At 55.1% G+C, this 922746-nt stretch carries 842 protein-coding genes, 17 tRNA genes, 3 rRNA genes, 1 other RNA gene, 24 pseudogenes, 1 riboswitch and 3 other annotated features (2 of these 891 cut by a window edge); of the genes and pseudogenes, 363 read left to right on the top strand and 524 right to left on the bottom strand.

The window, feature by feature from the left end; all coding sequences use genetic code 11:
- On the bottom strand, positions 1-824 hold the 5' portion of the coding sequence (locus ACSOSI_RS06005) for a LysR family transcriptional regulator (RefSeq protein WP_261408368.1). The gene continues 88 nt to the left of window position 1, outside the view; only the first 824 of its 912 coding nucleotides appear in the window; the start codon lies at positions 822-824; its stop codon lies off the left edge, out of view.
- Between the two features lie 97 nt (positions 825-921).
- On the opposite strand from ACSOSI_RS06005, the pseudogene ACSOSI_RS06000 reads away from it, so the two are divergent.
- A pseudogene (locus ACSOSI_RS06000) lies at positions 922-1982 on the top strand (aldo/keto reductase).
- A gap of 314 nt (positions 1983-2296) precedes the next feature.
- Complete coding sequence (locus ACSOSI_RS05995) at positions 2297-2458, top strand: YnfU family zinc-binding protein (RefSeq protein ID WP_216594072.1); 162 nt, start codon at positions 2297-2299, stop codon at positions 2456-2458.
- Positions 2459-2555: 97 nt separating this feature from the next.
- Here ACSOSI_RS05995 and ACSOSI_RS05990 read toward each other — a convergent pair whose 3' ends face one another.
- The 3 genes from ACSOSI_RS05990 to ACSOSI_RS05980 all read right to left on the bottom strand — a co-directional run bounded on the left by ACSOSI_RS05990 (position 2556) and on the right by ACSOSI_RS05980 (position 5766).
- Positions 2556-4511 carry an acyltransferase family protein gene (locus ACSOSI_RS05990; protein ID WP_476706704.1) on the bottom strand — a complete coding sequence of 652 codons (1956 nt, stop codon included), beginning with the start codon at positions 4509-4511 and terminating at the stop codon, positions 2556-2558.
- Positions 4512-5018: 507 nt separating this feature from the next.
- Positions 5019-5270 carry a hypothetical protein gene (locus ACSOSI_RS05985; RefSeq protein WP_261413220.1) on the bottom strand — a complete coding sequence of 84 codons (252 nt, stop codon included), beginning with the start codon at positions 5268-5270 and terminating at the stop codon, positions 5019-5021.
- Positions 5245-5766, bottom strand: coding sequence for a hypothetical protein (locus tag ACSOSI_RS05980; protein WP_476706703.1), 522 nt, complete (start codon positions 5764-5766; stop codon positions 5245-5247). Before ACSOSI_RS05980 ends, ACSOSI_RS05985 begins: the two co-directional genes overlap by 26 nt.
- 244 nt (positions 5767-6010) lie before the next feature.
- Between ACSOSI_RS05980 and ACSOSI_RS05975 the strand changes: the two genes are divergently transcribed.
- A complete protein-coding gene (locus ACSOSI_RS05975) occupies positions 6011-6700 on the top strand; it encodes a VIT1/CCC1 transporter family protein (protein WP_476706702.1) in 690 nt (229 codons plus the stop codon).
- Positions 6701-6747: 47 nt separating this feature from the next.
- On the opposite strand, the gene ACSOSI_RS05970 is transcribed toward ACSOSI_RS05975, so the two are convergent.
- Together ACSOSI_RS05970 and ACSOSI_RS05965 are read right to left on the bottom strand one after the other, a co-directional pair.
- A complete protein-coding gene (locus ACSOSI_RS05970; protein ID WP_476706701.1) occupies positions 6748-7074 on the bottom strand; it encodes a gamma-glutamylcyclotransferase family protein in 327 nt (108 codons plus the stop codon).
- Between the two features lie 279 nt (positions 7075-7353).
- Positions 7354-7749, bottom strand: a pseudogene (locus ACSOSI_RS05965) (putative metallopeptidase); the annotation flags it as partial.
- A 150-nt stretch (positions 7750-7899) separates the two neighbouring features.
- Between ACSOSI_RS05965 and ACSOSI_RS05960 the strand changes: the two are divergent.
- A complete protein-coding gene (locus tag ACSOSI_RS05960) occupies positions 7900-8097 on the top strand; it encodes a hypothetical protein (protein ID WP_476706700.1) in 198 nt (65 codons plus the stop codon).
- Between the two features lie 346 nt (positions 8098-8443).
- Positions 8444-8752: pseudogene (locus ACSOSI_RS05955) on the top strand (site-specific integrase); the annotation flags it as partial.
- Between the two features lie 142 nt (positions 8753-8894).
- Here ACSOSI_RS05955 and ACSOSI_RS05950 read toward each other — a convergent pair.
- A pseudogene (locus tag ACSOSI_RS05950) lies at positions 8895-9038 on the bottom strand (DUF4942 domain-containing protein); the annotation flags it as partial.
- A 192-nt stretch (positions 9039-9230) separates the two neighbouring features.
- Between ACSOSI_RS05950 and ACSOSI_RS05945 the strand changes: the two are divergent.
- The 3 genes from ACSOSI_RS05945 (at position 9231) to ACSOSI_RS05935 (ending at position 14018) form a co-directional block, all read left to right on the top strand.
- Entirely contained in the window at positions 9231-10592 is a 1362-nt protein-coding gene (locus ACSOSI_RS05945; protein WP_476706699.1) for an MFS transporter, read from the top strand.
- A 15-nt stretch (positions 10593-10607) separates the two neighbouring features.
- On the top strand, positions 10608-12959 hold the full coding sequence (locus ACSOSI_RS05940) for a beta-glucosidase (protein WP_476706698.1): 2352 nt from the start codon (positions 10608-10610) through the stop codon (positions 12957-12959).
- Between the two features lie 81 nt (positions 12960-13040).
- Complete coding sequence (locus ACSOSI_RS05935; RefSeq protein WP_476706697.1) at positions 13041-14018, top strand: helix-turn-helix transcriptional regulator; 978 nt, start codon at positions 13041-13043, stop codon at positions 14016-14018.
- Positions 14019-14388: 370 nt separating this feature from the next.
- On the opposite strand, the pseudogene ACSOSI_RS05930 reads toward ACSOSI_RS05935, so the two are convergent.
- Positions 14389-14499, bottom strand: a pseudogene (locus ACSOSI_RS05930) (DUF4942 domain-containing protein); the annotation flags it as partial.
- A gap of 274 nt (positions 14500-14773) precedes the next feature.
- Here ACSOSI_RS05930 and ACSOSI_RS05925 point away from each other — a divergent pair.
- Complete coding sequence (locus ACSOSI_RS05925; protein ID WP_476707251.1) at positions 14774-15415, top strand: hypothetical protein; 642 nt, start codon at positions 14774-14776, stop codon at positions 15413-15415.
- A gap of 37 nt (positions 15416-15452) precedes the next feature.
- Here ACSOSI_RS05925 and ACSOSI_RS05920 read toward each other — a convergent pair whose 3' ends face one another.
- Positions 15453-16256, bottom strand: a complete 804-nt coding sequence (locus ACSOSI_RS05920; protein WP_476706696.1) for a hypothetical protein — start codon at positions 16254-16256, stop codon at positions 15453-15455.
- A 174-nt stretch (positions 16257-16430) separates the two neighbouring features.
- Between ACSOSI_RS05920 and ACSOSI_RS05915 the strand changes: the two are divergent.
- Positions 16431-17123 (top strand): annotated as a pseudogene (locus ACSOSI_RS05915) (Tn3 family transposase); the annotation flags it as partial.
- Between the two features lie 31 nt (positions 17124-17154).
- Here the strand turns inward: ACSOSI_RS05915 and ACSOSI_RS05910 are convergent.
- Positions 17155-17736 (bottom strand): annotated as a pseudogene (locus ACSOSI_RS05910) (DUF4942 domain-containing protein); the annotation flags it as partial.
- 142 nt (positions 17737-17878) lie between these two features.
- A pseudogene (locus ACSOSI_RS05905) lies at positions 17879-18115 on the bottom strand (TA system toxin CbtA family protein); the annotation flags it as partial.
- A 123-nt stretch (positions 18116-18238) separates the two neighbouring features.
- Between ACSOSI_RS05905 and ACSOSI_RS05900 the strand changes: the two are divergent.
- From ACSOSI_RS05900 to ACSOSI_RS05890, 3 genes are read left to right on the top strand one after another with little or no spacing between them, the layout of a single operon-like run.
- The gene (locus tag ACSOSI_RS05900; protein WP_476706695.1) at positions 18239-19126 is read left to right on the top strand and encodes an FAD binding domain-containing protein; all 888 of its coding nucleotides are present in this window, start codon (positions 18239-18241) and stop codon (positions 19124-19126) included.
- Positions 19123-19635, top strand: coding sequence for a (2Fe-2S)-binding protein (locus tag ACSOSI_RS05895; RefSeq protein ID WP_476706694.1), 513 nt, complete (start codon positions 19123-19125; stop codon positions 19633-19635). The genes ACSOSI_RS05900 and ACSOSI_RS05895 overlap by 4 nt, the downstream gene beginning before the upstream one ends.
- Positions 19632-22007: a molybdopterin cofactor-binding domain-containing protein gene (locus ACSOSI_RS05890; protein ID WP_476706693.1), complete on the top strand. Its 2376-nt coding sequence runs from the start codon at positions 19632-19634 to the stop codon at positions 22005-22007. Before ACSOSI_RS05895 ends, ACSOSI_RS05890 begins: the two co-directional genes overlap by 4 nt.
- Before the next feature lie 268 nt (positions 22008-22275).
- On the opposite strand, the gene ACSOSI_RS05885 is transcribed toward ACSOSI_RS05890, so the two are convergent.
- From ACSOSI_RS05885 to ACSOSI_RS05875, 3 genes are read right to left on the bottom strand one after another with little or no spacing between them, the layout of a single operon-like run.
- Positions 22276-23658 (bottom strand): FAD-dependent oxidoreductase, encoded by a 1383-nt coding sequence (locus tag ACSOSI_RS05885; protein WP_476706692.1) that lies wholly within the window; start codon positions 23656-23658, stop codon positions 22276-22278.
- Positions 23659-23680: 22 nt separating this feature from the next.
- Positions 23681-23860, bottom strand: a complete 180-nt coding sequence (locus ACSOSI_RS05880) for a tryptophan 2,3-dioxygenase family protein (protein WP_476706691.1) — start codon at positions 23858-23860, stop codon at positions 23681-23683.
- Between the two features lie 17 nt (positions 23861-23877).
- Positions 23878-24078 carry a tryptophan 2,3-dioxygenase family protein gene (locus ACSOSI_RS05875; protein ID WP_476706690.1) on the bottom strand — a complete coding sequence of 67 codons (201 nt, stop codon included), beginning with the start codon at positions 24076-24078 and terminating at the stop codon, positions 23878-23880.
- Between the two features lie 844 nt (positions 24079-24922).
- On the opposite strand from ACSOSI_RS05875, the pseudogene ACSOSI_RS05870 reads away from it, so the two are divergent.
- A pseudogene (locus tag ACSOSI_RS05870) lies at positions 24923-25173 on the top strand (IS3 family transposase); the annotation flags it as partial.
- 407 nt (positions 25174-25580) lie between these two features.
- Here ACSOSI_RS05870 and ACSOSI_RS05865 read toward each other — a convergent pair.
- The 7 genes and pseudogenes from ACSOSI_RS05865 to ACSOSI_RS05835 form a co-directional block, all read right to left on the bottom strand.
- On the bottom strand, positions 25581-26429 hold the full coding sequence (locus ACSOSI_RS05865; RefSeq protein WP_476706689.1) for a DUF4942 domain-containing protein: 849 nt from the start codon (positions 26427-26429) through the stop codon (positions 25581-25583).
- A gap of 106 nt (positions 26430-26535) precedes the next feature.
- Positions 26536-26865 carry a DUF5983 family protein gene (locus tag ACSOSI_RS05860; protein WP_476706688.1) on the bottom strand — a complete coding sequence of 110 codons (330 nt, stop codon included), beginning with the start codon at positions 26863-26865 and terminating at the stop codon, positions 26536-26538.
- Complete coding sequence (locus ACSOSI_RS05855) at positions 26862-27230, bottom strand: TA system toxin CbtA family protein (protein WP_476706687.1); 369 nt, start codon at positions 27228-27230, stop codon at positions 26862-26864. The genes ACSOSI_RS05860 and ACSOSI_RS05855 overlap by 4 nt, the downstream gene beginning before the upstream one ends.
- Positions 27231-27284: 54 nt before the next feature.
- Positions 27285-27626 (bottom strand): type IV toxin-antitoxin system YeeU family antitoxin, encoded by a 342-nt coding sequence (locus ACSOSI_RS05850; protein WP_198642590.1) that lies wholly within the window; start codon positions 27624-27626, stop codon positions 27285-27287.
- A gap of 10 nt (positions 27627-27636) precedes the next feature.
- On the bottom strand, positions 27637-28119 hold the full coding sequence (radC, locus tag ACSOSI_RS05845) for a RadC family protein (protein ID WP_410003283.1): 483 nt from the start codon (positions 28117-28119) through the stop codon (positions 27637-27639).
- Positions 28120-28151: 32 nt separating this feature from the next.
- Positions 28152-28591 (bottom strand): annotated as a pseudogene (locus ACSOSI_RS05840) (antirestriction protein).
- 370 nt (positions 28592-28961) lie between these two features.
- Entirely contained in the window at positions 28962-30188 is a 1227-nt protein-coding gene (locus ACSOSI_RS05835; protein ID WP_208904705.1) for an NAD(P)/FAD-dependent oxidoreductase, read from the bottom strand.
- Positions 30189-30448: 260 nt separating this feature from the next.
- Between ACSOSI_RS05835 and ACSOSI_RS05830 the strand changes: the two genes are divergently transcribed.
- Both ACSOSI_RS05830 and blh read left to right on the top strand, forming a co-directional pair.
- The gene (locus tag ACSOSI_RS05830) at positions 30449-31168 is read left to right on the top strand and encodes a sulfite exporter TauE/SafE family protein (protein WP_476706686.1); all 720 of its coding nucleotides are present in this window, start codon (positions 30449-30451) and stop codon (positions 31166-31168) included.
- A gap of 18 nt (positions 31169-31186) precedes the next feature.
- A complete protein-coding gene (gene blh / locus ACSOSI_RS05825) occupies positions 31187-32470 on the top strand; it encodes a bifunctional sulfur transferase/dioxygenase Blh (protein WP_476706685.1) in 1284 nt (427 codons plus the stop codon).
- 109 nt (positions 32471-32579) lie between these two features.
- Here blh and ACSOSI_RS05820 read toward each other — a convergent pair whose 3' ends face one another.
- From ACSOSI_RS05820 to ACSOSI_RS05810, 3 genes are all read right to left on the bottom strand, one after another.
- The gene (locus tag ACSOSI_RS05820) at positions 32580-33200 is read right to left on the bottom strand and encodes a hypothetical protein (RefSeq protein ID WP_476706684.1); all 621 of its coding nucleotides are present in this window, start codon (positions 33198-33200) and stop codon (positions 32580-32582) included.
- Positions 33201-33227: 27 nt separating this feature from the next.
- A complete protein-coding gene (locus tag ACSOSI_RS05815) occupies positions 33228-33782 on the bottom strand; it encodes a hypothetical protein (RefSeq protein ID WP_476706683.1) in 555 nt (184 codons plus the stop codon).
- A 247-nt stretch (positions 33783-34029) separates the two neighbouring features.
- Positions 34030-34455, bottom strand: coding sequence for a hypothetical protein (locus tag ACSOSI_RS05810; RefSeq protein WP_476706682.1), 426 nt, complete (start codon positions 34453-34455; stop codon positions 34030-34032).
- 130 nt (positions 34456-34585) lie between these two features.
- On the opposite strand from ACSOSI_RS05810, the gene ACSOSI_RS05805 reads away from it, so the two are divergent.
- A protein-coding gene (locus ACSOSI_RS05805; RefSeq protein WP_112150724.1) for an IS3 family transposase occupies positions 34586-35706 on the top strand; the annotation gives its coding sequence in 2 pieces (ribosomal slippage) (positions 34586-34844 and positions 34844-35706; 1122 coding nt in all).
- Positions 35707-35736: 30 nt separating this feature from the next.
- A pseudogene (locus ACSOSI_RS05800) lies at positions 35737-35865 on the top strand (integrase core domain-containing protein); the annotation flags it as partial.
- Positions 35866-36841: 976 nt separating this feature from the next.
- Here the strand turns inward: ACSOSI_RS05800 and ACSOSI_RS05795 are convergent.
- The 24 genes and pseudogenes from ACSOSI_RS05795 to ACSOSI_RS05680 all read right to left on the bottom strand — a co-directional run bounded on the left by ACSOSI_RS05795 (position 36842) and on the right by ACSOSI_RS05680 (position 65067).
- Positions 36842-37195, bottom strand: a complete 354-nt coding sequence (locus ACSOSI_RS05795; protein WP_112347629.1) for a DUF6277 family protein — start codon at positions 37193-37195, stop codon at positions 36842-36844.
- Between the two features lie 25 nt (positions 37196-37220).
- Complete coding sequence (gene tssM, locus ACSOSI_RS05790; RefSeq protein WP_476706681.1) at positions 37221-40700, bottom strand: type VI secretion system membrane subunit TssM; 3480 nt, start codon at positions 40698-40700, stop codon at positions 37221-37223.
- A 33-nt stretch (positions 40701-40733) separates the two neighbouring features.
- On the bottom strand, positions 40734-42251 hold the full coding sequence (locus ACSOSI_RS05785) for a DotU/TssL family secretion system protein (protein WP_112347631.1): 1518 nt from the start codon (positions 42249-42251) through the stop codon (positions 40734-40736).
- Positions 42248-43606, bottom strand: a complete 1359-nt coding sequence (tssK, locus tag ACSOSI_RS05780; protein ID WP_112347632.1) for a type VI secretion system baseplate subunit TssK — start codon at positions 43604-43606, stop codon at positions 42248-42250. The genes ACSOSI_RS05785 and tssK overlap by 4 nt, the downstream gene beginning before the upstream one ends.
- Position 43607: 1 nt before the next feature.
- Positions 43608-44114, bottom strand: coding sequence for a type VI secretion system lipoprotein TssJ (tssJ, locus tag ACSOSI_RS05775; RefSeq protein WP_112347633.1), 507 nt, complete (start codon positions 44112-44114; stop codon positions 43608-43610).
- 8 nt (positions 44115-44122) lie between these two features.
- The gene (locus tag ACSOSI_RS05770; RefSeq protein WP_112347634.1) at positions 44123-44488 is read right to left on the bottom strand and encodes a PAAR-like domain-containing protein; all 366 of its coding nucleotides are present in this window, start codon (positions 44486-44488) and stop codon (positions 44123-44125) included.
- A 5-nt stretch (positions 44489-44493) separates the two neighbouring features.
- The gene (locus tag ACSOSI_RS05765) at positions 44494-45111 is read right to left on the bottom strand and encodes a DUF3540 domain-containing protein (protein WP_112347635.1); all 618 of its coding nucleotides are present in this window, start codon (positions 45109-45111) and stop codon (positions 44494-44496) included.
- Complete coding sequence (locus tag ACSOSI_RS05760; protein ID WP_261168335.1) at positions 45104-46258, bottom strand: pentapeptide repeat-containing protein; 1155 nt, start codon at positions 46256-46258, stop codon at positions 45104-45106. Before ACSOSI_RS05760 ends, ACSOSI_RS05765 begins: the two co-directional genes overlap by 8 nt.
- Entirely contained in the window at positions 46248-48467 is a 2220-nt protein-coding gene (locus ACSOSI_RS05755) for a DUF2169 family type VI secretion system accessory protein (RefSeq protein ID WP_112347636.1), read from the bottom strand. Before ACSOSI_RS05755 ends, ACSOSI_RS05760 begins: the two co-directional genes overlap by 11 nt.
- Before the next feature lie 12 nt (positions 48468-48479).
- A complete protein-coding gene (gene vgrG, locus ACSOSI_RS05750) occupies positions 48480-50699 on the bottom strand; it encodes a type VI secretion system tip protein VgrG (RefSeq protein WP_261142155.1) in 2220 nt (739 codons plus the stop codon).
- Positions 50700-50763: 64 nt separating this feature from the next.
- Positions 50764-53352, bottom strand: a complete 2589-nt coding sequence (gene tssH / locus ACSOSI_RS05745) for a type VI secretion system ATPase TssH (protein ID WP_112347856.1) — start codon at positions 53350-53352, stop codon at positions 50764-50766.
- 16 nt (positions 53353-53368) lie between these two features.
- The gene (gene tssG, locus ACSOSI_RS05740) at positions 53369-54397 is read right to left on the bottom strand and encodes a type VI secretion system baseplate subunit TssG (protein WP_112347638.1); all 1029 of its coding nucleotides are present in this window, start codon (positions 54395-54397) and stop codon (positions 53369-53371) included.
- Positions 54390-56231, bottom strand: coding sequence for a type VI secretion system baseplate subunit TssF (gene tssF / locus ACSOSI_RS05735; RefSeq protein WP_112347639.1), 1842 nt, complete (start codon positions 56229-56231; stop codon positions 54390-54392). Before tssF ends, tssG begins: the two co-directional genes overlap by 8 nt.
- Positions 56232-56242: 11 nt before the next feature.
- Entirely contained in the window at positions 56243-56689 is a 447-nt protein-coding gene (locus ACSOSI_RS05730) for a type VI secretion system baseplate subunit TssE (protein ID WP_262209115.1), read from the bottom strand.
- Between the two features lie 81 nt (positions 56690-56770).
- A complete protein-coding gene (locus ACSOSI_RS05725) occupies positions 56771-57295 on the bottom strand; it encodes an Hcp family type VI secretion system effector (RefSeq protein WP_112347641.1) in 525 nt (174 codons plus the stop codon).
- 236 nt (positions 57296-57531) lie between these two features.
- Complete coding sequence (gene tssC, locus ACSOSI_RS05720; RefSeq protein WP_262209118.1) at positions 57532-59058, bottom strand: type VI secretion system contractile sheath large subunit; 1527 nt, start codon at positions 59056-59058, stop codon at positions 57532-57534.
- Positions 59058-59612, bottom strand: coding sequence for a type VI secretion system contractile sheath small subunit (tssB, locus tag ACSOSI_RS05715; RefSeq protein WP_112347642.1), 555 nt, complete (start codon positions 59610-59612; stop codon positions 59058-59060). The genes tssC and tssB overlap by 1 nt, the downstream gene beginning before the upstream one ends.
- Positions 59613-59634: 22 nt before the next feature.
- Entirely contained in the window at positions 59635-60600 is a 966-nt protein-coding gene (locus ACSOSI_RS05710) for a type VI secretion system protein TssA (RefSeq protein WP_261142147.1), read from the bottom strand.
- 1459 nt (positions 60601-62059) lie between these two features.
- The gene (locus tag ACSOSI_RS05705) at positions 62060-62410 is read right to left on the bottom strand and encodes a hypothetical protein (RefSeq protein WP_146751344.1); all 351 of its coding nucleotides are present in this window, start codon (positions 62408-62410) and stop codon (positions 62060-62062) included.
- A 47-nt stretch (positions 62411-62457) separates the two neighbouring features.
- A pseudogene (locus ACSOSI_RS05700) lies at positions 62458-62789 on the bottom strand (hypothetical protein); the annotation flags it as partial.
- Between the two features lie 143 nt (positions 62790-62932).
- On the bottom strand, positions 62933-64147 hold the full coding sequence (locus ACSOSI_RS05695; RefSeq protein ID WP_476706680.1) for a tyrosine-type recombinase/integrase: 1215 nt from the start codon (positions 64145-64147) through the stop codon (positions 62933-62935).
- Between the two features lie 195 nt (positions 64148-64342).
- Positions 64343-64419: transfer RNA gene (locus ACSOSI_RS05690), tRNA-Arg, on the bottom strand.
- Between the two features lie 145 nt (positions 64420-64564).
- Positions 64565-64861, bottom strand: coding sequence for a hypothetical protein (locus ACSOSI_RS05685; RefSeq protein ID WP_017891884.1), 297 nt, complete (start codon positions 64859-64861; stop codon positions 64565-64567).
- The gene (locus ACSOSI_RS05680; protein ID WP_476706679.1) at positions 64858-65067 is read right to left on the bottom strand and encodes a hypothetical protein; all 210 of its coding nucleotides are present in this window, start codon (positions 65065-65067) and stop codon (positions 64858-64860) included. Before ACSOSI_RS05680 ends, ACSOSI_RS05685 begins: the two co-directional genes overlap by 4 nt.
- A 230-nt stretch (positions 65068-65297) precedes the next feature.
- On the opposite strand from ACSOSI_RS05680, the gene folD reads away from it, so the two are divergent.
- Both folD and ybcJ read left to right on the top strand, forming a co-directional pair.
- On the top strand, positions 65298-66164 hold the full coding sequence (gene folD / locus ACSOSI_RS05675; RefSeq protein WP_012005607.1) for a bifunctional methylenetetrahydrofolate dehydrogenase/methenyltetrahydrofolate cyclohydrolase FolD: 867 nt from the start codon (positions 65298-65300) through the stop codon (positions 66162-66164).
- A gap of 10 nt (positions 66165-66174) precedes the next feature.
- On the top strand, positions 66175-66387 hold the full coding sequence (gene ybcJ, locus ACSOSI_RS05670; protein WP_012005606.1) for a ribosome-associated protein YbcJ: 213 nt from the start codon (positions 66175-66177) through the stop codon (positions 66385-66387).
- A gap of 69 nt (positions 66388-66456) precedes the next feature.
- On the opposite strand, the gene cysS is transcribed toward ybcJ, so the two are convergent.
- Complete coding sequence (gene cysS / locus ACSOSI_RS05665; RefSeq protein ID WP_017891882.1) at positions 66457-67842, bottom strand: cysteine--tRNA ligase; 1386 nt, start codon at positions 67840-67842, stop codon at positions 66457-66459.
- A gap of 302 nt (positions 67843-68144) precedes the next feature.
- Between cysS and ppiB the strand changes: the two genes are divergently transcribed.
- The 4 genes from ppiB (at position 68145) to purK (ending at position 71126) form a co-directional block, all read left to right on the top strand.
- On the top strand, positions 68145-68639 hold the full coding sequence (ppiB, locus tag ACSOSI_RS05660; RefSeq protein WP_012005604.1) for a peptidylprolyl isomerase B: 495 nt from the start codon (positions 68145-68147) through the stop codon (positions 68637-68639).
- 10 nt (positions 68640-68649) lie between these two features.
- On the top strand, positions 68650-69372 hold the full coding sequence (locus tag ACSOSI_RS05655; RefSeq protein WP_476706678.1) for a UDP-2,3-diacylglucosamine diphosphatase: 723 nt from the start codon (positions 68650-68652) through the stop codon (positions 69370-69372).
- A 165-nt stretch (positions 69373-69537) separates the two neighbouring features.
- Positions 69538-70062 carry a 5-(carboxyamino)imidazole ribonucleotide mutase gene (gene purE / locus ACSOSI_RS05650; protein ID WP_368460193.1) on the top strand — a complete coding sequence of 175 codons (525 nt, stop codon included), beginning with the start codon at positions 69538-69540 and terminating at the stop codon, positions 70060-70062.
- Positions 70059-71126 carry a 5-(carboxyamino)imidazole ribonucleotide synthase gene (gene purK / locus ACSOSI_RS05645; RefSeq protein ID WP_476706677.1) on the top strand — a complete coding sequence of 356 codons (1068 nt, stop codon included), beginning with the start codon at positions 70059-70061 and terminating at the stop codon, positions 71124-71126. The genes purE and purK overlap by 4 nt, the downstream gene beginning before the upstream one ends.
- A gap of 126 nt (positions 71127-71252) precedes the next feature.
- Here the strand turns inward: purK and galE are convergent, their stop codons facing one another.
- The 4 genes from galE to ybbA form a co-directional block, all read right to left on the bottom strand.
- Positions 71253-72269, bottom strand: a complete 1017-nt coding sequence (gene galE / locus ACSOSI_RS05640; RefSeq protein WP_476706676.1) for a UDP-glucose 4-epimerase GalE — start codon at positions 72267-72269, stop codon at positions 71253-71255.
- 71 nt (positions 72270-72340) lie between these two features.
- Complete coding sequence (locus ACSOSI_RS05635) at positions 72341-73747, bottom strand: sugar porter family MFS transporter (RefSeq protein WP_012005599.1); 1407 nt, start codon at positions 73745-73747, stop codon at positions 72341-72343.
- A gap of 397 nt (positions 73748-74144) precedes the next feature.
- On the bottom strand, positions 74145-76577 hold the full coding sequence (gene ybbP, locus ACSOSI_RS05630; protein WP_476706675.1) for a putative ABC transporter permease subunit YbbP: 2433 nt from the start codon (positions 76575-76577) through the stop codon (positions 74145-74147).
- Entirely contained in the window at positions 76574-77260 is a 687-nt protein-coding gene (gene ybbA, locus ACSOSI_RS05625) for a putative ABC transporter ATP-binding protein YbbA (protein WP_017891875.1), read from the bottom strand. Before ybbA ends, ybbP begins: the two co-directional genes overlap by 4 nt.
- Between ybbA and tesA the strand changes: the two genes are divergently transcribed.
- The 3 genes from tesA to ACSOSI_RS05610 all read left to right on the top strand — a co-directional run bounded on the left by tesA (position 77231) and on the right by ACSOSI_RS05610 (position 79606).
- Positions 77231-77869, top strand: a complete 639-nt coding sequence (gene tesA, locus ACSOSI_RS05620; protein ID WP_167470805.1) for a multifunctional acyl-CoA thioesterase I/protease I/lysophospholipase L1 — start codon at positions 77231-77233, stop codon at positions 77867-77869. The two genes, ybbA and tesA, sit on opposite strands and share 30 nt — an antisense overlap.
- Before the next feature lie 25 nt (positions 77870-77894).
- Positions 77895-78671 (top strand): SDR family oxidoreductase, encoded by a 777-nt coding sequence (locus tag ACSOSI_RS05615; RefSeq protein ID WP_476706674.1) that lies wholly within the window; start codon positions 77895-77897, stop codon positions 78669-78671.
- Positions 78672-78751: 80 nt separating this feature from the next.
- On the top strand, positions 78752-79606 hold the full coding sequence (locus ACSOSI_RS05610; protein WP_041418485.1) for a co-chaperone YbbN: 855 nt from the start codon (positions 78752-78754) through the stop codon (positions 79604-79606).
- A 35-nt stretch (positions 79607-79641) separates the two neighbouring features.
- Here the strand turns inward: ACSOSI_RS05610 and cfa are convergent, their stop codons facing one another.
- Complete coding sequence (cfa, locus tag ACSOSI_RS05605; RefSeq protein ID WP_476706673.1) at positions 79642-80793, bottom strand: cyclopropane fatty acyl phospholipid synthase; 1152 nt, start codon at positions 80791-80793, stop codon at positions 79642-79644.
- 265 nt (positions 80794-81058) lie between these two features.
- On the opposite strand from cfa, the gene ACSOSI_RS05600 reads away from it, so the two are divergent.
- Both ACSOSI_RS05600 and ACSOSI_RS05595 read left to right on the top strand, forming a co-directional pair.
- The gene (locus ACSOSI_RS05600) at positions 81059-81964 is read left to right on the top strand and encodes an SPFH domain-containing protein (RefSeq protein ID WP_017891872.1); all 906 of its coding nucleotides are present in this window, start codon (positions 81059-81061) and stop codon (positions 81962-81964) included.
- A gap of 2 nt (positions 81965-81966) precedes the next feature.
- On the top strand, positions 81967-82428 hold the full coding sequence (locus ACSOSI_RS05595; protein WP_012005591.1) for an NfeD family protein: 462 nt from the start codon (positions 81967-81969) through the stop codon (positions 82426-82428).
- Here the strand turns inward: ACSOSI_RS05595 and cueR are convergent.
- Positions 82425-82826, bottom strand: coding sequence for a Cu(I)-responsive transcriptional regulator (gene cueR / locus ACSOSI_RS05590; protein WP_012005590.1), 402 nt, complete (start codon positions 82824-82826; stop codon positions 82425-82427). The genes ACSOSI_RS05595 and cueR overlap by 4 nt on opposite strands.
- Positions 82827-82931: 105 nt before the next feature.
- Between cueR and ACSOSI_RS05585 the strand changes: the two are divergent.
- From ACSOSI_RS05585 to ybaK, 3 genes and pseudogenes are all read left to right on the top strand, one after another.
- A pseudogene (locus ACSOSI_RS05585) lies at positions 82932-83129 on the top strand (cation transporter); the annotation flags it as partial.
- 182 nt (positions 83130-83311) lie between these two features.
- Positions 83312-84115 carry a TraB/GumN family protein gene (locus ACSOSI_RS05580; protein ID WP_012005588.1) on the top strand — a complete coding sequence of 268 codons (804 nt, stop codon included), beginning with the start codon at positions 83312-83314 and terminating at the stop codon, positions 84113-84115.
- 225 nt (positions 84116-84340) lie between these two features.
- Positions 84341-84820 (top strand): Cys-tRNA(Pro)/Cys-tRNA(Cys) deacylase YbaK, encoded by a 480-nt coding sequence (gene ybaK, locus ACSOSI_RS05575; RefSeq protein ID WP_476706672.1) that lies wholly within the window; start codon positions 84341-84343, stop codon positions 84818-84820.
- 38 nt (positions 84821-84858) lie between these two features.
- Here ybaK and ushA read toward each other — a convergent pair whose 3' ends face one another.
- Entirely contained in the window at positions 84859-86514 is a 1656-nt protein-coding gene (ushA, locus tag ACSOSI_RS05570) for a bifunctional UDP-sugar hydrolase/5'-nucleotidase UshA (protein ID WP_115183121.1), read from the bottom strand.
- A gap of 181 nt (positions 86515-86695) precedes the next feature.
- On the opposite strand from ushA, the gene ACSOSI_RS05565 reads away from it, so the two are divergent.
- From ACSOSI_RS05565 to ACSOSI_RS05550, 4 genes are all read left to right on the top strand, one after another.
- Entirely contained in the window at positions 86696-87916 is a 1221-nt protein-coding gene (locus tag ACSOSI_RS05565; protein ID WP_476706671.1) for an MFS transporter, read from the top strand.
- 245 nt (positions 87917-88161) lie between these two features.
- Positions 88162-89853 (top strand): YbaL family putative K(+) efflux transporter, encoded by a 1692-nt coding sequence (ybaL, locus tag ACSOSI_RS05560; protein WP_012005584.1) that lies wholly within the window; start codon positions 88162-88164, stop codon positions 89851-89853.
- A gap of 194 nt (positions 89854-90047) precedes the next feature.
- Positions 90048-91232 carry an AAA family ATPase gene (locus tag ACSOSI_RS05555; RefSeq protein WP_476706670.1) on the top strand — a complete coding sequence of 395 codons (1185 nt, stop codon included), beginning with the start codon at positions 90048-90050 and terminating at the stop codon, positions 91230-91232.
- 110 nt (positions 91233-91342) lie between these two features.
- The gene (locus ACSOSI_RS05550; protein WP_476706669.1) at positions 91343-91993 is read left to right on the top strand and encodes a hypothetical protein; all 651 of its coding nucleotides are present in this window, start codon (positions 91343-91345) and stop codon (positions 91991-91993) included.
- Between the two features lie 137 nt (positions 91994-92130).
- On the opposite strand, the gene ACSOSI_RS05545 is transcribed toward ACSOSI_RS05550, so the two are convergent.
- The 12 genes from ACSOSI_RS05545 to ACSOSI_RS05490 form a co-directional block, all read right to left on the bottom strand.
- A complete protein-coding gene (locus ACSOSI_RS05545) occupies positions 92131-93435 on the bottom strand; it encodes an inosine/guanosine kinase (RefSeq protein ID WP_012005583.1) in 1305 nt (434 codons plus the stop codon).
- Between the two features lie 91 nt (positions 93436-93526).
- Positions 93527-94489 (bottom strand): ferrochelatase, encoded by a 963-nt coding sequence (hemH, locus tag ACSOSI_RS05540; protein WP_012005582.1) that lies wholly within the window; start codon positions 94487-94489, stop codon positions 93527-93529.
- A gap of 134 nt (positions 94490-94623) precedes the next feature.
- Complete coding sequence (locus ACSOSI_RS05535; protein ID WP_411227633.1) at positions 94624-95772, bottom strand: glycerate kinase; 1149 nt, start codon at positions 95770-95772, stop codon at positions 94624-94626.
- Between the two features lie 9 nt (positions 95773-95781).
- On the bottom strand, positions 95782-97047 hold the full coding sequence (locus ACSOSI_RS05530; protein ID WP_012005580.1) for a GntP family permease: 1266 nt from the start codon (positions 97045-97047) through the stop codon (positions 95782-95784).
- Between the two features lie 118 nt (positions 97048-97165).
- Positions 97166-98299, bottom strand: a complete 1134-nt coding sequence (locus ACSOSI_RS05525; protein ID WP_476706668.1) for a sugar diacid recognition domain-containing protein — start codon at positions 98297-98299, stop codon at positions 97166-97168.
- Between the two features lie 168 nt (positions 98300-98467).
- Positions 98468-99112: an adenylate kinase gene (adk, locus tag ACSOSI_RS05520; RefSeq protein WP_012005578.1), complete on the bottom strand. Its 645-nt coding sequence runs from the start codon at positions 99110-99112 to the stop codon at positions 98468-98470.
- 203 nt (positions 99113-99315) lie between these two features.
- Positions 99316-101181 (bottom strand): molecular chaperone HtpG, encoded by a 1866-nt coding sequence (gene htpG, locus ACSOSI_RS05515; RefSeq protein WP_165366722.1) that lies wholly within the window; start codon positions 101179-101181, stop codon positions 99316-99318.
- 135 nt (positions 101182-101316) lie between these two features.
- Positions 101317-101922: a recombination mediator RecR gene (gene recR / locus ACSOSI_RS05510; RefSeq protein ID WP_012005576.1), complete on the bottom strand. Its 606-nt coding sequence runs from the start codon at positions 101920-101922 to the stop codon at positions 101317-101319.
- Positions 101922-102251 (bottom strand): YbaB/EbfC family nucleoid-associated protein, encoded by a 330-nt coding sequence (locus tag ACSOSI_RS05505; protein WP_012005575.1) that lies wholly within the window; start codon positions 102249-102251, stop codon positions 101922-101924. The genes recR and ACSOSI_RS05505 overlap by 1 nt, the downstream gene beginning before the upstream one ends.
- 41 nt (positions 102252-102292) lie before the next feature.
- Positions 102293-104245, bottom strand: a complete 1953-nt coding sequence (gene dnaX / locus ACSOSI_RS05500; protein ID WP_012005574.1) for a DNA polymerase III subunit gamma/tau — start codon at positions 104243-104245, stop codon at positions 102293-102295.
- Positions 102896-102960: a sequence feature (DnaX frameshifting element), on the bottom strand. Its footprint overlaps the gene before it by 65 nt.
- 83 nt (positions 104246-104328) lie before the next feature.
- Complete coding sequence (apt, locus tag ACSOSI_RS05495; protein WP_017891861.1) at positions 104329-104880, bottom strand: adenine phosphoribosyltransferase; 552 nt, start codon at positions 104878-104880, stop codon at positions 104329-104331.
- 113 nt (positions 104881-104993) lie between these two features.
- Positions 104994-105374, bottom strand: coding sequence for a DUF454 family protein (locus ACSOSI_RS05490; RefSeq protein ID WP_112362764.1), 381 nt, complete (start codon positions 105372-105374; stop codon positions 104994-104996).
- A 150-nt stretch (positions 105375-105524) separates the two neighbouring features.
- On the opposite strand from ACSOSI_RS05490, the gene priC reads away from it, so the two are divergent.
- Positions 105525-106061 carry a primosomal replication protein PriC gene (priC, locus tag ACSOSI_RS05485; protein WP_012005571.1) on the top strand — a complete coding sequence of 179 codons (537 nt, stop codon included), beginning with the start codon at positions 105525-105527 and terminating at the stop codon, positions 106059-106061.
- 106 nt (positions 106062-106167) lie between these two features.
- Complete coding sequence (gene rsmS / locus ACSOSI_RS05480; protein ID WP_012005570.1) at positions 106168-106347, top strand: pleiotropic regulatory protein RsmS; 180 nt, start codon at positions 106168-106170, stop codon at positions 106345-106347.
- Positions 106348-106540: 193 nt separating this feature from the next.
- Here rsmS and mscK read toward each other — a convergent pair whose 3' ends face one another.
- From mscK to acrR, 3 genes are all read right to left on the bottom strand, one after another.
- The gene (gene mscK / locus ACSOSI_RS05475; protein WP_476706667.1) at positions 106541-109933 is read right to left on the bottom strand and encodes a mechanosensitive channel MscK; all 3393 of its coding nucleotides are present in this window, start codon (positions 109931-109933) and stop codon (positions 106541-106543) included.
- A gap of 103 nt (positions 109934-110036) precedes the next feature.
- A complete protein-coding gene (locus ACSOSI_RS05470) occupies positions 110037-110390 on the bottom strand; it encodes a DsrE/DsrF/TusD sulfur relay family protein (protein WP_012005568.1) in 354 nt (117 codons plus the stop codon).
- 10 nt (positions 110391-110400) lie between these two features.
- On the bottom strand, positions 110401-111084 hold the full coding sequence (gene acrR, locus ACSOSI_RS05465; RefSeq protein WP_017891858.1) for a multidrug efflux transporter transcriptional repressor AcrR: 684 nt from the start codon (positions 111082-111084) through the stop codon (positions 110401-110403).
- A gap of 142 nt (positions 111085-111226) precedes the next feature.
- On the opposite strand from acrR, the gene sdeX reads away from it, so the two are divergent.
- From sdeX to ykgO, 4 genes are all read left to right on the top strand, one after another.
- Positions 111227-112414, top strand: coding sequence for a multidrug efflux RND transporter periplasmic adaptor subunit SdeX (gene sdeX, locus ACSOSI_RS05460; protein WP_261432678.1), 1188 nt, complete (start codon positions 111227-111229; stop codon positions 112412-112414).
- 17 nt (positions 112415-112431) lie between these two features.
- Entirely contained in the window at positions 112432-115578 is a 3147-nt protein-coding gene (sdeY, locus tag ACSOSI_RS05455; RefSeq protein ID WP_476706666.1) for a multidrug efflux RND transporter permease subunit SdeY, read from the top strand.
- Positions 115579-115758: 180 nt separating this feature from the next.
- Positions 115759-116016 (top strand): type B 50S ribosomal protein L31, encoded by a 258-nt coding sequence (locus tag ACSOSI_RS05450; protein WP_012005564.1) that lies wholly within the window; start codon positions 115759-115761, stop codon positions 116014-116016.
- 12 nt (positions 116017-116028) lie between these two features.
- Positions 116029-116169 carry a type B 50S ribosomal protein L36 gene (gene ykgO / locus ACSOSI_RS05445; RefSeq protein WP_012005563.1) on the top strand — a complete coding sequence of 47 codons (141 nt, stop codon included), beginning with the start codon at positions 116029-116031 and terminating at the stop codon, positions 116167-116169.
- A 113-nt stretch (positions 116170-116282) separates the two neighbouring features.
- Here the strand turns inward: ykgO and ACSOSI_RS05440 are convergent, their stop codons facing one another.
- From ACSOSI_RS05440 to ACSOSI_RS05430, 3 genes are read right to left on the bottom strand one after another with little or no spacing between them, the layout of a single operon-like run.
- Complete coding sequence (locus tag ACSOSI_RS05440) at positions 116283-117161, bottom strand: metal ABC transporter substrate-binding protein (RefSeq protein ID WP_476706665.1); 879 nt, start codon at positions 117159-117161, stop codon at positions 116283-116285.
- Between the two features lie 25 nt (positions 117162-117186).
- The gene (locus tag ACSOSI_RS05435) at positions 117187-118044 is read right to left on the bottom strand and encodes a metal ABC transporter permease (RefSeq protein ID WP_012005561.1); all 858 of its coding nucleotides are present in this window, start codon (positions 118042-118044) and stop codon (positions 117187-117189) included.
- Positions 118041-118754, bottom strand: a complete 714-nt coding sequence (locus tag ACSOSI_RS05430; protein WP_476706664.1) for a metal ABC transporter ATP-binding protein — start codon at positions 118752-118754, stop codon at positions 118041-118043. Before ACSOSI_RS05430 ends, ACSOSI_RS05435 begins: the two co-directional genes overlap by 4 nt.
- Positions 118755-119202: 448 nt before the next feature.
- Here ACSOSI_RS05430 and ACSOSI_RS05425 point away from each other — a divergent pair, with 448 nt between their 5' ends.
- From ACSOSI_RS05425 to ACSOSI_RS05415, 3 genes are all read left to right on the top strand, one after another.
- Positions 119203-119556, top strand: a complete 354-nt coding sequence (locus ACSOSI_RS05425; protein WP_476706663.1) for a hypothetical protein — start codon at positions 119203-119205, stop codon at positions 119554-119556.
- Between the two features lie 162 nt (positions 119557-119718).
- Positions 119719-120087 (top strand): Hha toxicity modulator TomB, encoded by a 369-nt coding sequence (tomB, locus tag ACSOSI_RS05420; RefSeq protein ID WP_004940312.1) that lies wholly within the window; start codon positions 119719-119721, stop codon positions 120085-120087.
- Positions 120088-120142: 55 nt separating this feature from the next.
- The gene (locus ACSOSI_RS05415) at positions 120143-120346 is read left to right on the top strand and encodes an HHA domain-containing protein (protein WP_012005558.1); all 204 of its coding nucleotides are present in this window, start codon (positions 120143-120145) and stop codon (positions 120344-120346) included.
- Positions 120347-120423: 77 nt separating this feature from the next.
- On the opposite strand, the gene ACSOSI_RS05410 is transcribed toward ACSOSI_RS05415, so the two are convergent.
- Complete coding sequence (locus ACSOSI_RS05410) at positions 120424-121356, bottom strand: LysR family transcriptional regulator (RefSeq protein ID WP_012005557.1); 933 nt, start codon at positions 121354-121356, stop codon at positions 120424-120426.
- 137 nt (positions 121357-121493) lie between these two features.
- On the opposite strand from ACSOSI_RS05410, the gene ACSOSI_RS05405 reads away from it, so the two are divergent.
- The 3 genes and pseudogenes from ACSOSI_RS05405 (at position 121494) to ACSOSI_RS05395 (ending at position 127108) form a co-directional block, all read left to right on the top strand.
- A complete protein-coding gene (locus tag ACSOSI_RS05405; RefSeq protein WP_476706662.1) occupies positions 121494-123281 on the top strand; it encodes an adenine deaminase in 1788 nt (595 codons plus the stop codon).
- Positions 123282-123363: 82 nt separating this feature from the next.
- Positions 123364-124707, top strand: coding sequence for an NCS2 family permease (locus ACSOSI_RS05400; protein ID WP_112362757.1), 1344 nt, complete (start codon positions 123364-123366; stop codon positions 124705-124707).
- A 424-nt stretch (positions 124708-125131) separates the two neighbouring features.
- Positions 125132-127108, top strand: a pseudogene (locus ACSOSI_RS05395) (alkyl/aryl-sulfatase).
- A gap of 230 nt (positions 127109-127338) precedes the next feature.
- Here ACSOSI_RS05395 and ffs read toward each other — a convergent pair.
- Positions 127339-127435, bottom strand: an RNA gene (gene ffs / locus ACSOSI_RS05390) — signal recognition particle sRNA small type.
- A gap of 156 nt (positions 127436-127591) precedes the next feature.
- Between ffs and ACSOSI_RS05385 the strand changes: the two genes are divergently transcribed.
- A complete protein-coding gene (locus ACSOSI_RS05385; RefSeq protein WP_017891845.1) occupies positions 127592-127906 on the top strand; it encodes an MGMT family protein in 315 nt (104 codons plus the stop codon).
- 66 nt (positions 127907-127972) lie between these two features.
- On the opposite strand, the gene ACSOSI_RS05380 is transcribed toward ACSOSI_RS05385, so the two are convergent.
- The gene (locus ACSOSI_RS05380) at positions 127973-128464 is read right to left on the bottom strand and encodes a YbaY family lipoprotein (protein WP_012005552.1); all 492 of its coding nucleotides are present in this window, start codon (positions 128462-128464) and stop codon (positions 127973-127975) included.
- A gap of 230 nt (positions 128465-128694) precedes the next feature.
- Here ACSOSI_RS05380 and tesB point away from each other — a divergent pair, with 230 nt between their 5' ends.
- Complete coding sequence (tesB, locus tag ACSOSI_RS05375) at positions 128695-129558, top strand: acyl-CoA thioesterase II (protein WP_261130995.1); 864 nt, start codon at positions 128695-128697, stop codon at positions 129556-129558.
- A 96-nt stretch (positions 129559-129654) separates the two neighbouring features.
- On the opposite strand, the gene amtB is transcribed toward tesB, so the two are convergent.
- From amtB to ACSOSI_RS05350, 5 genes are all read right to left on the bottom strand, one after another.
- Positions 129655-130941 carry an ammonium transporter AmtB gene (gene amtB / locus ACSOSI_RS05370; protein ID WP_012005550.1) on the bottom strand — a complete coding sequence of 429 codons (1287 nt, stop codon included), beginning with the start codon at positions 130939-130941 and terminating at the stop codon, positions 129655-129657.
- 36 nt (positions 130942-130977) lie between these two features.
- Positions 130978-131316, bottom strand: coding sequence for a P-II family nitrogen regulator (glnK, locus tag ACSOSI_RS05365; RefSeq protein WP_012005549.1), 339 nt, complete (start codon positions 131314-131316; stop codon positions 130978-130980).
- A 294-nt stretch (positions 131317-131610) separates the two neighbouring features.
- Positions 131611-133389 carry a SmdB family multidrug efflux ABC transporter permease/ATP-binding protein gene (locus tag ACSOSI_RS05360; RefSeq protein ID WP_012005548.1) on the bottom strand — a complete coding sequence of 593 codons (1779 nt, stop codon included), beginning with the start codon at positions 133387-133389 and terminating at the stop codon, positions 131611-131613.
- The gene (locus ACSOSI_RS05355; RefSeq protein WP_012005547.1) at positions 133382-135157 is read right to left on the bottom strand and encodes a SmdA family multidrug ABC transporter permease/ATP-binding protein; all 1776 of its coding nucleotides are present in this window, start codon (positions 135155-135157) and stop codon (positions 133382-133384) included. The genes ACSOSI_RS05360 and ACSOSI_RS05355 overlap by 8 nt, the downstream gene beginning before the upstream one ends.
- Positions 135158-135248: 91 nt before the next feature.
- The gene (locus ACSOSI_RS05350; RefSeq protein WP_012005546.1) at positions 135249-135710 is read right to left on the bottom strand and encodes an Lrp/AsnC family transcriptional regulator; all 462 of its coding nucleotides are present in this window, start codon (positions 135708-135710) and stop codon (positions 135249-135251) included.
- 122 nt (positions 135711-135832) lie between these two features.
- Here ACSOSI_RS05350 and ACSOSI_RS05345 point away from each other — a divergent pair, with 122 nt between their 5' ends.
- Positions 135833-136873, top strand: a complete 1041-nt coding sequence (locus tag ACSOSI_RS05345; RefSeq protein ID WP_115183133.1) for a PLP-dependent cysteine synthase family protein — start codon at positions 135833-135835, stop codon at positions 136871-136873.
- A gap of 60 nt (positions 136874-136933) precedes the next feature.
- Here ACSOSI_RS05345 and cof read toward each other — a convergent pair whose 3' ends face one another.
- Positions 136934-137758: an HMP-PP phosphatase gene (gene cof / locus ACSOSI_RS05340; RefSeq protein ID WP_476706661.1), complete on the bottom strand. Its 825-nt coding sequence runs from the start codon at positions 137756-137758 to the stop codon at positions 136934-136936.
- Positions 137759-137862: 104 nt separating this feature from the next.
- On the opposite strand from cof, the gene ACSOSI_RS05335 reads away from it, so the two are divergent.
- Both ACSOSI_RS05335 and queC read left to right on the top strand, forming a co-directional pair.
- Complete coding sequence (locus ACSOSI_RS05335) at positions 137863-139590, top strand: SgrR family transcriptional regulator (RefSeq protein WP_476706660.1); 1728 nt, start codon at positions 137863-137865, stop codon at positions 139588-139590.
- A 118-nt stretch (positions 139591-139708) separates the two neighbouring features.
- The gene (queC, locus tag ACSOSI_RS05330; protein ID WP_012005542.1) at positions 139709-140407 is read left to right on the top strand and encodes a 7-cyano-7-deazaguanine synthase QueC; all 699 of its coding nucleotides are present in this window, start codon (positions 139709-139711) and stop codon (positions 140405-140407) included.
- A gap of 35 nt (positions 140408-140442) precedes the next feature.
- On the opposite strand, the gene ACSOSI_RS05325 is transcribed toward queC, so the two are convergent.
- From ACSOSI_RS05325 to bolA, 9 genes are all read right to left on the bottom strand, one after another.
- Entirely contained in the window at positions 140443-140856 is a 414-nt protein-coding gene (locus tag ACSOSI_RS05325) for an acyl-CoA thioesterase (protein WP_476706659.1), read from the bottom strand.
- A 155-nt stretch (positions 140857-141011) separates the two neighbouring features.
- Positions 141012-141401, bottom strand: a complete 390-nt coding sequence (locus ACSOSI_RS05320) for a ComEA family DNA-binding protein (RefSeq protein ID WP_419246589.1) — start codon at positions 141399-141401, stop codon at positions 141012-141014.
- A 139-nt stretch (positions 141402-141540) separates the two neighbouring features.
- Positions 141541-143424: a peptidylprolyl isomerase gene (ppiD, locus tag ACSOSI_RS05315; protein WP_012005539.1), complete on the bottom strand. Its 1884-nt coding sequence runs from the start codon at positions 143422-143424 to the stop codon at positions 141541-141543.
- Between the two features lie 182 nt (positions 143425-143606).
- On the bottom strand, positions 143607-143879 hold the full coding sequence (gene hupB, locus ACSOSI_RS05310) for a nucleoid-associated protein HU-beta (protein WP_017891836.1): 273 nt from the start codon (positions 143877-143879) through the stop codon (positions 143607-143609).
- 216 nt (positions 143880-144095) lie between these two features.
- Positions 144096-146450, bottom strand: a complete 2355-nt coding sequence (gene lon / locus ACSOSI_RS05305; RefSeq protein ID WP_012005537.1) for an endopeptidase La — start codon at positions 146448-146450, stop codon at positions 144096-144098.
- 195 nt (positions 146451-146645) lie between these two features.
- Positions 146646-147917, bottom strand: coding sequence for an ATP-dependent protease ATP-binding subunit ClpX (clpX, locus tag ACSOSI_RS05300; RefSeq protein WP_012005536.1), 1272 nt, complete (start codon positions 147915-147917; stop codon positions 146646-146648).
- 162 nt (positions 147918-148079) lie between these two features.
- On the bottom strand, positions 148080-148703 hold the full coding sequence (clpP, locus tag ACSOSI_RS05295) for an ATP-dependent Clp endopeptidase proteolytic subunit ClpP (RefSeq protein WP_012005535.1): 624 nt from the start codon (positions 148701-148703) through the stop codon (positions 148080-148082).
- A 560-nt stretch (positions 148704-149263) separates the two neighbouring features.
- Complete coding sequence (tig, locus tag ACSOSI_RS05290; protein WP_476706658.1) at positions 149264-150568, bottom strand: trigger factor; 1305 nt, start codon at positions 150566-150568, stop codon at positions 149264-149266.
- Between the two features lie 366 nt (positions 150569-150934).
- Positions 150935-151249: a transcriptional regulator BolA gene (gene bolA, locus ACSOSI_RS05285; protein ID WP_012005533.1), complete on the bottom strand. Its 315-nt coding sequence runs from the start codon at positions 151247-151249 to the stop codon at positions 150935-150937.
- Positions 151250-151610: 361 nt separating this feature from the next.
- Between bolA and ACSOSI_RS05280 the strand changes: the two genes are divergently transcribed.
- From ACSOSI_RS05280 to ACSOSI_RS05245, 8 genes are all read left to right on the top strand, one after another.
- Positions 151611-152189, top strand: coding sequence for a lipoprotein (locus tag ACSOSI_RS05280; protein WP_012005532.1), 579 nt, complete (start codon positions 151611-151613; stop codon positions 152187-152189).
- Between the two features lie 53 nt (positions 152190-152242).
- Positions 152243-153721, top strand: coding sequence for a muropeptide MFS transporter AmpG (gene ampG, locus ACSOSI_RS05275; RefSeq protein ID WP_012005531.1), 1479 nt, complete (start codon positions 152243-152245; stop codon positions 153719-153721).
- Positions 153722-154161: 440 nt separating this feature from the next.
- Positions 154162-155112, top strand: coding sequence for a cytochrome o ubiquinol oxidase subunit II (gene cyoA / locus ACSOSI_RS05270; protein WP_026142235.1), 951 nt, complete (start codon positions 154162-154164; stop codon positions 155110-155112).
- Positions 155113-155115: 3 nt separating this feature from the next.
- On the top strand, positions 155116-157107 hold the full coding sequence (gene cyoB / locus ACSOSI_RS05265; protein ID WP_012005529.1) for a cytochrome o ubiquinol oxidase subunit I: 1992 nt from the start codon (positions 155116-155118) through the stop codon (positions 157105-157107).
- Positions 157097-157714 carry a cytochrome o ubiquinol oxidase subunit III gene (locus ACSOSI_RS05260; protein WP_012005528.1) on the top strand — a complete coding sequence of 206 codons (618 nt, stop codon included), beginning with the start codon at positions 157097-157099 and terminating at the stop codon, positions 157712-157714. The genes cyoB and ACSOSI_RS05260 overlap by 11 nt, the downstream gene beginning before the upstream one ends.
- On the top strand, positions 157711-158049 hold the full coding sequence (locus tag ACSOSI_RS05255) for a cytochrome o ubiquinol oxidase subunit IV (RefSeq protein ID WP_012005527.1): 339 nt from the start codon (positions 157711-157713) through the stop codon (positions 158047-158049). Before ACSOSI_RS05260 ends, ACSOSI_RS05255 begins: the two co-directional genes overlap by 4 nt.
- A 17-nt stretch (positions 158050-158066) precedes the next feature.
- A complete protein-coding gene (cyoE, locus tag ACSOSI_RS05250; protein ID WP_012005526.1) occupies positions 158067-158957 on the top strand; it encodes a heme o synthase in 891 nt (296 codons plus the stop codon).
- Positions 158958-159157: 200 nt separating this feature from the next.
- Positions 159158-160522, top strand: a complete 1365-nt coding sequence (locus ACSOSI_RS05245; RefSeq protein ID WP_261138388.1) for an MFS transporter — start codon at positions 159158-159160, stop codon at positions 160520-160522.
- Between the two features lie 203 nt (positions 160523-160725).
- Here ACSOSI_RS05245 and ACSOSI_RS05240 read toward each other — a convergent pair whose 3' ends face one another.
- A complete protein-coding gene (locus ACSOSI_RS05240; protein ID WP_012005524.1) occupies positions 160726-161217 on the bottom strand; it encodes a YajQ family cyclic di-GMP-binding protein in 492 nt (163 codons plus the stop codon).
- Between the two features lie 182 nt (positions 161218-161399).
- Between ACSOSI_RS05240 and panE the strand changes: the two genes are divergently transcribed.
- Positions 161400-162311: a 2-dehydropantoate 2-reductase gene (panE, locus tag ACSOSI_RS05235; RefSeq protein ID WP_261138390.1), complete on the top strand. Its 912-nt coding sequence runs from the start codon at positions 161400-161402 to the stop codon at positions 162309-162311.
- Positions 162274-162864 carry a protein deglycase YajL gene (gene yajL, locus ACSOSI_RS05230; RefSeq protein WP_012005522.1) on the top strand — a complete coding sequence of 197 codons (591 nt, stop codon included), beginning with the start codon at positions 162274-162276 and terminating at the stop codon, positions 162862-162864. The genes panE and yajL overlap by 38 nt, the downstream gene beginning before the upstream one ends.
- Positions 162865-162897: 33 nt before the next feature.
- On the opposite strand, the gene thiI is transcribed toward yajL, so the two are convergent.
- The gene (thiI, locus tag ACSOSI_RS05225; protein WP_012005521.1) at positions 162898-164346 is read right to left on the bottom strand and encodes a tRNA uracil 4-sulfurtransferase ThiI; all 1449 of its coding nucleotides are present in this window, start codon (positions 164344-164346) and stop codon (positions 162898-162900) included.
- Between the two features lie 232 nt (positions 164347-164578).
- On the opposite strand from thiI, the gene xseB reads away from it, so the two are divergent.
- From xseB to ACSOSI_RS05205, 4 genes are all read left to right on the top strand, one after another.
- Positions 164579-164842, top strand: a complete 264-nt coding sequence (gene xseB / locus ACSOSI_RS05220; protein WP_012005520.1) for an exodeoxyribonuclease VII small subunit — start codon at positions 164579-164581, stop codon at positions 164840-164842.
- A 5-nt stretch (positions 164843-164847) separates the two neighbouring features.
- Positions 164848-165768, top strand: coding sequence for a (2E,6E)-farnesyl diphosphate synthase (ispA, locus tag ACSOSI_RS05215; protein WP_017891828.1), 921 nt, complete (start codon positions 164848-164850; stop codon positions 165766-165768).
- 34 nt (positions 165769-165802) lie between these two features.
- On the top strand, positions 165803-167668 hold the full coding sequence (gene dxs / locus ACSOSI_RS05210) for a 1-deoxy-D-xylulose-5-phosphate synthase (RefSeq protein ID WP_261422866.1): 1866 nt from the start codon (positions 165803-165805) through the stop codon (positions 167666-167668).
- A gap of 111 nt (positions 167669-167779) precedes the next feature.
- Positions 167780-168754: an aldo/keto reductase gene (locus tag ACSOSI_RS05205; protein ID WP_012005517.1), complete on the top strand. Its 975-nt coding sequence runs from the start codon at positions 167780-167782 to the stop codon at positions 168752-168754.
- A 43-nt stretch (positions 168755-168797) separates the two neighbouring features.
- Here ACSOSI_RS05205 and pgpA read toward each other — a convergent pair whose 3' ends face one another.
- The 6 genes from pgpA to nrdR form a co-directional block, all read right to left on the bottom strand.
- Positions 168798-169292 carry a phosphatidylglycerophosphatase A gene (pgpA, locus tag ACSOSI_RS05200; RefSeq protein ID WP_012005516.1) on the bottom strand — a complete coding sequence of 165 codons (495 nt, stop codon included), beginning with the start codon at positions 169290-169292 and terminating at the stop codon, positions 168798-168800.
- A gap of 1 nt (position 169293) precedes the next feature.
- Positions 169294-170277 (bottom strand): thiamine-phosphate kinase, encoded by a 984-nt coding sequence (thiL, locus tag ACSOSI_RS05195; protein ID WP_012005515.1) that lies wholly within the window; start codon positions 170275-170277, stop codon positions 169294-169296.
- Positions 170278-170329: 52 nt separating this feature from the next.
- Entirely contained in the window at positions 170330-170746 is a 417-nt protein-coding gene (gene nusB, locus ACSOSI_RS05190) for a transcription antitermination factor NusB (RefSeq protein ID WP_012005514.1), read from the bottom strand.
- A gap of 20 nt (positions 170747-170766) precedes the next feature.
- Entirely contained in the window at positions 170767-171237 is a 471-nt protein-coding gene (ribH, locus tag ACSOSI_RS05185; RefSeq protein WP_012005513.1) for a 6,7-dimethyl-8-ribityllumazine synthase, read from the bottom strand.
- A gap of 118 nt (positions 171238-171355) precedes the next feature.
- A complete protein-coding gene (gene ribD, locus ACSOSI_RS05180) occupies positions 171356-172465 on the bottom strand; it encodes a bifunctional diaminohydroxyphosphoribosylaminopyrimidine deaminase/5-amino-6-(5-phosphoribosylamino)uracil reductase RibD (RefSeq protein WP_476706657.1) in 1110 nt (369 codons plus the stop codon).
- Between the two features lie 10 nt (positions 172466-172475).
- Positions 172476-172925, bottom strand: a complete 450-nt coding sequence (nrdR, locus tag ACSOSI_RS05175) for a transcriptional regulator NrdR (RefSeq protein WP_004949256.1) — start codon at positions 172923-172925, stop codon at positions 172476-172478.
- Between the two features lie 187 nt (positions 172926-173112).
- Here nrdR and ACSOSI_RS05170 point away from each other — a divergent pair, with 187 nt between their 5' ends.
- Positions 173113-173667: a SadB/YajI family lipoprotein gene (locus ACSOSI_RS05170; RefSeq protein WP_329910267.1), complete on the top strand. Its 555-nt coding sequence runs from the start codon at positions 173113-173115 to the stop codon at positions 173665-173667.
- Positions 173668-173712: 45 nt separating this feature from the next.
- Here the strand turns inward: ACSOSI_RS05170 and ttrA are convergent, their stop codons facing one another.
- The 3 genes from ttrA to ttrB are packed head-to-tail and all read right to left on the bottom strand — an operon-like array spanning position 173713 to position 178578.
- Positions 173713-176796 carry a tetrathionate reductase subunit TtrA gene (gene ttrA / locus ACSOSI_RS05165; RefSeq protein WP_476706656.1) on the bottom strand — a complete coding sequence of 1028 codons (3084 nt, stop codon included), beginning with the start codon at positions 176794-176796 and terminating at the stop codon, positions 173713-173715.
- Entirely contained in the window at positions 176789-177847 is a 1059-nt protein-coding gene (gene ttrC / locus ACSOSI_RS05160; protein WP_476706655.1) for a tetrathionate reductase subunit TtrC, read from the bottom strand. The genes ttrA and ttrC overlap by 8 nt, the downstream gene beginning before the upstream one ends.
- Complete coding sequence (ttrB, locus tag ACSOSI_RS05155) at positions 177844-178578, bottom strand: tetrathionate reductase subunit TtrB (RefSeq protein ID WP_476706654.1); 735 nt, start codon at positions 178576-178578, stop codon at positions 177844-177846. The genes ttrC and ttrB overlap by 4 nt, the downstream gene beginning before the upstream one ends.
- A 153-nt stretch (positions 178579-178731) precedes the next feature.
- Here ttrB and ttrS point away from each other — a divergent pair, with 153 nt between their 5' ends.
- Positions 178732-180489, top strand: coding sequence for a tetrathionate respiration histidine kinase TtrS (gene ttrS / locus ACSOSI_RS05150; protein ID WP_476706653.1), 1758 nt, complete (start codon positions 178732-178734; stop codon positions 180487-180489).
- Complete coding sequence (ttrR, locus tag ACSOSI_RS05145) at positions 180464-181084, top strand: tetrathionate respiration response regulator TtrR (protein ID WP_476706652.1); 621 nt, start codon at positions 180464-180466, stop codon at positions 181082-181084. Before ttrS ends, ttrR begins: the two co-directional genes overlap by 26 nt.
- A gap of 60 nt (positions 181085-181144) precedes the next feature.
- On the opposite strand, the gene secF is transcribed toward ttrR, so the two are convergent.
- The 5 genes from secF to queA all read right to left on the bottom strand — a co-directional run bounded on the left by secF (position 181145) and on the right by queA (position 186630).
- Positions 181145-182113, bottom strand: coding sequence for a protein translocase subunit SecF (gene secF / locus ACSOSI_RS05140; RefSeq protein ID WP_012005505.1), 969 nt, complete (start codon positions 182111-182113; stop codon positions 181145-181147).
- A 10-nt stretch (positions 182114-182123) separates the two neighbouring features.
- Positions 182124-183971, bottom strand: coding sequence for a protein translocase subunit SecD (secD, locus tag ACSOSI_RS05135; RefSeq protein ID WP_026142232.1), 1848 nt, complete (start codon positions 183969-183971; stop codon positions 182124-182126).
- A gap of 25 nt (positions 183972-183996) precedes the next feature.
- Entirely contained in the window at positions 183997-184329 is a 333-nt protein-coding gene (gene yajC / locus ACSOSI_RS05130; protein ID WP_012005503.1) for a preprotein translocase subunit YajC, read from the bottom strand.
- Between the two features lie 33 nt (positions 184330-184362).
- A complete protein-coding gene (tgt, locus tag ACSOSI_RS05125; protein ID WP_012005502.1) occupies positions 184363-185487 on the bottom strand; it encodes a tRNA guanosine(34) transglycosylase Tgt in 1125 nt (374 codons plus the stop codon).
- A gap of 72 nt (positions 185488-185559) precedes the next feature.
- Entirely contained in the window at positions 185560-186630 is a 1071-nt protein-coding gene (gene queA / locus ACSOSI_RS05120; RefSeq protein ID WP_012005501.1) for a tRNA preQ1(34) S-adenosylmethionine ribosyltransferase-isomerase QueA, read from the bottom strand.
- Positions 186631-186750: 120 nt separating this feature from the next.
- Here queA and ACSOSI_RS05115 point away from each other — a divergent pair, with 120 nt between their 5' ends.
- The 10 genes from ACSOSI_RS05115 (at position 186751) to ACSOSI_RS05070 (ending at position 197227) form a co-directional block, all read left to right on the top strand.
- On the top strand, positions 186751-187332 hold the full coding sequence (locus ACSOSI_RS05115) for an ACP phosphodiesterase (protein ID WP_476706651.1): 582 nt from the start codon (positions 186751-186753) through the stop codon (positions 187330-187332).
- A 229-nt stretch (positions 187333-187561) separates the two neighbouring features.
- Positions 187562-188164 (top strand): peroxiredoxin C, encoded by a 603-nt coding sequence (locus ACSOSI_RS05110; protein WP_020825459.1) that lies wholly within the window; start codon positions 187562-187564, stop codon positions 188162-188164.
- A gap of 230 nt (positions 188165-188394) precedes the next feature.
- On the top strand, positions 188395-190158 hold the full coding sequence (gene ggt / locus ACSOSI_RS05105; RefSeq protein ID WP_476706650.1) for a gamma-glutamyltransferase: 1764 nt from the start codon (positions 188395-188397) through the stop codon (positions 190156-190158).
- Positions 190159-190272: 114 nt separating this feature from the next.
- Entirely contained in the window at positions 190273-190866 is a 594-nt protein-coding gene (locus ACSOSI_RS05100; RefSeq protein ID WP_476706410.1) for a tyrosine-type DNA invertase, read from the top strand.
- Between the two features lie 418 nt (positions 190867-191284).
- On the top strand, positions 191285-191833 hold the full coding sequence (locus ACSOSI_RS05095) for a fimbrial protein (RefSeq protein ID WP_476706409.1): 549 nt from the start codon (positions 191285-191287) through the stop codon (positions 191831-191833).
- Between the two features lie 54 nt (positions 191834-191887).
- A complete protein-coding gene (locus ACSOSI_RS05090; RefSeq protein ID WP_476706408.1) occupies positions 191888-192592 on the top strand; it encodes a fimbrial biogenesis chaperone in 705 nt (234 codons plus the stop codon).
- A gap of 32 nt (positions 192593-192624) precedes the next feature.
- A complete protein-coding gene (locus tag ACSOSI_RS05085) occupies positions 192625-195138 on the top strand; it encodes a fimbria/pilus outer membrane usher protein (protein WP_476707250.1) in 2514 nt (837 codons plus the stop codon).
- The gene (locus ACSOSI_RS05080) at positions 195129-196169 is read left to right on the top strand and encodes a fimbrial protein (protein WP_476706649.1); all 1041 of its coding nucleotides are present in this window, start codon (positions 195129-195131) and stop codon (positions 196167-196169) included. The genes ACSOSI_RS05085 and ACSOSI_RS05080 overlap by 10 nt, the downstream gene beginning before the upstream one ends.
- A gap of 14 nt (positions 196170-196183) precedes the next feature.
- Positions 196184-196708, top strand: a complete 525-nt coding sequence (locus ACSOSI_RS05075; RefSeq protein ID WP_476706648.1) for a fimbrial protein — start codon at positions 196184-196186, stop codon at positions 196706-196708.
- A 27-nt stretch (positions 196709-196735) separates the two neighbouring features.
- Entirely contained in the window at positions 196736-197227 is a 492-nt protein-coding gene (locus ACSOSI_RS05070) for a helix-turn-helix domain-containing protein (RefSeq protein WP_476706647.1), read from the top strand.
- A gap of 16 nt (positions 197228-197243) precedes the next feature.
- Here the strand turns inward: ACSOSI_RS05070 and malZ are convergent, their stop codons facing one another.
- A complete protein-coding gene (gene malZ, locus ACSOSI_RS05065; RefSeq protein WP_476706646.1) occupies positions 197244-199067 on the bottom strand; it encodes a maltodextrin glucosidase in 1824 nt (607 codons plus the stop codon).
- 249 nt (positions 199068-199316) lie between these two features.
- Here malZ and ACSOSI_RS05060 point away from each other — a divergent pair, with 249 nt between their 5' ends.
- A complete protein-coding gene (locus ACSOSI_RS05060; RefSeq protein WP_012005489.1) occupies positions 199317-200582 on the top strand; it encodes a mechanosensitive ion channel family protein in 1266 nt (421 codons plus the stop codon).
- A 131-nt stretch (positions 200583-200713) separates the two neighbouring features.
- Positions 200714-200977: a hypothetical protein gene (locus tag ACSOSI_RS05055; protein WP_261131041.1), complete on the top strand. Its 264-nt coding sequence runs from the start codon at positions 200714-200716 to the stop codon at positions 200975-200977.
- Positions 200978-201199: 222 nt separating this feature from the next.
- On the opposite strand, the gene proY is transcribed toward ACSOSI_RS05055, so the two are convergent.
- The 6 genes from proY to phoB form a co-directional block, all read right to left on the bottom strand.
- On the bottom strand, positions 201200-202606 hold the full coding sequence (proY, locus tag ACSOSI_RS05050; protein WP_135344598.1) for a proline-specific permease ProY: 1407 nt from the start codon (positions 202604-202606) through the stop codon (positions 201200-201202).
- Between the two features lie 71 nt (positions 202607-202677).
- The gene (gene brnQ / locus ACSOSI_RS05045) at positions 202678-203997 is read right to left on the bottom strand and encodes a branched-chain amino acid transport system II carrier protein (RefSeq protein WP_012005486.1); all 1320 of its coding nucleotides are present in this window, start codon (positions 203995-203997) and stop codon (positions 202678-202680) included.
- 447 nt (positions 203998-204444) lie between these two features.
- Complete coding sequence (locus tag ACSOSI_RS05040) at positions 204445-205551, bottom strand: cobalamin-independent methionine synthase II family protein (RefSeq protein ID WP_476706645.1); 1107 nt, start codon at positions 205549-205551, stop codon at positions 204445-204447.
- 207 nt (positions 205552-205758) lie between these two features.
- On the bottom strand, positions 205759-206697 hold the full coding sequence (locus ACSOSI_RS05035) for a PstS family phosphate ABC transporter substrate-binding protein (RefSeq protein WP_476706644.1): 939 nt from the start codon (positions 206695-206697) through the stop codon (positions 205759-205761).
- A 16-nt stretch (positions 206698-206713) separates the two neighbouring features.
- Entirely contained in the window at positions 206714-208030 is a 1317-nt protein-coding gene (gene phoR, locus ACSOSI_RS05030) for a phosphate regulon sensor histidine kinase PhoR (RefSeq protein WP_012005483.1), read from the bottom strand.
- A 24-nt stretch (positions 208031-208054) separates the two neighbouring features.
- Positions 208055-208744: a phosphate response regulator transcription factor PhoB gene (gene phoB / locus ACSOSI_RS05025; RefSeq protein ID WP_012005482.1), complete on the bottom strand. Its 690-nt coding sequence runs from the start codon at positions 208742-208744 to the stop codon at positions 208055-208057.
- Positions 208745-208945: 201 nt separating this feature from the next.
- Between phoB and sbcD the strand changes: the two genes are divergently transcribed.
- Positions 208946-210178, top strand: a complete 1233-nt coding sequence (gene sbcD, locus ACSOSI_RS05020) for an exonuclease subunit SbcD (protein ID WP_261131044.1) — start codon at positions 208946-208948, stop codon at positions 210176-210178.
- Positions 210175-213426: an exonuclease subunit SbcC gene (gene sbcC, locus ACSOSI_RS05015; protein WP_476706643.1), complete on the top strand. Its 3252-nt coding sequence runs from the start codon at positions 210175-210177 to the stop codon at positions 213424-213426. The genes sbcD and sbcC overlap by 4 nt, the downstream gene beginning before the upstream one ends.
- 80 nt (positions 213427-213506) lie before the next feature.
- Here the strand turns inward: sbcC and ACSOSI_RS05010 are convergent, their stop codons facing one another.
- The 3 genes from ACSOSI_RS05010 to mak form a co-directional block, all read right to left on the bottom strand.
- Positions 213507-213893: a type II toxin-antitoxin system VapC family toxin gene (locus ACSOSI_RS05010; protein ID WP_112363955.1), complete on the bottom strand. Its 387-nt coding sequence runs from the start codon at positions 213891-213893 to the stop codon at positions 213507-213509.
- On the bottom strand, positions 213890-214123 hold the full coding sequence (locus ACSOSI_RS05005; protein WP_012005478.1) for a type II toxin-antitoxin system Phd/YefM family antitoxin: 234 nt from the start codon (positions 214121-214123) through the stop codon (positions 213890-213892). Before ACSOSI_RS05005 ends, ACSOSI_RS05010 begins: the two co-directional genes overlap by 4 nt.
- A 106-nt stretch (positions 214124-214229) precedes the next feature.
- Positions 214230-215138: a fructokinase gene (mak, locus tag ACSOSI_RS05000; RefSeq protein ID WP_261422888.1), complete on the bottom strand. Its 909-nt coding sequence runs from the start codon at positions 215136-215138 to the stop codon at positions 214230-214232.
- A gap of 210 nt (positions 215139-215348) precedes the next feature.
- Here mak and ACSOSI_RS04995 point away from each other — a divergent pair, with 210 nt between their 5' ends.
- Positions 215349-216089, top strand: a complete 741-nt coding sequence (locus tag ACSOSI_RS04995; protein WP_135344604.1) for a response regulator — start codon at positions 215349-215351, stop codon at positions 216087-216089.
- Here the strand turns inward: ACSOSI_RS04995 and ACSOSI_RS04990 are convergent.
- The 6 genes from ACSOSI_RS04990 to ACSOSI_RS04965 form a co-directional block, all read right to left on the bottom strand.
- Complete coding sequence (locus tag ACSOSI_RS04990) at positions 216064-217080, bottom strand: carbohydrate kinase family protein (protein WP_261099016.1); 1017 nt, start codon at positions 217078-217080, stop codon at positions 216064-216066. The genes ACSOSI_RS04995 and ACSOSI_RS04990 overlap by 26 nt on opposite strands.
- Entirely contained in the window at positions 217077-217937 is an 861-nt protein-coding gene (locus tag ACSOSI_RS04985) for a ketose 1,6-bisphosphate aldolase (protein ID WP_012005474.1), read from the bottom strand. Before ACSOSI_RS04985 ends, ACSOSI_RS04990 begins: the two co-directional genes overlap by 4 nt.
- A gap of 11 nt (positions 217938-217948) precedes the next feature.
- On the bottom strand, positions 217949-218635 hold the full coding sequence (locus ACSOSI_RS04980) for a D-lyxose/D-mannose isomerase (protein WP_017891795.1): 687 nt from the start codon (positions 218633-218635) through the stop codon (positions 217949-217951).
- 63 nt (positions 218636-218698) lie between these two features.
- On the bottom strand, positions 218699-219643 hold the full coding sequence (locus tag ACSOSI_RS04975; RefSeq protein ID WP_012005472.1) for an ABC transporter substrate-binding protein: 945 nt from the start codon (positions 219641-219643) through the stop codon (positions 218699-218701).
- Positions 219644-219844: 201 nt separating this feature from the next.
- Positions 219845-220834 carry an ABC transporter permease subunit gene (locus ACSOSI_RS04970; protein WP_017891794.1) on the bottom strand — a complete coding sequence of 330 codons (990 nt, stop codon included), beginning with the start codon at positions 220832-220834 and terminating at the stop codon, positions 219845-219847.
- Positions 220835-220862: 28 nt separating this feature from the next.
- Positions 220863-222383, bottom strand: a complete 1521-nt coding sequence (locus ACSOSI_RS04965; protein WP_112363959.1) for a sugar ABC transporter ATP-binding protein — start codon at positions 222381-222383, stop codon at positions 220863-220865.
- A gap of 141 nt (positions 222384-222524) precedes the next feature.
- Between ACSOSI_RS04965 and ACSOSI_RS04960 the strand changes: the two genes are divergently transcribed.
- The 3 genes from ACSOSI_RS04960 to ACSOSI_RS04950 all read left to right on the top strand — a co-directional run bounded on the left by ACSOSI_RS04960 (position 222525) and on the right by ACSOSI_RS04950 (position 226752).
- Positions 222525-225137, top strand: coding sequence for an ATP-binding protein (locus tag ACSOSI_RS04960; RefSeq protein WP_476706642.1), 2613 nt, complete (start codon positions 222525-222527; stop codon positions 225135-225137).
- Positions 225138-225225: 88 nt separating this feature from the next.
- Positions 225226-226137: a recombination-associated protein RdgC gene (rdgC, locus tag ACSOSI_RS04955; RefSeq protein ID WP_012005468.1), complete on the top strand. Its 912-nt coding sequence runs from the start codon at positions 225226-225228 to the stop codon at positions 226135-226137.
- Positions 226138-226548: 411 nt separating this feature from the next.
- A complete protein-coding gene (locus tag ACSOSI_RS04950; RefSeq protein ID WP_476706641.1) occupies positions 226549-226752 on the top strand; it encodes a hypothetical protein in 204 nt (67 codons plus the stop codon).
- A gap of 96 nt (positions 226753-226848) precedes the next feature.
- Here ACSOSI_RS04950 and ppnP read toward each other — a convergent pair whose 3' ends face one another.
- From ppnP to ACSOSI_RS04915, 7 genes are all read right to left on the bottom strand, one after another.
- On the bottom strand, positions 226849-227139 hold the full coding sequence (ppnP, locus tag ACSOSI_RS04945; protein ID WP_012005467.1) for a pyrimidine/purine nucleoside phosphorylase: 291 nt from the start codon (positions 227137-227139) through the stop codon (positions 226849-226851).
- A gap of 211 nt (positions 227140-227350) precedes the next feature.
- Positions 227351-228028 (bottom strand): AroM family protein, encoded by a 678-nt coding sequence (locus tag ACSOSI_RS04940; RefSeq protein WP_012005466.1) that lies wholly within the window; start codon positions 228026-228028, stop codon positions 227351-227353.
- A gap of 4 nt (positions 228029-228032) precedes the next feature.
- Positions 228033-228962 (bottom strand): DUF1177 domain-containing protein, encoded by a 930-nt coding sequence (locus tag ACSOSI_RS04935; RefSeq protein ID WP_476706640.1) that lies wholly within the window; start codon positions 228960-228962, stop codon positions 228033-228035.
- A gap of 32 nt (positions 228963-228994) precedes the next feature.
- Positions 228995-230560: an OPT/YSL family transporter gene (locus tag ACSOSI_RS04930; RefSeq protein ID WP_476706639.1), complete on the bottom strand. Its 1566-nt coding sequence runs from the start codon at positions 230558-230560 to the stop codon at positions 228995-228997.
- Between the two features lie 195 nt (positions 230561-230755).
- Positions 230756-231529 (bottom strand): IclR family transcriptional regulator, encoded by a 774-nt coding sequence (locus ACSOSI_RS04925; RefSeq protein WP_261408410.1) that lies wholly within the window; start codon positions 231527-231529, stop codon positions 230756-230758.
- Between the two features lie 303 nt (positions 231530-231832).
- A complete protein-coding gene (locus tag ACSOSI_RS04920; protein WP_026142228.1) occupies positions 231833-232033 on the bottom strand; it encodes a YaiA family protein in 201 nt (66 codons plus the stop codon).
- A gap of 46 nt (positions 232034-232079) precedes the next feature.
- Complete coding sequence (locus ACSOSI_RS04915) at positions 232080-232484, bottom strand: nuclear transport factor 2 family protein (protein WP_476706638.1); 405 nt, start codon at positions 232482-232484, stop codon at positions 232080-232082.
- Positions 232485-232584: 100 nt separating this feature from the next.
- Here ACSOSI_RS04915 and ACSOSI_RS04910 point away from each other — a divergent pair, with 100 nt between their 5' ends.
- Positions 232585-233358, top strand: a complete 774-nt coding sequence (locus tag ACSOSI_RS04910; protein WP_476706637.1) for an AraC family transcriptional regulator — start codon at positions 232585-232587, stop codon at positions 233356-233358.
- A gap of 19 nt (positions 233359-233377) precedes the next feature.
- Here the strand turns inward: ACSOSI_RS04910 and aroL are convergent, their stop codons facing one another.
- The 4 genes and pseudogenes from aroL to ACSOSI_RS04890 form a co-directional block, all read right to left on the bottom strand.
- Entirely contained in the window at positions 233378-233902 is a 525-nt protein-coding gene (gene aroL / locus ACSOSI_RS04905; RefSeq protein ID WP_218217479.1) for a shikimate kinase AroL, read from the bottom strand.
- A gap of 116 nt (positions 233903-234018) precedes the next feature.
- Positions 234019-234537 carry a GNAT family N-acetyltransferase gene (locus tag ACSOSI_RS04900; RefSeq protein WP_476706636.1) on the bottom strand — a complete coding sequence of 173 codons (519 nt, stop codon included), beginning with the start codon at positions 234535-234537 and terminating at the stop codon, positions 234019-234021.
- 89 nt (positions 234538-234626) lie between these two features.
- Positions 234627-236750: pseudogene (locus ACSOSI_RS04895) on the bottom strand (TonB-dependent siderophore receptor).
- Positions 236743-237858 carry an ABC transporter substrate-binding protein gene (locus ACSOSI_RS04890; protein ID WP_476706635.1) on the bottom strand — a complete coding sequence of 372 codons (1116 nt, stop codon included), beginning with the start codon at positions 237856-237858 and terminating at the stop codon, positions 236743-236745. Before ACSOSI_RS04890 ends, ACSOSI_RS04895 begins: the two are co-directional and overlap by 8 nt.
- A 189-nt stretch (positions 237859-238047) precedes the next feature.
- Here ACSOSI_RS04890 and ACSOSI_RS04885 point away from each other — a divergent pair.
- A pseudogene (locus ACSOSI_RS04885) lies at positions 238048-238308 on the top strand (GNAT family N-acetyltransferase); the annotation flags it as partial.
- On the opposite strand, the gene ACSOSI_RS04880 reads toward ACSOSI_RS04885, so the two are convergent.
- Both ACSOSI_RS04880 and ACSOSI_RS04875 read right to left on the bottom strand, forming a co-directional pair.
- Positions 238309-238866 carry a class I SAM-dependent methyltransferase gene (locus tag ACSOSI_RS04880; RefSeq protein ID WP_012005454.1) on the bottom strand — a complete coding sequence of 186 codons (558 nt, stop codon included), beginning with the start codon at positions 238864-238866 and terminating at the stop codon, positions 238309-238311.
- A 242-nt stretch (positions 238867-239108) separates the two neighbouring features.
- On the bottom strand, positions 239109-239393 hold the full coding sequence (locus ACSOSI_RS04875; RefSeq protein ID WP_012005453.1) for a YdgH/BhsA/McbA family protein: 285 nt from the start codon (positions 239391-239393) through the stop codon (positions 239109-239111).
- Between the two features lie 309 nt (positions 239394-239702).
- On the opposite strand from ACSOSI_RS04875, the gene ACSOSI_RS04870 reads away from it, so the two are divergent.
- On the top strand, positions 239703-240884 hold the full coding sequence (locus ACSOSI_RS04870; protein WP_261099023.1) for a low temperature requirement protein A: 1182 nt from the start codon (positions 239703-239705) through the stop codon (positions 240882-240884).
- 260 nt (positions 240885-241144) lie between these two features.
- Here the strand turns inward: ACSOSI_RS04870 and ACSOSI_RS04865 are convergent, their stop codons facing one another.
- A complete protein-coding gene (locus tag ACSOSI_RS04865; RefSeq protein WP_476706634.1) occupies positions 241145-242509 on the bottom strand; it encodes an esterase-like activity of phytase family protein in 1365 nt (454 codons plus the stop codon).
- 449 nt (positions 242510-242958) lie between these two features.
- On the opposite strand from ACSOSI_RS04865, the gene aqpZ reads away from it, so the two are divergent.
- Positions 242959-243654, top strand: a complete 696-nt coding sequence (gene aqpZ / locus ACSOSI_RS04860) for an aquaporin Z (RefSeq protein WP_012005450.1) — start codon at positions 242959-242961, stop codon at positions 243652-243654.
- A 99-nt stretch (positions 243655-243753) separates the two neighbouring features.
- Here aqpZ and ACSOSI_RS04855 read toward each other — a convergent pair whose 3' ends face one another.
- Positions 243754-244524, bottom strand: coding sequence for a class I SAM-dependent methyltransferase (locus ACSOSI_RS04855; RefSeq protein ID WP_476706633.1), 771 nt, complete (start codon positions 244522-244524; stop codon positions 243754-243756).
- A gap of 117 nt (positions 244525-244641) precedes the next feature.
- On the opposite strand from ACSOSI_RS04855, the gene ACSOSI_RS04850 reads away from it, so the two are divergent.
- The 3 genes from ACSOSI_RS04850 to ACSOSI_RS04840 all read left to right on the top strand — a co-directional run bounded on the left by ACSOSI_RS04850 (position 244642) and on the right by ACSOSI_RS04840 (position 246958).
- On the top strand, positions 244642-245427 hold the full coding sequence (locus ACSOSI_RS04850; RefSeq protein ID WP_041418477.1) for a helix-turn-helix transcriptional regulator: 786 nt from the start codon (positions 244642-244644) through the stop codon (positions 245425-245427).
- Between the two features lie 126 nt (positions 245428-245553).
- A complete protein-coding gene (locus ACSOSI_RS04845; RefSeq protein ID WP_012005447.1) occupies positions 245554-246306 on the top strand; it encodes a DUF2076 domain-containing protein in 753 nt (250 codons plus the stop codon).
- Between the two features lie 100 nt (positions 246307-246406).
- On the top strand, positions 246407-246958 hold the full coding sequence (locus tag ACSOSI_RS04840; protein ID WP_112835778.1) for a GNAT family N-acetyltransferase: 552 nt from the start codon (positions 246407-246409) through the stop codon (positions 246956-246958).
- On the opposite strand, the gene ACSOSI_RS04835 is transcribed toward ACSOSI_RS04840, so the two are convergent.
- From ACSOSI_RS04835 to ACSOSI_RS04815, 5 genes are all read right to left on the bottom strand, one after another.
- Entirely contained in the window at positions 246952-247209 is a 258-nt protein-coding gene (locus ACSOSI_RS04835; protein WP_012005445.1) for a hypothetical protein, read from the bottom strand. The two genes, ACSOSI_RS04840 and ACSOSI_RS04835, sit on opposite strands and share 7 nt — an antisense overlap.
- Positions 247210-247304: 95 nt before the next feature.
- Positions 247305-247748: a thiol-disulfide oxidoreductase DCC family protein gene (locus ACSOSI_RS04830; RefSeq protein ID WP_261131066.1), complete on the bottom strand. Its 444-nt coding sequence runs from the start codon at positions 247746-247748 to the stop codon at positions 247305-247307.
- Between the two features lie 63 nt (positions 247749-247811).
- Positions 247812-248147: a hypothetical protein gene (locus ACSOSI_RS04825; RefSeq protein WP_218217490.1), complete on the bottom strand. Its 336-nt coding sequence runs from the start codon at positions 248145-248147 to the stop codon at positions 247812-247814.
- Positions 248148-248321: 174 nt separating this feature from the next.
- A complete protein-coding gene (gene ycaC / locus ACSOSI_RS04820; protein WP_012005442.1) occupies positions 248322-248948 on the bottom strand; it encodes an isochorismate family cysteine hydrolase YcaC in 627 nt (208 codons plus the stop codon).
- Between the two features lie 139 nt (positions 248949-249087).
- Positions 249088-249969 carry a pirin family protein gene (locus ACSOSI_RS04815; protein WP_012005441.1) on the bottom strand — a complete coding sequence of 294 codons (882 nt, stop codon included), beginning with the start codon at positions 249967-249969 and terminating at the stop codon, positions 249088-249090.
- Positions 249970-250095: 126 nt separating this feature from the next.
- On the opposite strand from ACSOSI_RS04815, the gene ACSOSI_RS04810 reads away from it, so the two are divergent.
- On the top strand, positions 250096-251004 hold the full coding sequence (locus ACSOSI_RS04810) for a LysR family transcriptional regulator (protein WP_112363359.1): 909 nt from the start codon (positions 250096-250098) through the stop codon (positions 251002-251004).
- Here ACSOSI_RS04810 and ACSOSI_RS04805 read toward each other — a convergent pair whose 3' ends face one another.
- Both ACSOSI_RS04805 and ACSOSI_RS04800 read right to left on the bottom strand, forming a co-directional pair.
- Positions 251005-251388 (bottom strand): VOC family protein, encoded by a 384-nt coding sequence (locus tag ACSOSI_RS04805; RefSeq protein WP_476706632.1) that lies wholly within the window; start codon positions 251386-251388, stop codon positions 251005-251007.
- A gap of 1 nt (position 251389) precedes the next feature.
- Positions 251390-252172 (bottom strand): DeoR/GlpR family DNA-binding transcription regulator, encoded by a 783-nt coding sequence (locus ACSOSI_RS04800; RefSeq protein ID WP_375189306.1) that lies wholly within the window; start codon positions 252170-252172, stop codon positions 251390-251392.
- Between the two features lie 253 nt (positions 252173-252425).
- On the opposite strand from ACSOSI_RS04800, the gene ACSOSI_RS04795 reads away from it, so the two are divergent.
- Positions 252426-253043 (top strand): hypothetical protein, encoded by a 618-nt coding sequence (locus tag ACSOSI_RS04795; protein WP_012005437.1) that lies wholly within the window; start codon positions 252426-252428, stop codon positions 253041-253043.
- Between the two features lie 9 nt (positions 253044-253052).
- Here the strand turns inward: ACSOSI_RS04795 and ACSOSI_RS04790 are convergent, their stop codons facing one another.
- The 3 genes from ACSOSI_RS04790 to pagP form a co-directional block, all read right to left on the bottom strand.
- Positions 253053-253316, bottom strand: coding sequence for a putative hemolysin (locus ACSOSI_RS04790; protein WP_012005436.1), 264 nt, complete (start codon positions 253314-253316; stop codon positions 253053-253055).
- A 59-nt stretch (positions 253317-253375) separates the two neighbouring features.
- Complete coding sequence (locus ACSOSI_RS04785) at positions 253376-253861, bottom strand: YjjA family protein (RefSeq protein WP_476706631.1); 486 nt, start codon at positions 253859-253861, stop codon at positions 253376-253378.
- A gap of 236 nt (positions 253862-254097) precedes the next feature.
- Positions 254098-254691 (bottom strand): lipid IV(A) palmitoyltransferase PagP, encoded by a 594-nt coding sequence (pagP, locus tag ACSOSI_RS04780; RefSeq protein WP_476707249.1) that lies wholly within the window; start codon positions 254689-254691, stop codon positions 254098-254100.
- Positions 254692-255494: 803 nt separating this feature from the next.
- Between pagP and ACSOSI_RS04775 the strand changes: the two genes are divergently transcribed.
- Positions 255495-257171 (top strand): alpha-keto acid decarboxylase family protein, encoded by a 1677-nt coding sequence (locus ACSOSI_RS04775; protein WP_476706630.1) that lies wholly within the window; start codon positions 255495-255497, stop codon positions 257169-257171.
- A gap of 16 nt (positions 257172-257187) precedes the next feature.
- On the opposite strand, the gene ACSOSI_RS04770 is transcribed toward ACSOSI_RS04775, so the two are convergent.
- Entirely contained in the window at positions 257188-258096 is a 909-nt protein-coding gene (locus ACSOSI_RS04770) for a LysR family transcriptional regulator (protein WP_476706629.1), read from the bottom strand.
- Positions 258097-258166: 70 nt separating this feature from the next.
- Between ACSOSI_RS04770 and ACSOSI_RS04765 the strand changes: the two genes are divergently transcribed.
- Positions 258167-259021, top strand: a complete 855-nt coding sequence (locus ACSOSI_RS04765) for an alpha/beta fold hydrolase (protein WP_476706628.1) — start codon at positions 258167-258169, stop codon at positions 259019-259021.
- 15 nt (positions 259022-259036) lie between these two features.
- Positions 259037-259645 (top strand): glutathione S-transferase, encoded by a 609-nt coding sequence (locus tag ACSOSI_RS04760; protein WP_476706627.1) that lies wholly within the window; start codon positions 259037-259039, stop codon positions 259643-259645.
- On the opposite strand, the gene ACSOSI_RS04755 is transcribed toward ACSOSI_RS04760, so the two are convergent.
- Positions 259642-260745 (bottom strand): DUF1615 domain-containing protein, encoded by a 1104-nt coding sequence (locus ACSOSI_RS04755; RefSeq protein ID WP_476706626.1) that lies wholly within the window; start codon positions 260743-260745, stop codon positions 259642-259644. The two genes, ACSOSI_RS04760 and ACSOSI_RS04755, sit on opposite strands and share 4 nt — an antisense overlap.
- 206 nt (positions 260746-260951) lie before the next feature.
- Between ACSOSI_RS04755 and tehB the strand changes: the two genes are divergently transcribed.
- The 3 genes from tehB (at position 260952) to ACSOSI_RS04740 (ending at position 264248) form a co-directional block, all read left to right on the top strand.
- Positions 260952-261812, top strand: a complete 861-nt coding sequence (tehB, locus tag ACSOSI_RS04750) for an SAM-dependent methyltransferase TehB (RefSeq protein WP_017891757.1) — start codon at positions 260952-260954, stop codon at positions 261810-261812.
- 153 nt (positions 261813-261965) lie between these two features.
- Positions 261966-262604: a leucine efflux protein LeuE gene (gene leuE, locus ACSOSI_RS04745; RefSeq protein WP_017891756.1), complete on the top strand. Its 639-nt coding sequence runs from the start codon at positions 261966-261968 to the stop codon at positions 262602-262604.
- 144 nt (positions 262605-262748) lie between these two features.
- The gene (locus tag ACSOSI_RS04740) at positions 262749-264248 is read left to right on the top strand and encodes an aldehyde dehydrogenase family protein (protein WP_115183188.1); all 1500 of its coding nucleotides are present in this window, start codon (positions 262749-262751) and stop codon (positions 264246-264248) included.
- Between the two features lie 36 nt (positions 264249-264284).
- Here the strand turns inward: ACSOSI_RS04740 and feaR are convergent, their stop codons facing one another.
- Both feaR and ACSOSI_RS04730 read right to left on the bottom strand, forming a co-directional pair.
- Positions 264285-265193, bottom strand: coding sequence for a transcriptional regulator FeaR (gene feaR / locus ACSOSI_RS04735; RefSeq protein WP_476706625.1), 909 nt, complete (start codon positions 265191-265193; stop codon positions 264285-264287).
- A 191-nt stretch (positions 265194-265384) separates the two neighbouring features.
- Entirely contained in the window at positions 265385-266026 is a 642-nt protein-coding gene (locus tag ACSOSI_RS04730; RefSeq protein ID WP_017891752.1) for a protein disulfide oxidoreductase DsbA, read from the bottom strand.
- A gap of 221 nt (positions 266027-266247) precedes the next feature.
- Between ACSOSI_RS04730 and ACSOSI_RS04725 the strand changes: the two genes are divergently transcribed.
- The 3 genes from ACSOSI_RS04725 (at position 266248) to ACSOSI_RS04715 (ending at position 267067) form a co-directional block, all read left to right on the top strand.
- A complete protein-coding gene (locus ACSOSI_RS04725; RefSeq protein ID WP_476707248.1) occupies positions 266248-266496 on the top strand; it encodes a hypothetical protein in 249 nt (82 codons plus the stop codon).
- Positions 266497-266643: 147 nt separating this feature from the next.
- Complete coding sequence (locus ACSOSI_RS04720) at positions 266644-266769, top strand: hypothetical protein (RefSeq protein WP_256138198.1); 126 nt, start codon at positions 266644-266646, stop codon at positions 266767-266769.
- 61 nt (positions 266770-266830) lie between these two features.
- Positions 266831-267067 (top strand): hypothetical protein, encoded by a 237-nt coding sequence (locus ACSOSI_RS04715; RefSeq protein WP_476706624.1) that lies wholly within the window; start codon positions 266831-266833, stop codon positions 267065-267067.
- A gap of 84 nt (positions 267068-267151) precedes the next feature.
- Here the strand turns inward: ACSOSI_RS04715 and ACSOSI_RS04710 are convergent, their stop codons facing one another.
- The 4 genes from ACSOSI_RS04710 to ACSOSI_RS04695 all read right to left on the bottom strand — a co-directional run bounded on the left by ACSOSI_RS04710 (position 267152) and on the right by ACSOSI_RS04695 (position 274369).
- Entirely contained in the window at positions 267152-267736 is a 585-nt protein-coding gene (locus ACSOSI_RS04710; protein WP_368452993.1) for a flavin reductase family protein, read from the bottom strand.
- Positions 267737-267941: 205 nt separating this feature from the next.
- Entirely contained in the window at positions 267942-269174 is a 1233-nt protein-coding gene (locus ACSOSI_RS04705; protein WP_112363343.1) for a YncE family protein, read from the bottom strand.
- Between the two features lie 46 nt (positions 269175-269220).
- A complete protein-coding gene (locus ACSOSI_RS04700) occupies positions 269221-272145 on the bottom strand; it encodes a condensation domain-containing protein (protein ID WP_476706623.1) in 2925 nt (974 codons plus the stop codon).
- Between the two features lie 100 nt (positions 272146-272245).
- Entirely contained in the window at positions 272246-274369 is a 2124-nt protein-coding gene (locus tag ACSOSI_RS04695; RefSeq protein ID WP_476706622.1) for a TonB-dependent receptor, read from the bottom strand.
- 504 nt (positions 274370-274873) lie between these two features.
- On the opposite strand from ACSOSI_RS04695, the gene ACSOSI_RS04690 reads away from it, so the two are divergent.
- Complete coding sequence (locus ACSOSI_RS04690) at positions 274874-276475, top strand: condensation domain-containing protein (RefSeq protein WP_476706621.1); 1602 nt, start codon at positions 274874-274876, stop codon at positions 276473-276475.
- 71 nt (positions 276476-276546) lie between these two features.
- Positions 276547-279642, top strand: coding sequence for an amino acid adenylation domain-containing protein (locus tag ACSOSI_RS04685; RefSeq protein ID WP_476706620.1), 3096 nt, complete (start codon positions 276547-276549; stop codon positions 279640-279642).
- 94 nt (positions 279643-279736) lie between these two features.
- Here the strand turns inward: ACSOSI_RS04685 and ACSOSI_RS04680 are convergent, their stop codons facing one another.
- Positions 279737-281083: a condensation domain-containing protein gene (locus tag ACSOSI_RS04680; protein ID WP_476706619.1), complete on the bottom strand. Its 1347-nt coding sequence runs from the start codon at positions 281081-281083 to the stop codon at positions 279737-279739.
- A 486-nt stretch (positions 281084-281569) separates the two neighbouring features.
- Here ACSOSI_RS04680 and ACSOSI_RS04675 point away from each other — a divergent pair, with 486 nt between their 5' ends.
- From ACSOSI_RS04675 to ACSOSI_RS04660, 4 genes and pseudogenes are all read left to right on the top strand, one after another.
- Positions 281570-283168 (top strand): ABC transporter substrate-binding protein, encoded by a 1599-nt coding sequence (locus ACSOSI_RS04675; RefSeq protein ID WP_261131101.1) that lies wholly within the window; start codon positions 281570-281572, stop codon positions 283166-283168.
- 117 nt (positions 283169-283285) lie between these two features.
- A complete protein-coding gene (gene cybB, locus ACSOSI_RS04670; protein ID WP_012005415.1) occupies positions 283286-283810 on the top strand; it encodes a cytochrome b561 in 525 nt (174 codons plus the stop codon).
- Between the two features lie 382 nt (positions 283811-284192).
- The gene (locus ACSOSI_RS04665) at positions 284193-284732 is read left to right on the top strand and encodes a hypothetical protein (protein WP_476706618.1); all 540 of its coding nucleotides are present in this window, start codon (positions 284193-284195) and stop codon (positions 284730-284732) included.
- A gap of 204 nt (positions 284733-284936) precedes the next feature.
- Positions 284937-285133: pseudogene (locus ACSOSI_RS04660) on the top strand (helix-turn-helix domain-containing protein).
- Positions 285134-285363: 230 nt separating this feature from the next.
- On the opposite strand, the gene ACSOSI_RS04655 reads toward ACSOSI_RS04660, so the two are convergent.
- Positions 285364-285942, bottom strand: a complete 579-nt coding sequence (locus ACSOSI_RS04655) for a hypothetical protein (protein ID WP_375189322.1) — start codon at positions 285940-285942, stop codon at positions 285364-285366.
- A gap of 302 nt (positions 285943-286244) precedes the next feature.
- Positions 286245-286736 (bottom strand): DUF2938 domain-containing protein, encoded by a 492-nt coding sequence (locus tag ACSOSI_RS04650; RefSeq protein WP_261128402.1) that lies wholly within the window; start codon positions 286734-286736, stop codon positions 286245-286247.
- Between the two features lie 66 nt (positions 286737-286802).
- Between ACSOSI_RS04650 and ACSOSI_RS04645 the strand changes: the two genes are divergently transcribed.
- Positions 286803-287201 carry a MerR family transcriptional regulator gene (locus ACSOSI_RS04645; protein ID WP_261128401.1) on the top strand — a complete coding sequence of 133 codons (399 nt, stop codon included), beginning with the start codon at positions 286803-286805 and terminating at the stop codon, positions 287199-287201.
- 65 nt (positions 287202-287266) lie between these two features.
- On the opposite strand, the gene ACSOSI_RS04640 is transcribed toward ACSOSI_RS04645, so the two are convergent.
- The 6 genes from ACSOSI_RS04640 to gpt all read right to left on the bottom strand — a co-directional run bounded on the left by ACSOSI_RS04640 (position 287267) and on the right by gpt (position 293721).
- Positions 287267-288505: an IS110 family RNA-guided transposase gene (locus ACSOSI_RS04640; protein ID WP_476705855.1), complete on the bottom strand. Its 1239-nt coding sequence runs from the start codon at positions 288503-288505 to the stop codon at positions 287267-287269.
- A gap of 389 nt (positions 288506-288894) precedes the next feature.
- Positions 288895-290148, bottom strand: a complete 1254-nt coding sequence (proA, locus tag ACSOSI_RS04635) for a glutamate-5-semialdehyde dehydrogenase (RefSeq protein WP_476706617.1) — start codon at positions 290146-290148, stop codon at positions 288895-288897.
- A gap of 9 nt (positions 290149-290157) precedes the next feature.
- Positions 290158-291261 (bottom strand): glutamate 5-kinase, encoded by a 1104-nt coding sequence (proB, locus tag ACSOSI_RS04630; RefSeq protein ID WP_012005410.1) that lies wholly within the window; start codon positions 291259-291261, stop codon positions 290158-290160.
- Between the two features lie 115 nt (positions 291262-291376).
- A complete protein-coding gene (crl, locus tag ACSOSI_RS04625) occupies positions 291377-291778 on the bottom strand; it encodes a sigma factor-binding protein Crl (RefSeq protein ID WP_012005409.1) in 402 nt (133 codons plus the stop codon).
- Positions 291779-291837: 59 nt separating this feature from the next.
- The gene (gene frsA / locus ACSOSI_RS04620) at positions 291838-293085 is read right to left on the bottom strand and encodes an esterase FrsA (RefSeq protein WP_017891739.1); all 1248 of its coding nucleotides are present in this window, start codon (positions 293083-293085) and stop codon (positions 291838-291840) included.
- Positions 293086-293262: 177 nt separating this feature from the next.
- Positions 293263-293721, bottom strand: a complete 459-nt coding sequence (gene gpt / locus ACSOSI_RS04615) for a xanthine phosphoribosyltransferase (RefSeq protein WP_012005407.1) — start codon at positions 293719-293721, stop codon at positions 293263-293265.
- A 324-nt stretch (positions 293722-294045) separates the two neighbouring features.
- On the opposite strand from gpt, the gene pepD reads away from it, so the two are divergent.
- Entirely contained in the window at positions 294046-295506 is a 1461-nt protein-coding gene (pepD, locus tag ACSOSI_RS04610; protein WP_375189323.1) for a beta-Ala-His dipeptidase, read from the top strand.
- A gap of 55 nt (positions 295507-295561) precedes the next feature.
- Here the strand turns inward: pepD and dinB are convergent, their stop codons facing one another.
- A complete protein-coding gene (gene dinB / locus ACSOSI_RS04605; RefSeq protein WP_476706616.1) occupies positions 295562-296623 on the bottom strand; it encodes a DNA polymerase IV in 1062 nt (353 codons plus the stop codon).
- A gap of 197 nt (positions 296624-296820) precedes the next feature.
- Here dinB and ACSOSI_RS04600 point away from each other — a divergent pair, with 197 nt between their 5' ends.
- The gene (locus ACSOSI_RS04600; RefSeq protein ID WP_261099055.1) at positions 296821-297705 is read left to right on the top strand and encodes a glycerophosphodiester phosphodiesterase family protein; all 885 of its coding nucleotides are present in this window, start codon (positions 296821-296823) and stop codon (positions 297703-297705) included.
- Between the two features lie 47 nt (positions 297706-297752).
- Here ACSOSI_RS04600 and nqrM read toward each other — a convergent pair whose 3' ends face one another.
- Genes nqrM through ACSOSI_RS04560 form a run of 8 tightly spaced genes read right to left on the bottom strand, consistent with a single transcriptional unit; the run spans position 297753 to position 304862 of the window.
- The gene (nqrM, locus tag ACSOSI_RS04595; RefSeq protein WP_476706615.1) at positions 297753-297980 is read right to left on the bottom strand and encodes a (Na+)-NQR maturation NqrM; all 228 of its coding nucleotides are present in this window, start codon (positions 297978-297980) and stop codon (positions 297753-297755) included.
- 10 nt (positions 297981-297990) lie between these two features.
- A complete protein-coding gene (locus ACSOSI_RS04590) occupies positions 297991-299019 on the bottom strand; it encodes an FAD:protein FMN transferase (protein ID WP_476706614.1) in 1029 nt (342 codons plus the stop codon).
- A complete protein-coding gene (gene nqrF, locus ACSOSI_RS04585; protein ID WP_012005401.1) occupies positions 299020-300243 on the bottom strand; it encodes an NADH:ubiquinone reductase (Na(+)-transporting) subunit F in 1224 nt (407 codons plus the stop codon).
- Positions 300244-300258: 15 nt separating this feature from the next.
- Positions 300259-300855, bottom strand: coding sequence for an NADH:ubiquinone reductase (Na(+)-transporting) subunit E (nqrE, locus tag ACSOSI_RS04580; protein WP_012005400.1), 597 nt, complete (start codon positions 300853-300855; stop codon positions 300259-300261).
- Between the two features lie 6 nt (positions 300856-300861).
- Positions 300862-301491, bottom strand: a complete 630-nt coding sequence (locus tag ACSOSI_RS04575; RefSeq protein ID WP_012005399.1) for an NADH:ubiquinone reductase (Na(+)-transporting) subunit D — start codon at positions 301489-301491, stop codon at positions 300862-300864.
- On the bottom strand, positions 301484-302278 hold the full coding sequence (locus ACSOSI_RS04570; RefSeq protein WP_017891735.1) for a Na(+)-translocating NADH-quinone reductase subunit C: 795 nt from the start codon (positions 302276-302278) through the stop codon (positions 301484-301486). Before ACSOSI_RS04570 ends, ACSOSI_RS04575 begins: the two co-directional genes overlap by 8 nt.
- Positions 302268-303509: an NADH:ubiquinone reductase (Na(+)-transporting) subunit B gene (locus ACSOSI_RS04565; RefSeq protein ID WP_012005397.1), complete on the bottom strand. Its 1242-nt coding sequence runs from the start codon at positions 303507-303509 to the stop codon at positions 302268-302270. Before ACSOSI_RS04565 ends, ACSOSI_RS04570 begins: the two co-directional genes overlap by 11 nt.
- 3 nt (positions 303510-303512) lie before the next feature.
- Complete coding sequence (locus tag ACSOSI_RS04560; RefSeq protein WP_476706613.1) at positions 303513-304862, bottom strand: Na(+)-translocating NADH-quinone reductase subunit A; 1350 nt, start codon at positions 304860-304862, stop codon at positions 303513-303515.
- A gap of 484 nt (positions 304863-305346) precedes the next feature.
- Between ACSOSI_RS04560 and dpaA the strand changes: the two genes are divergently transcribed.
- Complete coding sequence (gene dpaA, locus ACSOSI_RS04555; protein ID WP_012005395.1) at positions 305347-306117, top strand: peptidoglycan meso-diaminopimelic acid protein amidase; 771 nt, start codon at positions 305347-305349, stop codon at positions 306115-306117.
- Here dpaA and ACSOSI_RS04550 read toward each other — a convergent pair.
- Together ACSOSI_RS04550 and lpcA are read right to left on the bottom strand one after the other, a co-directional pair.
- Positions 306049-306855, bottom strand: a complete 807-nt coding sequence (locus ACSOSI_RS04550; protein ID WP_012005394.1) for a class II glutamine amidotransferase — start codon at positions 306853-306855, stop codon at positions 306049-306051. The genes dpaA and ACSOSI_RS04550 overlap by 69 nt on opposite strands.
- A 97-nt stretch (positions 306856-306952) precedes the next feature.
- Positions 306953-307534 carry a D-sedoheptulose 7-phosphate isomerase gene (gene lpcA, locus ACSOSI_RS04545; protein ID WP_004949058.1) on the bottom strand — a complete coding sequence of 194 codons (582 nt, stop codon included), beginning with the start codon at positions 307532-307534 and terminating at the stop codon, positions 306953-306955.
- A 245-nt stretch (positions 307535-307779) separates the two neighbouring features.
- On the opposite strand from lpcA, the gene fadE reads away from it, so the two are divergent.
- The 4 genes from fadE to ACSOSI_RS04525 all read left to right on the top strand — a co-directional run bounded on the left by fadE (position 307780) and on the right by ACSOSI_RS04525 (position 311685).
- Positions 307780-310236 (top strand): acyl-CoA dehydrogenase FadE, encoded by a 2457-nt coding sequence (gene fadE, locus ACSOSI_RS04540; protein WP_261408437.1) that lies wholly within the window; start codon positions 307780-307782, stop codon positions 310234-310236.
- A gap of 288 nt (positions 310237-310524) precedes the next feature.
- Positions 310525-310677: a Hok/Gef family protein gene (locus tag ACSOSI_RS04535; RefSeq protein ID WP_012005392.1), complete on the top strand. Its 153-nt coding sequence runs from the start codon at positions 310525-310527 to the stop codon at positions 310675-310677.
- A gap of 351 nt (positions 310678-311028) precedes the next feature.
- Positions 311029-311181: a Hok/Gef family protein gene (locus tag ACSOSI_RS04530; protein WP_476706612.1), complete on the top strand. Its 153-nt coding sequence runs from the start codon at positions 311029-311031 to the stop codon at positions 311179-311181.
- 351 nt (positions 311182-311532) lie between these two features.
- Complete coding sequence (locus tag ACSOSI_RS04525; protein ID WP_012005392.1) at positions 311533-311685, top strand: Hok/Gef family protein; 153 nt, start codon at positions 311533-311535, stop codon at positions 311683-311685.
- An 85-nt stretch (positions 311686-311770) separates the two neighbouring features.
- Here the strand turns inward: ACSOSI_RS04525 and mtnK are convergent, their stop codons facing one another.
- On the bottom strand, positions 311771-312970 hold the full coding sequence (gene mtnK, locus ACSOSI_RS04520) for an S-methyl-5-thioribose kinase (RefSeq protein ID WP_012005391.1): 1200 nt from the start codon (positions 312968-312970) through the stop codon (positions 311771-311773).
- Positions 312971-313113: 143 nt separating this feature from the next.
- On the opposite strand from mtnK, the gene mtnA reads away from it, so the two are divergent.
- Positions 313114-314142 carry an S-methyl-5-thioribose-1-phosphate isomerase gene (gene mtnA, locus ACSOSI_RS04515; protein WP_476706611.1) on the top strand — a complete coding sequence of 343 codons (1029 nt, stop codon included), beginning with the start codon at positions 313114-313116 and terminating at the stop codon, positions 314140-314142.
- 17 nt (positions 314143-314159) lie between these two features.
- Here the strand turns inward: mtnA and ACSOSI_RS04510 are convergent, their stop codons facing one another.
- The 3 genes from ACSOSI_RS04510 to ACSOSI_RS04500 are packed head-to-tail and all read right to left on the bottom strand — an operon-like array spanning position 314160 to position 315999.
- Positions 314160-314702: a 1,2-dihydroxy-3-keto-5-methylthiopentene dioxygenase gene (locus ACSOSI_RS04510; RefSeq protein WP_012005389.1), complete on the bottom strand. Its 543-nt coding sequence runs from the start codon at positions 314700-314702 to the stop codon at positions 314160-314162.
- Positions 314699-315388, bottom strand: a complete 690-nt coding sequence (gene mtnC / locus ACSOSI_RS04505; RefSeq protein ID WP_476706610.1) for an acireductone synthase — start codon at positions 315386-315388, stop codon at positions 314699-314701. The genes ACSOSI_RS04510 and mtnC overlap by 4 nt, the downstream gene beginning before the upstream one ends.
- Entirely contained in the window at positions 315385-315999 is a 615-nt protein-coding gene (locus tag ACSOSI_RS04500) for a methylthioribulose 1-phosphate dehydratase (RefSeq protein WP_476707247.1), read from the bottom strand. The genes mtnC and ACSOSI_RS04500 overlap by 4 nt, the downstream gene beginning before the upstream one ends.
- Before the next feature lie 160 nt (positions 316000-316159).
- On the opposite strand from ACSOSI_RS04500, the gene ACSOSI_RS04495 reads away from it, so the two are divergent.
- A complete protein-coding gene (locus ACSOSI_RS04495) occupies positions 316160-317320 on the top strand; it encodes a pyridoxal phosphate-dependent aminotransferase (protein WP_112363316.1) in 1161 nt (386 codons plus the stop codon).
- Positions 317308-318081, top strand: coding sequence for an amidohydrolase (locus ACSOSI_RS04490; protein ID WP_112363315.1), 774 nt, complete (start codon positions 317308-317310; stop codon positions 318079-318081). The genes ACSOSI_RS04495 and ACSOSI_RS04490 overlap by 13 nt, the downstream gene beginning before the upstream one ends.
- A 45-nt stretch (positions 318082-318126) precedes the next feature.
- On the opposite strand, the gene uraH (ACSOSI_RS04485) is transcribed toward ACSOSI_RS04490, so the two are convergent.
- From uraH (ACSOSI_RS04485) to ACSOSI_RS04445, 9 genes and pseudogenes are all read right to left on the bottom strand, one after another.
- On the bottom strand, positions 318127-318462 hold the full coding sequence (uraH, locus tag ACSOSI_RS04485) for a hydroxyisourate hydrolase (RefSeq protein WP_261138591.1): 336 nt from the start codon (positions 318460-318462) through the stop codon (positions 318127-318129).
- On the bottom strand, positions 318455-318955 hold the full coding sequence (uraD, locus tag ACSOSI_RS04480) for a 2-oxo-4-hydroxy-4-carboxy-5-ureidoimidazoline decarboxylase (RefSeq protein WP_476706609.1): 501 nt from the start codon (positions 318953-318955) through the stop codon (positions 318455-318457). Before uraD ends, uraH (ACSOSI_RS04485) begins: the two co-directional genes overlap by 8 nt.
- Complete coding sequence (gene hpxK, locus ACSOSI_RS04475) at positions 318955-320211, bottom strand: allantoate amidohydrolase (protein WP_476707246.1); 1257 nt, start codon at positions 320209-320211, stop codon at positions 318955-318957. The genes uraD and hpxK overlap by 1 nt, the downstream gene beginning before the upstream one ends.
- Positions 320211-321452, bottom strand: a complete 1242-nt coding sequence (locus tag ACSOSI_RS04470; RefSeq protein WP_476706608.1) for a pyridoxal-phosphate-dependent aminotransferase family protein — start codon at positions 321450-321452, stop codon at positions 320211-320213. Before ACSOSI_RS04470 ends, hpxK begins: the two co-directional genes overlap by 1 nt.
- Positions 321453-321495: 43 nt before the next feature.
- A complete protein-coding gene (locus ACSOSI_RS04465; protein ID WP_012005380.1) occupies positions 321496-322239 on the bottom strand; it encodes an amino acid ABC transporter ATP-binding protein in 744 nt (247 codons plus the stop codon).
- Positions 322220-322876 (bottom strand): amino acid ABC transporter permease, encoded by a 657-nt coding sequence (locus ACSOSI_RS04460; RefSeq protein ID WP_115183215.1) that lies wholly within the window; start codon positions 322874-322876, stop codon positions 322220-322222. The genes ACSOSI_RS04465 and ACSOSI_RS04460 overlap by 20 nt, the downstream gene beginning before the upstream one ends.
- Positions 322876-323541, bottom strand: coding sequence for an amino acid ABC transporter permease (locus ACSOSI_RS04455; RefSeq protein ID WP_012005378.1), 666 nt, complete (start codon positions 323539-323541; stop codon positions 322876-322878). The genes ACSOSI_RS04460 and ACSOSI_RS04455 overlap by 1 nt, the downstream gene beginning before the upstream one ends.
- A 12-nt stretch (positions 323542-323553) precedes the next feature.
- A pseudogene (locus ACSOSI_RS04450) lies at positions 323554-324345 on the bottom strand (transporter substrate-binding domain-containing protein).
- Positions 324346-324563: 218 nt separating this feature from the next.
- Positions 324564-325403 carry a MurR/RpiR family transcriptional regulator gene (locus ACSOSI_RS04445; RefSeq protein ID WP_476706607.1) on the bottom strand — a complete coding sequence of 280 codons (840 nt, stop codon included), beginning with the start codon at positions 325401-325403 and terminating at the stop codon, positions 324564-324566.
- Positions 325404-325548: 145 nt separating this feature from the next.
- Between ACSOSI_RS04445 and ACSOSI_RS04440 the strand changes: the two genes are divergently transcribed.
- The 6 genes from ACSOSI_RS04440 (at position 325549) to ACSOSI_RS04415 (ending at position 329781) form a co-directional block, all read left to right on the top strand.
- Positions 325549-327135, top strand: coding sequence for a gamma-glutamyltransferase family protein (locus ACSOSI_RS04440; protein ID WP_259190539.1), 1587 nt, complete (start codon positions 325549-325551; stop codon positions 327133-327135).
- Positions 327136-327160: 25 nt separating this feature from the next.
- A complete protein-coding gene (gene hpxX / locus ACSOSI_RS04435; protein ID WP_261099062.1) occupies positions 327161-327352 on the top strand; it encodes an oxalurate catabolism protein HpxX in 192 nt (63 codons plus the stop codon).
- A complete protein-coding gene (locus ACSOSI_RS04430) occupies positions 327349-328749 on the top strand; it encodes an AtzE family amidohydrolase (protein WP_476706606.1) in 1401 nt (466 codons plus the stop codon). Before hpxX ends, ACSOSI_RS04430 begins: the two co-directional genes overlap by 4 nt.
- Before the next feature lie 3 nt (positions 328750-328752).
- The gene (hpxZ, locus tag ACSOSI_RS04425) at positions 328753-329139 is read left to right on the top strand and encodes an oxalurate catabolism protein HpxZ (protein ID WP_261099064.1); all 387 of its coding nucleotides are present in this window, start codon (positions 328753-328755) and stop codon (positions 329137-329139) included.
- Between the two features lie 85 nt (positions 329140-329224).
- The gene (locus ACSOSI_RS04420; RefSeq protein ID WP_012005371.1) at positions 329225-329503 is read left to right on the top strand and encodes a CopG family ribbon-helix-helix protein; all 279 of its coding nucleotides are present in this window, start codon (positions 329225-329227) and stop codon (positions 329501-329503) included.
- On the top strand, positions 329491-329781 hold the full coding sequence (locus tag ACSOSI_RS04415) for a type II toxin-antitoxin system RelE/ParE family toxin (protein WP_012005370.1): 291 nt from the start codon (positions 329491-329493) through the stop codon (positions 329779-329781). The genes ACSOSI_RS04420 and ACSOSI_RS04415 overlap by 13 nt, the downstream gene beginning before the upstream one ends.
- A 9-nt stretch (positions 329782-329790) precedes the next feature.
- Here ACSOSI_RS04415 and ACSOSI_RS04410 read toward each other — a convergent pair whose 3' ends face one another.
- On the bottom strand, positions 329791-330675 hold the full coding sequence (locus ACSOSI_RS04410) for a siderophore-interacting protein (RefSeq protein ID WP_476706605.1): 885 nt from the start codon (positions 330673-330675) through the stop codon (positions 329791-329793).
- Between the two features lie 5 nt (positions 330676-330680).
- The gene (locus ACSOSI_RS04405) at positions 330681-331904 is read right to left on the bottom strand and encodes an MFS transporter (protein WP_476706604.1); all 1224 of its coding nucleotides are present in this window, start codon (positions 331902-331904) and stop codon (positions 330681-330683) included.
- A gap of 137 nt (positions 331905-332041) precedes the next feature.
- On the opposite strand from ACSOSI_RS04405, the gene ACSOSI_RS04400 reads away from it, so the two are divergent.
- From ACSOSI_RS04400 to ACSOSI_RS04380, 5 genes are read left to right on the top strand one after another with little or no spacing between them, the layout of a single operon-like run.
- Positions 332042-333787 carry an IucA/IucC family protein gene (locus ACSOSI_RS04400; RefSeq protein WP_476706603.1) on the top strand — a complete coding sequence of 582 codons (1746 nt, stop codon included), beginning with the start codon at positions 332042-332044 and terminating at the stop codon, positions 333785-333787.
- Positions 333784-334734, top strand: coding sequence for a GNAT family N-acetyltransferase (locus tag ACSOSI_RS04395; protein WP_115183223.1), 951 nt, complete (start codon positions 333784-333786; stop codon positions 334732-334734). The genes ACSOSI_RS04400 and ACSOSI_RS04395 overlap by 4 nt, the downstream gene beginning before the upstream one ends.
- Positions 334731-336479 (top strand): aerobactin synthase IucC, encoded by a 1749-nt coding sequence (gene iucC / locus ACSOSI_RS04390; RefSeq protein WP_476706602.1) that lies wholly within the window; start codon positions 334731-334733, stop codon positions 336477-336479. Before ACSOSI_RS04395 ends, iucC begins: the two co-directional genes overlap by 4 nt.
- Positions 336476-337804 carry a lysine N(6)-hydroxylase/L-ornithine N(5)-oxygenase family protein gene (locus ACSOSI_RS04385; protein ID WP_012005364.1) on the top strand — a complete coding sequence of 443 codons (1329 nt, stop codon included), beginning with the start codon at positions 336476-336478 and terminating at the stop codon, positions 337802-337804. Before iucC ends, ACSOSI_RS04385 begins: the two co-directional genes overlap by 4 nt.
- A 36-nt stretch (positions 337805-337840) precedes the next feature.
- Positions 337841-340078 carry a TonB-dependent siderophore receptor gene (locus tag ACSOSI_RS04380; protein ID WP_261408481.1) on the top strand — a complete coding sequence of 746 codons (2238 nt, stop codon included), beginning with the start codon at positions 337841-337843 and terminating at the stop codon, positions 340076-340078.
- Between the two features lie 63 nt (positions 340079-340141).
- On the opposite strand, the gene puuE is transcribed toward ACSOSI_RS04380, so the two are convergent.
- The 3 genes from puuE to ACSOSI_RS04365 are packed head-to-tail and all read right to left on the bottom strand — an operon-like array spanning position 340142 to position 342589.
- Complete coding sequence (puuE, locus tag ACSOSI_RS04375; RefSeq protein WP_454889195.1) at positions 340142-341080, bottom strand: allantoinase PuuE; 939 nt, start codon at positions 341078-341080, stop codon at positions 340142-340144.
- Between the two features lie 19 nt (positions 341081-341099).
- Positions 341100-341843, bottom strand: coding sequence for an allantoin racemase (gene hpxA / locus ACSOSI_RS04370; RefSeq protein WP_476706601.1), 744 nt, complete (start codon positions 341841-341843; stop codon positions 341100-341102).
- The gene (locus tag ACSOSI_RS04365) at positions 341840-342589 is read right to left on the bottom strand and encodes a GntR family transcriptional regulator (protein WP_126501327.1); all 750 of its coding nucleotides are present in this window, start codon (positions 342587-342589) and stop codon (positions 341840-341842) included. The genes hpxA and ACSOSI_RS04365 overlap by 4 nt, the downstream gene beginning before the upstream one ends.
- A 166-nt stretch (positions 342590-342755) precedes the next feature.
- Here ACSOSI_RS04365 and ACSOSI_RS04360 point away from each other — a divergent pair, with 166 nt between their 5' ends.
- The gene (locus ACSOSI_RS04360) at positions 342756-344216 is read left to right on the top strand and encodes an NCS1 family nucleobase:cation symporter-1 (protein WP_476706600.1); all 1461 of its coding nucleotides are present in this window, start codon (positions 342756-342758) and stop codon (positions 344214-344216) included.
- A gap of 46 nt (positions 344217-344262) precedes the next feature.
- Here the strand turns inward: ACSOSI_RS04360 and ACSOSI_RS04355 are convergent.
- Positions 344263-344339, bottom strand: a tRNA-Asp gene (locus tag ACSOSI_RS04355).
- A gap of 146 nt (positions 344340-344485) precedes the next feature.
- Positions 344486-345226 carry a DNA polymerase III subunit epsilon gene (gene dnaQ / locus ACSOSI_RS04350; protein ID WP_411227695.1) on the bottom strand — a complete coding sequence of 247 codons (741 nt, stop codon included), beginning with the start codon at positions 345224-345226 and terminating at the stop codon, positions 344486-344488.
- A 72-nt stretch (positions 345227-345298) separates the two neighbouring features.
- Here dnaQ and rnhA point away from each other — a divergent pair, with 72 nt between their 5' ends.
- Positions 345299-345766 carry a ribonuclease HI gene (gene rnhA / locus ACSOSI_RS04345; RefSeq protein ID WP_017891706.1) on the top strand — a complete coding sequence of 156 codons (468 nt, stop codon included), beginning with the start codon at positions 345299-345301 and terminating at the stop codon, positions 345764-345766.
- Here the strand turns inward: rnhA and ACSOSI_RS04340 are convergent.
- The gene (locus tag ACSOSI_RS04340) at positions 345763-346482 is read right to left on the bottom strand and encodes a class I SAM-dependent methyltransferase (RefSeq protein WP_012005355.1); all 720 of its coding nucleotides are present in this window, start codon (positions 346480-346482) and stop codon (positions 345763-345765) included. The two genes, rnhA and ACSOSI_RS04340, sit on opposite strands and share 4 nt — an antisense overlap.
- 44 nt (positions 346483-346526) lie before the next feature.
- On the opposite strand from ACSOSI_RS04340, the gene gloB reads away from it, so the two are divergent.
- The gene (gene gloB, locus ACSOSI_RS04335; protein ID WP_012005354.1) at positions 346527-347282 is read left to right on the top strand and encodes a hydroxyacylglutathione hydrolase; all 756 of its coding nucleotides are present in this window, start codon (positions 346527-346529) and stop codon (positions 347280-347282) included.
- A gap of 71 nt (positions 347283-347353) precedes the next feature.
- Positions 347354-348741, top strand: a pseudogene (mltD, locus tag ACSOSI_RS04330) (murein transglycosylase D).
- Positions 348742-348804: 63 nt separating this feature from the next.
- Here the strand turns inward: mltD and ACSOSI_RS04325 are convergent.
- Positions 348805-349578, bottom strand: coding sequence for an endonuclease/exonuclease/phosphatase family protein (locus ACSOSI_RS04325; RefSeq protein WP_012005352.1), 774 nt, complete (start codon positions 349576-349578; stop codon positions 348805-348807).
- 263 nt (positions 349579-349841) lie between these two features.
- A complete protein-coding gene (locus tag ACSOSI_RS04320; RefSeq protein ID WP_115183230.1) occupies positions 349842-351017 on the bottom strand; it encodes an MFS transporter in 1176 nt (391 codons plus the stop codon).
- Positions 351018-351122: 105 nt separating this feature from the next.
- On the opposite strand from ACSOSI_RS04320, the gene yafC reads away from it, so the two are divergent.
- Positions 351123-352010 carry a DNA-binding transcriptional regulator YafC gene (gene yafC / locus ACSOSI_RS04315; protein ID WP_017891699.1) on the top strand — a complete coding sequence of 296 codons (888 nt, stop codon included), beginning with the start codon at positions 351123-351125 and terminating at the stop codon, positions 352008-352010.
- 44 nt (positions 352011-352054) lie between these two features.
- On the opposite strand, the gene dkgB is transcribed toward yafC, so the two are convergent.
- From dkgB to ACSOSI_RS04230, 17 genes are all read right to left on the bottom strand, one after another.
- A complete protein-coding gene (gene dkgB / locus ACSOSI_RS04310; protein WP_476706599.1) occupies positions 352055-352858 on the bottom strand; it encodes a 2,5-didehydrogluconate reductase DkgB in 804 nt (267 codons plus the stop codon).
- Between the two features lie 141 nt (positions 352859-352999).
- Positions 353000-354229 (bottom strand): beta-ketoacyl-ACP synthase, encoded by a 1230-nt coding sequence (locus ACSOSI_RS04305; RefSeq protein ID WP_476706598.1) that lies wholly within the window; start codon positions 354227-354229, stop codon positions 353000-353002.
- Positions 354226-354957: a 3-ketoacyl-ACP reductase FabG2 gene (locus ACSOSI_RS04300; protein ID WP_012005347.1), complete on the bottom strand. Its 732-nt coding sequence runs from the start codon at positions 354955-354957 to the stop codon at positions 354226-354228. Before ACSOSI_RS04300 ends, ACSOSI_RS04305 begins: the two co-directional genes overlap by 4 nt.
- Entirely contained in the window at positions 354954-355427 is a 474-nt protein-coding gene (locus tag ACSOSI_RS04295) for a hotdog family protein (protein ID WP_115183233.1), read from the bottom strand. Before ACSOSI_RS04295 ends, ACSOSI_RS04300 begins: the two co-directional genes overlap by 4 nt.
- Positions 355424-356593: a beta-ketoacyl-[acyl-carrier-protein] synthase family protein gene (locus ACSOSI_RS04290; RefSeq protein WP_476706597.1), complete on the bottom strand. Its 1170-nt coding sequence runs from the start codon at positions 356591-356593 to the stop codon at positions 355424-355426. The genes ACSOSI_RS04295 and ACSOSI_RS04290 overlap by 4 nt, the downstream gene beginning before the upstream one ends.
- Positions 356593-357165 (bottom strand): DUF3261 domain-containing protein, encoded by a 573-nt coding sequence (locus tag ACSOSI_RS04285; RefSeq protein ID WP_476706596.1) that lies wholly within the window; start codon positions 357163-357165, stop codon positions 356593-356595. The genes ACSOSI_RS04290 and ACSOSI_RS04285 overlap by 1 nt, the downstream gene beginning before the upstream one ends.
- Entirely contained in the window at positions 357165-359471 is a 2307-nt protein-coding gene (locus ACSOSI_RS04280; protein WP_476706595.1) for an MMPL family transporter, read from the bottom strand. The genes ACSOSI_RS04285 and ACSOSI_RS04280 overlap by 1 nt, the downstream gene beginning before the upstream one ends.
- Positions 359461-360066, bottom strand: a complete 606-nt coding sequence (locus ACSOSI_RS04275) for a LolA family protein (RefSeq protein WP_476706594.1) — start codon at positions 360064-360066, stop codon at positions 359461-359463. Before ACSOSI_RS04275 ends, ACSOSI_RS04280 begins: the two co-directional genes overlap by 11 nt.
- Positions 360063-360491 (bottom strand): acyl-CoA thioesterase, encoded by a 429-nt coding sequence (locus ACSOSI_RS04270; protein ID WP_476706593.1) that lies wholly within the window; start codon positions 360489-360491, stop codon positions 360063-360065. The genes ACSOSI_RS04275 and ACSOSI_RS04270 overlap by 4 nt, the downstream gene beginning before the upstream one ends.
- Complete coding sequence (locus ACSOSI_RS04265; RefSeq protein WP_135344642.1) at positions 360488-362206, bottom strand: glycosyltransferase family 2 protein; 1719 nt, start codon at positions 362204-362206, stop codon at positions 360488-360490. The genes ACSOSI_RS04270 and ACSOSI_RS04265 overlap by 4 nt, the downstream gene beginning before the upstream one ends.
- Entirely contained in the window at positions 362197-362541 is a 345-nt protein-coding gene (locus ACSOSI_RS04260; RefSeq protein WP_012005339.1) for a 3-hydroxyacyl-ACP dehydratase FabZ family protein, read from the bottom strand. Before ACSOSI_RS04260 ends, ACSOSI_RS04265 begins: the two co-directional genes overlap by 10 nt.
- Complete coding sequence (locus ACSOSI_RS04255; protein WP_476706592.1) at positions 362538-363911, bottom strand: AMP-binding protein; 1374 nt, start codon at positions 363909-363911, stop codon at positions 362538-362540. Before ACSOSI_RS04255 ends, ACSOSI_RS04260 begins: the two co-directional genes overlap by 4 nt.
- Positions 363878-364435 carry a COG4648 family protein gene (locus ACSOSI_RS04250; protein ID WP_476707245.1) on the bottom strand — a complete coding sequence of 186 codons (558 nt, stop codon included), beginning with the start codon at positions 364433-364435 and terminating at the stop codon, positions 363878-363880. Before ACSOSI_RS04250 ends, ACSOSI_RS04255 begins: the two co-directional genes overlap by 34 nt.
- 42 nt (positions 364436-364477) lie before the next feature.
- On the bottom strand, positions 364478-364729 hold the full coding sequence (locus ACSOSI_RS04245; protein WP_012005336.1) for an acyl carrier protein: 252 nt from the start codon (positions 364727-364729) through the stop codon (positions 364478-364480).
- 9 nt (positions 364730-364738) lie between these two features.
- A complete protein-coding gene (locus ACSOSI_RS04240; protein WP_017891685.1) occupies positions 364739-364999 on the bottom strand; it encodes a phosphopantetheine-binding protein in 261 nt (86 codons plus the stop codon).
- Between the two features lie 4 nt (positions 365000-365003).
- Positions 365004-365822, bottom strand: a complete 819-nt coding sequence (locus ACSOSI_RS04235; protein ID WP_126501300.1) for a lysophospholipid acyltransferase family protein — start codon at positions 365820-365822, stop codon at positions 365004-365006.
- Positions 365822-366538 (bottom strand): beta-ketoacyl synthase chain length factor, encoded by a 717-nt coding sequence (locus tag ACSOSI_RS04230; protein ID WP_476706591.1) that lies wholly within the window; start codon positions 366536-366538, stop codon positions 365822-365824. The genes ACSOSI_RS04235 and ACSOSI_RS04230 overlap by 1 nt, the downstream gene beginning before the upstream one ends.
- A gap of 285 nt (positions 366539-366823) precedes the next feature.
- Between ACSOSI_RS04230 and ACSOSI_RS04225 the strand changes: the two genes are divergently transcribed.
- Positions 366824-367213 carry a hypothetical protein gene (locus ACSOSI_RS04225; RefSeq protein WP_041418467.1) on the top strand — a complete coding sequence of 130 codons (390 nt, stop codon included), beginning with the start codon at positions 366824-366826 and terminating at the stop codon, positions 367211-367213.
- A 187-nt stretch (positions 367214-367400) separates the two neighbouring features.
- On the opposite strand, the gene ACSOSI_RS04220 is transcribed toward ACSOSI_RS04225, so the two are convergent.
- The 8 genes from ACSOSI_RS04220 to rluD all read right to left on the bottom strand — a co-directional run bounded on the left by ACSOSI_RS04220 (position 367401) and on the right by rluD (position 377698).
- Positions 367401-367477, bottom strand: a tRNA-Asp gene (locus tag ACSOSI_RS04220).
- 94 nt (positions 367478-367571) lie between these two features.
- Positions 367572-367687, bottom strand: a 5S ribosomal RNA gene (rrf, locus tag ACSOSI_RS04215).
- Positions 367688-367784: 97 nt separating this feature from the next.
- Positions 367785-370693 (bottom strand): 23S ribosomal RNA (locus ACSOSI_RS04210).
- A 250-nt stretch (positions 370694-370943) separates the two neighbouring features.
- Positions 370944-371019 (bottom strand) — tRNA-Glu (locus ACSOSI_RS04205).
- A 143-nt stretch (positions 371020-371162) separates the two neighbouring features.
- A 16S ribosomal RNA gene (locus ACSOSI_RS04200) occupies positions 371163-372705 on the bottom strand.
- Together the 16S, 23S and 5S rRNA genes with 2 tRNA genes alongside form the textbook arrangement of a ribosomal RNA operon.
- 580 nt (positions 372706-373285) lie before the next feature.
- A complete protein-coding gene (clpB, locus tag ACSOSI_RS04195) occupies positions 373286-375859 on the bottom strand; it encodes an ATP-dependent chaperone ClpB (RefSeq protein WP_017891681.1) in 2574 nt (857 codons plus the stop codon).
- A gap of 130 nt (positions 375860-375989) precedes the next feature.
- Complete coding sequence (yfiH, locus tag ACSOSI_RS04190; protein ID WP_261099240.1) at positions 375990-376721, bottom strand: purine nucleoside phosphorylase YfiH; 732 nt, start codon at positions 376719-376721, stop codon at positions 375990-375992.
- Positions 376721-377698, bottom strand: coding sequence for a 23S rRNA pseudouridine(1911/1915/1917) synthase RluD (rluD, locus tag ACSOSI_RS04185; protein ID WP_012005329.1), 978 nt, complete (start codon positions 377696-377698; stop codon positions 376721-376723). Before rluD ends, yfiH begins: the two co-directional genes overlap by 1 nt.
- Before the next feature lie 131 nt (positions 377699-377829).
- Between rluD and bamD the strand changes: the two genes are divergently transcribed.
- The 4 genes from bamD (at position 377830) to pheA (ending at position 380664) form a co-directional block, all read left to right on the top strand.
- Positions 377830-378561 carry an outer membrane protein assembly factor BamD gene (gene bamD, locus ACSOSI_RS04180; protein WP_012005328.1) on the top strand — a complete coding sequence of 244 codons (732 nt, stop codon included), beginning with the start codon at positions 377830-377832 and terminating at the stop codon, positions 378559-378561.
- Positions 378562-378873: 312 nt separating this feature from the next.
- The gene (raiA, locus tag ACSOSI_RS04175) at positions 378874-379215 is read left to right on the top strand and encodes a ribosome-associated translation inhibitor RaiA (protein ID WP_012005327.1); all 342 of its coding nucleotides are present in this window, start codon (positions 378874-378876) and stop codon (positions 379213-379215) included.
- A 122-nt stretch (positions 379216-379337) separates the two neighbouring features.
- Positions 379338-379464, top strand: a sequence feature (Phe leader region).
- On the top strand, positions 379339-379386 hold the full coding sequence (pheL, locus tag ACSOSI_RS04170; protein ID WP_198010413.1) for a pheA operon leader peptide PheL: 48 nt from the start codon (positions 379339-379341) through the stop codon (positions 379384-379386). (Overlaps the previous feature by 48 nt.)
- Positions 379465-379506: 42 nt before the next feature.
- Positions 379507-380664: a bifunctional chorismate mutase/prephenate dehydratase gene (pheA, locus tag ACSOSI_RS04165; protein WP_012005326.1), complete on the top strand. Its 1158-nt coding sequence runs from the start codon at positions 379507-379509 to the stop codon at positions 380662-380664.
- A 41-nt stretch (positions 380665-380705) separates the two neighbouring features.
- Here pheA and tyrA read toward each other — a convergent pair whose 3' ends face one another.
- Together tyrA and ACSOSI_RS04155 are read right to left on the bottom strand one after the other, a co-directional pair.
- Entirely contained in the window at positions 380706-381827 is a 1122-nt protein-coding gene (gene tyrA, locus ACSOSI_RS04160; RefSeq protein ID WP_012005325.1) for a bifunctional chorismate mutase/prephenate dehydrogenase, read from the bottom strand.
- A gap of 6 nt (positions 381828-381833) precedes the next feature.
- Entirely contained in the window at positions 381834-382907 is a 1074-nt protein-coding gene (locus ACSOSI_RS04155; protein WP_012005324.1) for a 3-deoxy-7-phosphoheptulonate synthase, read from the bottom strand.
- 584 nt (positions 382908-383491) lie between these two features.
- On the opposite strand from ACSOSI_RS04155, the gene ACSOSI_RS04150 reads away from it, so the two are divergent.
- A complete protein-coding gene (locus tag ACSOSI_RS04150) occupies positions 383492-384256 on the top strand; it encodes a DUF481 domain-containing protein (protein WP_012005323.1) in 765 nt (254 codons plus the stop codon).
- A 54-nt stretch (positions 384257-384310) separates the two neighbouring features.
- Here ACSOSI_RS04150 and ACSOSI_RS04145 read toward each other — a convergent pair whose 3' ends face one another.
- Positions 384311-385207 carry a helix-turn-helix domain-containing protein gene (locus tag ACSOSI_RS04145; protein ID WP_476706590.1) on the bottom strand — a complete coding sequence of 299 codons (897 nt, stop codon included), beginning with the start codon at positions 385205-385207 and terminating at the stop codon, positions 384311-384313.
- A 235-nt stretch (positions 385208-385442) separates the two neighbouring features.
- Between ACSOSI_RS04145 and ACSOSI_RS04140 the strand changes: the two genes are divergently transcribed.
- The 22 genes and pseudogenes from ACSOSI_RS04140 to ACSOSI_RS04035 all read left to right on the top strand — a co-directional run bounded on the left by ACSOSI_RS04140 (position 385443) and on the right by ACSOSI_RS04035 (position 403745).
- Positions 385443-385748 (top strand): hypothetical protein, encoded by a 306-nt coding sequence (locus ACSOSI_RS04140; protein WP_012005321.1) that lies wholly within the window; start codon positions 385443-385445, stop codon positions 385746-385748.
- 74 nt (positions 385749-385822) lie between these two features.
- On the top strand, positions 385823-386044 hold the full coding sequence (locus ACSOSI_RS04135) for a TraR/DksA C4-type zinc finger protein (RefSeq protein ID WP_261409027.1): 222 nt from the start codon (positions 385823-385825) through the stop codon (positions 386042-386044).
- A gap of 4 nt (positions 386045-386048) precedes the next feature.
- Positions 386049-388112 carry a replication endonuclease gene (locus tag ACSOSI_RS04130; RefSeq protein WP_476706589.1) on the top strand — a complete coding sequence of 688 codons (2064 nt, stop codon included), beginning with the start codon at positions 386049-386051 and terminating at the stop codon, positions 388110-388112.
- Positions 388113-388175: 63 nt separating this feature from the next.
- Positions 388176-388370, top strand: coding sequence for a hypothetical protein (locus ACSOSI_RS04125; RefSeq protein ID WP_026142210.1), 195 nt, complete (start codon positions 388176-388178; stop codon positions 388368-388370).
- 205 nt (positions 388371-388575) lie between these two features.
- A complete protein-coding gene (locus ACSOSI_RS04120) occupies positions 388576-388779 on the top strand; it encodes a tail protein X (RefSeq protein WP_012005318.1) in 204 nt (67 codons plus the stop codon).
- A 3-nt stretch (positions 388780-388782) separates the two neighbouring features.
- Positions 388783-389001 (top strand): HP1 family phage holin, encoded by a 219-nt coding sequence (locus tag ACSOSI_RS04115; RefSeq protein WP_012005317.1) that lies wholly within the window; start codon positions 388783-388785, stop codon positions 388999-389001.
- Complete coding sequence (locus ACSOSI_RS04110) at positions 388985-389497, top strand: lysozyme (protein ID WP_017891673.1); 513 nt, start codon at positions 388985-388987, stop codon at positions 389495-389497. Before ACSOSI_RS04115 ends, ACSOSI_RS04110 begins: the two co-directional genes overlap by 17 nt.
- 39 nt (positions 389498-389536) lie before the next feature.
- The gene (locus tag ACSOSI_RS04105; RefSeq protein WP_476706588.1) at positions 389537-390001 is read left to right on the top strand and encodes a phage tail protein; all 465 of its coding nucleotides are present in this window, start codon (positions 389537-389539) and stop codon (positions 389999-390001) included.
- A gap of 88 nt (positions 390002-390089) precedes the next feature.
- Entirely contained in the window at positions 390090-390725 is a 636-nt protein-coding gene (locus ACSOSI_RS04100) for a phage baseplate assembly protein V (protein WP_476706587.1), read from the top strand.
- Positions 390722-391072: a GPW/gp25 family protein gene (locus tag ACSOSI_RS04095; RefSeq protein WP_012005313.1), complete on the top strand. Its 351-nt coding sequence runs from the start codon at positions 390722-390724 to the stop codon at positions 391070-391072. Before ACSOSI_RS04100 ends, ACSOSI_RS04095 begins: the two co-directional genes overlap by 4 nt.
- A 4-nt stretch (positions 391073-391076) precedes the next feature.
- Entirely contained in the window at positions 391077-391985 is a 909-nt protein-coding gene (locus ACSOSI_RS04090) for a baseplate assembly protein (RefSeq protein ID WP_135344650.1), read from the top strand.
- A pseudogene (locus tag ACSOSI_RS04085) lies at positions 391978-392499 on the top strand (phage tail protein I); the annotation flags it as partial. The gene ACSOSI_RS04090 and the pseudogene ACSOSI_RS04085, both read left to right, overlap by 8 nt.
- A 2768-nt stretch (positions 392500-395267) precedes the next feature.
- On the top strand, positions 395268-396872 hold the full coding sequence (locus ACSOSI_RS04080; RefSeq protein WP_476706586.1) for a phage tail protein: 1605 nt from the start codon (positions 395268-395270) through the stop codon (positions 396870-396872).
- Positions 396873-396874: 2 nt separating this feature from the next.
- The gene (locus tag ACSOSI_RS04075; protein ID WP_261278302.1) at positions 396875-397399 is read left to right on the top strand and encodes a tail fiber assembly protein; all 525 of its coding nucleotides are present in this window, start codon (positions 396875-396877) and stop codon (positions 397397-397399) included.
- 162 nt (positions 397400-397561) lie between these two features.
- The gene (locus ACSOSI_RS04070; protein ID WP_476706585.1) at positions 397562-398731 is read left to right on the top strand and encodes a phage tail sheath protein; all 1170 of its coding nucleotides are present in this window, start codon (positions 397562-397564) and stop codon (positions 398729-398731) included.
- A 13-nt stretch (positions 398732-398744) separates the two neighbouring features.
- Entirely contained in the window at positions 398745-399254 is a 510-nt protein-coding gene (locus ACSOSI_RS04065; protein WP_006323695.1) for a phage major tail tube protein, read from the top strand.
- Between the two features lie 64 nt (positions 399255-399318).
- Positions 399319-399606, top strand: coding sequence for a phage tail assembly protein (locus tag ACSOSI_RS04060; RefSeq protein ID WP_476706584.1), 288 nt, complete (start codon positions 399319-399321; stop codon positions 399604-399606).
- A gap of 32 nt (positions 399607-399638) precedes the next feature.
- Positions 399639-399761: a GpE family phage tail protein gene (locus tag ACSOSI_RS04055; protein WP_207213182.1), complete on the top strand. Its 123-nt coding sequence runs from the start codon at positions 399639-399641 to the stop codon at positions 399759-399761.
- Positions 399754-401811, top strand: a complete 2058-nt coding sequence (locus ACSOSI_RS04050) for a phage tail tape measure protein (protein WP_476706583.1) — start codon at positions 399754-399756, stop codon at positions 401809-401811. The genes ACSOSI_RS04055 and ACSOSI_RS04050 overlap by 8 nt, the downstream gene beginning before the upstream one ends.
- Before the next feature lie 12 nt (positions 401812-401823).
- Entirely contained in the window at positions 401824-402285 is a 462-nt protein-coding gene (locus tag ACSOSI_RS04045; protein WP_017891663.1) for a phage tail protein, read from the top strand.
- On the top strand, positions 402282-403436 hold the full coding sequence (locus tag ACSOSI_RS04040; protein ID WP_476706582.1) for a contractile injection system protein, VgrG/Pvc8 family: 1155 nt from the start codon (positions 402282-402284) through the stop codon (positions 403434-403436). Before ACSOSI_RS04045 ends, ACSOSI_RS04040 begins: the two co-directional genes overlap by 4 nt.
- A 90-nt stretch (positions 403437-403526) precedes the next feature.
- Positions 403527-403745, top strand: coding sequence for a DNA-binding transcriptional regulator (locus ACSOSI_RS04035; protein WP_012005301.1), 219 nt, complete (start codon positions 403527-403529; stop codon positions 403743-403745).
- A gap of 154 nt (positions 403746-403899) precedes the next feature.
- On the opposite strand, the gene rplS is transcribed toward ACSOSI_RS04035, so the two are convergent.
- The 5 genes from rplS to ffh all read right to left on the bottom strand — a co-directional run bounded on the left by rplS (position 403900) and on the right by ffh (position 407524).
- Positions 403900-404256: a 50S ribosomal protein L19 gene (gene rplS, locus ACSOSI_RS04030; protein ID WP_012005300.1), complete on the bottom strand. Its 357-nt coding sequence runs from the start codon at positions 404254-404256 to the stop codon at positions 403900-403902.
- Between the two features lie 54 nt (positions 404257-404310).
- Positions 404311-405078, bottom strand: coding sequence for a tRNA (guanosine(37)-N1)-methyltransferase TrmD (trmD, locus tag ACSOSI_RS04025; RefSeq protein ID WP_012005299.1), 768 nt, complete (start codon positions 405076-405078; stop codon positions 404311-404313).
- Between the two features lie 52 nt (positions 405079-405130).
- Positions 405131-405679 (bottom strand): ribosome maturation factor RimM, encoded by a 549-nt coding sequence (gene rimM, locus ACSOSI_RS04020; protein WP_012005298.1) that lies wholly within the window; start codon positions 405677-405679, stop codon positions 405131-405133.
- Positions 405680-405697: 18 nt separating this feature from the next.
- Positions 405698-405946, bottom strand: coding sequence for a 30S ribosomal protein S16 (rpsP, locus tag ACSOSI_RS04015; protein ID WP_004932501.1), 249 nt, complete (start codon positions 405944-405946; stop codon positions 405698-405700).
- 216 nt (positions 405947-406162) lie between these two features.
- Positions 406163-407524: a signal recognition particle protein gene (gene ffh, locus ACSOSI_RS04010; RefSeq protein WP_476706581.1), complete on the bottom strand. Its 1362-nt coding sequence runs from the start codon at positions 407522-407524 to the stop codon at positions 406163-406165.
- A gap of 169 nt (positions 407525-407693) precedes the next feature.
- On the opposite strand from ffh, the gene ACSOSI_RS04005 reads away from it, so the two are divergent.
- Both ACSOSI_RS04005 and ACSOSI_RS04000 read left to right on the top strand, forming a co-directional pair.
- Positions 407694-408485, top strand: a complete 792-nt coding sequence (locus ACSOSI_RS04005; RefSeq protein ID WP_017891659.1) for a cytochrome C assembly family protein — start codon at positions 407694-407696, stop codon at positions 408483-408485.
- A 40-nt stretch (positions 408486-408525) separates the two neighbouring features.
- Positions 408526-409815, top strand: a complete 1290-nt coding sequence (locus tag ACSOSI_RS04000) for an HlyC/CorC family transporter (RefSeq protein WP_012005295.1) — start codon at positions 408526-408528, stop codon at positions 409813-409815.
- A 68-nt stretch (positions 409816-409883) separates the two neighbouring features.
- Here the strand turns inward: ACSOSI_RS04000 and luxS are convergent, their stop codons facing one another.
- The 13 genes from luxS to pncC all read right to left on the bottom strand — a co-directional run bounded on the left by luxS (position 409884) and on the right by pncC (position 419557).
- Positions 409884-410399, bottom strand: a complete 516-nt coding sequence (gene luxS, locus ACSOSI_RS03995; RefSeq protein ID WP_004950350.1) for an S-ribosylhomocysteine lyase — start codon at positions 410397-410399, stop codon at positions 409884-409886.
- A gap of 166 nt (positions 410400-410565) precedes the next feature.
- Positions 410566-412128, bottom strand: coding sequence for a glutamate--cysteine ligase (gene gshA / locus ACSOSI_RS03990; RefSeq protein ID WP_135344654.1), 1563 nt, complete (start codon positions 412126-412128; stop codon positions 410566-410568).
- An 82-nt stretch (positions 412129-412210) separates the two neighbouring features.
- Entirely contained in the window at positions 412211-412639 is a 429-nt protein-coding gene (locus ACSOSI_RS03985) for a YqaA family protein (protein ID WP_026142207.1), read from the bottom strand.
- Positions 412636-413202, bottom strand: a complete 567-nt coding sequence (yqaB, locus tag ACSOSI_RS03980; protein WP_012005292.1) for a fructose-1-phosphate/6-phosphogluconate phosphatase — start codon at positions 413200-413202, stop codon at positions 412636-412638. Before yqaB ends, ACSOSI_RS03985 begins: the two co-directional genes overlap by 4 nt.
- A gap of 174 nt (positions 413203-413376) precedes the next feature.
- Positions 413377-413453, bottom strand: a tRNA-Arg gene (locus ACSOSI_RS03975).
- Between the two features lie 50 nt (positions 413454-413503).
- Positions 413504-413580 (bottom strand) — tRNA-Arg (locus ACSOSI_RS03970).
- Between the two features lie 61 nt (positions 413581-413641).
- Positions 413642-413718: transfer RNA gene (locus ACSOSI_RS03965), tRNA-Arg, on the bottom strand.
- Between the two features lie 3 nt (positions 413719-413721).
- Positions 413722-413814, bottom strand: a tRNA-Ser gene (locus tag ACSOSI_RS03960).
- Between the two features lie 310 nt (positions 413815-414124).
- Positions 414125-414310: a carbon storage regulator CsrA gene (gene csrA, locus ACSOSI_RS03955; RefSeq protein WP_002209449.1), complete on the bottom strand. Its 186-nt coding sequence runs from the start codon at positions 414308-414310 to the stop codon at positions 414125-414127.
- 252 nt (positions 414311-414562) lie between these two features.
- A complete protein-coding gene (gene alaS / locus ACSOSI_RS03950; protein ID WP_476706580.1) occupies positions 414563-417190 on the bottom strand; it encodes an alanine--tRNA ligase in 2628 nt (875 codons plus the stop codon).
- A gap of 133 nt (positions 417191-417323) precedes the next feature.
- Positions 417324-417830, bottom strand: a complete 507-nt coding sequence (gene recX / locus ACSOSI_RS03945; RefSeq protein WP_112362943.1) for a recombination regulator RecX — start codon at positions 417828-417830, stop codon at positions 417324-417326.
- Between the two features lie 64 nt (positions 417831-417894).
- Positions 417895-418956, bottom strand: coding sequence for a recombinase RecA (recA, locus tag ACSOSI_RS03940; protein ID WP_012005289.1), 1062 nt, complete (start codon positions 418954-418956; stop codon positions 417895-417897).
- A 112-nt stretch (positions 418957-419068) separates the two neighbouring features.
- Entirely contained in the window at positions 419069-419557 is a 489-nt protein-coding gene (gene pncC / locus ACSOSI_RS03935) for a nicotinamide-nucleotide amidase (RefSeq protein ID WP_476706579.1), read from the bottom strand.
- Between the two features lie 250 nt (positions 419558-419807).
- Here pncC and ACSOSI_RS03930 point away from each other — a divergent pair, with 250 nt between their 5' ends.
- On the top strand, positions 419808-421202 hold the full coding sequence (locus ACSOSI_RS03930; RefSeq protein WP_476706578.1) for an MFS transporter: 1395 nt from the start codon (positions 419808-419810) through the stop codon (positions 421200-421202).
- A 30-nt stretch (positions 421203-421232) separates the two neighbouring features.
- On the opposite strand, the gene chbG is transcribed toward ACSOSI_RS03930, so the two are convergent.
- The 5 genes from chbG to ACSOSI_RS03905 all read right to left on the bottom strand — a co-directional run bounded on the left by chbG (position 421233) and on the right by ACSOSI_RS03905 (position 426136).
- The gene (gene chbG, locus ACSOSI_RS03925) at positions 421233-421994 is read right to left on the bottom strand and encodes a chitin disaccharide deacetylase (protein WP_476706577.1); all 762 of its coding nucleotides are present in this window, start codon (positions 421992-421994) and stop codon (positions 421233-421235) included.
- Positions 421995-422147: 153 nt separating this feature from the next.
- Positions 422148-423011, bottom strand: coding sequence for a transcriptional regulator ChbR (gene chbR / locus ACSOSI_RS03920; protein ID WP_012005285.1), 864 nt, complete (start codon positions 423009-423011; stop codon positions 422148-422150).
- Positions 423011-424396, bottom strand: a complete 1386-nt coding sequence (locus tag ACSOSI_RS03915) for a glycoside hydrolase family 1 protein (RefSeq protein WP_476706576.1) — start codon at positions 424394-424396, stop codon at positions 423011-423013. The genes chbR and ACSOSI_RS03915 overlap by 1 nt, the downstream gene beginning before the upstream one ends.
- Positions 424397-424445: 49 nt before the next feature.
- A complete protein-coding gene (gene chbC / locus ACSOSI_RS03910) occupies positions 424446-425807 on the bottom strand; it encodes a PTS N,N'-diacetylchitobiose transporter subunit IIC (protein ID WP_012005283.1) in 1362 nt (453 codons plus the stop codon).
- 11 nt (positions 425808-425818) lie between these two features.
- Complete coding sequence (locus ACSOSI_RS03905) at positions 425819-426136, bottom strand: PTS sugar transporter subunit IIB (protein WP_020825274.1); 318 nt, start codon at positions 426134-426136, stop codon at positions 425819-425821.
- Positions 426137-426963: 827 nt separating this feature from the next.
- Between ACSOSI_RS03905 and mutS the strand changes: the two genes are divergently transcribed.
- Positions 426964-429519 carry a DNA mismatch repair protein MutS gene (mutS, locus tag ACSOSI_RS03900; protein ID WP_476706575.1) on the top strand — a complete coding sequence of 852 codons (2556 nt, stop codon included), beginning with the start codon at positions 426964-426966 and terminating at the stop codon, positions 429517-429519.
- Between the two features lie 80 nt (positions 429520-429599).
- Here the strand turns inward: mutS and rpoS are convergent, their stop codons facing one another.
- The 4 genes from rpoS to surE form a co-directional block, all read right to left on the bottom strand.
- The gene (rpoS, locus tag ACSOSI_RS03895) at positions 429600-430598 is read right to left on the bottom strand and encodes an RNA polymerase sigma factor RpoS (RefSeq protein ID WP_012005280.1); all 999 of its coding nucleotides are present in this window, start codon (positions 430596-430598) and stop codon (positions 429600-429602) included.
- A 53-nt stretch (positions 430599-430651) separates the two neighbouring features.
- Positions 430652-431638, bottom strand: coding sequence for a murein hydrolase activator NlpD (gene nlpD / locus ACSOSI_RS03890; protein WP_012005279.1), 987 nt, complete (start codon positions 431636-431638; stop codon positions 430652-430654).
- A 324-nt stretch (positions 431639-431962) separates the two neighbouring features.
- Positions 431963-432589 (bottom strand): protein-L-isoaspartate(D-aspartate) O-methyltransferase, encoded by a 627-nt coding sequence (locus ACSOSI_RS03885; RefSeq protein WP_012005278.1) that lies wholly within the window; start codon positions 432587-432589, stop codon positions 431963-431965.
- Complete coding sequence (surE, locus tag ACSOSI_RS03880; protein ID WP_012005277.1) at positions 432583-433344, bottom strand: 5'/3'-nucleotidase SurE; 762 nt, start codon at positions 433342-433344, stop codon at positions 432583-432585. The genes ACSOSI_RS03885 and surE overlap by 7 nt, the downstream gene beginning before the upstream one ends.
- A 279-nt stretch (positions 433345-433623) precedes the next feature.
- On the opposite strand from surE, the gene ACSOSI_RS03875 reads away from it, so the two are divergent.
- Both ACSOSI_RS03875 and ACSOSI_RS03870 read left to right on the top strand, forming a co-directional pair.
- A complete protein-coding gene (locus ACSOSI_RS03875; RefSeq protein WP_329907336.1) occupies positions 433624-434730 on the top strand; it encodes an acyltransferase family protein in 1107 nt (368 codons plus the stop codon).
- Between the two features lie 117 nt (positions 434731-434847).
- Positions 434848-436004: pseudogene (locus tag ACSOSI_RS03870) on the top strand (IS4 family transposase).
- A 190-nt stretch (positions 436005-436194) separates the two neighbouring features.
- Here ACSOSI_RS03870 and truD read toward each other — a convergent pair.
- The 4 genes from truD to ftsB are packed head-to-tail and all read right to left on the bottom strand — an operon-like array spanning position 436195 to position 438761.
- Positions 436195-437241, bottom strand: coding sequence for a tRNA pseudouridine(13) synthase TruD (gene truD / locus ACSOSI_RS03865; RefSeq protein WP_476706574.1), 1047 nt, complete (start codon positions 437239-437241; stop codon positions 436195-436197).
- Positions 437242-437245: 4 nt separating this feature from the next.
- Positions 437246-437719 (bottom strand): 2-C-methyl-D-erythritol 2,4-cyclodiphosphate synthase, encoded by a 474-nt coding sequence (gene ispF / locus ACSOSI_RS03860; RefSeq protein ID WP_012005275.1) that lies wholly within the window; start codon positions 437717-437719, stop codon positions 437246-437248.
- Positions 437720-437729: 10 nt separating this feature from the next.
- Complete coding sequence (gene ispD / locus ACSOSI_RS03855; RefSeq protein ID WP_012005274.1) at positions 437730-438437, bottom strand: 2-C-methyl-D-erythritol 4-phosphate cytidylyltransferase; 708 nt, start codon at positions 438435-438437, stop codon at positions 437730-437732.
- A 3-nt stretch (positions 438438-438440) separates the two neighbouring features.
- Complete coding sequence (gene ftsB, locus ACSOSI_RS03850; RefSeq protein WP_012005273.1) at positions 438441-438761, bottom strand: cell division protein FtsB; 321 nt, start codon at positions 438759-438761, stop codon at positions 438441-438443.
- 406 nt (positions 438762-439167) lie between these two features.
- On the opposite strand from ftsB, the gene ACSOSI_RS03845 reads away from it, so the two are divergent.
- From ACSOSI_RS03845 to ACSOSI_RS03835, 3 genes are all read left to right on the top strand, one after another.
- A complete protein-coding gene (locus ACSOSI_RS03845; RefSeq protein WP_012005272.1) occupies positions 439168-439938 on the top strand; it encodes a basic amino acid ABC transporter substrate-binding protein in 771 nt (256 codons plus the stop codon).
- Between the two features lie 116 nt (positions 439939-440054).
- Positions 440055-440774, top strand: coding sequence for an amino acid ABC transporter permease (locus ACSOSI_RS03840; RefSeq protein ID WP_049767937.1), 720 nt, complete (start codon positions 440055-440057; stop codon positions 440772-440774).
- Entirely contained in the window at positions 440758-441480 is a 723-nt protein-coding gene (locus tag ACSOSI_RS03835; protein WP_476706573.1) for an amino acid ABC transporter ATP-binding protein, read from the top strand. The genes ACSOSI_RS03840 and ACSOSI_RS03835 overlap by 17 nt, the downstream gene beginning before the upstream one ends.
- Positions 441481-441532: 52 nt before the next feature.
- Here the strand turns inward: ACSOSI_RS03835 and ACSOSI_RS03830 are convergent, their stop codons facing one another.
- The 6 genes from ACSOSI_RS03830 to ACSOSI_RS03805 all read right to left on the bottom strand — a co-directional run bounded on the left by ACSOSI_RS03830 (position 441533) and on the right by ACSOSI_RS03805 (position 446822).
- Complete coding sequence (locus ACSOSI_RS03830) at positions 441533-441850, bottom strand: DUF3561 family protein (RefSeq protein ID WP_012005269.1); 318 nt, start codon at positions 441848-441850, stop codon at positions 441533-441535.
- 85 nt (positions 441851-441935) lie between these two features.
- Positions 441936-442565, bottom strand: a complete 630-nt coding sequence (gene cysC, locus ACSOSI_RS03825) for an adenylyl-sulfate kinase (RefSeq protein WP_476706572.1) — start codon at positions 442563-442565, stop codon at positions 441936-441938.
- A 1-nt stretch (position 442566) separates the two neighbouring features.
- Positions 442567-444012 carry a sulfate adenylyltransferase subunit CysN gene (cysN, locus tag ACSOSI_RS03820; RefSeq protein WP_261409062.1) on the bottom strand — a complete coding sequence of 482 codons (1446 nt, stop codon included), beginning with the start codon at positions 444010-444012 and terminating at the stop codon, positions 442567-442569.
- Between the two features lie 11 nt (positions 444013-444023).
- The gene (cysD, locus tag ACSOSI_RS03815) at positions 444024-444932 is read right to left on the bottom strand and encodes a sulfate adenylyltransferase subunit CysD (protein WP_012005266.1); all 909 of its coding nucleotides are present in this window, start codon (positions 444930-444932) and stop codon (positions 444024-444026) included.
- Positions 444933-444941: 9 nt separating this feature from the next.
- A complete protein-coding gene (gene cysG / locus ACSOSI_RS03810) occupies positions 444942-446372 on the bottom strand; it encodes a siroheme synthase CysG (protein WP_476706571.1) in 1431 nt (476 codons plus the stop codon).
- 177 nt (positions 446373-446549) lie between these two features.
- Positions 446550-446822: a hypothetical protein gene (locus tag ACSOSI_RS03805; RefSeq protein WP_261131931.1), complete on the bottom strand. Its 273-nt coding sequence runs from the start codon at positions 446820-446822 to the stop codon at positions 446550-446552.
- Between the two features lie 276 nt (positions 446823-447098).
- Here ACSOSI_RS03805 and ACSOSI_RS03800 point away from each other — a divergent pair, with 276 nt between their 5' ends.
- The 3 genes from ACSOSI_RS03800 to ACSOSI_RS03790 all read left to right on the top strand — a co-directional run bounded on the left by ACSOSI_RS03800 (position 447099) and on the right by ACSOSI_RS03790 (position 448877).
- A complete protein-coding gene (locus tag ACSOSI_RS03800; RefSeq protein WP_476706570.1) occupies positions 447099-448172 on the top strand; it encodes an aminopeptidase in 1074 nt (357 codons plus the stop codon).
- Positions 448173-448263: 91 nt separating this feature from the next.
- Entirely contained in the window at positions 448264-448539 is a 276-nt protein-coding gene (locus ACSOSI_RS03795; RefSeq protein ID WP_012005262.1) for a hypothetical protein, read from the top strand.
- Positions 448540-448550: 11 nt separating this feature from the next.
- The gene (locus ACSOSI_RS03790) at positions 448551-448877 is read left to right on the top strand and encodes a type II toxin-antitoxin system RelE/ParE family toxin (RefSeq protein ID WP_476706569.1); all 327 of its coding nucleotides are present in this window, start codon (positions 448551-448553) and stop codon (positions 448875-448877) included.
- Positions 448878-448923: 46 nt separating this feature from the next.
- Here ACSOSI_RS03790 and ACSOSI_RS03785 read toward each other — a convergent pair whose 3' ends face one another.
- From ACSOSI_RS03785 to cysJ, 3 genes are all read right to left on the bottom strand, one after another.
- A complete protein-coding gene (locus tag ACSOSI_RS03785; RefSeq protein WP_012005260.1) occupies positions 448924-449658 on the bottom strand; it encodes a phosphoadenylyl-sulfate reductase in 735 nt (244 codons plus the stop codon).
- 71 nt (positions 449659-449729) lie between these two features.
- Positions 449730-451445 carry an assimilatory sulfite reductase (NADPH) hemoprotein subunit gene (gene cysI / locus ACSOSI_RS03780; protein ID WP_012005259.1) on the bottom strand — a complete coding sequence of 572 codons (1716 nt, stop codon included), beginning with the start codon at positions 451443-451445 and terminating at the stop codon, positions 449730-449732.
- Positions 451445-453244 carry an NADPH-dependent assimilatory sulfite reductase flavoprotein subunit gene (gene cysJ / locus ACSOSI_RS03775; protein ID WP_476706568.1) on the bottom strand — a complete coding sequence of 600 codons (1800 nt, stop codon included), beginning with the start codon at positions 453242-453244 and terminating at the stop codon, positions 451445-451447. The genes cysI and cysJ overlap by 1 nt, the downstream gene beginning before the upstream one ends.
- 437 nt (positions 453245-453681) lie before the next feature.
- Between cysJ and queD the strand changes: the two genes are divergently transcribed.
- On the top strand, positions 453682-454041 hold the full coding sequence (gene queD / locus ACSOSI_RS03770; protein ID WP_012005257.1) for a 6-carboxytetrahydropterin synthase QueD: 360 nt from the start codon (positions 453682-453684) through the stop codon (positions 454039-454041).
- A gap of 42 nt (positions 454042-454083) precedes the next feature.
- On the opposite strand, the gene ACSOSI_RS03765 is transcribed toward queD, so the two are convergent.
- Genes ACSOSI_RS03765 through queE form a run of 3 tightly spaced genes read right to left on the bottom strand, consistent with a single transcriptional unit; the run spans position 454084 to position 455474 of the window.
- A complete protein-coding gene (locus tag ACSOSI_RS03765) occupies positions 454084-454275 on the bottom strand; it encodes a hypothetical protein (protein WP_476706567.1) in 192 nt (63 codons plus the stop codon).
- Positions 454250-454777 carry a hypothetical protein gene (locus ACSOSI_RS03760; RefSeq protein ID WP_476706566.1) on the bottom strand — a complete coding sequence of 176 codons (528 nt, stop codon included), beginning with the start codon at positions 454775-454777 and terminating at the stop codon, positions 454250-454252. Before ACSOSI_RS03760 ends, ACSOSI_RS03765 begins: the two co-directional genes overlap by 26 nt.
- Before the next feature lie 25 nt (positions 454778-454802).
- On the bottom strand, positions 454803-455474 hold the full coding sequence (queE, locus tag ACSOSI_RS03755; RefSeq protein ID WP_129934282.1) for a 7-carboxy-7-deazaguanine synthase QueE: 672 nt from the start codon (positions 455472-455474) through the stop codon (positions 454803-454805).
- 323 nt (positions 455475-455797) lie between these two features.
- Between queE and ACSOSI_RS03750 the strand changes: the two genes are divergently transcribed.
- From ACSOSI_RS03750 to ACSOSI_RS03715, 8 genes are all read left to right on the top strand, one after another.
- The gene (locus ACSOSI_RS03750; RefSeq protein WP_017891638.1) at positions 455798-457135 is read left to right on the top strand and encodes an MFS transporter; all 1338 of its coding nucleotides are present in this window, start codon (positions 455798-455800) and stop codon (positions 457133-457135) included.
- Positions 457136-457510: 375 nt separating this feature from the next.
- On the top strand, positions 457511-459202 hold the full coding sequence (gene hutU, locus ACSOSI_RS03745) for a urocanate hydratase (protein WP_017891637.1): 1692 nt from the start codon (positions 457511-457513) through the stop codon (positions 459200-459202).
- Entirely contained in the window at positions 459199-460734 is a 1536-nt protein-coding gene (hutH, locus tag ACSOSI_RS03740; RefSeq protein WP_012005252.1) for a histidine ammonia-lyase, read from the top strand. The genes hutU and hutH overlap by 4 nt, the downstream gene beginning before the upstream one ends.
- Before the next feature lie 100 nt (positions 460735-460834).
- Positions 460835-462226, top strand: coding sequence for an amino acid permease (locus ACSOSI_RS03735; RefSeq protein WP_012005251.1), 1392 nt, complete (start codon positions 460835-460837; stop codon positions 462224-462226).
- A 52-nt stretch (positions 462227-462278) separates the two neighbouring features.
- A complete protein-coding gene (locus ACSOSI_RS03730; RefSeq protein ID WP_112362963.1) occupies positions 462279-463244 on the top strand; it encodes an ABC transporter substrate-binding protein in 966 nt (321 codons plus the stop codon).
- Between the two features lie 68 nt (positions 463245-463312).
- A complete protein-coding gene (locus ACSOSI_RS03725) occupies positions 463313-464158 on the top strand; it encodes an ABC transporter permease (protein WP_017891633.1) in 846 nt (281 codons plus the stop codon).
- Between the two features lie 5 nt (positions 464159-464163).
- Positions 464164-465021 carry a quaternary amine ABC transporter ATP-binding protein gene (locus ACSOSI_RS03720; protein WP_012005248.1) on the top strand — a complete coding sequence of 286 codons (858 nt, stop codon included), beginning with the start codon at positions 464164-464166 and terminating at the stop codon, positions 465019-465021.
- A 10-nt stretch (positions 465022-465031) separates the two neighbouring features.
- Entirely contained in the window at positions 465032-466555 is a 1524-nt protein-coding gene (locus ACSOSI_RS03715; RefSeq protein ID WP_419246514.1) for an HAL/PAL/TAL family ammonia-lyase, read from the top strand.
- Between the two features lie 50 nt (positions 466556-466605).
- Here ACSOSI_RS03715 and ACSOSI_RS03710 read toward each other — a convergent pair whose 3' ends face one another.
- The 8 genes from ACSOSI_RS03710 to ACSOSI_RS03675 all read right to left on the bottom strand — a co-directional run bounded on the left by ACSOSI_RS03710 (position 466606) and on the right by ACSOSI_RS03675 (position 474980).
- Positions 466606-467796, bottom strand: a complete 1191-nt coding sequence (locus ACSOSI_RS03710) for a methionine gamma-lyase (protein ID WP_476706565.1) — start codon at positions 467794-467796, stop codon at positions 466606-466608.
- 46 nt (positions 467797-467842) lie between these two features.
- Entirely contained in the window at positions 467843-468214 is a 372-nt protein-coding gene (locus ACSOSI_RS03705) for a hypothetical protein (RefSeq protein ID WP_476706564.1), read from the bottom strand.
- Positions 468215-468224: 10 nt separating this feature from the next.
- Entirely contained in the window at positions 468225-469415 is a 1191-nt protein-coding gene (locus ACSOSI_RS03700) for an NAD(P)/FAD-dependent oxidoreductase (RefSeq protein WP_218218190.1), read from the bottom strand.
- A gap of 536 nt (positions 469416-469951) precedes the next feature.
- Entirely contained in the window at positions 469952-470248 is a 297-nt protein-coding gene (locus tag ACSOSI_RS03695) for a phage holin family protein (RefSeq protein ID WP_218218192.1), read from the bottom strand.
- Positions 470249-470729: 481 nt separating this feature from the next.
- Positions 470730-471116, bottom strand: coding sequence for a M15 family metallopeptidase (locus ACSOSI_RS03690; RefSeq protein ID WP_112362968.1), 387 nt, complete (start codon positions 471114-471116; stop codon positions 470730-470732).
- A gap of 811 nt (positions 471117-471927) precedes the next feature.
- Positions 471928-473175, bottom strand: a complete 1248-nt coding sequence (locus tag ACSOSI_RS03685) for an insecticidal delta-endotoxin Cry8Ea1 family protein (protein WP_476706563.1) — start codon at positions 473173-473175, stop codon at positions 471928-471930.
- Between the two features lie 50 nt (positions 473176-473225).
- Positions 473226-473630 carry a hypothetical protein gene (locus tag ACSOSI_RS03680; protein ID WP_218218198.1) on the bottom strand — a complete coding sequence of 135 codons (405 nt, stop codon included), beginning with the start codon at positions 473628-473630 and terminating at the stop codon, positions 473226-473228.
- A 468-nt stretch (positions 473631-474098) separates the two neighbouring features.
- Positions 474099-474980, bottom strand: coding sequence for a LysR family transcriptional regulator (locus ACSOSI_RS03675; RefSeq protein WP_112362971.1), 882 nt, complete (start codon positions 474978-474980; stop codon positions 474099-474101).
- Positions 474981-475325: 345 nt separating this feature from the next.
- Here ACSOSI_RS03675 and ACSOSI_RS03670 point away from each other — a divergent pair, with 345 nt between their 5' ends.
- Both ACSOSI_RS03670 and lysC read left to right on the top strand, forming a co-directional pair.
- Positions 475326-475718, top strand: coding sequence for a hypothetical protein (locus tag ACSOSI_RS03670; RefSeq protein ID WP_112362972.1), 393 nt, complete (start codon positions 475326-475328; stop codon positions 475716-475718).
- Positions 475648-475863, top strand: coding sequence for an Rz1-like lysis system protein LysC (lysC, locus tag ACSOSI_RS03665; protein ID WP_369523087.1), 216 nt, complete (start codon positions 475648-475650; stop codon positions 475861-475863). The genes ACSOSI_RS03670 and lysC overlap by 71 nt, the downstream gene beginning before the upstream one ends.
- 179 nt (positions 475864-476042) lie before the next feature.
- Here the strand turns inward: lysC and eno are convergent, their stop codons facing one another.
- The 4 genes from eno to relA all read right to left on the bottom strand — a co-directional run bounded on the left by eno (position 476043) and on the right by relA (position 482511).
- Positions 476043-477338, bottom strand: coding sequence for a phosphopyruvate hydratase (gene eno, locus ACSOSI_RS03660; RefSeq protein WP_012005243.1), 1296 nt, complete (start codon positions 477336-477338; stop codon positions 476043-476045).
- 81 nt (positions 477339-477419) lie between these two features.
- The gene (gene pyrG / locus ACSOSI_RS03655; RefSeq protein ID WP_012005242.1) at positions 477420-479057 is read right to left on the bottom strand and encodes a glutamine hydrolyzing CTP synthase; all 1638 of its coding nucleotides are present in this window, start codon (positions 479055-479057) and stop codon (positions 477420-477422) included.
- Positions 479058-479424: 367 nt separating this feature from the next.
- Positions 479425-480219, bottom strand: coding sequence for a nucleoside triphosphate pyrophosphohydrolase (gene mazG, locus ACSOSI_RS03650; protein ID WP_012005241.1), 795 nt, complete (start codon positions 480217-480219; stop codon positions 479425-479427).
- Positions 480220-480279: 60 nt separating this feature from the next.
- Positions 480280-482511: a GTP diphosphokinase gene (gene relA, locus ACSOSI_RS03645; RefSeq protein WP_012005240.1), complete on the bottom strand. Its 2232-nt coding sequence runs from the start codon at positions 482509-482511 to the stop codon at positions 480280-480282.
- Between the two features lie 515 nt (positions 482512-483026).
- Between relA and barA the strand changes: the two genes are divergently transcribed.
- Positions 483027-485747: a two-component sensor histidine kinase BarA gene (gene barA / locus ACSOSI_RS03640; RefSeq protein WP_476706562.1), complete on the top strand. Its 2721-nt coding sequence runs from the start codon at positions 483027-483029 to the stop codon at positions 485745-485747.
- Between the two features lie 66 nt (positions 485748-485813).
- On the opposite strand, the gene degP is transcribed toward barA, so the two are convergent.
- The gene (gene degP / locus ACSOSI_RS03635; protein WP_012005237.1) at positions 485814-487244 is read right to left on the bottom strand and encodes a serine endoprotease DegP; all 1431 of its coding nucleotides are present in this window, start codon (positions 487242-487244) and stop codon (positions 485814-485816) included.
- Positions 487245-487434: 190 nt separating this feature from the next.
- Positions 487435-488952, bottom strand: a complete 1518-nt coding sequence (dgt, locus tag ACSOSI_RS03630; RefSeq protein WP_476706561.1) for a dGTPase — start codon at positions 488950-488952, stop codon at positions 487435-487437.
- A 129-nt stretch (positions 488953-489081) separates the two neighbouring features.
- Between dgt and mtnN the strand changes: the two genes are divergently transcribed.
- The 4 genes from mtnN to ACSOSI_RS03610 all read left to right on the top strand — a co-directional run bounded on the left by mtnN (position 489082) and on the right by ACSOSI_RS03610 (position 491680).
- A complete protein-coding gene (gene mtnN / locus ACSOSI_RS03625; RefSeq protein ID WP_017891620.1) occupies positions 489082-489783 on the top strand; it encodes a 5'-methylthioadenosine/S-adenosylhomocysteine nucleosidase in 702 nt (233 codons plus the stop codon).
- A 46-nt stretch (positions 489784-489829) separates the two neighbouring features.
- Positions 489830-490591 carry a vitamin B12 ABC transporter substrate-binding protein BtuF gene (btuF, locus tag ACSOSI_RS03620; protein WP_017891619.1) on the top strand — a complete coding sequence of 254 codons (762 nt, stop codon included), beginning with the start codon at positions 489830-489832 and terminating at the stop codon, positions 490589-490591.
- A complete protein-coding gene (locus ACSOSI_RS03615) occupies positions 490591-491205 on the top strand; it encodes a TRIC cation channel family protein (protein WP_012005233.1) in 615 nt (204 codons plus the stop codon). Before btuF ends, ACSOSI_RS03615 begins: the two co-directional genes overlap by 1 nt.
- 226 nt (positions 491206-491431) lie before the next feature.
- Entirely contained in the window at positions 491432-491680 is a 249-nt protein-coding gene (locus ACSOSI_RS03610) for a Csu type fimbrial protein (RefSeq protein ID WP_135345175.1), read from the top strand.
- A gap of 58 nt (positions 491681-491738) precedes the next feature.
- On the opposite strand, the gene erpA is transcribed toward ACSOSI_RS03610, so the two are convergent.
- Positions 491739-492083, bottom strand: a complete 345-nt coding sequence (gene erpA, locus ACSOSI_RS03605) for an iron-sulfur cluster insertion protein ErpA (RefSeq protein WP_012005231.1) — start codon at positions 492081-492083, stop codon at positions 491739-491741.
- An 89-nt stretch (positions 492084-492172) separates the two neighbouring features.
- A complete protein-coding gene (clcA, locus tag ACSOSI_RS03600; RefSeq protein WP_476706560.1) occupies positions 492173-493612 on the bottom strand; it encodes a H(+)/Cl(-) exchange transporter ClcA in 1440 nt (479 codons plus the stop codon).
- A gap of 178 nt (positions 493613-493790) precedes the next feature.
- On the opposite strand from clcA, the gene hemL reads away from it, so the two are divergent.
- Positions 493791-495080 (top strand): glutamate-1-semialdehyde 2,1-aminomutase, encoded by a 1290-nt coding sequence (gene hemL, locus ACSOSI_RS03595; RefSeq protein ID WP_017891616.1) that lies wholly within the window; start codon positions 493791-493793, stop codon positions 495078-495080.
- Between the two features lie 60 nt (positions 495081-495140).
- On the opposite strand, the gene ampE is transcribed toward hemL, so the two are convergent.
- Positions 495141-495995, bottom strand: a complete 855-nt coding sequence (ampE, locus tag ACSOSI_RS03590) for a beta-lactamase regulator AmpE (protein WP_454889177.1) — start codon at positions 495993-495995, stop codon at positions 495141-495143.
- 215 nt (positions 495996-496210) lie between these two features.
- Here ampE and nadC point away from each other — a divergent pair, with 215 nt between their 5' ends.
- The 4 genes from nadC to hofC all read left to right on the top strand — a co-directional run bounded on the left by nadC (position 496211) and on the right by hofC (position 500387).
- Positions 496211-497101, top strand: coding sequence for a carboxylating nicotinate-nucleotide diphosphorylase (gene nadC / locus ACSOSI_RS03585; RefSeq protein WP_476706559.1), 891 nt, complete (start codon positions 496211-496213; stop codon positions 497099-497101).
- 198 nt (positions 497102-497299) lie between these two features.
- Entirely contained in the window at positions 497300-497749 is a 450-nt protein-coding gene (gene ppdD, locus ACSOSI_RS03580; protein ID WP_476706558.1) for a prepilin peptidase-dependent pilin, read from the top strand.
- Positions 497746-499191 (top strand): type II secretion system protein GspE, encoded by a 1446-nt coding sequence (gspE, locus tag ACSOSI_RS03575; protein WP_476706557.1) that lies wholly within the window; start codon positions 497746-497748, stop codon positions 499189-499191. Before ppdD ends, gspE begins: the two co-directional genes overlap by 4 nt.
- Positions 499188-500387, top strand: a complete 1200-nt coding sequence (gene hofC, locus ACSOSI_RS03570) for a protein transport protein HofC (RefSeq protein WP_476706556.1) — start codon at positions 499188-499190, stop codon at positions 500385-500387. The genes gspE and hofC overlap by 4 nt, the downstream gene beginning before the upstream one ends.
- A 67-nt stretch (positions 500388-500454) precedes the next feature.
- Here the strand turns inward: hofC and ACSOSI_RS03565 are convergent, their stop codons facing one another.
- The gene (locus ACSOSI_RS03565) at positions 500455-501498 is read right to left on the bottom strand and encodes a GMP reductase (RefSeq protein ID WP_476706555.1); all 1044 of its coding nucleotides are present in this window, start codon (positions 501496-501498) and stop codon (positions 500455-500457) included.
- A 331-nt stretch (positions 501499-501829) separates the two neighbouring features.
- Between ACSOSI_RS03565 and coaE the strand changes: the two genes are divergently transcribed.
- The 3 genes from coaE to yacG are packed head-to-tail and all read left to right on the top strand — an operon-like array spanning position 501830 to position 503456.
- Positions 501830-502444 carry a dephospho-CoA kinase gene (coaE, locus tag ACSOSI_RS03560; protein WP_261414077.1) on the top strand — a complete coding sequence of 205 codons (615 nt, stop codon included), beginning with the start codon at positions 501830-501832 and terminating at the stop codon, positions 502442-502444.
- A gap of 5 nt (positions 502445-502449) precedes the next feature.
- A complete protein-coding gene (gene zapD / locus ACSOSI_RS03555) occupies positions 502450-503202 on the top strand; it encodes a cell division protein ZapD (protein ID WP_135315112.1) in 753 nt (250 codons plus the stop codon).
- Between the two features lie 50 nt (positions 503203-503252).
- The gene (gene yacG, locus ACSOSI_RS03550) at positions 503253-503456 is read left to right on the top strand and encodes a DNA gyrase inhibitor YacG (protein ID WP_012005220.1); all 204 of its coding nucleotides are present in this window, start codon (positions 503253-503255) and stop codon (positions 503454-503456) included.
- A 107-nt stretch (positions 503457-503563) separates the two neighbouring features.
- On the opposite strand, the gene mutT is transcribed toward yacG, so the two are convergent.
- From mutT to secM, 3 genes are all read right to left on the bottom strand, one after another.
- On the bottom strand, positions 503564-503968 hold the full coding sequence (gene mutT, locus ACSOSI_RS03545; protein WP_017891610.1) for an 8-oxo-dGTP diphosphatase MutT: 405 nt from the start codon (positions 503966-503968) through the stop codon (positions 503564-503566).
- Positions 503969-504069: 101 nt separating this feature from the next.
- A complete protein-coding gene (gene secA, locus ACSOSI_RS03540) occupies positions 504070-506781 on the bottom strand; it encodes a preprotein translocase subunit SecA (RefSeq protein ID WP_017891609.1) in 2712 nt (903 codons plus the stop codon).
- Positions 506782-506868: 87 nt separating this feature from the next.
- Positions 506869-507402 (bottom strand): secA translation cis-regulator SecM, encoded by a 534-nt coding sequence (gene secM, locus ACSOSI_RS03535; protein WP_041418462.1) that lies wholly within the window; start codon positions 507400-507402, stop codon positions 506869-506871.
- A gap of 26 nt (positions 507403-507428) precedes the next feature.
- On the opposite strand from secM, the gene ACSOSI_RS03530 reads away from it, so the two are divergent.
- Complete coding sequence (locus ACSOSI_RS03530) at positions 507429-507953, top strand: DUF721 domain-containing protein (RefSeq protein WP_476706554.1); 525 nt, start codon at positions 507429-507431, stop codon at positions 507951-507953.
- Between the two features lie 14 nt (positions 507954-507967).
- Here the strand turns inward: ACSOSI_RS03530 and lpxC are convergent, their stop codons facing one another.
- From lpxC to mraZ, 16 genes are all read right to left on the bottom strand, one after another.
- Complete coding sequence (lpxC, locus tag ACSOSI_RS03525) at positions 507968-508885, bottom strand: UDP-3-O-acyl-N-acetylglucosamine deacetylase (RefSeq protein WP_017891607.1); 918 nt, start codon at positions 508883-508885, stop codon at positions 507968-507970.
- A 103-nt stretch (positions 508886-508988) separates the two neighbouring features.
- Entirely contained in the window at positions 508989-510143 is a 1155-nt protein-coding gene (ftsZ, locus tag ACSOSI_RS03520) for a cell division protein FtsZ (protein WP_004950150.1), read from the bottom strand.
- A gap of 74 nt (positions 510144-510217) precedes the next feature.
- The gene (gene ftsA, locus ACSOSI_RS03515) at positions 510218-511474 is read right to left on the bottom strand and encodes a cell division protein FtsA (protein ID WP_004950148.1); all 1257 of its coding nucleotides are present in this window, start codon (positions 511472-511474) and stop codon (positions 510218-510220) included.
- On the bottom strand, positions 511471-512322 hold the full coding sequence (ftsQ, locus tag ACSOSI_RS03510) for a cell division protein FtsQ (protein ID WP_259190223.1): 852 nt from the start codon (positions 512320-512322) through the stop codon (positions 511471-511473). Before ftsQ ends, ftsA begins: the two co-directional genes overlap by 4 nt.
- Position 512323: 1 nt before the next feature.
- Positions 512324-513244: a D-alanine--D-alanine ligase gene (locus ACSOSI_RS03505; RefSeq protein WP_012005213.1), complete on the bottom strand. Its 921-nt coding sequence runs from the start codon at positions 513242-513244 to the stop codon at positions 512324-512326.
- Positions 513234-514712 (bottom strand): UDP-N-acetylmuramate--L-alanine ligase, encoded by a 1479-nt coding sequence (gene murC, locus ACSOSI_RS03500; RefSeq protein WP_012005212.1) that lies wholly within the window; start codon positions 514710-514712, stop codon positions 513234-513236. Before murC ends, ACSOSI_RS03505 begins: the two co-directional genes overlap by 11 nt.
- Before the next feature lie 83 nt (positions 514713-514795).
- Complete coding sequence (gene murG, locus ACSOSI_RS03495) at positions 514796-515860, bottom strand: undecaprenyldiphospho-muramoylpentapeptide beta-N-acetylglucosaminyltransferase (RefSeq protein ID WP_012005211.1); 1065 nt, start codon at positions 515858-515860, stop codon at positions 514796-514798.
- Positions 515861-515863: 3 nt separating this feature from the next.
- Positions 515864-517066: a cell division protein FtsW gene (ftsW, locus tag ACSOSI_RS03490; protein WP_012005210.1), complete on the bottom strand. Its 1203-nt coding sequence runs from the start codon at positions 517064-517066 to the stop codon at positions 515864-515866.
- Positions 517063-518382, bottom strand: a complete 1320-nt coding sequence (gene murD / locus ACSOSI_RS03485; RefSeq protein ID WP_112364385.1) for a UDP-N-acetylmuramoyl-L-alanine--D-glutamate ligase — start codon at positions 518380-518382, stop codon at positions 517063-517065. Before murD ends, ftsW begins: the two co-directional genes overlap by 4 nt.
- 2 nt (positions 518383-518384) lie before the next feature.
- Entirely contained in the window at positions 518385-519467 is a 1083-nt protein-coding gene (mraY, locus tag ACSOSI_RS03480) for a phospho-N-acetylmuramoyl-pentapeptide-transferase (protein ID WP_012005208.1), read from the bottom strand.
- Positions 519461-520822 (bottom strand): UDP-N-acetylmuramoyl-tripeptide--D-alanyl-D-alanine ligase, encoded by a 1362-nt coding sequence (gene murF / locus ACSOSI_RS03475; protein WP_476706553.1) that lies wholly within the window; start codon positions 520820-520822, stop codon positions 519461-519463. Before murF ends, mraY begins: the two co-directional genes overlap by 7 nt.
- The gene (gene murE / locus ACSOSI_RS03470; RefSeq protein WP_012005206.1) at positions 520819-522306 is read right to left on the bottom strand and encodes a UDP-N-acetylmuramoyl-L-alanyl-D-glutamate--2,6-diaminopimelate ligase; all 1488 of its coding nucleotides are present in this window, start codon (positions 522304-522306) and stop codon (positions 520819-520821) included. The genes murF and murE overlap by 4 nt, the downstream gene beginning before the upstream one ends.
- Positions 522293-524056, bottom strand: a complete 1764-nt coding sequence (locus tag ACSOSI_RS03465) for a peptidoglycan glycosyltransferase FtsI (RefSeq protein ID WP_012005205.1) — start codon at positions 524054-524056, stop codon at positions 522293-522295. The genes murE and ACSOSI_RS03465 overlap by 14 nt, the downstream gene beginning before the upstream one ends.
- 42 nt (positions 524057-524098) lie before the next feature.
- Positions 524099-524419 carry a cell division protein FtsL gene (ftsL, locus tag ACSOSI_RS03460; protein ID WP_012005204.1) on the bottom strand — a complete coding sequence of 107 codons (321 nt, stop codon included), beginning with the start codon at positions 524417-524419 and terminating at the stop codon, positions 524099-524101.
- Complete coding sequence (gene rsmH / locus ACSOSI_RS03455; RefSeq protein ID WP_476706552.1) at positions 524416-525357, bottom strand: 16S rRNA (cytosine(1402)-N(4))-methyltransferase RsmH; 942 nt, start codon at positions 525355-525357, stop codon at positions 524416-524418. The genes ftsL and rsmH overlap by 4 nt, the downstream gene beginning before the upstream one ends.
- Before the next feature lie 2 nt (positions 525358-525359).
- A complete protein-coding gene (mraZ, locus tag ACSOSI_RS03450; protein WP_012005202.1) occupies positions 525360-525818 on the bottom strand; it encodes a division/cell wall cluster transcriptional repressor MraZ in 459 nt (152 codons plus the stop codon).
- A gap of 871 nt (positions 525819-526689) precedes the next feature.
- On the opposite strand from mraZ, the gene ACSOSI_RS03445 reads away from it, so the two are divergent.
- Positions 526690-527130: an L-alanine exporter AlaE gene (locus ACSOSI_RS03445; RefSeq protein WP_012005201.1), complete on the top strand. Its 441-nt coding sequence runs from the start codon at positions 526690-526692 to the stop codon at positions 527128-527130.
- A 33-nt stretch (positions 527131-527163) separates the two neighbouring features.
- Here the strand turns inward: ACSOSI_RS03445 and cra are convergent, their stop codons facing one another.
- The 5 genes from cra to leuO form a co-directional block, all read right to left on the bottom strand.
- Positions 527164-528168, bottom strand: a complete 1005-nt coding sequence (gene cra / locus ACSOSI_RS03440; RefSeq protein ID WP_012005200.1) for a catabolite repressor/activator — start codon at positions 528166-528168, stop codon at positions 527164-527166.
- Positions 528169-528384: 216 nt separating this feature from the next.
- On the bottom strand, positions 528385-528876 hold the full coding sequence (gene ilvN / locus ACSOSI_RS03435) for an acetolactate synthase small subunit (RefSeq protein WP_004932806.1): 492 nt from the start codon (positions 528874-528876) through the stop codon (positions 528385-528387).
- Between the two features lie 2 nt (positions 528877-528878).
- Positions 528879-530597, bottom strand: coding sequence for an acetolactate synthase 3 large subunit (gene ilvI, locus ACSOSI_RS03430; protein ID WP_153858048.1), 1719 nt, complete (start codon positions 530595-530597; stop codon positions 528879-528881).
- Positions 530598-530914: 317 nt separating this feature from the next.
- Positions 530915-532723 carry an AMP-dependent synthetase/ligase gene (locus tag ACSOSI_RS03425; protein ID WP_476706551.1) on the bottom strand — a complete coding sequence of 603 codons (1809 nt, stop codon included), beginning with the start codon at positions 532721-532723 and terminating at the stop codon, positions 530915-530917.
- A gap of 463 nt (positions 532724-533186) precedes the next feature.
- On the bottom strand, positions 533187-534134 hold the full coding sequence (gene leuO, locus ACSOSI_RS03420; RefSeq protein WP_112364389.1) for a transcriptional regulator LeuO: 948 nt from the start codon (positions 534132-534134) through the stop codon (positions 533187-533189).
- Positions 534135-535012: 878 nt separating this feature from the next.
- On the opposite strand from leuO, the gene leuA reads away from it, so the two are divergent.
- The 4 genes from leuA to leuD are packed head-to-tail and all read left to right on the top strand — an operon-like array spanning position 535013 to position 539697.
- The gene (leuA, locus tag ACSOSI_RS03415; RefSeq protein ID WP_017891594.1) at positions 535013-536587 is read left to right on the top strand and encodes a 2-isopropylmalate synthase; all 1575 of its coding nucleotides are present in this window, start codon (positions 535013-535015) and stop codon (positions 536585-536587) included.
- Between the two features lie 2 nt (positions 536588-536589).
- Positions 536590-537681: a 3-isopropylmalate dehydrogenase gene (leuB, locus tag ACSOSI_RS03410; protein ID WP_012005195.1), complete on the top strand. Its 1092-nt coding sequence runs from the start codon at positions 536590-536592 to the stop codon at positions 537679-537681.
- A gap of 1 nt (position 537682) precedes the next feature.
- Positions 537683-539083, top strand: coding sequence for a 3-isopropylmalate dehydratase large subunit (gene leuC, locus ACSOSI_RS03405; RefSeq protein WP_012005194.1), 1401 nt, complete (start codon positions 537683-537685; stop codon positions 539081-539083).
- 11 nt (positions 539084-539094) lie between these two features.
- Entirely contained in the window at positions 539095-539697 is a 603-nt protein-coding gene (leuD, locus tag ACSOSI_RS03400) for a 3-isopropylmalate dehydratase small subunit (protein WP_017891592.1), read from the top strand.
- A gap of 49 nt (positions 539698-539746) precedes the next feature.
- On the opposite strand, the gene ACSOSI_RS03395 is transcribed toward leuD, so the two are convergent.
- The 3 genes from ACSOSI_RS03395 to sgrT all read right to left on the bottom strand — a co-directional run bounded on the left by ACSOSI_RS03395 (position 539747) and on the right by sgrT (position 542890).
- Positions 539747-541219, bottom strand: coding sequence for a DASS family sodium-coupled anion symporter (locus ACSOSI_RS03395; RefSeq protein WP_476706550.1), 1473 nt, complete (start codon positions 541217-541219; stop codon positions 539747-539749).
- A 141-nt stretch (positions 541220-541360) separates the two neighbouring features.
- On the bottom strand, positions 541361-542560 hold the full coding sequence (locus tag ACSOSI_RS03390; protein WP_476706549.1) for a sugar efflux transporter: 1200 nt from the start codon (positions 542558-542560) through the stop codon (positions 541361-541363).
- A gap of 156 nt (positions 542561-542716) precedes the next feature.
- Entirely contained in the window at positions 542717-542890 is a 174-nt protein-coding gene (sgrT, locus tag ACSOSI_RS03385) for a glucose uptake inhibitor SgrT (protein WP_012005190.1), read from the bottom strand.
- 90 nt (positions 542891-542980) lie between these two features.
- Here sgrT and sgrR point away from each other — a divergent pair, with 90 nt between their 5' ends.
- From sgrR to ilvN (ACSOSI_RS03350), 7 genes are all read left to right on the top strand, one after another.
- A complete protein-coding gene (gene sgrR / locus ACSOSI_RS03380; RefSeq protein WP_115183299.1) occupies positions 542981-544642 on the top strand; it encodes an HTH-type transcriptional regulator SgrR in 1662 nt (553 codons plus the stop codon).
- 37 nt (positions 544643-544679) lie between these two features.
- A riboswitch (TPP riboswitch) is annotated at positions 544680-544785 on the top strand.
- Positions 544786-544843: 58 nt separating this feature from the next.
- Positions 544844-545830 carry a thiamine ABC transporter substrate binding subunit gene (gene thiB, locus ACSOSI_RS03375; protein WP_476706548.1) on the top strand — a complete coding sequence of 329 codons (987 nt, stop codon included), beginning with the start codon at positions 544844-544846 and terminating at the stop codon, positions 545828-545830.
- Entirely contained in the window at positions 545806-547413 is a 1608-nt protein-coding gene (gene thiP, locus ACSOSI_RS03370; RefSeq protein WP_476706547.1) for a thiamine/thiamine pyrophosphate ABC transporter permease ThiP, read from the top strand. Before thiB ends, thiP begins: the two co-directional genes overlap by 25 nt.
- On the top strand, positions 547400-548104 hold the full coding sequence (gene thiQ, locus ACSOSI_RS03365; RefSeq protein ID WP_261099212.1) for a thiamine ABC transporter ATP-binding protein ThiQ: 705 nt from the start codon (positions 547400-547402) through the stop codon (positions 548102-548104). Before thiP ends, thiQ begins: the two co-directional genes overlap by 14 nt.
- A gap of 88 nt (positions 548105-548192) precedes the next feature.
- Complete coding sequence (gene ivbL, locus ACSOSI_RS03360; RefSeq protein ID WP_208295193.1) at positions 548193-548309, top strand: ilvB operon leader peptide IvbL; 117 nt, start codon at positions 548193-548195, stop codon at positions 548307-548309.
- Positions 548310-548420: 111 nt separating this feature from the next.
- Positions 548421-550115, top strand: coding sequence for an acetolactate synthase large subunit (ilvB, locus tag ACSOSI_RS03355; RefSeq protein ID WP_476706546.1), 1695 nt, complete (start codon positions 548421-548423; stop codon positions 550113-550115).
- Positions 550116-550118: 3 nt separating this feature from the next.
- Entirely contained in the window at positions 550119-550412 is a 294-nt protein-coding gene (gene ilvN / locus ACSOSI_RS03350) for an acetolactate synthase small subunit (RefSeq protein ID WP_012005184.1), read from the top strand.
- Between the two features lie 30 nt (positions 550413-550442).
- On the opposite strand, the gene ACSOSI_RS03345 is transcribed toward ilvN (ACSOSI_RS03350), so the two are convergent.
- Positions 550443-551210, bottom strand: a complete 768-nt coding sequence (locus ACSOSI_RS03345) for a DedA family protein (protein WP_476706545.1) — start codon at positions 551208-551210, stop codon at positions 550443-550445.
- A 183-nt stretch (positions 551211-551393) separates the two neighbouring features.
- Here ACSOSI_RS03345 and ACSOSI_RS03340 point away from each other — a divergent pair, with 183 nt between their 5' ends.
- The 3 genes from ACSOSI_RS03340 to rluA all read left to right on the top strand — a co-directional run bounded on the left by ACSOSI_RS03340 (position 551394) and on the right by rluA (position 557756).
- A complete protein-coding gene (locus tag ACSOSI_RS03340) occupies positions 551394-553757 on the top strand; it encodes a DNA polymerase II (RefSeq protein WP_135344683.1) in 2364 nt (787 codons plus the stop codon).
- A gap of 385 nt (positions 553758-554142) precedes the next feature.
- Positions 554143-557049 carry an RNA polymerase-associated protein RapA gene (rapA, locus tag ACSOSI_RS03335; RefSeq protein ID WP_261435007.1) on the top strand — a complete coding sequence of 969 codons (2907 nt, stop codon included), beginning with the start codon at positions 554143-554145 and terminating at the stop codon, positions 557047-557049.
- Positions 557050-557105: 56 nt separating this feature from the next.
- Positions 557106-557756: a bifunctional tRNA pseudouridine(32) synthase/23S rRNA pseudouridine(746) synthase RluA gene (gene rluA / locus ACSOSI_RS03330; protein ID WP_012005180.1), complete on the top strand. Its 651-nt coding sequence runs from the start codon at positions 557106-557108 to the stop codon at positions 557754-557756.
- A 57-nt stretch (positions 557757-557813) separates the two neighbouring features.
- Here the strand turns inward: rluA and djlA are convergent, their stop codons facing one another.
- A complete protein-coding gene (gene djlA / locus ACSOSI_RS03325) occupies positions 557814-558635 on the bottom strand; it encodes a co-chaperone DjlA (protein ID WP_017891582.1) in 822 nt (273 codons plus the stop codon).
- Positions 558636-558863: 228 nt separating this feature from the next.
- On the opposite strand from djlA, the gene lptD reads away from it, so the two are divergent.
- From lptD to apaH, 6 genes and pseudogenes are all read left to right on the top strand, one after another.
- Positions 558864-561227, top strand: coding sequence for an LPS assembly protein LptD (gene lptD, locus ACSOSI_RS03320; protein ID WP_261277666.1), 2364 nt, complete (start codon positions 558864-558866; stop codon positions 561225-561227).
- A gap of 65 nt (positions 561228-561292) precedes the next feature.
- Complete coding sequence (surA, locus tag ACSOSI_RS03315) at positions 561293-562591, top strand: peptidylprolyl isomerase SurA (protein WP_012005177.1); 1299 nt, start codon at positions 561293-561295, stop codon at positions 562589-562591.
- Positions 562578-563570 carry a 4-hydroxythreonine-4-phosphate dehydrogenase PdxA gene (gene pdxA, locus ACSOSI_RS03310; protein WP_017891579.1) on the top strand — a complete coding sequence of 331 codons (993 nt, stop codon included), beginning with the start codon at positions 562578-562580 and terminating at the stop codon, positions 563568-563570. Before surA ends, pdxA begins: the two co-directional genes overlap by 14 nt.
- Positions 563563-564381 carry a 16S rRNA (adenine(1518)-N(6)/adenine(1519)-N(6))-dimethyltransferase RsmA gene (gene rsmA / locus ACSOSI_RS03305; protein WP_012005175.1) on the top strand — a complete coding sequence of 273 codons (819 nt, stop codon included), beginning with the start codon at positions 563563-563565 and terminating at the stop codon, positions 564379-564381. The genes pdxA and rsmA overlap by 8 nt, the downstream gene beginning before the upstream one ends.
- 12 nt (positions 564382-564393) lie before the next feature.
- Positions 564394-564771, top strand: a complete 378-nt coding sequence (gene apaG, locus ACSOSI_RS03300; RefSeq protein WP_012005174.1) for a Co2+/Mg2+ efflux protein ApaG — start codon at positions 564394-564396, stop codon at positions 564769-564771.
- A gap of 2 nt (positions 564772-564773) precedes the next feature.
- Positions 564774-565577, top strand: a pseudogene (gene apaH, locus ACSOSI_RS03295) (bis(5'-nucleosyl)-tetraphosphatase (symmetrical) ApaH); the annotation flags it as partial.
- Positions 565578-565664: 87 nt separating this feature from the next.
- Here the strand turns inward: apaH and ACSOSI_RS03290 are convergent.
- From ACSOSI_RS03290 to ACSOSI_RS03275, 4 genes are all read right to left on the bottom strand, one after another.
- Positions 565665-567554, bottom strand: a complete 1890-nt coding sequence (locus ACSOSI_RS03290) for a PhoX family protein (protein ID WP_012005172.1) — start codon at positions 567552-567554, stop codon at positions 565665-565667.
- Between the two features lie 193 nt (positions 567555-567747).
- Positions 567748-568230, bottom strand: coding sequence for a type 3 dihydrofolate reductase (gene folA, locus ACSOSI_RS03285; protein ID WP_012005171.1), 483 nt, complete (start codon positions 568228-568230; stop codon positions 567748-567750).
- Between the two features lie 143 nt (positions 568231-568373).
- The gene (locus ACSOSI_RS03280; RefSeq protein WP_017891577.1) at positions 568374-568838 is read right to left on the bottom strand and encodes a threonine/serine exporter; all 465 of its coding nucleotides are present in this window, start codon (positions 568836-568838) and stop codon (positions 568374-568376) included.
- On the bottom strand, positions 568835-569635 hold the full coding sequence (locus ACSOSI_RS03275) for a threonine/serine exporter family protein (RefSeq protein ID WP_012005169.1): 801 nt from the start codon (positions 569633-569635) through the stop codon (positions 568835-568837). Before ACSOSI_RS03275 ends, ACSOSI_RS03280 begins: the two co-directional genes overlap by 4 nt.
- Before the next feature lie 128 nt (positions 569636-569763).
- On the opposite strand from ACSOSI_RS03275, the gene ACSOSI_RS03270 reads away from it, so the two are divergent.
- Positions 569764-570378, top strand: a complete 615-nt coding sequence (locus ACSOSI_RS03270) for a LysE family translocator (RefSeq protein WP_017891576.1) — start codon at positions 569764-569766, stop codon at positions 570376-570378.
- Positions 570379-570421: 43 nt separating this feature from the next.
- On the opposite strand, the gene kefC is transcribed toward ACSOSI_RS03270, so the two are convergent.
- The 5 genes from kefC to dapB all read right to left on the bottom strand — a co-directional run bounded on the left by kefC (position 570422) and on the right by dapB (position 578686).
- On the bottom strand, positions 570422-572275 hold the full coding sequence (gene kefC, locus ACSOSI_RS03265) for a glutathione-regulated potassium-efflux system protein KefC (protein WP_012005167.1): 1854 nt from the start codon (positions 572273-572275) through the stop codon (positions 570422-570424).
- Positions 572268-572825, bottom strand: a complete 558-nt coding sequence (gene kefF, locus ACSOSI_RS03260) for a glutathione-regulated potassium-efflux system oxidoreductase KefF (protein WP_261422240.1) — start codon at positions 572823-572825, stop codon at positions 572268-572270. Before kefF ends, kefC begins: the two co-directional genes overlap by 8 nt.
- 180 nt (positions 572826-573005) lie before the next feature.
- Positions 573006-576230 carry a carbamoyl-phosphate synthase large subunit gene (gene carB / locus ACSOSI_RS03255; RefSeq protein ID WP_012005165.1) on the bottom strand — a complete coding sequence of 1075 codons (3225 nt, stop codon included), beginning with the start codon at positions 576228-576230 and terminating at the stop codon, positions 573006-573008.
- Between the two features lie 15 nt (positions 576231-576245).
- Positions 576246-577394, bottom strand: coding sequence for a glutamine-hydrolyzing carbamoyl-phosphate synthase small subunit (gene carA, locus ACSOSI_RS03250; protein WP_261138868.1), 1149 nt, complete (start codon positions 577392-577394; stop codon positions 576246-576248).
- A gap of 470 nt (positions 577395-577864) precedes the next feature.
- Positions 577865-578686, bottom strand: a complete 822-nt coding sequence (gene dapB, locus ACSOSI_RS03245; protein WP_476706544.1) for a 4-hydroxy-tetrahydrodipicolinate reductase — start codon at positions 578684-578686, stop codon at positions 577865-577867.
- A gap of 320 nt (positions 578687-579006) precedes the next feature.
- Between dapB and ACSOSI_RS03240 the strand changes: the two genes are divergently transcribed.
- The 6 genes from ACSOSI_RS03240 to ACSOSI_RS03215 all read left to right on the top strand — a co-directional run bounded on the left by ACSOSI_RS03240 (position 579007) and on the right by ACSOSI_RS03215 (position 586216).
- Positions 579007-579738 carry a FadR/GntR family transcriptional regulator gene (locus ACSOSI_RS03240; RefSeq protein WP_012005162.1) on the top strand — a complete coding sequence of 244 codons (732 nt, stop codon included), beginning with the start codon at positions 579007-579009 and terminating at the stop codon, positions 579736-579738.
- 205 nt (positions 579739-579943) lie between these two features.
- Positions 579944-581374, top strand: a complete 1431-nt coding sequence (locus ACSOSI_RS03235; RefSeq protein ID WP_476706543.1) for a sugar porter family MFS transporter — start codon at positions 579944-579946, stop codon at positions 581372-581374.
- Positions 581375-581402: 28 nt separating this feature from the next.
- Positions 581403-582791 carry an MFS transporter gene (locus ACSOSI_RS03230; protein WP_126501273.1) on the top strand — a complete coding sequence of 463 codons (1389 nt, stop codon included), beginning with the start codon at positions 581403-581405 and terminating at the stop codon, positions 582789-582791.
- Positions 582792-582793: 2 nt separating this feature from the next.
- Complete coding sequence (gene ilvD / locus ACSOSI_RS03225; RefSeq protein WP_476706542.1) at positions 582794-584506, top strand: dihydroxy-acid dehydratase; 1713 nt, start codon at positions 582794-582796, stop codon at positions 584504-584506.
- Positions 584506-585408: a dihydrodipicolinate synthase family protein gene (locus ACSOSI_RS03220; RefSeq protein ID WP_476706541.1), complete on the top strand. Its 903-nt coding sequence runs from the start codon at positions 584506-584508 to the stop codon at positions 585406-585408. The genes ilvD and ACSOSI_RS03220 overlap by 1 nt, the downstream gene beginning before the upstream one ends.
- A 25-nt stretch (positions 585409-585433) precedes the next feature.
- Positions 585434-586216, top strand: coding sequence for an SDR family NAD(P)-dependent oxidoreductase (locus ACSOSI_RS03215; protein ID WP_261427621.1), 783 nt, complete (start codon positions 585434-585436; stop codon positions 586214-586216).
- A gap of 53 nt (positions 586217-586269) precedes the next feature.
- On the opposite strand, the gene ACSOSI_RS03210 is transcribed toward ACSOSI_RS03215, so the two are convergent.
- The 3 genes from ACSOSI_RS03210 to pvcA form a co-directional block, all read right to left on the bottom strand.
- Positions 586270-587526: a glycosyltransferase gene (locus tag ACSOSI_RS03210; protein WP_476707244.1), complete on the bottom strand. Its 1257-nt coding sequence runs from the start codon at positions 587524-587526 to the stop codon at positions 586270-586272.
- Positions 587527-587546: 20 nt separating this feature from the next.
- On the bottom strand, positions 587547-588410 hold the full coding sequence (locus tag ACSOSI_RS03205) for a TauD/TfdA dioxygenase family protein (protein WP_012005155.1): 864 nt from the start codon (positions 588408-588410) through the stop codon (positions 587547-587549).
- Between the two features lie 90 nt (positions 588411-588500).
- Complete coding sequence (pvcA, locus tag ACSOSI_RS03200; RefSeq protein WP_476706540.1) at positions 588501-589466, bottom strand: L-tyrosine isonitrile synthase; 966 nt, start codon at positions 589464-589466, stop codon at positions 588501-588503.
- Positions 589467-589657: 191 nt separating this feature from the next.
- Here pvcA and ACSOSI_RS03195 point away from each other — a divergent pair, with 191 nt between their 5' ends.
- On the top strand, positions 589658-590581 hold the full coding sequence (locus ACSOSI_RS03195; protein WP_476706539.1) for a LysR family transcriptional regulator: 924 nt from the start codon (positions 589658-589660) through the stop codon (positions 590579-590581).
- A 305-nt stretch (positions 590582-590886) separates the two neighbouring features.
- Here ACSOSI_RS03195 and ispH read toward each other — a convergent pair whose 3' ends face one another.
- The 5 genes from ispH to ribF are packed head-to-tail and all read right to left on the bottom strand — an operon-like array spanning position 590887 to position 596589.
- Positions 590887-591840 carry a 4-hydroxy-3-methylbut-2-enyl diphosphate reductase gene (gene ispH / locus ACSOSI_RS03190; protein ID WP_012005152.1) on the bottom strand — a complete coding sequence of 318 codons (954 nt, stop codon included), beginning with the start codon at positions 591838-591840 and terminating at the stop codon, positions 590887-590889.
- Positions 591821-592291 carry an FKBP-type peptidyl-prolyl cis-trans isomerase gene (gene fkpB / locus ACSOSI_RS03185; RefSeq protein WP_012005151.1) on the bottom strand — a complete coding sequence of 157 codons (471 nt, stop codon included), beginning with the start codon at positions 592289-592291 and terminating at the stop codon, positions 591821-591823. Before fkpB ends, ispH begins: the two co-directional genes overlap by 20 nt.
- Before the next feature lies 1 nt (position 592292).
- Positions 592293-592802, bottom strand: coding sequence for a signal peptidase II (gene lspA / locus ACSOSI_RS03180; RefSeq protein WP_012005150.1), 510 nt, complete (start codon positions 592800-592802; stop codon positions 592293-592295).
- On the bottom strand, positions 592802-595618 hold the full coding sequence (gene ileS, locus ACSOSI_RS03175; protein WP_476706538.1) for an isoleucine--tRNA ligase: 2817 nt from the start codon (positions 595616-595618) through the stop codon (positions 592802-592804). The genes lspA and ileS overlap by 1 nt, the downstream gene beginning before the upstream one ends.
- A 32-nt stretch (positions 595619-595650) precedes the next feature.
- Positions 595651-596589, bottom strand: coding sequence for a bifunctional riboflavin kinase/FAD synthetase (gene ribF, locus ACSOSI_RS03170; RefSeq protein WP_012005148.1), 939 nt, complete (start codon positions 596587-596589; stop codon positions 595651-595653).
- 390 nt (positions 596590-596979) lie between these two features.
- Between ribF and rpsT the strand changes: the two genes are divergently transcribed.
- A complete protein-coding gene (gene rpsT, locus ACSOSI_RS03165; RefSeq protein WP_012005147.1) occupies positions 596980-597240 on the top strand; it encodes a 30S ribosomal protein S20 in 261 nt (86 codons plus the stop codon).
- A 69-nt stretch (positions 597241-597309) separates the two neighbouring features.
- On the opposite strand, the gene nhaR is transcribed toward rpsT, so the two are convergent.
- From nhaR to dnaK, 4 genes are all read right to left on the bottom strand, one after another.
- The gene (gene nhaR, locus ACSOSI_RS03160) at positions 597310-598209 is read right to left on the bottom strand and encodes a transcriptional activator NhaR (protein ID WP_004950031.1); all 900 of its coding nucleotides are present in this window, start codon (positions 598207-598209) and stop codon (positions 597310-597312) included.
- Between the two features lie 199 nt (positions 598210-598408).
- Positions 598409-599575, bottom strand: a complete 1167-nt coding sequence (gene nhaA, locus ACSOSI_RS03155; RefSeq protein WP_041418458.1) for a Na+/H+ antiporter NhaA — start codon at positions 599573-599575, stop codon at positions 598409-598411.
- 236 nt (positions 599576-599811) lie between these two features.
- On the bottom strand, positions 599812-600939 hold the full coding sequence (dnaJ, locus tag ACSOSI_RS03150) for a molecular chaperone DnaJ (RefSeq protein WP_012005145.1): 1128 nt from the start codon (positions 600937-600939) through the stop codon (positions 599812-599814).
- A gap of 106 nt (positions 600940-601045) precedes the next feature.
- Positions 601046-602959 carry a molecular chaperone DnaK gene (gene dnaK, locus ACSOSI_RS03145; protein ID WP_012005144.1) on the bottom strand — a complete coding sequence of 638 codons (1914 nt, stop codon included), beginning with the start codon at positions 602957-602959 and terminating at the stop codon, positions 601046-601048.
- 324 nt (positions 602960-603283) lie between these two features.
- Here dnaK and satP point away from each other — a divergent pair, with 324 nt between their 5' ends.
- Positions 603284-603883, top strand: a complete 600-nt coding sequence (gene satP / locus ACSOSI_RS03140) for an acetate uptake transporter (protein ID WP_012005143.1) — start codon at positions 603284-603286, stop codon at positions 603881-603883.
- 52 nt (positions 603884-603935) lie between these two features.
- Here satP and ACSOSI_RS03135 read toward each other — a convergent pair whose 3' ends face one another.
- The 3 genes from ACSOSI_RS03135 to tal all read right to left on the bottom strand — a co-directional run bounded on the left by ACSOSI_RS03135 (position 603936) and on the right by tal (position 607059).
- Positions 603936-605243 (bottom strand): MFS transporter, encoded by a 1308-nt coding sequence (locus tag ACSOSI_RS03135; protein ID WP_476706537.1) that lies wholly within the window; start codon positions 605241-605243, stop codon positions 603936-603938.
- A gap of 124 nt (positions 605244-605367) precedes the next feature.
- Positions 605368-605955 (bottom strand): molybdopterin adenylyltransferase, encoded by a 588-nt coding sequence (mog, locus tag ACSOSI_RS03130; RefSeq protein ID WP_017891557.1) that lies wholly within the window; start codon positions 605953-605955, stop codon positions 605368-605370.
- A 150-nt stretch (positions 605956-606105) separates the two neighbouring features.
- Positions 606106-607059 (bottom strand): transaldolase, encoded by a 954-nt coding sequence (gene tal / locus ACSOSI_RS03125; protein ID WP_012005140.1) that lies wholly within the window; start codon positions 607057-607059, stop codon positions 606106-606108.
- Between the two features lie 381 nt (positions 607060-607440).
- Between tal and ACSOSI_RS03120 the strand changes: the two genes are divergently transcribed.
- Together ACSOSI_RS03120 and yaaA are read left to right on the top strand one after the other, a co-directional pair.
- Positions 607441-608865, top strand: a complete 1425-nt coding sequence (locus tag ACSOSI_RS03120) for an alanine/glycine:cation symporter family protein (RefSeq protein WP_454889166.1) — start codon at positions 607441-607443, stop codon at positions 608863-608865.
- Positions 608866-608969: 104 nt separating this feature from the next.
- The gene (yaaA, locus tag ACSOSI_RS03115) at positions 608970-609743 is read left to right on the top strand and encodes a peroxide stress protein YaaA (RefSeq protein WP_017891555.1); all 774 of its coding nucleotides are present in this window, start codon (positions 608970-608972) and stop codon (positions 609741-609743) included.
- 61 nt (positions 609744-609804) lie between these two features.
- Here the strand turns inward: yaaA and thrC are convergent, their stop codons facing one another.
- The 5 genes from thrC to ACSOSI_RS03090 form a co-directional block, all read right to left on the bottom strand.
- Positions 609805-611094, bottom strand: a complete 1290-nt coding sequence (gene thrC / locus ACSOSI_RS03110; protein ID WP_012005137.1) for a threonine synthase — start codon at positions 611092-611094, stop codon at positions 609805-609807.
- Between the two features lie 3 nt (positions 611095-611097).
- A complete protein-coding gene (gene thrB, locus ACSOSI_RS03105) occupies positions 611098-612027 on the bottom strand; it encodes a homoserine kinase (protein ID WP_012005136.1) in 930 nt (309 codons plus the stop codon).
- A 1-nt stretch (position 612028) separates the two neighbouring features.
- Positions 612029-614488 carry a bifunctional aspartate kinase/homoserine dehydrogenase I gene (gene thrA / locus ACSOSI_RS03100; protein ID WP_026142189.1) on the bottom strand — a complete coding sequence of 820 codons (2460 nt, stop codon included), beginning with the start codon at positions 614486-614488 and terminating at the stop codon, positions 612029-612031.
- Positions 614489-614513: 25 nt separating this feature from the next.
- Positions 614514-614632: a sequence feature (Thr leader region), on the bottom strand.
- Positions 614571-614639 (bottom strand): thr operon leader peptide, encoded by a 69-nt coding sequence (gene thrL / locus ACSOSI_RS03095; RefSeq protein ID WP_071998276.1) that lies wholly within the window; start codon positions 614637-614639, stop codon positions 614571-614573. (Overlaps the previous feature by 62 nt.)
- A 212-nt stretch (positions 614640-614851) precedes the next feature.
- On the bottom strand, positions 614852-615538 hold the full coding sequence (locus ACSOSI_RS03090) for a tRNA/rRNA methyltransferase (RefSeq protein WP_012005134.1): 687 nt from the start codon (positions 615536-615538) through the stop codon (positions 614852-614854).
- A gap of 633 nt (positions 615539-616171) precedes the next feature.
- On the opposite strand from ACSOSI_RS03090, the gene arcA (ACSOSI_RS03085) reads away from it, so the two are divergent.
- Positions 616172-616888 carry a two-component system response regulator ArcA gene (arcA, locus tag ACSOSI_RS03085; protein ID WP_004949989.1) on the top strand — a complete coding sequence of 239 codons (717 nt, stop codon included), beginning with the start codon at positions 616172-616174 and terminating at the stop codon, positions 616886-616888.
- Between the two features lie 48 nt (positions 616889-616936).
- Here arcA (ACSOSI_RS03085) and creA read toward each other — a convergent pair whose 3' ends face one another.
- The gene (gene creA, locus ACSOSI_RS03080; protein WP_012005133.1) at positions 616937-617416 is read right to left on the bottom strand and encodes a protein CreA; all 480 of its coding nucleotides are present in this window, start codon (positions 617414-617416) and stop codon (positions 616937-616939) included.
- A gap of 340 nt (positions 617417-617756) precedes the next feature.
- On the opposite strand from creA, the gene robA reads away from it, so the two are divergent.
- Positions 617757-618626, top strand: a complete 870-nt coding sequence (robA, locus tag ACSOSI_RS03075; RefSeq protein ID WP_261138836.1) for an MDR efflux pump AcrAB transcriptional activator RobA — start codon at positions 617757-617759, stop codon at positions 618624-618626.
- Here the strand turns inward: robA and gpmB are convergent.
- Positions 618623-619270, bottom strand: a complete 648-nt coding sequence (gene gpmB, locus ACSOSI_RS03070; RefSeq protein WP_012005131.1) for a 2,3-diphosphoglycerate-dependent phosphoglycerate mutase GpmB — start codon at positions 619268-619270, stop codon at positions 618623-618625. The genes robA and gpmB overlap by 4 nt on opposite strands.
- 111 nt (positions 619271-619381) lie before the next feature.
- On the opposite strand from gpmB, the gene yjjX reads away from it, so the two are divergent.
- The gene (gene yjjX / locus ACSOSI_RS03065; RefSeq protein ID WP_012005130.1) at positions 619382-619921 is read left to right on the top strand and encodes an inosine/xanthosine triphosphatase; all 540 of its coding nucleotides are present in this window, start codon (positions 619382-619384) and stop codon (positions 619919-619921) included.
- 18 nt (positions 619922-619939) lie between these two features.
- Here yjjX and trpR read toward each other — a convergent pair whose 3' ends face one another.
- Complete coding sequence (trpR, locus tag ACSOSI_RS03060) at positions 619940-620269, bottom strand: trp operon repressor (protein WP_153858096.1); 330 nt, start codon at positions 620267-620269, stop codon at positions 619940-619942.
- 55 nt (positions 620270-620324) lie between these two features.
- Complete coding sequence (gene sltY, locus ACSOSI_RS03055; protein WP_012005128.1) at positions 620325-622253, bottom strand: murein transglycosylase; 1929 nt, start codon at positions 622251-622253, stop codon at positions 620325-620327.
- Between the two features lie 745 nt (positions 622254-622998).
- Here sltY and yfiR point away from each other — a divergent pair.
- From yfiR to ettA, 4 genes are all read left to right on the top strand, one after another.
- Positions 622999-623613: a regulatory sequestration protein YfiR gene (gene yfiR, locus ACSOSI_RS03050; RefSeq protein WP_476706536.1), complete on the top strand. Its 615-nt coding sequence runs from the start codon at positions 622999-623001 to the stop codon at positions 623611-623613.
- Positions 623610-624857: a diguanylate cyclase DgcN/YfiN gene (gene dgcN / locus ACSOSI_RS03045; RefSeq protein ID WP_012005126.1), complete on the top strand. Its 1248-nt coding sequence runs from the start codon at positions 623610-623612 to the stop codon at positions 624855-624857. The genes yfiR and dgcN overlap by 4 nt, the downstream gene beginning before the upstream one ends.
- Positions 624858-624893: 36 nt before the next feature.
- The gene (yfiB, locus tag ACSOSI_RS03040) at positions 624894-625391 is read left to right on the top strand and encodes an outer membrane lipoprotein YfiB (protein ID WP_017891551.1); all 498 of its coding nucleotides are present in this window, start codon (positions 624894-624896) and stop codon (positions 625389-625391) included.
- A gap of 146 nt (positions 625392-625537) precedes the next feature.
- Entirely contained in the window at positions 625538-627205 is a 1668-nt protein-coding gene (ettA, locus tag ACSOSI_RS03035; RefSeq protein WP_012005124.1) for an energy-dependent translational throttle protein EttA, read from the top strand.
- Positions 627206-627241: 36 nt separating this feature from the next.
- Here the strand turns inward: ettA and ACSOSI_RS03030 are convergent, their stop codons facing one another.
- Positions 627242-628147, bottom strand: coding sequence for a LysR family transcriptional regulator (locus ACSOSI_RS03030; RefSeq protein WP_476706535.1), 906 nt, complete (start codon positions 628145-628147; stop codon positions 627242-627244).
- 98 nt (positions 628148-628245) lie between these two features.
- On the opposite strand from ACSOSI_RS03030, the gene ACSOSI_RS03025 reads away from it, so the two are divergent.
- Positions 628246-629247: a zinc-binding alcohol dehydrogenase family protein gene (locus ACSOSI_RS03025; RefSeq protein ID WP_012005122.1), complete on the top strand. Its 1002-nt coding sequence runs from the start codon at positions 628246-628248 to the stop codon at positions 629245-629247.
- Between the two features lie 36 nt (positions 629248-629283).
- On the opposite strand, the gene nadR is transcribed toward ACSOSI_RS03025, so the two are convergent.
- The 3 genes from nadR to serB all read right to left on the bottom strand — a co-directional run bounded on the left by nadR (position 629284) and on the right by serB (position 633025).
- On the bottom strand, positions 629284-630543 hold the full coding sequence (nadR, locus tag ACSOSI_RS03020) for a multifunctional transcriptional regulator/nicotinamide-nucleotide adenylyltransferase/ribosylnicotinamide kinase NadR (protein ID WP_012005121.1): 1260 nt from the start codon (positions 630541-630543) through the stop codon (positions 629284-629286).
- A 56-nt stretch (positions 630544-630599) separates the two neighbouring features.
- On the bottom strand, positions 630600-631985 hold the full coding sequence (gene radA, locus ACSOSI_RS03015) for a DNA repair protein RadA (protein WP_012005120.1): 1386 nt from the start codon (positions 631983-631985) through the stop codon (positions 630600-630602).
- A 62-nt stretch (positions 631986-632047) separates the two neighbouring features.
- A complete protein-coding gene (gene serB, locus ACSOSI_RS03010; protein WP_012005119.1) occupies positions 632048-633025 on the bottom strand; it encodes a phosphoserine phosphatase in 978 nt (325 codons plus the stop codon).
- A 104-nt stretch (positions 633026-633129) separates the two neighbouring features.
- On the opposite strand from serB, the gene ACSOSI_RS03005 reads away from it, so the two are divergent.
- Positions 633130-633834 (top strand): YtjB family periplasmic protein, encoded by a 705-nt coding sequence (locus ACSOSI_RS03005; RefSeq protein ID WP_476706534.1) that lies wholly within the window; start codon positions 633130-633132, stop codon positions 633832-633834.
- Here ACSOSI_RS03005 and yjjJ read toward each other — a convergent pair.
- The 15 genes from yjjJ to ACSOSI_RS02930 form a co-directional block, all read right to left on the bottom strand.
- A complete protein-coding gene (yjjJ, locus tag ACSOSI_RS03000) occupies positions 633831-635174 on the bottom strand; it encodes a type II toxin-antitoxin system HipA family toxin YjjJ (RefSeq protein WP_476706533.1) in 1344 nt (447 codons plus the stop codon). The two genes, ACSOSI_RS03005 and yjjJ, sit on opposite strands and share 4 nt — an antisense overlap.
- 140 nt (positions 635175-635314) lie before the next feature.
- Positions 635315-636046 (bottom strand): purine-nucleoside phosphorylase, encoded by a 732-nt coding sequence (gene deoD, locus ACSOSI_RS02995; RefSeq protein WP_476706532.1) that lies wholly within the window; start codon positions 636044-636046, stop codon positions 635315-635317.
- 71 nt (positions 636047-636117) lie between these two features.
- Complete coding sequence (gene deoB / locus ACSOSI_RS02990) at positions 636118-637341, bottom strand: phosphopentomutase (protein ID WP_012005115.1); 1224 nt, start codon at positions 637339-637341, stop codon at positions 636118-636120.
- A 69-nt stretch (positions 637342-637410) separates the two neighbouring features.
- Positions 637411-638733, bottom strand: a complete 1323-nt coding sequence (gene deoA, locus ACSOSI_RS02985) for a thymidine phosphorylase (protein ID WP_012005114.1) — start codon at positions 638731-638733, stop codon at positions 637411-637413.
- 69 nt (positions 638734-638802) lie between these two features.
- Complete coding sequence (deoC, locus tag ACSOSI_RS02980; protein WP_012005113.1) at positions 638803-639582, bottom strand: deoxyribose-phosphate aldolase; 780 nt, start codon at positions 639580-639582, stop codon at positions 638803-638805.
- Between the two features lie 373 nt (positions 639583-639955).
- Complete coding sequence (locus ACSOSI_RS02975) at positions 639956-641233, bottom strand: NupC/NupG family nucleoside CNT transporter (protein ID WP_476706531.1); 1278 nt, start codon at positions 641231-641233, stop codon at positions 639956-639958.
- A gap of 221 nt (positions 641234-641454) precedes the next feature.
- Positions 641455-643002, bottom strand: coding sequence for a bifunctional metallophosphatase/5'-nucleotidase (locus ACSOSI_RS02970; RefSeq protein ID WP_476707243.1), 1548 nt, complete (start codon positions 643000-643002; stop codon positions 641455-641457).
- A gap of 368 nt (positions 643003-643370) precedes the next feature.
- On the bottom strand, positions 643371-644144 hold the full coding sequence (locus ACSOSI_RS02965; RefSeq protein WP_476707242.1) for a TatD family hydrolase: 774 nt from the start codon (positions 644142-644144) through the stop codon (positions 643371-643373).
- The gene (locus ACSOSI_RS02960) at positions 644144-645265 is read right to left on the bottom strand and encodes a patatin-like phospholipase family protein (RefSeq protein ID WP_012005109.1); all 1122 of its coding nucleotides are present in this window, start codon (positions 645263-645265) and stop codon (positions 644144-644146) included. Before ACSOSI_RS02960 ends, ACSOSI_RS02965 begins: the two co-directional genes overlap by 1 nt.
- Positions 645266-645275: 10 nt before the next feature.
- Positions 645276-645461, bottom strand: coding sequence for a CsbD family protein (locus tag ACSOSI_RS02955; protein ID WP_012005108.1), 186 nt, complete (start codon positions 645459-645461; stop codon positions 645276-645278).
- Positions 645462-645519: 58 nt separating this feature from the next.
- Positions 645520-645681, bottom strand: a complete 162-nt coding sequence (locus ACSOSI_RS02950; protein ID WP_004857650.1) for a DUF1328 domain-containing protein — start codon at positions 645679-645681, stop codon at positions 645520-645522.
- Between the two features lie 157 nt (positions 645682-645838).
- Entirely contained in the window at positions 645839-646453 is a 615-nt protein-coding gene (gene osmY, locus ACSOSI_RS02945) for a molecular chaperone OsmY (protein ID WP_012005106.1), read from the bottom strand.
- A 676-nt stretch (positions 646454-647129) separates the two neighbouring features.
- Positions 647130-648719: a peptide chain release factor 3 gene (prfC, locus tag ACSOSI_RS02940; RefSeq protein ID WP_012005105.1), complete on the bottom strand. Its 1590-nt coding sequence runs from the start codon at positions 648717-648719 to the stop codon at positions 647130-647132.
- Between the two features lie 168 nt (positions 648720-648887).
- On the bottom strand, positions 648888-649331 hold the full coding sequence (rimI, locus tag ACSOSI_RS02935; RefSeq protein WP_012005104.1) for a ribosomal protein S18-alanine N-acetyltransferase: 444 nt from the start codon (positions 649329-649331) through the stop codon (positions 648888-648890).
- Complete coding sequence (locus ACSOSI_RS02930; protein ID WP_017891542.1) at positions 649276-649713, bottom strand: DNA polymerase III subunit psi; 438 nt, start codon at positions 649711-649713, stop codon at positions 649276-649278. Before ACSOSI_RS02930 ends, rimI begins: the two co-directional genes overlap by 56 nt.
- Before the next feature lie 156 nt (positions 649714-649869).
- Between ACSOSI_RS02930 and rsmC the strand changes: the two genes are divergently transcribed.
- Entirely contained in the window at positions 649870-650913 is a 1044-nt protein-coding gene (rsmC, locus tag ACSOSI_RS02925) for a 16S rRNA (guanine(1207)-N(2))-methyltransferase RsmC (RefSeq protein WP_012005102.1), read from the top strand.
- A gap of 60 nt (positions 650914-650973) precedes the next feature.
- On the opposite strand, the gene ACSOSI_RS02920 is transcribed toward rsmC, so the two are convergent.
- Positions 650974-651966 (bottom strand): aldo/keto reductase, encoded by a 993-nt coding sequence (locus tag ACSOSI_RS02920; RefSeq protein WP_476706530.1) that lies wholly within the window; start codon positions 651964-651966, stop codon positions 650974-650976.
- A gap of 130 nt (positions 651967-652096) precedes the next feature.
- Here ACSOSI_RS02920 and ACSOSI_RS02915 point away from each other — a divergent pair, with 130 nt between their 5' ends.
- The 4 genes from ACSOSI_RS02915 to ACSOSI_RS02900 all read left to right on the top strand — a co-directional run bounded on the left by ACSOSI_RS02915 (position 652097) and on the right by ACSOSI_RS02900 (position 653451).
- On the top strand, positions 652097-653041 hold the full coding sequence (locus ACSOSI_RS02915) for a LysR family transcriptional regulator (RefSeq protein WP_012005100.1): 945 nt from the start codon (positions 652097-652099) through the stop codon (positions 653039-653041).
- Between the two features lie 72 nt (positions 653042-653113).
- A tRNA-Leu gene (locus ACSOSI_RS02910) sits at positions 653114-653200 on the top strand.
- Positions 653201-653234: 34 nt separating this feature from the next.
- Positions 653235-653321: transfer RNA gene (locus tag ACSOSI_RS02905), tRNA-Leu, on the top strand.
- Between the two features lie 43 nt (positions 653322-653364).
- A tRNA-Leu gene (locus ACSOSI_RS02900) sits at positions 653365-653451 on the top strand.
- Positions 653452-653536: 85 nt separating this feature from the next.
- Here the strand turns inward: ACSOSI_RS02900 and ACSOSI_RS02895 are convergent.
- Complete coding sequence (locus tag ACSOSI_RS02895) at positions 653537-653821, bottom strand: DUF1435 family protein (RefSeq protein WP_012005099.1); 285 nt, start codon at positions 653819-653821, stop codon at positions 653537-653539.
- 263 nt (positions 653822-654084) lie between these two features.
- Between ACSOSI_RS02895 and ACSOSI_RS02890 the strand changes: the two genes are divergently transcribed.
- On the top strand, positions 654085-655158 hold the full coding sequence (locus ACSOSI_RS02890; RefSeq protein ID WP_476706529.1) for a GGDEF domain-containing protein: 1074 nt from the start codon (positions 654085-654087) through the stop codon (positions 655156-655158).
- A 17-nt stretch (positions 655159-655175) separates the two neighbouring features.
- Here ACSOSI_RS02890 and fucP read toward each other — a convergent pair whose 3' ends face one another.
- The 7 genes from fucP to ACSOSI_RS02855 are packed head-to-tail and all read right to left on the bottom strand — an operon-like array spanning position 655176 to position 661321.
- The gene (gene fucP, locus ACSOSI_RS02885) at positions 655176-656405 is read right to left on the bottom strand and encodes an L-fucose:H+ symporter permease (protein WP_112363126.1); all 1230 of its coding nucleotides are present in this window, start codon (positions 656403-656405) and stop codon (positions 655176-655178) included.
- A gap of 23 nt (positions 656406-656428) precedes the next feature.
- Positions 656429-656782: an L-rhamnose mutarotase gene (locus tag ACSOSI_RS02880; protein ID WP_261138805.1), complete on the bottom strand. Its 354-nt coding sequence runs from the start codon at positions 656780-656782 to the stop codon at positions 656429-656431.
- Positions 656779-657555, bottom strand: a complete 777-nt coding sequence (locus ACSOSI_RS02875; RefSeq protein ID WP_259190161.1) for an L-fucose dehydrogenase — start codon at positions 657553-657555, stop codon at positions 656779-656781. The genes ACSOSI_RS02880 and ACSOSI_RS02875 overlap by 4 nt, the downstream gene beginning before the upstream one ends.
- Positions 657533-658396 carry an amidohydrolase family protein gene (locus ACSOSI_RS02870; RefSeq protein WP_476706528.1) on the bottom strand — a complete coding sequence of 288 codons (864 nt, stop codon included), beginning with the start codon at positions 658394-658396 and terminating at the stop codon, positions 657533-657535. The genes ACSOSI_RS02875 and ACSOSI_RS02870 overlap by 23 nt, the downstream gene beginning before the upstream one ends.
- Positions 658397-658410: 14 nt before the next feature.
- Positions 658411-659688, bottom strand: a complete 1278-nt coding sequence (locus ACSOSI_RS02865) for an L-fuconate dehydratase (RefSeq protein WP_261138800.1) — start codon at positions 659686-659688, stop codon at positions 658411-658413.
- 13 nt (positions 659689-659701) lie between these two features.
- Positions 659702-660547, bottom strand: coding sequence for a fumarylacetoacetate hydrolase family protein (locus tag ACSOSI_RS02860; RefSeq protein WP_476706527.1), 846 nt, complete (start codon positions 660545-660547; stop codon positions 659702-659704).
- A gap of 33 nt (positions 660548-660580) precedes the next feature.
- The gene (locus ACSOSI_RS02855; protein WP_368461053.1) at positions 660581-661321 is read right to left on the bottom strand and encodes an SDR family oxidoreductase; all 741 of its coding nucleotides are present in this window, start codon (positions 661319-661321) and stop codon (positions 660581-660583) included.
- 235 nt (positions 661322-661556) lie between these two features.
- Here ACSOSI_RS02855 and ACSOSI_RS02850 point away from each other — a divergent pair, with 235 nt between their 5' ends.
- Complete coding sequence (locus ACSOSI_RS02850) at positions 661557-662315, top strand: FadR/GntR family transcriptional regulator (protein ID WP_368461052.1); 759 nt, start codon at positions 661557-661559, stop codon at positions 662313-662315.
- On the opposite strand, the gene ACSOSI_RS02845 is transcribed toward ACSOSI_RS02850, so the two are convergent.
- Positions 662299-663705 (bottom strand): heavy metal sensor histidine kinase, encoded by a 1407-nt coding sequence (locus ACSOSI_RS02845; RefSeq protein WP_218217263.1) that lies wholly within the window; start codon positions 663703-663705, stop codon positions 662299-662301. The genes ACSOSI_RS02850 and ACSOSI_RS02845 overlap by 17 nt on opposite strands.
- A complete protein-coding gene (locus ACSOSI_RS02840) occupies positions 663702-664376 on the bottom strand; it encodes a heavy metal response regulator transcription factor (protein WP_218217262.1) in 675 nt (224 codons plus the stop codon). Before ACSOSI_RS02840 ends, ACSOSI_RS02845 begins: the two co-directional genes overlap by 4 nt.
- A gap of 156 nt (positions 664377-664532) precedes the next feature.
- Here ACSOSI_RS02840 and ACSOSI_RS02835 point away from each other — a divergent pair, with 156 nt between their 5' ends.
- The 3 genes from ACSOSI_RS02835 (at position 664533) to ampH (ending at position 666903) form a co-directional block, all read left to right on the top strand.
- The gene (locus ACSOSI_RS02835; RefSeq protein ID WP_476706526.1) at positions 664533-665030 is read left to right on the top strand and encodes a GlcG/HbpS family heme-binding protein; all 498 of its coding nucleotides are present in this window, start codon (positions 664533-664535) and stop codon (positions 665028-665030) included.
- Between the two features lie 38 nt (positions 665031-665068).
- Positions 665069-665482 carry a hydroxyisourate hydrolase gene (uraH, locus tag ACSOSI_RS02830; RefSeq protein ID WP_218217261.1) on the top strand — a complete coding sequence of 138 codons (414 nt, stop codon included), beginning with the start codon at positions 665069-665071 and terminating at the stop codon, positions 665480-665482.
- 278 nt (positions 665483-665760) lie between these two features.
- Entirely contained in the window at positions 665761-666903 is a 1143-nt protein-coding gene (gene ampH / locus ACSOSI_RS02825; RefSeq protein WP_012005089.1) for a D-alanyl-D-alanine-carboxypeptidase/endopeptidase AmpH, read from the top strand.
- Between the two features lie 37 nt (positions 666904-666940).
- Here ampH and hpaC read toward each other — a convergent pair whose 3' ends face one another.
- The 11 genes from hpaC to ACSOSI_RS02770 all read right to left on the bottom strand — a co-directional run bounded on the left by hpaC (position 666941) and on the right by ACSOSI_RS02770 (position 677546).
- Positions 666941-667456 (bottom strand): 4-hydroxyphenylacetate 3-monooxygenase, reductase component, encoded by a 516-nt coding sequence (gene hpaC, locus ACSOSI_RS02820; protein WP_085119599.1) that lies wholly within the window; start codon positions 667454-667456, stop codon positions 666941-666943.
- 17 nt (positions 667457-667473) lie between these two features.
- Entirely contained in the window at positions 667474-669036 is a 1563-nt protein-coding gene (hpaB, locus tag ACSOSI_RS02815) for a 4-hydroxyphenylacetate 3-monooxygenase, oxygenase component (RefSeq protein WP_012005087.1), read from the bottom strand.
- Between the two features lie 179 nt (positions 669037-669215).
- Complete coding sequence (gene hpaA / locus ACSOSI_RS02810; RefSeq protein WP_017891531.1) at positions 669216-670112, bottom strand: 4-hydroxyphenylacetate catabolism regulatory protein HpaA; 897 nt, start codon at positions 670110-670112, stop codon at positions 669216-669218.
- A gap of 59 nt (positions 670113-670171) precedes the next feature.
- Entirely contained in the window at positions 670172-671542 is a 1371-nt protein-coding gene (gene hpaX, locus ACSOSI_RS02805) for a 4-hydroxyphenylacetate permease (protein ID WP_017891530.1), read from the bottom strand.
- 30 nt (positions 671543-671572) lie between these two features.
- Positions 671573-672367, bottom strand: coding sequence for a 4-hydroxy-2-oxoheptanedioate aldolase (gene hpaI, locus ACSOSI_RS02800; RefSeq protein WP_476706525.1), 795 nt, complete (start codon positions 672365-672367; stop codon positions 671573-671575).
- Between the two features lie 257 nt (positions 672368-672624).
- Positions 672625-673428, bottom strand: a complete 804-nt coding sequence (hpaH, locus tag ACSOSI_RS02795; protein WP_476706524.1) for a 2-oxo-hept-4-ene-1,7-dioate hydratase — start codon at positions 673426-673428, stop codon at positions 672625-672627.
- 10 nt (positions 673429-673438) lie between these two features.
- The gene (locus ACSOSI_RS02790) at positions 673439-673825 is read right to left on the bottom strand and encodes a 5-carboxymethyl-2-hydroxymuconate Delta-isomerase (RefSeq protein ID WP_218217257.1); all 387 of its coding nucleotides are present in this window, start codon (positions 673823-673825) and stop codon (positions 673439-673441) included.
- A gap of 9 nt (positions 673826-673834) precedes the next feature.
- Positions 673835-674692: a 3,4-dihydroxyphenylacetate 2,3-dioxygenase gene (gene hpaD, locus ACSOSI_RS02785; RefSeq protein WP_112363117.1), complete on the bottom strand. Its 858-nt coding sequence runs from the start codon at positions 674690-674692 to the stop codon at positions 673835-673837.
- Between the two features lie 9 nt (positions 674693-674701).
- Positions 674702-676156 carry a 5-carboxymethyl-2-hydroxymuconate semialdehyde dehydrogenase gene (gene hpaE, locus ACSOSI_RS02780; protein ID WP_012005080.1) on the bottom strand — a complete coding sequence of 485 codons (1455 nt, stop codon included), beginning with the start codon at positions 676154-676156 and terminating at the stop codon, positions 674702-674704.
- Positions 676153-676917, bottom strand: a complete 765-nt coding sequence (locus tag ACSOSI_RS02775) for a fumarylacetoacetate hydrolase family protein (RefSeq protein ID WP_012005079.1) — start codon at positions 676915-676917, stop codon at positions 676153-676155. Before ACSOSI_RS02775 ends, hpaE begins: the two co-directional genes overlap by 4 nt.
- Positions 676914-677546, bottom strand: coding sequence for a fumarylacetoacetate hydrolase family protein (locus ACSOSI_RS02770; RefSeq protein ID WP_012005078.1), 633 nt, complete (start codon positions 677544-677546; stop codon positions 676914-676916). Before ACSOSI_RS02770 ends, ACSOSI_RS02775 begins: the two co-directional genes overlap by 4 nt.
- 325 nt (positions 677547-677871) lie before the next feature.
- Between ACSOSI_RS02770 and hpaR the strand changes: the two genes are divergently transcribed.
- The gene (hpaR, locus tag ACSOSI_RS02765) at positions 677872-678327 is read left to right on the top strand and encodes a homoprotocatechuate degradation operon regulator HpaR (RefSeq protein WP_012005077.1); all 456 of its coding nucleotides are present in this window, start codon (positions 677872-677874) and stop codon (positions 678325-678327) included.
- A 49-nt stretch (positions 678328-678376) separates the two neighbouring features.
- On the opposite strand, the gene ACSOSI_RS02760 is transcribed toward hpaR, so the two are convergent.
- From ACSOSI_RS02760 to ACSOSI_RS02740, 5 genes are read right to left on the bottom strand one after another with little or no spacing between them, the layout of a single operon-like run.
- Positions 678377-679159 (bottom strand): SDR family oxidoreductase, encoded by a 783-nt coding sequence (locus ACSOSI_RS02760; RefSeq protein ID WP_476706523.1) that lies wholly within the window; start codon positions 679157-679159, stop codon positions 678377-678379.
- Between the two features lie 4 nt (positions 679160-679163).
- Positions 679164-679961 carry a MoaF C-terminal domain-containing protein gene (locus tag ACSOSI_RS02755; RefSeq protein WP_218217254.1) on the bottom strand — a complete coding sequence of 266 codons (798 nt, stop codon included), beginning with the start codon at positions 679959-679961 and terminating at the stop codon, positions 679164-679166.
- A gap of 10 nt (positions 679962-679971) precedes the next feature.
- On the bottom strand, positions 679972-680754 hold the full coding sequence (locus tag ACSOSI_RS02750) for an SDR family NAD(P)-dependent oxidoreductase (protein ID WP_259190142.1): 783 nt from the start codon (positions 680752-680754) through the stop codon (positions 679972-679974).
- Entirely contained in the window at positions 680747-681334 is a 588-nt protein-coding gene (locus tag ACSOSI_RS02745) for a DUF3156 family protein (RefSeq protein ID WP_129939654.1), read from the bottom strand. The genes ACSOSI_RS02750 and ACSOSI_RS02745 overlap by 8 nt, the downstream gene beginning before the upstream one ends.
- Positions 681309-682802, bottom strand: coding sequence for an APC family permease (locus ACSOSI_RS02740; protein WP_017891520.1), 1494 nt, complete (start codon positions 682800-682802; stop codon positions 681309-681311). The genes ACSOSI_RS02745 and ACSOSI_RS02740 overlap by 26 nt, the downstream gene beginning before the upstream one ends.
- A 766-nt stretch (positions 682803-683568) precedes the next feature.
- Here ACSOSI_RS02740 and ACSOSI_RS02735 point away from each other — a divergent pair.
- The 4 genes from ACSOSI_RS02735 (at position 683569) to ACSOSI_RS02720 (ending at position 687551) form a co-directional block, all read left to right on the top strand.
- The gene (locus tag ACSOSI_RS02735) at positions 683569-684216 is read left to right on the top strand and encodes a LuxR C-terminal-related transcriptional regulator (RefSeq protein ID WP_012005071.1); all 648 of its coding nucleotides are present in this window, start codon (positions 683569-683571) and stop codon (positions 684214-684216) included.
- Between the two features lie 140 nt (positions 684217-684356).
- Positions 684357-685529, top strand: coding sequence for an MFS transporter (locus tag ACSOSI_RS02730; protein WP_476706522.1), 1173 nt, complete (start codon positions 684357-684359; stop codon positions 685527-685529).
- Positions 685530-685542: 13 nt separating this feature from the next.
- Positions 685543-686655 (top strand): class II histone deacetylase, encoded by a 1113-nt coding sequence (locus tag ACSOSI_RS02725; protein ID WP_476706521.1) that lies wholly within the window; start codon positions 685543-685545, stop codon positions 686653-686655.
- An 89-nt stretch (positions 686656-686744) separates the two neighbouring features.
- Complete coding sequence (locus ACSOSI_RS02720; RefSeq protein ID WP_476706520.1) at positions 686745-687551, top strand: lysophospholipase; 807 nt, start codon at positions 686745-686747, stop codon at positions 687549-687551.
- A 37-nt stretch (positions 687552-687588) separates the two neighbouring features.
- Here ACSOSI_RS02720 and ACSOSI_RS02715 read toward each other — a convergent pair whose 3' ends face one another.
- The 3 genes from ACSOSI_RS02715 to ACSOSI_RS02705 all read right to left on the bottom strand — a co-directional run bounded on the left by ACSOSI_RS02715 (position 687589) and on the right by ACSOSI_RS02705 (position 690135).
- Positions 687589-687954, bottom strand: a complete 366-nt coding sequence (locus tag ACSOSI_RS02715) for a cupin domain-containing protein (RefSeq protein WP_012005067.1) — start codon at positions 687952-687954, stop codon at positions 687589-687591.
- Between the two features lie 21 nt (positions 687955-687975).
- Positions 687976-689277 (bottom strand): NAD(P)/FAD-dependent oxidoreductase, encoded by a 1302-nt coding sequence (locus tag ACSOSI_RS02710; RefSeq protein WP_476706519.1) that lies wholly within the window; start codon positions 689275-689277, stop codon positions 687976-687978.
- Positions 689278-689376: 99 nt separating this feature from the next.
- A complete protein-coding gene (locus ACSOSI_RS02705) occupies positions 689377-690135 on the bottom strand; it encodes a helix-turn-helix transcriptional regulator (protein ID WP_476706518.1) in 759 nt (252 codons plus the stop codon).
- Positions 690136-690401: 266 nt separating this feature from the next.
- Here ACSOSI_RS02705 and ACSOSI_RS02700 point away from each other — a divergent pair, with 266 nt between their 5' ends.
- Positions 690402-691529, top strand: coding sequence for an iron-containing alcohol dehydrogenase (locus ACSOSI_RS02700; protein ID WP_476706517.1), 1128 nt, complete (start codon positions 690402-690404; stop codon positions 691527-691529).
- A gap of 284 nt (positions 691530-691813) precedes the next feature.
- Here the strand turns inward: ACSOSI_RS02700 and ACSOSI_RS02695 are convergent, their stop codons facing one another.
- A complete protein-coding gene (locus tag ACSOSI_RS02695; RefSeq protein ID WP_112363103.1) occupies positions 691814-692383 on the bottom strand; it encodes a GNAT family N-acetyltransferase in 570 nt (189 codons plus the stop codon).
- A gap of 113 nt (positions 692384-692496) precedes the next feature.
- The gene (locus ACSOSI_RS02690; protein ID WP_115183340.1) at positions 692497-693426 is read right to left on the bottom strand and encodes a LysR family transcriptional regulator; all 930 of its coding nucleotides are present in this window, start codon (positions 693424-693426) and stop codon (positions 692497-692499) included.
- 130 nt (positions 693427-693556) lie between these two features.
- Between ACSOSI_RS02690 and aptA the strand changes: the two genes are divergently transcribed.
- The 3 genes from aptA (at position 693557) to ACSOSI_RS02675 (ending at position 697647) form a co-directional block, all read left to right on the top strand.
- Positions 693557-694897, top strand: a complete 1341-nt coding sequence (gene aptA, locus ACSOSI_RS02685) for an omega-aminotransferase AptA (protein ID WP_218217245.1) — start codon at positions 693557-693559, stop codon at positions 694895-694897.
- Between the two features lie 15 nt (positions 694898-694912).
- Complete coding sequence (locus ACSOSI_RS02680) at positions 694913-696421, top strand: CoA-acylating methylmalonate-semialdehyde dehydrogenase (protein ID WP_476706516.1); 1509 nt, start codon at positions 694913-694915, stop codon at positions 696419-696421.
- Positions 696422-696537: 116 nt separating this feature from the next.
- The gene (locus ACSOSI_RS02675) at positions 696538-697647 is read left to right on the top strand and encodes a DmpA family aminopeptidase (RefSeq protein ID WP_476706515.1); all 1110 of its coding nucleotides are present in this window, start codon (positions 696538-696540) and stop codon (positions 697645-697647) included.
- Between the two features lie 34 nt (positions 697648-697681).
- Here the strand turns inward: ACSOSI_RS02675 and ACSOSI_RS02670 are convergent, their stop codons facing one another.
- From ACSOSI_RS02670 to ACSOSI_RS02635, 8 genes are all read right to left on the bottom strand, one after another.
- On the bottom strand, positions 697682-698932 hold the full coding sequence (locus ACSOSI_RS02670) for a phospholipase D-like domain-containing protein (RefSeq protein ID WP_476706514.1): 1251 nt from the start codon (positions 698930-698932) through the stop codon (positions 697682-697684).
- Positions 698925-699575, bottom strand: coding sequence for a MotA/TolQ/ExbB proton channel family protein (locus ACSOSI_RS02665; protein WP_017891505.1), 651 nt, complete (start codon positions 699573-699575; stop codon positions 698925-698927). Before ACSOSI_RS02665 ends, ACSOSI_RS02670 begins: the two co-directional genes overlap by 8 nt.
- A gap of 19 nt (positions 699576-699594) precedes the next feature.
- On the bottom strand, positions 699595-701838 hold the full coding sequence (locus tag ACSOSI_RS02660) for a TonB-dependent receptor family protein (protein WP_476706513.1): 2244 nt from the start codon (positions 701836-701838) through the stop codon (positions 699595-699597).
- 39 nt (positions 701839-701877) lie between these two features.
- On the bottom strand, positions 701878-702624 hold the full coding sequence (locus tag ACSOSI_RS02655) for an energy transducer TonB family protein (protein WP_259190121.1): 747 nt from the start codon (positions 702622-702624) through the stop codon (positions 701878-701880).
- Between the two features lies 1 nt (position 702625).
- Positions 702626-703033, bottom strand: coding sequence for an ExbD/TolR family protein (locus ACSOSI_RS02650; protein WP_476706512.1), 408 nt, complete (start codon positions 703031-703033; stop codon positions 702626-702628).
- Between the two features lie 296 nt (positions 703034-703329).
- Positions 703330-704310, bottom strand: a complete 981-nt coding sequence (locus ACSOSI_RS02645; RefSeq protein ID WP_476706511.1) for an Rpn family recombination-promoting nuclease/putative transposase — start codon at positions 704308-704310, stop codon at positions 703330-703332.
- A gap of 419 nt (positions 704311-704729) precedes the next feature.
- Positions 704730-705650, bottom strand: a complete 921-nt coding sequence (locus ACSOSI_RS02640) for a L,D-transpeptidase family protein (protein WP_261433497.1) — start codon at positions 705648-705650, stop codon at positions 704730-704732.
- A 166-nt stretch (positions 705651-705816) separates the two neighbouring features.
- The gene (locus tag ACSOSI_RS02635; protein WP_476706510.1) at positions 705817-706695 is read right to left on the bottom strand and encodes a helix-turn-helix domain-containing protein; all 879 of its coding nucleotides are present in this window, start codon (positions 706693-706695) and stop codon (positions 705817-705819) included.
- A 122-nt stretch (positions 706696-706817) separates the two neighbouring features.
- Between ACSOSI_RS02635 and ACSOSI_RS02630 the strand changes: the two genes are divergently transcribed.
- Positions 706818-707636 carry an AraC family transcriptional regulator gene (locus ACSOSI_RS02630; protein ID WP_198010404.1) on the top strand — a complete coding sequence of 273 codons (819 nt, stop codon included), beginning with the start codon at positions 706818-706820 and terminating at the stop codon, positions 707634-707636.
- A gap of 20 nt (positions 707637-707656) precedes the next feature.
- Here ACSOSI_RS02630 and ACSOSI_RS02625 read toward each other — a convergent pair whose 3' ends face one another.
- The 6 genes from ACSOSI_RS02625 to ACSOSI_RS02600 form a co-directional block, all read right to left on the bottom strand.
- Positions 707657-708427 (bottom strand): 3-hydroxybutyrate dehydrogenase, encoded by a 771-nt coding sequence (locus tag ACSOSI_RS02625; RefSeq protein ID WP_476706509.1) that lies wholly within the window; start codon positions 708425-708427, stop codon positions 707657-707659.
- 12 nt (positions 708428-708439) lie between these two features.
- The gene (locus ACSOSI_RS02620) at positions 708440-709834 is read right to left on the bottom strand and encodes a GntP family permease (protein ID WP_476706508.1); all 1395 of its coding nucleotides are present in this window, start codon (positions 709832-709834) and stop codon (positions 708440-708442) included.
- Between the two features lie 72 nt (positions 709835-709906).
- The gene (locus tag ACSOSI_RS02615) at positions 709907-710830 is read right to left on the bottom strand and encodes a 3-hydroxyacyl-CoA dehydrogenase family protein (protein ID WP_476706507.1); all 924 of its coding nucleotides are present in this window, start codon (positions 710828-710830) and stop codon (positions 709907-709909) included.
- A gap of 17 nt (positions 710831-710847) precedes the next feature.
- A complete protein-coding gene (locus tag ACSOSI_RS02610) occupies positions 710848-712029 on the bottom strand; it encodes an acetyl-CoA C-acetyltransferase (RefSeq protein ID WP_476707241.1) in 1182 nt (393 codons plus the stop codon).
- A 23-nt stretch (positions 712030-712052) separates the two neighbouring features.
- A complete protein-coding gene (locus ACSOSI_RS02605) occupies positions 712053-712706 on the bottom strand; it encodes a CoA transferase subunit B (protein WP_012005046.1) in 654 nt (217 codons plus the stop codon).
- 10 nt (positions 712707-712716) lie between these two features.
- Positions 712717-713415 (bottom strand): CoA transferase subunit A, encoded by a 699-nt coding sequence (locus ACSOSI_RS02600; protein WP_476706506.1) that lies wholly within the window; start codon positions 713413-713415, stop codon positions 712717-712719.
- 169 nt (positions 713416-713584) lie between these two features.
- Here ACSOSI_RS02600 and ACSOSI_RS02595 point away from each other — a divergent pair, with 169 nt between their 5' ends.
- The gene (locus ACSOSI_RS02595; RefSeq protein ID WP_261277705.1) at positions 713585-714493 is read left to right on the top strand and encodes a LysR family transcriptional regulator; all 909 of its coding nucleotides are present in this window, start codon (positions 713585-713587) and stop codon (positions 714491-714493) included.
- A gap of 185 nt (positions 714494-714678) precedes the next feature.
- Positions 714679-715755 (top strand): 7-bladed beta-propeller protein YncE, encoded by a 1077-nt coding sequence (gene yncE, locus ACSOSI_RS02590; RefSeq protein WP_012005041.1) that lies wholly within the window; start codon positions 714679-714681, stop codon positions 715753-715755.
- A 37-nt stretch (positions 715756-715792) separates the two neighbouring features.
- Here yncE and ACSOSI_RS02585 read toward each other — a convergent pair whose 3' ends face one another.
- From ACSOSI_RS02585 to ACSOSI_RS02575, 3 genes are all read right to left on the bottom strand, one after another.
- A complete protein-coding gene (locus ACSOSI_RS02585; RefSeq protein ID WP_085119571.1) occupies positions 715793-716092 on the bottom strand; it encodes a helix-turn-helix domain-containing protein in 300 nt (99 codons plus the stop codon).
- A gap of 3 nt (positions 716093-716095) precedes the next feature.
- Complete coding sequence (locus ACSOSI_RS02580) at positions 716096-716446, bottom strand: type II toxin-antitoxin system RelE/ParE family toxin (RefSeq protein ID WP_476706505.1); 351 nt, start codon at positions 716444-716446, stop codon at positions 716096-716098.
- 101 nt (positions 716447-716547) lie between these two features.
- Positions 716548-716862, bottom strand: coding sequence for a hypothetical protein (locus ACSOSI_RS02575; RefSeq protein WP_115183349.1), 315 nt, complete (start codon positions 716860-716862; stop codon positions 716548-716550).
- A gap of 194 nt (positions 716863-717056) precedes the next feature.
- On the opposite strand from ACSOSI_RS02575, the gene ACSOSI_RS02570 reads away from it, so the two are divergent.
- From ACSOSI_RS02570 to yjiA, 5 genes are all read left to right on the top strand, one after another.
- The gene (locus ACSOSI_RS02570; RefSeq protein WP_476706504.1) at positions 717057-718430 is read left to right on the top strand and encodes a glutamine synthetase family protein; all 1374 of its coding nucleotides are present in this window, start codon (positions 717057-717059) and stop codon (positions 718428-718430) included.
- A 63-nt stretch (positions 718431-718493) separates the two neighbouring features.
- On the top strand, positions 718494-719204 hold the full coding sequence (locus tag ACSOSI_RS02565; RefSeq protein WP_476706503.1) for a trehalose-6-phosphate synthase: 711 nt from the start codon (positions 718494-718496) through the stop codon (positions 719202-719204).
- Positions 719205-719437: 233 nt separating this feature from the next.
- The gene (locus ACSOSI_RS02560; RefSeq protein ID WP_112363083.1) at positions 719438-721618 is read left to right on the top strand and encodes a carbon starvation CstA family protein; all 2181 of its coding nucleotides are present in this window, start codon (positions 719438-719440) and stop codon (positions 721616-721618) included.
- Between the two features lie 66 nt (positions 721619-721684).
- A complete protein-coding gene (locus ACSOSI_RS02555) occupies positions 721685-721888 on the top strand; it encodes a YbdD/YjiX family protein (protein WP_004953088.1) in 204 nt (67 codons plus the stop codon).
- Positions 721889-721900: 12 nt separating this feature from the next.
- A complete protein-coding gene (gene yjiA / locus ACSOSI_RS02550; protein WP_261414030.1) occupies positions 721901-722863 on the top strand; it encodes a GTPase in 963 nt (320 codons plus the stop codon).
- On the opposite strand, the gene ACSOSI_RS02545 is transcribed toward yjiA, so the two are convergent.
- Complete coding sequence (locus ACSOSI_RS02545) at positions 722819-724006, bottom strand: MFS transporter (RefSeq protein ID WP_115183353.1); 1188 nt, start codon at positions 724004-724006, stop codon at positions 722819-722821. The genes yjiA and ACSOSI_RS02545 overlap by 45 nt on opposite strands.
- 104 nt (positions 724007-724110) lie before the next feature.
- Here ACSOSI_RS02545 and ACSOSI_RS02540 point away from each other — a divergent pair, with 104 nt between their 5' ends.
- Positions 724111-724878 carry an AraC family transcriptional regulator gene (locus ACSOSI_RS02540; protein WP_012005034.1) on the top strand — a complete coding sequence of 256 codons (768 nt, stop codon included), beginning with the start codon at positions 724111-724113 and terminating at the stop codon, positions 724876-724878.
- Here the strand turns inward: ACSOSI_RS02540 and ACSOSI_RS02535 are convergent.
- Complete coding sequence (locus tag ACSOSI_RS02535) at positions 724875-725909, bottom strand: LacI family DNA-binding transcriptional regulator (protein ID WP_126501257.1); 1035 nt, start codon at positions 725907-725909, stop codon at positions 724875-724877. The two genes, ACSOSI_RS02540 and ACSOSI_RS02535, sit on opposite strands and share 4 nt — an antisense overlap.
- A 286-nt stretch (positions 725910-726195) precedes the next feature.
- Between ACSOSI_RS02535 and ascF the strand changes: the two genes are divergently transcribed.
- The 4 genes from ascF to ACSOSI_RS02515 all read left to right on the top strand — a co-directional run bounded on the left by ascF (position 726196) and on the right by ACSOSI_RS02515 (position 731156).
- Positions 726196-727647 (top strand): PTS cellobiose/arbutin/salicin transporter subunit IIBC, encoded by a 1452-nt coding sequence (gene ascF, locus ACSOSI_RS02530; protein WP_476706502.1) that lies wholly within the window; start codon positions 726196-726198, stop codon positions 727645-727647.
- A 27-nt stretch (positions 727648-727674) separates the two neighbouring features.
- Positions 727675-729105: a 6-phospho-beta-glucosidase gene (locus tag ACSOSI_RS02525; protein ID WP_261138673.1), complete on the top strand. Its 1431-nt coding sequence runs from the start codon at positions 727675-727677 to the stop codon at positions 729103-729105.
- 345 nt (positions 729106-729450) lie between these two features.
- Positions 729451-729783 carry a hypothetical protein gene (locus ACSOSI_RS02520; protein ID WP_476706501.1) on the top strand — a complete coding sequence of 111 codons (333 nt, stop codon included), beginning with the start codon at positions 729451-729453 and terminating at the stop codon, positions 729781-729783.
- Positions 729784-730037: 254 nt separating this feature from the next.
- Complete coding sequence (locus ACSOSI_RS02515; RefSeq protein WP_476706500.1) at positions 730038-731156, top strand: HNH endonuclease; 1119 nt, start codon at positions 730038-730040, stop codon at positions 731154-731156.
- A gap of 147 nt (positions 731157-731303) precedes the next feature.
- Here the strand turns inward: ACSOSI_RS02515 and ACSOSI_RS02510 are convergent, their stop codons facing one another.
- The 3 genes from ACSOSI_RS02510 to fic form a co-directional block, all read right to left on the bottom strand.
- Positions 731304-731600 (bottom strand): helix-turn-helix transcriptional regulator, encoded by a 297-nt coding sequence (locus tag ACSOSI_RS02510; protein ID WP_112363070.1) that lies wholly within the window; start codon positions 731598-731600, stop codon positions 731304-731306.
- A gap of 207 nt (positions 731601-731807) precedes the next feature.
- Positions 731808-732443, bottom strand: coding sequence for a carbonic anhydrase (locus tag ACSOSI_RS02505; RefSeq protein ID WP_012005022.1), 636 nt, complete (start codon positions 732441-732443; stop codon positions 731808-731810).
- Between the two features lie 255 nt (positions 732444-732698).
- Positions 732699-733775 (bottom strand): protein adenylyltransferase Fic, encoded by a 1077-nt coding sequence (fic, locus tag ACSOSI_RS02500; protein ID WP_476706499.1) that lies wholly within the window; start codon positions 733773-733775, stop codon positions 732699-732701.
- A gap of 317 nt (positions 733776-734092) precedes the next feature.
- Between fic and ACSOSI_RS02495 the strand changes: the two are divergent.
- Positions 734093-734215: pseudogene (locus ACSOSI_RS02495) on the top strand (IS3 family transposase); the annotation flags it as partial.
- A 304-nt stretch (positions 734216-734519) separates the two neighbouring features.
- Here the strand turns inward: ACSOSI_RS02495 and ACSOSI_RS02490 are convergent.
- The 10 genes from ACSOSI_RS02490 to ACSOSI_RS02445 form a co-directional block, all read right to left on the bottom strand.
- Positions 734520-735356 carry a DUF4942 domain-containing protein gene (locus ACSOSI_RS02490; RefSeq protein WP_476707240.1) on the bottom strand — a complete coding sequence of 279 codons (837 nt, stop codon included), beginning with the start codon at positions 735354-735356 and terminating at the stop codon, positions 734520-734522.
- An 82-nt stretch (positions 735357-735438) separates the two neighbouring features.
- Positions 735439-735927, bottom strand: a complete 489-nt coding sequence (locus tag ACSOSI_RS02485; protein WP_476706498.1) for a hypothetical protein — start codon at positions 735925-735927, stop codon at positions 735439-735441.
- On the bottom strand, positions 735924-736232 hold the full coding sequence (locus tag ACSOSI_RS02480) for a TA system toxin CbtA family protein (RefSeq protein WP_476706497.1): 309 nt from the start codon (positions 736230-736232) through the stop codon (positions 735924-735926). The genes ACSOSI_RS02485 and ACSOSI_RS02480 overlap by 4 nt, the downstream gene beginning before the upstream one ends.
- Positions 736233-736244: 12 nt before the next feature.
- A complete protein-coding gene (gene radC / locus ACSOSI_RS02475; RefSeq protein ID WP_476706496.1) occupies positions 736245-736634 on the bottom strand; it encodes a RadC family protein in 390 nt (129 codons plus the stop codon).
- A gap of 156 nt (positions 736635-736790) precedes the next feature.
- Positions 736791-737612: a DUF932 domain-containing protein gene (locus ACSOSI_RS02470; protein WP_476707239.1), complete on the bottom strand. Its 822-nt coding sequence runs from the start codon at positions 737610-737612 to the stop codon at positions 736791-736793.
- Between the two features lie 140 nt (positions 737613-737752).
- Entirely contained in the window at positions 737753-738109 is a 357-nt protein-coding gene (locus ACSOSI_RS02465) for a hypothetical protein (protein ID WP_476706495.1), read from the bottom strand.
- A gap of 54 nt (positions 738110-738163) precedes the next feature.
- Positions 738164-738655: a hypothetical protein gene (locus ACSOSI_RS02460; RefSeq protein WP_476706494.1), complete on the bottom strand. Its 492-nt coding sequence runs from the start codon at positions 738653-738655 to the stop codon at positions 738164-738166.
- A 2-nt stretch (positions 738656-738657) separates the two neighbouring features.
- Complete coding sequence (locus tag ACSOSI_RS02455) at positions 738658-739212, bottom strand: hypothetical protein (protein ID WP_476706493.1); 555 nt, start codon at positions 739210-739212, stop codon at positions 738658-738660.
- Between the two features lie 247 nt (positions 739213-739459).
- The gene (locus ACSOSI_RS02450) at positions 739460-740344 is read right to left on the bottom strand and encodes a GTPase family protein (protein ID WP_476706492.1); all 885 of its coding nucleotides are present in this window, start codon (positions 740342-740344) and stop codon (positions 739460-739462) included.
- Between the two features lie 95 nt (positions 740345-740439).
- Entirely contained in the window at positions 740440-741321 is an 882-nt protein-coding gene (locus ACSOSI_RS02445; RefSeq protein WP_476706491.1) for a hypothetical protein, read from the bottom strand.
- Positions 741322-742026: 705 nt separating this feature from the next.
- On the opposite strand from ACSOSI_RS02445, the gene ACSOSI_RS02440 reads away from it, so the two are divergent.
- The 4 genes from ACSOSI_RS02440 (at position 742027) to ACSOSI_RS02425 (ending at position 743756) form a co-directional block, all read left to right on the top strand.
- Positions 742027-742668 (top strand): inovirus Gp2 family protein, encoded by a 642-nt coding sequence (locus ACSOSI_RS02440; protein ID WP_476706490.1) that lies wholly within the window; start codon positions 742027-742029, stop codon positions 742666-742668.
- A gap of 121 nt (positions 742669-742789) precedes the next feature.
- Entirely contained in the window at positions 742790-743005 is a 216-nt protein-coding gene (locus ACSOSI_RS02435; RefSeq protein ID WP_414062454.1) for a helix-turn-helix transcriptional regulator, read from the top strand.
- Positions 743006-743383: 378 nt separating this feature from the next.
- Entirely contained in the window at positions 743384-743653 is a 270-nt protein-coding gene (locus ACSOSI_RS02430) for a DUF7828 domain-containing protein (RefSeq protein ID WP_476706489.1), read from the top strand.
- Between the two features lie 10 nt (positions 743654-743663).
- A complete protein-coding gene (locus ACSOSI_RS02425; RefSeq protein WP_476706488.1) occupies positions 743664-743756 on the top strand; it encodes a putative zinc ribbon protein in 93 nt (30 codons plus the stop codon).
- Positions 743757-743967: 211 nt separating this feature from the next.
- On the opposite strand, the gene ACSOSI_RS02420 is transcribed toward ACSOSI_RS02425, so the two are convergent.
- From ACSOSI_RS02420 to ACSOSI_RS02410, 3 genes are all read right to left on the bottom strand, one after another.
- On the bottom strand, positions 743968-746178 hold the full coding sequence (locus ACSOSI_RS02420) for a DUF262 domain-containing protein (protein ID WP_476706487.1): 2211 nt from the start codon (positions 746176-746178) through the stop codon (positions 743968-743970).
- A complete protein-coding gene (locus ACSOSI_RS02415) occupies positions 746165-747991 on the bottom strand; it encodes a DUF262 domain-containing protein (RefSeq protein ID WP_476706486.1) in 1827 nt (608 codons plus the stop codon). The genes ACSOSI_RS02420 and ACSOSI_RS02415 overlap by 14 nt, the downstream gene beginning before the upstream one ends.
- Positions 747992-748222: 231 nt before the next feature.
- A protein-coding gene (locus ACSOSI_RS02410) for an IS3 family transposase (RefSeq protein ID WP_476706485.1) occupies positions 748223-749343 on the bottom strand; the annotation gives its coding sequence in 2 pieces (ribosomal slippage) (positions 748223-749085 and positions 749085-749343; 1122 coding nt in all).
- Between the two features lie 168 nt (positions 749344-749511).
- On the opposite strand from ACSOSI_RS02410, the pseudogene ACSOSI_RS02405 reads away from it, so the two are divergent.
- Positions 749512-749619 (top strand): annotated as a pseudogene (locus ACSOSI_RS02405) (IS1 family transposase); the annotation flags it as partial.
- 6 nt (positions 749620-749625) lie between these two features.
- Here ACSOSI_RS02405 and ACSOSI_RS02400 read toward each other — a convergent pair.
- Positions 749626-750117, bottom strand: coding sequence for an SIR2 family protein (locus ACSOSI_RS02400; protein WP_476706484.1), 492 nt, complete (start codon positions 750115-750117; stop codon positions 749626-749628).
- Positions 750118-750313: 196 nt separating this feature from the next.
- Between ACSOSI_RS02400 and ACSOSI_RS02395 the strand changes: the two genes are divergently transcribed.
- From ACSOSI_RS02395 to ACSOSI_RS02375, 5 genes are all read left to right on the top strand, one after another.
- Complete coding sequence (locus ACSOSI_RS02395; RefSeq protein ID WP_476706483.1) at positions 750314-753742, top strand: DEAD/DEAH box helicase family protein; 3429 nt, start codon at positions 750314-750316, stop codon at positions 753740-753742.
- 86 nt (positions 753743-753828) lie between these two features.
- The gene (locus ACSOSI_RS02390) at positions 753829-755451 is read left to right on the top strand and encodes a type I restriction-modification system subunit M (protein WP_476706482.1); all 1623 of its coding nucleotides are present in this window, start codon (positions 753829-753831) and stop codon (positions 755449-755451) included.
- Positions 755448-756629 carry a restriction endonuclease subunit S gene (locus ACSOSI_RS02385; protein WP_476706481.1) on the top strand — a complete coding sequence of 394 codons (1182 nt, stop codon included), beginning with the start codon at positions 755448-755450 and terminating at the stop codon, positions 756627-756629. Before ACSOSI_RS02390 ends, ACSOSI_RS02385 begins: the two co-directional genes overlap by 4 nt.
- Before the next feature lie 16 nt (positions 756630-756645).
- Positions 756646-758328 carry an AAA family ATPase gene (locus tag ACSOSI_RS02380; RefSeq protein WP_476706480.1) on the top strand — a complete coding sequence of 561 codons (1683 nt, stop codon included), beginning with the start codon at positions 756646-756648 and terminating at the stop codon, positions 758326-758328.
- The gene (locus ACSOSI_RS02375; protein WP_476706479.1) at positions 758329-759216 is read left to right on the top strand and encodes a hypothetical protein; all 888 of its coding nucleotides are present in this window, start codon (positions 758329-758331) and stop codon (positions 759214-759216) included. It abuts the gene before it with no gap.
- Between the two features lie 90 nt (positions 759217-759306).
- Here ACSOSI_RS02375 and ACSOSI_RS02370 read toward each other — a convergent pair whose 3' ends face one another.
- From ACSOSI_RS02370 to lptF, 4 genes are all read right to left on the bottom strand, one after another.
- Entirely contained in the window at positions 759307-760557 is a 1251-nt protein-coding gene (locus ACSOSI_RS02370) for a tyrosine-type recombinase/integrase (RefSeq protein ID WP_476706478.1), read from the bottom strand.
- A gap of 199 nt (positions 760558-760756) precedes the next feature.
- Positions 760757-760841 (bottom strand) — tRNA-Leu (locus ACSOSI_RS02365).
- Between the two features lie 245 nt (positions 760842-761086).
- On the bottom strand, positions 761087-762157 hold the full coding sequence (gene lptG / locus ACSOSI_RS02360; protein ID WP_012005020.1) for an LPS export ABC transporter permease LptG: 1071 nt from the start codon (positions 762155-762157) through the stop codon (positions 761087-761089).
- A complete protein-coding gene (lptF, locus tag ACSOSI_RS02355; RefSeq protein ID WP_012005019.1) occupies positions 762157-763251 on the bottom strand; it encodes an LPS export ABC transporter permease LptF in 1095 nt (364 codons plus the stop codon). The genes lptG and lptF overlap by 1 nt, the downstream gene beginning before the upstream one ends.
- A gap of 280 nt (positions 763252-763531) precedes the next feature.
- Here lptF and pepA point away from each other — a divergent pair, with 280 nt between their 5' ends.
- From pepA to ACSOSI_RS02335, 4 genes are all read left to right on the top strand, one after another.
- Entirely contained in the window at positions 763532-765043 is a 1512-nt protein-coding gene (pepA, locus tag ACSOSI_RS02350; RefSeq protein ID WP_012005018.1) for a leucyl aminopeptidase, read from the top strand.
- Between the two features lie 84 nt (positions 765044-765127).
- Entirely contained in the window at positions 765128-765577 is a 450-nt protein-coding gene (locus ACSOSI_RS02345; protein WP_012005017.1) for a DNA polymerase III subunit chi, read from the top strand.
- 13 nt (positions 765578-765590) lie between these two features.
- Positions 765591-768467 (top strand): valine--tRNA ligase, encoded by a 2877-nt coding sequence (locus ACSOSI_RS02340; protein WP_012005016.1) that lies wholly within the window; start codon positions 765591-765593, stop codon positions 768465-768467.
- Positions 768468-768663: 196 nt separating this feature from the next.
- Positions 768664-769167, top strand: a complete 504-nt coding sequence (locus tag ACSOSI_RS02335) for a GNAT family N-acetyltransferase (RefSeq protein ID WP_261132217.1) — start codon at positions 768664-768666, stop codon at positions 769165-769167.
- A gap of 157 nt (positions 769168-769324) precedes the next feature.
- On the opposite strand, the gene ACSOSI_RS02330 is transcribed toward ACSOSI_RS02335, so the two are convergent.
- Positions 769325-770278 carry an acyltransferase family protein gene (locus tag ACSOSI_RS02330; protein WP_476706477.1) on the bottom strand — a complete coding sequence of 318 codons (954 nt, stop codon included), beginning with the start codon at positions 770276-770278 and terminating at the stop codon, positions 769325-769327.
- Positions 770279-770684: 406 nt separating this feature from the next.
- On the opposite strand from ACSOSI_RS02330, the gene ACSOSI_RS02325 reads away from it, so the two are divergent.
- Positions 770685-772292 carry a GMC family oxidoreductase gene (locus ACSOSI_RS02325; protein ID WP_476706476.1) on the top strand — a complete coding sequence of 536 codons (1608 nt, stop codon included), beginning with the start codon at positions 770685-770687 and terminating at the stop codon, positions 772290-772292.
- Positions 772293-772313: 21 nt separating this feature from the next.
- Here the strand turns inward: ACSOSI_RS02325 and miaE are convergent, their stop codons facing one another.
- Complete coding sequence (miaE, locus tag ACSOSI_RS02320) at positions 772314-773078, bottom strand: tRNA isopentenyl-2-thiomethyl-A-37 hydroxylase MiaE (RefSeq protein WP_476706475.1); 765 nt, start codon at positions 773076-773078, stop codon at positions 772314-772316.
- Positions 773079-773133: 55 nt separating this feature from the next.
- On the bottom strand, positions 773134-773562 hold the full coding sequence (gene rraB, locus ACSOSI_RS02315; protein ID WP_012005011.1) for a ribonuclease E inhibitor RraB: 429 nt from the start codon (positions 773560-773562) through the stop codon (positions 773134-773136).
- Positions 773563-773725: 163 nt separating this feature from the next.
- Between rraB and argF (ACSOSI_RS02310) the strand changes: the two genes are divergently transcribed.
- From argF (ACSOSI_RS02310) to ACSOSI_RS02280, 7 genes are all read left to right on the top strand, one after another.
- The gene (gene argF / locus ACSOSI_RS02310) at positions 773726-774745 is read left to right on the top strand and encodes an ornithine carbamoyltransferase (RefSeq protein ID WP_476706474.1); all 1020 of its coding nucleotides are present in this window, start codon (positions 773726-773728) and stop codon (positions 774743-774745) included.
- A 618-nt stretch (positions 774746-775363) separates the two neighbouring features.
- Positions 775364-776584: an arginine deiminase gene (arcA, locus tag ACSOSI_RS02305; protein ID WP_261099158.1), complete on the top strand. Its 1221-nt coding sequence runs from the start codon at positions 775364-775366 to the stop codon at positions 776582-776584.
- Positions 776585-776605: 21 nt separating this feature from the next.
- Positions 776606-777523 carry a carbamate kinase gene (arcC, locus tag ACSOSI_RS02300; RefSeq protein WP_476707238.1) on the top strand — a complete coding sequence of 306 codons (918 nt, stop codon included), beginning with the start codon at positions 776606-776608 and terminating at the stop codon, positions 777521-777523.
- An 18-nt stretch (positions 777524-777541) separates the two neighbouring features.
- Positions 777542-778546 (top strand): ornithine carbamoyltransferase, encoded by a 1005-nt coding sequence (gene argF, locus ACSOSI_RS02295; protein ID WP_476706473.1) that lies wholly within the window; start codon positions 777542-777544, stop codon positions 778544-778546.
- 90 nt (positions 778547-778636) lie between these two features.
- Positions 778637-780067 (top strand): basic amino acid/polyamine antiporter, encoded by a 1431-nt coding sequence (locus tag ACSOSI_RS02290; RefSeq protein ID WP_476706472.1) that lies wholly within the window; start codon positions 778637-778639, stop codon positions 780065-780067.
- A 64-nt stretch (positions 780068-780131) separates the two neighbouring features.
- Positions 780132-780623: an arginine repressor gene (locus tag ACSOSI_RS02285; RefSeq protein ID WP_017891431.1), complete on the top strand. Its 492-nt coding sequence runs from the start codon at positions 780132-780134 to the stop codon at positions 780621-780623.
- Between the two features lie 371 nt (positions 780624-780994).
- Complete coding sequence (locus ACSOSI_RS02280; protein WP_476706471.1) at positions 780995-782563, top strand: ABC transporter substrate-binding protein; 1569 nt, start codon at positions 780995-780997, stop codon at positions 782561-782563.
- Positions 782564-782667: 104 nt separating this feature from the next.
- On the opposite strand, the gene ACSOSI_RS02275 is transcribed toward ACSOSI_RS02280, so the two are convergent.
- The 4 genes from ACSOSI_RS02275 to ACSOSI_RS02260 all read right to left on the bottom strand — a co-directional run bounded on the left by ACSOSI_RS02275 (position 782668) and on the right by ACSOSI_RS02260 (position 785806).
- Positions 782668-782928, bottom strand: a complete 261-nt coding sequence (locus ACSOSI_RS02275; RefSeq protein ID WP_017891429.1) for a Rho-binding antiterminator — start codon at positions 782926-782928, stop codon at positions 782668-782670.
- A 120-nt stretch (positions 782929-783048) separates the two neighbouring features.
- A complete protein-coding gene (locus ACSOSI_RS02270) occupies positions 783049-783447 on the bottom strand; it encodes a RidA family protein (RefSeq protein ID WP_476706470.1) in 399 nt (132 codons plus the stop codon).
- A 17-nt stretch (positions 783448-783464) separates the two neighbouring features.
- On the bottom strand, positions 783465-784904 hold the full coding sequence (locus ACSOSI_RS02265; protein WP_329906901.1) for an N-acyl-D-amino-acid deacylase family protein: 1440 nt from the start codon (positions 784902-784904) through the stop codon (positions 783465-783467).
- A gap of 38 nt (positions 784905-784942) precedes the next feature.
- Positions 784943-785806: a MurR/RpiR family transcriptional regulator gene (locus ACSOSI_RS02260; RefSeq protein ID WP_017891424.1), complete on the bottom strand. Its 864-nt coding sequence runs from the start codon at positions 785804-785806 to the stop codon at positions 784943-784945.
- 193 nt (positions 785807-785999) lie between these two features.
- Between ACSOSI_RS02260 and ACSOSI_RS02255 the strand changes: the two genes are divergently transcribed.
- The 12 genes from ACSOSI_RS02255 (at position 786000) to ACSOSI_RS02200 (ending at position 799747) form a co-directional block, all read left to right on the top strand.
- A complete protein-coding gene (locus ACSOSI_RS02255) occupies positions 786000-787241 on the top strand; it encodes an amino acid deaminase (protein WP_476706469.1) in 1242 nt (413 codons plus the stop codon).
- 19 nt (positions 787242-787260) lie between these two features.
- Positions 787261-788058, top strand: a complete 798-nt coding sequence (locus tag ACSOSI_RS02250; protein ID WP_476706468.1) for an ABC transporter ATP-binding protein — start codon at positions 787261-787263, stop codon at positions 788056-788058.
- A gap of 121 nt (positions 788059-788179) precedes the next feature.
- A complete protein-coding gene (locus ACSOSI_RS02245; RefSeq protein WP_476706467.1) occupies positions 788180-789136 on the top strand; it encodes an ABC transporter substrate-binding protein in 957 nt (318 codons plus the stop codon).
- Positions 789136-790140 carry a FecCD family ABC transporter permease gene (locus ACSOSI_RS02240; RefSeq protein ID WP_115183371.1) on the top strand — a complete coding sequence of 335 codons (1005 nt, stop codon included), beginning with the start codon at positions 789136-789138 and terminating at the stop codon, positions 790138-790140. Before ACSOSI_RS02245 ends, ACSOSI_RS02240 begins: the two co-directional genes overlap by 1 nt.
- A 303-nt stretch (positions 790141-790443) precedes the next feature.
- On the top strand, positions 790444-791379 hold the full coding sequence (gene pyrB, locus ACSOSI_RS02235; protein ID WP_012005001.1) for an aspartate carbamoyltransferase: 936 nt from the start codon (positions 790444-790446) through the stop codon (positions 791377-791379).
- 12 nt (positions 791380-791391) lie between these two features.
- Positions 791392-791856, top strand: coding sequence for an aspartate carbamoyltransferase regulatory subunit (pyrI, locus tag ACSOSI_RS02230; RefSeq protein WP_012005000.1), 465 nt, complete (start codon positions 791392-791394; stop codon positions 791854-791856).
- Between the two features lie 98 nt (positions 791857-791954).
- The gene (ridA, locus tag ACSOSI_RS02225; RefSeq protein WP_012004999.1) at positions 791955-792341 is read left to right on the top strand and encodes a 2-iminobutanoate/2-iminopropanoate deaminase; all 387 of its coding nucleotides are present in this window, start codon (positions 791955-791957) and stop codon (positions 792339-792341) included.
- A 213-nt stretch (positions 792342-792554) separates the two neighbouring features.
- On the top strand, positions 792555-795536 hold the full coding sequence (locus tag ACSOSI_RS02220) for an amino acid adenylation domain-containing protein (protein ID WP_476706466.1): 2982 nt from the start codon (positions 792555-792557) through the stop codon (positions 795534-795536).
- 256 nt (positions 795537-795792) lie between these two features.
- Entirely contained in the window at positions 795793-797229 is a 1437-nt protein-coding gene (locus ACSOSI_RS02215; RefSeq protein ID WP_041418868.1) for a circularly permuted type 2 ATP-grasp protein, read from the top strand.
- Positions 797223-798152: an alpha-E domain-containing protein gene (locus ACSOSI_RS02210; protein ID WP_012004997.1), complete on the top strand. Its 930-nt coding sequence runs from the start codon at positions 797223-797225 to the stop codon at positions 798150-798152. The genes ACSOSI_RS02215 and ACSOSI_RS02210 overlap by 7 nt, the downstream gene beginning before the upstream one ends.
- On the top strand, positions 798149-798943 hold the full coding sequence (locus ACSOSI_RS02205) for a transglutaminase family protein (protein ID WP_476706465.1): 795 nt from the start codon (positions 798149-798151) through the stop codon (positions 798941-798943). Before ACSOSI_RS02210 ends, ACSOSI_RS02205 begins: the two co-directional genes overlap by 4 nt.
- A 75-nt stretch (positions 798944-799018) precedes the next feature.
- On the top strand, positions 799019-799747 hold the full coding sequence (locus tag ACSOSI_RS02200; protein WP_012004995.1) for a proteasome-type protease: 729 nt from the start codon (positions 799019-799021) through the stop codon (positions 799745-799747).
- Between the two features lie 60 nt (positions 799748-799807).
- On the opposite strand, the gene ACSOSI_RS02195 is transcribed toward ACSOSI_RS02200, so the two are convergent.
- A complete protein-coding gene (locus ACSOSI_RS02195) occupies positions 799808-802201 on the bottom strand; it encodes a beta-N-acetylhexosaminidase (RefSeq protein ID WP_476706464.1) in 2394 nt (797 codons plus the stop codon).
- Between the two features lie 145 nt (positions 802202-802346).
- Positions 802347-805055 (bottom strand): magnesium-translocating P-type ATPase, encoded by a 2709-nt coding sequence (gene mgtA, locus ACSOSI_RS02190; RefSeq protein ID WP_476706463.1) that lies wholly within the window; start codon positions 805053-805055, stop codon positions 802347-802349.
- A gap of 546 nt (positions 805056-805601) precedes the next feature.
- Here mgtA and treR point away from each other — a divergent pair.
- From treR to ACSOSI_RS02170, 4 genes are all read left to right on the top strand, one after another.
- Positions 805602-806549 carry a trehalose operon repressor TreR gene (gene treR, locus ACSOSI_RS02185; RefSeq protein ID WP_476706462.1) on the top strand — a complete coding sequence of 316 codons (948 nt, stop codon included), beginning with the start codon at positions 805602-805604 and terminating at the stop codon, positions 806547-806549.
- A 297-nt stretch (positions 806550-806846) separates the two neighbouring features.
- Positions 806847-807959 (top strand): tail fiber domain-containing protein, encoded by a 1113-nt coding sequence (locus ACSOSI_RS02180; protein WP_476706461.1) that lies wholly within the window; start codon positions 806847-806849, stop codon positions 807957-807959.
- A 71-nt stretch (positions 807960-808030) separates the two neighbouring features.
- Positions 808031-809617 carry an S-type pyocin domain-containing protein gene (locus tag ACSOSI_RS02175; protein ID WP_476706460.1) on the top strand — a complete coding sequence of 529 codons (1587 nt, stop codon included), beginning with the start codon at positions 808031-808033 and terminating at the stop codon, positions 809615-809617.
- Complete coding sequence (locus ACSOSI_RS02170) at positions 809614-809877, top strand: colicin immunity domain-containing protein (RefSeq protein WP_476706459.1); 264 nt, start codon at positions 809614-809616, stop codon at positions 809875-809877. Before ACSOSI_RS02175 ends, ACSOSI_RS02170 begins: the two co-directional genes overlap by 4 nt.
- A 96-nt stretch (positions 809878-809973) precedes the next feature.
- On the opposite strand, the gene ACSOSI_RS02165 is transcribed toward ACSOSI_RS02170, so the two are convergent.
- Positions 809974-810390: an Exc2 family lipoprotein gene (locus tag ACSOSI_RS02165; RefSeq protein WP_261413992.1), complete on the bottom strand. Its 417-nt coding sequence runs from the start codon at positions 810388-810390 to the stop codon at positions 809974-809976.
- A 317-nt stretch (positions 810391-810707) separates the two neighbouring features.
- Between ACSOSI_RS02165 and treB the strand changes: the two genes are divergently transcribed.
- Complete coding sequence (gene treB, locus ACSOSI_RS02160) at positions 810708-812123, top strand: PTS trehalose transporter subunit IIBC (RefSeq protein WP_012004987.1); 1416 nt, start codon at positions 810708-810710, stop codon at positions 812121-812123.
- Positions 812124-812168: 45 nt separating this feature from the next.
- Positions 812169-813833 carry an alpha,alpha-phosphotrehalase gene (treC, locus tag ACSOSI_RS02155; RefSeq protein ID WP_476706458.1) on the top strand — a complete coding sequence of 555 codons (1665 nt, stop codon included), beginning with the start codon at positions 812169-812171 and terminating at the stop codon, positions 813831-813833.
- Positions 813834-813860: 27 nt separating this feature from the next.
- On the opposite strand, the gene ACSOSI_RS02150 is transcribed toward treC, so the two are convergent.
- The gene (locus ACSOSI_RS02150; protein WP_476706457.1) at positions 813861-814385 is read right to left on the bottom strand and encodes an NAD(P)H-dependent oxidoreductase; all 525 of its coding nucleotides are present in this window, start codon (positions 814383-814385) and stop codon (positions 813861-813863) included.
- Between the two features lie 104 nt (positions 814386-814489).
- Between ACSOSI_RS02150 and ACSOSI_RS02145 the strand changes: the two genes are divergently transcribed.
- From ACSOSI_RS02145 to nrdG, 3 genes are all read left to right on the top strand, one after another.
- Positions 814490-815398, top strand: a complete 909-nt coding sequence (locus tag ACSOSI_RS02145) for a LysR family transcriptional regulator (protein WP_261132247.1) — start codon at positions 814490-814492, stop codon at positions 815396-815398.
- A 272-nt stretch (positions 815399-815670) separates the two neighbouring features.
- Complete coding sequence (gene nrdD / locus ACSOSI_RS02140) at positions 815671-817809, top strand: anaerobic ribonucleoside-triphosphate reductase (RefSeq protein WP_115183378.1); 2139 nt, start codon at positions 815671-815673, stop codon at positions 817807-817809.
- Positions 817810-817869: 60 nt separating this feature from the next.
- The gene (nrdG, locus tag ACSOSI_RS02135; protein ID WP_012004982.1) at positions 817870-818334 is read left to right on the top strand and encodes an anaerobic ribonucleoside-triphosphate reductase-activating protein; all 465 of its coding nucleotides are present in this window, start codon (positions 817870-817872) and stop codon (positions 818332-818334) included.
- Between the two features lie 2 nt (positions 818335-818336).
- Here nrdG and ACSOSI_RS02130 read toward each other — a convergent pair whose 3' ends face one another.
- Positions 818337-818615, bottom strand: a complete 279-nt coding sequence (locus ACSOSI_RS02130; RefSeq protein ID WP_115183380.1) for a type II toxin-antitoxin system RelE/ParE family toxin — start codon at positions 818613-818615, stop codon at positions 818337-818339.
- Between the two features lie 8 nt (positions 818616-818623).
- The gene (locus tag ACSOSI_RS02125) at positions 818624-818911 is read right to left on the bottom strand and encodes a type II toxin-antitoxin system RelB/DinJ family antitoxin (protein ID WP_115183381.1); all 288 of its coding nucleotides are present in this window, start codon (positions 818909-818911) and stop codon (positions 818624-818626) included.
- A gap of 344 nt (positions 818912-819255) precedes the next feature.
- Between ACSOSI_RS02125 and phnF the strand changes: the two genes are divergently transcribed.
- From phnF to phnP, 11 genes are read left to right on the top strand one after another with little or no spacing between them, the layout of a single operon-like run.
- Entirely contained in the window at positions 819256-819981 is a 726-nt protein-coding gene (gene phnF / locus ACSOSI_RS02120; RefSeq protein WP_026142168.1) for a phosphonate metabolism transcriptional regulator PhnF, read from the top strand.
- A complete protein-coding gene (gene phnG / locus ACSOSI_RS02115; protein WP_012004979.1) occupies positions 819982-820425 on the top strand; it encodes a phosphonate C-P lyase system protein PhnG in 444 nt (147 codons plus the stop codon).
- A gap of 3 nt (positions 820426-820428) precedes the next feature.
- On the top strand, positions 820429-821010 hold the full coding sequence (gene phnH / locus ACSOSI_RS02110; protein ID WP_012004978.1) for a phosphonate C-P lyase system protein PhnH: 582 nt from the start codon (positions 820429-820431) through the stop codon (positions 821008-821010).
- The gene (locus ACSOSI_RS02105) at positions 821010-822095 is read left to right on the top strand and encodes a carbon-phosphorus lyase complex subunit (protein WP_476706456.1); all 1086 of its coding nucleotides are present in this window, start codon (positions 821010-821012) and stop codon (positions 822093-822095) included. Before phnH ends, ACSOSI_RS02105 begins: the two co-directional genes overlap by 1 nt.
- Complete coding sequence (locus ACSOSI_RS02100; RefSeq protein ID WP_476706455.1) at positions 822088-822948, top strand: alpha-D-ribose 1-methylphosphonate 5-phosphate C-P-lyase PhnJ; 861 nt, start codon at positions 822088-822090, stop codon at positions 822946-822948. Before ACSOSI_RS02105 ends, ACSOSI_RS02100 begins: the two co-directional genes overlap by 8 nt.
- On the top strand, positions 822948-823736 hold the full coding sequence (gene phnK, locus ACSOSI_RS02095; RefSeq protein ID WP_085119509.1) for a phosphonate C-P lyase system protein PhnK: 789 nt from the start codon (positions 822948-822950) through the stop codon (positions 823734-823736). The genes ACSOSI_RS02100 and phnK overlap by 1 nt, the downstream gene beginning before the upstream one ends.
- Positions 823737-823752: 16 nt before the next feature.
- Positions 823753-824457 carry a phosphonate C-P lyase system protein PhnL gene (gene phnL / locus ACSOSI_RS02090; RefSeq protein WP_012004974.1) on the top strand — a complete coding sequence of 235 codons (705 nt, stop codon included), beginning with the start codon at positions 823753-823755 and terminating at the stop codon, positions 824455-824457.
- Positions 824457-825593 carry an alpha-D-ribose 1-methylphosphonate 5-triphosphate diphosphatase gene (gene phnM / locus ACSOSI_RS02085; RefSeq protein ID WP_012004973.1) on the top strand — a complete coding sequence of 379 codons (1137 nt, stop codon included), beginning with the start codon at positions 824457-824459 and terminating at the stop codon, positions 825591-825593. Before phnL ends, phnM begins: the two co-directional genes overlap by 1 nt.
- Positions 825593-826162: a ribose 1,5-bisphosphokinase gene (phnN, locus tag ACSOSI_RS02080; protein ID WP_012004972.1), complete on the top strand. Its 570-nt coding sequence runs from the start codon at positions 825593-825595 to the stop codon at positions 826160-826162. Before phnM ends, phnN begins: the two co-directional genes overlap by 1 nt.
- On the top strand, positions 826159-826761 hold the full coding sequence (locus tag ACSOSI_RS02075; protein ID WP_012004971.1) for a DapH/DapD/GlmU-related protein: 603 nt from the start codon (positions 826159-826161) through the stop codon (positions 826759-826761). Before phnN ends, ACSOSI_RS02075 begins: the two co-directional genes overlap by 4 nt.
- A 14-nt stretch (positions 826762-826775) precedes the next feature.
- Positions 826776-827558 carry a phosphonate metabolism protein PhnP gene (phnP, locus tag ACSOSI_RS02070; protein WP_476706454.1) on the top strand — a complete coding sequence of 261 codons (783 nt, stop codon included), beginning with the start codon at positions 826776-826778 and terminating at the stop codon, positions 827556-827558.
- On the opposite strand, the gene ACSOSI_RS02065 is transcribed toward phnP, so the two are convergent.
- Both ACSOSI_RS02065 and ACSOSI_RS02060 read right to left on the bottom strand, forming a co-directional pair.
- Complete coding sequence (locus tag ACSOSI_RS02065) at positions 827509-828147, bottom strand: NAD(P)H-binding protein (RefSeq protein WP_476706453.1); 639 nt, start codon at positions 828145-828147, stop codon at positions 827509-827511. The genes phnP and ACSOSI_RS02065 overlap by 50 nt on opposite strands.
- A 46-nt stretch (positions 828148-828193) precedes the next feature.
- The gene (locus tag ACSOSI_RS02060; protein WP_476706452.1) at positions 828194-828628 is read right to left on the bottom strand and encodes a YhbP family protein; all 435 of its coding nucleotides are present in this window, start codon (positions 828626-828628) and stop codon (positions 828194-828196) included.
- A 431-nt stretch (positions 828629-829059) separates the two neighbouring features.
- Here ACSOSI_RS02060 and speFL point away from each other — a divergent pair, with 431 nt between their 5' ends.
- From speFL to ACSOSI_RS02040, 4 genes are all read left to right on the top strand, one after another.
- A complete protein-coding gene (gene speFL / locus ACSOSI_RS02055) occupies positions 829060-829164 on the top strand; it encodes a leader peptide SpeFL (RefSeq protein WP_112363015.1) in 105 nt (34 codons plus the stop codon).
- Between the two features lie 277 nt (positions 829165-829441).
- On the top strand, positions 829442-831604 hold the full coding sequence (speF, locus tag ACSOSI_RS02050) for an ornithine decarboxylase SpeF (protein WP_017891392.1): 2163 nt from the start codon (positions 829442-829444) through the stop codon (positions 831602-831604).
- A gap of 63 nt (positions 831605-831667) precedes the next feature.
- On the top strand, positions 831668-832984 hold the full coding sequence (gene potE / locus ACSOSI_RS02045; protein WP_017891391.1) for a putrescine-ornithine antiporter: 1317 nt from the start codon (positions 831668-831670) through the stop codon (positions 832982-832984).
- A 91-nt stretch (positions 832985-833075) separates the two neighbouring features.
- Complete coding sequence (locus ACSOSI_RS02040; RefSeq protein WP_026142167.1) at positions 833076-833384, top strand: GIY-YIG nuclease family protein; 309 nt, start codon at positions 833076-833078, stop codon at positions 833382-833384.
- Here ACSOSI_RS02040 and ACSOSI_RS02035 read toward each other — a convergent pair.
- Positions 833371-833874: a GNAT family N-acetyltransferase gene (locus ACSOSI_RS02035; protein WP_112363013.1), complete on the bottom strand. Its 504-nt coding sequence runs from the start codon at positions 833872-833874 to the stop codon at positions 833371-833373. The two genes, ACSOSI_RS02040 and ACSOSI_RS02035, sit on opposite strands and share 14 nt — an antisense overlap.
- Positions 833868-834389, bottom strand: coding sequence for a ubiquinone anaerobic biosynthesis accessory factor UbiT (ubiT, locus tag ACSOSI_RS02030; protein WP_012004963.1), 522 nt, complete (start codon positions 834387-834389; stop codon positions 833868-833870). The genes ACSOSI_RS02035 and ubiT overlap by 7 nt, the downstream gene beginning before the upstream one ends.
- A gap of 221 nt (positions 834390-834610) precedes the next feature.
- Here ubiT and ubiU point away from each other — a divergent pair, with 221 nt between their 5' ends.
- Positions 834611-835606, top strand: coding sequence for a ubiquinone anaerobic biosynthesis protein UbiU (ubiU, locus tag ACSOSI_RS02025; protein ID WP_261092220.1), 996 nt, complete (start codon positions 834611-834613; stop codon positions 835604-835606).
- 11 nt (positions 835607-835617) lie between these two features.
- Complete coding sequence (locus tag ACSOSI_RS02020) at positions 835618-836496, top strand: U32 family peptidase (protein ID WP_476706451.1); 879 nt, start codon at positions 835618-835620, stop codon at positions 836494-836496.
- Positions 836497-836582: 86 nt separating this feature from the next.
- Here ACSOSI_RS02020 and ACSOSI_RS02015 read toward each other — a convergent pair whose 3' ends face one another.
- From ACSOSI_RS02015 to ACSOSI_RS02000, 4 genes are all read right to left on the bottom strand, one after another.
- Positions 836583-837704, bottom strand: coding sequence for a ribosomal protein uL16 3-hydroxylase (locus tag ACSOSI_RS02015; protein WP_476706450.1), 1122 nt, complete (start codon positions 837702-837704; stop codon positions 836583-836585).
- A gap of 101 nt (positions 837705-837805) precedes the next feature.
- Complete coding sequence (locus ACSOSI_RS02010; RefSeq protein WP_012004959.1) at positions 837806-838945, bottom strand: ABC transporter permease; 1140 nt, start codon at positions 838943-838945, stop codon at positions 837806-837808.
- Positions 838942-840096, bottom strand: coding sequence for an ABC transporter permease (locus tag ACSOSI_RS02005; protein ID WP_476706449.1), 1155 nt, complete (start codon positions 840094-840096; stop codon positions 838942-838944). The genes ACSOSI_RS02010 and ACSOSI_RS02005 overlap by 4 nt, the downstream gene beginning before the upstream one ends.
- Positions 840078-841049 carry an HlyD family secretion protein gene (locus tag ACSOSI_RS02000; RefSeq protein WP_017891385.1) on the bottom strand — a complete coding sequence of 324 codons (972 nt, stop codon included), beginning with the start codon at positions 841047-841049 and terminating at the stop codon, positions 840078-840080. The genes ACSOSI_RS02005 and ACSOSI_RS02000 overlap by 19 nt, the downstream gene beginning before the upstream one ends.
- A gap of 224 nt (positions 841050-841273) precedes the next feature.
- Here ACSOSI_RS02000 and ACSOSI_RS01995 point away from each other — a divergent pair, with 224 nt between their 5' ends.
- Complete coding sequence (locus ACSOSI_RS01995; RefSeq protein WP_026142166.1) at positions 841274-842287, top strand: luciferase-like monooxygenase; 1014 nt, start codon at positions 841274-841276, stop codon at positions 842285-842287.
- Between the two features lie 34 nt (positions 842288-842321).
- Here ACSOSI_RS01995 and yedF read toward each other — a convergent pair whose 3' ends face one another.
- The 19 genes from yedF to rlmE all read right to left on the bottom strand — a co-directional run bounded on the left by yedF (position 842322) and on the right by rlmE (position 861958).
- On the bottom strand, positions 842322-842561 hold the full coding sequence (gene yedF / locus ACSOSI_RS01990) for a sulfurtransferase-like selenium metabolism protein YedF (protein ID WP_012004955.1): 240 nt from the start codon (positions 842559-842561) through the stop codon (positions 842322-842324).
- Positions 842558-843772: a selenium metabolism membrane protein YedE/FdhT gene (gene yedE / locus ACSOSI_RS01985; RefSeq protein WP_476706448.1), complete on the bottom strand. Its 1215-nt coding sequence runs from the start codon at positions 843770-843772 to the stop codon at positions 842558-842560. The genes yedF and yedE overlap by 4 nt, the downstream gene beginning before the upstream one ends.
- A 146-nt stretch (positions 843773-843918) precedes the next feature.
- Positions 843919-845880: a DEAD/DEAH family ATP-dependent RNA helicase gene (locus tag ACSOSI_RS01980; RefSeq protein WP_012004953.1), complete on the bottom strand. Its 1962-nt coding sequence runs from the start codon at positions 845878-845880 to the stop codon at positions 843919-843921.
- Positions 845870-845944 (bottom strand): protein YrbN, encoded by a 75-nt coding sequence (gene yrbN / locus ACSOSI_RS01975; protein ID WP_223499600.1) that lies wholly within the window; start codon positions 845942-845944, stop codon positions 845870-845872. Before yrbN ends, ACSOSI_RS01980 begins: the two co-directional genes overlap by 11 nt.
- A 122-nt stretch (positions 845945-846066) precedes the next feature.
- The gene (gene nlpI, locus ACSOSI_RS01970; RefSeq protein ID WP_012004952.1) at positions 846067-846951 is read right to left on the bottom strand and encodes a lipoprotein NlpI; all 885 of its coding nucleotides are present in this window, start codon (positions 846949-846951) and stop codon (positions 846067-846069) included.
- Positions 846952-847079: 128 nt separating this feature from the next.
- Positions 847080-849197 (bottom strand): polyribonucleotide nucleotidyltransferase, encoded by a 2118-nt coding sequence (gene pnp / locus ACSOSI_RS01965; RefSeq protein ID WP_012004951.1) that lies wholly within the window; start codon positions 849195-849197, stop codon positions 847080-847082.
- Between the two features lie 255 nt (positions 849198-849452).
- Positions 849453-849722, bottom strand: a complete 270-nt coding sequence (gene rpsO, locus ACSOSI_RS01960; RefSeq protein ID WP_012004950.1) for a 30S ribosomal protein S15 — start codon at positions 849720-849722, stop codon at positions 849453-849455.
- Positions 849723-849845: 123 nt separating this feature from the next.
- On the bottom strand, positions 849846-850790 hold the full coding sequence (gene truB, locus ACSOSI_RS01955; RefSeq protein WP_012004949.1) for a tRNA pseudouridine(55) synthase TruB: 945 nt from the start codon (positions 850788-850790) through the stop codon (positions 849846-849848).
- Complete coding sequence (gene rbfA, locus ACSOSI_RS01950) at positions 850790-851200, bottom strand: 30S ribosome-binding factor RbfA (protein ID WP_012004948.1); 411 nt, start codon at positions 851198-851200, stop codon at positions 850790-850792. The genes truB and rbfA overlap by 1 nt, the downstream gene beginning before the upstream one ends.
- A gap of 68 nt (positions 851201-851268) precedes the next feature.
- Complete coding sequence (gene infB / locus ACSOSI_RS01945; RefSeq protein WP_012004947.1) at positions 851269-853956, bottom strand: translation initiation factor IF-2; 2688 nt, start codon at positions 853954-853956, stop codon at positions 851269-851271.
- A 24-nt stretch (positions 853957-853980) separates the two neighbouring features.
- Complete coding sequence (gene nusA, locus ACSOSI_RS01940; protein ID WP_012004946.1) at positions 853981-855489, bottom strand: transcription termination factor NusA; 1509 nt, start codon at positions 855487-855489, stop codon at positions 853981-853983.
- Positions 855490-855510: 21 nt separating this feature from the next.
- Positions 855511-855963 (bottom strand): ribosome maturation factor RimP, encoded by a 453-nt coding sequence (gene rimP / locus ACSOSI_RS01935; protein WP_012004945.1) that lies wholly within the window; start codon positions 855961-855963, stop codon positions 855511-855513.
- Between the two features lie 217 nt (positions 855964-856180).
- Positions 856181-856257, bottom strand: a tRNA-Met gene (locus tag ACSOSI_RS01930).
- A 60-nt stretch (positions 856258-856317) separates the two neighbouring features.
- A tRNA-Leu gene (locus ACSOSI_RS01925) sits at positions 856318-856404 on the bottom strand.
- Between the two features lie 78 nt (positions 856405-856482).
- The gene (gene secG / locus ACSOSI_RS01920; RefSeq protein ID WP_012004944.1) at positions 856483-856818 is read right to left on the bottom strand and encodes a preprotein translocase subunit SecG; all 336 of its coding nucleotides are present in this window, start codon (positions 856816-856818) and stop codon (positions 856483-856485) included.
- 251 nt (positions 856819-857069) lie between these two features.
- Positions 857070-858407 (bottom strand): phosphoglucosamine mutase, encoded by a 1338-nt coding sequence (glmM, locus tag ACSOSI_RS01915; RefSeq protein WP_012004943.1) that lies wholly within the window; start codon positions 858405-858407, stop codon positions 857070-857072.
- A gap of 7 nt (positions 858408-858414) precedes the next feature.
- Entirely contained in the window at positions 858415-859248 is an 834-nt protein-coding gene (gene folP / locus ACSOSI_RS01910; protein WP_017891382.1) for a dihydropteroate synthase, read from the bottom strand.
- Positions 859249-859340: 92 nt separating this feature from the next.
- A complete protein-coding gene (gene ftsH, locus ACSOSI_RS01905; RefSeq protein WP_012004941.1) occupies positions 859341-861272 on the bottom strand; it encodes an ATP-dependent zinc metalloprotease FtsH in 1932 nt (643 codons plus the stop codon).
- 56 nt (positions 861273-861328) lie between these two features.
- Positions 861329-861958 carry a 23S rRNA (uridine(2552)-2'-O)-methyltransferase RlmE gene (gene rlmE, locus ACSOSI_RS01900; protein ID WP_012004940.1) on the bottom strand — a complete coding sequence of 210 codons (630 nt, stop codon included), beginning with the start codon at positions 861956-861958 and terminating at the stop codon, positions 861329-861331.
- A 144-nt stretch (positions 861959-862102) separates the two neighbouring features.
- Between rlmE and yhbY the strand changes: the two genes are divergently transcribed.
- Positions 862103-862396 (top strand): ribosome assembly RNA-binding protein YhbY, encoded by a 294-nt coding sequence (gene yhbY / locus ACSOSI_RS01895; RefSeq protein WP_004933536.1) that lies wholly within the window; start codon positions 862103-862105, stop codon positions 862394-862396.
- Positions 862397-862510: 114 nt separating this feature from the next.
- On the opposite strand, the gene greA is transcribed toward yhbY, so the two are convergent.
- Complete coding sequence (gene greA, locus ACSOSI_RS01890; RefSeq protein ID WP_012004939.1) at positions 862511-862987, bottom strand: transcription elongation factor GreA; 477 nt, start codon at positions 862985-862987, stop codon at positions 862511-862513.
- A gap of 256 nt (positions 862988-863243) precedes the next feature.
- Between greA and dacB the strand changes: the two genes are divergently transcribed.
- The 3 genes from dacB to pmrB are packed head-to-tail and all read left to right on the top strand — an operon-like array spanning position 863244 to position 866406.
- Complete coding sequence (dacB, locus tag ACSOSI_RS01885; protein ID WP_012004938.1) at positions 863244-864677, top strand: serine-type D-Ala-D-Ala carboxypeptidase; 1434 nt, start codon at positions 863244-863246, stop codon at positions 864675-864677.
- 8 nt (positions 864678-864685) lie between these two features.
- Positions 864686-865348 carry a two-component system response regulator PmrA gene (pmrA, locus tag ACSOSI_RS01880; protein WP_012004937.1) on the top strand — a complete coding sequence of 221 codons (663 nt, stop codon included), beginning with the start codon at positions 864686-864688 and terminating at the stop codon, positions 865346-865348.
- Positions 865345-866406, top strand: a complete 1062-nt coding sequence (gene pmrB / locus ACSOSI_RS01875) for a two-component system sensor histidine kinase PmrB (protein WP_476706447.1) — start codon at positions 865345-865347, stop codon at positions 866404-866406. The genes pmrA and pmrB overlap by 4 nt, the downstream gene beginning before the upstream one ends.
- A gap of 41 nt (positions 866407-866447) precedes the next feature.
- Here pmrB and cgtA read toward each other — a convergent pair whose 3' ends face one another.
- The 4 genes from cgtA to rplU form a co-directional block, all read right to left on the bottom strand.
- Positions 866448-867620 (bottom strand): Obg family GTPase CgtA, encoded by a 1173-nt coding sequence (gene cgtA, locus ACSOSI_RS01870; protein WP_012004935.1) that lies wholly within the window; start codon positions 867618-867620, stop codon positions 866448-866450.
- A 16-nt stretch (positions 867621-867636) separates the two neighbouring features.
- Complete coding sequence (locus ACSOSI_RS01865) at positions 867637-868608, bottom strand: DMT family transporter (RefSeq protein ID WP_017891378.1); 972 nt, start codon at positions 868606-868608, stop codon at positions 867637-867639.
- A gap of 105 nt (positions 868609-868713) precedes the next feature.
- Positions 868714-868971: a 50S ribosomal protein L27 gene (rpmA, locus tag ACSOSI_RS01860; RefSeq protein WP_004933559.1), complete on the bottom strand. Its 258-nt coding sequence runs from the start codon at positions 868969-868971 to the stop codon at positions 868714-868716.
- Positions 868972-868988: 17 nt separating this feature from the next.
- A complete protein-coding gene (gene rplU, locus ACSOSI_RS01855; RefSeq protein ID WP_012004933.1) occupies positions 868989-869300 on the bottom strand; it encodes a 50S ribosomal protein L21 in 312 nt (103 codons plus the stop codon).
- Positions 869301-869569: 269 nt separating this feature from the next.
- Here rplU and ispB point away from each other — a divergent pair, with 269 nt between their 5' ends.
- Entirely contained in the window at positions 869570-870541 is a 972-nt protein-coding gene (gene ispB / locus ACSOSI_RS01850; RefSeq protein WP_012004932.1) for an octaprenyl diphosphate synthase, read from the top strand.
- Between the two features lie 49 nt (positions 870542-870590).
- Here ispB and ACSOSI_RS01845 read toward each other — a convergent pair whose 3' ends face one another.
- The gene (locus ACSOSI_RS01845) at positions 870591-870941 is read right to left on the bottom strand and encodes a DNA-binding protein (protein ID WP_026142164.1); all 351 of its coding nucleotides are present in this window, start codon (positions 870939-870941) and stop codon (positions 870591-870593) included.
- A 182-nt stretch (positions 870942-871123) separates the two neighbouring features.
- On the opposite strand from ACSOSI_RS01845, the gene ACSOSI_RS01840 reads away from it, so the two are divergent.
- Positions 871124-871384, top strand: a complete 261-nt coding sequence (locus ACSOSI_RS01840) for a helix-turn-helix domain-containing protein (RefSeq protein WP_012004930.1) — start codon at positions 871124-871126, stop codon at positions 871382-871384.
- Between the two features lie 68 nt (positions 871385-871452).
- Here the strand turns inward: ACSOSI_RS01840 and mdh are convergent, their stop codons facing one another.
- Positions 871453-872391: a malate dehydrogenase gene (mdh, locus tag ACSOSI_RS01835; protein ID WP_012004929.1), complete on the bottom strand. Its 939-nt coding sequence runs from the start codon at positions 872389-872391 to the stop codon at positions 871453-871455.
- Between the two features lie 251 nt (positions 872392-872642).
- Positions 872643-872768: a hypothetical protein gene (locus ACSOSI_RS01830; RefSeq protein WP_259191791.1), complete on the bottom strand. Its 126-nt coding sequence runs from the start codon at positions 872766-872768 to the stop codon at positions 872643-872645.
- Positions 872769-872857: 89 nt separating this feature from the next.
- On the opposite strand from ACSOSI_RS01830, the gene argR reads away from it, so the two are divergent.
- From argR to yhcN (ACSOSI_RS01815), 3 genes are all read left to right on the top strand, one after another.
- The gene (gene argR, locus ACSOSI_RS01825; protein WP_004952803.1) at positions 872858-873328 is read left to right on the top strand and encodes a transcriptional regulator ArgR; all 471 of its coding nucleotides are present in this window, start codon (positions 872858-872860) and stop codon (positions 873326-873328) included.
- 405 nt (positions 873329-873733) lie between these two features.
- Positions 873734-873997 (top strand): peroxide/acid stress response protein YhcN, encoded by a 264-nt coding sequence (yhcN, locus tag ACSOSI_RS01820; RefSeq protein WP_012004928.1) that lies wholly within the window; start codon positions 873734-873736, stop codon positions 873995-873997.
- Between the two features lie 123 nt (positions 873998-874120).
- Positions 874121-874384 (top strand): peroxide/acid stress response protein YhcN, encoded by a 264-nt coding sequence (gene yhcN / locus ACSOSI_RS01815; protein ID WP_012004927.1) that lies wholly within the window; start codon positions 874121-874123, stop codon positions 874382-874384.
- A 199-nt stretch (positions 874385-874583) separates the two neighbouring features.
- On the opposite strand, the gene mpl is transcribed toward yhcN (ACSOSI_RS01815), so the two are convergent.
- Positions 874584-875963 carry a UDP-N-acetylmuramate:L-alanyl-gamma-D-glutamyl-meso-diaminopimelate ligase gene (gene mpl, locus ACSOSI_RS01810; RefSeq protein WP_112364408.1) on the bottom strand — a complete coding sequence of 460 codons (1380 nt, stop codon included), beginning with the start codon at positions 875961-875963 and terminating at the stop codon, positions 874584-874586.
- 168 nt (positions 875964-876131) lie between these two features.
- Here mpl and fbp point away from each other — a divergent pair, with 168 nt between their 5' ends.
- On the top strand, positions 876132-877136 hold the full coding sequence (gene fbp / locus ACSOSI_RS01805) for a class 1 fructose-bisphosphatase (protein WP_012004925.1): 1005 nt from the start codon (positions 876132-876134) through the stop codon (positions 877134-877136).
- Positions 877137-877173: 37 nt separating this feature from the next.
- Here fbp and ACSOSI_RS01800 read toward each other — a convergent pair whose 3' ends face one another.
- Entirely contained in the window at positions 877174-878727 is a 1554-nt protein-coding gene (locus tag ACSOSI_RS01800) for a methyl-accepting chemotaxis protein (RefSeq protein ID WP_012004924.1), read from the bottom strand.
- A gap of 256 nt (positions 878728-878983) precedes the next feature.
- Here ACSOSI_RS01800 and ppa point away from each other — a divergent pair, with 256 nt between their 5' ends.
- Positions 878984-879514: an inorganic diphosphatase gene (gene ppa, locus ACSOSI_RS01795; RefSeq protein WP_012004923.1), complete on the top strand. Its 531-nt coding sequence runs from the start codon at positions 878984-878986 to the stop codon at positions 879512-879514.
- A 51-nt stretch (positions 879515-879565) separates the two neighbouring features.
- Here ppa and ACSOSI_RS01790 read toward each other — a convergent pair whose 3' ends face one another.
- Genes ACSOSI_RS01790 through tamA form a run of 3 tightly spaced genes read right to left on the bottom strand, consistent with a single transcriptional unit; the run spans position 879566 to position 885467 of the window.
- Positions 879566-879913, bottom strand: coding sequence for a gamma-glutamylcyclotransferase family protein (locus ACSOSI_RS01790; RefSeq protein WP_006317485.1), 348 nt, complete (start codon positions 879911-879913; stop codon positions 879566-879568).
- A gap of 2 nt (positions 879914-879915) precedes the next feature.
- A complete protein-coding gene (gene tamB, locus ACSOSI_RS01785; protein WP_476706446.1) occupies positions 879916-883734 on the bottom strand; it encodes an autotransporter assembly complex protein TamB in 3819 nt (1272 codons plus the stop codon).
- Positions 883731-885467 (bottom strand): autotransporter assembly complex protein TamA, encoded by a 1737-nt coding sequence (tamA, locus tag ACSOSI_RS01780; protein WP_218218436.1) that lies wholly within the window; start codon positions 885465-885467, stop codon positions 883731-883733. The genes tamB and tamA overlap by 4 nt, the downstream gene beginning before the upstream one ends.
- Before the next feature lie 287 nt (positions 885468-885754).
- Here tamA and msrA point away from each other — a divergent pair, with 287 nt between their 5' ends.
- Together msrA and paeA are read left to right on the top strand one after the other, a co-directional pair.
- A complete protein-coding gene (gene msrA / locus ACSOSI_RS01775; RefSeq protein WP_012004919.1) occupies positions 885755-886396 on the top strand; it encodes a peptide-methionine (S)-S-oxide reductase MsrA in 642 nt (213 codons plus the stop codon).
- A 177-nt stretch (positions 886397-886573) separates the two neighbouring features.
- Positions 886574-887905 carry a polyamine export protein PaeA gene (gene paeA, locus ACSOSI_RS01770; RefSeq protein WP_112364410.1) on the top strand — a complete coding sequence of 444 codons (1332 nt, stop codon included), beginning with the start codon at positions 886574-886576 and terminating at the stop codon, positions 887903-887905.
- A 279-nt stretch (positions 887906-888184) separates the two neighbouring features.
- Here paeA and ACSOSI_RS01765 read toward each other — a convergent pair whose 3' ends face one another.
- Positions 888185-888391: a DUF1107 domain-containing protein gene (locus tag ACSOSI_RS01765; RefSeq protein ID WP_012004917.1), complete on the bottom strand. Its 207-nt coding sequence runs from the start codon at positions 888389-888391 to the stop codon at positions 888185-888187.
- A 326-nt stretch (positions 888392-888717) separates the two neighbouring features.
- Here ACSOSI_RS01765 and ACSOSI_RS01760 point away from each other — a divergent pair, with 326 nt between their 5' ends.
- A complete protein-coding gene (locus ACSOSI_RS01760; protein ID WP_012004916.1) occupies positions 888718-889275 on the top strand; it encodes a YtfJ family protein in 558 nt (185 codons plus the stop codon).
- 1 nt (position 889276) lies between these two features.
- On the opposite strand, the gene cysQ is transcribed toward ACSOSI_RS01760, so the two are convergent.
- Positions 889277-890017 carry a 3'(2'),5'-bisphosphate nucleotidase CysQ gene (gene cysQ, locus ACSOSI_RS01755; protein WP_476707237.1) on the bottom strand — a complete coding sequence of 247 codons (741 nt, stop codon included), beginning with the start codon at positions 890015-890017 and terminating at the stop codon, positions 889277-889279.
- A gap of 256 nt (positions 890018-890273) precedes the next feature.
- Here cysQ and ACSOSI_RS01750 point away from each other — a divergent pair, with 256 nt between their 5' ends.
- Entirely contained in the window at positions 890274-892226 is a 1953-nt protein-coding gene (locus ACSOSI_RS01750; protein ID WP_476706445.1) for a bifunctional 2',3'-cyclic-nucleotide 2'-phosphodiesterase/3'-nucleotidase, read from the top strand.
- Positions 892227-892272: 46 nt separating this feature from the next.
- On the opposite strand, the gene fklB is transcribed toward ACSOSI_RS01750, so the two are convergent.
- Positions 892273-892893, bottom strand: coding sequence for an FKBP-type peptidyl-prolyl cis-trans isomerase (fklB, locus tag ACSOSI_RS01745; RefSeq protein ID WP_012004913.1), 621 nt, complete (start codon positions 892891-892893; stop codon positions 892273-892275).
- A gap of 286 nt (positions 892894-893179) precedes the next feature.
- On the opposite strand from fklB, the gene ACSOSI_RS01740 reads away from it, so the two are divergent.
- Positions 893180-893854: an OapA family protein gene (locus ACSOSI_RS01740; protein WP_026142162.1), complete on the top strand. Its 675-nt coding sequence runs from the start codon at positions 893180-893182 to the stop codon at positions 893852-893854.
- On the opposite strand, the gene ACSOSI_RS01735 is transcribed toward ACSOSI_RS01740, so the two are convergent.
- The 5 genes from ACSOSI_RS01735 to rpsF all read right to left on the bottom strand — a co-directional run bounded on the left by ACSOSI_RS01735 (position 893851) and on the right by rpsF (position 895767).
- Positions 893851-894210, bottom strand: coding sequence for a DUF488 domain-containing protein (locus ACSOSI_RS01735; protein WP_115183398.1), 360 nt, complete (start codon positions 894208-894210; stop codon positions 893851-893853). The genes ACSOSI_RS01740 and ACSOSI_RS01735 overlap by 4 nt on opposite strands.
- A gap of 110 nt (positions 894211-894320) precedes the next feature.
- A complete protein-coding gene (gene rplI / locus ACSOSI_RS01730; protein WP_012004910.1) occupies positions 894321-894773 on the bottom strand; it encodes a 50S ribosomal protein L9 in 453 nt (150 codons plus the stop codon).
- 39 nt (positions 894774-894812) lie between these two features.
- Complete coding sequence (rpsR, locus tag ACSOSI_RS01725; protein ID WP_002210155.1) at positions 894813-895040, bottom strand: 30S ribosomal protein S18; 228 nt, start codon at positions 895038-895040, stop codon at positions 894813-894815.
- A gap of 4 nt (positions 895041-895044) precedes the next feature.
- Positions 895045-895362 carry a primosomal replication protein N gene (gene priB / locus ACSOSI_RS01720; RefSeq protein ID WP_012004909.1) on the bottom strand — a complete coding sequence of 106 codons (318 nt, stop codon included), beginning with the start codon at positions 895360-895362 and terminating at the stop codon, positions 895045-895047.
- Positions 895363-895368: 6 nt separating this feature from the next.
- Complete coding sequence (gene rpsF / locus ACSOSI_RS01715) at positions 895369-895767, bottom strand: 30S ribosomal protein S6 (protein WP_006317459.1); 399 nt, start codon at positions 895765-895767, stop codon at positions 895369-895371.
- Positions 895768-896224: 457 nt separating this feature from the next.
- On the opposite strand from rpsF, the gene ACSOSI_RS01710 reads away from it, so the two are divergent.
- Complete coding sequence (locus ACSOSI_RS01710; RefSeq protein WP_012004908.1) at positions 896225-896491, top strand: YdgH/BhsA/McbA family protein; 267 nt, start codon at positions 896225-896227, stop codon at positions 896489-896491.
- A gap of 93 nt (positions 896492-896584) precedes the next feature.
- On the opposite strand, the gene yjfP is transcribed toward ACSOSI_RS01710, so the two are convergent.
- Positions 896585-897337, bottom strand: a complete 753-nt coding sequence (gene yjfP / locus ACSOSI_RS01705; protein ID WP_476706444.1) for an esterase — start codon at positions 897335-897337, stop codon at positions 896585-896587.
- Positions 897338-897463: 126 nt separating this feature from the next.
- Between yjfP and bsmA the strand changes: the two genes are divergently transcribed.
- Positions 897464-897772: a biofilm peroxide resistance protein BsmA gene (gene bsmA, locus ACSOSI_RS01700; protein WP_218218423.1), complete on the top strand. Its 309-nt coding sequence runs from the start codon at positions 897464-897466 to the stop codon at positions 897770-897772.
- Positions 897773-897894: 122 nt separating this feature from the next.
- Positions 897895-898170, top strand: a complete 276-nt coding sequence (locus ACSOSI_RS01695; protein WP_012004905.1) for a YdgH/BhsA/McbA family protein — start codon at positions 897895-897897, stop codon at positions 898168-898170.
- Here ACSOSI_RS01695 and ACSOSI_RS01690 read toward each other — a convergent pair.
- The 16 genes from ACSOSI_RS01690 to nnr all read right to left on the bottom strand — a co-directional run bounded on the left by ACSOSI_RS01690 (position 898167) and on the right by nnr (position 916839).
- Positions 898167-898565, bottom strand: a complete 399-nt coding sequence (locus ACSOSI_RS01690; protein WP_012004904.1) for a DUF350 domain-containing protein — start codon at positions 898563-898565, stop codon at positions 898167-898169. The two genes, ACSOSI_RS01695 and ACSOSI_RS01690, sit on opposite strands and share 4 nt — an antisense overlap.
- Positions 898566-898652: 87 nt before the next feature.
- Positions 898653-900287 carry an isovaleryl-CoA dehydrogenase gene (locus ACSOSI_RS01685; RefSeq protein ID WP_476706443.1) on the bottom strand — a complete coding sequence of 545 codons (1635 nt, stop codon included), beginning with the start codon at positions 900285-900287 and terminating at the stop codon, positions 898653-898655.
- 129 nt (positions 900288-900416) lie between these two features.
- Positions 900417-901148 carry a 23S rRNA (guanosine(2251)-2'-O)-methyltransferase RlmB gene (gene rlmB / locus ACSOSI_RS01680; RefSeq protein ID WP_012004902.1) on the bottom strand — a complete coding sequence of 244 codons (732 nt, stop codon included), beginning with the start codon at positions 901146-901148 and terminating at the stop codon, positions 900417-900419.
- Positions 901149-901207: 59 nt separating this feature from the next.
- On the bottom strand, positions 901208-903694 hold the full coding sequence (gene rnr / locus ACSOSI_RS01675; RefSeq protein ID WP_017891362.1) for a ribonuclease R: 2487 nt from the start codon (positions 903692-903694) through the stop codon (positions 901208-901210).
- A gap of 59 nt (positions 903695-903753) precedes the next feature.
- Positions 903754-904179, bottom strand: coding sequence for a nitric oxide-sensing transcriptional repressor NsrR (nsrR, locus tag ACSOSI_RS01670; RefSeq protein ID WP_012004900.1), 426 nt, complete (start codon positions 904177-904179; stop codon positions 903754-903756).
- Between the two features lie 233 nt (positions 904180-904412).
- Entirely contained in the window at positions 904413-905711 is a 1299-nt protein-coding gene (locus tag ACSOSI_RS01665) for an adenylosuccinate synthase (RefSeq protein ID WP_012004899.1), read from the bottom strand.
- A gap of 97 nt (positions 905712-905808) precedes the next feature.
- The gene (locus ACSOSI_RS01660; RefSeq protein WP_017891360.1) at positions 905809-906009 is read right to left on the bottom strand and encodes a DUF2065 domain-containing protein; all 201 of its coding nucleotides are present in this window, start codon (positions 906007-906009) and stop codon (positions 905809-905811) included.
- A gap of 63 nt (positions 906010-906072) precedes the next feature.
- Positions 906073-907080 (bottom strand): protease modulator HflC, encoded by a 1008-nt coding sequence (gene hflC, locus ACSOSI_RS01655; protein WP_012004897.1) that lies wholly within the window; start codon positions 907078-907080, stop codon positions 906073-906075.
- A 3-nt stretch (positions 907081-907083) separates the two neighbouring features.
- Positions 907084-908343, bottom strand: coding sequence for an FtsH protease activity modulator HflK (gene hflK, locus ACSOSI_RS01650; protein ID WP_012004896.1), 1260 nt, complete (start codon positions 908341-908343; stop codon positions 907084-907086).
- 68 nt (positions 908344-908411) lie between these two features.
- Positions 908412-909692 (bottom strand): ribosome rescue GTPase HflX, encoded by a 1281-nt coding sequence (gene hflX / locus ACSOSI_RS01645; RefSeq protein WP_012004895.1) that lies wholly within the window; start codon positions 909690-909692, stop codon positions 908412-908414.
- Between the two features lie 95 nt (positions 909693-909787).
- Positions 909788-910096, bottom strand: a complete 309-nt coding sequence (gene hfq, locus ACSOSI_RS01640; protein WP_012004894.1) for an RNA chaperone Hfq — start codon at positions 910094-910096, stop codon at positions 909788-909790.
- Between the two features lie 114 nt (positions 910097-910210).
- Complete coding sequence (gene miaA / locus ACSOSI_RS01635; RefSeq protein WP_476706442.1) at positions 910211-911152, bottom strand: tRNA (adenosine(37)-N6)-dimethylallyltransferase MiaA; 942 nt, start codon at positions 911150-911152, stop codon at positions 910211-910213.
- Positions 911145-913019, bottom strand: coding sequence for a DNA mismatch repair endonuclease MutL (gene mutL / locus ACSOSI_RS01630; protein ID WP_115183403.1), 1875 nt, complete (start codon positions 913017-913019; stop codon positions 911145-911147). The genes miaA and mutL overlap by 8 nt, the downstream gene beginning before the upstream one ends.
- A gap of 22 nt (positions 913020-913041) precedes the next feature.
- A complete protein-coding gene (gene amiB / locus ACSOSI_RS01625) occupies positions 913042-914835 on the bottom strand; it encodes an N-acetylmuramoyl-L-alanine amidase AmiB (RefSeq protein ID WP_012004891.1) in 1794 nt (597 codons plus the stop codon).
- A gap of 7 nt (positions 914836-914842) precedes the next feature.
- On the bottom strand, positions 914843-915313 hold the full coding sequence (gene tsaE, locus ACSOSI_RS01620) for a tRNA (adenosine(37)-N6)-threonylcarbamoyltransferase complex ATPase subunit type 1 TsaE (protein ID WP_012004890.1): 471 nt from the start codon (positions 915311-915313) through the stop codon (positions 914843-914845).
- A 14-nt stretch (positions 915314-915327) separates the two neighbouring features.
- Positions 915328-916839, bottom strand: coding sequence for a bifunctional ADP-dependent NAD(P)H-hydrate dehydratase/NAD(P)H-hydrate epimerase (gene nnr, locus ACSOSI_RS01615; protein WP_476706441.1), 1512 nt, complete (start codon positions 916837-916839; stop codon positions 915328-915330).
- Between nnr and queG the strand changes: the two genes are divergently transcribed.
- Positions 916838-917977, top strand: coding sequence for a tRNA epoxyqueuosine(34) reductase QueG (gene queG, locus ACSOSI_RS01610; RefSeq protein ID WP_012004888.1), 1140 nt, complete (start codon positions 916838-916840; stop codon positions 917975-917977). The two genes, nnr and queG, sit on opposite strands and share 2 nt — an antisense overlap.
- Positions 917978-918275: 298 nt before the next feature.
- On the opposite strand, the gene ACSOSI_RS01605 is transcribed toward queG, so the two are convergent.
- The 4 genes from ACSOSI_RS01605 to orn all read right to left on the bottom strand — a co-directional run bounded on the left by ACSOSI_RS01605 (position 918276) and on the right by orn (position 919373).
- Positions 918276-918351, bottom strand: a tRNA-Gly gene (locus tag ACSOSI_RS01605).
- A 55-nt stretch (positions 918352-918406) separates the two neighbouring features.
- A tRNA-Gly gene (locus tag ACSOSI_RS01600) sits at positions 918407-918482 on the bottom strand.
- A gap of 64 nt (positions 918483-918546) precedes the next feature.
- Positions 918547-918622: transfer RNA gene (locus ACSOSI_RS01595), tRNA-Gly, on the bottom strand.
- 205 nt (positions 918623-918827) lie between these two features.
- Entirely contained in the window at positions 918828-919373 is a 546-nt protein-coding gene (gene orn, locus ACSOSI_RS01590) for an oligoribonuclease (RefSeq protein WP_012004887.1), read from the bottom strand.
- A gap of 183 nt (positions 919374-919556) precedes the next feature.
- Here orn and rsgA point away from each other — a divergent pair, with 183 nt between their 5' ends.
- The 3 genes from rsgA to mscM form a co-directional block, all read left to right on the top strand.
- Entirely contained in the window at positions 919557-920606 is a 1050-nt protein-coding gene (rsgA, locus tag ACSOSI_RS01585; RefSeq protein ID WP_012004886.1) for a small ribosomal subunit biogenesis GTPase RsgA, read from the top strand.
- A 75-nt stretch (positions 920607-920681) separates the two neighbouring features.
- The gene (gene asd / locus ACSOSI_RS01580; RefSeq protein WP_115183406.1) at positions 920682-921578 is read left to right on the top strand and encodes an archaetidylserine decarboxylase; all 897 of its coding nucleotides are present in this window, start codon (positions 920682-920684) and stop codon (positions 921576-921578) included.
- Between the two features lie 13 nt (positions 921579-921591).
- On the top strand, positions 921592-922746 hold the 5' end (the start) of the coding sequence (mscM, locus tag ACSOSI_RS01575; protein WP_476706440.1) for a miniconductance mechanosensitive channel MscM. It continues 2193 nt past the right edge of the window; 1155 of the gene's 3348 nt are visible here — the first part of the coding sequence; it begins with the start codon at positions 921592-921594; the stop codon falls past the right edge of the window.

The following is a 922746-nucleotide window of genomic DNA, read 5'->3' as shown; positions in this document are numbered from 1 at the left end:
TAAAGATAGAAACCGGGAAACGGTGGCGTCCAGGCCGCCAGCAACGGCAGCAATCGGCCGTCGTTCAATGCCTCTGCCACCTGACTCTCAAACAGATAGGCAATCCCCAATCCATCCGCAGCGGCACGCACCAGCACCTGCGGTTCATCCACAATCAACGGCCCCTCCACCGCGATTTCCAGCTTTTCGCCACCGCGCTCGAATTCCCAACGATAAATACTGCCATTGGTTGGCCAGCGAGTATTCAGGCAGCGGTGCTGACGTAGCGCATCGGGGGTTTGCGGCGTGCCATAACGCGCCAAATAGGCTGGCGAGGCTACCACGCACATTCGTTGCTCGCCCCCCAGCGCGACGGCCACCATATCCTTCTCCAGTCGCTCATGCAGCCGCACACCCGCGTCAAAACCCGCGGCTACCATATCCACCAGCCGATCCTCCACGCTCAGATCCACAACAATATCGGGATAATGCGCATTGAACGGAGCCAACAGCGGAGCCAAATAATGGATCGCCGCCAGGCCGGATGCATTAAGCCGTAGGGTGCCCGCCGGCTGCAAACGCAACGCGGCGGTCTGCGTCACGGCGGACTCAATCTCGGCCATTGCCGGTGACAAACGCGCCAACAGCAATTCCCCCGCTTGGGTCAGCGCGACACTTCGCGTGGTGCGATTCAGCAGACGTACACCCAGCCGGGTTTCCAGATTGCGCTGCGTCTGACTAAGCGCTGAGGCGGAGATGCCCAATTGCGCTGCGGCACGGGTAAAGCTGCCATGCTCAACAATGACGGCAAAAGCGCGTAATTCCGCGAAATCACTTCCTCTCATTATGCCCCCTGCACTTAATAATTCATGAAGATTATAGCGTATTCATTACACTCCCGGTGGGGCCTATGCTTGAACAAAACCACAGAGGAAATACCCCATGCTGACATCACTGGCCCTGAACCATTACCGCCTGCTTGGCCGCTCTGGCCTGCGCGTTTCGCCGCTGGCGCTCGGCACCATGACCTTTGGCACCGATTGGGGCTGGGGCGCAGAACAAGCGGAAGCTCGTCGGCTGTTTGACGTTTATGTAGAACGTGGCGGCAATTTTATTGATACCGCCAACCGCTATACCGAAGGCAGTTCCGAACGATTTATTGGAGAATTCGCCACCGGACGCCGCGACCGTCTGGTGATCGCCACCAAATACACGCTCCCCATGCAGCCCGATAACCCAAACTCTGGCGGTAACCACCGTAAAAGCATGGTGCGTTCGGTGGAAGAAAGCCTGCGACGCCTGAACACCGATTATATCGACCTGCTGTATCTGCACGCCTGGGACGCCACCACCCCGACGGAAGAGATCATGCGCGCCATGGACGATCTGGTGCGTGCCGGCAAAGTCTTATATCTGGCCGTTTCGGATCTGCCCGCCTGGCAGGCCGCCAGAATGCAGACACTGGCGGATTTACGCGGTTGGTCACCGTTGATTGGCCTGCAGATTGAATACAGCCTGTTGGAACGTACCGTGGAGCGAGAACTGATACCGATGGCGCAAGAGCTGGGCCTTGGCGTCATTCCATGGTCACCGCTTTCCGGTGGCATATTGAGCGGAAAATACAGTCGCCAGGATTTACAAGCGCAGGGGGAAGAGAACGGTACCCGACGAGCCATGGTTCGCGACAAGGGTATGCTGACCGAGCGCAATATTACTATTGCCGAAACGGTATTGACGCTGGCCAGGGAGACGGATTTTAGCCCTTCTCAGGTAGCCCTGGCCTGGACGCTGCGCAACCCGGCAGTGACGGCCCCAATCATGGTGCGCGCACGCTGGCACAACTGGAAGATAATCTGGGAGCGCTGGAGGTCAGGTTGACAGAAGAGCAGTGGCGGCGTCTGGATACGGCAAGCGCCATTGAACTGGGTTTCCCCCATGATTTTCTGGCGCTACAAGTTACGCGCGATATCATGTTTGGCGGTTTGACGATTGAGCGCAGATAAAAAAAATCCCGCTCAAGGCGGGATAAACTTAACAGGGATGGGGTAATACACTACAGGGAATGGATAACACACAACATCATCGGGTAGGACTACACTACCAATCTCAATGTATAGAACTGTCATCCCTGAGTAAGTTTGCTCCGGCAGATGTAACGCCGGATGGAAATGTGACATTTTTACCGCGTACTTCCTTACTCCAGGCCACCATAATCCCCGCGCCGCGCTCACAAAAATGATTAATAAACAATCAATAAAGGGCTATTACCGGTGCCGAATGGTAGAATGAGGTTCCCTACATCTATCCGGTGAAAGATATGTCTATCTTTGATGCCCTTAAGATGTTCAGCAGCACAACGGTTAAAGTGAAGTGTCCAGAATGCGCTCACATGTTTGAACAAAATAGCCGCAAAGTGCGTAAAAACATCACCCTGATTTGCCCTAAATGCGGCCACTATTTCCTTCCTGACGAAAAGTAGTGCCTGCAACGCCTCACCGCCTTTAGTGCGAAAGTGCATCAGCGCTGATTTTGAACACAAACTTCAGCGCCAACGCAAAATCAACTTCGAATTAACGTTAAAACATCTTCTGGAACATCGGCACTAATAATTTATTACCGTACTCACTGACATGATTATCATCATAATAGATAGGACGACCATCATGAGTGCTTTCGCACTTGCCATTTTTACAAAGTAGCGGCAATGGATTCAGGATCTTCACACCGCATTTTGCTGCTGCTTCGTCCTGAGCCTCCCACACAAATGAGTGACGCTTCATATAATCACTTTCAGAAAGGTAGATGTGTGGAGCCTCTTTACCAAGCATCATAGCTCTGGATATGGTTTTTGACACATTAGATGTCATTTCAGGCATCGGCCTGACCATAAAGACAGGGTGCTCAGCCGCCAGTTCACAGGCGCTATCTATCAGAGATGCCTTAAATTCAGCCAAAAACTCAGGCGTTGGTGTCTGGTGTACGGTGGAAAAATAAACTATCGGAGTATTCATTCTTTCTGCGACAATCTGGCGCCCAAATGCATAGACCGAAGTCCTGTTAACGATGACAATGGGGATCGATTTATCAAGACCAGCCAGTTTTTTCCGCTGCCATTGATTGAACCCATAGCAGTCTTGATTATCTGTTGCTTCACTAGGGACAGTTTTTGCCCGATAAATTGTTGGGCAACCAGCATAAGTCAGATTTAAGACCCCATCGTTTTTACTCGGTAATGCAGCTTCCACTGCAGTAGTCATGGCATTTGCATGGCTGTCGCCAACCAGTATTGCCTTAATCTTGCTACCACCAAAAACGCACCCGGGAGAGGTTGTACCCGATATGGCAAAACAGCCCACCCGGCTTGGATTGGAATTGAGGCTCTCGTTAGCGATAAGGTCAATCTTTGCCGGAACTCTATCAGGATAATTAAATTTAAACATCGCGACGGATGCAACACCAATAATCATCATGCAGGCAGCGATAGTGAACACATTACCCCATGCAGTTTGTCTGGATAATCCTTTACGCGTAGGGTTTTCAATCAACCTCAACGACAACTCACCCAAAATGACGCTTAAAATGAGCCCGCCAATCATCCATGTCCATAATCCGGCAGTATTGTTGTACGCCAGAAAGACCACAATCGGCCAATGCCAAAGGTAGATAGAGTAAGAAGAAACCCCAACACGCTCTGCAACATAATTTGACGTAAAGATAGAGCCTTGCCTGCCGGCAGCAAGCACCAGCATTGCTCCCCCAACCGGAACCAATGCATAAATACCCGGCCAGGCAAGCTTAGGTGTGAAAAAGACAATCGCAAGAGTAATCATGATGAAACCCACTAGTTCCATCAGCTTTTCTTGGTTCTTGGAAAATTTCGCGTTGCGGGTCAGCCACCATACAGCACCACCGCCCAGCATCTCCCAGGCCCGCGTTGGCAATAAGAAAAACGCGGCAGAAGGCAATTTGATTGATAAATAACAGGCAAGGGAAAACGAGAGAATAAACCCAGCGAAGATCGTGAATTTTATCCCGCCAGATTTCAAAAACCTCCACATAATCAGTAAGATAATGGGGAGAATGATATAGAACTGCCATTCAACAGATAGGGACCAGGTATGAAGCAACCACTTTTCATGAGATGCAGCATCGAAATAACCCGATTCTTTCCAGAACTTTACGTTTGAAATAAATAAAATCGCGACTAAAACATGCTTTGAAAGCGTACTGTAATCTACCGTAGTGAGGAAAAACCAACCAAGAACAAGCAGAGTCAAACACAAAGCCAGCAGTGCAGGGATAATTCTACGGGCGCGGGCCAGATAGAACCGCCAAATTGAGAATTTACCGGTTTCCAACCCAGTGACGATAATCTGCGTCATCAGAAAACCAGAAATAGCAAAGAAGACATCCACCCCGACAAAACCGCCAGCGAAACCAGGTATGCCAAAGTGGAAGAGAACAACAGCGATTACAGCCCAGGCGCGAAGCCCGTTGATGTCATGCCGAAAAGTCCTTGCAGTAGAAGACATATATAATACTCATCTTTCAAAATTATGAGGATAGCTAACAGCTTGTAATGTTTCTTGACGGTGCATTTTGCATCATGTGCAGAATTTTACCTATAGGAGGAATGACTAATCAGATTTTTACGGTGGATTCTTATAGAAGTGATATCAATCAGAAACTGACTGCCCTGAGCTACAGGGCCGGTTCTTTATACCACGCCACACATCACTAGCGTTGAGCAACGACTGGAGTCTGAGAGCGGATACGTGCACTGGCGGCATCCACTTATCTGGCGGGGTGAACCACAAACAGGCGCGATTCAAACCCACCACTTTTAAAGGTACGGGTATTAACCCACCCCAAGGGTGAGCGACCAAAATTCTGATTGAAATCTCCTCCGCTGACCAACCATACCCGGCGATGGTTCACGGACAGAACTTTGAGATTATCGACGTAGGTTTGCGCCGCCCGATCGTGGAAGAACGTCCCAAATCCATAGGCATTGGGTTTACCGGAAATACCATTAGGTTTTATCTGGGTATATAACAACGCGCGGTAGTTTTTTTGTTGTAATAGACATAGCTCAGATAATTGAACATGTTGCTGACAACAACGGCATCGCCAGGCTGATAGCCACTGTTGATATGGTGCACCATCCCCTTAAACTGATCTTTATCCGATAAATAATCATCACGTAACCCACTGTTGAACAGCAGACTAAAAAACACCAGCAGCGAAACCCCACGCAGCTTACTTTTACTTTCTGCAATCAGGATCGCCAAAATGATTGGGATACCTTACGCAGCAAAAAAAATAGCGATCAACAAACAGAGGCATTCGCCAGGAAACCGCAAACAGCAGTAAGACCGGGACAAATACACCACTGAGCTGCAATAGCTTGAATTTGTTTTCTACCCCACGAGAAACCAACAGCAAAGCAGATAACCCAAAGAAGAATGCCGGCAGCAACAGGAAAATACCCCAGTAATAATTCCGGCCGTCATCTCCGGTTAAAAAACGCCAGAACATGGCGGGCAGATCGCACAATACCACTTGTGGGATCCAGCCAACGTCCCCATCAGCGCATACATGCGCGCTTCCTGACTGTAGCGCACCGCCATCGGCATCATTGCCATCAGGCCACCGGCCGCCGGCCAGCAACGCGGCCCTTTCATTGGCCAACCAACGGGTTAGTTTGATTACCAGCGCCACCGTAACGACGCCAAACAGCATGCTGAGGGATTGCACCGCCAGAATGCTATCGCCAAACAACAGCATCCACCCATGCAGTAGCAGATAATAAAAATGTGGAGACGCCGCGTCATCATTGCCGAGATCAAGTAAATGGTGACTCAATCAACAGGTAAAAGTCAGTGAAACCTCCCGGCAAAGCATCCACTTTACGGGCATCGGCCGGATGCAGGCTAAACTAAAATTTCTGAACTTTGCTCGCTGATAACCCAGCCTGAGTTCCGCAAAGCAGACCGGTTGAATCGACAGAATGAAATATGGGAGCGGCGTGATGCACAGAGAACGACACAGCATAGAGAAAATAGGCTGGCTCAGAGCGGCGGTCCTTGGCGCTAACGATGGCATCGTTTCTACCGCAAGCCTGCTGTTGGGGGTAGCATCCGCCAATGTCACTCACCAAAGTATTCTGTTGACCGGCATTGCCGGTTTGGTCGCTGGCGCGATGTCGATGGCAACCGGTGAATATGTTTCCGTCTCTTCTCAGGCAGACACCGAAAAAGCCGCCCTGGCGGAAGAACAGGCCGAGCTGGATGCCGATTTCCAGGGGGAATTTCGCGAGTTAACCTCAATTTATGTCCATCGTGGCCTGGACGCAGCGCTGGCGAAACAAGTGGCAGAAAAACTGATGAGCCATGATGCTTTGGCAGCACATGCGCGCGAGGAATTGGGCATTTCAGAAATCACCACTGCCCGCCCCTTGCAGGCTGCCCTGACTTCTGCAGCAAGTTTCTCGACGGGAGCAATATTGCCTTTATTGGTGGCCGCGATTGTCCCGGCCCAGTGGGCGATCCCCGCCATTGCCCTTTCCGCATTAATTTCTCTGGCCATTCTGGGCGGGATTGCCGCCAGGGCCGGTGGGGCACCGATACTTCCCGGTATTATTCGCATTACTTTCTGGAGCGCCCTGGCGATGGGTGTTTCATCAGGCGTCGGTGCGCTTTTTGGTTCGATAGCCGGCTGAATACTGACATAAAACCGGCGCGGGTCCGGTTTTAAGAAATTGTCGTTCTATTTTTTCAGCATATAGATAAATGAATCAACGATATCGCCACTAGCAGTGGTGACTTCCACCGGCACCCGCTCATAGCCCTCACCTTCGAACTCGTCGAGAGTGTTCCAGTGGTCAGCGAGGTTGTCAGAGTGGAACAAGAAGCCATCCACCCTATTGCCACTATTATCCACAACGATGCCGGGGAACCCCATGTCAGCACCCCAGCCCTCATTTAGCAGCGTTCCACCGACACTGCCCTCTTCCCAACTACCGCCAATACTTTCCATGATATAAACATTTGGCCGCCCTGGGCCCAAGGTGCCGTACACAAACAAACTCAACATTTGATGCCCTGTCGTCTTAGATGGTTTGGGACTCAAAATAGCATGAGGTTCGGCGGCGACCAATGGGTTCGTGGGGGAAAGGAGAAGCCAAAATCAGCAGATATCCAGTGAATGATGGATTGAAATTTATTAACTCTGTGATGATTGCAGCCGTTTTAAAAGGTCGCTTCTTTCATTCTGTGACAACTGCAAAAACAACAGCATCAATTCCGCTAGCTCATTGTCTGCGGTATATAAATACGCTAAAGGTACTTCTAAAACATTGGCCAGAAGCTGGGCCGTTTCGATGTTTACCTCATGGACACCTTTCTCATAGCGATTGATCCGCGTGCTGGCTACAACCTCGCCGAACCATTCATGCATCTGTTGTTCCATTCTGGCCTTCTGCCAGCCGCCTGCACGCATAGCCACTTCTTCGGCTTGGCCGAGTACATGACGCCCTTTTTTCTCACAGGCTGACGATGCCCACATGAAACGCACATCGGCATCCACCAGGTGGAAATGGTCAGGGTTATACAGGCTCCCTGTGTTGCTCAGAATTTGACTGAGTGCCCACTCATGGACTTCATTTGCTGGAATAAGGCCGATGTATGGCATCAGTTGATGGGATTCTATGAATTGTAGAGGTGGACATGGTCTCCTTTCATGGGCAACTCGGTTTTCTGGTATTGCCATGAATTACTCCCATTAAAAAACCCGCCGTAGCGGGTCGTTATCGATGTTCTGTTACTTCTTACCGTTGGCCTCAGCCATTTGCTGATTAATTTATTGGTAACAAATATCTGCTAAGCTGGCATTCATTGCAAGAGTCAAAGGAGCGTGCCAATGAAGATGTTTTTACTCACCGCAGTTTTACCACTCGTAGCTATTGCTGGATGTTCTGACAAGCAACAAGAAAGTTTTAATCCATATCAAAATGAGACACCTGAATGCAGTAACTACCGCGCTATGACTGGCGCACCGATGTTGCCTGATGCATACGCAAGACTCAGAGATAAGTGTGAAGCATCCAAAAAGAAATAGTGATCCCTCACTGCATTATCGATGGCCCTAGCAAAGGCCACCAGTAATGCTCATACTCTAGAAATTCATGCGTCTATAGACGGTGGTGTCACTCTCAGCCTCTCGATCATCTGGGCCTATTTCTATTTCTTACCGTTTGCCTCTGCCATTTGCAGATAGACAGCCGCAGAACCGGTAGGGAGTGTTTTACTCAGCTGACCGCACGAAGATAGAGTTTTTCCTTCAGCATTTTTCCGGAAAGAACCTTTCGTCGATCACGGAGGATAGAATTATGGCAGCGGTCGCCAAGATGCCCAACAGGAAGCACCGGCAACGTTGGGAATTGAAAAAGAAAGCAGGCGGAGGTATGACACCCGTAGTCAGAAAAATGCGCGTTGACGATAACTCAGCATGGAATACAGGTAAGCGGCGGGCAGGAATAACCGACTTTCGATTTCATGACCTTCGCCATACTTGGGCAAGCTGGTTAGTTCAGGCAGGGGTGCCACTTTCAGCGCTACAAGAAATGGGAGGTTGGGAGAGCATAGGGATGGTTCAACGATATGCTCACTTATCCCCTTCTCATTTAACCGAACATGCGAGAAAAATTGACGAAGTCTTGGCGGGCAATGTCACTAATCTGGCACTTTTGGAAAATGTGGCTGTTGGGGAATAAGCATAAGTCGTTGATTCTAAATGGTCCCTACAGGATTCAAACCAGACATACAACACACTGTTATTAAATGACAATATCGTATTCGATAAAATTTATACCAACATTTATACCAACAGATAAATTTGTCAGAAAGTAGGACCCATTATCGACGAGCCAACATGCCAGGATAATGTTTAGCAATGATATCATTCATTCGCTCAACCAGCTCTGGTCTCTTGAATGTGATATGCGCGGTCCCCTCCTGAAAGTAACGAATGTAGAAGAACTCATCTTCGTACGACTGCCTACCCGAAGCAGCATATACACTTTATAAGTGCACCAAACGCCTGATATGAATTATGCGCCTGTGAGCTTTCTCACAACTCCGTGACAAAGCCAGAGGCGAGCAAAAAATAGGAACTGTATAAACAACGGCTGGCAAGTCATCCGTAGCGCTCTCGGTATACTCAAGGCGAATCAATCTGAATGAGTCAGCACAATGAAAACAACAGAAATCACCTCAGACAGCTATGTGTTGGTCAGCGTACGGGAAAAGATCGGCTATGGCTTCGGCGATCTGGCCTCTAACCTGTCGTTTGGCTTTGTCTCCCTGTTCTTACTGTTTTTTTATACCAATATTTATGGCATCAGCGCGGTGCAGGCGAGTTTGATCTTCGTTATTGCCCGCGTAGTGGATGCGATTTTCAATATCTTTGTCGGCTATTTTATTGATAAGACCCAAACCCGGCACGGTAAGCTGCGCCCTTATCTGCTTTACGGCGCCGTGCCCTTGGGGATCTTGACGATCCTGTGTTTCAGCACCTTCGACAGTGACTATAAATTTTATTACGCGCTGATCACTTACACCATTTACTGCCTGGCCTACACGGCGGTCAATACACCTTATTCCGCGATGACCAATATGCTGACCCAGCACGAAGGTTCACGGGCTTCGTTGTCGGTCTACCGCTTTGTGTTGGCTATCGTCGGTTATCTGATTGTTTCGACCAGTGCCGACCTGCTGATCTCACAGTTCACCGACCAGAAGATGGGTTATGTGTTTGCCGTCAGCTGTTTTAGCCTGTTGGCCACCTTCTTTTTCCTGGCCTGCTTTGGCATGACCAAAGAGCGGGTCAAAAGCCTGCCAGATCAAAAAGCGCCAACGCTAAAAGAGATGATCACCGCTGTTTCCGGCAACCTGCCGCTAATCCACCTTTCGCTATTCACAGTGTTTTTCTATATCGCCTACACGGTCTGGATGGCGATTGCGATTTACTTCATCAAGTACACTCTGGGTGATGAAGCTTTTACCGCCAAGTTCTTCGCCATTCAATCTGCGGCCTATGTGGTGGGTACGGTGATTTCCGAAAAGCTCATCAGCCTGATGGGCAAAAAGAAGATGGTTCAACTGGGGCTGCTGATCGGCATTGTCGGCGTGCTGTTCCAGTATTTCCTGGCGGGAGATAACGCTTACCTGATCATGACCGGCGTTTGCCTGTACAGCATCACCCTGGGGATGGGTTTTGTAGCGATGTGGTCGATGATTGCCGATACCGTCGAGTATGCCGAATGGAAACACGGCGTGCGCACCGAAGGGGCCATTTACGGCTTCTTTAATTTCATCACCAAAATTGCCATGGCGATTGGCGGCGGTTGCGCCGGGTTGATGCTCGATTACTTTGACTACTCGTCCGAACATCTCAGCGCCAACGCGCTCAACGGCATCAATATGATGATGACGTTGTTCCCCGGCCTGATGTTCGCCCTCGGGATGCTGTTTATCTTCTTCTACAAGCTCGATGAGCACACCTATCGAAATATCATCAAAGACATTGAATTGCGCAAAGTCAGCGCGCTGTAACCAGCAGGTATAGATATGAAACAACAATTCCACGCCATCATTGCCGCCATGACTGCCGAAGAAAAGGTGGCGTTGCTCAGCGGCAGCGGTTTGTGGCGCACGGCCAGCTTTCCGCAGCATGATATCCGCGACATTGTGATGACGGATGGCACCTACGGTGTCCGTTACAGTACCAGCCAGATCGAACAGGGGGAAAACTGGCACATTAGCGATTTTCTGGCCGTGATTGGTCAAAGCGCGGGCGAAGTGGAGCAGGAGGAACACAAAGGCGGCTCTGAGGCGCTGTTCAGCAAGTCCAAACCGGCCACCTGCTTCCCGAACGGTTCCACCCTGGCCTGTAGCTGGGACGTGGAACTGGTGTACCAAATGGGCGAAGCGTTGGCTAAAGAGTGTCAGGAGATGGGCGTTGGCATTCTGCTCGGTCCGGGTATCAATATTCGTCGTACGCCTTTGGCTGGCCGTGGTTACGAATATTACTCGGAGGATCCGGTGGTCAGTGGTGACATTGCCGCTGCGCTAATCAACGGTCTGCAAGACGGTGGCGTAGGTGCCAGCCTGAAGCACTTTGCCGCCAATAACTCGGAATACCGCCGTACCGAGATGGACTCGGTGGTGGAAGAACGGGCACTGCGCGAGATTTACCTTTCCGGTTTCAAACGGGCAATCGACAAATCCACGCCCTGGACGGTAATGTCGTCGTATAACCGGCTCAACGGGGTACAAACGTCGCAACACCACTGGCTCTTGACCGAGGTGCTACGTAATGAGTGGGGCTATGACGGGCTGGTAATGTCCGACTGGTACGGCATCAAGGATCGCCCCGCTTCCTTGTTGGCGGGTAACGACCTGGCGATGCCGGAAACCCAGCGCGACAAACTGGAACTGTTGCAGGCGATTGAGCGGGGAGAGATCCCGGCAGAGATCCTCGATACCGCGTGCCTGCGGATGTTAACCCTGATCGACAAGGTGCAGCGCCACCGTAAGTCGGGCATCAAGGCCGATTACCCGCAGCATCATCGGCTGGCACAGCAACTGGCTGCCGAATCGATGGTGTTATTGAAAAATGAAGAGAATATTCTGCCGCTGCTAGCCGGGCAGAAGGCCACCATCGCCGTATTGGGTAAACCGGCACAGGAGCCGGTAATCCAGGGATCCGGATGTGCCACAACCGTACCTTATATGCTCGATCGTCCGCTCGATGAAATTTTCGAGGTCGCCGGTAACGACTTCCACATTGACTACGCCATCGGCACCCCGGACGATAATTGCGTCGACCCGCAAGCCCTGGCCGATGCGGTTGAGTTAGCCAGTAAGGCCGACGTTGCCGTGGTGTTTGTCAGTACCGCCATTGGTGAGGACGGCGAAAACGGCGATCGCAAGGATCTGAACATCTTGCCTAGCCATGAGGCGCTGATCCGCGCAGTGGCCAAGGTGCAGCCCAATCTGGTCGTGGTACTGGCCAACAGCGATGCCGTGGTAATGCCTTGGCTTACGGATTGCAAAGCCCTGTTGGAGACCTTCTTTGCGGGCCAGGGCATGGGTCGCGCGGTGGCAGATATTCTGTTTGGCCGGGCCAATCCCTGTGGCAAGCTGACGGTCACGGTGCCCAATACGCTGGAGGAAACCCCGGCCTGGCTCGGCTATCCAGGTGAAAACCTGCGCCATCACTACAGCGAAGGGATCTACGTGGGCTATCGCTACTACGACCGGCGTAAACTGACGCCGCAGTTCCCGTTCGGTTTTGGTCTGAGCTATAGCCAGTTTAGCTATGCCAAGCTGGCAACGTCGGCCAAGGAACTTGCAGAGGGGCAGCCGCTAACCGTCAGCGTGGAGGTGACCAATTGCAGCGATCGGGCGGGCAAAGAGATTGTGCAGCTTTACCTTACTGCGCCGCAGGGCGATCTGGCGCGAGAGGTACTGGCGCTGAAAGCCTTTGCCAAGGTGCATCTCGAGGCTGGCGAAAGCAAACGGGTTACCATGACGCTGCAGTGGCAGGATTTTGCCTGCTTCCATCCGGGTATGGCTGATTGGGTGGTCGATCCGGGCCTGTATCAGTTGCACGTGGCACGCTCATCGCGGGGTATCGCGCTGAGCACGGTGGTCAAGCTGTGCGCCAAGCCCTATTATTTACCGCTCAAGGTTGATAACTCGTTGCAACAGCTACTGGCCACACCGCCAGCGTTTGACCGCGTTGTTAAGCTGCTGGTCAGTAAAAACGCCTTGCCGGAGGCGCTGATGCGCGAAAAGCTTGCCGCGATTGCCCCGGATCTGTTCTGTGGCCTGTTTATCGCTCTGACGGAGTTCCTGGCTATTGATATTACCCAGCAAGAATTGGCCGCTGCTTTAGCTGAACCTGCTGGGAGCTAGTTCCTCACTCTTGCCCTCTCCCTGGGGAGAGGGCGAGGGGCAAATCGCCACACCTATTTTTATAAATGAGGGAGTTAGCCGATGTTTCCTTTCTCTGTCACTCGACAGCCCAAGCCGCAGTCCCATCGGCAAGCAGCGGCGGCGATCCACGACGGCAGCGGCTATGAACTTATCTCGTTTGACGCTGAAAAGCTGAACGTCTTCGCCGCGGAGGTTTACTACTGCGAGCCACATTGGCACTCGGCCCCGGAGCTGATCTGCATCTTATCCGGGGAGTTTTCCGTTACCCTCGGCCATGCCACCTCGGTGGTCAGGGCTGGCAGCCTGCTGTATATCAACCCGGACGAGATCCATTCGCTTGAGGCCCGTATACCCAATAGCCAACTGTTGACCATCCAGTTTTCACCCCATCTGTTTGATGAGACCCATCCGGCACCGCTGATGTTCAATCATGGCCATCGGGCAGCAGGGCAACAGATTAGCCGCGACGTGATCGCCCTGCTCGATAACCTGGTGGTGTCACAACCCTCCTTTACCCGTATTGCCCTGGTTTATCATCTGCTGGGATCGCTGGCCGCAGCAGCGTCAAACCAGACAGACCAGCAACAGGTGAACGTCAGGAAAAAAGACCAGCAGTTGGTCAAGTTCGGCATTGAGTTTATCAACCAACATTTTGACGATGAGCTCAACCTGGCAACCATTGCCGATCGCGCTGGCGTCAGTTATCACCACTTTTCCCGCATTTTCAAGAAGATCAGTGGTTACAATTTTAAAGAATATCTGACCATGATCCGCATTAACAAGGCCAAGTTGCTGCTGAAAGACACCAATATCCCCATAACCGATATCAGCTATACCTGCGGTTTCAGCGGCCACAAACAGCTGATTTTCGCCTTTAACAAATACTGCCGCATGACACCAACCGAGTTTCGCAAAAGCTATGTTACTGCAATGAATTCGCCGGTAGAGCTGCAAATCATGACCGATTTCCGCTGTCTGCCACTGGATCGGCAAATCGTCGCACGCTTACGGAGCCTCAACGCCGATCCGCAATACTGAAAATAATCATTACCCTATGCCAGCGATGGCTATACTTATCGCAGTAGCTACCATAGATATCGCAGTTTCCTGAACTTTCCTGTCCTAACTGTCTGTGGAGTCATCCCATGACCAAATCCGTTAAAGCTCCCCGCCCTGTCAAAGCCCCGAGTTTTCTGGATGCTTTGCTGCCGATTGTCGCATTGATTCTGCTGGTCGGTGCCTCGGTTGCCCTGTTTGGTCTTGAAGCCGTCAACGGCCCATTGCAGGTGGCCATTATCCTCAGCACCATGCTCACGGCGATCATTATTCTGAAGAACGGCCATAGCTGGGAGGCGATCTCCGAGTCTGGCCAGTGGGTCACTTTGTTGCGTTTCGAGTGGGAATGGGGCGGATTATCACGAATATGTTCCATTAACTGGGTCGTAACATCACCGCGATTGTCAGGAATGGGTTTGCCATCCAGTAGGAAGAGCATCCGTTCCAGATCTGCCAGTTGATCAGGGCTCCGTTTGGGAAACGGAAAACATTGTACGTTAAGGCTATTTTTTAACCATGCCAGCCTTTGAAAAAGCTACTTTGCAATCGTAGATTCGTTAAGACTGTTTCTTGTACTTTTCAACTTGGCCCAATGGGAGCCAAGCTGAAAAATACGACATATCTAACCAACATTTTCCCCCGTGTCATCAACAGCCCCTTCAGCAATGTGATATTCTTAGCTCGTTGAATGTTGTCCTATCTTACCAGTCATGTTAGGGAGCGTTATCGTGAACAAAATGAAAGTATTGGGCGCAAGCTGTGCCCTGCTGGTTTCTGCGTCGGTTCTGGCTGACGAGCAGGACATCTCTATTCAGGGAAAGCCACTGCAGGTGGTGACGGCTGATGGAAAAAACCATTCGCTGGCTACGTGTGGAGACTACCTTTCTTTGCAACAGAATAAGCAGCAAATCACTTCTATTACCGGACTGTCCGATCGCGATTATGTCGAAGCACAAGACTCGCTGATCCAGTGCAACATTCAAAATTATGTAAAACAGCATCAGTATGCGCCAATCACTAGCCCTGCAGTGCCGAGTATTCAACAAGTGGTGGCTCATTTTCCGGCCAGCACTGCGCTGGTAGTCTCGGATGATGAGGCTACGGCGCTCAAGGCCAAAGGACGGGGTAAAACGCTGCAGGAATGGACTCCCAGTCTGAAGTTGAAGGATGACCGGATGGTCTCGGACAAGGAGCAGGTTGCCTATACCGTCAGCCAATATCAGACATTCAAAAATTCGCAGGGGCAGTCACTGACGTTCATCACCTTGGGCTCTGGGGTGACCGGTGGTACTTTAAGGGCATTGTCCACCTACCGTATCAACGACATGAAAGGTAAAGTTTGGACGGTAATTCCCGTCACTGAAAACACGCCACTGTAATGATGAAGCCCCCGCTTCCGGGGGCGATAGCTTTCAGTTAACGGGTGTTTAGCAGCTGATCCCGCGTGGCATTGTTTCGATTATCACCGATGCCGGTTCTGTGAGACTCTGCGGCAGCAGCAGCCCAGTCACGGCGGTTAATGGCATCGTTAAATCGCGGGAAGTTGTTTCGCAATCTTGAGATACCCATGTTATAAGCCATGTCATGCAAGGCCACTTTGGCGTTTTCAGGAAAACTGTCAAAGCCAGCATAAAGTCCCCGCAAACTAGTCCGGTCACTGTTAATGTGTTTAACCGCCAGCGAGCCGATTTCGGCGTCAGACAGTACCATTGCACTCCCGGACCATTGTGCTGTCTTCTGGCGTTGGGTTAGTGATTTGTTATTAAATACATCCTTTACGCCCTGGTAAGCAGAACGAATGTCAGAGTCAGAGGCATTCACATAACCTACCATTTCGTCACCGTGGCCACGCGTGACGCGACGGTTTTTAAACCCCAACCGAGTTGCTGATTCTGGTGTCGACAACAGCGAACCGATCCCGACGGTCACGTTCCCCAACGTATCAGCATACATATTGTGGGATAATCCTTCCCAACGCACCGTATTATTAAAAATCGCTGTTAGCTCTGAGGTGCTAAGACTGGGAGCATCAGAGGATAGAGAGCCCATATTAAAGCGACCGGAATAAGCCCCTGTACCGGATTGATTCCCACCATTACTGCCACCATTGCCCCCGCCTGAACCGCCGTTGCCGCCAAATTCATTGGGATTATAATTACGCACATCGCCATAGGGCGTATGGCTCACACCCCAGCCTGAACCGCTGTTTGGATCACTCATGATAGTTCCTTATTAAATAGGTTAACGAGGTTATGTTTTAATCCGGAACGCCAAATTCAAAACAAGGTGGTAACCGGATAGAAATGAGTGTATTCCTGTGATTTATATAAAGCACCGCAGAGAGGATGTGGAGAACACCACACAACAACGGGACTTTCTTTGGATCCTTTTTAGCATCTGCTGGGGTTCGCTTTTGCCCCAAGGATCCGGGATCTTCACGACAAGCGGTTGTTTATTCAGGGGAGAGATGATAAATATCCGGCTCTACAGTCAATTATTTCCACAACACCACTGAATATCAAAGAGATAGAAGCACACTGGAATGAAACTCTGAGGCTGGCTACCTCAATCAAACAGGGAATGGTTACCGCTTCTCTGATGCTGAAAAAACTGGCCAGTTATCCGAAACAGAATGGGCTTGCTTAGGCGCTGAGGGAAATCGGTCGCATTGAGCGAACATTGTTTATGCTGGACTGGTTCCGCGATCCTGCGTTGCGTCGTAGGGTTCAGGTAGGTCTGAACAAAGGGGAAGCCCGGAATGCCCTTGCCAGAGCTGTCTTCATGCATCGTCTGGGCGAAATAAGGGATCGTGGTCTGGAAAACAAAAGTTACCGCGCCAGCGGACTTACGCTGCTCACCGCTGCGATCACATTGTGGAATACGGTATATATAGAAAACGCCATTAACCTGCTGAAAAAGAAGGGACTACATATCAATGATCAGTTGCTGTCACACTTGCCTCCGCTGGGCTGGGAGCACATTAATCTGACGGGTGACTATATCTGGCGAAACAATAAAAAACTGTCTGAAGGAAAGTATCGTCCTTTGCGACCAGTTGATATGAGTCAGTACAAAAAATCATCTTAACGTACAATATTTTCCGTTTCCCAAACGGAGCCCGATCACGACGCCAGCCCCAGTTCAGGCCAAAACCCCAACGGTTGTGAGTGACCAAGTTGTTAATGATGATCTTTTTGCCAAAACTGCACGGGCTGTTTGTTTTGTAATTCCAGGAGAGTCCTTTGAATACGTTGATAACTCCCCGCTAGAATACTTCCCCCTTGCTGTGGTGCAAATGCTCAAAGGTGGCCAGAATGTTTTCCTCACTGATTTCTGGCAAATCGCCCTCCTCCAGATTTTTGTTCCATTCGTCACGTGCCTGCGCATCCATCAAAGAGAGCACCCCAGATTTCAACATCAGGTCACGCCAGACGCTGCGATCGATGTTTCGGGTGATAGCTTTCATGGCGGTTTCCGCCCTCTCCGTAAACCAGCAGTCATAGCGATGCCCCGGTCGCATGCCCCAGTCTTTTGCCGTTCCGCCGCCGATGCTGTTGGTCAGCGTCGATATTTCATCGAGCTGGTGGATAAGGGCCTCAATTTGCATTAGCACAGCGTTTCGTCCAGATACGATACGCTCAATGCTGGTGGAGCAAATGATCTCGGTAGGGCCAGTGAGCACTTCAGGTTCGGTCTGCATGTTTTTCTCCATAAATAAAACGCCCGCCGGTTAAATAGCGGGCGTTATACGGTGATGTGGGTGAATGTTGTTTGGGAGAATGGCGGAGGCGATGCTGCAAGGGTTCCGGTGAGCCGCATATCGGTAAGGAGTGTGTGCCGACTCATGTTTGTTTCATTCCCTGGATGGTCTGCGTGATGGTTCGGTAACCACGTCGGGTCATCAGGCCACAAGCCCGTCGGGCGCGAAGAATATCGATAGCGGTGACGAAAGGGGATTGTTTGCGGCAGGAGAAACCCCGACGGTCGATGCGTACCAGGTCAAACTTTTCCACGATAAAATTCAGCGCATCGGCTAGCGAGATGCTGGCATCGATGTGTTTTCGAATCACGGTTTCATCGCAACTTTTTCACCTTCTCACCTCGCTCTGAATGAAAATAAAGTATCGGCAAATGGTAAAATAATGAGGGTAATCTAAAATTATGATTATTTGGTAAACTGCTCAACAGGCTGGTGCACACTAATGAAAATTGCGCCGTTAAAGTATATAGCCCCTGATACCCTTGAAGAAGCGCTGACAACGTTATCCCAAAGTGAAGCGGGAAAAGTCCTCGCCGGGGGACAAAGTTTATTACCACAGCTTATTTCTCGATATTTACATTGTGACTGGTTAGTGGACATCCAAAACATTCCAGATTGCAATGTGATGCAAGAAAAAGAAGGGCAGGTTGTTATTTGCTCCATGGCCCGGCAGCGTGACGTGGAACTGAATACGATGGTGAAAAAACAGCTTCCACTGATGAATCATCTGATGAGCTACATTGGCTCGATAGCTATCAGAAACAGGGGAACGGTTGTTGGCAGTTTATGTCAGGGTGGGGCCTGGGCCGAAATACCTCTGCTCTTCGTATTATTGGGGGGAACGCTTGTAACGCAGTCTCTCCAGGGAAAACGATATATCCCTGCCCACCAACTGTTTGTCAGCAATAATAAAACCTCTCTTTCCTCAAATGAGATTGCTACTGCAGCCTGCTTTCCGGTTCCTTCCTCCGATTATAGCTGGGGATATTGCGAATACTCACAGCGCACCAATGACCGTGCACTGTGTCTTGCCATAGTGATCGTGCTTATTGATAGCCTGGGGCGGGTGGCTGACATCAAAATTGCCATCGGGGGGGTAACGGAGACCCCTAGACGCTGCCATGACCTGGAAAGCGTACTGATCGGTGGATCCCCGGAAGATTCACTGGCCGTGCAGGCCGGGCAACATGCGGCCAGGCACGTTCAACTGACTGACGATACAACACTCGCCACGGATTATCGGCGTCAGCTTGTAAGCACACTCGTCTGTCGAGCTTTACTGCAGGCATTTGCCGCATCAAAAAGTCGAAAGGCAGGGGGGAAATCATGACAGAGAGAACGGATCCTCACCATGAGATCACGGCAAATATTGCCGTTACTGTTAATGATAAACACGTCATTCGTGTGATACCGGTTCGGTTAACCTTGTCTGATTTTCTGCGCCAGGATTTGATGCTGACGGGCACCCATGTTGGCTGTGAGCAGGGCGATTGTGGTGCTTGTACGGTACATGTCGATGGGCGCGCCACACGGTCTTGCCTGATGCTCGCGGTACAGTCCACGGGTTGCTCCGTTCAAACAATTGAATCTGTTGCAGGACTTCAACTGCATCCCCTTCAACAGGCCTTCATCACTCACAGGGCCTTCCAGTGTGGATTCTGTACACCGGGTATTATTATGACCTTACTCGAGCAGTATCAACACCCGCCAACGCCAGCTCTGGGTGAGGACGCTATCCGGCACGTATTGGCGGGACACTTGTGCCGCTGTACGGGATACCAACAAATGCGGGAGGCGATAAGCGACGTCTTTTCTGCCTTGCACTGGTCAGCATCATGACTTCAACGTCCGAACGTCGGCAACTGAACGAGGAGGAGCGGTTTGTCAGGGGGCAAGGCAGGTTCGTTGACGACCTCACTTTTACAGGGGCTCTGCATGTGGCTTTTGTGCGCAGTACGCACGCTCGCGCCACGATTGTAAAGGTAGATATCAGCCAGGCGCAGTGTTCTCCGGGGGTGGTGGCCATTTACCAGGCAAAAGACATTGGCGTGTTGAATTCACCCTTACCGCTCCTGATCCCCCATCCGGCCATTATCTCGGGCAAAACACAGTCTCCACTGGCAGAGTATGAGGTTCACTACGTGGGGCAGCCCATTGCCATGATCGTGGCTGAAAGCCGTTATGACGCAGAGGATGCTGCGGCATGGGTAGACGTTGAATATTCTCCCTTGCCTTTTGTGATTGACCTCGCGAAGGCGGCACAAAAAGAAGCCCCCCGGGTACATGCTGATATGTCTGACAATATCGGCGCACGCTTTACGCAGAAAAGTGGCATGTTGTCGACAGCCCAGCGTCTTGCTGACCATGTCACTACAGTGACTGTACACATGGATCGTGCGACTGCAGCCCCCATCGAAACGCGGGCGGTTGCTGCGGAGTTCGATGACAGAACAGGGGAGTTGACGGTATGGGATACGGCACAGGCCCCTATAGCGGTGAGAAACGGATTGGCGGCACTGCTGGAACTGGATGAACATCGGGTACGCGTTATCGCGCCGGATGTCGGCGGGGGGTTTGGGCAAAAACTGCTGTTCTTTTATCCTGACGAACTGCTGGTTCCTTTCGCTGCGATGCAATTAAAGAGACCGGTTAAATACACGGAAGATCGGAGAGAAAACTTTCTGGCCTCCTCACAGGAGCGAACGCAGATCCATTCGCTTACCCTGTACGCCCGCAAGAATGGAGAAATACTCGGATTGCACGACAGTATCCAACACGATAGCGGGGCCTTTATGCCCTACGGTATTATTGTTGCTCACGTCAGTGCTACTTCTATTGCGGGTCCCTATCGCATACCTCACCTGCACATTGACTGCGATGTGGTGTATACCCCAACAATGCCCGTCACCCCTTACCGAGGATGCGGCCGCCCCCATGCCTGTTTTGCCATTGAGAGGGCGCTGGACCAGCTCGCCCTTGAACTGTCAATCGACCCAGTTGAAATCCGTAAACGTAACCTGATCCGGGATGATGAATTTCCCTACCGGCGTGAGGGACTGGTGTTCCAGGATGGCGCCTCCGTTGAACTGGACAGCGGGCAATATTTACGGGCCTTAGACATGCTGAGTAACGCCGTTAATTTTGAAAAATTTCGTGCCGAGCAAGCTTGTTACCGCTCCCAGGGGCGCTACCTTGGTGTAGGGCTGGCCTGTTGTGTCGAGGGAACGGGGATCGGCCCCTACGAAGGGGCGATAGTCAGAGTGCATCCGATTAGCGGTAACGTGTTTGTTTCCTCCGGAGTCACCTGCCAGGGACAAGACCATAAAGCCCTGTTTACCCGCATCGTGGCGGAACAGCTCAGTGTCTCTCCCAAACAAATCATCGTGTTGGGCGGAGATACCCATGCCTTTGATCTAGGCGGGGGGACTTACGCCAGTCGCAGCACGGTTGTGGCGGGAAATGCCGTCTATCTGGCCGCGTGCCAGGTACGCCAGGAAATACGACAAAAAGCTGCGGCGGTGTTTGGGGTTTCTGTTGAAGAGGTCATCCTGGAAAATGGCCAGGTTCGTCATCGCAACGGTTCGCTAACTATGCCTTTGGCCGCGGTGGCGACCCTCGCCAATCCGTTACGGTACGCTTTTAATGATACCGCCAGGATAGCCACGCAGTTTGTGGGACAACATCATGATGGGCCGGCATTGGCTCGAGATAAAATACCAGGGATTGAAAGCCGCACTTTTTTCAGCCCCCCTCGAGCCTGTTGGGGGTTTGGGGCGCATGCCGTTATTGTCGAGGTAGATCCAGGCACGGGCCACGTGACGCTTCTTCGTTATCTCTGTATCCACGACTGTGGTCATATTATCAATCACGATATCGTGCGTGGCCAGATAATTGGGGGGATTGCGCAAGGCATCGGTGGAGCGCTTTATGAATCATTAGGAATCAATAAACACGGAGAGGTTCAAAACAGCACCTTTTCGCAGTTTTTAATGCCCCGGGCAGCTGATATCCCCGATATCGAACTGATGCATTTGGAAACGCCGACACCGTTAAATCCGCTTGGTGTTAAAGGCGTGGGAGAGGCGGGTTGTATCGCCGTCAGTGCGGTTATCGCCAGCGCCATCGATGATGCCCTGACACCGTTGAACGCTGCACCGGTTCGTCATTCCCCCATGACGGCACCGTACATTTACCAACGGCTAAAAAAGTAGTGAAAATAGTAGGTTAATATGCTGGATGTGTGAGGGGGAGAGTGTCGGCATTGCCAGCTACGCTGGAACGCGAAGGGCAGCAGATGCCGGCATTCGAGCAGTATGCCTGAAAAACAAGTTGTAGACTAAAACGCCACCGAAACAGTCATTTTTACACATAAATCTGCATAACTCCGCGTTATCAAAGGATGTTAAACCCTACCGTTCATGGTCAGTCGCCCTCAAAAGAAGCCTGCCAGACGCCTAACCATGAACCGAAATAGTTGTGTCAGAGGGGGAGTTCAGAAAGCTTATCCAGGACATTTCTTTCCGCGTCCTCGAGATTAATTTGCTGGAAAGTCTGACAACCTGAAATTGCCGATTTCAGTATATCTTTCTGTATGTTCCCTCGTTTGTGAGCTATCGAGTAAGGCAGGCAGGTGAATGTCACCATGTGATAACGTGGAATAAAACGCTGTGGGTAGCGTTTTTCCAGCCAGGCAGAAAGTTCCCGTTCAAGCAAGTAATCAGGCGAGCTGACCCGCGCTCGCATTTCCTCGTAGTTGTCCAAAGCCATCGCCTGAATGGCTTCAACATCAGGTTTGCGTTGAGTTTCGTAGCGTGCGAGAGCACTCCCTATATCCCCAGAAGGTGCCGCTAGGCACTGAGCCAGGAACACGGCATCTTCAAAGGCGCAGTTCATACCCTGACCATGAAACGGTACCATTTGGTGAGCCGCATCACCGATCAACACCGTTTGGTTATAGTGCCAACGCGAAACGTGCAGGGTAGCCATCATGCCAACAGGGCGAGCCATGTAGTTCGCTTCCAAATCACAAAGCAATCGCGAAAGTGCATTAAATTCAGAATTAAAGAACTGGCGAACCACGTCTCTGTGGTTGAGTGCGGCAAAGCTGGAAAGCTGTTGGCCCTGTATTTTAAGAGGCAAGAAAGCAGTAGCAGTAAAACTGCCATCATGATTAGGCAGCGCCATACACATATACCCGCCACGTGGCCAGATGTGAAGTGCTTTAGGATTTAGAAGCGCCTGGCGCGCCGCCTCGACAGAGATATCCAACTCTTTATAGCCATGAGCTAAAATTTCACATTCACAGTCAACGTCGCAAACGCGGGTTAGTGCGTCTCTTACTACGGAATTTGCACCGTCGGCACCGACAATCAGATCAAAAGTGAACGTCGTTCCATGTTGAGTGGTTAATCGGGATGCCTGCAGATCAATCGCCACTAAATCTATGTCAAAGAAGAACCGCACACCTTTCTGCTCAGCAACATCCAGTAAATGCGCATTAAGTTGGCTACGCTGCACGGACCAGATGACATCGCCCTCTCTGGAACTGTAAGCATGGAAACTGCTTTTTTCTTCCACATGTACCATCCGACCGGACACAGGGACTGCATAACTCAACACATCCTGTTCAATTCCCGCCAGGCGTAACGCCTGAAGGCCACGTTCCGCAATGGCCAGATTAAGCGAACGCCCTTCGGGAGCCGGGTGTGTTCGCGGATCTGCGCGCTTTTCAAATACGATCACTTCAAATCCATGCTGACGCAGCAGACAGGCCAGCAAAGGGCCGGCGAGCCCCGCTCCCACAACCGCAACCTGCCGACGCGTCATGCCAGTGGTGTCGGTGATTTCATGTAATAAATTCATAATCAGACTCTTCTGAATAAAGCTATAGCTGCACACGCATGCTATAAAGTTCTGGGAAGAATGAGCTATCCAACGTCGAACGTAGATAATTCACGCCACTAGTGCCACCAGTCCCCGGATGATCGCCAATGATGCGTTCAACCAGGGAAACGTCAGTTTTTGAAGCTTTGCGCAATATCGACAAGTTTTTCACCCAGCTCATAAAGTGGCCAGTAATGGCTACGCTGTTGATAGATCCGCAACCAGGTTGCTGCGATAGTTTGCGAGGTTATTATTATCTTTATTACCCATAAATAACTCAATTTCCCGAAACTGATATGATTTCACCCCTGAAGCGCTCCCTAGCACATTGTGTATGGATAAGAAGTCAAGAGGACTTGATATCGTGAGCACCGCCCAGGTATGGGTAAGGTATTTCATAGTAATATGATCTCGGCCAAGAGACTTTAATCCGTGGCCAATATTATCATTTCGCATGTGGCGTAGGCCTCTATCAATTCATAAAGCAATAATGTACCTATAGCACTGAAGTCTGATGCTGAATAATAAATGATATTTCATCAGGCTCGTTGGATAACAACTCTTGACTATTTAATGTTTTTTAGATGGGTGTGATTAGTGTGCCATTCTGTATTTGATTTTTAAAGTTATTTTTTTAAGTTACAGAGTGATTAATAAATTAAATCATACAGGCATGATGTTTGATTGTAAGTCAAGTATCAGACTACATGCGTCCTCACATAAAAAATAAACCAACATGATAAATTTTCATGATATAAAGTTATTTTTTAAAATATAAGTGTAAAAATTTCATGGTCTTTTATATCATTATAGCCTTTCAATAATTTGAGCTGACATGCATTTTTATAGTGGTTTTATTATGATTTTAATATATTTGGCCGACCATATTGCAATTTTCTCATTAACTTGTGCTATTTTCATTAAAACACTCAATCATGGATTAGATATTTTGGCTTTCTTTAACTAAAATAGTTATAGCCTACCTCAGAAAATAATCAAGGCTTGAGTACGTGATTTTATGGCAGCGGATTTGCCCTTATAACTCCAGACACATTGACTCTCATATACAGACCTGCCGGCGCCGTCGATATTCCCGTGGCGAACGGTAGCCTGATACTTTGTGCAGATGCCACTCGCGCCATCTCATCAAAAATTTGCCGCCATTTTCGATATCCTGCGGGCCTGGTTGCGACAGCACAGATGTTTGATCTTACCCTGCAATAACCTCGCGCCAGCAGTTCCGCCTCGTCTTGCTGATGAGCTTCCTGCATACAGCGTCAAAACCATTGCAGCCAGCCTGTGCTGTCAGGGCTGTGTGCAAAGGGCGCACGGCGGTTCGGCCCAGTCAGTTACCGTTAACATGGCCTGCCAGTGTCTGAAAACCTGCTGAAGCAGAACTTTTACGCCGGTGAGCCGAATCAGAAATGGGTGGGAGGCATCATCTATCCTCATTTTTACCCTCGCAAATGGGGGGCGGGTAGAATTGGGTGGAGTTCGGTGGAAATTGGGAAGGTATGAAGCGTTAGTCCATACCTCAGAAAGCAAAAAACCCGCCATAGGCGGGTTCTTCTAAATATGGTGCGGACTAGGGAATCTACTTATTGAATCAATTTGTTGTAATTTAACGTTTATTTTTTATTTGATTTTTTTTGTACTCTCATTTATACCCTCAGTCCTTAATGATAGACATACGGAATAGAATCGAGCACGGGATTGAGGCTAATATCAACCCCTCAGAGCAGTCAATGTTGCTAAGGGTTTTGAATGGCGTTTCTGACATGTCCACGGTACATTTGAACGTCCCCCCGAACAACACGCCAGAAACGCCAGTACAACGTTGTACATGCGCCGCATCACTCACGCAAGTCTGCCATTGTCTCTTGCCGGTAAAACAACAAAGTTCAGGACCGGGGAGGTAATGCAGCGGGAAAATGCTTTGCTACAATGTCGTTCATCTTATCAATCAGCTCCGGTCTTTTAAAGGTGATGTGGCCCGTACCTTTCTGGAAATACTTAATCCTGAACAGCGTATCGTCATAGCTATCTGCCGATTTATGCTGACTGATATGATCGCCAAGACGACAGGCAACATCTGCACGATTATCTGGCAGCGGCTTACCATCCAATAACATCAACATGCGTTCAAGATCGACCAGTTGATCGCGCCGCCAACCCCCGTTGAAGCTGAAACCCCAGCGAGTGTGGCTGACCAATCCCTCTACAATGATTTTCTTGCCAAACTTACAAGGCGAATTCGACTTGTAATCCCAGCTTAAACGCTTGAAGACATTGATCACCCCGCGTTCAAATACATCGCCTTTACTCTGATGCAACTGCTCAAACGTGCTGAGAATATTGGCTTCGCTGATGGCAGGAATGTCATCCTTTTCCAGGCTGTTGTACCACTGGTCGCGTGCCTGGGCATCCATCAGGCTAAGCATCCCTGACCGCTTCATTAAATCATGCCATATACCGCGATCGAGATTGCGGATAATGGCTTTCATCGCCGTTTCTGATTTCTCCATTAACCAGCAACCGCAGCGAAAGTCCTGCTTCATGGCCCAGTCCAGGGCAGTTTTACCGCCGATACTGCGGGTCAGCATCGAGATATCGGTAAGCTGCTGGATGAGCATCTCAATCTGCGCCAACGCAGCGTTTCGTCCGGTGACGATACGTTCAATGCTGGTGGAGCAAATCACGTCGGTGTGTTCGGTACCTACTTCGGGTTCAGTATGAGCGAGTCCAGTCATTAAATTTTCCTTATATAAAAGTAAAACGCCAGCCGGTAAGGACTGGCGTTATGCGGTATTAATAAAAATAGGGTTCGAGAAAATGGCGTCAGCGATATTGCAGGGGTTACCAATCAAACGTGGCAAATCCCGGCAGGAGGTCGCCCGCCGCATCCAGATGCAGGAGGGTGATGTGGTGTTGTCGCATCAGGGTGATAATTAACCGACGGCAGGCTTTCGACAACCCCAATCGTTTAAGCCGTAGCACCGGATGCCGCCAGGCATTGAGTCGTATCAGGTACCCCGTACCGGTGAAATGGCACCATTCGCCGTTGCCGTAGTCTTCCAACTGGTGTGAGGCGTGATATAGCCGGCTGTTATCGTCGTCGGTGATATGAGCGGTGCTGCACTGGATACCGGTGAGCCGCACACCGGTAGGGAGTGTGTGCCGACTCATTTTTGTTTCATTCCCTGGATGGTCTGCGTGATGGTGCGGTAACCACGTCGGGTCATCAAGCCACAGGCCTGGCGAGCGCGCAGAATATTGATGGTGGTGACGAAAGGGGATTGTTCGCGGCAGGAGAAACCCCGACGGTCGATTCGTACCAGGTCAAACTTTTCCACGATAAAATTCAGCGCATCGGCTAGCGAGATGCCGGCATCGATGTGTTTTCGAATCACGGTATCATCGCTGAACGCGGTATCGTTCAGGGTCAGGCCGTAATGCTGTGACAATAGGTGTGCGAGCAAGGATTGCCAGACGGCAACGGGTGACGGGCAGGGCTGAGTCTCCCGTTTTGGGGATGCTGATACTGTTTGCATAAGGGGTATCTCTTTGTTGGGCAGGAAAAAGGAGTTGATGCGTAGAAGGGGGATTCAGTTTTTCGTGGGTGCTTCGTGTGTCGGATAAATCGATATATAGATGTAGCCGTGCGATCCGAGGCTGTCTGCCTCGCACGTCAATCCGTCACGGTACAGCGTGACGCAGTGCTGATACCGGGGATTGAGTTCCCCGGACAACAGCATCAGTTCCAGATGGTTGATAAACTGCGGGAAGGCATTATCCAGTGAACGGGTCTGCACTTCGCTGAAGGCGCCGCTGATGCCGGCACGGTCGGCCAGATAATGGAGTCGGTTACCTTGCTGTACCAGGCGGGCACCCAACTGCGGAGTGATGTTGCGTTTCAGGCCCCAGGCGGGGACATCTATTGTAGACATGCTACTTTCCTTATACGAGTCCGTGTTCGGCAAACGAGTACACCGTCATGCCGCCGACAATGCAGTGGTCCAGCACGCGGACATCAACCAGCGCCAGCGCGTCTTGTACCCTGCGGGTGATTTTTTTGTCCGCATCGCTGGGCTCGGCATGTCCCGATGGGTGACAGTGCGCCAGCAGGACCGCCGCGGCGTTGTGCTTCAGCGCCGATTTCACGATTTCGCGGGGATGGACTTCGGTACTGTTAATGCTGCCGGTGAATAAGGTTTCATGGGCCAACAGGCGATGCTGGTTGTCGAGATAAAGCACCATAAAGACTTCACGCTCCAGCCGGGCCATCTGCAGTCGCAACCAGTCGCGAGCGGCATTGGCGGAGGTGAAAGAAACACCCGGTTGCCTTAGATGCTGTTCCAGCAAGGCTAACGCGCGCTGAATGGTACGTTGCGTGGGTAACGGTAACTCGTTGACGGTCGTGGTTAAGAGAGTACTCATCATGATGAGGGTGTATCCGTTGGTAGTATGGAGGGTTAGTCGAAGATGCGCATAATGGCGTTAGACTCAGGATGAGTAAGGGCGTAATCCCGCAGTCGGTAGTAATGTTCCGTCATCGCATTGCACATTGTGCGGCAAGCGTGGTGGCTGTAAGTGATGAGGCAGGCGATGATACCAGCGGCCTCATTACCGACGGTGGTGCCATTCCCGTTCAGTGCGTTAAAGAGTGCGTACTCGCCTTCGGTGGACGGGATAATAAATGCCCCCCGTTACTGAGGGTGTAAAATTCCCAATAATCTCCGTGATAGTCCTTACACAAAAGGTCGAGCCAGGAAAATATCGGTGACTCAATCCGGAGCCAATGCGGGACATTACCAAAATGCTGTAACCAGAACGACGGGCGGTCAGCCTCAGAGACGAGCGCGACGATCATCGTCAAGGGGGCGGTTTCATGAGGGCGTTTTTCACATGTCATAAGGTGTTTCCAGACGCTTTTTTCGGGTGAATAAAAGGTAGCCAGACAGGATGTCCGGCTACCGGGATATGAAGGTGTGCGTGTTATTACTGTCAGGTCAATGAGCGGGAAAGGGACGTGTTAAACAAACGATAAGAATGGGATTGATGCTTATGCCTGCACTCTTGACCACGTCGTGTTACGACGCAAATGGGGAGATAATCGGCACCCAGAGCGTCTCTGCCGATCGTGTGTTAAAAAACGCTTTTTAGTGATATCGCCCGGGTAAATATTTATCCAGTCCTCTCTTGGTCAATAGCTTCAGTCCCTCTTTTTTTATCCAGGCATTCTTGTCGCCAAGCGGATGACACAGGCCAGGCGACGAGAGCATTTACATTTTACTCCTGGTCAGCCATTCCACACCGCGAAGCATTCCGGCCCAATAGAACCGAGGCAAGAACCAGACCTTTAACCACCAGGCGAAACGACTCGGTCGGGTGGGGTCAAGCGGAAATGTCGGCAATAACCGGTTTCCATAACCAAACTCCGCCAGCACGACTTTCCCTCTTTCAACGGTCAGTGGGCAGGAGCCGTAGCCGTCGTAGCGTGATGTTGGGCTCTCCCCGCGCATGACCGATGTCAGGTTGTTAGCCACAATGACAATCTGTTTACGCACCGCCGCCACAGTCTTTGCATTGGGCGCTGAACAACAGTCGCCAAGCGAGAAAATGGAGGGCCAGCGTAGATGCTGCAAGGTGAATTTGTCGACATCACACCACCCATTAGCATCGTCAAGTCCACTGTCTGCAATAAATGGGGGGGCGGACTGTGGTGGAACCACATGCAGCATATCAAAGGGCAGCGTCACCTCCTCCTTTTCCCCTCCCGCGACGGCGAAGGTCGCCACTCTTTTTTCACCCTCGACACGAATGAGAGTGTGAGAATAGTTGACCCTGGCGTTATATTTTTTTAACTGGGCCTGTAAAGGGAGAACAAACTCAGGTATGCCAAATACGGTGTTTCCCGCAAGGCAAAAAAAGACGTTGATATTCTCCAGGCAACGCTGACGCTGCCAGTAATCACTGGAAAGGTATAAGGCTTTTTGGGGGGCGCCTGCGCATTTTATAGGGGCAGGGGGTTGAGAAAAAATCGCGTTACCCTGTTTGAGATTTTTCACTACATCCCAGGTATAACTGGCCAGGTCAAAACGATAATTAGACGTCACCCCGTTACGCCCCAGTGTTTCTTCCAGACCGATGATTTTTTCCCAGTGTAATACCAGACCACTTGCCACAATGAGATAATCGTAAGAAATACAGTCACCTGAACGTATCTCAACAACTTTCTCATCGGGTTTGACCCGTGTCACCGTGTCTTTTATCCAGGTGACCCCTGGAGGAAGAACCTGCTGCATGGGCCGGCGTGTTTTTTCAATATCATATACCCCTCCTCCCACCAGGGTCCATGCGGGTTGATAGTAATGATATTCTTGTGGCTCGACCAAAATAATCGTTATGTCTGTGTTTCTTTTTTTTATACTGGCAATGACACCTATTCCGGCAGATCCCCCACCGATGACCAACAGTCGCTGTGATGAAGCCTTCTCAACTCTTGTCATTTACGCCTCCTTTCCCTTCAACTTATCTCAGAGACTTTCCGGTTAATAGGTTTTATTTAGACTGTTACGTTATAATGAATATTTATTATTCCATTTTGCTATATGTAATAACTTTACAGAATAAGTGATTGACACTGTATTTTTCCCATCGCCTAATAGCGTAAAAAAATAACAACAGGGATCCCTATGAGCTTACAGGAGATTATTTTTTTACCTCAACTCCTCCTTTCTCTTTGATGCTCACGGGTGTCATTGTCGGTTTGCTGCTGGCATTGACCGGTGGAGGGGGATCGGTAGTGTGTGTTCCGCTTTTGCTTTATTGGGTAAAAATGAAAGATGTGCACATGGTTATCGCTACCAGTGCGATAACCGTGGCTGTCAGTGCGTTGCTCAGTCTGCTGGCCCATGCCTCACAGGGTCACGTCAGGTGGAAAAAGGGAATATTGCTCACGGTGTTCGCCGTCTCGGGAGCCTTGATTGGCGCGGAGTTGGGCAAGGTGCTCAATGGGAAATACCTGCTGCTTCCGTTCTCACTCCTGATGATGACGGTGGCATTGCTGATGATCAACCGGCTGCGTCGCGTCTCCCCAGCCATCACGGGCCGCGGGCGGTATCCTCACCCCAGATGGGGGGGCATTGCCGGTTTTACGGTGGGGCTGCTTTCGGGTTTTTTGGGTATTGGCGGTGGCTTTTTGGTGGTTCCCGTCCTGGTCTGGCTGTTCCGGTGCTCCACATTGGACGCTATCGCCACCTCACTGATGGTGGTATTTGCCATGGGCGTGTCGACCAGCCTCAGTTATGCCTTAGCGGGCTATGTTGCCCCTGAAAATACGCTGCTGATTATTTTAGGGGGATTTTTCGGTGGCGCTATGGGTACGGTAATAGCTCATCGACTTAAGAAAAACACGAGGGCCATTGAGTTGTTATTTTCAATGATGCTGCTCGCAATGGCACTCTATATGTTAATTAAGAACCTCTGAAAAATACGGGAGAACGCAATGAACCTTCGCCATGTTAATGACTGGCTTTCATTTTCTGATGCACTAACAGCAGAGGCATTTCAGCAACTGTCCCATGAGGGCTATACCCTCGTCGTGAATCATCGTCCCGATGAGGAAGGGGGCAATTATTTAACGCACAGCCAGGAAAAAGTGTTAGCAGACCAGCAGTCTATGGATTATATCTACATGCCGTTCACCTACGATTCATTATCTTGGGAACAAGTCTATACCTTTAATCGGCAAGCAAAGAGTGGAAAGAAAGTAGTGGCGCATTGCCGCTCGGGTTCTCGCTCGGTAGGGATATTTTTTTTGCATGACCTGAATGAAGGTCTGATTGATGAAAAGACCTTTCGGGAATATTGCCGCCAATATAACGCAGACGCTGAACCGGCGCTGGCCTGGTATGCCCGCCAGCAACAATGTTCACCGGTAGCACAGGTACAGGCTTTTTATGAACCGATCAGCGGGAGCCTGCAATATGTGATTGCCGATCCTGAAAGCCAACGCTGCGCCATTATCGACCCAGTGCTGGATTTTAATCGCCAGACCGGCGCAGTTTCGTCTCACCAGGCGCAAAATCTGTTGGATTTTATCCAAAGCTGGCAATGGCAGGTTGCCTGGATATTGGATACGCACCCTCATGCTGACCATTTTTCCGCTGCAGCCTGGCTGGCGGAGCAGACCGGTGCACCCATGGGGATAGGGGAAAAGATCGAAGACGTGCAGACGCTTTGGAAAGCGCTTTATCACTTGCCCGAGCTCAGTGCACCCAAATTAATTTGGGACAGATTATTTAAAGACAGCGACGTTTTTTATGTGGGGAATTTGCGGGGGGAAGCGATGTATTCACCCGGCCATACGCTGGCCTCCGTCACTTACCATATCGGTAATTGCGCCTTTGTCCACGATACGCTGTTCATGCCGGACAGTGGAACTGCTCGTACAGATTTTCCCGGCGGCAGTGCGGAGGCGCTGTGGGAAACATTACAGCGGCTGTTGACGTTACCGGAGGAGACGCGTTTGTTCACCGGCCACGACTACCGGCCAGGTGGCCGTGAGGTGTGCTATGAAAGCACGCTACGGGAACAGCGTGACATCAATCCCTTTTTACGCCATCAAGATCGGGCCAGTTTTAGTGCAATGCGAGCACAACGTGATAAGCAGTTGCCGTTACCGGAGCTCATGTTGATGGCACTGCAAGTGAATATCAATGGCGGCAAACTGCCGTTGCCCGAGAGAGATGGACACCGTTATTTGAAAATCCCGCTCAATCGGTTTTGACGGCTCAGGGTGAACCGTCTCCCGTCGTCTTACCCGTTGGCTTTGCCCCCAGGCCTCCCGGATAACCGGAAGGCCTGCAGTTGATGGCACGTCATCGTGTGAAAAAGAGCTACAGATGATCAACAAGACGCTTGAGGGGGGAAAGCTGACTATTGCCTGATTTGATGTCGCATGATGTGGTTTTAGCATTAACCAATGCCTTCCCCAGGGCTGGGGCCAGCAATTTCGCAGGGTATTGGAAGCTGTACGCCAGAGGGACATGATCGAAGCTGCTGTCATTATGGTAGAAGTGAAAAACAAAGCTTCCAGTCTTGTGATCCAGCATTTTTGAAACAGCCTGTGCCAAATTGGCTGTCAGCAGACTATCCATCAGCGTATCGGGATGATCGATACTGATGTTCATTTGATGAGCCCCTGCCGGGTAATACTGCAGAGTCATTCCCGTTGCCCCCTCAGCCTTATCGCCATAGATATCTTTCAGGTAATACATGATGTCCAGACGTGCTTCATCGGCGTTGCAGGTGAGCCGGAATTTCTCAGTGATTTTCCCCTTCTTCCCCGTGATGATAAATTCATCAACGCCCGCCATAATACGGTCATGCTCAACCTGTACGCTGTCAGCCACCACATTCTGGTATTCCACCGGTTTAGGGTCATACGCCGCTGCATATCCGACCTGGCTCAACTGAGCGCTGACCAACAGGGTAAACATCATTATCACTTTCTTCATGTTCATCATCTCCTTGATAAAAATCACTTATTCAGAATCCGTTAGCGTGACGTATATACTCCCGCCTGAGCGTACTTCTATCGTCAGCGGTTCTTTTGATCCGGTATTCAGCAAAGCCTGAGCCTGATAAAAGCGCCCCGCCACCTCCTCCCTGATATCTGTGATACGGATACAGTGCTCCTCTATGCCCTGACGCTGCAGGATTTTAGTGACCACCGGGCAAGCACTCTGCGCCAACTGTTCGGTACCGGATTGTGTTTTAAAATGATTGCCGGCCACGGCTGACAACACGGTACAAATCAGCCATACCTGTAACAAACGCCAGGGTTTCCCCTGACGCTCGTCACGTTGGCGCAGATACACCATCGGCAGCAGGAACCACCCCAGTGAAGGGGCCGTTATCTCCTGTTTCATCAGGCTCAGTCGGTCGAGCAGCACCCAGACCAGGGAGCACAGCATATAAAGGCCCAGTGCCACCTTTTGTGGGAGGAAAATAGCGGAGAGTCCCCAGATGACCGGAAGACCAAGGGATAAGCACCAGGCGTAGGTGTCTTGCTTGAGAAACGGATAAGGTTTCAACATAGTGAAATAGTCCTTTATTAATCATTGAGTAGAAAACGTAGGGATTAAACGACCTCCCCAGCGAGGGGATCGTATCGGGATGTAAAGAGGAGGGATAATCGTTAGTGAAGATCAATAAACCGAAACCGATCGTTTAAATCTATCGTCAATATCGATCATTAATTTGATATTGATAGTTAAAAGCTATAATAAATCCATGTTCGATCGGCGAAACAGATCGAACGCATGACAGGTTTTTAGACATGCATTAAAAGAAGCGATGCCACAGCAGTTTGGCCAGAGAGAGCAATCGATAACGGATCCGTGTTAACCAGGTTCTGAGTGTATGAGACTCCAGCAGGGCCTCCACGCTTTCGTCAAAGATATCCCCCACCACACGGGCAAAGCCCTCCTTAGCTGTGTCGGTCACCTTTTCGGTCCGATACGCCGGCTCCAATTGTCGGGTTACCCCACTGCTGGCTTTATCCGGTAATGCGGTGATCAGGGCCTCAACCCATCGAGTTATATTGAACCCCTCCGGTGCGGAAACGGCTAAAACGGGGTGGGCCGGTGTAAATACCGCATTCACCTGAGCCACTTTCTCCTGCAGGTGCTGTTGCTGACGTAATGAGGGCAGATGCGCAACGGTATCCCATTCCCGGCAGGGGTCGATTTTATCGGCCTGGTTAAGCACAAAAAGAAACCGGGTCGGATCCGCACCGTGCGACACCAGTTGTCGGTAGCAGCGGATATTGACCTGCTCCCAGTTGATTAGTACACCCCGATGTTAGTAATGTCTTCATAAGCCACATGAGGACATCCCCATGAAGAAGCGTTTTTCCGACCAACAGATCATCAGTATTCTCCGCGAGGCTGAAGCCGGGGTATCCGCCCGTGAACTCTGCCGCAAGCACGCCATTTCCGATGCCACGTTTTACACCTGGCGTAAGAAGTATGGCGGTATGGAGGTGCCTGAGGTTAAGCGCCTGAAGTCGCTTGAGGAAGAGAACGCCAGACTCAAGAAGCTGCTTGCCGAAGCCATGCTGGATAAAGAGGCGCTTCAGGTGGCTCTTGGGCGAAAGTACTGACGACAGACCAGAAGCGGGAAGCCGTGATGTTGATATGTGATGCGACCGGTCTGTCGCAACGTCGTGCCTGCAGGCTCACGGGTTTATCCCTGTCGACCTGCCGCTATGAGGCTCAGCGCCCGGCTGCAGATGCGCATTTATCTGGGCGCATCACTGAGCTGGCACTGGAGCGCAGGCGTTTTGGCTACCGTCGCATCTGGCAGTTGCTGCGCCGTGAAGGGCTGCATGTTAATCATAAGCGCGTGTACAGGCTTTATCACCTCAGTGGCCTGGGCGTAAAACGCAGAAGACGTCGTAAAGGGCTGGCAACAGAACGTCTGCCGCTGCTCCGTCCGGCGGCGCCCAATCTGACCTGGTCGATGGATTTCGTCATGGACGCATTGGCCACCGGTCGCAGGATCAAGTGCCTTACCTGCGTAGACGACTTCACGAAGGAATGCCTGACGGTCACTGTTGCCTTTGGGATTTCAGGCGTGCAGGTCACGCGTATTCTGGACAGCATTGCGCTGTTTCGCGGCTATCCGGCGACGATAAGAACGGATCAGGGCCCGGAATTTACCTGCCGCGCACTCGATCAATGGGCCTTTGAGCATGGCGTGGAGCTGCGACTTATCCAGCCCGGCAAGCCGACACAGAACGGATTTATTGAGAGTTTTAACGGACGCTTTCGCGATGAATGCCTGAATGAACACTGGTTCAGTGACGTCAGTCATGCCAGGAAAACCATCAGTGAATGGCGTCAGGATTATAATGAGTGCCGCCCGCACTCCGCGCTGAATTATCAGACGCCGTCTGAATTTGCGGCGGCCTGGAGAAAGGGTAATTCTGATAGTGAAGGATCCGACATTACTAAGTGAGCGTTGTATCTAATCCTGGGGGCAGGTCAAGGCAAACCGACGAAAAATGCCTTTATCTAACGGTTTAACCGAACGTACCGGACCGAAATACTGGATTTTTATCTGTTCAGAATACTGAATGAAGCACGGGAAATAATGGAGCGCTGGCTGACGGAATATGTAAACTGTCGAGTGAATCGAGATTATTTCCTTCTTATTATATATACTCATCAATTTTCGGCCAAATGTATTTTGCTCCACACCCTTGACCAAAATGGTCGCTCCGTATAATGTGCCTGACGCCTTCAATGTGGACGCAAAATTACCGATAATGGCGCTTTTACCACTATGTCGCCTGGTAGGCAGTGCAGCAGATAATACATTGAAACTGAATCGTAATTACCTTCTAGGCGTTTCGGTAACGGGATGAATACGTCATGCTCAATACATTCTGCAAATCGCTCAGAGCCCACGCGATTTTCTGCCGCTTTCAAGCTGTTTGGATTGAGATCCAGTAATGTGATGTATCGAATTTTGTGTTATGACTTTGCAAGATAATAACCCGTCCCTACACCGACCTCTAAATGTCGAACTCCTATATACTGTTGAAAATGCTCTAGTAGTACAGATTCTGTTTTGCAGCACCACGCATAACGGTTAGAGAGATTTAGCACCCACCAGTCATAGAGTCTTAGTGATAACGGAGTATATACTTTAGCTCCTTTACTGCTGTCTGTATGCATTTATAAATCATTTTATTTATAATGTTAAGTCCATAAATATAACTTACATAGAAAGGTGTTAAAAATATTAAGTATAAAAATTTAGCGGCCAGCAAAATCTCTCTACTTATATGATGAAAGTTGGAGTCAATCCTTTGATAAAACATCCATTATCAACAACTTGATCAAGCTTGTAGTCGAGCGCATACTAGACTATTGCACCTGCAATATAGGTATACGCCGTTACTGATCTCTCACGTATATTGTTTTTTAAAAATTAAAAAAACCAGAACATGTAACGAGTAAAAAACCCGTCAGTGGGTTAGCATTTTTTAACATCCAGTTATATATCATGGCACCCCTTCCTGTTTATAATGCCAGGGAACAAATTCATCCCCCGGCATTCTTAATGATTAAAGCACATAGCCTCCACGTTACAGTTTGGGTACCTTCGTGAAAAAGTTTGCCATTTCATTTGGAAAACCTTTAGCAATCGTTGGGCGAAGGTCGTCCATTGGCACGTTAAAGTCTTTCGGCTGTTCGGACGTTTGCATTTTTTGGTGCGCCGTCACATTTGATTGCAGCCCGTTAAAAATGCCTTTCATATTACCAAACATATCGTCACAGGATTTTGTCACGTTGCTCATCACGGACTTCGCCGCATCAGGGCCCGACATCTGAATATTACTCACCCCTTGCATAAAAGGTTGGCTAAGGGAAGATTGAGAATTCTGTCCCAGGCTGCCGCCCGCCTGCATGGTTTCAAAGATTTTTGCTGGATCTAACATAGTAATTACCTCTTCTCGGTTGTGTTTACATCGCTTTTGGGCAGGAGAATCCTCTCAACGCCCGTGACCAGAGTGGGAAATCCTTCATGGTGGAACGCAATTCCAGTTTCAGCATGCCAACGACGGAAGACATTGACATCGTTAACTCACGCCTATCGCCGGCAAGGGGTACTGGATTACTGGCATCAAACATGCGGAACAAAGCCCAGGGGCCGTCAAAACTGGAAACCTGAATCTGGCCGGTACCCGTTCTAAATGTCAGGCGAACATAGCTGCCGCCTTTGGGGCCGGGCCAATCAATGCGGGTTGGCTGACTGTAACCGTGGCTGTAGGTAATCACCTGGCCATCAATATCCAAAGTGGCTTCGGTAATGGTAGGCGTCAGTGATAATGGCCTGATAAACATTGAAAAAGAGAGCTTCTCGCCCGAGGTAAAGAAAGTGTCGCGAATCAATCGGGCATTTTCGAAAGCCCCCAAGGTACTCGCATTGACAATGCCTTCGGCTCCTGGCTTGGCATTCCACTTTTTGGCGTTCACATCCACGTAGGAGGCCAAGTTTTCGTCAAAGAACTGCTGCATGGCGCCATCGCGACCGAACATACGTGAGAAGTCTTCGATCCCGACCTCTGCCCTGGCGTTGCGGGCAAACGGATAACGCCCGCTGATGCTCCCTTTGCACAATCCGGAGGCCAGCGACGAAGCCCCTTTGCTCAGATTTTTTTGGCTCTGCTGCACCGTCTGGCTATCCCCAACCTGCAGGAGATCCATCATGACGCTGTACACCGGCTCCGGCTGCCGCGCCGCATCCAATTGCAAGCGCTTCAAGGTGCCGCCGGCCGGTACCACTTGCCCGCCGCGCAGCGAGGTAGACAACGTGGTCAACTGGCTATAGAGCGCCTCAAAACTGCGGCTCAAGGGATCATTGCTGGCATTGGTGGTTTGCAGTAGCTGGTAGCCCAGGCGACGAAGCAGTTCAAAGCGATCTTCAACCGCCCGTTCCGGCGTCAGACGAAAGCGCGCACGCTCGCCGGAGATTTCGCCGAGAATATCACGCCGTTGCTGCTCAATTCGGTTGCGCTGACGATCGAACCAGCTGGCCGCATCCCCTTGATTAGTTCCCGTAATGCTGGTTTCCCGAGCGGCAAACCGCACCAGGTTAGCCAATGGCGAAGACGGATCCGACAGTTGACGCGCCAAAATCGCCGCATCCTCAAGCCCGTTAACCGGCCGGGCCCGAACGTCGCGAACAAAGGCATCCCACTTGTCCGCATACTCAATCAGATAGAGTTTCCTCGCCTCATCGGCCAGCTTCTGCGCGGAAGCAAGTGTGGTGACTTTCGAGCCATCCTCTTTGCTGTCGCGCAGCACCCAGGACTCCTCTTCGATCATATCCTTGGCGGCATAGTCCAGCTGAGGCAGGAACACATCCCGATAACTGGCTCGGGTATAGAACCCCGGCACGGCGCTATCGGTAACCGTTGCCTGACTCTTGCGCCGCAACATCAAAGAGACATTTGGCCCCGCAGCATCGGCCAAAGAAATGTCGCCGATGGCGGCCGGCAAGGGTTTTTCTTCTATGCGGCGCACAACCCTGAGCTGCATCGGAATATTCATCGCCTTCACCCGTGCCAAGCGCAACAGATCGCCGTCCATTTTCATCACCGGCGCATCGGGCAACGAGAACATTTCGCGCAAGTGGTAAGCGAAAATATCCTTGTTCATATCGGTGTAGCCTTGCGGCATAAAGTTTTCCCACCGCGCCATAAACCAATCGTTCAGCGCCTGTGCGGAACGATGCGAAGGTTGCCCCATCATCAGATAAACCTTCAGGGTGCTATACACATCTTTATTGGAGGCCGATACGTCGTTCTTCAGCTCACTGGCTATGTAGTTCTCTACCGCCGGCCAGAAAATCTGCAGCAAATGGCGCTGGTAGGTTTTTTGCGCCGCGTTGTTGATCAGCTTGTGTTCGAAGTAGGGATTCGGCAAAGGTGACACTTCACCTCCCAGTTGGGCGTTCATATAGCCCATTTGTTCATACGCAGAAATAACGTCATCGCTGATGCGATTAGTGACAGGTATCTCACGCACGATGCGTTTTGTTTCATCGAAGCGTGCCGCAATATAGGAAATATAATCGCTCTCCCACAGGTAACGCATCGCCAACAGGTTGAAAGACACCGCCAATAGGATCAACACCAGGGTATAGCGCCCAATCACGCCCATTCTGTTGCCCAACGGCAGCCCATGCGACGACTGCTGCAATACCCCGCGCTCCTGTCTGGCGTAGCTCAGTTCAGGGTGATATATGCACCCGGTTGGACGGGCTTCATACATGTCCGCCGCCTGCGCGTTATAAATAGCGCCCTGCGGCGGCAGCGCGACGGTGCTGCCCAACCAAACCTGCTGCAGATGGCAGGAATAGCCCACCGGGGTCTGCGGGAAGATCTGCTCCAACAGCGAATAAAGCGGATTGCCCAGCGAGCCGAGCGCCTCCGTGAAAAACAGCAGTTGCTGACGATTGTGGCCGTCCGGCACATCGTGCAACAGCTCAAGAACGTGATGACTGACTCGCGCCACCATTTCACGGTAAAGGGTTTCGTACTGTTCGAAAGGAGTTTCCCCCTGTTTGGCGCGATTGAGACTAAAACCCATGCCTTTTTGCAACAGATCGTCGCCCAGCATCGACAGGAAGGTGGCCCCGCCGACAATCTGATCGATATGGCTAATGGTGAAGTACACCGCCAGATCGCTGCGAAACCAGGCGGCGAGTTCCAACAAGCGCACCCGCAACGCATCGGCCACGGATTTTCTTTCCGTCAGCGACGCATGCAGCAGCCAACGTGCATCCAGGCATAATATGATGCCGTCAATTCCCGGATGGCGGCGATGGCGCTTAATCAGTTTGAACAGGGTGTCGCGCGCTTTGCTGCCTTCTTCGTCCAAGCCGTTCAACTGCAACCATTCGCCAGAGGTGTCTATATACACCGAGTTTTCCGCCAGCCACCAGTTACAGTCCTGCGTCGGCCCGATATCCACCGTCTGCTGCAGGCCATAATGCTCCGCCATCAGAAAACGTTCCCCGCTTTCTCCGATTAGCGATGTTTTCCCGCTGTTCGGCGGCCCAATAACCAGGAACCAGGGTTTTTCACCGATGTGATGGCGGTTAAAGCGGTATTTAAAGCGCTGCCAATTGGTGCACTGCTTCGCTAATCCCACGTACTGCAATGTGCGCATAGCATCGTAAAAACGCGAGGTCACGCGATCGCGCTGGGCCGACTTTTTCTTGACCGGTGCAGGCGCTCGGGCGTGGCCGAATACCCAAGACAAAAATGTCGCGACGAATGGCCACAGCGCCCAGCACAGAATCAGAGCGATGATGATGCCGCGCCCCCACACGGTGAACAAAGGCCTGTAAGTGCCGATGGCAATCAGCGGCCCAATCCACCACACCACCGCACAAAGCAATAGGGCCAGCACTAAGACGAATGATCTACGTATCATATAACTTCCTTATTCCGACGCAGGTGAGTTCCTTCAGTTTTCCCCAGGGGCAGCCGCAACATCTGCTTTGTTTAAATCCGCTGGCGGATCGGATATCTCTCGTTCACCAATTTTCCAAAGAATGTCTACCCGGCGGTTACGGCGGCGCCCTTCTTCGGTCGCATTGTCATCCAGCGGTTCTGCATCCCCTTTGCCGACCGACGTCACGGTTCGGTTGTATTTGCTATTGACCAGCGACTCTCGCAGCTTTTCCGCCACCGTCTGCGCACGCGCTTCGGAAAGCTTCAGGTTGGAGTTGTTGGACGTTTTGCGATACTGAGTGTTGTCCGTATGGCCGATCACTTCCAAGTCACCCGGCCACGGGGCCAAGGCTTCCCCCAGGCGCTCAATATTGCGTTTCTGTTTAAACTCCTCCGACAGTGTCGACTTGCCGTTGGCGAATGCGCCATCGGAAGTAAAGATTAACAACCAGCCACGCGGATCCGCCCTGACCTCAAGCCAACCTTCTCTAAGTATTTGAGGCAGCGGCTGCGGAAGGGTTTCCATTATATTGATTTTTCTAGGTATTGGTGGCGTCCATGCCAAGATGGCATTACGCAACGCCCGTGATTGTTCGTGTAGATACCAAGCAGCTGACCCATATGTCAGCAATGCCAGCAACATGCCGTAGCCCAATAACTTTATAGGGGTGACTCGGCTCACTCTATGCGTCACCCTCTCCGGTTTGGCATCGGCCAGCGTTTGCGTCGGATCCTGGCTATATAAGTAACTATCAAGATGATTGCGTACGTCAGCCAACAACACTGCCCCACGCTCCATCACATGGAATTTCCCCTCAAACCCCAGTGACAGGACAAGATCGTAGAAAGCCAGGATATCCTTATCCCGCGGAGTGGCGGCCAGATAGCCCTGCAGATGGTCAAAGCATTTTTCGCCGCCCCAGGCGTCGCGATAAAACTCGACCAGCAGGCTGAGATTTAGCGTGCCCGCTTCCAGAGTGCTCATGCAGCATTCGTCAACATAAGAGCAAAGCAGGTACGCCAGCTTGTCCACATCATCCGGCGTAATATGTTCCTTCAGTAAGCTCTGCTGAAACTGCTGTATCTCCCGGACCATTTGGGCGCGCACCGCCGCCGGATTCAGCTGCCCCTGATCGCGCCCCCGTTCCACCTGCAGTAAAACCGGTATCGCCGCAGCAATCAGCGCATTATCCCAATGCCCCATCATCACGCCGGGCCTGCTCAACGCCGCCCGTCCAAATAGGCCATTGACGCTACCTGAAGCTGCCTCGCCAGCCTGTGCTACCGCGTGAGGTTCACCGGTTGCCGCTGTGACAAATTCAGACTCACCCGCTGCTGGCTCGGCATGCGCGGCTCCCGCCGGATTTCCCTGACTGCCAGGACGCATTTTCGCGGCCAATGCGCGAGCGCCCAGGGAAAGCCCGGCAATTTCCGCTGCAATTTTCCCCGCCTCCGCAGAGGGAAGCTGTGGATAAGCTTTGTTGCGTGTGGCCGCCATCGCCTCGCGCATTTTTCTCTCGAACTCGTTCATCCTACTCTTCCTTGCCTTAGCCCCCAGACGTCAAAACGCAAATCCGGGAAGTCGCCAACAATACTGAGCGCCAGCGCCGATCCAGCCATCATTTCCTTATAAATAGGGTCTGAGTGATCGACCTCGAAATAAATGCTGTTCGGGTAATAAGGGATATGCCGCGGCGGTGATGCCATAGGGAGCAGTCGCGCTCCCGGCAATTGCAAATCGATCAGTTGAATGATTTTCTCCACCGACCCCAACTTGACCTGAGCGGGGAAGTACGAGCGCAAATGCTCGATGGATAAACCACAACTGACGGCAAACACCAGTTTTTCCAACCGCAGTTGGGTATCGTTTTGACACAGATAAATACCGTCCCCCCGATCAATAAACGACAGTGCTACTGCAGGCGCTTCGATAACCAATGACAGTGCTCGGCGAATCGAGGCGAACAGCTGAAAATAGCTGTTGTGCGGCTCGTTGTGCAGATACACCAGATCCGCACGATCCCACAGGCGTTCTCCGCCGGGGATTATGCTCAACCGCCCCAACAGGCTCAGCAAGGTTTCGAACAGCTTTTCCGGATGCACCTGCGGGCACGCCAACAGTTGGCTGATGCGCAAGTTAAACTCGCTCAACGTCTGCAACAGCAGCAATTCCAACAGTTCAGAAAGCCCGCCAATGGTCATATGCACATCGGGCCGGAATACCGACTCCAGGCGCTGACTGATCAGGCCGAGCAGTTCGCTGGTGAAGCCGGGCAACCAGCCGATGGCACGGAAATCGAGCAGCGGCGGCAATGCACGTTCATCCAACATAATTCGGCGATCGCTGGTTATTTCGCGAATAAAGCCAACCGGCAAGGCGCTTTCCGCACTGCTGACGGTTTCCTCCAGGCTCAGCCGGGTAACCAAGCTCCCTAACTGCATGGTGCATACGCGCGGCGTGCCTTCCAGGCTAACGCCATGGTTGCGATCCGGCACCTCGGCATCCACAGTGCGAAACCGGCTGTTCTTGCGATCATCCTGAACTAGGTCAATCTGCGCGTTGCCCGTAATATCCATCAGCACCGACAGGCAAACCACCTTCCCTTGGCAATCCTCGCCCATCACCAACGGCAAAGGCAGCGGCACATCTTCCGGCATGCTGAAAGGCGTGCCGTCCGGAAAGACTCCTTTGGCTTTTTTCAGCGCGAATTTGCCCTGTTCCAATAGCCCGCGATCGATCTCCAGCGTGATAAAACCCCAGGTAAAGGTCTCGACGCTGCGCAGCCTCGTATCAATCAAGTGTTCGAAAAACCGTTCCTGTTGCTGGAAGTGCTGCGGCTCCATCAACATGCCTTCTACCCAGGCGACGCGTTGTTTAGGTAACATGTCATTCATCCATTTTGTCGTTAGCCACTACTGAGAGTGACGTCATTCCCACCATTACCTTTATTTGCGAATAAGCCAGCGCTGGTGATTTTTGTTCGGCTAAAGGCAATACCCCACTGATTTGCTGAAACTCCGCGCCGATAACGATCCACCGTTCCTGTCCGGCGGGAACCTCAAAGCGATAACGCCGCGTCTCTTTCGGTTGCAGAATGCTCTGATTGCGGCTCAATACCCCCTCAGTCAAAGGCGCATCGCGACAAGGTGCGCCATCGCTAACCCCTTCCGGTATCCAGCCGGGCCGGGTGGTTTCGATCACGCACACCTTGACAGGCTGCGCCTGACCGGCGGAATTGGGATTCGCATCGGCACCGGCGGTAACATCAACGTCAATCGAACGCATTCGGTTGGTCATCTCCTGTGACGGATCCTGAGAGAACCAACTGCACCCGCTCAGTAACCCTGCCGCCAGAACGCCCGATGCGGCATACCCCCGGAGCATCCTCACCATGGTGACTCCTATGCGTTGATAAAATACTTGGTCTGACTTGGCGCAATTTGATTCGCGACCATGTTGTTGTTATTGGTCATGCTCATATCCCCCAAACGCGTTGCCGGCATGCCCTGGATAAAATATTTCCCCGAGCCCTGCATCGGTTGCATTTGGGCTGAATGGGTACCTGAGGCGGCACCGATAACGCCCCCAGAATCGATAGTCGTCACCCGGATAGTGGCTATATTCTGTTCATTGCCACCGCAACAGAAATAGTTGGCGACGTTCGGTATGCCGGTATTGTTCGGCGCGGTATTCGGGCCCGGCGCCGGTATCATCGGATCACAGCCGGCAAAGCTGATCCCCCCCATGTTGGTATTGGCCGCTGTCATTTCGATTACCCCACGTGTACCTGGCCGCCATCGATCTTCAGCACCGCCGAAGACTTCAAAGAACCAATTTCGCTTTTCATGACAAAGCTTTGATCGGCATCCTGCACAATGTGCTTTGCCTGAACTTCGTCGGTTTGATCCACCTTGCGGCTGGCATATCCGCTGCGGACGAACAAGCGCTGGGAAATCTGATGCAGGGTGTCAGCAATCCAGCGGCTGCTGCGCGTCAGCAGCGTGAAATCCGGGCTATGCAGCATCAGTCGCTTAGCACCATGCAGTTCAATTTCCGGCGCCACAATGCGCAAACTGGCGCATCGGCTATCGAGCGTCATCAGGGTGTTTTCCTGGCGGCGCGACAAAATCTCGGTAATGACCAATTTTGTTCCGTCAACAATGACGCAAACGCGATCGCCCTCCAAAGGCCGCACCAGGCAACTGGTGGCCACCGCCAGGCAATAAGCGCGCATGCCATCGACATACAGCCCCCCATTGGCGTCAGCCTCCACCGTTACCACCTTGCGGCTGCCCTGTTCTGCCCGTGGGGCTCGGCTCACCAATCGCAACGGGGTAACACTGGTGTTGGCACCCCCTTTCTGATGCTGTTCTCTTCTGGATTTATACATATCTGCTCGCTCCTGTAGGTCGCGGATAGGTTGGTTGTCGTGGGCCCGGTTGTTGATGTGCGTACCATTCATCAATGGCAATTAAAAAAGGGTCGGCGTTGAGGGGGGCAGTCTCAGTGCGGCAACGTTTTGCGCCGTGCAACCGGGCCGTTTGCTGCTGTGCGGTGGACAAAGGTTGCTCCAGCAAATTCATCTCCCGCAAATCGGCCTGATTGAGGTTGGCCTGCGCCAGCTCGCACCGGTGGAATTCCGCCCGCGGCAGCACTGCCTTCTCCCAATTAGCGCCGTTCATTGCGCACTCGCTGAAACGCGCATCCTGACCTTGCGCCATCAGCAAAACCGCTTGGTTAAAATCGCAGCGCAGCAGCCTTGCTTCGGTAAAAATCGCCAGCGACAGATCGCTGCCGGCGAAGGAACACGCCTCCAGCTCAGAGCGATGAAAGCTGGCCCCCAAAAGCGGCAGCTCAGCCAAAATACACTTCGTCAGCCGGCTGGCGAACCAGATGCGACCTAGCCCTGTGATGGCCTGCCAGCTGCAGTTCTCGATCTGGCAACTCCCCGCCACCTGCCGTTCCAAAGACAAGGCTTGCCAGACGCAACCCTTGATTTGGCAGGCGTACCAATTGACGTCATGCAACAATCCCTGATGCATCATCACGTTCTCCACCACGCAGGTCTGTGCGGCAAAATGGCTTAAGCGGCTGTGTTCAACCTCCGCGCCCCGCACTTTACTGCGGTTCAGGCTGAGATCGTCAAACAGGCAATTAACGACAAAACACCCCTGTAAGTCGCCTTCGTTGTACGCCAGATTCCAGACGCTGACCCCATTCAGACTCAGGTTGTCTTGCCGGCATTCGCTAAATGTCAGACGCGCCAGCCGGCCGCCGACAATACCGATATCTTTCATCGTGCAGCGCTCGAAATGCAGTTGGCGTAGATCGCAGTCTTTAAAGACCACCCGTTCAAAGCGGCAGTCGATGAAAAAGCAGTCGCTCAGCGCCAGCACCTGCAGTTCACGATCGTGAAAGTACCGTTTTTTGAACACCCGGGATTTAGGCGATACCTGAGCCAGCGCCCCCTCGACCTCTTGTTTGATCGCCTCGGCGTCAGGCAATGCCTGTTGAATAACGCGGCTGTCAGTTGTCATGCGGATACCCTCCATGCAGGGCTCTGCGAGGCATCCAGCACGCGCGTTCAAACAGGCAGCCGCTAAATCGGGTAGCCGCATCCTGCCAGGACATCGCCAGGTTTGCCGATGCCAGATTGCACTGGTCAAACCCCGCATCACGCAAATCGGCGTTATACAACATGCCTTGCTGCAGGCTGGTGTTTTGCCAACGCGAATGAGCCAGTACGCTATCTTTGAAACGCGCCCCCGCCATATCGCAGGCGGTTATTGACGAAGAGGTCAAATCCGCCTGATCGAAGTTACTTTCGATGAAAGAGCAGTGCAGTAAGCGGCAACCAGCCAGGTCGGCCTGTTTCAACCCGACTTTGGTGAAACTGCAATCACTGAACGTCGAGCAGGCAAAATCCACCTGCATCCCCGCCGTCATGCTTTCAATGCTGCTGCGTTCAAAGCGGGCTTTTCGCCAGACACCGCCAAGCAGGGAGTTCTTGGTCATCACCATGTCGAGGCTCACCGCCTCCTCGGCCAAACAGCGATTGAATATGCAGGCGTCCAATTGACCCTGCAGAAAGCGAACCCCGCACAGCACTGTCCCATTGAACATGCCATTGCCGATCGTGCAGGCGTCGAAGCAGCTCGCACTCAACGTCCCTTGATTAAATACGCAGTAGTTCAGCGTTGACTTCCCAACCTGCAAGCGCTGGCCTTGCGGTGCCTCCAGCGTCACGTTGTCGAACGTCACTTCACGCAGATGGCTTTCCGTCAGCACCGCGTCTTGTAACGTGCAGTGGCTCATTCGAACGTTGCGCAAGGTCGTCCGTGTGAGATCCGCTGCGACAAAAACACATTTTTCGAACGCGCAGTTTTCCAGCGTCGCTTGCGAAAAATCGCACGCCACAAAGCGGCAGCGGAGGAAGGTTTTACCCGTCAGGTGGCCGCTAAAACGCACACTGCTAAAGTTTTTTTCCTCCAAGGTCGCGATATCCTGATAGAGCAGATCGGCCTCGTTATCATCAGGTACCTCCGGCAACGCTCCCGACGCCGCAGGCTCAGCCTGTTGCTGCCGGTGTACTGCAATGGCCTCGCGGATGCGCTGATAAAAAGCGGCCGACGTCCCTGCGGCGGTGGGCGTAGGGTCGTAATGCAGCGAATTGGGGTGATCTGCGGCGGACTCGATGATGTTCAGCCCCATATCCGCCGGCATCAGGTCCGGGTCGAACAAAAACTCAAAGGGAGAGGCACCGTCATCGCTGCGCTTATGCAGCACCTGCTGGAAATGGTCGAGGGAACGGGGAGCATCACAACGATCCAGCGCCGCCATCATCAACTCGATAGACTCATCCAAAAGATGCTCAACCGGCACGCTGCCGGTAAAGATCATCAGAGCGATATCGCTATCCGGCAGGAACCACAGCGTCTTGCGCTGCAAAGCGACGGTTTCCAATTGGCCGCTCCCATGACGGCGAATAAATACCTGCCCGCGCACCGCAGGCAAAACGCCGTGAATCGCCTCGCCTTGCGCATGAAATCCCTGCAGTCCAAACGGCACCTGATCCGGCCACTCCGCCTCCGACAGCCACTGCGCGGGCGGCGCCATCTGGAAATAGCGTCTATCGATCGCGGCCGGCAACCCCGGGAAGACAGTTTCCAGGTATTCCTTGCCCGACATCTGGCTCGCCACCTTGTCGATATGCGCTTTACGCAGCAGGAACTCGTGCGGCACCGGGGTTGGCGCCGCCAATGGCGAGCGCTCCTGTGCGGAACCGTCGGCGACCAGGTTCATCAGCAAAGGCCGCAGGCCATCGTCGCTGCCGCGCCCCAACGGATTTTCCTTGACCTCTGTTCCTCCCCAAGCTGAAGGATGATCCATCGGCATTCTGAGAAAAGGCTCTACGCCAAGGGTACCGCGCCGCCCTTCCCCCTCAATGCGCCAACGGCGCGAGAGGCTGCCGATATCCGCGCTGACGTTCAACGTTTTAACCGGCCGGCCAATACCGGCATGCCCGGCGATCAGATACTCGGCGAACGGCTTGGGTTCCGCAGCGTCCAACGCAGGAAAACTGACAGGCGCGCTTCTCCACGCCTCCCAAATCTGGGCCTCGCTCACGAAGTGTGCCGGCTGGGACAGATAACAACCTGCAATGACGCTGACGCCAAGCCTGCTTTCTCGTCCGAGCTGATAGCCCCCTTTGATAACAACCAACTGCTGCGGTCGTATGATTCTCATTGCGGTCCCTCGTTAGTTCTTGCTTTGCATCCCAACCGTTTTCAGGTCAACACCGGTTTCAGACAGTGACGCGCCGGTGTAACTGATGGAAACCCCCGTAGTACTGTTGCTGCTGCCGGTGCTGCTGACGCTGCTGCCGGTCGTGCTGATGCTGCTGCCCGTGGTGCCGATGCTGCTGCCGACAGTGCTGATACTGCTGCCGGTAGTGCTGGTCGAGGCGCCGGTGGTGCTCAGGCTAACGCCTGTCGTGCTGGTTGAAGAGCCTACGGTACTCACGCTGACGCCGGTAAAGCTGGCGCTCGAACCGGTCTGGCTGGTGCTGACCGTGGTAAAGCTGTTGCTTTCACCCACCATGCTGTTGCTGATGCTGGTAAAAGAGTTGCTTTCGCCCGTCATGGAATTGGACACGCCGGTGTAACTGGTGCTCTGCCCGGTGTATGAGTTGCTCAACCCGGTAAATGACGTGCCGACGCCGGTGAACGAGGTGCTGACACCGGTGAACGAGGTGCTGACGCCGGTGAACGAGGTGCTGACGCCGGTAGCGCTGATGCTGACCCCCGTCAATGATGCATTGACCCCCGTTATGGATGCGGAAAAGCCGGTAATGCTGAAGATGTAATCCTTATAAGAAACGTGATTACTGAACCAGTCGGTAAAGGTGCGGCGGATAATGTCGAACTTGTCCATGCCCACATCGGTGGCCTGGTTGCGTTCCACAGTGGTCTGCAGATCGCGCTCGGCATGCAGCATGACGCGTTCATTATCACGGTTGTCATCGAAGGTCAGTTGGCTGGCGTGCTGCGGTTTGCCAAAGCGCAACGAGCGCGATACCAGGCCGGTATAGTTGATGTACTCCGGCAATTGATAAGGTGGCGGGTTGTCGCCGTTATAGACAATGCCGGTGACCATAGGACGATCCAAATCGCCATCAACATAGGTGATCAGCACTTCCTGCCCAACGCGCGGCATGGCCAGCACGCCCCAGCCTTTCCCTGCCCAGGCTTGCACGACGCGGATCCAACAGGAACTGTCTTCCTCGGTAGTTTTGTAGCGATCCCAATGGAAATGGACGCGAATACGCGCAAATTTGTCGGTGTGAACTTCGGAGTTCGGCGCCCCCACCACGGTCGCACTTTGAATGCCCGGCATCTGCGGCCTGGGGGTCAGCCGCAATGGGCGAAACGCCACGTCATCATTCAGGGCGCTGAATTGGCATGTGACATTGCGCCCCTCACTGCTGCTGTCAGGGCCATCCTGCACGAAAATATAGTCACAGCGAATCAATTTAAAACGGCGGTTACGGTTGCCGTCCGGATGCAGCGTCAGGGTAAAATCTTTACCGGCCATCAGCCCCACGGCGTTGCTTTCGCCGAAAAGCAAATGGCCGTCGCTCTGCATTTCTTCCAGACGCAGCCGTGCCAAATACTCACCGCGCTCGGTATCAACATAGCCCGCCGCGTAGTCATACCATTCCAGTGGGGTATTCTGCAGGCCGAGGCTGCTTTCCTCGACCTTGGTTTGCAGATTTTTTCGCGGGTTCAGGTAATCGAAATCACGCAGCACAATCTCGTTCGGGCGCACCTTACGCGAGCGCTGAATACGCTGGATCCCCTCGCGGATTGCCCGGTTCTCTTCACTGTCCGGCATAAATGGCAGCACCGCATAGCCCTGGTCCAAATCATCGAAGTTCTGACGCTCCGTGATAACCAGCGTATGCTTATCCGACTCATGATCGAAGTAATACCAAATGCCTTCGTCTTCAAGCAGTCGGCTAATAAACGCAAAATCCGTTTCTGCAAACTGCACGCAGTATTCCCGCGGCGGATAGGTTCTCTGAATATCCAGGCGATAATCGGCAAAGCTATAGCGAGCAAATATTTGCTCGATAATATCGAGTATGTTCAGATCCTGAAAAATACGGCAGTTGCGGTTTTGCATCAAAAACCATAACCAGGTGCTCAGTTCGAGCTTATAAACAAATTTATCTTGATGCTGCCCCGTATCAGAGGCGCCAATAACGTAGGCATAGAATGGACGCGAACCAAAGTCCGGCCTTTCGATACGAATATTCACCCCCTCGCCCAGCAGGGTTTCATAATCGACGTCGGCCTGTTCGCACTCAAATTCGAGCGTATATTGAGAATTACTCGACAGCCCCTCCTTCGTGGTGAAGCTGAGCGGAAATGCGTTCAAACCTGATAAAACAGGGTTATCAATTTCGATTAAAGGCATAGCAACCTCTCTGACACCGGATTTCCCCACAAGGCCGCTAGCGGCCAACGGGAAAAATTAAAAATCAGTCGAAATAAACACTCAAACTTTCGTTCTCGACCATGAGTTGGATGTTTTTCAGTTCCTGTCCCGTACGTTTGCGCTGCAGCACTTCATTACTGATCGGCGGTAAAATAGCCTGTTGCAATAGCGACTCAACCGCTCTGCCGCGCGATGGGTGCGTGCTGACACGCTGGGCTATCCAACCGGAAATATCGCCTTCCAGCACCAAAGAAACGCCCACTTCTTTTTGCAAACGCTGTTGTAAACGGGAAATCTGTTTCGCGGCGATATGGGTAATCGCTTCGATGGAAAGCGGCACATAAGGGATCATATTCATGCGCGCCAGCAGAGCCGGCGGGAAAACACGCACCAAAGCGTCATGTAACATCGGGCGTAATGCTTCGGTTTTAAGATCCGGCGTTTCTGACAGCGTGGCTTCTATTTCGGCGGCGCCGACATTGCACGTCATCAAAATAAAGCACTGACGGAAGCTGATCATGCGGCCTTCGCCGTCCTCCATCACGCCCTTGTCGAAGACCTGATAAAACACTTCGTGTATATCGGGGTGCGCCTTGTCGAACTCGTCGAGCAACACGATGGAGTAGGGTTTTCGCCGCACCGCCTCAGTCAACTTGCCGCCTTTGCCGTAGCCGACATAACCGGGCGGCGCGCCCTTCAAGGTGGAAACGGTATGAGACTCCTGAAACTCGCTCATATTGAACACGATCAGGTTATGCGCCCCGCCATACATCGCTTCAGCCAAAGCGAAAGCCGTTTCGGTCTTGCCGACGCCGCTCGGACCGGACAACATGAAAACACCCAGTGGCCGATCGTGCGCCTGAATGCCGGCGCGAGAAATGCGCACCGCCTGCGCGATCTCATTGATCGCCGTCGTCTGGCCGAATATCTGTCGCTCAAGCAATCGGTTGAGATTGAGCGCGTTGTCCAGGTCGTTTTGCAACATGCGCCCCGTGGGAATGCCGGTCCAGTCCGAAAGCACCTCCGCCACGACGCGATCGTCCACCCAGGGGTAAACCAATGGCAGATCGCCCGCCTGCAGTTCACCCAATTGCTCCGCCAACAGCGGCAACCGGTCAGGTTGCTGCTGCTCCGCCTCCCGCAGTTGCGTCACCGCCAGCCGTTCCTGTTCCTGCCGCCGACGTAATCCGGCCAGAAGCTGCTCCTTGGCGAAAATCGCATTCTGCAACTCACTCATGCGGTTAGGCGCCTGGCCAGCAAACCTGACCTCATCTTGCAGGCTGTTCACCTCGGTTTGCATGACCGCCAGACCGGCTTCCAGAGACTCAATCTTTTCCGGCTGGGCATGCTGGCTCAGTGCCACGCGTGCGCAGGCGGTATCCAACAGGCTGATGGCTTTATCCGGCAACTGGCGCGACGGTAAGTGACGCAGCGACAGATGCACCGCAGCCTGCAACGCCGATTCGCGAATAATGACGTTATGGTGCCGTGCAAAATGCGGTGAAATGGCACGCATCATGTTGACCGCGTTTTCTTCGTCAGGCTCGGAAACCAGCACATATTGGAAACGACGCGTGAGAGCGGCATCGGGTTCAATGAATTGTTTGTATTCCGACCAGGTTGTCGCCGCCACCATACGCAGCGTTCCCCTCGCCAACATCGGCTTAAGCAGGTTGACGGCATCGCCCGTACCGGTTTGGCCGCCTGCGCCCACCAGCGTATGTGCCTCATCACAGAACAGGATCACCGGCACGCCGGAACGGGTAATCGCATCAATCAGCGCTTTGAGACGCGATTCAAATTCGCCTCTCATGCTGGCACCAGCCTGCATTCGCCCCAGATCCAGTGACAGCAAACGCGCGCCTTGCAGCAAGGGCGGTACCTGACCCGCGGCGATCTTGCAGGCCAGCGCCTCGGCTACGGCGGTTTTCCCCACCCCCGCTTCCCCGACCAAAATAGGGTTGTTTTGCCTACGACGGAGCAAAATATCAATCACCTGGCGCAGCTCCGCTTCGCGGCCGATAACCGGATCGATCTCGCCGGCGCGCGCTTGGCGAGTCAGGTCGGCGCACCATTGATCGAGAATGTCTCCACCGTCTGCGGAACCTGAAGCATCGCCGCGATATTCCCCCTCGGCGATCTCTTCTATCTCTTCATGCTCGACTGAATTGGCCAAAAGAGACGGGTAATCATCAAAAACCTGCGGAATGGGGAGCTTTTTAAATTCATCGCTCAACCGGTATAACCCGCGCTGCAGCGTGGCGTCCTGCAGAATGCCGACCAGGATATGGATAGTGCGTACCCCGCCGCCCGGAAACTCGGCAAGTTGGCTCATTAACAGCCCCCTTTCCACTACCGTTTCTAACTGCGCGGACAGGTCCACTACCGCATTGGTGCGGTTAGGCAGGGTATGGAGGATACGATCCAGCGCATCGCTGATGCGCTGAATATTGACCTCGTAATGCGCCAATATCAGCGGAAGATCGCCGCGTTCCTTATCCACCAGCACCTTCAACCAATGTTCAAGCTCCACATACTCATGCCGAAAAGTACGGCACAGTTTGGTTGCCTCAACAAAAGACTGATAAGCAAAATGCCCTAATCGCGAGAAAAGACGTTCACGTTGATACACCTTAATCATCCTTATATTAAGTTGGTGATTGGTAGACCAGTTGCCTAAACATCCCTGCTTTAGGTTTCAACCAGCCATCTTTGCTCAGAGATTTGCCGCCCAACTGCGCCGCCATTCCCGGTTCAGTGATAATGAGCAGACTGATATCGAGCATCAGCTGATAGCTCATAAAGTCATGGCAAATGCTCACTAGCGCCTGAAGCCGCCGGCTGCCGCGCTGATACTGCTGATATTGCGGTGCCGCCAACGGGCCAATCTGGATATGCGCGCCATATTGCGCATCAAAAAAACGGCTGCCGACGCGCGTTTTCCCCAGGCACCCCATCTTCTGGCTGTCGGCCTTTTTACCGTCGTCAATCCATTTGGCGTAGCGCGGCGTGACCTCGATCGGCACGGAAAAATAGGCCGCCAACATCTGGTTAAGCTGCTTCAGAGAACGACGCCCCGGCAGATAAACGCCAGGATAAGCCTCGCGCAGCCGTTGAATATGCGTATTCACCGCCAGGCCCGGGTTCACCCCGCAGGTTTGCCGCAAATGAAGCAAGAACGGATTTTGGTGATCGGCATGGTCATGGCCGATCATCGCATTCAACTGTGACCAGGCGCGATAGTGCAGCACGGCGAAACGCTGGCTCATAATGCCGACGAACTGTTGGAATGCCTGATTTCGCCTAGCGATGACTTCGGTGCGCGCATGTTCCGTCATATGGATCGGCAAAGGCCCATAAGGTGCAAACATGCCGAAGTGTCGGGCTTTGATCAGTACTTGCGGCGGACGCTGCTCAATATCGACTATCTCGCGCGAAGCGAAGGCCATATCGGCGGGCTGCGTGATACTCAGGCGTTCGCGGCTGCGATCGTTAGTCATACCCAGGCGTGGCGCATCCTGTTGCGCGCGCTCTATCCGCCGCAATAACTCGAAGAAATCCTGCCGCTTGGACAGCCCCTTGATTTCCGCGGCCCCCACCTTTTCGCGCAGGTGATTCGGCGGCGACTGCTGTGCCGACGTCAGCACCGTTTTTTGCGCCAGCGGCATGTCAGCCATGATAGATAGCCCCCCAGTTGGCGTGAGTTTCCCCATCAAGCATCAGCATCATGCTTAACGTTTGATTCAAATCGCCATAGTGGCTCAGCGCATGGTGCAGTACCTTACCGAACAGATAAGCGCCGTGGTCGGCGTGGTGATTGACGCTCAGGTTGACGCTGATTTCAGCGCCGCGGATCCATGCCAACGGCCCTCGCCCCTGGTAGCGTTCAAAATGGTGATCTACCGAAGCGTTCTTGATACTGGCGATGCGCCTGCGCTGGCTGACGTCGTCCGGGTGGCAAAACAGCGATAGCCAGTCGCGCAACAGCGTCGAACAGTCCTGCACTTCGGGGCGCGCATAGCGCAAGGGGTTCATCGCCAGCATCTGAACGGCCTGCCAAGCCTGGCTTATGTTCGGCACCGCGATGGGATTGGTCGGATGGCGCACAATTTCAACCTGGTGCACGGGCATCGCTGTTTCCAGCATAAAATGCGGCTGTTGAAGATGGGCCGGTATAAGGTGGCGCTCGCACACCAGCGCCTCAACGCTCAGCGAGCTCAGAGCGTCGATATCAATACCGCTTTTGCCTGGCGAGATGGAGATGAACGTATCCTCGTTGGGCAAATGCAGATTGTTATATTTGGATGGCGAAGGCTCACGCCGGCGACGCAGCTGGTATCCGGCAGGCTCGCGTTCACAGTCAAAATACGTATCTGCCTGCAACGATGAAAAAATCACCGGATTGCCGTCCGGCATCATACCCTTGACTTGCTTGACGCTATGGATCTCGTACAAAGAGGTATTCAGACGATCGACGACCAGCTGATGTTCCGTTTTCTCCCCCGTCAGTTGCAGCGGCGAGCAATAACGACGGTACAGGTTGATGACCGGGGTCGCAAAAAGGTGAAAATCCCTGGCGTGGACGCGACCAATCAAAGGGAGCGGGCGCTGCTCAAGCACGAACAACACCTCAAACTCATGTACCCGTTCGCATTGCAGCAGGAAATCCCGAACGCCGCACAGCTCCAGGCTGAAGAAACGGCTTGGGGCAGCGAAATATTCACGCATCAACCGGCTACCCGGCAGCTCCCCCACCGCCACCGGCAGCAGCGCTTCATCTTCGCTTACGCCGCCCAGGCGCAAACTCGCCGGTGAAAGCACGCTAATCACTGGTTGATCATCCGTTTTCGCCCATAAAACTATACGTAAAGTATGGTTAAGCAACGTTGCCATAAGCTGATTCACTCGCACCGTTTCTTCCGCCAACGTCAGGTGCAACGGCTCGAGGTCGAGCGCAGAGAGGGAAAGTACGCCGTGAGTCGTCAGGCGCAGCCGCACATGTGCAGAACCGTCTTTCAAATGCCGAGCCACGCCGGCTGGCAAATGATGCGGCGGTAAAACTTCGCATTCGGCCAACGCAATCTCAATCGGCTGTACTTTGATGTGGCGCGCAGTGGTAAACGTGGCTGGCTTATTATTCAGCGACGCATCGTTAAGCGTGAGCTTGCTTCCACGCGGCAATTCAACCTGACTGTGCCACTGAGGGAAAGACAGATCGGGTTTGATGGCGATGGTCGCAATAGAGGGAACCGGCGTATACCAGAGAGGCGCCAAACGAGAAAGCATCTGCAATGCAAACTCAGGCTGCTCATTGTTCAGCTTTTCTTGAACCCGCGTGCAGAGAAAAGCCGAGCCTTCCAGCAGGCGTTCGACAAAGGGATCAAGCACACCGTCGATATGCATTCCCAGATGCTGGGCTACCTGCGGATGAGACAGCGCAAATTGACGCCCGGCCTCGCGAAAGTAACGCAGTTCATCATTATATAATTGAAGAAAGCGCTCACTGAACATAATTCCCCCTACTAATCAAACACACGAACAGCACCACATGAATAATCAAGCGCAATGCGCAAGTTCACTAACATCTCATCGCCCGGTAATGAGCAGGTACCGTATATGTCAAATAAAATGGCCAGAACATAAGATTGACGTTCATTAACCGCCGGCACGACACGAATCGTTTTCGGATCCAAACGAGGTTCAAAAGAGGTAATGATTCTTTGTATATGTTTCGCTAAGGTTAAAGGATCGGTGCTAATAGGTATCCGTTGGCTCAGCGAAGGAAAACCATAATTGAGCACTGAGTTTTCACAGTGCCTGTAATCATAAAGTTTCAGATCGGCGCTGCGCGACGCATCATTGAGCAAAAACTCTATATCGCGCACTATAACCTTCCGCCATTTATCCGGACCAGTGCTCTGAGTTTTCGTGCTGAGTTTATCGAATAACATTGGCAATGACGCTTTCATCTGCCGCCTCATTATATTTGGCTATGTCTGCCCGCAATAATGCGGGCAGACACCCTGCAATTAATGTTATTTCATCAATAATTAGATACGGGCATTAAGCTTGAGATCATAACCCGTCTTGATTACCGCCCCCATGGAGCCATCATTATTCTGCTCTTTATACTCAACTTCGATACGGGCAAAGTTGAGTTTGATAACGTCTGTCGGAAGCACGGTATCAATTTCGGCGCCAACCGTAGAGTTCAGCGGCATATTACCAACGGTTTTGAAAGACGAAACCAGGCAGTTGCTGAAGGTGACGGCCATGAAGTCCTGCTGCCCCTGACCTGATTTACGGCAGACCAGTTTCGCCTGAGGAATATGCTCACCCGTAGCACACATGAGGAAAAGCTTCGGCGAGGCCTTGTTGCTAACCATTCGAAACTCAAAGTCTTTCATCTCCACTTTGCCAGAACCGCCACCACTGCCATATCCCCAGCGCCCAGCATTTTCTTCAGCCCATTGCCAGGCCTGCAGCTGAATCCATCCTGGATAGGTTTGATCAGGTGATTCACCATCAACACCTTCAATCTTCAAAAAATAGTCTACTAAAGCTTTAGTACTCATTTTTGTCTCCTTGACTGATAAGTCTAACTCATTAAGTTAAAAGTTGATTCAGATAAGTTCGGACATCGCCTCCGCTATCATCACAATAGCAATGTTAACGTTTATTTAAATATTAAGGTAAAGATGCTCGCAGCAAATAAATTCACCACGCCTACAAATCTTAATATGATATTAAAACATACTAGCCGCCGTAATAATTGGCGTTGGCAATATCCTAATCAATGACCAGCCGTAACTTATCTGCTCCCATCCTTTTTAGCTGACGGAAGTTTGGACACCAGTCGCAAGGATACGGTCATGCCTTCCAACTGGTAATGAGGGCGTAAATAGAAATGTGCTCGGTAATATCCAGGATCGTCTTCGACATCCTCGACGCGAACTTCCGCGGCAGCTAATGGACGGCGCGCTTTTGTTGCCTCTGTGGATACCGAAGGATCTCCATCGACATAATTCATCAACCAGTCATTCAGCCAAAGCTGCATGTCGTCTCGGGAACGAAACGAACCGATTTTATCTCGCACGATACATTTTAAATAATGCGCGAAGCGACACGTAGCAAAAATATAAGGCAATCTAGATGAAAGTTTAGCGTTAGCCGTTGCATCGGGATCCTCATATTTCGCCGGGGCATGCATCGTGCATGAGCCGATAAAAGCCGCAAAGTCTGAATGTTTACGATACACCAGGGGTAAAAAGCCCGCGTCGGACAGCTCCTGTTCCCTTCGGTCGGAAATCGCCACCTCAGTCGGACAAGTGAGCTCATAACCGCCTTCGTCAGAAGGAAACGCATAGGCAGGCAATTCCTCAACCGAACCGCCGGACTCGATCCCCCTGATTTTGGAACACCAACCATACTCGTGAAAAGCACGGTTGATATTCAACCCCATGGCATACGCCGAATTCGCCCAGGAAAAATCGTCATCCACGCCAGGCCGGACAGACTCTTCAAAAGCAAACGCCTCCACCGGGTTGGTTTTAGCCCCGTAGGGTAAACGCGAAAGGAAACGCGGCATGGTCAAAACCAAATAACGCGAGTCATTACTTTCCCGCAGACGCCGCCATGAGGCGTATTCCGGCGTCGTGAAGATTTTGCCAATATCACGCGGATTCCCCAGTTCGTTCCACTTGCTCATTTGCAATAGCGACGGCGACGCAGCGGAAATGAATGGGCAATGCGATGCGGCGGAGATTTTCGCCAACTCCGTCAGCAAGGTTACGCTCATCGGGCTGTGGTCGAACTCGAAGTCGCCGATTATGCAGCCGAAGGGCTCACCGCCGAACTGACCATATTCTTGCTCATAAATCTGCTTGAAGATTGGGCTTTGATCCCATGCCGCACCACGGTAACGGCGCAAATTACGCGTCAACTCATCCTGGCTGATGTTAAGCACGCGAATTTTAAGCGTCTCGCTAACGTTGGTATTGTCCACCAGATAACTCAGGCCCTGCCATGCAGATTCCAGCTTCTGGAATTCCGGATGATGCAAAATATTGTTCATCTGCTCTGAAAGCTGTTCGTCGATCTGGGCAATCAGCAACTCGATGGTCAATACCACATCGTGGCTCACCTTTACCTTGCCGCGATTGGCGTATTCCGACAGCGTGCCGATGGCCCGGCGCACCGCCTCCGAAGCTTCATTCGTTCTCGGGCGAAAAGAGCGTTTAAGCAAGCCGTCCAGCTCATTTTCCACCTCGCTCTTTTCTATCTCGACAACAGCGGTAGCCTGCTGCTTTGCCGTATAGCGTCGTTGCCTCGCTCCCATTACGCCTCTCCTTTATTGCCGGTATCCTGTGCATCCTGCTCTGCGTCTGCCACCGTTTTGCGTGCATCCATCACCAGGCGATGCAGGAAATCCGGCTTCTCAAGCAGGTTTTTCACCACTTCTTCCGCGCTTGATTTCCCATCCATATAAGTAATTAATTCAGTAAGGTGCTCTCTGGCCTCCAGAAGTCGCTGCATTTGAGGAACCCTTTTGGCAATCGCCCCCGGAGAAAAATCATCCATGGACTCGAACTCCAGCTCAACATCCAGCAATGAATCATCTTCACTTAAGGTATTCTCAACGTAAAACTGCAGGTGAGGTCTAATTGCTCGCATGCGATCGTTGAAGTTATCCTGATCGAAAGTCAGAAACTTCCGTTCCTCAATGGGCGCCAAAGGTTTTTTCCGATGTCCGGAGAGGTCGGACATAACCCCAGTCACAAAAGGCAACTCAACCTTCTTTTGTGAACCATAAAGTTCAACGTCATATTCAATTTGCACACGGGGCGCATTATTCTTGCCAATAAACTTTTGAGAGCTTGAGTCCTTAGCCATTGGAAAACTCCTCTGTAAAAAATCACTTCCCAGCCAATTGGTTTAACGATGCCAGAGATTCAGGCAAGAGTTCCTCAACTATCGTCGCGAAATCCATGCCAATCATTTTTTGCGAGCGTCTGATAAGAATAGGAGCGGGATGGCTTGGCTCATAATTCTGGAAGTAATCCAGCACCTGGTCCAACAATAAAATGACATCCTGCCTGGAACGAATATATTTATTCCCGTTAGCTATATTTACTTCTTCACCCGCTATATCGGACGACAGTTCCTCGTCAGCATGCGGTAATTCCTGCTGTTCAAGAGAGCTCAGCAAACGGATAAGCGTCTGAAAATAATCCCGGACCTGGCGACAATCCAATCGATAGTCTTCCGCTTGCAAATTGGCGTAATTTTCCACCCGCTCCAAAGCCTCCAACTGCAACGTCAATTGTTGCTGCAACGAGGGTATACTACGCGAGGAAAAGTAGGCATTGGTCTGGCCAATCAATTTAACCGCTTCAGAGAAATGCTGATATTTCCCCTCTTGCTCAACAAGGCGAAAATTGAGAAATTCATCTATTGTTAGCGAGTTATCGGGATAAATGCGGCTATTTTTGATTTCGTGCAGACAGGATGAAGTGGCGAGCCAACCTAATGCAGCGGCATGATTGCTGCCCGCGGATTGGTCGATATCGGCCTGCGGGAAAATAGTTACCCCTTCATCAGAATATTTCTTATCTATTTGCGCAATTCCCAGATAAAAGGCCGAAAAGCCATCGATATGAAGATTTGCACGCATAAGCCAAAGTACGACACGCAAATCAAAACACTGTTCAAGCAGCGCTGTGGCCTGCTCGCGAATAGCAGGCCAATTAACATCACGGGCGCTATCCAAAGCATTCAGCGGATCGGTTTCACTATCATATTCTGACAGGGTAAATTCTATCTCACTATAGTGAGGGTCAAACTCGACACCATTTATCTCATTAGATGTGACTTCATTCATTGTCTGTCATCCTTTTCACTCAGTTGTTGCAACTGTGCAAAGTGAACCTACTATGTTCACCAATCCTTCCTAGATTTACTACAGAGTAATTGTTAACCACCCTGCACACAAATTGTTTAGATGTATTAATACTTCAAATATTAATAGGTTTTACCTATCAAAAAAAACCTGACGATCGACTATAGCGATCAAAATGCAATTTAATATTATTTAAATCAAAAAAAACAATAATATACATAAAGTCAACATGAATCACATGACCAGTGAAAAATACTATTAAATTAATTAAGTGTGATATATTATCCCGAACAAGATTAATCTAACTAAAAACATTAATAAAAAAATCAATATTTCAATAATATTTATTGAAACATTGATGGTTTCTATGAATAGATCCGAGTTCCTTAGACGATCCCATATCCATATACCAATCGCTTTAATAAACTGCAGGACTTAATCTTCACAGGTACGATGCCGACGTCTATAATTATAATAAACCTCAGCATAATCTAATAACTACTTTTTATCTCCTTCTCTATTTTTAGGGTTCCTTTTCTTTATGCTTTCTAGTTTCAGCCACTGGGAAAAACTTTCTTCCGCCAATTTTTATGTAAATTACCTACGTAACTAATGCTGTTTTTTAGCCACAAGAAAATGCTGACATCTTTCATCCTTTTATTGAGAATCCTGGTTTGAATAGGTTAATACTTTCACAGTTAGTTTACGTCGTCATACATCCATCAACAAAGGTATCCATAACCAACTCTGCTATCATCGCCCACCCATACGCCAGCAGATAGCCCGGAACGATAAGAGATTGTGCACAACAGCCCCCCTCATGCATCCTTATATAAGTCATGTCACTACCTAATACTTTCAAGCTGCATTTTTTAATGCAGCACTGTTTAGTGCTCCTTTTTCCTAGCACGCAAACATTTAGGCCACTTTAGCCAGTTTTCATAACAGCTGTAATGGTGGCTAAGAACCAGACACAATTAGTGAACAACATATAAAGACAGCATTTATTTAATGACGGCGTACTTCGTCTTGACGGCCTTGCAAAGTATGCAACGGCCTTAAAATACCCAATCCTCATCCGCTTAATTTCTTTCCTAGGCGTTTTACTTCATGCTGAAGGGTATCATCATTTTTACGCTGTGGATCAGGTTTTTGGTAACGTGTTGCCCACGCGTAAAGGCTGCTAGTAGAAACACCAAGCCGTGTCACAACCGCATAAACAGGGTAGCCCCCAGCTTGTTAATATTTTCACGGCTTCATATTTTATTTTTCAATGAAATTCTTGACTAAATACAAACACTCCTTAATTTAGCATCCATTATTGTACTGACACCACTGAATTATTAGTCATTGCAACACAATCCTAATACAATTATGAAGTAATCTCATATGAGGATAATGCACCAGAGTTAACCTAGTGCATTGTCTTAATTGTAAATAATTAACTTTCACCAAAAGTTAACTCTTCCGTATTGAATACTCTAATAACCTCATCTGATAATTGATCCTTAACATTTATTCTTGCTTTCGCAAAACTTATAATTTCAATTTCTTGAAACGCATGATGATTGTTTGGGATTTTAATCCTGCTCATTAATTGTGGGTCATTGACACCATAAAAATGCCTACTATTATGCGTTGGGTTATAATTAAGAGCGGCCACACCATTTAATGATGCGCTATAATCATAATACATTTTCGATACTCCACGCGTCGCCACTAGTTCGATAACTACTGTTTGCCCAGGTTTAAGTTCAATATTTAACCCAGTAGATTGCCCCTGTAGTGGCATAGTGAATTTGGCCACCTGAATAAAGGTGGTGCCGATGAAAGTCAATCTCAAATCAATTTAGCAAAATCAAACGGGCTAACCGCCATCTCCCGATTCGCATCCAGATAATCAGCCTATCACTGCAGTATTAGCCTGTGCTCTCTAAGATGCTCCGCCTTATGGATGTAGGCCGCCCGTACAGAGTTACGCTCCTAATGGCTCATCTGCCGCTCTACCGCATCCTTCGACCACAACCCCAACTCAATCAACGAACTACAAGTCATCGTTCTGAAATCCGGTCAAAAACCAAGGCGTTGACAATACGTTTCCAAATTTCAACCTTGGTATCATAAACCATCACGCGAATTACTTTTTTGACGGTGTTCGCAGTCATCGGTTCCGCCCGGGATACGGTCACCAACCCAGCGCAAACCTCCCATTATCTCAACGAAACAAAAAAACAAGAGGCTGCTGAAACCAACAGCGCCAGCACTTTCGCTAGTACCGCCGATCTATTTTATTGATATTTTTAATAAAATTAACTTAAGCACGATACCCAAACTCCCCGCAAGCCACTTTTCCACCGAGCTCTAGGTTGTCCACATAATCCCCATACCACTGCAACATCTCCCTACGCTGCTCCAGATACTGCGCATGGTTGTATGTGCCACGAATGGTGTTCTTATCCACATGCGCAAGCTGTAACTCGATCCACGCCGTGTTATAGCCCTGTTCGTGCAGGATGGTACTCATCGTGTGCCTGAAACCATGTCCTGTCGCCTTCCCGTGATAACCAATCCTTTTTAATACCTGATTGATACTCGCTTCACTCATCGGTTTAGTGATGTCGTTACGGCCAGGGAAAACCAGGTTGTAACGGCCTGTCACCACTTGAATCTCACGAAGTGACGACACAACTTGATCCGATAAAGGCACCAGATGCGGGCGACGCATCTTCATCCTTTCTACCGGGACCTCCCAAACACGTTTATCGAAATCAAATTCTTTCCATTCAGCCATACGCAGTTCAATAGTACGAACGCCCGTTAACATCAGAATCTTTGTCGCTAGCCGGGTTATTGGGCTACCGGAATAAGCAGCAAGAGCTTGTAAGAAAGCCGGAAAGTCATCTGCTAACAGGTGAGGGTAATGAACAGATTTTGGTGGGGTTAACGCACTTGCCAGCTCTGAGGCTGGGTTAGTTTCAGCTCGACCAGTGACAATGGCGTAACGAAATACCTGATTACAGGCCTGGCGGATTTTGCGCAGTTTGTCTAGCACACCACGCTTCTCGAGTTTACGCAGCGAGCTGAGTATCTCCAGTGGCTTTATCTCTGCAATTGGGCGCTTACCGATATCCGGGAAGATATCGTTTTCAAACGCTTCCATAATGTCTTCAGCGTAACCCTTCGACCAGTTAGGGCGTTTGTACTCATGCCATTCCAGAGCGATTGCTTTGAAGGTATTTTCTACCGTCGCCTTGCGAGCTTGTTTTTCTACTTTCTTCTGTTCACTGGGATCAATGGCATTAGCTACCTGTCGTTTAGCTTCATCTCTTCGCTGTCTGGCTTCAGATAAAGAAATTTCAGGATAGATGCCCAACGCCAGCATCTTTTGTTTACCGTCAAAGCGGTACTGTAAGCGCCAGTATTTAGATCCATTGGGATGAACCATTAAATGCATTCCTTCGCCATCGGTAAGCTTGTAAGGCTTTTCCGTAGGCTTTGCACTTCTTACCTTTACATCGGTTAATGCCATTTGAGGCCCTCCGTTGCTGGCTGTTGGTACAAGATTTTATTGAACGGGGATGTACCATCACATATACCAACAGATACTACTTGATGCTGGTAGATGTAGGTAGACTTGCAGAGAATCTCGACGCACTAAAATCAACCAACCTGTTGAATTTTAGGCATAAAAAAAGACGTCGATTGACGTCAGTTGACTTCGAAATGGTACGCCCTACAGGGCTCGAACCTGTGACCTACGGCTTAGAAGGCCGTTGCTCTATCCAACTGAGCTAAGGGCGCATTGGGATGCGGCAACCGGAGTTGCGGAGTGCGATTATACGGTCAGGGGTTACTGAGTCAATGCCTTTTCATGACCTTACGGCGTCAGCCGTGCTTTATGGTGATTTTTCAGCCATTGCTGCCGCCGTCCCTCGGCAAAACATCTTTATTTCCCTTGTATTAGCTCCGGCAACAGACTCCCGCTGTAGTGAACCAGGCCGGATTCGGCCTGTTCGGGGAGCCGTTCCGATTGCTGTTGCCCTGCCGGGCGCTGCAGACAAATGCGGGCCGAGCGCACCACCGCATTGATATTTCCCCAGTCGGCATGCTCGGTAGTCAGCAGGTTGCAGGCGGTCGCCAACGGTTGGTTTAGTGCGGCGCTGACCGGCGTGGCATTCAACGAGGCATGACCCATTGGCATCCACGCCAGCAGCATAAAACCAATCCCTCTGATATATCTCATACGTGCAACCTCCGGCACAGCACACGCAGGCGTGCTCGCCAGGAAGGCTGCACTTTGTGCGCGGCGAGCTGGTGCAACGCCATCAACTGCGCCACGTCCGCCGGGTGCATTGACGAGTCGAACACCGTTTCGCCCACATGTTTGGGCGGGTTAATCGGGCTGGAAATCTGCTGATGCCATGGATGTAGCCGAGTGATGATCATCATGATTGTGGCTCCGTTAGCGCCTGCGGCTGGCGCGAATACCGCAGTGTGAATAGCCACAGCTTAAGTAGCGCAAGATAAAAAAGGCGTAGAGGATCATTCTGTTGGCATAAAAAAAGCGTAAATCCCCTCCGGCAAACAGCGTCGAACACGATTCAGCGCCTGACAGCGCGCTCCGCTTCTGACAAAATAGCGCCATCCCCGCTTTTCTTAATTGATGGATTTCCTCACTGATGTCAGCAAAGATTATTGATGGTAAAACGATTGCGCAGCAGGTTAGAAACGAAGTGGCTGAGCAAGTTAAACAACGTCTGGCCGCCGGCAAACGCGCGCCGGGCCTGGCAGTCGTGCTGGTTGGCGAGAATCCGGCCTCACAGATTTACGTCGCCAGCAAGCGCCGCGCCTGTGATGAGGTGGGTTTCCTCTCTCGCTCCTACGATTTGCCTGCCACCACCAGTGAGGCCGAATTGCTGGCGCTGATCGACAGGCTGAATGCCGACGGCGAGATCGACGGCATCCTGGTGCAGTTGCCACTGCCTGCCGGCATCGATAACGTCAAAGTGCTGGAGCGTATTCATCCGGATAAAGACGTTGACGGTTTCCACCCTTACAACGTCGGCCGTCTGTGCCAACGCTCGCCTAAACTGCGCCCATGTACCCCACGCGGCATCGTGACCCTGCTCGAGCGTTACAACATCGATACCTATGGCCTGAATGCCGTTGTGGTTGGCGCGTCCAACATCGTTGGCCGCCCGATGAGCATGGAGCTGCTGCTGGCCGGTTGCACCACCACCGTGACCCACCGTTTCACCAAGAACCTGCGTCATCACGTTGAAAATGCCGATCTGCTGATCGTCGCGGTCGGTAAACCGGGCTTTATTCCGGGTGATTGGATCAAACCAGGCGCGATCGTGGTGGATGTCGGCATTAACCGTCTTGAAAGTGGTAAAGTAGTCGGCGACGTAGAATTCGATGCCGCCAGCGAACGCGCGGCCTATATTACTCCGGTTCCGGGTGGCGTTGGCCCAATGACCGTTGCTACACTGATCCAAAATACCTTGCAGGCCTGCGAGGTTTATCACGACGTTCAACCTAAATAAGTAAGGCAGTATGGAAACTTTTAATCTGGATAATCACCCGCACGTCGAACTGTGCGACCTGCTCAAGTTCCAGGGCTGGTGTGAAAGTGGCGGTGCCGCCAAAGAAGTCATCGCCGATGGGCAGGTGAAAGTGAACGGCAAAGTAGAAACGCGCAAGCGCTGCAAAATCGTCGCCGATCAGGTGGTGGAGTTTAACGGCGGCAAGGTTGTAGTTAAACCATAAGCCGTGCTCCATAGAAAAAGGCGCTGAGTTAACCCTCAGCGCCTTTTTTGCTTTTCAGCCTAAAGCGAATTACTTACGGCGCCAGGTGGTTCCCTGCGGACCATCTTCCAGCACAATATTCATCTCGTTCAAACGGTCGCGCGCGGCATCCGCCAGCGCCCAATCTTTGGCTTTGCGCGCGTCATTGCGCTGTTTGATCAGTGCCTCGATCTCCGCCACTTCACCGTCGTCCGCCTGTGCGCCGCCCTGCAGGAACAGTTCCGGTTCTTGCTGCAACAAGCCCAGCACCTTCGCCAGCTTGCGCAGTTCCGCCGCCAGGCCGTTGGCTGCAGTCAGATCTTCTGCTTTCAGGCGGTTAACCTCGCGTGCCAGGTCAAACAGCGCCGAATAAGCTTCCGGGGTATTGAAGTCGTCATCCATGGCTTCGCGGAAGCGAGCCTCAAACACTTCGCCACCGGCCGGTTGAGCGTTAACGTCGGTACCGCGCAGTGCGGTGTACAAACGCTCCAGTGCGGTACGCGCCTGTTTCAGGTTTTCTTCGCTGTAGTTCAGTTGGCTGCGATAGTGGCCAGACATCAGGAAGTAACGCACGGTTTCTGCGTCGTAGTAACCCAGCACGTCGCGGATGGTAAAGAAGTTATCCAGCGATTTCGACATTTTTTCTTTGTCGATCATCACCATACCGGAGTGCATCCAGTAATTGACGTACGGGCCGTCGTGCGCACAGCTAGACTGGGCAATTTCGTTCTCGTGATGCGGGAACATCAGATCGGAACCGCCGCCGTGGATGTCAAAATGGGTGCCCAACTGCTTGCAGTTCATCGCAGAACATTCAATGTGCCAGCCCGGACGGCCTGCGCCCCATGGCGATTCCCAACTAGGTTCGCCCGGCTTGGACATCTTCCACAGCACGAAATCCATCGGGTTGCGTTTTACATCATCGATTTCTACCCGCGCACCGGCCTGCAGCTGATCCAGATCCTGGCGTGACAACAAGCCGTATTGCGGATCGCTGTCGATAGAGAACATCACGTCGCCGTTGCTGGCCACGTAGGCGTGATCGCGATCGATCAGGCGCTGGGTGATCTCAACGATCTCGGCGATATGCTGAGTGGCGCGCGGTTCGATGTCCGGACGTTCAATCAGCAGAGAATCGAAGTCGGCGTGCATCTCTGCCAGCATGCGCGTGGTCAGTTGATCGCAGCTTTCGCCATTCTCTGTCGCACGGCGGATAATTTTATCGTCAACGTCGGTAACGTTACGCACGTAGTTCAGCGAATAGCCGAGGTAACGCAAATAACGCGCGACGACGTCGAAAGCAACAAAGGTACGCCCGTGGCCGATATGACACAGGTCATAGATGGTTACCCCGCACACGTACATGCCAACTTTACCGGCATGAATGGGCTTAAATTCCTCTTTTTGACGACTCAGGGTATTAAAAATCTTTAGCATCGGGACATTCCGTGGTGTGCGTGATAACAAAAATAGTAATTAGGCGATTCACCCAGCAGCGTATTGAAACCCGAAGCCTGATCTAATGCAAGGTTAAGGCCGCGCTTTGCTAAGCTGAGAGGTGGAAAACGGTGAGAAATCAGCGATCGCCATCAATGTTATAATATAACAATTATCGTTTTACCACAGCCAGCGTGCGGTTTACCCGCTGCTGACTGATTAAAGGAGATATGTTATAACGGCGGTCTGATTGTTCACTCGATCCTTGTGACATCTCAATTCATCTTGTTAGGACTAAAACTATGGTTACTTTCCACACTAATCACGGCGATATCGTTATCAACACCTTTGCTGACAAAGCGCCGGTTACCGTTGAAAACTTCCTGAACTACTGCCGTGAAGGTTTCTACAATAACACCATTTTCCACCGTGTTATCAATGGCTTTATGGTTCAGGGCGGCGGTTTTGAGCCAGGCATGACCCAGAAAGACACCAAAGCGACTATCAAGAACGAAGCCAACAACGGTCTGAAAAACACCATCGGTACCCTGGCAATGGCTCGCACCAACGATCCACACTCTGCGACCGCACAGTTCTTCATCAACGTGGCAGACAACGACTTCCTGAACTTCCGCGGCGAAAACGCGCAGGGCTGGGGCTACTGCGTATTTGCTGAAGTGGTTGAAGGCATGGACGTGGTTAACAAGATCAAAGCGGTGAAAACCGGCCGTAGCGGCATGCACCAGGACGTACCGGTAGAAGACGTCATCGTCACTAGCGTTACCGTCAGCGAGTAATCGCGGCTGCATGAACACGCTGTTCATCGCAGATCTGCATTTAAGCGCACAGGAACCGGCAATCACTGCCGGTTTTCTGCGTTTTTTGCGGCAAGATGCCATTCACGCCGACGCCCTGTACATTCTTGGCGACCTGTTTGAAGCCTGGATCGGCGATGACGATCCCGAGCCATTGCACGGCGAAATCGCCACGGCGCTGAAGGCGCTGCAACAGGCTGGGGTACCCTGCTACTTTATCCACGGCAACCGTGATTTTCTGGTCGGCAAACGCTTTGCCCGTGCCAGCGGTATGCAACTGCTGCCGGAAGAGAAAGTGCTGGAGTTGTATGGCCGAAAAATCCTTATCCTGCATGGCGACACGCTGTGTACCGACGATCAGGCCTACCAACAGTTTCGCCGCAAGGTACACAATCCGCTGATCCAAAAACTGTTTCTGGCCATGCCGCTGCGCTGGCGTCTTAAGATCGCGGCCAAAATGCGTGCCCGCAGCCAGCAGAGTAACCAGTACAAGTCGGACTCTATTATGGACGTCAATCCACAGGCGGTTGAGCAGGCGATGCTGCGCCACAAGGTTCACTGGATGATCCACGGCCACACTCACCGTCCGGCGGTGCATGAATTGGCATTGAGCAACGGCAAGGCCCACCGCGTGGTGCTGGGAGCCTGGCACGTTGAAGGCTCCATGATCAAAGTCAGTGCCGACGCCGTCGAGCTGATCCAATTCCCGTTCTAAGTTCCTGACTTGTCGCACAGGTAAAAAAATTCACGCTTTTGGCAATGAAAACCGGCGACGCAACCGTTTTCCTCGCCGTGCGCTCATGGTATGCTCTGTGCCCTCATTCGGCCTCCCGCCGCAGGCAACCGGCCGTCGTTTGTACAATACAGGAGCCTTACACCCATGGGAGCCAACGCCGCTTCAGCCACCCACGCTGGGGTTAAAATCGCAATTGTAATGGGATCGAAAAGTGACTGGGCCACCATGCAGTTTGCCGCCGAAGTCCTGACCTCGCTCGATGTCCCGTTCCATGTCGAAGTCGTTTCCGCTCATCGCACGCCAGACAAGCTGTTCAGCTTTGCCGAGCAGGCAACTGATAATGGCTTTGACGTGATCATTGCCGGTGCAGGCGGTGCTGCGCATCTGCCGGGCATGCTGGCGGCGAAAACGCTGGTTCCGGTGCTGGGTGTTCCGGTGCAAAGCGCCGCACTGAGCGGTGTAGACAGCCTGTATTCAATCGTGCAAATGCCGCGCGGTATTCCAGTGGGTACGCTGGCCATCGGCAAAGCCGGTGCCGCCAATGCTGCCCTGCTGGCAGCACAAATTCTGGCGCTGCACGACGCCGCGCTGGCACAACGCCTCGCCGAATGGCGTCAGGCACAAACTGACGAGGTTCTGAACCACCCGGATCCGCGGGAGGAAGCATGAAGCCGGTTTGCGTACTGGGCAACGGCCAGTTAGGGCGCATGCTACGCCAGGCCGGTGAACCGCTGGGCATCGCCGTGTACCCGGTAGGCCTCGACGCCGAACCGGAAGCCGTGCCCTACCAGAACAGCGTGATCACCGCCGAAATCGAACGCTGGCCGGAAACCGCGCTGACGCGCGAACTGGCAACCCACAACAGCTTCGTCAACCGTGATATTTTCCCGCGTCTGGCAGATCGCCTGACGCAAAAGCAGTTGCTCGACCAACTTGGTCTGGCCACCGCGCCGTGGCAACTGCTGGCTGACGCCGCCGAATGGCCACAGGTGTTCGCTACTCTGGGTGAACTGGCGATCGTCAAACGTCGCGTTGGCGGTTACGACGGCCGCGGTCAATGGCGTTTACGCCCAGGGCAAGAAGCCGAATTGCCGGCCGATGCCTATGGCGAATGTATCGTCGAGCAAGGGATTAACTTCTCCGGTGAGGTGTCACTGGTTGGCGCACGCGGGCATGACGGCCAGTCGGTGTTCTATCCGCTGACCCATAACCTGCATGAAGAAGGCATTCTGCGCACCAGCGTGGCGCTGCCGCAGCCCAACCCTGGCCTGCAACGGCAGGCGGAGCAAATGCTGACGGCCATCCTTGATGAGCTGAACTACGTCGGCGTAATGGCGATGGAGTGCTTTATCGTTGGCGATCGCCTGTTGATTAACGAGCTGGCCCCCCGGGTACACAACAGTGGCCACTGGACGCAGAACGGCGCGTCTATCAGCCAGTTCGAACTGCATCTGCGCGCTATTCTCGCCCTGCCGCTGCCAAAACCGGTAGTAAGCACGCCGTCGGTGATGGTCAACCTGATTGGCACCGCAGTGAATCCGCAATGGCTGGCGCTGCCGCTGGTGCATCTGCACTGGTATGAGAAAGAGGTGCGTGAAGGTCGCAAGGTCGGGCACCTGAACCTGAACGATCCTGACGCCGCTGCGCTGCTGCAAACCTTGCAGGCACTGGCACCGCTGCTGCCGAGCGAATACCAAAGCGGTCTGGCCTGGGCGCAGCAAAAGCTGGCTTAAACGTTTCTCAGTGCCAAAAGTTGTTTCATGGTAGGGCGCTGCATGCCGCGCCCTATCATATAATCAACGGGTTAAGTCGGGGCGAACATGTTCGCCCCCTACCGGTTTAGCCTTTATGCAGGTTTGTTAACGGCGATAGCCCTGCGGATTTTTGCTTTGCCAGTTCCAGGTATCACGCATCATCACGTCAAGCCCGCGCTGCACTTGCCAGCCCAGTTCCTGTTTTGCCAACCCGGCATCGGCCCAGAAGGCAGGCAGGTCACCCGCACGGCGCGGTAAAATCTGATAAGGAATGGTCACGCCCGAGGCTTTTTCAAACGCCCGCACCATTTCCAGCACCGAGTAACCGACCCCGGAACCCAGGTTATAGGCTTTAAACCCGGCAATCTGCGCTAAATGATCCATCGCCGCCAGATGGCCCTGCGCCACATCCATCACGTGAATGTAGTCGCGCACGCCCGTGCCGTCTTTGGTTGGATAGTCGCCGCCAAACACGCTCAGAGTTTCCCGCTGACCGATGGCCACCTGCGCGATATAAGGCAGCAGATTATTGGGGATGCCACTCGGGTCTTCGCCAATCAGGCCCGACTCATGTGCGCCTACCGGGTTGAAGTAGCGCAGCGCGATAATCGAAAATGCCGGTTCAGCCCTGGCAAAGTCCTGCAGGACCTGCTCCACCATCCATTTGGAGGTGCCGTAAGGGCTGGTAGTGCCGCCAATCGGCATATCTTCCCGGTAAGGTACCGGCGCATGTTCGCCATACACCGTGGCGGAAGAGCTGAAGATAAACTGATGGACTCCCGCCTCGCGCATCGCCTCCAGCAACACCAAGGTACCGGCCACGTTATTCTGATAGTACTCCAGCGGTTTTTGGGTGGACTCCCCCACCGCCTTCAGGCCGGCAAAGTGGATCACCGAGGCAACGTTGTTTTCCTCAAAGATACGCTTCAGGCAGCGGGCATCCTGTACATCTCCCCGATAAAACGTCGCGGCCCTGCCCGTCAGTTGCTCCACGCGGCGCAAAGACTCTTCGGACGCGTTGATCAAATTATCCAACACCACCACATCTTCACCACGTTCCAGCAAAGCCAGCACCGTATGTGAACCAATGTAGCCGGCGCCGCCGGTCACCAGAATAGACATAATTTCCCCTTAATCAGTGTCAGGAGCGAAAGCCCGCCATATCAGCGGGCCTCGCGTGTCTGGCTTACCGCTCAGCGTGAACCAATGTTACGTAACGGTTTACCGGCCATCAGATTGCGTTCGATATGTTCCAGAGAGATATTTTTGGTTTCCGGGATCAACGCCAGCGTGATGAAGATAAACACCAGGTTGAGCGCCGCGTAGACCCAGAAGGTGTAGGCGCTGCCCAGCGAATTGAGCATGGTCAGGAAGGTCGCCCCGACGATCATGTTGGCGATCCAGTTGGTGGCAGTGGAACAGGTGATACCAAAGTCACGGCCTTTCAGCGGTTGGATCTCAGAACACAGCACCCAAATCAGTGGGCCGGCGCTCATGGCAAAACCGACAATAAACATCAGCAACATGATAACAGCGAAGTATTGCTCGGCAGGCGAACTCATCCCCACATGCATCATCGTCCCCAGGGCACCCATGCCCACCGCCATGACGATAAAGCCCAGCGTCAGCGTCGGTTTACGGCCCCAGCGGTCAACCAGCCCAATGGCGATAAAGGTGGCCAGCACGTTCACCAGGCCAACGATCACCGTACCCCACATCTGCTGTGCGGTACTGGCAAAACCCGCCAGACCAAAAATCTTCGGCGCGTAATACATGATGACGTTCATACCGGTGAACTGTTGCATCACCTGCAGCAGCACGCCGAGAAAAACGGCACGACGGAAGTTTTTATTGTCTTTAAACAGCGACCAGCCGCTCTGTTTCAGCTTGAGGCTCTCACGAATTTCATTCAGTTCATGCTGCGCCTGGGCGCTGCTGTCACGCAGTTTCTCCAATACCTGACGCGCCTGCTCATGGCGGTTACGCGAAGCCAGCCAGCGTGGGCTATCCGGCAGGAAGAACACCCCAACCAGCAGCAGCACGGCAGGAATGGTGATCACCCCCAGCATCCAGCGCCAGGCACCGGTGTAACTGAACGCGGTATCCGACAGATAAGCCGCCAGGATGCCGATGGTAATCATCAGCTGATACATAGAAATCATGCTGCCGCGAATTTTTTCCGGCGCGATTTCAGACAGGTAAATGGGCGCCGTATAGGATGCGACACCCACCGCCAGTCCGAGCAGAATGCGTGACACCAACAAGACTTCAACGTTAGGCGCAGCCGCTGAGCATAAGGATCCCAGCACGAACAGCACGGCGCCAATCATCAGGCTGTATTTACGCCCGATGCGGAAGTTCATCCAACCACTGCCCACGGCCCCGACCGCAGCGCCAAACATCATAGAGCTGACCACCCACTCCTGCTGGGAACTGGTCATATGAAACGAATCGGTGATAAACGGCAGAGCCCCCGCAATAACGCCGATATCCAGACCAAACAGCAGCCCGGCCAGTGCGGCCAAAAAACAGACGAAGAAAGTCATGCCTGCATTGCTTTGGCTTTTCTCAGCCGCCGACACTTTGACGGTAGTACTCATACTGCCTCCAATCGATAACGTTCTTAAGTTGCCGTTATGATAGGAGGCAATCCGTCAGAGGTAAGTGAGTGCGATCACATTAGTGGAAACGATTACACGACTTTATCTTAATCAGCATAACAGCCGGATTACCACAAAAAAGTAAAAAACCCTTGATTAAGAAAGATAATAATCTCATTCACTGCTTTAAAATGAAGACAATCGCAACATCTTATTACCATATCGCAGGGCGTCCATTTTAATAACCCCCAACTAAATGTAACCGATATCACACCACAGACGTCCGAACGCCGTGGATAAAAGACTGGTGATTGGGGGGGAAGCGAAGGTCAGACAAGAGGAAAATAACGATCGTTGTTCGGCTGGCCCGGTAACCTGGGCCAGCTTGATATGTGAGTTAAGCGTCGTAACTGCGGAACAGCGCCTGCCCGCGCAGCAAGCGCACGCCCAGCCAACCACCGCACAGCGACAGCAACAACGCACTGAGTAGCGGCAGTGCCCACCACAGCACCGGTGTTGGCGCCCATGGGAAGTCAAATACCTGGCTTTGCAGCAACCACAGCGCCGCTTCTGCCCCCACCGCGGCGGCAATACCCGCCACCAGCCCCAGCAGGGCAAACTCACACCACAGCGTGCTGCGCAACAGGCGCTTGCCGGCACCGAGCGTACGGTACACCACCAGTTCCTGACGCCGCTGACGCATACCCACCTGCACCTGCGCCATCAGCAACAAACCGCCGCAGAGCACCACCAGTACCACCATCACTTCCAGCGCGCGGCTCACCTGCTGCAACACACCGCCCACCTGTTTGAGGATCGAACCTATATCCAGCAGGCTGAGCGTCGGGAACTGGCGATTAAGCTGGGTCAGCATCTGTCCGTCCCCGTCGTAACGGAAACTGGTGAGCCAGGTTTGCGGCTGGCCATCCAGCGCACCCGGCGGGAAGATGAAGTAAAAGTTCGGTTTCAGGCTTTCCCAATCCACCTGGCGCAGGCTGGTGACCCTGGCGCTGAACGACTGGGTATCGCCGCTGAAAGTCAGCGTATCGCCCAGTTTGATCTTGAGTCGTCCGGCAATGCCCTGATCCATCGACACCTCGCCGGCTTTCGGCGGCCAACTGCCTGCCAGCAATGGATTGTGCGCAGGAAGATCGGCCAGCCAGGTCAGGTTCAGCTCACGATTCACCGCCTCGCCGCCCGGATCGTCCTCATGCACCCGTTCGGTCGCCACCTGCTGGTTAATCTCGGTCAGGCGCACGCGGACAATGGGATAGTAGGTTTCCGGTTTAGTTTGATGCTGTTGCAGGAAGGTTTTCACCTGTGGTACCTGCGCCTCAGTCATGTTCAGCAGGAAGTAATTCGGGCTGTCCGGTGGCAGTTGCTGCTGCCAACGCTCAAGCAGATCGCCACGCAGCACCAGCAGTAACGCCAGCAACATAAACGACAGAGAGAAAGCCGCCAGTTGGCTGACCGTGACCCAGGGTTGATGCAGCAGACGGTTAACCGCCAGTCGCAGTGCCAGATTCTTCAGCGTAATGCGTCGCAGCAATAACAGGCTGCCCCAGCCGATAGCGCCCAACAGCAGCGCCAGCACCAGAATACCGGCGAGGATCGACCACAGTAGCGTGCTGGCCCCCATCAATGCCGTCAACAGCGCCACCACAATCACCGCCGTTAGCGGCAGGAAATAACGCAGCGGCCAAACGTTGGCCACCACATCGCGGCGCAGCACCCGCAGCGGCTGGGTCGCCAGTAACTGCCGGTACGGCCGCAGCCCCACCAACAGAGAAATCATCAGCAATGCGCCGACCGCCCACAGCCACGGCCAGGCCCCGGCGGCTGGCAGTTCCGCCGGCAGCACCGGTGCCAGCAGGCGGATCAACAGTGCTTCAAACCCCAGCCCGATAATGCCCCCTCCGACGGCGGCCAGCAGAATTACCGCCAGCCACTGGCCGACAATCAACTTACGCAATGCGCTGCGGCCGGCCCCCAGAGTTTTCAACACCGCGATCAAGTCATAACGGCTACGGCAATAATGGCTCATCGCCACCGCGACGGCGGCAATCGACAGCAGCAAGGTCAGCAGCGCCGACAGCAACAGGAACTGCTGCGAACGCTGCAACGATTTACCCAATGCACTACCGGACTCCTGCAAGCCAAACCAGCGCTGATCGGGGCCAAGCTGTGGCGTCAGGCGATCTTCATAACGCTGGATATCCTCCGCAGCCCCGGCAAACATATAACGGTAGGTCAGACGGCTGCCCGGCTGCACCGCCCCGGTTTTGTCCACGTCCGCCAGATTGATCATGATGCGCGGTGCCGTCTGGAAAGGGTTAAAGCCGGAATCCGGCTCCTGAATAATTTCACCGGCAATGCGCAGGCTGGTATCGCCCACGTCCAGCCTGTCACCGACCTTCACGTTCAACAACGCCAACAAACGTGGCGCCACCAGCACGCTCCCCGGCGTCAGTTTGACGTTGGCCGGGCGGGTCTCCAGCTTGCCGTACAGCGGATAGGCAAGATCGGTGGCCTTCACGTCTGCCAACTGGGGCCGATCGCCGGCATAGGTCATGGTGGTGAACGACAACTGTCGGCTGACTTTCAGCCCCTGTTGTTGCGCGTCCAGCAGCCAGCCTTCCGGCACCGGCCGGGCGCTGCGCAGTACCCGATCGCCGGCAATAAAATCGCGGCTCTGCTGGCTCAGACCTTTGTCCATGCGATCGCTGATACTGCCCAATGCCAATACGCAGGCCATCGACAGCGTCAGCGCCAGCCAGACGATCAGCAGTGACGGTGAACGCCACTCACGCCAAAACCAGCGCCAGATCATGCTTCCTCCCACAGCTGGCCTTCACGCAGGCGCAGCCGACGCTGGCAGCGAGCCGCCAGGGTTTCGTCATGGGTGACCAGGATTAACGTAGTGGAGAAATCGCGGTTGAGGGAAAACAGTAAATCGGCGATGCGTTCGCCAGTCTGGCGATCGAGGTTGCCGGTGGGTTCATCGGCAAACAGCACCCGTGGTCGGCCACTGAACGCCCGTGCCAGCGCTACGCGCTGTTGTTCGCCGCCGGAAAGCTGTGCCGGCAAGTGGTCAAGACGCTTGCCCAGCCCAAGCTGTTCCAGCAGCTGCACCGCCTGTTCGCGGCTCTGGCGATCGCTTTCCCCACGCAGCAACGCCGGTAACTGGACGTTTTCCAGCGCATTGAGCGTCGGTACCAACATAAAGGATTGAAACACAAAGCCGACATTTTTGGCGCGAAGCGCGGCGCGCCCCTCTTCATCCAGCGCGGTCAGTGACTCGCCCAACAAATGCACCTCCCCTTCACTGCCGTCGTCCAACCCGGCGAGGATCCCCAGCAGCGTTGACTTGCCCGAGCCGGACTCGCCAATCAGGGCAATTGTCTGCGCGGGTTTGACAACCAGCTCGACTCCGGTAAGGATGGAGAGCTGATGCTCACCCTGACCAACGTGTTTACTAAGATGATGAACTTCAAGAACGTTTTCCGCTGGCATCTTCCCTTCCTTTTGCTGTTGGGATTATTCAGTTTACGCGCTGTCGCCGCCGATACCTTATTGATATTAGGCGACAGTTTAAGCGCCGGTTACCGCTTGCCGGTGGCGCAAGCCTGGCCGACGCTGCTGGCCGACCAATGGCAGAAAAAACCGGGTGACCCGCAACTGGTCAACGCCAGCATCAGTGGCGATACCGCCGCACAGGGGCTGGCACGTCTGCCCGAGCTGCTGAAACAACATCAGCCACGCTGGGTACTGATTGAACTGGGTGCCAACGACGGTCTGCGCGGTTTCCCGGCGCAGGATCTGCAACGCGACCTCAGCCAAATCATCACGCTGGTGCAGCAAGCCGGCGCGCAGCCGCTGCTGATGCAAATCCGTATTCCGCCCAACTATGGCCGCCGCTATACCGAGGCCTTCAGTGCGATTTACCCGCAGCTTGCCAAACAATTCGACATTCCACTGCTGCCGTTCTATATGGAACAGGTGGTGGTGAAAGCGGAATGGATGCAGGATGACGGATTGCATCCCAATAAGGATGCCCAACCGTTTATCGCCACCTGGATGGCGGAACGCCTGGAACCTCTAGTAAAACATGAGTCTAACTAAATAGGGTTGTACACTAGGTAAAGTTATGCAAAAAGCAGTATTGATAACCGGCTGTTCCAGCGGGATTGGATTGATTGCCGCGCAGGATCTGCGTAACCGTGGCTACCGGGTGCTGGCCGCCTGTCGCAAGCCGCAGGACGTTGAAAATATGCGTCAGCTTGGGCTGGAAGGCATTGAGCTGGATCTGGACGACAGTGACAGCGTCGAACGCGCCGCCGCACAGGTGATCGAACTGACCGGCGGCCGCCTGTATGGCCTGTTCAACAACGGCGGTTTTGGCGTTTACGGCCCGCTGAGCAGCATTTCTCGGCAGCAGCTGGAACGCCAATTCGCCACCAATCTGTTCGGCACCCATCAATTAACCCAGCTGCTGTTGCCGGCGATGCTGCCGCACGGCGAGGGGCGTATTATTCAGACCAGTTCGGTGATGGGGCTGGTGTCCAGCGCCGGGCGCGGTGCCTATGCCGCCAGCAAGTTTGCGCTGGAAGCCTGGTCCGACGCGCTGCGGATGGAGCTGCACGGCACCGGTGTTCAGGTCAGCCTGATTGAACCCGGCCCGCTCACCACCCACTTTACCCAGAACGTCAATCAGGCCCAAAGCGACAAACCGGTGCACAACCCCGGCATTGCCAAACGCCTCACACTACCGCCGGAAGCCATTTTGCCCAAACTGCGCCACGCGCTGGAAAGCCCAAGGGCCAAGCTGCGGTATCCGGTGACCCTGCTGGCGCACGCGCTCAGCATATTACGCCGCATCCTGCCCGGCCGCTGTCTGGACTGGGTGTTACGCAGCAACGGTTAATTTGGCTGTCTGGGGTTGAAGAATGCCGTCCCGCCCCCATCTAAAAGCCAATGGCTCCGCAAGATCAGAGAGAAAATTACATGCTAGCTCAAGCTGTTGTTGATATTAACGAAACAAACCTGCACCAGACGCTGGAACAGTCAATGTCCATGCCGGTGGTGTTCTACTTCTGGTCGGATCGCAGCCAACACTGTCTGCAACTCACCCCGATACTCGATAAGCTGGCGGCGGAATATGCCGGCCAGTTCCTGCTGGCAAAAGTGGATTGTGACGCCGAGCAGGCCATCGCCGCTCAATTCGGCCTGCGCTCGCTGCCGACGGTATATCTGTTCAAAGACGGCCAGCCGGTCGACGGTTTCCAGGGCCCGCAGCCGGAAGAGATGATCCGTGAATTCCTGCAGCGTTTCCTGCCGAAGGAAGAAGACCTGAAACTGGCGCAGGCGACCGAGTTACTGGCAGAAGGCAATGCGGCAGAAGCGCTGCCGCTGTTGAAAGACGCCTGGCAAGCGAGCCAGCAACGCAGTGATATCGGTTTGACGCTGGCGGAAACCCAGATCGCGCTGAACCGCACTGAAGAGGCCGAAGCCGTGCTGGCGACCATTCCGTTGCAGGATAAAGATACCCGTTATCAGGGCCTGCTGGCGCAGATTGAACTGCTGAAACAGGCCGCTGATACGCCGGAAATTCAGCTGTTGCAACAGCAAGTGGATCAACAGCCGGAGAACGTCGATTTAGCCGTGCAGCTGGCGCTGCAACTGCATCAGGTTGGGCGCAATGAAGAAGCGCTGGAGCTGTTGATCGGGCATCTGAAGAAAGATCTCGCCGCCGCCAACGGCAGCGCGCGTAAAACATTGATGGATATTCTGGCCGCACTGGGCACCGGCGATGCGCTGGCCGCCAAATACCGCCGTCAGCTGTATTCGCTGTTGTACTGATAGTTCGGGGCGTAGTCCGCTGCGCCCCTCCCTTCTCAACGGTAAACCCGTGCCCCACCTTCAACGCCTTTCGGGCTGAACAACACCTGCCACAGTTGAATATCACGCGAGCGGAATGCTCCGGCGCAGGCGTTCAGGTAATAGGTGAACATCCGTTCGAAACGTTCAGAATAGCCCTCGGACAGCATCGGCCACGCCTGTTTGAAATTCTCATACCAGGCCATCAGCGTGCGATCGTAATCGGCGCCGATATTGTGCCAATCCTCCATCACAAAGCGCCCTTCGCTGGCTTGGGCAATATGGCGCACCGAAGGCAGACAGCCATTGGGGAAGATGTACTTGTTTATCCAGGCATCGACGTGAAGATTGGTTTGGTTGGCGCCAATGGTGTGCAGCAGGAACAAACCGTCGGGCTTAAGATTACGCGCGGCAACACGGAAGTAAGTGTCGTAGTTTTTCGGCCCCACGTGTTCAAACATGCCGACAGAAACAATACGATCAAACTGGCGGTTCAGGTCGCGGTAATCCTGTAAAAGAATTTCGACGTCAAGACCGGCACAGCGCTCCTGCGCCAGTTTTTGCTGCTCGGCCGAAATGGTCACGCCATGCACTGTTACGCCGTAGTTTTCCGCTGCATACTGCGCCAGCCCACCCCAGCCGCAGCCGATATCCAGCAACGACATGCCCGGTTTCAACTGCAGCTTTTCGCAGATCATTTTCAGCTTGGCCAACTGCGCCTGCTCCAGCGTATCGGCCTCTTTCCAGTAACCGCAGGAATATTGCATATAGGGATCGAGCATCGCACGGAACAGATCGTTGCCGATATCGTAATGTTCTTTACCCACCTGCCAGGCGCGTTTGCGTGACTGAAGGTTGAACAGCCGGGTATAGGCGATGCGCGCAATGTCGCTCAGATTTTTTGGCAAGCGTTCATCAACGCCGGCCTGCAGGACGCGGGTAAATAATGCGTCCAACCGCTCGCAGTCCCACCAGCCGTCCATGTAGCTTTCGCCGAACCCCAGCGACCCCTCCTGCAAAATACGTTTAAACAACGCCGGGTTGTGTACCTTGATATCGCAGGCACGGTTGCCATTGATGGCAATACCGGCAGCGGACAGTAATTCCTCCACAATGCGATACCAACGATCTTTTTTTGGGGCGAGTTCATCAACACTGATTGAGTCCATAACAATCCTTGGAGAAATGTCATTTCAAAAAGCATAGTCGCAAATAAAAATGACAAATATTCGAAGTGAAAAACGGCAATGCTTTTTACTCTAGCCAAGACGGACAACGTCATGAAATGAATTAAAATTATTGGAAACATGCCAATTTGGAATGTTAATGCTAGTGCAGATAACAACGCTGCAACTTGAAAGATGACGGGTATATTAGTCTTTGCACTCTAGCTGGCGTAATATCTGTTTACATATGTCTGACAGGAGGTTTGCCATGTTTACCCTTATTCCCATCGTGATTGTCGTCGCACTGATCATCGTATTCGCCGGCGTCAAAATTGTTCCGCAGGGGTTCCAATGGACGGTGGAACGCTTCGGCCGCTACACCAAAACGCTGATGCCCGGTTTAAACCTGGTGGTGCCGTTTATGGACCGCATCGGCAGAAAAATTAATATGATGGAGCAGGTGCTGGATATTCCTTCGCAGGAAATTATCTCGCGCGACAACGCCAACGTGGCCATCGATGCGGTGTGTTTTATCCAGGTCGTCGATCCGGCACGTGCCGCTTATGAAGTCAGCAATCTGGAACTGGCGATCGTCAACCTGACCATGACCAACTTCCGTACCGTGCTCGGCTCCATGGAGCTGGACGAAATTCTCTCGCAGCGTGACAGCATCAACAGCCGCCTGCTGCATATCGTCGACGAAGCCACCAATCCGTGGGGCATTAAAATCACCCGTATCGAGATCCGTGACGTACGTCCACCGGCAGAGTTAATCTCGGCAATGAACGCCCAGATGAAGGCCGAGCGAACCAAGCGTGCGGATATTCTGGAGGCCGAAGGTGTGCGTCAGGCCGCCATCCTGCGTGCCGAAGGCGACAAACAGTCGCAAATCCTCAAAGCGGAAGGTGAACGTCAGTCGGCGTTCCTGCAGGCCGAAGCCCGTGAGCGTGCCGCTGAAGCGGAAGCGCGAGCCACTCAACTGGTTTCCGACGCTATCGCCAGCGGTAATATCCAGGCGGTGAACTACTTTGTGGCGCAGAAATACACCGATGCGCTGCAAAAAATCGGCTCTGCCAACAACAGTAAAGTCATCATGATGCCGCTGGACGCCAGCAGCCTGCTTGGTTCCATTGGTGGCATTGCCGAACTGTTGAAAGACAACAAAGGCAAGTAATCATGCTCGAACAAATTGCAGCAAACCCGCACTGGTTTTGGCTTTCCCTTGGCGGGCTGCTGCTGGCGGCAGAAATGCTCGGTGCCAGCGGTTACCTGTTATGGAGTGGCGTATCGGCGGTGGTGGTCGGTGCCATCGTCTGGCTGCTGCCGCAGCTGGCCTGGGAGTGGCAGGGGGTGATTTTTGCCGTACTGACCGTGGTGGTGGCCTACCTGTGGTGGTACTGGCTACGCCAGCGCCCGGCAGCGGCTTCCAGCGGTTCGCAGGTGCTTAACCAACGCAATCGTCAGTTGATTGGCACCCGCGCTACGCTGACCGAACCCATGCACAACGGTATGGGCCGTATTAACATCGGCGACAGCAGCTGGCGCGCACAGGCCAGTGAAGACCTGGCGGTGGGCACCGAAGTAGAAGTCATTGCCGTCGAGGGCATAACTTTGGTGATCCGCGCCATTGCCCGTTAATGCTTATGGCAACAGCCCGCCAGGTTGTTAATGATTGGGCACTCGGCTCCGTCATCACCCGGGCATTGATCTGCCAGCGCCACCAAACGCTGGCGCATCTCACCGAGTTCGGCGATGTGCTTTTCAATATCCGCCACTTTTTGCAGCGTGCGCGCTTTCACATCGGCGCTGTGGCGGGCCGGATCGTTAAACAGCGCCACCAGCTCGCGGCATTCATCCAGATTAAATCCCACCTGCCGTGCCTGGCGCAGCAGCGTCAATTCTTCGATGTGCTTCGGGCTGTAGCTGCGATAGCCGTTGTCGGTACGGATCGGCGCAGTCACCAGCCCTTTCTCTTCATAAAAGCGAATGGCCTTGCTGGTTAAACCGGTTTTTTTCGCTACGTCGCTGATATTCATTTTCACTCCTTGACCTTCCCCTTGCTGGAAGGTTTATCCTTCATTCTTAGTGAAAACAGGTAAAGCGGTCAACCTTTAAACACCGTTATTGAGAGGAATCGAACCATGTCACAAATTACCGTACTGGCATTGCAGGGGCTGACCTGCATGCATTGTGTTGGTAGCACACGTAAAGCTTTAGAAGCCGTGCCTGGCGTTAGCGCCGTGGAAGTCGCCCTTGATAGCGCCAAAGTGACCGGCGATGTCGCGCCACAAATGCTGATTAACGCGGTGGAACAGGCCGGTTATCAAGCCACCCTTGCCTAACCTCCTCATAGGCCGAGCCAAGACCACGGGGCGCACATCAATGCGCCCTTTTTTCTTTGGGATAATTCCTTCACTCTTCAGACTTTCTTGTCTGCCTGATAGCGTTTAGCATGGGGTAAATGTTACGCCCCTCACCTTTCAAGCTGAAAGGCGAACAAGTTATTCAGGAGCCACGCTGTATGGGTCAACTGTTACGCCGCATCGCCGCCTTTCTCGGTCTGATCTCTCCCATGACCTACGCCTATCCGGCGCTGGATATTCGACTGCCTGGCGATCGTCAGTTCCATCTGGTCGGCAGCATTCATATGGGTACGGTAGATATGTCTCCGCTGCCGGCCAAACTGGCCGCACGCCTCAAGCAGGCAGATGCCTTGATTGTTGAAGCCGATATTACCGGCTCCGCCTCGCCGTTTGACCATATAGAACAACAAGCAGAACTTGATCAACGGCTCTCTGAACCCGAATTTCAGCAGTTACTGACGCTGTGTCAGGAACTGGGCACCGATGCAGCAACCTTTTCAACCCTGCCCGGCTGGCAGGTGGCGCTAATGATGCAGGCCCGCCAGGCTCAGCGTTTGGGGTTGCGCGCTGAATACGGGGTGGATTATCAACTGCTGCAAGCGGCCAGAGCACAGCATAAAAAGGTGATCGAGCTGGAAGGCGCGCAGCAGCAAATGGCGATGCTGGAGCAGTTACCGGAAGGGGGCATGGCCCTGCTGCGTGATACGCTGGAACACTGGCATACCAACGCACGGCTGCTGCAAACCATGGTGAGCTGGTGGCTGGACGCGAAACCCAGCGGTATGTTGGAAACCCTGCCAGCCACTTTCAGTGCCGATCTTTACGACGTGCTGATGCATCAGCGCAATCGCGATTGGCGACAAAAACTGGAGGCGTTACCGGCCGGCAACTACGTGGTAGCGGTGGGTGCGCTGCATCTGTACGGCGAGGATAATCTGCCGGCAATGCTGCAGGGGCAGTAAAAAAGTGGCCAATATCGCTACTGGCCAGTCAAAGAGGAATTTCTTGTATTGTAGTTATACGCATTGTAACCCTGTTAACGGTTACAATAGACAGGGTAGCAACCGAGTGAACATCTTGGCAACCCGCATTACGCTGCCGTTGCTCAGGTTGCTGTTACCGTTATATTTTTGTAATTTTGTTGCATCCCGTTGCAACCTTGAGCAGTGGGAGAAATAGGAAAACACATGACGCCCGCAGTGATCCTGCTTGAGAAACAAAAAGTCGCCTTTACTCTTCATTCCTATCATCACGACAGTGCCGAAACCAATTTCGGTGATGAAGCGGTGAAGAAGCTTGGACTGGATGCCGACCGCGTCTATAAAACGCTGCTGGTGGCGCTGAACGGCGATGCCAAACATCTGGCGGTGGCCGTCACGCCGGTTGCTGGGCAATTGGATTTGAAAAAGGTTGCCCATGCACTGGGGGCGAAAAAGGCCGAAATGGCCGATCCCGTACTGGCGCAGCGCGTCACCGGTTATCTGGTGGGCGGCATCAGCCCGCTGGGGCAAAAAAAGCGCCTGCCTACGGTGATTGACAGCCCGGCACAGCAGTTCGCCACCATTTATGTCTCCGGCGGCAAACGCGGGTTGGACATTGAGCTGGCGGCAGAGGATCTTTGTCGGCTGCTGGCCGGCAGCTTCGCCGATATCGCCAAGCGCGACTGAATCGATAGGGGGAGACTTACGCCTCCCCCGCTGACGACTTACTGATACACAATCTCGCCCTTCGGCTCATAGGCCGCCGCATCCAGCGGTGAGTGCTTCTCAATGTACTGTTTCAGTACTTCGGCATCGATAAAGCCGGTGTTGACGTAGCTTGGCAAAGTATCCAGCTTCGGATAACCGTCACCGCCCAGCGCATTGAAGTTCAGCGTGGCCATACGGTAAGTTTTATCCGCCTGCAGCGGCTCGCCTTTGATTTTGACATTGCTGACGCCCTGCTTGCCGTCCGCCGTCAGGCTGACGTTGGCAAACTGTGCATAGGCGCCGGAATCCACTTTCATATTAGCCACCACCGCCAGGTATTTCTCCACCTCACTGCCTTTCATTTCGACGTAGACCAGCGTGTTGCCAAACGGCTGTACCTTCAACACGTTTTTATAGGTAATGTCACCGGCTTCAATCGAGTCACGTACCCCGCCCCCGCTCATTACGGCAAAGTCGGCCTCGGCACGTTCCATCTGCGCTGCCAGCAGCACGCGCGACAGGTTGGTCTGAACAAAGCGCACCTTACTGCGATCGCCTTCCAGCTTGCCGTTGACGCTGCCAATTTTAACGTCCAGCTGCGCCTTGCCCTTTTCCTGGAACGGCGTCAGCAGTTTCATCATCGACGCATCTTCCGCGATCTGCTGGGTGTAATAGACGCGCTCGCTGGTGCCGTCGGCTTTCTCTACCTTCTTCTTGAGATTGACCGGGATCAGCTGATAATGCACCAGCTTCAGTTCACCGTTACGGAACTGGAAATCGGCACGGCCCACGTACTTGCCCCACTCATGCGCCTGCACGATCCAGGTGCCGTTCTGACGATCCGGCGAGCACGGAGTGCCCGGCACATAATCCACCTGCTTGTGGTTTTCACCGGCCATACAAACCGGATCCTGCGAGTGGCCACCGACGATCATATCCAGATAACCGGCAGGCAGGCTGCGCGCCATTTCTACATCACCGGGCGCATTGGAGCCGTGGTTGCCGTCATCGTAATGGCCCATGTGGGTCGCGGCGATGATCACGTCCGGTTTCTCTTCCTTGCGCAGTTGCTCCACCACCTGTTTGGCTTCCTGCGCCGGTACGTGGAACTCAATGTCGGTGAAATATTCCGGGTTGCCAATCTTGGAGGTGTCATCGGTAGTCAGGCCGATCACCGCGATTTTGATGCCCTGCTTATCGAACAAGGCATAGGGTTTGAACAGGCGCTGCTGGGTGCTTTTCTGATAGATGTTGGCCGACAGCAGCGGGAATGTGGCCCACTTCTCCTGCTGGCGCAATACGCTGAGCGGATTGTCGAATTCATGGTTGCCGATCGCCATCGCGTCATAGCCCACCAGATTCATGCCGCGGAAGTCCGGCTCGGCATCCTGCAGATCGGATTCCGGTACGCCGGTATTAATATCACCGCCCGACAGCAGCAACAGGCTGCCGCCCTTGGCCGCGACCTCCTGGCGAATGCTGTCCACCAGCGTTTTTTGTGCGCCCAGACCATATTCACCGTGGTCGTTCTGCCAGAAATGGCCGTGGTGATCGTTGGTATGCAAAATGGTGATGTCGTAGGTCTTATCCTTTTCCCAGGCGCTGGCGGCTCCCGACAGGAAAGTCAGGGACACGGCCAAAGCGCATGCGGTGGTCTTTAACGAAAAGCGCATGGCGGAACTCCATATGATATTTAACTGCTTTTTTGAGATGGCCGAAATTGTAGCGCGAAACAATGGCAACTAATTTCAAATTTTTGCGATGTGCGTCAAATTATGTCGGATATGGTAAATATTGAACATCTTGCCTAAGATATCTGCTCTGTCCTCTAAAACTTACCAGGCTAATAATAAAATGACCGACCGTAGCGAAACCGCCCTGCCACAGGCCAAGGGCAGTGCGGTTAAAGGGACTGCTTTCTCGATTCTCGGTGCCATCAGCGTCTCTCACCTGCTCAACGACATGATTCAATCGCTGATCCTGGCGATTTACCCGATCCTGCAGGCTGACTTCAGCCTCAGCTTCGTGCAGATCGGCATGATTACTCTGACCTACCAGCTCACGGCGTCCTTATTGCAGCCGCTGATTGGTTACTACACGGATAAACATCCGCAGCCATATTCGCTGCCCATCGGCATGGGTTTTACCCTGTGCGGACTGCTGCTGCTGTCCATGGCCAATACCTTCCCGCTGGTTCTGTTGGCGGCGGCATTGGTCGGTACCGGCTCTTCGGTATTCCATCCGGAATCCTCCCGTGTAGCGCGGATGGCTTCCGGTGGCCGACATGGCCTGGCACAGTCACTGTTCCAGGTGGGCGGTAACTTTGGCAGCTCCCTCGGGCCACTGCTGGCGGCGCTGATTATCGCACCTTACGGCAAGGGTAACGTCGCCTGGTTCTCCCTGGCAGCGCTGCTGGCGATTGTGGTGCTATTGCAGGTCAGTAAATGGTATCAACAACAGCATCGGGCAACAAAAGGCCAGCCTAAAACGGCCTCTTTGGTGAAACCGCTGCCGAAACGTACGGTTACCTATGCCATTGGCATCCTGCTGGTGCTGATTTTCTCCAAATACTTCTATCTGGCCAGCATTAGCAGTTATTACACCTTTTATCTGATGCACAAGTTCGGTGTTTCAGTGCAAAACGCCCAATTTCATCTATTCGCCTTCCTGTTCGCCGTAGCCGCAGGCACCATTATCGGCGGGCCTCTTGGCGACAAGATAGGTCGAAAACGTGTTATTTGGGGCTCAATCCTTGGTGCAGCGCCCTTTACGCTTGTTTTACCCTATGCATCTCTGTATTGGACCGGCATTTTAACGGTGTTTATAGGGGTAATACTCGCTTCGGCGTTTTCTGCCATTCTGGTTTACGCTCAGGAACTGATCCCAGGCAAAGTGGGCATGGTTTCCGGTTTATTCTTCGGTTTTGCTTTTGGCATGGGCGGATTAGGTGCGGCAGTTCTTGGTTATGTCGCAGATTTGACCAGTATCGAGCTGGTCTACCAAATCTGTGCTTTCCTGCCACTGATCGGCATTATTACCGCATTGCTGCCCAATATGGACCATAACTCACAATAACCCTGCTACAGGCCCGATTTGAATTCATCGCCAAACCGGGTCATCCCCCACACAAATCCATATTATTTGGCTTATTAAGTGTTAAATCTCCTCATTGGCACACCAAAAGCGGAATCCTCTGCTTTTTCGCAAAATAGCTATATTTAGCTAAGCACGTCGCGAACAAATGCAATAAACTAAATGTATCTTTTCGTAACTCTGTTGCGTTTCCCCTCTGCTGCAATGCATAGCTAGAAGGAGTCTGGATGCATAATTCAACACCGTTAATCACCACCATTGTCGGAGGCTTGGTCCTCGCCTTCCTCCTCGGAATGCTGGCGAATCGCCTGCGCATCTCCCCGCTGGTCGGGTACCTTGCCGCAGGCGTGCTCGCCGGCCCTTTTACCCCCGGTTTTGTTGCCGACACCTCGCTGGCTCCGGAACTGGCGGAAATCGGCGTGATTTTGTTGATGTTTGGTGTTGGCCTCCACTTCTCTCTTAAAGACCTCCTCGCAGTAAAACATATCGCCATTCCCGGTGCCGTGGCCCAGATTGCCGTTGCCACCTTGCTGGGTATAGGGTTATCAAAACTGCTCGGCTGGGATTTGATTTCCGGTCTGGTGTTCGGGCTTTGCTTATCCACCGCCAGTACCGTGGTACTGCTGCGTGCGCTGGAAGAGCGTCAGTTGATTGATAGCCAGCGTGGGCAAATCGCCATCGGCTGGCTGATCGTAGAAGACCTGGCGATGGTGCTGACGCTGGTATTGCTGCCGGCGTTCGGCAATATGCTGGGTAATAACAACGCCAGCAGCGGTCAGTTACTGATTGAGTTGGCAGTGACCATTGGTAAAGTCATCGCCTTTATCGCGCTGATGATTGTGGTTGGCCGTCGCCTGGTGCCGTGGATCCTGGCGAAAACCGCCAGTACCGGTTCACGTGAGCTCTTTACCCTGGCGGTGTTGGCATTGGCACTCGGTATTGCCTATGGCGCGGTGAAACTGTTCGATGTTTCCTTTGCCCTGGGGGCATTCTTTGCCGGTATGGTGCTCAATGAGTCTGAGCTAAGCCATCGAGCGGCCCACGACACCTTACCGCTGCGCGATGCCTTCGCCGTACTGTTCTTTGTCTCGGTCGGCATGCTGTTTGATCCGATGATCCTGATCAATGAGCCTCTGGCGGTGCTGGCAACGCTGGCGATTATCGTGTTCGGTAAATCGGCGGCCGCATTCCTGCTGGTGAAAATGTTCGGCCACTCCAAACGCACCGCGCTGACCATCTCCGCCAGCCTGGCGCAGATTGGCGAGTTTGCCTTCATCTTGGCAGGGCTTGGGATCACGCTGGGCATGATGTCGGAGCACGGCCGCAATCTGGTGCTGGCCGGGGCTATTTTGTCGATCATGCTTAACCCGCTGCTGTTCACCCTGCTCGAACGTTATCTGGCCAAGACCGAGACCATTGAAGACCAAATCCTGGAAGAAGCGGTAGAGGACGAGAAGCAGATCCCGGTCGATATGTGCAACCACGCGTTGGTGGTTGGCTATGGCCGCGTAGGTAGTCTGCTGGGGGCCAAGCTGGCCGAAGCCGGTATTCCGCTGGTAGTGATCGAAAACTCACGGCCACGGGTTGAAGCATTGCGTGAACAGGGCATTAAAACGGTGCTGGGTAACGCCGCCAATCCGGAAGTGATGGATCTAGCACGGCTGGACTGCGCACGCTGGCTGTTGTTGACCATCCCCAATGGTTACGAGGCCGGTGAGATCGTAGCCTCTGCGCGAACCAAGCGGCCCAACATCGAGATTATCGCCCGGGCGCACTACGATGACGAAGTATCCTATATCTCAGATCGTGGGGCGAATCAGGTGGTGATGGGAGAACGGGAAATCGCCAACAGCATGCTGAATATCCTTAAGTTGGATACGCTGACTGAAGAAGAGAAAATGGGCGGCTGCCCGATTTGATGTGACACACTCTACATGTCACCATGCCGCCCATTAAGGAAGGAGATACTCTGGGATTTGCCTCCCTGTGGGGGGCAATAGTGTGCAGCTATCTAAGTTCAGCCCCTCAGAGTTGCTACTCGCCTTCTTAACGATTATTCTTTGTTCTTTCGACTCTTTCACGCGTTGTTAAGAGAGTGGATAAGGAAAATTTAATGATTCGAACAATAACAATACGTAATTTTAAATCTTTAGTTGATGTATCTATCAGTCTGGAAAAATTCAATTGCTTCGTTGGTATGAATGGCGCAGGTAAAAGTACTCTGCTACAGGCCATTGACTTCATGGCTCAACAGATGCGAGGGAATTTGTATACCTGGCTACAAGATAGGGGTTGGGAATCCAGCGATCTTTATTCACGTACCAGTAATAGTAAAGCATCTTCCCATCCTTTATTTTTAGAGGTTATTTATCAACTCAATGATCGCACACTGATCTGGCAAGGTTACTTCAATCGCAATTTTATGCGAATGACTCGTGAAAGCATTCATATTGACGGAAGGATGTTCCTTGAAGTACAGGATGGGAAATACCGCACACTTGATAGACCTTATGAATCCATCCCTTTTGAATATAGTGGTTCAATATTATCTGTGCTGAAGGAGACTATTTTTCCTGCAGCCATTATCCCGTTTCGAGACGCATTGCGAAATATAAAATCACTTGAACTTCTTTCTCCACACCTACTTCGCAAACGGTCACGATCTGATTTTGAACCTTCGGGAGTCGGTATTGGCGGCGAAAAATTGTCAGGATATCTCGATACACTCACCAGCAGCAGCAAAAATAACCTGCTGATTATTCTGCAAAAATTCTACCCACAAATTGAACACTTCCGAATTTCTACCACCAAAGGTGGCTGGAAGCGCCTGATTGTTGAAGAGCGATTTCTCGACGAAAATGGTGCACTTACCTTTTGCAAGACTGATGCCAGTCAACTAAATGATGGGCTATTGCGTATTCTGGCTGTGCTGGCGCAAGTAGAATCTCAAAAGGGCTCTTTACTACTGCTCGATGAAATTGAAAATGGTATCAATCCACAGATTATTGAACAGCTAGTCGATACCCTGGTGGAAGCAAAATCACAGGTAATCGTCACTACTCATAGTCCAATGATCCTCAACTATCTCGCTGATGATATTGCCCGTAAAGGCGTTCAGTATGTTTATAAGTCCCCACAAGCTCAGACCCGTGCTCGAAGGTTCTTTGACATACAACGAATTGATGAAAAATTGGCGGTAATGGGGCCAGGAGAAGCATTCATTGATACAGATCTGCAGCAATTAACACGAGAAAATATTGCACTTGATGAGCAAAGTGAACCCTCTGACAAGGAATGATGATGATAGTCGTATTGAGTGGTGAGGGGCCCTCAGATTTGGGCTGTTGCATGAATGATCAGGGTGAATGTCAACCACCCGATTTCCGATACGGTCCTATGACTTGCTTTGTGGATAAAGAAGTTGAGAGGTCGATTGGATATTCCTTACTGGATATTACACCCGAACAATATATCTTTGTCAGTAAAATCGAGTTAACCAAAGCAGCGCAACGTTTACGTGAGAATAAAAAAAGCATGTCACTGACCGGTAAAAACCGACCAGGCGTGGAAACGGGTTTCTTTTATCTCAATGCACTCATGCTAGGTGAGATAACAAACCGTCTTGCTGAAGAACACAACGATCCGGCGATAGCCGTGCTGTTTCGCGATTGTGATGGCACAAGGTCAGCGGCTGCAAGCCTATGGCAGGATAAAGTGAGCTCCATTCGTCACGGTTTCAACGATGCTGGTTTAGGAAAACGCGGCGTAGCAATGGTCCCAAAACCAAAGTCAGAGACATGGATGCTTTGTGTATTGCGTGATAATTACCAACAATGCGCCAGACTGGAAGACCTATCTGGTAACGACAATGTACCAAATTCGGCCAAAGCCCAGCTAAACGAAGCATTAGCGGGTGAAGTGTCAACGGTAGCACAAGTACTACATTTGGATGCAGCTGGCATCGATATAGAACAACTTGCAGAACAGATGCCCAGTTATGGTGAATTTCATCAGGATATGGCGGTCGCATACCGGGAGGCAACAGCTCAAATACCTTGAGTTACCGTTCATTAAACAAATGATAGCTATTGGAGATGCCTACAGAATTTAACACCTGGCGAGACAGCACCTCCTGCATACTATAAATAAATACCCTAATTAACAGATGATTAAATATTTCCGGACCTTTTTGTTTTTTACCGTTCCCAGTAAGACTCTTCCAGGCTGTCCTCTCGTTCCGGCAGGCCGCGCGTCAGACGCGGTGAATGCTGGTTCAGTACCTGATAGCTGACGCGGTTAGCGTATTTACACACCTGCGCCAACGAGGAGTAAGTCAGGTAACTGCGAACGTGCTTGCTGGAGTTCGGCACGTTATTACGGTGAAAACCGTTGGCGGCAATATCATGCAGCAGCGCTGACAGCGCCCCATCACCGGCACCGTTGGTGTTCATGATTTTTTCCGGCCCGCCCATATAGGGTGCAATGTGCGAATAGATGCGGAACGGGTTCTCGCAGCTTTCACGACGCATCGCGCGGCTGAACTCATAGCGGTTGAATTCGGCAATATGCCCCGGCAACAGCGGATGCTGAGTTTCGCGCTTGTTGGCCTCTTCGGTGTAACCCGCCATATACAAACCACTTGGCCCGGCGGTACACAACACCAGATCGACCCATTCCAGCGCCATGTCAGAAGCGGTCAGCGGATCGCTCAGCCCGGTCAGCTCCAGCGCTTCATCTTCGTTCATCGCCAGAATAGAAACGTGCTGTTTCAGGAAATCGCGCCACCACTGCGGGTTGTCGGCGATCACGTACTTGGTGCCGAGCGTCAGTACCACCGGTACATCGTGCTTTTTGGCAAACTCGATCGCCTGCATGGTCGCCGCCGGCATCGGCTCACCTTCCTTGCAACGCACCAGATAGGACGTCAGCACCAATGCCGAGGCACCGGCAATCACCTCTTCCGTCACGCTTTCCGGCCGCAGTTGATTCATCTGCCCTGGGCTGATGGCGAAGGTGCGCTCACCGCTTTCACCGATCAGCGTGAAGCAGCGACCAATAGCACCATCAACCGCCTGCAGGTGGTTAAGATCGGTACGGCTGGAGGTATTGCACAGATAGCGGTAGGCGTAGCTGCCAATCTTGATATTGCTGCACATCACACCGAGCAGCACCGAGCGGTCATCCGCCAGCACTGAATAGTTGTGCAAAGTATTGCCGATGGTACCGCCGGCAAACTGATGGGTGATTAAATTGTTGTCGATCAATTCCTGATACAGCGCCTCGGCGACGTCATCCTCGATCACCAGAGAATGCCCCAGACTCAGGCCATAGCGCTGGACGAAGCTGTCGTCCACTTTGGCTTCGATATCCACCAGCGTCTGGTCAATACCGACGACATAAGAGGTGCTGATTTCATTTTCGGGCTGAGCCTGCTGCAAGAGCGGATCGCGGGCGTTCACCGGAAAATAGTGTTTGGACTTACGTTTACCAGGAAATTTCATTTAATTGGCGGCAGTGGCAGTTAACAGGCAGAGAATGTTAGCACATTCCTGCCCGATTGATGATGGCCGTCACCATTTTGCGTTCTGAGGATCAGAAGCGCTGTGCCACCAGTTGCTGCATCATATCAATGTGCGCCGGCTCGTCGTTGAGCGCTGAAATGTACTCGAACTTCTCACCGCCGGCCTTAAGGAAGATCTCGCGGTTTTGCTCTTTTATCTCCTCCAGCGTTTCCAGGCAGTCCGCAGAGAAACCGGGGCAGATAAGCTGAATATGTTTAACACCCTGAGCCGGCAGGCCTTTGAGGGTCTCGTCGGTATAAGGCGTCAGCCAGGGCTCACGACCAAAGCGCGACTGATAAGTCATCATCACCCGTTCCGGTGCCAGCGGTAACGTCGCCGTCAGGGCACGTAACGTGTCCTCGCAACGCTGCGGATAATCGTCGCCCAGACGCGCATAGCGCTTGGGAATGCCATGGAATGACAACACCAGCCGATCCGGCTGACCATGCTCGGCAAACGAATGCTCAACACTTTGGCGCAGCGCGGCAATGTAGGCCGGGTGCTCGGCATAGTCGCGGATAAAGCTGACTGACGGCAGGCGACGGTAGCCTTTCAGTATCCGGGCCACTCCGTCCCATACCGCGGCGCTGGTCGAGCAGGAGTATTGCGGGTACAGCGGCAACACCACCAGATTGGTCACGCCTTGCGCCAGCAGCTTGTCAATCGCTTCGGCCAGGCTTGGGGAGCCGTAGCTCATACCCAGCTCAACCGGCGTGTTGGGCATACGTGCGGCCAACGCGCGCTGCTGGCGGCGGCTGTAAACCAGCAACGGAGAACCTTCGTCCATCCATACCGACTGATACAACTTGGCGACCCGCGGTGAACGGATCGGCAAGATGGCGCCGTTGAGGATCGGCCACCAAATCAGCGGGGCCGTATCCACCACGCGGTCGTCACTGAGGAATTCCTTTAGATAGCGTTTTACCGCCGACGAGGTCGGAGCATCCGGCGTGCCCAGGTTCACCAGCAATACTCCGTGTTTCTCTTGCTTCATCACAGTTCCCCTTGGTTCCTTGCAAGCTAACCCCCCGTTCTGGGTCAGGGGGTTAACGTCAATTAATGGCACCTATTGTAACGGAAAAGCGCCTCATCGGAACCGATATCAGCAACAGGTAAAGGGTATGAACCTCAGGATTGCGCCAGCTTCCAGACCGCCGCCACATTGCGGGCCGTGACCTCAAGATTATCGGCCGCGTCAGTCAGGGCTTCTTCCAGCGTGACGACACGGTCAAGTACCGAAAAAGCGGCGTCAATGCCATGCTGGTGCACCACCTGATAATCTTTCGACAGGCTGCCGGCGATGCCGATCACCGGCAAGCCATGGCGTTTGGCAACCCTTGCCACGCCAATCGGCGTTTTGCCGTGGATCGACTGGCTATCCAGTCGCCCCTCTCCGGTGATCACCAGATCGGCGTCGCGAAGCGCCTCTTCCAGCCGCAAAGTTTCAATCACGATCTCAATTCCTGGCCGTAAGCGAGCGTTGAGCATGCCGAGCAAGGCCGCCCCCATTCCGCCCGCCGCTCCGGCGCCCGGTGCGTTGAGCACCTCGCGGCCGGTAGCCTGCTGCAGCAAACAGCCGAAATGGCTTAGTGCCGCATCCAACTGCGTCACCATCTCCGGCGTGGCGCCCTTCTGCGGGCCAAACACCGCCGAAGCCCCGTGAGGGCCACATAACGGGTTATCCACGTCACAGGCAGCCGTTACGCTCACCTGCTGCAGGCGAGGGTCTACCGCTGAAAGATCAATTTGCGCTAACCGGGCCAGTGCCGCGCCACCCGGCGGCAACGGTTGCTGTTGGTCATCCAGCAGCCTGGCCCCCAGCGCCTGCATCATACCGGCCCCCCCGTCGTTGGTGGCACTCCCGCCGATACCCAGAATAATCGTCTTCACGCCGCGTTCCAGCGCCGCCAGGATCAGTTCACCGGTACCGTAACTGGTGGTAATACGCGGATCGCGCTGTCCCTTGGGCGCCAAATGCAGGCCGGAAGCGGCCGCCATCTCGATAACGGCAGTTTCCCCCTCCCCCAGCAAGCCGTAAAAGGCAGAGACTGGCTGGCCCAACGGGCCGGTGACCTCAACCCTGACGATTTCTCCGCCGGTGGCCGCCACCATCGAATCCACCGTGCCTTCGCCGCCGTCCGCCATCGGCAATTTCACATACTGCACCTGCGGGTAAATCTGGCGGAATCCGCGCTCGATGGCCTCAGCCACCGCCATCGCACTCAGGCTCTCTTTAAACGAGTCTGGGGCAATTACCACTTTTTTCAGCGTTTTCATCAGTATTCCTTATCCTGCCAGATTAAATACGCCAAACATCAACGCCGAGACGGCGGCAATGGTGAAGCCTATCAGGGTTTCATACGGCAGTAATTTCAGCCGTTGATGCACCACCATATTGACGCTGCCGCCGGTGGCGTGGAAGAAACTGCCGTGTGGCAGGTGATCCAGCACCGTGGCACCGGCATGGATCATCGCCGCCCCCGCCAACCCGCTGACGCCCAGCTCCAGCAAGGTGCTGCTGAATACGCCGGATGCCACGGCGGTACCGGCGGTGGTGGAAGCGGTCGCCATCGACATCAATGCCCCGGACAGCGGGGCCAGCAGCCAGGCCGGCATACCGGTGTGGGTCAATCCGTTAATCAACGCGTCCTTCAGCGCCGAGTTGGCGATAATGCCCGCCAGCGTACCGGTGCCGAGCAGCATAATCGCCACCGGAGCCATGCGGCTCAGGCCAGAAACCATAAACTGATTACACTGGCGAATGCGTCCCATCAATAACGCTCCCACCAATCCGCCGGCCGGTAACGCAATCAGCGGATCGACGGCGATACCGGCGATCGGCCGCAGTGACAGCAGCACAATGGCAACCAACGGCGCGCTGATCGCCGCCGCAAAGCCTGGGCGAGAACCCTCAGCATGCTGCGTCAGTTCCTCTGCCAGCACCTTGTCCCCCTTGTTGCTCAAGCGCCGGGCCAGCAGATAGGCCACCACCAGCCCACACAGGCCAGGCACGATGCCGGCCATCATTACCGAGGTCAGCGGCACATGGAAGTTATCGGCGGCCGCAATGGTGTTCGGGTTGGGTGACATCACGTTACCGGCCTTGCCGCCACCGATCATCGCCAACAGGATGGCACCGCGCGAGATCCCGGCCTTCTGGGCAATGGAGAGAGCGATCGGCGCTACGGTGATCACTGCCACGTCGATAAATACCCCAACCGCCGTAAGGATCAGTGTAGCTATCGCCAGCGCCAGCAGCGCACGGGTTTCCCCAACCTTGCGGACAATGGTTTCAGCAATGGTGTGCGCCGCGCCGGACTCAATCAGCACCCCGGCCAATACCCCCGCGGCCAGAATGCGCATTACGGCGTTGGTGATGCCCTGAGCGCCGGTGATCATCAGCGTCACGGTCTGTACCAGATCGGCGCCGCCACACAATCCACCGGCCAGCGCACCGGCAATCATGCCGTAGGCTGGCGGAACCTTGCGTAAAATCAGAACGATAGCGACGACCAATGCCACCAGCGCCCCCAATGTGGATACCGTTGTCATTATTATTTTCCCCGTTGTTGGTGTGGGGAAAACATATCCTGAGCGCCGAACATTAGCGTGAGAGGAAGCCACAAAAACCCACCGACTGGCGCGCCGTAAAGTTGTGGTTTTACACAACTCAGTGGTGCATCAGCATGCCGATGTATAACTGCAAGGCATCAGTTAACTGATTGATTTTCAATCCGGTAATCGCCTCAATGCGCTGCAGGCGATAGCGCAGGGTATTGACGTGAATATGCAGCTCAGTGGCAGTCTGCGTCTGATCACAATTTCGCGAAAAATAGTGCCGCAGGGTGCTGCGCAGTACGCCTTTTTCATCACTGGCCCCCAGGATCTGCCAGGGGCGTGAAAGCTCCTGCGCACGCCAGTCTTCCCCCAAATCGCACAGCAATGACGGCAGCGGGTAATCTTGGTAGAACAGCGTCTTGTGGCGCAGTTTCAACCGCTGCGCCATCGCCTGGGTGGCGCGGGCGGTCAGGTTAGAACGATGCAGCCCCGCCTCACCGCTAAAGAAGCCGCCGATAATCAAACGCAGGTTGAAACGCGACTGGAGCTGGCTTTGCAACTGCTGCGCCTGTTTGCGCTCCTGTTTCAAACTCCATTCCCCCTGCACCAGGCTGGCGGGCCGCAGCAGGACCATTTCGTTGAGGCCGGTGATGGCGAGCAGCGCCTCACGCTGGCTGTGTTCCAGTTCCGCCAGCAGTTCACGCAATAAATTCGGCTGGGGATCCTGTAACTCCAGGATCCAGACGATACGCGGCAGTTGCAGATCCAGGCCCAGATAGGCAGCCATCGCCTCCAGCGAGGCCGATGCCGACTGCGGCTGCAACAACTGATTCGCCAGTTCCTCGCGATAACGCTTTTCCCACTGGTTTTGGCTCAATAATGCCGCCTGCTCCACCATCAGCTCAGCCGCCATTTTTACCAGTTCGGCATAGGCGCGCACCTGGGTGGGTTCGCCGGAAATGCCGATCACCCCCACCTGCTGGCTACGAAAGCTAAATGGCAGGTTAATGCCTGGCCGTACCCCTTTAAGATGCGCTGCGGTCACCGCATCAATTTCCACTACCCGGTTCTCGGTTAGCGCCAGCACCGCGCCCTCATGGCGCTGGAACAGGCGTGAGGGGTTACCGGAGGCAATGATGACACCGTTGCTGTCCATAACGTTGACGGAATGATTGATGATGCCCATCGCCCGCTGCACGATCTGGCGCGCGGTGGATTCTGCCAGCAAATTGGTGGATCTGAGCATCAGGAGAGTCCCCATGGGTGATTATGGAGGCAGTTATACGTCATTTATCGCGGCTGATTAAAGCGCACTGGCTCAACAAGCCACGGCGATCACAGTTCGGCTGGAAAATAGCAAAAAAAAACGCCAGACCGATAAGGCCTGGCGCTATACACCGCAATGAAAAACCGATCAGCCGAGGATGGTCGCCAGTTCAGCGCTCACTTCGGTCACTTTACGGGTGCCGTCGATTTTACGGTATTGGGTGTTGCCTGCTGCAGCTTCTTTGCTGTAGTAGGAAATCAACGGTGCCGTCATCTGGTGATATTCAACCAGACGTTTGCGCACGGTTTCTTCCTGATCGTCTTTACGGGTCGTCAGGTCTTCGCCGGTTGCGTCGTCTTTGCCTTCCACCTTCGGCGGATTGAATTTAACGTGGTACACGCGGCCAGATGGCGCATGCACGCGGCGACCAACGATGCGATCAACGATCAGTTCGTCCGGCACGTCGAATTCCAGCACATAATCCACGTTGATGCCGGCTTCTTTCATCGCGTCAGCCTGTGGAATAGTGCGTGGGAAACCGTCCAGCAGGAAGCCGTTACGGCAGTCTTCCTGGGTGATGCGTTCTTTAACCAGTGCAATGACCAGTTCATCGGTTACCAGCTTGCCGGCATCCATGATTTCTTTCGCCTGCTTGCCCAGTTCACTGCCGGCCTTCACGGCTGCGCGCAACATATCACCAGTAGAGATTTGCGGAATACCGTATTTCTCCATGATGAATTGAGCCTGAGTACCTTTACCAGCGCCCGGAGCGCCCAGCAGAATGATACGCATTGCGTAAATCCCCTTGCTATGTAGTTTTTATAAAATTGCGAAAACGCTCAACCATACCATTTCAGGGGGGGCTGGCTCAAGGTACCCGAGGAAATCGATTGCGGAGCAGAAAGGGCAAAAAAGAGGGTAAAACGCTGAAAATCAGTGAGAAAAGCAAAAAAAAACGCCTCCAACCTTTAGGTCAGAGGCGTATAAGGTCGAAATTATGCGGACAACAGCTTATTCATGCGGCGGATAAACTGATTTGGGTCTTCCAGCGTGCCGCGTTCGGCCAGCAGCGCCTGATCCAATAACAGGTCAATCCATTCGGCGAATTGTTCGTTATCGCCCACATCGGATGCGCGTTTGACCAGCGCATGCTCCGGATTCAATTCGAAAATGTATTTCACGGCCGGCGCTTCCTGGCCCGCAGCGGCAAACAGTTTTGCCATCTGGGTGCTCATTTCATCGGCGTCGGTGATGACGATAGCCGGCGTATCGGTCAGGCGGTGCGTCAGGCGCACATCCTTCACACGATCGCCCAGCAGGGTCTTCACGCGGTCAACGAACGGCTCCAGCTGCTTCTCAGCGGCCTTCTGCTCTTCGGTTTCATCCGCCAGTTTGTCCAGCGCGTCGTCCGCCTTGCTGACCGACTGGAACGGCTTGCCGTCAAACTCGGTCAGGTAGCTCATCATCCATTCATCGATACGGTCAGAAAGCAGCAATACTTCGATGCCTTTCTTGCGGAACAGCTCCAGGTGCGGGCTGCTCTTGGCGGCGGCATAGCTGTCGGCAGTGATGTAATAAATCTTCTCCTGCCCTTCGGCCATGCGGCCAACGTACTCTTCCAGCGAAACCGTCTGCGCCGAGCTGTCACTCTGGGTAGAGGCGAAACGCAGCAGTTTGGCGATGGTTTCTTTATTGTTCGCGTCTTCCGCCGGGCCTTCTTTCAACACCAGGCCGAACTGCTGCCAGAACTTCTGGTAGCCTTCCGCGTCGTCTTTGGCCAGTTTTTCCAGCATCTGCAGCACACGCTTGGTCAGCGCGCCACGCAGGTTTTGCGTCACACGGCTGTCTTGCAGAATTTCACGCGAGACGTTCAGCGGCAGATCGTTGGAATCTATCAGGCCACGCACGAAACGCAGGTAGTTCGGCATGAACTGCTCAGCTTCGTCCATGATAAACACGCGCTGAACATACAGTTTCAGGCCGTGCTTGTGATCGCGGTTCCACATGTCCCACGGGGCCTGGGCCGGGATATACAGCAGGCTGGTGTATTCCTGCTTGCCTTCCACCCGGTTGTGGCTCCAGCTCAGCGGATCGGTAAAGTCGTGAGCAATGTGTTTGTAGAACTCTTTGTATTCTTCGTCAGTGACGTCGGCCTTGCTACGGGTCCACAGGGCCTGCGCCTTGTTGATTTTTTCCCAGGTGACGGTGCCGTCTTCTTCGTTTTTGGTTTCAATCTCAACCGGCAGTGCGATGTGGTCGGAGTATTTACCGATCACCGAACGCAGACGCCAGGCGTCGAGGTATTCATCTTCGCCTTCGCGCAGATGCAGAGTGATTTCGGTACCGCGATCTTCTTTGCTGACGTCGGCAATGGTGTAATCGCCCTCACCAACAGACTCCCAGAACACGCCCTGATCGGCGGCGGCACCGGCTGCGCGGGTACGCACGGTGACTTTATCCGCCACGATGAACGCGGAGTAGAAGCCCACGCCGAACTGGCCGATCAATTGGCTGTCTTTGGCCTGATCGGAGCCGATAGACTCCAGGAAGGCTTTAGTCCCTGATTTTGCGATGGTGCCCAGGTTTTCAATCACTTCTTCGCGGTTCATGCCAATGCCATTGTCGGCAATGGTCAGCGTACGCTGGTCTTTATCGAAGGAAAGACGCACACGCAGCTCGCCGTCGCCTTCATACAGCTCTGGCGCGGACAGCGCGCGGAAACGCAGCTTGTCGGCGGCGTCTGAGGCGTTGGAGATCAGCTCGCGCAGGAAAATTTCTTTATTGGAGTACAGCGAATGAATCATCAAATGAAGCAGTTGTTTTACTTCAGACTGGAAACCACGGGTTTCTTGACCTTTCATACTCATTGATTACCTCAAAGATATAGCTACCAAAATCGGACAATGAGGATCAAGTGGGGGTCAGAGCATTGTTTTTCAAGCGACTGGGGGAATTTTTTTGGCAAAGTAACGGGGCCGTGATGGCCCCGCTAAGCATCAGAACTTGATAACGTGGCGACCGGCCAGGGAATGCGACAGCGTGGTGCCGTCGACCATCTCCAGCTCGCCACCCACCGGCACGCCGTGGGCAATGCGGCTGGCCACTACGCCATACTGGCCACACATCTCGGCGATGTAGTTGGCGGTTGCGTCACCTTCCACCGTCGGGTTGGTCGCCAGGATCACTTCAGTAACGCTTTCTTTTTCCAGCCGTTGCTCCAGCCGATCCAGACCGATATCGCCTGGGCCAATGCCGTCCATCGGCGACAGGTGGCCCATCAACACAAAGTAGCGCCCGGCGAACTGGCCGGTCTGCTCGATGGCGTGAATATCAGCCGGGCTTTCCACCACGCAGATCTGGCCGTTTTGTTGACGGCGCGGATTAGCGCAGATGGTGCAGATATCCTGCTCGGTGAAGGTGCGGCAATCGGCACAGTGACCGATTTCCGACATGGCGCGGGTCAGCGCCTGCGCCAAACGCATGCCACCGCTGCGATCGCGCTGCAACAGTTGGAATGCCATGCGCTGCGCCGACTTGGGGCCAACGCCCGGCAGGCAACGCAACGCCTCCATCAGTGTTTCAAGGAGCGGGCTGGTTTGCATCAGAACGGCATCTTAAAGCCAGGTGGCAGTTGCATGCCATTGGACACAGACGCCATTTTCTCTTTCTGGGTTTCGTCGATACGACGTGCGGCGTCGTTGATCGCAGCAGCGATCAGGTCTTCCAGCATATCTTTATCGTCTTCCATCAGGCTCGGATCGATCTCCACACGACGGCAGTTGTGCGCGCCATTGATGGTGACTTTCACCAGGCCGGCACCGGATTCGCCAGTCACTTCCAATTTGGCGACTTCTTCCTGCATCTGCTGCATTTTTTCTTGCATTTGCTGGGCTTGCTTCATCAGGTTGCCCAGACCGCCTTTACCAAACATAGTCGTCTCTCGTCGCTAGGGCCGCGCACTTTACGCAGCGTTTAAATGGGGCGAATACTCTCTTCATCCAGGTCCGCGTCGAAGAAACGGCGCAAAGTCTGAATATGGGTATCCGTAACGATCGACTGGCGCGCCTGCGCCAGTTTTTCTTCATAAATGGCTTGTCGCCACTCCAGCGGAGTCCGCTCCGCCGGATTATCGTCTTCCACCACGGTCAACTCAACCGGGCTACCGTACAGCTCGCTGAGCGCATCGGTCAGCACCTTCTGCGCCGAAGGCGAATTCAGGTGACGCTGCGACGACCGCAGGTGAAGACAAATCTTACCGGGTTCCAACTGTTGTTTAACCGCGTTTAATGCCAGTTGCTGCACCAGTTTTGGGATTTTAAGCTTATCGATTTCCGCCGCCCAGGCGTCGCGTTCCAGCGATTCAACCACCAGTTTGGCCGACAGCTCGGGCGTTTTCTCATGCTCGAGCGCGGTGCGCAACGCTTTCGGCGTAGCCAGCGGCTCCGGTTCGGCCTCCGGCTCGGTCAGTGCGCGCCAGCGATAAGCCTCCGGCTTGGCCGGTTTTTCCTGCACGATCTTTTCCGCCTGGCGCTGCTGGCTGCGCTCAGTCACGGAAGCCAATCGCTCCAGTGCCGAGTTCGCCGGCCGCGCTTTTCCAGGCGCCGCCGGTTCACTCTTTTTTGTTGTGGATGCTCCCTGCTGCCTCAGCAGTTGGGTACGCGCCTTTAATAATTGCGCGGTAGCATCCGGTAAATTCGCTTGCTGATTGTTCTGCGGTGCAACCTGCCCTAACGGCGGCGGTGCGTCCTGAAACTGTGGCGGCTGGGCCGCTTGAACCTGCGGCTGAGCCATCTGCACAGGTGCAGTCTGCACCATGGCTACCGGCTCGGGGATCATCGCCTTCGGATGAAACGCCAGCGCGCGCAGCAGGGTCATTTCAACCCCCATGCGGCGATCCGGCGCAAAGGCCAGCTCTTTGCGGCCAACCAACAGCGTTTGGTAATAGAGCTGTACGTCAGTCGGCGGCAAGGTACGCGCCAGCTCACGCAGCCGCTGTTCAATGGCGGCGTAATGATTATCCAACACCGACGGCAGCAACTGCACCATCGCAATACGGTGCAGCAACGCCAGCGTCTCGATCAGCAGATTTTCCCAATCGACACCGCGCGAAGCGGCCTGCGCGACCTGGGCCATCACCTTTTCGCCATCGGCACTGACCAGCGCTTCGAGAATGGCCAGCGGCTGTTCATCGTCAAGCGTGCCCAGCATTTGGCTGACGGTGGCGGTAGTCACCTGCCCCTGTCCCATGGCAATCGCCTGGTCAGTGAGGCTCAGTGCATCACGCATGCTGCCATCGGCGGCACGCGCCAATAGCTGCAACGCACGCTGATCGCTGGTGATCTGCTCTGCCTGCAGCACCGTTTCCAACTGGCTGCGGATCTGATCGACGTCCAGCGCCTTCAGATGAAATTGCAGACAGCGGGACAAAATGGTTACCGGCAACTTTTGCGGGTCGGTGGTTGCCAACAGGAATTTGACGTGCGAAGGCGGCTCTTCCAGCGTTTTCAACAGCGCATTGAAGCTGTGACGCGAGAGCATGTGCACTTCGTCAATCAGGTAAACCTTGAAGCGGCCACGGGCGGGGGCATACTGGACGTTATCCAGCAGATCGCGGGTATCTTCCACCTTGGTTCTGGACGCGGCGTCGATTTCGATCAGATCGACAAAACGCCCCTGCTCAATCTCGCGGCAGTTATCACATTGACCGCACGGCGTGGCGGTGATGCCGGTTTCACAGTTCAGGCCTTTGGCCAGCAGGCGCGCAATGGTGGTTTTACCCACGCCGCGCGTACCCGAGAACAGATAGGCGTGATGGATCCGCCCCAGCGAGAGGCCGTTAGCCAGTGCCGTCAGGACATGTTCCTGTCCGACCACATCTGCAAACGTTTGAGGGCGCCACTTACGGGCTAGAACCTGATAGCTCATTAATACCGGAAAAGTCGAGTAATCTGGAGGGTCATGCTAACACAGCCCCGCGGCGATCCGCGAGGCCGTTGTGGTAATGCAGATCAGTGGCCGGAGAAGTTGACCAGGCTGTAGCATTCAATACCCAGGGTGTTTAAACGCGCTTCACCGCCGAGATCCGGCAGATTGATAATGAAGGCGGCGTCGGTCACTTCACCACCCAGACGGCGGATCAGTTTTGCTGTGGCTTCGATGGTGCCGCCGGTTGCCAGCAGATCGTCCACCACCAGCACTTTATCACCGGCGCTGATAGCATCGGTGTGGATTTCCAACTTGTCGGTGCCGTATTCCAGCTCATAGCTTTCGCTGAGGGTGGCACGCGGCAGCTTGCCCGGTTTGCGCACCGGTACAAAACCCACGCCCAGCGCCAACGCAACCGGGGCGCCAAACAGGAAGCCGCGCGCTTCGGTGCCAACCACTTTGGTGACGCCCGCTTCGCGGAAACGCTCAACCAGCAATTCAATGCTGGCGGCGTAGGCCAGCGGATTTTCCAGCAGGCTGGTGACGTCACGGAACAGTATGCCCGGCTTAGGGTAATCCGGGATGGTTTTGATACTGTCTTTAATAAACTGAAGCTGCTGCGCAGTAGCGGTCATAATTGTTGCCTGATAAAACTGCCTGATGACTTGCGCGCAGGTCATCTTAACCCGCACACGAAAACGGTCAAATTTATGCAAACTGGCGGACAAATGCAACCGACGGTGTGCGATCAGCGCCGTTTTTGTTGTGGCAGGTCAACAACCGGCAGCCGTGACATAAAGATCAGCAGAACGGCCAGCATCACCAACAGTAAACCGCGCACCCACCAAAGCTTCACCAACCACAGCGAAACCGCAAACGTCAGCACAATCATCAATACGGCCTTCCATTTGGTCCCCGGCGGCAAGGCGCGGTGCTGTTGCCAATGGCGCAGATAGGAGCCAAACCATGAACGGTACAGCAACCAGGCGTGAAATCGCGGCGACGAACGGGCAAAGCACCAGGCGGCCAGCAGCAGAAAGGGCGTGGTGGGCAGCAGCGGCAATACCACGCCCAGCGTCGCCAGCACCACCGCCAGCCAACCGAGGATTATCAATAACCAACGCGTCATGGGGATCCTTGTCCATCAATCTGTCTGACGTCACTTTATCACCAGCCTCCCCAGCGTCACCAGTCGCAGCGGCCGGAATATGCGTACAGCGCTTGTTTCACGGTGTGAACGCGTGCAAGCTGAGCCCACTATCCTCGTCATGGAGCCAACGTGAGTACTCAGCGTCTTTTACAAGTGTTAGAACAACAGATCACGGTGTTAGCCGGCGAAATCACACCGCAAGGAGACGCACCGATCCCTCAGGCACGCTTTGACGCTGCGTTATTTTCCAACCGCGGCACCCGGCTGCGCGATTACCTGACAGAAGTACAAAAGAACTTCGCCCAGTTGCAGACCGCAGCCAACGACAGCCGCACCACCCAGGTGGCCTTTCTGGCCGAGAGACTGGTGGCGCAGATCACCGCCCTGCAGCGCGAATTGGCGACCCAGGCGCTGCGCCGGAAAAATCAGCCCAAGGAAGTCGTGGCGGCCGATTTGTACCATAAGCTGGCTGAGCATCAGGATTATGAGCGTCGGATTATTTCGATGATCCAGGATCGGGAAAGCCTGTTGGGCAGACAGACCACGCTGGCAGCACAGCAAAAACTGCAGCATGAGCTGGCGGCGCTGGAAGGCCGATTGATGCGTTGCCGCCAGGCGCTGGCACGAATCGAGCGCAGTATTGAACGTAAAGAAAACGGTTTTTGAAGATTTATCACAATATTTTAATGATTCTTCCCCTCCGCGGATCTTGTTCACTATACTCAGCCGAAGCGAAGCATCACTCATTCATCTCAATTTAAACGTGGGTTTTATGTCTCTAGAAAATGCCTCAGCAGAATTGCAACTGGCGGTAGACCTGATTTACCTGCTGGAATGCAATGAGATCGATCCGGCCACCGCGCTGGCGGCGCTGGATATTGTCAAACGGGACTACCAGGAAAAGTTGCAGCGCAACGGCGTAACCTCCCCTTACCTGCCTGTCGGCCAGTAAAAAGGGTTTAGGTTGCTGACAAAGCAGGAAAAAACGTGGTTTTTCCTACTTTGTGGTGATCAGCCGAAAATCAATAAATTGATTTTCCTAATTTTTTATTTATCGAACTCTACTCGCTCTGTGCAGGAGTGAGGTTTGTCAGCAGTCTGAAGGCTTTACAGCCTGCGCTGAACCCTTGCTTCTCAATCCATTATCATCCTGCCGACGTACCGCCTTCATCCGGCGATAATGTCCGTTTCACTTCCTGCACCTCGTTGCCCTGCTGATTATGCAAATACACCTCAAGCTGGTTGAAGGCGATATTGATATCGTTCTCACGGCACAGGCGTTCGATCGAGCGGTTCAGTTCGTCAACGGTATAGCTGCGGTCACGCAACTCACGCACATAAAGGCGCAGTTCGTGATCCAGCGTGCTGGCGCCGAAATTAAGGAAGAATACCTGCGGCTCGGGATCGGTCATCACCCGCGGGTTATCGCGCGCCGCCTGCAACAGCACCGCTTTCACCTTGTCCAGATCAGATCCGTAGGCTACGCCAACCTTGATCAATACGCGGGTGATGGTGTCTGACAGCGACCAGTTGATCAACCGCTCGGTAACAAACGCCTTGTTAGGGATGATCACTTCTTTGCGGTCAAAGTCGGTGATGGTAGTGGCACGAATGCGGATTTTGCTGACCGAGCCTGAGAAACTGCCGATAGTAATGGTATCGCCGATACGGATCGGCCGTTCAAACAGGATAATCAGACCGGAGACAAAGTTGGCGAAAATCTCCTGTAAACCGAAGCCCAGCCCGACGGTCAAACCGGCCGCCAGCCACTGCAGCTTATCCCAGGATACGCCCAGCGATCCCAGTGCGGTCACTGCCCCCACGGTGGTGATCAGATAGGTCAGTATGGTGGTAACGGCGTAAGAGGTGCCCTGCCGTAACTGCAACCGCGACAACACCACCACCTCCAGTAAACCAGGCAGGTTGCGCGTCATGACGTAGGCGACGATAACCGCCGCTATCGCTACCATCATGTTGCCCAGCGTTACCGCCTGCGCCACGCTGCTGCCGGCAACGGTAGAGGTGTAATGCCATAACGTGATGCTGTCCAGATACGAGATCACCGTCACCAGATCGGACCAAATGGCATAAAAAGCGCTGGCGAAGATAATAAACAGCGCCATGGTGGTCAGTCGCAGCGACTGCTGGTTGATTTGGTCGAGCGCCAAAGGAGGTTCTTCAACCGGTTCCAGCCCTTCGGCTCCCTCTTTCTCTTTCGCCAGGCTCTGGCGACGGGCCAGCGCACGGCGGTAGGCCAGACGGCGCGCCGCGACGCTCAGCCCACGGATCGCAGTCAGATATACAATATTCCACAGGAAAAACAGGTACAGACTGTCGATCCAGCGGCCAGCCAGCCGCAGCGTGGTGTAGAAGTAACCGGCAAACATCAGCCCAAGCAGGATCAACGGCGTGGCAGCAATGGCGGTAACAATCACCAGCCGTACCGCGTGCGAACCTTTCTCGCGCCAACTGTCACGGCACATCGGGAACACCAGCACGGTCAGCAGTGCCAGCGTCAGCATGACCACCACCTGGCCGATCACGTCTTCCACCAGCCGCAGCGGCGCTTTCTCGCCCAGCACCGACCAGAAGATCAACGGCAGCAGCGCCAGGCCCAGCCGCACCGTCTGACGGCGGTAATGCGCACAAAGCTCAGGGGCAAAATTAAAGTGCCGCTCACAAACGCCGCCGACTGCCAGCATGCGGTAGGTGAAGCCGAAAATCAGCCAAAATAGCGCCAACTGCTGCGACAGCGCCCAAATGAAATCACTGAGGCCAATTTCGGCACGATCCCCCCAGAACCCCGCCCCCAGCAACAGCGCCGAGCCGGGAACGACCTTCAGCAAGGTCAGTAAGATGGCTTTGGGTGTGTGCAGTTGGCCATCGCGCTTTAACTGCCCGACATCGTTGGCCAGCCGTTGCAAATGGCTGTCGATCAGCTTGTAGCGCCAGCGTAACAGGCCGAGCAGCAGCAACAGCGGGATCAGCACCACCAGCGAATTCAAACCGCCCTGCACTATTTTTCCAAGGTCTAATTTGAAATCGAGGGTGGCGAGCTGATCTCTGACCGCCCCCGGCAGAGCTTTCAACCACGCCAAATCAACCGGTTTGTTACTGTTAACCCAGAAAATCTGCTGGGTCAGCGTATCCCGCAACGAGCTGTTAACGCTGGTCAACTGCTGCTGGTTGATCTGCAGGTTGATCGACTGCGCCAACTGATTGCTAAGCTGTTTGTTCAACTGATCCAACAGCTCACGCCGCATATCGACGATTTCGTTTAAAGCGTCCAGCACGTCCGCACTGGCTTTTTCTTTGCTGTCGGCAACCAGCTTATTGATGTAATCGTCGCCTTTGAACAGGTCGTCGCGCTGCTGGTTGATATCAAACTGTTCCAGACGCAGATCGGCGATGCGCGTGCCCATGTCTGCCACCAGCGTCCCCTGCGGCAGGCTCTGTTGCTGCTGATACAAAATGCGTGACAGCACCAGACTGCCTTTGAGCACCTGGATCTGTTCTTTTAGATTACGTTCCGCCTGCAGGCCACGATCGAGCCAGTTCTTCACCCGAATATTCTGCTGGAACAAAACGTTGCTCTCTTCGGTGGCGGCAATCAGCCGTTGGCTGAGCTGGCGGTTAACGTCCAGCTCTTTACTGACCAGCTGATCGTGCTGGATGTCCGTGGCATCTTCCGGGTTCTGCGCCTCTTTGGCAGTTTTTTCCGACAGCGTCAGGCGCTTGCTGTTGACCACTTCTTGCAGCAACTGCACGTTGTGATCCAAAGCATCAATATGCCCGGTGGTGTAATCGCGCTGTTTCTGCAGCAAATCTTGCAGGGTGGTGTTGGCTTCCAGGCTTTTGCGCTGCAGATCAATTTGCGCATTGAGCAACGTCTGTTCGGTTGCCAGCATCACTAACTGGCTGTCGCGCAGTGAGTTTTGGCCCGGCGTCTGATCGTTGATTAGGTTACGGATCTCCTGCAGACGCTGCGAAGCGGTGTACATGCTGCTCTGCACCCGCTCCGGCTGGGTCTGCAGTGAAACCAGCTGGCTGTTATAGGTCGACAGGTTTTCCTGCGCAGTCTGCAGGTCGTCGAGGGTTTGATAAAGGCGGGTTTCCAACTGGCGCAGCGAAAGCTGCAGCAGTTCGGCCCTGGCGGCCGTGCCGTCTACCGGCGTCTTGAGTGCATCGAGATCGGCGGTTACCTGACGCAATTTGCCCGGCGCCAGTTGCAACTGTTGCTTAAGCTGAGCGCCATCCTGTTTAGTGCGTTCAATCGCGTCCAGCAGCTCAAGCGTGCGGGCCAAATCTTGTTGGGTGAGCTTATTGACCGGGGTCAGCGTCTTTTGCTTGTTCAAGGCTTCAATCTGGCCTTGAATTTCGCTACGGGACGGCAGGTCGCCATTCAGGGACGCATAGGCCACAGGTTGGCACACCGCACAAACCGCGATCAGTAAAAACAGGGCAAGGGTGCGGGAAAGGCCCACACTCAGGAACGAGGGGAACGCCAGAAAAGAACCTTTAGCTAACCTGCGATGCATGATTTGGCTTCGAATCAATAATAAAGAAGCCTAAAGATTATCACGATCGCAGATAGCCAAAGAATAAGAAAAGCATTGCTGGTGATGTACAGATGTCGCAGGATCAGAACGTCAGCACTTTTCCTGCCGCCAGCGTCCACTGCGCCAACTCGACCAGGGTTCCGATCTCTACCCCATCCGCCAGTGGCAATTGGCTCACGCCACGTGCGTCGGCGCAGGTCTTGCACAGCTTCACCGGCACCTGTTGCGCGGTGAGAATTTCCAGCATCTGCTGCAAATGGTAACCTTCGCGCGGCTGTTGGCCTGCCAGCCCGGCCACCACCGCATCGGACATCAGAAACAGTTTTAGGTCGAGATCGCTTTGCTGCTCTTTCAGGGTAATGGCCAGACGCAGGGCGTTAAACAGGGATTCGTGGCCATAGGCGGCGCCATTGGCAATCAACACTACGGATGACATGGTGTTTCTCCTATAAAGGATGGATTTCGACGCTGTGTGGCTGCGTCGCCAGTTCTTCCGGCTTGATTCGTAAGGCGGGACTGAATTGGACCATTTCGAGGAAGGAGTCGATCAGCGCCGTCGCTTCGGCTTTCAGATCAAAGCTCTCCGGCATAAACAGCCAATTCTCCATCAGGCCGGTAATATAAGCATGCAGGATAATTGCCGCGCGGCGGGTGTGCAAATCAACGGGCAGTTGGCCATGGGCCATACAGTCACGCAGCACCGACTCAATGCGTTCATAACCTGCCAGGTACAAGACTTTACGCGCCTCATGCAGCGGCATCATCTCACCGACGAATTCGCACTTGTGGAAAACGATTTCCATCAGCGCTCGTCGGCGGCTGTCATCGACCGTAGCCGTCAGAATGTAAATCAGAATTTCCCGTAAAATACGCAGTGGATTCTCGGGGAACTTTGCCTGATACTCTAGTTCCAGATCACCAATTTTTGACTCTGATAATTCCCAAACTTCATTAAACAGGTCTACCTTGTTCTTGAAGTGCCAATAAATTGCACCACGCGTAACTCCGGCAGCAGTGGCAATATCTGTCAGTGACGTTGCAGAAACGCCACGTTCAGAAAATTCTTGCACCGCAGCATCAAGTATGTGCTGTCGAGTTTCTAGCGCCTGCTGTTTGGTTTTTCGTGCCATGACGTTGTTTTTTCGGGGGAGTGTGATTTACATACATTCGCGTATGTATGTACCATAGCACGCACATATAATTAACGCAGCAATGGGTTTTAAAGCTTGTGATCCATTGATCATTTTGAAATCGGACACTTGAGGTTTTTCTATGAACAAAAACAGAGGGTTAACGCCTCTGGCGGCAGTTCTGATGCTTTCAGGCAGCTTAATGCTTACAGGATGTAACGATAAAGAAACCCAACAGCAAGGCGCCCATCCACCGGCTCCCGAAGTGGGTGTAGTGACTTTGAAGGCCGAGCCTCTCAATATGACTACCGATCTTCCTGGCCGCACCGCTGCGTATCGTATCGCCGAAGTTCGCCCTCAGGTCAGCGGTATTATCCTGAAACGCAACTTTGTTGAAGGCAGTGATATCAAGGCAGGCACTTCCCTGTATCAGATTGATCCTGCTACCTATCAGGCAAGCTATGACAGCGCCAAAGGCGATCTGGCCAAAGCACAGGCCAGCGCTTCTATCGCGCGCGTGACGGTCAACCGCTACAAGCCCTTGCTGGGCACCAGCTACATCAGCAAGCAGGATTACGATACAGCCGTTTCCAACCTGCAGCAGGCAGACGCCGCTGTGATAGCCGCAAAAGCGGCGGTTGAAACTGCGCGTATCAACCTGGCTTACACTAAAGTGACGTCCCCAATCTCCGGGCGTATCGGCAAATCTTCAGTAACCGAAGGCGCGCTGGTCAGCAACGGTCAAACCACGGCGCTGTCTACCGTGCAACAGTTGGATCCGATTTACGTCGACGTCACTCAGTCGAGCAACGACTTCCTGCGCCTGAAGCAAGAATTGGCCAGCGGTGCGCTGAAACAGGAAAACGGCAAGGCCAAGGTGAAACTGCTGCTGGAGAACGGCGCGCAGTACGCTCAGGAAGGCACGCTGGAATTCTCTGACGTCACCGTGGATGAAACCACCGGTTCAATCACCATTCGCGCCCTGTTCCCTAACCCGAACGATACGCTGCTGCCAGGTATGTTCGTTCGCGCCCGTCTGGACGAAGGCGTGCGCAGCGATGCATTGCTGGTGCCACAGCAGGGTGTAACACGTAACCCGCGTGGCGAAGCTACCGCGATGGTAGTGGGCGCTGACGATAAAGTCGAAATGCGCACGCTGAAAGCGGACCAGGCGATTGGTGACAAATGGTTGGTTACCGACGGCTTGAAAGCCGGCGACCGCGTAATTGTCACTGGCCTGATGAAAGTCCGCCCAGGCGCTCAGGTAAAAGTGCAGGAAGTTGACACTCAGGCGCAAAAGCAGCCGCAGTCTGAAGCGCAGAAGTCATAAAAAGGAGCCGGTAAGACATGGCTAAGTTCTTTATAGATCGCCCTATTTTCGCCTGGGTAATCGCCATCATCGTCATGTTGGCGGGTGTGCTGTCAATAATGAAACTGCCGATTGCGCAGTATCCAACTATTGCACCACCGGCGGTCAGTATTTCCGCAAACTATCCGGGCGCAGATGCAAAAACGGTGCAGGATACCGTGACTCAGATTATCGAACAGAACATGAACGGTATCGATAATCTGATGTACATGTCCTCCACCAGTGATTCCTCTGGTAGCGTCACCATTACACTGACGTTTAACTCTGGAACAGACCCTGACATCGCGCAGGTTCAGGTACAGAACAAACTGTCATTGGCTACGCCGTTACTGCCGCAAGAAGTACAGCAGCAGGGCCTGAAAGTTGAAAAGTCCAGCAGCAGCTTCCTGATGGTAGCCGGCTTCATTTCCGACGATCCGAGCATGACTCAGGACGACATCGCGGACTATGTGGCCTCTAACATCAAGGACCCGATCAGCCGTTCATCCGGCGTGGGTGAAGTGCAGCTGTTTGGTGCCCAGTACGCGATGCGTGTCTGGTTGGATCCAAATAAGCTCAATAACTTCCAATTAACCACTACTGATGTGACGTCCGCCATTACCGAGCAGAACAACCAAATCGCCGCAGGGCAATTGGGTGGGATGCCACCGGTGCCGGGTCAACAGCTTAACGCCTCGATCATCGCGCAGACCCGTCTGACCTCTCCAGAAGAGTTCGGCAAAATTCTGCTGAAGGTGAATGCCGACGGTTCTCAGGTTCGCCTGAGCGACGTGGCACACATTGAGCGCGGAGCTGAAAGCTATGCGGTGACCGCACGTTATAACGGCAAACCGGCGGCAGGCCTGGGTATCAAACTGGCTACCGGTGCCAACGCCCTGAACACCGCTCAAGGTGTGAAAGACGCGCTGACCAAAATGCAGCCTTTCTTCCCGCAAGGGATGAAAGTGGTTTATCCGTACGACACCACGCCGTTCGTTAAAATCTCGATTAACGAAGTGGTGAAAACGCTGATCGAAGCCATCATCCTGGTATTCCTGGTGATGTATTTGTTCCTGCAAAACTTCCGCGCAACCCTGATCCCGACCATTGCGGTACCGGTGGTGTTGCTGGGGACCTTTGCCATTTTGGCGGCCTTCGGCTTCTCGATAAACACCCTGACGATGTTCGGCATGGTGCTGGCGATAGGCTTGTTGGTGGATGATGCCATCGTGGTGGTAGAGAACGTCGAGCGTGTAATGTCCGAAGAGGGACTGCCGCCGAAGGAAGCCACCAAGAAATCGATGGAACAGATCCAGGGCGCGTTGGTCGGTATTGCCATGGTGCTGTCGGCGGTATTCGTCCCTATGGCGTTCTTCGGCGGCTCGACCGGTGCTATCTACCGTCAGTTCTCCATCACCATCGTTTCTGCGATGGCGCTGTCAGTACTGGTAGCGTTGATTCTGACGCCTGCACTGTGCGCCACCTTGTTGAAACCCGTAGCGAAAGGCGACCACGGGGTTAAAACCGGCTTCTTCGGTTGGTTTAACCGCATGTTCGAAAAGAGCACCCATCACTACACCGACAGCGTAGCCAACATTCTGCGCAGCACCGGTCGTTATCTGGTGATCTACCTGCTGATCGTTGTCGGCATGGCGCTGCTGTTCCTGCGCTTGCCTTCCTCGTTCCTGCCGGACGAAGACCAGGGCATTTTGCTGACCATGGTGCAGTTGCCTGCTGGTGCTACCGAAGCGCGTACCTCTAAGGTTCTGGAAGAAGTCACCGACTACTTCATGACCAAAGAAAAAGACAACGTAGTTTCGGTGTTTACCGTTGCGGGCTTCGGCTTTAACGGTAACGGTCAGAACAACGGTTTGTCATTCGTCAGCCTGAAAGACTGGTCTGAACGTAAAGGTGAAGAGAATAAGGTCCCGGCGATTGCAGGCCGCGCAATGGGCGCGTTCTCGCAAATCAAAGATGGCCTGGTATTCCCGTTCAACCTGCCGGCGATTATCGAACTGGGTACCGCGACCGGTTTTGACTTCCAGCTGATTGACCAGGGTGGCCTGGGACATGAAAAACTGACCGAAGCACGTAACCAGTTGCTGGGCATGGCTGCCAAGCATCCGGACATGCTGGTGGGCATGCGCCCTAACGGTCTGGAAGATACGCCGCAGTTCAAACTGATTATCGACCAGGAAAAAGCCAAGGCTCTGGGCGTTAGCATCACCACCATTAACAGCACGCTGAGCACCGCGTTGGGTGGCTCTTACGTTAACGACTTCATCGACCGTGGTCGTGTGAAGAAAGTGTACGTACAGGCTGATGCGCCGTTCCGTATGTTGCCGGAAGATATCAATAAATGGTTTGTCCGCGGCACCAGCGGCCAGATGGTTCCGTTCTCCGCCTTTTCCTCGGCGAAATGGGAATACGGTTCACCGCGTCTGGAACGTTATAACGGTCTGCCTTCCATGGAAATCTTGGGGCAGGCAACGCCAGGCAAGAGTACCGGTGAAGCCATGAACCTGATGGAAGAACTGGCCTCCAAGCTGCCGAGCGGCATTGGTTACGACTGGACCGGTATGTCCTATCAGGAACGTCTGTCCGGTAACCAGGCTCCAGCACTGTATGCCATCTCGATTCTGGTGGTGTTCCTGTGTCTGGCAGCATTGTACGAGAGCTGGTCAATTCCGTTCTCGGTCATGCTGGTTCTGCCACTGGGGGTTATCGGTGCGTTGCTGGCGGCCACCATGCGCGGCCTTAACAACGACGTTTACTTCCAGGTGGGGCTGTTGACCACCATAGGTCTGTCGGCGAAGAACGCCATATTGATTGTGGAATTCGCCAAGGACCTGATGGATAAAGACGGCAAGGGTCTGATAGAAGCCACGTTGGAAGCGGTGCGTATGCGTCTGCGTCCAATTCTGATGACTTCTCTGGCATTCATCCTCGGGGTTCTGCCGCTGGTTATCAGCAGCGGTGCAGGCTCCGGCGCACAGAACGCGGTAGGTACCGGCGTTATGGGCGGGATGATTACCGCAACCGTGCTGGCCATCTTCTTCGTTCCGGTCTTCTTCGTGGTGGTTCGCCGCCGCTTCAGCAAGAAGTCTGAAGATGTGGAACACAGCCACCCGGTTGATCATCACTGATAACTCAGTGACTGCTTCCCCCTGAATACAAAGGCCGCTTATGCGGCCTTTTTCTTTGGCTTCATCGGCTTAATGCAAACCACTCTCATTAATTTATCGGCAGATGCATTTTGTACTTGATCCGCCCTGCCGTGCGGCGCATAATTATTGTTATAGTATAACATTACATTGGAGCGCATCATGAAAGCAGGCATCCACCCAAACTACCGTACCGTGGTGTTCCACGACCTCAGTGCCGATACCTACTTTAAGGTGGGTTCGACCATTAACACCGATCGCACCATTGAGCTTGAAGGTGAAAGCTGGCCGTATGTCACTCTCGACGTCTCTTCCGCTTCGCACCCGTATTACACCGGCAAGCAGAAAGAGTTCTCTAAAGAAGGCAGCACTGCGCGCTTCCAGCAACGTTTTGGCCGCTTCTTTACCGGCAATAAGTAACAGGGGATCCACATGCAGGTTTTGAGTTCATTGCGTTCGGCGAAGAACCGCCATCCGGATTGCAAGGTCGTGCGCCGTAAAGGCCGTATCTATGTGATTTGTAAAACTAACCCACGCTTCAAAGCGGTACAGGGACGTAAGAAAAAGCGCTAAGTAAAGCAGTGCCATCTGTCTGTCGCAAAGCCCCGTTGCTGCTCAACGGGGCTTTTTTTATGGAGAAAGCTGAAACACCAAAAATGCCCTGCCTGACAGACAGGGCGAATGCGTTATTTCATGCTGCCGAGTAGAGTATCGACATTGTGCTTAAATGCCTGCTCGTAAGTGGCTGCTGGACCATTAGCTTTGGATAAGGCTTCCGGATACAGTTCCCCCCCGGCCTTGGCACCGGTGGCGGCGGCAATTTGCTTCACCAGGCGCGGATCGGTTTGGTTCTCAATAAAGTAGGCATTAACCTTCTCCTGCTTGATCTGTTTGATCAGCCCGGCCACGTCGCTGGCACTCGCCTCAGCCTCGGTAGAGAAGCCGACCGGGGCAAGGAAGGTGACGCCATATTCTTGACCAAAGTAGCCAAAAGCATCGTGACTGGTCAGCACCTTGCGTTTTTGTTGCGGCACTGCGGTAAACTGCGTTTTGGCCCACAGATCCAACTTCTGCAGCTGCTGGATATATTCCGCGCCGCGCTGACGGAAATAGTTGGCATCCTCAGGATCTGCGGCAATCAGCGCGTTCATCACGTTGGTGGCGTACTGCACGCCATTCTTCATGCTGTTCCAGGCATGAGGATCGGTGACCTCTTTGCCGTCTTCATTCATCTGACGCGAGTTGATCCCCTGCGATGCGGTAATCACCTGCCCTTTGTAACCCGAGGCACTGACCAGGCGATCGATCCACCCTTCCAGGCCCAGGCCACTGACGAACACCACGTCAGCCTGCGACAATAGCTTGCTGTCTTTCGGTGAAGGTTCGAAGCTGTGCGGGTCGCCGTCCGGCCCCACCAGCGTAGAGACATTGACATGTTCTCCCCCCACCTGCTTGACGATGTCGCCGAGGATAGAAAAACTGGCAACAGCGTCAACCGTCTTCGCCATAGCCAATGGGCTGGACAGCAGAGCAGCGACTGCCAGCGATATAGGTAAACGTTTCATACTTTCTCCTTGCACTTGGCACTTCTCAACGGCGCGCCAGGGAATAAATCCCCCCACGCGTCCCAAACAAAATTGACCCAAAGAAAATCACGCTGGCGCTGAGCACGATCGCCGGCCCTGCAGGCAATGACGCGTAGTACGACCATTCCAGCCCGATAAGGCTTGAAAGCATGCCGATACCCATAGCCACCGCCAACGTATGCGGCAAATTACGCGCCCAAAATCGCGCGCTGGCGGCGGGAAGCATCATCAGCCCGACCGACATCAATGTGCCGAGGATCTGGAAACCAGCGACCAGATTGATCACCACCAACGCCAGGAACAATCCATGTATCAGCGCCAGCCAGCGCGGAGCGCTGACGCGTAAAAAGGTGGCATCGAAAGATTCAATCACCAGGGCACGGTACAGTGCGGCCAATGCCAGCAGCGACAAGCTGGCTATCGCCCCCACCATCACAATCGCATGAATATCCACCGCCAGAATCGAACCGAATAACACATGCAGCAAATCAACGCTGGAACCACGCAGCGAGACTAAAGTGACGCCCAGCGCCAGTGACCCCAGGTAAAAACCGGCGAAGCTGGCATCCTCTTTCAGCGGCGTTCGCCGGCTGACCAGCCCGGATAGCATGGCCACCGCCAGCCCGGCAATAAAGCCACCGACGCCCATCGCCACCATCGACATACCGGAAATCAGATAGCCTATCGCTGCACCGGGCAAGACCGCATGGGACAGCGCATCGCCGACCAAACTCATGCGCCGCAACAGCAGAAAAACGCCCAACGGTGCTGCGCTGAGCGACAGGGCAAAGCAAGCCACCAGCGCACGGCGCATAAAACCGAACGAGGCAAAGGGATCGACAAGGAGATCAACCAACATCATTGCGTCACCGCCATTCGACACAGCGGCGAGCTGGCAATATTCAACGCTGGAATGTGTTCCAGCACCCGATCTGCCGCCCCCCAGTGGCAACACTGTGGCGTCAATAACAAGGCCTGCGGGAAATGGTTCGCCACCATCGACATGTCATGCAGCACCGCGATGACCGTCTTGCCTTGTCGATGCAACTGAGCGATCACTTGCAGCAATAGCCGGATAGTGGCGCTGTCGATACCGGTAAAAGGTTCATCCAGTAAAATCAGCGGCGCCTGCTGAACCAACATTCGAGCAAACAGTACCCGCTGCAGTTGGCCACCGGAAAGCTCACCGACCGGGCTGCGGGCCATCGGAGTCATCCCCAGGGTATCCAGCGCCTCGGCTATCTGCTGCGCAGCTCGCTTATTTAGCCCTCGAAACATACCGATCTGCGGCCAACTGCCCATCGCCACCAGATCGCTGACCAGCATTGGGAATTGGCGATCCAACTCGGCCTGCTGCGGTAAATAAGCCATACGCGGTAATTTATTTCCGCTAAAAGACAGGCTCCCACTTTGCAGAGGCAAAAGCCCGGCCAACGTTTTCAACAGTGTTGACTTGCCGGCACCGTTCACTCCGACGACGGCGGTCAAAGAGCCGGAGGTGAAGTGACCGCTGAGCGGCGGAAAAAGCGGGGCACTACCGTAGCCCACGACAGCCTGTTTTAAGGTAATCATGGCAGCGCCACCGCCCAGTAGATGCCTGCCCAGAGTATCGCCAGTAATAAAATGGCGATGCCACAGCGCAATCGGGCAGAGGCGGTGAACAATGAATTCAAGGACGGTATGGCACCATCTTGCGGTGTGGATGTCAGTTTCATGGCCAGACGGAAGGAAAGTTAAGTGTTACATTATAACATCACAAACCTTTCACTGACTCAAGCCCTCACACTACGATTAATGCAACTGAACGTAACAAGGGATGCGTTACTTTCGTTGGCAATTCACCGCTTTGACAACGTCAGCGCTACTCCTTCCGGGATATACCGAGAAATATCAGGGTTATTAATCGATAAACAACGTTGAGATTCTGTAAAAAAGTCGACTGCTAACGAAAAGTTTACCGACGAATTGATAAAAAAGGAGTAAGATTAATAGATAGGATCGCTATACTGCCAGGCATTAAATGCAAGTCACTCTTCGCTGCGACACAATGACGGAAGCACTTTCTGTTAAAAAACTAAAGAAAGTGATTAACGAAAAAATATCAGAGTTGGCACCAGCATTGACCAGCGGCCTGAGTTTTTATTCGGAAAGCGCGCGTTATGCTGAAGGTTCATTAGAAATACTTGATATTCAGGAATTGAGCAGCAGCCAGTATTCAATGAGTTACCGCTATAAATGGACAATTTTCAATGCCTGTCTGGATATCAGCGCCGAGGAATACATCAGCGACAGCGTCACTTTCAGCCAGGCCGAAGCAGGACTTATCTTTGACCTCATTGATAACTCCCGCCCATCTACCGCAGATGAATTGTAAGTTTACGTAATAACAGCAGGCCAGATGCGAAGAAATGATTTATATTCATTATACGGGAAGTTTATTTTATCATCATCTTTAAGCTACCTCTGTCCATGATGTAAATCAGCTTACTCACAGAGTGTTATCAACACCGAAATTAAGACTTACGGAGGGGATGATATGGATGAGTATTCGCCTAAAAGGCACGATATTGCTCAGCTGAAATTCTTGTGTGAAAACCTGTATGATGAAGGTATCGCCACGCTGGGCGACAGCCATCATGGCTGGGTGAACGATCCGACGTCTTCCGTCAACCTCCAGCTTAATGAGTTGATCGAACATATTGCTTCGTTTGTGATGAGTTATAAAATTAAATACATGGACGAAAGTGATTTATCGGAACTTGTCGAAGAGTATCTCGATGATACCTACACGCTGTTCAGCAGTTACGGTATAAATGATTCCGATCTGCGTCGTTGGCAGAAAACCAAGGCGCGATTATTCAGAATGTTCTCAGGAGAGGACATCTGTACGACAATGAAAACTTAGGGGATAATTATCCCCAAACTATTCTATTCGACGGTTTATAACACCAAAGGTTATCATGACTAAAATTGATTATCTGATGCGTTTACGTAAATGCACCACGATCGAAACACTGGAACGCGTTATTGAAAAAAACAAGTATGAGCTTTCAGATGACGAACTGGAGCTGTTTTACTCAGCAGCCGACCATCGCCTGGCCGAGCTCACCATGAATAAACTCTACGATAAAATCCCTACTGCCGTTTGGAAATTCGTAAGATAATCCAGGCTAAAAACGCGTTGAGCCGATACATTCGTCGGCCTCAATGTTACCTCTATCTTCCTATTTTTCTCATTGACTTACTGCACTTTCATTCGTTGTTGAAAATCCTGTAATAACAATTGGAAACAATCCTCAATTAACGCCGGATGGTTCCGATGCGCACTGCGCATTAACGCCACGGTGCGGCTAAGCATCGGCTGCTGTAGTTGAACCACGGTTAATTCATCATCGTTCAAGTGTGTGGTGTAAAGTTGCGGTAAAATAGCCACCGCCAATTTCGAACGCACCAACCCATATAACGTCTCCAAAAAATCCACCTGGAAGCGTGCGGTTAAATTCAGACGATGGCTTTCCGCCAGCGCCAAAACCAACCGACTGATATTCCCCTTGGAGAAAACCGCGATATCTCGTCGGGTTAATTGACGCCATGGCAGATGATGAGATTCAGCCAGCGGATCGTCACGGCGCATAACCACCACGAACGGATCCTCCTGCAACGGATATATCTCCAGCGATTCCGGCACCGAACTGTCGAGCGCGCCAATGCCAAAATCGATCAACCCGTTCTCTAATTGCAATAACAATGAGTCATTGGTTTGATCGTGAAATTCTATCCGCAAACGCGGAAAATTTGCCGCCAGCAATTGCGGCACGGCCGGAAACAACAGCCCGCTGACCGAAGGCACCAGCCCGATACGTACAGTACCATCCCCGCCTGCCAGCATGATGCGCTGCATATCATCAAAAGCCGCCTGCGCCACATTCAGCAGTCGTTCGGCATGCGGCAAGATAGCTGCGCCCTGTTCAGTCAGCGTCACTGCTGAAGCGGTACGGTTCACCAGCTTGCCACCCAGCACCGTCTCTATCTGCCGTAATGCGCTACTCAATGCCGGTTGGCTGATCGCCAGACGGTTCGCGGTATCGGTAAAATGCCGTAGCTGCGCCAGGGTGACGAAATATTGGATCTGCTTTAGAGAAAGCGCGGGTAATCGGCGCCAGGGTTCAGACATGTCAGCTTTCCGTCCGCTAAAAAGTAAACGTTTGCGACAGCATAAACGTTTCTTATCAGGCGATAAATTAAATCATCTGTGCAAAGCCAGTCCGCCGCCCTAGAGTAACAACCCTGTCATCATGCCGGGTAATTACCATGACCACTCATTGCATCAGCACGGGCGAACGCCAGCGTGCGGTGAAGGCCGCATTAGGCCAGCTTCCTTTTGATCTGCTACTGACCAACGCTGCGTTAATTGACATGGCAACCGGCGAAATCCGTAACGTCGACGTCGGCATCGTCGGCGCACTGATCGCCAGCGTCCATCCCTGCGGCACCCTGACCGAAGCCTTGCAGACGCAGGACTTGGCCGGTGCTTATCTGAGCCCAGGACTGATCGACACCCACGTACATGTTGAAAGCTCACACCTGCCGCCGGAACGCTATGCCGAGATTGTCGTCGCCCAAGGCACCACCACCATTTTCTGGGATCCGCACGAGTTGGCCAACGTGCTCGGCATTGCCGGTGTGCGTTATGCGGTAGACGCCAGCCGCGGCCTGCCACTCAGGGTGATCTGCGCAGCCCCTTCAAGCGTCCCCTCCACTCCGGGGCTGGAAATGTCCGGTGCCGATTTTGCCGGCCAGGAAATGGAAACCATGCTGGCGTGGCCAGAAGTCGGCGGCGTCGCCGAGGTCATGGACATGCACGGCGTGTTGAATGGCAGCGAACGCATGCTGGAAATTCTCAATGCCGGGCTTAATAGCGGCAAATTGATCGAAGGCCATGCGCGCGGGCTGAGCGGCGCCGACCTGCAGGCCTATCTGGCGGCGGGAGTCACCTCCGACCATGAGCTGACCTCCGGAGCCGATGCGCTGGAGAAACTACGCGCCGGTCTGACGCTGGAAATCAGAGGTTCCCACCCTTATCTGCTGCCGGAGATTGTCGCAGCGCTGAAAACGCTGCCGCACCTGTCCTCACAAATCACCGTCTGCACCGATGATGTCCCGCCAGATATGCTGCTGGAAAAAGGCGGCATAGTAGCGTTACTCAATATGTTGATCGAACAAGGCCTGCCGGCGACCGACGTGCTGCGGATGGCCACGCTCAATGCCGCCATTCGTTTGCAGCGCAACGATCTCGGGCTGATTGCCGCAGGCCGCGTTGCCGATCTGGTGGTGTTTGATTCGCTGACTCAGCTTAGAGCGCAACAGGTCTACGTCGCAGGTAAATTGACGGCACAGCAAGGCAAGATGCAAAAGCCGCTCAAGGCCAACCCTAACGTGGCGGCACCCCGTGACACCCTGCGGCTGCAACCTTTGGCTGCCGGGGACTTTGTGTTGAAGGTTCCGGCGATCCGTCACGGCAAAGCCACTCTACGCCACATAAAGGGCGCGCGTTTTACCCAGTGGAACGAAACCACGGTCGAAGTACGTAACGGCGAAGTGCAGATCCCGCAAGGCTTTAGCCTGATCTGGGTGCAGCACCGCCATGGCCGCCATCAGGCCACACCGCAACTGGCATTGCTGGAGGGCTGGGGTGAGTTGCGGGGTGCCATTGCCACCAGCTACTCACATGACTCACATAATCTGGTTGTGCTGGGGCGTGATGCCGCCGACATGGCGCTGGCCGCCAACGCCCTGATTGCCAGTGGCGGCGGCATGGCCCTGAGTCAAAACGGGGAAATTCTGGCGCAGGTGGCAATGCCGATTGCCGGTATGCTCTCTGACTTGCCCGCCGCAGAGCTGGCACAACAGTTCAAAAACCTGCGCGATTTGAGCGCACGAATCGCCGACTGGGAACCGCCTTACCGGGTTTTCAAGGCGATTGAAGGCACCTGCCTGGCGTGTAACGCCGGGCCGCACCTGACCGATCTCGGCCTGACCGACGGCTCAACACGTCAGATTGTCGATCCGCTGATCGCCTGCTGGGAAACCCCGGCCTAAAAATAATCATAATAACAATATGTACCCTATGGATTTCAAGTTGCGGCTTAAAATACGACGGGTAACGAAGGAGAGAATTTAAATGGCTGAAAATTCAGTACCTGCTCCAACACCAGGGGGCTGGCTGCAACGGCGTTTTCAACTGCATGCGCGGCAAAGTAATGTCAAAACCGAATGTCTGGCCGGTATCACCGGTTTTCTGGCGGCCGCTTATCTGTTGGTGGTGATCCCAGGGTTGTTAGCCGTCGGCGGCATGGATAAGGGGGCTGCCACTACCGGCACCATTCTGGTGTTTGTGCTGGGTAGCTTGCTGATGGCGTTATACGGCAACCTGCCGTTTATCGTCGGACCGGGCATCGGCGGCTCGGTGTTGGTCGGCGTAACTCTTGCGGGCAGTGAAGGTATCGGTTGGCAGATTGGCCTGGGTATCGCCTGCTGGTCCGGTATTTTGTTTTTCGCCCTGACCCGGCTCGGGCTACGTGAGGTGGTCACCCGTTCGGTACCGCAATCGATCAAGCTGGGGCTGACGGCCTCTATCGGGCTGTTCGTGGCAATACTGGGGTTCCGCAATGCCGGGCTGGTGCTGGCCAATGCAAAATCCAACGCGTTGATGCTGGGTGACTTCACCGCGCCCGGTGCATTGATCGCCCTATGCGGCCTGTTCCTGGCCATCGCCCTGCAGGCCCGACGTATTCCCGGTGCTATTTTGTGGGCCATCCTGTTCGCTACTCTGGTCGGCATCCCGTTCGGCGTCACCCATCTGCCAACCAGCCTGGTGGCGATGCCGCATTCATTGGCCCCGGTGCTTGGCCATGTTGATCTGATAGGTGCATTGAATATCGCCTTCCTGCCCTATTTGTTCGTCTTTTTCGCCTCGGAGTTTTTCTCCACCATGGGCACCACGCTGGCCGTAGGCGGTGAAGCCGGCCTGCTGGACGAACACGGCAATATGCCGCACATCAACCGGCCCTTTATGGTGGACTCTATCGCCGCCGCGCTTGGCCCTATAGTCGGTATTCCTGCCGCCACCGCCCTGATTGAATCCTCTGCGGCGGCAGAAGCCGGTGGAAAAACCGGGCTAACCGCCTTGGCCGCTGCGGTGATGTTTTTGCTGATGCTGCTGTTCACACCGATTGCGCTGATGATCCCGAAAGAAGCCACCGCCCCGGCGCTGATTTTGATCGGTCTGAATATGTTCAGCGGACTACGCAAAGTTGATTTGGCCAACTTCACCGACGGCCTGCCGGTACTGATGATGGTAATGATCACCCTGATCGCCAACAGCTTTGGTACCGGTATCGCTGGTGGATTGCTGTTTTATATCATTATCAAGGTGATTGCCGGTCAATGGCGCGAAGTACCCGCCGGGTTGTATCTGTTGGCGATCCCGCTGGCATACTATTTTGCCACGCTGGTTAGGCACTGATCTAAAAGTGGTGCACTGATATTCTGTCAGCGCACCACTTTAATAACTCGAGTACAGAAATATATTCGCTGTCGCCCTGTAAAATAGACCACACAGGGAGATAACCGATAAATAAACACTTCTTTTACGAAAAACCCTATCAACCATTCCAAATAATGCCCAAACCCATAAAAACGTAAAATCAGAACAACAAAAATAACAACCATTTGATTTTAAATGATTACATTACAAAACCAAAACCGGCCAAACTAAAACCCCATTCCTGATATAAAAACCAACGCTATTTTGCCTAAGCACAACACTTTGTTTATTTAAACTTGCCGAATCTCAATCATCTATTACATTTAATACTTGAGTTACAAATCGTTACAAGGGAAATCACTGTTACTCATCATTCTCCATCTAACAACCAACGGGGATCCTAATGAAATTAACACCAATCATGAGAGGGCTGGCGTTAGCGGGAATGCTATCCGGCTTTGCTATTTCATCCTGGGCAGAAGTTGCGCCGAAAGAAGCAGCCTCCGCAACCAAACAAGCCAATGATGCGCTGTACGATCAGCTCCCCTTCTCAGATAACACCGATTTTGCCAACGCACATAAAGGTTTCATAGCTGCCTTGCCCACCGAAATTATCAAAGGTGAAAAAGGCAATGTCATCTGGAATCCCCAACAGTATGCCTTCATCAAGGAAGGCGAAAAATCACCGGATACCGTGAACCCAAGCCTGTGGCGCTAGTCGCAGTTGATTAACATCAGCGGCCTGTTTGAGGTCACGGATGGTGTTTACCAGATCCGTAACCTGGATCTCTCCAATATGACCATCATTGAGGGGAAAGAAGGCGTTACCGTGGTTGACCCTTTGGTTTCGGCAGAGACCGCCAAAGTGGGTATGGATCTCTATTATAAAAATCGAGGTAAAAAGCCCGTTGTCGCTATTATCTACACTCATAGCCACGTAGACCATTATGGTGGTGTGCGAGGTGTAGTCGATGAGGCCGATGTCAAGTCTGGCAAAGTGAAGGTTTATGCCCCCGCCGGCTTTATGGAGGCCGCCGTGGCAGAAAACATCATGGCGGGTAACGTCATGAGCCGCCGCGCCAGCTATATGTACGGCAATCTGTTGAAACCGGATGCCAAAGGCCAGGTGGGTGCGGGGTTGGGCACCACCACTTCGGCGGGTACCGTCACCCTGATTGCCCCAACCCACATCATAGAGAAAGATGGCCAAAAAGAGGTCATCGACGGCCTTACCTATGATTTCATGCTGGCGCCAGGCTCTGAAGCACCATCAGAAATGCTGTGGTTTATCGAAGAGAAGAAACTCATCGAAGCGGCAGAAGATGTGACCCATACGCTGCATAATACTTATTCGCTGCGTGGCGCAAAAATCCGCGAACCCCTCCCTTGGTCAAAATATATTAACGAAGCGATAGTTCGCTGGGGTGACAAAGCGGAAATCATTATGGCTCAGCACCACTGGCCAACCTGGGGTAACGAGAACGTCGTTAACCTGCTCAAGAGCCAGCGCGATCTTTACCGTTATATTAATGACCAGACCCTTCGCATGGCGAATGAGGGTCTGACCCGTGATGAAATAGCAGCGAAGTTCAAACTACCGGACAGCCTGGCGAAAACCTGGGCCAACCGGGGTTATTACGGTTCGGTGAGCCATGATGTTAAAGCGACTTATGTGCTCTATCTGGGCTGGTTTGATGGCAATCCTGCCACGCTGGATGAACTGCCACCGGAAGAAGCCGCGAAGAAATTCGTCGATTACATGGGCGGTGCCGATGCGATCCTCAAGAAAGCCAAAACCGACTTTGATCAGGGCAACTATCGTTGGGTCGCTCAGGTTGTCAGTAAAATAGTCTTTGCCGATCCGAATAATCAGGACGCGCGTAATCTTGAAGCTGACGCCCTGGAACAGCTGGGCTATCAGGCTGAATCTGGCCCATGGCGTAACTTCTACCTCACCGGCGCTCAGGAACTGCGTAACGGCGTGGTGAAAGGGCCAACCCCGAATACCGCCAGCCCGGATACCGTTCGAGCGATGACGCCGGAAATGTTCTTTGACTTCCTGGCGGTGCATATCAACGGAGAAAAGGCCGGCAAGGCCAAAGCCGTGTTTAACATTGATCTTGGTAGCGATGGCGGCAAGTACAAGCTGGAACTGGAAAACGGCGTGCTAAACCACACCGCCAACGCCGAAGCCAAAGATGCCGATGCCACCCTCACCCTTAACCGCGACACATTGAATAAAATCATCCTCAAGGAGGAAACGCTAAAACAGGCGGAAGATAAGGGAGAAGTGAAGGTAACGGGGAACGGGGCGAAAATGGACGAAATGTTAGGCTACATGGATAACTTTGAATTCTGGTTCAACATTGTAACTCCGTAACACCCATACCCTGCGGCTTTCTAGGTCGCAGGGTAAATCCGAACATATCGGAAATCCGCACGCCGCATTGCTATGCTCCCGCCCTGCTTTGGTATCCAGAGATTTTCCAGCAGTTCATCACCCGTTTCTGGAGCCCTACTTTTCTAGGTTGATTTTTACTTTATTGAGCGCTGAAAGAGTACTTGAGGGGATGGTAAGAAAAAGCAATGAAAGGCAGAAATTGGTGGAGGCCCTGCCAGCTACATCCCGGCACACACGTCACCTGCTACGGCTGCTTCCTTCCGGATCTGACCGAGTTCACAAGTTAGTGTTGCGGGAGAACCAACAGGGCCCCCATTGACGGCTTCTGTACTCTGAAGCGGTGGGCATTATCGGTGATGACCAGCCAAATAGCAAGCCAACCGGGGCCAACCGCTGTTTTCTTACCCACCTCGACTGTGGCACACTTTCATCCTTGGTTTTTGCCGCAGCAGGAAAACAGAAATGGAGCCAGAAGATGCCTCATTCAGCCAACGCGTGTTCCACGTGATAGCCGCTATTCCCTATGGCAAGGTCACGACCTATGGCGAAGTGGCGCGGCTGGCCGGTTCACCACGCGCCGCACGTCAGGTCGGTGGCGTATTAAGGCGCCTGCCAGAAGGTAGCAGCCTGCCCTGGCATCGGGTGATCAACCGGCACGGCCAAATTTCACAGCAGGGAGAGGACTTCCAGCGCCAGCGCCAGGCGTTGCTTGCGGAGGGGATTATCTTCGGCACGCACAGCACGGTAGATCTGCTGGTTTACGGCTGGCGCTGGTAATAAACAAAACAGCCTTTGGCCGAAGCGCAAAGGCTGTTGAAGGTTTACTCTTTCAGTGCTGCCGGCTTACGGCATGGTTGCCGGGGCTGCCTGAACCGCAACGCCCTGCACCGGGACCATTACCAGGTCAGCACGGGTGCCGTTACGGTTTACCACTTCCTGGATCGTATCGGTAATAAAGGTCATCTGCCCATTTACCGTAATTGCCGCACTCAGGATGATGCGTGCATTAGGCTGAATATCGGCCGGGTTGTACGGCAGGACAAAATTAAACGGTGCCTGTTTACCCTCGGTGCGAACCGCACGCTGGGCAATGACTTTAGACGGAGCATCCGCCAGCGAGGCATCAGAGAGCGTGACGGTCAGTACTGCATCCGGCGGCAGCGCAATGCGCTGGCGAATGTTAACCGAGCCAGTCACCGCTGGGCCCTGAATCTGCGTTTGCGCAATCGCCGGGTTTCCCGTTGTTGGTACAGGCACATTCGCACTCTTTTGGGCACAGCCCGCCAGGGTGAGGGTCAATGCAGCTGCTCCACCTACGATTTGCCAGAGTTTCATGGATCGCTCTCCTTTTTTATTATCAACATGTTGGTGGCTTTCACCACCGCACCTATTAAACTTAGCACAAAACACTGAAAAATCCATTTAGTCCTGCCTATTAATCACTTAGCCCTCTAATAACGCTCAGCATTCAGTCAATTTTCTCTGTGCCATAACGCAATATATTGACGTCTTGCCGTGATATTCCGCACACTGCGCAAAATGATTATTAAAAGGGTAGTAACTTTATGAGCCAGGCACTGCAAAACCTCCTCGATCTGCTGGATCTGGAGAAAATTGAAGAAGGGCTGTTCCGCGGCCAAAGTGAAGATCTGGGATTACGCCAGGTCTTCGGCGGCCAGGTGGTGGGTCAGGCGCTGTATGCCGCCAAGCAATCGGTGCCGGCTGAACGCAGCGTTCACTCGTTCCACAGCTATTTCCTGCGTCCGGGCGACAGCAGCAAGCCAATCATTTATGACGTGGAAATTCTGCGCGACGGCAACAGCTTCAGCGCCCGTCGCGTCAGCGCCATTCAGCACGGTAAACCGATTTTCTACATGACCGCCTCCTTCCAAAGTCCGGAAGAAGGCTTTGAACACCAGAACACCATGCCGGACGTGCCGCCACCAGAAGGGCTGATGTCTGAGTCAGACATTGCCCAAAAACTGTCGCATATGCTGCCGGACAAGGTGCGTGAGAAGTTTATCGGCCAGAAACCGATTGAGATGCGTCCGGTCAAATTCCACAATCCGCTGAAAGGCAGTGTGGAAGAACCGCACCGCTACGTATGGTTCCGCGCCAACGGCACCATGCCGGACGATCTGCGCATCCATCAGTACCTGCTGGGTTATGCGTCTGACTTCAACTTCCTGCCGACGGCGCTGCAGCCGCACGGCGTCGGTTTCCTGGAGCCGGGCATGCAGGTGGCGACCATCGATCACTCAATGTGGTTCCACCGCCCATTCCGCATGGATGACTGGCTGCTGTACGTGGTGGAAAGCACGTCCGCCTCCGGCGCCCGTGGATTTGTACGCGGTCAATTCTATACCCGTGACGGCGTATTGGTTGCCACCACGGTACAGGAAGGCGTGATCCGCCAGCGCGAAGCCTGATAAACGCAGGCCAAAAAAAAGGGCGATGGTGACATCGCCCTTTTTGCATCATCATTATTTTTCGAGTTATTTTAGCGCACTGCCCTTCTTCAAGGCTTATTGGTTATAGGCACTCTCGCCATGGCTGTTGACGTCCAGACCTTCGCGTTCCTGCTCTTCCGGTACGCGCAGCCCGACGATGGCCCCTGCCACTTTAAAGGCGATAAAGGCAGCAACACCAGACCACACCAGCGTAATCACTACGCTCAACAACTGGATCCACACCTGATGGCCCATGGTGACGCCCTCGGCGTACCCAGTGCCGCCCAACGAGGCCGAGGTGAATACCCCAGTCAGCAGGCAACCGACGATACCGCACACGCCATGTACACCGAACACGTCGCAGGTATCATCTACCTTCAGCCATTTCTTCAGCGTGACCACGCCCCACAGACCGGCAATACCGCCAATCAGGCCGATAATCAACGCCCCGCCAATACCCACGGTGCCTGCAGCCGGCGTGATGGCAACCAGCCCGGCGATCATGCCGGAACAGGCGCCCAACAGGGAAGGCTTGCCACGAACAATCCACTCGGCAAAGGTCCAGGAGAGGATCGCGCCGGCAGTCGCCACCACGGTATTCAGGAACGCCAGGGCCGCAATGCCGTTAGCCGCGCTGGCAGAACCGGCGTTAAAGCCGAACCAGCCGATATACAGGATGGAAGCCCCGGTAAACACCATGGGCAGGTTGTGCGGTTTGAAAGCTTCCTTACCGAAACCGGCACGCTTGCCCAGCAGGTAAGCGCCAACCAGACCGGCACTCGCTGCGTTGATGTGCACGACGGTACCGCCGGCAAAGTCCAACGCGCCATCAGCGGCCAGGAAGCCGCCGCCCCACACCATGTGGGCAATCGGCAGGTAAGAAATGGTGAACCAGATGGCTGCGAAGATCACCACCGCAGAGAAGCGGATACGCTCGGCAAAGCCGCCCACCACCAGCGCAACGGTAATACAGGCGAACGAACACTGGAACGCCACGTGGATCATCTGGCTGAAGGTCCCGGTGACGCTGTCGATGCCAATGCCTTTGAGCATCGCCGTCTGGAAACCGCCGAAGAAGGCGTTACCTTCGCTGAAAGCCAGGCTGTAGCCATAAAGCACCCACAGCACGCACACCAAGGCAAAGGTAACGGTGACCTGGGTCAACATGGAGAGCACGTTTTTGGAACGCAGCAAACCGCCGTAAAACAGAGCGACACCCGGCAGGGTCATGAACAGCACCAAAGCAGTGCAAATCATCATGAAGGCGTTATCCGCCTTGTCTGCGACCGCCGGAGCGGCCAGTGCCAAAGAAGGAACCATGGTTACCGTACTCAGGCCCAACATGGATAAAAGTTTTTTCATTATCAATCCATCCCCATTACTTTACTGAGCCAGTGATTACAGTGCTGCTTCGTCTGTTTCGCCGGTGCGAATGCGAATGACACGTTGCAATTCGGCAACGAAAATTTTGCCATCACCAATTTTGCCGGTGTAGGCCGCTTTACTGATAACATCGACCACTTCGTCTAACTGATCGTCGGCGATAGCGATGTCGATTTTTACCTTAGGTAAGAAGTTGACGCTGTATTCGGCTCCACGATAGAGCTCAGCATGCCCCTTCTGGCGACCAAAGCCTTTTACTTCGCTTACGGTCAGCCCCTGAATACCCACAGAGGATAGGGCTTCACGCACGTCCTCCAGCTTGAATGGTTTAATCACCACGGTCACCAGCTTCATATTGCCCCTCCACGAATTAAGCCCAAACTCACCCCTGGTACGAGTCTTATAAAGCAAAGGCTATGCCATAAATGGATTGGTACGCTAATTCAGCAAATTAACCGACCAGGCAGGGGTGTAACGCAACGCCGCTAGCCAATGGCAGGCTATCGCACAGGGGATTGATTAAATATTGCGCACTATTTTGGTGCGTGACGCGTCGAAAAAGTGCAGAGAAAGGGATTTAAAACGCAGCGATGCCTGTTTATGGTGCGTGGCGGGAAAAGAAAGAGGCCGCTCAAGCGGCCTCATAGATCATGCAGTTTGTGTTTCTTCGCGGTTGGCGGCTGCCAGCTCTTCACCCACCAGTTGCAGTTGATACATCTGGTAGTAACGCCCCTGCTGCGCCAGCAGTTGCTGATGGTTACCCTGCTCGACCGCCTGACCACGGTGCAACACCAGAATCGAATCGGCATCAACAATGGTCGACAAACGGTGAGCGATCACTACCAGCGTGGTGTGCTCGCGGATCAAACTCAGCGCCCGCTGAATAGCTTGTTCCGTACCCGAGTCAATGTTGGCGGTGGCTTCGTCGAGGATCAGGATCTTCGGTGCCTGTACCAGTACCCTGGCCATCGCCAATAGCTGCTTCTGACCCACCGACAGGTTATTACCCTGCTCGCCCAGCCGCGTGTGAATGCCTTCAGGGAAAGAGCGAACCAACTCAGCCAGTTGCACCCTTTCCAATGCCTGCCAGACCGCTTCTTCACTGATATTGCGCCCCAGAGTGACGTTGGCCAGTACCGATTCGGCAATCACCACCGGATCCTGCTGCACCATAGCGATGCCCTGCCGCAGGGTAGCGTGTGAAAGGCTGGACAGAGGCCGTCCGTCGAGACGCACTTCCCCCTGATCGACCGGGTAATAGCCCATCAGCAGATTGGCCAGCGTGCTCTTGCCGCTGCCGGTATGGCCGACCAGCGCCACGAAGCCGCGTGAAGGCACCGACAGCGAAATATGCTGCAGCACCTTTTTGTCATCACGGTAGGAAAAGCTCAGGTCGTCAATATCAATACGGCCGCTCTCCAGCGGACGAGCATCCGTCCCGTAGCTCTGCTGGCGGCGATCCATCAGTTCGAAAATACGCTCACCGGCCACCACCGCCTGCTGCAAAATCGACTGCTGCGACGTCAACTCAATCAACGGCTCATTCAAACGCCCCAGATAGTTGATAAAGGCATACAGCACACCGACGCCGATCGCCCCTTCGCCGCTGAAACCGAACAGCATCAGCAGGCCGCACAACACCAGCGCCGAAAACAGGCTGAGCAGCGGCCGTAGCAGGAAACCGTCCAACCGCAGCGTTTGCATACGCGCGGTATAGTGGGAACGGCTGGCAGCGCTCATGCGCTCGCCGAAGCGGATCTGCTGGCGGAACTGCTGGATCACGCCCATGCCGTTAATCACTTCGTTAAAGCCGTCGTTGATGTCGGCCAGATAGCTACGCACCCGGCGTACAATAGGGATGCTGTAGTATTGGTAAATGCCCATCACCACGAATACCGCCGGGAAGATGCAGATCGCCACCAACGCCATGCGCCAGTCGAGGCTGAACATCGCCACCAGCATAGCGCCAATCAGCGCAGCGCTTTTCAGCACCGTAGACACCACCATCACGTACAGATCTTTGATCACCTCGGTGTCATTGGTCACCCGGGAGATCAACTGCCCGACCGGCTGAGTATCAAAAGCGCTCAGCGGCTGGCGTAATGCGGCATCCATCACGTCCGTTCGCAGACGTTGAACCACCCCGACCGCCGCCTGGTTAAACAGCAACGCCTGAAAATAGTGCAGCGCCGCCGCCAACAGCTCCAGCAGAATATAGGCCGCCGCCAGCCCGCAGACGATAGTCAGCGGCAACTGCCCTTTGGCAACGTAGTTATCGATAAAGTAGCTGACCAGAATCGGCCCGGCGACTTCCGCCGCCGCCGCGACCCACAGCATCAACACCGCCAGCCCCAGCGGTTTGCGGTACGGCGATCCATAAGCCAGTAACCGTTTCAGCGTCGGCCACAGCTTTTGCATCTTATTCATTGGCTAGTATCTCCTCGCCGCTTTCCGGTGCCTCGTCCAGCGCCGCTTCCAGTTGCTGATAGCGGTACATATCGCGATACCAGCCCGGTTGGGCCGCCAGTGACGCATGTTCACCACGCTGAGCCACGCCGCCGTGCTGGATCACCAAAATCTCGCTGGCTTCGGTCAATGCCGAAAGCCGGTGCGCACTGATAATCACCGTGCGGTTTTGCCCCCAGCTGCGCAGGTTATGCAGGATCTGGTGTTCGGTACGGCCATCCACCGCCGACAGCGCGTCGTCGAGGATCAGGATTTCCGCGTCCAGCAACAGGGCGCGTGCGATGGAAATACGCTGTTTCTGACCACCGGAAAGCATCACGCCACGCTCGCCCACCTCGGTTTCATAGCCTTGCGGCAGGCGCAAAATATCCTCGTGCACGCTGGCCAGGCGGGCCGCACGCTCAATCTGTTCCTGCGTCGCCCCTGGGTTGCCGAGCGCGATGTTGTTTGCCACGCTGTCTGAGAATAAGAACGGTGTCTGGCTGACTACGGACAACCGCGAACGCCAGTCGTCGAGTTTCACCTGGGTCAGCGGCAGCCCCTGATAGCTGATCTGGCCGTCATCAACATCAAATTGGCGCTGGATCAGTGACAGCAGCGTCGATTTACCGGCACCGGTCGGGCCGCACAGGCCGAGCATTTGCCCCGGCTCCAGCTTCAGTACCACATCGTGTAGCGCCGGGTGGGTATTGCCCGGATAGTGAAATGCGCGAATGTCGATTGCCAGATTGCCACGCCCAGCCGGCAAGGCTTGATCGCCATCCGTCACTGCCGGCGCTTCATCCAGCAGGCTGCGGATACGGCTATAGGCCGCGCTACCGCGTTCAACGATGTTGAACATCCAGGCCAGCGCCAACATTGGCCAAATCATCAGGCCGAGGTACATCACAAAGCTGGTCAGTTGGCCCAGTGTCAGAGTACCGTTCACCACCATCCAACTGCCGCCGCCGATAGCCAGCAGATTGGCGGTACCGATGGCGATATAAATCGTCGGGTCGAAACGGGCATCCACCCGCGCTACGTGCATGTTTTTGGCCCCGGTCTGGGCAGCCACTTCGGCAAACTGATTGGACTGATGATCTTCCAGCCCGAACGCCTTGATCATGCGGATACTGGTCATGCTTTCCTGCGCCTGATCGTTCAGGCTGGAGAACGCCGCCTGCGCCGATTTAAAACGCTGGTGTAACTGGTCGCCGTAGTACTTGATGACGATCGCCATGATCGGCATGGGGATCAGCGACAGCAGGGTCAGCTGCCAGCTAATTTGGGTACTCATCACCACCAGCACCGCTAATCCCATCACCAGCGAATCCACCAGCGTCAGCACCCCTTCACCGGCGGCAAAAACCACCCGGTCGACATCATTGGTGGCGCGCGCCATCAGATCGCCGGTACGGTGGCGCAGATAGAAGGCCGGATTCTGACGGCTAAGCTGGCGGTAGAAGTTTTCACGCAGCTCCACGGCGAGCTGATAGGATGCGCCAAACAGCAGAACCCGCCACACATAGCGCAGCAGGTAGACCACCACGGCAGTGCCGAGCATCAGCCCCAGCCACGCCATTAATACGCCGCCGGACATCTGTTTTTCGGTGACGCCATCCACAATGATCCCCACCAGCTTGGGCGGCAACAGTTGCAGTATGGCAATGATGATCAGCAGCACCACCGCCCCGAGGTAGCGGCGCCACTCGCGGCGGAAATACCAGCCGATTTGAGCAAATAGTCTCACGCAGTTTTATTCCAGGATGTAATGGTTTTTTCTCTCGTTCTGCCTCAGCAGAGTAGGATACCACCGTTACTTTGCCAATTTGGTGAACTTTTCACTCAGGAACCGGCAGTGCGGTGGTGTATTTGATTTTTTCCATCGCGAAGCTGGAAGTGACGTCGATCAGCCCCGGCACGCCGTTCACCAGGCGCTTGTAGAAGCTGTCGTAACTCTTCATATCCGCCACTTCCACCTGCATCAGGTAATCGTACTCTCCCGCCATGCGATAGAAGGCCAGCACCTCCGGCATCTGCTTGGTCAGTTGCACGAACTGTTGATACCACTCGCTGCTGTGCTGCTGAGTTTTGATCAGCACAAATGCCGTCAGGCCCAGGCCGAGCTTTTCGTTATCCAGCAGCGCGACTCGCCCACGGATATAACCTTCTTCTTCCAGCCGCTTGAGCCTTTTCCAGCAGGGTGTTGACGTCAGATTGACCGCGTCGGCCAACACCTGCAGCGGTTGCGTACAGTCCTGCTGCAGCATGCACAGTAATTTACGGTCTGTTTTATCTAACATATCGTCAACCAGGAGAATAATTTTCTCTCATTAGGCGATTAAACAGGAAAAATGGCAATCCTTTTTTCCTCGCGGCAGGCTATATTATGCAACAAACAAGCCCCCTATTCTGAGGCCAGATGATGACAAATTCTTGGGTAAAATATGCTATTGGTGAAATAGAAGCGGATTTTCAACGCTCCGCCGATACTCACCTGATTCGCCTGAACCTGCCGGAATTTCCCGGCATCTGCCTGTACCTGAAAGATGAAAGCACTCACCCGACCGGCAGCCTGAAGCACCGGCTGGCGCGTTCACTGTTTCTGTATGGTCTGTGTAACGGCTGGATCACCGAAAACACCACGATTATCGAGGCCTCCTCCGGCAGTACCGCGGTATCCGAAGCTTACTTCGCCCGGCTGATTGGCCTGCCGTTTATTGCCGTCATGCCTTCCTGTACCGCACGCCGCAAGGTTGAGCAGATCGCGTTCTACGGCGGTCGCTGTCACTTCGTCGACCATGCGGCGCAAATTTACGCCGTCTCCGAACAGTTGGCGAAAGAGCTGAACGGCCACTATATGGATCAGTTCACCTACGCTGAACGGGCCACCGACTGGCGCGGCAACAACAACATCGCCGACAGCATCTTCCGCCAGATGGAACGCGAACCTTTCCCGGTACCCAAGCATATCGTAATGAGCGCCGGCACCGGTGGTACCTCTGCGACCCTGGGCCGCTATATCCGCTATCAGGGGCACGACACCCGCCTGACGGTGGTCGATCCGGAAAATTCGGTGTTCTATGATTGCTTCCACCAGCATGACCGCACCCTTATCGGCAGTTGTGGCAGCCGTATCGAGGGTATTGGCCGCCCACGCGCCGAGCCATCCTTTATTCCGTCGGTGGTCGACAGCATGATCCGCGTGCCGGATGCCGCCAGCGTCGCCACTATCCACTGGCTGGAAACGGTGCTCGGACGCAAGGTAGGGGCATCCACCGGCACCAACGTGTGGGGTGCGCTGCAGTTGGCGAAGCAAATGCGGGAAAACGGCGAGCAGGGTTCGATTGTGACTCTGCTGTGCGACAGCGGTGAGCGCTACCTGGACACCTATTACAACCCGGAATGGGTCAGAAACAATATCGGTGATCTGACGCCTTATCTGGCGCAGTTGGCAGATTTGTAATCAGCAGGTTCAGACGAAAAAAAGCCGGGTAAGTCTACCCGGCCGGCTGCCAATAAAGCCTCATAATTCGGGGGAATAGGTGAGGTAAGGTGAACGCAGCCAATGTTGCAAATAGTGGGCCACTGCCTGCTGCTCGCAGTGGCCGATAACCTGTAGCTGTGGCAATAGCGACTTCAATTGTGGCAGGGCGTTGCCCATCACCACTCCGCGCCCTACCGTCGCCAGCATTTCCTTGTCGTTCATCGCATCACCAAACGCCATACAGTCCGCCATCTTCAGCCCCAGATGGCGGCTCAGCATATCCAGCGCCGAGCCCTTGTTGCAGCCCAGCGGCAAGACCTCCAGGCATTCATAGGCCGAGAAACAGAGATCAACCCGCGCAGCAAAGTGCCGGCGCAGCTGCACCTGAAGTTTCAGCAGTTCCTTATGTGGCCCGGCAAAACAAACCTTGCTGTTGCCGAACGCCGGTAAACGCCGCAGTTCGGTAAGCTGATAATGGAAGCCGCTCAGGTGGTGGGCCTGCAACATTTCCTCCGGCACCGCAAACTCAGTCATCCAGCCTTCATCACGGAAGACGTGCATGCTGGCGTCGGTACGCCAGTGGGTATGCAGTACCTCTTCGGCAATATCGGCCGGCAAATCGGTAGCCTGCAGTTGCTGCCCCCGGTCGTCATAGACCCGCGTACCGTTGCCGGTAATCAGATAACCCTGCAGGCCCAGCTGCGCCATGATCGGCTGTGCATCAAGGTAGTGGCGCCCGGTGGCGAAAGTCACCACCATGTCCCGTTCAACAAGTTGCTTTAGCACCGCCAGAGTCTCCGGCCCGACCCGGTGATCCGGTGTCAACAAAGTGCCATCCATATCAAAAGCCGCCAGGCGATACATAAAAACCTCGTGAATGTGAACGCGATTACAGTCCGTGCAGTATGGGATGGTATTTACGGAAGTAATAGTGAACAATTCTGGAAAACTGTTCCGGATTTCCCATCATGCGCCTGACCCACCGCCTCAGCCAGTATCAACGCCTGTACCAGCAGCTCGGTGGCACACCGGTCGCCATTACCGTTGGCGAGCTGGCGGCAATGTTCTATTGCAGTGAGCGCCATGCCCGCACGCTGGTGCAACAACTGCAGGATCAGGGCTGGCTGAACTGGCAGTCACAGCCCGGGCGCGGCAAACGTGCGCACCTGCACTGCCTGAAAACGCCGGATGAACTACGTGCAGCCCATCTGCAAAGGTTGCTGAAGGAAGGCGATCATCAGGGAGCGCTGGAAATGGCGCAGTTGGATCCGCAACATTTGCAGGAGCTGCTCAGCCCCCATCTTGGGGGGCAATGGCAAGCCGGCAGCCCAACGCTGCGTATCCCCTACTACCGTACGCTCGAATCGCTGGATCCGTTGACCCTGACCGGCCGCGCCGAACAGCATTTGGTCGCCACCCTGCATGCCGGCCTGACTCGCTTTAATACCGGTAACCCCGAGCCGCAATCAGATCTGGCCCATCATTGGCAAATCAGCCATGACGGCCTGCGCTGGCAGTTCTTTCTGCGCAGCCAATTGCGCTGGCACAACGGTGAGCCGCTAACCGGCCAGCAACTGCTGCAAACGCTGGAAAAACTGCAGCACCATCCTCGCAGCCAACCGAGCCTGGCCAACGTTGCCGCTATCAGCCTTCCCCATGCGCTGTGCCTGCAGTTTGATTTACAGTGTCCGGACTACTGGCTGGCGCACCGGCTGGCGGAGTTGCCTTGTCTGCTGACCCATCCGGAGGCTTCGGGCATGGGAGCCGGCCCGTTTAAGCTGACGCTGAACCAACCGCACCTGGTCCGGCTGGAGCAACACCCGTTTTACCATTTGCAACATCCTTTTCTTGAGAGCATCGAGTATTGGATCACACCCGAGTTGAACACCGGTGAGGCTTATACCAGTTGCCAGCATCCGGTACGCATTACCCTCGGTCAGCAGGAAGAGATAGCATTAGCGCGGCCGGTACAGCGCAGCATGAGTCTGGGTTGGTGCTATCTGGCGGTAAATTTGAAGCACGGCGTGCTCAGCGAGGCTCAGGGAAAAAAACTGCTGATGCTGATCCAGCAATCCGGCCTGTTGGCCAATCTGCCGGTGCCCAACAGCGTCATCACCCCCAGTAGTGAGATGCTGCCCGGCTGGGCAATTCCACAACATCAGGCCGCTGAGGATATTGCCCTGCCCGCTAAATTGACGCTGTTGTATCGGCCCCCGGTGGAACTGGAGACGGTCACGGTGGCCTTGCAGCAACTGTTGGCGCAACACGGCTGCGAGCTGGAGTTGCGCTACTACGCAGGTAAACGCTGGCAAAGCGCCGAACAAATCGAACAGGCCGATCTGCTGCTGGCGGATAATCTGATTGGAGAGTCACCGGAAGCCACGCTGGAAAGCTGGCTACGGCAAGATACGCTGTGGCGCGGTATCCTGCCCGACGCCCGCTGGCAGCACCAGCAACAAACGCTGCAACAGATCCAGCAGCTCCCGGCGCAGCAAACGCGTTACCAGCAATTGAAAGACTATTATCAGCAGCTTATGGCGGCGGCGATCATCACTCCGCTGTTTCACTATCAGTATCAAATCAGCGCGCCGCCGCGCATTCATGGCGTCACCCTGACGGCCCACGGTTGGTTCGATTTCTGTCAGGCCTGGCTGCCACCGCCGGTAGAAAATACCACGCCTCCATCAACCGACTGAATTTGCCCGGCCCAGCGGTATGCCACCATTTCTGCTACCATTGCTGCCGCAACGCATTTTTATCTTACCGCCCGAATGTGTATCGGGTAGGGTCTCAGCAATAAATTGAGGTTATTTTATGAAGCGCGCGGTTGTCGTTTTCAGCGGTGGACAAGATTCCACGACCTGCTTGATTCAGGCATTGAAACAGTATGATGAAGTTCACTGCGTCACCTTCGACTACGGCCAGCGTCATCGTGCCGAAATTGAGGTGGCTCAGGAACTGTCAGTGGCCCTGGGGGCCAAGGCGCATAAGCTGTTGGACGTAGGCCTGCTCAATGAGCTGGCTATCAGCAGCCTGACCCGTGACAACATTCCGGTTCCCGCCTACGACAGCACGCAGAGCAATGGGTTACCGAGCACCTTTGTGCCGGGGCGCAACATTCTGTTCCTGACGCTGGCGGCGATTTATGCCTATCAGGTCGAAGCTGAAGCGGTGATCACCGGCGTGTGTGAAACCGACTTCTCCGGCTACCCAGACTGTCGCGACGAGTTTGTCAAAGCGCTGAACCAGGCGATAGTACTGGGCATCGCCCGCGATATCCGCTTTGAAACGCCTTTGATGTGGCTGAACAAGGCAGAAACCTGGGCACTGGCAGATTACTACCATCAGCTGGAGCTGGTGCAGCAGGACACTCTGACCTGCTACAACGGCATCAAAGGCAATGGCTGCGGTGAATGTGCGGCCTGTCATCTGCGCGCCAACGGCCTGCAGCAGTACCAAATCAACAAGGCCGAAGTGATGGCGAGCCTGAAGCAAAAGACCGGGCTGGTCTGATTGAATAACGGCGGCACAGGTTGCCGCTCGTTGCTTTACCTATCTTCAAGCGGCGTGAGCACCTGCAGGTGTTCGCGCAGTTGCCCTTCGATCGGCAATGCCCGCTGGGTTTTCAGATCGACACAAACAAAGGTCAGCAGTGCATCCGCTACCGGATCCCCGCTGGCATCCTGCGAGACCTTCTGGCTCAACACGCCGCTTTTGCCGTTTAGTTGTACCATCTGGCTGTCAATGCGTAACTTGTCGCCCAATACCGCTGGGGTGCGATAGTTAATGTTGATGTTCACCACGATAAAGGCGATGTTGTTTTCCGTCATCCAGCGGAAGCCTTCCTGGTTCTCCAGCCAATCCCATCGCGCCTCCTCCAGGAATTCCAGATAGCGGGCGTTGTTCACGTGCTGATAAACATCAAGATGATAACCACGGACTTTGATAAAGGTCTGGTGCATAGGTAACAATCGCTCCTGCCTGGTGATTACAGAAAGAAGGAGCCGCTAGCGACTCCTTCACCCATTTGGTCAAGGTGCCAAACTGGTAAGACCTGTAAAATGTAGCAGAGGAAAAAGGGCTGCATTATCACTTTGCCACACAGCCGTGATCGAAATCACATTTTGAGCCGCGCGCGATTCCTTTCAAACAGTGCAGGCCCAATGCCCGGTACTTCCTGAAGCTGCTCAATCTGCGTAAAGGGACCATTCTGCTCGCGGTAGCGCACAATGCTCTCCGCTTTTTTCAATCCAACTCCCTTGAGTATGCTGGCCAGTTGTTCGGCATCGGCCTGATTGATACTGACCGATGCTTCATCATTGGCAGTCGCCACGGCCTCTGCACCCTGCCCGGCGTTAGCCGCCGTCACGGATAGCACCGGTTGCCCGGTAAGCGCTTTTTCTTCCGCGGCCAAAGATGGCCCGGTCAGGCAGAGCAGTGCTACGGTCAGCAAGGCTTTGAAGTTAAAACCACTCTCATTTACCGCTTTTATTACTGTAGGTTGCATGCTGTATCCTCCTTGTGTGTAACAGCAAGCTCACCTTGCCGCAGCGAAGAAACTTCAGCAATTGGCGGATTTCAGATATGGAAAAGGCCGCGAAAGCGGCCTTTGAGGATTGCATTGCGTTGCAGAAAACTGCGGCGCTTTACTGAGGCTGCTGCTGCTCAGCGGCACCCATGGTGATCTTGGCTTCTTTGCGCAGGCTGGCCAGCAGAGAGTCAAAGGACACGCCAGTCGCACCTTCTTCCATCTTGCTGACGAAGGTTTTCATTTCTTCAGCCGGCAAGGTGCCTGGCTTCACGGCATCCAGTGCAATCAGTACCACGTTGTCCTGACGGTCCTGCGACATGCCATAAACCGGCTTGCCTTCCTGCGGATGCGGCAGCGCGAACACGCTCTGCACCAGTTGGCTGTCTTCCGGCGCGCGCGCCATCTTCTGTACGCTGCCAAAGCTCAGGCCAGCGGCTTTCATCGCCTCGTCGCCCTTACCCTGCTTCAGCTCAACCAGCAGCTTCTCGCCCTGCAGTTTGGCTTCCTGTTCCGCTTTGTTGCGCTTGACCAGTTCTGCCACGCGATCTTTCACCTGGTCGAACGGCTCAATGCCCTCTGGCTTGTGGCCAGACACGCGGATCACGAAGGCACGGTCGCCATCAACGGTGATCACGTCGGAGTTGCTGCCCGGAGAGCCGCCTTCACCAATCAGGGAACCGTCGAAAATCGACTGAATGACCGGTTTGAAATTCAGCGCTGCCGGAATATTGTCGCGGGTAAACCAGTCGGTCTGCGCCGCTTTCACGCCGGCGGCCTCTTCGGCCGATGCCAGAGACTCGTTATCGCTGGTAGCCGCTTCACTCACCTTCTGTTGCAGTGCGTAATAAGCGTCTACCGCTTTCTCCTGCTTAACCTGCTTGGCGATAGCGTCACGCACTTCGCTCAACGGCTTCACTTTTTCCGGTGCGATGTCGTTGAGACGGATCACCAGATAGCCTACTGAAGACTTCACGACGCCGGAAAGCTGGCCTTTTTCGGTCAGGTTAGCCTGCTTGAGTTCGTCTGCAGTGGTGTCCGGCTCCAGCCAGCCCAGTTCACCGCCGGTACGGCGTGAAATGATGTCGGTGGATTTGTCTTTCGCCAGGGTGGCAAAATCGCCGCCTTTCTTCAGTTCATCCAGTACCGCATTGGCTTCCGCCTCGGTTTTCAACTGAATCACGCTGTAGTTCTTGCGTTCAGGCTGGCCGTAACTGCTTTTGTGCTGGTCGTAATAGGCGCTGATATCCGCGTCGGCTACCGTCACCTTGTCTTGCATAGCAGCGGCGTCCATTGGGATGTAGCTTACTTTGACCTGTTCTGGCGCAATAAAGCTGTTCTTGTTCTGGCTGTAGTAGTCTTTCAGCTCGTCGTCGGTCACGGTCTGCTTGGCCTGCAACGCTTTCAGATCCAGCGTAGCCAAGCGCACATCGCGCTGTTGCAGCACCAGCGCCGTCATGTCCTGAGCTTCGGCAGGCAGAATAAAGCCCGAACCGCCAAAGGCCTGGATCACCTGCTGGTTAACCAACTGCTGACGCATTGATTGTGCAAAGTTATCGGCGGTGTAACCCATGCGGCTAATCAGATCGAGATATTTCGCGTTATCGAACTGGCCGTTTGTCTGGAAGTAAGGTGCTTTACGGATAGCTTCTTTCACCTGATCGTCACTGACGCTCAGGCCTAATTTCTTGGCATATTGGTCCAGCAGCATGTTGTCGATCAGCTGTGACAGTGCCTGATGGCGCATCTGCTGCATATAGCCTTCGTTGCCCGCCAGTGCGGAGAACTGGTCACCCAACTGTTGCTGCATGCGGCTGCGTTCGCTTTGGAAAGCCTGTTCCAGCTGAGCACGCTCGATCACCTGGCCATTGACCTTCGCTGCATAATCACCGGCACTCCCCTGATAGCTGACCACCCCTGTCAAAAGAAATGACAAAATGATCAAGCCCAGGATGATTTTGAGCACGACGTGATTAGCTGCCGCGCGTAAATTGTCCATCATAGTGTGACAACACTCCGCTGTGATGTGGATTAAAAACACCCTTGTGCAGGCGCGTTCCCTGCGACAAAAATAAAAAAAGCGCATCAATCTGATGCGCCTTATATCTTACCTTACCAGCACCGTTGCGTCAGGTGATTGTTTATTACAAAGCCCTGTAACGCTAAACGGTTAGACGCAAACAATCAGTTTACTGCGTCTTTCAGCGCTTTCCCTGCACGGAAGGCCGGAACTTTGGCTGCCGCGATTTTGATCTCTTTACCGGTTTGCGGGTTACGACCGGTACGGGCCGAACGTTCACGCACGGTGAAGGAACCGAAACCCACCAGGGCCACGTCATCCCCTTCCTTCAAGGAGTCAGTAACAGATGCAATCACTGCATCTAAAGCACGTCCAGCTGCCGCTTTGGAAATATCAGCACCTGCGGCAATTTTGTCGATCAGTTGTGACTTATTCACTCTATCATCCCCTCTAGAATTCAATCGTCGCACCGAAAAATCCCTACGGTTGCGACAGCGCAGCTGTTATATCAATCCCATCGTGCCTTGGCAAGCCACCGTAAGCGTGACAAAACGCGGGCCGACAGCTGTCTAACTTAGCGGTACAAAAAAAGACTGGCAAGTCCGAAATGACTTGCCAGCATAAGTTTTATCAATGGTTTTTGCGATACATCACTATTTTGCCGCTACCGGCAGTGCACCGAAGGCCGGATTGAGCAACGCAAGGTCCAAAACTTCATCAATTCGCTGCACCGGATGAATAACCAGATCGGCAATAACATTGGCCGGGATCTCTTCCAGATCGCGCTTGTTTTCATACGGGATCAGCACGGTTTTGATACCGCCGCGATGCGCCGCCAGCAGTTTCTCTTTCAGGCCACCAATCGGCAGAACCTGGCCACGCAACGTGATCTCACCGGTCATCGCCACATCGGCACGAACCGGGTTGCCCGTCAGGCAGGAAACCAGCGCGGTGCACATCGCAATACCGGCGCTTGGGCCATCCTTAGGTGTAGCGCCTTCCGGCACGTGCACGTGGATGTCACGCTTCTCGTAAAAATCAGGGTTAATCCCCAATTTATCCGCGCGCGCACGCACCACGGTCAGTGCAGCCTGGATAGATTCCTGCATCACTTCACCGAGCGAACCGGTGTAGGTCAGCTTACCTTTGCCCGGTACGCAGGCGGTTTCAATGGTCAGCAGATCGCCACCCACTTCCGTCCACGCCAGGCCGGTAACTTCACCCACGCGGTTTTCGGTATCCGCACGGCCGTAGTCAACACGCTGTACGCCCAGGTAATCCTTCAGGTTGTCGCCGTTGATCTCGATATGCTTGAGCTTCTTGTCCATCAGCAGCGTTTTCACCGCCTTACGGCACAGCTTGGAGATTTCGCGCTCCAGGCTACGCACCCCAGCTTCACGGGTGTAGAAGCGGATAATACCGGTAATGGCGCTGTCGTCGACCGTCAACTCACCTTTTTTCAGGGCGTTACGCTCAAGCTGCTTCGGCAACAGGTGCTGCTTGGCAATATTGAGCTTCTCGTCCTCGGTATAGCCAGACAGACGGATCACTTCCATACGATCCAGCAACGGCGCAGGAATGTTCATCGAGTTCGAGGTCGCCACGAACATCACGTCGGACAGGTCGTAATCCACTTCCAGATAGTGATCGTTAAACGCCACGTTCTGTTCCGGATCCAACACCTCAAGCAGTGCAGAGGCCGGATCGCCACGCATGTCGGAAGACATCTTGTCGATCTCATCGAGCAGGAACAGCGGGTTTTTCACCCCGACCTTGGCCATTTTCTGGATCAGTTTGCCCGGCATTGAACCGATATAGGTACGGCGGTGACCACGGATTTCCGCTTCGTCACGCACGCCACCCAACGCCATACGCACATACTGGCGGCCGGTCGCTTTAGCGATCGACTGGCCCAACGAGGTTTTACCCACGCCAGGAGGCCCTACCAGACACAGGATCGGCCCTTTGATTTTGCTTACGCGGCTCTGTACTGCGAGATACTCAAGAATACGGTCTTTGACGCGCTCCAGGCCGTAGTGATCGATATCGAGCACTTCCTGCGCCTTGAGCAGGTCTTTTTTAACCTTGCTGCGTGCATTCCACGGCACCTGCAGCATCCAATCGATGTAGCCGCGCACCACGGTTGCTTCCGCAGACATTGGCGACATCATTTTCAGCTTTTGCAGTTCCGCTTCGGTTTTTTCACGCGCGTCTTTCGGCATTTTCGCCGCTTCGATCTTGCGCTTCAGCGCTTCATGCTCGTCCGGCGCATCGTCCATCTCGCCCAGTTCTTTCTGAATCGCCTTCATCTGCTCATTCAGATAGTACTCGCGCTGACTTTTTTCCATCTGTTTTTTGACGCGATTGCGGATGCGTTTCTCAACCTGCAGCAGGTCGATTTCCGATTCCATCATCGCCATCAGATATTCAAGACGTTCGGTGATGTCGAACATCTCCAGTACCGACTGCTTGTCGCTGAGCTTCAGCGGCATGTGCGCGGCGATGGTATCCGCCAGGCGCGCAGCATCGTCGATGCTGTTCAATGACGTCAGCACCTCCGGTGGAATTTTCTTGTTCAGTTTGATATAGCCTTCAAACTGATTGATTGCAGTGCGTACCAGCACTTCTTGTTCACGCTCGTCAATCGCGGGTGACTCAAGATATTCTGCCTGGGCAGCAAAATGCTCGCCGCTGTCGGAAAGCGTAGTAATACGCGCCCGCTGCAGGCCTTCGACCAGCACTTTTACCGTGCCATCAGGCAATTTCAGCATTTGCAGGATCGACGCTACCGTGCCGACTGAGAACAAATCATTAATGCCAGGTTCATCCGTTGAGGCCTCTTTCTGTGCCACCAGCATGATCTTTTTATCGTGATCCATTGCTGCTTCGAGGCACCGAATCGATTTTTCCCGGCCAACAAATAACGGGATCACCATGTGCGGATAAACCACCACGTCGCGCAACGGCAACACGGGGATTTCAATGCGTTCGGAACGCTCAGGGTTCATAGAGCTCTCTCTTAAGTTTAACTTCCGCCAGGTTGAGGGGGAATCTCATGAGACGCAAGCATCAAACGTTTCATAAAATCTGGTTAATGAGTATATGGGGATGAATCTCTTACATTCAACGGCAAGAACGCAGGAAATAAAAATGGGGGATAAAATCCCCCATTTTGACATTAACTTTCTGGTTTGACTGGCGAATTATTCGCCTGAAGCCTGTGCTTCCGGTTTGCCGTAAATCAGCAACGGTTTGGACTGGCCGGCGATGACCGACTCGTCGATCACCACTTTGTCGACGCTGTCCATTGAAGGCAGGTCATACATGGTGTCCAGCAGCGCGCCTTCCACGATAGAACGCAGGCCACGTGCACCGGTTTTGCGTTTCATCGCCTTTCTGGCGATGGCGTTCAGTGCTTCTTCACGGAATTCCAGCTCCACACCTTCCAGATTGAACAATGCCTGATACTGTTTGGTCAGGGCATTTTTCGGCTCTTTCAGGATCTGGATCAGCGCATCTTCGCTCAGCTCACTCAGCGTGGCCACGACCGGCAGACGACCGATGAACTCAGGGATCAGGCCAAACTTGATCAGATCTTCCGGTTCAGCCTGCAGCAGCAGTTCGCCTTCGGTCGCTTTCTCAGACTCACCCTTCACGGTGGCGCCAAAACCAATACCGGAACCGGTATTAACGCGCTGACCGATCACTTTATCCAGGCCGGCAAATGCGCCGCCACAGATAAACAGGATTTTCGAGGTATCAACCTGCAGGAATTCCTGCTGCGGATGCTTGCGGCCCCCCTGAGGAGGAACGGCAGCAATAGTGCCTTCGATCAGCTTCAACAGCGCCTGCTGCACGCCCTCACCCGAAACGTCACGGGTAATGGACGGGTTGTCTGACTTACGAGAAATCTTATCGATTTCATCGATATAGACGATGCCACGCTGGGCTTTCTGCACGTCGTAGTCACATTTCTGCAGCAACTTCTGGATAATATTCTCCACGTCCTCACCCACATAACCGGCTTCGGTCAGCGTGGTGGCATCGGCCATGGTGAAAGGCACATCCAGGAAGCGTGCCAGCGTTTCCGCCAGCAAGGTTTTACCGCTACCGGTAGGACCAATCAGCAGAATGTTGCTTTTGCCCAACTCGATACCGTTGCTGGTATCGCCGTTGCGCAGGCGTTTGTAGTGGTTATACACCGCTACCGCCAGCACTTTCTTCGCCGGTTCCTGACCGATGACGTAGTCATCCAGGTGGTGGCGGATCTCATGCGGCGTCGGCAGCGCACTGCGCTCACGATGCGGTGAAACTTCTTTAATCTCTTCGCGAATAATGTCGTTACACAGGTCAACACATTCATCGCAGATATACACTGACGGACCGGCAATCAGCTTACGCACTTCATGCTGGCTTTTGCCGCAGAAAGAGCAGTACAGCAGCTTTCCTGAACCGTCTTTGCGCTTATCTGTCATCAGTAAACCTCTTCTTTAGTCTTTGTCCCGCAGGAAAATCACGGCGGCCGTGCGCCCCGAATTCATACCAGGAATGCCGATAATGCTCACCAGAGCGAGCCACGCCCGCTCTGATTACTATAGTCTATCGGCTCGCACAATTACCTCGCCAGCCGCGTGGTGTTACTTGCGGTGCGTCAGAATGCCGTCAACCAGACCGTATTCTACCGCTTCTTCCGCGGTCATAAAGCGATCGCGCTCGGTATCGCGTTCGATCTGCTCCAGTGTCTGGCCGGTGTGTTCTGCCATCAACTCATTCATACGCGCCTTCACCTTCAGGATTTCACGCGCATGGATTTCGATATCCGTCGCCTGGCCCTGATAGCCGCCCAGCGGCTGGTGGATCATCACACGTGAATTCGGCAGACAGAAACGTTTGCCCTTGGCACCCGCAGTCAGCAGGAAGGAACCCATCGAGCACGCCTGGCCCATACAAATGGTGCTGACGTCCGGCTTGATGAACTTCATGGTGTCATAGATTGACATGCCTGCGGTGATCACGCCACCCGGGGAGTTGATGTAGAGGAAAATGTCTTTTTCCGGGCTTTCTGCTTCGAGGAACAGCATCTGCGCCACAATCAGGTTGGCCATGTGATCTTCGACCTGGCCGGTCAGGAAAATAATGCGCTCTTTCAGCAGGCGGGAATAGATGTCGTAAGAACGCTCCCCGCGTGAAGTCTGCTCTACCACCATCGGCACCAGGGCCATGTTAGGTGCAAATTGATCTCGTTCGCCACTGTATGACATTACCGTCTCCTAATAGAAATTGCCTTGGCGGCCAGGGTTATACCCTATTACACCGATTCTACTTGAGAACGGTCATGATGACTATGCTCAAGCATTCGACCCACGCCACACGTACCCGACGGTTTTTTATCCCGCGCACTCTGGCAAACAGCCTATACCCGTCATCTTTCAAGTCACAGCGTTGTTACCTGCACTCGCTCACCCCAGTTACTTACTCGAGTAAGCGCCTGGGGATGAGCGAGCTGGGCGCCTAGCTGCAACTTGAAAGCTATAGGGTATACATATACTTTTTACAGATTGGGGCCACAGACAGAATTTCAAGCCCGGCAGAGTATTTTTAGCGGTTATCCCGCCCCCCCTGACAGCAGGTGATAACCATCATGCCAGACTGTGCCAAGAGCAACAGTGTAAATATAGTGCATATTGTCACGCTTAACCTGAGATTAATCAGCAACGTGGCAAAAAGAAAAGCCCGCAACCGAAGGTTACGGGCTTTTTTAACGCCAGAGCCGGCAAGCCGGCCCTGAGAGCGCAACAAGTTGCGCTCTGGCGTACAGACATTACGCCTGTTGAGTCTGGTTCATCAGCTCGCTGAAGGTAGTGGCTTTCTCAGTCACTTTCGCTTTTGCCAGCAGGGCTTCAACCGCTTGTTCTTCCAGAGCAACGTTGCGCATGTTGTTCATCAGCTCTTTGTTTTTGCTGTAGAACTCAACAACTTCACTTGGATCTTCGTAAGCGGAAGCCATTTCTTCGATCAGCGTTTTAACGCGCTCTTCGTCAGCTTTCAGATCGTTGGTGCTGATCACTTCGCCCAGCAGCAGACCGACAACTACGCGACGCTTGGCCTGCTCTTCGAACAGTTCGCGTGGCAGTTCCAGCGCTTGCTTCTCGTTGCCGCCGAAACGCTGTGCAGCCTGACGGCGCAGAACGTCAACTTCGCCGTCGATCAGCGCAGCAGGAACGTCGATTTCGTTAGCGCTGACCAGGCCGTCGATTGCCTGAGTCTTGATGCGGTTACGCACTGCGCCTTTCAGCTCGCGCTCCATGTTTTTACGCACTTCAGCACGCAGGCCTTCGGTAGAACCATCAGCCACGCCGAAACGTTTGATGAATTCTTCAGTCAGCTCTGGCAGTTCACGCTCTTCCACTTTCTTCAGAACGATAGCGAACTTAGCCGCTTTGCCCTTCAGATTTTCAGCGTGGTAATCTTCTGGGAAGTTAACGTCGATGGTGAACTCTTCACCGGCTTTATGACCGACCAGACCTTCTTCGAAGCCTGGGATCATGCGGCCCTGGCCCATAGCCAGTACGAAGTCAGAGGCTTTGCCGCCTTCAAACTCTTCACCGTCGATAGAACCAGCGAAGTCAACGGTCACACGGTCTTCAGCCTGAGCTGCGCGATCGGTTTCTTTCCAGGTCGCCTGCTGCTTGCGCAGGGTGTCCAGCATGGTGTCAACGTCAGCGTCGTTAACTTCAACCACCGGCTTCTCAACTTCGATGCCGTCCAGGCCTTTCAGCTCAACTTCTGGATACACTTCGAACTCAACGGCGAAAGTGAAGTCTTCACCTTCTTTGTACTCGCCCGGCACGTAGTTTGGTGCGCCAGCCGGATTGATCTTTTCTTTGATGATCGCATCAACGAAGCTGCGTTGCATTGCATCGCCCAGTACGTCTTGACGAACGGAAGCGCCATAACGTTGCTCAACGATGTTCATCGGTACATGGCCTTTACGGAAGCCATCGATACGAACGCTTTTTGCAGCGTTGATCAGCTCTTTTTTAATAGCCTGCTTGATTGTATCAGCGGGTACAGTAATAGAGAGACGGCGCCCAAGGCCTTGAGTGGTTTCTACTGAAACTTGCATCTTGTTACCTCAAAAAAATCACAGTGCTCGGTCAACTCCGTTCGAAGAACCAGGACGGCTACATTACAGAACCGAGTTTCCTGATGACAGAAGTGTCCCGAAACCATTCCGGAAAAATAAGACGCGACATTATAGCGGCGCAAGCGGAGCGAGTCGAGGAAAGCAAGGCAGCGGCGGCGCGCTAAAACTCACACTTTTGCCGATTTGATCGCCAAAAGGCCGCCGAAGCCGACCCGGCCTTGGCTGCATTGCGCATCGGCTGTGTCGTCGTCAAAAACAGAAACGGCCCGCAGGCCGTTCCAAAATTCGTCTGTAGTAATACCCCAAATCGTGGTCAAAGTTCCACTGATACCGCAAATTTAGCCGTCAGGCCAAGGTTCCGGCACCACGACAAGGGGGGGAAGCCGGCACGGTATCCTGCAGCCCTTCCCACTCTTTCAGGGTATAAGTGTGCAACGCCAGCGCATGTACACCATCGGATAACTCTTCCGACAAGACGCCGTAAATCGAGCGATGCCGCGTCAGGAAACGTTCGCCAACGAAGCGATCGCTGACCAACACCACCTTGAAATGACTTTCTGAACCCGCCGGAACGTTATGACGATAGCTTTCATCAACGACTTCCAGATACGCGGGCTCAAATGCCGCCCTTAACTTTGCTTCTATTTGCTCGCGAATCATAGGATCTCCTTACTACACCGGCAGAGGACCGTCCCCATCTATTTCAATATTAGCCTCTTTCTCCCCTTTTAGACCATTGCGCAGGTAAATTTCTCTTCTTTGCGGACAAAAAACGGCCAACATCCGCCGCCGCTTGAGGTTTTTCTGATTGAGACGGTCAAAAAAGCATGTTTTTATCAACGGCAGGTAAAAATTTGTCACTCCGGTGCGTTCTGCGCTTCCTCCGGCCGGCGGCGATGCTATGATGTCGACAATTTGTTGTTGGCTATCCCGCTCTGATTATTACAGAAAGCTTGCTCAAGCCAGCCTCTCTATATTGGGATTGGGCAGCTTAAAATCCATCGAGAATGAGACAGTAACTATGTTAAAGAAACTTTGCCTTCCACTGTTGGCCGCACTGCTGCTGGCCGGCTGTGCTACCAGCAGCAACACCCTGAACGTGACTCCAAAGATCGTATTGCCGCAGCAGGACCCGACTCTGCAAGGCGTCACCATCAGCATTAACGGCGCGGATCAGCGCAAAGATCAGGCCCTGGCCAAAGTTAACCGCGACGGCCAGCTCGTGACGCTGACGCCATCACGCGACCTGCGCTTCTTGCTGCAGGAAGTGTTAGAGAAACAAATGGGCGCACGCGGCTATATGATCGGTGCCGACGGCGCCGTTGATCTGCAAATCGTGGTGAATAACCTGTACGCAGACGTCTCCGAAGGCAACCTGCGCTACAACATCACCACCAAGGCCGATATCTCGATCATCGCTCAGGCGAAAAACGGCAATAAGCAGGTGAAAAACTACCGCTCAACTTATAACGTCCAGGGCGCCTTCACGGCAACCAACGATAAAATTACTAACGCGGTCAATAGCGTGTTGGGTGACGTTATTGCCGATATGGCGCAGGACACCAGCGTCAACGACTTTATCAAGCAAAACGCGCGTTAATCCGCGAACGCCTTGCACCGCCCGGACAGTCGGGCGGTGCAGACAGGGAACTCATGTCGAAACACTATCTGAACCTCTTCACCCAGCGTAACTCCGCGATCCTGCTGCTGCTGGGCTTTGCCTCGGGTCTGCCACTGGCGCTGACCTCCGGCACGCTGCAAGCCTGGATGACCGTCGAAGGCATCGATCTGAAAACCATCGGCATTTTTTCGCTGGTCGGTCAGGCCTATGTGTTCAAATTCCTGTGGTCGCCCTTTATGGACCGCTATACCCCGCCATTCCTCGGTCGCCGACGCGGCTGGCTACTGATCAGCCAGGTGCTGCTGGTAGTATCGATTGTGGCGATGGGCTTTATGCAACCGGCACAGCATCTGTGGTGGCTGGCAGCATTGGCGGTATTGGTGGCGTTCTGTTCTGCGTCGCAGGATATTGTTTTCGATGCCTATAAAACCGATCTGTTGAGCGCTGAAGAACGCGGCACCGGTGCCGCCGTTTCGGTTCTGGGCTACCGCCTGGCGATGCTGGTGTCCGGCGGGCTGGCGTTGTGGCTGGCAGATCGTTACTTCGGTTGGCAGTCAACCTACTGGCTGATGGCCGGACTGATGCTGATCGGCATCGCCGCTACTTTGCTGGCACCGGAACCGGACGACAGCATTCCGGCACCGCGAACCATGGAACAGGCGGTAGTCGCCCCGTTGCGTGATTTCTTCGCACGTAACAATGCCTGGCTGATTTTACTGCTGATTGTGATGTACAAAATGGGCGATGCCTTTGCCGGCAGCCTGAGCACCACCTTCCTGATCCGCGGCGTTGGGTTCGATGCCGGGGAAGTGGGGCTGGTGAACAAAACTCTCGGCCTGTTCGCCACTATCGTCGGGGCGCTGTTTGGCGGCGTGCTGATGCAACGCCTCAGCCTGTTCCGCGCCCTGATGCTGTTCGGCATCCTGCAGGCGGTCTCTAATCTCGGTTACTGGATACTGGCCGTTACCGATAAAAACATCATGACGATGGGCAGCGCTATCTTCCTGGAAAACCTGTGCGGCGGCATGGGCACCGCCGCCTTCGTTGCGCTGCTGATGACGCTGTGCAACAAATCATTTTCCGCCACCCAGTTTGCCCTGCTGTCGGCATTGTCCGCCGTCGGCCGCGTCTATGTTGGCCCGATTGCCGGCTGGTTTGTCGAAGCGCACGGCTGGCCGCTGTTCTATTTATTCTCGATAGCCGCGGCCCTGCCCGGTCTGTTGCTGCTGCGCCTGTGTCGACAGACGCTGGAATATACCCAGCGCACGGATAACTTCATGCCGCGCACCGAATTCCGGCAGTTTTACCGCTGGGCGTTGCGTATGCTGACCCTGGGTTGCTCATTGCTGGGCCTGTGGCTGATTCTGCTTATCACCAACGCACTCGACTGGAGCGCCTTGCCAAACCTGGCCGATCGGTTACTGCAGATGGGTGCAGCGCTGAGCCTGGTGGGCATTGTCATGGGCAGCCTGTTGGACTATCTGGCGTTGCGGCGTACCCGGCTGGCCTGATATCGTCGGCCGGTGGTAACACCGGTCGGCAAAAATGCATCAGTGTGATGTATTTATTTAGTTAAAAAATATAATTCCCGTCCAAATTATTTTTTTATCCGAGTGTGGCGCTCGGGAAATAAAATTAAATTCACCTTTAAGACACAATTCTTTTACATTAAATAAACCTTTCATTCGTATTTCCAAAAAGCGTTTTTACCTGCCGGATTCATCATACCTTTAGTTTTCCTTAACATACGAATTGCCCGGCACGATTCAGCGTGCCAACGCTTTGTTGCCATTAGTAAATTGTCACGCAACGTGACATCTGTGACCCCCTTAACAGAAAGTGTCAACAAGGCGCTGACACTCCCTTAAGCATGTTTACAGTACTGCAACCTTCCCGTAAAATGCCCGCACACATGAAACGACAATAGAGCCTTTGTAATTGAGGTCGTTAGATGAGACTTAAGAAATACAATAAAAGTATTGGGATGTTGTCATTAATTGCCTCCACTGTAATGCTCAGTGGTTGCAATATGGTATTGATGAATCCCAAAGGAGCAATTGGTGTTGAGCAACGGACACTGATTATCACTGCTATCGCATTAATGCTGATCGTGGTGATACCAGTTATCTTTATGGCGTTCGCCTTTGCCTGGAAGTACCGTGCTTCCAACAAAGATGCCAAATACAGTCCGAACTGGTCACATTCCAACAAAATCGAAGCGGTCGTCTGGACCATTCCTATCATTATCATCGCCATCCTTGGCACCATAACCTGGAAGACTACCCACGAACTCGATCCGTTCAAGCCGATTGTCACTGACAAGAAGCCGATGACTATCGAAGTGGTGTCGCTCGACTGGAAATGGCTGTTTATCTACCCGGAACAAGGCATCGCAACGGTTAATGAACTGGCTTTCCCGAAAGACGTTCCAGTTGAATTCAAAATCACCTCTAACTCGGTAATGAACTCGTTCTTTATCCCTCAGTTAGGTGGGCAGATTTATGCGATGGCCGGGATGCAGACCAAACTGCACCTGATCGGCAATGAAGCAGGCAAATACGACGGTATTTCCAGCAGCTTCAGCGGTCGCGGGTTCTCCGGCATGAAGTTCACCGCCATTGTCACCCCAACCGAAGGCGACTTCGATCAGTGGGTTGCCAAGGTGAAAGCATCGCCGACTAACCTTAACGCCACCAGCGACTTTAACAAACTGGCAGAGCCGAGTGAAAATAACCCGGTTGAGTACTTCTCCAGTGTCAAACCGAATTTGTTCAAAGAAACTATTGGCAAATTTATGGGCGACATGAACATGCACAAGGGCGCTACCACGCACGAAGGTATGGACATGAGCCAGGGTATGGACATGGGTGAACATGCAGCTCACGCCGGAGCCGAGGAATAACTGATGTTGGGAAAATTAACGATTGATGCGGTTCCGTACCACGAACCGATCATCATGGTCACCGTTGCTGCAATTGTTATCGGGGGTCTGGCTCTGCTGGCTCTGATAACCTATTTCGGCAAGTGGAAATGGCTATGGAGCGATTGGCTGACTTCGGTCGACCATAAGAAAATTGGTATCATGTACATCATCGTGGCAATGGTTATGTTGCTGCGTGGTTTTGCCGATGCCATCATGATGCGTAGCCAGCAGGCGCTTGCGTCCGCCGGTGAGGCCGGATTCCTGCCGCCGCACCACTACGACCAGATCTTTACCGCCCACGGCGTAATCATGATCTTCTTCATGGCGATGCCTTTCGTGGTCGGCCTGATGAACGTGGTTGTACCCTTGCAAATCGGTGCGCGCGACGTTGCCTTCCCGTTCCTGAACTCCCTGAGCTTCTGGTTCTTCGTGGTGGGTGTCGTCCTGATCAACATCTCTCTGGGGGTGGGTGAGTTTGCGCAGACCGGTTGGCTGGCGTATCCGCCGCTGTCGGGTAAGGAATACAGTCCTGGCGTCGGGGTCGATTACTGGATCTGGAGTCTGCAGATTTCCGGTCTGGGTACCCTGCTGACCGGTGTGAACTTCTTCGCCACCATCATGAAGATGCGTGCTCCTGGCATGCCTCTGATGAAGATGCCGGTGTTCACCTGGGCGGCGCTGTGTACTAACGTCCTGATCATCGTTTCTTTCCCAATTCTGACTGTTACCATCGCGTTGCTGACCCTGGATCGCTACCTGGGCTTCCATTTCTTTACCAATGATATGGGCGGCAACATGATGATGTACATCAACCTGATTTGGGCCTGGGGTCACCCAGAGGTGTATATCCTGGTTCTGCCAGTGTTTGGTGTGTTCTCTGAAGTCACCGCGACCTTCTCAAGAAAACGCCTGTTCGGCTATACCTCACTGGTATGGGCAACCATCGCGATTACCGTTCTGTCGTTCATCGTATGGCTGCACCACTTCTTTACCATGGGGTCCGGCGCGAACGTAAACGCCTTCTTCGGTATCGCCACCATGATCATTTCCATCCCTACCGGGGTGAAAATCTTCAACTGGCTGTTCACCATGTACCAGGGCCGCATTCAGCTCAACTCCGCAATGCTGTGGACCATCGGCTTCATCATCACCTTCTCCGTGGGTGGGATGACCGGCGTTCTGCTGGCAGTACCGGGCGCGAACTTCGTGCTGCACAACAGTCTGTTCCTGATTGCCCACTTCCATAACGTGATTATCGGTGGTGTGGTGTTTGGTTGCTTCGCCGGCCTGACCTACTGGTTCCCTAAATCCTTCGGCTTCACGCTGAACGAGACCTGGGGTATCCGTGCGTTCTGGTTCTGGATCATCGGTTTCTTCGTGGCCTTTATGCCACTGTATGCTCTGGGCTTTATGGGTATGACTCGTCGTATCAGCCAGAACATCAACCCAGAGTTCCACCCACTGCTGCTGGTAGCGGCTGGCGGCGCGGCTCTGATTGCCTGCGGTATCCTGTGCCAACTGATTCAGATCTACGTCAGTGTGCGCGACCGTGAGCAGAACCGTGACCTGACCGGTGACCCATGGGGCGCTCGTACGCTGGAGTGGTCTACTTCGTCTCCACCGCCGTTCTATAACTTTGCCGTAGTGCCGCAGATTCATGACCGTGATGAATTCTGGGACATGAAAGAAAAAGGCAACGCTTATAAGAAACCGGCGAAATACGAACCGATTCATATGCCGAAAAATACCGGTGCCGGTGTGATTATTGCTGGCTTCAGCCTGGTATTTGGTTTCGCGATGATCTGGGACATCTGGTGGATGGCGATCGCTGCCTTCGTAGGTATGATCGTGACCTGGATTGCCAAGAGCTTCGATGAAGATGTTGATTACTATGTGCAGGTTGATGAAATCGAGCGCATTGAAAACCAACACTATGAACAAATCAGCAAAGCAGGCGTGAAACATGTCAACTGATACTCTGACTAACCATGACGCAGCCCATGCAGAGCATGGGCACCACGACGCAGGTGAGACCAAAGTCTTCGGATTCTGGATCTACCTGATGAGCGACTGTATTTTGTTTGCGAGCTTGTTCGCGACTTATGCAGTACTGGTGAACGGGACCGCTGGCGGTCCCTCTGGCAAAGACATCTTCGATCTGAAGTTTGTTCTGGTTGAAACCTTCCTGCTGTTGTTCAGCTCCATCACCTACGGTATGGCGATGATCGGCATGAACAAAGGCAAGGTTGGCAGCGTTAATACCTGGCTGTTCCTGACCTTCCTGTTTGGTCTGGGCTTCGTAGCGATGGAAATCTATGAATTCCATCACCTGATCGTTGAAGGCTATGGTCCGGATCGCAGCGCGTTCCTGTCCGGCTTCTTCGCACTGGTTGCTACCCACGGTCTGCACGTGACTACCGGCCTGGTTTGGATCGTTATCATGATGATTCAGGTCAGCAAGCGCGGCCTGACTTCAACCAATAAAACCCGTCTGATGTGCCTGAGCCTGTTCTGGCACTTCCTGGACGTGGTTTGGATCTGCGTATTCACCGTTGTTTACCTGCTGGGGGTTATGTCATGAGTCATTCATCCCATGAAACTTCTCACGGCGGCGCAAGCCACGGTAGCGTCAAGACCTATCTGATCGGCTTTATTCTGTCGATCATCCTGACGGTGATTCCATTTGCGATGGTGATGAGCGGCACCGCCTCTCATTCAACTATCCTGGCGGTTGTAGTCGGCATGGCGGTGATTCAGGTAGTTGTTCACCTGATTTACTTCCTGCACATGAATACCTCATCGGAAGAGCGCTGGAACCTGGTGGCATTGCTGTTCACCGCTATGATCATCGGTATCGTTGTTGTGGGTTCACTCTGGATTATGTACAACCTCAACATCAATATGATGGTCGATTAAGAGCAGAGCTGGACGTGATGATTAAGCAATACCTGCAAGTAACTAAACCAGGAATTATTTTCGGCAATTTAATTTCTGTCGTCGGGGGATTCCTGCTCGCCTCTAAAGGGAGCATCGACTATCCCCTGTTTCTCGCCACCCTGGTGGGGGTCTCGTTGGTTGTCGCTTCGGGCTGTGTATTTAATAACTACATTGACCGCGACATCGACAAGAAAATGGAGAGAACGAAGAATCGGGTGCTGGTTAAGGGCCTGATCGCGCCGAGTGTAAGCCTGGTTTACGCTACCGCTCTGGGTATTGCGGGCTTTGCGTTGCTGTATATCGGTGCCAACCCGCTGGCCATGTGGCTGGCGGTGATGGGCTTTGTGGTTTATGTCGGTGTTTATAGCCTGTACATGAAACGCCACTCGGTCTATGGCACGCTGATCGGCAGCCTGTCGGGCGCTGCGCCACCGGTTATCGGTTATTGCGCAGTCACCAACGAGTTCGATGCCGGCGCGTTGATCCTGCTGGCTATCTTTAGCCTGTGGCAGATGCCGCATTCCTATGCGATTGCCATCTTCCGCTTTAAAGATTACCAGGCAGCCAACATTCCGGTCCTGCCGGTAGTGAAAGGCATTTCGGTGGCGAAGAACCACATCACGGTCTACATTGTGGCGTTTATGATTGCCACCCTGATGTTGACCCTGGGCGGCTACGCCGGTTACAAATACCTGATCGTCGCTGCGGCGGTGAGCGTATGGTGGCTAGGCATGGCACTGCGTGGTTACAAAACCGAAAATGACAGCGTTTGGGCACGCAAGCTGTTTGTGTTCTCGATTGTTGCCATCACTTCGCTGAGCGTAATGATGTCTATCGACTTCAGCGCGACAGCCGCGCCGGAAGCGTTGATGACGTACGTCTGGTAAGCCAAATCGTCTGTAAATGGGCCGCTTTAGCGGCCCATTTTATTTGTCTCGCCCAAAAGCCGACGAACTGTAATATCTGTTAAACAACATTAGATTTACCCCCCCTGCCCTTCACACTAAAATGACGCTTCTTTCACAGAAGCTATCCCCTCAGGCGTTATCACCGATAACCTGACGGAATGGCTTTTAATGAGGTTTTAATGAACGATAATGCAATGACCCCGCTGGAGAGACGAGCGACCTGGGGATTAGGCACGGTATTCTCACTGCGCATGCTGGGCATGTTTATGGTGTTGCCGGTACTGACCACCTACGGTATGGCGTTGAACGGCGCCAGCGAAACGCTGATCGGTATCGCCATCGGTATTTATGGCCTGGCGCAGGCGGTGTTTCAGATCCCCTTCGGCCTGATATCCGATCGTATCGGCCGTAAACCGTTGATTGTCGGCGGGCTGCTGATCTTTGCGCTGGGCAGTGTCATTGCCGCCGCGACCGACTCCATCTGGGGGGTGATCCTCGGCCGGGCATTACAGGGCTCCGGCGCTATCGCCGCGGCAGTGATGGCACTGCTGTCCGACCTGACCCGGGAACAAAACCGTACCAAGGCAATGGCGTTTATCGGCGTCAGCTTCGGTATTACCTTCGCTATTGCCATGGTGGTCGGCCCGATCGTTACCCACGCCTTTGGCCTGCATGCGCTGTTTTGGATGATTGCCGTGCTGGCATTGGCCGGCATCGTGATCACTCTGGCAGTGGTTCCTTCGGCCAGCCACCACGTGCTGAACCGGGAATCGAGCATCGTACGCGGCAGCTTCAGCAAGGTGCTGAGCAACTCCCGGCTGTTGAAGCTCAATTTCGGCATCATGTGTCTGCATATCCTGCTGATGTCCAGCTTCGTGGCGCTGCCACTGGCGATGGAAAAAGCCGGCCTGGCGCCGAGCGAACACTGGGTTGTCTATCTGGTCACCATGCTGGTTTCTTTTGCTGCCGTGGTGCCCTTTATCATTTATGCCGAGAAGAAGCGCCGCATGAAGCAGGTCTTTATGGGTTGCGTAGCGGTGTTGTTCTGCGCGGAAGTGCTGCTGTGGCTGTCCGGCGCGCACCTGTGGGGCATCATTGCCGGCGTGCAGCTGTTCTTTATGGCGTTTAACGTCATGGAAGCCATTCTGCCTTCGCTGATCAGCAAAGAGTCTCCGGCCGGCTACAAGGGTACGGCGATGGGGGTTTACTCCACCAGCCAGTTTATCGGCGTGGCGATCGGCGGCAGCCTGGGTGGCTTGCTGTATGGCCTGCAGGGTGCGGGGCTGGTGTTTATCGCCGGGGCGGTGTTAGCTGCCGTTTGGTTCCTGGTCAGCAGCACCATGCAAGAACCGCCTTACGTCAGCAGCCTGCGTATTACGCTGTCGGAACTGGCCGTGAAGGATTCGGCACTGGAAAGCCGCCTGAAAGCCCAACCGGGCGTGGCGGAAGCGATAGTGGTGCCGGAAGAGCGCAGCGCCTACGTGAAGGTCGATACCAAACAAACCAACCGAGTCCAATTGGAAGCGCTGGTGAATTCACTGTAAAGAAAAGGGCCAGCAAGCTGGCCCTTCAGACGGCTGACAAAGCCCATTATTAGGGAGAGCGTGCCGAAGGGGTCGTAGCGGCTTGCCCGCCGGAGTGCCCCTCGGTGCGCTAGGCCCGAGTATCTCGGGCTCAAAGACAACTTTGTCATCTAACCCAAGGGCCAGCAAGCTGGCCCTTCAAGATCGTCACCTTCGCAAAAACCTTAATCGCGGAAGTTCTTGAACTGGAACGGCTGTCCGAGATCGGCACCGCGCACCAGCGCCATCACGCCCTGCAGATCGTCGCGTGATTTACCGGTCACCCGCACTTCATCGCCCTGAATCTGTACCTGGACCTTCAGCTTGCTGTCTTTGATCAGCTTGACGAGTTTCTTCGCCTGGGCGCTTTCAATCCCCTGCTTCAGCTTGGCATCCACACTGTAGGTTTTACCGCTGTGAGTCATTTCTTCCGGGATCTCGAGTGCGCTGCCTTCAATGCTGCGCTTGCTGAGCTTTTCACGCAGAATATCGAGCAACTGCTGCACCTGGAAATCAGACTCACTGGCAACTTTAATGCTTTCGTCTTTTTCGTTCAGCTCAAAGCTGGCCGGCACGTTGCGGAAATCCCAACGGGTGCCCAGATCGCGCGTGGCGTTCTCGACGGCGTTACGCACTTCCTGCATATCAATTTCGGAAACAATGTCGAAAGATGGCATACTTCTTCCTCCTGAATGAGAGCCTAATGGGATAGGCGATTTCGATGCCGAGCATGATAACCGCTTTAGCGTCTCAGGCAAAATCGGCTGAAGCTAGCGGCGGATAAGCCGCCGAACAGCAGAAAAGTCTATAATTATAAGACAGTCATTGAGCGATATTCCCGTTACCCCAAGGAGTCTGGATGAAAATAACTATTCTTGGTTGCGGCGCGCTCGGACAACTGTGGCTCTCCCGGCTTTATCAGCAGGGTCACGATGTACAGGGATGGCTACGGGTGCCACAACCCTTCTGCGCAGTGAACGTGATTGAGCCGCAAGGCGCTTCGTTCAACCGTAATTTACCCACCAACGACCCCGAACATTTAGCCCAGAGCGAACTGCTGCTGGTCACCTTGAAAGCCTGGCAGGTATCGAGTGCGGTCAGCACGCTGCTGCCAAAGTTGAACCCACGCTGCGCGATCCTACTGCTGCATAACGGCATGGGCACCCAGGACGAACTGCCAGCGAACAACCAACCGATACTGCAGGGCACCACTACCCATGCGGCGCGTCATGACGGCAGCACTATTATCCATGTCGCCGGTGGCACCACCCATATCGGCCCGACCTCCCCGGCGGCGCAATCACTGAGCCACCTGGCAGAAGTGCTGCATCAGGCCCTGCCTGACGTCGCCTGGCACAATAATATCGCCTCGGCGAACTGGCGCAAGCTGGCGGTCAACTGCGTGATCAACCCGCTCACGGCGCTGTATAACTGCCGTAATGGCGATCTGCAACGCTATCCCGAACAAATCGAGCTTATCTGCCGCGAGGTCTCCAGCGTGATGGAAATGGAGGGCTACCACACCTCATGCGAGGGTTTGCAGCAGTACGTCATGGAAGTGATCCAAAGCACTGCGGACAACGTCTCTTCAATGCTGCAGGATATCCGCACCCAGCGACACACCGAAATCGACTACATTACCGGTTACCTGCTGCGCCGCGCGCGTAGCCACGGCGTGACTCTGCCAGAGAACGCACGTCTGTTTGAATTGATTAAGCGAAAGGAAAATGAATATGAGCGTATCGGCGCTGGTCTGCCTGGCACCTGGTAGCGAAGAAATCGAAGCCGTCACCACGATAGATTTACTGGTGCGGGCGGGCGTTAAAGTGACTACCGCCAGCGTAGCAGGCGATGGCGACCTGACCATCGTCTGTTCACGCGGGGTAAAACTGCTGGCCGATGCACCACTAGTGTCGATTGTGGACGAGCCTTTCGACGCCATAGTGCTGCCCGGTGGCCTGAAAGGTGCCGAGTGCTTCCGCGACAGCCCGCTGCTGGTGGAGAAAGTGCGTCAGATGCACCTGCAGGGCAATATTGTCGCCGCCATCTGCGCAGCACCGGCGCTGGTGCTGCAACACCACGATCTGTTCCCCATTGGCAATATGACCGGGTTCCCGGGGCTGAAAGAACAGATCCCGGCCGACCAATGGATAGAAAAACGTGTGGTGTTCGATCCGCGCGTTAACCTGCTCACCAGCCAGGGGCCGGGAACTTCAATGGAGTTTGCGCTGAAGCTGATTGATTTACTGCTGGGGAAAGCCAAAGCGGCGGAGATCGCCGCTCAGCTGGTATTGATACCTGGAATGTACGATTTTCGCGATTAAATCATGGGGGCGGCAGTGCGCCCCCTAAATGACTTACGGGCGGTAAACCTTAACATTGGTGAAGCCTTGCTCCAGCAAATATAGCGCCTGCAGGCGGCTCATTACGCCGCGCTCACAGTACAGCAGGTAAGTTTTGCTCTGATCCAAATCGCCAAACTGGGTGCTGAGCTTGTAGAACGGCAGCGGTTTCACCTCAACCTGATCCAGCTTCAGCGGTTTATCTTCCTGCTCGTCGTTAGAACGAATATCCAGAATCACCTGGTCAGCATCGAACTCCGCCACGGTTTCGACTTCGGTAACCTGCTCCTGAGTCTGCTCGGCGATGGTGCGAATATCCACGTTCTTGGCTTCGCTAACCACACGGTCAAGAATGCTGAAATCAAAGTGCCCTTCTTCTTCTTCGATCTTGGCTTTAATCGCCTTCACCGTCGGGCTTTTCGAGATCACACCGCAGTATTCCGGCATGGTCTTGGCGAAGTCCTCGGTACCAATCTCGCGCGCCACTTTGATGATGTGCTCTTTATCGTGGGAGATCAGCGGACGCAGGATCAACGTATCGGACGCGTTGTCGATCAGGCGCAGGTTAGTCAGCGTCTGGCTGGATACCTGCCCCAGCGCTTCACCGGTCACCAATGCCTGCACGCCATAACGTTCGGCAATCTGCGAAGCGGCACGCACCATCATGCGCTTGAGCACTACGCCCATCTGGCCGTCTTCGACCTTTTCCAGGATCTCGCCAACCACAGGTTCAAAATCGATAGCGATAAAGCGCACCTTGTGCGAACTGGCAAAGCGGTTCCACAGATAGTGAGCTACCTGACGCACGCCAATTTCATGCGCCGCGCCACCCAGATTGAAGAAGCAATAATGCACGCGGCAACCGCGGCGCATCAGCATATAGCTGGAAACACCCGAGTCGAAACCACCGGAAATCAGCGACAGCACGTCTTCCTGGGTGCCTACCGGGTAGCCGCCGATGCCTTCACGGCGGGCTTTCACCAGCATCAGCTTGTCGTTTTCGATTTCCAGGTTAACCGTCACCTGCGGATGCGACAGCTTAACGCGCGCGCTTTCAATATGCTGGTTCAGACCGCCACCGACGTAACGCTCCACGTCCTGCGAATTGAAGTCCTGCTTGCCGCGGCGCTTAACGCGCACGCAGAAGGTCTTGCCTTCCAGTTGCTCGCGGTAGGCTTCCAGCGTCTGCTCGAAAATGTGGTGGATATCGGTATAGTCGCGGTCTTCCACTTCCAGAATGTGGTGGATACCGGGAATGCGCGTCAGCGCGTCGGCAATCACCGGCCGCTGGTTTTCATCTTTGGCGCGAACTTCGATATGATCCCAGTGACGGACAACCGCCAGTGTTTCATCATACTGCTTCAGGACGTTGCGAATACTGGTCGAGAGGATCTTGATAAAGCGCAAGCGCACAGATTGGCTCTTGATGGTGATTTCCGGGAACAATTTAATGATAAACTTCATGGCGGTCTTTATTGTCAGAATTACGAGGGAAAAGGATTTACAATGTATATGCGATTGATAAAACCAACGGGGCTGCCGAATGTTTTATCAATCGCATTTGCGGCGCCGAGTATACCACTATCTGGTGGGGCTCGGTGCACAAAACCACACATGTGCGCCATGATTTGCCAATCAAGACCCGCTAAGATAGGCTCTGGCGCCACTGTTCACATGATGATGTAAAAAGAAAATTATGCCAAAAAAACCTGCACAATCAGACAGTACAGAGCAAAGCGTCAGCTTTGAAAGCTCCCTTAGCGAGTTGGAAAGCATCGTCACGCGTCTGGAATCGGGTGAGTTACCGCTGGAAGACGCGCTCAATGAGTTCGAACGCGGCGTACAGTTGGCACGCCAGGGCCAGCAGAAACTGCAGCAGGCGGAGCAACGCGTACAAATTTTGCTTAACGACAGCGCCGATGATGCGGCGCTGACGCCTTTCACACCGGATGCCGAGTAATCACCATGTCCGAGACTGTCCAACAGACCGCCTTTTCTGACCAGTTGCAGGCTTTACGCCAGCGGGCCGACCGCACGCTGCTTAATTTTATCGCGCCACTGCCGTTCAATGATGGCAACATGGTGGCGGCAATGCGTCACGGCGCGCTGCTGGGCGGTAAACGTCTGCGTCCGTTCCTGGTGTATACCACCGGACAGATGTTTGGCGTATCACTGAATAATTTGGATGCGCCCGCCGCTGCGGTAGAATGCATTCACGCCTATTCTTTGATCCATGACGATCTGCCGGCGATGGACGACGACGATCTGCGTCGCGGTCAGCCGACCTGCCACATCAAATTTGGTGAGGCCAACGCCATTTTGGCCGGCGATGCCCTGCAAACGCTGGCATTTTCCATTCTGGCCGATGCCGAGATGCCCGACGTGGCACTGCGCGACCGGCTGGCGATGGTGTCCGAACTGGCAACCGCCAGCGGCGTTGCCGGCATGTGTGGCGGCCAGTCGCTGGATCTGGAAGCCGAAGACCGGCAGATTGGTCTGGAAGCGCTGGAACAAATCCATCGACACAAAACCGGTGCCTTGATTCGCGCAGCCGTTCGCCTTGGGGCATTAGCCGCCGGTGAGCCTGGCCGCGCCGCACTGGTGCAGCTTGATCGCTACGCCGCTGCGATTGGCCTGGCGTTCCAGGTGCAGGATGATATTTTGGACGTGGTCGGCGAAACCGAGAAAATCGGTAAACGCCAGGGGGCGGACCAGCAACACGGAAAGAGCACCTATCCAGCTTTGCTCGGGCTTGACAGCGCGAAAGCAAAAGCGTGGGATCTCTATCAGGAAGCTTTAGCTGCATTAGACACTTTGGCAGCACAATCTTATAACACAGCGCCATTGCGAGCGTTAGCCAGCTTCATTATTGAACGCGACAATTAACGTGTGACGTTAACTCCTCTGATATGAGTATCGAATGAGTCTTGATATAGCCAAATACCCGACCTTGGCGCTAGCGGAAAATCCGGATGAACTCCGTTCGCTGCCAAAAGAGAGCCTACCGAAGCTGTGTGACGAACTTCGGCAATACCTGCTGGACAGCGTCAGCCGCTCCAGCGGCCACTTTGCCTCCGGGCTGGGTACCGTCGAACTGACGGTGGCATTGCACTATGTTTACCAAACCCCCTTCGATCATCTGGTATGGGACGTTGGCCACCAGGCCTACCCGCATAAAATTCTGACCGGTCGTCGCGACAAAATCGCCACCATCCGCCAGAAAAATGGCCTGCACCCTTTCCCGTGGCGGGCAGAAAGTGAATACGACGTCCTGTCGGTCGGTCATTCTTCCACCTCGATCAGTGCCGGTCTCGGCATGGCGGTAGCCGCTGCGCGTGAAGGCAAAAATCGCCGTACGGTCTGCGTGATCGGCGATGGCGCGATCACTGCCGGCATGGCGTTTGAAGCCATGAACCACGCGGGTGATATCGACCCGGATATGCTGGTGGTGCTGAACGATAACGAAATGTCGATTTCGGAAAACGTCGGCGCGCTGAACAACCATCTGGCGCAGCTGCTGTCCGGCAAGCTTTATTCCACCCTGCGCGAAGGCGGTAAAAAAGTGCTGTCCGGCCTGCCGCCGATTAAAGAGCTGGTCAAACGCACCGAAGAACACCTGAAAGGCATGGTGGTACCGGGCACGCTGTTCGAAGAGCTGGGCTTTAACTATATCGGCCCGGTCGACGGCCACGATGTCCAGGGGCTGGTTGCCACGCTGAAAAACATGCGTGACCTGAAAGGCCCGCAACTGCTGCACATCATGACCAAAAAAGGCCGTGGTTACGCCCCGGCGGAAAAAGACCCGATCAGCTTCCACGCAGTGCCGAAATTCGATCCGGCCAGCGGTACCCTGCCGAAAAGCGCCGGCGGCCTGCCAACTTATTCAAAAGTTTTTGGCGACTGGCTGTGTGAAACCGCCGCCAAGGATAGCTCGCTGATGGCCATCACCCCGGCCATGCGTGAAGGCTCGGGCATGGTGCAGTTCTCCCGCGACTATCCGCAGCAATATTTTGACGTGGCGATTGCCGAACAGCACGCGGTGACCTTCGCTGCCGGTTTGGCCATTGGCGGTTATAAGCCGGTGGTAGCAATTTATTCCACCTTCCTGCAACGCGCTTACGATCAGTTGATCCACGACGTCGCCATTCAAAAGCTGCCGGTGATGTTTGCCATCGATCGCGGCGGTATTGTCGGCGCTGACGGCCAGACTCACCAGGGAGCCTTTGATCTGTCATTTATGCGTTGCATCCCGACCATGGTGATCATGACGCCAAGTGATGAGAATGAGTGCCGTCAGATGCTGTACACCGGCTATCACTATAACGAAGGCCCAAGCGCCGTGCGTTATCCACGTGGCAATGGTACCGGTGCACCGCTGGAACCTCTCAACTCTCTGCCGATCGGCAAAGGCGTTGTCCGCCGCGAAGGTGAAAAGCTGGCGATCCTGAATTTCGGCACGTTGCTGCCGGAAGCCGCGCAGGTAGCGGAAACGCTCAACGCAACGCTGGTGGATATGCGCTTTGTGAAGCCACTGGACGAACAGCTGATACTGGAACTGGCAGCCAGCCACGACGCACTGGTCACGCTGGAAGAGAACGCCATTATGGGCGGTGCCGGCAGCGGCGTGAACGAGTTGCTGATGGCCAGGCGCCGAATGGTACCAGTGCTGAATATCGGCCTGCCGGACTTCTTTGTCTCCCAGGGTAGCCAGGAAGAAGTCCGTAGCGATCTCGGCCTGGACGCCGCCGGCATCCAGCGGCAAATTGAGGTCTGGCTGGCGCAATAATCGTCGCGCCCGCTCGATCGATCGACGCCTCCGCTTTGCGGGGGCGTTTTTATTTCTGTCACCCGAAAATCCGCTACAGTTAAAGTTCTGTGCTGACACCGGGAGGCAAGCATGAAGTATCTGAAACTGGGTAACACCGACCTGAACGTCTCACGTATCTGTCTGGGCTGCATGACCTACGGCGAACCCAGCCGTGGCAACCATGCCTGGACGTTACCGGAGGAAAGCAGCCGACCGCTGCTGAAACAGGCGCTGGATGCCGGCATCAACTTCTTTGACACCGCCAACAGCTACTCAGACGGCAGCAGTGAGGAGATCGTCGGCCAGGCACTGCGCGATTATGCCCGCCGTGACCAGGTAGTGATCGCCACCAAAGTCTATTTCCCCCTGAGTAATCTGCAGCAGGGACTGTCGCGCGCCAAAATCATGCAATCCATTGACGACAGCCTCAAGCGGCTGGGCACCGACTACGTTGATCTGTTGCAGATCCATCGCTGGGATTATGAAACGCCGCTGGAAGAAACGCTCGAAGCGCTGCACGATGTGGTGAAAGCCGGTAAGGCACGCTACATCGGCGCATCGTCAATGTACGCCTGGCAGTTCGCCAAGGCGCTGTACACCGCCGATCTGCACGGCTGGACGCGCTTTGTCAGCATGCAGAACCAGTACAACCTGATCCAGCGTGAAGAAGAGCGTGAGATGTTACCGCTGTGCGCTGCCGAAGGCATTGCCGTGCTGCCCTGGAGCCCGTTGGCGCGGGGTCGCTTAACCCGCCCCTGGGGGGAAACCACTGCGCGTCTGGTCTCCGATCAGGTCGGTAAAAATCTGTACGATGAAACCGAGGGCATCGACGCCATCATTGCCGAACGCGTAGCCAGTATTGCCGAAGAACGCGGTGTGCCCCGTGCGCAAATCGCACTGGCGTGGCTGTTGAGCAAGCCTGTCGTCAGCGCGCCGATTATCGGTGCGTCACGCCATGACCATCTGGAAGACGCCGTCGCCGCCGTCGATCTTGAATTAACACCGGAAGAGATTGCCGAGCTGGAAACGGCTTATGTGCCGCACCATGTGACAGGATTTGAATAACCTGGAGGGTTCAGAGGCGCAGCATTGAACTGCGCCCTCAAAATCAGAACAACCCAAGCGGCCAATGGTGACCAATCAGGTAGATGATACCGGCGGAAAGGACCCCGGCGACGATATCGTCGACCATGATCCCCATGCCACCGTGCACATTGCGATCAAACCAGCGGATCGGCCATGGCTTCCAGATATCCAAAATACGGAAAATCACGAAACCTGCCGCAACCCACTGCCAGTCATTGACCGGCAGTGCCATCAACGTGATCCACATGCCGACAAACTCGTCCCAGACGATGCTGCCGTGGTCGTGCACCTTCATATCTTTGGCGGTCTGATGGCACAGGTAGACGCCAATACAAATGCTGAACATCACCAACAGCGAATACAGTTGCCATGGCAGTTGGATCAACAGCAGCCAGAAGGGGATCGCCGCCAGTGAACCCATGGTGCCCGGCATCACCGGCGACAAACCGCTACCAAAGCCGGTGGCCAGCAGGTGCCACGGATTGCTCATCCGCAAGCGGCGTTTAGCTTCATCCATGTTACGCCTGCCCTTCGCTGAAATGATCGAAACCGTGCCACGGCAGTTCCACCACTTCATCGCTGCGGTAGAATTTGATGCCTTCGGAAAGCGGGCCAATCTGACCAATACAGGTATAGTCAGCGCCCAGATGGCTTAACGCCACCTCCAGTGCACCACGGTTGATTTCCGGTACGGTGAAGCAGAGTTCGTAATCTTCACCGCCGGTCAATGCCCAGCGCAGCGCCTGATCGGCATCCGTATGGCTGCTTAACGCCTGCGACAACGGCAGCTCATCGAGATTGATGCGCGCACCGCACTCGGAGGCTTTCAGCACATGCTTCAGGTCAGAAATCAGGCCGTCGGAAATATCAATCGCCGAACTGGCCAGATCGCGCAGTGCCTGCCCCTGCAATACCCGTGGCTGAGGCCGCAGATGACGGCCAATCAGGTAATTGCGTGCCTCGGCGTCCGCTACCTGCAAACGTTCCTGCAGCACCGCCAGACCGGCGGCGCTGTCACCCAGCGTACCTGTGGTGTAGATCCAGTCGCCGATACGCGCACCGCTGCGGGTCAATGCCCGCCCGGCCGGGATCAGGCCGTGAATGGTTAACGTCATGCTTAACGGGCCGCGTGTGGTATCACCGCCAATCAACTGCATACCGTAATAATTAAGTTGTTCGAACAGGCTATCGCTGAACGCCTTCAGCCAGGGTTCATTCACCTCCGGCAGGGTTAGCGCCAGCGAAAGCCAGGCGGGATCGGCGCCCATGGCTGCCAGGTCGCTCAGGTTAACTGCCAGTGCTTTGTAGCCGAGATCGGCGGGATCGATATCCGCCAGGAAGTGAACGCCCGAAACGAGAGTGTCGGTACTGACGGCCAAAAGCTGTTTTTCTGCCACTGTCAGAAGTGCGCAGTCATCTCCAATGCCCAACTGTACATCCCGGCGCAGACTCTTAAACCGGTCAAAATAGCGGGCAATGAGGTCAAATTCGCCACATGCCATGGTCGATATTCCAATAGAAGAAATTAAGGCCGGGGATACCGGCCTTAATTTTTTATTTTTTCTTGCGAATGCTTGGTGCCACTTTATCCAGCACGCCATTCACAAACTTGTGGCTGTCTTCAGCGCCGAAGGTTTTCGCCAGCTCGATCGCCTCGTTAATTGCCACCTTGTAAGGCACATCCTCACGCATTTTCAGCTCATACAGCGCAATACGCAGAACGGCTCTTTCTACCTGGCCCAGCTCTTCGAGCTGACGCGACAGGACAGGTGCCATCAGGCTATCCAGCAGACCTGCATTCACCGCCACGCCGGACAGCAGCTCCCGAAAATAGACGATGTCTACATCTTTGACATCTTGCTCCGACAGGAACTGGTGTTCAACATCGGCAATGTCATTTTTAGACAACTGCCAAGAGTAAAGCGCTTGAACAGCGCACTCACGAGCGCGGCGACGAGCAGCAGGTTTCACGGAATTCCCCTTAACTAAATTCAGGCTTTAATAGCTTTGATAACATTAATCATTTCAAGTGCGGTCAGAGCCGCTTCAGCGCCCTTGTTGCCCGCTTTGGTGCCGGCACGCTCGATAGCCTGTTCAATGCTTTCGGTCGTCAGCACGCCAAAGGCAACCGGGATTTCAGTGTTCAGAGAAACACTGCCCAGGCCGGAGCTGGCTTCGCCCGCGACATATTCGAAGTGCGCGGTGCCCCCACGGATAACGGTGCCCAGTGCGATCACTGCATCGTATTTGCCGGTGTTAGCCAGCACGCGTGCAGTCAACGGCAACTCGTAAGCGCCCGGGACCCAGACAACGGTGATGTTGTCGTCAGCAACCTGGCCAATGCGCTTAAGTGCGTCGATAGCACCTTGCAGCAGGCTGTCATTGATGAAATTGTTAAAACGTGCAATTGCAATCGCCACACGGGCATTTGGAGTAGCAACAACACCTTCGATAACTTTCATGGGCTTTCCTTAAAAATGGGTTCAATACCCCGCAGGGGGGCGGATTCTATCACATTCTTTATCTGCCTGCGCGGCGGTTTTGTAAAACGACAGCCGACCCGGCACGCAGGTTTTAAAATCAGTATTTTGCTTTCAGCCGCAGCCGCAAATCAGGGCCGATTTGCCGCACTTCGCTGAAGACGAATTCCGGTGCATCGGTCAGGTGTTCAAGGCCCGGCAAATGGCACAAACCGCGGCCATTATCACCCAACAGTTTTGGCGCGATATACAAAATGAGCTCATCAACCAGCCCGGCCTGCAACAAGGCACCGGCCAACTGCGCGCCCGCCTCGACCCAGATGGAATTCACCTGGCGTTTCGCCAGTTGCATCATCATCACCACCAGATCAACGCCACCGCCGTGCGCCGGGAAGGTCAGTTGCTCGACATCCTGCGGCCAAATTTGCTCATCCGGCTGCAGGCGCGCCAGCCAGGTTTGCCCCGGTTGTTGTACCACCCGGTGCTGTGGGGTGACACGATTTTGGCTATCCAGAATAATGCGCAACGGTTGACGCAGGTTTTCACGCGGGTAAATGCTTTGCGTTTCGGCGTCCAGTTCATCCCAGCGCACCGTCAGTGACGGATCGTCAGCCAATACGGTGGCACTGGTGCTGAGAATAGCGGCGCTTTGCGCTCGCAGACGCTGCACGTCCTGACGTGCCTGCGGCGAAGTGATCCATTGGCTTTCGCCGGAAGCCATCGCCGTGCGGCCATCGAGTGAGGCGCCGAGCTTCAGTTGCACATAAGGGAAACCGGTGCGCATCCGTTTGAGGAAGCCCAGATTCACCGCTTCGGCCTCGGCCAGCATCAAACCGTGGCGCACATCCAGCCCCGCCTGCTGCAGTTTATACAGGCCACGTCCGGCAACTTCCGGGTTGGGATCCTGCATCGCCGCAACCACACGGGCTACGCCAGCGGCGACCAACGCATCGGCACAGGGCGGCGTGCGGCCGTGGTGGCTACAGGGTTCCAGCGTGACATAAGCGGTGGCACCGCGCGCCTTTTCGCCCGCCATGCGCAGCGCATGGACTTCCGCATGCGGTTCACCGGCGCGCAGATGGAAACCCTCGCCGACGATTTCGCCATCGCGGACGATAACGCAGCCGACATTGGGATTCGGTGCGGTAGTAAAACGCCCCAGTCGCGCCAGCTCAAAGGCGCGAGCCATATAAAACTCGTCGTTATGCATCAAAGCCCCTTTAGTCCTGCAGACGGGCGATCTCTTCGCCGAATTCGCGGATATCTTCAAAGCTGCGGTAAACCGAGGCAAAGCGAATATAGGCCACTTTATCCAACTTTTTCAGCGCGTCCATCACCAGGTTACCGACCAGTTTGGTCGGGACCTCACGCTCACCGGTGGCACGTAGCTGAGATTTAATATGGTTGATCGCGTTCTCCACGTCGTCGGAGCTGACCGGGCGTTTTTCCAACGCCTTCAGCATGCCGCGACGCAGCTTGTCTTCGTTGAATGGCTCACGCACTTCATCGCTTTTGATTACCCGTGGCATCACCAGTTCAGCCACTTCAAAGGTGGTGAAGCGTTCATTACAAACCAAACATTGGCGGCGACGGCGCACCTGCGAACCATCACCCACCAGGCGGGAATCAATGACTTTGGTATCAACGGCGGCGCAGAAAGGGCAATGCATAACACGTCCTGATAAACGTTTTCATAGTTAAGAACAGTTTACCCCGAAGTACGGTTACAACAAAGGCCGTCGGCTATTTGTTGCGGAGCGCCCCTATGAACGACGCCCCGAAAGGACAATCAACATGACTTTCCCCATCAGGCGGACTAAGCTGATAACAGGAGAAGTTGAATAGGAAATCCCCGCCATGACAACCCGTTACCCCAAGATTTTCCTGCTCAGCACACTGGTGCTGCTGGCAGGCTGCGCTCAAACTCGCGAAGTGCCCAAGCTGCATAATCAGGTGGTTGAGCTAAATCAGCAATTAACCACCCTGACTAACCAGGCCACGGCGCTGGAACAGCAAAACCAGTTGAACAAGAACTCCACCAGCGGCGTCTATCTGCTGCCGGCAGCCAATAACGCCGCACGTTTGCAAAGCAGTCTCGGTGAACTGAGCGTGTCACTCAGCCATGTGAAAAGCGAGGCTAACGGCACCCAGGCCATGCTGCACGTTCGCACGCTATCGCAGGCCTCCCTGCCGGCGTTCAAGGCCATTGTCGAATGGGGCCAACTGGATGCGACCACCGGCAAACCACTGACGGCTGAAGCACTTTCGCAGCCGATCGTGAGCCAGGACTCATTGCTGCCCAAAACGGAATACAGTTTTGAGCTGCGTTTCAGCGGCCTGACACCGGATCAACTGGGCTATGTGCGACTGCACAGCGTAGAACCCACAACGGCAGCCGCCGCACAAAACTAACCAGGCCAGGCCCACGCCCCCCCTTAGAGAAAGTGGGCCACCTGCTTAACCCAGCCGTTGCAACCTTGCCGGTAGCCCCTGGCGCACCGCCGCCCCGCTGACCCAATCCAGCCAGCTATTGCTGATTTCTCTGGTCGGATCCGGCAACCCAAGGTCGTTTAAGTTGATTCCGGCGGCAATGCGCGCATCGGCAGCCAGTGGCTGACCATCCAGCAGGTGCGCACGCGCCCCCATCTCGCGATGACCATAACCGTGCTCAATAGCAATCACACCCGGCATCACGCCGTCGAGCAAGCTGATCTGCGCCTCAACGCTGCCACCAGGGGTTTGCAACTGCACCCGATCGCCATGTTGTAGTCCATAAAGCTCACCATCGGCCGGATTGAGCGCCACCAGGTTGACTGGTTTCACTGCACGCAGGCGATCAATGGGCGCCGTAGAGCTGCTCATCAGATGCGACTTGAACGACATCAAACGGAACGGCCATGCCTCTGGCGGATAGTGCTCCCCAACATCGGAGCCGTCTGCAAAACGCGGCGGATAATAGGTCGGACAGCCGCTATAACGCTCTCCGGTCATGGCATGGCGATGGCGCGCCACCTCTTCATTCCAGATATTCAGCCCTTTTTTCCACTGCGGCCCGGTTTCATTGCCTCGCCAGGCCTGCTCATAAGGTGCAAAACGCCCACCCCGAGCCAGCATATAGCCGACCCGCAACCGTTCATCCGCTTTCAGCACCTTATCCAGCGCCGGTAGCAGGCGATCAACACCGGTCAGCCGCAGTTCGCTTTTCGTCGCTTCGGGCAACGGCTCACCGGCAAAGGCGACGTTGGCCGCAGCACGCAGATAATAATCTTCGGCGCTGTGTAATCCAAAAGTGTTGCCTTGCGTATCTTGCAGCGCCGCATCGCCAAATCCCGGCAGCCCCATAGCCTTCGATAGCGCGATAACAAAGCTTTCCAGCGCTACCGGCTGCCCATCGGCCGTGAGCGCGGTACGCGCCGGGACAATAGGCCAGCGCGCAGTACTCGCCCGCACCATCACACCGGACCAGGGAGCGGTAAAACCCCAGCTCTCGAAGTTGTGAGTGTCCGGCACGATGTAATCCGCCAACGCACTGGTTTCGTTAATAAAGGCATCTATCGCGATAAACAGCGGCAGTTGCCGGGGATCTTTCAACCGGCTTTCGACCACCTCTCGCAGACCGGCAACCCCGTACAGCGGGTTACCCATGTGGCTGATCCAGGCTTTTAGCGGATAGGGATATCCCATCAGCGCCGGGGCCAATTGCTCGGTGAACTGGCCCGCGACAAACGGGTACCAGGGGCCGCGCGCCGGGTAAGGTTTGTCACCCTGCTCAATCTTGCGGCGATATTCGTCCGATTGTTCGTACGCCTGTTTGCTACGCGACAGCACCAGCCCTTTCGGTTTCACCATGCCGGGAAATGTCTTCAGGTTATAGCGCGGCCCATCGGCAAACTCTTTGAACTTACCGCCGCCGACCGAGACGCCGCCCTTAAGATTCAGGTTACCGATCAGCGCATTGAGCATCATCACCGCCCAACTATTATAGAAACCGTTGCCGCTCATCATGCCGCCATGGGCGATCACCGCCGCTTGCCGCTGATAGGAAGTAAACTCTTTGGCCAGCGCTGCAATGGTCTCGGCACTGACGCCACAACGAGTACTGTACTCAGCCAGCGTGAAGCGCTCAGCCGCCCGCTGCAGACAGAGAAAGCTCGAACGAACCTTGACCTGTGAACCGTCGGCCAGCCGCAGCTGTTGCTCCACCCGCAACGCGCCCTGTAGCGCCTGGTTAGCCGACACCGGTTCAGCCCGCTGCGTATCCCAGACCAAAGGCGGACTTTCGGCCTCTCCGGTTGTGCCGCCGTCCAAATGCACCTGACGCAAAAACTGGCCGCACAACGGATGATCGTCATTCATCACCACCAGATGCGTGGCATTGGTCCAGCTCTTTTCACCGGCCGCCTGCATAGCCGTCTCGCCGGGCAGCGCCAGGTAGTCGGCGTTATAACGCTCCTGTTCGATGATCCAGCGGATCATGCCCATCACCAGTGCGGAATCGGTGCCCGGCAACACCGGCACCCAACGGTTGTGATCGTTGGCCAGCGTGGTGGTCAACGGCAGCGCCGGTGCCACCACCACGTAACGGAATTCATCACGCAGACGGGCGTTGGCCAACTGACGCCCCTGACGTTTAAATGGGTTGCCGGACTGCGCCGGCGAAGTGCCGAGGAACAAGCCAAAGCGCAAATTGTCCCAATCCGGTTTAACGTGCGCATTGGTTTCCAAATCCCCCATTAACGCCCCGGATCCCGCACGGTAAGCCAGCCCGCAATAAGCGCCATGATGGCCGAAATTACGTGTCCCAAAGGCGTTTTGCGCAAAGCGTTTGATAAAAGCGTCCCGCCCTTCATCACCGGCATTGGTGACCAGCAACTGATTGGCCTTTGGCCCCAGCGAAGGTTGTTCAGGATCGAGCGGCGTCTCGAGATCGCGGATCGCCCGCAGTCCCTCAACCGGCCCCTCACCAAACAGATCGCCGCCCTCGACCACTTCGTGGATCAACTGTTCAAAACTGATGCGCTGCCACTGCCCGCTGCCGCGTGGCCCTACCCGCTTCATCGGTTCCAGCACGCGATAGGGGCTGGTCAGCCCTTCCAGCAAGGTCGCGCCACGGGCGCAGGCGGTGGAACGCTGTTCAAGGCCTTCGTCGCCACCCAGACGGTTGAGTGCGTCACTCACCGGCAAAGAGTAGGGAAAGTGGTGGTCGTGAGACAGCGGATGATAAGGGTTGCCCGCCACGCGCAAAATCTGATTACTGTCGCGATCCACCCTGACCCGCAGGCCGCACAGCGTCCAGCAGCCAAAACACTGGGTCATGGACACCGCCTGTTGCGGATTGGCCTGCCAGCCATCCGGGTGCCGATGGCCCTCTGTCGGCAGCGAGTTGGCGCTGATCCGGTCGAGCGTCAATTTACCGCTGCTGCCGTCACGCAGGCCGGTAAACACTTTCTGCACCATCTCGCTGTAACTGGCACCAAACAGCGTCAATCCACCCAGGGCGAGCCCACCTTTCAACCACTGACGCCGCGTTGAATTAGCCATAGTGTTTTTTCTCCATCAGCCCATGCTGTAATTCACGAATTCCAATGATTAAAGCCATCCATAAACCCAGGGTGCCCAGGATCGCCAACAGCCCTTCGCTGCCAAGGGGTAACACATAGGGATTGGTTAATACGTTGAACTTGGGCAGCGTCTGGGTTTGCATCAGCAGCATCCAGCGCACACCCCAGCACAGCAGTAACGCCGCGGTAGATTGCGCCAGTAGCCCTTTGGTGCCCAACGGCCGATGGCGGGTGCGCCACGCCAGCGCCAACAGCAACAGGGTTAAGGCGACAAAGGCGATACCGGCCCACAACCAGACTGCCCCCTGAGTCGAAAGCGAGCGCAACGCGACGGAAGAAGTGCTGCCATCCAGCCACCAGCCAAGACCGGAAAGGCACAACAGCAGCAGGCTGACGGCCTGATAGCGAGCCAGACGCGACTGCCATTGCGGTTCCTGACGCAGCCAACAGGCCAACAGCGGCGGGACGGCCTGCATGGCGGTAAGCAACAGCAGCCAGGGTAACCAAAGGCTGAACCACAGCGGCTGCGCCCGCAGCACCGAAACTTCGCGCCCGGTATAAAGCAGGATACTGACCGCAGACAGTAAAGTGGCCAACGCTACCCAACGCAGCCATTTTTCTTCACGCCATGCCGGGCGCAACTGCAGCCAGCGCGCCCAGAACGGCAAGGTCTTCGCTCGCAACTGCCCACGCAGCAGCAGAACGAAATAGCTGACCACCAGCAGGGTAAACAGCGGTAAAAATAGCGAGCCGAGCGACATCCACGACCAGGGGGTAAAGTAGGCGTAGAAATGCCAGATGCGGGCAGGCTGATGTAAGTCCGCGCTTAGGGCCATCGGCGCCACGGTGCCGCTCACCACCGCCAGTGAGACGGCGGCCAGCTCCAACCGGGATGTGTTCTGCGGGTCGCGCCAGCGCAGCCAGACGGCAATCATGATGCTGCCGCATGCCAGGCCAATAAAGAAAAAATACTGCACCGCCCAGGGCAACCAGGCGATCTCCTGCGGGCGAGCCATAATTTCGCGGATCATGGATGCACCTCCTGCCACAGCGCCGGTTGTCCCCGGACGTGACTGACAAATGCCTCATCAAGCCCCAGATAGAACACCTGAGGGTGCGTTCCCTGTTCGGGTTTCAGTACCTTGAGCTGTGCCTGATGCTCATCCAGAGCCCGCCTTAATGCACCTTGCCGATCGTTAAGATCGCCAATCATCCGCGCACCACCGACACAGGACTCGACGCAGGCTGGCAACAGCCCGGCATCCAGCCGATGCGCGCAGAAAGTACATTTATCGGCCGTTTGAGTTTCATGGTTGATAAACCGAGCCTCATAAGGACAGGCCTGCACGCAATAGGCACAGCCGACGCAGCGGGTATTGTCGACAACCACAATGCCGTCCTGACGCTGGAAAGTCGCCTGCACCGGGCAGACCGGCACGCAAGGCGGATTGTCACAGTGGTTGCACAACCGTGGCAGCAGCACGTTGGTGGTCGAGTTCTGCCCCGTCAGGCTGACCTGATATTGCAGTACGCTGGTGCGAAATTGCCCCTGCGGTAGCCGATTTTCCACCGCACAGCTAACGGTACAGGCCTGACAGCCAATGCAGCGGCGCAGGTCGATCAGCATCGCCATGCGCTTTTTGCTGTCACCTTCCCGCCGAGCCGGCTGCAACTGCCAGCCTGACTGCGCCAGCGGCACCAGAGCTGCGCCGGCAGTCAATGCACCGAGTCGTTGTAAAAACTGCCGTTTCCCACTGTCCATTGATTTCTCCCAATAAGTATCCGCCGGGGAACTGATACAAAGGAGTGTAAAAACAGCGACCGACCGCCAATATTGTGGTTTACCACATTCCCCACGGCGGCTTGATCCAGGACAATTCAACCCGGTGATGCGGATCATAAAAGTGGAGAAGAGGTGAAAAGAGCAGCGCTAATCTTGTTGCTGGGGGGTTGGTTAAACGTTGCCTGGGCGGGACAATGGACCATCGCGGTGCTGGCGCTGCGCGGCGACGCTCATGCACTGGCCCAGTGGCAACCCTTGGTCGATCACCTTAATCGCCAGTTTCCCGGCGATCACTTCCAACTGTCGCCGCTAAGCCTGACCGGTATGGATGAGGCGGTCCGTAATGAACGCGTGGACTTTTTGCTCACCAACCCGGCGCAATATGTCCAGTTGGATAACCGCTACCCGCTGCGCTGGCTGGTTTCGCTGCGTTCTTCCCAACAGCCGCAGCAGGCCTCAGGCAACGTGGTCGGCAGCGTCATACTGGTGCGCCACGACAGCCCAACCACTACGGCCAATCAGCTAACCGGTAAAAAGGTCGGTGCCGTCGCCGCGGACGCTTTTGGCGGCTACCTGCTGGGATATAAAGAACTGCTTGGCGCGGGCCTTGACCCGGAGAAAGACTTGCAACTGCATTTCAGCGGTTACCCGGCGGATGCCCTGCTTTATCAGCTGCGCGATCGGGCGCTGGATGCGGTGATTGTGCCGGTTTGCCTGCTGGAAAAAATGCAGGCAGAAGGGTTGCTGCAGGCCAGTGATTACCGCGCCCTGTTGGCAAAACACAGTGGCCAGCCCTGCCTGACCAGCACCGAGCTGTATCCCAACTGGTCATTTGCCGCCCTGAACCACGTCCCGGATCGGCTGGCAGATGAGTTAACCCGCCAGTTACTGCAGATGAACGCTCCCGGCCTGCCGGTTTGGGGCGCCCCGGCGTCATCCCGCCAGGTTAATCAGCTACTGCGAGATTTGAATATCCACCCAAGCCAACGCTCACTCTGGCAGGAGGTGACCCTTTGGGCACAGCAACACCTGCTGTTGCTCGGTGGCATCTTCGGGGGGATGCTGTTGCTCGGCGCTAACCACCTGTGGATCGGCCATCTGGTGCGCCGTCGCGGACGCCAACTCGAACAGATGCATCAGACGCTGCGCGCCAGAGAAACCGCGCTGGCTCAGGCACAACGTCTCAGCACTCTGGGCGAAATGGCGTCCGGCTTTGCTCATGAGCTTAACCAGCCGCTGGCGGCGATCCGGCACTATGCGGAGGGCTGCCGTATTCGTCTTGAGCGCAGCGATCGACAGCACGAACTGCTGCCAATCCTCGAACAAATTGGCCAGCAGGCGCAGCGTGGTGCGGAAAGCATTGTCAATTTGCGACGCTGGGCCAGCAAAACGCCGCACCATGAAAGCGCACGCCCCCTGCTGTTGCGTCCGCTGGTGGAACACCTGATTAAACTGATGCAAATAGAACAACAGTATCCGCTGTGCCGCATAACCCTGGCCATCCCGGCTCAAAGCCAGTTGTATAGCCAGACGACGTTGTTGGAGCAAGTGCTCACTAATTTGCTGAGTAACAGCCTGCAAGCAGGTGCCCAACAAATCACTCTGCGGCTGGAAGTCGACCAACATCAGCAACGGTTGATCGTTGAGGACGACGGCGGCGGCCTGAACGCCGAGCAGCTGACGCTGCCGTTCGTCCCGTTTCGCAGCAGCAAACCGGAAGGCCTCGGTTTGGGGCTGGTGATCTGCCAGCGGTTGCTGAAGCACCAGGGCGGCGATCTGACACTGGAAAACTATTTTTCCGCTTCTCAACAGCAAGGGTTGCGCGTGACCCTATACTTCCCCGTGATCCAACAGGAAACCTGCCATGGCGTTAATACATCTGGTCGATGACGATTTAGCCGTTACCGACGCCTGCCGCTTTTTACTCGAGGGGCTGAACTATCGGGTGCAGATCTGGCACGACAGCCAAAAGTTCGTCGACCAGGTCAGTCTTTATCAATGCGGTGTGGTGATGCTGGATATTCGGATGCCGGGCATGGACGGGCAACAGGTTCATCAACAACTGCGTCGGCAGGAAAGTACCCTGGCGGTGGTGATCGTCACCGGTCACGGTGATATTGCCATGGCCGTGACGGAGATGAAGCTGGGGGCCGTGGATTTCCTGCAAAAACCGATTGCCGCCGCGCCGCTGATCGAAGCGCTGGATCGCGGGATCGCCCATTCTCAAAACCGGTTGGAACGCTATCAGCTACAGCAGCGTTTCAGTGCGCTGACGCCGCGTGAGCGTGAAATAGCCCGCGCCGTGGCTGCGGGAATGACCAATAAACTGATCGCCGATCGTCACTTTATCGCGGTGCGTACCGTTGAAGTGCATCGGGCCAGAGTGATGGAAAAAATGCAGGCCGCCAGCCTGGCGGAGCTGATGAATTCACTCAATCAACTGACGTTAACCGAACCCTCAGAGAGCGGAGTCAGCCGCCTGTAGGCAAAAAAAATGCCGGTCGGAATAAGCCGACCGGCATGATATTTTCAACTCACGGGCAAATCACGGCATAATCGAAGGCTGATCTGCGCCCTCTTTTTCCACTTTCTGCTGCAGCATGTGCTCGCGTTTCATACCCAGTTTCAACGCCAGCGCGGACGCCACGTAGATAGAGGATATGGTACCGATAGACACACCAATCAGCATAGCCAGAGAGAAGCCGTGCAGCATCGCGCCGCCGAAGATGTACAGCATCAGAACCACCATCAGGGTGGTACCGGAAGTCATCAAGGTACGGCTCAGCGTCTGGGTCAACGACACGTTCATGATTTCGTAAGGCGTCCCGCGACGGATCTTGCGGAAGTTCTCACGAATACGGTCGGAAACCACGATGCTGTCGTTCAACGAGTAACCGATAACCGACATCAATGATGCGACGATAGTCAGGTCAATCTCGATATGGAACAACGACAGCACGCCCAGAGTGATGACCACGTCGTGCGCCAACGCGATAACCGCCCCCAGCGCCAGGCGCCATTCGAAGCGGAAACCGACGTAAATCAGAATACAGATCAGCGCCACCAGCAGCGCCATGCCGCCGTTTTGCGCCAGTTCGGTGCCCACACTCGGGCCGACGAACTCAATCCTCTTCACCGTGGCGTTTTTATCGACCGAGTCGTTAATCACGCTGATGACTTTGTTACCCAGTTCCTGACCTGCGGTGCCGATCGCCGGTGGCATACGCACCATCACGTCACGGCTGCTGCCAAAGTTCTGAATAATCGGGTCCTGGAACCCGGCTTTTTCCAGCGTATCGCGCATCAGATCGAGGTTGGCCGGTTGTTCCAGGCTGATTTCAATGACGGTACCGCCAGTGAAGTCCAGACCCCAGTTAAAACCACGCACCGACATAATGGCGATTGACGCGATCAGCAGCAACAGCGAGATGCCGAAGGCCACGTAATCCCAGCGCATAAAGTCATAGACTTTACGGCCGTAGTTGAGTTGTTCAACAGTATAATCCTGTGCCACAACGCACTCCTCAGATAGACAGCTTGTTAATGCGTTTGCCGCCGTAAAGCAGGTTGACGATGGCACGGGTACCGACAATCGCGGTGAACATGGACGTCGCCACACCGATTGCGGTGGTAATCGCAAAGCCTTTAATCGAACCGGTGCCCACTGCGTACAGAATAATCGCGGTGATCAGGGTAGTGATGTTGGCATCAACGATACTGGAGAACGCGCCTTTATAGCCTTCATGGATCGCCTGCTGAACGGAACGTCCGTTTTTCAGCTCTTCCTTGATACGTTCATTGATCAGTACGTTGGCGTCGACCGCCACCGCCAGCGTCAGCACGATACCGGCAATACCCGGCATGGTCAGCGTCGCCCCCGGCAACAGGGACATCACGCCGACAATCAGCACCAGGTTGGCGACCAGCGCCGTGGTAGCGATCATGCCGAACTTACGGTACCAAACCACCATAAACACGATGGATGCCACCAGGCCCCACAAGCAGGCTTCCAGACCTTGGGTGATGTTCTGTTGCCCCAGGGTCGGACCGATTGTCCGCTCTTCCACGATCTGGATAGGCGCAATCAGCGCACCGGCGCGCAGCAGCAGCGAGAGCTGACGTGCTTCGTTCGGGTTGCCGATACCGGTAATACGGAAGCTGTTGCCCAGACGCGACTGAATGTTCGCCACGTTGATCACTTCTTCCTGTTTCACCAGGACTGCACGGCCGTTGGCGTCTTTCTTGCCGCTGTCCTTGTACTCCACAAACAGGGTCGCCATCGGCTTGCCGATATTGTCCTTGGTGAAGTTGGACATCGCGGTACCGCCGGCACTGTCCAGCGAGATATTAACCTGCGGCTGGTTGTATTCGTCGGTGCTGGAGGTGGAGTCGGTAATGTGGTCACCGGTCAGGATCACGCGCTTGTACAGCACAACCGGCTGGCCTTCGCGGGTGTCTTTTACCTCGGAGTCACCCGGCACACGGCCGTTGGCTGCCGCAGTGGTATCCGCATTGGTGTTAACCAGACGGAATTCCAGCGTCGCGGTAGCGCCCAGGATCTCTTTGGCACGTGCGGTATCCTGAATACCCGGCAGTTCGACCACGATGCGGTCAGAACCCTGACGTTGTACCAGCGGTTCGGCAACGCCGAGCTGGTTAACACGGTTACGCAGGATAGTGATGTTCTGCTGCACCGCATACTCACGCGCTTCGCTCAGGCGGGCATCCGTCAGGTTGGCTTTCAGGGTGTTGGTGCCGTTGGCAGAGAACACCATGTCACGTTGGCGTGGGCCAAGGTAGCTGATGGCCTGATCGCGGGCAGCATCGTCACGGAAACGCACTTCCACGCCGTTGTTGTCCAGCTTGCGGATAGACGCATAAGGAATGCCCTTTTCACGCAGCTCGCTGCGCAGGGTGTCCATGGTCTGTTCCTGCAGTTTGCTCAGCGCAGTGTCCATGTCCACTTCCATCAGGAAGTGCACGCCACCGCGCAGGTCCAGACCGAGTTTCATCGGTTCGGCGCCCAGCATGGCCAACCAGGCCGGCGTGGCCGGGGCCAGGTTCAGCGCCACCACGAACTTGTCGCCCAGCTCAGCCATTAAGGCTTCACGCGCGCGCAGCTGAATATCAGGATTGCTAAAGCGAGCCAGGATGGCGCCATTTTCCAGCGCAATCGACTTGCTCGCGATCTTGTCTTTTTCTAATACGGTACGGACTTGGTCCAGCGTAGTTTCACTGGCGGCGACACCGCGCGCGCCAGTGATCTGTACAGCCGGATCCTCACCATAGAGGTTGGGAAGCGCATAAAGCAGACCGATGATGATCACTACGATCAGCATCAGATACTTCCACAAAGGATAACGGTTTAGCACGGCAATTCCCTTCGGGAAAACAAAATTACAGGGCCTTCATGGTACCTTTCGGCAGAACGGCCGCCACGAAGTCACGCTTGATCATCACTTCCGTGGTGTCGTTCAGCGCAATAGCGATGATGCCGGTGTCAGCCACTTTGGTCACGCGACCAATCAGGCCACCGGTGGTCAGCACTTCATCACCCTTGCCGATCGAGTCCATCAGTTTCTTGTGCTCTTTAGCTCGTTTCTGCTGTGGACGCAGGATCATGAAATAGAAAATCAGGCCAAAAACCACCAGCATAATGATCAGAGAGTACGGGCTTCCCTGAGACGGAGCTCCTGCGGATGCGACGGCGTCAGAAATGAAAAAGCTCATTGAAATTCCCTCATTAAGTTATCAATTATTAATTCAAGCGTTTAAAGGTGGAACCGGTTTACCGATCCGACCGTAGAAATCCGCAACAAACAGCTCTAATTTACCCTGTTCAATGGCCTCGCGTAAACCCGCCATCAGGCGTTGGTAGTGACGCAGGTTATGAATGGTGTTCAATCGGGCACCGAGTATTTCGTTGCAACGATCGAGATGATGCAAGTAGGCGCGGCTGTAATTGCGACACGTGTAGCAATCACAGTCTTTATCCAGCGGAGAAGTATCATCCTTGTGCTTGGCATTACGGATTTTTACCACACCGTCAGTCACGAACAGATGGCCGTTACGGGCATTACGCGTTGGCATCACGCAGTCGAACATATCGATACCGCGACGCACGCCTTCAACCAGATCTTCCGGTTTGCCAACGCCCATCAGGTAACGTGGCTTATCTTCCGGAATTTGCGGGCAAACATGTTCAAGAATGCGATGCATATCCTCTTTTGGCTCACCTACTGCCAAGCCGCCCACAGCGTAACCATCAAAACCGATATCCACCAGCCCTTTTACTGATACATCACGTAAATCTTCGTAAACACCGCCCTGAATAATGCCGAATAAAGCGTTCTTGTTATTCAGTTCGTCAAAACGCTGACGGCTGCGCTGCGCCCAGCGCAGAGACATTTCCATCGAGCTTTTGGCGTAGTCCCAGTCTGCCGGGTACGGCGTGCACTCGTCGAAGATCATCACGATGTCAGACCCCAGGTCATACTGGATTTCCATCGATTTTTCCGGGCTGAGGAACACTTTATCGCCGTTAATCGGGTTACGGAAATGAACGCCTTCCTCTTTAATCTTGCGCATCGCGCCCAGACTGAACACCTGGAAGCCGCCGGAATCGGTGAGGATCGGGCCATGCCACTGCATGAAATCATGCAGATCGCCATGCAGCTTCATGATCTCCTGCCCTGGACGCAGCCACAGGTGGAAGGTGTTGCCCAGCAGGATCTGCGCACCGGTCTCTTTCACTTCTTCCGGCGTCATGCCCTTTACCGTGCCGTAGGTGCCGACCGGCATAAAGGCTGGGGTTTCCACCACGCCACGTTCAAAAATCAGGCGGCCACGGCGGGCGCGGCCATCGGTTGTGTCTAATTCGTACTTCACAAAGCCTCCAGCATCAGAGAAACAGTCTGATGTCGTTAAAACAGGGTTGCGCCAGATGCGCAGCCCAGGAAATCAGGCGCCGACGGACTCTTGCTCCGCCTGCGGGTTACGGCTGATGAACATCGCATCGCCATAGCTAAAGAAACGGTACTGCTCGGCCACCGCCTGCTGATAGGCATGCATGGTGTTTTTATAACCGGCAAAGGCGGAAACCAGCATAATCAGCGTCGACTCCGGCAGGTGGAAATTGGTCACCAGTGCGTCAACCACCTGATAGTGGTAACCCGGGAAGATAAAGATGCTGGTGTCGTCGAAGAACGGCGCAATCAATGCCTCTTTGCTGGCGTTGGCGGCGCTCTCCAGAGAACGCACCGAGGTGGTGCCGACAGCCACCACGCGCTTGCCGCGCGCTTTGCAGGCCAATACGGCGTCAACCACCTCTTGCGGCACCTCTGCGTATTCGGCATGCATGACGTGCTCTTCGATGGTTTCCACCCGCACCGGCTGGAAGGTGCCCGCGCCCACGTGCAGGGTGACAAACGCCATCTCGATGCCCTTCTCGCGCAGCGCAGCCAACAGCGGCTCGTCGAAATGCAGCCCGGCGGTTGGTGCAGCGACAGCACCAGGTTTTTCGCTGTAGACCGTCTGATAAAGTTCGCGGTCGGCGTCTTCGTCCGGACGATCGATATACGGCGGCAGCGGCATATGGCCAACGGCATTAAGGATAGTAAAGACGTCGCGTTCATCGTTGAAGCGCAGTTCGAACAGCGTATCGTGGCGCGCGACCATCGTCGCGGCGATGCTTTCGTCGTCGCCCAGCAGCAGGTCGGTGCCCGGTTTCGGGGCCTTCGAGGCGCGAACGTGCGCCAATACCCGATGGTCGTCCAGCACGCGCTCGACCAACACTTCAATCTTGCCGCCGCTGACCTTGCGGCCAAACATGCGCGCCGGGATCACCCGGGTATTGTTGAACACCAGCAGATCGCCGGCTTCCAGGTTATCCAGCAGATCGGTGAATACGCCATGCTTAAGCTCCCCGCTCGGCCCGTCCAACTGCAGCAAACGGCAACCGCTGCGTTCAGGCTGGGGATAGTGGGCAATCAGGGACTCGGGAAGTTCAAACGAAAAATCGGCGACGCGCATGGCTATTCACTTCTTCAATATAGGACTGGTTGGTAAAAAACAGGCGGCCTAGTCTAAAGCTGCGGGCGGTCAGCGGCAAGAAATAAGGAGGATTTGCATGACTTCAGGTATAGTTGCCGGATGAATTATCTCGCTCATCTCCATTTAGCCTCACTGGCGGAAAGCTCGTTGCTGGGCAATCTGTTGGCCGACTTCGTGCGCGGCAACCCTGCCGGCGAGTACGATCCCGCCGTGGTGGCCGGCATTATGATGCACCGTCGCGTCGATGTACTGACCGACAACCTACCGCAGGTAAGAGCCTGCCGCGCCTATTTCTCGGAAGAACACCGACGCGTGGCCCCCATTACCCTCGACGTGGTGTGGGATCACTTCCTGGCACGCCACTGGCAACAGCTGGAACCCTCCCTCAGCCTGCCGGGTTTTACCCAGCAAGCCCAGAGCCAAATCCTGCCGCATTTGCCGCTGACGCCGCCACGCTTTCAGAATCTGAACGGCTATATATGGCCGGAACGCTGGCTGGAGCGCTACGCCGAACTGCCGTTTATCGGTAACGTGCTGGCAGGCATGGCCAGCCGTCGTCCGCGTCTGGCCGCATTGGCCAGCTCCTTCGCCGACGTGGAGCGCAACTATCATCAGCTTGAAACACAATTCTGGCAGTTTTACCCACAGATGATGCAGCAGGCCAAAGACAAGCAGCTGTAAGGTCAAGCCAAAGCCTTTGAAAATGCGATGCTTTACAAGAAATTGCTTTTTAAGCCTTGCCCTTTTATGGGAAAAGGTTATTTTTAAAACCTGCTAAATTTAATCACCGACTTTGATAGGTGAAAGCTATCTCATTGATTGGTCTTTTACCCTTTATTCACCAAGTCGTAGCCCCTATACTGGCCTTTGCTTTTACATCAACCCCTTAACACCTATTACAGGAGTAATTATGGTCCTGGTAACTCGTCAAGCCCCTGACTTCACTGCAGCTGCCGTACTTGGCAATGGCGAAATCGTAGAAAACTTCAACTTCAAGAAGCACCTGAACGGCAAACCAGCCGTCCTGTTCTTCTGGCCGATGGACTTCACCTTCGTATGTCCTTCTGAGCTGATCGCTTTCGATCACCGCTATGAAGAATTCCAGAAGCGTGGCGTTGAAGTGGTTGGCGTTTCATTCGACTCAGAATTTGTCCACAACGCATGGCGTAAAACCCCTGTCGAGAATGGCGGCATCGGGGAAGTGAAATACGCAATGGTTGCTGACATTAAGCGTGAAATTCAGAAAGCTTATGGCATCGAGCACCCAGAAGCAGGCGTTGCCCTGCGTGGTTCTTTCCTGATCGACAAAGACGGTGTGGTTCGCGCTCAGGTTGTTAACGACCTGCCAATCGGCCGTAACATCGACGAAATGATCCGTACCGTTGACGCGCTGCAATTCCACGAGCAACACGGCGAAGTGTGCCCGGCTCAGTGGGAAAAAGGCAAAGCAGGTATGGGCGCATCTCCGGACGGCGTAGCTAAATACCTGTCTGAGAACGCTTCCAAGCTGTAATTTCAGCCTGCAAGTGTATCAACCGGCCCTCGTGGCCGGTTTTTTTTGCCCTTTTTTAGGGCGCATCGCCCCCATTGTGTGCTTCATTTGCTTGTTTCCGCTCACATTTCCCCGGCTATTTTCCGCACAATCCCTTAACTCTGGCTAGTATCAATAACGCTGGCCCGCTCTTTGCACGGCAGGAGGGGCAAGCCAAACACAATAAGAAAACTGACAGGGTAGGAATAACTATGTTTTTACAAAAATGGAGCAAGCCGCTGACCATGGCGGCGCTGCTGGTCAGCAGCAGCCTGTATGCCGCCTCCAATCCGGCGGTCGAAGCCAAAAACGGCATGGTGGTGACATCGCAACATCTGGCCTCGCAGGTCGGCGTGGATATCCTGAAACTGGGCGGCAATGCGATTGATGCGGCCGTCGCCGTGGGTTATGCGCAGGCGGTGGTCAACCCGTGCTGCGGTAATATCGGCGGCGGCGGCTTTATGACGGTGCACCTGGCCGATGGCACCGACACCTTTATCAACTTCCGCGAAACCGCGCCGGCAGCGGCCAGCGCCAACATGTATCTGGATGCCGCCGGCAACGTGAAGAAAGGCGCCAGTCTGTACGGCTATCTGGCCGCAGGCGTGCCGGGCACCGTGCTGGGCATGGAAACCGCACGCAAGAAATACGGCAAACTGAGCCGCGAGCAGGTGATGGAGCCGGCAATCAAACTGGCACGCGAGGGCTTTGTGCTGACCCGCGCCGATACCGATATCCTCGATACCACCATCGCACGCTTTAAACAGGATCCGGAATCTGCCCGAATCTTCCTGCGCCCGGACGGCACGCCGTTGCAACCGGGCGATCGCTTGGTGCAGAGCGACCTGGCCAATACGCTGGCGGCCATCGCCAAAGAAGGCCCCGACGCCTTCTATAAAGGCAAAATACCCCAGGCGGTAGAGGCGGCAGCCAAACAGGGCGGCGGCATTCTGACGGCGGCCGATTTCGCCAATTACCAAGTCACCGAAACCCCGCCGATTACCTGCAGCTATCGCGGTTATAAGTTTGTTTCGGCTCCCCCGCCAAGCTCTGGCGGCGTGACGCTGTGCGAAATCCTCAACGTGGTTGAAGGCTACGATCTCAAGAGCATGGGCTTTAATTCGGCGGCGGCCATCCATACCATGACCGAAGCGATGCGCCACGCCTATATGGACCGTAACACCTACCTGGGCGACCCGGAGTTCATCAAGAACCCGATCGACAGGCTGGTCAGCAAGAGCTATGCCGAAGAGATCCGCAAGAAAATCGTCGCGGACAAGGCCACGCCGTCAGAGAACGTGCAGCCGGGCATGGAACCCCACGAGAAGCCGGAAACCACCCACTACTCGATTGTCGATCATCAGGGTAACGCCGTCTCCACCACCTATACCGTCAACGGTCGCTTTGGTGCCGTGGTGATCGCCCCGGGCACCGGCTTCTTCCTCAACGATGAGATGGACGATTTCACCGTCAAAGTCGGCGAGAAAAATCTTTATGGGCTGGTGCAGGGAACCGCCAACAGCATAGCCCCCGGTAAGCGCCCACTATCGTCGATGAGCCCGACGCTGGTGACCAAGGACAATAAAATCTTTATGGTTCTCGGTTCACCCGGCGGATCGCGCATCATCACCATCACTCTGCAAACCGCCTTAAACGTGATCGACCACGGTATGGCGCCGCAGGAGGCCGTCGATGCGCCGCGTATCCACCATCAGTGGTTACCGGATGAGGTTTACTACGAACAGCGCGGAGTTTCTGCCGATACGCTGAAAATCCTCAGCGGTATGGGCTACAAGATGGTTGAGCAAACGCCATGGGGCGCCGCCGAACTGATTCTGGTCGGCCTGCCAGGCGCCGCAGGCGTCAGCCCGGCCAACTCCGGCAATGACTCCGCAGTTTCCGGCAGAGTGCGCGAAGGCTACCTGTACGGCGCCAATGACGTTCGTCGCCCGGCCGGCTCCGCCGTAGGTTATTGATGATCCCTGCGTTGGCCCGGTATTGCGTGCCAACGTTAGGCTATACTCCCCCCACTCTGTCTGTGACAGACACCGGTCGGCACCCGCCGGCCGTTTCTTTTCGAGGAGAATACCGTGATCAAATCACAACAGCACCGCAAGCACCTCACCCGGGGTGAAGTCGGGCGTCTGCTGCTGCAAGCCGCCGCCGGCCGGGCGCCCGAGCGTGACACCTGCCTGATCTGGATGGGTTTCATTCATGGCTGTCGCGTCAGCGAACTCACCGGCTTGCGCCTCGCCGACCTCGATATGGACGACGGTTGCCTTTACATCAGCCGCCTCAAAAACGGCCTGTCCACCACCCACCCGCTGGAAACCACCGAGAAACACCTGTTGCAGCGCTGGCTGGAAAAACGCCAATTCTGCCGCAACCTGGACGACCAGGACTGGCTGTTTCTGTCACAAAAGGGCTATCGCCTGTCGCGCCAGCGTATCTTTCGTATGCTGCGTGAGTATGGCCGGCGGGCCGGGCTGGAGGTCGAGGCGCACCCGCACATGCTGCGTCATGCCTGTGGCTATGCGCTGGCGGATAACGGCGCGGATACGCGGGTGATTCAGGATTATCTGGGGCATCGCAACATTCAACACACGGTGTTGTACACCGCCGCCAATGCCGGGAGATTCAGGTACTTATGGGAGGAAAAAAGCCAAAAAAATGTAACACTTTGAGCCAAACTGACACATAAACTAAGAATTACCCGAAAAGAAGTCAATACCGCCGCCGTATTTTTTTCATCCCCAGAATAAACATCACATTATCAGTAAGATATATCCCACTCCGTTAAGGCGTTCCTTTCCGGATAAAAACCCGGTTTCGCCCAGCGCCCTGCGTGATTTTTACCCACCCCGTTCATTGACCACCATTCACCCAGATAAACACATAATTAAAACACCGTCCCTGGTGTTATCTCCTGACATCTTCTCTGTTTACCCTGACTTTTAGAACAATATGTAAAAAGTAACACTTTGGCTCAAAATGTTACCTTTTTTCCAACGGGCAACGCACCGAGACAGACCAAAAGGAACAACCTTTTCAAAGGGTTAATGGATTTTTATGTGTGGAACACATGTTGAAAGGAATTTATCAATGAAAAAGACACTGCTCGCCACTGCACTGCTCGCCACCACCGCGCTGTCCCTGTCTTCTGCCCTGGCCGCAGACGGTACCGTCAACTTCACCGGCTCCATCAGCGCCACCGCCTGTAAGGTCGATATGGGCGGCTCCACCACCCTGGCCGTCCCGATGGGGAAAATCAGCACCACCTCCTTCAGCGGTGCCGGCACCACCAGTGCCGCCTCCAAATTCAGCCTGCAACTGAAAACCTGCCCGACGGCCACCACGGCAACCGTGAAATTCGACGGTATCGCCGCCGGCGGTGACGACAAGATACTGGCCCTGACCGGCGGTGCCGGTGCCGCCACCGGCGTCGGCATCCAGCTCTCCGACAAGAGCGGTGCAGTACTGCCGCTGGCCACCAACTCGACCAGCTATACCCTGGCGCTGGGCGATGCCACCGACACCACCAAAGACGTCACCAACAACCTGGACTTCACCGCCCGCTACATTGCCACGGCCGCGACCGTGGGCGCCGGGACGGCCAACTCTACCGCCAGCTTCACCATCAACTACAACTGATACCACTCTGGGGCGGCAGCTGCTGCTGCCCCTTTTCCTGCCGGAGACAATGCCATGACCTATCGGCTCACTGCACGCTATCGCCGTGTTCTGATGACCGCCGCGCTGATGGCCGGCGTGTTGACGACCAGCTTGCCGACGCAGGCCGGCGTGGTGGTCGGCGCCACCCGCCTGGTCTACGAGGGCGACAAAAAAGAGAGTTCCCTGACCGTCAGCAACCCGGACGCCTCGCCTTACCTTATCCAGTCCTGGGTCGAAACCGCCCGGACCGACGAGAACAAGGCCCCCTTCATCCTGACCCCGCCGCTGTTTCGCCTCGACGGAGGGCAGCAAAACGTCCTGCGCGTGGTTCGGGTCGGCGGCGCGTTGCCCGAAGACCGGGAAACGCTGTACTGGCTGAATGTCAAAGCCATTCCCTCGGCCGTGCGCCAGGACAACACGCTGCAAATCGCCATCAAGACGCGCATCAAACTGATTTTCCGCCCGAAGGCCCTGAGCGGCCGCCAGCCGGAGAGCGTCGGCGGTCAACTGACCTGGCGCCGGGTGGCGGGCAAGCTGGAGGTCAGCAACCCCACGCCGTTTTACATGAACTTTCAGGGTATCAAGGTCAATGGCCAGCCGGTGAAAGACGCCACCTACGTGGCCCCGTTCAGCCGCGCGACCCTGACCCTGCCGGGCAACGGACGTGAGGTCAGTTGGCGGTTGCTGAACGATTTCGGCGGCGCGGGGCAATGGCTGAATGGCACCGTGGCCGGTTAACCGGTTACGGCGACGCAAGCAAGGAGCATGCGATGCAGCAACAACGGACGACAGGAATAAAACCGCTGAGGATGATGATACTGACCGCACTGGCGTTGTCGCCGGCGGTACAGGCGCGGGACTATTTCAACCCGGCCCTGCTGGAGCAGGGCGACGCCCGCCAAAGCCAGACCGACCTGTCGGTGTTTGAAGACGCCGGCGGACAGCCCCCCGGCACCTATCGGGTGGATATCCTGCTCAACGAACGCCTGACCGAGACCCGCATGGTCACCTTCAGCGCCGGGCCAGGCGGCCTGCAACCCTGCCTGAGCGTGGCCGACCTGGCCGGCTGGGGGGTACGGACCGCCCTGTTCCCGGCCCTCGGCAACGCAGACAGCCATTGCGCCACTCTGACGGCCATTCCCCAGGCGTCGGCGCAGCTGCGTTTCAGTCAGCAGCAGCTGTTGCTGAGCATTCCCCAGGCGGCCATGACGCCGCAACCGCGCGGCTATGTGCCGTCGTCACAATGGGACGAGGGTATCCCGGCGCTGATACTCAATTACAGCCTGACCGGCGCGGACACCACCGCCCGCGGCAGCGGTCAGGGCGGCGACAGCAACAGCCAGTTCGCCAACCTGCGCCCCGGCCTGAACGCCGGTCCGTGGCGCTTGCGCAACTACACCACCTGGAGCCGCAGCAGCGACGGCCAGGATAAATGGGACACGGTGTACACCTACGCGCAGCGCAACCTGATTGGCCTGCAAAGCCAGTTGACCCTGGGCGACAGCAATGCCCCGGCCGAGGTGTTTGACGCCGTGCCCTTTCGCGGCGTGCAGTTGGCCTCGGATGACGAGATGCTGCCCGACAGCCTGCGCGGTTACGCCCCGGTGGTACGCGGTATCGCCCGCACCAATGCCCAGGTGGTGGTGCGCCAGAACGGCTATGAAATCTACCGCACCTTTGTGGCCCCCGGCGCCTTCGTGATTAACGACATGTACCCCACCGGCGGCAGCGGCGACCTGCAGGTCACCATCAAGGAAGCCGACGGCAGCGAACAACAGTTGGTGGTGCCTTTCGCCTCCCTGCCGGTGTTGCAACGGGAAGGCCGGCTCAAATACAGCCTGACCGGCGGCCAGTACCGCAGCTATGACCGCAGCGTCGATAAAAGCGCCCTGGTGCAGGGCACCGCCATTTACGGCCTGCCGTGGAACACCACCCTGTACGGCGGCGTGCAGGCGGCGCAACACTATCAGTCGGCGGCGCTGGGGCTGGGCAACAACCTCGGTGAGTGGGGCGCGTTCTCCGTGGACATGACGCAGTCACGCAGCCAGCCGAAAGACCAGGACAGCGCCACCGGCCAGTCATGGCGGGTACGCTACAGCAAGAATCTGGTGCAGACCGGCACCAACTTCGCCATCGCCGGTTACCGTTACTCCACCGCGGGGTTCTATTCGCTGGCAGAAGTGCTGGACGGCTGGCGCAGCAATGCCAGCCCACTCTGGCAGAACGAGCGGCGGCGCAACCGGGCCGAGCTGAGCATGAACCAGCAACTGGGGCCGCAGGCGGGCAGCCTGTCGCTGAGCGCGGTACGGGAAGACTACTGGAACAGCGAGCGCAGCCTGGCGTCACTGGGGCTGGGCTACAGCAACAGCTGGCGCGGCATCAGTTACGGCGTCAACTGGAACTACAACCGCAACACCCAGGGTGCCACCCGCAGCAACGACCAGCAGATAGCGCTGAACCTCAACGTGCCGCTGAACCTGTGGGACAACAACAGCGCCTGGGTCAACTACGGCCTCAACAGCACCAGGGGCGGCGCGACCAGCCACAACCTGGGGCTGAGCGGCGTGGCACTACGTGACAACAGCCTGAGCTGGGGCGTGCAGCAGACCTACGGCAGCCGGGGCCAGGGCTATGGCGGCAACAGCAATCTGGACTACCGCGGTACCTACGGCGAAGTAAGTGCCGGTTACGGCTACGACAAAGACAACCGGTGGCTGAACTACGGGCTGCAGGGCAGCGTGGTGGCGCACCAGAACGGCATCACGCTGGGCCAGCCGCTGGGGGAAACCGCCGCGCTGGTGGCAGCCCCGGGCGCGCCGGGGGTGAGCGTGAGCAACCAGACCGGAGTGCGCACCGACTACCGCGGCTACGCGTTGGTGCCTTACCTGACGCCGTACCGCAACGGCAACGTGGCGCTGAACCCGGAAACGCTGCCGACGGACGCGGAGATTGAACAGAACAGCCAGCGGGTCACCCCAACGCGCGGCGCGCTGGTCCGCGCCACCTTTACAGCCAAGGTGGGCGCGCGGGTGCTGATGACCTTAACCCAGGCCGATGGCCGCCCGGTGCCCTTTGGTGCCACGGTGAGCACGGCCGACCAAAACGCGGCGCAGGGCAGCATCGTCGGCGACGGCGGCCAGGTGTACCTGAGCGGCCTGGCCGACAGCGGCAGCCTGCGGGTGAAATGGGGCAACGGCAGCGGCGGCGCCTGCCGGGTTAATTACCGGCTGCCCACAGCGCCACAGCCGGGTGGTGTTATCCAGATGAAGGGAATATGTCAATGAACGCAAAGATGACGAAACTCAATACCATCAATAAAAGAAGCCCGATCACTGTTCGGAAAATCGCCCCCCTATGCACGCTGCTCGCCTTAGTCCTGTGGGGAAATAGCCATGCGCGTGCCGATTGTTATTTTGAGAGTGGATATACAACATTACCCATGCGTCTGTCATTACCGGCCAGTCTGGTAATACAGCGTGACACCCCCGTGGGAACGGTGTTATGGACTAGTGGGCAAAGTACTCCGGCAGGTACGACGCTTGTTCGTTGTTCAGGTTATTCTGCCGCATATACAGAAGCGACGCAGTACCTTACTGCACAAACCTTGGTTCCCGGGTATACCGATGTTTACCAGACCACGGTTCCGGGCATAGGGTTCCGGGTGCGAAATCAGGGCACTTATTCTCTGTGGAATGCTGTCCCCACATCAAACAATTACGTTGTTACCATTGTGGCTTATTGGACTTATAACGAAAGCAAATACATTTTCTTTAAAATGGAGCTGATTTACATCGGCGGCACTGCCAGCGGCCAACTGTCGTTTGCTTCCCCATTGGCATCCTTAACCACGGGATCTGTCACCGCGGGACAGCTGTATGTTGACGGCAGCACGGCAGTCACCAAGGTCGCCTGCTCCCTCACCAACACCACCATCAGCGTTCCCTTGGGTGATGTCTCCGCCACCCAATTCACCGGCATCACCACCACCGCCGGCGATAAAACCTTCAATCTGGGCCTGAGCTGCGACAAGGACGCCAATATCAACGTCGCGCTGGCCGGAAGCCAAAACGCGGACACCGCCGACACCAGCGTGCTGGCGCTGACCAACGCCGGGCAGAGCGGCACCGCCAAAGGCGTCGGGGTGCAACTGCTGTATGGCGGCGTGCCGCTGAAACTCAACAACAGTATCCTGCTGAAAACCTCCGCCGGCGGTCAGGAAACCCTGCCGTTCAGCACGCGCTATTACCAGACCCAAACCGCCATCGGCGCCGGGCTGGCCAACAGCAGTGCCACCCTGAATATCACCTACCAGTAAACCGGGAGAAGCGCATGACCCTTTTCAAGCCCCTGATGGCGGCCGGGCTGGCGTTGCTGCTGCCCGGTACCACTCTGGCCGACAGCGCCAGCATCAACGTGACCGGGCGGATACTCTCTTCCGCCTGCCAGCCGGAGGTCAATCCGCTGAACGTGTCGCTCGGCACCCTGTCGCAAAGCGCCCTGGCGGGCAAGGGCAGCACCGCCTCCGCCACCCGCTTTACCCTGCGGCTGAAAAACTGCCCGGCGGAAATCAGCCAGGTACAGGTGCGGTTTGACGGCAGCGCCGTCAGCGGTGACACCGGCGTATTGGCGCTGACGGCGGGCAGCGGCGTTGCCGGCGGCGTCGGCATTCAATTGCAGGATGCCAATGCCGCCGTGCTGCGGTTTGGGCAGCCCTCGGCGGCCATGGCGATCCAGGGCGGTGCCGGCAGTGTTTCATCACTGGCCTTCACCGCCCGTTATATCGCCATCAGCGACACCGTGACCGCCGGCAGCGCCAATGCCAGTGCCACCTTCACCATTTTGTACAGCAATTAACGCAGTCATTGCCTGCAGGAGATGCCCATGCCGTTAACCGATATCGCTCCAAGGTCCCCCGTATTGTTGCCCCCGCATCTGGCAGAGAAATTAACGCCGAACGAACGCCTGGTGCTGCAGGCCCTGCTCAACGGGCAGGACCTGACTACCATTGCCCAACGGCGTAACCGCAATATCCGCACCGTCAGCAACCACAAGCAACGGGCGATGGAAAAACTGGGCCTGAACAACAACGTCATGCTGTACGCGCTGGCCGCCCTGCTGAGTCCGCCCTTGCCGCAGGCCTCCCCTCAGCAAATGCAGTCGCTCTCTCCACGGGAGCATAGGGTGCTGGCGGGCCTGCTGCAGGGTAAAACGGTGGGAGCGATTGCCCGCGAGCAGCATAAAAGCATCAAAACCATCAGCCTGCAAAAGCAGCGGCTGATGGAAAAACTGAGGTTATGCAGTGCGGTAGACTTGTTCAGGTCGGCGCCCGGACAGGCGCAGACGCTGCTGGCCAACTGGGGCCAGGTTTTTTAAGGGGAACCTGGCCAGATTAGGCTGTTAGCCGCCACAGACTTACCGACTCTTTGCCCAGTTGCAGCGAGATCGCGTCTGGCGTGTCATTTAACTCGCCGTCCCCTTCCAGCCGTTGCCATTGGCCTGCGGCCAGCAACGGGCCGTGTGGCAGGGTCACGCTGCCGCTGCCGTCACGCTGTAACGCCACCAACACCTGTTCCTGTTGGTAAATACGCACAAATACCAGCGTCTCAGCGGCGGCGTGCAGCACCTGACAACCGCCGCGGCGCAGCGCCAGGCTCTGTTTGCGCAGCGCCGCCATGCGCTGGTACAGGGCCAACAGGTTCTGATCCCACTGGCTTTCATCCCACGGAAAAGGCTTGCGGCAGAACGGGTCGTTGGCCCCATCCAGACCAATCTCGTCGCCATAATATAGGCAGGGTACGCCGATCCAGCTCATCAACCACACCGCCGCCATCCGCATCCGCGCCTGATTGCCCTGTAATAGCGTCAGAAAACGTGCAGTGTCATGGCTGTCGAGCTGGTTGAACTGAATCAACTGACGGCCATGCGGCAGCCCGGCCCGATAACCGTCCATCCACTGGGCGCAGTCCGCCGCATCCATCTGCACCGGATGGTGCGCCACGTCCAGTCCGGCGAGGAACCCCCGCACCGGCAGGGCAAAGCCCATGTAATTCATTGCCGCATCTTCCACGCCGGCATGCAGCCAGCGACGCGCGTCGCCAAAATGCTCGCCCAGCACGTAGGCCTGCGGGTTTTCCTGTTTAACCGCCTGATAAATGCCCGCCAGATGCTGCAAATTGCCGGTAGCGCCCCCGTTCTCACCCAGCATGTGCACCACATCCAGCCGCCAACCGTCGATGTTGTACGGCGGCCGCAACCAATGGCGCACCACACTGGCGTCACCGCGATAAATCGCTTCCGCTACCTGCGGTTCAGCGAAGTTAAGCTTCGGCAGGCTGGCATTCCCTTTCCAGTCGAGCGCGCGGCCATCGGGGTAGAAATTGAACCAGCCACGGTAAGGTGAATCGGGGTGATGGCAAGCGCCGTTATCCCCTTGCTGGTGGCGGTCAAACCACGGATGCGAATCGCCGGTATGGTTAAACACCCCGTCCAGCACCAGTTTCATCCCCACCTTGTGAGTACTCACTCGCAAACGCTGCAGGGCGGCGTTGCCGCCGAGATAGGGATCGACCCGGTAATAATCTTCGGTATCGTATTTATGTACGCTGGGCGCAGTGAAAATCGGATTCAGATACAGCGCCGTCACGCCCAGCTGCTGTAGATAAGGCAGTTTTTGGCTGATGCCATCCAGATCGCCACCGTAGAAGGTGGACGCAGCATGCCGGTCTTCCAGCGGATGGTGCCAATCGCGGCGCACCACATCACAACCGGCCGCATGATGACGATAGCTGCCGCTCTGAATGCCGTGTTCCCCCCCGCTACTGGAGAAGCGATCGGGGAAAATTTGATAGAAAACCTGATCCGCCACCCAGGCCGGGCTGCGGTCGGGCACGTCGACAGCAAACTGCGCCAGTTGTCCCGGCGGCGTCAGCGACCAACCCTGGGGGCCGAACCATTGCTGACTGGCGGCCCAAACCAGCTTGAAGCAGTAACGGCGGGTCGGCTCACCCTCATTGAGCGTCAAACTGGCCTGATAGCGATGCAGCCCGTCAATATGCTGCACTTTCATCGTCAGCAACCATTCTTCATTATCCGGCTCGGCGCGTAAAAACACCCGTTCAGGTACATCATCACCCTGTAACCACAGCGTGATATCAAGACGTTGCCCCTTCTTCACCACAAAGGGCGGGACCGGTTGATGCCAGGCGTTAAGCATGACTTTCCTCCTGCTGTACAAAACGAAATCGACGACGTTATTCAATGCCACGAACAATGCCACGTTGAGTGCCAGTCCCCCTCCTCTTTGGCCGGTAAACTCGGGGAGGAGCCGGGGGGTGGAGATAGTCGGTCAGCGGCAAGCCTATGTAAAAAAGGGTAAAAAGACGCACATTGTGGCCCGCAGCCATTAGGCTAACGTGTTTTGAGTCTATTGGATGTTTTTTGCACATTTTTTAAAGGAGCGGCAATGCAACAACAGATAACCCTGTGGCTGGAGAAGTTCGGGCTGGAATTTAGCGGGGTGATGTCTCTGCTGATGGTGCTGGGGCTGATCGTCCTGATTTCGGTGGTGATCCATCTGGTGCTGCACCGCGTAGTGCTGAGGGCAATCCAGCGCCGTGGCCAGCAATCGCAACGCGTATGGCAACAGGCAATCACCCAATACAAGCTGTTCCAGCGTATGGCGTTGTTATTGCAGGGGGTGATCATTAATCTGCAGGCGGTGCTGTGGCTGCACGCCGGTGGTCAGACGCAGGCGGTTATCGTCACTGCTGCTCAGGTGTGGATCATGGGCTTCGCCCTGCTGTCGCTGTTTTCCCTGTTGGATACGCTGTTGGCGATGCTGCGCCAAAGCCCGATTTCGAACCAGTTGCCGTTGCGCGGTATTTTCCAGGGCCTGAAGCTGGTAGCCGCCATCCTGATTGGCATCATGATCGTCTCCTTGCTGATGGGTAAGTCACCCTTGCTGCTGCTCAGCGGACTGGGGGCGATGACCGCGGTGCTGATGTTGGTGTTCAAAGACCCGATCCTCGGTTTGGTGGCCGGCATTCAGCTTTCCGCCAACGATATGCTTAGCATCGGCGACTGGCTGGAGATGCCGAAATACGGCGCAGACGGTGCGGTCACCGACATCGGCCTGACCACGGTAAAAGTGCGCAACTGGGATAACACCGTCACCACCATCCCGACTTACGCGCTGATCTCCGACTCTTTTAAAAACTGGCGATCCATGTCGGAATCCGGCGGGCGTCGCATCAAGCGCAGCATCAATATCGACACCACCAGCGTGCATTTCTTGTCGGATGAAGAACAGCAGAGGCTGAACCGCAACCCGCTGCTGCAACGCTATCTGAACGATAAAACGCAGGAGTTAAGCCAACATAATCAGCAGATTGCCGTAGATCTCAGTTCCCCCCTCAACGGTCGCCGCCTGACCAACCTTGGCACGCTGCGCGCTTATCTGGTGGCGTACCTGCGCGCCCACCCGAATATTCATCAGAATATGACGCTGATGGTGCGCCAATTAGCGCCAACGCCGGAGGGCCTGCCGCTGGAGATTTACGCCTTCACCAACACCACGGTCTGGGCGGAATACGAAAGCATTCAATCGGATATCTTCGACCATATTCTGGCGGTGATTAACGAATTCGACCTGCGTGTCCATCAAACGCCAACCGGCAACGATATGCGCAGCATGCTGAGCCAGATGCGCCAGGCGCCCGACCTTTCCTGACGCAGGTTGACGTAACTGTTTCTGCCGGTAATGACTCTCAACCCAGGGACAACGGATGTCTCGGTCCGCTTCTCTTTCGGCATAAAAACCGCGTTAATGCGTTGATTATCGCCCGCAGAAGGAAAAGAGGATTGCTGAAATCATTACGCCACCGGCTGTTTACCCTGCTGGCCACGCTGCTGTTTATTGGCTGTCTGCACAGCGCTTCGCTGGACGAAAGCCGTATGAGTCGGACCTTGCAGCCGGCGCTGAGCGCCCTGAGCAGCAATATGCAGGATATCCGTGAGATGCTGGCGCGCGCAGCAGGAGAAGGGAAGGAAGAACGTCTGAACGACAGCAGCCTGCGCATCGAAGCTCGCTCCTCCGGGGACGATGAGCCAGAGGAAAAACGTTAAAAAACACTGGCGCATGGCCGTAATGCCGGTTAGTTAAGCAAAATTATGAATAAGAATGTATGACATTGTTTAAGTGGGCGTCCCCCTCTCCCGAGGGAGAGGGCCGGGGTGAGGGGCTTTCGCGTTGGTTTGTATCCCCTCACCCTAACCCTCTCCCAAAGGAGAGGGAACAAGATCACCTTAACTTACAAGCATTACGGCGCATGGCCGGTGTTTTCATTTTCAATCCTGCTGCTGCGCCAGCACCGCAAGCTTCTTCTGGTGGTTGAGCTTGAAGTAGTAGCCCGCCAGCAGTACCACCACCCAGACCAGACCGGCGTACAGCGATACGCGGGTGGTTGGGAAGTAGCCAATCAGGCCGATGATAAACACCAGGAAGACGATCGCCACCACCGAGGTGAATACGCCGCCGCGCAGTGGGAAGGCCAGGTTTTTCACCTGCTCTTTGCTCAGGCTGCGACGGAAGGCAATCTGCGAGAACAGGATCATGATCCACACCCACACGGTGGCGAAGGTCGCCAGGGAGGCAATCACCAGGAACACGTTTTCCGGCATGATGTAGTTGAGATACACCGCCAGCAGCAGCGCCAGCATCATCACCACTACCGTGACCCACGGAATACCGCGTTTGGAGACCTTGCTGAATATCTTCGGCGCGTGGCCCTGTTCAGCCATGCCGTGCAGCATGCGGCCAACGCCAAACACGTCGCTGTTAATCGCAGACAATGATGCGGTGATCACCACAAAGTTAAGGATACCTGCCGCCACGGTAATTCCCATGTGCTGGAAGGTCAGCACGAACGGGCTGCCATTGGTGCCCACCTGGTTCCACGGGTAGATAGACATGATGACGAACAGCGTACCGACGTAGAACACCAGAATACGCCACGGCACCGAGTTGATGGCCTTGGGAATCGAGCTTTTCGGGTCTTTGGCTTCACCGGCCGTGATACCGATAATTTCGATGCCGCCGTAGGCAAACATCACCAACTGCAGCGACAGGATCATGCCGATAAACCCGTTACTGAAGAAGCCGCCGTTAGACCACAGGTTATGGATACCGGTCGGCTGTCCGCCGTTGCCAATCCCCCAGATAATGATACCGATACCGGCAGCAATCATGATGATGATGGTGGCCACTTTGAAGAATGAGAACCAAAACTCCAGCTCACCGAACACCTTCACGCTCATCAGGTTGATGGCGCCAATCACCAGCACCACGCTCAGCACCCAAATCCAATGCGGCACCTCTGGGAACCAAATCCCCATATAGATACCGAACGCCGTCACGTCGGCAATCGCGACAATCAGGATTTCAAAACAGTAGGTCCAGCCGGTGATATAGCCGGCCATCGGGCCAAGGTAGTCCTGCGCATAGCGTGAAAACGAACTGGCCTGCGGGTTGTTGACCGACATCTCGCCCAGCGCGCGCATGATGATAAAGGCGACAATACCGCCAATCAGGTAGGCCAGCAAAACGCTCGGGCCGGCCATTTTAATGGCGTCCGCCGAACCGTAGAACAGACCGGTGCCGATAGCCGAGCCAAGAGCCATAAAGCGAATGTGACGCGTACTGAGACCGCGTTTCAGCTTATTGGCCGCAGGAGCGGCGGGTGACTGTTGTTGCATGAAGATAACCCGTGTTTTTTAAACGTAAAAAAGCCACGGACAAGTCCGTGGCCCAAAATTTAGCCGGGGAATTAGGAGTGCGCGGTCACTTCGGAGCGCGAACAAACCCGGTCATAAATTGCGACCAGCACCAGCATCAGCAGCGACGGCGGCAACCATGCCAGCCCTTGATCCGCCAATGGCAGGTGATTGGTCCACTCCGGCAGGAAGTGCTGGAAGGTGGACGCTTTCACCGCGTCAAGGATACCAAACAACAGGCTGACTAACATCACCGGCGCGATGATACGCGGCGCGCTGTTCCACCAGCGCTGAGTGAAACTCAGCACCACCAGCACGATACACGGCGGATAAATCGCGGTCAGCACCGGGATAGAGATCTGGATCAGATGGCTCAGGCCCAGGTTGGAAACCAGCATCGAGAACAGACCCAAAATGAACACCAGCGTCTTGTAAGAGAACGGCAGGTATTGGGCAAAGAACTCGGCACAGGCGCAGGTCAGGCCAACCGCAGTCACCATACAGGCGATAAAGATCAGCGCGGCCAGGAAGAAGCTGCCCAATCCACCGAAGGTGTTTTGTACGTAAGCATGCAGGATCACCGCGCCGTTGGTGGCATCCGGCACCAGCACACCGCTGCCGGAACCCAGCTTGAACAGGCTCAGGTAAACCAGCGTCAAACCGACACCGGCGATCAGGCCCGCCAGAATGGTGTAACGCGTCAGCAATTTGGCATCCTTCACGCCGCGGGAACGCGCAGCGTTAACGATGACGATGCCGAAGACCAGCGCACCCAGCGTATCCATGGTCAGATAGCCGTTAACGAAGCCGGTAGAGAATGGAACGTTCTGATAGACCTCGGTGGCCGGAATTGGCGTGCCCGCAGGCCAGGCCAGCGCGGCAATACCCAGTGCGCCCAGCGCAACAATTTTCAGCGGTGCCAGTACGTGGCCGACGGTATCGAGCAAGCGGCCCGGATACAGAGAGATGCCGATCACCAGTGCGAAATACACCAGGCTGTAAATAAACAGCGGCATGGCACCGTCACCGGTCAGCGGTGCAATGCCCACTTCGAAGGAGACGGTCGCGGTACGCGGGGTGGCGAATAGCGGGCCGACGGCCAGATAGCAGACGGTCGCCAGCAGCAGGCCGGCGCGACGACCAATTGGCGTGCTCAGGGCGTCAATGCCGCCACCGACACGAGCCAGCGCGATCACCGTCATCACCGGTAGACCGACGGCAGTGATCAGGAAGCCGATAGCTGCAGTCCAGACGTGTTCACCGGACTGTAAACCGACCATCGGCGGGAAAATGATATTCCCGGCTCCGACGAATAAGGCAAAGGTCATAAAACCCAGTGCAATAATATCTTTTGACGTTAAACGATGACTCATACGATGTCGTGTTGCCTGTTCAAATGAAAAAAAGTGTCCGATACGTGGTGGCGTTATGCCCCACCCGGTTGCCGGCTTGCCATTTCATCGCGAGACCAAATAAGAGCAGAAAACGCATAACGTCCGGCGTTTTGTCCTTATTCGAAAGTGACCACTCATGATGATGGGCAGAGTTTTAGGAGTTATAAATGGAGGTTTAGTCCGACAACGGGGGCTAAGTTAAACGTTTATAGCGTTGAAAGGCAAGGCGCATGACAAAAAGCAGAGTTATAGACCAGATAATCTTTCGAGGCCAGTCGATCATAGTGGCTATCAATAAATATACAATACATGATTTGTATAATTTTTAAGCGACAGATTCACAAAACGTGAAGGCTTTGGCTAATGACCGCGCGAAAACGCCAATAAACAGCCAGTTTTCGCGCAGTCTGAACGAGTTTTTCGCCGTTACCAAACCTGCCGGGCGATATTCACCACGCTTTGCAGTTTATTCCACTGCTGTGATTCACTCAGGCTGTTGCCCTCTTCGGTCGAGGCAAAACCGCACTGGGTACTGAGGCAAAGTTGGCTGCGGTCGACAAACTGCGCGGCCTCCTCAAGACGCTGTTTCACCTGCTCAGGGTTTTCCAGTTCACCGTTTTTGGTGGTGATCAGCCCCAGCACCACCTGCTGTTTACCTGGTTTGATAAAACGCAGCGGCTCAAACCCGCCGGACCGCTCATTGTCATACTCCAGGAAGAAGGCGTCGATATTCACCTGACCGAACAGGATCTCCGCCACCGGCTCATAGCCGCCTTCGGAGATCCAGGTGGAACGGAAGTTGCCGCGGCAAACGTGCAACCCAATGGTCAGATCGTCCGGCTTGTCGGCGATCGCGGCATTCAACACATCGGCATAAATACGCGCCAGGCGATCCGGATCCTCTCCGCGCTCGCGGATCTGCCGGCGCTGTTCGTCTGAACACAGATAGGCCCAGACGGTGTCATCCAGCTGCAGATAGCGGCAACCGGCATCGTAAAATGCCTTGATCGCATCGCGATAGGTTTGGGCCAGATCGTCGAAATAGGCGTTCAGATCCGGGTAGACCTGACTGTCGATGGCCTTGCGCCCACCGCGAAAGTGCAGCACGCTCGGGCTTGGAATGGTCATTTTCGGCACCGTATCACCGGCAATCGCCTTCAGGAAGCGGAAATCTGCCAGCATCGGATGCTGCGGGTTAAACCCCAACTTGCCGACCACCTTGATGCTGCGCGCCCGGGTTTGCACGCCGTTGAACTGGATCCCCTGCTCCGCGTCATAGCCTTCCACGCCGTCCAGCCCTTCCAGAAAATCAAAGTGCCACCACGCCCGGCGGAATTCGCCGTCAGTCACCACCGCCAGGCCGAGCTCTTGCTGTTTGGCCACCGCCAGACGGATCTGCTGATCCTCAACCGCCCGCAGCTCAGTAGCGTCAATATCGCCTTGCTGAAACTGTTGGCGAGCGGTTTTCAGCGCTGCAGGGCGCAACAGACTGCCGACAACGTCAGCGTGAAAAGCGTGGTTGCAATCGCACATATTATGACTCCCGGTAGCAGGTAAAAGATCGGGCCTTTACCTCAGTAATTGACAGTTTGAATTATTACGTCAGGTTATTATGGACATCCAGACGTCTAAAAAAGATAGAGAGCATGCTGTCATACCCACTGCCGGGCAGCAATAGAAGAAATTTCATCGGTAGTGAGAGAAATTCATGTTGAGGGCGAATCAACGCCCGAGTGAAATTTATTGCAGACCCAACGCCCGGCGGGTTTTCTGCAAAGTAGCAGAAGGCAGCGGCAGATAGCCGTCATGGTTCACCAGGTTTTGTCCGGTGTCGGACAGGACGCGATCGAGAAATGCGGCGGTCAGCGGCTCCAACGGCTGGTTGGGCGCTTTGTTAATGTAAATATACAGATAGCGCGACAGCGGGTAGCTACCGTTGCGCACGTTGGCATCGTTGGGGGTGACATAGTTTTCGCCGGACTCGGCCAGGGGCAACAGCCGCACGCCGCTGGCGCGAAAACCAATGCTGGCGTAACCGATACTGTTCAGTGAACCGGCCACCGCCTGCACCACCGAGGCAGAACCGGGCAGTTCATTGACCCGTGGCATAAAGTCACCGCCACACAGCGCACGCAGTTTGAAATAGCCGTAGGTGCCGGAGGCCGAGTTACGCCCAAAGCGTTGCAGCGCACGCTGCTGCCAATCGCCGTTCAACCCCAGTTCACCCCAGCGCGTCACCGGCTGGTTTTCGCCACAGCGCAGGGTAGCGGAGAAAATTCGGTCAAGCTGCTGCAGATTAAGACCGCGCAGCGGGTTGTCCTGATGTACCAGCACCACCAGCGCATCGACGGCGACCGGCACTGCCAGCGGCGCATAGCCATAGCGGTGTTCGAATGCCGATACTTCCGCCGCCTTCATCGGTCGGCTCATCGGCCCCAGCTGCGCGGCCCCCGCAGCCAAAGCGGTCGGCGCAGTTGAGGAGCCCGCGACCTGGATCTGCAAATTAACGTTGGGGTAATGCTGGCTGAAGTCCTGCGCCCACAGCGCCATCAGATTCGCCAGCGTATCGGAACCGACGCTCGACAGGTTGCCGGACAGCATGCCGTCCGGCTGCGCTAACGCGCCACGGCTCACCAGCAGCGCCAGGCAAAGCAACAGCCCTCGGGTCATTCGGATCATACCAGCCTCTCGCGCGTTAATTTTTCACCGCATTCTCTGATAAAGCTGCGGGAACAATCAACCGGTTAGGCAAGGTAAAGATGAATCGGGTGCCAATCCCCTGCTCACTGAGGATCTCCAATCTCGCGTCATGGTGGCTGAGCGCATGCTTGACGATTGCCAGCCCCAGCCCACTGCCGCCGGTCTGGCGTGAACGGGCCTTGTCGACGCGATAGAAACGTTCGGTCAGGCGCGGAATATGCTCGGCGGCGATGCCCGGCCCATTATCACTGACCTGGAACTGCGCGCCGTTGGGCGTCTGTTGCCAACTCACTTCAATATTGGTGCCCTTTGGCGTGTGATTGACGGCGTTGTACACCAGGTTTGATACCGCGCTGCGCAGTTGGTCGTCGTTGCCGAACACCTTGAGCTGTTCGTTCACCCGGAAGCTAATCTCATGGTTGCCACCGCTCAGCGACTGCGCTTCCCGTTGCAACACTCTCAACATCAGTGGGATATCGACCCGTTCGTTCATCTCGACGTTAGGCGCCGCCTCAATCCGCGACAGCGTCAGCAGCTGTTTGACCAGCCCATCCATACGCCGGGTCTGCTCTTGCATGGTGCCCAGCGCTTTGCCGCGCAGCGAGCCATCCAGCTCTTCGTCGCTCATCATCTCCAGGTAGCCCTGCAACACCGTGAGCGGGGTACGCAGCTCGTGGCTGACGTTGGCGAAGAAGTTGCGTCGCGCGCCTTCCAGCTGGCGCATTTGGGTGACGTCACGCGCCACCATCAGTAATTGCCCTTCGGAATAAGGCATCACGCGGAATTCGACGTAGTGCTCATTGTTCAACTGCAGCGTCAACGGCCGGGTGAACTCCTGCTGTTGCAGATAGTGGCTGAACTCCGGGTAACGCAGCAGGTTAAGGATGTGCTGACCATTGTCTTCCGGCCAGCGGAAACCCAGCAGATGCTGCGCCAAACCGTTACACCAAAAGATATTGCCTTCGACGGTAGTCATCACTACCGCATCGGGCAGCGATTCCGCGCCGCTGCGGAAGCGTTTGATCAACAGCGCCAGTTCACGCCGCCGACGGCGATTACGCTGCTGCATCTGATACAGGCCGTAAAACAGCGGTTCCCAGCTCCAGCGCCCGGGTGGCGGCGTCATGCTGCGGTCAACCCACAGCCAGTGGGAAAGTTTGAGTTGGTTGTAGAAATTCCATACCAGCGCCGCCAGCACGGAGGCCAGCAGCAACCAGGGCAGATAACCGAAAATCAGCCCCAGCAACAAGGCAGGCAAGCAGAAAAGGGCCAGCTCCAGGGCCAGCCTCTTCCAGGATAGACGTTCTAGCACGGCATATTCTCCAGCGCGTCGCGATCAGTAGCGCGTTGAGAATCGGTAGCCGGTGCCCCGAACGGTTTGAACCATTTTGTCATGACCACTGGTCTCTAACGCCTTACGGAGCCGACGGATATGCACGTCAACGGTGCGGTCTTCCACATAAACGTTAGTGCCCCAGACGTGATTAAGCAACTGTTCGCGGCTATAAACACGCTCTGGATGAGTCATAAAGAAGTGCAGCAATTTGAACTCGGTCGGCCCCATATCCAGCGCCTGCTCGTTGGCCATCACCCGGTGTGAAGAAGGATCCAGGCTCAGCCCTTGCATTTCAATCACTTCTTCCACCGCCATCGGTGAAATGCGGCGCATTACCGCCTTGATGCGCGCTACCAGCTCCTTCGGCGAGAAGGGTTTGGTGATGTAATCATCCGCCCCGACTTCCAGCCCACGGACACGGTCTTCTTCTTCACCGCGTGCGGTCAGCATCATCACCGGAATATCGCGGGTCATCGCTTCACGCTTCATATGTTTAATAAACTGAATGCCGGAACCTCCGGGTAACATCCAGTCGAGCAACACTAAATCAGGGAACGGCTCAGACAGGCGCGTCACTGCGCTGTCATAATCCTCAGCTTCCAACGGTTGGTAACCATTCTGTTCCAACACAAAGCACACCATCTCACGGATCGGCGCTTCGTCTTCCACCACCAGTATGCGTCTTGCCATCGTCAATCCTGCCAATGTGTTAGCGATCACAGTTGATTGCGGGCGCCATTATGCGTCAGTTTTGTGACAGATTTATGAAATAAATAGCCATGAAATAAACCGGGTGTCATAGGCAGTAAGCATAGCGATTATTTCTAATAATACAGAAACATCATATTCCCTTTATAATCCCTGCCATTACTCTATCGCCCCGGGAGTGTCATGCGCCTGATCCACACCTCTGACTGGCATCTTGGCCAGTATTTTTTCACCAAAAGCCGCGCCGCCGAACATCAGGCTTTTCTGCGCTGGCTGATCGAACAGATCGAACAACAGCAGGTGGATGCGCTGATCGTCGCCGGGGACCTGTTCGATACCGGCTCGCCGCCAAGCTACGCCCGTGAGCTGTATAACCGTTTCGTGGTGGAACTGCAGCGCACCGGCTGCCAGTTGGTGGTACTGGGCGGTAACCACGACTCCGTGGCAACCTTGAATGAGTCGCGTGAATTGCTTTCCTGCCTGAATACCACCGTGATTGCCAACGCACAGAGCGAAACCGAACAACAAATTCTGGTGCTGAATCAGCGCGACGGCCAGCCGGGTGCGGTACTTTGTGCCATCCCTTTCCTGCGCCCACGCGATCTGCTCACCAGCCGAGCCGGCGACTCCGGAGTGCAAAAACAGCAGGCGCTGCAAGAGGCTATCGCCGACCATTATCAAAGGCTGTACCAAGCGGCCTGCGCGCGTCGCGATGCGCTGGGCTTGCCACTGCCGATTGTTGCCACCGGCCACCTGACCACCGTGGGCGTCACCACCTCCGATTCGGTGCGCGATATCTACATTGGCACGCTGGACGCCTTCCCGGCCCAGGCCTTCCCGCCGGCCGACTACATCGCGCTGGGGCATATACACCGCGCGCAGAACGTCGCCAAATCCGAACATATTCGCTACAGCGGCTCGCCGATCCCACTCAGTTTTGACGAGTTGGGCAAAGCCAAAAGCGTGTTTATGGTGGATTTCAGCGCGGGCGCTCTGCAACAGGTCACTGCGCTGGAGATCCCCAGCTTCCAACCGATGCAGCTTATCAAGGGTGATTTGGCGCAGATCGAACAACAATTGCAGCAGTTCGCCGATTATCAGGGTGAACTACCGGTGTGGCTGGACATTGAAGTGGCAACACAGGACTACCTTAGCGACATTCAGCGCCGCATCCAGTTACTGGCCGATCAACTGCCGGTAGAAGTAGTGTTATTGCGCCGCAGCAAAGAACAGCGGCGCCAGGCCATTGAACAGCAGGACAAGGAAACGCTCAATGAACTGAGCGTCAACGAGGTGTTCGAACGGCGGCTGGCGCAGGAGCCTGAAATGGCCGAAGAACGTCGGCAACGAATGAGCCAAATGTTCCAGCAGGTGGTCGAGTCCGTGCGGCACAACGACCAGGAGCCGAGCCAATGAAAATCCTCAGCCTGAGATTAAAAAACCTCAATTCCCTGCAGGGCGAATGGAAGATCGATTTTACCGCCGAGCCTTTTGCCAGCAATGGGTTATTCGCCATCACCGGGCCTACCGGGGCAGGCAAAACCACCCTGCTGGACGCCATCTGTCTGGCGCTGTACCACCAGACGCCGCGCCTTAACGTCACGCCGAGCCAGAACGAGCTGATGACACGCCACACCGCCGAATCGCTGGCGGAGGTCGAATTTGAAGTTAAAGGGGTCGGCTATCGCGCCTTCTGGAGCCAGCGCCGCGCCAAAAATGCCCCGGACGGCAACCTGCAGGCACCTAAAGTGGAGCTGGCGCTGCGTGAAGACGGAAAAATTCTGGCGGACAAGGTACGCGACAAGCTGGATATGACCGCCGCGATCACCGGGTTGGACTTCGGCCGCTTCACCAAATCGATGATGTTATCCCAGGGGCAGTTCGCCGCCTTCCTCAATGCCGATGCCAACGATCGTGCCGAACTGCTGGAAGAACTGACCGGCACCGAGATCTACGGCCAGCTTTCCGAGCGGGTTTTCGAACAGCATAAGCAGGCCAGGGCCGATTTGGATGCGCTGCATCAACGCGCCAGCGGCATTGAACTGCTCAATGACGAACAGCGTCAGCAGCTTGAAAACCAATTAATTGAGCTGGGAACGCAGGAAAATACCCTTGGCGAACAGGCCCGCCAGCAGCAGCAGGCGCTGAACTGGTTACAGCAGTGGCAACAAACACAGCAAAAACAACAGGAATATCAACGTCAACTGAACGCGGCCCAGCAAGAACAGGCGGCGGCCGAACCGCAACTGCAGCAGTTGGCGCGCAGCGAGCCGGCAGAAAAACTGCGGCCGTTGCTGAATGAACGTAACCGCTGCCGCAACGATCAGCAGGCGCTGCAACAGCAGATAAGCCAATTAACGCAACAGCAAGAGCAACAGCTAGCCCAGATGGCGCCGTTGCAACAGGCGGTGGAGCAGGCCCGTGCGCAACTGCAGGCGCATGTTGAACATCAGCAGACGCAACAGCGGCTGATCGACGAGCAAGTCGTCCCGCTCGATCACCAGATTGCCCAGTTACAGAAAACGCAGGCCGAGCTGCAACAGGCGTGCGATAGCGCTGCACAGCAGTATGCCCAGCAAAAAACAGCGCTGGAACAACTCGAGGTTCAGCGAAGCCAGTTGACCGCACAGGCCGGGCAGCATCAGGAAAAACTTAACGGCCTCACCGCCGCGCTGACGGCGCAACAGCAACAACAAAATACGCTGGAAGCCCAGTCGCCCCTGATGGTACTGCGCCAGCGCCAGACCGAACTGGCCGAGCTGCGCCCGGTACGCCAGCAGTTATTTACCCTGTCTTCCCTGTTTAGCCAGGTCAGCGAACGTCTGGAGCAGCAGCGCAAGGAGTTTGCCGCCCGCCAGACGCAACTCGGCGAACATGAAAAACAGCTCGAAGAGACGCGGCAGCAGTATAAACAGCAAAAAGCCCACCAGACAGACGTGGAAAAAGCCCTCGAGCTGGAACAGCGCATTGTCAGCCTGGAAGCCGAACGCGCCCGCCTGCAAACCGGTGAACCCTGTCCGCTGTGTGGCTCCTGCAGCCACCCGGCCATTGAGCAGTATCAGGCGGTAAAACCTTCTGAAACCGCATTGCGCCTGGCCCAGATGCGCGCCACAACCGAAGCTTTGTATACTCAGGGCACCGAACTGCGCACCCGTTGCGAAAGCCTGAAAGAACAGCAACAGCGCCAACAGCAGCTCATCACGCAAGACGAGCAACAGTTGGCTACTCACCTGCAGCAGTGGCAAACCCTCAGTACACCGCTGGCATTTGACTTTACCCTGCAAGACGCCGACCGCCTGAGCCAATGGCTGAGCGCCTGCGACAACGAAGAACGTCAGGGTCAGGCCGCCCTGCTGCAGCACGAACAGGCGTCGCACGCCGTGCAGCAGGCCAAAGACCAATTGGCCACACTGCAAACGCAACAGCAGCAGGCGCACCAAGAGAAAGCCCGGCTGGACGAGCGTTTCATCCTGCTGGAGAAAGGCCATGCAGAGGCCCAGTTGCAACAGCAGCGTCTGCAGCAGCAGTGGCAGGACGGCGAACGAGTCCTTGGCGAGCAACGTTCGCAGCGTCTGGCCCTGTTTGGCGAACAGCAAATCACCCAGGTGCGCGAACAGTTACGCGCCCGGCAAACGGCCTGCGAGCAGGCCAGCCAGCAGGCGGCCGAACAGTGGCAGAAGGCACAAGAGCAACGCGATCGGCTGAGCGGCCAGTTGGCCGGGCTGCAACAGCAACTGCTGCAACAGACTGAGCGGCTGCAACAGGCGGAACAAGTGTGGCAACAGGCGTTGGCCGCCAGTGAATTCAGCGACGAAGCCAGCTTCAGCGCCGCGCTGTTGGATGACGACCAGCGCCGACAGCTGCAACAGCGCAAAGAACAGTTGCAACAACGCCAGGTTGAAGCCAGCGCCCTGCTGGCACAGGCCGTTGACAGCCTGAAACAGCAGTTGCAACAGCGTCCCGAAGGGCTGGATGAGCATCAGACCGATCCCCAGGCCCTGAGCCAGAGCCTGGCAGCGCTGGCGCAAGAGTTAAAAACCTTGCAGCTACGCCAGGGCGAAGTACGCAATCAATTAGAAAGCGACACTGCCCGCCGCATCAATCAGCAGTCGCTGTTTGAGCAAATCAGCCAGAGCCAGAGCCAATACGACGACTGGAGTTATCTCAATCAGCTTATCGGCTCCAAAGAAGGGGATAAATTCCGTAAGTTTGCCCAGGGGCTGACGCTCGATCACCTGGTGTATCTGGCCAATAACCAGTTGGGACGGCTGCACGGACGCTATTTGTTGCAACGTAAAACCAGCGATGCGCTGGAGCTACAGGTGGTGGATACCTGGCAGGCGGACGCGCTGCGCGATACCCGCACCCTGTCCGGCGGTGAAAGCTTCCTGGTGAGCCTGGCGCTGGCACTGGCGCTGTCTGACCTGGTCAGTCACAAGACCAGTATCGACTCGCTGTTCCTCGACGAAGGCTTTGGCACGCTGGATGCGGAAACCCTGGATACCGCGCTGGATGCGCTCGACAGCCTGAACGCCTCCGGGAAAACGATTGGCGTGATCAGCCACGTGGAAGCCATGAAAGAACGGATCCCGGTACAAATTAAGGTGAAAAAGGTCAACGGGCTCGGCATCAGCCGGCTGGAGCCGCAGTTCCGGCTGGAATAACCCAGCTCTGATTGAGAAAGAGGGTTGCAGCACCGGCGAAAGGGAGCCGGTGCCTAGTGAACCCCCAGGGTTAACCCGCTTTAGCGCCGGGCGTCAAACACCCGGATGCCATACTGCGGAAAAGCGGCGTCGGCGGAAACCAACGTCAGCCCTTCGGCCTGCGCCTGGGCGATCAGCATGCGATCAAAAGGATCCTGATGATGCGGCGGCAACTGGCCCGCCTGCTGCCCGTGAAAGGCCGCCATCGGCAAAGGCAAAAAATCTTCTGCATCAATTATCTCGAAGATATCCTCCGGCAGCGTCAGCTTGCCCTGCGCACGCTTAATCGAAATCTCCCAAATGCTGGCCGCGCTGACATACACCACGTTGCCGGGATCGGCGATCTGCCTTCTGGCGTTCTCCCCCAGGCTGGGATCGTCTATCAGCCACCACAACAGCGCATGGGTATCCAGCAGCAGACGTTTCACTCGTCGCCCTCAAACAGTGCGGTGATGTCTGCATCGCCATCATTAAAATTGTCCGGTACGGTGAATTGGCCCCTGGCAGCACCCGGCTTGCGGGTTTGCCCCTTGATGGCCACCAGCTGAACATAAGGCTTCCCTGCTTTCGCTATAATCACGGTCTCTCCCTGTGCGGCTTTATCCGCCAATTGGCTCAGGTTGGATTTGGCTTCGTGCATATTGGCCTGAATAGGCATACGCGATCTCCTTAGCTAAGTTAGCTAAAGCATAGAGGGGAGTCCAGTTTTTGTACAGCAGATTGATTAAAGCGCGAGCAGGCCCGCGCTTTTTTTGCAACGGTAATTAAAGTTGCGGCCACAGCCACGCCGCGCCGCGCACGCCGCTGGAATCGCCGTGTACCGCCTTGCGGATCGGGGTTTCGCATTCGCCACCGAACACCCAGGATTTCACCAACTGCGGCACCCGCTGGTACAACCGATCCACGTTGCTCATCCCCCCGCCCAACACCACCACGTCCGGATCAAAAATATTGATCACGTGCGCCAGCGATTTCGCCAGCCGCAGCTCGTAACGGCTGATGGCCTGCTCCGCCACCGCATCCCCTTGTGCCACCAACGTCATGATTTCATGACCTTTTAGCGGGTTACCGCTCAAACGGGCATAGTCGGTGGCAAAACCAGTACCGGAGATAAAGGTTTCAATGCAGCCCTGCTTCCCACAGTAACAAGGAACCTCAGCGCGAAAACGCAGCTCGTCCTCATCCAACCACGGCAGCGGGTTATGCCCCCACTCGCCAGAGATACCGTTCCCGCCCGAGTGTGCCTGGCCGTTGATCGCCACTCCAGCACCGCAACCGGTGCCGATAATCACCGCGAACACGGTTTGCTTGCCGGCGGCTGCACCATCGGTGGCTTCCGACACTGCCAGGCAGTTGGCATCGTTGGCAATACGCACTTCACGGGCCAGCATCGCCGACAGGTCTTTATCCAGCGGTTGGCCGTTGAGCCAGACCGAGTTAGCGTTTTTGACCAGCCCGGTATAGGGCGACAGCGTGCCGGGAATGCCGACGCCGACCGAGCCTTGCTGGCCGGTATTTTCTTCTGCCAATTTCACCAGACCGGTAATCGCATCCAGCGTTTGCTGATAATCATGGCGCGGCGTGGCGATGCGATGGCGGAACAGTTCCTGCCCATCGTTGGCCAACGCGATCACTTCAATTTTGGTGCCACCCAGGTCGATACCAATGCGCACGATTTTTCTCCTCAATGCACAACAACGTTGCCACAGCCTAATATATTCGGTTGCCAGGATCACTCAATCAGCGCCGAGTGTGACGGTGATGGCAATTTCCGCATCAGACTCACACCGGCTGCCGCTTATTAATTAGCCATCGGGTACACTGCATTTAACCAGTTAACTTGTTGATAACATTTTCCGCATCCTAAAATCCGGAGAGCAGCGATGAAACCTGCCGTATTGATCGTCGACGACGATCCTGCCATTTGTGACCTGCTCTGCGACGTCCTCAATGAGCATGTGTTTAGCGTGCATGCCTGCCACCGGGGCAGCGAGGCGTTAACCTTACTCAGCCAGCAACCGGATATTGCTCTGGTGCTGCTTGATCTGATCCTGCCGGACACCAACGGCCTGCTGGTGTTGCAGCAGATCCACCGTCTGCGCCCGGATCTGCCGGTGGTGATGTTGACCGGCCTGGGCTCCGAGTCCGACGTGGTGGTCGGTCTGGAAATGGGGGCCGACGACTACATTGCCAAACCCTTTAACCCACGCGTGGTGGTCGCCCGCGCCAAGGCGGTGTTACGCCGTACCGGTGCGCTGGCGCTGGAGCCGGCCATCGCCGGTCGGAACAAAGCCGAAGGCTGGCAGTTCAACGGCTGGTGCCTGGACACTGCCCGCTGCACCCTACACAACCCGCAGCGACAACCGGTCGATCTGACCCAGGGCGAATACGGCCTGCTGCTGGCGCTGGTACAGCACGCGCGCAAAGTACTGACCCGCGATCGCCTGCTTGAGCTGACCCACAGCGAAACGCTGGAGGTGTTCGATCGCACCATCGACGTGCTGATCATGCGGCTACGACGCAAGATCGAGATCAACCCGCATCAGCCCGAGTTGATCCGCACCATTCGCGGGCTGGGCTATGTTTTCGCCGCCGACGTCAGCCAGCCGGTGGCTGCCGCCTGATATAATCCTGCAGTTCCGACAAGGGGCGTGCGCCATCGATCGCGTTGGCGCACAGTAGATTGAACCGCGCACAGGCATGCGCCAATTGCAGCGTCTCTGCCAAAGGCCAGTTTTCATGGCTGGCGTACAGCACCCCGGCGCAGAAGGCATCCCCAGCACCGACGCTGCCGACGATTTCAGTTTCGCCAACCTGCCACGACGGTTGCCAGCGCGCTTCACCGCCTTTCTCCAGTCCATATGCACCTTCCGGGCAGTGGATCACCACTCGCCGCCGCACACCGGCCAGCAATAGCTGTTCTGCGGCCTCGGCCATCAACTGCGGTTGTACCGCACCATTGGCCGCACGCAATGCCAGCCCGGTAAACTCACCGGCCTCCAGCTCGTTGATCACCAGATAATCCAGCCAGCGCAGCGCCGGTAGCACCAGCGGTCGATAGCGCGGATCGCCCTGGCGCGACACTAAATCCAATGACGTTTGATAACCACGCTGCTGCATTTGCGCCAACAGGCGGGCACTGCGGGTGCCAAACTCTTCATCCGGGCGATCCAGGCTGTCGAGCAGCAGCAGATAACCCAGATGGAAAATTTTATGTTCACTGTGCAGTTGGTCGAAATCGGCCAGATCCAACTGCCGGTTGGCCCCCGGCGCGTGAAAAAACGTCCGTTGGCCGCCCGGCTCGGTCATCACCTGCGACATGGCAGTCATCGCCGTTTCGCTACGTCTGACCAGACCACTGTCGACCCGGTGCTGCGCCAGCATTTGCAGAATGTAGTCGCCGTCTGCGTCGCAGCCGATCAACCCGAGCGCCGCCAACGGCAGCCCGGTCTCCATGCGTGCCAGCGTCAGCAACACATTAAGCGGCGCACCACCGGTAGCGCGCTGGCTGTGTTCTATCTCAACCAGCCAGCCCGGCTGCGGCCAGTGCGCAATTTGATGCACATGATCCACCAGCATGTTGCCGGCCGAAACAATGCCACGCCGGCTCATCACAACCGCCCGGCGCTGCCGAAAATATGCATTTGCTGCTGCACCACTTCGCTGATCGACTGCTCCACCGCCAGCAACACTTCGGCAAATTCATCGTAAATCGCGTGGCGTTGCGTTATCCGCTGCTCCACCGCCCCCAGCGCCGCCTGAGACATGCCGGTATAGAAATTGATTTTGTGAATTCCCAGACCAATGGCGCGTTTGAAATCGGCGTCGCTGATGCCGGAACCACCGTGCAGCACCAGTGGGATCCCCGCCTGCTGCTGGATAGCCGCCAACCGCTCGAAATCGAGCTTCGGCTCGCCTTTATATTTGCCGTGCGCATTGCCAATCGCCACCGCCAGCGCATCAATGCCGGTCAATTCGACAAATTCGCGCGCCCGCTGCGGGTCGGTAAATTTATTGCTGTCGGCCTCGCCGTACAGCGCGCCGCCTTCGTCACCGCCGACCGCCCCCAGCTCAGCCTCAACCGAGACGCCGACCGCGTGACACATGCGCACCACTTCCTGCGTCTGACGCACGTTCTCTTCGTAGCTCAGGCCGGAACCGTCAAACATTACCGAGCTGAATCCCAGCCGCAGCGCCTGCACCACCGCCTCGAAATGCAGGCCATGATCCAAATTCAACACCACCGGGATATCATGCTGCGCCACTTCACTTTTAATCGCCGCCACCAGGGACTCCAGCGAGACGTATTTAAAGTGCACTTCGGCAATATTGATAATAAACGGCGATCGCGCCGCCTGCGCCGCAGCAAACAACGCACGCAGGAAATGGCTGTCGAGCACGTTGAATGCGCCCAGCGCATAGCCGTGTTGACGAGCCTGCGCCAAACCCTGCGCCAATGAAATCAATGCCATGCTGGTTCTCCTTAAGCGATAAAACGCAAGTATTCATGACACAGCAACCACTGCGGTGGCTGGTCCTCTTCAATCTGGCTAAAGCGGCTGAGCGGCTGCAGGAAACGGTTGTCGTTATCGTCATCGTTTACCGTCGACACTTCCCCTACCAAAACGTCTCCGAAGCCCTCTTCGCCCCAGAAACTGTGATAGATACCCGGCGTGAGACAGATGCTTTCTCCCGGCGCCAGGCGCAGGCGCGAACCGGCGGCGTGGGTCTGGCGACAGCCATCCAGCGTCACGGTCACGGCGGTCTCGGCCAGCCCTTCCCGAGAGTCTGCGTTGTGCAGTTCAACGATCAGGTTGCCGCCGCCGCGGTTAATAATGTCTTCCCGCTTACGCCAGTGGAAATGCATTGGCGTCACCTGAGCTTCGCGGCAATGCATGATTTTCTCCGCATAACCTTTGGCGTAAGGCTGCCCGCCGGGTGAACCGTTGCGCAGGGTAAACAGCGTTAGCCCCTTGCGGGCAAAATCATCGTCGCCGAACGCCGTAACGTCCCAACCCAGTTTCAGGTCAAACACCTCCTGCCACGGCTGGCGATCGAGCTGCTGCCAGACCGAGGGGCTAAAATGGGCGAAGGGCGGCAACTGGACGTCGAAACGGGCAAAAAAGTGTTGGGTTTGCTGCAGAATTTGATTCACGGCGGAACGGTTCATGGTACCTCCGCAAGCGGTAGGGGAATGAGGGGCCCTGTCTGGCTGGGCCCCGCCGATAACAGGTTATTTCACCGTCCAGCCTTTGTAGCTGCCGATATTGTTTTTATCGATCATGGTTACCGGGATCAGCACCGGTGCGGTTGGCGCAGGTTTACCCTGCAGAATGTCGTAACCGATCTCGACCGCCTTGGCCGCCATCACCTGCGGATCCTGCGCCGGCGTCGCGACAAACAGCGATTTCCCGCCACGCTTGAGCGCCTCTTCCCCGTCCGGCGATCCATCCACGCCAACGATAAAGAACTCGCTGCGCTGCGCCTGTTTGGCCGCCAGATCGGCGCCGATCGCCGTAGGATCGTTAATTGCGAACACGCCGTCGATCTTCGGATTGGCCGCCAACAGCGCGGTCATGATCTCCAGCCCGCCTTCACGGCTGCCCTTGGCGTTTTGGTTATAGGACAGCAGCTTGATCTCCGGGTGTTTCTTCAACTCGGTCATGCAGCCTTCGACCCGGTTTTGCACGGCAGACACCGGTGGCCCGTTGATGATCACCACGTTGCCCTTCTCTTTCAGGCGATCGCTGATGTATTTACAGGCCATGGCGCCGGCCTGGGTGTTATCCGAGGTGATAGTGGCATCGGCACCTTCGGCCGCCACGTCAACCGCCACTACCACGATACCGGCATCCTTGGCGCGTTTTACCGCCGGGCCGATACCCTTGGAATCCGCGGCGTTCAGGATGATCATGTCAACCTTGGCAGCGATAAAGTTATCGATCTGCGCCACCTGCTGGCCAAGATCGTAACCGCTCGACACCAGCGTCACGTTGACCTTATCGCCGGCCAACTCGCGCGCCTTCATTTCTGCACCCTTGGTGATCTGGACAAAGAACGGGTTGGCCAAATCGCCCACCGTCACCCCAATCGATTTCAACTCTTTTGCCTGCACCAACGAGGCACTGCCGAGCGCGGCAGTAACCAGCAAAGCGGTAATCAATGGCTTGAAACGCATAGTGTTTTCCTCATTATTTTCCGATCTACGAAAACCTGCCCCGGTGGGCGCCAACCTTTCTTTATCACTCAACCTTACCCTATGAATTTCAAGTTGCAGCTAGGCGCCCAGCTAGTTCATCCCCAGGCGCTTACTAAAGTTAAGTAACTGGGGTGGGCTAGTGCAGGTAACAACGCTGCAGCTTGAAAGACACCGGGTAAGTTAGTGTTGGTAGTTGCGGGTGCGATATTTGTCGATTAGCACAGCTATGATGATCACCGCCCCCTTGATCACCAACTGCCAGAAGTATGAGACGCCCATCAGCGTCATGCCGTTGTTCAGGGTGGCGATAATCAGCGCCCCCACCAGCGTGCCGGTAATGGTGCCAATGCCGCCGACAAAGCTGGTGCCGCCGAGGATCACCGCGGCAATCGCATCCAGCTCATAGCCCATGCCGAGGTTGCCGTTGGCGCTGTACAAGCGTGAGGCACTCATTATTCCCCCCAGCCCTGACAGCAAACCGCTCATGCCGTAGACGAACAGCAGCACCGCACCGACCTTAATCCCGGTCAGGCGCGCCGCCTGCATGTTGCCGCCCACCGCGTAGATATGTACCCCCAGCGTGGTGCGGCGCAGAATGAACCAGCACAGCGCAATTACGGCAAAGGCAATAATCACCAGCCAGGGGATCGGCCCCAGATACGAGTTACCGATCCATTCGAAACTGATATCGGAATTGATGATGGTGGTGCCGTCGGCCAGCAGATAAGCCGCGCCGCGCAGTGCGGTATAGGTCCCTAGCGTGACAATAAAGGGTGGTAAACCGGCGTAGGCCACCAGAAAACCGTTAAACAACCCCATGCCCAAGCCGGCCAGCAGCGCCAGTGGGATCGACAGCCCGGCCAGCCCCGGCATCAGTGAAACCGCCATCGCCACCACCGCCGTGGTGCCCAGCATCGAGCCAACAGAAAGATCGATACCGCCGGTCAGGATGATGAAGGTCATACCCGCCGCCAGCACGATGTTAATCGACGCCTGCCGGGCAATATTCAGCAGGTTGGCGTCGGTAAAGAAATTCGGTGCAACAAAGCCGAAAACGGCGACGATCAGGATCAATATCGGCAAAATGCCGACGGTTTGCATCATATCGCCCAACAATGCCCGTTTCAGCGTGGGATTTTTTGCGGCGGGTGGCAGCGGGTTCGAAGTCATGACAGGCTCCTTGAGCGTAGGGATAGAATTATTCATGGCTGGCCGCCTCCAGGGCGGGTTCGACGCCGGTGGCCAGCGTCATAATGCTCTCCTGGCTGATCTCTGCGCCGCTCAATTCCCCGGCGATACTGCCTTCGTGCATCACATAAACCCGGTCACTCATGCCAACCACCTCGGGCAGTTCACTGGAGATCATCAGGATCGCCACTCCCTGCTGCGCCATCTGACTCATGATGCGATAAATTTCGCTTTTGGCACCCACGTCAACGCCGCGAGTGGGTTCATCGAGGATAAGAATACGCGGGCCGATCGCCACCCAGCGTGAAATCAGCAGCTTCTGTTGGTTGCCGCCGGACAGCCCACCGGCCCGTACCTGAGCATGCGGCACGCGGATATTCAGCAGGCCGATGGCGTCGCTGGAAATACTCTGAGCCTTACGCCGATTCAGCAGGCCATAACGGCCGTCACGCTCCAGCGTCGCCATAACGATATTTTCATGCGCTGCCAGATCGAGAAACAGGCCCTGCTCTTTGCGGTTTTCGGTGAGAAAACCGATGCCCAGCGCAATGGCGTCACGCGGTGAACGGATATTGACCGGCTTACCGTCAATTTCCACCGTACCGCCGCTGGACTTGCGCACGCCGAAAATCAGCTGCGCCAGTTCGGAGCGGCCGGCGCCCACCAGCCCGGCCAGGCCGACGATCTCACCGGCACGCACCTGCAGGCTGACCGGTTTCACCTTCTTGCCGTCAGTCAGGCCATGCAGCGTCAGACGTGGTTCGCCCACCGCAATACCCTGCTCCTTGTTGAACAGATCGCTCAACGGGCGCCCCACCATCATGCGTACCAATTCGCTGGCGGACAGTTTGTCGCGCATCAGGCTGCCAACATACTGGCCGTCGCGCAGCACGCTAACGCGATCCGACAGCTCGTAGACTTCCGCCATGCGATGGCTGATGTAAATGATCGCCATCCCCTCATCGCGCAGACGCTTGATCAACTCAAACAGCCGATGCGTCTCACGCGAAGACAGCGCCGCCGTCGGTTCGTCCATCACCAGAATGCGGCTGTTGCGGTGCAACGCTCGGGCGATTTCCACCTGCTGCTGTTCGGCAATGGTTAATTTCATCACCCGATCGCCGGCGCTGAACTGCGCGCCCAAACGATCGATGACTTTCTGTGCTTCCAGCAACATCTGCTGGCGCTTCACCAGGCCGCCGCGCTGGATCTCGCTGCCCAGAAAAATGTTCTCCGCCACCGTCAGATTCGGTGCCAGATTCATTTCCTGGTAAATCAGCGTGATGCCTGCCGCCAGGGCATCTTTTGGCCCTTTAATGGCAAACGGCTGCCCATCGATAAAAATTTCCCCGCTGCTGGCGATATAAGCGCCGGCCAATATTTTCATTAAGGTGCTTTTACCCGCGCCGTTTTCACCCATCAGCGCGTGGATCTCACCGCTATAAACCGTCAGGTTGACGCCCTTCAGCGCGTAAAACTGACCAAAACTCTTGGCGATGTTGTGCATTTCCAGGATCGGGGTCGCGCTCATCGTCATACCTCGGGTTGCGGTTCGGATTGAGTGCAGTTAACCACGCATAAATAAATGCAAAATGTCAGCGGCCGTTCATCTTTGTCATATTGTTAATGGGACGGGGATTTATAATGCGGACAGTCAGTTACGGGGGATCCAATGCGCAGACTGCCTTTCCTAGCCGGTGCACGTGGGCGCCTGCTGATGTTCAACCTGTTGGTGGTGGCGGTGACGCTGATGGTCAGCGGCGTGGCGATCGTCGGCTTTAACCATGCGGGCAAGCTGCAGGAACAAGTTCAGGCGCAAACGCTAAATGAGATGAACGGCAGCATGGCGCTGAGCCGGGATACTTCGAACGTGGCGACCGCCGCCATTCGGCTATCGCAGGTGGTGGGTGCGCTGGAGTATCAGAGCGAGTCAGCCCGGCTGAAGCAAACCCAGCTGGCGCTGCAAGCCTCTCTGGGCCGACTGGCGGACGCTCCGCTGGCACATAGCGAGCCGGAGCTGGTGCAACGCATCATCAGCCGCAGCAACGCGTTGGAAACCAGCGTGACCCGCATGCTGGATCTCGGTCACGCACGGCATCTGCAACGCAACATTCTGCTCAGTGGGCTGTATCAGGCGCAGAGCACGCTGCGGCATATTGCCAGCCTCAACCAACGTAATAATCAGAACCCGCCCTCGCTGCCGCTGCTGAGCCAGATCGACCGGCTGCTGGCGATCGCCATTCAAACCCCGACGCCCAAGGCCGCCGCCCAGCAACTCGACAGCGTGATGGCTTACTGGCCGCAGCACAGCCCGGATGCCTTGGTCGACGAGAAAATGCGCCAGTTTCGCGACAGCGAACAACGCCTGCTGCCCGAAACGCTGGAGCTGGAGCAAAGCGATCTGGCCCTGGCCTATTACACCTACCATATCAAAGCCTTAGTGGCGATGCTCAATGACGACATCAATCTCTACGTACAGAAGGTGGCAGACGAGTCGGAGCTGCGCACCCATCAAACCCATCGTGAACTCAGCTCCATCAGCTGGTTTATCGGCCTGTTCGCCCTGCTGGCGCTGGTGATTACCGGCTTCGCCGGGTGGTATATCTACCGTAATCTGGGATCGAACCTGACGGCAATCGCCGGTGCCATGACGCGGCTGGCGCGCGGCGAACGTGAGGTCAGCGTACCGGCACTGCAGCGCCGTGATGAACTGGGCGATTTGGCGCGGGCATTCAACGTCTTTGCACGCAATACCGCCTCGCTGGAGCAAACTTCTCGCCTGCTGAAAGAGAAAAGCACCCAGCTGGAAACCACCTTTCTGGCAATGCGCGACGGCTTTGCGCTGTTTGATAACGACGGCCAACTGGTGGTATGGAACCCGCAGTATCCGCTGCTGCTGGGGCTAAACGAACACCAGTTGCACCGTGGCCAACACTACCGCGAATTACTGCAACACGTGACGCCCCCGGCGGGTCAGCGCTGGGAAGCGGTGCTGGCCAACCTGTCCAGTGAACTGCCGCAGCCGCAGGAACTGCGCCTGAGCGACGGCCGCACCGTCGAGCTGCGCTTCAGTCCGGTGCCCAATCGCGGCGTAGTTAACGTGGTATTGGAACGCACCGAGCGCAAAGCGCTGGAAGAGGCGCTGCTGCACAGCCAGAAAATGAAGGCGGTCGGTCAGCTCACCGGCGGCCTGGCGCATGATTTTAACAATCTGCTGGCGGTGATTATCGGCAGCCTGGAACTGACCACCCAACAGACTCAGGACGCCCAAACCGAACAGCGTATTGCCCGGGCTCTGAAGGCCGCCGAACGCGGTGCACAGCTCACCCAGCGGCTGCTGGCATTTTCGCGTAAACAGGCGTTGCATCCGCAGGCCATCACGCTACAGACGCTGGTAGAAAACCTGCAGGAATTGCTGCGTCATTCACTGCCCACGACGTTGTCGCTAAGCATTGAGACTCAGCGGCCCGGCTGGCCGGCGTGGGTGGATGCCAATCAGTTGGAAAACGCGCTGATCAACCTGGTAGTCAACGCCCGGGATGCCATGGAAGGCCGCAGCGGCGTGGTCAAGATCCGTATCTATAACCAACGAGTGGTGCGCAGCGGTGGCAAAAAACAGGACATGGTGGCGCTGGAGGTGATCGACACCGGCTGCGGCATGTCGGAGGAAGTGAAAGCGCAGGTGTTCGAACCTTTCTTCACCACCAAGGCAGTCGGCAGCGGCAGCGGGCTGGGGCTGTCGATGGTTTACGGCTTTGTTCGCCAGTCCGGCGGCCGGGTGCAGATTGAAACCGCACCGGGCGAAGGCACTCTGGTGCGTCTGCAACTGCCGCGCGCCCCGGCACCGGCAATCGCCCAAGCACCGCCCCTGCCGCTCGAAGAAAGCGACGGCACCGACAGTCTGGTATTGGTGCTGGAAGATGAAAATGACGTGCGTCATACGCTGTGCGAACACCTGCATCAGCTCGGCTACCTGACGCTGGACTGCGCAGACAGCCATGAAGCGCTGGCGCTGCTGCGCCAGACGCCGGATATTGGGGTGCTGGTCAGTGACCTGATGCTGCCGGGCGAACTGGACGGTGTGCAGGTGATTGGGCTGGCGCGGGAGATTAATCCGCGCCTTACCGCGCTGCTGATCAGCGGTCAGGATATACGCCGCCACCACGAAGACACACTGCCCAACGTTGAACTGCTGCGCAAGCCTTTCAGCCAGCGGCAACTGGCGTTGGCACTGCAACGGGCACGCCGCTCAAACGCGGCCGCTGACGCAATTCGGAGGGAATGAGGCGATTTTTCGCCCCTGATTCGTTATTATGCCGCCCTGCTTTTGATGAATAAGCGTGCCAGATGCACGCCCAGCCAGGGATAACATTATGCTGTGGTTTAAGAATTTGATGGTTTACCGTTTGAGCCGCGAAGTGGCGTTAAACGCGGATGAAATGGAAAAACAACTCAGCGCTTTTGCTTTCACCCCGTGCGGCAGCCAGGACATGGCGAAAACCGGCTGGGTTTCTCCGATGGGTTCCCACAGCGAGTCACTGACACACGCGGTTAACGGCCAGATCGTTATTTGCGCGCGCAAGGAAGAAAAAATCCTGCCGTCGCCGGTCATCAAACAAGAGTTGCAGGCCAAGATTGAACGCCTGGAAGGTGAACAACACCGTAAGCTGAAGAAAACCGAGAAAGACGCGCTGAAAGACGAAGTGCTGCACAGCCTGTTGCCACGCGCCTTTAGCCGCTTTAATCAGACTTTTATGTGGATCGACACGGTTAATGACCTGATTATGGTTGATGCCGCCAGCGCCAAACGCGCGGAAGACACTCTGGCGCTGCTGCGCAAAAGCCTGGGTTCACTGCCGGTAGTGCCGTTGACCATGGAAAGCCCGATCGAACTGACGCTGACCGAGTGGGTACGCTCTGGCGAGCTGCCGGCCGGCTTTATCATTCAGGACGAAGCAGAGTTGAAGGCAATTCTGGAAGACGGCGGCGTGATCCGCTGCAAGAAACAGAACCTGATCAGCGATGAGATTGCGGTACATATCGAAGCCGGCAAGCTGGTGACCAAGCTGGCGGTGGACTGGCAGGAGCGCATTCAACTGGTGCTGGCAGACGACGGTTCGCTGAAGCGTTTGAAGTTCGCCGATACGCTGCGCGAACAGAACGACGATATCGATCGTGACGACTTTGCCCAGCGTTTTGACGCCGACTTTATCCTGATGACCAGCGAACTGGCGGCGTTAATCAAGAACACCATCGAAGCCCTGGGTGGCGAAGCCCAGCGCTAAGCCTGCCTTAAAATACCAAGGGCTCTGCATGCAGAGCCCTGATTGCCATATTTCATGGCAGGAAAATCACTCACTTTCCCCACCCATAGTATTTTCTGAATAACTGCCAGCCGTTTTTAATTATGTTTTATCTACGCATATTGATACCACTTATAAATGACATTTAAAAAACCTTATATTCGCATCAATTAAATCATGAAAAGGAATTGTTTATGTTGCAGGAAAATAGATTACAATCCCTCAGACTACTGTCAAAGTCCGTTATTAGGGAGAGCGTGCCGAAGGGGTCGTAGCGGCTTGCCCGCCGGAATGCCCCTCGGTGCGCTAGGCCCGAGTATCTCAGGTTCAAAGGCAACTTTGTTATCACACCCAGAGATTGCAATCTCTCCGTTTAAGCAAAAGGAGTGAGTTGTGAAACAGGAAAGATTAAAAAGATTGATGTTCGTTGCAGGGGTTTCCTTTTCATCATTTTTAATCGTAAACATAAGAGAGTTTTCCTTCCCTACCTCATTAATCAAAGCCTTTTTAGCGTCTATTATCTTCACATTGATTTATGCATTTCTTTCCAGCCACTTCTGGAAAAAGTATGTTCTAAAAATAAAAGATGAAGAATAACCTGAGGGTTCAGCGCCACGTTTTTGCCCAATATCCCAGGTCGTAAACGTCTAAGGGCTCTGCATGCAGAGCCCTGATTTCTCACCGAAGGGGAAATTACTTACTTAAATAACGGCACAGATAGGCGGTCGCGTCGGCCACCTGCAGGTTGAACTCACTGTGGGCCGGTACGAAGAACTTCTCACCCGGCATAAACACCTGCCAGTCCGGCGAGCCCGGCAGCAACACTTTCAACGCGCCGGTAATCACGGTCATTTCTTCCGGCAGGGCGGTGGTGAAGGTGTACTCTCCCTCTTCCATGACACCGACGCTGGTAAGGCCGATGCTGCTACTATCGAAACCGATAGACTTCACTTTCCCGGCAAAATACTCGTTTACTTTCAGCATAGACTGACACCCGCGTAATCAACTTTATGGGAAATCCATATTGGGGGATTGCGGTTGATCTGTCACTGGTTTTTCTCGCGAAATGCGATCGTGGCGCAGAGTAAAACGCTGCCAAGCGATTGACCGTCAGCCTGCCGTTCTGGGTGCACGCCCAAAAACACGCAGCACCGCCCCCGACACACCGCCATATAAGATTTTATTGGCTTTTTAATCAGTCGATTAGCTCAGCAGCCAGCTTGGCCACCAGCGCATTGGACAACAGCACCGGTATTTCCAGCCGAGCCTGCAGGAAATCACGGTGCTGCCGGTGATAACCAATGCAGTCGAGCACCACCACCTGCGCGCCCTGCCGCTGTAGCTCGCTTGCGGCCAACTCCAGCACCGCGTCATCCGCCAAATAAGGGCTGGCGACGGCAAAACAGGGCGGCGTCGCCAGTAACTGCCACTTGCTCGCCTGCTGGCTGATTTGCTCCGCCACCGGCACCACAATCCCCACCCGGTGTTGGCTGACAATGGCAGAAATCAGCGGCGGAATAATGCGGTCCGGCTCCAGCAACAGCGCCTGTTGTGCATGCAACTGGCCAAACTCGCCGGTGCACAACAGCAGGATCACCTCACAGCCCTCCGCTTCCAGTGCATTGATTTTCTGCTGCAACCCCAGTTCGACCCGCGAGGCCGCCAATCTCACCTGTGTGCCGTCCAGCAGGCGTGAAACCAACACCTTCTCTCCGGCCTGCGGTGTATAACGCTCGTCAATCTGGCTGGCCTTCAGCCCGTCCAGCAACCCGACATGCCTCACCTGTTCCGCAGGCAGATAGGCAGACAGCAACGGCATAATGTCGTTGCGCGGTGCCTGACCGATAGTCAGCGTGGCAAATGAAGCATTCATCCGGTTATTTCCTTTTTTGCAGATGACTCAGGCTGCCGTACAGCGCCAGCAACTGTGCGTATTCGTCAGCCTGATAAAAATGACAGGTACAGCGACCAAACTCTTTCGCCACTTCCACCGCAAACTTGACGGTTAGCGCAATATCCACTTCATGGCTGGCGCCGGTACCGCAGCCCGGCACCACCGACTCGGTGCAAATAGCCACGCCAACCACCGGCGCAGAGGTCGCGGTAGAGGGCTGCAGAATGCTGTTCAGATGGTGTACCCCGTTGCCATACGGCGTAATGTCCTGGGTAGTGATCGGGAAGGTCACCGCCGGGCGGCCGCTGGTCATCTCCATAATCCGCAGCAGATCTTCCGCCACCCGCAGGATGTAGCCTTCTTTCACCGTCGGTGACAGCGCGTAGCCTTTGTGATTGATGATGCGGTTGCCCTTGGTAGTGTCGATGGACAAAATCGCATCGGCCTCCGGCACCACTTCATTATCGTTCATCGTCACGTCGTCGATCGGCGAATCCATAAAGTCGACCGGGTCGTGCGGACGGGTTGGCGCATCAGGGCAAATATGGGTGGTGATGATCACATCGCCCGCCAATACATCGCCCTTGCGCTGCATTTCCGCCAGCTTCAGCGCGCTGGCAATAGCGGCGATAGCGCCGTCACCGTCGGACACCAGGCCAATCCGCGTTGGCCGCGCTCCGATGCCGCCCAAGCGGCCGATAATGCCCAGCGTCGGCGCATCCCCACCCTGGCTTTTACCATTGCTGCCGGGGATCTCAATGCGCACGAAGTCGGTCGCGCCTTTTGGCCCACTGGCACGCAGCGTACTGGCGCGGATGCCGGGATAGGACGTGAACAGATCGACAACCTGCTGACCGTTCACATAGGCACTATCAATTAATTCAAAAACCTGCAGCGTTTGTTGCAAACTCATAATCGGCTGACCTCACAATTTAACCGGATGGGTTATTTCCCTTTGCTGGAAAAAATGGAACTGAAAAAGTTATACAGCGCGTCTCCGGCGATAAAACCGGCCGCCATGATTTCCATCGGCGTGCGGCCCTTGTCGCCCCAGCGGCGAATAATCAGAATGCGCAGCGCGATACCGACGATCACCGCCCACCCCGCCAACGCGTTGTTGATCAACAGGCCAGTGGCCAACAGCACGCCGAGCTGACGTTTTGGCCCGCCAATCCACTGCACAATGGCACCTGGGACAGCCCAGACAAGCAGGCTGTAGGCAATGCCCGGCTGCGCACCTGCCTCGATGGTTTTGGCGTACACCCGCGCCACCGGCGGGATCAGGTCCTGCAGGAAGTAGCTGGTATAAGCGAAGTACACCACCGGGATGGCGATGACAAAGGCGATCAGCGCAGCAAACAACTGAATGCGGCGCCCCAGCAGCTCCTGCTGTAAATCTTTGCCGTAGCCGCGCAGAATGAATCCGGCTTTCAGATCAAAGCCCATATCGGCAAACGCCGGGCCGGTGGCGGCGGTAAACCCGGTCAGCACGCACAGCGCCAGCGGCGGGAAGCCAATCAGGATGCCGATAATCAGGGTAATCAGCGCCACCGCAAAGGCCGGGAACCAGCCCGAGTGCATCGCGGCGATGCCGACGATCAGTTCATGCACAAAGGCGGCAAACGCGGCGTAAATCACAAACAGCACCAGCATGCCCAGCGACATCTCGCTGTACAGTCCAGCGGCCAACGCCAACAGCGCGGCAATAACGATATATCCCACCGCGCCCAACCCGAGCGCTTTGCGCACTTCACTGTCGGCCTGGCTATAACCACTGGTATCCGCACGCTTGCTGCGGATCACCTGAACCACCTGGATCAACGCCACCAGTCCGGCACCAACCATCACTCCGTGAGGAATGAAATTCGCATTGATATCGAAGCCTGCCATGGGTTCCGCGTAGGCTCGCAGCAACAGGCCGACACCAAACATGCCCAAAGCCCAGATATTGCCGATAAACGCGGTGCCGAACGCCGCCATCGGGATTTTAAGCATCGAACCGGCGATGCCGACTACCACGCCCACCACCAGCAGCCAGGCTTGCTTGCCACCCCGGTCACCGGCCTTAATGGCTTCCGCCGCCGCGACACCCGGTGGCCAGGCATTGGCCGCAGGAAATATTTTGGTGTCGAACATGCGGTACAGCAGGTAGGCGTCGAGCAACATCGCGGCCGCCACCCCGCAAAACATCGGCAGGATTAGCTGCGGTTGCCCCATCACATAAGGCACGGCAATTGGCATCAGCAGCGAGTTGGCCGCGCCGAAAGTGGCGGAAGAGATCACCGTTTGCGCCAGGTTTTGCGTATGTACCGAACGGTAACGCTGGAACATTTGCAGTGGAATGCGCGCCAACAGCATGGCGATCAACGCGCCAATAATCGACGTGTTGGGCGTCACGCCCAGCGTGGTGATCAACTGCACGCCGATAATTGCGCCGACGATGGACAGCAGCACCATCACCAGCAGAGTACCGATATCTTTCAAAGGATTTATGCTGCTTTTTGGTTTCATAGTTTTCATTTCCCTGAATATTCCCTGGCGTCTGGCAACGTTAATTTCGGCATGAGGTGGCACTCACAGTTCCGAATATTGGAACTGTGAGTGCCATTAAGTATTTATTGCCCATAAATCCAAGATAGATAATTAAGAAATTCCCTGGTGTTGGTTTTCGTTAATTATCAGATACTGACAGAGTGTTCCGGTGCGTTATTTGATCTGTTGCCAATAATCATCACCGAGTTTTTCCGCCAATTGCCGGGATACTGTCATTAATGCTTCCAGCACAGCGGGTGAAAATGGCTGTTCTTCCGCCTGCGTAGGAAAAGACAAGCACAGACCGACCGTCTCATTGCGGTGTTTGTTGGTCACCGATGTCGCCAGCGAACTGATGCCCTGCAACGTCTCATTACGTGCCAGAGACCAGCCCTGCTGCCGGACCTGTGCCAGCTTAGTCAACAATGCTTCCAGCGTTTGCGGAGCATTGGGTGAAGCCACACGGTAGCCTGCGGCAAAACGCGCTATCACCTGCTCATCACTGTCGCGCGCTAGTATCGCCCGGCCTACCGAGGTTTCCGCCACCGGTGAGCGGCTGCCCGCCGGCGTCACCACCTGGAGAAAATGGCGACCGGGGAACATGCGCATCACCATAATTTCCTGCGCTTCCAGCACTGAAACATAACCCGTACAGTTAGTCTGTTGGCTGAGCTGCACCATACTGGCCGCCACGCTGTCGACCAACGGCGTCGACAGATAGTGGCTGGAGACCGATAGCAGCAAACGACCGATTTTATACAGCTTGCTGTCAGGATCGCGCTCCAGCATGCCCTGGGTTTCCATGGTCTGTAACAGGCGAGAGGCCGTGCTTTTTGGCAACGCCAATTGACTCACCACATCACTGAATGAAATACCGGCCTGGCCGTGCATCATTCGCTGTTGTGAAAATAACTTTAATACCGCAGCGGCATTTTCCAGAGTTGTCATCGCACGCCTTGTTCCACTATATGGAACTAAGTTCCTGTTTGATAATTAGAAACTAAAACTCGTACAACTTATCGTCAAGCAGTTTATTTTTTATTCTGCCCATTAATAGCAGCGGATGATGCTTCACTAAATTAAATGCAACGGCTAACGCTGATAAAATAGGCCGATTACCACGCAGTTATTCGAGCATGGCGGTATAAACCAGCATGTCATGCTAATTTATCGTTATCGAGTGAGGTAATTAAAGCAGTAAACGGAATGAATAAAGAAACCGGCCTGATGCCGGTTTCAGAGGGATATTATTTAATCTTCCAGCGCCGGATCTTCATAACGATGCTTGGCATCGAGCGCTTCCTGCTCGGTAGGATGCTCACTGAGTAGCGTATTGGGCTCAATGTCATCGGTGCGCACCTCAAAACGGTGCATATGCAAGCTTGGGTCGCCCCGGTCAACGGCGACCACTCGGGCAGTTCTCGGATAGCCAGGTCGGTTATTTTCGCGCATGCTGATCTCCCGTGTGATTCCACAAGTTTAAGTATAGCAGCGGTATCTATACCGACACGCGTGACCCCAAATCGCGATCGCCGTGTTCGCCTTCCAGCAGCTGCGTCAGCTCATCGCAGGCGCAGATCTTGCCGTCACGCACGCTGAAATGTGCCAATACCTTAACCAGGCTGTGGCTTCCGTCACGTTTTTCCACCCGAACCTGGTGGTGGGTCAGTACCGAATCCCCCTGCCCGGCTACGGCGACTATCTCCAGCGTCATGCTGCGGGTGAGTTGTTTCAGTAACGCCATATGCTGCATGAAGTGGGCGTAATCCAGCGTGTTGCCGTCCACCTGCTGGAGGTAATCTTCACTGAAAAACTCAGCAATCAGCAGCGGCTGGTGTTGTGATGCCGCGACGACCCGTTGCAGGGCCTCGAGCACCAGGGCGGTTGGGGTTTGCAGGCTCATTTTTATCTCCAAAGTTAAACGTTGAGGAGATCATAGATCAGGCAGAGGATGGCATAATAACCGCAACTGGACATTCAATACGGTAAATCGGCCAATCAAGATGATCCTGCAAAGCGAACGACTGTGGCATGAAAAAAAGCACTTAACGCCCTGGCATCAACATACCCGCGGACAGCTCTATTTATTAACCCACGGCATGATTGCGCTGGAAACTCAGGAGCAACAATGGGCAATGACCGCCGGCAGTATCGGCTGGCTGCCAGCGAACTGCGCGCACCAGGCATTGGCCTGTGGCAACGTCGCCGGCTGGAGCCTGTATCTGCCTGGATCCCAATGTGCAGATCTGCCGAAACAACCTCATTTGAGCACGGCTTCCGGGTTGATTTTGGCGTTGGTGGAACGCCTTGCATCATTAGCAGGCCAAAGGCTGAACGCGCCGCAACGGCGACTACTACAGGTATTGCTCGATGAGATGTGCGCGCAGGAAAGTACCCCGTTGCAACTGCCTCTGCCGCAGGACGCACGACTGCTGAAAATCGCCCGTGCGCTACTCAATGAGCCGGCCAGCGAACGCAGCCAGAGTGAATGGGCCGCCTGGGCCGGGCTGAGCGTCCGCACCCTGAGCCGGCATTTCATCAGCGAAACCGGCGTGACTTTCGCCCGCTGGCGCCAGCAGGCTCGGGTGCTCCGTTCGCTGGAGCCATTGTCACGCGGTGAAGCCGTCAATCAGATTGCCGGCGACTGCGGTTATGACAATGTCAGCGCCTACATTGCCGCTTTCCGTCAGCGTTTTGGTACCACACCGGGATTGTATTTTGTTCAGCACGAGACTCATGTTCGGGAGAAAAACGAGGCAGCCGTCAGGCGCAATTGACGGTGCCCCAAGAGAGAGCTTATTTTACCGTTTCCAACTGCAGGGCGGAGAGGATCTGCTCAACCACCTGTTGCGGGCCACCGGTGCCGTCCATCACGTAGTGAGCGGCCTCCTGATACAGCGCTTCACGCGCGGCCAGCACCTCCAGCATTTCTTCGGCAATCGGACGGCCGGTCAGCGTAGGGCGCTGTGTATCTTGCGGGTACTCTTCCAGCCGCTGTGCCAATACTTCGGCGGGTGAACGCAGGTAGATGACCTTGCCGTTCTGACGCATAAAGCGGCGGTTCTCCTCCGCCAGGATCGCACCACCACCAGTGGCAACTACAGTTGACGGTTGAGTGACCGTTTGCAGAGCAATGCTTTCACGGCGACGAAATCCCAGCCAGCCTTCTTGTTCGACCATTTCCGCCACGCTCATCTGCGTGGTCTGCTGCATAAACAGATCGGTATCGACGAATTGATAGCCCAGCGCCAGCGCCAGTGCGCTGCCCACCGTGGTTTTACCGGCTCCGCGCGCGCCTACCATGAAAATGGTTTGTGTCATTACGGGTTGTCCCTTATACGGTGACTTGAGTGCATTTGCTCGCCAGAACCCGGCGTGCTAAATCCTGCGATGGCGTGGTTGCTGCATCATACCGCCATCACTCTGTATTTCAATATTTACGATAGTGTAAATTCCATGGCACAGCGACTGCCGACGGCGAAGCCATCCGCCACCTCTTGCGCCAACCGAGAGCTTAATGATGCGCTGAGCCGCTCAGGGGCTATCGGCCGGAACCCCAGCCGTTGGTAATAGGGTGCATTCCAGGGCACATCAATAAAGGTGGTCAGCGTCAGGCGCTGCGCCCCCTGCAACCTGGCCTGTGCTGCGATCTCGGCAATCAACCGGCGTCCAATGCCCTGACGTTGCCAGTTGGCGGCAACCGACAGTTCAGCGATATGCCAATCCTGCTGTTGCGCCATCACCGCGATAAACCCGGCCGCCTCACCCGCGGTGCTTTCCGCCAGCCATTCCTGCCGCCGCTGAATAAAATCAGTATGCTGCTGCGCATCCATCACCGGGCCTTCGGCAATAAAAGCCCAGGCCGGTTGTTGATGAAATAACTGCGCAGCCGAGCGTTCGACGGCGATCAGTTGAGCAATGTCCTGCAGTTGCGCCAAACGAATTTTCAGGCTCATCGGATCCTCCTTAACAACAGGCCGGCTATTTAACCAGATTTATCCGACGGCAGATACCCGCCGCCGGACTGGCTTCCCGGCCCGCCAAATTAGAAGTCGACGCTGGCACGCAGCACCACTTCACGTGGTTCCCCCACCGCCACACGCAAATTGCCGCCGCTGGAAGGATAATAGGTTTTGTCGAACAGGTTCTTCACGTTCAACTGCCATTTCACCCGGTAGCCATTGACCGGCATGATGTAAGCGGCGAAGGCATCGGCGACGGTGTAATTATCAAGATTAAAACTGTTGGCAGCATCGCCAGGGCGGCGGCCCACATAACGCGCACCGGCTCCCATGCGCAGGTTGTCTCCGCTGTATAGCCCTGGGGAACCCAAATCCTGCGTCAGGAACAGTGAAGCCGTGTGGCGCGCCACGTTGGTCATTTCCTTGCCCTTGTTGTCCGGGTCGTCCACCACCCGCGCATCGGTATAGGCATAAGAACCGATCAGGCTCAGCGAGTCGGTAATATTGCCTGCGACATCCAGCTCCACCCCTTGCGAGCGCACGCGCCCGGCGGTGCGGGTCACGGTTTCGCCATTCACCAGTTCGCTGACCATCACGTTGCGTTTGGTGATATCGAACAAGGCCAGGGTCCCGGTGACACCGTTCGGCAACTCAACCTTGCTGCCCATTTCCCAGGCCTTGCCCTGTTCCGGCGGTAGCGAACCAATCTGGCTGGCGATGGAAGAGTTTGGTTTGAAAGACTCGGTATAGCTGCTGTACAGCGACACATACGGCGTCAACTTGTAGACCACCCCGGCGCGGGGCACCAGTTTGCCATCGGAGCTGTCGGTATTGGTGACAAACGGCCGCCCTTTGCCGGCAAACACGTCAAAGGCGTCGTAACGCAGTCCGCCCATCACCAGCCATTTATCGGTCAGTTGCACGGAGTCCTGCATAAACCAGCCGTAGCTGGTGAGGTTTTCACGCTGATCGCTGTCTTTGGCGCTGACGGCGTTCGAGGTAGGCATCTGGCCGTAAACAGGGTTGTAGATATTGAAATCGCTGTTCTTCTTGCCGCGGATCATATCGCCGCGATAGGTGCGATTATCTTCAAAATCAAAGCCGAACAGCATTTGGTGGTTGATGCTGCCCCAGTCGACGTCACCGTTGAGCGTCAACTGCACCGCGTTGGCATGGCTGACCGCATGGGCGGTGGAGTCGGCCTGGCGCGACAGCACGCCGGTTTCAGGATCCAGAGCCAACGCACGTGCCTGGTTGTCGCTGTAGCTGTTGCGACTGTAGGCGTAGGTCAGTGAGCTTTTCCAGCTCTCGTTCAGCACCTGATCAACCTGCAGGGTAACGCTGTCCTGATCGCCACGCGTGGCGTTATAGCTTTCGTCGAAGCGACGATCGCGCGGCGTATTCACCGGTTTGCCGGTTCGCGAATCGATGATGGTACCGCGATCGAACGGCACCAAATACTCCATATGCTCGTAGGCAACGCGCACCGTGGTGCTCTCGCCGAACCACATCAGCGACGGTGCGATCACCGTTTGGCGGTTGCGGCCAAAGTTACGCCAGTAGTCGGTCTCGTCGTGATCGACAATCATCCGATAGGCGAATCCTGAAGTCCCCAGCGGCCCGGTAACGTCCAACTGGCCGCCACCGCCCTTGAAGCTGCTGCCCCAGCCTTCCACATGGGTATGCTGCTGCAACTGCGGCTTTTTGGTGATCATATTGATCATCCCGCCCGGTTCACCCATACCGTACAACATCGAGGCCGGGCCTTTCAGCACCTCAACCCGTTCGGTGGTTGGGGTAAAGTTGCGTGCCTGCACCGAGCGCACGCCGTCGCGCAGAATGGAGCCGTCGCGGTTATCGCCAAAACCACGCTACATTACCGCGTCCTGAGTCCCCCCCAACGTATTCGCCTGAGTGATGCCGCTGACGTTATACAGCGCCTCATCCAGGCTGCTGACCGCCTGATCGGTAATCACCTGCTGCGGCACCACGTCGATAGCCTGCGGCACGTCCAGCAGGCTGGTTTCCGTGCGGGTGCCGGTCACGCTGGTCAGCGGCTGATAGCTTTGTACGCCATCGGCCTGTGCCTGGCCAACCACCACCAGGGTTTCGCCCTTCTCTGCGGTTTTATCGGCACCGATCGCCGGTACACAGGCGCAGGCCGCCAGAGGCAGTGCACACCACCAGCCACGTTGGGTGTTATTCATTATTTAACTGACTCCAATAGGTCCCTGAAAAAGGTAACGGCAAAAATTGTTGATATAACTGCTTAAAGGTCTGCTGCGGGTTGATGTCTGCAAACAGATCCGGATAGAAGGTTTTGGCGAACATCTCAACCGCGACAACGTGATAAGGGCTGAGATAAAAGTTGTGCCAAATGCTCCAGGCCTGGTGATTTTTTATGGCTTTCAGGTTGGCGAGCATCGGTTGTTTTTGCATCACCCGGCTAAAGCTCTCATCGGCTTCCTGCTGGGTGACCAGCGGCCCAAGGCGCAGATCGGAAAAATGCTTGCCCTGCGGCCCGGCCATGCCGGTGGCGATGTAGATGTCAGGATTGGCAGTTAGAATGGTTTCCGGGTTCAGCTCACCGTAGACGCCTTTGATGCTGGCGTTGGCAATATTGTCGCCGCCGGCAAAGGTCAGCAAGTCACCGAGGTTGCCATGGGCCGCCGTGGTGCAGCAGGTTTCGCGCCGCCCGAGGTGCAGGTGCAACATCACCTTGGGTTTCGGCCCCTGATAACCGGCCAGCCGCTGCTGGATCACCGCCATATGCTGTTGATAGAAGTTGATGAACTGCTCTGCGCGCGGCTGACGGTTAAGCACTTCGCCCAACAGGCGGACGCTAGGCACGGTGTTGTTCAGCAGATCGATCCGTAAATCGACGTAGATCACCGCAATGCCGGCCTTGCTCAACGCACTCAGCAATAAATCACTGTCACCCTCTTCCCGCGCATAGCGCGCGAGGATCACTAAGTCCGGCTTCAAGCGGATCAGGTTTTCAATATTTACCTGGCGGAAATTGCCCTTGCTGATAGAGGGGATCGCTTTGATCTGCGGAAATTTCTGCGTGTAGAGTTGCCAGCTTTGCGCATCGAAACGCGCCATATCTTCCGGCCAGCCAACGATGCGTTGGGCGGGGTTTCCCGGTTCGAGCAGCGCCAGGGTATACAACATGCGGCTCTCGCCCAGCACAATACGCTGCGGATTGTCCGGCACCTCAACCTGACGCCCCGTAATGTCAGTGACCATTTTTGCCTGAACGCCAAAAAAGCCGAACAGCAGGGAAAGCAGCAGAAAAATGAGGGAATTGCGCATCAGTGAGCCGGATTAGCCAAAATATGCGCGCATGATAATCACTCTCATTAGCACTTTCAATCACAACAGGCAAAGAGCGAGTCAAATCCGCTGAATTACGCAGTTTCGTCACTGATGCGTGCAAAACCGCTATAAATACGGTTTTATTAAGTTAAAAAAGCGGTCGATAGTCCGCTAGCGGGTGAGCCAGATTGGCCGAGTGACGATCATCACCGAATGGACCTTTCCCCCTGGCTGGCTGGGGTGTTTGTTCATCCTGACCATCGCCGTCAGGGCATTGCACAGCGTCTGGAGGCCGCCATCGTCCAACTGGCACGCCAACGCAACCATCCCGTATTGCACCTGATCACTGATAAATCAGAACCGCTATATACGGGTTGGGGCTGGCAAACTATCGAGCGTCGGCAGCAATATGATGGCCAGGTGGTGGTGATGGAGAAAAGGCTTTAGCTAACGCGGAGTACAGACGTACACCAGCGCCGGCGGGAAGTTACGCACTACCCGCAGTCGTTTCCAGTGGAAGTAGCGGGACAGTAATTTTTCCGACAGGTGACTGTACTGGAACAGTACCAGCGTGCCATTGCGTGCACGCAGGCACTGCTGCGCCTGCTGTAAAATACGAATACTGATTTTAAGCGGAATTGACAGCAGCGGCAGGCAGGAGAACACCACGTCATAATCGCGAGCCATCTGTTCCGCCGACCGGTCCATTACCTGCAGGCGGCGATCGTCGATTTTCCGCAATTGATGGACAAAGTTTGATTGAATTTCAAAAGCTTCCAGCGAAGCATCGGCGCGCATGCGTCCCAATATGCGCTTGGTCAGCACGCCGTCCGCCGCACCCAGCTCCGCGATCGACAATGCGCCTGTCCATTCAATCTGATTGAGCATCGCCTGGCACAGCCAGGGGGAAGAAGGCGCCAGGGTGCCAATGGTGCGTGGCGAAGCCATAAACTGCTGGAGATAGGAAAAGTGGTTCTTCAGTTGCAGCCGTGTCGCATTTAACATTGGGGCCTCCTTAGGTTGAGTAGCCACCAATCTGAACTCAATTCCTTAAGTATTCATTAACATGTGTCCTAAAACCACCGACACAGTTGTAATAAAATGCAACTGACAACCGAAAAAAAACGGCTGTGGATAATGATCATCGGGTTAGCCAATAATGGCCTTGCCGGTCAGATTATTATCCACAACCGTTTATTTTATCGGCCACTTATTTTAGTGACCGATTTTAATTTACTGCCTGATAATTACCGATAGATTTCCGCATTACCACGCCAGTTGCTGGAGTCCCCCGGGGTGTCCAGCCCAATAATACGCAGATGGCTGGCGCCATCTGCCTGAGCTTTTTCTTTCAGCGCGTGAACCGCATCAGCCGGTGAACCACTGACACCGGAAACCGATACTACGCCAAGGCTCTGCAGGCCACTGGCTTGTTCAGTGTTGACCTGTTTTACCGATGACAGCGGCGCTGCAAAGGAAGAAAACGAAGCGGCTGCCAACAGAACTGCTGCGATGCCAGGTAATAGTTTCATGATTAACTCCAGGTGTTTTTGTTTATTTCGTCGTATCAGTGGAGTTAATTATCCGCCAGGCAGTGAAAATGGACGTAATCCAATGTAAAGAACATCAATCATTGTGACGAAAATAAGGAGAAGGTGAGTGCAGATATGTCTTACAGGGAATAATAGCGGTCTACACAGCGACTCTACTCCCGGCGGATGACAATTAAAAGTCCGTTTGGTCAATCAAAAGATAAAAACCTCACTTTTAAGATTTCTCTCCCACCCGCAGGTGGCTGAACTACGCTATTGCTGAAGGTTACCATTTTGGAAGGACTCTCTATGTCACAAACCTTACTACGTGTACGCGATGGCCATGGCGCCTCGGTTTCGTTCTCGGAACTATTGTTCGATTTGATCTACGTTTTTGCCGTTACCCAACTTTCCCACTATCTGCTGCACCACCTGACGTTAACCGGTGCGCTGGAAACCCTGTTGTTATGGTTCGCCGTCTGGTTGGCGTGGCAATACACGGCCTGGGTCACTAACTGGTTTAACCCGGATACTCGCCCGATTCGCATCCTGCTGTTCGCCATCATGCTGTTGGGGTTGTTCGCCTCATCCGCGCTGCCGCAGGCATTTGGTGAACGAGGACTGACGTTCGCACTATTTTACGTGGCAATCCAGGTTGGCCGTTCACTGGTAGTCCTGAATCTGTTACCGGCCCACCATCCGCTAAAACAAAACTTCCAGCGCATTCTCGGCTGGATGTGCATCTCGGCGATTTTCTGGATCCTCGGTGGCCTGACGGAGGGCAACCTTCGACTGCTGCTGTGGGCCGTGGCGGTCCTGTGTGAATACGTTTCGCCGATGTTCGGTTTCCGCTTACCGGTGCTTGGCCGTTCCGACAGCAGCAGCGAATGGACGATTGAAGGCCATCACCTGGCAGAGCGCTGCCAACTGTTTGTCATTGTGGCACTGGGGGAAACCATTCTGATCACCGGTTCCACCCTCAGCGAAATGGAGTCCTGGACAGCGCCGGTGCTGATTGCGTCACTGGTGGCCTTTCTCGGCAGTCTGGCGATGTGGTGGGTTTATTTCGATACCAGCAGCAAAGCCGGCAGCCATGCCATCAGTCAGGCAGAAAACCCTGGCCAGTTGGGTGCCTATTTCCATTATGTCCATGTGGTACTGGTGGGTGCGATCATCGTCTGCGCCGTCGCCAATGAACTGGTGATCGCCCACCCTGACGGCCACATCAATAACGTGACGGCAGCGGTGCTACTGCTGGGCCCGGCAATTTATCTGCTCGCCAATGCGCTGTACAAGAGACTGGTGTATCGCCGTTTCCCGCTGTCGCACTTACTGGGGCTGATCGCGCTGGCGGTGCTGGCACCGATTGCCTATCTCACCGATTTATTGATGGTGAACGGCCTGACCACGCTGATTATGGTGGCCGTGGCGGTATGGGAAAGCATCTCGCGTGGCAAAGCGTCACAGGCTAACCGCGACGCTATCATATAAGGAAAGAAGCAGGGGGCCATGCCCCTGTGAGTTTGATGGCAAAGTTGTCTTTGAATCCGAGATACCCGGGCCTAGCGCACCGAGGGGCCATTATGGGACACGTCCATGTGTCCCACCCTTCGGGCCGACTGGAAGTCGTTCCAATTTGCTCCCGGCAAATTGGTCGGCAGCTAAAGCCGCTATGACCCCTTCGGCACGCTCTCCCTAATAACGGGCTTTGTCAGTAGTCTGACCGGGGGCCTCACCCCCGGCCGTGGTGTTTACTTCAGCGATTGCGGCAACGTCAAGACCCAGAGTTCGCTGAGCGACTCCGGTTTTTCCAGCGGCTGCAATTCGATACGGGTCGAGACGGTTTTGCCATCCAGGCTCAGCTTGCCCTGTTGATCCAACTGATAATCGCCGATTTTCTTCCCCCCCGGTTGCGCGTCTACCAGCTTGGCCTGCAGACCAAAATCGTTGTCGTTAATCACCGCCAACGTGCGATCGTCAATCAACGACAAACCTTCCACTTTCTCCTGCTGCCAGCCCAATTTGCGCAGATCCACCACTTCACGCTTCTGGGCCAATTTCACGCCACGTTTGGCGAGATCTTTCGCATCGTCAAATTCCAACGCCTTGCCCTTGCCGTCAAAATTCGTCAGGTCGGTTGCCTGGCTGAGATCAACCAGGTAGATCTTGTTGATCATCTGCTTGTCTTTGTCGCTGCCCTGCTCAACCAACAGGATGTGCTGATTATCGACCGCCACAATGTCGCCGACCTTGGCGTCTTTGGCTTTTTTATAGCTGTCGATATCGATCGGATAGCCGTACATCACCGTTTTACCGCTGGCGGGATCAAAACTGACCAGGCGGGTGAACTGCGCCTTGTTCTTGCTTTTACCCTCAACGTCAAGCGTGCTCTGTACCGCCGCTAAAATCCGTCCGTCCGGCATCCGGGTAATGCCCTCAAAGCCGCGATTCGGCTGGCGCCACTTGATGATATTCGGCAACCCACCGGCCACCGCCTGCTCGCCCTGTTCCGGCGTTGGGCCGTATTTGGCAAGGATTTTGCCCTGGCTGTCGATATGGATCAGGAACGGGCCGTATTCGTCACACAACCAGTAACCGCCCTTGCCGTCCGCAGTGATACCTTCGGTATCCAGCCCGCGCCGGTCGCTCTGCAAGGTTTTCAGCGTATCGCTCAGCGCCACTTCGTTGGTTGAACCAATCAGGCCCGCCGGCAGCGGCAACCCGCTGATCGGCCCTTGCTGGTCATGCAGCGGGCGTGAATTGCCGGCAACGGCCTTGCCGCCGCCGACGCGAATATCCATCAACAACGGAACAAACTCCGGATTGGCGAAAATTTTCGCTTCCTGTTCACCCACCGCAGGTGCATCGGCATTGGGGCCGCGATCGGTCAGGGTGGTCAACAGCAGATCCTGGCCTTCACGGCCATTGAATACCAGGCCCGAACCAATGCCTACAGGCAACCCCTGTGGGAAATTCCTGGCGAACGCGCCTTGATAGCTCACATGCTCGCCGCCGGGGAAGCTGACCACGTAGCGCGCCACCTCAACGTCGGTGGCGGCATAAGAAAACAGAGGGAACAACGAACTGATTAACAGCGAAACCGATTTTATTTTCATGGTTATGGCTCAGAGTTAAGGGGATGAAGTTGGCAGCTTGCTAAGGTATTAGTCCTGCATGACGATTTGATGACAAGACAGACCTAATGCCCTGAATTTTCGTGAAAATTAAATATAGCAAATAGGAATTAACAATTAACCCTGATAAACCCAATGGAAAAATCATATGAGAAATCGAAAATAGCCATGGCTATTTTCCGCCAGAAATACCTATACCGCTTAAGCTTAGGGTAAATTCTTATAACAGCGATAAAAAAATCAGCAAACACACTGCAAAGCCACATATATAGCCGCATTCGCATAGACAAAGTTAATTAGCAGGGATTTAATATCTGTCGTTATTCAAGGTACATTAAGAATAATCCTGATAGAAACCTGCATTAATTGAAAAAGGTGTTCTATAGTTTTTAGTGCTAACGCCCGTTAGTATTTTCCGTAGGATGGAGTCTATGTCAAAGCGACTTTTTGCCGAATTTTTTGGCACATTTTGGTTGGTGTTCGGTGGTTGTGGTAGCGCAGTATTAGCAGCAGCATTTCCACAGCTGGGTATTGGTTTTCTTGGTGTCGCGCTCGCTTTTGGTTTGACCGTGGTCACCATGGCTTATGCCGTTGGCCATATTTCTGGCGGGCACTTTAACCCGGCGATTACCGTGGGATTGTTTGCCGGCGGCCGTTTCGCCGCTAAAGACGTGATCCCCTATGTGATTGCTCAGGTTATTGGCGGGATTGCTGCAGCGGCGGTGTTGTATTTGATCGCCAGCGGCAAGGCAGGTTTTGACGCTACCGGCGGCGGCTTTGCCTCCAACGGTTACGGTGAACACTCACCGGGCGGCTATTCTCTGCAGTCCGCAATCGTAATCGAATTGGTACTGACCGCATTCTTCCTGATCGTTATTCATGGTGTAACAGATAAACGTGCGCCTGCGGGCTTTGCTCCATTGGCCATTGGTTTGACGTTAACCCTGATTCACCTGATCAGTATTCCGGTTACCAATACTTCCGTTAACCCGGCGCGTAGTACCGGCGTAGCAATATTCCAGGGAACCTGGGCATTGCAACAACTATGGGTATTCTGGCTGGTGCCATTAGTGGGCGGTGTTATCGGCGGCCTGATTTATCGCTGCCTGCTGGAAGACAAGAAGTAATTTCTTACCTGGCAGTATTCTGTCAGGGCAGCCGCTATATCCCGTGTGTTTCCGATTGCCATCGGGAAAATGAAGGGTATATCGGCTGCCCTGAATTATTTAACCTCTGACGACTTCAAACATCATAATGTCGCTGGTGAATGAACCGTCCAGCTCGATGGCAAAATGCTGCTGCACATCTTCAGAGAGTCCCTGTTGCAACGCGCGAATCGCAGTGACGAAATGCTCTGGCGTACGCATGCGCTCCACCCAACTGTTGAACTCCAGATAAAGCCGATCCGACGTCACCTCCCGAACCAACAATCCAGACTCTGTCAGCAGACTCAGCCATTCACCTGGCGCGTAATTGCGCACATGTGAAGTATCACGCAGTACCTCTACGGTTTGCAGATAGATATCCAACAGCGGATGCCCCGGTGCAACCACATCCATAAAGATGGCCCTGCCGCCCGGTTTCAATACTCGTCGAACCTCGCGCAGCGCCTGGCCGACGTCATGCCAGTGGTGCGCCGAGTAACGGCTGATCACCACATCAAAGCTGGCATCGTCAAACGGCAGCGATTCTGCCACGCCCTGCTGCACCTGAATGTTGTTGAAACCTTTATCCTGCGCCGCCTGGCTTACCACATCCAACATCTGCGCCGATAAATCATAGGCCACCACCTGCGCCACTTTAGCCGCAGCAGTAAAGCTGGCATGCCCTGCGCCACAACCCAGATCCAGTAATTTGGCGTTGGCATGGGGTTCCAGCAGTCGTGCCAGCCGCTGTAGATCCTTTCCCTGTGCATGCACTGCACTGGTCAGGTAGGCGCTGGCCTGCTCACCAAACTGGCGGTCGACCGCATTTTTATGGCTATTGCTGATGCTCATAGGTGCTCCCTTTATTGTATGGCTTGCGCCTGTGCCGGATGGCTTTCAATGACTATAATTGGCTTATTATACGGGTACAATATAAGCAGTTATCCTAGTATCATGAGGTACCAGTCTATGCAATCAGAAGCCTTATCCGGCCCTAAAGCCCTGGGGGCCTTCCTGCGTGCGCACCGGGAACGCATCACACCGGAAATGTTGGGTTTACCCAGCGCCCCACGCCGTCGCACCAGCGGCCTGCGCCGTGAAGAGCTGGCACAAATCAGCGGTATCAGCGCCACCTGGTATACCTGGATCGAACAGGGGCGCGAAGTTTCCATATCCCCCCATACGCTGGCACGCATTGCCAAAGCGCTACGGTTGGGAGCAGCCGAACGTCACTACCTGTTTACCCTGGCTCGGGTAGCCGATCCCGAACAGGAGCAGCATCAGGAAACGGCGAACAGCGCCGTGTTGCAAAGCGTTCACCAGGTAACGGGGCCTTGCTACCTGCTGGATATCACCTGGAATGTCGTTGCCTGGAACCCGCAGGCGGAAAGCCTGTTCAGCGGTTGGCTGGGTCAGGCCGCTACCCCCAACCTGTTGCACTTTATGTTCTTCCATCCGTTGGCCAAAACCCTGGTCAGCGACTGGGATGACCGTGCGCGACGCGTGGTCGCCGAGTTTCGGGCCGAAACCAGTCACCATCAGAACACCGAAGAAATGCGTGCTTTCGTGCGTAACATGACGCACAACAGTGAGGCCTTTAACCACTGGTGGAAACAGCAGGACGTGCTGGCACGAGAAGGAGGCGAGCGTGCGTTTACCCACTTGCAACAGGGGGCATTGCGCTATCGGCAACTGACGTTTAACCCGGCGGAAAATAGCGGATTGAAGCTGGTGATGCTGATCCCTCTGCCGTAACTGGTAACAAATTCATAAACAGGTTTACCTGCCATTTATTTATTGGTTCATATAAACGCGCTAGGGTGATAGCTACCGATGATATCCATCATCCAGTAACGTTATTCATCTCCTTGAGGTAATCCTATGCAATCCGAAGAACAACGTCTTATCGATGGTCTGTTTGGCCGCTTGAAAGAAGCCGAGACCAAGACGGGCCAGAGGGATCTCCAGGCAGAGCAGCAAATCAACCAGCACATCCGTGAACAGCCTTCCGCGCCCTATTACATGGCGCAGGCGATGATCATTCAGGAAGCGGCGCTCAAACAGTTGGATCAGCGGGTGAAAGATCTGGAGGGCCAACTTGCCCAACAGCAGCAAAATAACGCCAGCCAGCCAAGCAGCGGCGGTTTTCTGGCCGGGCTGTTCGGCGGCGGTAACCGCAGCACGCCAAGCCCGCGCGAGCAGTATCAGGCACAACAGCAAAATAATGCGGCGTGGAACAATCAGACACAGCCGGGCTATGCTCAGCAACAGCAGCAACCGGCTTACAGCCAGCCACAACAGGCAGCACCTTCACGCGCCGGTGGGTTCCTTGGTGGGGCATTGCAGACCGCTGCCGGCGTGGCAGGCGGGGTGGTATTGGCCGATATGCTGACCGGCATGTTCCGTCACTCGCAACCGCAAGAGATTGTGAACATTATCGACGAGACCCCGGCAACGCCGGTGGATGACAGCGCGATGAGCAATTTCGACGCCTCCAACAACCTCGACACCTTCAACGGTGGCGATAGTCGCTTCCTCAATCAGGACAATGGCTTCCAGAACGCGGATTATCAAAACGACGATAACACCGACTTCTCTGATGACGACTACAGCGACGACGATTCGTTTATCTGATGCCGCCCCCTCTCCGTCCGGGGAGGGGCTTAATGTTTCTTGTTCCCCGCATCCTGGTCTACAGTTAACCCTTGCCAATGACCGCAAGTGACGAGAAACCATGCCGCAAATTCCCTCAACTCCCCCTTTTGTCAGCGCCCGCATGCTGATGCGTCCGCCGGTAGCCGACGATGTTGCCCGCTTTTACGCTATTTTTGGCGATCCGGAAACGCAACGCTTTAACCCCGCCGGGCCTGTCGCCAATGAGCAGTTGGCACAGCAGGCGTTGTCGGAGCGGATCGAAAGCTGGCGGCAGCACGGCTATGGTTCCTGGGCAATTGCGCTGCATGAACGGCCGGAGTGGATTATTGGATTTGGCGGGATTTCCTGGCGGCCGCTGGGGGCCCAACGTACGGTGAATCTGGGCTATCGTTTTGACACACAGGTTTGGGGCCGAGGATTGGCTACGGAACTGGCACAAGCCGCGCTGGAATATGGTTTCGAACAGCTACGGCTGGCAGAAATTTCCGCGATTGTTCGTGAAAAAAATCTGGCCTCGTGCCGCGTGCTGGAAAAAGCAGGTTTACGTCGTGTTGATACCCTCGATGACGTGCCCGGCGATACGCCCAGCCTGGTCTACAGCATCACGCGCAGGGACTATCAGGGCTACTGAACCGGAGGTTCGTCGTTGATTTTCGCCAGTTCCCGGCGGTAGGACTTCACCTTCTGGCGTTTCTTCAGCCAGGTGGTGGTGGATACGATAAAAATCAGCCCGGACATGGTCAGCACGCCGATCGGATGGCCGTAAAACACCATCAGGGCAAAGTAAATGGCAGAAACAATCGCTACCCATTTCGCCGTATTCCCCATCGTATTCTTTTCCTGACTTAAACGGCGGATGTGCTCTTCTTCACTGATTCCCATACTCTCTCCCGATTGGCTGAACGTTCCATTATATGGGGTCGGAACGCTGATATTTCAATCGATTAAAGGGTAAAGAAGCGTAAAGCTCAGCGAGTTTATTCCCCACGACGATGCAGATAGCGCTCCGGCAGCTCAAGCCCAGGCAAGGTGGTGCCGTCGTTGCGACCAAACAGCCGATAGCGGTTACGCGCCACCGCATTGTATAACGCATCCGCCAGCCGTTGCGGCAGAAAGCGAGCCAACGCCAGCAGGCGAAATGGCCAGCCAAGCTGCCGCAGTGCCTGAAAGAACGCCGCCGAGCGCAGCCAATGCTGGCCCTGTGCCAGGTAAACAATGGAGTCAAAACGATCGGTAGGTAACGCCAGCCAGCGCAGAATGGCCTGCCCTTCCTCAGATTGCACCGTGGCCAGCAGGATCTTGCCTTGCCGATCGGCACGGATCAAAAATCGCACCAGCCCGTGGCACAGATTACATTCACCATCGAATAACAGCACCCGATCACCGGGTTGCAGATAAGGGGGGAGTCCTGGCCGATTCATCCTGCCTCCTGAGGGGTTGCCACCAGACTAACGCGCATTTCCCCTCAGTGCCAGCAGGCCCGTTTAAGGCGCAGGCGGGGCCGGAGGGTTATCCGGTAATGCCACCACAGAGATACGCACCTCATAATGTTTGGCACTGCCGGCCGGGATCACCGACGTTAGCTTATTGATGGTTTCAGTTGGATTATCACTGGCGGAAGTCGCGCAAAATAGCTCGCCCCCGTGGCAGAAACCCGGTTTGGGCATATGCCCACCAGGGAACGGCGGCAAACGGAAGCCTTGCTCAGGCGGCGGTGGGGCATTTTTATCGGCCGGAGCCGGAGCGGAAAGCGCACTGACGCTGAACAGCGTCACGCCAGCCAGAAAAGGCAGTGCCAGTAATTTGACGGTATTTTTCATGTTATTGACCTCATTTGCCGGGATTGGATTTAACCTACTCCGCCCCCGGCCCATGAGAAAGTCGCTTTTCACGACCTTTTCACCCCCGATGATCTTTGCTTACATACCACCGCTAACGTGATGAAAGCTTAAGGATTATGTAAAGAGTCATCGGGGGCTGCTTCCTGTATGACATTACTTGCCGCTGGTCAGCGTGCTGTAACTGGTCATCAGGTTACGGTAATCAGGGATATGATTGGCAAACAGCGCCCCCAGCCCTTCCACATCGTTACGCCAGTCACGGTGCAGCTCACAGGCAACGCCGAACCAGGTCATCAACTGCGCGCCTTCGGCCTCCATCCGGCTCCAGGCCGATTGACGAGTCAGTTCGTTAAAGGTACCGGAAGCGTCGGTGACCACAAACACCTCAAAACCTTCGCTGAGAGCAGACAGCGCCGGGAAGGCCACGCACACTTCGGTAACCACCCCGGCGATAATCAATTGTTTACGACCGGTGGCTTTCACTGCCTTGACGAAGTCATCGTTGTCCCAGGCATTGATCTGTCCAGGACGAGGGATAAAGGGCGCATCAGGGAATTGAGCTTTTAGCTCCGGTACCAGCGGGCCGTTGGGGCCATCTTCAAAACTGGTGGTCAGGATGGTCGGCAGGTTGAAATACTTCGCTAAATCACCCAATGCCAGTACGTTGTTTTTGAAACGATCGGGATCGATATCTCGTACCAGTGAAAGCAGTCCTGCCTGATGATCCACCAGCAATACGGCGGCCTGATCCTTGTCGAGGCGTTTGTAATTTGCAGTCATGGTTTACTCCTGTGGGGTTTTGATTGTTGCGGCTAAAGTTGCCCTTGGCCGATAAGGCCAGAGCGCAGAGATTGTCTTAAAGTGTAGAACCGGATCCGGAGCTGTTTTTCCGGATCGGTTCTAAAGTGTGGATAAGCGCTTAACCAGCCTGGTGCTCAGCTGCCATGCTGCCGAACTTACCACCGTTGAAGTCCTGGAAAGCCTGCTGGATTTCCGCGTCGCTGTTCATCACGAACGGGCCATAACCGACGATCGGCTCGTCGATCGGCTCGCCGCTCAGTACCAGCAAGCTGACATCGTTATTGGCTTCGATAGTGACTGAATCCCCCGCACGGTCAAACCTGACCATTTGGGTTTCGCGCACCACTTCCTCGCCGTTAACATGAATGGCACCATGCAGTATCACCAGCGCCAGCGTATGGCCTTCTTTCACCGTCAACGTGGTGGTGTGGCCGGCGTTCAGCTTCATGTCCCAGACATTAAGCGGGCTGAAGGTGCGTGCCGGGCCTGCTGCGTCGCCGAAGCTACCGGCAATCACCCGAACCTGCCCTGCGCCATCCGCCAGTGGAACCACCGGGATATCCGCATTCAGCAGCGTCTGGTAACCCGGCTCAGCCATTTTGTCCTTGGCCGGCAGGTTTACCCACAACTGCACCATTTCCATGGTGCCGCCGTTGCGCGAGAAGTCCCGTGAATGGAACTCTTCATGCAAAATACCCGAGGCGGCAGTCATCCACTGCACGTCACCAGGGCCAATCACCCCGCCGCTGCCGGTGGAATCGCGATGCTCGACTTCCCCCTGATAGACGATGGTCACCGTTTCAAACCCGCGATGCGGGTGCTGGCCAACGCCACGGGTGCCGGAGGCAGAGCGGAACTTGGTTGGTGCCGCGTGATCCAACAGCAGGAACGGGCTCATTTCCGCCCCCAGATCGTTATAGGAGAACAGCGAATTCACCAGGAAGCCGTTGCCGACCCAGTGGGCTTCAGGGCTGTTGTAAATACCGAGGATCTTTTTCATCTTGAACTCCTGTTTCAGGTCTCACGACCTTAGGTTGATGCCAGAAGTTTAATCCAACGCCATTTGCTGCAGTAGTAGGCAAGATGTACACTCAGCGTTCTATAAATGGAACGATAAGGACAGACGATGTTCACTGATTTGAACGATCTGTTTTACTTCGCCGCCGTGGTCGATCACCAGGGATTCGCCCCCGCCAGCCGTGCACTGGGCATTCCCAAGTCAAAACTGAGCCGCCGTGTGGCACTGCTGGAAGAACGTCTGGGCGTGCGCCTGATCCAACGCTCAACGCGGCGTTTCTCCGTCACCGACGTCGGCCAGAACTACTATGCACACTGCAAGGCCATGCTGGTGGAGGCCGATGCGGCGCAGCAGGCGATCGAACAAACCCGCGCCGAACCCTGCGGCACGGTGCGCATGTCCTGCCCGGTGGCGATCCTGCATACCCGGGTCGGCAGCATGGTGGCGGCCTTTATGGCCGATTACCCGCAAGTCACGGTGCACCTGGACGCCACCAACCGCCGGGTAGATGTGGTGGGGGAAGGACTGGATCTGGCGATCCGCGTGCGGCCACCGCCGCTGGAAGACAGCGATCTGGTGCTGAAGATCCTGGCGCAGCGCACCTGGTGTATCGCCGCCAGCCCGGCACTGGTGCGCACCCTCGGCCCGGTGCAACGACCGGAGGATCTGCATAAGTATCCCACGCTCGATCTCGGGCCTGCGCGTGCACAGCATTTGTGGCAGTTGACCGGGCCGGACGGCGAAAAAGTGGAATGGGAACACAGGCCACGGCTGGTTACCGACGATATGCTGATGTTGCGTACCGCGGCGATTGCCGGCGCCGGTATTGTGCAACTGCCGTCGATGATGATGCGCGACGACATGTTGCGCGGCGAGCTGGTGCAACTGTTACCCGGCTGGCAGCCACAGGGCGGCGTGGTGCATGCGGTTTACCCGTCACGCCGTGGGCTATTGCCAGCGGTGAGGCTGCTGCTCGACTATCTGGCGCAGCAGTTCGCGACTATCGAAGAAGAGTGATCAACCGGTGATTTCGATGGCGTTACCGTCCGGATCGCGGATGATCGCTTCGTAAAAACCATCGCCGGTCCAGCGTGGCGGCGCTTGCAGGATCCCCTCCTGCTGCGCACGCTGCGCCAGTTGATCGACCAGCCCCTCGTCGCCGACCGACAGCGCAATATGTGCCCAACCGACTCGTTCATTGGCCTGATCCGTCGGCAGCAACTCCGGCAAACTCATGATCTCCAGCGTTGGGCCGCTAGCCAGGCTGACAAAACGGGAAACAAAACCCGGGCGATTCTTGCTGAAGTACAACTCTCCGGCCACGCCGTTGAAGTAACGCTGCCAGAACGCCACCTGCGCATCAATATCACGGGTCCACAGGGCAACATGGGCTATTTTCATTTCACTCTCCAATAGGGGAATCGCTGTACAACACCTTGCCACCGCTGTGGGTCACCTGCTGTTCGAGCTGTGGGTGTCTGCCAGGAGGCGTCACCAGGTAATCAACGCGGCTGGCATCGAGGAAGCTGTAAGGGGCATAGGTATTAATTTTGTCGCCGGTACAGAGCACCGCCACGTTACCGGAACGCGTCAGCAAGCGTTTCTTGAACTGGGCATCCTGATAATTCAGCGCCGAAAAACCGCTGCCCGGCTCATAGGCGCAGATGCCGGTAAAGGCGATGTCGAAATGAAAACCGTCAATTTCCTGCACCGCTTTAGCGTCCACGCAACCACCGATGTCGGCATCCAGCTCACCGCCGATTAAAATAGTGCGGATCCCCGGCCTTTCCAGCATTTTGGCGGCGATACTCAGTGAATTGGTCACCACTGTCAGCCCTTGGTCAGATGGCAACAGATCGGCCAGGTAAAGGTGGGTGCTGCCGGCATCGAGGAAAATCACCTGATCCTGCTTGATCAACGCCAGTGCGGCCAACGCCAGAGCCTGCTTCTCATCACCGCTCAAATGCAGTCGTGCCTCGATCGGCCCGGTTGCCGGTGTCGGTGCCAGTGCGCCGCCGTAAATGCGCTTACACAGGTTCTGAGCCGCCAACTGGCGCAGGTCGCGCCGAATGGTGGCTTCGGTGGTGTTCAGGCGCTCGGCCATTTCGACCGCCAGCACCTGCCCCTGTTGCTGCAGCAGGGTCAGGATGGCTTCATGGCGTTGGTTGGGGAGCAGTTTGGACATTCTGTCTCTCGGTGGCGAACAAGTGATCATGAATGTACACAAATGTGCATAAACGTACAAATAATTCGAAAACGGGGCTGGCGGGTTTTGTGGTTGCCGTCGTGGTGGACATTTACTGCTGCTGTTACTGGAATAAGGGATCGGGTAAGCACGGGAATTTCATCAGACGCTCTCCTCAGCCCGAATGATTTGACTATACTGAGGCAAGCAACGTTACCGCAGAACGTAACGGCTTGGGCGCTAAGGGAAAAAGATGCTGTCAAAAGTGGTGAAGTGGCTGTTTCAATTGCCGGGCAGGCTGTTTGGGGGAATTTTCAGGAGTCGCCTGACGATTTTTATCTTCTTTATGCTGATCGCCGTTGGGGTGTTCAGCGCCAAGCGCTATCTGCGCGCTCATCAAAATGACGATGAGTTTGTCTCGGTCATCCCCACTGATTACAACCGGGCTATTCAGCGTGAAATGCCGCTGCGCGAGGCACGCGAACAGTGCGGTGGCCCCCTGCATGACAATGCAGGACAACCCTGGCCAACCTCAGCCGGTTTCTTGCACCAGGCGGAACACCAGGCCAACGGGCGCCTGCAGCAACTGACGCTGGACAATCAAAACAACGATTTTCCGGTGTTGGTCAAACTGGAAACGCCCGGCCAGCCGCAACAGCTGGCCGAAGTGTTTATTCCCGCGGCCGGCAGTTTCCATCTCAAAACCAATCCGGCCGGCGAGTATGTCCTGAAGGTCAGAAATATCAAAAGCGGCTGTAACTTCCGCTCCCGGCCTTTCACCCTCAACAGCCAGCAGAATTGGCGGCTGCCGCTAACCCCGCAAACGGACGGCAGCGTGCGGCTACAGCCGATCAGCGATCGTGAGTTTTAACCCGAACGCTTATTTCTTCACCGGGTGATCGCGGCGAAACAGTTCCCAGCTTTCAATTTCCTGGCCATCAGGCAGGGTACAGGTGGAATACTGGCCGTTGGCATTTTGTTTGGCATTCAATTTGCCGCCAATCTCGGTGCAATAAACGTCTGCCGGATTGGCCATGCCGATCGGTTTCATTTTAGGTGGGGGTGGCGCATCGTTGGAGTTCATGGTGCAGCCCTGTAGCATCGCCATCCCTGCGAACAGCGAGATCATCAGAATTTTTTTCATGTTTTCATGCTTATACAAATTAAAACGGCGGTAACTGTTGTTAGCCGCCGTTTACGCTATCAGGAAATAAAGGATGTGCCCTGCTTCAGTACCAGATCGCAGGCCTTTTGCTTCACTTTTTCGGTAATTTGCGAGGTGCCCAGGCTGTTCAGATCCAGGCTCTTGCCTTCGCCGGTTTGCAGCAGACCGCCCAGCCCTTGCTGGTAGTCCTGGCTCTTGGCGTTCTCAGGGCTGCTGATACCCAGCTTACTCAACAACTTGTCCTGTACCGCTTCAGTGCTGTTGCCTGACAGTACGTTATTTTTCACACAGTACTGCAGGATGCCGGCGGCATTGGTCATGCTGTTGGAACTCAGCGCTTTATCACCGCCGTTCAACAAACCGGTTAGTGAAGACAGTGACGTGCCGCCAGTGTTGCCGCCTGACTTGCTCAGTTCACCGGCGGCGCTGCTGAGAGAATCCATCAGTCCGGCAGCCTGAGCCGTGCCACAGGTCATAGCGGTGGTCAATGTCAGTGCCAGCAGTAAACGTTGCTTGGTGTTCATTAGGGTAAAACTCCTGTTATCTCGCCATTCCTGCCTGCTTCCATTGCCCTGTACGGCAGGGGAAATCAGGCGGGCCTATCCGGTGCAATAAGCGCAATGCGCTGGGTCACATCTTCGGACGCCACCACCGGCGACAAGTTCCTTTTAACTGACAATGCCGCGAATTTTTCAGAATTGAGGTAATTTTTTGGCTGAATAATCAGCAACAGGGGGCAGATCGAACGACCCGCCGGTGATTAGAACTGCCAGCGGAACCAGCCAAAGAACACGTTCCCGTTATTGTAGGTGCCGGGAATATAGGTGGCCTGGAAGGTCAGTTGTTTGTAGCCGATAGAGGCCAACGGCAAGGGTGCCGGGATAGGGATGTAATTCCAGTTATCACGCGCGGTGATGCTGGCGGTAAAGCCCAGGCCAAGACGGAAATCCTTGTCCTCCAGCGGCCGCCAGATCTTCTCATAAGCGTAACCGCCGATTGGTTCCCACTTATTGAACGAATCCTTGAATACCATCATATAGAGGCCATGCCAGTCGCCGTCGCTGTCGTAACGCGAGATACCATAGCCACCGCCCCACGGCCGCTCGTTGTACGAGTCGATTTTTTCCTGGCTGTAAGTCAGGCGGTTGTGCCAGGTAATTGCCGGCACATAGAGGTCTTTATTCGGAGAGTTGTTCCAGGTTTCGGCCACGTTACTGGTGAAACGCTTCCACAACCCCGGTTTTTCAGCCTGCGCGGAATTGCCATTTTCTGCACCAACCTCAGCGAAAGAAGGTAGTGCAGGAAATAGCAGCGCCAGTGTGCAAGCCAAAATTGTCCGTTTAAAAAGCATTATCAAACTCCTGTAAAAAATAAGGCCGGGGATTCTTACCCATCACCTAATCAAGATCAAGCTGTATCTTATTTATCCAGCCTGTTTCTCCCCCCTGTTGTCACTTGGTTAAGTTTAGCCGTCATCAGGGGCGAGAGCCGATTTCGGGCGCTCAGGCTATCCTTCCCTCAGGGCAGCGTCTGTCAGAATACTCCGCAATCGCCCCGCCACGCTGGCGGGTTCTGGCGGTTATAAAACCTGTGGGAAAACTTCTTTTCTACTCTGGGTGTAGCGAAATGTTTACTGCCGACCGGCAAGCAAATGTAACGGCGGTCACGTTTTTAATCGGGACTGAAAACCCGTTATATCGGCGATCCCATCCAGCTCAGGCCCCCGTCGGGCAGCGCCGCTGTAAATATGCAGTTACATCGCTGCAATAGAGGCCAATGTCGTCGATAGCGGGTGGATGGCAGGCAGCAATTTAACCCGCAGGCAAAAGTACCGAACGTTCAACCAGCGGCCCATGATTTGGCTACACACGCCAAATTTTACATATCTATTACATTCAATGAAAAATACCAACATCAATAACCTTACATTTGATGGCGATTAGTCACAACGTAAACCCCCGAATACAAGCCACCGGCTCCCGATACCGCCACCGCAACTTGAACAAGCCGATAGTTTAAATAATTGTTAAAGCTAACCAGCGAAGCCCTGCTCATACGGGTTCAGCGTTATTTCATGGTTCGCGACACAACATCACCGGCAATTAACTTTGCCGTTCTCTGCCTGATAAAAGAAAGATAAGAAATCCGGAGAAATACATGAAAATCACTATTGGAGCCTTTATCCTGCAACAGCTCCGCACCCTGAACATCGATCGTATTTATGGCGTACCCGGCGACTATAATCTGGCGCTGCTGGAACTGATTGAACAGGATGACAGGCTGGAGTTCATTGGCAACTGTAATGAACTCAATGCCTCCTACGCAGCCGATGGCTATGCACGGCTAAAAGGCGCCGGAGCGCTAATCACTACCTATGGCGTCGGCGACCTGGCCGCACTGTCCGGCATTGCCGGTGCCTACGCCGAATCGGCCCCGGTGGTCTGCCTGTCCGGTACCCCGCCGCTGCATGCCATGAAAAATCACCTGCTGCTGCACCACACGCTGGCGGACGGTAACTTTGATAACGTGATGAACTGTTTTAAACAATTCACCGTCGCCCAGGCATTAATTACGCCGGAAAATGCGGCAGTGGAAATTCCCCGCGTTATTTCCCGCGCCTGGACGGAAAAGAAACCGGTTTATTTGCAATTACCTTCTGATATTTGTGATGTAGAAATTGAAATCACTCAGGCGGTGGCACCACCGCAATTACCCGCCAGCGACAAATATAATGTTCAACTGGCAGCAATGGCGTTGCTTGCGCGGCTAAAACTGGCAAAAAAACCGATTATTCTGGTCGACCAAATGGTGGACCGCTTTCAGCTACAACAATTGGTGATCGACGTGGCGCATAAATTCGCCATCCCGCTCACCAACATGCCGACGGCCAAATGCATTATTCCAGAAACCACGCCGGGCTGGATCGGCGGTTACAGCGGTAATCTGTCACGCCCCGAACTCTATGAACACATGGCGCACTCAGACTGCGTGCTGAGCTTCGGCGTACGGTTGGTGGACTCCACCACCGGCTATTTCTCGCATCGTATCCCGTCCGACGCACAAATCGATATTCAGCCGTTTTCAGTGAAGCTGGGAGAGACTTCTTATCCGGCAGTGGCGACGACAGACCTGCTACAGGCGCTGCTGGCATTGGGTGAAGGCGTGGCAGATCATCAGCCGGCCGTGCTACCCGAAGCGCGCCATCGGCTACCGACGCCGAGCGAAACCCCAATCGATCAGGCTTATTTATGGCAGCGCCTGCAACGCTTTATTCGGGCCGATGACGTGCTGGTGGTAGAGAACGGCACCTCGGGCGCGGCGATTGGCGGCATGCGGATGCCGGACGGCGTCCAGGTGGTCAATCAGCCGATTTGGGGCTCGATCGGTTATACCTTACCGGCGCTGCTGGGCACCATGATGGCCGCCCCGGAACGGCGGCACCTGCTGTTTATTGGCGATGGCTCGTTCCAGCTTACCGCGCAGGAAGTTTCCACCCTGCTGCGTTACGATCAGAAGCCGATTATCTTCCTGATTAATAACGACGGTTACACCATCGAGCGTTACATTCTCGGCGAAAATTCGTCGTACAACGATATTGGGCCGTGGGACTACGCCAAACTGCCTGCCGTGCTCAACACCCAGGCGACACCGTTTTGCGTGGCGGTAGAAACCACCCAACAGCTGGAGTTGGCGCTCGAGCACGCCTCACGACAGGATCAATTGACCTTTATCGAAATAAAGGTGCCGATGATGGACACACCGCCGGTGATGAAGGAGTTCTGCAACCGCTGCAATAACTTTAACTTCGGCCTGACCAACCCGCGCCGCGCTTAGCTCCATCCGCCGTTGCTCAGGTAACGGCGGATTTTCCCAGAGCTTGCACCACCTGCTGCTGCAAGGTTTGCAGTATTGGGTGGTGCCGCCTGGCCCCCAGACGTAACGCATGCGCCACGGGTGGCAAAGGCAGACTGCGCTCAAAGTTGGCCTCGATCTGTACTCGCCGATCGACAGACTGCTGATTGAGCAGACCAATGCCCATTCCTGCAGAGATGGCCGCCAGCATCCCCGCCACCGACGGGCACTCCACCGACACCTGACAGGCAATACCCGCGGCGCTCAGGCGCTCTTGCGCCAGGCGGCGGTAAAAACAGTCCGGTCCGTAACTGACCAGTTTCACCCTGTCTCCGGGCTGATAGCGCCAACCCGGTGGTACACACCAGTGAATATGCTCCGTTGCCAGCACCACATCTTCTGCGCTCAGCGCATCGCAAAACTGTTGGTGTAGCACCAGATCCAGCGTTCCTTGCTCCAGTGCATTACGCAACACCTGGCTTTGCTCGATGACCAGTTGCACATCCACCTGTGGGTGTTGGTGGGTGAATCCCGCCAGCAGGGCAGCCAACTGAGGTAAAGACATCTGTTCCGTGGCACCAAAACGCACCTTACCCTGCAATAATGAAGGAGAAAAATGCGCCAGTGCCCGATCGTGAGCCTGCAGAATCTGCCGTCCATGCGACAACAGTGCCTCGCCATCCGCTGTGGCAGTCAACGTCATGCCCTGACGATTGACCAGCGTGCGCCCCAACTGTTCCTCCAGCCGTTTGATTTTCCAACTTACCGCCGACTGGCTGAGATTTAGCTGTTGCGCCGCACGCGTCATGCTACCGGTATCGATAACGCTCTGAAGCGCCCGTAAAGCATCAATGGATAAGCGCTGGTTCATAGACACCTCATGACAAAAATCGGATTTACTCACCATAACTTGTCATTGGCGTCATAGGAAGACGATGAGTATGGTTTGCGTACAACACGGCAACCGGATAATCAACATGAACGGCTTAACATCTGTGCTTAATCAGCAGGTTATTGTTAATGGCCATCGTATTGCCACCGGCATACATGGCACCGGTAACCCCCTGGTATTGGTACACGGCACCCCTGCCCACTCGATCATCTGGCGGGATTTGCTGCCCAGCCTGACGGCGGCGGGCTTTAGAGTCCATATCTACGATTTATTGGGTTACGGCGCATCAGAACGCCCATTGTCGGCTGACACTTCAATTGCTGCACAGGCAGATTTACTGATCGACCTGCTGGACCATTGGCAACTGGAGTCCACCCACGTGTTTGGTCACGATATTGGGGGCGCATTGTCGCTACGCGCAGCGTTTGGGCACTCCCGGCGCTTTCGCTCGCTGACCATCGCGGATATTTGCAGTTATGATTCCTGGCCTTCACCAAGCTGGCGCGGCATCCGCGATAATTATCATCAGTACGCCGTTATGGACGCCTCACAGCATGAGCAAACCCTGGCTCGCCAACTGAAAATGGCGGTGTTCAACAAATCGCGGATGTCCGGAGAGCTATTACAGCACTATCTGGCACCGATCGTCGGCGTGGTCGGTCAACCGGCATTTTATCAACATCAAATCGCCCATTACGACGCGCGCTATACTGAAGACTTCGCCCAGCGCCTGCCTGAGCTACGCCTGCCGGTGCAAATCCTGTGGGGTGAGGACGATGAGTGGCAACCGGTCAGTTACGCCTATCGTTTGCAGGGCGACATTCCCGGTGCCAGGCTGCAGGTGATCCCTCAGGCGGGCCATTTTTTAATGGAAGACGCGCCGGAAACGGTAGCCCAACGGCTGGTGACGTTTATTCATTCACTTAAATCGGGCGAATAGGCTCAGGAGAACGTGATGCAACTGATTGGCATGCTGGATTCACCCTATGTACGCCGGGTGGCAATTTGTCTGAAATTATTAGAGATAGAGTTTGGGCACCGCGCAATTTCGGTATTCAGCGGTTTTGAGCAATTCAAAGCCATTAACCCGGTGGTAAAAGCCCCGACGCTGGTACTGGCCGACGATCAAATCCTGATGGACTCCTCACTGATCCTGGAATACGCCGCCGGCATAGCCCCCAGCGGTAAGGCTCTGCTGCCGACTGAAGGTACTGCGCGACTTTATGCCCTGCAACTCAATGGCCTGGCGCTGGCCGTCTGCGAAAAAACGGTGCAAATCGTTTATGAACAACAGTTACGGCCGCAGGAGAAACAGCATCAGCCCTGGTTGGATCGCGTTCAGGGCCAGTTGCTGGCAGCCTATGCCGAACTGGAAAAACAGTTGGCGCGAGCCGGCACCGCACTCGCGGTGATCGGCAGCGCTGAGGTCAGCGTGGCGGTGGCCTGGAGCTTCACTCAACTCATGTTGCCCGAATTGATTAGCGCCGATAACCACCCGACGCTGGCGGCATTTGCCGCCCAGGCCGAGCGGCATCCTGCATTTATCAGCACCCCACAGGTTTAACCCGCCGAGGCGCGGGTCATGCAACGTTGGCGCCGCTCGTCCACCCGTTTGGCAAACCAGGCGGTGGTCAACTTGCGGGTAATTTTCGGGCTTTCCAGTTGAATGCCCGGCAGCATTTCCCGTGGCAGTTTCTTGCCGGTGGTTTTCTCCGCCAGGGCATAGACTCGCTCATACAGATCGGTGTCGGCAAACTCAGGCAAATCCCCCTTCTCCAGCGCCCGACGAATCGACGAGTCGCTCATGTCCAACCGCTTGCCGAGGGTGCGTACCGCCAGCTCGGTGGTGCCCGGCTTATCGGTACCGTAGTTAATCAAGTCGCCGTCCAGCGCCAACGGAATGCCCGACGTGCGGCTGACTGCGCTCTGGAAGGCCGCATTGCGGCTGGCGTACCAACCGGCATTGAAGTCGGCAAATCGGTAAATCGGTTGGCTGTAGTTGGCCGGATAGCCCAACAGGTGAGCGATACCGAAATACATGCCGCCACGGCGGCTAAAGACTTCGCGGCGGATGGTGCCGTCAATCGGGTACGGATAGCCTTTGGCATGGGCTTCGGCGAAGGCAATACTCACCTGCATCGGCCCGGCGGTATGCACCGGATTGAGGCTGCCAAATAGCTTTTGCCCCATCGGCACCGAATTAATCATGTCATCAAAGATATCGCTCAGATCTTTTTCGGTGCGCACCTTATCGAGCCGCTCGCTGTAGCTCTTGCCGTTTGGTGATTTGATCATCAGGGCGGTATGCACCAGGAAGTTGGGAATATGCAGCTGGTCAGCGCGGCGGTCGATCTCTTTCCAGGCGATTTTTGGCAGCCCCGGCACTGGCGGGTTGGCCTGGAAGGTCGACTCCTGCTCGGTGACGGCCAGCACCGAACACAGATTCTGGTCGCTGGGTTCAATGCCCTGCGCGGCAAAAGCGGCGGTGATATCGGTGGCCCACCCCTGACGGTCCGCGGTGTTGGCCGGCATTAACCGTACCAGTTGGGCTTTGACGTCTGCTGGACGTTGCACCGGCGTAGTGGTCGTGGTTTTGGTGCTACAACCGGCCAGCACCAACAGTGCACCCAGGCTCAATGGCTTGATAAAACGGCGAATTAGCATCTTTTCCCTGATCTTTTAGCATAAACTGCACTGACGTTAGCCCAGGCTGGGACGGTGATCCAGTTTAAATATGCCAATCCTCTCGTACGGCCACCAGGAAAATGCACTTTGATGATCTCAGGCATGTTCAAAGCGCCCTTAAACATGTATTTTATATGCAACATATAGAATCGTAATGCGGCAACGCAGAACCCAAGGAGTGATAGATGAACCAACTGCTTTGTTATAAAACCCTGCCTGAATGGAACAGCACTACGCTGCCAGAGAGCTTCCAGCAAAAGCACAACACCCAGAGCGGCACCTGGGCCAAACTCAGGCTACTGAGCGGGACATTGACCTTCGCACTGATGAACGAACAGGGCGAAACCACCGAAACCTGGCAGTTCAGCCCCGAGAGCCAACCGCCGTTTATCGAGCCGCAGCAATGGCACCGCATCGTTTCATTCTCCGATGATATGACCTGCCAACTGGCTTTCTATTGCTCGCCGGAAGATTACTATCACAAGAAATACCAGCTGACGCGTACCCACTCCGAAGTGATTGAGGCCGTACAGCAGATCGCGCCCGGTAAGACGCTGGATCTGGGCTGCGGCGGCGGACGCAACTCGCTTTATCTCAACCTGAAAGGCTTTGACGTCACCGCCTGGGACAAACACGGCCCGTCGATCGATAACCTCAACGGCATCATCGATAGCGAAGGTTTGTCGCACATTCGCGCCAGCGTGCAGGATCTCAATACTTATACTTTCAGCGGCGAATACGACTTTATCCTTTCCACCGTGGTGTTGATGTTCCTCAACCCGGCGCAGATCCCGCGGCTGGTGAAAAACATGCAGGACAGTACCGTCGACGGCGGTTACAACCTGATCGTCGCGGCGATGGATACCCCGGATTACCCTTGCAGCCTGCCCTTCCCATTCACTTTTAAACCGGGTGAGTTGAAAGACTATTACGCCGGGTGGGAAGTGCTTAAGTACAACGAGGACGTTGGCCAACTGCACAAAACCGATGCCGCCGGTAATCGCATTTCGCTGCGTTTCGCCACGCTGCTGGCACGTAAGCCATAACCCCTGTCTGCCTGCGCGCAACTGATGGCGAAATACGGTAATCAACATGAAGTTTATTACGTTGCCAACCCGCCCCCGCGGCGTTAGGATCGCGCCCGGCTACGGGTGTAGCCAGTGTTATTGGCTGTCAGTTCCGCGCATGGAGAGGTTATTGTGTTAGAAAGTTTTGGCGTCCTGAATCTTTGGACCTATCTGGCCGGGGTGATTTTTATCATCATCCTGCCGGGCCCGAATACGTTGTATGTGTTGAAAACCGGCGTAACACGCGGTGTGCGGGCCGGCTATACCGCCGCGCTGGGCGTGTTTATCGGTGATGCAATCCTGATTTTCTGCGCCTACATTGGCGTGGCTTCGCTGATCCGCACCACGCCGTTTCTGTTTACCCTGGTGCGTTTTCTCGGCGCGATTTACCTGCTGTTCCTGGGTGCCAAGATTCTCTACGCCACCTTTATCCAGAAAAATGCCGAGCAGCATCAACAGATTGAAGGCAGCCACAGCATTCTGCGCAAATCGCTGACGCTCAGCCTGACCAATCCGAAAGCGATCCTGTTTTATGTGTCGTTCTTCGTACAGTTTATCGATTTCAACTATGCCCATACCGGTCTGTCGTTCACCATTCTGGCGTTGATCCTCGAATCGGTCAGTTTTATCTACATGACCACGCTGATCTTTTCCGGCGCGATGCTGGCGCACTTCTTTAACCACAAGAAAGGCCTGGCAAAACTGGGCAATGGTCTGATTGGCCTGCTGTTCCTCGGCTTCGCCACCCGCCTGGCGACCCTCAGCTCCTGATCCCGCCGATTAACGGCTGACTCATTCAGCCGTTATGTCACGCAGAGCAAACCGATTGTCAGGCAGACAAAAGTCCTGCCGCTGGGCCTGCTGTAGACTTTTAAGGTTAATGATAGCGACCTTTTTTGTCTGACAGGAGGGCGTATGCCTGACAACACCCTAGCAGTGATGGACAGCGTTTCGCGTTTTCTCGATCGTCATCATGGGCTGTATATTGACGGCCAATGGTGCGAGTCCAGTGCCGAACATCGGTTGGCGGTATTTAACCCCGCTGACGGAAAACAAATTTCCTCCACCGCCGACGCCAACGCACAGGACGTCGCGCGTGCCGTACAATCTGCCCACCAGGCTTTCACCTCCGGAGTCTGGGCACAACGTTTACCCGCCGAGCGCGAGCGCATTCTACTGCGCTATGCCGACCTGCTTGAACAACACACCGAAGAGCTGGCCCAGTTGGAAACGCTGGAACAGGGTAAGTCTATCAATATTGCCCGCATGTTCGAGGTCGGCTGCACGCTGAACTGGATGCGCTACACCGCCGGGCTGACCACCAAAATCACCGGCCAAACCCTGGACGTGTCAATCCCGATGCCGCCGGGCGCCAAATATCAGGTGTATACCCGTAAAGAGCCGATTGGCGTGGTAGCCGGTATCGTGCCGTGGAACTTCCCGCTAATGATCGGCATGTGGAAGGTAATGCCAGCGTTGGCGGCGGGCTGCTCTATCGTCATCAAACCGTCGGAAACCACCCCGCTCACCCTGCTGCGCATGGCCGAACTGGCTACCGAGGCCGGTATTCCGCCGGGCGTATTTAACGTGGTAACCGGCAAAGGCACCGGCTGTGGCAAGGCACTGACCGAACACCCGTTGATCGCCAAAGTGAGCTTCACCGGCTCCACACCGGTGGGTAAAGGCATCGCGCGGGCGGCGGCAGATCGCCTGACCCGCGTCACGCTGGAGCTGGGCGGTAAAAACCCGGCCATCGTGCTGAAAGACGCCGATCAACAACAGGTTATCGAAGGCCTGATGGCGGGCAGTTTCCTCAATCAGGGCCAGGTGTGCGCCGCCAGCTCACGGATTTATATTGAAGCACCGATCTACGACAGCCTGGTTGCCGGGTTCGAGCAGGCGGTGAAGTCACTGACCGTCGGGCCGGGCATGGATGCCAATGCGCAGATCAACCCACTGGTCTCCAGCGATCACCGGAATAAAGTGGCGGCCTATCTGGACGACGCCAGATCCAAGCATGCGGAACTGATCAGCGGCGCAGCCGGACCGGACTCACAAGGGTTCTATATTCCGCCGACGCTGGTGATAAACCCGGATGATCAGTTGAATCTGGCACGCGAAGAAGTGTTTGGCCCGGTGGTGAATCTGATCCGGGTGGCGGACGCCGAAGAAGCGCTGAGCAAAGCCAACGACACCGATTACGGCCTGACCGCCAGCCTGTGGACCACCAGCCTGCAGGCAGCAATGGCTTATACGCCACGCATTCAGGCCGGTACGGTCTGGGTCAACACCCATACGTTGATCGACGCCAACATGCCTTTTGGCGGCTTTAAACAATCGGGTAGCGGCCGCGACTTCGGCCCGGACTGGCTGGATGCCTATACCGAATCCAAATCGGTGTGCATTCGTTACTAAAGAGCGCCTTCATCATCAATAGCGCCGCAGAAGGCGCTATTGATACTGCTTGCGATATTCGCTCGGCGAAACGCCAAAACGGCTTTTGAAGGCGGTGGAAAAGTGGCTGTGATCGGCAAAACCCCAGTCATAGCCGATAGTGGCCAGTTTCTGCCGCTCCGGCGCGCTGCGTAACGCCTGCGCACACAAATCCAGACGGCGGTGCTTGATATATTGCGCCACCACCAGCCCCTGACGAGCAAACATCCGATACAGACTGCGCACCGAAACGCCAAGCTCATCGGCGATCCACTCCGGCCGTAACTGCGGCGACTGAATATGCGTATCGATAAACGCCAGCGTACGGCTGAAGCTGCGCGGAGGGCTGTCTTCCCCCACCACGCGATCGACCAGCGCCGGACGCAACAGCGTCGCAACCGCGTTCAGGATCGCCTCACTCTCTGGAGCGCTCATCTGTGAGTCTTGCATACACCCCAGCACCAGTTGCCGGCTAAGGCGCACCACGCTGCTTTGCGCATCCAGCCGCCGCACGCACTGTACATCGGACGAAGACTGCTCAAGATAGCTGCGCGGCATCAGCAATGAAATTTGGCGGGAGTCTTGTTGAAAGGTAAAGCTGCTGGTGCGCGAAGCGTCGATTAGCGTGACGTCACCGGCGGACAACACCGCCTGCCGATCGCCCTGCTCCATCATTGAGCTGCCACGTAGCTGAAATACCGTGAAAAAGTGCGAACCGTCGCTACGGGCAATCTCCTGTTGGGTACGATACAACCGGGTCTGAGCGGCATCCACCACGCTCAGGCGCAGCGCGTGGGCACGGAATTCCTGCATAGCCCCGCTAAAGCCAGGCCCCAATGTCCTGGCGCAAAAGCGGCCGCAGGCGGAGTTGATTTTCGCCAACCACTCCTCGAAACCGGCCTCCCTGACCTGCGCGGAAATTGCCATGCCTTACCCCTTCACACATCAGCGACAAACGCTGTCGGCGTTGAACAGAAAATCAACATAACAACCCGATAACATACAAGCAATGCCGGAGCCGGGATCTGGCGCCGAGATCACAGATTGCGTCTTGCGCCACCCGATATGAAAAACCCGGCCGCAGCCGGGTAGGTAAAAACAAGAGTAAGGGGAAAATCTTAAGGCTGGGTGGTCAGCAGATAGTGGACCACGGCGGCGTACTCTTTGGCATAGCCGTCAACGCTTTGGCTCGCCATTCCGGCATTGTCGATCTTGTACTTGCCGGAAACATAAAACGATGGCGTGGCGCGCACGTCCAGCGCTTTGACCGCTTCATTCTGTTTGGCGATCATGCCCTTCACCAGCAGGCTGTGACGCGCATTTTCATAGGTGGCCGCATCAACACCGGCAGCGGCAAACACCCGCTGAATATCCTGTTCACTGTTGATGGCACGCTTCTTTTGCAGCTCGTCGAACAGCATGCCTTCGATTTTGTCCTCAATGCCCATCACCATCGCCACCGACCAGGCCTCGGTCAGCTCATTCCCCAGTTTGCCCATCAGGCCAACGTGGTATTTGGTCAGTTTGGTGCCCGCAGGCAATGCCTGGCTGACGGTGCTGCCCACATGGTAAGTCTCGGCAAACTGATAGCACGGGCCGCAATAGAAAGAGAAAAACTCCACCACTGCAGGGGCCGACGCCACCGGCTTATCCAGACGAGTATATTGCTCGCCCGCGCGGTAATCCGCCGCCGCAGCAACGGCAGGCAGCAATAACACCAGTAACGCACCGGCAAGCAGACGATTAACTTTAGCCAACATAACTACTCCAATTCAGATGAGAACATTGTCCCTAACGCCGGTGTTTATAATCAAATTATCGGGACAAGACCAGTTTTTATTACCTTATGTTTATGTGGGATTGACCCATATCAAAGGCGTGGGCCAGACGTTTGGTGGTGTTCTCCGACCCAGGCACTATGCTTAAAAGAAGGCGTTGACCGGTGCGTAGCAGCACCAGGAAATTCTATACCGAGGTTAAAATGACACCCATTAATAAAAATATTGGCGAATACGATTTCACTGCGGAAAAGATAGCGGGCATCATCACCGGCACCATCAGTGGTGAATTCCCGGACAGCGATGCCAGCCTTCCTCTGCTGCCCTTCTCCGGTACCTTTGTCGCCCCTTCCGTCGAGGAAGCCATAAACGATATTACGCGGCAATTCCCTGACATAGAGCCGGCGATAATCGATTTATTGCGAGATGAAATGCTCAGGGCGGGATATTAACCCCTCCTACTACCGTAATAGGTCACACCCCGATTAGAATATTCTTACTTACAGAACCTTTTCGGTTTGCCTACTCTTTCCATATTGCTAATACCAACGACGGAAGATGATACTAGCCATCTTAATTTAGAGATTAAAGGTTATATTATGCGTCGTATTATGATGTTCATCAGCGCGCTGGCGATTAGCGCAATGCTTTCCGGCTGTATATTCCCGCCTCCAGGCGGCGGTGGGCGCGGTGGCCCTGGCTATCATTTTAACGGCCCACGTTAAGGAGTCAGCCCCTTGTCTGGGGCTGACCGAAAACACCACTGAAATAAATCAGGACATCATAATGAAAAAACTGATACTCATTATTACCGCCGTAATGGCGCTAAATTGCACATCGGTATTCGCTGCAGCACCGGTTAACAAATATAATGACAGGCCGGTAGTTCATCAAAATAATAAAAAACCGCACAGCAATAAAATGCAACAAAAATCACATCACAATAAACAAGCGCTCAAGAAACCATATAAAAAAACGCCAGAAAAACGTGCGCCAGAGGCTCGCCCCGCTCACCACAATTAATTCCGGTGACTGAGTCCGCGATGATTCAAATGCGGAAAACTCACACCCACGTGCTTACCGCGGGTGTGAGTGGCTGAAAATTATTTATAGGCTTTTTGCCCGCAGGGTATCGCCGCTGCGAATAAAATTGCCGGCCCCCAGATGATGGATGGTGTGCAACTGCGGATCGGCGTCGGTAAAGTTCCAGCGGCCACCCTGAAATACCCGTTCATCTGCGGCAGCGGCGACCACTTCGCCGAAACAGGTGTCATATTTCTGCTGAGCGCCACTCTCCGGTAACAGACGGCACTCCAGCCAGGCCACGCAGCCCTGTTCTATCAAGGGGACATTCAACGTCGCACTGGAGATCGTGGCAATATTGAAACGGGAAAACTTATCCTCCACCTCCTGCCCCGAGATATTGCCCACCGCATAGGTGGTGTCGATAAACATCGCAGCCGGAATGCAGATACCAAACACCCCGCTCTCTTCGATCATTTGTCGGGAATGTGCCGCCTTGTCGACCACAATGGCAATGCGCGGCGGCGTAAATTCAACCGGCATCGACCAAGCGGCCGCCATCACATTGCGCCGTTCGCCATCCTGACTTCTGCTGGTGATCAACACCGTCGGGCCATGGTTAAGTAAACGGCTGGCATGTTCCAGTGCAACGGGTCGAAAATGATTCATGGGAAGCCCTTAATGGAGGTATTTGGCTGATCAAATATCGGGGGGAATGGCGATGCCTTCCGTCCAGCAGTGTAGATCTGCGTTGCAGTGGGGATCAATTGCGTTGGCCGTGAAGAAGCACAGAATGTGTATGCATGAGCTGGCGGCATATTGAGGTCGGGCAGAAATACGCTGCGTCAGCCTTCACTGACGCAGCAGGATAAAACTAGTTTTTCGGCAGTTGAATACGCACCACGCTTTCCGGTTTACCGGCCTTGGTGCTGGCACCGTCATTTTTCACCGTCACGAACAGCACATTGTTACTGGTATCCAGTGCCAGGCTGTTAGGGTGCGGTGGCAAATCCAGCGTTTGCAGGCGTTTGAGGGTCTTCGAATCGAACACCGTTAACGTACCCGCGCCGTGGTCGACACGGACCCCATTGCGGTTGGCGACGTACACCCGCTGATTACGATCGTCCAGCAGCAGGCCGATCGGCACTTCATCGGTCAGTTCGCTGGCCAATACCTTGCCGCTGTCCGCGTCCAGTGCAAACACCCGGTGACCACTGCTGCGCTTCACGTAGTCGCGCTCCAGATGAGTGTTGCGATAGTTATCGCGATCGATCCCCTGATCCACGCCTAACAAACGGTTGTTCTTGCCGTCATACACCAGATTCAGCAACTGATCCGCCTGGATCTCTTTGGTGGAGGTGATCGCCAGCGTATCGGCATTCAGGGTGATCAACTGTCCCTGCATGTTAGAGACAAATACGCGCCGTCCTTTTTCATCGAGGGTGATCCCTACCGCGTTGTAGCCAAACCCTGGGATCATTTTTTCCAGTTTTTTGGTTTTGGTATCCACCACAAACAGCACGCTATCCACCCCGAAGCCCAGCCCCGGCAGGAACAGGCGACCGGTCTGCGCGTCATATTTCACCTCACGGATACGGTATTGATAGTCTTCGGTTATCTTGAAGCGCTTAAGCTCTTCGAGCAAAAACTCCAGTCGTTTACCGCTGATACCGGCGTCTTTGTAGGTTTTTTCCAGCATGCTCTTTTCGGTCACCGGGATGCTGGCCAGTGCTCGGTTAGTGGTGGTGTCGACCACGCCGACCGAGCCGTTGAAACCCTGTGTCAGATAGAGCCGATGCCCGGCATCATCCAGCGCCACGCCGAAGCCCTTCACCTGCAGCGGGATCTCCGCCTGCACCGCCAGCGTGGCCGGATCCAGACGCAGCACGCGGGATTTCGCCTCTTCCTTCCAGTCCGGCGCACTGACAAACAGTGCCTGCTGGCTTGGGCTGAAGGCCATTTCCACCACCGCCGACGATAAAGGCTGACGCTTGATATCTTCTGGCTTAATCCCGGTATCACGGGCCTGTGCCGCACCGGCCACCACCAACGACGTGGCGATCAACAATGACAATAAAGCGCGGGGTGTTCCTAAAGTTCCAGACATCCGTTTATCTCCATGAAAGTAATAAAGTCAGTTAGGGTGAACAGTGTCATTGCCGTGGTACCGGCGGCAGGGCTGCCAGCGGCATATCCCCGTCGGCCAACTGGGCAAAATGTGAAAACACGTGCTGAATGCTGCCGGCGATCAGCTCAGCCTGTTGCGCGGTGTAGTGATCGGTGCGGTAGGTCATCATCACGCGCAGGGATTTCGCGCCATCGAGGTTTTCTTCCATCACTTCAAACTGCAAACCGAGCAGCGATGCGGTTTTCTCCGGCTCTACCTGACGGTAGGCCACCCTGCTGCCATCCTGCAGGGTGAATGCCCCATTCAACTTGATGCGGCTGTGGATCTGAATGAACACTTCGAACATGTGATTCTTGCGATCGGCATCAACGCCAAACAGCCCTTCTTCCACCAGATCGATGGGGATATCGGTGTAGGGCATGGAACCGTTGATGGTGTTTTTAACCTGATCAATCAGGCCCGCCACCGTTAGCTGTTCGGCGAAACGTACCCGGTGCACCACCACAGTGGTGAAGTAGCCGATGGTGTCGAAAAACTCGGCGTCGTTACGGCCTGAGGTGGAAGTGCCCACCAGCAGATCCGCCGGGCCACCGAGCAGGCGCAGGGCCGAGGTAATCCCGGCGTAGACCACGTTGAACAGTGAGGCGTTGTTCTTTCTGGCCTGCGCGTACAGCCCATCGGCCACCGCCGGGTCGACGTCAAACTCCAGCCAGCCGCCGTCAACATCGGCGTCGGCCGGTACCGCAGGGTGGTGCGAAGGTTGCTGCTGGAACAACGGCTGACCGACCGGCGCGTCGCGCAGGTTATCCAGCCAGTAATCCAGGTGCTGCTGTACTACGCCGCCCGCCTGCTGCTGCCGGGCAAAGGCGTGAAACTGCGGCACGGCACTTTTCCACTGCGGCGCTTGCCCCGCCACGCGCTGGCTATAGGCAACCCCCAATTCGTCCATCATCAGGTTCAGCGACCACTCGTCGAGTACCACATGGTGGAACAGCAGCGAAAGCAACTGCTGACCGGTGGCGGCATCCCGCAGGAAGGTCGCGCGCAGCGGCAGCTCGGCGGTCAGATCAAAACGGTGATCCCCCGCCCTGGCCAACAACTCACTGGCATTACCGGCCGGTGTTTCATCGGAGAAATAAAACCAGCCGTAATCCAGCAGGTCAGCGGCTGGCACCACCTGTTGATATACCTCGCCGTCGCGGTCGATAAACAGCGAACGCAATACGCTGTGGCGGGTCATCACGTCGATAAACGCCTGACGCAGCGCGGTTTCATCCACCGGATCAAGGAAACAGATGGCGAATGGCAGATTGAAAATTTCGTCGTGGCCGAAAGCCTCGTAGACCTTCCACAAGGAGTGCTGCGCCAGAGACAACGGCGCCTGAACCGCCTCCCCCTGTGGTTGCGCGGCAAGTTGCGGTGCGCTCGGTTCCGCCACTGCCTGACGTTTGGCGTAAGCCGACAATCCACGGGCGGTCGCGTGGCTGAACAGATCGTTAATGTTGAGTTCGATGCGGTGCAGGCTGAGCAGGCGGCCGATAACCCGGGTAGCCACCAGCGAGTGCCCGCCGCGATCGAAGAAATCTTCATCGGCGGTCATCTCCGGTGCGACCAGCGCGTCACGGAATTCTGCCAGGATCAGTTGGGTAATCTCGGCATTTTCTGCTTGCGCGTCTTGCGTCGCCAAAACGCTCTCGTGCAAGGTTGACGGCTGCTCAGCGGCAGGAAGCAGCGCCGTGGTTATTAACCGTCCGGCGAGGAAAGCAACAAACTGCTCCAGCAGGAAAGGCGCGGCATGTGGGGTTAAACGGGGATCCGTAACCAGTTCCAGCACCACCGTGTCCGGATCCGGCAGGCTCAGGGCCAGTACCATTTCAAACGGCGTATGCAGTGGTGGCAGCAACAGTCGTTCGGCGCTGACACCGTCAAGCTGCAACGCCACCGACGAGTCCGCCAGCCAGGTCACCAACAGTTGGGCCAGTTGGGGATTAGCCCGTTCCGCCGTTTGCTGTGCCAGCAGGTGACTTTCCGCCTCAGGATCCACAGGCCCCAGAGTCAGACGTTTGAGTTGCGCAGTGCTCATCCAGGCGTCCAGACCGCTCGCCTGCTGCGCATCGCCCTGCGGCACACTCAGTTGCACCGGTTGCCCGCCGGACTGGGCGCTGATAAAGCGCCCAAAACGCACGGCAATCGCCGCCAGCAGCGTCGCCGGGTTGTCTGCAGCCGGCAAGATTTTGCGCGCTACGCGAGTCGCTATACGCACCCCGGCCTGAGCCAACAGCTCATCCTGAGGGGCGGATGTCTGGTAATCACGCAGGGCCATCGCCTGACGCGGCCACGGCAGCGCCAGTTCGCTGGCTTCCGCCAGGGTCGGCACCGGAGGAATGATGGCAAAACTCGGCGTCGGCTCAATACCGTTATACAGCGCCGACAGCGTGGTCAATAATTGCCGACAGGACAGCGTTTCCGCCAAAATATCGTGCGCCACTACGCCTAATATCGCTCCGGTGCCGGTGAACAGCAGGAAACGTATCGGTGCTTCTCGCGCCAGTTCGAGAGGAGCGGCCTGCGCCTGCAGCAAACGGCTAACCGCCTGTCGTTCGTCCAGCACCGCCTGAATGCTCACCGGGTTTAGCGTCGCGTTACCGCGCAGTTTGCGTAACCCCTGTTCGTCATCGAAGTCATAACGAACGTCCAGTTCAGGCATCAGCCGCGTCAGGGCTTCCAGCGCGCTAACCAAACGGCCGATATCCGGCTCGCCACCCAGGCGCCAGGCCATTGCCTGCTGGCTGCTGCCATCGCCCCGCTGCTGGTGCATGAACCACGCCAGCTCTTCCGCTTCACTCAAGGGTTGAGAGGCATCCGCCGCCCGCGCACCCAGCGTCTGGAACGCCAGATCCAAACGCTGGGCTTCGTCATCGCTAAGAATATTGTCAAAATAACCGCTCACTGCTCTATCTCCTTGCGCCCGGCCACGCCGGAACATCGGGGAACGCGAGTCATGAAAAGGGGTGTTGGTACGCCCCTTGTGCAGACTGGCTGCTACCGCATCAGAATGTCAGTTCAAGTGCCGCGCCAATCATGCGCGGGCGCTGTTGAGTCGCCGTGTACACGTCGTTGCTGCTGACCATCACGCGACGCTCCGAGTCAAACAGGTTCTGTGCATACAGGGTGGCGCGCCCATAGGCGAAGGTGTACGCCAGTTGGGTATTCGCCGACCAGTAAGAACCGATGCGCCCGCGTGAGTCGTTGTCGTACTGCGAGTAGTAGGAATCCGAGAACGCCACGTTGCCGCCCAGTTCCAGCCCGGCCATCAGTTGGTACTTGGCGCCCATGTTGGCGGTATAAGCCGGCGCACGCGCCAGTTCGTGCCCATCGACGCCGCTGCCCGAGAACTTCTTGATTTTGGTCTTCAACAGGCCAACGTTAGTGAACAGCTCGAAGTCCCAGCGCGGCTGCCAGGTCGCCCCCATCTCCGCACCGTAGGTTTCCACCTTGTCGGCATTGCGGATCACCGATGAGTTTGGCCCCAGGGAGTACGGCAACTGCATGTCTTTGTAGTCGTTGTAGAAAATATTGCTGGTCAGAATGACGTTGGCGTCTTTCAGGTGGTGACGGGTGTAGAGCTCATAGTTCCAGACATACTCGGAACCGTAGGTGTAGTTGACCACCGGCGTGCCGATAGTGATGCCCGCGCCACCGGCGTTATAACCCCGCGCCACCTTGGCGCCGTAGGTCTGGGTATCCGTCGGTTTCCAGGCCAGATCCAGCTTCGGCAGGAACACGTCGTAGGTTTCGTCGAAGTCGATACGTACGGCCTTGCTGCCACCGGTACGCTGACGGTGCTCTCGCTCCAGGCGGCTGGCGGCGGTAAGGTCCACCTGTGGCGTGATGGCATAGGTCAGTTCGGCAAACACCGAATTGGTGTCGGTTTTATCCTTGAAGGTGGAACCACCGAAAATGTTAACGAACTCATCCTGCTTGGCATGGAAGTAACGCAACCCCGCCAGCCCGTGCAGGCGGCTGCCCGGCCCGCCAAAGCGCGCCACCGGCTCCACATGCACTTCTTTGCCGCCGATATCGGCGTACGGCAAGGCATAAGCGGTAGGACGGTTGATATTGAAGTCGGTATAGATCACCCGGTTTTCCAGCGTCAGGCTGTCGGATTGCTCCCAGGCCAGATCCCAGACGCCGCTGTTGGTGTTGCTTTTAAATACCGCACGGCGCGGATCGTGACGCAGGCTGGTCGGGTGAACCAGCGGATTGAGGCTCTCGTTTTGCGGTGAGGTGCTGCCAAAATGGTTAAAGGTCAGCTTGGTGGTCAACTCGCGCATGCCTGCCGGGTTGAACAACAGTTTGGCACGGGCGGTAGTGGCTTCAACCTCGCGCGGATCGCCCACCGGCTCATAGGCAGGCAGGTCGACGTCACTACGGCGGCGCTGACGATCGACGCTGACGCGGAACGCCAGTTGGTCTTCCACCAGCGGGCCGGAGACCATGGCGGACAGTTGTGAAGAATGCTGGTTGCCCGCGCCCCCCTTGAAGGCACTTTCCCAGTCAAAGGTCGGATCCTTACTGGCCATCACGATGGCGCCGGCAATGGCGTTGCGCCCCTGAATATAGCTCTGCGGCCCGAGGAAGACTTCTACGCGATCCAGATCCCACAGCGACTGCGGGCCGTAGGCCTGCTCGTTATAGGTTAATGAACGCCCATCCAATGACAGATTGAGACGTGGGCGGGTGCCGCTGAGGAAGGCATTGGCACCGGTATTCGGGCCGGAGCCATCGATACCGCGCACGGTCGGAAGGTCGTTACCGATGCCCACATCCATGACGTTGGCAGTCATCCTCAGTAAATCAGGGACCTGCAACGCATTGGGCATAGAGGCAATGCGTTCGCTGTCGAACACTTGCACGCTGGAGCCGGTATCAAAAATGCTGCGTTTGATTTTTTCGCCGGTCACCAGCAGGCTCTCGGAGTCCTGCCAGTTGTCGTTACGTTTGCTGTCTGCGGTTTCCTGAACCTTCTCGTCCACGGCGGCGGCGTTAACGCTGCCGACAGACAGAGAGCAAAGACCCAGAAAGAGTGAGGAAAATGCCCCGATGACCTGTAAGCCTGCTTTTTCCTTGTTTCCTACGATTTTATGCCTTTGAGCCGCTGAATGCTTGCTCATAGATGTATTCTCCTTTCATCCCAGATGCACAAAAATTTAATTGTTTTCACATAGGTAACGACGCTGCTTTTCACACTGACAATGGCATTGCGGCCTTCCTGACCTTGCTGTTGCATATCCTTGCCGCAGACAAACGCCCCACCCCCGATACGCAGCGGGTAGAGGCTGATTTTTGTCTGGAAACGTAAAGAATTGTTAATAATGATAATATTTTACATATTTTAATGCAAATCATTATCACTTGAGTGAATGAATACCAGGGAAAACAATCAGAAAGGAGATCGGTAAAGCAAAAGAATCACATCACTAAAAAATCAATAATTTCATTTAAAATGAATATAAAACATAACCATATCAGAGTTAATAATTTATCTCCCTGAGTACCGCCCAGCATTAACCCCATTATTCCTCTGCGTTATCATAATAAATATTAATAGTAATAATTTTCATTCCCATTAACATTGCAATATATTCTTACAGTCTCTAAATCTTGATGGAAACCCGATGAAAGCCTTGACCACGATGCAGGCCGCCTACTGGGTGGGCCGGCAATCCGCAGCGCCACTGGGGGGCGTCAGTGCCCACCTGTATGCGGAATTTAACTGCTGCGACCTGGATGTCGAACGACTGAGACAGGCCGTTGCCCTTCTTTACCTGCATCACCCCATGTTACGCCTGCAGGTCACCGCCGATGGCCAACAAACTATCGCCCCCTGCGGCCCGCAACATGGCCTGCATCTGGACGATTTTAGCCACGCGGACACTGCCGATGTTACCCACAGGCTTGCCGAAAAACGGCTGGCGAAAAGCAGCCAAATGCTGCCGCTGGAACAGGGTATCCCCTGTGATATCAGCCTCAGTCTGCTGCCGGGTGGCCACAGCAGGTTGCATGTCGATTTGGATATGATTGCCGGTGATGCCATGAGCTTTCGCGTGCTGATGGAGGATTTGGCGCGCTTTTATCATCAATGCCCGGCTGCACCGAGCGACAATGGCATTGCCTACTTTGACTATCTGGAGCGGCAGCAAGCTGACACCGAGCTTCAGGCACACCGCACCCGCGCGCAGGCTTGGTGGCGTGAGCGGCTAGCCCAGTTGCCGCCCGCACCGCACCTGCTGCGTACCCCGGATCGCTGCCGTAGCGATCGGTTGGCGCTGCAACTGAGCGCCACAGAAACCAAAGCCCTGGAGCAAGTCGCCAAAGCGCACCGCATCACGCTTTCATCGTTGTTTTTAGCGCTGTTCGCCGTCACCGTTGGCCACGGCTGGAAGCTATCGCGCTTTCGGCTGAACGTACCGCTGTTCCATCGTGCCGAAGAGAGCGTCGACAACCTGATTGGTGACTTCTCCAATTTGGTGCTGCTCGGCGTGGAGCTGGATCCGGCAGAAAATCTACCCGCCTTCTGCCGACGCCTGATGTCGCAGTTGGCAGAATTGATCGCCCATGCCGACTATCCGGGCGTTAGCGTGATGCGCGATCTGTCGCGCCTGCAGGGCAGCATGCAGCCCTCGCCGGTGGTATTTACCGCCGGTTTCGGCATTCGCGGCAAAGCGCTGTTCTCAGGCAATGTCACCCGCACCTTTGGTCCGCTGGAATGGGTGATTTCCCAGGGACCGCAGGTGGCGCTGGATGCCCAGGTGGCGCACGCCAACGGCGGCATTCTGATCAACTGGGACGTGCGACTGGATGCCTTCCCGGATGGGCTGCTGCCACAGTTGTTTGCCACCTATGGCGCCTTGCTGAAACAGGCCGCCAACCAACCGGGCAGCTTCAATCTGCCGCTGGCGCAGTGGCTGGCAGAGTGTTCCACAGCGGCATTGGCCCGCCAAATGCCGGTGCGCCAATTGCTGCATCGTTTGCTGGCACGCGTGGTGCCGGACGCCAGACTGAGTGATGACGACGACATCAACGCCCTGCCATTGCCGCAGGACGGGCTGCCGGCATTACTGGCGGTGGTTAACAAATATCTGTCGGTGGCGCTGACCCCAGCGGACGTAGCGGCTAATCCATCCCCGGCGGCCCTTGCTGCGCTGATCTGCCGGCAGGCGCCCAACGCCGCCGAGGGGGCGCAAATGCTGCTGAAGGTACTGACACCCAAAGCCTGATATCAGTGACGGGCGCGTAGCCTCACGCGCTCCGCATTCTTTTCGTTGGTTAGCGACAATAGGGAAATACCATGGAGACACCATTAACCACGCTGCAGCAGGCTTATCTGCTCGGCCGCAGCGAACAATGGCCGCTCGGCGGCGTGGCAATGCACGACTTTCGCGAATATCACGGCCTGCGGCTGGATTTGGCACGGCTGGAAGCCCGGCTGAGGGAGCTGGTACAACATTACGCGGCGCTTCGCACCTGCATCGATCCCCAGCGCTTTACTCAGCATGTTCGGCCGGAAGCCACGCTGAACCTGGATCGACAGGATCTGCGGGCGCTCGATCATCAGGCTGCACAACAACATCTGGCCGACCTTCGTGAGCAATATTCGCACCAGCGCCACGATCCCGCGCAGCCGCTGTGGCGTATTGTCGCCATTCAATTGCCAGAGATGCAGGACGTGGCAGGCAACCCTTACGACAGTGTGATTTTCACCAGCTTCGACGCGCTAATTCTCGACGGTCAGGGTATCTCCAGCGTGATCGCCCGGCTGTTTGACGACGCCACGCTGCCGCCCATCGCCCCCACCAGCCCACCGGCCATCGCCACGGCAGAGCAGCGTCAGGCCGACGCCGCCTACTGGCAGGCCAAGCTGCAGGACATTACCACCCCGTCGGCGTTGCCGTGGCGCACTCCGCTGGCCAATATCAAATCTTCGCGTTACCGCCGTGCCAACCTGACCCTGCCGCGTGAAGTACTGAAACAGTTCTCTCGCCTGGGGTCCGCCCATGCCCTGCTGCGCAACAGCAGCCTTTCGGCGCTGATCCTCGATACGCTGGCGCAGTGGACCACCGACGGCGAGCTTTGCGTTGGGGTGCCGGTGGCATTTCCTGCGGCGGATGGCTCACTCAGTAACGCTTCCACCTTCGTGGCGGTACGTTATACCCGCCTTGGCGGCAGCTTTGTCAGCCGCGCGCAGGCGCTGCAAGACGACGTGCTGGGCGCACTCGACCACCTGACGTTTTCCGGCGTTGATCTGGCGCGGCAGCTACAAAGCCACAGTCAGGGATCTCCTGCGCTGCCGGTAATCCTCACCAACTGTCTGGGCTGGGAGACACTGCCGGCCCATGCACCAGTGCGTTATTTTGACGGCGTAACCCAGACGCCGCAGGTGGCGATCGATATCCGGCTGACGCAGGATGCCGACAAAAACCTGCTGCTGTGCGTTGACTATGCCGAGCAAGCGCTGGACGGCGAGCAGGTGCAGGCGATGCTGGACGCGCTGCAGCGCCGGGTGATGCTGATGTGCCAACAGGGCGAGTTGGAAATTGCCCCGGCGCAATTTATCGATTATCAGCATTACCGGCATAACCACAGCGAAACAACCTACAGTGCCTACCCTTATCTTGCTCAGTTGGCTGAACGACTGTTTAACGATCCGCAGCCACGACCGGCGCTGATCTGCGATCAACAAACCCTGACTTACCCGCAACTAGGCGAGCAGGTCGCCGCGGTAATGGCCAACCTGCAACAGCGTGGTCTGGGGCCTGGCAGCGTACTGGCGCTGTATCTGGCGCGTAGCCCGGAGCATGTCACTATCTCGCTGGCCTGTGCGCTGTTGGGGATTATCTGGGTACCGATCGACATTAACTCGCCGCCGGAGCGCACCGCTTATCTGCTGACCAACTGTCGGCCGGACCTGGTGGTACAGCGTGGTGAACTGGAAACGCCGAACGGGGTAACACCGGCAGAGCTGCTCACTCCGTCAGCAAGCCACGCAACATTGCCGGACCGCCAGACGCTGACCGAGCGCAGCGCCAGCAGCGAGGCCAGTTATTACCTGTATACCTCCGGTACCACCGGCAAGCCGAAATGCGTGGTGCTCAACAACCGCGCCACCGCTAACGTTATCGGCCAGACCCTGCAACGCTGGGCGGTCACCGCCGATGACGTGATGATCTCGGTCACGCCGCCGCACCATGATATGTCGATGTTTGATCTGTTCGGCTCGCTCAGCGCCGGTGCGACCCTGGTGTTACCGGCACCGCATCAGGAAAAAGACGCCATCAGCTGGAACCAACTGGTGGAGTGCCATCGCGTCAGCCTGTGGTGTTCGGTACCGGCCATTTTGGAGATGCTGCTCACCTGTAAAACCGAAGACAGCCTGCGTTCGCTGCGGCTGGTGGCTCAGGGCGGCGACTACATCAAACCGGCCACGGTGCAGCAATTGCGTGGCCTGCGCCCGGATATCAGCCTGTTCTCGCTCGGCGGGCCAACCGAAACCACCATCTGGAGCATCTGGCACCCGATAGCACCGCAGGACACAGGAACCGTGCCCTATGGCCAGCCATTGCCAGCCAACCAGTATTTTATTTGCCATGACGACGGCAGCCACTGCCCGGCCGGTGTGGTCGGCCGCATCCATACTGCCGGGGTGAATCTGGCATTGGGGTATCTGGAAGACGGTGATTTAAAACAGCATGATTTCGTCACGCTGGAGGGGCCAGACGGCCAACCGCTACGCGCCTTCCGCACTGGCGACCAGGGTTACTATCGTGCCGATGGCAATATCCTGTTCGCCAGCCGGGTGAACGGCTACGTGAAAATCCGTGGGGTGCGCGTCTCGCTGCCGGAGATTGAAGACGTCTTGCGTGGACACGAGGCGATCCTCGACATCGTGGTGGTGGATTACCCCGGCGGAGATAACGGCGAAGCCACGCTCGGGGCGATGTACCTCACTCACGACGGCGAATCGCTGTCGCTGGCGGCGATCCGCGCGTTCTCAACCGGTTACCTGCCCTGCACCCATATCCCGACGCGCTTTATCCACGCCGAAGCGCTGCCGCTTTCGGGCAATGGTAAGACAGACCGCCACCGCATCCGCGCCGCCTTCAGCGCCGAACGGGCGGCACCGGGGTTAAACGCCTGCGCCGCACCGTTGCCAGGCGCAGCACCGGCCAATAGCGGCAAGATTTTAGCTATCTATTTGCAGACCATCGGCGCAACGCCGCGCCCGGAATGGGGGGATGAAACCGCCTTTATCAGCATGGGGCTGAAACTGCCGCACATTCGGCAGGTGGCCGCGCAGCTCAACGACGCCTTCGGCACCCGTCTGCCACCCACGCTGCTGATCCCCTGCAAAAATGCCCGGGAGGTCGCAGCGCTACTGGCGCGTTAACACTGTTTAAACGTAGGGGCGCTGCATGCTGCGCCCTCTCACATCACCCAAGGGTAAATCGGGTCGAACGTGTTCGACCCCTACCGGAACGCCATCAGGCAGCCACCGCCACCAGTTCACCGACCGCCGTCTCCAACGCCTCTTCCTGCAACGCACGCAGTAAAAACTCCTGCAGGGCATTGCCGTAGTCGGCAACCCCAGCCGTGGGGAACTGCTGCACGTAAATATCAATATCCAGATACAGATCGCCGGCGTCAGTGCGGCCACGGAAGGTCAGGTTAGCGCCGTCGCCAGATCCGCCGGCCAGTACCCGACGCGTGCTGGTGCAACCGCTGAAACCGGCCGGATCAAACGGCTGAACGTTGATAAACGGAGAGATAAACAAACGCGAAGCCGGTGTCACGCCGCGATCGGCAGCAATCTGCCGCAAGCGATAACCGGCGTGACTGCGCAGCTCGCGCAGCCTCTGCGCCATGTCTGACAGAAAACGCCCCAGCGTCTCCTCCCCGCGCAGTGATACCAACAGCGGCAGCGTATTAACCGCCAGCGCCGGAGTATTGGTCGCCTGGCTGCTGCGGCGGTTCATCACCGGCATCCATAGAGTGCGCGTATCGCCTTTATCATGCGGCAACGGCGGTAAAGTAAAGAACAGCCAGGCGGCGGACAGCGCCAACAGCAGATCGGGCCAGCCAATGCCGCTGCGTTCCGACAGCTCACGCAACCGCAGCGAAATCTCTTCCGGCAGAGCCGTGCTGGTGCTCAGGCATTTCACGCCGTACTCCCGGCCGCCTTTGCGCACCGTCGGCAAGGTCTGCGACGGCGGCAGATAGTTCTGCCAAAAAAGCCGATCCTTTGAGCAACGTTCAGAAGCGGCATAGGCCAGTTCATGATGCTGGAAAGCGCTGAAGGTGCCCAGAGCCTGCCCCACTGCGCCGTTGCCAAGGAAATGCGCGTATAGCGTGGCGCAGCGGTGTTCGACCAACGCCATACCGAAGCCATCGATCACAATATGATGAGTGCGCAGATACCAGAGGTAGCGCGACGGCTCCAGTTTGATCAACCATACGGCCGCCACCGGTTCGCTGCGTAAATCTATTGGTCGTTCGACATCCGCCTGCATCAGCCGCATCGCCGCCTGATAAGGATCGGACTGCGCCTGCAGATCAATTTGCTGCAAGGCCGGTACCGATTGAGGGTCGTAACGCTGCAGCGGCGGGCTATCGCCAGTACCGGCGCTAAACCGCAAGGCAAACGCCTGCGTTTCCGCCATGGTGAGCGTGATTGCCCGAGCCAGCGCCAGCTCATCCACCGCGCCACGGAGTTCGCTGACGTGGGCAACGGTGGAAAAAGGCTGCCTGGGGTGCAAGGTAAATTCGTCCCAGAAGTCTAACTGCGCCGGTGTCAGCGGCAGCCATTCAGTAGCTAAAACAGTTCCCGACATGTTACCTACCTTTGAAAAGCCATAAACAAATGTTGAAACAACACAAGCCAAAACCCCGCCGCCGCAAATTACGTTTGATAGCGGCCAAAGCGGGATGAATGCTGGACACGGCTGGGCGACCCGTTGGCAGACTGCCCGGCGTGTTCCTGCTTATTGTGGTTGGCGTGCCTGACCTCCCTGGTTCAGGTAAAAACGAGACGGCGTGGACCACTAAAAACAACGGCCACAGCGCACTGAAGATGTTTCGATTCAGTTACAAATGAAAATGATAATAACACTTATTATCATTTTCATGAATATAGAACAACCTGTTCATACCGCAAACTTGCCTGACCAACCGGCACATGACGAAGCAACAGATCGGGAGAGAACTCTCATCCCCCAGTTCCCATATCTGCTATCAATCACTTATATTTAATTTGAGGGCTGCCTGAATGCCAATGCGGCGGCAGTGTCCTCAATCAACCTGAGGGAGCCATCCATTTTATGCGTTTAAAACCAAGCACTATGGGTCTGTTATTAGCGGGAACCGGCCTGTTGACGGCGGGCCATGCCCTGGCCGCCAGCGATACCCTGGTCTACTGCACCGTGGCCTCGCCGGAGTCTTTCAACCCGCAGCTATCGAGCTCCGGAACCACCTTTATCGCCACCTCGCAGGTGTTGTACAACCGCCTGCTGACGCTGCGTGAAAGCGATAAAACCCCCGCTCCCTCACTGGCGACCGAGTGGACCATCAGCCCGGACGGCAAGACCTACACCTTTACGCTGCGCAAGGGCGTGAAATTCAACAGCAACAAGTTCTTCACCCCAACGCGTGACTTCAACGCCGAGGACGTGGTGTTCACCGTGATGCGCCAAAAAGATGCCAATAATCCGTATCACAAGGTGTCCGGCGGCAACTACGAGTACTTTACCGACACCGGGCTGGACAAACTGATCACCAAAGTGGAGGCGGTGGATAACGACCACGTGCGCTTTACGCTGAGCCAGCCTAACGCCGCGTTCCTGGCGGACTGGACCATGGACTTCGCTTCGATCCTTTCCGCTGAATATGCCGATGCCATGCTGAAAAAAGGCACGCCGGAGAACGTCGATAACTGGCCTATCGGCACCGGTCCGTTCGCGCTGCAACAGTACAAACAGGATTCACTGATCCGCTACATCGCCAACCCGCATTACTGGCAGGGCGAAGTGGCCAGCAAGCACCTGATCTTCTCCATCACGCCAAACCCGGAAACCCGGCTGGCGAAGCTGAAAACCAACGAGTGCCAGATTATCCCTGCCCCGCTGGCGGAACAGTTTGACGCCATCAAGAACGACAAAAACCTGCAGCTGCACAGTATCGACGGCCTGAACGTCGGCTATCTGGCGTTCAACACCCAGAAGAAGCCGTTTGATAACGTGCTGGTGCGCCAGGCGCTAAGCTACGCGGTGGACAAAAAGGCCATCGTCGCGGCGGTGTTTAAAGAAAGTGGCACCACGGCCAACTCGATACTGCCGCCGGGCATGCTGGGCTACAACGACAAGCTGCCGGAATACGCCTATGATCCGCAGAAGGCGCGGGATCTGCTGAAACAGGCCGGGCTGGAAAAAGGCTTTGAGACCGATATTTGGTCAATGCCGGTAGCCCGCCCTTACAACCCTAACTCACGCCGCATCGCCCAGATGATCCAAAACGACTGGGCAAAAGTGGGCGTGAAGGCCAAAATCGTCACCTGGGAATGGGGCCAGTACCTGGCCGGGCTGCGCAAAGGGGAACAGCAGAGCGCACTGTACGGCTGGATGTCGGATAACGGCGACCCGGACAACTTCGCCACGCTGCTCAACTGCGCCGGCGTGCAGACCGGTGCCAATGCGGCCCGTTGGTGCGACAGCAGCTATGACAAGCTGATCCAGCAGGCAATTTCGGTCAGCGCCCCGGCCGAACGCGCCAAGCTTTACCAGCAGGCGCAGGTGATTTTTGCCAAACAGCTCCCCCTGCTGCCATTGGCTAACGGCAAGGTGTTCTACGCCACCCGCAGCAACGTCAGCGGCTATGTGGTTGACGTTAACGGCAGTGACTTCGCCAAAGCCAAGGCCAACTGAGTCGAAGCCCGCGCCGGATGATTTTCACATCCGGCGCTTTCCTCCTCTGTAACATTTGGTTACTCTCATCAGCACTGTGATTTAACATTCAAAGGCAACCCGGTGCAGAACTCTTATATGCCGATGCAGATCCGTCTGCACTGGCTGGTGGCGATCCTGCTGATCATCACCTGCACGACGATTGAGCTAAGAGGATTTACCATACCGGGCACCCCGTTATGGTACGTGTTGGTGGTGACCCACTTCAGCTGTGGGGTGACGGTTTTTGTATTGATGATCGCCCGTCTATTCCTGCGCTGGCGCCACACCAGCCCTGTCATCAGCCCGAAACCTGCTAAATGGCAAACCGGCGCGGCGCATCTGGTGCACAGCCTGATTTATCTGTTGCTGCTGACGCTGCCAGTGTTGGGGGTTTATTCCCGCTATCTGGGCGGTAAAGAGTGGTTTCTGTTTGGCCTGCCGATGCCCTTTGCCGAGGTTGCCGATCGGCCGCAGGCGCGGATGATTATCGGCTGGCACAAGACGCTGGCGGCCTTCGGTTATTGGCTTATTGGGCTGCATGCCGCCGCCGCGCTGTTCCATCACTATATCGTTAAGGACAATGCGCTGGTGCGCATGCTGCCGTGGCTGAAAAAGCCTTAGCTATAGGTGACAATACCAACAGCGTAATAATAAGCATGTATATATAAGCCAATAGGTATAATCCATTGGCTTATTATTTTTATAGTTTGTGACTATTAAAAATAAATTTATATCCGGCGATTTGTATCTATTCCAGTTATTGACTAAGGTTATTCATACAAATCATAAGCCCATGGGCTGACGAAGATCCGTAACCAATCTTATTAACCACTGATTATATTCATCTTAAAAAACGCCAGTTATTTTTCGGGAGAGCGGTGTCATGCCCTGTGGCAACACAAGGCGACGCAGAGCACCCTATGATTTCATTAATTAAATTCCATCGGCTACACACACGGGAAAGTTAATATTAACTTCCCATCATAAAGTCAGGAGCAAAGTAATGAAAATAATAACTGGCGTTATTTTACCTACCGTTGCCGCCATCGCAATGACCGGCATGGCGCACGCAGCAGACAGCAAACAACCGGTGACCGGCAAAGAGACGGTTACCCTGGAACACGTGCATGCCGTGCAGGAGAATGGCAGCCCCGAGCCACAACACGACGCGGCCTGCATGAAGGAGCTTTCTATGCCGACGTCCAAGTATGTCGGGATGAAAGTCACCAGCGAATACACCGTTAACCCCAGCTCGATGATAATGTCCGCGAAATCGATGCTGCCCTCCCCGATGGCTACGCAACCGCTGGAGTTGACGGTTGATTTATCCCCACTCGGTCTTGAAGGGGTTTATGCCTTTGGTGCCTTTAAACCCAATGTTCTGCCGCAGGACTATGTTTATTTCACCATCGGCAAGGATTTTAAAAACCCCGTTAGTACCTTTATGATTATTAATAAAGGGAAGGAATACAATTGCGTTATTTCCAGCTCAAACAAGGCGATGAGTAAAGAGGAACGTAAACACCTTATGGTTAAGAAATAATTTAGAATATGTATTTAATAATAATGGGGGTTGTGGATAGCATTCACTACCGCAGCCCCTTACTTAATAAGACGCTAACGTCCGCCAGGTAACAGCCGCGTTTATCCATAATGATTAATCATCTTTGTTAACTTATTGCTCAATAATCCCTTTTTGGGATAATGGCAGATATTCGATTTTGGGATATCACTCCCGGAAAACGCCATGACTTCAGTTTATTCAACCGAGTATCAATTAGTTATAAAAATACTTCGGGATGCTCGCAGTCGTTTATCGCCAAGGTTGAGAACGGCGAGCGCAAACTCGATGTGGTGGAGTTTGCTTTGAACGCTCGGTTGCTTGGGGTTGATGCCGGGGCTGTGCTGGGAATGATTGGTGGGCGGGTTGCGGTATTGTGTTAGCTAGGGACTGAACCTTTGGCCTTCAGATTATGAATGCAGATATAGAGCCAATATCAATGCGTATCGAATCGCCATGGGTAAATTAGGCACTTCCTAGCCATTGGTGGCTGACTCCGCACCGGTAGACGATCCTGGCTGAAACTCCCGTAGAGGACTTCGGCGGCTATGAGCGAGGAGCGGACATTAACGCTGAGTTAATGAGCGGCCGAAAGCGGTAGCATTCTTATGTATCAGTGTATCTTAATCAGAAAGTATACAGCCTTATATTGACTGCCATACATCCCGTAAGGTTGAGTTTTTTTTACATCACGAAAGAAATCTTTAAAAGACTCCAAGTTAAAAATAGCACTGTTCCTTACAAGGGCTAGAATGTCCTCTTTTTTTAGCAAACATCCATTTTTTTTCATCTTACTTATTGGATTTAAATATTCATGATAATTACTTTGTGCCAGATCTAACCATGCGTAACTCTGACAATTAGACAGTTCCCATATATCTACTGCTCTAGGGCAACCGGCTATCACTGGAACTCCTTTTTCCTTCCCTATTTTATTAAAATTTTCAAGTTCCAAGTTAATGGTGACATATATTTCACCACTATCTGGATCATTAAGTTTTGGCCTGCGCGGAAACATTACTAGCACATGAAACAGATCATCTTTATGAAGTTGTCTTGAGATCTTACTAAACTCTCGAGATATCCACGGAAACACAGGAGCAACATGGCTATATTGTTCCTGCAAAATCTCCTTTAGTGCTGGTACTAAATAGTACTCAGCGCTGTGTTCACTTATGTAACTAGTCGCCATACATCTCCTTACAACTAACTTCCCATTCACCGAGATTTCACACATACCATACGCTTGGGTATTTAACCAGTAACTTGAGTCAACAAAAGGGATGATGAACTGAAATCTTCCACAATACTCTGGTCCGCACCTAGGACGGAGTGGACCGACTGAAGAGTAACTAAGTCTGCTAAAGCGAAGAGCGGACATTGAAATTGTCCGCCTATTAATAACTTTCTGTTCATCCGGCTTATCAAAACAGCGATAGGGTCAGTGCCAGGCAATAAAAGTGAGTGTTCTGACACTTGAACTGCTCAATATCGCTATGATGATGACGCCATAACAGCGGTAATGCCATATAACCCAATACCATACGCAAGGTGCGTAATCAGGCTTAACAAACGCGTCACCCATGGACGAGGTGTACGGGAGGCAGCGATCCCAAAGCCAAACGCGGGTTGCAAAATTAAGAACGGAGCAATTAAAGTTAACAAACCTGTTAACACGCCCGTGAAGAGAGAGGGGTCATGGAGCCAGCCCCTTCCGTTAAGCAAAAGTGGGATAACCGCGAAAAGTATGCCGGTCAGATAATGGAATACCCAGCCAGTAATATTCTCTCCTCGTATCTGTGACGCTGAAAGAATGGTGTGATGCCTGAATTTTCCTTGTGTAAGCCATAAAATCCAGCGACCAACCAGCGCATAGTTTAACGGTGGAATTTTTAAGATGAGCTTTTGACATAACGACCACGAATCCATGACCAGCGTTGCACCAATGCCTATTATTAGGGTTTTGAAAAAAATGATGATATCCAAAGCCTACTCCTTCTTTTCAGTGACATAATAATCAGTGTGCAACTTAAAGTGAGGTTTAAGTCAACAATGAAAGAACTGGATATCAGGAAAATCGCTGACCTTACCGGAGTTACCCCGTCAGCGTTGCGATACTACGAAAAGAAAAAGCTAATCAAACCTGTTGGCCGTAATGGTCTAAGAAGGCAGTACAAGGAAAGCGTGATCGATAAACTGCAGTTAATCGCGCTTGGGCAGGCAGCAGGGTTTTCTCTTGATGAAATAGGCGCAATGTTTAGTGCAGAGAACAAACTCGCATTAGACAGCGTTCAGCTTCTCCAACGAGCAACGGAGATCGACGGCACTATCCGCAAACTCCAGTTGTTAAGCCGGGGACTGAAACATGTCGCATGTTGTACAAAGACTGAGCATTCCGAATGTGAGGAATTCAAAAAAATTGTATCCAGAGGGCTGCGACTCGTCAGATAGATTATTTTAAAGTTCCAGGCCATGAGCTATGTCCGCTTCACGCCCTGAGACATTCGACAAGCTTTTTATGGCTTCAGTAAGGGCGAGTGTCGCGCTTCGAGAGCCAGCAAATATTTCGCTTCGTCGTACTGGGTTCTGGTTTTCCAGCAGCGGTAAATGATCCTTATCCATTTAAACGCCAAAGCCCGGATGGCTGATTGATGTGATTTCCCTTTTTCTCGCTGCCCCTGGTAATAAAGTCTGGCCCAGTATGATGAATTAACCGTCTTGGCAGCCCATTCAACAAAGGTCTGCCTGACGAACTTGGCACATTGCCATCGCCAGTGAACCCATGATTTCTGGCCACTTCGTTCGGTCACCGGTGCAATACCTGCATAGTTTTGAATTTCTTCAGCGCTGTTAAACCGATCACGGTTATCACCAAGCGCAGCAAGCATCCGTGGGCCCATACACGGCCCCATGCCCGGAAGTAATTTGAACAGCCCCGCATCTGGCAACGTGTCAAACAGCGTTTCGATTCGTTCGTCATAGGTTTTGATGATTTCACTCACGACTTTAATTTGTGTCGCCAGTGCTGTTGCCATCAAAGCATTAGCCTCTATAACACTCGGGTCTGTCGTCAATGGGATCGCGTTATCAATACTCAAAACACGCTGCTCGGTAAGGGCCACTGCGCGACCACCTTTGGCATTCAGAAAGTTGCGGATCGTGTCGCGCCTGGCTCGCTTCAGTTGTTGCAGACTGGGCCATCGTATAATCAGTTCACACAACAGTAAGCTCCCCCGATGTGAGAACCACTCCAGGGGCTGAGGATAATACTGTTTAAGAGTGTTGATTATCCGGTTCACAAAACGGCGTTTATCTTCAACCAGTTGACGACGTTGCTCAACCAGTTGCTGAAGTAAGCGAATATCCGCATTGTCGGGTTCAATAGCTTTTATCTTTTGGGGATAACGCAGCATTAACTCTAATGCCAGCTCTGCATCCTGCGGGTCATCTTTAGCGCCGCTGGGCGAGAAGGCTTGCCGGTAACGAGCCAGGGACAAAGCGTGGACGGGGAAAACGGTGATAAAGGGATATTTTTGAAGAGCATATACCACGGGGCCCTTCTTCAGCTCGAGAGCTATGGCGATTCTGCCTTTTACTTTCTGGTGTAACTCGGTAAGCCAGACATCAAGCGCTTCTGGTGTATGTTCAATCACATGGAATACGCGTTCACCGTTTTTAAACTGAACGCAGACATCGTGTTTTTTATCCGCCCAGTCCAGACCAACATGAGCAGCAAACTGATTAATCGCAGTCATCACCAACTCCTTTTTATCGGGGATTGGTATGCATTCCACGCTCTTCGAAAGAAATATAGTCAGCAGTTTTCTGCATGCCCTGAGTATTCGTTAGCGAACGTGGAGCACTTACTGGCTCGAAAGCAAAGCGGCAATCATCAAATCACATGATTCTGGCACAATATTCGTAACCAATAAGCGCATACCCTGAATCACTTAAAAGTGTAACTCTCAGGGTGCGAATGACTATACTTGGCACAAAGCCGACTGTCAGGAGAAGTTTCACTTAGGCCAGCAACACCACCAACCAAGATATATCAGCATTGGCATAAAACCCTTTTATCCCCCAAATACAAAGGGCACAGTCCAATGAACTGCGCCCCTGCATTTTTTAAGCCCCGAACTAAAACCTAACCCCGAACCAAATCATCACCGTAACCGATCCACTTGTAGGTGGTGAGTGCGTCCAGGCCCATTGGGCCGCGGGCGTGCAGTTTCTGGGTGCTGACGGCTACTTCTGCGCCCAGGCCGAACTGGCCGCCGTCGGTGAAGCGGGTGCTGGCGTTGACGTACACCGCGCTTGAATCCACCGCACGCACAAAGTGCTCGGCGCTGCTCAGTGAACGGGTGAGGATCGCGTCGGAGTGGCTGGTGCCATGGGTGCGAATATGGTCGATGGCCTGATCGATGTCATCCACCAGCGCCACGTTCAAGTCCAACGACAGCCATTCGTCGTCGTAATCTTCCGCCGCGACCGCCACCACCGTTGCCGGGCCGTCTTGCAACAGCGGCATGGCGTTCTCCGCCGCGTGCAGGGTGACGCCGACCGCCGCCATTTTGCTGCTCAAGGCAGGCAGAAACTCTGCAGCGATATTGCGGTTCACCAGCAGCGTCTCCAGCGAGTTACAGGCGCTTGGGCGTTGAATTTTGGCGTTCTCGATCACAGTCAGTGCTTTGTCGAAATCAACGCTGTCATCAACATAAGTGTGGCAAACGCCGATACCGCCGGTGATCACCGGGATGGTCGACTGTTCGCGGCACAGCTTGTGCAGGCCGGCGCCGCCGCGTGGGATCAGCATGTCGACGTAGCGATCCAGGCGCAGCAATTCATTCACCAGTGCGCGATCCGGGCTTTCAATCGCCTGTACCGCTGCTGCCGGCAGGCCGCACTGTTCCAGCGCCAGCTGGATCACCTTCACCGTCGCCTGATTGGTGTGGTGGGTTTCTTTACCGCCACGCAGGATCACCGCGTTGCCGGTTTTCAGGCACAGGCTGGCGACGTCGATGGTGACGTTGGGCCGCGCTTCATAAATCACGCCAATCACCCCGAGCGGTACCCGGCGACGTTCCAGCTTCAGCCCGCTGTCCAGCAGGCTGCCGTCCAATACGTGGCCGACCGGGTCGTTCAGGCGGCATACCTGACGCACGTCGTTGGCGATCGCCGCCAGACGTGCCGGGGTCAGCAACAGGCGATCGAGCAGCGCTTCGCTCATTCCGCTGGCGCGTGCCTGCTCCATGTCCTGTTCGTTAGCCTGTAAAATCACTTCGCTTTCGGCTTCCAGTTTGTCGGCAATCACCGACAGCACCTGGTTTTTCTTCGCCGTGCTCAGCACCGCCAGTTGCCAGGAGGCCTGCTTGGCGGCCTTCCCCATCTGCTCGAGCATGCTCACTCCTTAGCTGACAATCATATCGTCGCGGTGAACTGCCACCGGGCCGTATTCATAACCGAGAATTTCGCTGATTTCCTGCGAGTGGTGACCGGCAATCATGCGCATCGCGTCGCTGTTATAACGGCTGACGCCGTGCGCCAGATCGCGCCCCGTCAGGTTGCGGATGCGGATCACTTCACCACGGGAGAAATCGCCTTTGACCTCGCGGATGCCCTTCGGCAGCAGTGAGCTGCCACGCGCCATAATGGCGTCGACCGCACCGTCGTCGACGGTGATCTCACCGGCCGGGGGTGCGCCGAAGATCCAGCGTTTGCGGTTTTCCAGCGGGGTTTCCAGCGCGTGGAAACGGGTGCCCACAGGTTTGCCTTCAATCACGTCAGCCACCACACCCGGCTTGCTGCCGGCGGCGATGATTACGTCGATACCGGCACGGCAGGCCACGTCGGCGGCTTGCAGCTTGGTGCCCATGCCGCCGGTGCCCAGGCCAGAAACGCTGTCCCCGGCGATGGCGCGCAAGGCGTCGTCGATGCCGTGCACTTCACGGATCAGCTCTGCCTGCGGGTTGTTACGTGGGTCGGCGGTGTACAGCCCCTGCTGATCGGTCAGCAACAACAGTTTGTCTGCCCCGGCCAGGATTGCCGCCAATGCCGACAGGTTGTCGTTGTCGCCTACCTTGATTTCTGCGGTCGCAACCGCGTCGTTCTCATTGATCACCGGCACGATACGGTTGTCCAGCAACGCCGTCATGGTGTCACGCGCATTGAGGAAGCGTTCGCGGTCTTCCAGATCGGCACGCGTCAGCAACATCTGCCCGACGTGGATACCGTAAATGGAGAACAGTTGCTCCCACAGTTGGATCAACCGGCTCTGCCCGACCGCCGCCAGCAACTGCTTGGAGGCTATGGTGGCGGGGAGTTCGGGGTAACCCAAATGTTCGCGCCCGGCGGCAATCGCGCCGGAGGTGACGATAACGATGCGGTGACCCGCTGCATGCTGTTGTGCGCACTGGCGAACCAGTTCGACAATATGGGCACGGTTAAGACGCAGCGATCCGCCGGTCAACACGCTGGTGCCCAATTTCACAACCAGTGTCTGGCTGCCGTTCATAGTGTTTCTGCCGTGTAAGATGAGAAGAATAATACTAGGGACTTTGTAACAGGAGAGACGCGTTATGCCAACAGGCACAACGCGAAATCAGCAGAATACTTGCGGTCAAACGGGGTCAGGCGGAAAGTTTAATCAGTTTTTCTTTGAAATCAGCGGCGGGTTCAAGCGTCAGTTCCATGGTGGCCAGCAGTTCGCCCAGACGACGATGGAAATCACGCAGGGTGGTTTCCAGCTTGGTTTTGACTTCAGTATCCTTAATCTTTTCCGGCGTCCACTGCCCTTTCTTATCAAACAGGCCAAACTGATACGAATAGGTAAAACGCGTATCTTCAGCATGCAGTTCGATCCACCAACCCCAAAACTCTCGCAGCTCTGGAGCAGGCTTAACATTGACGCAGACGGCTAAACAATCAAAGAAAAAACGGTCGTTCTCACATTGCCCTTCACGCAGATACGGCCCCAAGCTGGCGAAACGTTTCATTAGTCGGCTTTTAGGGTGACCACTCGGTAACGTCATTCTTAAGCTCCTCAATGTAGACCATTCTTTTTAACAAACTGTTAAAATTTAGCAACTAATTAACGCATTTTATCTTTCATCCAATGGGACATTTGCAACAGCGCCTTGTGGAAACTGCTGTACACCGGCTTGCGCGGTATGGCGATCAGTTTGCCGTCCATCGAGGACGAAACGATCAGCTGCGACTCTTCTTTCGGGCTGAGCGGATCCTGCTCCCAGTAGCCGGCCAGCATCGGCGTCGGGCAACGGCGGCCCAACAGCCCCTGGGTTTTCAGCGAATAGCTGTTCAACTCGACCTTCAGCACATGATCCGAAGCGTTGGCCATGCCCATCCGGCTGGCCAGCACGTCCATATACATGTCCGGCACGTGCTTCTGGGTGCTGCTGTCGCACAGCAGGCGATGCACCACCGGCCCCAGGCAGGCCACGCCACGCAACCGCTGTGGCTCCAGATAGGCCAGACGCACCGCCACATTGGCGCCAAAGCGGAAACCAAACGCGGTGACGCGCTGATGGTCAATCCAGGGCACCGTGGTTAACTGGGTCAGCACCTGCTGATGCAGGAAGCTGGAATCTTGCGTCAGTTTCCACTTGTAAGAAGAACCGATGGAAGGCATATCAATGGTCAGCATGGCAATGCCCTGCGGTGCCAGATAATCGCGGAACAGGCGGTGATAGTCGGTCTGCAGGGTATCCAGGCTGCCGCACATCAGTACCGTCGGGAACGGCGCTTCGCCCTTCTCCGGCAAATGCAGGAAGCCGGTGATGCTGCTGCCACCTTCAATGCGAAACTCCAGCTCTTTCAACTGGTACGGCAGTAACAGCGCGGCCTCTTCGTAAGCCCGGTTGGACAACGCCTCCGCCTGCTCGGCCAACTCGTCACCTTTCAGATGCGGGTAGCCGGCAATGCTGTAAAAGTTGGCGGCGTTGAGCCAATACTGGCCGCCGGTCAGCGGATCCTGCTGTTCCAGCGCTCGCTGCTGCCAAAGCATGCCCTGATGCACCCATTCGTAGATCCAGTTGCCATTACGGTAACCGACCACGGTATCCAGCCATTTGTCGTTGGTGTGTTCCACATCCGCAACGGCAATACGGGCCAGCACTTCGTTGATTTCAATGGGATCGACACCGCGCCAGGCCCACAACAGTGGGTTGAGCATGCGGTACCAATTGCTGACGGTATTGCCTTCCAGCGTGGAATGCAGTTCAGCACTGATTTTACTGCGCGCGCGCAGTACCAGAGTTGAGGTCTCAGGGTGCTTAAATGAGGGTTTGAACAGGATTTCAGAAAGGTTGGCTTGTGCCATGGTAACAACAGCCTCCGTAAATCTGGTAATAGGCCGCAAACAGCCTAATCAACTGGAGGTAGTGTACCTAAGTCTGGCGCGATAAACCCGTCATACTTGAAGCGGATCTGTGGGGCGGAAATCAGAAATGCAAACGCCCGGTGGAACCGGGCGTTTTGGCAAATCGGCGTGGCGAACTTAACGACCGCCGATTGGTGGCACGAAGGTCACCGCCATGTCCCATGGCTGCTCGATCCAGGTATCCTGTGGGATATCAACCACATAGTCGTCTACCAGCGGGCGACCTGCCGGCTTGGCGAAGATAGTGACGAAGTGCGCTTTCGGGTACATTTCACGGATCGCTTTCGCGGTGCCGCCGGTATCCACCAGATCGTCGATAACGATAAAGCCTTCACCGTCGCCTTCAGCGCGCTTGAGCACTTTCATTTCACGTTGATTGTCATGGTCATAGCTGGAAATGCAGACGGTATCCACGTGGCGAATACCCAGCTCACGCGCCAGTAAGGCAGCCGGTACCAGCCCGCCGCGGCTTACGGCAATAATGCCCGTCCATTGGTCAGCAGGCAGCAGGCGGTGAGCCAGTTTGCGCGCTTGCATTTGCAGCATGTCCCAGGTAACAACGTATTTTTCGCTCATAGAATGGTGTCCCAGCCAGCAGTGGTGCGGCTTACTCAGTAATCAGGGGAAAAAAGGTTGCGCGAGATTATAAAGACTGACCGCATCAAATGCCAGTTGTACCTTGGAATTCATAAGTATTTCGTCTGGTGATTGATGCTGAATAAATGAGCAACGACCAACCAAACTAGTGTGATCAAGCGCTTAAACAGCACAATACGGGACGGGCACCGCCCGGAATAAAGTGATATTCTCTGGAGATCGTGCCAAAGCCGCACAGATGCCCCTAACCCTAACCGAGCGGCATTCCCGCACTGCCGAGAATGCTGTTACAGGAGACTTATAGTGTCTGAATTGTCTCAACTTTCGCCACAGCCGCTGTGGGATATTTTTGCCAAAATCTGCTCTATTCCGCATCCTTCTTATCATGAAGAAGCGCTGGCACAGCACATCCTCGAGTGGGCCAAAGAGAAAAACCTGCACGCCGAGCGTGACCATGTAGGCAACATCCTGCTGCGTAAGCCGGCCACCAAAGGCATGGAAAACCGCAAGCCGGTTGCACTGCAGGCGCACCTGGACATGGTGCCACAGAAAAATAACGACACCGTGCACGACTTCACCAAGGATCCGATTCAGCCGTACATCGACGGTGAGTGGATCAAGGCGCGCGGCACCACGCTGGGTGCCGACAACGGCATCGGTATGGCCTCCGCACTGGCCGTGCTGGCCGACGACAGCGTCGAACACGGCCCGCTGGAAGTGCTGCTGACCATGACCGAAGAAGCCGGTATGGACGGTGCATTTGGCCTGCAGGCTAACTGGCTGCAAGCGGATATCCTGATCAACACCGACTCAGAAGAGGAAGGCGAGATCTACATGGGTTGCGCCGGCGGTATTGATTTCATCACCACCCTGCCACTGCAGCGCGAAACCGTGCCTGCCGGTTATCAGACCCTGAAGCTGACGATCAAAGGCCTGAAAGGCGGCCACTCTGGCGCGGATATCCACGTTGGGCTGGGCAATGCCAACAAACTGCTGGCACGCTTCCTGTTTGATCATACCGCTGAGCTGAACCTGCGCCTGCTGGATCTGAACGGCGGTACGCTGCGTAATGCTATTCCGCGTGAAGCCTCTGCAGTGGTTGCCGTGCCGGCCGAGAAAGCCGATGCGCTGAAAGCGCTGAGCCAGGCGTTCCTGGCTACCCTGCAAAACGAGCTGGCTGCCAAAGAGAAGAACATTACCGTTTTGCTGGAGCCTGTCACCAGCACCTCGCAGGCGATGACCAGCGATAGCCAACAGCGTTTTGTAGCGCTGCTCAATGGCACGCCAAACGGTGTGATCCGCATGAGCGACGCGGTGAAAGGCGTGGTGGAAACCTCACTGAACGTGGGCGTGGTCACCACCAGCGACAGCGAAGCAGAAATCATCTGCCTGATCCGCTCGTTGATCGACAGCGGTAAAGACTACGTGGTCGGCATGCTGACCGCTCTGGGTCAGTTGGCCAACGCCAAAGTGGCACCCAAAGGCGGCTACCCAGGCTGGCAGCCGGACGCAGACTCACCGGTGATGCATCTGGTGCGCGAGATTTATCAGGATCTGTTCAACAAGACGCCGAACATCATGGTGATCCACGCAGGTCTGGAATGCGGTCTGTTCAAAAAACCGTACCCAAACATGGATATGGTGTCGATTGGGCCAACCATCACCGGGCCACACTCGCCGGATGAGCAGGTGCATATCGAAAGCGTGGGCCTGTACTGGAAGTTGCTGACGGCACTGCTGAAAGCTATCCCAGAGCGCGCGTAATATTACAGATGACTTAGTGATTAAACCAAGGGCGCAATACTGCATTGCGCCCTTGTTATTCCCAGGGTAGCAGCAGTTGCCGCTCCAGTTGCGGATCCAGCAGCGTCACGTGCAACCCGACCAGTCGCACCCCGCGCCCTTCACGCCGCTCACGCCATACCTGCCGTGCCACGTTGATTAAATCGTCTTTATTCAGTACTGGCCAAACGTGTTCCTGGGTAGTTTGCTGGAAATCCTGAAACTTCAGTTTTACCCCCTGCCGGGCGATGTGCAGATCCGGTTTCACCTTACGCAACCGCAGTTCCAGCTCGGGATAGAGTTTATCGACAATCAACGCTTCGCAGTCTTCCCAGTCATGGATGTCCTCCGCCAAGGTTCGCTCCACCCCCACCGACTTGCGTAACCGCTCTGGCGAAACCTCACGCAGATCAATTCCCTGACAACGCTCCCACAGCACCCGGCCAAATTTGCCGAAGCGCTTTAACAGCGCCGCCAGATCGTACTGCTGCACGTCGACGCAGGTGATCAGCCCCACTTCTTCCAGCCGTTTGGCGGTTACTTTGCCCACGCCAGGGATTTTACTCAGCGGTAACTGCTGTAAAAAAGCCGGCACCTGCGCCGGGGTGATGACGTATTGTCCGTTCGGCTTATTCAACTCTGAGGCAATTTTGGCGAGGAACTTGATCGGCGCGATACCGGCAGAAGCGGTAAGGTTGAGTTCATCGGAGATAGTCTGGCGAATTTGCTCGGCGATCAACGTCGCCGAGCCGTTGCACTGGCGGCAGTCGGTCACGTCCAGATAGGCTTCATCCAGCGACAGCGGTTCAATCAGCGGGGTGTAGCGGGCGAAGATTTCGCGGATATGCTGCGAGGCTTCCTTATACGCCGCCATACGCCCGGGCAGCAGCTTAAGGTGCGGGCAAAGCTTGAGCGCCATCGCCGTCGACATCGCACTGTGCACACCATAGCGGCGTGCAGGATAGTTGGCGGTGCTGATCACCCCACGCCGGTCGGCACTGCCGCCAATTGCCAACGGAATATCGCGCAGGCTGGGATCGTCGCGCATTTCTACCGCCGCGAAGAAGCAGTCCATATCGACATGAATGATTTTACGCATCGCGCCTCCCAATAACACTGTATAAGTATACAGGCAACAATGGAAAGCTCAAGCCTCGGCTCTACTCGGAGAAAACGGGGTTTCACCCAATTATCTTCGACTTGTTAAAAAAGCGTAATTTTTCAATAGTACGCTGTGGCAAATTAGTCGCCACAGTTACTGACAACAATAACTCTACGCACAGGATGGTGCCCTACATGAAAACATTATCGGTCTATTTGTTAGCCTCAGCCTTATCCCTGATATCCCTTGCCGCTACCGCCGCGCCCGCCATTATCGCTCACCGTGGTGGTACCGCCGACGCTCCTGAAAATACCCGCGTCGCCATTGAAACCGCACTGAAAAACGGCGCCGACGCCATCTGGATCACCCTGCAGGAATCCAAAGACGGCGTGATCGTGCTTTACCGCCCTTCGGATCTGAAAGCGCTAACCGATCGGCAGGGATTGGTTTCCGCCTTTACCGCTGCGCAACTGGCGAAAGTTGACGCCGGTTGGTCATTTGCCAAAGGTGAAACCCATCCGTTCCGGGGTAAAGGCATTGGCATTCCACGTTTGGATGAGATCCTCAATGCCTTCCCCAAGGTTAACTTCTATCTGGATATCAAATCCCCAGACGCAGACCCGGCCCAGTTCGGCAAAGCCCTGCTGGCAACGCTGGAAAAAACCAACAGCCTGAACCGCACCCGCGTGTACTCCACCGATGCCAAATATCTGCAGGCGCTGCCGCCGGCGATCAAACGTTTTGAAACCCGCGATGAAACCCGCGACCTGCTGGCGAATATCAGCCTGTCGCATCTGTGTGAGCTGAAGCCAGACCATCAGCAACCGCGCTGGTACGGGCTGGAACTGAAAAGAGAAGTAGAAGTGGTGGAGAAATTTACCCTGGGTGAAGGGCGCTCCAAGGCGTTTCTAACCTGGGATAAAGAATCGATCGACTGCTTCCGTTCGCAAGGCCCGGCGCACATCATCCTGTTCGGCATCAACACCCCGGCAGAATACCAGCAGGCGCTGGCGCTGGGTGTAGACGGGGTTATGGTCAACTCACCGGCTGAAGCCAGGGAGTTTGCCAAGGCCAAATAACCGATTTAAAACGCTGTAAAAAAGGGCGCTGTATGCGCCCCAGTTATTCAGATAATCCGGTGTTTTTCCAACTGTTGCTGGCGCAACGCCTCTTTCTCCAGACGCTTTTTACGCGCATCGCAGGGTTCTGGGCAGTCACAGACTTTATCCATCCCCAACGACGTGATCCCGCCGCAGCTGCCTTGCAGGCTTTTACGCTTGAACACGTACCCCAACGACATCCCGCCGACAATCAGCAGAAACAACACGAAGCTGGCGACAAATACTGTCAACATAGCGACCTCACTAGCTCTTGTTCAAATAAGGTTTGAACGCGTCGGAGTAGCGCTCTTCAAAACCTTTGGTGGTTTTCACAATCATGAACACCGGGATCCCCATCAGGTTCGCCAACGCCATGCCGCGCTCCGGCCCCAATACGTTCAACCCGGTAGACAGACCATCGGCGGCCATACAGGTCGGGCTCAGCACCGTAACCGACACCAGATGATGATGGATCGGCTTGCCGGTAACCGGATCTATGGTGTGCGAATAACGCACGCCGTCCTGTTCGAAGTAGTTGCGATAATCCCCCGAGGTGGCGATCGACATCTCGCCCGGCTGGATCACCAGTTGCGCCTTCTGCTCCATGCCGGCCGTCGGCCGTTCAATGGCGATACGCCACGGTTTTTTCTCACCGTTGTGGCCACGAGTACGGACCTCACCGCCAATATCCACCATGTAGTTCTTAACCTGCTGCGATTGCAGATACTGGGCAATCACATCCACCCCGTAGCCCTTGGCGATCGAGGAGAGATCGACATACAGCTCAGGAATGCTCTTTACCAATGCATTGCCCTGCACCGACAGTTTGTCGATACCGGTCCAGGCGCGGCGGCGCTCCAGTTCGGCAGCGCTCGGCACCTTGTCCGGCCGCCCTTCCGGGCCGAAGCCCCACAGATTAACCAGCGGCCCGACGGTCACGTCCAGCGCGCCGTCGGTGACGCGGTTAATGCGCAGCGCTTCCAGCACCACCTCGGTGGTTGCCGCCGATACCGGGAAGGGTTTATCAACAGCGCGACTGGCGTTGAAGCGGCTCAGTTCAGAGCCTGGCCGGTAGGTGGACATTTGGTCGTTCACCAACTCCAACCGCTTGTCGATCTCCGCCTGTATTTTGGCGGCTGACGGCGTGTCATCACCGGTGACGTAGCGAACTGAATACGATGTCCCCATGGTTTTGCCATCGAGATTGACCTGCTCCGGTCCGCAGCCGGTCAATAACAGGGTGGCGCTGAGCGCCACCGTCGTCATCAACCCCTTCATTGCCCATGCGCGCATTTAGCCACCAAAGTCATCAAGCATGATATTTTCGTCTTCAACGCCCAGGTCTTTCAGCATCTTGATCACTGCGGCGTTCATCATTGGCGGACCGCACATGTAAAACTCACAGTCTTCCGGGGCCGGATGGTTCCGCAGATAGTTCTCCAACAGAACATTATGGATAAAGCCGGTGTAACCCGTCCAGTTATCCTCAGGCTGCGGATCGGAAAGCGCCACATGCCAGGTAAAGTTCTCGTTCTCTGCCTGCAGTTGGTTGAAATCTTCCTCGTAGAACATCTCACGCAGTGAACGCGCGCCGTACCAGAAGGTGATTTTACGCTTCGACTTCAGACGATTGAGCTGGTCAAAGATGTGCGAACGCATCGGTGCCATACCGGCACCACCGCCGATAAAGATCATTTCCGCGTCGGTGTCCTTGGCAAAGAACTCGCCGAACGGCCCGGAAATGGTCACCTTGTCCCCGGCCTTTAACGACCAGATATAAGAGGACATGATGCCCGGCGGCACGTCAGGATCGCGCGGTGGCGGCGTGGCGATACGTACGTTGAGCATAATAATGCCCTTTTCGTCCGGGTAGTTGGCCATCGAGTAGGCACGTACCGTGGTTTCATTCACTACCGAGCGGTAACGGAACAGGTTGAACTTGTCCCAATCGCCACGGTACTCGTCAGGCACGTCAAAATCGGCATAGCTGATGTCGTGTGCCGGCGCTTCGATCTGGATAAACCCACCGGCGCGGAATGGCACGTCTTCCCCATCAGGGATTTTCAGTTTCAGCTCTTTGATAAAAGTGGCTTTGTTATCATTGGAGATAACCTCGCACTCCCACTTTTTCACCCCGAAGATCTCTTCCGGCAGCTCGATTTTCAGGTTCTGCTTCACGTTCACCTGGCAAGCCAGTCGGCAGCCCTCTTTCGCTTCACGCTTGTTGATGTGCGACAGTTCGGTCGGCAGGATATCGCCGCCGCCCTCTTTGATCACCACCCGGCACTGGCCGCAAGAACCGCCGCCACCACAGGCGGACGAAACGAAGATCCCCTGGCTGGAGAGCATGTTCAGCAGCTTGTCACCCGCCGGGGCGGTAAAGCTCTTGTCGAGATCGCCATTAACTTCTACCGCAATGTCACCGGTGTTCACCAGCCTGGATTTGGCGAACAGGATGAGCAACACCAACACCATAACGATGCCGGTAAACATCGCGACGCCTAAAATAATTTCCATAAATTCTTCCCGCCTTTACAACTGAACACCGGAGAAGGACATAAAGCCCAACGCCATCAGCCCGGTGGTGATAAAGGTAATGCCCAGGCCGCGCAACCCTGCGGGGACATTGGCATACTTGAGTTTTTCGCGGATCCCCGCCATCGCGACAATCGCCAACATCCAGCCGGTGCCGGAGCCGAATCCGTACACCACTGATTCAGCGAAGTTGTAGTCACGTTGCACCATGAAGGACACGCCACCGAAGATGGCGCAGTTCACGGTGATAAGCGGCAGGAAAATGCCGAGTGCGTTGTACAGCGACGGGAAGAAGCGATCGAGGATCATCTCCAGAATCTGCACCAGCGCCGCAATCACGCCGATAAAGGTAATGAAGTTGAGGAAGCTCAGATCAACACCTTCCACCAGCGCACCATCACGCAGGATCAGGTTGTAGACCAGGTTGTTCACCGGCACGGAGATCCCGAGCACCAGGGTCACCGCGATGCCCAAACCAAAGGCAGTCGATACCTTCTTCGATACCGCCAGGAAGGTACACATCCCCAGGAAGAACGCCAACGCCATGTTCTCAACGAACACCGCGCGTACAAACAGGCTGATATAATGTTCCATCGGCCATTACTCCTTTTCGATCTGCGCTGGTTTCAGGCTGCGTAGCGCCCAAATCAGCAGGCCGATGATAAAGAACGCGCTCGGTGCCAGCAGGAACAGGCCGTTCGGTTGATACCAGCCGCCGTTCTGCACCGTTTCCAGCACCGGAATGCCAAACAGCTTGCCGGAACCGAACAGCTCACGCAGGAAACCGACCAACACCAGGATCACCCCGTAGCCCAAGCCGTTGCCGATACCGTCCATAAAACTCTCGATCGGTGGCGATTTCATGGCATAGGCTTCGGCGCGCCCCATCACGATACAGTTGGTGATGATCAGGCCGACAAACACCGACAGCTGCTTGGATATCTCGAACGCATAGGCGCGCAGCAACTGATCGACCACAATCACCAACGAGGCGATAATCGCCATCTGCACGATGATGCGCACGCTGTTCGGGATATGGTGGCGGATCAGCGAAATAAAGAAGCTGGAGAACGCGGTAACCAGCGTTACTGCGATGGTCATCACCACCGCCGTTTCCAGCTTGGTGGTCACCGCCAACGCAGAACAGACACCCAGCACCTGCAAGGCAATTGGGTTGTTGTCGAACAACGGCCCTAAAAGGACCCGTTTAATCTCTTTGGAATCAGCCATTTTTCAGCGCTCCTTCACGAACTTTTTGCAGGAACGGGCCAAAGCCGTGCTCGCCCAACCAGAAGTCAAAAGTATGCTGCACGCCGTTGGAGGTCAGCGTGGCACCGGACAAACCGTCCACCCCATGCTCATCCCCCTGACGCGCCCCGCCTTTCACTACGCGGATCGCCGGTTTGCCGCTGTCATCAAACAGCTTTTTACCGATCCACTGCTGGCGCCAGCCGGCATTTTCGACCTCACCACCCAGCCCCGGAGTTTCCCCTTGCTGGTAGTAAGTGATGCCCTTCACCGTGTTGCCGTCGTTATCCAGCGCCACAAAGGCATACATCATCGACCACAGGCCGGTACCGTAGACCGGCAGCACGATTTTGTTCACTGCACCGCTGTCGTCACGTACCAGGTAGATTTCCGCCTGGTTGCTACGGCGTTTGATACCGGCCGGGTCGTCGGCCGCCGGTAGCGCTACGCTTTTGGCGTTATCACGCAGGGCTGCGGGCAGATCGAACGCCGTCGCGTTACCCGCAACAAATTCACCGCTGTTCAAATCCAGCAGGCGCGGTTCAATACGTTGGGTGAACAGCGTCTTGACTTGCTCGCCTTCCATTTTCGGCTGCAGCAAACCGGCCACGTCGAGAATATTGCGCTGTTTGTCGAGCAACTTCTGTTCTTGCTGTTTGGACTTCAGGCCGACGGCGGAACCCGCCACCACCACAGAACACACCAGGCACAGCAGCAGTACCACCAGCAGCGTTTTACCGATGCTGTCGTTTTTAGATTCATTCGCCACGGGCTTTTCTCCGCTTGATGTTGGCCTGCACCACCAGGTAATCGAACAGCGGCGCGAACAGGTTGGCGAACAGGATCGCCAGCATCATGCCTTCCGGATAGGCCGGATTGACCACCCGGATCAGCACGCACATCACGCCAATCAGAATGCCGTACCACCATTTCCCCTTGTTGGTGAACGAGGCGGAAACCGGATCGGTAGCCATAAAGATCATGCCGAAGGCGAAGCCGCCCAACACCAGGTGCCAGTACCAAGGCATGGCAAACAGCGGGTTGGTGGTAGAGCCGATACTGTTGAACAGGAAGGCGGTAGCCATCATGCCGAGCATCACGCCGGCGACAATGCGCCAGGAAGCTACGCGGCCAAACAGGATTATCGCTCCGCCGAGCAGGATCATCAGCGTGGAGACTTCACCCACCGAGCCGGGAATGTTGCCGAGGAACGCATCCATCCAACTGATGGACTGGCCGGTAGCCACGTTGCTCAGGCTGTGTGCCCCGCCCGCGCTCCACTGTGCCAGCGGCGTCGCGCCAGAGAAACCGTCGGCGGAGGTCCACACCAGGTCACCGGAAATCTGCGCCGGATAAGCAAAGAACAGGAACGCGCGCCCCGCCAAGGCCGGGTTAAGGAAGTTGCGTCCGGTACCGCCAAATATCTCTTTCGCCACCACTACGCCGAAGGTGATCCCCAGCGCGGCCTGCCACAGCGGCAGCGTGGGCGGCACAATCAGTGCAAACAGGATTGAGGTGACGAAGAAGCCTTCGTTAATCTCATGTTTGCGAATGACCGCGAACAGCACCTCCCAGAAACCACCCACCAGGAACACCACGGCGTAAATCGGCAGGAAATAGCAGGCGCCCAGCACCATTTTGCTGATCCAGCCCGCGTCCGCCGCCAGTGATGCCCCCAGCCATTGTGCCAACCGATAGTGCCAATCCCCCGCCAGCACCTGCTGTAGTTGATCGCCACTGTAAAGGTGGTGCAATGCCGGAATGGCCTGTTGGCCGACATTGTACATGCCCCAGAACATCGCCGGGAATACCGCCAGCCACACCAGGATCATCATACGTTTCAGATCGATGGCATCGCGCACGTGCGAAGCCCCGCGCGTCACCAAACCAGGGGTATAGAACACCGTGGTAGTCGCTTCAAACAGCGGGTACCACTTTTCCAGCTTGCCGCCCGGTGTGAAGTGATGCTCGATTTTTTCAAAAAAGTTCTTCAGGCCCATCGGTTATCCTTCCTGCTCAATCTTGGTCAGCACATCGCGCAGCACCGGAGCGTATTCATACTTGCCGGGGCAAACGAAGGTGCACAGCGCCAGATCTTCTTCATCCAGCTCCAGACAGCCCAACGCCTGTGCGCTGTCGCTGTCACCCGCCAGCAGGTCGCGCAGCAGCAGGGTCGGCAGGATATCCAGCGGCATTACCCGCTCGTAGTTGCCAATCGGCACCATTGCACGCTCACCGCCGTGGGTGGTGGTCGAGAAGGCGAACAGTTTGTTCTTCAGGAAATGGCCCAGCGTAGTACGGGTGATGGAAAATTTATCCGGTGATGGCGCGATCCAACCAAACAGCTCTTTATCACGCCCTTCCTGCAGTACGGAAACCAGCGAATGGAAACGGCCGAGGTAAGCGTTCGGCCCGGCAACGTGGGTGCCGCTCAGCACCGAACCGGAAATCACCCGGTTCTCACCGGCTTTCAGACGCCCGGCGGTCAGTTCGTCGATGCTGGCGCCCAACCGGGTGCGCAGCAACACCGGCTGTTCCACCTGCGGCCCGGCCAGTGCCACCACCCGACGGGTATCGAGTTTGCCGGTGGTGAACAAGGTGCCGATGGCGATCGCATCCTGATAGCCGATATGCCAGACGGTTTTTTTCAAACTGACCGGCTCGAGGAAATGAATATGGGTGCCCACCAACCCGGCAGGATGTGGACCGGCGAATTCGTTATAGGTCACCTGCGCATCGGGTTGTTTGCCCAGGTTCGCGCCCGCGGCATGGCAAACGTGCACCTTGCCGTCGGTAAGCCTGGCCAATACCGCCAGTCCGGCGTTGAACGCTGCCAACTGCTCGGCGATGATCACCTGCGGATCGGCAGCCAGCGGCTGGCTGTCCATGGCGGTAACAAAAATGGCACGTGGAGTGCTACCCGGTGCAGGCGTTTTACTGAATGGGCGGGTACGTAGCGCAGTCCACAGACCGCTGGCGAGTAATTCGCTTTCGACCTGTTCCCGCGGCAGCATCGCCAGTTCGGCAACCGGATAATGAGCAAACTCCAGTTGCTCATCGCCGCCATTTTCAACGGCGATAACTACCGACTGCAATACGCGCCGTTCACCGCGGTTGATCGAAAGAATACGGCCACTGGCGGGAGCGGTGAAGAAAACCCCGGGGGTCTTTTTATCTTCGAACAGCGCCTGGCCTTTCTTAATGCTCTCGCCTTCCTGCACCAGCATAGACGGGCGCATTCCGACATAATCTTCCCCAAGCAGGGCGACATGCTGAATGATTGGGCCGTCCTGAATCGCCTGAGCCGGAGCTCCGGCAATGGGCAGATCTAACCCTTTTCTGATTTTAATCATAGGATTTATACGATGTTGGTTAGTTTCACACGTCTTACCGGCCCCAGAGGCTGGTGCTGACGATGCCTGGATGATGAGGCCGCTTCGGCAGCCTCTGGGTTGAGCGAAACGGCATCACGCTCAACATGAAATCTTTCGCACTGACAAAATGGGGTAACGTACATTCCGTTGATTAACTCCTGCGTCCATTTTTTGCGCGCTAATTCGAGGCGGAATATTAACATTTTTCACAACATTTTTCTGTGTCAGGCAGTGACCTGAGTCAAGCAAACACAATTAAATTTCGGCTGTTTCGCCCCACTAATCGTTAAAATCTGCCTGTCGATTCACTTTTATCGAAGTTTGTAGTTTTTTTATACACAACACATATTGCTAAAAAAGAACACACTGGTAATCTGACGGTGTTTTAAGACCGTAAAACAATAATCAGTGGCATGTTGGCCAAGTGCATTGAGCCAGCAGATAAATATAAGCAGGAATAATAATGAGCAAAATCGCGTTGTTGTTTGCGATGCTTTTTTCTATGCCGATGATCACGGCCTGCAGCGCCAGCGAGCAGGTTCCCGAGGTTCCGGTAGTTAAGCAGCAATTAGTAGGGTCACCGGTCTATATTCAGATCTTCAAAGAGGAACGCACGCTGGAATTGTATGCCAAAATGGGCAACGAATTCCGTCTGGTGAACTCTTTCCAAATCTGTAATTTCTCCGGCGGCCTCGGCCCGAAACGCCGTGAAGGTGACTTTAAGAGTCCGGAAGGCTTTTATAGCGTTGACGCGCGTCATCTGAAACCCGACAGCAAGTATTATCGAGCCATTAATATCGGTTTTCCGAATGATTACGATAAATCACAGGGTTATTCCGGCGCTTATCTGATGATCCACGGTGAATGTAAATCTATTGGGTGTTATGCAATGACCAACACCTATATGGATGAGATTTATCGCTACGTCGAAGCCGCATTTGCTTACGGCCAGAGCCGGATTGATATCAGTATCTATCCGTTCCGCATGACCGACAAGAACCTGAAACGTCACAGCTCATCGAGCTACATCGCCTTCTGGCGCCAGCTGAAGCCAGGTTATGACTACTTCGTCAAAAATCACCAGCCGCCGATGGTCAGCGTAGCCAATGGCCAGTACGTGTTGGGTCAGCCCGTGCTGAGCAGCGGCCAGATGACGCAGTATGCGTCAACCACGGCTCCCACTGTCAGTACCAATCCCTTCGCTCAGACCAAGCCGCTCACCGAAGTGAAATAGTGCGAATTCACCTGGCGCAATCTTGTGCCAGGTTTCATTCGCCGTCAGCGGCTGGGTAGCAATCACCGTGACCACATCGTTAGGCGTGGTCTGCTGCTGAAAATCAATCTCTACGTCCTGATCGAGCAGCGTGGCTTTGCCAAACGGCGCGCGACGCGTGATCCAGTACAGGTTGGTCGAACAATAAGCCATCACAAAGCGCCCATCCGACAGCAACATATTGAATACCCCCTTCTGACGCAGTTGATCCGCCAGCAAAGCGATATAACGGAAAACTGGCGGCCAACGGCTCGGGGTGCGCGGATATTTCAGGGAAAGCTGATGCAGCAGCCAGCAGAAAGCGTATTCGCTGTCAGTCTGGCCAACCGGGCGGAAGGTGCCGGTTTCCAACTGACGGTAGCCTTTCAACTGGCCATTGTGCGCGTAGGTCCAGTTACGGCCCCACAGTTCACGGGTAAAGGGATGGGTATTTTCCAGCGCCACTTCACCGCGATTGGCCTGGCGGATATGCGATACCACCGCACAGGATTTGATCGGGTATTCCTGCACCAGACGGGCGATCGGCGAGTCGAAACTCGGCTGGGGATCCTTAAACGTGCGGCAACCGTTCCCTTCGTAGAAGGTAATGCCCCAACCATCTTTATGTGGCCCGGTACGGCCACCGCGCTGAACCAGCCCGGTAAAGCTAAAGCAAATATCGGTCGGTACGTTTGCGCTCATCCCGAGCAGTTCACACATCGCCAGCACTCCTTAACCACACTGACACCGTTTATTCGGGCGCGGCCTGCTGCACCCCGGTGCATTATTAACGGGGGCAATATGCCCCCTAAAGCCGTTAAGCCTTAACCATCTCTTTTTCAATCAGCTGAATCAAGATGTGGATCGCTTTGATATGAATTTCCTGAATGCGGTCTGCGTAACCGAAGTGCGGTACGCGGATTTCCACATCGGCAGAACCGGCCATTTTGCCGCCGTCTTTGCCGGTCAGGGTGATCACTTTCATCCCTTTGGCACGTGCAGCTTCGATGGCTTTAATAATGTTGCCGGAATTGCCGGAGGTGGAAATGCCCAGCAAGACGTCGCCTTCACGACCTACCGCTTCCACATAGCGTGAAAACACATACTCGTAACCAAAGTCGTTGCTGACGCAAGACAGATGGCTAACGTCGGAAATGGCAATCGCCGGATAACCCGGACGGTTTTCACGGTAGCGGCCGGTCAACTCTTCGGCAAAGTGCATCGCGTCACAGTGGGAGCCACCGTTACCGCAAGAAATGACTTTCCCGCCGGCTTTAAAGGAATCGGCCAGCAGCACTGCTGCGCGTTGGATGGCGTCGATATTGGCGTCGTCATTGATAAATTTCGCCAGGGTATCGGCCGCTTCGTTCAGTTCACTGCGAATAAGGTCGTGGTACATGAGGAACCTCTTGTTATCGTCAATCTTCCGCTCCGCAGTGTAACGGATCGGGGAAAAACCGAGAAGCATTGTCAGTCAAACAGCAGCCTGGTTGAGGCCGCGATGAGGTTTTTGATGATTGATGCGGTCAGTTTGTGACTTAAGTTGTAATTAAACTGTAAATGCATTGATAAAAATATGGGGTTGTACTAAAACCTATTACATACACACAACAGGTCAGACCTCTTGCCACTTTGGAGCTTCTTATGATGGTTCTTAGTATTGTTGTTTTGCTGGCACTCATTGGTGTGGTGTTTTATCACCGAGTGAACCTCACCCTCAGTAGCCTTATTCTTCTGGCGTACACCGCCGCCATGGGCGCTATCGGCCTGTGGAGCTTCTGGATGCTGCTGCCGCTGGCGATTATCCTGCTGCCGTTGAACGTCACCTCATTGCGCCGTTCAATGCTGTCCGCCCCGGCGCTGCGCGCATTCCGCAAGGTGATGCCGCCAATGTCCACCACCGAAAAGGAAGCGATCGAAGCCGGGACCACCTGGTGGGAAGGCGATCTGTTCCGCGGTGCGCCGGACTGGAACAAGCTGCATAACTACCCGAAACCGCAGTTGACCGCCGAAGAGCAAGCGTTCATCGACGGGCCGGTGGAAGAAGCCTGCCGCATGGCCAACGACTTCCAAATCACCCACGAGCTGGCCGATTTACCGCCGGAACTGTGGGCATACCTGAAAGAACACCGCTTCTTCGCGATGATCATCAAAAAAGAATACGGCGGCCTGGACTTCTCTCCTTATGCTCAGGCGCGCGTGCTGCAAAAACTGTCCGGTGTTTCCGGTATTCTGGCCATCACCGTCGGCGTGCCAAACTCCCTCGGCCCCGGTGAACTGCTGCAGCATTACGGTACTGACGAACAGAAAAACCATTACCTGCCAGGCCTGGCGCGCGGCGACGAGATCCCTTGTTTCGCCCTGACCAGCCCGGAAGCCGGTTCCGATGCCGGGGCCATTCCGGACGTCGGCACCGTCTGCATGGGTGATTGGCAAGGCGAACAGGTGCTGGGCATGCGCCTGACCTGGAACAAACGCTATATCACGCTGGCACCGGTTGCGACCGTGCTGGGCCTGGCGTTCAAACTGTATGACCCGAATCACCTGCTGGGCGATAACGAATCACCGGGCATCACCTGTGCGCTGATCCCAACCAGCACCCCAGGTGTTGAAATCGGTAACCGCCACTTCCCGCTGAACGTGCCGTTCCAAAACGGCCCAACTCGCGGTAATGACGTGTTCGTCCCTATTGATTACATCATCGGCGGGCCAAAAATGGCCGGTCAGGGCTGGCGTATGCTGGTTGAGTGCCTGTCGGTAGGCCGTGGCATCACCCTGCCTTCCAACTCGACCGGTAGCGTGAAGTCCATGGCACTGGCGATTGGGGCATACGCCCATATCCGCCGTCAGTTCAAGCTCTCAATCGGCAAGATGGAAGGTATCGAAGAACCACTGGCGCGTATCGCCGGTAACACCTACGTGATGGATGCCGCGGCTACGCTTATCACCAGCGGCCTGATGCTGGGCGAGAAACCGGCCGTGCTGTCGGCCATCGTGAAATACCACTGTACCCATCGCGGCCAGCAGGCAATCATTGATGCAATGGATATCGCCGGCGGTAAAGGCATCATGCTGGGTAAATCCAACTTCCTGGCCCGAGCCTATCAGGGCGCGCCTATCGCCATCACGGTAGAAGGCGCCAATATCCTGACTCGTACCATGATGATCTTCGGTCAGGGGGCTATCCGCTGCCATCCTTACGTGCTGGACGAAATGGCTGCAGCGCAGAAGAACGACCTGAACGCCTATGACAAATTGCTGTTCGGTCATCTGGGGCACGTGGGCAGCAACAAGGTGCGCAGCTTCTGGCTGGGCCTGACTAACGGTCGCACCAGCAGCACACCAACCAAAGACGCGACTCGTCGTTATTACCAACAGTTGAACCGCCTGAGCGCTAACCTGGCGCTGTTGTCAGACGTTTCCATGGGCGTGCTGGGTGGCAGTCTGAAGCGCCGTGAGCGTATCTCCGCCCGTCTGGGGGATATCCTCAGCCAAATGTATCTGGCTTCTTCGGCACTGAAACGTTTTGAAGATGAAGGCCGTCAGAAAGAAGATTTGCCGCTGGTACATTGGGCCGTACAGGACAGTCTGCATCAGGCAGAACAGGCGCTGGACGATCTGCTGCGCAACTTCCCGAACCGCTTTATCGCCGGAGTGATGCGCCTGGTCGTCTTCCCGTTAGGCCGTGTCCATACTGCACCGTCTGACCGTCTGGATCACCAATTGGCCAAGATCATCCAACAGCCGTCTGCTACCCGTAGCCGTCTGGGCCGTGGCCAGTATCTGACACCCAGCGAGCATAACCCGGTTGGCCTGCTGGAAGCCGCACTGGCTGACGTGATCGCCGCCGAACCGATTCACGACCGTCTGTGCAAGGCGGCCGGCAAGAACCTGCCGTTCACCCGACTGGATCGTCTGGCACAACGTGCACTGGAAGAAGGCAAGATCAGCGCCGATGAGGCGAAGATCCTGGTGAAAGCCGAGGAGAGCCGTCTGCGTTCCATCAACGTGGATGACTTCGAGCCGGATGCGCTGGCGGCCAGTAAGCCGGAAAAGCCGCTCAAGCAGGATAAGCGCCTGAAACACACCGAAGCCGCGTAACTGCAAAAAACTGACTGACCCAGGGGCGATAATCATCGCCCCTTTTCTATTTCTGCTTAAAAATGCGCAGTGCTCCGCAACGTTGCCAGAACGACTAATTTAACCCCGGGGATAATCGGATAGACTGCGGATGGGTGCTCTGGATCTTTCTGTCCGGAGCCTTGTATTGGTAACGGATAGAAAGAGAAAGGCCCCGAGTCGATGTAATCAACCCGAGGCCACTCTGAACGTCCAGCAACGTCAGGTTAGCCTCTTCCCCGCTGCAAGGCAAGGATAAGGAGGTCAAAAATGCAGCAAGAACGGGTCGTTCTGAGGCTGATGATTATCTGTATCACGCTGATAGCGCTGATGTGGATCACCCGTGGTTCACTATGTGAACTGCGCATCACACTGGGAGACACGGAGGTAGCCGCCATTTTGGCTTACGAAACCGAAGGGTAAGGCAACCCAACGGCGGGGTTCGCCCCGCCTGTTGGTTGTTGGCGACGGATCCATGAGCACCCTTCCCCTCAGCCAAAGTCACAACTCCACGTCATCGGCGCATTTGGCCTGTCTTCAGTTCAAAACTGCGCGGTGCTCCGCAACGTTGCCAGAACGACTAATTTAACCCCGGGATAATCGGATAGACTGCGGATGGGTGCTCTGGATCTTTCTGTCCGGAGCCTTGTATCGGTAACGGATAGAAAGAGAAAGGCCCCGAGTCGATGTAATCAACCCGAGGCCACTCTGAACGTCTCAACAACGTCAGGTTAGCCTCTTCCCCGCCGCAAGGCAAGGATAAGGAGGTCAAAAATGCAGCAAGAACGGGTTGTTCTAAAGCTGATGATTATCTGTATCACGCTGATAGCGCTGATGTGGATCACCCGTGGTTCACTATGTGAACTGCGCATCACACTGGGAGACACGGAGGTAGCCGCCATTTTGGCTTACGAAACCGAAGGGTAAGGCAACCCAACGGCGGGGTTCGCCCCGCCTGTTGGTTGTTGGCGACGGATCCATGAGCACCCTTCCCCTCTGCCAGACTCACAACTCCCCGTCATCGGCGCATTTTGCCAGTCTTCTGTTCAAAACTGCGTGGCACACCGCAGCCTTGCCAGAACGGCTAATTTAACCCCGGGGATAATCGGATAGACTGCGGATGGGTGCTCTGGATCTTTCTGTCCGGAGCCTTGTATTGGTAACGGATAGAAAGAGAAAGGCCCCGAGTCGATGTAATCAACCCGAGGCCACTCTGAACGCTTAGCAACGTCAGGTTAGCCTCTTCCCCGCCGCAAGGCAAGGATAAGGAGGTCAAAAATGCAGCAAGAACGGGTCGTTCTAAGGCTGATGATTATCTGCATCACGCTGATAGCGTTGATGTGGATCACCCGCGGTTCACTATGTGAACTGCGCATCACACTGGGAGACACGGAGGTAGCCGCCATTTTGGCTTACGAAACCGAAGGGTAAGGCAACCCAACGGCGGGGTTCACCCCGCCTGTTGGTTGTTGACGACGGATCCATGAGCACCCTTTTTTCACGGTATCCAGGAGATTTAACCGTTCTGGCGAATACGCGCCAACAACGCATCGATATGCTCAATCTGCGGCGCATTCACAATCAACGCACGGCCCAACCCCAAAGCATTACGCTGACATTCGGCACGCATCTCGGCGTCACTGATACTGTCCAGATCGGCAACGTGCGCCAGACCGATAGTACGGCGGATCAACTCACTGCCGCAGTAGCCGACGGCATCTGTCCACACCTGCTGCAGGAACTGTTCGGCATAACCCGGCACCGCCAGTGCCGCTTCGCGGGTCTGTTGGTGGCACAATGCCAGGAAGCGATCGGCGAAAATCAACCACAGCTCGCGCACATCCTGCAGACGTTGTTCACGCCCGGCAGCGGCGTCGCGCGGCCCGAACAGGCCCGGTAGACCGCAGTAATTCAATAACAGATTACCCAGCGCGGTACCGACGTCAAAACCGATCGGGCCATAGAAGCCGAACTCGGCGTCGATCGCCTTCAGCTTGCCTTCTGCAACAAAAACCGAACCACTGTGAATATCCCCGTGCAACAACGCTTCCGCCTTGCTCAGGAAACGATGCTTCAGCCCGGCGACCGCCAGCCTGAGTGCCGCATCGTTACGCAGTTCAAGCACCTGCGGCAACAGCGCCGGATCAAACTGATTACGCTCATGATCGATATAGGGATCGGTAAAGAACAGATCTTCGGTGATCTGGCACAGTTCGGGGTTGCTAAAGCGACTAACTTCCGCCTTTTTCTCCTGCGCCGTTTGATAAAAATCGGAAGTATGGAACAGGGTTTGCGCCAAATATTCTGCCAGTTGCCCTGCCGCCAGGGGGTAATAGTGCCCCTTGACCAATTCGCTGCGCCAGATGTGATGATCCGAAAGATCTTCCTGCACCATCACCGCCAATTCGGCATCGTGATGGAGTACCTTTACCGTATGCCTTGGGCAAAAACCGCCGTGAATCAACAGGGTTTCCGCTTCAATGCGCGCCCGATCAAGCGTTAGCGGCCAGGATTCGCCCACACAACGTACATACGGCAGCGCCTGTTTGACGATCACCCGGCTAACGCCGTCACGATCGCGGATCTTGAACACCAGGTTCAGATTGCCGTCACCAATCTCGTCAGCGCTTACCAGCGCCTGTGGATCGGCTAACTGCCCGTATTGACGAGCATATTCAACGGCATCAGCAGCAGTAAACGTACGATAATGTGACATCCCCAACCCCTTTAATCTTTCTCACTGACCCAGCGATTATATTTTTTAGACGTAAAAGCATTTGGACGTCTATACATCCGGAAGTCATGTTGGCAGAATAGCTTTCCAGATGCAATAACTACGCAACAAGGAATTAACCGCCGATGCAAGCGCTTAACACCACCAGTTTGACCTTGAGTGACAACCGACTTTTGATCCTCGATCAGCAGGCTTTACCGCAGGAAAAACAGTGGCGCAGCTGCGACAGCGTGGAAGAACTGGTCGATCATATCCTTACCCTGCGAGTTCGGGGGGCACCGCTTATCGGCCTGTCTGCCAGTCTGTTATTGGCCTTGCTGGCAGAGCGTGGCCTGCCGCGTGGTGAACTGGAGCAGGCATTGATTACCCTGCGTGCTTCACGGCCGACGGCAGTCAACCTGATGAATAATCTGGATCGCATGAAGCTGGCATTGGCACAACCGCAATGGGTGCCTGCGATGGTAGAAGAAGCGCAGCGGTTGGTGGAGGAAGACCGAAAATTGTGCGATCGCATTGCCGATCACGGTGCCGGGCTGGTGAAACCCGGCAGCCGTCTGCTGACCCACTGCAATACCGGGGGCCTGGCTACCGCCGGTATCGGTACCGCTATTGGCGTACTGTTGCGTGCTCATCAGCAGGGCAAGGTACAGCAGGTGTGGGTCGATGAAACGCGTCCGCTATTGCAGGGCGGCCGGCTGACCGCCTGGGAGCTGGGTGAACTGGGTATCCCCTACCGGCTGATTTGTGACTCCATGGCGGCCAGTCTGATGGCGCAGGGCCAGGTAGACGCCGTATGGGTGGGGGCCGATCGCATCGCTGCCAACGGTGACGTCGCCAACAAGATTGGCACCTATAGCCTGGCGGTGCTGGCGCACTATCACCGGATTCCATTCTACGTCGCCGCACCGCACACCACTCAGGATCCGCATTGCCCGAACGGGGCTGCGATCCCGATTGAACAACGGGCCGCAGCTGAAGTGACCGGTGTCACCGGCAGCTTTGGCTCATGTCAGTGGGCACCTGTCGATGCCCCGGTTTATAACCCGGCGTTCGACGTGACACCGGCGGCATTGATTAGCGGTTGGGTCTTCGACAGCGGCGTGATCACGCCACAGCAGGTCAGTGAAGGGATTTTTCAGCGGGCGTTGGGTTAACGCCCGCGTTATAGCGCTCAGTCGAGACGCGGGTAGGCATCGGCGATGTTATCGCCGGTGAAATGCGCCACCCAGCCTTCCGGGTTATCGAACACGCGGATCGCAGTGAAATTCGGTGCTGAGCCCATATCGAACCAATGACGGGTATTCGCCGGCACCGAGATCAGATCGTTCTTCTCACACAGGATCTGGAAGATCTTGCCATCCAGATGCAGGCAGAACAGCCCGGCCCCCTCGACAAAGAAACGCACTTCATCTTCACCGTGGGTATGCTCGGACAAAAATTTGCTGCGCAACACTTCACGCTGGGCATTATCCGGACGCATGCTGATTACATCCCAACTCTGGTAGCCCTTCTCCGCCACCAGCCGGTCGATCTGGTGCTGATAGGCGGCGATCACGACGGCCGGATCCGGGTTTTCACCCAGTTCACGATCCGCCTGCCAGCGTTCAAAACGTACGCCGATTTGCGCCAGTTGCTGCCCAATGGCCTGCGCGTCACGGCTCTGCCACAGCGGCTGTTGCGGCTCTTGATCGCTGAAAATGGTCAATCCACTCATGAGGCAAACTCCCCTAAATCGATTTGATCAAAACGGTTAACCTGCGGATGCTGGCTTTGGCTATCGGCTTCATCGCGGATCAGTTGGCAGGTATGCCAACCAGCGGCACGTGCGGCGTCCAGCTCTTGATGAATGTCGGAAAGAAATAACAGTTCATCAGCTGCAATACCGATTTTACCCGCGATATTAAGGTACGAAGCGGTTTCCCGCTTGGCACCGACGTGAGTATCGAAATAACCGCTGAACAATGGCTGCAGATCCCCGGCATCGCTGTAGCCGAACAGCAGCTTTTGCGCCTCTACCGAGCCGGAAGAATAGACGTACAGCTTCAGCCCCTGCTGCTGCCAGGCGGCTAACTGCCCGGCCACTTCAGGGTACAAATGTCCGCGAAAATCGCCGTTCTGATAACCACTGCGCCAGATGATACCTTGCAGCGCCTTCAGCGCGGTGGATTTGCGGTCTTCGTCCATAAAGCGGTACAGCGCAGCAATCAGTTGCTCAATATCCGCCTGCGGTTGGTCAAGCTCCTGGCGTAAGGCGGTCAGTGGCGCGGCGACTTCGACATCTTCAGCGTGAAGACGGAGAAAGGTGGCCAGGCGTTCACGTGCGTAAGGGAACAGCACCTGATGAACGAAACGGATATCGCTGGTGGTACCTTCAATGTCGGTAACGATGGCGCGGATCATTTGGCCTCCAGTAAACGGCGTTGCAGTTCGCACTGGAACAGGAATTCCAGCCCTTCAAGATGACGACGAGCTTCCGCGACCTGGCGACCCCAGCAATACAGACCGTGGCCACGCACCAGAAAACCGTACTGCAACGGGGTGGCTTCGGCATGGGCTGCCACCCGCGCCGCTAATCGCGAGATATCCTGATCGTTATCGAAAATCGGGATCACCACGCTGTCCAGATGCGTAGTCTGCCCACCGAGTGATTTTTGCATCTCATAGCCCTGCAACACCAGCCCATCGCTGCGTTCAACCCGCGACAGCACGGTCGCATTCACCGAATGAGTATGCAGTACCGCGCCAATCTGCGGGTACAAACGATAAATAAGGGTATGCAGACCGGTTTCCGCTGATGGCGTGCGGCCGCTCGGCACATGGTTGCTGGCGGTTTCCACCAGCAGGAAGTCAGTTTCAGTCAGGCTGCCCTTATCCTTGCCGGATTCGGTGACCAGACAATGTTGCTCATCGAGACGCAGCGACATATTGCCACCGGTCGCCGGGCACCAGCCCTTTTCACCAATCCAGTGACAGGCCGACAATAACGCTTTAAGTTGCTGATTCTCTGTCATTAACATTTTTTGACCTGTAGGTTATAAGCAAATGATGTCTAGAATGATTTGATTAAGGGTAAGACTTTTTCTTCATTTAGCCATCTAAGCGTCTTGATTGCCAAATACTAACATCGTGTTATATTGACGGCAACATAAGCGCCAGGAGTATTAGCCTACGATGAGCACTTCAGCACTGATCCCCGAAAGTAAACTACCCGCGCTGGGCACCACTATTTTCACCCAGATGAGTGCGCTGGCGGCGCAGCATCAGGCAATCAACCTGTCGCAGGGCTTCCCCGATTTCGATGGCCCGGACTACCTGAAAGAACGTCTGGCCTGGCATGTCAGCCAGGGGGCGAACCAATATGCTCCGATGACCGGCGTTGCCCCACTGCGCGAAGCCATCGCCGAGAAAACCGCGGCTCTGTACGGCTGGCTACCGGACGCCACTAACGAAGTCACCATCACGGCGGGTGCCACCGAGGCACTGTTCGCCGCCATCAGCGCGCTGGTGCGCCCCGGTGATGAAGTTGTCTGTTTTGATCCCAGCTACGACAGCTATGCGCCGGCGGTGACCCTATCCGGTGGCACGCTAAAACGCATTGCGCTGCAGCCCCCGGCGTTCAGCGTCGACTGGCAACAGTTCGGCGAGTTGCTGTCACCACGCACCCGGCTGGTGATCCTCAACACGCCGCACAATCCTTCTGCTACTGCCTGGCAGGCGGAAGATATGCAGCAACTGTGGCACGCCATTAGCGATCGCGAAATCTACGTGCTGAGTGATGAAGTCTACGAACACATTTGTTTCGCCAGGGGCGGCCACACCAGCGTCCTGGCTCACCCGCAATTGCGCCAGCGCGCCATCGCGGTGTCCTCTTTCGGCAAGACCTTCCACATGACCGGCTGGAAAGTGGGTTACTGTGTGGCCCCGGCAGCGCTGAGCGCAGAAGTACGCAAGGTGCATCAGTACCTGACCTTCTCGGTCAATACCCCGGCCCAGTTGGCGCTGGCGGATATGCTGCGCAGCGAGCCTGAACACTGGCAACAGCTGTCGGCATTTTACCGCGCCAAGCGCGATCGTTTTGTGCAGGCGCTGTCCAGCAGTCGACTGGAAATTTTGCCCTGCGAAGGTACATACTTCTTACTGGCAGATTACAGCGCCGTTTCCGATTTGGACGACGTGGCGTTCTGCCATTGGTTAACCGAGCACGTAGGCGTGGCGGCGATCCCGCTGTCGGTCTTCTGTGCCGATCCTTTCCCCCATAAATTGATCCGGCTGTGCTTCGCTAAACAGGATGCCACGCTGGATGCGGCTGCGGAGCGGTTATGTCGACTTTAAAAATTACCCTGTTGCAGCAACCCCTGGTTTGGCGTGATGGCGAAGCCAACCTGCGGCATTTTGATGAGCTGTTGGCGCCATTAAGCGGCCGCGATTTGATTGTACTGCCGGAGATGTTTACCACCGGTTTTGCCATGGATGCCGGAGAAAGCGCACTGCCGGAACAACAGGTTGTCGACTGGCTGCACGGTTGGGCGAGCAAAAGTAACGCTCTGGTCGGCGGCAGCGTGGCGCTGAAAACCGCCGAAGGCGCGGTTAACCGTTTCCTGCTGGTGGAGCCGAACGGCCGGGTACATGCCTATGATAAGCGCCACCTGTTCCGCATGGCCGGTGAGCACCTGCACTATCAGGCAGGCAAAAAACGTGAAATTTTCGAGTGGCGCGGCTGGCGCATTCTGCCGCAGATCTGCTACGACCTGCGCTTCCCGGTGTGGTCACGCTATCAGCAGGATTACGATCTGGCGCTGTACGTTGCCAACTGGCCGGCCCCGCGCAGTAAACACTGGCAAACGCTGTTGGCCGCTCGCGCCATCGAGAATCAGGTCTATGTGGCCGGTTGTAACCGCGTCGGCGAAGACGGTAACGGCCTGAACTACAGCGGTGACAGCCTGATCCTCAGCCCGCAGGGGGAAACACTGGCCCAGGTGGAACCCGGTGCCGCCGCACGGCTGGACGCCGAACTGTCGCTGGAAAACCTGCAAAGCTACCGCAGCGCCTTCCCGGCCTGGCGTGATGCCGACAGCTTCCTGCGCCACGATTAATCATTGCGGGTGCGGTTCGCTGCACCCGTAACTTCTGACGAGCGTCTAACTGCCCCGGTAGGTCGAGTAGGAATATGGGCTGATGAGCAGCGGTAAATGGTAATGCTGCGCCGCATCCTGAATGACGAAATCGATAATTGCCGTGGCGTACAGCGTTTCACGCAGGTCACGGGTAAAGTAAGCACCGAGATCGGCAGACAGGCGGTAATGTCCGGCAAGCAGACTGTCAGAGGTTAGATCACGCGCGCGGCCGTCAGCATCGGTCTGGCTTTCTGCCAGGTTTCGCCATAACCCGTCCTGTTCGTGTTCCAACCACACCCGCACGCCCGCAGCGGGTTTACCGAGTGAGGTGTCCAGAATATGGGTGCTGATATTACTCATCGCTCAGTAGCTCCTTAAAACGCAGCATGGTGATTTCACGCAGTTGTTCGGCTGTTTCCTGCAGTTCCTGTTCCACACTGTTGCTCAATCGCCTTTGCAACTCGCGCAGAATGCTCTGGCCGTCGCGACCGGCGGCACGGATCAAAAATACCTGACCAAATTGCTGTTCATAGCGTCGATTGCCGACCCGCAGCGCTTCACTCAGCTCTGCATCCTGCGCATTGACCGCCGCTTGTTCACGCTGCGAAAACCGCGCCTCTTGCCCCTGGCCTTTGGCACCTTCGCCGATACGCGGGTGCTGGGCCAGTGCCTGGCTGACCTCTTCCGGTTGCCAACGCAACGCCGCTTGCCAGGCCACCGCCAGCGCGGCATCAACACTGCTGAATGGCCGCGCTACCACCACCGCCGCAATCCAGGCCGCAATATCCACGCAGGGCCGTAGTAACAGCTCCGCTTGCGCCTCCGGTAACTGATTAAATCGCTGCAGACTCATCAGCCCTCCTCCCAACCGCCAACCGTATAGCAGTAAGCCTGGATCGCCAGCGCCACATCGGACTGGCTGACGGCTTCGGCGGGATGGTGGCTGATGCCGCGATCGCAGCGGACAAACAGCATACCCACCGGCCAACAGGCCGCTAGGGCAATAGCATCATGCCCGGCGCCGCTCGGCAACGCCATGCTGCGCCCCTGAACCGCCATCACGCCCTGCAGCCAGCGTTGTTGCAAATTTGCATCACAAGCCGTTGCATTTATGCGGTAAAACTCTTCACTGTCAAAACTCAGTCCCCGACGGGTACAGATCGCCTGCGCCTGTTCCAGCAACTGCGTCAGCAACGCCGCCAGCGGGCCATCTTCCGGCCCACGCACGTCCAGCGACAGCCTGACCTCACCGGGGATCACATTCACCGCCCCCGGCAGGCTTTCAATCCGGCCGACGGTCGCCACCAGATGCCGATCGCTGGCCGAGGTGATCGCCTCTACCGCCACCATCCATTCTGCCGCCGCCGCCAATGCATCTTTGCGTTGCCCCATCGGCACGGTACCGGCATGCCCAGCCTGGCCGGTAAAGGTACAGTTAAGCCGACGGGCACCGTTAATGGCCGTCACTACCCCCAAAGCCAGATCGGCGGCCTCCAGACAAGGCCCCTGTTCAATATGCAATTCCAGATAGCCGCAAATATCACTTTGCGCGCGTCGCGCTTCACCGACGGCTGCCGGATCCAGCCCAAACTCACGTAATGCCTGTGCCACGCTGATGCCGTCGGCATCGGTGCGATCCAACCACTCGGCCGGCCACTGCCCGCTAATGCCCCGACTGCCTAACAGGGCGATACTAAAGCGTGTGCCCTCTTCATCGGCAAAGCCAATCACCTCTACCGCCACCGGCAAACGCCGCTGCTGCCGATGTAAATGCGCCACCACTTCCAGCGCGGTCAACACGCCGAGCATGCCGTCATAGCGCCCGGCGTTGCGTACCGTATCCAGATGCGAACCGAGCAGCAGTGCGGGGGCATTGGGCGTTTGGCCTTCATAGCGGCCACAGAGGTTGCCGACGTTGTCCTGCCAAACCTTCATGCCGATAGTGCGCATCCAGTCGCCGACCAGCTGGTTGGCTCGCTGATGCTCCGGCGACAGGTAGACCCGCGTCAACTGGCCCGGCGTGGCGCTGATCGCCGCCAGCGCATCGCAGCGTGCCATCACCCGAGCCGCAGCCTGCTCCGCCTCCTGGGCGGTTAACAGCGCGGCCATCAACGGCTGTCGTCGTCGTAAGTATTCCATGCCGCCTGCAGCGCTTCGCCCTGTTTGCTGGCGAAACCCAGCCGGTTCAGCACGGCTTCCAGTGCCGTCAGCGTCTGCAATACGCAGTCTTTACGCGCGTTATAGCCCATGGTGCCGATGCGCCAGATTTTTCCCTGTAGCGGGCCGAACGAGGTGCCGATCTCAATGGCGAAGTCGTTCAGCATCATCTGGCGTACCTGCTCGCCATGAACCTGCTGCGGGATCACCACGCCGAGCACGTTATTCATTCGGTTATCCAAATCGCCGAAGACTTCCAGCCCCATGCCCTGAATGCCGGCCAGCATGGCCGCACCGTGCAGCTTATGCCGGGCGATGGCGTTATCCAGCCCTTCTTCCAGAATAACCCTGGCGCACTCGCGCGCGGCAAACAGCATGCTGGTGGCTTCGGTATGGTGGTTCAGGCGCTCCGGGCCCCAGTAATCCATGATCATGCCGAGATCGAAATAGTTGGAGTAGATCATCTCGTCCTCGCCATCGGCGTGATCGAGGGTGCGAATACCCTGCTCCACGCATTTACGACGGCGAACAATCTCTTCAAACTGCGGGCTGAGCGTGACCGGCGAACTGCCCGATGGGCCGCCCAGGCATTTCTGCAGACCGGCGGAAACCGCATCCAGCCCCCAGGCGTCGGTTTCCAGCGGGTTACCGCCAAAAGAGGCGGTGGCATCGGTGTAAAACAGCACGCCGTGACGGCGGCAGATATCGCCCAGTTGATCCAGCGGCTGCAGCATGGTGGTGGAGGTATCGCCTTGCACCGTCAACAGCAGGCGCGGGCGTACTTTCTTAATGGCGTCTTCAATCTGGTCGGCGCTGAACACTTCCCCCCAGGGCACCTCGATGGTGTGGACTTCGGCGCGGCAGCGGCGGGCTATCTCACACAATAGATGGCCAAAACGACCAAATACCGGCACCAGCACCTTGTCACCTGGACGAATGGAAGAGACCAGCATCGCTTCTATACCGGAGCGAGAAGTTCCGTCTATCAGCAGGGTCCAGCGGTTTTCGGTGCGGAACAATGCGCGGTACAGTTCCATGACCTGATTCATGTAACCGGTCATCGCGGGATCGTACTGACCAATCAACTGGCTCGACATGGCACGCAGCACGCGTGGATCCGCGTTGATCGGCCCCGGCCCCATCAACAGGCGGGCGGGTGGATTAATCTGATCGAATTGGGTGATATCTAACATGTTAATTCCTTACCAGCTTAATAACTTAATAGATTTGATGTCATCAGTTCTCAGACAAACCGCGGACCGAAGCAATAAATTGTTTTAATTCCTGCGTTTGTGGATTGGCGAACAGCGTGCGGCTATCGCCCTGCTCCCATACCTTGCCCTGGTGCATAAACACCACCCGGTCGCCGACCTCGCGGGCAAAGTTCATTTCATGGGTCACCAGGATCAGCGTCATGCCCTCTTTGGCCAGCTGTTCCAGCACTTTCAGCACTTCGCCCACCAGTTCAGGATCCAACGCCGAGGTAATTTCGTCACACAGCAACACTTTCGGGTTCATCGCCAGCGCCCGGGCAATCGCCACCCGTTGCTGCTGGCCGCCGGAAAGGTTAGCCGGTGAGTAATGCATGCGCTCAGCCAACCCAACCTTGTTCAACATCTCTTCCGCCAGCTCACGGCATTCGGCCGGGCTTTTCTTCAGCACCCGACGCGGCGCCAGCATCACGTTCTCCAGCGCGGTCATGTGCGGGAATAAATTGAAGTTCTGGAATACCATGCCAATGGAGCGGCTGATTTCACGCGCCTGCGAATCGCGATCGGTCACCGTCATACCGCCCAGTTTGATACTGCCTTCCTGATAACCTTCCAGCCCGTTGATGCAGCGTAACAATGTACTTTTGCCGGAGCCGCTACGGCCGATGATCGAAATCACCTGGCCCATATCGATATCCAGATCCACGCCCTTCAGTACATGGTTCTGACCGTAATATTTTTGAACCTGATTAATTGTGATGAGCGGCATGGAATTTCTTCTCCAGATAATGACTGTAGCGCGACAGCGGATAACACATCAGGAAATAGCCCAGCGCGACCAGACCAAAAACTTTAAAGGGTTGATAAGTGACGTTGTTCAGCATGGTGCCGGCCTTGGTCAGTTCGACAAAACCGATGATCGACGCCAATGCGGTCCCCTTGATCACCTGAACCGAAAAGCCGACGGTAGGTGCAATAGCGATGCGCACGGCCTGCGGCACAATGACCCGCACCAACGTCTGGCCAAAACTCAGCCCCAGACAGCGCGACGCTTCCCACTGGCCTTTCGGCAATGCGGCGATGCTGCCGGACCAGATATCCACCAGAAAAGCGCTGGTGAATAACGTCAGCGCCAACGCGGCCGCGGTCCAGGGACTCACATCAATGCCGAACAGTGCCAGCCCAAAAAAGGCCAGGAACAGCTGCATCAACAGCGGCGTGCCCTGAAACAGCTCGGAATAACCGCGAACAAACCGCAGCGCCCACTTACGCTTACTCAGGCGCAGCAATAACAGCGGCAGCGTCACCAGGGTGCCGCCCAAAAATGCCGTCAGCGACAGCAGTAAGGTCCAGCGTGCCGCCAGCAGCAGGTTGCGCACAATGTCCCAGTCGGTAAAAGTCAGCATCAGCCCTGGCTCCCCAGAAAACGGCGTCCGGCGGCCAGCAACAGCTGGCGCATCAGTATCGATAACAGCAGGTAAAACAGCGCCGTCACCAGGTACACCTCAAAACTGAGGAAGGTGCGCGACTGGATCAGGTTGGCGGCGAAGGTCAACTCTTCGAACGACACCTGCGACACCACCGATGACCCCAGCATGACGATAATGCATTGGCTGACCAACGCCGGATAAATCCGCTGTAGCGACGGTGGCAGCACGATACGCAAAAACGTCTGGCTACGGCTGAGCCCCAGCACCCTGCCGGCCTCCCACTGGCCTTTCGGCGTCACCTGAATGCCGGCACGGATAATCTCGGTACTGTAGGCCCCCAGGTTAATCACCATCGCCAGCAGCGCCGCCTGCCCGGCGGTCAGTTTCCAGCCCAGGCTCGGCAGGCCGAAGACGATGAAGAACAGTTGCACCACGAACGGCGTATTGCGTACCACCTCAACGTAAATGCCCCAAACGCGACTAACCAGGTTAGCCTTGCCGCTGCGGATCGCCGCACCGCAAATCCCCAGCGCCACCCCGATCAACGTGGCCAGAGCCGTCAGCTCAATGGTGGTCAACAAACCGGCCAGCAACTCGGGCAGGTAAGGCCACAGGGCGGGAAAATTCAGCTGATAGGTCATCAGGCGCCCCCGTTATGCGCCGAAGTCGGCAGGCAGCGGCGCTTTGAGCCATTTCTCGGACAGGCCATTAAGGGTGTTATCCTTCAATGCCTGTTCAATCAGTTGGTCCACTTTCGCTTGCAACGCCGGTTCACCCAGACGCAGCCCCACATAGCAGGGGGAATCTTTCAGCATAAATTTGGCTACCGGTGCCTTGCTCGGGTTCTACCGCGCAATGGCGCTCACCACCAGATTGCCGGTAGCGATGTATTGCACCTGACCGGACAGATAGGCCGACAGCGTGGTGTTATTGTCTTCATAGCGCTTGATCTGCGTGCCCTTTGGCGCGGTGTCGCTCAGCACCATGTCTTCCACCGCACCGCGCGTCACGCCGATGGTTTTACCATTCAGCTGCACAGCGTCTGCCAGCACCGACTCTTTCGGACCAAATACCCCCAGGAAGAACGGCGCATAGGTGCGGCTGAAGGCGATTGCCTTCTCGCGTTCCGCATTTTTGCCCAGGCTGGAAATCACCAAATCAACCTTGTTGGTCTGCAGATAAGGCACGCGGTTGGCGCTGGTGACTGGCACCAGCTGCAACTTAAGTTTCATCTTGTCGGCCAGATACTGCGCCATATCGATGTCATAACCCTGTGGTTGCAGATCGGTGCCCACGGAGCCGAACGGCGGGAAGTCCTGGGGTACCGCTACCCGCAACACGCCGCGCTGCTGGATTTCCTGCAGTTGATCCGCCATCGCCGAAGCGGCCTGAGCCATCAACAGCACTGCACCTAATGCCACTACGCCGATTTTCTTGAAGTTCATAGACTATCCCCGATGGTGAAATGATGAAACAAAAGATTCTTTGATCACCACTCTGCAACTAATGTGCCAATAAGCGGCGTCGGGAACGTTCGGCTTTAGTGTCGCTAAGTTAGGGGGTTAAGATGGGAATTCCCCTGCCAACGTGATGACAGGGTGAATGAATAAAGTGAGCAAATTGCGCACCATCAAAGTGCGAAAGCACCAAAATGGCGCTGGGCTCAGCGCTGCTCCAGCTCATCCAGCCCCATATACAGATCGGCAATTTGGTGAATTCGTTGCCGCCCTTGCGCCAACATCTCGTGCAGCAGAGCATTGCTGAGCAGGTTGGCCAGGCTCATGGCGGCGGAATAGCTGTCAAAGGCGGAAACGCTGTCGAGCGGTGCCGCCAGATGCCAGTTCGCCAGCGGGATTAGCGCCTGTGCCTGGGGTTCACACACCAGCAGTGTCGGTACCTGCTGAACCTGCAACTGCGTCAACAACGCCCGCACCTGCCGCGGTCGGCGGCGAAACGCCACCACTATCGCTACATCTCGCGGGGACAGACTCACCAGCTCTTCCGCCAGTGTCTGACCCGGCTGCGGCACCAGTAACACCTGCTCACGCACCTGCATCAGCTGCTGGCGCAGGTGCATCGCCACCGGATAGCTGTTGCGAAACCCCATTAACACCACCCGCCGCGCCTGCACCAAAGCAGCAATTACTGCGTTGAACTGCTCGGCATCAATATGGTTCACCCACTGGGTAAGGTTAGCCATTTCCTGCTTGTAGTGGCGCGCCAACAGGGTATTGCCCTGCACCGCGTCACGGTTATCGGTCAGCGGCATACCGCTCTGGCGCAGAGTGCGCAATTCGTCACGCATCGCGCGGTAGCTCGGGTAACCCAGGCGTTTGAACAAGCGACTGACGGTGGCTTTGGATACCCCGCTCAGCCGCGCCAGTTCAGCGCTGTTGTAGCTGATCAGGTCATCGAAGTGATCGAAAATAAAATCGGCCACCCGCTGTTCCTGTGGCGTGAGCTGCGGATATTCCCCGCGCAGGCGTTCATCAATCTGCTGCATTGCTACTCCTGCTGTAACCTTTGTTTCAGCGGAACATAGCACGGCCAATCCACCCGCTGGCAAGCGATTATTGTCCTGGCAGAAAACATGGAACGTCTCTTGCTTGTGTTTGAGGCAGACGCTGACCTCAAACAAGGGCCAAGAAATGATTAACAGCAACACCGCGCCATTGGGCATGGCCGTCACGCCGCACCACCTCGCCAGCGAAAGCGCACTGGCGATACTGCGCAAAGGCGGCAACGCGATTGAAGCCATGGTCGCCGCCGCCGCTACCATCGCCGTGGTCTACCCACACATGAACGGCCTGGGTGGCGATGGGTTCTGGCTGATCGTGCCGCCGCAGGGTGATCCGGTGGCCATCGACGCCAGCGGCGCAGCCGGTTCGCTGGCCACACTGGATTTTTACGCCGGGGAAAGTCACATTCCCCATCGGGGGCCAAAAGCCGCGCTGACCGTCGCCGGTACCGTCGGGGGCTGGCAGGAAGCACTGGATTACTCCGCTGAACTGGGCGGCCAGCAGTTGCCGTTGCCACGCCTGCTGGCCGATGCGATTCGCTACGCTGCAGACGGCATTCCGGTCACCGCCTCGCAGGAGGCGGCTACCCGCAGCAAATATCATGAGCTGGCAGATCGGGAGCATTTTGCCCGCACCTACCTGCCGCACGGTGAAATTCCTCACGCCGGACAGCGTTTCTGCCAGCCACAATTGGCGGAGACCCTGATTACCCTGGCCGAACAGGGGTTGGACAGCTTCTATCGCGGCCGATTGGCAGAGAGCATGGCGGCGGATATGGCCAGGCTGGGCATGCCGCTCACTGCGCAGGATCTGGCGGATTATCGGCCGCGCCGCCGCACGCCGCTGCGGCTGGAGCATCAGAAAGGTGAGATCTTTAACCTGACGCCGCCGACTCAGGGCCTGGTGTCGCTGGCGATCCTCGGGCTGACCGACCGTCTGCCACTTGCCAGCCGCAGCGAAGGCGCGGTGGTACATGGCATCGTCGAGGCTACCAAACTGGCTTTCGGCCTGCGTGACCAATTCATCACCGATCCGCGTCAGATGACTCAGGATCCACAGGCCTTGTTGACCGCCGAACACCTGGACGCGCTGGCCAGGCGCATTGATCCTGAACAGGCCGCCCCCTGGGGCAAAGGCAAAGGGCCGGGCGATACCGTGTGGATGGGGGTGATGGACAGCAGCGGTCTGGCGGTGTCCTTTATTCAAAGTATCTATCACGAATTCGGCAGCGGCGTGGTACTGCCACAAAGTGGCGTGCTGTGGCAAAACCGTGGCGCGTCTTTCAGTCTGGATGCCGCGCACCTGCTGGCATTGGCGCCGGGTAAACAACCCTTCCATACCTTGAACCCGGCAGCGGCACGCCTGTATGACGGGCGTACCCTGGTGTACGGCTCGATGGGCGGTGACGGCCAACCGCAAACCCAGGCAGCGGTGTTTGTCCGCCATGTGGTGCAGGGGTTGCCGCTGCAACAGGCGATCAGCGCGCCGCGCTGGCTGCTCGGCCGCACCTGGGGCGAAAGCTCCGACTCATTAAAACTGGAGGGGCGTTTTAGTCAGGAAACCCTGGCCTACCTGCGTCAACGCGGCCACGAGGTAGAACTTTTAGCGGATTTCAGCGAGGCGGTCGGCCACGCCGGCGCCATTGTTCGCCATACTAACGGCATGCTCGAAGGCGCTTTTGATCCGCGCAGCAACGGCAGCGCCGCCGGCTTCTAGCCGCTCTTTCAATAAGGGGATCCCCATGAACCATCCACCTGCCACCGACTGGGCGGCTTATATCAGCCAGATGGAAAACATACTGGCCCTGCAGCTCAATGACGTGCGCCGCCAGGAACTGCTGATCCAATTCAACCGCATCGCCGCAATGGCAGAGCCGCTGATGGCCTTGCCGCTCGATCAGCGTCTGGAAATTGCCGGGGTATATCGAGCATGAATCCAATCAGCACACTGTCGATCGCCGAGATCCGCGCCGCCCTGCAGCAAGGTGCGATTTCCGCCCGTGAGGTAGCCCAGCAAACGCTGGATAATATCGACACCCAAAACCCTTCGCTTAACGCCTATACCCACGTCACCCGTGAACGTATGCTGACGGAGGCCGATAATCTCGATCGTGCCCGTGCCAAAGGGCAAGCGCTACCCAGCCTGGCGGCCATTCCTTATGCGGTGAAAAATCTGTTCGATGTCACCGGGGAAACCACCCTGGCCGGTGCCAGCCTGTTTTGCGATAACCCACCCGCCAAACAAGATGCCTGGGTGGTGAACCGGCTGGCGGCACAGGGCGCGCTGCTCTCCGGCATGCTGAATATGGACGCCTATGCCTACGGTTTCACCACCGAAAACAGCCACTACGGCGCGACGCGTAACCCACACGACACCACGCGTATTGCCGGGGGCTCCTCTGGGGGTTCAGCGGCTGCGGTCGCCGCCGGGCTGGTAACATTTTCACTCGGCAGCGATACCAACGGCTCAATACGCGTGCCCTCTTCGCTGTGCGGCATCTTCGGGCTGAAGCCGACCTTTGGCCGCCTGTCGCGCAGCGGCAGCCAGCCGTTTGTCGCCAGTCTGGATCATGTCGGCCCCTTTGCCCGGCGGGTGCGCGATCTGGCCGCGGTGTATGACGTGATGCAGGGCACCGATATCGAAGACCGCTTCCAGGCGGAAAAACCGATCACCCAAACCGAGTCGCTGCTGCCGCGTGGCCAACAAGGGTTACGTTGCGCGGTGCTGGCCGGCTATTTCCAGCAATGGTGCAATGAAGACGCCAAAGCGGCGGTGCAGCAGGTCGCTCAGGCGCTGGAGGCCGTCGCCGAAGTCGAACTGCCCCAGGCTGAACTGGCGCGCTCGGCGGCGTTTATTCTCACCGCCGCCGAGGGAGGTAACCAGTATCTGCCGCAGTTGCGCAACCAACCCGAGCGCTTTGAACCGCTGTCGCGCGAGCGGCTGCTTGCCGGGGCCATGCTGCCCGCCGCCTGGTACCTGCAGGCACAACGTTTCCGCACCCATTTCCAGCAGCAGGTATTGCCGCTGTTTGAACACTGGGACATTCTGATCGCCCCGGCCACGCCGTGCGCCGCAACGGTCATTGGTCAGGAAACCCTACGTATCAACGGCACCGACCTGCCGATCCGTGCCGGCATGGGCATGCTGACACAGCCGATCTCCTTTCTCGGCCTGCCGGTGGTGACGGTGCCGCTGAAAACCGCGGCGGGGCTACCGATCGGGCTGCAGCTTATCGCACCGCCATGGCGTGAAGATCTGGCACTGCGAGCCGCCTATGCGCTGGAACAACGCGACGTAGCTACCTGTGTTTTACCAGGGAAACAGGATTAACTAATGAAGAGTGAATATATCGATCGGCCGGCAGTGCTGGCAGAAGTGAATGCCGCCTTTTATCGTTACGAACAGGCGTTGACTGGCAATGATATTGAGGTATTGGACGAGCTGTTTTGGCACGATGGGCGCACCGTCCGTTATGGTGCGACGGAGAATTTGTACGGTATCGAACAGATCCGCGACTTCCGCCAACAGCGGCCCTCAAAAGGGCTGGATCGCGTACTGGAAAACACCGTCATCACCACCTACGGTGATGATATGGCGGTCGCCAGCACCGAATTCCGTCGCCCCGGCAGCGACAGTGTCGGCCGGCAGATGCAAACCTGGGTCAAACTGCCCTGCGGCTGGCGCATCGTCGCCGCGCATGTGAGTTTGATGGCGGAATAATCGCGATTGCACAAAAATTGGACAGCCATACTCAGTCCGCCGTATAGTAGCCAAAGGTATTACCTTTAGCTAACTGGGGCGACCAATGACAAGTGCAACATCGATTAAAATTGATGAACAACTGAAGCAGCGGGTGCAGCAAATTGCGGCTACACGCCAGCGCAGCGCGCACTGGATAATGCGCGAGGCGATCCGCGAATATGTCGAACGAGAAGAAAAACGCGAAGCGCTGCGCAAAGATGCGTTACAGGCATGGGAAGTCTATCAGGCAAATGGTAAACATCTGTCTCAGGAAGAGGCCGATAATTGGCTCATCAGCCTGGAAAAAGGTGATGATACGGAGATCCCGGAGTGCCACAACTGATATGGACGCCTGCAGCGCTACAAGATATTCAGCGATTGTACCGATTTCTGGCGGAGAAAGACCTCAACTCCGCAAAGAGGGCCGTTGCCACCATCCGTCACAGCGTCAATATCCTCGCTCACCAACCGCAGGTAGGTCGCCCGGTTGAAGAGATGGATACGGAATTTAGAGAATGGCCGATCGATTTCGGCAACAGTGGTTATATCGCGCTATATCATTTTGATGGCCACACCGCAGTACTGCTGGCGGTGCGCCACCAAAGTGAAGCCGGCTATTGAAGGATTAGCTCAACACCAATAGGCCATAAAGTTAACGGTGGAACGGTCCAAATCGCGTTCGCCAATCAGGTAACGGCGCAACGCCTTCACCGCTGAAGACTCCGCCGCGACCCAGGCGTAGAAGCTTTTCGCCCCTTCGGCCCGTTCCCACAGCAGGTCGCCACCCAGGCTGTTTTCGGTCAGCGACTGTGACTGCGTACGCGCCGACTCTGGAATATTCACCCGCTGGCGCACCGATTCCACCAGCAAGGTGCCGTGCATCTGCTGATGCCCCACGTCACGCGGTAACCAATACACCTCGGCAAACGGGAAGCGGTCCATATTCAGGCAGTCACCCGCGACCGGCACTTCAAAGAACGCCTGCACTCTTGGTGGATTCGCCTGCTGCGCCAGCTGTTCCAAAATACCCACTGCCGCCGGCACCGCAGTTTCATCGGCGATCAGCAGTGCCTGTTGCAATGCGCTTGGCGGTGCCCATTCATAACCGCCGCTGTCGCCGTCAAAATCGGCATTGGGCGCAACCACCTGCAGGGTATCACCCGGTTTGGCCTCGGTCGCCCAGGCGGAAGCCGGGCCGTTGACGCCATGCAACACAAACTCGACGTCCATCTGATTCTGTTCACTGCGCAATGCGCGCAGCGTGTAAGTACGCATCACCGGGCGCTGTTCTTTGGGTATCGCCATATAATGACGATACCAGTCGTCGCTATTTTCCAGACAGGAAAGTTGGCCATTCTCGGCCGGGAACAACAGTTTGATGCGCTGATCCGGCGCCTCCAGCTTCATGCGGTGGACGTCCGGTCCTTCGAAAACGCAGCGCAGTAAGGAAGGCGATATGTTTTCTTTTACTTTCAGTGTGATATCAAAAACTCTGTAGCTTGATGCGCCGGACATAGCTGTTACTCTCCCGCAGAATTTACCCTGACACGGTGCTGGCACCACAGCCAGCCGCTGATACCGCCCAACAGGACCGCCATCGTCAGAGCCGCCGCAATCAGCTGCGACTCACCATAAAACCTGGCCACCACCGGCACCATCAGCGCGCTCAGACCGTAACCCAGCGTGTGGCTGGTGGCGATGGCTCCCGACCCTTTGCCGGTGGACAATTTATCATTCAACAATAGCTGGTAGCCCGGTGTCGCCATAGCCGCGCCAAAGGAAGCCAACGCACAACCGGCATAGAACAACGCCAGCGGCTCAGCGCACATCAGGCCCAATCCGACCACCATCAATACCGCAGCAAGCAGCAGCAGTTGTGACGCGCTAAAGCGCTGTGGGCGCACCACCAGAAACTGTGCCAACAGGGTACAACCCGCCGCTACGCTCAACAGCACCGCCACATGATGGCTAACGCTGGTGGCAGAGTGGCTGAATAAACGGCTCAAATGCGGCACCAACCCGAGTTGCATCAGGCTGACCGAAGCCGCCAACAGCACCGCGCACAGCAGATAAGGCACCATATTGAGGCGCAGTCGGTTTTGCTGATGGGCCACCGGTGGCAAAGGGGGATCGTTATGCTGGCGGCATATCACCAGCAGGGCGATTAATGGCGCAAGCGCCATCAGCCACAGCGGTGCCATCGGATGAATCGACAACGCCAACGCGGCGCACAGGGGGCCAAGCAGCCGCCCGCAGCTCAGCCCGGAGCTGATGGTCGCCAGCGCCGACATACGTTGCTCATAACCGGCCCGCTGCAGGGCCCAGGTCTGACTGGCAGGCACCATGCCGGACACCGTCAAACCATAGATAATCCGTGCCACGATCAGGGCGCCCAATCCCGTCATCGGCGAAAGCCAGCCTGCCGCCAGCCCCCAAACCGCCAGTGCCAGCAAGGCAAAACTGAACAAATACCCTGCTAACGCCATGGTGACCACAAACTTGCAGCCGCGAACTTCGGACTGCTTGCCCCACCACGGCGAGCCGACCAGAAACAGCATTGAGCCGAGCGTGAGTAACCCGGCCCAGACGGAAAGCGATAGATGAGTCATGCTGACCAATACCGGCAATGCCACCAGCAGGCCGTTTTGCCCGATGCCCAACAACCCGGCACAAAGCGCCAGTGGCCAGTTGGAAGGAGACGTATTCCCAATTGTCGGTGATTTAGGGGGAGAAGAAATATGCATCAAACGTAAATTTACCGTTAATAAAATTATAAGGTTATGTTCAATTCATTGAAAAATTGTATCATAGGATGATTGATAACAATAAATATTATTGATATAAGAATCATTCTCAATTGATTCAATAGTGAAATGGGATCATGACAATCCAGTTTGAAACCGCGGCGACCGACGTGGCTGCACAATGTTTTCTCAACGCATTGATGCGTGAAACCCGGGACTGGCAAATCGTTCCGGCGGCCAGCCACCAACAGTATCCGCAACTGCACATTCCACTTTCGCCTTCTCAGGCTATTCGCATCGCTTTACGCCATACCTCCCCCACTCAGCATCACCAGTACCTGTTCCCCGCTTATCTGTATCAGCAGGATGACGGTGCAGGGGTTGCGCTGAGCGTGGAACAGCTTATCTCCTTGCTGTTGGAAAAACCGGCGGTGAAAGGCGAACTGTCGGATGACGTGGTGGCCCGTTTCCGCCAGCGTGTACTGGAAAGTCATGAAAATACCCAGCAGGCGATCAATATCCGTCTGGACTGGCCTGCGCTGCGCGACAAGCCGCTGAACTTCGCCCAGGCGGAACAGGGGCTGCTGGTCGGTCACGCCTTTCACCCGGCACCGAAGTCTCATGAGCCATTCAACCATCAGCAGGCGCACCGCTATCTGCCGGATTTTGCCGCCAGCTTCCCGCTGCGTTGGTTTGCCGTCGATAAACGCCAACTGTGCGGCGACAGCCTGAATCTGACGCTGCAGCAGCGCCTGCAACGTTTTGCCGCCGAAAGTGCCCCGCAGCTGTTGGCACACTTTAGCGATAACGTCTGGCTGCTACCGATGCATCCGTGGCAGGCCGACCATTTACTGACGCAGAACTGGTGCCAGGATCTGGTGACCCAGGGGCTGCTGCAGGATCTGGGCGAAGCCGGCGAACGCTGGCTGCCTACCAGTTCTTCACGCTCGCTGTACAGCGCCAGTAACCGTGACATGATCAAATTCTCCCTCAGCGTGCGCCTGACCAACTCGGTGCGCACCCTGTCGGTAAAAGAAGTGAAGCGCGGGATCCGTCTGGCACGTCTGGCGCAAACCCCGCGCTGGCAACAGTTGCAGGCGCGCTATCCGACCTTCCGCGTAATGCAGGAAGACGGCTGGGCCGGTCTTCGCTCGGCAGACGGCACCGTCCAGGAAGAAAGCCTGATGGCGCTGCGCGATAACCTGCTGTTCGACCAGCCACAAAGCCAGACCAACGTGTTGGTGACCCTGACCCAGGCCGCGCCGGATGGCGGCGACAGCCTGCTGGCTGCAGCGGTACGCCGTTTGGCCAGCCGCCTGAATCTGCCGTTGCAACAAGCCGCCCACACCTGGCTGGATGCCTACTGCCAACAGGTGTTGCTGCCGCTGTTCAGTACCGAAGCCGATTACGGGCTGGTGCTGCTGGCTCACCAGCAAAACATTCTGGTAGAGATGCAGCAGGACCTGCCGATCGGCATGCTGTATCGCGACTGTCAGGGCAGTGGTTTTACCCGTGACGCTGGCCCCTGGCTGGAGGAGATTGGCGAAGCCGATGCGGAAAACCGCTTCAGCGAGCAACAGTTGCTGCGCTACTTCCCTTACTACCTGCTGGTGAACTCCAGCCTGGCGGTCACCGCCGCACTGGCTGCGGCCGGTTTCGACAGTGAAGAGGCATTGATGGCCCGGGTACGTGACGCACTGAGCGGCCTGCGCGCCAACGCCAAAAACACCCTGTGCCTGGACTACGTGCTCGACAGCAGCCACTGGAACTGTAAAGGCAACTTCTTCTGTTACCTGCACGACCATAACGAAAACACCATCGTTGATCCGGCGGTGATTTACTTTGATTTCGTTAACCCGCTGCGCCAGGGAGCCGCCCAATGATGCCGCACGCCAAACTGATGCATGCCGGCAGCGGTTTCCGCTGTGAACGGCTGGAACGGGAGTTGCAGCTTGGCCTCGGTCTCGACGGTAGCGCCGTGCTGCACTATCCAGGCCCACTGCCACAGGGCTGGCTGGTTCAAGCGTTAGACCAGTTACTGGTGGCCGCGCCGCAGCTCAGCGGTGTCACGCTGCCTTACGCGCAATGGCGTGAAGAACCGCAGGCGCAGGCGCTGTTCGCGTTGGCCAGCGGTGACTATCTGGCACGCGAAACCTTTTATCAATTGCCACTGTGGCTGATGGCTGAACGCAACCGCGCCTCCGGCCAGATGCAGTATGACGCCGAACGCAGCCTGTGGTACCCACAGCGCCCGGCGCGTCCCAACGGTGAGGTGTACCGCCGTTACGATCCGCAGTTGAAGAAAACCCTCAGTTTCCGCCTGCCGGAAGTGGAACGCGACGCCGAACAGTTCACCCGCTGGATGAATTCACCGCGCGTTGACGCCTTCTGGGAAATGAGCGGCCCGCTCGAAACCCAGGCCGCCTACCTGCAGCGTCAACTGGATTCCAGCTACTGCTACCCGTTGCTGGGTTGCTTTGACGATCGCCCGTTCGGCTATTTCGAAGTTTATTGGGCGCCGGAGGATCGCATTGGCCGCCACTATCGCTGGCAACCCTTCGATCGTGGGCTGCACATGCTGGTGGGTGAAGAAGACTGCCGCGGTGCGCAGTACATCCGCAGTTGGCTGCGCGGCCTGACGCATTACTTGTATCTGGATGAGCCCCGCACCACGCGGGTGGTCGCCGAGCCGCGTGCCGACAACCAACGCCTGTTCCGTCACCTGCCTGCCGCCGGTTATCACACCCTTAAAGAGTTTGATTTCCCACATAAGCGTTCGCGTTTGATCGTGAATCAGCGTGCCGAATTCTTCCAGGAGACCTGCGTATGATGACGCCAGATTACGCCGACTGGCAGCGCGTTAACCGCCAGATGATCGCCAAGATCCTCGCCGAGCTGGAATACGAGCGCGCGCTGCAGGCCGAACATCACGACGGGCAATGGCACATTGCGCTGGGCGACGCCCACTACCGCTTCAGCGCCGAACGCGGCATCTGGGGCTGGCTGCACATCGATCCGGCTTCGCTGGCCTGCGATCAATCGCCGTTAGCCGCCGACCAAACGCTGCGCCAACTGGCACAGGTGTTGAAGATGGACGATGCGCAGGTCGCAGAACATCTGGAAGACCTGTACGCCACGTTGCGCGGCGATATGCAGTTGCTGTCTGCCCGTCACGGTATGAGTGCGCAGGATCTGATCGCACTGGACGCCGATGCGCTGCAATGCCTGCTGGCCGGACATCCCAAGTTTATCTTTAATAAAGGTCGTCGTGGTTGGGGCCTGACCGCGCTGCAGCAGTATGCCCCGGAATACCAGGGCCAGTTTCGCCTGCACTGGGTGGCGGCCAAGCGTGGCAGCTTCGTCTGGTGTGCTGATGAAGCATATCCGCTGACCCAGTTGCTCGATAGCGCCATGGACAGCGCCGAACGCCAGCGCTTCGACCACCGCTGGCGCGAGCTGAAACTGACCCATGACTGGATCCCGGTGCCCCTGCATCCGTGGCAGTGGCAGCAAAAGATCGCGCTGCACTTCCTGCCGCAGTTGGCCGAAGGTGAACTGGTGGAGTTGGGGGAATTTGGTGACAACTATTTGGCACAGCAATCGTTGCGTACCCTGACCAATATCAGCCGCCGCTCCGCGTTCGACATCAAACTGCCGCTGACCATTTACAACACTTCGTGTTATCGCGGTATTCCGGGTAAGTACATCAGCGCCGGGCCGGCCGCTTCCCGCTGGCTGCAGCAGATCTTTTCCGAAGACAGCACGCTGCGTGCCAGCGGCGCCGAAATCCTGGGTGAACCGGCGGCGGGTTATATGACCCACCCAACCTACGCATCCCTGGCCAAAGCCCCCTACCGCTATCAGGAAATGCTTGGCGTGATCTGGCGTGAGAACCCTTCTTGCTATCTGCAGGAGGGTGAGCAAGCCATTTTGATGGCGACGCTGATGGAAACCGACAACCAAGGCCAGCCGCTGATCGCCGCCTATATTGCTCGCTCCGGCCTGAGCGCTGAAGCCTGGCTGCAACAGATGTTCAGCGTGGTGGTGTTGCCGATGTATCACCTGATGTGCCGCTACGGCGTGGCGCTGATCGCCCACGGGCAGAACATCACGCTGGTGATGAAAGACCACGTGCCGCAACGCGTGCTGCTTAAAGACTTCCAGGGAGATATGCGCCTGGTGGATAAGGACTTCCCCGAAGCGGCGACGCTGCCGAAAGTCGTCAAGGACGTCACCGTGCGTCTGTCCGCCGACTACCTGATCCATGACTTGCAAACCGGGCATTTCGTCACCGTGTTGCGCTTTATCTCACCGCTGATGCAGGCCTGCGGAGTCAGTGAAGCCCGTTTCTATCAGCTGCTGGCGCAGGTGCTGGAAGGCTATATGGCACGGCACCCGGAGATGGCGGAACGTTTTGCCCTGTTTGATCTGTTTAAACCACAAATCATTCGCGTGGTGCTCAACCCGGTGAAACTCACCTACTCGGAGCAGGATGGCGGCAGCCGTATGTTGCCAAACTATCTGCAGGATCTGGATAACCCTCTTTACCTGGTCACCAAGGAGTTTGCCCAATGAATCAGCCCCTGGATTTCATCGGCATTGGCGTAGGTCCGTTCAACCTCAGTATTGCCGCTCTCGGCAGTGAAGTTGCCGGTTTTAACAGTAAATTTCTCGAGCGCAAACCGCACTTTTCCTGGCACCCCGGCATGATGGTGCCGGATTGCCATATGCAGACCAGTTTCCTCAAGGATCTGGTCAGCGCGGTATCGCCGACCAATCCCTACAGCTTTATTAACTATCTGGTGAAACGGAAGAAATTTTACCGTTTCCTGACAACCGAGCTGCGCACGGTGTCGCGCGAAGAGTTTGCCGACTACCTCGACTGGGCCGCCAATGGCCTGAAGTCGCTCGAGTTCAGCCAGGACATTCAAAGCGTGGATTTTGACGACCAGCAGCGGCAATTTGTCGTCACCACCCAGCGCGCCACCTACCGGGCACGCCACGTCTGTCTGGGCATCGGCAAACGCATCAAGCTGCCGGACTGCGTTACCGAACAAAACGATCGCTGCTTCCATGCCAGCGAGATGACGTTGCGTAACCCGGATCTGACCGGCAAGCGCGTCACCATCGTCGGCGGCGGCCAGAGCGGTGCCGATCTGTTCCTGAACATCTTCCGCGCCGAGTGGGGCCAGCCGGCGCAGTTGAACTGGATCTCGCGTCGCAACAACTATAACGCCCTGGATGAAGCCGCTTTCGCCAACGAGTACTTCACCCCGGACTACGTTGACAGCTTCTATGGCCTGAACGACAGCGCCAAACAGCGCATGCTGACCGAGCAGAAGATGACTTCTGACGGCATCACCAGCGACTCGCTGTTAGCTATTTACCGGGCGATGTACCACCAGTTTGAAGTGCTGCGCGAAAAGCCCTGGGCGCACCTGTTACCCAGCCGCTCGCTGGCGGCGATCCAGGCCGCAGGCAACGGCTGGCAGTTAGTGACCCACCATCATCTCGATCAGGGCAAAGAAACCTTCGATACCGACGTGGTGATCTTCGCCACCGGCTATCAGCAGGATCGTCCGGCTTTCCTTGAGCCGCTGGCGGACCGTCTGTTAACCACCGCCGATGACCAGTACCGCGTGGCCCCCGACTTCACCCTGGAGTGGCAAGGCCCCAGCGAAAATTGCCTGTTTGCGGTGAACGCCGGTATGCACAGTCACGGCATCGCCGAACCCCAGCTCAGCCTGATGGCCTGGCGTTCGGCTCGTATTCTCAACCGGGCTTTAGGACGCGACCAGTTCGATTTAACGTCCACCCCGGCGGTGATCCAATGGCGCAGCCAGCAACCGGGCACCCCAGCCCGAGCGACACACGCCATGCTCAATTACACCGAGTTTTAACTACACACCAATGATGGGAAACACTGGAAGATAATGATGAAGCGCAAACACCTCTGGGTATTAAATCCTTGTCTGCTGGCGATGATCGCACCAGCAGCAGCCTGGGCAGAAGAACAAAAAAGCGAAGAGCAAATGGTGGTTTCCGCCAGCCGTGCGCACCGTACCGTAGCAGAAATGGCGCAGACCACCTGGGTGATTGAGAGCCAGGAAATTGAGCAACAGGTACAGGGCGGCAAAGAGATCAAGGATATGCTGGCGCAGTTGATCCCGGGGATGGACGTCAGCGGTCAGGGCCGAACCAACTACGGCATGAACCTGCGTGGCCGTTCAATGATGGTGATGATCGACGGCGTGCGTTTGAACTCTTCGCGCAGCGACAGCCGCCAGTTGGATTCGATCGACCCGTTTAATATCGACCACATTGAAGTAATCTCCGGTGCCACCTCGCTGTACGGCGGCGGCAGCACCGGCGGTTTGATCAACATCGTCACCAAAAAAGGCCAGAAAGAGCAGCAGGTTGAGCTGCAGATCGGCGGAAAAACCGGCTTTGGCGGCCATAACGACCACGACGAAAACGTGGCGGCGGCGGTCAGCGGCGGCAACGATAATGCCTCGGGCCGCCTGTCGGTCTCTTACCAGCGCTACGGCGGCTGGTACGACGGCAAGGGCAATGAAGTCTTGATCGACAATACCCAGACTGGCCTGCAATATTCCGATCGCCTCGACGTGATGGGTACCGGCACCATTAATATCGACGATCACCAGCAGCTGCAACTGACCACCCAGTATTACAAAAGCCAGTCCGACGGCGACCACGGCCTGTTCCTGGGGGAGAATTTCTCCGCGGTGACCGGCAGCGCCAAAGCTTATAACAGCGGCAACCTGAATTCGGACCGTATTCCTGGCACTGAACGTCACCTGATCAACCTGCAGTACTCCAATACCGATTTCCTCGGGCAGGATCTGGTGGCGCAGGTTTATTATCGCGATGAGTCGCTGACCTTCTACCCGTTCCCGACGCTGGCGGGCAAAGCACCGGACTACTACGTCAGCAGCATCGGTGCCTCGCAGCAGAAAACCGATTTTTACGGCGGCAAGCTGACGCTGAACAGCAAACCGATCGACGCCCTGACGCTGACCTACGGCATCGACGCCGAGCATGAAACTTTCAATTCCAACCAGCAGTTCTTCGATCTGGCCAAGGCGCAACAGTCCGGCGGCATGGACTTGCAAAACGCCTATAACACCGGGCGTTACCCAGGCTACACCACCAGCAATTTGGCCACCTTTATGCAGGCCAGTTACGATATCAACCCTATCTTTACCCTAAGCGGCGGTGTGCGTTATCAGTACACTGAAAACAAGATTGATGACTTTGTTGGCTATAACCAACAGCAGGCCATCGCCACCGGCGGCGCGACCTCAGCGGACGCGATCCCAGGTGGGAAAACCGACTATAACAACGCCCTGTTCAACGCCGGCCTGCTGGCGCACCTGACCGAACGCCAACAGACCTGGGTCAACTTCTCGCAGGGTTACGAGATCCCGGATCCGGGCAAATATTACGGCAACGGCACTTATTCGCTGAACAACGGCCACTATCAGTTGAACAAAAGCGTCAACGTCGGCGATTCCAAGCTGGAAGGCATTAAGGTTAACTCTTATGAGCTCGGCTGGCGCTATACCGGTGACAACCTGCGTACGCAGATCGCCGGCTACTACTCACTGTCTGATAAGAGCATTTCGATCAACAAAACCGATATGACCATCAACGTCAATTCGGATAAGCGTCGTATCTACGGGGTGGAAGGCGCGGTCGATTACTTCTTCGAAGACAGTGACTGGAGCGCGGGCACCAACTTCAACTTCATTCGCTCCGAGACCAAGGTCAACGGCGAGTGGAAAAAACTGTTGGTGGACACGGCAAGCCCATCGAAAGTCACCGCCTATGTCGGCTGGGCACCGGGCGACTGGAACCTGCGCCTGCAGTCACAACAGAGCTTCGATGTCTCGGATGACGGTGATTACACCAAGGCCGGCTCCACTCAGGGCCGCAAAATTGATGGCTACAACACCATCGATTTCCTCGGCAGCTATGCCCTGCCAGTGGGTAAACTCAGCTTTAGCGTAGAGAACCTGCTGGACAAGGAATACACCACCGTCTGGGGCCAGCGCGCACCGATCCTTTATAGCCCAACCTACGGCTCACCAGAGCTTTACAGCTATAAAGGCCGTGGCCGCACCTTTGGTCTGAACTACTCCGTACTGTTCTGATCCCTGCCTGGGCGCATTTTCGCGCCCAAACAGAATGAAGAAAGGGCCACTTCGGCCCTTTCTTCATTTCTTGAACGGGTGCTGCGCGACCCAGTGCTCGGCGATATCCTGCCGCCGGCATACCCAAACCCGATCGTGTTGCTCGATATAATCCAGAAAACGCTGCAATGCGCGAAACTTGCCAGGACGCCCCAGCAAGCGACAATGCATGCCGATCGACAGCATCTTCGGCGACTCTGCCCCTTCGGCATACAGCACGTCAAAACTGTCTTTAAGATAGGTAAAGAACTGTTCGCCGGTGTTAAACCCCTGCGGCGAAGCGAAACGCATGTCGTTAGTCTCTAGCGTATAGGGCACGATCAAATGCGGTTTCTTCTCGCCATTGGCGCACTGCACCTCGGTCCAGAACGGCAGGTCGTCGCCGTAATAGTCGCTGTCGTACAGTAAACCTCCTTGTTCCACCACCAACCGACGAGTATTCGGGCTATCGCGACCGGTATACCAGCCGAGCGGCGCCTTGCCGAACAGATCGCGCAGTACGGTGATGGCCTGCTGCATATGCTGCCGTTCGGTCGCTTCATCCATATGTTGATAGTGGATCCAGCGCCAACCGTGGCTGACTACGTCGTAATCGGCGTTTTTAATCGCTTCAACCACCAACGGATTACGCGCCAGTGCCATTCCCACGCCAAACACCGTCAACGGCAGACCACGGCGCTGAAACTCATGATGAATGCGCCAGAAACCAGCACGTGAACCATATTCGTACAAGGAATCCATCGACATATGCCGTTCGGGATAACTGGCAGCACCAATGATATCGGAGAGAAACTGTTCCGAACCGGCGTCGCCGTGCAGCACGTTATTTTCAGCGCCTTCTTCGTAGTTGAGAACAAACTGCACCGCGATTCGCGCCTGACCAGGCCAACCAGCGTGCGGCGGACGACCACCGTAGCCGATTAAATCTCGGGGATAATCTTGATTGAACTGGAACTCACCCATCGCTGTTTCCCTTTACTGATTACCCGCTAAAACTGCCAAACATACCGGACAAGGGTTTTGCCCGCGGAAAATCCAGATCGCCGTGTTTGCTGGTGCTCAGACCAAGGGCATTCAACGACTCGATCATTTTCACCGCGGCGCTGACACCGTCGATCACCGGGATCCCCAGCTCCAGCGTCAGTTCACGCGCCAAATCCGCCATGCCGCCACAACCGAGCACAATCGCGCCGCTGCCGTCCTGTTGTTTTGCCTGGATGCACTGTTCACGTACCTTTTGCTGCGCCAGACCACTTCCATCTTCCAGCGCCAACACCGGCAGGTCGATCGCATGCAACGCGGCGCAGTGTCGCTCAAAACCATATTGATGCAGTAAATGTCGTGCGATAACCAACGTACGCGGCAGCGTGGTGACGATGGAAAAACGCGTCGCCACCAGCGTCGCCATATGCATTGCCGCCTCGGCGATGCCAATCACCGGCCGGTTTGCCAACTCCCGCGCCGCCAGCAGGCCCGGATCGCCGAAACAGGCGATGACATGGCCGCTGACTCCCGCATCTCGGCCCAACTTCACCTGCTGCAATACGCCGATCGCAGCAATGGCTTCGTCAAAATGCCCTTCTATTGACGGCGCCCCTTCCTGTGGGCAAACCGCCAGGATCTTGGTTCCCGGCGAGGCCACCGAACGGGCAGCGGCAGCAATGGTTTCCGTCATTACCCGGCTGGTATTTGGATTGATGACCTGAATGATGCAGTCAGCGATCATAGCGGTTCCCTCGAGCCGGATTCGGCAAATATCCGGGCAAAATCCGGCGTTTCATTTGCACCATGATCAAACCGCAGGTTGGCCACGATGTCGTCAAAATGGCGGGCCATATGATCCGCCAGCGCCACACTGTCTTTGTCGCGCAACAGCCCCAGCAGATCACCGTGGTCGTGGCAACGACAACCCTGCTGCCAGGGCGAGCCGTAAACGGCTATCACCAACGATGAACGCAGTGTGAGCAGCGAAACCATCTCGGTCAGCACCTGATTACCGGCGATCGCTTGCAATTGAACGTGGAACGCGGCGGACAGGCGGATCGCCGCCGCACCGTCCTGATCGCGGTGCGCCTGCTGTTCCTGCGCCACTAGCTCTGCCATCGCCAGCAAATGCTCTTCTTTGCAGTGGGTAACCACCTGCGGCAGGTTGGCGCACTCCAGCATTTTTCTCGTCTGGAAAACATTCGCCGCTTCGTCCTGCCCCGGCGTGGCAACCTGTGCACCACGTTTGGGCAGTTGAGTGACCAGTTGCACTGCGGCAAGGCGCTGCAGCACCCGCCGGATGCCGGTTCGGCTGACGCCAAAAGTCTCCGCCAACGCTTCTTCCGGCAATTTGCTGCCGGGCAGCAACCGATGTTCGACGATGGCTTTCACCAGCGAGTTGTAAATGCAATCGTCTTTATCTTCAATGAAATAACTGGCCTGTTGCCCATGCCACGCGGCGTTAGTGTCGATCGCTGTACCGATCATTTTTCTGCTCCCCGTCCCCTTCAATCGTCAAATCGTATACAAGAATTAGATATTTTGTATACAAAAAAGAGCAGTCTGGCCTGGATCCTGCAAATGCCCTCTCAGCAATCTTTGCCAAAAAACAGATAACAACATCCGGGTGACGTTCTTGAGAGGAGCACGATTTATGCCAAACCCTAATGAAAACTACAGTCCCAAGCTGTGCAACGACGATCTGGCACCCACGCGTGACCAGAACTGGAGCTGGTACAACATATTTTCTTTCTGGATGTCCGATGTACACAGCATGGGCGGCTATGTGGTGGCCGCCAGCTTTTTCGCCCTCGGCCTGTCGAGTTGGCAGGTTTTGATTTGTCTGCTGGTAGGGATTTGCATCGTGCAGTTTTGCGCAAACCTGGTGGCTAAGCCCAGCCAACTCGGCGGCGTGCCCTACGCCGTATTAAGCCGCCAGGCGTTTGGCGTGTTCGGCGCCAATATTCCGGCGGTGATCCGCGGTATGATCGCCTTCGCCTGGTACGGCATCCAAACTTATCTGGCCTCCAACGCGTTGATGCTGACGCTGCTGAAATTCTTCCCGTCGCTGGAACCGATGACCCAGCCGCATTTCCTCGGGCTGTCGCAGCTTGGCTGGGGCTGTTACATCATCATGTGGCTGTTGCAGGCGATGGTGTTTTGGCACGGTATGCAGGCAATCAAGCGTTTTATCGATATCGCCGGACCGGCGGTTTACCTGGTGATGTTTGCGCTGGCGGGCTGGATTGTTTATCGCGTCGGTTTCTCCAACCTTTCCCTCACGCTGTCGAGCAAAAACCTGAGCACCGGCGAACAGGGCTGGCTGATGCTGACCGCGACCGCGCTGGTGGTGTCCTACTTCTCCGGCCCGCTGCTTAACTTCGGCGACTTTACCCGCTACGGCAAAAGCTTTGCCGAAGTGCAGCGCGGTAACCGTTGGGGCTTGCCGTTCAACTATCTGCTGTTCTCATTGGTGACCGTGGTGATCGTTTCCGGCACCCTGCCGCTGTTTGGGCAACTGATCACCGACCCGATCGAAACCGTTACCCGTCTCGACAGCGATATTGCCGTCGCCCTGGGTTTGCTGACCATGATTGTCGCCACTATCGGCATCAATATTGTGGCCAACTTTGTCTCACCGGCGTTTGATTTTTCCAACTGCTCGCCGCAGAAGATCAGCTTCCGCACCGGCGGGATGATCGCCGCCGTCGGCTCATTCCTGCTGACACCGTGGAACCTGTTCCAGTCACCCGAACTGATTCATTACACGCTGGACGTATTGGCTGCCTTTATCGGCCCGCTGTTCGGTATTCTGTTGGTCGACTTTTACATCATCAAGCGCGGTGAATTGCACGTCGACGATTTGTATAACGCCACGCCAAACGGCCGTTACTGGTACAAGAACGGGTTCAATCCGAATGCGATTTGGGCGCTGGTGCCGTCAGTGGTGATCGGGTTGGCGATCAGTTTTACGCCGAGTCTGCATCAGGTGGCGAACTTCAGTTGGTTTATCGGGGCGGCACTGGGTGGGGGATGTTATCGAATCATTGCCCGTCGCGAATGGGCAGCCAATCAGGCGGTAACCTTTGCCAAGGCGGAATTAAGCAAAGATTAAAAACAACGAAGCCCTGAGTTATTACTAACTCAGGGCTTCTTAATGTTGGCGGAACGGACGGGGCTCGAACCCGCGACCCCCTGCGTGACAGGCAGGTATTCTAACCAACTGAACTACCGCTCCGCGCCGTTCTTCTCTTTCGAGAGGAACGAGGCGCATATTACGGTTGAGCCACTATGGCGTCAATGCCTTTTTCTTACCAAATGAACCGTTTGCACAGTTTTTCAGCTAACCGGGCCGAAAGATTATCGGCTCGGATTAAAACGCCGTTATTCCACTTCGGTACGCCACAGGCAACTGCCGCCCTTTTTCGCCACTAAATCCAGACGCGCTTCGTGGGCCACCATTTCTTCATCGCTGGCATAGACGACTTTCATCGTCGTCGCCGGGCGCACAATGCGCTGAATGTCCTGCGTTGAATTGCTATTTTGCGTATCGCCTTCCATCTGGAAGGCCATTGACGTCTGACCGCCGGTCATCGCCAGATAGACTTCCGCCAGGATCTCGGCATCGAGCAAGGCGCCGTGCAGCGTACGCTTGCTGTTGTCTATCTCGTAACGGCTGCATAACGCATCGAGGTTGTTACGCTTGCCGGGAAACAGGCGGCGCGCCATTAACAGGCTGTCGGTGATGGTACAGAAGGTATCGGTCTTCGGGATGCCCTGCTGCAACATGCGGAATTCGTGATCCATAAAGCCGATGTCGAACGCCGCGTTATGGATGACTAACTCGCCGCCGCGGATAAAGTCGATAAACTCATCGGCAATTTGGGCAAAGGTCGGTTTATCCGCCAGGAACTCATCGCTGATGCCGTGAACCCCATAGGCCTCAGGATCCACCAGCCGATCCGGCTTGATGTAAACATGGTAGTGACGACCGGTTGGGCGGCGGTTAATCACTTCCAGCGCGCCAATTTCAATGATGCGGTGGCCTTCGTAATGCACCCCGAGTTTGTTCATACCGGTGGTTTCGGTATCGAGGACAATCTGTCTGGTGGTTGTTGAGATCATATTGCAGTGCTCGCAGCGCTTGTTTATGTCAGACTTGGCTTTTATAAAACTGATAGGAAGAGTCTACCAGAGATGCTCAAACAGGTAGAAATTTTCACCGACGGATCCTGCCTTGGCAACCCGGGCCCCGGTGGTTATGGTGCAATACTGCGCTATAAGCAGACTGAAAAAACCTTCAGCGCGGGCTTCCGCCTGACCACCAACAACCGCATGGAGATGATGGCGGCGATTGTCGCGCTGGAAGCTCTGACTACGCCCTGCGAAGTGACCCTGAGCACCGACAGCCAGTATGTACGTCAGGGCATTACCACCTGGATCCACAACTGGAAAAAGCGCGGCTGGAAAACGGCCGACAAAAAACCGGTCAAGAATGTCGATTTATGGCAGCGGTTGGATTTGGCCATTCAACGCCATACGGTTAAATGGGAATGGGTCAAGGGCCACGCCGGCCATCCGGAAAACGAACGCTGCGACGTGCTGGCGCGTGATGCGGCCGGCAATCCAACCCAGGATGATGTCGGTTACAAACCGGAAAGTTAAGGCAGTTTGCGATAACTCTTGGTCGCGCCGACGGCGCGGCTGAGAGCAGGTTTTCTCGCACCGAATTTCATCGGCGTTGGCGTCAGCGGCAAGGTGCGTTTACGCGCCACAATCACGCTCATGCAGCCCAATGCCGGCAAATGGGTACATAAAAATTTCCCGCCTTTACGCTGCCACGGCAACACGTGAAAACGCGACTGATGCAGTACTTCATAATTAAGCAGGCTCAGCCAGTCCAACAAACGCATCTGGGTGAACATCCGACTAGCATAAGGTTGACGGTGACGTAACCCTGGCACCAACTTACCCAGCCCCAATAAACTGAACGGATTGAAACTGCTGATCACCAGCCAGCCGTCGTCGATCAACACGCGATCCACCTCTCGCAGCATGCGGTGCGGGTCATCAGCATAGGACAGCGTATGCGCCAACAGGCAGGCATCCACCGATTTGGCAGCAAAAGGGAGCTGATAGGCATCCGCGATCACCTGCAGGTTCTGCCCTTCCAGGGCTACATTTACCTGATGAGAAATGGCGCATTTGTCGGTCGCCAGACTGGCACTGAGATTACCGAGCTTTAACAGGTGGAAACCAAACAGCTTCGACCACCAGGGTTGCAACTGCCGCTCGAGCGCCTCACGATAGTATTCTCCCCACGGCAACTCTGCCCAGGACTGTGGGCCGGTGAGCTTTTGTAGAGTATGGGCTGGTTTCATGATTTATTATCTTCTTTCAAGCCGTTGCCAACGAGAGGTCCAACATGAATCTTATCAGCATTCCCGCCTTCCAGGACAATTACATTTGGTTATTGGATAACCAGCAGGGGCATTGCATTATTGTCGATCCCGGTGAAGCACAGCCGGTATTGGAAACGCTGGATCGCCTGAATCTGACGCCTGACGCCATTGTGCTTACCCATCATCATCACGATCACGTTGGCGGCGTAGCGCAAATTGTGGCGCGTTATTCCGGGCTAAAAGTCTATGGGCCGCAGGAAACTGCCGACAAGGGAGCCAACCACATCGTTCATGATGGCGAAACCATCGAAATTAACGGCCAGAAATTCGCCACAATCGCGGTTCCCGGACATACCTTGGGCCATGTAGCATTCTATAGCGCACCTTATCTGTTCTGCGGAGACACTATTTTCTCTGCTGGCTGCGGAAGGCTTTTTGAAGGCACCGCAGAGCAAATGTTCAACTCATTTCAACAGCTCGCGCAACTTCCCGATAACACCTTAATTTGTTGTGCGCATGAATATACGCTTTCAAATCTTAAGTTTGCGCGAGCTATTTTGCCGAAAGATCGACACATTGAAACATATCAGCAACAAGTTGAGGCGTTACGGGCAAAAGGCCAATCCAGCGTACCCACGACGCTACAATTAGAGCGTAAAATTAACCTATTTTTACGTTGCCATGACACTGATTTACAAAGAGAATTAGGCTTTCATACGCCACCAGAGCATCTTCATTCGGTTTTTTCCGAATTACGCCTGCGTAAAGACAACTTCTGAGCTTTTAGTTGTGTTGTTTGGCGAAGCAAAGTATGATTGCTCGTCTTTTAAGCAACTACATTGACACACACATGAAGGCTAAAGCGATATTTCTCGCCTCAGTCTTGCTAGTGGGGTGCCAGTCGTCAGGCAGGACGCACCGGCCCCAGAACAGCATGCACAGAGTTTGTCTTCGGCAGGTCAAGAAGGTGAAGCAGGAGAGTACACAGCGAATGGTCGAGCGAGCTCGGCGCGGTGGCTAGATAACAATAGTGGTGCCGCGCAACAGAACCTGTGGAACTTCATTAGCGACGAGCTGAAGATGGAGGTTCCGGAAAATTCCCGGATCCGTGATCAAAAAAGAAAGTACCTAAAAAGTAAGAGCTATCTCCACGATGTAACATTACGGGCAGAGCCGTACATGTACTGGATAGTCGGGCAGATTAAGAAACGCAATATGCCGATGGAACTGGTACTGCTACCCATAGTGGAGAGCGCTTTTGACCCCCACGCCACGTCAAGTGCCAACGCCGCAGGGCTATGGCAAATCGTGCCGCAAACGGGTCGGAATTATGGTTTGAAAAACAACCAGTGGTATGACGGGCGACGCGATGTCGTGGCCTCGACGACTGCTGCGCTTGATATGATGCAGTATTTGAACCGCATGTTTAACGGTGACTGGTTACTGACCATTGCCGCTTATAACAGTGGTGAAGGCCGTGTCATGCAGGCGGTTAAGGCGAATAAACGCCAGGGTAAGCCAACCAATTTCTGGGCATTGTCGCTTCCGCGTGAAACGTCAATTTATGTCCCGAAAATGCTGGCGCTGAGCGACATCATTAAAAACAGCAAGAAGTACGGTATCAATCTGCCTAAGACTGATAACACCCGTGCACTGGCGCGTATTGATGTTGGTCAGCAAATACAGTTAACTCAGGCGGCTGAGATGGCTGGGCTTTCACTGACCAAGATGAAGGCTTATAACCCAGGCTACAAAAAAGGCGTTACGGCACCCAACGGGCCCCATTATATTATGGTTCCCAAAGGTCATGCCGATCAGCTGAAAGACTCGTTGGCCGATGGCCAGATCGCAGTGACTCAGCCAACCACTCAGTTGGCGAAGAACAGCGGCCTGTCTGGTGGCAGCTCGTATAAAGTGCGCTCCGGCGACACGGTATCGGGCATTGCCAAGCGGTTGAATATCAAGTCCAGCGATTTGCAGAGTTGGAACAATTTGCGCGCCAAGAGCACGCTAAAAGTTGGGCAAACCCTGCAAGTGGCCAGCAATACCGGCAGTAACAGCAGCATCACCTATCAGGTTCGTAAAGGTGATTCGCTTGCCAGTATTGCACGTCGTCACGGCGTCGATATTAACGACGTGATGCGTTGGAACTCAACGCTTGCCAAAGCCAACAGCAACCTGCAGCCGGGTCTGAAATTGACCCTGTTTGTCAGCGATAAAACGTCGCCGGATACCTAAATTTTCGGCACAAAAAAAGCACCCTTCGGGGTGCTTTTTTATTGTCTGAATATGGTGCGAATATTACCAATGCGGCTTGTCGGCTTCAGGGTGAAACTCCACCAGCAGCGGATTATGATCCGATGCGCTGGTCACCAGCACCGAAGCCTCTGCCACCCCCATGTTGCGATAAAACACAAAGTCCAGCGGGCGGCCAAACGCCTTGCGGCGGTGATCGTCGGTAAAGTTCACCTCACGCAGCGCCATATCACTGGCAAACTGGTATAGCGCATTAATTCGCTTACGACTCCAGGCATTAAAATCCCCGGCCATGATCACCGGCCCCTGGTGATTGGCAATCTGCTCACCAATTGGTCCCAGTTGCTTACTGTAGACATCCACGCCCAGGCTGAAATTCACCGCATGGATATTCACCACCATCAAAAGCTGGCCGTTAAACAACGGGTAGACGGTAATCAACGCCGACTTGGCCAGCCGCAGCAATGGCTCACGTTCACGCAGTGGGCAACAATAGACCGGATGCGCCGCCGCCAGCGTCATTACGCCGGAAGGATGCTGAGGCAACACGAATGCCGGCACCTGATCGGCAGCCAGATAGTTTGACGTGGCAAAGCTCACCAGCTCAGGCGTGGTTTGCGCCTCCTGCAATAGCACCAGTTGCGCATCCTTGCCATAACTTTTCAGCACCGAAAGCCAATCGGCCCGCTGCTGTTTAAAGATGTTCCACACCATCACCCGTAATGCACCGGACGTGGGCAATGCAGCCCCAGGCGGCAGCGGTTGGTTGATGGCGCCAGGGAAAATTCGCTCAACTGGCTGACCTGCAACATACCTCATTGCATAAGTTCGTTTCGGCACGCTATTCGCCTATTTCCCATTAGGATAAAACTGGCAGTGACATTCCCGCCAACAATGAATTGATTATACGCCTGCCCTCGGCTGACGGCATGGCTTTTAGGGGTTATACCCTTTCAGTTATAGGGGCGTGGTACAGGGATTTCAATCTTCTGACAGTATATGTGTGTAAAGGTTGGCGGCGCCGTATCATAAATGCGAAAAGGCCCGCAAAATACGGGCCAGAGAAGAGAGCGTGAGGAGGTTTAGGCTAATTGCGGCCGATATTTCTTATCCAACCGCCCACTTAGGCTAACCAATAATAGAGCCACCAGCACGATCAAAGCACCAATCCACGGAGTTTGTGCCAAGCCCAAAGTGGCTACCGTTTGCCCACCAATCACCGAACCAAGGGCAATACCTACGTTAAAAGCCGCAATGTTCAGGCCGGAGGCCACATCCACCGCGTTCGGCGTGTATTGTTCGGCTTTCTGTACCACATACACCTGCAGCCCCGGAACATTACCAAAGGCAAACACCCCCATGACGATCACCGTCAGCAACGCGGCAATGCTGTGGCTGGCGGTGAATTGGAACACCAGCAGCAGAACGGCCAGCGCGGCAAAAATAAAGCTGAGTGCGCGTACCGCCCCGTGACGATCCGCCAGTTTGCCACCCCAGATGTTACCTATCGCCACCGCAATGCCGTAGGCCAGCAGGATCCAACTGACTGCCGGAGCAGAAAAGCCCGCCAACTCCTGCATCATCGGAGCCAGGAAGGTGAAAGTCGTGAACACGCCGCCGTAACCCAGTGCAGTAATGGCGTAAATCAGCAACAGGCGAGGATGGGTCAGCACTTTAAACTGTTCCTTAATACTGGCGCTGGCCTGATTTTTAATGTTGTTTGGCACCAAAATAGCGCTGGCTACGGTGGCTATGACACCAATCAGTGATACTGCCAGGAAGGTTTCACGCCAGCCAAAGTGCTGACCGATAAAGGTCCCCAATGGCACCCCTGTCACCAGCGCCACGGTCAGGCCACCAAACATGATGGCGATCGCCGAAGCGGCCTTCTCTTTCGCGACCAGGCCGGTAGCAATAGTCGAACCGATTGAGAAGAAGACCCCGTGGGCCAGGCCGGTCAACAAGCGGGCCACCACCAGCGTCCCATAGCCAGGCGACTGCCAGGCCAATAAGTTACCGAGAGTGAACAGCACCATCAGGCTGATCAGCAACAACTTGCGCGGCACGCGACCGGTTAAGGCTGTCAGCACCGGTGCGCCAATAGCCACGCCGATAGCATAAATGGTTACCAGCAGCCCGGCTGACGGTACGGTCACCCCCAACTGTTCTGCGATAGTCGGGATAAGTCCGACAATCACAAACTCCGTGGTGCCGATAGCAAAGGCACTAATGGTCAATGCAAGTAATGCGAGAGGCATCTTTTTACTCCAAATAGCATTCAGGTTGATGGCGGCTATTATCGACCCGTGCTTAAATGATAAAAATGCTCAAAATATCAAATTAATTTTGCCAATGGAGCAACAGTGAAAGCGAACTCTGATGAGTTAATTACCTTCGTCACCGTGGTGGAAAGCGGTAGCTTCAGCCGGGCAGCAGAACAACTTGATCAGGCCAATTCGGTGGTCAGCCGCACGGTCAAGAAGCTGGAGGCCAAGTTGGGCGTAACGTTACTCAACCGCACTACGCGCCAGATCAGTCTGACGCAGGAAGGGGAAAACTATTTCCGTCAGGTACAGAAGGTACTGAGTGATATGGCTGCGGCAGAGAATGCGCTGATGGAAAGCCGTCAGCGTCCGCAGGGACTACTACGCGTCGATGCCGCCACCCCGGTGGTGCTGCACGTATTGACCCCGCTGGTGGCGGAGTTTCGGACACTGTATCCGGAAATGTCGTTGTCGCTGGTGTCGTCGGAGAACTTTATCAATCTGATTGAGCGCAAGGTGGATATCGCCATTCGCGTCGGCGAATTGACCGACTCCAGTCTCAAGGCACGCAAGCTGATGACCAGCTACCGGCGTGTGCTGGCCTCCCCCGCCTATTTGGCACAGTACGGTACGCCGCAAAAGGTAGAAGAATTAGAGCAGCATAGCTGCATTGGTTTTAACGATTTGCCCAGCCTCAACCGCTGGCCACTGGCCTGTGCTGATGGCCGCCAGTTGGAAATTACGCCTGGCCTGACCACCAACAGTGGGGAAACCCAGCGTCATCTGTGTCTGCACGGCAACGGTATTGCCTGCCTGTCGAATTTTATGATTGATGCCGATATCGAGCGCGGCGATCTGGTGCCGATTTTGGTTGAAGAAACCCTGCCGGTAGCAATGCCCGTTAACGCGGTGTATTACAGCGACAGTGCAGTTAGCAATCGCCTGCGCAGCTTTATCGATTTTATCAGTGAGCGATTGGCGCAATAAAAAAGGCGCCCGTTTGGGCGCCTCAATGCGTATGCCGTGGAAAATCAATCCCAGTTAGGTGCCAGACCTTCCGGGCTGACCAAACGGCCATTGTTTTCCAATTTGGCGATTTCCGCCATTTCCTCGGCGGTCAACGTTAGCTGTTGCGCCAACAGGTTGCTCGCCAGGTTTTCACGCTTGGTTGATGATGGGATCACCGCGTAACCCAGTTGCAGCGCCCAGGCCAGGATAACCTGCGCCGGAGTAGCATGGCGGCGTGCCGCGATGGCCTTGATGGTCTCATCCTGCAGTGCCTGCCCATAGGCCAGCGTCATATAGGAAGTGATGGCGATGCCATGCTGCTGGGCAAATTCCACCACTTTGCAGTTCTGCAGATATGGCGACAGCTCGATTTGGTTCGTGGCGATCTGATCGCTACCCACGGCATCAATCGCCTGTTGCATCAGATCCAGAGTGAAGTTGGAGACCCCAATCTGGCGGGTCAGGCCCAGTTTTTTGGCTTCCGCCAGCTCAGTCATAAACTCGGCCACCGAGACTTCGTCATTCGGCGAAGGCCAGTGGATCAGAGTCAGATCAACATAGCTGGTTTGCAGTTTAGTCAGGCTCTCCCGCAGGCTTGGGATCAGCTTGCCCTTCGCCAGATTGGCGATCCAGATTTTGGTGGTGATAAACAGCTCGTCACGTGGCACACCGCTGGCAGCAATCGCCTGGCCCACCGCAGCTTCATTTTCGTAGATTTGTGCAGTATCAATGGCGCGATACCCCAGCTCCAGCGCCGTGCTGACCGAGTCGATGACGACCTGATCCTGAAGACGGAAGGTACCTAAACCAAATGCAGGGATGCTCATAATTTTATTCTCTCATTAGGATGTTGAAGCGATATGGGAGGATTATGGCAACTGTTTTGTTGATCAAAAACGCCATATTGTGCATAAGACTTTTGATTAAACGGCAACAATTGCCGGGGTGAGCACCCCGGCAACGCAAAATTACGACCAGCGGCGCAGGATCAGTGAGGTATTGATGCCACCAAACGCGAAGTTGTTTGATTGCACAAACTCGGTCTCAATCTGACGATAGCCGCCCATGATGTAGTCCAGATCGCCACAATCGCGGTCCGGCTCACTGAGGTTAATGGTCGGCGCAAAGCGGCCTTCACGCATCATTTCCAGCGCCATCCAGGCCTCCAGTGCGCCGCAGGCCCCCAGCGTATGACCAAAATAACTTTTTAATGATGAAATCGGTGTGCTATTGCCGAAGATCGCTGCCGTTGCCTGACTTTCTGCGATATCACCACGATCGGTCGCCGTGCCGTGGGCACTAATATAACCAATATCGCTGCTCGCCAGCCCGGAGGCCTTCAGCGCCTGCTGCATGCAGATTTGCATGGTTTCCTGCTGCGGCTGGGTAATATGAGCCGCATCGCAGTTGGTGGCGAAGCCGATAATCTCGCCATAAATGGTGGCACCACGCGCTAACGCGTGCTCCAACGACTCCAGGATCAGCGTCCCGGCGCCTTCGCCAATCACCAGTCCGTCACGTTGACAGTCAAACGGACGTGGCGAAAGCTCCGGATGATCGTTCTGCTGACTGGTGGCAAACAGCGTATCGAATACCGCCGCCTCTGAAGGGCACAGCTCTTCGGCACCGCCCGCCACCATCACTGTCTGATAGCCGTGGCGAATGCTCTCGTAAGCGTAGCCAATTGCCTGACTGCCCGAGGTGCAGGCGCTGGAGGTCGGGATCACCCTACCGCGCAGACCGAAGAACAGGCCAGTGTTCACCGCCGCGGTATGAGGCATCATTTGCACATAGGTGGTGCCGGTAATATTGCCGGTGTGCTTCTCGGTTAACATGGTGGCGAACTCGCTGACCGGCTTGGTACTACCGGTCGATGAACCGTAGGCGATACCGGTCTCACCATTGGTCAGTACCGCCTCCCCCAGTAACCCAGCCTGCTCAAGTGCCAGTTCGGTGGCGCGGGTGGCCAACAGTGAAACCCGCCCCATCGAACGAATGCGCTTGCGGGTATAGTGCTCCGGCAACACGAAATTCTCGACCGGCGCGCCAAGGTGGGTATTCAGCCCCTGATACTCTTCCCACTGCGTCATATAACGCACCGCATTCTTGCCCTGCTGCAGGCGGCTGGATACCTCTGCCCAGCTATTGCCAAACGCGGTCACGCCTGCCATGCCGGTAACTACCACTCGTTGTGTCATACCATTCCTCCATTAATGGAAATGACCTGCCGCGTCACATAGCCGGCGATATCCGACATCAGATAGCTGGCCAGCCCGGCCACCTCTTCCGCCGAGCCCATGCGTTTGAGTGGGATAACGCGCATCGCTTCATCCAGCGCCGCCGGCTCCATGTCGATCATGCCGGTGTCAATCAGCCCAGGCGCAATGCAGTTAACGGTGATTTTGCGTTTCGCCAGCTCAATCGCCAGTGCCTTGCAGGCACCAATCACCCCTGCTTTGGCCGCACTGTAGTTGACCTGCCCACGGTTACCCATCACGCCGGAAACCGACGACAGCGCGACGATCCGCCCACCCTTGCGCAGGCCAATCATCGGCATCACGCAGGGGTGCAGTACGTTGTAGAAGCTGTCGAGATTGGTATGGATCACGCCATCCCAGTCGTCTTCACTCAGCGCAGGGAAAGCGCCATCGCGGGTAATACCGGCATTGTTCACCACGCCATAATAGGCGCCGTGGGTTTCAATATCCTGCTCCAGCACCTCACGGCACTGGCTGCGATTGCTGATATCAAACTGAATCAGCCGCCCTTTCCCGCCGGCGCTGATAATCTGCTGCAGTGTGTGTTCGGCCCCGGTCTTATCGCTGTGGTAGTGAACGGCTATCAAAAAGCCATCGGCAGCCAGGCGGCAGGCAATAGCCTGACCGATCCCTTTACTGGCGCCGGTGACTAAAACGGAACGCATCATGCGTCTCCCCTTAAGGTCGTCAATTGAATGATTTCTTGTTGATCAGGCTGGTAAGTGTTCAGCCTGCCCTGTGCGATGCGCACATTATCGATACTGATTTCACACTCAAAACTGGCCAGCTTTTCATCTTTTAACAGTTGCTGCACGCTAACCAACAGTTTACTGCCGGCAGGAAAAGCCGGTAACTCACAGTGAATCGCCCGCCCGCCAAGCAGCATGCCAAGCTGTGGCGACTGAGCGCTCTGACAAGCATGCCAGCCGCTCCAGACCCCGATCGCCTGTGCCATCAGCTCAATGCCATACCAGCCCGGCAGTGCGCCTTGCGCGTCAAGAAACGGTGCCAGCACGCCGTCGACACTGACCGTGACGGAACATAGGGCATGCTCTTCGCCCACTTCAAGCACCTGCTCCAGCAGCACCATTGGAGAGGCATGGGGCAGATAGTATTCGGCGGCGTGATAATGAATCATCGGGCGTCCCCCAGCAGCAGACAAGCATTGTTACCGCCAAAGGCAAACGAATTGGACAAAATCGCACGCTGCCCCAGTAATTGTGGCTGGCAAACCAGACCGATCGGTGCCAGTTCGGCATCGCGCGGCACGCGGCTGAAATCTTGCTGCGGCAGCGGCAATGGCTGAGTCAACAATAGCCAACTCAGCGCCGCCTCCACCGCACCGGCCGCGCCCAGCGTGTGGCCTGTGAGATGTTTGGTAGAACTGCAGGGCGTCTCGTTGCCAAACAGCCGATTTACCACCTGCGCTTCAACCTGATCGTTCAGCCGTGTAGCCGTACCGTGCAGATTAATATAACCAATTTGTCCGGCATTGAGACCGGCCTGCCGCAGCGCCATGCTGATGGCCCGCTCGGCGCCCTCACCGGCGGGATGCGGTGCTGACATATGCCAGGCATCGGATGATTCGCCAACGCCCAACAGCGCTACCGCTGCCGGTTCCCGCGTTAACAGCATCAACGCCGCTGCCTCGCCGATATTAATGCCACTGCGCTCGGCCGCAAATGGCGTGCAACGTTGTGCGGACAGTGATTCCAGGCTGTTGAACCCGTTAATGGGCATTTGGCACAGGCTGTCGGCACCGCCAACAATCGCCGCATCCACCAACCCGGCGTCGATCAGCCGCTTACCGCTGATGATGGCCCGTGCGCTGGAAGAACAGGCCGTAGACAGGGTATAGGCCGGGCCACGGGTCGCGAGAAAATCACTAAGAAACAAACCCGGATCGCCCAGCTCCTGCTGCCGATAGTCATAGCCCTGCGGCCACTGCCCTGCCTGATACTGCTGCAGCGCCAGCTCGCCTTCATGGATACCGGAGGTGCTGGTGCCCATAATCACCGCGACGCGATCCGCACCGTAGCGGGCGATGGCTTCGCGCACTGGCGTGTCGATCTGTGCCAGCGCCGCCAACAGCAGGCGGTTATTGCGCGAGTTATGGCGTTTGAGAGGTTCAGGAATGGCGGGCAGTTCGCCCAGTACGTTACCGAACCAGGAAGTTTCCCCGCCCAGCAGCCACTGCGCCTGCTGCTGCATGCCGGGCGACCCGCCAAGCGCCAGATTTTCCGCAATCTGCGACAGGCTGTTGCCCAACGCATTCACCATCCCTACGGCAGAGAAGTAAACCATTATTCGCTCCCCAGATTCTGAATAGCGATGCGATAGTGGAAAGCGGATTGGGCAATCGACTGCGGTTCGCGCCGGCCGTCGGCCTGCTGGTAACGGATTTCGCTGATGATCGTCCCGCGATCGTCATACAGCCGGCGCATCTGCGGCCGATCCTCAAGTCGCCACCCGGCGGGCAGTAAGGGTTGCCAGTCAGCCAGCGGCCAATAGCTCAGCATAATGTCGGCCAACACCTGACTGGCCGGGGGCAATTCGCCCACTTTGATCAGCTGTTCGGTGTGGATCCCCTGACGATCGTAGGTCAGGTTGAATAACCGGATACCGAGCGGCGACATGCCCACCAGCTGCAGGCGCTGGCCGTCGGCGTTGAGCAACACCAACATCGAATGTTGCTGCCCTTTCACTTCGGCGGTCAACAGTTGCTGCTGGCTGAAGGGTTGCGCCAGCGTCGGAGCCGGTAATGTCACCCGCGTACCCGGTTTCAGCCACGCCTGCGGCAGGGTTGCCTTCTGCGAACCGGCACAGCCGGCCAGCAGGGTGGCCAGTATTAACAGCGTGATTCGTAAGCCGCGCATCAGGCTTTTCCTCTTTTTCTTCTGGTTGCTAATGTCAGTGGTGCCAACAGAAAGGCCACGGCGATACCGCTGCTCAATACGATGCCAAAACTGCTGATGGCCTGAGTATGACTCAGCACCAGCATGCCAAAGGTCAGTTGGGTGGTGAGTACCGCCATAAAAATGGCAAACATCGAGGTGGTCGGCGTGCCCCGGGGATTGGTAAAGAACAGCGTATAGTTAATGCCGATCCCCAATACCAGCACCAGTGCCAACAGCGAGAACAGGTTCAGCGTATGGCCGCTCAGCGCCAATACCGCAATGCCGCTGCCCAGTGACAGCAGCGTCGGCACCATGCAGCGCAGACCGTGTCGCAGGCCAAAACGCCACAGATAAATCAGTGCGATCGCCGCCACCGACAGCATCAGCAGATACGAAAGATACAGCCGGTAGTGGCCAAAGAGTTCGCTGAATTCGGTTTTACGGTCGATCCAACCGGTGCCCGGTACCTGTTCGGCCAGGGCCTGCATCGCCGCGCTGTTCTGCACGCCGTTGACCGGGACCAGCGCCGCACTGCGCCCATCCGACAGCGTCAACCACAGCAACCGCCACCCCTCGCTGACCACGCTGCCCAGCCACTGCTCCGGCAGCACCCATTCCGGGGTTAAGTCAGGGGCTTTCAGGGCCAGATCCGCCTGTTGTAATTGCGTCATCACCTGTGGTGCCACCCGTTGCAACAGGGCGATGTTCTGCTGTTGGCGCTGAAGCGAAGGCAGAGACAACAGGCGATAATCCGCCAGCACGCCCTGCCGTTTTGCCTGTGCCAGCCTGGGCTGCAATAGCTCGATACGCTGCAACAACTGCTCGGCATTTTCGCCGTACACCACCAACCATTTCTGATCGTTATGCTGCCCGGTCAGCGCCGCGATACGTTGTTCCTGTTGTTGCAACGCCGCGGGTAAAGCCTGCAACTGACCAATATCATCGTCGACCTTCAACTGGCTGAAACCAGCCACCACCAGTAACAACACCGCGGTGGGCAACCCGTAGCGCAGCAAGCGCCGATGGCGCCAGGCATGCAGCCAGCCCAGGATCAGCCGCAGCCCCGGTGCCGGACGCACCGGCAGCCGACGCGACAAACGTGGGTACCAACAAATTACGGTGATGCAAGCGGCGCTTAGCCCGGCAGCGGCAAACACCGCCAGCTGTTGCAAGCCCGGGAAGGGAGCAATCAATAGTGCCAGATAGGCAACCACGGTGGTCAGCAATGCCATCAACAACGCGGGCAACAGCTTCTGCAAGCTGGCCAGTGGCGTTGACTGGTCACCGTGCACCATACGTTCGGTCAGGAAATAGAGCGTGTAATCGGCCGAAATGCCGACAATGCTGATGCTCAACACCAGCGTCATCAAATGTATTTCGCCAAAAGCCAATAGCGTGGCGACGGTACCCGCCAGGGCTCCCATCCCCACGGATAACCCGCACAGCAACAGAGGCAATGGCGAACGGAACATCAACAACACCAATAAGAACACACCAACTACCGAAGCCAGGCCAATAGTCGAAATATCTCGCTCGGCCTGTTGGCTGGCGTAGTTGCTGTAAAACAGCGTACCGCGGTTGAGTACCTCTGCCCCCGGCCAGCGCTGCTGCAGTTGCTGTTGCATCGCGCTCAGTTTGTCCACCGTGCGCCGGGCACTGCTGATGTCATAAGAAGAGGCACTTAATTCGGCATGCAGCAGATACCAACTGCGGCCCTGAGCATCACGCGCCACCAGCCAGCCATTGGACAAGCTCAGCAGACCACCGTTTTGCTGCTGAGCCAACTGCGAGGCTCGCACCAGCATCAGCGGATCGTTAGCCAGTTCCTTGCCGCTGACCCCGGCGAAGGCAGAATAGAGTTGCCCGAGGATCCACTGACTTTGCACGTCCGCGCCCTGCTGCAAACGCTGCCGGGTGGTGTCATCCAGCAGCACATTGCGGTGCTGGTAGAAAAAACGCCCCCACTGCTGCTGACGTTGCGCATCCATAGGCCCGCCCACCTGCTGTAACTCAGGCATCTGGCGCAATTGCTGCCACCACCAGCTCACCGCAGTGTTGTCCGCACCCGGCGGCGGGCTGACCAACCACATCAGTTGCCGATCGAGCCGACGGCTGAAACCTTCGGCCAGTTCATCCGGCACGCCCACCAGTTGCTGCTTCGGTAATAACGCCAATACGCTGCTGTTGATCTGGCTGCGCGGCAACAGCCAACACAGTGCCGCCAACAGCAACAGGCAAATCGCCAGCCAGCCAAGCGCCAGCCGCCGGTGCAGTTCAGGACGCAAAACGCTGTTGCTCCTCGGCGGTTAGCGTCTGTGGTGCCGTACGCTGGTTAAAGAAGCGGATATGGGTAGCGTCACTTTGCATGTCATCGATATCAATGGTTTCCAGGAAATCCCCGCCGTTGAGGGTGATGCGCCTGAAAAGCTTGTCGAGCGGCGTGGTTTTTGGCGTCAGCACCAGCCGCCATTGGTTATTACCCAAATCGCTGAACTGCAAAGCAAAGTTTTGCTCCAGTGCCTTGCTGTCGGCGTGGAATAATGCGGTCAGCAAGTGGTTGAACTGGAACATCTGCGGATTGTTTTCTGCCGTCACCACCTGCGGCGGCTGACCGGCCAGAGTTTGCACCATACGCTTATCATCCAGCAGCAAGGTCAGTGGGAAGGGTTTCTGCTGTGCCCACCATAACCCTTTTTGTTGTGAAATCAGCAGCTCACCGCTGGATTTTAAGGATTTCGCCATACCGCTGATGCTGCGCTGCTGTTCGAACTCGGCGCGCAGCACCGGCTGTTGGCTAAAGCGCTGTTGCAGCTCCGGCAGCGTGACCGCCTGGACGCTCAGGCTGAAAAAGGTGATAAGAAACAATAACCCGTACTTCATTGCGCCCCCTCAATGTTGTCCAATAGCACCTGCGGCGAGGCAAAGCACATTTCTTTGCTGTCGGCATCGACCGCTACCTGAATGGTATGACCGCGGGTGGTGGTTTTGCCGCTATCCGCATCGAGAATACGGTAACCAATGCGCAGGCGGTTTTCATACTCTTCCAGCTCGGCACAGACGATGATCCGTTGTTCAAACAGCACTGGCGCGATGTATTTCACTCGCGTATCCACGATCGGCCAAACATAGCCCGAAGCCTGCATCTGCCGATAACCGTAATTAAACTGTTTGAGTAGCGCTTCACGCGCGACTTCGAAATAACGGAAGTAGTTGCCGTGCCATACCACGCCCATGGCATCGGTATCATGGAAAGGGATAACGATTTCAATGCTGACGGAAAATCGCGGATCGTCTTTTAGCTTCATGTCTCAGGCCCCTGTTGCACTGGCGGCTGTGCCGCCAACTGCCAGAAATCGAAAAAATTAAACCAGTCGAGCGGTGCCAGCAGGCAATAATGCTCCAGCCGTGCGGCATAACTGTCCACCGCATCTTGCAACGCCTGTTGGCGCTGCTGACGGGGTAATAACAGCGGATTGGCGAAGGGTTCGAAATAAACGTTAAGACGCCCCTGCTGCTTGAGGCCGAACATCAGAAATACCGGGCAGCGCAGCGCGGCGGCCAGGACAAATGGCCCCTGAGGAAAGGGTGCCGGTTGGCCAAGGAAGCGGCTCCACACCACGCGCGGTTGCTCACCCCGCTGATGCTTGCCGGCCGAGGTACGATCGCCGACGATCGCCACCCATTCACCGGCATCCAATTTATCTTGCAGACGCATGGCCGTTTCTGGCCCCAGCGACGTCACCTGGATCAGATTCAGATTGGCACGCGGATTCACCTCTTTCATCACCTGATTGAAGCGTTCGGCGTGCTCGGTAAACACCAGGGCATTCACCCTTACGCCAGAATCCAGCTCGCCCAGTGCGCGGCAAGACTCGATATCCCCCAGGTGTGAAGCCAGAATCAGCGTGCCTTTGCCGGACGCTATCTGCTTCTCACAGCGCGTGCGATCCACCAGCCGTATGTCATTGAGCTCCCCTCGCCAGCTCGCCAGCTTGTCGAGCATAGCATCACCAAATCTCATAAAGTGACTGAAGCTGTTGAGCGGTGCAGGCAGTGGTTGTTGCTGTTGTTCGGCGAATTGCCGCAGGCGTTGCAGGTAATCGCGTGATGCCTCACGCTGGCTGCGCCCGGTCAGCCAGAAATAACCGATCACCGGATACAACAATAATTGAAATACCCGGCGGCCAAACAGTCGGTAGACTTTTAACATCAGCCGGATGCCCCACAGGCCATGCCTTTCTGGGGTTGCCGACCAGTGTTGTGAACTGGCAGCACGTCGGCGCTGGCGCAGCAGACGAGGAATACGCGGCAACATCCCGAGGAACAAACGGGTATGCATCCAGGAGATGCGCAGGTTATCGCGCAGTGCATCAAAATGAGAAACGCCGTCAGCCGGATAGGTCACGCGCGTCGGCAGAAAACGGCTGGGCACGCCCTGCCAGTACAGTCTGACCATCACTTCGGTATCGAAATCCATCCGTTTGCCGAGCGGATGGCGTGTTGTTAATGCCAACGTCGCAGCCACCGGGTAAACGCGGAAACCGCACATGCTGTCTTTCAGCGACAGCGACAGGGTTTCTATCCACACCCAGACATGGGTGACATAGCGGCCATACAGGCGTGCTTTTGGCACTGAGCTGTCGTAAATGGGGCGGCCGGAAATCAGACAGTCCGGATGAGCGCGGGCTTCGTCAATCATTGCCGGAATATCACTCAGTTGATGCTGACCGTCAGCATCCACCTGTAAAGCGTGGCTGTAGCCCTGTCGCTGCGCCAGTTGCAGGCCGGCGATCACCGCCGCTCCTTTCCCCTGGTTTTTATCCAACCGCATCAATCTGACCCATGACCGGTCAGCAGCCAGGCGCTGTAGCTCTTCGGCGGTGCCGGCGTCGCTGCCATCGTCCACTATCAGGCATGGCAGGCCATAATCGGCTAGCCTGGTCAGCACTGCGGCCATCATCTGTCCGTGATTGAAACAGGGGATAACAATGCAGGGAGTAAAGGGAGCCTTCACTGACATAATGAGATCTTGCCGCTGCTGGCGGTCGCCTCACCCACGCGGTAGCTGAACAACAGTTTATGCCGTGCCGGCTGCCATTCAAGCTGCAATAACACGCTTTGCTCCGGCAGCAAGGGCTGTTGAAATTTCACCACTTCGATCCCTTTGAACCCGGCCTCGATAGCCAGCAATTGACGGGCATACTGCATCACCCAGTTCAGCTGTGTGACCCCCGGCAGGATCGGATGCTCAGGAAAATGGCCACGAAACCAAAACAGTTCGGCAGGCAAACGCAGTAGCAGGCTGGCATGGGTAGCGTCGCTCACCTGCTGTTGCAGCACCTCAGGTTGCATCATAAAAACAGCTCCTGTAGTTCAGCATAGGCGCGCTTGCCCTGCGGGTTCAGAGGGATAGCATCGATAATACGCCAACGGCGCGGCAGGGCCACCGGCTCCAGCCAGCCCCGCAACGCCTGATGCAGTTCGCGGGTTAACTCCCCTTCTGACAATTTTTGTCGTCGGCTTTTGCCATAGGGTGACAAAACTATCGCCGCTACTAATACTGTGCGCCCTGTTTGCTGCTGCGTTAGCACGGCAGCATCGGCGACCTCCGGCAGGGAAACCAGCCGGCGCTCGACTTCGGTCAGCGACAGACGCTTTTCTTCCAGCTTGATAATGCGGTCGGCCCGGCCGTTTAACTGAAATTGCCGACCCTCTGGCGCAAGCTGAATAATATCGCTTAGTGCGAGCTCACCGGTATCGGGTATCAGTGGCGACGCAACATTCATGCTGTGATCAGGATTTGCCGTTAATGTCACTCCGGCAAACAGCCGCCACAGGGAGGCTTCTCTAACTTGCTTGCGCCATGCCAGCGAGCCGGTTTCCGTTGTACCGTAAATTTCCAGCGGCAATACGCCCAATGCCTGCTGCGACAAATTAGCTTCCGCGTAAGAGAGCGGGCCGCCGGCGGAAAATACCTCAACGCACTCTGCCAGTGCCAGGTGGTTATCCAAACGCTTCAGCCAGGCTGGGCTGCTGACAAACACCAAACGTCGCCCCTGGTGACGGGCAATCAACTGTTCGTGATACTGCGTTAACTGCGCATCGAACGGCAGGCCAAAAGCCAGTGGCAGGAACAAGCGAAAGCTCAGGCCATACATATGCTGATGAGAGACCGACGCGATCACGCTGCAGCCCTGAAAGACATCTTTCCAGCTTGCAGCCAACAATTCGCTTTCACGATCCATGCAGGCAACGGACTTGGTCACGGCCTGTGGTTGACCGGTCGAGCCGGAAGTATAAAGGATAAAACGAGGATCCTGGGGCCAGGCAGGCAGTGCTATCTCCGTACTGCCCCCTTCTAGTACCGGCAAAACCGGGACACCAAGATCGAGGGATAAATCAGTTAGCAGTGCGTCGAAATCTGCCCGCTGCTCTTTGAGGATAGCTTCGCGCTGATGACCAAAAATTACCGGCACCCTGTTGGCATACAAAGAGGCCAACAGCGCAACGGCAAAACGGTAGCTATCATCAAAACACAGCGCCCAACGCTGCTCTTCCCTGCCTGCCAGCTGTGCAACCAATGCGGAGACATCCCGGCGAAATTGACCGAGACAAAATACCTGAGTGCCACGCCAGGCAACAATCACCCCATCATCACGCTCCACGCTGAGCCATTGGCTCATCGGTAAACTCAGACGCGCCTGAGCCTTTTCCTGACTATCCATTCAATACCCATTAATGCCCCCATCAGCAGGTAGCTGATGCCGCCGTTATACAGCGTCCAGAGTGTGATATCCCCGGACAGACAGGTTGCCAGCGCTATCGCACCGTTAACAATAAAGAACCCGCACCAGACCTGAGTCACCTTGCGAGTATAAGCCACGCCAGCGGCATCCATCTGTGGCTCGGTTATACGCGCCAATCGCTCCACCACGGTGGGTGGCGCAAACAGCGAATATGCAAACAGCAACAGCAGTAAGGCGTTAACCAAGACCGGGTAATACAACAGCCAATGACTTTGCTTCAGCGCCCAACTGGCAAGCGCCAACAAGATGCCGACCATAGCCAGGGCCTTGCCCAACCATATTTGCTGACGAAGTTTACCGCGCAGCAGTATCAGCCGTAAGGTAAAGACTGCCACCAGCAGCGGCGCCAGAACGGTGGTACCCCAACGCGCCAAACCAAACCAGACCGCCAGCGGGTAAAGCAGCAACACCAGCCAGGTTACGGCCTGCAACAGCCGCAACATCGGGTTTATCCAAGGGGACGTTTTCACCTTAACGCAGCGGCCTTAACTGTCTGACTTAAGCAACTCATCAATGGCATCAACTACGTCTTGCACGGTGCGCACCGACTTGAACATTTCCGGTTTGATCTTCTTGCCGGTTGTTTTTTGCAGGTGCACAACCAGATCCACCGCATCAATGCTGTCCAGCTCCAGCTCTTCATACAGACGGGACTCGGGCTTGATATCATCGGCATCAAGTTCAAACAGTTTGACCAGCAACGCCTGAATCTGCAGGTAAATTTCTTGCTTATCCATGAAAACCCCTTATTTGCTACGCTGTGCAGAAACAAACTTTGCCAGCGTTTCCACGGAATAAAAATGTTGGCGCATATCCTGGCTTTCAGCCGATAGCACCACGCCATAACGGTTCTTTAATGCCAGGCCCAACTCCAATGCATCAATGGAATCCAGGCCCAGTCCATCACCAAACAGCGGTGCCTCGGCGTCAATCTCCTCCGGTGTCATACCTTCAAGATTGAGCGTATCAATGATCAATTGCTTGATTTCGGTGCTCAATAAATTCATTCCGCTATATCTCATTATTTATAGGTTCTGACTGTAAGGCGTCAGTTAAATGCTGGGTTAATCTTCTTGCCGCAAGGGCGGGAGAAACGTCATTTGCATGAATGAATGCGCGGGCGTCGATCTTATCCTGAACGGTGATATGGAACTGCGGTTTTATCGCCGGGATCTTATACCATTTGCCCTGCTTCGTCAGCATGGGGGGATGGCAGTGGATATGTACTACCCGGATATCACATTGCCCCCGCAGCGCAATATTGGCCGCCCCCCGTTGTAGCGTCAGAGCCTTGCCCGGCGTGGTACGGGTGCCTTCCGGGAAGATCAGGATGGTCCCTCCGCTGGCCAGACGTTGATGACATTGTTCCAAAAGAATATCCGACTGCGCGTTAGCCAAATATCCCGCCGCTTTGATCACCCCGCTGACAAATACATTTTCCAGCAAGGCCTCTTTGACGATGCAGTCACAGCGCGGCATTTGTGATGCCAGGAGCACATAATCCAACAGGCTGGGATGGTTGGCGATCACCAGGCAACCGCGATCCTCACTAAAGCGTTCTACATTGTCGAAATGGTAATCCAGCACGCCAAAAAAACGCGTCGTTGCCAGGAAGAAACGGAAACTGTGACGGATTGAGTTCTGCGTTAACCGGCTGCGGCGTGCGGGATCTCGCACCACCAGGCGCATCAGATTAAACCAGACGCCAGACAGTAGCAGGCCACCCAAACCAAATAGCGAAAAGCAAAAGCCCGTTGCCACCACTCGCCAACAGCGATTAAGCCATGAGGATCGTTCGGGAGCCGTTTGGGCAGAGATAGTTGTCGCCATCAGCGTTTCCACAACCAGTCGTGCCGCTGGCCCGGCACCGTGAATTCATCATCAGCGCCCAGCCACCCCCTTAAAAACGACAGGCCTTGCGGCTCCTGGTGGTTCACCTGTTCGGCCGTTGTTGCCTGACATTGCAGCGTGCCACCGCTTTCGAGCAGCAGGGCGACAGCATAGGGAACCGAATTTTCCGGCGCGAAAGGCCGATAAACATCCGGTACGATCCCGTCGAAATCGATTAATAACACCCGTTCCGCACTGCCCGTGGCCAATACGGCCTGGGCTTCAATCATCCCCTGCTGGAAGCTGTCTTCGCCGGCGGCCAGTGAAGTGGTCGGCAAAGTATTCTTCGCCATAATAGTCAACCACCCCGCCGCCGTGTTGTGTACCGACATGGCAAAATCCGTTGGCGATAAGGGCTGCTGCTGATGCAAGTGCTGGAGAATTTTGTGCGTCCGCTCCAACTCACCATGACGACTGGTAAAAATTGCCATATCCGCCGGGTAATCATTCAATAAGATCAACCCGCTTTCTACCGCCAGGCGCGTTCCGATACTCATCCGACGCAGCGACATCATGGGGATATGAGAACAACCGGGTAATACCCCCGGGTATTCAGCGGTAAATGCATTATCCGTAGCCCATTGGCGCCATGCATCACGCGTTCCACGATCGGGAGCCATTGCCCACCAACTGAGTATATTCATGTCGCCCGCCATTAAGGGGATTACCGGTCAGAAAAATTCCGTGGGTAAATTTATTATATCTAACCCCAGAATGCATTCCCAAAATTCCTATTTTTTCACCGAATATTCGATTAAACGATTAGGCTTACTTATCGACATAAGCCGGCAACACTTGAGGAAAAAGGGAAATATCACGATGAAAAGCAGCAGTATTTGTCGAATTTTTCCGATGAGTGTATCTTAATCAGGGATCGTCATGCATCACTTCCCCTGCATGATTAATACCTTTCTTATTTACCAACACTCATGGACAAGAGTATGAAACCATTTAAGCTCATTTTAACTGGCGTATTCGCCGCTATGCTGGTTACCGGTTGCGCTGGCACGGCTCCGGTTAAAAACGTCAGCCAAAACATTGCAGGTAGCCACAGTAATGCACAGGTACGCCAGGCGATCCTCTCCGCCGGCTTGAACCGCGGCTGGATTATGAACCCTACCGCAGATGGCGTGATCGATGGCAAGATTTTGCTACGTGGTCACAGCGCAGATATACGTATCACTTACAATACAAATAGTTATCAGATTAACTATATTACTAGCGGTAATATGGATGCCAAAGACGGAAAGATTCATCCAAACTATAATCGCTGGGTGGCCAATCTGGATAAGGATATTCAGTTGGAACTTGCGCGTCAGAATATTAAATAATCACCAAACTTATTACCCGGCGGAGGTTCCTGCTGCCGGGTATATTATTCTTTATATTGGCATTCAATTCAGATAATTATTTATCAGAACAGATTTTCACCGCATAAAACACGCTGCAATATTTAATTTTGTTGAATTTTGCATATGAAAAAGCCCTGAGTCAGAGACTCAGGGCTTATCAAATTAGTGGCGGAACGGACGGGGCTCGAACCCGCGACCCCCTGCGTGACAGGCAGGTATTCTAACCAACTGAACTACCGCTCCACCGGTTCTTTCACGTTACATCTTTCGATGTGGCAAAACCGCTCTTGGCGATCCTGCTCATTACCGGGTGTCAAACCGATAACGTTTAATTGATGCCTGGCAGTGTCCTACTCTCGCATGGGGAGACCCCACACTACCATCGGCGCTACGGCGTTTCACTTCTGAGTTCGGCATGGGATCAGGTGGGACCACCGCGCTATTGCCGCCAGGCAAATTCTGTTTCATTCCAGCCGTCATTCTCATGACCACCAGAACCAATCTCGGAACTCGCTGAAAATCTCTCAAATCAAAACACTTTTGGTGTTGTAAGGTTAAGTCTCACGGATCATTAGTACTGGTTAGCTCAATGCATCGCTGCACTTACACACCCAGCCTATCAACGTCTTAGTCTTAAACGTTCCTTCAGGGGAATCAAGTTCCCAGGGAAGACTCATCTCGAGGCAAGTTTCGCGCTTAGATGCTTTCAGCGCTTATCTTTTCCGCACTTAGCTACCGGGCAATGCCATTGGCATGACAACCCGAACACCAGTGGTGCGTTCACTCCGGTCCTCTCGTACTAGGAGCAACCCCTCTCAATCTTCCAACGCCCACGGCAGATAGGGACCGAACTGTCTCACGACGTTCTAAACCCAGCTCGCGTACCACTTTAAATGGCGAACAGCCATACCCTTGGGACCTACTTCAGCCCCAGGATGTGATGAGCCGACATCGAGGTGCCAAACACCGCCGTCGATATGAACTCTTGGGCGGTATCAGCCTGTTATCCCCGGAGTACCTTTTATCCGTTGAGCGATGGCCCTTCCATTCAGAACCACCGGATCACTAAGACCTACTTTCGTACCTGCTCGAGCCGTCACTCTCGCAGTCAAGCTAGCTTATGCCTTTGCACTAACCTCACGATGTCCGACCGTGATTAGCTAACCTTCGTGCTCCTCCGTTACTCTTTGGGAGGAGACCGCCCCAGTCAAACTACCCACCAGACACTGTCCTCACCCCGGATCACGGGGCCGAGTTAGAACATCAAACATTAAAGGGTGGTATTTCAAGGTTGGCTCCACGCAGACTGGCGTCCACGCTTCAAAGCCTCCCACCTATCCTACACATCAAGGCTCAATGTTCAGTGTCAAGCTATAGTAAAGGTTCACGGGGTCTTTCCGTCTTGCCGCGGGTACACTGCATCTTCACAGCGAGTTCAATTTCACTGAGTCTCGGGTGGAGACAGCCTGGCCATCATTACGCCATTCGTGCAGGTCGGAACTTACCCGACAAGGAATTTCGCTACCTTAGGACCGTTATAGTTACGGCCGCCGTTTACTGGGGCTTCGATCAAGAGCTTCGCCTTGCGGCTGACCCCATCAATTAACCTTCCAGCACCGGGCAGGCGTCACACCGTATACGTCCACTTTCGTGTTTGCACAGTGCTGTGTTTTTATTAAACAGTTGCAGCCAGCTGGTATCTGCGACTGGCTTCGGCTCCGAGAGCAAGTCTCTTCACCTACGCGCCAGCGTGCCTTCTCCCGAAGTTACGGCACCATTTTGCCTAGTTCCTTCACCCGAGTTCTCTCAAGCGCCTTGGTATTCTCTACCTGACCACCTGTGTCGGTTTGGGGTACGATTCTGTGTTACCTGATGCTTAGAGGCTTTTCCTGGAAGCTTGGCATCAACTACTTCTGCACCGTGGTGCATCGTCATCACGCCTCAGGGTTGAATAAGCAACCGGATTTACCAGGTCACTCCCCCTACACGCTTAAACCGGGACAACCGTCGCCCGGCTAGCCTAGCCTTCTCCGTCCCCCCTTCGCAGTAACACCGAGTACAGGAATATTAACCTGTTTCCCATCGACTACGCCTTTCGGCCTCGCCTTAGGGGTCGACTCACCCTGCCCCGATTAACGTTGGACAGGAACCCTTGGTCTTCCGGCGAGCGGGTTTTTCACCCGCTTTATCGTTACTTATGTCAGCATTCGCACTTCTGATACCTCCAGCAACCCTCACAGGCCACCTTCAACGGCTTACAGAACGCTCCCCTACCCAACAACGCCTAAGCGTCGCTGCCGCAGCTTCGGTGCATGGTTTAGCCCCGTTACATCTTCCGCGCAGGCCGACTCGACCAGTGAGCTATTACGCTTTCTTTAAATGATGGCTGCTTCTAAGCCAACATCCTGGCTGTCTATGCCTTCCCACATCGTTTCCCACTTAACCATGACTTTGGGACCTTAGCTGGCGGTCTGGGTTGTTTCCCTCTTCACGACGGACGTTAGCACCCGCCGTGTGTCTCCCGTGATAACATTCTTCGGTATTCGGAGTTTGCATCGGTTTGGTAAGCCGGGATGGCCCCCTAGCCGAAACAGTGCTCTACCCCCGAAGATGAGTTCACGAGGCGCTACCTAAATAGCTTTCGGGGAGAACCAGCTATCTCCCGGTTTGATTGGCCTTTCACCCCCAGCCACAAGTCATCCGCTAATTTTTCAACATTAGTCGGTTCGGTCCTCCAGTTAGTGTTACCCAACCTTCAACCTGCCCATGGCTAGATCACCGGGTTTCGGGTCTATACCTTGCAACTATTCGCCCAGTTAAGACTCGGTTTCCCTACGGCTCCCCTATACGGTTAACCTTGCTACAAAATATAAGTCGCTGACCCATTATACAAAAGGTACGCAGTCACCCAACTAGTAGGCTCCCACTGCTTGTACGTACACGGTTTCAGGTTCTATTTCACTCCCCTCGCCGGGGTTCTTTTCGCCTTTCCCTCACGGTACTGGTTCACTATCGGTCAGTCAGGAGTATTTAGCCTTGGAGGATGGTCCCCCCATATTCAGACAGGATGTCACGTGTCCCGCCCTACTCATCGAACTCACAATTAATGCATTTTAGTGTACGGGACTATCACCCTTTACTGTGCGACTTTCCAGACGCTTCCACTAACACAAGAACTGATTCAGGTTCTGGGCTCCTCCCCGTTCGCTCGCCGCTACTGGGGGAATCTCGGTTGATTTCTTTTCCTCGGGGTACTTAGATGTTTCAGTTCCCCCGGTTCGCCTCATACGACTATGTATTCATCGTATGATAGTGCAACGAATTGCACTGGGTTTCCCCATTCGGGTATCGCCGGTTATAACGGTTTATATCACCTTACCGACGCTTATCGCAGATTAACACGCCCTTCATCGCCTCTGACTGCCTAGGCATCCACCGTGTACGCTTAGTCACTTAACCTCACAACCCAAAAGCGTCTCTTGTAAACAAATAGACACAATTGCGCTGCTACATTTGAGAGACTCTATGACAGGTTAATCCTTACTCCAATACTTCTACGGAGGAGTAAGTTTCAGCTGTCATGTTTCAATTTTCAGCTTGTTCCAGATTGTTAAAGAGCAATATCTTAAACACGACTCGTTAAAGTCATCTTTAAGATATTTTCGGCGCAGCAAGCACCGGTGATAATGTCTTTCACTCATTATCGGAATGGCGTCCCCAAGGGGATTCGAACCCCTGTTACAGCCGTGAAAGGGCAGTGTCCTAGGCCTCTAGACGATGGGGACACGAAATTCCGATCAGACTCTCGTCTTAATCGGTTCGTATCAGCATGAGTCAGAGACTCATTACATCAACAGGTAGCGCTTTTGCTCATTACTTTTCTATCAGACAATCTGTGTGAGCACTTCACGCAATCAATATCATTAGGTAAGGAGGTGATCCAACCGCAGGTTCCCCTACGGTTACCTTGTTACGACTTCACCCCAGTCATGAATCACAAAGTGGTAAGCGCCCTCCCGAAGGTTAAGCTACCTACTTCTTTTGCAACCCACTCCCATGGTGTGACGGGCGGTGTGTACAAGGCCCGGGAACGTATTCACCGTAGCATTCTGATCTACGATTACTAGCGATTCCGACTTCACGGAGTCGAGTTGCAGACTCCGATCCGGACTACGACGTACTTTATGAGGTCCGCTGGCTCTCGCGAGTTCGCTTCTCTTTGTATACGCCATTGTAGCACGTGTGTAGCCCTACTCGTAAGGGCCATGATGACTTGACGTCATCCCCACCTTCCTCCGGTTTATCACCGGCAGTCTCCTTTGAGTTCCCACCATTACGTGCTGGCAACAAAGGATAAGGGTTGCGCTCGTTGCGGGACTTAACCCAACATTTCACAACACGAGCTGACGACAGCCATGCAGCACCTGTCTCAGAGTTCCCGAAGGCACTAAGCTATCTCTAGCAAATTCTCTGGATGTCAAGAGTAGGTAAGGTTCTTCGCGTTGCATCGAATTAAACCACATGCTCCACCGCTTGTGCGGGCCCCCGTCAATTCATTTGAGTTTTAACCTTGCGGCCGTACTCCCCAGGCGGTCGACTTAACGCGTTAGCTCCGGAAGCCACGCCTCAAGGGCACAACCTCCAAGTCGACATCGTTTACAGCGTGGACTACCAGGGTATCTAATCCTGTTTGCTCCCCACGCTTTCGCACCTGAGCGTCAGTCTTTGTCCAGGGGGCCGCCTTCGCCACCGGTATTCCTCCAGATCTCTACGCATTTCACCGCTACACCTGGAATTCTACCCCCCTCTACAAGACTCTAGCTTGCCAGTTTCAAATGCAGTTCCCACGTTAAGCGCGGGGATTTCACATCTGACTTAACAAACCGCCTGCGTGCGCTTTACGCCCAGTAATTCCGATTAACGCTTGCACCCTCCGTATTACCGCGGCTGCTGGCACGGAGTTAGCCGGTGCTTCTTCTGCGAGTAACGTCAATGCAATGTGCTATTAACACACTACCCTTCCTCCTCGCTGAAAGTGCTTTACAACCCGAAGGCCTTCTTCACACACGCGGCATGGCTGCATCAGGCTTGCGCCCATTGTGCAATATTCCCCACTGCTGCCTCCCGTAGGAGTCTGGACCGTGTCTCAGTTCCAGTGTGGCTGGTCATCCTCTCAGACCAGCTAGGGATCGTCGCCTAGGTGAGCCATTACCCCACCTACTAGCTAATCCCATCTGGGCACATCTGATGGCGTGAGGCCCGAAGGTCCCCCACTTTGGTCCGAAGACGTTATGCGGTATTAGCTACCGTTTCCAGTAGTTATCCCCCTCCATCAGGCAGTTTCCCAGACATTACTCACCCGTCCGCCGCTCGTCACCCAGAGAGCAAGCTCTCTTGTGCTACCGCTCGACTTGCATGTGTTAGGCCTGCCGCCAGCGTTCAATCTGAGCCATGATCAAACTCTTCAATTAAAAGCTTGATTTGCTTCAACTCGTGAAGCGATGCTCGAAAATAACTTTCGTAATAGTCATTCAGTTGGACAAGCCAACGAAACAACTTATTGCTTGGTCACTCTTCAAGACTTGATATTTTTTCGAACCCGAAGGTTCTGGATATCGTCTTGTGGAGTGCCCACACAGATTGTCTGATAAATTGTTAAAGAGCGTTCGTTACGGAGATAACTCTCGGTAACGCGGGAGGTGCATATTACGCTTTCCCGCTGAAGAGTCAAGCTTTTTTCTTATTAAGAAACGGTGTTTTCACCGGCTTGCTTCTTCCTGGCTGGGCGACTTGGTTCTCGTTAGAGGAGTCGTTGTTCCCGGTCAGTGGAGGCGCATTATAGGGAGTTCTCAGAACGCCGCAACCCCTAAATGCAAAAAACTTTTCAAGCGTTCAAATAACAACCAATAAAGGCCTTTTAGGATATTTATTAGCCGGAAAAGTGGTGTTTTAAGGCCATTAGCCCGGAAAACTCTCTAAGAGCAATGAAAACAGATAAAGAAAAGGGAGCGGTCACCCGCTCCCTTTTATCGCAATGACTATAGATAGTCGTTACTGTTTAGCGACGATGTGCTCGTCTTCCACATCCAGCGTCACCGGTTTGCCCGGAATCAACTTGCCGGAAAGGATTTGCTGCGCCAATGGGTTTTCGATCTCCTGCTGGATAGCGCGTTTCAATGGACGAGCACCATACACAGGGTCGAAACCAGTTTTGCCCAGCAGTTCCAACGCCGGTTCGGTCATAGTGACTTCGTAACCACGCTCTTCCAGACGTTTGTACAGACGCGCCAACTGAATCTTGGCGATCTCGGCAATGTGTTTCTGGCCGAGTGGGTGGAACACTACCACCTCATCTATACGGTTGATGAATTCCGGACGGAAATGATGCGTGACCATTTCCATCACCGATTCCTTCATCTGCGCGTAGTTCATCTGACCGAAGTGTTCCTGGATCAGATCGGACCCCAGGTTAGAAGTCATGATCACCACGGTATTACGGAAATCAACGGTACGTCCCTGACCATCGGTCAGACGCCCATCGTCCAAGACCTGCAGCAGAATGTTGAACACATCCGGGTGCGCCTTCTCAACTTCATCCAACAGGATCACTGAATAAGGTCGACGACGTACCGCCTCGGTCAGATAACCGCCCTCTTCATACCCGACATAGCCCGGAGGCGCACCCACCAGCCGCGATACCGAATGCTTTTCCATAAACTCGGACATATCGATACGCACCATGGCATCGTCACTGTCGAACAGGAACGAGGCCAGCGCCTTACAGAGTTCTGTTTTACCCACCCCGGTCGGGCCGAGGAACAGGAACGAACCGATTGGACGGTTTGGATCTGAAAGCCCAGCTCGGCTACGGCGAATGGCGTTAGATACCGCGCTCACGGCTTCATCCTGGCCAATCACCCGAGAATGCAGCTCCTGCTCCAGGCGCAACAGCTTGTCACGCTCGCCTTCCAGCATTCTGGCAACAGGAATACCGGTAGCTCGCGCCAACACTTCGGCAATTTCTGCGTCGGTCACCCGGTTACGCAACAGCTTCATGGTTTTGCCTTCGGCCAGCGTGGCGGCAGCAAGCTGTTTTTCCAACTCTGGGATCTTGCCGTACTGCAGTTCCGACATCCGCCCCAGATCGCCGACGCGACGCGCCTGCTCCAGGGTTATCTTGGCCTGCTCAAGTTCCGCTTTAATATTCTGCGTACCGGAGAGTGAGGCTTTTTCCGCTTTCCACTCTTCTTCCAGCTCTGAATATTCACGCTCTTTCTGCTCCAGCTCGCCGCTAAGCATTTCCAGACGTTTCTTGCTGGCGTCGTCCGACTCTTTACTCAGCGCCTGTTGCTCCAGCTTAAGCTGAATAATGCGGCGCTCCAGACGATCGAGCGATTCCGGCTTGGAGTCCATCTGCATACGGATGCTGGACGCCGCCTCATCGATCAGGTCAATAGCCTTATCCGGCAATTGACGATCGGAGATATAGCGGTGTGACAAGGTCGCCGCCGCAACAATCGCCGGGTCAGTGATCTGCACATGGTGATGCAGTTCATAACGTTCTTTCAGGCCTCGCAGGATAGCGATGGTGTCTTCAACGCTGGGTTCCGCCACATAGACTTTCTGGAAACGACGTTCGAGCGCCGCGTCCTTCTCTATATACTGGCGATATTCGTCCAGCGTGGTGGCACCGACGCAGTGCAGTTCCCCACGCGCCAGCGCCGGTTTCAACATATTGCCGGCATCCATTGCGCCATCGGCTTTACCCGCGCCAACCATAGTGTGCAGTTCATCAATAAACAGAATGACGCTGCCTTCCTGTTTGGACAGATCGCTCAGCACCGCTTTCAGACGCTCTTCAAACTCACCGCGGTACTTGGCCCCGGCAATCAGCGCCCCCATATCGAGGGACAGCACTCGTTTATGCTTTAGGCCTTCCGGGACTTCACCATTAATGATGCGTTGCGCCAAACCTTCGACGATGGCGGTTTTACCCACGCCAGGCTCGCCGATCAACACCGGGTTGTTTTTGGTACGACGTTGCAGCACCTGAATGGTGCGACGGATCTCTTCGTCACGGCCGATAACCGGGTCAAGCTTGCCCTGCTCGGCACGTTCGGTCAGATCAATAGTGTATTTCTTCAATGCCTGACGTTGGTCTTCAGCACCCTGATCTTCCACGCTGTCTCCACCTCGCATTTGCTCAATAGCCTTGCTGATTTTATCGGTTGTCGCACCGGCCGCTTTCAACAGATCGGTCAATGTTCCACGATCCTCAAGCACCGCCAGTACAAAGAGTTCGGAAGAAATGAATTTGTCCGCCCGCTTTTGCGCCAGCTTGTCGCACAGGTTAAGGACACGCACCAGTTCATGGGACGGTTGAACGTCACCACCGGTACCTTCGACTTGAGGCTGACGAGACAGTGCCTGTTCGATTTCAGTGCGCACGCGCCCTGCATCGATACCGGCAGAAGTTAAGAGTGGACGAACCGTGCCCCCGTCCTGATTGAGCAGAGCGCTCATCAGATGTAACGGTTCAATAAACTGGTTGTCGCGCCCAAGGGCTAAAGATTGGGCATCGGCGAGGGCAAGCTGGAATTTGTTAGTAAGACGATCCAGACGCATAACACCTCCAAGATGGGTCGAAATTGCTACTGGAGATTAAATGAGGTCATCCCTCAAAAATTCAAGGTTATTTCGACTGTATATTTTCGGTACTACATCATGCGTCTTTGGACCGTCCTAATTCAATAGGTTATATCAGCCAGATTAAACTTGCCAGACGTCCGGTTATTCCATCGCGACGATAGGAGAAAAAATGACTGATTTCGCTCACCGTGCAGCGATCGCCACCGTAGATGGCGTGAATGCCTGCGCGTTGCAGGCGCTGACGAGCCAATAAATAGATATCGGCCAGGAATTTATCACCCTGGGGGGTGAATGCTGCCGCCGCTGCGTCATCCACAGCAATAAATGCCGCACGGACCTCTGGCCCTACCTCAAACTGTTGCGGACCAATTGCCGGGCCGAGCCAGGCGCTGATGCAACCCGGTTCAGCAGCAAAAGCAGCCAGAGTTTGTTCCAGCACGCCATTGCACAGCCCACGCCAACCGGCATGGGCTGCAGCAACTTCATCACCGGCCTGCGAGCAAAACAGCACCGGCAAGCAATCCGCCGTCATCACGGCACACACTTGCCCCGGGACATTACTGTAAACGGCGTCCGCTCGCAGGTCGGCTGGCGTTTGCCCATCCAGCCGCACTACACGGGTACCATGGATTTGCTCCAGCCAGACTGGCATCTGCGGCAGGCCGGCGCCCTCCACCAGCCGTTGGCGGTTATCCGCCACCGCCCGCGCATCATCACCCACGTGGGTTCCGAGGTTGAGCGAGTCATACGGCGGTAAACTGATGCCGCCGTGACGGGTCGTGCTGCAGGCTTTTACCCCAGCAGGCAACGGCCAATCGGGCAGGATAAGCGAATCCATTACCAGTTCATCTGATCTTTAAATTCTTCGGTATCGGCTTTCAGCGCGTTAATCAAATCGACCATATCTTGAGGCAGCGGCGCGTGCCACTCCATCTGGATACCGCTGATTGGATGATATAAACGCAGCATGGTAGCGTGCAGTGCCTGGCGATCGAAACCGCGCAGCGTGGCAATAAATGCATCCGACGCACCTTTTGGCGGACGCGGACGGCCACCGTACAGCTGATCCCCCACCAACGGATGGTTGATATGTGACATATGCACACGGATCTGGTGAGTACGGCCGGTTTCCAGACGCAGACGCAGGCGCGTGTGCGCACGGAAGTGCTCCATAATACGGTAATGCGTCACCGCGGGTTTCCCCATCGGGTGCACTGCCATATGGGTGCGCTTGGTCGAATGGCGCGAAATTGGCTCTTCGACAGTACCGCCGGCGGTCATGGTGCCAATGGCGACCGCTTCATATTCACGGGTAATATCACGCGCCTGCAGCGCTTCTACCAGTCGGGTTTGCGCCGGAACGGTTTTGGCCACGACCATCAAACCGGTAGTGTCCTTGTCCAGACGGTGCACGATGCCGGCACGCGGCACATCGGCAATTTCAGGATAGTAGTGCAGCAACGCATTGAGCACCGTGCCATCCGGGTTGCCGGCGCCAGGGTGCACGACCAGGTCGCGTGGCTTGTTGATGACCAGAATGTCACTGTCTTCGTAGACGATATTCAGCGCGATGTCCTGCGGTTCCCAACGGGCGTCTTCTTCTATCTGTGCATCAATGGCGACCGTCTCTCCCCCCAGTACCTTCTCTTTCGGTTTGTTTATCGTTTTGCCATTAACCTGTACCCGATTGTCCAGGATCCAATCTTTTATGCGAGATCGTGAATAATCAGGGAACAATTCGGCCAAAGCCTGATCTAAACGTTGTCCGAGTTGAGATTCGGCCACCGTTGCGGTGAGTTGTACTTGTTGTGCCATATGCAGCTTCTTCGTTAACGTTGGGTTTTCACGGCGATGCCGTTTAATATAATGTGCTATTGTAACTGGTCTTTGTCGGGAGCTTAACGGACAGTCTCCCGGAATAACACCCTGAGGATAATCAAAACGTCATGACGCGTATGAAATATCTGGTGGCGGCAGCCACGTTGAGCCTGGCGCTGGCAGGTTGCTCCACATCCAAGGATGCGGTTCCCGACAACCCACCTTCGGAAATCTATGCTACTGCCCAGCAAAAACTGCAGGACGGTAACTTTAAGGGCGCGATTACGCAACTCGAAGCGTTAGATAACCGCTATCCTTTCGGGCCGTACTCTCAGCAGGTTCAGTTGGACCTGATTTATGCCTACTACAAATCTGCCGATTTACCACTGGCTCAGGCGTCTATCGATCGTTTCATGCGTCTGAACCCTACGCACCCGAACATCGACTACGTGATGTACATGCGTGGTCTGACCGATATGGCGTTGGATGACAGTGCATTGCAAGGCTTCTTCGGGGTCGATCGTTCAGACCGCGATCCACAGCATGCTCGCGCTGCGTTTCGCGATTTCAGCCAGCTGATTCAGCAGTACCCGAACAGCCAGTATGTGACCGATGCCAACAAGCGTCTGGTGTATCTGAAAGACCGCCTGGCCAAGTATGAGCTTTCGGTGGTGGAATACTACACTAAACGCGGTGCCTACGTCGCGGTCGTTAATCGCGCCGAACAGATGCTACGTGAATATCCGGATACCAAAGCAACGCGCGACGCGCTGCCGCTGATGGAAAATGCGTATAAGCAGTTGCAACTGAACGGTCAGGCCGACAAAGTGGCCAAAGTGATTGCCGCCAACCCGGCATAACCGAATTGGCAACGGCAGAAAAACAAAACGGCAGCCTTGGCTGCCGTTTTCATTTGCTGCGAACTTAGCCAGAACTGGATAAATACACAAGCAAAAACACGATGTTAGCAAGTCTGCCCCACCGCTTATCCTTTCAATAATGCGCGTTCCGCTCACAAGACTCAAGCGTTAGATAGCCAATTCAAATGCTGAATCACAGATTGAACTAACTTTGCAAAAAGTGACAAAAATACGTGATTTTCATCACGCATTTAAGCAAAAAGCGGGGTATGCTGGATCCATCCAAGACGGAAAGACAGAGAGGTAAGTTATATGACATTGAACATTACCAGCAAACAAATGGATATCACTCCCGCAATCCGCAGTCACGTCGAAGACCGTCTCACCAAACTGGAAAAATGGCAGGCCCAACTGATTAACCCACATATCGTCTTATCCAAAGAACCGAAAGGGTTTGTTGCCGACGCCACCATTACTACCCCTAACGGCCCGCTGGTCGCCAGCGCTAAACATGAAGACATGTACACCGCCGTTAACGATTTGATCGCCAAGCTGGAACGCCAGTTGAATAAGGTGCAGCACAAAGGCGAAGCACGCCGTGCCGCGACCAGCGTGAAGGACATCATTCCGGAAGTCGAACCGGAACAGGAATAACCGTTTAGCGGCTGTTTCACATCAAACGCGCCTGAGGGCGCGTTTTTTGTCTGGTTTTTTTATTGACGAGATAAAGGCCTGCGGTTACTTTAAAACCTGTCTCACGCATACTCTGGATAACCCATGCTCCGTAAACCGTTTTTCTTCGCATTCTTTTTTACCTTCCCCTGATTGGGAGGCGTTTCGTCGTGTGATAAAGAATGCGAAGACGAACAGCAAAGCCTCCTGAAATCAGGGGGCTTTTTTTATGGCTATTTACGACGTATAAAAAATATAAGGCAGAAGCTGATTATGACTGACAACCCGTTACTCGTGCTGCGCGAACGCATCAGCGCACTGGATCTGAAACTGCTGTCCCTGCTGGCAGAACGCCGTGAACTGGCTGTAGAGGTAGGGAAAACCAAGCTGCACTCTCATCGTCCAATTCGGGATAAAGAGCGTGAGCGCGACCTGCTGGACGCCCTGATCGCCGCTGCCAAACCCTACGATCTGGACGGGTTCTACGTCACCCGCCTGTTCCAGCTAATTATCGAAGACTCGGTATTAACCCAGCAGTCTTTACTGCAAAACCAACTCAATCAAGTCAGTCAGCATTCAGCCCGCATCGCTTTCCTCGGCCCGAAAGGCTCTTATTCACACCTGGCCGCACGCCAATACGCTGCTCGTCATTTCGACCAGTTGATCGAGTGCGGTTGCCAGAAATTCCAGGACATATTTACCCAGGTCGAAACCGGCCAGGCGGATTACGCCATTCTGCCGATTGAAAATACCAGCTCAGGTTCGATTAACGATGTCTACGATCTGCTGCAGCACACCAGCCTGTCGATCGTCGGCGAACTAACCAACCCTATCGATCACTGCGTCCTGGTAGCCAGCGATACCGATCTTGCCCAGATTGAAACCGTGTATAGCCACCCGCAGCCGTTCCAGCAATGCAGCCAGTTCATTAATCGTTATCCGCACTGGAAAATCGAATATTGTGAAAGCACTGCCGCAGCGATGGAAAAGGTCGCCAAATTGAACTCGCCAAAAGCCGCAGCGCTGGGCAGCGAAGCCGGCGGGGCACTGTATGGCCTGCAGGTGCTGGAGCACAATCTGGCCAATCAACAGCAGAACATCACCCGCTTCATCGTGCTGGCGCGTAAGGCTATCGACGTCTCCGAGCAAGTGCCGGCTAAAACCACGCTGATCATGGCCACCGGGCAGCAGTCTGGTGCACTGGTTGAAGCGCTGCTGGTGCTGCGCGAAAACGGCATCATTATGACCAAACTGGAATCTCGCCCGATTAACGGCAATCCGTGGGAGGAAATGTTTTATATCGATGTGCAGGCTAACCTGCGTTCTGAATCAATGCAGAAAGCATTGAGGGATCTGACGCCTATAACTCGCTCGTTGAAGGTGTTGGGCTGCTACCCCAGCGACAACGTGGTGCCGGTCAATCCATCCTGAATGAGATAAAAAAGGGTTCGGCATTGCCGAACCCAGATATTTTACTGTCGACTGTCATTCGCCTGGCGCAACAACGAACGGCTTTCCACCAGGAAACGCTGCGCGTAGTCGCCAAACCAATGCTCGACCTTTTGGAAACTCTGGATAAACGCCTGTTTATCGCCCTGTTCCAGCAGTTTTATCGCCTCGCCAAACCGTTGGTAGTAGCGTTTGATTAGCGCAATGTTCTCTTCCGACGACATGATGATATCTGCGTACAACTGCGGATCCTGCGCAAACAGCCGCCCGACCATCGCCAATTCCAACCGGTAGATTGGTGAAGAGAGTGCCAGCAACTGTTCCAACTGAACGTTTTCTTCCGCCAAATGCAGACCATAGGCAAAGGTGGCAAAATGGCGCAGCGCCTGAATGAAGGCCATATTCTGATCGTGCTCAACCGCGCTGATACGGTGCAAACGCGCGCCCCATACCTGCAGTTGCTCCAGCAACCATTGATAGGCTTGCGGCTCGCGGCCATCGCAATAGACCACCACCTGCTTGGCCACGCTGCCTACGTCCGGACCAAACATCGGATGCAGACCCACCACCGGGCCAGAGTGCGCTGCCAACATGGCATTTAGCGGGCGATTTTTTACCGACGCCAGATCGACCAGGATACAGTCTGCCGGCAGCGGAGGTAATCTTTCAATCACCTGCTCGGTCACGTGAATCGGCACGCTGACAATCACCATTCCGGCGTCTGCCAGCAAAGCATCGGCCTGCGGCCAGTCTTGCTGATCCAATACCTTGACCTGGTAGCCGGACAGCGTCAGCAGGCGATTAAACAACCGTCCCATTTGGCCGTTACCGCCGATGATGACAATAGGACGCAGCTGTGGGTTCAGGGTTTTAAAGCCTTTGTCGTTCTCGCTGACATAAGACTCACGCATTACCCGGCGCAGTACATCTTCAATCAGATCGGGCGGTACACCCAGATTCTCTGCTTCCTGGCGCCGTGAGGCCAACATCGCCGCCTCACGCTCGGGAACATATACCGGTAAACCGTGGTGGCTCTTAACCTCACCCACTTCTGCCACCAGCTGCAGGCGTTTCGCCAGCAGCTCCAGCAGCGCCTTATCCACTTCGTCAATTTGATCGCGCAACGCGGTCAGTTCAGCCACCATAACTTACTACTCTCCAGTACGTGCCGTCAGCGCAGTGCCGAGTTCCTGGTGCATATGGCGCAGCAGCGTCTGGGTACTCTCCCAGTTAATGCAGGCGTCAGTAACAGAAACCCCGTAGCGCATATCTGCACGCGGTTGCTCAGAAGACTGGCTGCCTTCGTGCAGGTGGCTTTCCAGCATGATGCCGGTGATCGAACGGTTACCCGCTTTAATCTGCTCTACCACGGACTCGGCAACCGTCGGCTGACGGCGATAGTCTTTATTCGAGTTGCCATGGCTGCAATCTATCATCAAGGACGGGTGGAGTCCCGCGTCCCGCATCTGTTTTTCACAGGCCGCAACGTCTTCGGCACTGTAGTTCGGCGTTTTACCACCGCGCAGGATCACGTGCCCATCCGGGTTACCCTGCGTTTGCAGCAGGCACACTTGCCCTGCCTGGTTGATGCCGACAAAACGGTGTGGCATCGCCGCGGCACGCATGGCGTTGATTGCCGTCCCCAGGCTGCCGTCGGTGCCGTTTTTGAAGCCCACCGGCATCGACAAGCCTGAAGCCATCTCGCGGTGAGTCTGCGATTCTGTGGTACGCGCACCAATCGCCGACCAGCTGAACAGGTCGCCCAGGTATTGCGGGCTGTTCGGATCCAAGGCTTCTGTCGCCAACGGCAGACCCATACCTACCAGATCCAGCAACAGACGACGCGCGATGTGCAAACCGGCTTCAACATCAAACGAACCGTCCATGTACGGATCGTTGATCAGGCCTTTCCAGCCAACGGTGGTGCGTGGTTTTTCAAAATAGACGCGCATAACGATATACAGCTGATCGCTCAATTCAGCCGACAGGGTTTTCAAATGACGGGCGTAATCCAGGGCAGCATCCGGGTCGTGGATAGAACAGGGTCCGCACACCACCAGCAGGCGATGATCGCGCCCCTGCAAAATATCAGCGATGGTTTTACGCGCGGTAGCGATTTCATTTTCATCGCTGGCGCTGAGCGGAAACTGGTTCTTCAGTTCTTCCGGAGTGATCAGAATTTGTTCTGCACTGATATGAACGTTATTGAGCGCGTCTTTTTGCATGATGCTATTCCTGTCGTTTGCCGTTATGCGTAAGCGTTAATACAACCTTGAGCGTTTCAGGTCCTTACCATACCATGTGATGTAAAGTTTTCAATCCGATATCTGTAAATAAAAAATTACCACTGACAAATCCGCTTGAAAGCCCATATTAAAAGAGACAGAGAACAACAGTCAATTATATGTTTTATAAACAAAAATAAACAAATACAATCAAGGTTATCGTTTATCCCCTTTAAGCTTTAAGAATCGGAATCATCACCATCAAGTGTAAATAAAAATATACACCATATTTTCCACAACAATACATCAGGCCGCGATACAGCTCTCAGTCTCATCCGGATTATCGAGCACGGCTGCCCACCCGCTGTTGCCACCAGACGACAACCTTAGCCAAAACCCAGCCAAACGCTAAGGATACTCAGCATGATATGCCGCAGGAAGGGGTTAATTAAGTAGAAGAAAAGTGAATAAGTAAGGATGAGAAATTAAAAACTTAAGCTAATCGTAGCTATTTTGGTCGCCATGACGAACCGATATAATGTGACTGACATCACTTATAATCACTCTTAACAACTGGATCCAAAATGCTCTCTTTACGCGCTCGCCGCGCTATTCCGCTGTTCATTAGCTGCTTAACGACTTTCACCAGTGTTTCAGCCCTTGCCGACAATACGCTTTTCACCGCGATGGACGATCCGGCCACCGCTAAAAAGCCGTTTGAAGGCAACGTCCAGGCCGGCTACAACTCGCAGTCTGGTAACTCACAAAGCTCGACCCTGCTGGCCAACACCAGCATGACCTGGTTCAACAGCGATGCCGCCTACAGCCTGTGGGGAGCCGCCAACAACACCACCTCCTCTAACGTGCGCTCGTCTGAAAAGTATCAGGCCGGTGGCCGTACCCGTTATAACCTGTCCGATCGCAACTACCTGTTCGGTCAGGCAAGTTGGCTTAGTGACCGCTTCAACGGTTATGACTCCCGTTCCACGCTGACCGGCGGTTATGGTCGCCAAATCCTCAACGGGCCGCTCAGCGACCTGCGAGTTGAATTTGGTCCCGGCGTACGTCACGATGAATATCATGGCGGTGGTCGCTCCACCAAAGCGCTGGCTTACGGCGCAGCCAACTATTCGTATCAGTTGACCGACAATACCAAGTTCTCCGAGGGTGTTTCCGCACTGGCTAACGAAGAAACCACCTTGAACTCCGAAACCGCGCTAAGCGTCGCGATTAACGAAAGGTTCGCACTGCGTCTGGCTTATAACGTGACTTACAACAGCAAGCCGCCGGCGTCAGCACCGAAGAACACCGACACCACCACCTCCATCAGCCTGGTGTACGGTCTGTAATCTTTTCGGTTCCGCATTTCTTATACGACTAAGCCCATTATTAATGGGCTTTTTTTATGCCTGAGGCGTCAGAGTCAACCAGACCATGCCCAAGGCTTTCAGCGCATCGGTAGAGCACTGGAAGTCAGCATTTCCCCCACTGACCTGAACCTGATTACCCGGCAAACGCGCAATATCATAGACGTCGATATTGCCGTCGATATCGATCAGCCAACGGCCATTGGCAATGTGCGTCACCGCTAAATCCACCAGCCAGGATAACCGACCGCCGTCAATGTAGGCCGGTTGCGCTACCCCTGCCGGGATCAGCGAACTGTCCGCCAACCATTCTCCCGCCTCTTTCAACTGCCCGGCGACGAGCCGGTATTTCGGCAGCCCTTGCCCGCCCTTAGGTACCGTCACCGCCGTGCTGCCACTGCCCATTTCCCCCTGTCCGGTTGCCAGCCACAACAGAGAAACACCGGTATCCAGAGCGCAAGTCACCACGATATCTCCCGGGAAATAATTACGACGAACCCAGGTGCTCATGGTGCCCGACGAAATACCCAGTAAATCTCCCAGCTCTTTCTGCAAACTGAAACCATAGGCATCGAGAATGCGGCGCAGCACACCTTTACCGCCAGAGGCCAGAACCCGATCGTAAAGCGCTTTTCCCTGCGCGGGTTGAATCGGTTTACGTTCACTTTTTGCTTTTGCAAGCTCCCCGGTCATAAGCCAGGCCAAATCCGCGCCCGTAGCCAGCGCGCAGCTGATGATCACATAGCCAGGCACACTGCCACGTTGCTGCCAACTGCTGATGTTGTTAGGGGCTATCCCCAGGATTTCACTCAGCTCTTTCTGCGTGCCAACGCCATAAGATGAAAGGATCCTTTCAATCACTGCGCCTACTGAGGCGTTATCGTTCACAGTCTCTTCACGCATATCATCACCAATTAAAATCAAAATTTGCATTTACAAGTCGCATTTTGCGATCTAAAGTGCCGTATGAATGTTTCACAAACGGCTTAAATGTCACTTTAGTTAAGATGATGCGACATGATTGATGAAAATGCAAACATCCTGGTAGTCCAATAGCAAGTTATGCTGCCATTGGTTAACGGTAAGCTCACACAGTGATGGTGATTCGAACCGAGAGCTGCCTCGCTTTTGCAAGCCCATATATCAATCCGCATCCAGGGAGGTTGTTATGCTGCTTGCGAGTGAAGAGCAACGGGCTATCGGCCTACGGCGTATCGCTGAAATCCGCCGCACGTTATTCGCCCAATATAAAAATCAGGCCGAGGAGATCTACAACACGGCACCACTGCATCTACGTCACACGCTCTGCTTTCATGCAGGCCTGACCGAGCGTCACGTGATGCTGCAGTTCCACGAGATGAGTTATCCCCAGCGACAGAAAATTGTCGCTGCGCTCAATGCATTCATTGAACTGGGCAAATCACTGCCGCGCTATATCAGCGAAGAGGATTGCCTGCTGAATCAAAAAAAATAGCCGTTCTGCAACTTCTGGCGTGCAACCCGCCGGATGTCATTCGGCCCAAATTTACCCTATCTGGAGAACACACCATGGCTGATACCATAGATATGGCGCAAGAACGCCAGGCGCTGATGCTCGAAAAGCAAATCGCGCACGCCAGGCCTGTAGTCACCCAAGCCTCTGCGCAGTTTTGTGCAGACTGTGACGGGGCGATCCCTGAGGTACGACGCCGCGCTATTCCCGGCGTAAGCCGCTGCGTGGCCTGCCAGGAGATCTCAGAGGCTCAGCAACGTCACTTTATCCGGCGTTAATACGATGCCAGCTTCCCCCGGCCTTATTGGCCCCCCGCCTTCAGCCTCGTTTGAAGGTGCCTATCCCTGGAGTGCCCCGCGGCCAGCCATTGGCCGCGAACCCACGCTAAACCGCGATCGGTTACGCCAGTGGCAAGCCGCGCTGCGGCGCGTCAATTCTCTACCTTATTATCTGCGTATACAGTTTACCGAGCGCCACCAACATCTGTTGAGTCAACAAGGTTCGAAGGCTGCCTGGCACTATTTAGTGTTGGTTTTCGAACGTCGTATATGGCCGCGTATTCAGCAAGTGAACGATAAATTTGCTCTGAATCGGCAGGCCTCGATGCGCTTTGGTAGTGAGTCCGACAACTATAACGCTTTGCCCACGTTGGGTGACAAGGCGCTGGAACAGTTGGCAAAACGTATCGCCGGCCAGTTACTGGCGCTTTATCAAAGCGAGTGCGACACCCTACTGACCAGGCATGCGGGAGACTCTTCTGTCCTGCTGCGGGACGAAATTCAATCGCGGTTGTATGGCCAGATTGCCGGTATGGCACGCGCTTTTAATATTCAGCCCATGCACTGGCACTGTTATCGCAAGGGGGTGCTGGACAGCCACCGCGCGGTAGCGGCACTGTCGAGACTGACCAGCGATCGTTGGTGGCTGCGGCGCCTGAAGATGCAACGTATGCAGTGGCGCGAAGCGCTGCTGATCGCCATTGGCAACGTCAGCCGCAACACATCGCCCTATGCCAGCCGGCAGGCCATTCGTGACGTGAAGGCGAGACGCCAGTCAAACCTGGATTATCTTCGCCGCTGCGATTTGGAAAATACCGTTACCGGGGAGCGTATCGATCTGATGGAGAAAGTGCTCGGCAGCATTGCCAACCCGGCGATCCGCCGTATGGAGCTAATGAATACCCTCGCAGGCATTGAAACCTACGCCGCACGCAGCAGCCACATCGGCCTGTTTGTCACCCTGACTACCCCCTCCCGTTTTCATCCCACGCGCACTGCCGGCGACCGCGGTAAGTCACGCTTTAATCACCGCTGGGACCGCGAAGATTTTACCCCCAAAGACGGCCAACGCTACCTGGTGAAGCAATGGAGCAAAATGCGCACTGCTTTCAAAGATCGCCAGTTGCAGGTCTACGGTGTTCGCGTAGTGGAACCGCATCACGACGGCACACCGCATTGGCATCTGATGCTGTTTACCCCTCAACCCCATCGTCAGCAGGTGATCGATATTCTGCGCCGTTATGCACTGCAGCAAGATGCCGGGGAACCCGGAGCGCAAGAGAATCGTCTCCAGTATAAGCACCTGAATCGAGGGGGAGCGACAGCTTACATGGCCAAATACATTGCCAAGAATCTCGATGGCTATGCACTGGAGGAAGAACTCGATCATGAGACCGGTAGCCCGCTGAGTGAAACCGCCAATGCCGTCAGCGCCTGGGCCAGCACCTGGCGTATTCCGCAGTTTCATCCTTTTGGTTTGCCCAGCATAGGCGCATATCGCGAGTGTCGTCGCATTCGTGGGCAAAGCCTGACGCAGCAGTTCGATGCGCGAACCGAAGCCGTACGCGCCGCCGCCGATACGGGAGATTTTGCCGGTTATATCAATGCTCAGGGCGGTGCTAACGTGCCGCGCAGCCGGCAGTGGGTGCGCGTAGCGCGTGATGATGCGCCCATGCTGAACAGCTATGACGAACGAGTGCAAAAGGTGGTCGGTATTTATGTCCCCCATCTGGGCCCTGATCGGGTGTACCGGACCCGTACGCTACAATGGCGCATCGTCGCTAAAAACCGCGAACCTGCGACACCTTGGAGTTCTGCCAATAACTGTGGATCCTCCTCCTTTAACGCCCCAAAACCGGCGCCCTCCGCACGTCTGACTCCAGCACAACAGCAGTATTGCCTGACTATTGCCCGCGATCTTCGGCAGACAGGTATCGATCCACAGCGCTGGCAGTTGGAAGTATTAGCAAGAGGAGGGAAAATCAGCTTTGACGGACAACTTGTACAATTTCCGCTAATCAATGACTGGGCAAATTTTTACTGCACAAATGATAAATCCAATCATTGACGCCTTTAGCGTTTTGCTTAATACTGTATAAATAAACAGTATACTTAAGAGAGGGCAAGAACAGTGGAAATTATGGATAAACAACAGCTAACACTGTCCCGCATCCAGTTCATCGCCGATGTTTCGCAGGCCGCGCAGTGCAGTGCCGCCGAATTTCTGATCGCCATGTCGCTGATTTCGGATCTGGCCAGCCAGGTGTTGCCGGACAATGATTATCAAGAAATATTTTACCCGGCTGACGGACAGGACTCTCGCTAAATCAGCGTCTGCTTACGCTAAATCCCCTTTTCCAGCACCCGCCATCGGCGGGTGTTTTCGTTTCTGTCACCAGCATTCCCCCGTTCAGTTGTGCCAGCGCATCCACAACCCCATCGCGTTGCCGATGCCTGGTTCTCACGGGAAACTAGTGCTTATCCGGGGCCGTAGCGTCCATCTCAGTCAACCACATCGCAGGAGCGTAATGATGAAAATTTATGCACAACAAGGCGACACCATAGACGCGATTTGCTGGCGCTATTACGGCAGCACTCAGCGTCTGGTGGAGCAGGTCTATCTCGCTAATCGCGATCTGGCCGACGCAGGCCCGCTACTCCCCCACGGTCATCCGGTAGAACTGCCGGATCTGCCGGCGGCCGCTCAACGAGAAACCGTCAAACTGTGGGACTAAGCGATGGAAAAACTCACCTCAACGCTTGCCTACCTCACGGCGGCCTGCCTGGCCTGGATGGGGCGACATTCCACACAGGACATTGCCCTCTTGGTCGGCGCTGCGGTCGGTGTCGGTACTTTCGCAGTGAATTGGTACTACCGGCGTAAAAGTTACCAGCTGTTGAAATCGTTAAAAAAAAACGGTCTGAAACGCGGAGTCTACGATGAGCTCACTCGCTAAACGCTGCAGCGTGGCGGCTATTCTGGCCCTCGCCGCCCTGCTGCCACAGTTCAATACCCTACACACCTCTGAACAGGGATTGCGCCTGATTGCCGATTTCGAAGGCTGCAGACTCTCCCCCTACCAGTGCAGTGCCGGGATATGGACCAACGGCATCGGCCATACCGCCGGTGTGAAATCCGGCTCAGTCATCGACGAACGCCAAGCCGCGGCCAATCTGATCGAGGATGTCCGCACCGTCGAGCTCGGTATCGCACGCTGCATGGCCGTAGAGATGCCGCAGCCGGTTTACGACGCAGTCAGCGCCTTTGCCTTCAACGTTGGCGTCAGCGCTGCCTGCAATTCCACATTGGCCACCTTTATCAAACGCCAACAATGGCAGGCGGCTTGCGATCAGCTACCGCGCTGGATCTATGTCAAGGGCGTTAAAAGCCAGGGGCTGGAACGCCGTCGTCATGCCGAACGTGCTCTGTGCCTGCAGGGTATTCAGCGCTGATCCTGGCTGCATCGCTTCAACCACTCAAGGAGAGACATCATGCTAAAACCCGAGCAGTTGCGTACTGCGCTGACCACCGCTCTGCCAGACCTACAAACGCATCCCGATAAGCTACGCATCAGCCTGGATAATGGCCGCGTGGTTTCAACATTAGGCCCTTCGCTGTCATTCGAATACCAATACCAGCTCAATCTGACGCTGAGCGACCAGGCAGCCGAAGAAGACCTGGTGATGGTCACTGTCTTGGCCTGGCTACGCCGTCACCAGCCCGACATTCTCGCCAACCCGGATAAACGTAAAAACGGTTTTGCCTTTAAACGCGACGTCAGCGCCGCCGGCCAACTGGATCTTCAACTGCAATTGACCGAGCGCATCCAGGTGGAACAGCGCGAGGGTGCACTGCATATCACTCCCCTGGCCGAGCCGCCGGAGCCGGAAAACGTCATTCGCTTCACCCGTGTTTACCTGCACGGCGAGCTGATCAGCCAATTTCAGCAGCCATAAACTGACCCTGGGGACGGCTTCGGTTGTGCTGGCGTCAGCTAAACGCCGCCGCGTTGTCGCCCCCCTTATACGGCGGCATTCTTAACAAATGAACACAGACAACTTCGATATTCAGCGCCTGGTGCGCAACCTGATACGCATCGGCACCATCAGTGAGCTCGACCTCGAACGCGGGCGCTGTCGCGTTGCCACCGGTGGCAACCTCACCGACTGGCTTAGCTGGCTAACCGGCCGAGCCGGTGACGCTCGCTGCTGGTGGGCACCCAGCGTAGGTGAACAGGTGCTGGTGTTGTCGCTGGGGGGCGAGCTTGATACCGCCTTCGTGCTCCCCGGCATTTTTTCCGATGCCCATCCCGCGCCGTCAACCTCGGCTCAGGCGGCACACATCACCTTCCCTGACGGCGCGGTAATCGAATACGAACCGGCAGAGGGGGCACTGAAAGTCATGGGGATCAAAAGCGCCACCATTGAAGCCACAGAGCAGGTAATCGTCACTGCACCGGCCATCACCTGTCGTGCAACGAGCAAGATCACGCTGGATGCCCCCGAGGTGGAATGCACTCAGCTATTAACCACCGGCACCATCGCCATCCGACAGGGCGGCTCGATGACCGGCGATCTCAACCACTCCGGCGGCAGCATCAGTTCTAACGGCGTGGTGGTACATAGCCACACCCACGGCGGCGTGCAAAACGGCGGAGGCCAAACGGATAAACCAGTATGAATAACGCGAAATATCTTGGCATGAATCGCGGCTCAGGCCGCGCGATCACCGACATTGAACATATCCGTCAGTCAGTGAGCGACATTCTGATCACCCCAATCGGCTCACGCATCATGCGCCGCAATTACGGTTCGCTGCTGTCCGAGCTGCTGGATCAGCCGCAAAACGACGTGCTGCGGCTGCAGATTATGGCCGCCTGCTACAGCGCGCTGCTGCAGTGGGAGCCGCGCATTCAACTTAGTGGCATCACCTTTAACACTACCATCGACGGAAAAATGGTGGTCGACATTACCGGCAACCGTATCGATACGCCGGATACCTTTTCTCTTTCTGTTTCTGTGAGCTGACACCATGGCAACCATTGACCTGAGCTTATTACCCGCCCCCACGGTGGTGGATCCCCTCGACTACGAGTCGCTGCTGGCCGATCGCAAGGCCACGCTGATTTCCCTTTACCCGGAAGAACAGCGTGAAGCCATTGCACGCACGCTGACGCTGGAGTCGGAACCGATCGTCAAACTGCTGCAGGAAAACGCATACCGTGAACTGATCCTGCGCCAGCGCATCAATGAGGCCGCTCAGGCGGTGATGCTCGGCTATGCCGGCGGCAGCGATCTCGATCAGCTTGGCGCTAACTTCCAGGTTGAACGCCTGGTGGTCCAGCAGCCTGACAATACGGTCATTCCGCCGGTAGCGGCGATTATGGAGTCCGACAGCGATTTCCGCGTACGCATCCAACAGGCATTCGAAGGGCTGAGCGTGGCCGGCTCCAGCGGTTCCTACGAATACCACGGTCGTTCCGCCGATGGTCGGGTAGCCGATGTTTCCGCCACCAGCCCCAGCCCGGCCAACGTACTGATTTCGGTGCTGTCGCGTGAAGGTGATGGCACCGCCAGCGCCGAGCTGGTGGCAATTGTCGATAAAGCGCTAAACGATGAAGACGTGCGCCCGGTGGCCGATCGCGTCAGCGTACGCTCCGCCACTATCGTCAATTACAACATCGATGCCGTGCTTTATCTCTACCCTGGTCCGGAAGCAGAACCTATCCGCCGCGCCGCCGAAGCCAAGCTGAAAAGCTACATCAGCGCCCAACACCGTCTGGGGCGTGATATCCGTCTGTCGGCAATTTACGCCGCTCTGCATGCCGAAGGGGTGCAACGGGTGGAACTGAAAAGCCCGCAGGCCGATATCGTGCTGGATAAAACCCAGGCGTCGTACTGCGCCAGTTATCTTCTGACCGTCGGAGGCTCCGATGAGTAACCGTCTGCTGCCGGTCGGCTCTTCACCGCTGGAGGTCGCTGCGGCGGCCGCCTGCGCCGAGCTGACCACGATGCCGGTACCGCTGCGGGAGTTGTGGAACCCGGCCACCTGCCCGGTCAACCTGCTGCCGTATCTGGCCTGGGCGTTTTCGGTCGATCACTGGGATGAGGGCTGGACGGAAGAAACCAAACGCAACGTCGTCTCCTCTGCCTTCTTCGTGCATCGTCATAAAGGCACTATCGGCGCCATCCGCCGCGTGGTCGAGCCCTTGGGCTATCTGATCAAACTGCGTGAATGGTGGGAAACCAACGCAGAACCCGGCACCTTTTCACTGGATATCGGCGTGCTAGAAAATGGCATCACCGAAGAAATGTACCTGGAAATGGAACGGATGATCGCCGACGCCAAGCCTGTCAGCCGCCACTTGACCGGCCTGGCGCTGAACCTGGAGGCCTCAGGTAATATCGAGGTGGCCGGTGGTCATTACGACGCTGAGATAACCACGGTATATCCGGATTATGTCGAGTTCGCCCGCCAAATGCTGGAGGGCCACTATCAGTTTTTACAACGTAATACCGGTACCACCCTGGATTCGACCCAACAACATTTTGTTCTCAACGCAGAACATGTTCTGGCCGACTCACGCCATGAACGAGAGCTTTCACGCATGGCGGGATTGCCCAATGATGCCACCACCGAGGGGCAGGCGTTGCAAATTCTCGGCTATGCCCATGCCTTTTTGGCGACCCAACAACAGAAGTATCTGGATCAGGCCATTGCCTGTTTCGATGCTTATGTGACTCATTTTTACGACGGCGCCCCCATCCCGAAAACCCCTCAGCGTTGGGTAGCCAACTGGATCGTCAACGCCAAGGAGCCGGTGCCGGCTAACTGGCCGGTAGACAGTAAAGATCCGACGCACAGCGGTTTCAAAGGCGTCCCCATGACCTTCATTAAAGGCAAAACACAGATCCCGCAGGGCGCGCCTTACTGGGGAGAATATCTGGATATCGCCACCTTCGCCTTTGACGGCACCCTGGCCTGGGACGCCATCAATGCGCAGGTGCGTGCAGTTGACGCCGCCGGCAACGTGGACTGGAGCAGTGACGGCAAGCGTTACGACGTGGCGTGGATCATTAACTGGCAGGGTTATCAGATTAGCGCCGATGGTGACATTCTGGCCCAGGGTCTGCCCGCCGCGCAGTTTGGTACCGTTCAACTGAAAGATAACACGCTCAGTGGCAGTCATAAGCTGAACTTTGCCAATCGTCAGCCCGTCGAGCACGGCGGCGTCATGATTGAACGTAATCAGGCTCAGCACAATCGTCCGCTGCACGTGCCGGTCCCGCACAATGCCATGGGTAATGCGGCAGACGCCGAGCTATGGTTTGCCGATGCCTGCCACCTGCTGCACAAAATCACCGGCGAGCAACGCTATTTCAATGCCTGGAAAAGCGTTGAATTCACCGCAATGGAATACACCGATATTGACGCGCAGGATAAGTTCTTCCGCCAGAGTTTGCATGCCAATACTCCCTTCACCGACGGCATCTCCTACGACTGGTCATATCCTGCCGGTGCGCCCGTCAGCTATGCACGCAACGCCGATGGCATGATCACCCTGCGCAAAGAAATTGCGTCACAGCAGTCACTGGAACAGCAATCGGTGTGGTTCCGCGTTGGCAAACAGTCAAAAGTTCGCACCAGTTTCGGCGGCGTTGATGACCAGAACCAGCCTATTTCCTGCCGGTTGCAATTGGCCATAGCAGCGGAAAAGGATGCAAAACAAACCACCGACTGGGGCATCGGTCTGCCGCAGTCCACCCAGACGCAGGTAAAAACCTATGATATCGCGCTCACCAGTCTGGCGGCGTTGACTCGCGAGGATGGCAGCGATTATCTGCTGGCCGACCTGCGTGCGGTGACCGATTACGGCGGTTGCGTGATCGGCAGCCGGTTTGAAGAACAGGTTTACGATCGGCGCAGCGCAACGGTGATCAACGCCAGCTACCCCAACGATGACGCTGGCATGGTGATCGGCGCCTGGCTGACCGCCGAGGAACGTTTTCCGGTAAACCAACTGGTTTATCGTGCTGATGCCGACTTCAATCTGCGGCTTGAGGACGACGATAAATGGCGCTGGTACTGGATGCTGCCCGCCACCGACGGAAAATGGACGCTGGCAACCTTTGACCCGGCTGCCGCGGTGCTGAGCGGCTATCAGCCAGACCATCAGGATGGCGATGAGAAACCTGCCCGTCCTGATTTCAGCACGGTGGATCAGGTCACTATCCTGCAAGACGGCAATGTGGCGAACGCTAACTTCAGCTACTACGTACTGAATGATATTCCGCCAACCTTTAACGCCGACGACGGTTACACCATCAAATACCGCGTCACGCTACAGGCAGACAACCCTTACACCGCACTGCTGGGGGATTGCACCCTACTGGGCCATCGTCAGGACAGCCTGTTCTGCACGCCCGGCGTGATCCCCTTTTCCAATATCTATCAGGCAGACAGCCAACAGTTCGACGGCTGGCACGGCATGCCTTATCCAGGCTACCAATACCCGTTCATTTTCGTGCATGCCGACGCCGATCCTGACGGTGTAATGCTCAACAACATGACCGAGTTTCTGTGGCAATCGCAGCAGTGGTATCAGCAGCAGTTTGGCGTATTGGGGCCGGGAGCTTCCGCTTATATCTGGAATCGCTGGGACAATCTGAGCTATGGCCCCGCGGACAGCTGGACCATGTACCACTGGGGCGACGGCACCGCCTGGTCCGGCTATCAACCTCGGGCCTTCTTTGGCGCCGCGCGTGCCTGGCATGAGCTGACACTGGCGGGAAAAACACCGCCAGCCAAACTGGTCGGTTATGTCGAAAACTGGCTGCGCTGGCTGATCGGCTTTACCCAGGACTCTGGCGGTATAACACCGACCGATTTCCCGATGACCGACATCCCGCAGCCCAACAAACATGATTTTACAGGCCATATGTGCGGCCTGTGGTTGGCCGGCGCCGTGCTGGCAAAAATGGCCGGCAGTGAGATTTCCGGCACCGAACACTTTATCGAACAATGCGTTACAGAGTTACAGAAGAATTTTCTCACCGCTGGAGATGTGATGGATGGCGCCTGGTCACCGGCACCACGTCCCGGCACGGACAACGGGATGTTCTTCGGTTTTTGGTCGGGTGAAATCCTGCGCGGATTGAGCCTGTATGTGATGTACAAGAACGGCCTGAATGACCTGGCCGACAAACAAAAGAGAGCAACGACATGACAGCAAAATATCGCGCCCTGCTCACCGATCAGGGTAAAGCGCTGCTGGCTAACGCCGCGGCAACCGGCCAGAAGCTGGAGATCACCCAGATGGCGGTCGGCGATGGCGGCGGCTCGGCCACTCTGCCCAGCGAAAGCCAAACCAGGCTGGTGAATGAAAAACGACGGGCGGTGCTCAATTCCCTGCAAGTTAACGCCGACAGCGGCAACCAGGTGATCGCCGAGCAGGTGATCCCGGAAGATACCGGTGGCTGGTGGATCCGTGAATTGGGGTTGTACGATAAAAATGGCGTACTGGTGGCCGTGGCTAATACACCAGACACTTACAAGCCATTGCTGGCCGAAGGTGCCGGTCGTACTCAGGTAGTGCGCATGGTCCTGCTGGTCAAAGGTGACGCCAGCGCAGTGATTGTGGCAGACAAAACTGCCGTGCTGGTTTCCCGCGATACGCTGGATGCGGCTATCGCCGAACATGCCCGTTCACGTAACCACCCGGATGCCACCCTGCTGGCCAAAGGCTTCACCCAACTGAGCAGCGACAGCAATAGCAACAGCGAAGTTCTGGCAGCGACGCCAAAAGCGGTGAAAGCGGTTAATGACGAGGTCAAAAAACGTCTGCCACTGAGTGGGGGTGATATCACCGGTTTGGTAAGAATGAGTTATAAAACGGGTATCTACGGCCTGGACGCTGCCGGCGCGCAAAACAATATGGTCATGCTCGGGAACCAAACCTACCCTAATGCCGTATTATTGGGTGGTAGTAATGTTCCCTCCATTATTATCTCGCAAACCAACCCACAAACGCTGGTAGCCGGTAAGCCTTATACATTTTTTCACACGGGTTTTAAACCTACGGCGGCGGATGTTGGGGCCTACAACAAGGCCGAGGTCGACGGAAAATTTGTCAAACAGAGCGGCGACATAATGACTGGTGAATTGACCGGTCAATATAACGGTCCACAAGTTTTTTCTGAGCAATATAATTCTAAAGCCGCATTCTATGGTGAGTTCTCTGCACGCTCAACAAATGCATATAGCCCGTTAATAAAACAGAAAATAACCATTGAAAATAAATCATCATGGGCAATATCACAAGGCAGTTTAGCTCTTGATGGTAGTCCTAAATGGTTAATGCAATTTAGAGGTTCCGCAGGGCAAGATATTCAATTTTCATGGTCAACAGAAGGTGATTTTATAGCTCCAAAAAGCTTAAAAGCTGGAAACACACTTTTTGTTGGCAACGCCAACATGACTCCAGATGGAAACATCTGGGGCACACGCTGGAATCCCAATGGTCAATGGCTATGGGATGCAATAGTAGCCAACATTAACGCTGCACGTGACGCAGTCTGGGGACATGCTGATCAAGCTGCTAATGCAGCACAAAATAATGCCAAAGACTGGGCATATCAAAATCTCATTCAAGGGGTTCGCCTATCAGGCCGAACTGTTATCGCCGATACCGGTGGAAGAATGGATTTACCGTCAGGTTGCGTTTATAGCGGTATGTCGGGGGCAAACTATAATCCAGGTGTTTGGGGTGCCTACTCGGCAATACAGGTTGTAAGAAATGGTCAATGGGTTACTATCGGGACAGAATAATAATGAAACATTTAAAAAACCTTAAACAGTATACGCCAGAAATACCATCACTGGGTTTAGACGTGACTTACCTGCGTGATGAAAATGGCAACGACTGGTATGAGCATCAAAAAGAATACTCGGCCGACACTATAAAGGTCGCCTATGATGCTAATGGGATTATCTGTGCATTTTCGCATGATGTATCTATGTTATGGCCATTTAATTTATCGGTCATTGAATTCAGCGAAGAAGATACACCTAAAAAATTGTCAAACACTGGAGAATGGATGTTTGATGGTAAAAATATTATTCCACGCCAGTTTTCGCAGACCGAACTTGAAAAACAAGCTCAGCAAGATAAAGACCAGCTTATGGTATTAGCTACTAAAGTTATCGCACCGTTACAAGATGCAAAAGAGTTGGGTATTGCCACAGAAGAAGAGTTAACAAAGTTAAAAGCATGGGTAATTTTTCGTATCCAGACTAATCGTATTGAGGTGAGCGCGGCTCCGAACATTACCTGGCCTACTTATCCTAATATCTAATAATTCTATTAGCAGAGAATCATCTTACTCAACGCCCCGCCCGGGGCGTTTTTTTATCTTGATTTTCCTGCTGTTGTACCAGTTCTCATACATACCCAATGAGATGCGCGACCCGGTCACGAAAGGCATTCTGTTGTTACCAACCACAAACGGAGTAATGCTATGGGTGATTATCACCACGGCGTGCGTGTCCTCGAAATCAATGAAGGCACCCGCGTAATTTCCACCGTCTCGACGGCGATTATTGGCATGGTTTGTACTGCAGAAGATGCCGATGCCAGCCTGTTCCCTCTCAACACTCCGGTGTTGATCACTGACGTTCTGGCCGCCAGTGGCAAGGCCGGCAAAAATGGCACCCTGACACGCTCGCTGCTGGCGATTGCCGAGCAGGCCAAACCGGTCACCGTCGTGGTACGTGTGGCAGAAGGCAAAGACGAGGCCGAAACCACCTCCAATATCATTGGCGACGCCGATGAAAACGGTAAATACACCGGCATGAAAGCCTTGCTGGCGGCACAGGCCGAACTGGGTGTGAAGCCACGTATCCTAGGTGTGCCAGGCCACGACAACCTGGAGGTAGCAACCGCACTGGCCGGTATCTGCCAACAACTGCGTGCCTTTGGTTATATCAGCGCTTACGGCTGCAAGACCGTCTCCGACGCCATCAAGTACCGCGCAGGCTTTAGCCAACGCGAACTGATGTTGATCTGGCCAGACTTTGTTAACTGGAACACCACCACCAACAGCAGCGACATCGCATACGCTACCGCTCGTGCACTCGGTCTGCGCGCCAAGATTGACCAGGAAACTGGCTGGCATAAGACCCTGTCCAACGTCGGCGTCAACGGCGTCAGCGGTATTTCAGCCAGCGTATTTTGGGATCTGCAAACCGTCGGTACCGATGCTGACCTGCTGAACGAAGCCTGCGTCACCACCCTGATCCGCAAAGATGGCTTCAAGTTTTGGGGCTCACGCACCTGTTCCGACGATCCATTATTCCAGTTCGAAAACTATACCCGTACCGCGCAGGTATTGGCTGACACCATGGCCGAAGCTCATCTGTGGGCAATTGACCGCCCGGTTACGCCAACGCTGATCCGCGACATGATCGACGGCATCAAAGCCAAGTTCCGCGAGCTGAAATCCGCCGGACTGATCATTGACGGCGACTGCTGGTACGACGAAAGCGCCAACGATAAAGAAACCCTGAAGGCCGGCAAACTGTTTATCGATTACGACTACACCCCGGTACCGCCGCTGGAAGATTTAACCCTGCGCCAGCGCATCACCGACCGTTACCTGGCGAACTTCGCCGCGTCCGTGAACAGCTAAGGAGACCTGAATAATGGCACTGCCAAAAAAACTGAAATATCTGAACCTGTTTAACGACGGCTTCAACTACATGGGCGTGGTCTCCGCCATGACCCTGCCAAAACTGACCCGTAAGCTGGAAAAATTCCGCGGTGGCGGCATGAGCGGCGCAGCCTCGGTGGACTTCGGTCTGGATGACGATGCGCTGGTAGTCGAATGGACCATGGGCGGTATCGATGAGCTGGTGCTGAAACAATGGGGCCGCGTCGACGCGGTACCGCTGCGCTTTACCGGTTCTTTCCAGCGTGACGACACCGGTGAAGTATCGGCACTCGAAGTCGTGATGCGCGGTCGCCACAAAGAAATCGACAGCGGTGACTTCAAACAAGGCGAAGACACCGAGACCAAGGTTTCTACCGACTGTACCTACTTCAAACTGAGCATCGACGGCAAAGAGCTGATCGAGATCGATACCGTCAACATGATTGAAAAAGTTGACGGCGTGGATCTGCTGGCGGCCCACCGCCGCGCTATCGGCCTGTAATTCATCACTTCAATGGCCAGCCACAGTGCTGGCCCTGCTTCCCTGACAATAATTGGATACCCCCATGGAACTGAATGCATCCCCAGAAAATACCGTTGCACTGGAAACCCCGATCAAACGCGGCGACAGCGAGATCCGTGAAGTACAGGTCACCAAACCGAATGCAGGCAGCCTGCGCGGTATTGGTCTGGCAGCACTGGCCAACGCCGACGTCGACGCCCTGATCACCATCCTGCCGCGCGTCACCTACCCGAACCTGACCAAAGAAGAGTGCGCCCGGCTGGAGCTGCCGGACCTGATCGCGCTGGCAGGCCAGGTGATCGGTTTTTTGTCACCGAAATCGGCCGAGTAAACATCAACCCCGTTCTGACCGTGGACGATCTGATGGCGGACATCGCAGTGATTTTTCACTGGCCGCCATCAGAGATGAACGGCATGACGCTGACAGAGCTGATGGAATGGCGCTATAAGGCCCTTCAACGTAGTGGAGTAAATACAGATGAGTAGCAGCGGCAGCAAAAAAACGTTAGCAAACGCGGACACCAGCATCCGCAACCAGCAAAAGCGGCTAAAAACAGAACAAAAAAACCAGGCTCAACTAACCCAATTACTGAAGATAAAAGCGGCGCAGGCCGACGTACTGATTGAGTTTGATGCGATTCAAAATACCCGTATGGCTTTGCCCGCGTTTTTATCTTCCCCCAAAGATATTGAAACAACGCAGCAGGCGAATCTCAATCACGTCCTGCAAAAGGCCCGTGGAGCCATTTTATCGCTCCAGCAAGGCCATCTGGAAAAACAGCTCCAGGGCAAAGGGATTGATACCGCCAATTTAACCGGCGCCCAGCAACGCTCACAAGAAAATTCAGAGACCGCCCAAAACCTTCTTAGCCGCCAACAACGCGTCCGCCAAAAACTGAGTCAGCAAAGACGCACAGAAGTGCTTGGTGATTTTCAAACCCGACAGAACGGAATTGGAAAGATTCGCGATGTTGCTTCAAAGGGGTTGGGACTGGCAGGTACTGCCTTCAATACGGGTAAAGATTTGCTGGCACCGGGTATGAAGTTTGAAAAGCAGATGTCCGGTATGCAGGCGCAGTTGGGATTAAACAAAGACGACCACCGGTTAACAGCCCTGCGCCAGCAGGCAACCGGCAGGGTGTCCAAGGGACAGTCCCCGCAGGAGGTCGCTGAAACGCAATCCGCTCTGGCCGCCGCTGGCTACAACCCTCAGGAAGTTTTGGCTGCGGCCCCCGCAGCACTGAATCTGGCCAAGGCCAGCGGCAGCAGCATCGAGGAGGCAGTAAAAGCTCTATCGGGTATCCAGCAGGCGTTTCAGCTGCCGGCCGATCAGGCTGGAAATATCGCCGATATAATGGCCAAAGCCAGCAGCAGCTATCAGTGGAGCCTTGATGAGTTCGATAAAAAAATACGGACAGCCGCACCGGCAGCCCTCCAGAGTGGACAGAGCCTGGAGCAAACCGCCGCACAGTTGGCCCCACAAGGGCACAGCCTGGGAAACGTCGATGGCGCGGCTCAGGCGATGGTCACCGTACGGGGGGATAATCTGGATGGCGATATCAAGAAACTGTTCGCCAACTGGGACAGCATTCACATAGATCTTTTCGACGGCCAGAATTCATCTCTGCGCCAACTCACACAAACCGCGACCGGCTGGCTCAACACCCTGGGCCAATGGTCAAAAGAAAACCCTACGTTAGCCAATAGCCTGATGACGGTTGCCATTGCAATCACTGCACTGATTGGCGGCCTGTCAGCCATAGGTACCTTTATCGTGCCGGCGCTGAGCGCCATTAACATGCTGATGGCCGGTGCGGGTCTACTGGGCACCGTATTCACTTCCGTTGGCGGCATGATAGCCGGAGTCTTTGCTGCCCTCAGCCTGCCCATTGTCGCCGTAGTCGCAGCGATCGTCGGAGGAGCCGCCTTAATCTATAAATATTGGGAACCGATTAGCGCCTTTATCGGTGGAGTCGCGGAAAGTTTCAGTACGGCAATGGGTCCTATTGGTGATGCATTTTCTCCAGTGACTACAGCCTTCAACAGCGTCATGGACAAGTTAAAACCGGTCTATAACTGGTTTATGCAATTATTGACACCGATAAAAAGCACTCAGGAAGAACTGAACACCGCAGCGGCTTACGGAAAAATGCTGGGCGAATGGCTGGTTTGGGCATTCAGGCTGCCCGGCGATGCGCTTAACCAGTTAATTGGCTTAATCGGCAAGGCGCGAGGCATCATTGATTCGGCCATTGGATGGTTTAGCAATGAAAAAAGGGATCCAACCTCGGAAAAATATGACAGTAGCCTCTCCCCCAGCGGTGGCGTGCTGAGCTTGGGCAACGAAAACTATCGTGCCGTTCGCCCAACCGCTCCCCCTAACCTTTCAGATAACAGCGTACGGACCAATAACGTCTCTATCAACGTACCGGAGGGAACTACGCGTGACGAAATGGAACGTGTCGTCCGTTCAGCCATGATGGACATCGAAAATACTCGCCGTAATCAGCACCTCAGCGCTTATGCGCAGGTATAAGGAGCCAGACTAATGATGCTAACACTGGGACTGTTCGTATTTATGTTACGCACCCTGCCCTACCAAGCTATGAACCGTCAGTTGAGCTATCGCTGGCCAACAGGAAGCCGCGTCGGCCAAAGACCAAGCGCTCAATTTCTGGGGGTGGATGGTGAAACTATCACCTTAAGTGGACAACTGATGCCTGAGCTAACCGGAGGTAGGCTTTCTTTACTTGCCCTGCAAACCATGGCCGAACAGGGGCGTGCCTGGCCGCTTATCGAAGGCAGCGGCACCATTTACGGCATGTTTGTGATCGAGAAAATCACTCAAGACAGCAAAGAATTTTTCGCTAACGGCCAACCACGCCAAATTTCCTTCACCATCACATTAAAACGCGTGGATGAATCGCTACATGCCATGTTCGGTGATTTGCGTCACCAGGCTGGCGACCTGTTGGCGAAAGCGCAAAAAGCGACGGGAATGTCATTATGATCGCCGATGTTTATCAGCCCATGGGGGCCAAACCGGCCCCCGACTTTATCCTGACGCTGGCGGATAAAGACATTACCAACGATATCCGTCAGCGGCTAATCTCGTTAAACATGGTAGATAATGGCGGCCTGAGCGCCGATCAATTGACCATTAATCTGGACGACAGCGATGGCCTGATGTCCCTGCCCAGCCGGGGGGCCATTCTGGAGTTGTTTCTTGGTTGGAATAACTCGGCGCTGGTTGGCCAGGGCAAGTTTATTGTCGATACTATCATCCACTCTGGCGCTCCCGATCTCATCTCAATCACAGCTCGTAGCGTTGATTTTCGCGGCTCGCTGAACGAATCCCGCAGCGAGTCTTATTCAGACAAGACCTTTGGCGAAATCGTGCAACAAATTTCAACGCGTAATGGGCTGAACGAACCCTATTTGAGCGATGAGTTGGCCGCAATAAAGATTGCGCATATCGACCAAACCAATGAGACCGATGTTCAATTTCTTTCCCGGTTAGCCTTGGTAAATAGTGCACGAGTGACTATCAAATACCAGCGCCTGCAGTTTATCAAACCCGGGTTTGGTCGTAGCCCGCGTGGCGAGCCAAACCCAATAAAAACACTGACCCGCAGTGACGGCGACACTCACCGTTTTGAACTGAAAGATCGCGGCGGTTACACCGGTGTCAGCGCCAGTTGGCTGAATACCGAACATCCAGAGCGAGCCAACAGCAGCGTACAAGTAGAGCGGGAAATCCCGCAGGCAAACGCCAGTACATCCCGGCATCCTGCCGCCAAATTCGCTGACAAAATAGCTACCGCGCCACAGCAAACCAGTAGCTATATGGTCGGTAAAGAAAAGCAGGTCTACCACATTGCAAAAATCTATCGTGATAAAGAAACCGCCATGCGGGCAGCTCAGTCACTGTTTGAGCAATTACAAAGAGGGATCGCAACCTTTAGTATCAGCCTGGCCACCGGACAGCCAGATCTGTTCCCTGAGACTCCCATCCGAGTTTATGGTTTTAAGGAAGCTATCGATCAGCAACTGTGGGTGGTTAATAAGATCACTCATACCTTAAGCAACAGTGGCTTCTTCAGTAATCTGGAACTTAACGTCTACATTGAGGGTGTTGAGATCACTACCAAAGAAAATTAATCTCGCTTTCGAAAATCTAATCTTGTTTTTGCAAGTTATTGAGCTATTATAAGTCATATAACTTGATGCAGTCGAAAGAGGGATTCAACTATGATGCACTGTCCACTTTGCGGTAGCGTGGCCCACACTCGTTCCAGCCGTTACCTCAGTGAAGCGACCAAAGAGCGCTACCACCAATGCCAGAACATTAACTGTAGCTGCACCTTTGCCACGCATGAGTCCGTCGCGCGAGTGATTGTGAAGCCTGGCGATATTGTTCCGGCTCAGCCGCACCCGGAAAAAAGTAAACAGCGTGTCGCGGCGCTGTAACGCAAAGAGCCTGCCACCGCAGGCTTTTTTATATCTGCGTAAACTTACTTTTCCGAAAATAAATCTTGCAAATGCAATCAACAGATTTTAAGCATAAAAAAAGGGGTCGGCATATTGCCAACCCCTTCATAGTTATTAACTTTTGGATGCAGCGTTAGCCGACGCGGTTCAGACGCTCTTTGATACGAGCAGACTTACCAGTACGCTCACGCAGATAGTACAGTTTGGCTTTACGAACGGCACCACGACGTTTAACAGCAATGCTGTCAATTACTGGTGAGTGAGTCTGGAATACACGCTCAACACCTTCGCCGTTGGAAATCTTACGAACAGTGAATGCAGAGTGCAGACCGCGGTTACGGATAGCGATAACCACGCCCTCGAATGCCTGCAGACGTTTTTTGCTACCTTCAACGACCCATACCTTAACTTCCACGGAATCACCCGGACGGAATGCAGGTACGTCTTGCTTCATCTGCTCTTGTTCAATTTGCTTAATAATGTTGCTCATAATATGTCTCTTACCCTAGGTAAACTGATATATCGGTCCCGTCGAGCCAATTGCTCAGACGTTCCCTTCATAGTCCTGCTGCTTGGTCTGATGTTCCCGTTGGAACTCAGCCAGCAACACCGCTTGCTCGTCAGTCAGAGCTAGGCTTTCCAGAAGTTCAGGTCTTCTAAGCCAGGTACGGCCCAGCGACTGCTTTAAGCGCCAGCGACGTATCTCGGCATGGTTGCCCGACAGTAAAACTGGCGGAACCTCCATCCCTTCCAACACCTCAGGACGGGTATAGTGCGGGCAGTCCAGCAATCCATCGGCAAAAGAGTCCTCTTCTGCTGAAGCCTGATGGCCCAGCACACCCGGTATAAAGCGGGCGACTGAATCAATCAGGGTCATTGCCGGCAGTTCCCCGCCGCTGAGGACGTAATCGCCGATTGACCATTCTTCATCAATTTCGGTTTGGATTACGCGCTCGTCTACCCCTTCATAACGACCGCACACCAGAATCATCTTCGGGTTGGCCGCCAGTTCGCACACGCCGGTTTGATCCAGCTTGCGCCCCTGAGGTGACAGATAAATCACCTTTGCTCCCTCGCCTGCCGCTGCTTTTGCTGCATGAATGGCTTCCCGCAAGGGTTGCACCATCATCAGCATTCCCGGGCCGCCGCCATAAGGGCGATCGTCCACGGTACGATGCCGGTCGTAGGTGAAGTCACGTGGACTCCAACACTGCACGCTCAGCAGGCCATTTTTTACTGCCCGGCCAGTCACCCCGTAATCGGTGATCGCGCGGAACATCTCAGGAAACAGGCTTACAATACCAATGAACACAAGCCAATCCCCTTACTGTCATTCCACTTGTTTCGACCGTTTAATTCGGAGGTCAAAAACCAGGATCCCAATCTGCTTCAATCACGCGAGCAGTGAGATCGACTTTCTTGATAACCTGCCCATGAAGAAACGGGACCAACCGCTCCTTCATACCGAATGCATCTTTCAGGTTTGCCCGCACGACCATGACGTCGTTAGAACCGGTTTCCATCATATCGATGACTTTACCCAGTTCGTATCCGGAAGTGGTGACTACCTGGCAGCCCATAAGGTCTTTCCAGTAGTAATCATCGCCTTCCAGCGGAGGCAACTGCTCGGAATCTACGACAATTTCGCAATTGGTCAGTAGATTCGCAGCATCCCGATCGTCAATGCCTTTGACCTTGATGATCAGATCCTGACTGTGGCGTTTCCAGTCTTCCAACTCGACAAACTGCCACTGACCAGAGCGCTGGATTAACCAGGGCTGATAGTCAAATATGCTTTCGGCGTTCTCGGTGGATGAAAACACTCTGAGCCAACCACGGATGCCGTAAGTAGACCCCATCTTACCGAGTACAATCGGCTGCTTAGGTGCTACCGGTTTGAGTTGCTTGCTCATTGCCACCACCGCGACAGATTAAGCTGCTTTCTTAGCGTCTTTGATCAGCGCGTGAACGCGATCAGAAACGGTAGCACCCAGACCAACCCAGTGCTCAATGCGATCCAGGTCCAGACGCAGTGCTTCAGCCTGACCAGATGCGATTGGGTTGAAGAAACCTACACGCTCGATGAAACGACCATCACGAGCATTGCGGCTGTCGGTCACTACTACTTGATAGAACGGACGCTTTTTTGCGCCGCCACGTGCCAAACGAATTGTTACCATAACATCCTCTTTAGTTAATAAAACAGCCGGGCCCCATTGAGGGAACGGGGCCCGGTTGCAATATAAAAAGCCCGAAAATTTTACTCATTTTGGCGCAAAAAGCAATCGAAAGCGTAGTTCGTCGTCAACTACTTTTTTTCGCCGGTAATATTTCGGGCGGTTTTCACCGCGAACGGCAAATGCTTAAACAGGCTCACCCCAGAGGGCAAGCGGCTGTCAGCGGCCTGGGAAGCCCGGCGGCATCATACCTTTCATGCCGCGCATCATCTTCGCCATTCCGCCTTTCTTCATCTTTTTCATCATGCGTTGCATGTCGCCGAACTGTTTTAACAAGCGGTTAACATCCTGCACCTGCATGCCGGAACCCACCGCAATACGACGCTTGCGCGAACCTTTGATGATTTCCGGTTTGGCGCGCTCTTTCAGCGTCATCGAGTTGATCATCGCCTCCATGCGCACCAAAACCTTGTCGTCCATCTGCGATTTTACATTGTCCGGCAGTTGGCCGGCGCCGGGCAGTTTGCTCAGCATGCTGGCCATACCGCCCATGTTACGCATCTGTTTGAGCTGCTCCAGGAAGTCGGTCAGATCGAAACCGTCGCCCTTCTTCAGCTTGTTAGCCAGTTTTTCCGCCTGTTCGCGGTCAACTTTGCTTTCGATATCTTCGATCAGCGACAGTACGTCGCCCATGCCGAGAATGCGTGACGCCACGCGGTCCGGATGGAATGGCTCCAGCGCTTCGGTTTTCTCGCCCACGCCGAGGAACTTGATCGGTTTGCCGGTAATGTGACGGATGGACAGCGCAGCACCGCCGCGCGCATCACCATCGACCTTGGTCAGCACCACGCCGGTCAGCGGCAGCGCCTCGTTAAAGGCCTTGGCGGTGTTGGCCGCATCCTGGCCGGTCATGGCGTCGACCACAAACAGGGTTTCCACCGGCTTGATCGCCGCGTGCACCTGTTTGATCTCATCCATCATCGCTTCATCAACGTGCAAACGGCCGGCGGTATCGACGATCAGAACATCGTAGAATTTCAGCTTGGCCTGTTGCAGTGCACGGTTAACGATGTCGATCGGCTTGTCTTTAACATCGGACGGGAAGAAGTCGATGCCGACGCTTTCCGCCAGCGTTTCCAACTGTTTGATCGCCGCTGGGCGATAAACGTCAGCGGAAACCACCAACACTTTTTTCTTCTGTTTTTCTTTCAGGAACTTACCGAGCTTGGCGACGCTGGTGGTTTTACCGGCACCCTGCAGGCCCGCCATCAGCACCACTGCCGGCGGCTGTGCCGCCAGGTTCAGCTCGGTGTTCACTTCGCCCATCGCGGAAATCAGTTCGCTCTTGACGATTTTTACGAACTCTTGCCCCGGCGTCAGGCTTTTGTTGACTTCATGACCTACCGCGCTTTCTTTTACGCGATTGATAAAGTCCCGCACCACCGGCAGCGCAACGTCCGCTTCCAGCAATGCCATGCGCACTTCACGCAGGGTTTCCTTGATATTTTCTTCGGTCAGCCGCCCACGGCCGCTGATATTGCGCAGGGTGCGCGACAAACGATCGGTTAAATTTTCAAACATCGTCTCTTGCTCAACGTGTAATGACAGGCCGCTCTGGCGACATAATTGCGGCGATTATAACACGAAGCTAAGAGGATCTCTGCCTCAGCGTTGGAGATCGGTTGGAGTGGGACGCGCACGACGCTATACTGACAATCCAATTCACCACGCCGAAGCAAAATTAAACGCTATGCCAGTTTTCTCCATTGTGGCTTTGATCGCCTACCTGCTCAGCCTTGGACTGATTATTCCCAGCTTGTTGCGGAAGAACAGCGCATACCGTCGGCTTGCTCTCGTCTCGGCGGTGGTGGCGCTGGTTTGCCACGCCATCGCACTGCAGCAGCGTATTTTTGACGTTAGCGCCGGACAAAATCTCAGCTTGCTGAACATCGGTTCGATAGTCAGCCTGATCATCTGTTCGGTCATGACCTTTGTCGCCTCGCGCGATCGCGGCTGGTTCCTGCTGCCGATTGTTTATAGCTTCGCGATGATCAATCTGGCCTTCGCCAGCTTTATGCCGGGTGAGTTCATTACCCATCTTGAAGCCAGTCCGGAACTGATGGTGCATATCGGCCTGGCGCTGTTCTCCTACGCTACGCTGATTATTGCCGCGCTGTATGCGCTGCAACTGGCCTGGCTGGACTACCTGCTGAAAAACAAAAAGCTGTCGTTCAGCGCCGACATGCCACCGCTGATGAGCATCGAACGCAAAATGTTCCACATCACCCAGATCGGTGTCGTGCTGCTCACGCTCACGTTATGCACCGGCCTGCTGTATATGGATAACCTGTTCAGCAAAGAAAACGTGCACAAGGCCGTGCTGTCGATCATGGCATGGTTTGTCTATATCGTTTTGCTGTGGGGCCATTACCATGAAGGCTGGCGTGGCCGCCGTGTCGTGTGGTTCAGCTTTGCCGGCGCCTTTCTGCTAACGCTGGCCTACTTCGGCAGCCGTCTGATCCAGCAAGTGATGGTTCGCTAAGCCCTCAGGCTATCTTTCTCCATACATAAGGAATACCGCGTTGGAGCACGTTTCGACAGGAACCCTGATCATTATCCTGGTGGTTATGATCGTGGTTTCCGCTTACTTCTCAGCATCCGAAACCGGCATGATGACGCTAAACCGCTATCGTCTCCGTCATCTCTCCAAGCAGGGCAACCGCTCTGCCCGCCGGGTCGAGAAACTACTGCAAAAACCGGATCGTCTGATCGGCCTGGTGCTGATCGGCAATAACCTGGTCAACATTCTCGCCTCGGCGCTGGCAACCATTGTCGGTATGCGCCTATATGGCGATTTCGGCGTAGCCATCGCCACCGGTATCCTGACCTTTGCCGTGCTGCTGTTCGCCGAAGTGTTGCCGAAAACCTTCGCTGCGTTATATCCGGAGCGCATCGCCTTCCCCAGCAGCGTTCTGCTGGCACCGCTGCAGAAGGTGATGTTCCCGCTGGTATGGCTGCTTAATGGCATCACCACGCTGGTCTTGCGCCTGTTCGGCATCCACACCAACGTGCGGGTCAGCGATGCCGTCAGCAAGGATGAGTTGCGCACCATCGTTAATGAATCCCACTCACAGATTTCTCGCCGCAATCAGGACATGTTGATTTCCGTGCTGGATCTGGAGAAGGTGACGGTCGACGACATCATGGTGCCCCGCAACGAGATCGTCGGCATCGATGTCAACGACGACTGGAAGTCGATCATGCGCCAGCTCACCCACTCGCCGCACGGTCGCATCGTGCTGTATCGCGGCTCACTGGATGATGCTATCGGCATGCTGCGGGTACGCGAAGCCTACCGCCTGATGACCGAGAAGAAAGAGTTCAACAAAGAGAACCTGCTGCGCGCCGCCGACGAGATTTACTACGTGCCTGAAGGCACGCCGCTTAACGTCCAACTGGTGAAATTCCAGCGCAACAAAGAGAAAGTCAGCATCGTGGTGGACGAGTACGGTGATATTCAGGGGCTGGTGACGGTCGAAGATATCCTGGAAGAAATCGTCGGTGATTTCACCACCTCCATGTCGCCAACGCTGGCGGAAGAGGTCAATCCACAAAGCGACGGTTCGGTCCTGATCGACGGTACCGCCAACGTGCGCGAGTTAAACAAGGCATTCAACTGGACGCTGCCGGCCACCGATGCACGCACCATTAACGGCATGCTGTTGGAGGAGCTTGAGGAGATCCCTGAGGTGGGCACCCGGGTTCGTGTAGGCCATTACGACGTTGATATCCTCGACGTGCAGGACAACATGATCAAACAGGTGCGGGTCACGCCAATAAAATCGCTGCAGTCCAGCGTCCAGCAACACTGACCGCCCACCAGAAAGGAAAAAAGACGCGAACATCGCGTCTTTTTTTATCGCTGTAGCCCGGTGACGAACTAGATGTGCAGTTCCTGCAGCTTCTCTTTCGGCAGCGCCAGCTCTTCGTTGTGATTCACTACCACGTCGTGGTCAAGGATATGCTTGGCAATTTCCTGCGCTTCTTCCAGCGAGTGCATGTGGTAAGTACCGCACTGGAACTCATTCAGCTCAGGAATTTTGCGCTGATCGGTCACTTTCAGCACGTCACTCATTGCCGCTTTCCAGGCATCGGCAACACGCTGCTCTTCCGGCACGCCAATCAGGCTCATGTAGAAGCCGGTACGGCATCCCATCGGGGAGATGTCGATAATCTCAACGCCCTGGCCATTCAGATGGTCACGCATAAAACCGGCAAACAGGTGTTCCAGCGTATGGATGCCACGCTCAGGCATCACTTCCAGATTCGGGCGGCAAAAACGCAGATCGAATACGGTGATGGTATCGCCATGAGGAGTTTTCATGGTTTTCGCAACGCGGACAGCCGGGGCTGCCATGCGGGTATGGTCTACGGTGAAGCTATCCAGCAGTGGCATTTCGTTACCTCCTCGTAAAAGAGTATTTATTTCGAAACTTTTTTATCTATCCAGGAAACCTTTTCTAACTCAGCGAGTCTGAATATGTGAAAGACGCGCATTTGTTATCATCATCCCTGTCATCAGAGATGCATATTTGGCCACATTGATGTGGCCTTTTTCTTTTTCAGCTCCCGCCATGTTGCTTCAGGAACTCTTCAAAGCTTAGCGTATCACTGGCTTCTACGTTACGTTGGCGCTGCCATGAGGCTTCCTGCTCCTTCGCCAATTCGGCTTCAGTCAGGATTTCCAACGGCTCTTCAATCAGCATCTGACGGTATTGCTCAGCTAACTGCAGGCCCACACGACCGGTGCCCTCTTCCTTCATCGCTTTCAGGATACGGGCCGAGAACGTCAGTTCCGGATCGTCAAACGCTGCGACCAGTTCGTCACACACCTGCTGATATTGGCGATCGCCGGCTTCGCTATCCAACACTTCCGCCACGCGGCGCAAATCGTCAAACAAGGCTTTGCCTACTTTTGCCAGTGGCTCACGGCTGTCATCGCAACCTATGCCAATGGTCTGTCCTGGTTTACGCCCTTCGAGGATCACCCGGTTCCAGTTTTTGCGCGTGCAGAGCAATTCATCACTGCTCATCTCTGGCGCATCGGCCAACACACACCATATCAGGAACAGGTCCAGGAAACGTGCCTGTACCGCATCCACGCCGATTGGCGAGAACGGGTTGATGTCCAGCGAGCGAACTTCAATGTATTCGATACCGCCGCGCAGCAGCGCATCTGACGGTGTCTCACCGCTTTTAGTCACCCGCTTCGGCCGGATTGGTGCATAGAGTTCGTTTTCGATCTGCAGCACGTTACTGTTCAACTGCAGATGACGATCGCCATCTTTCACACCTAATTTGGCAAACTCTTCCGAAGGCGTAACAATCGCCCGCTTCAGGCCTTCAACATAACTTTGCAGATCGTTAAAGGTAATGCCCAGATTGCTTTGTGATTTATTGGTGTAACCCAGGTCACTCAAGCGTAGCGAAGTGGCATACGGCAGATAACACATACCCTGTTCTGTACGCTCAAACGGCAACGCGGTCTCGCGCCCTTTGAGGAACGAGGAACAGATCGCCGGCGATGCGCCGAACAGATACGGGATCACCCAGCCAAAACGATAATAGTTGCGGATCAGACGGAAATAGCCCGCTGAAATCTGTTCCTTACCGCTTTCTGCGTCTTTAACGCCGGCCCATGCCTGCCAGAACTCTAGCGGCAGGGAGAAGTTGTAGTGCACGCCGGAAATGGTCTGCATCAGCGCGCCGTAACGGTTCTTCAACCCTTCACGGTATAACGTCTTCATGCGGCCAATATTCGACGAGCCGAACTGCGCCAGTTCAATGTCCTGCTCGGCTTCAATAAAGCACGGCATGCTGAGCGGCCACATGCGTTCCTCACCCAGATTACGCGCCACGTGACGATGAATATCACGCAAGAACGTCAGCAGGTGATCGAGGTTGTCGTCAACCGGCGTAATAAATTCTAACAGCGCCTCGGCAAAGTCTGTGGTTATCCAGTGGTGCGTTAATGCCGCCCCCAATTTTTCCGGATGCCCGGTTGTTGCAAGCTTTCCGTCTTCGGTGACACGCAGCGTTTCACGCTCAATGCCGCGACGAATGCCTTTTAATGCATGGGGATGGGCTTCCAACCAAGAAAGCGCCTGGGATACGTCCGGGATCAAATTGACCTCCCGCTTCTAAAAACAAGAACTCGTAAGCATACTGAATCTGCACCCGAGAGAATATTGAGTTATATTCACGTCGTTAATGCCACCAGGCCATTCCCTGTAGCGTTATCATAGTCAAAATGATGTAACGCAGCGCCTTTCCGATACACAGAAATAGCGCAACAGGGCCCCAGGGCATGCGCAGCCAGCCTGCCAACACGCACAACAAATCGCCCACTACCGGTACCCAACTGAGCAACAGCGCAGCCGGGCCAAAGCGTTGCATCCACCCAAGCGCTGTATCCAGCCCTCGCTGTGGTTTCAACACCGGTAACAGGCGCCCGATAATGACATTGGTCAGCCCACCGAGCGTATTGCCCAACGTCGCGGCCAGCACCAGTAACTCCGGTGAGACACGGCTGTTGGTCAGCAAGGCAACCAAAATAATTTCTGAATTTCCCGGCAACAACGTCGCACTGAGAAAGCTGCCGCCGAATAACGACATCACCGCCAGCGTACTACTCACAGCGTACGAACGTCTACCACCGCCATATTGGCGCTTTTCGCCGCCTGGATGCCGAAATCTGCGTCTTCAAACACTACGCATTTCTCCGGCGGTACGCCAATCAGTTCGGCACAGCGCAGGAAGGTGTCCGGTTCCGGCTTGTGACGCTGCACATCATCGGCACCCACGATCGCATCAAAGCAGTGGAACAGGCCCAGATGGCGCAGCAGAGTTTCCGCCATGCGATGCTCACTACCGGTACCCACCGCCATTGGACGGCGGCCATGGTAGGCCTTCACCACCTCAATCAGCGGCAAGGGGCGCACGCTGTCCAGCAGCATAATCTCTACCGCTCGGGTTTTCTCTGCAGCCAACTGATGGGGATCGAGATCGGCCTGATGGCTGGCAATAATCGCCTGGGCAATATGCCAGGTCGGAGAACCGCTCAACGCCATCACCGCGGGCTCATCAAACGTCATACCGTAACGGGACAACACTTCACGCCACGCCTTTCGGTGCGTCGGCTCGGTATCGAGAATGGTGCCGTCCATGTCGAAAATAAGACCCTGATAGCGGTCGTACATCGTTACTCCATGATCGTTGAGGAAAGAAAACTACTTTAGCGTAAAGCCGGAAGGTTGTCGCTGATCGCGTAATAGCGGAATGTGCTGTGCACAAGAGGAAAGATGATGGGATTACAGCAGCGTATCGCCGAATGCCAGAAAGCGAAAAACCCGCCAAGGCGGGTTTTTCTTAGATGGTGCATCCAGGAGGATTCGAACCTCCGACCGCTCGGTTCGTAGCCGAGTACTCTATCCAGCTGAGCTATGGATGCATTACTATTTTTGGTTTGTCTGCTTGAAGAAACAAGTTTGACAGAAAGAATGGTGCATCCAGGAGGATTCGAACCTCCGACCGCTCGGTTCGTAGCCGAGTACTCTATCCAGCTGAGCTATGGATGCACAGGAATTCTTTTTTGATACCGTATGGTACGTTGTTACTACCCCACCATACTGCAAAATATGGTGCATCCAGGAGGATTCGAACCTCCGACCGCTCGGTTCGTAGCCGAGTACTCTATCCAGCTGAGCTATGGATGCAAATGGCGGTGAGGCGGGGATTCGAACCCCGGATGCAGCTTTTGACCGCATACTCCCTTAGCAGGGGAGCGCCTTCAGCCTCTCGGCCACCTCACCATACGCTTCTTGCGAATTGTGCCTAACTTGCTTTGGAGAAGCTCATCGGCACTGCGTGGCGCACATATTACTTTCTCCGACTTTTAAGTCAAACAATTTTTCCCATCTCATGTGCGTTTGCACAATTCACACTCAACATGGGCGATTTCACGTCAAAAAGATTGTTTTATCAACAGACAATAACAGTGAATCAGCAAACAAAGTGGGAGGAGCTGCAGGAAGATTTAACAGGGTAAGTCAGAGGATAGTCTGTGGGGGGCACAAAAAAGCTCAGTAGCGTCTCGCTGAGCAACGAGACGCTGCATCGAAATCAGTAAGTCGTCGGTTGAGACTTCTCTGCCTGAATGCGCTGATAGATTTCTTCGCGGTGAACTGACACCTCTTTGGGGGCATTCACACCAATACGAACCTGGTTGCCCTTGACCCCTAACACTGTGACAGTGACCTCATCGCCAATCATGAGGGTTTCACCAACTCGACGAGTCAGAATTAACATTCTTTGCTCCTTGAAAGATTAAAAGAGTCGGGTCTCTCAGTTTCCCCGTCATTATCCATCATATGCTGCGAAAACGTAAGTCATGTAATCCACAATAAGTGTAAGCAGACTTGGTCTCACCTCAGATAATGATAAGTTTAGCCGACCTGAAAAACTTTGTTCCCGTAATTGTAACCAAATTGTGTTAGCACAGGTTAAAAACGCCATAATCAGTAATGAGTTATGGCGTTTGTAAGTGCTATTTATTTATATTCACAGTTTCGAGGCCACCCAGGCTTCTACGCTGTCTAATGCCGCTGGCAGGGCGCTGACATCCGTTCCCCCGGCCTGCGCCATATCAGGGCGTCCGCCCCCTTTACCGCCAACCTGCTGCGCTACGTTACCGATCAGCTCGCCGGCTTTTACCCGGTCGGTCAGATCTTTGGTCACGCCGGCAATCAGGCTCACCTTATCATCCGCCGTGGTGGCCAGCACGATAATCGCGGAACCCAGTTGATTTTTAAGATCATCAACCATAGTACGCAGCATTTTGGCCTCAACGTTATCCAGTTGGCTGACCAACAGCTGTACACCGTTAACCATTTTCGCCTTGCTGGACAATGAAGCACTTTCTTGTGCCGCCTGCTGGTCCTTCAACTGCTGCAGCTCTTTTTCCAATGCGCGGGTACGATCGAGCACCGCACGCACTTTGTCCGTCAGGTTATTGCTGTCACCCTTAACCAGATGAGCAACGTCCTGTAGCAGATCGTTTTGCTGATGCAAGGTAGCAATCGCGCAATCACCAGTTACCGCTTCAATACGGCGGATACCTGCGGCGGTACCAGACTCACTCAGAATGCGGAACAGGCCGATGTCACCGGTACGGCTGGCATGGGTGCCGCCACACAGTTCGGTCGAGAAGTCGCCCATGGTCAGTACGCGCACGTTGTCGTCGTACTTCTCACCGAACAGCGCCATAGCGCCCTTCTCTTTGGCATCATCCAGCGCCATAACCTCGGTCTGCACCGGCAGGTTACGACGAATTTGTTGGTTCACCAAGTCTTCCACGGTGCGAATTTGCTCCGGCTTCATCGCTTCAAAATGCGAGAAGTCGAAACGCAGGTATTTATCGTTAACCAACGAGCCTTTCTGCGCCACGTGCTCACCCAGCGTCTGGCGCAGTGCAGCGTGCAGCAGGTGGGTTGCGGAGTGGTTCAGACGAATGCGGTTGCGTCGCACGGTGTCGATCTGCGCGTCAACGCGGTCGTTCACCTTCAGCGTGCCGTGAGACAGCTTGCCCTGATGGCCAATAGCCTGACCGTATTTCTGGGTGTCGCTCACTTCAAAATCAGCATTGGCAGCTTTCAGCACGCCCTTATCGCCAACCTGACCACCGGACTCACCGTAGAACGGAGTCTCGTCCAGTACCACCACGGCCTCTTCACCGGCGTGGATCTCGTTCACCGGCTGACCATCACGGAACAGCGCGGTCACGGTGGACTGCTGTTGCTCGTGGTCATAACCGCTGAATTGGCTGGCACCATCAACACGGATCATGCTGTTGTAGTCTGCGCCGAAGCCGCTGGACTCACGCGCACGGCGGCGCTGTGCTTCCATTGCCTGCTCGAAACCGGCTTCATCCACTTTCAGACCACGTTCACGGCACACGTCTGCCGTCAGATCGACCGGGAAACCGTAAGTGTCGTACAGACGGAATGCAGTTTCACCATCCAGGGTATCGCCCTGCAAGTTGGCCAGCTCTTCGTCCAGCAACGTCAAACCACGTTCCAGAGTGCGGGCAAACTGATCTTCTTCGGTTTTCAGCACTTGCTCAACCAGTGACTGCTGACGCTTCAATTCGTCGGCTGCCGGCCCCATCACTTCGATCAGCGGTGCAACCAACTTGTAGAAGAAGGTGTCTTTCGCACCCAGCATGTTGCCATGGCGAACTGCGCGGCGAATGATGCGGCGCAGAACATAACCACGACCTTCGTTGGACGGTGTAACACCGTCTGACACCAGGAAGGCACAAGAGCGAATGTGGTCGGCGATCACGCGCAGGGATTTGTTATCCAAATCTGTGGCACCGGTCACCTTGGCCACAGCGGCAATCAGCTTACTGAACAGGTCGATTTCATAGTTGGAGTTCACGTGCTGCAATACGGCGGCAATACGCTCCAGCCCCATACCGGTATCTACCGAAGGTTTTGGCAGCGGCAGCATAGTACCGTCGGATTGACGGTTGAACTGCATGAAAACGAGGTTCCAGATCTCAATGTAGCGATCGCCGTCTTCTTCCGGGCTGCCCGGCGGGCCACCCCAGATATGATCGCCGTGATCGTAGAAAATCTCGGTACACGGGCCGCATGGACCGGTATCACCCATCTGCCAGAAGTTGTCTGAGGCAAAGGCGCCGCCTTTATTGTCGCCAATGCGGATAATACGTTCTGCCGGCACACCAATCTGCTGCTGCCAGATGTCGAAAGCTTCGTCATCGGTTTCATAGACGGTCACCCACAGCCTTTCTTTCGGCAGGTTGAACCAGTTTTCACCGGTCAAGAGTTCCCATGCGTAGTTGATGGCATCATGTTTGAAATAATCGCCGAAGCTGAAGTTGCCCAGCATTTCAAAGAAGGTGTGGTGACGTGCGGTATAACCGACGTTCTCCAGATCGTTATGCTTACCGCCCGCACGCACACAACGCTGTGAGGTAGTGGCTCGGGAATAGGCACGCTTGTCCAGCCCCAGGAAAACATCTTTAAATTGGTTCATGCCGGCATTGGTAAACAGCAATGTCGGATCATTGTCAGGCACCAGGGAGCTGCTCGCTACAACCTGATGGCCCTTACTATGAAAGAAATCGAGAAACGCTTGACGGATCTCAGCGGTGCTCTTGCTCATAATTTTCCCGGAAAGGCTAGAATAACGACACGTGAGCAAGATACGCGACATCCTGACGATGGCACCTAGCTCACGAACAAAAAGTGGGGATAAGATAAATTTTCTTCAGAGGGAAGTAAAACCCCGTGTGCGTTCATTGCGCAAAATCACGGTAAATTGACTGAATTTCTTCCTGGAAGAAGCCACGATAGAGCAGATAACGCTGCACTTTGGCTTTCTCTTTCCAGTCCGTTGGCAGTTGATCGCCAAATTTACGCTGCGCCACCTGTTTGGCCTGTTCACACCAGTCAATCTCGCAGTCCGCCAACGCCGCCTGCGTCAGTTCCTTATCCACGCCTTTTTGCATCAATTCGGAGCGGATCCGCTGCGCGCCATAGCCTTTACGACTGCGGCTACCGATGTAGCTGCGGGCAAAGCGTTGATCGTCCAGCCAGTTATGCTGGTAACAATAGGCAATAACCTGTTCTATAACGGCAGGGTCGACGGGTTCTTCAGGCAGCGGAGCGGTAGACGAGGGAGTTTTGGTGCCAAATCTGGCTTTCGCCATAAATGGCTGCGCCGCAAGTTTGCGGCGCAGTTCAGCTTCACTATGATCGCGTTGCGACAGCAGGCGCATGGCGCGGCTTAGCAAGTCATTCATTTTTCAAGCCTGATTTAGTTAACGTTCGTGAACCTATAACGATGTCCACGAACGCCAGCAGCGATTAAAACTCTTCGCTGGTTTCAGCTTCGTCGTCGAAGCCTTCGTTGGTTGCAGCAACCAGTTCGCCGTTGCTGTGCAGCAGCAGGTCACGCAGTCGTTTATCCAACTCGGCAGCAACCGCCGGGTTTTCTTTCAGGAAGTTACAGGCGTTGGCCTTACCCTGACCGATTTTATCGCCGTTGTAGCTGTACCAGGCGCCGGCTTTCTCGATCATCTTGTGCTTAACGCCCAAATCGACCAATTCACCACGGCTGTTGATACCTTCACCGTACAGGATTTGGAACTCGGCCTGCTTGAACGGCGCAGCGATTTTGTTTTTTACCACTTTTACGCGGGTTTCGCTGCCGACCACTTCATCGCCTTCTTTAACCGCGCCGATACGGCGGATATCCAGGCGGACAGAAGCGTAGAATTTCAGTGCGTTACCACCGGTGGTGGTTTCAGGGTTACCAAACATCACACCGATTTTCATACGGATCTGGTTGATGAAGATCAGCAGCGTGTTGGCGTTTTTCAGGTTACCGGCCAGCTTACGCATCGCCTGGCTCATCATACGCGCCGCCAGGCCCATGTGTGAGTCACCGATTTCACCTTCGATTTCCGCTTTTGGCGTCAGCGCCGCTACGGAGTCAACGATGATCACGTCAACCGCGCCAGAGCGGGTCAAGGCATCACAGATTTCCAGCGCTTGCTCACCGGTGTCCGGCTGCGAACACAGCAGGTTGTCGATATCAACCCCCAGCTTTTTCGCATAAATCGGATCCAGCGCGTGCTCGGCATCGATGAACGCACAGGTTTTACCTTCGCGCTGTGCCGCAGCGATAACCTGCAGCGTCAGGGTAGTTTTACCGGAAGACTCCGGGCCATAAATTTCAACGATACGACCCATTGGCAGGCCGCCCGCACCCAATGCGATGTCCAGTGACAGTGAGCCGGTAGAGATCGTTTCTACGTCCATAGAACGGTCTTCACCCAGACGCATGATGGAGCCTTTGCCGAACTGTTTCTCAATCTGGCCCAGTGCCGCAGCTAGCGCCTTTTGCTTGTTCTCATCAATAGCCATTTTTGCTCCTTCGTTACGCAATGTCGGTGTTACCCCACACTGCCACTGATTGTATGTTGTGCAGGAAATGTCACTAATTATACTGTATGGTCATACAGTATCAAGCCTAATTTTACAAAAAATCATCAAGCGCGGTTTGCAGCGCAAAAATCGTCGCCTGAAGCCGCACGGCATCACGATCGCCGGCAAATTGCTTTCTGTGCGCCAGTACCCGTCCAGTACCGTCGGCAAAGCCAAACCAGACGGTGCCCACCGGTTTTTCCGCACTGCCACCGTCCGGCCCGGCAATGCCGCTGACCGACAGCGCCAGGCTGGCCCGTGCTGCGTGTAACGCCCCCAGGGCCATCTCGCGCACCACCTCTTCGCTCACTGCGCCATGGGCCGTCAGAGTCGCCTCCGCCACGCCCAGCAACTCATGCTTTGCCGTATTGCTGTAGGTGACAAAACCGCGATCGAAATAGGCAGAACTCCCGGCAATGTCGGTGATGGCTTTGGCGATGCCGCCACCGGTGCAGGATTCCGCACAGGTGATCCACTGGCCGTTGGCCTTCAGTTTTTCGCCCACCGCAATACTGAGTTCACGCAGCTGATTTTCACTCATAACCTCTCCTTAGCGAATCAGGTATATGCGCCCGATAGTAGCATTTATCAAGCTTGCCCGAGCGCGCGTTGACAGAAATGCGCGCCGCTTCGCAGGCGAGGCGGTGTTAAGCGGCAAACCAAACTGCTAGTATCGAATGTAACGCCCGGGTTAACGGGCGGTGTTTTGCACGAGGGATCTCACCGGGTTGCCTTTGCCGCCGGCAGGGTCAACCCCAGGGCAAACCAGGATAAAAGATTAGGATGATAGAGTGAAAAAAACGTTAGGCGTCTTCTTTCCGTTGTATACCACCACCCTGCTGATGCTGCTGGGTTCAGGGTTGCTCACCACTTACATCTCCCTGCGTTTAACCTCTATCCACGTGACCGGTGCGCTGATCGGCGCGATTATTGCCGCCAACTACATCGGCCTGGTGATCGGCGGCAAAGTCGGGCATTTTCTGATTGCCCGCGTCGGCCATATCCGCGCCTACGTTTCCTGCGCCGGCATTATCACCGCTGCGGTGTTGGGGCATGGCCTGACGGAATATATTCCCGTGTGGGTGGTGCTGCGGCTGATTATCGGCATGTGCATGATGTGTCAATTCATGGTACTGGAAAGCTGGCTGAACGATCAGGCGGAATCCAATCAGCGCGGAACGGTTTTCGGCTTTTATATGGCGGCCACCTATCTGGGTATGTCATTGGGTCAGGTGGTGTTAATGCTGCAGAGCAATCTCGGCATTACCACCCTGCTGCTGATCGCCCTGTGCTTTGCACTCTGCCTGGTACCTATCGCCCTCACCACCCGCACCAACGCACGGCATATGTCACCAGCTCCTATGGAGCTGCGCTACTTTATCGGGGCCATTCCCAAAGTGCTGGCGACCACGCTGGTGATCGGCATGGTGGTGGGATCTTTCTATGGTTTGGCACCGGTGTACGCAAGTCTGCAATCGCTGACCACCCAGCAAACCGGCCTGTTTATGGCGATAGCCATCTTCGCCGGGCTGGTGGCGCAGTTCCCACTCAGTTGGCTGTCGGACCGCTATAACCGCACACTACTGATGCGCATCAACGCCATTTTATTGATCGTCGCCGCCCTGCCGCTGGCGCTGGTGCCGCACATTGATTTTCCGGTGTTGCTGGTGGTGGGCTTTATCGTCAGCATGTTGCAGTTCACGCTGTATCCGCTGGTGGTCGCCCTGGCGAACGATTTGATCGAACCGGAACGGCGCGTATCCCTCGCTGCCTGCTTGCTGATGGCCTTCGGTGTCGGTGCCAGTATCGGCCCATTGGCGGTCGGTTCACTGATTGAACCACTGGGCGGCAATATTCTGTATGCCTTCTTCTCGCTTTGCGGCGTGCTGCTGGTGGGCTTCAGCCGGACGGTAAAACAGGACGAGTCGCAGTTTGTGCAGGATGCGCCATTGCCACATATTCCGCTGCCAGACAGCCTGACCAGTTCCCCACTCTCTCCGGCGCTGAACCCAACCTTCGATGAGCAGATAATCCACGACACCATGCCGCCACCGGAGGCGGCGCCTGATCCGGTAGAGCCGCAGGTCAGTGAAACGTCGGGGGAAGAAGAAGCCGAGGCGGCCATCCCGCAGGGTGCCGATCCTGATGAGGATACCGGGCTGAAGAAAGCCCACTCGATGCTTTAAGCGGGCCATATTTATATCAGGTTGTGCCTGTTACAGATCGAGGAAAGAACCCAGGCGGTAACCGCGTTCCGCGATCGCGGTTTTAAGCCCCGGCGAAGTCAACACGTCCACTTCGGCCAGCCGTGGATAGCAATACTTGCTCGCCAATATCGTCTTGTCCAAAAACGCCGGGTGGCACATCATCTCCACCGACCGGGCGCCGCGTTGATCGGTGCGCTCAAGCACCTGTAAAAACAGCGCCTCGGATATTTCCTCACCATAAAAGCCCGCATCAAACCATTCGGTGCTGTGGCCATAGCGCAGTGGAATGCCTTGCCGTTCAACCTCCTCGCGACCTATGCGCAGCGGCAGGGATTTAGACTGGGCGAAAGCCTCCACCAGCGGATAAATCTGCGGCAGCATGTGCACGTGATGGTGGCTGTCGATATGCGTCGGCGCTTTACCGAACACAGCGACGAATTTGTCATATTGACTCACCAACTCGTCGTGAATTTCATCCAGATCCAACTGCGCGGACTCAGCCCTTTCCCATAACCACTTGCCCAATTCCCCACGTTCGTTGACCAGCGACGACATGGCCGTCAGGGGCTTGCCGTGGGTCAGCACAAAGTGCAGGCCAATCTGCAGCCCGGAATAAAGCTGGCTGAGCCTGGCGGCATGGTGCACATCCACGCTATTGACCATGGCAGTGGTTGAAGAGACAACCCCGTAGTGATACGCCTCGATAACGCCATAATTCTGGCCCTTGCTCAGACCAAAATCGTCAGCATTCACTATCAGTAACTTTTCCATTTTGGCATCCATTTAACAAATTTTTGGCAAGAGAATACCGTCCGTCAGGTACGGCAATTCCCCTTCGCTTAAGCAAAGAAATTTATCTCATCAGGCTATTGGCGGCCTGAAAGGCATTCGGAATATCGGCGTTAATGCTTATCGGGAGCGGCCCTAAATAGGGCCGTAGAACTTTTTTCGGTAATTACCCGGCGTCACTTCAGTGAGTCTTTTAAAGTTTTTAATAAACAGGCTCACGTCGCCATAGCCCGAATCAAAAGCAATATCCGAGACCGAATAGTTGGTGACCTCAAGCTGGGTTTTGGCGAAATTAATGCGGATTTCATTAATCACCTGCATCGGCGTTTTATGGTAATAACGCCGCATTGCCCGGGTCAGGTACTCCTGGGTTTTACCCGACAGCTCAACCATATTGAGCAACGCCTTTTCACCAAACATCGCTTTATCATGCATGCCGGCCAGGGTGTTCTTCAGCCACTGAGGTATATCATCCCCCTCGCCACTCTCTTCTTTATAATGACGAATGCGGCTGATGATATAAAAGGTCAGCGTTTCCAGAAACTCGGCAAAATCATCCTCACGGAACTGTGGGGAACCTACCACCGACTCGATATAAGCCAGAAACTCATTCTTCAGGCTATAGGCCTGAGAGGCGACAAAGCAGCGAGGCAACTGCTGCAGATAGTTTTCTTCAAAGAAAACCTTGCCGACCGCCACGTTAAAGATTTTCGCGGCGCCGAACTCATAGAAGCTCTGGTGACGCGAGCCAATGGGAATAAACACAAAATCCCCCCGCTCCAGCAGCACCCGCTTACCGTTGATCTCCTGATAGCATTTGCCGCTCAGGACGATAGTGAATTCGTAATAGTCATGCTGATGCAACCCGGTGGCGCTCTCCACCTTGTTATAGATAAACAGATGGAAATCTTTGCAGTTAAAAAAATCCTGCTCCCGAATCAGCTTAACGTCGTTGGTATTCAGCGAAACCAGGTTGTCAGACACCGCGCGCGCTCCCATTAATCAAAACCGTTTTGCCTGGCCGTCTCGGCAAACCAATAGCCGCTCTTTTTAATCGTACGTTGCTGGCTATCCCGCTCCAGCCGGACCAACCCGTAGCGATTCTTGTAGGCATTGAGCCAGGACCAGCAGTCAATAAAGGTCCATAGATGGTAGCCCTTACAGTTGGAGCCCTCGGACAACGCCTGATGCAACCATTTCAGATGGTCACGAATAAAGTCGATTCGATAATCGTCCTCTACCCGCCCACTGGCACCGATGAAGGCCTCTTCGCCCTCCACGCCCATACCGTTTTCTGAAATATAGCAGGGAATGTTGCCGTAGTTTTCCTTCAGATCCATCAGGATGTCATACAGGCCTTTTTCATAGATTTCCCAGCCGCGGTGCGGGTTAATCTTGCGGCCCGGCATGGCGTAATAGCTGAACAGGTCTTCCGGCATCGTTACCGAGTCGCTGGCCTGATAACCTTCTTTTGCTTTGACCCTGCGCGGTTGGTAGTAATTCACGCCCAGAATATCCACCACCCCATCGGCAATCAGCTGCGCGTCTTCCGCTGCTGTCTGCGGCAACAAATCATTGGCCCGCAGTAAATTCACCAAATCGTCCGGATAACGCCCTTTGGTCACCGGATCGAGGAAGCTTTTATTCAGCAACAGATCCGCATAGTGAGCCGCCACGCCATCTTCCTGGCTGTCCGAACGAGGATAGGTCGGGCTCAGGTTCAAAATAATGCCGATAGCACCCTGGTTCCCCAGCGCCCTGAACTCACTCACCGCTTTGGCATGGGCCAACACGCTGTGGTAAGCCACTGTAATTGCCCTTTTGAAATCAATGACACAAGGATAATGCAGGTCGTTCAGATACCCGGCTTCGACCGGGACAATCGGCTCATTAAAGGTGAACCAATGGCTGACTCTGTCGCCGAACAGGCTGAAGCAGGTTTTGGCATAACGCGCGTAGGCATCAACCACCGCCCGGCTTTCCCAGCCCCCCTGTTGCTGCATACACAGCGGCATATCGAAATGGTAAAGATTGATAAATGGCGTGATGCCCTGGGCTAACAGGCTGTCGATCAGCGCATTATAGAAAGCCACCGCTTTCGGATTCACTTCGCCATCCCCATCCGGGATCAACCGCGACCAGGAGATAGAGGTTCTGAAGCTATTATGCCCAAGGTTTTTTAACAGCAGGATATCTTGCTGGAAGTTGTCATAAAACGTGGAGGTCTCGGACGGGCCGACCTGATGATGAAAACGTTCTGGTGCAATCTCATACCAGTAGTCGAAGATGTTCTGGCTTTTGCCATCCCGTGCGGCAGCCCCTTCCGACTGGGGTGCCGAGGTGGCGCTTCCCCACCAGAAATCGTCAGCAAATTGATATTTCATCAGAAGCCCCTCTAAAACCGGGGCAGCGGATTGCTGCCCCAGACTGCAGTTAGAATTTCAACGCTTTGGCGATGTCTTCTTCGCTTTCCGTTGCCTGATCAATCTGGCTCTGCGCCTTGTTGGAGATCATCACAAACGGCAGGTAAATCAAGGTCGCGACGCCCAGGTTGAAGAAGCTCAGCAACATGGCCACGATACTGCCGTTGGTGTTGAAGAACGCCCCCAGCCCCACCGGCATGGTCCATGGCGCAATATTGGTGATTGGCGGGATCAGCCCGGTGTAATAAGCCACCGTGGTAATAATCGTCAGTACCGGCTGAACCAGAATAAACGGAATAAACATCACCGGGTTCATAATCACCGGCAGACCGAACAGGATGGGTTCGTTGATCTGGAAGATGCCCGACGGCGTCGCCAGCTTGGCGACCTGACGATAATCTTCACGGCGTGAAGCGATAAAGATGGCAATAATCAGCCCCAGTGTCGAACCCGTCCCGCCCAGATAGATGTAGGAGTCAACGAACGGCTTCGCCCACATGTGGAACTCTTTACCCGCAGCCACCGCGGCTTCGACGGAACCGTACTTGTTGTACAGCTCGACGTTCTCCAGTGCGAATGGCGTCATGATACCGCTGTCCAGTGCGGCCAGCGCCATTGAACCATGTACCCCGAAGAACCACAGCAGAGAGGAGAACATCACATACACCCAGCCCACTACGCTGCCCATTTTTGCCAGCGGTGCCGAGATGCTGTCCATGATGATTTGGTGGAAGTTGGTGCCCCACAGCGTCAGACAATAGGCCAGTACGCCCATGATCGACAGGATAAGAAAGCCGGGGATCAAGGCCGAGAACGAGCGTGACACTGAAGAAGGTACGCTGTCCGGCAGGCTGATCACCCAATTGCGGCGCACCACAAAGGTAAACATCTCTGCCACCACCAGGCCGATCACCATACCGGAAATGATGTTGGCACCACCCAGCCAGTTAGCGCCTACGGCATAAGCCTCACCGACGCTAAACGGGGTCACGGTCATAAAGGCGGCAACCGCCAGCAGCGCTGCGGCCAACGGGTCGACTTTGCGCTCTTCAGCTAAAGCCATACTGATAAAAAAGGGCGTCATCAGGGACATAATCCCCAGGGTGCCGTTATAAACGCTGCCACCGATGGCCTTCAGGCCATTCAACGTCTCAATGGTAGACGCATCCAGCCGCACCCCCATTGAAAAGAAGAACGAGCCTTCGCCGAAGCTAAGAAACACGTTGTTGATCAGCACGAACATCGCCCCGGTCAACGTCAGTGGCATCAAGCGAATGAACCCGTTTTTGATGGCATTAACATGGGGCTGTTTACCAATTTTCACGGCAAAGGGCAGAATGACCTTTTCCAACGAGGCAATTAACGTATTCACGGCAGACCCCTTTATTGGTTAGCTTTTTTTATGGTGGCGACTGCGGCCTTCAACACGCCCAGGCCATCGAGCTTGCCGTATAAGGCAGAGTCGATCACTTCAACGGGCTTGTTGGGTAACTGCTTTTGCACTTCGGCGAGCGTGTAGGCAATCTGTGGCCCAAGCAGAATCAAATCCGCCTCGGCACCCTTTTCTGCGGCCAACGCCTCAGGATAGGCGGCAATGATCACCGGCACTTCGTACTTCTCGGCCTGTGCTTTCATTTTTGAAACCAGCAGGGAAGTCGACATACCAGCAGAACAAAACAGATAGATTTTTTTCTTTTCCATACCCAATCCCTCAAGATAATCAAAAAAGCCCCGTGTCATTTGTTTGCCAGATGCAATAGCCATTGCCTCACGCACATTCCTTATGAAAATTTCCGTTACTTTGCCCTGGTTGCAGACAGTATACGGAGGCAGTGAAGCGGAACGGTAAGCCATCACCAGTAAGAACCGTCTCTGCTTGACCTTCCTGATTGACCCTCTTCACATTTCACATAAAAAAATAGTGTGATCTGTCTCGCAAATAACCTTTAATTACTGAATTAATTCGTCATAAATAAGCAAATAACAATTATAAACAGTAAGTTATAAACATGCAGAGTATTTATGGATAATTCTGTGCGCGGGGTCATCCATCGTTCGATTGATGAGCATAAAATCGTTCGCCCTTGATTAGAACACTTCAGCAAGATATGACGATCCGGGGGGTTGGAAAAGAAGAGGTAAATGGAAAAATTTTTGGGGCTGGTTTGGCAGGTCAGGCTCAGACAGGGCTGGGTTACTCTTCGGGACAGATCGCCTGATTGGGGTAACACATTGCTTTGATTGCCCACTAATGACATCTGCAACGCAGCGCTTTATCCCCCAAGATTAACCTGTGCAACGCTCTCCCCTGCCTTACAAATCGACTTTGCGTAAAGCTTCCCATTTTTACCTGTGACAGCCGATTGCCCGCTGGGCTAGTATAGCGACAGTATTAAGGGCTTATTGATCCTTACCGCCGTCAACCACTGCTCTATCGAGTGGTTTTTTTGTGCCGCGGCGTGAACCCTAATGATGACAATCAACATCACAACCAACTTTAAATTCAATGGATTGGAAACAGTAATCTTATGAATAGTACCGATAAGCTCGATTCACACACCCCAATGATGCAGCAGTATCTGCGCCTCAAGGCACAGCACCCCGAGATCCTGCTGTTCTACCGCATGGGCGACTTTTACGAGCTGTTCTATGACGATGCCAAACGCGCTTCCCAACTGCTGGATATCTCGCTGACCAAACGCGGTGCCTCAGCGGGCGAGCCCATTCCGATGGCCGGCGTCCCTCACCATGCGGTCGAGAACTATCTGGCCAAACTGGTGCAGCTTGGTGAATCCGTCGCCCTGTGCGAACAAATCGGCGATCCGGCCACCAGTAAAGGCCCGGTAGAACGCAAAGTGGTGCGCATCGTTACGCCAGGCACCATCACCGACGAAGCCCTGCTGCAAGAACGTCAGGACAACCTGCTGGCGGCCATCTGGCAGGACGCACGCGGCTTTGGCTACGCCACGCTGGACATCAGCTCAGGTCGTTTCCGCGTGGCCGAACCGGCAGATATCGAAACCATGGCGGCAGAGTTGCAGCGCACCAATCCTGCCGAGCTGCTTTACCCCGAAACCTTTGAACAGATGTCGCTGATTGAACAACGCCATGGCCTGCGCCGTCGCCCACTGTGGGAGTTTGAACCCGAGACTGCGCGCCAACAGCTGAATCTGCAGTTCGGCACCCGCGATCTGACCGGTTTCGGCGTTGAACAGGCCCATCAGGCACTGCGCGCCGCCGGTTGTCTGCTGCAATATGTTAAAGATACTCAACGCACCTCATTACCGCATATCCGTGGCATCACCATGGAGCGCCAGCAGGATGGCATTATCATGGATGCCGCCACGCGGCGTAACCTTGAGCTGAGCCAAAACCTGTCCGGCGGCAGCGAAAATACCCTGGCGGCCATCCTCGACCGCAGCGTGACGGCAATGGGTAGCCGTATGCTTAAACGCTGGCTGCATATGCCGACCCGTGACATCAAAGTATTGAATAACCGTCAGCAGGCGATCGGCTCCCTGCAGGATCTGTATAGCGACCTGCAACCTTCGCTGCGTCAGGTAGGCGATCTGGAACGCATATTGGCCCGTCTGGCATTACGCAGTGCCCGTCCACGCGATCTGGCCCGTATGCGTCATGCTTTCCAACAGTTGCCGGATATCCACGCGTTACTGAAAGGGGTAGAAACCCCGTATGTGCAACAGCTACTGTCACAGGTCGGTCAGTTTGATGAACTGCAAGACTTGCTGGAACGCGCAGTGGTCGAAGCCCCACCGGTATTGGTACGCGACGGCGGCGTTATCGCTCCCGGCTACAATAGCGAGCTGGATGAATGGCGTGCACTGGCCGATGGAGCCACCGACTACCTCGACCGTCTTGAGATCCGCGAGCGTGAAAAGTTGGGGCTGGATACCTTGAAGGTCGGCTTCAATGGCGTGCATGGTTATTACATTCAAGTCAGCCGTGGGCAGAGCCACCTGGTACCGATCCACTACGTGCGCCGTCAGACGCTGAAAAATGCCGAACGCTACATCATTCCCGAATTGAAAGAGTATGAAGACAAGGTTCTGACTTCCAAAGGGAAAGCGTTGGCGATCGAGAAGGGTCTGTACGAAGAGTTGTTCGACTTGCTGTTGCCGCACCTGGGCGATCTACAGCAAAGTGCCGCTGCATTGGCCGAGCTGGACGTGCTGGCCAACCTGGCTGAACGTGCCGAAACGCTCAACTACGCCTGCCCAACCATCAGCGAACAGCCCGGTGTACGCATCACTGAGGGCCGCCATCCGGTGGTCGAACAGGTACTGAGCGAGCCGTTTATTTCCAACCCGCTATCGCTGTCGCCTCAGCGGCGGATGTTGATCATTACCGGCCCTAATATGGGCGGTAAAAGTACCTATATGCGCCAAACGGCGCTGATCGTGCTGATGGCACACATCGGCAGCTACGTGCCGGCGAGCAAGGCGGTCATCGGTCCGGTAGACCGAATCTTTACCCGCGTGGGCGCGGCGGACGATCTGGCCTCCGGCCGTTCTACCTTTATGGTAGAGATGACTGAAACCGCCAATATCCTGCACAACGCCACCGAAAACAGCCTGGTGCTGATGGATGAAATTGGCCGCGGTACCTCAACCTACGACGGTCTCTCCCTGGCCTGGGCCTGCGCCGAGAACCTGGCCAGCCGCATTAAAGCCATGACGCTGTTCGCCACCCATTACTTTGAGCTGACCACCCTGCCGGAGAAAATGGAAGGCGTGGTCAACGTGCATCTGGACGCGCTGGAGCACGGCGACACTATCGCCTTTATGCACAGCGTACAGGACGGTGCCGCCAGCAAGAGCTATGGCCTGGCGGTTGCCGCTCTGGCCGGTGTGCCACGTGAGGTGATCAAACGCGCGCGCCAAAAACTGCGCGAGCTGGAGGCGATATCCAGCCATACCGCGACGGGTACCGTTGATGCCACCCAGATGACGCTGCTGAATGAGGAAACCTCACCGGCGGTTGAAGCGCTCGAGGCACTGGATCCGGACTCACTGTCACCTCGTCAGGCGCTGGAGTGGATTTACCGCCTGAAGAATATGGTCTGACCCTTCGCAGGTTGCAGGCATAAAAAAACGGTGAGCATAGCGCTCACCGTTTTTATTTTGATGCGATTCAACTGCCTGGGTTACTCGCGGAACAGTGCCTCAATGCTCAGGCCCTGCATTTGCAGAATTTCACGCAGACGGCGTAAACCTTCAACCTGGATCTGACGTACTCGCTCGCGAGTCAGGCCAATTTCACGACCCACATCTTCAAGCGTTGCCGCTTCGTAGCCCAGCAGGCCAAAACGACGCGCCAGCACTTCACGCTGTTTGGCGTTCAGTTCGAACAACCATTTAACGATGCTCTGTTTCATGTCATCGTCTTGCGTGGTGTCTTCCGGTCCGTTGTCTTTCTCGTCGGCCAGAATGTCCAGCAAGGCTTTCTCCGAATCCCCACCCAATGGCGTATCGACAGAAGTGATACGTTCATTCAGGCGCAGCATACGGCTGACGTCATCGACCGGCTTGTCGAGTTGCTCTGCAATCTCTTCAGCGCTCGGTTCATGATCCAGTTTATGAGAAAGCTCGCGCGCGGTGCGCAAATAGACATTCAGTTCTTTAACAATGTGGATAGGCAAGCGGATGGTACGGGTTTGGTTCATGATCGCCCGTTCAATCGTCTGCCGGATCCACCAGGTTGCGTAAGTCGAGAAACGGAAACCGCGTTCTGGGTCAAACTTTTCCACTGCGCGGATCAGACCGAGGTTACCCTCTTCAATCAGATCCAGCAGCGCCAGGCCGCGATTGCTGTAACGGCGGGCGATTTTCACCACCAACCGCAGGTTACTTTCAATCATTCGGCGGCGGGACGGCACGTCACCGCGCAGTGCACGCCGCGCAAAATAAACTTCTTCCTCTGCGGTCAGCAGCGGAGAATAACCGATTTCGCCAAGATAGAGCTGCGTCGCATCCAATACGCGTTGGGTCACGCCTTGTGACAACAACTCTTCTTCCGCTAGATCACTCTCACTGGCCTCTTCTTCAACCAGTGCTTTTTCGTCGAATGATTCCGCTTCCGTTGCGTTCTCGTCGAAATCCGCATCGTCATGTAACTCGTTAACTTTCAGCGTATTTTGGCTCATATGCTGCTCCTACCCGTGATACCGCGAGCAGAATACAGCGTATTCTGCCCAATCTATCGCTGCGGAAGATAACGCAGCGGGTTTACGGATTTCCCCTTGTAACGAATTTCAAAATGCAAACGTACTGAACTGGTTCCGGTGCTACCCATGGTGGCTATTTTTTGACCCGCCTTCACTTCTTGTTGTTCCCGGACCAGCATTGTGTCGTTGTGAGCGTAGGCGCTCAGGTAATCATCATTGTGTTTGATGATGATTAGATTACCGTAACCCCGTAAAGCGTTGCCTGCGTACACTACACGACCATCGGCGGTAGCGAAGATAGGCTGCCCACGAGTCCCGGCGATATCGACACCTTTATTCCCACCTTCTGATGAGGAAAAGTTATCAATAATCTTACCGTCAGTCGGCCATCTCCAGGTACTTACTGGGGCGCTGTTGCTGACGGTGCTGCTCACTGGGGGAGCAACGACCGGTGCGGTAACAGGGGCTGTTGCGGTAGTTGCCGCCACTGCGCCTGCTGCAGGTAACATCTTACCTACATTCTGTTTACCCGAATTATCAGAATACGCGTTAGTTGATGGAGAATCAACCGTTGCAGTTTGTATCTGAGAGGTCGATGGTGGCTTAGGAACACCGCCGCTGGTCGCGTCTGTTGCCGCCAGCATACCGCCGTTTCCGTTGGCAGAACCATTACCAAGCTGAATGCTTTGGCCCACATTCAGGCTGTATGGCTCAGGGATATTGTTGCGCTGGGCCAGGTCACGGTAATCGTTTCCGGTGATCCAGGCGATGTAAAACAGCGTGTCTCCGCGCTTAACCGTGTAAGTATTGCCGCTGTAGCTCCCTTTGGGGATCGAAGTGTAACTGCGGTTGTAAACAATGTGCCCTTCAGCGTTAGCCTGCGCTCCAGCGTTGCTGGATGCGGCGGCTCCGCCACCGTCTACGCTACTAATAGGGGCCGATGTCGATTCAGTGTTCGTACAACCTGCCAACCACAAACTTACCATCGTACACACCGCAACCCGGCGTAATGTAATCATTGGGCTTCCCGTGCTCATGCTTCCCCCATGACAGCAATATCAGCGATATATCCAAATACCCTTTACATGGTAGCTGAGCTTTTAACATTCTCTCGATTTCTACCCTGAAAGGTGCCCACGGCCGATCCCTGAATGTCAGGAAATCTCATACCGGAGCCTCAAAACAGCGCGCCAATGCTAACCACATTAGCGCTGCTGCACCATAAGACAACTACGCAGAAAGGCAATTGTATTGAAAATTAGTTTTATTGAAACGTTAAAACATTAACCGGAGGTGATGAAAGTGCAACAGATTTCGTTTCCTGTCGAAAATTCAGACAATCGCTAGGCCAGTTCACCCTTCACCAGGGGAACAAAACGCACCGCTTCGACGGTATCGATAACAAACTCGCTTCCCTGTCGCCGAATGTACTTCAGAGTTTGGGCCTGCTCACCGACAGGTAACACCAGAATGCCACCGTCGTCCAACTGCTCCATCAGCGCCGGAGGGATCTCCGGCGGCGCTGCTGTGACAATGATGGCATCAAACGGCCCTCGCGATGCCCAACCCTGCCAGCCATCGCCATGACGAGTGGAAACATTGTGAAGATCGAGTTGTTTCAGCCGCCGCTTGGCCTGCCATTGCAGCCCCTTAATACGTTCAACGGAACAAACATGCTGTACCAGATGCGCCAGGATAGCGGTTTGATAGCCAGAACCGGTGCCGATCTCCAATACTCTAGAGGTTGGCGTCAGATTCAGCAGTTCGGTCATGCGTGCAACCATATAAGGTTGAGAGATAGTTTGGCCGGAGCCAATAGGTAACGCCGTATTCTCATAAGCCTTGTGTTCAAGTGCCTCATCAACAAAGCGTTCACGCGGCACTGCTTCGATCGCCTGTAGCAACCGTTCGTCCCGGATCCCCTGTTGACGCAGCTGCGTCAGCAATGTTTGCATACGCTTGTTCACCATTCCCCGCCAACCCCTGCTTTGGTTAACCACGTTTTTACCACGTCCTGGGCTGCATAAGCGGTTAAATCCACCTGCAGTGGCGTGATGGCCACATAACCCTGTTCTACCGCAGCGAAATCCGTGTCCGGCCCGGCATCAAACTTATCACCAGGCGGCCCAATCCAATAGAGATTTTGCCCGCGCGGATCTTGTTGGCAGAACACTTTGTCAGCCGGATGGCGACTACCGCAGCGGGTCACACGAATGCCCTTAATCTGGTCCAGCGGCAAATCCGGCACGTTGATATTCAGAATTTTACCGGTGCGTAACGGTTCGCGCTGTAACGCACGCAGCACCCGGCAGGTGATCGCCGCGGCGGTCGCATAATGCTGATGGCCGTTCAACGACACGGCCAGCGCAGGCAATCCCAAATGACGCCCTTCCATAGCAGCCGCTACGGTGCCGGAATAGATAACGTCATCGCCCAGATTGGGGCCCGCATTGATGCCGGAAACCACGATATCCGGCGCAGGCTGCATCAGGGCATTCACTCCCAGATACACGCAGTCTGTCGGCGTTCCCTGCTGTACGGCGATATCTCCATTGGGCATCGTCAGGGTGCGCAATGGAGATTCCAGCGTCAGCGCATTGGAAGAACCACTGCGGTTACGATCGGGTGCCACAACTTGCACTTCGGCGAACTCTCTCAATGCCGCCGCCAGCACCTGGATGCCCGGGGCGGTCACGCCGTCGTCATTACTCAGCAATATCCGCATAAAAGATTGTCTTCTTTTTTATCTCTCAATCAGAACGCCTTTAACGCGGCCTGGTATTTAAATACTCGAAATCAACGCCCAAAAGGAGGGACTTAACCAGCAGATATTATGTTTACTCCCCCCGACATGTCCAGTCACCAAGGGAAAAGACAGCTTACACCCAAGACCCGATGCAGCAGATAGGACCTGAAGATCATCACACAATCCTTACGAAAATCTGACAATATGGAGAAGCTTTAGTAAGATCGCGACTCACTGATTACAAGGTTTACCCCCTCAATGCCAACAACAAGACTAAAATATTTGGATGGTTTACGCGGTATATTTGCATTGACCGTAGCGTTAAGCCATTTTTTTGGCAGCCAATATGGCTGGCATGACTACCCATTCCAAAATGCATATATTTCCGTTGATTTCTTTTTTATTCTCTCGGGTTTTGTACTGTCTCACGTTTACGGCCAAGCCTTATCCTCAGGCTTGATGAGCGATAGGAAATTTATCTTTTATCGCTTCGCACGTATGTACCCGTTGCACATTGTCACTATGGTCGTCGTGGGTATCATTTACCTGTTGACGCAACGCACGTTTCCCTTTGACGAGCCGTTTTTTTCTGGCATCGCCAATATATTCCTTCTGCAAGATATGGGTTTTGTCAGCAACTGGAGCTGGAATGACCCTAGTTGGTCAATATCTGCCGAGTTTTGGGTTTCTGTTTTTTTAGTTCCATGGTGTATTCGTCGAGTTAAAACCAACCAACTGTTATTTATAGCTTTAATGTGCTACACCGTTTTATATACATCCTTTGGCTCGCTGATGGTCGCTCATGAAATGATGTATGGCATCGTCACTTCAGGCTTTGTCAGATGCATCGCTGGCGTCACGTTGGGGATCGCGGTTTGCCGTATGGTTCAGGGTATGGGGCAGACAGGACTCAACTATATGCAGAAATCTATTATTGGCTGCCTTGACATGATTCTTTTCGCAGCCGTGGTGTACTTGGTTTATCAAAAAACGCCGATTGGAAAACTCAGCTTCTTACCGATCCCTCTAATTGCATTGCTGATTTTAAGTCTGGCTACACTGAATTCATGGTTTAATAAAATTATCGGCAGTCGAATTCCAGGCTGGCTTGGTGATATCAGCTATTCTGTTTATCTGATACACACCCCCATTATTCTGGTTATGGGGTCTGTGCTCGTACCACTTAACTTACCCTTCGCAGCAAAATTCACCGTCTTTATCACATTGACACTAGTGCTTTCACATCTTACTCATCGTTTCTTTGAGAAACCCTGTTACGAATGGCTAAAAAAACGCTTTTCCGGACAGGTACAGTCCGATAAGAACGAGTTAAAAACTGAAAAAAAGTTTGTCACTCAGCGCTAAAACATTCGAAAAAAAACCTGCTTATGCATAACACCGATCGGTTAAGCAAAATGATCGGTTGAACGATCCGGTGGGTAGACGACAATAGCCTCATCAATTCTCTGATGGGGCTTTTTTATGCTTTCAACCTGGCTTGACGATACCCAGACCTGGGCTGAACCCGCTTCACTTTCCTGTTTTCAGCGTGCCATTCCCCTTGAGTGGATTTCTCAGGTTCTTGATTCCACGAATAAAGCCAGTATCCGTAAACGTAAACTCCCCGCAGAACTCGTGGTCTGGCTGATTGTGGGCATGGGCCTGTACCGCAACCGCTCCATCACAGACGTTGTGACAAAACTCGACCTCGTCCTGAGTTCGCAGGAAGGTGAGACTCTCGCTGCCAGTTCCATTGCCCAGGCACGCCAGCGGTTGAGCGATGAACCGCTTCGGGAGCTCTTCACCCTGACGGCCAGCCACTGGACTCAACAGGAAGATAAGGATGACCTCTGGCACGGACTGCGGCTGTTCGCCGTTGATGGCACGCTTTTTCGCACACCCGATACGCCCGAACTTGCAGACTATTTTGAGTACATAAAGCATCGTCCGGACAGACACACTGAGTACCCGATGGTCAGGCTGTGCGCCATGATGTCACTGCGCAGCCGGTTGATCCATGACGTGAAATTTGGTCCGGCAAATACCGGCGAAGTCAGTTACGCGAAGCAGTTATCGCCGCAGGCGAAAAGCCTGACGCTGTTTGACCGCTGCTATTTATCCGCAGAGTTACTGATTAACTGGCAACGCAGACAGAACGATGTGCACTGGCTGGTTCCCCTGAAGGGAAACACGAAATACCCTGTAGTGGAAACGTTCGGAGAAGGAGACCTCGGGTGGAGATGCAGGTCTCACCGCAAGCCCGAAAACAGGACTGCTCGCTGCCTGAATACTGGCAGGCCCGGCTAATAGAATGTAAAGATGAATCAGGCAATTACAAAGGTTTTATCAGCTCTTTGACCGAGCCGGAGCGGTATCCGGCAGACTCGCTGCGTTATGTATATCAGGAGCGGTGGAGCATAGAAAATGGCTACGGGGAGCTGAAACAGTTCCAGCTGAGTACAGCGACGTTGCTGCGCAGCCAGAAAGTGAGCGGTATTTATCAGGAAATCTGGGGTCTGTTGACGGCCTATAATCTGATCAGAATGGAGATGAGTCAGATAGCACGGGAAGCAAAAGTGCCGCCACTGCGGATAAGCTTCGTGATGGCGATGAGACTGATCCAGGATGAACTCATCTAGTGTTCATTGGGTAAACCAGGGACGATCCCGACGAAGCTGAAGAAAATGCGGGAGAATGTGAAGCAATTTATCCTGCCAGAAAAGAGAAAACGGCCCAAAAAGAGGACCGTTCGAATCTCAAAAACCCAGTATCCCGTTCACTCAAAACATCTTAAGTGAACGGTGTTATGCATAAGCAGGTTTTTAATTATTACTCACTAATATCCGCATCACTACTGTCCTGCCGCATAATTTCGCGCACCACGCTGGTGGCGAAACTGCCGGCCGGCAGCCAAAAACGCAGTTCAACGGTGGCATCATCCCACCATTCCCACTGCATGTTTTTTGGCTGTAACAGCAACGCACGGCGGGCCGGATCAACACGCTCACGCTTTAAAAGCGCCATCAGTTCCGGTTGCTCCAGCAAGCACTGCTGTTCAAAACTCAGTGCTTCACCGGCGGTGCCTGGTTCGCCGTCACCCGGCAAAGGGGCGGTAATCATCAGTTCGCCGGCATCCAGCCGCTGTTGCAGCGCTTCCAGCTCTTCCTGCTTGGCGACAAACCAACTGCCACGCCCACTGAGCTGTAAGGCATCGCCTTCCAGCACGGTATGTTGTTGCTGGTTGGCCAAGCGTCGGCTGGCAATCAAATTAAACAGCGCACTGCGGCTGGCGGAAAGATAAAAACTGCGCTTGCTGCGTTCTTTAACCCGGATCTCGTCATTCGCCCAACGGCGCGCCATCACCAGGTTATTGCCGCCGCGACCAAAGCGCTGGCTGCCAAAATAGTTTGGCACGCCGCCGGTTGCAATCGCCTGCAGCCGCGGTTCGACATCCTGACGGTCAGAAATATGCCGCAGCACCAGGGTGAAAGCATTGCCTTTTAGCGTGCCTATACGCATTTTGCGCAGGTGGCGGGCGCTGGCCAGCACTTCGCAGCCTTCCAGTGAAAACTGAGTAAAATCAGGTGTCTCTTTGCCCGGCAGATGCAGGCAGAACCATTGTTCGGTCACCGCATGGCGATCTTTCAGACCCGCGTAACTGACAGAACGGGCGTGAATCCCGGCAAAGCGCGCCAAATAATCGGCGACAAACTGAGTGTTACAGCCGTTCTTGCGGATGTTCACCAGCACATGTTCGCCTTCGCCGTCCGGCTCAAAGCCCAGGTCTTCCACCACCACAAAATCTTCCGGGTTGGCTTTCAACACGCCGGTGCTCTGTGGCTGGCCATGCAGCCAGGTCAGGTTAGCCATATCCATGCGTTTATTCCTTGATCAACAAGGCGACCGCTTCACAGGCAATGCCCTCGCCGCGCCCGGTGAAACCGAGCTGTTCGGTGGTGGTGGCCTTAACGTTGACGTCGTCCATATGGCACTGCAGATCTTCCGCCAGGAATACGCGCATTTGCGGGATATGCGGCGCCATTTTAGGGGCCTGGGCAATAATGGTGATATCCAGATTCCCCAGACGATAGCCTTTAGCGCGGATGCGTTTCCAGGCCTCACGCAGCAGAACGCGGCTGTCGGCCCCTTTGAATGCCGGGTCGGTATCCGGGAACAGCTTGCCGATATCCCCTAACGCCGCCGCCCCCAACAGAGCATCGGTCGCCGCATGCAGCGCCACGTCACCGTCGGAATGAGCCAGCAAACCTTTTTCATAAGGGATACGAACACCACCGATCACCAGCGGCCCTTCGCCACCAAATTTATGTACGTCAAAACCGTGACCGATACGCATGATGCGCTCCTTAATTGTCCAACTGAGTTAAGTAAAAGGCCGCCAGCGCCAAATCTTCCGGGCGCGTGACTTTAATATTGTCCGAGCGTCCACTGACCAGCAGCGGATGATAGCCACAATGCTCCAGGGCAGAAGCCTCATCGGTGACCGTCGCACCGTCATCCATCGCTCGCTGCAGGCAGAGCTTGAGCAACGCCAGCGGGAACAGTTGCGGAGTTAACGCATGCCACAGATCCTGGCGTTCAACGGTGTGGGAGATAGTACTGCGACCAGGTTCGGCACGCTTCATGGTATCACGCACCGGCGCGGCCAAAATGCCCCCTACCTCGCTGTGTTCGGTGATCGCCAGCAGGCGTTCCAGATCTTCGGCATGCAGGCAGGGCCTTGCCGCGTCGTGTACCAGCACCCATTTTGCCTCGCCGGCCAGCTGCAACCCGGCCATCACCGAATCGGCGCGTTGCTGACCGCCGACGGTGACCCGCACGCGGGGATCTTTGGCAATCGGTAACTGGTGGAACTGCTGGTCATCGGGACCGATCGCCACAATCACCTGCGGAATACGCGGATGGCGCAATAGCGCATGGATCGCGTGCTCGAGAATGGTTTGGTGGCCGATGGTTAAATACTGCTTCGGGCAATCCGCCTGCATACGGCTGCCGATACCGGCAGCGGGCAGGACGGCAATCACCGGTGGAAAGGTTCCTGCGGAGTGATTCATGCGTTACTTTTGTAGGTTATTTTGCGAGGAGGACGCCGCGTTGCGTCTGGATTGGTCAGGAACCAGACGATAGAAAGTCTCACCGGGCTTGATCATGCTCAGTTCATTGCGCGCACGCTCTTCGATCGCTTCCTGACCGCCGTTCAAATCGTCGATTTCGGCGAACAGCTGATCGTTACGCGCTTTCAATTTAGCATTGCTGCCCTGCTGGACCGCAACGTCATCATTGACCCGCACGTAATCGTGAACACCATTTTTGCCCAGCCACAGTGAATACTGTAACCAACCGAGCAATGCCAGCAATAACAGCGTAAGTTTTCCCATCTCCGCCCCCTGAAAAACCGCCTAATCATCCCACAACTTTTCGTTGGACTCCACACTGGGAACGGCATTTCACCGCCAAATTCAGAGTAGGATGAGAATTTCTTGAGTTTATAACCTAAATTCGCGCCGAAAGCGGCAAAAAAAAGCACTTTCACCCGATAACTCACCGATCGACAGCTTCACATTCCCTCACTCAATGTTTATATCGGTTATGCAGCAAGAAAAACTGGCTGCACCGCCGTTTCGCCAACGCTTCCGCCAATCGCAATGGAAAAGTGCATATTTATCACCATTAAAAATCACACCATCAGGTAGGAGTTGTATTTTTATTCATTGAAGGTTATTTTTATGCACACATAGTGCATAAATAAATCCAATGAATAACTTTTAATTATCGGGGATCGTGATGTTAAAACGCATAATTCTGATTGGCGCCTGCCTGGCTGCCACCCTGTCGGCTTCTGCTCTGGCGGCAGAACCCACTTACGTCGTCGGCTCCGGCGGCACCTATCGTCCGTTCGAATTCGAAAACAGCAGCAAACAGCTGGAAGGCTTTGATATTGATATCATCAAGGCCGTCGCCAAGGCCGAAGGCTTCCAGGTCAAGCTGGTAAATACACCGTGGGAAGGCATCTTTGCCACGCTGAACTCCGGCGATCGCGACATCATTATTTCCGGCATCACCATCACCGACAAACGCAAGCAAATGGTTGATTTCTCTGCCCCTTATTTCCCGGCGGAGCAGACCATCGTGGTTCCCAAAGACTCTCAAGTGAACTCTATTGCCGCGCTGAAAGCGCTGAAAGTTGGCGTGGTGAACTCCAGCACCGGCGACATCGTGGTATCCGACGTGCTGGGTAAAAACAGCACCGCCATCAAACGTTTCGACAATACCCCGCTGCTGCTGCAGGAGTTGTACGAAGACGGCATCGGCGCAGCCGTAGGCGACGTTGGCGTAGCCAAGTTCTACATAAAAACCCACCCGGAAAAAGAGTTCAAATTGGTGTCAGACGCCAAATTCGAACGTCAGTATTTCGGCATTGCTGTTGCCAAAGGCAACGATGAACTACGCGGTAAAATCAACGCCGGCCTGAAGAAAATCATCGCCGACGGCACCTACGCCAAAATTTACCAGACCTGGTTTGACAGCAACGTTCCGACACTGCCTGCCGAATAAGCCTTAAGTGACCGGAGCTCGCACGAGCTCCGGAGCAACACTATCGTGAGAACACCGAGAAGGAACACCCATTGAATTTCCGTTGGGAGATTATCCAGGAATATGCCCCGTTGTTTATGGAAGGCGCCTGGATGACCATCAAATGCACCATTATCTGCGTGATACTGGGCACCACCTGGGGGCTGCTCCTGGGGTTAGGCCGTCTGGCGCAAGCGCCGCATGGCATCTGGAAACCAATACTGCATTACGGCGTACAGTGGCCGGTGCGCATTTATATCAGCGCCTTCCGCGGTACGCCGCTGTTCGTGCAGATCATGGTGGTGCACTTCGCCCTGGTGCCGCTGTTTATTAACCCGCGTGACGGCCTGCTGGTCACCAACGGCCTGATGAGCAGTGATTTCGCCCGTGCATTGCGCTCCGACTATGGCGCATTTCTCTCCTGTGTGGTGGCGATTACGCTTAACGCAGGTGCCTACGTCTCGGAAATTTTCCGCGCCGGTATTCAGTCAATCGATCGCGGCCAGATGGAAGCTTCGCGCTCGCTGGGCATGGGGTACGGCAAAACCATGCGCAAAGTGATCCTGCCGCAGGCATTCCGTCGCATGCTGCCACCGCTGGGCAATAACGCCATTGCCATCGTCAAGGATTCCTCACTGGCCTCCGCCATCGGTCTGGCCGATTTGGCCTATGCCGCCCGGACGGTTTCCGGCGCTTATGCCACCTATTGGGAGCCTTACCTGACCATTTCGCTGGTCTATTGGGTCCTCACCTTCCTGCTTTCGCTGATGGTGCAACACATGGAAAAGAGGTTCGGGAAAAGTGATTCGCGTACATAACCTGCAAAAACAATTCGGCGAAAGCCACGTACTGCGTGGTATCTCCTGCGAGATCGCGGCCAACGAAGTGGTCTGCGTCATTGGTCCGTCCGGTTCCGGCAAAAGTACCTTTCTGCGCTGTATCAACGCGCTGGAGACTCTTTCCGGCGGCGAAGTCCTGGTCAACGGTTTCGCCATCCACAGCCAGAAAACCGATCTCAATAAAATGCGTGAAAGCGTGGGGATGGTGTTTCAGCGCTTTAACCTGTTCCCGCATATGACGGTGCTGGAGAACATCATTATGGCGCCGATGGGGGTGAAAAAGCTTTCGCGTGCCGACGCCATCCTGCGTGCAGAAACGCTGTTACGCAAGGTGGGTCTGTTGGACAAGATAGACGCCTATCCCAGCAGCCTGTCCGGCGGCCAACAACAACGGGTGGCCATTGCCCGGGCGCTGGCGATGGAGCCAAAAATCATGTTGTTCGACGAACCCACCTCAGCACTTGATCCCGAGTTGGTCGGCGAAGTGCTGGCGGTGATGAAGTCATTGGCACACGAAGGTATGACCATGGTGGTGGTAACCCACGAGATGGGCTTTGCCCGTGAAGTGGCCGATCGGGTGTTGTTTATCGATCAGGGGATCATTCAGGAAGAAGGCACACCGCAGCAGATTTTCAGCAATCCGACCAACCCGCGCACTCAGGCTTTTCTAAGCAAAGTTTTGTAACCTTCGGCACGGCTTTGCAATGCTTCGGGCGCAGGCAACTGCGCCCACTCTCTCACCAACCGGTGAGAAAACTGAATACCAGCCAGAACAGACACAGCACGATAGCGCCGGTCAGCAGCAGCGTCAGGATCAGGCGACCGCGCAACAGCATGCTGAGCGTGATGCCAATCAGCACCGATACCGGCATCAGGGCCAGGAAGAACGGCCAGGTGTAGAGCAGGAAGAATAGCGTGTTGGAACCGTAGACCACAAAAGGCACCGCGAACGCCAGCCAGTAGAAAACAAAGCCGCAGACGCCGCCCAGGAAAGAATAAGAGGGTTCCTCTTTCTCCTGGTTTGAGTCAATCAAGATAGGCGAGACATTTTGCATAGTGATCCCTGGTTATTCGGCACGCTCTCCGGCGGGCTTAGCGTAAAAAGCGTATGGCGCAAAAACGCCACACGCTTTTCTGAATTCAGGGTTTGATAATAGCCCGACCACGCAGCACGTCTAACAATTGCGCAATCAAATTTGTTACCAATTGTTGGCCATCAAGGTGAGTATCCGGCCGTTGCGGAGCCTCGTAAACCGAGTCAATTCCGGTGAAATTACGCAGTTCCCCGGCCCGGGCTTTTTTGTACAACCCCTTCGGATCGCGCTGCTCACAAATCGCCAGTGGCGTGTCGACAAACACCTCGATAAAGCGCTCTTCATCAAGCAGTTCGCGCACCATCTGCCGTTCTGTGCGGTGCGGTGAAATAAACGCGGTCAGCACCACCAGCCCGGCATCTACCATCAGTTTGGACACTTCACCCACGCGGCGAATATTCTCGCGCCGATCGTCATCTGAGAATCCCAGATCGCGGCACAGGCCGTGACGCACATTATCGCCATCCAGCAAATAGGTGCTGACGCCAAGGGCGTGCAGCGCCTGCTCCAGCGCACCGGCAACGGTGGATTTACCCGAGCCGGACAGCCCGGTAAACCACAGCACCACGCCTTTATGGCCATTACGGGCTTCGCGATCCGCACGCGCTACCGCATGCGGATGCCAGACCACGTTGTCATCATCCGGCCCGGTGGGTCGTTGCTCTACGTCGGCCACGTTACTTGCCCCCGATCAGGTCGCGTGCGCCCCAATGCGGGAAGTGTTTACGCACCAGGGCATTCAGTTCCAGCTCGAATGCGCTGAAGTCACCAGTGGCTGCCTGAGCGTCCTGCAAGGTTTCGCGGATCAGCCCGGCACCAACCGTGACATTGCTCAGGCGGTCGATAAAGATAAATCCGCCGGTGTCATGATTACGCTGATAGCTGTCCAGCACCAGCGGTTCGTCGAAGGTCAGTTCCACCAGGCCAATGCCGTTCAGCGGCAAGGTATCCGCCTGATGCTGAGCCAGCGAGTTGATTTCTACCTGGTGGCGAATACCTTCCACTCGTGCGCGAGTCTTTTTGCCAGCGACCTTGATGTCGTAGCTCTGCCCCGGTAACAGCGGCTTCTCGGCCATCCACACCACGTCCACCAGCGCGCTTTGCGCCGCCTGCAGAGTTTCCCCGGCATCAACCAGCAAATCGCCGCGGCTGATATCCACTTCATCCTTCAGCACCAGGGTGATCGCTTCACCCGGTACCGCTTCCTGCAAATCACCATCAAAGGTGACAATACGTGCAACGGTGGATTCCACACCGGAAGGCAATACCTTCACGCGCTGGCCCACACGTACGACACCGGCCGACAGGGTGCCCGCATAGCCACGAAAATCCAGGTTCGGACGGTTAACATATTGCACCGGGAAGCGCAGCGGTTGCGTTTCACGCTCGCTGACAACATCCACGCTTTCCAATACCTGCAACAACGTAGGGCCGTTGTACCAAGGCATATGAGTGCTTTCGCCAGCCACGTTATCGCCGTCCAGTGCCGACAGCGGGACAAACTTGATATCCAGATCCTTTGGCAACTGCTGAGCGAAGGTCAGATAATCCTGCTTGAACTGCTCAAATACCGACTCTTGGTAATCCACCAGATCCATCTTGTTGACCGCCACCACCAAATGGCGAATGCCCAGCAACGTAGCGATAAAACTGTGTCTGCGGGTTTGATCCAGCACCCCTTTACGCGCGTCAATCAGCAAAATTGCCAGATCGCAGGTGGAGGCACCGGTCGCCATATTGCGGGTGTACTGCTCATGCCCAGGGGTATCGGCGATAATAAATTTGCGCTTTTCAGTTGAGAAATAGCGATAGGCCACGTCAATGGTGATGCCCTGCTCGCGCTCGGCCTGCAGGCCGTCGACCAGCAATGCCAGATCGAGCTTTTCGCCCTGGGTACCGATACGCTTGCTGTCACTGTGCAGCGTGGACAGCTGATCTTCGTAGATCTGGCGGGTATCGTGCAGCAGACGACCGATCAGGGTACTTTTACCGTCGTCGACGCTGCCGCAGGTCAGGAACCGTAACAGACTCTTATGTTGCTGCGCGTGCAGGTAAGACTCGACTCCGCCCTGTTCAGCGATTTGTTGGGCAATTGCCTGGTTTTGCGAAACTATAGTGTTCATCCGGCGGCTCCTTAGAAATACCCTTGACGCTTTTTCAGCTCCATCGAGCCGGACTGATCGCGATCGATCATCCGTCCCTGGCGCTCACTGGTGGTGGATACCAACATCTCTTCGATGATTTCCGGCAGCGTTTGCGCTTCGGACTCCACCGCGCCGGTCAGCGGCCAGCAACCCAGGGTGCGGAAGCGCACCATGCGCTGGCTGATCACTTCGCCCGGCTGCAGATCAATGCGATCGTCGTCCACCATCAACAGCATGCCGTCACGCTCTACTACCGGACGTGGTTTCGCCAGGTACAAAGGAATGATGTCGATTTTTTCCAGGAAAATGTATTGCCAGATATCCAGTTCGGTCCAGTTCGACAGCGGGAACACGCGGATGCTCTCTCCCTTGTTGATCTGACCGTTGTAGTTGTGCCACAGCTCCGGGCGCTGGTTCTTCGGATCCCAACGGTGGAAGCGGTCGCGGAAAGAATAGATACGCTCTTTGGCGCGTGATTTTTCTTCGTCACGGCGGGCGCCACCAAAGGCGGCATCAAAACCGTATTTGTTCAGCGCCTGCTTCAGACCTTCGGTTTTCATGATATCGGTGTGCTTGGCACTGCCGTGAACGAACGGGTTGATGCCCATCGCCACGCCTTCCGGATTTTTATGCACCAGCAGCTCAAAACCGTATTCCTTGGCGGTGCGGTCACGGAACTGGTACATCTCGCTGAATTTCCAGCCGGTATCCACGTGTAGCAGTGGAAACGGCAGCGTGCCTGGGAAGAAGGCCTTGCGCGCCAGGTGCAGCATCACGGAAGAGTCTTTGCCGATGGAATAGAGCATCACCGGGTTGCCGAATTCAGCGGCGACTTCACGGATGATATGGATACTCTCCGCCTCCAATTGCCGCAAATGAGTGAGTCGTTTTTCGTCCATAACAGATCCTTAAGCCAAATTCACGACGGCTGGGCGTGATACCCCTTCCGCCTGCGGTTGATGCCCAAACCAGGCGATTTGGTGATGTAATTCCACGACTTCGCCGATCACCAGCAGCGCCGGTAACGGTGCCTGTTGAGCCAATTGTTCGAGTTGTTGCAGCGTACCGGTTTGCACCAGTTGGTCCGCACGGGTGCCACGGCTGATTACCGCCACCGGCGTTGTGGCCGCACGGCCGTGGGCTATCAGGCGCTGGCTGATATCTGCCGCCTTCATGGTGCCCATGTAGATAGCCAGAGTCTGGCGCGCACGCGCCAAATCGGCCCAGTCCAGGCCATCGCCGTCGGGGCGACAGTGGCCAGTAATAAAGGTAACGCTCTGTGCGTGATCGCGGTGCGTCAGAGGGATGCCGGCATAGGCGGTTGCCCCGGCGGCGGCCGTTACTCCCGGTACCACCTGGAAGGGAATGCCCGCCGCGGCGGCCACCTGTAATTCTTCACCACCACGGCCAAAGATAAAGGGATCGCCACCCTTCAGCCGCACCACACGTTTGCCCTGCTGTGCCAGTTCCACCAGCAGACGGTTGGTTTCTTCCTGGATCACCGAGTGTGCGCCGGCGCGTTTGCCCACGCAGATGCGTTCGGCATCCCGACGAACCAAATCAAGAATTTCATCGCTAACCAGATGGTCGTACAGCACCACGTCGGCCTGCTGCATCACCTGCAGCCCGCGCAGGGTCAGTAACCCCACGTCGCCCGGCCCGGCCCCCACCAGGGCAATTTCGCCCTGAGTGCCTTCGCTGCCCTGTGCAAACTGCTCTAAGTCCTGCTCCAGTTGCCGCTGCGCCTCGGCGGTTTGGCCATTGGCCACCAGCGTTGCGAAGCGGCCGCCAAAGGTTTTCTCCCAAAAGCGGCGGCGTTCGCCAATGGCATTCAACCGTTGCTTCACCTGACCACGCCAGCGCCCGGCGACCTCAGCCATCTGCCCCAGACTGGCGGGCAACAAGGCCTCAAGTTTTTCACGCAGCATGCGTGCCAGCACCGGTGCCTGACCACTGGAAGAGACTGCGACCACCAAGGGTGAACGGTCGATAATCGACGGGAAGATGAACGAACAGCGCGGCTGATCGTCCACTACGTTGGCCAGCACCCGGCGTTTATCCGCCTCGCTAAATACCTCGGCATTCAGCGCACTGTCATCGGTGGCGGCAATCACCAGGAAAACCTCATCGAGTTGCTCAGCGGCAAAAGCCTGTCCCAGCCAGTGGATCTGCCCCTGCTGACGCAGTTGTTCGAGTATCGGTGAGAGTGACTGCGCAACTATCCGTATTTCAGCCCCGGCGCGCAGGAGAAGGTCAACTTTGCGCGCAGCCACTTCACCGCCGCCAACGACCAACACCGGGCGTTGTTTCAGCTCGGCGAATATAGGTAGATAGTCCACAACAGCCTTTTCATATATGCAGAAAGATACTGTGACTATACGGGCTGAGATTTAGCCTCTGAAATGACGAAAAGGAATGACTAGTTCTTTTATGGAATATAGGCCGCAGCGTCAGGGTTTGCGGCGGTTACACATCAGGTAAGGCCGCGGCGATTATCCAGCCCAGGCAGGCAGAAGTTAAAACCAAAACTTTGCGGCAGTCATGCACAGTCCAGCGACAACTAATATGGTGCTAACCATCCATTTGGTTTGATTAGCCATCTCTTTATGAACTAAACCGATCTCCCGGTGCAGCAATCCCACTTCCTTATGCAAATCGCCTTTGGTAACAAACTCCACTGAACGCATGGTCAGCGTCGCCAAATCGGTTTTGACCTGATTGAGAGTATGTTCCACATACTCGGCTTTCTTCTCTATCAGGCCGAACCTGTCATTGCACTTGTCCAACATCAGGGTTTCTCCTTCTATCCATATGAACCTTATCGCTGAATAATAAACCACACCATTACCATGGTTAAATACCGATTCCCGTAATGTGCCCAGCATTTCGCACAATATTTTGCTCGGAACAAGGTTCGACATCATTAGTTGCGCACAGCACCGAAATTTTGCCTGTGCGGCTAAAATTTCAGAGCGGTGGAAATTGTTTAATCTGCCGCCGAGTCTCATACTGAGGGCCGCAAAAAGAATCGGTATTACCGACATTAAAAAGAAGGATTTTTCGGTATGTTTTCCCGCTTTTATCTAAAGGCCGGCCTGCTGGTGGCAGTGCTCGGCGGTGTTTTCAGCGTTTCTGCCGCCACACAGCCCGCGAAAGATCTCCCGATGGGTAAATTCGCCGCTGACCAAATCCGCCATATCGCTACCTATTTCCCCGGCCGTATGGCAGGCAGCCCGGCCGAACTGCTCACCGCAGACTATCTAAACCAGCAGTTCAGCAAGATGGGTTATCAGAGCGATATCCGCAGCTTCAATACCCGTTATCTCTACACCAGTAAAGACGGTAAAAAGAACTGGAATAATGTTACCGCCAGCTCGGTGATCGCCGCTAAAAATGGCAGCAATCCGCAGCAAATTCTGATCGTGGCGCATTTTGATACCTATACGCCACAAAGCGACGCCGACCTGGATAACAACCTCGGTGGCCTGACGCTACAGGGGGTCGATGACAATGCCTCCGGCATCGGTGTAATGCTGGAATTGGCAGAGCGCCTGAAGAACATTCCCACGGCTTACGGCCTGCGCTTTGTTGCCACCAGCGCCGAAGAAATCGGCTCATTGGGGGCGCAGAACTATCTGCAGCGTATGAGCCCGGAAGAAAAACGTAATACTGCGCTGGTGATTAACCTCGACAGCCTGATCACCGGCGATCGCCTGTATTTCAACGCCGGCCGCAACACGCCACCCAAGTTGGCGAAACAGAGCCGCGATCGCGCACTGGACATCGCCCACCGCTATGGCATTGCCGCCGCCACTAACCCAGGCAGCCAGGCGCATCCGAAGGGCACCGGCTGCTGCTCCGATCAGGAGGTGTTTGATAAAGCCGGTATTCCGGTGCTGTCCGTCGAAGCCACCAACTGGTCGCTGGGCAAGAAAGACGGTTATCAGCAGCGTGCCGTCAGCCCGCACTTCCCACAGGGCATAAGTTGGCACCGCCCGCAGTACGATAATCTGCAATACCTGGAACGTAATTTGCCAGGACGGATCGATAAACGCAGCCGCGAGAGCGTGCAGATCCTGTTGCCGTTGATCAAAGAGCTGGCGCAGGCGCATCCGCCTAAAGCGCCAAAGAAAAAGTAGTCTTATCGGGGGCAAAATTCAGTACAAATTTTGTACCCCAATGCTCGACTGAGTATACTGTTGCCAGGATTTCGCAACAGGAGCCCGACTGATGAGCACACAAAAGACCCTGTCGCAGAAAGCGACGCGGGAAAGTCTCGGCTCTCCCGAAATTTTCAAGGGAGGTGTTTGGGTGACGAGAAATGGAACCGCTGAATTATTCGTTCAAACTGCAGCCGAGCGCCAGGAAGAGCTGGCTGCCTGGGAACGAGAACGGCAAACACATGCGTTGCTGAAACTAACATTGAAAGCTAAACAGGATGTCACTGAAGGCAGAACACTTTCTGCTGAAGAGGCATTACAAAGGTTACGCGCATCACGGGGGTAAGGATCACCACCATGTATGATGTTCACCTAACTAATACCGCATTGCAGTGCCTCAGTGATATTGAGTCCTTTAAAGCCATCACTCTTGGCCCACCAGGGGCGGCAAGATTCGTTGATGCGATATTTGCCGAAACTCTCGAACATTTGCGCGTTGACCCACTACGCTGCCGTTATAACGCTCAGTTAGCCGAGTTTGGCCTGGCAGTACGTGAACGTTTGGATCGTCACGACTACCGCACGCTGTATGAAGTGACAGAAAATCGCGTAGATATTCTACTGATTTTACATACCCGCCAAGATATCGGTGCGGCACTCTGGCGACATATGCTGCTAAATTAACAAGGGCCCAGCCAATGCCGAGCCCTTGGTCAGTTTAAAGAGGGCATTAGCCTTCGTGCAGGCCGCACTCACGCTTCAGGCCGAAGAAGCGGGTTTCTTCCTCGCTCATGCCCGGTTCCCATTTCTGCGTAGTGTGGGTATCTCCTACCGACAGATAGCCTTGCTCCCACAGCGGGTGGTAACTCAGGCCGTGCTCGGTCAGGTATTGATATATTTTTCGATTGTCCCAGTCGATAATCGGCAGGATCTTGAACACTCCGCGCTGCACTGCCAACACCGGCAAGTGAGCACGACTGCCCGATTGTTCGCGACGCAGGCCGGCGAACCAGGTCTGCCCGCCGAGGGTTTCCAGCGCGCGATTCATCGGCTCAACCTTGTTGATTTGGTTGTATTTCTCAATGCCCTCAACGCCCTGCTCCCACAGTTTGCCGTAGCGTGCCTCCTGCCAGGCAGGCGACTGTTCGGCGCGGAACACCTGCAGGTTTAACTTCAGCTTGTCGGCCAATTGATCGATAAACTGATAGGTTTCCGGGAACAAATAGCCGGTATCGGTGAGGATCACCGGGATATCCGGTTTGATCCTGGTCACCAAATGCAAACACACCGCAGCCTGAATGCCAAAACTTGAAGAGAGTACAAACTCGCCCGGCAAATGCTCCAACGCCCATTCGACACGTTGCTCGGCAGAAAGGGTTTCCAACTGACCATTAACCACCGCCAGTGACAACGCCTGCCCTGATTTGGGCAGCGCGTTCAGCTCCGCCAGATTGAATTCAGCCATGTTGCCTGCCTCCTGATGCTTGAATCATACCGCGCAGATCCAGCCCCCTGTACCAGCGGGGCCAAATGGCGTCAGTCCCAGAAATCCTGCGCCGGATCAACCACCGGCCTGACCACACCGGCGCGGATGGTGAAATCACCAAAGCCTTCGCCTGCCGTGCGCTCGGTGGCCCAACGGCCCACCAGTTGGTCAATCTCTCGAAGAATTTCTTCTTCGTTAATATTTTCTCGGTACATGCGCGGAATACGCGTGCCTTCCCGGTTACCGCCCAAATGCAGGTTATAGCGACCTACCGCTTTACCCACCAGGCCAATCTCCGCCAGCAGTGCGCGGCCACAGCCATTCGGGCAGCCGGTGATGCGCAATACGATGTGCTCGTCACCCACGCCGTGCCGATGCAGGATCCCTTCCACCTTGGTGACGAACTCCGGCAAGAAACGCTCGGCCTCCGCCATTGCCAACGGGCAGGTCGGGAAGGATACGCAGGCCATCGAGTTTTGGCGCTGTACGCTGACTCCATCGTCGATCAGCCCATGATCTCGCGCCAGAGCTTCGATCTTCGCCTTCTCGCTTTCCGGCACACCGGCGACGATCAGGTTCTGGTTGGCCGTCAGGCGGAAATCCCCTTTGTGGATCCGCGCGATCTCGGCAACGCCGGTTTTCAGCGGACGCCCCGGGTAATCCAATAACCGGCCGTTCTCAATAAACAGCGTCAGGTGCCATTGGTTATCAATACCTTTCACCCAACCAATGCGATCGCCGCGACCGGTGAATTCGTACGGGCGGATCGGCTCAAAAGTGATGCCTGCCCGTTTTTCTACTTCGGCGCGGAAAGTATCCACCCCGACACGCTCCAGCGTGTATTTGGTTTTGGCATTTTTACGATCGGTACGATTACCCCAGTCGCGCTGGGTGGTCACTACCGCTTCGGCGACTGCCAGCGTGTGCTCCAGCGGGATGTAGCCGAACTCGCTGGCCTGGCGCGCATAAGTTTTCTTGTTGCCATGTTCAATCGACAGACCGCCGCCCACCAGCAGGTTGAAGCCCACCAGCTTGCCGTTTTTGGCGATCGCCACAAAGTTCATGTCGTTGGCGTGCAGATCAACGTCATTCTGCGGCGGGATCACCACCGTGGTTTTAAACTTGCGTGGCAGATAGGTCGCCCCGAGAATCGGTTCTTCGTCGGTGGTCGCCACTTTTTCCTGATCCAGCCACACTTCTGCGTAAGCACGGGTGCGCGGCAACAGATGTTCGGAAATCTTCTTCGCCCACTCGTAGGCTTCCTGATGCAGTTCTGACTCCACCGGATTAGAAGTACAAAGCACGTTACGGTTAACGTCGTTGGCGGTAGCCAGCGCGTCCAGCCCCAGACGGCCCAGCAGTTGGTGAACCGGCTTAACGTTGCCCTTCAAAATGCCATGGAACTGGAAGGTCTGGCGGTTGGTGATACGAATGCTGCCGTACAGGGTGCTTTCCTGCGCGAACTTATCAATGCCCAGCCACTGTTGGGGTGAGATAATCCCTCCCGGCAGACGGCAGCGCAGCATCATCGCGTGGCGCGGCTCCAGCTTTTGCTCGGCACGTTCGGCACGAATATCACGGTCGTCCTGCTGGTACATGCCGTGAAAACGGATCAGCAGGAAGTTGTCACCGGTAAAACCACCGGTCAAACCGTCTTTCAAATCTTCAGCGATGGTGCCGCGCAGGAAGTTACTTTCTTTCTTCAAACGCTCGGCATCGGCCAATTTGCCTTCAACCACCAGAGGCCCCGGGTGTTTATCACTCATCAGTAAACATCTCGCTGATAACGGCGCTCAAGGCGCAGCTCACTTAAAAATTCATCCGCCAGCTCGGTATCCATACCACCGTGCTCGGCCACCAGTTCCAGTAATGTGTTTTCCACGTCCTTCGCCATGCGGTTGGCATCACCACAGACGTAAATATGCGCGCCTTCCTGGATCCAACGCCACACTTCCGCGCCCTGTTCGCGCAGTTTGTCTTGAACATAGACTTTATGTTGTTGATCGCGTGACCAGGCCAGATCGATACGAGTCAGCAGGCCATCCTTCACATAGCGCTGCCATTCGACCTGATACAGGAAATCTTCGGTAAAGTGCGGGTTGCCGAAGAACAGCCAATTCTTACCGCCGGCGCCATCAGCGTCACGTTGCTGCATAAAGGCGCGGAACGGCGCAATGCCGGTGCCAGGGCCAATCATGATCACCGGCGTTTCCGGGTTGGCTGGCAGGCGGAAGTTGTCGTTGTGCTCGATGAACACCCGCACATCACCGTCCTCTTCCAGGCGATCGGCCAGGAAGCTGGAAGCGCCACCGGCACGAACGCGACCGTCAATGTCGTAGCGCACCACGCCGACGGTCACGTGCACTTCGTTTTCGTTCTCAGCCTGCGAGGAGGCGATGGAGTACAGACGCGGTGTCAACGGACGCAGCAGACCAATCAACTGTTCGGCATTGAGATCGGCCGGTGCCTGACGCACCATGTCGACAATCGGCGTGTTATGCGCGTAATGCTGCAGCGCGGCTTTATCTGCCAGTAGGCCAATCAGTTTCTCGTCGCGAGACAGCGCCGCGTATTTGTCGACGATCGGCGTAGTGTTCTGCGTCAATTCGAAATGGCTGCGCAACGCTTGCGCCAGCGGCAGAGTTTTACCTTCGACCTCTACCGGCTCGTCGCCTTTCAGCCACAGCAGTTGCACCAGTTCGTCCACCAGCGCAGGATCGTTATCGAACCAGACGCCCAACGCGTCACCCGGTCGGTAGCGCAGACCCGAATCGCCCAGATCAATCTCGATATGGCGTACGTCTTTATCTGACGCACGGCCGGTAATTTTTTGCTTCACCGCCAGCTGCGCGGTCAGCGGCTGTTCTTTGCTGTACGGGCTGCTATCGAGCAGATCAACTGCGCCGCTGGCCAGTACGCCCGGTGCGGCGTTTTCCGCCGGCGCGCGGGCTTTCAGCACTTCCACTACCTGTTTACGCCAGGCCGTGGCCAGTTCCTGATATTCCACGTCGGCATCCACCCGCTCGACCAGGCGCTCGGCACCCAGTTCGGCCAGCTTGCCGTCGAAGTCTTTGCCCGACTGACAGAAGTTTTCGTAGGAAGTATCCCCCAGCCCGAAGACCGCAAACGCGGTCTCGTTAAGCTTGGGTGCCTTCTTCGAGAACAGGAATTTATGCAGCGCAACCGCCTCTTCCGCCGGCTCGCCTTCCCCCTGTGTGGAGGCAACGATCACCAGCAAGCGTTCCTGGGCAATCTGCTTGAACTTGTAGTCACCGGCATTCACCAGGGTGACGCTCAGCTTGGCGGCCAACAGATCGTCGCGCAGCTGTTCCGCCAGGCGACGTGCATTGCCAGTCTGCGAAGCAGAGATCACCGTGATGCTGGCGGCAGCGGAAGCCACCGGCGCAATGGCAACGCTGCCAGGCTGTTGATTAACCATTCCCCAGAAATAACCTGACAGCCACGCCAGCTGCGTTGGTGAATATTCACCAATCGCCGCCTGCAGGCGCGCCAGCTGTTCGGGCGTCAGCGGGAGCAAAGATGTTGGAGGTGCCTGAGTCGTCATTGCAGTACTTATTTCCTATACATGGCACCTATCCAGCCAGGTGCTCGCCAGTGTCAGCCGCTATTTTTTCGTTCGGTCTGCGGTCCTGAAAAGATCAGGAGAGTTTGTAAGGTTACCCAGCCGATTGGCAACGATTAAATAAGGGATAGCAATAAATAATAACTAAAATGACTAAGCTGTTTTTCTGGTAACGGATAGTGCTTAAAGCGCTAAGCGGACTTTTTTATCCACATGAAAATTAAACCGTTTTTTTGACGCTTATTGAATGAATCGCATTTACCGCTCATTACCCCAACCGATAGGTCTATCAAGGACCAAACAAAAAAAGTGTTAAGCCAACTTTGACAGCGCTACCGGTAGACCAAAGCGGTATAAATGGCAAGAAAGCTCCGTTTCCGGTAAACTTCGGCGGTTTTTGAGTCAATGAGGCCGTAATAATGGCAACCACGCTGTTTAAAGATTTTCAGTTTGAAGCCGCACACCGCTTGCCGAACGTAGCGGAGGGCCATAAATGCGGCCGTCTGCACGGGCATTCGTTTATGGTGCGTCTGGAAGTGACCGGTGAAGTGGATGCACACACCGGTTGGGTGATGGATTTCGCCGAGCTTAAAGCCGTGTTCTCCCCAATCTGGGAGCGCCTGGATCACAATTATCTCAATGATATTCCAGGATTGGAAAATCCCACCAGCGAAGTCCTTGCCGCCTGGATTTGGCAGCAACTCAAACCCCAGTTGCCGGAACTGACTGCGGTGATGGTGAAAGAAACCTGTACCGCCGGATGCGTGTATAAAGGCTAAAGAAAGGGCGCCCTATGGCGCCCTTCTACAAAATGTCCTGTTTCAAACCTCTAAAACAGTTTTTTTACTGCGCTTATGATCAACAGAAACAATACGCCCATTGATCATTTGATATTCGCCAGTTTGTAACTTCTTCTTCATAATGTCTCTGGCCGCTGCGTGAAGTTTGGAACCCAAGTCTAAAGACAAACGCTCCAGAGTTGCAGCATCAGTAACTTTCTGTAGTGATGACATATCCTCTCCCTCCTTCACCCAGATTGCCATAACATTTCATATTAGGTAGTGCGACCAACGGTTTCGTTCTTTTATAGCCTAATCCCAAGAAACCATTATAAATGCTTACGAGATCCACATTCCTCTCATGCTCTCGGTCCAGTGCAGCACTGAAAACATAAGCACCTGCATTTGATACATAGTAATGCTCAATAATTGACCTGGCAACTTTAAGCAGCACCTTACCGGCCAATAATCCAGGTAATCTCACGTGGTTGTAACCCCCCCACGCTTCAGCCGTTTCAACCTGATCAAATGCGACAGCCCACATTCCCGCATCAGGAAATTGGAAATCAGGTATGTCGGCGTTGATATGAATGCCTTTATTTACCAATTGTTGATCGTTGTAGATTTCCTCAAAACCCACTGCATAGACCCTGCCAAAAACAACAAACATTCTGGTAATAAATCCGGGGCCATAACTGTCATCAAAAGGCTCTTCCCAAGCAATTTCTCTTTTCAATCCTAACCATCCTTGGTTAACTTTTTTATGCGATATTCAGATACTTATGGGTCTGCATCGACAGGCGCCAGTTGCGCGCAATGCAGGTTTCAATACACAGGCGGGTCGCCTCATCCTTCTGACTGATCGGCTGCAACGCGATAATCCGCGGCTTCTCATCGTGCAGCGTCGCCAGCAGCGCATCCAGCGCTTCAATATCACGCTCACGTCCGACCGGATGCTTTACTTCATCGGCGCGTTGCAAAGCCTGGCTCAACACCTTCATGCCGCCGCGCATATTCACCTTGGGTGAAACCGTCACCCAAGTTTTCGCCGAGCATTGGATCTCGTGAGTGCCGCTGGTTTCAATCTGGCAACCGTAGCCGTGCTCTTCGAGTAATTCAGTCAGCGGAGTCAGATCGTAAATGCAGGGTTCACCGCCGGTGATCACTACATGGCGCGCGGTGTAGCCTTGTTGGCGAATGACCGCCAGTAACTGCTCGGCGCTGGCGCTGCCCCAGGCGTCGCTCTCTTCGGTTTTCACCAAAATCCGTTGCATATCAACTTCCCGATTGGCTTCCTTTTCCCAGGTATGTTTGGTATCGCACCAGCTGCATCCTACCGGGCAGCCCTGCAGGCGGATAAAAATGGCCGGAACGCCGGTAAAAAAGCCTTCGCCCTGCAAGGTTTGGAACATTTCATTAATCGGGTACTGCATCGGTTTCTCAATCTGGAAAGGTAAAAAGGGATTATCGCAGATTCCGGCCCGGCGACCAAACGGGCGAAATTGTATTAAATTTTATCCAGCGCTCGGCGGCCAGCCGATCTCACCGGCTATCGGCTTCATTTAATTAGTTTACTGAACCAGTCCCTTGCACTGACGGTGTAATCTACTTCGCAAAAACAACATTTAATTAACGTATAAGATAAATATATTTGACATAAATCGCTCGCACGCAGATGTATATACAGGCAAGCACAAGCCGGACGCCAGTTTCGGCGGTTCATCCACCACAATCACATCTGCGTTTAGAGGGTGCCATGGCTCATTCCACCGAGTTGAATATTCAGCAGGCCATCGACGACAGCAAATTCTCGCTGTTTCACTGGACCTTGATCATTTTGGGATTCCTGATCCTGGCCATTGATGGCTTCGACACCGCGGCCATGGGGTATATCGCCCCTTCGGTCGCCAAAGACTGGGGCATTGTGAAACAGGATCTCGGCCCGGTACTGAGCGCCGCCCTGTTGGGGCTATCACTCGGTGCCTTGGTTGCCGGACCGATCTCCGACCGTATCGGTCGCAAACGGGTGTTGGTGTTTTCATGCCTGTTCTTTGGTCTTTCAAGCCTGGCCACCGCCTATGCCGGCTCACTCAATAGCTTGACGCTGTGGCGTTTTCTCACCGGTCTGGGGCTGGGAGCGGCAATGCCGAACGCCATCACGCTGATTTCCGAATATGCACCGCAGCGCTGCCGTTCATTGGCGATTAACACCATGTACTGTGGTTTCCCTCTGGGTGCCGCAGGCGGCGGAGCGATTTCGTCATGGCTGATCCCGGCCTATGGCTGGCACAGCGTACTGTTGCTGGGAGCGATCGCTCCGCTGGTGCTGACGGTATTGTTGATCCTGTTCCTGCCGGAATCGGTGAAGTACATGGTTAACCGCGGCAAAGATGCGATCAAAATCAAACGCATTGCCCAGCGCTTTGTCAGCCAAAATCTCGATAACGTCACGCGTTTCTATCTGTATGAAGAGAAACTGGCACAGTCGAAAACCAGCGTCGGCCTGTTGTTCACCCGGCCTTATCTGACCGGCACGCTGATGCTGTGGCTGACCTACTTTATGGGGCTGGTAATTTATTACGTGTTGCTGAGCTGGATGCCGATCCTGATGCAGGGACTGGGCTATCAGTTGGAGCAGTCGGCGATCCTGACCTCGCTGTTCACCTTCGGCGGTACCCTTGGCATTCTGGTGGCCGGCTGGCTGATGGATCGCTGGAATGCCCATAAGGTGGTGTCGAGCGGCTTTGTCATTACCGCGCTGCTGATCGTGGCGATGGCCACCGAGGACAGCCATATCGTGCTGCTGGGCACCTTTATCTTCCTGATGGGGATTACCATGAACGGCGCGCAGTCCGGCCTGCAAACGCTGGCGGCGACCTTCTACCCCACCCACAGTCGCGCAACCGGCATTGCCTGGATGCAGGGCATCGGCCGCTTTGGTGGCGTGGCAGGTACCATGATGGGAGCGCAGCTGCTGGCCATGCAGTGGGAAGTGCAGAGTATTTTGATGTTCCTGTGCGTGCCGGCGTTGATCGCCGCTATCGCCACGGTATTCAAAATGACCCGCAGAGCGGTATTACAGCCTGCTGCATAAAGAGAAATGCCCGCCCTCTGGCGGGCGTTTTGCTTTCAGATATAGGACTTTTTTATCACAGGGCCTAACTTGTAATAGGTATGTAAATTTATTGTGATTAGACGCGCAAAATTGACCCATTTTTAATTCATTTTTGTTGAATAGCTCACTGTTCTCCCCTGCCCAGCTAATGGCCACAACGTCTGATTAAATATCAACGCATTGATTAATAACAAAAATAACTTTCTCTTATGCCATTTTGGGCATCCACTGGTCGGTGTTGCATATGCTTGTACATACAAGTATATGTTAATAAACCCTACGCATTGTTATGGCGTGGTGATTCACCCCACCGCGTTATGGGATTCTGCACCAATACTGTTTGAGGAAAATGCTGTGACTGCAAATAACAAAGTTCGCAATGTCGAAGTACGCGCGCCACGCGGCACAAAATTAAATGCAAAAAGCTGGCTGACCGAAGCGCCGTTGCGCATGCTGATGAACAACCTCGATCCTGAAGTGGCGGAGAATCCGCACGAGCTGGTGGTATACGGCGGCATCGGCCGCGCCGCGCGTGACTGGGATTGCTACGACAAAATTGTCGCTACCCTGAAAACCCTGGAAGACGACGAAACCCTGCTGGTGCAGTCCGGCAAACCGGTTGGGGTATTCAAAACCCACAGCAACGCGCCACGCGTGCTGATCGCCAACTCCAACCTGGTGCCTCACTGGGCAACCTGGGAACACTTTAACGAACTGGATGCCAAAGGCCTGGCCATGTACGGCCAGATGACCGCCGGCAGCTGGATCTACATCGGTAGCCAGGGCATCGTCCAGGGCACCTACGAGACCTTCGTCGAAGCGGGTCGCCAACATTATGACGGCAGCCTGCAAGGCCGCTGGGTACTGACCGCCGGTCTGGGTGGCATGGGTGGCGCACAGCCGCTGGCCGCCACGCTGGCAGGTGCTTGCTCGCTGAACATCGAATGCCAGCAGAGCCGCATCGATTTCCGTCTGAAAACCCGCTACGTCGATGAACAGGCCAAAGATCTGGACGACGCACTGGCCCGCATCAAGAAATACACCGCTGAAGGCAAAGCCATCTCCATCGCCCTGTGCGGTAACGCGGCGGACGTTCTGCCGGAACTGGTGCGCCGCGGCGTGCGTCCGGACATGGTCACCGACCAGACCAGCGCCCACGATCCGCTGAACGGCTACCTGCCTAAGGGTTGGAGCTGGGAAGAATACCGTCAGCGTGCGCTGACCGAACCCGCTCAGGTGGTTATCGCCGCCAAGCAGTCAATGGCCGAACACGTTGAAGCCATGCTGGCGTTCCAGAAAATGGGCGTGCCAACCTTCGACTACGGCAACAACATTCGTCAGATGGCGAAAGAAATGGGCGTCAGCAATGCCTTTGATTTCCCAGGCTTCGTACCGGCTTATATCCGTCCGCTGTTCTGCCGCGGCGTTGGCCCGTTCCGCTGGGCCGCACTGTCCGGCGATCCACAAGACATCTACAAAACCGACGCCATGGTTAAAGAACTGATCCCGGATGACGAGCATCTGCACCGCTGGCTGGATATGGCACGCGAGCGCATCAGCTTCCAGGGTCTGCCGGCACGTATCTGCTGGGTCGGTCTGGGCCAACGCGCCAAACTGGGTCTGGCGTTCAACGAAATGGTCCGCAGCGGTGAGCTGTCCGCACCTATCGTCATCGGCCGTGACCATCTGGACTCCGGCTCGGTTGCCAGCCCGAACCGTGAAACCGAATCAATGAAAGACGGCTCAGACGCCGTATCCGACTGGCCGTTGCTCAATGCCCTGCTCAATACCGCCAGCGGCGCAACCTGGGTTTCCCTGCACCACGGCGGTGGCGTCGGCATGGGCTTCTCCCAACACTCCGGTATGGTTATCGTTTGTGACGGCACCGATGAAGCCGCAGAACGCATCGCCCGCGTATTACATAATGACCCGGCCACCGGCGTAATGCGTCACGCCGATGCCGGTTACGACATCGCCATTGAATGCGCCCGCGAGCAAGGTCTGAACCTGCCGATGGTGGCTGCGACTCAAGGAGACAAAGCATGAAAGCGCTGACCATACGCCCAGGCCAACTGACACTGGCACAACTGCGTGAAATTTATCAACATCCGGTCACCCTGACTCTGGACGACAACGCCTACGCAGACATCCAGAAAAGCGTTGCCTGCGTTGAACGTATCGTTGAGGAAAACCGTACCACCTACGGCATTAACACCGGTTTCGGCCTGCTGGCATCCACCCGCATCGCCCGCGAAGATCTGGAAGACCTGCAGCGTTCTATCGTGCTGTCGCATGCCGCCGGTGTCGGTGCGCCCACCGACGACAATCTGGTGCGCCTGATTATGGTGCTGAAAATCAATAGCCTGTCGCGCGGCTTCTCCGGCATCCGTCTGGAAGTTATCGAGGCGCTGATGGCGCTGGTCAACGCCGAAGTCTATCCGCATATCCCGCTGAAAGGCTCCGTAGGCGCCTCCGGCGACCTGGCACCGCTGGCACACATGAGCCTGGTGCTGCTGGGTGAAGGCAAGGCCCGTTATCAGGGCGAATGGCTGCCTGCCACCGAAGCGCTGGCCAAAGCGGGCCTGAAACCGCTGACGCTGGCGGCCAAAGAAGGCCTGGCACTGCTGAACGGCACCCAGGTTTCCGCCGCCTTTGCCCTGCGCGGTTTGTTTGACGTGGAAGACCTGTACGCCGCGGCAACGGTCACCGGTAGCCTGACGGTGGAAGCCGCTCTGGGTTCACGCAGCCCGTTTGATGCGCGCATTCATGCCGTGCGCGGTCAGCGTGGTCAGATCGACGCCGCCGCCGCTTACCGCCATCTGCTGGGCGAGCGCAGCGAAGTGTCCGATTCACACCGCAACTGTGAAAAAGTGCAGGATCCGTACTCCCTGCGCTGCCAGCCACAGGTGATGGGCGCCTGCCTGACGCAGATTCGCCAGGCCGCCGAAGTGCTGGAAATTGAAGCCAACGCCGTCTCCGATAACCCACTGGTCTTTGCTGACCAAGGCGACGTACTGTCCGGCGGTAACTTCCACGCCGAACCGGTCGCCATGGCCGCCGACAATCTGGCGCTGGCGTTTGCCGAAATCGGCTCACTGTCCGAACGCCGCATCTCGCTGATGATGGATAAACACATGTCGCAGCTGCCACCTTTCCTGGTGGACAACGGCGGGGTGAACTCCGGCTTTATGATTGCCCAGGTGACCGCCGCGGCGCTGACCAGCGAAAATAAAGCGCTGGCGCACCCGGCCAGCGTCGACAGCATCCCGACCTCGGCCAACCAGGAAGACCACGTTTCCATGGCACCGGCCGCCGGTCGTCGCCTGTGGGAAATGGCGGATAACGTTCGCGGCATTCTGGCCGTCGAGTGGCTGGCGGCCTGTCAGGGGCTGGATCTGCGTAAAGGGCTGAAAACCACCGAAAGCCTGGAGCAGGCCCGCCGCACACTGCGCGAGCAAGTCAGTTACTACGACAAGGATCGTTTCTTCGCTCCCGACATTGAAGCCGCCAGCCTGCTGTTGGCGGCCGGTCACCTGACCTCGCTAATGCCTGCAGCACTGCTGCCTAGCCAGGCATAAATAAACCCTACCACGCAGTTTGTTCTGTCCCACCGGGCGCTATCCGCCCGGTGCGGATAGCGCGTGCCTGTTCTGCCGTAAAAACTCGACGGGAAGCAACATGCATAACGAAACACCACAACTCAGACGCGGATTAAACGCGCGACATATCCGCTTTATGGCACTCGGCTCCGCCATCGGCACCGGGCTGTTCTATGGCTCCGCCGGGGCGATCCAACTGGCCGGTCCTGCAGTGCTGCTGGCCTATCTGGTGGGCGGCGCGGCGGTCTTTATGGTGATGCGCGCGCTGGGGGAAATGGCGGTGCATCAGCCGGTTTCCGGTTCGTTCGGCCACTACGCCAGCCATTATCTTGGCCCGCTGGCCGGTTTCCTCACCGGCTGGACCTATACCTTCGAAATGGTGATTGTCGCCCTGGCGGACGTGACGGCCTTCGGCATTTATATGGGGCTGTGGTTCCCGGACGTCGCCCAATGGGTGTGGGTACTCAGCATTATCATGTTTATCGGTGCGCTCAATCTGTGCAGCGTGAAAGTGTTCGGCGAAATGGAGTTCTGGCTGTCGCTGATCAAGGTTGCCGCCATTGTGGCAATGATAGTCGGCGGCGGTGCCGTGATGCTGTTTGGTTTTGGCCAGGCTCAGCACGCCACCGGCATCAGCAATCTGTGGGCGCACGGCGGCTTTATGCCTAACGGCATCGGCGGCGTGGTCGCCTCATTGGCGGTGGTGATGTTCGCCTTTGGCGGCATTGAGATCATCGGTATTACCGCCAGCGAGGCAAAAGACCCCGCGAAGGTACTGCCGAAGGCGATCAATGCCGTACCGATCCGCATTTTGCTGTTTTATGTGCTGACGCTGCTGGTACTGATGGCTATCTATCCGTGGAACAGCATCGGTCAGAACGGCAGCCCCTTTGTTGAGATCTTCAGCAATCTGGGCATCAGCTCGGCTGCCAACGTACTTAACGTGGTGGTGATCACCGCCGCCATTTCCGCCATTAACAGCGACATCTTCGGCGCAGGCCGCATGATGTACGGCATGGCGCAGGATGGTCAGGCACCGAAAAGCTTCTCCAAACTGACCTCCAATGGCGTGCCCTGGATGACGGTGTTGGTGATGTCGGTCGCCCTGCTGCTGGGCGTGGTGCTCAATTACCTGATCCCCAAACAGGTATTTATGATCATCGCCTCCATCGCCACCTTCGCCACCGTCTGGGTCTGGCTGATGATCCTGCTATCACAGATTGCCATGCGCCGTACGCTGACACCGCAGGAGGTTAGCAAATTGAGCTTCCCGGTGCCGTGGTGGCCGGTCGCACCGGCGCTGGCAACGATATTTATGCTGTTCGTTATCGGCCTGCTCGGTTACTTCGAAGACAGCCGCATTGCCCTGTACGTGGGGCTGGTGTGGGTGGCCTTCCTTACCCTGGCTTACTGGTTGTGGGTACGTAAAAAAGGCGGGGGTTCACCCGTCACGTCCTCACCACAGTATTAATCTCACGAGCCCGCCGTTCCCGGGCTCTTCGTCATTAAAGTGGAGTATCACTATGCAAACACGACACAAACTATGGATACCGCTGATCGCGCTCGGGCTGATGACAGGCAGCCTGTCCGCGCGCGCAGCAGGCTGGTGCGAGTCCGGCAAGCCGGTCAAATTCGCCGGACTCAACTGGGAAAGCGGCATGCTGCTGACCGACGTCATGCAATATGTGCTGCAAAAGGGTTACGACTGTAAAACCGACGCGCTGCCGGGTAACTCCATCACCATGGAGCAGGCGGTCGGCACCAACGACATTCAGGTGTTCGCCGAAGAGTGGATTGGCCGCAGCGAAGTCTGGAACAAGGCAGAGAAAGCCGGCAAAGCGGTCAGCGTCGGTGCGCCGATTGTCGGCGCGGTTGAAGGTTGGTACGTGCCGCGCTATGTGATTGAAGGCGATGCCAAACGCAAGTTGAAACCGCTGACGCCGGATCTGAAAAGCATCCCCGATTTGGCCAAATATGTGCAGGTATTTCGCGATCAGGAAGAACCGGACAAAGGCCGTTTTTACAACTGCCCGGCCGGCTGGACCTGCGAACTGGATAACACCGCGATCCTCAAAAAATTCAAGCTGGACGACAAGTTCACCAACTTCCGCCCTGGCACCGGCCCGGCACTGGATACCGCGATCCTCTCCAGCTACCGTCGCGGCGAACCTATCCTGTTCTACTACTGGTCACCGACCCCAATCATGGGCCAGCTCGATCTGGTGAAACTGGAAGAGCCGGGCGTGGACAAGAACATCCATATCAAGGTCGGTATTTCCAGCGTGTTTAACCAGCAGGCGCCTGAACTGGTGCAGGTGTTGTCAAAAGTGAATCTGCCGCTTGATCTGATTAACCAGAATCTGGCGCGCATGAGCAAGGAACGCATCAGCTCAGAGAAGCTGGCGCTGGAGTTCTTCAAGCAGCACCCGGAAATCTGGAAACAGTGGGTCAGCGAAGACGCAGCGAAAAAAATTCAGGCCTCCTTGTAATCGCTTTGGCATTCAGTAAACACCAACCCGGAGCCTGTGCGCTTCGGGCCTGACAGGGGTAAATACTTATGTTTCCAGATCGTTTTACTTTCTCCATCGCCGATTGGATCAATCGCTGGGTCGACGTGCTGGTCACCAACTATGGCGATATGTTCCGCAAGATCTCCGACACCTTGCTGTGGGCGGTGATCCACCTCGAAAGCCTGCTGCGCGCCACCCCATGGTGGGTGATGCTGGCCGTGGTCGGGCTACTGGCCTGGCACGCCACCCGCCGTTGGCTGCCGACGGTGGTGATCGTCGGCCTGTTGCTGCTGGTCGGTACCGCAGGGATGTGGGACAAGTTGATGCAAACCCTGGCGCTGGTGCTGGTCGCCACGCTGCTGGCGGTGATTATCGGCATTCCGCAAGGCATATTGGCAGCGCGTAGCGATCGCGTACGGGCCGTAATGATGCCGCTGATGGACGTGATGCAAACCATGCCGAGCTTCGTCTACCTGATCCCGGTGTTGATGCTGTTCGGGCTGGGCAAGGTGCCGGCAATTCTGGCGACGGTGATCTACGCCACGCCACCGCTGATCCGCCTGACCGATTTGGGTATCCGCCAGGTGGACAAAGAAGTGATGGAATCCGTCACTGCCTTTGGCGCCAACCGCTGGCAGAAACTGTTCGGCGTGCAGTTGCCGCTGGCGCTGCCAAGCATCATGGCCGGTATCAACCAGACCACCATGATGTCGCTGTCAATGGTGGTTGTGGCCTCAATGATCGGTGCACGCGGGCTGGGCGAAGACGTGCTGGTGGGCATTCAGACACTGAACGTCGGTCTGGGCCTGGAGGCAGGTCTGGCGATCGTTATTCTCGCCGTAGTCATTGACCGTATCACCCAGGCTTATGGCCGCACCGCCATTGCGAGGTAACCCCGATGAACAAAATCGAAATCAAGAACGTCTACAAGATCTTCGGCCACAAAACGGCGGCGGCGCTGGCAATGAGCCAGCAGGGTAAAACCAAGCAGGAAGTGCAGGCCGCGACGGACTGCGTGATCGGCGTGCACGATCTGTCGATGTCGATCGAAGCCGGTGAGATCTTTGTGATCATGGGCCTGTCCGGATCGGGTAAATCCACCCTGGTGCGCCACTTCAACCGGCTTATCGATCCCACCAGCGGCCAGATCCTGGTGGATGGCGAGGATATCCTGCGCTACGACGAGAAGCAGCTTGAGCACTTCCGCCGTCACAAAATCAGCATGGTGTTCCAGAGCTTTGGCCTGCTGCCGCACAAGACGGTGCTGGACAACGTGGCCTACGGATTGAAAGTACGCGGTGAAACAAAAGAAGTGTATCAGGAGCGCGCACTGCATTGGATCAACACCGTCGGGCTAAAGGGCTATGAGAAATCCTACCCGCATCAACTCTCCGGCGGTATGCGTCAACGCGTCGGGCTGGCGCGTGCGCTGGCCACCGATACCGACATCATTTTGCTGGACGAAGCGTTCAGCGCGCTCGATCCGTTGATCCGTGCCGAAATGCAGGATCAACTGCTGGCGCTGCAAAAAGAGCTGCACAAGACGCTGGTGTTTATCACCCACGATCTGGACGAGGCCGTGCGCATCGGTAACCGGATCGCGATCCTCAAAGACGGCAAACTGATCCAGGTCGGCACGCCGCAGGAGATCCTTAACAACCCGGCCGATGAGTATGTTAACCGCTTCGTACAACGCCGTCTGGCGCTGGATGAGAACGTACAGAAACCGCGCCCGATGATCGCGGCCCGTGCCTGAGGAGAGCAATATGCACTACCCTATTTCGGTCACCCTCGACAACCTGCCGTTGCGCTGGCAAGACGTGGTGGCGGTAGCCAGATATCAGGCACCGCTCAACCTGTCTGACGCTGCCTGGGCGCGTATCGACAATGCGCAGGCCATAGTTCAGAAAATTGTCGCCAGTGAACAACGTGCCTATGGCGTCAATACCGGCCTGGGGGCGCTATGCAATCAGGCACTGCACGGCGAACAATTGGCGCAACTGTCCCGCAACACGCTGATGAGTCACGCCTGCGGCGTAGGGGAACCGCTGAGCGATGAGCAGACCCGCGCCATTATCTGCTGCGCCATCGTCAACTATTGCCAGGGTAAGTCCGGCATTCAACGCCCGGTCGTAGAAGCGCTGCTGGCACTGCTTAACCGGGGGATAACCCCGCGGGTGCCGTCGCAAGGGTCGGTCGGCTATCTGACCCATATGGCACACGTCGGCGTCGCGCTGCTCGGTCTGGGCGAAGTCAGCTACCGTGGCCAACTCGTCTCCGCAGCCCAGGCTTTGGCGGAGGAAGGCATTGTGCCGCCACAGTTGGGCGCCAAAGATGGTCTGTGCCTGGTCAACGGCACGCCGTGCATGACGGGATTGAGCTGCCTGGCGCTGGCCGATGCCTGGCGGTTGGCCCGCTGGGCGGACGTGCTCGCGGCGATGAGCTTTGAAGCTCTGGGCGGACAGATCGCCGCCTTCGACAGCGAAATCCTGGCACTGAAACCGCACCCGGGTATGCAACGGGTCGGCAGTAATTTGCGGATGTTATTGAACGGCAGCGAGATGATTGCCGCCAGCAAGGGCATTCGTACCCAGGATGCGCTGAGCATCCGTTCAATCCCGCAGGTGCACGGTGCCTGCCGCGATCAAATTGCTCATGCAGAACGGCAGATTGAAATCGAGCTGAACGGCAATAGCGATAATCCCCTGCTGCTCGGCACGCCGGACAACTATAGAGTGATGTCACAGGCCAACCCACACGGCGAGTCTGTGGCCATGGCCGCCGATCTGCTGGCGATTGCCATCGCCGAACTGGGTGGTATCGCAGAACGGCGCATTGATCGGCTGATTAACCCACTGGTCAGTGGCTTACCGGCATTTCTGGTCAGCGAGCCCGGGGTGAACTCAGGCATGATGATCGCTCAATACGTGGCGGCATCGCTGTGCGCGGAGAACCGCCAACTGGCACAGCCTTGCGTGGTGGATAATTATGTGACCTCGGCGCTGCAGGAAGATCATCTCAGCCTGGGCACCGGGGCGGCGCTAAGGCTGCATAAGGCGCTGGGCAACATTAACCAGATCCTGGCGATTGAATACCTGCTGGCGGCACAGGCCTTTGAGTTCCTGCAGCAGCACCGTTTCGGTGACGGCACCCAACGTGCCTGGCAACGGCTGCGGCAAACAGTGGCCCCTTATCATCAGGATCGCTGGCTGGCACCGGATATCGCCAGCAGCGCCGCGCTGTTGCAGGATGAACAGGCGCTGGCGGAAATTGCCCCGACGCTGCTGTAATCCCCGCCCCTGCCCCCGGTCTGTACACCCACAGGTCGGGGGCATCGTGCTTAGCGCTGGGCCAAGGCCTGACGGATATCCGCCTGCAGATCGTCAGGATCTTCGAGTCCGGCAGACAGCCGCACCAAACCATCGCTGATATGGTGGCGCTGCCGCTCCTCGGCGCTGTAGGCCGAGTGAGTCATACTGGCGGGGTGCTGGGCCAGAGACTCGCAATCCCCCAGGCTGACCGCACGCAAGATTAGGTTCAACCCATTGAGGAAGCGGATCCCCGCCGCCATGCCGCCTTTCAATTCAAAGGCCAGCATGCCGCCCGGTCGCGCCATTTGCCGCTGCGCCAATGCATACTGCGGGAAGTCCTCCAGACCGGGATAATAAACCCGTTCCACCGCCGAATGCTGCGCCAGCATTTCCGCCAGGCGTTGAGCGTTGTCGCAGTGGCGTTCCATGCGTAACGGCAAGGTTTTCAGGCCACGCAGCAACAGTGCGGCATCCTGCGCCGACAGCACCGCCCCGTTCATGTCTTTCAGCCCGACCAAACGAATGTCCTGCGCCAGATCCTGATGCGTCACCGCCAGACCGGCCAGTAAGTCACCGTGTCCGCCGATGTATTTGGTGGCGGAATGCACCACAATGTCCGCCCCCAATTCCAGCGGCCGTTGCAGATACGGCGTGCAATAGGTGTTATCCACCAGCAGCAGCGCCCCCTGACGGTGGGCAATTTCGGCCACTGCGGCAATATCGACCAGGCGCATATTGGGGTTAGCCGGTGTTTCGCAATACACCAGCCGGGTACGCGGGCCTATTGCCGCCGCCAACCGCTCCGGCCGGGTCAGATCAACGTGGGTGATTTTCACGCCGTAGCGCGCCAGCCCATGATGAAAATAGCTGAAGGTGCAGCCATAAATGGTTTCATCGACGATCAGCTCATCCCCTGGACTGAGCAGCGTCCAGCAGCAGGCGGTAATCGCGCCCATTCCGGAGGCAAACGCCACCGCCGCCTCCCCGCCCTCCAGATCGGCAATTCGCTGTTCCAGCAGGTTGACCGTCGGATTGGCAATACGCGAATAAAAATAGCCTGGCTCAGTACCGGCAAAACAGGCACCGCCGTATTCCGCCGTCGGGAAGGTAAAGGTCGAACTCATAAACACCGGCGGGCAGAGCGCTCCCAGATATTGCTGGGGATCGTAGCCATGGTGGATCGCACGTGTGGCAAAACCGTGCCTAAATGTGACAGACATGACAACTCCTTTCCTGAGTGAGTGAAAGCAATTCCAATGATTTCGCTTAAACGTCCGGCGGTAACGCGCTGCTGCGTACCCGCTGGCCGATGATTTGCAGGGTGCGAAGTACCAGCATCAGACCCAGCAAGGTATCCGGCTGACGTAACAGGGCATACAGCGAGCGAAAATTAGCAGACGACGGATCTGACTGCAGCTCGGTATGCGCCATCTTCAACGCCATTCCCCCTTCCCAGCCTGCCGCCACCAAGTCTTCAAACACGCCGGCCAACTTTTCCACCAGTGCGTTATCGGCGATATCCACCAGGTCCGACAGCAGTGACAATAAATCGACCACGTTATCGAGCCGCCCACCGGCCAGCAGTGGCTGCAGCTTGTCCAGCAAGGGTGCCAGGGATGCTTGTTCAGATGCGTTCATAAGCCCTCCGTTAAATCAGCCCGCGTACCGTTGCCCAATACAGCCCGCGATTAAAGCCGTTGCGCAGCATGCCGCCCACTTTGGTTGACGGCGTCGGCAGCACATCGTGGCGATAGTCGTAAACCAGTGGCATACCGGCCTGTAGCCCCATTTGAGCGATCGCCTGCACCTTGCCGTCATAGTGGCTGACGGTCTGGCCCAGTCGCAGTTCAGCCACGATATTATCGGCGATCACCGGTGCCTGATTGTGGCAAGAACCACCGGCCTTGCTGACCGGCAGATCCACCGTATCGCCGATGACATAAACCCCCTGCTGGCCATAAACCTGCAGCGTCTGGTGGTCGGTCGGCAGCCAGCCTTCGCCATTATTACCCTCGCTGAGGTCGGTATTGCGTACCGCTTCTACGGCGCGGATCGGCGGCGTGGCCATCAGAATATCGAACGGCTGTTCTTCTCCCTCGGCGGAGTAAGCGACTTTCTGCTGCGCGTCCACCCGGCTGAGAGTAAAGCCACGCTGATGACGGATATCACGCGCTGCGAAGATACCGGGCAAGGCTTCGGCGGTCGGGCGCTGCAAAAACAGGCAGTTACGCAGCAGCTGCGAGACGCTGGGATAGGTATAAACAATTTCGATCGCCTTACGCACCCCGCGTCGACGCAGGTAATCATCGAGCATCAGCGTGGTTTCTATCGGGGCAATGCCGCACTGATGCGGCACGTTAGGCGTTTCGGGGAAGGAGACGGTAATAAAGATTCGGCCTTTCTCAATCGTTGCCAGCTTTTGCGCCAGCTGTCGGGCGGCCTGATATTGATAGAAATGATCGCCCGCCTGCGCCAGCCCGTCGATACGATCCGGCCAGGGTACACAGCCAGTGGCAAACACCAGAAAATCATAGGAGTAATGTTTACCACTTTGGCAATGAATGACCCTTTGGGATAAATCAAAACGCTCGGCTTTATCGACAATAAATTTTATTTCCGGGCGCAGCAGACTTTGTTGAGAGCGGGTCAACTCCTGCTTAAAAAAAGCGTTGAAGGCTACGTACATAAAAGCGGGTTTATAATAATGAACCGGAGAGTCCGAAAGCATTAATAACTCAACTTTATTATTCAATATCTCCCGGTGTAATTTCGCCGCCAGTAAATTGGCTAATATGGTCCCGCCAGTGCCGCCACCGACAACCACAATCCTGTTTTGCATCAAGCCCTCACCCAGCCGGCCCGCAGGTCGACAATTTTATGAAGAAACGAACGGAGGCAGGAGTACAGGCTTAATTTCGCCGCCTTACTAGCAGTCTAGTAACGAAAGAATATAAAGCAATATAAAATGGCATTTATCAAAACCCCATTAATTATTACAATTAAATTATATAGTTAAAAAACCATGATTAAAATCAAGCGAAAACCAAAAAAAACACACTATAACTTACTTAACTATATATAGCTGAATGATACCAAAAATGAACATTTTCAGTTTAACAACCAAAATTCAATACGCAGTTTAGCGATACTGTGGTCGGTACAAAGGATTCTAAGAAAGAGCTAAGGCCATTATTCTGCAACTCTGTCAGGAAATTGGCATTATCAATACTCCGCCCTCACCAGACAACAGCTGTTAGCATCAGGAAACTCGCATGCCCTGTGGTATACCCTGACATTATTGGGTCTCGAACACATCGTCTGACTGGCACAGGGCAACTCGGGGAACCTCTATTAATATGTGCGAGAAAAAATCGATCACGATGGAAATAGTCGCTGCCAAAAATACGTCAAAGCCGCACTTCCCATAGCGCCAAATAGCCCGGAGAAAAACAAGGTCATATAATTGCTAGCACCATTTTCAATACTTAGAATCCCCCCTAACAATCCTGTAAACCCAGAGATAATAAGCTGACTTGTAACCTCTATCCAACTCCATTTCTGATGCTGATAGTTGATTCTGATTAGATACTTTACCAAGCCACCCCATGCGGAAAGAAGCATCATAACTATCCACAAACAGAAGTCAGGATCAGTAGGTTCTTTGCTTGACATGATTTACCCTATTTATATTCATAAATAATTACGGGATAAGTATTGTTAAAAATCTGAAAAGATACGGATTCCTTAGCACAATGCACTTTTCAAGAAAACTAAAACTAATTCCATTTAACATTGAAAATGTAATTTCCGCCGCATTATCCAGTAATTCAAGCTTCCTACGGAGTCTAAAAATAAGTTGCGAAATATTAAGTCTACCTATTGCGGCTTCTCTCCCGCACCATACATGGCTAATTATTTCTCTAACAGGAATGTTATCGCCCCATCGTCTGGATGAAATGTATTCGAACAATAAAAACTCCTTATCAGTCAGAGACACTTTTTTATTTTTACAGAATAAAGTCTTCGTGAATCCATCAATCAATAGAATCTTCATTAGTGTCACCTCTAAGCGTAATTATGCTGCTCTCTTAATACTCTGTTACTCGGAAATGGTGATAGCACGAATTATCAGACAATGACGGTGATGAATCCCTTAAGGGTAGAACTGTTTTGGCAATTCAAAATGAGGTCCATCCCGGAAGCTTTTCCAATCGCCACCCCAGATAATAGGTATGTCCAACTTTTTGGCTGATGCTTTCATTGATTTTGCAATAGCAGCAAATGCCTCCCAGTCACTCCATGGAATAGTACCATTGACCCATGGAACCAGATCGACTGCATGTCCTGTCAAATGCCGGCTGTTCATGGTCTGCGACATACCCGCAGCATTTAGTTTTGCTTGTCGCTCGTAACTTCTACGCCCCTCCAGAACACTGAAGATGATCTCGCTATGCATAAATGCATCGCGAACCACGACAACAAGATCGGGATGAACATCCTGCAATGCCAGCTCACTCTGTAGATTTAAAATCCGATTCATAAACAGCACTCCGTTTCATTAAATATCAATCATGAGCTTTATCATTTCTTATAATTAAGAAAATTAATTATAAATATAGTTAAAATGAACGAAAGAGAAGATGAATTTTATGACAATAGTGATAAATTTAATTCCACTAACCGGCTTATTTTTATCAAACACCAAACAGAATGGAGCCGCATGATTATTTATCAAAATCCAAAAACTTAATTAAAGCATCAATTGTGTGATTCAATTCACAAAAAAAAGAAATGTGAAGTTATTAAAATGCTGTTATGTTGCATTTCATTTTAAATAAAATAAATCTAACAAAAACCAATAACGCATATAATATGAAATAACAACACAGGCTAGAGTGTTGGCGCAAACTTATCACCCTAGCTCATTTGAGCCACATGTGCCTGCAACTGCAGTAATTAAAGGCCAACTGAAAAATTGTATATGTGTTGTAGCAGATTGCTCCAGCAGAATGGTGATTATACGCGCAGGCCACAAAAGTATGGCATCGAATTATCGTCAAACAGATAAGCTCTTAGAGCTAGAAGGGTGAGAATACAGTGGGTAGGTTTACAAGGTAAAGCCAGAAATCATCAAAATATTCGATAGTTCTTCCGTATCTCGACTAAAATTTTTACAGTATATGAAAGCTCGAAACACTGCTGTACGAAAGCAAAAACTATCTTAAATACAGGTATTCTTTGTATATAAATGTAGCGCCCCCGCTCTGTGAGGTGCTGTTAAATATTCCGGGTACGATGCTAGTGAAAAAACCCACAGGGAATTAAGCCAAGCCCCTGTGGGTAAAAGTTAGTTAACTTGTTATTCTATGGAACATAATGCAAATATTTGCGGCCTGTCCTGCAAGTTCCCGTCGATCGCTGGAAAGGAATATCCCCGCGATATAATGTGAGTCCGCATAAAACTTTTGATAATTTTTCGAGTAGCGCTGGCCAACTTTGAATAAAGTGCCATCATCCAACGTAAACATGAGTTCATCAAGTGCATCCGTACCCCATGTTTCAATTGATTTAATCACACGGCCATTAAGCTCGATAGTTTTTGACTCGCCAGAACGAGTACCCTGGTGATACGTATCTCCATTTTCAAATGTAATTTCAACACCTCCAACTCGTGGTGCATTACCAATACGCACATCATAACCAGTAATGGATTTAATCTGGTTATACCGGCCATTAATCATATTTGGTTTAATCGGTTGGACTCTATCCGACTCATCTTTCAGAGCCATAATCCTGGCCTGGCTTGTATTATATCCAAATAACGTGGAATAACAGAGCGTCGCAGGATAAAAAGATTTTCCGAGGGTACCATTCTTATGGACATTACGAACAATCTCCAGATATTCCATGCCATGCATGCCACAATGATAATGAACATTCATAATATTAGTCGCAATATTCCTAGGGGAGGATATATTGAATTGAGTTTCCAGCTCTACAGAATATAAATCCGAGATATATTCTTCAGCATGTTTCACTAGAGTGTCAATATTATGCTGAATTTCATTTACTTGATTCTCATTCAAGCCAATTTCCTTTCTTCGCTCGATACCCATGGTCCAGTACATGAGTTGAAGCAGTATCGTTGTTGAATAGAGCGGGAGGATTTGGTAATTATGTTCGCGTTCAAAAGTGGTAAACTGTAGATGAACACTATCAAGGATAACATTAACACTCATATACAAATCTCTGGCCTCTGCCGATCCTGGGTGATCGGTGAAAGCAGCTTTTACCGATGCGATTTTCCCCTGAAGTTGAGCCATCTCACCTAGTAATATGCTACGAATTGCTGTAATGATTCGCTCTTCAACATATTCCTTCAACCGCTCTACAATTGAAGACCATATATCAACCTGAGTATCACGCCAAAACAAATTTATAATAAATGAAAGATAGGGCCCTATTTCTGGAATGAATCCTACTCCATTGATAATGGTATCTTTTACAACACCATTCCAGTCAAACTCAAAAACACTTCTATTGTAAGCGTTATATGGAATCATTTGATTAGTATCCACTGACTTTACTAAACTCATCATAAATCCTCTTTTATACAATTATCTTCCAAAAGAAATATCGTCAACATATTTCAGGTTATGTTTTCCATGGTTTCTGCAGTGACAAAACATTGCCTTTTCGTGTCATTGGTAATTTTAATCATGCTATAATTCGTAGCATTAGGTGGTGAGGATAAAACTTTTGTTTCTCCAACCTTTACTTTTACACTTGTGTATAAAGTCCACGCCCCGATAAAGGCAGCCCAAAAATACTCAGCGGTAATCTCTTGTGCCGGCCCCTCATTAGTAATAGAAACGTTTGGCCATACTTCAGGAATAATACCACTCCCATTATAAAGAACATCCCTGACAGATGAATGTGGCGCGATAATAAGCGACTCTCTGCGCTGAGGTACCACTGTCAACGTAGAGTTATTACTGTCGACGTTCGATTTTTTGTCAGCATTCGCATTGATTGTAATATATACATCATTCATTTTTATAACCTTACCTGTATAACAACGACATTGTTGTCACGAGATAGGTTAGGCGATACGTCATGATCAACCCAGTTAATTATATCGGGTAACGCCGTTACAAAATATATTACGTAGAGATAACCATAAACTGCGATGGAGGAGATAATGCGTCAATGGTTTATTAAAGAATTAACGAGGTTAATTTTATTTTATGAGGGTAGGATATAGATTTTTGAACTAGTCAGCAGCAGGAAACTTGAACAATAAAACAAGGAGAACGCAAACCCTTTATGTTGAATTTTTTAACTGGTCTAAAACTACAAACCAGTATGAACATCACAAACAGTCACAGCCGTTTTATGGCTAGCATTTATTATTTTAACTGGTAATTCATACTGGTTTGCAAGATTAATTGATACATCTGCTAATGTGTTTTTTCGGTAGGGGTTTTCATATTAAATAATTCTAAATATTATCAATTGACCATTATAATCTGGAGTTTTTTAGTATCGTAGCGATCTTGCCGAACTCATGATAATTTTCCGTATGGAAAAACATATGTCTCTCAAAGATTATCGGTTCAGGAAATGGATTAGGTATAAACTCTAAAATATCTTCATTAATTCTTCTCCTTTTAATAAAATCTTCGGTAATCATAGTCAATCCATTCCCCCCACTTATAGTTTCCATAATATCGCTAAAATCTGGCATCCCAATGAAATTACACTCAAGACCATAACATCCTATTCTATTACATACATACTTATATATGGGATGATTTAGTAATTCACTTCGATGCAGAACCTCCTCATTTTTTAGTAATGTTTTTATGTCCTTACATTTTACCAGTGCTTTTTTACTCACCAGTATCCCAACCGCCTCTCTGGAGAGAAACAAATTAGATATATGTCTAGATGATTCAGGAATTCCTATCACTGTGCTTATTGCAATATCACAATTCCCTAAAGCAAGTTCTTTATGTGCCGAGTGTTCAATCTGTGAAATTACGACCTCTTTACATAATTGAGATTGGATTATCTTCAAGTTATCAACAACAACGGGATAGTAAAATCCATCCATAAATATTTTTATGCGCGTTGCTGTACTGTTATCCTGCATAAAGTCATTATAAATTCTATTAACTTCGTGATATATAGGACATAGTGATTTGTAAAGACATCGCCCATTATCAGTCAACACTATACCTGAATTACATCGTAAAAAAAGCTTACTAGAAACGCCCCTCTCTAACTCATAAATAGAGTGCCTTAAAGCGGAGGTTGTTAAACAAAGGGATTCCGAAGCTTTAGAGTAACTCCCTTCTTCAATTACTTTCATAAAATGCTTTATTTTTCTTGAGAAAATCATGTGAGATACCTTTTTCACTAACTATATAATTTGAAAGTATTACACAAAAAGGTATATCTCTTTGATATTGATCAAGTTTACCTATTTACACACACTAATAACAAAAAAATAACCACACTCGCAAAAAAAACCATAAAGTTATTCAACGCTTATTGACATAAATGTCTCTACATCAACCGAATAACGGCTTATGACAGCCAGCAGATAATGCTGAAGCTAAACGAATGATATATAAATAACAAGAAATAACTTTCTGTGTTTTTAGGCTGCATCTATATTTTGAATTTATAAAGTCAAACATCCTGAATGACTTTTTCTAGAACACAACTCTATCCCGGAGGGTTCATGCGGTTTCCAAAGTTAATGATCTCAATAGGTATAACCCTACTCATCAGTGCGGGTGGCGTTATTTATATTCAATACGGATATATTAATCATCTTCAGAATAAATATCAGCATGCGTCTGATAATGTTTTGGCACTGACCGAAAAAATATTATTGATTGAAAAGCAAGCTGCCATTGTCGCTGACACGATGGCAAACCATAAAAAAAAATCACTTCAATTACAGGAAAAAGCATATGCTACACGTAAAATCCTTCGTGATATTGAGATCAATGATTATTGTGCTGACCAGCTTGTGCCTGCTGATATTCTGCGGGTGCAGTATGAAGCCATCAGCTCAGGTGCGTTTCATTCCGCCGAGCCTGCTGACTCCTTGCCCGATTCCGAGAGCTAATATAATGAGATGGAGGGATTATCCAGACTATGTTGTTATTCTTCACCAGGCACTCAATGCCTGCAACACAGATAAAGAAGCCATTAGTTCAATATTAAAAAAATTCGCTCGTGATGCTGACAGTAATTTCTTGCAGTCAAAATAGCTTTATTGTTAGTTTCGCATGCTAGTTGACCTTTTTGCTTTCTGGCTTATTCTCGTAGGGAAATAGAACGCTGCTACCGGGAACTGAAATCATTGAAACGTAAATACTCTATAAAAAAATGCCGGCCACCTTAAGTGACCGGCATTACGGGTTTTATTTAACAACGAATCAAACCGTTATTACTGACCTTTAACTTCTTTCAGGCCATTGAAAGGTGCGCGTGAACCCAGCGCTTCTTCAATACGGATCAGTTGGTTGTATTTGGCAACGCGGTCAGAACGGCTCATGGAACCGGTTTTGATCTGGCCAGCCGCAGTACCTACCGCGAGGTCTGCGATAGTTGCGTCTTCGGTTTCACCTGAACGGTGAGAGATCACCGCGGTGTAGCCTGCGTCTTTCGCCATCTTGATAGCAGCCAGAGTTTCGGTCAGAGAACCGATCTGGTTGAATTTGATCAGGATGGAGTTAGCGATGCCTTTCTCGATGCCTTCTTTCAGGATCTTGGTGTTGGTAACGAACAGGTCGTCGCCCACCAGCTGGATTTTGTCGCCCAGCACTTTGGTCTGGTATGCGAAACCATCCCAGTCAGATTCGTCCAGGCCATCTTCGATGGACACGATTGGGTACTGTTTGGTCAGGTCTTCCAGGAAGTGAGTGAACTCTTCGGAAGTGAAGGCTTTGTTGCCTTCGCCGGCCAGTACGTATTTACCGTCTTTGTAGAACTCGGAAGCCGCACAGTCCATTGCCAGGGTCACGTCTTTGCCCAGCTCGTAGCCTGCTGCTTTTACCGCTTCAGCGATAACCGCCAGCGCTTCAGCGTTGGAACCCAGGTTTGGTGCGTAGCCGCCTTCATCACCGACAGCCGTGTTCAGGCCTTTGGCCTTCAGCACTTTGGCCAGGTGATGGAAAACTTCAGAACCGATGCGAACGGCTTCTTTCAGGGATTTAGCGCCAACCGGCTGAATCATAAATTCCTGAATATCGACGTTGTTGTCAGCGTGCTCGCCGCCGTTGATGATGTTCATCATAGGCAGTGGCATAGAGAATTTGCCTGGGGTGCCGTTCAGCTCAGCGATGTGCTCATACAGCGGCATACCTTTGGAAGCCGCAGCCGCTTTGGCAGCAGCCAGAGAAACCGCCAGAATGGCGTTAGCGCCGAACTGAGATTTGTTTTCGGTGCCGTCCAGGTCGATCATGATCTTGTCGATGTTAGCCTGGTCTTTGGCATCTTTACCCAGTACTGCCTGAGCAATCGGGCCATTTACTGCAGCAACGGCTTTCAGTACGCCTTTACCCAGGAAACGAGACTTGTCACCGTCACGCAGTTCCAGTGCTTCACGGGAACCGGTAGAAGCACCTGACGGCGCAGCAGCCAGACCTACGAAACCGCCTTCCAGATGCACTTCGGCTTCAACAGTCGGGTTACCGCGGGAGTCGATGATTTCACGACCGATGACTTTAACGATTTTGGACATTAGGTTTTCCTCAGTACAAGTTAAACTAAAACTCCAGACAAACAGCGCGCGGTTCTCACCGCGCGCCGCCTACCAAATATTTTATTTCACCTGGCGCTTCTGATACTCACCAGCGGCCTTCACAAAGCCGGCGAACAGCGGATGACCATCACGCGGCGTCGAAGTAAATTCCGGGTGGAACTGACAAGCTACAAACCACGGGTGATTCGGCAGTTCGATAATCTCAACCAGCTTGTTGTCTGCGGAACGGCCGGCAACCAACAGCCCGGCGGCTTCGATCTGCTTCAACAGCATGTTGTTAACTTCATAACGGTGACGATGACGTTCAACAATGGTCGGTTCGCCGTACATCTGACGCACCAGGCTATTGTCGGTCAGGTGGCATTGCTGGCCACCGACACGCATCGTGCCACCCAAATCGCTTTCTTCAGTACGCACTTCGACGTTGCCGTCTTCGTCGCGCCACTCGGTGATCAACGCCACCACCGGGTACTTACAGTCTGGCACAAACTCGGTAGAGTTGGCGTTCTCCATACCCACCACGTTGCGGGCGAACTCCATCAGTGCCACCTGCATACCCAGGCAGATGCCCAAGTAAGGGATGTTATTTTCACGCGCGTAACGCGCGGTCATCACCTTGCCTTCCACACCACGGTAACCGAAGCCGCCTGGGATCAGGATAGCATCCAGACCTTTCAGCACTTCTACGCCACGGGTTTCCACATCCTGCGAGTCGATCAGCTTGATGTTCACTGTCAGACGATTTTTCAGGCCGCCGTGTTTCAAAGCTTCAATCACCGACTTATAGGCATCCGGCAGTTCGACATATTTGCCGACCATACCGATGGTCACTTCGCCGCCCGGATTGGCTTCTTCGTAAATCACCTGCTCCCATTCGGCCAGGTTGGCTTCCGGCGCATTGAGGCTGAATCGTTTACAAATATAATCATCAAGCCCCTGAGATTTCAAGAGGCCTGGGATTTTATAAATAGAATCAACGTCTTTGAGGGAGATAACCGCTTTTTCCGGCACGTTACAGAAAAGTGCGATTTTTGCACGTTCGTTAGCAGGAACGGCGCGATCAGAACGGCAAATCAGCACATCAGGCTGAATACCGATGGAAAGCAGCTCTTTTACGGAATGCTGGGTAGGTTTGGTTTTCACTTCACCGGCAGCGGCCAGGTACGGCACCAGCGTCAGATGCATGTACAGGGTGTGCTCACGGCCCACTTCCACGGCCATCTGACGAATGGCTTCCAGGAACGGCAGCGATTCGATATCGCCCACGGTACCGCCAACTTCCACCAATACCACGTCGTGACCTTCGCCACCTTCGAGGATACGCTCTTTGATCGCGTTGGTGATGTGCGGAATAACCTGTACGGTTGCGCCCAGATAGTCGCCACGGCGTTCTTTACGCAGAACGTCGGAGTAGATACGACCGGTGGTGAAGTTGTTGCGACGCGACATTTTGGTACGGATGTAGCGCTCGTAGTGACCCAAATCCAGATCGGTTTCTGCGCCGTCTTCGGTGACGAAAACTTCCCCATGCTGAATCGGGCTCATGGTGCCCGGATCCACGTTGATGTACGGGTCCAGTTTCATGATGGTAACGTTGAGGCCACGGGCTTCAAGAATAGCCGCCAGAGAGGCTGCGGCAATGCCTTTACCCAGAGAGGATACGACCCCGCCGGTCACAAAAATATAATTAGTTGTCATGCTGAACCTGAGAGTTTAGGTTTAAAGACGATGGAAGAACCAAGACGGGAAAGTAGTATACCCGAACCTCTTCAGACCTACAAACGATCGTTTTACTGTCCATCATCTCTTTTCCCCTCGGGAGTTCATCCGGGTTTACTCTTTCGGCCCGCTAGAAACGCTCTTTTTAAAACAATGAGTTAGCACAGAAAAATTCAATTTACCGCCCTTTCGGGATAATAAAACGCCTTAGAATTCAGTTTGTTGGCGTTTTACTGTCGGCGGACCACAGTTCAGCAAACCATGACCCTGAGCTTAACCGTTTCAGCTTGCGTAAATCTTGTCGCCGATCAACATTGCGATAATCATAGGACAGCACTGCTGCTGATTAGTTTTCCTGGCGTTTAACCTGTTGCCACGCCTCTTCCATCTGCTCCAGCGTGGCTTCGCCCATCTGCAGCCCGCGCTGTTTGACAATTTCTTCCACCTGACGGAAACGGCGCTCGAACTTGCGATTGGCGGCCTGTAGCGCGTTTTCTGCCTTGTGGCCAAGATGACGCGATAAATTCACCGTGGCGAACAGCAAATCGCCGATTTCCTCTTCCAGCTTCTGTTCGTCGACCACCGCCTGCCGCGCTTCATGCATCACTTCGTCGATCTCTTCGTACACCTTGTCCAGCACCGGCCCCAGGGTGTGCCAGTCAAAACCGACCGAGGCACAGCGTTTCTGAATTTTATGCGCCTTCATCAACGCCGGCAGCGCCTGCGGAATATCATCCAACGCCGAATGCAGCTCTTTCTCGGCGCGTTCACCGGCTTTCAGTTGCTCCCAGCGCGCCGCAACGGCCTCACTGTCTGCTGCATCGGCTTCGCCAAAAATATGCGGATGACGGCGTTCCAGCTTGTCGCTGATGGCATTGCATACCTCGTCGAAGTCAAACAGCCCCTGCTCCTGGCCCATCTGGGCGTAAAACACCACCTGAAACAGCAGGTCACCCAGTTCGTCACGAAGATCGCCGTAGTCCTGACGCTCTATGGCATCCAGCACCTCATAGGTTTCTTCCAGCGTGTAAGGGGCGATAGTGGCAAAGGTCTGCTTGCGGTCCCACGGGCAACCGGCCTGCGGATCGCGCAGCGTTCTCATGATGTTCAGCAAGCGTTGTAACGGAGAAGATTGGGTCATGACGAAGTCTCTGAAACGAGCGAGGCCCAATATATGGGCCCCGCGATAAAAAATGTAAGGTTAACTGCCGTGCAGTCGTTTGGCATCAATCACGTCCGGCAGTTGATTGAGCTTGGCCAATACCCGGCCCAGCACCTGCTGGTTGTAGATTTCAATGTCCATATCGATGGTCGCCAACTGCTTTTTGGTGTCGCTGCGGCTGGCCACGCCCAGCACGTTGACCTTTTCGTTGGCCAAAATGGTGGTGATGTCGCGCAGCAGACCGCTGCGATCGTTGGCCATCACGCGGACCACCAGCGAGTATCCGCTGGAATAGCTCTCACCCCACACCGCGTCAACGATGCGTTCCGGCGCGTGTGACTGCAGATCCACCAGTTGGTCACAGTCTGCCCGGTGGATCGAAATGCCGCGGCCCTGGGTGATAAAGCCGATAATATCGTCACCCGGGATCGGCTGGCAGCAGCGGGCAATGTGGTGCATCAGGTTGCCTACCCCTTCCACCACCACCCGGCCGTTGTCCTTGCTGCGGGTGGCTGCCGGCGCTTTGTGCTGCACCAGCTGGCGCAACGCTTCGCGATCCTGCTCCTCAGCACTCGGTTTGTTGAACTTACCCTGCAGGAAGTTCACCATCTGATTCAGACGAATATCCCCGCCGCCAATCGCCGCCAGTATTTCATCCAGCGAATTCATGTTGTAACGCGGGATCAGCAGTTTCTCGGCCTCTTTCAGGCTGATACCGAGGTGCTCCAGCTCGCTGTCCAGCATTTGGCGACCGGCCAGGATGTTCTTGTCGCGATCCTGCTTGCGGAACCAGTTGTGGATTTTGGAGCGCCCACGGCTGGTGGTGACATAGCCCAGGTTCGGGTTCAGCCAGTCGCGGCTCGGGTTCGGCTGCTTCTGGGTGATGATTTCAATCTGATCGCCCATTCGCAACTGATAGGTAAAGGGCACGATACGGCCGCCAATTTTGGCGCCGATGCAGCGGTGGCCAACGTCGCTGTGAATATGATAGGCAAAGTCGAGCGGCGTGGAGCCGGCCGGCAGATCCACCACGTCGCCTTTCGGGGTAAACACGTAAACCCGATCGTCGAACACCTGGCTGCGAACCTCGTCGAGCATTTCGCCGGAGTCCGCCATCTCTTCCTGCCAGGCGATCAGTTTGCGTAGCCAGGCGATGCGTTCTTCATAGCCGGAACGTACCGTCGCAACCGCGCCCTCTTTGTATTTCCAGTGCGCGGCCACGCCCAGTTCGGCGTCTTCATGCATCTGGCGGGTACGGATCTGGATCTCCAGCGTTTTACCGCGTGGCCCCAGAACTACGGTGTGGATCGACTGGTAACCGTTGGGTTTCGGGTTGGCGACATAGTCATCGAACTCATCCGGCAGATGGCGGAAGTGGGTATGCACAATCCCCAGCGCCGCATAGCAGTCCTGCAAGCGCTCGACCACCACGCGCACCGCGCGCACGTCAAACAGCTCGTCAAACGCCAGCGCCTTCTTCTGCATCTTGCGCCAGATGCTGTAGATATGTTTTGGACGGCCGTAGATGTCCGCCTTGACGCCTTCATCAACCATAGCATTACGCAGCGAGGCGACGAAATCATCGATAAACTGTTCGCGATCGATACGGCGCTCATGCAGCAGCTTGGCGATGCGTTTGTATTCGTCCGGGTGCAGGTAACGGAAGCAGAAATCTTCCAGCTCCCATTTCAGTTGGCCGATACCGAGACGGTTGGCCAGTGGCGCATAGATATTCGAACACTCTTTGGCCGCCAGGACGCGTTCGTCTTCCGGCGCGTCTTTCACTTCACGCAGGTGGGCGATACGCTCCGCCAGCTTGATCACCACGCAGCGGAAATCCTCCACCATCGCCAACAGCATGCGGCGCACGTTGTCGACCTGTTCGGAGGCCATCGAATCGTTTTGGGTGGCTTTCAGTTGGCGAATGGCGTCCATATCGCGTACGCCATGTACCAGGTAGGTGATGCCCTTGCCGAAGGCTTCGGTCAGGGTTTCTTCATCCACGATACCGGCATCCACCAACGGGAACAGCAGCGCGGCGCGCATGCTGTCGTTGTCCATGCTCAGGGTGGAGAGGATTTCAACCATTTCCAGCCCGCGCCACAGTAACAGCGACGCGTTGGGATGGTTCTGAGTCTGTTGCTCACAGTAGCGCCAGGTTGCGGCTAATCGCTCACATGACTGCGGGTTAGGTAGCCCCAAGCTGGCAATCCACTCGTCGAGAGCAAATTCGCCAGCCGTGTTCAGATGTGCACTTCTTACCGCAACCATAACCTCTCCCTACTTTGCAGCGACCTCTGGCGCAAAACCGTTAATCAACAGCGCCATTGACTCAAGATGCCCCGTATGCGAAAACCGCTCCAATATCCACACACGCGCAAGACGATAAGAAGCCGGCATAACTCAGCCTATTCTTATGTGCATTATATTGCCCATTCGCTCGCGGTGTGGCAACACCTCTATGCCAGCGGCGCGTCGCGCCAACGGCTGGGCAGAATGGCCCTGACCGCAGAACAGATCCAATACCCGATCATTGGGTTGAATAGCGAACCATTCAAGGGCCTGCCCCACCATTCACTGATTTAATAAGCTATTTATATGAATAAAGTCACACGGACGGCAGTCTAAGCGTAGTCCGCCGACCTGATAATACGGCGTTTCACCGCGCAGTTTTTCGAGGCGCTCACCGCAGGGTGCCGAATAAAGAAATGCACCATAGTTTGTCGATCGAGCGCCGGTTCATTTAAAGTAGAGTCTGTCCGGCAATTTTCCCACTTTGGAAACCCATGACCAAATACAGCCTGCGGGCGCGCATGATGATCCTGATTCTGGCCCCAACGCTGTTGATTGGTCTGTTGCTCAGCACCTTCTTCGTAGTGCATCGCTACAATGAATTGCAGGAACAGCTGGTTGACGCCGGTGCCAGTATTATCGAACCGCTGGCGGTGGCCAGCGAGTACGGCATGACGTTCCGCAGCCGCGAATCGGTCAGGCAGTTGGTCAGCCTGTTGCACCGCCGTCATTCAGATATCGTGCGCTCGATTACGGTGTTCGACGCGCAGAATAATCTGTTTGTCACCTCCAATTATCATCACAACTTTACCCAACTGCAGTTGCCGAAAGGGGTACCCATCCCCACCGACCTGATGCTGACACGGCGTGGCGACTCACTGATCCTGCGCACCCCGATCCTGGCGGAGAGCCAGTATCCGGACCAGGCCGCCAGCAGCGATCCTCCGCAGGACAACCGCCTGGGCTATGTGGCGATCGAGCTGGATCTGCAGTCGGTCCGGTTACAGCAATACAAAGAGGTGTTTGTCTCTACCCTGCTGCTGTTGCTGTGCATGTGTATCGCCATTTTGTTCGCTTACCGCCTGATGCGCGACGTCACCGGCCCGATCCGCAATATGGTCAATACCGTTGACCGCATCCGCCGCGGCCAGCTCGACAGCCGCGTCGAAGGCTTTATGCTCGGTGAACTGCACATGCTGAAGAACGGCATTAACTCGATGGCGATGTCGCTCACCGCCTACCACGAAGAGATGCAGCAGAATATTGATCAGGCGACCTCCGATCTGCGCGAGACGCTGGAGCAAATGGAGATCCAGAACGTCGAGCTGGACCTGGCAAAAAAACGTGCCCAGGAAGCGGCGCGCATCAAATCCGAATTCCTGGCGAACATGTCGCACGAGCTGCGTACCCCGCTCAACGGCGTGATCGGTTTTACCCGCCAGATGCTGAAAACCGAAATGAGCGTCACCCAGACCGACTATCTGCAAACCATCGAGCGCTCGGCCAACAACCTGCTGACCATCATCAACGACGTGCTGGACTTCTCCAAGCTGGAGGCCGGCAAGCTGGTGCTGGAGCATATCCCGTTCGCGCTGCGCGAGACGCTGGACGAAGTGATAGTGCTGCTGGCGCCCAGCGCCCATGAGAAAGGGCTGGAGTTGACGCTGGACGTGCATAACGACGTGCCGGAACAGGTGATTGGCGACTCCTTGCGGCTGCAACAGATCATTACCAACCTGCTGGGCAACGCGATCAAATTTACCGAAACCGGCAACATCGATATCCGCGTCGAGCTGCGTGGCCAGCAAGAGCGCCAGATGGAGCTGGAAGTACAAATCCATGACACCGGCATTGGCATCTCCGAACGGCAGCAGTCGCAACTGTTCCAGGCGTTCCGTCAGGCGGATGCCAGCATTTCGCGCCGCCACGGCGGTACCGGCCTGGGGCTGGTGATCACCCAAAAGCTGGTGAAAGAGATGGGCGGCGATATCTGTTTCCACAGCCAGCTGAACCGTGGTTCGACCTTCTGGTTCCACATTACCCTCGACCTGCACGAGGGCATGCTGTCGCTGCCGTCGAACCTGCCGGATCTGCAAGGCAAGACCCTCGGCTATATCGAAGCCAACCCGATGGCGGCGCAGGCGACGCTGAATATGCTGAGCGTCACCCATTTGGTGATCACCCATTCGCCAACGCTGGCCCAGTTGCCGAAGAAAAATTACGACTTCCTGCTGGTCGGGGTACCGATCCCGTTCCGTGAGAATATGGCGCAGCACGAAAGCAAACTGCTGGCGGCGCTGAAAATCGCCGACCGGGTGATTCTGGCCCTGCCCTGCCAATCACAAATCAACGCCGAACAGCTTAAACAACAGGGTGCGGCCGGCTGCCTGATCAAGCCGATCACCAGCAACCGTCTGTTCCCGCTGCTGCGCATGGAAACACCGCCGCGCCTCGCCGCCCTGCCGGAACATAAACGCCTGCCGCTGACGGTGATGGCGGTCGATGATAATCCGGCCAATCTGAAGCTGATTGGCACTCTGCTGGCCGAGCAGGTGGAAAAGACCCTGCTGTGCGAAAGCGGCGAAGAAGCGCTGCAGCTGGCGCGCGACAACGTGCTGGACTTGATCCTGATGGATATTCAGATGCCCAATATTGACGGCATTCGTACCAGCGAGTTGATCCGCCAACTGCCGCACCACAATTCGACGCCAATCGTCGCCGTCACCGCCCACGCGGTCAGCGGCGAGCGCGAGCATTTGTTGCAGGCCGGGATGGATGACTATCTGGCCAAGCCGATTGACGAAGCGATGCTGACGCGCGTACTGGCGCGTTACTACAGCGGCGAGCCGGAGCCGGAAACTGCGGTCAATCAACCACTGCTGTCGCTCGACTGGCCGTTGGCGTTGCGTCAGGCGGCGAACAAGCCCGATCTGGCGCATGACCTGCTGCAGATGCTGCTCGATTTCCTGCCGCAGGTCAGCGGACGGGTGCAAGCGATACTGGACGGCACGCCGGATGACGGCATTCTCGATTTGATCCACAAGCTGCACGGCAGTTGCAGCTACAGCGGCGTACCGCGCCTGAAACAGCTGTGTTTCTACCTTGAACAGCAGTTACGTCAGGGCGTCAGCAACGACGAGCTGGAGCCGGAATGGCTGGAACTGTTGGATGAAATTGAGCTGGTCAGCCAGGCGGCTCGCGCTCATCTGGCCTGATACGACAGGCAACAAAAAGGCACTCCGTCGTGGAGTGCCTTGTTCACAAGGATTGGCTGGTTAACCTTACTGCATCAGCAGATACAGCGTGGTGTCACCGCGCAGGATATTCAGCGCCAGTACCGACGGTTTGCTGTCGAGGATTTTACGCAGTTCGCCCAGGTTCTGGATCGGCTGCTGGTTAACCCCAAGGATAAAGTCGCCTTTTTTCAGGCCGATACGTGCGGCAGCGCTGCCGGCCTTGACGTTATCCACCTTCACGCCTTTCTGAGCGCCAGCCTGACCATTGCTCAGTTCGGCGCCTTCAATACCGGTGTAGATATTGCCGGATTCAACCTGAGTCTGGGCGCTTTGCTCCAGCGTGACGTCCACGGTAACCGGCTTGCCGTCGCGGATAATGCCCAGCGACATTTTGCTGCCGACCGGCAAAGTACCGATTTCCGCACGGAACGACGCGAAGCTGGAGATGGCTTTACCGTTCATGGTAACAATCACATCACCGGCCTTGATACCCGCCTTGGCGGCAGAGGATTTCGGCATCACCTGGCTGACAAAGGCCCCACGCTGCGCGTCCACTTTCATCGCTTTCGCCAGCTCAGAGTTCAGTTCGGTACCCATAATGCCCAATTCGCCGCGTTTCACCTGGCCATATTCGACCATCTGCGCCGTCAGGTTTTTCACCATGTTGCTCGGGATGGCAAAGCCGATACCGATGTTGCCGCCGTCCGGTGCCAAAATGGCGGTGTTAATGCCGATCAGTTCACCGTTCAGGTTAACCAACGCACCACCGGAGTTACCGCGGTTAATCGCCGCATCGGTCTGGATAAAGTTCTCGTAGTTTTCGATATTCAAGCCGCTGCGGCCCAGCGCAGATACGATGCCAGAAGTGGCGGTCTCACCCAGCCCATACGGGTTGCCGATCGCGACGGTGTAATCACCTACTCGCAGTTGCTCGGAGTCTGCCATTTTGATCGCTGTCAGATTTTTAAAGTCTTTCAGTTGGATCAGCGCGATATCGGAGCGTGGATCCTTGCCGATCACCTTGGCGTCAAATTTACGGCCGTCGTTCAATTGGACCTGAATTTTATTGGCGTTATCCACCACGTGATTGTTGGTCACCACGTAGCCTTTAGCGGCATCAATCACCACCCCGGCGCCCAGCGCCTGGAATTTCTGCTGGGTCCCCTGACCCGGTGCACCCGGCTCGCCACCCTGACACATCGGCGAAGCCTGGAACGGTGAACCGTCCTGGCAGAACGGTGAATCTTCACCGAAGAACTGTTGGAACTGCGGCGGCATCTTCGCCGTATTGACCGTGGTGCTGCCTTCAACATTAATGCTCACCACGGAAGGCATCACTTTTTCCAGCATCGGTGCCAGGCTTGGCAATTGTTGAGTGCTGGAAGAAGCGGTTTCTGCGGCGCTGGCCGTCATCGGACCCATCGCCATACCAATACTGAATGCCAATGCGCTCAGAACTAATGCGGTTTTTTTCATCTGTGTGTCTCTTATAAAGTCGTTCAGAAAGTATTACGGTCTTTGTGCATAATCAGAACCTATTAATACCGCTAAGTTCCGGCGCAGGTTATTGGTAATAGTAAACAAATATTGTCCGTCTTTACAAAACTCCAAATAGGACCGTAGCACCAGGCAAAGTGCTTAAAATAATATTTATTAGCTGAATGAATTATTCCGCAGCCATTAATCGCCGGTATTCGTCATAGGCATAAAGATCGGTCATGCCGCTGATATAATCCTGCAGTAACCGCGCACGGAAATAATACTCGCGGATCGCCAACTGCTCGGGTGACAGATGTTGCAGGCCTTCAATCGCTTCGATATAGGCCAGCCGATGCTTGGTTGAAAGCTTATGAAACAGACGCGTTTCGATCGGGTAAGCTCGGTGGCTGTCTCCCTGCACCAACAGGGTAAAGTCCGCCAGCGGCATCGCCAACAGTGGGCTGTAGATATCCAGCAGGCCGCTGATCACCCGGTAGCCCTGCAGCTCCAACTGTTCCACTTCGGGGTGATTGAACACGTGTTTGAACGCGACATTCTTGAATATTTTCAGTAATTGGTAAGCCGGGCTGGAGTCCTCCAGCAGCGCCTGATTAAAGTTCCCCTGATAGACCGCCTCCAGGTTATCAATAAAACGCTGCGCCGCATGCGGGACCAATCGCGCCACGGTAAAGACCCGTAAATACATGAAGAACTGATCTTCGCTACTGCGCCGCGCACCACCGTGCGCAATCTTGCGAAAAGCGCTGGCCACGGTTTTATCAAACAAATCGCCAGGCGTGACTTCGCCCCACTCCTGGGTTAAATGCTGGTAAAGCTGCTCGACGGTAAAAATGTTTTTTTCCACCGCATCTTCCAGATCGGCCACGCAGTAGGAAATATCGTCAGCGGCTTCCATAATATAGGTCAATGGGAAACGGTCGAACTCGCCCATATTCAGCTCGCGCCGCAGGCGATCGACAAAGGCCTCTTCTGCCAGATAAAAGCCCGGTTTTTTCATCAGGTAATTATGGCTGGCGGGAATGTCACTCGCCCAATAGGCCGGGCGGGTATATTTCAGGATACAGCCCACCTGCGCGTAGGTCAGGTTAAGCTTCAGCAGGGTATGCACCAACCGGATCGCCTGGGCATTACCTTCAAAATGGCTGAGATCCTGACGGATGCGGCTGCGCAAGCGGTTAAGATCGCTCTCGCCTTCGTGCAGACGCAATGCGCTGACCTGGCAGCGATCGTTGCTGGCCGGTTCGCTGCCGCAGCTGGCGGGATCGAGACGCTGGGAAAACCAGTTGTTAATCGCCGACTCGCCAAAATGACCAAAAGGCGGGTTACCGATGTCGTGCATCAGGCAGGCCATTTCGACAATGCTTTCAAAAGGATCCAGCAGTTTGGTCAGGCCGAGAGCCTCGACTCGCCCGTCCTGTTTAAAACGATTGAGGATCTCTTTGGCGATATGCCTTCCGACCTGTTGCACTTCCATCGAGTGCGTCAGGCGACTGCGGACCGCGGCGTTACGCTCGAGAGGAAACACCTGGGTTTTTTGCTGCAGACGGCGAATGGCGGCGGAATTGACTATGCGCCCGCGATCGCTCTCGAACTGCCGGACAATGTCGTATTCTTCCTCGGCTTCAATTGGCTTGCTGAATGGCCGCTGGAAGCTGATTTTCTGCTTAAAGTCGATCCCGGACATCTGTTTCTCCGCCGTTGCACCCTGCCTCCGTGATAACAATTCCCGACGGCATATGCAACGGATTATCTCTCTATGAGAGCCATGATAGACTATGGCGAAATTCCCACACCCAATCAGTGAGCGTTATTTATGAAAGTAGGCATCATCGGCGCAATGGAGCAGGAAGTCACCCTGCTGCGCGATCAAATTGAAAACCGTCAGACCCTTCAACGCGCGGGCTGTGAAATCTATACCGGCCAGATCGGCGGTGTTGACGTGGCGCTGCTCAAATCCGGCATCGGTAAGGTTTCTGCCGCCATGGGTACCACCCTGCTGCTGGAACACTGCAAGCCGGACCTGGTGATCAATACCGGTTCCGCCGGTGGCCTGGCCAGCACGCTGAAGGTCGGCGATATTGTGGTATCCGAAGAAGTGCGCTACCACGATGCCGACGTGACCGCCTTTGGTTACGAGCCAGGTCAGATGGCCGGCTGCCCAGCCGCGTTTGTGGCAGACGACGCGCTGATTGCGCTGGCCGAAAGCTGCATTAAGCAATTGAACCTGAACGCTGTACGCGGCCTGATTTGCAGCGGTGATGCTTTCATTAACGGTGCAGAGCCACTGGCACGCATCCGCGCTACCTTCCCGAACGTAGCGGCAGTAGAAATGGAAGCCGCGGCAGTCGGGCACGTCTGCCACCTGTTCGGCACGCCGTTTGTGGTAGTGCGCGCTATCTCTGACGTGGCCGACAGCGAATCGCACATGAGCTTTGACGAGTTTCTTGTCGTGGCGGCCAAGCAATCTACGCTGATGGTTAACGCCATGCTGCAGACTCTGGCTAAGCGCGGTTGATGTGACGCGACGCTTTTCAGCCCTGCTGTGGCTGCTGGTATTATGGATGGCGCTGCCCGTCGGCGCCGCCCAACGGGTGATCAGCCTGGCACCCAACACCACCGAGCTTGCCTATGCTGCCGGCATGGGCGATACCCTGCTGGCAGTAAGCGCTTATTCCGACTATCCCCCGGCGGCCAGCAAGCTGGAGCAAGTCGCTTCCTGGCAAGGCATCAACCTGGAGCGGGTGCTGGCGCTGAAGCCGGATCTGATCCTGGCCTGGCGCGGCGGCAATCCACAACGGGTGCTGGATCAGATCGCCTCTTTTGGCATCCCGATCTTTTATGCCGATGCCACCACCATCGATGACATCGCCCAGCGGCTGGATGACCTGGCCCAATACAGCCCACACCCAGAACAAGCGCATCAGGCCGCGAACGCGATCCGTCAGCAAATTGCCGCGCTGAAGGCAAAATATCCGCACAGTCAGCCGCGACGGGTGTTGCTGCAATTCGGCACCCAGCCGCTGTTCACCAGTTCCGGAGCCACCTTGCAAAGCCAGGTGCTGTCACTGTGTGGCGCTGAGAACATTTTTGCCGACAGCCGCATGCCGTGGCCGCAAATCAGCCGCGAGCAGGTACTGGCCCGCCAACCGCAGGCCATCGTCATTACCGGCGACCAAAAAGAAATCGCCAGCGTGAAAGCCTTCTGGGCGCCGCAACTGCAGGTACCGGTGCTTGCGGTGAATGGCGACTGGTTCAACCGCGCCGGCCCGCGCATCATGCTGGCGGCGCAACAACTGTGCAGCCAACTGGCGGAGATTCATTAATGCTGGTGTTCTGGCTGGATATTCTCGGCACCGCGGTTTTCGCCATTTCCGGCGTGTTGTTGGCAGGCAAGTTGCGGATGGATCCGTTCGGCGTACTGGTACTGGGCGTGGTCACGGCGGTCGGTGGCGGCACCATCCGCGATATGGCGTTAGCCAACGGGCCGGTATTCTGGGTGAAGGATCCCACCGATTTGGTGGTCGCCATGATCACCTGCGTGCTGACGCTGCTGCTGGTACGCCAGCCGCGCCGTCTGCCCAAGTGGATCTTGCCGGTGCTGGACGCCGTTGGGCTGGCGGTGTTTGTCGGCATCGGGGTCAATAAAGCCTTTGCGGCCGACGCCAGTCCGCTGGTGGCAATCTGCATGGGGGTGATCACCGGGGTCGGCGGCGGTATTATCCGCGATGTGCTGGCGCGGGAAATTCCGATGATCCTGAGAACTGAAATTTACGCCACCGCCTGCATCATCGGCGGCATTGTGCATGCTACGGCCTATGCGACCTTCGGTATGCCGCTGCAACAGGCGATGATGCTCGGCATGGGCATCACGCTGGCGATCCGCCTGGCGGCCATTCGCTGGCACCTGAAACTTCCCGCCTTTATCCTCGAACGCTAATCCCTCCGCCCGGTTTCGGGCGGAGCTTTATCAAGCTGTCACATTTCAAAACAGAATTTTCGACCAATTAATGAGCAAAGTGTTATTATCATTGCCTGAAAAACGCAGGGAAAACAATGTAATAAACTTTTTAACCCCAGGTTAATTATTATCCCGCCCTGTTAAATCTTATTAACTTTTTGCCGATAAGCCACTATGTGATTGCTTACGGATGGCTATTCCCCAAATGATGAAAAATATTCTGTTTTTATTCAGTGCGCTGCTGTGCAGCCCCCTCGTTTATGCCGGCGCCACCAGCGGGCAAATCGGTGTCAGCCTGACCATTACCCCAAAGTGCAGCGTGCGTACTGACGGCCCAGAGCCTCAGATAAAATGCGGCGGTACGGCCGATCCCCAGCCTAAAGTCACCCGCAGCCGGTTGCTGACCGAGGGTGAACATAATCCTCATCAGGAGCTGGTCACGGTGGAATGGTAGCGATAAAAAAACCCGCAAACCGGTGAGGTTGGCGGGTTTTATACTGCAGCAGGCAGGATCAGACGCTGAACGAGGATCCGCAGCCGCAGGTGGTTTTGGCGTTCGGGTTGGTCACCACGAAGCGGGAGCCTTCCAGCCCTTCGGTATAATCGACCGAACCGCCGACCAGATATTGCAGGCTCATTGGGTCTACCACCAGCGCAACGCCCTGCTTCTCTATGGTCATGTCGCCATCGTTGACCTTGTCGTCAAAAGTGAAGCCGTACTGGAATCCGCTGCAGCCGCCACCGGTAATATAAACCCGCAACTTCAGATCCGGATTTTCTTCATCAGCAATCAGGACTTTAACCTTGCTTGCTGCTGCCTCGGTAAATTGCAGGGGCAGTGCTGTTTCATCACTCATACTCTTTACTCCCAACATTGTTCTGCATCAGGTCGCTACAATGGCGGCCGGATTAATGTTATTGATTATCTAATACCTGAGTGTTGCGTTCAAGTATTCACCGCATTTGTTGTATCTTCTTTACCTGTTTTATCTGCCGCTTCACGCGCCTGCAGCGCTTCCTGCCGCTGTAAGGTACGAGCCAATATTGAGGAATACAACGGTTTACCGCCGAGGAACTGTGCTACCAAGGTAGCCCCCAGGCAGGTAATAATCATTGGCAGTATCAGCTGGTAGTTATCGGACATTTCCAGCACCAGCACAATACCGGTCAGCGGCGCACGCACCGTGGCGGCAAACAGGGCGCCCATTCCGGCAATGGCAAAGGTACCGGCCTCGATACCGTACGCAGGGAACAGATGGGCACCGGCCAGGCCAAAAGCGGTGCCAAACAGCGTACCCAGCGCCAGCATCGGCGCAAAAATCCCGCCCGGCGCGCCGGAGCCAAAACATAACAGCGTGGTGATCACCCGGGTAATAAAAATAAACATCAGCATGCCGACGCTGTAGTTACCTGCCGCGGCGATCGGGATCAGCCCAAAACCCCCGCCGGCCGCTTCCGGCTGGATCAGCCCCAAAATGCCGCAAATGCCGCCAAGCAATCCACCTATCAGCAAAACCTTACGCATTTTGCCGCCGTGCAGGCGAGCGAACATGTCCTGGGTGCGGAAAATCAGCGCGTTGAACATCACGCCCACCGCACCAAAGATCGCCCCCAGCACCAAGTACAGCCAAAGGGTGTTAATCGGTGCCGAAGAGAGCTTGCCCACCGCGATCACCGAACCCTCGCCGTTGAACAGCTGGAACACCACGCTCGACATAATGACGCCGATAAATACCGCTTTAATCGAGATCAGGTTATAGCGGAACTGCGGACGCATCTCTTCAATGATAAACAAAATGCCCGCCAACGGCGCGTTGAAGGCGGCGGAAAGGCCGGCAGCCGCACCGGTGGCCAATAGCGAATGACGTGCTTCGGCACCGCGCATGCGGAAGATATCCAGCACCATGCGCCCGACATTGCCACCCATTTGCACCGTAGGCCCTTCGCGCCCCAGCACCATGCCTGCCCCCAGCGTCCCCATGCCGCCGATAAACTTCACCGGGATCACCCGCCACCAGCGCACCGGGCGCAACTCTTCCAACGCCCCTTCGATCTCCGGGATACCCGAACCGCCCGCCTCCGGGGCAAAACGGTGCACCAGGTAGTACCCCAACACCGCCAACGCGGCGTAAAGAATAAAGGCCAGCGGCCAAACCAGGATCCAATAATCGGCGACCTGTGCCAGCCCGGACAAACGCTGTTGCTGCACCCAATCCACCGCTTTATCAAAGGCCACGCCGAGCAAACCCGCCAGGGTTCCCACCAGTGCCGCCATCAACAGGATCGCCACCGGCGTTTTATCCCGGCGTATAAGCTGGCGCACCGCGTCGCTACGTTTCAGGCGCGGAGCACGCGCTAGCGGCGGTTGTTGCTGTAATTCAGTCATAATGGGTTATTCATTAATGGAATCAAATGTAATACAAATAGGCCAGCTGATTATTCTAGCCTACCCGCAGACTGACCGCCCCTCTAAATAGGTATCTGACTGTGATCGTTTCATATCGGCGAACACTTCACTAGAATAGCGCGGTCAAATCATTCAAACAGAATCCAGGAGCCGATTTATGAGCTTACACAGCAAGTCCGAAAGTCTGTATGCCCAGGCAAAACAGGTAATCCCAGGCGGGGTTAACTCTCCGGTGCGTGCATTCAACGGCGTTGGCGGTGTGCCGCTGTTTATCGAACGGGCGGACGGGGCTTACCTGTTCGACGTCGACGGCAAAGCCTATATCGACTACGTCGGTTCCTGGGGCCCAATGGTATTGGGGCACAACCACCCGGCGATCCGCAACGCGGTCATCGAAGCGGCGCAGCGCGGCCTGAGCTTTGGCGCCCCTACCGAGATGGAAGTTAAAATGGCGGAGCTGGTCACCGAACTGGTGCCGACCATGGATATGGTACGCATGGTGAACTCGGGGACCGAAGCCACCATGAGCGCCATTCGTCTGGCACGCGGCTACACCAACCGCGATAAAATCATCAAGTTTGAAGGCTGCTACCACGGCCACGCCGACTGCCTGCTGGTGAAAGCCGGTTCCGGCGCGCTGACCCTGGGCCAGCCAAACTCCCCGGGCGTGCCGGCTGACTTTGCCAAGCACACCCTGACCTGCACCTTTAACGATCTGGACTCGGTACGCACCGCATTTGAGCAGTATCCTTCCGAGATCGCCTGCATCATCGTCGAACCGGTCGCCGGTAACATGAACTGCGTACCGCCACTGCCAGAATTCCTGCCGGGCCTGCGTGCGCTGTGCGACAAGTACGGCGCGCTGCTGATTATCGACGAAGTCATGACCGGCTTCCGCGTGGCGCTGGCCGGGGCACAATCCTATTACGATGTGGTGCCGGACCTCACCTGTCTGGGTAAAATCATCGGCGGCGGCATGCCTGTTGGCGCATTCGGCGGCCGTCGTGAAGTGATGGCCGCGCTGGCACCTACCGGCCCGGTCTATCAGGCAGGCACGCTGTCCGGTAACCCGATTGCGATGGCGGCAGGCTTTGCCTGCCTGACCGAAGTTTCGCAGGTCGGTGTCCACCAGACGCTGACCGAACTGACCGATATGCTGGCAGCCGGCCTGCTGCACGCGGCTAAAGAAGAAAACGTCGCGCTGGTGGTGAACCACGTTGGCGGCATGTTCGGCCTGTTCTTTACCGATGCGCCGTCAGTCACCAGTTATCAGGACGTGATGCAGTGCGATGTAGAGCGCTTCAAGCGTTTCTTCCATCTGATGCTGGAGGAAGGGGTTTATCTGGCGCCTTCTGCCTTCGAGGCCGGCTTTATGTCCATTGCGCACAGCAAAGAAGACATTCAGCGCACTATCGATGCCGCGCGCCGCTGCTTCGCCAAACTGTAAGTTTCGGCTATCCAATAAAAACGGGCGCTCAGCGCCCGTTTTTACTTCCAAATTTCGCCGTCAGAGCAAAGTACCGTAAATCGTCAGCAGCGCCACCACCACCACGATAATCATCGTCACCTTACGTGCCAGGGTTACCGCCGCGCGCGGGGTCTGCACCGGATCCATATGGGGATCACGCGCCAGTGAGAACTGTGCCAGCCGCGTCAGCACCTGATACTGCGAAGAATGGAGATCGCCCAGCGATGCAAACCATGCCGGCAGTGCTCGCTCACCATGTCCAAACAGGGCGTAAGCCACACCGGCCAGACGCACCGGGATCCAGTCCAGCCAGTTCAACAGATGATCGATGCCCGACTGCGAACGCTCCAGCGGGGTATTATGGCGCGCCAACCAGGTCTGGTAAGCACGCAGGAAGGAGTAGCCCGCCAGCGCAATCGGCCCATAAGGCCCGCAGACCACGAACCAGAACAGCGGTGCCAGATAATAACGGAAGTTAATCCACAGCAACGCATTTTGCAGTTCACGCAGGCGCAGCTCTTCGCTGCAATCCACCGGCAAACCGTGGATCAGTGCCAGCTCCTCCGCCATCTGGTCGCTGGCATGAACATCCCCCTGCCGCGCCGCTTTCAGATAGGCGCGATAGTGTTTACGCTTGATGCCCGCACCCACACACAGCAAATCAATGATAATCCACAGCAATAGCGTCACTACGCCAAAAAACAACCCTTGAGACAGCCACAGAATGCCCCCGACCACCACCATCCAGGCCAGGGTCATCAGCAACGTCTGCGCCAGCGAGAACCGATGCAACCGATGAAACACCACCTCCAGGCGATGGTCCAACTGCCAATGCTCACCCAGCTTGAACAAACGTTCCCACGCCAGAACCAGTAACAGCGTAAACAGCGTCATTAGCGACTCCTCTCCCTTTCCATTGTTCCAAGCATAGCGTCATCAGGCTTGCCGGGTTGTTCCAGAGATGCCAGATTTAAATCCCGCTCAAATATCGCCGCTGGATCGGATTAATACCAGATTAGCGGTGCAACCACCGCGCTGCGGTGGTACTTATCATGGCAACAGAGTAGCATGTTCCCCCTACGATATTACCGTCCATTTCGGAGTTTTCTATGCCGACACGCCGCTACAGTGCCGACAGTCGCCGCACCGAGCTTCTTGAACGAATTGAAAGCGATATCCCCTATGCCGTTGCCCAGGCGCTGCGTGAAGACCTGGGTGGTGAAGTCGATGCCGAACGCGATATTACCGCGCAATTATTACCGGCCGACACCCGGGCCGAAGCCACCATTATTACCCGCGAGCCCGGCATCTTTTGTGGTAAGCGTTGGCTGAATGAAGTCTTCATTCAACTGGGTAACCAGGTGAAAGTGGAATGGCAGGTGGCGGACGGCGATAGCCTGGTCCCAGACCAGCCGCTCTGCAAACTGACCGGCCCGGCTCGGATATTGTTGACCGGTGAGCGCACCGCACTGAATTTTGTCCAGACGCTTTCCGGCGTAGCGACCGAAGTCAGCCGCTACGTGGCGCTGTTGCAGGGCACGCAAACCCGCCTGCTGGACACCCGCAAAACTCTGCCAGGGCTGCGCACCGCGCTGAAATATGCCGTGCTGTGCGGCGGCGGCAGTAACCATCGCCTGGGGCTTTCCGATGCCTTCCTGATCAAGGAAAACCACATCATTGCCTCCGGTTCGATTAAAAAGGCGGTCGAGAAGGCATTCTGGCTGCATGCTGACGTGCCTGTAGAGGTGGAAGTCGAATCGCTGGATGAACTGCAGCAGGCGCTGGATGCCGGTGCCGACATCGTCATGCTGGATAATTTCAGCGTCGAGATGATGCGTGCCGCCGTGGCGCAAACTCAGGGGCGTGCCCAACTGGAAGTTTCAGGCAACGTGACCAGTGAAACCCTGCGCACCTTCGCCGAAACCGGCGTGGACTACATCTCTGTTGGCGCCCTGACCAAACACGTGACTGCGCTCGATCTGTCGATGCGCTTTAAATAAACTCCGTCATCCCTGCCTCCCTGTCCATCGGGGAGGTATTTTCTCGTCAGAATTGCGAAGCTCGCCCCATCTTTTTTCTTTCCTCTGCAATGCGGATAAATTGCTGTGGAACTGCGCCCAAAAACGACCATAACCCGCTCGAAACCCACGTCCTGTACGCTTACCTTTGCTTCCACATTCACACGGAGGCAACAACAGATGGAAACACAGCGCGGCTTTACCCTAATCGAACTGATGGTGGTGATCGCCATTATCGCCATCCTGAGCGCCATAGGCATTCCCGCCTACCAGCGCTATATCCAAAAAGCAGCGATGACCGACATGCTGCAAACCATGACGCCGTATAAACTGGCCGTTGAGTTGTGCGTGCTCGACACTGGCGCGCCAACAGGCTGTAACGCCGGCAGCCAAGGTATCCCTGCCGGTGATGCCTCACGCTACGTCAGCGCAGTCAAGGTCACCCAGGGCGTGATCTCACTGACCGGTACGCAAACGCTGCAAGGACTGACGGTCGCACTGACCCCAACCCAAAACGCCAGCGGCCTGACCCGTTGGACACGTCAGTGCACCAGCAGCAACGCCAATCTGCAGGAAACCTGCCAGGAAGTTTTCCGTTTTGACGCCACCACGACGGCGCCAACACCATGAGTACGACGATCAGTGACGAAATCCATGCGCTGTGCCGCCGTTATCAGGCATTGGCGCTCAGCGAAGATCGGTACTGTCTGAATGTGGCCCTGACTACGGAGGCGCCAGAGGCGCTGCTGTCGGCGCTGCGTTTCGCCACCGGTAAGCGCATTCATCTGGAACAGTGGCCGGCCGCCCGGCTGGAAATGGAACTGAACCAACGACAAATACAAGGCGATCGACTCCCGCAAGAAGTGCCGGAGACACAACCTGATGCACCCTCATTAAACGACGACAGCGACGCTCCCGTTGTGCAGTTTATCAATCAGACGCTGCGCATCGCCATTCAACGGCGTGCCTCGGATATTCATTTCGAGCCTTACCAACAGACGCTACGTATCCGCCTGCGTATCGACGGGGTACTGCAGGCGATAACCTCACCGCCATTCACGCTCGCCGCTCGCCTCATCGCCCGACTGAAGATCATGGGGCAGTTGGACATTGCCGAACGTCGCTTGCCACAGGATGGTCAGCTCAGCGTGCAATTGGATAACGCCAGTTACTCGATGCGCATCGCCACCCTGCCCACGCTGCACGGCGAAAAAGTGGTGCTGCGAGTCCTGCAAACCGAACGCCAGGAGCTACCGCTGGATCGGCTGGGAATGGATCCGCCGGCGTTGGCGGAGTTTGCCGAGGCACTGTCCTGCCCACAGGGTATGATCCTGGTCACCGGCCCGACCGGCAGTGGTAAAACCGTGACGCTTTACAGCGGCCTGCGTCAGTTGAATGATGCGCAAAGTAATTTATGCAGCGTCGAGGATCCGATCGAGATCCCATTGTTTGGCGTTAACCAGACGCAAATCAATGCCAAAACCGACCTGGATTTTTCCCGCGTTTTACGCGCCTTACTGCGACAAGATCCGGACGTGATCATGATCGGTGAAATCCGCGACAGGGAAACGGCAGAGATCGCGGTTAAAGCCGCGCAAACCGGCCATCTGGTGCTATCCACATTGCACACCAACTCCACCAGCGAAACCCTGACGCGCCTGACCCATATGGGGATTCCCGGCTATCTGACTGCCGCCTGCCTGAAGCTGGTGATAGCCCAGCGGCTGGTGCGCAAACTTTGCAGCCACTGCCGCTATCAGCAAAGCCAGCCCATACGCTTCCCTGCCGCCATTTGGGCCACACCCCTGCTGCCCTGGCAGGCTGATGGCTGCGAACACTGCTTTAGCGGCTACTACGGCCGCACCGGGGTGTACGAATTGCTAACCATCACCCCAGAGGTACAGGCCGGTCTGTTACGGGGCGCCGCCCCTGGTGAACTGGCCGACATTGCCCAACAGCAAGGGCAGACAACGCTGCTGCAAGCCGGGTTAACGCTGGTTTCACAAGGCGTCACATCGCTGGAAGAGGTATACCGTATTGTCGGCATCATTGCCGGTGAGGAGGCTCCTTGAAAGCGCTGCGCCTTTTCCTCTGGCAGGCGATTGACCCTCAGGGTCAACTGCGTCAGGGCGAACTGATGTGCAGCGAAAAGAATTTGGTCAGCCACTGGTTGATCGAACAAGGGCTACAACCCTGCCAAATTAACAGCGGGAAACGCATTGCCCCCAGTCAGTGGCGCGGCGAACCCTTGCTCCAGTTCACCCGCCAACTTGCCACCCTGCTGCAGGCCGGGTTGCCGCTGGTCAGCGGGTTGCAGTTGCTGGCGGCAGAACACCCGTCTGCCGCCTGGCGCTGTCTGCTGCGGGACATCAGCGAACAGGTGCGGCAAGGCCAACCCTTTTCCGAGGTTATCGCCGGGCAACATGCCATCTTTCCTCTGATCTACCGCCAGTTGATCGCCATTGGGGAACTGACCGGCCACCTGGATCAGTGCTGTTTGCAACTGGCCCAACAGCAGGAAGCACAGCAAAAATTGCAGAAGAAAGTGGTTAAGGCGCTGCGTTATCCCTTGTTTATCTGCGCAGTCGCGCTGTTGGTGAGCATTCTGATGTTGGTCATGGTGTTACCGGAATTTGCCGGCGTCTATCAGTCCTTCAATGCGCCGCTGCCGTGGTTTACCCAGGGGCTGCTGAACCTTTCTACCTGGTTGATCCACGGCGGCCCCTGGCTGGTGACGGGACTGGGTTGCACAATATTTGCTTATTTTCGAAGACTGCACCCGCAGTCACACTGGCGCAGGCGCGAACAGGCGGCATTACTGCGCCTGCCGCTGATCGCTCAATTGATCAAGGGCGGTTGCCTGAGCCAAATATTCCGCATTCTGGCCATGACTCAGCAGGCCGGGCTCACGTTGGTTGAAGGATTGAATGCCGCAGCGCTGTCGGTGGACAACCTGTTTTACCGACAGGCGATGGAGAAGGTGCAGCACCAGATAGCGCAGGGTCAGACTTTCCACAGTGCGTTGGGGGAACAGGCACTTTTCCCCCCGCTTTGTCAGCAGTTAGTCCGGGTGGGCGAAGAATCCGGCTCGTTAGATACGCTGTTGGGCAAGCTGGCGCTGTGGCATGAGCAGCAAACTTTTGAGTTGGCCGATACGCTGGCGCAAACGCTGGAACCGATATTGATGCTGGTGGTGGGCGGGATCGTCGGCACGCTGGTGATCGCCATGTATTTGCCGATATTCCAGTTGGGGAACGTTTTGGGGTAAGTTCTGGAAAACCTTGAGTGCAGCACTGAACTGCGCCCAAGGTTTGGTCAGGCTGAAGCGAGCCGGATTAGTTACTGCCGAATACGCGGTTTTCCTGCTCCGCTACGCGGATAAAGGTGGTGCGTTTGGTCAGCTCTTTCAGACGTTCCGCACCGACATAAGTACAGGCAGAGCGCAGGCCACCAAGAATGTCACGGACGGTAAACTCAACCTCGCCACGCAGTGGCAGTTTGACGGTTTTGCCTTCTGCCGCACGGTACTGGGCAACACCACCGACGTGACGTTTCATCGCCGATTCGGAACTCATACCGTAGAACAGCATGAATTTCTCGCCGTTCTCTTCCACTACTGTGCCTTCGCACTCGTCATGGCCGGCCAGCATGCCACCCAGCATGACAAAATCTGCGCCGCCACCAAAGGCTTTAGCTACATCACCCGGTACCGAGCAACCGCCATCACTGACGATCTGACCGCCAAGGCCGTGTGCCGCATCGGCGCACTCGATCACCGCAGACAGCTGCGGATAACCCACGCCGGTTTTCACTCGGGTGGTGCAGACTGACCCAGGACCAATACCCACTTTGACGATATCGGCACCGGAGAGGATCAACTCTTCAACCATTTCACCAGTGACTACGTTACCGGCACAGATCACATGGTTCGGACAGGCTTCACGCGCTTTCTGCAAGAAGGCGACAAAATGCTCTGAGTAACCGTTGGCGACGTCGATGCAGATAAACTTCAACCCCGGCGACAAGGCCAGAATTTGTTGCATCTTCACAAAATCAGCTTCTGAAGTGCCGGTTGAAACCATAACGTGGCGCAGCACCGATGCCGGTACGCGCTGCACAAATGCGGCCCATTGTTCAAGGGTGTAGTGTTTGTGTACGGCGGTGAGTACGTCGAAGGTGGCCAGGGCCTCTGCCATGCTGAAGGTGCCGACCGAGTCCATGTTGGCGGCGATAATCGGCACGCCGGACCAGCTCAGGCCAGAATGTTTGAAGGTAAACTGACGCTCCAGTTCAACTTCTGAACGGCTTTTCAGCGTGGAGCGCTTAGGGCGAATCAGCACATCTTTAAAGCCTAACTTCAAATCTTCTTCAATACGCATGACTTATGATTTCCTGGTTTATGGCGACGGATCGCAGAACGCAATGTCTTGAAAGGCGACGGTAGATTAATGCCAGTTCCAGTGACGCTATCATACGCGCTAAAAATCGCCGGACAAGACTGCGAATTCTCCTTTATTTACGCTACAATCCGACAAATTTACCTGCGAATACGCAGTGTGACCGCCCGCTCATTTTTTCTTTCCGTCTGCATTTTTTATCACCGTACAGCGCAAGCTGCCGAACAAGCGCCGCCTGCTGACTTGCACTTCTGCGCGATCGCTTTATGATTCGTCTATTATTTTTTTATGAACATCAGGTGCATTCCCTACCATGGCCTACATTGTTGCGTTGACAGGGGGTATCGGCAGCGGTAAGTCAACCGTGGCAGACGCCTTTGCCCGCCATGGCGTGACGGTGGTCGATGCAGACGTTATCGCCAGGCAAGTTGTCGAACCTGGAACCCCGGCGCTGGCTGCTATCGCCAAACGTTTTGGTAATGAAATGTTGCAGCCTGATGGCAGGCTTAACCGCGCTGCGCTCCGTCAGCGTATCTTCAGTAACCCGGATGAAAAGAGCTGGCTGAACCAACTGCTGCACCCGCTGATTCATCAGGAAACCCAATGCCAACTGGCGCAAGTGACCAGTCCTTATGCACTTTGGGTCGTTCCCCTGCTGGTTGAAAACAACCTGCAGGAACGCGCCGATCGCGTCCTGGTGGTCGACGTTGACAGCGAGACTCAGTTGGCCAGAACCATCGCCCGCGACGGCATCAGCCGTCAGCAGGCACAGAACATACTGTCCGCGCAGGTCACGCGCGAGCAGCGCCTGGCCGCTGCAGATGACATAATTGATAATAGCGGCACCGCTCAGGGGATAGAGCCATTGGTTGCCGCACTGCATCGCCGTTACCTTGAGCTGGCGGCATCAGCGACCCGACAGGATTAAACTGAATGAGTGATGTTTCCCCAAGCGTTCTTTTTGAACACCCGTTGAATGAAAAAATGCGTACCTGGTTGCGTATGGAATTTTTACTGCAGCAATTGCACGGCCAGCGGGCATTGAGCGAAACAGCCATTGCCCTGACCTTCTTCCGTACCGTCGCCGATCTGCTCGACGTGCTGGAACGCGGCGAAGTGCGCACAGAGTTACTGAAAGAGCTGGAACGGCAGCAGCAAAAGCTGTTGGCCTGGGCCGATGTGCCAGGTGTCGACATGTCGCTGGTGGATCAGTTGCGCAACCAGTTGAAACAGCGCGGGGCGGCATTGATGTCTGCTCCGCGTCTTGGCCAGTCGCTGCGTGAAGACCGGCTGATTAGCCTGGTGCGGCAGCGCCTGAGCATCCCCGGCGGCTGTTGCAGCTTTGACTTGCCGACGCTGCACATGTGGATGCATGCGCCCCAGCAAGAACGGGATGATGACGTAGCCAAATGGCAGCAAACGCTGGAGCCACTGAACCAGGCGCTGACCATGGTGCTGGATCTGATCCGTCAGTCCGGGCAGTTTCGCAATCAGATCAGTTTGAACGGTTTCTTCCAGGATAACGCGGAAGGCGCCGATCTGTTGCGCTTGCGCATCAATCTGGCACACCAACTTTATCCGCAGATTTCCGGCCATAAGACGCGCTATGCGATCCGCTTCCTGCCGCTGGACAGTGAGCTTGGCGTGGTACCGGAACGATTAACCTTTGAGTTGGCCTGTTGCTAACCCAATGACATAAAAACCTTTCACGTGTTGGAAGGGAGTAAGGAACAGATATGACGACCGTAGTGAAATGCCCAACCTGTGGCAAAGGTGTAGTTTGGGGTGAAGTGAGCCCGTTCCGCCCGTTTTGCAGCAAACGCTGTCAGTTAATCGATCTGGGCGAGTGGGCCGATGAAGAGAAGCGTATTCCCAGCAACAGCGATCTGTCGGAAAGCGAAGAATGGAGTGAAGGACAAATCGGTCCGGAACCGATTTGAACGCTGCTTGCAGCGGCCCTGTAAGGGTGAGACTCATGGACGAGTCGAATAAGACGATCGTTGATCGATCGTCTTTTGTCGGCCTGGTTTCTGCCAGGCCGCTCGTTTTACTGTGCAGCGTTCGCCTGTGCCACCAACAGTTTGATAATACTGACATTGGCCTCCGGGAATTCTTCCTCCCGTAAATCAGCCTGTTTCACCCAGCGCATTGGCTGACCTTCACGGCCAAACGGCTCACCTGCCCAACCTTCCACCAGATAAAAATTCAGCGTCACGATACGATCGCTAAACCGGTGTTCAAGCACTTCCAATAGCTCTGCACGCTTGGTTTCAATGCCTGTTTCTTCCTGCAGTTCACGGCTAAGCGCCTGCTCCGGCGTCTCCCCCTGCTCAATCTTGCCGCCAGGAAACTCCCAGAAACCGGCCATATGCGAATCGGCGGCACGCCGGGTAATAAAGATTTCCTGCTGGGCATTACGAATGATGCCAACGGCGATGTTCAGATGTTTCATCGCATCCTCCTGATTGATCCATCGGGGCACGGGCTTCACCCCAAAAAACAGGGGCTCAGCACGCTGAACCCCTGGGTTTTATTGGTTAAACATTGCCGGGCTTAGCTCTGAAGACGGCCGTGGCACTGTTTGTATTTTTTACCGGAACCACATGGGCAAGGATCGTTACGCCCTACTTTACGTTCCGCCGTTGCCGGTGCATTCGGATCCTCGGTAACCAGCGCATTTTCTTCATAGTGGCTCAGCTGTTGCTGCTTGGCCAGGCGCTCGGCTTCTTCACGGCGCTGCAGCTCCAGCGCTTCAACCTCTTCCGGCATCCGCACCTGAACCTTGCTCAGGACGCTGATGACTTCATGCTTCAACGATTCCAGCATGGTGGCAAACATGTTGAAGGACTCGCGTTTGTACTCCTGCTTAGGATCTTTCTGCGCATAACCACGCAGATGGATGCCCTGACGCAGGTAGTCCATCGCCGCCAGATGCTCTTTCCACAGGGAATCCAGTGTCTGCAGCATCACACCCTTCTCGAAGTTGCGCATCATCTCGACGCCAACCACTTCTTCTTTACGCTGGTACTCTTCTTTCGCCTTTTCCAGAATACGCTCACGCAGAGTTTCTTCGTGCAGCTGAGGCTCTTTGTCCAACCATTCGGCGATTGGCATATCCAGATCGAAGTCGTTTTTCAGGCGCTCTGTCAGCCCCTCAATGTCCCACTCTTCTTCCAGCGATTCTGGCTGAATGTAGCCGTCGATAGTGGTCTTGAACACGTCTTCACGGATGCTGGTGATGGTTTCGCTAACGTCAGACACGTCCAACAGTTCGTTACGCTGGCTGTAGATAGCGCGACGCTGGTCGTTGGCCACGTCATCGTATTCCAGCAGTTGCTTACGAATGTCAAAGTTGCGGCTTTCCACTTTGCGCTGTGCGTTGGCAATCGCCTTGGTGACCCATGGGTGCTCAATGGCCTCACCTTCTTTCATACCCAGTTTACGCATCATGCTGGAAACGCGATCCGAGGCGAAAATACGCATCAGAGCATCTTCCATCGACAGGTAGAAGCGGGATGAACCGGCATCACCCTGACGACCTGAACGGCCGCGCAACTGGTTATCGATACGGCGTGATTCATGACGCTCGGTACCAATGATGTGCAGGCCGCCTGCGGCCAGTACCGCATCATGGCGAATTTTCCAGGCTGCCTTGATTTCGGCAATTTGCTCTTCAGTTGGGTCTTCCAACTGTTCAATCTCGGCCTGCCAGCTGCCGCCCAGCACGATATCGGTACCACGACCCGCCATGTTGGTGGCGATAGTGACCGCACTGCTTTGGCCGGCCTGGGCCACGATGTCGGCTTCCATGGCGTGGAATTTGGCGTTCAGAACCTTATGTTCGATACCGGCTTTGGTCAGTTCGCGGGAAACAACTTCGGATTTTTCAATCGAGATGGTCCCCACCAGCACAGGCTGTCCGTTGACGGTACGTTCACGGATATCTTCAATGATGGCGCCAATCTTCTCCAGCTCGGTCATGTAGACCAGATCCGGCATGTCCTTACGGATCATCGGACGGTTTGTCGGCACCACTATGGTATCGAGCTTGTAGATAGAGCTGAATTCAAAGGCTTCGGTGTCGGCAGTACCGGTCATCCCGGCCAGCTTCTCGTACAGACGGAAGTAGTTCTGGAAGGTGATGGATGCCAGCGTCTGGTTCTCGTTCTGGATTTCCACGCCTTCTTTGGCTTCCACCGCCTGATGCAGACCATCAGACCAGCGACGCCCCTGCATGGTACGGCCGGTGTGTTCGTCAACGATAATGACTTCACCGTCTTTTACGATGTAGTCAACGTCACGGGTAAACAGCACGTGGGCACGCAGCGCAGCGGTCACGTGGTGCATCAGCATGATGTTGGTCGGTGAGTACAGTGACTCGCCTTCATCCATGATGCCGGCTTCCATCAGCATTTCTTCGATCAGGATCAGGCCGCGTTCGGTCAGGTGCACCTGGCGCGCTTTCTCGTCAACCGAGAAGTGGCCTTCGCCCTGGAAGGAATCGGAATCTTCTTTTTCCTGACGGATCAACTGAGGGATCAGCTTGTTAACTCTGATGTACATCTCGGAGCTGTCTTCAGCCGGACCGGAGATGATCAACGGAGTACGCGCTTCATCGATCAGGATGGAGTCAACCTCATCCACCAACGCATAGTGCAGCTTGCGCTGAACTCGCTCTTCCGGACTGAACGCCATGTTGTCGCGCAGGTAGTCAAAGCCGTATTCGTTGTTGGTACCGTAGGTAATGTCGGCGGCATAAGCTTCACGCTTGGCCGGTGCCGGCATACCTGGCAGGTTGATACCGATGCTCAGGCCGAGGAACTCGAACAGTGGGCGGTTATTTTCGGCGTCACGCTGTGCCAAATAGTCGTTCACTGTAACCACGTGCACGCCACGGCCGCTCAGGGCGTTCAGATAAGCCGGCAGGGTTGCAGTCAGGGTTTTACCTTCACCGGTACGCATCTCTGCAATACAGCGATCGTTCAGTACCATACCGCCCAGCAGCTGCACGTCGAAGTGACGCATGCCGAACACGCGCTTGCTTGATTCGCGCACTACGGCGAAGGCTTCCGGCAGCAGGTTTTCCAGCACTTCACCCTTTTCCAGGCGCGCGCGGAACTCGTTGGTCTTGGCTTTCAGTTCGTCATCGGACAGTTTTTCCATGTCCGGTTCCATCTGATTGATCAGTTCAACCGCTTTACGCATGCGACGCAGTGTACGATCGTTACGGCTACCAAAAACTTTGGTCAATAATTTCACTAACATGATGTTTGATATCTCTGTCATGACAGCCAACACGGGCCGTCAATTTGCTGTTATTTTTAGGTTTTTTGTCGCCCGATGGGCAAGAAATCAGCTTAAGGCTGCGGGTCCGGCGCGAATGCCCTGCACCTGTGCCAGCCATAACCCTGTCTGATGCTGCGCAAAGGCAGGTAGCACGGCATGGTGGGTATCACGAATGATGGTCGGCGGCTTTTGCTCATGCGTCAGCAGCGCGTTGAGAGTAGAAAGCAGCGCCAGTTGCGCTACCTGTAATGGGGGTTCGGTCGCTTCCGCTTCTCTTTCCTGCCCTCGCGCGAAAACCGCCTGCGGTGCAAGAGCAAAAGAAAGGTGACGAATGACGGTGCGAAGCGCATGCTGGTGCCAATAATCGACACTGAAGGTCGGGCGGCGATGCGCTTCCTGCAGTAATGCCAGGCTATTAAAGGCCCCGCTGGCGGAATTTTGCCGGTTCAGGCTGGACGAGGTGCTCGGCAGAGCGGCTTGATCGGGCGTGCCGGACAGATTTGTAGGTACGCCAAGCGTGGCCGCGACCATCCCTAACAGGAGATGGGGCCAGAAATAACGTCTGCCAAATTGTCGCCAACGATTTAGAATACCGATCACGAGTTTATTATCCGCCGGAGCCCATTATGCGCGATAGCCGTCCACAATTATTAGATTCCCTGTTTGACGACGCTAACACAGAAGACAAAGGCCCGCTGCATAACGTCCAACAACGCGCAGTGGCGCTGCTGAAGCTTAACCGTGCAGTGAAAGGCGTATTGCCGGTTCAACTGCATCCCTGGTGCCGCGTCGCAAATTTCCGACAGGGTATTTTAGTGCTAGAAACGGCAAATGCCAGCTGGATGATGCGTCTACGCTACGAACAACCGGCTTTATTATCTGCACTACGAGCGCAAATTCTACCATCATTGTCGTCGATCGACATCAGGATTAATCCGGCCTTGATGGCAAAAGGGAGCAACCTTGTGCAGAACGCCGCAAAAACGGCAGGAAATACGCAGGAGAAGGTGCCTATGCGTCATCTGAGCCAGGAAAGTGCTAAGGAATTAAGGGGATTGGCGAGCCGGAGCCCAGAAAAACTGCGCAAGATATTGGAACGACTGGCATCGCTGGCCGGAGAAGGTGCCAACGCTACCAGTCGTGATAAATAATCAGTGGTATCAGCTTATGCCAATACGGTGGACGGGGCTTTGAATGCCAAAGGCATTTCGGCTTCGTCCTGGAAGGTGACAAATTCCCACGCTTCCTGTTTCGCCAGAACCGCTTGCAGCAGTTTGTTGTTCAGCGCATGACCAGACTTGTACGCGGTGAACGCGCCAATGATGTTATGGCCGCACATGAACAGGTCGCCGATGGCGTCCAGCATTTTGTGGCGTACGAATTCGTCTTCAAAGCGCAGGCCGTCTTCATTCAGAACGCGGTAATCATCCACCACGATAGCGCAGTCAAAGCTGCCACCCAGGGCCAGGCCACGTGACTGTAAATACTCGATGTCACGCATAAAACCGAAGGTGCGCGCACGGCTGATTTGACGCACGAACGAGTCGGCAGAAAAATCAAGGCGGTAGCGTTGCGTACTGGCATCGATAGCCGGGTGGTTGAAGTCGATGGTGAAGTCCAGGCGGAACCCGTTATGCGGGGACAGCTCGGCCCACTTGTCGCCATCTTCAACACGCACTGTGTCTTTCAGACGCAGGAATTTCTTCGCAGAGTTCAGTTCTTCAATGCCGGCATCCAGCAACAGGAAGACGAACGGGCTGGCACTGCCGTCCATGATAGGAATTTCGGCGGCGTCAACTTCGATAACGATGTTGTCGATACCCAAACCAGCCAGCGCGGCATTAAGATGCTCAACGGTAGAAATACGCACGTCATGCTCGTTCACCAGGCAGGTGCACAGCATGGTATCACGCACGGATTTTGCATCAGCCGGAAAATCAACCGGGGGATTCAAGTCAGTGCGACGATAGATGACCCCGGTATTAGCCGCTGCGGGGCGCATTGTCAGCGTGACTTTCTTGCCGGTATGCAAACCGACACCAGTCGCCTGAACAATACGTTTTAATGTCCGTTGTTTGATCATCGTTTTATCTCGCAATGTTATCAATCCTACCGACCAAGCATACAGCATGGCCGGCGGGACAGTTTAGCACAAAGAGCGGAGATTCCAAATTCTCAGGATATTCTTAGTCTGCCTGCTTGCGCAGGAAGGCAGGAATATCGAGATAGTCGGGCTCTTTATTAGGCTGCGCAGTCGGATCGTTCACTACCTTGGCGGCAGGTTTCACTTCCTGCGGCAACGGCGACATGCCGTGCTGCTGGTAGCGATGGTCCATCACTGGCTGGCTGGCCTGTTTGTTGGTCACCAGAGTGATTTCCGGACGTTTGTCCATGCCGATACCGGTCGCAACCACGGTCACGCGCAGTTCGTCGTTCATTTCCGGGTCCAGCGAGGTACCGATAACTACGGTCGCATTGTCGGAAGCGAAAGCACGAATGGTGTTACCCACGGTTTCGAACTCATCCAAACGCAGGTCGAAACCGGCGGTGATGTTGACCAGAACGCCGCGAGCGCCGGACAGGTCGATGTCTTCCAGCAGTGGGCTGGAGATCGCCATTTCCGCTGCTTCTTCAGCACGGTCTTCACCACAGGCAACGCCGGAACCCATCATCGCGTAGCCCATTTCGGACATTACGGTGCGCACGTCGGCGAAGTCGACGTTCATCAGGCCCGGACGGGTGATCAGTTCGGCAATACCCTGCACCGCGCCTTTGAGCACGTCGTTAGCCGCGCCGAACGCGTCCAGCAGAGAAATACCGCGACCCAGAACTTTCAACAGTTTGTCGTTCGGGATAGTGATCAGTGAGTCCACATGTTTGGACAACTCTGCAATACCCTGCTCAGCGAACGCCATGCGTTTCTTGCCTTCGAAATTGAAAGGCTTGGTAACCACGGCCACTGTCAGAATACCCAGATCTTTAGCAACTTCTGCGACGACTGGCGCTGCACCGGTACCGGTACCGCCGCCCATGCCGGCTGCAATGAAGACCATGTCTGCACCATCGAGTGCGGCACGCAAGGCTTCACGGTCTTCTTCCGCTGAATTGCGACCCACTTCAGGGTTCGCGCCTGCACCCAGACCTTTGGTAATACCGCTACCGATCTGGATGGTTTGGCCAACTGCCGTTTTACGAAGCGCCTGAGCGTCTGTATTAACGGCGAAGAATTCAACACCTTCGATGCGCTCGCGCACCATGTGCTCAACGGCGTTGCCACCGCCACCGCCGACGCCGATGACTTTAATCACCGCGTCATTGGTTAGTTCCATTGGTTCAAACATAGTTTCTCTCCGTTTTGTGCCTGTCGCTGCGAGATCATAAAAAGATTACTCAGCATGATCTCTTTGTTGAAACATTAAAACTCTTTTCTCAGCCAGCTATTGATACGTTTAAACCAATTGCCCACCGAGGCGCGTTTTTCTACTTCTGCCTCACCACTCAGGTGAGACTCTTTTCCATAGTGCAGCAGACCTACCGCCGTAGAGTAGTAAGGCTCCTGCGCATAATCCGTCAGACCCGTGATGTTCAAGGGTTGGCCGATGCGTACCTGGGTATGGAACACCCGTTGCGCACAAGCTGCCAGGCCATCAATCTGGGCGGCGCCACCGGTCAGCACAATACCCGCTGCCAGATGATGCTTCACCCCTTGCTGACGCAGTTGCTCCTGCAATTGCAAAATCTCATCGTTAACCAGATTCAACAGTTCGGTGTAGCGTGGCTCGATAACTTCAGCCAGTGTCTGTCTTTGCAGACTACGAGGAGGACGCCCCCCAACGCTTGGCACCTCTACACTTTCATCCTTGCTAACAATCGACCCAAGCGCACAGCCGTGTCGAACTTTGATCGCTTCCGCATCTGTCGGCGGTGTGCCGAAGGCGTAGGCGATATCGCTGGTGACCACGTTCCCGGCGTAAGGGATTACTTTGGTGTGGCGCAGCGCACCGCCGGTGTACACCGCCATATCCATGGTGCCGCCGCCGATATCCACCACACAAACGCCGAGTTCGCGCTCATCTTCGGTCAGTACCGCATAGCTGGCGGCCAGACCGGCGAAAATAAGTTGGTCTACTTTCAGACCGCAACGTTCTACTGCCTTGACGATGTTTTTTGCCATATCGTTATGGCAGGTGATCAGGTGCACCTTGGCCTGCATACGCACGCCGGACAACCCAACCGGGTTTTTGATGCCTTCCTGATAATCGATGGCGTATTCCTGAGGGATGACGTGCAGGATGCGGTGTTCATCACGGACGCGTACCGATTTAGCGGTATGCACTACGTTCTCCACATCTTCCTGTGTCACTTCCTCTTCGGAAATAGGAACCATCCCTATTTCGTTCTGGCAGCTGATGTGTTTACCCGATAATGCGAGGTAAACCGAAGAAATCTGACAATCAGCCATCAGTTCGGCCTGATCGATAGCGCGCTGTACGCACTTCACTACCGACTCCAGGTCGTTAACGCCACCCTTATCCATGCCGCGAGACGGGCAGCTGCCCACCCCGATAATGTTGACCATGCCATCGGGCAGAACTTCCCCTACCAATGCGGAGACTTTTGCAGTACCGATCTCCAGTCCAACTACCAGTTTTCTGTCCGTCGACTTGATCATTGTTGTTTTGCCTGTGCCTGATTCTGTTGCTGATTACTGTTTTGCTGATCGCCTGCTGCCTGCGGGTCGATAAACACTGGGGCCCAACCTACCGATGCACCGGCCTCATAGCGTAAGTCGACGTAGCTGACTCGCTTGCTTTCTGCCTGCCCCTGCTGCTGCAATATCGGATAAAGCTCGATAAAGCGCTGCAGGCGTCCGGTGCGATCGTCGCGTCCCAGCTCCAGCCGAACATCATTATCCAAAGCCAGCTGCCAGGAATGGCGAGCACTCATGGCCGCCATTTTCAGCGTATATTTGCTGGCCGCTAACATGTTGCTCATGGTCCGATATCCGTCCAGAACATCCTGTTCGCTCCCTTCCGGGCCATAAAGCAACGGCAACTTCTGTTTGCCAATTCGTTCTGCCGGCACGCTGAAGGATTTGCCTTCGGCGTCCACCATGTGCAAATCATTCCAGCGCGCTACCGGGACATATTCCACCAGGTGGATTTTCAGCTCGTCCGGCCACTGCTTGCGTACGCTGGCCTGCTTGATCCACGGCAGGCGTTCAATCTGCTGCTGGATGATATCCACATCCTGCGTCATGAAAGTACCCGGCGATCCCAGTGCCAGGATCGCCTGGCGAATATCGTCGTTGGTGGTGTAGTGGCGTTCACCGGTTACCACCAGTCGTGACAGCGGCAGGCGGCTGGCATCTTTCATCCAGCCAATCACCGCCCAGCCACTCCACAGGACCGTTCCCAATACCATCAGCAGGAAAACCATTCCCGCCAACTGGGTTCCATTGCTGCGGCGCGGGTTGTTATCCACCTCGCGTTCACGCGCATTCAGGGCAGCTTGCGACATATCAGTCGGCCAATTCCAAAATTCTCGCTACCAGCTGCGAGAAGCTTAAACCAGACTGGCGCGCTGCCATCGGCACCAGGCTATGACTGGTCATGCCCGGCGAGGTATTCACCTCAAGCAGATAGAAGCTGCCATCGCTATCCTGCATCACATCTACACGGCCCCAGCCGCTGCAGTCCAGCCCACGGTAGGCGCGTAACGCCAGGGCAGCCATTTCGGCTTCCTGCTGCGCACCCAGGCCACTCGGACAGAAATACTGGGTATCGTCCGAAATGTACTTGGCCTGATAGTCGTAAAACACGCCGGCCGGTTGAATGCGGATCGAAGGCAATACCTGGTCGCCCAACATCGCTACCGTGTATTCCGGGCCGCTCAGCCATTTTTCGACCAGCACGTCGTCGTCATGGCGGAAACCTTCTTCCAACGCCGCTTCGAGCGCGTCACGCTCGGTGACTTTGCTCATGCCGACGCTGGAACCTTCACGGCTAGGCTTGACGATCAGCGGCAGGCCCAAGGCCTCCACGCGGGCAATCAGCGTCGCTTTCTCGGCACCGGCATACTGCTTGCGGTTCAGCGCGACATAAGGCGCCACCGGCAAGCCCATCGACTGCCACACCATTTTGGTGCGCCATTTGTCCATGGTCAGCGCCGAAGCCATCACACCGCTGCCGGTATAAGGCAGCTCGAGGAACTCCAGCATCCCTTGCAGGGTGCCGTCTTCGCCGCCGCGACCGTGCAGCGCGATAAAGACTTTGGTAAACCCGTGTTCTTTCAGTTGGGTTACCGGGAAGTCACGGATATCAATGCCGTGGGCATCGATACCGGCTTCACGCAGCCCGGCCAGCACGGCGGCGCCGGATTGCAATGACACTTCACGTTCAGCAGAGGTGCCACCCAGCAGTACGGCAACTTTATCGGCCATGGTGTTCCTCCTCTTTTTTCTGTGGCTGCAGCTTCAGCTCAGCCAGTTTGCGGGCAACTTTGCCCACGTTGCCGGCGCCCTGCACCAGCACTAAATCGTCGGCCTGCAACAACTGCGCCAGGGTTTCCGGCACGGTGTCCGCATCGGAAACCAGAATCGGATCCAGCTTGCCGCGGCTGCGGATAGTCCGGCACAGTGAGCGGCTGTCCGCCCCTGGGATCGCCGTTTCACCCGCCGAATACACGTCCAGCATCAGCAGCACGTCCACCTGCGACAGCACGTTGGCGAAGTCGTCATACAGATCGCGCGTACGGGTGTAACGGTGCGGCTGGAAAACCATCACCAGACGCTTGTCCGGCCAACCGGCACGCGCCGCTTTCAGCGTTGCGTCAACCTCGGTCGGATGGTGACCATAGTCGTCAACCAGCATCGCACTGCCACTTTTGCCGTTGACCGGCTCCAGCGGGAATTCGCCGAGGAAATCAAAGCGGCGACCGGTACCCTGGAAGCCGGCCAGCGCACGCAGGATATCTGCGTCGTCAATACCTTCCTCTGTTGCCACTGCCACTGCCGCCGCGGCGTTTAACGCGTTGTGACGGCCCGGCGCATTCAGGGTGACCGTCATTAACGGTTTGTCCTGACGGCTCAGCGTAAAGTGGCCCTGCGGCCCAACCTGGCGATAGCTCTCGATGCGTACGTCGGCATCATCACTGAAACCATAGGTGGTGATATGGCGGCCCACGCGTGGCAGCAGTTCGCGCACCACCGGGTCATCAACACACATCACCGCACGACCGTAGAACGGCAGGTTGTGCAAAAAGTTAATAAACGTCTGCTTCAGATTTTCGAAGTCACCCTGGTAGGTCTCCATATGGTCGGCTTCGATATTGGTGACAATCGCCACCATCGGCTGCAAATGCAGGAACGACGCATCGCTCTCATCCGCTTCCGCAATCAGGTAACGGCTGGAACCCAAACGCGCATGGGTACCCGCCGCTTTCACCAGCCCGCCGTTGACAAAGGTCGGGTCCAGGCCGGCTTCGGCATAAATGCTCGACACCATCGCCGTGGTGGTGGTCTTGCCGTGCGTACCGGCAACGGCGATACCGTGGCGGAAACGCATCAGTTCGGCCAGCATCTCTGCGCGACGGATCACCGGGATACGCGCCTCACGGGCGGCGACAAGCTCCGGGTTGTCGGCGGAAATGGCGGTAGAAACCACCACTACGCTGGCATCCAGTACGTTTTCCGGGCGGTGATGGAAGTAAATCGTCGCCCCGAGCGCGCTCAACTGTTGGGTTACCGGATTCGGTGCCAGGTCAGAACCGCTGATTTGATAACCTTCGTTAGCCAACACTTCGGCGATACCACCCATGCCGGCGCCACCGATGCCGACAAAGTGAATGTGCCGGACGCGTCGCATCTCGGGCACGATAGTACGTAGTTTCGCCAGTTGTTGTGTATTCATCACTCTCTCTAATCCGGGTCCGGCATACCGGGCCCCTGTATGACATTCTTTAATTCAGGCCCGGCGTACCGAACCCCTGCAAATTATTTGGCGACCCGCACCAGCTCCGCCGCCACACGCTCGGTAGCATCCGGAATGGCGACAGCGCGCGCCTTTTCAGCCATTGCCAACAGCGTTGGACGATCCCAGCCGGCCAGCAGTTCCGCCACTACATCGGCGTTAAACTGCGGTTGTTCGATAATCTTCGCCGCGCCGGCTTCTTCCAGCGGACGAGCATTCCAATATTGCTGACGGTCTTTGTGCTGGAATGGCACAAATATCGCGGGCAGGCCTGCGGCAGCAATCTCGCTGACGGTCAACGCGCCGGAACGGCACACCACCACATCAGCCCAGGCGTAGGCGGCAGCCATGTCATCAATAAACTCGGCCACCTTGTGCTGCGTCTGCCCTACCCTCTCGTAGTCGCGCAACACGTTTTCCAGTGCACCTTTACCTACCTGATGCCAGAGCGTTATTTTATCGCCCAATCTCGCCGCGACTTCAGGAACTGTCTGATTCAGCACCCGTGCCCCCTGACTGCCACCAATCACCAACACGCGGATCGGCCCTTCACGGCCAATCAAACGTTCTGCCGGTAGCGGCAACGCCAGTACATCGGTACGAACCGGGTTACCCACCACCTCGGCGTTCGGGAACGCACCAGGAAATGCCTGCAGCACGGTTTTGGCAATACGCGCCAGCCAACGGTTGGTCAGGCCGGCAATACCGTTTTGCTCGTGCAATACCACCGGGATACCGCATAACCATGCCGCCAAACCGCCAGGGCCGGAAACATAACCGCCCATGCCCAGCACCACGTCCGGCTGGTAGTTGCGCATGATTGCCTTCGCCTGGCGTACCGCGTGCCAGATACGCAACGGTGCGCTCAACTGGGCCTTCAGCCCTTTGCCGCGCAGGCCGGAAATACGGATGAAATCAATCTCGATCCCGTGCTTTGGCACCAGATCGGCTTCCATTCGGTCTGCGGTTCCGAGCCAGCGCACCTGCCAGCCCTGCGCCATCAGATGATGTGCGACCGCCAGTCCCGGGAACACGTGTCCGCCGGTACCGCCTGCCATCACCATTAAACGCTTAGGTTTCCCGCTCATCCCTTACCTCTTCACAAACGCCTGGGCTTTAGCCAGACGCGTTTCATAATCAATACGCAATAACAGCACGATCGCCGTCGACATAATCAGCAGGCTCGAACCGCCGTAGCTTATCAATGGCAGCGTCAGACCTTTGGTCGGCAACATACCGGCCGCGGCACCGACGTTAACCAACGCCTGGAAGCTAAACCACACGCCAATTGAGCAGGCCAAAAAGCCGGAAAAACGTTGATCCAGCTCCAGCGCACGGCGGCCAATCGACATAGCACGAAAAGCGACGCAGAATACCATTAACAATGCAAAAACCACACCGATATAGCCCAGTTCTTCGCCTAAAATCGAGAAGATAAAGTCGGTGTGCGCTTCCGGTAAATACTCGAGTTTCTGTACCGAGTTCCCTAACCCCTGTCCCCAGAACTCACCGCGTCCAAAGGCCATCAGCGACTGGGTCAACTGGTAGCCGCTGCCGAACGGATCGGCCCATGGATTCCAGAACGACGTCACGCGGCGCATACGGTAAGGTTCGGCAATGATCAACAGCACCACCGCGAAAGCTCCGGAGCCGATAATCGCCAGGAACTGCCACATTTTGGCACCGGCCAGGAACAGCATCGCCAGCGTGGTAATGAACAGCACGACCACGGTCCCCAGATCCGGCTGGGCCAGCAGCAATACCGCCAGCACCACCATCACGCCCATCGGCTTGCAGAAGCCCCAAAAGTTGGTACGCACTTCTTCTACCTTGCGCACCAGATAACTTGCCAGGTAACAGAACAGCGACAGCTTGGACAGCTCTGCCGGCTGAATACGCAGCGGCCCCAGCGAGATCCAGCGTGATGCCCCGTTTACCGAGCTGCCGACCACCAATACGATCAACAGCATCACAATCGACAACAGCAGCATGATGTTGCTGTAGCGCTGCCAGACTTCCATCGGAATGCGCAGCGTCACCATCGACAGGCCGAACGCCAAGGCGAGGTACAGCGCATCACGCTTGGCGAACAGGAAAGGATCGTCCGCCAGACGCTGACCGATCGGCATCGATGCCGAGGTCACCATCACAAAACCGATAATGGCCAACCCAAAGGTCAGCCACAGTAAGGTGCGATCGTACAACACCATATTGACCGAGTCGTTATCACGCGATCCCGCGACCCAGTTTTTAAACAGTTCGGTCAACCCGAAGTTCGGCAAACGTAGTCTCATCCGCCGAGCTCCTGTGCCAGACGGGCGAACTCGTCGCCGCGCACTTCAAAATTACGGAACTGGTCCAGGCTGGCGCATGCCGGTGACAGCAACACCATATCGCCGGACTGCACCCGACCGGCTATCGCCTGCATCGCCTGTTCCATGGTCTCGGTCAGCGTAGCGACCTCCGGCCGCAGCTGCGCCAGCTGTTCGCCATCACGACCAAAACAGTAAAGACGAACGTTATCGCCCTGCAGATACTGCGCCAGCGGGGAAAAGTCGGCAGACTTGCCGTCGCCGCCCAGCAACAGATGCAGAGTCCCGTCCACCTGCAGACCATTCAACGCCGCTTCGGTACTGCCGACGTTGGTGGCTTTGGAATCGTTAATCCAGCGTACGCCGTTATGTTCCCACGCCAGTTGGAAGCGATGTGCCAGGCCGGTAAAGGTGGTCAGCGCTTTCAGACTGGAGGCGCGTGGGATATTGACCGCATCGGCCAATGCCAACGCCGCCAGCGCATTGGTGTAGTTGTGACGGCCAGTCAGTTTCATCTCGCGGGTATTGAGGATTTTCTCACCACGCACCCGCAGCCAGGTTTCGCCCAGTTGACGGTTCAAATGGTAGTCGCCCACATCGGCACCGAAACTGATGCAGCGCTTATCGGCGCCGCGAACCGGCATGGTCAGCGCATCATCCGCATTGACCACGCAGACCTCGGCATTTTCATAAACGCGCAGTTTGGCTGCACGGTACTGCTGCAGGCCAAATGGGTAGCGGTCCATGTGATCTTCTGTGACGTTCAAAATGGTCGCCGCGGCCGCATGCAGGCTGAAGGTGGTTTCCAGTTGGAAGCTTGATAGCTCCAGTACGTACAGTTGGCACTCCTGACGTAACAAACTCAGCGCAGGCAGGCCGATATTGCCGCCAACGCCCACCGCCCAACCGGCCGCTTTCGCCATCTCACCCACCAGGGTAGTGACGGTGCTTTTGCCATTAGAGCCGGTGATGGCCACGATCGGTGCCTGCGCTTCGCGGCAGAACAGCTCGACGTCGCCGACGATCTCCACGCCGGCATCCGCAGCGGCGCTTAATGCCGGGGTAGCCAGCGCCATTCCCGGGCTGGCTACGATCAAATCCGCTGCCAGCAGCCAGTCCTGATTCAAATCGCCCAGATGACGCTCAACGCTTTCAGGCAGCTTGTCCAGCCCTGGCGGTGAGATGCGGGTATCCATAACGCGTGGCGTCACGCCGCGCGCCATAAAGAAATCAACACAGGACAGGCCGGTAAGGCCCAGCCCGATGATGACTACTTTTTTACCCTGATAATCCGCCATAATTACCGCACCTTCAGCGTCGCCAGGCCAATCAGCACCAGCATCAGCGAAATAATCCAGAAGCGCACGATCACGCGCGGCTCTGGCCAGCCCTTCAATTCATAGTGGTGGTGAATCGGTGCCATGCGGAAAATACGTTGCCCGCGCAGCTTGAACGACCCCACCTGCAAAATCACCGACAGCGTTTCAACCACAAACACGCCGCCCATAATCAACAGTAAAAACTCTTGGCGCAGCAGCACCGCAATGGTGCCCAACGCGCCGCCCAGTGCCAGTGAGCCAACATCGCCCATAAAGACCTGAGCCGGGTAGGTGTTGAACCACAGGAAACCCAGACCGGCGCCCACGATGGCAGTACAGACAATCACCAATTCACCGGCGTGACGCAGATACGGGATGTGCAGGTAGTTGGCGAAGTTCATGTTACCGGTCGCCCAGGCCACCAGTGCAAAGCCCGCAGCCACAAACACCGTTGGCATAATTGCCAGGCCATCCAGACCGTCGGTCAGGTTGACCGCGTTGCTGGTGCCGACAATCACAAAGTACGCCAACAGCACGTATAACAGGCCCAGCTGCGGCATGATGTCCTTAAAGAACGGCACAACCAGCTCGGTGGCTGGCGTGTCTTTTCCTACGGCATACATGGCGAAAGCAACCACCAGCGCAATCACCGACTGCCAGAAATATTTCCAGCGAGCAATCAGCCCTTTGGTGTCTTTGCGCACCACCTTGCGGTAGTCATCAACGAAGCCGACGATGCCGTAGCCCACCAGCACGAACAGTACGCACCACACGTAAGGGTTGGACGGATAGGCCCACATCAGCACCGAAACGGTGATGGAGGTCAGGATCATGATGCCGCCCATGGTCGGCGTGCCGCGCTTGCTGAAATGCGACTCCGGACCGTCATTACGCACCACCTGGCCGAAGGACATCTCCTGCAGGCGTTTAATCACCCGCGGCCCCATCCACAAGGAGAGGAACAGCGCGGTCAGCAGGCTGACAATGGCTCGGAACGTCAGGTAGGAAAAGACGTTGAAGCCGGAATAATATTTGACCAAATGTTCGGCCAGCCAAACTAACATGGTGCTTTCTCCTGTAACGCGCGTACTACCTGCTCCATTGCGGCACTACGTGAACCCTTGATTAACACGGTAATTACCGCATGTTCTGACAGTAATTCCGCCACGCGCGCGATCACTGCTGCCTTATTCTGAAAATGTTCGCCATTACCCGAAGCTTCAATCAGCACCTGGCTTAACGGACCGACACCCAATACTTTGTCGACCCCTGCCAACCGGGCGGCTTCGCCCACCTGACGGTGACACTCTTCGGCTTCTGCCCCCAACTCTGCCATGTCACCCACCACCATCACGCGGTAGCCCGGCATTTCCGCCAGGACCTGTGCGGCGGCGGTCATTGAACCGACGTTGGCGTTATAGCTGTCATCCAGCAGCAGCTGATGGTCAGAAAGTGCAATCGGGAACAAACGCCCCGGCACCGCCTGTAATTGTTTGAGCCCCTGACGCACCGCCTCAAGCGATGCTCCGGCCGACATGGCCAGCGCCGCAGCGGCCAACGCATTGGCTACGTTATGGCGACCCGGCAACGGCAGTGCAATCTCTGCGGTGCCGAACGGACTGTGCAGCCTAAACTGCGTGCCCTTGCCGTTCACCTGCACATCGCTGGCAAAGAAATCAACGCCTTCCGACGCCTGCGGCGAGAAGCGCCACACGGTTTTGCCGTCCAGCATGCTCTGCCAGTGCGGCCAGTCGTTGTTGTCGGCGTTGATGATCGCCACGCCGTCAGCCGGTAAACCGGCAAAAATTTCGCCTTTCGCCTGAGCGACGCCGGCCAAAGAGCCAAAGCCTTCCAGGTGGGCGGCCGCCAGGTTATTCACCAGGGCGGTTTGCGGACGGGTTAAAGCGGTGGTGTAAGCAATTTCGCCAATATGGTTGGCACCCAGTTCAATCACGGCAAAGTCATGCTGTGGCTGCAAACGCAACAGCGTCAGCGGCACGCCGATATCGTTGTTGAAGTTACCGGCGGTATACAGCACTTCACCGCATTCGCGCAGAATGGCCGCGGCCATTTCCTTCACCGAGGTCTTGCCCGATGAACCGGTTAACGCCACTACGCGGGTCGGCACCTGCTGGCGAACCCAGGCAGCGAGCTGTCCCAGTGCCAGGCGGGTGTCTTTTACCACCAGTTGCGGAACCTCCACCAATAAGCGCTTACTTACCAGCAGTGCCCCGGCGCCAGCGGCTACCGCATCAACAGCAAAGTCGTGAGCGTCGAAACGCTCGCCTTTCAGTGCCACAAACAGGCAACCTGCAGTTACCTGACGGGTATCTGTCGTCACCTCAACGATTTGGCAATCGGCGCCGATCAACTCAGCGCTCAATACATCGGCCAGTGTCCGAAGGGAGACAGGGATCATGCTACTACCCCCAGCAGACGCGCTACGGTGGTACGATCGGAGTAATCCAAACGGCGATTCCCCACCAGTTGGTAGTCCTCGTGGCCTTTACCCGCCACCAGGACCACATCTTGTTCTTTGGCTTGCATGATGGCGCTGGTTACCGCTTCCGCACGACCGTGGATCACCAGAGCGCGTCCGGCGTCCAGCAGGCCGGTAAGGATATCGGCGATAATCGCCTGCGGCTCTTCGGTACGCGGGTTGTCATCGGTCACGACTACGCGATCGGCGAACTGTTCGGCGATGCCGCCCATCAGCGGGCGCTTGCCTTTGTCACGATCGCCGCCGCAGCCAAACACACACCACAACTGCCCCAGGCAGTGCAGACGTGCGGCTTCCAATGCTTTTTCCAGCGCGTCCGGGGTGTGGGCGTAATCAACCACTACCGTCGGTTTACCCGGCGCGTTGAACACTTCCATGCGGCCGCAGACCGGCTGCAGCTGATTGCCGGTGGCGACCAATTTGGCCAGCGGATAACCCAGCGACAGCAGCGTCGCCAGTGCCAACAGCAGATTGCTGACGTTGAAGGCTCCCATCAGACGGCTTTCAATCTCGCCGTCGCCCCAGCTTGAGCTGAAGTGGATAGTCGCGCCGTTATCGTGATAGTTGACCGCGGTAGTCTTCAGCCAGCGCCCATGGCAGCCTGGCTGCAGGTTATCCTGCATGGTGACGGCCACCGCATCCGGCAATTGGCTTAACCAGCGCTGACCGACTTCATCATCGGCATTGATAATCGCCTGGCCCACTTCGTGACCGGCGAACAGCGACCACTTGGCCGCTTCGTAATTGGCCATGTCGCCGTGGTAATCCAGGTGATCGCGGCTCAGGTTGGTAAACACCGCGGCGGCAAACGGCAACGCCGCCACACGGTGTTGCACCAGGCCGTGAGAAGAAACTTCCATCGCGGCAAGGGTCGCGCCCTGATCAACCAGTTCATTTAGCACGTGTTGAATATCCACCGCAGAACCGGTGGTATTCTCGGTTGGGCATACCTGGCCCAGCAGGCCGTTGCCCACGGTGCCCATCACTGCGCTGGTTTCACCCAGCAGTTGGCCCCACTGTGCCAGCAGTTGAGTGGTGGTGGTCTTGCCGTTGGTCCCGGTGACGCCGACCAAACGCAGACGCTCTGCCGGCTCATGGTAAAAACGACCGGCCAACGCGGAAAGGCGCTGATTGAGCTGGCTCAGATAAATCACCGGCACGCCGTGCATTTCAGTAATAGCACCGTCTTCAGCCTGACCTTCAGCTTCGGCAATCACAGCGGCAACGCCCTGCGCGATAGCCTGCGGAATAAAGCGGCGTCCATCTGCCTGATGGCCAACAACGGCGACAAACAGATCCCCGGCAGCCGCAATACGGCTGTCTAATGTCATTTCCCGCAGCGCGCGCCCGGGCGCCGTTGGCACCCACGGAGCGAGTAAGTCGCGCAAATTACGATCGGCCACCTGAACCCTCTTTTCTGTTAATTACAAAATCGCTTTTCTCACCGGTAGGCAACGCGTCCGGCTCGACGTTCATGGTGCGCAACACGCCGCCCATGATGGCGCCAAATACCGGTGCGGAGATCGCACCACCGTAGTACTTCCCACCCTGTGGGTCATTGATGACCACCACCAGAGCAAAACGGGGATTACTCGCCGGCGCAACGCCGGCGGTATAAGCGATGTATCGGTTGACGTATTTGCCGTCCGGGCCCACCTTTTTGGCGGTACCGGTTTTAATGGCAATTCGGTAGCCCTTGATCGCGGCTTTCACCCCACCGCCGCCCGGCAGGGCAACGCTTTCCATCATGTGCACCACGGTGCGCACCAGAGGTTCAGGGAAGACGCGCTCACCGGCAACCGGTGGGTCAACTTTGGTAATCGACAGCGGACGATAAACGCCCAGGCTGCCGATCGTGGCGTAGACTCGCGCTAACTGTAACGGGGTTACCATTAGCCCATAGCCGAAAGAGAAGGTGGCCCTCTCTATGTCAGACCACCGTTGTTTTTTTGGGTATATGCCACTGCTTTCTCCGACCAGCCCCAAATTGGTCGCTTTTCCCAATCCAAAACGAGAGTAAGTATCTACTAACGCTGAGGACGGCATCGATAACGCCAGTCGTGAAACACCGACGTTACTCGACTTCTGCAAGATCCCGGTCAGGGAGAGTTCCGCGTAACGCGCAACGTCCCTGATTTCCTTGCCGTTGATACGGTAAGGGACGGTATTGAGCACGCTGTTTTCTTTCACAATGCCGTGCTGCAATGCCGTCATGACCACCATAGGTTTTACGGTGGAGCCGGGTTCAAAAATATCGGTGATAGCACGGTTACGCATGGTTTCTTTCGGCGTACCGGCCATATTGTTCGGGTTATAAGACGGGCTGTTGGCCATCGCCAACACTTCGCCGGTGTTCACGTCCACCAGAACCGCGGTACCGGATTCAGCCTTGTTGAACGCCACGGCGTTGTTCAGTTCGCGATAAACCAGCGCCTGCAAGCGTTCGTCGACGCTCAGCACCAGGTTATGCGCCGCCTGACTGTCGACCGAAGAAATGTCCTCGATCACCCTGCCAAAGCGGTCTTTACGTACGGTTCTTTCGCCCGGTTGCCCGGTCAGCCAGCGGTCGAAGCTCTTCTCTACGCCTTCAATCCCCTGACCGTCGATGTTGGTCACGCCGATAATATGCGAGGTCACCTGGCCGGACGGATAGTAGCGGCGAGACTCCTGACGTAGGTAAATGCCCGGCAGTTTCAGCTTGTGGATGTAATCGCCAATCGCCGGATTCACCTGGCGCGCCAGGTAGACAAAGCGCCCTTTCGGGTTGGCGTTAATGCGGGTAGAAAGCTGATCCAGCGGGATATTCAGCGCATCAGACAGTGCCTTCCAGCGGCTGTCCAGCGTTATGCCACCACGCTCATTGAGCTCTTTCGGGTCGGCCCAAATGGCGTTCACCGGCACGCTCACCGCCAGCGGCCGCCCTGAGCGATCGCTGATCATGCCGCGCGAAGTGGGCACTTCCTGCACGCGCAGTGAACGCATGTCGCCTTCTTTCACCAGGCGGTCCGGATTAATCACCTGCAGATAAGCCACACGCAGCATCAACCCAACCAACGCCAGCAAAATACAGCCGCACAGCAACGCAAAACGCCAGCTTACAAAGCTGGCCTGATCTTCCTGGCGTTTCAACTTACCGGGCCGTGCTGCTTTCATGCGTTCCCTTTCTACTCCGTGTAGTGATTTCAGTTAAACCATTCATTGTTTAACGATGATATTTTCCTGCGATGGATCAACATGTTGCATCTGCAGTTTTTCAGTAGCGATGCGCTCTACCCGACTGTGGTCCCCAAGAGCATTCTCTTCCAGGATCAGGTTGCGCCACTCAATGTCCAGAGCATCTCGCTCTAAAACCAGCTGCTCGCGCTCGGCGGTCAGCAAACGGGTGCGGTGCGCGGTAGTCACCACAAAAACCGCTGACACCAGCGAGGCAATCAGCAAAATCAACGGGATCTTGGCGTTACGCAGCAGATCGCCGCCAATCACCCCAACCAGGCCGTGACGCTCATTACCAATCACGCGGGCATCCTCTCGGCAATTCGCAGCACCGAGCTACGTGCGCGCGGGTTTTCCGCCACTTCGGCATCCCCAGGCATCATCTTGCCCAGCGCTTTCAGCGTGCGTCCGCCCATACTGCGCAATTGCGCTTCGGTCAGCGGAATACCGGCCGGCACCTGAGCGCCGCGGCTGTGGTGGCGCATAAAGCGTTTAACGATACGGTCTTCCAGCGAGTGGAAACTGATCACCGACAGGCGCCCCTGCGGAGCCAGCACTTCCAGCGCGCCGTCCAGTGCACGTTCGATCTCTTCCAACTCACTGTTGATGTAGATGCGGATCGCCTGGAAACTGCGGGTTGCCGGGTGTTTGTGCTTGTCCCGGAACGGGCTGGCGTTGGCGATCAAATCGGCCAGCTGTTTGGTGCGAGTCATCGGGTCGACCTGGTTTCTTTCCACAATGGCGCGAGCGATACGCTTGGCAAAACGCTCTTCGCCAAAGGTTTTCAGCACCCAAGCAATGTCGTCGGCTTCCGCTTTCATTAGCCACTCGGAGGCTGACTGACCGCTTGAGGAGTCCATACGCATGTCCAGCGGCCCGTCACGCATGAAGGAGAAACCGCGCTCTGCGTCATCCAACTGCGGCGAAGAAACGCCCAGATCGAGTAAAATGCCGTCAACCTGCCCCACCAGTTCGCGTTCCCGCACATAGTGTGACAAATCTGAAAAGGGGCCGTGTACGATGCTAAAACGAGGATCTTCAATAGACTTGGCGGCTGCAATCGCCTGTGGGTCGCGGTCAATTGCCAGCAAACGCCCTTCCGGCCCCAACTGGGACAGAATCAGACGCGAATGGCCACCGCGGCCAAAAGTACCGTCGATATATGTGCCGTTACTGCGAATATTAAGGCCGTTAACCGCCTCATCCAACAGTACGGTGGTGTGTTTATAATTTTCCAACATGCTTATAGCGACAAGTCCTGTAGCCGCTCAGACAACGGTTCCTGAGTCGACTGTTCTGCGTCAATATCATCCTTGACTTGTTGATACCAGGTCTGTTCATCCCACAGTTCAAACTTGTTGAACTGCCCGACCAGCATCACTTCTTTGGTAAGCCCGGCGTGTTGGCGTAGCGTTGTCGCTAACAGCAACCGACCGGCGCTATCCATCTGACACTCACTGGCATGTCCCAACAGCAAACGCTGAACGCGGCGCTCGGCGGGATTCATACTCGACAGACGGGATAACTTTTGCTCAATAATTTCCCATTCGGGCAGTGGGTAAAGCAGTAGGCAGGGCTGGTGGAGGTCAATGGTACAAACCATTTGGCCTTCCGATTGCTCGTTCAGCAATTCCCGGTAACGGGTGGGTACGGCAAGCCGCCCTTTGCTGTCGAGATTAACCATCGTTGCTCCACGGAACATGCCTGAGCTACCCCTCCACGACCGTTTTCACCACTTTACCCCACAAATTCCCACATAATGGAGTTTACGGAGGGTATGAAAACCTTGTCAAGCCAGAGCGCCAGCGCTTTGGCAATATTTCTTCGGTCATTTTGGGAGCTGGCTCGCGAAAGGAACGCTATTTATTAGATGATTAAAAATTAACATCATGATAAACGGGGAGAAATTTCTAAGCGGAAAGAGCGTGATTAAAAACCTGACAAATTGGCGATTAATTAACTCAATACTTCCTTCTGCAATCGATGTCTCATTTTTTAGCTCGGCAATCACATCCCTGTAACCCGGTGCGACCCGCACCGGACAAGGCTCGGCGCAAACTCACCCTAAAGCCGAAATAGGGCTTAAGCCATTGAGTTAATAACACTCAACGCTTATTAGGCTGCAGGCCGGCCGCTATTTTACTTCAATTAAAGCCTCAGTGATAAGTGCGCTGAAAAAATAAATGACTCGGATATTACGAGCAGAGCTAATTTCTATTTAAATCAATTTAGTAAGATTATTCTCAAAATACCTGTTTACAATTATGGTTTCATTTCCTTACATCATTTATTCCCACAATTTTTACTGTGAAAAATCGCCCGTTCGCAATAAATAATGCAACTCATTGTTTTTAATTGAATAGTTTGAATTCATCCATTTTTAATCCCTTCGCGCCATATTCCTCAGCCTGAGCTCAGCACAAAAACCACACAACGCCTTTAAATAAAAATATTCAGCTACTTAGCCAATTCAAGGCAGAAGTGTAAACTAAAAGAAGAATAAAAAACCAGATTTAACACCTGAAAAATAACAATTTAACAGAACATTAACCAACAATCATGGAGATTGCATCATGCTTTCGCCTGTTGCTCACTGGCGCAGCGCCGCTGCCGATACCTTTGCACTGGTGGTGTACTGTTTCATCGCCGGTATGGCGATAGAAATCCTGGTGTCCGGCATGAGCTTTCAACAATCACTCTCGTCCCGCTTGCTGTCGATCCCGGTAAATATCCTGATCGCCTGGCCCTATGGGCGCTATCGCGATCTGTTTATCCGTGTCGCCAGGCGCTTTCAACGCCAACCTTTTTTACTGCGTAACCTGGCCGATCTGTTGGCCTATGTCAGTTTCCAATCACCGGTCTATGCCGCCATCTTATGGAGCGTCGGCGCCGATGGGCAACAAATCATCACGGCGGTGACCAGCAACGCGGTGGTATCGATGGCAATGGGCGTGGTGTATGGCTATTTTCTGGAATACTGCAGAAGGTTGTTCAGGGTGGCGGGCTACGTGTGAAGCAGGAGCGCAACGGGGCGCTCCTGTTTGGGTTTACTTCCGGCTAAGGCTGCCGCGGCGGAACAAATTACGGCGGATACGCGTCAGACCCGGCTTGGGTTTACGCGGCTCATCCAGGCTGGCCAGTACCAGTTCAAGCACCCGCTCAGCCACGTCACGGTGGCGCTGAGCGACCGCCAGAACCGGACACTCAAGGAAGTCCAACAGCTCGTGATCGCCGAAGGTGGCGATGGCCAGATCGGTCGGCAAACGGCCACGTTGCTTCAGCGTCACATCCATCACCCCTTGCAACAAAGAGAATGAGGTAGTGAACAGCGCCTGGGGCATAGGATGGGTTTTCAGCCATTCGGCAAACAACACGCCGGCCGCCTCACGCTCATAGCTGTTGGCATACAGATAATCGACAGGTCGTTCGTCATCCTGCCAGGCTTCGCGGAAACCCTGCTCACGCAGGAAGCTGACGGAAAGCTCCGGCAACGCTCCCAGATACAGTACCGACTCTGCCGGGAAGGTACGAAGCTCCTGCGCCAGTGCGAAGGAATCCTCTTGGTCGGCCCCGACCACACTGATGAAATGCTCGCGATCCAGCGCCCGATCCAGTGCGATAATTGGCAGCGGATCATTGGCCCAGCGCTGATAGAACGGATGCTCCGGCGGCAAGGCGGTAGAAACGATTAACGCGTCGACCTGGCGTTGCAGCAGATGCTCAATACAGCGCATTTCGTTATCCGGCTGATCTTCCGAACAGGCAATCAACAGCTGGTAACCGCGTTGACGGGCCTGACGCTCCAGATAATTGGCGATGCGGGTATAGCTGGTGTTTTCCAGATCCGGTATCACCAGACCGATTGAACGAGTTCGCCCGGCGCGCAGCCCTGCCGCGACGGCATTCGGGTGATAGTTGTGCTCCCTGACCACGGCCATCACTTTTTCGACGGTTTTATCGCTGACACGATACTGCTTCGCCTTGCCGTTGATGACATAACTGGCCGTGGTGCGCGAAACGCCTGCGAGACGCGCGATTTCATCCAGTTTCACGTTAACCCCTTAATGACGCTGAAAATAGAAGTGAAAACCATGCTCGGATTAACCATCGCATCCTGTGCGGTTATTCAATCCAGCCTCTGCGATCTAACAGCAGAAAACACTGCCTAGCAACCGCTTTTGCCGAAAGGTGCCAGCAAACGGGCAAAAAACACCGAAAAACAAAGGGCGCAGCCTGGCCGCGCCCTCAGATTATGCCAATATCACGCCTCAGCGCATGATTTTATCGCCGCGCGACACGCCGACCACACCGGAACGCGCCACTTCAACAATTTCGGCCACTTCACGCACCGCACTCAGGAATGCATCCAGCTTGTCGCTGGTGCCCGCCAGCTGAACGGTGTACAGCGTGGCGGTGACGTCAACGATTTGACCGCGGAAAATGTCGGCGCAACGTTTCACCTCTTCGCGGCCATAACCGCTGGCCTGCAGCTTCACCAGCATGATTTCACGCTCAACGTGAGCACCCTGCACCAGTTCGCTAACGCGCAGCACGTCCACCAGCTTATGCAGCTGTTTTTCAATCTGCTCCAGCACTTTCTCATCGCCGACGGTTTGAATCGTCATACGTGACAAAGTGGGATCGTCGGTCGGGGCTACCGTCAGGCTTTCAATGTTGTAACCGCGCTGAGAGAACAAACCCACCACACGCGATAACGCACCGGATTCATTTTCCAGCAATACAGATAAAATACGGCGCATGATCAGGTCCTCTCCGTTTTGCTTAACCACATTTCGTCCATGCTTCCACCACGAATCTGCATTGGGTAAACATGTTCGGTCTCATCGACGGTCACGTCGACAAATACCAGGCGCTCTTTCTCGGCCAGCGCCTGAGCCAGTTTGCTTTCCAGTTCATCCGGCGTGCGAATGGCAATGCCTACGTGGCCGTAAGCCTCCGCCAGTTTGACGAAGTCCGGCAGGGAATCCATATAAGACTGGGAGTGACGGCCGGAATAAATCATGTCCTGCCACTGCTTCACCATACCCAGATAGCGGTTGTTAAGATTCACCACGATCACCGGCAGGTTGTATTGCAGCGCGGTGGACAGTTCCTGAATGTTCATCTGGATGCTGCCGTCGCCGGTGACACACACCACGGTTTCATCAGGCAGCGCCAGCTTCACGCCCAGCGCCGCCGGCAGACCAAAGCCCATGGTGCCCAATCCGCCGGAATTGATCCAACGGCGTGGCTTGTCGAACGGATAGTAGAGTGCAGCGAACATCTGGTGCTGGCCGACATCGGAAGTGACATAAGCGTCCCCTCTGGTCAGCCGATGCAGGGTTTCGATCACTGCCTGCGGCTTAATGGTGCCGCTGTTTTTGTCGTAACCCAGGCAATCACGCGCACGCCACTGTTCGATAGCCTGCCACCAGTCGCGCAACGCGTCGTGATCCTGCGCTTTATCTTCCTGCGCCAGCAGCTCCAGCATTTGGGTCAACACCTGTTTGGCATCGCCGACAATAGGAATATCGGCGTCTACCGTCTTGGAAATTGAGGTAGGGTCAATGTCGATATGCAGCACGGTAGCGTTCGGGCAATATTTGGCCAGGTTATTGGTGGTGCGATCGTCAAAACGCACGCCGACGGCAAAGATCACGTCAGAGTTGTGCATGGTTTTGTTGGCTTCATAAGTCCCATGCATGCCGAGCATACCCACGCTCTGGCGATGCGTGCCGGGGAAGGCCCCCAACCCCATCAGGGTACAGGTAACAGGCAGATTCAGCTTCTCCGCCAGTTCCAGCAGCTCTGCGTCACAGGCCGAGTTGATCGCCCCGCCACCGACGTACATAACGGGCTTTTTGGCCGTCAGAATGGTGTGCAGTGCCCGTTTGATCTGCCCGCGATGACCTTGCACCGTCGGGTTATAGGAACGCATGCTCACTTCCTGCGGATAGGCGTAAGGCATTCTCACTGCCGGGCCCACGATGTCTTTCGGCAAATCGATCACCACCGGCCCAGGGCGGCCGGTTGAGGCCAGGTAAAAAGCCTTTTTCAGTATGCCGGGAATGTCTTCGGTACGTTTGACCAGGAAACTGTGTTTCACCACCGGGCGCGAAATCCCGACCATGTCGCACTCCTGGAAGGCATCATAGCCAATCAGCGAGCTGGGAACCTGACCGGAAAGCACCACCATCGGAATGGAGTCCATATAGGCGGTTGCAATGCCGGTGATCGCATTGGTCGCTCCAGGGCCAGAGGTCACCAGCACCACCCCCACTTCGCCGGTCGCACGCGCATAGCCATCGGCCATATGCACCGCACCTTGCTCATGGCGCACCAATATGTGGTCGATCCCTCCGACCGTATGCAGGGCGTCGTAGATATCGAGTACCGCCCCGCCCGGATAACCGAATACATGCTTAACGCCTTGATCGATCAACGATCGGACGACCATCTCGGCTCCTGACAACATCTCCATGGGTTTGCCTCCAGGCTAACTTATTCTTATCTGGCACCGGAACGTGGCACCTGTTGTGGGGCAATACCCCAAAATTTTTATGGATTGACTATAACCCATTAACATAACGTCAGAAGATAAGGCAGGCAAACGGCAAAATGGCACAACAACAGAAAGGTTACTGGCTACGGGCTGGGGATCGGGGATTTACAAAAACAATGCACTAGCCGCTGGCAAATCGGGCTAGGCATTGTTTCAGTCAGGTGGAGAATTACAGAACTATATCAGGCAAGAACGATGCTGATTTTTTAACCGGATAATCTGCCCCGGCAACAGGATTAAGTCTTATCCTGGTACATCGAGTCAATTTCACTCTGGTAGCGCTGCATAATCACCTTACGGCGCAGTTTTAGCGTTGGCGTCAGCTCACCCAACTCCATCGAAAAGGCCGCCGGCAACAGAGTAAATTTCTTCACCTGTTCGAACCGCGCCAACTCTTTTTGCATCTCACGCAGACGGCTTTCGAACATTTCCAGAATATGGCTATGGCGCAGCAGTTCAAGCCGATCCTGATATTTCAGGTTGATGGACTTGGCATATTCTTCCAGCGACTCAAAACTGGGCACAATCAAGGCGGAGACAAATTTGCGGGCATCCGCGATGATTGCCACCTGTTCGATAAAGCGATCTTGCGCCAGCGTGCCTTCAAGCATCTGCGGGGCAATGTACTTGCCGCCGGAGGTTTTCATCAGATCCTTAAGACGCTCGGTGATAAACAGATTTCCCCCTTCATCTATGGCACCGGCGTCGCCGGTCTTCAACCAGCCATCTGCAGTAAAGGAGGCGGCGGTTTCCAGCGGCTTATTGAAATAACCGCGCATCACCACCGGGCCACGCACCTGAATTTCACTTTCCTCGCCAATACGCACCTCTATCCCCGGCAGCGGCTTACCAATCGAGCCAAAGCGGAAATTGCCCTCTTCCCAGCAGGAAACGGTGGCGCAGGTCTCGGTCATGCCATAGCCATATTTGATGTTAATGCCCATCGCCTGGAAAAACAGAATGACGTTGTCGTCCAGTTTGGCACCGGCGGCCGGCAAGAAGCGCACCCGCCCACCGAGGATGCCGTGTAATTTGCTCAGCACCAGCTTGTCGGCCCAGCGGTGGGAAAGATCAAACAGCTTGCCCAGTGGTTTGCCGGCACGTTCCTGTAAAAACTTGCGTTCACCACAGACAATCGCCCAATGGAACAGGGCACGACGCAACCAGGGTGCACGCGCAACTTTCTCGTGCACCGCACTGAAGATTTTTTCGTAGAAACGCGGTACCGCGCACATCAGCGTCGGACGTACTGCCGTCATGGCTTCACGCACCCAGTCGGTATTCGGCAAGAACACGTTTTGCGCGCCGGAATGCATAATGAAGAAGCTCCAGGCACGTTCGAACACATGCGACATCGGCAGGAAACTGAGAGAGACATCTTCTTCATTTACCGTCAGCCGCCCATCGTGCAGATAAAGCTGTGCCGCCAGGTTACGGTAATCCAGCATCACCCCTTTGGGTTCGCCGGTGGTACCGGAGGTATAAATCAGCGTGAACAGATCCTCCAGGCAGCAATCGGCAATGCGTTGCTGTAACTGCGATTCAAACGCCGCCAGATCGGCTGCGCGCTCAAAGGTGCTCAGGTGCTGAGCTATCTCACAGCCACGCAGATCGGCGTCATCATCAAATACAATAATGTGGATCAGTTGAGGGCAGACACCGCGCAACGCAATGGCGGCGTCCAGTTGAGCCTGCTCGCCAACGAACAAAATGCGGATATCGGCGTCATTAATGATAAAAGCCGCCTGGGCCGGCGTATTGGTGGCATACAGCGGTACGCTGACCCCACGTAACCGCAGCACGGCCAAATCCGCCAGCGACCAGGCCATGCAGTTATTGGCAAAGATCGCGATACGTTCCTGCACGTCGGTACCCAAAGCCAACAGCGCACTGGCGATGCGGTTGATATGCGTATCGACCTGTCGCCAGGTCAGTTGGCTCTCGCCACTGGGAGACCATTGGCGAAAAGCGGTGCAATCGGCACGCTGGGAAATTTGGTGCTGTATACGGTGAGTTAAATGGTATTGCAGCAGATTATTGATCATAGCGCCCTGAGCCTGAAATGAATCAAACAGTTAGCGTTGAGCAGGACATCTGGCTCTGCGTCTCAGCTTACACGTGTTTACTTTTTTTCGCGCAGTCTACCTACTCCGTGGCGGCGGGAAAAGAGATTTCAGCGTAGAAGTGTGAGCTAAAACTCAGGTTAATTTCACCGCATCCTCCAGTTGGACAGAAGGGTGATGAAAAGGTTTTATTTAGCTCACAAAATGGGTGTTCGACAGGCAGCGAGGGAAACAGATAAAAACACCAGATGGAATAAATATCTCAGCACATAATTTTATAATGATAATTTTTAATGAAACTATCGAAATCTTTCGGAAGCGGTTAATTTAACACAGTTAAGCCAAGATATATCTTAGATAAACCCAAGATAATTCTTAACCAAAGCACGGGAAAATTATTCCCCCTATGGAAAACCACCACCTCGGGGGGTAATAATAGGCTGATTTATTCAGTCAACTCAGACTGGCCAAGCATCAGTTTCATCCATTGATGTCCCTTATCCCGTTCAGCCGACTCATGCCACGACAGATAACAGGTCACCTTGTTTTCATTCCAGGGTAAAGGAATAAAACGCAGCTTTAAGGATTCAGCCTGCTGTCGAGCCAGCCAGGCCGGAACAATGGCAATCATGTCAGTACTGGATACTATATTCAGTACGCTGTATAAATCAGTACATTGTTGAGCCACGACTCGTTGCATGGCTTCTTCTATATAGTAGGGCTTACTGAAAGAATAAAAGCTCTCGAGTGAAACCACTGCGTGTTGCTCCGCCAGGATTTGTTCCGGCGTAATGGACTTTTCTATCCTCGGATGCTTCCTGGAAAATACCAGCACCAGCTCGTCATCAAAAAGCGCCATACTTTTAAACTCTGAAGACTCAAAGCTGGCATAGCCAACAACGAACTCAACCTCCTGGTAGCGCAATTGATTATCGATGTTATTGGTTATATATGACTTTATTTTCAAATGGGTATGAGGCGCTATTTCCCTCATGTGATTAATTATAGTAGCCCCCAAACGCAAATCAAGCGGACTGCAAATGGCGATAGAGAAAGCTCGCTCACTGCTAAAGGGTTCAAACTCCGCTCCGGGCAGCTCATTTTGCACCAGCTGTAACGCCTGACGAACCGGGCCAAACAGCTGCTTAGCCCGCACCGTAGGCTGGATCCCACGCCCACAGCGGACGAACAGCTCATCATTAAACATCAGCTTTAAACGCGCAACGGCGTTACTCACCGCCGGCTGTGACATCCCCAAAAAGCTCGCTGCCCGGGTAATATTCTGCATCTGCATAACGGCATCAAACACGGTGAGCAAATTCAGATCGACGCTGCGCAAATGCAGTTCGCTGGTTTCTTTATCGATAACAACTCCTGAATTACATTCCGACATATCCCACTCCACTAAGTCCTGTGTAGATAATTCTCCACGCGTAATAAAAATGACAAAACAGCGCCATCTTGATTTCACACGGTAGAATTAGTTATCTCTCGCTCCGCTCATTTAAAACAAAGCTCAAGAATCATCCTATATACAAACATGGTTAAGATTTTGTTCTAATACACACTGGGTTTATTTTCTAACAGAGAGTCATCTCGCACACCATCAAAATAGACCCATTGTAATAGCCCATCACCACACTATCATTTACCGTTCATATTTAATCAAACGATTAAATACAGCATGCATAACCGCCCTCTATTCATTAACGCCCATAGTTTTCCAACACCCGTCAGCCTTATGAACAATTCATAAAAAACATAACTGACAGCAACATATTGATATCAAGAATACAAAACTCACACTTTTAATTTTTGGCTAGCACGCCTTCAGCAGTTTTGCATCTTTAATTTTAACCCAATCAACATCAGAAGCAATTGCGGTGATATATATTCATTTAATTTATGCTAACAGGCTCGCAAATCCTCCCTTACTTTTTATCTGACAATACCATTTTTTACCGAACTATCCTCTGCCAGCAAAAGCCCGTTAATCTGGAGGTAAAGGAGTACCCTCATTTTCAATCAGGTGTTGACATAACCAAGCCAATAACGTATCAAATTAGGCAACGAAACTATTTTAGAGAGCTGAACCGCCATGAACTCTACTTTCCGTCTACTAGGCCTACTACTTAACGCATCTTGTTTGCGCGGTATGCCGGTGGACGCAGTTCAGAGCTGATTCAGCCCACCTCATAACAAACCCGCGCTACTGCGCGGGTTTTTTTTTACCCGCTTAGCGTGAAATAAACACGATAAGGAACCACCCTGATGAGCCAACAAGTCATTATTTTCGATACAACGCTGCGTGATGGTGAACAAGCGCTGCAAGCCAGCCTGAGCGTGAAAGAGAAGATTCAGATCGCGATGGCGCTGGAAAGAATGGGTGTCGACGTCATGGAAGTCGGCTTCCCGGTCTCCTCGCCGGGCGATTTTGAATCTGTGCAAACCATCGCCCGCCAGATTAAAAACAGCCGCGTATGTGGCCTGGCCCGTTGCGTGGATAAAGATATCGACGTCGCAGCCGAAGCGTTGCGCGTAGCCGAAGCCTTCCGTATTCACGTGTTCCTGGCCACCTCAACCCTGCATATTGAATCAAAACTGAAGCGCTCGTTCGACGAAGTGCTGGAGATGGCGATCCGCTCGGTGAAACGCGCCCGTAATTACACCGACGACGTTGAATTCTCCTGTGAAGACGCAGGCCGTACGCCAATCGATAACCTGTGTCGCGTGGTAGAAGCCGCGATCAATGCCGGTGCCACCACCATTAACATTCCGGATACCGTGGGCTACACCACGCCGAACCAGTTTGGTGGCATTATCACTACCCTGTATGACCGCGTACCGAATATCGATAAGGCCATTATTTCTGTGCACTGCCACGACGACCTGGGTATGGCGGTCGGCAACTCCATCGCCGCGGTGCAGGCGGGTGCTCGCCAGGTCGAAGGCACCTTGAACGGCATTGGTGAACGCGCAGGCAATACCTCGCTGGAAGAAGTGATCATGGCGATCAAAGTGCGCCAGGACATCATGAACGTGCACACCAATATCAATCATCAGGAAATTTTCCGCACCAGCCAAATCGTCAGCCAGCTGTGCAACATGCCGATCCCGGCCAACAAGGCGATCGTCGGTTCCAATGCCTTCGCCCACTCTTCTGGCATTCATCAGGACGGCGTGCTGAAAAATCGTGAAAACTACGAAATCATGTCACCGCAGACCATAGGTCTGAAAGATGTGCAGTTGAACCTGACCTCTCGTTCCGGCCGCGCCGCGGTGAAACACCGTATGGAAGAGATGGGCTACAAAGAGCAGGACTACAACCTGGACAACCTGTACGCCGCCTTCCTGAAGCTGGCCGATAAGAAAGGTCAGGTATTCGATTACGATCTGGAAGCTCTGGCCTTCATTAATAAGCAACAGGAAGAACCCGAGCATTTCAGCCTGGACTACTTCAGCGTGCAGTCAGGCAGCAGCATCATGGCCACCGCATCGGTGAAATTGATCTGCGGCGAAGAAGAAAAAGCCGAAGCGGCCACCGGTAATGGGCCGGTTGACGCGGTTTATCAGGCCATCAACCGCATTACCGGATACCCGATCGAACTGGTGAAGTACCAGTTAACCGCCAAAGGCCAGGGCCGTGACGCACTGGGCCAGGTGGATATCGTGGTGTCCTACAACGGCCGCCGCTTCCACGGCGTGGGTCTGGCGACCGACATTGTGGAATCCTCCGCCAAGGCGATGGTTCACGTATTAAATAATATTTGGCGCTCCCAGCAGGTAGAAAAAGAAAAACAGCGTCTGCAGCAAAGCAAACATCAAAATAATCAGGAAACGGTGTGAACATGACGAAGACCTACCACATTGCCGTCTTGCCCGGAGACGGAATCGGCCCGGAAGTAATGGCCCAGGCGCGTAAGGTGTTGAACGCAGTGCGTCAGCGCTTTGATATCCGCATCACTGAAGCCGAGTATGACGTCGGTGGCATCGCCATCGATCGCCATGGCAGCCCGCTGCCTCCGGCTACCCTCGCCGGTTGCGAGCAGGCCGACGCCATCCTGTTCGGCTCGGTCGGTGGCCCGAAGTGGGAACACCTGCCGCCGGCAGAGCAGCCTGAACGTGGCGCTTTGCTGCCGTTGCGTAAACACTTCAAACTGTTCAGCAACCTGCGCCCTGCCCGTTTGTATCAGGGGCTGGAAGAGTTCTGCCCACTGCGAGCCGATATCGCCGCACGCGGTTTCGATATTCTGTGCGTGCGTGAACTGACCGGCGGTATTTACTTTGGCCAGCCTAAAGGCCGCGAAGGCCAGGGCATGCAGGAACGCGCCTTCGATACCGAGGTGTATCACCGCTTCGAGATCGAGCGCATTGCACGCATCGCCTTTGAGTCTGCCCGCAAGCGTCGTAACAAGGTGACCTCGATTGATAAGGCCAACGTACTGCAAAGCTCCATTTTGTGGCGCGAAGTGGTTAATCAGGTCGCCCAGGATTACCCGGACGTGTCGCTGTCACATATGTACATCGACAACGCCACCATGCAGTTGATCAAGGACCCGTCCCAGTTCGACGTGCTGCTGTGCTCCAACCTGTTCGGCGACATTCTGTCCGACGAATGTGCGATGATCACCGGTTCGATGGGCATGCTGCCTTCCGCCAGCCTGAACGAACAGGGCTTTGGTCTGTATGAACCGGCCGGTGGCTCAGCGCCGGATATCGCGGGTAAAGGCATTGCCAACCCAATCGCACAGATCCTGTCTGCCACCCTGCTGCTGCGTTACAGCCTGGGTGCCACGGAGGCGGCCGACGCCGTTGAACACGCCATCAATCAGGCACTGGAACAAGGTTACCGCACCGCCGATCTGGCCGGTGTCGGCCCAGCCATCAGCACCGATGAAATGGGTGACATCATCGCCCGCTTTGTCGCTCAGGGGGCATAACATGTCTAAAACTTTATATCAGAAATTATACGATGCCCACGTGGTGTACTCAGCGCCGGAAGAGACCCCGCTGTTATATATCGATCGCCACCTGGTACACGAAGTGACTTCGCCTCAGGCATTCGATGGCCTGCGCGCCATGGGCCGCAAAGTGCGTCAGCCGGGCAAGACTTTTGCCACCATGGACCACAACGTCTCTACCCAAACCAAAGACATCAACGCCAGCGGCGAGATGGCACGCATTCAGATGCAGGAACTGATCAAGAACTGCGAAGAGTTTGGCGTATTGCTGTATGACCTGAACCACCCATACCAGGGCATCGTACACGTGATCGGCCCAGAGCAGGGCATGACACTGCCGGGTATGACCATCGTCTGCGGCGACTCCCACACCGCGACTCACGGGGCTTTCGGTTCGCTGGCGTTTGGTATCGGCACCTCCGAAGTGGAGCACGTGTTGGCGACCCAAACCCTGAAGCAGGGCCGCGCCAAGACCATGAAAATTGAAGTGACCGGCGACGCCGCGGAAGGCATCACGGCGAAAGACATCGTACTGGCGGTGATCGGCAAAACCGGCAGCGCCGGCGGCACCGGCCACGTAGTGGAATTCTGCGGCAAGGCCATTCAGGCGTTGAGCATGGAAGGCCGCATGACGCTGTGCAACATGGCGATCGAAATGGGTGCCAAAGCCGGGCTGGTTGCGCCGGACGACACCACCTTTGATTACCTGAAGGGCCGTCAGTTTGCGCCAACCGGCAGCAACTGGGAACAGGCCGTTGCCTACTGGCGCACGCTGAAATCCGATGACGATGCCAAATTCGATACCGTTGTCACCCTGCGTGCTGAAGACATCGCGCCGCAGGTGACCTGGGGAACCAACCCTGGGCAGGTTATCGCCGTCAACCAGACCATCCCGGCCCCTGAGTCGTTCAGCGATCCGGGTGAGCGTGCCTCGGCCGAAAAAGCCCTGGCCTATATGGATCTGAAACCGGGCATCAAACTGACAGAAGTGCCGATCGACAAAGTCTTTATCGGTTCCTGCACCAACTCACGCATTGAAGACTTGCGTGCAGCGGCTGCCATCGCCAAGGGCCGCAAGGTTGCCAGCGGTGTTCAGGCCATCGTGGTACCCGGCTCCGGCCCGGTAAAAGCGCAGGCGGAAGCCGAAGGCCTGGATAAAATCTTTATCGATGCCGGTTTTGAATGGCGCCTGCCGGGCTGCTCGATGTGTCTGGCGATGAACAACGACCGCCTGAACCCCGGCGAACGCTGTGCCTCCACCAGCAACCGTAACTTTGAAGGGCGTCAGGGCCGCGGTGGGCGTACTCACCTGGTCAGCCCGGCAATGGCCGCTGCGGCCGCTATTGCCGGCCATTTCGCCGATATCCGTGATATTCACTAAGGAAGGCTACCGTGGCTAAATTTACTCAACATACCGGTTTAGTGGTGCCTTTGGATGCGGCGAACGTCGATACCGATGCCATTATTCCAAAACAGTTTTTGCAGAAGGTGACGCGCACCGGTTTTGGTAAGCACCTGTTTAACGACTGGCGTTTTCTGGACGATGCCGGCCAGCAGCCAAACCCGGAGTTTGTACTGAATAAACCGCGCTACAAAGGCGCCAGCATTTTGCTGGCCCGTGAAAACTTCGGCTGCGGCTCATCACGCGAGCACGCGCCCTGGGCGCTGACCGACTATGGTTTTAGAGTGGTGATTGCCCCCAGCTTTGCCGATATCTTCTACGGCAACTCGCTCAACAACCAGCTGCTGCCGGTTAAGCTGAGCGAACAGGACGTGGAAACGCTGTTCCAGCTGGTGGCTGCCAACGAAGGCATTGAATTTGAAGTTGATTTGGAAAACCAGACGGTCAAAGCCGGTGGCAAAAGCTATCCGTTCGAGATTGATAGCTTCCGCCGTCACTGCATGATTAACGGGCTGGACAGTATCGGCCTGACGCTGCAGCACGAAGCGGATATTTCCCGCTACGAGGCGCAGCAGCCCGCCTTCCTGAACTGATATTAATCACCCGCCACCTGGCGGGTGTTTTTTTATTATCAATAACCGCTTACCAGTAGCCCAGCCACTTCCACCAAGCCCCACCAATCAATATCCAAATCAGCAGGTTGACCACGCTCATCACAAAACCGGCTTTCCACCACTCACCCAAGGTCGCATAGCCGGAGCCAAAGACAATCGGTGCCGTGCCGGTACCGTAGTGGGTCAGCGACATCATCAGCGAGGAAGAGAACGCCAGGATCAAGCCCAGCAGCGCAGGCGGAGCACCCAGTGCAATCCCGGCGGCAAAGAACGCGGCGAACATGGCGGTGACATGCGCGGTGGTGCTGGCAAAGAAGTAATGCGAATACAGATAGATAAGGGTCAACAGGATGGTGCCGCCAACCCAACTCATCCCCATATGATCAATACCGTTGCCCACGGTTTGCGACAGCCAACCAATCAGCCCCAACTTGCCGAGGAAGCTGGCCATCATCACCAACGCGGAAAACCACACCACCGTGTCCCAGGCACCCTTGTGCTTGAGCACATCTTCCCAGCTCAATACCCCGGTCGCCAGCAGCACCGCCAGACCAATCAGCGCCGCCGTGGTTGGGTTAACCGCCAGCGCAGGTCCAAAGATCATCGCCGGAATACCGGCCCACAGCACCAGCAGCAGGGCAAACACCGCCAGCGTGATTTTCTCCGGCAGCGTTACCGGCCCCAGGGCCTGCAGCTTTTCACGAGCAAAACGCGGCGCGTCCGGGGTGCTTTTCACCTCTGGCGGGTAGAGCAGGTAAATCACCAAGGGCATGACAATCAGCGAACACAGCCCAGGCACCAATGCCGCCACTGCCCACATGGACCAGGACAGCTCGAAGTTGCCATGAGTGCCCTTGGCAATCAGGCTGACGATCAACGGGTTCGGCGCGGTAGCGGTGATAAACATCGCCGAAGTGATCGGGTTGATATTGTAATTGACCAGCGACAGATAGCGGCCAATCTTGCCGGAGGTATTGAGCTCGGGTTTGGAGCCGAAGCTGTCGGCAATCGACTTCATGATCGGGTGGATAATCCCGCCGCCACGCGCGGTATTACTTGGGGTCACCGGCGCCAGGGTAGTTTCCGCCAGCGTCAACGCATAGGCGATCCCCAGAGTCTTTTTACCAAACAGCGAGATGAAGTAATAACCGATACGCGCCCCCAGCCCGGTTTTGTTCAGGCTGAGTGAGATCATGATCGAAAAACCAATCAGCCAGATCAACTGGTTGGAAAATCCGCTCAGCGCGTCATTGAGCGCAGCACCGGGTTTGCCGGGGTTGGTGACGCCGGTTACCGCCACCAGCGCGATCGCCACCACCGAAACGGCACCAATCGGCATCGCTTTGCCGATGATGGCGATGATGGTGCCGATAAACAGCGCCAGTAAATGCCAGGCATTGGGTGCCACGCCTTCAGGCACCGGGATCACAAACCAGATGAGTAAAGCAGCGGCGACGGCACACAAAGAAGGAACGGGCTTGAGCGGCGTTAGTTTATCCATAACATACCCACTTTTCTAAACGGATCGGCATCTTGGCAGCAAGATGGGCGGGAACGCGCTTATCGCGTTCCGGGTCCGTTCAGCTTGGGGGGCGGGCGTAATGTTCTCAATGACATGCGTCAAGGTTGGTGACGTTTAAGCTCACACTTCCCGCACGCGGGCACTCATCCACAGCGCCACGACTGCCAGGATAGTCGCCAACCAGTAAACCGCATAGTGCCCCAGGTTTTCCACCAGCGCCCCCTGCAGCACCCCGGCCAGGATCACCCCGGTGGAAATACTGTTGGTAAACAGCGTGGTCGCCGCACCTGGCCGTCCCGGCATCAGGTCCTGGAAATAGAGCATGCCAATACCGGCGATGATGCCGATAAATATGGCGTTGAACAGCTGTAATACTATCAGCGCCAGCTTAAATTTAAACACCACCAATCCTGCATAAAACAGGATGCCGGCCGCCACGGCGAACAGCATCATATTGCGTTTGCCGAACCTTTTGACGTAGTAACCCGCCAGCAACATGGCCGGGATCTCCAGCCCGGCGGCCGTGCCCATCAGCAGCCCGGCAAGGTTTTCCGGCAGGCCCAGATCGGCGGTGATATACAGCGGCATATCGATGATATACATGGTGTTGCAGGTCCACATCAGCATCGACGCAATAAACAAACGACGTACATTGCGGTTGCGCCAGGCGCTGACGGGGGCAATCGGAACCGAAGCAGTAGCGTTCAGCTCCGAACTACTTTGCTCCGCACGTGGTACCGAAGGCAGGGTAAACCATACCAGCAATGCACAAATCGCGAAGGTCGCAGCGGCAATCATGAACATCCAGGTAAACCCGTAGTTCAGCGCCAGCGTAAACGACAGCGGCGGGCCAATCACCCAGGCCAGCGACAGTTGTGCGCGCATCACCGAGCTGAACATCACCACTTCGCGCGCCGAGCTGTCTGCATATTCTCGTGCCAGCGCAAAAATCTGCGGCATCGCGGTATTGGCAATCGCCGACAGCAATACCCCGGCGGTGATCAGCGTCAGATAGTCACGGTTAAAGGCAAACAGCAGGCAGTTACCGACCGCCATCAGGCAGCACAGCAAAATCAACTTGCGACGATCGCCGCGCGTATCCGAACGCTTGGCCAACAGGAAACTGACCGCGATGCCGACAATAGCGTTGACGGTATAGAACAGGCCAACCCACAGCGGCCGCACCTTAACCTCGGTGGTCAGGAACAGGCTCAGCGTCGGCGCCAAAAGCGCGCCGGCAATGCCGGAAAGAAAGGCAATCAGCAGGAATGCGGCAAAGACGGGATTAAAGCGGCGTGGCAGCCAGCGCTGACGTTTCATCTCTTCGTTCCTGACCCTAAAGCGGAAGACAGAACCTTAGGCTACGGTGGCAAAATTGCAAGAATATCCCCGCGACCGAGAATAAAAAAACCAGTGGGTATGATCCCACTGGCTGGTGAACAACACCATTACTCAGAAACTTTTTCTACCCGAGCCTCACAGATGCTCACGGTATTGCTTATCCGTCATGGAGTGGATGTCCCACTGGGTCAGATGGGCCAGCATCTCCAGCCGCGCCTGCTCAGGCACCAGCCCCAACCAATCGGCCCGCTGGCGACGTACCGCGCTGAAATAGCGCTGATAGAACTGTTTTGACAAGAAAACTTTCATCCGTCGCCCTCCCCCTTTCATTGAGGAAAATTATCGGCGTAATATAGGGAAAGATAAATTGATGGGTTGATGCCGGAGCGTTCCTCTTTTATGTCCACCTCCAGATTGCAACAGCAGTTCATTCGCCTGTGGCAGCGCTGCCACGGCGAGCCGACCGAAACCACCCTGCAGGAGCTGGCCGAAGTGCTCAGCTGTTCGCGCCGCCACGTGCGTTCGCTACTGGGTGCCATGCAGCACCAGGGCTGGTTAACCTGGCAGGCCGAGTCCGGGCGCGGCAAACGTTCACGGCTCACCTTTCACTACACCGGTCTGGCACTGCAACAGCAGCGGGCGGAGGAATTGCTGGAGCAAGACCGTATCGATCAACTGGTGCAACTGGTCGGCGATAAAAACGTGGTGCGCCAAATGTTGCTGTCCCAACTGGGACGCAGCTTTCGTCAGGGGAAACACATCCTGCGGGTGCTCTACTATCGCCAGTTGTATAACCTGCTGCCCGGTTCGGCGCTGCGGCGTTCGGAAACCCATCTGGCACGGCAGATTTTCAGCGGCCTGACGCGCATAAACGAGGAAAACGGGGAACTGGAGTCTGATCTTTCGCATCACTGGCAAGCTTTGACCCCGCTGCATTGGCGTTTTTATCTCCGCCCGGCGATTCATTTTCACCATGGCCGCGAGCTGGAAATGGAGGATGTCATCAGCTCGCTTACCCGTTTGATGCCACAGCCACTGTTTTCACATCTCGAACGCGTGACCTCACCGACGCCTTATGTGATCGACGTGCATTTGCACAGTCCCGATTACTGGCTGCCGTGGCTGCTGGGCAGCGTGCCCGCGATGATCTTGCCGCGCGAATGGCAAAGCCTGCCGGACTTCTCGCGCCACCCAGTGGGCACCGGGCCATATAGCGTGGTACGCAACCACCGCAGCCAGATGAAAATCCACGCCTTTGACGATTACTTTGGCTACCGCGCGCTGATCGATGAGGTGAATATCTGGGTGCTGCCGGAAGTGACCGAAGAACTGGTACATTCCGGCGTCCAGTTGCAGGCGGACGACACCGGCAAAAACGAACTGGAAAGCCGGCTGGAAGAAGGCTGTTATTTCCTGCTGTTCGATCAGCGTTCGCCACTGGCGGCCGATCCGGCCATTCGCAGTTGGCTGTGCGAGTTGATCAACCCCATTGCGCTGCTGAGCAATGCCGGCCCGGTCTATCAACGCTATTGGTCGCCGGCCTACGGCCTTCTGCCGCGCTGGCATCACAACCGCGCACTGGCACAATTGCCCAAACCGGACGGGTTGACCGAGCTGACGTTGACTTACTACAGCGAGCACTCGGAGTTCCACGCCATTCAGTTGGCGATCGAACCCCTGCTGGCGCAGCAGGGTATCAAGCTGAAGATCCAGGCCGTGGATTACGACACCTGGCATAAAGGCGAAGCCATCAGCGATCTGTGGCTCGGCAGCGCCAACTTCTATCTGCCGCTGGAGTTCTCGCTGTTCGCCACCCTGTATGAACTGCCGCTGATGCAGCACTGCATGAATGAAGATCTCGCTGAGGATGCCGCGTTGTGGCGCGCCAATAGCCTGCCGCTGGCCGATTTTTGCCAGCGCCTGGTCAGCAATCATCAGTTACACCCGCTGTTCCACCACTGGTTGCAATTGCACGGCCAGCGCAGCATGCGCGGCGTACGGATGAATACCCTGGGCTGGTTTGATTTTAAATCCGCCTGGTTTGCGCCGCCGGAAGCATAAGCGCCTTTCACCGACGCCCGTTAGTCTTTACAATGACGCCGTCTCAACGGGGTGCAAAATGCGGCGTGCCGATTTTGCTGAGAACAAACCCGTCGAACCTGATCCGGTCAATACCGGCGGAGGGATTTGAGCCCAGCGAACCGGCAGCCGCCACTCGCCCCCTCAGATACCCTTGCCCCCCTAAATTTTCAGGAGTGCAAAGTGGTCAAAAAAAGCCTGCCCTTATTACTGTTGTTGTGCGCCGCACCGGTGTTCGCCAAACCGGTACTGACGGTCTACACCTATGATTCTTTCGCTGCCGACTGGGGCCCTGGCCCGGCGGTCAAAAAAGCCTTTGAAGCCCAGTGCGACTGTGAGCTGAAATTTGTCGCGCTGGAAGACGGCGTTTCGCTGCTTAACCGCCTGCGCATGGAAGGAAAAAACAGCGCCGCCGATGTGGTGTTGGGGCTGGACAACAATTTGCTGCAGGCCGCGCAACAAACCGGTTTATTTGCGCCGAGCAACGTCGACAGCACCAAACTGAGCGTTCCCGGCGGCTGGCAGGATAAAACCTTCGTGCCTTATGACTACGGCTACTTTGCCTTCGTTTACAACAAAGAAAAACTGAAGAACCCGCCCAAAAGCCTGCAGGAACTGGTCGACAGTGACCAGAACTGGAAGGTGATTTATGAAGATCCGCGTACCAGCACGCCGGGCCTCGGCCTGCTGTTGTGGATGCAGAAAGTCTATGGCGACAAGGCTCCCGAAGCCTGGCAAAAGCTGGCAAAGAAAACCGTCACCGTGACCAAGGGCTGGAGTGAGGCTTACGGCCTGTTCCTGAAAGGCGAAGGCGACCTGGTACTCAGCTACACCACCTCTCCGGCCTACCATCTGATTGAAGAAAAGAAAGACAGCTACGCCGCCGCTAACTTCAGCGAAGGCCACTACCTGCAGGTCGAGGTGGCAGGCAAACTCAAGGCCGGCAAACAGCCGGAGTTGGCAGAGCAGTTTATGCAATTTATGGTGACCCCGGCGTTCCAGAACAGCATTCCCACCGGCAACTGGATGTATCCGGTGATCAAAACCCAGCTACCGGCCGGGTTTGAGCAAATGACCGTACCGCAGACCGCGTTGCAATACAGCGCTGAAGAAGTGGCCAAACAACGCGGCAACTGGATCCGGGCATGGCAAACCGCCGTCAGCCACTGATCCCACGCTGGCTATGGCCGGGGCTGCTGGCTTCCGGTCTGATCCTGACCATCGCCGTACTGGCGATGGGTTCGCTGTGGCGACACGCGCCCGAAAGCGACTGGCAGGGTCTGTGGCAGGACAGCTACCTGTGGCACGTGGTGCGTTTCACCTTCTGGCAGGCGTTGCTGTCGGCACTGATCTCGGTGCTGCCCGCTATCCTGCTGGCGCGATCGCTGTTCCGTCGCCGTTTCCCTGGCCGCCAATTGCTGCTACGGCTGTGCGCCATGACGCTGGTGCTGCCGGTACTGGTGGCGGTGTTCGGTCTGCTCAGTGTTTATGGCCGACAAGGCTGGCTGGCCGCGATATGCGGTTGGCTCGGCATTAACTACAGTTTCTCCCCCTATGGCCTGCAGGGCATTCTGTTGGCCCATATGTTCTTCAACCTGCCGCTGGCGACCCGCCTGCTGCTACAGGCGCTGGAAAACATTCCGGTCGAACAGCGTCAACTGGCTGCGCAGCTTGGCATGAGCGGGCGGCAGCAGTTCCGCTTTGTCGAATGGCCGGCACTACGCCGCCAGATCCTGCCGAGCGGTGCGCTGATCTTTATGCTGTGCTTTGCCAGTTTCGCCACCGTATTGTCACTGGGCGGCGGGCCGCAGGCCACCACCATCGAATTGGCTATCTACCAGGCGCTCAGCTACGACTACGATCTCAGCCGTGCCGCGCTGCTGGCGCTGATCCAACTGGCCTGCTGCCTGGGGCTGGTGGTGCTCAGCCAGCGGTTAAGCCAGGCATTGCCGGTCGGCAACACTCACGCCCACATCTGGCGTAATCCGGAAGACAGCCTGTGGCGCCGCACCAGCGATTTTTTGCTGATCGCTGCCGCCCTGCTGCTGCTGTTACCCCCACTGCTGGCGGTGATTGCCGACGGTGCCAACCAAAGCCTGGTCAGCGTGCTGCAACAGCCTGTGCTGTGGCAGGCGTTATTCACCTCATTACGCATTGCTCTCGGTGCCGGCGTACTGTGCGTGCTACTGACCATGATGCTGCTGTGGAGCAGTCGTGAGCTGAAGCTGCAACAGCGGCTGCGCTGGGGCCAGCGACTTGAGCTAAGTGGCATGGTGATCCTGGCAATGCCAGGCATCGTGCTGGCGACCGGTTTCTTCCTGCTGTTGAGTGACACCGTCGGGCTGCCGCAGTCGCCGTATGCGCTGGTGATCCTCACCAATGCACTGATGGCGGTGCCCTACGCGCTGAAAGTGCTGGAAAACCCGATGCGCGACCTGGCCGAACGCTACAACCCACTGTGCCTGTCGCTGGATATCCACGGCTGGCAGCGACTGCGGCTTATCGAACTGAAAGCATTGCGCCGCCCACTGGCCCAGGCGCTGGCCTTCGCCTGCGTACTGTCGATTGGCGATTTCGGCGTCGTCGCCCTGTTCGGCAACGAGCACTTCCGCACTCTGCCTTACTACCTGTATCAACAGATCGGTGCCTATCGCAGCAATGATGGCGCGGTCACCGCCCTGTTGTTGCTGCTGTTATGCTTCCTGCTGTTTACCCTGATCGAACGCTTACCGGGCCGCCATGATAGAGCTTGAAAAACTGACCTACCTGTATGAACACCTGCCGATGCGCTTTGACCTGCGCATTGCGCCTGGCGAACGTGTTGCGGTGCTTGGCCCCAGCGGCGCGGGCAAAAGCACGCTGCTCAGCCTGATTGCCGGGTTCCTGCCGGCTGCCAGCGGCAGGTTGCGGCTCGACGGCAGCGATCACACCGCCACGCCACCGGCCAAACGCCCGGTCTCAATGCTGTTTCAGGAAAACAACCTGTTTGCTCACCTGAGGGTAGAGCAGAATATCGGGCTGGGTCTGGATCCGGGGTTGCGGCTGAATGAACAGCAAAAGCTGCAGCTGGCGCAAATTGCCCGGCAAGTGGGACTGGAAGAGCATCTGTCGCGTCTGCCGTCTCAACTTTCCGGCGGCCAACGCCAGCGCGCAGCCCTGGCGCGCTGTCTGATCCGCCAGCGGCCGATCCTGCTGCTCGACGAACCTTTTTCGGCGCTCGATCCGGCATTACGCAATGAGATGCTGCAACTGCTGCAAGAGGTGTGCGACCAACGTAACCTGACGCTGCTGATGGTATCGCACAATCTGGATGACGCCGCGCGTATCGCCCCGCGTACCCTGCTGGTGGTCGATGGCCGCATTTTTTACGACGGCCCAACGCAGGCGTTGCTGGACGGCAGCGCACCGGAAGCCAGGGTGCTGGGTATTTCACACAAACCGTGATCTGCAGCGCGTTTTTTATGCTGCGCAAATAAACCTGTTGTGTGAATTTTGCGCCTGTGGTTTTATAAAAACCTGACTTTTTTTACTGATGATAAGGTTCCCTGTGATCGCATCCTCGCTGACTTCGACCCTACTAGTTACCGCGCTACCAGCCGCGGTGATGGTCGTCGTGCGTGTGGTGGTGGTCGTCGGCAATGCGCCGTAGGGTCCGAATCAACGCATCGATTCCCAAACCCCGCCGGCGCAAACCGGGCGGGGTTTTTAGTTTCAGTCCCCTGCCCAGAAAAGCGAACCGGCCTTGAGAAAGGATAGGAACATGGCAATTTCGGGCACGCCACAGCAAGGCAACAGCTTCACCGGCGCACAGTTGATCGTTCACCTGTTGGAACGTCAGGGCATCACCACCGTTGCCGGTATTCCCGGCGGCGCTGCACTGCCGCTGTATGACGCACTGAGCCAAAGCACCCGCATTCATCACGTACTGGCCCGCCACGAACAGGGCGCGGGCTTTATGGCACAGGGCATGGCACGCGCCAATGGCAAGGCGGCGGTGTGCATCGCCTCCAGCGGGCCGGGGGCCACCAACCTGGTCACCGCTATCGCCGACGCCAAGCTCGATTCCATCCCGCTGGTGTGTATCACCGGCCAGGTACCCTCTTCGATGATCGGTACCGACGCCTTCCAGGAAGTGGATACCTACGGCATCTCGATTCCTATCACCAAGCACAACCATTTGGTTCGCGATATCCGTGAACTGCCGCAGGTGATCTGCGACGCGTTCCGTATTGCCGAATCCGGCCGCCCTGGCCCGGTGTGGATCGACGTGCCGAAAGACGTGCAAACCGCGGTGATCACTCTGGATGAACTGCCACCGATAGCTATTCCCGACGCGGCACCGGCCTTCGAGACCGCAGCCGTAGCGCAGGCCGCCGCAATGATCAATCAGGCCAAACGCCCGGTGCTGTATCTGGGTGGCGGCATCATCTGCGCCAATGCTCACCAACAGGCGATTGAGCTGGCGGAACGCGACAACCTGCCGACCACCATGACGCTGATGGCGTTGGGTGCCATGCCGGTGCAGCACCCGCTGTCGCTGGGTATGCTGGGGATGCATGCCGCACGCAGCACCAACTTTATTCTGCAAGAGGCCGACCTGCTGATCGTACTGGGTGCCCGCTTTGACGATCGGGCGATTGGCAAAACCGAACAGTTCTGCCCGAACGCCGCCATCATTCACGTGGATATCGACCGTGCCGAACTGGGCAAGGTGAAGCAGGCCAACATTGCCATTCACGCCGACGTTGGCCAGGTATTGCAACAGCTGTTACCACAGATTGAGGCTCAGCCACGCAGCGAATGGCTGGAGACCGTCAACGGCCTGAAGCGCGAGTTTCCGTTCAGCATGCCGAATGCCGAAGATCCACTGAGCCACTATGGGCTGGTGCTGGCTGCTGCGCGCTGCGTGGATGAAAGCGCCATTATCACCACCGACGTGGGCCAGCATCAAATGTGGGTAGCGCAGGCCTACCCGCTGAGCCGTCCGCGCCAGTGGCTGACCTCCGGCGGATTGGGCACCATGGGCTTCGGTCTGCCGGCAGCGATAGGTGCAGCCCTGGCCGAACCGCAGCGCAAGGTGCTGTGCTTCTCCGGTGACGGCAGCCTGATGATGAACATTCAGGAAATGGCCACCGCCGTCGAGCATGATCTGGACGTGAAAATTATCCTGATGAACAACCAGGCGTTGGGGCTGGTGCATCAGCAGCAAACGCTGTTCTACCAGCAGCGCATCTTTGCCGCCGCCTATCCCAAGCGTACCGACTTTATCAAGATTGCCGCCGGTTTCGGGCTGGACACCTGTGATTTGAACGCCGCAGAAGATCCGCAAGCCGCGCTGGCCGAGGCGATCCAACGGCCTGGTCCTTGTCTGATCCACGCTCTGATTGATATCAATGAAAAAGTGTTCCCGATGGTGCCGCCGGGTGCCGCCAACATCGACATGATTGGAGAATAAGCCATGTCAGAACAATTGAATAATCCACAGGTGATCCTGGAACTGACGGTACGTAACCATCCCGGCGTGATGTCGCACGTGTGCGGCCTGTTTGCCCGCCGCGCCTTCAACGTAGAGGGTATTTTGTGTCTGCCGCTGAAAGACGGCAAACAGAGCCGTATCTGGCTATTGGTGGCGGACGATCAGCGGCTGATGCAGATGATAAGTCAGGTAGAAAAACTCGAAGATGTGCTGCAGGTAAAACGCCATAGCGAGGACGTGCGGGTGTTCGAACAGTTGGAAGCCTTCTTCCAGTAATGTACAGAGGGGCGTTACGCCCCCTTGTTATTACCCTGCCAGCACCTTCCACAGCAAATGCCGGTAAACCGGCATCAGCGGCTGCAGGGACAGGTAATAAAAGGTGCCGAACGCCAGGATCCAGCTCAGCACGCAGGCTATCCGCAGCCGCAGTGGCGACAGCCAGCGGCTTAAGCGGTCATTGCTGCGCTTGCCTTCACGCCACCAGCGCCAGCTCAGCCAGGCGGCCAGCCAAATCAGCATCGCCACCGCAAACAGCAGCCATTTGAATAAGGCACTGTTGGCGCTGGCGGGAATGTCGATGGCCACGCCGGCCAGAATACCCGGGAAGAAATAGACCGGCGGCCAGGTGATACAGCCGATAATGTTCGGCAATGCGAATTTGTACGGCGGCAAGTCCAGCATTCCGGCCACCATCGGCACCAGCGGGCGCGTCGGGCCGACAAAACGGCCAATCAGAACGGTTGCCATACTATGTTGATGCAGCGCGTGCTCGGTCTTGTCGAGCATCGCCTTGTTCTTTTTCAGGAACGACCAGCGGTGCAGCGGCCCCTTGAAAGCGCGGCCGATAAAGTAGGAGATCCAGTCCCCCAGCAGGCAACCGACGATCCCCGCCGCCCAGGCATAATAGAAGTCCACCTGGCCACTGCCGATCAGCGCGCCGATGCTGGCCATCATCACCGTACCGGGCAGCAACAGCCCTACCAGCGCCAGAGATTCCAGAAACGCGACGAACATGACCACCATCAGAGTGAAAGCCAAAGACTGGGTAATCAAATGCTGTAAATAGGCTTCCATTAAACCTCTGTTGGTTATCCAAAGCGCGTGGGCGTGGGATTGTCAGGTGCGGCCGGGAACGAGTCAACCGGTGAATTGTATGCGTTTTTGGCAGAACTGTGCGGCAATGGACAATCACTGTATAAAAACCCATACTATATTTATATTTTCTCCCTTATAGCTTAGCTTGTCAGGAACAGCGCGATGTCACTCCAACAGGGTTTCTTGCTCACCCGCCACTGGCGTGATACGCCCGCCGGCACCGAGGTAGAGTTTTGGCTGGCGACCGACAGCGGCCCGCAGCAACTTCGCCTGGCACCGCAGACCTCGGTCGCCTTTATTCCGGCCGAACAGCGCCAACGCACCGAACTGTTGCTACGGGAAGAGCGGCAATGGGAGCTAAAACCGTTGCCGCTGACCGATTTCCATCATCGTCCGGTGTTGGGGCTGTATTGCCGTCAGCACCGCCAGTTGATCAAACTGGAAAGGCTGCTGAAAGACGGCGGCGTTAACCTCTATGAGGCCGATATTCGCCCGCCGGAACGCTACCTGATGGAGCGTTTTATCACCGCACCGGTCTGGTTCAGCGGCCAGGCGAACGGCAATGGCCCGTTGATCAACGGCCAAATGAAACCGGCACCGGAATACCGCCCGACCTTGAAACTGGTCTCGCTGGACATTGAAACCACCGCCCACGGCGAGCTGTACTCGATCGCGCTGGAAGGTTGCGGCCAGCGCCAGGTGTACATGCTCGGGCCGGCCAACGGTGGCAATGAAGCGCTGGATTTTGACCTGGAGTACTGCGTCAGCCGCCCGCAGATGCTGGAACGGCTGAATCAGTGGCTGGAGCGGCACGATCCCGATGCCATCATTGGCTGGAACCTGGTGCAGTTCGATTTACGGGTGCTGCAAAAACACGCTGAGCGTTACCAAATTCCGCTAAAACTGGGCCGCGGTGGTAACCTGCTCGAATGGCGTGAACACGGCTTCAAACAGAACCACTTTTTCGCCTCCGCTGCCGGTCGGTTGATTATCGACGGTATCGAGGCGCTGAAATCCGCCACCTGGAACTTCCCTTCTTTCAGCCTCGAACATGTGTCGCAGACGCTGTTGGGCGAAGGCAAGTCGATCGACAATCCCTACCAGCGAATGGCAGAAATCGACCGGCGCTTCGCCGAAGATAAACCGGCACTGGCACGCTACAACCTCAAAGACTGCGAACTGGTGACGCAAATCTTCGCCAAGACCGATTTGCTGACCTTCCTGCTGGAACGCGCCACGGTGACCGGATTGGCGGCCGACCGCAGCGGCGGTTCCGTCGCCGCATTCAGCAATCTGTATATGCCACGCATGCACCGGCTGGGTTTTGTCGCCCCCAACCTTGGCGAGCAGCCGGAAGAGCACAGCCCCGGCGGTTTTGTGATGGATTCACAGCCCGGCCTGTATGACTCGGTGCTGGTGCTCGATTACAAGAGCCTGTACCCGTCGATCATCCGTACCTTCCTCATCGACCCTGTCGGACTGGTGGAAGGCATGCAACACCCCGGCGATGCCGATTCGGTGCCCGGTTTCCGCCATGCCCGTTTCTCGCGCAGCAAACACTGCCTGCCGGCGATCGTCGAGCAGATCTGGCAGGGTCGCGAAGCAGCCAAGCGTCAGCAGAACAAAGCCTTGTCCCAGGCTTTGAAGATCATCATGAACGCGCTGTACGGCGTATTGGGATCGAGCGGTTGCCGTTTCTTCGATCCCCGTCTGGCCTCGTCGATTACCCTGCGTGGCCATGAGATCATGCGCCAGACGCGCGAACTGATCGAGGCTCAGGGTTATCAGGTGATCTACGGCGATACCGACTCCACCTTCGTCTGGCTCAAACAGCCGCATGACGAGCAGCAGGCAGCGCAAATAGGCCGGACATTGGTCGAACAGGTGAACCAATGGTGGCAACAGCATTTGCAGCAACAGTATGGGCTGGAGAATGCGCTGGAACTGGAGTTCGAAACCCATTACTCACGTTTCCTGATGCCCACCATTCGCGGTGCCGAACAGGGCAGTAAAAAACGTTACGCCGGGCTGATCGCCAAACCGGACGGCAGCGAAGAGATGGTGTACAAAGGGCTGGAAACGGTACGCACCGACTGGACCCCGCTGGCGCAGCAGTTCCAGCAGCTGCTTTACCAACGTATTTTCAAACGCCAGCCGTATCAGGATTTTGTGCGTGAATACGTTCGCCAAACGCTTAACGGCGATTTCGACGATCGGCTGGTCTACCGCAAGCGCCTGCGCAGAAAGCTGGACGAATATCAACGCAACGTCCCACCACATGTCCGCGCAGCCCGCATCGCCGACGACTATAATCGTCAGCAGGGACGACCGCTGCAATACCAGAACGGCGGCTGGATCAGCTATGTGATGACCGTAGCCGGGCCAGAACCGCTGGAAACCCAGCAGTCGGCGATTGATTACCCCCATTATCTGGAGCGCCAGTTGGAACCGGTGGCAGACGCTATACTGCCATTTTTGCATGACGATTTTACTACGCTGGTGACCGGGCAGATGGGCCTGTTTTAGCATTCAGCCCACTCTGCGGGCTTTGGTGAAGGGTTAAAAAAATTCATCGGGTTTTGCAGGTGACGAACGCGCCGCCTTCCATTACCATAGCGCCCTTCCCAAATTCTGAATCATCTCCCTCACCGCCTGATGACATAGGCATGGGAGCGATACCCTATGGATTTCAAGCTGCAGTTAGGCGCCCAACTCGCTCATCCCCAAGCGCTTACTTGAGTAAGTAACTGGGGTGAGCGAGTGCAGGTAACAACACTGCAGCTTGAAAGACGACGGGTATTAGCTATTGCCCGCCATATTAAAATAAATCGGGATTAGCAACGTTTGATACGGGTGCCGCGGCCCTTTCGCCCGGTAACAAGACTTACTTAAAGAATCGAGCCGACAATATATGCCTTTTACACTTGGTCAACGCTGGATCAGCGACACGGAAAGCGAATTAGGACTGGGAACCGTCGTGGCGCTGGATACGCGCATGATTACCCTGCTTTTCCCCGCCACCGGCGAAAACCGCCTCTATGCCAGAAATGACTCGCCAATCACCCGCGTGATGTTCAACCCGGGCGACACCATCAGCAACCACGAAGGTTGGGAGCTGCAGGTGGAAGAGGTCAAAGAGGAAAACGGCCTGCTGACTTATATTGGCACCCGCCTGGATACCCAGGAAAGCGGTGTGGCAATGCGTGAAGTGCTGCTGGACAGCAAACTGACCTTCAGCAAGCCACAGGACCGTCTGTTTGCCGGCCAGATCGACCGTATGGACCGTTTCGCCCTGCGTTTCCGTGCGCGCAAATACCAGAGCGAGCAGTATCGTCTGCCATTTGCCGGCCTGCGCGGCATGCGCGCCAGCCTGATCCCGCACCAGTTACACATCGCCTATGAAGTCGGCCAGCGCCATGCGCCGCGCGTACTGTTGGCAGATGAGGTGGGTTTGGGTAAAACCATCGAAGCCGGGATGATCATTCACCAGCAATTGCTGGCAGGCCGCGCCGAGCGCGTACTGATCGTGGTGCCGGAAACCCTGCAACACCAGTGGCTGGTCGAAATGATGCGCCGCTTCAACCTGTATTTCTCGCTGTTCGACGACAGCCGTTATTCCGAGGCCAAGCTCGACAGCAGCAACCCGTTTGAAACCGAACAGTTGGTGATCTGCTCGCTGGACTTCGTCCGTCGCAACAAGCTGCGCCTGGAAGAACTGGCCGACGCCCAGTGGGATCTGCTGGTGGTCGATGAAGCCCACCACCTGGCCTGGAGCGAAGAGGCACCAAGCCGCGAGTATCAGGTCATCGAACAACTGGCTGAGCACATTCCCGGCGTGCTGCTGCTGACCGCCACCCCGGAACAGCTCGGCCAGCAAAGCCACTTCGCCCGCTTGCGCCTGCTGGATCCGAACCGTTTCCACGATTACCAGGATTTTGTCGCCGAACAGCAGAAATATCGCCCGGTGGCCGATGCCGTCACCCTGCTGCTGAGCGGTGAACGCCTGGCCGATGACAAACTGAACCTGCTGGGCGAACTGATCGACGAGCAGGATATCGAACCGCTGCTGAAAGCGGCCAACAGCGACAGCGACAACAGTGAGCAGGCGCGTCAGGAACTGGTCACCATGCTGATGGACCGCCACGGCACCAGCCGCGTGCTGTTCCGTAACACCCGTAACGGCGTCAAGGGCTTCCCGCACCGTTTCCTGCACCAGATCAAACTGCCGCTGCCGACCCAGTATCAGACCGCGATTAAAGTGTCCGGCATCATGGGCGCGAAGAAAACCGTTGAGGCGCGCGCGCGCGATATGCTGTATCCGGAGCAAATCTATCAGGAATTCGAAGGCGAGAACGCCACCTGGTGGAACTTCGATCCGCGGGTTGAATGGTTGCTGAACTACCTGGTGGCCAACCGCCACGAGAAAGTACTGGTGATCTGCGCCCACGCCGCCACCGCGCTGCAGCTTGAACAAGTGCTGCGTGAACGTGAAGCGATCCGCGCCGCGGTATTCCACGAAGGCCTGTCGATTATCGAACGCGACCGTGCCGCCGCTTACTTCGCCTCAGAAGAAGATGGCGCCCAGGTGCTGCTGTGCTCGGAGATTGGCTCAGAAGGCCGTAACTTCCAGTTCGCCAGCCATCTGGTGATGTTCGATCTGCCGTTCAACCCGGACCTGCTGGAACAGCGTATCGGCCGTCTGGACCGTATCGGCCAGATGCATGACATTCAGATCATGGTGCCTTATCTGGAAAATACCGCTCAGGCGGTGCTGGGCCGTTGGTTCCACGAAGGGCTGGATGCCTTCGAGCATACCTGCCCGACCGGCCGTACCATTTATGACAGCGGCTACGAGCAACTGATTGGTTTCCTGGCGGCACCGACCGAGCAGGAAGGGCTGGATGAGTTCATTCACCACTGCCGTCAGCAGCACGACCACCTGAAAGTGCAACTGGAGCAGGGCCGTGACCGCCTGCTGGAAATGCACTCCAACGGCGGCGAGAAAGCGCAGGCGCTGGCAGAGGCCATCGCCAATCAGGACAACGACGTCAATCTGGTGGGCTTTGCGCTTAACCTGTTCGATATCGTTGGTATCAACCAGGACGATCGCAGCGACAACCTGATTGTCCTGACGCCATCCGACCACATGCTGGTGCCGGACTTCCCGGGCCTGCCGCAGGACGGCTGCACCGTGACCTTCGATCGCGAACAGGCACTGTCGCGTGAAGATGCGCAGTTCGTCAGTTGGGAACACCCGATTATTCGTAACGGCCTGGATCTGATCCTGTCCGGCGATACCGGCAGCTGTGCGGTTTCCCTGTTGAAAAACAAAGCGTTGCCTGTCGGCACCCTGCTGGTCGAACTGGTCTACGTGGTAGAAGCTCAGGCGCCGAAGCACCTGCAACTGACCCGCTTCCTGCCACCGACGCCAATCCGTATGCTGATGGACCGCAAAGGGACCAATCTGGCGGCACAGGTTGAATTCGAAAGCTTCAACCGTCAGTTGAACGCGGTTAACCGCCACACCTCCAGCAAACTGGTCAATGCGGTGCAACAGGATGTGCATGCCATGCTGCAACAGGCAGAAGGCCTGGTTGAAGAACAGGCTCGCGCATTGATAGAGCAGGCGAAACAGGAAGCGGATGACAAGTTGAGCACCGAGCTGGCGCGTCTGGAAGCCCTGAAGGCGGTCAACCCGAACATCCGTGATGACGAAGTCGAAGCGCTGGAGTTCAATCGCAAGCAGGTGCTGGTAAACCTGAATGAAGCAGGATGGCGTCTGGATGCTATCCGTCTGGTGGTAGTAACTCACCAGTAACCTGCGCACAGGGGAACTTCGGTTCCCCTGTTGTCACTTTCAGCGGAGCCAATTAGATGGAACCCTACAATCCCCCGCAAGGCCCGATGCATATTCTGTATCAGGATGAGCACATTATGGTGGTCAACAAACCGAGTGGCCTGTTGTCGGTACCCGGCCGCGCCCCGGAAAATAAAGACAGCCTGATGACGCGCATCCTGGCGGATCACCCAGCGGCAGAATCGGTGCATCGCCTGGATATGGCGACCAGCGGTGTGATTGTGGTGGCGCTGAACAAGGCGGCAGAGCGTGAGCTTAAACGCCAGTTCCGCGATCGCGAGCCGAAGAAATCTTACATCGCCCGTGTATCGGGCCATCTGGAGCACGATGAAGGCCTGGTGGATTTACCGCTGATTTGTGACTGGCCGAACCGGCCGTTGCAGAAGGTGTGTTTCGAGACGGGCAAAGCGGCGCAAACCGAGTATCTGGTGCTGTCACGCGACGCCGATGGCAGCACGCGGGTAAAACTCATGCCGATTACCGGCCGCTCGCATCAGTTACGCGTGCATATGCTGGCGCTGGGCCACCCAATTCTCGGTGACGGTTTCTACGCCCCGCCAGAAGTCAAAGCCATGGCGCCCAGGTTACAGCTGCATGCCCAGGAACTGCGTATTACCCACCCGGCGTTCCAGACCCCCATGCACTTTCGCGCCGAGCCGGATTTCTGAGTGGGATTAAAGACGGGCCCAGCATGCTGGGCCCTTATCCGGCATTCAGGATCAGACTTACTTGAAGCCTTTCTCACGCTTGATCAGGTCGTATGCTGCCTGAATTTCCTGCGCTTTCTGCTTGGCCATTTCCATCATTTGTGGCGGTAAACCTTTCGCCACCAGCTTGTCCGGATGGTGCTCGCTCATCAGCTTGCGGTAAGCGCGCTTGATGGTGGTGGCATCGTCGCTACTGCTGACACCCAGCACTTTGCAAGCATCATCCAGCGTTGGCCCACGTTGCGCCTGCTGGAAACCGCCGTGCGAATAACCGCCCTGCTGACCGCCGCCAAACTGGCGCCCGCCTTCCATCATGCTGAGGAATTGATCGAACTGCGCACGCGAAATACCCAGTTCTTCAGCAATCACATACAGCACTTGCCGCTCGTTCGGGTGCAGCGAACCGTCGGCGAATGCCGCCTGGATTTGAATTTCCAGAAACATCCGAATCAGGTCAAAACGGCCGAAACAAATGCTGCGGAACTGCTGCAGCGTTTCTCTCAGCGGAAACTGGCTCTGTTTGCCTTCACGAAATGCCTGCTGCGCCGCGGTTCGAGCTTCTCCGTGCAGTTGCAGACGATCCATAAACAGGCTGGCGATCTGAATATCCGCCTCGGTAACGCGTCCTTTTGATTTAGTCAGGTGACCCATCACCTGAAAAGTGGTGCGGAAAAACAGAGTTTGCCGCGTTTGCTGGCCGGAGAAAAAGCCCCGGCTACGCTTATTGCTGCGCGCAGTATCGATCATATGACCGACAATCAGCCCCAAAACTACACCCCAGAATCCCGCGCCAGCCCAAACGGCCACGATGACCCCGAGCAGTTTTCCCCAATACTGCATATACTCCTCAATTATCATGCCGAAAGCCGACTGCTCCCTTCCGTCTTAGGTAAGGGTTAAGGCGATTTTTCTCAGGATTTGGATTATCATACCTGTCATTTATCTTTGCGCCTATCGACGACGCAAGTAAACGGCCGGATTTAACACTAGCGCAACGCAGATGAGTAATATAGTCTCTGACCGTTTGCCGGACATGACGCCTCTGATGACGGAACACCAAAACCGCGTATGAAAAAAAGTTTCCCAACACTGCTGGCCACACTGATTTGGACGGCACTCTACAGCCAGCACGCTCTGGCTGACCTTGCTGAGCAATGCATGCTTGGCGTTCCTGTTTATGATAAACCGCTGGTCAGCGGCGATCCCAACAGCCTGCCCGTCACCATTCACGCCGATGACTCCCGCGCGGACTATCCGAAAAGTGCGCTGTTCACCGGTAACGTGAATATTGAACAAGGCAACAGCACCCTGACCGCCAAACAGGTGGAACTGAACCAGACGCAAAATCCGGGGCAGACCGATCCGGTGCGCACCGTGACCGCTACCGGTGACGTGCACTACAGCGACAATCAGATCAAGCTGAAAGGCCCGAAAGCCTGGTCGAACCTGAACAACAAAGATACCGACGTCTATGAGGGTGACTACCAGATGGTAGGCCGTCAGGGGCGTGGCGATGCCGACAAGATGAAGATGCGCGGCGCCAACCGTTATACCATTTTGGAAAACGGCACCTTTACCTCCTGTCTGCCCGGCGACGACAGCTGGAGCGTGGTCGGTACCGAAGTGATCCACGACCGCGAAGAGCAGGTGGCGGAAATCTGGAACGCCCGCTTTAAAATTGGCGGCGTGCCGGTGTTCTACAGCCCGTACCTGCAATTGCCGGTCGGTGATAAACGTCGCTCCGGTTTCCTGATCCCGAACGCAAAATATGGCAGCAGCAATGGCTTTGAATTTATGCTGCCGTATTACTGGAACATTGCGCCGAACTTCGACGCCACCATCACACCGCACTACATGTCCCGACGCGGCCTGCAGTTGCAGAACGAATTCCGCTATCTGGTGCAGCCGGGCCTGGGCCTGATGGAGTTCGACTGGTTGCCGAACGATAAGGAATACAGCAAGGACAACCCTGACGACAGTAAACGTTGGTTGTTCTACTGGAATCACAATGGGGTGATGGACCAGGTGTGGCGCTTCAATGTCGACTACACCAAGGTCAGCGATTCCAAATACTTTACCGATCTGGACTCCAAATACGGCTCTACCACCGACGGTTATGCGACGCAGAAATTCAGCCTCGGCTACGCCATCGATAACTGGGACGCGACGTTAAGCTCCAAGCAGTTCCAGATCTACGACGATACTGACCGCAGCCGTTCTGACTCTTATAAAGTTCAGCCACAGCTGGACCTGAACTACTATAAAGACGATCTCGGCCCGTTCGATTTCCGCATCTACGGCCAGGCGGCCAAGTTCATCAGCGTCAACCCATACAGCCCGGACGCCACTCGTCTGCATATGGAACCGACGCTGAGCCTGCCGCTGACCAACGGCTGGGGCAGTCTGAACACCGAGGCCAAACTGCTGGCGACCCACTATCAGCAGGATATTCCTGACGGTTTTGCCGCCAACTACAAGAGCCGTACCGGTAACAATGCGCCAGGTCTTGAAGACTCGGTCAACCGCGTGTTGCCGCAGTTCAAGGTCGACGGCAAGATGGTGTTCGACCGTCCAATGGACTGGTCCGAAGGCTATACCCAGACCCTGGAACCGCGCATGCAGTACCTGTATGTGCCGTATCGCGACCAGAGCAACATCTACACCTACGACACCACGCTGCTGCAAACCGACTACTCCGGTCTGTTCCGTGACCGTACTTACAGCGGCCTGGATCGCATCGCTTCACAGAACCGTGTTTCAACCGGTTTGACCACGCGAATTTATGATGACGCTCTGGTTGAACGTTTTAACGCTTCCGTGGGTCAAATCTACTACTTCAGCCGTTCCCGTACCGGTGACCAAACCACGGGTTACGATAACAATGATGATACCGGCAGCCTGGCCTGGGCCGGTGACACCTATTGGAAGATTGACGATCGTTGGGGCCTGCGTGGCGGCCTGCAGTATGACACGCGCCTTAATAGCGTTTCATTGGGCAACGGCGTACTGGAATACCGTCAGGATTCTGAACGCGTCCTGCAGTTGAACTACCGTTACGCCACGCCGGAGTATATTGAAACGGCACTGAACACCACGCAGGTTCCGGCCTATCAGGACGGTATTTCGCAGGTGGGCGTCACCGGCAGTTGGCCAATCGCCGATCGTTGGGCCGTCGTTGGGGCTTATTACTACGACACCCGTGCCAAGCAGTCCGCCGATCAGTTGCTCGGTGTTAAGTACAACACCTGCTGCTGGGCAGTGACCTTGGGCTATGAGCGTAAGATCACCGACTGGAATGGCAGCAACAATACCAGCGTTTATGACAACAAAGTTTCGTTCAACGTCGAACTGCGTGGCCTGAGCAGCGATCACAGTCTGGGCTCCGCAGAAATGTTGCGTGGCGGCATCCTGCCTTACCAGCGTGCATTTTGATGCTTTGTAACACTTTGAAAACGAGAACTTTAACCCGCATTTGCGGATTACATAATGGGAAATGTATGAAGAACTGGAGAACGCTTATTCTCGGATTGGTGGTTTGTGCCAATACCGCGTTCGCAGCACCCCAAGAAGTGGATAAAGTCGCCGCCGTCGTGGATAACGGCGTGGTCCTTGAGAGCGACGTAAGCACCCTGTTGCAGTCGGTAAAACTCAATGCACAGCAGGCCGGCCAGCAATTGCCGGATGACAAAACGCTTCGTCACCAGATCCTTGAGCGTCTGATTATGGATAACATCCAGCTGCAGATGGCCAAGAAAATGGGGATCAACGTTTCTGACGCCGATCTGGACAAAGCCATCGGCAACATCGCCGCACAGAACAAAATGAGCATCGATCAGATGCGCAGCCGTCTGGCGTATGAAGGCCTGAACTACAACACCTACCGTTCGCAGATCCGCAAGGAAATGCTGATTTCTGAGGTGCGTAACAATGAAGTGCGCCGCCGCGTCACTATCCTGCCGCAGGAAGTGGACTCACTGGCCGCTCAGGTTGGCGCCCAGAACGGCAGCGATACCGAAATGAACATCAGCCACATCCTGATCCCGCTGCCGGAAAACCCGTCGCAGGCGCAGGTAGACGACGCGGAAGCGCTGGCAAAAAAACTGATGGGTGAAATCAACGGCGGCGCCGACTTCGGCAAGCTGGCAATCTCCTACTCTGCCGACTCCCAGGCGCTGAAAGGCGGCAACATGGGCTGGGGCAAACTGCAGGAGATCCCGACCCTGTTCGCCGAAAGACTGGTTAACGCCAAAAAAGGCGATGTGGTTGGGCCAATCCGCTCCGGCGTCGGCTTCCACATCCTGAAAGTGAATGATATCCGTGGGGCCAACCAGTCGGTGTCTGTTACCGAGGTTCACGCTCGTCACATTCTGCTGAAACCTTCTGTGGTGCTGACTGACGATCAGGCACGTGCCAAGTTGCAAGAGGTGGCCGAAGCCATCAAGAGCGGCCGCGCCAAGTTTGCTGACGAAGCAAAACAGCTTTCTCAGGATCCAGGTTCTGCATTGCAGGGCGGCGATCTGGGCTGGGCTTCTCCAGACATCTACGATCCGGCCTTCCGTGACGCGTTGATGAAGCTGAGTAAAGGCGAAGTCAGCCAACCGGTGCATTCTTCCTTCGGCTGGCACCTGATTCAGTTGCTGGATACGCGTCAGGTAGACAAAACCGATGCGGCGCAGAAAGATCGCGCTTACCGCATGCTGTTCAACCGCAAGTTTGCTGAAGAAGCGCAGACCTGGATGCAGGAACAACGTGCTCAGGCCTACGTGAAGATCCTTGACGGTAATGCACAACAATAATCGCATCGTAATCACCCCCGGCGAGCCTGCCGGGGTTGGGCCGGATTTGGTGGCAGCGCTGGCGCAACAGGATTGGCCTGTTGAACTGGTGGTGTGCGCGGATCCGGCCTTGTTGCTTGAACGCGCCCGGCAGTTAGACCTGCCGCTGCAACTGCGCACCTATCAGCCACAGCAACCTGCTCAGCCGCAGCGGGCGGGTACCTTGACGGTGTTGCCGGTCGCTACCGCTCATCCGGTAGTAGCGGGTGAGTTGAACGTAGGTAACAGTGCCTACGTGGTAGAAACCTTGGCGCGTGCCTGTGACGGTTGTCTGAACGGTGAATTCGCCGCGCTGATCACCGGCCCGGTGAACAAGGGCGTCATCAACGACGCCGGCGTGCCGTTCATTGGCCATACCGAATTCTTTGCCGATCGCAGCGGTTGCGATCGCGTGGTGATGATGTTGGCGACCGAAGAGCTGCGCGTGGCGCTAGCGACCACCCACCTGCCCTTACTGGCGGTGCCTGGCGCTATCACCCGGCAAAGCCTGCATGAAGTCATCCGCATTCTCGACCACGACCTGAAAACCAAATTTGGCCTCGCCCAACCGCAGATCTACGTCTGTGGCTTGAACCCGCATGCCGGGGAAGGCGGCCATATGGGACGTGAAGAGATAGATACCATCATCCCGGCGCTCGACGCGCTGCGTGCTGAAGGTATCACTCTGATCGGCCCACTGCCGGCAGACACCCTGTTCCAGCCCAAGTATCTGCAACATGCCGATGCGGTGCTGGCGATGTATCACGATCAGGGTCTGCCGGTGCTAAAATACCAAGGGTTCGGCCGGGCGGTAAATATTACCCTCGGTTTGCCTTTTATCCGTACCTCGGTCGACCACGGTACCGCTTTGGAACTGGCCGGCACCGGCACCGCCGATGCAGGCAGTTTTAAAACGGCCTTGAATCTCGCCATTAAAATGATAATTAATTGTAATGAATAATAAAGTCCACCAAGGGCACTTTGCCCGCAAACGCTTTGGACAGAACTTTTTAACCGATCAGTTTGTCATCGACAGCATTGTCTCCGCCATTCACCCGATGCCGGGTGAAGCGGTGGTTGAAATCGGTCCCGGCCTGGGCGCACTGACCGAGCCGGTCGGCGCACGCATGGATCGCATGACGGTGATTGAGCTGGACCGCGATTTGGCGGCCCGCCTGGCGAACCACCCACAGCTGAAAGACAAACTGACCATTCACCAGCAAGATGCCATGACGGTGAACTTTGCCGAAATGGCCGAACAGGCTGGCCAGCCGCTGCGCGTGTTTGGTAACCTGCCGTATAACATTTCGACGCCGCTGATGTTCCACCTTTTCAGCTATACTCAGGCCATTCGCGACATGCACTTTATGTTGCAGAAAGAAGTGGTTAACCGCCTGGTTGCCGGCCCGAACAGCAAGGCCTACGGGCGTTTGACCGTAATGGCGCAGTACTACTGCAACGTTATTCCGGTGCTGGAAGTGCCACCGACCTCCTTCACCCCGGCACCGAAAGTGGATTCCGCCGTGGTACGTCTGGTGCCACACCTGGTGAACCCGAACCCGGTAGGCGACGTGCGGATGCTGAGCCGTATCACCACTCAGGCGTTCAACCAACGCCGGAAAACCGTCCGTAACAGCCTGGGCGACCTGTTCACCCCAGAGCAACTGACGGAGTTGGGTATCGATCCGATACTGAGAGCAGAGAATATTTCTGTGGCGCAATACTGTAAGCTGGCCAACTGGCTTTCAGCCAATCCCGCGCCGCAGCAATAAGGAGTAGTGGTCATGATTGATTCGCCCCGCGTATGTATTCAGGTACAAAGTGTCTATGTGGAATCACAGTCGATACCTGAGGAAGAACGTTACGTCTTCGCTTATACCATCACCATCCGCAATTTGGGGCGTTTCAATGTGCAACTGCTGGGCCGCTACTGGCTGATCACCAACAGCAATGGCCGTCAGACCGAAGTTCAGGGCGAAGGCGTCGTCGGCGAACAGCCGCTTATCCCGCCCGGTGGAGAATTCCAATACACCAGCGGCGCGATCCTTGAAACGCCATTGGGTACCATGGAAGGCCATTACGAAATGGTTGATCATCAGGGTCAGCCGTTCCAGACCGCTATTCCGGTGTTCCGCTTAGCTATCCCAACGCTGATTCACTAATTATGTCGACATATCTTATCGGCGACGTTCATGGCTGTTTTGATGAACTGAAATCGCTATTGGCCCAGGTGGCTTTCGATCCTCAGCAAGACCAGCTGTGGCTGACCGGCGATCTGGTCGCCCGCGGCCCTGGTTCACTGGATGTATTGCGCTACGTGCGTTCACTCGGCCCTGCGGTACGCATGGTGTTGGGCAACCACGACCTGCACCTGCTGGCGGTCTACGCCGGTATCAGCCGCAACAAGCCCAAAGACCGCATCACCCCGCTGTTGGAAGCCCCGGACGCCGACGAGTTGATCAACTGGCTGCGCCGCCAACCGGTATTGCAGGTAGATGAACAACTCAAGCTGGTGATGGCACATGCCGGTATCACGCCGCAGTGGGACATTGAAACCGCGCAACTGTGCGCCCGTGAAGTGGAAGCGGTACTGAGCAGCGACAGCTACCCACTGTTCCTCGATGCCATGTACGGCGATATGCCGAACAACTGGAGCCCGGAGCTGAGTGGGCTGGCGCGCTTGCGTTTCAGCACCAATGCCCTGACGCGCATGCGTTACTGCTTCCCGAATGGCCAGCTCGACATGATCTGCAAAGATGCGCCAGGCACCGCGCCTGCGCCGCTCAAACCCTGGTTTGAGTTGCCACGATTGGTCGATGCCGATTACACCATTATCTTTGGTCACTGGGCATCACTGGAAGGCAGAGGTACACCGGCAGGCGTTATTGGCCTCGATACCGGCTGCTGCTGGGGAGGCGATCTGACCATGCTGCGCTGGGAAGACCAACAGTACTTTACCCAACCTGCCAATCGCCGGGATTTGCTGGACGGCGTGCACCAACAGGCCGCGTCATAATCAAGCCGGGGCGGTCAATACCGCCCCGCTGTTTTCTTCTTAAGCCCCAATCACTCCACCGTCTTCACGCGTAATCATCAATACTGACGAGCGCGGACGCGGACTATTGTTCGGGAAATGAGAGTCTCCTTCTTCCCCCGGATGCTGAACGTTGACGAACATCGTCTTGTAATCCGGCGTGAAGGTAATCCCGGTCAGCTCACACGACTTTGGCCCAACCATAAAGCGGCGGATCTCGCCACTGAGTGGATCGCCCACCAGCATCTGGTTGTTCCCCTGCCCGGCATAATCGCCCTTGTTACTGTATTTACCGTCGGTGAGGATCCACAGGCGACCGGACTTATCAAAGCCCAACCCGTCCGGGCTGTTAAAGGTATTGTCTGCCGTGATATTTGGCGTACCGCGGTTCACCCCTTCCGGATGCGCAATCGGGTTGCCGCACAGCGCATAAATATCCCAGGTGAATGACGCCGCCGTAGCATCGCCGCCCTCATCCCAACGGATAATCTGGCCATAGACATTGTTCGGGCGCGGGTTAGCCGCGTTCAATGGCATGCCTTCTTCGCCGCGCTTGCTGTTGTTGGTCAGTGTGCAGTAGGCACGACCATCATGCGGGTTGACCGCGATCCATTCCGGACGGTCCATTTTGGTGGCGCCCACCTGTGCCGCGGCCTTGCGGGCGAAGATCAACACTTCGGCCTCATCACGGAAACCGTTTTCCGGCGTCAGGCCATTTTTGCCGAACTCCAGGGCAATCCAGCGGCCGGTGCCTTTCAACGGCGTACCGCCGGCATCACCGTCAAACTGCGCCACATACAGCGTGCCTTCGTCCAGCAAACTACGGTTATTGGCCGGGTTAGCCACGTCCACCACACCTTTGGAAACGTATTTGTAAATGTGCTCACCGCGCTCATCGTCACCCATGTAAACCACCAGGCGACCATCCTTGGCAACGGTTACCGCGGCATTTTCATGTTTGAATCGGCCCAGCGCCGTATGTTTGATTGGCGTCGAAGTTGGATTCATCGGGTCGATTTCGACGATCCAGCCATGGCGGTTAAATTCATTCGGATTCTTCGCGACGTCAAAACGCTCGTCGTAATCCGGCCAATTGCGCTCCGGTTCGCTGACTTTTAGCGTATAGCGCTTTTGATCCGCCGTGGTCTTATAGTCGGCCTGATGGGTGCCGAAATAGGTATCGAAGTTCTCTTCGCAGGTCAGATAAGTCCCCCAGGGCGTTTTACCGTTGGCACAGTTGCCGAAGGTGCCCAGGACCTTGCGCCCGGTCGGATCGGCTGCCGTTTGCAGCAATGCATGACCGGCGGCCGGGCCGCTGAACTGCATTTCGGTGTTGGCCGTAATACGACGGTTATAGCGCGACGGACGCTCTACTTCCCAACGCTGGCTGTCACCGGCGCGCTTCACTGCCACGATAGAAACACCGTGCGCGGCCTGCGATTTACGCACATCTTCCAGACTGGTGGCTTTGCTGCCGCCATGGGCAAACAGATACTGCTCGTTAACATATTCATTGTTGATGGCCATCACGCCGTGATTATCATCAATCGGGAAGAAGCTCATACCATCGTTGTTGTCGCCGAACTGTTTTTCCTGGTCGGCGGCACTGTTGTTCCCCTGTGGATCAAAAGCGGCAGCGCCCTCTACCAGCGGCTCGCCCCAGGAGATCAGCACCTCGGCGCGGTACCCCGGTGCAATCACCACCTCATCGGCCGTGGAGGCCGCAATGCCTTTGAAACCCAGCAGCTTGTTCGGCGGTAAATCCTCGGCCAGTGCTTCGGCGGAAACCGTCCAGATGCCGCCGCCGAGGAAACCGGCCAGGCCTACGGCTCCGGCGCTGCCCAGCAGCAGTTTACGACGGGTGGGATCGGTCAGGCGGTCGGCATCTAATGGCTCAATTTTGCTCGTCATTGCATTGCTTCCTTTTTTAAATGGCGCCGCAGTCAAGATTCACCAGAGTTGCCGGGCGCTCAGAGTTGGGCTTCATACTAATCAGGAAGTGTGACGAAAATGTTACAATCAGAAGTCGGCGGAGGTTTGCCGCAGAAACGACAAAGGGCGCAATCTCTTGCGCCCTCAGGAAGATACAACTAACGCCCGGGAATTAACGGTGTTCTAAAATCTCGAAGCAATAGCTGTGAGAATTCACTTCGTCAGCATCGTGGAACTCGCTGAACGACGTTTCCCATTCATCCGGCTCATAGTCAGGGAAATGGGCGTCGCCACCGACTTCGGCATCGATATGCGTCAGATACATGCGATTGGCGCGCGCCAGGAATTGGCTGTAGATACGCCCACCGCCGATCACCATCACTTCTTCCACATCCCCGGCAGCGGCCAGCGCTTCGTCGATAGACGTGGCCCAGGTCACCCCGGCATCGGTGCCGGCGCGGCTGCTTAACACGATGTTATGGCGGCCCGGTAATGGACGACCAATCGACTCGAAAGTTTTACGGCCCATAATCACCGGTTTATTCAGCGTGTTACGTTTAAACCACGCTAAGTCCGCCGGCAGGTGCCACGGCATGGCGTTTTCCATGCCAATAACGCGATCCGCCGCCAAGGCAGCGATCAGGCTGATAATCATTGTTAAACCCTGTGTAGGCAGCAAAATTGCTCACACTATACGTAAAGCCCCAACTGCCGTCGATAGGCTAATCAAGCAATATGAATATATAAGATAGCTCTTATCAGTATATCTAATAATCAATTTTACCGGCTTGGTCACGCTTAAACGCCAGGGCGTTTCCGGTACAGCCACAACCCGGGTAACGACAGCCCGATCGATAACGCGCCGACGATAAAACAGGCCTTGAGGAGGTTGCTCATCAGGGTGGCCATCAGCGCCTCGCTGTAACCCAAATGCGAAATTTCCACCACCGAGATCATCGCGGTATAGGCCGAAATGCCCGGGAACATCGGGATCACTGCCGCCACGGTAAACACCTTCGGGTGTGCCAGCAGCCAGCGCGACCAGTAAATGCCGATCATGCCGATCAAAATCGCCGCCAAAAACGTGGCCCATTCGATGTTCATTCCTGCGTGCATCATCAGCATGCGTGAACCGTGGCCTACTGCGCCAAGCAGCGCACAATAACGCAGCGCGCGCACCGGGACGTTGAATACCATGGCAAAACCCAACGCCGGTACCGCCGCCAGCAGCATGTCCTGCAGCAAAGCCCAAAGCAGATTCATGACCACCCCCGCAGATCCCACAGCGACATCGCCATCACCACGCCAATGCAGGTCGCCAGCGTCAGCAGGCTGGCCATCGCCCAACGCGCCAGCCCGGTATTGATGTGGCCTTTGAACATGTCCGCAACCGCGTTAATCAGCGGAAAGCCCGGCACCAGCAACAGCACGCTGGCAGCCATCGCTACGGTGGAGGTTTCGCTGAACATCGGCAGCCGCAGCAACAGGCCGGAAACCGAGGTGGCGACAAACGCCGTCAGGCAAAAGTTGATCAGTGGATTCATGTGGCGCGCGGTCAGCATTTGGCGCACGCTCATCGCCAGACCACTGGCGATAAAGGTCACGGCGAACGCCTTCTGATCGCCGCCGTTCAACACGCTAAAGCAGCCGCAGGACAGTGCCACCATCAGCACCACCAGCCAGCGCGGATAGCGCAGCGGGCGAATTTTCTCGAAGCGTCGGGCCACGTCGTGCGCGTCCGCCAGCCGGTGTTCCGCCAAAATAACGATATGCTGTACCTCGGTCACCATCTGCATATTGATGCCGCGATCGACGTTCTTGCGCGTCGTCGTCAGGCATTCGCCGTGACTGATTGTCGTCAGCACCACCGCATTGGCCGAGATAGAGCTTTCCACGCTGTCCATCCCCAGCGCCAGCCCCAAACGGGTCGATAACTGCTCCACCACCGTGCTTTCGGCGCCGTGCTGTAACAACAGCAAGGCACATTGAATACACAGACGAGTGATTTCACGCTGTTGCCGGTTCAGCTCCGGCGTTTCTGTCGGGGTTGCCTGATGCATTATGCTCCGTCACGTCCGTGAGTGAATATTCATCATAGTGCTACACATTACCTCATTGGGTTGATGCGTATCAGGGGAAGTGGCGTTATTATCAGCGCAATTAGGCCTTTTGTGCAGAGAGTCAAATCATGCTTGAAACTTCGCTGTTCGTTGCCGGTATTGCTACCCTGGGTATGCTGTCGCCCGGCCCGGATTTTTTCATGGTGATCAAGAATGCCGCCCGCTACCCGCGCCTGGCCGCCATGATGACCGCTTTCGGCGTGATCTGCGGCGTCGCGACCCATATGTCTTACTGCGTTGCCGGATTGGCGGTAGTGATCACCACCACCCCATGGCTGTTCAACGTGCTGAAATACGCCGGTGCGGTCTATCTGGTCTGGATTGGCATTCAGGCGCTGTTGTCACGCGGCGGTAGTAAAATGAACGTCAGTAATGTTCCACAGCAGCAGGTGAGTCTGAAAAGTGCCTTTGTGCAGGGCTATCTGTGTAATCTGCTCAATCCGAAGGCCACGCTGTTCTTCCTGGCGGTATTCACTCAGGTATTGCAGATCGACTCCGGGTTGGGTGAAAAACTGTGGTATGCGGGGATTATCCTTGGCCTGTCCGTCCTGTGGTGGCCGGTGCTGGTGTTCCTGATCCAAAGTGGCCCGGTGCGTCGCGGGCTGGAAAAGACCCAGAAGATAGTTGATAAATTGCTGGGCGGCATGTTGATTGCCCTGGGCATCAAAGTCGCACTGAGCTAACTCTTCTAGAATGGGGCGCAGCACCGTGCTGCGCCCATCGGGTTTACCCCTTGGCTTCCACTACCTCATCCTCTGGTGCCTTGCCGTCAATACTGCCACGCCAGCCACTCTGCTGTACCCGTGCCAACCGATTCTGATCCTGCTCGATAGCCGCACTGAGCATCTCTTTGGCCCGTTGCAGACCCGCGAGACGGAATTCGGTATCCTGATAATTCTCCAGCGTTTCCTCGAGCATTTTCAGGTTGTAGCGCCGGAAGGTATCCGCTTTTTCACGTGCCTCGTAAGCATCCAACCCCAACAGTTCCAGCGTTTCGCGACCGATGCGCAGCGAGCTTTCAAAGGTTTCACGCTCCGGACTTTCCACCCCTAACTGGCGCAACTGATACCAGTGGTCAACATCGCGTGCGCGCGCCACCACCTTCAGGTGTGGGAAATGCCGCTTGGCCAACTCAGTCAATTGCAGATTAGCCTCCACATCATCGATAGCATTGATCAGTACCTTGGCGTGCTCGGCGCCTGCGGCCTCCAGCAGATCGGCGCGGGTGGCATCACCATAAAACACCTTGGTATCGAATTTGCGCAGCGTTTCAATATGGTCCGGATCGTGATCCAGTACCACGGTATGCACACCATTGGCCAACAGCAAACGGCCGGCGATCTGGCCAAAACGACCAAATCCGGCAATGATCACACTGGCATTCTCATCATCGATTTCATCCGCCGGACGCTCGTCTTTCGGCGCGTTTTTCTCAATCCTTGCAGCCACCACCAGCAACAGCGGCGTCACCGCCATCGACAAGGCCACCGCCAGCGTCAGTGATTTGGCCCACTCCGGCGGCAACACCCCGGCCAGCTGCGCGGCCCCGAAGATCACGAAGGCAAACTCACTGCCCTGACCTAATAAAATGGCAAACATGCCGCGCTGGCGTTTCGGTACGCCGAGCCAGGGAGCAATCAACCACAACAGCGCCGCCTTGATCAGCATAAAGCCCAACAGCAGCGAGGCAATCAACAGCGGATGATGGAACAGGGTGCCGAAGTCGATCGACATGCCAACACCGATAAAGAACAGCCCGAGCAGTAGGCCCTTGAACGGCTGAATATCACTTTCCAATGCATGACGGTATTCGGAGCTCGCCAGCATCACCCCGGCAAGGAAAGCGCCCATGGCCATCGACAGCCCGGCCATTTCCAGCAGGATGCCAAAGCCAAACACCAGGAACAGCGCCACGGCGCTAAAGACTTCGCGCATGCCGGAGCGGGCGACAAAGTGCAGCAGTGGCCGGGTCACATAGCGGCCGAGCAGCACCACAATCACCAGCGCGCCGACGACCTTGGCCGCCGACAGGGCGAAGGTCGCTAACGTGGTGACGGCGCCGCTGCTGGCCAACAATGGGATCATCGCCACCAGCGGGATCGCCGCAATATCCTGGAATAACAAGGCCGCAAACGCGCTGCGACCAATCGGTGAGGGTGTCAGGTTACGTTCACTCATCGCCTGCATGGCAATGGCGGTGGAGGACAGAGCCAGCGTCAGGCCAATCAGCAATGCCACCTTCCAGTCCAGCCCGAGGAAATAACAAAAGGCGCTCAATGCCAACCCGCAGGCCGCCATCTGGATAATGCCGCCGCCAAACACCGAAGCACGCAGTGTCCACAGCCGTTTCGGATCCAGCTCCAGCCCGATGATAAACAGCATCAGCACCACGCCAATCTCGGCAAAGGTGAGGATCGACTCGGCATCAGAGACCAGTTTCAGCCCCCAGGGACCAATAATACAGCCGGCGATCAGATAACCCAGTACCGAGCCCAACCCCAGCCGCACCGCGATCGGCACGAACAGCGCGGCCGATCCCAGATAGATCAGCCCCTCAATCATCATATGGTGATTATCCATGCTCGACTCCCTGCTCCGCCGGTTCACTGTGTTCCATCAGGTAATCCACCAGCCGCCGCCGGTAGGCTTCTCCGGCGGCAATCAGCGCCGGTTCATTGCAGGTAAAAGTATTATGCACCGCAAAATACGGCTGCCAGTTCATCCCACAATACAGCGCCGTGGCCTGCAGCGGTTGCCCCAGGGCGGCAAAATTCGGGTAATCGCCCAGTTCGAAATGATGCTCATCGCCACCGCTGGTTACCGCCCACAGGACATCTTTGCCTACCAGGGCATCGCCTTCATGGCCGTAGGCCCAACCGTGCTCCAGCACTTTGTCGATCCACAGTTTCAGCAACGGCGGTTGGCTGTACCACTGCATCGGATGCTGCAGCACCACCAGGTCGGCACGCTCCAGCGCTTGCTGTTCGGCGTTGATGTCGATATTGAAATCGGGATACAGCTCATACAGCGAACGGACTTCCACCTCGGGAAGATCCTTGACCGCCTGCAACAGACGGTGGTTGGCATGAGAATGCCGAGGATAGGGGTGAGCGTAAATTATCAGGATCATGGTTGTCGTCGTTCCTTCGTTCCTTGCCAATATATCAAGCATATACCAATCACACAGAGTGACAGTTTGCTGAATGATTGATAGCGGAAATTTTTAACGCGAGACAACAAATTGGCTGAAGGAGATAAAAAAAGGGCGCTGCATTGAACTGCAGCGCCCCGATGTTACGGCCTGGAGAGATTACTTACCGATGCGTGCGTGCATCTCCTGCACCGAAGTGACCTGTTCAGTCGGGTCAGCCTTCAGCGCCATCGCGGTGGCGAAGCCGCCGTTCAGGGTAGTGTCGTAATGCACCTTGTACTGCAGCGCACTGCGGCGAATCAGCTTGGAGTCCTCAATCGCCTGACGACCGGCCGTGGTGTTTACGATGTAGGTGTACTCGCCATTCTTGATACGGTCCTGAATGTGCGGACGGCCTTCATGCACCTTGTTGACCAGGCGCGGGTTAATCCCCGCTTCGCCCAGCACCACGGCGGTCCCGTGGGTCGCATCCAGTTCAAAGCCCTGTTTCAGCAGGCTTGCCGCCAGATCCACCACCCGGGCTTTATCGCCTTCACGTACCGACAGCAGTGCACGGCCCTGTTTCTTCATGCCTGACTGGCTGCCGAGCATCGCCTTGGAGAAGGCTTCTGCGAAGGTGCGGCCAACGCCCATCACTTCCCCGGTAGAGCGCATTTCCGGCCCTAAAATCGGGTCGACGCCCGGGAACTTGTTGAACGGCAACACCACTTCTTTTACCGAGTAGTAAGGCGGGATAACTTCTTCCGTTACGCCCTGCTCGGCCAGCGTTTTGCCTGCCATCACGCGTGCCGCCACCTTGGCCAACTGGACGCCGGTTGCCTTGGAGACGAATGGCACGGTACGCGCGGCACGTGGGTTGACTTCAATCAGGTAGACTTCGTTGTTCTTCACCGCAAACTGCACGTTCATCAGACCACGAACCTGCAGCTCGAACGCCAGTTTCTCAACCTGCTGACGCATCACGTCCTGGATCTCTTTGCTCAGGGTGTAGGCCGGCAGTGAGCAAGCGGAGTCACCGGAATGCACGCCCGCCTGTTCGATGTGTTCCATGATGCCGCCAATCAGCACCCGCTCGCCGTCGCAAATCGCATCGACGTCGACTTCTACCGCGTCATCCAGGAAGCGGTCCAGCAGCACTGGCGCGTCGTTAGAGACGCTGACCGCGTTCTGGAAGTAACGGCGCAGGTCGATGTCGTCGTAGACGATTTCCATCGCGCGGCCGCCCAGTACGTAGGAAGGACGAACCACCAGCGGGTAACCGATACCGGCCGCTTTCTCTACCGCCTGTTCGATGGTGGCGACGGTGGCGTTGGCCGGCTGTTTCAGGCCAAGACGCTGTACCGCCTGTTGGAAACGCTCGCGGTCTTCCGCACGGTCAATCGCATCCGGGCTGGTACCGATAATCGGCACGCCTGCGGCTTCCAGCTCACGCGCCAGCTTCAGCGGGGTCTGACCACCGTACTGCACGATCACGCCTTTCGGCTTCTCGATACGCACGATTTCCAGCACGTCTTCCAGCGTGACCGGCTCGAAGTACAGACGGTCGGAGGTGTCGTAGTCGGTTGACACGGTTTCCGGGTTACAGTTGACCATAATGGTCTCGTAACCGTCTTCGCGCAGCGCCAGCGAGGCGTGTACGCAGCAGTAGTCGAACTCGATGCCCTGGCCGATACGGTTCGGACCACCGCCCAACACCATGATTTTCGGACGGTCGTTGGTCGGATTAGACTCGCACTCTTCTTCATAGGTGGAGTACATGTAAGCGGTGTCGGTGGCGAATTCCGCCGCGCAGGTATCCACACGCTTGTACACCGGGTGCAGCCCATAACCGTGGCGCAGCTTGCGGATTTCGCTTTCGGCAACGCCGGCCAGGGTAGCCAGACGCGCATCGGCGAAGCCTTTACGCTTCAGGGTGCGCAGGAATTCTTGCGTTAAACCGTTAATGCCGGTTTCGGCCACCTGCTCTTCCAGGCGCACCAGCTCCTCAATCTGCACCAGGAACCAGCGGTCGACGTTGGTCAGGTTGAATACGCCGTCCACCGACAGGCCGGCGCGGAAGGCATCGGCGATGTACCAGATGCGGTCAGAGCCGGCATCTTTCAGCTCGCGGCGAATTTTGGTCAGCGCTTCCGGGTCGTCCAGGCTCACTTTAGGGTCAAAACCGGTGGCGCCCACTTCCAGACCGCGCAGCGCTTTTTGCAGCGACTCTTGCTGGGTGCGGCCAATCGCCATCACTTCGCCGACGGATTTCATTTGGGTGGTCAGACGGTCGTTGGCGCCGGCAAATTTCTCGAAGTTGAAACGAGGAATTTTGGTTACCACGTAGTCGATGGACGGTTCAAACGAGGCCGGCGTACGGCCACCGGTGATATCGTTCATCAGTTCGTCGAGGGTGTAACCCACCGCCAGCTTGGCGGCGATTTTGGCAATCGGGAAGCCGGTGGCTTTCGATGCCAGCGCCGAAGAGCGGGACACGCGCGGGTTCATTTCGATAACGATCAGGCGGCCGGTTTTCGGGTTAACCGAGAACTGCACGTTGGAGCCGCCGGTTTCCACGCCGATTTCACGCAGCACCGCCATCGAGGCGTTACGCATGATTTGGTATTCTTTGTCGGTCAACGTCTGCGCCGGGGCCACGGTGATGGAGTCACCGGTATGGATGCCCATGGCGTCGAAGTTTTCAATCGAGCAGACGATGATGCAGTTATCATTCTTATCGCGCACCACCTCCATCTCGTACTCTTTCCAGCCAATCAGCGACTCGTCAATCAGCAACTCTTTGGTCGGTGACAAGTCCAGACCGCGTTCGCAGATCTCTTCGAACTCTTCGCGGTTATAGGCGATGCCGCCGCCGCTGCCGCCCATGGTAAAGGAAGGACGGATGATGCACGGGAAGCCAACGTCAGCGGCAACCGCCAGCGCTTCTTCCATATTGTGCGCGATACCGGAGCGCGCGGTGTCCAGGCCGATTTTTTTCATCGCCACGTCGAAACGGCGACGGTCTTCGGCTTTATCGATCGCGTCAGCGGTGGCGCCAATCATGGTCACGCCAAATTCGGCCAGCACGCCCTGACGTTCCAGCTCCAGCGCACAGTTCAGTGCGGTCTGGCCGCCCATGGTCGGCAGCACGGCATCCGGGCGCTCTTTTTCGATGATTTTGCGTACTACTTTCCAGTGAATCGGCTCGATGTAGGTCGCATCGGCCATTTCCGGGTCAGTCATGATGGTAGCCGGGTTGGAGTTCACCAAAATAACGCGGTAACCCTCTTCGCGCAGCGCTTTACACGCCTGAGCACCCGAGTAGTCGAACTCACACGCCTGGCCGATAACAATCGGGCCAGCGCCGAGGATCAGGATGCTTTTTATGTCTGTACGTTTTGGCATTTTTACTGCTCCTGATTATTTGGCGTTAGAACGGTAAGTCTCGATCAGTTCGATAAAGTGATCGAACAGCGGCGCGGCATCGTGTGGGCCCGGGCTGGCTTCCGGATGGCCCTGGAAGCTGAACGCCGCTTTGTCGGTGCGGTGAATGCCCTGCACCGTGTGGTCAAACAAGGATTTGTGCGTTACGCGCAGTTCCGCCGGCAGGTTATTTTCGTCCACGGCAAAACCATGGTTCTGCGCGGTGATCATGACGCAGTCCTTATCCAGGTCTTTTACCGGGTGGTTGCCGCCGTGGTGGCCGAGCTTCATCTTCACGGTTTTCGCGCCGCTGGCCAGTGCCAACAACTGGTGGCCGAGGCAGATGCCAAACACCGGAATGTCGGTTTCCAGGAACTGCTTGATGGCGGTGATGGCGTAATCACAAGGCTCCGGGTCACCCGGGCCGTTGGACAGGAAAATGCCGTCCGGAGCCATCTTCAACACTTCATCTGCCGGGGTCTGTGCCGGCACTACCGTCAGGCGGCAGCCGCGATCCACCAGCATACGCAGGATGTTGCGCTTGGCGCCGAAGTCATAAGCCACTACGTGGAATGGCAGCTCGGAGGCCGCTTTGGCTTCCGGCAGTTCGCCTTCAAGCCGCCAGCTGCCTTGCTGCCAGCTGTAAGCTTCCTGGGTGGTCACTTCTTTCGCCAGATCCATGCCTTTCAGGCCCGGGAAACCTTTGGCCTTGGCCAAGGCCAGGGCTGCATCCGGGGTATCGGCAGCAATGATGCAGCCGTTCTGTGCACCCTTCTCACGCAGCAGACGGGTCAGCTTGCGGGTATCAATATCGGCGATCGCCACGATGTTATGACGCTTCAGGTAGTCAGACAGGCCTTCTTCGTTGCGGTAGTTGCTGGCAATCAGTGGGAGGTCGCGAATGACAAGGCCTTGGGCGTGTACTGCGGAGGATTCTTCGTCAGCAGCATTGGTGCCGACATTGCCGATATGAGGATAAGTAAGAGTAACGATCTGGCGGGAGTAGGAAGGATCAGTGAGGATTTCTTGATAACCGGTCATCGACGTATTGAAGACCACTTCTCCTACTGCCGTACCCTCTGCCCCGATGGCCCGACCGTGGAATTGGGTTCCGTCTTCGAGAACCAATAGCGCTGACTTAATCAAAACACCCTCCAAGGAATAATCAATCACAATATTTGCATATTAATTCAGATATCGCGATCTAAATCAATGCAAAAACCGCCCTCAAGGTCAATTTTTGGCAAATTGGGCGCATTCTAATGATGAGAGCTCCGCTTGTCTACCCAAAGCGCCATTTTTTCTCTTATTTTTGCACTTCTCGACGTTTAATAGGGTTAGCAGCCATAAAAACACCGCTAAACTCGGGTTGGTAAACGGTTGCGGGGATGAATGACAAAAAAGCGCGATGATGAAGGCAAAATTCAGGGCAAAAAACATCACCATCAAGAGATCCCGGTTAAAAAACATATGAAAACACACAAAAACAGCCACTACAAAAATAAATAATCGCATAACTCATGTTTTATGTGTTAAAAAAAAGGACAATAAAATTATTGTCCATTAATCATAGCATTATGATCAATACAACCACATCACGATGGTATATAAATCAATTATAATTGGTCTAAATTGAGCACATCTCGCATATCAAACAGCCCTTTATCACGGTTATGCAACCATGATGCCGCCCGTACCGCCCCGCTGGCAAAAGTCATCCGGCTGGAGGCTTTATGGGTGATCTCAACCCGCTCGCCAATGTCGGCAAACATGGCGGTATGCTCACCCACGATATCGCCTGCACGAACAGTGGCAAAGCCAATGCTCTTCGGATCGCGTTCACCGGTATAACCTTCACGCGCATACACCGCGCACTCTTTAAGATCGCGCCCCAATGCGCCAGCGATAGCCTCACCCATTGCCAACGCCGTGCCCGAAGGGGCATCCACTTTATGGCGATGGTGCGCTTCAATAATCTCGATATCGGTATAGTCGCCCATCACCTTAGCGGCTTTTTCCAACAGTTTCAGCACCAGATTGACGCCGACGCTGAAGTTGGCGGCAAAGACGATCCCAATCTGCTGCCCGGCGGCACGGATGGCGTCTTTACCGGCGTCATCAAAGCCGGTAGTGCCAATCACCATGGCTTTTTTATGCTCGACGCAGAAAGCCAGATAGGCCAGGGTGCTTTCCGGGCGGGTGAAGTCGATCAGAATATCGAAATCATCGACCACCTTTTCCAGACTGTCGCTAACGGTCACACCCAGTGCGCCAACGCCCGCCAGTTCACCGGCGTCGGTACCGATCAGGCTTGAACCTGGCCGCGATATCGCTGCCCCCAGCACCACGCCCGGTGCCTGCTGTACCGCCTGGATCAATTGACGGCCCATACGGCCGCCGGAACCCGCAACCGCGATGCGGATTAATGAATCAGTCATACTTGCTCTCTTGTTGATTTGACGCCTATCCCATTAGGCTATCGGTTCAGGGTAACTGCCTCGCCCTATCACCGCCAGAGGATTCATTTCATAATTAGAAAATTATGATATCTCTCGTATTTCATCAGCAATGCTGTCAATGGGTTAACAATTGACCTAAAAGTGTCTGTTGCCGATTGTACATAATCATGCAATTTCAATGGCTAAACATCGCAGGAAAAAACCCTCATTTCATTCACTAAAACCGGCATGGGTACCACCAATCAGCCGCTTAGCTTAGTATATGGCGTAACTGCCGCTTTATTGCCTGAGAGCCACGGATGAAAACCGCACCCACGACCCTATCGGAAACCCTGACGCAAGATTTGGCACGCCGCATCATCAGAGGCGATTTGCCGCCCGGGCTGTCGTTGCCGGGGGAAAATGAGCTGGCACAGCAGTACGAGGTTTCACGTACCTCGGTACGCAATGCCTTGCAGGTGCTGGCCGCAAAAGGGCTGATTTCCATCCAGGCCAAGAAGCGCAGTACGGTTAACTCACGCCAGCAGTGGAGCTTTTTGGATACCGATGTTCTGGCCTGGCTGGCAGAAGACAGCCTCGATCCGTTGTTGATTGAACAGCTAATGGTCACTCGTTTGATCTTTGAACCCAATATCGCCGCGCTGGCGGCGGTTAATGCCACCGGTCATGATTTGGCGGCGCTCGAAGATGCCTGCAAGTTGATGGCGCAAGGGCAGCAACAAGCCAGCCGCGAACTGTTCGAACAGGGCGATATGGCATTTCATCTCGCTTTACTGGGGGCCAGCCATAACCCCTTTTTACATTCATTAGGCAGTGCGCTGTCCGCCGCAATGGCCCTCTCTTTTCAGCAAACGCTGGAAGAGGACGTACGCCTGGCCCAAAAAGCCGTAGAAGAACACCAACAGCTGCTGGAGGCTATTCGCTTCAAGCAGGTGGAAAATGCGCGCCAATGCATGCGTGTCATTCTGCTCAACGCGGCCAGAAAGAATAATTGGCATAAACAGCCGGAAATGTTCGCTCATATCCTCTAAAAACCCTCCTTTGCTGTAATTTCGATCAATCTCACAGTTCCCGAGTGCTTTTGGCTCTAGCATTCTTGTATTACAAGATTGATAGTTTTGTATTACCTGAATGAATAATAACTGAACGGCTTACTTCTGGGGCGGGCTTCACCGACAGTTCGGTGCCAGCGCTTTCCGCATAAAAATATAACGCATTGAATAAAAAGGTGTTGTTATGAAAAAAATCGCTGTTCCCGCCAAAACTAACCGGCAAACCCTGCAGGTTTGCTTTCTCGCCGCCTTAGCAGGGCTGCTGTTTGGCCTGGATATGGGGGTAATCGCCGGTGCATTGCCGTTCCTGGCCCACGAATTCAGCCTGTCCAGCCAACAGCAGGAAATCGTGGTCAGCATTATGATGCTCGGTGCCGCACTCGGGGCACTGGGCAGCGGGCCGATGTCTTCCCGCCTTGGCCGTAAAAAAAGCCTGTTGTTGAGCGCCGTGTTGTTTGTCGTCGGCTCTGTCGGTTGCGCCATTACCCTTAATCTCGAAGTGTTGGTTATTTCGCGCTTTATTCTGGGTTTAGCCGTCGGCGTAGCGTCGTTCACTGCACCACTGTACCTGTCGGAAATCGCCCCGGAACGAATTCGCGGCAGCATGATCTCGCTTTATCAATTGATGATTACTATCGGCATTCTGGCGGCCTTCCTGTCTGACACCGCCTTCAGCGCCGGAGGTCACTGGCGCTGGATGCTGGGTATTATCACATTCCCCGCCATCATCCTGTTTATTGGCGTGGTGACGCTGCCGGAAAGTCCGCGCTGGTTAGCCATGAAAGGCCGCAGCGAGCTGGCCTCAAAGGTGCTCATGCTGCTACGTAACTCGGATGATGAAGCCCGCGTGGAACTGGACCAAATCCGTGAAAGTCTGCAAATGAAGCAACGCGGCTGGCAACTGTTTCGCCACAATGCCAACTTCCGCCGTTCCACCTGTCTTGGCATCTTGCTGCAATTTATGCAGCAGTTCACCGGCATGACGATAATCATGTACTACGCACCGAAGATCTTTGAAATCGCCGGCTTCTCCACCACCAGCGAACAAATGTGGTGCACCGTGATCGCCGGGTTGACCAACGTGCTGGCTACCTTTATCGCTATCGCGCTGGTCGATCGTTGGGGACGCAAGCCAATGCTCAAGCTGGGTTTCGGTGTGATGGCCATTTGCATGGGCACCCTGGGTTATATGTTCCACACCGGCATCAGCAATCCAGCAGAACAATACGCAGCGGTTATGGTGCTGCTGATTTTCATCACCGGCTTTGCCATGAGTGCAGGCCCCTTGATTTGGGTATTGTGCTCCGAGATCCAGCCGCTGGCCGGACGCGATTTTGGCGTTACCTGCTCCACCATGGCCAACTGGATGGCCAATATGATCATCGGCGCTACCTTCCTGACACTGATCGACACCGTCGGCAGTGCCAGCACTTTCTGGCTTTACGCTGGGCTCAACCTGTTCTGTATCTTGCTGACGTTATGGCTGGTGCCAGAAACCAAGAATATCTCGCTTGAACACATCGAAAAAAACCTGATGAACGGTGTTGCCCTGCGCCACATCGGCAAATCACCGCAGCCGAAGGCTGATGTTCGCTCCTTGAATACGCCGGTATAACCCGACTAATAAATCTGAGGAACCGCTCATGAAGTTGACGACGGAAAAGCAGACGGTGAAGCAAGCCGTTGAAACACAGGTCTACGGTAAGATCACACGCCGCCTGATCCCTTTTTTGATCCTGTGTTATTTCTTCGCTTACCTGGACCGCGTTAACGTCGGGTTCGCCAAGCTGCATATGCAGGATGCTTTGAACTTCAGCGATACCGTCTATGGCCTGGGCGCCGGTATCTTCTTCATTGGTTATTTTATTTTTGAGTTGCCCAGCAATCTGCTGATGCAACGCTTTGGGCCACGATTCTGGATAGCCCGCATCATGGCGACTTGGGCAGTACTGTCAGCGGCCATGATGTTTGTCACCACCCCCACCAGCTTTTACGTGTTGCGCTTTCTGCTCGGCGTGGCCGAAGCCGGTTTCTTCCCCGGCATCGTGTTCTATTTAACGCTGTGGTTCCCATCATGGCGTTCCGCCCGCACGCTGGGGCTGTTTATTCTGGTCACGCCGCTGTCGGTGATCATCGGCAGCCCGCTGTCGGGTTTGATCCTCAAGCTGTTTGAAAACGTCGGCGGCTTGCATAACTGGCAGTGGCTATTCCTGATTGAGGCAATCCCGTCTTTACTCCTGGCCTTTGTGGTGTTGCGTTACCTGGATAACAATGTGGCCGAAGCCAAGTGGCTAACCGCCGAAGAGAAAAACCTGGTACAGGCCGATCTGGCTAAAGATCAGGCCAACCGCGACCGGGCGGCCAACGGCAAAGCGGCTCACAGTCTCAAAGAGATGCTGGCTAACCGCTACGTCTGGCTATTGGCATTGATTTTCTTCAGTTTTAATGTCGGCTACTACGGCATCAGTTTCTGGCTACCTTCCATCATCAAAACCTCGGGCATCAGCGACGATTTGCAAATCGGCCTGCTGGCGGCCTTGCCCTACGTATTTGGCGCGTTGTTTATGATATGGAACAGCCGACACTCCGATCTGAAACAGGAGCGGCGCTGGCATATCGCCATCCCGGCGGTGATCGGCTGCATCGGGCTGACACTCAGCGCTTACTGCAGCGGCTCGACCTTCTGGATGATGACGTGGATCTGCGTTGCCATGTCCGGCACCCTGGCGCTGATCCCCACCTATATCAGCCTGCCGGGCGCATTGCTTTCCGGCACTGCGGCAGCAGCCGGTATCGCACTGGTGAATTCGGTCGGCAATCTCGCGGGGTTCTTCGGCCCCACGGTGCTCGGCTGGCTGAAAGACCAAACCGGCCAGACTGACAGTGGACTGTATATTTTGGCGGGCTTCCTGCTGCTCTGCGCCCCGTTGATCTTCATGCTTCCGGCCAGATTGATAAACCCAAAGATCAAACCGCATCAGGCGACTCAGCCTGATACCGAAGGCCCTTTAAATATAACTGAGAGATTTTAATTATGAGCGGATGTGGAACCTGTGGCGGCGGCAGTTGCGGCGCGCATTTTAACCCAATCCTCGAGGGTGATGACGGTGCGCTGAAACGTGCGTTGTATAAATCGATGGGCCACAGCGACGAACAACTGCGACGCCCGGTGATCGCCGTGGTCAACAGTTATACCAATGCCACCGCCGGCCACGTCAACCTCAATGAACTGACGGCCAGGGTGTTACAGGGTATTGAAGAGGCCGGTGGTGTCGGCATGGTGTTCGGTACTATCGCCCCCTGCGATGGCATTGCCGAAGGACATCTGGGCATGCGCTACATCCTGGCCGCCCGCGAGGTGATCACCGCCTCAATTGAAGTGATGATGCGCGCCCATCGTTTCGACGGCATGGTACTGCTGGGATCTTGCGACAAAATTGTGCCTGCCATGCTGATGGCGGCGGCACGGCTGGACGTTCCGGCGATCATGGTCAACGGTGGGCCGATGTATCCGGCGGAATATAAAGGCAAGCACTGGGACGGCAACATCGTCACCGAAGCCATCGGCTGGAAAAAACGCGGCGAAATCGATGAGGCAGAATTCGCTCATATCGAAAATATCGCCGAGCCAGGCCCCGGCTCCTGCACCATGTACGGTACGGCTAACACCATGTGCTGTATCGGCGAAGTTTTGGGTATGAGCCTGCCGGGTAGCAGCACACTGCCGGCGGTATCAGCAGAGCGGCGCGAATGTGCTGTCGAAACCGGCCGCCAGGCAGTGGCGCTGGTGCTCAATGGCATCAACGCACGCCAAATCATCACCACCGCATCGATCCGTAATGCGATGGTCTATCTGTTGGCCACTGGGGGGTCCACCAACGCCATTTTGCATCTGCAAGCCATTTATTACGAAGCCGAACTGGGGCATCTGCCGCTGTCCGCCTTCGATGAGCTGAGCCATCAGGTGCCGCTGGTCGCCTCGCTGTACCCGGCCTCCGAGCATGACATGATTGATTTCTGGGAGGCGGGCGGCGTACCGGCGGTCGAAGTTGAGATTGCCAAACTGCTCGACCTTAACGCCTTGACCGTCACCGGCAAAACCAAGGCTGAGCTAGTGGCGAAGACCCCGCCGAGCCGACGTCCGGAGGTCATCCACACCCTGGCCATTCCGGTGCGCAATGAAGCCGGCGTTGCCGTGCTGCACGGCAACCTGTCGCCGCTCGGCTGCGTGGTGAAGCCTGCGGCCGTGCCGGAAAATTTGATGCGTTTCCGTGGTCCCGCTGTGGTGTTCAACAGCGAGCAGGAATCGGTCGACGCCATTATGTCCGGTCAAATTAAGCCGGGTAGCGCACTGGTGTTGCGTTACGAAGGGCCTAAAGGCGGCCCCGGCATGCCGGAAATGTATAAACCGATGAAATCACTGGAAGGTATGGGCCTGTCCGACAGTTGCGCCTTGATCACCGATGGCCGTTTCTCCGGTTCCAACCGCGGGCTGTTTGTCGGCCACATTTCACCTGAGGCGGTGGAGGGCGGCGAACTGGCACTGGTGCAGAACGGAGACCCGATCTCCATCGATATTCCAGCTCGTACCCTAACGCTGCATGTCAGCGAGAGCGAACTGATCCTGCGACGTAAAACCTGGCAACCGGTGGATAAAGAAGTGCCACGCGGTTTCCTGCGACTTTATCGCCGCTGGGCAATGCCGGCCGCTCAGGGTGCCGTACTGGCTGACAGGGAGGAAGAATAATGAGCCGTTATCAAGCCGCAGATATTTGCGGCGTCAATCCTATTGTCGCTATGCCGTTTAGGGCTGACGGCGAGATAGATGAAGCAAGTTTTGTGCGATTGCTGGAGCATTTAGCCGCCACCGGCGTTCAGGGAACGACGCTGTTTGGCATCGCCAGTGAGTTCCCTAAACTGGACGACCGCGAACGCGCTCGGCTGGCGGAAATATTTATCGCCACGCTGGCGGGCGCCCCACTGTACCGCGCGATCTCAGTCACCGATCACAGCAGCGAAGTCGCCGTTAAACGCGCTCGTCATTATCAACAACTGGGGGCGGACGCGTTGATGCTGCTGCCGCCATTTTTCCTGCAGCCCAGTCCGCAGGCGATCCAACAGCACATTTTTGCCGTACTGGATGCCGTAGACATCCCGGTGATGGTGCAATACGCGCCGGGCGAAACCGGGTCGCCGATCACGCCTCAACAATTGGCTGACGTGGCGGCACGCTACCCCCATGCGGTGTTCAAGATAGAGTGCAATCCGCCGGTGGATTACACCAAAGAATTTCTGCAACTGGCGCCGCAGGCCAGCGTGTTAAATGGCTATGCCGGGCTTTATATGTTGCAGATGCTGGCGGCGGGCGGCAAAGGCGTGATGCCCGGCGGTTCGTTCAGTGAGGTTTATCTGCGGATTTATCGCCACTGGCAAGCCGGAGAGACTGAACTGGCGCAAAGGCTGCATCAGGCACTCTTGCCTTACATTCAGCGCTGGATGAGCCACTGCGAATACATTATTCAGGTTGAGAAGACGATTCTGCAGCGGCGCAATATCATTGCCACCGATTACTGCCGTCACCCCGGCTGGCAACTCACCGCAGACGATCACCTGATGATCGACCGGTTTTTAGGCCAGTTTTCTCTTTAGCAAAACAGTCCTTGCCGAGGTTTATATGCTTATCGACAAATCCGGACGAGTGGTGATCGTCACCGGTGCCAGCCAGGGCATAGGTCTGGCTATTACCAAGGCCTTTCTCGCTAACGGCGATAGCGTTATGGGTTGCGCCGAACCAGCCCTGGAGAAAGCCCCCCATGCCCAGCAATTGCGGCGCGAGTACCCGCAACATTTTTTCTACGACTCGGTGGATGTCACGCAGACCACCGAGATAAAACGTTTTGTCGCCAATACTGAGCAACGGTTCCATCGTATCGATATTGTGGTTTCCAACGCCGGTAAAAACGTTTTCAAAGGCATTGATTGCGAAGAAGAAGACTGGACACATAACTTCAATCTCAATCTGCGCTCACATTGGTATCTGGCCAAATGTGCCCGTGCGGCCCTGACCCAAAGCCGTGGCGTGATCCTGGTGATCACCTCCAACCACGCATTCTCCACCCTGCCGGGCTGTGCGCCGTATAACATCAGCAAGCGGGCACTACTCTCCCTGGTACAAAGCCTGACTATCGAGTGGGGTCCGGCGATCCGCACTCTGGGGATTGCTCCTGGTTTTATCGATACCGAAGGCAACCAAACCTGGTTCGATAGCCACCCAGATGCCAAACTGGCGCGGGAAAGAACCGTAAACAAGCACCCGGTCGGCCGCCTGGGAGCACCTGAAGAAGTCGGTGATTTGTGTTTGTTTCTCGCCAGTGAACACGCGGGATTTATCGCAGGCACCACGATTGTGATGGACGGAGGGCGCAGTGCCATCATGCAGGATGAAGACCCCGACTAACTGAAAGAAAAACGGGGAGCCAAAGCCCCCCGTTCGACAGACCATTCAACCGGCTAGGTTAACGTAGCCACCTCGTCGGCGATTGCCATCAGTGCATCATGACGGGCGTAATCGGTCTGCACCACCGCAGCACGCTGCCGATAAGCCGGCTGATCCAGAATTTGCTGCACCGCCTGACGCAACTGCCCCTCATCCGGGGTGCTGGTATGCAGGCTAATGCCGCAGCCCGCTGCCACCACTCTGGCGGCGGCTTCGAGTTTATCCTCGCCGGTTCCAGCAACAATCAATGGTACTCCCTGATCCAGGGCGTAGTTGATTGAGCCATAGCCACCGTTGGTGATCAGCAGCGCCGCCTGCGGCAGCCAGTGTTCGAAAGAGATAAACTCCCGCGCTCTGGCGTTAGCGGGCAACAGCGCCAGCAGTGGGTCGACGGCACGCCCGCCAGTGGTCGCCAAAACCCGTACCGGCAATTCAGCCAGTGCTTTCAGCGTCGGGACAATCAACTGGTGCAGATCGACATTCGCCAGCGTCCCCTGCGAAACAATCACCAACGGCCGCCGGTCGGCCTCCTCCCATTCATCGGTGGCTTCAACCGCCGCCACCGCGCTGCGCAGCGGCCCGATAAAGCGCACGCTGTCCGGCAGATCTTCGCGCTGATACTCCAGCGCCGGAGTGGCCAGTTGCAAAAAGCGATCGCAGCCGCCAATCAACGCATCGGTAAAAGGCTGTTGCAGCGGCCGGCTACCAGATTGTGCCATCGCAATATCAAAACTCCGTTGCACCTCATCAATTAACGCGCGAGTGTCTTCGTCCACCAACTGCTCTCGCTGCAGCTCTCGTGGCAACAGCGCAGGAGGAATACGCGGCCCATAGAAGATTGAATCCCTTGAGGAATACGACAACGGCGTTACCCCAATGCCAATCACCGGTGGACGATCCGTCCTCTGTAACAACGGCAGCACCCCATAAAAGCAGTTTTCCACGATCAACAGATCAGGAGTCTCGGCAGCCATCACGCTGCGTAACTGCTGATCCAACAACGGGATCGGGGCGGCAAAGAAGTCTTTCAGCGCCAGTGCCATCTGTGCATTGCCCGGTGGTAGCGCAGCCCGTTCAGGAAAGTGCTGCTCAAGATAGCGATAGTCGAAATCTACCCGCTCATCAAAGGCGATAAACTGCGCGCCTGCTGCCTCAGCGCGTTGACGAAACAGCGCACCGGTCATCACCCGCACCCGGTGCCCTTGCCCAATCAAGTACCGGGCAATGCTCAGCATCGGATAAACGTGGCCGGGCGTGGCCACTGCGGTCATCAGAATACTTGCCATAGGGATTAAACCTCTGCGTTAGCTGGCTTCAGTGCCTGATTGGCGCACACCGGGTTGCTCTGAATATGCACCCGCTGCAAATGGCGAGCAGAACGCGCGGTAAAGCCTTCGCGCCCGTGCAGCAGCGAGAAGTTATCCGCTATCACCACATCTCCCTGCTGCCATTGATGGGCGTAATAATGACGCGGATCGTAGAGATGCTGTTGCAGGGTCTGATGAAATGCCTCCTGCTGCTCCTGCGGCACCCCGTGATATTCCAGCGCGTGCTGGTTAAGGAACTTTTTGCCTTCGGTCGGCGGCTCGTTGTAGCGCATGATCTGCCCATTACCGTTCGGATGATCCACTACCAGCGGCGAACGAACCTCACCGCCGTAATGCACCACCTGCTTAATGCGATAAGAGATCGACACTTCCCGCCACTGCGCCAACAAAGACTCATCGGCATTAGCCAGCAGGCACGTGGTGTCGACAAAGGTAGTGCGGCCGCCTTCATCCTGTGAAGGTGCTGCCACACAATGGAACAGCTGGAATTCCGGAATGGTCGGCTTGTACATGCCATCCCAATGCAACGGCACATAGCTGCTGTCGAAAATATGATCTTTGGCATCCGGATGCTCTTTCACGTCCAGCACCGCTCCGAACGGCCACATCATGATTTCGCCCCAGCCTTCGGCATAGCGGGTTAGTAACTGCGGATCGGTAAAACCAGAGTCGAAGCCGCGCAGCACCAGCAGGTGATGCTGCTGGGCCAGTGAACGAAGCGCTGCCACCGGCAGTTCGCGAATAGATTGGCCAGGATACTGCGGGGTCAGCACTGCGCCAAAAGGGGTATTAAGTTCAATGCGGCAGTTCAGCGTTTGATTTTCCATGGGTCACTCTCCTTGAATCGAATTTGCTGCTCACACGGCCACCGTGCCGTTAAAAGACGCCCGTTAAAGTGGCGGGCGCAAGATGCTGCATTACGCCATCTGTGGCTGTTCAACCAGGTAATGGCTGGGTGTTCCGCGGATCGCCACCAGTTCGCCCGCCAGCTGCTGCGCGTCTTTGCGCTTCATCAGCACAAACTGTCCGTTAACGTTGGCTGCCACGCCATGCCAGGGAGTCAGCCAGTCGTCTTTGGTCGGCATCATGTGGATCCCCATTTTCAGGCTGTCGGCGGGCTGTGGGTGAATCGACAAACGTATTGCCAGCGGGAAATGCTGGGCCAGCAAATTGCCCCAGGCCCAACTGCGCTGGATCACGCCACAGGCGCGCTGTTTGGCGTCTTTCTGCAGCGCTGCATTGGAGCCGCTGTAGCCCGGTAGTTGGCTGTCTTCATACAGGAATCGGGTGATTGCACGATACAACTGCAACCCCTGCTCGTCCTGCATCAACCGGTGTTTGATCGTCTCCTCCGGCTCGGCATAGCCGTCAACCAGCAACTGCCGCAGCAGGTCATAGTCACCGGTATACTCGGCCAGCCCTTCCACGTCACCCAGATTGAAAACGCTCAGATGAGTCGCCCCCACCTCGTGCAGCAGGTTTTCAATTTCATGCTGATAACGGTTGATCGCGTCGTCGCTGACACGGATTAAATCACCGAAAACGTGGCCATCGGAGCAGATGATGATATGAGCACCCGGCGGGTAATAAAGCTGAATACGCTGACAGAGGGAATTAAGAAATATCAATGACAGTCGTTCGGCCATATCGGGCAGTGCACCGATCACCTTATTAGTATTGGGTGATTTGGTCGGGAAGGCAGGCAGGACAAATTCAATGCGCTGCTCATTTTCAATAAATTCCCGAATACGCGGTAATTGCACCAGAGCAACTGCCTGTTCCTCTTCAGCGTTTGAACTTTCCCCACCCGGAAATCGACGCCGATATTGCAATAGCTCATGAAGGATTTTTAACGATATTTGTTCAATGCGAGCACTATCCACAATTAACTCCTGTTCAGATGTGGCACAGGCAACTTATTTGCAAACGCAATAAGACTTATCAAAAAGAGAGAGGCCGAACGGGAAGTCGGACTTACCTCGCGATTTATCTGCGTCAGGCAATATAGAAGAGATAATGCTATATTATTAGCCCTTATAATTAACAATCTTGGTTAAGTTGAACTTAACAAACTATGAGTAATATTCTAAAACGCATGGCTATTTTTTCTAAAGTTGTCGATTGCGGCGCATTCAGCACGGCAGCCAAAGAATTAGGCATTACAACCTCCGCCGTCAGCCAACATATCCGCCTGCTGGAAAACGAGTTGGGCATTCAATTACTTCTGCGTTCTACCCGTTCACTGAGCCTGACCGAGGCCGGGCTGTGTTTTTATGAGGATTGCGTGTTGATGATCCATGCCGCCGAACGCGGGCAACAACGTATTGCCGCGCTACGCGGTGAACTGGCCGGGGAACTGCGCGTCGCCACCTCTACGGAGTTTGCCACTCATTATCTGGTACCGGCGCTGCAAAGCTTCCTGGACGAACACCCGCGCATCACACTGAGGCTGGAAATTCATGATGAAAAGATCGACCTGATAAACCAGCGTATTGATCTGGCGATCCGCGGTGGCGTGATGGCTGACTCCAGCTATGTCTCTACCCGTCTGGGGCGCTTTCGGGAAGTGCTGTGTGCCTCGCCGGCCTACCTTGCCAACCACGGCATGCCAGAAACTCCGCAGGCGTTGATGCACCATCAATGGGTCACTTTTACCCCGTTGGGGAATCCACAATTTGTTCGTCTGCTCCACCCTGATGGCGACGAGCATCGGCTGCGCATGACCGGGCGTTTATTTACCAATAACGGCATGGCAATGAAAGAATTGGCGCTGGCCGGTAAAGGGATCATCCGTAATTTCTTCGTCAATGTTGAAAAGGAATTGAACCGGGGTGAGCTGGTCGAGGTACTGCCAGAGTGGCGCCTACCAGATATTAGTTGCTATGCCATTATGCCGCGCAGGGACAGCCAACCATTAAAGGTCCGTCGTTTACTTGAACATATGAAAATCCATTTACAGCAAAAAGAGCAAAATTCCGTAGGACAATTACGCATTTAAAATAAGAATAATCTGTAACGCCAATTAATTTAGTTATTTAACCTTTCAGCCCGTTGCTGACCAGCACCAGAGTTTATTTAGATTGCAGCCTAATGATATTAACCTTAATAACTTTATCACTGTCTATATAATCATTCCCTCTGCCATTAATTCAAATTGTCAGAACAAATTTGACTTTAAATAACAGAAAATTTGAATCAGTCATTCCTCAAGTTCATTTTTAATAATTTTATTGCCGGGTACCGCTCCCTAAAAAAAAACGGAGAGCCGAAGCTCCCCGTTATCTTATTTATGCCCGATGCTGATTAATCGACCTGTTTGATATCAACCCGCAGCTCTTTCGGTACTTCGAACACGATGTTCTCTTCACGGCCGCTGACTTCCTGCACGTTGACACCGCCCAGCGCTTTCAGGCGGCTGATAACATCCTGTACCAACACATCAGGTGCCGAAGCCCCAGCGGTAACGCCGATATTATGAGCGTCCTTCAGCCAGGCTTCCTGAATGTCAGCGGCGGAATCGATCAGGTATGCCGGTTTGCCAACCCGCTGCGCCAATTCGGCCAAACGGTTGGAGTTGGACGAGTTTTTCGACCCCACCACCAGCACCACGTCCGCATCCCCGGCCAGGTTGCGTACCGCTTCCTGACGGTTGGTGGTTGCGTAGCAGATGTCGTCCTTACGCGGCCCGATAATGCTTGGGAAACGCTTGCGCAAGGCATCAATCACGTCAGAAGTGTCGTCCACCGACAGCGTGGTTTGCGTCATAAAGCACAGGTTGCTTTCATCCTTCACCTGCAGCTTCCAGACGTCGTCCGGTGACTCCACCAGGTACATGCCGCCCTTCGGGTTGCTGTACTGGCCCATGGTACCTTCCACTTCCGGGTGACCGGCGTGGCCGATCAGGATCGCCTCGGTGCCACGGCGGCTGGCTCGCGCCACCTCCATATGCACCTTGGTCACCAACGGGCAGGTGGCGTCAAACAACATGGTTAAATCACGCGCCTTGGCCTCTGCTCTTACCGCCTGGGAAACCCCGTGCGCCGAGAAGATCAGAATCGACCCGTCCGGCACTTCGGTGATTTCCTCAATAAACACCGCCCCACGCTCACGCAGGCTATCGACCACGTAGCGGTTATGCACCACTTCGTGACGCACGTAGATAGGCGCACCGTAAATTTCCAGCGCGCGTTCAACGATACTGATCGCACGATCAACCCCGGCGCAAAAGCCGCGTGGGTTAGCCAGCAATATTTGCATGCGTCTCCTCCTGCTGCGGATCGATCTCCAGCACTTCAATATCGAAGGTGACCGGATGGCCCGCCAGCGGATGGTTGAAATCAACGGTAATCGAATCTTCCGCCACCTCGCGCACCACACCCGGCATTTCGCTGCCGTCGACCGCGGTAAACAGCATGATGGTACCCGCGTCCGGTACGCCGGTTTCCGTGAAGTCACGACGTGAGAAGAACTGGACCAGGTCCGGGTTCTCTTCGCCGAACGCCGCTTCCGGTTGCAGGGTAAAGGCGCACTTGTCGCCCGCCTTCAGACCGAGTAACTGCGCTTCCAGCGGCTCGGACAGGCTGCCGTCGCCCAGACGAAACAGCGCCGGTTTACCGTTGCCACGAGTGGATTCTGCCGTCGTTCCGTCTTCCAGTTTCAGCGTGAAGTGAACCAATACTTCGCTGTCGCCCTTAACCTGAGCCGTCATATTACTCACCTTTGCTCTTTGCACTTTTGTTCGCCGGCGACAAGAAGCCTTCCAGCACGATCATCGCCGCCCCCACGCAGATAAAGCTATCCGCCAGGTTGAAGGTCGGGTAGTGCCAGTTGCCCACATAGAAGTCGATAAAATCGACCACGAAGCCGTGCCACAAGCGATCGAACAGGTTGCCGAGCGCTCCACCGATGATAAATGCATAGGCAATGTTGTTCAGTTTTTGCTGCGCCGAACTGCGGTACATCATCACCAGCAGCACCGCCACGATGGCGACGGCAATACCGGCGAAGAACCAGCGCTGCCAACCGCCGTGATCGGCCAGGAAGCTGAATGCGGCACCGTAGTTACGCGCATAAAACAGATTGAACGACGGGATCAGCGGCTGGGACTGGCCCAGCACGAAGTTACCGAGGATCCACTGCTTGCTGGCAAAATCCAGCACCAGCACTACCACTACCAGCCATAGCCAGCGCAAGCCGGTCGAACAAATAGGTTTACTCATCAGGCAAACTTACGCTTTTCGCCGTCGCCGGCTACGTTGACAACACAGCGGCCGCAGAGATCTGCGTGCTCCGCCACCAGGCCGATATCGGTGGTGTAATGCCAGCAGCGCGGGCACTTCTCACCTTCTGCGGTGCTGAAGGCAATTTTCAGGCCTTTCACCAGCTCTGCAGCTTGTGCATCTGCCGGCGCATCGGCCAGAGGTGCAACGCGCGCGCCGGAGGTCAGCAGCACAAAGCGCAGTTCATCCTGCAGGCTGTTGAGGCGTTCAGCCAGTTCGCTATCGGCATACAGCGTCACCGCGGCTTCCAGAGAACCGCCGAGACGTTTGTCTGCACGAGCCTGTTCCAGCACCTTGTTCACTTCGCCGCGGACTTTAAGCAGCTCGGCCCAGAAGCTATCGTTCATGCCTTCGCCTTCGGCCAGACCGAACAGGCCGTCGTACCACTCTTCAGTGAATACGTACTGCGCGCGTTTGCCCGGCAGGAAGGCCCAGATTTCATCGGCAGTGAACGACATGATCGGTGCCATCCAGCGAACCAGCGCTTCTGCGATATGGAACAAGGCAGTCTGGCAGCTACGGCGGGCGACGCTGTCGCTTTTCGCGGTGTACTGACGGTCCTTGATGATATCCAGATAGAAGGAGCCCATCTCAACAGAACAGAACTGCATCAGACGCTGTACCACTTCATGGAAATCGTAATTGGCGTAAGCCTTTTCGATATCCTGCTGCGCCGCCAGTGCACGACCCACCGCCCAGCGATCCAGGACTACCATCTCTTCCGGTGCCACGCAGTCGGTGCTCGGCTCAAACCCGTTCAGGTTGGCCAGCAGGAAGCGCGCGGTGTTACGGATGCGGCGGTAAGAATCGGCGGAGCGTTTCAGGATCTCGTCCGACACGGCAATTTCACCGGTGTAGTCGGTAGAAGCGACCCACAGGCGCAGGATGTCGCCACCCAGCTTGTTCATCACGTCTTGTGGACTGATGGTATTGCCGATCGACTTGGACATCTTGCGGCCCTGACCGTCCACGGTGAAGCCGTGGGTCAGAACTTCTTTATACGGTGCCTTGCCTTTCATCGCAGTGGAGATCATCAGTGATGACATAAACCAGCCGCGGTGTTGGTCGGAGCCTTCCAGATACATGTCGGCACCATGGCCATTGAACTCGGGACGAACGTCGACCACGGAAGAGTGGGTCGAACCAGAGTCGAACCAGACGTCCAGGGTGTCTGGTACTTTCACGTAATCGGCAGCATCCGCACCGAGAATGTCGGCCGCGTCCAGATCCCACCACGCCTGAATACCGTCCTGCTCAACGCGCTTGGCCACTTCTTCCATCAGCTCAACGCTGCGTGGGTGCAGTTGCTCGGTGTCTTTGTGCACAAACAGTGACATTGGCACGCCCCAGGTACGCTGACGCGAAATACACCAGTCCGGGCGGTTGGCAACCATGGTTTCGATGCGCGCCTGGCCCCATTCAGGGATCCACTGCACGCCTTTGATCTCTTCCAGCGACTGCTTGCGCAGGCCTTTCTGATCCATGCTGATGAACCATTGAGGGGTCGCGCGGAAGATGATCGGCGTTTTGTGGCGCCAGCAGCACGGGTAGCTGTGAACCAGTTTTTCCACGTGCAGCAATGCGCCTTGCTCACGCAGCAAGTCAACGATCAAATCGTTGGCCTTGAACACAAACTTGCCATCCAGCAGTGGATGGGTGCCGGTCAGATAGCAGCCGTTCGGCCCTACCGGATTGGCGATTTCCAGACCGTATTTCTGGCTGATGACAAAGTCATCCGGGCCATGGCCACCGGCGGTGTGTACCGCACCGGTACCGGCATCCAGCGTGACGTGCTCACCCATGATCGCCGGTACGTCGAAGCCCATGAACGGGTGTTCGAAACGCATCAGCTCCAGATCGGCACCTTTGCAACTGCCCAGGACTTCCCAATGGGTAATGCCCGCGCGTTTCATTACGCTTTCAACCAGCTCAGCCGCCAGGATCAGGCACTGGCCTTCTACCTGTACCAGCTGGTAGGCAAATTCCGGGTGCAGCGAGATGGCGCGGTTAGCCGGCAGCGTCCACGGGGTGGTGGTCCAGATAACCAGAGAAACCGGGCCGTTGAAGCGGGTCACGCCAAATTTGGTCGCTACGGCAGCCGCGTCAACCGCGTGGAAAGCCACATCGATCGACGGCGAAGTTTTGTCGTAATACTCCACTTCCGCTTCCGCCAGGGAAGAACGGCAATCGGTACACCAGTGCACCGGCTTGGCGCCTTTCAGCAGGTGACCGTTGCTGATGATTTTACCCAGCGCGCGGATGATGTTGGCTTCGGTTTTGAAGTCCATGGTCAGGTACGGGCGACCCCAGTCACCCAGCACGCCCAGGCGGATGAAGTCTTTCTTCTGGCCTTCAACCTGCTCGGCGGCGTACTCACGACACTTGATACGGAATTCTGCCGCGGTGAGTTTTTCACCCGGCTTGCCGTAAAGTTGCTCGACCTTCAGTTCGATCGGCAGGCCGTGGCAGTCCCAACCCGGAATGTAAGGCGAGTCGAAACCGGACATCCCTTTCGACTTGATAATAATGTCTTTGAGAATCTTGTTAACCGAGTGACCAATGTGAATGCTGCCGTTCGCATACGGAGGGCCGTCATGCAGAATGAAGGATTTCTTGCCCTTTTTGGCAGTACGAATCATCCCGTACAGATCCTGTTCATACCAACGTTGCAGCATGCCAGGTTCACGCTTGGCCAGATCGCCGCGCATCGGGAACCCTGTTTCCGGCAAGTTCAGGGTATTCTTGTAGTCACTCATTAGATTCTCGGTTCCGTTTTCGGCTATAGAGATTAAACCGGTGTCTGTAGCCCGAAGAACTTCCGGGCCGTCACCACATCATTGGCGATTTGCTGCTTCAGCGCATCGAGCGAAGCAAAACGCTGTTCATTGCGCAATTTCGCGCGGAGCACCACGTCTATATGGCGCCCGTAAAGATCCATTGTGACATCCAGCAGGTGGACTTCCAGCTGCTGTCGCACGCCGGCAACGGTTGGGCGTGTACCAATATTGGCCACGCCGGGGAGCGGCTGGGGCCCCAGGCCATAAACCTCCACCGCATAGACTCCCTTCACCGGGGCAACCAGGCGTTTCAGCGGCAGGTTGGCGGTGGGAAAGCCGATGGTACGGCCCAGTTCATCGCCGTGTACCACCCGACCAGAAATACTGTACGGATGGCCCAGCAGCGTTTCAGCCAATGCCAGGTCGTCATCGCGCAGCGCATTGCGGATCGCGGTGCTGCTGATGCGTTGATCGCCCTCGCGGAAGGTCGGCGTGCTAATCACTTCAAAACCGTATTCTTTCCCGGCTTTTTGCAATAGCGGAAAATCGCCCTGGCGAGTCGCGCCAAAGCGAAAATCATCCCCGACCATCAGGAATTTCACGCCCAGTTTCTCCACCAGCAGTTCGGCAACAAATGCCTGCGCCGTATTGGCAGCGAAACGCGGGTCGAACTTGACGCACAACAGGTAGTCAACGCCCGCCTGCGCCAGATATTTGGCCTTGTCACGCAAACGCGTGAGGCGGGCCGGTGCCTTGTCCGCTGCAAACATTTCCAGCGGCTGCGGCTCAAAGATCATGACCATCACTGGCAGCCCGAGGCGTTGCCCCTCTTGTTTCAGCTGCTCCAGCAACGCCTGGTGACCGCGGTGTACGCCGTCAAAGTTGCCGATGGTGAGCACGCAACCATGGTGGCGTGCCCGGATATTGTGAATGCCGCGAATTAGCTCCATAGCTGGCTCAAAACAGTGGAAATCGCCGGATTATACCTTGTACAGCGGTTAAGGTTAACCCGCGATTGGTGCCTTTATGTAATAGACATACCATACCGGAGATAATCTGCAGGTGAAACGCCCTGACCGCAGTTTATCCGGCGCCATCCGTATGATTACCGACTGCGGCCAAGGGGTTGCGGTGACCCTGGCAAATCATTGGTGAATTTTCTCGCGAAACACTGTATTCCCACGACCGAAGCTGGTAAAATCCTGCGCCATCACAACGTAGCAAGTGCCGCCCGTACAAACGGCGCTTATTTGCACAAATTCATTGACAAACGCAGGCCAAAAGGGCATATTCCTCGGCCTTCGAATTGTCCTCAATAGAATATATTTGGGAGTTGTACCTTGGCTAATATCAAGTCAGCTAAGAAACGCGCCGTACAGTCTGAGAAGCGTCGTAAGCATAACGCTAGCGGCCGCTCAATGATGCGTACCTACATCAAGAAAGTAGAAGCTGCTATCGCCACTGGCGACAAAGAAGCTGCGCAAGCTGCTTACGCTGTAATGAAACCAATCGTGGACCGCAAGGCTGCTAAAGGCCTGATCCACAAAAACAAAGCTGCACGCCATAAGTCAAACCTGTCGGCGCGCATCAACGCTTTGTAATAAGCATCGTGTTGTCTGCTTGAAAAAAAACCGGCTCAGGCCGGTTTTTTTACGTCTGCATTACCCGGTCTAGTAAGCAAACAACGCAGAGAAGTCCTTGTTGCACACCCGCTGTACCGCCGGATGCTGGATCATGCGCTCGGCAAAGATGATGTAGTACTCTTCCTGCACGCTATCAATACGTCCAATCTCCACCACGTCATCATCGTTATAGGTATCCTGCGCATACAGCGTCGGCGCAACGAAGATCGCGTTGTGGTACATGCCAAAAGTTTTCATCAGGGCCGCATCATCAAACTCGCCCAGGATCTCCACCTGAATGCCCTGGGTGTTAAACCAGTTCAGCAGTTTACGGCCCAACATCGAACGCCGACCCGGGATCAGCAGTTTTCGCTGTTCCAGACAGGCGGGGAACGGCAGATCCGGTGCCGGTTGGCGGCAGAAGAAACTGATACCGCATTCACCCAGCTTGAGCGAAAACAACCCTTCCTGCTGGCTGGAATCCACCGGGCAGTCTGACAGGATCATATCGAGCTTATGCTGACTGAGCTGCTCCAGCAGCATCTCATGCGTCGACTCAAAGCAGCGCAGGTGAATTTGCTCATTATCCACCACTACCGCCGTCTCCAGCACCTGGCTCACCAAACGTTTGGACAACGCATCCGCTACCCCGACGTCAAACAGCAGGTTGGATTCCTTGCGGTAATTAACGATATCCAGCATTTCCTGGCTGAGCATAAACATCTTGTCGGCATAGCGAAAAACCAGTTGCCCCAATTCGGATGGCACCAGCCCACGCCCCTGACGCTTGAACAGCTTGCCGTCCAAACGCTCCTCCAACGCTTTGATCTGGCCGGTGATGGTCTGCGGTGTCAGAAACAAGGCTTCTGCGGCGCCGACCACCGAACCTTCCTTGCAGACCTGCCAGAAGTAGTAAAGGTGATTAAAGTTGATATGCGACATCCTCACGAGGTGCTCTCCTTAACATTCCGTCATGGCAAAACTGCGGCCGTAACGAGCGACTAATGTCCTTTCCCTGTTTCAGACAACCTGTTGCTGCATTCGTCCCAAACAGAATGGCCGAAGCTGCGCATATTTTATCCTGCGCAGCTCCGACCAGCTATTGTATTGTAGTGAGTCCCCACGAACAGGGGATCCCCTAAAAGAGTTATCTGACTCGTGGTAACGACATGCGTAACAGACCATACCCGACCACCGCCGCCGTGGTTGACCCAATCAGGATCCCCAGTCGCGAATAGGTGCTCAGTACAACATCCGCATCGCCAAAGGCCAGCGAAGCGATAAATATCGACATGGTGAAACCAATACCACAGAGCACGGAAACGGCAAACACCTGTTTGAAACCAATTCCTTCAGGCAGCCTGGCAATACCCAGTTTCACTGCCAGCAGGCTAAAGGTGAAAATGCCCAACGGCTTACCGATAAACAGGCCTGCCGCAATGCCCACCGGCAACAGTGAGGTCAGCCCGCTCAGTGACACGCCTTGTAATGAAACCCCGGCGTTGGCAAAGGCAAACAGCGGCAGTATCAGGAATGCCACCCACGGATGCAGTTCATGCTCCAGCGTCTCTGACGGCGATGGCCCTTTCTTCACGTTCAGCGGGATCATAAAGCCGATAATAACCCCGGCCAGCGTCGCATGTACCCCGGACTTGAGGATAGCCACCCACAGAACCAGACCGACAATCATATAAAGTGAGGTTTTGCCCACCCCGCGCCAGTTCATAAACGCCAGCACGGCAATAGAGGCTGCTGCCACGCCCAATGCCGCCATCGAGACTTCGTGGGTATAGAACAGCGCGATAATCACAATGACCCCCAGGTCATCGATGATCGCCAGCGCCAACAGGAACACCTTCAGGCTGGTCGGCACGCGGTTACCCAATAGCGCCATCACCCCGAGGGCAAAGGCAATATCGGTTGCCGCCGGGATCGCCCATCCCTGACGAGTAACCTCGTCCGCCCCGTTGAACATCAGGTAAATCAATGCCGGTGCCAGCATGCCGCCCAGTGCGGCGATCGCCGGGAACACGGCCTTGTCGCGCCCGGCCAATGAACCTTGCATCAGCTCGCGCTTGACCTCCAGCCCGACCACCAGGAAAAAGATCGCCATCAGGCCGTCGTTAATCCACAACAGCAGTGGCTTGGCAATCTCCAGTGAGGACACTTTCACCATCACAGGCAAATTGAGGAAGGCGTGATAAATCCCCTGGGCTGGGGTATTGGCCATGATCAACGCGATAATCGCGGCTACGATCAGGATAATGCCGCCCGCGGCTTCCTGACGTAAAAATTGACGAATGATGTTGGTCACAATACGTCTCTCCAGAGCAGCGCAAGGCACAGACGGCCCTGCAGACAAAGTAATGGAATGAGTATAGACGGCGAATCACTTCGATAAAATACGTTTATAAATGCTTAAAACATCGTAAAAACCGATCTATAAGCGATTTATATCACACTTTAACCTGGGCTATTGGCGGAGGTTAAGCAATAAAAAACCCCGGTTTTGACGCCGGGGTTATTCAGTATGCTAACGGAAACAGTAGCTTAGCGCGTCAGGTCGTCAAAAAACTTTTTCACCCCGTCGAAGAAGCTCTTCGAACGTGGGCTGTTTTTATCACCGGAAGGGCCACCCAGGCTCTCTTCCAGTTCCTTCAGCAATTGCTTCTGCTTGTCGTTCAGGTTAACCGGGGTTTCTACCACCACACGGCACAGCAGGTCGCCCTGGCTGCCACCACGTACCGATTTGACACCCTTGCCGCGCATGCGGAACAGTTTGCCTGTCTGAGTCTCTGCCGGCACCTTCAGCTTCACACGGCCATCCAGCGTCGGGACTTCAATCTCGCCGCCCAATGCCGCCATCGCGAAGTTAATCGGCACTTCACAGTACAGGTTATTGCCTTCGCGCTCAAAGATAGGGTGCGCTTTCACCTGAACCTGAACGTACAGATCGCCTGCCGGCGCGCCGTGCTCACCCGCTTCACCCTCACCCGCCAGGCGGATGCGGTCACCGGTATCAACGCCGGCCGGGATTTTCACCGACAGCGTTTTGGCTTTCTCTACCCGGCCGTGGCCGTGGCAGCTATTGCATGGGTCTTTGATGATCTGACCACGACCATGACAGTGCGGACAGGCCTGCTGCACGGTAAAGAAGCCCTGGCGCATCTGCACCTGGCCCTGCCCATGACAGGTTGGACAGGTCACCGGCGAGCTGCCCGGCTTCGCGCCGCTGCCGTGGCAAACGCCACACTCTTCCAGCGTTGGGATGCGGATCTCTTTGGTCACGCCACGAACCGCTTCCTCGAGGGACAGCTCCATGTTGTAGCGCAGATCGGAACCGCGGCTGGCGCGCTGACGGCGGCCACCACCGAAGATGTCGCCAAATACGTCGCCAAAGATATCGCTGAATTCAGCACCGCCGCCAAACCCGCCGCCGCCGCCCATACCGCCTTGTTCAAAGGCCGCATGGCCGTATTGATCGTAGGCCGCACGTTTTTGAGCGTCAGTCAGGATTTCGTAGGCTTCCTTGATCTCTTTAAACCTGGCTTCGGCGTCTTGCTCCTGGTTGCGGTCAGGATGGAATTTCATCGCCAGACGTTTATACGCCTTTTTGATCTCACGCTCTTCCGCCGTCTTGGAGACGCCGAGAATCTCGTAATAGTCTTTCTTCGCCATTATTTCTGTAACCCTTAACATGCGTGCACGGGCGTAGAGTTGCCTCGACGCCCGTGCTGGTTTGCGGTAACGGCCTCTCGGCCGTTCCGTGCCCGCTTAAGGGCGATTATTTTTTGTCTTTAACTTCTTCGAACTCAGCGTCAACCACGTCGTCGTCTTTCTGCGCCGCGTTGTCAGCACCGGCATCAGCACCTTGCTGAGCCTGCTGCGCCTGAGCCATTTCCAGCAGCTTGCCGGAAACCTGCACCAGAGCCTGGGTCTTCGCTTCGATCTCGGCTTTATCTTCGCCTTTAACCGCTACTTCCAGATCTTTCAGCGCTGCTTCGATAGCCGTTTTGTCTTCCGCCGGCAGTTTATCGCCCGCTTCTTCCAACTGCTTACGAGTGCCGTGGATCAGGTGGTCGGCCTGGTTACGGGTCTGCACCAGCTCTTCGAACTTACGGTCCGCTTCGGCGTTCACTTCGGCATCACGCACCATTTTCTGGATTTCTTCTTCGTTCAGACCGGAAGAAGCCTTGATGGTGATTTTCTGTTCACGGCCAGTATTCTTGTCTTTGGCAGACACGTGCAGAATACCGTCAGCGTCGATGTCGAAGGTCACTTCGATCTGCGCCATACCGCGTGCAGCAGCCTGGATGCCGTCCAGGTTGAACTGGCCCAGTGACTTGTTATCGTTAGCGCGTTTACGCTCACCCTGCAGCACATGGATGGTTACCGCAGACTGGTTGTCTTCAGCGGTAGAGAACACCTGGCTGTGCTTGGTCGGGATAGTGGTGTTTTTGGTGATCAGCGGAGTCATCACGCTGCCCATGGTTTCGATACCCAGCGACAGCGGGGTAACGTCCAGCAGCAGAACGTCCTTCACATCACCGGCCAACACGCCGCCCTGTACCGCAGCACCCACCGCAACGGCTTCGTCCGGGTTAACGTCTTTACGCGGTTCTTTACCGAAGAAGTCAGCAACTTTCTTCTGAACCATTGGCATACGGGTCTGGCCACCGACCAGGATCACGTCCTGAATGTCGGAAACCGACAGGCCTGCGTCTTTCAGAGCTACTTTCAGCGGCTCGATAGAACGCGCAACCAGATCTTCAACCAGCGACTCGAGTTTTGCACGGGTCACTTTGATGTTCATGTGTTTAGGACCGCTCGCATCTGCAGTGATGTACGGCAGGTTAACGTCGGTCTGCTGAGCAGAAGACAGTTCAATCTTCGCTTTCTCAGCGGCTTCTTTCAGACGCTGCATCGCCAACGGATCGTTGCGCAGATCGAAACCTTGTTCTTTCTTGAACTCTTCCACCAGGTAGTTGATCAGGCGGCTGTCGAAGTCTTCACCACCCAGGTGGGTATCACCGTTGGTTGCCAGAACTTCGAAGGTTTTTTCGCCGTCAACTTCGTCGATTTCGATAATAGAGATATCGAAAGTACCGCCACCCAGGTCATAAACCGCGATGGTACGGTTGCCGACTTCTTTGTCCAGGCCGTAAGCCAGGGCCGCAGCGGTCGGTTCGTTGATGATACGTTTTACTTCCAGACCTGCGATACGGCCGGCGTCTTTGGTCGCCTGACGCTGTGCATCGTTGAAGTATGCAGGTACGGTGATAACCGCTTCAGTTACTGGTTCGCCCAGGTAATCTTCAGCCGTTTTCTTCATTTTCTTCAACACTTCAGCAGAGATCTGCGGAGGTGCTACACGCTGGCCTTTCACTTCAACCCATGCGTCGCCGTTATCAGCAGCCACAATTTTGTACGGCATGATGTCTTTATCACGCTGCGCTTCTTCATCCTGGAAGCGACGGCCAATCAGGCGCTTAATCGCAAACAGGGTGTTTTGTGGGTTGGTAACAGCCTGACGCTTAGCAGGTTGGCCAACCAGAATTTCACCATCCTGGGTATATGCGATGATCGAAGGTGTAGTACGGTCGCCTTCGCTGTTTTCCAGCACGCGCGCTTTACCACCATCCATAATTGCTACACAAGAGTTGGTAGTACCCAGGTCGATACCAATAATTTTGCCCATCTAAACGTCTCCACTAATAAATTCATATTCGGTCAGGTTGCTAACCTATATGTGGGCAATTTTTTGTTTTTCAACTGCCCAACATTTCAGTCTTAGCCGCGGTCAGCAACTGCGGTTGCAAATAAGATGGGGTCATACAACCGAGCATCAAGGGGCAGGACAAAAAAAAATTCTTTTTTATCGTCACTCAGATCATTGTTTCCTGTTCTGGGGATCATTATGATGCCGCGCGCTCTGATGGAAGTTATCAACTTTTCGGCCATTCAGACCATATATGAATTTACTTCACTGTTTCCGTTAATTTTCTGTTATTGCAGAGGACTTATGCACACCAACAAGTTGGCGAATCCCGGCCCTCTCGGCCTGATGGGCTTCGGGATGACCACCGTCTTGCTGAACCTGCACAACGCGGGCTTTTTCCCATTGAACTCCGCCATTATCAGCATGGGGATTTTCTTCGGTGGACTTGCCCAGATTATGGCCGGCCTGCTGGAATACAAGAAAGGCAACACCTTCGGGATGACGGCCTTTATCTCTTACGGCAGCTTCTGGCTGAGCCTGGTTGGGTTGCTGTTGCTGCCGCGTCTGGGTCTGGCGGAACCGACCGATGCCGGCGTGCTGGGGATTTACCTGGCACTGTGGGGCGTCTTCACGCTGTTCATGTTTTTCGGCACTCTGCGCGCCAACCGCGTGCTGCAGTTCGTGTTCGGCAGCCTGACGCTGCTGTTCGCTCTGCTGGCCATCGGTAACATCACCGGCAACCCTGCGCTGCTGAACTTTGCCGGCTACGAAGGCATTATCTGCGGTGCCAGCGCCATTTACCTGGCCATGGCGGAAGTGCTCAACGAGCAGTTTGGCCGCACGGTGCTGCCGATTGGCGAGCCAACAGTCGACAATGTAGAACCAATTCGGGCAGTGGCATAAACGCCACTGGCCTGAAACCAGAAGCCCTGCGGTTTATTGCAGGGCTTTTTTTTCAGCTGTAGGAACCGGCGCGCTGTGCCTTGGTTTCGCTGTTTAGATCGCGATGCAGGTAGATCCCCAGCAGCAGTCCGATGCCCGACAGCGCCAGCACATAGTAAGCGGGCGCTAACGGGGTTAACTTCATGATCAACGTCACAAATATTGGGGTTAAACCGCCAAAAATGGCGTATGCGACATTATATGAGAACGAAATCCCGGTAAATCGCACTTCCGCCGGAAAAGCCCGCACCATCACGTAGGGGACCGCGCCCACTACGCCTACGCTGAAACCCACCAGCGCGTAGCAGGCAAACAGCATTTCCGGGTGTTCGCCCACCGTCCGATAAAATAGCCAACTGCAACCGGCCAGCAGCAGGCTGCCGACGATAAAGGTTTTGCTGGCGCCAAAGCGATCCGCCGACAAGCCGGCGATGATGCAACCGGCGATCAGCATGATGGTAGCGATGCTATTGGCCTGCAACGATAACGCCGGGGCGATACCAAACTGTTTTTGCAGGTAGGTCGGGGTCATCAGGATCACCACCACAATGCCGGCGGACAATAGCCAGGTCAGCAGCATCGACACCACCACTTCCTTGCGATGATTGAGCACCACCGATTTCAACGGCAGCTCTTCTGCCAGGGCCTTACGCGCCTGCATCTCGATGAAGATAGGCGTTTCCTGCAGCCAGCGGCGCAGGTACATCGCCACCAGGCCGAAAATGCCGCCCAGCAGGAACGGGATGCGCCAGCCACCGTCAATAATGGTCTGTTGACTAAGCGTGGTGTTGATTACCGTCGCCACCAGCGAGCCCAGCAGGATGCCGACGGTCAGGCCGGCAGTCAGCGTGCCGCAGGCAAAACCGATGCGCCGACGCGGCACGTGTTCAGCCACAAACACCCAGGCCCCCGGCACCTCGCCGCCGATCGCCGCCCCTTGCAGCACTCGCATCAGCAGCAGCAACAGCGGTGCGGCAATGCCGATGCTGGCATAGGTCGGTAACAGACCCATCGCCAATGTCGGCAGCGCCATCAGCAAAATACTCAGGCTGAACATTTTTTTGCGGCCGACCAGATCGCCGAAGTGCGCCATCACAATGCCGCCCAGCGGGCGGGCCAGATAACCGGCGGCAAAAATGCCGAAGGTTTGCACCTGACGTAGCCATTCCGGCATATCCGCCGGGAAAAACAGCTCGCCCATCACCGCCGCAAAGAAGACAAAAATGATGAAATCATAGAACTCCAGCGCACCGCCCAGGGCAGCTAACGTCAGAGTTTTGTAGTCTTGCCGGTTTAACCGGCGATTATTATCGTGAGACATAGGGTACCGTCGGAGGAAACTGTGAAAATAAAAGCCAGCGGCTTTCTGTAAACGAATCCTTACTATAACGGCAAATTATTTTCACACCAGATCGGCTAGCGCTAATCTCACAAAAGGCTGAAATTTAGAGGTTTATCTCGCGACGCGCATTCTTCGGACGAAATGCTGCTACCACTGCCGCCTCGGTTTCCACATAGGGCCCCTCAAGCAACTGTATGCAGTACGGCACGCTGGCGAAGATGCCATGCACCACCACCTTGCCCTGCTCGTCCTTAACCCCTTCCAGCGTTTCCTTGATCGACTTGGGTTGCCCCGGCAGGTTGATGATCAATGCCTGCTTGCGGATTGCCCCCACCTGACGTGAAAGAATGGCCGTTGGCACATAGTGTAGGCTGATTTGACGCATTTGCTCGCCGAAGCCGGGCATCACGCGATCGGCAATGGCCAAGGTAGCGTCAGGTGTCACGTCGCGGCGCGCGGGGCCGGTACCACCGGTGGTCAGCACCAGATGGCAGCCCATTTCATCCACCAGCTCACACAGGGTTTGTTCGATCAACGTCTGCTCATCGGGGATCAGGCGGGTCTCCAGCTTAAACGGAGTGCTCAACGCGCCAGTCAGCCATTCCTCCAGCGCCGGTATCCCTTTGTCCTGGTAAACGCCGCCGGAAGCGCGGTCAGAAACGGAAACCAAACCAATACGTAATATGTCCATGCGTAACCTCTACAGCCTGATGGGGTTCGGACGGGTTCGCTTCCCGCCCTATTTTCAATCTTGAGAGTATAAAGTGTCTGCCTGCCTGCGGGATCTGCAGGCATAAAAAAAGGCGGCCTAAGCCACCTTTTTCTGCACTGATTGCCGGAATTACAGCAGATCGGCGATCATTTTTTCCAGCTTGCCCTGGTCTACGGCAAACTTGCGGATACCGTCGGTCAGTTTCTCAACTGCCATTGGATCCTGGTTGTGCTGCCAGTAGAACTCAGGCTCGGTCAAAGCGGCAGGACGCGCTTGCACTTCGCCGGTGTAGGCCAGTTTACGCTCCAGTGTACCTTCGCTCTCTGCCAGCTCTTTCAGCAGTGCAGGGGCGATGGTCAGGCGGTCACAACCGGCCAGTTCGATGATTTCGCCAACGTTACGGAAGCTGGCGCCCATCACCACGGTTTTGAAACCGTGCTGTTTGTAATACTGGTAGATCTCGGTAACGGAAACCACACCTGGATCTTCGTTTGGCGCGAACTCTTTCTTGTCGCCATTGGCTTTGTACCAGTCGAGGATACGACCAACAAACGGAGAGATCAGGTAAACGCCGGCTTCGGCGCAGGCACGGGCCTGAGCAAAGGAGAACAGCAGCGTCAGGTTACAGTTGATGCCTTCTTTTTCCAGCTGTTCCGCAGCGCGGATACCCTGCCAGGTAGAGGCCAGTTTGATCAGGATGCGATCGTTGCTGATGCCGGCATCGTTGTACAGTTTGATCAGGCGCTTGGCCTTGGCAACGCTGGCTACGGTGTCGTAAGACAGACGTGCGTCCACTTCGGTGGAGATGCGGCCTGGAACCAGCTTCAGGATTTCCAGACCAATGTTAACGGCCAGCTTGTCAGCGGCATCGGCGATCTGCTGTTCGCGATCGCTGCTCTGCTCGCGAGCCCAGGCAATGGCTTCGTCAATCAGTTTGCGGTATTCAGGAATTTGGGCTGCATTGAGGATCAGCGAAGGGTTGGTCGTAGCATCTTGCGGTTGATACAGCTTCATAGCCGCGATATCGCCCGTATCTGCAACCACGGTAGTCAGTTGGCGCAGGGAAGTTAATTTATCGGTCATGTTGGCATTATCTCATCGTGTGTGCATGAACTTTTGGCATCGTTCAACCATGCCCTGCCCTGATAATAACATGCGCAAGGCCCGGTGCAAGGCTGGAAAATCACGCCCCGGCGGTGCTGGTTTTATCCTTGAGCGAGCAACCGTTTACGCTGCTATCTTTCGTCATTCCCGAGCTGATGAAAAGGCAATAACGTGCTATCGCTTGAATAAATTATGTTAAATTCGCGAAAATTAATGCAATAGGTTTCGAAATCTGAGAAAAGTCTCAATTGCTCGGAACCGGGCTGATTTCAGCTAAGCTCTTGTAAAAACTCAGTCAATATATTTTCACCCGCGGTGGATACGGCGCGGTGCGCAACAAATTTCAACAAGGAGGGATCCGTGACGGACCTGATAAATTTTATAAATAATATTTTGTGGGGTTCGGTACTGATTTATTTGCTGCTCGGTACCGGTATTTATTTCACCCTGCGCACGCGTTTTATCCAGGTTCGCCATTTTGGCCACATGTTCTCGCTGCTGAAAAACAGCAACAAGAGCGACAGCGCAGGTATCTCCTCCTTTCAGGCCTTATGTACTACCCTCGCCGCTCGCGTCGGTACCGGTAATCTGACCGGCGTGGCCATTGCCCTCACCGCCGGTGGCCCCGGTGCCATCTTCTGGATGTGGGTAGTGGCCTTTATCGGCATGGCCACCTCCTTTGTGGAAAGCAGTCTGGCACAGCTCTACAAAACCAAAGACGACCAGGGTAACTACCGCGGCGGCCCGGCCTATTATATGGAGAAAGGGCTGGGCATGCGCTGGATGGGCGTGCTGTTCTCAATCTTCCTGATCATCGCCTTCGGCCTGGTGTTCAACGCCGTACAGGCCAACTCCATCGCCCAGGCTTCCGCCGTCGCTTTCCACGTTAAACCGCTGTATGTCGGTATCGGCCTGGTGGTCCTGAGCGGTATCGTGATTTTCGGCGGCATTCGTTCCGTGGCCCGCGTGGCCGAACTGGTGGTGCCGCTGATGGCTGCAGCCTATTTACTGCTGGCCCTGTGGGTGATTGGCCATAACATTGAACATATGCCGGCGATCCTCTCGCTGGTGGTGAAAAGCGCCTTCGGGCTGCAGGAAGCGGCGGCCGGTGCCGTCGGCTACGGTATTTCGCAGGCGATGACTCAGGGTGTACAGCGTGGCCTGTTCTCCAACGAAGCCGGTATGGGTTCTGCGCCCAATGCGGCGGCATCAGCCTCACCTTACCCACCGCATCCGGCCTCGCAGGGCTATGTGCAGATGCTTGGGGTGTTTGTCGACACTATCGTGATTTGTAGTGCAACTGCCGCCATCATTCTGTCCTCCGGCGTATTGGATCAACCGGTGGACAACATCAGCGGTATCGACATGACCCAGCGCGCGCTGTCTGCTGCCGTCGGCAGTTGGGGCTCGCCGTTTGTCGCCATCGCCATTTTCTTCTTCGCCTTTACCTCGATTATCGCCAACTACGCCTATGCCGAAAGCAATCTGGTGTTCCTGGAGCACAACCACCCGGCCGGCCTGTTGATTTTCCGTTGCGCCGCACTGGGTATGGTGATGTTTGGTGCGTTGGCCGAATTGCCGGTGGTATGGAAAATGGCCGATACCTCTATGGCGTTGATGGCTATCACCAACCTGACGGCGATCCTGCTGCTGTCACGCGTTGCGTTGAAATTGGCTAACGATTACCACCGTCAGCGAACGCTGGGAAGATTGCCCACTTTTGACGCCAACCGCTTCCCCGAGCTGAAATCTCAGCTTGAACCGGGCGTGTGGGACAAAAATTAATTTTTGCGGGTGCGTCAAACGCGCGCCCTGCCTATCAGACCCATTGACCCTTTTTCCCGCGCTTTTTGCTACAGTAGCGGTTCTTGGAAAAACAGGATCTGGCCATGCTCGTTATTATTTCACCTGCAAAAACTCTTGATTACGAAAGCCCACTGGCAACCGAACGCTTCACCCAGCCGGAACTGCTGGATAAATCGAAGCAGTTGATCAAAATCTGCCGCGATCTGACGCCGGTACAAATCTCCAAGCTGATGGGCATCAGCGATAAACTGGCCGGCCTGAACGCCGCTCGCTTTGGCGACTGGCAACCGAAATTCACCCCGGACAATGCCCGCCAGGCCCTGCTGGCGTTTAAAGGCGACGTTTATACCGGGCTGCACGCGCAGGACTTCAGCGAAGATGACTTTGATTTCGCCCAACAGCATCTGCGTATGCTGTCCGGGCTGTACGGCGTGCTGCGCCCGCTTGATCTGATGATGCCTTACCGTCTGGAGATGGGCATCAAACTGGACAATGCCAAGGGCAAGGATTTGTACAGTTTCTGGGGCGAGCAAATCACCAAAAAACTTAATGAAGCGCTGGAGCAACAAGGTGACGATGTGGTGGTCAACCTGGCTTCCGACGAATATTTCAAATCGGTGAAACCGGCTAAACTGCACGGCGAGCTGATTAAACCGGTGTTCCTCGACGAGAAAAACGGCAAATACAAAGTGATCAGCTTCTACGCCAAGAAGGCGCGCGGACTGATGAGCCGCTTTATCATCAAAAATCGTCTGACGCAGCGCGAACAACTGCTTGATTTCAATCTGGAAGGCTACGCATTTGACGAAGCCAATTCCCAAGGCAACGAGCTGGTGTTCAAACGCCCAGAGCAGTAAGGCCAGCACCCATAAAAAAGCCGTCGCAATGACGGCTTTTCGCTTTATGTGGCCATGAGGATCAGGCTGGCAAGGCCATAAGGAACTTGCGCAGTTCGCCAAAACCGGCGGGCAGGTTGTGAGACAGCAGCGGCAAATCAGCACGCAGTGCCAGCGCCTTCGGCAGTGGCAATTCCTGGCCGAGAATGTCCTCGACGCTCTCTTTGAATTTGGCCGGATGCGCGGTGCCGAGGAACAGACCAAACTCCCCTTCCTGCAACTGGTCACGCAACGCGCGGTAAGCAATCGCCGCGTGCGGCTCGGAGAGATAACCCAACTTCGCCAGTTCACGCATAGTGTCTTTGGTGGTTTCGTCACTGACCGTGGCATGGCCCAGCTCTTTCAACTGCCAAATCTTACGGCGGAACAGCTCTTCGACCCGTGGCCAGTTGTTCGGCTGGCTGACATCCATCGCATTAGACAGCGTAGCCACCGTGGCATGAGGCTGCCACTGACCGTTAGTCAGGAAGCGCGGCACGGTGTCGTTGGCATTGGTCGCGGCGATAAAACGCTTCACCGGCAGGCCCAGTGACTTGGCCAGCAGCCCGGCGGTCAGATCGCCGAAGTTGCCGCTGGGTACTGAAATCACCAACTGGTTGCGTGCTTCCTGTGGCAATTGCGCAACCGCTTCGAAGTAATAACAAATCTGCGCCAGCAGGCGGCTGATGTTAATCGAGTTGGCCGAGTTCAGGTGCAGGGCTTCTTTCAATTCCTGATCGTCAAATGCCTGCTTCACCAATGCCTGGCAGGCGTCAAAATCGCCGTCAATCGCCACGGTATGGATGTTGCCACCCAGGGTGCAGAACAGTTTTTCCTGCAGCGGGCTGATTTTGCCCTGTGGATACAGGATCACCACGCGCACATTCTTCAGGCCGTAGAAGGCATGAGCCACCGCCGCGCCGGTATCACCGGAGGTCGCGGTCAGGATAGTGACCGGCTGATCGCCCGCCACTTCCGCCAGCATTTGTGCCATAAAGCGGCCGCCGAAGTCTTTAAACGCCAGCGTTGGGCCGTGGAACAACTCCAGGCAGGCGATATCATCTTCAACTTGCGCTACCGGTGCCGGAAACTCAAAGGCCGCCGCCACACGCTTATGCAATGCTTCTTCAGAAACTTCATCGCCAATAAATGCCGACAGGATACGGCTGCTGCGCGTGACAAAGTCCTGTTCCAGCAGATGGTCGATTTCGGTCAGTTCAAACTCCGGCAGATCCAGCGGGAAAAACAGCCCTTGCTGTTTGCCCAGGCCCTGTTTGATCGCCTGTGTGAAGCTAACCTGCTCGTTATGATCCTTAAGGTTGTACAGTTTCATGCGTTATCCCAGTAGTCGTGCGCCTGCGGTATCCAGGCGGCAAATATGAACAAAACCTTCGTCGTTTTGCAGATAGTGATTAGTCAGCCAGTCGGCCATGCGTTGCGCCGTTGCGCCGTCATCACAAACGGCGAACAGCGTCGGGCCGGAACCGGAAATACCGCAAGCCAAGGCACCGATATCCTGAGCGGCTTTGCGTGCGTCGGCAAAACCCGGCAACAGGCGGGTGCGGTACGGCTCGGCAATCACGTCCTGCATCAGTTTGGCGGCCAGGCGCGGTTGTTGGGTATGGCAGGCATGGATAAAGCCCGCCAGATAGCGACCGTGGCTGATACAGTCCTGACGACGATACTGCGCGGGCAGGATCGCACGCGCTTCGGCGGTGGATACCTTGATGCCCGGATAGGCCATCACCCACAGCCAGTCTTTAAAGCATGGCACTTCCTGGCTGATGAAGCCTTCTTCTTCCAACATCAACTGCAGGCCGCCGAGGTAGCAAGGCGCTACGTTATCGTAATGCACGCTGCCGGAGATGCGGCCTTCCAACTCGCCCATCAGGCCCAGCAGCGTCATTTTATCCAGCGGGCGGTTGCAGAACTCATTCATCGCCATCAACCCGGCGACCACCGAGCAGGCACTGGATCCCAGACCTGAACCGATCGGCATATTTTTCTCGAGTCGCATCGCCACCGGGATTTGCTGACCGATTTCCTGGCAGAAGCGCTCCCAACATTGGTAAACGATGTTCTCTTTCGGATCGTCCGGCAGCTTGCTGACGAAGCGACCGGCATTTTGCAAACTGAACGTTTCGGCGGCCTCTACACTGACGCAGTCGCCCAGCAAGGTACCGTCAATTGGCGACACCGCTGCACCCAGAACGTCGAAACCGACGCTGACGTTACCAATTGAGGCCGGCGCATACACCTTAACCATATTAAACTCCCAACTTCCATGACAGTGTGCGCAACAGGTCGGCAAATACCCCTGCGGCGGTCACATCGTTACCGGCACCGTAGCCGCGCAGCACCAGTGGCAATGGCTGATAGTAGCGGCTGTAGAAAGCCAGGGCGTTCTCGCCGTTCTTCACTTTATACAACGGATCGTTACCGTCTACCGCATCTATACGCACCTGACAGCGGCCATTTTCGATCGCCCCGACATAGCGCAGCACCTTACCCTGCTCGGTGGCATTGGCCACGTTGCGGGCGTACTCTTTATCCAGCTCCGGCAGGCGCGCCATAAAGGTTTCCACGTCGCCGGAAGCGTCAAAGGAAGGTGGCAGCACCGACTCAACCTCGATATCGGCCAACTCCAGTTTGTAACCCGCCTCACGCGCCAGGATCAGCAGCTTGCGCGCCACATCCATACCGGAAAGATCGTCACGCGGATCCGGCTCGGTATAGCCCTTGGCTTTGGCCTCCAGGGTCGCGGCCGACAGCGACATGCCCTCATCGAGCTTACCGAAAATAAACGACAGCGAACCGGACAGAATGCCAGAGAAGCGCGTCAGCTCATCACCAGCGTTCAGCAGGTTTTGCAGGTTTTCGATCACCGGCAACCCCGCACCGACGTTGGTGTCGTACAGGAACTTGCGACGTGAACCGGCCGCGGCGGTGCGCAGTTGTTGGTAGTAATTCATCGACGAAGTGTTGGCCTTTTTGTTCGGCGTCACCACGTGGAAACCATCGGCCAGGAAATCGGCGTATTGATCGGCCACCGCCTGGCTGGAGGTGCAATCGACAATCACCGGATTCAGCAGGTGATACTCCTTCACCAGGCGGATCAGACGGCCAAGGTTGAATGGCTCCTGCGCACCGGCCAGTTCATCACGCCAGCTATCCAGCGCGATGCCGTGTATGTTGGTCAACATGGCGCGTGAATTGGCAATGCCGCACACCCGCAGGTCGATATGCTTTTGCTTCAGCCACGGCTGTTGACGGTAGATCTGTTCGATCAACGCACCGCCGACGCCGCCAACGCCGATAACAAACACTTCAATCACCTGATCGGTGTTAAACAGCATCTGGTGGCAGACGCGAACCCCGGTAGTCGCCGAGTCGTTGCTGACCACCACCGAGATGGAACGTTCGGAGGACCCCTGGGCAATAGCGACAATATTGATGTTGGCGCGCGCCAGGGCGGAGAAGAAGCTGGCCGAAATACCGCGCAGGGTGCGCATGCCATCGCCGACGACCGAGATAATCGCCAACTGCTCCATCACGTCCAGCGGCTCCAGCAGGCCATCTTTCAATTCAAGATAGAATTCGTCTTCCAGTGCGCGACGGGCACGCTGCAGCTCACTCTGCGGTACGCAGAAGCTGATGCTGTATTCGGAAGAGGACTGGGTGATCAACACCACTGAGATACCGGCACGGGACATCACGGCAAACACGCGTGCCGCCATGCCGACCATGCCCTTCATCCCTGGCCCGGAGACGTTGATCATCGCCATGTTATTGAGATTGGTGATGCCCTTCACCGGGGTATCGGTATCCAGATTTTCGCCGCCAATCAGCGTGCCTGGGGCCTGCGGGTTGGCGGTATTTTTGATCAGGCAAGGGATTTGGAACTGGGCAATGGGAGCGATAGTTCGGGGGTGAAGCACGCTGGCGCCGAAGTAGGAAAGCTCCATAGCTTCCTGATACGACATCGATTTCAGCAACCTGGCGTCTGGCACGGTGCGAGGATCGCAGGTATAAACGCCGTCGACGTCGGTCCAGATCTCACAGCAGTCGGCGCGCAGGCAGGCAGCCAGTACCGCAGCAGAGTAGTCGGAGCCGTTACGGCCCAGCACCACCAGTTCCCCTTTATCGTTACCGGCGGTGAAACCGGCCATCAGCACGATGTGATCCGCCGGGATTGCTGCGGCGGCGATGCGCAGTGTGGATTCGGCAATGTCTACCGTGGACTCCAGGTAATGCCCCTGCGCCAGCAGTTTCTCCACCGGGTTTATCACCGTAACCGGGAAACCTTTGGCGCGAAACACCCCTTCCATGATGGCGATAGAGAGCTTCTCACCGCGGCAGATGATAGCCGCATTCACGCTATCCGGGCATTGCCCCAGCAGCGCAACGCCATGCAGTACCTGTTTGAGTTGGGAAAATTCCTGATCGACCAGCGTCTTGAGACGATCGTATTCAAAGCCGGGCAACGCCTGTGCCAGACCGCTCAGCAGGTCGGCAAAGATGCGTTCTGCATCGCTCATATTTGGCAGAATGTCCTGCCCCGCTACCGTTTTATCAATCATCGCCACCAGGTGGTTGGTGATTTTAGCCGGAGCGGACAAGACCGTGGCCACCTGTCCCTGACGTGCGTTACTTTCCATGATGTCGGCAACGCGCAGAAAACGTTCTGCATTCGCTACCGAGGTTCCGCCAAATTTCAGCACTCGCATTTCTTGTCTCTCCCGAATTTAAGCCGAAAAAAAAGCCCGCACTGGTTAGGTGCGGGCTTTTTTCTTTTGTTTCCTGTACGCGTCAGCCCGCCCCGTTACCTGTGGTATCGGTGGTGGTAATAATTGTTGTGTTCAGGCTGATATTTCGCATTTTGTCTGTCTGTCTCATTAAATACTCTGTCCCCTCTATTGGTTAAAGCAATCGCTATCCCAAGTCAAATTATTTCTTGTTTTTGCTTGTTTATTGCCCAATGCAGCAACTGGGCAATGCGACAGTCGAAAAGCCAAATGGCAGGATAAAAAGACAGACTGGCGACAGTTTTGCAGTGGATCACACTGCCTAATTAGCCATGTTTGCGGGTATCACTTTGTCAGTTTTTTTTCGATGTCATGCAGCAAAGTATGCAACATTGCCGTATCGCGCTGCTGCAAAGTACCAAGCCGCTGGTGCAGCCAATCGCGCAATTTTTGATCGTCACCCACCCCCAATGCCCCCAGCAAACCATCGGCACGCTGACGCAGTGCTTTAAGCTGGCCCTCATTAGCCACTGGTTCCTGCGGTGCGCTAACCTTCATCAGTTCCGACAGTTGATAGCAATACACCATCACCGCCTGGCCGAGATTCAACGAAGGGTAATCTGCCTGCATCGGCACACCGGTCAGCAAATCGGCCAACTCCAGCTCTTCATTGGTCAGGCCGGAATCTTCACGGCCAAACACCAACGCTGCCTGCCCCACCCACTGACTGCGCTCACTCAACTGACCCAACAGTTGCTGCGGCGTACAGTAATAATGGAAACGCGCGCGGCTGCGGGCAGTGGTAGCAACGGTGAAATCCACGTCCGCCAGCGCCTGCTCGAGAGTGGCGAAAGTCTGCACGCCGTCGAGGATATCCCCCGCCCCATGAGCCACCCAGCGAGCCGCCGGTTGCAGGTGCGCTTCGCTGTCGACAATGCGCAACGAAGTGAAACCCATGGTTTTCATTGCCCGCGCCGCAGCGCCGACGTTTTCCGGCCGCGCCGGAGCCACTAAAACAATATGAAGCTGCATCAATACTCCACTAAACGACAGATCGCGTATTTTTGACTGTTTGGGATAGTCTGATTATATTTACATCTACGCAACAATAATCCCGAAATTGAGGGTAGACAGGGCTAAATAGGTTATTGCCCCGATAAATTTCTCGTAATACATATTATTGCTACTTATGTTTTACTGTGCTTATTAATCAAAGCGTTAAAAGAAGCCTTTTATCAATAAGTCAATAATTCTACCTCATTAGGCACCGCAATGCTGAATCGTACACAGAATTTAGGCTTCTGTGACTTAAGCTGGCATTTCTGTAAGTGTTTTTCACAAAACTGTTAACGTGCTACAATTGAATTTGATATATGTCAACAAACCTTAGTTTTGTTGGGTGATGAATTCGGTGCGCACTGTTATATTGCTGTTAATACGGTTAGGATATGCACCGTTTTGGCACCTTTGGGGATGTAAGGAATAGCGCCCCAACCAAGCTAGCGATCTTGTTGACATGGGATGGAAAGTGCATCAAGAACGAGTTTACGTACTTTAGTCGTTTGGTAGAAGGGAACGTGAGCGCTAATCTCTGCCCTCCGCTATGAAAACAAAGACTTCTGTACTTCCTATTTTCTATTTTGTTGGCAATTTTAGGTAGCATATATGCAGACCCCGCACATTCTGATTGTCGAAGACGAGTTAGTCACTCGTAACACCCTGAAGAGCATTTTCGAGGCGGAAGGCTACGTTGTTCATGAAGCCAATGATGGTGCAGAGATGCACAACATCCTGTCTGAAAATGATATCAATCTGGTTATCATGGACATCAATCTGCCAGGCAAAAATGGCCTGCTGCTGGCGCGTGAATTGCGCGAACAGGCCAGCGTTGCGCTGATGTTCCTGACCGGCCGTGATAACGAAGTTGACAAAATCCTCGGCCTGGAAATCGGCGCCGATGATTACATCACCAAGCCATTTAATCCGCGTGAATTGACCATTCGCGCACGTAACCTGCTGTCACGCACCATGAACCTGGGAAGCGTCGGCGAAGAACGTCGCCTGGTTGAAAGCTATAAGTTCAACGGTTGGGAGCTGGACATCAACAGCCGCTCACTGATCAGCCCCGCGGGCGAGCAATACAAACTGCCACGCAGTGAATTCCGCGCCATGCTGCACTTCTGCGAAAACCCGGGCAAGATCCAATCCCGTGGCGAACTGCTCAAGAAGATGACCGGCCGTGAGCTGAAGCCGCATGACCGTACCGTGGACGTGACCATCCGTCGCATCCGCAAGCACTTCGAATCAACGCCGGACACGCCGGAAATCATCGCTACTATTCACGGTGAAGGTTACCGTTTCTGCGGCGATCTGGAAGAGTAAGCCCTCCTCCCGCGTTAAAATATTTGGGGTTCCGCAGAACCCCAAATCTTATTTTGCCTCACCCCAGGGGATGATCGGCACTGCGCTCAGCGCATTCTTCGGTGAACCATCCACCACGCGGTCTGAATAACTAAGATAAATCAATGCATTACGTTTAGCATCGTAGAAACGCACCACCTGCAGTTTCTTGAACACCAGCGATGTTCGCTTCTGGAACACGACCGTCCCTTCCGCCTTACCATTTTTGATTTTATCAGTCAGCTCAATCGGCCCAACCTGCTGGCAAGAAATGGCGGCATCCGCAGTATCTTCCGCTAATCCCAACCCACCTTTGATGCCCCCGGTTTTTGCCCGGCTGATATAACAAGTTACATTTTTAACATCAGGATCGTCGAACGCTTCCACCACAATTTTATGGTCCGGACCAAAGAGTTTAAATACCGTATCAACCGACCCAACCTGTTCTGCCTGCGCACTATTTACCGTTGCGCAAACTAAACAAAACAAAAATAACCATCCTTTTTTCATTCACTTAACTCCAATAGGCTAAATCCTAAAAATGGGTACCGGCAATCAATATTGTTTATGTTTTAGGTCACAGAAAAGGATCTTTCTGGTCCGCACCGGTCTTTTTAGCACAGAGCGTGAAAAAAATCTTTGAGAGTCTCAGAGGAAAAAAATTGCTATTATGCGGCGTCGTTATATCTTTGCGCCCGTTTAAGGTGTGCCCCTATCCAACCCTTGCTCAACAGTGGCAAGAGGAAAGAGTGCTACGCAAAATGGCTCATGGATTGGTCTGATAGCGCAAGCACCAGCGTAATGAATAAACAGTTCGGGTTCCTACCCTAAAGCTCTACGAGGAAGATCTATGGATCAAGCCGGTATTATTCGTGATCTGCTTAGCTGGCTGGAAAGCCATTTGGACCAACCTTTGTCACTGGACAATGTGGCGGCCAAAGCAGGTTACTCTAAATGGCATTTACAACGGATGTTTAAAGATATTACCGGTAACGCCATCGGGGCTTATATCCGGGCAAGGAGATTATCCAAGGCTGCGGTAGCGCTGCGTTTAACCAGCCGACCTATTCTGGATATAGCCTTACAGTATCGCTTCGACTCGCAGCAGACATTTACCCGCGCATTTAAAAAACAGTTTGCGCAAACGCCGGCACTGTATCGCCGTGCAGAAGACTGGAACTCATTCGGCATTTGTCCGCCAATCCGCCTGGGCGCCTTTACTCTGCCGCAACCCGAGTTTGTCACGATGCCGGAACAGCACTTGATTGGCCTGACGCAAAGCTATTCCTGTACGCTGGAGCAAATCTCCCACTGCCGTACCGAATTGCGGTCGCAGTTCTGGCGCCAGTATCTGGGCGAAGCAGAGTCGCTGCCGCCGGTGTTATACGGGCTGCACCATTCACGTCCGAGTCAGGAAAAGGATGACGAGCAGGAAGTGCTGTACACCACGGCGCTGGAACCGCATCACGTACCGGCGAAAATTCAGGCCGGACAGCCGCTGGTGTTGCAAGGTGGTGAGTATGCGATGTTCAGCTATGAAGGCCCGGCTTCTGGCCTGCAGGACTTTATTCTGACCCTCTATGGCACTTGCCTGCCGGCACTCAAACTCACGCGCCGTAAAGGGCACGATATTGAGCGCTTTTATCCCAAGGGTGACCGCCGGCCACCCCAACCGCCAACCGAGATCAACTGCGACTATTTGATCCCGATCCGCCGTTAACGCTGCAGTTCATCCAGCGCGGGCGTGTCCAGATGCGTGACATCGCCCGCCGTTTCGACAATCCAGCCAGAAGCCAACCAGGGACTCTGCTGGTGATCGACTCGCGACAGTGAACAGTTGCGTAAACGCAGGCGGCGCTCGGCATAGGCCGGTAGCCCGAGCACGGTACTGATCAGACAGCCTAAAGCGATACCATGGCTGACAATCAGCGGTTTGCTGCCTTCAGGCAACATCAGGCAACTTTCCAATGCCTCGCGCATCCGGTCGCCCAACTCGCTCATTGACTCGCCCTGAGGGATACGGCCATCGGCAGTACCATCGACCATCTGCTTGCGCCACTGTTCTTCCTGCGGCGTCAGACTGTCGATTAAGCGCTCTTCCAGCACCCCCATATGCAACTCACGCAAACGCGGATCGTTTATCACCTCGCAACCGCAAGCCTCCGCGATGATTTGCGCAGTGCGGCGGGTACGCCCCAGATCGCTGGTAATCACGTGTGTGATGCCTTGTTTGCTGACGCGCTGGGCAACCAGGCGAGCCTGATGTTCACCGTTGGCGGTTAACGGGCTGTCCGACTGACCCTGGATGCGGCGAGCCGCATTCCACTCCGTTTCGCCGTGGCGAACGAGGTATACCTGTAACATTTTGCTTTTCCGTTATACTGCGTGAAACCTGAGTTTATCGTCGTCAGATGCCGCTTGCGCAAACGCCTGACGTAGTGAATAGGCTCTTAGCTTAAGGATGCCAAACCCGTTATGTATCATGTTGTCGCTGCAACTACCAACCCGGCAAAGATCAAGGCTATTCAACTGGCCTTTGAGGACACTTTTGGCCAGGACCAATGCCGCATTGAATCGGTCGACGTCGCCAGTGGCGTTTCACTGCAACCCATAGGTAATCACGAAACCCGCACCGGTGCACGCCAGCGTGTTATGGAAGCGCGGCAGGTACGCCCGGAAGCCGACTTTTGGGTCGGCGTTGAGGCAGGAATCGAAGAGAATATGACTTTCGCCTGGATGACGGTGGAAAATCCGCAGACCCGTGGCGAATCGCGCTCAGCCAGCCTGATGCTGCCGGAGACGATTTTACAGGGAATTCGCGCCGGCCGCGAATTGGGCAGTGAAATGGCAACCATCACCGGCAATGCCGAAGTGAAACGCCAGGGGGGCGCTATTGGCATCTTTACCGATGGGCGATTGAGCCGCACCAGCGTTTACCATCAGGCTCTGCTGCTGGCGCTGGTGCCTTTCCACAACCCTATCTACCAGAACCATAACAACGCGGCACAAAAATAACCTTCGGTGGGCGCGGCGCTACGGTGCCTCGCCCAGCAACTGCTGTTCCAGCCACTGCTTTAATGCCGGGGTCGCTGCCTTCAGGCTGTTTGAACCGCGAGTGATGGTGGCAATCCCCGCCCCCAGTTCATTCTTCAGCTCACGTTGGCTCATCTCACCGCGCATCAATTCCTGGATAATCCGTACCCTTGTGCCTAAAGCCGTACGTTCGTCCGGCGTCAACAACAGTTGCATCAGCGGTTGATGCAGATCCTGGGCAAACGAATTCTGCAGCAGCGCAACAAAGCGCAGCCAATCCTCATTACCTTGTTCTGAAAGAGCCGGGTCGTTAAGCGATAATTGCGTCATGGCAAGCCACCATACTATTTAACTAGTACAGCAGCATACCATAGCGACGTCAAAATCAATAACGCCTCTGCCACTCGGCGTCGGTCAGCACTTTAGCCGGCCGATGCATGAGATAGCGATAAAATGCGTCGTATGCCAACACGTTCTTCACGTAAGAACGGGTTTCCGAGAACGGGATGCTTTCGACAAATGCCACGGCATCAACCCGCCCTTCACTGTTACCCAACCAGGTATTCACCCGAGACGGACCGGCATTGTAAGCCGCCGATGACAGGATCCGATTGCGGCCAAACTGCTGGTAAACGTACTCCAGATAGCTGGTGCCGATGGTAATATTGACACGCGGATCAAGCAGTTGGCTGGGGCTTGAGTAACCGGGAATATTGTACATCTGCACGGTATGCTGCGCGGTACGTGGCATCACCTGCATCAGGCCGCTGGCCCCTACCGGTGACTGTGCTTTCGGATTCCAGGCGCTCTCCTGACGAGCAATCGCCATGGCATAACTCGGCGTTATCCCCTTGTCATCGGTCGCGGCGCGGAATTCTTGCGGCCAGGCTACCGGGAAACGTTCCTCAAGGTGGTCCCACATTTTGCCGACAATAGTTGCCTGCACGCTGAGATCGGCCCATTTCTGCTCGAAGGCATAACGCGCCAGCGCTTCCTGTTCCGGGCGGCTGCGACTGGCCACGAAGGAAGTCCACTCACTGCGCGCCAGGTTATCCATATTCCAGTACATCAACTCGCGCACCCGGGCAATTTCCGGGCCGTCCACCAATGATGCGCGGGGTTTTGCCGCTACCGCCACCATCACCGGGTAAGGCGTATTCAGTTTCTGTGCCGCCACCATCGGGTAGAAGCCACGTTCGGTCATCAGCCGACGCAGGATCTCTTCCCCTTCGCTGCGTTTGCCTTCGTCCAGTAACATGCTCGCACGCCAGTAGCGCCATTCATCTTTATTGCGTGACTCGGTCGGCAGACGCGCCAGCCAGGTCGCCACCCCCTGGCGATCGCCGGCCCCCAGCGCCATACGCACGCGGCGCTCCAGCAGTGCCGGTGACTGGCTACGCAGGATCACCTTGTCGCGCCACTGGGTCTGTTCAAAGGTCGCATCGCTGCCCATCAGGCGCCATGCCACCGCTTCCTCCAGCCCCAGCCGCTCGCTGTCGCTCATTTTCTGCAGACGGACGAGGGTTGGGATCATCGCCCGGGCGTTTTCCGCATCCTGACGCGCCAGGCGTTCGAAGGCGATGCCGGTCGCTGCACGGGTAAAGTCGGTCGGCCCCACGCTGCGGGCAAAGGACTCAACCGTCGCAGGATCGTTTTGCAGACGCACCAGGGCATCACCCATGGTCTGATAATCTGACGGCAATTGGCGATAGAGGCTGTTCACCAAGCCACTGTTGCCCTCTTTCAACGCCAGTTTCATGCGTTCCAAAATAGCCGTTGGCGTTTGTTTACCGGCCCCCTGCCAGACGCTGAACAACTTGTCACAGGCTCCCGGCAGCGATTTACCGCTCATCCAGATGTCGTCGACACCGCTCCAGGCCGCGGTCTGATCGCCAGTGGCCCATTTGGCATAGTAGTAATTGCAACGCGCAGCAATGGGTTTCGGTGCCTGCGGGCTGAAGGCCAGCAGGGTACGCCAGTCTTCACGCCGCGCCAGTTCATTAACAAAACGCGGGGCCAGCGATTTGGCCGGCGGCAGCGTCGGATGCTGCTTGATAAAGTCATTCACCTCAGAGAATCCGACCTGGCTGAGATCTTGCGTCAGCTCACGGTATTCCAGATAAGGGTAAAGCGGGTAATCACGCAGCGTCGGCATCAGTTGCGCCACCACGTCCATCTGTTTGCTGTCCCACGCCTGCTTGATCTGCAGGTAGCGCTGACGCTGAGCGTCCAGGGAATCCGCCAATGCGGCGCTTGAAAATGCCGTCAGGCACAGGCCCACAGCCAAAAACCGCCACTTGTCTACCTTGACCATACTGACTCTTTCCTCGCTAATGCTGATGGTGTTGCCAGAGCCGCTTCAGCCCGTTGCCGCGCTACGTCAGCAGCCAACGGATCGGTGAACCCGGCTCTCCGAGTATTTCGCGCTCTGTCGTGGAATAACGTCTATCCGGCACGCCAGAGCAAAAGGGGGACGCTGAGCAACCCGCTCAGCCGTCTATCATAGACAGCAGGATCGCCTATCCATTCACTACTGTAGAAGAAGTTTATCGTCACGATGGGCTTCAGGTAAAAAAGGTTTACCCTCGCTGACAAATTAATTAAAGCTGGCGGCAATTTTTGCCGTTTTAATCATTTCATCCTGGGCTAACGCTAAAAACCGGTCGGACCCGCGATTATTAATCCCCACCGCCAATATAAAACCAAGCCATTTGAAATTATTAGCCGTCGCAGGATTTCGCACTCAAAACGAGGGGCAGAAAAGTTGCGCAAACCGCCAGAACCCAGGCCTGGCGCGCCAACTTTGCAGAAAACGCCTGGCAAACCCCGGTGGTCGTTTTTATACTATTAAAAAAGGCTAAGATAATTCCGAGAAAATGGCACATAAAGCGCGCAACAGGGATATCTTATAATACAATCCGCGCCAATTATGGGTTAGATAGTGTTCATCAGGCAGTGCGATTGACAGTTTTCAGCAAGACAATTATCCCTTCGACCGGGTCAGGCTTCTCATCGTTATGTTGCCGCAACAGTACTGCGGACGTGGGCAGGAATAGCAGATGAAGATGGCAAAAAATGCCGCGTTGTTAGTGACCTGCGCAAAAAACTCATTCATGAGTTTCCTTTGCGCACGTCTGGACAACGGCCGTCTGTTATCGCTGTTTCTACTCGCTCTGTTGGCATTTCCCGGTTTGGCCCACCCCGAGACGGGCGATTCATATAAAAATCGTACCCATGCCGTCACCACTGTGGTGGTCGGCATCATCAGCTATGCCCGCTGGCCGAGTGGACCCAACCCTATCCGACTGTGCGTGACGGCGCCGACACAATATGCCGACGGACTGTTCGATCCCATCCTGCTTAGCGCGCCCAGGCCAATAAAAGCCGAGCGCATCGCTTTCGACAGCCCATTGCTGAGCACCGGCTGTGATGTGATTTATTTAGGCAATATCAATGCCGGGCAGAAACAGAATTTCATCCAGCGCATTAGCGGTCATTCGATTCTCAGCATCAGCGAGAACGATGCAGAGTGTTCTGCCGGCAACGCATTTTGTCTGCAGTTCGAAGGGGACGAGGCCAGCTTTAAAGTGAACCTTGATGCACTGGCGCGCAGCGGCGTACGCGTTCACCCCAACGTGCTGCAACTGGCACGCAAACCGGTGCCGCCGCTATGAAGTGGTTGCGCAAGAACCGATCGGGTCAGTCACGCCCGACGCTGGGCCGGGTGCTGCAACGGGTGCATCTTGGGCTGGCGCTGATTGCCGTCGGCACCGCCGGGATTTTCCTGACGCTGGTCGCGCTGTTTGCGCTGCGCGCTTATGCCAACCATAACCTGCACCTGATTGCACGCTCCATCAGCTATACCGTCGAAGCTGCCGTGGTGTTTGAAGACCGCACCGCCGCAAGTGAGGCGCTGGTATTGATCGCCTCCAAAGAGGAGGTATCGGAAGCCAGAATTCTGAACAACAGCGGCAAAGTGCTCGCCACCTGGCGTCACCCCGAAGATGGCCCGCTGCACGGTATGGAACAAATCGTGGCCCGCTGGGCGCTGCCGGAACCGGTGATCCTGCCGATTACTCATGAAGGCAAAGAGGTCGGCAAAGTTTGGCTGCTGGGCCACGGCGGCAGCCTGCTGCGCTTTCTGTTGCGCGGCATGATCGGCATGATCGCCTGTCTGGTGCTCAGTACCCTGTGTGCGCTGGTACTTTCCCGCCGCATGCTGGTAGGCATTGTCCGTTCTCTGGATGACATCGCCAATGTCGCGCATGCGGTACGTCGCGATCGCGCCTTTGGCCTGCGGGTGCCGTCGGCGCCGATTGCCGAACTGCATGAGCTGAGCAGCGACTTTAATGGCCTGCTCGACGAGCTGGAAGCCTGGCAGGCACACCTGAAGCAGGAAAATGACTCACTGACTCACCGGGCCACCCACGACAGCCTGACCGGCTTGCCGAACCGCGCCTTCTTTGAGGGCCGCCTGAGCCGTGCGCTGGGGGACATTAAACCCAGCGAAAAACTGGCGGTGCTGTTTATCGACGGTGACCGCTTCAAGGAAGTTAACGACAGTTACGGCCATGCCGCAGGCGATGTGGTGTTGACTACCATTGCCGGGCGCATTCGCGCGCAGCTGCGTGAAAGCGATCTGGTGGCACGTTTGGGAGGTGATGAATTCGCCGTATTGTTGGCACCGGTCCACACTACGGAAGATGTCCTGCAGATTGCCGATAACATAATCGACTGCATGACCCAACCGGTGATTTTACCGAACGATGAGGCGGTGATTTCCTCTCTGAGTATCGGTATTGCACTTTACCCAGAGCATGCGGTAACGCCTCAGGGGCTCTTGCACGAAGCTGACGATGCGATGTACCAGGCAAAGCATCGTTATAACGGAGGCTGGCGGCTGGCAATACAAAAATAAGGCCCCGGCTAAAAAATAAAACTAGGGATTTTGATTATGATACAGCAAACACTAAAAAACCGTTTTTCACTGCTGGCGATGATGTTTATCGCCCTGCTGGCCCTCGCCGGCTGCCAGAGCAAACCTCAGGGCCTGACGCCCGAGCAAATTGCCCTGTTGCAGTCGCAAGGGTTCAAGCTGACCGATAACGGCTGGGAATTTGGCCTGTCCGACAAAGTGCTGTTTGGCAATAACATCGGCAAGCTGAACCCGGAAAGTACCGACACGGTACAGAAAATGGGCCGCGCATTGATGAGCGTCGGTATCACTCAGTTCCGTCTGGATGGTCATACGGATAATTACGGTGAAGACAGCTATAACGATCAGCTCTCTCTGCGTCGCGCCAATGCTGTGGCGGATCTGCTCGCCAGCGTAGGCATTCCACGTGCCAACATCGAAACCCGCGGCATGGGTAAACGCGATCCGGTGGCCGATAACCGCACCTCCAGCGGCCGGGCGGAAAACCGCCGCGTCGCGATAGTCGTCACCCCTTAAGCAACCAATATGCGCCTTCACCGGCGCATAAGCATAAAAGGTTATACTTGACGATCGCTGTGTGATGTCTGGGATCCGCTGTCGAAACGGGCTACACTCCGCAGCCAGACATCCTATAAAAACTGATATAGAGAGGCAGAGGCACCGTGGCTCAATACGTCTATACCATGCATCGCGTCGGCAAAGTGGTTCCGCCGAAGCGTCACATCCTGAAAAACATCTCGCTGAGCTTCTTCCCTGGCGCCAAAATTGGTGTACTGGGTCTGAACGGCTCGGGTAAATCCACTCTGTTGCGCATCATGGCCGGCATCGATACCGATATCGAAGGTGAAGCTCGCCCACAACAAGGGATTAAGATCGGTTACCTGCCGCAGGAACCGCAGCTGAACCTCGAACATACCGTCCGTGAGTCGGTCGAAGAAGCGCTGGCAGAAGTGGTCGGTGCGCTGAAACGTCTTGATGAGGTGTACGCACTGTACGCCGAAGAAGGTGCCGATTTCGACAAGCTGGCCGCTGAGCAGGGCCGCCTGGAAGAGATCATTCAGGCCCATGATGGCCACAACCTGAACACCCAGCTGGAGCGCGCCGCCGATGCGCTGCGCCTGCCGGAGTGGGACGCGAAAATCGCCAACCTTTCCGGTGGTGAACGTCGCCGTGTCGCCCTGTGCCGCCTGCTGCTGGAAAAACCGGACATGCTGCTGCTGGACGAACCGACCAACCACCTGGATGCCGAATCCGTGGCCTGGCTGGAACGTTTCCTGCATGACTTTGAAGGCACCGTAGTGGCCATTACCCACGACCGTTACTTCCTCGACAACGTGGCCGGCTGGATCCTCGAGCTGGACCGTGGCGAAGGTATCCCATGGGAAGGCAACTACTCTTCCTGGCTGGAGCAAAAAGACGCTCGTCTGGCGCAGGAAGCCTCTTCCGAAGCCGCACGTCGCAAATCTATCGAGAAAGAGCTGGAGTGGGTTCGTCAGGGCGCCAAAGGCCGTCAGTCCAAAGGCAAGGCCCGTTTGGCTCGCTTTGAAGAGCTCAACAGCACCGAATACCAAAAGCGTAACGAAACCAACGAACTGTTTATCCCACCTGGCGCACGCCTGGGCGATAAAGTGGTTGAAGTCAGTAACCTGCGCAAGTCTTACGGCGACCGCGTGCTGATTGATGACCTGACCTTTGCAGTACCGAAAGGCGCGATTGTTGGCATTATCGGCCCGAACGGCGCCGGTAAATCCACGCTGTTCCGCATGATGTCCGGCCAGGAACAACCTGATTCCGGCAGCATCGTGTTGGGTGACACCGTCAAACTGGCCTCGGTCGATCAGTTCCGCGACAGCATGGATAATTCCAAAACCGTTTGGGAAGAAGTTTCCGGCGGCCAGGACATCATGCGTATCGGCAACACCGAAATGCCAAGCCGTGCCTATGTCGGCCGCTTCAACTTCAAGGGTGTCGATCAGGGCAAACGCGTCGGCGAATTGTCCGGTGGTGAGCGTGGCCGTCTGCATCTGGCCAAGCTGCTGCAGGTTGGCGGCAACGTATTGCTGCTCGATGAACCGACCAACGACCTGGATATCGAAACCCTGCGCGCGCTGGAAAACGCCCTGTTGGAATTCCCAGGCTGTGCGATGGTCATCTCGCACGACCGTTGGTTCCTTGACCGCATCGCCACCCACATTCTGGATTATCAGGATGAAGGCAATGTGGAATTCTTCGAAGGTAACTTTACCGAATACGAAGAGTACAAGAAGCGGACGCTGGGCGCCGAAGCGCTTGAACCACACCGTATCAAGTACAAGCGAATCGCCAAGTAATCCCGGAAAGCGCCGCATGCGGCGCTTTTTTTATTCCTACGCCAGCTCGCGGGCATAATCGTCAAACACCGGGTGTTGCAATACCACGTCGATAAAACAGGCCAGCGCCGGTGAATTCAGCTTGCGGCTTGGATAAACCAGATACAGCTCATTGCCTTCCGCCTGCCATTCCGGCAGCACCTCGACCAGTTGTTTTTGCGCCACCACCTCACGGCTGAGAAAGGCCGGTAGCATGGTGATACCCGCACCGGCAATCGCACATTCCCGCGCGTACAGCAGATTATCGGTAACATGCCGCATCGGCAGCTGCCAACGAAAATACTCGTCGCCCCGACGCAGGCTCCAGACCGGCCAGGAGCTATGTGCAATACAGCGGTGCTGCTGCAACTGTTGCGGATCGACAATCTGCGGGGACTGCGCCAGATAGGCCGGCGACGCCAGCAAATAACGTGGCGCATGCCCCAAACGACGGCCAATCAGTGAAGAATCCTGCGGTTTGCCGGTTCGCAGCGCGGCATCGAACCCCTCCTGCACCATATCTACCATAGCATCAGATACCGACACCTCCAGCGAGACATCCGGATATTGCCGCTGGAAATCCGCCGCCAGCCGCGCCAGCAAGGTTGCCCCCAACCCGGCGGGGGTCGAGATACGCAACCGCCCACTGGGGTTATCACGCAGCCGTTGCAGCGCCAGGTCGGCCCGTTCGGCGGCGGACAGCATCTCCTGGCAGTGTTCCAGATAGCGTTCACCGGCAAAGGTCAGATTGAGCTGACGGGTGGTGCGGTTTAACAGCCGCAGACCCAGCGTCTGTTCCAACTGACTAATGCGCTGGCTGACGCTGGACTTTGGCAAGGCAGCCCGTTTGGCGGCGGCGGTATAACTGCCACATTCAGCCACCAGCGCAAACAACGCCATATCCTGAAGCTGTTTAAACCTCATTGTTCACCTCCAACGAACACTCAGTTAGCTATTGTCCATCTTATCATCAACTGCCAACGGGTCTACACTGAGGGTATTCATTCGAAAGGAGCACAGTCATGTCGATTAAAGCCATTGCCGTAGACCCGAAAAACCCCGCCAACTTCATTGCAATCAGCCCGGAAAAACCCACCCCAGGCCAGTACGATTTATTGGTTGAAGTCAAAGCGGTGTCGGTCAACCCGGTGGATACCAAGGTCCATGCCGGCCTGCAAAAAAGTGGTCTGCAACAGCCCCGTATTCTCGGTTGGGATGCCAGCGGTATCGTGGTCGAAGTGGGCAGCAGCGTCAGCGGTTTCAAACCCGGTGATGAAGTCTGGTACGCCGGTGATATCACCCGCCCAGGCAGCAACACGACCCATCAGTTGATTGACTCGCGTATTACCGCCCATAAGCCGCAAAGTCTGAACTGGGCTGAAGCCGCCGCCATGCCGCTGACCGCCCTGACCGCCTGGGAAGCGCTGTTCGAACACCTGAAGATTCAGGACGCCGCACCCGGTAAAACCCTGTTGATTATCGGCGGTGCCGGTGGCGTAGGTTCGCTGGCGATCCCGTTTGCTGCACAGCGCAGCCAGGTGAAGGTGATTGCGACTGCCTCACGCCCCGAGTCGGCGGCCTGGTGCCGGGAGCGCGGTGCCGATCTGGTGGTGGACTACCGCGATCTGAAAGCCAATCTGGCGCAGCAGGGCATTGAGAATGTGGATTATATTCTTTGCCTGAACGACACCGACGGGCACTGGAAAGCGATTTCCGATCTGATTGCGCCAATGGGCCATATCTGTACCATCGTCGAAAATGCACAGCCGTTGGACCAAAATGCGCTGAAGTTGAAAAGTGCCGCTTTGCATTGGGAGTTGATGTTTACTCGCAGCATGTTCACCACGCCGGACATCGCCCAACAGGGTGAGATCCTCAAGCAAGTGGCGCAAATGCTGGATGAAGGAAAACTGAGTACCACCCTGAGCGAAACCTTGCAGGGGTTGACGGTCGACACCCTGACCGCCGCGCATAAAAAACTGCTCGACGGGCATATGCAGGGCAAACTGGTGATTGTTTACTGATGACAGACGGGGCGCAGCACGCTGCGCCCCGATGGCTTATACCGCCGCAACACCGAGCAGCCGACTGGCATCGGCCGCCAGCAGTTGTTTTACCAGCTCTACGCAGCGCAGGAAGCGTTCGTCATAGTCGCTGGACTCCACGTGTACATACTCGATGTTATTGGCCCGCAGCATCTCTTCCAACAAATGCTGGAACACTTTGCGATCCTTGGGGTTACCCAGGCTGCGCAGGCCATCCGCCACCCAGGGGGTGTTGTTTTCCAGCAGGATCACCAGATCAAACCGGTACTCGTCGATCAGTGCCTGCACAAAGGGGTGCTCGCGCCCTTCGTACTTTTTACAGAAGGCCTGAGTGGTGACGAAGTCGGTGTCGATAAAGGCCACTTTATTGGCGTACTTCACCGCAAAGTCGACGTACTGCGCCTGCCCGAGAGCAATCTTGTCGTAGTCGGAATACTGCAGCGCCATCTCATCCCCACCGAGGTGCGAGAACACATAGTCGCGGCCATATTCCCAGGCACTGGTGGTGTTAAAGATGTTTGCCAGCTTGTTCACCAGCGTCGATTTGCCGCTCGATTCACCGCCGAGGATCGCCACGGTACGAACAAAGAACGGCTTCACTTCGGTCGGAATATAATCCCAATAAAGGAACGGATCCTGACGGATCTGGCGGCCGCTGATATTCATAAATGAACGTTCGGGATCAATCAGAACGGTTTCAATGCCCAGATGTTCACGGTAGCGCGGGGCATCCTGCGCTTCGCTGGAATAGATAAAGCTCGGCACAATGGCTTTCTGTTCCAGAAAAGCCTTCACCCCATCGCTCCAGACATTCCAGCCATGCGGATAGGGTTCAATGCCCTGTTCGTCGAAGGAATGAATATGGATGTTTTTCTGGTACTTAAAGGTTTGCAGCAGCCAGCGTAGACGATCGCTGACCGTCGGCTGTTGCGACATTGAACTGTTTTCGAACAGCTCCCGGTCGCGGGGTTCGTCGTGACACAGGATCACGTGCAGCTCATCTACCTGGCTGCAGGCGCGCTGGATCAGGTAAATGTGGCCGGTGTGCAGAGGGTAAAATTTACCAAACACCACGCCGACCTTTTTCTCACGCCGTGGAAATTCCAGGCCAAGGTAGCGGTGCAGCGCCTCCAGTTTCTGGGCGCTCGGACTTTTGATTTTGTCGTTCAGTAACTGGCTGAGATAGCCTTTGGTCATGCCACTGGCATCCGCCACCTGCTGCAGAGTGCAGCTCTTCTGCTTAATCGACGCCTTCAGGTAATCGAATTGCCGCATAGCCCCTCCGTTTAATATGCTAAACAAAATAGCATAATCTGCACACCGCGTGGCAATTAATAAAACTGTTCCAGCACGTCCAATGCGTCCGCCAGTTTCTTCACGCCGAACACCTGCATATTGGCCGGTGGTTTCTTGGGTACGTTGGCATGTGGCACGATGGCCCGCTTGAAACCGTGTTTCGCCGCTTCGGAAATACGTTCCTGGCCGCTCGGCACCGGACGGATCTCCCCCGCCAGCCCCACTTCGCCAAACACCACCAAATCGTTTGGCAGCGGGCGATCGCGCAGGCTGGACACCAGCGACATCAGCAACGCCAGATCGGCGCTGGTTTCACTGACTTTCACCCCGCCAACCACGTTGACGAACACGTCCTGATCCGACATCTGCAGCCCACCGTGGCGATGCAGCACCGCCAGCAGGATCGCCAACCGGTTTTGTTCCAGACCCACGGCCACCCGACGCGGATTGGACATCATCGAATGATCCACCAGCGCCTGAATTTCCACCAGCAACGGCCGCGTGCCTTCCCACACCACCATCACCGAACTGCCGGAAGTGACCTCATCGCCACGGCTGAGGAAAATGGCCGACGGGTTACTGACTTCACGCAGGCCCTGCTCTGTCATGGCGAAAACGCCCAATTCATTCACCGCACCAAAGCGGTTTTTGTGGCTGCGCAGGGTACGAAAACGCGAATCGGCGTCGCCGTCCAGCAGCACCGAGCAGTCAATACAGTGTTCCAAAACTTTCGGCCCGGCCAGAGAGCCGTCTTTGGTGACGTGTCCCACCATCACAATCGCCACACCGCGCGTCTTGGCGAAGCGCGTCAGGTAGGCGGCGGTTTCACGCACCTGCGCTACGCTGCCCGGCGAAGACTGAATGTCCGCCATGTGCATCACCTGGATGGAGTCAATCACCATCAGTTTCGGCTGTTCCTGCTCGGCAATCAGGCAGATCTGCTCGATACTGGTTTCCGACAGCATATTCAGGCCGCCAGTCGGTAAGCCGAGACGGTGGGCGCGCATCGCGACCTGCTGCAATGATTCTTCACCGGTGACGTACAGGGTTTTCATCTGTTCGGACAGTTTGCACAGCACCTGCAACAGCAGCGTACTCTTGCCGGCGCCAGGGTTACCGCCGATCAGGATCGCACTGCCCGGCACCACCCCGCCCCCCAGCACCCGGTCAAACTCAAGGAAACCGGTGGAGAAACGCGGCAGCTCATCCAGGCTGATGTCCGACAGCTTTTGCACCTTGCTGATGCCGGCATCGCCGGCGTAGCCGCTCAGGCGCTCATTGCGAGAAGAGGAAGACACCGCAGCCAGACGCACTTCTGTAATGCTGTTCCAGGCGTGGCAAGCGCTGCACTGCCCCTGCCAGCGCGGATAATCGGCCCCGCACTCATTACATACAAACGCCCGTTTTGCTGCTTTTGCCACGTATTACCTCTGTTTTTACCACATTGCCGCTGTCTGGCATTATCGCCGGATCAGGGTCAACTTTAGCGAACTTCGTGTTTCAGGCTACCGGTCAGTACACACAGCACGCCAATCAGGTCAGCATGGCGAATCGACACCTGCGCCTTCTCATAGACTTTCGGTTTGGCGTGATAGGCAATGCCCAACCCGGCAACCTGCATCATTTTTAAATCGTTGGCACCGTCGCCGATGGCCACGGTTTGCTGCGGCGGAATACCCAGTTTTTCCGCCAGTGCGACCAGCGTATCGGCTTTAAACTGCGCATCGACTATCGGTCCCAGCACTTCACCGGTCAGTTTGCCGTCGCGAATTTCCAGCTCATTAGCCGCCACCGCCACCAATTTTAGTTTATCGCGCAGGTACTCGGCATAATAGGTGAAACCGCCGGAAGCGATCGCCACATGCCAGTCCATCGCCTGCAGCTTGCGCACCAGGTTGACCAGCCCAGGCATCAGTGGCAGCTCATCGCGCACCTGCTTGAGGATATTGGCATCGGCGCCTTTCAGCGTGCCGACGCGTTGGCGCAGGCTGGCGGTAAAATCCAGTTCACCCCGCATCGCACGTTCGGTGACTTCAGACACTTGCTCACCGACGCCTGCCAGTTTGGCGATCTCGTCGATGCATTCAATTTCTATCGCCGTAGAGTCCATATCCATCACCAGCAGCCCAGGGGTGCGCAAATGAGGAATTTTGCCTAGAGGAGCCACATCCAGCCCGCTCTCCGCCGCCAACAGCTTGGCGCGTGCCGTCAGGGTGCCAGCCAGACGCACCACCTGATAGTCCTCGACGCACCAGGCGGTAACAATCACCATCGCCGCACCCAGCTTGCGCTGGAAATCGGTAATGCGCGTTTTGTTCAGTTCTCTGCCATATAATAGCCAACCGGTATGACCCGCCCGATAATCCAGCGGCATCACTTCGTCACCGCTCAGCGAAAGGGGAAGACCCGGCCATTGAGAGATCTCTGCCGGGAGATCGCAATAGGTCAGACTATTCGACATCCTTAACTCCTGAAAAAACACTGCATGATAAAACGACGCATCAAGCTATCCTATCGCCATTGCTTCTGGCAACATAAAGTGTCCAAGATGCCCAAGGAACCTGCATGGCTCGCGCTAAACTGAAATTTCGCCTGCACCGCACCGCTATTATCCTGATTTGCCTGGCTTTGCTGGTACTGTTGATGCAGGGCGCGTCCTATTTTAGCCTGAGTCACCAACTGGCGCGATCCGAACAGGTGGAAGAACTGGCGCAAACGCTGACCAAACAGGTGGCCTCCAGCCTGGCTCCGCTGATGGACGACGACAGCGACGTCGATAACCAGCGCATCGACACCATCCTCAAACAGCTCACCGGGGGCAGCCGCATTCTGGACGCCAGCGTCTATCAGCTCGACGGCACGTTGGTTTCCCACGCCGGTGAACAGATAAGTATACGCGATCGTTTGTCGCTCGACGGTAAACGCGCCGGCAGCTACTTCAATCATCAACTGGTCGAGTCCATTCAGGGCAAAGACGGCCCAATCGGCTTTATCCGCATCACGCTGGACACCCACGTACTGGCGACCGAATCCAAACAGGTGGATAACACCACCAACCTGCTGCGCCTGATGATCCTGCTGGCTCTGGCCATCGGTATTATTCTGGCGCGTACGCTACTGCAACACCGCCGCAGCCGCTGGCAGCAATCGCCGTACCTGCTGACCGCCAATACGCCATTGGAAGAAGGTAACACGGTAGAAAATGACGATGACGACGCGCGGCCGGATGCGAATAAAGAAGAAGAGAAGAAGCCCGAGAGCGGTTCTTAAGCCATTCGCTGAATACGCTCGTTCAGCCCCTGAACCTGTGCCAGCATCTGGTCGGCGATAACGCGAAAATCTTCGCTGATAAGTGTATGCCGTGCCACACGTTGCCAAAACTCCAGCGCCATCAATTCCGCCTGCCGCCAAACGGCACCGCTGACTTCATGACCCAATCGGATTTCCAACGCTTGATGGCGCATATTACCGCTGCTGGTTGGCGCAAATGCCATCGGCAACATGTCATACAAAGGGGCTAAAACCACCGGCCGCTGTTCGGGGTGCAGAAACGACAAGTTCCCCTGATGCATATCGCTATTGGCAATCAACCTGCCGAATGCCCAATACAGAGCCATTCTCTGACAGGTGGGGTTGTCTATCACACCATGCTGCAATAACCCTTGCGCCGCCATAACCCAATTGGCATTGCCGCTACCGCTAAACTCGGCATCCAATGCTTCGAGTGAAACCATCGCCACCCGGCCAAACGGGCCGATGCGATCGAACCGTTCAATTTCCAGAAAACACTGCTGATTTTCACCCAACAAGACTTCACTTCGTGCCGCAGGCAACCCCGCTTCCGCCACGACCTGTAACGCCAGTGACTCTGCGATCAGCAAATCACTCCAACGCTGCGCATTGGGGTTTTCCGGGGCCGTACTGAATTTAACCAATACATGACCTTGTCGCTCGTCCCTCAGTTCAGCATAAGCAATAAACTTGGGTTGCTCACCACCGGCAGAAGACCCGACCAGTTCCCCTGCAAGCGCCTTCTCAGCCAGCTCTGCGTAACGGGCTGTTTTTTCCGCCATCGGCACTGCCGGCTCCAGGTCATGTACCAGCCAGCGTTGATAGCTGCCGTTGCCAGGCAGCAGGTTACCGCTCATGTCGTCACCAAAGTGACAAAGCGCCCACAGTCGCTGCTCTTCGTTCCAAAGCAGAGTATCTTCCGGCAGGCGCAATACTTGAGAAACCGCCTTCCCCCATGCCCGGCCAAGAAAACCTATCGGCCGCAGATCGTTCAGATACCAAGGCAGACCATCATAAAGTTGCCATTCACCATTTTGCTCATTTTGTACCGCGCATCCTTCAGCCGGATAGACAGGATAAAGCGTGGCAAACTTATGTGCCTTACCCTGCTCATCCACCTGATACAGCGGAAACTGCCCTTCACCTGCCACGCTTCTGAGCAACGCATAGCGGGTGGCCCGGCCTTTGCCCATCACCAGTACGCTTCCTGCCAAATTGCGAATACGGCGCGATAATGTCGGTTGACTGATACCCAGCGCTTCAGTAAGTGCTGTAGATGTCGCTGGGCCATTACGTAGTAATTGCTCGATGCCCGTCATAGATGAATAGATTCGTGAATAGATTTATGAATAGAGTAATAGCGCTAATTAGCTGTCAGGTAAAGTATTTGCAGGAAATGATTTAGGAAAGGTGAATAGATTGCTACAGGGGCGCAGCAGAGTGCTGCGCCCGCAGGATATTACTCTTTGTCGCCCAGCAGTACAGATTCCAGCGCGATAACGATCATTTCGTTAAAGGTGGTCTGACGTTCTGCCGCGGTGGTCGCTTCGTGACGCAGGATGTGGTCAGAAACGGTACAAATGGTCAGTGCCTTACAGCCAAATTCTTCGTACAGCTCCGCCGCCACACCGTAGATACCGGCCGCTTCCATTTCCACACCCAGGATGCCGTACTTCTTCATCACCTGGAACATGTCCGGATCTGGCGTGTAGAACAGGTCAGCGGAGAAGATGTTACCTACGCGCGCCGGAATACCCTGCGCTGCCGCTGCGTCTACTGCGTTACGCACCATGTCAAAGTCGGCGATTGCCGCGTAGTCATGATCCTTGAAACGCATGCGGTTCACTTTGGAATCGGTGCAGGCACCCATGCCGATCACCACGTCACGCAGTTTAACGTCGTCACGCACCGCGCCGCACGAACCCACACGGATGATTTTCTTCACGCCGAATTCGGCAATCAGTTCACGCGCATAAATGGAGCAGGACGGGATACCCATACCGTGACCCATTACGGAGATTTTGCGGCCTTTGTAGGTCCCGGTGAAGCCCAGCATGCCACGCACGTTGTTCACTTCCACCGCGCCTTCCAGGAAAGTTTCCGCGATGTATTTTGCACGCAGCGGATCGCCCGGCATCAGTACTACGTCAGAGAAATCACCCATTTCAGCATTAATATGCGGCGTAGCCATAATTGTCTTCCTTTAAATCGTCGTCATGAATAAAAAAATACGCCGGGCAACCGCCCGGCACTAACAAAGTCTTAGAACATCGATTTGCCGTAATCCATCGGCGACACGCCAAAGTAGCTGGCAACCGTCTGGCCGATGTCGGCGAAAGTTTCACGGTGGCCCAGCGAGCCAGGCTTCACTTTCGGGCCGTAAACCAAGACCGGGATGTGTTCACGGGTGTGGTCGGTGCCCGGCCAGGTTGGGTCACAGCCGTGGTCAGCGGTGAAGATAATGATGTCTTCATCTTTAACCAGTTTCAGCAGCTCCGGCAGGCGACGGTCGAACAGCTCCAGCGCGGCGGCATAGCCGGCAACGTCACGACGGTGGCCGTAAGAGGAGTCAAAATCAACGAAGTTGGTGAACACAATGGTGTTGTCGCCGGCTTTTTCCATTTCGATCAGAGTGGCGTCGAACAGCGCATCGATACCGGTCGCCTTGACCTTTTTGGTGATACCCACGTTAGCGTAGATATCGGCGATTTTACCGATAGACACCACTTCGCCGCCCTTCTCATCCACCAGTTTTTTCAGCACGGTTGGCGCCGGTGGCTCTACTGCCAGGTCATGACGGTTACCGGTACGCTGGAAGTTGCCCGGCTTGTCGCCCAGGAACGGGCGCGCGATCACGCGGCCAATGTTATAACCGCCTTCGGTCAGTTCTTCACGGGCGATTTCACACAGCTCATACAGACGGTCCAGGCCGAAGGTCTCTTCGTGACAGGCGATCTGGAAGACCGAGTCGGCAGAGGTGTAGAAAATCGGTTTGCCGGTTTTCATGTGCTCTTCGCCCAACTGGTCGAGGATCACGGTGCCGGAAGAGTGGCAGTTGCCGAGGTAACCCGGCAGATTGGCGCGCTCAACCAGCTTGTCCAGCAGCTCCTGCGGGAAACTGTTGTGCTCATCGCTGAAATAGCCCCAGTCGAACAATACCGGCACGCCGGCAATTTCCCAGTGGCCTGAAGGCGTATCCTTACCGGAAGAGAGTTCGCTGGCGTGAGCATAGGCGCCAATGATGTCTGCATTACGGTCCAGCCCCTGCGGGAAGGTACCGGTGGATTCTTCCGCCGCTTTGCCCAGGCCCAGACGGCTCAGGTTAGGCAGGGTCAACGGGCCCTGACGGCCCACGTTGGCTTCACCGCGAGCACAAACCTCGGCAATGTGGCCCAGAGTATCGGAACCCTGATCGCCAAATTTCGCCGCATCTTCACTTGCGCCAATACCGAATGAGTCTAATACCATAATAAATGTGCGTTTCATCATGCTCTCCTGCGTGTTCTCACGCTGTGGGCGACAGCGAAAACGCCGCTGCCACTCCTGATTCGTTAATTATTCAGTGATACGCTTATAAACGACTGGCGTCACTTCCGGCGCTTTGTCACTCAGCACCATCGCACTGCGCACCTCTTCGGCCGCCTGCTGCCAGCTTTCTTCGTCGTTAGCGTGGATCACCGCCAGCGGTTGCTGGGTATCGACTTTATCGCCCAGACGGGCCATGCCGGTCAGGCCGACGCTGTAGTCGATATTGTCGGTCGCGCGACGACGGCCGCCGCCCAGCGATACCACCGCCATGCCCAGCGCACGGGTATCCATCGCACTGATGATACCCTGTTTTTCGGCGTAAACCGGTTTACTCAGAGTTGCGGCCGGCAGGTAGCTGTCGTAGCGCTCGACGAAATCGGTCGGGCCCTGTTGCGCCGCCACCATGCGACCAAACACTTCAGCCGCTTTACCATTGTCCAGCACCGCCTGCAGTTTGGCACGTGCATCGGCGTCATCTTTCGCCAGGCCACCGGAAAGCAGCATTTCCACGCACAGTGCCATGGTCACTTCCAGCAGGCGTGGGTTACGGTATTCACCGGTCAGGAAGCGTACCGCTTCGCGAACTTCGACCGCATTACCGGCGCTGGAAGCCAGCACCTGGTTCATGTCAGTCAGCAACGCGGTGGTTTTGCAGCCTGCGCCGTTAGCCACACCCACAATCGCCTGTGCCAGATCGGCCGACAATGCGTAGGTTGGCATAAAGGCACCGGAACCGACTTTAACGTCCATCACCAACGCATCCAGCCCTTCCGCCAGCTTCTTCGCCAGAATTGAGGCGGTGATCAGCGGGATAGAATCCACCGTGGCGGTAATATCACGGGTCGCGTAGAAGCGCTTGTCCGCCGGTGCCAGCGAGCTGGTCTGGCCGATAATCGCCACGCCCACGTCCTGAATAATCTTACGGAAGGCATTGTCGTCCGGGAAAATATTAAAACCCGGGATCGCTTCCAGCTTGTCCAGCGTACCGCCGGTATGCCCCAGGCCACGGCCGGAGATCATCGGCACGTAGCCGCCACAGGCCGCCACCATTGGGCCGAGCATCAGCGAAGTCACGTCGCCCACGCCACCGGTAGAATGCTTGTCGACCAGCGGGCCGTTCAGCGACAGGCTTTTCCAGTCCAGCACGGTGCCGGAATCACGCATCGCCATGGTGAGCGCCACGCGCTCCGGCATGGTCATATCGTGGAAGTAAATGGTCATCGCCAGCGCCGCGATCTGCCCTTCAGAAACCACATTGTCACGGATACCATTGATGAAAAAGCGGATTTCCGCTTCGCTCAACGGTTGACCGTCACGTTTTTTACGAATAATTTCTTGTGCCAGGAACAAGGCATCCCCCTGTTTTAGCTAATGTAGAGTGCAGGCAGACGCCATATCGCGCCTTGCCGACGGAATCGATCAGTAACCGCTGCCAGACGGCTCGGCACCGTGGCCCAGCGTCGCCAACAGGCTGGCTAACAGGCTGGAAGCCCCGAAGCGGAAATGACGCGCATCGGCCCAGCCTTCACCCAGAATACGATCGGCAAGTTGCAGGTAATGCAGTGCATCTTCCGCCGTACGCACGCCGCCGGCCGGCTTGAAGCCCACCGTCTTGGCGACGCCCATATCGCGGATCACCGACATCATCAGCTCGGCGCTTTCCAGCGTCGCGTTGACCGGCACTTTACCGGTTGAGGTCTTGATAAAGTCCGCGCCGGCATTGATGGCAATTTCCGAAGCCTTGCGGATCAGATTGGCCTGCTTGAGCTCACCGGTTTCGATGATCACTTTCAGCAGCACGTTGGCGGCCAGACAGGCCTGCTTGCACTGTTTCACCAGCTCAAAACCGACCTGCTCATTACCGGCGATCAGTGCGCGGTATGGGAACACCACGTCCACTTCATCGGCACCGTAAGCGATAGCCGCACGCGTTTCCGCCAGCGCGATCTCGATATCATCGTTGCCATGCGGGAAGTTGGTGACGGTCGCAATACGGATGTCTGGCGTCCCCTGCTCACGCAGGGCCTTGCGCGCCGCCGGAATAAAGCGCGGGTAAATGCAGATGGCCGCGGTATGCCCGGCCGGGCTGTTCGCCTGACGACACAGCGCGATCACTTTCTCATCGGTGTCATCATCGTTCAGCGTGGTCAAATCCATTAAGGTCAGCGCACGTTGCGCTGCTGCGGTTAATTCGGTCATAAAACTCTCCAACTGAGAACCTGGGTGTTGGCGAGCGGACTTGGTTCCTTGAAGATAGCGCAGGGGAACGGGTTCCCTCTTCGGCAACTGAGATCCTTCTCACCGCACATAACCCTTCGCATCGCGCAGGGTCAGTAATAGCTATTTGAACACGATCGCCAGGGGCAATTCGCGTTCACAGTCACACTATATGAAATAACACTGTAACAGACCGGAATTATATGTGAAGACCATCACAAAATAACGCGATATCGTTCACAAATTCGCTAAAGAAACGGGCAAAGATAGCGGGCACAGCATTCTGTGCCCGTGTTAGAAGTATAGGCGCTGTCCTGCAATAGAGCCTGTTGCCCTATGCAGGACAGCCCGGGGATTACAGCGCCAGGAAGAACCCGGCGATGGTCGCGCTCATCAGGTTGGAGAGCGTCCCCGCCGCCACGGCTTTCAGACCGAAACGTGCGATGTCGTGACGACGATTCGGTGCCATGCTGCCCAGACCACCGAGCAGGATCGCCACCGATGACAGGTTGGCAAAGCCGCACAGGGCAAAGGAGATAATCGCCTTGGTATGCGTCGACAGCACCTGCAGCCCCTCTGCCGCCACCACGTCGTCCGGACGCAAATAAGCACCAAAGTTCATGTAGGCAACAAATTCATTCACGATGATCTTCTGGCCGATAAACGAACCGGCGGTCATCGCTTCATGCCATGGCACGCCGATCAGGAAGGCAATAGGTGAGAACACCCAACCGAGGATCAGCTCCAGCGACAGCTGCGGATAGTCGAACCAGCCGCCAATACCGCCGAGAATGCCGTTCAACAGGGCGATAAGCGCGATAAACGCCAGCAGCATTGCGCCCACGTTCAGCGCCAACTGCATGCCGGAAGCTGCACCGGAAGCCGCTGCGTCAATCACGTTGGCCGGGCGGTCTTCTTCCGCGATCAACTTCGTTGCATCGTCCCTGTCGTGGGTTTTTTCGGTTTCCGGCACCATCAGCTTGGCAAACAGCAGGCCACCCGGTGCGGCCATGAACGAAGCCGCAATCAGGTATTCCAGCGGTACGCCCATCTGGGCATAACCTGCCAGCACCGAACCGGCCACCGAGGCCAGGCCGCCACACATCACGGTGAACAACTCAGATTGGGTCATGGTGGCGATATACGGACGCACCACCAGCGGAGCTTCAGTTTGGCCAACAAAGATATTGGCGGTCGCCGACAGCGATTCTGTCCGCGAGGTACCCAACAATTTTTGCACGCCGCCGCCCAGTACGCGGATCACCAGTTGCATGACGCCGAGGTAGTAAAGCACCGCAATCAGCGAGGAGAAGAACACGATCACCGGCAGGACGCGCAGCGCAAAAACAAAGCCGCCGCCGCCAAAGACTTCAAACATCTTGTCGGAAACCAGACCGCCGAAGATAAATGAAATGCCCTGATTACCGTAGGCGATTACGTTAGCCACGCCGGCCGACATGCCGCCGAGAATGCTGCGACCTACCGGGACGTACAGCACCAGCGCGCCGATGGCGACCTGAAGAACGAATGCCCAGCCAACGGTGCGAAACTTAATCGCGCGGCGGTTGCTGGAGAGCAGCACGGCAATGGCGATCAGCGCCGCCATGCCGACCAGGCTCATGATGAGTTGCATGCAAAGTATCCCTGTTGCGAAAAAAAGAAATGCATCCCTGTCCGGTTGTCCCGCGAGGGTTGCTTATGAGTGTTTTCGGGGTGCGATTATACGGAGCGGGACAACGCCCGCACCGATTTATGTCACAAATATATACAACCAGACGCAATAGAAAACACCAGTACGTGACATACATCACGGTTTAATCCTTCTGCATGACCTTGGCTCATCGGCCTAATTGGCTACAGTGCCACGTCCTTAATCCGTTTTTGCTCGTTGGGGGAGATCTCCGCTTGGGACTTGATATAGTCCACCACCGCTTCTGCCGCGCCGCTGCCGGCCACCGTCTTGATGTTACGCCCTTCGGTAAAGGCGCTGAACCCATCCCCACCCGTGGCCAGGAATGAATTCACCACAATCGGGTACCAGGCGTCATCCTTTAGCGGCTGCCCCTGCACCGTTAACGAGACGATGCGCTGATTGAGCGGCTTGCGGCTATCGTATTTCATTTCGATGCCCTTCGAGACTTGCAGGATGCCGTTGGTCAGATTTGCCGCATGATTCATTAACGAACGTAGCTGTTTGCCGTTGATTTCCATGTAGCTCAAGTCGTCCGGGAAAGGGAACAGGGTGATAATATCGCCCAGTTTAATTTGCCCCTGAGCCAGTTCACTTCTCAATCCGCCACTGTTGACGAAGGCGAATTGCGCCCGTGGATCCATGGCCAAAAAAGCATCACCGACCATATTGCCTACGGGAGAAGACTCACCATAAGAACGCGTCAATTCTGCGCTGGCCTTACCGATTTTCTGCTGAGTGATCTCTTTCAGCTTATCCGTCCATAGCGCGATCTTATCCGCCGTTGCCCGATCGGGTTCAACATCGCCAGCGTAAATATTGATTAGCTGCCCTTTATAGCCGGTGATCTTTTTACTTTTATCGTCAATATTCAGCACCAGTTTTCCCAGATCGATGCCATAGGCATCGGTGGAAACAATTAATGTATTGTTCACCTTGATGGGTTCCGGCGTACCCACGTGAGCATGACCGGTAATAATGACATCCAGCCCCTGTACCTGCTTTGCCAGCTCTATATCTTTATTTAACCGCCGACTCACGTCCGTCGCACCAAAACTGGATTGCCGTGCCGGCACACCTTCATGGATTAACAATACGGTAATGTCCACCTTGTCGCGGATCTGCCCAAGATATTTATTCAGGTATTCCACTTCGTCGCGCATTTCGACACCCTTGCGCATATTTTTATTTACCGTATCGTAGAAAGCGAATTTCCCATGCAGACCAATCACGCCAACCTTAACACCGGATTTTTCCAAAATAACCCAGGGCTTATCCCACACCGGTTTATCGCTATTTTCATAGAACAGGTTACCCAATAACACAGGAAAGGTGGCCTTATTCATCTGCTGAATCATATTCGGTACGCCGTGATCAAATTCATGATTACCAATAGAAACAGCATCAAACGACATTTGATTCATCACATCAATGATAGCCTCACCCTTCGTTAGCGTGCTGATATAAGGACCGGTAAAAAAATCCCCGGCATCGAAGAAGAAGACAGCATCATCTTTGGCTTTGGCCTGTTTGACGATAGTGGCAATATTGGCGAATCCCCCCACTGGTTTTTCTTTGCTGACGTAAGGGGCTTTAAAAGGGAGCACATTGGCGTGCAAGTCGTTGGTATGATAGATCGTAAGATCAACAGCCTGAACAGAGGCGCTGGTAAAGAATGCCACCGTGACTAATGGAAAGATAAACTTTGATATTTTCACGTAATATTCCCTCAATCCATGTGTAGGGCACTGCCTGATCCAATAAGTGTTTTTGAATCACCCTTTATTTAAACGCGTTAAGTGTATTGTAATACCTGATGATTGGAGATTAACTGCCCTGCTGTCTGAATATAACAGGGTAAATATGAATGGAAAACGACAGACGCGCTTAGTTAAACATAGCATCCACTTTTGTTTTGTGAATTATGTCATGTTTGAAAAATAAGACTTAGCCCGTTATCGATTCATTTATTGATTGTCATTAACTTGTTATTCGAAAAGCAATTACAATACGCTAAAAACAAAATAAACGAATGGCAAAGCATCCATAACGAAAATATAATCCCCCGAAAAACACCCCATCACACTGAAAATAACTCTCGTGTATTTCGCTGTAATTGGGCGCCGATCATCTCCTCCGACTCCGGGCGCAATTGGCACAGGGCAGCGAAAACTTCAGCAGCGCGCTCGGGGCGGTTCGGTTGCCCCTGGTAACCGGCCAGCGGCATGTCGGGCGCATCGGTTTCCAACAGCAACGACGTCAACGGCAGTTGGGCCATGACATTACGGGTTTTCTGCGCCCGCTCATAGCTGATGGTGCCACCGACGCCAATGTAATATCCCAGGCGGATAAACGCCTGCGCCTGCGACAGACTGCCGGCAAAGCCGTGCACCACGCCGCGACGAGGTACTTCGGTGCGACGCAGCATCGCCGCCAACTGATCATGGCTGCGGCGTGAATGCAGGATCACCGGCAAATCGTATTGCTTTGCCAGCTTCAATTGCGCGGTTAACACCTGCTGTTGGCGCTCGAACTGCGGGTTTTCCATATACAGATCGAGGCCAATCTCCCCCACCGCCACCAGCTTAGGCGGTCGGCTGGCCAGGAACCCCGCCAATTGTTCCAGCTCCGGCTCATGGTGCTCGGCAATATACAACGGGTGTAGCCCCAGGGCAGCAAACAGCGGTGGATAATCGCGTGCCAACTTCAATACCCGCACAAAACGATCGGCGGTCACCGTAGGCACGATAATCCGTCGCACGCCCGCTTGCTCCGCCAACGCCAGGCTTTCACTCTCGTGACCGCTGAACGGCGGGAAATCGAAGTGGCAGTGGGTGTCGGTGAAGTCGTGCATCACAGCAGCCCACCCTCGCCCGGTGGCACTTCGCCCGGCAAAATAATGTCCATCGCCGCCAGTTTGGCTTCCGACGGGTTGGCAAGATCGCGCGGGTGACTGATGTCGGTAATAATCGGTGAAGGCATGATGACGTTCTCCGGTTGGATCAAACGACGCGACAGCGCCTTTTTCACCTTCATGCCGTCCAGTTTGTCCTGTTCTACCAGCCAGTGACCGACGGTTGCCAGGAAGTAGCGCCCGCACTTACGGCCCAGGTGATAGTCCTGATTGAGCGACGTGACGCGACTCCCCAGGGCATTACTGGCCAACGGCTTCGGCGGGAAAATCTCGAAGATGCGCAGCTCGCCGGGCGGCTTCTCAATAAACTGCTGGATGCGGTGGTAACTTTGCTCGTGGTGTTGCAGGATGCGCACCATCTGCTGCAGGCTGCTTTCGCTCAGCCAGTGCTCCATGCGTTTCATCCACTGCGGCGTGTAGTACATCTGCGACGGCACGGTGCGGATCACCACGATGGTATCCGCGCCACGGCGATAGGCTTCTTCAACCGGGATCGCATCGCTGATGCCACCATCCTGATAGCTGACGCCGTCCAGCTCCACACCCATGCGGTAAAAACCGGGGATGGCGCTGGATGCTTTGATGGCCGGTAGCCAGCTCTCGCGTTGCGCGGGCAGGTAGGTCGGTTCGAAGTCATCACTGCGGCAGGCGCACATCAGGAATTCACGGCCATCAACCAGGCTTTTTTCCGCAACGTCCATCGCCAGCGGCAGCTGTTGGGTCGTGGTATCGAGCAGCCAGTCGAGATCGATAAGATGCCCACCGCGCACAAAGCGCAATGGGTTAAAAAATTCAGCGGAAGTGGTGTAGCGGGTGATCACCCGCCGCGCGTAGCCCATCTGGCCACAAATAAAAGCCGAGAGGTTTTGCGCGCCGGCAGAAGTGCCGATCATCAGATCAAAAGGATTAAAGCGGGCACGCTGGAACTCGTCCAGCACGCCGGCAGTGAAAATGCCGCGCTGCCCGCCCCCTTCACATACCAGCGCCATTTTACCGGGCCGGTAAGGTTTATACGCCAGCGGTTCGATATTGCCGAGCGTGATGGGTATTCTGTATCCCAACCCTGCATCCTCAGTGAGACGTTTTACCCGAGGATACCTTGTCTTGCTCTCTTCCGTAATCCTCTTGCAGTACACCAGAGAGGCAATCATTGCTGCCCATCAGCCAGATGCAGTCGCTGTCAGACCACTGCGCCAACCTCTGACACACCCGGCCCTTCAGCTGTTTCCAGCGTCCGAGGATGATGTCGCTGTTCATGACTGACCTCCCTACTGCGAGAAAACAGATTAAGCTTTGTTACACTTTGAGGATAAAGCTAAGGGCGTCGGCGACCGGTAAACAGGCTGACCAGGAACAGAATGATCCCTACGACGAAGACGATTTTTGCAGCCCAGGCGGCGGTACCCGCCAGTGAACCAAAACCTAATGCTGCAGCAATCAATGCGATGACTAAAAAGATAATGCCCCAACGAAACATAAGCTTCTCCTTACCATAGTGAAAAAACGCATCGCAATCCGTGCCCTTCTCGGGCGCCACCGGACTGCCGGTCAGTTTCTTTTTTTGATGGTGCATCCTGGGCTAGCCTCACGGCTAACCCAGGATTTGGTGCTTGTTGTTACGCTTGCTAAAAAATTTATGGCTTAACGACCAGGTCGTTTTTAACGCTTTTCACACCGTCGATAGCCTTGGCAATGCTTTCTGCACGCTCTGACTGCGCCTGAGTTTTCACTTCACCGGAAAGCTGCACCACACCGTCGGTGGTTTCTACTTTCACGTTGCGCGAAGGGACGATGTCATCGGCCAGCAGTTTGGCCTTCAGTTCGCTGGTGGTCGCGGTATCACCGGCATAAGCCTTCATCGACTGTTTGCCTTCGTCTTTCACGTGCAGCTTGTCGCTGACGGATTTGACGCCTTCCACTTTACCGGCCACTTCAACCGCGTGCTCGGCCTGCGCCTGGCTGCCGACAAAACCACTCAGGGTGACGGTGCCTTTTTCGGTTTTCACCGAGATATCAGAGCTGGCGATGGATTTGTCATCGACCAACGCACTTTTAACTTTAGCCGTTGTTGCGCTGTCATCCATGTAGCCGTCAACTTTTTTCATGGAGCTATCGATTTTGGCACCCGCGCTATCAGCGGCACTTGACGCTTTATTGAGCAGAGTATCTTCAGCCAGCGCGCTGCCACTAACCAGAACGGAACCCAAAACAACAGCCATCAGTGATTGTGCAAATTTAGTATTTTTCATCGATCTCTTCCTTTGGTTGCGGATCCAAAATGGTTAGGATCCTTCAGCCGCCATAACGCGGCCCACTCAGTAATACTTCACGATTTCTATACGTTCAAACATTCACGCTAAACGATTGTTGCCACATCAGGAGTATTGCAACGGCCGTGCCAATTTTAAAAAACCATTTAAAATCAATAATAAAATAAATAACGCTTACATTTTAGGCTAAAAACTGTCACCTATTGACGACAACACCCATCAGTAAAATCAATGTTATTGCTATGTTATTGATTTCTAAAACATCACACTGTCTCTTATTGGCAACAGTGCAGAATAACTCGCTACCGTTAAGACAAAGCGCAGTGAATTACGCTTAACGGTTCGGTTATGCCCTGTTAAATATAGACCATATGACAGAAAAAGCAGGTATTGCCGGGCAAATCCTGGCGGCTGCGGGGGGACTGAAAAGATGAAGGAGACTTATTAATTAGCAGAATGGGGTGAAGCAATATAACACAGGGCGCTCTAAGACTGCTGACAAAGCACGTTATTAGGGAGAGCGTGCCGAAGGGGTCGTAGCGGCTTGCCCGCCGGAGCGCCCCTCGGTGCGCTAGGCCCGGGTATCTCGGCTTCAAAGACAACTTTGTCACCAGAAACTAAGGGCGCCCTAAGGCGCCCTGCTGTTCTGTTACCGTTAGTGCTCGCGTGTTTTGCGGAACACCACTTCAGGGTAGCGTTCCTGGGTGATATTCAAGTTAACCATGGTAGGCGCGATGTAAGACAGGTTGTCGCCGCCGTCCAATGCCAGGTTAAGCTCACACTTGCGCTTGAACTCTTCAAACTTCTTCACGTCGCTGCATTCCACCCAACGGGCGGTCGAAACGTTGACCGACTCGTACAAGGCTTCGACGTTGTATTCGCTTTTCAGGCGTGCAACCACCACTTCGAACTGCAGCACACCGACCGCGCCGACGATCAAATCGTTGCTGGCGATAGGGCGGAATACCTGCACCGCCCCTTCTTCGGACAGTTGCACCAGGCCTTTCAGCAGCTGCTTTTGCTTCAACGGATCGCGCAGACGAATGCGACGGAACAGCTCCGGCGCGAAGTTCGGAATACCGGTGAACTTCATATCTTCACCCTGGGTGAAGGTATCGCCGATCTGAATGGTGCCGTGGTTATGCAGACCAATGATATCGCCCGGATAAGCCTCTTCAACGTGCGAACGGTCACCCGCCATAAAGGTCAGGGCGTCGGAGATCACCACGTCTTTACCGGTGCGCACCTGGCGCAGCTTCATGCCTTTCTCGTAGCGGCCGGAGACCACACGCATAAAGGCCACGCGGTCACGGTGTTTAGGATCCATATTGGCCTGGATCTTGAACACGAAACCGCTGAATTTCTCTTCTGCGGCTACCACTTCACGGGTGCTGCTTTGACGCGGCATCGGCGCTGGAGCCCAGGCCACCAGACCGTCAAGCATATGGTCCACACCGAAGTTACCCAAAGCGGTACCGAAGAATACCGGCGTCAAATCACCGCTCAGGAAAGCTTCATGATCGAACTCGTGAGATGCGCCCTGCACCAGTTCCAGCTCTTCACGCAGCTGCGCGGCCAGATCTTCACCCACGGCGGCATCCAGCTCCGGGTTATCCAACCCTTTGACTATGCGCACTTCCTGAATGGTGTGGCCTTTACCGGTCTGGTAAAGATAGGTTTCATCCTTGTACAGATGATAAACCCCTTTAAACAGCTTGCCGCAGCCGATAGGCCAGGTGATAGGTGAGCAGGCGATTTTCAGCTCACGCTCCACTTCATCCATCACTTCCATCGGATCGCGGATATCGCGGTCCAATTTGTTCATAAAGGTCAGGATCGGCGTATCGCGCAGGCGGGTAACTTCCATCAGCTTGCGGGTACGATCCTCAACCCCTTTGGCGGCGTCGATCACCATCAGACAGCAGTCGACGGCGGTCAGGGTGCGATAGGTATCTTCGGAGAAGTCTTCGTGCCCCGGGGTATCCAGCAGGTTAACCAGGCATTCGCGGTACGGAAACTGCATCACCGAGGTGGTGATTGAGATCCCACGCTGCTTTTCCATTTCCATCCAGTCGGATTTGGCATGCTGATTTGAGCCGCGGCCCTTTACCGTACCGGCGGTCTGGATAGCCTGTCCGAATAACAACACCTTTTCGGTAATGGTGGTTTTACCGGCATCGGGGTGCGAGATGATGGCGAAAGTTCTTCTTTTCGAGACTTCGCGGGCAAATTCACTAGGAGACATGTTTTTCAGATTCTACAGTTAGTCCGCCCTGCGAAAGCATCAGAACGCGCCGCGCACGGCGCCAGGCAAAGCGGTAAATAAAAGATAATAGCCGGGCATTTTCGCTGATTTACCAACCGGTGACAATCAATGCTTTTACCAGCGGACAAGTTAGGACCGAGATGTTCGCTATGCCAGCGGCAGCGCCATGACTATCGCGTCTTCACGCCCATGGGCTGCAGGGTAGTAGTTACGGCGGATGGTGACTTCATTAAAGCCGAGATCTTCGTACAGCGCGATGGCCGCACGGTTAGAGGCACGCACTTCCAGCCACAGCGTAAACACGCCGCGGGGTTCCAACTGTGCAATCAGCGCTTCCAGCAATTGACGGCCAAAGCCCTGGCGTTGCCAGTCCGGATGAATGGCGATATTGAACAGCGTGGCTTCATCCAGCACGATTTGGGTGATGGCAAAACCCGCCATCTGCCCGTCGGCTTCCAGTTTCAGGTTAAGGTAGCGATCGCCCTGATTAGTGGCAAAGGTAGCTTGTGTCCAGGGAAAGGCGTGGCTGGCCTGCTCAATCTTGAAGGCTGTGGCCAGGTCGGCCGCGGTCAGGGTAGAAATCTTGTTCATGATGACAAATCTGCTGCCAGAGTGCGCGTTTGGCACTCGCATCGAGAGAAAGCTCGGCCAGTGCCGGGCTGTATAGCTGCGCGCCGGCCACCGCAAGCGGCTCCGCAACGCCCAACCGCCAACTGTTGCATTCGGTATCCTCAGGCAACATAGCCACCTGATCCGGCGTCAGGCCATAGGTTTGCGCCGGGGTCAGGCCCAGGCTGCGCAGCACGTCGCAAAACAGCGGATCGTTATGCTCAGGCAAGGCCTGCGCCACGACCAGTAAACGCACCTCGGGTGGCAGGCTGACGGCTACTTCGCCCTGCAACACGCCCGGGCGGCGCAATGTCCACTGCGTAATACCCAGTTGTTGTAACAGCCAGTCGCGTTTTGATGCCATGCCGATTCCTGTCAGGATCTACCCGTTGTGGTGCGCCATGCCTGCCATGCGCCGCGCTATGCTAACAAACCCGCGCGGCCTGCGCCAACAAACCCGTCGAACATATCGCCACAAAGCTCTATAATCCCCGGTCTAATTTCTAGGAGCCAAAACCTGATGTCTGCATTAACCCCCGCCAGTGAAGTCATGCTGCGCCACAGTGATGAGTTTATCGAACGCCGCGTTCTGTTCGCCGGTGACCTGCAGGACGCCCTGCCGGCCCAATTTGAGGCCGCGGATGTGCGTGTCCATACCCAGCAATACCATCACTGGCAGTTACTGAACCGGGCGATGGGTGACAACGTGCAGTACGGCCTGACCGTAGACGCTGCGTTCGTCGCCGAGTGCGACACGCTGATCTACTACTGGCCGAAGAGCAAACAGGAAGCGCAATTCCAGCTGTGCAACATTCTGGCACTGCTGCCGGTAGGCACTGACGTGTTCGTGGTCGGTGAGAACCGCAGCGGCGTGCGCAGCGCCGATCAGATGGTGGAAGACTACGCCACGCTGGTGAAAATCGACAGCGCCCGCCGCTGTGGCCTGTATCACGGTCGCCTGGACACCCAGACCGAATTCAACCTGGAAGACTGGTGGGAAAGCTATCAGTTGCACGATCTGGAAGTGAAAACCCTGCCGGGCGTGTTCAGCCGCGACGGACTGGATGTCGGTAGCTCACTGCTGCTGTCAACGCTGGATAAACACATGAAAGGCAAAGTGCTGGACGTGGGTTGTGGTGCCGGTGTGATGGCCTCGGTGCTGTCCAAACTGTCGCCAAAAATGAAGCTGACCCTCAGCGATGTCAACGCCGCAGCCATTGAGTCCAGCCGCGCAACGCTGGCCGCTAACGGCATTGAAGGTGAAGTGATTGTCAGTAACGTCTATTCCGACATTACCGGCCGTTTCGATCTGATCATCTCCAACCCACCGTTCCATGATGGGCTGCAAACCAGCCTGACGGCGGCGGAAACCCTGATCCGCGGAGCGTTGAAGCACTTAGGCGTCGGCGGTAAACTGCGCATCGTGGCCAACGCCTTCCTGCCGTACCCGGACATTCTGGACGCCACCTTCGGCAGCCATGAAGTGCTGGCGCAAAACGGCCGCTTCAAGGTGTACCAGGCAACCGTTGCCCGTGCACCACGCGATGCCAAGAAGAAGAAATAAGTAACGCCGCCCGCAAATAGCGGGGATCAGGGCGCAGCGTTCACACGCCGCGCCCTTTTTTTATCCGTTGATATAGGTCATCGACTCTGCGCCATAGCGTTCGCCTGCCGCCGCCTGCAACGGAAACACCGCCTCAATCGCCGCCAGTTCCGCCTGGCTCAGCGTCAGTTCGACCGCCGCAATGTTCTCTTCCAGATAACGACGGCGCTTGGTCCCCGGGATCGGCACAATATGCTCGCCCTGCGCCAATACCCACGCCAATGCCAGCTGTGAAGGTGCTACGCCTTTCTGTTTGGCCAATTCGCTCACTTTCTCCACCAGCGCCAGATTGCGGGCAAAGTTTTCCCCCTGGAAACGCGGGTTGCTGCGGCGGAAGTCGTCGGCATCCAGATCTTCCGGCCGTTGAATAGCTCCGGTCAGAAAACCTCTCCCTAACGGGCTGTAAGGAACAAAGCCGATGCCCAGACGCTCACAGGCCGCCAATACCCCTTGCTCGGCATCACGCGTCCACAGTGAATACTCGGTCTGCAACGCGGTTATCGGATGCACCTTGTGCGCACGCTCCAGCGTAGCGACCGAAGCCTCGCTCAACCCGATGTAGCGGATTTTACCTTCGCTAATCAGGTCCGCCATGGTGCCAACTACCTCTTCGATCGGCACTTCTGGATCCACGCGATGCTGGTAATAAAGATCTATCACCTCAACCCCAAGCCGCTGCAGGCTGCCTTCTACCGAACGACGGATATATTCCGGCCGACTGCTGACGCCCCGGGCGTCGGGATCGGCCGGATCGCGCAGGATGCCAAATTTGGTGGCCAGGAAGACCTGCTGCCGTTTGCCCTTGATCGCTTTACCAATCAACCGTTCGTTGGTGTGCGGGCCGTACATGTCGGCGGTGTCGAGCAGGGTGACCCCCAGTTCCAATGCCCGGTGCAGTGTGGCGATGGCCTCTTTTTCGTCCTGCGCGGTCGAATAGAAATCACTCATCCCCATGCAGCCCAGCCCCAGGGCAGAAACGGTCGGGCCATTGGGACCTAATTGACGTTGTTGCATTGTGTTGCCCTCATGCGGTTTTCATCAGCGGAGTGCTGGTACAACAGAGTCTGGTTGTTTACCCTGAAAAGATAAATAATGCGGATTACACATCACTGTTCAAAAATCGCTAACAATACGGAGCGGCAAAATGGATCAGATCCAGGCCATGCGCATTTTCACCCGCATCGTCGAACTGGGCAGTTTCAGCCGGGCAGCCGAGCGTTTGCAGTTACCTCGTGCCACGGTCAGCAATGCCCTCAAACGGCTTGAGCAGCGCCTCGGCGTCCGCTTACTGATCCGCACCACCCGCCAGGTGCAGGTGACCAGCGAAGGCACGCTGTATTACCAGCGCTGCGTGCAGTTGCTGGGGGCACTGGAAGAAGCAGACACGCTGTTCAGTCACCATAAGCTGCAGCCTTCCGGCAAGGTACGCATTGATATGCCCCATTCGCTGGCGCGTGAAATCGTGATCCCCGCTCTGGATGACTTTTACCAACGCTATCCGGACCTGACTCTGGCGTTGGGCGCCAACGATACTCATGTTGATCTGCTGCGCGAGGGGGTGGATTGCGTGCTGCGCGCCTGGGAAACCGAAGATGACAGCCTGGTGGCACGACGCATCGCCATGCTGCCACAGTTGACCTGTGCTTCTCCCGGCTATCTGGCCGCGTTCGGTGTCCCCCAGTCGATTGACCAATTGCAGCAGCATCAGGCGGTGGGCTATTTTTCCCTCGCCAGTAACCGTAATTACCCGCTGGAGTTTTGCCGCAACGGTAAAGTGGAGTTGCGCGAATTGCCCGCCAGGCTGAGCGTCAGCGGTGCCGATGCTTACACCAGCGGCTGTCGCGCCGGCATGGGGCTGATACAGGCGGCGCATTACTCGCTGGCGCCCTGGCTGCAGAAAGGGGAATTAGTCGAAGTATTGGCGGAAACCCCGCCGCCGCCGATGCCCATTTACATCATGTATCCCCCCGGCCGTTTCCTTGCACCGCGGGTCAGGGTATTGATTGACTGGCTGATTTGGCTGTTTGAACAGTATCAACAGCCCAAAACGGACGTTTTTCCAGCAAACACCCGCAAACAGGGGAAATAACTATTGACGTCCCCGCCAAAATCTCTAGAATTCGCCTCCGTGGTACGTTACTCCGGTAATGTTTCTTGGAATGCGAAGGTGGCGGAATTGGTAGACGCGCTAGCTTCAGGTGTTAGTGTCCTTACGGACGTGAGGGTTCAAGTCCCTCTCTTCGCACCAAATAACCACATGATTTATATTGCACAGCATCAATGCGAAGGTGGCGGAATTGGTAGACGCGCTAGCTTCAGGTGTTAGTGTTCTTACGGACGTGAGGGTTCAAGTCCCTCTCTTCGCACCAAGCTGGTGATATAAATCGAAAGCAAAATAAAGATATCGGCTGTGCGAAGGTGGCGGAATTGGTAGACGCGCTAGCTTCAGGTGTTAGTGTTCTTACGGACGTGAGGGTTCAAGTCCCTCTCTTCGCACCAATCGATAACTCTCTCCGGTAATACCCCCCAAAGCAATCCCCAATTGAAACGATGATGAACACGCGAAAGCGTGGTTTTTGCGTTTTCAGCCCAGATTGAAGTTCAGACCGATCGCCGCCAGTCCACCGGCCAGCGCCATGCAGGAAGGCAGCAGCAGGTAGTGTCGCCAACGGCTATTGAACAGCATCACCAGGGTGGCCAACATGGCAATCACAATCAGCGTGCGCAATTGCATCATATCCAGGTTGATCAATGCCAGTAACGGCAACAAGGCGCAGGGCAGCAAAACGCCCCAGGCGCTGGCCAGACGGCTACCCAGGCACCAACTGACGCCCCACAGCCCACACGCGGTAATCATGGCGGCAATCATGATAACCCTACCCTTCAAGTGATAATGAGAACCAATATCATATACCACTTTTTTTCACTGCGCATCATTTTCGCCGCGACGGTCAAACGCGGATGACATAACGGTTGAAAAATGATAATTTGCCATAAGAAAATTCCTAGTCTAATTCGCATGTTAATAATCACAATCTACAACCATACAATGCGAGTGTTTAATTCCCACCGACAGAATTTTTCGCAACCTTACCTTTTCGACAGATCGATATTGTAAAGAGTGAATTCCGCATGAACGCGCGTTCTTATCAGGAACTGCTGAACAGCAAACACCGCTTATCATTATTTTTATTTTTATTGATGAACGCGGCCTCTTCCGTATTTACATTATTAGTCCCGTTTCAAAACAAACCCGCTTTTACCCTGCCTTTATTAGGTATACCGCTATTTTGTCTGGCGGCATTTTTATTTACCCTGCAGTCTCCGCGGTTATACGTCAAAAAACTGAATCTATTTTCCTGCGTCCTGGGTCTGCTGTGGGCGGCACATATTTACCTTAAAAGTCAGCACTGTGCGCCGAACAACCAAAGTTTTCTATTAATTAGCCTGTTCAGTATGTTTTTTATCAGCGCCATTGCCTTAACCGATAATTTTATCGCCTTCTGCCTGCACGCCGTTCCATCCGCATTAGTCATTCTATTACTGGACGGCATGCACAATACCATGCGGATAGTATTCACCACGGTATTGCCGATTATCGCGTTCTCTATCCATCACCTGATGCTTAAACGCAGCGAACACTTTACCCAAACCCTGGTGGCGAATCTGTATAACGAACGGGACAGGTTCAGCAATTTAAGCATGATCGATCCCTTAACCGGGCTCTATAACCGTCGTGGTCTGGAGAATAAAATCAATATGTTGCCGGCGGCCGCGTCAGACTGCCATTTCGTGCTGCTGCTCGATATCGATCACTTCAAGGCTTATAACGATAATTATGGTCATACCATGGGTGACCAGGCGCTGGTGCAGGTCGCCATCGCCATCCGCGATTCGGTACGTTCACGCGATATCGTGGTGCGTTACGGTGGAGAGGAGTTTTTGGTGCTGTTGACCAATGTGAATGAGGATTACGCCACCCAAGTGGCTGAACGGGTGCGCCAGCGGGTGCAGGAACTCAAAATCCCCCAACGCTTTAACCAGTTTGAAACCACCACGGTCACGCTCAGTGCCGGGATCTCCGCGTTGGACAAGCTGGATGTGGCCTCGGCGATCCGGGCGGCCGACGCCGCGTTATATCAGGCGAAAAACAACGGCCGCAATAATATTCAGCTGGCGCAAAACGTTCAACCCGCCGCCGTGTGAGCCGGCGGGCAGTGAGCTTAGCGGCGGCGCTGCTGCAGGCCGTAAGCAAACACCACGGCGAAGCACAGCAGCGGCAGGCAATACGACAACGCCGTGCTATACCTGTCCGCCAGCGCCCCCATAAAGTAAGGCATGATGGCACCGCCAACGATCGCCATGATCATAAAGGAGCTGGCGCGCTTGGTGTGTTTGCCCATGTTTTTCACCCCCAGGGCGAAAATGGTCGGGAACATAATCGACATAAAGAAGAATACGGCGATCAGCGCCACCACCGAGATGCCATCCATACTGAGCATGACGACACCGCACAGCACAATGTTGACCAACGAGTAAACCATCAACAGCGTGGCCGGTTTGACCCTGCCCATCAGCCAGGTGCTGAAGAAGCGCCCGACCATAAAGCAAATCATGGCGATGGAGAGCAAATAGGACGCGCTTTGGTTGGAAACGTCGCTCCAGTGTTCGGTGGCGTAGTTAATAAAGAACGCACCAACACCGACCTGTGCCGCCACGTAGAAGAACTGGGTGATCACCCCACCAACAAAGTGCTTGTGCTGCCACAACCCCTGGGCGATTTCACCATGCTCCGGCTGCTCTTCCTCGCGGATGTCCGGCAACCGGGTGCGGCTGAACAAAAAGGCAATCAGCAGTACCAACACGGCGATCGCCACATAGGTCATCTTCACCGCGCTCTGGTCACCGCTGCCTGCCCCCTGGGTGGCGGAGAAAAACAGCGTGCCGCCGATCATCGGGCCGATAAACTGTCCTAACCCATTAAACGACTGGGACAGGTTCAGCCGCCGTTCGGCCCCCTTTGCGTCCCCCAATACCGTGGCGTAAGGATTGGCGGCGGTTTCCAGGCAACCCAGCCCGCAGGCAATCACAAACAGCGCAAACAGGAACATGCCAAAACTGTTGGCGGAGGCCGCCGGTACAAACAGCAATGCCCCGAGCGCATACAGACACAGTCCGATCAGAATGCCGGCTTTGTAGCCTTTTTTATCCATAAAATAGCCGGCGGGCAGCGCCACCAGGAAGTAGGCGCCAAAATATGCCGCCTGTAATAATCCCGACTGCGCCTTGGTCACGTGCAGCGTTTCCTGAAAGTGCTTATTTAATACGTCCAGCAGGCCATATGACAGCCCCCACATAAAGAACAGGCTGGTCACCAAGATAAAAGCCCAGCGCAGATTGGCCGTCGCCTTGGCGCCCACCTGAGGTGGGGCAGCAGTTTTTTCAGCAAGCATTGATATATCCTCGGTAGGGTAAGTTATTGTTGTTTCAAAGAGAATATCCGCTCCATCACCACCCATTTTTCGCCTTGCGGCGTCCAGGGGGTGGCCACCTGGTAGTGCCACATCAGGGCTTCCCAGCGCTGCACGTGGGGATTGCTCAAACCGGCGGCGTCAAACCGCTCGGCATCGAATCCGCTACTGACTTCAACAATCATGAACAGCCGGGTACCCAGCCGATAAATCTCCATATCCAGGATGCCGTGCTCACGCAGATGAGTGGCAATTTCTGGCCAGATGCGTTGGTGATAGGCCAGGTATTCCTCGATCAACGCCGGTGAGTCGACCAGATCGAGCGCCTGACAGAAGCGCTGCCCCGTCACGCCACTCATGTGATAGCCCGGTCAAGATGCAGATACCCGCCGTCCACCGACAGCCATTGGCCGGTGGTGTGCGACGAACGCGATGAGATCAGAAACACCACGGTGTTGGCGATCTCCTGCGGTGTGGTCATCCGCTGTTCGAAAGGAATACGCGCGGTAATTTTCTCGAGCTGCTGCTCCGGCTGCTCGAAGGTATTGATCCAGCGTTGGTACTGCGGCGTGATCACCTCCGCCGGTACCACCGCATTCACCCGCACGCCTTCATGGCGCAGCGACACCGCCCACTCGCGTGTCAATGCCAGCACCGCGCCCTTGGCGGCGGTATAGCCACTGGTGCCTCCCTGCCCGCTGAGTGCGGTCTTGGAGGCGATATTGACGATCGCCCCTTTGCTGCTTTGCAACGCCGACTGGCACAGGTGCGCCATCAGGTAGTAATGAATCAGGTTTTTCTCCAGCGATCCGACAAAGGCTTCACGCCCGGCCTCCAGCCCTACCCCATCGTTAACGCCGGCGTTATTCACCAATGCATCGATACGGCCGAAGGTTTCCTGCGTTTGCGCCACCGCCCGCCGACACTGCTGTTCTTCACACAAATCGGTGATGATTACCGTGCTCCGTGGCTGCAAGCGACGCAGCTGCGCCAGAAACTCGGCCTCAGGCATGGCGTTAGTGACAATCACCGGGATTGCCCCTTCTTCAGCCAGCAGTTGGGAAACCGCCGCACCGATGCCGGAGCCGCCACCGGTAACCATCACCACCTTATCTTTCAGATACAGATCCATAACCAGACTCCGTTAACCCATAAATTCGGCATGCCGTGCCACCCCAAATCTCCGCCTGCTGCGAAGGACTCAGCGTGGCGATCGCCTGCTCATTCAGTTGATAAACCTGGCCGTAATCACCCGCCAGCAGGCACACCGGCCAGTCGGACCCGAACATCAGCCGTTGCGGGCCGAACGCCTCCAGCGCCGCCTCAAAAAACGGCAGTAGCTGTGAGGCCTGCCAATGCCCACCGGGGGCTTCGGTGATTAACCCGGAAAGCTTGCAGACCACGTGCGGCAACGCCGCCAGCGGTTTGATTTGCTGTGCCCAATGTTCTGCACCCTGAGCGATATCCGGTTTACCAAGATGGTCCAGCACCAGCCAGTAATCGTCATGTTCGGCGGCAAACTGCGCCGCCGCCGACAAATGCCGGTGAGTAACCAGAATGTCGTAGACGTAACCATGCCGCTGTAACGCCTGCATACCGCGCCGCACTTCCGGCAGCGCCAGCCAGGCATCCGGCTGCGGCTCGTCTTGTACCAGATGACGCCACCCGCGCAGCAGCGGCTGCTGCCGCCATGCCTCCAGCCGCTGCGGCAGCTGCGGCGCGGTGATGTCCAGCCAGCCCACCACCCCGCACACACCGCGGCTCTGCTGCACCTGCGCCAGCAGCGTTTGGGTTTCCTGCTCGTACTGCCGTGCCTGTACCACCAGCGCACCGTCAAAACCGTGGTGTTGCAGCAGGGGTTCGAGCTGCTTTGGGCCAAAATCCTGTTGCAACACCGCCATCTGCTCGCTGATCCACGGATAGCGTTGCGGCTGGTAATGCCAGTAATGTTGGTGAGCATCGATGCGCAGCATGGTTTGTTTCCCGTTCAACCGCGGAACCGGTACTGTTCGAGCGACGCCGCATGCATCTCGATCGAATATCCGGGATTGAGCGGTGGCATATAGGCCGCCCCCTTGACCTCACAGGGATGGACAAAATGTTCATGCAGATGATCGACGTACTCGATCACCCGGCCGTCGTGGGTGCCGGCAATGCACAGGTAGTCGATCATCGACAGATGTTGAACGTATTCGCACAGTCCCACGCCACCGGCATGCGGGCACACCGGCAGGTTGTATTTGGCCGCCATTAGCATCACCGCCAGCACTTCATTAACGCCCCCCAGGCGACAGGCGTCGATCTGCACCACGTCAATCGCTTCGCGCATAATGAACTGCTTGAACAGGATGCGGTTTTGGCACATCTCGCCGGTGGCCACCTTGACCGGATGCACCCCTTCGCGGATACGACGGTGCCCTTCCACGTCGTCCGGACTGGTCGGTTCTTCGATAAACCAGGGTTTGGCGAACGCCAGATGCTTCACCCAGGGAATGGCGTCGTTGACTTCCCAAACCTGGTTGGCGTCGATCATCAGTTGACGATCGGGGCCGATCACCTCGCGGGCGATACGCACCCGGCGAATATCATCTTCCAGATCGCGCCCGACCTTCAGCTTCAGGTAGGAGAAACCGGCATCGACCGCTTCCTGGCACAACCGGCGCAGCTTATCGTCCGGGTAACCCAGCCAACCGGCGGAAGTGGTGTAGCAGGGATACCCGTCCTGCAGCAGCCGCTCCAGGCGCTGCTCCTTGCCGTGCGCCCGCTGCCTGAGCAAGGTAAGCGCTTCCTGCGGCGTAATGCAGTCAGTGATGTAGCGAAAATCGATGCAGCGCACCAGTTCCTCTGGCGTCATCTCTGCCACCAGTCGCCACACCGGTTTACCCTCGGCCTTGGCCCACAGATCCCAAACCGCGTTGATCACCGCCCCGGTCGCCAGGTGGATCGCGCCCTTGTCCGGGCCGATCCAGCGCAACTGGCTGTCACCGGTAAAACGTCGCCAGAAGGCGCCCATATCGGCGGCGATCTCTTCCAACGAGACCCCGACGACCTGATGCTCCAGCGCGCGGATCGCCGCACAGCAGATCTCATTGCCGCGGCCGATGGTAAAGGTCAGCCCGTGGCCGGTCAGATCGTCACGATCGGTCTCCAGGATCACGTAGGCGGCGGAATAGTCCGGATCCGGATTCATCGCGTCGGATCCGTCCAGCGCCAGCGAGGTGGGGAAACGAATATCTTCAACCCGCAGTGCGGTAATTGTGGTCATGGCATGCTCCCCATCAGGCTTGTACGGTTGTTTGACACTGTTCACCCAATCCCTCAATCCCCAGGCGCATCGTCTGCCCGGCCTTCAGGTAGACCGGCGTTGGCTTTTGCCCCATGCCGACGCCCGGCGGCGTGCCGGTGGAGATCACATCACCCGGTTGCAGACTCATAAAGCGGCTCAAATAACTGATAATTTGTGGAATGCGGAAGATCATGGTGCTGGTATTGCCGTCCTGATAGCGTTTGCCGTCCACTTCCAGCCACAGATTCAGGCTATGGGGATCGGCAATTTCATCGGCAGTCACCAGCCAAGGGCCGGTGGGCCCAAAGGTGTCGCACCCCTTGCCCTTGTCCCAGGTACCGCCGCGTTCGATTTGGAATTCACGCTCCGAGACGTCGTTAATCACGCAGTAGCCGGCGACGTGCAGCATCGCGTCCTGCTCGCTGATATAGCGCCCACCCTGACCAATGATCACCCCCAGCTCCACCTCCCAGTCGGTCTTGAGCGAGTCACGCGGGATCTGCACCTCGTCGTTCGGCCCCACCACCGCGCTGGTCCACTTGTTGAACACCACTGGCTCAGAGGGGATAGCCGCGCCGGTTTCCGCCGCATGGTCGGCGTAATTGAGACCAATACAGATAAACTTGCCGATGTGGCCCACGCACGGCCCCAAACGCGGCTGTCCAGCCACCTTCGGCAGTTGGTTGATGTCCAGCGCGCGCAGTTGGTCCAACGCGGCGGGCAGCAGTGCTTCACCACTCAGATCGGCGATGTGCTGTGAGAGGTCACGGATCTGACCCTGATTGTCCAATATCCCCGGACGTTCCTGCCCCGGTGCGCCATAACGTAAAAGTTTCATGCAATCCTCACTAAGAAAGTAGATGGACAGGCCTCAGTTGCTCCAGCCGCCGTCGATAATCTGCACCGTACCTGTGGTATAGGAACTGGCGTCGGACGCCAGATACAGCGCCAACTGGGCAATCTCGCCGGTGGTACCGATACGGCCAATCGGCTGGCGGGCAACAAACGCCTGATACACCTCTTCTTCGCTGCGTCCCTGCTCACGGGCCTGCTCGGCGATGCGCTGGCGCAGCGACGGCGATTCCACCGTGCCGGGGCAAATGGCGTTGCAACGAATGCCCTGAGTGACGTAATCCGCCGCTACCGACCGCGTCAGGCCGATCACCGCCGCCTTGGTGGCGCTGTAAGCGAAGCGGTTCGGCACCCCCTTCACGCTGGAGGCGACCGACGACATATTGATAATCGAGCCGTTTTTGCGTGCCAGCATGCCGGGCAGGAAGGCACGGATCATGCGGAACATCGCCGTCACATTCAGATCGAGGGCGAACGCCCACTGCTCCTCGCTGCACTCGAGGATCGAACCGCTGTGCACCACGCCGGCACAGTTGAACAGCACATCGATCGGCCCCAGGGTTTCCGCCACCGCGGCGATCGCCGCAGGATCGGTCACGTTCAGCGTCATTGGCTGAATACCGGGCAGTCCCTGCAGTTGTTCGGTGTTGATATCGGTGGCGATCACCTCGGCACCCGCATCAGCAAACAATCTGGCGGTGCTGAAACCAATCCCCTGTCCGGCGGCGGTGATCAGCACGCGTTTTCCACTTAAATTCATTTTCGCTCCCTTGGCCTAAAGGCCTAATGGTCAGGCCATTAAAGGCGGTTAAAGGTCAGGCCTTTAACATGACAAAAGACGCTTTACGCGTTATGGTTTGGTGAGAATGTTATGAGACACAGGCAAAACAGCTTTTCGTTTAACCAATTTTTTACACCTGATTAACCATTACTCAAGCGGCTTGAGCCATATTTGTGCGCAACATCACTTAACATCGAACAGCCTAAGGTCAAAAATGCCGATCACACGACTGGAAAACCCACGTATTTACAGACAGATAGCCGACCAATTGAAGCGGCTCATCGATAATAATGAATTTCCTCCGGGCAGCCGCCTGCCGTCCGAGCGGGATCTGGCCCAGCAGCTACAGGTCAGCCGCGCCTCTGTGCGTGAGGCGCTGATCGCGCTCGAAGTGATTGGTCTGGTGGATGTCAAAGTCGGCAACGGGGTGATCGTCCGGGCGCAAACGCCGGTGATGACTTCGCAGGAACCGGTAATGGCGCAGGCGGGGCGCGATCAGTGGGCGGAAATTGATGATGAGCTGAATATCGAGCTGGATTTTAACGCCGAGCTGCCGCCGTTCTCACTGCTGCAAACCCGCCTGTTGATCGAACCGGAAACCGCCGCGCTGGCCGCGCGCCACGCTACCGATCAGGAGCTGGCAGGCATCCGCGATGCCTACGAGCAAAACTGTCGCGATAACCGCGCGGGTTCGGCTACCCATCCCGGCGATCGGCTATTCCATATCCGTATCGCTCAGGCCAGCGGCAACCCGGCCTACGCGTTTGTCATCGGTCACCTTCTAGGCCACCGCTACGGCAGCATGTTCCGCGTGCTGCAGCGCCACTATACGCCGGACGATATGCCACACCGTTCCGAACAGGAACACCGGGCTATTCTGGCGGCGATTGAAGCCCGTGACGTGCGTGGTGCGCGTAAGGCGATGAAAGCCCATCTGGACGAAGTGATCGCCATTTTCACTCGCGCACAGTAGGTTTTTCGGGCCGGGAGGTAGCCACGAGAAAGGGGAATTGCAGAGTAAATGTGGTCCCTTGCAGGGAACTCTCAACGGTAATCTGTCCATTATGCATCTGCATAATGGACTGGACGATGGCTAATCCCAGTCCCCCGGAGTCGCCGGGCTGGGAACGGGAAGCATCACAGCGGTAGAAACGTTCAAACAGGTGTAACAAATGCTCAGGAGCGATGGCCTCTCCCTTATTTGCCACCTCAATATTCATCCCCTGTGCATGAACATGGCTACTTAGGGTCACTACGGAATTTGCCGCCCCATAGCGCAAGGCATTCGCCAATAAGTTGGCTAAAGCACGGCGCAGCAGGGCACTGTCGGCAATGAGGATATCCTGCATATGGCTTTGAATACGGATGTTTCGCTCCTCCGCCATCCCTTCAAAATATTCCCCAAGTTGCTCTGCCATTTCAGCCAGGAGGACGGGCTGCAAGCACAGGATAGATTCGGTTTTTTCAGCGCGAGCGATAAACAACATGTTCTCAATCATCCGGTTCAACCGCTCGTATTCCTCTTGTTTCGAAACCAGTAGATTTTCATAGTGCTGCGCGTCACGAGGGAGGTTCAGCGCCAATTGGTTTTGAATCATCAGGTTATTCAGCGGGGTGCGCATTTCATGCGCCAGGTCCTCAGAAAAACGCGACAACCGCGTATAGCCCTCGTCGAGGCGCTCCAGCATCAGATTCAAGGCTTTGGTCAGGTCTTGCAGTTCATGAGGTTGCCGCTCTTGATCGAGTCGAATATTGAGATTCCTCGGCACAATGGAAGACGCATGCTGGCTCAATTGCTTCAAAGGCATCAGGCCACGGCGCACAACCACCCAGCCCAGAATAAACGCCATATACACGCCGACCAACCAGGCAAAACCGATGTTAACCCGATAGGCCGCCATCATTTGTCGGCGTTCCGCCAACAGTTTTCCGGCGATGAGCGTTAAGGTTCCCTGGCGATATTCCATACTCATGCCCGCTAATCTGGCGGCTTGATTGCCATGGTGATCAAACAACAGGGGCGCGGTGCCATTCGGTAAAGGGGGCAACACTATATGGGTTGGGTTAATTTCAATAAGCGTGTCCCCACGTTCATTGATAACCCATAAAATATTTTCTTTATTCCCTAGCATATTTGCATAAAGTTGCGGTTGTCTACGTAGATCATCAATATTCTCGTAACTGCTAATTAACACCTTCATCTGTTCAATGCGGCCTAATAAGGCAATATCATCCCTGTATGCTATTTCCTTATTTAATGCGCTATAAACATAAATTCCCATCACGGCCAAAAGCACCGCACTGGCGGCCGAAAACATCAGCGCCAAACGCAACCGCAGGCTCATCGTTTTGAAATGACTCATAGGTCAGCTTCGTCAATTCGGTAACCCATCCCGCGTACGGTTTGAATAAGTTTCAGCTCATGGTGATCGTCCAATTTAGCGCGAAGCCGGCGAATAGCGACATCCACGACATTAGTATCGCTGTCGAAATTCATATCCCAGACCTGAGAGGCAATATAGGTACGTGACATCACCTCTCCCTGATGCCGCACCAAAAGGTGGAGTAAGGCGAACTCTTTGTTGGTCAAGTCGATCCGTTGGCCTTTCCGCGATATACGCCGTTTCAGCACATCAAGCTCGAGATCGGCCAGGCGAAAAATATCAGGTTCACGTATCGGCGTTCGGCGCAATAACGTGCGCACGCGCGCCAGAAGTTCGGCATAGGAAAAGGGTTTAACCAAATAGTCATCGGCGCCCAGATTCAACCCTTTAACCCGATCCTCTACGGCATCTCTGGCGGTAAGAAACAGCACGGTTGTCTGATATTTTTCCCGATATTTTCGAATAAAGCTCCAGCCATCCAAACCTGGCAGCATGACATCCAATATCAATAAATCGAAATGGTCGTTCTGGGCCAGATGCAGGCCATCCACGCCATTATAAGCAACCTCAACTTTATAGCCTGATTCTTCAAGCCCTTTTTTAAGATAATCGGCTGCTTTAATTTCGTCCTCAACAATCAAAATACGCATAGATCCTCCTTGAGCCGTGATTAATTAAAGTCTAAAGCGGATATGAAAAAATTAATATTACAAAAATGTAATTTTGGTGAAATCGTCACGTCAATAACAAAAATGTAAGTTTGATTTTACCTACTCGCAATCAATAACGATGAAAGGATTCATAAAATGCACATGCGAAGAATCGCTGTTCCTATTGCCGGACTATTGCTTTCTGCCTCTGGCAGCCTGTTCGCCGCCTCACCTATACAACAAAATAATATGTCACTGGCGCTGGCAAATGCCTTAGTGGAAGCAACAATGGCAAGCTGTCACGCACAAGGTCGTTCAGCCGTGGTTACCGTCATTGATCGCGGCGGTCATCTACTGGCGTTGCAACGTGATGATAATGTCGGCCCCCACAATACGGATGCGGCACGTAAAAAAGCTTTCACCGCCCTTTCAACGAAAACACCTTCCCGCCAACTTGCCACCAACGCCAGAACCCAGCCGGAGTCCGCAAATTTGACCACCGTTGACAGCCTGCTGCTGATCGGCGGCGGCGTACCGGTAAAAGTCGGCAATGACGTTATCGGGGCGATCGGCGTCGGCGGCTCAGGAGGAGCGGCCTCCGACGAAGCCTGCGCATTGCAGGCTATCGAAAAGGTTATGCCGGCAGGGAAGTGAATCACATTCAGTACGTTAACTTAAAATAAGGACATAACATGACCAAAACAAAAATGCTGTTGACCGGACTTTTGCTCAATACCGCGCTTGCCGCTTCTGCCTTTGCCGCATCCAACCCGCTGAGCGTTCACGTACTCAACCTGCAAGACGGGCTGCCCTCAACCGGCGTGAGCGTCATGCTGGAAAAACAAGACGGTGATAAATGGGTTCGCCTCAGCGAAGGGGTCACCAATGAACAAGGCCGTATTACCGCGCTCTATCCGAAAGACAGCACGATAGACAAAGGCAACTATCGCGTCACCTTCAAGACCGGTGAATGGTTTAGCAAGCATAAAACGCCGACATTCTTCCCTGAGATCCCGGTGATTTTCAAGGCTGACGGCTCCGTACCTCACTATCATATTCCTCTACTGGTCAGCCCTTACGGCTTCTCCACCTATCGCGGGAACTAGTTAGCACCGCAATCCTGAACCCTCTGCAAGAGGGTCACTGTCAGCCTCTTTACCTTATATAGAGACTGCCGGTGGCCCTCTTGGTTTATTGGCGTTAGCTTAACGCTCATCTTGCCGCACACTCACGTACTTCCCCTCTGTTGCAGTCCAAAGACGGCAGTTAACCCCAACAAAACTTTTACAGATTGCCATTTTTTCATATGCCATTTAAAACAATACGGCATTACACTGAAAAACGAATTTAGCCTCCTGCTGCCTTTTAAAATGGATAACGACCGTTGAAGAACTCTTTCTCCGCTTCATTGCTGGCGCTGAGCCTGTGTGCCGCCCCGCTGGCCGCGCAGGCCGCCGCCCCGCAACTGGCCTCGCAAATTGTCGACCAGTATGCCGAACATATTTTCTACAACAGCGGTGCCACCGGTATGGCGCTGGTGGTGATCGACGGTAACCAGGTGGTTAACCGCAGTTTTGGTGATACCAAACCCGGCAATAACCTGCGCCCGCGCCCGGACTCGCTGATCCGCATTGCCTCAATCACCAAGCTGATGACCAGTGAAGTGATGGTCAAGATGGCGGCGGAAGGCCGGGTCAAGCTCAACGATCCGCTGCGCAAATATGCCCCGCAGGGTGCTTACGTCCCGGCCTATAACACACGCCAGCCGATCACTTTGCTGAACCTGGCAACCCACACCAGCGCCCTGCCGCGTGAACAGCCGGGCAAGAAGCCGCCTAAAACGCCGGTCTTTACCTGGCCGACCAAGGCACAGCGCTGGCAATGGCTGGAGCACGCTAACGTCACGGTGCCACCGGGCGTGCGCGCCTCTTATTCCAACCTGGCGTACGACCTGCTGGCGGATGCACTGTCGCGGGCGGCGGGTAAACCTTACACCGCGCTGCTGAAGGAAAAAATCACCGCACCGCTCGGCATGGTCGACACCACTCTCACCCCAAGTGCCGAACAGTGCTCACGCCTGATGGTGGCTTCCGCCGGCCCGAGTGCCTGCCGTGACACCACAGCCGCGGCCGGTAGCGGCGGCGTTTACTCCACCCCGCGCGACATGCAGCGCTGGATGCAGCAATTCCTTACCTCCAACGTCTCTGGCTCACGTAAATCGACCGCCGCCAGCGAACAGACCATGTACTTCCAACGCAACGATCTGGTCTCGCTAAAAGGCATGGACGTGCCGGGTGAAGCCAGCGCATTAGGATTGGGCTGGGTGTATATGGCACCGAACGGCGAACTGCCGGGGATTATTCAGAAAACCGGCGGTGGCGGCGGCTTTATTACCTATATGGCGATGATCCCGCAGAAAAACGTCGGGGTATTTGTGGTGGTGACCCGCTCGGAACTGAGCAAGTTCACCAACATGAGCGATCCGGTAAACCGACTGGTGAGTGATTTGGCGGCGAATAAAAGTTGATGTTATCGGGCGCAGCGGTGAGCTGCGCCCATTAGGGTCAGGCCAGAGCCAGCCTTTCGTGCATCACCGGATGGAAGTTGCGCTTGAAGTAGATCAGGCCGTTACCGGCCGCACTGACCACGATCTGGCGGATCTGCACCAGATACACCTGATGGGTGCCGATGCTTTGGATCTGCTCGATCTCCCCTTCCAGGCTGGCCAGCGTGTTACGCAACACCGGTTGCCCCAGCGTGCCACTCTGCCAGTCATCCAGACGGAAACGCTCTTCCATACTGACCTCGGTCATTCCGGCAAAGTGGCGCGCCATCAGCTCCTGCTCATGATTCAACACGTTGACGCACAGCCGTTGATTGGCCTGGAAAACCGGGTTCATCGCGCTGTTGCGGTTAATGCACACCAGCAGCGTCGGCGGCGTATCGGTCACCGAGCACACCGCGGTGGCGGTAATACCGCAACGTCCTGCCGGGCCATCGGTGGTGACGATATTCACCGCGGCAGACAGGCTGGCCATGGCGTCGCGAAACAGCAGACGGTGTTCATTTTCCTGAGACATACAAACCTCCACGCGGATCACTTAAGCAGTTTATCCAACTGATTAATATCGTCATTATTATGCAGATGTGGCACTTTCCAACCGTGCTGGTCATAGTCGGACAGGCATTTGTCGACCATCTCCATCATCTTGCCCATGGTGCCGGATCCCTGCGCCTGACGCAGGCATTGCAGGCGGATCTCGTCCTGACTGCCGGCATAGTTGATCTCGTACAGTTCGTGACGGCCACCGAACTCACTGCCGATCGCATCCCACATCAGTTTGAGGATCTTGATGCGCTCGACGTGATCCATCCCGTTGGATCCGCGCACATAGCGGGACAGATATTTATCGATTTCCGGGTTATTCATGTCGCGCACGCTGGACGGCAGGTAAATCAGGCCGCTGGTGACGTTCTTTTCGATGATGTTCTTCACCTTGGCGTAGGCCATCGGCGCCATCACGCGATAAGTCTGCAGCGCGGCGGAATCCGGTAAATAGGCGCCGTTTTCCCACTTGGTGGCCTCGGCGCACATCGCATCGGTCAACGACCAGAACAGATTGCGCCAGGCCACCACTTCACCGAGATCGGCCTGAACGCCACGGAACTCCAGCACGCCGGTACAGGCCAGGCTCTTTTGCAGCAGCGCGGTAATAAAGTCCATCTTCACCGCCAGACGAACGCAGGCCTGCAGCGGGAACAACCGGGCGAAACCACCCTCGGTGCTCCAGCGGCGGCAGCGATCGAAATCGCGGTAGATCAACACGTTTTCCCATGGGATCAACACATGATCCATAATCAGGATCGCATCGTTCTCATCAAAACGGCTCGAAAGCGGATAATCGAATGGCGATCCGGTGGCACCGGCAACCAGTTCATAAGAGGCGCGAGAGATCAACTTCACCCCTTCGGCGTCCATCGGTGCGACAAACATCAGCGCAAAGTCCGGGTTGTCGCCCATCACCTGGGCCGAGCCGAAGCCGATAAAGTTGTAGTGGGTCAGCGCCGAGTTGGTCGCCACCACCTTGGCACCGCTGACGATAATGCCGGCATCGGTTTCCTTTTCCACCTGAATAAATACGTCTTTCACTTCGTTGACCGGCTTGTGGCGGTCGATCGGCGGGTTGACGATGGCGTGGTTAAAGTACAGACCGGTTTCCTGAATGCGTTTGTACCAGTGGCGCGCGTTATCAGCGAACTGGCCGTAAAACTCCGGGTTAGCGCCCAACGCAGATCCGAAGGCCGCCTTGTAGTCCGGGGTGCGTCCCATCCAGCCGTAGCTCTGACGCGACCAGTCGGCGATGGCGTCACGCTGCTGACGCAACTCATCCGGGCTGCGGGCGTAACGGAAGAATTTGTGGGTGTAGCCGCCGCTGCCGGTATCGGTGCCCCAGCACAGACGGTCCTGGCTAACCGGATCGTGCAACGCATCGTACAACTGGCCGACCGAGGCCGCTGCGTTGCGGAATGCCGGATGAGTGGTAACGTCCTTCACCCGCTCGCCATAGATATAAATTTCGCGGCCGTCCTGCAAGCTCTTCAGGTATTCGTCGCCGGTGAACGGGCGTTTGTTGTCAGCACGAAAGTCTTCAGGTTTCATTTAAGTCTTCCTCGTAATCGGCATTTTATGGGCCGTGGATCCGGCCACTTGTTAAAATAATGTTTTCTTTTGGTTGCTTAATTGAAGCCCCCAACGCCGATTTCGAGAAGAGACTTTTGCGGCAATCGCCGGTACTTTTCAGGCAGCTTTGCCACTATCGCTGCAAACTGTGATCCAGCTTACGAAAGGGAGTGTTGTGCGGCGCGGTAGCTCGAAGGGGAACAGCCTTCCAGCCGATTGAAAAAACGGGCGAAATAAGCCGGATCCTTAAAACCCAGGCTATAAGCGGTTTCATGCACCGTGCAGGCACTGAACAGCAGCATACGTTTGGCTTCACGCAGCAGGCGATCGAATATCAGTCGTTTGGGGGGCTGATTGGCGAAACGCCGACACAGGTCATTGAGCCGTGACTCGGTGACCCCCAGCGCCTGGGCATAGTCCGGCACCGGCAGGTGATCGCGGAAGCGTTCATCCACCATCTTGTTGAAACGTTGGAATAATTTCAGCTCGCCGCGCACCCCACTGGCGGCAGAGTCCTCCAGCGACGCATTGCGTAACAGCAGGGTGAACACCGCCTGCGCCAGCAGCGCCAGCGTCTGTTCGCGACCGGCCAGGCGCTGGCTGAATTCGCGGCGGATCAGTGCCCAGTAATGGCTGAGCGCCGTCAGCTCTTGCGGCACATCAGCCATCGACAGGCAAATACCCGGCATGTCCAGCGCCAGGTTGCTGCCGGGGTACAGCCGTTCCAGCAGCGGCCAGATCAGCTCCTGACGTACCGTCAGCACGTGGCCGTCGCTGTCCGGCTCGGTGAAGAACGCATGCGGCACCGAGGGTGGCGTGAGGATAAACAGCGGCGCCTGCACCGAATAGTGCTGTGAGTCCAACTGCAGCTCAATCTTGCCGGTCTCCAGAAAGTGCACCTGGAAGTAACGATCGTGCCAGTGCACCTGCATATCGCGGCCAAAAAAGGCCGCCAGCCCGGCAAAGGTTTCGTAATGCACTTCATCGGTGGCATAACGCGCATCGTACTCTTTGCAGATATCGATATTGGCGATAAAACCGGTACTTTTCTGCATCTATTGACCTCATTCCTCCGGTAAGGGGCGCCGCATGCCGCGCCCGTAACCTATCCCCATTATGGCGTGGCCCGCGGCCGCGAACCCTGCATCGGAATACGCCAGACGATCAGCGCACCCAGGATCAACAGCCCCGCAACGAAATACAGCCCGGAGTTAAAGCTGCCGGTCAGATCCTTAAACCAGCCGATCAATAGCGGGCTGACCGCCGATCCTATATTGCCGGTGGCGTTGATCACCGCGATCCCGATCGCCCGCGCCTCCAGGCTGATCGACTGATCTGGCGTGGTCCAGAAGATCGCCATAGCGGTGAACGAGCCTACCGACGCCATAACTATCCCCAGCAGCTGGATCATGCTGTGATCGGTAGCCGAGGCCAGCAGCCAACCGGCGGCGGCAAACAGGTACGGCAGTGCGGTGTGATGTTTTCGCTCCTGTAACCTATCCGAGCGTTTGCTCCACCAGATCATCCCGGCGATAGTGCAGATCTGCGGGATCGCCGCCAGAATGCCGATCACAATGTTGCTGCTGCCCTGGTTGAAGCTCTGCAGGATCTGCGGCGTCCAGATGTTAATGGCGCTCAGGGTATTGGTCAGGCAGAAATAGGCCAGCGTGTACATCAGCACAATCGGCGTGAAGATTTCCCGCCACAGGTTACGCTGCTGCATCGCCCGGTGGCTGCCTGGCCCATTGGGCTGCACCAGCTGCAGTTTGTCGGCGTCCATCATCGCTTTCAGACTGGTTTTTTCTTCGTCGGTCAGCCATTTGGCCTTGGCTGGGGTATCGTCCAGATAGAACCACACCACCACGCCCAACAGCACCGAAGGAATGCCCTCTATCAGGAACAGCCATTGCCAGCCCTTGAGGTTCATCAACCCGTCCAGCGCCAGAATATAGCCGGACACCAGCGAGCCAATCGCCATGGTCACCGGCATGGCGATCATAAACAGCGCGTTGGCCCTGGCGCGGTAAAACGCCGGGAACCAGTAGGTGAGATACACCAGAATACCCGGCAGGAAGCCGGCCTCGGTGATACCGACGATCATCCGCAGCACATACAGACTGGTTGGCCCGGTGGCGAACAGGGTGCAGGTTGAGGCGATGCCCCACAGCACCATGATGGTGGCGATCCAGCGCCGCGCCCCGACGATCCCCAGCATGATATTGCTCGGGATACCGAAAATCACGTAGGTGACGTAGAACAGGGTCGCTGCCAGACCGAACATGGTCGAACTGAGACCGAGATCCTTGCCCATCGTTAGCCCGGCGAAACCGATATTGATGCGGTCGAGGAAAGAGAAAACAAACAGTACAAACAGGAAAATAATCAGTCGCCGAAATAACTTTTTAATCACCGATTGTTCGGTGGCGGTTAACGCTTTATGTTGCTGCGCCGGGTTGACCGGCGGCAGCGAATCGACGTTGCTCATGGTGTCTCCAGTGAGATTGCGTCCTGCAACCTAATAAACGCCCGGGGATTGCTCGGGAGGCTGTTGCTGCTTAAAGCGACCGGCCAGGGACTCCGCCGCCCGCGCCAACAGGGTGGTATCCACCCCTACCGCGACAAACAGCGCGCCGGACGCCAGGTAATGCTGCGCCAGCTCAGGATTGGCGGTCAGAATGCCCGGCGCCTTGCCGGCAGCGCTGATGCGCGCAATGGCATCGTCGATGGTGCGTTGCACCTCCGGCTGTTGCGGATTACCGGCATACCCCATGTCGGCACTGAGATCCGCCGGGCCGATAAACACCCCGTCGACGCCTTCCACCTGCAGGATCTCATCCAGGTTTTTCACCGCCTCGCGGGTTTCGATCTGCACCAATACGCACATCTGCGCATCGGCCTGTTGCAGATAATCCGGTACCCTATTCCAGCGCGACGCACGCGCCAATGCACTGCCGACTCCGCGTATCCCATGCGGCGGATAACGGGTGGCACGCACCGCTTCACGCGCCTGCCCGGCGTTTTGAATCATTGGGATCAGCAGCGTCTGGGCACCGACGTCCAACAGTTGCTTAATCATCACCGCGTCGTTCCACGCCGGGCGTACCACCGGTTGGCTCGGATAAGGCGCAATCGCCTGCAACTGGCCCAGCACCGTTTGGACATTGTTGGGCGCATGCTCGCCGTCGATCAGCAGCCAGTCAAAGCCGGAGCCGGCCAACAGTTCTGCACTGTAGCTACTGCATAGCCCCAGCCACAGGCCGATCTGCGGGCGTTTTTCCTGCAGCGCCTGCTTGAAAGTGTTGGTTAACATGATGTTCTCCTTGGTGTTTTCCCCTCACCCCGGCCCTCTCCCAAAGGAGAGGGAGTAAACCGGCTCGATCGATCCCCTCTCCCAATGGAAAGGGGGTAAACCGCCTCGATCCCACTCGATCTATCCCCTCTCCCTCTGGGAGAGGGAGTAAACCGGCTCGATTGATCCCCTCTCCCAATGGAAAGGGGGTAAACCGCCTCGATCCCACTCGATCTATCCCCTCTCCCTCTGGGAGAGGGCTAGGGTGAGGGAGGAAATCAAACAAAACGGCAGCTAATGCAGCCCATCGGGCCGTAATCGGCATGGAAGGTATCGCCACGTCGCGCGGCTACCGGCCGGGTAAAGGAGCCACCGAGGATCACCTGTCCGGCTTCCAGCTCCACGTCATACGGGAACAGCTTATTGGCCAACCAGGCCACACCGTTGGCCGGATGGTTCAACACCGCCGCCGCCACGCCGGATTCTTCGATCACGCCGTTGCGGTACAGCAGCGCACTGATCCAGCGCAGATCCAGCGCATCCGGTTTGATCGGCCGCCCGCCCATCACCACGCCGGCATTAGCGGCGTTATCGGAGATAGTGTCGAACACCTTGCGCGGGCGCTGCGTTTCCGGATCGACGTTATGGCTGCGCGCATCGATGATTTCCAGAGCCGGGATGATGTAATCGGTAGCGTTGTAAACGTCGAACAGCGTGCAGTTCGGTCCGCGCAGCGGTTTGGCCAGCACAAATGCCAGTTCAACCTCGACGCGCGGCACGATAAAGCGATCGATCGGAATATCACTGCCGTCGTTGAAAAACATGTCGTCCAGCAGCGCGCCAAAATCCGGCTCCGTGATTTGCGAACTGACCTGCATGGCGCGTGACGTCAGGCCGATTTTATGGCCCTTCAGCGTGCGGCCCTCGGCGATTTTCAGCGCTACCCACTGCCGCTGAATGGCGTAAGCGTCTTCGATAGTGATCTCGGGATGCTCCAGCGACAGCGCACGGATCTGCTCGCGGTTCTGCTCCGCCTGATGCAAACGCTGCACGGCACGGCTCACCAGCTCTTTATTCAACATGGACGGCCCCTTACTCTTTACGAAATAGCGCGTGGACATTGTTTTGCTTGTAGTTCAGCACCGGATCCAACTCTTCCATGGTGAACGACAGCGCCAGATAGCGGCTGGCCATCAGCGCAGCGAAGTGCTCGGTGATCAGGTTGAACAGCATCGCCCCTACCTGTTCACGGCTTTCCAGACTGCGCCCGTGGCCGATCTTCAACGTCATATGCACGAAAGCGTAATCCCGCTGGCCGTCGGCCATCTGCCAGGTATCGAGCCAGATGGCACGGCTGCGCACCCCGGCCAGGGGGAAAATACCGGTGTCCGCCAGCGCCTGATTGACCCTGGCGAACAGCGCGGGCAAATCCGCCTCATGGCGGATGTTGTCGGTACATTCAGCGTAAAAATGGGGCATGGAGACTCCTCAGGCTTCGGCTGGCAGCGGGAAGATGGCGTTGACCTGCCCAGTGCCGGAACTGGCAAACAGTGGGGTAACAAACTCCACCTTGCCGTCATATTTGTCCCAGCCCAGCAGGCCGAGCAGCATCACGGTGTCATGCATATTGCCCTCGCCGTAGCAGTAGTCGGCGTACTCCGGCAGCATTTCGCAAAACTCGCGAAAGCGCCCTTCTTCCCACAGCTTGACCACCCGTTCGTCCATCTGCTGGTCAAACTGGCGGGTGTAGCTGTTCATACCTTCTTCGGCACGCTGGTCGTCGATGAAACGGTGTGAAAGCGAACCGCTGGCCAATACCGCCACCGTCCCGTCGTATTTCTCAATCGCGGTTTTGATCGCCTCACCTAACCGACGACTGTCGGCAAAGTCATGCACGGTGCAAAACGCTGAAATCGAGATCACTTTGAAATGTTTGTCGCTATTCATGTAGCGCATCGGCACCAGCGTGCCGTACTCCAGCTTCAGGCTTGGGATCTCATGCGCTTTGGCGCGTACCCCGAGTTTGCAGGCTTCAGCGGCAATCAACTGACCCAGTGCCGGGTTGCCTTCGTATTCGTAGGTCATGTCGCGGATGAAGTGCGGCAGTTCGTTGCTGGTATACAGCCCTTCGAAATGCGGGCTGCAGTTGATGTGATAGGCGCTGTTCACCAGCCAGTGGGTGTCGAACACAATAATGGTGTCGACGCCCATTTCACGGCAGCGCGCGCTGATCTCTTTATGACCGTCGATCGCCGCCTGGCGGCAACCATGGTTTTTTCCAGGCATTTCCGACAGATACATTGACGGCACATGAGTGATCTTTGCTGCTAAAGCCAATTTGCCCATATAACCCTCCTAGACGCCCCAACGTGGGATCGGGTGATCCCCCATGGAAATACACACGTTCTTCATCTCGGCGAACACTTCGAAACTGTATTCCCCGCCTTCACGGCCGGTGCCGGACGATTTCACGCCGCCAAATGGCTGACGCAGATCGCGTACGTTTTGGGTGTTGACGAAAACCATGCCTGCTTCAATATTGCGAGCCAGACGCAGCACCTTGCTCACATCCTGCGTCCAGATATACGACGCCAGGCCGTACTCCACGTCGTTGGCCATACGCAGGCCGTCTTCTTCTGATTTGAACGGCAGCAGGCAGGCCACCGGCCCAAAAATCTCCTCCTGCGCAATGCGCATCCGGTTGTCGACATCCGCCAGCACCGTCGGGCGCAGGAAGTTACCGTGGCTCAGACCGGCCGGTTTATCCGGGCCGCCGGCCAACAGAGTGGCCCCTTCTTCCAGCCCCAGGCGGATATAACCGGAGACTTTTTCCCAGTGCTGCGGGCTGATCAGCGCCCCGACCTGGGTATTGGGATCCTGCGGATCCCCCACCCGCAGACGGTTGGCGCGCTCGGCGAAGCGTTTGACGAATTCCGGGTAGATGCTCTCCTGAATAAAGATGCGCGACCCGGCGGTGCAGCGTTCACCGTTGATCGAGAAAATGGTGAACAACGCGGCATCCAGCGCACGTTCAATGTCGGCATCCTCAAAAATCAGCACCGGCGATTTGCCGCCCAACTCCATGGAAAACTTCTTCAACCCGGCGCTTTCAATAATCCGGCGACCGGTAGCGGTGCCGCCGGTAAAGGACACGGCGCGCACGTCTTTATGGCGCACCAGAGCATCCCCGGCGGTAGCGCCGTAACCTTGCACCACGTTGAGCACCCCGGCCGGAATGCCGGCTTCCAGCGCCAGTTCACCCAGACGATCGGCCGTCAGCGGCGACAGCTCGGACATTTTCAGCACCGCGGTGTTGCCCAGCGCCAGGCAGGGCGCGGTTTTCCAGGTGGCGGTCATGAAAGGCACGTTCCACGGCGACACCAGCGCACACACCCCGACCGGCTGGATCAGCGTGTAGTTGAGCATCTTGTCGTCCACTGGGTAGGTGCGGCCATTCATCTGCTGACAGATCTCGGCGAAGAACTCAAAGTTGTGCGAGGCACGCGGGATCAGCACGTTTTTGGTTTGGTGGATTGGCAGGCCGGTATCGGCGGTTTCCATCTCGGCGATCTGCGGCACGTTCTCGTCGATCAGTTCGCCCAGGCGACGCATCAGGCGCGCACGCTCTTTCATTGGCGTATTGGCCCATTTCGGGAAGGCGGCCTTGGCGGCGGCCACCGCCTGATCGATCTCCAGCTGTCCGCCGGACGCCACTTCCGCCAGCACCTCACCGTTGGCCGGGTTGGTGGTGGTAAAGTACTCTTTGCTGGCTACGTTTTTACCGTTAATCCAATGGTTGATGGTTTTCATCGCAGGCTTTCCTCGTAATCTTTTTCACTGATGATGTGGTTAACCAGACGGCCAATGCCTTCGATCTCCACCACCACTTCGTCCCCCGGTTGCACGTCGGCCAACCCTTTCGGCGTGCCGGTGGCGATCATGTCGCCCGGCTGCAGCGTCATAAATTCGCTCAGGTAACTGATCAAATAGGGGATATCAAAAATCATGTCGCCGGTGCTGCCGCGCTGGCGCAGCTCACCGTTGACGTAAGTGCTGAGCGCCAGACGGTGCGGATCGGCGATATCATCGCGATCGACGATGTACGGCCCAATCGGCGTCAGGGTGTCGCGGCTTTTCACCCGCAGGTTCGGGCGATAGTAATTTTCCAGATAGTCGCGGATGGCGTAGTCGTTACACAGGGTGTAACCCGCTACATAGTCCATGGCATTCTCACGGCTGACGTTGCGTGCCGTTTTGCCGATCACCGCCACCAGCTCGGCTTCGTAGTGCATATACTCGACGTCGGCCGGGCGCACCGATACCTGACGGTGGCCGGTCAGGGTGTTGGGGGCCTTCAGGAACACCAGCGGTTCTTCCGGCGCCTTGAATTCCAGTTCGCTGGCATGGTCGGCATAGTTCAGGCCCAGGGCAAATACCGTGCCCTGCGCCGGTGGCAACCATTCGACGTCCAGTTCATTGAGCACGCTGCCGTCCGGCAGGGTGACACGCAGTTGCTGGTCAACGCTGACGTTAAAGATTTGGCCGTGATGGCGAATACGGGCGTGTTTCATGATGCTCCTCCTGCCTGCGTCACGCGGTTGGTCAGGGTCGGCAGACCGGCGGCGCGTACCGTCACTTCATCCCCCGGTTTAATCTCCACCCGCTGGTGCGGCGTTCCGATCAGCACCGCGTCGCCCGGCTGCAGGGTAATAAAATCGCTGATGGCGGCGATCAGTTCCGGCACCGAACGCACCAGATCGGCCGTCGACCAACGGTCCTGCTCCACACCGTTGATTTCGGTGATAATTTCCAGCCTGTCGCTGGTTGCCAGTTGACCAATATCCCCCAAAGGACAGAAGCCATCGCGGCATTTCGCTTTGATCGCCGGGCGGTAAAAACTGCTTTCCGGCAGGCTGACATCATTGGCCAACGCATAGCCGGCCAGATAATCGGCCACCCGTTCGGCAGGAACCTTGCGCGCGGTGTTGCCAATCACCACCGCCAGCGTGGCCCCGCTTTGTACTTGCTCGCCGGCAGGAAACGGGATCGCCCCGCCGTTGGCGAGGTGGGTATTACGGGGTTTGATAAACCACACCGGGGTCTTCGGCGGGGTTTTATAAGGTGGCTGATGAAACGCCTGATCCCAGGCGTCCATCTGGCTGCGGTGGTTCAACGCGACGGAAAAAACGGTGCCTTTCATGCAAACTCCTTTCAATGACAGAACATGACAACCGGCATTCATTAATATGTTAATGATTACTTTTATACGCTGTTCAGCTTTTACGCAACGCGGGAGGATTGATTTGTGATCGTGATAACAAAATATTCACAACCCGTGAACATTAGCGTGATTATTCAACGCATTAATCATTTTCAGGCGATTTTTCCACCCGCAGGTGCATTTTCGCTTTATCCGGCAAGGTAAACCTGGCTACTATTAAGTTATTAATAAATCCAGACTGCACCGGGCATTACCTGTGTGCAGTACCGGAATAACGAACACCTTGATAGCTAAGGCCAAATCTATGCATGAATCCTTGACCATTGCCCTGCTACAGGCGCGTGAAACCGCCATGGGCTTTTTCCGCCCGATCCTGAAAAGCCATAATCTGACCGAGCAGCAGTGGCGCATCATTCGCGTGTTGGCCAACAGCCGTTCAATTGAGTTCCACGAGTTGGCGGCAGAAACCTGCATTCTGCGCCCCAGCCTGACCGGCATTTTGTCGCGCATGGAGCGCGACAAGCTGATCTTCCGTCTGAAACCGGTTAACGATCAGCGCAAGCTGTATGTATCGCTGACCCAGCAGGGCCAGGAGCTGTATGAAGTGGCGCGCCATCAGGTGGAACAGGGCTACGCGGAGATTGAAGCCGCCTTTTCGCAGCAGAAGATGGGCCAACTGATGACGCTGCTGGACGAACTGATCCGGCTTGGCGACCAACTGCCCGCCAATGTGACCGCCCACCCAACAAAAAAGCCGTAGGGGCGCGGCCTTCTGCGCCCGTATAAATCGGGACGAACCTGTTCGTCCCTTACGGATGGGCCTCGGGGAGTAGTGCGCCGCCGTCCACCACCAGCGTTTGGCCGGTGATATAGGCCGCCGCCGGAGAGGCGAGAAACACCATCGCCGCCGCGATGTCTTCCGGCTCCCCCAGCCGCCCAAGCGGTACCGCTGCGGCAATCGCCTGATTGACCGCCGCGCCCCCCAGATTGGCCATTGCCGGCGTGCGGATCATCCCCGGCTCCACACCATTGACCCGAATGCCCGCCGCCGCCAGCTCCAGCGCCGCCGCCCGAATAAAACCGTTCACCCCGGCTTTGGAGGCGGCATAGTGCGCCAGCCCCGGATAGGCCACCCGTGGCCCGGTCACCGACGAGGTCACCAGAATGCTGCCGCCGCCCTGGCGCTGCATCCACGGCAACGCCGCCTGTGCCAGAAAAAACGGGGCCATCAGATTGACGCTCAACGTGCGTTGCAACAGCACCACGTCAATCTCGGCAAAAGGGGTCAACGGGAAGTAGGCCGCGTTGTGAACCACCACATCCAGCCGCTGATGCTGCTGCCCCACCGCCGCCACCCGTTCGGCTATTTGCCCAGGGTCGGCCAGATCACAGGCCATCGCCTGTACCCGCCAGCCCTGCTGCTGCAGCGTCTCGGCGGCATCCTGCGCCTTTTGCAGTTGCAGATCCGCCACCACCACCGTCGCCCCCAGCCGGGCAAAGGCGCTGACAATCGCCAACCCAATGCCCTGCGCGCCGCCGGTCACCAGCACCACCTGACCGCTAAAGGCATCGGCCGCATAAGTTGTCTTCATCGGTCTAGCCCTGTGGATGACGCGTGGTGTTCAGCACCTGTGCATGAGCACCCACGGCAAAATTGCTCAGCACGCTGAAATCGCTGCCCTGATACCCGAGGATCTTGCCGTCGGTGCGCATGCCCTGCAGATCAATCATCACCACGCCCAGCGTCGGCACGATCTTCTCGCGCCACACGAACAGGTAAAGTTTTTCCGCCACCTTCACGTAATGACAACGATCGACATCCGCCAACCCTTTCTCCACCCCGTCCAGACACTGCCAGGCGTAGAAATTGTCGTTCAGGTAAATGTGCTCATAGCGTTCGGTCGGGCTGTAGGTGTACATATTGCGCATGCCGATTAACTCATCGGTGAAATCCGGCGGCGCAACGGTAGCATCATCCAGCGTGCCGAAATGGAACTCCGCATTGACCGCCGTCAGCGGCAACCCTTGTTCTACGCGGCTGAAAGCGTCCAGTCGGGTTTGCTGTTCGTCCGGCAACTGGCCGTAGACCGCCGTGAAATTGCCCTGATTGCGATCGCACACCAGCGTAATACTGGCGTTGTCCTGCGCGGGATCGAGAAAATCAATAAACAGAATGCCGGGGCGAATGCTGGTGGCGCGATAAGCGATGCCCCGGTACTCGCCCCAGCTCAGCGTCTGCTGATCGACGAAATGACAGCTCAGCGTTTCCCCGTCGGCAAAGCGCAGTGCCAGCGTGGTGCCGCTCAGGCCGTGCTGCTGTTCCAGCGTATTGCTGTGCGGCGCAAAGCCTTCCGCCAGTGCGCCAACCTGAATGAATATCGCTTCTGTACTCATTTGCTGCTCCTTAAAGGGAAGTGAATGCCAAAGTCGGCACGTCGACAATGGTTGAGCCGCCGTCGGCCACCAGCGCCGCGCCGGTAATAATTGACGCCTCTGGCGAACAGAGAAAACGGCAGATGCCGGCAATTTCTTCGGCACTGGCCGGGCGGCGTAACGGCACGTCGCGGCACACCCGTTGGTAGGCTTGCTCCAGCGTCAGTTGGTGCGCGGCCATCAACGGCTGCATCTCTTCATCCGCCATCGGCGTCGTCACCCAACCAGGGCACACCGCGTTGGCGCGCACCCCCAGCGGGCCGTAGTCACGGGCGATAGATCGCATCAGCCCGATCAGCGCATGTTTGGCAGTCACATAGCCGCAGACTTCCGGCCCGGCTGCCAATGAAGCAATAGAGGCGACGAACAGCAGGTTGCCACCGCTTTTCACCAGCTCCGGCAGGCAGGCACGGGCGCTGGCAAAAGCGCTGTTGAGGTTGCTGTCCAGCGCCTGACGCCAGTCATCGTCACCGATCTCGGTAATACGCCCCAATCCCATGCCGCCGGCGCAGCCGATCAGGCAGTCGATGCGCCCGGCCTGTTGCAAAATGGCCGGCAGCAGCAGGCTTTGCCAACACTCCCCGCTGGCGGCATCGCCGACCAACGCCTGAGCGCCAATCTCATCGGCCAGCGCGGCCAGCGGTTCACGGCGGCGCCCGATGATAAACACCCGATCGCCGTGGGCTGCCAATAACCGGGCGCAGGCGGCCCCCACGCCGGTGCCGCCACCGGTAATCACCACCACTCTACTCATCGATTTTCTCCATCAATTGGCCGATCATCAGCAGGCTGCTGAGCAGCAACCGCCGTTGCTCCGGTTCCAGCCGCAGATAGCGACGACCGGCGGGCAAACGGCTGACCACTTCCGAAGCGGCAAAATGTTCGATCTCCAACCGCCAACGACCGGCAACCACCGTCAGTTGAATACGGCGAAAATCAAGTTGCTCCAGCGTTTGGCCGATCTGCGGATAACGCTGCAGGGCGGCGATCACCCGTTGCGCCGTTGCGTCATTCCGGCTGGCGCGATAAACCACACCGCTTCGCCGTAACCATCCCCCGGCGGTAATACGCAGCGTCAGCGGCGCTGTCAGCCGACAGTCCCCCTGCCGTTGAAAACGCTGGCTGACGATATGTGCCATAAACAGCGCGCTAACCTGTTCGCTGATGTCAATAACCGGCCCCTGTGGCAACGTCAGCCGCAGCAGACACGGCGTAACGCGCTCGCAGGCATAGGGCTGCAGGTTGTTCGCCAGGCGGCTGAGGGTCACCCCCGGCTGATAGCCCGCCGGGGAACGCTGCCAGAGGCGGTTAAGTGAGGGAAGTAAGCCGATCAAACTGCGCCTCCTCGTTTTCTGCCTTGGCAAAAGCGGTTTCCAGCACCTGCTCAACCGGCACCGGTTTGAACGGGTTGACCTTCTGTACGCACAGGGTCCAAAACAGCGCGTAAGCGGCGGTCAGGCCAATCATGATGCTAAAAGGGATGTACACCGCGCGCGGGTTCATGCCTGGCGGAGTGATATAGATAATCGCCAGCACGATACCGACGCTGGAGACGATTTGCGGCAGCGGAAACCAGGGCGATTTGTAGGCACGCGGCAGATCCGGGCGGCGGATCCGCAGGATCACCACCGAGCAGGTCACCAGCAGGTAGGCCACGCCCCAGGCGCACACCGCCGCCAGCACTAGCGGGATAATGCGATCGAGATCGCCCTGGATGGCGAAGGCGTGCACACAGGGGATCAACACCGCCACCAGGATCCCCACCACCGGGGTTTTAAAACGCGGGTGCAGGTAAGCGAAAATGCGCGGCAGCGCGCCATCCAGCGCCATCCCGTAGAGAATACGCGGCACCGCCGCCATCAGCGTATTGATGGTCGCTGCCCCGGCCAGCAGCAGCCCGATGCCCAGCCAGTATTTGCCGAATTCCCCCATCACCTGGCCGGCAAAGGCCGGAATGGCCATCGGCGTGTCCAGCAGATGAACGCCATTGGCGGCATCCACCAGCACGTTTTCCACCTGGTGGCTGAGCGCTGCGCCGTATAACGCCATGCAAACCGCCACGCCGCATAGCCCCAGCGACATGGCACGCGGGATCACGCTGGCGGAGCGTTTGATCTCCGGCGCCATCGGCGTGACCAGTTCGCAGCCGACGAACATAAACATCGCCATACCGATCAGGCTAAATACCGCGAACGGATCGTTCAGGCTCAGCGTGCTGCCGAACCAGCCTTCCAGCGGTACCGCATGCGGTGACAACAGCCCGGCAATGCCGAAGATCACCAGCGTGCTCCACATGGCGAAGGTCAGCACGATTTCCGCCTTACCGAACGCCTCGATGCCGAAGGCGTTGAGGATGCCGAACACAATCACCAGCCCAACCCCGACCATCCAGGAGGCATTGTGGGTTTCCATCAGGGTGTTGAGGTGCTCGAAATTTACCAGCGCCATGATGCCGGAGAGAATGGTTTCGGCGGTACCGGCAAAGATGTGCACGATCAGGTAGGCCGACAGTGCGCCGGTAATGGCAAAAAAGCGTCCCATGCCGCAGGCGATGTAGTCATATACCGAGCCGGAAGTCGGCAGTATTGCCGCCGCCTCGGAGAAGGTGGTGAGCTGAGCCTGCATCATGATAAAGGCGATCAGCATCGCCAGCGCGAAGGTATCACCGCCGATACCGAAACCGCTGGTGACGGTGAGGATCACCGGACTGGCCATAATCACCCCGACCGAACTGGCCAGCGTGGTAGGGAATCCGACCTTGCCCCGCTCAAGATGGGCGTGAAGCCGCGACGACAGGTTCATGGGTATTTCCTCTTATAGTTTTATCGTTTTGCCCTGATGTTGCATTTGCAGGTGTAGCGTCGCCAGTGGCGGCAATATCACTATAGAGAGGAAAAGAAAATGCTGACTATCGTCCTTAAGAACGAGAGGATTTGATCGCAAAGTTGCTATTTAGCCCTAGATACCCGGGCCTAGCGCACCGAGGGGCTATTATGGGACACATCCGTGTGTCCCACCCTTCGGGCCGACGAAGTCGTTCCAATTTGCTCCCGGCAAATTGGTCGGCGGCTGCGCCGCTACGACCCCTTCGGCACGCTCTCCCTAATAACTGGCTTTTTAAGGAATCTAAGGCCTAGCCATAGTTTTTTCGTCTTACCCTGGTCGCCCGGTCAGCCGTTATGGTTTTAACCGGATAGAAGCGGTTTTCACCGGGGAATAAGAGAGGTTGCGTTTGTCTATCGTTCTTAGGAACGAGACGCCAATGACGGCTCAACGGGGCGATAAAAGGAGGATTCGTGGCGGGGACGTCACTCTAAATGGGAAATCGCTGTAAATTCAGCGGGAAGGATACAGCGCACTCATTAATATATTAATGAAATATTGACCCCCAAGGACCGTCAGGGCCTTCAACCACCGGCCGCCACCTTGTTATTTATGTATTTTATTGCAATCCGGCTCACGTTGTTAATATGTTTTGATTGTGTTGCTAAATTGCTACAACTATGCTTGTATCGTTCATATATTGACCGAACCTTCCAGAGCGAACGGGTAAAGGGGGAAATGAATCATGCACACCGCACCATCCGATGCCTTTATCACTAGCTGCCTGAACACCATTGCGCACCTGATCCCGGTGTCCGCCGGGGTATTTTATTTGGTGAACTCGGATCTGCGGCCAGACCATTATATTTTGCATGGCATTTCCGATAAAACCCATCAGCAGTATTTGAATCATTTCCAGCAGATTGATCCGCTTAAACCGGCCAACTTCCACCAGCAGGATATCAATATGGTCGGCATGAGCCCGGCGGCGATCAACAATAACCGCCATTATTATCATGACTTTATGCTGCCCAATAATATGCGCGATATGACAGAGATATTTATCCGCCAGCGCAAGCGCATTGTCGCCGGGGTGTCTTTAATTCGCGATACGCCGTTTACCGAACTCGAACGCGGTCGTCTGCGCGCGGTGATGCCGCTGATTGAACTGGCGACCCGCGATCTGTTGCCCGAGGGGGAGGCCCAATTGCTGACCGCCAAGGAACAAGAGATCGTCAATATGGTGCGCGAAGGGGCCAGTAATAAACGTATAGCGCTGAAATTGGGTATTTCCCTGTCCACGGTAAAAACCCATATGCGTAATATTTTTGCCAAAACCGAAGTGGTCAATCGCACCGAATTGGTCGCCAGCAGCTTTATTGCTCACGGTTAATAAATTAAGCCATAGCAATGGCTTATGACCGATAAATAAAACGCGTTAATTATTCGCCATTAATGGCGCGGTTTCCGCCTGCCCAAAACAGGGTACCGCGGATATATCTGACCCAGACTTGCCCGGTGGAGATAATTTTTATGTCCAGTGATTCTGTTTCCGTACCCGCAGCCGGGGCGGCTCTCCCCTGCCCGCCGCGGCTGTTGACCGCCATTATTATCTTTGCCGCCATTGCGCCGGGCATTCTGATGACCGCACCGGCGGTAGCGGCACAACTGGCCAGCCAGTGGCAGCTGACCCCGGCGCAAGTCGGCCACCTGTTTTCGACCGAATTGGGGGCGATGAGCCTGGCCACGCTACCCGCCTGGTGGTGGATTGGCCGCGTTAACTGGCGTCGGGTGGCAGCGCTGGCGGCAGGGGTGTTTATCGCCGGTAACCTGGCCTCGGCGTGGGTCAACGATTTCGGCCTGCTGCTGGGGTTGCGCTTTGTCGCTTCGCTGGCGGGCGGCACCCTGATGATCCTGTGCATCACCTGCGCCGCCGGCACCGCCAACCCCAGCCGGGTCTATGCCCTGTGGGTGCTGGGCCAACTGGTGCTGGGGACGATCGGGCTGCTGGTGCTGCCAGCGTTGTTTGCCCATTTTGGCCTGATGGCGGTCTATCTGATCCTGGCGGCCATCATGCTGTGCTGCCTGCCCCTGATCGCTGCCTTCCCCAGCGGGTTTCACCCGGTGCACTCCGCCGCCCATCGCGCCGCAATCCCCTGGTTTCGTAAACTCTTCGCCGTGCTGGCGGTACTGACTTTTTACATCAGCCTGAGCGCGGTCTGGACCTTTATCGGCAGCATCGCCGCCGCCGCCGGTCTTTCGCCGGTCAATAGCGGACAGATACTGGCCGCGGCCACGCTGTTCGGTATCGCCGGTGCCGGGGGTGCGGCGTTAATCCGAGGGCGGCACGCGGGTAATCGACTGATTTGGCTGAGCTATGGCTTGTTAATCGCCGGTATCGCGCTGCTGACTCGTGAGCCCCTGCTGTTGCGCTTTGCGGTGGCCGCCGTGTTGTTCAAGTTCACCTGGACCTTTGTACTGCCGTTTATTCTGGCTCGCGTCGCCGGGCTGGATAACAACGGCAAGTTGATGAACAACATCAATCTGGTGATTGGCGGTGGCATGGCGATTGGCCCGACGCTGGCCGGTTATCTGATTGAATCTTTCGGCGGTTTCGACGCACTGCTGGCCGGGGCGCTGGGCTGCTCGCTGCTGTCGTTGCTGTTGATTTTGTTGGCTTCACCGCGCGCACGCCGCGCCGTTTAACAGGAGTAATAAGGTGAAAAGAAAAACCGGTTTCTTGTTTGATGAACGCTGCTTCTGGCATAGCACCGGCCTGCACGCCACTACGCTACCGATCGGCGGCTGGGTGCAACCGCCTTCGGGGGCCGGCCATGCCGAGTCGCCGGAGACCAAACGGCGGATGAAGAACCTGATGGATGTGTCCGGCCTGTCGCGCCAGCTCTCACTGCTGAGCGCCGAGCTGGCGACCGATGAAGACCTGCTGCGCATTCACCCCGCCAACTATCTGCAACGTTTCAAACAGTTAAGCGACAACGGCGGCGGCATGCTGGGAGAGGAAGCTCCGCTGGGGCCGGGCAGTTATGAAATCGCCAAACTGTCCGCCGGGCTGGCCTGCGCCGCCGTCGAGGCGGTACTGCAGGGAGAGCTGGAAAACGCCTATGCGCTGTCGCGCCCACCCGGCCACCACTGCCTGCCGGACCAGTCGATGGGCTTTTGCTTTTTGGCCAATATTCCGATCGCCATCGAACGTGCCAAGGCCAAATACGGCCTGGGCAAAGTCGCGGTGCTCGACTGGGACGTGCATCACGGCAATGGTACCCAGCATATCTACTGGCAGCGGGATGACGTGTTGACGCTGTCGCTGCATCAGGACGGCTGCTTCCCCGCCGGGTACTCCGGTGAACAAGACCGTGGTGCCGGTGCGGGCGAAGGCTATAACATCAATATTCCGCTGTTGGCCGGTGCCGGTGACGACGGTTATCTGTACGCTATGCGCCAAATCGTCATCCCGGCGCTGGAGCAATTCCAGCCGGAGCTGATCATTGTCGCCTGCGGCTACGATGCCAACGCACTCGATCCGCTGGCGCGCATGCAGTTGCACAGTGACAGTTTCCGCAGCATGACGGCTTTGGTGCAGGACGCCGCCGATCGTCTGTGCAACGGCAAACTGGTGATGGTACACGAAGGGGGTTACGCCGAATCCTACGTGCCGTTCTGTGGCCTGGCGGTGATGGAACAGCTCAGCGGCATCCGCACCGAAGTGCAGGATCCGCTGCTGGCCTTTATCCAGCAACAGCAGCCGCGCGACGCCTTTAATCAGTTCCAGCGTCAGGCTATCGACCGGCTGGCGCAGCAGTTCAAACTGTAATTTCTCTTCGGGGCACAGCACGTTGTGCCCCTTGGCAATTCTGGCTTTGCCGCTACGCTGAATATGACCCTACCGTTGAGAACAATAATATGTCTGAACAAAAAATAAGCTTTATCAAAGGCAGCCAGGGCGATATCGCCGTGCATGACTGGGGCCATGATCAGCCGCGCTTTCTGGCGCTATTGGTACACGGGTACGGCGAACATCTTGGCCGCTATCAGTACGTGGCGCGCACGTTAGAGGCGCAGGGCGCACGGGTATTCGGCCCCGACCACCTTGGCCATGGGTTGTCGCAGGGCGAACGCGTATTGATTGAGGATTATGATGCTGTAGTCGACGACGTTCACCGCGTAGTTGAGCATTTTAAGGCATTGCACCCTGATCTGCCGCTGGTGGTCATCGGCCATTCCATGGGCGGCATGATTGCCACCCGTTACGTTCAGCGTTATGGCGATGGCGTACGTGCGCTGGTGCTGTCCGGCCCGTTGATCGGCGAAAGAACCCAGATCTCCGATCTGCTTGAATTGCCGAAGATCCCCGACGAGCCGCTCGATACCGCCACCCTGTCGCGCGATCCGGCGGTCGGCATTGCCTATCAGGCCGATCCGCTGGTATGGCATGGGCCATTCAAACGCCCGACGTTGCACGCCATGCAACAAATGCTGGCTAAAATCAACGCCGGGCCGGGCTTCGGCACACTGCCCACGCTGTGGATACACGGCGATGACGACCGCCTGGTGCTAATGGCGCAATCGCAAACCGCCATCAACCTGCTGAAGGGCAACGATTTTGAAGTCATGATCAACCCGGGCGGGCGGCATGAAAGCTTTAACGAGATCAACAAGGATCAGATATTAAGGCGGATCGGCGATTTTATTGAGCGGGTGCTGGGGTAGCGGATCCCCTCTCCAACGAAGAGGGGAAAGTTCGAGATTAGCCTTCGACAATCGCCAGATAGTGTTTCACAAAGCGATCGGAGGTGATCTCCCAGCGCACCGGAGTTCCCTTCTCGACAAACCACGAGTCACCGGCCTGATACTGCACGGATTGACCGGTGTTCTCATCGGTCAGGGTCGCGGTGCCTTCCCACACCGTGGCATGCTCGGCAAACGGATACTCCATCACGAAGGTGCCACGGGTGCAGCTAAAGATACCGCAGCTCAGGTTATCGGTCGGCTCCCCAAAAATGCCCGCCACGCCGACGTTCGGCTCACCGGCGATCACGGTGGCGCCCAGGTTGCTGACGCTGCCAATTTCCAGCAGTTCAGGCAGCGGTTGTTTAAGCAGTAATGGTTTCATTTCTCTCTCCTCAGGTAACAATTAACGGCGGCCTTTCCAGTAGCCGGAAGTCTGGTGCCACACCTTGCCGGCGGTAGTCATCACCCGCCGTAGTTTGTCCTTGCCGAAGATATTGACGTGTGGGATCGAGCTCATCAGATCGTAACGATCGGATCCTTCACTCATGCCCTCCGCCAACACCTTGCAAACGATATGGCTTGGGGTCACGCCAAAGCCGGAATAACCCTGCACGTAGAACACGTTGTCGTGCTGCGGCAAGGTACCGATCTGTGGGAAAAGGTTGGCGCTGCAGCACAGCGGACCGCCCCAGGCCAGGTCAATTTTGACGTCGTGCAAATAGGGGAACACCTTCAGCATCAGGTTGCGGTTCCAGGCTTTGAGATCCGCCGGAATGTATTCGATCAATCGGGTAGCGCTACCGAACAGCAGGCGGTTTTCGTTGGTCACCCGGTAATAATCAATCACCGGGCGGATATCGCTGTAGGCCCCGCGGATCGGGCTGATCTGGCGGATCAGCTCGTCAGACAGCGGTTCGGTCGCCAGTTGGAAAGCATAGGTATTAATGGTTTTGTTGTAGATGAACGGCTCCATGCCGTTGAGAAAACCGTTGCATGCCCACAGCATTTTGTTGGCACGCACTGACCCCATGGCGGTACGCACTTTTATGCGCTGGCCATACTCCACGTCAATCACACTGCTGTTTTCGAAGATTTTCACGCCGTAGCCACTCAACGCCTGGGCCTCGCCCAGTAGCAGATTGAGCGAATGTACGTGGCCGCCGCCCATGTGTTTCAATGCGCAGGTGTAAGCGTCCGATCCCACCACCTGCTTCACCTCGGCGCCGGTATAGAGCTCGATCTCTTCATCCGGCGAGACCGCCTTAAACTCCTTCAACCAACTGCGCAGGGTTTTCTCCTGACGCGCATTGCTGCCGAGGTAGCCGTAGCCAAAGCAGAAATCGGCATCGATTTGGTATTTTTTGATGCGTTCGCAAATGATCCCGGCGCCGAGATTGCTGATTTTGAAGATGGTTTCCAACCCGGCCGGGCCGACGTGACGTTTGATCTTCTCCAGATCGTGGCCGATGCCGGCCATCACCTGCCCGCCGTTGCGTCCGGTGCCGCCGTAGCCCAAATGGCGGCCTTCCAGAATAGCGATATTGGTGATGCCCCGTTCCGCCAGCTCCAGCGCAGTGTTGATGCCGGAGAAGCCACCGCCGATGATCACCACGTCAACGTCCAGATCTTCTTCCAGCGTCGGGAAGCGCAGATCGTACTTTTTGGTTGCCGCGTAATAGGTTAAGGATTCGATATTATTATTCACTGCCGCACTCCCGATGCCCTGCTCTGTCATCGGATTATCGGCAAGCGGCCGGGCGGCCACCATGTCCCCTTAGGGACATTCGCAACAAATAATTAACACTCAGGCGCTGCGACGCAGCGGCGTGGCCAGCAGCAGGCTGAACAGTTCGGCCTGCGAACCAATATCCAGCTTGCTGTAGATGTTTTTGCGGTGGTTTTTTACCGTGCCCAGGCTGATAAACAGCCGGTCGGCGATCTGCTGCGAGCCGCAGCCGTCGAGGATCAGATCCACAATCTCGCGCTCGCGTGGCGTCAGCAGGTAGCGTGCCTGTACGGCACTGTCCGTTACCCGATCTGGCGTGGCAGGCGCAACCCGCACTTCGCCATGCAGGCGAGCGACGCTTTTCAACAGCGCCAATGCATCACGCAGGTCCGCCAGTTGCGGGGAACGTACTCCCACCGACTGGCGCGCCGAACCAAAAAACACCCCCAGCCCGCGCTCCGTCGTCAGCGGCAGCAGCACACCGGCTTCGTCATGCCAGCCGGTCTTGCGATAAAAATTACGGTAATAATCCGTATGATAAAAACCACAGGGGGCCAGTTGGCGCAGGGTCAATACCTCGCCGCATCCCCCGCCGTTCAGCGCCTGATAAAACGGATCCTGCAGGTAAGCGCCCTGCTGGTAGAGTTGATTGACCGCGTCACTGTTTTCTTTCTCGGTTTTGATCAGACAGCGTGGCGCCTGGCCGCGTTCGAAGGCGTAAACAATGGCATTATCAAAGGCGAAGAAACCTTCCAGCCAGGCCAGCAGGCTGGGATAGAAGCGCGGGGTCGCTACCGCATCGATCACTGCTGATAATCTTTCGACCTGAATATTCATCTTCGCCTCGCCATCATTAATAAATTAACAATCACTTTATTTCGGCTGCGCCGTGGCCTACTTGTTATAGAAAACACTCAATAGCGCCAAATGCAACAGCGCAATTGTTTACATGTTAAACAAATCACACCTTCGCCCGGTTATTACCGTCTGACTCAGCGACTCAGGATTAATATATTAATGGAATGCCTTTCAGGCGGTGAAAAGCAGTGGTTCAGCCACAGAGGCTGGATTATGCTGGGGTTTTCGCGCGCCAAGGAGAGACCATGACTACCAGCCTGACGATAGCCAACCGCCATACCTGGTTCGGCCACGGCAGTATCAGCCAACTGATCCCGCTACTGACCGCTGAACCGCAGCCAACGCTGCTGTTTAGCTGTCGTTCATTCCTCAATGGCGCGGTGTACTCTTCTCTGGCCGATGCGCTGACGCCGCTGCTGATCGGCACTGAGATCGTCAGCCACGAGGCCTCACCGCAGGAGATAGACGCCTGGGTGGCACGCTGGCGCGGAAAAGCCCAGCGTGTCGTCGCCATCGGCGGTGGCAGCGTGCTGGATGCCGCCAAGGCTTTCGCTGCCCTGGTGGAGCACCCGCTGCCGACTCTGCGCTATATGGAAAAGATCGGCGATACCAAAATCAGCGGAGCCACGCTGCCGCTGATCGCCATTCCAACTACCGCCGGTACCGGCAGCGAAGTCACGCAAAATGCGGTGATCACCGACACTCAATTGAGCAAGGTGAAAGCCTCGCTGCGCCATAACAACTTTGTGCCACATACCGCCATTCTGGACCCGCAACTGCTGGAGGGTGCGCCGGACAAGGTGCTGGCCTACTGCGCCATCGACGCCTTCATCCATTTGTTCGAAGCCTATTTGTCCAAAACCGCCAACGCCATGACGCGTGAAATGTCGCTGACCGGCATTCGCCATTTCCTGCTCGCCTGGCCGGCACTCAACCGCAGTGCCCAGGCTCGCGAGCATATTTTGCAGGCCTCCTACCTTGGCGGGCTGACGCTGAGCGCCGCCGGGCTGGGGGTGATCCACGGCATTGCCGGCGAGATAGGCGCCTTGCGTGATTATCACCACGGCCAGGTCTGCGGCCGCCTGCTGTTGCCGTTCCTCGAACTGCTGGCGCAAAGCGAGCAACCGCAGCAACGAGCGCTGATGGCCGAACTTGCCGCCCGCCTGTTCCCCGACCAACAGGACAGCCCTGAGCGCTATCTGATCGACTTTATTACCCGCAACGCCATCGCCAGTTTCTGGCAGGACGACCTGCCGATCACCGCCGACGAACTGGCGGTAACGCTGGCAAAATCCAACAGCAAAAACTCGCTGATCGACTACAGCGCGCCGCAGCGGCAGCAGATGATCGAAGGCGCTTTCCACGTCGAATGATTATATAATTCGATCAAAGTAATAGCGGGAGATGGGAAATGGGTATCGTCAGTTGGATTTTCACCGGCATCGCCATCGGCATCCTGGTCGGCGTGCTGATCAAGATTTTTGGCAAGAAGAAAGACCAGTAAACTGCCTTTCAAAGGCTAGTCGCACCGAACGCCTGCTCGGCAATACCCTCTTTACGCAACAGGTAACGGCGGTATATTTCCAGTTCGAGCAGGCAACGCCCCCTGAAAAGTCCGTGCTTCAAATAAACCCAGGACGGGTGCTGTTTAACATTTTTACTCCTGCTCGCTCACCGGAAAAACATACGAATTCAGTACATGATCCTGCCATTTTCCGTTGATTTTCAAATAAGACCGCGCAAAGCCTTCTTGTACAAAACCCAGTTTCGCCAGCGTATTTTTGCTGCGCTGATTATCCGCCAGGTGATTGGCCATAATGCGGTGTAAGCCATACTGCTGATGGACATAATCGAGGGCAGTCACCAACACTTCAGACATCAATCCTCGTCCTTCATGTTGTTGGTCAAGAGAGAATCCCAGATAGCCCGCCTGAAAGACCCCGTAGACAAAGTTGGTAAAATTGACGCTTCCTGCAATTTCATCGGAATCCTTTAATGAGAAAACCAACAGCAGGCATTTCTTATCCTGATAATCGGGCCAGGATGCGGCAATGCGCTGGCTGATACTGGCGTGGGAATAATAGTCCTCAGTGCGTAATGGCTCAAAAGGCGCAAATTTCTGTTTATTGCTCTGCAAGAAGGTCTGCATCGCCGGGACGAAATACTCCGTCAAACAATAGACGTCGGTTCTGTCGGTAGAGAAGAGCTTTACTTTTCCCGTGTTCATTTTCATGTCCCTGTGTCACTCAGTTAACCGGTTGTATTTCAATCGCCTGCGAGGAGGTTACACCATGGTTTTCGTGGGCTTTTGGCAGGGCATAAACCCTACCGCATGATTGATCACGCTGTTCCATGGGTCGCCAGCAGGCATTCGTGGAACAGCTTGACCACCCGCTGTGGGCTGGGTGAACGCCGCAGCACGCTGGAATACTCGCAATGGTAACGAAATAGCGCCGGTTTGATGGCCCGCATCATATTCTGCGCGACAAAAAACGCCGCATAGTGGTCGGGCAGGAAACCCACGTACTTGCCGGAGAGGATTAAGGTCGCGATAGATTCCTGGGCAAAACCCGTAGCCTTGCGCTGCAAATGCTGCTGCAGACTCAGCTCCATATTCGGCGAATGGTAGCCCAAGCCGGCAAAGGCATAATGGTGCAACAGATCCCAATTCAGCATTTCATGATCGGCGGAAAATAATTCATGCTGCGCGCCGCAATATAAGAACATCCTCTCACTAAATAATGAACTATAAGATAAACTTTCCGCACTGCGGTGCATGGGAATAATGCCAATCTGAAATTGACCGTCAATAACGCCACGCTCAATGGTATTTATCGGCTCCACATACATTTGCAAAGACACTTCCGGCGCCTGCTCGCTAAATAAGGCAATCGCCCGGCCAATATGCGCCTGTGGGTTACTGACGGTATGGTCAAATATCGCCACGTGCAGTTGCCCACCCAGGCGCTGGTGTACGTCATCCACCCCACGGCGAAAAGCCTCGGTGGCCGCCAGCAGGTTAATGGTTTCCTGGTAAATCAGCAGCCCTTCATCAGTGACCGCAAACCCCTCGCGCCCGCGATGGCACAGCGTCAGCCCCAGCCGCTGCTCCAGATCCTTAATGTGTTTGCTGATGGTCGACAGGCTGATATTCAGCTCCAGTTCGGCGGCGCTCATGCCACCACAGTCGACCACCACCTTAAACACCCGCAGCAAGCGCAGATCCATATCCGACAACTGCCCTAAAATCGCACGCTTTTTTACTTGCATAAAACCTTAAGTAAGTTTCGATATTTGATTATTCACATTAGTGAAGAAGCGGAACATAGTCAATTTGAAGCAACAATTCATTAACACGTCAGATTATTAACCCTACCTATTCTCCCGCCCGGAGGGAAAAATGGCTGATTTAAATCACCCTGAAAATAAGCCCGAACCTGAATGGTTAGAAGCCCATTGGATGCCGTTTACCGGTAACCGTAATTTTAAAGCCAACCCGCGAATGATAAGCCATGCTGAAGGCGTTTATTATACCAGCCAGGACGGCCGCAAAATTTTTGACGGTTTATCCGGGTTATGGTGCTGCGGGTTGGGCCATGGCCGCCAGGAAATTGCCGAGGCGGCCTACCGACAACTCTCTCGGCTGGATTATTCTCCGGCGTTTCAGTTTGGCCATGCATTATCTTTCGAACTGGCCAACAAGATTAAGGCCATGACGCCTGCCGGGCTGGACTATGTGTTTTTCACCGGCTCCGGCTCTGAAGCGGCGGACACCTCGTTAAAAATGGCCCGTGCCTACTGGCGCGCCAAGGGTCAGGCAGGCAAAACCTGTTTTATCGGCCGCGAAAAGGGTTACCACGGCGTTAACTTCGGTGGTATTGCGGTGGGTGGCATCGCCGGCAACCGTAAAGCCTTTGGCGCCAGCGCCGAAGCGGATCACCTGCCGCATACCCTGCTGGCAGGTAACGCCTTTTCACGCGGTATGCCCGAACAGGGCGCAGAACTGGCGGAAGAGCTGAACCGCATCATTACGCTACGTGACGCCTCAACCATCGCCGCGGTGATTATTGAGCCGTTCTCCGGTTCCGCCGGGGTGATTGTGCCACCGGTCGGTTATCTGCAACGCATCCGCGAGATCTGCACTCAACACAATATCCTGCTGATTTTTGACGAAGTGATCACCGCCTTCGGTCGCTGCGGTGCCCTGACCGGGGCCGAAGCCTTTGGCGTCACGCCGGACATCATGAATATCGCCAAACAGGTGACCAACGGCGCCCAGCCGATGGGCGCGGTGGTAGTTCGGCCAGAGATTTATCAGGCCTTTATGACCACCGATGAACCCGAGTATTTGCTTGAGTTCCCGCACGGCTACACCTATTCCGCCCACCCGGTCAGCTGTGCGGTAGGGCTGGCGACGCTGGATATCATTGAACGCGAGCAGATGATTGAACGGGTGCAGGCACTGGCACCCTATTTCGAGCAGGCGGTGCACGGTTTACAGGGTTGCCGTCACGTCACCGACATTCGCAACTTTGGTCTGGCAGCCGGCATCACGCTGGCGGCACGACCGGGGGAAGCGGCACGCAGGCCGTATGAGGTGGCGATGCGCTGCTGGGAAAAAGGCTTTTATGTTCGCTACGGCGGCGACACCCTGCAGCTGGCACCGCCGTTTATCAGTAGCGAGGCGCAGATCGATTCGTTGATCAACGCCCTGGGCGACGCCATCAACGCAACAGAATAATCAGGAGCGAATGCCATGCCTATTGCACATTGGATCAACGGCCAGTCCGCCCTCGGCGGCAGCCGCAGCCAGCCGGTATTCGATCCGGCGACCGGACAGTCCCAACAGGAAGTGTTGCTGGCCGACCGGGCCACGGTAGCAAGCGCCATCGATGCGGCCGAGCAGGCCTACCCGGCCTGGCGCGATACCCCGCCGCTAAAGCGGGCCAGAATTATGATCCGCCTGAAAACATTGCTGGAGCAGCACGCCGACCGCATCTGTCAGTTGATTACCGCCGAGCACGGCAAGGTGCTCAGCGACGCCATGGGCGAACTGCAGCGCGGCATCGAAAATATTGAGTACGCCAGCTATGCACCTGAGTTGCTCAAAGGCGAGCACAGCAAGGATGCCGGGCCGGGTATCGACAGCTGGAGCGAATTCCAGCCGCTGGGGGTGGTGGCAGGCATCACGCCGTTTAACTTCCCGGCAATGGTGCCGCTGTGGATGTGGCCGATGGCAGTGGTCTGCGGTAACACTTTTGTGCTGAAACCCTCAGAACGTGTGCCCTCCTCCACGCTGTATATCGCCCAACTGGCGTCAGAGGCCGGGCTGCCGCCCGGAGTGCTGAATCTGGTCAATGGCGACCGCGAGGCGGTAGAAACCCTGCTGCACGACCCACGCGTTAAAGCGGTGAGTTTTGTCGGATCAACGCCGGTAGCAGAGCATATTTATCACACCGGTTGCGGCCAAAACAAACGAGTACAGGCCTTGGGCGGGGCGAAAAATCACGCGGTAGTGCTGCCGGACGCCGACATCGCCGGCAGCGTCAGCGCGTTGATGGGGGCGGCCTTCGGTTCCTGCGGGCAGCGTTGCATGGCGATCCCACTGGTGGTGGCGGTAGGGGATGACACCGCCGACGCGCTGATCGCCGGGCTACGGCAGCAAATGACCAACATGCGGATTGGTGCCGGTAGCGACAACCGTAACGATATGGGGCCGCTGGTCACCCACCAGCATTATCAGAAAGTGAAAAGCTACATCAATCAGGGCGTCGAAGAAGGAGCCAGCCTGGTGGTCGACGGCCGCGAGCTGCAGGTGCGGGACGACAGTGGACAACTCAGCCAAGGGTATTTCCTCGGCCCGACGCTGTTTGACCATGTACGGCCCGGCATGCGGATTTATCAGGAAGAGATCTTCGGCCCGGTGCTGGGCCTGGTACGAGTCGGCTCGCTGAAAGAAGCGATGGCGCTGATTGATGCCCATGAATACGGCAACGGCACCTGCCTGTTCACCCGCGACGGCGAGGCGGCACGCTACTTCTCCAGCCATATTCAGGTCGGCATGGTGGGGATCAACGTCGCCCTGCCGGTGCCGGTGGCCTACCACTCCTTTGGCGGCTGGAAACGCTCGCTGTTCGGTGACCTGCACGCCTACGGCCCGGATGCGGTGCGCTTTTACACCAAACGCAAAACCATCACCCAGCGCTGGCCATCATCCAGCGATGCCCAATATGCCAGCTTCAGTTTCCCATCAGGGCAGGGTTAAGCCATGACAGAACATAAATTCAAAGGCAATCTCAGCGTCCTCGCCGTGGTGCTGAGCTACATCCGCAACCGGCAGGCCGTCCCGCTGGTTGAACCCTCAATTGAAGGAAAATAACCATGTCGCAGCGCGCTCAGGATTTGGGCATTAAAATCGGCCACGGCGTTGCCGGCCCGCTGAACGCCATCACCGACGTGCCCGGCGTCCGCGTCGGCCACGCCAGCATCCACGCCGACTTGGCCGATGGCCGCAGCGTGCACACCGGCGTCACGGTGATCGAACCGCGGGCCGGACAGGCCCGGCAATCCCCCTGCTTTGCCGGGGTGCACGTACTCAACGGCAACGGCGACGCCACCGGGTTGGAGTGGATCCGTGAAGCCGGCCTGCTCACCAGCCCCATTGCCTTTACCAACACCCACAGCGTCGGCGTGGTGCGCGACAGCCTGATCGCGCTGGAGCGCGAAACGCTACCCGCCGACGATAAGGCGGTGTACTGGAATATGCCGGTGGTGATGGAAACCTTCGACGGCCTGCTCAACGACATCAACGGCTTTCACGTCAAGCCCGAGCATGTACGGCAGGCGCTGCAGGCAGCACATAACGGTTTGCCACAGGAAGGTGCGGTCGGCGGCGGCAGCGGTATGATCTGCCATGAGTTTAAGGGGGGTATCGGCACCGCATCCCGCCGTCTGCCTGCAGACCGTGGCGGTTGGACGGTCGGGGCCATCGTGCAGGCCAACCACGGCAAACGTACGTCGCTGCTGGTTGGCGGCTATCCGGTAGGTCGCCATCTGGGGCATATTCACTCGCCATTCACCCCACAACTGCCACATCCGGGCATGGGGTCAATTGTCGTCACGCTGGCCACCGACGCCCCGCTGTTGCCACACCAATGTACGCGTTTGGCCCAACGCGCCAGCATCGGCATTGCGCGCACCGGCGGCGGTACTGAAGATTCGAGCGGTGATATTTTTATCGCCTTCGCCACCGGCAACGACGGGCTGCCGCCAGCCGACTACGCCGACAAAGGGGCCTTCACCACGGCACTACGTATGGTGAATAACGATTACATCTCCGAACTTTTTGCGGCGGCGGCCGAAGCGGTGGAGGAGGCAATTATCAATGCCCTGCTGGCGGCCAATACTATTTCCGGTAACGGTCACCGGGCGGAAGGACTAAGTGCCGGGCAGTTGCTGACCGCGCTGGAACAAGCAGGCTGGCGAGCATAAGAGTAGAGGCGCGGCATGCCGCGCCCTGTATCAGTCAGGACTCACCACCCGGCTTGGGGGCCGGGTAGTCATAATCGAGCTTGATCGGTTCGGCGTAAACGCTGTCCCATAGCTGGCTGTAGAGCTTATCCACCCGCTGGCTCATGGCCAGGTTGTGCAGCACCAACTCCAGATTGCGCGAGTTATCCAGATAACCGCCGGTCCAGTTGCTGGTGCCGATCCATGCCGTTTCACCGTCAATGGTCATGATTTTGCTGTGGATCACCCGGGCGAACGGGATAAAGCCGCTGCTGGCCGGGGGAATAGTGACGATCTTTATCTGCACGTTCGGCACCACCGCCAGACTTTTCAGCCAGGCGATATCCGGTTTTTTGGTGTTCCAGTTGGCGACCATCAGCTCAACCTGCACACCGCGGGCGGCAGCGCTGCGCAGGGCATTGTCGATCGTCGCGTAATAAGGCCGGGTGTGGTCTGGGCCAAAAGACAACGGTGCATAATCCATCACCTGCACCCGTACTCGCTGTTTGGCCGTAGCCAGCAGGCGCGGCAACTCCACCTGCGAGTCAATCACCCCGGCCGGATTATAGGCACGCGGACTGGCGACCAGATAGTTACCCTGCGGCGTTTCGGCCTTTGGCTGGTAAGGCCGTTGCGGCACCGGCTTATCCGCCGCCAGCAAAGTCTGAGCTTGCCAATCCTGCTCGAAGATCGCCTGGATCTGCCCGACCACCCCGGCATCGCTGATGCGCAGCCCGGTTTCATGGATATGCGCCAGCGCACGCCAGTCGAAGTTCTGGCTGCCGACAAACGCCTGCTCACCGTCCACCAGCAGGTATTTGGCATGCAAAATACCGCCGCTTAGCCGCTGATAAGGAATAATGCGCAGCTCAAGATTAGGGATCGCCTTAAGCTGTTCCAGCGTCTCAGGGGTAGAGATGCGGATGCCCTTCTCTTCCATCAGAAAACGGATCTTCACTCCGCGTTCGCCCGCCGCTTTCAGGTGTTGCAGCACGCCATCCAGCAGCGAATCCTGTTGGTTCGCCACGTAGAACTGGCCCAGATCGATGCGGGTTTTCGCCGCATCGAACATCTGCTGCCACACTTGCGCGGTGTTACGCAGGTCATCCGCCTGCAACGCGGTTTCCACCGGCGCGGTATACACCAGCTCGTAGCCGGGAATTTCAAAACGCGCCGTCGCACTCTGGCTCAACATCAACAGGCAGCTACCCCATAACGCAGTGTAAAGGCGGCCCAGCGGCCGCCGTGGTTGACGGCCATTAGGCATAGCGCGGTGCCTCACTGTCAACCCATTGCTCGCGGTTGCCGTTTTCCGGACGGCTGGCTGGTGCACCGGCGCGGATCAGCAGCACTTTGAGCAGCTCGTTAATGCGTTCCATGCGGCTTTGCAGATAGTTGTTGCCCACCAGGCACAACAACGCGATGGCGATCCCCAGCCCGGTGGCGTACAACGCAGTACCCATCCCGGCAGAAACCAGGCTCGGCTCGGAAACCCCGGAGGCCGCCAGCGCCTTAAAGGTTTCGATAATCCCCATCACCGTCCCCAGCAGCCCCAACAGCGGGGCGGCGGTCACGATGGTTTCCAGCAGCCACAGGCCACGCGCCATCAGCGGTTTGCTCAGCAGGTACTGGGCGTCGATCAAATCCCCGATCGCTTCACGGTCGCCGGCACGGTGCTTTTGCTCCAGCACCGGTGAAATTACCGCCAACGGCAGGCTGTTGCGTTGGGTCAGCTCATCCGGCAGATCGGCGGTGCGGCGAACGTCCAGCGTTAATGCCTGCTCCAGTCGGCGTGCCTGGCGCTGGGTGTAGGCGAAATACAGCGCGCGTTCGATAATGATCACCAGCGCAATCGCCAGTGCGGCGTACATCACGTAGAAAATAATGTCGTGCATTAAATTGGCATTCATCATTCAGATCTCGGATTGGTTAAAAGGTGGCTTCCAGCGATACGCTGAAGGTACGTTCTTCCCCGACGTTGTAGTACGGCGTACTGGCCTTCACGCCGCCATACGGCGCTGCGTTGAAGGTGGTGGTACGCACCGATGTCAGGTACTCCTTGTCGAACAGGTTGCTGATACCAAAGCGCAACGCCGCGCTCTTGACGATCTTCTTGTCTACCGGCAGATGCACCCCCGCCGCCAGATCGAACACCGTGCGGCCGCCGATCTTCTCGTCGTTGGTCAGGTCGCCGTAGAACGAACTGACGTATTTGCCGCTGACGCTGCTGTAATACAGGCCATCGTCATAGCCCAACGTCATGTTAAGCAGGTTTTTCGGCACGTTCGGCACCTCTTTGCCACTGGTCGGCAGCGGCTGGCCGCCGTTGCTGACAATGTCGCTCTTCTGCCTGGACTGGGTGTAGGTGTACGAGGTGTAGTAGTTGAAGTTATGCGGCAGTTGGCCGCTCCATTCCAGCTCCAGCCCTTTGTTCTCCACATTGCCGATGTTCATCATCTCGTAATCGCCGGCCGAGTTGGTGGTGGAGATTTGACGATCGCTGTAGCGCATATAGAACAGCGTGGCACTCATCAGCATATTTTCCTGCTGGAAACGCCAGCCCAGCTCGTGGTTCCAGCTCAGTTCCGGCTTGGTACTAAGCGAGTCGCCCACGTTGTACAGCACGTAGTTCGGCGGAGTACGCATGTTGCGCGTCAGGTTGTAGAACACCTGGTTTTCCTGGTTCAGCTTGTAGCTGGCGCTGAAATTCGGCAGGAATTCATGATATTTGGCATCACGCTTTTCCGGCACGTTGTACAGGCTGCCCTTGTTATCCCCTTTTCGCTCAACGTACTGATAAGCCAGCCCGCCGACAAAGGTCCAGTCCGGCGTGGCGAACCAGGTGTCCTGCAGCCAGACTTTTTGCGCCGGGGTGATGGTGTATTGGTTGCGCCCCTGCACGGTTTTGCCATTGGCGTCCTTCACCTGATCGCTGCCGCCCGGTTTGCCAGAGAGTTGCTCCGGGTTACCGTCGTCCTTGATGCCGATAAACGGCTGGGTCTGCGACTGGCGCGCACGTTCATACCAGTAGCCGATATCCAGGCTGTGCTGATCGTTGATGTCCCACTTCAGCTTGGTAGTAATGCCCGGCCGCCAGGTTTGCGTCCAGGAAGGGCGGTAATAGGTGTTGGACTGCAAATTACTCAGATCGTACTGACCGGCCTTATCCGAAGTATTGGACAACACCGAAGCGGTCTGGCCGGTGAAGCTGCCGCCATTACCCCAGTAGTAATAGGGTTGCAGAGTCAACGCCAGATTGTCGCGCAGTTGCAGCTTCTGGGTGAACGACAACGTGAAGGTGTCAAACGGGTTGCGGTTGAGTTTGTAGTACTTGTTCAACTGGCCCTTGCTGTTGTACTCCGGCGTGGTGGCGTAGTCGGTATAACGGCCGTCATTTTCAAACTGCGCCTTGCTCAGGGTGTTGTAGTTGACGTTATTCTGCTGGTTGTACTTCATGATCAGGTTGCTGCTGTTGCCGTTGCCGTCCTCATACAACGAGTTCATTTCGAACTTGTTGGAGTACTCGCGCCCTTCCCCGCGCCACTTTTTCGCCTCGGTGTGCGAGTAGGAAATCCAGTTGCTGAAGCCGTTGTACTCACCGGTCTCCAGACGGGCGAAGGTTTTGCTCAGGTTGTTGCTGCCCAGCGTCTGTTTGACGAAGCCACCGAAATCTTTTGCCGGACGGCGCGTCACCATACCAATGTTGCCGCCGCTGGAACCGATATGCGGGCCATCCACCTCAGACGAACCCTGGGTGACGAACACCTCCTCCAGGTTTTCCGAGTCGCCCAGCAGGTTTGGGTAAACCGCGTAGTTGCCGGAATCGTTAATCGGAATGCCGTCCATCGACAGGCCGATTTGATCGGAGTTCATACCGCGCATGGTGTAATCGACGCCGCTCAGGCCGCTGGCGTCGTTGCTGTTGACGTTCAGGCCTGGGGTATATTTCAGTTTGTCGATGGCGTTGGCCGCCGCCGGCATTTTATCCATCGCCTCTTTGGTGACGGTCGATCGCCCCTTGGCGCTATCGTCCTGCACCATCATGCCGCCGCCCAGCGACTGCCCTTTTACGCTGATGGTACCGACGTCGGTCGAGTCCGCCGCCAGCGCCGCCCCCGGCAATATCGCCGACATCAACGCCAGATAAAGCCCAGATCGATTGAAAGATTTCATTGTTCCCTTCCCATAAAAATCAAACTGTTATGCCAGGCGTCAAGGCGCCTGATAATTGAACGTGGCTGAAAATCGTTTTGTTGTTTGCCCGTTGAAAGCCTCGCTTGGGAACGGCTTCACCTGGCTGATGCTTTGCAGACTGCTTAGCGCCGCACGGTTGAGCAGCATGCTGGCCGCTTTATTGGCGATACCGGACGAGAGCACCCGACCGCTGCGATCGACCTCCAGCCAGACCTCGACGTTGCCCTGCGGCCGCTCAAGTGACGCCTGCCGACCACTCGGGTAGCGCTTGCGCTGCTCCAGCTCATGACGCAGCGCCTGCAGATAACCGTTTTCGATTGCCTGCGCATTCACTTTCGGCGCCGCCGGGGCGACCGGGGCAGGTTGTGCCACCGGTTTGCTGACCAGTGCCTTCGGCGCTGCAGGGGCCGCAACAGGTTTAGCCTTCTCCACCGGCCTGGCTTTTTCTTTTACTGGCTTGGGCTTGGGTTTCGGCTGTGGTTTGGGTACCGGTTTGGCTTCGATAATCGGCTCCGGTGCCGGCACAACCGGTTCGGGGATCGCTTCCGGCTCTGGCGGCGGGGGTTCGGGTTGCGGCTCCGGTGGTGTTTCCGCTTGAGGTTCTGGTGCAGGTTCAGGCTCGACCAACGCCAATTCCATGGCGGTTTCGTCATAGCGCGGCTGAATTTTCAGCGCCGCCTGCTGGCTGGCAAACAGTACGCAGCCGACGACGATCAACGCCGGTAACCAACTGAAAAGGTGACGTGAACGATAGAGCAGATACATGTCACAGCTTCCGTGTGGCGATAGAGACAGAGTAAAAACCGCCCTGACGCAGGTTATCCATCACCGCCACCAGCCGCTCTACCGAAACGCCCTTGTCGCTGTTGACGATGATGGTGGTGGTCTGGTTTTCCTGTTGCTGTTGTTTTAGCGTGCTGACCAGCGCACTCAGCGCCAACGGCTGGCCGTCGAGCTGCAGTTGATCTTCGGCACCCAGCGTAATGATCGCCTTCTTCTGCGGTTTCAACTGCTGCGCACTGCCGGCGGACGGCAACTGAGTTTTCAGCCCGAGGGCCGGGATCACGTTCAGGCTAATCAACACAAAAAACACCAGCAAAAACATCATCACGTCGATCATCGGGATCAGTTCGATGTGCGCTTTGTTCTTCTTCGGCTCGTTCCAGTTACGCATGGCACTCCCTCCCAAAAGCAAAGCAGCCAATATAGAGAGCCTATGTTTACCTTTTGTTACGCTTGTGTGATCTTATTCTCACAGTGATCACATTTTGAGAGAATATTCCCAGCGAGTAACTGGTCAGAGGGGTTATATAACTGGTTAATTGGATATGATTTTTAATGGAATAATGACGAGGGAGAACTTATAGCGATTAATGCGTAGGAAGGGAGTTTGTGATTATCCTGACACTTTATAGCAAGATCTTCAGACCCTGCTTTTGCATCAGGATTTAGGAGGAGATGTTCACACAATTAATGGCGGATTTGCGCCAGGTCGTCTGCCGTCAAACCGGTCATTTTCATTACCGAGTCGTGGTCGATGCCGTTCGCCAGCATGGCGCGGGCAACGGTAATCTTTCCTTCAAGCACGCCTTCTTGACGCCCTTTCTCGATACCGCGCTGTTCACCAAGCGGGATGCCCTTCTCGATGCCCATTTCGATACCCTGCTCGATGCCCTTCTCGATGCCCTTCTGCTCAAGCTGTTGTGCAATAGTCATTAGTTCATCCTCATGTTGCGGTACCCGCAGTGCCAATTCGCGTACAAAGGCTTCAGCATCGGACGCTTCTCCGGCCAGAAGAATATAGTGTACCAGCGAAATCACCTGTGGCGAAGACAGATAGCCACTCAGCAGGATAGTGGCCAGTTTGTCAGTCAGCTCTGCCAGGTCCCGCTGCCGAATATGTTTCTGCAGCAAGGTCAGTGCGGCCATGCTGCGATGGCCCATGATCTCGTTATCAGGGATAACCGTCACATCGACCAGCGGAAATTCGGCTGTATAGAGTTTTCCCGCCAGTTCCGGATCGTAAAACTCCCGCAGCCAGTTGGTGGAATAAGGATAAGGAGTGCGTTTGCCGGTATAAAACAGGACAGGTATCACCAACGGCAGTTTTTTGTGACCGGCGTCCAAATGTCTCTGCATGGCCGCTATTGCATACCTGATTAGCCTGAAAGCCATGTGTTTATCGGGTGTAGACTGATGCTCAATAAGTACGTGGATATAACCATCATCCCCGGCAGTGGTTTTCAGGCTGTAGAGCACATCGCTGAAATACTGGCGAAGGTCATCTTCAACGAAAGAACCGGATTCCAGTTTCAACGTACTGAGGTCGCAGATGGCACGCAGTTCTGGCGGAAGATGGAGCTCCATAAAGTCGCGGGCAATTTCCGGCTGCGTCAAAAACTGACGAAATGCCGCATCGTGTGGCGTTGGCGTTTTGTTTTTCTTTTTCATTCCCTGATAGCCTTTGCGTATTATTTAATTCCACACTATCACAAGCAACTACTTGGTTATATTAGCGACCATGGTAAAGTGAACGCGCAATACAGAGACAAACACGACATAACACCATGAATTAAAATGAAAATAATAAATTAAACTTAAAGAAAAATTCTGAAAAAAATATATCAACCAGAACTAATTCAGAGTATTTATATTATTTACGAACAGGTTAATCATGGCCATCCAGCATTGATTTATATATATCTCACAACGGTAAGACACCTTTAAAATATAACTACGGAACATTTAAATTATAACTATCCTATCCACAGGACGATAATTCACTTTTTTGAGAGATAAATGTTGTTATTTAAAATAACCACCATAAAAAAAGACGCCCGCAGGCGTCTTGTTTTGCAGCACTGATTTAATCAGTTCACTTTAACCGGCATACCGGAACGGGCTTTCATTGCCGCGTCCACTTCGCTCTGGTTAACGGCTGGATCCATCATCACTTTGCCTACTGGCGCAGAGATGGTCAACGGCACCGGATCTTTCGACTTCAGTTGCTCTTCGTTAGCGGAAAGCGGGTTGTGCACTTCCAGGTAACGGGAACCGTCCGGCTCTACGCTGGCTTTGATCGGCTCGTTGATAAATTGCACACGAGTCCCGACCGGCACGTTGTCGAACAGGAACTTGATGTCGTCAGCACGCAGACGCACGCAGCCGTGGCTCACGCGCAGACCGATACCGAAGTTGGCGTTGGTACCGTGGATCGCATACAGACGACCAACGTACAACGCATACAGCCCCATCGGGTTGTCAGGACCGGCCGGGAATACCGCTGGCAGGATCTCGCCGTCAGCGGCGTATTCTGCGCGCATCTTGGCGGTTGGCGTCCAGGTTGGGCCGTCTTTCTTGCGCTGTACCGTGGTGGTCCAGTTCAGAGGGGTATCTTTACCCAACTGGCCGATACCGATTGGCAGCACGATCACCGTGTTGGTGCCTTTCGGGTAGTAGTACAGACGCATCTCGGCGCTGTTGATGATGATGCCTTCACGCGGAGCGTCAGGCAGGATCAGCTGCTGAGGGATGGTCAGGGTGCTGCCGGCCTTCGGCAGGAACGGATCCACACCCGGGTTGGCTTCCAGCATATTGCTCAGGCCCATCTGGTATTGAGCGGCAAAGCTCTCCAACGGCAGCTTGCTGTCTTCCGGTACGGTGATTTGGATGTTCTCACCCACCAGACGGCTGTCTTTGGCTGGTAATGGATAGACAACGGCGAAGGCAGCTTGGCTGAAAACCACCAGTGCCGTAAACAGGGTTATTAACGCGCGAATGCTCATTTTCATCTTCGTGTAGGTTATGGCCACTGGCAGTTATAGGTTATTTCGGCCATAAATGACCGGATGCGCATTATATGTGCACATCGACCTAAGTGTGAAACATTACCGGCGCAATATCGAACTTTTTTGTAACCTGGTGCGGCACGAAGAGGAGCCACTGTGAAAACCGCCGCTAAAACGCGGCGATTGGCGCTGACATCAGGCGGATAGGGATCAGATATTCGCAGCGGATCGCCGTACCGCCGGCGCTGCAAACGCCACCCAACGCGGGATAAAAACGCTCGATATCCTTACCCGGCCGCCGTATTGCTTTCATCATGGGTATCGCGGTGTCATACAGGCGGGCGATAAAGTTTTGTAACTCTTCAACCTGCCCCTGATAGGTAAAGCTGGCGTAGTCGCCCTGCTCGATCAGTACCCGTTCGCCTTCTGCCCGCTCGTCCGCCAACGCCAGGGTATAAGCCATCCGTTGCCTACCGCGTAGCCTGCTGTCGGCCTCCAGACTGGTGAGGCCATAGACCACCGCCGAGGTTTCGGCTTCCTTCGGCATCATCTGCCGCCAGGCATGCTGACGCAGCTCGTTTTTCGAATGCAGCAGCTGTCCCAACGTACAACTGCGGTGCTGGGTGTGGCCAATCAATTGCATTGCCGGCAGCGTAATGATCTCCGCCTGTGGTAATGGCGCATCCATCGGCCGCAGCGGAGGCTGCATCCCCTGCCCTGACCAGTCGGTACTGCGGCGATAACCGGCCGGCGGCATACCAAACTGCTTTTTGAAACAGCGGGTGAAAGTCTGCTGGGAATCAAACTGATACTTGTCGGCGATAAAGGCCACGCCGTGATTGGTGAGCCGCAGTTCGCGTGCGGCGGCCGTCAGCCGCCTGCGCCGGGCGTAAGTTCCCAGGATTTCGCCGGTTAACTCTTTGAATAACCGCTGCAGGTGCCATTTGGAATAGCCTGATTTGGCCGCAATATCGTCGAGTGTCAGCGGCTGGTCGAGGTTTTGCTCGATCCAGGCCAGCAGTGCCGTAATGACCTGTTGTTGATACATAGCGCCACCTTATCTCCTGAGAGTGCCAAAACCAGCGCTCACTGTATCGGTCGCGGTGCTAGACCACATTGCACAATCAGGACATAATGTTTTTCAATTACGCCAAACTGAGAATTATTCTCATGACCTTTATCACCGAGCCGCGTTTCGATATCGATCAGGTACCGCGTGCCATTTTTGCCGTGCAAGGTTCCACCATTGATAAAGATTGGGAGATCACCCATCACCGGCACCGCAAGGCACAGCTGATTTATACGGTGCGCGGCATGATCCGCTGCGAGGTGGAAAACGGTCTGTGGCTGGTGCCGCCACAGTGTGCGTTATGGATGCCCAGCAATGTGCTGCATAACGCCCAGGGGGCCAGTGCCAGCGAGTGCTACTGCCTGTTTGTCGATCAGGATGCTATCGCCGGGTTGCCGACCCACTGCTGTACGCTGGCGGTGTCCCCGCTGCTGCGTGAACTGCTGTTCCAGGCCAGCGCTTTCGAACAGCTGTACGACCAACAAGGCCCGGAAGGACGATTGGCCGGCGTATTGTTGGATCAGTTGGTCAAGGCGCCGGTTGAGAATCTGCACCTGCCGGTTTCCAATGACGCACGCATTCGCCAGTTAACGGAGCGGCTGCTGGCCAACCCGGCGGACAAGGCAACACTTGGCCAATGGGCGCAGCGTATCGGCATGAGCGAACGCTCGCTCAACCGCACTCTGCAACAACAAATGGGCATGAGCTTTGGCCACTGGCGGCGACAATTGCACGTGGTGCTGGCGCTGCAACGGCTGACCCAGGGTGACAGCGTGCAACGGGTGGCGCTGGATCTGGGCTACGAAAGCGCCAGCGGTTTTGTCACCATGTTCAGAAAAGCGGTGGGTAAACCGCCGGCGCGCTATCTGGCAGAGAAAAATGCGGCGGACCGGGCGCAAGGGGCCGGGATCGTCATGTAGTTCCGAAACCGGCCACAAAGTTACTGCGCCAACCAGCCGCCATCCATATTCCAGGCGGCACCGCGCACCTGCACTGCGGCGTCGCTGCACAGAAACAGCGCCAGTTCCCCCAACTGCTCCGGCGTCACAAACTCCAGCGAGGGCTGTTTCTCCGCCAGCAGCTCATTGCGCGCCTGCTGTGGATCGGTGCCGGCGGCAATCCGCTGGTCAATTTGCTGCTGCACCAACGGTGTCAGCACCCAACCGGGACAGATGGCATTGCAGGTGATGGCGCTACGCGCGGTTTCCAGCGCGATGGTTTTGGTCAGCCCCACCACGCCGTGTTTGGCCGCCACATAGGCCGCCTTGTCTTTGGATGCCACCAACCCATGCACCGAGGCAACGTTGATAATCCGTCCCCAACCGCGCTCTCGCATACCCGGCAGTGCCAGGCGGCTGGTGTGGAACACCGACGACAGATTAATCGCAATAATCGCGTTCCATTTATCGGCCGGGAATGACTCCAGGGGTGAAACATGCTGAATACCGGCGTTATTAACCAGAATGTCGGTGCCACCAAACTCCAGCTCGACATAACGCATCAGATCGGCGATCTGTTGCGGATCGCTGAGATCTGCGTCGTGGTAGCCGGGCGCGGCGCCCAAACCTGCGATATGTGCCTTCGCCTGCTCCACCTCGCCAAAACCGTTGAGGATCACCTGGGCGCCCGCGGCCGCCAGGCTGGCGGCCAGCCCGAGGCCGATACCGCTGGTCGAACCGGTCACCAGTGCCGTTTTTCCTTGTAAATTCATGTTGTTGCTCCTTTAAACAATGCCGGTCAGGTAGAACACGCCAATCACAAACAGCACTGCGGCGCTCTTAATCAGGGTGATGGCGAAGATGCCGCCATAGGCCTGCCGATGGCTAAGACCGGTGATGGCCAGCAGGGTGATCACCGCACCGTTATGCGGCAAGGTGTCCATGCCGCCGCTGGCCATGGAGGCCACCCGGTGCAGCACTTCCAGTGGGATATGCGCGGCGTGGGCGGCGGCGATAAAGGATTCGGACATGGCCGCCAGCGCGATACTCATGCCGCCGGAGGCCGAACCGGTGATGCCCGCCAGCAGCGTGACGCTGACCGCCTCATTCACCAGCGGGTTGGGAATGGTTGCCAGCGCCTTCGACAGCACCAGAAACCCCGGCAGTGCCGCGATCACTGCGCCAAAGCCGTATTCCGAAGCGGTGTTCATCGCGGCCAAAATCGCCCCGCCGACCGCCGTTTTACTGCCTTCCGCCAGCCGTCCGCGAACGTTGCGGAAACCAAAAATCAGCACCAGCAGAATACCCGACACCAACGCCGCCTCCACCGCCCAGATGGCGGTGATCTTGCCGATCTCGGTGGTGATCGGCTTGGCCAACCCCGGCAGGGTCAACTCGTGGCTGACGCCATACCACTGCGGGATCCAGTGGGTAAAGCCCAGGTTCAGCAAACCCACCAGGATCAACGGCATAATGGCGATCAGCGGATTGGGTAAATTGATGTTGTCCGGGGTTTCAGGCTCGTTGAGCAGTTCGGTACCGTAGCCTTCACCCCGTGCCTGTGCCTTGCTGCGCTGGCGTTCAAGATAAAACAGGCCGACCGCGATGATAAACAGCGAGCCAATCAACCCCAGCCAGGGCGCGGCCCAGGCATTGGTGTCGAAAAAGCTGGTCGGAATGATGTTCTGGATCTGTGGTGTGCCGGGCAGCGCATCCATGGTGAAGGAAAACGCGCCGAGCGCCACCGTCGCCGGGATCAGCCGTTTAGGGATACCGCTCTGGCGAAACAGCTCGGCGGCGAAGGGATAGACCGCGAACGCCACCACAAACAGCGAGACGCCGCCGTAGGTCAGCAGTGCACAGACCAGCACAATCACCGGGATAGCGTGGCGACGGCCGAGGATGTTAATCGCCGCTGCCACAATCGAGCGGGAAAAACCGGACAGTTCAATCAGTTTGCCAAACACCGCCCCCAGCAGAAACACCGGGAAGTAGAGTTTGACGAAGCCGACCATCTTTTCCATAAACAGCCCGGTGAAGGTCGGGGCGACCGCGCCGGGATCGGTCAATAACACCGCGCCCAGCGCGGCGATCGGGGCAAACAAAATAACGCTGTAGCCGCGGTAGGCGGCCAGCATCAGGACTCCCAGTGCTGCCAGGGCAATCAAAACGCTCATCATCACTCCCTATTGCCCTTGATGTCTGAACCACGCCAGCCATATTGAGCAATTCATTATTGTTGTTGGGTGCGGTTAAGGTTTCAGAGCAAAACGCAGTTGGTGCGCCCGCCGCTGTTGAATGCGTTCCCTGCGTGCTTCATCCCAGTGATAAAATCCCTGGCCGCTGCGTTGGCCAGTGTTGCCCTGGCGGAGCCGGCTTTCCACCAGCGCCATCATGCTGTCATCGGTCGCCAACTCCGGCAGCAAGTGGCGGGCAATATCCGCCACCGTCCCCAGACCGGTCATATCGGCGGCCTCCAACGGCCCGACCATCGCGTAACGCCGCCCAAGCGAAGCGCGCATCACCTGATCCACCACCTGCGGGCTGGCAATGCCGCTTTGTACGATGTGTAGCGCCTCGCGCAGCAGCGCAAACTGCAGCCGGTTGCCAACGAACCCCGGTGCGGCACGATCCAGCAGCACCGCCTCCAGCGCCATACCACTGAGTAATTCCTGCACCGCGGTCAGATAACGGGGATCGGTGGCACTGCCGGGTACGATCTCCACCAGCGGGATCAGATGCGGCGGATTCCAAAAATGGGCGATCAACAGGCGCTGCGGATGGATCATTCTGACCGCCAACTCATCCGGCGGCAGACCGCTGGTGTTGCTGGCGATCACCGCATCGTCGGCAATCAGCCCTTCCAGCTGTTCGTACAAGGCATGCTTGAGCGCCAGGCGCTCGGGGATCGCCTCGATCAACAGCCGGGCGCGGGCCACATCGTTCAGATCGTCGGTCACGCTCAGACGTGCCAGCACCGTCGCCTGCTCTGCCGCCGCAAACTGCCCAACCTCGATCAGCTCCGCCAGAATACTGCCCGCGACCGCCGCAACCTCCGCCAGCCGCTGCGAGTCCGGGTCATACAGCAGGACGTCGTGGCCGTGGCGGGCAAAGTGGGTGGCGATTCCAACCCCCATCAGCCCGGCGCCCAGCACCACAGTCTCAGATGAACGCATAGTTTCCTCCTGGGTTATCAGCCGCGCTCAACCGCCAGCGCCACACCCTGTCCGCCGCCGATGCACAGCATCGCCAGCCCCTTGTTGACCTCACGGCGCTGCATCTCATACAGCAGCGTGACCAAAATACGGCAACCGGAAGCCCCGATCGGATGCCCGAGCGCTATCGCCCCGCCGTTAACATTGACCCTGGTGCTGTCCCACTCCAGTTCGCGGCCGACGGCCAGCGCCTGTGCGGCAAAGGCTTCATTGGCCTCGATCAAATTGACTTCGCTCAGCGACCAACCGGCGTTGGCCAGACAGCGACGCGCCGCCGGTACCGGACCAATCCCCATGATCGCCGGATCAACACCCGATGCCGCATAACCGGCAATGCGCGCCAGCACCGGCAGCTTCAGCTCGGCCGCCTTCGCCGCGCTCATCAACAGCACCGCCGCCGCACCGTCGTTAATTGAGGAAGCGTTACCGGCGGTCACCGTACCGTCTTTGCGGAACGCCGGACGCAGCCGGGCCAGACTTTCCAGCGTGGCGTCGCCGCGGGGTTGCTCGTCACTGGCCACCCGCAGCACTTCCCCTTTGGGTTTAGCGACCTCGACCGGAGTGATTTCCGCCACAAAACGCCCGGCCTGTTGGGCGGCCTGGGTTTTCTGTTGTGAACGCAGCGCAAACTCATCCTGCTCGCTGCGACTGATGGCGTATTTCTCCGCCAGATTTTCAGCGGTGATACCCATGTGATAATCGTTGAAGGCATCCCACAGGCCGTCCTGGATCACGCTGTCAGTCAACTGACCGTGGCCCAGCCGCAGCCCGGCACGCGCGCCGTTCATCAGATACGGCGACTGACTCATGCTTTCCTGCCCCCCGGCGATAATCACCTCGGCGTCACCACAGCGGATCGCCTGCACCGCCAGATGAATCGCTTTCAGACCGGAGCCACAGACTTTGTTGATGGTCAACGCCGGCACGCTATGGGGCAGCCCGGCGTTCAATGCGGTCTGGCGTGCCGGGTTCTGCCCACAACCGGCCGTCAGCACCTGCCCGAGGATCACCTCATCCACCTGCTCCGCTGCAACCCCGCTGCGGGCCAGCAGGGCTTTCACCACCACCGTGCCCAGATCCACCGCCGACAATGAGGCCAACGCGCCCTGAAAACTGCCAATCGGCGTGCGAGTCGCCGCTACAATCACTACCTGTTGCATGGTTTTCTCCCTGGATAACATCATCAGAAGCGCATCTCCGGCACCTGAGTCGGCACTATCAGCCGACCGGCGGTTTTGGCGACAATCTCCTCCACGCTGACGCCGGGCGCACGTTCGCGCAGCACAAAGGCACCGTTTTCAATTTCCAGATAGGCCAGGTCAGTCAGAACCTTGCGAATGCAACCGGCACCGGTCAACGGCAACGTGCAGCGCGGTAACAGCTTGGACTCGCCACTCTTTGACGCGTGGGTCATCACCACAATGATGTTCTCCGCACCGGCCACCAGGTCCATCGCGCCGCCCATGCCCTTCACCAACTTGCCGGGGATCATCCACGAGGCGATGTTGCCTTCAACGTCCACTTCAAAAGCGCCCAATACGGTGAGATCGACATGGCCGCCACGGATCATGGCGAACGACTGTGCCGAGTCGAAAATCGAGGCGCCGATACGGGCGGTGACCGTCTGCTTACCGGCGTTAATCATGTCGGCATCCAGCTCAGCTTCGGTCGGGAAGCCACCCATTCCCAGCAGGCCGTTTTCGGATTGCAGCATCACGTCCATGCCCGGCGGCACATAGTTGGCCACCAGCGTCGGAATGCCGATCCCCAGATTGACGTAGTCGCCGTCACGCAGTTCTTGTGCCACGCGCTGCGCCATTTGTTCACGGGTAAGCATGGGGTTCTCCTCAGGTACGCAGAGTGCGCTGTTCAATGCGCTTTTCGAAACTGCCCTGGATCAGGCGGTCAACGTAGATGCCGGGAGTGTGGATCGCTGCCGGATCCAGTTCGCCCGGTGCGACGATCTCTTCCACCTCCACCACGGTGATTCGCCCGGCGGTGGCCATCAGCGGGTTAAAGTTCTGTGCGGTGTGGCGATAGATAACATTGCCGAAGTGATCGGCTTTCCAGCCCTTGATGATGGCGAAGTCACCGGTGATCGCCTGCTCCATGATGTAAGGGCGGCCGTTGAATTCGCGTACCTCCTTGCCTTCGGCCACCGGGGTGCCGTAGCCAGTAGCGGTGAAGAACGCCGGGATACCGGCGCCTCCGGCACGAATTTTTTCTGCCAGAGAACCCTGCGGCGTCAGCTCCACTTCCAGTTCACCGCTGATCGCCTGCTGCTCGAACAGCGCGTTCTCACCAACGTAGGAGGCCACCACCTTGCGGATCTGCCGGTTTTCCAGCAGCAGGCCGAGGCCAAAGCCGTCGATGCCGCAGTTGTTTGATACCACCGTCAGGCCGGTCACTCCCAGGCGACGGATCTCATTAATCAGGTTTTCCGGGATGCCGCACAGGCCGAAACCGCCCGCCAACACCGTCATATTGTCCGTCAGGCCTGCCAGCGCTTCCTGGTAGCTTGCGACGCGTTTATCGAGCCCTGCCATTGGCTGCCTCTGAGTATTCTGTGGCCGTGGGCGGCATGCCCCTGCCTGTGCAAAGGCATCATCAGGTCACAAAAATGATTTGTTAATTTTGTTTTTATGCCCCATTGATTTAAAATTTTTATTAATAAATTGTTAATTACTGTTTTCAAAAGAGTTAAATAATTCAAAAATGAAAATGAGCATCAAACAGTTACGCGCATTTTTAGCGGTAGCTCACACTCTTAACTTCGCCCAGGCGAGCGAACGGCTGAATATTTCGCAGCCGGCGCTGAGTCTCGCCATTCGCGGACTGGAAGAGGTGCTGGGGGGACAGTTGCTGCTGCGTACCACCCGGCGTGTGGCGCTGACGCCGGAAGGGGAAAGCTTCTTCCCGATGGCGCGCCAACTGTTGGCGGACTGGGACAATGCGGAAGAGGCGATGCGTCAGCGTTTTACCCTGCAACTGGGCAAAGTGGCGATCGCTGCCATGCCTTCGTTCGCTGCCAACCCGCTGCCGCCGATCCTGAAAGTGTTTCGCGATCACTACGCCGGGATCAACGTGGCGGTGCACGACGTGATTAACGAGCAGGTGTTCGAGATGATCCGCGAAGGCCGGGTGGAAATGGGCATTGCCTTCGAGCCGGAGCCCAGCGATACCCTGCACTTCACCCCGTTGTGCAACGATCGCTTTGTGGCGGTGGTGCCAAAGCATTCACCGCTGGCGAGCCGGGCGCAGGTGAGCTGGAAAGAGTTGTTGACGCTGGACTTTATTACCCTGCAGCGCCCTTCTGCGGTGCGTCTGTTGCTGGAACAAACGCTGGCCAAAAGCGGCAGAACGCTGGAGGTGGCGTTTGAAAGCCACCAGTTGGTGACGGTCGGCCGCATGGTGGCTAACGGACTGGGCGCCAGCGCGGTACCGGCGTTGTGTGAGCAACAGATGGGCGAGTTAGGTGCAACCTGCGTGCCGTTATTCGGCCCGGTGATTGAACGCCGCGTCGGACTGATCCGCCTCGCCCAGCACCGTCTGTCTTCGGCGGCCCAGGCGCTGGCCGGGGTGATTGAACGGGAAATGGCTGCCAGCCAATCCTCCACACTGTGATTTTCACCCCAGCCTGCATTGAAATAACTCCCATTCTCAATAAATAATGATTACTATTCTCAAGAACAGAATCCGGTGCGCCACGACGCGACCGGCAGGACTTTACCTTCAATTCAATGTTGAGCTTTCTTGACCTCAGGGCAACGGCTCTGCGGCGACAGGCTTTTTAACTCCATGGAGAGGTTATGAACTCTGCAACAACTCGCAACCGCCGTTTCGGCACGCGCACCGCTTTCCCACTGCTGCTGCTCACTTCAATGCTGTTTTCTGCCCCGCTGCTGGCCCAGGGCGAGCCAGAACTGCTGCGTAAACCGATCGCGAAAGGCGCTTATGAGATGGTCTACAGCCAGGGCGAGAACGCGCTGTATCTGGCCACTTCGCAAAGCCGCAAGCTGGATAAAGGTGGCGTAGTCTATCGTTTGGATCCACAGACGCTGGATATCACCCAGATCATTCACAACGACATCAAACCCTTCGGCGCAGCCATTAACAGCAAAACCGACACGCTGTTCTTTGGCAACACCACCAGCAACTCGGTGACCGCCATCGATGGCAAAACCGGTGAGGTGAAAGGCCGCCTGGTGCTGGACGCGCGCAAGCGTTCCGAGACGGTAAAACCCCTGGCTCCGCGTGAGCTGGTCGCCGATGCCACCACCGATACCCTGTATATCACCGGGCTGGGTGAGTCCAGCGTGGTTTGGGTGGTCGACGGCAAGGATCTGACCCTGCGCACCACCATCACCGAGACAGGCAAATACGGCACCGGCCTGGCGCTGGACGCCGCTGCCGGCCGGCTGTATGTAACCAACGCCGACGGCGAACTGGTGACTATCGACACCAAAACCAACAAGGTCGTCAGCCGCAAGAAGCTCGATGAGTCCAAAGAGCACTTCTTCCTGAACATCAGCCTGGATCCGGCCACTCACCGCGCCTTTATCACCGACTCCAAGCAGGCACAGGTGTTGGTTGTCGATACCCGCGACGGCAAAATTCTGAGCAAGATCGACGTGCCGGAATCGCTGGCGGTGTTGTTCAATCCGGCGCGCAATGAAGTCTACGTGACCCATCGCCAGGCGGGTGAAGTGAGCGTGATTGACGCCAAGAGCTACAAGCTGCTGCAAACCATCAAGACGCCGACTCACCCGAACAGCCTGGCGCTGTCACCGGATGGCCAGACGCTGTACGTCAGCGTCAAGCAGGCTTCCAGCCGTGAGAAAGAGGCCACGGCGCCGGATGACGTGATCCGCATCGCTTTGAAATAACACCGACAGGGGGCGCTATAGCGCCCCTTTTATCAATTCAAACCTTAAACCCGACGTGCTTGCCGTCCGGCAATTCGATATCCAACCGCAGTGTCCCCCCCATGGCTTCGACATAACGCTTTAATGTCGAAATTTTTAGCTCATTCCCGCGCTGCTCGATCGCCGCAACGGAGGGCTGGGAAATACCAAGACTATTCGCCAACGCCTGCTGCGAGATATTTAGGGCTTCGCGCAACTCGTACAAACGGGTTTCCAACAGCATCTCCTCTGCCATTTCCTCGATCCGCTGCCTGCTCTCAGGAGTACGTGAAGCCAACATTTCTTTTAAAGTACCCATTGGTTACTCCTCAAAATTGAACATCAAATGCTGGGTAAATTGCGCATCTGCAATAGGTAGCATGACTTTATAAAACCGCTTCTCGTTACCTGTCTTATCGCCAGCACACAGAACGATTGCCTGATGTTTCGGATCAAATGCAAAAAAAGCACGAATTGGCCGCCCCTTATGCTGAATTCGCAACTCTTTCATATTTGGGTGTTGTGATCCCCTCAATGAGTCTACAAACGGCCTTGACAGGTTGGGGCCTGTTCGCCCAAGCATTACCATTGCAGCAAGCACCTTCTCTTGAGTAGGTTCATCTTGCGATGCAAACCATCGATCAAACTCTTCCGTAGTTATTACAGTCCACATGGCATTCCCTTTTTATAGACTACAATCTATGACAAAGATATAGACCACAATCTATAAATACAACGCCATTGTTGAAAATTTAGCCATTAATAGTCCGTTGACTACACCTGCCCCACCAGCCCGTCGGCATCCTGGATCACCACCTTTTTAGTGGCACGCTGGTAAAGACACAGCTCTTTGCCTGGCTTGTTGTGCATAAACGCCTGCGGGTAACGGCCGCTAATCAGCAGCGCCGAGTAACCGACGTCGTCGCCATAATGAATAATGCTTCCGGCGGCTTTGGCACCTTTCAGTCCGCTGGCTTTCAGACAGGCCGCTTGCAGCGCTTTATCGCCACTGGCCCAGGCAGCCTCCGACGACGCCGCGACGTTGAACGCCGTGATGGCGGCGATAAATACGATTAAAGATCTGATCATCAACTTCTCTCCTGAATAACCCAATGATTCGCAGTATATGCGGCTGTTTATTATTCAGCCATCGGACGACGACGCATTATTTACAGTTTTTTTATTCCGGGCGGAAATAAAGTTACGGCGTTTTTACAGACAGTTTTTAGGGCCACGGATAACATCATTACATCGCCAATATGGCCTCACGAGACGGATGTTTCATGTATTCTAATATTATTGGCTTCAACCCAATGCTGGCGGATATTACCGCCGCGCAGCCACGTCCCTTTGGCAAGGAAGTTGAACAGTATTTACAGCGTTATCCGGATACCGAACACGTCGATATTTATCTCAACGATTTAAACGGTCAATTCCGTGGCAAACGGCTGCCGGTCGCCGAGTTGTTCAGGCTGGAAAAGGGCTGCTATTTCCCGCTGTCGCTCTACGCCATGGATCTCGCGGGCCAGGTCATTGAAGAAAGCGGGCTGGGCCAGCAGGCCGGGGAGCCGGACAGGTTGTGCCTGCCGGTACCGGGCACATTGCGCCCCTGCGCCCGTGACCCACAGCACCACGCCCAGTTGCTGCTGACGATGAAAAACGCCGAAGGTGAGGCTTGCGAACTGGAACCGCGCGTGGTGCTGCAACAGATTCTCAAACGCCTGCAGGCCAAAGGCTACTACCCGGTGATCGCGGCAGAACTGGAGTTTTATCTGCATGACTCGCAGCAACAACCCGCCGTTGCCGGCCAGTGCCCGACGCAAAGTTTTTCTGTCGATGCCCCGGAACGCCACCACGCCCTGCTCAACGATATCGAACATCAGGCCAGACTGCAGGCGCTGCCGCTCACCGGCGTGGTGGCCGAAGCGGCCTCCGGTCAGTACGAGTTGAACCTGCACCACAGTGCCCGGGTGCTGGAAGCCTGCGACCAGGTGCTGGCCCTGAAACGGCTAACGCGCCAGATAGCGGAGAAACACCACCAGCACGCCTGCTTTATGGCCAAACCCTGCGCGCAATCCGCCGGCAGCGGTTTGCACTTTCATATCAGCCTGCAGGATGAACAGGGCAACAACCTGCTGACCGGCGCTCCGGGTGAACTGAGCGACAACATGCAACAGGCGATGGCCGGAATGCTGGCATTGATGCCGGCCTCGATGGCCATCCTGGCACCGAATGTCAACGCCTTCCGCCGTTTTCGCCCAGGCATGCATGTGCCACTGCGTGCCTCCTGGGGGCACAACAACCGCACCGTCGCGCTACGCCTGCCCTGTGCCGACAGCGCCAACCAACGTATTGAATACCGGTTGGCCGGGGCCGACGCCAATCCTTATTTGGCGGTGGCGATAATACTCGGCGGTCTATTGCACGGGCTGGAACAGCCCCTGCCGTTGCCCCCGAGCACCAACGGCTATGAAAACGACAGCGCCGCACCACTGCCACTCAACCAGCGGGAGGCACTTACGCTGTTTCGCCGCTGTCAGCCGCTGCGCGAGCTGCTTGGCCCGGCATTTTGCACCCTGTGGTACACCTGCAAAACCGCCGAACTGCGCCGCTTTGAAGGGCAGGTCACCGCCGCGGAAGTCAGTTGGATGCTTTAACCCGCCGGGTTCTGCATTCATCGGGCGAATATATTCGCCCCATAATTGAACAAGGAACAAAACATGTCTCGTTTGGTTTTGATCTCGAATAAGCAGTGTGACAGCAAAGACCTGGCCTGCGCCACGCAGGCGCTATCCTCCGTTGACGCCAGTGATAATGAGCAAGGCCTGTGGCTGGGCTGGAACGGCGACGTGCAAAACTTTGGCGCCGCACCGCTGCGCCCGGTCAGCTATCAGCACCGCAGCGGCTATCAGCAAGTAACCTTCCCGCTGTCCACCGAAGAGTTTCACTTTCACTATCAGGGTTACTATCACGATGGCCTGTGGCCGGTATTCCATAACCACCCGGAGAAGGCGCATTTCACGCCCGAGAACTACCGCGCTTACCGCCAGCTCAACCAGCACTTCGCCGATATCGCCTGCGAGTATGTGTGCCCGAACGACATCATCTGCATTGATGATTATCAGCTGCTGCCCTGCGGCCAGGCGCTGAAGGAACAGGGGCTGTTGAACCCCTGCGCGTTCTTCTTCCATTTGCCGTTCCCGTCGGCGGCGCTGCTCAGGCAGATCCCCGAGCATCAGGGGTTAATCGAGTCGCTATTTTTCTACGACCTGATTGGCTTTCAGTCGCTGGACGATCGCAACAACTTCCTCAATTATCTGGCCAATGAATACCCGGTCGAGATGCTGCCCGACGATCGGCTGCAGGTTAACGGCCATATCTTTGCCACCGGCATCTTCCCGGCCGGGATCAACGCCCGCAACATCTACTGACCCACCGCCCGGTTGGCGTTGCCGCACAGCGCCCAACCGCTCACCCCGGGATTTTGACCGCTTAGCTCCCCTATAGCACCGCTGACTGAAATTCAGATGTCTTCCCCTGCCCCGACCCGCAATGATGAGCTGTTCCTATACCCGACCGTTATCCGCACCCAGGCCGCGAGCCTGAAACATCTTATAAGCGGATTAACTCACTCATTTTGCAGATTTGAACTAAGGACATCTCAATGAACCGAGAGGGGATTTTAAAACACATACCCTGGATGCTGCTGGGGATACTCGGCGCTTCCTGCCTGGGTGTGGTGGCGCTGCGTCGCGGCGAACACATCAGCGCACTGTGGATCATCGTCGCCTCGGTGGCGGTGTATCTGGTGGCGTACCGTTATTACAGCCTGTACATCGCCACCAAGGTGATGAAACTGGACGCCTTCCGCGCCACCCCGGCGGTGGTCAACAACGACGGCCTGAACTATGTGCCGACCAACAAGTACGTGCTGTTCGGCCACCACTTCGCCGCCATTGCCGGCGCAGGCCCGCTGGTCGGCCCGGTGCTGGCAGCACAGGTCGGCTATTTGCCCGGCACGCTGTGGCTGTTGGGCGGCGTGGTGCTGGCGGGGGCAGTGCAGGACTTTTTAGTGCTGTTCATCTCCTCACGCCGCAACGGTGCTTCGCTCGGTGAGATCATCAAAAAGGAAATGGGGCCGATACCGGGCACCATCGCGCTGTTTGGCTGCTTCCTGATTATGATCATTATTCTGGCGGTGCTGGCCCTGATCGTGGTGAAAGCGCTGGCGGAAAGCCCATGGGGCGTGTTCACCGTTTGCTCTACCGTGCCGATTGCCCTGTTTATGGGTATCTACATGCGCTTCCTGCGCCCCGGCCGGGTCGGTGAGATCTCGCTGATTGGCATCGTGCTGCTGGTGCTCTCGATCTGGTTCGGCGGCGTGATTGCCCACGACCCGTTCTGGGGCCCGGCGCTGACCTTTAAAGACACCACCATCACCTATACGCTGATTGGCTATGCGTTTATCTCCGCGCTGCTGCCGGTGTGGCTGATCCTGGCGCCGCGCGACTATCTGGCGACCTTCCTGAAAATCGGCGTGATCGTCGGGCTGGCGATTGGCATCGTGATCCTCAACCCTGAGCTGAAAATGCCGGCGATGACCCAGTTTATCGACGGCACCGGCCCGGTGTGGAAAGGCTCGGTGTTCCCGTTCCTGTTCATTACCATCGCCTGTGGCGCGGTCTCCGGCTTCCATGCGCTGATCGCCTCCGGCACCACGCCGAAGCTGTTGGCCAATGAAAAAGACGCGCGCTTTATCGGTTACGGCGCGATGCTGATGGAGTCCTTCGTCGCCATCATGGCGCTGGTCGCGGCTTCCATCATCGAACCGGGCCTGTACTTCGCCATGAACACCCCACCGGCGGCCCTGGGCATCACCATGCCGGACCTGCACCGTTTGGGCACCGAAGACGCCCCGATGATCATGGCCTCTCTGCGTGATGTGACGGCCCATGCGGCGGCGACCGTCAGTTCCTGGGGCTTTGTCATCAGCCCGGAACAGATCCTGCAGACCGCCAAAGACATCGGTGAACCTTCAGTGCTGAACCGCGCCGGTGGCGCACCAACCCTGGCGGTGGGTATCGCCCACGTATTCCACCAGATCATTCCTGGCGCCAATATGGGCTTCTGGTACCACTTCGGCATTCTGTTTGAAGCGATGTTCATCCTGACCGCACTGGACGCCGGCACCCGTTCCGGCCGCTTTATGCTGCAGGACCTGTTGGGCAACTTTGTGCCGTTCCTGAAAAAAACCGACTCGCTGGTGGCCGGTATTGTCGGCACCGCCGGCTGTGTGGGGCTGTGGGGCTACCTGCTGTATCAGGGGGTGGTCGATCCGCTCGGCGGCGTGAAGAGCCTGTGGCCGCTGTTCGGCATCTCCAACCAGATGCTGGCCGCCGTGGCGCTGGTGCTGGGGACCGTGGTGCTGATCAAGATGAAGCGCACCAAATACATTTGGGTCACCGTGGTACCGGCCGTCTGGCTGCTGATTTGTACCACCTACGCCCTGGGCCTGAAACTGTTTAGCAACAACCCGCAGTTGGAAGGCTTCTTCTTCCAGGCCGGCGAGTACAAACGCAAAATCGCCGAAGGCGGCGCTGAGCTGACCACCCAGCAGGTCGCCAACATGAACCATATCGTGGTGAACAACTACACCAACGCCGGGCTGAGTATTCTGTTCCTGCTGGTGGTGTACAGCATCATCTTCTATGGGGTGAAAACCGCCATGGCGGCGCACAAAAACCCGAACCGCAGCGACCAGGAAACCCCTTACGTACCGGTGCCTGAAGAAGCGCCATCCAACGGCGTAACTGAGGGGGACGTCAAAGTTTCACCGCAGCACTGATGGTGATTTAACGGATACCCTGCATAATGAAATCTATTATGCAGGGTCATTTTTTGGGAGAAGGCTATGTTCGGTAATCTCGGCCAGGCGGGTAAATATCTCGGGCAGGCGGCGCGCATGTTGGTCGGCGTGCCTGACTACGATACCTACGTCCAGCATATGAAAGACAACCACCCGGACAAGCCGGTGATGACCTATAAAGAGTTTTTCCGCGAACGCCAGCAGGCCCGCTACGGTGGGGACGGCAAAGGCGGCATGCGCTGTTGTTAACAAGGACCTGTAATGAAACCCATCGCAGTCACCATTCTGACCGGCTTTTTGGGCGCCGGTAAAACCACCCTGCTCCGCCATATTCTCAACGCCGAACACGGCTACAAGATTGCTGTGATTGAAAACGAGTTCGGCGAAGTCCCGATCGACAATGCATTGATTGGCGATCGCGCCAGCCGCATCACCACCCTGAGCAACGGCTGCATCTGCTGCAGCAAATCCAACGAGCTGGCTGACGCGCTGCTGGACTTGCTGGACGGTGTCGATCAGGGCCAACTGGAGTTCGACCGGCTGATCATCGAATGCACCGGCATGGCCGATCCCGGCCCGATCACCCAGACCTTTTTCTCGCACGAGATCCTCTGCGAACGCTTCCTGCTGGACGGCATCATTACCCTGGTGGACGCCGCACATGCCGATCAACAACTCAACCAGTTCAGCATCGCGCAGGCGCAGGTGGGCTACGCCGACCGTATTCTGCTGACCAAAACCGACGTGGCGCCGGACTGTGAAGCGCTGACCCAACGGCTGCAACAGATGAACGCCCGCGCCCCGGTTTATAAAGTGACGCACGGCGATATCGATCTGGGCGTGCTGTTCGACATCGAAGGCTTTGTGCTGAACGACAAGCTGAACCTGACGCCGCCCGCCCCGCTGTTCCGCCGTATTCCGCAGGCGCAAAACAACATTCAGTCGATTGTGGTGTACCACGACCAACCGCTGGAGCTGATGCAGGTTTCCGAAGTGATGGAAGGCCTGCTGCTGGAATACGCCGACAGCCTGCTACGTTATAAGGGGATTTTGTCGATCAAGGACGAGCCGCGCCGCCTGCTGTTCCAGGGCGTGCAACGGCTGTATAACGCCGACTGGGATCGGGAATGGCTGCCCGACGAGGAACGCCGCAGTACGCTGGTGTTTATTGGCGTGGACTTACCGGAGGAGACGATCCGGGAGCGGTTTGCCGGGTTGGGTTGAGATAGCGACGGTGCGTTCACCGCGCACCAGGGTCAACGCCAGCAGCAGCGCGCAGGCGCTACTCGTCATCAGCACGATGCCCGGCCGCTGCGCCAACCCGGCCAGCACCAGCCCCGCCGCCAGCATCAGGTAGTACATCAGGCCAAGGATTGCGCCCGCGGTGCCCATGCAATCCTTATAATTTCGCAGCGCCCGCGCCAAAATATTTGGGATCGCGATGCCGTAGGCCATCACCACCAGCATCATCGGCAGCACGAACCACAGCTTATCTTCCAACAGGAACACCAGGCCGCCGCCGATCAACGCCAATACGCAGGCCAGCATCAGCAGTGGCGTAAACAGCCACTGTTTGGCGATGAGAAACTTGTTGATTGCCGCGCCGATCCCGACGCCGGCGGCCAGCACCAACCCGGTATAGCCAAACCACTGCGGCGGAATGCCCAGCGCTTCAAACCGAAACGGTGCCAGCTGGTAATAGCTGAACATGCAGACGTTGAACAGGGCCACCAGCCATGCGCTGCGCCAGATATCGCCGTCTTTCACCATTCTGCCAAACGTGCCGAAGAAGGAGCTTTTCACCACCTGCGCCGGGCGCGTTTCCGGCAACTGCCATGCGGCATAGGCCAGCAGCAAGGCGGCCAACGCCGCCAGCCCGGCAAACACCCCCTGATAACCCCAGTAATGGGTTAACAGGGCGCCGCTCAGCACCCCCACCGCAGGGCTGACCGCCATCGCAATCCCCATCACGGAAAACACCCGCGCCAGCTCATAACCGTCGAACCGATCGCGAATGGCAGTCTGGGTGCCTACGGACCCCACCGCTGCACCAAACGCCGCCAGTACCCTGGCCGCCAACAGCAGGGTAAAGCCGGTGCTGAAGATGGCGATGATCGACGCCAGCAGATACAGCGCCAAACCGGCCAAAATGGTGGGGCGCCGGCCGATCACGTCACACAAGCGGCCCCAGATGACAACCCCGAAAGCAAAAGCGAAAAAGTAACAGGACAGGGTTTGCGCCGCGACCTCCGCGCTGACGTGAAAACCGTCGGCAATGTGCGTGAGAGCCGGGCTATAGATCGTTTCCACAATTTGGGGAAACATCATCATCAGTGTCGCCAGGGTCAGGGTCAGTCTGCGTTGCATGGTACATCCCGTATCCAAAAAGAAAGTAGGCCACAAAGTAGCACCTTCCCCACTCCGACCATTACAATATAAAAGACAAAAAACTTATAAAATCGGACAGACTTATGGCATGGCTCAGCGCACAGGATGAATTTGATCCCGATGCTATCAACAATAGCGTGTTAGGCATTGCGGCCGAGCTGGCGCAACATGATTCCGGGCCGCACTGGCACAACATGGGGCAGTTGCTGTTCAGCCAACGGGGCTGTATGCGCATCACGCTGAATGAAAGCATTTGCCTCCTGCCGCCGGCGCGCATTGCCTGGATCCCACCGTTGGTGGTGCACCGTGTTCAGGTTACCGGCGTGGCGGGTTATCGCTCGGTTTATCTCGACAACCACCGCTACCCCGGCCTTTCGCCCCATCTGGAAGTGCTGTCGGCCTCTTCTTTGCTGCGGGAAGTGCTGGAGCGGATCGCCCTCGCCGACTTTACCACCCAGTGGGAAAGCGGCCCCAGCGCCAATATTCTTGCCGTATGCCTGGACGAAATACGGCATGCACAGCGCGAACTGACCTTATTGCCGCTGCCCAAGGACCGCCGCTTACGGCAACTGGCCGGCATGGAGGAGGTGCCGCCGCTCAATGAGCTGGCGCGCTACAGCGGCGCTTCGGAGAAAACCATCAGCCGTATCTTTCGCAAGGAGACCGGATTGAGCTACCAGCAGTGGCGCCAGCAATGGCGTTTGATCAAAGCCATCGAGCTGCTGGCGGAGGGATACGGTCTATCCGATATCGCCGGTAAGCTTGAATTCTCCAGCGACAGCGCCTTCTCAACCTTCTTTAAAAATATGACCGGCAGTTCGCCGCGCGCCTATATGCTGATCCGCCGTTAACCGCGCGCCTTATCTGCCAACCAATAAGGCCCCGCCGCTACCGAATCACGCAGCATCAGGCTGGCCGGGAAAGTGGGGCGCTTGCTCAGTTCGCCGCCGTCCAGCATCGACACCAGCCGATGGATGGTTTCCTTGATCATTTCGGACACCGGCATTTTCATGCTGGAGAGTGAGGGAATGGTATAAGGGGCCAGTGGAATATCATCGAAACCTATCACCGACACGGCGGATGGCACCGGGATTTGGCATTCCGTCAGCCGCTTAATCGCGCCGATGGCCATTTCGTCGTTGCTGGCAACAATCGCGCTAAAGGCGTGGCCGCCGGCCAACAGCTTATCGACCGCCGCCATGCCGCTTTGCGCGTTCCACTTCCCTTCGACAATCAGCGCGTCTTTTACGTCAATATCATGTTCCGCCAGCGCAGATTTGTAGCCTGAGAGCCGCTCCAGCCCGGTGGGGGAATCCAGCGAGCCGGTGATAAAAGCGATATCGCGATGCCCCCGCTCGATCAGCTGCTGCACCGCCGTCGCGCTGGCGGCGTGTTGATCGCTAAAAATACAGTAGCTGTCGTTCAGCCTGAGCCGACGGTTGATGACCAGGATCGGCTGCTTGTGCCGGGAGATGATCTCGTCCATTTCGCTAATCGACAGAAAACGCGGGTAGATGATCACGCCGTCGCAGCGCATATCCAGCAGGTATTCAATGGCGGCTTTTTCTTCTGCGGCGGTGTGCTTGCCGTCCGCCAAAATCAACTGGCGGCCGTGCTCTTCCATGATGCGCGCCGACTGAAACATCAGCTCGCTGAAGTAGTTACCGCTGTACAGCGTATTGGTCACCACCAGCCCGATGGTCTGGGTGGTTTTGGTCGCCAGATTGCGCGCCAGCAGATTGGGCCGGTAACCCGTTTCGGCGATGGCTTTGTCCACCCGTTCACGCTTCTCCGGACTGACGTAGCCGCTGCCGGACAACACGCGGGACACCGTCGCTTTCGACACGCCCGCCCTGTTCGCTACCTCAAGTATTGTTGCCATCTCTGCGCCGTCAAAGTCGATTGAGTCAGCGCAGTCTACCCAAGACGCCCCCGGTTTGAAATGTTTTCACGCCCGCTCCCGTCGCCACCCCTGAACCAAAAGTGACCACCATCACGAAACAAAAAACCAAAAAATCATAATTCTTGCCACCAAACAAATATCACATCATGATTTTGTGAAACCGGTTTCTTATGGGCGTTTCATTCAGATGGAACGGCGGATCGCCCAGGCAATAAAAGTTCGCCTTTGGGCAATCCGAATTCCTATCTAAAGAGACGATAATTCCATGCCGAAGAATTACGCAGAGATCTCACCCGCTATCGTGAAGGCGCTGGGTGGCCTCACCAATATTGAAGCCGTGACCCACTGCATGACCCGCCTGCGGTTCGTGGTGAAAGACCAGGCGCTGATCGACCCCCCGGCGCTGAAAGCCATTAATGGCGTATTGGGCGTGGTGCACAGCGGTGAGCAATGCCAGGTGATCATCGGCAATGAAGTGTCGAAGGCTTATCAGGCGGTGCTGGCGCTAGGCATGCCGGGTAACACCCCCACCGCCACTCCGGCAAAACGCAAAATCACCCTGAAAGGCATTGGTGCCGGCATTCTCGACGCCCTGATCGGCACCATGTCGCCGTTGATCCCGGCCATCATCGGCGGTTCGATGGTGAAACTGCTGGCAATGATCCTGGATATGTTCGGCGTGTTCGAAAAAGGCTCGTCGACCCTGGTGATACTGAACGTGATTGGCGACGGCGCGTTCTTCTTCCTGCCGGTGATGGTGGCCGCCTCTGCGGCGCTGAAATTCAAAACCAATATGTCGCTGGCGATCGCCATTGCCGGGGTGCTGCTGCACCCCAACTTTATCGACCTGATGGCCAAGGCGGCGCAGGGCCAGGCGGTGGAGTTCGCCTATATCCCGGTGACAGCGGTGAAATACACCTACACGGTGATCCCCGCGCTGGTGATGACCTGGATATTGTCGTACATCGAGCGCTGGGTTGACCGCATCACCCCGGCGGTGACCAAGAACTTCCTTAAGCCGATGCTGATTGTGCTGATTGCCGCGCCGATCGCGATTGTGTTTATCGGCCCGGTCGGCATCTGGATCGGCAGCGGGATTTCGGCGCTGGTGTACACCGTGCATGGCTACCTGGGCTGGCTTTCCGTCGCCATTATGGGGGCCATTTGGCCGCTGCTGGTGATGACCGGCATGCACCGCGTATTCACACCAACCATCATTCAGACCATCGCCGAAACCGGCAAAGAGGGCATGGTGATGCCTTCGGAGATTGGTGCCAACCTGTCGCTCGGCGGCTCTTCGCTGGCGGTGGCGTTCAAAACCAAGAACCGCGAACTGCGCCAGACCGCCTTGGCCGCTGCCGCTTCCGCCATTGTCGCGGGCATTTCCGAACCGGCGCTATACGGCGTGGCAGTGCGGCTTAAGCGCCCGTTGATCGCCAGTTTGATCAGCGGTTTTATCTGCGGTGCCGTCGCCGGTATCGGTGGATTGGCCAGCCATTCGATGGCTTCGCCCGGCCTGTTCACCAGCGTGCAGTTCTTCGACCCGACCAACCCGATGAGCATTGTCTGGGTCGGCGGCGTGATGGTGCTCGCCGTGGTGCTGTCGTTCGTGCTCACGCTGCTTTTGGGCTTCGAAGACATCCCGGAAAGCGAAGAGGCTCAAACCGCGCCCCCGGCCCCGGCGACGAATACCGTTAACGCCGCGAATACCCAATGAAGCACTATTTAAGTTACAGAGGATTTCATGTCTGATTCGACATTCCCGCAAGGGTTTTTATGGGGCGGCGCCTTGGCCGCCAACCAGTCTGAAGGTGGCTATCTGGAGGGCGGGAAAGGGCTGACCACGGTTGACATGATCCCGCATGGCCCCAACCGCATGCCGGTGAAGCTCGGCCTGGAGAAGCGCTTTACCCTGCGTGAAGACGAGTTTTACCCAAGCCACGACGCCATTGATTTTTACCACCGCTACCGCGACGACATTGCGCTGATGGCGGAGATGGGCTTTAGCGTATTCCGCACCTCCATCGCCTGGAGCCGGATTTACCCGAACGGCGACGAGCTGACGCCCAACCCGGAAGGCATCGCCTTCTACCGCAGCCTGTTCGAAGAGTGCCGCAAATACGGCATCGAGCCGCTGGTGACCCTGTGCCATTTCGACGTGCCGATGCACCTGGTGACCGAGTATGGCTCCTGGCGCAGCCGCAAGATGGTAGAGTTTTTCACCCGCTATGCCCGCACCTGTTTTGAAGCCTTCGACGGGCTGGTGAAATACTGGCTCACCTTCAACGAGATCAACATTGTGCTGCACAGCCCGTTTTCCGGCGCAGGACTAGTGTTTGAAGCAGGCGAGAACCCCGAGCAGGTAAAATACCAGGCCATACATCACGAACTGGTGGCCAGTGCGCTGGCGACGCGCATCGCGCACGAGGTGAACCCCGCCAACCAGGTGGGCTGCATGCTGGCCGGCGGCAATTTTTACCCCTGGTCCAGCAAGCCGGAAGACGTGTGGGCCGCGCTGGAGAAAGACCGCGAGAACCTGTTCTTTATCGATGTGCAGGCCCGCGGCGCCTACCCTTCTTACTCTGCCAGGGTATTCCGCGAGAAAGGCGTGAGCATCGCGATGGAAGAAGGCGACAGCGAGATCCTGAAGAACACCGTCGATTTTGTCTCCTTCAGCTATTACGCCTCGCGCTGCGCCTCTGCCGATATGAACGACAACAACAGCAGCGCCGCCAACGTGGTGAAATCCCTGACCAATCCGCATATTCCGCGCAGCGACTGGGGCTGGGGTATCGACCCACTGGGTTTGCGCATCACCATGAACATGATGTACGACCGTTACCAAAAACCACTGTTTCTGGTGGAAAACGGCCTGGGCGCTCACGACGAGTTCAATGCCGACGGCGAGATAGCCGACGATTACCGCATCAGCTACCTGCGGGAACACATCCGCGCCATGGCCGACGCCATCGCCGACGGCGTGCCGGTGATGGGCTACACCACCTGGGGCTGCATTGACCTGGTGGCGGCATCGACCGGGGAAATGAGCAAGCGCTATGGCCTGGTTTACGTCGACCGCGACGACAACGGCAACGGCACCCTCGCCCGTACCCGCAAGAAGTCTTTCTGGTGGTACAAACGAGTGATTGCCAGTAATGGGGCCGATTTGGGGTGATGGGGGTGGGTGCGATAAAGGTTGCTAAAGGCGATTGTTGCGAGCCGTATTCCAGACTGAGCAGTAAGCCCCTGTAATTCTGTACAGGCTGTTTTTTCGCCTTTCTGTCAGAGGTATAGTCTGTTGGCTGCGGCACATTCCGCAGCCGGAGTTAGCGTTCCGAATCCCCCAACCCTGCTCGAATATGGTATAAATTCGGGCATGCCGATGCGCACCCAAACAATGGTGGCTCGGGTGGTGCTTCCTCCGGGAAGGCCGGGATCCGTTGGGGCCGGTTACGCTAACTCCGCTCGAGCTACCACCCCGAGTTTAGCGTCTCTTCTGGTAGCGGTATTTCTCTCCCCAATGGAAATGACCGATATGGAAAACACCTCTCCAACAAGCACACCTGAAACAGCGCCAAGTACCCTCCCCCTCTATCGCCAACTGTTCAATCAGCTCGATCTCAGCACCCTAGACGCAACGCAACTCTTAGACCTTGCCGCCCTCTCCGCCGAGCAGGCCGAAGGACTCTGCCACGGCCTGATGCTGTTTGGTGACCTTATGCAAAAGCACCCGCAACCCGACGACACCCAGTGGGAACAGCTAACTCACTACCTCAACGCGACGGCTCACTTGGTGCCAGCACTTTGCAACCTCTATGGCCGTGCACTGCGTGAGATGGAGTGCCAGAGCTGATAAGTTAAAATAAAAGCCAAAATCAATAATAAGAACGGCATTAGTTTTGTGCCGTTCTTATCACTCCGGTAAATCTCATAGATCTGACTGACATATCACGATAAACACATTCACGAAGGTAGGCATTTCCCCCGTGGCCTGGCATAGTTAACGCATTCGATAAATCGATGAGTTAACTGCTGGGTGACGACGCATGGCCGCTGGCAGTACGCAAACGCATTGATCAGAATCTGTTCTGCAATGAGGGAAATGTTTTGGCTATTAAGATCGCGATGTTATCTTCTAAAGAGGCTGTTTTAGACGCAATCAAGGAATATAACAACCAAGGTTATGATAATTTCCTTAAAAAAAATAAAATTGAAAAAATAAGAACACACAAGGTCCGTTATAATAAATCTCTGTACGACATTAATGGGATCGCTACAGCAGCTTATATTCTCCAACTTGGAGAACCGTCAGAGAAAATAAAATTCAGTGTTGATTTAGAAATAATCATCCAAGCGTTTAAAAACCTTGGCTTCGAGGTGATTGAGACACCGCACCCTCTGCAGAAATTAGAAAAAGGTGAGCTTTACAAACGTAAAGACCTCCACGACCTCTATGGCGGGCAAGAGCAGGGCGGAATATCGACACCCAAAGAATTCCCCGTGATCTTCATTTTTACTGGCGAAGCTGGCGAAACTCATGGGTACAAAGACGGATGGTCTAACGACGACCATTTTTCCTACACGGGAGAAGGCCAAAACGGTGATATGGCGTTTACCAACGGTAATAAACATATCCGAGACCATAAAGATAATGGTAGGGATATACTTTTATTTGAATATAATAAAAAACGTACTGGCGTAAAATTTGTTGGATTGTTTGAGTGCGATTCATGGAATTACACCCAATGTCTAGATACCGAGAAAAAAATGAGGCAAGGGATCGTTTTTAATTTATTCCGGGTATCTTCCGCTCAAGACGTTGACAATGACACCACTACATCAGAAATAGACCAAAAGAAAGAAACGCTCGAGCAGCTACGTGCCAAGGCCATAAAATCATCCATGATGACGGGCCAGCGTAAAGAAAGTGACAGCAAAAATTCTTGGTTTAAACGCAGCGAGGACGTGAAAAAATACGTACTTCAACGCGCTAACGGCATCTGTGAGTCATGCGAACAACCCGCACCGTTCCAGAAAAAAAATGGCGACCCCTACTTGGAACCTCATCACACAAAACGCCTAGCCGATGAAGGCCCCGATCACCCCCAGTGGGTTGGTGCCATCTGCCCTACCTGCCACCGTCGGATCCATAGTGGGGTTGATGGGAAGACGCTGAATCAGACTTTGATGGTGAAGTTGGAGCTGAAAGAAGCCAATTTTAAATAGCCATTATTTAAAAACTATTTGAGCAGAAGTGTTTCAAGGGTGGTGTTTAAAGATCGGGGTCTAAAAAAGGATCATCTTTTCCCCACATCATCCTCTGCCCTTATTTTGCTGTGATTAGAAAACCGTTTTTGCAAACGACGAATATCATCACCACTGTTCCCGCCTGGCGGGTGAGTTTTTATGTTCGGCAGAGGCTTCCTCGGTTTCACATCCCGGAGAGGTAAGCTCTGATGAAAACACCATTTCAATACCCAGCACATTAAACACCCTAAACAGGCGTTCCAGACTGGCTGATGTAGGGTTTGACTCCAGGCGTGCATAGGTCTGCTGGGTTACGCCCAGCCTCTCAGAGACGTCTTTTTGCGTCAGGCCTTTTGCTTTACGAAAACCCACCAGTAAAGGACGTAGCTGGCTTAGTGTTTTTAACGGATAGACGGTATTCATAGATAGCGGCTCGCTGTCTTATCGCTGTGTACAGATTATAAGCTGTATTGTTCACATTACACCCCACAGGCTGTAAATGCAAAATACAGCTTATAGGGTGTTTAATTATAGATACAGCCTAAAGGCTGTTATCTTGGCTAAATTTATTCATAAAAAAATCCACGCCGAAACGTGGATTCAATTTCATAGCCAAGGCCAGGCATCGCTTTATTCGAAGTGAACTGCGGGGTTATCCGCCAGTGACACGAAATTCTTCGTATTTTTATCCAGCGTGCGGATCTCGCCACTTTCGATGTCGTACACCCAGCCGTGCAGGCGCAGGCCGTTGTTGCGCAGCCCCACGGCAACGGACGGGTGAGTCTTAATATTATTTAGCTGGGCGATGACGTTCTCTTCGACCATAGCGTTAACTTTGTCGATTTCGTTATCCCAGGTTTTCTTCTCTACCACCGCTTTGGCCGCGTCCGCATAGTGCAGCCAGTGGGCCACAGCAGGCATCGGGTCAAGGCACTGGCAAGAGGCTATCGCCTTCATGGCGCCACAGTTCGAGTGGCCGCAAATCACGATATCCGTGACGCCCAGTGCTACCACCGCGTATTCGATGGTCGCCGACACGCCGCCCGGTTCCGGGCCAAAGGAAGGGACGATGTTGCCTGCGTTACGGATAACGAAAAGCTGCCCCGGGTCTTGCTGAGTCACAAGCTCGGGCACCAGGCGGCTGTCAGAACACGAAATAAAAAGCGCTTTAGGGTTCTGGCTGGAGGCAAGGCTGCGGAAGAGTTCCTTACGCTGTGGGAAAATCTCTTTCTGGAAGCTGAGGAAACCTTCAATGATATGTTGCATAACACGCTCTCTGGATCGGTAGTATCGATAACATGATAATCATCACTCCCGGTTAGTCCAGCACCTCTTAGAAGGAAATGAACGTTCAAGGGACTGCGGAACCTGCCCGCAAAAGTGGCAATGACGAGTAGCGGCAACGCGGTTAAATTGGGGATAACCGCTCTCTGCGCATTCTTTAATTGAGGGGGTGACCGTGAACTCCCCCCACTTATTGAGCACGGATGGGTCGTTGCCCCTACCTTAATGGGTATATAACTACTGATTCAATTCCTGTAGCAGCCTGGTGTTGATATACAGCTTTTCACGGCCAACTCTCATTTCCTCCAGAATACCAATTTCTACCAGTTGCTTAAGATACGTTGATGCCGTCTGGCGCTTGGCTACACCGCGTTCCACAAGGTTATCGATCCGGCAATACGGCTGCGCAAAAAGCGCCTGGATAAGTTCATGGGTGTAAATTTTCGGCAACTTCTCGCGCACATATTCTGTGGTTTCTGCCATCAATGCCCGAACAATCGATATCTTGTCAGTCGTCCACCGAGACGTGTTCTCTATCGCCTCCAGCATAAACAAGATCCATGATTCCCAATCCCCCTCTTCTGTCACCCTGCGCAGGAGCATGTAGTAATCGTCACGCCGCTCCAGGATGAAGTGAGATAAATACAGAATAGGCAGCGAAAGCAGCCCAGTCTGAATCAAATACAAGATATTCAGGATACGGCCCGTTCGCCCGTTCCCGTCAGGAAAGGGATGAATACACTCAAACTGATAGTGCGCAATAGCCATTTTTACTAGTGGATCTAAATCATCATCGCCGTGTATGAATCGCTCCCAATTCGCCAGTAAGTTACAAATAACGTCTTCACCCACGGGGGGGGTGTACACAGCGTTTTTGTTCTGATCGCGCAATACCGTACCCGGCGTTTTCCTGATATCGGTTTGCACTGCGCGTAATTTGGTACAGATAGTTATCGCGGTGTTTGTACAGAGCGGATAAGCCTCGAGGTGGGTGTAGCCATCATAAAGTGCTGTACGATAGCGCAGCGCTTCCTTGGTGGCCGGATCTGCGCCATCTGCGCGATCTGCATACTGGAAGAGCTGATCGCTGGTAGTCACGATATTCTCAATGCGTGAAGAGTCTTTCGCTTCCAGCATAGGAAGGATATTTATCAGCAAACCTTGATCGGGGATCAGCTCACCTGCAGTTTTCAACTCTGCGATCGCTGCGCGCGCACTTATGCACGCTTTGAGTACATTGCGCGTTTCAACACGCTCCAGATCGGGCGGCAGTATCGGCAAATCGTTGTAAGGAGTTTCTGGATCCCAGTTCATATGTTTATAAAAACCGTTTTCATCGACATATAGCCATCTTATGTCGATGCCATAAACATGTCACGCCATCATGTTTAAAAAATTGCATTTTATCGATATATCAGCGGAACCTGTCGATACCCTGGATCTATCCCAGCCATATGTTTAAAAAAACGAATTTCATCGACACAGAGTCGGAATATGCCGCTGTCATAAACACGTTGGGGGATTAGGTTTGAAAAGGTCATTTTTATCGACCTATCTGGATATGCAGCGTAGCTTGCCTGCATAAATTGATTGCACTGCCGAGAGTTTTACTGCCCGTTGGGTTAACTCACTATAAAAATCAGGACATGGCCCGGGTGGATATCTTCGATTACATTGAAGTGTGCTACAGCCGTACCCGGCACCATAGCCATCTCGGTGGCGTCAGCCCTGAGGTCTTCGAAAAGGCCTCGCCGCGAGGACAGAAACTGTCTACCGGAACGGGGGCACTCCACCATGCCAAATTTCAGGCACAAAAAAACCACCTTTCGGTGGCTTCTTGTTCGCGCTGTACTAATGGTGCGAAGGCCGGACTCGCCAATCACTTTCAACCATCTGAATTATAAGTAAATAGATCAAGACACAACCACTATGTATACTCACTTATATACTCAATTGATTTTTACATAAAACAACATTAAATCAATAAGTTAGTGAATTTGTGGTTTTGAGATTTTACGTGATTTTTCTGAAGAAAAACAGATTTTAGAAATGCCTAGATTAGATGCTTTGCGCTAACATTCCGGGGTAGTGTTTCGCAATGATGTCATTCATCTTGTCGATTAGCTCTGGGCGCTTAAACGTCAAGTGCCCGGTACCCTTCTGGAAATATCTAATATTGAAGTAATCATCTTCATAAGACTGTTGGCTCGGGTGATCACGCACATGTTCCATGAGTCGGGTAGTAATATCGCCCCGGTTGTCAGGAATCGGTTTTCCGTCCAGCAAAAATAACATGCGCTCCAAATCGGCTAACTGGTCTCTACGCCAGCCCCAGTTAAGGCTGTAACCCCAGCGATTGTGAGTTACCAGATTATTGATGATGATCTTCTTTCCAAAACTGCACGGACTATTAGTTTTGTAATCCCACGATAGCCCTTTGAAGACGTTGATAATGCCACGCTCAAAGACATCCATTTTGTTGAGATGCAACTGCTCAAAGGTGCTGAGAATATTCGCTTCGCTGATGGCAGGAATATTCTCCCCCTCAAGGTTTTTGTTCCACTGGTCCCTTGCCTGGGCATCCATCAAACTGAGCATTCCCGATTTCTTCATCAAATCTCGCCATATACCGCGATCAAGATTGCAGGTAACCACCTTCATTGCCGTTTCTGCTTTCTCCATAAGCCAGCAGCCACAGCGAAAGTCTTGTCGCATGGCCCAGTCTCTTGCAACTCCACCGCCAATGCTGCTGGTGGTTGCCGAGATGCCTTCAAGCTGGCAGATAAGGGCTTCAGTCTGTGCCAGCGCTGCGTTACGTCCGGAAACGATCCGCTCGATATTGGTCGAGCAGATGAGTTCAGTATGGTCAGTAAGTACTTCATGTTCTGTTTGCATCATTAGTTTTCCATGAACAAAAACAAACACGCCTGCCGGGAATGGCTGGCGCATTATGCTGGTAGAGTTGAGACAAGAAAAATCAGGCGTTCAAATCAGGAATGCGGCTCGCAAGATTTAGATACTTAGCGATCCAGTCAGCTGTTTGTTGCCAATCAGAGAGGGGAATATCAGTATTTATCTGCCAGGTGGCAGGGCAATAGTAGTAAGCTAATAGAATAACCACCCTGACCAAAAAACCATAAGGCAGGTTATTGGTATTGCAGCGATAGTCGGCTGTTTGATGCATTCCGCGAGTCAGTATAAATGCATCCCCTGCCTGCTGGCGGGCTCCACTTCCGTTAAACGAAATGACGCCTAGACCAATTAAACTATCGTCAAACCGTAGCGACGTATTACCTGAATGCTCGCAAATGGTCAGGCTGAGATGGCCTGTGGTTTGCGATTGCGTTCTTATGTAGCGATAAGCGGAAGTCACGGCCCTGCATAGATCCAGCCACGCGTCTGGTTCAGCTTCCTGAACCTGTTTGATACGATATAATCCAGTATTGGAAGAAGTGTTATCGTTCATGGCCTCTCCCCTTTTGTCTGAGAAAATATTCCGGTAGCCCGCCGCGCACGTAGAACATCGACGACGTTGAGGTAAGGCTCTTCCCAGGAAAAACCATCGCGGTCTGTCCGAATCAGTGCATAGCGTTCAACCTGGAAATTCACCGCATCTGCCAGCGAGATCCCCGCATCGATATGCTCCTGTATAACCCGGCTTTCACTGAACGGCGTATCGTTTAGCGTCAGGCCGTAATGTTGCTGGAACAGATATGCCAGCAGAGTTTGCCAGGCTTCAGTCGGTGTCACTGCTTTAGAAATTGAAGTCATCAGACTATATCCTCACAGCCAGCCGCGTTCGGCGAAAGATATCGATTCACCGTTTCCGATGACGACATGATCCAGCACCTTGATACCCATCAGAGTTGATGCTTCGATCAAGCGTTCTGTCACGGAACGGTCTGCACTGCTGGGCTCTGCAGTTCCCGATGGGTGGTTGTGTGCAAAAACCACAGCGGCCGCGTTGTGGCCTAAGGCACATTTGATGATTTCCCTTGGATAAACAGAGGTGGCGTTGATGGTGCCCAATGACGTCGTTTCACTGGCAATGAGGCGGTGCTGAGCATCCAGATACAGCACCATAAACACCTCGCGTTCGAGTTGCTCCAGTTGCAGACGCAGGTACTGCAACGTCTCAGCGCTGGAGTTGAAGCCAATGGGTTTCTGTTTCATCTACTTTTCAAGCAAGGTCAGCGCCATCTGGATAACGCGCTGGTGGGTTTGATATTGCATGTGGCTAACTCCAATAAAAAAGAAAAGCCGCTATCCGGTGAAATAGCAGCCTTATCGGGATGACATTCAGTGAATTTAAAATAGATAAGAGAAGGATCAGGAGGCCAGCTCCAGCATGTTTTCAGCCATAACCCAAAGGGCGCGGTTGAGCTTCACATCGCCATCGATACCTTTCACGGCGCGAGTGTGGGCACGCTTGCCTTTGGTCGTTCTCCCCAACAGTCCACCTTTGATCAGGTTTTCCTGGATACGCTGATATGTGGTCCAGAGATCGGTACTTTCATCCTGCCAGCGACGAGCACTGAGAATTTGTGATTCGGTCACTGGCTGATGCTCCTCGCCAAAGCGATAGGTTAACGCAGCCTTTGCCAGCGCTTGTTGTGCAGGTGGCGGTAACAACAGAGATTGCATGGCGTCGCGTTTCTCCTCTACCCGATCAAATATCCCCAATACTTCGTATGCTCCCTCGATAACCTTCTCCACCACGTTGCCTTTATGTGGCACGCGCACTTCCCCAAAACTCTCACCGCAAATCAACCCATTTTGGCAAACTGACCTGAAGAGCCCCGGCAGCATCTGATACGAGCTGGAGCCGTCGTGGGAATTGAGGAGGATTATTTCCGGCACCTGATGCCCGGTGATTTGTCCGGTGCGGCGCAGGCGCAGCATATGCTTGGTATGCTCGCGTTTATTTGGGTCACGTACGCGGGTTTGACAGGCAAAGAACGGCTGGAAGCCTTCACGCTGCAGGTTGTCTAAAAGTGAAATAGTCGGGATATGCGTATATCGCTCACTGCGCGACTCGTGTTTCTCTTCGCTGAATACGCTGGGAACGTAATGCGCAAGTTCATCACGGGTTAACGGACGATCGCGGCGAACGAGATTGACCGCACCAAAGCGGCTGGCTAATTTCATGATTAAATCCTTATCTGGTAGAAAAAGAAAAGGGCTGCCCCTCCCGAAGGAGGAACAGCCCTGTCAGTGCAGTAATGTATGACTGGCTATGTATTTACCGGTGGAGGTTTTGGACCCGTTTTATCCAGGCTGTAATACCACTGTTATTTCCAGTTGAAGGTAAAGGCACCTTTACTGGTTTGTACGCTTAGCTCCAGAGGACGACATTGCGTGAAGTTGCTGTTACTGGGTGTGGTAAAGGACAGCGTCTGACCGTACCCCAGACGTTTGTTCACATTCTGTCCCCTCCCCGACATTGAAATCAGACAGTTACCCCGGTTCAGGGTGATTGACTGGATAGTGATGTCATTTTCAAGGCTGGTCAGCGTCAGTTGCCAGACTGGAAAATTAACTTTCGGGAGATAAGTTTCCTTCGCATTAACAGACAGCGGTGCATTATCCGCCAGCGCAGGAAGCGCTAGAGCAAGCAACATGGTGGTAAGCAGGGTTTTAAACATCATTAAAATTCCTTAATAACAACGGTTTGTATTCTGACGCATAGGCCAGATTCAGCATCAGATGCCATCAGCCTGGGCAACCCCGTCATCCGCCAATGCGTGGCTGATGTTGTTCATCACCGTATGAGGGTCGAGTTTTATCTCTGCCAGCAGTTTTCCGGTTTCCGGAGCGCCCTTAAATACATAAAGTGAAGCTACTGGAGCACCCTCATCGTTTGTTCCAGCTGAAATCTGATAGCTTGTGCCGCTATTTTGCACGGTAAATTCCTGAATACTGATGGCCTGATTACTCTGGTACGCGTAAGTGGTGCTGGCCGCTGGAACAGTGATATCCATCTCTTTATACGTAGCGCCGGTCTTGCCAAACGAATACAACACTGACGGGGTGAGGATACAAATCTCCACCTCTTTTTTATGGTTGGCCGTCTGCGCATAAAAGACCGGTTTTGCACAGCGCTGATTTTCAGCCTGAGCAGCGTTCATGCATGACAGCAACAAGCCGGTGCTTAACAGCAGAGCGCTGGCGATACTTTTTAATTGACTTGTCATTTTCATTCCCCCAGTTCGGGTAATACGACATAAATATCCCTGACCCTGACTTCAATGGTCATTGGCTCCTTGTTGCCGGTGTTCATCAGTGCCTGAGCCCGATAAAAACGCCCGCTGACCTCTTCCTTTAAATCCGTTACGCGAACACAACGTTCATCAATGCCTTCCCGTTGCATGATCTGGGTAACAGTAGAACAAGCGCTCTGTGCAAGTTGTTCGGTGCCCGACTGCTTTTTAAAATGATTACCGGCCACGGCTGACAATACGGTACAAATCAGCCAAACCTGTAACAAACGCCAGGGTTTCCCCTGACGCTCGTCACGTTGTCGCAGATAAACCATCGGTAATAGGAAATATAAAAATGAAGGTGCGCGTTTTTCTTGTTTCATCAAAATGAGTCGGTCGAGCAGCACCCAAATAAGGGAGAGCACCATATACAGGCCAAGGGCAATCTCTTTAGGAAAGAAAATGGCGAAGGGTACCCAGAGTATTGGAAGGCCAATGGACAAACACCAGGCGTAGGTGTCTTGCTTGAGAAACGGATAAGGTTTCAACATAGAGAAATATTCCTTTATTAATAATCAATTAGAAAATGTTGGGATTAAACGACCTCCCCAGCGAGGGGATCGTATCGGGATGTAAAGAGGAGGGATAATCGTTAGTGAAGATCAATAAATCGAAACCGATCGTTGAAACCTATCGACAATAACGATCAAAAATAACAATTCAATAGCCTCGGGCTATTATTATTTTATGTTCGATCGGCGAAACAGATCGAACGCGTGAGCTGCTGACCGTGAGAAATCAGAACAGGAGATACCAGACGGCACGGACAACAGAAAGCAGCCTTTGGCGAAGCCGTTTAAACTGACGGACCAACACACCAGTGGTTTGCATTGCACAGAGCGCATCATCGAAAATATGGCCAACTCCACGGGCAAAGTTGTCCTGCGCTGTGTTGATAACATTCTTCGTACGATACTCAGGCTCAAGCTGACGGGTAACCGCACTGCTGGCGTTATCCGGCAAAGCACGAATGAAGGTTTCGGCCCAGAGGAGCATATTGAACCCCTCCGACGCCGATACGGCCAGAACTGGATGCTGGGTGGAAAACAGTGCATTGACCTGCGCTATTTTTAGCTGCAGGTGCTGTTGCTGAAGTAAAGAAGGTTGGTGAGTGACGAGATCCCATTCCCGGCAAGGCTCTATTTTATCGGCCTGGTTGAGGACGAATAGAAAACGGGCGGGGTCTGCCCCTTGAGAAATCAATTGATTATAGCAACGGATATCATCATTCCACGCCCGGTCATCAGCTTTCAGCACCCAGATAATCAAGTCCAGTTTATCCAGCCAATGTTGATATAACCGTTTATAAATGCGGTCACGTTCTGGCGTTTCACCTATTCCAGGAAAGTCCACAATGAGTAAGGCATACGGCGCAAGGCTCAGTTGATAACGCCCTACCTGTCGGGTACACCCCTTGACTGCGCTGACTTTGGCGGGTGGCGGAGTAAATAGGGTATTGCAGAGGCTGGATTTACCCACACCGGTTTTACCCATAATGGCAATCGTTGGCTCGTAATGAATGCACTGATGTATATGTTTGAGAATGGCAAGAGAGAGGTATTCAGGGAAAAAGGATAGTGGTTGTGTCAAGGCAGCGATGCCTTGTTCGGTTTTATCTGGCACATTAACCTCCGTGATTTGAAATTACAAAACGGCAGAAAAATCTGCTGCCGTTCTCATGGAGATAATATAGGTCTGAATATTTATGGAGCGAAAGGCTATGATATTCTTTTGAATTTCACATCTCTGGGATGAATATGCACCATGTAATTTACAGATTCCAAACCAGTATCGCTGTTTATATCGATGTAATGAAAATCCTTATATTCATCCGTAATGTAATCCAGCTTGTATAAAGAAACCCCAACAAAATACCCTCCCGAACGAGAAGTAGATGCGTTATCTATTAAAACCAACCGTTCATATTTCATGTTACCCCAACCATTTACGGCTACATCCTTGAACTGTTTAAATTTGACCTGAAGAAGGTCAAGCCGACTATTCATTGCATCATTAATGAAAAGTGGTAATGCATGCAACTCAGGTCGAATTTTAAATATGATGGAACCATGGTCATCACGATAATACCGAACTACTGCTTTCTTAACGAATAAATGAAGAATATCTGGTGTGCCACCAAGCTGACCAATGATGATTGGCACCCTACTGTTAACATACTCTTTCAGTGACTCTCGGATTAGTTTTTTTAATTCATCACTAACATTAGCCCCCAAAGTTCCAGACTGAGTATGCCTCGTAAATTTTACATCAGGGGCTGCATATTGATAATCAGGTAGCACTATTGACCTGGCATTTAACGTAACCAGCTTATCTGATGTGTACCCTTCTTTCGGCACCGACAAGGTGTGATGGAGAATACGTGTTAAATTCCGCTTTTGTATCTTCACTTCGTCTGTGTTTGTATCTGCGCGTAATCCCTCCAGAAAAAAAGTATCCGTTGCATCAGACCTGAGGCTGGCGATAACGATTTTCTGCACAAGTCCTGAAAGTGTGAGATCCGTCTTTTGAGCTAGTTTTTTTAGAGCACTGTAGAGCGACTTGGATGGGAGATTAACGGTTATCCGGTTATTACTGGGCATTTTTACCTCTCAAGGTGCAGCACCTTTTCAATCCAAAATAGTACAGCACTTTTCATAACATGTTGATATATTAATATAGATATTCTAACACACACAAGAAAGATACTCGACTCCTCTGCCCCCCTTTACTGTAGCCAGTGCAAACCTTTCGCTGTTTTAAGTATTTTTTTACTGGGCTTTGTATTGCATGGAAGACTTAGCCATTTCGCCCTGCTCACAACCTCTCTTGCCGATTACTGCGTCAGAAATCCTCCGATCGTTGTTCTGGCAAACCAACTTAGGCTTTGCAATACAGAAAGAGGCTATACGTTCTTCAGTTAAAAATTACTGTAGGCCCTAACGCTTTTTGATCCACTTCAGACAGCATTCAGACAACGTATAAACGCAAGAGGAATATGAGCTAAATCCCTCGAAAAGTTCAACGATAACTCGGGAGTGATTTCAGCAGGTTTACAGACTCGTCGAAGCCTGATTTTGGCGAATCCTTCTACTATTGCAAACTGCCTTTATCCACTCGCCCTTGTCTCCGTATTGTTAATAATGGAGATCAAGTCATCTAAAGATATAGGGGTATGAATAGAGCTATTAGTACGACATAACCACCTGTATGCACTTGAGTACTGTCAGTACAAGAGAGGCTGACACTCAGTAGAAAATTACCAGAGATCCGATGAACTGAACTCAATCAGCTAAGGACTCAACGTAATGAACAAAAAGAAATCAGATAAATGCACGCCTAATGAATACTATGTCAAAAGGATCAGCGAAACGGTAGATAAAGCCCTTGCGGACTATCCCCGTGTGATGGCTGTCAGATTTGACCTTCGCTTCCCCGACGAAGAAGAAAGGATGGACTGCCCTACACGCTATTACGACGCTCCCGATGTTATTTCCAACTTTATTGCCTCAGTGAAATCCCAGATTAAAGAGGACGTTAAGCGCAAGAGAAAAGCAGGTAAGACAACGCTGACCTGTAAGGTAAGGTTCGTATGGGTGCGGGAACTCAATCAGGATGAAACAAAGCACCACTATCACGTTCTTTTGCTACTTAACAAGGATGCCTATCCCTGGCCTGGTAAAATACAAACAGAACCGATGTTTAATTTTTACAGCATCTATCAAATCGTGATTAACGCCTGGATCCGGGCAATTAAACGTGATGACCATGAAAAAAACCATCATGGGCTTATCCATCTTCCTATCAGGGGGTTTTATTCTTTAAATCGTAATAAACCTCACTTTGAGACTGACTGCCAAGCATTAACCCAAAGAGCGATGTATCTGGCTAAAGAATTTAGTAAAGACCACTCAGACAGCAGGCGTAATCTAGGTTGTTCTCAAGGGTAAATGTCAAGACAGTATTTTATTACTCGCATGTGGATGTTGAGAAGGAGAAAGTGCCAACGGTTAATCATACCTGTACGGCACATCTCCATACCTCTCAACCTTCCATATGGAGACCGTCATTATGACAACTCAGAATAATTTACCCTTCCAGCACAACAACGAGCTTGTCGATATGGCATTCATCACCACCTATACCAAAATGACGGATAAGTGGTTCTACAAACTTATTCAGGATGGTGCTTTCCCTAAGCCTATCAAGCTCGGGCGCAGCTCCCGCTGGCTCAAAAGCGAAGTGGAAACCTGGATGCAGCAGCGTATTGCGCAGTCCCGCTCGTAATCCCCAACTCAGCCATTTACTGCTAAATCACCGCCCATCCATCTGAACTGAATCATTCCATCATACGCACACAGCCAGCCTGCCCATACAGGGACGGCTTTCGCCTACGTGCTGTCTGGCGGTAAGGAACAACATCATGTATGCCAAATCTTTTATTGCCCATGCTTCACGTGGGCGGTTGACCTCTGCAGTCACCGTCAAAGCGTACCCCTTACGACCGTTAAGCCTGCCATCTGTGAAGGCTGACTGGTGTTGCATGGAATGCGTTCAGTATTACTAAGGAGAACGCTATTGATCCCGTTGCCATAGCGGTTCCAACAGCACAGAGGGACCGGCGAGGCTTTCCCTATCGTGGAAACCCGGAGCAGAGAGAGTTACATGCGTATGATGAAGTGTTATATCGCGAATACCTCCGCAGGACGATTTGTGACAGCTAAAGAGGCTACCAGTACGGAAGGTGACACTTTGAGCTGCACCGCCTGCGGGTGTCGATTGTTACTTAATGTTGGCACACTAGTTGAGGAAGCTTGGTTTGAGCATGACCAGCAGACCATAGCCCAAGATGTACTCATCAACTGCGCGCTTCTTGCCCCGGAAGTGAAAGCTGAAGCTCGGCATAAAAGCTGCGCAATATGCTCAACGGACTAGATGCAATGTGATGACGATGTTCTGGTACTGCGTGTGGTGCGGTGACCATTATCAGGGCATTAAGCGCTGTTACAAGTGTCAGGCCGGTATCTACAGCATCTAAGAAGTGAACTGGCAGAAAAACTACTGCTGCAGTACCGGAGATTTGTAAGAGACGCTTGCATTGGTATGAAGCGAGCGGTTAATGAGCCTATATTTCTAGCGGCTCATTAACCGCCACAGGTTATAAAATAACCCAAGGAAATATGTGTGACATTAAAGTGACATGCTGGATTTTGCCGTTCCCCTAGTTTGTCACAGTCAGCAGCACCGCGTCAGTTTCTGGAAACAGTATCCGCTTCATGCATCAACTTATCTACCAGTGGTTTAAAGAAGGATGGGAGAGGGAGCGGCTCACCCTCCTCATCCACATTGTTACAGTCAAACCATACTCCGTTCTCATGCGCGATAAAGAACGTTTCCTCTTCACTTACTGTAAGCTCGATACATGGCCATGCATCACCATAGACCGAGTGATAGGTCACGGCAGTGAAAGGCGCGTTTCCATCCTCTCTGCGAAGAAGGGCCAACAACCTTTTCGAGAGCACCCAACTGTGCAGCTCCCGGAAATAGCCGCGAAGGTTTGTCTTACTTAGCAGATACACTTGGTTATCTAACTTGTCGATAATTCTTTCCGAACAATAGCGAATGGTCTCAGGGTCTTTCACGACCAGTTCACGCCAGCCGCCTGGGTTTGCTTCCTGAATAATTTCTCGGAGCGTATTTGACATATCTTCTTTTTTATTTAGCTTATCCAGCAGCTCAATAAACACGCTTTTCTCTGTCACCCTCAGCCAGTTCTCATTACGCTCACGCCAAGACTGATGCGAAGGCAGGCAAAATGTGTATCGTTGTCCTTTCTGCCATATCAGATAGTCTCCCAGTGACAGCAGCGCACGTTCAAGTAGGTGCTCGTAGTTATGCAGAACCTTTTCGTTAAGGACCCAATAGGTTTTCTCTGTCAGAGATATAAATCGGGTAAGATCGTAACCGCTATTCTCAGCAGTTTTGGCCCCCTTGAGCAGCCCCCTTATGCGACCTTTAAGATGAGGATGAGATTCTGCCCGAATTAAGGCAGGCTCCCATGCACTATCCAGAATAATCAGCTTTGCTTTAAGGGCTTCTTCATCCCACTGCTCGTTAAAACCCAGTCGAACTTCAACTGTACGAAGACAGCTGTATATGTCATCAGCATAGGGGGCCAATTCATCAAGTGAACGAATAATCCCCACTGCAACTTGATTACTGTCAATACGCATGGTGTAAAGGAAGTTATCGGTTACACGGCTCCATTGAGAGTGCTGCTCAGCGAAGCGGACATCGATGGACGATCTCTTGGCAGTAATAAATGCACAGAGTGCATAAAAACGGCATGCTCCGAGTAAGTCAGAGCCCGTCAGAAATTCCATCAGCAAGCTACGGTGTTCACGGGTTGCGTGCGAAGAGCAAAGAAAATCTAGTATGGATGAGATGATCTGAATGTTCCTAGGGTTGAAGGTATCCCTCGCTTCAAATTCTGAGGAACTAAAACCTTCACGGGTGCTTCTCAGGGTGTTGAACCAAGCCGTATTTAGATTTGCCAACAGATATGCAGGTTCAGATGACTGACTGCATTCAAGAAGAAACGCCATCCGCTTAAAAAAGCGTAGAAAGAGGGTATCAAAGCTTTCGATCCTTTTTTTGCTCAGGCTCCAGAACATATCGGTCCAGGCCTGATCGATTTTCTCACCAAAGGTCACAGCACCGGGCTGCTGGCTCATTCTGCCTGAAAGCCAGGCTTTGAAATTTTCGAAATCAGTAAGCGATTTTCCTCGCGAATTCATTTTGATATAGAGATCGTCAGAAAGTCCAAATGAGGACAGGTTCAGATACTGGAATACCACTGGCCGGGAGTCAGAACTGCATAGTTTTGCATAAAGCTCACTCGGCACGTCACCGAAGCATGATTGAATCGCATTGAGCATCGTCAGGCTGGCGGAGACCGTAGGGTCCTGAAGCCAGGAGTGATAAAACCAGCTGCTATCCGTTATCTGCTCCCGAAGAGTGGGGGCATTCTCCGCAAACTTTAGGCCACTGTTGTCGGCTCGCACCAGAGCATGGAAAAACTCCGTTGCGGCAGTGCGGGTCTGATAGGTGAAACGGGATTTGCCCTGATAAGTGAATCGTTCACTGAAATCAGCATATTTCGACTCTTTGTTCGCCAGATACCAGTGCAGCAGGAAGAGAGTCGTAAGGCGCTGCTGACCATCTAGGACCGAAAGGGTAGGACTCTCCTCAGCGCTGAGGTTTCCATAAATAAAATCGAGATCGAGCGGCAGTGCATCAACAGGAGCTGTTAGTGCTTGGCTGATCGAATGGAGAAACTGATCGCGAATTTCCCAAGCCTCCTCGCGACCCTGAGCATAATCACGCTGTATGATAGGGATCTCAACGTTGCTGACTTCGCTGAATAAGCTGGCGAATGTGATGGTTTTACCTTGTTGCATACGTTGCTCCATCAAAAAATACGGTCAGCGCATCTGTAATTGCGCGTCGGTAGCTATCCTGATCCTGAGCATTCCAGAAAGTCATATCGTGGACGTTACTACTGTAATATTTGAGAAATACATTTCGTGTACCGGGAGGAACAAATGTTGATGCCTTGTCCGCTTCAATAATGCGATTCCGCTTAACCGGAAAGATGGCATTGCGGTAGCTTCTATTAGTTGACTGATCTAAAAGCGTAAGGTTTCCAATGCTGTCATCCCTATCCTGTTGCGGCATACGGCTGTACTCATTCAGAACATCGCTGAAATAGGCTTCAAATTTTTCACTGTCAAAGGGCTCCTCCTGAAGCAACGCCCCCGCACGATCAAAGAGTAGATGCTTTGCTGACCGGGTAGTGTCTGATTCCTCTTCCACTATATCGAAAGGCCGGAAATGCTCTCGCATCACTTCCGTCCAGGCCTTCTGACCGCTGATATTTTCCGGCATTTGCGAGCTGACTGAAGTAATGTGCTCAATGTCCCAGGCGTCGAGTTTGTAATGCCGGAACGGGAAACAGGTAGAGGATGTTTTGTTCGTCAACAAAATGGCAATATTGAAAAGCAGAAGCACGGGACGCAGCGACCGCTCCGGATAGGTCAGCGCGGATAGCGCGGCGTCAATCTGAGTGCTACGCTCGGTTCGCTCCCTGCTCAACGAGCCCACGAGTCCCGGCAGAGCAATGCGCAGAATCCTTTTCTTTAGTCCGGTAATGAATTCTGACTTTTTCTCGCAGCTTTCAGATTCGCTGATGAGCTGTGGAATGACGCTCTCACTATTATTGATAAGATAGCCGACAAGATGATAAGTCACGCGCCCACGGTACCATTCATCCAGCAACATAAAGCGCTGTTTAATAAGCTGCCACACTTTTTCTATGCGATCCTGGTCCTGATGCATTTCCTCCAGGTAATGGGCGAACGACAGGAAGATGTAGTGTGGATCCTGACGGGAAATACCTGACTTTAATGAATCTGCAACCAAGCCAAGTATAAACTCTATGCGGTTACTCTCACGGGTATGGTTACTGATGAAATACCAGAAGTCTTCCTGCTGAAGGCGGCGCTCCGTTTCATCCCACTCCTGCGCAATTCTGAGCTGATTAAAGCGAACGCTGAGTTCGGTCGCCTGACTGAAATTTCCGGCATTGAGCAGCAGTGCTTTGACCAGCTCTGCGTTGGTTAGCGGGATTTTTCCACGATTAAGCCGGGAAAAGACCTCCGTCACATTTGCCTGATCGCTTAGCTGATACCAGATCACTTTTACATTTTTACCGGCCTCATCATCATTCAGCAGAGTCTGCAAAAAGCTGAACTTATAGACAGGCGGTCGTGAACTGAACCATGCGTCTATTGCTTCCCGAGCCTGATTCATATGATAAAAATCAATATTATCATCTGCGTGATCGCTATTGATATTGCTAAGGAAACTTGCACTCTCAGGGCGGGTTTCGTAGCGCAGAGAGTACCCTGAATGTCCAAGCATAGCGGCAATGTCTTTCAGATAATGAAGGATAATGCAGATAGTTGTCAGGCGCTGCTGACCATCAACCAATTCCCATTCTTCGCCACACTGCTTAATAACAACAGGCTGTAGGCAGTAGAAGGCTTTGCGGGAACTTGACTCGCTGTTTTTCTGAAATTCCGCGATGTCATCCAGCAGATCTGTTACCTGCCTTGGCGTCCAGCGATAGCCCCGCTGGTATGAAGGTATGAAAAAACGCTGTTTCATCAAGTCGCTAATTGGCCTAAGGAGAAGTTCATTGCTCGTGGTCATGTGCCTCCCTGCATGCCTGATTTTTCCGGCCGCATGTTAAGTAGTTTAAGTCAGTTATAACAGTAATAATTAACGTTAACAGTCCGATATTCTAAACGCAGGGTCTTTGGCCTGCTTCGCTTTTTGCAAATGGTGCGCAGCGGTACATCATCTTTTTCCCAGAGAAGGTAAACCGCCGGAAACAACAATCCTGCGTCCGCCATGACCTGCCCCCAGGATTAGATACAACGCTCACTTAGTAATGTCGGATCCTTCACTATCAGAATTACCCTTTCTCCAGGCCGCCGCAAATTCAGACGGCGTCTGATAATTCAGCGCGGAGTGCGGGCGGCACTCATTATAATCCTGACGCCATTCACTGATGGTTTTCCTGGCATGACTGACGTCACTGAACCAGTGTTCATTCAGGCATTCATCGCGAAAGCGTCCGTTAAAACTCTCAATAAATCCGTTCTGTGTCGGCTTGCCGGGCTGGATAAGTCGCAGCTCCACGCCATGCTCAAAGGCCCATTGATCGAGTGCGAGGCAGGTAAATTCCGGGCCCTGATCCGTTCTTATCGTCGCCGGATAGCCGCGAAACAGCGCAATGCTGTCCAGAATACGCGTGACCTGCACGCCTGAAATCCCAAAGGCAACAGTGACCGTCAGGCATTCCTTCGTGAAGTCGTCTACGCAGGTAAGGCACTTGATCCTGCGACCGGTGGCCAATGCGTCCATGACGAAATCCATCGACCAGGTCAGATTGGGCGCCGCCGGACGGAGCAGCGGCAGACGTTCTGTTGCCAGCCCTTTACGACGTCTTCTGCGTTTTACGCCCAGGCCACTGAGGTGATAAAGCCTGTACACGCGCTTATGATTAACATGCAGCCCTTCACGGCGCAGCAACTGCCAGATGCGACGGTAGCCAAAACGCCTGCGCTCCAGTGCCAACTCAGTGATGCGCCCTGATAAATGCGCATCTGCAGCCGGGCGCTGAGCCTCATAGCGGCAGGTCGACAGGGATAAACCCGTGAGCCTGCAGGCAAGACGTTGCGACAGACCGGTCGCATCACATATCAACATCACGGCTTCCCGCTTCTGGTCTGTCGTCAGTACTTTCGCCCAAGAGCCACCTGAAGCGCCTCTTTATCCAGCATGGCTTCGGCAAGCAGCTTCTTGAGTCTGGCGTTCTCTTCCTCAAGCGACTTCAGGCGCTTAACCTCAGGCACCTCCATACCGCCATACTTCTTACGCCAGGTGTAAAACGTGGCATCGGAAATGGCGTGCTTGCGGCAGAGTTCACGGGCGGATACCCCGGCTTCAGCCTCGCGGAGAATACTGATGATCTGTTGGTCGGAAAAACGCTTCTTCATGGGGATGTCCTCACGTGGCTTATGAAGACATTACTAACATCGGGGTGTACTAATCAACTGGGAGCAGGTCACATCGCACGCCATTATGTTTAGCTTGTCATTATCATCCTAGCCATCCCATCCAAACGCTTCTTGGTTTTCTCCCAGTCAGGCATTACCTGCCCCATGAGCCGGTTGAAGCGGCTTAATCGTAAGACCCTCGGATACTCAAAATCACCAGAAATGCATGATAAAATTATCGGTACATTCATTGAGCGTGAGCACTACCTGCAATGACCCGATCTACGCATTGAATACGCGACCAATTAATTGGCTTGCCACTGTCGTAGCCGTTTCGATCAAGTGATCAAAATTGGTTGTGAAAATACAAGGAATGCGCCCTGTCGTTAGAAGAGATCCAATGACCTTGTGCGCAAACGACGGGGAACCTTGCTTCACCGCATTTTCAATATATAAACGGCGCTCTTCCTGAGTGGAATAAACCGCCTCAAAAGCAGCAGCATATTCAGTCGGATCTCCTGAAGGGGGGAGTACTGGGTGAGTTTTGAAAAAAAGATTGATTCTATCGACCCAAAGAGAGTCATTGGCATCGACTTCTTGCGTTTTTAAGCCGGTTAACTGACAGAATAATCGCTTCTTAAAGTCCAACATAATCGAATAACCGGTTGGAATTCCAGCAGATGCAGACGCTCCAGCTCCAAGAAACCATGCAAATCTTTCTGGTTTCAAAGCGAGGGTATTAACAAACTGAAGTCCCGTCAAAGTTTGACTCATCTGCGGTCCCCCTTCGCGTAGGTTATATAGGTTACGTTATAAGCTGACTTAGAATGGATACTAACAGTATCAATTTAATGAATTTAATCTATAGCTGCTATACCAAAGCTCGCGTATATCTCACAAAAATTGAGTGATAACCTGTGATAACATCCACAGATATCTTGTTGTATCCATTGCATAAGGCAACGATTTAATGGAGCAGTCTCGCAATTTTGAAATGCTACGCAGTAAGTGGCCTGATTTAGCAAGCCTTGCGACCGCAGCAGAACAGTACGTCCATTCCGATCCAGAAAGTTGCTTGGTTAAACTACGTAACTATGACGAACAGATTGTCCGTTGGATCTACCGACAGGAACGTCTACCTGAAGGTTTCAAAGCTAGTTTGTATGATCTGATGAATGCTTCTGTATTTACCAGCATCATGCCTGAAGCAATTGTGATGAAAATGGACGCTCTGCGCATTCATGGTAATCGTGCAGCTCACGGAAGCACCATTAAAGCTCAGGATGCATACTGGTTATTAAAAGAAGCATTTCTGTTAGGACTATGGCTTTACGTTCGTTACGCTCAGGGGAATGTTGATGACTGCCAACCTTTTGCTCTACCTCCATTGTCTGATGCTCTAAATACTTCAGTTAATCTTACAGAACAGCAAAAACGTTTAGATACGGCGATCAAAGATCTTGATAGTGCTCGCGAGCGGGAAATTGCGCTTCAGCGCGCATTGCAAAAAGAGCATGAAAAAACAGAAGTACTTGAACAACGTCTACATGAAGTAAAAGATCGTAACCAGCAAGTTGCTGACATTCTATCACTGGATGAAGCTGAAACTCGCCGCCATCTGATTGACTCGCGCCTCATTGCTGCAGGCTGGGATGTAGCTCCTGACGCTGCCAATACTGAACAGGTGTCTCAGGAGCATCCTGTTAAAGAACAACCAACGACATCCGGAAAAGGATTTGCAGATTATGTACTGTGGGATGATAGCCACAAACCGATTGCCGTAGTTGAAGCAAAAAAAACTAAAGTCAGTCCAGATAAAGGTCGTACACAAGCCAGACTATATGCTGATTGGCTAGAGAAAGAATACGGGCAACGCCCTGTTATTTTTTATACCAATGGCTACGATATTTATCTGTGGGATGACCATAAAACACAGGGCTACCCACCACGTAAAGTATTCGGTTTCTACAGTAAAGAAAGCCTGCAATATCTGATTCAACAACGCGAGACCCGCCTACCACTGAATGAGGTTCCCCACGCCAGAGACAGCAAAGGTGAGCTAGTCGCTGGCCGCTTGTATCAACAAGAGACCCTAGCGAGGGTGAGTGAACGTTTTACCCAGAAATATCGTCAGTCGCTCATTGTACAGGCTACTGGCACGGGGAAAACTCGAGTTGCCATCGCTTTGAGTAAACTGATGATTGATGCCCGCTGGGTAAAGCGCGTGTTATTCCTTTGCGACCGAAAAGAGCTGCGTAAGCAGGCAGGTAACGCGTTTAAACAATATATCAGCGACCCTATGTATGTGGTTGGCGTATCCCCAAAGAAAGATATGCTCAATGCCCGTGTCTACATCGCGACCTATCCGGGGATGATGAACATCATGGATCGTTTTGATGTTGGTTACTTCGATCTCATTATCGCTGATGAATCACATCGTTCCATCTATAACGTATACGGAGATTTGTTTAAATACTTTGATGCGTTACAGGTAGGCCTGACAGCAACCCCTATTGATATGGTCAGTAAAACCACCTTTGGGTTGTTTGGCTGCGAAGGACGCATTCCTACGGCAAACTACAGTCTCGAAGATGCAATAGCAGACAACAATCTGGTGCCCTATGAAGTGGTCACCCACACGACACAGTTTTTACGTGAGGGAATCAGGCGCGATAATTTAAGCAATGCTCAGATACGTGAACTAGAAGAACAGAATATAGATCCCAATACACTGGAATTTGATAGCAAAGCCATCGACGATCGGGTCTATAACCGAGACACTAACAGGCTGATTTTACGTAATCTGATGGAAAAAGGCCTGAAAGATAAAGACGGGCAGCTTCCTGGCAAATCGATCATTTTCGCCAGGGGGCACAACCACGCCATCTTGTTGAGAGATCTGTTTGATGAGATGTATCCGCAGTTTGCTGGTCGATTTTGCCAGGTTATTGATAATCAGGAAGTCAGAGCGGAACAACTGATCGAGGATTTCAAAGGGTTGGATGAAAGTTGCAACAAAGAGCTTATCATCGCTATTTCGGTTGATATGTTAGATACCGGTATTGATGTACCGGAAATCGTCAATCTGGTTTTCGCAAAACCGGTTAAATCAAAAGTGAAGTTCTGGCAGATGATTGGCCGTGGGACACGTCTCGCTAAAGGTCTATACGGTGTTGATGAGAATGGAAAATCACTGGATAAAGAGAAATTCCGCATATTTGATCATTGGGGCAATTTCGAGTATCACGAACTTAATACCGAAGAAGCCGAGGTTACAGCCAGCAAGCCCCTAGCACAGAAACGTTTTGAGGCATGGATTGAGCTAGGCCGGGCGGCATTACGAAAGTTTGATAAACAAGCAGTTAATCGCGTTGCGGCACAGCTATTGGTACAAATTAATGCTCTGGATGATAACTCCATATCAGTGCAAGAAAGATGGCAGCAAAAAGCACAATGCAGCGATGAAAAGCTTTTGCAGCAATTTGCCCCACAGACCCAACAGATATTACTGGATTTTATTGCACCACTGATGCAATGGGTTGATGTACGCGGCCAAAGTGACGCCATGCGTTTCGATATGGACATGCTAACTGCACAAACTGCCCGCTACACCAACGTAGAAGAGCTGGATGTGCTATGGCCTACCGTAGTTGAAAAGCTAGAAAGGCTCCCCCCTCATTTAGTGCAGGTACAGCAACAAGGGGCTCGCATAAACAATTTGCGAGAACTTTCCTGGTGGAAACAAGCTAGTTTTGATGATTTCGAAGATATGCGTATTCATCTGCGTGGCATCATGCATCTGATGGAAAAAGAAGTCATACCGTCAGTTGGAACGCTTACGGTAGATATTACTGAGGATGTAACTCAGATAGAAACCGCCATCAGGAAAACACAAGTTCGAACTGTAGATTTCAGACTTTGGCGTCAACAGGTTCAGGGGGCACTGGAACCATTATTCCAGCAAAACCCCGTACTCAAGAAAATCAGACATGGTGAACCAGTCACACCTGAAGAACTGGACGAATTGGCAAAACTGGTGCTAATCCAAAACCCCAATGTCGATATTCGCGATCTGAAAAGCTTCTTTCCACAGGCAACTGCCAGTCTGGATAAGCTTTTACGCACGATTATCGGTATGGATGGGCAAGCAGTTGCTGAACGCTTCGCTATGTTTGCATCTGAAAATCACCTTAACAGCCAGCAGATTCGTTTCCTGGAAATGCTCAAAAACCATATCCGTGATTACGGTACTATCGAGATGAAACAGCTCTTCGAACAGCCATTTACCCAGATACATGGCGAGGGTGTCACTGGAATCTTCCCTGATATGCAGCAGATCGTGACATTGCAAAAAATCGTAGAAGAGTTGGGTGTAGTCATTCCGTCACCGGCGCTATAATGCTCCCTTTCAAGCCTCGTACATCCCGGGGCTTTCTCTTATCAGAGCTGCCATCGGTAGCGATAAACGTGAATTAAAGAAGCCTTATGATCACAAGAGAATTAAAGAGCAGTATTGATAACTTATGGGAAGATTTTTGGGTTGGTGGCATCACTAACCCCCTGACGGTGATCGAGCAAATCACTTACCTGATGTACTCCCGGATGCTCGACAGCCTTGAGCTGAAGGACGAAAAGCGTAAGCAACTGACAAAAATCGATTTCAAGCCACGCTTTGCCCCTGAACAACAAGAGTTTCGTTTCAGCCAGTACAGCAATTTAGGTGCCGATGAAATGATGGAAGTGGTCCGTGACGGTGTATTCCAGCATTTTCGGACATTAGGCAGCAGTGATTCACTTTTGGGCAACTTTATGAAAGATGCCCGTCTGGAGATAGTGAAACCGTCACTATTGACCAAAGCAGTAGAGATGATCAAAAACTTGCCGTTGGATCGTGGTGATACCAAGGGTGATTTGTATGAATACCTACTCAGCAAACTCACAACTGCCGGCATTAACGGTCAATTCCGTACACCCCGTCACATTATCCGCGCCGTCGTAGAGATGATGGAGCCTAATCCTGCTCGTAACGAAACCGTTTGTGATCCTGCTTGTGGTACTGGGGGTTTTCTGGCTACAAGCTATGAGTATCTGCTGGAAAAATACAGCTCCCTTGAGTCGATTCATAGCGAATTAGGTGTGAATGAGCGAGGTGAACTGGAAGAACAGAAAATTTTTACAGGTGACCTGCTAACCGATTATCGTGCTCACGTGGATCAGAACATGTTCCATGGCTATGACTTTGACACCACCATGCTGCGCATCGCAGCAATGAACCTGATTATGCATGGCGTAGAACAGCCGGATATTCATTATCAGGATACAATGAGCCAAAGCTTTAGCGACAACTTCCCACAGGCCAGTAAGAATGCTTTTAACTTGATTCTGGCAAACCCACCGTTCACTGGTTCTCTGGACGAAGAAGACATTGATCCTTCTCTGCTGGCAACAGTTAAAACAAAAAAAACCGAACTCCTGTTTTTAGCACGTATTCTGCAAATGCTGAAGGTTGGTGGCCGCAGTGCAACGATTGTACCTCAGGGTGTACTGTTCGGTTCCAGCAAAGCCCACCAGTCATTGCGCAAAACTCTTGTAGAAGACAATCAACTTGAAGCCGTTATCAATCTACCTTCTGGTGTGTTTAAACCTTACGCTGGAGTGGCAACAGCGATCCTAATATTTACTAAAGGTGGGCAAACCGATAACGTCTGGTTTTATGACCTCAAAAACGATGGCTACAGCCTGGATGACAAACGTAATCCTATAAAAGATAGCGACTTACCCCATCTTATTGCTAGTTGGAAACATTATCGTCAATGCAAAGGTTTTCCTACAGATAATTTCTTAGGCGATAAGTTTAGCTCTCTATTGAAGCAACAATATCCACAGGGAATTAATACTACCACGGATTATCTGGACCGTACTCAAATTGCATTTATCGTACCAAAGGTGGATATAGCTACTGAAAAGTACGATCTTTCAATAAATCGTTATAAGAAAGTGGTATATGAAGCTGAACAACATGAAGATCCAAAAATAATATTACAACGGCTAAAATCATTGGAGAATGATATTATCTCAGATCTGAATGATTTGGAGGATATGCTGTGAGATGGCCGAACGTAAAGCTAGGTGATATCGGAGAATTCAAAGCAGGATTTGGGTTTCCACATGAATTTCAAGGCAAAAAAACAGGTCAATATCCTTTTGCAAAAGTTGGCGACATATCTACCTTGGCGAGAGCTGGTGAATTATACATATCAAAAGCTGCAAATTATGTCAGTAGCGAAGATATTGAAATTTTAAAAGCAAAAACACTTCCTGCGGGAACCATTGTTTTTGCTAAAATAGGTGAAGCAATAAGACAAAACTTCCGATTGATCACATCTGTAGAAATGGTCGTTGATAATAATGTAATGGGATTAATTCCCAACACTCAAATTATAGATGTAGATTATTTATATCATTTCTTATGCAAATTAGATCTTTATCAATATATTGGAGCCACAACGGTACCAGCCCTGAGGAAATCGGTTTTAGAAAATCTAGAGATACCACTCCCTACACTAAGTGAACAACAAAATATAGCGGCAATCTTAAATAAAACAAAATCCATACAATTTAAACGTGATTACGCTATCAAACTTGCGGATGAATTTCTGCGTACTACATTTTTGAGTATGTTTGGTGACCCAGAAAACAATCCTAAACAATTCCCTATTGGTACTATTCGAGATCTTGTGAGTTCAGCAAACTATGGCTCCTCGGGTAAAGCATCAGAACATAGTGGAAGATATCCTATGCTCAGAATGGGAAATATTACATACCAAGGATATTGGGATTTCACAGATTTGAAATATATCGATTTAGATGAGAAATCTAAAGAAAAATTTTTAGTACGAAAAGGTGATTTGTTATTTAATAGAACAAATAGCAAAGAACTGGTAGGAAAAACAGCTGTATTTGAAAACGATATTGAGATGGCTTATGCTGGTTATTTAGTTCGAGTTAGAACAAATAAACTTGGAAATAATCACTATATATCAGGATATTTGAACTCTGCTCATGGTAAGAATACTTTAATAAACATGAGCAAAAGTATTGTTGGCATGGCCAATATAAACGCTCAAGAAATGCAAAATATTAAAATCCTTATACCACCTGCAGAATTGCAATATAAATACGAGGAAATATATAAAGCAGTAAGAAATAGAGTCGGCACTTATATTAAGAGTAAAACTGAGCTCGATAAATTATTCAACACTCTCAGCAATCAATTATTTAACTAAAGTTAACGGAAATCCAATGAAATTAACCAAGCTTTTTTTAACTAATTTCAGGTCTTTCAAAAACACTCAAACCATTGAATTTGCACCTCTCACATTGTTATTTGGTCCAAACAGTGTTGGTAAAACAACTATTTTGATGGCTCTTTTTTATCTGCAACAGATAATAACAAAGGAGCAATGTAATCCTTCAAAAATAGATGCCATGGGTGAAAAAAAGATAGATGGTTTCAAGTCGTTGGTCAATGATGGAGACCTAAATAAGGAAATTAGTATTGGTATTGAGTTTTTGACTGAGACAACTATTGGCAATGAATATAGTGAATATATTGATAGGATATCGGACTTAACTAATTTAGACCTTATAGCAGTAAATGATTTATCTAACGAAGCTAAAAAAATAAAATTAGAATTCTTAATTTCATGGTCATTTTCCAAAAGAACAGCTTATGTTAGAGAATATAAAGTAACAATAAATGATGAATACATTGGAGTACTTCGCTCTAATGAAAACATTGATAAAACCATTATAAATGATATTAACTTCTCTCATCATTTAATTAATGAAGAAGTTGAAAGTGTTAATGAAGATGACTTATTCAAAAACACATTTCATGAAAAATACAACTCCCTTATTGGTGGTAAAAGAGCTGACTTCTTTTACAAAAAAATAAATGAAGATGATGATGATGATGATGATGATGATGATGACTCAAGCATTGATAAAAACTCGGCTAGGCCAGTATTAATAAAAGGATTCGCGGGTGCATTACCACCTTTGGGTTGTTTAGTACAAACAAGTTTAGAAACGTCGGAGCCAGAAAATATATCAGAGCTAATAAACAATGATATTATTAATAGAGCATTAACTCAAATATTTACTTCCCCTCTTGATAAACTAAAAATTCTCTTAGATGATAGTGTATCAATAGGACCAATAAGAATCGTTCCAGATGCTTCATTCAAACCCAATCCTTACACAGAGCAAAAAAACTGGTTTAATGGAACAGCTGCGTGGGATATACTTTATCAATTAGAGTCCAATATTGGTGATGAAAACTTAATTGAAAAAATCAATGACTGGTTATTTTCGGAAGAAAAACTCAATAGTGGATATAAAATTCAAAGAGACATAAATCTACAAGAGATATTAATTCACAACAAACTTGGCTCTGATCAAAAATCCGCATCCTGCTTCTTTAGACCAGATAATTATGCTTTTTTCGGAAAAAATGATGATCCTCAGTTATTCTTTGTAAGTCAAAAAAATAATTTGAAACTTTATCCAAATCAAGTTGGTATTGGTCTCAGCCAAATTCTCCCTATAATCGCTTCAGCCCATATTGTAAAGAATGGTTTCATTGCAATAGAACAACCAGAGCTGCATATTCACCCTGCATTACAAGTTGCGATTGGTGATTTATTCACTCAGCTTCAAGTGCCAATGGTTACAAAGCCAATGTTTATTATCGAAACACATAGTGAGCATATTATACTTAGGCTGCTTCGGAGAGTTAAAGAAAGCAATAACGGTACTCTACCGCATAATCTCATGAAGGTTTTCCCCAATGATATTAGTGTAACTTATATATCTGATACTGATGCTGGAGTTATAGTAAAAAAAATAGCAGTAACTCAAGATGGAGACTTTGAATTTGATTGGCCCAATGGGTTCTTTGAAGAACGGTATGAGGAACTCTAAATGTTACGAGAATATGCTATTGACCCGACTGTGGTTACTTCAGACATTAACATTTTGCAAAGATTCTATTCCGAATTTGGGGCTGAAAATGGAAGAGTGATTGCTGAAGTACCCTTACGTTGGTTTCAAAGTTTTAAAAATGAGCTTAATAAGTTAGGTTTAAGGCCGATAGAAAAAACTAGATATTTAGAGAATCTTAGTAAGAAGATGAAAACTTCTCTGATATCGCGAGGTGATAGACAACTAGCAGAAGATGAAAGTTGGATTTCACATGTAGTAACTATCCATAGCAGAGAACAATTCAATGCGATACTGTCTGATAGTGATGATATTAACAGACAGATTTATAATTATCCGAGAATGATTGAGTTTACTCCTACTCATTGGGATATTGCACATTCAATTAGCGTAAATCCTACTGCTGATGATATTGTGAATACAATCCAAACCTCAATCAATTTATCTACTCAATTTATTTTCATTGATCCCTATTTTAATATCATTGACGATAGATTCAGATCTCCATTTTTCAAATTCATTACTAAAATAAAAAATAATAGAGCACGAACCAATTGTCTACAGTTACACTTATGTGAACAAACAGATATGAGAAGAAACCAAATAGAACGCAGTATGAATGACCATTTAGTTCCATTTTTGAAAGATGGGTTTACAGTCGAGGTACATATCTGGCCAAATCAATATATTCATGATAGGTTTATTCTTACAAATAAAGTTGGATACTCATACGGCCATGGATTAAGTACAGGGAATAATTTAAATATTAATATCACTCGATTAAGTGAGAATTTGCGGGAAAATGAGAAAAAAAGGTTTTGTGATTATACACAACGACTAGGTGAATCAATGATATTTACCAGCACATAAAAATCCGGACAACTAATCGTATCAAATTATGATAAACGATTAAACAGAGCCCGCAGAAGCCTTAGATTAAGGCCACTGCGGGTAGATTTATTAGTTCTTTCCAAAATCAAACGGACTAACCCCCTTTTCCCGATTCACATCCAGATAATCAGCCCACCACTGCACCATTAGCCTGCGCTCCCCTAGGTGCTCGGCCTTATGGATATAAGCCGCACGCACAGAGTTACGTTCCTGATGACTCATCTGCCGTTCTACCGCATCCTTCGACCACAATCCTGACTCAATCAACGAACTACACGCCATCGTCCTAAAACCATGTCCGCAGACTTCAACTTTCGTATCGTAGCCCATAACCCGCAAAGCCTTATTCACCGTGTTCTCACTCATCGGTTTACGAGGATCGTGATCACCAACGAAAATCAGCTCTCGGTTTCCACTCATGCTTTTGATCTTTTCCAGAATGGTCAGAGCCTGGCGGGATAAAGGAACAAGATGGGGAGTCCGCATTTTCGAACCTCGATGTGAATGCTTCACACCTTCCAGTAGCTCACGCTCTCCCGGAATCGTCCACATTGCGTTTTCAAAATCGACTTCTGACCAACGAGCAAATCGCAGCTCACTAGATCGAATAAATACCAATAACGTCAGCTCCACAGCTAAGCGTGTTAGTGGTCTGCCAGTATATGTGTCGATACGATGAAGTAGTTCAGGGATGCGATTAAGTTCTAGCGCAGCGCGATGTTGCCGTTTAGCGGTAGCGACCGCACCAGCGATCTCTTGTGCAGGGTTGTAATCGATTAAACCACTTTGCACGGCAAATCGCATAATTGCTGTAGTTCGTTGTTGTAGACGTGCAGCCACCTCAAGACGTCCAGACATCTCCACAGCTTTGATAGGAATAAGTAAATCTCTGGTTTTTAGCTCAGCGATATTTCGCTTACCAATCGCATCAAAGAGATTATCTTCCAGACTCTTAAGAACACGACCACTATGCGACTCAGACCACTTTTGATTGCTGGCGTGCCAGTCTCTGGCAACAGATTCAAAAGTGATGACCTCTTTAGCCTGATCTACTTTTACTGCACGCTTATGTTCACGAGGATCGACACCGGCAGCAACAAGCCTCCTAGCCTCCTCCCTCTTTTGCCGAGCATCAGCCAGGGATGTTTCAGGATAAACCCCAAAGGCCATCAGGTGTTGCTTGCCGCCAAAGCGAAAGCGGAAACGCCAGTATTTGGAGCCATTAGGGTGTATCAGCAAAAACATGCCGTCGCCATCGACGAGCGAGTATTCCTTTGCCTCAGGTTTTGCCGAACGCACCTTGGTATCAGTCAGGGCCATGATGGTATTCCTTCCATATGCTGCCGTGAGTATATAAGCATTATCGAACCAGCATATATACTCGGTTCTATACTCACAAGCATGTTGATGTGGGGTAACTCAGATTGACGTCGGTTGACTGAAAAGCGGGGCAAAGCCTTGCGGGGACTGGATTTTAGGCATAAAAAAAGACCTCAGTTGAGGTCTATTTACATACATATGGTGCCGAAGGCCGGACTCGAACCGGCACGTATCTCTACGGTTGATTTTGAATCAACTGCGTCTACCGATTTCGCCACTTCGGCACTGCAAGTAGTATGCGGAAAACGTGGGCATTATACCTTTCAGCGATCCGCGTGCAACACTTATCCGTTGTTCAATGAGTTAAGTGCTGAAAAAATCGTCGCCGGGGTCACATTTGGCTGGTTTTATGGGCGCAGCATGCGGCGCCCCTAGGTATTCATTTCGGCAAGAGCCGCCTCACCAGGCCACCAGAAACAAAAAAGGCGTAACCCAATGGCTACGCCCTCTTAAACTGCCTGCAGTGCCGCTACTTGCGTTTCAGCAGCATATAAACGCTGATCAACAAGAACAGCATGCTTGGCAGCAACGCGCCCAGCACCGGCGGCATGTTGTACACCAGGCTCAGCGGGCCGAATATCTGGTCCAGTACGTAGAACAGGAACCCGAAGCTGATACCGGTCACCACACGCACGCCCATCGGCACGCTGCGCAGTGGGCCGAAGATGAACGACAGCGCCATCAGCATCATCACCGCAACGGAAAGCGGCGAGAACACCTTGCTCCACATGTTCAACTGGTAGCGGTTGGCTTCCTGGCCGCTCTGCTTCAGGTACTTCACGTAGTTGTGCAGGCCGCTGATGGAGAGTGAGGTTGGGTCCAGCGCCACCACGCCCAGTTTGTCCGGGGTCAGGTTGGTTTTCCATTCGCCGGTCAGGGTTTGGGTGCCGGTGACCTGTTTTTCGTTGGTCAGGTCAGAGGTATCCACCTGCGAAAGCTTCCATACACCGTCTTCAAAGCTGGCGCTGGCGGCATAACGCACCGTCTCCAGCCTGCGCTGGTCGTTGAAATGGTAGATGTTCACACCGGAAAGCTCTTTCTCGCCCGCAACGCGTTCGATGTAGATAAAGTCGGTGCCGTCTTTCGCCCACAGGCCGTTCTTGGTGGAAAGCAGCGAGCCGCCGTACATCTGCTGCGCGCGGTAGTTACGCGCCATTTGGTCGCCCTGCGGTGCCACCCACTCGCCAATCGCCATGGTCAACAGCACCAGCGGGATGGCGGTTTTCATCACCGATCCGGCGATCTGCATGCGGGTAAAGCCGGAAGCCTGCATCACCACCAGTTCACTGCGCGTCGCCAGTTGCCCCAGCCCGAGCAGTGCGCCCAGCAGGGCCGCCATCGGGAAGAAGATCTCGATGTCCTTCGGCACGCTCAGCAGGGTAAACATCCCGGCGCTGAGTGCCGTGTATTCACCCTGACCCACTTTACGCAACTGGTCGACGAACTTGATGATGCCGGAAAGCGACACCAGCATGAACAGCGTCATGATGATGGTGTTGAAAATCGTCTTACCGATATATCGGTCTAAAACGCCAAACATCAGGCCGCTCCTCTCAGGCGTGCACGCAGCTTACGCATCGGCACCGTATCCCACAGGTTCAGCGCCAGCGCGATCGCAAAGTACGCCGCGTTGACTACCCACAGCCATACCATCGGATCCAGCTTGCCCTTGCCGCCGTTAGAACGCAGCGAGGTCTGCAGCAGGAAGAATATCAAATACAGCAGGATGGCCGGCAGCATGCTCAGCACGCGGCCCTGACGCGGGTTCACCACGCTGAGCGGCACCACCAGCAACGCCATAATGACCACGGAAAGCACTAACGTCAGGCGCCAGTGGAACTCGGCGCGCGCGTCCGGATCGTCAGACGCCAGCAGCGTCTTCATCGACATCTGCTCGGCCTGGTTGCCGTCCACGGTGACCGCACGGTGGCCTACCACTGCTTTATAGTCGTTGAAATCGGTAATGCGGAAGTCACGCAGCAGCGCGGTGCCCTCAAAGCGGGTGCCCTTGTCCAGCGTCACCACCTGCGAACCGTCTTTCATCTGGTTAATCTGGCCATGTTCAGCCACCACCACGGAAGGGCGTTGGTTGCCGTTCGGCCGCAGCTGCGCCAGGAACACGTTGTTAAAGGTGCTGCCCTTAACGTTGCCGATAAACAGCACCGCGTTGCCGTCTTGCGAGGTTTTGAACTGCCCTTCTGCCAGCCCGGCAATGCTTGGGTTGGCTTTGGCTTCGGAAACCACCACGTCCTGATAGCGCGAAGCCCAGGGCCCGACCCAGAACACGTTGGCCGCCGCAATAACGGAGGTGAAAAGTGCCAATACCATGGCCGCAATGATCAGGGTTCGTTTACCCAGTCCGCAGGCATGCATCACGGTGATTTCGCTGTCGGTATACAGCCGCCCAAGCGTCATCAACAAGCCGAGAAACAGGCTTAATGGCAGGATTAGCTGCGCCATCTTCGGCACACCCAATGCGAGCAAAGAAAGAACTAAATTTGTCGGGACATCGCCGTCCACCGCATCGCCTAACACCCTGACTAAATTCTGACAAAAGAAGATCAGAAGCAGGATGAACAGGATCGCGATTTGGCTCTTTAGCGTTTCCCGTACCAGATATCTTATGATGATCACGCTTATTACGCCTGTGAAAACTTGTCTTTTTGCAGGAAAATCGATAGTTTCATCGCTAATCCGCCATTTATTCTCATCATATGGCAACCGACACAGCTAAAATAGTATTACAACATCTAGCATTTGGGTGTCCTATAGGAACTTGCCTATAGTCGCCAAAACAGAGCAATTTACGCCGTTCAGGTTAACATAACTCGTTAACTCAATGGCGGGAGATCGTTACGGAGTGCGCCATTCTAGCCGTAGCGCCTGCCTTTGTCTTTAAGATTCAGGAGAGTGCATGGAGTTCAGTGTAAAAAGCGGTAGCCCGGAAAAACAGCGCAGTGCCTGTATTGTAGTCGGCGTTTTCGAACCGCGCCGCTTGTCCCCTATCGCAGAACAACTCGACAAAATCAGTGATGGTTATATCAGCGCTTTGCTGCGCCGTGGCGAACTGGAAGGTAAAGTCGGGCAGACGTTACTGCTGCACCATGTACCTAACATTCTCTCCGAACGCATCCTGTTAATTGGCTGTGGCAAAGAGCGCGAGCTCGATGAACGCCAGTACAAACAGGTGATTCAAAAAACCATCAATACCCTTAACGATACCGGCTCCATGGAAGCGGTCTGCTTCCTGACCGAGCTGCACGTGAAAGGCCGCAACACTTACTGGAAGGTGCGTCAGGCGGTGGAAACCGCAAAAGAGACGCTCTACACCTTCGATCAGCTGAAAAGCAACAAAGTGGAACCACGTCGTCCGCTGCGCAAGATGGTGTTCAACGTGCCGACCCGTCGTGAGCTCACCAGCGGTGAACGTGCGATCCAGCACGGTCTGGCGGTGTCTTCCGGCATCAAGGCGGCGAAAGATCTCGGCAATATGCCGCCGAACATCTGTAACGCCGGTTACCTGGCCTCACAGGCTCGCCAACTGGCGGACGCCTTCAGCACCAACATCACCACCCGCGTCATCGGCGAACAGCAGATGAAAGAGTTGGGGATGAACGCCTATCTGGCGGTTGGCGCCGGTTCGCGTAACGAATCATTGATGTCGGTGATGGAATATAAGGGCAATCCTAACCCGGACGCTAAGCCAATTGTGCTCGTCGGTAAAGGCCTGACCTTCGATGCCGGCGGCATCTCGATCAAACCTGCCGAAGGCATGGACGAGATGAAGTACGACATGTGTGGCGCTGCCACCGTGTACGGCGTGATGCGCGTGGTGGCGGAACTGAACCTGCCGCTGAACGTGATCGGCGTGTTGGCTGGCTGTGAAAACATGCCGGGCGGCAGCGCTTATCGTCCGGGCGACGTGCTGACCACCATGTCCGGCCAGACCGTCGAGGTGTTGAATACCGACGCCGAAGGCCGTCTGGTATTATGCGACACCCTGACCTACGTTGAGCGTTTCGATCCGGAGCTGGTGATTGACGTTGCCACCCTGACCGGTGCCTGCGTGATCGCCCTGGGCCACCACATCACCGGCCTGATGTCGAACCACAACCCGCTGGCGCATGAACTGATCGGCGCGTCCGAACAGGCCGGCGACCGCGCGTGGCGCTTGCCGATGTCCGACGAGTACTACGAGCAGCTGGACTCCAACTTTGCCGATATGGCGAACATTGGTGGCCGTCCGGGCGGGGCTATCACCGCAGCCTGCTTCCTGTCGCGCTTTACCCGCAAGTACAGCTGGGCGCACCTGGATATCGCCGGCACCGCCTGGCGCTCCGGCAAGGCCAAAGGGGCCACCGGTCGTCCGGTTGCCTTGCTGTCGCAGTTCCTGCTTAACCGTGCGGGGCTGAACGGCGACGATTAAATCTGAGCGGTAATTCAGGTATAATCCCGAGGGGCACAGCATGCTGTGCCCCTACACTTTTTATAGGCAGCGGTGAATCAGACCATGAAACAGGCAACGTTCTATCTAATCGAACACGCGGAACCCGCAGGTGCGCTCAGCGCGCATGAGGCCGTGGCCTGCGCCGTTGCCGCCGAACGCTGGCGTTCCGGCAAGCGGGTGTTGATCGCCTGCGAGAGCCAGGAACAGGCCCAACGGTTGGACGAAGCGCTATGGCAGCGCGATCCGCACCAGTTCGTGCCGCACAACCTGGCCGGTGAAGGCCCGCATTACGGCGCCCCGGTCGAACTGTGCTGGCCCGGCAAACGCGGCAACTCCCCGCGTGACCTGCTGATCGCCCTGCTGCCGCAGTTTGCAGATTTTGCTACTGCTTTCCATGAAGTGGTAGACTTCGTCCCATACGAAGACACCTTAAAACAGTTGGCGCGCGACCGATATAAAGCTTATCGCAGCGTCGGCTTCCATTTGACCACGGCCACGCCGCCAACTCACTGAACAACGATATAAAATGGAAAAGACAAACAGTCACCTCGATACCGCCTACGACCCGAAAGAGATCGAACAGAAGCTGTACGATCACTGGGAAAACCAGGGTTACTTCAAGCCAAATGGTGATACCAGCCAGGAAAGCTTCTGCATCATGATCCCGCCGCCGAACGTCACCGGTAGCCTGCACATGGGCCACGCCTTCCAGCAGACCATCATGGACACCATGATCCGTTACCAGCGCATGCAGGGCAAAAACACCCTGTGGCAGGCGGGTACCGACCATGCCGGTATCGCCACCCAGATGGTGGTTGAGCGTAAGATCGCCGCAGAAGAAAACAAAACCCGCCATGACTATGGCCGCGATGCGTTCATCGACAAAATCTGGCAGTGGAAGGCAGAATCCGGCGGCACCATCACCCGTCAGATGCGCCGTCTGGGCAACTCCGTGGACTGGGAGCGTGAGCGCTTCACCATGGACGAAGGCCTGTCCAACGCGGTACGTGAAGTGTTTGTTCGTCTGCACAAAGAAGATCTTATCTACCGTGGCAAGCGCCTGGTGAACTGGGATCCGAAACTGCGCACCGCCATCTCCGATCTGGAAGTGGAAAACCGCGAGTCCAAAGGCTCCATGTGGCACCTGCGCTATCCGCTGGCCGACGGCGCCAAAACCGCCGAGGGCAAAGATTACCTGGTGGTCGCCACCACCCGTCCGGAAACCGTGCTCGGTGATACCGGCGTCGCGGTGAACCCGGAAGATCCACGCTACAAAGATTTGATCGGCAAAGAAATCCTTCTGCCGCTGGTTGGTCGCCGCATCCGCATCGTCGGTGACGAGCACGCCGATATGGAAAAAGGCACCGGCTGCGTGAAAATCACCCCGGCGCACGACTTTAACGACTACGAAGTCGGTAAACGTCACGGCCTGACGATGATCAACATCCTGACTTTCGACGGCGATATCCGTCAGGAAGCGGAAGTGTTCAACACCCTCGGCGAAATCTGCACCGATTACTGCAACGAGATCCCGGCCCAGTTCCGTGGCCTGGAGCGTTTCGCCGCGCGTAAAGCGGTAGTTGCCGCCTTTGAAGAATTGGGCCTGCTGGAAGAAATCAAACCACACGATCTGACGGTGCCTTACGGCGACCGCGGCGGCGTGGTGATCGAACCTATGCTGACCGACCAATGGTACGTGCGTACCGCTCCGCTGGCGAAAGTGGCGGTGGAAGCGGTTGAGCAAGGCGAGATCCAGTTCGTGCCGAAGCAGTACGAAAACATGTACTTCAGCTGGATGCGTGACATTCAGGACTGGTGTATCTCACGTCAGCTGTGGTGGGGTCACCGTATCCCGGCCTGGTACGACGTGAACGGCAAAGTCTATGTTGGCCGCAACGAAGCAGAAGTGCGCAGCGAGAACAACCTGGGCCCTGACGTGGTGCTGAACCAGGACGAAGACGTGCTGGACACCTGGTTCTCTTCCGGCCTGTGGACCTTCTCTACCCTGGGCTGGCCAGAGCAGACCGACGCGCTGAAAACCTTCCACCCGACCAGCGTGATGGTCAGTGGCTTCGATATCATCTTCTTCTGGATTGCGCGCATGATCATGCTGACCATGCACTTTATGAAGGATGAAAACGGCAAGCCACAGGTTCCGTTCAAGACCGTCTACATGACCGGTCTGATCCGCGACGACGAAGGGCAGAAAATGTCCAAGTCGAAAGGTAACGTGATCGACCCGCTGGACATGGTTGACGGCATCTCGCTGGAAGACCTGCTGGAAAAACGCACCGGTAACATGATGCAGCCGCAGCTGGCGGAAAAAATCCGCAAGCGCACCGAGAAGCAGTTCCCGAACGGCATCGAGCCGCACGGCACCGACGCCCTGCGCTTCACCCTGGCGGCACTGGCTTCAACCGGCCGTGACATTAACTGGGACATGAAGCGCCTGGAAGGCTACCGCAACTTCTGTAACAAGCTGTGGAACGCCAGCCGCTTTGTGTTGATGAACGCAGAAGGCCAGGACTGTGGCTTTAACGGCGGCGAGAAAGTGCTGTCGCTGGCGGACCGCTGGATCCTGGCTGAATTCAACCGCACGGTGAAGGCATACCGCGAAGCGCTGGACACTTACCGCTTCGATCTGGCCGCCAACATCCTGTACGAATTCACCTGGAACCAGTTCTGTGACTGGTATCTGGAACTGACCAAGCCGGTGGTGACCAACGGCAGCGAAGCGGAACAGCGCGGCACTCGCCATACGCTGATCACCGTGCTGGAAGCCCTGCTGCGCCTGGCGCACCCGGTGATCCCGTTCATTACCGAAACCATCTGGCAGCGCGTGAAAACCCTGACCGGCGAAACTGCAGACACCATCATGCTGCAGCCGTTCCCAGAGTACGACGCCGCGTTGGAAGATACGCAAGCGCTGAACGACCTGGAGTGGATCAAGCAGGCGATCACCGCGGTGCGTAACATTCGCGCCGAGATGAACATCGCCCCGAGCAAACTGCTGGAAGTGCTGCTGCGTAACTGCAATGCCGACGCCCAGCGTCGCGTGCAGGAGAACCAGAGCTTTATTCAGCGTCTGGCACGTCTGGAGTCGATCGCCCTGCTGCCTGCCGGTGATAAAGGTCCGTTATCGGTCACCAAGCTGGTGGACGGTGCCGAGCTGCTGATCCCTATGGCCGGCTTTATCGATAAAGACGCCGAGATTGCGCGTCTGTCGAAAGAGATGGGCAAGCTGGATGCGGAAATCGCCTCGATCGAAGGCAAGCTGTCTAACGAAGGTTTTGTGGCGCGTGCGCCAGAAGCCGTGGTCGCCAAAGAGCGCGAACGTCTGACCGCCTGCAAAGAAGGCAAAGTGAAGCTGCAGGAACAGCAGGCGACCATCGCCGCGTTGTAATCTGTCGGTTCACTGTAACAGCTGAAAACAGCGGGGATTTCCCCGCTGTTTTTTTATCGCCGTTGCATCTGGCCCGCTTAAGATGTTATTACAATATATTAATATATGCCGCATGGATGCCGCCGGGGAATCAACCCAGGCGCGTTTTGTGCTGCGATAAAAACGAATGTGGTTCCTTTTAATGGCGAGTGTAAACATGACAACAGCAACCCCAGTACGTCTTCTGGTGCGCCCAATAACGGCTGACGATAATGCCGCTATTGCCAATGTCATTCGCGAAGTCTCCGCCGAGCACGGTTTGACGGCGGACAAAGGCTATACCGTTTCCGACCCCAATCTGGACGTCTTGTATCAGCTCTACAGCCTGCCACGCAGCGCTTATTGGGTGATAGAAGTCGACGGTCAGATTGCCGGAGGTGGCGGTATTGCGCCGCTGCAGGGCGGTGAAGTGGATATTTGCGAATTACAGAAAATGTATTTCCTGCCGGTTTTACGCGGCCAGGGTCTGGCAAAACGCCTGGCGCTGCAGGCACTGGAGTTCGCCCGTCAACAGGGTTTCCGCTGTTGTTATTTAGAAACCACCGCCAGTCTGACCCAGGCTATCGGCCTGTATGAGCATTTGGGCTTTGAGCATATCGACCAGGCCATGGGCACCACCGGCCACGTCGACTGCGAAGTCACCATGCTGAAGACGCTGTGATCAGCGCTTACTGTTCAGCCCGAGATACCCGGGCCTAGCGCACCGAGGGGCGCTCCGGCAGCCAAGGCTGCTACGACCCCTTCGGCACGCTCTCCCTAATAACAAACATTGTTCGTCTTCTGAGAGAACACACAAATGATCTCTTTTCTTATCCAGCTTACCCCGCCTTCTGCTCTTTCCCCGTCATTCCACCCTTGATAGCCAACTCAATCCGGCTCAGCACCAGGCTGGTCAGGTAGGATACGGCAATTAACAACAGCAGGATCAGCGGCGTATAGCGCGGCGCAAAGATCAGCTTCTGGGTGAAGTAATAGCAATAGAAACTGTGGGTCAGCCACATATACATCGAATGCTTGCCCAACTCGCCCACTATCCGGTTCACCCTGCTGCCCAGGCCATCTGCCGTATTCATCAGCGCAATAATAAACAGCGGCGTCACCAGCAGCAGCCCAGGATTATGCGCGACGATAAATACCGCCACCGTCACCATCAGCAAGATCAGCGGATGGGTACGACTCAGGGTCGCGATCAGTTTCACCAGCCACGAGTTCGGCGGCATTTTCTGGCTACGGCCAAACACCATGCCAAAGCCAAACGGCAGCAACCAGGTGCAATATTCGATCAACACCTCTGGCGCCCAGCCAACATACTGCAGCCCCTTGCCGCACAGCGCCGCCAGAAACAACAGCCCCAGCAACGGGCCGATATTCAGCCGTGACAGCAGCGGCAAAGAGAGCACATACAACACGTAGAGTTTAAAGAACCACCACTCGCTGTTATAAGTGGATTTTATGCCCATCAGGTTTTCGAGAAACAGCGACGGCGACAGGGAATATCTTTCGCCCGGAAAGAAAATGATGCCAATCGGCACAAAGATAAACAGCACTATCCAGTAGCTGATATATAAGTTCTTCAGCTTGCCCCAGATATATTTAAACGACACTTCTTTTTTTAGCGAGAATCCGTAGCCGGATAAAAACAGGAACATCGACACACAAATCTTGCCGAACAGGCCAACAAACATCTCAATATCGACACTGTTAACCATATGATAAACCGGGATATCCGGGCTAATGCGGCTTGGGTAAGCAAATAGATGGTGGATTAACATCAGAATGATGGCAATCCCTTTTAAATAATTAGACTTATTAATCGAAATTTCCATATTTCTTAATATCTTATCCGATAATAGATTGGCTCATCATATAGCAGCATTTTTACTCTGACACTCTCTTTCCGGCTCGGATAAGTCTCATAATTAATATTCCTTTAAGAAACAATGCGCCGTTTGTTTATAAAACCGCATTTTCTCTCGCCAGCCTGTGCCCGCAGAAAAGCAGCAAACAAACATTAATATGGTTACGTTATTTTTTATCCATAAAAATCATGTATATGACAAAAATTACAAATAATTTCTGTGATGTTCATTAACAAATTAACGATTTAAAATTGACCTGTCGCACGCTTGCGATACTCTGCCAGAACAAGCTAATACCGCTATCGCACAGGGAGCAGTCATGTCGGATAACGCTTTTGATTACATCATTGTCGGCGCAGGTTCCGCCGGTTGCGTACTGGCGGCACAGTTGATCCGCCGCACCCAGGCGCGGGTGCTGCTGCTGGAGGCCGGTGGCGACGACAATAATCTGTTCATCAAGATGCCGGCCGGCGTGGCAAAAATCATCGCCAAAAAAAGCTGGTCGTATGAAACCGAGCCGGAGCCGCATGCCAATAACCGCCGCATACAGATAGCTCAGGGCAAGGTGTTGGGTGGCAGCAGCTCGATCAACGGCATGATCTATATTCGCGGCCAGCGACAGGATTACGACGAGTGGGCCGAACGCTATGGCTGTGTTGGTTGGGGCTATCAGGACGTGCTGCCCTACTTCAAACGCGCCGAGGCCAACGAGAGTCTGTCGGATACCTATCATGGTGGCGAGGGGCTGCTGCCGGTCAGCGAGAACCGCTACCGCCACCCGCTCAGCATGGCGTTTATTCGCGCCGGCCAGGAGTTGGATCTCCCCTACCGCAACGATTTCAACGGCGACAGCCAACACGGCGTCGGCTTCTACCAGACCACTACCCACAACGGCGAGCGCGCCAGCACTGCACGTACCTATTTGAAAGCCGTGCGTAACGAACAGCGGCTGGTGGTGAAACTCAATGCGCTGGTACACCGGGTGGTGTTCGACAACAACGTCGCCACCGGCGTGGTGTATAGCCAAAACGGCAGTGCCGAAGTCACGGCCCATGCCGCGCAGGAAGTGATCCTCAGCGCCGGTGCGGTAGGATCGCCAAAGATCCTGATGCTGTCCGGTATCGGGCCGCGTGAACATCTGCAGCAACTGGGCATCGAACCGCTGGCGGATCTGCCGGTAGGCAAAAACCTCCACGATCACCTGCATATGTCGATCAACGTCAGCACCCGCGAGCCGATCAGTTTGTACGGTGCCGATCGCGGCCTGCAGGCACTGCGGCACGCCACCGAATGGCTGGCGTTCCGCAGCGGCGTTCTGAGTTCTAACGTACTGGAAGGGGCCGCCTTTACCGACAGCCTGGGTGACGGCCGCCCGGACGTACAAATCCACTTCCTGCCGATGCTCGACAGCTGGGATGGCGTACCCGGCGAACCACTGCCCAATATCCACGGCTTCACGCTCAAGGTTGGCTATCTGCAACCCAGGGCGCGCGGTGAAGTGCTGCTGCGCAGTCGCGATCCCAAGGATCCGGTGAAGCTGCACGTCAACTATCTTGGCCACCCGGAAGATCTGGCCGGCAGCGTGCGTGCGGTGAAGTTCGGCCTGCGTTTCCTGCAAACCGCCGCCCTCAAACCACTGATCAAGGATCTGCTGATACCACAGCCGGCATGGCTGAACGATGAGGCACAACTGGAAGAGTTCGTGCGCAACTTCTGCAAAACGGTGTATCACCCGGTGGGCAGTTGCCGCATGGGCCAATCCCCGCAGGACTCGGTAACCGATTTACAACTGCGGGTGCACGGTTTTGAACGGCTGCGGGTGATCGACTGCTCGGTGATGCCACAGGTGACCAGCGGCAATACCAATGCGCCGACCATCATGCTGGCGGAAAAAGCGGTGGATTTACTGCTGGACACGCCGGAATAAATTCATACGGGCGCCCGGCGGTCAGACGGTGGCAGGCACGCCGCTGTGGAAGCGGAATTCGCTGTCCGGGGTTTGGATCAGCGCCGCTTCTATGCGGCCAAAATGGGCCACCCGTTCGCTGATATCGCCACCGGCTATCTGTTCGGCCAATGTCAGGTAGTCCTGGTAGTGGCGCGCTTCAGAGCGCAGCAACGAAACGTAGAAGCGGTTGAGCTCGTCGTCCAGATGCGGTGCCAGGCGGGCAAAACGTTCGCAGGAACGCGCTTCGATATAAGCGCCGCAAATCAGTTTATCAATCAACGTGGCCGGATCGTGGGTGCGGATCTCCCGGATCATGCCTTTGGCATAGCGACTGGCGGTGATTTTCTTATACGGGATCTGCCGTGCCAGCATGATCTCCAGCACCTGCGAGAAATGATGCAGCTCTTCTTTGATCAGCAGCACCATTCTGTCCGCCAGATCCTGACCGTAGGCCGAGCCGTATTTTGGCAGGATCTTGCGGGTGAAATTGTTCTGCTGGAACAGCGCTTCCGGCACGCCCTGCGCTTCATGCAAAAATGCCTCGTAGGGCCTGAGCAGCGCCAGCAGTGCGTCACCGCTCTCTTTGTCCGCCACGTAGCGACGGATCAGCCACATGCCGGTCTGCGCGGCTTTTAGCTCGCAAACCATATGGTCAGTCAGCAACAGCGGCAGGTTTTCCGGGCGGCGCGCAGCATCAATCCAGGCGTCTGGGGTTTCACAGTGCAGGAAGTTTAAAATCGGGGCTAACAGGGATTGGTATTTCATGTGTTCTTATCAGGGGCCAACAAGCGCCGGCCCACAGGAATTAAGCAGAAATTAATTAATGGCGTTTACCGTCGTCGTCTTCGTCGATGAAGTCACCTTCTTCTTCATCATCGTCACCTTCTTCGCCGTTCGGATCTTCGAAGTAGGTGCCCCAGCCGTCGTAGTTAACGCCGCAACGTGCCGCCAGTGCGACCAGTTGCTCAACCTGAGCGTCGATCACTTCGGCGTTCAGACCCACTTCGCTGATCACGTCACAACACATCACCAGAGTACCGTCTTCCACTTCCAGCTCTTCGGCGTCGGTCACTTCAAAGCCTAACTTGAAGGCTTCGACAGCAGCTTTCTCCAGCACTTCAAACTTCTCGGCAGAGAGATGGTGTTCGATGGTGTAGAGCGCCTCTGGATCGCTACCGTCTTCCAGCAGTTCTTCGATGATCAGGCGGGTCTCTTCACGTTGTTCGTCTAGCTGTTCGCTGTTTGCCATGCCTATATCCTCAAGTCAAATGGCCTGTATTGCGCCTATTTTCACACACCGTCGGCATTGCTTCCACGATAAACGTGAAAGATTTCCATTCCGGGGTTGAAATTGAATATTCATACATATAAAGTGAATTTAAATTCAATTCAAGCGATAAGGATATACGGCAATGAGTAGCATAAACCCGTTCTACAAACGTCACTTCCTGAGGTTAATGGATTTCACCCCGGCACAGCTGCATGCGCTGCTGAAACTGTCGGCCGACTTGAAGCAGGCCAAGAAGCAAGGCAAGGAAGTACGCCACCTGCAGGGCAAAAACATCGCGCTCATCTTCGAAAAAGACTCGACCCGTACCCGATGCTCTTTCGAAGTTGCCGCATTCGATCAGGGTGCTCAGGTCACCTATCTCGGCCCGAGCGGCAGCCAGATTGGCCACAAGGAATCGATGAAAGACACCGCCCGCGTGCTGGGCCGGATGTATGACGGTATTCAGTACCGCGGGTACGGCCAGCATCTGGTGGAAACCCTGGCCCAGCATGCCGGCGTGCCGGTGTGGAACGGGCTGACCAATGAGTTCCACCCCACCCAATTGCTGGCAGACTTGCTCACGGTACAGGAACAGTTGCCGGGCAAGTCGCTGAGCGAGGTGAAGTTCGCCTACCTCGGCGATACCCGCAACAATATGGGCAACACCCTGCTGGAAGCCGCCGCACTGGCGGGAATGGATCTGCGTCTGGTGGCGCCGAAGGCCTGCTGGCCGCAGCCGGAACTGGTGGCAGAGTGCCAGGCATTAGCCAAACAGACCGGTGCCAAAATCACCCTGACCGAAGATATTGCCGAAGGGGTGAAGGACGCGGATTTCCTGTATACCGACGTCTGGGTGTCGATGGGTGAACCCAAAGAAACCTGGCACGAGCGTATTGGGCTGTTGAAACCCTATCAGGTCAATATGGCGATGGTGAAACTGACCGGCAACCCGAACGTTAAATTCCTGCACTGCCTGCCGGCGTTTCACGACGACCAAACCACCCTTGGCAAGCAGATGGCAGAGCAATACGGGCTGCATGGCGGCATGGAAGTGACCGATGAAGTGTTCGAGTCCGCGCACAGCGTGGTGTTCGATCAGGCGGAAAACCGCCTGCACACCATCAAGGCGGTGATGGTCGCCACCCTGAGCGAAACGCTTTAACCCCACCAGCCAGGCATGACGGGCGGGCTCTTGACCCGCCCCATCCCCTTGCCGATTAATTATTCCGTCCTCTTTCGCCGTTCAGTGGATTTTTATGCAAACTGCGCGCATAACCCCATCCTGACCGGGATAAACCCCGGTGCTAATAATCTGTTTATTCAGCATAAAAAAAAGATAAACCGACCCTATCACAAAAATAAAAATCGCCACTCTAGTGCCAACAGGAATAAAAATTCAAAAAAACATGGATTCATAAGAATATAAATTGCCAATTAGTGAATAAGTACGTCAGCAATCCACACAAAGAAAATAAAAACAATAAGTTAAGATTAAACTGATCAAACTAAAGCCCGGCACCCCATTTTATTATTGGATAATTAACGCGAGGCGCGAGTATTAATGCATTCTGAATAATAGATTTAAAAACAAAACAATGACATCAATCAATTCATAGCATGTTTCATTCCCCACCTATTTATCATGTGACCTCCATCACAAAAAACCGCCAAGCAAAGTTTATTATTCTCCGCAACGCAACGGTACCCATCCTTATGAAAGGAAATAATCCCTTTATTTCTTTTCGTTCGATGTTACTCAAATCTGAAAATAGGGAATGAAATGAATAAGAACTATGTAGGGTCTGAAATAGGCCAACTGCGCAGCGTTATGCTTCACCGTCCTAATTTAAGTTTGAAAAGATTAACACCGTCTAATTGTCATGAACTCTTATTTGATGACGTATTATCTGTCGAACGCGCTGGCGCCGACCACGATATATTCTCCAAAACGCTAAGAGACCAGAATGTCGAAGTATTACTGCTTACCGATCTACTGAAAGAGACCATGAGCATTCCCGCCGCCAAGCAATGGCTGCTGTCGACACAGGTCTCTGACTTCCGGCTTGGGCCGTCACTGGCGGCCGATATTCGTGGCTGGTTGGGCGACTTGTCCGATCTGCAACTTGCCCGCCATATGACCGGTGGCCTGACCTATGCCGAGATCCCTGCCAGCTTCAGTAATATGGTGGTCGATACCCATCAGGGCAACGATTTTATTATGAAGCCACTGCCTAACCATTTATTTACTCGCGACACCTCATGCTGGATATATAACGGCGTATCGATTAATCCAATGGCGAAACCGGCACGTCAGCGTGAGACCAATAATCTGCGCGCCATTTATAAATGGCATCCTTATTTTTCAAAAGGCAACTTCACGACTTATTTTGGCGATGAGGAACGAAATTATGATCATGCCACGCTGGAAGGTGGCGACGTCCTGGTGATTGGCCGCGGCGCGGTATTAATCGGTATGTCAGAGCGCACTACGCCACAGGGGGTGGAATTCCTGGCACAGGCACTCTTCCAGTCCCATCAGGCAGAGCGGGTCATCGCCCTGGAATTACCCAAGCACCGTTCCTGTATGCACCTGGATACCGTCATGACTCACATCAATCTGGATACCTTCTCGGTCTATCCGGAAGTGGTGCGCAAAGAGTCACAGTGCTGGACGCTGACCCCTGACGGGAAAGGCGGCCTGCATCGCCAACAGGAAAAACACTTCCTGACCGCGATTGAACGCGCCCTGGGGATTACTCAGGTGCAGCTCATCACCACCGGTGGCGACAGCTTCGAAGCTGAGCGCGAACAATGGAACGATGCCAATAACGTCCTCACTATCCGCCCTGGCGTGGTGGTCGGTTACGAACGTAACACCTGGACCAACGAAAAATACGACAAGGCCGGCATCACCGTACTGCCGATCCCCGGCGATGAACTGGGCCGTGGCCGCGGCGGCGCCCGCTGCATGAGCTGCCCGCTGGAACGCGACGCTATCTAACCCCCCAACGGAATAATAAACATCATGACTAAACCTACTGTGGTGATTGCCCTGGGTGGGAACGCCCTGCTGCGCCGTGGAGAACCGCTTGAGGCGGATATCCAGCGCCGCAACGTCTTGCTCGCCAGCCGCCAAATCGCTGCGCTGACCAAGGACTGGAACGTGGTACTGGTGCACGGCAACGGCCCGCAAGTCGGATTATTGGCGCTGCAAAACAGCGCCTACCCGCAGGTCGCGCCTTATCCGCTGGACGTATTGGGGGCAGAAAGCCAGGGCATGATCGGTTATCTGCTGATTCAAGAGTTGAAAAACTGTCTGCCGGAGCAACAAGTCAGTGCGCTGCTCACCCAGGTGGAGGTTGACCCTGACGACGGCGCCTTCAGCAACCCCAGCAAATATATCGGGCCGGTCTACGACCAGGAAACCGCGCTGGCGCTAAGCCTGGATAAAGGTTGGGCAATCAAACCGGACGGCAAGTATTTCCGCCGCGTGGTGCCTTCACCCAAACCGCTCAACATCATTGAAACCGCCGCGATTAACGCACTGATTGCCCAGGGCCATCTGGTTGTCTGTGCCGGTGGTGGCGGCATTCCGGTGCTGCGGCAGGAAGGCAAATTGCAGGGGATCGAGGCGGTGATCGACAAAGATCTGTCCGCCGCTTTCCTGGCGGAACAAATCAATGCCGACGCTCTTTTGATCCTGACCGATGCCGATGCCGTGTATCTCGACTGGGGCACCCAACAGCAGCGAGCGTTGAGCAAGGTGACGCCGGAGGATCTAGCCGACATCACCTTCGACGCCGGATCCATGGGGCCGAAAGTCTCGGCTGCCAGCCATTTTGTGCGCTCTCGCCACGGCATTGCCGGCATTGGCGCACTGCAAGATGCCACCCGCATTCTGACCGGCGAGCAGGGCACATTAATTTCTCCAACGCATTGAATAGAGAGGGGCAACCTTATGAGCATCAACTTACGTCATCGCCATTTTCTGAAACTGCTGGATTTCAGCACCGACGAAATCCAACACCTGATCGATTTGGCCTTCGCGCTGAAAAAAGCCAAATACGCAAAAGCAGAAAAACAACGCCTGTGCGGTAAAAACATCGCGCTGATTTTTGAGAAAACCTCTACCCGCACCCGCTGCTCGTTTGAAGTGGCCGCGTTCGACCAGGGCGCCCGGGTCACTTACCTCGGCCCCACCGGCTCCCAGATCGGCATTAAGGAATCGATGAAAGATACCGCCAGGGTGCTGGGCAGGATGTATGACGGTATTGAATACCGCGGCTTCGGCCAGGCGATTGTCGAAGAACTGGCGGAATTTGCCGGGGTGCCGGTATGGAACGGTTTGACCGACGAATTCCACCCGACGCAAATTCTGGCGGATTTGATGACCATGCTGGAGCATCTGCCGGGGAAAAAACTCAATCAAATCTCCTTCGCCTACCTTGGGGATGCGCGCAATAACATGGGTAATTCGTTGATGGTCGGCGCAGCAAAAATGGGGATGGACATCCGTCTGGTCGCACCAAAGGCCTTTTGGCCTGATGAAGCACTGGTCGCACAGTGTACCGATATCGCCCGCAATACCGGCGCGCGTATCACCCTGACCGACAAGGTTGAGCAAGGCGTGAAAGATGTCGACTTCCTCTATACCGACGTTTGGGTCTCTATGGGGGAACCCAAGGAAGCCTGGGCTGAACGCGTCAAGCTGATGCAGCCCTATCAGATCAATGCTGCGGTGTTGAAAGCCACCGGCAACCCACAGGTCAAGTTTATGCACTGCCTGCCCGCCTTCCATAACGAGCAAACCAAAGTGGGTAAAGAGATTGAGCTTGCCTACGGTCTTAAAGGGCTGGAAGTCACCGAAGAGGTGTTCGAATCCTCCCACTCCATCGTGTTCGATGAAGCGGAAAACCGCATGCACACCATCAAGGCCGTAATGGTCGCCACCCTCGGCGACTGATCGGCAGGCGGCGGTGCCAGTCACTGCCGCGTTCCCCTCTCTGCATCATTATTTATTTTCTTGCTGCCCTGTGTAGCTGGAGGAACCCTTATGTCTGAAAAAAAACTGGGACTGATGGCGCTTATTGCGCTGGTGATAGGTTCCATGGTGGGTGGCGGCGTGTTCAGCCTGCCGCAAAACTTCGCTTCTGTGGCCTCACCCGGTGCACTGTTGATCGGCTGGCTGATTACCGCCGTCGGGATGATTTGCCTGGCACTGATTTATCAGAATCTCAGCGCCCGCTGTCCAAAGTTGGAAGGGGGGATTTACAGCTATGCCCGCGCCGGGTTCGGGGACTTTATCGGTTTCCAGTCGGCCTGGGGTTACTGGTTCGCCGCCTGGCTGGGCAACGTTTCTTATTCGGTACTGCTGTTCAGCGCCCTCAGCTTCTTCTTCCCGGTGTTCGGCCTGGGTAATAACTGGCAGTCAATCCTCGGGGCCTCCATTGTGCTGTGGCTGGTACATGCGCTGGTGTTGCGCGGCGTGCAAGAGACCGCGATGATCAATACCGTGCTGACGGTAGTCAAGGTACTGGTATTGCTGGTATTTATCGCCGCAGTGGTGATCGCCTTCCGCATCGGCATTTTCACTACAGACTTCTGGGGCCGCATGATGCTGGTCAATGGCAGTCATCCCGCGCTGTTTGAACAGGTAAAAGGCACCATGCTGATTACCACCTGGGTGTTTGTCGGCATCGAGGGGGCTACCGTGGTCTCCTCGCGAGCAGCCAAACGCGCCGATATCGGCAAGGCCACCGTGATTGGGTTGCTGGGTTGTCTGGTGATTTATGTTCTGGTCAGCGTGCTGTCGATGGGCGTACTGGATCAAGCCACGCTGAACGGATTAAAAAATCCGTCGACCGCTGGGGTGCTGGAATCCGTGATCGGCATCTGGGGGGCACGCCTGGTCGCCGCTGGGGTCATTTTGTCGGTAGCCGGCGCGCTGTTAGCCTGGACACTGTTCGCCTCGGAGCTGCCGTTTGTCGCGGCCAAAGACGGCATGTTCCCCAAAATATTCACCAAAACCAATGCCAATGGCTCACCGTCAACCTCGTTGTGGATCACCAATGGTTTGATTCAACTGTTCCTGCTGTTGACGTTGTTCTGTAGCGCCGGTTACCAGGCACTGTTCTCTATCGCCACCGCCGCCATCCTGCCTCCCTACCTGTTCAGCACCGCCTATGGTCTGAAACTGGCGATCACCGGCGAAAACTACCGTGTTGGGGAGTCGCGCACCCGCGATCTGGCCCTCGGATTGATTGGTACCCTCTACGGTTTTTGGCTGTGTTATGCGGCTGGCAGCCAGATGCTGCTGAGTTCGCTGCTGTTCGTTCCCGGTGTGCTGGTCTTCCTGTGGCACCAGAAAACCCAGCGTGCAGAGCGGCTTTGGAAAGGCTATGAAGCACTAATTGCCACCTTTTTGGTCATTATCGCCTGCATTACCGTTTATATGATTGCGACTGGTCATATCACCCTCGGTTAACAATACTTTATTACATTGATTTATATAGAGTTATCGCTCATTTTCAAACCAAGGCAGTATTAAAATGACGAATAAGATAGAAACCTCATGGGGCAAGGAGCAACGCAAACTGGCACTGTGCCGCAAACTGGTCGTCAGCCAACGTTATTCATCGCAGGAGGAGATCCGTCATCAAATGATGCGTAGCGGCTATAAGGGCATTAGCCAGTCGACCGTATCTCGCCTGTTGAAAATGCTGGGGGTAATGAAGGTGCAGAATGCCAAGGGGAAAAAAGTCTATTCCCTCAATGCGCTGCACCACCCGGCGCCCGATATCAACGAGCCGCTGTCAGCGATGCTGATCGACGTCGAGCATAACGACAAGTTTGTGCTGATCCACATGAATTCCGGTTACGCGAAAGCCATGGCGAGGATTATCGATCTTTGCGCCTGGCCCACCGTATTGGGCGTGATCGCCAGCAGCAATGTGGTGTGGATAGCGCCGCGCGATACGCGAGATGTCGCTCAGCTGCATCAGCGGCTGCTGAACCTGCTGGAAAGCAATGCCGGTCTTTGATGCCCAACCAGCCCTGTATTGCACAGGGCTTTGATAAAAAAGTTGTCTTTAAACTCGAGATACCCGGGCCTAGCGCACCGAGGGGCACTCCGGCAGCTAAAGCTGCTACGACCCCTTCGGCACGCTCTCCCTAATAACGGACTTTGTCAGACGTCTGGAGCCTTGTATTGAACAGGGCTTTATTTACCATTGAAAATGGCGCTTCGCGCTCTGGCCTCTTATAGTTTTTTTGTCTATCAAATAGCCGATTAACCTTTGTCAGCCACCGACAAAGGTTCTACCGTGCATGCTGACGGCGAAACGCCGCGAAAACTAACGATAACAATGACTTCTCGGCACCGGAGCCCGCGGTGCATTCAGGGGAAATATCAATGAAAGCCAAAGTCCTGCCGCTGTTAATGCTTGCCGCGCTGTCCACCGCCACATTGGCCGCCACTCCACCCAACACGCTGGTGGTGGTGCAATCGCTGGATGACATCGTCAGCCTCGATCCGGCGGAAGCCAACGAACTGTCCAGCATCCAGACCGTGCCAAGCCTGTATCAGCGGCTGGTGCAGGCGGATCGCGACGATCCGGCGAAGGTGGTGCCGGTGCTGGCGGAAAGCTGGCAGGGCGACGCCGCCGCCAAAACCCTGACGGTCAAACTGCGCCCACAGGCGCTATTTGCCTCCGGTAACCCGTTGACCGCCGATGATGTGATCTTTTCCTACAGCCGCGCGGTGAAGATGAACAAGTCACCGGCATTTATCCTCAACGTCCTCGGCTGGCAGCCGGATAACATCGACGCACAGCTGAAGAAAATCGACGACCATAGCCTGCAACTGAGCTGGACGGCAGACGTCAGCCCGGCGGTGGCGCTGAATATTCTCTCTACGCCGATCGCCTCGATCGTCGACGGCAAGGCGGTGCAGGCCAACATCAAAGACGGTGACTACGGCAACGCCTGGCTGAAAATGCACTCCGCCGGTAGCGGGCCGTTCAAAATGCGCGTCTACCAACCGCATCAGGCGATTGTGCTGGATGCCAACCCGACGTCGCCGGGCAGCAAGCCGCTGCTGAAAAGCATCATCATTAAAAGCGTGCCAGACTCCGCCACCCGCCGCCTGTTGATCCAGCAGGGCGACGCCGACGTAGCACGCGAACTTGGCCCGGACCAGACCGTGGCGCTGAAAAATCAGCCGGGCGTGAAGGTGCTGGAAATCCCTTCCGCCGAGCAAAACTATCTGGTGTTCAACACCGGCAATACTGCCAATCCGCTGCTGAAAAATCCGGCCTTCTGGGAAGCGGCGCGTTATCTGGTCGACTATCAGGGCATCACCAAAGATCTGCTGAAGGGCCAGTATTTTGTCCACCAGAGCTTCCTGCCGGTCGGCTTGCCGGGCGCGCTGAAAGACAATCCGTTCAGCTTCGATCCGGCCAAGGCCAAGGCGATCCTGGCCAAGGCCGGCATCACCAACGCGGCGCTGACGCTGGACGTGGAGAACAAACCGCCGTTTATCACCATCGCCCAGGCGTTGCAGGCCAGCTTTGCCGAGGGCGGCGTGAAGCTGGAACTGCTGCCGGCGGCCGGCAGTCAGGTCTATTCGCGGGTGCGCGCCCGCCAGCATCAGGCAGCGATCCGTTTGTGGATCCCGGACTATTTTGACGCCCACTCCAACGCCAGCGCCTTCGCCTATAACGACGGCAAGGCCAGCACGGTAGCGGGCCTCAATGGCTGGCAGATCCCGCAGCTAAGCCAACAAACATTGGCGGCAGTAGCCGAGGCCGATCCGGCCAAGCGCACCGCACTCTATACCGCCATGCAGCAGGAACTGCAGCGCAACTCGCCGTATGTGTTTATCGATCAGGCAAAAACCGAAGTGGTGCTGCGCGATAACGTCAAAGGCTACCAGCAGGGTCTGAATGCCGACATGGTCTACTACGATCGCGTCAGCAAATAAGGGGCTACAAAAGGAGCATCTTTAAGCAGTGGGATATGACGAGGCGGCCAGCGCCGCCTCTTCTATAACGGTTCAATTTTCTTGAACACGGCAATATAAACCCTTTACTTAAAAACAATGCGATGAATCAGCTTGTTTTTATCCAGATGAGTTATGGCATGAATATAATCAAGACGGATACTTACTCTGTCGCCACCATCATCCAGAATAAGAAATTCACCGTCGCCAGGCTGAGTCAGGGTGGTGATGGGCTTAGCGGTTATTACCTTCCCGTCATCTAACTCAATCTGTAATACCCAGGAATATAAGCAGGCTATTTCCAAATGGTCATGGAGATCGCAATTAATGGGTTGATATGCATTCATAATACAACCTCTTTTAGCCCGTTAGGTCGATGAAAGCGAGCCAGGCCCCTCCGTAGGCCCGGCTCTTTTTGCAGCGCAGCAAGCAATGAAACCATCAAGTCATGATCGTTCCATCATCCACTAGCGGGCAATGCGTGCGGCGTTATAGCAGGTGATATCCACTTCAACTTTGCAATCCACCACCAGATCGGCAACCGCGCAAATACGCGCCGGTGGATGAGCAGCAAAAAACTCGCGGAAGACTTTATTGAATGACTGGAAATAACGCGCATCGGTCAGAATGACCTTAACGTGCACCACGTCTTCCAGGCCGTATCCCGCCTCCACCATAATATCCAGACAGTTTTGGATCGCCAGGCGCGACTGCTCGATAATGCCGCCCTCCACCACTTCACCGTCTTTCATCGGCGTCTGGCCGGAGATATACAGCCAGCCACCGGCTTCAACCGCTCTGGAAAAGGGCAGGTGTTGCCCACCCGTGCCGGTTCCGCCATCAATTCCGTATCTTTTAATCGTCATGCCTTGCTCCTGTCGATTTATTTGCCCTGGCGGCACAAAAACCGCCCGGCGCGCAGGCCGGTAACGGCCTGATGTTCGTAACTCAGTACGCCGTTCACCCACACCGCGTCAATCCCGGCGGCGGGTTGTTGGGGCTGGCTGAACGTCGCGCTGTCTTTCACTTTCAACGCATCGAACAACACCAGATCGGCGTAGTAACCTGTCTTAATCAGCCCACGCTGCGGCAGTTGATAGCGCGCCGCGGACATGCCGCTCATTTTGTGCACCGCCACGGTCAGGGGGAAGAGACCTTCGTCACGGCTGTAATGCCCCAGTACGCGCGGGAAGGCTCCCCACAGGCGCGGATGTGGCATCGGATCGTTCGGCAGGCCATCCGACCCCACCATGGTCAGCGGATAACTCAACACCCGGCGGACATCCTGCTCGTCCATGTTGTAGTAAATCGCCCCTGCCGGCATCAGCCGCTTGCCGGCCTCATGCAGACTCATCGACCAGCCTCCGGCGATGTCGCGCAAAGACTGCCCCGCCATCTCCGGGTGCGTTTCGGACCAGGTGATGACGATGTCGAAATCATCGGTGATCTGTTTTAAATCCAGCGTCGAAGAACTGGCGGAATAAGGGTAGCAGTCGCAGGACACATCCTGTGTCTGGCGCACCTTGTCGAACAGTTTTAAGGTTTCCTGCGTGCGGCCCCAGTTTTTGGCCCCGGCACATTTATGATGCGAAATCACCACCGGCACCCGGCCGTGGCGGCCAATGCGGAAGGCCTCGTCCATCGCCTCAAGGATAGGTTCAAACTCCGAGCGCAGGTGAGTGGTGTAAATACCCTGCTCATCCGCCAGCTCTTCCGCCAGGGCCATCACCTCTTCGGTGGGGGCCGAAAACGCCGAGGCATAGGCCAGACCGGTGCTCAACCCCAACGCGCCCTGTTGCAATGCGCTGCGCAACTGCTCGCGCATGGCAACAATTTCTTCGCTATTGGCCGGGCGGAACAGATCATCCATCTGATTACTACGCAGCGTCGTATGTCCGATTAATGTCGCCACATTCACCGCGGGTGTTACGGTTTCCACCTGCTGACGGTAGGCGGCAATCGTCGGGTAAACGAAATGTTCTTTCTCACCCAGCAGGTTCATCGGGTCCGGCACCTGGGTTCTGATCGTCGCACCGGCCGCGCTGATACCACAGTTACCGACAATCACCGTGGTCACGCCTTGTGAAATCTTCGGCAGCATTTCAGGCATGCGGATCACGTTGGTATCATCATGGGTATGCACGTCGATAAATCCTGGCGACAATACCCGTTCGTGCCCCTCAATCACCACTTCGGCGTCGGCCTCGATGGCAGGCGCAATCGCCGCAATGCGATCGTTTTTGACCGCAACATCCGCCCGGTACTGTGGCCCACCGCTGCCATCGATCACCGTGACATTTTTAAACAGATACTGATACCGCATGAATCATTATCCTTCCGTTATTGTCTGTGGGATCCGGCTCAGTCACCCAATGGTTGCCGATCGGCCCCTCCGCGATGGCTGTCCAGCGCCAGCTTGATGCGGCGTAGCCGATCTCTGGACTGGCGTTTATTTGCCATGGCCAGCGCCGTCGCCAGCACGTCCACCATCGCCAGCATGGCGTAGCGCGAGCTGCTGGGTTTGTAGATGTAATCATTTTCCTGCACCACCAACGCCAACAGCACGTCAGCCTGCGCCGCCAGTGGCGTTCCGGCGGGAGCAATCACCACCACTTTGGCCCCGTACTGGCGGGCAATGGCGGCACTTTCCACCACTTCCTGCGTGTAGCCGCCCAGTGACAGCGCCACCACCACATCCTGCCGGCTCACCACCGCCGCCATCATGCGCACCAGCAAGCCATCACTTTGTGCCGTCACCGGCAACCCCAGACGAAACAGCCGATGCTGGATCTCTGCTGCGCAGAGGGTCGAGCCGCCGCCCATACCCATTGCCACAATTTGTCGCGCACCACTGAGTAACTCCACCGCCTTGGCCAGCGCTGCGTCATCGAGGCTCCGCCGATTTATATTCAGGACATTGATGATGCTTTCATAAATCCCCTGAATTCCTTCGAGGTCCGGCTCTTCGTGAATAAAGCGTTGCCCCACCGCCAGCGACTGCGCCAACTTCACCTTAAGGTCACGCACGTCCCGGCAGCCCAGCGCTTTGGCGAAACGAGTGATCGAAGCCTGGCTAACGTTAGCCTGCCGGGCCAATTCGGCAATCGGCAGGGCAGTCACCGCCTCCGCATCATCCAGAATGAATTGTGCGATGCGTTTTTCGGCGCTGCTCAGCTCGATAAAACGCTCCGTAATGCGCGAGATAATGTCGATTTCAACACCCATCGCCTGACCTCATAGTGGTTAAATTTTGTCATTTACAATGCAAGAAAACAGTGGAAGACTACACAAAAAAAAGTTCTAAAAATGATACTTTGTACCCAACTCAAGATAATAAATATTTAAAAATCATTTAAATCAATAATTTTAGTCACGATACTCATTTTAAAAAAAGATAGAGCACCTAAAGGATAATGTTATGAAATACCAAACAGATTTCACCGTTACCCACAAAGCCGCCGTGATGCACAGCACCCCGAACGGCCCGGCGAACCTGCTCAATGAAGATGTCTGCCTGCCGGCTGCCGCCATCAAGCGCAGCAGCCTGGAAAACAATATTGCCTGGATGCAAAACTATGCCGATGCGCGCGGCGTCTCTTTAGCCCCGCACGGTAAAACCACCATGACGCCGTGGATCTTCCAGCGTCAGGTAGCGCAAGGTGCCTGGGCAATTGGCGTCGGCTCCGCCTGGCAGGCCAAGGTGGCCATGGAAGCCGGCGTGCCTCGGGTGCTGATGGCAAACCAACTGGTCGGCAAGGCCAATATGCAACTGATCGCCGAACTCAAGGCGCAGCATCCCGCTAGCGGTTTCTTTTGCTGTATCGACAGCCTGAGCAATGCGCAAACCCTCGCGGCATTTTTCAGCCAGCGCGGGCAAACGCTGGATGTGTTGGTGGAATTGGGCGTCCCCGGCGGGCGCTGCGGTTGCCGCAGCGTGGCGCAGGCAGAACGGCTGGCGCAGGAGATAGCCGCACTGCCGGGTTTGCGTCTGCAAGGTATCGAACTGTATGAAGGCGTGATGCACGGCGACGACGCCCAGAGCAAAATCGAACAATTCCTGCGTGAAGCCGCCGGTCTGCTGCGCAGGCTACACCAGCAAGGTTTATTGAACGCTGAACAAGCGATCCTGACCGGTGCCGGTTCCTCCTGGTATGACGTGGTTTGCAACATCTGGAGTGAAGAGGCGCTGCCGGCAAACTGTCGCGTAGTGATCCGCCCCGGCTGCTACATCACCCACGACCAGGGAATTTACCAGGACGCGCAAAATGCGGTGCTGGCCCGTGACAGCTACGCCTGCGATTTGGCGGGGGAATTAACCTCGGCATTGGAACTGGTGGCGCTGGTGCAGTCGGTGCCTGAGCCGGGCCGGGTTATCGTCAACTTCGGCAAACGAGATGCCGCCTTCGACGCCGGCCTGCCGCAACCAGTCGCCCATTATCGCAATGGGGTTCGCCAGCAGAGCGACACACAGCACCTGATTACCCATGGCATCATGGATCAGCATGCCATGTTAAGCTGCCCGGCAGAGTTCCCGGTGCAGGTCGGTGATATTCTGGTGTTCGCCACTTCTCACCCGTGCCTGACCTTTGATAAATGGAAAACGCTGTTTTTGATTGACGATAATTACAACGTTATAGAAACCATTGAGACGTTTTTCTGATAACGGAAAAGGATACCTGATGAATAACCTGCCCACCGACCGTCTTTTATCGGTGCAGAATCTTTCCCTGGCCGGCCCAGGGAAAGTCCCACGGATTAATCGGGTCACCTTTACCCTTCAGCAAGATGAATCCGTCACCATCATAGGTCCAAACGGCAGTGGAAAATCCACGCTATTACGGCTCATTACCGGTGAGCTAAAACCGAGTGAAGGTGAGATTCTCTTTCAGGGAACGCCCTTATCGGCCATCAAACCCCAGCAGCGTGCCCGTTCCATCGCCTTACTTAGCCAACACGATAATGCAGATTTACGGCTTAAAGTTAATGAGTACGTGGCCCTGGGGCGCCTGCCCTGGCAGGCCGATCGCGTGCCATCCGAGCACCAGCGCATTATCGCAACGGCGATGGATGACGTAGGTATCCGCCATCTGCAACATCTTCCGTTGGCCAGGCTTTCGGGGGGCGAACGTCAACGTGCCGGGTTTGCCCGGGTTCTGGCGCAGCAGCCGGTGTTGTTATTACTTGATGAGCCGACCAATCATCTCGATCCCCTGGCCCGGCACCAACTGCTGTCACTGATCCATCAAAAAAAGATAGCCAGCTTGAAAGTGCTGCATGATCTTGAGTTGGTCCAACCCTTTTCCGACCAGGTCATCATGATGCATCAAAGGAAAATCCTTTGTTATGGGCCCCCCGATGCGGTGCTGGAGTCAGCGCACCTGCAACAGGTATTTGGTATGAAATCGCTGCAAGCCTGCCATCCGCTAACTGGCGAAGCCCTGCGCTTTTTCGAGGCGTTGCCGACATCACCCTGCTGAAATTCATCCCAATCGACGGTTGTTTGATCTAACTACATTTGTCATACGAATTATTCAGGTATGTTGCCCCGGTTCCCAATGAGCCGGGTTACTGACTCCGGTTTATCAATCTGGAGTCGATGTGAAAAAGTTAATCCTCGCCGCCTTACTGGCATTAGCCTCAGAAAGCGTCGCAGCCTCTGGTTTTCCTGTCACCGTAGACAACTGCGGTCAGCCAATGACCTTTGCCCAGGCCCCGCAACGGGCGGTTATCCAGGACATTAATATGTCGCAAATGGCATTTGCCCTGCAGCTACAGCCTGCGATGGTTGGCGTGACCGGTATTTCCGGCTGGTATAAAAATATCCCTGAGTTTACGCAACATCGGGGAACCATCCCTGAGCTGGCACCGAAATACCCGACTGTCGAAAATCTTCTCGCCGTTAATCCTGACCTGTTTTTCGCTGGCTGGAACTATGGCCTGCGCGGTGACGTCACCCCGCAGGCGCTGGCGAAATTTAATATCAAAACGCTGATACTGAGCGAAAGCTGCATCCACGTAGACAGTCATCGCCCACGCGCCAGCCTGGATTTGTTGTATGACGACATGATTAGGCTCGGCAAAGTCTTCGGCAAACAGGAACAGGCGGAAACGCTGGTCAGTGGCTGGAAGCAGCAAGTGACCGATATCCATCGAAAAATTGCGACGCAAAAGCCGATAAAGGTGTTTCTTTATGATTCCGGCGAAGACAAGCCCTACACCAGCGGGGCCTACGCGATGCCGACGGCAATTATTGAAGCCGCCGGGGCGAAGAATGTGATGGATAGCCTGAACACCAGTTGGGCAACCACCAACTGGGAAAGTGTCGCGGCGGCAGAGCCTGAATTTATCATTCTGGTGGATTACCAGGCAGAGACGACCGACGATACCGACCAAAGGCAGCTTTTCCTTGAACAGCACCCATTGATGAAACACACCCGGGCAGTGCTCCATCATCGTTATTTGAAATTGAAATATCAGGAGCTGACGCCGGGGCCGGTCAATATTGATGCCATCCAAAAACTGGCGCACGCCCTTTACCCCGCAGCCTTTACCTAATGTCGGAAAAAATGCGTTTCAGGCTGGCATGGACAGTCGCCCCACTGTTGCTGGCAGGGTTGATGTTCGCCAATGTCGCACAAGGCAGCGTGTCGCTCTCTTTCTCTCAGGTGGTGACCGCACTGGGTATCACCCCTGGCGAAGTGCCGCCGATGATTAAAAGTATTGTGCTGGATCTGCGGCTGCCCCGCACGCTGCTGGGATTACTGGCCGGTGCCGGGCTGGCGCTGGTCGGGGCGCTATTACAAACCACCACCCGCAATGACCTGGCCGATCCTTTTCTGTTCGGCCTTTCCTCCGGTGCCTCCGCCGGCGTGGTCATGGTCATTACCCGCCTCGGTAATAGCCTCGGGGCCTGGGCATTACCGGTGTCTTCTTTTGTCGGTGGGATACTCTCCGCTGCGGTGGTGATGATTATTTTTATGACTCAATCGCAGAAAGGCACCGATAAACTGATTATTTGTGGCCTGGCGGTCTCTTTTTTATTCGGGGCCTTCACCAATTATCTGGTGTTTTCCGGCGATCAACGCACCGCCAGCAGCGTGCTGTTCTGGACGCTGGGCGGGCTGGGGCTGGCGCGTTGGGACAATTTGATTTTTGCCTTGCTGGCGCTACTGATATTGGTGGCATTGATTGCCTTGCGCTGGCGATCGCTGGATGGCTTGCTGGCGGGCGAACAGACAGCAGGCACCCTGGGCATCAACACCAGCCGCTTACGCACCGAAGTCTTTCTGTGCTGTTCGCTGGCAACCGCGCTACTGGTGGCATTAACCGGAGTGATTGGGTTTGTCGGTTTAATGGTTCCCCACCTGGCTCGCCCCTTTACCGGCGTGCGTCACCGGCGTCTGCTGCCGTTGGTTGGCGTATTGGGTGCCGTACTGCTCTCTGCCGGCGATCTGCTCAGCCGGGTCATTACCGCGCCGCAGGAACTGCCTATCGGCATTATTACTGCCGGTCTGGGCGGTATTTTCGTGCTGGCCATTTTGCTACGACGAACCCAGTGATCGTCAATTGATATGGCCTGTCTCTAAAGGCCACCAGCCAATCGATTGCGAAAGGGCAAAAAACGGCGTTTTAGCGCTTGCAGTGATCAAAAGCGCGAGTATAATGCGCGACAATTTGCCAGGAGAAAGCATGAAAAACGACGCTTGTTTTGTTAGCCACAACCGACAAAACCGACTGCCAAGCGGCAGCCAACTGCCGTTGTTTCTCCTGTTGCTAAACCGATCGTTTCAAGCCCCTCGTTGAGGGGCTTTTTTTTGCCTGAAAAGTCCCGCGCCACGGGCACGAGTCGAGGAGAGTGAAAAATGGCCAACCCGCTGTATCACAAACATATCATCTCTATTAACGATCTCAGCCGCGAGGATCTGGAGCTGGTGCTGCGCACCGCCGCCAGCCTGAAAGCCAATCCGCAGCCCGAGCTGCTAAAGCACAAGGTGATCGCCAGCTGCTTCTTTGAAGCCTCCACCCGTACCCGCCTGTCGTTTGAAACCTCGATGCACCGTCTGGGCGCTTCGGTCGTGGGCTTTGCCGACGGCAGCAATACCTCGCTCGGCAAGAAAGGCGAAACCCTGGCCGACACCATCTCGGTGATTGGTACCTACGTCGATGCCATCGTGATGCGTCACCCGCAGGAAGGCGCGGCGCGGCTGGCGACCGAGTTCTCCGGCGGCATTCCGGTGCTCAACGCCGGTGACGGTGCCAACCAGCACCCGACCCAGACGCTGCTCGACCTGTTCACCATTCAGGAAACCCAGGGCCGCCTGAACAACATCAATATCGCCATGGTCGGCGACCTGAAATACGGCCGCACCGTACACTCGCTGGCGCAGGCGCTGGCCAAGTTTGAAGGCAACCGCTTCTTCTTCATCGCCCCGGACGCGCTGGCGATGCCGGCCTACATCCTGCAGATGCTGGAAGAGAAAGGCATTCAATACAGCCTGCACAGCAGCATTGAAGAAGTGGTGCCGGAGCTGGACATTCTCTACATGACCCGGGTGCAGAAAGAGCGCCTGGATCCTTCCGAATACGCCAACGTGAAGGCGCAGTTCGTGCTGCGCGCGGCAGATCTGGCCGGGGCACGTGACAACCTCAAGGTGCTGCACCCGCTGCCGCGCATTGATGAGATCACCACCGACGTGGATAAAACGCCGTACGCCTACTACTTCCAGCAGGCAGGCAACGGTATTTTCGCCCGTCAGGCGCTGTTGGCGCTGGTATTAAACGCAGATTTGGCTCTTTAAGGGGGAACCGTCATGACTCACGATAACAAACTGCAGGTTGAAGCGATCAAGTGCGGTACGGTGATTGACCATATTCCGGCGCAGATAGGTTTTAAGCTGCTGACGCTGTTTAAGCTGACCGCCACCGACCAGCGCATTACCATCGGCCTGAATCTGCCTTCAGGCGAGCTGGGCCGCAAAGACCTGATCAAAATCGAGAACACTTTCCTGACCGAGCAGCAGGCCAACCAACTGGCGATGTATGCACCCAAAGCCACGGTTAACCGCATCGACAATTACGAAGTGGTGCGCAAACTGACCCTCAGCCTGCCGGACCATATCGACGGCGTGCTGACCTGCCCGAACAGCAACTGCATCAGCCGCAGTGAGCCGGTGTCCTCCAGCTTTAGCGTGAAATCCCGCGACGGCGACGTACATCTGAAATGCCGCTACTGTGAGAAAGAGTTCGAACATCAGGTGGTGTTGCAGGCAGACTGAGTCTGCGGTTTTCGCCGGGAGACGGCGCTGTTATTCTCCCGGCGACGCCCTATAATGGGGTTTCTGGATAGAACAACCCTCGATTATCAGGAGAAAAAATGTCACGTAACATCAGCACTGAACTCGCCCCGGCAGCCATTGGTCCTTACGTGCAGGGCGTTGATCTGGGCAGCATGATCATCACTTCCGGTCAGATCCCGGTCGATCCTAAAACCGGCGCCGTTGCCGACGACGTGGCCGCTCAGGCACGCCAGTCACTGGAAAACGTTAAAGCGATCGTTGAAGCTGCCGGCCTGAAAGTCGCCGACATCGTGAAAACCACGGTCTTCGTAAAAGACCTGAACGATTTCGCCACCGTTAACGCCGCTTATGAAAGCTTCTTCACCGAGCACAACGCGCCGTTCCCGGCCCGTTCTTGCGTCGAAGTGGCCCGTCTGCCAAAAGACGTGAAAATCGAAATCGAAGCCATCGCCGTTCGTCGTTAATTCCACGACCGCGCACGCGCCCAACGGTCAGCCATCGGCTGGCCGTTTTTATTTCATGAAAATTATTATTCCAGTTATTTTATAAAGATAACCTCACTTCCAACACATTTACATTCCCACAATAAAAATGCATCTATAATTATTTTTCACCCGGCCGGGACATGACTCTTTGCGGTTTGTTAATCAGACTAATAATCTCAGGAGAATAACCCCATGGCTCAAAGCGTATTGGATTATTTTATCCAACAGGTGACCTATTCCCCCGAAGCACTGGCGATCGTCAGTCACAATAAGCGCCTCACTTATCGGCAGTTGGATGACGCCAGTGACCAGCTGTGTGGATACCTGCAACAGCAAGGCGTCCGCCCCGGTGACTGCGTGCCGCTTATAGCATTACGTACTGCAGAATTCCCGATCGGTATACTGGCAGTCCTGAAAGCCGGAGCCAGTTATATTCCCATTGATGCCCGATATCCTGAAAAAAGAATTCAGGATATCCTCAGACAAAGCGCATCAAACACAATAATATTGAGCAACTTATCAATCGATCTTGCAATTAAATCCCCTGGCGTACAAGCCTTTGCCATTGATAATATTACCTCGAATGAACCGTTACCTCTTGAATTAATAAAACCGCAGGGTGATGCGACCGCCTATATTATTTTCACCTCCGGCACCACCGGCAATCCCAAAGGGGTCATGATTGCCCATCATTCACTGTTGAATATTGTCCTCTGGCATAACCAAAAGTTCGCCATGAACCACACAAGCCGTTCAACGCTGATAGCCGGTATTGGTTTTGACGTGGCGCAGTGGGAAATTTGGGCAGCATTGACCAGCGGCGGTACGTTGTATTTGCCAGAGGAAGAGACTCGCTTGCAGCCTTCTGCCCTGCTCGACTTTTTCGCGCACCACCAAATCACCCATGCTTTTGTGCCCACAGTGTTGGTGGCTGAAATTGTCAGTGCGCCACAGCCGGAAAACCTGGCGTTGCGCTACCTGTTTACCGCAGGGGAAAAGCTCAACCCGGTCGATCTCAGCGGGGTGAGCTACCCGTTGGTGGATTACTACGGCCCGACAGAAGCCACCATCTTCGCCACCTGGAATTTGGTCAGTTGCGCCACACAACACGCTCCTGCCACTATCGGTCGGCCGGTGGCAGATACCGAGATATTCATTCTCGATGATAATCTGCCACCCGTCAGCGGGCAGCAACCCGGCGAGCTTTACATCAGCGGCAGTTGCCTGGCACGCGGCTATCTGAATGATTCGCCGCTCACCGCCGAAAAATTTATTACCCCCGCGCATTTTGCCGGCAAACGGCTCTACCGCAGCGGCGATCGGGCGCGCTGGCTGCCGGATCATCGTGTCCAGTTCCTCGGCCGTATCGACGACCAGATCAAGATCCGTGGTAACCGCGTGGAACTGGGCGAAATAGAAAGCGTCATGGTACAGGTGACAGGCGTGAAGGCCGCCGTTGCTGCCGTTACCCAGCCGCAGGATCCGGCTAACAAACAGATTGTGGCCTTTCTGGTGGCCGACCGGAACGACGCTGGAGTGATCGAACGCGTGAAGCAACATCTGAAAACCACATTGCCATCTTACTTCCTGCCCGCCGAGTACCGGCTGCTGGATCGTCTGCCGATCAACGCCAACGGCAAAACCGATAAGGCTGCGCTGCTGGCCCTTTCTCGCGCGGATCAACCTCCGACAGCAGAAACGCTGACCGGCAGCCGGCAGACCCTTGCCGCTATTTGGTGCCAGCTGTTGGGGACGGAGAATATCCGTGCCGAAGACAATTTTTTCGACATCGGCGGCCATTCACTGCTGGCGGCAAAGTTGGCGACGGCCATCGCCCAGCAAATTGGAGGGAAGGTTTATGTCCGCGATATTTATGAATACCCGACGATAAATCGTCTGGCGCAGGCGCTGGATGAACGCAGCGGCCATGCACTGCCGGCGGTGGACAGCGAACCGGTGCGTGCTCTGCAGGACGACGTCTGGTTACCCGCAGACCTCACCATCAATCCGCATTACGACGTATGGCAGATAAGCTCGCCCAGGGCCATTTTGCTCACCGGTGCCACCGGGTTTATCGGTGCGCATCTGCTGGCAGAGCTGCTGACCACCACCCGTGCCGAGTTGTATTGCCTGGTGCGGGAGCGCAGCCGGATATCCCCGCAACAACGACTCGACGAGATCCTGACTCGCTATCAGATTGCTTTATCCCCCGAGCAGCGCGGCCGCATCCATCTGGTCCCCGGCGACGTGGCCGAGCATGATTTCGCCCTGTCACCTGAGCGCTACCGTGAACTCAGCCAGCAAGTCGATATCATTTATCATTCGGCAAGCGCGGTGAACTTTATCCAACCCTATTCTTATATGAAACGCGACAATGTGCAGGGGCTGCGCGAAATCATTCGCTTTGCCGCGCATCAGCGCACCAAACCACTGATGTTGATGTCGACGATTTCGGTCTATAGCTGGGGGCATCTGCACACCGGCAAACGGGTGATGCTGGAAAGTGACGACATCGACCAGAACCTGCCGGCGGTGATCACCGATATTGGCTACGTCCGCAGCAAATGGGTAATGGAAAAAATTGCCGATCTGGCGGCATCGCAAGGCCTGCCGCTGATGACCTTCCGTCTGGGGTACGCCACCTGCCATAGCCGCACCGGCGTCAGCGCCAGCTATCAATGGTGGGGGCGACTGGTGAAAACCTGTATTGCCAGTGGCACGCGGCCTGCGCTGCAGGATTTGCGCGAGGGCCTGACGACGGTGGACTATATGACCCAGGCCATTGCATACGTCAGCCGTAATCCGCAGGCTCTGGGGAAGAAATTCAACCTGATCCACCAGCACCGCAATAACCTGACGCTGCAGGACTTCTTCAGCCTGTTGGAGCGTGAATTTGGCTTCCACTTCCATCCGCTGCCCTTCGATCAATGGCGGGCGCAGTGGGAACACAACGGCGATGCGCCGCTCTACCCGTTGCTCAGCCTGTTCAGGGACAATATGGTGAATGGACAATCGACAGTGCAGCTCTACCAAAACACCTACCAGTGGGATTGCAGCAACCTGCAGCATTTCCTGCAGCACAGCGGGATAGAAGAACCACACTTTACCCGGCAGGTGCTACTGAATTATCTGCAGCAGTCTATCGGCGCTCCACAGCCGTCATTGCAGGTTTGAACCTCAAGGCGGGCCCCTGTGGCCCGCCAGTGCACCAGTAGAACATTTTGCCCTTAGCGTTGCGCCATCAGCGGTCATAATTACCCCAGACGCGCCGCAGTTTTGCCCCGTTTTAAGGCAGCGTCCGGTTGGGTTGCACCCAAAGCGGGCCGTCTCCTGCCACAACCTGGCGTTTTCGCGCCATTATCGCCCCTTTATCACCTTGGCACATTTTATGCTGGATCCGTCTACAGCCTGCAATGTCGACGAGGTGACGATGCTAAATATCGATCTGTCCGCTTCACCGTTTTTTGATGAGATGCTTCTGGCTGAGGGTAAACACCGGGGTCATTACGAAGCTTACTGCCATTGGCTGCAACAGGCCGATCACAAGGCCATTCAGCGTAAAAGGGAAGAGGCTGCACTGCTGTTCCATCGGGTGGGAATTACCTTTAACGTTTATGGTGAGGATGATGGTGCCGAACGGCTAATCCCGTTCGACAGCGTGCCGCGCATCATTCCCGCCGGCGAATGGGCGATGCTCGATCGCGGCATCCGCCAGCGCGTCCAGGCGCTGAACGCCTTTCTGCACGATATTTACCATCAACAACATATTCTGAAGGCCGGGATCATTCCGGCGGAACAGGTGCTGGCCAACGATCAGTATCAACCCTGCATGCAAGGGGTCGATTTGCACCGCAATATTTACGCGCACATTGTCGGCGTGGATATGGTGCGCGGCGGCGACGGCCAGTATTACGTGCTGGAAGACAACCTGCGTACCCCTTCCGGCGTGTCCTACATGCTGGAAAACCGCAAAATGATGATGCGCCTGTACCCGGAACTGTTCGCCCAGCAGCGTATTGCACCGGTGGAACGCTACCCGTCGCACCTGCTGCAAACCCTGCGTGAAAGCTCGCCGATTAACGATCCGACCGTGGTGGTGCTGACGCCGGGCCGCTTCAACAGCGCCTATTTCGAACACAGTTTCCTGGCGCAGCAAATGGGGGTTGAACTGGTGGAAAGCGCCGACCTGTTCGTCAAGGACGGCGCGGTGTTTATGCGCACCACCGCCGGGCCTTGCAAGGTGGACGTGATCTATCGGCGGGTAGACGATGCCTTCCTCGATCCGCTGGCGTTCCGCCCGGACTCGATGCTCGGCGTGCCGGGGCTGCTGTCGGTATATCGCACCGGTAACGTGGTGCTGGCCAACGCCATTGGCACCGGCGTGGCCGACGACAAGTCGATCTATCCTTATGTACCGGAGATGGTGCGCTTCTATCTGCAGGAGGAGCCGATCCTCAACAATGTGCCGACCTGGCAATGCCGTCATAAAAATGAGCTGTCTTACGTGCTGGCCAATCTGGAACAGATGGTGGTGAAAGAGGTTCACGGCGCCGGCGGCTACGGCATGCTGATCGGCCCGGCTGCGACCAAAGACGAAATCGCTCACTTCCGTACCCTGCTGCTGGCCAAACCGCACAACTATATTGCGCAAAACACGCTGGCACTGTCGACCTGCCCGACCTTCGTCAACGACGGCCTCGCGCCGCGGCATATCGATCTGCGGCCGTTTGCCCTCAGCGGTGCGGAAATTCGCTTGGTGCCCGGCGGCCTGACGCGCGTGGCGCTGGCGCAAGGCTCGCTGGTGGTCAACTCGTCGCAAGGCGGGGGAACCAAGGATACCTGGGTATTGGAGGACGACGCATGCTGAGCCGAACTGCCAGTGAACTCTATTGGATGGCCCGCTATCTGGAGCGGGCAGAAAGCATCGCCCGGGTACTCGACGTCACCAACAAGCTGTCGATGATGCCGATCCGCGACAGCGAAGATCAGGATCTGCAGGTGCCGCTCAATCTGACCAGCACCGGGGAGCTGTATGCCGCAGCCTATCCCGACCTGACCATGGCCAATCTGGTCAGTTTTTTTGCCCTCGACAGCCGCAACCACAGCAGCATTTACAGCTGTTTGCAGATGGGCTGGAACAACGCTCACGCGGTACGCGGCAGCCTGTCTTCCGAGGTTTGGGAGTGCATTAACTCCACCTGGATCGAGATGAAGCTGATCCGCCGCCAGGGCATTGGCTCGGTGGGCGCCGATGCTTTCTTCGACTGGGTAAAAGAACGTTCTCACCTGTTTCGCGGTGCCATGTTCGGCACCCTGCTGCGCAGCGACGCCATGTGCTTTATTCGCCTCGGCACCCTGCTGGAACGGGCCGACAGCACCGCCCGCCTGCTGGGGGTGAAAAACGCGCTGATGGACAGCGACGGCGACCCGGTCCGCGAGTATTACCGCATGGATACGCTGCTGCGGGCGGTCAGCGCCCGCGAGGCCTATCACAGCATCTACAAGCAGCAGCTCAGCCGCGACACCATCGCCGAGCTGATGATCCTGCGTAATGAGATCCCGCGCTCCCTGCTGGCCTGCGTCGGCGATATGGTGCAGCAACTGGAACAGATTGGTGGCAACAGCGCCAATCAACCGCGCCGGCTGGCACATACGCTGCACGCCGAACTGCGCTTCAGCAGCATGAAAGATCTGAACCGGGTCGGGCTGAACGACTGGCTGGACGCATTTCTGGGGCAAATTGGCGGCATCGCGGAAAGCATCCATCACACCTATCTGGAGGCACAATGAAACTCAACATTGAGCACAATACCCATTATACCTACGCCCAGCAGGTGCAGCGCAGCACCCAGTATCTGCGCCTGACGCCACAGAATTCCCGGCACCAGCGCGTTATCTCCTGGCAACTGATGCTGCCGGAAGATGCGGTGTGCACCACCGATGCTTTCGGTAACGTACTGCACGTGCTGACGCTGGATCACCCGCATCAGGCGATCACCATTCAGGCCCACGGCGTGGTGGAGATTGAAGACGGCGTAGAGGATCAGGTGATGGGGCATCTGTCACCGCTGGTATTCCTGCGCCACAGCCCCTTGACCCAGCCCGACAGTGCGATCCAGGCCTTTGCCCTGCGCTATTACCAACCGCAAGCGGTGCTTGCCGGGCTGGAGAACCTGATGGGCGAGCTGCTGCTGAAAATGCCTTACAGCCCTGGATCCACCAGCGTCACCGACAGCGCGGCCCAGGCGTTCGCCACCGGTACCGGCGTCTGTCAGGATCACACACACGTATTTCTGGCCTGCTGCCGTAGCCTGAATATTCCGGCGCGCTATGTCAGCGGTTATCTTTACAGCGAAGACTCGACGCACGTCGCCACCCACGCCTGGGCGGAAGCCTGGGTTGACGAACGCTGGCACAGTTTTGACGTTACCAACAACACCCGTCTGCCGAACCAGCACCTTAAGCTGGCGGTAGGCATCGACTATCTGGACGCCTGCCCGGTGCGCGGCATGCGGCTGGGCGGCGGCTGCGAGAATATGCAGACCATCGCCGAAGTGCAGATGATGCCCAGCGGGCAATAGTCTGTTGCCGAAAGTGAAGGTTTACGGCACGCTGGCGTTTGGCGGCGTGCCAGTCTTGTTTTGAGGAATTGTGGAATGACCTATTGTGTGGCCATGCGCTTGTCATCCGGGCTGGTCTTTGCTTCAGATTCGCGTACCAATGCCGGAGTGGACCATATTTCTACCTTCCGCAAACTGCACGTGTTCCAGCAGGACGGCGAACGCTTGCTGGTGCTGCAAAGTGCCGGCAATCTGGCGACCACCCAGAGCATCATCAGCCTGCTGCAGCGCCGCTGCAAAGACGCCGAACGCCCCAATCTGCTGAATGCGCCCAGTCTGTACGAAGCCGCCACGCTGGTGGGCGAAACGGTGCGGGAAGTGATCCAACGCGACAGCGAAGCCCAGCAGAGCGGCAGCACCACCGATTTTAGCTGCAGCCTGTTGCTCGGCGGCCAGATCCATGGCGAAGAAATGCGGCTGTTTCATATCTATCCGCAGGGTAACTTTATCGAAGCCACCCGCGATACGCCCTATTTCCAGATTGGCGAAAGCAAATACGGCAAGCCGATTATTGATCGGGTGCTGAACTACGATACCCCGCTGGAACAAGCGATGCAGTGCGCGCTAATCTCCCTCGATTCTACGCTACGCAGTAACCTGTCGGTCGGCCTGCCGCTCGACGTGATGATTTATCCGCGCGACAGTTTCAGCAGCGCACAACAATACCGTATTACCGAAGATCATCCGCATTTCAACGCCATCCGCAAAGGCTGGGGCGAAGGGCTGGTCAGCATTTTCAAACAGTTGCCGCCGCTGCAGCTGTAGGTGCTGTGAGGGCTCGGCATGCAGATCCCCTACGCATGCTGAGCCCGACGATGCAGAAAATTATTCGATCGCGCTGGCACGCAGCAGGGCTTCCAGCGGATAAACCGCCGCAATCACCACTTCGTCACGTATTTGCGCCGCCGTATCCAGCTGTTGCTGTATTTGCCCGGCTTCGGCTTTGCTCAAGGGTTTGTTCTGCTGATAACGCTCCAGCAACATCAGCCCCAGTGCCGACAGCGCGCCGACATCCTGCGCTACCGGAGCCAGATCCTGCATCACCCGGTTACCGGCAATCACCGTTTTCACCGGCGCGGTATTCAACTGCCAGCGTTGCAAACGTTCGCGCAGCGCCTGTGCCGCCGCACTGTTATTGCGATCTTTCAGCAGGGCCGCGACCTGCAGCCCCATCTCGCGCACTGCGTTGCTTTCCGCCGGCAGAGCGTCGGCAAAGCGATTCAGCGGTTCGAACTGGTGATAATTACCGGCCTTGAATTTCAGATGCTGACGGGTGTAGTACTGGCCCGGCTCGACCGCCTCGGCCAGGGTTTGCAGCGGTGCAATCTGCACGCTGTTCGCCAGCCGGGTGAATTCGCGGGCGGTCTCTGCATGCTGCTGCAAGCCCACCGACACCACCGACCAGGCGTCAACTGCCGCCAGCCGCCGGTACATGTTGTTTTCATCGGTTACGTCCTGCGCCGACCACAAGCGCTCCGCCACCGCGAACCCGCGCGGCCACAGCTTGAGATCGAGGATCGGCGCCCTGATGTTTTCCGCCCACAGCGCCGCCTCGCCGCCAAGAATATTGGCCTGCTGCTTCGCGTCCGGTACCACCGGCATCTTGCCCGCCGGGATCGCCGTCAGCTTGCCGCCGCTGGTCGGGTAACGCACGTTGCCAACCAGCGTATACCCACTGAGCTTATCCTGCTGCAGCGTGAACACCGGACGCGTCTCGCCCATCCAGGTATCGACGCGGAAGCTCACCTGCTGCGGAGAACGCCAGACGATATCCTGCAACGCACGGCGAGATTTGCCGTTGAAGTCGATAAAGCCACGCCAGCCTTGTTTGCCTTCAATCAGGGTAAAACTGCCCTCCACCGCGCTGCCCTTCAGTCGTGGCATGCTGAACTGCCAGCTCTGCGCCTTTTCATCGGGCTGCACCTCGGTGGCGACGCCCAGCGGCTGCGGCAGGATCTCGTTGCGATAGTGATAGGCGCTGCTCTGCGGTTGATCGAGGTAGAAGCCGGTGGACAGAATGCCCTGATAGCCGTCCTGCGCGCTGGCCCCCAGTGAGTCCTGACCCTGCCAGGATTGGATCACAATGCTGCGTGGCAGCGACGGGTGATAAATCTCATCCCAGCCGACCATCTGCCGTTGGTGCTGTTCGAGGATTTTTTCCAGCTTCTGGTTGAAGTAGGCCTGCAATGCATGGATGTCCGCCAACTGATGTTGCTGCATAAAGGCCTGAATGGTTTTCGATTGCTTCCATTGGCTGGCATCCACCTCGTCACCACCAATATGCAGGTAAGGATCGGGGAAGATCGCCGCCAGTTCGCCAATAATAGCGTCTACAAATTGATAAACTTCTTCACGGGTCGGATCGAGCGTTGGCTTATGGACACCCCACTTGCGCTCCATCTGATACGGCCCCGGCGCGCTCATCAGCTCCGGGTAAGCCACGGCGATGCTGGAAGCATGGCCCGGCAGATCGATTTCCGGCACCACCCGGATGCCGCGCGCGGTGGCATAGGCCACCACCTGTTGCATCTGTTCGCGAGTATAAAACTGGCCGTCACTGGCCTGCTGTTGCAGCTTGGGATAATGCTCAGAAGCAAAACGCCAGCCCTGATCGTCGGTCAGGTGCCAGTGAAACACGTTGAGCTTGGCTGCTGCCATGCCGTCGAGCTGGCGCAGAATATCCGCCAGCGGCAGGAAATGACGCGCCGAATCCAGCAGCACGCCGCGCCACGGGAAACGCGGCACGTCGGTGATGCTAACCAGCGGCAGGAAGGTGTTCTGGCCGTCGGTCTGCACCAGTTGCAGCAGGGTTTCCATGCCACGCAGCGCACCGAAACGGGTATTGGCGGTCAGGGTGACGCCATCCTGCATCACCAGCAGTTTATAGCTCTCGTCGCTGCCCGGCAGCGGCTGCGCCGCCACCTTGTCTTTGATGTTCACGTTAATCACCACGCCTGCGGCTTTTTCCGCCTGCGGTGCCAACGTCCAACCGGTTTGCAGTTCAATACGTTGCCGCCAGCGCTGCAGCGCATCACCCAAATCGTCGCCCTGCAGGTTAATCGACAAACGGTGATCCAGCACCAGCCTGCCCGCCGGTTGGGTCAGTTCCACCTGCTGCGGCCAGGGCATCAGCGGCAAATCGCCGGCCGGCTGCGCCAATGCACCCAGGGAAAGCAATAACGATGAAGCCAGTAGCGTATAACGCAGAGATCTGTGCATCAGAAATTCCTCAGAGGAAAAAAATCAATAAAAACAGCGAAGCTATAAATAAAGACTGAGCACAGTACAGATGTCCAACGGCGAGGGTGAAAAGCCGGGTTAGATCACAGATGCCCCTCTTCCAGACGAAAGAGGGGCGCGGGAATCACTGCCAGCCGTAACGGCGCACAAACCAGCCTTTCACACACTGGGTCAGCACCATATAACCGGTCAGGATCAGCACCAGCCATGGGAAGTAGCCGAGCGGTAGCGCCTGCAGCTGCAGGAAACTGGCCAGCGGCGAGAAGGTCAGGCCGATACCGGTGGCGATCACCACCAGGGTCATGATGCACAGCGGCCACGAAGGACGGCTCTGGATAAACGGAATTTTGCGCGTGCGGATCATATGCACTATCAGCGTTTGCGATAGCAGCCCTTCAACGAACCAGCCGGACTGGAACAACGTCTGCATTTCCGGCGTATTGGCTTTAAACACCCACCACATCAGGCTAAAGGTCAGCACGTCAAAGATCGAACTGATCGGCCCAAAGAACACCATAAAGCGCCCAATATCGCCGGAGTTCCAGCGCTGTGGCTGGGTGATCTGATCGTCATCGACGTTGTCGAACGGAATAGCGACCTGCGAAATGTCATACATCAGGTTCTGGATCAGCAGGTGCAGCGGCAACATCGGCAGGAACGGCAAAAAGGCGCTGGCGATCAGCACGCTGAAAACGTTACCGAAGTTAGAGCTGGCGGTCATTTTGATGTACTTGAGCATATTGGCGAAGGTGCGACGCCCCTCAATCACCCCCTGCTCCAGCACCATCAGGCTTTTTTCCAGCAGGATAATATCTGCGGCTTCCTTGGCAATATCCACCGCAGAGTCGACTGAAATCCCGATATCCGCCGCACGCAGCGCTGGGGCATCGTTAATCCCGTCGCCCATAAAACCGACCACATGGCCCTGTTGGCGCAGCAGCTTGACGATACGTTCCTTATGCAACGGCGTCAGCTTGGCGAACACCGTGGTACGCGCCGCCGCCTGCGCCAGTTGCTGGTCGTCCATCTGTTCGATCTCACTGCCGCGCAACACATGATCCGCCGCCAGCCCAACGTCTTTACACACCTTGGCCGCCACCAGCTCGTTGTCGCCGGTGAGGATCTTCACCGTTACACCGCTGTTTTTCAGCGCCGCCAGCGCCGGTGCGGTGCTCTCTTTTGGCGGATCGAGGAAGGCCACATAACCTTCGAGGATCAGATCCGATTCGTCGGCCACGCCGTATTCATAAGCCTGCGCCGGCAGGATCTTGTTGGCTACCGCCACCACCCGCAGCCCCTGCTGGTTAAGATCGTCGGTAACGCGCCGAATGCGTGCCAACAACGCCTCGGTCAGCGGGATCACTTGATCTTCCTGCCGCACATGGCTGCAAATCGCCAGCATCTCCTCCAGCGCACCCTTGCAGATCAGCTCGTGATATTGCGCGTCTTTGGCCACCACCACCGACATCCGGCGGCGTTCAAAATCAAACGGGATCTCATCCACCTTGTGGTAATGCTGCAACGCATCCGGCTGCTGGCTCTGTTGTGCGCAGCTCAGCACCGCCACATCGAGCAGGTTTTTCAGCCCGGTCTGGTAGAAGCTGTTCAGCCAGGCGTAATGCAGCACCCGGTCGCTGGCGACGCCGAACACGTCGGTATGGCGCTCCAGCACGATTTTATCCTGGGTCAGGGTGCCGGTTTTATCGGTGCACAGAATATCCATGGCACCAAAGTTCTGAATGGCGTCCAGGCGTTTGACGATCACTTTCTGTTTGGACAGCTTCACCGCCCCTCTGGCCAGGGTAGAAGTGACAATCATCGGCAGCATTTCCGGGGTCAGCCCCACCGCCACCGACAGCGCGAACAGCGCCGCTTCCCACCAGTCGCCCTTGGTGTAACCGTTGATCAGCAGCACAATCGGCGTCATCACCAACATAAAACGGATCAACAACCAACTGACTTTACTGATCCCGCTCTGGAAGGCATTGGGTTGCTGATCCTGACCGATCACGCGCTGCGCTAGTTGACCGAAGTAAGTGTCGCCACCGGTACCGATCACCATCGCCAGCGCGGTGCCGCTCACCACGTTGGTGCCCATAAAGCACAGGTTTTGGCATTCCAGCGGATCTTCTGACTGCTCACGCAGCTCGGCGACTTTCTCCACCGGCAAGGACTCACCGGTCAGCGCCGCCTGGCTGATAAACAGATCCTTTGCCGACAGCACGCGCAGATCCGCCGGGATCATGTCGCCCGCCGCCAGCTTGATGATGTCGCCTGGCACCAGTTGCGAGATCGGCAGTTCCAGGTGTTCGCTTTTGCCGGTCAGTGCGTCACTACGAATTACTGTAGCGGTATTGCTGACCATGGCTTTCAGCGCATCCGCCGCCTTGTTGGAACGCGCTTCCTGAATGAAATTCAGCAGCGTGGAGATCACCACCATCAGGGCGATCACCAGCGCCCCGGTCAGATCTTCGGTGGCATAAGAGATCATGCCAAGCGCGGTCAGCAGCAGGTTGAACGGGTTGCGATAGCAGTGCCACAGGTGCTGCCACCAGGCCTCTTGCTGCTGATCGTCGATAACGTTCTCACCGCAGCGTTCGCGTACCCGCTCCGCCTCATGGGCGGTTATGCCTTCCGGGTGGCTTTGAAAGCGCAGATAAAGCTCGGTGGTGTTCGCGGCAGCGCATTCCAGCCGCTGCTGCGCCAGACCGGCGGGCAACCCCTGCGCTTTGCCGCCAAGGCCGTCCAACAGGCTGTCACGGTGCACCAAACGGCGCGGTAAATTGCGGCTGAGCAGGCCCAGCAGCTGACGGGGGATATTTTTTAGTTTCATTTTTTTGCACCTCGTCGCCCATTGCCTCACGGCAGTGGGTGAACGCGGGATCGCCCCCGGCCAGGCTTTCGGACACGCCAAAAAGCCTCTGCCGGGGCAGATCCTTGTCTTTTTTTATAGCAGCAGGAGCGAACGACGGGCGCGCGCTACCGGTTACCGTTTATTACTTCACCGGTAAAACAGCAGCGCAAAGCGGGCAGGTTTTACCGGAGAGCCGAGTCAGGGTCTAACGGGGTCGGATCGGGATCCATAGGGTTGATAACCTCCGGTAAATGAAAAGATCGAACGACAAGAGCGGCCGTTCAGCGCGGTACGTAAATCCCTGCATTAGCCTATAGCTTTCAAGTTGCAGCTAGGCGACCAGCTTGCTCATCCCCAGGCGCTTACTTAAGTAAGTAACTGGGGTGAGCAAGTGCAGGTAACAACGCTGCAACTTGAAAGATGACGGATACAGCGCCAAGATCCGTTGCGGAAAATAGGCTATGCTGACGGGCATTCAGCGTAGGCCGCCAGTTTACGCCTTTTAACCTCAATGAAAATTAAACCATGCAAAACCGGCTGACCATCAAGGACATCGCACGCCTGAGCGGCGTAGGTAAATCCACCGTATCACGCGTGTTGAACAACGAAGGCAGCGTGAGCCCGCAGACCCGCGAACGGGTGGAAGCGGTGATCCGTCAGCAGGGGTTCAGCCCGTCCAAGTCTGCTCGCGCCATGCGCGGCCAGAGCGACAAAGTGGTCGGCATTATCGTTTCCCGTCTCGACTCTCCGTCTGAAAACCAGGCGGTACGCACCATGTTGCCACTGCTGTATCAGCACGGCTTCGACCCGATCGTGATGGAAAGCCAGTTCGAGACCCGGCTGGTGGAAGAGCATTTGCACGTTCTGCAACAGCGTAATGTCGACGGAGTGATCCTGTTTGGTTTCACCGGCCTGACGGCGGCCATGCTCAGCCCATGGCAGGATAAAATGGTGGTGCTGGCACGCGAATACGAGGGGTTTTCTTCGGTTTGCTACGACGACGACGGTGCCGTGCGGCTGCTGATGGAACGCCTGCAGCAACAGGGCCACCGGCATATCGGCTACCTGGGGGTGCAACTGTCGGATGCCACCACCGGTATGCGCCGCCACCAGGCCTATCTCGACGCCTGCCGGCAACAGCAGATTAGCCCAAGCGTGGCGCTGGGCGAACTGAGCTATCAGAGCGGTTTCCAACTGGCTGCCTCGGTCATCGATGCCCAGACTACCGCCCTGGTGTGCGCCTCCGACACTATCGCCCTGGGTGCGATCAAATACCTGCAACAGCAGCATATTGCCCCGCTGCAGGTGTGCGGGATCGGTAATACTCCGCTGCTAAACTTCCTGTTCCCCGAAACCTTTTCGGTTGATCTGGGCTACGGCACGGCCGGGCTGCAGGCCGCACAACAGCTGCTGGGCCAGCTCAGCGGCGAACAGGGCATCCGCCAGATCATCGTACCCAGCCAACTCGCCTGACGGCGGTTAGTTGTTTATCCGCATACATTCCCCAGTCTGAAATCCCCTGTTGATGCTCACACCCAGTGGGCGTCAATTCATCGCTATTTTTGTGCCCGCCACCACACAACAACCACTAATCGACCTTCCTCACCCAGCCAAGTAAACTACTGTTTATACACACAGTGCTATCTGTGTGTTTTAGCGGTTTTTCAGCACACGGAATGTGTACCTCCCCAGACCTGCCATTCAGGAGCAACGGAGGGTACCGGACGCTGTTAACCATCAGGAAACAGAGAGTCGAAAAGGAAGATAATCATGGCTGAAGAAAAGAAAAATGCTCAGGTGGCTAACGGCGTTAATGACGATGTGACTGAGCTGAAATCACTGACCACCCTGCGTAAACGTGTCGTCAGTGACGGTGAAATTGTGTCTAAAGCAGCAAACGGTTTTCGCCTGGCAAACGGCAATACCGGCGTGATGCTGCGTAACGACGGTAAGCATTTTTACGCCCTGACCACGCCAAGCGGTCAGGCACAGGACGGGCAGTGGAACACCCTGCGCCCCTTCTCCTTTAACCTCTCAACCGGCCGCGTGTCGCTGCGTAACGGGGTGGATATTTCCGGCGGCGCGATGGTGTCGCACAATGCCGGTGTTTCCACTGCGACCACCGGCCCAACACCGCTGATCGCAGGGCAAGTCTACTATGCTGCCGACGTCAGTGCCGGTTTCACCAGCGGCAATGTGACCACCACCATGTTGATGGGATCGCGCGTTGTCGCCGGCAAGGAGGATCATGGCTTGCTCTCTTACCGTGACTGGCAGGGGAACTGGAACGAATTACAGGTCAGGACCAACGCCGAGCTTTCAGTGGGGCAATTAATCAAACGCAATGCCGATGGTTGGATTTGGGCTGCTGGCAATAAAAACGTTAACAATAATGCCGACCGCATTACCAACGGCCTGCATGTACAGGGAGCGGGAAACCTGTCCGCCGACTTATACCACTATGAACGTATCGGCAAACACCACATGCTGGCGCTGCACGTTGCCAACGGAGGCGCTGACGGCTGGTATGAATTCCGCAATGATGGCCATGCGTATACCAACGGTGCCTGGAACAGCAGCTCCGATATTCGGATGAAAACCGACATCGAGAAAATAGATGGTGCGCTGGAGAAACTGGGGAAAATTGGCGGTTATACCTACCTGAAACAGGGCGTGCCGGAAGCCGGGGTCATTGCCCAGGAAGTAGAGAACGTATTACCTCAATCCGTCACCACCACCGAACTGAAATTAAATGACGGCAGCGTTTTGAAAGACGCCCGCGGAATTAATATCAACGGAGTGGTCGCGTTACTGGTTGAGGCGTTAAAGGAAGAACGTGAGGCCCGGCTTGCGCTGGAAACTCGGTTGGCGGTGTTGGAATAGATAAGAATAATATTTAACTTATATTATCCGAAGGCAAACCAGAATCTAAATAAGTTAATAAAAGGATTTATATGGGAAACTCCAGTAATAATAATGGTACTCCACCTGAGACAGGTCAGGTATGGGACGGGGCACAGTGGGGATGGCCAACTTCAGGTAGTTGGAACGGTGACATACTAACAGTAAACCCTAATAATAATGGTAATTCCAACCATACAGGAGGTACAGGCATTGGATTTCCAAATACCCCAACAAATAACCCGTGGACAGGTATTCTTGGTGGTAACTCTTGGGACATGCTTGATGCATATCAACAAATATGGCAAGAACAGCAGGAGATATTAAAACAGGAAAAAGAGGAGCAGATACGGAAAACCGAGGAAGCTCGCAGGGCCGAGGAAACTCGTAAGGCTGAAGAAGTCCGTAAGGCCGAAGAAGCCCGCAAAGCCGAAGAAGCCCGCAAGGCCGAAGAAGCCCGCAAGGCCGAAGAAGCCCGCAAGGCCGAAGAAGCCCGCAAGGCCGAAGAAGCCAGAAAAGCGTTGTTCGCAAGAGCGGGAATTTTAGACGCCCCGACTTACACCCCTGAAAAAGTTAAAGCGGGCAATACCGCATTGGCAGCAGTAGGGACAATCGTGCTTAACCGTGCTGGCGGCATGGTGCAGTTATCTACGGTGGCTAACAGCGCCATGACGACAGCCAGCGAGTTGGCAGGCTGGGTATCGAGCTCAGTGTGGCGTGGCGTAGCTGAAGTTTCCCGAATAGCAACAGTCAGCGCTATAGGTCCGACTGTGGGCGCTTTTGTCATCGGCTTCTGGCCGCGGAAAGCTGGCGAGGGTAGTGACATAGTACCTGGACGCAACATAGAGATGTTTGCTGCCCAGGCAAGCCTATTTGCCGCCGGGTACTCCCCTGTCCAACCAGAAATGAACGTGGTCAATTTACCGGTACGCGGTTTTATTACCATGGGGAACAACGGTCAGCAAGAGGTGATACTGGTTAAAACGGGGGCCGGCGGCGTTTCCGCCAGCGTGCCGGTGCATCGCCCGGTACGTGATAAAGAAACGGGCCTGGACAGAATAGTGTTACCGGCGATGGCCGGGGCACCATCGAGAACCATCCTGATCAATCCGGCACCTGTAAGGCCTACAGCCCCGTCTCATACCGGCAACGACGCCCCGGTGCCAGTGACGCCGGTGCATACCGGCACTGACATAAAGCAGGCAGATAGTATCGTCACCACCAGCTTTCCGGCGAGCGACGTCCCGCAGTTGCAGGATTTCATTTACTGGCAGCCGGACGCCACAGGCAGCGGCGTGGAAGCGATTTATGTGATGCTAAGTGATCCACTTGACTCAGGACGTTTTACTCGTAAACAATTGGACAAGAAATACAAACATGCCATTGATTTTGGTATCAGTGACGCAAAGAAAAATCGTGAAACGCTGACAAAATTCCGCGATGAGATCAATGCACATTTGGCAGATAAAGAGACCATAGAGAAGGGAACATACCGACGGGAAAAAGGGTCTAAAGTTTACTTCAATCCCAACAGTATGAGGATTGTAATCCTCAAAGCCAACGGCGATTTTCTCTCCGGGTGGAAAATAAATCCCGAAGCGGATAACGGTAGAATATATTTAGAGACAGGTGAATTATGAACAAAATGGCGATAATTGAATTAGCTAGAGGTTTTTTAGAATCAAAAGTTAATGCACTTCAGTTCTCTGAAGAAATATGTGTTGAAAGACGTAAATTATATGGTATCGAACAAGAAAGGAATGTTTTAAACTGTGGTGAAGAGCTATTTATGGTGGCTGAGATTTATAATCCAGATTCAGATCGTGCTGATTATGAACTGGATGAGTCTGAGTTGAGAAAAGAAGTAAAAGCGACCCTGGAGAAATTTAATCTGCTTTAATCTTCCACCATTTCTAAACAGGATTATTTAAACAAATGCCCAACAAATTATCGTTTATTGGGCATTTTTTATTAATAACGTATTTATCTATCCCCCTCAAGGCCGTCCGTCATAGCCATCCCAGTAGGTAGCCACGGCGGAATCCAGCAGGATCTGGCGTTGTTTTTGCGGGTTATCCACTGAATATTCCTGATTGATAAATTTCCCTTTCTGCCCCATTTCACTAAGGAATTCAGGGCTGCGGAAATAGGCTTCCTGCTGCTCTGCCTGCTGGCGCGTCAATCCCTTGGCCCGATCGGCCTTCCCCATTTGATAGAACTGGTCAAAAAACGGAATAGAGGCTTTTATCGAGTCTGGAATTTGGGTTCGCATTTCGGGGGAAAAATCCTCTCGCGCCAGTTGATAAATCGCATGCTTGGCGTGGCGTTCCGGGCTGCTTTTTTGGCTAGTGCAGGCGCTCAGGAACAGCGCGGTGAAGACAATAAGGATTCGGGGCAATGTCAAAGTCATCATTCTTCCTTGAAAAAGTGTGTGGTAGCGACGATCACATAACGTATCGGACTAATGAGTCGCGCTAATTTCAATCAACTTATTGATTGTTAAGGGTGACAGTATAGCCGCCAATGCGCTTGTTCAAGAAAATATTACCGGATGTTTCGGCCGGCTCGCAAAATTCCCTGTTGAATAAATGGTCATTTTTTTATCGTTTTGTGATCCTCGCCCCAAACCGGGAACGTTCCCATTCCATAAAAAAAGCGGAGTGACTAAGCTTTGATCATTACTCCGACAACACCTCTGCGGCAGTCCCATACCAAGAAAGGTATCTAATAATGAGCAAAGTAAAACAGCAGGATATCGATCGCCTGATTGTGCTGGTGGGCGGGCGCGAGAATATCGCTACCGTTAGCCACTGCATTACCAGGCTGCGTTTTGTTCTCAATGACCCAGCTCTGGCCAAACCGAAAGAAATCGAAGAGTTGCCGATGGTCAAAGGCTGCTTCACCAACGCCGGTCAGTTCCAGGTAGTGATCGGCCCTGAGGTCGGGGATTACTACCAGGCCCTGATCGCCACCACCGGCGTCAATGAAGCCGACAAAGAGCAGGCCAAAGTCGCGGCACGCCAGAACATGACCTGGAGCGAACGCGCCATCTCGCACTTCGCCGAAATCTTCTTCCCGCTGCTACCTGCCTTGATCAGCGGCGGTTTGATCCTCGGCTTCCGCAACGTCATCGGCGACATCCCGATGTCCGGCGGCCAAACGCTGGCGCAGATGCATCCGGCGTGGAAAACCATCTACGACTTCTTGTGGTTGCTCGGTGAAGCCATCTTCATGTTCCTGCCGGTCGCCATTTGCTGGTCAACGGTGAAAAAAATGGGCGGTACGCCGGTACTCGGCATCGTGCTGGGTATCACGCTGGTGTCCCCGCAGTTGATGAACTCCTATCAGCTCGGCCAGCAGATCCCGGAAGTGTGGAACTTCGGCTGGTTCACCATTCAGAAAGTCGGCTATCAGGCGCAGGTGATCCCTTCCATGCTGGCCGGTATGGCGCTGGGCTGGATTGAGACCCGCTTGAAAAAGATCGTGCCGGATTACCTGTATCTGGTGGTGGTGCCGGTGGTTTCCCTGCTGCTGGCGGTGTTCCTGGCGCACGCATTTATCGGGCCGTTCGGCCGCATGATTGGCGACGGGGTAGCCTGGGCGGTGAAAGCCGTGATGACCGGCAGCTTCGCACCTATTGGCGCCGCGCTGTTTGGCTTCCTGTATGCACCGCTGGTGATTACCGGTGTGCATCAGACCACGCTGGCCATCGATATGCAGATGATCCAGAGCATGGGCGGCACCCCGGTTTGGCCACTGATCGCACTGTCCAACATTGCGCAGGCCTCGGCGGTGCTGGGCATTATTATTGTCAGCCGCAAGGCCAACGAACGTGAAATCTCGGTGCCGGCGGCCATCTCCGCCTACCTCGGCGTCACCGAACCGGCGATGTACGGGATCAACCTGAAATACCGTTTCCCAATGCTGTGCGCAATGATCGGCTCCGCCTTCGCCGGGCTGATCTGTGGCCTGGACGGCGTGATGGCTAACGGTATCGGCGTCGGTGGCTTGCCGGGCATTCTGTCGATCAAACCGCAGTTCTGGATGATTTACACGGTGGCGATCCTGGTGGCGGTGGTGATCCCACTGGTACTGACCATCATGGTTTACAAACGCAAGGCCAGCCGCGGTGAGCTGCCGGTCTGATTGAAATGTAGGGGCCCGGTACGCCGGGCCTATTAAGGTATTTATATGAGCAATCCAATCCCCTGGTGGCAGAATGGCGTCATCTATCAAATCTATCCGAAGAGTTTTCAGGACAGCACCGGTAACGGCTACGGCGATCTGGCCGGTGTGACGGAGCGGCTGGACTACCTGCAGGAACTGGGCATCGACGCCATTTGGCTGACGCCGGTGTATGTCTCGCCGCAGGTGGACAACGGTTATGACGTGGCAGATTACTGCGCCATCGATCCTGCCTACGGCACCATGGAGGATTTTGATCGGCTGATTGCCGCCGCCCACCAGCGCAGCATCCGCATCGTGATGGATATGGTGTTCAACCACACTTCGACCGAACATCCGTGGTTTAAAGCCTCGCAGGATCCTGAAAGCCCGTTCCGCCAGTTTTATGTCTGGCGCGATGGTGAAGGCGACACCCTGCCAAACAACTGGCGCTCCAAGTTTGGCGGCAACGCCTGGCAGTGGCACGCCGACAGTGGCCAGTATTATCTGCACCTGTTTGCCACCGAGCAGGCAGATCTCAACTGGGAGCACCCACCGGTGCGCGAAGAGCTGAAGAAGGTTTGTCAGTTCTGGGCCGACAAAGGCGTCGACGGTCTGCGCCTGGACGTGATCAACCTGGTCTCCAAGCAGCAGGATTTCCCGTCCGATAACCAGGGCGATGGCCGCCGTTTCTACACCGATGGCCCACGCATTCATGAATTTCTACAGGAAATGAGCCGCGACGTGTTTCAGCCGCGTGGCCTGATGACCGTCGGTGAAATGTCCTCTACCACGCTGGAACATTGCCGGCAGTACGCGGCGCAAAGCGGCGAAGAGCTGTCGATGACTTTCAACTTCCACCACCTGAAGGTGGACTATGCCGGCGGCGAAAAATGGACGCTGGCGGCGCCGAATTACGTCGAACTCAAACAGATTTTCAGCCATTGGCAGCAAGGCATGCACAATCAGGCGTGGAACGCGCTGTTTTGGTGTAACCACGATCAGCCACGTATCGTTTCACGCTTCGGTGACGAGGGTGAACTGCGGGTGCCGGCCGCCAAGATGCTGGCGATGGTGCTGCATGGCATGCAGGGTACGCCTTACATTTATCAGGGCGAAGAGATCGGCATGACCAATCCGGGCTTTAACTCCATAGAACAGTATCGCGATGTGGAAAGCCTGAACATGTACGCCGAACTCTGCGCGCAGGGGAAAAGTGACGCCGAGCTGCTAGCGATCCTGGCCAGCAAATCCCGCGATAACGGCCGCACGCCAATGCAGTGGAGTAGCGCGCCAAACGCCGGTTTCACCCAGGGCACGCCGTGGATTAGTTGTGCGGAAAACTATCCGCAGATCAACGCCGAAGCGGCGCTGGCCGATCTGGATTCGGTGTTTTACGCCTATCGTCAGTTAATCACCCTGCGCAAACAGTACCCACTGCTGACCCACGGTGACTACCGTGACCTGGCCCCTGCTCACCCGGCGTTGTGGTGCTATCAACGCAGCTGGAATGGCCAGCGCCTGCTGGTGGTGGCCAACCTCAGCCGCGAGCCGCTTGCCTGGCAGGCCGAAGGCGTGGAGCCGTCTGCTTTATGGCGACCGCTGATGGGCAACTACGCCGACGCCCCTGCCCAGCCGCTGGCCACCAGCTTGCGCCCGTTCGAAGCGGTGTGGTGGCTGCTGGAAGACTAATGCTGTCGGGGCGTGGCCAACCGCGCCCTACAGTTTTTTCAGCAGCCCCACCACGCCGGCAGCCTCTTGCGCCAGGCGTTCATCGCTCATATCAAACACCCCCTGCACCAGATGCGGCGGCAGGTAATCCATGCCGGTCAGATTGGCCATCGCATGGAACGGGCGCAGCAAATCTGCCACCGGATAACGGTTATAACCTTCTGGCGTATAAGCCTGCTGATTGCCGCCGGTAGTGACCACCAGTTGCAGCGGTTTACCCTGCAGTTGGGTGCCTTCGCTGCCGTAGGCGAAACCGTGGGTTAATACCGCGTCCTGCCATTCACTGAGGATCGCCGGGGAGCTGTACCAGTAGAATGGGAACAGCATCACCACCGCATCATGGCCCTGCAGCAATTCCTGCTCGCGCGCCACGTCGATTTGATAGTCCGGGTAGGCACGCATCAGTTCGTGAATAGTCACGTTAGGCGAAGGACGTAGGGCTTCGATCAACGCTTTGTTGATCCGTGAGTCATCGGGAAAACGGTGGGCGGTTAACACTAAAATGCGCGACATAAGAGATCCTTGATTGAAATTTGATATCGCATTTTTCCATTTCTCACGCGCCGGGTGTAGGCTGTTAGTTGTCACTTTAATTTCAACTAAAAGTATCAACCACTATGTCGCTGCCCTTTGATGTGCACCGCCTGCTGCCGGCATTCCTTGCTGCCGCCCAGGCGCAGAACTTTTCCGCCGCCGCACGTCAATTGGGCGTCACGCCAGCGGCCATCAGCAAGAACATCCGCGTGCTGGAAGAAAAACTGGCGCTGCGGCTGTTCCAGCGTAACACCCACAACGTGGTGCTGACCGATGAAGGCAAGGCGCTGTTGCAACAGGTAGCGCCGTTGTGGCAGGCACTGTCCGCTACGCTGGAAACCGCCGGCAGCGCACAGCAAACCCCTTCCGGTACGGTGCGCGTCAGCATGATCCCCGGTTTCGGCCGCCAGATGCTGATGCCGTTGATCCCGCAATTCCTTGAGCGTTACCCGCAGATCGACCTGGATCTTTCGCTGGATGCGCGGGTGGTCAATCTGGTGGGGGAAGGTTTTGATGTGGGGATCGGCAGCCGGGTCGATCCCGACAGCCGGTTGGTGGCGCGATCCTTGTACCCGATGCAGATGGTGTTGGCGGCCTCGCCCGGCTATCTGGCGCAGCACGGCATACCGCAGGATCCGCAAGATCTGTTGCAGCACAACTGCCTGTTGCATCGCAACCCGGCCACCGGTCGCAGCGTAAAATGGCCGCTGCAACAACAGGGCGAAGCCAAAGCGCTGGAGCTGCAGGGCCGTTTGGTAGCCAGCCGCCCGGAAATGCTGCTGGATGCGGCGCTGGCCGGGCTGGGCATCGTCTGCCTGGCCCGTTGGTACGCAGAGCATCATTTTGCACAAGGCACCCTGCAGCCGGTGCTGGCGGATTGCTGGCCGCGGCCGACCCAACTGTGGCTGTACTATGCCTCCGCCGATCTGCCGCCGCGGGTGCGCGTCTGGGTTGAGTTCCTGCTCGAGCATTTCCGTCACCGCCCGGCCTGAGTTTTCAGGCCAAAAATTCAGGCTTGTACAGCTAACGCCCGCTCTTTCCATTTCCTTGTTCTACGTCAAAAGAATCTCGCCAATATCTATATATAGTGCATTAAGAAACACCAACACCTATATGTAGTAGTTATCCACAAATTCATCCACACGTCGCTTCAGCCCTTGTGCGCTGCGGCATTGCCCTGTGGATAAGCCGAAATCATACCGATACCCAACGGCTTTTAGCCTACCGGGCATCAGCGCTCCCTCGGGGAACAAGGAGTAACAACGTGAAACCAGTAGTGATTAAACGGGACGGTTGTCAGGTACCTTTTGACGAGGCACGTATTGGGCAGGCTATCGAGCGCGCCGCGCTGGCCGTCGGTATTGTCAATGCCGACTACTGCGCTACCGTCGCCCGCGTAGTCGCTCAACGGATGTCACAGCAGCAGCGCGTTGATATCCATGAAATTCAGCAGGCGGTAGAAAACCAGCTAATGGCCGGCGAATACAAGCAACTGGCCCGCGCCTATATTGAATATCGTCACGATCGCGACGTAGCGCGTGAACTGCGCGGGCGGCTGAACCAGGAGATCCGCGGCCTGGTGGAGCAAAGCAACATGGCGCTGCTGAACGAAAACGCCAACAAGGACAGCAAAGTGATCCCCACCCAGCGCGATCTGCTGGCCGGGATCGTCGCCAAGCATTATGCCAAGCAACACATCCTGCCGCGTGACGTAGTGCTGGCCCACGAGCGCGGCGAGATCCACTACCACGATCTCGATTACTCGCCGTTCTTCCCGATGTTCAACTGCATGTTGATCGACCTGAAAGGCATGCTGACCAACGGCTTCAAGATGGGCAACGCCGAGATCGAACCGCCGAAGTCGATCTCTACCGCCACCGCGGTCACCGCCCAGATCATCGCGCAGGTTGCCAGCCATATTTATGGCGGCACCACCATTAACCGCATCGACGAGATCCTGGCCCCGTTCGTCAGCGAAAGCTTCAACAAGCATCGGCAGGTCGCCGAACAGTGGCAGATCCCGGACGCGCAAGGCTACGCCATGGCACGCACCGAGAAAGAGTGTTACGACGCCTTCCAGTCGCTGGAATATGAGGTCAACACTCTGCACACCGCCAACGGCCAGACGCCGTTCGTGACCTTCGGTTTTGGCCTGGGCACCTGCTGGGAATCACGGATGATCCAGCGTTCAATCCTGCAAAATCGCATCGCCGGGCTGGGCAAGAACCGTAAGACGGCGGTGTTCCCCAAACTGGTGTTCGCCATCCGCGACGGCCTTAATCACCAGTACGGCGATCCGAACTACGATATCAAACAGCTGGCGCTGGAGTGCGCCAGCAAGCGCATGTACCCGGACATCCTCAATTACGATCAGGTGGTGAAAGTCACCGGCTCGTTCAAAACCCCGATGGGGTGCCGCAGCTTCCTCGGTACCTATGAAGAAAATGGCGAACTGGTACACGACGGCCGCAACAATATCGGCGTGATCAGCCTGAATCTGCCGCGCATTGCGCTGGAGGCGGTCGGCGATGAAGACCGCTTCTGGCAGTTGCTTGACCAGCGTTTGCTGTTGGCGAAAAAGGCGCTGATGACGCGCATTGCCCGGCTGGAAGGCATCAAGGCCCGGGTCGCGCCAATTCTGTATATGGAAGGCGCCTGCGGTGTACGCCTGAAGGCGGACGACAATATCGCCGACATTTTCAAGAATGGCCGCGCGTCGATCTCACTGGGTTATATCGGCCTGCATGAGACCATCAACGCGCTGTTCGGTGACCAACGGCACGTCTACGACGATGAAGCGCTGCGCGCCAAGGCGGTTGCCATTGTTGCCCGCCTGCGGGCCGCCACCGACAGTTGGAAAGAAGAAACCGGTTATGGCTTCAGCCTGTACAGCACGCCGAGCGAGAACCTGTGCGACCGTTTCTGCCGGTTGGATACCGCCGATTTCGGCGTGGTACCGGGCGTCACCGACAAAGGCTATTACACCAACAGCTTCCACCTCGACGTGGAGAAAAAGGTTAATCCTTACGACAAACTGGATTTTGAAGCGCCTTATCCCCCGTTGGCCAACGGCGGTTTCATCTGTTATGGCGAATACCCGAACCTGCAGCACAACCTGAAAGCGCTGGAAGACGTGTGGGATTACAGCTACAGCCGCGTACCTTATTACGGCACCAATACGCCGATCGATGAGTGCTACGAGTGCGGCTTCACCGGCGAGTTTGCCTGTACCAGCAAGGGCTTTACCTGCCCGAAATGCGGCAACCACGAGCCGTCCAAGGTGTCCGTCACCCGTCGGGTGTGTGGTTACCTCGGCAGCCCGGACGCCAGGCCGTTCAACGCCGGTAAGCAGGAAGAAGTGAAACGCCGGGTGAAACACCTGGGGAATGGGCAAATCGGCTAACGCCGGGCCGCTCTGCATCAGGGCTCAGCATGCTGAGCCCCTACCATCAGAAAGCGAAATATGAACTACCACCAGTATTATCCCATCGACGTGGTCAACGGCCCTGGTACCCGCTGCACGCTGTTTGTCGCCGGTTGCGTACACCAGTGCCCCGGCTGCTACAACAAAAGCACCTGGCGGCTTAACTCCGGGCAACTCTTTACCCAGGCGATGGAAGACCAGTTGATTGCCGATCTGAACGACACGCGTATTCCGCGCCAGGGCCTGTCGCTGTCCGGCGGCGATCCGCTGCACCCGGCCAATGTCGCGGCGGTGCTGCAATTGGTGAAAAGAGTGCATGCCGAGTGCCCCGGCAAGGATATCTGGCTGTGGACCGGCTACCGGCTGGCAGAGCTGGATGCCCAGCAAATGCAGGTTGTGGATCGGATTAACGTGCTGATTGACGGCAAGTTTGTGCAGGATTTAAAAGACCCGGCGCTGATCTGGCGCGGCAGCGCCAATCAGGTGGTGCATAAGCTGCGTTGACTCTATAAGTCAGGGAATTTCTCTCGTTGATGAGCAACGGCTAAAACCTTAATTACATCGCCAACAACAACGTATAAAACTAATAGTGAAGCTTGACTGATCAATAATTTACGCGCCTGTCCGTACCAAATCTTACCGAGTTCAGGGTAAGTCAACAGGCGCTTCACTGCCTTATTTATCTCGGAATCAGCCTGCTCAGCAGCCTGTGGATTAAAGGGATAGAGAAAATCAAAAATACGTTCCCTGTCCCGTAACGCTTCATCATCCCATTCGACACGCATAACGATCCCTATTTTTGGTCGTATTTCGCCCGGACTTTTGCCTTAAAGGCATCCATGCTTTCTTCAACCTGCCGCTGGCTAAGATAGACCGCACTTCCTTCATGTAAACGGGCAAAGGCGGCATCAACCTTTTCTTTCAGCCAATTCTCATGCTGTTCAACAGCCCGTTGCTCATCCGCCATTTGTTCAGTCAAACGTCGACACGCCTCACTTAGCGTGATCCCCTTGGCTTCTGCCGTTTTCTGCGCCAAACGTTTAGTCTCATCTTCAATGCGAAACTGGATACGACTTTCCATCTTGAGACTCCTGCATTCGCTCAATAATTCACAACTGACAAGTTGCCAATGTTAGCACGTTTGTGACAACACGAAATGAATGAAAGACTATTTATTAAACAATTTACACCAGCCCCATTCCCACCACGCCAGTGACTATCCCGCACAGTGCCACCAGCGCGCCGCCGCCCCGAGTGCATCATCAGCCTGTCCCAAATAGTTCATCTGTTCGCCACTAACACGTAACCAGATTGTCATTTAACCCCGGCAGAATAACGCCAACTTCACCAAAGGGTACACATCATGCAACGCCAACCATCAGCATCCTGTGAATGGGTATTCGGCACGCCGAGGTTTTTATTATGATGGACTTATCTAGACATCCGACCAGTTTTCCTACCCGCTACCAGCAAATCGCCGCGCAGCTAGAGCAAGAGCTGCGTACCCAATACCGCTGCGGTGACTATCTGCCCTCCGAACAACAGCTGGCAGAGCGCTATCAGGTTAATCGCCATACCCTGCGCCGCGCGGTTGACCAATTGGTGGATCGCGGCTGGCTGCAACGTCGACACGGCATCGGCATTTTGGTGCTGATGCGCCCCTATGACTATCCGCTGCATGCCAATACCCGCTTTAGCCAGAACCTGTTCGAGCAGGGCAGCCACCCCACCAGTGAGCGCTTACTCGCTGTATTACGCCCGTGTAATGGGCATGTTGCCAGTGCACTGTCGCGTGAAGAAGGCGAAACAGTGATCCACCTGCGCACCCTGCGCCGGGTCAACGGCGTGCCGATGAGCCTGATCGACCATTATCTGCCAGATCTGGACTGGTGGCCGGCGTTGCAGCAGTTCCACAGCGGCTCGCTGCACGAATTTATCGAACTCAACATCCACCAGCCGCTGACCCGCAAGCAGACGCGCATCAGCGCACGCCGCGCGCAGGCTAAAGAGAGCCGGTTGCTGGAAATAGCCACCCACGCGCCGCTGCTGTGCGTGCGCACCCTCAACGTCTGCACCGGCAGTGACAGCGTGGCGGAATACTCCGTCAGCCTGGCACGCGCCGACATGATTGAACTGACCATGGAGCACTGAATGCAAGCCTTACAGCCGAGACAACGCTGGATGTCGGTATTGGCGCACAGCCAGCCGGACCAGTTGCGCAGCCACTGGCAGGCGCTGAACCTCAGCCCGCGCTACCAAACCATTCGCGCGCCGGAGATTGGCCTGGCGCAGTTACAGGGCCGCATGGGCGCCACCGGCCGCCGCTTTGTGCTGGGCGACATGACCGTCACCCGCGCGGTAGTGCAACTGGAAAACGGCGGTTACGGCTACAGCTATATCGCCGGACGTGACAAGGCGCATGCCGAACTCTGTGCGCTGGCGGATGCCCTTTTGCAACTGCCGGAGCAGGCCGAATTGCTGCAACAGCAGCTGATTGAGCCACTGGCGGCCTTGCAGCATGAGCAACGCCAACTCCGTGCCCGGGCGGTAGCCTCCAGCCGGGTGGACTTCTTTACGCTGGTGCGAGGGGATTAACCGATGAGCCTACTGACAGGTTTTGCACAACCGATCGAACAATCGCAACAGGCTTTCCGCCTGATCCTTAAGGCGTTAAGTGAACCAGGCTATATCGTCACACTGCCGGCAAGCCCGGCCTGGGGCGCGCTGAACGCCGCCAGCACCGCCGCACTGCTGACCCTGGCAGACCAGGAAACCCCGATTCAACTGTGTCTGGCGCTAGAAAGTGAGCAAGTGCTAACAAACATTCGTTTCCATAGCGGTGCTCCGCTGGCCAATAACAGCGAAGAGGTGTGCTTTGCCCTGTTCGATGCGCAACTGCAGGCCACTGATTTGCAAGCGTTACCGCACGGCAGTGAGATTTCCCCCGAGTTCAGCGCCACGGTGGTGGTACAGATCGACAGTCTGGAACAGGGTACCCCGCTGCGCCTGACCGGCCCCGGCATTGAACATCAACGGGTTATCTCGCCGTCGTTGCCGCAGGCCGTGCTGGATTACCTGATTAACCGCCCGCAGCGTTTCCCGCTGGGGCTGGATTTCCTGCTGACCTGCGGTGAGCGCCTGCTGGCGCTGCCACGGACCACCCATGTGGAGGTGTGCTGATGTACGTTGCCGTTAAAGGGGGCGAAAAAGCCATTGAGGCCGCCCATCAGTTACAGGAACAACTGCGGCGCGGCGACGACAGCGTACCCGCGCTCGGCACCCAGCAGATTGAACAGCAATTGGGGTTGGCGGTAGATCGGGTAATGACCGAAGGCGGTATCTACGATCCGCAGTTAGCGGCGCTGGCCATCAAGCAGGCGAGCGGCGATCTGGTCGAGGCTATTTTCCTGCTGCGCGCCTACCGTACCACCCTGCCACGGCTGGCGGTCAGTGAGCCGTTGGCGACCGAAAACATGCGGCTGGAACGCCGTATCTCGGCGGTTTACAAGGACTTGCCCGGTGGCCAGGTGCTGGGGCCAACTTACGATTACACCCACCGGCTGCTGGATTTTGCCCTGCTGGCCGAAGGCGAAGCGCCGCGTGCGCCACAGGCCGACGAACCGCTGCCGGAAAACTGCGCCCACGTGTTCGACTTGCTCAGTCAGCAGCAACTGGCACTGGCGGAGCAGGATGACGGCAGCGCGCCGGATGATATCACCCGCAATCCGCCGGTTTACCCCTGTTCCCGCTCGGCACGCTTGCAACAACTGGTACGCGGTGACGAAGGTTTCCTGCTGGCACTGAGCTACTCCACCCAGCGTGGTTACGGTCGTACCCACCCGTTCGCCGGCGAGATCCGCACTGGCTATGTTTCGGCGGAGATAGTGCCTGAAGAGCTGGGTTTCGCGGTAGATATCGGCGAGATCCTGTTTACCGAATGTGAAATGGTCAACGGCTTTATCGACCCGGTCGACCAGCCGCCGCATTTCACCCGCGGCTACGGTCTGGTGTTTGGCCGCGCCGAACGCAAGGCGATGGCGATGGCGCTGGTGGATCGCGCACTGCAAAGCCCCGAGTACCAAGAAGGCATCGCCAGCCCGGCGCAGGATGAAGAGTTCGTGCTGGCCCACGCCGACAACGTCGAAGCCGCCGGCTTCGTTTCCCACCTCAAATTGCCGCACTACGTCGATTTCCAGGCCGAACTGGAATTGCTCAAGCGCCTGCGGCAGGAATTCAGCGAACGTCAGGAGGCCCGCGATGAGTGAAGTATTAACCGGTTATAACCTGGGCTATCTGGACGAACAGACCAAACGCATGATCCGCCGCGCTATTTTGAAGGCGGTGGCCATCCCCGGCTATCAGGTGCCGTTCGGCGGCCGTGAGATGCCAATGCCCTACGGTTGGGGCACCGGCGGCATTCAGTTGACTGCCAGCGTGATTGGCCGCGCCGACGTGCTGAAGGTGATCGACCAGGGGGCCGATGACACCACCAATGCGGTTTCCATCCGTCGCTTCTTCCAGCGCGTTGCCGGCGTCGCCACCACCGAGCGCACGCCGGAGGCCACGCTGATCCAGACCCGGCACCGCATCCCGGAAACCGCGCTGCGTGAAGACCAGATCCTGATTTATCAGGTGCCGATCCCGGAGCCGCTGCGCTTTATCGAGCCGCGTGAAACCGAGACCCGCAAAATGCACGCGCTGGAAGAATACGGCGTGATGCAGGTGAAACTGTATGAAGACATCGCACGCTACGGCCATATAGCCACCACCTACGCCTATCCGGTGAAGGTCAACGACCGCTACGTGATGGATCCGTCACCGATCCCGAAATTCGATAACCCGAAAATGCACATGATGCCGGCACTGCAGCTGTTTGGGGCCGGGCGTGAGAAGCGTATCTACGCCCTGCCGCCGTTCACCAAGGTGGAGAGCCTGGACTTCGACGACCATCCTTTCACCGTGCAGCAGTGGGACGAGCCTTGTGCCCTGTGTGGCTCAAGCCACAGCTATCTCGATGAGGTGGTGCTCGACGATCAGGGCAGCCGCATGTTCGTTTGTTCCGACACCGATTACTGCCAGCAGCAGCTGGCGCAACCTTCGCAAGAGGCGCAGCACTGATGACTTCCACCCCTCTGAGCACCACACCGCTGCTGTCGGTGACTAACCTCACCCATCTGTACGCACCGGGCAAGGGCTTTAGCGATGTCTCTTTCGATATCTATCCCGGCGAAGTGCTGGGCATCGTTGGCGAATCCGGCTCCGGCAAAACCACGCTGCTGAAGTCGATTTCCGCACGGCTGGCACCGCAGCACGGACAAATCCTTTACCGCCCGCAGGCCGGGCAACAGCACGACCTGTACGCGATGGCGGAAAGCGATCGCCGCCGCCTGCTGCGTACCGACTGGGGCGTGGTGCATCAGCATCCGCTCGACGGACTGCGCCCCAAGGTTTCTGCCGGTGGCAACATCGGTGAACGCCTGATGGCTATTGGCCAGCGTCACTACGGCGACATTCGCCGTCAGGCCGGCCAGTGGCTGGAGGACGTCGAGATCCCGGTATCACGCCTGGATGACCTGCCGACCACCTTCTCCGGCGGCATGCAACAGCGGTTGCAGATTGCCCGCAATCTGGTGACCCATCCGAAGCTGGTGTTTATGGACGAACCCACCGGCGGGCTGGACGTTTCGGTACAGGCGCGGCTGCTCGATCTGCTGCGCACGCTGGTGGTGGAAATGCAGTTGGCGGCGGTGATCGTCACCCACGATCTCGGCGTAGCGCGCCTGCTGGCACACCGACTGCTGGTGATGAAACAGGGCGAGGTGGTGGAAAGCGGCCTGACCGACCGGGTGCTGGACGATCCGCACCATCCTTATACCCAACTGCTGGTTTCTTCGGTGCTGTCGTAACGCAAGGTAATGATAAATGACTATTCAAATCCGGGTTGAACACCTCAGCAAAACCTTTGTGCTCCACCAGCAGCACGGCACGCAACTGCCGGTGCTGCACGATGCCAACATGACGGTCAGCAGCGGCGAATGCGTGGTGCTGCACGGACATTCCGGCAGCGGAAAATCCACTCTGCTACGCTCACTGTACGCCAACTATCTGCCTGATAGCGGCCATATCTGGGTTAATCACCAGGGTGAATGGCTGGATATGGTGCAGGCCGAAGCGCGTCAGATCCTGGCGGTACGCCGCCATACCCTTGGCTGGGTCAGCCAATTTCTGCGGGTGATCCCGCGTATCAGCGCGCTGGACGTAGTGATGCAGCCGTTGCTGGAACAGGGTGTCAACCGCGCCGAATGCCGCGAACGCGCCGAGACGCTGCTCAATCAGCTCAATGTGCCGCAACGCCTGTGGCAGTTGGCCCCCTCCACCTTCTCCGGTGGTGAACAACAGCGGGTGAACATCGCACGCGGCTTTATCGTCGATTACCCGATCCTGTTGCTGGACGAACCGACCGCCTCCCTCGACAGCCGCAACAGCGCGGCGGTGGTCGCACTGATCGAGCAGGCCAAACAACGTGGCGCGGCGATCGTCGGTATTTTCCATGATGAAGGCGTCCGCCAGCAGGTCGCCGACCGGTTATATGACATGCAGGCGCCACAGGCGCTGGAGATCCTCTGATGATCATCAATAACGTGAAACTGGTGCTGGAAGATCAAACCGTCGAAGGATCGCTGGAGGTCAGCGACGGCATGATCCGCAGCTTTGCCGATACGCCCAGCCAGTTGCCGCAGGCATTGAACGGTGAAGGCGGCTGGCTGCTGCCGGGGTTGATTGAACTGCACACCGACAATCTGGACAAGTTTTTCACCCCACGTCCGAACGTCGACTGGCCGGCGCATTCTGCCATGAGCAGCCATGATGCACTGATGGTGGCCAACGGCATCACCACCGTGCTGGACGCGGTGGCGATTGGCGACGTACGCGACGGCGGCCATCGGCTGGAAAACCTGCAAAAAATGATCGACGCGGTGATCCACAGCCAGCGCGCCGGGGTCAACCGCGCCGAGCACCGGCTGCACCTGCGCTGCGAACTGCCCAACGAGAGCACCCTGCCGCTGTTCGAACAGTTGATGGACAAGCCCGGCGTCTCGCTGGTGTCGTTGATGGACCATTCGCCGGGTCAGCGCCAGTTCGCCTCACGCGAAAAATACCGGGAGTATTATCAGGGCAAATATCACCTCAACGACCAGCAGATGAGCGAGTATGAAGAGCAGCAGATCAAGCTTTCTGCCCGCTGGGCCACGCCGAACCGCGAAGCCATTGCCGCCCATTGCCGGGCGCGTAAAATTTCGCTCGCCAGCCACGACGACGCTACCGCCGCCCACGTCAGCGAGTCCTGCGCGCTGGGTAGCGTGATTGCCGAGTTCCCCACCACCGAAGATGCCGCTCTTGCTTCGCACCAACAAGGATTACAGGTGCTGATGGGCGCGCCGAATATCGTGCGTGGCGGCTCACATTCCGGCAACGTGGCAGCCCATCATCTGGCGGCATTGGGCGTGCTGGATATCCTGTCCTCAGACTATTACCCGGCCAGCCTGCTGGATGCGGCGTTTCGCATTGCGGCCGATGAGCGCAACGGCTACAGCCTGCCGCAGGCGGTACAGATGATCACCCGTAACCCGGCCAGAGCGCTGGATTTGCAGGATCGCGGCACCATCGCCGAAGGCTTACGGGCGGATCTGGTGTTGGTACGACCGCACGGCGAGCACGTTTACGTGCAGAACGTGTGGCGCCAGGGCAAGCAGGTGTTCTGATGGCGCAGCTTATCTATCTGATGGGGCCATCCGGCTCAGGCAAAGACAGCCTGTTGGCCGCACTGCGCGCCGATGTCGACAGCGCCCCACTGGTGGCACACCGCTATATCACCCGGCCGGCAGACGCCGGCTGCGAGAACCATATTGCGCTCAGCGAACCGGAGTTCCTGCGCCGCCGCGCCAAAGGGTTGTTTGCCCTCGACTGGCAAGCACATCAGCACCATTACGCCTTTGGCATCGAGGTGGATCTGTGGCTGTTGCAGGGGATCGATGTGGTGGTCAACGGATCGCGTGCCCATCTGGCACAGGCACAGCAACGCTATGGCGCACAACTGCTGCCGGTGTGCCTGCAGGTCAGCACGGGGATTCTGCGCCAACGGCTGCAAAACCGCGGGCGCGAAAATGCCGATCAGATAGAACAGCGGCTGGCTCGGGCGGCGGAATATCAGCAAAAGCTGCCCGCCATTTGCTGCCGACTGGATAACGACGGCAACCTAGACGACACCCTGGCGGCGCTACTGGCGCTGCTGCCCGCTTCAGCCAAACAGCCACAGGATGCCATGCCATGAATGATTTGGCGCAGCCGAAAATCGGCGACAATGTGACGCTTAACCGCAGCCGCCTCGGCCAGTATGTTCATCTGGCCGACGATGCGATCCTCGAAGAAGTCGAAATGGGCGACTATTCCTACACCGCCGGACATAACCAGATTTTTTACGCCACCATCGGCAAATTCGTGTCGATTGCCTCTTACGCGCGCATCAATCCCGGCAACCACCCCACCTATCAGCGCATCGCCCAGCACCATTTCACCTATCGCGCTTCGGAGTACGACCTGGGGGAAGATGATGAAGCCTTCTTCGACTGGCGGCGTGAACACCACGTGACCATCGGCCACGACGTGTGGATCGGCCATAACGCCATCGTGATGCCCGGCGTCAGCATTGGCAACGGCGCGGTAATCGGCAGCGCGGCGGTGGTGACCAAGGATGTGGCCCCTTATGAAATCGTCGCCGGGGTGGCGGCCAAAAAGATCGGTATGCGTTTTGACGACGCACTGATTGAACGTATTGAACGCAGCCAGTGGTGGCATTGGGATCATCAGACGTTGCAACAACGGCTGGCGGATTTCCGTGATATCCATGCCTTTGCGGAGAAGTATTTATAATCGGGAGTGACCAGATGCAACTGACGTTTCTCGGCACCGGCGGTGCCCAGCAGATCCCGGTGTTCGGCTGTGATTGTCTGGTCTGTCAGCGGGCGCGGCGCGAACCGGCATTCCGGCGCAGACCTTGCAGTGCGATGCTTAAATTTCAGGGGGAAACGACCTTGCTGGATGCGGGATTGCCGTCGTTGGAGCGGCGTTTTTCGGCGGGGGAAATTCAACGTTTTTTACTGACACATTACCACATGGATCATGTACAGGGGTTATTTCCTTTGCGCTGGGGGTGCGGAAATTTTATTCCGGTGTATGGCCCGGCCGATGAACAGGGCTGCGACGATTTGTTCAAACACCCGGGTATTTTGGCGTTTCAGCCGCCGTTTACCCCCTTCGAAACGGTTGAACTGGGCGGGCTGCACATCACCCCGCTGCCGCTGCAACATTCGAAACTCACTCTGGGTTATTTGATCCAGGTCGCGGGTAAATCGCTGGCCTATCTGACCGATACCGTCGGTTTTCCGCCGGATACCGAGGCTTTTCTGCGTGCAGTAACATTGGATTTAATGGTGCTCGACTGCAGCCTGCCGCCTCAGCCGCAGGCTCCGCGCAATCACAACGATCTGACCCGCGCACGGGAAACCCAACAACGCTTACAACCCGGCCGCACCCTGCTGACACACATCAGCCATCATCTCGATCTGTGGCTGATGGACAACGAACTGCCTCCGGGTCTGGAGCTGGCGTTCGATAATCTCAGCGTGCACTGTGGTAGCAATGCAGCCGATCGGATTCCAGCACCTTAACACCCTGACCAGGGCTGAACGCCTGCTCCAACAGAGTCTGCGCCACGTCTTTGGCGGCAACCCCGCGCCATTTTCCGGGCAGCAATTTAAACAACGGCGCACTCAGGCGCTCCAGCAAACGTGGCGAGGAGCGCTCGCCCAACAGCATCGATGGCCGCACCAGCGTCAGGCGCGGCCAGTTCTGCTCACGCAGCGCCTGTTCCGTTTCCCCCTTGGTACGGTTGTAAAGGAAGGTCGAACGCGTGCTGGCACCCAGCGCACTGACCGCCAGACAGTGCTGCGCACCTAATCGCCGACCGGTCAGCGCGCTTTCCACCACCAGGGTGTAATCGACGTAATGGAAATTGGCATCGCTGCCCGCCTCACGCCGCGTGGTACCCAGGCAACAGAATACTATGTCGACCGGCTGCTCCTGCTTTGTCAGCAGCGCGAACAGGTCATCACCCACCGGGTTATCCAATTTTTCATGCGCCGGCAGCGGCTTACGCGTTGGCGCCACGATCGCCGTGACCTGCGGATCGGCCTGCAGCAGGTGCAACAGTTCGCGCCCCACCAACCCGGTAGCCCCTACCATAAATACCCGTGCCATATACCCTCCCGCCGAATGATCTCTATGAAAAGTATAGTTTATTGCGTCAGGTCCGCGTCCAATGCAGTTTCGTGCCGAAGCCGAGGGTGTTGTCGGTCATTTTCACTTCTTGCAAACTCAGTTGCCATACCGGTGCTTTCATCACTTTGGCTATTGGGAAACGCTTGCAGTAGCGTGCACGTGCAAGCCGCTCCTCGTCACCGCTCAGCATCACCGCTTCGGCGCGATACTGCACACCGCGGATCAACGCGATGGTCTTCGGCTTTGGCGCTATGGTGCCGACCACCCGGCTATTTTGCAGCATCAATTCGCCGTGGCGGGTATCGGTATCGGTCATTAGCCACAGCGCCATCTGCCCGGCATCAAAGACGTAAAAACAGTTGGCACACCACATGTCCATACCATTGCCGGCGCACAGTGTCAGCACATGCTGTTTGCTGAGGAAATGCGCAATTTGTTGCTGCTCTTCAGTCGTGTTCAACGTCGATTCTCCTTCCCTTTGCTCGCGTCATCTTACCTGCGTTGTTGAGGACGGTCACAAATAACGATAATGCCACCACTTTACGCAGATGATTAACCAATCACACATGGTGCATTTATATTCAAATAGTGAATAAATATCCTTATAACATATAAAAAACAAATTAGATTTATCTGGGTATTATGCGAGCAATTTAAATGCTTTTTTTTGTTACCGGCCCTACGCAGATAAAATTCAGCGCTCAATTCGCTGGTTTTTTATCAAACCCTTTACATATCTAAAAAGCACCATTATTCATTTTTATGCACATCTCTGCATAACAAGTGAATAGTTATTTATCAATAACCCACATTACGTGACTGGCATCACATATTTAACTCTGCAGCACGTTAAAATAACGCCATCTTTTCACTCCATAAGGTGGATTAGAAATGGAAAACAACAATCGAAAAATGGCGCATATAAGACGCACAACCCATATTATGATGATGGCTCATCGTAGCTGCTTTAGCTTTGCCTTCTTTAACTTCAGATAACCCTCACCTCTCTCGTTGTTACTAAAAACAGCCTGTCACTATTACGTCTGAACTATTTTTCCTGATATGTCAGGACGGATTTCTATTTTATTTTTCCGTGAAATAACAGAAGTAAATTACTGTTTATAGTACACACGACATAAAACAAAAATCCGAATGAACTCAGGCCTGCGATTAAGCATGACTGCGCTCTTCTCACGCCTTTATTTTAGTGAGGGCATTAGCGACAGGGTTATTAACCTGCCGGCGGGATGCCTTTGCCTGAAGAATGATTAAAATGAATAAATTAAAAATTGCCGCTAATAGCAAAACATTAAGTTGCTTCGAAACCACTCGCGAAGTTGTCGATGTACACCAGAGTGATTTTAATGATATTGCCGCCATCGTATTGTCGGTGGAGGATGTCACGCAAGGTATGGTGGCTCACCTCGAAGAGATCGGCCTGAATATCCCGTTATTCGTGGCGGTTTGCTGCGAAGAAGAGCTGGACAACGCCATACTGCCTGCCCTGCATGGCGTATTTGAACTCTGTGGCAAGAACACCCAGTTCTATGGCAAGCAGTTGGAAGCTGCGGCAGTAAAATATGAAAGCGAACTGCTGCCACCTTTCTTTAATACGCTGACCCAGTATGTCGAAATGGGTAACGCCACCTTTGCATGCCCTGGGCATCAGGGGGGCGAATTCTTCCGTAAGCATCCGGCCGGGCGTCAGTTCTTTGACTTCTTTGGCGAGACCCTTTTCCGTTCCGATATGTGCAACGCGGACGTCAAACTGGGTGATTTGTTGATCCATGAAGGCGCCCCCTGCGCGGCGCAGCAGCATGCCGCCAAAGTGTTTAACGCCGATAAAACCTATTTCGTTCTTAACGGCACCTCCGCCTCAAACAAGGTGGCAACCAACGCCCTGCTGACGCGCGGTGACCTGGTGCTGTTCGACCGTAATAACCATAAATCCAATCATCATGGCGCGCTGATCCAGGCGGGGGCAACACCGGTGTATCTGGAAACCGCCCGCAACCCGTTTGGCTTTATCGGCGGCATTGACGCGCACTGCTTTGAAGAACGCTACTTACGCCAGCAGATCCGCGAGGTCGCGCCGGAGCGCGCCAATGAAGCCAGACCTTTCCGCCTGGCGATCATTCAGTTGGGCACCTATGACGGCACCATTTATAACGCCCGTCAGGTGGTCGATAAAATTGGTCATCTGTGCGATTACATCCTGTTCGACTCGGCCTGGGTCGGCTATGAGCAATTCATTCCAATGATGAAAGACTGCTCACCTTTACTGCTCGAGCTCAATGAAAACGACCCGGGGATCATTGTGACTCAGTCCGTCCACAAGCAGCAGGCCGGCTTCTCGCAGACCTCGCAAATCCACAAGAAAGACAAGCACATCAAGGGACAAGATCGCTATTGCAACCACAAACGCTTTAACAATGCCTTTATGCTGCACGCTTCCACCAGCCCGTTTTACCCGCTGTTCGCCGCACTGGACGTTAACGCCAAAATGCATGAGGGCAAAAGCGGCCGACGTCTGTGGAAAGAATGCGTTCGCGTAGGCATTGAGGCGCGCAAGATGCTGCTGGAGACCTGCAGCTTAATCAAGCCCTTTGTGCCGGACCAAATCGACGGTAAAGCCTGGCAGTCTTATGATACCGAGACGATGTCCAACGATTTGCGCTTCTTCAACTTCATTCCCGGTGAAAAATGGCATGCCTTTGAAGGCTATGCCCAATCGCAGTATTTTGTCGACCCGTGCAAACTGCTGCTCACCACGCCTGGCATTGATACGGCAAGCGGTAACTACAGCGATTTCGGTATTCCGGCGACCATTCTGGCTAACTATCTGCGTGAAAACGGCATAGTACCGGAGAAATGCGACCTCAATTCGATCCTGTTCCTGCTGACTCCGGCAGAAGACATCGCCAAGATGCAGCATTTGGTGGCGCTGATTGCCCGCTTTGAAAAACATATTGAGCAAGATTCTTTAATTAGTGAAGTCTTGCCTGCGGTTTATAAAAACAATCAGCAGCGCTATGAAAATTATACCCTGCGCCAACTCTGCCAGGAAATGCACGACCTTTATGTCAGCTACGACGTTAAAGAACTGCAGAAAGAAATGTTCAGGAAGAGTTATTTCCCTCGTGTGGCAATGAATCCACAAGACGCCAACACCGAATTTGTCCGCGGTAATGTGGAATTGGTCTCTCTGGCGAAAGCCGAAGGCAGAATTGCCGCCGAAGGTGCCTTGCCTTATCCCCCAGGCGTATTGTGCGTTGTCCCAGGGGAAGTTTGGGGCGGGGCTGCACAGCGTTATTTCCTGGCATTGGAAGAAGGCATCAATTTATTGCCCGGCTTCGCACCGGAATTACAGGGCGTGTATATCCAGCAGGATGAAGATGGCTGGAACCGTGCTTACGGTTACGTAATGAAAAATTAATCACCTTACAAGGCGGTGAATTTTATTCACCGCCCGGATCGCATTATAAAAGAGAGAATGATCATGAGTAAGTCCAATAATAAAATGGGGGTCGTGCAGCTAACGATCCTTACTGCGGTAAACATGATGGGCTCCGGCATAATTATGCTGCCCACCAAGCTGGCCGAAGTGGGTACTATTTCTATTGTCTCCTGGCTGGTTACCGCCGTGGGCTCGATGGCGCTGGCCTACGCCTTCGCCAAATGCGGCATGTTCAGCCGCAAATCCGGCGGTATGGGCGGATATGCGGAATATGCTTTCGGTAAATCGGGCAATTTCATGGCGAACTACACCTATGGGGTGTCGTTGCTGATCGCCAATATCGCCATCGCCATTTCCGCCGTTGGTTACGGCACCGAGCTGTTTGGTGCCAACCTGTCGCCGCTGGGGATCTGTATCGCCACCATTGGCGTACTATGGCTGGCTACCGTCGCCAACTTCGGCGGGGCACGCCTGACCGGGAAAATCAGCGGCATCACCGTCTGGGGCGTGATTATCCCGGTGGTGGGGATCTCGATCATCGGCTGGCACTGGTTCAGCGGCAGCGCCTATATTGCCGCCTGGAACCCGCACTCGGTACCGACCTTTGAAGCCATTGGCGCTTCTATCTCCATGACGCTGTGGGCATTTCTGGGCCTGGAGTCCGCCTGCGCCAATACCGACGTGGTGGAAAACCCGGAGCGTAACGTGCCGATCGCCGTACTCGGCGGTACCCTCAGCGCGGCAGTCATCTATATCGTTTCAACCAACGTCATTGCCGGTATCGTGCCGAATATGGACCTGGCCAACTCAACCGCGCCATTTGGGCTGGCGTTTTCCCACATGTTCAACCCAACGGTCGGCAAGATCATTATGGCCCTGATGATCATGTCCTGCGTCGGCTCACTGCTGGGCTGGCAGTTCACCATCGCCCAGGTGTTCAAATCCTCTGCCGACAGCGGCTTCTTCCCGAAAATCTTCTCCAAACTCAGCAAGGCCGACGCACCGGTCAAAGGCATGCTGACCATAGTCATGATCCAGAGCGTGCTGTCTTTGATGACCATCAGCCCGTCGCTGAATAAACAGTTCAATGTGCTGGTGAATCTGGCGGTGGTGACCAATATCATCCCTTACATTCTGTCGATGGCGGCGCTGATCATTATTCAGAAAGTGGCGAAAGTACCGGAGAAAAAAGCGCGAATTGCCAACATCATTGCCGGCATTGGCGCACTGTACAGTTTCTATGCCCTCTACAGTTCCGGTGAGGAAGCGATGATGTGGGGCGCCATCGCCACCTTCCTCGGTTGGACGCTGTACGGTATGGTTTCACCGCGTTTCGAAATGGCGGGGAAAAAAGGCTAACGGTGATAAGCCATAGGCGGCCGGGGATGGGATTACGACGGGGAACATGCCATCATATTCCATCCCTGGCCACCAACGTTGCTGCTTATTCATGACGGAAATACTCCCAACCTGGCATCTCTACATGCTGCGCATGCCCAGCGGTATGCTGTATACCGGCATTACTACCGACGTAACGCGGCGGCTGGCGCAGCATCAGGCGGGCAAAGGGGCCAAGGCACTACGGGGTAAAGGCCAACTGGTGCTGGCGTTTCACTGTCAGGCGGGGGATCGCTCAAAAGCGCTGAGACTGGAATATCGGGTCAAGCAACTGAGCAAAACGCAAAAAGAGAGGCTGGTGAGTCACCCGCCTCTTTCGTTGGATTATTTACTGCCGGACGTTGAGGTTAAAGCCGGTTAAACGGCTCGGAGTATTCCACCGCCCCGCCAACATCAACCAAGGCATCTTCCGCCAGTGGGTAAACCTGGAACGCGGCCTCGGTTTCTGGCCAGCGGCACTGCAGACCATAGGCAGCGGCCGGTTTAAAGCCAAAGCGCCCGTAGTAAGCCGGTTCACCCAGCACCACTACCGCGGCATAGCTGAACTCGTTCAACGCATCCAGCCCTTCGTATATCAGCTTTTCGCCCAGCCCCTGACGACGCAGACTTTCGTCCACCGCCAGCGGTGCCAGACCGACCCATTGACGATCCTCACCGGCCACGTCCACCGGGCTGAACGCGGCATAACCCACTACGCCGCCTTCGTCGTCGGTGGCGACAATGCCCAGCGTCAGCAGGCCGTCTTCGCGCAGTTGCTGCACCAGATCGGCTTCATCATCTCGCCCAAAGGCGCGACGCAGCAGGGCATCAATGCCTGCCGCATCTACCGGAATTTCCACGCGGATTAACATGTTGCCGGCACACGGGAAGTTTGCACCGTGCCCTCCTGCAGCCCTGCTTCCACAAATTCGGCCAGTTGCAGCAGGCCAATGCGCAACGGCGCAGGCATGGCTTCCAGCTCGATGGCGTCCATCAGATTTTTTACATACAGGCCCAATTCGGTGTCCCCTTCAATCTGCAGCCGACGCTGAAAGAACAGCGTATCGGGATCTTGCTTACGCGCTGCGATCAGAATCAGATCGTTGGCGTCGCCGCTGAAGCTGACATCAGCTTCGGCGTGTTGGCTGACAACCAGTTTGTCGTTTTCTACCGTCATAAACCAGTGTAGCGCCAGATCGCGAATTTCGATCTTCAACCAGCGCGATTCGAGAAATTCCAGATCGCCATCTGCCAGCGCCTGACGAAATTGCCAGCCCAGTACCTGTTCCAGAAGCTGACGCTGCAAGGCAAACGGCGTGAATTTTAGCGGTACACGCAGCAACGACGGCCCCTGGCGCACAATGCGCGCTCTTAATTGTTCCAACACTGTCGTTCACTCCTTTCAACACAGATACGCTATTTTGCCACAGCGATACACGGCTGCCGCGCTCTATATCAACAAATAGTGCATTTCACCGCCAGCTTTATCAATACGCCAGAAGCTGCCTCAAATCAAAACCTGTTAAGTACGCTTTCACTAAAATTGCCTCCCGATTAGCGTTTGCCGGTGAAAGAGTCACCGGCAACCCTTGGAGTCAGGATAAATCTATGGAGCTGCTTTGTCCCGCCGGTAATCTGCCGGCCCTGAAGGCTGCGGTAGATAACGGTGCCGACGCCGTGTATATCGGCCTGAAAGATGATACCAACGCCCGCCACTTTGCCGGCCTCAACTTTACCGAGAAAAAGCTGCAGGAAGCGGTCGAGTATGTGCATCGTCATAACCGCAAACTGCATATCGCCATCAACACCTTCGCCCACCCTGACGGCTATGTCCGCTGGCAGCGCGCGGTAGATATGGCGGCGCAGTTGGGCGCCGATGTGCTGATCCTGGCCGATTTGGCGATGCTGGAATACGCCGCCGAACGTTACCCGCAGTTGGAGCGCCACGTCTCGGTGCAGGCGTCCGCCACCAACGAAGAAGCGATCCGTTTCTATCAGCGCCATTTTGATGTCAGCCGGGTAGTGTTGCCGCGCGTGTTGTCGATGCATCAGGTCAAGCAGTTGGCACGTACCAGCCCGGTGCCGCTGGAGGTCTTCGCCTTCGGCAGCCTGTGCATCATGGCCGAGGGACGCTGCTACCTTTCATCTTATCTGACCGGCGAGTCTCCCAATACCGTCGGGGCCTGCTCACCGGCGCGCTACGTGCGCTGGCAGCAAACGGCGCAGGGCATGGAGTCACGCCTGAATGGTGTGCTGATCGACCGTTATCGCGACGATGAAAATGCCGGCTACCCAACGCTGTGCAAGGGCCGCTATCTGGTCGATGACGTGCGCTATCACGCGCTGGAAGAACCCACCAGCCTCAATACGCTGGAGCTGCTGCCGGAACTGCTGGCTGCCAATATCGCGTCGGTGAAGATTGAAGGTCGTCAACGCAGCCCGGCCTACGTGAGCCAGGTGGCCCGCGTCTGGCGCCAGGCCATCGACCGCTGCCAGGCCGACCCGGCCGCCTATCAGGCCGACGCCGGCTGGATGGAAGCCCTGGGTGCGGTGTCTGAAGGCACTCAAACCACGCTCGGTGCTTATCACCGTAAATGGCAGTAGCAGGAGGAAACATGAAATACGCATTAGGCCCGGTGCAGTATTATTGGCCGAAAACCGAGCTCGAAGAGTTCTACCGCCAGGCGGTAAGCAGCAGCGCGGAGATTATTTACCTCGGTGAAAGCGTCTGCACCAAGCGGCGTGAGATGAAGGTCGGCGACTGGCTGGCGCTGGCGCAAGAAATTGCCCGCAGCGGCAAACAGGTGGTGCTCTCTACCCTGGCACTGCTGCAGGCACCGTCCGAACTGAACGAACTGAAGCGCTATGTGGAAAACGGGGAATTCCTGATTGAAGCCAACGATCTGGGCACCGTGAACATGGCGGCCGAGCGCAGCCTGCCGTTTGTTGCCGGTCATGCATTGAACTGCTACAACGCCTACACCCTGCGCCTGCTGCACCGCCAGGGCATGATGCGTTGGTGCATGCCGGTCGAGCTTTCCCGCGACTGGCTGACCAAACTGCTGGAACAGTGCGACGAACTGGGTTTCCGCCGGCAGTTTGAGGTGGAAATCTTGAGCTACGGTCACCTGCCGCTGGCCTATTCGGCGCGCTGCTTCACCGCACGTTCGGAAGACCGTGCCAAGGATGAATGCGAAACCTGCTGCATCAAATACCCGCAGGGACGAGTGATGCGTTCGCAAGAACAGCAGCAGGTGTTTGTGCTGAACGGCATCCAGACCATGAGCGGGTACTGCTACAACCTGGGCAACGAGTTGACCGGTATGCAGGGGTTGGTGGACATTGTGCGTCTTTCGCCACAGGGCACAGAGACACTGGCGCTGGTCGAGCGCTTCCGCGCCAATGAGCAAGGCACACAGCCGTTAACCCTCACCGATCGGGCCGATTGCAACGGTTACTGGCGGCGGGTTGCCGGACTGGAGTTGGTGCCCTAATCAGACGGCCTGCCACAGGCAGGCAACGGAATGCTTGCAAGCCGGGTAAGCGTAATGCCACCCGGCCATTAAGCAGGCAGCGGCAACTACTCTTTGAAGAACCAGTAGCCCTGGTTCATCAGCTCCGTCAGCTCAGCCACAAACGCCGGGTTTTGCAGCGCATCGCCCAGTTCCTGCCGGCCCAGCTCGGTATAACGACACAGAGCATCGGCCGCGCGTGCGTCAACGGTGTCCAGACGCTCGCTGTTGATAAAGAAGCTGTCGCCGATGTGCAGCACACGCAAGCCGCTCAAACGGGTCAGGGTTTCACCGTCCATCAGCGCACTCAGTACCTCTTGCGCCTCATACGGCGGCTCCGCCATGGCGATATCCAGCTCATGACGAGGCGTGGTGGCAAAACGGCCAAACCACTGCTTAAAGTCTTCCGGCTTGCTGATCATTTCGACCATCATTGTGCGCAGGCGCTCAAGCTCATATTCCTCTACCCGCCCCGGATGCTCACGCAGGGTTAAATCAGGATCGCTGTAGTGCACGCCACCCAGATCGTTTTCCAGTGCGTAGTCGGCAAAGCTGCTGATCAGGTCGCGGTCGTTTGGCCCACGGAAACCCACTGAATAGTTGAGCGCAGTTTCGTGGGTGAAGCCGTCATGCGGGAAACCTGGCGGGATGTACAGGATGTCTCCCGGCTCCAGATCTTCATCAATGATCGGCTCGAACGGATCAACGTGCAGCAGCGCCGGATGCGGGCAGAACTGACGCATCGGTAAGGCATCGCCTACACGCCAGCGACGGCTGCCCATCCCCTGAATGATGAACACATCGTAGTTGTCGATGTGCGGCCCCACACCGCCGCCCGGCACCGAGAAGGAGATCATCAGGTCATCCAGACGCCAGTCCGGCAAAACGCAAAACGGGCGCACCAGCTCGGCTGAGGGCGCATGCCAATGGTTAACGGCCTGCGCCAGCAAGGACCAGCCGGTTTCGCCGAGATCATCGAAATGTTCAAACGGACCGTGGCTGGCCTGCCATTGCCCCCCTGTCTGGCTGACCAGACGGCTGTCAACTTCCGGCTCCATCGCCAGACCCGCCAGTTCGTCTGGCGTGATAGGGTCAACAAAGTTCGGGAAGGCATTTTTCAAAACCACAGGTTTTTTCTGCCAGTATTTCTCTAAAAACTCGGGCCAGTTCAGGTTCAGTTGGTAAGCCATATAATCACACCAGTAAGAGGATCCACGGGCGTGATTATGCGAGAGCGCGGGCCTGCACACCTTGTTAAGGGTCAAGGAAACATGGCTTCAGGCCCCCGGAATTAACTTGCCCGTTTGCGGAGCAGGCTACGCAGCGCCACGCTGTTACGCATGAAACCCACCCCGACCCCCAGCAGGGTGTAAATAATCCCCAACACCAGCAACATCACCACGTCGCCCCAGACTTCATTGAGCGACAGGCCCATTTGGTTAACCCCGGCAATGGCCTTGGTAGCCCAGGTGGAGGGGATACAGTAGGAAATCGCCCGCACCCAGGCCGGCATCGCCTGCAGCGGCCAGATGGTACCGGAGAGGTAGAATATCGGCGTGGTGATAAACGCCAGCGTCAGGTAGATCATTTCTACGCTGCGCAGGCATTCGGTGACCAGCTTGCCCAGCCCCAGTACCGCCAACAGGAACGGGAAGGTCAGCAACAAAATTTCTGCAATACTCGCCGTCTGACGATAGCCCAAGACCCACGGCCACAGTACAAACAGCACGATAGACAGGAATAGCCAGATCGGTAGCAGCGCCGTCAGCCCGCCCAAATGGGCCGCCAACGGGGGCTTGCCGCCGGGGATGCTCTTCATGGCAATGCTGACGCGAACGCAGGCAATCAATAACGAGTGCTGTAACAGCATCACCAGCAGGCCAGGGAAGATGATCGCTGCAAAGCTGATGCCCGGGTTGAACACGTCCAGCGTTTGCCCTCGTATGGGCGTCAGGATCACCTGCGCCTGGCGTTCGCTGAAACCGCTGCGCAGCAGTAAGCCGTTGTTGTACTGGTTCAGCAGTTGCTGATAGGCCGCAACCACGTCCTGCTGGATCTGGCCGTTGGCTAGCCGGTTGGTAGCATCGCCATAGACCGGTACCACGATATTTTGGCCGCTCAGGATCTTCTTCTCCAGATCCACCGGCATGATGATCACCGCGAACAGTTTACGCCAACCGAGGTCACTTTTTGCCTGCTCGAGGCTATCGTAAGTCACGATGGCAATCTTCGAGGTCGCGTCCAGTTGGCGAATCAATTGGCGGCTGGCGGTGCTGTGGTCCTGATCAATCACGCCGACCGGCAGATCCCACACCGTCCGGTTGGCATAGACCATGCTCATGACGCACAGCGACAGGATCAGCATCAACCACATCGGCCTCTCCAGCATGCCAAGCAGCACCCGGACGAAGGTTTGCCAGTAGATTTTCATCCCGCGCCCCCTTCCTTCAGCAGCCGCGGCAACAGCCGGTTACGCACCAGGAATGCCGTCACCAACGGGTAGACGGACAGTAATGCACAAACGCTGAAGATGGCACTGGCCGGAACCTGCCGCAGGAACACGTCAAACATCGCGTACAGCGCGTGAGTTAAGGGTTCAATATTGGAGATGATTCGCGCCGGCAACGGCATCGACAGTTCCGGTACCGCCATACCCGAGAAGGTCAGCGCAATACTGACCAGGATGGCAATCAGGCTGTAGGCGGTGATAATGCTGCTGGTAAAGGTAAACAGCAGCAGGCCGATGCTCTGCGCCGCCATCACGTAAAAGAAGGCTATCATCAACATGAACAGCGGATTGCCGCTGACGCGGGCGTCAAAAATACCCACCAGCGCGGCAATTTCAACCATCAGCAGGCTGGTGAAACACAGGGTGTATGGCGCCAATTTACCCAGCAGTGCCAGGCTGAATGGCCGGGCCTTCAACAGCGATTTGCTGCGCGCCAACACGTAGATCATGCAGGTCACCACAAATAGCTGCAGCAAATGGATAGTCGCGGCAAACTGCTGGTAATAAATATAACTGCCGCTGGCGTTGAATAGACTGCCGTACGACAGCGTCACGTCCGCCAACGGCGGCAGCGTCTTGCCCATCTCCGCGGCGATAATGCTGCGGTAGCCGGCATTGATTTCGGTCATCAGCCCGCTGAAATCCTGAGTAGAATACAGCCCGGCACCATAGAACAATGCGTTGTAATACATCACCACGCTCGGCTGCTTGCCCGCCAGCGCATTGGCTTCAAAGTCCGGCGGGACGTACAACAACGCGTAATCCTGCGCACTACGCAGACGATACAGCGATTCATTCAGCCCGCCGTCATATAGCTCTACGTGAGCATGAGAACCGGCATCCAGTCGGCGCGTCAGCGACTTGGACAACGAGCTGTGATCGTTATCCACCACTGACACCGGCAGATCCAGCAAGGTCCCTTCCGAAAAGTTGCTGCTGACCAGACCAAACAGCATCAGCGGGAAAATCCAGCTCAGCCAGTGTATTACCGGGCTGCGGAAGGCGACGCGGCACTCGTTGTCAAACGCGTGACTGAAGCAGCGCCAACCGGCCCTTACTCTTTCCATAACCATAAGCTGCTCATCCCTGGACGCAGGCCTTCCACCGGCTGTGACGGATACAGCCGCACTTCAAAGGTTTTCAGGTCGAAGTCACCGGTAGCACGAGTGGCGCGTTTGGTGGCGTAATCGCCCAGCGGCGCAATATAGCGCACCTCCGCTTCGATCATTTTGTCCTTCAACGCCGGTACCCGCATCTGCACCTTATCGCCCTTACGCACATGAGCCAGAATGTCTTCACGCAGGTTAAAGACGAAGTAGGCATCCGGAACGCGGATCAGCGTCAGCAACGGGCTGCCGGCATTCAACAATTCCCCGACCTCCGCCGGGATCGGCCCGACTTCGCCGGCCACCGGGGCTAAAACCCGCAGGTCGTCAGTCTGAGCCTTCACTTGCAGCAGGTTTTCTTCCGCTGCCCGCAGCGCTGCGGCGTACTGTTGCCGCAGTTCGATACGGTCGCCATTCGTGCCTTCGTCCAGGTTGGCCTTGGCCGCCTGCACCTGTTGGAATGCGGTGTCACGCGCCCGGCGTGAGCTGTCCAGCTCGGACTTCGAAATATAACCTTTGCCGGAAACGCTCAGGTTACGGTTGTAGTCGTTCTGCGCGTTGCGATATTGCGCCTCGGCCTGCGCCAGGTTGGCACGCAGATTACGGATGCTTTCTTCACGCGTGCCGTGCAGAGATTGGTCGAGCTGCGCTTTGGCTTCATCGCGCGACGCCTGGGCGGAACGCAGCTGGGCCATCAGTTCCGGGCTATCGAGCTGGATCATCACCTGTTGGGCTTTCACGTCGTCACCACGCTCAACCAGGCGTTCAACCACCCGTCCCTTGGCCTTGGAGGCCACGATCACCTCTGGCGCGTCCACTTCCCCCTGCAATAACAAATCCTGATTATGTGCCCGGAACAAGATCGCCATGGCGATCGCCACCACCATCAACAATAAGGTAAACAACGTCTTTTTTTTCATTCTCTCAGCTCCCTGAGCGATAAGCGGCGGGTGGAATCATCACGTCCATATTTTATATCAACTCCCAAAAACCATTTTTATCATAAGGATATAGCAAGCACATATATCCTCTTTTATAACTATAAATTGGATTATGCTTTTAACACTAAAAGCACATTTTGCTTTGTAGTTTGCAGACCTCTGCAATCGCCCTTTAAGCGATCAACTCTTTGATGGACGATATCATGACTGAAAAAACTACGGTGCCGGTTTCGGTACTGGATTTATCCCCCATTCCGCAAGGGGCCAAACCCCGTGATGCCTTTCACGCCTCTTTAGATTTAGCACAACATGCCGAAAAATGGGGCTATCAACGCTATTGGTTGGCAGAACATCACAATATGACCGGCATTGGCAGTGCGGCAACCTCGGTTTTGCTGGGCTATCTGGCCGCCGGTACCCAGAGTATCCGCCTCGGCTCCGGTGGCGTGATGCTGCCCAACCATGCACCGCTGGTGATTGCCGAGCAGTTCGGTACGCTGGAATCGCTGTACCCGGGACGTATCGATCTGGGTCTGGGCCGCGCGCCCGGCACCGACCAACGCACCATGATGGCGTTGCGTCGTCATCTGTCCGGTGAAGTGGATAACTTCCCGCGCGACGTGCAGGAACTGCAACATTACTTTGGTGAGGTACAAGCGGGCCAGCCGGTGCAGGCAGTACCCGGCCAGGGGTTACACGTGCCGATCTGGCTGTTGGGCTCCAGCCTGTACAGCGCCCAGTTGGCGGCACAGCTTGGCCTGCCGTTTGCCTTCGCTTCCCACTTTGCGCCAGAGATGCTGTTCCAGGCATTTAACCTGTACCGCGACAACTTCAAGCCTTCCGAGCAATGCCAACGGCCACACGCCATGGTATGCGTCAACGTGGTGGCCGCCGACAGCGATGCCGATGCACGTTTCCTGTTTACCTCGATGCAGCAGCAGTTTATCAATCTGCGCCGCGGCTCGCCGGGCCCACTGCCGGCACCGGTGGACAATATCCACGCGCTGTGGACCGCCGGAGAACAATATGGCGTCGATCAGGCGCTGCGCATGTCTGTCATTGGCAATGAAACTACCGTGCGTAATGGGCTGCAGACGCTGCTCAGCGAAACCGGTGCGGATGAAATCATGGTTAACGGCCAGATCTTTGACCATCAGGCGCGCTTACATTCGTTTGAAATTGTCGCCGGGGTGAAAGGCGATTTGGTGAAGGGATAAACTATTTGGGCGCCTTTACGGCGCCCTCATTTTATCAGCGCTGGATCAGGTAGCGGATGGTGGGACCATCCTGCTGGATATCCAGAACCTTGTAGCCATGGTTGCGCGCATCAAGCGGGATGTTGTTGATTGACTGCGGGCAATCGCTGATCACCTCCAGGATTTCCCCCGGCTTCAACTGCGGCATCGCTTCCAGCGTCGCCACCGCCGGGTAAGGGCAAGGCTCACCCAGCATATCCAACCGGTAATCCGGCACTATCGCCGTTTGCTTCATGACACACTCCTTAAATTAACCACCTGCGCGTCGGGCCTGGCGCGGAAAAATCGTTTTTCCCACCACAGCATGGCGCCAAACGCCAATGCCAGCAGCAGGTAGGTTACCAGCAGGCCACCGATCGGGCCGAAGGTCTCCAGCAGGTTAACCTTGTCGTAGTCAGTGGCCAGCGTCGGGGCCAAATCATCCCAGAAATAGGCCAGCAGCGTGGCACCAATGATATTGCCCAGCCCAACCCACCAGTAATGCACCTGACCTTCTACCGCACGGTACATCCAGCCGGTTTCGCAACCCCCGGCCAACACTATGCCAAAACCAAATAACAATCCGCCCAGCACCGCATTGGGGCCGGCCCACATGATTTTAGGCGCCACGCCCAGTTGGACGTAGCTGAAAATGCCGATGGCACTGGCGGCCATACCGAGAATGATGGCCTTCGCCATATGGGTACGCCCGCTGATCCACAGATCGCGGAACGCCGAGGTGAAACAAATTTGCGCCCGTTCAATCAGCAGGCCAAAACCGATGCCAAACAACATGGCGATACCCAGCGTCGGTGCATCAAACAGCGTCCATAGCGACCAGGCGATCGCCAGACAGAACACCACCATCCCCAAACGAAAACGGCGACGCGCCTGCTCCGGCTTTTGGGTCAGCGGCGCGGCCGCCTTCACCTTCTGTAATTTGATCGGGATGCGGAACATCGGCAACAGGGTAAATTTGGCACCAAAATAAGAGCCGGCGGCGGTCGCCAGCGCAAAGAACCAGGCGTGCAGCGAGAACTGCGGAATGCCGGTAAAGAAGGCCGCCAGGTTGCAGCCCATCGCCAGACGTGCACCGAAACCGGCGATGATACCGCCCAGCAGCGCCTGCACAATGCGAATGCGATTCTGCGGCTGGCGTAGCTTGATGTTGTTAGCCCACAGCGCGGCGGCGATACAGCCGGCAAACATGCCGATGATCATCCTGCCGTCGATGCGTTGCAACGGCGTCCCCTCAAGCCCGATAACCTTGAAGTAACCCCACTGCTCTGGGTGCAACCCGAACAGCTGCAATATATGGCCGCCCCAGCGGGTGAATTCACCGGTCACCGCCCAGAAGGCCCCGGTCAAACCGAAATAGTAGGTAGAGAGGATCCCGGCGGCAATCACCGCGGGTAAAGGTGCCCAAAAGCGCACCAGATATTGAGACTTGAACTGCTGCCAACTCATGGCATCTCCCGTGCGTAGTATCCATAAGAAAAAACCTTATAAATGATACGCCATTTTCCCTCACTTAACGGCGAATTTCAGGCATAAAAAAACCAGCCCGAAGGCTGGTTTTTAATCCAATTAACCGCGAACGGTCAAATTAGATGTTATGCATCACCGAAGCGACGACGTGGTGCAGCCGGAGCGGCGTCATCACGACGTGGTGCGCGTTGGCCGTCACGGTTGAAGTTACCGCCACGACGCTCGCCACCGTTGCCGGCAGGTGCAGCAGCACCGCCTTCACGACGATCACCGAAAGAACGACGGCCTGGGTTTGCCCCTTCACGACGTTCGCCGTTGAATGGACGAGCCCCGCCACGACGCTCACCGTTACCGGCAGGTGCAGGACGCTCACGACGTTCATGCGGCTGTGCATCGCCCAGCAGTTGCATGTTCATCGGCTTGTTCAGGATGCGGGTACGGGTGAAGTGAGACAGGATCTCGCCCGGCATGCCTTTTGGCAGCTCAATAGTTGAGTGGCCGGCAAACAGCTTGATGTTACCAATGTAACGGCTGCTGATGTCGCCTTCGTTAGCGATCGCGCCAACGATATGACGAACTTCAACGCCATCATCACGGCCCACTTCAATGCGGTACAGCTGCATTTCGCCAACGTCACGACGTTCACGACGTGGACGCTCAGCGCCACCGTCACGGCTGTCTGGACGTGCGTCACGACGACGGTCGCTACCGCGGTCGTCACGGTCGTTGAACTCACGACGCTGACGTGGTTTGAAGACAGGATCCGGTGGCAGGATCAGAGGACGTTCGCCCTGTGCCATTTTCAGCAGTGCTGCGGCCAGCGTTTCCATTTCCAGCTCTTCTTCGCCCGGCTGCAGTTTAGCCAGCAGGCCACGGTACATGTCCAGATCGCTGCTTTCCAGCTGTTGCTGTACTTTAGCTGCGAACTTGGCCAGACGACGCTCACCCAGCAGTTCTACATTTGGCAGTTCAACTTCTGGAATGGTCAGCTTCATGGTGCGTTCGATGTTACGCAGCAGGCGGCGTTCGCGGTTTTCTACGAACAGCAGCGCACGGCCGGCACGACCAGCACGGCCAGTACGGCCGATACGGTGAACGTAAGATTCGGAATCCATAGGGATGTCGTAGTTCACAACCAGGCTGATACGCTCAACGTCCAGGCCACGGGCAGCAACGTCGGTCGCGATCAGGATATCCAGACGACCATCTTTCAGACGCTCCAGGGTCTGCTCACGCAGGGCCTGGTTCATGTCACCGTTCAGTGCCGCGCTGCTGTAACCACTGCGCTCCAGCGCTTCGGCCACTTCCAGGGTCGCGTTTTTGGTACGAACGAAGATAATCGCCGCATCAAAATCTTCAGCTTCCAGGAAACGTACCAGGGCTTCGTTTTTACGCATGCCCTGCACAGTCCAGTAGCTCTGGCTGATGTCTGGACGGGTAGTCACGCTCGATTGAATGCGCACTTCCTGCGGCTCTTTCATAAAGCGGCGGGTAATGCGACGGATAGCTTCCGGCATGGTTGCAGAGAACAGCGCGGTCTGATGTTCAGCCGGGATCTCTGCCATGATGGTTTCTACGTCTTCGATAAAGCCCATACGCAGCATTTCGTCGGCTTCATCCAGCACCAGACCGCTCAGGTTAGAGAGGTTCAGGGTGCCACGCTTCAGGTGGTCCAGCAGACGGCCTGGAGTCCCTACTACGATTTGCGGGCCCTGACGCAGAGCGCGCAGCTGCACGTCATAACGCTGGCCGCCGTACAGGGCCACGACGTTAACGCCATGCATGTGTTTGGAGAAATCGGTCATCGCTTCAGCAACCTGAACCGCCAGTTCGCGGGTCGGTGCCAGCACCAGGATCTGAGGTGCTTTCAGGGAAGCGTCAAGGTTGTGCAGCAGTGGCAGCGAGAACGCCGCAGTTTTGCCGCTACCGGTCTGTGCCATGCCCAGCACATCACGGCCGTTCAACAGGTGAGGAATACACTCAGCCTGGATCGGTGAAGGTTTTTCGTAGCCCAGATCGGTCAGGGCAGAAATGATCGGAGCAGACAGCCCCAGGTCAGCAAAAGAGGTTTCAAGCTCAGTAGTCATGTACACGTGCCTCATTAATAATGGCAGCCAGTCTACATAACTCGTCGAGAAAATTTTCAGTCATTTTCATTGAAAAGTGTGAACCGGCTCAAATTAGATTATAAAACGAACAAAAAAGCCCTCGCCCGTTAAGACGATAACTTTGGCAAAAAACCAATGTATATCAGGCTGATAGTTGTTCGTCAGCTATTGCTGGTCCGATTCCGATAGGTCGTCTTGTTCTTGGCCCAACAGCGCCAATTCCAACAATGCATAGCGGTGCTCAACGAAATTATGAACGTTGTTAGCAACCGTCAGTTTGAACAGCGCCGAAGCGGTGTCCTTGTCCCCCAGACTTAGGTAATGCTTACCTAAATAGAAGTCAGTTTCACTGAGATGCTCAGCGAGCGAAGTGTTATCCGTTGCATCTGCCTTGAGCCTTTCCATCAGCGTTTTTTCACTGATGTTGCCCAGGTAGAATTCGACAATATTCCATCCCCATTGCCCTCGGTTCGCCTTGTCATAACGCTGCTGGAGCGCTACGTCAGCCTTCTTGGGATCGATTTCTCTTTCCACAAGATACAGCCACAACGAACGGAAGGGATCGTTTGGGTCGTCTTGATAAAACGCCTGCAGATCATCCTGCGCCAACGGGAAGCGGCCGCCATAATAAAGAGCGATGCCCCGGTTTAAACGCGCGTAATTGTAAGTTGGATCAAGCTCTAGTACAGAATCAAACGCTTCATAGGCAGCATCAAAATTGCCTGCCTGCGTTAAGTAAATGCCCAGGTAGTTGAAAACTTCTGGCATATCAGGACGTATCGCCAGCGCTTGCGAGAAATCATTGCGCGCCAGTGCACGTAGCCCGAGGCTATCATACAGTACACCGCGCTCATATAAAAGCTGCGCACGCTCATCGTCCGTCAGTGCCCGGCTGGCAAGTATTTGTTCCATGCGCGCCAGGATCACTTCCTGCTGCAGAGTTGGCTGCAACGGGATCGCCAAAACTTCGTCTTTACGCCAATCATGGTTGCTGCATCCTGCCAGCATGAGTGCTGTCGCAACGTAACACCAGCGCAAGAAAGGCTTCATTTCCCACTCCCGAAGACAAACATTGGATGAACATCCTTTCATCCGTTTGCAAATACGCAGGCATCCTGCCCGCGTTATATGAACAGCTCCCAACCCCATGGTCGGGAGCTGTAAATCTATCTATACAATTATTCTGCTTCAGGCGCAGGTGAACCTGCTTCTGGTGCGGTCGCTTCTTTGATGCTCAGACGCACACGGCCCTGACGGTCAACTTCCAGTACCTTAACCGGTACTTCCTGACCCATCTGCAGATAGTCGGTCACTTTCTCAACGCGCTTGTCAGCGATTTGAGAGATGTGCACCAGACCTTCTTTACCGCCGCCGATCGCCACGAATGCGCCGAAATCAACGATACGGGTAACTTTACCCTGGTAAATACGGCCCACTTCGATCTCGGCAGTGATCTCTTCGATGCGGCGGATAGCGAATTTCGCTTTCTCACCGTCGGTAGCAGCAATTTTAACTGTACCATCATCTTCGATTTCAATGGTAGTGCCGGTCTCTTCAGTCAGCGCACGGATGACAGAACCGCCTTTACCAATCACGTCTTTGATCTTGTCCGGGTTGATGCGGATAGTGTGAATACGTGGTGCAAACTGAGAGATATCGCCACGCGGGGTGCTGATAGCCTGTTCCATCACGCCCAGGATGTGCAGACGCGCGCCCTTGGCCTGGTTCAGAGCAACCTGCATGATTTCGCGGGTGATGCCTTCAATTTTAATGTCCATCTGCAGCGCGGTAATACCGTCACGGCTACCGGCTACTTTGAAGTCCATGTCGCCCAGGTGATCTTCGTCACCCAGAATGTCGGACAGAACAACAAAGTTGTCTTGTTCTTTCACCAGGCCCATTGCGATACCGGCAACGGCGGCCTTGATTGGCACACCTGCATCCATCAGTGCCAGAGAAGCACCGCAGACGGAAGCCATTGAAGAAGAACCGTTGGATTCGGTGATTTCAGAAACCACACGCACCGTGTACGGGAAATCTTCTGGTTTAGGCATCATAGCCAATACGCCACGTTTCGCCAGGCGACCGTGACCAATTTCACGACGTTTTGGTGAACCTACCATCCCGGTCTCACCAACGGAGTACGGAGGGAAGTTGTAGTGGAACAGGAAGCTGTCGGTCTTTTCGCCCATCAGCTCATCCAGGTTCTGCGCGTCACGGGCGGTGCCCAGCGTTGCGGTAACCAGTGCCTGAGTCTCACCACGGGTGAACAGTGCGGAACCGTGGGTACGCGGCAGAACGCCGGTGCGCACGTCCAGACCACGGATCATGTCTTTTTCACGGCCGTCGATACGCGGCTCGCCACGCAGCACACGGCTACGAACGACGTTTTTCTCAACGCTACCCAGGATGTCCTGAATTTCAGACACGTCCAGGGTTTCGTCCTGTGCCAGCAGGGTTTCAACAACGCTGCTCTTGATCGCATCAACCTGAGCGTAACGCTCTTGTTTTTCGGTGATGTGATAAGCGTCGCCCAGGCGGCCTTCTGCCAGTTCTGCAACGCGCGCGTGCAGCGCTTCGTTGACTGCAGGTGCCTGCCAGTCCCACTTGGCTTTGCCGGCTTCGGCAACCAGGGAATTAATGTTTTCGATAACGATTTGCTGTTGCTCGTGGCCAAACACCACCGCGCCCAGCATCTGATCTTCGCTCAGAACGTCAGCTTCGGATTCAACCATCAGTACTGCGCCAGCGGTACCGGCAACTACCAGATCCAGGCTGCTTTCTTTCAGCTCGTCGCTGGTTGGGTTCAATACGTATTGATTGTTGATGTAACCCACGCGCGCAGAACCGATTGGGCCATTGAACGGAATACCGGACAGGCTCAGGGCGGCAGAGGCACCGATCATCGCAACGATGTCCGGGTTAACCTGCGGGTTAAGGGAAACAACGGTCGCGATCACCTGAACTTCGTTCAGGAAGCTGTCCGGGAACAGTGGACGGATCGGACGGTCAATCAGACGGGAGGTCAGGGTTTCACCTTCGCTCGGACGGCCTTCACGACGGAAGAAGCTACCCGGGATACGACCAGCAGCGTAGGTACGCTCCTGATAGTTAACCGTCAGTGGGAAGAAGCTCTGGCCTGGTTTGGCTTTTTTCTGGCCAACTACGGTAACGAATACTGCGGTGTCATCCATGCTTACCATAACGGCGGCAGTGGCCTGACGAGCCATCATACCGGTCTCAATAGTGAGGGTATGCTGGCCATACTGGAATTTGCGAATGATCGGTGTCAGCAAAATTATATCCTTAGATTAGGCGCGCAATCGTATTGTCGACTCGACACGCCAGTGACTCGGTTTGCCTTCTCACTACATCCTCGCGACTAATGACAATCCTTATCTCAAGCCTGAGACAAAGCCTCTCATTAGCCGCGCGAACCTCTGTAACGGAAGATCCTGTTTGGAAACATCAGTAATACATTAACCTGATTTGCTTATGCTTCCTAGAAGAAAGGGGCCAAAATAGGCCCCTTTCCACTGAAACTCGCTTGATTAGCGACGCAGACCCAGACGCTCGATCAGGCTGGTGTAACGTGCTACATCTTTACGCTTCAGGTAGTCCAGCAGCTTACGACGCTGAGAAACCATACGCAGCAGACCACGACGGCTGTGGTGATCTTTTTTGTGCTCTGAGAAGTGGCCTTGCAGATGGTTGATCTGCGCAGTCAACAGGGCAACCTGAACTTCGGAAGAACCGCTGTCGTTAGTACCACGACCGAAATCAGCTACGATTTTAGCTTTAGCTTCAACACTTAGAGACATTGTCTTACTCCAGATTATAGATAATAAATACAGGCGCCGATCTCTAATTCAGCAACCCAATGCATAAGCTGCGCCATTCTACCCTTAGCGCAGTGCGATCGCAAGGCAGTGCGTTTTCTACCCTTAGTCGAAATATTCAACTACCAGGCGGCGCGGCGCCACACGACCGTCATCGGCAATATCACCGACGCCGATAAATTTACGCTCTTCACCTTCGGTGATACGGACCATGCCCGAGGCCGGTGCACCGGCAACCTGAACCGGTTGCCCTTGCTTAACGTAACCCGCTACCACTGGCAGCAAATTCACTTCCGGGTAGTTCTCCACCGGGCTGTCCATCGGCATCAACAACGGATCGAGCAGCTCGGCCGGGGCGATTTCCTGCCGATGAGCCTGCTCCAGCAATTCGTTCAACTGCTCCAGCGTGACCATGCGCTCGGTCGGGTAGGTCGCCACCTGCAGACGACGCAGGTAGATCACGTGCGCGCCACATCCCAGCAGCTCGCCGAGGTCATCGGTGATGGTGCGGATGTAAGTGCCTTTTGAGCAGTGAATTTCCAGCTCCAGTTCATCCCCTTCCCAGCGAATAAACTGCAGTTCATAAACGGTAATGCTGCGTGCTTCACGCGGCACTTCGATACCCTGGCGAGCATACTCATAGAGTTTCTTGCCCTGGTATTTCAGCGCCGAGTACATCGAAGGCACCTGCTTGATATCGCCACGGAAGCTGTCCAGCGCCGCATCGAGTTGCGCCTGGGTGAAGCTCACCGGCCGCTCCTGCACAATTTGGCCGTCGGCATCCGAGGTATCGGTACGCTGACCCAGTCGGGCAATCACGCGATAACGTTTGTCGGAGTCGAGCAGGAACTGTGAAAACTTGGTCGCCTCACCGAGGCAAATTGGCAGCATGCCGGTCGCCAGCGGGTCGAGCGCGCCGGTATGACCCGCGCGATTGGCGTTATAGAGGCGCTTTACTTTTTGCAGGGCGTCGTTGGATGACAGGCCCTGCGGTTTGTCCAGCAACAGGACACCGTGGATATCACGGCCGCGGCGACGAGGGCGACTCATTAAGCCTCCTCGTCATCGCCTGATGCGGAACGGCGTTCGGCGTCATTCTTCACTACGTTGGTCACCAGGTTGGACATGCGCATGCCTTCAACCAGGGAGTTGTCGTAAGCGAAGGTCAGCTCAGGTACTACGCGCAGGCGCATGGCTTTACCCAGCAGCGTGCGGATGTAGCCGGAAGCATCTTCCAGAGCTTTGATGCCGTTAGGCACCAGATTCGGATCGGCGTTTTCGGTCAATACGTTCAGGAAGGTGACGTAAACTTTGGCATAGGCCAAATCACGAGAAACTTCTACACCAGAAACGGTAGCCATGCCGACACGCGGATCTTTGACTTCACGCTGCAGAATGATAGCAATCTCTTTTTGCATCTCTTGTGCCACGCGCTGACCGCGGCTGAATTCTTTTGCCATTATGGATTCTCCAGACAAATCGGGGGGCACAAGGCCCCCCAGAACAGACTTAAGCAGATGTGCTAGCGTTAAGCGATGGTGCGTTGGATCTCGATGATTTCGAATACTTCGATCATGTCGCCGACGCGCACGTCGTTGTAGTTCTTAACGCCGATACCACATTCCATGCCGTTACGGACTTCGTTGACGTCATCTTTGAAGCGGCGCAGGGATTCCAGCTCGCCTTCATAGATAACCACGTTGTCGCGCAGAACGCGGATTGGGTTGTGACGCTTGATGTTCCCTTCGGTAACCATACAACCTGCAATGGCGCCGAATTTAGGTGATTTGAACACGTCACGAACTGCGGCCAGGCCGATAATCTGCTGCTTGTACTCAGGCGCCAACATACCGCTCATCGCCTGCTTCACTTCGTCGATCAGGTTATAGATCACGGAGTAATAACGCAGATCCAGGCTTTCTGCTTCAATCACGCGGCGCGCTGAAGCGTCGGCACGAACGTTGAAGCCCAGGATGATGGCGTTGGAAGCCGCTGCCAGCGTGGCGTCGGTTTCGGTGATACCACCTACGCCAGAGCCAACAATCTTCACTTTCACTTCGTCGGTAGAGAGTTTCAGAAGTGATTCGCAAATCGCTTCACAAGAACCCTGTACGTCGGATTTCAGTACGATGTTCAGTTCAGAAACTTCACCGTCGGTCATGTTCGCAAACATGTTTTCCAGTTTGGATTTCTGCTGACGCGCCAGTTTAACTTCGCGGAACTTGCCTTGACGGTACAGCGCAACTTCACGCGCTTTCTTCTCGTCACGCACCACAGTCGCTTCATCACCCGCGGCTGGAACGCTGGACAGACCCAGGATCTCAACCGGAATAGAAGGACCTGCAGAGGTCACTTCGCGACCCAGTTCGTCACGCATCGCACGCACGCGGCCGTATTCGAAGCCACACAGAACGATATCGCCCTTGTTCAGCGTACCTTCCTGTACCAACACGGTAGCAACCGGACCACGACCTTTATCCAGGAAGGATTCGATAACCACACCGCTGGCCATACCGCTGCGTACCGCTTTCAGTTCGAGAACTTCGGACTGCAACAGGATGGCGTTCAACAGTTCGTCGATACCGGTACCGGCTTTCGCAGATACGTGAACGAACTGTGCTTCGCCGCCCCACTCTTCCGGCATAACGCCGTACTGAGACAGTTCCTGCTTAACGCGGTCCGGATCGGCTTCCGGCTTGTCAATTTTGTTCACTGCAACAACCAAAGGCACCTGCGCTGCTTTCGCATGCTGGATAGCTTCGATGGTTTGCGGCATCACGCCATCGTCGGCAGCAACCACCAGAACAACGATGTCTGTCGCCTGAGCACCACGAGCACGCATTGAAGTAAAGGCTGCGTGGCCTGGAGTATCCAGGAAGGTGATCATGCCGTTGTCGGTTTCTACGTGGTAAGCACCGATATGCTGGGTAATACCACCGGCCTCGCCTGCTGCCACCTTGGTGGAGCGGATGTAGTCCAGCAGAGAAGTTTTACCGTGGTCAACGTGGCCCATGATGGTCACAACTGGCGCACGTGGCTCAGCCGCAGCACCGGTATCACGGTCGCTCATCAGCGCTTCTTCCAGCTCGTTCTCACGACGCAGGATAACTTTGTGGCCCATCTCTTCGGCAACCAGCTGTGCGGTTTCCTGGTCGATGACCTGGTTGATGGTGGCCATTGCGCCCAGTTTCATCATCGCTTTGATGACCTGAGAGCCTTTAACCGCCATCTTGTTAGCCAGTTCGGCTACGGTGATGGTTTCGCCGATCACAACGTCACGGTTAACCACCTGAGCCGGCTTGTTGAAGCCCTGCTGCAGAGTACTTGGCTTACGCTTGCCTTTACCACCACGGGTCACGGCGCGCGCTTCTTCACGGTCTGCTTTAGACTCGGAAAGTTTGTTGCCTTTTTTCTGCTTGGTCGCTTTACCGCCACGAGTGCGGGTGCGGCGTTCGCCTTCAACTTTAGCGTCGTTTTCATCTTCGGCAGCACGGGCGTGCTGGGAAGTGGTTACATGATAATCGGCAGTTTCAACCGCTGCGCTGGCTTTCTCGGCAGCAGCCCATTCTTCGCCTTTCTCTTCGGCCATGCGGCGCGCTTCTTCCGCTACGCGTTTGGCGTCTTCTTCAACCTTGCGTCGTACTTCCTCTTCCGCTTTACGTTTCAGTTCTGCGGCTTCGGCTTCACGGCGTGCTTTTTCTGCCTGAGCTGGCTTGGTCATTTCGTCGGTATGTTGATTCGTCACTTTTTCTTTTTCCGCTGAATTACGCTTAGCAATCTCCGCGGCCTCACGTTTGGCTTGCTCTTCGGCTGCGCGCTTTGCTTCTGCTTCGCGTTTCGCCAGCTCTTCTGCTGCGCGCTGTGCCTGCTCTTCCGCTTCACGCTGTGCCTGCTCTGCCGCTTCAGCCTGTTGGGCTTCTGGCGTATCGCGATTTACATAAGTGCGTTTCTTGCGGACCTCGATTTGCACCGATTTACTTTTACCGCCGGTGCTCGGAATATTCAAGGTGCTGCGCGTTTTGCGCTGCAACGTGAGCTTACCCGGCGCACTACCGTGTTCACGGTTCAGGTGCGCCAGTAAGGCTTCTTTCTCATGTTGGGTTACAGAGTCTGTCTCAGACTTGTTAATCCCTGCATCAGCAAACTGCTGTACCAGGCGATCAACTGGAGTCTGAATCTCTGCTGCCAGCGATTTTACGGTTACATCTGTCGTCATGCTGTTCCTTCCTGCTACAGTTTATTACGCGTTGTCGCCAAACCAACAGATATTACGTGCGGCCATAATCAGCTCGCCGGCTTGCTCATCGCTAAGCCCTTCAATATCAGCCAGATCGTCAACACCCTGCTCGGCAAGATCTTCCAGCGTACAAACCCCACGCGCGGCCAGTTTAAAGGCCATGCTGCGCTCAAGACCCGGCAGGTTGAGCAAATCGTCAGCAGGTTTTTGGTCGCCCAGGCTTTCTTCTTGTGCCAGGGCCAGCGTGGTCAATGCAGCTTTGGCGCGATCGCGCAACGCTTCAACCATATCTTCATCCAGACCGTCGATTTCCAGCAGCTCTTTGATTGGCACGTAAGCCAACTCTTCCAGAGTAGAGAAGCCTTCTTCAACCAGTACGGTGGCGAAATCTTCGTCAATATCAAGATGTTTGGTGAAGGTATCAATGGCGGCATGAGCTTCGGCCTGGTGCTTGGCCTGCAGATCGTCCGCCGTCATCACGTTCAGTTCCCAACGGTCATCGTCACGATGCTGTTTTAACAACTGGGATGCCAAACGCACGTTTTGGCCATTACGGCCGATCGCCTGTGCCAGATTGCTGGCTTCAACGGCGATATCCATAGTGCAATTATCTTCATCAACCACGATTGAGGCAACGTCTGCCGGCGCCATGGCGTTGATGACGAACTGCGCAGGGTTATCATCCCACAGGATGATGTCGATACGTTCGCCGCCGAGCTCGCTCGAAACGGCCTGAACGCGCGCACCGCGCATACCTACGCAAGCGCCGACCGGGTCGATGCGTTTGTCGTTGGTTTTCACTGCAATTTTTGCACGGGAGCCAGGATCGCGGGCTGCCGCTTTAATTTCGATCACTTCTTCGCCGATTTCCGGTACTTCGATGCGGAACAGTTCTTTCAGCATCTCGGCGCTGGAGCGGCTGACAAACAGCTGCGCGCCACGGGCTTCTGGACGAACGGCGTACAGGATACCGCGGATACGGTCACCCGGACGGAAGTTTTCGCGTGGCAGCATATCTTCACGGCCAATGACCGCTTCAGCGTTGCTACCCAGATCCAGCGCAATGCTGTCACGGTTAACTTTCTTCACCACGCCGGTGACGATTTCACCTTCGTGCTGGCGGAAGGCGTCAACCACCATCGCGCGCTCGGCTTCACGTACTTTCTGTACGATAACCTGTTTCGCGGTTTGAGTGGTGATACGGTCGAAGGTCACAGATTCAATCTGATCTTCGATGTAACCGCCCAGCTCGATGCCTGGCTCTTCATACTGTGCAGCTTCCAGCGTGATTTCACGCGTTGGCTGAGTCACTTCATCTACAGCGACCCAACGACGGAAGGTGTCGAAATCGCCAGTTTTGCGGTCAATGCTGACGCGAACTTCGATTTCCTGCTCGTATTTTTTCTTGGTGGCGGTGGCTAATGCGGTTTCCAGCGCTTCGAAAATCTTCTCACGCGGAAGGGATTTTTCATTGGAAACAGCTTCAACAACAGCCAGAATCTCTTTATTCATCCTAGTTGCCTCATCCAAACTTTAAAAGTGGGGTACCAGGTTCGCTTTCTGGATATTGCTCAGCGCGAACACTTCATCTTTCCCTTCCACAGCAACCGTGATCATCTCGCCATCGACAGACTTGATAATGCCCTGCCATTTGCGACGGTTCTGTACGGCCATGCGCAAGACCAGGCTGACTTCGTCACCGAGGAAACGAGTATAGTGCTCGGCGGTGAACATCGGGCGATCAAGGCCAGGAGAGGAGACTTCCAAGTTGTAAGCGACTGTGATTGGCTCTTCAACGTCCAATACAGCGCTGACCTGGTGGCTGACATCAGCACAATCGTCAACATTGATGCCGTTTTCACTATCAATATAGATACGGAGCGTCGATTGGCGCGCACGAATAAATTCGATGCCTACAAGTTCAAAGCCCAACGCTTCTACCGGTGCCGAAAGCATCTCTGTTAATTTTTGCTCTAATGTGGACAAGCCCACCCCCAAGACATAAAAAAAGGGCCTAATAGCCCAGTGATTCTGTTGCCAAATAACAAAAAACCCCGAAAATTCGGGGCTTTATGCAACTGGACCCTGTTTGCCGCTAAGCGGCTTCGGTGCAACTTTCTAGCAAGTGTCATTTTCAAATGTTGATCGAGAAAAGCGGAATTCAATCGAAAAGTGTATTTGAAAATAAACACTTAAAGGAAAGTGGTTGCGGGGGCCGGATTTGAACCGACGACCTTCGGGTTATGAGCCCGACGAGCTACCAGGCTGCTCCACCCCGCGTCCGAAAACGTGGCAAATATTACGCCGATAATCGCAAAATAGCAAGTTATCTCTGGGATTTGGTACCGAGGATGGGACTCGAACCCACAAGCCCGTTAGGGCACTACCACCTCAAGGTAGCGTGTCTACCAATTCCACCACCTCGGTACTGATTCTTACTGCTAACGGCTGTTATTTATATCGAGGTAACAACAACCGCTTTCAAACTCTGTTACTGCTTGGCACTTACTGCGGGATATCGCTGCTCGGCTTGGTTGGTGCTGCCGGCGCGGTAGTCTGCTCAGATTTCACTGGCTGACCCAGGTTTTCCCACTCGCTGCCCTTCTTGGTCTGGTTGGTGCTCAGATTGCCAAGGATCAGACTGATGACGAAGAACAACGTCGCCAGCACAGCCGTCATGCGGGTCATGAAGTTGCCGGAACCACTCGAACCGAACAATGTGCCAGATGCACCTGCTCCGAATGAGGCTCCCATATCAGCGCCTTTACCTTGCTGCAGCATAATCAGAGCTACCAGCCCGATTGAGATCAGCAGGAAAATTACCAGAAGAGCTTCGTACATAGTTGTACCCGTATCCTTGCGGCTTCACCGCGTGCCAAATGCTTCACACCCCATAGGCTTCTTTTCTAACAAGAAGTCGCAGGCGTTATATCAAACTGCCCACTGAAGCGGGTGTGAATACTAACCAAAGGTGCCAAACCACGCAAGGGCAATTTGCAGCCACCGGCGCGTTTGCGGAAAAAAACACCAATAAAATTCGCAGGCTGTGATTTTCGGGGGCAACTGCCGCCCCCGAACTCATCAGCGCCCCATTAACCAGCGGACTTCACCGCATCGGCGATGCGATGTGCCAGCGCAGTCACCTGCTGCTCATCCTCACCTTCCACCATCACGCGGATCAGCGGTTCGGTACCGGACTTACGCAGCAGAACGCGGCCGCGACCGGCCAATTCCACTTCAACCTGCTCGGTGATTTTACGCACTTCTTCGGATTCCAGCGGGTTATGCTCGCCGGCAAAACGCACGTTGACCAGAATTTGCGGCAACAATTTCATGCCGCTGCACAGGTCGTGCAGACTCATACTGTTACGAACAATCGCAGTAAGCACCTGCAGACCGGCAACGATGCCGTCACCCGTGGTGGTTTTGTCCAACAGGATCACGTGGCCGGAATTTTCCGCACCGATACGCCATCCCAACTCCTGCAGCTTCTCCAGAACGTAGCGGTCGCCGACTTTCGCACGTGCAAATGGGATACCCAACTGCTTGAGCGCCAATTCCAGACCCATGTTGCTCATCAGCGTGCCAACCGCGCCACCGCGCAACTGGCCCTGACGCAGCCCTTCACGAGCGATGATATACAGGATTTGGTCGCCATCGACCTTGTTGCCAAGGTGATCAACCATCATCACGCGGTCGCCGTCACCGTCAAATGCCAGGCCGACATGGGCTTTTTCCTGCAGTACCCGCTCCTGTAATTGACGAACATCAGTCGCGCCGCACTTTTCATTGATATTCATGCCGTCCGGCTCAACGCCGATGGCAATCACCGTGGCGCCCAGCTCACGCAGCACGCTTGGCGCAATGTGATAGGTCGCACCGTTGGCGCAGTCCACCACGATTTTCAGACCCTTCAGGCTCAATTCGCTCGGGAAGGTGCCTTTGCAGAATTCGATATAGCGGCCGGCCGCGTCGATGATCCGGCTGGCCTTGCCCAATTCTGAGGATTCCACGCAGGTCAGCGGTTTTTCCATTTCGGCTTCAATGGCTTCTTCAACATCGTCCGGCAGCTTGGCCCCATCAATCGAGAAAAACTTGATGCCGTTGTCGTAAAACGGGTTATGTGATGCCGAAATAACAATACCGGCTTCAGCACGGAAGGTACGCGTTAAATACGCCACCGCCGGCGTAGGCATTGGGCCGGTAAACGAAGCTGACAGCCCCGCAGCGGCAAGTCCCGCCTCCAGCGCCGACTCCAGCATGTAGCCGGAGATGCGGGTATCTTTGCCGATAATAATTTTGCGAGATCCGTGACGTGCCAGTACCTTACCCGCCGCCCAGCCCAGCTTCAGAACGAATTCCGGGGTAATAGGAGTATCGCCGACCTTGCCACGAATGCCGTCGGTACCAAAATATTTGCGCTCACTCATGTCTCTATCATCCCTTAGCTGAAAGTGTTGCCTCGACGACACGCATCGCCTCGACGGTTTCTTTAACGTCATGCACTCTGACAATCTGTGCGCCCTGCATGGCGGCGATCACCGCACAGGCCACGCTGCCGATGACCCGCTGATCGGGGGGCACATTCAGCAGTTGTCCAATCATCGACTTACGCGACATCCCCACCAACAACGGCAGGCCGAAGTGATGAAACTCTGACAATCTGGCCAGAAGCTGATAATTGTGCGCTAAATTCTTACCGAAACCGAATCCTGGGTCGAGCAGCAATTTCTGATTTGTAATCCCGGCGGCATTACAGCGTTCAATATGTCGCTGGAAAAAGGCGTTAACATCACCAATAAGGTCATCATAGTGCGGCGCCTGCTGCATGGTGCGCGGTTCACCCTGCATATGCATCAGACACACCGGTAGCCCGCTTTCCGCGGCGGCAGCCAGCGCGCCCGGCTCCTGTAGCGAGCGAACGTCGTTGATCAGATGCGCCCCCGCCTGAGCCGACTCGCGGATCACCCCGGCTTTCGAGGTATCCACCGAGATAAAGACTTCAAAACGCCGGGCAATGGCTTCCACCACGGGCACTACGCGTGCGATCTCTTCGTCTTCACTAACCTCTGCCGCTCCCGGTCTGGTCGACTCGCCCCCCACATCAATCATGGTCGCACCCGCCGAAATCAGGGCATGGGCATGCAACAACGCCTGATTTAGAGTGTTGTGTTGGCCGCCGTCAGAAAAAGAATCCGGGGTTACGTTGAGGATCCCCATCACCCGCGGATGGGAAAGATCGAAAGTCGTGTCTCGCACGGTTAACTGCATTACTAATCCACCTTACTGTTGCCTGGTTCACTGCCCGCCGGACAATAAAAAACCCCGGCATGCCGGGGTTCGATGTTATTACACAGCCAAAGTTACTTGTCTAGCTGTTCAGACATGGTATTGCCTGGGTTTGGCGTGCGTGGCTCATCTACCGGCGTTGGGGCTTTTGGTGTGCCGCCATTGTCGGAGTTGCTGCCTTTGCTCGCATCGTCCCAACCCGCTGGCGGACGCACGTCTTTGCGGTTCATCAGATCGTCGATCTGAGGCGCATCGATGGTTTCATACTTCATCAGTGCATCCTTCATTGAATGCAGGATGTCCATGTTTTCCATCAACAACGCACGCGCACGGATGTAGTTGCGTTCGATCAGGGATTTAACTTCCTGGTCGATGATGCGCGCGGTTTCGTCCGACATGTGTTTCGCCTTGGCCACGGAACGGCCCAGGAACACTTCGCCCTCTTCTTCCGCATACAGCAATGGCCCCAGCTTCTCGGAGAAGCCCCATTGGGTCACCATGTTGCGGGCAATCGAGGTCGCCACTTTAATGTCGTTCGACGCACCGGTAGAGACTTTCTCTGGCCCGTAGATGATCTCTTCAGCCAGACGACCACCGTACAGAGTAGAGATTTGGCTCTCCAGTTTCTGACGGCTGGCGCTGATAGCATCGCCTTCCGGCAGGAAGAAGGTAACCCCCAACGCGCGACCACGAGGAATAATGGTTACCTTGTGTACCGGATCGTGCTCAGGAACCAGACGGCCGATAATGGCGTGGCCTGCTTCGTGATACGCGGTCGACTCTTTCTGCGCTTCGGTCATCACCATGGAGCGACGTTCCGCACCCATCATGATCTTGTCTTTGGCTTTTTCGAACTCAACCATCGACACAACGCGTTTGTTGCCACGGGCAGCAAACAGTGCCGCTTCGTTGACCAGGTTAGCCAGGTCAGCACCTGAGAAGCCCGGTGTACCACGTGCCAGTACTGAAGCATCAACATCCGGTGCCAAAGGCACGCGACGGGAGTGCACTTTCAGGATCTGCTCACGACCACGTACGTCTGGCAGACCAACAACAACCTGACGGTCGAAACGACCTGGACGCAGCAATGCCGGGTCAAGTACGTCAGGACGGTTGGTCGCAGCGATGACGATAATGCCTTCGTTGCCTTCAAAGCCGTCCATTTCAACCAGCATCTGGTTCAGCGTTTGCTCACGTTCATCGTGACCGCCACCCAGACCGGCGCCACGCTGGCGACCAACGGCGTCGATTTCATCGATAAAGATGATGCACGGTGCCGCTTTCTTGGCCTGTTCGAACATGTCACGCACACGAGATGCACCAACACCCACGAACATTTCCACGAAGTCGGAACCGGAAATGGTGAAGAACGGCACTTTTGCCTCGCCGGCGATAGCTTTCGCCAACAGCGTTTTACCGGTCCCTGGAGGGCCAACCATCAGCACGCCTTTAGGGATCTTACCGCCCAACTTCTGGAAACGGCTCGGCTCACGCAGGTATTCCACCAGTTCGCTCACTTCTTCTTTTGCTTCGTCGCAACCAGCAACGTCGGCAAAAGTGGTTTTGATCTGGTCTTCCGTCAGCATGCGGGCCTTGCTCTTGCCGAAGGACATCGCGCCCTTGCCGCCGCCGCCCTGCATCTGCCGCATGAAGAAGATCCAAACCCCGATCAGCAACAGCATTGGGAACCACGAAATAAAGATAGAAGCCAGCAAACTCGGCTCTTCAGGTGGCTCACCAACAACTTTCACATTCTTGGTTAACAACGTATCCAGCAATTTCGGATCGTTGACAGGGATGTAGGTCGTGTATTTGTTACTGTCTTTCTTGGTAACGTTAATTTCACGTCCGTTGATTCGCGCTTCGCGAACCTGGTCCTGGGTCAGCTCGGACATGAAGGTAGAGTAATCCACCCTACGGCCATTCGACTCGCTGGGCCCAAAGCTCTGGAATACAGACATCAACACTACCGCGATGACTAACCAGAGAATTAGGTTTTTCGCCATGTCACTCAAGGGATTAACCTCATATTACAACTGTGTTAACAAACAGCGTTAGGGTACTACAGCTTGCGCCCTGTCGCTACAATGTACACTTCGCGCGAACGTGCGCGGGAAGCGTCTGGCTTACGAATCTTAACCTTCGTAAACAGGGAGCGAATTTCCCGTAGGTACTCGTCAAAACCATCTCCCTGGAACACCTTCACCAGGAAACTTCCGCCTGGTGCGAGGACATCACGACACATTCCCAGTGCTAATTCCACCAGGTACATCGATCTTGGAATATCGACGGCCGGAGTGCCACTCATATTCGGGGCCATGTCAGACATAACCACCTGAACCTTGCTTTCACCTACACGTTCCAACAGAGCCTTGAGCACCAGTTCATCACGAAAATCGCCCTGAAGGAAATCGACGCCAACGATTGGATCCATTGGCAAAATATCACAGGCGATGATGCGGCCGGAACCGCCGATCTGGGTCACGACATATTGCGACCAACCACCCGGAGCCGCACCTAAGTCCACTACGGTCATGCCGGGTTTAAACAGTTTGTCACTCTGCTGTATTTCATCAAGTTTAAACCAGGCGCGCGAACGCAGCCCTTTTTTCTGCGCCTGTTGAACATATTTATCGCTAAAGTGTTCTTGTAACCAGCGACTGGAGCTAGCAGAACGCTTTTTATTAGCCATCTCGTTTTCCAACTATCATAAAAAGAGTCTTAATGTCAGGTTCGCAGCTCACGTAGACTCACACCGGTGAAGACCGATTTGGTGATATACATGAGATGGCGGTAGAATGTACCGTTTTCAATCCCAACTTAAGCAAAAAAGACAATGAATCTGAATAATAAACAAAAACAGCACCTGAAAGGCCTGGCGCATCCGTTAAAACCGGTTGTCATGCTGGGTAATAACGGTCTCACCGAAGGGGTGCTGGCTGAAATTGAACAGGCTCTGGAGCATCATGAGCTGATCAAGGTAAAAATCGCTGCTGAAGATCGCGAAACCAAAACCCTGATCGCCGACGCTATCGTGCGTGAAACGGGTGCCTGCAACGTGCAAGTCATCGGCAGTACGCTTATTCTTTACCGCCCTTCTAAAGAGCGCAAGATCAGTCTACCGCGTTAATAAGCATTGGGTTAACGAAAAGGTGCCATGCACCTGATTCAGATAAAAGGCCGCGTGCGGCCTTTTTCCTTTCTTTACAAAACCCTGGCGATTTTCTGAACGATTGCAGAGCGATCAGAGATAATCAACCTTCAAGATCTCATAATCGACATCGCCACCCGGGGTTTTTATCACTACCACGTCATCCACTTCTTTACCGATCAAACCACGTGCCATCGGTGAATTGACCGAAATCAGATTTTTCTTGAAATCGGCCTCATCGTCGCCAACGATGCGGTAGGTCACTTCTTCTTCGCTATCGAGGTTCATCACCGATACGGTGGAGCCAAAAATCACGCGGCCATTGTTAGGCATCTTGGTGATATCGATCACCTGCGCGTTGGACAACTTGGCTTCAATTTCCTGGATACGTCCTTCGCAGAAACCCTGCTGCTCACGAGCGGCGTGGTACTCTGCGTTTTCTTTCAAATCGCCGTGTTCACGGGCGTCAGCGATATCCGCAATGATTTTCGGACGGCGCACGCCTTTTAAATATTCGAGTTCTTCGCGCAGTTTTTCAGCGCCAAACAAGGTCATCGGAATCTGTTTCATAAGCTAAATACCTCTAAATCCTTCCTGTTCAAATAACCGTCATCCTGACGTGTTCGAATGAAAAAACGGTGGCTACATGCCCCCCGCCTCCAGGCGACAAACAAAAGAAGCCTGACTCGGAACAGTTGCCCAAGTCAGGATCGATTTTGCATTTTGATACGCATTTTAGCTTAGAGTTCCTTGAGGGTCATCGTTTACTTTTTCCCTGAATGCACCGTAGTATGACGGCACGTTATCCAGCTGTTATCCCGAGATTATGCGTTTTTCACGAATTGTCAGTGCATTGGCTTGCGCATTTGTTCTAAATGCGAATGCGGCCCCGGTTGAAGATTACACACAATATTTGCCTGATGGGGCCAACCTTGCCCTGGTAGTTCAGAAGATCGGCGCAGACGCACCGACCATCGATTATCACTCTCAGCAAATGGCGTTGCCGGCCAGTACCCAGAAAGTGCTGACCGCGCTGGCTGCATTATTGCAGCTCGGCCCCGACTATCGCTTCACCACCACGCTGGAAAGCCAGGGTGATATCAGTGACGGCGTGCTGCGCGGCAACCTGATTGCCCGCTTCAGCGGCGATCCGACCTTTAAGCGCCAAAGCCTGCGTAACATGGTGGCGATCCTGAAAAAGCAGGGTGTCCGCCAGATCACCGGCGATGTGCTGGTCGATACTTCGGTATTCGCCAGCCATGACAAAGCCCCCGGCTGGCCGTGGAACGACCTGACCCAGTGCTTCAGCGCACCGCCGGCAGCGGCGATAGTCGATCGCAACTGTTTCTCTGTGTCGTTGTACAGCGCGCCGAATCCGGGCGATATGGCCTTTATTCGCGTGGCCTCGTATTACCCGGTCAATATGTTCAGCCAGGTACGTACGCTGGCGAAAGGCTCCGCAGATGCCCAATATTGTGAGCTGGATGTGGTGCCGGGCGAGTTGAATCGCTTTACCCTGACCGGCTGTCTGACCCAACGCAGCGATCCGCTGCCGCTGGCCTTCGCCATTCAGGATGGTGCCAGCTATGCCGGGGCTATTTTGAAAGATGAGCTGACGCAGGCCGGCATTCAGATCGACGGCCACCTGAAGCGTCAGACCCAACCTGGCCTGAAGGGAACGGTGATCGCACAGGCTCAATCAGCGCCTCTGCACGAGTTGCTGAAGATCATGCTGAAGAAATCGGACAACATGATTGCCGATACCGTATTCCGCACTATAGGCCATGAACGTTTTGGCGTGCCGGGCACCTGGCGTGCCGGTGCCGATGCCGTGCGTCAGGTACTTCGTCAGAAAGCCGGTGTCGATTTGGGCAACAGCATCGTGGTGGATGGCTCAGGCCTGTCACGCCATAACCTGCTGGCCCCGGCAACCATGATGCAGGCGTTGCAGTACATCGCGCAGCATGACAGTGAACTGAACTTTATTTCAATGCTGCCGTTGTCTGGCTATGACGGCACCTTACGTTACCGTGGCGGCCTGCATGAAGCCGGTGTCGACGGGAAGGTTTCCGCTAAAACCGGGGCGTTGCAAGGCGTGTACAACCTGGCCGGGTTTATCACCACCGCCAGCGGCCAACGTTTTGCATTCGTACAGTATCTGTCGGGCTATGCCGTGCCGCCGGAAGATCAAAAACAGCGCCGCGCTCCACTGGTGCGTTTCGAAAGCCGTCTGTACCGGGATATTTATCAGAATAACTGAGGGTTATGATGAAACTGCTGATTGTTGAAGACGATGAGCTGCTGCAGCAAGGCCTGGCCCTGGCATTAGCTGGCGAGGGCTATGCCTGCGACTGCGCGGCTACGGCGGCGGAGGCCAATGCTCTGCTCCTCACCAGTCAGTACAGCATGATTATCCTCGATCTGGGCCTGCCTGACATGGACGGCGCCAGCCTGCTTCGGCAGTGGCGCCGCCAGCAAGTCGAGCTGCCGGTGCTGATCCTGACCGCTCGCGATGCGCTTGAAGACCGTGTTGATGGGCTGGATGCCGGCGCCGACGATTATCTGGTGAAACCCTTCGCGTTGGTTGAACTGCAGGCGCGCGTGCGGGCGCTGATCCGTCGCTATCAGGGTCACAGTGACAACCTCATGCAGCTCGATGACCTCCAACTCAATCTCTCCAGTCAGCAGGTTTATGTTCAGCAACAGCCGGTGGAAGTCACCCCGAAAGAGTTCGCCATCCTGTCACGTCTGATGATGCGCGCCGGGCAAACGGTCAATCGTGAACTGCTGCAGCAGGATCTCTATACCTGGCAGGACGATTTGGGCTCCAACACGCTGGAAGTACATATCCATAATCTGCGCCGCAAATTGGGTAAAGATCGCATCCGCACCGTTCGCGGTATCGGCTATCGTCTGGAATCCTCATCATGATCAGCATGCGCCGTCGTCTGTTGTTGATGCTGGCGCTGATCCTTTTGGTCACCCAGCTTATCAGTGCCTTTTGGTTGTGGCATGAAAGCCAGGAGCAAATCAGCTTCCTGGTGGATGAAACCCTGTCGGCCAAGGTTCGCACCGAGCGTGTCGATACGGAAATCGCCGAAGCAATAGCCTCACTGCTCGCCCCTTCACTGATCATGATGGTCGTGACTTTGCTCGCCTCATTTTGGGCTATCAGCTGGATTATCCGCCCGCTCAATCAGTTGCAACAACGGCTGGAAAAGCGTTCTGCCGATAACCTGACGCCGCTGCCGCTTAACAGCGACAGCCTCGAAATAATGTCGGTCACCACTACGCTCAACCAATTGTTCTCGCGGCTGGATAACACCATCCAGCAGGAACGGCTGTTTACTGCCGACGCCGCCCATGAGCTACGCACGCCTCTGGCGGGGATCCGCCTGCATCTGGAGTTAATGGAAAAACAGGGAGTCCCGCAAAGTGGGCCACTGATTAAGCGCATTGACCAACTGATTCACACCGTCGAACAATTGCTGATGCTTGCACGCGCCGGTCAAGATTTTGCCAGTGGCCATTATCAACGCTTCGATTTGGTGAGCGATGTAATCCAACCGCTGCGGGAAGAGCTCGAGGAGTTGGCCACACAACGCGGGCAAAGTTTGCAATGGCAGCTTCCGACCACCGCCCCGGTGCATGGTGACCCGGTACTGTTACGTCTGCTGCTGCGTAACCTGGTGGAGAATGCCCATCGTTATAGCCCTGAGGGTAGCAGGATCCAGGTACAACTTTCTGCGCAGGAACGCGGTTACCGGCTACAGGTGATCGATGAAGGTCCGGGCGTCAAAGAGAAAATAGCGGGTGAACTCACGCAGGCCTTCCGCCGCATGGATCAACGCTATGGCGGCAGTGGGTTGGGATTGAATATCGTAACTCGTATTGTGCAGCTGCATCAGGGGCGTTTAACGTTGCAAAACCGTCAGGATACCAGCGGGCTCGATGCACGATGCTGGCTCCCGGAAAACGTCCTGAAATAAAAAAAGGGCCCAGTGTTAACTGAGCCCCTCTCTTCACAAGATTACTTCTGGTAAATGATTTCGACGCCTTCGTCGTCCTCTTCATCCCAGTCGTCATCCCAGTCGTCATCCGCTTCAGCTTCCACTTCAGCGATTTGTTCACGGTGATAATCATCCCACATGAACTCGACTTTCTCCGGCGCGCTTTCTTCAATTGCCATGGCTTTCGGTTGGGTATTGATAAACTTCATCACATCCCAGCACAGCGCGTTGACGCCTTCACGATTGACAGCGGAGATCATGTAGTACTTACCTTCCCAGCCCATGCCCTCTGCAATCGCCTTGGCACGTTCGGCAGCTTCTTCTTCACCAATCACATCAATCTTGTTGAAAACCAGCCAGCGTGGCTTCTGCGACAGATTCTCGCTGTACTGATTCAACTCGTTGATGATGACTTTGGCGTTTTCTACCGGATCAGATTCATCGATCGGGGCGATATCCACCAGGTGCAACAGCACGCGGCAGCGCTCCAGATGCTTCAGGAAGCGAATACCCAGGCCAGCGCCGTCAGAGGCACCTTCGATCAGCCCCGGAATATCGGCAACCACGAAGCTTTGCTCGTGATCCATACGTACCACACCCAGGCTTGGCACCAGAGTGGTAAACGGATAGTCGGCAACTTTTGGCTTTGCAGCAGAGACTGCACGGATAAAGGTCGACTTGCCGGCGTTCGGCAGGCCCAGCATACCCACATCCGCCAGCAGCAGCAGCTCCAGCAGGATGTCACGAGCCTCACCGGCGGTGCCCAGCGTTTTCTGACGCGGAGCACGGTTAACGGATGATTTAAAACGGGTGTTGCCCAAACCGTGCCAACCGCCCTTCGCCACCATCAGACGCTGCTCGTGACGGGTCATGTCGCCGAGGATTTCGCCGGTGCCCTGATCCTGCACGCGAGTACCGACCGGAACCTTGATGGTAATATCTTTGCCACGCTTACCGGTACAGTCACGGCTCTGACCATTCTGGCCACGTTCGGCGCGGAAAGATTTCTCAAAGCGGTAGTCGATCAGCGTGTTGAGGTTTTCGTCCGCCAACAGATAGACGTCGCCGCCATCGCCGCCGTCACCGCCATCAGGCCCGCCGTTCGGGATATATTTTTCGCGACGGAAGCTGACGCAACCATTACCACCGTCACCTGCAACGACCAAGATCGCTGCTTCATCTACAAACTTCATTTACCGTCTCCGTAAATCATTCACCGGGCTGCTTCAAAGGAGCAACCAGGCGGGGTTCTGCCCGTCGCGGCCACCAACGGTGACCAATTGCGGAAAACATGGCGCCCGCTACCACTACGAAAGCACCGACATAGCCGACGACATTTAAGGTCGGGGCGGCGAATACGTGTGGCCAGGCCAGCGCCAATAAATCTGAAAAAAGCAGGGTAAACAGCGGTGTCAGCGTAACTAACGCACTCACCTGTGCCGCCTGCCAGCGCGCCATTGCTTCAGCCAGCGCACCATAACCAATCAACGTGTTGGCACCACAGAACAGCAAACAGGCTAATTGCCAGCCGCTGAGCTGGAAAATCCCCTCCGGCCTGGCCAGAGGAAATAACGCCACTGCACATAAAGTGTACAACATTACCAGAATTTGCGGCGAGGCTAATCGACGCAGCAACACTTTCTGCGCAACGCCATAAGTGACCCAGACCATTGCCGCACACACACCCAGCAGCACCCCAAGGGTGTAATCTGTCAGGCGGGTGAAAATCTCAATCAGGCTGACGTTGAAAAACAACAGCAACCCGCAGATCAGCATCAGCGCGCCAATCACCTGAGTGATGCGCATCCGCTCTTTTAAAATCAGCACGCTGGCAAACATCATGCCGACCGGCGATAACTGGCCGATCACCTGTGATGCTGTCGGGCTGAGATACTGCAGCGAAGAGCTGAAGAAAATAAAATTCCCCAGCAGGCCTGCGGTGGCGATGGCCAGAATCAACAACCAGCGCGGTTGACGGAACAGGGTCACCGGCGGCAACTTGCCGCGCACGGCCAAAATCAGCCCCAACCCAAGTGCAGCCATGGTAAATCGATACCAAACGATGGTAAACGGATCCATCACTACCAGCACTTCTTTCATCGCAATCGGCAATGCGCCCCAGCAAACTGCCGTAGTCACCGCCAGAGAAATGCCAATTCCGACCTGCTGTTTTGTTTCCATCTTACCTTTGCCAGCGCTGACGGGCCGATACATAAGCAGCCCATAAATGTAAAAAGCCCCGCAACGAATTGCGGGGCTTACATCTATTTAGTAAGGCTCGAAAAATTATTCAGCTTCGATGCTGATAAATTTACGATTGCTCGGGCCTTTAACTTCGAATTTGACTTTACCGTCTTTCAAAGCAAACAGAGTGTGGTCTTTGCCGCAACCCACGTTGGTACCAGCGTGGAATTTAGTGCCGCGCTGACGAACGATGATGCTGCCTGCCAGTACTGCTTCGCCGCCAAAGCGTTTTACGCCCAGACGTTTAGCTTCTGAATCGCGACCGTTACGAGTCGAGCCGCCAGCCTTTTTGTGTGCCATTAATCTGCTCCCCTAACTTAAGCGCTGATGCCGGTGATTTTAACGTCAGTGAACCACTGACGGTGGCCCTGCTGCTTACGATGGTGCTTACGACGACGAAACTTAACGATCTTAATTTTCTCGCCACGACCGTGAGCAACGACTTCAGCTTTGATCTTACCGCCATCGACGTAAGGAACGCCGATTTTGATATCTTCGCCATTAGCGATCATCAGAATCTGGTCAAACTCAACTGCTTCACCAGTTGCGATGTCCAGCTTTTCCAAGCGAATGGTTTGACCTTCGCTTACTCGGTGTTGTTTACCACCACTTTGGAAAACCGCGTACATATAAAACTCCGCTTTCCGCGTGCCCAACTGTTCAGTACAGAGCGCGCTATAAATATTCACAATAGGGCGCGAATTCTACGCAATAATCCAGCGTATGACAAGAGCAGAATAAGACCAGAAGCAGAAAAAAGAAGAAAAAAAGCACAGTTTCTTTCATGGCGTTTATCTGGGCCGTTTTTCAAGTACAATCAGAGGGACAGTTACCGCCATGTACCGATGTGAGCAGCGATCTCAACGCGGTGAAGAGAAACACAGCTGAAAAAAATACAATGAACCTAGAGCAAATTACCGAGTTAACCGCGCAAGATATGGCGGCCGTGAACGCAACAATTCTCGAACAGCTGAATTCCGATGTCACGCTCATCAATCAGCTTGGCTATTACATTATCAGTGGTGGCGGTAAACGCATCCGCCCGATGATCGCCGTTCTGGCGGCGCGGGCTTTGCATTATCAGGGTGATAAACACATTACCGTTGCCGCGCTGATCGAATTCATTCACACCGCAACTCTACTGCATGATGACGTGGTGGATGAATCAGATATGCGCCGCGGCAAGGCCACCGCCAATGCCGCCTTCGGCAATGCCGCCAGCGTCCTGGTCGGCGACTTCATCTATACGCGTGCTTTCCAGATGATGACCAGTCTGGAATCGCTGCGCGTGCTGGCACTGATGTCTGAGGCGGTCAACGTGATTGCCGAAGGTGAAGTTCTGCAGTTAATGAACGTCAACGATCCTGACATTACCGAAGAAAGCTACATGCGGGTGATCTACAGCAAAACCGCACGTCTGTTTGAAGCGGCGGCGCAATCTTCGGCGATCCTGTCAGACGCAAGCGTTGCTGAAGAAAAAGCGCTGCAGGATTACGGTCGCTATCTCGGCACCGCTTTCCAGTTGATCGACGATCTGCTCGATTACAGTGCCGACGGCAGTACACTGGGCAAAAATACCGGTGACGATCTCAATGAAGGGAAGCCGACATTGCCGCTACTGCACGCCATGCATAACAGCGAAGGCGAGCAGAAAGCCATGATCCGCGGGGCGATTGAACAGGGTAACGGCCGTCATTTGCTGGAACCGGTGTTGCAAGCCATGCAGCAATGCGGCTCACTGGAGTATACCCGCCAACGGGCTGAGGAAGAGGCTGACAAGGCCATTGCCGCGTTGCAGGTTCTACCCGAATCGCCACATCGTTCCGCGCTGGAAGGATTAGCGCATCTTGCGGTCCAACGCGATTTTTAAGAAACTATAAGAATATTATTGTTTCCACAGACCCGCACTGCGGGTCTGATCATTTATCTGCTGAAATACGTGCCAGCAAGCTACCGATCCCTTCTCGTACCAAGAACGCCAATACCTTCTCACGTTCGCACTCTGTCAGGTGATAGTAGTACTCAATCCACACGACTAGCGGATCTTTGCGTTCAACCTGATAGCTGGCAGGCTCTTCTTTCAAAACCAGCAAATTGCGCGTTCCCGCAGGCAGGCTGTCAATATGGTATTCCAGCGCTTTCCCCTGCACGCCCTTGCGCCGACGGCTGTTCCAGCCTTCCCGACGTGCCATCAAATTTATTCCCTGTGGTGAGGAAGGTAATCCTGCCACGCCTGTCAGTTCCTTGGCGGCAAACCACTCTTTTTTCATAGCCATGTTCTCTGGGCAAAGTCGGCAAATATCTTTTTTTTGGAAATTTATGGGATATTTTTTAAGAAATTTAGTGGTATCCTAGTTTCCGTATAAGCGCTTCATGTTGTTCAAACGATTAATCTTGACCTGTTAGTTATACCACTAACAGAACTTTCGCTAATCAAAAAAGGAATGCAAACATGAACTCAAGGAACAAGGACTGGCATCCGGCGGATATCATTGCGGCTCTACGTAAGAAGGGGACAACACTGGCGGCGGTTTCGCGCAAGGCGGGGCTTAGCTCATCAACACTGGCAAACGCGCTGTCGCGCCCCTGGCCAAAAGGGGAATGGTTAATTGCTGAAGCCCTTAACATTCATCCTGCGGAGATCTGGCCAAGCCGTTATTTCGACCCACATACCCATCACCTGCTGGATCGAAAAGCCCGCATCCGCACATAGCTACAGGCATAAAAAAACCGCCGGTACGCTGTCCGGCGGCCTATGCATACTCATGCACCACTGAATGATCAGTTATTGATAAACTTTTCGCCCAGTTCGATATCTTTGTGCAGAACATCCAGCATATCGTCCAGCGCTTTCTGCTCGAATGCGCTCAGAGTACCGATGTCCTTGCGTTCTTCAACGCCGTTCTTACCCAGCACCAGAGGCTGTGCGAAGAAGCGGGCATATTTGCCATCGCCTTCCACGTAAGCACACTCCACCACGCCTTTTTCGCCCTGCAGCGCACGAACCAGAGACAAGCCGAAACGCGCCGCCGCCTGGCCCATTGACAGAGTTGCAGACCCGCCGCCGGCTTTAGCTTCAACCACTTCAGTACCCGCATTCTGGATACGCTTGGTCAGATCGGCAACTTCCTGGTCAGTGAAGCTTACGCCCGGGATCTGTGACAACAACGGCAAGATAGTCACGCCAGAGTGCCCACCGATAACCGGTACGTTCAACTCTTCCGGCTGCTTGCCTTTCAGCTCGGCCACGAAGGTGTTGGAACGGATAATGTCCAGCGAGGTCACGCCAAACAGTTTGTTTTTGTCATACACGCCGGCTTTCTTCAGCACTTCTGCTGCGATAGCCACGGTGGTGTTAACCGGGTTGGTGATAATGCCGATGCAGGCTTTCGGGCAGGTTGTTGCCACTTGCTGGATCAGATTACGCACAATGCCCGCGTTCACGTTAAACAGATCTGAACGATCCATGCCTGGTTTACGTGCAACGCCGGCAGAGATCAGTACCACGTCTGCACCGTGCAGAGCTGGAGTAGCGTCTTCGCCACTGAAGCCTTTGATTTTAACTGCGGTTGGGATGTGGCTTAAGTCGACGGCAACGCCTGGGGTAACGGGGGCAATGTCGTAGAGAGAGAGTTCAGAACCTGAAGGAAGCTGGGTTTTGAGTAGAAGGGCGAGGGCCTGGCCGATACCGCCAGCAGCACCGAGAACTGCAACTTTCATCCTATACTCCTTTATTATCTTAAATATATAAAGCGCCGTGAATATGTTGGGTACGGACCTTAAATTATTACACCTTTAAAAACAATCTCTTAACAGTCTGTTTGAGAACTGGCGCAATAAATCGACCGATGTCGCGCTTATCTTAGATTAAATCGCTTATGCATTAAGGGCATAGCGCACACTAATCAAAAATACTGCGAGGTTATTCACGAGCAAGTTAACCGGCGGTTACATTACACCCTTACATAACATCAGAACAACATCATTTTAATAACATTTTCTTTACCACCACGGACGGATCCTTCGGTCATGGAAAGGGCATATTCATGGGATACGGATTTTGTTAAAATGCCGCCCTTTCCCCATTGTCCGGCCATTATTATTTTTTCCGGACGCCATCTTATTGCATAAAAATTCATTTATATGCATAATAATCACTTCTACTGTCAACATTCCACGGTGCAAAATGCGTAATCCCGCAAAGCAGGAAGATCTGATCAAAGCGTTTAAAGCGTTATTGAAAGAAGAAAAATTCAGTTCTCAAGGCGAGATCGTTTTGGCGCTGCAAGAAGAAGGCTTCGAAAACATCAACCAATCCAAAGTATCGCGCATGCTGACCAAGTTCGGTGCGGTGCGTACGCGTAATGCCAAAATGGAAATGGTGTATTGCCTTCCAGCCGAACTCGGCGTGCCTACCACTACCAGCCCGCTGAAGAACCTGGTGCTGGACGTCGATCATAACGACGCCGTAGTGGTGATCCACACCAGCCCCGGCGCCGCGCAGTTAATTGCCCGCCTGCTGGACTCGCTGGGTAAATCAGAAGGTATTCTCGGCACCATCGCCGGTGACGACACTATTTTCGTAACCCCGGCCAGCAGCTTTACCGCTCGTCAGTTATACGAAGCCATCCTGTCGCTGTTCGAACAAGAGTTATGATGTAGTGCGCTAACAAAATGCGGCTAACCGTCGCGTTTTGTTAGCGCTTCTTTAACCCTATCCTTACCTTTCCCTCATTCCTTGCCACGTTTAAAACCAGATTCCTGTCGCGCTGCAGCACATTTCAATGACATTGGTACGTAACTAGTGATAGCTGCTGTGATCTTCCGCACTTTTGGTCAAAAGCACTTACCTTATTGAAATTACATAAATTTAACATTGAAAGATCGTTTTATAAGCGTTTTTTATTCCATATGGTTATTAAAAATAAGCAACACCATAATAAAGTTTCACAAGAAACTGTTAGCTAACTATTAATTTTTCGCGTTACTAGATGTATACTCATTTCCGTGACGTAAATCACAGTTCACAGGAACTGATAAAAGAATACGATAAGGTGAGAAAATGAAAATTAAAGCTACCATCGCAACCATGAGCGTTCTATCCATGCTTTCTTTCGGCGCATTTGCAGCACAATCTGTTGATGCAAATCAGGCTGCAAATATGCAGTCTGCAGGCACTATCACCGTCAGCGGTGTTGCCGGTGCACCTTCAGACATCCGTCAGGCACTGTCTGAAAAAGCCGATGCCAAAGGGGCAACCGCTTACCGTGTGATCGAAGCGCGCAACGAAGGCAACTTCCACGCGACCGCAGAAATTTACAAATAAGTACAAGGCGTTACCCGGCAACGGGCAATAAAACTCTGGAACCCAGTACCCCGATAACGGCCTTCAAGTATAAAAACGCTGAAAAAGCCCTTCCAGGCGGTTATCACAACAGGACTTAATATCATGAGCATGAAAACTACCCTCGTCGCACTTAGCCTGCTGTCAGTTGTTTCCTTCGGGGCTTCTGCCGCTACGTTAATCACAAATGACCAGGCGACCAATCTTCAGTCTGTCGGTACCATTACCGCCAGCGGCATTACCGGCGCACCTTCCGATATTCGTCAGGCGCTGTCTGACAAGGCCGACAAACAAGGTGCTAAAGCCTACCGCGTGATCGAAGCCTACGAAAACGGCAACTGGCACGCGACCGCCGAAATCTATAAATAACAATTCAGAGGACAGGCTTACCGAACTGATTACCCTCGTCACTGCCACTGCCGAGTTCTGTCGTAAGCTTTGATTCTCTGAAGAAATTCGTCGTCCTATCCGACGAACCCCGTTGCCCTCGCTCGCGAGGGCTTTTTTATGGGCGTAAAAAAGGGCCGTTATCGGCCCTCTGAACAGATTTTGTCAATTACTTAAGTAATCAGTAGATTGCTTTCGGATCGGGTTTGTTGGCCAAAGCCTCCAGCAGCCGATCGTGAATACCCCCAAAGCCGCCGTTACTCATCACCAGAATATGGTCGCCCGGCTGAGCCGTTTTCACGATCATATCCACCAGCGTATCCAGATCGGCGCTCCAGTGGGCCGGCTGTACGCAGGCTTCCGCCACTTCCGCCACCTGCCAGGGGATATGGTGCGGCTGGAACAGGAAGACTTCATCGGCACGACCCAGCGACGGGGCCAGATCGTTCTTGCTGATGCCCATTTTCATGGTGTTGGAGCGCGGTTCAAGCACCGCCAGAATGCGGGCAGTGCCACCCACCTTGCTACGCAACGCAGCCAGGGTCGCCAGAATTGCCGTTGGATGATGGGCAAAGTCGTCATATACCGTGACGCCATTGGCTTCACCACGCAGCTCCAGACGACGGCGGGCATTGATAAAATCACCGAGCGCGCGGCAGGCATCTTCAGGCAACACGCCCACATGGCGTGTGGCGGCAATGGCCATCAAACCGTTATGCATGTTGTGTTCACCGACCAGCGACCACTTAACTTCGCCCACCTGCTCACCATTAAGGAAAACCGCATAATGGCTGGCGTCCGGCGTCAGTTTCTGTGCACGCCATGCGCCTTCTTCCCCAACCAGCTCCTGCTCGCTCCAGCAGCCCATCGCCATCACCTGTTTCAGGTGGCTGTCGTTATCAGGCAAAATAATTTTGCCCTTGCCTGGCACCAAACGCACCAGATGGTGGAACTGTTTCTGGATCGCTTTCAGATCGTCGAAGATATCGGCGTGATCAAACTCCAGATTGTTCAGGATCAGCGTACGCGGGCTGTAATGCACAAACTTGGAACGCTTGTCGAAGAACGCGCAGTCATATTCATCGGCTTCGATGACAAAGAACGGGCTGCCCCCCAGGCGAGCAGAAACGTCAAAGTTGCCCGGCACGCCACCGATAACAAAGCCCGGCTGGTAGCCGCAGGCTTCCAGGATCCAGGTTGCCATGCCGGCGGTGGTGGTCTTGCCGTGTGTCCCGGCAACGGCCAGTACCCAGCGATCGCGCAGCACATAATCATGCAGCCACTGCGGGCCGGAAACGTAAGGGATACCCTGCTCCAGTACTGCTTCAACACACGGATTACCGCGCGTCATTGCGTTACCGATGATCACCAGATCCGGCGCAGGATCCAACTGAGCCGGATCGTAACCCTGGATCAGTGCGATCCCTTCTTTCTCCAACAGCGTGCTCATCGGCGGATAGACATTAGCGTCAGAGCCGGTCACCTCATGCCCTAGCGAACGAGCCAGCACCGCCAGCCCACCCATAAAGGTGCCACAGATCCCAAGAATGTGAATGCGCATAGTTTTCTCATAGAGTACGTCGAATGTTGGCACATTCTAACGCTCAGAATCGTCCAGAAGAAATGGATTTGCCTATGAATAGCGTTCATCTTTGGGCTACACTGCTCGCGAATACGTTGGCGGTTTGTTAACAAACCGCTACCCATCCGTAGATTCAGGGATTGTGTCATGAAAACGTTAGGCGAATTTATCGTCGAGAAACAGCACGACTTCTCTCACGCCACCGGCGAGCTGACAGCGTTACTTTCTGCAATTAAACTGGGCGCCAAAATCATCCACCGCGATATCAACAAAGCGGGTCTGGTTGATATTCTCGGCACCAGCGGCGTTTCCAATGTACAGGGTGAAGTTCAGATGAAACTGGACCTGTACGCTAACGAAAAGCTGAAAGCAGCATTGAAAGCACGCGGTGAAGTTGCGGGTATCGCTTCTGAAGAAGAAGATGAAATCGTGATATTCGACGGCGAGCGGGCTGAAAATGCCAAGTACGTGGTGCTGATGGATCCGTTGGACGGTTCGTCCAACATCGATGTCAACGTCTCGGTCGGTACGATTTTCTCTATCTATCGTCGCATTACCCCGGTCGGCATTCCCGTGACCGAAGAAGACTTCCTGCAGCCAGGCAGCGCTCAGGTCGCCGCCGGCTATGTCGTTTATGGTTCATCCACCATGCTGGTGTACACCACCGGTTATGGCGTGCATGCCTTTACCTACGATCCTTCTCTGGGCGTGTTCTGCCTCTCCCATGAGAAAGTTCGCTTCCCGGCTACCGGCAATATGTATTCCATCAACGAAGGTAACTACATCAAGTTCCCGCGCGGTGTGAAGAAATACATCAAATATTGTCAGGAACAGGATGAAGCCACTCAGCGCCCTTATACCTCACGCTACATCGGTTCGCTGGTTGCCGACTTCCACCGCAACCTGCTCAAAGGCGGCATCTATATTTATCCAAGCACCGCCAGCCACCCGCAAGGCAAGCTGCGCCTGCTGTATGAATGCAACCCGATGGCGTTCCTGGCGGAACAGGCCGGCGGTAAAGCCAGCGACGGTAAAAACCGTATTCTGGACATTACCCCGGTGAAACTGCACCAGCGTGCACCGTTCTTCGTCGGCACCAAATCCATGGTGGAAGACGCCGAGCGCTTTATCGCCGAGAACCCGGACGAATAACCGGTTCTATGTGGGGGGCGCCTGTCGCCCCCCTGCATTATAGTTTGAACGCCGCCATACTCTGGGCCAACAACTGGGCCTGATCCTCCAGCGAGCGCGTTGCCGCCGCCGACTCCTCGACCAATGCCGCATTTTGCTGCGCCACCTGATCCATCTGCGCCACCGCCAGATTAACCTGTTCAATACCGCTGCTTTGTTCACGCGTAGCCGCAGAAATTTCCCGCATCAACGCTGTCACACGCCCTACCTCACCGGTTATACCATTCATGGTTTTCGCCGCTGACTCGGCCATCTGCTCGCCTTCCTGTACCCGATTTTGCGAAGCTTCGATCAACCCTTTGATCTCCTTGGCCGATTGTGCGCTGCGCTGAGCCAGGCTGCGTACTTCACCCGCCACCACGGCAAAACCGCGCCCTTGCTCACCCGCGCGTGCCGCTTCTACCGCCGCATTCAGCGCCAGAATATTGGTCTGGAAGGAAATACCGTCCATCACGCTGATAATATCGGCGATACGCCGCGAGCTATCGGTAATGGCCTGCATCTTGTCCATCACCTGGCTGACGACCTCACTGCCCTGATTGGCAATATCAGAGACGCTGAGCGCCAGCTGATTGGCCTGCTCGCAATTCTCGGCGTTCATTTTCACCGTCGAGGTCAGTTGCTCCATACTGGCAGCGGTTTCCTCCAGCGAAGCGGCCGACTCTTCGGTGCGCTGCGCCAGATGCAGGTTGCCGGCGGCCAGCTCGCGTGAGCCGGTGTCAATTTGGCTGCTGGCATCACGAACCTTGCTGACCGAACTGACCAGTGCCTGCTGCATCCGCTGCATCGCACGGATCAGACGACCCATTTCGGTTTCCCCTTCGCCGGTGATGTCGTGCGTCAGGTCGCCGCCGGCGATATGTTCCAACTGGGCGATGGACTCATCGAGTGGGCGCAGAATGATCACCCGCAGCGCGAACCAGGCCAGTACCGCCAGCAACACGCTGAGCAGGCCGGCGATCAGGATCAGGGTAATCTTGGTGCTGGCATTGCTTTCCGCTTCATTCACCCGCTGCTGGCCGATCTTCATGGCAAAACTGCGGAAGTCGCTGAGGTCCTTTTCGAAAGCGATGCTCAGGGCAGAGATTTTGGTTTCCTGGATGTCGTAATAGTCATCAACCTTGCCGGCCTTGATGGCGTCGGCCATCGGTCTGACGCCCTGTTCCAGATAGGCACGGTAACTGTTTTGCAAGCGACTGGACAGTTCACGCCCACGTTCGGTGACGGTGCCGACGCTGACAAAGCGCGCCATTTCCTGTTTCGACTGTGCAAGGTAATCATAGATGCGCCCCACAGTGGCGTCGGATACCTCGATCTGGCCGATTTCACGCTGGCGCACCGCCAAGGAGGCGGCCGTTCTGGCGCGTAGCGTCAGGTTGGAGCTACTGGCCAGCGACCCCAGTTCTTCCCCTAAAATCTGGTTGAGGGTGTGCAACGATCGCGACCCTTCGTTAATGGCGTTGACGCCGATGGTGCTGACCATAATCAACAGCAGCGTCATCAGGCTCAGCAAGGCAATCAGCCCGGCCTTGACCGTAATCTTTTTTAGCATGAGTTCTTCCCGGCTTCAGAAATAGTGAGTTCTAACGTAGAGGAGGTAAAACGCGGAGCCAGACTTCGCCGACTCATTATTATTTGATGAAGTTATCGGCAACCTCGGGGAAAACTTAACGTCGCTGGAGGATTAATCTGGAAATTCAGTGGATGACTGTCTGCCGGGGCTTGGGTGATGAAAAGGGCAGGAAATCGCAAAAGAGTCCGCTATAATAGCCGCCACTCCATTTCTGGTTTGATTAAAGGAAACCGACATGAGCTTGCTTAACGTCCCTGCTGGCAAAGACCTGCCAGAAGACATCTACGTAGTTATCGAAATCCCGGCCAATGCCGATCCGATCAAATATGAAATCGACAAGGACACCGGCGCGCTGTTTGTTGACCGTTTCATGTCCACCGCGATGTTCTATCCGTGCAACTACGGTTACATCAACCACACCCTGTCTCTGGACGGTGATCCGGTTGACGTGCTGGTACCAACGCCATACCCGCTGCAGCCTGGTTCAGTGATCCGCTGCCGTCCGGTGGGCGTACTGAAGATGACCGACGAAGCCGGTGAAGATGCGAAACTGGTTGCCGTTCCGCACAGCAAACTGAGCAAAGAGTACGATCACATCAAAGATGTGAACGACCTGCCGGAACTGCTGAAAGCACAGATCTCTCATTTCTTCGAGCACTACAAAGATCTGGAGAAGGGCAAATGGGTGAAAGTGGAAGGCTGGGCAGACGCTGCCGCTGCCAAAGCTGAAATCATTGCCTCTTTCGAACGTGCTGCCAAGAAGTAATTCCTGACCGCCGTCCGATAAAAAAACACCGCTCAGTGAGCGGTGTTTTTTTTACTTTTCGTCGAGACGCTTCAGCCAGTCACCGCTGTTAATCCGCGGGTAACCGTCCACACTGTGTTTATACAGGTAGATCCACGCACTTCCATAAGGCGTCTGAATCAGCTCGCGCTTATAGTCCTTGGTGTTGCTTTTCAGTTCGTCCAGCTCAGCCAAAATCGATGAGTTGATGCGGTACACCTCACAATGTACCGTGCCCTCTCCAGGGATCGCCGCCGGGTAATGGCCCAGATTATAAATCTGATAGCCTTCGAGCTCATGCTCGCCTAACCATTGGGCGTTAGTCATCCAATGGCTGTTTCCCTGTTTGCGTCGTAAACTGCCGTAGACAATTATTCGCATCGCTAAAACTCAAACTGATAGAGCAAATCTAATGCCTGGTCGAGACCAGACACCGCTTCAAGATACAATTTAGGCATCAGGCGGTAACGCAACGTCAGTGTGGCCAATGAGTCGAAAATGCCCACCCCATATTTTACTTGTAAGCCTGGGAGAACATAACCGCTGACGACAACCTGGGAACTGTCGCCAACCCCCTGAGTATCCAGGGCCAAATTGCTTACGCCAAATGCCTCGCCGATTTTACCCACAAGTTGACCACTTTGTGCAACCCCCATCCCAATTAACATTGAGGTCATTGCGTTACCATCAGCACCGGAACTGCCCAATCCCTGGCCGCGCAACAGATAAGACAGCGCCTCCTGCTGAGATTTGGCCGGATCCGAGAACACTTCCAGCTTAGGTGCATCCGCCAACCCGGTGACCCGCACCCCAGCGGTAACGTCATCTTCGGTCGAGTCCGGATTACGGATCGCTTCAAGATTCAGCAACGGCTGATCCGGCGGCCCCGAGAACATCAACTGGCCCTTGCGAACGATCAAATCCTGACCATAAGCATGGAAGCGACCGGAAGGGATGTCAATCTGACCGTTCAGGCCCAGGCCATTCTTATCCTGCACCACTTTCAGATCGCCCTTCAACCGCGCTTTCAGACCAAAGGCATCCAATCGCACATCGTTGCCAACGTGGATCATCAGGTTGCTGTTGATCGGGATCCCCGCCGTTTTCGGCTGTATTGGTTTAAGCTGCTCATCCAGCATCACTTCGTCGGAAGAGACGCCCACCGCGCTTTCCGGCAGTTCCTGTACCGTAATACGCGCCCACGGAATATCTACCGAACCATTAAGTGAGAACAGCTGCGGCGTGGCTTCAAAGACCAGATCAGGTGACACGTCGATGCGGATCATCGGCGGCACCGTCACCCGCAATTTATCGCCCTTGGCGGCAATGCGTGCACGCCAGGCGTTGATATCACGCCAGTCAGCGTCACCGGACAGATTAAGCTGACCGTGGGTGGTGCTGACCAAGCCTTCCAGCGTCGAGGTCATGCCGTCAAAGTTCATCGCCAGCCGGCCTTCGGTCATGTCGAACGGCATCCAGTGACCGTCAATATCGACCTTGTCCAATGCCATACGGCCATACACCAAAGGTTTCTGCGCGTTACCGCCCAGACGCAGGTTGGCATTCAGCATGCCCGCGGCTTTTTCCCCCTGCATCAACGCCGGGTTAATCATCGCCAGTGAAATATTGGTAATGTTGACGTTTCCGCTGATATTGCGGCGCACCTGCGGATCGACAACCTGTACGTTACCGTCAAACTGGCCATTATTGGTCAGCTTAATCAACCAGTCGGCCTGCGCACGGCCATTGGCCAGCCCGGCGTTGAGATTCAGCTTGTCAAAGGCGATCGGTAGCGCATTACCCTGCACCTGCTGTACCACCTTCACGCCGTTACCCACCAGCGAGACTTTCGCCTCCGGCAACGCACCGCCCGGTTTCCAGCTGACGTCCGCCCGCCCGCTGAACACGCCGCTCAGAGCCGTTTCCGGCCCGAGGAAAGGCTTGATCATCGCCAGATCAAAGCGGTTCAGCACCACGCTGGCCTGACCGCTCTGCCCGGCTTCGATGGTTTTCGGCACGCAGAGTTCGGCATTCGGGTTCTGCCAGCAGTGTGGCCCGATACTGATTTTCTGTGCGGTATTCAGATAATCGAGTGCGATGGCGCGACTTAACCGCCATTCCCCCACCGGAGTATCGAAGCGCGTATTGTTCAGGTTGCCGCGCCAGCGCTGCTGCTCGCGATCGAAACTGCCCTGCAGCGCCAACTGGCCAGAGACCGGTTTGCCGTCAATTTTCAGTTGCAACTGATGCTGTTTCTCACTGCCTTTGGCATCCAAAGTCAGCAGGTTGATGTCCAACGCATCTTGCTTGAGCTGTTCGACGCGTACTGCCAGTTGCCCCTGGATCTGGTCGCTGGATCGCACGTCTCCGTCAATTTTGACCCGGTTGATGCGCAGCGCCTGCCACTGCAGGCCAGATGCCGTCAAATCTGCCAGCAACTGAGGTGCCTGCAGGTTGCCGCGTAGTTTCAGCAAGCCTTTCGCCGTACCGCCCAGTCCCGGCAAAGCGCCGTCGAGGCGCGGTGCGTCGATGTTCGCATCCAGGTTCCAGCTCTTCTCGTCCAGTTGGCCTTTGACGTTCAGTTGGTTACGACCCAGAGTCAGATCGATACCCGGAATTTTCCATTGGCCGGCAGCGTTGCCGCTGAGCGTACCGCGCGCGGTGACCTTGTTTTGCTTCACGTTACCGTCGAGCTGCAGCACCGGCACCTGCAATTGCCAACTGCCGCCGTGCAGACTACCGCGGGTGGTGATTTTGCCGTCCAACTTCGCCGGCCATTCCGGCCACTGTTTGGCGGTATTGATGCCGCTCAGCGTCAGCTGCGAATTCCAGCTGATGGCCTTGCTCCAGTCCACCAGCGCGGTCAGATCGGTATTGCCCTGCAAGGCCGCCAACCGCAGGCGATCCAGTTTGAACTGTTCAACGTTACCTTTACCGTCCAGCGTCAGTACCGCCGGTGGCAAGTCCTGGCCTTTGATATTGGCGCGGGTCGACAACGCATAGTCGGTTGCCTTGCCGTTAAAGCGCAGGCGGAAATCGTTGATCTGGTATTGCGCCTCGCCGCTCAACGGCCATTTCAGCTGTTTACTTTGCAGCGTCAGCGCCAGCGGTAAACCGGCTTCGGCCAGTTGGGTTTGCAGATCAAGCTGCGCGCCGACCGGACCGGACAGGTTGAGCGCTACCTTGAGTTCTTCACGCAGCCCACCGCCAATGTTCAGCTTAACCTTTTCGCCTTTCAATGGATCGATGTTCAACGTGCTGTTGGCCACCATTTCCACCGGCCAACTGCCGGTCAGCGTAGCTTGCCCCTGGGCCGACAGCGTGCCCTGCGGGGATTTGACGTCGAAATTGTCCAGCTGGATATGCTGATCCAGAGTACTGGCCTGCAGCAGCAGGCTGGTGATCAGCACGTCGGTATCACCGGTCAACCGCAGCTGTTCGCCGCTGATCTCCTTAACGGTGATATCCAGCGGCAGGCGAATGTCCGGCAGATCCGGCAGCAGTGGCTTGGCGAACAGTTCTTTCAGCGTTTCGCCCAGCGGCTTCTCTTCCGGCTGAGGAGCCGGCTTCGCGCCCTGATTGGCTTTTTCCTCTACCTTTTTCGCCACCTCAACCACCGGTTGCACGGCCTCCGGCAGTGGGTTCTGCGGCGTTTTCGGCAGAGCTATCAACAAGCCGCTGATTTTGGTTGGCAGCAGGGTCAGAGCACGTTCCTGCCACTGCGCGCCAGTACGGAACTGGCCAAGAGAAATGGCCGTATCGTCGACGCTGACCTTAACGTTGTTCAGCGCCAGCATGCGTAAAGTGATGGGGTACGGCGTGCTCAGGTTGGTGGTCGGCTCGCTGGTCTCTGCCACCGGCGCGGACGGCGTCATTTCTTTGGTTTTCACCACCACGTCCACATCCTGCGCAGTCAGGGCGTTGACGCACAGCGAACTGTTTTTAAAACAGGCCAGATCCAGCGACAGATGGAACTGCCCGGCATTTACCGTTACGCCGGGCATCTGGTATTTCACGCCTTTCAGCGTCAGGTCACGCCAGCCGCCGGTGACGCTGGCAATATCCAGCCCCGGCACCCAGCGTGCCGCACTGTTGATAACCAAATGCAAACCACTGGTGGTCCCGAGCAGGTACGCAACGCCGCCGATCAGCAATAGCAGGACAATCAGGAAACCCAGGCAAATCTTTTTTATCAGGCTCATAGTTCAGGCCCCAAACCAATATAGAACTGCACCCCGTGGGTGTCTTTATCCCCAACCGGGGCGGCGATATCCAGCTTCACCGGGCCAACCGGTGACTGCCAGCGCACGCCGAAGCCGGCACCGGTCTTAAAGTCGCTCTGCTTGATATCGTTCACCGCTTCGCCTGAATCGACAAACACCGCGCCCCACCATTTGCCGGTCACGTTGTATTGATACTCCAGCGAGCCGGTCAGCATTTTGGATGCACCGGTCAGCTTACCGTCGTCGTCGCGGGGTGAAATGCCCTTGTACTTGTAACCACGAATGCTGCGATCGCCACCGGCGAAGAATCGCAGGTCTGGCGGCACTCTCTCAAAGTCGTTGGTTTCAATCCAGCCCACCTGCCCACGCGCGACAAAACGGTGCTTGTCGGCCAGGGTGCGGATCCAGACGTTCTGCGCTTGCATCAGCGCGAAGTCTACGTCAGACCCCCAGGTGCTGTCGGACACATCGATAGAATAGCGCTGGCTGTCCCCCCAGGTGGGCATCAGGCCGCCGCGCGAACGGGTGCGGTTAACGCTAACGCCGGGATACAGCAGCATGGTGGTGTTGGTGACGTTACCCTGAGTAAAGTGGTCAAGACGCCAGGTCAGGTTCAATGCCCGCTGCCAGCCGCTGGAAAGATCCCAGTTGCGGGAAACCACCGCTTTTGAAGTGACGGACTTGGTATCGTTGAGATCGACGTTCTTGAAACCGCCCTGCAGCAGATAGTACTGCTCCAGTGGATTCTTCAATAACGGGATTTTATAGGTCAAATCGAGCTGCTGTTCCGGGGCCGAAACGCTGGCGCTGGTTTCCAGGCTGTGACCTCGGTCGTTAAGCCAGGGTTTTTTCCAGGTGCCTTTGATCCGGGGACCGACGTCGGTGGAATAACCGACCCCGGTTTCGATGGTGTTACGCGTGCGCGGCGATACCAACGCATCTAACGGCAAAATCTTGTTCTCTTTGGCATCTTGGAAATCAGGGGACACCACCACCGAGTTAAACCAGTTAGTGGCGGATAAACGGCGGTTCAGTTCGGCCAGGTCTTCCGAACTGTAATAATCCCCCTGATGAAAGGGCACCAGATTTTGCAGATAGTCTTCACGAATTTGCGAGCCGGTAAACTTCACCTGGCCAAAGCGATAACGCTGCCCGCTGTTGAAGTCGATGTCCCAATAGGCCTTGTGCAGATCTTCGGCCACGCCGAGCTGGCTTTTGGTCATATCGGCATCGAAATAGCCTTTACGCAGTGCCAGGCCGGTCAGCGAACCTTTAAAACTGTCGTATTTGCCGTGATTGAGGATCTCGCCTATCGTCGGCTTGCCTTTTTTGACTAACGCCAGATAGTCGTCATCGGTTTTCGCGCCGCCTTCCAGCACGATATTGGCGCCGGCAATCCGCACCGGCTCGCCCGGATTAACCTTGGCGTGCAGCACCGGACGAGCCAGCCCTGGCCGGTCATCCAGCGTAAAGTCGATGGTTGGCTGATAATAGCCAAGTGCTCTCAGCCCCTGACGGACGGCTTCGTCCACACGTGCGCGAAAACGGCCATCCGTACTGACCTCCTCCGGCGTGATGGACGACAAACGCACCCGGACGTTTTTTTCCAATTCCCCACTAAGTCCTTCAACCTGCAGCCGCACATTCGCCGAATAGGCCGCAGGCGTGGCGAGCAGCGCACACACAAAGCACAGGGCACGGTATCGTGGCACGTGTTCTCCTTAATTTATTTTACTTTCCTGTAATAACACTCGCTCTGGGGCCAGGGCCTACTCCGCGCTATCAGGACGGCGGCCCTTTTCAGCATTTTTCCAGACGCTGCATGTTACGGTTTTACTGCCGCAGTGAACTGGCGCATTCTTATCTTTTGGCGCTCTAGATACTGCGTTAATCTGAGACATAATCTCAATATGTAGCTTATTGTGGGCAAAGTTGCGGTTAGATACAACTTAACTGCCGCCTCTTGGGCCAATTCTTACTGTGACAACAGGAGTCAACCGTGGTGCCATTTTTTGATAAAACACAAACTGTCGACCAGGCAAACGCATTACCTGGCCGCACCACTCCCATGCCGGTTGCCACGCTTAACGTGGTCACCGATCACTCAATGACCCAAGTGCCGGACGGCCTGGAAGTAGCGATCTTCGCCATGGGGTGTTTCTGGGGAGTAGAACGCCTGTTCTGGCAACAGCAAGGGGTTTACAGCACCGCAGCGGGCTACAGCGGTGGCTATACGCCAAACCCGACCTACCGCGAAGTATGCAGCGGCCAAACGGGCCACACGGAAGTGGTACGAGTGGTATTCGATCCGAAAATCATCAGCTACAAACAGTTGCTGCAGGTATTCTGGGAGAACCACGATCCGGCGCAGGGCATGCGTCAGGGCGGCGACGTCGGTACCCAGTATCGCTCGGCGATTTATACGCTGACGCCGGAGCAGCAGACCGAAGCGGAAAGCAGCCTGCAGCGTTTCCAACAGGCGATGGAGCAGGCCGGCGATAAACGCGCCATCACCACCGAGGTCGCACCGGCCCTGCCGTTCTACTATGCCGAGGACGACCACCAGCAGTACCTGTACAAAAACCCTGAAGGATACTGTGGTCTGGGTGGTATCGGTGTTTGCTTGCCACCACAGGGCTAAGCCGCAGGTTGGAGGTAATTTTTTAACCGCTGGCGGCCCCGGTAGGGCTGCTGCTATACTGTGCGGGCCGGATCATCGGCCCGATAACCTTCTTTCTGGTTGTTATCGCTACTTTTTTTACAATGTACTACCCTTCCTCAAGAGCGCCGTCATCCCGTCGGCACGTATGGATAGATTATGTTAAACAGTATTTTACTGATTCTTTTTCTGATCGCAGTGAGTGCGTTCTTCTCACTGTCGGAAATATCTCTGGCCGCGTCACGCAAGATTAAACTGAAAATGATGGCTGACGAAGGTAACGTCAATGCCGCCAAAGTCCTCAAACTGCAGGAAACCCCGGGGTTGTATTTTACCGTGGTACAGATTGGCCTGAACGCCGTGGCCATACTCGGCGGTATCGTCGGCGATGCAGCCTTTTCTCCTACATTCCAACCGTTGTTCGACCGCTTTTTATCCCCTGAACTGGCAGAGCAGGCCAGCTTCGTCTGTTCGTTCGTGCTGGTAACCAGCCTGTTTATCCTGTTTGCAGATTTGACCCCGAAGCGCATCGGTATGATTGCACCAGAGACGTTTGCCGTCCGGATCATCAACCCGATGCGTTTCTCGATCATGATTTTCCGGCCGCTGGTGTGGTTCTTCAACGGCATGGCAAACCTGATCTTCCGCCTGTTCAAACTGCCGATGGTGCGCAAAGACGACATCACCTCCGACGATATCTACGCGGTGGTAGAAGCCGGTGCCCTGGCGGGTGTGCTGCGCAAACAGGAACATGAGCTGATCGAAAACGTGTTCGAACTGGAATCTCGCACCGTACCTTCGTCGATGACCTCGCGTGAAAGCGTGGTTTACTTCGACCTGCGTGAGACCGAAGAAAGCATTATCGAGAAGGTCTCGACCCATCCGCACTCCAAGTTCCTGGTCTGTGATGGCAATATCGATCAAGTCGTCGGCTACGTGGACTCCAAAGACCTGTTGAACCGCGTGCTGGGCAATCAGAGCCTGGTGCTGAGCAGCGGCGTGCAGATCCGCTCGGCGCTGATCGTGCCGGATACCCTGACGCTGTCCGAAGCGCTGGAAAGCTTTAAAACCGCCGGTGAAGACTTTGCGGTTATTCTCAATGAATATGCGTTGGTCGTGGGTATCATCACACTCAATGACGTGATGACCACGCTGATGGGCGATCTGGTAGGCCAGGGCCAGGAAGAGCAGATCGTGGCGCGTGATGAAAGCTCATGGCTGATTGAGGGCGGGACGCCGATCGACGATGTAATGCGCGTACTGCACATTGATGAGTTCCCGCAGGCGGGCAACTACGAAACCATCGGCGGCTTTATGATGTATATGCTGCGCAAGATCCCGAAACGGACCGACTTCGTCAAATACGCCGGCTACAAGTTTGAAGTGGTGGATATCGACAGCTACAAGATTGACCAACTGTTGGTAACCCGGCTGAGCGACAAACCGGCATCGGTACTGCCGAAGGCACCGGAAGAAAAACCCGCGGCCTGATCTCCATCGATAAAAACGTCAGCGGCCCCAAACGGGGCCGCGATTATTTTAGCTTTTGCAGGTGCTCTAACTATTACCCTATGAATTTCGAGTTGCAGCTAGGCGGCCAGCTCACTCATCCCCAGGCGCTTACTTTAGTAAGTAACTGAGGTGACAAATCTGTCGGGAACAGATTTGAACGCTGGTTGCAGCGGCCCCTTTAGGGGCGTGGCCCACGGATGGGCCACGTAACTGAGTGCAGGTAACAACGCTGCGGCTTGAAAGGCGACGGGTAGTTGATCAACCCATCTCGGTCTGCAACAACAACACCTGACGGTTAACCTCTGACATCACGCTGAAGTGACGTCGGTCGCGAATTTTCGGCAGCAGAATTTTCCCTTCATCGAATTCGAACGCGCCCACATCTTTGATATACAGCCGGCCACGAAACAGGGTCTTGACGTACTTCGCCACTTTCAACGGATTATAACGCTGGAAGATTCTCATTCTATTACTTTCCTCCGTTTGGTCCATGCGCTCAGCGAGCCGCCAAGGTGGCAGCCTCTAAAGTAAGAACGCAACTTGATTGCCATGTAGTAGACCTAGTAAAGACCATAACGTTCATTTCCGCCTGGAGATCTTCACTGGATTTACACTTTTTGACAGAATTGTATATGATTATATATATCTTTTTCAGTATATCCCTTCAAAAACCGGGTATTAGCGGCCTGAAAGAAGAACTGAGATCCGGCTAACAGGACAGACCTCCGATCACCACCTATGCTTTAGGCTGTCGGGTGCGGTCGGCACCATTCCACCTTCAAGGAGAAGGCATGAAAAAAAGTCACATGCTCATTGCGTCCCTGCTGTTTGCACCCCTTTTTGCCTCTGCGCATAACTTCCAGCTCCAGCAACGCGTAGCGCCGATTGGCGTCAGCGACAAGGGTGAGCTGAACTACGCTAATGATAAGTTTAGCTATCAAAACTGGAATAGCGCGCAGCTCAGTGGAAAAGTGCGAGTCATCCAGCATATTGCCGGCCGCAGCTCTGCCAAGGACATGAACGACCCACTGATAGAAGCGATTAAGAAAGCCAAGCTACCGCACGATCGTTACCAAACGACGACAATAGTGAATACCGATGATGCTCTGCTCGGCACGGCGATGTTTGTCCGCAGCAGTATCGAAGACAGCAAGAAAGAGTTCCCCTGGTCGCAGTTTGTGGTCGACAGCAACGGTAACGTGCGCAAAGCCTGGGATTTACAGCCGAAGGGGTCAGCCATTGTGGTGCTGGATAAGCAGGGCAGGATCCAGTTTGCCAAAGACGGCGCACTGACGCCGGAAGAGGTGCAGCAGGTCATGACCCAACTGCACCAACTGCTGGCAAACTGAATTAGAACAGCGAAACCCGGAAACCGGGGTTGAGGAAAGACTCACGCGGCGTATAGAGCAGCGGCCTGCCCTGCCAGTCGTGGATCTGCGCTCCGGCCGCCACCGCGACCGCGTGTCCGGCGGCGGTATCCCAGATATTGGTCGGCCCAAAACGTGGATAAAGCTGCGCTTTACCTTCTGCCACCAGGCAGAACTTCAGCGAGGAACCGACCGATACGGTCTGATGCTCACCTAACTGATTCAGGTAATCCTTCAGCTCTTCGTCACTGTGCGAGCGACTAACCACCACCAACGGCGGATTGGCATTACTGACGCCAATCGCCTGACGTTGGCCTTTTTCTTCTTTCCAGGCTTTGCCGCGTTCGGCCAGATACAGCACGTCGATCGCCGGGGCGTAAACCACGCCCATCACCGCTTCACCGCCTTCAATCAGCGCAATATTTACCGTGAATTCGCCGTTACGATTGAGGAATTCCTTGGTGCCGTCCAGCGGATCAACCAGCCAGTAACGCGTCCAATTCTGTCGCACTTCCCAGCTCGGTGGATCTTCTTCTGACAGTAAAGGTATGTCCGGCGTTAACGCTGCCAGGCCGCGTTGGATAATGTGGTGCGCTGCCAGATCGGCCGCAGTCACCGGGGAATCATCTTTTTTCTGTGCGACATCAAGCGGTTGTTTACCGTCATATACCGCCATGATCGCTGCGCCCGCCTCGCGGGACAGTTGGCAAATTTGCTCTAACATCATTCACCTCAGATATGCAGTTCCATGGGTCATTTCCCCTTTCTCATTGCTAGCAGCCTAGTTTTTTTTGCATGGAATATCCATCACAACGATTTAACCCGCGGTAATCACTCGAGTCTTTGCCGTCACAACTGTGACATTTACTGTCCTGCACTGGCTTATTTTCTGCCACACTTCACAGTTTGGTGAGACAACCAATGTTAATTACATGTTCCTCTGCGATAAAACTCGAAAAATGGAATGGAGAAAACTAAAAATGATGAAGCGTCCGCTGACGTTGTCTGCCCTCGCTATGCTGGTGTGCGCCTCCGCACAAGCGGCAACGGTCGATCTGCGCGTGCTGGAAACCACCGACCTGCACAGCAACATGATGGACTTCGATTACTACAAGGATAAACCGACCGATAAATTCGGTCTGGTACGCACCGCCAGCCTGATTGAACAAGCCCGTCAGCAGGCCGCCAATACGGTGCTGGTGGACAACGGCGACATTATTCAGGGCAGCCCGCTCGGCGATTATATGGCGGCCAAAGGCCTGAAACCCGGTGATGTACACCCGGTGTATAAGGCGATGAATACCCTGAATTATGTGGTCGGCAATATCGGCAACCATGAGTTCAACTACGGGCTCGATTACCTGAAAAACGCCATTGCCGGTGCCAAATTCCCGTATATCAACGCCAACGTGATCGACGCTAAAACACAAAAACCCCTGTTCACTCCTTACATTATCGTCGATACGCCGGTAAAAGACCGTGACGGCAAAGAACATAGTTTGCGCATCGGTTATATCGGCTTTGTGCCACCGCAAATCCTGGTGTGGGATAAAGCCAATCTGCAGGGCAAGGTCACCGTTAACGACATCACCGAAACGGCTAAACGTTACGTGCCGGAAATGCGCAAACAGGGCGCCGATCTGGTTGTGGCTATCCCGCACTCCGGCCTGTCCAGCGAACCGTACAAAGCCATGGCGGAAAACTCGGTGTACTACCTCAGCCAGGTACCGGGCATCGACGCCATCATGTTCGGCCACGCTCACGCCGTGTTCCCCAGCAAGGACTTCGCCAATATCAAAGGGGCTGACATCACACAAGGTACGCTGAACGGCATCCCGGCAGTGATGCCGGGCCAGTGGGGCGATCATCTCGGCGTGGTCGATCTGCAATTGAATAACGACAGCGGCACCTGGAAAGTCACGGCGGCCAAGGCGCAAGCTCGGCCGATTTACGACAAAGAGAACAAGAAATCGCTGGCGGCGGAAGACGCCAACCTGCTGAAAGTGCTGGCGGAAGATCACAAAGGCACGCGAGATTTCGTCAGCAAGCCCGTCGGCAAGGCCGACGACAACATGTACAGCTATCTGGCGCTGGTGCAGGATGATCCGACGGTGCAGATCGTCAATAACGCGCAAAAGGCCTACGTCGAGCACTATATTCAGGGCGATCCGGATCTGGCTGACCTGCCGGTGCTGTCAGCCGCGGCGCCGTTCAAGGTGGGCGGGCGCAAAAACGATCCGGCCAGCTTCGTTGAGGTGGAAAAAGGTCAGCTCACCTTCCGTAACGCTTCAGACCTCTACCTTTATCCCAACACACTGGTGGTGGTGAAAGCCAGCGGTAAAGAAGTGAAGGAATGGCTGGAGTGTTCCGCCGGGCAGTTCAACCAGATCGACGTCAACAGCAGCAAACCACAGGGCCTGATCAACTGGGACGGTTTCCGCACCTATAACTTCGATGTGATTGACGGAGTCAATTATCAGATCGACGTCAGCCAACCGGCGCGTTACGACGGCGAATGCCAGTTAATTAACGACAAGGCGCAGCGCATCAAGGAGCTGACGTTCAAAGGCAAACCGATCGATCCAAACGCCACTTTCCTGGTTGCCACCAATAACTACCGCGCCTACGGCGGCAAGTTTGCCGGCACCGGCGATCAACACATTGCTTTTGCTTCACCGGATGAGAACCGTTCGGTACTGGCGGCTTATATCAGCGCTGAAACCAGGCAACACGGCGCAGTGAAGCCACAGGTGGATAATAACTGGCGCCTGGCGACGTTCAGCAGCCCGCAGCCGCTGGATATCCGCTTTGAAACCTCACCGAGTGACAAAGCCAGCGCGTTTATCAAAACGCACGCCCAGTACCCGATGAAAGCTGAAGGGACAGACAGCATCGGCTTTGCGGTTTATCAGATTGATTTGCAGAAGAAATAAACAATAAGGGCGCCGTTAAGGCGCCCTTGAAAAACTCTGCGGTGACTTACAGAATTTCCAACAGCTCGACGTCAAACACCAGCGCGCTGAATGGCGGGATGGATGCGCCTGCACCACGCTCGCCGTAGGCCAGGTCGTGTGGGATGTACAGCTGCCATTTGGAGCCGACCGGCATCAGAGTCAGCGCTTCGATCCAGCCTGGGATCACGCCGCTGACCGGGAATTCTGCCGGCTGGCCGCGCTCTACAGAGCTGTCGAACACGTCGCCGTTAATCAGACGGCCGGTGTAATGCACACGCACGCGATCCTGACGGGACGGGATTGGGCCATCGCCCTGCTCCAGCACGGAGAACTGCAGACCGGATTCGGTCAGCGTCACTTCGTCACGTTTGGCGTTGTCTTCCAGGAATTTCTGACCTTCAACGGCCATCGCCTGCTGACGATCGCGACGCACGGCATCAGCACGTTCGTGAATTTCACGCAGTGCACGGTGAACCACGTCTACCGGAACCGCCGGGGCATTCCCTTCCAGCGCGTCACGCAAACCTGCCAGCAGAGCTTCCGGTTGTAAACCTTCCAGACCGGACTCTTGCAACTGCTGGCCGACCTGTAAACCAATCCCGTAACTCGCTTGAGCTTCAACGCTGTCAAAAGAAGGGGTTGTCATGGGGTTTTCCTTTAGTCTTTAAAAAGTCGAAAGCGCAGCATAACAGCGCCGTAAAGCCGGGTAAAATCTTGTGTGGAGAATGATGACTTTTGTCGTAGAAAAAGAAACAATAACCTCCTGTTAACGCCCGCTCCCGCGCCCCAGGCGAATTGCCTGCCGCAACAGGCATGGGTTTGCTGCTGCCTTTCACTTCAATCAGTTAGCGGACTATACTGAAACAAGAGCATCGGGACGTCGGTACAGCCTTTTGTACCCTGATATTTTACGCCGTTGAAGAGAGGTCACCATGGGCAGAATCTCGCCCAGGAGAAGGAAAACCACCCGTGTCTACCAGCCATTGCTGCGTACCTGGCTGAACTTCAGCCAGCGCCTGAAACCAGGCTCCGCGCCAGAGGCGGTAGAAGATCCGGATTCAGAACAACCACCGGGAAACGGTAAGGGGCAAAGTATCAAAGCATTATTGCTGAAGATCTGGCACCTGCCGGACGGTTTCGGTTGGATGGAGCCATTACCCTATTTTCACCGCCGCTGGACCCTGATTTTCGGCATCATCCTGCTGTTGGCGCTGCTATGGCCATACTCTTCCCAGAACAGCGGGCAACCTTTCCCGGTTACCCAGCAGGATAACAGCGTGCCATTGCGGGCCGATCTGCAAAATAATGCTCAGCAACAGCACGCTGTCGAACCTGAACCGGCGGGCAACTGGCAACGTTTCCAGATCCAGCCGGGGCAGACGCTGGCGCAACTGTTCCGCGACAACAGCCTGCCGGTGAACGAAGTCTTCGCCATGGCGCAGGTGGAAGGTAATGACAAGCCGCTCAGTAACATGAAAGCCGGCCAGGAAGTACGTATCGAACGTGATACTAACGGCGTGATCACCGCGCTCTCGGTCACCGCCGCTGATAATACGCAGGTGTTGTTCCGCCGCCAGGCCGACGGCAGTTACCGCCGCGAGCGTTAATCGGCCAACTGCGCCAACAGAAAGTCGCGCAGCACGACGCCATGGTTGTGCTGTGTGTCTTTACTGCCATAAAGAAGGGTCATGGGCTGACCTTGCCGTAATAATGCCACCAGCGGCTGCCAGGCGTCATTTTCCGCCAGTTGCCGTCGGTAGCGGCTTTCAAACTCTTCCCACTGCTCAAGGTGCTGATGAAACCACTGCCGCAGTGCGTTATCCGGTGCCACCTGCTTTAGCCACTGCACGCCCTGCAGCCTTTCCTTGCTGACGCCTCGCGGCCACAGCCGATCTATCAGATAACAGTTCACCGGCGCCGGGCCAGTAAAATCATACACACGCTGTAAGTTAATCTCTGCCATTTGCCGCTGCTCCTCACTCAAGGTGATAACAGGGTAACGCGATTTAGCGGACCTAAGAAAAGCAAAACGCCAGCACGAGGCTGGCGTTTTAACTTGGCGAGCAGCAGCGATTAAGCTTCTGCTACCACAACTACATTCAGCTGTGCGAATACGTCGCTGTGTACCTGGAACTGAACTTCGTGTTCACCAGTGGTACGCAGAACGCCATTCGGCAGACGAACTTCGCTCTTGGCAACTTCAACGCCTGCCGCAGTAACTGCGTCAGCGATGTCGCGGGTGCCGATAGAGCCGAACAGTTTACCTTCGTCGCCTGATTTAGACGCGATGGTGACTGAACCCAGTTCGTTGATCTTGGTTGCGCGAGCTTCAGCAGCAGTCAGAATTTCAGCCAGTTTGGCTTCCAGTTCTGCACGGCGTACTTCGAAGAACTCTACGTTTTTCTTGGTAGCAGGAACAGCTTTGCCCTGTGGTACCAGGAAGTTACGGGCGTAGCCCGCTTTAACGTTAACTTGATCACCCAGGCTGCCCAGGTTTGCTACTTTATCAAGCAGAATAACTTGCATTACCTTATCCTCTTAAAGTCGTTAATAGACGGCGGCCGATTACTGATGACGATCAGTGTATGGCAGCAGGGACAGGTAGCGAGCGCGCTTGATGCAGCGAGCCAGCTGACGCTGGTATTTTGCACGAGTACCGGTAATACGGCTCGGGACAATTTTACCGCTTTCGGTAATGTAGTTTTTCAACGTTGCGATATCTTTGTAATCGATCTCAACAACGCCTTCCGCTGTGAAACGGCAGAACTTGCGACGACGGAAATAACGTGCCATTAGGCTAGTCTCCAGAATCTATCAATTCAATCTGCTCGGCATGCAACACCATTTTGTTCAGTCCATTGCGCCCTTGATGGCTGCTAATGAAACCGGAAACGGTGAGAGGCGTGCCGACCGTTATACTTTGAGTAATGGCCTGATGGGCCTTGCCGCTGATAATCACCGGCATACGACACCAGGCTTGCCGGGTAAAACCGGCTTCCACTTGCACTGAACGGTGCTCAAGCACGAACTGGCAATGTGGAATACCTGACGGGCTCACTTTACGCGTCGGCGTCTTGCACACGGTGCCAGACAACGTCAGCCGATTAGCCGTCACGGTAAATTACTCTTCAGAATCCCCAGCATCAGCATCATCTGCGGTTTCGTTAGCGAAGTCTTCGCGGCGATCGCCACGACGTTCGTCTTTCGCTTTAACCATCGGAGATGCTTCAGTTACCGCGTGCTTAACGCGCATAACCATGCTACGGATAACGGCGTCGTTGAAGCGGAAGTTTGTTTCCAGCTCATCGATCGCTTCCTGCGGAGCTTCAACGTTCAGCAGAACGTAGTGGGCTTTGTGCAGTTTGTTGATCGGGTAAGCCAGTTGACGGCGGCCCCAGTCTTCCAGACGGTGAATCTGACCAGCAGCGTTAGTGATGGTAGCACTGTAACGCTCGATCATGCCCGGAACCTGTTCGCTTTGGTCAGGGTGGACCATAAAAACGATTTCGTAATGACGCATCGAATTGCTCCTTACGGATTATTCAGCCTCCTGTCAGGGTCAACCGCGGCCCATGGAAGCAAGGAACGTGTATGTGTGTGCGGCTGAAAAAATGACGCGTAATCATACTTGCGCAGGCTGAAAAACTCAAGGGTCGAAGGGGGCTTATTATCGGTAATGCGAAGCGGATGCGTAAATAGCACGATTTGCTGTCGGCAAAACCTATGTACACAAATCCATCAGTTGAAAAAATCTCTCAATAAAATCATCACTGCCGCATGAATTTCATTCATTTTTTTTGAAAGAGGCCATCAAAATGGCGGCCTTTTTAATCCTGCCGGAAGGTCTAAAATTGTAGTTATCCGCCGCAGACAGCGCGACGAAAAAGATTTGAGGTTATTCAATACATGCAAATAACTTTTTGCTGCACTGGCACCGGCTGTCAGGCCGTTGAAGCAAACAGTTAAGAGAGGCAATTATGAAACACATCACCATCGCTACCGCCATTGCTTTACTGTTTTCCGCCAACGTCATGGCCGCAACAGAGATCACCTCACACCAGGCCGATCAACGTCAAAGCGTTGGCTTCGTCACGCTGAACCAGAATGTGGTTTCTCCAGATGACGCCACCAGTCAGGTGAGCAAGATAGCCGACCAGCGCGGCGCCACCGCCTATCGGATCATTGCCCTGCATGAGCCTGAAAACAACAGCACCATCCACGTCAGCGCCGAACTGTATCGCTAAGTGAAAATGCAGTACCAGGGAAGCAACTCGCGCCTAAAACAGTAAATTAAACTGCGAAAGTCACCATCGGCCCCCTGCCTGCAGGGGGCTTTTTTACAGCGATTGCACGAAGAAATCGGCGGTGGTACTGAGCGCCTGTGGCGTAATGCGGTGCTTGACTCCCGGCTCAGTGAGTAACGTCAATTGTCGGTCCCAGCCACTCTGGCGCAGTTCGGTCGCCAGCCGCAGGCTTTCCGCCGCCGGCACCAGGTCATCCGCCTCACCGTGCCACAGCAGCAAAGGACGATCGGCAACTTTCTCCAACTGCTGTTCCAGACCGTAATCCGCCAGCATGGCAATGCGCGCATCAAAATCCTCGCTCGACAAAGGATTTCCCTGCTCATCCAGCGGTGGGAACAGCGTTTGTGCCAGAGAGGTGTAGTAACCGGCCCCCATCAGGCTGGCCGCCGCTTTCACCCACGGATAGCGGGCAAAACTGCCCAATGTCGTCATGCCGCCCATTGACGCACCGCCCACGCCAATGCGCCCCTCGGCAATCAGACCGAGCTGTTCAAAGTGCGCCCTCAGCGCCGGTAACTCGTCAATATTGCGTCGAAGGATCTCCCAAAAACTGGCCAGCCGTTTGGCTTCATTGCCATCAAAACGTTCGCCGTGCAGATCGGCATCCGGCAGCACCACACGAAACCCTGCTTTGGCCAATGCATAGGCAAAGTAGGCGTACACTTCTTTCGACGAGGTATAGCCATGGTAGAAAAATACCGTCGGCAATGGCTGGTGATATTGCCCCGCAGGCACCGCGTGGATCACCGCAGTGTCTCCCACCCGCTCGTCATAGATTTCAATCATCCGTTTTTCTCCACGTCGCTGTTTGCCTCCATAATGGCAAACTTGAGCTTAATAGCATTAGCTCAATCTGTTCCAATTTATAATGAGTTACACTGAAATCATGCTTTCCGCTTTGTCGAGGTCTCTATGAAACTGTCCCATCTGTTGCTGCCCCTGGCGCTGGTCACGCTGCTTAGTGCCTGTGGCATAATGACCACGACGCCAAAAGCCCCGCCGGCGCCCAATGGGCAGGCGCAAGAGGTAACCCGGGCGCAAACCGGCAGTCTGGTGAAAATGGGCACCACCAGCGCCCTGGTCCGCGGCAGTCCGATGGATGTGGAAGCAGAAATTCAGAAGAAAGCCAACGCCAGCGGCGCACGCTATTACATGATCATGATGAACAGTGAAACCGTGGTGCCCGGCCAGTGGTATTCGCAGGCGATCCTGTACCGGTAAACTCTGGAGTTTTAATAAGATTTACATTGGCTTTGCACAGACTGAAGTTGGCTGTTGCACACTGGCGGTCAGCGCGCCGCAGCCTGCGAGCGTGAGTCCAGGATCCGACCAAGGGGAACGCCATGACACGCTCCGCCGCACTCACCGCCCTCCTGCTCTCAATGGGGTTACTCAGCGCCAGCGCTCAGTCCGCTGAGTTGGCGCCCGCAGACCGCGTTACGCCACTCAGCGAAATTGCACAAATCACCCTGAATAACCTGCCCGGCTCGCCTCAGGATGTAGAACAATTGATTGCCCGCAAGGCTGATGAGCATGGGGCGAGCTATTACCGCATCCTGCGGATGGAAGAACAGGCGCATCAGCCTGGCTGGCGCGCCTTTGCAATTCTCTATCTTTAGTAGGTCATGCAGGCCGCATTCAGTATGCCGCCGCTGATTGACACGCCCCCCAGGAAAATCCCGGCGGCGACGTGATTGGACTCAATCTTGTCGCTGATACGCGGCATATAGATTTTCACCGCCGCAAACAGCAGCAGTTGTACCACCAAGGCCACCACGCCCCATAGCAGGTAGTCCAGCAGGCTGACCGAGTTGATCGCCGCGCTGGCCAACGGGATCACATAACCCAGGCAGGCGCCGACGAATCCAAAAGCGGCTGACTGATTGTCGGCCTTGATCAACGCCCATTCGTCATGCGGCGTAATGCGGGTATAAACAAACAAGAACACCAGAACCATGGCAAAGCCACTGAAGAAATAAGAGGCGAATGCCGCCAACGCGCTGAGAATATCCATGTCATGTTTCCTGGTCAGAGGTCAGTATCCCTTACGGGCCAAGTGCTGAATTAAAAAGCTTTTCCCGCTGTAGCGCTACTGTTTTCCCTAGCCTCCCATCGCTCGGGCAAACAACGTCTCGCACAGACGGTCTGGTAATGTTCGCTCACCACGGGTATCGAGCATCATTTGGCACCAGGCTTCCGCTAACGGCGGTGAACTGTAGCGCAGAAGCTGCGCCGCGGCGAACAGATTGAATAACGCTCCGGTGACTGCCCGTCCCTGCTCCTCCTGGGGTTTGCGCATCAACTGGAGCAAATGCCGCCACTGGCGATCAAAGTGACGGTTCTGCCCCCTGACCTCACCAAATTCAAGCTCCAGGGCTTCCTGTACCACCGGCAGCTTCCCCCAGGCTCGCATCACGTCCAGACACATGATATTGCCGGAACCTTCCCAAATGCTGTTCACCGGCATTTCACGGTACAGCCGCGGCAGTTCACTCTCTTCACAGTAGCCGATACCGCCCAGCGCCTCCATCGCTTCGCCGACAAAAGGAATGCCCTGTCGACAGACTTCAAACTTCGCCGCCGGGGTCATCACCCGACACAGCGCCTGTTCCAAAGGCGCCCCGACGCCGATGCTGTCATAGGCTCGCGCCAGGCGCATCAGGGCCGCCGTTTGCCCCTCCAGCCGCAGCGCCATCCGCGCCAACACCTGACGCATCATCGGTTGTTCGATCAAGGGTTTGCCGAACGCCTGCCGCTGCAGAGCGTGATATAACGCCACCGATAGCCCGCGCCGCATCAAACCCTGGCTGCCCAACGCACAGTCAAAACGCGTCAGGCCACCCATTTTCAGGATATGCCGCACGCCATCCCCTTCCTCGCCCACCAGCCAGGCGCTGGCGTCCTGAAACTCAACCTCTCCGCTGGCGTTGGAACGATTACCCAGTTTATCCTTCAGCCGCTCCAGCCGAATGGCGTTGCGCGTGCCGTCCGGCAAAATACGTGGCAGGAAGAAGCACGACAGTCCCCCTTCGGCCTGCGCCAGCACCAGGTGCGCATCGCTTTGCGGCACCGAGAAAAACCATTTGTGTCCTACCAGTCGGTAAGCCTCCCCCGGGCCGCGGGCCGCTAACGGGCTGGCGGCGGTGGTATTGCTCAATACGTCGGAACCGCCCTGCTTTTCGGTCATGCCCATGCCAATCAGCAAGCCGCGCTTTTGCCCACCGGGTAGCACATGCGCGTCGTAACGATCGGATAGCAGTGGCGTTAACCAGGATTGGAATTCTGCCGGCAGAGAACGCTGCAGCAGTGGGATAGCGCCAAAGGTCATGGTCACCGGACACAGGGTGCCGGCTTCGACCTGAGCATGCAGCACAAAACGCGCGGCGCGCGCCACGAATGAACCAATACGGGCATCCTCCTGCCACGGCAGGTTATGCACACGGTTAGCGATCAAGCCTTGCATCAGGATATGCCAGGCGGGATGGAAACGGACGTCGTCCAACCGCTGGCCGGTAGCATCATAGCGCAATAACTCCGGTGGGTTGGCATTGGCCAGTCGCCCCAGTTCCAGCGATTCCTGGGTACCCAACTGCTGCCCCAACGAGGCCAGCACTTCCACATCCCAACCGGCTTGCTCGCGCTGTACCGCCTCATGCAGTGGCGTATCGGACAGGAACAGATTGCTATTCCCCAGCGGCTTCGGCTGATTAAAAACGGTGTGTGTATTCCAGACCATCGGCTTGCTCCCTGATAAAGGCGTCAGGAGTAAGTATGGTCGTCAGGGGGATTTCTGCCGCAGGTGAGATCACAGGGTGGGAATTGAGAAAGCAACAAGGGCGCAAAATTCTGCGCCCTTACCGGTAAATCAGCTGCGCTGACGCACCGCTTCAAACAGGCAGATGCCGGTCGCCACTGAAACGTTCAGTGAAGACACCGTCCCGGCCATTGGAATGCTGATCAACTCGTCACAGTGCTCGCGAGTCAGACGACGCATACCTTCGCCCTCTGCCCCCATCACCAGCGCCATCGGGCCAGTCATTTTGCTCTGGAACAAAGTGTGATCGGCTTCGCCGGCAGTGCCGACGACCCAGACGTTCATTTCCTGCAGCAAACGCAGGGTACGCGCCAGGTTGGTGACGCGAATCAACGGAACGTTTTCCGCCGCGCCGCAGGCCACTTTCTTGGCGGTAGCGTTTAACTGGGCAGAGCGATCGCGCGGGACGATCACCGCGTGTACACCGGCCGCATCGGCACTGCGAAGACAGGCGCCGAGGTTGTGCGGGTCGGTCACGCCGTCCAACACCAGCAGGAAAGGCGTGTCCACGCTTTCCAGCAGCGCCGGCAAATCGTTTTCCTGATACTGACGCCCTTCGCGCACCCGGGCGATAATCCCCTGATGCACCGCGCCCTCGACCTTCTCATCCAGCCACTGGCGGTTAGCCACCTGGATAACAATGCCGGTCGCTTCCAGCTCGGCAATCAGCGGCTGCAAGCGGCGATCGTCACGCCCTTTGAGGATAAACACTTCCAGGAAGCGTTGCGGATCGTTGTCTAACAGGGCCTTGACGGCATGAATACCGTAAATAATTTCGCTCATGATGCTCTTTTAACTGTGCGGCTGGCGTATGCCAGCCGGTGATAATGACGTGTGGCAGCTTAAGCCTGCTCAGCACCTTTCTTCTTGCCGGCGCGTTTGGCCTTGGTCGCCGACGCTATTTTCCGGGTTTTGTCGGACACTTTCTTGGCTTTCGCCTTTTTGTCTTTCTTCACCTTGTCAGCGGGTTTGGCTTCGTCTTTACGGAAGGCGCTGTCAGGCTCAAAATTGGCCGGCGCTTTACCACCACGACGTTTGCGTGGTGCAGAAGTGCGGCCTGCACCGGCTCCGCCACGCAGGGTGCGTTGGCCACCATTCTTGGCACGATCGCGTTCGGTTTTGCCTTCACCACGCGGCTTGCGAGTGCTGGAGACCAGAGCGAAGTCAATTTTACGCTCGTCCATATGCACCGCTTCAACGCGGATCTCTACCGTATCGCCCAGGCGATAAACCACGCCGGAGGATTCGCCAATCAGACGCTGGCCGATATTATCGTAGCGATAATAGTCATTATCCAGCGATGATACGTGCACCAGACCGTCGATAAACAGATCGTTCAGACGAACGAAGAAACCAAAGCCGGTCACGCTGGCAATAATACCGCTGAACACTTCCCCGACGTGATCCTGCATAAAGTCGCATTTCAGCCAGTCGGCAACGTTACGCGTCGCTTCATCAGCGCGGCGCTCGGCCATCGAACAGTGCTCGCCCAGCTGCAGCATTTCTTCAAACTCGCTGTGCCAACCACCGGTCGGCGTCCAGCGCTCTTTCGGCTCGCCGTGCTCTTTAGCCAGCTGGTATTTGATTGCGCGGTGCATCGCCAGATCCGGATAACGACGGATCGGTGAGGTGAAGTGGCCATAAGAAGCCAGCGCCAGACCAAAGTGGCCCCGGTTTTCCGGATCGTAGACCGCCTGCTTCATGGAACGCAGCAGCATGGTTTGCAGCATTTCATGGTCAGGACGTTCGGAAACTTCATCCATCAAGGTGGCGTAGTCCTTCGGCTGCGGCTTGTTACCGCCGCCCAGCGTCAGGCCCAGTTCGCCCAGCACGCTGCGCAACGCGGTAATGTGATCGTCGCTTGGACGGTCATGCACGCGGAACAGCGCCGGCTCGTTATTCTTCTCAACGAAGCGTGCCGCGGCAACGTTCGCCATGATCATGCACTCTTCGATCAGTTTGTGGGCGTCGTTACGCACCGTTGGCTCAACACGTTCAATACGACGTTCGGCGTTGAAGATAAACTTGGCTTCTTCGGTTTCGAAAGCAATACCGCCACGTTCGGCGCGCGCCTGATCCAACACCTTGTACATTGTGTGCAGTTCTTCCAGGTGCTTGACCAGCGGGTGATAATGTTCACGCAGCTCCTGATCGCCCTGCAAGATGTGCCAGACTTTGTTGTAGGTTAAACGGGCGTGAGAGCTCATTACCGCTTCATAGAATTTGGCCGTCGACAGACGCCCCTGGGCGGAGATGGTCATCTCGCACACCATACACAGGCGGTCAACCTGCGGGTTAAGCGAACACAGGCCGTTGGACAGCACTTCCGGCAGCATCGGGATGACTTCTGATGGGAAGTACACCGAAGTTGCGCGGTTGCGCGCTTCGTCATCCAGCGCGGTGCGCGGACGCACGTAGTAGCTGACGTCGGCAATGGCCACCCACAGGCGCCAACCGCCACCGCGTTTTTTCTCACAGTAAACCGCGTCATCGAAATCGCGTGCATCTTCGCCGTCAATGGTCACCAAAGGTAACTGACGCAGATCGACACGGCCTTTCTTGGCGGCTTCAGGTACCTGTTCACTGAGATCGGCAACCTGTTTTTCCACCTGTGGCGGCCAAACATGCGGGATCTCATGGGTGCGCAGAGCGATATCCACCGCCATGCTGGTGCCCATTTTATCGCCGAGGATCTCAACGATCTTGCCTACCGCCTTGGTGCGACGGGTCGGACGTTGGGTCAGCTCAACCACCACCATAAAGCCCATGCGTGCGCCACTGGCTGCTTCGGCCGGGATCAGGATATCAAAGCTCAGGCGGCTATCATCCGGCACCACAAAGCCGGTACCGGCATCCATAAAGAAGCGACCGACGATTTGGCTGGTTTTCGGCACCAGCACACGGACGATACGCGCTTCACGGCGGCCCTTGCGATCTGCAGCCATTGCCTGTGCCAGCACCACATCACCGTGGATTGCCATTTTCATCTGCTCAGCTGACAGATACAGGTCGTCTTTGCTGCCTTCAATACGCAGGAAACCAAAGCCATCACGGTGGCCGATAACGGTACCGCGCAGCAGATCGAGACGTTCCGGCAGCGCATAGCACTGACGGCGGGTAAATATTAACTGACCGTCACGTTCCATCGCACGCAAACGGCGACGCAACGCTTCTAACGGCTCTTCACCGGTTAAATTCAGCTCTTTGGCCAGCTCTTCGCGGCTGGCCGGCGTTTCTCTTTTCGCCAGATGGGCCAGAATGAATTCACGGCTCGGGATTGGGGATTCATATTTTTCTGCTTCTCGTTCCAGGAATGGATCTTGTGACATTGCGGTTCCTCCGTTGTCATCAGCAGGGTGCCGCTGAGCCTTGTCTTCTCAGCGACGCTTTATTCGACAAGCAATAGCTTGTAGAGCGATGGATTGTCTTCGACCATATCGGCCAGCGTGTGGCTGTCCAGCTCTTCAAGGAAATTCTGTACGCCCTGTTGGAGCACCTGTTTCAGGCGGCAAGCAGGGGTTATGTGGCAGAAAGTACTGTTGCAGTTAACCAGTGACAGCGGCTCCAGCGCCCTGACTACGTCGCCGAGGCGAATGGTTTCGGCCGGTTTGCCTAAACGGATGCCGCCGTTCTTACCGCGCACTGCGGTTACAAACCCAACACGGCTTAACTGATTGATGATCTTTACCATATGGTTTCTGGACACGCCGTAGACCTCGGTAACTTCCGAGATGCTGGTCATTTTGTCCGGTGGCAGCGAGGCCATGTAGATCAACGCCCGCAGGCCGTAATCAGTAAAACTTGTTAACTGCACATCTACCTCTGGGTATCATTTTACCCGTCTGATACGCCGATTTTCGGCATTATTCAAAAGATTACTTATTGGATAATAAACCAGCCAGAGAGTTCGCCGCTAATTATTTAGCGCATCTCGGACGCTGGACAGGTTAAAGAAAGGATTTTTTGAAGTGAAATCGCAACCGGGGGAAATCAGGATAAAAACAAACCGGGACAATGCCCGGTTTGTTTTACTGCAGTAAAACCAGATTATGCGTCGAACGGGTCGCGCAGGATCATGGTTTCGCTACGGTCTGGACCTGTAGAGATAATGTCTACCGGCACGCCAGTCAGCTCTTCAATACGCTTGATGTAGTTCAGCGCCGCCTGTGGCAGTTTGCTGTGTTCTTTCACGCCAAAAGTGGTGTCGCTCCAGCCCGGCATGCTTTCGTAGATGGGTTCAATACCTTCCCAACCTTCAGCCGCCAACGGAGTGGTGGTCATTTCGCGGCCGTCAGGCATGCGGTAACCCACGCAGATCTTCACTTCTTTCAAGCCGTCCAACACGTCCAGCTTGGTCAGGCAGAAGCCGGACAGGGAGTTGATCTGTACAGAGCGGCGAACCGCTACCGCGTCCAGCCAACCAGTACGACGACGGCGGCCAGTAGTAGCACCGAATTCGTTACCCTGCTTGCACAGGAATTCACCGGTTTCGTCGAACAGTTCAGTTGGGAACGGACCTGCACCCACACGGGTAGAGTAGGCTTTAACGATGCCCAGTACGTAATCCACGTAACGCGGACCAATACCTGAACCGGTAGCAACGCCGCCAGCAGTGGTATTTGAAGAGGTCACGTACGGATAGGTACCGTGGTCGATATCCAGCAGGGTGCCCTGTGCGCCTTCGAACATGATCAGGTCGCCACGCTTGCGCGCGCCGTCCAGCAGTTCGGACACGTCAACAACCATTGCAGTCAGGATGTCGGCGATAGACAGCACATAATCCAGAGTCGCCTGGTAATCAACGGCTTCAACTTTGTAGTAGTTGACCAACTGGAAGTTATGGTAATCAACAATTTCCTTCAGCTTAACGGCGAAGGTTTCTTTGTTGAACAAGTCGCTAACGCGCAGACCGCGACGAGCCACTTTATCTTCGTAAGCCGGGCCGATACCGCGACCGGTGGTACCGATAGCTTTCGCGCCGCGTGCTTTCTCGCGCGCGTTATCCAGCGCAACGTGATAAGGCAGGATCAGCGGGCAGGCTTCGGACAGTAACAGACGTTCGCGTACCGGGATGCCGCGCGCTTCGAGTTCACCCATTTCTTTCATCAATGCGTCTGGAGCCAGAACCACACCGTTGCCGATGATGCTGGTCACGTTTTCACGCAGAATGCCTGATGGAATCAAATGAAGGACGGTTTTTTCACCGTTAATAACCAGAGTGTGGCCAGCGTTATGGCCCCCTTGGTAGCGCACTACATATTGAGCCCGTTCGGTCAGCAGGTCTACGACCTTGCCCTTACCTTCGTCACCCCATTGAGTGCCCAGTACGACGACGTTCTTACCCATTTTAAAAATCACCGGTTGCTTAAAAATGGATTCTACCACCGTAATTCGCGAGTTTCAGCACTTTTAGCATAGGGTTGCATATTTTTTAGGCTAAACTTTAAACCCCTGCGTGTGTACGCAACATGTAGTAGATCACACAGCCTGCAACCACTATTCCACCGCCAAATCGGCGCAGTGTCGCGTCAGGAAACTGGGTCATCGCCAGTATCATTTTGCGCCAGGCCTGCGGAAACAGCATCGGGCCCAAGCCTTCCAGCACCAAAACCAGCCCAAGCGCCAGCCAGATCGTTGAATTCATCAATGTCTCCCAAAAAGAAAGGGCCCGCGTTTAAACGGGCCCTCGATCATTAACCTGTCGCGGTTACTTGCGTACGGAATCAGGCGACTTCATGTAGCGGAAGAAATCGCTGTCCGGGCTCAGTACCATCACGTCCTGGTTATTGCTGCTGAAGCTGGTTTCATAAGCACGCAGGCTACGGATAAAGGCGTAGAAGTCCGGATCCTGACTGAATGCGTTAGCAAACAGTTTGGCCGCTTCGGCATTACCTTCACCACGGGTGATACGCGCTGTACGTTCGGCTTCCGCCAGGGTACGAGTCACTTCGTAGTCTGCGGTAGCGCGCAGCTTCTCAGCCTCTTCCTGACCCTGTGAACGGTGACGACGGGCTACCGCTTCACGCTCGGCGCGCATACGCTGGTAGATTGCATCAGACACTTCTGCCGGCAGGTTGATCTGTTTGATACGCACGTCGATCACTTCGATACCCAACGCCGCCATGCTGTTCGGGTTAACCTTCGGCAGTTTGCCGGTGGTTTCCTTTTCAACACGCGCCGCTGCAGAAGCAATAGCGTCATCGGCTTCGGTGGTCGCCACTTCCTGGTCATCACCGACGGTACCGGTGTTCAGCGCGTCACGCACGTCGGACATCAGTTTACCGCGCGAGTCGGTCACGATGTCTTTAACATCCAGACGACCAATTTCGGAACGCAGACGGTCACTGAACTTACGTTTCAGCAACACTTCGGCCTGTGATACATCACCGCCGCCGGTTGCCAGATAGTAACGGCTGAAATCGCTGATACGCCATTTCAGGTATGAGTCGACGATCAGGTCTTTCTTCTCGCTGGTAACAAAGCGGTCAGCCTGGTTGTCCATGGTCTGGATACGTGCATCCAGCGTTTTCACTGTTTCAATGAACGGGATCTTGAAGTGCAGGCCCGGCGCATAGACCAGCGGTTTGTTGTCGCTGTCACGCAGTACCTTGCCGAAACGCAGCACGATGCCGCGCTGACCTTCCTGAACCACGAACAAGGATGCATACAACGCCACCAGCACCGCGAGGATAATTACTATAAAAGACTTACGCATTGATTATTCTCTCCCTACGCGAGTGGTGTCGTCACGCTGCGCATTCGCCCGGCGCTGGTCCATGACCGTGCCGTTACTGGTGCGCTGGCTGCTGGAGCTGGCGCCGCTGTTGGCAGACGGAGCGGGGTTGAGACGAATCAGGCTGGTGTCTTTACTGCCTTCAGCCGCCGCGCCGGTTTGGCCACGCAGCATTTGATCCAGCGGTAACACCATAAGATTGTTGCCTTTGTCATTCACCAACACTTTACGGGTGTGGCTCAGGACTTTTTCCATGGTTTCGATATACAGACGCTCGCGGGTGATTTGCGGTGCAGACTTGTATTCCGGCAACAGCTTGGCAAAGCCCGCAACCTCACCCTGTGCTTCCAGGACGGTACGGTCTTTATAGGCTTTAGCATCTTCCAACAGACGCTGTGCCTGGCCATTAGCGCGTGGCTGAACTTCGTTGGCGTAAGCTTCTGCCTCACGGATGTACTGCTGCTCGTTCTCACGTGCGGCAATCGCATCATCAAATGCGGCTTTCACCTCTTCCGGCGGACGAGCGGCCTGGAAGTTGACGTCCAGCAGCGTGATGCCCATGTTGTACGGACGAATAGTCTCTTCCAGTACGCGTTGGGTATCGCTACGCACGATAGTACGGCCTTCGGTCAGGATCTTGTCCATGGTGTACTTGCCGATAACGCCACGCAGGGCGCTGTCAGTAGCCTGACTCAGGCTATCGTCGGCGTTGGTCACGCTGAACAGATAGGCTTCCGGATTGGTCACGCGGTACTGCACGTTCATTTCTACGCGCACCACGTTCTCATCGGAGGTCAGCATCACGCCAGAAGCGGCCAGTTCACGCACCGACTCCACGTTGACCGGACGCACTTCATCAATGAAGGTCGGCTTCCAGTTCAGACCCGGCTGCACCAGGTGGCTGAACTTGCCAAAACGAGTCACGACACCGCGCTCGGCTTCTTTGATGGTGTAGAAACCGCTGGCGGCCCAAATCACCACCACCGCAACCGCAGCGATACCGATAATACGACCGCTAAAGCCCGGCCCCGAAGTGCCAGTACCGCCGTCGTTATTGTTGTTGGAACCTTTGCCCCCGCCCAAGCCGCTCAGTTTCTTGCTCAGCTTGCGGAAGATATCGTCCAAATCAGGTGGCCCTTGATCGCGACCGCCTTTGTTATTACCGCCAGAGTTGCCGCCATTGTTATTGCTGCTCCCCCACGGGTCGCGGTCCTGTCCGTTATTACCGGGCTGATTCCACGCCATGTTTTAGCTCCATATTCTGTGATTGGGTACTTCAGGCTTACGCGAAGCTCAAATGTAACAGGATATGATCATACTATAAAGTTAATCAGATCCAGTTCCTGTTTGCAGAGGCGACGCCATTCGACGATAGGCATACGAACCACCACGCCAATGCTGCCGTCTTCTTCGTTCCACTCTTTCTCAATTGCCTGAAGCTGGTAAAAACGGCTACGAAGACGGCCTGCCTCTGGCGGTAAGCGCAGCTCATAATGCGCGATTTCCCCCGATAAGCGCTCCGTCAACGCCTGATACAGCAACGGGATACCTTCACCGCTGGCGGCGGACAGCCACACCCGGATCGGTAAGTTTTCATCGTTGCGGTCGATACGCGGAACAAAATCATCCAGCATATCTATTTTGTTCATCACTAACAGTGTAGGGATCTCATCCGATTCAATCTCTGCCAGCACGGTATTTACCGCTTCAATGTTCTCATCGACACGGGTATCCGCGGCGTCGATTACATGTAACAGCAAAGATGCCTGACGCGTTTCTTGCAGCGTTGCCTTGAAGGCGGCCACCAGATCGTGCGGCAGGTGCCGGATAAAGCCTACGGTATCCGCCAACACGGTATCGCCCACATCGGCCACGTCGATACGCCGCAGGGTAGGATCCAGGGTGGCAAATAGCTGGTCGGCCGCGTACACATCGGCAGACGTTATTCGATTAAACAGGGTAGATTTACCGGCGTTGGTGTATCCCACCAGCGATACGGTTGGCACTTCGGCACGGGTACGCGCACGTCGGCCCTGTTCACGCTGCTTAGCTACCCGCTCCAGGCGGCGTAGAATCAGGCTAATGCGATCGCGTAACAGACGACGGTCGGTCTCTAATTGGGTTTCCCCTGGCCCGCGCAGGCCAATCCCCCCTTTTTGGCGCTCAAGGTGCGTCCAGCCACGAACTAAACGCGTGGCGATATGACGCAACTGCGCCAGCTCTACCTGCAGCTTACCTTCATGGGTACGGGCACGCTGGGCAAAGATGTCTAGAATCAACCCGGTGCGATCGATCACCCGGCATTCGCACAGGCGTTCAAGGTTTCTCTCTTGCGCCGCGGAAAGGGAGTGATCAAACAGGACAACAGATGCGCCACTGGCTTTTACCGCATCTGCAATTTCTTCGGCCTTTCCTTCACCGACAAAGTACTTGGGATGTGGGGCTTTGCGGCTACCAGTCACCACTTGCAAAGCTTCGACACCTGCAGAGGACACCAGGGATTCGAACTCACTGAGATCTTCTGTATCTTTGTCTTGCGAGAAATAGATATGAACCAGGACGGCCTGCTCACCGGCTTCATAACGGTCAAACAAGCGTGCAACCTCTCAAACGGAAATCCGTGAGTTTGGGGGACATAAACAGCCCACGGCTGCTTATGCTCCCCGTCATGGTTGACTCGCAACGCGCTTTATTCAGCGTCATCGCTTTCCTGCTGCGGCTGTTGCGGCGCAGACGGGTTGTTACCATGGTGATAGTTACTGGTGCCGCCGCTCGGAGTATTGCTATGGTGCGAAACCGGGCGTGACGGGACAACGGTAGAGATAGCGTGCTTATAAACCATCTGGCTCACCGTGTTTTTCAACAGGATGACAAACTGGTCAAAAGACTCAATCTGGCCTTGCAGCTTAATACCATTCACCAAATAAATAGAAACCGGAACACGTTCACGACGCAATGCGTTCAGGAACGGATCTTGCAAAGATTGCCCCTTAGCCATTCTATCTTTTCCTTATTTGCTTGTTGTTTTTAACTAAGAACCTGTCGGCTCTAAAATAAACGACCTAAAAAATTTGCGCGCTGAATACTCATCAATTGTACACAATCACTCAACCTATGCACTAACAACCTGTATTACCGAGTCCAAAGCCTCTCCCGGCTTCTCGCTGCCCAGCCAATGTACCGAGTCCCAGCCTCGTAACCAGGTCATTTGGCGCTTGGCCAATTGACGCGTTGCGCAAATACCACGATAAACCATCTCATCGTAACTAATTTCACCAGACAAATATGACCACATCTGGCGATAACCGACACAGCGAATGGAAGGCAAGTCCGTATGCAAATCACCCCGTGCAAAAAGTGCACGCGCTTCCGTCTCAAAACCTGCCGCCAACATTTGATGGTACCGCAGCTCGATGCGTTGATGGATCAACTCACGGCTGGTCGGCGCTATCGCAAATTGGTGCACATGATACGGCAACGATTCACCCGAAATTTTAGTCAGTTCCGTTAAAGTTTTACCCGAAATAAAAAAAACTTCCAGTGCTCTGGACAGTCTCTGCGGATCATTCGGATGAATTCTCAATGCCGCAACCGGGTCAATCTCTTGCAACTGACGGTGTAAAACGTCCCAACCCTGCTCCGCCGCCTGCTGTTCGATGCGTTCGCGCACCATAGGATCGGCAGGTGGCAACGGCGATAATCCTTCCAGCAACGCCTTGAAATAAAGCATGGTTCCCCCCACCAGCAGCGGGATACGCCCGGCGGCGGTAATGGCGGCCATCTCTTTCAGTGCGTCGGCGCGAAAGTCCGCGGCGGAGTAAGCTTCGGCGGGATCGCGAATATCAATCAGCCGATGCGGTGCCTGCGCCAGTTCTTCAGCGCTCGGTTTGGCCGTGCCGATATCCATGCCGCGATAAATCAGTGCGGAATCCACGCTGATTAATTCCACAGGCAGGCGTTCACGCAGCGCGATCGCCAATGCGGTTTTGCCCGAGGCGGTCGGCCCCATGATAAAGATAGCCGGGGGACGTGGTGTCATTTCAGTTTCAATCATGCCTAAGTGCTGTCAGTGCAGCCTGTAAATCAACAGGTTGTAAAAGTCCGCTGGGTGGTGATTTGACCAGCTGCGGGCAAAGTCGTTCAACGTCGGTCAGCAATTGTATCGCTTGCGAGGTGTTCCACTGTTCATGTTCGCTACCTAAATGGCGGGCAAACCAGGTGGCCAATACCGCGGGCGACATCTCCTGATGCTCGGCCAGATAGCCTAACAGTTCGGGTATCAGTTTTTGTAAATTTTGTTGGCGTAATGGTAAAGGTACTGCGCGCAACGTCACACGCCCGTGATCTACTTGCAGATCCAACCCCATTGTTACCAATAGCGGCTGATGATGTATGCAGGCTGCCGCCTCTTGTTTGTTCAACGTCAGCTTGATGGGGATCAGCAGCGGCTGTGGCCGCAGGCCTTCTTGCGAAGGATTAAGTTGCGCCTGACGTAACCAGCGTTCGGCCACCGGCAGGTTAAGCAACATCAACTGCTGACCGTTTTCAATCAGCGCATAACACGGAGGGTAGATCATCAGCACACGGCCGAAACTGTGCTGACTCCCGGCCAGTGGCGTTTCCTGCTCGGTTTTTACCGGTGGAAACAGCGGTTGCTTCGGTGCTTCTTGCCGTGGCTCAGCCACTGGCGTGGCCTGCAACAGCTTGCCGTACAGCTCACCTTCCCGCTTCTGGTAACCACTGCCCGAATGATAGGCCGGTTGCGGCGCACGTTCACGCGCGACGGCAGGCTCGGTTGATGCGGTTTCTCGGCGCGGTGCAGGCTGCGAAAAATGGTTGCCGCCAGCGGCGACGCGGTTTTCCGGCTGCCAGACCGGTGCCGGTTGCTGATCGGTTTCATCGGTCAACGGCAGCGGCGCATTGCCGACCTGCTGCAACACGGTGGTTACCGCCTGATAGATAAAATCGTGCACCAGCCGAGCCTGATGGAAACGCACCTCGTGCTTGGCCGGGTGAACATTCACATCCACCTGATGCGGGTCTACCTCGAGATACAGCACATAGGCAGGCTGCTGGTCGTCTTTCAGTTGATCCTGATAAGCCTGGCGGATGGCGTGATTGATCAAACGATCGCGCATCATGCGGCTGTTGACGTAGCAATACTGCATTTCGCCCAGTTGCCGGGCACCGGCGGGATCGGCCACCCAGCCGCGAATGGTCAGGTCACCGTGCTGCCAGGAGATGTTCAGCGCATGCTGCAAAAAGGCCGGGCCGCAAATACTGCCCAGACGGCGCTCATACTGGCTCTCGTCTTTCGCTGCGCGATATTGACGCATCAGCTTGCCATTGTGACTAAGGTTGATCGCCACATCGAAACGCGCCAGTGCAATACGTCGCACCACTTCATCGATATGGCCAAATTCGGTTTTCTCGGTGCGCATAAATTTGCGCCGCGCCGGGGTGTTGTAGAACAGATCCAGCACTTCCAGCGTGCTGCCTATCGGGTGTGCCGCCGGCTTGACCGTCACCGCCTGATCGCGGCCTTCGGCATAAGCCTGCCAGGCTTCGTTTTGTTCTGCGGTACGTGAAGTGAGGGTTAAGCGAGAAACCGAGCTGATGCTGGCCAACGCCTCGCCGCGAAAGCCGAGGCTGACAATGGCTTCCAAATCGTCGAGCGTGCTGATTTTACTGGTGGCGTGACGGGCCAACGCCAGAGCCAGGTCGTCCTTGCCAATACCACTGCCGTTATCACGAATGCGGATCAGCTTGGCGCCACCACGCTCGATATCAATATCAATACGCGTCGCCCCGGCATCCAGACTGTTTTCCACCAATTCCTTGACCACCGACGCGGGCCGCTCGACCACTTCACCGGCGGCAATCTGGTTGGCAAGCTGGGGCGGTAACACCTGGATGGGCATGCTGACTCCTGTATTGTGGGCGCTAGGCCTGCGGAATGGTCAGCGTCCGATCCAGCGGCGCGACGTCCGACTTCAGTTTATTCACGCGTTTCAGATCGCTGACGCTGACACCATAACGGCTGGCAATAGAAGTCAAAGTATCACCGCGGGCCACTTTATGCTTCGATGGCTTCTTCACGCTGGGTTTCGCCTTGGCGACCGTGCTGGCTGCAGCGGCGGATTTACCCGCCGGCACCTTGAGGCGCTGGCCGACCCATACGCCATCCTTCTTCAGCTTGTTCAGGTCACGCAACGCCGCCATGGTAGTGCCATAGCTGTCGGCGATCCCGGAGAGCGTTTCCGCCCGCTTCACTACGTGAATCTGCGTTTTACCGCTAATACGGCTGCTGCCGGCCGAACTGACGATCGGTGCAGGCTGACTGACGTCTGGTGTTGAGGAGTTAACCGCCGCTGCGACGTCCAGCGGTCGGTTTTCCACCTTTGGGTCGGCTTGTAGCGGATGCGCCAGGAAATAACTACGCAGGCCGTTGTGGATCGCCCTGGCAATTTTTTCCTGATACGCGCTACTGCCGAGCAGCCGCTCCTCCGTGCTATTACTGATAAATCCTGTTTCCACCAGCAATGATGGAATGTCCGGCGAACGCAGCACGCCAAGGCTGGCGTGTTCCGGACGACGTTTATGCAATGAACCGACGCTCTGTAACTGCTGCAAGACTTTGACCGCAACATCGTAACCCACACGTTGCGAGTGACCGAATTGCAGATCCAGCACTGCCTGGCTCAGGTAAGGATCCGCCTGGCTGTTAGCCAGCAAATCGCCCGCACCGCCCAGCAATTCAGACTGTTTCTCATGCTGTTCCAGCCAGCCCGCCATTTCACTGTTGGCCCGGCGGTTGGACAGAACCCAAACCGAGGCCCCATTGGCACTGCGGTTTGGCGCGGCATCGGCGTGAATGGAGATCAGCACGTTGGCGCCCTGCTTGCGCGCTACGTCGGAACGTCCCATCACCGAGATGAAGTAGTCACCATTGCGCGTCAGGACCGGTTTGAACTGAGGATCGGCATCCAACAACGCCTGCAGGCGACGAGCAATAGCGATAGTGACATTCTTCTCTTTCAGGCCGTTCGGGCCGATAGCGCCCGGATCCTGCCCGCCGTGACCGGCGTCAATGGCTACCACTACCCGATCGCCGGAACCTGCGGAAACGCGGCTGCTGCGCGGCGTAATTTCCGATGCGGTCCCCGCAACTACGGTTGTCTTGTTGCTGAACGGATTCGAACCGCTTGGTGCTTTACGCACCGGTGCCGGTTCATCAGGCTCACTCACCACGACTGGCGCTTTACGCGTTGGCTGGCTCACCACCGGCGCAGGTACCGGAGCTTTACGCACTATGTTGGTATTAGCGCTACCCTCGGCGGCAATGGTAAACACCACGGTATAGATACTGCCGCTTTGGCGTGTTGCCACCCGGGTCTTCGAACGTTGGGTCAGGTCAAACACCAGCCGCACGCTCTGGGCGTCTTTCGGCGTACTGGAGCGGATGCTTTTCACCAGGTTTTGACCGCTAAAATTCAGCGGCAGGCCGCCGACCTTGCCCTTCTGGTTAACGTCCAGGACCACGCGGTCCGGGCCATGCAGTGGGAAAAAGGCATAATCCGGCGGGCCGTTGAAACTCACCGAGACGGTGGCTTCGCGTTGGGCATTGGTGACTTTAATATCAGACAGCGACGATGCGGCCAGCGCACTGGCCGCACCCAAAGGCCCCAATACGGCGATCAGGGCGATTACGAATAGTTTTCTCAACGCATACGTCATTGCGGCGTCATTCCTGTGGCCCGTGAATACGGTCTAAAAGCTGGCTGCCGTAGGCGGAAACCGCCTGAATTTTTGCTTCTCGCCCCTGATCCTGATAGCTGAGATGCAGCTCCAGATCCGGCTCCGGCAATACGCCCGTGCCCTGCTGTGGCCATTCCACCAGGCAAATAGCATCCTGCGCAAAATAATCGCGAATGCCCATAAATTCGAGTTCTTCCGGATCGGCCAGGCGGTACAAATCAAAATGGTATACCGCCAGCGGCTGCAGCGCATAAGGCTCTACCAGCGTGTAAGTGGGGCTTTTAACATTGCCCTGATGACCCAACGCCTGCAGGAAACCACGGCTGAAGGTGGTTTTACCGGCGCCCAGGTCACCGTAAAGGTAAATTACGCTGGCACGATCGCACGCCTTAGCCAAGACGGCACCCAGTGCGACAGTCGCTGCCTCATCCGGCAGAGGTAAAACGAGTTCTTTCATTCGATAGTTTCTATTTATGCCAACTCAGGATTAACGTAATAAGGAATTTCCGGCAGTAAGTCACTTGCCAGCATCCCCCTGATTCCTTGTCTTGCCGCCACGCGATCGGCGGCTGCGCCATGCGCCACACATCCGGCACAGGCTGCATCATACAGCGAGAGCTTTTGCCCCAGCAAACCGCCGATGATACCCGACAAAACATCGCCCATTCCGCCGGAGGCCATGCCGGCATTGCCGACGTCGGCGATCGCCATCTGGCCGTACTGGTCGGCAATCAGCGTGCCCGCACCTTTCAGCACGGCTATGCCACCGTATTGCGCCACCAGTTTACGCACTGCAAGTAAGCGATCACTCTCAATCTCGGCGGTACGGCACCCCAGCAGGCGTGCCGCCTCCCCAGGATGCGGGGTAATCACACGATTCTGACGCTTCTCGGGATTTAATGCCAGCAAGTTCAACGCATCCGCGTCCCATAACGCCGGTTTATCACTGGCTTGCAATACTTTCAGCGCATTCCTACCCCATTCGCCCTGGCCCAGTCCCGGCCCCACCACCAGAACATCAGCCCAGTCGAGCGCCTGCTGCAATGCTTCGTCACTTAAAGGCTGTACCATCAGCTCAGGCCTGGCGGTCAATAATGGCCCGACATGCTCTATGTGAGTAAGCACTCGCACCAATCCGGCGCCGCTGCGCAGTGCCGCCTCTGCCGCCATGCGTATCGCACCGCCAAAACCATGATCGCCGCCAACCACCAACAAACGCCCTTGTTCACCTTTATGCGAGCACGGACGACGCGGTTTCAGCCACAGAGGCAGGGACTCGGCAGTAAGCCGCTGAATCTGTGTCGGTTGCTTCGCCAGCCAACCCGATAATCCTAGCGTACTCTGGTGAAGTTGCCCGACCCAATCACGGGCCTGACCGGTTAATAAGCCCGGTTTAAGGGCAATAAACGTCATAGTGTGCGAAGCGCGGATCACCCCCCCAGGCACAGCACCGCTTTCGGCCAGCAAGCCCGAGGGAATATCAAGTGCGATCACCGGTGCGCAGCTGCGGTTCGCGGCTTCAATCAGCGCATCGTATGGCGCACGCGGCGCACGACTCAGCCCGGTACCAAGCAAGCCGTCGATGATCAGATCACTATCTTCCGGCCAACGACTGTCAGCCGGATGAATTTCACCACCGGCGGCCAACCAGGCCTGTCGCGCTTCTGCGGCCTCGGGTGGCAGTGGGCGTGTGCCTTCGCAGGCGATCAAACTGACCTTAACACCGGCCGCCGCTGCCAGTCTGGCGACCACGTAACCGTCGCCGCCGTTGTTGCCATGGCCACACAGCACCAGCCAGTGGTGAGCGGCCGGGTACTGGTCGCGTGCCAGGATGTAAGCCGCCTCTCCGGCACGTTGCATCAGTTGGTAGAGTGAAATCCCCAGCGAGGCAGCGGCGCTGGCTTCAGCCCGCCGGATCCAGTCTGCAGACCAGACAGAGTGTGATAAACTAGCGGAGTATTGTTTTTCACTGTGGCCCGTCATGACTCACCCCCTCGATCTCAATCAACTCGCCCAACATATCAAGCAATGGGGCCAATCGCTAGGATTCCAGCAGGTAGGCATCTGCGACACCGATCTTAGCGCGGAAGAGCCTAAACTGCAGGCCTGGCTGGACAAACAATACCACGGCGAAATGGAGTGGATGGCGCGCCACGGTATGCTGCGCGCCCGGCCCCATGAGCTACTGCCCGGCACCCTGCGGGTGATCAGCGTGCGCATGAACTATCTACCGGCCAAAGCGGCCTTTGCCAGCACGCTGCAGAACCCCGAATTGGGCTATGTCAGCCGCTATGCGTTGGGGCGTGATTATCACAAACTGCTACGCCAACGGCTGAAAAAGCTTGGCGATCAGATCCAGGCCTACTGCGGCGAACTGAATTTCCGCCCTTTTGTCGACTCCGCGCCGGTGATGGAACGCGCATTGGCCTCCAAGGCCGGGATTGGCTGGGTTGGTAAACACTCACTTATTCTCAACCGCGAAGCCGGCTCCTGGTTCTTTCTCGGCGAACTGCTGATCGATCTGCCCTTGCCGGTGGATGAACCGCAACAGGAACAATGCGGCCGCTGCGTCGCCTGTATCACCACTTGCCCGACCGGAGCCATCGTCGCGCCCTATACCGTGGATGCCCGGCGCTGCATCTCCTATCTCACCATCGAGCTGGAAGGCGCCATTCCTGAAGAATTTCGGCCGTTGTTAGGCAACCGTATCTACGGCTGTGATGATTGCCAGCTTATCTGCCCCTGGAACCGCTTCTCACAGCTCACTGACGAAGATGATTTCAGCCCGCGTGCCGCACTGCATGCGCCGCAGCTGATTGAACTGTTCGCCTGGACGGAAGAGAAATTCCTGCGCATCACCGAAGGTTCTGCCATCCGACGCATCGGCCATTTACGCTGGTTGCGTAATATTGCCGTGGCGCTGGGTAATGCCCCCTATCAGGATGCCATAGTGATCGCGCTGCGCTCCCGGCTGGAACAGGACGCTATGCTGGATGAACATATCCACTGGGCACTGAAGCAGCAATTGGGGCGGCGTGAGGAGCAAGGTATAGAAGTGCAGACAATGCAGAAAAAACGATTGATACGGGCTGTGGAAAAAGGATTACCGAGGGATGCCTAAAACCCTGCGTTCAGGCCCAATAGTCACTCTGTGGATTTGTGCATAAAAATAAAAATGCTTTGTCTTTCAACTGCAACAAAAAGAGCAAGTGATCGGCATAACGTTTGCCGATAAATAAATATCGTTATAAATCAAACTAATAAATATTTCATTTGTGTGGCGTTGATTTTTTGAGCTGAGGGTATTATGTACGCTACCTGTGGATAAGTCTGTTCACAACATTTCGACAGGGTATGTACAACAAGACAGGAAGCCGCGCCGCTAAAGGCGTTGGACTGAGTTAAATCGAAGATAAAATTGGAGCGGGAAACGAGACTCGAACTCGCGACCCCGACCTTGGCAAGGTCGTGCTCTACCAACTGAGCTATTCCCGCATTGAGATGCTTTGGGCATCCGGCCATCAAACAACAACATGGCCTTTGAATTTTTTGGAGCGGGAAACGAGACTCGAACTCGCGACCCCGACCTTGGCAAGGTCGTGCTCTACCAACTGAGCTATTCCCGCGTCGCATGGGTACTACTTGATACTTTTTTTATTCATCACGCCACCTAAGCAGCATTGTTGAATTTGGAGCGGGAAACGAGACTCGAACTCGCGACCCCGACCTTGGCAAGGTCGTGCTCTACCAACTGAGCTATTCCCGCCCGGCGTAACGATGTCGGAACTAAACGAAATTCTTCATCGGTACGGGGTGCGCATTATACGAGAAATCCTTTCTGCCGCAAGCCCCTGAAAGCAAAAAAACGCGTTTTTTGTTTGTTTGCCGATTAAAGCGCCAAACTGGTTAATTAAGCGGCGGAATTGGCCGCTTGCAGTAATAAGGCCCCCTGTTCAGGGGGCTGACATCCATTATAGCTGGATGAAATGCTCACGGTAATAGGCCAATTCGCCCACCGACTCACGGATATCATCCATAGCCTGATGAGTGCCCTGCTTTTTAAAACCGCTGAGGATTTCCGGTTTCCAACGGCGCGCCAGCTCCTTCAAAGTGCTGACATCCAGATAGCGGTAATGGAAGTAGGCTTCCAGTTCCGGCATATAACGGAACAGGAAGCGGCGGTCCTGCCCCACACTGTTGCCGCAGATTGGTGATTTGCCCGCCGGTACCCACTGTTGCAAAAAGGCGATGGTGGCCAACTCGGCGGCATGGTCGTCGTACTGACTGGCCTTCACCCTTTCCACCAGTCCGCTGCCGGTATGAGTCCGCACGTTCCAGTCATCCATCAGGCCAAGCTGTTCGTCGGATTGATGCACGGCGATCACTGGCCCTTCCGCGAGGATATTCAGATTGGCGTCGGTGACCAGGGTAGCGATCTCGATAATGCGATCGCGTTCTGGATCCAACCCGGTCATCTCCAGATCGATCCAAATCAGGTTATTTTCGTTTCCTGTCATGATATTTCCTGCGTAAAAGCCAAAAGATAAACAAACTATAGGCAAGGCGGCGAGCGACGCTGGCTGTTTGCCGACGGTAGTAGGCTGCACGTGGCGGCTAACAACGGTTATTTAATATAAAATAGCGTGTATCATAGTCCTTTTGGTCGCCATGAGCGATAAAGCGGATTCAAGTGAGGCGCAGTGAGCAAGAACAAACTGTCCAAAGGTCAAGAACGCCGCGTGCAGGCGAACCATCAACGTCGCCTGAAGCGCACTGACAACAAACCGGAACTGGATGATTCCCAACTGGGTGAGCCGCAGGACGGCATCGTCATCAGTCGTTTCGGCATGCACGCCGACGTTGAAGCAGCGGATGGCACTCAGCACCGCTGTAACATCCGCCGTACGTTACGTTCGCTGGTGACCGGCGATCGTGTGGTATGGCGCCCTGGCGTCGGCACCCATGCCGGGGTGAAGGGCATCGTAGAGGCCGTGCATGAACGCACTTCCGTACTGAACCGCCCCGACATCTACGACGGCGTGAAGCCCATCGCCGCCAATATCGATCAGATCGTCATCGTCTCCGCCATCCTGCCAGAGCTGTCGCTGAATATGATCGACCGCTATCTGGTGGCCTGTGAAACGCTGGAAGTCGAGCCGCTGATCGTACTGAACAAAATCGATTTGCTGGATGCCGAAGCACGCAAGACCGTCGACGGGATGATGGATATCTACCGCCATATCGGCTACCGGGTGTTGGAAGTTTCCAGCCAGACGCGTGAAGGCATGGAGGCGTTTGAACAAGCGCTGGCCGACCGTATCAGTATCTTTGCCGGCCAGTCCGGGGTGGGTAAATCCAGCCTGCTGAACGCCCTGCTGCCACCGAGCGATAAGCAAATTCTGGTAAATCAGGTTTCCGATGTCTCTGGCCTCGGGCAACATACCACCACCGCTGCGCGGCTGTACCATTTCCAGCACGGCGGCGATGTGATCGATTCACCGGGTGTGCGTGAGTTTGGTCTGTGGCATCTGGAGCCGGAACAAGTGACTCAAGCCTATGTCGAATTCCGTGACTATTTGGGCGGTTGCAAATTCCGCGACTGCCGCCACGATACCGACCCAGGCTGCGCCATCCGCGGGGCGATGGAGAAAGGCGATATCGCGAAAGAGCGTTTCGAAAACTACCATCGCATTCTGGAAAGCATGGCCTCCGTGAAGGTTCGCAAGAACTTCACCGACGCCGCAGGCTGATAATACCGGGCGGCGTTGACTGTGGCGGAGCCACGGTTACAATGCGCGCCCTTTACCCCGATTCACGAGGTTAATGTGCTGGATAGCATCAAAATTAAATTGCAGTATTGGTTACCCAAGCTGGCGCTGACGCGCCTGGCCGGCTGGGGCGCAGATAAACAAGCCGGTTGGCTGACCCAGCTAGTGGTGAAGGGCTTCGCCCGCTATTACCGCGTGGATATGCAGGAAGCACAAAATCCTGACCTGACCTCTTATGCGACCTTCAACGACTTCTTTGTTCGCCCACTGCGTGACGGCGCACGTCCGATCGTCGATGGCACCCACTGGCTGGCGCTGCCTGCAGATGGCGCGATAAGCCAACTCGGCCCGATCAACGACGACCAGATTTTCCAGGCTAAAGGTCATTACTACAGCCTTGAGGCGCTGCTGGCCGGCAACTACATACTGGCTGAGCCGTTCCGCAACGGCCTGTTCGCCACCACTTACCTGGCACCTCGCGACTATCACCGTGTGCATATGCCATGCGATGGCGTACTGCGCGAAATGATCTATGTTCCGGGCGACCTGTTTTCTGTTAACCCGCTGACCGCGGCCAACGTGCCAAACCTGTTTGCCCGCAATGAGCGTGTGATCTGCGTATTCGATACCGCTATCGGGCCTATGGTGCAGATCCTGGTGGGCGCCACCATCGTCGGCAGCATCGAAACCGTCTGGGCCGGTACCGTTACGCCGCCGCGCGAAGGCGTCATCAAGCGCTGGACCTATCCGGCAGAAGGCACTGAAGGCGCTATCGCACTGGAGAAAGGGGCAGAGATGGGCCGCTTCAAGCTCGGCTCGACGGTCATCAACCTGTTTACCCCAGGCAGCGTGCAGTTTGCCCCGCAGTTGAACAACGGCACCGTGACCCGTATGGGCGAAGCCTTCGCAGAAATCCCGGCTGCATCTGTCGCCGCTGAAACAACGCAGATCTAAGGGAATTGTTACTGTGCGCCTGATTATCACGCTATTGCTCGGTTGTTTACTGTCTCAACCGGTGCTGGCCGCCGCGGTGCCTACCGAAACACAGCTCAAGCAAGAGCTGAAGCAGGCAGAAGGCAACAAAAACGCGCCTAATCAGGCGGAAACCACTGAGGCGCTGCAAAGCGCCCTCAACTGGTTATCGGAACGCAAAGAGTCGCTGACGCGTGTTGAGCAGTATCAGCGGGTGATTGACGATTTCCCGAAGATGACGCAGGAACTGCGTCGTCAGTTGGTCATTGAAGAAAGCAAGATCCTGCCGAATGGCGACAACCTGCCGGCCAGCGATCTGGAGCAGCAGATCCTGCAGACCAGCAGCCTGCTGTTGGAACAAGCCCGTCTGCTGCAACAGGAGCAGGAGCGAACGCGGGAAATCAGCGACTCTCTCGGCCAATTGCCACAGCAGCAGACCGACGCTCGCCGGGCGCTGACGGAAGTGCAGCGCCGTCTGCAGGCTCAACCCGCTAACCCAACTACCCCGCATGCTCAGGCCGCACTGGCGCTATTGCAAACCGAAGCCGCTGCGCGCAAGGCCAAGGTCGATGAACTCGAGCTGGCGCAACTGTCGGCCAATAATCGTCAGGAACTGGCGCGGATGCGCGCTGAAGTCTACAAAAAGCGCCACGAGAAAATCGACATCCAACTGCAGGCGCTGCGCAATAACCTCAATGCCCAGCGGCAACGTGAAGCCGAACTGGCACTGGAAAAAACCGAACAGTTGGCCGAGCAGAACGGTGACCTGCCAAAAAGCATCAGCCAGCAGCTACAGATCAACCGTGAGCTTTCCGCCGCGTTGAACAATCAGGCCCAGCGCATGGATCTGATCTCATCCCAACAACGTCAGGCTGCCGCGCAAACGCTGCAGGTACGCCAGGCATTAAGCACCATCATCGAACAGGCCCAATGGCTTGGCTCCTCGTCCGCACTGGGAGAAACCCTGCGCGCCCAGGTGGCGACGCTGCCGGAAATGCCCAAGCCACAGCAGTTGGACGGCGATATGGCTCAGCTGCGCGTACAGCGGCTGCAGTTTGAAAGCCAACTGGAGAAGCTCTCACAGCGGGAGTTTAAACGCGACGACGGTAGCGAACTGACCAGCGCGGAACGACGTATCGTCGACGCCCAG

Source organism: Serratia sp. AR11, assembly GCF_056376275.1.
The sequence above is the reverse complement of the archived record's forward strand: the minus strand, read 5'-3'. Positions and strand labels throughout refer to the sequence as shown.

Excerpts from the sequence above, each read along its gene's own strand:
- radC (WP_476706496.1), bottom strand. The coding sequence starts at position 736,634 with ATGAAACAGAAACCCATTGGCTTCAACTCCAGCGCTGAGACGTTGCAG.
- ACSOSI_RS02840 (WP_218217262.1), bottom strand. The coding sequence starts at position 664,376 with ATGCGTATTTTGATTGTTGAGGACGAAATTAAAGCAGCCGATTATCTT.
- ribF (WP_012005148.1), bottom strand. The coding sequence starts at position 596,589 with ATGGAGCTAATTCGCGGCATTCACAATATCCGGGCACGCCACCATGGT.
- queC (WP_012005542.1), top strand. The coding sequence starts at position 139,709 with ATGAAGCGCGCGGTTGTCGTTTTCAGCGGTGGACAAGATTCCACGACC.
- tssB (WP_112347642.1), bottom strand. The coding sequence starts at position 59,612 with ATGGCTAAGGACTCAAGCTCTCAAAAGTTTATTGGCAAGAATAATGCG.
- dnaJ (WP_012005145.1), bottom strand. The coding sequence starts at position 600,939 with ATGGCGAAGAAAGACTATTACGAGATTCTCGGCGTCTCCAAGACGGCG.
- ACSOSI_RS05040 (WP_476706645.1), bottom strand. The coding sequence starts at position 205,551 with ATGTGCGATTGCAACCACGCTTTTCACGCTGACGTTGTCGGCAGTCTG.
- thiP (WP_476706547.1), top strand. The coding sequence starts at position 545,806 with ATGGCAAACCGCCGTCAGCCACTGATCCCACGCTGGCTATGGCCGGGG.
- ACSOSI_RS04530 (WP_476706612.1), top strand. The coding sequence starts at position 311,029 with ATGCAGCAAGAACGGGTTGTTCTAAAGCTGATGATTATCTGTATCACG.
- uraH (WP_218217261.1), top strand. The coding sequence starts at position 665,069 with ATGACCAAAACAAAAATGCTGTTGACCGGACTTTTGCTCAATACCGCG.
- ACSOSI_RS04935 (WP_476706640.1), bottom strand. The coding sequence starts at position 228,962 with ATGAGTTTGCAACAAACGCTGCAGGTTTTTGAATTAATTGATAGTGCC.
- fklB (WP_012004913.1), bottom strand. The coding sequence starts at position 892,893 with ATGACAACCCCTTCTTTTGACAGCGTTGAAGCTCAAGCGAGTTACGGG.
- ACSOSI_RS02760 (WP_476706523.1), bottom strand. The coding sequence starts at position 679,159 with ATGAAGACAACTTATGCGGCCGATGCCTTTAGCGGTCAGGTGGTGCTG.
- ACSOSI_RS03610 (WP_135345175.1), top strand. The coding sequence starts at position 491,432 with ATGATGAAAAATATTCTGTTTTTATTCAGTGCGCTGCTGTGCAGCCCC.
- ACSOSI_RS05280 (WP_012005532.1), top strand. The coding sequence starts at position 151,611 with ATGTTAAAGAAACTTTGCCTTCCACTGTTGGCCGCACTGCTGCTGGCC.
- ACSOSI_RS03230 (WP_126501273.1), top strand. The coding sequence starts at position 581,403 with ATGAAGTTGACGACGGAAAAGCAGACGGTGAAGCAAGCCGTTGAAACA.
- ACSOSI_RS05795 (WP_112347629.1), bottom strand. The coding sequence starts at position 37,195 with ATGTTAGATCCAGCAAAAATCTTTGAAACCATGCAGGCGGGCGGCAGC.
- ppnP (WP_012005467.1), bottom strand. The coding sequence starts at position 227,139 with ATGCTGAAAGTAAACGAGTATTTTGCCGGGAAAGTGAAGTCTATCGGT.
- truD (WP_476706574.1), bottom strand. The coding sequence starts at position 437,241 with ATGGATATGGCTAACCTGACCTGGCTGCATGGCCAGCCACAGAGCACC.
- ACSOSI_RS01765 (WP_012004917.1), bottom strand. The coding sequence starts at position 888,391 with ATGAGAATCTTCCAGCGTTATAATCCGTTGAAAGTGGCGAAGTACGTC.
- ACSOSI_RS03345 (WP_476706545.1), bottom strand. The coding sequence starts at position 551,210 with ATGGAAGCCTATTTACAGCATTTGATTACCCAGTCTTTGGCTTTCACT.
- ACSOSI_RS05170 (WP_329910267.1), top strand. The coding sequence starts at position 173,113 with ATGACAACCCGTTACCCCAAGATTTTCCTGCTCAGCACACTGGTGCTG.
- rsmC (WP_012005102.1), top strand. The coding sequence starts at position 649,870 with ATGTCTGCATTAACCCCCGCCAGTGAAGTCATGCTGCGCCACAGTGAT.
- ACSOSI_RS01800 (WP_012004924.1), bottom strand. The coding sequence starts at position 878,727 with ATGCTAAAAAAGATTACGGTCAAGGCCGGGCTGATTGCCTTGCTGAGC.
- tssJ (WP_112347633.1), bottom strand. The coding sequence starts at position 44,114 with ATGGTGAGGATGCTCCGGGGGTATGCCGCATCGGGCGTTCTGGCGGCA.
- arcA (WP_004949989.1), top strand. The coding sequence starts at position 616,172 with ATGCAGACCCCGCACATTCTGATTGTCGAAGACGAGTTAGTCACTCGT.
- ACSOSI_RS02635 (WP_476706510.1), bottom strand. The coding sequence starts at position 706,695 with ATGTATCAACAACAGGTCATTACGGCACTGCTGGCCTGGATCGAGCAA.
- ACSOSI_RS04965 (WP_112363959.1), bottom strand. The coding sequence starts at position 222,383 with ATGAGCGCGACCCCGATCCTGGAAATGCACAACATCGCCAAGAGTTTT.
- ACSOSI_RS05995 (WP_216594072.1), top strand. The coding sequence starts at position 2,297 with ATGTCTATCTTTGATGCCCTTAAGATGTTCAGCAGCACAACGGTTAAA.
- ACSOSI_RS05980 (WP_476706703.1), bottom strand. The coding sequence starts at position 5,766 with ATGCTGTTGTTTGGCGATAGCATTCTGGCGGTGCAATCCCTCAGCATG.
- ACSOSI_RS02875 (WP_259190161.1), bottom strand. The coding sequence starts at position 657,555 with ATGGATCTGTATCTGAAAGATAAGGTGGTGATGGTTACCGGTGGCGGC.
- ACSOSI_RS05085 (WP_476707250.1), top strand. The coding sequence starts at position 192,625 with ATGCAGCAACAACGGACGACAGGAATAAAACCGCTGAGGATGATGATA.
- ACSOSI_RS02670 (WP_476706514.1), bottom strand. The coding sequence starts at position 698,932 with ATGCCTAATGGCCGTCAACCACGGCGGCCGCTGGGCCGCCTTTACACT.
- ACSOSI_RS02285 (WP_017891431.1), top strand. The coding sequence starts at position 780,132 with ATGACGAATAAGATAGAAACCTCATGGGGCAAGGAGCAACGCAAACTG.
- treR (WP_476706462.1), top strand. The coding sequence starts at position 805,602 with ATGCAAAACCGGCTGACCATCAAGGACATCGCACGCCTGAGCGGCGTA.
- mraZ (WP_012005202.1), bottom strand. The coding sequence starts at position 525,818 with ATGTTCCGTGGAGCAACGATGGTTAATCTCGACAGCAAAGGGCGGCTT.
- ACSOSI_RS05425 (WP_476706663.1), top strand. The coding sequence starts at position 119,203 with ATGCAAGTCACTCTTCGCTGCGACACAATGACGGAAGCACTTTCTGTT.
- ACSOSI_RS04285 (WP_476706596.1), bottom strand. The coding sequence starts at position 357,165 with ATGCGCGGCTTACGAATCACGCTGTTAATACTGGCCACCCTGCTGGCC.
- ACSOSI_RS02920 (WP_476706530.1), bottom strand. The coding sequence starts at position 651,966 with ATGCAACAACGTCAATTAGGTCCCAATGGCCCGACCGTTTCTGCCCTG.
- gpmB (WP_012005131.1), bottom strand. The coding sequence starts at position 619,270 with ATGTTACAGGTATACCTCGTTCGCCACGGCGAAACGGAGTGGAATGCG.
- ACSOSI_RS04045 (WP_017891663.1), top strand. The coding sequence starts at position 401,824 with ATGATGCTAACACTGGGACTGTTCGTATTTATGTTACGCACCCTGCCC.
- ilvN (WP_004932806.1), bottom strand. The coding sequence starts at position 528,876 with ATGCGCCGTATTTTATCTGTATTGCTGGAAAATGAATCCGGTGCGTTA.
- ACSOSI_RS04360 (WP_476706600.1), top strand. The coding sequence starts at position 342,756 with ATGCCAAACCCTAATGAAAACTACAGTCCCAAGCTGTGCAACGACGAT.
- ACSOSI_RS02955 (WP_012005108.1), bottom strand. The coding sequence starts at position 645,461 with ATGAACAGCGACATCATCCTCGGACGCTGGAAACAGCTGAAGGGCCGG.
- ACSOSI_RS04600 (WP_261099055.1), top strand. The coding sequence starts at position 296,821 with ATGAAAACATTATCGGTCTATTTGTTAGCCTCAGCCTTATCCCTGATA.
- yedF (WP_012004955.1), bottom strand. The coding sequence starts at position 842,561 with ATGAAGCAAACGGCGATAGTGCCGGATTACCGGTTGGATATGCTGGGT.
- ACSOSI_RS02650 (WP_476706512.1), bottom strand. The coding sequence starts at position 703,033 with ATGCGTAACTGGAACGAGCCGAAGAAGAACAAAGCGCACATCGAACTG.
- ybaK (WP_476706672.1), top strand. The coding sequence starts at position 84,341 with ATGACGCCCGCAGTGATCCTGCTTGAGAAACAAAAAGTCGCCTTTACT.
- ACSOSI_RS05970 (WP_476706701.1), bottom strand. The coding sequence starts at position 7,074 with ATGTTGAGTTTGTTTGTGTACGGCACCTTGGGCCCAGGGCGGCCAAAT.
- ACSOSI_RS02510 (WP_112363070.1), bottom strand. The coding sequence starts at position 731,600 with ATGAATACCGTCTATCCGTTAAAAACACTAAGCCAGCTACGTCCTTTA.
- yjjJ (WP_476706533.1), bottom strand. The coding sequence starts at position 635,174 with ATGACGGGCATCGAGCAATTACTACGTAATGGCCCAGCGACATCTACA.
- ACSOSI_RS04725 (WP_476707248.1), top strand. The coding sequence starts at position 266,248 with ATGACACCCATTAATAAAAATATTGGCGAATACGATTTCACTGCGGAA.
- ACSOSI_RS05920 (WP_476706696.1), bottom strand. The coding sequence starts at position 16,256 with ATGAGTGATCCAAACAGCGGTTCAGGCTGGGGTGTGAGCCATACGCCC.
- ACSOSI_RS04420 (WP_012005371.1), top strand. The coding sequence starts at position 329,225 with ATGACAAGTGCAACATCGATTAAAATTGATGAACAACTGAAGCAGCGG.
- ACSOSI_RS01865 (WP_017891378.1), bottom strand. The coding sequence starts at position 868,608 with ATGGAAACAAAACAGCAGGTCGGAATTGGCATTTCTCTGGCGGTGACT.
- ACSOSI_RS02265 (WP_329906901.1), bottom strand. The coding sequence starts at position 784,904 with ATGCGGTATCAGTATCTGTTTAAAAATGTCACGGTGATCGATGGCAGC.
- yhcN (WP_012004928.1), top strand. The coding sequence starts at position 873,734 with ATGAAAATTAAAGCTACCATCGCAACCATGAGCGTTCTATCCATGCTT.
- ACSOSI_RS03195 (WP_476706539.1), top strand. The coding sequence starts at position 589,658 with ATGAGTAATATTCTAAAACGCATGGCTATTTTTTCTAAAGTTGTCGAT.
- ACSOSI_RS04850 (WP_041418477.1), top strand. The coding sequence starts at position 244,642 with ATGCAATCAGAAGCCTTATCCGGCCCTAAAGCCCTGGGGGCCTTCCTG.
- ACSOSI_RS01980 (WP_012004953.1), bottom strand. The coding sequence starts at position 845,880 with ATGACTACTGAGCTTGAAACCTCTTTTGCTGACCTGGGGCTGTCTGCT.
- ACSOSI_RS01790 (WP_006317485.1), bottom strand. The coding sequence starts at position 879,913 with ATGCGAATAATTGTCTACGGCAGTTTACGACGCAAACAGGGAAACAGC.
- ACSOSI_RS03725 (WP_017891633.1), top strand. The coding sequence starts at position 463,313 with ATGTTTCCAGATCGTTTTACTTTCTCCATCGCCGATTGGATCAATCGC.
- rsmA (WP_012005175.1), top strand. The coding sequence starts at position 563,563 with ATGAATAATAAAGTCCACCAAGGGCACTTTGCCCGCAAACGCTTTGGA.
- ACSOSI_RS05785 (WP_112347631.1), bottom strand. The coding sequence starts at position 42,251 with ATGAACGAGTTCGAGAGAAAAATGCGCGAGGCGATGGCGGCCACACGC.
- ACSOSI_RS03800 (WP_476706570.1), top strand. The coding sequence starts at position 447,099 with ATGTTTTCCCGCTTTTATCTAAAGGCCGGCCTGCTGGTGGCAGTGCTC.
- hutH (WP_012005252.1), top strand. The coding sequence starts at position 459,199 with ATGAAAGCGCTGACCATACGCCCAGGCCAACTGACACTGGCACAACTG.
- lysC (WP_369523087.1), top strand. The coding sequence starts at position 475,648 with ATGAAGCCATCAGCTCAGGTGCGTTTCATTCCGCCGAGCCTGCTGACT.
- ACSOSI_RS03615 (WP_012005233.1), top strand. The coding sequence starts at position 490,591 with ATGCTGGTGTTCTGGCTGGATATTCTCGGCACCGCGGTTTTCGCCATT.
- djlA (WP_017891582.1), bottom strand. The coding sequence starts at position 558,635 with ATGCAGTATTGGGGAAAACTGCTCGGGGTCATCGTGGCCGTTTGGGCT.
- ACSOSI_RS05080 (WP_476706649.1), top strand. The coding sequence starts at position 195,129 with ATGTCAATGAACGCAAAGATGACGAAACTCAATACCATCAATAAAAGA.
- yjiA (WP_261414030.1), top strand. The coding sequence starts at position 721,901 with ATGAAACCCATCGCAGTCACCATTCTGACCGGCTTTTTGGGCGCCGGT.
- clpX (WP_012005536.1), bottom strand. The coding sequence starts at position 147,917 with ATGACAGATAAGCGCAAAGACGGTTCAGGAAAGCTGCTGTACTGCTCT.
- ACSOSI_RS05245 (WP_261138388.1), top strand. The coding sequence starts at position 159,158 with ATGAACGATAATGCAATGACCCCGCTGGAGAGACGAGCGACCTGGGGA.
- ACSOSI_RS03030 (WP_476706535.1), bottom strand. The coding sequence starts at position 628,147 with ATGAGGTTTAAACAGCTTCAGGATATGGCGTTGTTTGCGCTGGTGGCT.
- ACSOSI_RS03720 (WP_012005248.1), top strand. The coding sequence starts at position 464,164 with ATGAACAAAATCGAAATCAAGAACGTCTACAAGATCTTCGGCCACAAA.
- ACSOSI_RS02150 (WP_476706457.1), bottom strand. The coding sequence starts at position 814,385 with ATGTCGCGCATTTTAGTGTTAACCGCCCACCGTTTTCCCGATGACTCA.
- ACSOSI_RS05580 (WP_012005588.1), top strand. The coding sequence starts at position 83,312 with ATGGGTCAACTGTTACGCCGCATCGCCGCCTTTCTCGGTCTGATCTCT.
- radC (WP_410003283.1), bottom strand. The coding sequence starts at position 28,119 with ATGATGAGTACTCTCTTAACCACGACCGTCAACGAGTTACCGTTACCC.
- ACSOSI_RS05490 (WP_112362764.1), bottom strand. The coding sequence starts at position 105,374 with ATGACGCGTTGGTTATTGATAATCCTCGGTTGGCTGGCGGTGGTGCTG.
- ACSOSI_RS03270 (WP_017891576.1), top strand. The coding sequence starts at position 569,764 with ATGCTTGAAACTTCGCTGTTCGTTGCCGGTATTGCTACCCTGGGTATG.
- ACSOSI_RS02525 (WP_261138673.1), top strand. The coding sequence starts at position 727,675 with ATGTCTGATTCGACATTCCCGCAAGGGTTTTTATGGGGCGGCGCCTTG.
- ACSOSI_RS04865 (WP_476706634.1), bottom strand. The coding sequence starts at position 242,509 with ATGAAAATAAAATCGGTTTCGCTGTTAATCAGTTCGTTGTTCCCTCTG.
- tssC (WP_262209118.1), bottom strand. The coding sequence starts at position 59,058 with ATGGGAGCGAGGCAACGACGCTATACGGCAAAGCAGCAGGCTACCGCT.
- ACSOSI_RS05600 (WP_017891872.1), top strand. The coding sequence starts at position 81,059 with ATGTTTACCCTTATTCCCATCGTGATTGTCGTCGCACTGATCATCGTA.
- ACSOSI_RS02895 (WP_012005099.1), bottom strand. The coding sequence starts at position 653,821 with ATGATTGCCGCCATGATTACCGCGTGTGGGCTGTGGGGCGTCAGTTGG.
- ACSOSI_RS05975 (WP_476706702.1), top strand. The coding sequence starts at position 6,011 with ATGCACAGAGAACGACACAGCATAGAGAAAATAGGCTGGCTCAGAGCG.
- folA (WP_012005171.1), bottom strand. The coding sequence starts at position 568,230 with ATGATTATCAGCCTGATCGCTGCCTTGGCGGCGGATCGCGTTATTGGC.
- ACSOSI_RS04840 (WP_112835778.1), top strand. The coding sequence starts at position 246,407 with ATGCCGCAAATTCCCTCAACTCCCCCTTTTGTCAGCGCCCGCATGCTG.
- ACSOSI_RS02440 (WP_476706490.1), top strand. The coding sequence starts at position 742,027 with ATGAACAAAAAGAAATCAGATAAATGCACGCCTAATGAATACTATGTC.
- ACSOSI_RS05565 (WP_476706671.1), top strand. The coding sequence starts at position 86,696 with ATGACCGACCGTAGCGAAACCGCCCTGCCACAGGCCAAGGGCAGTGCG.
- ACSOSI_RS02170 (WP_476706459.1), top strand. The coding sequence starts at position 809,614 with ATGAACAAAATGGCGATAATTGAATTAGCTAGAGGTTTTTTAGAATCA.
- phnK (WP_085119509.1), top strand. The coding sequence starts at position 822,948 with ATGACTTCCACCCCTCTGAGCACCACACCGCTGCTGTCGGTGACTAAC.
- ybbA (WP_017891875.1), bottom strand. The coding sequence starts at position 77,260 with ATGCCAGCGGAAAACGTTCTTGAAGTTCATCATCTTAGTAAACACGTT.
- ACSOSI_RS04970 (WP_017891794.1), bottom strand. The coding sequence starts at position 220,834 with ATGACTTCGAACCCGCTGCCACCCGCCGCAAAAAATCCCACGCTGAAA.
- cyoB (WP_012005529.1), top strand. The coding sequence starts at position 155,116 with ATGTTGGGAAAATTAACGATTGATGCGGTTCCGTACCACGAACCGATC.
- gloB (WP_012005354.1), top strand. The coding sequence starts at position 346,527 with ATGAATCTTATCAGCATTCCCGCCTTCCAGGACAATTACATTTGGTTA.
- malZ (WP_476706646.1), bottom strand. The coding sequence starts at position 199,067 with ATGCTTAACGCCTGGCATCAACCGGTCCCGCCCTTTGTGGTGAAGAAG.
- ACSOSI_RS03795 (WP_012005262.1), top strand. The coding sequence starts at position 448,264 with ATGAGCACACAAAAGACCCTGTCGCAGAAAGCGACGCGGGAAAGTCTC.
- rlmE (WP_012004940.1), bottom strand. The coding sequence starts at position 861,958 with ATGGCTAATAAAAAGCGTTCTGCTAGCTCCAGTCGCTGGTTACAAGAA.
- ttrC (WP_476706655.1), bottom strand. The coding sequence starts at position 177,847 with ATGATCCGCGAAATTATGGCTCGCCCGCAGGAGATCGCCTGGTTGCCC.
- yhcN (WP_012004927.1), top strand. The coding sequence starts at position 874,121 with ATGAGCATGAAAACTACCCTCGTCGCACTTAGCCTGCTGTCAGTTGTT.
- ispD (WP_012005274.1), bottom strand. The coding sequence starts at position 438,437 with ATGAATCACTCCGCAGGAACCTTTCCACCGGTGATTGCCGTCCTGCCC.
- hpaE (WP_012005080.1), bottom strand. The coding sequence starts at position 676,156 with ATGAAAACCATCAACCATTGGATTAACGGTAAAAACGTAGCCAGCAAA.
- ACSOSI_RS05755 (WP_112347636.1), bottom strand. The coding sequence starts at position 48,467 with ATGAGAATCATACGACCGCAGCAGTTGGTTGTTATCAAAGGGGGCTAT.
- pdxA (WP_017891579.1), top strand. The coding sequence starts at position 562,578 with ATGCACAACAATAATCGCATCGTAATCACCCCCGGCGAGCCTGCCGGG.
- ybaL (WP_012005584.1), top strand. The coding sequence starts at position 88,162 with ATGCATAATTCAACACCGTTAATCACCACCATTGTCGGAGGCTTGGTC.
- rpsR (WP_002210155.1), bottom strand. The coding sequence starts at position 895,040 with ATGGCACGTTATTTCCGTCGTCGCAAGTTCTGCCGTTTCACAGCGGAA.
- ACSOSI_RS03210 (WP_476707244.1), bottom strand. The coding sequence starts at position 587,526 with ATGACCGCAGTGGCCACGCCCGGCCACGTTTATCCGATGCTGAGCATT.
- ACSOSI_RS04090 (WP_135344650.1), top strand. The coding sequence starts at position 391,077 with ATGGCAACCATTGACCTGAGCTTATTACCCGCCCCCACGGTGGTGGAT.
- ACSOSI_RS02595 (WP_261277705.1), top strand. The coding sequence starts at position 713,585 with ATGAAAATGAGCATCAAACAGTTACGCGCATTTTTAGCGGTAGCTCAC.
- ACSOSI_RS04400 (WP_476706603.1), top strand. The coding sequence starts at position 332,042 with ATGACAATCCAGTTTGAAACCGCGGCGACCGACGTGGCTGCACAATGT.
- ACSOSI_RS02325 (WP_476706476.1), top strand. The coding sequence starts at position 770,685 with ATGTCGGATAACGCTTTTGATTACATCATTGTCGGCGCAGGTTCCGCC.
- relA (WP_012005240.1), bottom strand. The coding sequence starts at position 482,511 with ATGGTTGCGGTAAGAAGTGCACATCTGAACACGGCTGGCGAATTTGCT.
- hpxZ (WP_261099064.1), top strand. The coding sequence starts at position 328,753 with ATGAAGAGTGAATATATCGATCGGCCGGCAGTGCTGGCAGAAGTGAAT.
- ACSOSI_RS03915 (WP_476706576.1), bottom strand. The coding sequence starts at position 424,396 with ATGAAATATCAATTTGCTGACGATTTCTGGTGGGGAAGCGCCACCTCG.
- ftsB (WP_012005273.1), bottom strand. The coding sequence starts at position 438,761 with ATGGGAAAACTTACGCTGTTATTGCTGGCATTGCTCGGTTGGTTACAG.
- ACSOSI_RS05070 (WP_476706647.1), top strand. The coding sequence starts at position 196,736 with ATGCCGTTAACCGATATCGCTCCAAGGTCCCCCGTATTGTTGCCCCCG.
- ACSOSI_RS02665 (WP_017891505.1), bottom strand. The coding sequence starts at position 699,575 with ATGAATGCCAATTTAATGCACGACATTATTTTCTACGTGATGTACGCC.
- ftsA (WP_004950148.1), bottom strand. The coding sequence starts at position 511,474 with ATGATCAAGTCGACGGACAGAAAACTGGTAGTTGGACTGGAGATCGGT.
- leuO (WP_112364389.1), bottom strand. The coding sequence starts at position 534,134 with ATGTCGGAATGTAATTCAGGAGTTGTTATCGATAAAGAAACCAGCGAA.
- ACSOSI_RS04720 (WP_256138198.1), top strand. The coding sequence starts at position 266,644 with ATGCGTCGTATTATGATGTTCATCAGCGCGCTGGCGATTAGCGCAATG.
- ACSOSI_RS03700 (WP_218218190.1), bottom strand. The coding sequence starts at position 469,415 with ATGCAAAACAGGATTGTGGTTGTCGGTGGCGGCACTGGCGGGACCATA.
- ACSOSI_RS03695 (WP_218218192.1), bottom strand. The coding sequence starts at position 470,248 with ATGTCAAGCAAAGAACCTACTGATCCTGACTTCTGTTTGTGGATAGTT.
- ACSOSI_RS02735 (WP_012005071.1), top strand. The coding sequence starts at position 683,569 with ATGCACACCGCACCATCCGATGCCTTTATCACTAGCTGCCTGAACACC.
- ACSOSI_RS05655 (WP_476706678.1), top strand. The coding sequence starts at position 68,650 with ATGAACACGCTGTTCATCGCAGATCTGCATTTAAGCGCACAGGAACCG.
- mdh (WP_012004929.1), bottom strand. The coding sequence starts at position 872,391 with ATGAAAGTTGCAGTTCTCGGTGCTGCTGGCGGTATCGGCCAGGCCCTC.
- ACSOSI_RS04445 (WP_476706607.1), bottom strand. The coding sequence starts at position 325,403 with ATGCAGCAGATTGATGAACGCCTGCGCGGGGAATATCCGCAGCTCACG.
- ACSOSI_RS04065 (WP_006323695.1), top strand. The coding sequence starts at position 398,745 with ATGGCACTGCCAAAAAAACTGAAATATCTGAACCTGTTTAACGACGGC.
- ACSOSI_RS04730 (WP_017891752.1), bottom strand. The coding sequence starts at position 266,026 with ATGTTGGCTAAAGTTAATCGTCTGCTTGCCGGTGCGTTACTGGTGTTA.
- ACSOSI_RS05535 (WP_411227633.1), bottom strand. The coding sequence starts at position 95,772 with ATGAAAACGCTGAAAAAAGTGGTAATTGCCCCAGACTCGTTTAAAGAG.
- sbcC (WP_476706643.1), top strand. The coding sequence starts at position 210,175 with ATGAAAATCCTCAGCCTGAGATTAAAAAACCTCAATTCCCTGCAGGGC.
- mazG (WP_012005241.1), bottom strand. The coding sequence starts at position 480,219 with ATGACCCAATCTTCTCCGTTACAACGCTTGCTGAACATCATGAGAACG.
- ACSOSI_RS02655 (WP_259190121.1), bottom strand. The coding sequence starts at position 702,624 with ATGTATCTGCTCTATCGTTCACGTCACCTTTTCAGTTGGTTACCGGCG.
- ACSOSI_RS03680 (WP_218218198.1), bottom strand. The coding sequence starts at position 473,630 with ATGAATGATGTATATATTACAATCAATGCGAATGCTGACAAAAAATCG.
- ACSOSI_RS03805 (WP_261131931.1), bottom strand. The coding sequence starts at position 446,822 with ATGTTGGACAAGTGCAATGACAGGTTCGGCCTGATAGAGAAGAAAGCC.
- pepA (WP_012005018.1), top strand. The coding sequence starts at position 763,532 with ATGGAGTTCAGTGTAAAAAGCGGTAGCCCGGAAAAACAGCGCAGTGCC.
- ACSOSI_RS02270 (WP_476706470.1), bottom strand. The coding sequence starts at position 783,447 with ATGACGATTAAAAGATACGGAATTGATGGCGGAACCGGCACGGGTGGG.
- ACSOSI_RS04140 (WP_012005321.1), top strand. The coding sequence starts at position 385,443 with ATGCTGCTTGCGAGTGAAGAGCAACGGGCTATCGGCCTACGGCGTATC.
- dapB (WP_476706544.1), bottom strand. The coding sequence starts at position 578,686 with ATGACTGATTCATTAATCCGCATCGCGGTTGCGGGTTCCGGCGGCCGT.
- cgtA (WP_012004935.1), bottom strand. The coding sequence starts at position 867,620 with ATGAAGTTTGTAGATGAAGCAGCGATCTTGGTCGTTGCAGGTGACGGT.
- ACSOSI_RS05255 (WP_012005527.1), top strand. The coding sequence starts at position 157,711 with ATGAGTCATTCATCCCATGAAACTTCTCACGGCGGCGCAAGCCACGGT.
- purK (WP_476706677.1), top strand. The coding sequence starts at position 70,059 with ATGAAGCCGGTTTGCGTACTGGGCAACGGCCAGTTAGGGCGCATGCTA.
- surE (WP_012005277.1), bottom strand. The coding sequence starts at position 433,344 with ATGCGGATATTGCTGAGTAATGACGACGGCGTGACCGCCCCGGGCATC.
- hflK (WP_012004896.1), bottom strand. The coding sequence starts at position 908,343 with ATGGCGTGGAATCAGCCCGGTAATAACGGACAGGACCGCGACCCGTGG.
- surA (WP_012005177.1), top strand. The coding sequence starts at position 561,293 with ATGAAGAACTGGAGAACGCTTATTCTCGGATTGGTGGTTTGTGCCAAT.
- dacB (WP_012004938.1), top strand. The coding sequence starts at position 863,244 with ATGCGTTTTTCACGAATTGTCAGTGCATTGGCTTGCGCATTTGTTCTA.
- ACSOSI_RS03845 (WP_012005272.1), top strand. The coding sequence starts at position 439,168 with ATGTTAAAACGCATAATTCTGATTGGCGCCTGCCTGGCTGCCACCCTG.
- ACSOSI_RS04100 (WP_476706587.1), top strand. The coding sequence starts at position 390,090 with ATGAACACAGACAACTTCGATATTCAGCGCCTGGTGCGCAACCTGATA.
- recX (WP_112362943.1), bottom strand. The coding sequence starts at position 417,830 with ATGAATGACTTGCTAAGCCGCGCCATGCGCCTGCTGTCGCAACGCGAT.
- trpR (WP_153858096.1), bottom strand. The coding sequence starts at position 620,269 with ATGACGCAATTATCGCTTAACGACCCGGCTCTTTCAGAACAAGGTAAT.
- ACSOSI_RS04640 (WP_476705855.1), bottom strand. The coding sequence starts at position 288,505 with ATGACTGCGATTAATCAGTTTGCTGCTCATGTTGGTCTGGACTGGGCG.
- ACSOSI_RS04875 (WP_012005453.1), bottom strand. The coding sequence starts at position 239,393 with ATGAAACTATTACCTGGCATCGCAGCAGTTCTGTTGGCAGCCGCTTCG.
- ACSOSI_RS04110 (WP_017891673.1), top strand. The coding sequence starts at position 388,985 with ATGAGCTCACTCGCTAAACGCTGCAGCGTGGCGGCTATTCTGGCCCTC.
- ACSOSI_RS05860 (WP_476706688.1), bottom strand. The coding sequence starts at position 26,865 with ATGAGTCGGCACACACTCCCTACCGGTGTGCGGCTCACCGGTATCCAG.
- ACSOSI_RS05260 (WP_012005528.1), top strand. The coding sequence starts at position 157,097 with ATGTCAACTGATACTCTGACTAACCATGACGCAGCCCATGCAGAGCAT.
- thrA (WP_026142189.1), bottom strand. The coding sequence starts at position 614,488 with ATGCGAGTGCTGAAATTTGGCGGAACCTCGGTAGCGAATGCAGAACGT.
- thrC (WP_012005137.1), bottom strand. The coding sequence starts at position 611,094 with ATGAAACTGTACAACCTTAAGGATCATAACGAGCAGGTTAGCTTCACA.
- ACSOSI_RS04305 (WP_476706598.1), bottom strand. The coding sequence starts at position 354,229 with ATGACACAACGAGTGGTAGTTACCGGCATGGCAGGCGTGACCGCGTTT.
- glmM (WP_012004943.1), bottom strand. The coding sequence starts at position 858,407 with ATGAGTGAGCGCAAATATTTTGGTACCGACGGCATTCGTGGCAAGGTC.
- ACSOSI_RS05470 (WP_012005568.1), bottom strand. The coding sequence starts at position 110,390 with ATGTCATCCGTAGTGTTGATTGCCAATGGCGCCGCCTATGGCCACGAA.
- cysJ (WP_476706568.1), bottom strand. The coding sequence starts at position 453,244 with ATGACGACTCAGGCACCTCCAACATCTTTGCTCCCGCTGACGCCCGAA.
- ACSOSI_RS05525 (WP_476706668.1), bottom strand. The coding sequence starts at position 98,299 with ATGCTCAGATCCACCAATTTGCTGGCAGAATCCACCGCGCGCCAGATC.
- ACSOSI_RS05855 (WP_476706687.1), bottom strand. The coding sequence starts at position 27,230 with ATGCAAACAGTATCAGCATCCCCAAAACGGGAGACTCAGCCCTGCCCG.
- ACSOSI_RS04800 (WP_375189306.1), bottom strand. The coding sequence starts at position 252,172 with ATGTCCAAACTGCTCCCCAACCAACGCCATGAAGCCATCCTGACCCTG.
- gspE (WP_476706557.1), top strand. The coding sequence starts at position 497,746 with ATGAGTACGACGATCAGTGACGAAATCCATGCGCTGTGCCGCCGTTAT.
- ACSOSI_RS04715 (WP_476706624.1), top strand. The coding sequence starts at position 266,831 with ATGAAAAAACTGATACTCATTATTACCGCCGTAATGGCGCTAAATTGC.
- prfC (WP_012005105.1), bottom strand. The coding sequence starts at position 648,719 with ATGTCTCCTAGTGAATTTGCCCGCGAAGTCTCGAAAAGAAGAACTTTC.
- aptA (WP_218217245.1), top strand. The coding sequence starts at position 693,557 with ATGGCTGATTTAAATCACCCTGAAAATAAGCCCGAACCTGAATGGTTA.
- ACSOSI_RS04535 (WP_012005392.1), top strand. The coding sequence starts at position 310,525 with ATGCAGCAAGAACGGGTCGTTCTGAGGCTGATGATTATCTGTATCACG.
- ACSOSI_RS04240 (WP_017891685.1), bottom strand. The coding sequence starts at position 364,999 with ATGAATTTATTGAGCACCGAAATCAAGCAATTGATCATTGATACGCTC.
- ttrA (WP_476706656.1), bottom strand. The coding sequence starts at position 176,796 with ATGGCTAATTCAACGCGGCGTCAGTGGTTGAAAGGTGGGCTCGCCCTG.
- ACSOSI_RS02870 (WP_476706528.1), bottom strand. The coding sequence starts at position 658,396 with ATGCTGCGCATCGATGCTCACCAACATTACTGGCATTACCAGCCGCAA.
- ACSOSI_RS04070 (WP_476706585.1), top strand. The coding sequence starts at position 397,562 with ATGGGTGATTATCACCACGGCGTGCGTGTCCTCGAAATCAATGAAGGC.
- degP (WP_012005237.1), bottom strand. The coding sequence starts at position 487,244 with ATGAAAAAAACCGCATTAGTTCTGAGCGCATTGGCATTCAGTATTGGT.
- pgpA (WP_012005516.1), bottom strand. The coding sequence starts at position 169,292 with ATGGATGAAGCTAAACGCCGCTTGCGGATGAGCAATCCGTGGCACCTG.
- ACSOSI_RS03885 (WP_012005278.1), bottom strand. The coding sequence starts at position 432,589 with ATGGTGAACAAGCGTATGCAAACATTGCTGACGCAGCTGCGTCAACAG.
- ACSOSI_RS04565 (WP_012005397.1), bottom strand. The coding sequence starts at position 303,509 with ATGGGCCTGAAGAACTTTTTTGAAAAAATCGAGCATCACTTCACACCG.
- ACSOSI_RS04320 (WP_115183230.1), bottom strand. The coding sequence starts at position 351,017 with ATGCCTCTCGCATTACTTGCATTGACCATTAGTGCCTTTGCTATCGGC.
- yaaA (WP_017891555.1), top strand. The coding sequence starts at position 608,970 with ATGCTCGTTATTATTTCACCTGCAAAAACTCTTGATTACGAAAGCCCA.
- ACSOSI_RS02855 (WP_368461053.1), bottom strand. The coding sequence starts at position 661,321 with ATGAATTTAAGTGGAAAACGCGTGCTGATCACCGCCGCCGGACAGGGG.
- ACSOSI_RS02000 (WP_017891385.1), bottom strand. The coding sequence starts at position 841,049 with ATGAAAAAAAAGACGTTGTTTACCTTATTGTTGATGGTGGTGGCGATC.
- ACSOSI_RS03730 (WP_112362963.1), top strand. The coding sequence starts at position 462,279 with ATGCAAACACGACACAAACTATGGATACCGCTGATCGCGCTCGGGCTG.
- ACSOSI_RS03875 (WP_329907336.1), top strand. The coding sequence starts at position 433,624 with ATGCCAACAACAAGACTAAAATATTTGGATGGTTTACGCGGTATATTT.
- cyoE (WP_012005526.1), top strand. The coding sequence starts at position 158,067 with ATGATTAAGCAATACCTGCAAGTAACTAAACCAGGAATTATTTTCGGC.
- ACSOSI_RS02020 (WP_476706451.1), top strand. The coding sequence starts at position 835,618 with ATGAAATACGCATTAGGCCCGGTGCAGTATTATTGGCCGAAAACCGAG.
- ACSOSI_RS03750 (WP_017891638.1), top strand. The coding sequence starts at position 455,798 with ATGGCTCATTCCACCGAGTTGAATATTCAGCAGGCCATCGACGACAGC.
- ACSOSI_RS02420 (WP_476706487.1), bottom strand. The coding sequence starts at position 746,178 with ATGCAACAAGGTAAAACCATCACATTCGCCAGCTTATTCAGCGAAGTC.
- ACSOSI_RS05610 (WP_041418485.1), top strand. The coding sequence starts at position 78,752 with ATGCTAGCTCAAGCTGTTGTTGATATTAACGAAACAAACCTGCACCAG.
- mpl (WP_112364408.1), bottom strand. The coding sequence starts at position 875,963 with ATGCGCATTCACATTCTTGGGATCTGTGGCACCTTTATGGGTGGGCTG.
- proB (WP_012005410.1), bottom strand. The coding sequence starts at position 291,261 with ATGAACGGCAGCCAGACACTGGTTGTGAAATTGGGCACCAGCGTGTTG.
- ACSOSI_RS05820 (WP_476706684.1), bottom strand. The coding sequence starts at position 33,200 with ATGAAGAAAGTGATAATGATGTTTACCCTGTTGGTCAGCGCTCAGTTG.
- ACSOSI_RS04790 (WP_012005436.1), bottom strand. The coding sequence starts at position 253,316 with ATGAAAAAAATTCTGATGATCTCGCTGTTCGCAGGGATGGCGATGCTA.
- ispA (WP_017891828.1), top strand. The coding sequence starts at position 164,848 with ATGTCCGAGACTGTCCAACAGACCGCCTTTTCTGACCAGTTGCAGGCT.
- crl (WP_012005409.1), bottom strand. The coding sequence starts at position 291,778 with ATGACGTTACCGAGTGGTCACCCTAAAAGCCGACTAATGAAACGTTTC.
- hpaA (WP_017891531.1), bottom strand. The coding sequence starts at position 670,112 with ATGCAGAAAAGTACCGGTTTTATCGCCAATATCGATATCTGCAAAGAG.
- treC (WP_476706458.1), top strand. The coding sequence starts at position 812,169 with ATGAGCAATCCAATCCCCTGGTGGCAGAATGGCGTCATCTATCAAATC.
- creA (WP_012005133.1), bottom strand. The coding sequence starts at position 617,416 with ATGAAAAAAGGATGGTTATTTTTGTTTTGTTTAGTTTGCGCAACGGTA.
- sdeX (WP_261432678.1), top strand. The coding sequence starts at position 111,227 with ATGAACAAAAACAGAGGGTTAACGCCTCTGGCGGCAGTTCTGATGCTT.
- aqpZ (WP_012005450.1), top strand. The coding sequence starts at position 242,959 with ATGTCAAAGCGACTTTTTGCCGAATTTTTTGGCACATTTTGGTTGGTG.
- ACSOSI_RS05240 (WP_012005524.1), bottom strand. The coding sequence starts at position 161,217 with ATGCCATCTTTCGACATTGTTTCCGAAATTGATATGCAGGAAGTGCGT.
- secA (WP_017891609.1), bottom strand. The coding sequence starts at position 506,781 with ATGTTAGTGAAATTATTGACCAAAGTTTTTGGTAGCCGTAACGATCGT.
- folP (WP_017891382.1), bottom strand. The coding sequence starts at position 859,248 with ATGCAGTTAACCGTGCGAGACACGACTTTCGATCTTTCCCATCCGCGG.
- ACSOSI_RS04900 (WP_476706636.1), bottom strand. The coding sequence starts at position 234,537 with ATGAGCCTGAAAATTCGTTTGGCGCAACTGCAGGACATTGCTCAACTG.
- pmrA (WP_012004937.1), top strand. The coding sequence starts at position 864,686 with ATGAAACTGCTGATTGTTGAAGACGATGAGCTGCTGCAGCAAGGCCTG.
- ACSOSI_RS02975 (WP_476706531.1), bottom strand. The coding sequence starts at position 641,233 with ATGCAACTCATCATGAGCCTGGTCGGCATGGCGGCGCTGATCGCCATT.
- hpaH (WP_476706524.1), bottom strand. The coding sequence starts at position 673,428 with ATGTTGAATAAAGAGCTGGTGAGCCGTGCCGTGCAGCGTTTGCATCAG.
- raiA (WP_012005327.1), top strand. The coding sequence starts at position 378,874 with ATGACATTGAACATTACCAGCAAACAAATGGATATCACTCCCGCAATC.
- ACSOSI_RS04915 (WP_476706638.1), bottom strand. The coding sequence starts at position 232,484 with ATGAGCCTGCAAACCCCAACCGCCCTGGTGCTCGAGGCCCTGCAACGG.
- fkpB (WP_012005151.1), bottom strand. The coding sequence starts at position 592,291 with ATGACGGCTCAGGTTAAGGGCGACAGCGAAGTATTGGTTCACTTCACG.
- ACSOSI_RS02255 (WP_476706469.1), top strand. The coding sequence starts at position 786,000 with ATGAAATACCAAACAGATTTCACCGTTACCCACAAAGCCGCCGTGATG.
- ACSOSI_RS02445 (WP_476706491.1), bottom strand. The coding sequence starts at position 741,321 with ATGCCCAGTAATAACCGGATAACCGTTAATCTCCCATCCAAGTCGCTC.
- robA (WP_261138836.1), top strand. The coding sequence starts at position 617,757 with ATGGATCAAGCCGGTATTATTCGTGATCTGCTTAGCTGGCTGGAAAGC.
- murC (WP_012005212.1), bottom strand. The coding sequence starts at position 514,712 with ATGAATACACAACAACTGGCGAAACTACGTACTATCGTGCCCGAGATG.
- queG (WP_012004888.1), top strand. The coding sequence starts at position 916,838 with ATGACTCACCCCCTCGATCTCAATCAACTCGCCCAACATATCAAGCAA.
- ACSOSI_RS04795 (WP_012005437.1), top strand. The coding sequence starts at position 252,426 with ATGCTGTCAAAAGTGGTGAAGTGGCTGTTTCAATTGCCGGGCAGGCTG.
- ACSOSI_RS02755 (WP_218217254.1), bottom strand. The coding sequence starts at position 679,961 with ATGAGTACAGAAGCGATATTCATTCAGGTTGGCGCACTGGCGGAAGGC.
- ACSOSI_RS01690 (WP_012004904.1), bottom strand. The coding sequence starts at position 898,565 with ATGGATATTCTCAGCGCGTTGGCGGCATTCGCCTCTTATTTCTTCAGT.
- ACSOSI_RS03735 (WP_012005251.1), top strand. The coding sequence starts at position 460,835 with ATGCATAACGAAACACCACAACTCAGACGCGGATTAAACGCGCGACAT.
- ACSOSI_RS04655 (WP_375189322.1), bottom strand. The coding sequence starts at position 285,942 with ATGGCGACTAGTTACATAAGTGAACACAGCGCTGAGTACTATTTAGTA.
- mutS (WP_476706575.1), top strand. The coding sequence starts at position 426,964 with ATGAATAGTACCGATAAGCTCGATTCACACACCCCAATGATGCAGCAG.
- ACSOSI_RS04120 (WP_012005318.1), top strand. The coding sequence starts at position 388,576 with ATGAAAATTTATGCACAACAAGGCGACACCATAGACGCGATTTGCTGG.
- nusA (WP_012004946.1), bottom strand. The coding sequence starts at position 855,489 with ATGAATAAAGAGATTCTGGCTGTTGTTGAAGCTGTTTCCAATGAAAAA.
- ACSOSI_RS05705 (WP_146751344.1), bottom strand. The coding sequence starts at position 62,410 with ATGCCACTACAGGGGCAATCTACTGGGTTAAATATTGAACTTAAACCT.
- ACSOSI_RS03715 (WP_419246514.1), top strand. The coding sequence starts at position 465,032 with ATGCACTACCCTATTTCGGTCACCCTCGACAACCTGCCGTTGCGCTGG.
- ACSOSI_RS05925 (WP_476707251.1), top strand. The coding sequence starts at position 14,774 with ATGAAAGTATTGGGCGCAAGCTGTGCCCTGCTGGTTTCTGCGTCGGTT.
- ftsH (WP_012004941.1), bottom strand. The coding sequence starts at position 861,272 with ATGGCGAAAAACCTAATTCTCTGGTTAGTCATCGCGGTAGTGTTGATG.
- ACSOSI_RS05850 (WP_198642590.1), bottom strand. The coding sequence starts at position 27,626 with ATGTCTACAATAGATGTCCCCGCCTGGGGCCTGAAACGCAACATCACT.
- rplU (WP_012004933.1), bottom strand. The coding sequence starts at position 869,300 with ATGTACGCGGTTTTCCAAAGTGGTGGTAAACAACACCGAGTAAGCGAA.
- ACSOSI_RS01660 (WP_017891360.1), bottom strand. The coding sequence starts at position 906,009 with ATGAATTCAACGATCTGGCTGGCGCTTGGGCTGGTTTTGGTGCTGGAA.
- adk (WP_012005578.1), bottom strand. The coding sequence starts at position 99,112 with ATGCGTATCATTCTGCTGGGCGCTCCGGGCGCTGGTAAAGGTACTCAG.
- ACSOSI_RS04275 (WP_476706594.1), bottom strand. The coding sequence starts at position 360,066 with ATGAAGTACGGGTTATTGTTTCTTATCACCTTTTTCAGCCTGAGCGTC.
- ACSOSI_RS05545 (WP_012005583.1), bottom strand. The coding sequence starts at position 93,435 with ATGAAATTTCCTGGTAAACGTAAGTCCAAACACTATTTTCCGGTGAAC.
- ACSOSI_RS02600 (WP_476706506.1), bottom strand. The coding sequence starts at position 713,415 with ATGGCAGGGCTCGATAAACGCGTCGCAAGCTACCAGGAAGCGCTGGCA.
- glnK (WP_012005549.1), bottom strand. The coding sequence starts at position 131,316 with ATGAAGCTGGTGACCGTGGTGATTAAACCATTCAAGCTGGAGGACGTG.
- tomB (WP_004940312.1), top strand. The coding sequence starts at position 119,719 with ATGGATGAGTATTCGCCTAAAAGGCACGATATTGCTCAGCTGAAATTC.
- rimI (WP_012005104.1), bottom strand. The coding sequence starts at position 649,331 with ATGAACAAGATTTCTACCCTGACCGCGGCCGACCTGGCCACAGCCTTC.
- ACSOSI_RS02695 (WP_112363103.1), bottom strand. The coding sequence starts at position 692,383 with ATGAACACGGGAAAAGTAAAGCTCTTCTCTACCGACAGAACCGACGTC.
- ispH (WP_012005152.1), bottom strand. The coding sequence starts at position 591,840 with ATGCAAATATTGCTGGCTAACCCACGCGGCTTTTGCGCCGGGGTTGAT.
- ACSOSI_RS05900 (WP_476706695.1), top strand. The coding sequence starts at position 18,239 with ATGAAAATTGCGCCGTTAAAGTATATAGCCCCTGATACCCTTGAAGAA.
- yjjX (WP_012005130.1), top strand. The coding sequence starts at position 619,382 with ATGTATCATGTTGTCGCTGCAACTACCAACCCGGCAAAGATCAAGGCT.
- ACSOSI_RS05385 (WP_017891845.1), top strand. The coding sequence starts at position 127,592 with ATGGAGCCAGAAGATGCCTCATTCAGCCAACGCGTGTTCCACGTGATA.
- ACSOSI_RS04395 (WP_115183223.1), top strand. The coding sequence starts at position 333,784 with ATGATGCCGCACGCCAAACTGATGCATGCCGGCAGCGGTTTCCGCTGT.
- ACSOSI_RS05205 (WP_012005517.1), top strand. The coding sequence starts at position 167,780 with ATGAAGTATCTGAAACTGGGTAACACCGACCTGAACGTCTCACGTATC.
- ACSOSI_RS03280 (WP_017891577.1), bottom strand. The coding sequence starts at position 568,838 with ATGAATCTGCTTTGGGCTTTGCTGCAGGACATGCTGCTGGCGGCGGTA.
- ACSOSI_RS05320 (WP_419246589.1), bottom strand. The coding sequence starts at position 141,401 with ATGCAACCTACAGTAATAAAAGCGGTAAATGAGAGTGGTTTTAACTTC.
- frsA (WP_017891739.1), bottom strand. The coding sequence starts at position 293,085 with ATGGCACAAGCCAACCTTTCTGAAATCCTGTTCAAACCCTCATTTAAG.
- coaE (WP_261414077.1), top strand. The coding sequence starts at position 501,830 with ATGGCCTACATTGTTGCGTTGACAGGGGGTATCGGCAGCGGTAAGTCA.
- ycaC (WP_012005442.1), bottom strand. The coding sequence starts at position 248,948 with ATGACTGCAAATTACAAACGCCTCGACAAGGATCAGGCCGCCGTATTG.
- yajL (WP_012005522.1), top strand. The coding sequence starts at position 162,274 with ATGAGCGTATCGGCGCTGGTCTGCCTGGCACCTGGTAGCGAAGAAATC.
- ACSOSI_RS04440 (WP_259190539.1), top strand. The coding sequence starts at position 325,549 with ATGATTAACAGCAACACCGCGCCATTGGGCATGGCCGTCACGCCGCAC.
- ACSOSI_RS03340 (WP_135344683.1), top strand. The coding sequence starts at position 551,394 with ATGTCACTCCAACAGGGTTTCTTGCTCACCCGCCACTGGCGTGATACG.
- ACSOSI_RS03790 (WP_476706569.1), top strand. The coding sequence starts at position 448,551 with ATGTATGATGTTCACCTAACTAATACCGCATTGCAGTGCCTCAGTGAT.
- ACSOSI_RS01665 (WP_012004899.1), bottom strand. The coding sequence starts at position 905,711 with ATGGGTAAGAACGTCGTCGTACTGGGCACTCAATGGGGTGACGAAGGT.
- ftsZ (WP_004950150.1), bottom strand. The coding sequence starts at position 510,143 with ATGTTTGAACCAATGGAACTAACCAATGACGCGGTGATTAAAGTCATC.
- tssM (WP_476706681.1), bottom strand. The coding sequence starts at position 40,700 with ATGATACGTAGATCATTCGTCTTAGTGCTGGCCCTATTGCTTTGTGCG.
- ACSOSI_RS03505 (WP_012005213.1), bottom strand. The coding sequence starts at position 513,244 with ATGGCCGATAAAGTTGCCGTACTGCTGGGTGGCACCTCTGCTGAACGT.
- ACSOSI_RS03905 (WP_020825274.1), bottom strand. The coding sequence starts at position 426,136 with ATGGAAAAGAAAAAAATCTATCTGTTTTGTTCTGCTGGTATGTCGACT.
- recR (WP_012005576.1), bottom strand. The coding sequence starts at position 101,922 with ATGCAAACCAGCCCGCTCCTTGAAACACTGATGGAGGCGTTGCGTTGC.
- ACSOSI_RS05960 (WP_476706700.1), top strand. The coding sequence starts at position 7,900 with ATGAAGATGTTTTTACTCACCGCAGTTTTACCACTCGTAGCTATTGCT.
- ACSOSI_RS03220 (WP_476706541.1), top strand. The coding sequence starts at position 584,506 with ATGAGCCGTTATCAAGCCGCAGATATTTGCGGCGTCAATCCTATTGTC.
- feaR (WP_476706625.1), bottom strand. The coding sequence starts at position 265,193 with ATGGCAATTTCCGCGCAGGTCAGGGAGGCCGGTTTCGAGGAGTGGTTG.
- fucP (WP_112363126.1), bottom strand. The coding sequence starts at position 656,405 with ATGCTTGCTGAAAAAACTGCTGCCCCACCTCAGGTGGGCGCCAAGGCG.
- nadR (WP_012005121.1), bottom strand. The coding sequence starts at position 630,543 with ATGCGGCAATTCGATTACCTGAAGGCGTCGATTAAGCAGAAGAGCTGC.
- gpt (WP_012005407.1), bottom strand. The coding sequence starts at position 293,721 with ATGAGCGAAAAATACGTTGTTACCTGGGACATGCTGCAAATGCAAGCG.
- ACSOSI_RS02145 (WP_261132247.1), top strand. The coding sequence starts at position 814,490 with ATGTCGCTGCCCTTTGATGTGCACCGCCTGCTGCCGGCATTCCTTGCT.
- ACSOSI_RS03135 (WP_476706537.1), bottom strand. The coding sequence starts at position 605,243 with ATGTCTCACGATAATAATCGCCGGTTAAACCGGCAAGACTACAAAACT.
- ACSOSI_RS02345 (WP_012005017.1), top strand. The coding sequence starts at position 765,128 with ATGAAACAGGCAACGTTCTATCTAATCGAACACGCGGAACCCGCAGGT.
- ACSOSI_RS04980 (WP_017891795.1), bottom strand. The coding sequence starts at position 218,635 with ATGAACCGTTCCGCCGTGAATCAAATTCTGCAGCAAACCCAACACTTT.
- yncE (WP_012005041.1), top strand. The coding sequence starts at position 714,679 with ATGAACTCTGCAACAACTCGCAACCGCCGTTTCGGCACGCGCACCGCT.
- orn (WP_012004887.1), bottom strand. The coding sequence starts at position 919,373 with ATGACAGGAAACGAAAATAACCTGATTTGGATCGATCTGGAGATGACC.
- ACSOSI_RS05075 (WP_476706648.1), top strand. The coding sequence starts at position 196,184 with ATGACCCTTTTCAAGCCCCTGATGGCGGCCGGGCTGGCGTTGCTGCTG.
- ACSOSI_RS01830 (WP_259191791.1), bottom strand. The coding sequence starts at position 872,768 with ATGGCCGGACAATGGGGAAAGGGCGGCATTTTAACAAAATCCGTATCC.
- ACSOSI_RS04880 (WP_012005454.1), bottom strand. The coding sequence starts at position 238,866 with ATGTTAAATGCGACACGGCTGCAACTGAAGAACCACTTTTCCTATCTC.
- ACSOSI_RS05615 (WP_476706674.1), top strand. The coding sequence starts at position 77,895 with ATGCAAAAAGCAGTATTGATAACCGGCTGTTCCAGCGGGATTGGATTG.
- ACSOSI_RS02965 (WP_476707242.1), bottom strand. The coding sequence starts at position 644,144 with ATGCACGACTTCACCGACACCCACTGCCACTTCGATTTCCCGCCGTTC.
- serB (WP_012005119.1), bottom strand. The coding sequence starts at position 633,025 with ATGTCGAATAGTCTGACCTATTGCGATCTCCCGGCAGAGATCTCTCAA.
- ACSOSI_RS02615 (WP_476706507.1), bottom strand. The coding sequence starts at position 710,830 with ATGCGTTCATCTGAGACTGTGGTGCTGGGCGCCGGGCTGATGGGGGTT.
- mtnK (WP_012005391.1), bottom strand. The coding sequence starts at position 312,970 with ATGTCACATTATCGTACGTTTACTGCTGCTGATGCCGTTGAATATGCT.
- ACSOSI_RS04845 (WP_012005447.1), top strand. The coding sequence starts at position 245,554 with ATGCAATCCGAAGAACAACGTCTTATCGATGGTCTGTTTGGCCGCTTG.
- ivbL (WP_208295193.1), top strand. The coding sequence starts at position 548,193 with ATGATAAGGTTCCCTGTGATCGCATCCTCGCTGACTTCGACCCTACTA.
- rapA (WP_261435007.1), top strand. The coding sequence starts at position 554,143 with ATGCCTTTTACACTTGGTCAACGCTGGATCAGCGACACGGAAAGCGAA.
- yacG (WP_012005220.1), top strand. The coding sequence starts at position 503,253 with ATGACGACCGTAGTGAAATGCCCAACCTGTGGCAAAGGTGTAGTTTGG.
- ACSOSI_RS04765 (WP_476706628.1), top strand. The coding sequence starts at position 258,167 with ATGAACGGCTTAACATCTGTGCTTAATCAGCAGGTTATTGTTAATGGC.
- mgtA (WP_476706463.1), bottom strand. The coding sequence starts at position 805,055 with ATGAAACTAAAAAATATCCCCCGTCAGCTGCTGGGCCTGCTCAGCCGC.
- ACSOSI_RS03465 (WP_012005205.1), bottom strand. The coding sequence starts at position 524,056 with ATGAAAGCAGCACGGCCCGGTAAGTTGAAACGCCAGGAAGATCAGGCC.
- phnM (WP_012004973.1), top strand. The coding sequence starts at position 824,457 with ATGATCATCAATAACGTGAAACTGGTGCTGGAAGATCAAACCGTCGAA.
- ACSOSI_RS02535 (WP_126501257.1), bottom strand. The coding sequence starts at position 725,909 with ATGGCAACAATACTTGAGGTAGCGAACAGGGCGGGCGTGTCGAAAGCG.
- hpxK (WP_476707246.1), bottom strand. The coding sequence starts at position 320,211 with ATGGCCGCGCTGTTAACCGCCCAGGAGGCGGAGCAGGCTGCGGCTCGG.
- ACSOSI_RS04835 (WP_012005445.1), bottom strand. The coding sequence starts at position 247,209 with ATGGGAATCAGTGAAGAAGAGCACATCCGCCGTTTAAGTCAGGAAAAG.
- thiQ (WP_261099212.1), top strand. The coding sequence starts at position 547,400 with ATGATAGAGCTTGAAAAACTGACCTACCTGTATGAACACCTGCCGATG.
- deoB (WP_012005115.1), bottom strand. The coding sequence starts at position 637,341 with ATGAAACGCACATTTATTATGGTATTAGACTCATTCGGTATTGGCGCA.
- ACSOSI_RS03025 (WP_012005122.1), top strand. The coding sequence starts at position 628,246 with ATGTCGATTAAAGCCATTGCCGTAGACCCGAAAAACCCCGCCAACTTC.
- ACSOSI_RS02240 (WP_115183371.1), top strand. The coding sequence starts at position 789,136 with ATGTCGGAAAAAATGCGTTTCAGGCTGGCATGGACAGTCGCCCCACTG.
- ACSOSI_RS02165 (WP_261413992.1), bottom strand. The coding sequence starts at position 810,390 with ATGATGACTTTGACATTGCCCCGAATCCTTATTGTCTTCACCGCGCTG.
- ACSOSI_RS01760 (WP_012004916.1), top strand. The coding sequence starts at position 888,718 with ATGAAAAAAAGTCACATGCTCATTGCGTCCCTGCTGTTTGCACCCCTT.
- ubiU (WP_261092220.1), top strand. The coding sequence starts at position 834,611 with ATGGAGCTGCTTTGTCCCGCCGGTAATCTGCCGGCCCTGAAGGCTGCG.
- ACSOSI_RS04960 (WP_476706642.1), top strand. The coding sequence starts at position 222,525 with ATGCGCAGACTGCCTTTCCTAGCCGGTGCACGTGGGCGCCTGCTGATG.
- phnN (WP_012004972.1), top strand. The coding sequence starts at position 825,593 with ATGGCGCAGCTTATCTATCTGATGGGGCCATCCGGCTCAGGCAAAGAC.
- ACSOSI_RS04785 (WP_476706631.1), bottom strand. The coding sequence starts at position 253,861 with ATGAACACCAAGCAACGTTTACTGCTGGCACTGACATTGACCACCGCT.
- dkgB (WP_476706599.1), bottom strand. The coding sequence starts at position 352,858 with ATGAGCATCCCTGCATTTGGTTTAGGTACCTTCCGTCTTCAGGATCAG.
- ACSOSI_RS05945 (WP_476706699.1), top strand. The coding sequence starts at position 9,231 with ATGAAAACAACAGAAATCACCTCAGACAGCTATGTGTTGGTCAGCGTA.
- rluA (WP_012005180.1), top strand. The coding sequence starts at position 557,106 with ATGGAACCCTACAATCCCCCGCAAGGCCCGATGCATATTCTGTATCAG.
- ilvB (WP_476706546.1), top strand. The coding sequence starts at position 548,421 with ATGGCAATTTCGGGCACGCCACAGCAAGGCAACAGCTTCACCGGCGCA.
- uraH (WP_261138591.1), bottom strand. The coding sequence starts at position 318,462 with ATGAGTAATATCAGCACCCATATTCTGGACACCTCACTCGGTAAACCC.
- apt (WP_017891861.1), bottom strand. The coding sequence starts at position 104,880 with ATGACCGCTACTGCGCAGCAGCTTCAGTTTATTAAAGACAGTATCAAA.
- ACSOSI_RS02465 (WP_476706495.1), bottom strand. The coding sequence starts at position 738,109 with ATGATGTTTAAAACCCTGCTTACCACCATGTTGCTTGCTCTAGCGCTT.
- ACSOSI_RS05035 (WP_476706644.1), bottom strand. The coding sequence starts at position 206,697 with ATGATCCGAATGACCCGAGGGCTGTTGCTTTGCCTGGCGCTGCTGGTG.
- clpB (WP_017891681.1), bottom strand. The coding sequence starts at position 375,859 with ATGCGTCTGGATCGTCTTACTAACAAATTCCAGCTTGCCCTCGCCGAT.
- ACSOSI_RS02835 (WP_476706526.1), top strand. The coding sequence starts at position 664,533 with ATGCACATGCGAAGAATCGCTGTTCCTATTGCCGGACTATTGCTTTCT.
- ACSOSI_RS02730 (WP_476706522.1), top strand. The coding sequence starts at position 684,357 with ATGTCCAGTGATTCTGTTTCCGTACCCGCAGCCGGGGCGGCTCTCCCC.
- rlmB (WP_012004902.1), bottom strand. The coding sequence starts at position 901,148 with ATGAGCGAAATTATTTACGGTATTCATGCCGTCAAGGCCCTGTTAGAC.
- ACSOSI_RS04130 (WP_476706589.1), top strand. The coding sequence starts at position 386,049 with ATGCCAGCTTCCCCCGGCCTTATTGGCCCCCCGCCTTCAGCCTCGTTT.
- ACSOSI_RS04830 (WP_261131066.1), bottom strand. The coding sequence starts at position 247,748 with ATGAATCGGCCAGGACTCCCCCCTTATCTGCAACCCGGTGATCGGGTG.
- ACSOSI_RS04230 (WP_476706591.1), bottom strand. The coding sequence starts at position 366,538 with ATGGCGGGCGACATGAATATACTCAGTTGGTGGGCAATGGCTCCCGAT.
- ybcJ (WP_012005606.1), top strand. The coding sequence starts at position 66,175 with ATGGAAACTTTTAATCTGGATAATCACCCGCACGTCGAACTGTGCGAC.
- ACSOSI_RS04430 (WP_476706606.1), top strand. The coding sequence starts at position 327,349 with ATGAATCCAATCAGCACACTGTCGATCGCCGAGATCCGCGCCGCCCTG.
- hflC (WP_012004897.1), bottom strand. The coding sequence starts at position 907,080 with ATGCGTAAGTCTTTTATAGTAATTATCCTCGCGGTGCTGGTGGCGTTG.
- iucC (WP_476706602.1), top strand. The coding sequence starts at position 334,731 with ATGATGACGCCAGATTACGCCGACTGGCAGCGCGTTAACCGCCAGATG.
- ACSOSI_RS02720 (WP_476706520.1), top strand. The coding sequence starts at position 686,745 with ATGTCTGAACAAAAAATAAGCTTTATCAAAGGCAGCCAGGGCGATATC.
- ACSOSI_RS05435 (WP_012005561.1), bottom strand. The coding sequence starts at position 118,044 with ATGATGTTGGTTGATCTCCTTGTCGATCCCTTTGCCTCGTTCGGTTTT.
- murD (WP_112364385.1), bottom strand. The coding sequence starts at position 518,382 with ATGGCGGATTATCAGGGTAAAAAAGTAGTCATCATCGGGCTGGGCCTT.
- ACSOSI_RS04290 (WP_476706597.1), bottom strand. The coding sequence starts at position 356,593 with ATGGTTTACTTCTCTGCCGTAGGGATGGTGAATGCGTTGGGCAACAGC.
- nrdG (WP_012004982.1), top strand. The coding sequence starts at position 817,870 with ATGAACTACCACCAGTATTATCCCATCGACGTGGTCAACGGCCCTGGT.
- yfiH (WP_261099240.1), bottom strand. The coding sequence starts at position 376,721 with ATGGATTCGCTTATCCTGCCCGATTGGCCGTTGCCTGCTGGGGTAAAA.
- ACSOSI_RS03690 (WP_112362968.1), bottom strand. The coding sequence starts at position 471,116 with ATGAATCGGATTTTAAATCTACAGAGTGAGCTGGCATTGCAGGATGTT.
- ACSOSI_RS04035 (WP_012005301.1), top strand. The coding sequence starts at position 403,527 with ATGATGCACTGTCCACTTTGCGGTAGCGTGGCCCACACTCGTTCCAGC.
- mscK (WP_476706667.1), bottom strand. The coding sequence starts at position 109,933 with ATGCATCGCAGGTTAGCTAAAGGTTCTTTTCTGGCGTTCCCCTCGTTC.
- phnF (WP_026142168.1), top strand. The coding sequence starts at position 819,256 with ATGGACTTATCTAGACATCCGACCAGTTTTCCTACCCGCTACCAGCAA.
- ACSOSI_RS04135 (WP_261409027.1), top strand. The coding sequence starts at position 385,823 with ATGGCTGATACCATAGATATGGCGCAAGAACGCCAGGCGCTGATGCTC.
- ACSOSI_RS04225 (WP_041418467.1), top strand. The coding sequence starts at position 366,824 with ATGAAACCATTTAAGCTCATTTTAACTGGCGTATTCGCCGCTATGCTG.
- clpP (WP_012005535.1), bottom strand. The coding sequence starts at position 148,703 with ATGTCATACAGTGGCGAACGAGATCAATTTGCACCTAACATGGCCCTG.
- ACSOSI_RS04975 (WP_012005472.1), bottom strand. The coding sequence starts at position 219,643 with ATGCGTTTCAAGCCATTGATTACCGCTTTGCTGGTTACTGCCGCGCTC.
- folD (WP_012005607.1), top strand. The coding sequence starts at position 65,298 with ATGTCAGCAAAGATTATTGATGGTAAAACGATTGCGCAGCAGGTTAGA.
- ACSOSI_RS04870 (WP_261099023.1), top strand. The coding sequence starts at position 239,703 with ATGTCACAAACCTTACTACGTGTACGCGATGGCCATGGCGCCTCGGTT.
- ACSOSI_RS04665 (WP_476706618.1), top strand. The coding sequence starts at position 284,193 with ATGAAAATAATAACTGGCGTTATTTTACCTACCGTTGCCGCCATCGCA.
- hpxA (WP_476706601.1), bottom strand. The coding sequence starts at position 341,843 with ATGATCGCTGACTGCATCATTCAGGTCATCAATCCAAATACCAGCCGG.
- ACSOSI_RS03390 (WP_476706549.1), bottom strand. The coding sequence starts at position 542,560 with ATGAAACGTCAGCGCTGGCTGCCACGCCGCTTTAATCCCGTCTTTGCC.
- ACSOSI_RS05555 (WP_476706670.1), top strand. The coding sequence starts at position 90,048 with ATGATTCGAACAATAACAATACGTAATTTTAAATCTTTAGTTGATGTA.
- ACSOSI_RS03235 (WP_476706543.1), top strand. The coding sequence starts at position 579,944 with ATGAAAAAAATCGCTGTTCCCGCCAAAACTAACCGGCAAACCCTGCAG.
- ACSOSI_RS04405 (WP_476706604.1), bottom strand. The coding sequence starts at position 331,904 with ATGCATATTTCTTCTCCCCCTAAATCACCGACAATTGGGAATACGTCT.
- ACSOSI_RS02005 (WP_476706449.1), bottom strand. The coding sequence starts at position 840,096 with ATGGTTATGGAAAGAGTAAGGGCCGGTTGGCGCTGCTTCAGTCACGCG.
- ACSOSI_RS03275 (WP_012005169.1), bottom strand. The coding sequence starts at position 569,635 with ATGCATCAGGCAACCCCGACAGAAACGCCGGAGCTGAACCGGCAACAG.
- argR (WP_004952803.1), top strand. The coding sequence starts at position 872,858 with ATGCGTAATCCCGCAAAGCAGGAAGATCTGATCAAAGCGTTTAAAGCG.
- ACSOSI_RS05450 (WP_012005564.1), top strand. The coding sequence starts at position 115,759 with ATGAAAGCAGGCATCCACCCAAACTACCGTACCGTGGTGTTCCACGAC.
- btuF (WP_017891619.1), top strand. The coding sequence starts at position 489,830 with ATGGCGCTGCCCGTCGGCGCCGCCCAACGGGTGATCAGCCTGGCACCC.
- phnP (WP_476706454.1), top strand. The coding sequence starts at position 826,776 with ATGCAACTGACGTTTCTCGGCACCGGCGGTGCCCAGCAGATCCCGGTG.
- treB (WP_012004987.1), top strand. The coding sequence starts at position 810,708 with ATGAGCAAAGTAAAACAGCAGGATATCGATCGCCTGATTGTGCTGGTG.
- ACSOSI_RS02180 (WP_476706461.1), top strand. The coding sequence starts at position 806,847 with ATGGCTGAAGAAAAGAAAAATGCTCAGGTGGCTAACGGCGTTAATGAC.
- lpcA (WP_004949058.1), bottom strand. The coding sequence starts at position 307,534 with ATGTACCACGACCTTATTCGCAGTGAACTGAACGAAGCGGCCGATACC.
- ppa (WP_012004923.1), top strand. The coding sequence starts at position 878,984 with ATGAGCTTGCTTAACGTCCCTGCTGGCAAAGACCTGCCAGAAGACATC.
- ampE (WP_454889177.1), bottom strand. The coding sequence starts at position 495,995 with ATGACGCTGTTTACGCTGTTACTGGTTCTGGCGTGGGAACGTTTGTTC.
- ACSOSI_RS02490 (WP_476707240.1), bottom strand. The coding sequence starts at position 735,356 with ATGCAAACAGAACATGAAGTACTTACTGACCATACTGAACTCATCTGC.
- ACSOSI_RS02690 (WP_115183340.1), bottom strand. The coding sequence starts at position 693,426 with ATGCAAGTAAAAAAGCGTGCGATTTTAGGGCAGTTGTCGGATATGGAT.
- ACSOSI_RS02680 (WP_476706516.1), top strand. The coding sequence starts at position 694,913 with ATGCCTATTGCACATTGGATCAACGGCCAGTCCGCCCTCGGCGGCAGC.
- ACSOSI_RS02645 (WP_476706511.1), bottom strand. The coding sequence starts at position 704,310 with ATGAAAAAGAAAAACAAAACGCCAACGCCACACGATGCGGCATTTCGT.
- phoB (WP_012005482.1), bottom strand. The coding sequence starts at position 208,744 with ATGGCAAGACGCATACTGGTGGTGGAAGACGAAGCGCCGATCCGTGAG.
- ACSOSI_RS04295 (WP_115183233.1), bottom strand. The coding sequence starts at position 355,427 with ATGATTCATTATCACGCCGCCGAATACTATCTGCCCCATGCCTCTCCA.
- cysI (WP_012005259.1), bottom strand. The coding sequence starts at position 451,445 with ATGAGTGATAAACACCCGGGGCCTCTGGTGGTTGAAGGCAAATTGGCC.
- ACSOSI_RS02035 (WP_112363013.1), bottom strand. The coding sequence starts at position 833,874 with ATGTTAATCCGCGTGGAAATTCCGGTAGATGCGGCAGGCATTGATGCC.
- blh (WP_476706685.1), top strand. The coding sequence starts at position 31,187 with ATGAACCTTCGCCATGTTAATGACTGGCTTTCATTTTCTGATGCACTA.
- htpG (WP_165366722.1), bottom strand. The coding sequence starts at position 101,181 with ATGAAAGGTCAAGAAACCCGTGGTTTCCAGTCTGAAGTAAAACAACTG.
- ACSOSI_RS05325 (WP_476706659.1), bottom strand. The coding sequence starts at position 140,856 with ATGCACCAGACCTTTATCAAAGTCCGTGGTTATCATCTTGATGTTTAT.
- ampG (WP_012005531.1), top strand. The coding sequence starts at position 152,243 with ATGTCGAAACACTATCTGAACCTCTTCACCCAGCGTAACTCCGCGATC.
- ACSOSI_RS04995 (WP_135344604.1), top strand. The coding sequence starts at position 215,349 with ATGAAACCTGCCGTATTGATCGTCGACGACGATCCTGCCATTTGTGAC.
- ACSOSI_RS05835 (WP_208904705.1), bottom strand. The coding sequence starts at position 30,188 with ATGACAAGAGTTGAGAAGGCTTCATCACAGCGACTGTTGGTCATCGGT.
- rluD (WP_012005329.1), bottom strand. The coding sequence starts at position 377,698 with ATGGCACAACAAGTACAACTCACCGCAACGGTGGCCGAATCTCAACTC.
- ACSOSI_RS05360 (WP_012005548.1), bottom strand. The coding sequence starts at position 133,389 with ATGAATAAGATGCAAAAGCTGTGGCCGACGCTGAAACGGTTACTGGCT.
- ACSOSI_RS02425 (WP_476706488.1), top strand. The coding sequence starts at position 743,664 with ATGACGATGTTCTGGTACTGCGTGTGGTGCGGTGACCATTATCAGGGC.
- ACSOSI_RS02505 (WP_012005022.1), bottom strand. The coding sequence starts at position 732,443 with ATGCAACATATCATTGAAGGTTTCCTCAGCTTCCAGAAAGAGATTTTC.
- bamD (WP_012005328.1), top strand. The coding sequence starts at position 377,830 with ATGACGCGTATGAAATATCTGGTGGCGGCAGCCACGTTGAGCCTGGCG.
- ACSOSI_RS02205 (WP_476706465.1), top strand. The coding sequence starts at position 798,149 with ATGAAACTCAACATTGAGCACAATACCCATTATACCTACGCCCAGCAG.
- chbG (WP_476706577.1), bottom strand. The coding sequence starts at position 421,994 with ATGGAAAAGTTACTGATAGTGAATGCTGACGATTTTGGTCTGAGCAAG.
- ACSOSI_RS05335 (WP_476706660.1), top strand. The coding sequence starts at position 137,863 with ATGCGCCTGACCCACCGCCTCAGCCAGTATCAACGCCTGTACCAGCAG.
- sltY (WP_012005128.1), bottom strand. The coding sequence starts at position 622,253 with ATGGTCAAGGTAGACAAGTGGCGGTTTTTGGCTGTGGGCCTGTGCCTG.
- ACSOSI_RS02570 (WP_476706504.1), top strand. The coding sequence starts at position 717,057 with ATGTATTCTAATATTATTGGCTTCAACCCAATGCTGGCGGATATTACC.
- rraB (WP_012005011.1), bottom strand. The coding sequence starts at position 773,562 with ATGGCAAACAGCGAACAGCTAGACGAACAACGTGAAGAGACCCGCCTG.
- ACSOSI_RS05895 (WP_476706694.1), top strand. The coding sequence starts at position 19,123 with ATGACAGAGAGAACGGATCCTCACCATGAGATCACGGCAAATATTGCC.
- ACSOSI_RS04060 (WP_476706584.1), top strand. The coding sequence starts at position 399,319 with ATGGAACTGAATGCATCCCCAGAAAATACCGTTGCACTGGAAACCCCG.
- mutT (WP_017891610.1), bottom strand. The coding sequence starts at position 503,968 with ATGAAACATCTGAACATCGCCGTTGGCATCATTCGTAATGCCCAGCAG.
- dinB (WP_476706616.1), bottom strand. The coding sequence starts at position 296,623 with ATGCGTAAAATCATTCATGTCGATATGGACTGCTTCTTCGCGGCGGTA.
- ACSOSI_RS04050 (WP_476706583.1), top strand. The coding sequence starts at position 399,754 with ATGAGTAGCAGCGGCAGCAAAAAAACGTTAGCAAACGCGGACACCAGC.
- ACSOSI_RS04985 (WP_012005474.1), bottom strand. The coding sequence starts at position 217,937 with ATGGCATTGATTTCATTGGCGCAGGGTTTGGCGCAGGCTCGTCAACAC.
- ACSOSI_RS04685 (WP_476706620.1), top strand. The coding sequence starts at position 276,547 with ATGGAGACACCATTAACCACGCTGCAGCAGGCTTATCTGCTCGGCCGC.
- ridA (WP_012004999.1), top strand. The coding sequence starts at position 791,955 with ATGTCACGTAACATCAGCACTGAACTCGCCCCGGCAGCCATTGGTCCT.
- ACSOSI_RS04890 (WP_476706635.1), bottom strand. The coding sequence starts at position 237,858 with ATGCGCAATTCCCTCATTTTTCTGCTGCTTTCCCTGCTGTTCGGCTTT.
- cyoA (WP_026142235.1), top strand. The coding sequence starts at position 154,162 with ATGAGACTTAAGAAATACAATAAAAGTATTGGGATGTTGTCATTAATT.
- ACSOSI_RS05990 (WP_476706704.1), bottom strand. The coding sequence starts at position 4,511 with ATGTCTTCTACTGCAAGGACTTTTCGGCATGACATCAACGGGCTTCGC.
- mutL (WP_115183403.1), bottom strand. The coding sequence starts at position 913,019 with ATGCCCATCCAGGTGTTACCGCCCCAGCTTGCCAACCAGATTGCCGCC.
- yfiR (WP_476706536.1), top strand. The coding sequence starts at position 622,999 with ATGAAGATGGCAAAAAATGCCGCGTTGTTAGTGACCTGCGCAAAAAAC.
- ACSOSI_RS02015 (WP_476706450.1), bottom strand. The coding sequence starts at position 837,704 with ATGGCTTACCAACTGAACCTGAACTGGCCCGAGTTTTTAGAGAAATAC.
- argF (WP_476706473.1), top strand. The coding sequence starts at position 777,542 with ATGAGCATCAACTTACGTCATCGCCATTTTCTGAAACTGCTGGATTTC.
- pheA (WP_012005326.1), top strand. The coding sequence starts at position 379,507 with ATGACTGACAACCCGTTACTCGTGCTGCGCGAACGCATCAGCGCACTG.
- ACSOSI_RS04385 (WP_012005364.1), top strand. The coding sequence starts at position 336,476 with ATGAATCAGCCCCTGGATTTCATCGGCATTGGCGTAGGTCCGTTCAAC.
- ACSOSI_RS02705 (WP_476706518.1), bottom strand. The coding sequence starts at position 690,135 with ATGAATATTCAGGTCGAAAGATTATCAGCAGTGATCGATGCGGTAGCG.
- ACSOSI_RS05890 (WP_476706693.1), top strand. The coding sequence starts at position 19,632 with ATGACTTCAACGTCCGAACGTCGGCAACTGAACGAGGAGGAGCGGTTT.
- ACSOSI_RS03090 (WP_012005134.1), bottom strand. The coding sequence starts at position 615,538 with ATGCAGCTTCATATTGTTTTAGTGGCTCCGGCGCGGCCGGAAAACGTC.
- bolA (WP_012005533.1), bottom strand. The coding sequence starts at position 151,249 with ATGATTCGCGAGCAAATAGAAGCAAAGTTAAGGGCGGCATTTGAGCCC.
- ACSOSI_RS02585 (WP_085119571.1), bottom strand. The coding sequence starts at position 716,092 with ATGGGTACTTTAAAAGAAATGTTGGCTTCACGTACTCCTGAGAGCAGG.
- ACSOSI_RS01710 (WP_012004908.1), top strand. The coding sequence starts at position 896,225 with ATGAAACACATCACCATCGCTACCGCCATTGCTTTACTGTTTTCCGCC.
- ACSOSI_RS05400 (WP_112362757.1), top strand. The coding sequence starts at position 123,364 with ATGGCTGAAAATTCAGTACCTGCTCCAACACCAGGGGGCTGGCTGCAA.
- ACSOSI_RS02075 (WP_012004971.1), top strand. The coding sequence starts at position 826,159 with ATGAATGATTTGGCGCAGCCGAAAATCGGCGACAATGTGACGCTTAAC.
- yfiB (WP_017891551.1), top strand. The coding sequence starts at position 624,894 with ATGATACAGCAAACACTAAAAAACCGTTTTTCACTGCTGGCGATGATG.
- ACSOSI_RS04075 (WP_261278302.1), top strand. The coding sequence starts at position 396,875 with ATGAAACATTTAAAAAACCTTAAACAGTATACGCCAGAAATACCATCA.
- tyrA (WP_012005325.1), bottom strand. The coding sequence starts at position 381,827 with ATGGTGGCTGAACTGACCGCGTTGCGCGATCAAATTGACGAAGTGGAT.
- ACSOSI_RS02555 (WP_004953088.1), top strand. The coding sequence starts at position 721,685 with ATGTTCGGTAATCTCGGCCAGGCGGGTAAATATCTCGGGCAGGCGGCG.
- ACSOSI_RS02850 (WP_368461052.1), top strand. The coding sequence starts at position 661,557 with ATGCCGATCACACGACTGGAAAACCCACGTATTTACAGACAGATAGCC.
- hpaB (WP_012005087.1), bottom strand. The coding sequence starts at position 669,036 with ATGAAACCTGAAGACTTTCGTGCTGACAACAAACGCCCGTTCACCGGC.
- ggt (WP_476706650.1), top strand. The coding sequence starts at position 188,395 with ATGTTTTTACAAAAATGGAGCAAGCCGCTGACCATGGCGGCGCTGCTG.
- ACSOSI_RS04690 (WP_476706621.1), top strand. The coding sequence starts at position 274,874 with ATGAAAGCCTTGACCACGATGCAGGCCGCCTACTGGGTGGGCCGGCAA.
- ACSOSI_RS04500 (WP_476707247.1), bottom strand. The coding sequence starts at position 315,999 with ATGACAGAGAATCAGCAACTTAAAGCGTTATTGTCGGCCTGTCACTGG.
- ACSOSI_RS04255 (WP_476706592.1), bottom strand. The coding sequence starts at position 363,911 with ATGGATAGTCAGGAAAAGGCTCAGGCGCGTCTGAGTTTACCGATGAGC.
- ACSOSI_RS02770 (WP_012005078.1), bottom strand. The coding sequence starts at position 677,546 with ATGAAAGGCACCGTTTTTTCCGTCGCGTTGAACCACCGCAGCCAGATG.
- brnQ (WP_012005486.1), bottom strand. The coding sequence starts at position 203,997 with ATGAGTCATCGTTTAACGTCAAAAGATATTATTGCACTGGGTTTTATG.
- ACSOSI_RS04105 (WP_476706588.1), top strand. The coding sequence starts at position 389,537 with ATGCTAAAACCCGAGCAGTTGCGTACTGCGCTGACCACCGCTCTGCCA.
- ACSOSI_RS05405 (WP_476706662.1), top strand. The coding sequence starts at position 121,494 with ATGACCACTCATTGCATCAGCACGGGCGAACGCCAGCGTGCGGTGAAG.
- queD (WP_012005257.1), top strand. The coding sequence starts at position 453,682 with ATGGCAACCACGCTGTTTAAAGATTTTCAGTTTGAAGCCGCACACCGC.
- cfa (WP_476706673.1), bottom strand. The coding sequence starts at position 80,793 with ATGGACTCAATCAGTGTTGATGAACTCGCCCCAAAAAAAGATCGTTGG.
- ACSOSI_RS02520 (WP_476706501.1), top strand. The coding sequence starts at position 729,451 with ATGGAAATGACCGATATGGAAAACACCTCTCCAACAAGCACACCTGAA.
- amtB (WP_012005550.1), bottom strand. The coding sequence starts at position 130,941 with ATGAAAAAACTTTTATCCATGTTGGGCCTGAGTACGGTAACCATGGTT.
- ACSOSI_RS03240 (WP_012005162.1), top strand. The coding sequence starts at position 579,007 with ATGAAAACCGCACCCACGACCCTATCGGAAACCCTGACGCAAGATTTG.
- ACSOSI_RS03395 (WP_476706550.1), bottom strand. The coding sequence starts at position 541,219 with ATGGATAAACTAACGCCGCTCAAGCCCGTTCCTTCTTTGTGTGCCGTC.
- mog (WP_017891557.1), bottom strand. The coding sequence starts at position 605,955 with ATGGACATATTACGTATTGGTTTGGTTTCCGTTTCTGACCGCGCTTCC.
- ACSOSI_RS02175 (WP_476706460.1), top strand. The coding sequence starts at position 808,031 with ATGGGAAACTCCAGTAATAATAATGGTACTCCACCTGAGACAGGTCAG.
- mtnA (WP_476706611.1), top strand. The coding sequence starts at position 313,114 with ATGCAAGCGCTTAACACCACCAGTTTGACCTTGAGTGACAACCGACTT.
- ilvI (WP_153858048.1), bottom strand. The coding sequence starts at position 530,597 with ATGGAGATGTTGTCAGGAGCCGAGATGGTCGTCCGATCGTTGATCGAT.
- acrR (WP_017891858.1), bottom strand. The coding sequence starts at position 111,084 with ATGGCACGAAAAACCAAACAGCAGGCGCTAGAAACTCGACAGCACATA.
- ACSOSI_RS04495 (WP_112363316.1), top strand. The coding sequence starts at position 316,160 with ATGAGCACTTCAGCACTGATCCCCGAAAGTAAACTACCCGCGCTGGGC.
- ACSOSI_RS02435 (WP_414062454.1), top strand. The coding sequence starts at position 742,790 with ATGACAACTCAGAATAATTTACCCTTCCAGCACAACAACGAGCTTGTC.
- ACSOSI_RS04250 (WP_476707245.1), bottom strand. The coding sequence starts at position 364,435 with ATGTTGCGGCTGTTGCAGGCCGTAACCTGGCTGGTGTTGCTGCTTTAC.
- ACSOSI_RS05090 (WP_476706408.1), top strand. The coding sequence starts at position 191,888 with ATGACCTATCGGCTCACTGCACGCTATCGCCGTGTTCTGATGACCGCC.
- kefC (WP_012005167.1), bottom strand. The coding sequence starts at position 572,275 with ATGGATAATCACCATATGATGATTGAGGGGCTGATCTATCTGGGATCG.
- ACSOSI_RS04680 (WP_476706619.1), bottom strand. The coding sequence starts at position 281,083 with ATGTCGGGAACTGTTTTAGCTACTGAATGGCTGCCGCTGACACCGGCG.
- dpaA (WP_012005395.1), top strand. The coding sequence starts at position 305,347 with ATGAGCAAAATCGCGTTGTTGTTTGCGATGCTTTTTTCTATGCCGATG.
- ACSOSI_RS02625 (WP_476706509.1), bottom strand. The coding sequence starts at position 708,427 with ATGAATTTACAAGGAAAAACGGCACTGGTGACCGGTTCGACCAGCGGT.
- ACSOSI_RS01735 (WP_115183398.1), bottom strand. The coding sequence starts at position 894,210 with ATGGCAGAGATTAACTTACAGCGTGTGTATGATTTTACTGGCCCGGCG.
- ACSOSI_RS02375 (WP_476706479.1), top strand. The coding sequence starts at position 758,329 with ATGTTACGAGAATATGCTATTGACCCGACTGTGGTTACTTCAGACATT.
- rnhA (WP_017891706.1), top strand. The coding sequence starts at position 345,299 with ATGCTCAAACAGGTAGAAATTTTCACCGACGGATCCTGCCTTGGCAAC.
- rsmH (WP_476706552.1), bottom strand. The coding sequence starts at position 525,357 with ATGTTGGAAAATTATAAACACACCACCGTACTGTTGGATGAGGCGGTT.
- hpaC (WP_085119599.1), bottom strand. The coding sequence starts at position 667,456 with ATGTCTCAGGAAAATGAACACCGTCTGCTGTTTCGCGACGCCATGGCC.
- ACSOSI_RS04235 (WP_126501300.1), bottom strand. The coding sequence starts at position 365,822 with ATGGCGACAACTATCTCTGCCCAAACGGCTCCCGAACGATCCTCATGG.
- ACSOSI_RS04810 (WP_112363359.1), top strand. The coding sequence starts at position 250,096 with ATGTTCACTGATTTGAACGATCTGTTTTACTTCGCCGCCGTGGTCGAT.
- ACSOSI_RS03710 (WP_476706565.1), bottom strand. The coding sequence starts at position 467,796 with ATGTCTGTCACATTTAGGCACGGTTTTGCCACACGTGCGATCCACCAT.
- nnr (WP_476706441.1), bottom strand. The coding sequence starts at position 916,839 with ATGACGGGCCACAGTGAAAAACAATACTCCGCTAGTTTATCACACTCT.
- ACSOSI_RS04040 (WP_476706582.1), top strand. The coding sequence starts at position 402,282 with ATGATCGCCGATGTTTATCAGCCCATGGGGGCCAAACCGGCCCCCGAC.
- bsmA (WP_218218423.1), top strand. The coding sequence starts at position 897,464 with ATGAAACTGTCCCATCTGTTGCTGCCCCTGGCGCTGGTCACGCTGCTT.
- ACSOSI_RS03675 (WP_112362971.1), bottom strand. The coding sequence starts at position 474,980 with ATGATTTTCTCAAGAAAAATAAAGCATTTTATGAAAGTAATTGAAGAA.
- vgrG (WP_261142155.1), bottom strand. The coding sequence starts at position 50,699 with ATGCCTTTAATCGAAATTGATAACCCTGTTTTATCAGGTTTGAACGCA.
- ACSOSI_RS04365 (WP_126501327.1), bottom strand. The coding sequence starts at position 342,589 with ATGATCGGTACAGCGATCGACACTAACGCCGCGTGGCATGGGCAACAG.
- ACSOSI_RS02380 (WP_476706480.1), top strand. The coding sequence starts at position 756,646 with ATGAAATTAACCAAGCTTTTTTTAACTAATTTCAGGTCTTTCAAAAAC.
- ACSOSI_RS01695 (WP_012004905.1), top strand. The coding sequence starts at position 897,895 with ATGACACGCTCCGCCGCACTCACCGCCCTCCTGCTCTCAATGGGGTTA.
- ACSOSI_RS04095 (WP_012005313.1), top strand. The coding sequence starts at position 390,722 with ATGAATAACGCGAAATATCTTGGCATGAATCGCGGCTCAGGCCGCGCG.
- ACSOSI_RS02480 (WP_476706497.1), bottom strand. The coding sequence starts at position 736,232 with ATGACTTCAATTTCTAAAGCAGTGACACCGACTGAAGCCTGGCAAACT.
- ACSOSI_RS02370 (WP_476706478.1), bottom strand. The coding sequence starts at position 760,557 with ATGGCCCTGACTGATACCAAGGTGCGTTCGGCAAAACCTGAGGCAAAG.
- ACSOSI_RS02580 (WP_476706505.1), bottom strand. The coding sequence starts at position 716,446 with ATGTGGACTGTAATAACTACGGAAGAGTTTGATCGATGGTTTGCATCG.
- ppdD (WP_476706558.1), top strand. The coding sequence starts at position 497,300 with ATGGAAACACAGCGCGGCTTTACCCTAATCGAACTGATGGTGGTGATC.
- rdgC (WP_012005468.1), top strand. The coding sequence starts at position 225,226 with ATGCTGTGGTTTAAGAATTTGATGGTTTACCGTTTGAGCCGCGAAGTG.
- rplS (WP_012005300.1), bottom strand. The coding sequence starts at position 404,256 with ATGAGCAACATTATTAAGCAAATTGAACAAGAGCAGATGAAGCAAGAC.
- ACSOSI_RS02430 (WP_476706489.1), top strand. The coding sequence starts at position 743,384 with ATGCGTATGATGAAGTGTTATATCGCGAATACCTCCGCAGGACGATTT.
- ACSOSI_RS02915 (WP_012005100.1), top strand. The coding sequence starts at position 652,097 with ATGGATCAGATCCAGGCCATGCGCATTTTCACCCGCATCGTCGAACTG.
- ACSOSI_RS02790 (WP_218217257.1), bottom strand. The coding sequence starts at position 673,825 with ATGCCCCATTTTTACGCTGAATGTACCGACAACATCCGCCATGAGGCG.
- panE (WP_261138390.1), top strand. The coding sequence starts at position 161,400 with ATGAAAATAACTATTCTTGGTTGCGGCGCGCTCGGACAACTGTGGCTC.
- mraY (WP_012005208.1), bottom strand. The coding sequence starts at position 519,467 with ATGTTAGTTTGGCTGGCCGAACATTTGGTCAAATATTATTCCGGCTTC.
- cueR (WP_012005590.1), bottom strand. The coding sequence starts at position 82,826 with ATGAATATCAGCGACGTAGCGAAAAAAACCGGTTTAACCAGCAAGGCC.
- proY (WP_135344598.1), bottom strand. The coding sequence starts at position 202,606 with ATGCAACAACAGTCACCCGCCGCTCCTGCGGCCAATAAGCTGAAACGC.
- ACSOSI_RS04270 (WP_476706593.1), bottom strand. The coding sequence starts at position 360,491 with ATGAAGCTAAAAGACGATCCGCGATTTTCCGTCAGCATTGAAATCGTT.
- rplI (WP_012004910.1), bottom strand. The coding sequence starts at position 894,773 with ATGCAAGTTATTCTGCTTGATAAAGTAGCAAACCTGGGCAGCCTGGGT.
- ACSOSI_RS05880 (WP_476706691.1), bottom strand. The coding sequence starts at position 23,860 with ATGAGCTGGGTGAAAAACTTGTCGATATTGCGCAAAGCTTCAAAAACT.
- ACSOSI_RS04080 (WP_476706586.1), top strand. The coding sequence starts at position 395,268 with ATGACAGCAAAATATCGCGCCCTGCTCACCGATCAGGGTAAAGCGCTG.
- ACSOSI_RS03670 (WP_112362972.1), top strand. The coding sequence starts at position 475,326 with ATGCGGTTTCCAAAGTTAATGATCTCAATAGGTATAACCCTACTCATC.
- dgcN (WP_012005126.1), top strand. The coding sequence starts at position 623,610 with ATGAAGTGGTTGCGCAAGAACCGATCGGGTCAGTCACGCCCGACGCTG.
- ACSOSI_RS04705 (WP_112363343.1), bottom strand. The coding sequence starts at position 269,174 with ATGTCTGGAACTTTAGGAACACCCCGCGCTTTATTGTCATTGTTGATC.
- ACSOSI_RS05110 (WP_020825459.1), top strand. The coding sequence starts at position 187,562 with ATGGTCCTGGTAACTCGTCAAGCCCCTGACTTCACTGCAGCTGCCGTA.
- ACSOSI_RS02125 (WP_115183381.1), bottom strand. The coding sequence starts at position 818,911 with ATGGAAAGTCGTATCCAGTTTCGCATTGAAGATGAGACTAAACGTTTG.
- ACSOSI_RS04590 (WP_476706614.1), bottom strand. The coding sequence starts at position 299,019 with ATGCGCGCATGGGCAATGAAGGGGTTGATGACGACGGTGGCGCTCAGC.
- ACSOSI_RS04145 (WP_476706590.1), bottom strand. The coding sequence starts at position 385,207 with ATGCAAATTTTGATTTTAATTGGTGATGATATGCGTGAAGAGACTGTG.
- aroL (WP_218217479.1), bottom strand. The coding sequence starts at position 233,902 with ATGACACAAACCATTTTCATGGTAGGCGCGCGCGGAGCCGGTAAAACC.
- ACSOSI_RS02195 (WP_476706464.1), bottom strand. The coding sequence starts at position 802,201 with ATGCACAGATCTCTGCGTTATACGCTACTGGCTTCATCGTTATTGCTT.
- ACSOSI_RS04340 (WP_012005355.1), bottom strand. The coding sequence starts at position 346,482 with ATGAAACCAGCCCATACTCTACAAAAGCTCACCGGCCCACAGTCCTGG.
- xseB (WP_012005520.1), top strand. The coding sequence starts at position 164,579 with ATGCCAAAAAAACCTGCACAATCAGACAGTACAGAGCAAAGCGTCAGC.
- barA (WP_476706562.1), top strand. The coding sequence starts at position 483,027 with ATGACCAAATACAGCCTGCGGGCGCGCATGATGATCCTGATTCTGGCC.
- ACSOSI_RS05865 (WP_476706689.1), bottom strand. The coding sequence starts at position 26,429 with ATGACTGGACTCGCTCATACTGAACCCGAAGTAGGTACCGAACACACC.
- rnr (WP_017891362.1), bottom strand. The coding sequence starts at position 903,694 with ATGTCACAAGATCCATTCCTGGAACGAGAAGCAGAAAAATATGAATCC.
- hfq (WP_012004894.1), bottom strand. The coding sequence starts at position 910,096 with ATGGCTAAGGGGCAATCTTTGCAAGATCCGTTCCTGAACGCATTGCGT.
- ACSOSI_RS04510 (WP_012005389.1), bottom strand. The coding sequence starts at position 314,702 with ATGAGTGGATTGACCATTTTCAGCGATCAAGAGCCGCAACAGCCGCTG.
- ACSOSI_RS05885 (WP_476706692.1), bottom strand. The coding sequence starts at position 23,658 with ATGAATTTATTACATGAAATCACCGACACCACTGGCATGACGCGTCGG.
- amiB (WP_012004891.1), bottom strand. The coding sequence starts at position 914,835 with ATGACGTATGCGTTGAGAAAACTATTCGTAATCGCCCTGATCGCCGTA.
- ispF (WP_012005275.1), bottom strand. The coding sequence starts at position 437,719 with ATGCGTATCGGTCACGGTTTTGACGTACATAAATTTGGTGGCGAAGGG.
- infB (WP_012004947.1), bottom strand. The coding sequence starts at position 853,956 with ATGACGACAGATGTAACCGTAAAATCGCTGGCAGCAGAGATTCAGACT.
- ykgO (WP_012005563.1), top strand. The coding sequence starts at position 116,029 with ATGCAGGTTTTGAGTTCATTGCGTTCGGCGAAGAACCGCCATCCGGAT.
- rpoS (WP_012005280.1), bottom strand. The coding sequence starts at position 430,598 with ATGAGCCAAAATACGCTGAAAGTTAACGAGTTACATGACGATGCGGAT.
- ACSOSI_RS05765 (WP_112347635.1), bottom strand. The coding sequence starts at position 45,111 with ATGTATAAATCCAGAAGAGAACAGCATCAGAAAGGGGGTGCCAACACC.
- nlpD (WP_012005279.1), bottom strand. The coding sequence starts at position 431,638 with ATGATTACATTACGCCGGGTTGCGGTGTGTACGATGGTAAGTTTGTGG.
- cybB (WP_012005415.1), top strand. The coding sequence starts at position 283,286 with ATGCCGATGCAGATCCGTCTGCACTGGCTGGTGGCGATCCTGCTGATC.
- pmrB (WP_476706447.1), top strand. The coding sequence starts at position 865,345 with ATGATCAGCATGCGCCGTCGTCTGTTGTTGATGCTGGCGCTGATCCTT.
- rpsF (WP_006317459.1), bottom strand. The coding sequence starts at position 895,767 with ATGCGTCATTACGAAATCGTTTTTATGGTCCACCCTGACCAAAGCGAA.
- ppiB (WP_012005604.1), top strand. The coding sequence starts at position 68,145 with ATGGTTACTTTCCACACTAATCACGGCGATATCGTTATCAACACCTTT.
- tssG (WP_112347638.1), bottom strand. The coding sequence starts at position 54,397 with ATGGCTGACATGCCGCTGGCGCAAAAAACGGTGCTGACGTCGGCACAG.
- ACSOSI_RS02290 (WP_476706472.1), top strand. The coding sequence starts at position 778,637 with ATGTCTGAAAAAAAACTGGGACTGATGGCGCTTATTGCGCTGGTGATA.
- ACSOSI_RS02340 (WP_012005016.1), top strand. The coding sequence starts at position 765,591 with ATGGAAAAGACAAACAGTCACCTCGATACCGCCTACGACCCGAAAGAG.
- recA (WP_012005289.1), bottom strand. The coding sequence starts at position 418,956 with ATGGCTATTGATGAGAACAAGCAAAAGGCGCTAGCTGCGGCACTGGGC.
- dxs (WP_261422866.1), top strand. The coding sequence starts at position 165,803 with ATGAGTCTTGATATAGCCAAATACCCGACCTTGGCGCTAGCGGAAAAT.
- kefF (WP_261422240.1), bottom strand. The coding sequence starts at position 572,825 with ATGATCCTGATAATTTACGCTCACCCCTATCCTCGGCATTCTCATGCC.
- ACSOSI_RS04920 (WP_026142228.1), bottom strand. The coding sequence starts at position 232,033 with ATGCGCGAAAATAACCGACCTGGCTATCCGAGAACTGCCCGAGTGGTC.
- ACSOSI_RS02415 (WP_476706486.1), bottom strand. The coding sequence starts at position 747,991 with ATGACCACGAGCAATGAACTTCTCCTTAGGCCAATTAGCGACTTGATG.
- dgt (WP_476706561.1), bottom strand. The coding sequence starts at position 488,952 with ATGTCCGGGATCGACTTTAAGCAGAAAATCAGCTTCCAGCGGCCATTC.
- hpaD (WP_112363117.1), bottom strand. The coding sequence starts at position 674,692 with ATGGGCAAATTGGCTTTAGCAGCAAAGATCACTCATGTGCCGTCAATG.
- lspA (WP_012005150.1), bottom strand. The coding sequence starts at position 592,802 with ATGAGTAAACCTATTTGTTCGACCGGCTTGCGCTGGCTATGGCTGGTA.
- ilvD (WP_476706542.1), top strand. The coding sequence starts at position 582,794 with ATGAGCGGATGTGGAACCTGTGGCGGCGGCAGTTGCGGCGCGCATTTT.
- ACSOSI_RS02545 (WP_115183353.1), bottom strand. The coding sequence starts at position 724,006 with ATGCAACGCAGACTGACCCTGACCCTGGCGACACTGATGATGATGTTT.
- lon (WP_012005537.1), bottom strand. The coding sequence starts at position 146,450 with ATGAACCCTGAGCGTTCCGAACGCATTGAAATCCCCGTGTTGCCGTTG.
- ACSOSI_RS04925 (WP_261408410.1), bottom strand. The coding sequence starts at position 231,529 with ATGACAACTCTGGAAAATGCCGCTGCGGTATTAAAGTTATTTTCACAA.
- ACSOSI_RS01845 (WP_026142164.1), bottom strand. The coding sequence starts at position 870,941 with ATGAAAAAAGAGTGGTTTGCCGCCAAGGAACTGACAGGCGTGGCAGGA.
- ACSOSI_RS02400 (WP_476706484.1), bottom strand. The coding sequence starts at position 750,117 with ATGAGTCAAACTTTGACGGGACTTCAGTTTGTTAATACCCTCGCTTTG.
- phnG (WP_012004979.1), top strand. The coding sequence starts at position 819,982 with ATGCAAGCCTTACAGCCGAGACAACGCTGGATGTCGGTATTGGCGCAC.
- ACSOSI_RS04550 (WP_012005394.1), bottom strand. The coding sequence starts at position 306,855 with ATGTGTGAACTGCTCGGGATGAGCGCAAACGTACCGACCGATATTTGC.
- ACSOSI_RS05060 (WP_012005489.1), top strand. The coding sequence starts at position 199,317 with ATGCAACAACAGATAACCCTGTGGCTGGAGAAGTTCGGGCTGGAATTT.
- truB (WP_012004949.1), bottom strand. The coding sequence starts at position 850,790 with ATGAGTCGCCCTCGTCGCCGCGGCCGTGATATCCACGGTGTCCTGTTG.
- ACSOSI_RS04740 (WP_115183188.1), top strand. The coding sequence starts at position 262,749 with ATGCCTGACAACACCCTAGCAGTGATGGACAGCGTTTCGCGTTTTCTC.
- ACSOSI_RS04455 (WP_012005378.1), bottom strand. The coding sequence starts at position 323,541 with ATGACCTATCAGCTGAATTTTCCCGCCCTGTGGCCTTACCTGCCCGAG.
- ACSOSI_RS02485 (WP_476706498.1), bottom strand. The coding sequence starts at position 735,927 with ATGAACGATAACACTTCTTCCAATACTGGATTATATCGTATCAAACAG.
- ACSOSI_RS05095 (WP_476706409.1), top strand. The coding sequence starts at position 191,285 with ATGAAAAAGACACTGCTCGCCACTGCACTGCTCGCCACCACCGCGCTG.
- ACSOSI_RS02460 (WP_476706494.1), bottom strand. The coding sequence starts at position 738,655 with ATGACAAGTCAATTAAAAAGTATCGCCAGCGCTCTGCTGTTAAGCACC.
- ACSOSI_RS05875 (WP_476706690.1), bottom strand. The coding sequence starts at position 24,078 with ATGAAATACCTTACCCATACCTGGGCGGTGCTCACGATATCAAGTCCT.
- ACSOSI_RS04825 (WP_218217490.1), bottom strand. The coding sequence starts at position 248,147 with ATGAAAAATACCGTCAAATTACTGGCACTGCCTTTTCTGGCTGGCGTG.
- proA (WP_476706617.1), bottom strand. The coding sequence starts at position 290,148 with ATGCTCGAGCAGATGGGGAAGGCCGCCAAGCAGGCCTCCTGGCAACTG.
- hpaR (WP_012005077.1), top strand. The coding sequence starts at position 677,872 with ATGCATGAATCCTTGACCATTGCCCTGCTACAGGCGCGTGAAACCGCC.
- ACSOSI_RS04325 (WP_012005352.1), bottom strand. The coding sequence starts at position 349,578 with ATGAGGTATGTTGCAGGTCAGCCAGTTGAGCGAATTTTCCCTGGCGCC.
- ACSOSI_RS02640 (WP_261433497.1), bottom strand. The coding sequence starts at position 705,650 with ATGAAAATGAGCATTCGCGCGTTAATAACCCTGTTTACGGCACTGGTG.
- fadE (WP_261408437.1), top strand. The coding sequence starts at position 307,780 with ATGATGGTTCTTAGTATTGTTGTTTTGCTGGCACTCATTGGTGTGGTG.
- ACSOSI_RS02330 (WP_476706477.1), bottom strand. The coding sequence starts at position 770,278 with ATGTTAATCCACCATCTATTTGCTTACCCAAGCCGCATTAGCCCGGAT.
- phnL (WP_012004974.1), top strand. The coding sequence starts at position 823,753 with ATGACTATTCAAATCCGGGTTGAACACCTCAGCAAAACCTTTGTGCTC.
- galE (WP_476706676.1), bottom strand. The coding sequence starts at position 72,269 with ATGTCTATTCTGGTGACCGGCGGCGCCGGCTACATTGGTTCACATACG.
- dnaQ (WP_411227695.1), bottom strand. The coding sequence starts at position 345,226 with ATGATCTCAACAACCACCAGACAGATTGTCCTCGATACCGAAACCACC.
- lptG (WP_012005020.1), bottom strand. The coding sequence starts at position 762,157 with ATGTTTGGCGTTTTAGACCGATATATCGGTAAGACGATTTTCAACACC.
- speFL (WP_112363015.1), top strand. The coding sequence starts at position 829,060 with ATGGAAAACAACAATCGAAAAATGGCGCATATAAGACGCACAACCCAT.
- lptD (WP_261277666.1), top strand. The coding sequence starts at position 558,864 with ATGAAAAAAAGTTTCCCAACACTGCTGGCCACACTGATTTGGACGGCA.
- ascF (WP_476706502.1), top strand. The coding sequence starts at position 726,196 with ATGCCGAAGAATTACGCAGAGATCTCACCCGCTATCGTGAAGGCGCTG.
- tal (WP_012005140.1), bottom strand. The coding sequence starts at position 607,059 with ATGACCGATAAATTAACTTCCCTGCGCCAACTGACTACCGTGGTTGCA.
- tehB (WP_017891757.1), top strand. The coding sequence starts at position 260,952 with ATGAACCAACTGCTTTGTTATAAAACCCTGCCTGAATGGAACAGCACT.
- ACSOSI_RS02565 (WP_476706503.1), top strand. The coding sequence starts at position 718,494 with ATGTCTCGTTTGGTTTTGATCTCGAATAAGCAGTGTGACAGCAAAGAC.
- ACSOSI_RS04245 (WP_012005336.1), bottom strand. The coding sequence starts at position 364,729 with ATGGATAAGCAAGAAATTTACCTGCAGATTCAGGCGTTGCTGGTCAAA.
- leuC (WP_012005194.1), top strand. The coding sequence starts at position 537,683 with ATGTCTAAAACTTTATATCAGAAATTATACGATGCCCACGTGGTGTAC.
- ACSOSI_RS02630 (WP_198010404.1), top strand. The coding sequence starts at position 706,818 with ATGACCTTTATCACCGAGCCGCGTTTCGATATCGATCAGGTACCGCGT.
- ACSOSI_RS02880 (WP_261138805.1), bottom strand. The coding sequence starts at position 656,782 with ATGAGTGGCGTGACGGGGCAGCGCTTCTGTCAGGCGCTCGATCTGGTC.
- ACSOSI_RS02740 (WP_017891520.1), bottom strand. The coding sequence starts at position 682,802 with ATGAACCTGTCGTCGCGGCTTCACGCCCATCTTGAGCGGGGCAAGGTC.
- ACSOSI_RS02865 (WP_261138800.1), bottom strand. The coding sequence starts at position 659,688 with ATGACCACAATTACCGCACTGCGGGTTGAAGATATTCGTTTCCCCACC.
- sdeY (WP_476706666.1), top strand. The coding sequence starts at position 112,432 with ATGGCTAAGTTCTTTATAGATCGCCCTATTTTCGCCTGGGTAATCGCC.
- queA (WP_012005501.1), bottom strand. The coding sequence starts at position 186,630 with ATGCGCGTCGCCGATTTTTCGTTTGAACTTCCCGAGTCCCTGATTGCC.
- ACSOSI_RS04805 (WP_476706632.1), bottom strand. The coding sequence starts at position 251,388 with ATGAAAATAGCCCATGTTGCCCTGTGGACCCGTGATATTGATGCGCAG.
- ACSOSI_RS03840 (WP_049767937.1), top strand. The coding sequence starts at position 440,055 with ATGGAAGGCGCCTGGATGACCATCAAATGCACCATTATCTGCGTGATA.
- sgrR (WP_115183299.1), top strand. The coding sequence starts at position 542,981 with ATGTCCACCTCCAGATTGCAACAGCAGTTCATTCGCCTGTGGCAGCGC.
- arcA (WP_261099158.1), top strand. The coding sequence starts at position 775,364 with ATGAATAAGAACTATGTAGGGTCTGAAATAGGCCAACTGCGCAGCGTT.
- ACSOSI_RS04770 (WP_476706629.1), bottom strand. The coding sequence starts at position 258,096 with ATGGTGAGTAAATCCGATTTTTGTCATGAGGTGTCTATGAACCAGCGC.
- ACSOSI_RS04760 (WP_476706627.1), top strand. The coding sequence starts at position 259,037 with ATGCAACTGATTGGCATGCTGGATTCACCCTATGTACGCCGGGTGGCA.
- ACSOSI_RS02335 (WP_261132217.1), top strand. The coding sequence starts at position 768,664 with ATGACAACAGCAACCCCAGTACGTCTTCTGGTGCGCCCAATAACGGCT.
- mtnN (WP_017891620.1), top strand. The coding sequence starts at position 489,082 with ATGAAAGTAGGCATCATCGGCGCAATGGAGCAGGAAGTCACCCTGCTG.
- tamB (WP_476706446.1), bottom strand. The coding sequence starts at position 883,734 with ATGAGCCTGATAAAAAAGATTTGCCTGGGTTTCCTGATTGTCCTGCTA.
- thiL (WP_012005515.1), bottom strand. The coding sequence starts at position 170,277 with ATGGCATGTGGCGAATTTGACCTCATTGCCCGCTATTTTGACCGGTTT.
- ACSOSI_RS02395 (WP_476706483.1), top strand. The coding sequence starts at position 750,314 with ATGGAGCAGTCTCGCAATTTTGAAATGCTACGCAGTAAGTGGCCTGAT.
- ACSOSI_RS05935 (WP_476706697.1), top strand. The coding sequence starts at position 13,041 with ATGTTTCCTTTCTCTGTCACTCGACAGCCCAAGCCGCAGTCCCATCGG.
- argF (WP_476706474.1), top strand. The coding sequence starts at position 773,726 with ATGAGTAGCATAAACCCGTTCTACAAACGTCACTTCCTGAGGTTAATG.
- ACSOSI_RS04115 (WP_012005317.1), top strand. The coding sequence starts at position 388,783 with ATGGAAAAACTCACCTCAACGCTTGCCTACCTCACGGCGGCCTGCCTG.
- queE (WP_129934282.1), bottom strand. The coding sequence starts at position 455,474 with ATGCAGTACCCGATTAATGAAATGTTCCAAACCTTGCAGGGCGAAGGC.
- ACSOSI_RS04940 (WP_012005466.1), bottom strand. The coding sequence starts at position 228,028 with ATGAATGCTTCATTTGCCACGCTGACTATCGGTCAGGCACCGCGCAAC.
- ACSOSI_RS05710 (WP_261142147.1), bottom strand. The coding sequence starts at position 60,600 with ATGAATGAAGTCACATCTAATGAGATAAATGGTGTCGAGTTTGACCCT.
- ACSOSI_RS04300 (WP_012005347.1), bottom strand. The coding sequence starts at position 354,957 with ATGATGCGTTCCGTTTTAGTCACCGGCGCCAGTAAAGGGATCGGTCAG.
- ACSOSI_RS02010 (WP_012004959.1), bottom strand. The coding sequence starts at position 838,945 with ATGAAAATCTACTGGCAAACCTTCGTCCGGGTGCTGCTTGGCATGCTG.
- ACSOSI_RS05380 (WP_012005552.1), bottom strand. The coding sequence starts at position 128,464 with ATGAAACTCTGGCAAATCGTAGGTGGAGCAGCTGCATTGACCCTCACC.
- ttrR (WP_476706652.1), top strand. The coding sequence starts at position 180,464 with ATGGCGTTAATACATCTGGTCGATGACGATTTAGCCGTTACCGACGCC.
- ACSOSI_RS03215 (WP_261427621.1), top strand. The coding sequence starts at position 585,434 with ATGCTTATCGACAAATCCGGACGAGTGGTGATCGTCACCGGTGCCAGC.
- ACSOSI_RS02210 (WP_012004997.1), top strand. The coding sequence starts at position 797,223 with ATGCTGAGCCGAACTGCCAGTGAACTCTATTGGATGGCCCGCTATCTG.
- uraD (WP_476706609.1), bottom strand. The coding sequence starts at position 318,955 with ATGAGTCTGCAGCGATTTAATCAGTTACCGGAGGCGCAAGCGGAGCTG.
- ACSOSI_RS03445 (WP_012005201.1), top strand. The coding sequence starts at position 526,690 with ATGCTTTCGCCTGTTGCTCACTGGCGCAGCGCCGCTGCCGATACCTTT.
- speF (WP_017891392.1), top strand. The coding sequence starts at position 829,442 with ATGAATAAATTAAAAATTGCCGCTAATAGCAAAACATTAAGTTGCTTC.
- ileS (WP_476706538.1), bottom strand. The coding sequence starts at position 595,618 with ATGAGTGACTACAAGAATACCCTGAACTTGCCGGAAACAGGGTTCCCG.
- ACSOSI_RS05430 (WP_476706664.1), bottom strand. The coding sequence starts at position 118,754 with ATGATTACCTTAAAACAGGCTGTCGTGGGCTACGGTAGTGCCCCGCTT.
- tsaE (WP_012004890.1), bottom strand. The coding sequence starts at position 915,313 with ATGAAAGAACTCGTTTTACCTCTGCCGGATGAGGCAGCGACTGTCGCA.
- thrB (WP_012005136.1), bottom strand. The coding sequence starts at position 612,027 with ATGGTTAAGGTGTATGCGCCGGCCTCAATTGGTAACGTCAGCGTCGGT.
- ilvN (WP_012005184.1), top strand. The coding sequence starts at position 550,119 with ATGTCAGAACAATTGAATAATCCACAGGTGATCCTGGAACTGACGGTA.
- ACSOSI_RS04005 (WP_017891659.1), top strand. The coding sequence starts at position 407,694 with ATGCCAGTTTTCTCCATTGTGGCTTTGATCGCCTACCTGCTCAGCCTT.
- cysN (WP_261409062.1), bottom strand. The coding sequence starts at position 444,012 with ATGAACACTATAGTTTCGCAAAACCAGGCAATTGCCCAACAAATCGCT.
- sgrT (WP_012005190.1), bottom strand. The coding sequence starts at position 542,890 with ATGAAAGTTTTCTTGTCAAAACAGTTCTATCAGCGCTATTTCAGCGCG.
- csrA (WP_002209449.1), bottom strand. The coding sequence starts at position 414,310 with ATGTTAATTCTGACTCGTCGAGTTGGTGAAACCCTCATGATTGGCGAT.
- nrdR (WP_004949256.1), bottom strand. The coding sequence starts at position 172,925 with ATGCATTGCCCTTTCTGCGCCGCCGTTGATACCAAAGTCATTGATTCC.
- ACSOSI_RS01750 (WP_476706445.1), top strand. The coding sequence starts at position 890,274 with ATGATGAAGCGTCCGCTGACGTTGTCTGCCCTCGCTATGCTGGTGTGC.
- deoD (WP_476706532.1), bottom strand. The coding sequence starts at position 636,046 with ATGGCTACGCCGCATATTAATGCTGAAATGGGTGATTTCTCTGACGTA.
- ACSOSI_RS04150 (WP_012005323.1), top strand. The coding sequence starts at position 383,492 with ATGCTCTCTTTACGCGCTCGCCGCGCTATTCCGCTGTTCATTAGCTGC.
- tesA (WP_167470805.1), top strand. The coding sequence starts at position 77,231 with ATGAACTTCAAGAACGTTTTCCGCTGGCATCTTCCCTTCCTTTTGCTG.
- ACSOSI_RS02575 (WP_115183349.1), bottom strand. The coding sequence starts at position 716,862 with ATGATCAGATCTTTAATCGTATTTATCGCCGCCATCACGGCGTTCAAC.
- ACSOSI_RS05680 (WP_476706679.1), bottom strand. The coding sequence starts at position 65,067 with ATGATGATCATCACTCGGCTACATCCATGGCATCAGCAGATTTCCAGC.
- ffh (WP_476706581.1), bottom strand. The coding sequence starts at position 407,524 with ATGTTTGAAAATTTAACCGATCGTTTGTCGCGCACCCTGCGCAATATC.
- ACSOSI_RS02220 (WP_476706466.1), top strand. The coding sequence starts at position 792,555 with ATGGCTCAAAGCGTATTGGATTATTTTATCCAACAGGTGACCTATTCC.
- ACSOSI_RS02775 (WP_012005079.1), bottom strand. The coding sequence starts at position 676,917 with ATGAAACACGCCCGTATTCGCCATCACGGCCAAATCTTTAACGTCAGC.
- sbcD (WP_261131044.1), top strand. The coding sequence starts at position 208,946 with ATGCGCCTGATCCACACCTCTGACTGGCATCTTGGCCAGTATTTTTTC.
- potE (WP_017891391.1), top strand. The coding sequence starts at position 831,668 with ATGAGTAAGTCCAATAATAAAATGGGGGTCGTGCAGCTAACGATCCTT.
- ACSOSI_RS02390 (WP_476706482.1), top strand. The coding sequence starts at position 753,829 with ATGATCACAAGAGAATTAAAGAGCAGTATTGATAACTTATGGGAAGAT.
- ACSOSI_RS03705 (WP_476706564.1), bottom strand. The coding sequence starts at position 468,214 with ATGAACGCATCTGAACAAGCATCCCTGGCACCCTTGCTGGACAAGCTG.
- puuE (WP_454889195.1), bottom strand. The coding sequence starts at position 341,080 with ATGGGTGAGTTCCAGTTCAATCAAGATTATCCCCGAGATTTAATCGGC.
- ACSOSI_RS05350 (WP_012005546.1), bottom strand. The coding sequence starts at position 135,710 with ATGTTAGATAAAACAGACCGTAAATTACTGTGCATGCTGCAGCAGGAC.
- ACSOSI_RS04155 (WP_012005324.1), bottom strand. The coding sequence starts at position 382,907 with ATGCAAAAAGACGCGCTCAATAACGTTCATATCAGTGCAGAACAAATT.
- ACSOSI_RS05730 (WP_262209115.1), bottom strand. The coding sequence starts at position 56,689 with ATGAAAGCGTCATTGCCAATGTTATTCGATAAACTCAGCACGAAAACT.
- deoC (WP_012005113.1), bottom strand. The coding sequence starts at position 639,582 with ATGACCGAATTAACCGCAGCAGCGCAACGTGCGCTGACCTTAATGGAT.
- ACSOSI_RS02560 (WP_112363083.1), top strand. The coding sequence starts at position 719,438 with ATGAACCGAGAGGGGATTTTAAAACACATACCCTGGATGCTGCTGGGG.
- ACSOSI_RS05005 (WP_012005478.1), bottom strand. The coding sequence starts at position 214,123 with ATGCCTATTCAGGCCAATATGCACGAAGCCAAATCCAACCTGAGCCAA.
- ushA (WP_115183121.1), bottom strand. The coding sequence starts at position 86,514 with ATGCGCTTTTCGTTAAAGACCACCGCATGCGCTTTGGCCGTGTCCCTG.
- ftsQ (WP_259190223.1), bottom strand. The coding sequence starts at position 512,322 with ATGTCGCAAGCTGCCCTGAATGCGCGTGAACGCGAGGTGGATAACAAC.
- ACSOSI_RS02250 (WP_476706468.1), top strand. The coding sequence starts at position 787,261 with ATGAATAACCTGCCCACCGACCGTCTTTTATCGGTGCAGAATCTTTCC.
- mtnC (WP_476706610.1), bottom strand. The coding sequence starts at position 315,388 with ATGATCCGCGCCATCGTTACCGACATTGAAGGTACCACCAGCGATATC.
- yedE (WP_476706448.1), bottom strand. The coding sequence starts at position 843,772 with ATGAGTTGGCAGCAGTTCAAGTCTCAATATCTGGTGCGCTTTTGGGCA.
- ACSOSI_RS02930 (WP_017891542.1), bottom strand. The coding sequence starts at position 649,713 with ATGGCATCAAAACGCGACTGGCTGTTACAACAACTGGGTATTACGCAG.
- ACSOSI_RS04710 (WP_368452993.1), bottom strand. The coding sequence starts at position 267,736 with ATGAATCATTTTCGACCCGTTGCACTGGAACATGCCAGCCGTTTACTT.
- dnaK (WP_012005144.1), bottom strand. The coding sequence starts at position 602,959 with ATGGGCAAAATTATTGGTATCGACCTGGGTACTACCAACTCTTGTGTA.
- ttrB (WP_476706654.1), bottom strand. The coding sequence starts at position 178,578 with ATGGACAGTGGGAAACGGCAGTTTTTACAACGACTCGGTGCATTGACT.
- ACSOSI_RS04675 (WP_261131101.1), top strand. The coding sequence starts at position 281,570 with ATGCGTTTAAAACCAAGCACTATGGGTCTGTTATTAGCGGGAACCGGC.
- ACSOSI_RS01740 (WP_026142162.1), top strand. The coding sequence starts at position 893,180 with ATGGGCAGAATCTCGCCCAGGAGAAGGAAAACCACCCGTGTCTACCAG.
- ACSOSI_RS05685 (WP_017891884.1), bottom strand. The coding sequence starts at position 64,861 with ATGAGATATATCAGAGGGATTGGTTTTATGCTGCTGGCGTGGATGCCA.
- hpaX (WP_017891530.1), bottom strand. The coding sequence starts at position 671,542 with ATGAGCAACGTCGATTCGCTGCCGCCGGTCAACCCGGCGCAGCAACAT.
- ACSOSI_RS02860 (WP_476706527.1), bottom strand. The coding sequence starts at position 660,547 with ATGAAACTTTTACGTTATGGCGCACCGGGGCAGGAACGTCCGGGGATA.
- ACSOSI_RS05530 (WP_012005580.1), bottom strand. The coding sequence starts at position 97,047 with ATGACAACGGTATCCACATTGGGGGCGCTGGTGGCATTGGTCGTCGCT.
- ACSOSI_RS02260 (WP_017891424.1), bottom strand. The coding sequence starts at position 785,806 with ATGGGTGTTGAAATCGACATTATCTCGCGCATTACGGAGCGTTTTATC.
- ACSOSI_RS02100 (WP_476706455.1), top strand. The coding sequence starts at position 822,088 with ATGAGTGAAGTATTAACCGGTTATAACCTGGGCTATCTGGACGAACAG.
- ACSOSI_RS05770 (WP_112347634.1), bottom strand. The coding sequence starts at position 44,488 with ATGACAGCGGCCAATACCAACATGGGGGGGATCAGCTTTGCCGGCTGT.
- clcA (WP_476706560.1), bottom strand. The coding sequence starts at position 493,612 with ATGACTGAATTACAGCAACAACCGCCGCTAGCGCGTGCTCCGCGCCTG.
- ACSOSI_RS04855 (WP_476706633.1), bottom strand. The coding sequence starts at position 244,524 with ATGAGCATCAGCAATAGCCATAAAAATGCGGTCGACCGCCAGTTTGGT.
- yjfP (WP_476706444.1), bottom strand. The coding sequence starts at position 897,337 with ATGATTGAAATCTATGACGAGCGGGTGGGAGACACTGCGGTGATCCAC.
- ACSOSI_RS02200 (WP_012004995.1), top strand. The coding sequence starts at position 799,019 with ATGACCTATTGTGTGGCCATGCGCTTGTCATCCGGGCTGGTCTTTGCT.
- cof (WP_476706661.1), bottom strand. The coding sequence starts at position 137,758 with ATGTATCGCCTGGCGGCTTTTGATATGGATGGCACTTTGTTGACACCG.
- ACSOSI_RS02540 (WP_012005034.1), top strand. The coding sequence starts at position 724,111 with ATGGCATGGCTCAGCGCACAGGATGAATTTGATCCCGATGCTATCAAC.
- ACSOSI_RS02660 (WP_476706513.1), bottom strand. The coding sequence starts at position 701,838 with ATGAAATCTTTCAATCGATCTGGGCTTTATCTGGCGTTGATGTCGGCG.
- secG (WP_012004944.1), bottom strand. The coding sequence starts at position 856,818 with ATGTACGAAGCTCTTCTGGTAATTTTCCTGCTGATCTCAATCGGGCTG.
- ACSOSI_RS05940 (WP_476706698.1), top strand. The coding sequence starts at position 10,608 with ATGAAACAACAATTCCACGCCATCATTGCCGCCATGACTGCCGAAGAA.
- pyrB (WP_012005001.1), top strand. The coding sequence starts at position 790,444 with ATGGCCAACCCGCTGTATCACAAACATATCATCTCTATTAACGATCTC.
- cysD (WP_012005266.1), bottom strand. The coding sequence starts at position 444,932 with ATGGACGAAAAACGACTCACTCATTTGCGGCAATTGGAGGCGGAGAGT.
- hemH (WP_012005582.1), bottom strand. The coding sequence starts at position 94,489 with ATGAAGCAAGAGAAACACGGAGTATTGCTGGTGAACCTGGGCACGCCG.
- ribD (WP_476706657.1), bottom strand. The coding sequence starts at position 172,465 with ATGCATAACGACGAGTTTTATATGGCTCGCGCCTTTGAGCTGGCGCGA.
- ACSOSI_RS02620 (WP_476706508.1), bottom strand. The coding sequence starts at position 709,834 with ATGATGAGCGTTTTGATTGCCCTGGCAGCACTGGGAGTCCTGATGCTG.
- ppiD (WP_012005539.1), bottom strand. The coding sequence starts at position 143,424 with ATGATGGACAATTTACGCGCGGCAGCTAATCACGTCGTGCTCAAAATC.
- ACSOSI_RS04470 (WP_476706608.1), bottom strand. The coding sequence starts at position 321,452 with ATGTTAGATATCACCCAATTCGATCAGATTAATCCACCCGCCCGCCTG.
- ACSOSI_RS02845 (WP_218217263.1), bottom strand. The coding sequence starts at position 663,705 with ATGAGTCATTTCAAAACGATGAGCCTGCGGTTGCGTTTGGCGCTGATG.
- ACSOSI_RS04910 (WP_476706637.1), top strand. The coding sequence starts at position 232,585 with ATGATCCTGCAAAGCGAACGACTGTGGCATGAAAAAAAGCACTTAACG.
- ACSOSI_RS04560 (WP_476706613.1), bottom strand. The coding sequence starts at position 304,862 with ATGATTAAAATCAGAAAAGGGTTAGATCTGCCCATTGCCGGAGCTCCG.
- pyrI (WP_012005000.1), top strand. The coding sequence starts at position 791,392 with ATGACTCACGATAACAAACTGCAGGTTGAAGCGATCAAGTGCGGTACG.
- ACSOSI_RS05725 (WP_112347641.1), bottom strand. The coding sequence starts at position 57,295 with ATGAGTACTAAAGCTTTAGTAGACTATTTTTTGAAGATTGAAGGTGTT.
- carB (WP_012005165.1), bottom strand. The coding sequence starts at position 576,230 with ATGCCAAAACGTACAGACATAAAAAGCATCCTGATCCTCGGCGCTGGC.
- yhbY (WP_004933536.1), top strand. The coding sequence starts at position 862,103 with ATGAATCTGAATAATAAACAAAAACAGCACCTGAAAGGCCTGGCGCAT.
- rbfA (WP_012004948.1), bottom strand. The coding sequence starts at position 851,200 with ATGGCAAAAGAATTCAGCCGCGGTCAGCGCGTGGCACAAGAGATGCAA.
- ACSOSI_RS02700 (WP_476706517.1), top strand. The coding sequence starts at position 690,402 with ATGACTACCAGCCTGACGATAGCCAACCGCCATACCTGGTTCGGCCAC.
- phnH (WP_012004978.1), top strand. The coding sequence starts at position 820,429 with ATGAGCCTACTGACAGGTTTTGCACAACCGATCGAACAATCGCAACAG.
- ACSOSI_RS03785 (WP_012005260.1), bottom strand. The coding sequence starts at position 449,658 with ATGGCTGAATTCAATCTGGCGGAGCTGAACGCGCTGCCCAAATCAGGG.
- tesB (WP_261130995.1), top strand. The coding sequence starts at position 128,695 with ATGAGCCAGGCACTGCAAAACCTCCTCGATCTGCTGGATCTGGAGAAA.
- ACSOSI_RS02455 (WP_476706493.1), bottom strand. The coding sequence starts at position 739,212 with ATGTTGAAACCTTATCCGTTTCTCAAGCAAGACACCTACGCCTGGTGT.
- ACSOSI_RS02715 (WP_012005067.1), bottom strand. The coding sequence starts at position 687,954 with ATGAAACCATTACTGCTTAAACAACCGCTGCCTGAACTGCTGGAAATT.
- pyrG (WP_012005242.1), bottom strand. The coding sequence starts at position 479,057 with ATGACAACTAATTATATTTTTGTGACCGGCGGGGTCGTATCCTCTCTG.
- satP (WP_012005143.1), top strand. The coding sequence starts at position 603,284 with ATGCACACCAACAAGTTGGCGAATCCCGGCCCTCTCGGCCTGATGGGC.
- ftsW (WP_012005210.1), bottom strand. The coding sequence starts at position 517,066 with ATGAGACTACGTTTGCCGAACTTCGGGTTGACCGAACTGTTTAAAAAC.
- thiI (WP_012005521.1), bottom strand. The coding sequence starts at position 164,346 with ATGAAGTTTATCATTAAATTGTTCCCGGAAATCACCATCAAGAGCCAA.
- alaS (WP_476706580.1), bottom strand. The coding sequence starts at position 417,190 with ATGAGCAAGAGCACCGCTGAGATCCGTCAAGCGTTTCTCGATTTCTTT.
- ACSOSI_RS05410 (WP_012005557.1), bottom strand. The coding sequence starts at position 121,356 with ATGTCTGAACCCTGGCGCCGATTACCCGCGCTTTCTCTAAAGCAGATC.
- nlpI (WP_012004952.1), bottom strand. The coding sequence starts at position 846,951 with ATGAAGCCTTTCTTGCGCTGGTGTTACGTTGCGACAGCACTCATGCTG.
- ACSOSI_RS02040 (WP_026142167.1), top strand. The coding sequence starts at position 833,076 with ATGACGGAAATACTCCCAACCTGGCATCTCTACATGCTGCGCATGCCC.
- tig (WP_476706658.1), bottom strand. The coding sequence starts at position 150,568 with ATGCAAGTTTCAGTAGAAACCACTCAAGGCCTTGGGCGCCGTCTCTCT.
- ACSOSI_RS02890 (WP_476706529.1), top strand. The coding sequence starts at position 654,085 with ATGAACGCGCGTTCTTATCAGGAACTGCTGAACAGCAAACACCGCTTA.
- ACSOSI_RS05115 (WP_476706651.1), top strand. The coding sequence starts at position 186,751 with ATGAATTATCTCGCTCATCTCCATTTAGCCTCACTGGCGGAAAGCTCG.
- eno (WP_012005243.1), bottom strand. The coding sequence starts at position 477,338 with ATGTCCAAAATCGTTAAAGTCATCGGTCGTGAAATCATCGACTCCCGC.
- dnaX (WP_012005574.1), bottom strand. The coding sequence starts at position 104,245 with ATGAGCTATCAGGTTCTAGCCCGTAAGTGGCGCCCTCAAACGTTTGCA.
- fic (WP_476706499.1), bottom strand. The coding sequence starts at position 733,775 with ATGAACTGGGATCCAGAAACTCCTTACAACGATTTGCCGATACTGCCG.
- ACSOSI_RS04525 (WP_012005392.1), top strand. The coding sequence starts at position 311,533 with ATGCAGCAAGAACGGGTCGTTCTAAGGCTGATGATTATCTGCATCACG.
- murG (WP_012005211.1), bottom strand. The coding sequence starts at position 515,860 with ATGAGCGGGAAACCTAAGCGTTTAATGGTGATGGCAGGCGGTACCGGC.
- ACSOSI_RS05635 (WP_012005599.1), bottom strand. The coding sequence starts at position 73,747 with ATGAGTACTACCGTCAAAGTGTCGGCGGCTGAGAAAAGCCAAAGCAAT.
- ACSOSI_RS04265 (WP_135344642.1), bottom strand. The coding sequence starts at position 362,206 with ATGTCAGTGAAGGCTCCCTTTACTCCCTGCATTGTTATCCCCTGTTTC.
- miaE (WP_476706475.1), bottom strand. The coding sequence starts at position 773,078 with ATGAAATACCAATCCCTGTTAGCCCCGATTTTAAACTTCCTGCACTGT.
- ACSOSI_RS03005 (WP_476706534.1), top strand. The coding sequence starts at position 633,130 with ATGGCTCGCGCTAAACTGAAATTTCGCCTGCACCGCACCGCTATTATC.
- greA (WP_012004939.1), bottom strand. The coding sequence starts at position 862,987 with ATGAAACAGATTCCGATGACCTTGTTTGGCGCTGAAAAACTGCGCGAA.
- miaA (WP_476706442.1), bottom strand. The coding sequence starts at position 911,152 with ATGATTGAAACTGAAATGACACCACGTCCCCCGGCTATCTTTATCATG.
- nadC (WP_476706559.1), top strand. The coding sequence starts at position 496,211 with ATGCCGACACGCCGCTACAGTGCCGACAGTCGCCGCACCGAGCTTCTT.
- ACSOSI_RS04575 (WP_012005399.1), bottom strand. The coding sequence starts at position 301,491 with ATGGCTGATTCCAAAGAGATTAAACGGGTCCTTTTAGGGCCGTTGTTC.
- lpxC (WP_017891607.1), bottom strand. The coding sequence starts at position 508,885 with ATGATCAAACAACGGACATTAAAACGTATTGTTCAGGCGACTGGTGTC.
- ACSOSI_RS04260 (WP_012005339.1), bottom strand. The coding sequence starts at position 362,541 with ATGATGCAACCTGAGGTGCTGCAACAGCAGGTGAGCGACGCTACCCAT.
- ACSOSI_RS03830 (WP_012005269.1), bottom strand. The coding sequence starts at position 441,850 with ATGCAAAATGTCTCGCCTATCTTGATTGACTCAAACCAGGAGAAAGAG.
- ACSOSI_RS03425 (WP_476706551.1), bottom strand. The coding sequence starts at position 532,723 with ATGATCAATAATCTGCTGCAATACCATTTAACTCACCGTATACAGCAC.
- ACSOSI_RS01995 (WP_026142166.1), top strand. The coding sequence starts at position 841,274 with ATGACTGAAAAAACTACGGTGCCGGTTTCGGTACTGGATTTATCCCCC.
- ACSOSI_RS04775 (WP_476706630.1), top strand. The coding sequence starts at position 255,495 with ATGAAAATCACTATTGGAGCCTTTATCCTGCAACAGCTCCGCACCCTG.
- ACSOSI_RS02610 (WP_476707241.1), bottom strand. The coding sequence starts at position 712,029 with ATGCAACAGGTAGTGATTGTAGCGGCGACTCGCACGCCGATTGGCAGT.
- tssF (WP_112347639.1), bottom strand. The coding sequence starts at position 56,231 with ATGTTCAGTGAGCGCTTTCTTCAATTATATAATGATGAACTGCGTTAC.
- nqrF (WP_012005401.1), bottom strand. The coding sequence starts at position 300,243 with ATGGAAATTATTTTAGGCGTCGCGATGTTTACCGGCATCGTTATGGTG.
- zapD (WP_135315112.1), top strand. The coding sequence starts at position 502,450 with ATGAGTGATGTTTCCCCAAGCGTTCTTTTTGAACACCCGTTGAATGAA.
- murF (WP_476706553.1), bottom strand. The coding sequence starts at position 520,822 with ATGATCCCTGTCTCCCTTCGGACACTGGCCGATGTATTGAGCGCTGAG.
- leuA (WP_017891594.1), top strand. The coding sequence starts at position 535,013 with ATGAGCCAACAAGTCATTATTTTCGATACAACGCTGCGTGATGGTGAA.
- ispB (WP_012004932.1), top strand. The coding sequence starts at position 869,570 with ATGAACCTAGAGCAAATTACCGAGTTAACCGCGCAAGATATGGCGGCC.
- rpsP (WP_004932501.1), bottom strand. The coding sequence starts at position 405,946 with ATGGTAACAATTCGTTTGGCACGTGGCGGCGCAAAAAAGCGTCCGTTC.
- nqrE (WP_012005400.1), bottom strand. The coding sequence starts at position 300,855 with ATGGAACATTATATCAGCCTGTTTGTACGCGCGGTGTTCGTTGAGAAC.
- ACSOSI_RS02605 (WP_012005046.1), bottom strand. The coding sequence starts at position 712,706 with ATGCTTACCCGTGAACAAATGGCGCAGCGCGTGGCACAAGAACTGCGT.
- paeA (WP_112364410.1), top strand. The coding sequence starts at position 886,574 with ATGTTAAACAGTATTTTACTGATTCTTTTTCTGATCGCAGTGAGTGCG.
- ACSOSI_RS03530 (WP_476706554.1), top strand. The coding sequence starts at position 507,429 with ATGCGCGATAGCCGTCCACAATTATTAGATTCCCTGTTTGACGACGCT.
- ACSOSI_RS02675 (WP_476706515.1), top strand. The coding sequence starts at position 696,538 with ATGTCGCAGCGCGCTCAGGATTTGGGCATTAAAATCGGCCACGGCGTT.
- chbR (WP_012005285.1), bottom strand. The coding sequence starts at position 423,011 with ATGGGAGCGCGCGCGGTGTCTGACAACCTGGTTTCGCTGAATACCAAC.
- ACSOSI_RS04815 (WP_012005441.1), bottom strand. The coding sequence starts at position 249,969 with ATGAAAAAGATCCTCGGTATTTACAACAGCCCTGAAGCCCACTGGGTC.
- ribH (WP_012005513.1), bottom strand. The coding sequence starts at position 171,237 with ATGAAAGTTATCGAAGGTGTTGTTGCTACTCCAAATGCCCGTGTGGCG.
- ACSOSI_RS04490 (WP_112363315.1), top strand. The coding sequence starts at position 317,308 with ATGTCGACTTTAAAAATTACCCTGTTGCAGCAACCCCTGGTTTGGCGT.
- ACSOSI_RS01840 (WP_012004930.1), top strand. The coding sequence starts at position 871,124 with ATGAACTCAAGGAACAAGGACTGGCATCCGGCGGATATCATTGCGGCT.
- leuB (WP_012005195.1), top strand. The coding sequence starts at position 536,590 with ATGACGAAGACCTACCACATTGCCGTCTTGCCCGGAGACGGAATCGGC.
- rsmS (WP_012005570.1), top strand. The coding sequence starts at position 106,168 with ATGTCTCTAGAAAATGCCTCAGCAGAATTGCAACTGGCGGTAGACCTG.
- ACSOSI_RS04645 (WP_261128401.1), top strand. The coding sequence starts at position 286,803 with ATGAAAGAACTGGATATCAGGAAAATCGCTGACCTTACCGGAGTTACC.
- ACSOSI_RS04460 (WP_115183215.1), bottom strand. The coding sequence starts at position 322,876 with ATGCTGACTTTTACCGACTGGGACATTGTGCGCAACCTGCTGCTGGCG.
- ACSOSI_RS02105 (WP_476706456.1), top strand. The coding sequence starts at position 821,010 with ATGTACGTTGCCGTTAAAGGGGGCGAAAAAGCCATTGAGGCCGCCCAT.
- ACSOSI_RS05815 (WP_476706683.1), bottom strand. The coding sequence starts at position 33,782 with ATGTTGAAACCTTATCCGTTTCTCAAGCAAGACACCTACGCCTGGTGC.
- cysS (WP_017891882.1), bottom strand. The coding sequence starts at position 67,842 with ATGCTAAAGATTTTTAATACCCTGAGTCGTCAAAAAGAGGAATTTAAG.
- ACSOSI_RS05415 (WP_012005558.1), top strand. The coding sequence starts at position 120,143 with ATGACTAAAATTGATTATCTGATGCGTTTACGTAAATGCACCACGATC.
- rimM (WP_012005298.1), bottom strand. The coding sequence starts at position 405,679 with ATGAGCAAGCAACTCAAACCGGTAGCACCTAAGCAGCCGATTGTACTC.
- ACSOSI_RS04930 (WP_476706639.1), bottom strand. The coding sequence starts at position 230,560 with ATGAAACCAAAAAGCAGCATAAATCCTTTGAAAGATATCGGTACTCTG.
- ACSOSI_RS01685 (WP_476706443.1), bottom strand. The coding sequence starts at position 900,287 with ATGGTCTGGAATACACACACCGTTTTTAATCAGCCGAAGCCGCTGGGG.
- ACSOSI_RS03765 (WP_476706567.1), bottom strand. The coding sequence starts at position 454,275 with ATGTCATCACTACAGAAAGTTACTGATGCTGCAACTCTGGAGCGTTTG.
- ybbP (WP_476706675.1), bottom strand. The coding sequence starts at position 76,577 with ATGATCTGGCGCTGGTTTTGGCGTGAGTGGCGTTCACCGTCACTGCTG.
- purE (WP_368460193.1), top strand. The coding sequence starts at position 69,538 with ATGGGAGCCAACGCCGCTTCAGCCACCCACGCTGGGGTTAAAATCGCA.
- ACSOSI_RS02275 (WP_017891429.1), bottom strand. The coding sequence starts at position 782,928 with ATGAATGCATATCAACCCATTAATTGCGATCTCCATGACCATTTGGAA.
- rpsO (WP_012004950.1), bottom strand. The coding sequence starts at position 849,722 with ATGTCTCTAAGTGTTGAAGCTAAAGCTAAAATCGTAGCTGATTTCGGT.
- osmY (WP_012005106.1), bottom strand. The coding sequence starts at position 646,453 with ATGAAAAATACTAAATTTGCACAATCACTGATGGCTGTTGTTTTGGGT.
- hpaI (WP_476706525.1), bottom strand. The coding sequence starts at position 672,367 with ATGTTAACCAACACTTTCAAGCAGGCGCTGCAGGAAAAACGCCCGCAG.
- ACSOSI_RS04755 (WP_476706626.1), bottom strand. The coding sequence starts at position 260,745 with ATGCTAATTCGCCGTTTTATCAAGCCATTGAGCCTGGGTGCACTGTTG.
- luxS (WP_004950350.1), bottom strand. The coding sequence starts at position 410,399 with ATGCCACTGCTGGATAGCTTCACCGTAGACCATACCCGCATGGCAGCC.
- ACSOSI_RS05440 (WP_476706665.1), bottom strand. The coding sequence starts at position 117,161 with ATGAAACGTTTACCTATATCGCTGGCAGTCGCTGCTCTGCTGTCCAGC.
- ACSOSI_RS05505 (WP_012005575.1), bottom strand. The coding sequence starts at position 102,251 with ATGTTTGGTAAAGGCGGTCTGGGCAACCTGATGAAGCAAGCCCAGCAA.
- hemL (WP_017891616.1), top strand. The coding sequence starts at position 493,791 with ATGAGCTTACACAGCAAGTCCGAAAGTCTGTATGCCCAGGCAAAACAG.
- fbp (WP_012004925.1), top strand. The coding sequence starts at position 876,132 with ATGAAAACGTTAGGCGAATTTATCGTCGAGAAACAGCACGACTTCTCT.
- ACSOSI_RS05760 (WP_261168335.1), bottom strand. The coding sequence starts at position 46,258 with ATGACAACTGACAGCCGCGTTATTCAACAGGCATTGCCTGACGCCGAG.
- ACSOSI_RS04055 (WP_207213182.1), top strand. The coding sequence starts at position 399,639 with ATGGCGGACATCGCAGTGATTTTTCACTGGCCGCCATCAGAGATGAAC.
- yajC (WP_012005503.1), bottom strand. The coding sequence starts at position 184,329 with ATGAGCTTTTTCATTTCTGACGCCGTCGCATCCGCAGGAGCTCCGTCT.
- ACSOSI_RS03290 (WP_012005172.1), bottom strand. The coding sequence starts at position 567,554 with ATGACGAGCAAAATTGAGCCATTAGATGCCGACCGCCTGACCGATCCC.
- ACSOSI_RS02065 (WP_476706453.1), bottom strand. The coding sequence starts at position 828,147 with ATGGCACGGGTATTTATGGTAGGGGCTACCGGGTTGGTGGGGCGCGAA.
- yqaB (WP_012005292.1), bottom strand. The coding sequence starts at position 413,202 with ATGTACGACCGCTATCAGGGTCTTATTTTCGACATGGACGGCACCATT.
- ACSOSI_RS05345 (WP_115183133.1), top strand. The coding sequence starts at position 135,833 with ATGACAAATTCTTGGGTAAAATATGCTATTGGTGAAATAGAAGCGGAT.
- ACSOSI_RS05595 (WP_012005591.1), top strand. The coding sequence starts at position 81,967 with ATGCTCGAACAAATTGCAGCAAACCCGCACTGGTTTTGGCTTTCCCTT.
- ACSOSI_RS02130 (WP_115183380.1), bottom strand. The coding sequence starts at position 818,615 with ATGCGTGTCGAATGGGATGATGAAGCGTTACGGGACAGGGAACGTATT.
- ACSOSI_RS04465 (WP_012005380.1), bottom strand. The coding sequence starts at position 322,239 with ATGCCGCTCATCACAATTAATCAGGTTCAAAAATATTACGGTCAGAAC.
- hpxX (WP_261099062.1), top strand. The coding sequence starts at position 327,161 with ATGAACCATCCACCTGCCACCGACTGGGCGGCTTATATCAGCCAGATG.
- ACSOSI_RS02215 (WP_041418868.1), top strand. The coding sequence starts at position 795,793 with ATGCTAAATATCGATCTGTCCGCTTCACCGTTTTTTGATGAGATGCTT.
- ACSOSI_RS02750 (WP_259190142.1), bottom strand. The coding sequence starts at position 680,754 with ATGAGTAGAGTGGTGGTGATTACCGGTGGCGGCACCGGCGTGGGGGCC.
- ACSOSI_RS04410 (WP_476706605.1), bottom strand. The coding sequence starts at position 330,675 with ATGTCCGGCGCATCAAGCTACAGAGTTTTTGATATCACACTGAAAGTA.
- ACSOSI_RS03205 (WP_012005155.1), bottom strand. The coding sequence starts at position 588,410 with ATGGAAAATCAAACGCTGAACTGCCGCATTGAACTTAATACCCCTTTT.
- erpA (WP_012005231.1), bottom strand. The coding sequence starts at position 492,083 with ATGAGTGATGAAACAGCACTGCCCCTGCAATTTACCGAGGCAGCAGCA.
- ACSOSI_RS03565 (WP_476706555.1), bottom strand. The coding sequence starts at position 501,498 with ATGCGTATTGAAGAAGATTTGAAGTTAGGCTTTAAAGATGTGCTGATT.
- rpmA (WP_004933559.1), bottom strand. The coding sequence starts at position 868,971 with ATGGCACACAAAAAGGCTGGCGGCTCGACTCGTAACGGTCGCGATTCA.
- ACSOSI_RS03685 (WP_476706563.1), bottom strand. The coding sequence starts at position 473,175 with ATGATGAGTTTAGTAAAGTCAGTGGATACTAATCAAATGATTCCATAT.
- ACSOSI_RS04695 (WP_476706622.1), bottom strand. The coding sequence starts at position 274,369 with ATGAGCAAGCATTCAGCGGCTCAAAGGCATAAAATCGTAGGAAACAAG.
- ACSOSI_RS02950 (WP_004857650.1), bottom strand. The coding sequence starts at position 645,681 with ATGTTTCGTTGGGGCATTATCTTTTTAGTCATCGCATTGATTGCTGCA.
- ACSOSI_RS05695 (WP_476706680.1), bottom strand. The coding sequence starts at position 64,147 with ATGGCATTAACCGATGTAAAGGTAAGAAGTGCAAAGCCTACGGAAAAG.
- apaG (WP_012005174.1), top strand. The coding sequence starts at position 564,394 with ATGATTGATTCGCCCCGCGTATGTATTCAGGTACAAAGTGTCTATGTG.
- ACSOSI_RS04380 (WP_261408481.1), top strand. The coding sequence starts at position 337,841 with ATGAAGCGCAAACACCTCTGGGTATTAAATCCTTGTCTGCTGGCGATG.
- nqrM (WP_476706615.1), bottom strand. The coding sequence starts at position 297,980 with ATGTTGACAGTATTTGTCGCCAGCTTCGTGTTGTTTCTGCTGATTGTC.
- tssK (WP_112347632.1), bottom strand. The coding sequence starts at position 43,606 with ATGTTACCTAAACAACGCGTCGCCTGGGTAGAAGGCATGTTGATGGAG.
- cysQ (WP_476707237.1), bottom strand. The coding sequence starts at position 890,017 with ATGTTAGAGCAAATTTGCCAACTGTCCCGCGAGGCGGGCGCAGCGATC.
- pncC (WP_476706579.1), bottom strand. The coding sequence starts at position 419,557 with ATGAGTGAAAATCAGCTGCGTGAACTCAGTATTGCGGTGGGCGAAAAA.
- ACSOSI_RS02280 (WP_476706471.1), top strand. The coding sequence starts at position 780,995 with ATGAAAGCCAAAGTCCTGCCGCTGTTAATGCTTGCCGCGCTGTCCACC.